Origin of the sequence: Paenibacillus sp. FSL R10-2199 (genome assembly GCF_038000235.1) — a bacterium.
Classification (GTDB): Bacteria; Bacillota; Bacilli; order Paenibacillales; family Paenibacillaceae; genus Paenibacillus_AQ; species Paenibacillus_AQ phytohabitans.
This window is the reverse complement of the sequence record NZ_JBBOBO010000001.1, coordinates 1,671,756-2,594,501: the sequence shown is the minus strand read 5'-3', so window position 1 is coordinate 2,594,501 and position 922,746 is coordinate 1,671,756. Positions and strand designations below refer to the sequence as shown.

Genomic DNA, 922,746 nt, shown 5'->3' with positions numbered 1-922,746 from the left:
TGGCGCCTTTGCGCACAAAATACTCTTTGTACGTATTGCCAAGCGTCTCCAGGTCCTGCTTCGTCAGATAGCTGAACGTCGCAGACGGCGTGCCGGTTGCCGAGCCTTCAATCAGATTGAATACTTTGGCATCGGACGGCAGCGGGAAGTCGGACGGCAGGCTCTTCGGACGCTGTACCGGTTCCGCGGCCGGTTCCTGAGAGGATATGCCAGGAGAAGCGGAGCCGCCGATGACGACCCGGCTGTTTGCGGCGTCATAAGTGACAGAGGTGTTCAGCGCTTCACTGATTGAGCGTACAGGCAGGTACGTTGTGCCATTGTACGTGATCGGGGCGAGCGTTTTACCGTTGCCGTCTTTCATCGCATAGACCTGCCCGTTCACGATGATCCCGAGCTTGTAATTCAGTGATGCCCGGATCTCCTGCAGGTTGCCCGCGCCATAGACGCCGGCCGAAGCAGTCAGCGCCACGCCCAATGCGATCGCGGCTGCCGTCACTTTTTTCTTCATAAATATCTCATCCTCCCAAGAAGTGGTGTATACCGGCGCACAGCTGGTTGAATCTGCCAAGACATAAGCCGGTAGTGACCATTAACCCTGCCTAAGCGAATATGAACCCGCAACAGGCCGGGCCAAGACATACCCTATGTAAAAAAATAAGGCTGCCCCAAGCAGCCATGTCATGGCTTGTGGGACAGCCCCCCGCAACTTCCTGCCGCATTCCCCGGTCCATCCTAGGGAATATACAAAACCTGACCTTCTTCTACATTCTGTCCGGAGAGCCGGTTATACATGGACAACTCTCTGGTACTGAGCTGATATTTCTCGGCAATCGTATCCAGCGTTTCTTCCCGCTGGACGATGCAGAGCCGCACTTTGCGGAACAGCTCTGTACCGCCAAGGCCGCCGATGAACCGGCTTTTCCATTCGGTATCATTCCCTACCTCAGGAATAACCGCCGCTTTGGAGGCTACCTCCTCGGAATGAAGAATCTCCTGCTCCTTGCGCGCACGGCTGGAGCTGAGCAGCGAAGAGAAGGTCAATGGCTCCTGCTCGGCAATTGCCGGATCTTTTTTGCTGCCCAGCGCAATCTTGAGATCCTGCTTCTCCTCCTGGGGAGGTAAGAACTCCTCGGACACGAAGCTCTCATTGTCTATAGCCTGAACCTCTTCAGGCACTTCTTCATTCTCGGCCAGCACTGCTGTATCATCACTGGCTGCGGATGTGAATACCGGCTCTGCCTGATTGACTGCATGAAGACTGGCAGTACCCCAATGATCCACAGTATTCAACGCGGCTGTCCCCGTCTGGAAACCGGGCTCCTCCGTACCTGCCTTGAACGAATCATTTACCGCACCAGGCTCTTCTGTCTTCTCCCGGGAAGGAAGAAAATGACTGGAGACCGGCTCAGCCGCAGATTTGCTGTAGTTCTGCCCGGAATCCGCTGTTCCGGATGGAACGGTTGCGGGTGAGGAATCCAGGTTATGCGTTCTTACCTTGGGTTCCTTGTCCTTCAACTGAGCGGATACTAAGGCCGAAGGCTGAGTGTATAAAGAGCCTTCCAGGAATAGCGGATTACCCGCGGCTTCCACGGAATCCGCATATTCCTGATCCTCCACTGAAACCTCCGCGACACCTTCCCCGTAGGTCCAGAGCGAATTTTCATATAGCGCATCATTCTCCGGCCCGCGGTTATCCGCTTCAGCCTCAGGGGAGTAGGCTACTGTATATTCCTCCTGCTGCCAGGCCGGCTGGGCATCCGCGTTTCCGATTCCGCGCAGCGAGAGCACCCCTGTTATGTTGACGGTTCGCATCGTAAGCAGGTCAATATCGAAATTTTCGATCTCAACCCCTATGTCTTCAAGTGAGCTGACCCGTGTCAGCGGGACTGTGATTTCAACAGGAATCGCATGCTCCAGACGCTGTGTGCGATCATCTTCCCCCCGGTAGAGTCCGGTGAGCAGCAGTTGCCCGTGCAATTCCGCCCGGTCCTCCCGCTGGATTACCTGGATGTCGGGAATCAGCTCGACTTCCTCCAGCTCAGCTATTCCCGGAAGCTCTTCCGAAAGGTGAATGCGTTCATAAATATCAAACCGCAAGCCGTGTGACTGGTCAAACACGGGAAATGTCCTCCTTCTTGGCATAATCTATCCCTGAGACAAGCCCAGAGCATAAGCCCAAAATGTTACTCCACTCATGTATATGCTTCAATCAGGAAGGCATGACAACTTTGCCGCCTACTTCGGCGGACAGGAAATTATTTCGGATCGGTGAGTACCGTAAGAGGGTCCGGAATGGAATAATCCTGCGGGAGCCTTGCCCGCATGCTCGCCGCAAGCGGAATGCCGGGATACATTGCATTCAGCACATCGGCTGGATGGAAGGCTCCGGGAACGGGTCCTGCCGCCGGCTCTGCTCCCAAGGCCGAGCGGACTGCCGGGCTTTGTACGCTCTCCAGCATACTTATGGCTTTACGGTATACATTCAGCGTTCCGGCCGCCATGACATCCAGTGAACGGCTGCGCTGCGCCCACTCCCTTGCCTGGAAGCCGGTACGTACTCTCAGCTCCTCATTATCCAGCAGCTGTTCCAGCAGCCCGGCCAGCCGGGCGGCATCACCGGGCGGAACGATCCAGCCGGTCTCCCCGTGGCGGACCATTTCCGGCATACCTGAAGTGCCGGCAACAATCGGGGCAATGCCTGCAAGCTGAGCCTCGGTGACCGAGAACGGCTGAGTATCCTGCAGGGAAGGCTGTACATAAATATCAGCCTCACTTAGTGCTGCCGGAATATTATCCAGCTTCCCGGCAAAGCGGATATGCTCCAGAATCCCAAGCTGGCGCGCCTGTTCCCTGAGCTCTTCCAGCAGGCTGCCTATGCCGGCCACTACACAGGTCCAGTCTGTGCGGTGCTTCTGCAGCATTCCCAGAGCCTCGATCAGTACATGCACACCTTTGATATATTCGAGGCGTCCGGCATACATGATTACTTTGGTTCCGCCTCCGATCTTAAGCGGTGAAGGCCTCGCCGCCCTGGCCGCATACTGCTCCAGATTCACTCCATACGGCAAAGTATGAATCCGTTCTCTGCTTACACCGAGCTCCTGGGTCAGCTGACCAATCCAGTTCGAAGAGACCATAATCAAGTCAGCTGACCGGGCCGCGAGCGCCTCCATCCGCCGGAAATACCGCCAGATCGGCCGGCGCTCATATTCCTCGCGGGTAAGTCCAGGCTCAAGCCCTTTGTATTCATAATAAGCTTCCCGGGACAATGCCCCGTGCACACTGGATACGAGAGGAACCGGACGTCGCATAATCCGCCGCAGCGCGTAGGAGGCAATGGGGTCCTGGGCATGAATGACATCATAATTCTCCAGCCCCAGAACCGCTGCTCCACCCTCAAATACATAACGTCCCAGCTCAAAGCTGAATATCCCATGCTCCAGATGCAGATGCGGGAATAAGGTAATATCGAGGTGCGGGAGCAGCAGGGTATAGAAAGCTTTTTTATCAAAAGAAGCATTCTGCCCGAGCAAATACAAGGTGTTGTTCTCCACATGGCTTCCCATGAGTGTGACGGAGTGTCCCTGTTCGCTCAGCTTATCGGCAAGCTGTTTCATATACGTCCAGATCCCGCCCATATTGGTAAGGCCCCAGTAGGTAACCAGCAATATTTTCATAACTTCCTCTCCCCGGCTTATAGATTCACTTCTGCACGAGAGCAGACGGCTCCACATTAACAAAGTATTATATGACCGCTGCCGGATATAGGACATGGGTGTATGGTTCAATCTATAAAAATCCCAAAATAACTTTATAATCAAAAAACGTCTTTTCGGTTATAATCGGTATAAATCCTGAAAGGAAAACTTCTGTCATGTCTAAAGCACGGGTATTTGACCTTTCCCTGTTTGCCGCTTCCGTTGCTATAGCTTTCATTCCCAAACATGCTATAGTTCTGGACGATACATATATCAAGGCGCTGGTGCTCTATACGCTCTTCTCCAGCTTCTACTTTCAACTGCGCATCGTGACCCGGAGCGGGAATTCTACGATCGATTATGCTATCAGCTATACCTCTTCGTTCGGAATTTTCGCCGGACCGCTGGGCACCTTTCTGTTCGAAACCGTATACCGCTTCGTTGTATTTTTCTATAAAAAGAAGACAAAAACCGCCGATCCCGGCGAATTTCTGGACACCTTCTACAATATTGGGTCCTTTACACTGGGCGGCTCGGCCGCGTATTATCTGTACACTGTGCTTCACCCTTTTGCGGAGAGATTTCCGCTCGGATACTGGCTCCTGTTTCTCCTGGTCGTCTGTGTCACCACATTGCTGTCCTCCACGTTCCTGATCATAACCTTCGCGCTCTCTGGAGACATCAAGACACGCAAGGAAGCCCGTCACCTGCTGTTCCGGAGCCGTAACCTGCTTGATTTCAGCAAGGTAGCCCTGACCAATGCGCTGCTCCTGCGCCTGCTGCAAATGGAGAAATGGGAAATGCTGATTGCCCTCTTCCTGCTCAATTACATCGTCAGCCTCTCCTTCTATTCCAAATCGCAAAGCGCCCAGCACAAATATGAACGCGACAAGTTCGAGCAGATGGCTTACCGCGACTTCCTGACAGGAACCTATAACCGGGCCCACATGGACAAGATGATGAAGGAGCTGAACCAGAGCGGGGAATATATCGGAATTGTAGTGGCGGATATCGACCGTTTCAAAAAAATCAACGATTCCTTCAACCACGCCGTCGGTGACCGCGTCATTATTGATTTTGCCGATACACTGAAGCAATTTCTGCAGGAAGAAGACATCCTGTTCCGCAGCGGCGGGGAAGAGTTCACCGTGTTTCTCAGGAACAGAACCTTTGAGGAGTGCCAGTCACAGATTCAGGCAATCCTGGACAGCCTTCACGGACACAGCGTAGCCGCAGAATTCGAGGACCAGATGATCCGCGTGCCGTATTCCGCCTCTTTCGGACTGTACTATTACAAGGCAGACCCCGGCCAGAAGACTTCTATGGAAAAAGGCTATGTCTACGCCGACCAGCTTCTGCTTGAATCCAAAAAACTCGGCCGCAACCGGCTCTCGTACCGCAATGACCTTCGTCCGTAGCCGGACTTTAGAACGGTGAAGATCAGGTACGGGAGCGCTGTGCATTGCAAGCAAGAGGGAGCTGTCCCAAAAGCCATGAAATGGCCGCTTGGATGGAGGCTCCGCTGTTTAAGCGGGAATGGTTACAAAAATCTTTAAAGAACTATAAACAATAACGCAAAGCAGCGATCCTCCAATGACCAAGAGAATCGCTGCTTTATTGACATTTAAAGGCTTTTGAGAAGACAGAGGGCCTGTCTTCGCCAGTATAAACCAGCATTGGGACGGATACGCTTGCCTCTACCGTTCAGTATCTACAGCTTAGCCTCTACAGCTCAGTGGCATTAAAAGTATCTCCGCCTTCAATGGTGCCGGAGTTGAACCCTTTGTAGAACCAGCGTTTGCGCTGCTCGGAGGTGCCGTGAGTGAAGCTGTCAGGCACCACATAGCCTTGTGCCCGCTTCTGGATCGTGTCGTCCCCCACTGCGCTCGCCGCGGTTAAGGCTTCCTCCAGATCCCCTTCCTCCAGCAGGTTCATTCCTTGGGCATGCTTCGCCCATACCCCGGCGTAATAATCGGCCTGCAGCTCAAAGCGGACCTGAACTTTGTTGAATTCGGTCTCGCTCAGGCTCTGGCGCAGCGAATTCAGCTGCTCGGAAGCACCCAGCAGTGTCTGCACATGGTGACCCACCTCATGGGCAATTACATAAGCCATGGCGAAATCGCCCGGAGCATTGAATTGCTGTTGCAACTCGTCGTAGAAGCTGAGATCGATATACAGCTTGGCGTCCCCGGGGCAATAGAACGGCCCGACTGCCGAACTGGCGGTTCCGCAGGCAGAGTCCACGCTGCCGCTATAGAGCACAAGCGTAGGGTCCTGGTACGTCTTCCCCTGCTCCTGGAAGACTTCGGACCAGACATCTTCGGTATCTGCCAGTACTACGGATACAAATTCCGACAACTCCTTCTCCTGTGCGGTCTGCTCGTAAGGAACATTAGAGCTGGTGCTGGAGCCTGTGGAAGTCAGATTGCCCATAATATCACCGATATTCCCGCCGCTCAGCAGCGTAACAATCACCACAATAATGATCCCGCTAATTCCGCCGCCAATCAGCTTGCCGCCTCCGCCTCTGCTTCCTCTGCGGTCTTCTACATTCGAACTGCCTCTTCTGCCCTGCCATTTCATGGCCCAACCCCCAGTTATGAATTCCGGTTTACAGGATGTATTTCATCTTAATACTGTTATACCCATAAACACAGGGGTCCCACTCGCCTCTCCCCGTAAAGCGGACATAAAAAAGACTCCCGCACAGCCGCAGCCGTGAAGGAGTCCCGTAAGCAAATATGAAAAGGGCAATTATTTGGCAGCTTTAGCAGCGTCCAAAATTGCTTTCAGATAGTTAGAGGTATCCACCAGAGTAGCACCGCTTACAGCATCAACTACTTGCTCTGCGGACTTCTTGCTAAGCGTCATTTCAAGGGATTTGATTGTTTTGCCTGTAGCGAATTTCTCAACAGCAGCAATGTTCTTGTCATAAGAAACTGTGGAGCCTGCTGCTTCAGCCATATGCTCGCTGTAGTATTTAGCGTTAGCTTTCTTGGAAGCCAGAACTACGTTAGGGTCTTTGTAGCCGTTCAGGCCAAATTCTTTGTCGGAGTTAGGAACGCCAGTTGCTACATCTGTACCCAGGAATTGATAATCATCCAGCGAAGCTGCAACGATTACACCGTTCTGTACTACAGCAACAGCTACTGTGAAGCATTTGGTACCATGGGCAGCCGCTTCCACCCGGCCTACCTTAAGTGGTGCGCTCGCTGCAGATGTTACACTGTTCAAGGCGCCGCTGTTGCCTACCCCTACAAGTGCCAACGAGATACCAGCTACGAGCATTAGTTTTGTTACTTTTTTCACAAAGATTCCCCCAGTTAATGTTATGAGATACGCTTACATACTATATTTATCAATATATTGGATATCCGTCTGTTACAAATGTTACTAGTAAACTGCAAAAAATTGGAATATGTATTTTTAACAGGGAAATGAAGGGATAACTGGAGGTGAAACGCGCTAAAAAGCAGATCGCCCCCATAAAACCAGCAACAATATCAGCTGCAATTCTCTTTCACAGTCACTTTATTATTCGTTATCGTGACCTTGGAATATCCGGATAAAGATTCGGTGTAGGAGCATATTCCAACCGTTTGAGCTACCTCCGGCGCCCTTGGATCTGTATATTTCAGATAAATGCCCCCCTCGCCGCTTAAGCTAAGCCGGGGTCTGATTTTGATTGTTTTTCCGCTGCTGAGCGTTTTCCCGAGTTCATCAGTGGAGGCACCGGCAGCTGCGTTCGCAACCACACCAGTCTCAAGGATGCTCAGATCAAAGTCGGACTCATTGTATACTGTCACCTTGAAGCTCTGGAACTGGGCAGCCATACTCAAAATGCCGTATTTGCTGTTCAACTGTGCGGCCAGTATTAGTCCGGTGGCAATAACCGCTGCACCCAGTGCTGTTGCCAGGATTACTCTGCGTTTGCGTCTCATAGACTCATCTCCTTTTCAGTAAGACGAACAGCAATGCGGAAATGTATCAGCGGAACCCTGCGCTCCGCCGGAATATTTACAGCCGGATAGGCTTGGGTAACAGAACAGCAAGGGCCGGAAAAGAAATAGCGGCATTGGCCTTGTTCAGCCAATCTCTGTCACTTCTATTAATTTGTTCTGCAGATAGCAAAAAAAAGCAGCAACCTCCTATGGGAGAATCGCTGCTTGGTTAATTTACATAGCTTCGCGGATGACGATCAGCCGCTATATGAAATTCCATTTCAAATGGAAACTCGGTGATAGTTGTATTCTGTACAATTAAAAATAGCGAAAAGATGTGCTTGCATCGTATAACTGTATTCTGTACAACTAAATCCGCCCGAATCGGTGAAAACCTTCTATAAACGGCAGTTTAATTGCACGAAATACAACTAAACGGATAACTGGTTGTAAAACTGACGATTTAGTTGTACAAAGTGCACTTAAGCATACTGCTTACTCCTACCTAGGCATATACCGTAATCGGGTCACTGTAAACCCTCAGCAACCGATTCACCAAGGTGGTTTCACTGGTTTATATTTGACGTTATTCTAGTTCAGCGGCTCCCCGCCTAATTGCACGCGAAGCTTCCTCATATCCTCCGGCCATGGATCGGTTACTTCAACGCTGCTTCGGGTCCAGGGGTGGGCAAAAATAAGCTTCTCGCCATGCAGCGCCTGCCGGTCTGCACCTTCCGGCTTCGCCTTGGCCTTAAGCTTAACCTCCGGCCTGCCCGGACCAGCCAGCTTGCCCGGCTCCTTAAGTCCCGGTGTAATGCCCGCCTTCTCCTGCTCTTCGAACCAGGCTGTAATCGCCGACTTCACCTTACCCGGCTCCGTACGCAGCGGCAGCTTGTCGTTCTTGCTGCCGCCCGCACGGACACTTGCTGTATGCCAGCCGGGTCCGCCGTAGAGGTCATCCCCGTACAGCGGATGACCCGCATGACTGAGGTGGACACGAATCTGGTGCGTGCGCCCCGTCTCCAGCTGCACCTTCAGCACAGTTCCGCCAGGCAGCGCTTCCCGCCCTATGATTCGCGTGACCGCCGCCTGTCCTCCCGGCGAGACCCGCCGGCGCGCCGCATGATGGCGGTCACGGCCGATCGGGGCATCGATCACGGTAAGCTCAGGCGGCACAATGCCTTCCACAATCGCCGCGTAGAGGCGGGATACGGTTTTGTCGCGCATATCCTCGTCCAGCACAAGCTGGGCGTATTCGTTCTTCGCATAGAGCACAGGTCCTGTTGTATCCTTATCCAGGCGGTGAATATGGCGGACGGCTACTCCTCCGCCGGAAGCGGCGTAATGCGCTGCGACGATATGATCCAGCGTTACGCCCGCTCCGCTGCCATCCGGATGAACCGCCATGCCGGCCGGTTTATGGACCACGAGGCAGAAGTCATCCTCGTACAGTACTTCAAGCTCCTGCCATACCGGCTCAATACCTGCTTCCCGGTAAGGAAACAGGGATAGCATCAGCCGGTCGCCCTTCCACTGGATGCCGCCTTCGCGGCGCAGCCGCGAGTGCAGCTTCTCCGGCATCCCGGCCGTGCCGAGCAGCCAGGCGTCAATGGCGGCCTGCCTGTCGGCCGCAGCCGTAATCACCCGGCCCGGCATGACTTGAAGCCACTCTCCGCGCCGGGTCCATTTGCCGCCGCCGGTGATGTTCCTGATGACCGCGCCAGTATTCCCTGTATCTGCATCCGCTCCACTAGGGATACTTGTGCCGGACAACTCCTCCGGCCCGCCTGTCATAGCGACTTCAGGGCATTATAATGGCCCTCAATCGTATCATCAATATCCTGCTCACTGTGCACAGCGGATACGAACATGCCTTCAAACTGGGATGGGGGAACGCTGATGCCCTGATCAAGCATTTTGCCGAAATAACGCTTGAACAGATCCAGGTTGCTGGTCTTGGCCGTCTCGAAGTTGACAACCGGTCCTTCAGTGAAGAACGGGCAGACCATAGAGCCCACACGGTTAATCGTGAGAGGGATGCCAGTTTCCTGCGCGTTACGCTTAAGGCCCGCTTCCAGACGTGCACCCAGCACCTCCAGACGGGTATATACTTCAGGTGTCAGCAGCTTCAGCGTGCTGTAACCAGCCGCCATGGCCAGCGGATTCCCGCTGAGTGTGCCTGCCTGATAGATCGGACCGGACGGAGCGATCTGCTCCATAATCTCTCTTTTGCCGCCATAGGCACCTACCGGGAGACCGCCGCCGATAACCTTGCCGAAGCAGGTCAGATCAGGGTCCAAACCGTACAACCCTTGCGCACAGCCGCGGTCCACCCGGAAGCCGGTCATCACTTCATCAAAAATCAATAGCGCGCCATACCCCGTCGTCACCTTGCGCAGACCCTCCAGGAAACCCGGAAGCGGAGGCACTACGCCCATATTCCCGGCAATCGGCTCAACAATCACAGCGGCAATCTCATTGCCGTAACGTTCGAACGCGATTTTGACCCCTTCCAGGTCATTGTAAGGTACTGTTATGGTGTTGATGGCTACACCTTCCGGCACACCGGGGCTATCCGGCAATCCCAATGTGGCAACCCCGGAACCGGCTTTGATCAGCAGGCTGTCGGCGTGGCCGTGGTAGGAGCCTTCGAACTTGAGGATTTTGCTGCGTCCTGTATATCCGCGGGCTAGCCGGATGGCACTCATCGTAGCTTCTGTTCCCGAGTTCACCATGCGCACAATGTCCACCGATGCTACACGTTCCACCACGGTCTTGGCCATTTCGGTCTCCAGCAGTGTCGGTGCGCCGAAGCTTGTCCCTTTAACCGCAGTCTCCTGCAGCGCCTTCACCACTTCCGGATGGGCATGGCCCATAATCAGCGGTCCCCACGAGCAGACGTAGTCGATGAAGCTGTTGCCGTCGATATCGAAGATACGCGAGCCTTCGCCTCTGTCTACATAAACCGGGGTCAATCCTACGGATTTGAATGCCCGGACCGGGCTGTTGACCCCTCCCGGAATATACTGTTTCGCTTCTTCAAAAGCTGTGCGGGAAGCCTCTTCCCTGCGTGTAAGCGGCACATTGCCCATGCTTCTTCACTCCTGCTCTGCTGAATTATACAGCTGAATATAGTCTAGCCGCGCAGCCAGCGGGCTGCATCCTTGGCGAAATACGTAATAATAATATCTGCTCCGGCGCGCTTCATGCCGGTCAGCATTTCCAGGACAACTGCCTGCTCATCGATCCAGCCCTGCTGTGCAGCCGCTTTTACCATTGAATATTCACCGCTCACGTTGTAAGCCACCAGCGGCAGATCGAACTGGTCGCGGATCGTCCGGATGACATCCAGATAAGCCAGCGCGGGCTTAACCATCAGCATGTCAGCGCCTTCCAGCACATCTGAATCAGCCTCACGGATCGCTTCCCGCAGATTGGCCGGGTCCATCTGGTACGTTTTGCGGTTACCGAATTGCGGTGCAGAATCTGCCGCTTCACGGAAGGGGCCGTAGAAGGCGGATGCGTATTTTACCGAATAGGACATGATCGGCACATGCTCAAAACCATTCTCGTCAAGGCCGCTGCGGATCGCCTGCACGAACCCGTCCATCATATTGGAAGGCGCGATAATATCCGCACCGGCCCGGGCCTGGGATACCGCAGTGCGGGTCAGCAGCTCCAGCGAAGCATCGTTAAGCACATCGCCATGTACTACGCAGTCAACTGTATGGGTATGTACCATACCGCAGTGGCCGTGGTCGGTGAATTCACACAGACAGGTGTCGGCGACAACCAGCAGCTCGGGATACCACTGCTTAATCAGCCGGGTAGCCTCCTGCACAATGCCGTCCTCAGCGAATCCGGAGGAGCCGATGGCGTCCTTCGTTTCGGGAATGCCGAACAGTAATACGGCCGGAATTCCCAGGGAGGCAATCTCATCCACTTCCGCCTTCAGGGTATCCAGCGAGAAGTGATACACGCCGGGCATGGAGCCAATCTCATTCTTCACACCGGTACCGTAGGTTACAAATATCGGCTGGATAAAGTCCAGCACGTTCAGGACGGTCTCCCGCACCATTCCTCGGATTCCGGCTGTACCGCGCAAGCGGCGGTGTCTAGTTATTGGAAAGCTCATTGCTGTTTCCTCCTGTACAGTAAGTATTTAAACACATCTATCTGTCTCAAGCCTTATTCGAATATGAAATCACAAAACGCAAAGTTGAAATGCATTGTTCAAAATTGCAGGGCCCAGACTGCATAGCGGAATAGCGGAAACCAGGCCGCAGGTTATCTGAGCCTCGTTGTTTCATTCCAGCGGCAGAGCTCCTGCACCAGCCCTTCGATCGTCGCTTCGTCCGGGAGCAAGCCCGGAGTCAACCCCGCCTCCACAGCAGTCTGTTCGGTTACCGGACCTATGCAGGCGATTTTGACCCCCGCCAGCAGCGTCAGCGGATCTTCCAGGCCCATCCGTTTCAGGATAGAGATGAAGTTGCGCACCGTGGAAGAGCTGGTGAAGGTGACCGCATGAATCCGTTTCTCTTCGAGCAGCTTCACCAGTTCAATATCATCTTCACCAGTAACCACAGTCTCATACGTATCCACTTCAGTCACTTCCAGCTCCAGCTCCTTCAGCTTGCCGGGCAGCCACTCGCGCGCCAGATCGCCGCGCGGCAGCAGCACCTTCTGCCCCGGCTGCAGCTGATCGCCGAAGGCTTCAATCAGCCCTTCTGCCTGGAAGCGTCCAGGCAGTTCTTCGGCAATCAGCCCGCGCCCGGCAAGCGCCGCAGCCGTACCCGGTCCCACCGCACATATCCGCGCACGGTACAGACCGCGCAGATCCGTCTTCAACTGCGCCAGATGGCGCATGAAGAAGTCCACGCCGTTCGGACTGGTGAAGAACACCCAGTCGTACTCTGGAAGCCGGCCAAGCGCTGACGCAATCTCTGCCTGCTTGTCCGCATCACGCTGCATAACCGTCTCAATGACAGGGAACTCATACGGTTCGCCGCCAAGCTCCTCGATCCGGTCTACCAGTTCGCTGGCCTGGCTGCGGGCCCGCGTCACCACAATCCGCTTGCCGAACAGCGGCATCGCTTCAACCCACATGAGGTGCTCCCGCTGGAGCACTACATCGCCGACAACGATAACGGCCGGCGGCTGGAAATCCGCCGCCTTGACCTTCGCTTCAATGTCGGCAAGCGTGCCGGTTAGTGTCTCCTGATCGGCACGTGTCCCCCAGCGCACCAGCGCCACCGGCGTTTCCGGCAGACGCCCGTGCTTCATCAGCTGGGCGCTGATATATCCGATTTTGGCGACGCCCATCAGGAACACCAGGGTTCCCGTGGCATTCGTCACCTTATCCCAATGAATGGAATGATCCAGCTTATCCGGGCTCTCATGTCCGGTAATGATCGACAGGGAAGACGCAGCCTCCCGGTGGGTTACCGGAATACCGGCGTATGCCGGGACGCTGATAGCCGAGGTAATACCCGGCACAATCTCGTAGTAGATGCCATGCCGCCGCAGCAGCTCCGCTTCTTCACCCACCCGGCCAAAAATCACCGGGTCTCCGCCCTTCAGACGCACTACCGTTTTGCCCTCCAGAGCGAGATCGACAAGCAGCTGATTAATGTCCTCCTGCTTCATCGTATGGCGGTCCGGCAGCTTGCCTACGTATATTTTCTCCCCGCCCGGCTTCATCCACTTCAACAGCCTTGGACTCGCCAGCCGGTCATAGACCAGCACATCTGCCTTCTGGATACACTCCAGACCTTTAACCGTAATCAGCTTGGCATCCCCCGGACCTGCACCTACAAGATAAACCTTCCCCGCCATCTCCGTCATCCCCTTATCACCTTATCCCTGAGTATCCTGTCCCTTTACATCCGCCAAAATCTTCTCTGCGCCCCTGGCAATCAGCTTACGGGCAACCTCCGCACCGAGCTGCACCGGATCTTCTCCCGTGCAGGTTTCTTTAAGGATTACCGATCCGTCCGGTGTTCCCACCATTCCGGTTAAAGTGATTAACAGGCCGCCTTCTCCAGAAGTCCCGCCGGAATGAATAGTCCCGGTTGTTCCCGTTGTCCCGGCCTTCTCCGTCTCCAGCACAGCGTAGGCGCCGATCGGCACCTGACAGCCGCCATTCAGGGCGCCGAGGAATGTGCGCTCCGCCGTCACCGTAAGAGCGGTGCGCTCATCATTGTAGAGCGCGAGCAGCTTGCGCAGCTCCTCATCGTCTTCACGGCATTCGATGCCGAGAGCTCCCTGGCCCACAGCGGGCAGGCAGATTTCCGGCGGCAGATAAGCCGTTACCCGGTCCTGCCAGCCCATCCGCGACAAGCCTGCCGCTGCCAGCAGAATCGCGTCGTATTCGCCGCTCTCCAGCTTCTTCAGCCGCGAGTCAATATTGCCGCGCACCGGCTCAATAACCAGATCCGGCCGGAGCGCGGCCAGCTGGCTGGAGCGCCGCAGGCTGCTTGTGCCTACGCGCGCGCCCTGCGGCAGATCCTCAAGGCCTGCTCCGCTGCTTGAGATCAGGCAGTCCCGCGGATCTACCCGCTTCGGCACTGCACCATTAATCAAGCCTCCCGGCAATTCGGAAGGCATATCCTTCATACTATGTACTGCCATATCGATTTCTTTGGCCAGCATGGCCTGCTCAATTTCCTTCACAAAAAGACCCTTACCGCCAACCTTGGACAGGGTGACATCAAGAATCCGGTCGCCTTTGGTAACAATCTTATGCACCTCAAAGGTAAAATCAAAGCCATGCTCCCCGCTAAGCCGCTCCAGATCGGCAATCACATGCCCTGTCTGCGTCAGCGCCAGCGCACTCTGTCTGCTGCCCACAATAATCTTCCGCATGAACCATTCCCCCTGTTCAAGTTACCTGCACCCGCCCTGTTTCCTGCACGATACCTCTCATTTGCTCAATTGTGTCACTTTCGCTGGAATCAAGGGAACTTTTGCCCTTCATTTGCTCATTCGCGCCACTTTCGCTGGAATCAAGGGCACTTTTACCCTTCATTTGCTCATTCGCGCCACTATTGCTGGAATCAAGGGGATTTATACTGCTAAATTGCTCATTCCGGGCAATTCTGCCTGAATTAGAGGGATTTATCCCTCTAATTTGCTCATTTCGGCGGATTTAGCCCAAATCAAAGGGATTTATCCCTCTAATTTACCGCACAACAGTCAGCTTTGGTCATTCCAGCCACATACCCGCGAATCCGCCCACTTCAACGTCATAAACACATCCACTTATTCTACTTATTCGTCTATTTCTCTGATCATTCGGCCGTTCAGCCGTTGGTCCATTCAATCGTCTATTCAAATATGCAGGCCGTCAAGCATTAACCCGCCAATTCGTTTGGAACAGATTCATCTGCACGATTCAATCGGCAACTTGAGTCAACTTCTGCCGCAGCTTATGTCTTTGCAGACTCAGTTTCGAAGCAGTCTCAATGATTGATGAATTAGTTTTGAAGCAGCCAGAGCAGATGCAAACTTACTCCGCAATCGCAGCAGTTGTACTTGATGCTTGCTCCATCCGCTTGTTCGATCTACGTGATGGCCTGCTCTACCCAATCAATCTATCTACGCCTCCCGATAACCTGCTCCATCCGCTCTTTCGATCTACGTCTCCCGATGGCCGACTCCACCCGATCATTCCGCCTACTCCTCCCGGTTACATGCAATCCAGGATTCGATTACCTCTGATGTCCATGGTATAAAGGTGCCCTGCCGCATCTCATCCAACACATCAAGCTTCCCCAGCCTCCGCAGCAGCCGGGCGCGAATCTCAGCTACAGGCTCCAGCCGCTTGATTTCGGTGCGCAGCTCATGCAGGAAATCCAGATAAGGCTCGTATTCCTCGCCCAGCAGCCCGGCGATCTGCGCCGTGATCTGCGCAGCAGCGGACGGTCCCGCCCCGGAGGTCGAGACCGCAACCGTCAACCGCCCCCGCCGGAGGATACCGGGCGTGATGAAGCTGCCCGCCTCGGCGTGGCTGGCGACATTGACCGGCAGGCCCAGCATCCGGGCCTCCCCGGCCACCGCTTCATTCACCGCCCTGTCGCTGCTGGCGGCATAGACCAAGACAGCTCCCTGGAGATCTCCGGGAGCATAGGGGCGGCTGACCCATTTCAGCCGCCCCTCCGCAGCCGCTGCGGACAACGTCCCGCTAAGTGCAGGACTGACAATCACCAGCCCCGCTCCTGCCTCCAGCAGCGGAGCCGCTTTACGTTCAGCCACAGCTCCGCCGCCGATCATTACCACCAGTCTGCCCTGAACATCCAGCATAATGGGCAAATATTTGCTCATCCCGCCTCACTCCAGCATCCGAAAATTTACTATACTCCACACCACAATACCCCAGCTTGCTCAACTAAGAAATCAGTCCCCGGTTGCCACTACAGCAGGACAGCAGTCCGGCGCGCACTCAATTAACTTTTCTCATTAGCCGCCCATAACACTTCAGTACAATCACTCGCCCCATAAGCTGCCATAGCACTTCAGTTCAATCACTCGCTTCATAAGTCACCATAACACTTCAGTACAATCACTCGCCCCATAAGCTGCCATAGCACTTCAGTACAATCACTCGCCCCATAAGCCACCATAGCACTTCAGTACAATCACTCGCTCCATAGCCACCATAACACTTCAGTACAATAACTCACTTCATTAGCCACCATTACACTTCAGTACAATCACTCGCTCCTTAGCCACCATAGCACTTCAGTTCAATCACTCGCTTCATAAGTCACCATAGCACTTCAGACAATCGCCTGCGCTCCATAGCCACCATAACATGCCCGTATAACTTCCCGTTTCTTGTCTGTACATTCCAGCATAACCCCTTGCTTCTCATCCACCTGTGCTCTCGAGCACAATTCAGGCCGCCTCCGCACTTCAGCACACCAGCCGCCTCCGCACTTCAGCACACTAGCTGCCACCGCACTTCAACACACCAGCTACCTCTTTCAACACACCAGCCGCCTCTGCACTCCAACACACCAGCCGCCTCCACACTTCAGCACACCAGCCGCCTCCACACTTCAGCACACCAGCCGCCTCCGCACTTCAGCACACCAGCTGCCACCGCACTTCAGCACACTAGCTGCCACCGCACTTCAACACACCAGCCGCCTCCGCACTTCAACACACCAGCCGCCTCTCCACTTCAACACACCAGCCGCCTCCGCACTAACACACTAGCCGCCTCCGCACTTCAGCACACCAGCCGCCTCTGCACTTCAGCATACAAGCCGCCTCCGCACTTCAGCACCCAGCTTACAGCCCTACTACCCGCCCCAGCCATGGAACTCAGACCATGAATTCAGCAGGAAATTAAGGATGATAAAGCCATAGCCAGTAATGGCCCAGCGTGCCATCGCCGTACCGCTTCTGCGGCCGGAAACCTTCAATACTATATAGAGTATGTAGACTCCGAGGCCGATAAGCGTAGTTAGCACCTTCAGATCCTGGAACAGCGGCGTCCGCCCTTCCGCAATAATCGATAAGCCTGCCAGGATCAGCGAGGCCAGCAGCAGCGGCACACCGGCAAGGATAGCAGTATACGAATATTTGTCCATTGTCTCCAGGCTTGGGAGCCTGCGGACACGGTCATCCCACTTCTTATTCTTAAGCTTGGTATGCAGAAACAAATACATTATCGCAAATACGGTCCCCAGTGTCAGTGCGGCAAAGCTCAAATTGGCCAAAATCACATGCATCGCCAGCCAGCCGTGCACCGCACTCCAGCTCTGCAAGGCATGATCCTCTGCGGTCAGCCATACCCGGTTCAGCAGAAACACGCTGAACCCTGCCATGCTGAGCAGCAGAATTGTAAACTCGCCGCCCCGCGTGTACGCAATGGCAAGTGAGATCACCACCATACTGAAGGAGAACCAGAACAGGAAGTCATACGGTGTGAAGATCGGCAGACCGCCCTCCTGGGAGAAGCGGATCGCCAGCCCCGCGAGCTGCAGCAGGCCCACAACAGCAAGAAGCCCTGTGCCCAGCCGCTTTCCGCCCGGATTGCGCCGAAGGCAATCCGAGAAAACAAACAGCAGGCTCAGGGCATATAGCAGCAGAGCGGCATCATATATTCCGTTCAGCAGTTGCATGTCGCTCACCCGCCCAGCAGGCCGGCCGGAGCAAACACCGTCCCCGGCACCGCGAACTTTCCGCCGGAGGATACTTCAGCAGGCGCCTCCTCAACCGGTATAGCACTACGGTCATCCGGACCCGGGTCCAGCTGCTCCTGCAGTGCAAAAATCTGGGTGAAGTACTCCAGAGCTTCATTCCCCTGCTTCCCGCCAGACAACTCCTTGATGACATTGATCGGATCATGCATCATCTGGTTCACAATACTTTTGGTCAGGCGGCGGATAACCTTACGCTGATGCTCATCCAGTTCAGGCAGCTTGTTGAACAGACTGTCCATCGTTTCTTCATAAATCCCGTTGGACTTGTCCTGCAGCGCACGGATCACCGGTCTGACACCTAGCGTCTTCAGCCACAGCTGGAATTCATCCATTGCCTCACTGATCATCACTTCAATCTTGGCAGCTTCACTGCGGCGCATTTCCAGATTGCTCTCCACAATGCCTTCCAGATCATCGATATCATAGAGGAAGACATCCGGCACACTTGCCGCAGCCGGATCAATATCGCGGGGCACGGCAATGTCGATCATGAACAGCGGCCGTGACGGCCGGCGATTCATCCCTTCAGCCACTTGGGCAGCCGTCAGCACATAACCGTCGGCTCCCGTGGAGCTGATGACTATATCCACTTCATCCAGACGCTTCAGTGCTTCCTCAATCGTGCTCGGCTTGCCCGAGAACTTCTCGGCCAGCTCCACCGCCCGGGACAACGTCCGGTTGGCGACAATAACCTCAGCCGCGCCGCTGCTGTACAGATGCTTCACCGTCAGCTCACTCATTTTGCCGGCGCCGAGAATAAGCACTCTTTTGCCGGTAAACATACCGAAGATCCGCTTGCCCAGCTCAACCGCTGCATAACTGACCGAAACCGCACTTTCACCGATGGAAGTCTCGCTATGCGCCCGTTTGCCGAGCGTCACCGCCTGCTTGAACAGCCGGTTGAACCACGTTCCGGTTACACCCTCCGCCTGGGCAGTCAAAAAAGCACTGCGTACCTGTCCCAGGATCTGCGTCTCGCCGATCACCATGGAATCCAGGCCGCAGGTTACACGCAGCAGGTGGGCAATCGCCTGCTCGTCTTCATATATATACATATGCTGCGCAAATACATCACTTTTTACACCGAACCACTGCTCCATGTAGCTGCGGATGAAATATCCGCACATATGAAGGCGGTCCACGACCACATAAATTTCCGTCCGGTTACAGGTGGCGACTACGACCCCTTCCAGAACGCTCTTCGTCTGCATCAGCTGATGAAGCGCAGCAGGCAGATCCTTCTCGGCAAAAGCGAACTGTTCTCTCACCTCTACGGGAGCCGTACGGTAATTCAGGCCAACGACGACAATATGCATCGCTTGTTCACCATCCTAATCTCTATTCATTGGTGTAGGCACTGTTACTGCTTGTTAGCATGTATTAGTATCAATTTCACAAGATCTCAAATCGCTGTGTTAAGTATATCACATCAAAATACGGCTTTTTACAAAACCTTTGAACTATTTATGAATTGCAGATAATAATTATTATAAATAAAAATCCGCCAAAGCACCATGCTTTAGAATGGGTTATTTAGAGTTTTTTTATGAATCCGCAGGTTATCTGTATTAAATATAATCCGGTGAGGGTCCGGCACAAATAAACCGGCTTAAAAATCAATTCAAACACGTTTATGTTATCTTATATAACATTAAAACAAAATATTGACACACATTATTGCGGATGATAGCATATAACAAATGATCTGCGTAATATTATATAACACCAAAATCGTAAACAATCATTTATAAACCATCCGATTCATTAATATGTCAGATTCTCTAATCAAACATCTCTTGTATAAGCTCGTTAATTTGGAATGAGCGTATCTACAGGCAACCGTAAATTGCCCCAGGCTACAAGAGGCCAGACAAGATACTGGAGCAACCAGTGAAGGGAACACGGCTATGCCCGGCTTCTCCTCCTGACATACCAGTCTTGTCCTGCGCCTCTTGGTCCTGGGGTTTTTGGCATCTATAATAGAAGGAGTGAGGGCAATGAGTGCATCCTACGCACGGTTAAGTGAATCGATCAGCCAAGCCAAGAATGTGAGGATCTACAAGAATAAAGATACAGCCTATGACTTTAAGCTATACCCTTTTGGAGAACGCGGAACCTACATCACCCCTGAGCTGATCAGCGAGATTACCGATAGTCTGGCAGAGGCCGTTACGGAACAATTCCCGGATTTCGATTACATCGTATCGCCTGAACCGGGCGGGCATACCTGGGGCATGCTTGCGGCCTATAAGCTGATGAAGCCGATGAATATCCTGCGGCTCAGCACGGAGCTGTATGAGAATTACGAGGTCAGCATCAAACGCGAAACGGCGTATAACGAGAATTATATTTATTTTGACGGATTCTCCGCCGGTGACCGGGTGCTGCTGCTGGATGATGTGATCAGTTCAGGCGCTACCATCCGCTGCATCGCTGAGCAAATGTCCGTTATGGGCATTGAGCTTGTGGGTGTGCAGGCAATTCTGGCCAAAGGGGAACACTACAAGCAACTGGAAACGGACATCGGGGTGCCGGTAAGGTTTCTATCCAAGGTATGAAGTGTATAATTCAACAACCGCAGAATTGATGAAACTTTAGCAGGGGAGTGACAAGCCATGGCTTATTATTATGAGCAGCCTTCAAGAACCTTCAGTGAGTTCCTGCTGGTGCCCAGTCTGACCACCAAAAAGTGCATCCCGGGGAATGTCGATCTCCGGACGCCAGTAACCAAATTCCGCAAGGGCGAGACTCCGGCGCTGACCATGAATCTGCCTGTTACCTCAGCAGTCATGCAGGCCGTATCCGACCATAACATGGCGATTGCCCTGGCCAAAAGCGGCGGCATCTCCTTCATCTATGGCTCGCAGTCGATCGAGCAGCAGGTCGAGATGGTCCGCCGGGTCAAAAAGTTCAAAGCCGGCTTCGTCCTCAGCGACTCCAATCTGAAGCCGGAGGATACACTGCAGGATGTACTGGCGCTGAAAGCGCGCAGCGGCCACTCCACCATTGCCATTACGGACAACGGGGAACCGACAGGCAAGCTGATGGGCATTGTCACAAGCCGCGATTACCGCGAGAACCGTCTGCCGCCGGAGTGCCCGATTACTGAATTTATGACGCCGTTATCTTCACTGATCTATGCCGAAGAAGGCATCACCTTAACCGAAGCCAATGATATGATCTGGGATCATAAGCTGAACTGCCTGCCGATTGTTAATGCCAGCGGCCATCTCGTCCACCTTGTGTTCCGCAAGGATTATGACAGCCATCAGGAGTATCCGCTGGAGCTGCATGATGACAACAAACAGCTCATTGTCGGCGCGGGCATCAACTCCCGGGATTATAAGGAGCGCGTACCGGCGCTGGTGGAAGCCGGGGCGGATGTTCTGTGCATTGATTCCTCTGACGGTTATTCCGAATGGCAGGCCGAAACCATCCATTATATTAAGGATACTTTCGGGGAGAAAGTGAAGGTCGGGGCGGGCAATGTCGTCGACAAGGAAGGTTTCCTGTACCTCGTGGAAGCCGGGGCGGATTTCATCAAAGTCGGCATCGGCGGCGGTTCCATCTGTATTACCCGGGAGCAAAAAGGGATCGGACGCGGCCAGGCCTCCTCCGTCATTGAAGTCGCAGCCGCCCGCCAGGAATATTACGAGCAGACCGGCATCTATGTCCCGATCTGTTCCGATGGCGGGATTGTCCATGATTACCATATTGTGCTGGCGCTGGCGATGGGAGCTGACTTCGTGATGCTGGGCCGCTATTTTGCCAGATTCGATGAAAGCCCCGGACGCAAGCTGCTGGTCGGCGGGAACTTCGTCAAGGAATATTGGGGTGAGGGGTCGAGCCGCGCCCGCAACTGGCAGCGTTATGACTTCGGCAATGCCGACAAAGAGAGCAAGCTGGAGTTCGAGGAAGGCGTGGATTCCTTCATTCCTTATGCCGGACGGCTCAAGGATAATCTGGATCTCAGCATCAGCAAAATCAAATCAACCATGTGCAACTGCGGCTCGCTGACCATCCCGGCACTGCAGAAGCAGGCGAAGATAACACTGGTTTCCTCCACAACCATCTTTGAAGGAGGCGCACATGATGTTATGCTGAAGGAAAAGGACAGATCATCCTCCTGATCACATCCTAATCCATAAGGAGCGTCAACCATGACACAAATTATCAAAGTTCTGGTCAGCAAGGACCAGCTGCAGCAAAGAGTTCAGGAACTGGGCGCAGAAATATCGCGTGACTATGAAGGCAAAGAGCTTGTACTAATCGGCATTCTCAAGGGCGGCGCTGTATTCATGTCCGATCTGATGCGCGAAATCACCCTCCCGGTCGGCATTGATTACATGTCGGTGTCCAGTTACGGGGCAAGCTCCACTTCCTCCGGAGTGATCACGATCAAGAAGGATATCGATACCGATATCCGCGGCAAACATGTGCTGCTCGTCGAAGATCTGATCGACACCGGCCTGACTCTGCAGCATCTGAGGCAGCTGTTCGCCCTGCGCGAAGCTGCAAGTGTCCGTATCTGTACTATTCTAAGCAAACCTTCCCGCCGCCTGGTCGAAGTTCCGGTCGAATACTGCGGCATTGACATTCCCGACGAATTCGTTGTCGGCTATGGTCTGGATTACGCCGAGCAGTTCCGCAATCTTCCTGAGGTGTGGATTGTGGAGACGGGCGATTAAACTAGGATTAAGAAACCGTCAATTCTCCTATAGCTGGAGAATTGACGGTTTCTTTGTTCAGCAGAGAGATGGTTCCGCAACCGTCTCCCCTGTCAGAAACGGTCCCAGCAGCCGGATTTGCTCATAAGGTGCCAGCGGATTGGCAATCCGCCGCAGCATCAGCTCAGCCGCCCGCTCCCCTGCCTCCTGGACCAGCAGCGCCGGGCGCGACAAGCCGGGACAAGCCTCCAGTTCCCCATGCTCCATCGCAACAATTGATATCTGCTCCGGAATATTAAGTCCCAATTCCTGCACCTTCCGCAGAATGGGCCAGGCTTGTCCATGATTCGCCGAGAGAATAGCCGTAGGGCTTCCGGTCTGAAGAATGGCCGATAAGTCAGCAAGCCATTGAGGATCAGCGGGGTTCACATGATACATCTGTTCAGCAGCGGAAATTCCCCGGCTTGCACAGGCGGCCCTGAAGCTCTGATAGCGCAAGCGGAATCCCCGCTGTCCGTCCGGCTCTCCCACGTACAGAATTCGGCGATGACCGCTGCGGCAGAGCGCATTTACCGCAAGAATGATCGCATGCTGGACATCCCAGATTACACTGTCCACCTCGGCACCTTCGGGCGGGAAATTGATCATTACCTTCGGAAGACCAAGCTGCAGCAGAATGGTCTCTGCCCAGACGGGCAGCAGCGGCGACAGAAACAATCCGTCGCAGTATAGAATGCCGCTCTCCTCCAGCCAGTCCGCCAGCTTGTCCGGCTGGGGCCCCTCAAACGGCAGCAATACGGATTGTACCTGATGGCCCAGTTCATCCATGCGCTGATGCAGACCATGGAACTGCAGATTCAGAAATGAGTGGTCTGCAGGCATCAGCATGACGAACCGGCGGGGCTTGCCCGCCGCATAGGCAATGGATTCAGCGGCAAGCCCCGCTTCCTGCGCTTTGGTCGCATAATTCATTGCCCGGGCAGTAGCGAATACCAGCCTGCGGGTCGGTTCCGACATGCCCGGCAGCCCGCGCAGCGCTTTGGACACTGTGTACACGCTCAGCCCCAGGCGGTCCGCCAGATCGCGCAGCGTGACCGTTTTTCTCTTTGACACACGGCTTCCCCCTTTTACTTGGCCATTCCATTCTTCCATAGCTCTCCTGCAATGCAAGCCCACAATCCCCTAAGTACAACTAAAATCAAGCTATAATCCCTTGTTCCTTATATCTATTATAAAGCTAAGCTCTATATAGAAAGGATGAATATGGTGAAAAAAGAACAGATAAATCTGCAGGTGGCTGCAGAGATATATGAGGAGGCCGATGTCGTTGTTATCGGGGGCGGTCCGGCCGGGACAGCGGCGGCGATCTCCGCCGCCCGCTGCGGACAGAAGGTAATACTACTAGAGCAATCAGGGCAGCTTGGAGGGATGGGAACACTGGCTAATGTCAGCATCTATATGAGTGTCGGCAACGTGACCGGCATCTACCGTGAAATGCTTGAGGAGACGACTCCCGAAGCCGTTCCCGGCTCCCACCTGATGTCGCTGCACTCCCGGAAGGACCAGTATTCCCCCTTTGCAGTGCGCCATTATCTGAACGGCAAACTGCACCGGGAGAAGGTTAAGGTCTTCTACCATACCGTCTATGTCCAGCCCGTCATGGAGGGGCAGCGGGTACGCGGAGTACTGGCCCGGACCCGCGAAGGGCTGAAGGCCTTCATGGGCGGGATTGTGCTGGACTGCTCAGGGGACGCTGCTGTGGCCAGGGATGCCGGAGTGCCTATGCGCTACGGCCGGGAACAGGACGGATTAACACAGCCTATGACCCTTATGTTCACCATGCAGAATACCGGCAAACCGGTTGTCCCTTATCTTCCTGAGGACTGTGAGATATATGAGTCCGTAGACGATCTGCCGCAGGGACGCCACCTGTACTGGGAAAAGAATGACGACGGCACGCTTCTGGTCAATATGACCCGCGTTAAGGGCAACGGTGCCCGTATTGAAGACATCAACTTCGCGGAGCGCGAGGCTCTGCGCCAGGTTTTCTCAACGGCCCATTATTTGCAGCGCAACGGCTTTGAGAATTACATTATTGCCCATATTCCCGGCCAGACCGGTGTGAGGGAAACCGGGCAAATCGTTGGCCTGTACACCTTGACCGAACAGGATTTGCTTGAAGCCCGCAGGTTCGGGGATGTCGTGGCGCAGACCAATTATGAAATCGATATTCACAGCCCTGACGGGCAAAAAACGACGGAGGAGCGCCAGCTGGGAAGCTACGATATTCCGTACCGCTGTATGGTGCCTGCCGGTGTGCAGGGGCTATTGGTGGCGGGACGAAGCATTTCAGCGACTCATGTAGCCATGTCCTCCATGCGCGTGCAGGCCACCTGCTATGCGCTGGGTCAGGCGGCCGGAATTGCAGCAGCTGTCGCCAAGGAAGAGGGCACCGTCCATATGGCGGATATTTCAATTCCGCGGCTGCATCAGCTTCTGGCTGAGCAGGGCGTACAGTTTCATGGAACTGCACTGTCTGCCGGGAACAACGGCCAGCGGGTTACCCCTGAATGTTCCGGGAAATTATAAGCCTTTACAGCAACCGGCCCGGACTATCTACCGCCCTGCCGGTGCAGCTTACGGTAACGGCCCGGCGGTACACCTGTCAGGCGTTTGAAGCTGCGGCAAAAATAAGACAGATCTTGAAATCCGGCTGTCACCGCAACCTCAATCAGCGGCATACTCTCAGCTTCCAGCAGCTCCTTCGCACGGTTGATCCGGTAATGTGTTAAATATTCCAGGATCGCAATGCCGGTCTCCTGCTTAAAGATCCGGTGCAAATAGGAGCGGGAGAAATGAAAATAACGGACCATCTCTTCCATCCGGAAGGGGAGCTTGTAGTGGTCGGCAATGTAGCCGGTCATCTGCTCCGCGAGCAGCTTCCTGCGCTCCTCCGCTTGCTGGGAAGGCGGGCCAGCCTTCTGCCGTGTCAACACAGCGAACAGTCGGAGCAGAAGGCTTTGCACTTCCAGGGTGTACGCTTCCCTCTTGCCTGCAAGCTCGCTCTCCAGCTCGAGCAAAATAGCCCGGACGCTCTCCAGCTGTCCGGTGTTCAGCTGCCAGAGCACAGAAGCAGACGCTCCATCGGGCAGCCATTCGCAGACTTGCTCCGCTGTGGAGAGGTCTACGCTGCAAAGCCTGTCCAGATACCTCTCGTCTACCGAAAGAATCAGCCGGTGCAGCGGCTGGCCATTGGCCGGTCTGGGCATATGCAGCACGGACGGCCTCACAATAATCAGGCTGCCCGCGAAAATCCCGTAGGCTTGATCTCCCGCAATGAATCCCCCGCTTCCTGCCAGGCAGAAGTACCATTCATAACCGTGATGCGAGTGCAGTTCCGCCTGCTTGATGCCATTAATGCGCTGTACACATTGAACCGGGTAATCTGCAAGCGCCCTGTTCGTCATATCATCGACCATATAGGAATTCTGCTTCTTCAATCCCGCTGAAGAAGCAGAATCCAACTCATTTACAGATCTCATTCCAGACATGCCAAGCTTCCTTTCCTCATCAGTATAAGTGTACAATTCTCCAATATATCGGGCAGGATCGCCCAAGAATTCATACAGGCAAGCCACTTATACTGCTTAATATAAGCTCAACTCTAGATCACAGGAGGACTAGTAGATTATGACAACCTTACCTTCATCACAAACACTTGAGTATGCAGCGGGCAAAGTGTACTCCTATATGCTGCGGAACCATTCCGGTAATTGGGGAATGGACATGGCGCATTGGGATTGGGTTCCCGGCGTAGGTGCCGCCTCTATTCTGGAATATTATCAGCAGGACGGCGGCGATGAGATTATAAACCGGCTGTCAGAATGGGCCCTTGCGCATTTGCACCAATCCGGGCATGCAAAGGTTATTAACTCCATGGCTCCGTTTGCCATCTTTCCCGCACTGTACAGCGTCACAGGGAATCCTGTCTTTAAGGAGAGCGCGGTCCGTACCGGTCAATGGATGCTGCATGAAGCGCCAAGAACCCGGGAAGGCGCTTTCGAGCATACGGTGACCGAACAGGCAAGCTTTCCGGAGCAGGTCTGGGCGGATACCGTGTTTATGGCTGTGCTGTTTCTGGCCCGTCTGGCCCGGCTGACCGGAGAAACCGGGTATGCCCGGGAAGCCCTCAGCCAGCTGGAGCTTCACCTGAGACTGCTTGAGGATAAACAGAGCGGCGTGCTGTTTCACGGCTGGAACTGTATCACCGGTGACCATATGTCTGCAGCCAGATGGACAAGAGCCAACGCCTGGATTGCCCTTGCAGCGCCCATGATTCTGCAGGAGGTGGAGGGCCTGCTGCCTGTGCCTGCCTCCATTACGGAGAGATACCGCCGCTTGATGGCGGCGTTAATCGGTTATCAGAGTCCGTCCGGACTCTGGCATACAGTCATGGACCGGACAGACTTCTATCTTGAAACCTCCGGGAGCGCCGGCATCGCAGCCGGGATATTCAAGGCTGTACGGATGGGCCTGCTCGGCGAAGCAGCTCTGGGACCTGCCAGAGCTGCACTTGAAGCGGTGCTGGGCACGATCAAGGCCGATGGGGAGGTCGGCGGCGTGTCCGGCGGCACTCCGGTGATGCCCACTGTGGAGGACTATAATGAAATCTCCTGTATACCCACTCTCTACGGTCAAGGCCTGGTGCTCATTCTTCTGGCCGAAGCCATGAAGTGAAGGCTGACTCCGTTCACAAGACCCTGCCTATGCGGGGGGAAGCCAGACCAAAGGCACCGCAATCCTTGCGGTGCCTTTGGTCTGTGCCGGGCTTGTATACCTAGCACTTAATGTTCAGATACCGAAGATCAGTCTCCGGGCCTCCTTACCCCTTAGTCCTGTCCTCTGAGCGCTTCCACCATGTCCGGCTTCAGCCGCAGATTAAGCGCCAGTTCCCCATCCTCCGTACTCCAGCTTGCAGTAACTTCTTCCCCGTTGCCTGCGGCCGACATGGTTACGAAGAAGGAGTCCGGGCTGCTGTCCCGTCCCTCATCCTCGCGTACCGACAAGGTAAAGACGACCGCTGCCTCGTCCAGAGCCGTAAAATCAATTCTCCGGCGTTCACCGCTGTACAGCACCAGATCAAGGCAGAGGGTGTCGCAGCTGTGGACAATTTCCCATTCCGGATTCTGGACCAGCGAAGTTGCCCCTCCGGCAAACCGGGTATACAAACCGCGAAGGGAAAGCTTCACCCCGCCTATGGATACCACCGCCCCGCCGTCCACGGCATTGGCGGTTACACCGTCAAGACTGCCGCCGATTTCCAGCCGCAGGCGCAGATCCTCTGCCTGGATGCCGCCGTCGATCCGGTCCAGACCGATATGCGTATCCCCGCCGTTCAGCGAGAGCTGAAGACCGCACAGCACGTTCCCCTTGCGCTGCTCGGCGGAAAAGACGGGTGCGGAAAAATCATAGCCGTCATGCAGCATCCGCAGCGCCGCATAGACCGTTCCGCCGGGACCGTCCACATAGGCCAGCAGATTGCGCCGCTGATTCCACATGACCTCCTTGCTGGCCGAACCAAGCGCATAGCGCGTAGTCATGTAAGTTACAGCGGTTTTTTCATAGCCGTCTTCACTGCGGTAATACACCTCGCGTACTTCCCTTTCAGCGGCTTCCCTGAACAAGGCGCGGTAGGATTCGGGACAGAAAATACCAAGGTTGTACCATTCCAGATCGTAGAACATATCCGCTGGAGCACAAAAATCCAGTTCTCCCTCCAGCGCCAGCTGCAGGAACGCCCTAGCTGCATCCGGCAGCAAGGTGGAATAACAGCGGCTATGTGGCCCCGCCCATTGCCCTGTGGACGCGTGAAAATGCCGTGCCACCCCCTCCCAGGCCAAATTTAGCATATCCTCGCATATTTCCAGCGCCCGGCCGATCCTGGTCGCGGAGCGGATGCGCGATAATTCAATAATCGCCACCTTAGTGTACGTCGGACTGTTGTATTCCTGAAACGTCCGGGTTCGGCTGGCATATTGATGGAAGGCCTCGAATTTCTGCAAGCCATAATCCAGATAGCGCGGATTCTGAAACACTTCTCCCGCGAGCAGCGTCACAAACGATCCCATAATGGCAATATTCGTATAATGCGGACCCATGTTGCGCCGGATGATGGACTCGCAGGCGTGAAATACCGATTCCCGCACCCTATCCAGCAGCTCCGCAGGCATCCGGTGCTTATGCCGGATTACTGTTGTTAGAAGTACTTTCCCGATAAAATCCGCCCAGTTCCAATCCGGGGGCCTCATGCTGGACAAGGGCTCTTCCAGATAATACGACCAGATACCATAAGTCACGCTGGCCGGATCATGGTCCTGAAGTGAAACGATTTGCCGGATCACGGCAAAAGCCCTATCCTCAGCATCCGTAAGCCCGGTATCCAAAAGCCCTTGGGCATATTCAATGGAAGAACGTATGGAATGCACCTGTTCCACATTATGAAGTGCGGTGTGGTAGCCGTTGGTTGTATATTTCTCTCTGATCATCGAATGCACCGGGCTGAATTGATTCTCCAATTGCTCAAGCCTCCACCGCAGGAGAGCCTGTTCATCGAGCAGATTATTCATTGTGATCCTACCCTTCATATTAGGAAAGAGAAGCCGCCAATGCCCCGGCTTCTCCCGCTCCCTGTTACTTGCGCCGCTGCTCCCGGTATTCGGAAGGCGTCAGCGCAGTGAACTTTTTAAAAATGCGGACAAAGCTGTTGACGTTGCCGTAGCCGACCGCTTCGGCAATATCCATAATTTTGCCGTCCGTCTCCTCCAGCAGCCGTTTGGCCTCAGCCATGCGCAGCGCCATCAGATAGTCGATGAAGTTGCCCTCGGTCTGCTCCTTGAACAGCTTGCTCAGATGGGACACGCTGACCCGGTATTCCTCAGCCAGCAAATTCAGCGAAAGATCGGTTCGGCTGTAATTGTCATGAATATATTCCAGCACCTTCAGAATCAGGCCGTTTTTCTCTCTGCTGCTCCGTTTCTCTTTGATGGCTTCCATATGCCCCTGCAGGGTCTTCATTAGAAATTCCTTGATCTCTTCCAGGCTTTTGTGCAGATTCAGCGACTCCTGCAGCTCCTGGGGCATTTGGATATTATTGTGGCCGATGCCAACATCCTCGGCGATTTCCGCCGCCTTCATCAGGCATTGAAGGCTGAGCTGCCGGATGATCTGGGGCGGCACGCCATATTCGGCGAAGGCTTCGAACCATCGTTCCACCTGCTCGCGCAGCTTCGTGCCATCCAGCAGCTTCAGCGAATCCATCATATCCTCCGTCATCGCCACCAAACGGTAGAAGCGGGGAGAAAGATCGCCGTGAATATCCTCACGGGTAATGATCGAGTTCGCGCCGAAGACAAGGCGGTAGGATAAGGCTTCTTTGGATTGCTTAAAGGACTTGTGAAGCTCTGTCATAGACTCCACCAGCCCTCCCACCCCAATGGAGATGGTGCGCCGGAAGTGCTCTTCCACATACGATTTGATCAGTTCCGCCACAGCCACCGCCCGCAGCTCGGCATCGGCATCATCGTCGGCAAAGCTGATGATGATCGCACAGGTGCCATTCTCCAGCTCGATGGCAGCGCCCTTTCCCTCTGCCAGAATCAACTCTTCGGCCAAATTGCAAAGCGCATAATTGTACAGGTGCACATCCCGGATCGCAGCAATCTCCTCCCGCCGGTCCAGCTCCGCGTTCAGCACGACAAAGCGGTTCGGATGAAACTGGATTCCGAGCATCTCCATATACTGCACAACATTGTAGATATTGATCTTATAGTTGGAGAGCAGCTCCATCAGCAGCTGCCACTTAAGCATGGGATGGGTTTCCCGCATCTGCTTGTGCAGCTGGTCGCTCTGAACCAGAATCCCTTCAAAAGCGGACTCCAGAAATTGCAGATCATCTGCCCGGTCTGTCTCCTTAGCCTGTGGGGAATATTCGTTCAATTTGACGGAGAGTGTGTGCAAAAACCGGTTCAGCGGTCTGAAGGTCCACTTGCCGAGCGCCAGGCCCATGGCGGCAGCGGCAATGAGGATCATCGCCGAAATCACGGCCAACGTATTGCGGAGTGCAATAAGCGGCTGGTTGAGCTTAAGATCGGAAACGGTGCGGATCAGCGTCCATCCGGTGTAAGGAGAGTCCGTATAGAAGACCATCGACGGCTTCTGATCCACCTGGGAGTGAAAATTCCCCATTCTGCTCTTGCGGCTCAGTGCCTCATGAATATATGAGGACTGGCCGATGTTCTGCCCCAGCTTGTTCTCGGCGGGATGAAGCACGATCTGCCCTGTCTCATCCACAATAAAGGTCTCCCCAAGATCCTCATCCTCATTGTGAATCAGCGAGAGCAGCATTTCCGTCTTCAGATTCAGTGCCATTGCCCCTTTGCGGGCACCCACGGAATGAAGCAGCGGATAGGTGCGGACCAGCGTGACCACATTTCTGTAGATCGGCGAGCTGGACCGGTTAATGACCAGCTGGCGGCTCGGCAGCCACTCAAAATAGCCATCGAACGTCTCGAACGTATTGATCCAGCCGTAATCCTCCAGCTTGCGTTCCTCGGTCAGCACATCCCCGGAAACCAGCCTGTTCTGGCTGTAAGAATACATATCAATGGAGAAGATGTAATCGTCACTGCTTATGAGCCGGTCGATCTGTCCGCCCAGCCGGAAATCATTGCCCGCCGCTTCCTCGCTGGGAAGCTTCTCATCAAAAAACTTCTGGACCTCATCATTCTGAACGAGCTGCACGGACTCATTGTCCACACTCTTCAGCACCAGCTCCAGCTTCTGGTTCATATGCTCCAGCAGCTCCATATTCGTCCGCGTCAGGCGGTCCTTAAGATCGCCGGTGAAGATGAAATAAAACAACAGCCCCGATATGCACACAATCAGGAACAAAAGAATCAGCAAGCCCGCCATCAATTTTTTTGCCCATTTATTCTGCAAAGCTCCCCATCCTTTAGTTCCCGACTGATCTCAGCCGTTACTCAAAACTGGCCTTGTTCTGCTCGTACCATTCCTGCGCCTGGACCTCTACCTGCTCTCCGCCCAGCCGTTTCCATTCCTTACGGATTTCCTCAAGCGCCCAGTCCCCGGTATACTTGCTTCCCTGTGTGGTAACCTTGGCGCGGATCTCATTGATAAAGGGCGTCATGGATGTCTGGATTTCATTGAATTCCACAAAGCTTGGCTGATATGGAATATCCCGTCTGAATTCATTCTTCATCGCCAGCTCAAGCCCCTGCTTGCTGAGCGCGGCGAGGCGCTGGGAAACTTCGTCCGCAGCGGCCTTCACCAGCAAATCTTCCGGTTTGAACGTATTGTTGCGCAGGACGGCGTATTCTCCGGCGTATCCTACTTCTTTCTTGAATTTGTCAGGGTCGATCACCTTGGCGACTCCGTTCACATCGGTGTAGTGCTCGCCCTCAAAGCCGTTGTTAAGTGCCTTCCAGCCTTCATCCACCATCCAGTCCAGATAATTCACAGCCGCTTCGGGATCGGCCATATCCTTGTTGAAGGCAACATAAATGAATGGGGAGGTCTCCTGATACAGGCCGAATTTGCCGTATTTCGTGGATACCGGCTCCAGCGGCACAGGCTGCGCATCCGGCACATTGGCCAGCATATCCTTCAGTTGAGATTCCATCGTTCCGCCGCCCCAGTTGGCGATATAGATGCCTGCCTTGCCGGTGGTCCAGAGCTGGATGGCCCGCTGATTGTTCTTGTCGGTCAAATATTCCTTATCGACCAGCCCCTGCTCGTATACCTGCTTCTCCAGGGACATGACATCGCCGAACCGGTCAAGCAGGGCACCGTACGCCATCTTGTCGTCTTCCAGATACCACTGGTTGTTCATATCCGCATAAATGGCCGAATAGAAGTCAAAGGTGGTTGAGCCTACGATCGGCGTGGTATCCGCGGCGCCGTTGCCGTCCGGGTCTCCATCCTTGAAGGCCTGGGCGACCTGAAGCAATTCGTCAATGGTGGTCGGCATGGCCAGTCCAAGCTTATCCAGCCAGTCCTGGCGAATCCAGGCGCCGTGATTGGCAACGGAATTCATGGTCCGCTCCGTGGCAACCGCATACATTTTTCCGTCGAACGTCAGGTACGGCTTAAGTTCTGGATGCGCTTCCAGATAGGCTTTGTAAGAGGTGCTGTACTTCTCGATATATTCATCAATCGGCTGGATCGCCCCTTGAGTAACCAGCTTTCCGATATAACTGCGGTCAAATTCCCAAATCAGGTCCGGCGCCTGGTTGGAAGCGATCAGCACATTTAATTTATCCTGGGCCTGTGCCCGGGGAACCGGAATAATCTTCACGTCTATCCCGCTCTGCTCCTTGATCCATTTGACCCAGCGGTTGTCCTCATAGGTGCCCTCATCGCTGGAAACGCCGCCGCGGTCGAACATTGAAACGCTTACAGCCTTGGACTTGCTGTTTGTCGCCTCGGGGCTGGAGGTTGCCGGCGAATCTGTCTTGTTATTCGCCGTGTCCGTGTTGTTCGCGCACCCGCTCAGCAGCGTGGCCGCCGCTATCCCCAGCGTCAACGCTGAGGACAGCCATTTGGTTTTGTGCATTTTCATTTTTAAATAACCTCCCTTATTAATCTAGCATATCTTCAAGCTTGTGGTAAGCTCGTGATATCAGCCTTTGACCGAACCCAGCATAACGCCTTTGACAAAATGCTTTTGCAGGAACGGGTAAACACAGAGAATCGGCGTGATCGAGAAAACAATGGATGCCGCGCGTATTCCCTCCGGTGTAATGGAAATCTGCCCTACGCCTTCCCCGCTCTTCAGCAGTTCGGGACTGACCATTTCGATCATCTGATACAATCTGACCATCAGGGACATTTTGTCGGTGCTCTGGATATAAATCAGCACATTCATATAAGAGTTCCACCAGCCCACTGCATAGAACAGGGTCAGAGCCGCAATGACCGGCATGGACAAGGGAAGGATAATTCTCCAGAGTATGGTCAATTCATTGGCTCCATCGATAGCGGCGGATTCTTCCACCTCTTCCGGAAGTCCCTCGAAAAAGGACTTCATGACAAACATGTTATAGACGCTGATTAATGCGGGCAGCCAGAGCGCCCAATACGTGTTGACCAGCCCCAGAGCGTTAATTAACAGAAAATGGGGAATCATCCCGCCGCCAAACAGCATGGTGAACAATACAGCCATCAGAATAGCATTTCTTCCCCGCAGCCTGCTTTTGGACAAGGGATAGGCGCACAGCACGGTGAACAGCATGTTAAAAGCAGTCCCCGCAACGGTGATGAACACCGTATTTTTCATGGCTACTACCAGTTGCCCGTCGTCCAACAGATTGCGGTAGGCGTCCAGATTAAAATCAACCGGCCAGAGGAAAACCTCCCCGCCGCTGATCGCCCGGCTGCCGCTGAAGGATGTGGCGATAATATTGATAAAGGGAAACACTGTCGCCGCGGCAAACAAGGCAAGCGCGATATAATTCAGCCACCGGAAAAATACGGATGAGAACTCGGCTTTGGCTTTCATAAATGTAATCGACCTCTTTCTGTAAGCATGATTCCTCCTACCACAGGCCCCGCTCTCCCATAGTCTTGATCAGCCGGTTGACCGAAATGACCAAGATAAAGGCGATAAGTGACTGGAACAGCCCCAGGGCCGTTGTATAGCTGTATTGAAGATTTTCGATCCCGCGGGTATAGACATAAGTACTGATAACCTCGGCAACCTGGCTGACGGCGCTGTTCTTCATGGCGTAGACCTGCTCAAAGCCGACATCCATCATTTGGCCTACCCGGAGAATCAGCAGAATTGCCGCGGTACCGCGGATACCCGGCAAGGTGACATGCCAGATTTGTCTAAATTTACTGGCTCCGTCGATTTTGGACGCCTCGTACAGGGTAGGGTCAATGCCGCTTATAGCCGCCAGATACAGAATCGTTCCGAATCCCGCCTCCTTCCATATGCTTGAAGCAATGAAGGATACCGGCCACCAGAAGGTGTCTGCCATGAAATAAATCGGCTCCAGACCAACCCATTGCATCAGTTGATTCACGATCCCGGTGGATGGGGACAGGATGGCGATGACTATGCTCCCCAGAACCACCCAGGAGATGAAATGCGGGATGTACAGCAGATTTTGCAACACACGCTTGTAGCTGCTCCGGGTCACCTCGTTGAGCAGTATAGCCAGAATAATCGGCACCGGGAAAGCAAATACGAGACTGTACAAATTAAGCAGCAGCGTATTGCGCAGTACTGTATAAAATTCCGGGCTGGCAAACAGCTTCCTGAACTGCTCCAGACCTACCCATTCGCTCCCCCATATTCCATCCGCCAGCCTGTAATTTTTAAATGCAATAATTTCTCCGAATAATGGGCCGTATTTGAACAGCACAAAGAATACAGCAACCGGAATAAGCATGAAATACAAATATTTATCCCGCTTCAGCTGTTTCCGGAATCGGCTTTTGGATACTGCGGCTCCGGAGCCTTTCTGCATCGCCGGTGGAATATAGGGCTCTGCGGATTGTGACAAGTTAATCTCTCCTTTCTTGTTTCTTGCTAAAGGCTCGTTCAGCAAGCGCATCCTCTGTCTGAACGGCTGCCCTCAAATTAGCATGAAAGAAGGAGCTTCCGAAACCTTCACTTTCCCGTTTTCTACACCATTTCCCGATCCGGCACCCTTCATCATTTGTTCCAACCTTCATTTTTTAAGCCGGGCAGTACATTCGGTTCCTTTTTTGGAAGTTTATATAGCACAAATAGCGGCATTCCCGAAGGAATGCCGCCCGTGCAAACATTATAAAGATTCGCCGCCCTCTATCTTAACTTAAGACTCAGACACAGCCGTTTCCTGCTCCATTATTCTCAGCAGGACCACTACCGCTTCAGCGCGGGTCGCGGTCTTCAGTGGAAAGAATTTCCCCTGAGCGTCACCTTGGAGGAAGCCTGCTTCGGTTGCGCCGGATACCGCTGCTTTGGCCCAGACCGGAATGTCTGCTTCATCCTTGAAGGATATCTTCTCCGCAGCCAGCTTCACTTCCGTTCCGTAGTGCGCCCGCATGAGCAGAACCGCCAGCTCCGCCCGGGAGAGCGGCGCTCCGGGACGGAGGGTGCCATCCGCGTAGCCTTCTATCCATCCGGCCTGCACAGCCGCGGCCGCAGAGCTTCGCGCCCAGCTGCTTACCGACTGCGCATCCGTAAAGGACAGGCCGCTCAGACTCTCTGCCGGCTGCAGTGCCCGGGCCCGGGCCAGCAGCGTCAGGAACTCCTCGCGGACAACCTGCTGATCCGGACGAAAGGTTCCGTCCGCGTAGCCGTTCGCGAGCCCTGCGGACATTGCCTGCAGGATGCTGTCCTTGGCCCAGTGGCCGCCAATATCGCTTGGAGCGGCTCCGGTGCTTGTTCCATCCTTCTCCGGCTCAGCCGGAGAAGGGCTGAGCGCGAATACGGCAAACTTCGTGAACCTATTCACCCCGGCAGTAAGCCGGTCCCCGTCCACCGTTCCTGCAATCTCCACCCAGATACGCTCCTGCTCGCTCCAGGCAAACATTGCGGGCTGCTGATGCGCCTTCAACTGCGCCTTATCAAAGCGGATGCTAAGTGTAGCAGATTTGGCGGGCATCAGGTCAGGCTCCATGGTGATCTCATAAACCGGACTGATCAATCCTCCCGGCAGGGTCCCGCCGGAACCCTGCCCTGTCTGCAGCTTGTTGATGGAGAAGCTCACTGCAGTATCTATAAACCCACTGGGGAGAAGGAGTCTGACTTCATCTCCGAGCTGTACCTCCCCGGCCTGCCCTGCCGCCAGACTCAGCTTGCCCGGCAATGTGACGCTGTCCGTGGTGACGGGATTGCTGCCCGGATCAGGATTGCCGCCCAGATCGGGATTGCTGCCAGGATCGGGATGGCTGCCCTCTACGGTTCCCAAGTTAAGCAGCTGCGGCGTGAACGGGGCAAGCGTTACGGCCGATGCTCCAAGAATCTTGCCCTGAATCAATTCCTGTATGCTTTCCGGCGCCTGTCCGTTGAGAAGTATATTTACCTGTTTGGTCTGCCAGCTGTAATTGGCGACATTCAGCAGCAGTCTGCCTTCGTATACACTGGTTCTCCACTCCACATTGGAGACTGTTTCTCCGGTTTGAGCATCCTTCAATTCCACCTGAAGCAGATTCAGCTGTCTGAGCAGCGGAATAAGCTGCGCTTGCAATGCCGGGAGAGTCGGCGAAGCTAACGCGGTTGCAGTTCCTGTTACAGGAATAACTGCAGCATGCGCCATAATATAGCTTCTGGCCGCTTCCGGATGCGTCTGGTTATGGGCATCCCGGATAAAGGAATCCTGGCCCAGCACAACCGCCTGCCCCCCTTGTTCAATATAGGCTTTGACGGCTTCTATAGTCTCTGCGTCCACATTCCGGGCATCCGGAATAATCAGCAGCTTGACGGAAGACAGCTTGCCTTCCCCGATCTGCTTCTCACTGACAAAGCCGACCTTCTGCCCGGAGAGGGACAGAGCGGAATAGGCCCGGTCCACCGCCTCCAGATAAGCCGGACGGTACAGGTTGGACGCCTTAGAATACAGAACGGCCGTTTCTGCGGGAGCGTTCTGGAAGGAGGTCACCTCACGGGCCAGACGGTTCAGGTCCATGCCTGTTGTGCCGATAGCCGAAACGACATCCGGACGGTACAATACACTGCCCTCGAAATCGCTGGCGGGATCAGTGGTTCTTTCCCATACCCAAATGGTGGAAGCGCTTCGTCCATGGATAGCTCCCTGCCATATATCGTTGCGCACATGGGGCGCCTGTTCAGGCACATAGCGGCTGTCGCGGTCGGGAATGATGTGGTCTTCCGAATTGAACACAGGAGCCGTTTTAAAGGAGGACAGCAGATCATAATATTTAAGCTTCTCTATAATCGTTGCTCCCTCGTCATGCAGATAATTCCAGGCATCCAGACCATTCAGATCACTGAGGCCGGATATCTGCTCCGGATCTATCCCCCAAGATAACGGGGACTTGGCCAACTGGGACTTGGCCAGCACTCCACCCATGATTTTTACACTTACAGGAATATCCGGCGCCATTTCATGGATAATATCTGCCATCCATTCATGCCACTCAGCAAACAGCTGGTCATTAAAGCTGATCCAGTCATAATAAAGTGCTGTCCGTTCCTCCGCCTGCGGCATCGCAACCTGCTCAAAGGATTCATAGGCGGTATTGTACACGGCATTCAGCTGTCCAATATCCGAATACATCTGCTTCAGATAAGACTGCCATGCGGGCTTTTGCGCAGGATCTTTATAAGAGATGAACACCGGCTCATTGGACAATACGATATTCTGGAGAGCAGGATAATCCTTGACCATGGGAATCAGAGTGCGCAGATAATCCTCAATCGCCTCCCTTGCCTTCGGATGATTAAAGTTGAATTTGATGAAGCCGCTGTTAGTAGAACGGATTTCAGGGTACTTTTGCAGCAGGAATTCCGGGAAATAGTGCGGTGACAGCAGCAGGCTCACCGCCTGATTATGTTCACCGGCACTTTGCAGCGCCTGCTGGATATCATTGCGGATGTTGGCCGTAGAGATGAGATAATCCTCTTTCACTACCGTACCGTCATCCTCAAATCCGGGATACGCCGCCAGATTGGCGGTGGTCCCGCTTTCCACAATGCCAATACTGTCGATCAGCAGAGAATCGGTTACATTCTCGGACACGATGCGGAAATCCAGCGAGGTCTCGGCACTGCCCGTGCGATAGGTTTTGGTGATTTTCTGCCAATCATAGGTTCCCGCCGGGATACCCAGCCGGGTTGCGAAGGTCCCGAACCAGACGTTGTTTACATTGGCGCCTTTGACCCACATGCTGAATTCATAATTGGTGTTTGGCTTGACGGCTATTTTCTGCCATACCGTTCCGTACACATTTGCAGCCTTGGGCGTAAGGTTGACTATCTTCAAGGCACGGCTTCCTTCGTGAACCACTTCTGTCCCGTAAGAAAAGCTCGCCTTGGCTCCCCCCCTGAGCTCCGTGCTCCACCCAAGTATCGTATTGGGCGATTGGAGGATACGGTTAGGCCCGGTCTCCATCTGGATCATGTTCGACCCAAGCTGGGACAGAACAGGAATATCCTTTTTCACCTGGGCAAAATGCCCGTAACCGGTAAAGAAGACCGGTCTTGACTCCTCTGTCCCTGTCTGCGAATTGATCGTGTTGCCAATGAAAGATTGCCGGTCGATAGTCACATCGCCGGTAACATAATGCGGAACCGGGAAACTCGTCTGTGTCCCAGCCAAATAAGCCTCAAGGCGGTCCTCGGTCTGCTGGTACAACAGCAACAGCTGGTCCCTGACATATTGCGCCCGTTCCAGTTTATTTTGGGCAATATCTTCCTTGCCGTAAGGAATAAATTTATCGATGACCGCGATATCCAGCTTTTCATAATCCACTGCAATCCCCTGCGCCTCCACCTGCTCCAGCAGCGCTTTCAATTCACCCATATTATCTTCAAGCTGCTCTATGTCCTGTTCAATCTGAGTGCCGGAAGGAAGAATGTCGAGCTCCCACTCCAGTGTCCTCTCTTCGCCCGTTCCCGTTTCCCTGACCTCTGCCGTGAGCGATTGCTCTCCGGTTCCGGCAAAGAAGGCCGTAATCGGATACTGCAATACGGAATGCGCAGGTACTGTGATATTCCTCCATGCCGGGTCCACTTGAGCTATCTTTGTCTGGAATTGCTTCGCCTGATCTGTGGAATTTACCAGCTTCAGCTGAAAGTCCAGCGGCTCATTCTGCTCCGCTGTGTAGCGGTTCTCTTCCGGTTGCATATAATCTCGGTCCAGCCATGCCGCCCACGTACTGTTTTGCGGGATGAAGAACAGATTCCCGAAGCTGTACTGGTCCTTCAGTTTCCCTATGCCCGGCGTCCATTCCACCCAATTCTTCCGTCCGGCTCCGTCATTGTCATTCAGCACAAAATTGAAAGGCATGGATGCCCCCGGTTCATCCGCATGGAGCGCACTCCAGGGAATTTCAGCCTCATAGATGGTTTCGGAGCCAACCCGTTTGGTCTGCAACCGGATAGGCTGCTTATCTGCGGGCGTATCTCCCTGATTCCATGTCCATACCTCAGGCGCTCCGTTCACCTGGGCGAATCCATACTCCGGACCATACAACACACTTGTTCCCGAAGCGAACTGGATACTGTCCCCTGACCACATCGCTGCTCCGGCCACACCGGATTGCACATCATCGCGCACCTTCACGGCAAAATAGAGGAGATTCTGATTATAAGCAAAATATACTCTGCCTAATAAATCGTCAGGTCCCTGCCAGCTGGCCAAATTGGCCTGGCTGCTTCCGGGCAGCGGCAATTCGATGTAGGAGGCTTCGTCCCATTCACTTAAATCACCGTCCAGGACGATCCCGTCCGCATAATAGACAGGCACCGCCTTTCCTTCCGCCAGACTTCCAAGGAAAGTCTGCTCATCCGTCACCGTGCCTGCCCCGGCTCCGTTTACGCTATAGCTGAAGGTTGAGACAGGACTGTCTGCATATCCTAGGCTTTTTGCATACGCTTTCAAAACTAATGAACGATCGATGGCGACCGGCCCGGTGTACCATTGCTTTGTCGGAGACAAAACAGGGTCCGTGCTATCTGTTGTGTAATAAACGGCAGCAGAGACGGTTGCTGTAGCCAAGCTGACAGTTGTGCCTGATTCCACGGGTCCAGAAGGAGGATCGGCGCTGACAGCCGCGGCTTGCGGCACAGTCTCAAAGTCCCCGTTCTGCAGCAGATTGGTATCCGTTCCTGCCTCCACCATCGTCAAATCATCAAGCCAAAGCGCCCCTGTTACGCCCTCGGAGAGAACGGTGAACGGGTAAGAGGTGGCCGAGGCATCTGTTGTAATATTAAACACCATGGACTGCCAATCGAAGGTTCCCGTCGGCAGAGCCTTTTTTAGCGACCAGCCGGCATTCAGTGCGATACTTGAGTACGAGGCTTGAGCCCCCTTGACCTTCAGGCTTACCTGATAGGTGGTATTGGGCTTCACCGGAACATTCTGCCGGATCGCCAGAAACACATTGCTGGCCTTGGGCGTCCGGTTCACTATTTTTAACGCGGCCTGACCTGCGCTGAATACGGTTTGGTCGATGTAGACTTCCCCGTCCACCCCATTGTTATTGTAGCTTGTTGGCCAGCCTGGAATATTGGCGATCGGCGCAGATGCGGCATATGCAGGGGGGATGTTAATCCCGCTGTCCAGGATCAGCAGCACACTGAGCAGTACGGCAGCAACTCTTGCGGAATACCTTTGGGTTCTCAAAATCGAATGCCTCCTTTGCGGCTATAATTGGCTTCGCTTATTCTCGCTCTCCGGCCGGAGCTCCGGACGTTCCTCCTTTCTTTCAGAGTCTAAAGCACCTATAACCTACCATCTGGCATCGTTTTGTGTTATCTGCACCTTTTGTGACGGTCTGCTTTATTTGTGATTTTGAGGTTTCTATTTTTGTGCTTCTCTCTATCTAATGCTTAAGATGCGGGATGGCTATTCAACTGAGCCCCATTAATCCATAGAAAATAACACCCGCAGCAGGAGATATATCGCATCTCCATTCTGCGGGTGTTATCGTATATCTTGCTTATAGCTAGTAGCTGCGGCTGTCCTGAACATGAATATAGTTAACGCCTTGTGCGGTCAGTTTAGAGCCGCTCGTATTCGCAACGCGGACTGCTTTTTTCCCTTTGCCGCTGAGGGAGAAACTGATATTATTGGCCAGCTTATTCTCCACAATCTGTTCCAGTGCACTATGGTATCCCCCGATTGTTATACCCTCCAGGTTCTCCAGCACCGGTTCTTTGCCCTCTTCAATCGTCTTGAGAATCTGATAGATCAACGACTTGCTTCCGTCCATCTTCCATTCGCCTCCCGGGTCTATTGTGAGCGTTTACAATCTTTCGGCTGCGTACACAAAGTGAATGCTTTTGTATATGTATGTCTTATTCGACAATGTATACCCATTACCTCTTATTGGAAAAGCGAAAAAGGTTGTCAATAGTATGTTTCGTCCATATGTTTCCCGTACAGGCTGGAGGTTCCGACAAGTCTGAATTCCCCATTTACTTTGGCATACGTATAGTTCACATCAGGTTCATCTTTGAATAGTACATCTGCATCATAGTCGCCCGATTTGAAGCTGTAGCCTCCCCGGATTTCCTGAATATTTGCAGCCGGGTACAATCTTGTATGAACCAGATATTCTTTCACTTCACTAGCGATCTGACTTTTCTTATGAGGTAATCCGGTAAGCGATATATATATCCCTCCGGCCAATATAGTCATTACCACTAACACAATAATTGAAATCCGGTTTTTAAATCTCAAAGGATAGCCTCCGTTCCACACTGGAATTTCAAAAATGCGATAGAATAACATATTTTTACATCTACTTTCATTTTAGCATAATGGCCCTTGTGAGGCTAACATCAAAAAAAGCACCGGTTAAGGTGCTTCTCATATTGCAACATGCTTATGCATTCTGCCGGTAAACCGGTGCACCCAGGGGAGAACTGCCCGCTCCGCCGTCTACAGCGATATCGGCACCTTGGATATAAGAGGAATCATCCGAGGCCAGAAACAGCGCCACCTTGGCAATCTCTTCCGGATCACCCGCACGGCCCAGCGGAATGGAACGCGACATGCCAGCTTCCACCTGGCGCCAGTTATCCATCGCAGATTGTCCCCAGATGGGTGTGCGCGTCACGCCAGGGGCAATGTTGTTAACCCGGATGCCCAGCGGGGAGAGCTCCGAAGCCAGCACTTTGGTCATGCTGCTGACCGCCCCTTTGCTGGCGGCATATGCAGAGTTACCGGGTCTGCCAGCCTTAGCCAGCACGGAGCCGGTCAGAATAACTGATGCCCCGGCCTTCAGATAAGGCAGTGCGGCCTGAACAGTGAAGAAGACACCGGTCACATTAATCTTGAGCACTTCCTCGAAAGTCGCCAAGTCTGTGCTGCCGAGCGGTGTTGAAGCCGCTATGCCTGCATTGGCATAGACAACATCCAGTCTGCCGAATGCCTCAATGGCTGCTTTCACAGCCGACACAGCGCTCTGCGGATCTGTCGCATCGGCCTGAACCGCAACGGCATGCTCCGCGCCCAGTTCTTCTACCGCCGCCTGCAAAGATACCGGATTGCGGCCGGTAATAACGACTTTGGCACCTTCAGCAACAAACAATTTGGCGGCAGACAACCCGATTCCGCTATTCCCTCCTGTAATCAAGGCAACCTTACCCTCAAGCTTTCCCATCGTGAACACTCCTTAAGTTATAAGTTTATTTGTTGTTACTGTGTAATCAAGCTTCTGGCTGTTATTTTGAGACCGAACGTTCTACTATTATCAAAAAAATTTATCCGTCTCACATTTGCAATCTTAGCATATTGAGAACGAACGGTAAAGTATTAATTTCACCGGTGTTCTCAATAAGCCCCTCGCTTAACTCTCTCCATGAATTTGCCTGGTCACCGAGACCTCCAGCTTCTCAATAAAGCGCAAAGCCTGATTGCTGCCGGGTTCAAGCTCCAGCAATTTACGGGCTATCTTAAGTGCCGTCTCGTAGTCTTTCAGTTTAGCATGGCAATAGATGATGCCGGTCATGCACTCCGTTTCATCCGGCTGGATTTTGGCCGCCAGCCCGAATGCTTCCAGTGCCGCCTTAAATTCACGCATTTCCAGAAGAACAAGACCTTTATTACGCACAGCATCATAACAGGACGGATCCAGTTCAAAGGCTCTCTCAAACTCCTTGAAGGCCGACTTGGAATCAGACATCCTAACGTAACACATTCCCAGGTTCAGATGCGTTTCAGACTGCGCTTCATTGAGCTTCAAGGATTGTTCATAACATTGCTGCGCCTGTACATAGTCCTCAACCTCATAATAATAGGTTCCCATATAATATAGAGCATCTTCACTGGCCGGATTCATTCTCAGAGCTGTCTCATAATAACGGAACGCTTTGTCCAGCTCCCCCAGTCTGAAATACACCCGGCCGAGATTAAACACTGGTCTTTCCCACTCCGGACTCTCCTGCTGAAGACGTTCGAAACAGGAAACCGCCGCCCGATACTCTCCCAGTGACAAGTGGCAGCAACCCATATAATTCAGACAGTCACCGGAATGCCCTAACTCCCACTCCTCCGTGAACAGTGCAAGCGCGCGAACGAAATCCCCGCTGATATACGCTTCTTCACCCTGATCGTAAAAACTATCCACTTCCATCCCCTCCCTTTTATCCAGCTCCTCTATATAGACAGCCATGCAAAAAGGAACAGATATCCCGCGATCCACAGCAGCGCAGCAATAATAATTAAAGCCCCTAAGTACCCCACCCAGCTGGCGGGTTTCCAGTTAAATTTAAAAATACAAAGCGAGACAACAATCAGAGCCGCCGATGGAACTCCAACAATTTGCAGCACTACCGTACTGATGATATCCATGATCCACCCCTGGGTAAGCCAATGATTCGTCAGCATGAAAAAGAACACGATTGAAGCGATATTCAGCACAACAGCGCTGATCCACAGTATTTTAACGGCTTTAACCATGCTCCACCTCCCACCTCTATCTCATTACCCGGCATACTGGTAAATTTTTCACAGCATCAGATATTCTGCAAATTGGATTGAAACAGGGTATCTGCTATTCACCACCGTAACTACACTTGCCCACACTTTAACTGTACTTTCTACAACTAAAAGTGATTTTTAATCACCCTTGAGAACTTTAATTGCAGTTCGTACACTTAAAAAATCCACTTTTGCCATAAAGGTACACTTTCCTTAATTTTAGTTGTACAGAATACACTTCGCCCGGTAAATCGGGTTTTTCTTCGTCTTTTAATTGCAGGAAATACAGTTATCCATTGACGCTGAACGGATGTCGAACGAAACGCTTTACAAACTCCGTACGCAGGCTTCCGCGTTATATGTCATGTACCTTTTTCAGTTCAATCAATATATATATCTATGGTGTACAAAAAAACGGGTCCGCCCTCGCCAGGACGACACCCGTTTCTTCATTCATTAGAAACCTTACCGCCCCGTAGTCTCAAAAGAAAACTTGGACGTCCAGGTGGCACCTGCATCCTTCGTCACATAAAGAGTCGAGCTGTTCAGGTCTCTCACCGCAAGCCAGCCTTGATTATGATCGGTGAAGGAGATCGTCCCTTCGTAGCCGGGAACCGTCATCTGATTACTCCAGGCCTGCCCGTTATTCTTGGTGAATCCGATCCCCACTTGTTCCGCTGCGGGTTGGAATCCCACCAGGAAAGCCGTTGTTTTGCCGATCATCACCAGATTGCCGGGGCTGCCCGAAGCGGGCCCCTTCTTCACCTTGGCCGCGCCGCTTCCCGGAGCCGGACCGCCTCCAGCCGTCTCTTGGGCAATCACCCGCGTCCAGCTGCCGCCGGAGTTAGCGCTGCCGTAGAGCGAATACGAAGTCTGCGACATTCCGTAACCGCCGTACAGTACGGCATACACCTGACTGCCGTTCGCATAGATTTGTCCGTATGAGGGTTCAGCGTAAGAAGATTTCAGCATCAACTTCCAGTTCGTTCCGCCGTCTGCCGTCCGCATCACCTGATACCCGCTGCCCGGTACAACGACCACGGCCCATCCGCTGCTCAGGCTGGTGAAATACGCTCCGCGTGTATTCGCTGGTGTCTTAATCAGACTCCAGCTCTCTCCGCCGTCATTCGTATAATAGGTGGACGCACGGTTGTAGCCGAATCCTTTGCTGCTGTCCAGAAACTCCACCCGCTCAAAGGTCACAGCCTTATTCGACAGCCTTTTCCAGGTAGAGCCTCCATCCGTGGTCCGGATCAGATATTTAGCCTGACCGTCATTGACCGCGGCAAGCGCCCAGCCATGGATATTATCAGGGAAGTCGATCTGCTGAAAGCTCCACTGCCCTTCATAAATCTTCTGGAAATGGCAGCCTCCGTCCGAGGTTCCAATCAGGAATCCGTTCCCGGCTGCCCGCCCCGTATCTGCACTCAGAAACTCTACATCAGAGAAGCTAAGCGGGATCGCATCTGCTCCGCTATGTGCTGCCTGCAACTCCTGAAGCAGTCCATGATCTCCCGTGCTGCAGGACGGAGCCGGGGTTGGCGCCGCCGCCGCCTGCACCGGAGAAGCCGAGGTCCCCCAGCCTAGAGTAAGGAGACTAGCGGTAAGGAGAGTTAATGTGATCTGCTGCAATCTGGTTGTCCAATTCATTGGTGACACCTCCTAGAATATATATACCCTGTATGCGGACTGCTACTCTGCGCTGTGTAATTGCTTTTCCGGCACAATCCACAAGAGCATTCAAGATGAGATTATCGCTTGTTCGAGAAATCAACCTGTTAGCCTAACCTCGGAGGGTTGCGGGTCTATATTCACTTATGAGTATAGTAAGAGTAAAACTCCTGCAATTCAACGTATATTATAAATGGTACAAAACTGTAACCAATTGAACTGTTACATTATTGCTCTGTGGTTTAAATAATAAGTACAGAAGCTTACTAACATACAGTTACTAAGAGCAAATAAGGGAAGTGAACGAGTATGATAAAAAAGGACATTCAACATGCGCTCCTCTCCAATCTGTGGCAACGCGTTCACTTGATCAGCGGAGAAACTTACACCGGAGTATGTAAAATAGATCACTCAACAGATGCACTACACATTGCAACGAACAAAGGCAGCTTCACTGTTCCTTACTGGACAATCAAGCGTTTCGTGTAAGGTCCGTGTTCCGGAACTGTCACCAAAATAAAGTATCTACCTCTGTTTCCTTCGCCGGCCTCACTTTTGGCGGAATGAAGCAGGGGTATTTCTGCTTCTTATTCCTGCGCCGGACCCACTTTGGAGCCGAATTAGATGCCCACGTTCCCTCTGTACGCGGAATTCTGACGGTTGGGCGGCTTCAGATCCGGTATTGTTGTACTTTTTGCAGGATTTCTGGCGGTCGAGCGCTTCAAATCCGGTATTGTTGTACTTTTTGCAGGATTTCTGACGGTTGGGCAGCTTGAAGCCCTTTATTGTTGTATTTTCTGCAAGATTACTGCGTATCGGCAGTTTTGAGTCCGGTATTGTTGTACTTTTTGCAGGATTTCTGGCGGTGACCTATACTCCCCTTCTTCCCGTGTCATTCCCGCCTCACTCCCGCGCCGGCGTGTCCTGCTCCCGGCCAGCCCGCTGTCACTCCCCTACAGGGGGAGTAGTTCCAAATACAACAAAGACCCCATCCTCCACATGCGTGGATAACGAGGTCTTGTTGTCGTCAAAGTCAAATCACCGGATTCGGCACAAAGCTGCCTCCGCGGCAATGCTTCAAATAATTCAGGGCATGTACCTGGCCGGTCATCTCCAGCTCATCGCGGTAAACCGGATCATGCCAGCCTTCGATGTCGATTGTGCCCTTATAGCCGCCCTGGCGGAGAATGGTGATAATATCCGTCCAGTTGGTATCGCCGAAGCCGGGCGTGCGGTCCCATACATAAGGCTTGGGACCATGAATCCCGTATTCCTTGATAATGTCCCAGGCGATAGTGACATCCTTACCGTGCACATGAAAAATCTTATCCACCCATTTGCGCAGCTGCGGGACCGGATCAATCAGCGCAGTCAACTGGTGGGCAGGCTCCCATTCCAGCCCGAGATTATCTGCCGGAACGCTATTGAACATCTTCTCCCAAGCTGTAGGGTTATGCGCGATATTCCAGTCGCCCTTCTGCCAGTCCCCGCCCATCGCACAGTTCTCAAAAGCAATCCGCAGACCCTTGTCCGCGGCCCGCTTCGATAATCCTCCGAATACTTCGGCGAATCTCGGCAGGGACTCGTCAATTGAAGAGCCGGGCAGCCGCCCGGTGAAGCCGCCGACAATGTCCGTGCCGAACAAGTGGGCATGTTCAATCAACTGCTCCCAGCCGGCAAGGGTATCTCCACTCTCGGGGTTGCCGCCAAGCGGATTACCATAGATCCCGACAGCAGAGATCACGAAGTGATGCTCAGCCGCCAGCTCCCGAATCCGGGCCGCTGTCTCCACCAGATCGGTATCGCCAATCGTCTGCCAGAAATTCAATTGGAAGGATTCGAAGCCATGCTTCACAATCTGCGGAATGACCTGGACGGCTTCACCGCCCCGGACCAAAGTGCCTATTCTCAAAGATTCTTGCATCCTGGATATCAACTCCAATACGTTTATAGTCAGCGCCCTGCTGTTATCGGCTCTTGATCATTTTGCAGGAGCCCCGTTTGAGCAAGACTGCATCATAGACAATATGCTGATGGTTGGTGCGATTCGAAATAAGATCAAATAATACCCCTACACTGGATAGAGCCATTTCCGTACCCGGCTGGCTGATCGTATCCAGCGCAGGATGATAATATTCTGCCATCTCAATGCCGTCAAAGCCGATAATCGAAATATCATCAGGGATGGACAAGCCGGCGGTAAGCACAGCCTTGGCCGCACCGATGGCAATGGTATCGGAAGCAGCAAATATTGCAGTCACCGCTCTGTCCCGGTTAAGCAGTCTGCGTGCAGCGTTGAAGCCCGAGCTCGGACTGTATTCACAATCCTCTACAAGCCCGGCATTGTAAGGCAGATTATTTTCTTCTAATGCCAGCTTATATCCCATAAGCCGCCGGCTGCCCGTAGTTTCATCCAATAAAGGTGATTTGGCCAGGAAGCCAATGTTCTTGTGTCCAAGTGAGATTAAATAACTGGTCGCCTTGTAGGCCTCTTTCGATTCATTGATGGTTACGCTGGAGAATATGGCAGGGTCCACTTCCTGGGATGTAGTGATCGTCGTCAGTACAAACGGAACCGTCAGCTGCTTGAACTTCTCTTCGGAATGATTATACGTACCGCCCATGAAAATAATCCCGCTTAAGTTCTTCTCCTTCACCAGTTGAATCGCCGCATTGATCTCATCAGTCCCATCCTCTACCTGATGGATGAGAAACGGATAGCCGCGCAGATTGACCTGCCGTTCAATTTCCTTGATCATGATGGCGAAGAACGGATTGGTAATCCCCTTGACCATGAGTGCAATGTTCTTGGATTGCGTGGTTTTTAAATTCCGTGCGTTGGAATTCGGAATATAATTGTATTCCTTCACGACACTCAGAACCTTCTCGCGGGTCGCATCACTCACCAGTCCCTTATTGTTGATAACCCTGGATACAGTCGAGATGCCGACTCCGGATATCCGCGCGATATCCTTAATATTAACGTCCACACTACTCCCCCATTTATAGGTAAGGGAGCTATAGACTATAGCTCCCCTGTAACCTATTTCATTCTTTAGTTAACAGGTGTAAATTCTGCCAATTGTTTCTCTACTTCGGCAATGACCTTGTCAACTCCTGCTTTTGTCAGCTGATCGCGGTATTCTGCTACAGCTGCCTTTGGATCTTTGCTTGTTTTACCCAGCATCAGCTGAATACCGAGCTGTGCATTGACGTTCGAGATCGAAGCAATTTCAGTTGTTACATTCGAAGGATCGAAGCTGAAGCCGTTGTACGGATCATCGATTGCTTCTTTATCCCATGCAGCAAACAGGTCTTTACGGATCGGGTTCTCAGTATCACTCGGAATCACGAATTTGTCGTTTCTGAGGGACCAGGCCGAGAAGCCTCCGCCATCTGTTTTTTCATTGAAGCCTTCCGGCTGCTTCTTCACGCCATCTTCAATGACGTAGTGCTTGCCTTCGATACCGTATTGCATCAGGTTGTAGTAGCTTTCATCGGTCATGAATTTCTCAATTACCATCAGAGAGCGCTCCGGATTAGAGGAATTCGCGCTGATTACTGTCGAGTTGTCTACACCCATTTTACGCTTGATTTTCTTATTCGCTTCAGCAAAAGTATAGAAGCTTGTTGGAGAGTCAGGCAGTGCCTTGATATCTCCGCCGTACTGCCCGATCCAGTCCTGGGCATGAGTCAGATAACCCGCAGAGTTCGCTGCTCTGAAGTTGTCCTTGCTGCCGAGGGAAGCGGACAGAACGTCTTTGCCCCAATAGCCCTTGTCGCCCCACTCACGCATTTTCACAGCCCAATCCTCGAATTCCTGGGTGAAGGCTGGATGGAATACGGTCTTGTAATCCTCCGGGCTCTTGGTGACCAGATTCAATTCATTCAGCGAGATACCAGGTGCGTTCAGCCACATGTCTGTAGTATCTACGAGCATTCTGTACATGTTCTGTGCATCCTCAGCCTTACCGTTGATTGGCGGGAAGGATTCGTTGGCAACCACATTATCCATGTATTTAACCATATCATCGATTGTCTTAATTTCGGTCATGCCGTATTTCTTCAGCAGATCCGTACGGTATGCATAACCGGCAGGCGTATATTCACTGAACAGACTCGGTACGCCGTAGATTTTGCCATTGACCTTGGTGTTCTGCCAGGAGGCTTCAGGAATCTCCGCCTTCAGCTTAGGCGCCACCTTGTCCAGCATGTCGGTAATGTCAGTCAGTGCCCCTTCAGTAGCCAGGGTGTAGTAAGACACAGCGGCACCCGGGGAAGCATGCGACAGATCGAACGATTCGCCGGAAGCGAACAACAGCGGATACTTGGTACCTACGTCCGGCCAGTCAATATACTTGATTTCAAGTGTAGTATTCAGATCAGCCTTAAGCTTCTTATTGATCTCAGCCAGAATTTCTTTATTGGTAACTCCTTCACTGCCCCACAGGTAGTACACCAGCTTTGCTTCCTTAGAGGTGTCTACTCCTCCAGCATTGGTGGAAGTGGATGGAGTGTTCGACGAACCTGAATTATTTCCATTTGCATTATTGCTTGACGAACAAGCGGATAGCACTCCAGTAAGCATGAGGACAGCAGCTAGAGAAGAAGCAATCTTTTTACCTTTCATTCGGTAAGCCTCCCTTTTCTTTTCTATATTATGGATTTTGCATCTATAACAAACACCCTTCGATTGAAGCAGGCGTCTATTAACCCTTAACAGCACCGACGGTAAGACCGGTTACGAAGTAACGCTGAATGAATGGATACAGGAGAATGATCGGGCCTGTGGCCAGCACAGCTGTAGCCATTTTGATCGATTGGGTAGGCAGATCGGCTGTATTAATGACCGCTCCCGAGTTGATGAGACTGCCCATATTCGCCTGGTTGATCATGCGCTGCAGGAAGTACTGGAGCGGGAACTTGCTCGGAGAGTCCATGTACAGCATCCCGTTGTACCACTCATTCCAGAAGCCCAGCGCCGAGAACAGCCCGATAGTCGCCAGTGAAGGAATCGCCAGCGGCATGAAGATCCGCCAGTAGATGCGGAAATCGCCCGCGCCGTCAATCGTGGCTGATTCATACAGGGAATCCGGGATCGCCTTCATGAAGTTACGCATCAGGAAGATCGACCACGCCCCTACCACAGCCGGCAGAATCATGGCGAACAGGTTATCCTTCATATGCAGATGCTTGACCATCAGAATATAAGTCGGAATCAATCCTCCGCTGAACAAGGTTGTGAAATAGATCAGGAAGGAGAAGAAGTTACGGTATTTGAAATCCTTGCGGTTCAGGACAAATCCGGCCATGGACATCATGAACAGACCAAGTACTGTACCTACCACCGTAATGAAAATCGTAACCTGATAAGCATCCACCAGCTTGGAGGAGTTACTGAGCAACAATTCGTAGGCCTTGAAGGAAACTTCATTCGGAATCAGCTTATATCCCTCGCGGACAATCTCCTGCTCATTCATGAAGGAGGAAGAGATCATCAGTGCAAAAGGAAACACACAGAACAGTGCAAAGATCGTGATGCAGATGTAACTGATCACTTTTATGAACACACTGCCGGAATCCTGTTTGATTTTAATAGTTGAGCTTGCCATTTTCATCACCCCTGTTTCGAGTCTTGTCTTAGAACAACGCGCTGTCCGGTTCAACCTTGCGTACAATAAAGTTAACCACAAGCACCAGGACCAGGCCGAATAAGGATTGGTAGAATCCTACTGCAGCACCCATCGAGAAGTTAAATTGTCCCACCAGGGAGCGGAAGACATACGTATCTATGATATCCGTCTGCGGATACAGCACGGAGTTTGTGCCAATGAGATTGTAGAACAGGTCGAAGGAGCCTTTGAGAATCCCGCCCATACCGAACAGCAGGAGCAGTATAAAGGTCGGCTTCAGAATAGGCAGGGTCATGTAGCGGATCCGCTGCCAGGTAGTAGCACCATCCATGTAGGCAGCCTCGTACAGATCATGGTTGATCCCTGTGATCGCAGCCAGATAGACAATCATACCGTAGCCGGTACCCGCCCAGATCTTGAAGGCCACAATAATGTATTTCCAGATGCCCGGATCGTTATAGAACTCATAACGGTCCAGCCCTGCCCCCGAGATCATCGTATTGATGAATCCGGAGTTGAAGTTGAATAGATTGTAAGCAAACACACCAACGATAACCATCGAAATGAAGTTTGGCAGGAGAATAACGGACTGGGAGATCTTCTTGAACCATTTCCCGGTTATCTCCGACAACATGATGGCAAACACAATCTGAATAATATTACCTAAAGCAAGGAATACCAGATTGTAGAGCAGCGTATTCTTGGTGATATTCCAGAGCTCTCCGGTCTGCACCAGGAATTCAAAGTTCTTCAGACCGATGAAATCACTGCCGAAGATACCTTTGTTGAGCTTGTAATCCACGAATGCAACATAAGCGCCGGGCATTACCGCATAATGAAAGACCGCGAAATACACAATGACAGGCAGCAGCATGAGATACAGCACTTTGTTCTTAAACAGTTCCCGGACGATATTTCCGCCGGCATGTACAAATCTTGCCAATGAGCCCACCTCCAAATTGAACGATGCATTCTTACCGCATGCATATCTTTGTTTCACTTCTTGTCCTGCAGCCGGAATGACAACTGCGTGCATACCTTTAATATTTAACCGTATTGGACAGTATAGAAACGTTTCCATTATTTCTTTGTGTTTCCCCTTGCTCAGAGCATACTCCCAAGTTGTATACGCTGTCAAACATTTTTTATTTTCGAATTACAAGTAAAAAAATTACATTCCGCGTTACAAAAACGATAATCTGGTCGTTTTTTCGCAGATAATTGACTTTTTTTCGTCTTCAGACTAATATCGAGATGTATCACTTATGGAAACGTTTCTATTTATTCTTTACACGGACATGTCACCTTGTTCTTGTGACATCTGATGATGAATTCCCCCTAACCTAATTCATGTCCCAATCACGTACTGGAAAGAGAGGGTTATTATGATTTTCAAACAACAATCAAACATGATTACCTTAACCCGGGATGCCCTTAGTTATACGTTCCTGCCAACAGGAGACATCTTCGAGTTCACCCATGAGTCTACTCTCATTAATCAGTTCCAAGGCAATCCTGTAGATGGTTCAGCTAATAATATCTATCTGCGCGTGCATACGGAGCAAGGAATCAGCAGCTATCCTTTACTCGGAATCCGCTCGGGCTCCAAGCTGTCCCATAGTCAAGACCAACTGATTTTTGATGGTTCTATAGAAGCAATCAGCTACCGTGTGACCTTCGCGCCCGCCCGGGACGGAATCTGGTTCTGGCATATTCAGCTCTCCGGCAGCGGTGAGACCGTGGATGTGGTCTACGGACAGGATATCGGTGTCGCAGGCAAAGGCGGCGTGCTGGCCAATGAGCTGTACATGAGCCAATACCTGGATCACAGCATCTGGGAAGGCACGAACGGCTATGCCGTATGCTCGCGCCAGAACCAGCCGCAGGGCATTGCTTTCCCTTATCTCCAGCAGGGTGCAGTGGGTACGCGCGCAGTAGGCTATTCTACTGACGGTATGCAGTTCTTCGGCGTGTCTTACAAAGGCAGTTATGTACCTGAGGTGCTTAGCGGCAATCTGCAGAACAGCAATTATCAATACGAGCTGGCCTATACCGCGCTGCAGACAGAGCTTATGACGCTGTCCGCTCCCGCCGAATTCGCCTTCTACGGGCTCTTCCGCCCTACTCATCCGGCTGCTGTTACAGAGCTTGAGTTCCAGGCCGAGCTGCAGGCAGCTTACGATGAAATCGACTGGAGCGCGGGTGAGGCTGTGCCGAGCAGAGATGTGCCTGTGCTAAGTACTGATATTGGCGCACCTTATGTCTCTGCACAGTGGTCACAAGCTGAGATTGAGGCGGCTTACCCTAACCGGAAGCTTGAAGAAATTGAGAACGGGGAACTGCTCTCCTTCTTCACGGATGAGCATGTCCATGTTGTACTGCAGCCCAAGGAGCTGCTGGTTGAACGTCCGCACGGCCATATCATCACTACGCTGCTCGATAAAAGCCAAGTCGATAACAACCTAATTTCTTCCACTAACTATATGTACGGAATCTTCAACGGCCAGACGGTTGTCGGCAATACCTCTTTCCATAAGCTGCTCTCCACACCACGCGGCCTGCTGAATATTCAGCGGAACAGCGGACAGCGGATCTATGTCCGCCTGGATGGGGTCTACCGGATTCTTACGCTCCCGGCAGCTTACGAAATGGGCGTTAACTTTGCCAGATGGCATTACCAGATTGAGGATGATCTGCTCACGGTTACCGTCTTTGCCGCAGCAGGCCAGCCGGATGTTGCCCTGCAGGTTCAGTCGAAGCTCGGCAAATCCTATGATTATCTGATCACGAACCAGCTTGTTATGGGTGAGCATGAATTCCAGCATCCGGTAAGAGTTGAAGCCAAGGATGGAATTCTGCAGGTTCTTCCTGACGAAGCGTCCGTGCAGCAGCTTCCTTATCCCGGTCTGCATTTCGATATCCAGCTTCCGGGAACGGCCTATACGTACAGCGATGACCGGATGTTCTATACGGACAGACAGCCGCGCAACGGAACGCTGCTGACGATTTCCGTCACGCAGTCGGCAAGCTTCCAGCTTGTAATCCAAGGCCGGCTCACACAGGCCGACAGTCTTCCCCTGGTCTCTCCTTACACTCCGGAAACCGAGGAAGCGCTGTTTAAAGGCTTCTATGAAACATTTACTTCGGGCTTCCACCTCCAGCTTGAAGGAGAAGAGCAGTCACGGATTGATATTCTGAACGAAACTGTATGGTGGTACACCCATAATGCGATGACCCATTTCATTATGCCGCATGGCCTTGAACAGCCGGGCGGAGCCGCATGGGGCACACGCGATGTATGCCAGGGACCGATGGAGTATTTCCTGATGACCCAGCATTATGAGCTGGCCAGAAATGTACTGCTGAAGATCTACTCCCATCAGCTGTGGGAGAGCAAGGAATGGCCGCAATGGTTCATGTTCGACCAGCATCCGGTACAAGCCCATGAATGGCATGGCGATGTCGTACTCTGGCCGCTGAAATGCATCAGCGATTATATTATGGCTACAGGAGACTACACGATTCTTCAGGAACAGGTAGCTTACCACCATCTGGCAGATGCCCTGCCAAGCCAGCAGACCGAAACGGTGCTTGAGCATGTCAAAGCTGCTGTAGAGACAATCCGCGAACGCTTCGTACCGGGCACTTCCCTGATCAATTATGCCGGCGGCGACTGGGATGATACGCTGCAGCCTGCCGATGAAGCCCTGAAGACCAAGCTTGTGAGCGCCTGGACTGTCGCTTTGGCCTTCCAGGTCATCCGCAACCTGTCACAGGTCACGGCAGCCGATGCCGAATTCTCCGCCAGCCTTGCTGTAATGGCAGAAGAGATGAAGGAATCCTTCCGGACGCTGCTGATCAAGGATGGCGTCATTGCCGGCTTCGCTTACTTCCAGGAAGACGGAAGCATTGATTATATGCTTCATCCGCTGGATCAGCAGACGGGTATTAAGTACCGGTTACTGCCGATGACACGCAGTATCATCGCTGAACTGGTCACCCCGGAACAGGCGGTTGCCAATTTCCGCCTGATTGACGAGTATCTGAATCACCCGGATGGCGTGCGGTTGATGGATCGTCCCGCCCGCTATGAAGGCGGCGTAAGTACGATCTTCCGCCGTGCCGAGCAAGCCGCCAGTGTCGGCCGCGAGATCAGCCTGCAGTATGTGCATGCCCATATCCGCTATCTCGAAGCTTCCGCCAAGCTTGGCGAAGCTGACCGCGCTTGGGAAGGCCTGTTCCAAATCAATCCGATCAACATCCGGCAGAGCGTCCCAAATGCCCAGCTGCGCCAGAGCAATATGTACTTCAGCAGCTCGGACGGGAATTTCCCTGACCGTTACAGCTATCAGCAGAACTTCGATCAGCTGCGCGACGGCAGTGTAGAAGTCAAAGGCGGCTGGCGCCTGTATTCCAGCGGTCCCGGAATCTATCTCAATCAGCTCATCTCAGCTATTCTGGGTATCCGCTTCAGCGATGAAGAGCTGATCATTGATCCGGTGCTGCCGGCCAGCCTTGACGGACTGCGCTTCACTTACGAGTGTTTCGGCCGTCCGTTAACCTTTGTCTATCACATCGGCTCAGGCCCGGCCCGTACTCCGGAGCTGCATGCAGCGGGAGTAGCGGTTACCGGCCAGGTCCTGTCCAATCCGTACCGCCCGGGTGCCGTAAGCATCGCCAAGAACAACCTGCTTACACTGCCTGGTGATGAACTGCATATCTATTTGGCACAATAATATATACAGACGATAACTTTCAGTACGCTTAACGAAGGAGTTAGCCATGACTAAACCGTTTATCCAAGATCTCGTGAACGATATGACACTAGACGAAAAGATGGCCCAGCTAACCCAGCTCGGTCCTTACTATTGGGGTCTGGATGATACCGTGGATTTAACGGGTCCATTCAAAGAATTGAACATCAAGCCGCAGGTGATGGAGAACATCGGAAGCGTTCTGAACGGCATTGGCGCACGGAATGTCATTGAGCTGCAGACCCGGCATCTGGAATCCAGCCGCCAGAAGATTCCCCTGCTCTTCATGGCGGATGTCATTCACGGCTACCGGACTATCCTGCCGATTCCGCTGGCGATGGGCAGCAGCTTCGACCTTGAAGCCATCGAACGCTTCGCTGAAATCGCAGCCAGAGAGAGCGCCGCTGCCGGTATTCATGTCACCTTCTCCCCCATGACTGACCTCGTGCGCGATCCGCGCTGGGGCCGGGTGATGGAGACCTCCGGTGAGGACCCTTACCTGAACGCCCGCGTGACCGAGAGCATGGTCCGGGGCTATCAGGGGACAGACCTGAAGGAGCCGGGGCGGATCGCAGCCTGTGTGAAGCATTTCGCCGGCTACGGCGCGCCTGAAGGCGGCCGTGAATACAACACGGTGGATATGTCCGCCGGTGTACTCCGCGAATTCTATCTGCCGGCTTATAAAGCTGCAGTAGATGCCGGTGTCGCCATGGTCATGGCCGCGTTCAATTCCATTGACCGTATTCCGGCCAGCGGCAACAGCAAGCTGCTCCGCGGAATTCTGCGGGAGGAATGGGGTTTTGACGGCGTCACCATCGCCGACTTCAACTCTGTCAATGAACTGGTGCCCCATGGCGCTGCACAGGATGGCCGCGAAGCCGCCCACAAAAGCCTTGCCGCAGGCCTGGATATCGAGATGATGTCCACCCACTATCTGAACCATGGGGCCGCGCTGGTCGAAGAAGGGCTGCTTGATATCAGCCTGATCGACGAAGCCGTCACCCGGGTACTGGAGCTGAAGGATGCCCTCGGGTTGTTCGACAATCCGTTCAAGGACGCTGATCCGGTGACAGACGAAGCGGATAAGCCCAGCGCTGAGCATCTGCAGGCTGCACGTGAACTCGGTGCAAGCTCGGTGGTGCTGCTGAAGAACGAGAATGAAGTGCTGCCGCTGAAGCCGGGGATGAAGCTCGGTCTGGCCGGTCCATTCGCCACCTCTATTCATGTACTGGGCGGCTGGGCAGGTGCCGAGAAAGATCCGGCAGTCTCTCTCTACACCGGCATCACCGGCAAAATCCCGGCAGCAGATATTACTACAGCAATGACTGGCGAGCTGGGAAGCATGCTGGAGGGGGTCTTCGATGTGGAAGACCACGCTGAGGAGGCCTTCGAACAGCTGAAGGATTGCGATGTCATTCTTGCCGCTGTCGGCGAGAACCAGCAGGATACCGGGGAAGGCGGCAGCAAAGCCAGCCTCCGGCTGTCCGCAAACCAGGAGAAGCTGATCCGGCGTCTGAAGGATACCGGCAAGCCTGTCGTCACTATCGTATTCAGCGGCCGTCCACTGGAGCTTGCGCCAGTGCTTGATGCAAGCGACGCGCTGGTACAAGCCTGGTTCCTGGGCAGCGAGTCGGGGAATTCCATTGCGGATGTGCTGTTCGGCGATTATAATCCGTCCGGACGCCTGTCCATGAGCTTCCCTTACTCTGTGGGACAGATTCCTGTGTATTATAATGCTTATCAGACGGGACGCCCGTATGATCCCCAGTATCCGAATGTGCGTTATGTAACCCGGTATCTGGATATCCCGAATGATCCGCTGTTCTGCTTCGGCTATGGCCTGAGCTACTCCAGCTTTGCTTACAGCAGCTTCATCGTTGAAGCTGCGGCTGATGGCCGGGTGCTCGCCTCCATTGAGGTAGAGAACACTTCGGAGGTTACCGGCAAGGAGACCGTCCAGCTCTATATCCGCGATGTTACGGCAAGTGTGGTCCGTCCGGTGAAGGAACTGAAGGGCTTCAAGCAGGTTACCCTCGCCGCGCATGAGAAGCAGGTTGTCACATTCGAGATCACCCGCGAGATGCTGATGTTCTACGGCCAGGACGATGAGCTTGTGTTCGAGCCCGGAGACTTCGACATAATGATCGGCCGGAACTCCGGCGATCACGCTACGCAGCGGATCTGGATCGGCTGAGATGCTGATTTGGGCTGCATTTAGATAGCTGCACCTGGCTTCAGGCGGGTGCAGCACTGCTTCAGACAGGTGAGCACTGCTAGACAGCTGTCTATAACCAGCTAGCTATTCACCAGAAAGCCGCCTATAGCTGGCGGCACACCAGAAAGCGCCAATCTTCCTCACCTTAGGGTGTAAGAGGATTGGCGCTTTTTTGAATTTTCTATGCGGCTTCTGTAAGTTATGCTCCTGTATGTTATGACCCTGTCAGCAGCTCTATATCCAGCCGGGCAAAGGTATCCTTCCATTCTCTTGAGCAGCCGCTGTCGGTCAGAACCATGGAGATATGTTCCATCGGGGCAATCTGCGCAAAGGTAGTGACCCCGAATTTCGAATGGTCGGCGACCAGAATCGATTCCTCGGCCCGTTCCATCATTTTGCGGGAGATGAGTGCTTCTTCAAGATGATAATCGGTAATTCCTTCCGAGAGTGACAGACCTCCGGCAGAGATAAAAGCCTTATTCACCTTGAACTGGCCCAGCAGCTCATGAGCAGTGATGCCTACAGCCGCCTGATAAGCGGCATTCACCTCACCCCCGGCAAAAATAATCTTTCCCTGAAACTGTTCCAGCGCACAGTTCAGGACCGGGACCGAGTTGGTAATGACCGTCACATGGGCGCGGTCTGTAAGCTGACGCATGATCTCAAGCGTGGTCGTCCCGTTGTCGAGGATTACTGTCTCGCCATCCTGAATAAGCGAAGCCGCGAGCCTGCCAATGGCCTGCTTGTCCGTCAGATTCATCTGGGAACGCTTCATGAAGGTGGGTTCATTATTCCCGGAACGAATCCGTACGGCTCCCCCATACACCTTGCGCAGACGCCCTTCCTTCTCCAGCCGGTCGAGATCACGCCGGATCGTCTCTGTGGTTACAGCGAACCGCTCAGCCAAAAAATGCACCTGCACCTTCCCCTCCAGCTCCAGCTGGGAGAGGATGGTCTGCCTGCGTTCTTCATAGGTCAGGGACATGTATGATTCCTCCAGTTATAGTGAACTCGCGTTCGCGAATGCTAATTGCCTTATCCGATTTAGGTTATCCATACGTATATGTAATGTTGTTTTGAGTGTATTGTTGTTGATTTCCTCAGTATATGGACCCGAATCCCACTTGTCAATGCAGCTGCTTTTATCAAAAGATTTCTCTGATGGACGGGTGTATCTGCTTACGCTTACGCATCAGAAACTTTAATTCCTTAAGTTTCTTACCCCACCATGTTTCCTTGCACTTAGCGTCATTATCTTCTGTTCACACATATGCCTGCTGTTTGCGTACGTATCGAAGGTGGCGATTCATTGAATAGTTGTATTTCGTACAATTAAAGGTAAGCTAAAGCGTGAATTTATTGCGAAAAATGTATTCTGTACAACTAAACATAGCGTGTGGCGATCATTCAGGGAATGGCGGGCTATTTAATTGTATAGAGTGCAGTTAAAATGCTCTGGCGCACCGCATCCGGCAACTTTAGTTGTACAAAATACAGTTAAAGCCTGCGAAGCGAGAAAACGCTCTGCTTCAAGCAGGAGTAAGGTTCCGCACCGGTCGTACTTCCAATTATAGTTCTACTGCATTTTCTGCAGCAGATAACCCCTAATTCCACCGAATAATAGATTCTGTTGCACTCTGTACACTAGAATTTTGTAAAAGAGGTCTTTTGGAGCGAAATTAGAGGAATCAGTTGTATGAAATACAGCAGAATGAGATTTCACGCCGGTTGGAACGAATTCTATTGCAGAAAGTGCAATCTATCCAATTATAGATTGACAGAAACGGATTATCATCCTAAAATCAACATGAAACAACATAATAAAATATAAAACAACACAAAAGCACTTGAACATCTAACGAACTAAATTCATAACTTTATTCAGGCAGAGAGGGGATTTTCACATGAAGCATAAATTATCATTCCGCCAGGATGGAACCTTTACCATCGTACAATTCACCGATCTTCACTGGATGGATGGAAGAGCGGAGGATCAGCGGACGCGGGAGCTTATGGAACGCGTGATGGAAGCGGAGCAGCCGGATCTCGTTATTTTCACAGGTGATCTGATCTATACCGGACCTGTCCCGGAAGGAGAGAAGGCATGCGAGCAGCCCAAGCAGGCGTTCCGGGAGGCTGTGTCCGCTATAGAGAAGAGCGGTACTCCGTGGGCCTTCGTCTTCGGCAATCATGATACCGAGCAAGGTGTCTCCTATAGTGAGCTGATGGATATTGCACTAGAGCATCCCCACTGCCTGGCTGAACCAGGTCCGGCAGAGCTGGCCGGTTCTGGGAATTATACGCTTGAGATTGCGGGCACCGGCACCAGGGCGGGCGCTATTCTCTATATGCTGGACACCGGTGCCTACTCCGGGCTTGCGCAGATTCCCGGCTATAACTGGGTCCGGCAGAGTCAGATCCGCTGGCTGACAGAGCAATCTGCACGGCTGAATCCCCAGGCAGGTGAGGCCAAGCTGCCTGCGCTGGCATTCTTCCATATCCCGCTGCCGGAATATGCCGAGATGTGGTCCACGCAGACCTGCTACGGCCATAAATTCGAGCAGGTCTGTGCTCCGGTGCTTAATTCGGGACTCTTCACAGCTATGGTGGAAATGGGCGATGTGGCAGGTACTTTTTGCGGACATGATCATATTAACGACTTCACCGGCAGCCTGCATGGCATCCGGCTCAGCTATGGCCGGGCCACCGGTTACAATACTTACGGGCGGGAAGGCTTCATGCGGGGTGCACGTGTCATCCGGCTGACTGAGGGCGATAAGCAGTTCGAGACTTGGCTCCGGCTTGAGGATGGCACGGCTCTGCTGGAACAACCCTCCCATCCCCCTGTACCTGCCGCTGATTCAGAACACTAATCATGTCTTAAGGGGTTGAATTTTAATGCTGCTGCCAATTCTTTTGGTTCTGGCTTCCGGAATGTGTCACGCGGTGTGGAGCATGTTCACCAAAAGAAGCCGGGACAAAAGCATCTTCCTGTGGTCGATCATGATGATCTCTACTATTCTGCTGCTCCCTATCCTAATAACCGAGCTGTGGACTCACCCGCTTACAGCCGGAGCTTATGCCCTGCTGCTGCTGTCTGTAGCGCTGCAGGCCTTATATTCCTGGCTTTTATCCAGAACCTATGAGATGGGTGACTTATCACAGATATATCCGGTGATGCGGGGGACGAGCACGCTGCTCATCCCGCTGATCGGTGTTCTTTTTCTGGGCGAATCGCTGTCTGTCTATGGGTGGGCCGGTATTGCCTTCATGCTCGGAGGATTCGCAGTGCTCAGCGGATTGGGCTCCAGAAGCTCATCCGCATCCCTATCTGCATCCACATCTGCCGCCTCCCGGAAGTCCGGATATACGCCGATTCTTATGGCGCTCTGCGTGGGACTCTGCACAACCTGCTATGTATTCGTCGATAAGCTGAACCTCCAGCATATGTCTCCGCTCGCGTTGCTTGAGGTCACCAATATCGGTTTTGTCGCCGGTCTGACTCCGGCAGTCCTGAAATCGCGCAAGCTGCTGGAGGAGTGGAAGAGCAACAAGTTCACCATCCTGCTGGGAAGCGTGCTGAATCCGGGCTCGTATCTGCTGTTCCTCTTCGCGCTGCAGCAGGCGCCGCTCGCCCATATCAGCCCGTTGCGGGAGATCGGGACCATATTCGCTACATTCCTGGGCATCCTCCTGCTGAAAGAGCAGCAGGGCTTACGGCGGATTCTGTGCTCAGTAGTCATCTTCGGCGGCATTCTGCTTGTCGGGGTATGGGGGTAAAGCAGGCACCCGCCATTTCCCGGCAGGATAACCCCGAAACATGTCGAATAGAGAACGTATGATGAAGACTAACTTACCGAAGCAAACCATGATCCATACTAAAAGCATATTGAATCTCAAGCACGCTCTGTTGCTGCTGTTATATCTGACCCTCCTGATCAGCATACGTTATCTGTGGTTCAACGCATATGAGGCGCCTGAGCATCCGGAAGCGAAGCAGGGTGTCCTGGATATGCGGGGCTGGGACTTCGAGAACTCCCGGTCTGTACGGCTGGATGGTGAATGGGAATTCTATCCCGGCCAATTCCTCACCTATGAGAACTTCGCCGGACAACCCCCGGATGCGCAGCAGGTTGTGCAGGTTCCCGGCGACTGGAGCAGCGGCTTCCCTGAAGAGGGGCACTCCTCCTTCGGCTACGGCACTTACAGGCTGCGTATACTGGTAGACCCGTCGCTGCAGAAGCCTTACGGATTCTGGATTCAGCGTATCCAGGCGGCCTCCAGCATTGAGATTAACGGGCAGACCGAAGGCAGCTTCGGGCAACCGGCCGTGAGCCGCCAGGACTACAAACCTAAGGCTGTTTCCTATACGGCGGCCTATAATGCGGCAGGACAGCAGGAGATCACGCTGCTGGTCCGTGCAGCCAATTACGATCACCCGCTCGAAGGAGGGATTGTCCGCTCCATCCGTTTCGGCTCCCAGGCAGCGGTGGATACAGAACGGATGTATTCTATCGGCTTCCAGATGGTCACTTTTGTGATCATGCTGCTGCATGCGATGTATGCAGGCATCCTGTTCTTTTTCAACCGCCGGCAAAAAGCGTTCCTGGTGTTCTGCCTGCTGCTCCTGGCGGTAGGTGCTTCAATAGTGACCGATAATGATACCTTGCTGCTGCTCTGGCTGCCGATCAACTATACCTGGGCGCTGAAGCTCAAAATGCTGGCTTATCCTGCGATCTCCCTGTTCATGCTGCTGCTGACCCGCAGCTTCTCCGCACAGGAGCGCCCGGGCCGCTTGTTCAAAGGTTACCTCCTTGCCCTGTGCCTCTACACCGTCTATGTACTTGTACTGCCTGCGCAGTATGTTGTATATGCAAGGCCTCTCTTCTCAGTGCTCTACCTGCTTCCGATCGCAGGAGTCGTGTACTCCATTGGCCGAATGGTCGCCCGGCAGGAGCAGGACTCCGTATTTCTGCTGTTTGCCGCCGCGGCTATCGGCTCCAGTGTCCTTGGCGGTTCCTTGGAATCGAGCAGCAAGGCAAGTATTCTGTATTATCCGGTAGATGTCATCGTGGCCATCATCGGTTTCTCCGCTTACTGGTTCAAGCGGTATTTCCGCAATGCAGAGGAGAACCTGCTGCTTAACCAGCAGCTGAAGGAAAGCGATCATCTGAAGGATCAGTTCCTGGCGAATACCGCACATGAACTCAGAACACCGCTGCACGGCATCATCAGCATCGCCCAAACCGTAACAGCGAAGGAGAAATCCCTCCTGGATCATCAAAGCTACCAGGATCTGGAGCTGCTTATTACCATCAGCCGCCGGATGTCCCATATGCTGAATGATCTGCTCGATGTGACCCGTCTGCAGGAGAAGCGGATTGTATTACAGCGTGAACCGTTGGCCATCGGGCCGCTCGTAACCGGAATTCTGAATATGTTTGAATTCATGACGGACAGTAAACAGCTGCAGCTGCGTAACGAATTACCCGCTTCCCTGCCGCCCGTCTGGGGTGATGAGAAGCGGATTGTGCAGATTCTCTATAACCTGCTGCGCAATGCCATCAAATACACGCAGGCCGGATCAGTCACGATATCTGCCGAGGTTACAGGCAAAACCGCAAGGATTAGCGTGTCCGATACCGGTATAGGCATCGACAAGGAGACACAAGCGAGGATCTTCTCGCCTTATGAGCAAGGCAGTAAGGGCATCAATGACGGAGGCGGGATCGGGCTCGGCTTAAGCATCAGCAAGCAGCTGGCAGAGCTTCACGGCGGAGACCTTACCGTGGATTCCGAACCCGGGAAGGGGTCCGTGTTCACCTTCACCCTTCCCCTGGCATCTGCTTCTGAGGTCCGGCATGTGCCGGAAGAGGCCGCGGCTGCAAGGATGAATGACAGCCCCGACATGGAAGACCTGCTGCTTGAACAGGGAGGACTGTTATTCCGGCAGTCTGATACCAGCAGTATCACTGCAGTTGCATCACAAGAGATCCCTTCTCTCCCTCAGCTGCAGGACACCTCCATGACAGCCAAGACTCTAATTCTCGCCGTAGATGATGACCCGATCAATCTCAAGGTGCTCGCCAGCATACTTTCGGATGAACAGCATCAGCTGGTCACGGTCACCAGCGCCCAGGAAGCCCTGGAGCTGCTCGGCACCGAACCCTGGGACCTGCTGATCGCCGATGTCATGATGCCGTACATGTCCGGCTACGAGCTAACGCGGATCGCCCGGCAGCGCTTCTCTGTCTCGGAGCTGCCGATCCTGCTGCTCACTGCCCGCAATCAGCCGGTGGATATCTATACAGGATTCTTATCCGGAGCCAATGATTATGTCGCGAAGCCTGTGGATGCTCTGGAGCTGAAATACCGGGTCCGCTCCCTGACCGGACTGAAGCAGTCTATTAATCAGAGCCTGCGGCTGGAGGCTGCATACCTGCAGGCGCAAATTCAGCCGCACTTCCTGTTCAATACGCTGAACGCACTGCTGGCCTTAAGTGAATTCGATCTCCCGAAGATGCGTGATCTCGGAGAGGCGTTCTCCTCCTATCTGCGAATTAGCTTCGACTATATGAACTCGCAGCAGCGGGTCGGACTGTCCCATGAGCTGGAGCTGGTCGAGTCCTATCTGTTTATTGAGAAGGCCAGGTTTGACGAACGCCTGCAGATCGAATGGGATGTGGAACCGGGGATCGAGCTGCTCCTCCCGCCGCTCACCCTCCAGCCGCTGGTCGAGAATGCGGTCAGACACGGCCTGCTGAGCCGGAAGGCCGGCGGCCTGCTGCATATCCGCATTCACCGCCGGCAGGGGTACACATCATTTGAAGTAGAGGATAACGGCAAAGGGATGCCCGATGAGCAGGTTCGTCATCTGCTGGACGACAGCAGACTCGGCTTGCCTTCCCGCGGCATCGGACTGCTGAATACCAACCGGCGGCTGACACAGCTGTATGGCCAGGGACTGGTCATTCACAGCCAGCTAGGAGTCGGCACCACCGTTTCTTTTGTAATTCCAGAGCGGGTGAATCTGAACTCTTAACACTCAATTCACCAGAATGTATAAGGGCCGTGGATCAGCATTGATCCACGGCCCTTATACGCTTTTAGGACATCAGCTTGTCCCATAGCTGCTGATAAGACTTATACACGTGCGGGTACTTACGCTTCATTTGCCGGATGCCTTCAGTCATGAAATAGTCACCGTATTCTGCCCCGCCGGATGGCCGCATACCATCCGGAGGAGCCTGAACCAGCCTCTCTGCCGGATGCCTATACCCTTCCGCGGTGAAGAAATCATAGGCTTTGGCCTGTACGCCCGGGTACATGCCTTTGTCTTTGATCAGCCGGTCGGTTTCCAGGAGCAGCTTACTTCCCCTTGAGCCAGGCTGCGCTGCTGCTGCACAGCCGGATTGCCGGGATCCATATAGTGGGCAAGCTCGGCGAAGAGCAGCGCTTCTTTGTAGGCTCTGTTCTCTGCCAGCTCACGGCTCTCTTCCAGGAGACGGTCCACCGCTGATTCTCTCTGCCCCCTCAGGCAAGGAGCGCAGAGCTCCTTGCTGCCCGGAGCAGGACGGATATGTATCAATGAAGAATATACAACCAGCTGAGGTAGTATATAGAAATAACTATTTTGTACCATTGTCCCTGCCACTTATATCCGATATCGTAGGCTATAACACACCTATGGAAGGGGGCAGATGTCACCCCATGCAAGCATCACAGCCTTCATTATCTGCAGGAAATGGCAGTACGCCGAAGACCACACGGTTGAAAGTTATCGATATGGTCCGCGGCATCACCATCCTGCTGGTCGTCGTTGGACATGCCGGCCTGACTCCAGCTGTACTGAACGATATGTTCAGAGATTTCCGCCTCCCGCTGTTCTTCATCGTCTCCGGTTACTTATTCAGCGCCTCCAGGTATTTTGACAACCTTAAGCTATTACTGCGGACCAAGCTCCTGACTCTCGTCCTCCCCTACTTCACAGCCGGGCTGCTGACTTACTGCCTCTGGGCACTCCTGCGGATGCTCGCCAGCGACCATAGTCCGGGTGTTGGCTGGGTCCAGCCGCTGGCCGCCCTCCTCTACGGCAACTATTCCGATGGACTGCTGCTGAACATCCCCATCTGGTTCCTGACCTGCCTGTTCGTCACACAGATCGTCTTCTGCATCACCATGCGCTACATACACACACGCTCCTGGCAGCTCCAGCTCGGAATCATGCTTGCCTTAAGCCTGACCGGCTACGGCCTGGGACGGGTCATCTTCCTGCCCTGGAACATCGATGTGGCCCTCGTGGCCCAGCTCTATGTGTTCATCGGCTATAAGCTGAAGCAGCATCAGGCACTGAGCAATATCCGAATTTTCAATCTGAATACGCTAATCCTGCTGTTCATCTTCCTGGCTGCCGCCTACTTCAACTCCTATGTCGATATGAATAACCGGGTGTACGGCAACCTGCTCCTCTTCTACCTCGCCGGTATCGCCGGAAGCCTGCTCGCCATCAAAGGCACCCAATTGCTGTCCAAGTCCAAATTATTCGCGGCCCTCCTGACCTACATCGGCCAAGAATCCCTGGTCATCCTGATCTTCCATTACGGCGTCTTCATCCTGCTGCTGAACTTCCTCGAACATTATGTGCTGGGGACCTATCTGGGCTGGTTGCCGACCACTATAATTGCAGTAGCCGGATCGCTCGCCTTGAACCTGGTGATTCAGAAGGTCCCGGTGCTTAGCTTGCTGATTAGCGGGAGGAGGGGGAAGGGTAGTAGACAATCGACCTCTGAGCCCGATGGCAGAAATGCTATTACACTAACGGGTGGATAAACGTACTGATTTTCCTATACAACGAAAAGAAGACCTTGGGTACTCTCACTCACCAAGGTCTTCTATAGATTATTATAGATATATATCTATTCAGAAAGCTCTCTTACATCAGCTTCTTAATCTCATCCAGTGGTAACTCAACGGCTTTGGATACAGCTTCCGGAGTAAATCCATGAAGCAGCAATTTACGGATAATCTCCGCTTGGGCTTCTTCTTTTCCTTTTTCTTTTCCTTCTTCTATTCCTTCTTCGTATCCCCAACGTTTCCAGGCTGGCATCAACTCCATTATTGCTTCACCTTCCTCCGGGTATTGTTTCATTAATTCTCTTAGAATCTCTTCATCCTGTGCCCGATCCGGCTTGAAATACAAATCTGCCACGGACATAATCAGCGCCAGCCGTCCCTGATCCAAATGTGCTTTTAGCTGCATGAACATTCGCAGGAACTCCCCGCGTACTTCTCTCGCTTCTCTTGTAGTATAACCCATTTTGGCTAGTAACGCAGCAGCCACTGCATTATCCGAATTAATAAATTGGCGCCAGTTCTGCTTACGCAGCTCCACCTTTAGAAACTGGAAACGCAGGATTTGGTGCTCCGGAATACTCATTTCCAATGTGTCCTGCTCTTCCCTGATCTCGTCTGAAGTAAAAACCGCAATCGGAATAATCAGCTTATGCTCTTTCCGGTAGCGCTCGAATAGACGGCTGAAGTAAATAAACATCCGTTCGTGAAACTGTGTGTCTCTATACGATTGCGGCTCCAGATGGATTAGAATATAACCGTCCAGCCCTTTGTAGCGGATCTCCAGCAGCAAATCCAGTTCCCGTGCTTCCTCGCCAACGATGTCCACCAACAATTCCTGCATCAGAAACCGGCTTTCACTGTAATCAAGCATAGAATCCAGCTCAGGAAAAAACAATTCAATAAATTCCTTAAAGAACGTCTCCAGCAGCTTCTTAAAAGCTTCATCATGCGGTATGGATATTTCTATCGCCTCCCGTTTCAAAAAATACAACTTGTCCCATGTAATTATATTCCATTTTACTGGATTCGTATATGATAAAAAGAACAAATGTTCGCTCAAAAAAATTGTAAATGAGCAGCGAAAAACGACGGAAACATTCAGGTTCCCATCGTCATATGAGCAAGATTTCATTCTCAAAAAGTCTCTATCGTTTCTATACCTATCACGGAGCAATTCCGCTTATGCCGAGCAAAAAGCAATCAAGCCCGCTCCCGCACAACCTCTGGAAGAGCTGGCTCCCGCCGCGCCGACGCACTTGCCGACATCAGGCTGGAGAGCTGCTTATAATTCATGGCGAACAGCATACCCAGCGCCGCCTCCATCAGGATGATGAGATCCCTGTTCGGGATCACGAGCGGAATGGCAATTACACCAATGACGATGATCCCCCATGGCAGGAGGTGTTCCAAATACTGCGCGATGAAGCGGTTAAGCCACAGCAAAATATGTATGCCAACATAGGTGCAGATCAGCACCAGCCCCCATATCAGCACAATGTGCAGACGGCCAAGACCCAGCCGGTCAAACGCGAGGATCAGGAACAGATGGGTAAACAGAAACAGCAGCGAATGCCTGCCGACATACAGCAGCGGACTTGCGGGAGCATAGCTTTTGATACTTCGGAAGAGAGAGAACGCCCCGAACAGCACAGTCATAGACAACAGCAGATAGGGCATGGACATATTATATTTCACGTAATCCGCCTCACTCACGCCACCGTAACTTACAATCCCCAGCAGTGCGGCGGCAACCAAAGTCAGGATGAGGTTCACCCGGTTACTGGCCCGGTACGCAAAGACTCCCGCCAAGAAAGCAAACAGCCAGGGAAAATACGTAAACCCGACCGTCTCTGTGAACACAACAGATTTAAGCGGAAAGTCCGGCAGCCGGTGCCCGATGAACGAATGTACTGCAAACACGGCCAGCGACAGCAGCAGATACAGATAGAGCGGGGGCTTAAGATATTTTTCCAGCAAATAGACACTGAGGACGCCAAGCGCGATGATCTGGGGAACATCCATGATGCGAAAAGCCTGTACATCCGGTCTCCACATCAGATTGTAGGCGAACCCTATGACCGCGAACAGCACATAGAAGCCGAGCAGGGAACTGAAGCTGCGCCGCTTCACCTGCAACGTAGTAGTCACACCTGAGACCGCGAAGAACAGGACAGGGGCCACACCCGCAACAATCTGGAACACCCGTTCATTGCCGTAGAAGTACAGCGGAATATGCGCAATAATCATCAAAATACAGCTAATCCCCTTAATCGCATCCAAGGAATAATCATATGGCTTCAACCCTTCACCTTCCTCTCCGTTCATATGTATTTCAACTAGAGTATAGAGTGAAATCCAAGATCCGCCATCCCTCCAAAGTGTAGCCTTCCATAACATTTTTGCGTGTATGTGTAAGGTACAGGGAATGAAGTGCACTTGAAGCCAAAAAAATAGAGACCCCTCAGGTCTCGTTAGGTCTCTGTCGTCTCTATATCCCGTTTGCGAAGCAGCTGCCTCCGCTGTTTCCCCCGTTTAATCCACATCCGATTCGCATCATCGCGGTAGAACCGGATCTGTATCCATCGCAAAGGTGTCCATATTTCCCTAAAATGATAATTAGGCATGGTCCATCTCTCCCAGACTATAAATAGATTTGCTTCTAATTATAGACCGGGATACCTAGTTTGTTTGTCGGTTTGTGGATGGTGAGGCTAGAATATTAATTTCTGTAATCGAGTAGGAGGGGGCGGCAAGCCCCCGTCCTCTCACACCACCGTACATGCGGGTCCGCATACGGCGGTTCCAAAAGGTTAACAAAGTTCCAGATAGCGTGAAAGTAAACTCTTCAGCCCTTTTGCTTCCCAATAGGAAGTCGAAAGGGCGTTATTCGTGTTCCGGGACATTTCCCACGCGCCTCGCCGCGAGTTGGCCATCTTAAAACAAGCCCACTTTGGAACCCCGAGTGCTCGAAGCTCGCGGATTCGTGTACGTACTCGTTTCCACTGTTTCCACAGACACATTCGAAGTCTCCTCCGAATCCACTGGTCCAGTGTTTGGAAGTGTGTCTTCGCCGAGGCTAGACGGAAATAACCGAGCCAACCCATCAGATAGCGGTTCAGTCGGTAAATCCTTTCTTCCATGGAAATGGACCAGGTACGTTTCGTTAGCTCTCGAATTCTCCCTTTAAAAGCTGCGAGACTCTTCGGAGCAATCCGAATCGTTGCCTGTTTCTGGCTCAGGAAACTGAATCCTAAGAACTTTCGGTGCCAAGGTCTCGCTACCGCACTTTTCTCCCCGTTTACTTTCAGTTTTAGCTTTCCTTCTACAAACCGACTTACCGATTCCATGACACGCTCGCCTGCTCGTTTACTCGCCACAAAGATATTACAGTCGTCCGCGTAGCGTACGAATCGCAAACCTCGCCCGGTCAGTTCCTTGTCCAGATCATCCAATAGAATGTTTGCTAGAAGCGGACTAAGCGGACCGCCTTGTGGCGTTCCCTCCCGGCTACGCTCCCATTTTCCATCCACCATAACTCCGGCGTTTAAGTAAGCACGGATTAGCGTCAGCACTCTTTTGTCCTCCACTTTCCGCGCCACTCTTGCCATTAGCATGTCGTGGTTTACCTTGTCAAAGAATTTCTCCAGATCCAAATCCACGACCCATCTGAGGCCGCCTTGGATATATCTTTGGGCTTGTTTAACGGCGTCATGCGCGCTCTTCCCCGGCCGAAAGCCGTAGCTGTACCACGAGAATTGTGCGTCAAAGATCGGGTTCATGACTTGTAAAAGTGCTTGCTGGAGGAAACGGTCCATCACAGTCGGGATGCCTAGCTGCCGTACACCGCCTCCAGGTTTGGGGATTTCCACCCGTTTGACTGGCGCAGGTCTGTAAGTTCCCGTCAGAAGTTCAGTTTTCACCGATGTCCAGTGCGTATTCAGGTAAACTTGTAGATTCGCTACCGTTACACCGTCCACACCGGGCGCTCCTCCATTTTGCACCACTCGTTTGTAAGCGAGTCGAAGGTTATCTCCTTTGAGCATTTGCTCCAGCAAGTTGTTCTGGTCTTCGCGAGAGGAAGGGACGACTTGTGCCGACGAAGAACTCGGCGCTCCGGCATACCCTGACGGCTTCACCGCTTCTCTTTGCCGCAAGCTCCCTTGCGAGATATTCTGCTGTCGTTGCTCTTCATGCGAACGCATCGCTTTCCTCTCTCCTTTCGGTTCAGCCCTTCCGTAAATTGTTGCAACAGCTTACGTACTATGGCTTCTGCTGACTCCTGCCAGTTCAGCGCAGCCTCTCAGCTACGGTTACAAGTTTTTTTTCTTGCTTATCTGACAGGTCTCCCCAGATAAGAACGTCATCTGTCTGCCCGCGACCACTGGAGTATACCGCGCCAGCCCTTGGCGGCTTTGGATTTCGTCATGTTTAGGTGACTCATCCGACTGACACAGCCTCAAATCCAGTTCGTGTACCTTGGCCCGTGCTTTTGCCTCCGGCTTCCTTCAGATTCCACCTCACGGTGGACACCCTTGCCCTTGGCTAACGGTAGGCGCTCGCCAGCCCCCGTTCGGGACTTTCACCCTAAAGATGACGCCCATGCTGGGCGTACTAAAAGAACAACGTTCCCGGTATTCCGGGAACGTTGCTTAGTACGCGGATTAAATTATTGCTGCCCGGTAAGCATCAACCATCACCATAACCGTGCCCCATAGTTTGAATAAGAATTTGAGTACTGATGTTTGCTACGGGCTCAACAGTACCAACAGGTACAATAATTGCAATAGCCAGACTACAGGAAGCTAGAAGCTTGAACAATTTTCTTTTCATGTAAGTCCTGCACCTCTCTAATTAGAAGTTTGTATTGCTCTTTCTCTTCTTCATCTGCCAGATGCCGATGCTGTTCGAACAGATTGACACATGTGATGATGTTAGTCTCGTTATTGATTCTAGCAGATGATTCCAAACTTTGCAGGATGAAGATAATCCCTTCTTTGCGCTTGTTATGTAAATAATAGGATGCCAATTCAGCAAGAAATCTGGCGTATTGGTTGGCTATGACTTGTTTGTTATGAACAATGCCATACTCTGCAAGATTTGTCCGGTAAGGAATATAGGCAGCAAAGCGCTCCAGAATATAATCAATATTCCAATCATAGCGGTTAGCCGATGAGATAATATTGTATAAAGCTATAAATATCTCATCTGTTCGAAGGGAGATATATTCGACATATTCAGAGAGGGCCTCATATTGTCCTGCCATCACCCGATAGAGCATACTGTTCGCGGTCCCCCACTCCTGGAACTGAGCCACAGTCCGCTTCACTTCTTCATTGTCCTCCTGTATCCAGCTTCCATCCATATAGAGGGACACCCAATCTAATGCCGAATTGAAGTCTCCTAATTCCTCACACACAGTTGAACGGATAAGCTGCCCGTATAGGATGTAGGAGTACAGGGGTTTCTCGGTTTTTTTCTCGTTACTCTCTCTACGGTCCGACTGGCGCTGGAGATTATAGCTAATAGTTGCTAATTGCAGCATCTTCTTCGCCAGTTCATCCACCTTATGCCACTTATGCATTGAACCATAGACATGACCCAAATGCTTCAACCCATCCAATTGATCCGCTTCATCCAACCGGTCCAGGTAGCATTCGAAGAGATGCGCCGCCTGCAAATTCCGCGTCTGGTCGTCACCAATGGCGATACGGAATAGACGGTATTGGCATACCGCGAGTCTCTCGGAATTCTGATACTTCTCACTGGCACTCACATTCTTATACAACAATTCTGCAGCTTGCCACAGCCCCTCTTGAAACAGACCTTCAGCTACTTCGAACAGCATAGGGGCATAGACCAGATTCTCTAGCAGATTCTGAACCACCTGTTCAACGCAATCCAGACGGCCTAGCGCAGCTGACCGCACAAGAAAAGGCCGCAGACGCCGCCAGGTTGGTGACGAGTAATAGAAACATTCATCCACGTATAAGCTGTAGAAATAGTCCTCTGGAAGATCCATCGCCTTAGTGATTCGCTCCAGATGGTTCATAGCAATTGGCTGCTGACCACTAAGTATCCGGCTGAGCGTTCCTGAATTAATTCCGGATTGTCCGGAGAATTGATTAATGGACATTCCCTTCTGCGACAGATACATCGCCAGTGCATCGCGAATCATATTTGTAGTAGGGACCACGCAGACACCACCTAACTGGAATCCAAATATTATATATTTGTTTTATAGATGTAATAATATGTCACATTATCCCAATGTTCAATAGTGTAGGATGTTGCAGATTAGTATAATCCGTGAACTGCGGGCAACACATTTGCCATTCTCACTGGATTTTACTGTGAATAGATTACGATTCCCGGTTATGGCAAAAAAATAGAGACCCTAGTGGTCTCGTAAGGTTTCCGTCGTTTCTATTCCCCGTTTACTTAAAAGCCGCCGCCGCTGCGATCCCCGCTTCACCCACAGCCGATCCGCATCATCCCGGTAGAACCTGATCTGTATCCATTGCAAAGGTGTCCATATTTCCCTAAAATGATAATTAGGCATGGTCCATCTCTCCCAGACTATAAATAGATTTGCCTCTAAGTATAGACCGGGATGCACTATTTGTTTGTCATTTTGTGGATGCAGAGGCTAGAATATTATAAGTGATTTTGTCGGAATTCTCTTACCGGCGGAACCAGCGTTTAATCTGTTCAAAAGCACTCTTCGCTTCCGGGCCATTATAGCCGAAGGCATTGCCAATCATCTTAGTATATTCGTTAAAAGTAGTCTCCCGGCTGTTCCGGTCACTCCACCATGTCTTCGCATTATAGCCCGAGTCGGAGCCTATATAGGTCAGCTCAATCCCTGACTTCTTATAAACATGATCGAAGATAAATTTCACCCGCCGCATATGGAAGTCAGAAGACACAACGATGGCAGACTTGAAGCCGCGCTGCTTCATGATTGGGAGTGTGAACTGGGCGTTCTGGTAGGTGCTCTGGGCTTCGTCTTCGGTGAGGATGGCCTCTTCCGGGATGCCCAAGGCGAGGGCAGTTTGGTGCATGTCGCCGGATCTACTATTTATCGCTTTGACATTGGATAAGAATACGTAGGATATATAGCCACATTTATACAAAGTAGATGCTAGTGCAACACGTCCTCCGCTACCACTTAATACGATGATAACATCAGCATCTTTAGGAGATTGAAAATAGTCCAGATAACGTCCAGCGTAAAGAAACAATATGAAAATTAATAGAATAGGCAAGTACATCAAGGAAATTCTTCTCTTGAAACTATTTGACTTAACATAGGCTTGCTTTTTTTGCATTAACATTTTTCCTCCTAACTAAAATAAATCCCAACTAATTCATATGATTCAAATTACCATCTAATATCCAAATCAATTGACTAATAAAAGGCATAGAAGTTACTCACTAATAAAAGTTACTTGTCTCCATAAAAAAGATCTAATGTATTAATTATAAGATTAAATTGATCTCTAGAAATAAATACAGTGCATAAATGCAGTATATTGTCGTTTACCGCCCACACTTCGTTATATACTCTAATCGCAGATAAAGCAACTTTCAACAATTCACCTACCTTAAATTTTTTTGTGGATCCGTTATATTCAACTGAATAAATACTTATATTTTCAAAAAAACACTCTCTTCAGGTTTATGCGCGGATATAAAGACCATATTATTATTCAGTCTGGTCTGTGCAAGCAGACAAACACACATTATAGAGATATCTTTTTCTATTACTAGAATACGGTGATTATATCCGGTAACTCCTGGACAAGCAATTCTGACAGCTTCGTAGCGTTATTGTTGAGAAGAAACATAAGCACTATTGGATCACTGATAGAACATAACTCATACAAAGCGAATTCTTTCCGTCTACATAAATATCATCTGCTAAAATAGCAAATACTATTCACTGGCTTCCGAAACTTAGTAATCATACAGCGTCAATGATTAATCCTTAATCAACTTCATCAAATAGAATGTACTATAATGTTAAGGTAAGAAGGAGAAAGTATATCTTTCAGTTTTTCACCGTTTTGGTTAAACAAAAAATAGATAGGAATAAAACATCGTTCAAATCTGAATTAAAGGCTTTTTAAAACTATATAGATTGAACTGAAAATCTTTACGCCCGAACCAGTAGCCGATCACTCAATTTAAGAGAGCTCTGATTGACTCGTTTCATGAAAGCTGCGACATGAATACGGATGGCATAATACTTATGAAAAAGATATTGTTTACGACATCTTGTTTTAGCCTTTCCACAATCCTTCGACAGGATTAGTCTCAGAGTAATACTTGGATAAAAAACAAGCTGAAGTCTCGGATTCTCTCACAGTGAGGCTAAATTTCATCAGCATGATGAGTGTGGGCATTGTCTAATACCATGACAAGTTTGCCTTTCGAGGCATGTAAGATATCTATTAAAAAACTTCCAAGGCCACCGCATCAAACTTTTCTTCTTCTCGATGGGTCACACGGCCCGTTTTGTAGTGGATGGCAGCAAACAGTTTTGCTCCTTTATGCTCACCATGAGTTGGGATTTTGCGTTGTTGTCCTTTCGGACACCAGTTTTACTGCAAAGCCAAATAGGCTAGGATCATGGATTCATCTTCAAATAAAATATGGTCGATTTCTCCCTAGTTAAGTTGCTTATTAAGCTCAGGTAACGCGACCTCGCGTATTTGTTTCTGTTCCTCTTTATTGGCTCGTACCAGAGTATAGGTGGCTTTCGTGTAGTGTAGCTAAAACAAGTTGGTTCAGCATTTTAGAGATTCCTTTTAGTGTATATTTCTCGCCGAACTCGCGAAGGATCCATGCACGGATGATTCTTAACGTCCAAGAGTATTTCGCTTCAAATCCAACATCGGTATTTGCTTAGCCATGATATCTTTCAGCTGTTCTTCATGTTCGTCATAAAGTTTCCGATTCCGTCGGAGTAACCACCAAATTCAAAACCTTTAAGTCCCTGCTTGCAATATTTTTTCCAATACTGTCTAATATCAGGGGATGACCTGCCCAAAATATCTGTAATTTCGCTTAAAGTCCGGCCCTTCAAATGCAAATGGACAGCTTAATATCTTTCATACATGCGCGTACTTTCCGTTTCTTTCATGACCGTTGTCAGCTTTTCAATCTCTTCTACATATGTCACTTCGATCCCCGCCATTTTCGCTTCTCAATTTTATAAGTTTAATCTATAAAGAAATCGAATTTTTATCACAGTAAACAAAATATGTAATCTAGCCAATATTTCTTTGCATATTTTGTCGAATTTCATATGTGAAGTGCCTTAACTAATTCTTTAAAAAGTGATAAAGTAAATAATAAATTTGGGGGAGAAGTGATACGTCTTGCTGATTAATTATTTTTGGAAATTTAGAGATACGATTAGAGGGGATATATCAACAGATAAATACATTAAAGCAGGAATGAAAGTTGGGAAAAATTTTGCTCGTCAGGGTGGATGTAGATTCGATTATTCTCATTGTTGGCTAATAGAAATAGGCGATAATGTAGGATTTGGACCTAATGTACAAGTATTAGCTCATGATGCTAGCACTATGAGATTTATCGGTTATACAAAAATAGGGAGAGTAGTTTTTGGAAATAACATACATGTGGGCGCAGGATCAATTATTCTTCCAAATACTAAAATTGGAAGCAATGTAATTATAGGTGCTGGATCAGTTGTTACAAAGGATATTCCAGATAATTGTGTAGTAGTCGGTCATCCTGCAAAAATCTCAATGAAATTAGAAGATTTTATAGAAAAAAACAAAGATTTAATGGACAAAAGGCCAATGTATGATAAGAACTGGACAACAAAAGGAGGAATAACATATTCACAGAAAGAACAGATGAAAGAGGACTTAACTGATGGTTTAGGTTTCATTCTTTAAAGAGAATTTCCCACTAACTTATTAGTCAACTTTTAAAAGTGGTGACCTTGGAACATCTCGGATAAACTCATTAACTTTGCATCAAAATTTAAAAAGACAAAGATCAATTGAATCTTTGTCTTTTTATCATTCTAAATACATCTTTCAATCATTACTAATAGACCCATATTTTAATAAGAAATCTTTAAATGATGGTAAATTCTCATCTTTCTCAGAAAGTATAATCTTCTCCGTGTTGAACTCCCAATCTACAGATAAATCATCATCATTCCAAGCTATCCCACCATCGTACTCAGGATAGTATTTACTATCACTTAAGTAATAAAAAGTAGTATTATCTTCTAATGATAAACACCCATGTGCAAATCCTTTAGGTATAAACATCATCTTTCTATTCTCTGCCGATAGAATTGTACTATAATATTTTGAAAACGTTAGTGAATCTTTCCTTAAATCTACTGCAACATCTAATATACTCCCTCTCGCACATCTGATAAGTTTTGCTTGCGAGTAAGACGTCTGAAAATGTAAACCTCTAATAACACCTTTACTTGATGTTGTCTCCATTTCCTCAATAGGATCAAATAAAATTCCTTGTTCAGAAAATATATTTTTTTCGAAAGTTTTTTTTACAAACCCTCTATAATCGCTCGCATAAAAAGGATCTATTACAAAAAGACCATTTATATTTGTTGATGTAAACTCATATTTATTAATCATAATTTCCTCCTAACTTGAGTTTAAAAACTTGTTATGTATTATTTCAAACAATCCTAACAAATTTTAATTAATCACACCAAAAGATGATTATATCAGAAAATATTGAAACAAGTTACACATAAGTAACATAAGACAACTATTACTTAATGTTATAATAATAAAAAAATCAACATTTCATTGATTTATTTATTCATTGTTTTTATCCACTCCAATGTTAATTTAATACCATCTTCAAAAGTGTATTTATGGCTAAACCCAAGCTGTTGTATTGTTTTACCCATCGTGAACCATTCTTTTAGATACACTGTTCCATCGTCTTTTCTTATACCAAAACCTAACTTAGACTCGGGAGATACCACATTCCTTGTTTTCTTGAGAAATTCCTTTAACGGGAGAGGCCGAGGTCCTCCAATAAAAAAGTACTTATCGGTTCCATTATCAAACCCAATTTGAATTAAACAGTCAACACAGTCTTCAATATAAATAAAGTCGAAAAATTGTTCAGCTTTTGTAAATTCAGGCGTTTCATTTAGTAATAACTTTTGAATCGTATAATTTATAATGTTTGATGTTTTATCACCTTTTCCAAATACTCCTGACAAAGTACACCATGTATAATTAATATCATTTTTATAACAATAAATATCCAATAACGAATGATAAAAATTCTTACTAAGAGCATAAGTGAAATTTTCAGATACTATACTATTCTTAAGTGCTAACTCTGCCATAAACTCACCAATAGTTCCAATTGCAATAAATTTGCTACACCCTAATATTTTCGATTGTTTTGCACACTCTAAAGAATTTGATATATTTTTCATTTGAATCTCATGATTTGCTCTATCTGGTCCAGATGCTCCTGCCCAAGCTAAGTGGAAAAAAACATCAATATTCTTATCAGGGATTATTTGTTCTATTTGTTGAATTTCATCAAGATCACAATAGATGATATTAATATTTTCGTGTTCTATTATCATTTCAATATTTGATAATATATTTCTCACAATTGCAAATACTTTCACATTTTTTTTTGCAAGGTTATTTGTTAATGCGCTCCCAATAAATCCATTTGCTCCGGTAACTATTGCTCTCTTTTGCATATAATCACTTCTCCATCATGTAAGAAATAATCTGTTGTTCCATTAATGTGTTTATATTTACTCCATTATAATAAGCCTTGGCCCATTCAATAGTTTTCTCAATAGTCTCTGATATACCCCAAATGGGAACAAGTCCAAAGACACTCTTCACTTTTGCTATATCTAATTTCAAAAAATTCGCTTCATGAACATTGTTTTCATCACTCAAATCTACCCATTTCAAAGCTTCACCCCAAGACTTACAAAAGAGATTGGCTAAATCACCTGTCTCTATGCAGTCTTTCTCATTAGGGCCAATATTATAATTTCCAGCTAAAGACTTATCATAATATGTTCTCATTCCGATAAATAAATATGCAATTACCGGTTCTAACACGTGCTGATATGGCCTAATAGATTTTGGATTCCTAATTTGTATATCTTCGCCAGACATAGCTGCTCTAATACAATCTGGTATAATTCTATCTTCTGAAAAATCTCCTCCCCCAATTACATTACCTGCTCTACAAGTTGAAACAGCCAATTCACTCATATATTTGAAATAGGAATTCCCATAACTACTTGTGACAAGTTCACTACAAGACTTTGAATTAGAGTATGGGTCAAAACCGTTCATTACATCATTTTCTCTGTATCCCCACTCCCACTCATTATTTTTATACACTTTATCCGTAGTTATATTAATGAAGGATTTAACACTTGGGCAATGTCTTATAGCTTCGCAAATATTCACTGTCCCCATAACATTTATTTCATAAGTATCTACTGGATTCTTGTAAGATTCGCGAACTAAAGGTTGCGCTGCCATATGAAATACTATCTCAGGTTGAAATTCATCAATCGAACTTCTGAGACTTGCTAGATCCCGGATATCTCCTACTCTGTGATTTATTTTATTTTCCAGATTTATTATCTCAAATAAACTTGGAGCTGTATTAGGATTCAAGGAGTATCCCATCACTTCAGCCCCATTCATTATCAAAACCTTACACATCCAGCTCCCTTTAAATCCTGTATGACCTGTAATAAATACTTTTTTTCCTCTATAAAATGATAAGTCCATATTTACCACACTTTCCAGGGAGCATTCCCTTTTTCCAAAAGTTCTTCTAGTAGCATTTTATCTCTCATTGTGTCCATACATTGCCAGAAACCATCATGTTTATAAGCTTTAAGTTCGCCCAATTCAGTCAGCATTTCTAAAGGGTATTTTTCAAGAACAGTACTATCATCTTCTATATAGTTCAAAATTTCAGGATTTAAAACCATATAACCTCCATTAATCCATCCACCATCTTGTAAAGATTTTTCTTTAAAACTAGAGATAGTATTTGAATCATTTATTCCAAGAACTCCAAATCTGCCCCCAGGCTGAATGGCAGTTAATGTGGCCAATTTTCCGTGAGAGTTATGAAAATCGAGAAGTTGGTTTAAGTCAATATCACATACACCATCTCCATATGTCAACATAAAGGGTTCATCCCCAATATAATCAGTTACACGCTTTACTCTACCTCCAGTCATAGTGTTAAGGCCAGTGTCAACAAGAGTAACTTTCCAAGGCTCCGCAAGATTGCTATGTACAGTAACTTCATTTTTATTAGTAAAATCGAAGGTGATATCTGATCTATGCAAATAATAATCAGCAAAATATTCCTTTATCATGTAACCTTTATAACCACAACAAATTATGAACTCATTGAATCCATAGTAAGAATAAGATTTCATAATATGCCACAAAATAGGCATCCCATCAATTTCAATCATTGGTTTAGGCTTCAGGTGTGACTCTTCGCTAATTCTTGTTCCAAACCCTCCAGCTAATAAAACTACTTTCATCTTGAAATCTCCTTTAATATATATTTAAAAACAGAGAGGCTCATACTCCAACAAAATTATACATATGTTTCTTATTAATTCCTAATAAAAAACCTCACACTTTTTACCGTTTCTATGATGTGTTTTTTATTAAAATATACAAGTAGCGTGTATAGACCTAAATAAATTATAACTGAAAACCATGAATCTATGAACCAACTAAGAAAAATAAAGATAAAACATAGGAGGTTTTCTAATAACATATTTTTATTGTAAGATACTTTTAATATCTTCGATAAAATTAATTCTGCCAATATACATCTAATAGCCAAAAGGAATGTAATTGAAATCACTGCGAGTGTTAAGTTGTGTAACAAAATAAAAACCAAGGTACTTGTAATAATACTCATAATTACAACTACTAAGTTAATATATAACAAAATCTTCTCTTTCCTTAGCACTTTCATATACGTATTTATTATAAGTGACATTTTGCTTTCAAAAAAACATATCGGAAAGAGTAGGGCCATGTAGTCTAAGGCATCTGAATAATTGGGCAACCATAGAGATAAAACTAGTTTGATAGGGTAATAGAATGATATGATTCCCAATAGAGGTACTGATAAAAGTGTTACGGAATACTTATATAACTCTGGGAGCTTATCAATGGACGCTCTGCACAACAAAGGAAATATAACTAAACCAATAGCATTTATAAAAACAAGCATCATATTGTTAAGACTTAAAGTGAAAGAGATTTTACCAAATACCTCTACACTCCAATTCAATTCAATTCCCAATTGAACAATTCCTACAATAAGTATCCCTGCTAAATTTGCTAAAGCTAATTTAATTCCTACAGTTATGTTTTTAATTGATTCCGTTTTTGCATTATTAAGTGATTTCAATTTACTAAAGATAATATCTTTACATTCAAACATCACATAAATTAGAGTTATTAATTTCACCAAAATATCAATAATAATTAATTTTTCAAATTCAATATCAGCAGTAAAAAAATAAGCTAATAAACACACACAAAATAGTATTCTATCGAACAACATTAACTTAGCATATTCTTTAATCTTATTAGTAGCTTGGAGAATGTACTGAAAAAAAATTCGACAAATATATATCAAACCACCAAAACATGTAGATATTAGTACGTACTTTTTATTATTTTCAAAATCATTAATAAATATAAAAGTTAAAATGATACTTATCGAAAAAAACAAATACACAGCCATACTGTAAAACTGAGTATTAAGTTCTCTTTTGGGAAGATCGTCATATTCATATCCACCAAATCTTAAATAAATACCATCACACCACCCTAAACTAATAAAAACAATATAAGATGAATAAAAGAGGTACAATTGCCAATATGAATATTCTGTAACACCTATGACTTTTGGTAGAATAATTACTGTCAATAAAGAAACAGCAAGCGAAAATATATTTACACTTACAGTATATGAGATACTTTTAATAAAACTAATAGCTCTATTACTTACCATATAAAATTTTACCTTTTCGTTTATCTGAAGCTTTTCTAACTAACCTATATAAGAAAAAAGGTACTCTTTTATACAAGCAATGGATCATTTTTGTTTTAATACTTAAATCACTATTGACTAGTTGACCAGCCCATGGTGAAATTTCTAAATACATAAGGTATTTTTCTTTTAATGGGTGTGTACAATTAATACACCAAGGTCTATTATAAAAACCGGTTACCCAATGAATAATAACTGGTTGTTTGATAGCTTCATCAATTTCTTTTTGTGTATACATAGCATCAACCTCGCATAGAGCTTCTATTTCTTCAGCTTTATGCATTACCAAATAGCTCATTAAATTGAATTTCGGACTTAAAATTAATATATCTCCTTTACAGATACTATTAATCACTCCTTGATCCAAAAATGGTACATTCCCATTATATGTATTAATAAAAGATATACATTTTTCTTGATAATTGTTTTTCCTCCAGTTATTTAAATTCATTAATAAGAACCCTGTATTAATATACTTTTCGTTCCCATGAATGTTGACGGAAGATTTAAGTCTTGGAGCAGCATCATCCCATACACCTGCCACTGAATATGAATTCAAATCAATCTTCCATAACTCCTCAAGAGATGCCGAAACTGAGGTATCACAATCCAGGTAGATTATTTTGTCAATTTCTTCGAATTTTCCATAAAACAATTTTGAATAAGTTGCAATACTATACCTTCCATTCTGGTCATCTGCCTTAAGAGAATCACATAATTCTGTACAGGAAACAAAAACGATATTCCGATTATATTTTTTCACAATGTTTTGCAATTCAAATTTCGACTCTTCTGTGATATTATTTTCAATTAGATAAATAAATATATCATCAAAAGATTTATTATTAGCTAGTAATGATATCATAGATACACCAGCATGCCTTACATATTCTTCTCCACAAGCATAAGCAACATTAAGTCTCATTTCAATTCCAGCCTCTTTTCTTTTGCAAACTTCTGATATAATAGTAAACAGGAAATGGTAGTATTTTCCTCAAAATATTTCTAATTTTCACTTTTAAAGAAATCACTCCATTTTCCAACTCACCATCCCATGGGGATATCGTCAAATATTCCAAATATTCATTTTTATAAGGATGATTACATTTTTTAAACCATGGTCTATCATATATTTCATTTGAATAATGAATAACAATCGGATTCTTCCTCGCATTATCCAATTGAAATTCATTATAATAGGTTTCATCCTTGGTTAATTGTTTAATTTGATCACTACTAAAAGCAAGCATTATTCCAGTTAAGTTATATCTTGGGTCTAATATTAATATTTTATTTCCACATATATTGCACATAATGTTTTCTTCAATAAATTCACGCCCTGTATTTTTTTCCAAAAACTCAATTATTTTTTTGTCCATTTCGTATATCCGCCATTTCACAAGATTGAAAAGAACAAAACCTACATTAATGTATTTGTCATCATTGCTGTTAGAAAACCAATTCCTATATTGAATAGGCGTAGGCATTCTAACACCAGCCATCAAATAATTTGAAATATCCATATTCCAAAGTTCAAGGAAAGATCCTTTAATCACCATATCACTGTCGATATAAAGTATCTTATCCACTCCTTTTAATTTATGAAAATACATTTTCGTATAAATAATATTTGAATAATAATTATTTTCTTTGAAACTTTTTACATCAAATATATCTGAAATGGGGATAAAAACTATATTTCTATTGTACTTTTTTGTAATACTATTCAATTTCTGTTTGGTTTCTTCTAGTAATCCATTATCTATATAGTAAATAAATATTTCATTAAAATCTTTATTATTTTCAAATAATGAAATCATTGATACGCCAGCATGTTTTGCATAACCATCACCACTAGCATAAGCAATATTTAATCTCATATATCCTCCTCAGGAGTCCTCAGTAGGAACGCGGATTGTATTTTTTTACAGTGAGAACTTAGTTTTTTAATTAATCATCAGTTTAAATAATTATGTCGCTTGTTTATTTATAATAATAGGGTTTAATAAAAACAAATAAAAATATAAGCAATTTGGTCCAAATATTGCATCTCCTCCGATTGATAGTATAAGAGTAAGTATAATTATAATCTTCTGCTTAATCGCACCCTTGTAAAAAATCGCAGTTGATACAATAAAAAACAATATAACTCCTATAATACCAAAATAAAAAAACAGATTTGGGATTGCTGGAATATAATATCCTGGATCAATCATACCTCTACCAAAAAGAACTTCTATAGTTGACAAACCTTGTGTCGAAAATGCTATTCCATAGTTCCCCATTCTCCCAGCAGCTGCTGTACCTAGCCCTCCAGAAGTTTCTCCAAATACTCTAAATATAAAAGTTTGATAATATTCTGTATTTACAACCCCAAATATAAGAACTGGGGTTAGTAAAAGCATCGTTATAATAAACTTTATTTTTTTCTTATTTGATAATAAATTTTTACAAATCCATAGACCCCAAAGCATCGCACAAGCTATAAAACCAGTAGCAGAATTTGATAATACTAAACCAATAGAAATAAGTATTTCCGGCCAATAGTCTGTATTTTTTTTCTTTTCTGCAAACAAGCCTATTGCTAAGTATAATAATACATAAGTTGCATAATGTGCCGGTTCTGAGAAGAACGATCTTGGTCTAATAAGGTATCCCGCATTCATTATATTCTGATTAAAATCCAACAAATCACTACGCATTAGCTGTAAACCAGGTACAGTCCCAGGTATATAAACACCTACAAAACGAACCATTAAAATCTGAAAAATAAGAAAAATAGTAGAAATTATACTTATATATTTAAGAACCTTCACACCTAATTTAACATCAAAGAAGTTTGGAGCAATGCAAATTACAGTTATTAAATAGAAAACAAATCTCCCTGTTCTTAAAGCCGCATCGTTTAAAAAAGGGATATCTTTAAGAATGTATAACACTACAAATTGAAATAATACATAAAACAGAAATAATAATAAATTAATGTTCAACTTACTTAAAACTAGCTTTTTGGTTTTAATTAACTTAAATATAAGGAACGGATATATTAGTATCAATATTGCATCAGCCATCGATATACTTTCAATAGGAGTTGCATAGAGAAAAATCAATTGAAATAAAACCAAAAATATTGTAAATAACCTATTTAAGCTCATAATGTCTCCTGTTCAAAACTATCTTAATAATTCTGATAAATATCAATATATTTTGCAACCATATTTGAAATATCATATTTGCCGCTTCTTGTAAAACCGGCGTTAGCTTTGTTAAGATATAGTTGATTATCATTTAAGAATACCATTATTTTGTTTGCAAGTTCTTTAGCATCGCCTACTTGAAATAATTGATCCTCATCGCCTATGACTTCAGATAAACCTTCAACATCAGTGCCAAGTACTACTATTCCTGCACTCATTCCTTCAAGCGCAGCCAACCCAAATCCTTCCCAGTTTGATGACAATATCAAAATATCAACTGTTTTTATTATTTTTTCAATATCATTTCTGAATCCAAGAAAATGAATACGGTCATTAATACTCAAATTAGTCACTAAAGCTTTGTTTGCTTTTATTAATTCTCCTTCACCAATGAGAAGTAAATGAATATTTTCCGGAAGCATTGCAACAGCTCTTATCAATGTTTGATGATCCTTCTGAGTTGAAAACCTACCGATCATGCAAAGAATTTTCGTTTCATTTGTAAACGCACTTACAATTTCACTTTTAACATACCCCTTCGCATTTTTAAATTTCTCAAGATTTATACCATTTTCAATAACAATAGATTTTTCTTCACTTTTCCCAAAAAGGTTTATCCATGAATCAAGAGCCTTTTTAGTAGCCATACTTATTGAGATTATTATATTGAATTTCGAATAAATAAATTTATCAATATATCTAAAAAGTTTTTTTCCCCGTCTTCGATTACTTGTATTATGTTCTGTAGTAATTAATTTAGGTCTTCTTTTTTTTATAAACATACAAGCCATTGCTGTCCAATATTGAGCTGGAAATAAATGCACATGTACAACATCAAACTTCCCTTTAATTATATGTTTACGTATATAAAATATATTTAATGGACTTCGAATCCTTCGAATTGGGACTACGCTTATATTTATGTTTGCAGCTTTCAATCCTTTTTCGAAAACATTGGCTTCATTCGTCAATAATAATAACTCTACAGATATACTAGAATTATTATTCATTAACGGTAGAGTTTCTTCGATAAGTTTTTCAGCACCACCAGAACCTAAATTATTAATTATATGGAGTATTTTCAAAACGATTCTCTCCTAAATCCGAATTAGTTCCACTTAAATAAAGAAATAATAAAAATATATCAAGCTTCACTAATTATTTTTAGTATCTCATTATAATTTAATGAAAGAATAAAGAGCCCCTCAAACTTCTCTTACATTAAAAATTTTGTCGAAAATCTATCCATTAGTGTATGTGTACATTAGTGTATATGTACATTGAATTTCAAAAAAAAACAAAAAGGCTTCAAAGAAATTTCTTTTATGCCTCACGTTTTAAGCTCTTTGTAATTCTTTAATATCATTAAAGGGTTATTCTAATAGATTCATTAGATATAAGCTGTGAATAAACAGTTAGCAATAATATATGCATTATGATGGCTATTCAACTTGATATATTGCTTCGTACTGTTTAATTATGGTCTCAATCGAATAAGATTTTATGAATTCAAGATTTTGCGCCTTAAACCTCGTGACTTCTTCCTTTGAATTATATAATCTCAAAACTGCTTGAGAAAACCCCGCTAAATTATTGGTATTAATAAGGATTCCATTAATGTTATCTTTTATTAAATCTCTATTCCCTCTACAATCGGATACTATGATCGGTAGCCCCGTTGCCATTGCTTCAAGAATGTTAACTGGTAGTCCCTCTTGTCTAGAGGATGATATTGCTATATCACTTAAAGACATAAGTTTATTTACATCTTCGCGAAATCCTAAAAAATCTATATTATCTTTAACTCCTGATTCAATAGCCTGGCTTTTATACTTTTCTAATAGAGGCCCAGTACCTACTAATAAGAGTTTTATAGTTGGTATCTCGATTTTAAGAGAACTAATCATATTTATTAATATATCTTGATGTTTTCTAAAACTAAGTTCTCCCACATAAATCAAGATAAAATCATTAGAATTATAACCAAACTCTTTTCTCAATTCATTTTTCTCGACATAAGTCCGTGGTTGATATTTGTTTAAATCAATTCCAACACCATTTATTAGTGATATATATTTTGTTTTGAATTTATGTTTTGCTATTAAATAATCCTCTTCATTAAGAGTAATTAAATAATCATTATATCTAGATAAGTATTTTTCAATAGGATAGTATATGCCCCAATTTTTCAGTGGAGCACCTTCATAAAAATGAAACCCATGAGCTGTGTATATAACTTTTGTGCCCATTTTTCTAGCCCTACTTGCAGCCAAACGAGTGAGCACACCACCCATTGGAGTATGACAATGAATAATTTGATAATTATTCACCTCGATTATCCCCCTTAATTCTTTAAATGCTTTTACATTTTGTATTTTAAAGGGGGAACGCGCAATAGATATACTATACTTCTTATCGACATATGGTAATTCTAAATTACCATTTGCCACAACATGAACTTCCCATCCTTTTTCTTTAAACCATTTTAAATATGGTAGATGGAATGCCTTAATATGAGTATCTATAGTGGCACAAAAAAGAATTTTTTTTTTCATATAATCTCCTAATACAACACTTTTATTAATTGAATAATAGTATCCTGTTCAGTTCCTTTTAATGTACTTCCTGAAGGTAGACAAATGCCAGTTTCGAATAATATTTGACTAACACAAGGGAGTTCATTATTATTGTGAGAAAAAAAAGAACACTCTTCGAATAAATTCTGCATATGCATAGGTTTCCATACTGGTCTTGCTTCTATATTTTCTTTTTCTAATTGTAGTAGAATTTGTTCCGTCGTTACAGGATAGTCACTCTTAATTGTTAGAACACTCAACCAGTAATTAGGAGTTCCTTTGTCACTTATTGGCATTAATTCTATAGGATTATTTTCAAATTTATTATTATAATTTTCAAATATGCTTTTTTTTGTAAAAATCCTTGATTCTAACAGCTCCAACTGACCTCTACCAATTCCTGCACAAATATTAGACATACGGTAGTTATAACCCACTTCTTTATGTTCATAGTGCCTAGTGGCCTCTCTAGATTGTGTAGACCAGAAACGCATTTTTTTTATCGCTTCTTCGTCATTGGATACAACCATCCCCCCACCAGAGGTAGTAATGATTTTGTTTCCATTAAACGAGAAAATACTAATATCACCAAACGTGCCACACTTTTTCCCTTTATAGGTTGCACCTAACGCTTCTGCAGCATCCTCAATTACTGGTACACCGTATTTTTTGCAAATAGGAAGAAGTTGATCATAATCAGCACTTTGTCCATAAAGATCTACGATAATAACAGCTTTAGGCATTTTATTTTCTGTTTTTGCCCATTCAAAAGCTTTTTCGAGTGCAATCGGAGACATATTCCATGTTTCTGGTTCAGAGTCAATAAATACTGGATTAGCATATTGGTATAAGATCGGGTTACAACTGCCTGCAAAAGTTAAATCTGAGCAGAATACATAATCCCCCGGGCCGACTCCGTAGTATTTTAATGCCAGATGAATCCCAGCAGTGCCTGAAGAAAGGGCTAATGCATGATCCACCCCAACATATTCACACATTTCCTCTTCAAACTTGTCTACATTTGTTCCTAAGGGTGCTATCCAATTCGTATCAAATGCTTCTTGGATATATTTCATTTCGTTTCCGCTCATGTGAGGAGGAGATAGGAATATACGTTCTCTAGTCATTTTATCGTCACCTTTTATATTAATTAAACTTTATAGGTTTAGCTGGCGAACCTACCGCCGTACAATTCGCTGGTAGATCTCTAACTACCACAGCACCAGCTCCAACAATAGTTCCTTCTTCGATGGTTATACCTTGTATCACTTGAGACCCTGTTCCTAATTCTACATTATTGTTAACCAAAGTATTTCCAGAGAGGTTAACACTTGGATACAACGTAGAATAATCGCCGATTACAGCATCGTGTCCAATAGTGCAATCTAAGTTAACAATAACATGGGTACCTAGTGTGATATTTACTGTTAGTATAGAGCCTGCACATATAATACTGCCTTCACCAATTTCTACCCATTCCGACATTACTACAGAAGGATCTATTAATGTCACGTAATTGATATTTGAGAATCTTGATAATTCAGAAATTGATTTCCTTCTGGTCTTTGCATTGCCTATAGTGGAAACTACTGAAATATTTGCTTCTCTTGTACCGAACCATTCCACGCCCCCCAAAACCGGAATGCCATTGATAGTTTCACCTTTAAGGGCTGAATTGTTATCTATAAACCCAATAAGGTTCCAAGTTTCCTTAACTCGATTAATATTACTCACTAACCAGGCAACTTCTCTTCCGAATCCACCTGCTCCTATTAGTACAAGGTCCTGCATGGGTACTTTTCCTCCTAGTCTTTACCTAATACAAATGTATAGTTTGTAGTTGCAGATCCCCCAATGTTTAACATCATCGCATTTTTGGCATTCTCAACTTGATAATCTCCAGCTTTATTGGCAACTTGTTTATACAAGTCCAACAACATCCTTACACCAGAGGCTCCGACCGGATGACCTCCTCCTATTAATCCCCCACTTGGATTTACTGGCTTATCACCTTCAAAAGTGATTAATCCAGATTCAATTGCTTCGTATTCCTTTCCAGGTTCCGTTAGACCCAGACATGATAATGAAGCATATTCACTAGATGTAAAGCAGTCATGCACTTCAAATAAATCCATATCCTCAACTGTCAAACCAGATTTTGTATATGCATCTTTAACTGCAACCCGAGTCCATTTAAGAAGATATGGATCGTTTATACTTTCCTTTATTTTCGAGTCAAAAGTTAGTGGAGCATTTCTATGTCCCCATCCTTTGATATATGGAAGCTCACTAATTTGCAGGTTATTCCTTTTACAATAATTATGAGCATACTCTTCTGAAGCAAGGAATACCATTGCTGCCCCATCTGTCGTTTGAGAACAATCACTGACAGCTAATCGTCCGCCCACTAGTTGGTTAGATTCTGTCTTTCTCATTTTAGCCTGCGCTTTACTCATAAACCAGTTTCTTGTTTGAGCTTTAGGGTTCCTTTTAGCATTAGAATAGTTAATATAAGAAATTTCCGCCAAATTGTTCATATAACGCTCAGTTTCAAGCTTATATTTTTCAATAGTAGCATCGGCCAGCTTACTAAACAAATTTGGAAATGGAAAGTCGATACCCTGTGCCTCCTTCTCGTAGTATGATGCACTCCCAAGAAAAGCTCCACTAAGCTTACTGTCGACCGTTTTCATCATCTCGATACCCACAACAAGTGCCAAGTCATATTCTTGACTCTTAATTTTTGCTACTGCAGCATCAATGGCAACTGAACCCGATGCACAAGCTGCTTCGTATCGGGCAGATGGAAGACCATAAAACACATCATCAACTTCAGTCAAGAATGCACCTAAATGGCCTTGCGACAAGTAGTTTTCTGCTGCAAAATTCCCTACAAAAGCGCCGACTTTATTCTGAGTATTTAATTTCCCTATCTCTTCTACTGATATATTGGTAGATAGTAATCCATCTTCTATTATTTCTCTAAACATCCCCGTAAGAGACTTGCCTTCCTTACTCCAGTTTCTTTCATAATCACTTTGTTCTCCACCAAGTACGTATACTCTGCTCATTCTTATCCTCCATGATATATCTAGAATTTGGCCCTCAAGTACCTTCTGTAATTTAGCTTTGAAGGATAAATTTCCGTTTCACTGAATGCTGATATGAACGGGAGTAGCCTATTATCCGTTTTCATAGATTCAATTATTGCTTCTTTACCACCAAACAACTGAAGTAGGCCAAGCGGTGGAACCCAGTTGAACCCATATGACATTACGGTATCCGCATCATGAATACTATCCGCAATTTCTTTTGTGACAAATACAGAATAGACAACATATTTTATCAAGAAGTAAGTACATATTTTCGCTTCTTCGGAGTCATTATTAAGGAGTATTCTAATAGCTTCTTCGTATTTAGACTCTTTAATTGCAGCAACCATCTTCTCGACGAAATAGAATGAATATTTAATCTTAGATCGATAAGTCTGAGATTTAATATCGTAAACGAATAAATGCTTTTTACCAGTACTGTCTCTATCAAGTTTATATAATCCCTGTCCACATTTCCTTCCCAGCTTACCCTCGTTAATAAGACTATCTACAAATCGAGGCAAAATAAAGGAGTTACTATATAAATCCGAAATACTATAATAGAGATTATCTGTAATTGCTTTATAAACATCAAGACCTATAAAATCAACTGTCACTAATGGAGCCATTCCTCTGCCTGTGAAAGGGCCTAAAATAGCATCGATATAATCAATACCACCTCTATCTTCATAGAGTTCGGCAAATTGAAGTGCTTCATTCATAAATTGGAACCCTATACGATTTGCTAGAAAGGCTGGAGCATCCTTCAGTACAACTACTTTTCTGATTAGAACTTGCTCTAGATATAGTTTAAGTGATTCGATAGTATCCGCATCGGCAGACTCATTAGGTATTAATTCACATAATGGCAAACTATACGGAGGATTGAAAAAATGAGTCACAAAATACAAAGATTTAGCCTCTTCATCAAACACATTCTTTAATTTTTCTATCGAAAGCCCTGATGTACCTGTACTAACAATCGTCCCTGGCTTTCTATATCTTGCAATAACAGTATTAATTTCATCTTTAATCTCATAATCTTCAGCTACTGATTCAAATACCCAATCGGACTCATGGATACATGCCGCTAGGTCTTCATATGTACGGGCAAACAAATTACTCCTGATGGAATCTGCCCTAACAGATTTAACCGCTTTTTCAATTCCTTCCAGAGACTTATTAAGCGTTCTGCTTACCATATTTACTTTAACATTTCCAAAAGAAGCAAAAATACCAGCTACAGCTGCTCCCATAGCACCATTAGCCCCTATAACTGTCACTATATTAATATTTAGCATAGAATCCTCCATACGAGAATTTTCAAAGAATTATAAGTTGTGCTTTCTTAAAGAGGATAAAGAAGACATAGTAACGACTTCTGAACTATTAATGTTTGTCTTCCGAATAACATTTAATAATGTTTTGATAACTATTTTCAAGTCAAGAAATAAACTAATATGATCAACATACCAAAGATCTAATTTAAACTTTTCATCCCATGATATTGCATTCCGCCCATTTACTTGGGCCCATCCCGATATCCCTGGAGTTACATCATGTCTGCGTAGTTCTTCTTTAGAATAGTAATCTAAATATTCAACAAGGAGAGGTCTTGGTCCAATAAAACTCATATCACCCTTCATGACATTTATTAATTGGGGCAACTCATCAATACTACTTTTTCTTAAAAAGGCTCCTACACGCGTCATTCTTTCTATATCAGGTAGTAAATATCCTTCAGTATCTCTTTCCAGTGACATTGTTCTAAACTTAAGCACAGTAAAGATATTAGCTTGTTTTCCAGGTCGCTTTTGATGAAAGAGGACTGGACCTTTAGAACTGATTTTTATTGCTAATGCCGCTATTAGCATGATAGGAGAAGTAATAATAAGTAATATACATGCAAAGAAACAATCGAGTACTCTTTTCACAATTAAATATGGCTTCATTTCACCCTCAACCTCTTCTATTAAGAAATAAGAGGCGGAGATTAGTCCGCCATACCTGCAACTGCTTGTAAGCCATTTTGAAGCTCTGACTCAAAAGCACTTCTATATTGAGCAATTATATCTGTACTGTATCCATTTGCTTTGAGTTGTACTTCGGCATCTGCAACGATACTATTAAAACTTGCTGTGAAGGATGCCAATTGCTGCTTCCCTTTTGCAATAATGCTCTGCTTACTAGCATCGTCCTGAGCAGCAAGATATTCCATAGCGGTGCCAAATAACGTTGACTCACTTTGCGATTTCAGGGTATTAAGTCTGGCTTCTGTTGCACTGGTTATAGATTCATAAGAAATTTTCTCGGGTTTTTCTTTTGAAGTATCCGTCTGTGATGGCGTGGAAGTAGCTGAAGGTACTGTTTTCGCATTACCTTGTTTATTTTGTTCTTGGAAGGACTTAGAGGTAGCCGTAATGACTTTTGCCTGCTGGTCCCACTTAATCGAATTCCCTGCCGACTCTGAAAGGAATCGAAGTGGCACATATAGAGTTCCATTTAATATATAACTAGACTGGCTGTTAGGAATTGTTTTGGCAGCTCCATTAAAAACATAGCTAGCCTTCACCTCAGATAATGTAACACTCTTGGATGTATCCAAAGTTCTTTGGATATTCGCTGCATTCATTAAATACTCTTTAATTATGACTAACTCCGTACTGTTTGGTTCGTTTACTGAGACCTTAAGATTTTTAGCATCCCATGTTACGCTCTTTTGAAGAGCGTAAGACATGAATCTTACGGGTACATAGGTTGTATTCTTATGGATAAATACTAATTGTCCTGACGGCGGAACCATACCTACACCATCAAATATCATCTTAACATCCATATTTCGAACTTTAATTAAGTCAGTTTTCACTGATGGAGTTGTTACTGCCGTTACTGATGCAGCTGAGGCAGATAAAGGCGCTGATGCTGTTAATGGAGCAGCCCCTATTAATAAAAGCAACAGCAAAACTGTTGCCGGGATTTTAATTTTGTTCATTGCTATTCACTTCCTTCTTCCACAGCTTTTTCTTCTGCTATAACCTGTTCTTGTGTCTTTCCTTCACTCACTCCGTACTTCTTAGCAATTGAGGAAAGTTCATTATATTGATCCGCCGAGACATTATCAAGAATGATCCTGCGTGCTTCGCGTTTCTCTTCAATAGTTAATCCACCAGAGGCCAACTCCTGCAATCGTTTGATATCCGATACACTTAATTGACCCATTACAATAGAGGCGACATCTGCCTTTTCTTTCACAGTAACATTTTCTTGAATCTGCTTAGCTTTATCAGTTGAGACCTGCGCAGTGTATCCTTCAGTTTCTGTCACCTTCTCAGAAGATGGAGTACTTGCAGGTTGAGTAGTTGTAGCGGGAGTAGCCGCTTTCACACTCTCCCCTGAAGTATTAGGAGAACTTATTGGCTTATTCTCCTCATTTGTAACTGATGATGCTGAGGGAACAATCTTTTCAATATCACTCTTCCCAATAGTAGCTGTATTTGTCGGTTCAGCAGTAGGTCCCACAGTTGGTTCAATAACTACACTCTCGCTATCGGAAGTGTTATCCTGTTCTAAATCCAATCCCCCAGCCATTGAGGTCATTAATTTATCAACCGCATAGTTTGCAGCGAACAATCCACCAATCACTATTACTAAAACTACGGACAGAGACCACACTAGCACTTTCTTCCATCTCTTGTTGAACATCGTTATCCTCCGTTAATGTTAGTTAACTAATGGCGGCTTGGGCAACAGGCTGCATCGGAACAATCTGATTAATCACCTCGCGAATTGCACTTGGCTCTTCAGTAAGAACTCGTTCCAATCGTTTGAATTCCAGTTCCAATTGATTCTGACTTATAACGTTAGGTCTGCCAATGAATATACGATCATGCTGAGTCGAGCCAAGATTCTCTTCGTCAGTGAGCAGCTCTTCGTACAGTTTCTCACCTTCACGAATACCTGAGAAGGTAATATCAATATCTGTATACGGCTCATAACCGGATAAAGTAATCAAATCCTCTGCTAAATTCAGAATCTTCACCGGTTCACCCATATCCAGCACAAACACTTCGCCACCCTTGGCAAAAGAACCTGATTGAATCACCAGTTGAACTGCCTCAGGTATTGTCATGAAATAGCGGACCATCTCGGGATGTGTGACGGTGACTGGGCCTCCGGCTGCGATCTGCTTCTTGAAGGCTGGAATTACACTACCACGACTACCGAGCACGTTACCGAATCGAACTGCCGAGAACTTCGTATGACTTGATGCATTTAAACTCTGCACGTACATCTCAGCAATTCGTTTCGTTGCTCCCATAACACTGGTTGGGTTAACCGCCTTATCCGAAGATATCATTACAAAGCGTTCTGTTCCATACTTATCAGCACAATCCGCCACATTCCGGGTACCGAACACATTGTTCTTTATTGCTTCCGATGGATTACGCTCCATTAGCGGAACATGTTTGTGCGCTGCTGCATGAAAGACAACATGCGGTTTATAACTCTGGAATACGTCCATCAGTCTTGCACGATCCTGTACATCGGCAATAATCGTTACGATGTTCAGGTAAGGGAAGTTCTTACGCAGTTCCATCTCTATGGTATAGATGCTATTCTCTCCATGACCAAGGATTAACAGCTTATCAGGTGCAAAGGGAGAAATCTGACGGCATAGCTCTGAACCGATTGAACCACCTGCTCCAGTAACTAACACAGTCTTATTATGAACATAACCCAGAATACTGTTCATATCAGCTACAATCGGCTCACGACCTAGTAAATCTTCCACACTAACATCACGGAGCTTCTTAACAGAAATCTTGCCAGCGATCAGATCATTCAAGGCAGGGATAATCTTCAGCTTAGCGCCGGTTGTCTTAGCTAGATTGATTATCTCCGATATTTCAGTTCTGGAGACTGAAGGCATCGCAATAATAATCTCATGAATATTCTTCTCTTTCACCAGACGAGGCAGATCATATCTGTTCCCTAGGACAGGCAGGCCCAGGATAGACATATGATGTTTATTCGGGCTGTCATCAATGAAGCCTACTAACTTCGTATGAGCAAACGAAGGTCCCATCATTTCCTTGGCGATTAGCATTCCACAATCCCCGGCTCCGACAATTAAAGCATGTGTCTCTGTATCCTTATCATTCATTCGTTCCTTCCGAAGAAATCTCCAGAGAAAACGAATACCGCCAACAAGAACCAGAGTTGTCTCCATAACCCGGACTTCAACTCCAAAAGGTACCCGTGCCGGTAGAATTATTAAAGAAATACCATAAGCAATGATGGCCCCAAAGACAATAGCTTTAAGAATGGATACTATTTCTCCGATACTGGCATATTGCCACATCCGGCGATACAGCCCAAAATAAATTAAAGTCCCCCCGATAGCAACCGTCGAAATCGATCCAAACTGCAGCATTTGGACAACATACTCATGAGGAATGCCATCGAAGAAACGAAACATGTAGGAAGTAACTACACTGAACCAAATTATCGCAATATCAATCATAAATAACATTAAGACTCTAGTTTTCGCTGTCATTTTTAGTGCCTCCAAAAATAACAATTTTCTTCAATAGGAAACTTAATTGCCATAATAGTAATAATAATAACCTTCGCTGGCTTTACGTTTCACATTGTTCAGTACTACGCCCAGCATTCTTGCCCCTACCCGATCCAGACCCGCTTTTGCCTTAGCGGCAATATCTCGCTTAACCTTGCCATAACTCACGACCATAATGACACCATCGCTCTTGGAAGCCACAATCTGTGCGTCTGTAACTGCCAATAGTGGCGGTGTATCAATCAGAATAACATCGAAAAGCTGGCGTAGCTCCTGCAGAATCGCACTCATGCGGTTGGACGCCATCATCTCTGCCGGATTTGGCGGAATCGGACCAGATGTCATCAATGAAAGGTTATTTACACCGGATTCTTGAATGACTTCAGACAAATCCGCCTGCTGGGATAGTAATGAAGATAAGCCATAACGGTTACTAAGAGAAAAGGTCTTGTGTGCGGTCGGCTTACGTAAGTCACCATCGATGAGCAGCACCTTCTTATCCGCTTGAGCATACGCAGCGGCAAGGTTAGCTGTCACTGTAGACTTCCCTTCCTCCGGTCCGGAGGAAGTGACCATAATGATCTGTATCCGTTCATCTACCGAAGAGAAATCAATATTCGTGCGCAGTGCCCGAAAAGCTTCAGATACAGGCGAGCGCGGGTTCGTCACGGTAATCAGATGGCGTTGTTTACTTGGCTGCTGTGACATGTTCGAGATCCCCCGCCTTTCTGGTCTGCGTCTGTACTTGCTGTTCTGTAGTCTTCGTTTCTTCTTGTCCAAGCCGTGTAATCATGGCGATCGTTGGCAGTCCAAGGTATTTCTTAATGTCATCTTCGGTCTTAAGCGTATCATCCAGATACTCCAGTAAGAAGGCAATTCCGAGACCAATCATTAAGGCTACGATAAATGCAATCGCGAGGTTCATCAGCACATTGGGTTCTACCGGTCCTGGAGCAACCGGGGGATTCAGCTTAGCTTCATTGAGGATGGACACATTCTGCACATTGAACAGGGAAGGAATCTCCTGCTTGAACACAAGTGATATGGCATTCACGATTTCTGCGGCTCTCTGATATGAATTATCTCGAACGACAAGTGTCATCACCTGCGTATTATTTACGGAACTCACATTAACTTTCTTCAGCATCTCCTCTGCAGTAATGGCGAATTGCGGATAGTCTTTGGCCACAACATCGAGGATTGCCGGTGTCTTAATAATTTCCTTGTACGTGTTAATCAGCTGAATATTCGTATTAATCTGGTTAAGATCCAGCTGTCCTACTGTAGATTGAGTAGGTGTCTGATTAACAATAATCTTCGTTGAAGCCTCATACACCGGATTCTTGATGTATAAGCTGTAGACCCCGGCAAGAACACATGCCACGATAACAATGCTGACAACCATCCACAGTCTCTTCCTGACAATCTGGAAATAATCGCGCAGATCCAATTCTTGTGCTGACAAGTGAATTTCCCTCCAAGCTGTTTCTGTAATGTTTCGTTCCACTTAAAAAAGCGCCCCCTCTCTAATAGACGAGAGGAGGCTCTCCACACTTACTATTTACTTACTTGAAGTTAATTGTACGGTAGATAATAACTGCTGCTTCTGCACGGGTAGCAGTGTTGTTAGGGTTGAACTTACCTGCGTTGCCGATAACCAGGTTATTGCTGGCAGCGAAGGCCACTCCGTCTCTCAGCGATGCACTAATCTTAGCAGCATCGGAGAATTTGCTAAGTGCACTTGCACTTGTATTTGCAGCAGGGTTAACCGACTTGATCGCACGGGAGATCATAGTCGCCATTTCTGCACGGGTAATAGTTGCATTAGGATCAAATTGTGCAGCGCTGCGTCCGGTGATGATCCCCTTCTCAGCAGCAACAGCTACGTATGGAGCATACCAGGAAGTAGTGCTTACATCACTGAAGCTCTGCTTAGCGGAGTTGTTCTCCAGGTTCAATGCACGAATCAGCATCTTGGCGAATTCAGCACGGGTCACATTGCTCTTCGGAGCAAAGTTGCCGTTACCCACACCTTCAATAGCGCCCTTGGCAGCTACAACGGCAATTTGTCTTCCAGCCCAAGCTTGTACACTTGCAATGTCTTTGAAGCTTACTTTGTTCTCCACTACTGCGTAGGAAGAGAAAGTATCGCGTGGTTCAATGATGTAATCCCCATCAACGGTACCACCCTGGAATTGCAGAGCACTATATACAATCTTCGTAACGGAGAGCAATTCTTTGTCAAGGCCAGTTGCATTCTTCAGTGGCAGCTTAATGATGATTGGCTGCTGGAAGGTTGTTGTTGCAACGCCGCCTACAGTCAGATCAAATTCATACACGCTGGATGCCAGCTTCAGGCTGGAAATCGAAGTTACAGTAGAATCAGCAATTGTCGATGCTGTAAGTGTAATAGCTTCACTGAATTGGCCCACTGGAATCGTTACGGTCAAGCCGTTGAAGGTAATTGCGATATTAGCAATACCTTTAGCCTTGGCAGCTTCGATGATTGCTTTGGACAATGGAACTTCCACTGTTGCAGCATTCACTGTACCCAGGTTCAAGGTAAGTGTAAGGCCTGTCTTAACTGTGCTTGAAGCAACGAGTGCATCAAATGCCTTCAGTACGTCAGCATCAACCAGCTTAAGTGTCGCCTTGTCTCCAACAATAGTTACCAGCTTGGATACATCGTAAATTCCAGGTGTAGCTGTTGGATTGGTAACTGGAGTTGTTACTGTCGAGCTGCCGCCACCGCCACCGCCGCCAGAACCAGTACCAGGATCAACAACTGCACCAGACTTAAGATAAACGTCATAGTAAGCGGCAGCAAGGATTACGGCTGCGTCTTTAGCTTTTGTAACAGATGGAATAGCTTCCAGATTAGTCTTCAGTGTGGATACGAGGTTAGCATCAACGCCAAGTTCCAGAAGCGCGGCCTTCAGTGTGTAATCTGTTCCTGCTACTACATTAGTATTGAGCGCAATATTCTTCGCTTGAACTGCCAATGCGCTGCTTGGATTTTTGGCTGCTGCATACAGATCTGCCAGGTTTGCTCCTTTGAAGGCTGCAATCTCCTTCTGCTCAACTACAGAAATGAAATTATATACTTTGCCGACAGTCAGATCTGTAATACCGGCCTGTTCACCAATATTCTTCACCAGCGCCTGATAAGCAGGATAATTCGGTGATTCCAGAATATCTGTAATCGCTGTTACATCAGGATTGTAGTAAGAACCTACTACCTCTAAGTAGAAATCAAACAATGTTGTCTTCTCTGTAGAAGAGAGAGTAACATGATCCAGAATCGGTGCAAGGGCAGTTTCCAGTTCGGTACGGGATACCGACTGGAGCTCTGCGCGGAACTCACGGAGTGTCTGCTTGGATGCATCACTTAATTTGCCGTACAACAGATTGGCACGGGCTTTCAAAGTTTCATAGTTTGCACTCGCTGCAGAAGCTGTACCCACGATTCCAGATTGTCCAAGAATACTGCTTAGGGGCAATCCGGCAACGGATGCCGCCGCCATGCTTACTGCTAGTGTAGATACTGCCAATTTTTTCTTCAAAGTCACTTTTCATCCACCTCATTGTATGTATTTTTATAAATATTATAGCTTTAATCCAGTAATACCCATTCTACCATTAAAAACTAGGAAGGTCATCCCTTACGAGAAAAAAATCCGAACAATCTATGAAGTTTGCTGTTGGATTGAACAGGATTAACTCGAATGATCTCCTCATTAGCAACAATTCTACGCGCATTGTGTAGAAAAAAGTCGAATGTCTCATTTCCCAAATGTTTCTTCACGACTTCGTAAGCCTCGCTTAAGCCAAACGGACGATTACTAGAATCATGCGCATCTGATGCAATCACATGTATAGTCCCCCGCCGGCACAAGTCTAGTGACAGCTTCTGCAGCTTACTCCCGAAGGTCCCGGCAAGACTCTGTGCCGTCAGCTGTCCCAGTGCTCCCAATTCGGTTAACCGCTCCAGCTTGGACGGATTCTCGGCAACCTCGGCATTACGCTCCGGATGGGCGATCACCGGTACATAACCTTGGATGATCAGCTCATGGCAGGTCTCCTCCATATTACGCGGCACCCGCGAAGAGGGCATCTCCAGCAGAATGTATCTGGAACCGGCAAGCGTCAGCAGTTGTCCCTTCTCCAGATCATCCAGCAGGTCGCCGTAGATACGAATCTCCTGGCCCGGCAGCACCTGAAGGGGATTGCCAGCCTCCTGGAGCTTCTCATTCAGCAACCGCACAGCCGCTTCAATATCCGGAGCCGGATTCATATAGACTCCGTTCGCATGATGCGGCGTAGCAACTACAGTGGTAATACCATCGTTATGGGCGTCTTGCGCCATGGCGAGAGCGGCGTCAACATCAGCGGCTCCGTCATCCATGAAGGGTAGAATGTGGCTATGGATATCTATCATATGTAGTTTATCGGTCCTTTTCGAGAGGATATGTATAGTATACGTAAAAAAATACAACCATTTCGCTAGGAAATGATTGCTAAATTTTAAAATAAATTTCGTTAAGCTTCTAATTGAAACAGCCGATAAGTTACCATCTTAAGCTGTTCGTCTACTTCACGGATGTCCGCTTCATGCTGACAAGTATTGCGGAGATCCAGCAGGCTATTAATCTTCCGGCGCTCCTGTTCTATCTCATGCTCTACCGTCTGCAGCTTGTAAATAGACATCATCTCTACTAATGAATATTTATGCTGATAGATCAGCTTGGTGCCGCCGGGTCTCACTTCCGAGATCCGGCGCACCGAGCCACCCTCATAGTAATACATCATGGTTAATTCCTTATAAATCCGGTTCACGGTTCCCGTGCCCTTATACATGAAGAAGAGCTTACGGACCGCATTGATCAGATGAGGATTCACTACCCTGCAGGACAAGGAACCAATATAGATGCCGCCTTTGCGTTCAAAAGACAGATGTACCTCCTCGCCTCCGGCTTCCTCCAGCACAATCTCCTGTTCACCCGCGCCAAGGATCTTCACACGGTGGCTGATATAGCTGGTATCGGCGGTAAGCAGAAACTGGTTCAGCTGAAATTCGGTCATTTGCATTGTTGCATTCACATATTCCATAGCCAGACGCTGAGCCATAACCATCCCTCAATTCTATGACAAACCCTTAAGTCTCAGAAGAGTCTTCGTGCTGTGGTTCATCCCCGGAATCCTGATCGTCCGGTTCTGCCGGAGGTTCTTCTTCGGTAGGAAGAGTATGTCTATCGATAAGTTCCCATAGTTCGTCTTTGCCAAGTCCAATCTCTGAAGAATAGGCAATGAAGTTATCACCCGGCAGCACACCGAGCTCCTGCTTCATCACTTTGATATGCTTCGGCCAGCGGGTCTTCGGAATCTTATCCGCCTTGGTTGCCACTACACAGAGCGGCAGATCATAATGCTTCAGCCAGTCGAACATCATCTTGTCATTGCCGGTTGGCGGATGACGAAGGTCTACAACGAGCAGGACCATCTTCAGCGTTTCACGCTCGGACATGTATTTCTCAACCATTTTGCCCCAGGAGGCGCGCTGTGTCTTGGAGACCTTGGCGTATCCGTAACCCGGAAAGTCGACGAAATACATACTTTCATTAATACGATAATAGTTCATATGCTGCGTCTTACCCGGTGTAGAACTGGTGCGGGCGAGATTCTTGCGGTTAATCATGCGGTTAATCAGAGAGGACTTCCCTACATTGGAGCGCCCTGCCAGAGCAATCTCCGGCAAGGCATCCTCAGGGTACTGATCAGGGCCCACGGCACTGATCACAAATTCGGCATTGTTAACTTTCATAGGACTTCCTTTCTAATGCACACTACTTGGCGCTTCAATACTTATTTCTGTATCCGTATCTGTGTCTCTGCCGCTGACGGCCTCATGATCCACAAGTGCATGCTTCAGCACCTGATCCATATGGGCTACCGGCACAAACTCCACATCGTTCAAGACACTCTCGGGAATATCCTTAAGGTCACGCTCGTTGTCCTTAGGAATGAGGATCTTCTTATAGCCTGCACGGTGGGCAGCCAGCGATTTCTCTTTGAGGCCCCCGATCGGCAGCACACGCCCGCGCAGCGTAATCTCGCCGGTCATCGCCACAGTCTTCGAGACATAACGTTTCGTCAGGGCGGAGATCAGGGCTGTTGCAATCGTAATCCCTGCAGACGGACCGTCTTTGGGGATCGCACCTTCGGGAATGTGGATATGAATATCGTTCTTCTCATGGAAATCCGGCGCCAGTCCCAGCTCCTCCGCCTTAGAGCGGGTATAGCTGAAGGCGGCCTGCGCCGACTCCTTCATCACATCACCCAGCTGTCCGGTCAGCGTCAGCTTGCCCGTACCCTGTACAACCGTTACTTCGATCAGCAGCGTGTCGCCGCCAACCTCGGTCCAGGCCAGCCCGGTCACGGTGCCGATCTGATCCTCCAGCTCCGCCATTCCATAGCGGTACTTGGAGGCGCCCAGATAATCCTTGATCTCTTCCGGAAGAATGCTTACGCGTTCCTTCTCTTCCGAGACAATCTGCTTGGCGGCTTTGCGGCATAGGGCAGCAATCTGCTGCTCCAGGTTCCGCACCCCGGATTCCCGGGTGTACTCGCGCACAATCTTCAGCAGCGTATCGTCCTCAATGGACAGCTGTTCCTCTTCCAGCCCATGATTCTTGCGCTGCTTCGGCAGCAGATAGCGGCTGGCAATCTGCAGCTTCTCAAGCTCCGTATATCCCGGAATGAACAGCATCTCCATCCGGTCCAGTAACGGACGCGGAATATTATGCACGGCATTCGCTGTCGTTACGAACATGACGTTCGAGAGATCGAACGGCAGCTCTACGAAGTGATCGCTGAACGTATTGTTCTGTTCAGGGTCAAGCACCTCCAGCAGAGCCGCCGACGGATCGCCGCGGAAGTCCGCTGCCATCTTGTCGATCTCATCCAGCAGGAAGACCGGGTTGATACTGCCCGCAGTCTTCATCCCCTGGATAATACGCCCCGGCATAGCCCCGACATAGGTACGGCGGTGACCACGAATCTCCGCTTCATCCCGTACGCCGCCCAGCGAGATGCGGACAAACTTACGGTTCAGCGAGCGGGCGATGGAGCGTGCGAGCGAGGTTTTACCGACACCCGGAGGACCTACCAGACACAGAATCGGCCCCTTCAGACTCTTGACCAGCTTCTGTACAGCCAGATATTCCAGTACGCGTTCCTTCGGCTTCTCCAGACCGTAGTGGTCTGCATCCAGCACCTGCTCCGCCTTCTTGATATCCAGATCATCTTCAGTTGCTTCGCTCCACGGCAGACCCAGCAGCCAATCCACATAGTTGCGGATGACACTGCCCTCGGCCGAGCTTGCCGGCATTTTCTCCAGACGGTCGATTTCTTTCTCGATCTTCTCCTGCACACGCTCTGGCAGATTCTTCTCTTCCATCTGGGCGCGCAGCTCATCCGCTTCGCCTGCCCGGCCTTCCTTCTCGCCAAGCTCCTTCTGGATCGCTTTCATCTGTTCGCGCAGGTAATACTCCTTCTGGGTCTTCTCCATCTGCTTCTTCACGCGCTGGCTGATCTTGCGTTCCAGCTCCAGCACTTCACGCTCATTATTGAGGATATCGAGCAGCTTCTCCAGACGTTTGCTGACGTCAATGGTCTCCAGAATTTCCTGCTTCTCCTTAATCTTCAGCGCCAAATGACTGGTGATCACGTCGGCCAGCCGGCCCGGCTCTTCAATATCGGAGACAGCGGCCAGCGTCTCGGGAGTAACCTTCTTCGACAAGGTGATGTAGTGTTCGAACTGGCTCAGTACGGTACGCATGAGAGCATCACTCTCCTGATCGACATCCTCCTGCTCCGGCAGCTCACGCGCCATTACCTCGTAGTACTCCTCGTTATCCGTATAATGAATAATCTCGGCACGCTCTACGCCCTCCACCAGCACACGGATCGTGCCGTTGGGAAGCTTCAGCATCTGCCGCACATTCGCAACTGTACCCACCCGGAAAATATCTTCTTGTCCCGGTTCCTCTATATTCACTTCCGACTGGGAGCAGAGGAGAATCAGGTTATCTTCAACCATAGCTTTTTCCAGTGCCCGGACTGACTTCTCGCGGCCTACATCTAAATGCAGAACCATGCTGGGATATACAAGAAGACCTCTAAGCGGTAATAAAGGAAAACGACGACCTTTCGATTTGCTTTGTATCATCGCTTTCGCACCTCCCATGGTTCATAAGTAGTGTCATATGCATTCATTCTAACAAAAGCGGCATGAAAACACCAACAAGCCTTGTGCCGCGGCAAATGCTGTGACGCAGTCGTCTTTTAGTATTCGCTAAACTTAAGTGTACTATGCCGTTGCCTTTACTTAAAGGGTGCCTGATCCATTAAAAGAAAAGAACGCCCGGCATGGACGTTCCCTGAATGTATTGTTATTTTGGACGATTAGCCCTGATCACGCATTTACACTTTGTGCCTTACGGTCCTGCCTTGCATGCAACGTCTTCATTGCCAATCTTGCGATCGGCTGCGCAACCAGCAGTTCAATCCAGAAGGCTATCCCAAAGTTCCTTGGCCAGATATGAAGGAAGTTTCTGACGGGCTCCAGACTTACATTTCCCGTTCCAACCCATGTGCCGATAACCGACAGTGAAACCGATAATACTGTAACATTTAATAAAATATTCAGGAGAATCCTGGCATTAAATCCGTCGGTTTGGCCTGTGAATTTCGGCAGCACTTTGCGGACAATAGGTCCGGCCACCAGCCGTACCAGCAGAACTACGATTACCCACATGAATGGAAGGATCTTCAGTGTATCCAGATACACTTCCTTGCTGAATCCGAGCTCCAGCCCTACGATAAGAGGAGCAATCGTATTTACTGAAATGATTGAAACTATTAACAAAAATAACAAACCCTCTTTGGCGTTTCTGGGCAGTCTTGTTTCTCCGTGCATGTACGTCATCTCCATGAAAATAGTATTTCAGATGGCAGACGTATCCTGAGACATATATTTTTAGTCTATCAAAGACTAATATCTCCACACACTGATCTATTCATTATACCATTTCGGGCGGAGGAATGTCAGCCCTCTTCTCAAGAAACATGATCCTTTACCAAGTGGAAACGGCCCGCAAGGTCGTGTTTTAGCTTGGACGGTGAATCAAGTACTTTACAGGGGGGGGACCCCCAAGAGCTACATTCTGCGGACAAAAGGGGAGGAACCGCGCGGATACGGACTGATGCCACAAGCAAGTGGATAAAGGTATCTTAATTTGTTGATTTCGGCGGATCGGGGGCAAGCAAGTGGAAAAACTACATTTAATTCGGGTGATTTAGCTAGTTTGAGTGAAAGACAATAATTTAAGTGCCGTTTATCCAACTGCTGTTTCCGAAGGGTTCATTCGTTCCTCAGCAAGTGTAGAAAATCCATCTATTTCCGGTCTAGCTCCGGTACCGTTCCGGCAAATTTCGCAAAAAAAGGTCCCCCAGTATATGATCTGAGGGACCTCTTCATATAGACTGCTGCTATCCCGGCAAGCTCTCCCCGGAAGCATCCGCCTTCAGCAGGGAAGGTGCCGAAGAGAAGGTCTCGCCCGACACGGCCGGCATTCTCACGTCTGCCGTATCCGCGCCGAACAGATGGCGGAAGACTTCTTCGACGGTGTCCATCGGGATGACCCGCAGGGGACCGAGGTCGGCGAACAGCGACTGCCAGTTCTCCTTAGGGATCAGCACGGTGGTTGCACCGGCCTGGAACGCGGCCTCGACCTTGGCGACCACGCCGCCGACCGGCTTCACACGGCCGTGGATGCCGATCTCCCCGGTAATCGCTACCGTGTTATCCACCGGCAGCTGCCGGATGGCGGAGACGATAGCGACCGCCATGGCTACTCCGGCGGACGGGCCGTCAATCGGCGTACCGCCAGGGAAGTTAATGTGCAGGTCGTAGTGGTCCGGGTCCAGCTTCATCGTACGCAGTACGGTCAGCACATTCTCGATGGAGCCTCTGGCCATACTCTTGCGCCGGGTCGTCCGTGAGCCGCCGCGCAGCTCCTCTTCATCGACTACACCGGTTATATTCAGTCTGCCTTGTCCATTAGCAGCAGGTGCGGCGGAGACTTCAATCTCCAGCAGCGTGCCCATGCCCGGCCCGTAGACGGCAAGGCCGTTAACCAGCCCGATCTGCGGAGACGTCGGAATCTTGCGCTCCGTCCGCAGCGGCAGCTGGCTGCTGCCCGCGACCCATTCCACTTCGGCAGCGCTCAGGGTATCCCGGCCTTCGGTCAGGGCCAATCCGGCGGCCAGCTGGATCATATTCACGGCCTCGCGGCCGTTCGTGGCATATTGCTGCACCACTTCCACCGCTTCGGGGCTTGGCTTCAGCCCGACCTTCTGGACGGCATCCCGTCCGATCACCGCAATCTCCTCCGGCAGCAGCGGCCGGAAATAGATCTCCATGCAGCGCGAACGGAGCGCAGGCGAGATTTCATCCGGCGAACGTGTCGTTGCACCAACCAGCCGGAAATCGGCGGGCAGGCCGTTCTGGAAGATATCATGGATATACGCCGGTGTGTTGCTGTCTTCTGAATTATAGTACGCACTCTCCAGCAGCACCTTGCGGTCCTCCAGCACCTTCAGCAGCTTGTTCATCTGAATCGGATGCAGCTCCCCGATCTCATCCAGGAACAGAATCCCGCCATGCGCCTTGGTTACCGCTCCCGGCTTCGGCTGCGGAACTCCGGCCACCCCCATGGCCCCCGCACCCTGATAGATTGGATCATGCACCGATCCGATGAGCGGATCGGCAATCCCGCGCTCATCGAAGCGCGCGGTAGTGGCATCGATCTCTGTGAATTTGGCATCGCGCTTGAACGGGGACAGCGCATTCTTCTTCGCTTCCTCCATGACCACACGCGCAGCGGCTGTCTTGCCCACACCAGGCGGCCCGTAGATAATAACATGCTGCGGATTGGCACTGCAGAGCGCGGCCTTAAGTGCGCGCAGCCCGTCCTTCTGTCCGACGATATCATCGATGGAGGCCGGACGTGTTTTTTCTGAGAGCGGCTTGGTCAGAGAGATCATCCGCATCTTGCGCAGCTTATCCAGCTCCTTGCGCGATTCCCGGTCTACCGCCGTCTTGTTGGTCTTCTGTCCACGCAGCAGATTCCAAAAATAAACGCCGATGACCAGCGCGAAAAAGAGCTGCACGATCATCAGCAATATACTTAGTTGCATAGCACACCCTCCTGTTTCCTTCCGTCTGCCTGTCCAGTATTTAACTACTACTAGGTAGTATAGCCGTTTCAATCATTCGTAAACGCCTTTGCCAAAAAAACAGAAGACTCCTGCACCCTTCCCGGCCCGCAGATTGCATACGATCCCCATAAACGGAAAGACTATACCGGATAACAGGAGGCGAATGCACATGACGCAGCTGGAAAATGCAGGATCGCCGCAGGAGAAGCTGCCGGAATCTCTGTCCGTTTTTATAGAGGGAACGCAAGTCCGCCTGGGCAAAAGTACAGATATCATCTACCGGTTCATCACACTTGGCCCTTTGTCCGCTGTGCTTGTCTTTATTGAAGGCCTGTCTGATCCGCAGTCTCTCATTCAAGCGGTTCACGAGGATGCCGGCCTGTTCCATGAACTGGACGAATTCACGCCGGTAACCTGCCTCAAGCTGCTGCAGGAACGGACGCTTACCCTGGGCAAGGTTGGAGAGATCAGCAACTATACAGAGGTTGAGACGGAAATTCTGGCGGGCAACACGATTCTCTTCATTGAAGGCAGCGTTACGGCGCTGTCTGCCGGTACAGAGGCTCTCAAGAAGCGTGCGGTGGAGGATGCGGTCTCCCAGTCGGTAGTCCGCGGGCCCCGAGAAGGCTTCACCGAATCCCTGCGGGAGAATACCGCTCTGGTCCGCAGGCGCATCCAGAACCCGAAGCTGCGGATCGAGTCACGCAAGCTGGGGGAGCAGACCCAGACGGATGTCGCGGTGATGTACATTGAAGGCAATGCCGATCCCGTCGTACTGGAGGAGCTGCGCAGACGGCTGGATGATGCCAGGCTGGATAGCGTACTGGAGAGCAATTATATCGAGGAGATGATTCAGGACAAGCGCTACAGCCCTTTCCCGACCGTCTATAATACCGAGCGTCCGGATGTCACGGCATCGGCACTGCTGGAAGGGCGGATCGCCATTCTGGTGGAAGGGACTCCGTTTGTGCTTGTGGTTCCCGCACTGCTGGTGCAATTCTTTCAATCCAGTGAGGACTACTACCAGCGGAGCGATTTCGCCAGTCTGGTGCGGCTGCTGCGATTTTTTTGTTTCGCCATTGCTCTGCTGACCCCTTCCTTCTATATCGCCATCACTACTTTTCATCAGGAGATGATTCCGACCACACTGCTGATCAGCCTGATCGGGCAGCGCGAGGGGATTCCTTTTCCGGCATTCCTTGAAGCCTTCATCATGGAGATTACCTTCGAGATTCTGCGCGAGGCCGGTATCCGGCTGCCCAAATCCATCGGCCAGTCCGTGTCTATCGTCGGAACCCTGGTTATCGGTCAGGCAGCGGTTGATGCGGGGCTGGTCTCAGCAGCCATGGTCATCGTAGTGTCGATCACAGCGATCGCTAATTTCGCATTACCGGCCTTCAATGTCGGCATTTCTGTGCGGATGCTGCGTTTCGTGCTAATGGCGATTGCCGCCTCCTTCGGCCTGTACGGGATGATTATCGCGATGATTATTCTGGGCCTGCATCTGTGCAGCCTGGAATCGGTAGGCGTCCCTTACATGACCTCCTTCGCGCCTATGCGCTGGCAGAGCCAGCGGGACACCTTCATCCGCGTCTCGCGGCGCAGCATGAAGAAGTTTTTTGGACGAAACTAGAGGTTGCCTGTGAATCTATAACGAAAGGAACGCTGCCTGATGCGGGGAAGACGCGCCCTTACGATCCTCCTGATTCTAAGTCTCATGTCACTTACCGGATGCTGGAGCCGCAAAGAACTGAATGATCTCGCTCTGGTCATGGCGCTCGGCATTGATCTGGTTCCGGAAGGGTATGCGGTCACCGTCCAGGTTATGAACCCCAGCGAGGCCGGTAACCAGAAGGGCGCCTCCTCCGGAAGCCTGCCTGTTGTGACCTACAAATCCGTAGGCCGTACCGTTCCCGATGCGCTGCAGCGGATGCTGGGCATGACTCCCCGTATGCTGTATCTGGCCCATATCCGTGTGCTTGTCTTTGGGGAAGAACTGGCCCGCAGCGGGGTCAGCGATGCGCTGGACTTCATCTCACGCGACCATGATCTTCGTACCGATTTCTACCTGCTGGTAGCCAAGAACTCGAAAGCTTCGAAGATCCTGGAGATTATCACACCCTTCGAGCATATTCCGGCGAACTCCCTGTATTCTTCCATTCTCGTCTCCCATAAGAAATGGGCAGCGACCGGGAAGGTAACCCTGCAGCAGTTCATTACCGAGCTGGAGCGCGGCGGCTCGAACCCGATCATGTCGGGAGTACAGTTAAAAGGAGATCTGGAGGACGGGGAGTCCGCCAAAAATGTGCAGAGCATCAGCCCGAAGGCCCTGATCCAGCATGCCGGCATCGCCGTGTTCAAAAAAGACAAGCTGGTCGGCTGGCTGGGCGAACCGCTCAGCAAGAGTGTTAATTATACGCTGAACGACGTAGACTCAACGGTTGGAAATGTCCCCGGCCCGGATGGCGGAACCGTAGGCTTCATTGTTTACCGGGCAGACACTTCGATGGATATCAAGCTGAATGACCAGGCCAAACCCGAATTCACGGTGCGGCTGAATATAGAAGCGAATCTGACGACAGTGGAAGGAACCCTAGATCTGAACAAGCCGTCCAGCATTGAGGGCATTGAGAAGAATCTGGAGAAACGCTTCGACGACAGAATGGCCAGTGATATCCGGGAGATCCAGCAGAAATATAACTCGGATATCTTCGGCTTCGGAGAAGCACTGCACCGCAAATATCCGAAGCTGTGGAAGGATTACCGCGACCATTGGGCGGACACCTTCAAGACCGTTAAGATTGATGTTCATTCCAAGGTGGCGGTCCGGCGCATCGGCTCGGTCATACAGCCGCTCAAAAGGGAGCTCGAGGAGAAATGAACTGGAGTCTGCTGCTACTGTTCTTCCTGCTGTTTGTACTCTTCCTGAAGACACCCGGCGTTCTTAGGCTCCGTTCCGCCCGGGATACCGCTGCTTTCTATGGCATCTGGGCTCTGACTGTCATAGTTACTCTCGCAGATAAGGCGGATCTGCCCCAGCTTAGGCCGCTTGACTGGGTTCGCAGCATAATGGAGCTGCTATCCTGAATATTTTTTTGCGGAAAGGATGTGAGATAGAGGTGAAAAGCCGTACCGGTATTGCCGCGAGGCAGTTCTACATTATGACATTCGGTTTAACCATCGGCACCTCTATTCTGGTCATCCCGAGCGGACTTGCGCATACCGCCAGAGAAGATGCCTGGATCGCCTCGCTCTGCAGCCTTATGATCAACCTGGTCATGGTGGTGCTGTATCTATTCATCGCACGGCTTCACCCCGGCAAACATCTCTTTGAAATTCACGAAGCTGCCTTCGGTAAATGGCCCGGTAAAATAATTTCACTGCTGTATCTGTTCTATTTCCTCATTCTCACCGGCACTCTGCTGGGTGACCTTGGATTCTTCATGTCGAGTGAGATTATGCCGGAAACGCCGATTGAGGCCGTCCAGATTGTGTTCCTGATTGCTGCGGTTATGAGTGCCGGCATGGGGGTTGTCATACTCGCCAGATTGGGGGAGCTGCTGTTTCCCTGGGTATTATTTCTGTTCCTGATCCTTGTCCTCACGCTGATCCCCCAGATTGAATGGAATCATATCAAGCCTGTGTTGGAGGGAGGCACAGGTCCCGTTTTCCAGGCCGGTTTTCAGGCCGCCATGTTTCAGGAGCTGATTGTGATGATGACGTTCCTGCCCCTGGTCCATAAGCGAAAAAGCGGGGAGAAGGCCTTCTTGTGGGGCACTCTGACCGGCGGTATCGTGCTGCTCCTTATTGTACTGCTCAGCATTCTGGTGCTTGGCATTGAGCAGACCGAGAATAGCACCTTCCCTGCTTACGCCTTGGCCAAAACGATCAATATCGGGAACATTCTGCAGCGCGTCGAAGGATTACTGATCACCATCTGGGTATTAACCTTTTTCATCAAAATTTCGCTGCTCTACCTCTCCATCCTGAAGGGTATCCAAACAGTCTTCGGGCTCAAAGCTCCACAGCATCTGATCTACCCGTTGGCCGTATTGTTCCTCATCATCGCCTGGAATACATATATCAACACCGTCTACGTCAATGACATTATCGGAACGGTATGGGGGAAATTCTCGTTCATTTTCCTCCTGCTGATCCCGTTCATGATCTACGTTCTAACCCTGCTGAAGAAGGTTGTTTTCCGGAAAAGCACATAAAATAACCCCAAAAACATCTAAATTCTTAGCTATTAAAAAAGCGCCCCGCCGCAGTCGGTCTGAACGAACCAGACCTCTGCAGCGGGGCGCTTCATGTATATAAACATAGTTGCTATTAGGATAGGATGCGATAGAATCAGTTCAGTTAATTGCTGCCCTCTGGGTTACCAACAACTACAGCCGGAGCCAGTCCCGCATGCTTGCGGCCGGGAATCTCACCCGTTTCTTCAAAATGCGCCACAATGATGTCAATTTCCTTCTTCAGCTCGGAGACCAGCTCTGCCTCAGGAACCTTACGGATCATCTTGCCGTAACGGAACAGCAGACCTTCCCCGCGTGCGCCGGCGATGCCGATATCGGCTTCCCTTGCTTCACCCGGCCCGTTCACTGCGCAGCCCAGTACAGATACCTTAATCGGCACCTTCAGCTTGGAGATGTACTCTTCTACTTCATTGGCGATAGAGAAGAGATCAATGTCCAGGCGTCCGCAGGTCGGGCAGGAGATCAGTGTAGCCGCGTTCGAGATCAGACCAAAGGTCTTGAGCAGCTCACGTGCCACCTTCACCTCTTCTACCGGATCAGCACTCAGTGAGATACGTACCGTGCTGCCGATCCCCATGGAGAGCAGCGCACCAATCCCGGCGGAGCTCTTCACGGTTCCTGCGAACAGTGTACCGGACTCGGTAATCCCCAGATGCAGCGGGTACGGAATAACCTCCGCCGCTTTGCGGTAGGCTTCAATGGCCATCGGCACATCGGATGCCTTCAGCGATACGATAATATCATGGAAATCCAGCTCTTCGAGAATTCCGATATGGTACAGGGCACTCTCCACCATAGCTTCTGGTGTAGGATAGCCGTATTTCTCCAGCAAATGCGTCTCCAGGGAACCGGCATTAACCCCGATACGGATTGGAATCCCTTTATCCTTGCAGGCTTTAACTACAGCTTCCACCTTATCGCGGCGTCCAATATTGCCGGGATTGATCCGCACCTTGTCGATGCCGTTCTCAATCGCCAGCAGGGCCAGCTTATAGTTGAAATGAATATCCGCTACCAGCGGGATATGAATCTGTTTCTTGATTTCCTTAATTGCCGCCGCCGCTTCTTCATTATTAACCGTCACACGCACGAGCTGGCATCCGGCTTCCTCCAGCCGCAGAATCTCGGCTACGGTCGCTTCCACATCGGCGGTTTTGGTCGTACACATGCTTTGGATAGCAACCTCGTTGTTTCCCCCAATAATAACCCCGCCGACATTGACGGGACGGGTCTGGTGTCTCAAGAACATGGTTTTCTCCCCCATAACGATCAAAGCTCCACCCTCTCCGCTCCCGCAGGTACTGCGGGGTGTGCGGGAGAAAGTGGAGACCCTGAATTGTATTGTTAAGCTGCACTAAGCAGATGATTACTCATTGCTTACGCACTTTCTTCTTTTTTCTTATCCTTCTTGAGACTAAGCTCCGGCAGGGACTTCTCCTGGACAACCTTCTCGGTAATGACACAATCCTTGATGTCATCACGCGAAGGAACCTCATACATCACGTCGAGCATAATGCTCTCGATGATTGCACGCAGTCCGCGGGCACCGGTGTTGCGTTTGATCGCTTCCTTGGCAATAGCTTCCAGGGCAAGCGGTTCAAACTTCAGCGCTACATTATCCATCTCGAGCAGCTTAATGTACTGCTTCACGAGCGCGTTCTTCGGCTCGGAGAGGATACGTACCAGTGTGTTCTCATCAAGCGGCTCCAAGGTCGAGATGACCGGCAGACGGCCGACAAACTCAGGAATGAGGCCGAACTTGAGCAGATCCTCAGGCAATACCATGGAGAGGTATTCGCCGGCTTTGAGATCCTTCTGACCTTCAGCCCCTGCGTTGAAGCCGATGACTTTTTTGCCGATACGGCGTTTGATCATTTGCTCCAGGCCGTCAAAAGCACCGCCTACGATGAACAGAATGTTCGTGGTATCGATCTGGATGAATTCCTGATGAGGATGCTTACGTCCGCCTTGCGGTGGAACAGAAGCCACTGTACCTTCCAGGATCTTCAGCAGAGCCTGCTGTACGCCTTCACCGGAAACGTCACGGGTAATGGACGGGTTCTCGGATTTACGTGCTACCTTGTCAATTTCGTCTATATAGATAATGCCGCGTTCGGCCTTCTCCACATCATAATCAGCCGCTTGAATCAGCTTCAGGAGGATGTTCTCAACGTCTTCACCGACATAACCTGCTTCCGTAAGGGAAGTGGCATCTGCAATGGCAAAAGGAACGTTGATGATCTTCGCCATCGTCTGCGCCAAGAGGGTCTTACCCGAGCCTGTAGGTCCGAGCAGCAGGATGTTGCTCTTCGTCAGCTCCACATCTTCAATCTTGCTCTGGCTGTTCACACGCTTGTAGTGATTGTATACGGCAACGGAGAGCGATTTCTTCGCCTGCTCCTGGCCGATTACGTACTGATCCAGAATATCGCGGATTTCCTTCGGTTTCGGAATATCCTTCATATCCAGTTCTTCTTCGTGACCGAGCTCCTCTTCCACGATTTCCGTGCACAGCTCGATGCATTCGTCACATATATAAACGCCAGGTCCTGCTACCAGCTTACGAACCTGCTCTTGCGATTTGCCGCAAAAAGAACATTTCAGTTGCCCTTTTTCATCATTAAATTTAAACATCTTACCACCCCTTTAAGATATGATCGGTGAAGAGAGTACCTGGTCAATGAGCCCGTATTCCTTCGCTTCTTCCGCGCTCATGAAGTTATCGCGGTCCGTATCCCGTTCGATTTTGTCAAGGGGCTGACCTGTGCGCTCTACATAAATCTGATTCAGCTTCGCCTTCGTCTTCAGAATCCAGTCGGTATGGATCCAGATATCGGATGCCTGCCCCTGAACGCCGCCAAGCGGTTGATGAATCATAACCTCGCTGTTGGTCAGCGCAAATCTCTTGCCAGGCGCTCCAGCTGTAAGGAGCAATGATCCCATACTGGCAGCCATCCCTACACAAATCGTTGAAACATCCGGTTTGATATATTGCATCGTATCATATATACCCATGCCGGCTGTGACAGAACCACCGGGCGAGTTGAGGTACAAGTGAATGTCTTTTTCGGGGTCATCTGCTGCCAGGAACAATAACTGGGCAATAACCAGATTGGCGACATCATCGTCAATCGCACTGCTTAGGAAGATGATGCGATCCTTGAGCAATCTCGAATAGATATCGTATGAGCGTTCTCCCCGACTTGTCGTTTCCACAACCATTGGTACCAGACTCATGCCACCAACCTCTTTTCTCTATACAGATTAGTCTTTCCGTTTCAGAAATATTTTAACACGTTCAAAGCGGGATGTCATTTATTCACTGCTGCTCTTAACCGCACTGCTCATGTGCATGCCATTATATCGCAATTCCGCGGGCAATGCCAATTCTTGATTCGTGGTATGTACTCACATAACGTCCGCCCCGATAAAAATAAGGCACGTAACAAAAACTTACGTGCCTTATCTGCTCTTTATGGAGGCCTAATGGAAATGGCCGTGCTAGGTAAAATTTCTAAAGAAGACTACTCAGCAGATGACTACTCAGCGCTTGCTTCTTCTGCAGCCGCTTCTTCAACGGGCGCTTCTACAGCAGGAGCCGGAGCATCAACTTCTACGCTATTGCTAACGAGGAACTCAATAGTCTTGCGCAGCGAAATTTCGTCACTCAGGCTGCTCAGGGAACCATTGGCCGCCAGAATGCTGCGGATTTCTTCAGGAGTACGTTTGTAAGCTTCTGCCATAGTAGCAAGCTCTTGCGTAACTTCCTCTTCGGAAACTTCGATCTTCTCTTCCTTAGCGATGACTTCCAGAACAAGGTTGTTGCGAACGCGCTTCTCGGCATCGCCCTTCATCTGTTCCTGCAGGTCTTCACGTGTCTGGCCGGAGAAGCTGAGGAACATATCCATGTTCATGCCCTGCTGGCGAAGACGGGTGTCGAAATCACGAACCATGTTCTCTACTTCACTGGCGATCATAGCTTCAGGAATTTCAACTTCAGCATTAGCAGCAGCTGCATCAACTACTGCAGTTTCGCGAACGCCTTTGAGTTCTTCCTGTTTGCGGGATTCCAGCTGTGCCTTCAGATCTGCCTTGTATTCTTCCAGAGTGTCGAATTCACTTACATCCTTAGCGAATTCATCATCCAGTGCAGGAAGCTGTTTGCGTTTGATTTCGTGCAGCTTCACTTTGAATACAGCTACTTTGCCGGCAAGCTCAGCAGCATGGTAAGCCTCAGGGAAAGTAACTTCAACATCTTTGAAGTCTCCGGTGGACATGCCAACTACTTGCTCTTCGAAGCCCGGAATGAAGGAGTTGCTTCCCAGTTCGAGGGAATGACGCTCAGCCTGTCCGCCTTCGAAAGGAACGCCGTCAACGGAACCGTCGAAGTCGATCACAGTGATGTCGCCGTTAACAGCTGCTTCATCTTCAACTACAACAAGCTCAGCATGACGCTCTTGCAGACGTGTCAGTTCAGCGTCCAGCTCTTCATCAGTTACTTCAGCCTTCTGTACAGGAACTTCCAGACCTTTGTACTCGCCCAGCTTCACTTCTGGCTTAACAGTGATCTTCGCTTTGAAGATGAACGGCTGGCCTTTGGCGAATTGCTCGATGTCTACTTCAGGACGGTCTACAGGGAAGATGTCGGTTTGTTCAACTGCTTCGCCATAAGCTTCAGGAAGAAGAATGTCGATGGCATCCTGGTACAGGCTTTCCACACCAAAACGGGATTCGAAAATCGGCCGCGGCACTTTACCTTTACGGAATCCAGGTACGTTTGCTTTCTTAACCACTTTATTAAAAGCTTTGTCGAGTGCTGCAGCTACACGGTCTGCTTCTACTTCGACTTCAAGAACTCCAAGGTTCTTCTCTATTTTTTCCCAGGTTGCTTTCATAATATACTTTTCCCTCCAAAATTGGTTACATGTTTACTTAAAAAAAGTCATACAATTCACGCACAGAATAACCATTATATTATATACAACATTACTTTATTTATCAAGTAGAGAACTCTTTACAAATCCTTTGAGCGAACGGTAGGCCGCTTCGAATTGAAAGCGCATGCTGTCCGTGATCCCGTACATACTCCGTGTTTCCTCTTCATTGCGGTTTCCGTTCAGGCTCTCCGACACCATCTGGTGCAAGGCTCCGGCCCAAATATCCAGCAGTGAATACTCTCCGTCCAGCAGCTCGCGGTATTCCTTCGTTCCATAAATCGACATGATGAACTGCCCCCAGAGCTCCTGGGCAAAATAGTACAGCGTCGGCTCATGCACCTCGGCCTGCTCCGCCACCCGCTCCAGCACCTGGCTTACCTGCGGCGGGAACTCGTCATTCTGCAGCGGCACAGCCTCGATCTCCACCTCAGCGGCTTCGTGGCCGCGGCTCAGCCTGACCGCCCCCTGGGCCCCGCGGCGGCGGAGCGTCTGCAGCGTGCGGAACTGCAGCAGCGGATGCACCTCAGCCTGCTGCAGCCAGCCGGTCAGCGCTTCATCTACATGGCTTCCCTCCAGGTAGGAGAGCTGCTCCAGCGCCAGCACGGTCGCTTCGGACAGCGGCTCATTCATGACCCGCTTCAGCAGCTTATCGGGATAATCCGCATCCTCCTCCAGCTTGGATTTGGCCAGAATCCGGGCCATATCCTCTTCCTTCAGATCCTGCTCTTCTGCAGAGGGGGCATCATCCGCATCCCCGCCCTGTGCGGCGTAGGGAAACGCCGCCTCCAGCCAATCCAGCAGCGACTGCCACTCCTCGTAGTGCCGCTCTTCCTGTCCTTGGCACTGCAGCAGAAAACGCAGCAGTTCCATCGCTTCCCCGTAACGTTCACTTTCCAGCATTACCGTAAGCTGGATCTGATAATAATCCAGCGTCTTCGGGAACAGCACGATATTCTCTTTGGCAGGGGAATTGAATTGATTCATGAGGGCACCTCCTTTTCTCCGTTCCTCTTCATCCGAACCCTAATCAATTGTTGATTATAGCATATCCCCGTACGGTTTCAAAAAAACAAGTTGAAAAAATAATCTATGTATGATAACATAATTTTTGCTTGCTTTTCAGTCAGGCACCATGTCCCGGTAGCTCAGTTGGATAGAGCATGCGCCTTCTAAGCGCACGGTCGGGGGTTCGAATCCCTTCCGGGACGTCATAGAACAGCCTCCCTTCGGGGAGGCTGTTTGTGCGTCCGGAGGATGAGAACCCTCGCGCCAACGGGGACGTTGGAGCATACGCTTCGTTAGGATCTGCTTCGCAATCAGCCCGAATGGGCTGTATTCTTCCGGGACGGTACGTGCCAGCACATAGCGGGGCCCTTGCGGACTGGAGGGCCCTTATTTGGGCGGATCGCGCCATTCCGCAGGCCATGCGGACACAGATTCCGCATATATCCTGGAATGCTCTATTTCCTCGCATACAGTCTACAGCGCCCCTCATCGTCTTCACCTTATTCCTCACCGCTTCTTCTATCTTGCCTGTTACTCCCTACACTTGCATCATCCTGCCGCTTACCTTCACTTACCTCCACTTACCCTCACTTCGCTTCATCCCTGCCACCCGCACCCGTATCCCCGCACTCTGACGTTTTCCTTCACTTCACCCCTATTTCTCACTGCAACATAAACAAAGAGCGCCCACGCAGCCACAAGGCATACAGGACGCTCTAATATTACACTAATCCTCTCCCGGACTCCGCTGACAGCTTCATGCTCCGCAGACTCTCGGCGTTGAAGACCAGGTTCTCCACCGGCTCGGTGATGTCTGCGGTATAGCGGTCAATGGTGACTTTGCCCAGGTACATTTTGCGGACGGAGATGCTTTGTTTGGCCTTGAGGTAGGATTGTGCGCCGCTCTCCCCGCCGACATAAAAGGCAGAAATGCTGCCCCCGGCCTCCAGCTTGGAGCCGCGGCAGACGGAGAATGTTTTGAGAAACGTAATATTGCCCGAAGAGAACAGCTCACTCTGCACAATCCCGTCCCGGTGGATGATGATATCGCCGTTGGATTTCAGCGTGCTGTTCTGGCATTTGCCGATGTTAACCTCGACCTTAGTCTCCTGCATCCGGGCCACACCCATATGCAGCTCCTCCAGCATGCCGATCACTCCGCTGAGCGAAGCTTCACTCATATAATCCACCAGCTGGGCCGGCTTCAGGAACAGATTCAGGAAATGCAGCGTCTGCTCCAGATCCTGATGGTAAGAGGCCTGAACCGTTGCCAGCACCGAGAGCAGCTCCTTGATCAGCTGCGGGATCTTCTGGAACTTGCTCTCCAGCAGCAGCAGCACAGCCTGTCCGTACTTCACGCTCTGCTTCCGCCCCTGGACGGCCTGAACCAGCATCCGGACCGCGGTCTGGAGGATCTTGGTCTCTTCAATCAGCAGCTTGGAGCAGTTGTAGATCCGGTTGTACATCACGCCGAAATACCCGGAGTACAGATTGCTGTTCACTACATTGCCTTTGACAAGAATACTGCCGGTGGCTGTGATGGTGGAGTTATAGATGCTGCCGGCAACATAGACGTTACCCAGCGACTCAATGATCATATTGTCCTCGACATCGCCCCGTATAATGACATCTCCGGAGAATACTATATTGCCGGATTTAATGTTCACATTGCCGGGTACGATGTAGGACGTGCAGATGTCGAAATATTTGATCCGGTCACCGGTTACCCGGGGCCGGCCTTCACGCAGGGCGCGGATTTCATTGCCGATCAGCAGCACTGTATTATTTTTGGCGAGAATCGTAAGGTCTGCAGGCGGCGGGGGATATAGAATCTCTCCATATACATCATAGCCGGGAATCCCCTCGATTACCGGAATTTTGCGTGCCAGCACTTCACCGCGGATCGCGGAAGGAATACGCAGATGGCTGCGGTAATCCACCTGGCCTTCAATCTCGCTGAATTCATTCTCAATCGTCTCGGAGAAAAACAGTTCAAGATGCGCATTCTCCCCCGGCACAGCCGCTCTGCCCTGGGCAGCGGTAATTGGCTGATAAGTGGGATTCTGCAGTTCAGCATGAATTCCGGAGATATTCAGGTTCTGAATGATTCCCCGGCGCTCAAAGTCGGCAATAATCTGGTTCAGGCCCAGAATTCCGACAACATTCTCCGTATTCATCACGGCGTCTACTTCCACCATTCCGGCGGATAAATGATCATTCAGCTTCCAGGAGAATTTCTTCGTGGAATGGAGGGTGAAAAAAGCCAGCAGACGATCCTCCGACACGGTAATCGAATACAGCGGCGGCTCCGAGATTTCCCACTCTATAGTATCCTCCGTAGTTACCTCGGCCGGGCCGGAAACCGGCTCGCCGTTGACATATAGATTAACCGGAAGAACTCCCATAATCACTGCGGGCGAACCGCCGGGCAGCGGGTCCTGTACGAAGATTTTGTCAGCCCGGACCAGCACCCGCCCCCCGTGGTCATGATCCGGGTCACCGGATACCATAAATGAAATATCAAACTCGATATCACCGTCACCCTGCGACAGCTCCAGCATATTAATCAGCTTATTCAGTTCCTGCTCGGACATACGGTCAGGCATTCGGCATACCCCCTGTTCCTTATAACCGCTTTCATTCATTCTAGTATTATTATAATTTTAAGCAATGGAAATAGATAGGCTCCCCTGTGAAAAAAAGCCCTCCGGCGCCTGCGATCCTCCGCGTCTCCTGTCACGTCAAACAGGCTGCCCGCCGTGGATTATCCACAGCAAAGGCAGCCTGTCATTCACATATACCGCTCCAAGTCTAAGTCTCAGCGCCCCCGGCGGCGGTTCCCCAGCCACAGCGGAAAGCGGAAAATAAAGTTAATCAGCAGGACTACGAACACCAGCACCGCAGCGGACTTGTCCGCGATCTGCCGCGCATCCTCGACAATCGCCTCGGACTGCACGTACCACAGATGGACCGCCAGGGTCTCACCCGGCGAGAACAGATTGAAATCCCACATCTCACCGGAGGTGCTGAGTCCGGCGGTCAGGATAATAACCGCCGATTCCCCGAAGGCGCGTCCGGCCACGAGGCAGACGCCGGTGATGATAGCCGGAAGGGCTACCGGCAGCACGACCTTGCGGATGACATGGAACTTCGTCATGCCGAGTGCATAGCCGGCTTCACGGATCTCGCCGGGGACCGCGCGCACGGCTTCTTCCGTGACGCGGGCCAGCATCGGCAGGTTCAGCAGTGCCAGGCTCACGCCTCCGCCGAGGATGGTCAGGCCGACACCGAAGTACTCGGCGAAGATCGCCAGGCCCAGGAGGCCGAACACGATGGACGGAACGGAGGCCAGGGATTCCACACAGATGCGCAATGCGCCTGTGAAGGCATTATCCGGCGCATACTCTGCCATATAGATACCTGCCCCGATCCCGATCGGAACCGAGATCAGCAGCGAGATGAACAGAATATAGAAGGAGTTGAAAAGCACAGGGCCGATCCCCCCGCCGGCATCCATCTCTTCCGGCTGCTTGATCAGGAAGTCGGGCCGGAGCGCCGGCAGGCCTTTGCTTAAGATGGTGAACAGCAGCCAGAAAATCAGCAGCATCACCAGAGCGCCCAGTGTGTAGAAACCGATGGTTGCTATTTTGTTGCGCCGCTGCGCCCTTGCCGTATATCGTGTACGAGTAAACCCGTTCATCAGGCATCCCTCCGTTTCCGGCCCAGCACGCGGATAATTAGAATCAGCACAAAGGAAATGAGCAGCAGCAGGAAGGCCATCATATGCAGGGAGTAGTTCCAGGTGGACTCAAACTCAACATTAGAGATCTGCATTACAATGTTGCTGGTCAGCACGGAGGTTGGCGTGAACAGGGTCTTCGCCAGCTGAGGCGTATTGCCGATCACCATAACCACCGCCATGGTCTCGCCGATCGCACGGGTCATGCCGAGAATAACGGCCGAGACAATCCCCCGGCTTGCTGCCGGCAGTACAACGCGCATAATGACCTGAAGACGGGTCGAGCCCAGCGCATACGCGGCGTCACGGTATTTGCGCGGAACGGACACAATGGCATCATCGCTGATCCGGCAAATGGTCGGCAGCACCATCAGCGCCAGCACGAGGGCTGCGGCGAGCAGTCCGTCCCCCAGGCCTTCTCCGCTCACTCTTCGCAGGAAGGGAAGCAGTACGGTCAAGCCCAGATAACCATATACAATAGAAGGAATACCGACCAGCAGATCCAGCACCGGACGGATGAAGCTTGTCAGCCATTTAGGCGCGATCTCCGCACAGAGCACGGCCATAGCGACTGAGATTGGTACGGCGATGACCAGGGTCAATGCGGTAAGCGATAATGTATTTACAATAAAGGCAGCGGCGCCGAAGGCATCCTCTTCCGGTGTCCAGTTGAACGAGAAGAAGAAATCGAGCGGCGAGACGCTCCCGAACAGCAGCAGCGCCGTTTTGCCGATGAATACAATAACTAGTCCAAGCACCACACAAAGCGCAAGGATACTGAACAGGAAATAATAACGGGATAACGTGTTGCCAAGCAGATGTCTCTTATGTCTTCTGGTATTCACTCTAACTTCCTCAAGGCTCTTCTGTGTCTGTGCTGTCAGGCTATGAACCGGTGCCCCCATACTTTCCCTCCTGTAAGAGGCCAACCCCGCATGAAGCTCCGGAGCTGGCCGCTGTTACCTATCAGTCTGTTACCTTGTACTATGGTTGATCCTAGGATTGCATGGCGGCAATCGGAATGAATTTAAGCTTTTTGAGCGAACCCTGCTGGAACTTCTTGCTCTGCACGTATTCGATGAATTCTTTGGTAGCGCCGGTAGGCTGGCCATTGGTCATGTAGTAGCCGTAAGCCCAAATCTTGTACGAACCGTTGATAACATTGTCCGTAGTCGCTTCCACACCGTTGAACTTCACGGCTTTGATGTCACTGCCGGTCACGTAGACAAGGTCGATGTATCCGATAGCGTTAGGAGTAGTGCCCACAGCTGTTTTCATGTCGCCGCTGGAGCCGGTTTCCTTGTAGTTCTTCTCTTTCTTCACAATATCTCCGCCGGCAAGTGCCTTCGCCTGATAGTTGACCCGGGTACCGGAACCGAAGGCACGGGTGATAACCACGATGTTGGCATCTGCTCCGCCGACTTCTTTCCAGTTCGTGATTTTGCCGGAGTAGATTCCTTTAAGCTGTTCTGTAGTCAAGTTGTCTACACCGACGTTTTTGTTCACGATGGTTGCAAAAGGAATGACCGCTACCTTGTTCGCTACCTGTCCTTCAAAAGCTTTGAAGCCCGGAACATCGATGCTGGCATCCCAGTCGCAGGCGCCGATATCCGCAATGCCTTTCTTCACGGCTTGAGGTCCGGTTACGGAGCCTTTGCCTGAAGCGGCGATTTTCACTTTAGGGTGAAGCTTCTGGAATTCTTTGGCGGCCTGCAGCGTCAATGGAAGCAGTGCGGTCGAACCGTTAACGGTGATTTTACCCTTGAGACTGTCCGCAGCAGCGGCAACCCCTGCAAAAGCTGCGGTAACCGCGATAACCGCGGTGAGCGCTGTAACTGTTAATTTCCGGAAAACCTTCATGTATAATTTCTCCTCCCGGCGGCCAGCGCCGATATATGTTGTTGTGAATCAGTGAAGCTTAGTATTAGTCAGTATTAATTGGACAGCTGCACTGCTTTGCCGTTCTGAATTACAAGGATTTTGCCGTCGCTGACAATGGCCACCTTGCTGCCGTCATTCGAGACAGACACCTCGGACACATCTTCTGCCGTGCGGAATAATTCAACCGGTGCCGCGCCGCCTGCAATAGAGTAGATTACAGTGCTGCCATCTGCGCTCAAGCCTGCAACCACCAGACCTGTACTTGTTCCGGCAGACCAGTTGGCTTCAGCACTCAAGGTGATATCTGTGCTGGTGCCGTCAGCTGTAATCGACTTCAGGGTGTTGGCGGCAGTGCCCTCCGGATCTGCACTCAGGTACACTACGCTGCCGTTAGCAAGGATCTCAGGGTACAGCTTGTTGTCGAGCGCAGTAGTCAGGGCTGCCGGCTTCGCGCCTTTGGTGGCCAGATCCAGCTTGTACAGCTGTTCTCCGGCTTTGCTGAAGTCTACAGTCAGTGAATCTTCTGTACTGTCGGCATCATTCTTGGCTGTGCCTGTTACATTGACAATGTACACGGCAGTTTTGCCGTCCGCCGATACGCGAAGCTCCGATTTATTCTCCACTTTATCCTCAAGCAGCGCTTTGACCTCTCCGGTCTCTACAGAAATCTGCGCCAGCTTCTCCTGCTTGTCGCCTTGAATGAAATAGATTGTCTTGCCGTCGCTGGACCATACGAGGTCCGTCTTCACGCTGGTGTCTTTGCCAAGGGTAGTGATCACTCCGCTGGACAGGTTAATCAGCTGCAGAAGGCCTGTCTCATTGCTGAACACACCCCACTGCTGATCCGCAGAAACTGCATAATCCACAGCACTGCTGTTGGAAGAGAACCATTCATAATTGCCCGGCACCTGGCTGAATTTATAGAGCAGTGTGGATTCAGCGTCGCTTTGGCTGGCGATCAGGCCGCCGTCCGCACTCCAGTGAAGGGTATCAAATTGGCCGGCCGGCCGGGCGAAGCTCAGGATACTGCTGGTTTCAGCCTGCAGTTCACCGCCAAGTGCGGTAACCAGCTTCGTGAGTTCAACATAGGTTTTGCTGTTATGAACGACAGGTGCTACTGTAAATTCCTGTGCTTCACCATCAACCTGATAGCTTTTTACACCCGCCTGAATCTGTACATTATGTAGGCCCTTGCTGTCATTTAATAGAAATCCGCTGCTGCCGAGCACAAGTCCTGCTCCAAGCTCCCCTGCCACCTGGCTTAACGAATAGAGTCTATATCCACCGCTGTTGATTGTGCTGAGTGCAACCGGCGTACCATTGATACTCCATGTAGTACTTCCCTCCCCGACTGCGGCTGTCTTGACGGCGGCGGCGCTCACACTGCTGCTTGTAGCCAAAACACTTACTGATCCCCCTGTTACGAGAAGTGCTGAAGCCAAAGCTGCGCCGATCCATTTACTGTTTGTCAATTAGATTCACCCTTTTCCTATAGGTAACTGCTAATGTTATTTTCATCTACGAATGTCAATTCTGTTGCAGAGGAATGTTATGGAAATATTAATTGTAAAAGTAAATACAAAAAGGCCAGCCCAGGAATGAATCCCGGGCCGGCCTTACCGTAAAAGTTATGTTAATTCAGTATCCACGTCACAATAATCTCATTACCGCCGGGCTTCGAGTCCGAGCTGCTGCCGATAATAGAATACGAATAAGAACCGCTCACCTTGCCATTAATTAGAATGTTGTTGCTGTCGACAATCTCTGTGCCGCGTTCCAGGTCCTTGTCCCTTACATATTTCTGATATGTACTTCCGAGAGCGGCCATACTTTCCTCTGTCTCATAGATCAGCATAGAGGATTTCTTCCCCTCTGCCACTTCACCTTGGGTAAAAGTGATGCCCGCGCCTTCCGGTATCGGCAGATCGTCAGGCAAATACTGCTGCGCGTCCGCATTCTCTTCCGCCAGGGTATGAAAAGCTCCGCTGTCCGCTTCTGCTCCGTCTGTACTGCTGCAGCCGCTAAGTCCGGCCGCTGCCAGAAGCACTCCCAGAGTAAGGAGCAGCTTATGTCCTGCCATGATTCGCACCACCTTCTAATGTAATGGGTTCCGGTTGCCGGCAATCTCCAGTATTCTCCTTATTACCCTGATAACCGGTATAAGGAAACGGGTAATCCATAAAATTTAATATGTTTGTTGCGCCGGCAAGCGGAAACGGCTCCTCGTCCTTAATACATCGTGCATGTGCTCTGCGGGAGCCTGACGAAGCTTCTCATAATCTGTCCGCCAGTCTGGCGGACAGATTATGAGAAGCTATTTCGGGTAAAACATGCAGATTCCCAGGTTAATCGGACTCAGATTCCTTTATTTGTCCGCAATAGCGGAGATCAATAGAGCACCAGATATATATTTTTGTGTACTTGGAAAAGAGATTTACTTTTACCAAGAGAATCATTATTATAATGAGTGAGTACTCACTCATTATGCGGAGAATTGAGGAGATCACAATGAAACAAGCCAACCCAGTGATTACAGTAACTCATGTTGACCGTGCTTTCGGCAGCAAGAAGGTATTGAAGGATATTACGCTACAGGTGGAGCATGCGGAAACCTTCGGGATTCTGGGCCCGTCCGGCTCCGGCAAAACCACGCTGGTCAAGCTGCTCACGGGCATAGACGAAGTTACCTCCGGCGAGATTAATGTGCTCGGGGTACGGATGCCGAAGCTTGCCATGCTGCAGCAGATCGGCTATATGGCCCAGTCCGATGCGCTATACACGGAACTGAGCGCCAAGGAGAATCTGGAGTTCTTCGCTTCCCTCTACGGGCTGAAGGGCGGCAACCGCACACGGCGGATCAGAGATGTAATGGAGCTGGTGAACCTGCAGGAGCATTTGCGCAAAAGAGTAGACCAATACTCCGGAGGCATGAAACGCCGCCTGTCACTGGCCATCGCGCTGCTGCATGAGCCGCCCCTGCTGCTGCTGGATGAACCCACGGTCGGGATTGATCCGGTGCTGCGCCAGTCGATCTGGAAGGAACTCAAGGCGTTGAACCGTAATGGCACCACGATTGTACTCACCACACATGTTATGGATGAAGCGGAGAAATGCGGCCGGCTGGCTATGATCCGGGATGGCGTTCTGCTCGCAGTAGATACTCCCGCCGGACTGCTGCAGGCAACCGGCTCCGCTACTATTGAAGAAGCCTTCCTGTACTATGGAGGTGTACGTCCATGAGAATCCGTGCGATTACCTTGAGAATTCTGCAGCAATTCATCCATGATAAAAGAACTATGGCGCTGATGTTCATCGCGCCCCTGCTGGTGCTCAGCCTGATGAGCCTGGTCTTTAACGGTGATGCTTATGAGCCGAAGATCGGTGTAGCCCCCGGTGCTGCAGTGTTCAGCACCGCGCTGGAAGCCCAGAAGGCTGAAATTACCGGCTATGATAATGATGAATCCGGCAACGACGCCCTTCAGGCCGGGGACATTGATGCTTATATTACAATGAAAGGAACCACTCCTGAGATCATGCTGGAAGGCAGCAACCCGACCGCTAACCGTGCCGTAATGATGGCCCTGCAGGAAGCTATGCAGAGCCTGCAGCCGTCAGCGGCAGGCAGTGTACAGAATCAGCCGCAGATCAGCTATCTCTACGGCGCCGAGGATATGAAGACGATCGACCGTTTCGGCCCGATTATGATCGGGGTATTTGTATTCTTTTTCGTCTTCCTGATCGCGGGTGTCTCCTTCCTGCGCGAGCGGACCACGGGAACACTGGAACGCCTGCTCTCCACTCCGCTGAAGCGCTGGGAGATCGTGCTTGGATATGTCTTCGGCTTCGGTATCTTCACCGTCTTTCAGGCGCTGCTGATCTCCTGGTTCTCAATCCAGGTGCTTGGCATTATGATGGCCGGCAGCTTCGGCTACGTTCTGCTGATGACCTTGCTGCTCTCGATGTCGGCGCTGACGCTGGGCACCCTGCTCTCGGCATTTGCCGCCAATGAGCTCCAGATGATCCAGTTCATTCCCCTGGTCATTGTGCCGCAGATTTTCCTGAGCGGACTATTTCCGCTCGATACCCTTCCGCTCTGGCTGCAGCGCGTAGGACTGGCAACCCCCATCTACTACGGCGCCCAGGCGCTGATGGATATCATGATCCGCGGCAAAGGCTGGAATGATATCGCCCTTGATGTATTCATGCTGATCGGCTTCTCCCTGCTGTTCATGCTGCTGAATGTGCTGGCCTTGCGCAAGCACCGCAGAATGTAACTTCGAATTAGCGGTATAGGCTGTGGTACACTTGGAGGTAAGAGCAAGAGAGTTGGAGGGTCCATCATGGAGAAAGACAATGCTGCTGAGCAGCAGGGGCAGGAGCAGTGGATTCAAGAGCTGCTGGCCCTCAGTGAAAAGGAACAAATGACTCCCAAGCAGATATCCATTCTGCAGGCGGCCATTGATACATTCTCGGAGAAGGGGTTCTCGGCAGCGGCCACCAGTGAGATCGCCCAGAAGGCAGGCGTGGCTGAAGGAACGATTTTCCGCTACTACAAAACCAAAAAAGATCTGCTGCTGGCCATCGTAGTCCCCACCATGAGCCGGATGATCGCTCCGTTTGTGATGCGTAATTTCAGCGGTGTGCTGGATGTACCCTTTGAGAGCTATGAAGCCTTCCTTAAGGCATTTATGGTGAACCGGCTCGATTTCGCCCGTAAGAATCTCAAAATTATCAGAATCCTTATCCAGGAGATCCCCTTCCAGCCCGCGCTCAGAGAACAGCTGGTCGAGAATATTCTCAGCCAGGTGCTGGAGCGTGTCACTGTAATTACGGAGCATTTCAAGGAGCAGGGCCAGATTATGGATGCTCCTACTCCTGCGATCATCCGCTTCACCATCTCTTCGGTCATCGGCTATCTGCTGGCCCGCCTGCTGCTGATGCCGGACCATGACTGGAATGACGAGGAAGAAATTGAGCAGACCGTCAGCTTCATCATGCACGGAATTGGCGGGGCAAGGACACTGTAGGCGGCTGGATGGGACATTGCTGGAGCAGCTACGCCATTTCGGGACAGTCTGAGCCGGTCTGGGAGCACATCGTGCTGGCCAGGCTGGCTTTTACTTGGTTGGCTGCTGCTAGTTCTACTGGTTCAACAATGCAACAATTGATGTAATCAGTTCCTCCAAGTGGAAATTCAGTGATAGTTGTATACTATGCAATTAAAAACAGCGAAAAACGTTGCTTGTCTCTTATAACTGTAGTCTGTACAACTAAATCTGCCGAATTGGTGATAACCAGTCTACATAAGGCAGTTTAAGTGTACGAAATACAACTAAACGGAGAATCGCCTGTAAATCAGATGATTTAGTTGTACAATGTACAATTAAGCATACGCATAAGCCATAATCAGGTCACTTCAAACCCTCAGCAAGCGATTTACCCATGTGATTTTCACTACTTTAAATCTGACGCTATACTAGTTCTGCCGCTTCTACTCCCTCACTTATACCTTGCGAACTTCTGCTTCTCTGCTATTCTTGCTCATGCACCTGCCCGGTTCTATTTGCCACCTTACTACTTCTTGTACACAATTTACACATAAATAACTGTAATGGGGTCCGCAGGCGCGGTGAATGATGTTGTCCGGGCAAATAGAGCACCCCAGTCCGCTGCTATCCATCAAGATAACTCCCGCATTGCTTAATTCTTCAGGACAGAGCAGACAGAACTGCTCTCAGCATAATCCCTTTTGAAGGCGTACGCCTGTTCTGTTATTATGGGTACTATAACGATTGTCGAACGGGACAAACCAGGCTTTGGCTTGGGAGCCAGTTAGCCATCAGGAATAGAAGGAAGTGAGGATTACATTGGGTTTCCAGGTACCGGAACGGGTAATCAAGCTGCTGTGCGGCAGAGCCGCTTTTGATCAGGGGGTAGCTTATTATCACGCTCATAAGGTTGATCTTATCTATACAGAGCACAACGATGAAGGGGAATATTCGAAATACCGCGCTGCGGTTCATGGTCTGGAAAGCCATGAAGTAGTGCTGACCATAGATAGTGACGGTGATGTTAACGGGGAGTGTACCTGCCCGGCCTACTACCGCGGCGGACCTTTCTGCAAACATATTGCAGCTGCACTGGTTAGTGTCCTTTATCTCGGCAAAGATATGGACATGGGCCAGACTCCCGATCCGGATGGGCAAGAGCCGGAGGCGTTCACGGGAGAGACCGGTATACTTACACCCCGCCATTCCGGCTCTGCCGGAGACGGATACACCGGGCGCAGTGGGGACCGGCAACTGGTGAGCAGCATGCTCGGGATGTTCACCGGAGTGCGGCAGCGGCCGAGCGGAGCCGGAGCTTATATGGATCTGCGGACACCGCTTCAGGTAGAGTTCATCTGCAAGCCTTTCTCTTACAGCTTCGGCAGCACAATGCTGGGCATAGAACTGAAAGTAGGCCCTAAGCGCCTCTATATCGTGCCCAAAATCCGGGGGTTTCTGGAACGTGTTCACCGGGGTGAGCCTTTTGAATTCTCCAGACATTTCAGTTATGATCCCGCCCTGCACAGCTTCTCGAAGGAAGATAATGAGGTGCTCGTGAAGCTGATTGAAATCATGCTGAATGAAAAAATATACCGCAGCAGCATCAGCCCTTACGCTCCGCATACCGGCACTTCGGGAAATGAACGGTTGCTGGCTGTTCCTCCCTTCTTCTGGGAGAGCCTGCTGCCGGCACTCACGGCCGCCCCTGCAGCCCGTCTGCAGCACGGCCAGGTCCTGCACGAACGTCTATCTCTCTCCGCTGAGGCACTCCCGCTGAGCTTCCAGTTCGATCAGGCGCAAGGAGAGGGGTACCGGCTGGATGTCCAGGGGCTTCAGCAGCTTACGATTCTGGAAGATTACGGGCTTGTCTTGTCTGAGGGCAAGCTGCTGAAGCTGCCGGTGCAGGAATGCGGGCGTCTCGCTGAGCTGAAAAAGCTGCTGAACCCCTCGCGGCAGGACGGAATTGCCATTGCCCCGGAGCAGATGGAGCCATTCATGGAGGGCGTCATTCCCGGACTCAAAAAATTGGGCCAGGTATTCATTGCCGATGCCATCGCGGACAGAATCGTTCAGGCGCAGCTTCACGCCAGACTCTATCTCGACCGGGTCAGAGACCGGCTGCTCGCCGGGCTTGAATTCCAATATGGCGGGATTGTCATTAACCCGCTGGATGAGAAGGCGCATGAGCGGAGCAATGAAGTGATTCTGATGCGGGACGGGGAGGCCGAACGGCGGATTCTCAACCTGATGGCCCATGAGTCCTTCGCACGGACGGAGAGCGGATATATCATGCGGGATGAGGACGGGGAATTCGATTTTCTCCACCATACCATTCCGCTGCTGGAGCCGCTGCTTCAGGTCTATGCCACTACTGCGGTCAAGGAAAGAGTGCTTACGGAGCATGCCATGCCCAAGGTCAGCCTGAGCTGGAATGAGAAGACCGACTGGCTGGACTTCAAGTTCAGCATGGATGGTATTCCGGAGAAGGACATCGTGCTGGTGCTGAAATCCCTGCAGGAGAAGCGTAAGTATTACCGGTTGCCGGATGGTGCGCTGCTCCCGCTGGAAACTGCAGAATTCCTGGAAATTATCGCCCTGATGAATGAGCTTGGCGTTCAGAACGGGGACTTCAATCATGTAGAGTTCTCCCTGCCGCTGGTGCGGGGTCTTCGCCTGCATGCGGATACCGGCAAAGGCGATTCCGTCCAGATCGGCCGGTCGTTCCGGCGGCTGCTGGCCAATATGGCGAGTCCCGAGAATCTGGACTTCCCGGTGCCGGAGAGTCTGGCCCCTGTACTCCGCGACTATCAGCAGTACGGCTTCCAGTGGATGAAGACGCTGGCCCACTACCGCTTCGGCGGCATTCTGGCGGATGATATGGGTCTCGGCAAAACGCTGCAGAGTATCGCCTTCCTGCTCTCCGAGCTTGATGATATCCGTCAGGGCGGAGTCCCTGCGCTCATTGTCACCCCGGCCTCGCTGCTCTACAACTGGCATAATGAGCTGAAGCGTTTCGCCCCGGACATCAAGGCAGCCATTGCCGACGGCAGTGCGGACGAACGCAACCGGACGCTGCGGAATTCAGCCGGCCATGATGTCATCATTACCTCTTATCCGCTGCTGCGCAGAGATGCCGTGGAATACGCCAAGCGGTCTTTCCATACCCTCATCCTGGATGAAGCGCAGATGATTAAGAACCATGAGACGCAGACTGCCCAGGCAGTTAAGCTTCTTCAAGCGCGGTACCGTTTCGCGCTTACAGGAACGCCGGTGGAGAATGCGCTCGAGGATCTGTGGTCAATCTTCGGCGTGGTATTTCCCGGGCTGTTCCCCGGCAAGAAGGCCTTCCATGACCTTCCCCGGGAGACTGTGGCAAAGCGTATCCGCCCCTTCCTGCTGCGCCGCCTCAAAAGCGATGTCCTGAAGGAGCTGCCGGACAAAATCGAATCACTGCAGGCCTCTGAGCTGCTGCCGGAGCAGAAAAGGCTCTACGTCGCTTATTTGGCCAGACTGCGCAAGGAAGCGCTCAAGCATCTGGACAGCGACAGCTTCGGCAACGGCCGGATCAAAGTCCTCGCCGGTCTCACCCGGCTGCGCCAGCTGTGCTGCCACCCCTCCCTGTTCGTGGACGGGTACACTGGAGGATCGGGCAAATTCGAACAGCTGCTGGAGATTATCGACGAATGCCGCAGCTCCGGCAAACGGATGCTGATCTTCTCACAGTTCACGCAAATGCTGGGGATGATCGGGCGCGAACTGGCCCTGCTGGGTGTGCCGCACTTCTATCTGGACGGACAAACACCGGCTTCCCAGCGTACCCAGCTGTGCACCCGTTTCAATGAAGGGGAACGTGATCTATTCCTGATCTCGCTGAAGGCGGGCGGCACCGGCCTTAATCTGACCGGAGCCGACACGGTCATTCTCTACGATCTGTGGTGGAATCCGGCTGTCGAGCAGCAGGCTGCTGACCGCGCCCACCGGATCGGACAGAAGAAGGTCGTGCAGGTCATCCGCCTGGTTGCGCAGGGAACCGTAGAAGACAAGATGTACGAGCTGCAGCAGAAGAAGAAGAATCTGATTGATGAAGTAATTCAGCCGGGACAGGAAGCCCTGTCCAGCCTGAGCGAGCAGGACATCCGCGAGATACTCGCGATATGACAACGGCAGGCTTGCAATAGAATACCTTTCTGCGCCAAATCATACGGCTTCTGTTGCACAAAGTACAATCATGCTGAAGATCTCCTGTGATGCTTGGGAATGAAGGTAATCTTGCTCAGTTTGGAAGCGTTTGGCAAGTCCGGTATAATACAAGGGAAGGCTTGTATCTTATTCAGGAGGTGCTTGTAAATGAGCTTTACGTTGGCGCTTGGAGACTCAGCCCCTGACTTCGCCCTGAAGGCGACGGACGGACAGACTTATTCCCTGGAGCAATTCGCGTCCGCCAGGTTCCTGGTTGTTTTTTTCACCTGCAATCATTGCCCGTTTGTAGTCGGTTCCGATGAGCTTACCCGTGAGGCAGCGGAGAAATTCCGCGATCAGGGTGTCCAATTCGTTGGCATCAATGCCAACAGTGAAACCACGCATCCCGATGATTCGTTCGAGCATATGGTTGCCCGGATGGAGGAGCATAAGTTCCCTTGGACTTATCTGCGTGACGATACGCAAGAGACCGCCCGGGCCTATGGCGCACTGCGCACGCCCCACTTCTATATCTTCGATGAAGCCCGCAAGCTGGTCTACACCGGACGCGGCGTTGATAATCCGCGCGAGACCGGCAAGCTGACCGTCAACAATCTGGATAACGCCCTGACAGAGCTGGTATCCGGGCAACCGGTCAGTGAACCCCTGACCAACCCGATCGGCTGCAATGTGAAATGGGACGGCCAGGATGCCCACTGGATGCCGGCTGAGGCTTGCGATCTGGTGTAACACGGCCGTCTATATAAACCACACTTATGACAACAACCTAACCAGCTTACTGGTTAATCGCGGCGGGACGAGAGGAATTTGTTAATTCCTTACACACAATTCATTGCCGGCAGAATGTAGGCTTCTTAGTACGCACGAAGGCATAAATGTTGTACGTTTTGCAACTCTGATCCCTAGATACCTGGGTGTGCGGGAGGATTGTTGTATGAAATACAACAATAGCTTCGTTGATCGGCCTGAAACGAGGGAATTGCTGCCTTTTGTACAACAATTATAGATTTAGGGCGTGTTAATGGGGGGGAATGTTGTATTCTGTGCAGGATTTTAATAAAGTTACCTGATCTGTGCCACCAACAACGGATGAAATCAGCCCCCCTACTTCAACATTAGCTATACAGAAGTACAAATATACAACTACAATTGAGTGCTCTATGTAAATAAAACAGGGACGCTCCTGAGCCTATAGGCTTGGGAGCATCCCTGTTTTATTTCTTTTGGCTTGCAGCGCCGGGTTTAGACAATTGTAACTCCACCGCTGGCATAACCGGCAACCGTTGTCGCTACATCAATTCCGGCTGATACCGTTGCCGAGAAGACCATCAGCAAACGAGTGCCGGCAGTTACCGGTATACTAAGCCCGGTAGTCAGACCGCTGCTGATCGTACCGAGGGAAAGAACTCCTGTCAATGGCGGAGCTAAAGTTACTGTGGCGCCCGGTACTGCCGTGAAGCTATTATTGGGTGTAGTCGATTGGAATAATCTCGCAGTTATGGTTACGGTTGAACCCACTAAGCTAAGTCCCGCAGTCGTACTGAAATAGCCTGCCAGTGAGGTAATGGTGCCTGCACGCGGTACTGAGAAGGCAAAGTTGAGTAAGGTTCCAGCCGCACCTGTCAAATCAATGATCCCGCCTGTAACACTAACACCTGCAGAGCTGCTGCCAAAACCTACAAGACTGGACGTATTCAAGAGTCCGCCGAGTACCGTTGTCAAAGATACTGGAAGGCCGGAAGCATACGGAATGATTGCCCCTGAACCCGTTGCCCCTGTCGCGCCAGTAACACCGGTAACCCCAGCTGTGCCTGTCGCTCCAGTAACCCCAGTCGCTCCAGCTGTGCCTGTCGCTCCAGTAACCCCAGTCGCTCCAGCTGTGCCTGTTGCGCCGGTAACCCCAGTCGCTCCAGCTGTACCTGTTGCGCCGGTAACCCCAGTCGCTCCAGCTGTGCCTGTCGCGCCGGTAACCCCAGTCGCTCCAGCTGTGCCTGTCGCGCCGGTAACCCCAGTCGCTCCAGCTGTGCCTGTCGCGCCGGTAACCCCAGTCGCTCCGGCTGTGCCTGTCGCACCCGTAACCCCGGTCGCTCCGGCTGTGCCTGTCGCGCCGGTAACCCCAGTCGCTCCAGCTGTGCCTGTCGCTCCAGTAACCCCAGTCGCTCCAGCTGTGCCTGTCGCGCCGGTAACCCCAGTCGCTCCGGCTGTGCCTGTTGCGCCGGTAACCCCAGTCGCTCCGGCTGTGCCTGTTGCTCCAGTAGCCCCAGTCGCTCCGCCGCCAGAACCCGTCGCTCCTGTAGCGCCTTGAGCCCCGGTGGCACCTGTTGCTCCTGCTGCACCTGTGGCACCGGTAGCTCCGCCACCCGAACCTGTCGCTCCTGTGGCGCCTTGAGCTCCGGTGGCACCCGTTGCTCCGGTAATACCGAAGATTTCGCCCAGCAGTTCTGCAGAAACCAGACGATGCGCGGTTACCAGTGCCCCGGTGCTGCTCTTACCCCAGAGCGAAATCTGGACCGGATCATTCACAGTGGCAGGTGTTAAGAAAGTAAACTCTAAACCATCCAGATCAGCAAAGTAGGTAGTGGTTATCGATTGATTCGGAGCAACATCGATCGCCTCGCTGACATACAGGTTTCTGACGCCGCCACTCAAATAGTATCCCTGAACCGATACTGTGGAGGCAGTGATATCACTGCGGTTATCAATTCTGACTGTAACCTGGGTAGTTGGTCTCACACCGCCAACCATATTATTTTCTATCGGTCCCGTGGATAAAAAACTCATCGTTTCAGCACTCCTTTTCCTAGTAAAATAGGATGAATCTCTATACTTCGGAGCTTAATTTCTCATGTGTAACAATGCGATGGGCATTCACCAGCTGGCCGGTAGAAGACTTGCCCCATACTGAAATCCCGATCTCCTCCCCGGTTGCTTCTCCGATCGTAAAAATAAATTCGAACGCATCCAAATCGGCAAAGTAATCCCTGGTTACCACTTCATTCGGAGCAATATTAATAACCTCACTTACATACAATATTCTTGTCGCTCCCAGCAAGTAGCCCTGAATACTGACTGAAGAGCCTACCATGCCATCACGCTTCACCAGCTTTACCGTAACTGTCTGCGTAGGTCTTATTCCCGAAACGGCATTGTTCTCGATAGGTCCTGTTGATAAAATCGGCATCCCGTCTCATCCCTCCTTCCATATCTAGCATTTACGGCGTGAAACTCAGTTACTAGCGACGGTTGATCTTTAATCGCACAATATAATAATATTCTGGCGTCCTCCGGTCGGTGTGGACATAAGACAGGTTCCATTCACCAATATCTGCGGGGGCGCATATCTTTTAATTAAGGAGAGACCGCCCTTGCTGCCGCTTTCCTGCAGAATGACCAACGGAAGAAGGGAGTCCCATGCCCCCTCCTGGAAAAGGAAAGAGACCTGCCGCCAAAAAACCACCAGCCAGCTCCAAAACACAAACTCCAAAAGGGCTTGAGTTCGCCGTGGCTGCCCTTCTTTTGACCGGCAAGCTGAAAGTAGACTCCATCCAGATGTACACGGACGCATCCATGTTCGTCAGTCTGGTAGGCAAATATAAAACCTTAAGTGATCTGAGCAACGACAACGTCGATAAGCTGGTCAGCTTCCTTGATGACAACAGCAGTCTCACCCTGAACGAGATTATGACCGCTTTGAAAAAGAAAGCCGAAAACTCCTGACCACCTAATTAGAAAGTGAAAGTGAGGCGCGGGGATATGGACAGTTTTGACGGGGAGGGTTTCGCCGGTGGTCTGCTGCTGGTGATTGTAATTGCCCTGCTGATTTATGGTTCTACGGACATCAAGAATCTGACCGGTGCGCCTACTGCGGACTAGGCATTTCCTCTATCAGAGATTCTGAAGAGGTCTGCTTGCCGAGCTGGCTTTGTAGTCCATTGCCAAGCGGCATCCATGTGATTACTTATGATACAAAAAGCTGCCTTAACTTTACTGGGGACTGTACCCTGTTTGTGAGGCAGGGATCAAAACGCCTGGTAAGTTTAAGCAGCCCGTCACCGACAATCCATCGGTGACGGGCTATTTAGCTTCACTGAAATCCGAATATCTCTGAATTCTACTCTGCCAAGCTTAGTTTATTTTTTGAATCAGGATAGAGGCGGTGGCATTGGCTTGTGTTCCGCCTGACAGCGTCTGCAGCGTAATTGCCGCTGAACTGGAATGATTGCGCAGAGTCAGGGAATCTCCCGCTGCCGCTACAACAATCACCATTCCGGGATTGGCCTGAGTTCCGGCGCCGGAACCATATATGCCGCCTGCAACAGAAGTACCATTTTGAAAAAGTGAAAATTGATTGGGCTCCACTCCCGTTGCGTTGAACCAGACTGCATAATCTCCAGCAGTACCTATAGTAATCACAGAGCTCCCTGGCGTGTGTGTAATCGCCCCAATTATGGGACCATTATTACTAAAAGTGACATCGGCCTCCAATGGAACCGTTTGGGCAGCCAAATTATAAATATACGCATACTCGGAAAGACCAGCCGGACTGGTTCCTGTCGCACCTGTGATTCCCGTCGCACCCGTAACCCCAGTCGCTCCTGCTACGCCCGTCGCACCCGTAACCCCGGTCGCTCCAGCTGCGCCTGTCGCACCGGTAACCCCAGTTGCGCCTACTTCGCCCGTCGCTCCCGTAACCCCAGTTGCTCCTGCTTCGCCTGTCGCACCCGTAACCCCAGTCGCGCCTGTGATGCCCGTCGCACCTGTAACCCCAGTCGCTCCTGCTTCGCCTGTCGCACCTGTAACCCCGGTCGCGCCTGTGATGCCCGTCGCTCCTGTAACCCCAGTCGCTCCTGCTTCGCCTGTCGCTCCCGTAACCCCAGTCGCTCCGGCTGCGCCTGTCGCACCTGTAACCCCGGTCGCTCCTGCTGTGCCCGTCGCACCTGTAACCCCAGTCGCTCCTGCTTCGCCTGTCGCACCTGTAACCCCAGTCGCTCCTGCTTCGCCTGTCGCACCTGTAACCCCGGTCGCGCCAACTTCGCCTGTCGCTCCCGTAACCCCAGTCGCTCCTGCTATACCCGTACCTGTAACCCCAGTTGCGCCAGCTATGCCTGTCGCACCTGTAACCCCGGTCGCGCCTGCTATACCCGTCGCACCTGTAACCCCAGTCGCTCCTGCTGTGCCTGTCGCACCGGTAACCCCAGTCGCTCCAACTGTGCCTGTCGCACCCGTAACCCCAGTCGCTCCTGCTACGCCCGTCGCACCGGTAACCCCAGTCGCTCCTGCTGTGCCCGTCGCACCCGTAACCCCAGTCGCGCCTGCTGTGCCTGTCGCTCCCGTAACCCCAGTCGCGCCAGCTGTGCCTGTCGCACCTGTAACCCCGGTCGCCCCAGCTTCGCCCGTCGCACCCGTAACCCCAGTCGCGCCTACTTCGCCCGTCGCTCCCGTAACCCCAGTTGCTCCTGCTTCGCCCGTCGCACCCGTAACCCCGGTCGCTCCTGCTGTGCCTGTCGCACCTGTAACCCCGGTCGCTCCTGCTGTGCCTGTCGCACCTGTAACCCCAGTCGCTCCTGCTGTGCCTGTCGCACCTGTAACCCCAGTCGCTCCTGCTGTGCCTGTCGCACCTGTAACCCCAGTTGCGCCTACTTCGCCTGTCGCACCTGTAACCCCGTTCGCTCCAGCTGCGCCTGTCGCACCTGTAACCCCAGTCGCTCCCGTAACCCCAGTCGCGCCTGCTACGCCCGTTGCTCCCGTAACCCCAGTCGCGCCTGCTACGCCCGTCGCACCTGTAACCCCGGTCGCGCCAGCTATGCCTGTCGCACCCGTAACCCCAGTCGCGCCTGTGATGCCCGTCGCACCTGTAACCCCAGTCGCTCCTGCTTCGCCCGTCGCTCCCGTAACCCCAGTCGCGCCTACTTCGCCCGTCGCACCCGTAACCCCAGTTGCTCCTGCTATACCCGTCGCACCTGTAACCCCAGTCGCTCCTGCTGTGCCTGTCGCACCTGTAACCCCAGTCGCACCAGCTACGCCTGTCGCACCCGTAACCCCAGTCGCTCCTGCTACGCCCGTCGCACCTGTAACCCCAGTTGCTCCTGCTGCGCCTGTCGCACCTGTAACCCCAGTCGCTCCTGCTTCGCCCGTCACTCCCGTAACCCCAGTTGCTCCTGCTACGCCCGTCGCACCGGTAACCCCAGTTGCGCCAGCTATGCCTGTCGCACCTGTAACCCCAGTCGCTCCGGCTGTGCCCGTCGCACCTGTAACCCCGGTCGCACCAGCTACGCCTGTTGCACCGGTAACCCCGGTCGCTCCGGCTGCGCCTGTCGCACCCGTAACCCCGGTCGCGCCTGTGATGCCCGTCACTCCTGTGGTAGCTCCCAGGAGTTCAGCAGAAACCAGGCGGTGTGGCGTTACTAAGCCGCCTGAGCTATTTTTTCCCCAGACTGAGATTTGCACCTGTTCATCAATGGTTCCTGAAGTGACAAAAATAAACTCAAATGCATCCAGATCCGCATAATACGTGGTTGTCATTACCTGATTAGGCAGTACATTCAACGTTTCACTGACATATAGCGTGCGGGTTCCATCCAGATAGTAACCCTCTACCGTCACCAAGGAAGACATGGTATCACTTCGGTTATCGATTTTGACCGTGACCTGCTGGGTAGGTCTTAGCCCGCCTACCGCATTATTTTCAATCGGTCCTGTAGATAAAAAGCTCATCTTGAGTTCTCCTCTCCGAATATTTTAATAGTGATAACAACTTACTATATTCGAGCCATCACTGGAGGTGTGGACAAAGCCGGATATCTATTGCAAATACCGGATGTTATGGGTTGCATTTTCCGGAAACAAGGTTCCGCTTGACATTCCGCTATTGCTTTCTTCCAGAAATTCGCTATACTGATAAAAATCATATTGAATCAATGACCGGGAGAGTAATGGCCCTGAACCCTAGTCCCCAGCGAGCCGGGAGAGTGTAAGCCGGTACAGATCAGGATTATGAAGCGCACCCGTGAGATGGACTTCTGAACCTTAAGAGTAGGAAGCCCCGGCTAAAGACCGTTAACCTGCAAGGTGGTTGAACTGTATGTTCAGCAACGAGAGTGGTACCGCGAGCGCATAAGCCTCGTCTCTTTTGAGACGAAGGCTTTTTTTGTTGTTTTTTCACCTTACGGACCCTTGAAGTCTTCCGCCCTCAGCCACTGCTTACACCATTCACAACTATTTCGGGAGGTACTTATTCATGTTAAGCGAGCTAATTAAAGACAGTCTGGAACAATGTATTCACAAAGTATCTGAAGAACTGGGAGTTCCCGGCAGCACTCAGGTAAAAGCGGCTCTGGAGCAGCCTGCGAATGCGGAGCATGGGGACTATTCCAGCAATATTGCCATGCAGTTGGCCCGCACCCTGCGCAAAGCCCCGGCCGTCATCGCAGAACTGATCATCGCCGAGCTGAAGTCATCGGGCTCCGTAAACGGACTGCTGCAGAGAATCGAGGTTGCGCCGCCGGGTTTCATTAATATGTACATCGATTGGCAGGTGTGGGCCCAGACTGATTTTGCAATTCCGCAGGCTGGCGGTGAGAAGGTTATTGTAGAGCATACTAGCGTTAATCCGAATAAGAGCATGCACATAGGACACCTGAGAAACTCCTGTATCGGGGATGCACTGGTTAGAATTTTGAGAAAAACCGGCTATACGGTCGAGGTACATAACTACGTGGATGATCTCGGCAATCAGCTTGCAGATACTGTAGTCGGCCTTTTGAATGTCCCGCTTGCCGGGGAGCATGTCCGTTTCGGAGATTACTGCTGGGATATTTACGCTGAGATCAACAAGGAGTACGCGGAGCATCCTGAAAGTGTAAATAAACGGACTGAAATTCTTCACGCGCTGGAAGAGGGGCATGGCAATACCGCCTGGATTGGCAACCTTGTCGCCGGACAGATTGTAAAAGAGCATGTGGAGGAGATGCGCAGCTTCGGCATTCACTACGACCTGCTTGTTTGGGAGAGCAGTATTCTGAAGGAAGGCTTCTGGTCTTCTGCCTTTGACCTTCTGTCGCAGACAGAAGTGTTCGTTCAGGAGAAGGAAGGCAAGCTGGCCGGCTGCTGGGTGCTGAAGCAATCCGCTGGCACTGGCGCACAGGAGACACAGGAGACAGAAGAGGAGCATCTGAAGGATAAGGTGCTGGTGCGCTCGAACGGGATTTTGACCTATACGGCCAAGGATATCGCTTATCATCTGTGGAAATTCGGCCTCTTGGACAAGGACTTCGCCTACAGTGAATTTGGCAGCGGGCTGTGGACGACCGGCTTGAGGGGTGAGACGCTGCCTTTTGGACGCGCAGACAAGGTCGTGAACGTGATCGACTACAGACAGGAGTATCCGCAGGCGATGGTAAAGCAGGCCTTCCAGGCACTGGGCTACAGCGAGCAGGCGGATCGGCTGCATCATGTAAGTTATGGTGTAGTTTCGCTAAGTCCGGCTTCCGCCGCTGAACTTGGTATTGATACCTCCGCCGGCAAAAGCTCCTACGCCATGTCCGGACGCCAGGGCATCGGCATCAAGGTTACCGAGCTGGTCCGGCTTATGGAGCATTCCATTGAGGCTACCCGTTCCGACAAAAACGGCCTGTCCAGCCGGCTCATCGCCACCGCTGCCATCCGCTACTATCTGCTGCGCTTCAATCTGGGTACAGAGATTGTGTTTGACTTCAAACAGGCCATGGAGATTTCCGGCAACACTGGCGTTTATCTGATGTATGCCTATGCCCGGGCAAGCCGTGTGCTCAGTAAAGGCAGCGCTTTGGCGGAGAGAGGTACCGGAAATAGCGGCGGCAACGAGCATGGCGGGAGCCGGGAGTACGGGGGGCACGGGAATAGCGGGGATAACGGGAGCAGCAAGCATAGCGCGAGCAGCGGGCCTGACGGGAGCAACGCGCATGGCGGGCTTCCGCTCTTTCCGCCGCAGCTTGAGGCAGCCGAGCTCGCCCTGCTGAGACAGCTCAGCCTGTGGCAGGACGCCCTATATACGGCAAGCCGGGAGCTTACGCCGAATACGATCTGTAACTATGCGCACAGTCTGGCCGTACTGTTCAGCAATTTCTACTCCGCCTGCCCGATCCTCAAAGGAGAGGCTTCCAGCGTAGCCTTCCGTCTATGGCTAACCCGGAGCTTCACCGATACTTTAGGCGAGGCGCTGGATGTACTCGGTCTGCCTAAGCCGGAGCGGATGTAAGCTGGGACGAAGAAGCGGTAGAGAGTCCCGCATAGTTCAAGTAGGGCTTATAGTAGATAACTGTACTCATCGGGTGAAAATGATGTTGGTTACTTGGGGGATCGCTGTAGGCGAGCGGGGGTTTGGGTTTGAGTAACAATAGTAATAGTCTAGCGGATGGCTGTACAAAGAGTGACTTGAATGCTCAGACGCTTGGGTATCCCCGCTGCCGCCCGGCTTCTCATCCTCCGGACGACAAAAGAGCCTTCCCGAAGGAAGGCTCTTACTTGACGTCCCGGAAGGGATACAGCCAAATTTCGGCTGATTGCGATGTATTCCTATCGAAGCTTAACCTCCAACGTCCCCGCTGCCGCCCGGCTTCTCATCCTCCGGACGACAAAACAGCCTTCCCGAAGGAAGGCTCTTACTTGACGTCCCGGAAGGGATACAGCCAAATTTCGGCTGATTGCGATGTGTTCCTATCGAAGCTTATGCTCCAACGTCCCCGGCTGGCGCCTAGGGTTCTCATCCCCCCGGACAACAAAACAGCCTTCCCGAAGGAAGGCTGTTACTTGACGTCCCGGAAGGGATACAGCCAAATTTCGGCTGATTGCGATGTGTTCCTATCGAAGCTTATGCTCCAACGTCCCCGGCTGGCGCCTAGGGTTCTCATCCCCCCGGACAACAAAACAGCCTTCCCGAAGGAAGGCTGTTACTTGACGTCCCGGAAGGGATTCGAACCCCCGACCGTGCGCTTAGAAGGCGCATGCTCTATCCAACTGAGCTACCGGGACAAATGAAGAATCATGAAACTTAAAGCTGTAAAGATCATATGTATTAATGCAACGTTATTTATTATACCTGAATCACAGAATTTATCAAGACTAAACTCTCCCAGCCGGCAAAAGAAGCCCCTACATCCCACCGTGCAGGCGACTTCTGATCAGTCCATGAGATTTCCCGATACACAAACCCCAATAAAAAAGAAGCCTCCCGCATCCTGAATGCGGCAAGCTTCCTGCTCTATGGCCCATCCTATAGGTTATTGGTTGGTAATTGTGCAGTGAAGCTTCGAAGCAAGAGGTCCCGCCGGAATCAAGAGTACTGCCTGAAATGCTCACCCAGCTGCTTCTTCAGCTCTCCGAAGATCAGCAGCTCACGCTGGAACTTGGACCGTTCATCCTCCGGGCTCATTACAGTGCTGCCGGTGAAGCCGTTGACCGTCACATCCTTGAAAGCATCATGCAGATTGTTATCAAACCAATCGGTGGCGGTGTCCGCGTCATTCGTCAAAATACGGACAATTTCGTAACCCTCCTCACGCTGGTCCTCAACAATATACACCAAAAGTGCTGAATCGCCCACAGCTCCAGGCAATACGCCAACCTCTGCGCAAGGTGCTCCGTCATACTCGGTCATTCTGCGGATTTTGGCGTCTTTAATGTAATACACTTGTCATCCATCCCTCCTGGCAAATTTCCCTCTCCCCTAGTGTTCGGATAAGGACATACATTTTATCCCTTCCTTCGGCATATATCTGTATTACTTGGCAAAAAAGAAAGGACAGACAACAATCGCACAAAAGAGAGGATGAACCAACATGTGCGGAATAACCGGATTTGTCCAGTGGCGCGGTGATCTTACAGGGCACTCGCAACTGCTTGTCAGAATGACTGAAACTTTAGCGAACCGCGGACCGGATGCAGCCGGAACCTGGATTTCAGGACCCATTGCCTTCGGACACCGCAGACTCAGCGTCATTGATCCCGAGAACGGCGCACAGCCGATGATTGCCCGCCATGACGATAAGGTGTATGCAATTGTGTATAACGGCGAGCTATATAATGCCCCTGAGCTCAAAAAAGAGCTGAAGCAGCGCGGCCATCATTTCCTCACAGAATGCGATACCGAGGTACTCCTGCATGCCTATATCGAATGGGGACCGGACTGCACGGAGAAGCTGAATGGCATCTTCGCTTTTGCCGTCTGGGACAGCTTGCGCGATCAGGTCTTTCTGGCCCGCGACCGCCTGGGCGTGAAGCCTTTGTTCTACAGCCAAGTGGACGATGTCTTCGTATTCGGGTCCGAGCCGAAGGCGCTGCTGCAGCATCCCAAAGTCCAGCCGAAGGTTGGACCGGAAGGCCTTGCCGAAATCTTCATTATCGGTCCGGCCCGGACACCGGGACATGGTGTATACAAAGATATATTCGAGCTTCGTCCAGGTCATGCCATGATTTATAGCCGCAGCGGTATCCGTACCTACGCATATTGGAAGCTGGAGAGCGACCAGCACACGGATAACGTGGATGAAACGGCAGCCCGGGTGCGGGAATTACTCCAGGATACGCTGGAGCGCCAGCTTGTTTCCGATGTTCCGGTCTGCTCTCTGCTCTCCGGCGGACTGGACTCCAGCGCCTTAACTGCGCTTGCCGTAGATTATTACAACCGGACCGGCCAAGGCCGGGTTGATACCTACTCGGTGGATTATGTAGACAACGACAAGCATTTCAAAAGCCATTCCTTCCAGCCCGGAGCCGACGGCCCCTGGATTCAGCGGATGATCGATGAACTGAATACGAACCATCACTTTATTGCTTTTGATACACCTGAACTGGTAACAGCGCTCGACAACGCCCTCTACTCCCGCGATTTGCCGGGGATGACCGATGTGGATTCATCACTTTATTTATTCTGCCAGGAGATCAAAAAGAAGGCGACTGTCGCTATCTCCGGCGAAGCGGCAGATGAAATTTTCGGCGGCTACCCCTGGTTCCACCGTGAGGAGATGCTGTCTTCCGGCACCTTCCCCTGGTCGGTAGCACCCAAAATGCGTGCCAGTCTATTGTCGCCGGAAATGAATGAGTGGATACGTCCGCTGGAATATTTGGGTGACCGGTACAGCGACGCCGTGGCCGAGGTGCCGAAGCTTGACGGTGAGACCGGCAAACAGGCGCAGATGCGCGTCATGTCCTACCTCAACATTACCCGCTTCATGCCTACGCTGCTGGACCGCAAGGACCGGATGAGCATGGGCGTGGGCCTGGAGGTACGCGTTCCTTATTGTGACCACCGCCTGGTGCAGTATGTATTCAATATTCCCTGGGAGATCAAGACCGTAGGCAACCGTGAAAAAGGCATCCTGCGCAAAGCACTCGAAGGTGTACTGCCGGACGATGTGCTCTACCGCAAAAAAAGCCCGTACCCTAAAACACATAATCCTGCCTATCTGAACAAGGTGCGCTCACAGGTACTGAGTATACTGGATGATCCTTCTTCGCCAATCCTTCCGCTGATTGATCCGGCCAAAATCCGGGAAATCGCCGCATCACCGGAATCCTCCAGCAATCTGCCGTGGTTCGGCCAGCTGATGTCCGGCCCGCAATTATTCGCTTATCTGGCCCAGGTAGATCTGTGGCTGCGGAAATACAATGTCTCCATCGGCTAATGCCAAATAGATGTGAACATGCCCGCCAAGACCGTATAGCATACGTTCAGGCGGGCATGTTTTTTACATTAATATGAACTAAGCCTGTACAAGCCCGCCTACAGCCGCATACTCCGGGATATTAAGCGAAACGTTAATATTGAACCGGAATTCCAGCTTGTTGTCCTCAAAAATAATCGTGTACGTGACCACATAAGGAGTCTCAATGTAGTACAGCGCAAGCTTCAGCGTGTCCCCAGCCAGCCAGTTCGCGTAAGTGACTACCTGTTGCCGGTGTAACGAGAGGTCTTTGCTAAACACATCCTCCGTCCATACCGGTTTGCTGAAATCGAATGGCAGCACATTGTCCCGCTGATCGCCATACACCATTTGCAGCTTAAGCAGCGTGTTATTCCTGGTAAAAGAAATCTCCCGCAGCCCGTGGGGATTGCTGCTGATCTGGTATGTACCGCTGAGACCATACATCAGCCATTTCTCCGAAAAAGACTGCTGCGCCACAGGTAAGGCTGAAGTACTCCAATCGGACAATAGCTCCTGCAGACCGGCGTTATCCCCGGAATCCGGCAGCGGACTGCCTCCAAGCGTATCAAAAATATGCTCAAAAATCAGATCCAGCAATACCTGCAGCCGGTTCATACTCCCGAAGCTTGCCGCCACAGCAATGACTATATTCTGCTCCGGAGCCACCAGACACAGTTGTCCAAAAGATCCGTCTCCCCGGTAGCAGCCCCTACGGCATAGATGAAATTGGTAACCATAGCCCTGCGCCGAGTCAATCCGCTGCGCTCCGGCCCGGTTGTCGCTCTGCTCACTTGTAGCACGCTGTATGTACTGCTCCGATACAATTCTCTGCCCGTTATATATGCCTTTATTCAGCAGCAGCAGGCCAAACCTGGCTACACTTTCAGTAGACAGGCTGAGTCCCATCCCGCCAGCAGTGATTCCCTGCGGACAAGTCTCCCAGGATGGTCTCGGGATACCCAGTGGTCCGAACAAACGCGGCATCAGGTAATCGACCATACTTTGCCCGGTCACCCGTTCGAGGATGGCCGCCAGCATATAGCTGGAGGGGGTACTGTAGCGGTAATAACTTCCCGGCTCATGCTCAACCTGCTGGGCGAGGAAGGCGGTGATCCAGTCCTGTTCCTTGACTACAGCAGGATAAATATCTTCATGATGGCCCGCATTCATGGAGAGCAGATGATGCACTGTCATTTGCGCCAGATTAGAAGACACAGCTTCAGGCAGCTTGTCCGGGAAAAAGGAGATCACCGCATCCTCCAACTGCAGCAATCCCTCGTCCCAGGCAATGCCTATGGCTATAGAGGTAAAGCTTTTGCTAAGTGAATAAAGCAGCTGCGGGGTATCCGGACGGTACGGCATCCGGGTAAACTCTGCCGTAACCTTGCCGCCTTGCAGCAGCATGAAGCTGTTAACCTCAAGCCCCCGCTCCCTGACCTCCATGACAAAACGGCTTAAAGCCTGCGAAGATAATCCATGCTTCTCCGGATAATCTCTTATCAATTCCAACGTTGTGCCCCCCCATTGATTCCTTCTTTTCTCAGCATAAAAGCCGGGGCAGCGGATGTCGATGAGCTTTGATGTCTTGCCATTGGATTGTTGTCCTGCTTTTAAAAGCAAAGAGCAGGCCCCATTAGAGCCTGCTCCTTTCTTTATACGCCGCCACCCATAGATTGAACTAAGAGAAAACCAATAAAAGATGATCGTACAGAGGGGAATTTTGGAACTGTAGGAGCGTCAGCGACCGCCTGAAAGCTTTCCGAAGGAAAGCTCGCAACGGAAGCATAAGCAGTCCCCGGATTTCTACCGCTTATAGCGGTATGAATCAAGAAATCTGGGGACAACAGCGGCCGGAAGTCCAAATATTCACCGCAGTTACGGCCAACATCTAAATTGTAAACTGTTCTTCGTCAATCTATCCCACCTCAGAAATTGAAATTATCCGGGTCCGGGCCGAAGCGGTGATTCTGATTCAGGTCCTCAATGGCCTTAACATCGTCATCGCTGAGGGTGAAGTCGAAGAAGCCTGCATTCTCAATAATCCGCTCCGCATGCACGGATTTCGGAATCGTGATAACCCCCTGCTGCAGGTCCCAGCGCAGGACAATCTGCGCCACGGTCTTGCCGTACCGCTCCGCCAGCTCCTTCAGCAGCGGCACATCCAGGTTCCCCTGCATCAGCGGGCTCCACGCTTCCAGCTGAATGTCATGCTCCCGTGTATATTTCAGCAGTTCGCGCTGGGTTAGCAGCGGATGGAACTCGACCTGGTCAACCACAGGTACAACACCGCTGTCATCGATGATATCCTGCAGATGATGGGTCTGGAAGTTGCTGACGCCGATTGATTTGACCAGGCCTTCCTTTTGCAGATGAATCAGTGCTTTCCAGGTCTCTTTATATTTGCCGGCAACCGGCCAGTGAATAAGGTACAAATCAATCTGCTCCAGACCCAGCTTCTTCCGGCTGACTTCAAAAGCCTTCAGCGTAGATTCATAGCCCTGATCAGGATTGCGCACTTTAGTGGTAATAAACAGCTCTTCTCGGGGTACCCCGCATTCACGGATAGCTTGTCCAACGCCTTCTTCATTGTTGTACCCGGCTGCCGTATCAATGCTGCGGTACCCGGTCTCCACGGCAGCTTTCACTGCCTGGATAACTTCATCGCCATCCTTGGTCTGCCATACGCCAAGACCCAGCCAGGGCATGGTCACTCCGTCGTTCAAGGTAGGCCCGCCTGTAAATGGTGCGTTTAATTGACTCATATGTTTACCCTCCAAGCCTAATTTGAGTTCATCAAGCATCCTTAACCTTAAAAGCGCCTTCATAATCATCCAAAATCAGAATCAGTATAACAGATAGGAGCAAAGCCGCCAAAAGTGGCAAAAACATGTCCGGTCATCGTTGGCTGCTTCGGATAAAAAATGGAGTACAGCCTATTCTCCGGCTGTACTCCATTTCATTCCTGCTCTTATTTCTTGTCAATCAGCTTGAAATCATCAAAGTGGAACTCCGGTGATACGATGCAGGAGACCAGCACCGGCTCTTCACCCAGCGGACGGGCTGCCTGCCATACTCCGGCAGGAATAACTACCTGCGGCTGCTGGCCTGCGGCGATGTCCAGCCCCAGAATCACTTCCGTCACGTTCTCCGGCTGTTCACCGCTGCCGCCCAGGCTTAGCACAATCGGACTACCGGAATGATACAGCCAGATTTCGGAGGACAGCACAGTATGCCAATCCGAAGTCTCGTCAGCATGAAGCAGGAAATAGATCGAGGAAGCTGAAGCACGCGGCCCCGAATAGCTTCCGCCCAGAGTCTCCTGGGGAATCTCGAAGGATGAATTCCAAAGTCTCTTGTACCATCCGCCTTCAACGTGAGGCTGCAGCCCCAGCGTTTCTACGAGCGGTGAAATCTCTTTTTGCGTCACAGTATCTTCTCCTTAAAGTTTTGCGTAGCAAAACTGTCTTCGTAAGCATAGGCTTAGTTTTGCGTTGCATGCTTCGTAAGCATAGGCTTAGTTTTGCTTTTAACTTTAACGGAATGTGCCGCAATTGTAAAATAGTTCTGAGCTTATTTGCCGTCCTTGCTCGCCTTGAATACTTCTGCAATAGCTCCGATACTGCCAAGCGTTTCAACAGCACTGGTCGGCAGGAACACTTTGTTCGCCGGTCCCTTGGAGATTTCAGTCAATGCTTCGAAGGACTGATAAGCCAGTACTCTTTCATCCAGTCCTGCACTGGCGATCAGGGCAATCCGCATCTTCTCGGCTTGCGCGACCGCTTCAATCGCCTTGGCCTGGCCGAGGGCTTCCAGCTCCTGCGCCTGGCCGAGACCTTCCGCCTGACGGATACGCGCTTCCTTATCCCCCTCAGCCTTCAGGATCTTACTTTGCTTATCCCCTTCAGCGCGGAGGATCATATCCTGTTTGGCGGCTTCCGCCTCCAGTACAATCGCACGCTTGCTGCGCTCAGCCTTCATTTGTTTGTCCATCGCTTCCTGGATATCCAGCGGAGGCTTGATGTCGATAACTTCTACACGCTCAATCCGCACGCCCCATTTCTCAGTGGCTTCATCCAGCGCAAGACGGATATCCGAGGAGATTTTTTCACGGCCGGACAAGGTTTCATCCAGCTCCAGCTTACCGATAATCTGCCGCATCGTGGCTGTAGAGATATTACGTACACCATAGACATAATCGGAAATTCCGTAAGTTGCTTCTTCCGGTCCTACCACTTGATAGAAAATAATCGTGTCGATCTGTACCTGTACGTTATCCTTCGTGATTACCGTCTGCGGCGGTACATTCGCCTGTTGAATCCGCAGGTCATGATAGACCCGCACCTGATCAATTACCGGAATCAGAATATTCAGACCCGGTGTAAGCAGGCGGTTAAATTTACCGAGACGCTCCACGACCCCCACTCGTTGCTGCGGGACAATCTTGATAGTCAGTGCGATAAATACTACGACAACAACAACAATAATTCCGATAATAGCTAACTCCATCAGTACATATCCCCCCATCGTTCTACTTCAATAATTGTGGTGCCTCTTCTTACAACAATAACCTCTTGATCCTTGCCTAGCGCCACTGTGGATGTTGCACTCCATGTATCGCCGCCTACCTTGACCTGCCCGTAACGGCCGGGCTCAATCGCTTCGACGACCAGACCCTTTCGGCCGACAATATCGGTACCGGTATCCTTGAAGCCCCTGGAATTGCGTAATCTCGCTGCCAAGGGTTTGGTGAAAACCGTCAATATCAAGGCCACCAGTGAACCGGCCACCACTTGCAGCAATAATGCTTCCGGGAGCAGAAGCGCGACCAAGCCGGCAACCAATGCTCCGAGACTAAGCCATAATAGGTAGAATGTAAACGTAAACATTTCTACAACAAACAAGACGCCAGCGGCAATCAACCATAATACCCAAACAACCATCGGTGAATCCACCACCTTCCGCTATATACTACTATAACGAAATAAACAGCATCACGTTTCATAAATAAATTAAAACCGGGACAGCAGCCTGCCTCTTCATTATATTTCAGCTTATGGAAGCTTATGAACGCTGGCAGTACTTCTATGTATTACAACGCATAATTTCCACCTAAGTATATGTAAACATTTAATTATTCAAACGAAGCAGTAAAAGGCGGGAATGGCAAAATGATACTCTGGCTAGAGCGCATAAAAAACGGTGCAGGCTTATGCCGGCACCGTTTCTTCGTGTGGAGATATATTATTGCTGATAAGTCTTCATTTCTTAGTTCAGCTTCCAAAGAGCCGGTGTTGTAGACGGTTCCCAGCTTACCAGCGAGGTGTGTGCCTGCAGACATGTATATGATTTCCCGCTGTAGGTTACAACATCACCCGCTTTATAAGCAATTCCGGCAGCCCAGGCTGAGGCACCCGTGGTTGCCGTCGGGGTTACCGTGACCACAGGCGTCGCGGTTGGTGCTGCTGTCGGCGTAGCCGAAGGACTTACAGTGGGAGTGGCTGTAGCGGAAGGCTGCGGTGTAGTGTTGCCGCAAGTGCCGACAACCCTCCAGACTCCGAAGGCACCGCTGAGATCCGGCCGTTCGCCCTGCGTCCACCACTGGGCTTGATAGAGCAGTCCGCCGTAGGAGGCCTGCTGTCCTTGAGTGTAGACGGCGGTTGAACTCCAAGCCGCTGCCGTACATTGACCTGGTGTTGCAGTAGGTGTAACTGTTGCGGTCGGTGTGGCTGTAGCAGTCGGTGTGGCACTCGGCTTAACCGTTGCCGTAGGTGTCGGCGATGGCGTTGCCGACGGTTTCACTGTTGCTGTTGGCGTAGGGCTTGGCGTCGCCGAAGGCGTTGGTGAAGGAGTCACCACTCCGCCGCTAAGATCAGCGCTTAGCTTCGTCTGCAGTGTCCGGTTACGGTCGCCGCTGGTCTCCCAGAACATGGCTCCGGCCAGGCCTTTGGATTTCAGATAACTTGTTTTGTAGCCAATGGATTCTACATCATCGTAGCTGATAAATGTCTGATTTGAAGGATTATAAAGATAAGGAACCTTGGAAGTGTTGTTCCAGTAGCGGGTGTAGCCGTTCTTGTTGATGTAGTTGGCTTCCAGATCACTGAAATCATAGTTGCCCTTCTCCCAGGTGCCTGTGGAGGAGATTCCCGCCGAGACCTGGTACTGGCCATTCCCCGCAGCCGGAGCACCTCCCCAGCCTCTGCCATAGAACGGCATGCCGAGCACGAGTTTACCCGCCGGCACGCCGGCACTCAGATAGCTGGTAACCGCTTTGTCGATATTGTAATTCGCCGGCTCGGTCAGCCCCGATGAAGCTGCAGCCGGATCATAATAGAGCGGCGCGTTGTGTCCCGTAGTTGTATTCCAGCTTCCGTTGAAGTCATAGGTCATGATATTAATCCAGTCCACCACTGCAGCGATCCCGCTGAGATTATTGTTCTGGATATAAGCAGGTCCTGCGCCGGAAGCAATGGTCAGCAGATACGTTTTGCCGTCGGCAGTTCCTGCCGCATTCAGCTTCTCGCGGATCTTCTGCAGCAGAAGAACATAGTTCTGTTTATCCTCCGGACGGTAGCTGTTGCCCGCCAGTCCTCCGCTGACCGGGTATTCCCAGTCCAGATCAACGCCGTCCATCTGGTATTTGCGGATGAAATCAACGGCTGAATTGGCGAATACCTCACGGGTTGCCGCACTAGCAGCCACATCCGAGAAGCGGTTCGACCACGTCCAGCCGCCGATGGAGATGACCGTCTTCAGGTTTGGATTCTTCTCCTTCAGCTTCCAGAGCTGCTTCAGGTTACCCTTGATCGGGTCATCCCATTTATCGTCGCCGAAGCTTTTCTGGGCATCGATCCAGGGATCACCCAGCACAATGGTTCCGTTCGGAACGCTGATCGTCTGGCCTTGCTCGTTCTGACAGGACCAGGTTACCGGATTCGGACCGGTAGGGTCTGGATTGCCATGTATCCCGTTCCAGCAAATATCCGCAAACGCATAGTTGATTACATTCATTTTATTAGGATCAATATCCGTTACATTGTACGCCCGCCCGTAAGCGGCCCAGGAAGCATAATACCCGACAAGCTTGTAATCCGAAGCTGCATTAGCCGTTCTGGGATTTGTACCGAAAGCCGAAAAAAGGGTAAGGATAAGAACTGCCGCCAAGCCAAGCACAAAGGGTTTACGAGCTTTACTTTTGATAAAGAACATTTCGTTATTACCTCCCCGGTTCAATGCGTTACCCAATCAGAAAGCTTCAGCGCTCACCTCCAGGACCCTATTGACCCCCACCCTGTAAATCTATTAAATTCACAACTAGCAGGCTGAAATGCTATAGGCCAGCCCAAAAAAGCGCAGCTAAGCTGCATACCTGCGGATCTCGTGCTCTCTTGCCGGGTGTCTACTCGTAACTATGGCTTATGCTTGTGTAGTAAGTTTTGCGTCATTCAGCTAGGCTGCCTCTGTTTGCAAAACTTGTGAAGGGAATGGGGTAGCGGAAGAATGCAGAATGTTCGAAAGGGGTGAAGTCAACTCTTATTCTCATACAAAGCACGCTGCTGCGCTAGGGGTAAATTTCCATACTGAGGGGGGATTATCATCTAATTTCCATATCTCAACAAGTGGAAACGGCTTTGCCGTCCTTTTAAAGGACGGTACCGTTTCAGCGAGAAATAGAAGGATAATTTATAGCATGAAATATATAAATTCTTATATTTTAAAAAATCCGGAAGCCCCGTGCATGTTACACATGCATGGAGGCTTCCGGATAAGCTTCAGCTTCTATTTCACGTCCCGCTGCCGGCAGCAAGCTTCTCTGTCAGCAGACGCAGTGCCGCGCCACGGTGGCTGACCGCCTGCTTGTCTTCCAGCGTCAGCTCCGCCATCGTCTTCTCAAACTGCGGAAGATAGAAGAGCGGGTCATAGCCGAAGCCTCCTCCGCCCGCAGGCTCCGAGGTAATCCAGCCTTCCACTGTTCCTTCCGCCGTCAGCTCCCGCCCGTCCGCCGGATCATACAGCGACAGAGCACAGACGAACCGGGCCGGACTGAGCAACGGCTGGCCGGTATCCTCACCCTGCTTCAGCCTCTCCAGCTCGCTCAGCAGCTTCAGGTTGTTCGCTTCATCATCTGCAGGCTCCCCGGCGTAGCGGGCCGAGTATACTCCCGGACTGCCGTCCAGCGCTTCCACGCATAGACCGGAATCATCCGCAAGCACCGGAAATCCGAGTGCATCCCCTACCGCCCGGGATTTTTTGAAGGCATTCTCGGCAAAAGTCACCCCGTCCTCCACCACATCCGGCAGATCGGGGTAATCGAACATGCTTTTGACGGTGAGTCCAAGGGGAGCAAAGGCGTGCTGGAACTCCCGCACCTTGCCTTTATTCTTCGTCGCGACAATCAGAATCCCGCTGCCGGACTTCATATTACACCTCTTGGCCAGGCTGGCCGGAAGGGATTTTGAGCGCAATGGGGCCCAGTACTTCTTTTTGAACGGCGATCAGCTCGTAGATCCCCTTCTCGCCCAGACCCAGCAGCTGGTCAAGCTCCTGGCGGGTAAACGGCCGCTCTTCGCCTGTACCCTGCACTTCAACAAACGCACCGCCGCCTGTCATAACCACATTCATATCAACCTTCGCTTTGGAATCCTCTTCATAGTTCAGATCGAGCAGCGTTTTGTCACCGACGACACCGACGCTGATCGCCGCCAGGTAATCCGTAATCGGAAATACGGCCAGCTTGTGCTGCAGCGCAAGCTTATTCATGGCAAAGGCCATCGCTACAAAAGCGCCCGTAATCGAAGCTGTCCGTGTCCCCCCGTCCGCCTGAATCACATCGCAATCCAGCGTAATACTGCGTTCGCCCAGTGCCTGCAGATTCACTACGGAACGGAGTGCCCGTCCGATCAGACGCTGAATTTCCATCGTCCGTCCGGTAAGCTTGCCGCGTGCTGCTTCGCGCTGGTTACGGGTCTGGGTGGCCCGGGGAAGCATGGAATATTCGGCAGTGACCCAGCCTTTGCCTTGTCCTTTCAGAAACGGCGGAACTTTCTCATCCACGGTTGCCGTGCAGATGACTTTGGTATCTCCCATCTCAATAATTACAGAGCCCTCTGCATATTTGTTGGTTTGGGTGGTTATCGTCAGCGGCCGGAGCTGGTCTTCTTGGCGCCCGTTTGATCTCATCTTTTCTGCCTCCTACATCGTATAGCCCTAAGTTTGTGTGTACACGAATCCATCCCTTATCTTATACGCAGAAACGGGTGCCGTCCTCTGCTTCAGAGAACGGCACCGCTATTCCTGTCAAGATATCCGGATCAATGAACCTTTATTCTATCAAAGAGCAGGCACAAAAGCATCTTTTAGGCATGCATATCATTCTACAGCGGCAGCTCGTTCACATATTCCGGTGCCGAGACCGGCTGGCCGTAATCGATATTATTGGTTCCCGTAACTGTTTCTTTACCGTTCAGGCGGATCTGCACCAGGGCATCGTCCGTATTCTGGGCAACCGTCAGCACGACCGATTCCAGCATTTCCTCAGGAACGCTTGTGCTGCCTTCGAACATCTCATCCTTCAGGGAAACGGTAACTACCCCATTCTGGCCTGCTTCCACGGAATCAACCACCGTGCCCTGCGTCATGACCATCTCCAGGCCATTCTCGGACTGTGGTCCGGCAATCAGCTCGTTCAGAGCTGCCTTCACCGAATCTCCCCCTGCGGGTACAAAGCGCGTAACCGGAACATAATACTGATGAATGCCATCCGGAGAAGCAGCAGAGAAGTAGACGGTCACTGCGCTGGAGTTCATCATGAGCGCACTCTGCTTCGGCAGGTTAATGCCCATGGCGCGGGACAGCGGCCGATCCAGCGGAGTACCCTGCAGCGGCATTTCGGTAAGCTTTTTGCCATCGACCCAGAGCTGTACGCCCTGGATATCTTCCTGACCCGTCAGGGTCCAAGTGACTGCCTCCAGAATTTTGCGTTCATCCGCCGGATCATAGTCATTGAATGCCGAATTGAATTCAACGATGGCCACCTTATCCTGGCCGATAGATACATTGTTCACTTCCGTCCCTGCCGGCAGTACGCCCTGGAAGCCTTCGGGCAGTACAGATTTGTATGCCCCCTTGCTGACTAGCGCAGTAAGAGAATCCTCCAGCATTGCTGTGCCCTCCCCTTGCGGAAGAGCCAGAGACACCGGTGCCAGCAGGCCGTGCTGATCCTCCAGGTACACGGTTGTCCGTTCTCCAGCCGCAGCGGAGACTGCCGCATCTTTAACCCCCGCTGCGAGATCACTCTCATCCAGCGAGACCGGTCCCAGAACCCCGGTGTCGAGTGTGCCTTCTCCGCTGACCTGCAGCATTTGTGCTTCGACTTCACCCGGAGGCGGGTCTACCGCTGCCGATTCCGAACCGAACAGACTGCAGCCGGAGAGCATAATCGGAACGGCCAGCAGGCAAGCCGCGGAAACCCCGCGGATGTGTTTCATAGGCTTATTCAATCTTCATTACCCCTTTCAACGCTAAGATCAGTTTGTACTGCTATGTATACGAGCCCTTAGTCCAAAAAATAACAACAGCTTATCCTAAATTGCAGAAGTTCTGTCCGGACGGGCAGATACAGCCAGGGTCCGGACCGATGCAGCCAGATACAGCCCATGAATCCGCACGGTTCTGGACATCAGTCTGCCGCTTGCGTACAATTTAGTACAAACAGCTATCCTAACTTAATTACGAATGGAGGACTTCTCATGACTGATTCCAAAATCCCTTACAGCCTCAACAGCAAAGCCGTCGCCGAAGCCACCCGGTTCTGGCTGCAGAAACGCGGGGTAACCATACTTGAGATTGCCGAGCTTGTCATGCTGCTGCAGAAGAAGTATTATCCGAACCTGACCATGGAGGAATGCGTTCATAATGTGGAGATGGTACTGAGCAAAAGAGAGGTGCAGAATGCGGTGCTGACCGGCATCCAGCTTGATGTACTGGCCGAGGAAGGCAAGCTGTTCGCTCCCCTGCAGGATATGATTGAGAATGATGAAGGGCTGTACGGGGTGGATGAGATTCTGGCGTTCTCCATCGTGAATGTATATGGCAGCATCGGCTTCACTAACTATGGCTATGTGGACAAGCTGAAGCCTGGAGTACTGGAGAGGCTGAATGACAAGACAACCGGCCAGATCCATACGTATCTGGATGACATCGTAGGTGCTGTAGCCGCAGCTGCCAGCAGCCGTATTGCCCACCGCAAGCAGGCAGAACGCGAACAGGAGCTTGGGCTGCCCCATGCACCGGAGGATGTTGAAGAAGCCGCGCGGAGAAAGGTTCCGGAGAATGAGGAGCTGGAGTAAGACGATATTACATTGATTTTATTTTGAAAGGTGCGAAGTGTGAATGACCTATTCGTTTGTAGTTGAGCCTGTGTCCGTTCTTGATTTTGACAGTGAAGATGAGCTGATTGACCGGTGTAAGGAATGGAATCTCCTGCCCGCTACAGCCACCCGGGTCAAAACTTATCAGTATAAGAGAAACGGCCTGACACTGCCGGTAGAAATTGTAGGCTACGTGGACAGCCTGACCGTGGTGATACAGTTTGAGAATAAACAGCAGCACTGCATACATCCCGCTTATCTGAAAGAAATGCAGACCGCTGCTTTTGGACAACGCGCTTCGGCGGCTGAAGCAGCCAAGGCGGATGATTCCACAGAGGTAACGGAAGAGACTCTGCCAGCCGTGAACGTTCTGGAGGAGCAGGAAAGCCAGGAAGTACCGGAAGCAGAAACAGCAAGCAAGGAGATTCTGGCTGCTCCGGACAGCGCAGATTCAGATTCACCAAAGCAAGCGATACCGGAAATTCCGCAGAAAAAAGCAGCCGCCTCCAAAAAGAAAGCCGCTGTCCAGCTGCCTGAAGACAAGCTCGCGATTACCGCTAGGGTCAAAGAGTTCACAACCGTCCCCAATCATTTCTCGGACAACGATGATGAAGTTATTATATATGAAGCCGTTTCGGTCGAAGGCCATGATCTGGCGATTGAGGAAGTCTGGTCCAGCCATAGCGCCACGCTGAAGAAGCTGGAGCTTAATCCCGGCGATAAAGTATCCTTCGAAGCCAAGATCGTCGCCAAGAAGCTCACGCAGCATCCGGTTAAATACAAGGTCAATAACCCGTCCAAAATGAAAAAAATCGATCCGGATTCATAGGATTCCTAGAGTCCTAGTAAATTGCTTGCTGAAGATATGCAATGACCCGATTGCGTATTAGGCGGTATGCTTAATTGCACTTTGTACAACTAAATCGTCTGATTTTCAACCGATTAACCGTTTAGTTGTATTTCGTACAATTAAACTGCGATTTATAGATTGGTTCTCACCATTCAGGCAGATTTAGTTGTACAGAATACAGTTATATGATACTAGAGTACCGTTTAGCTGTTTTTAAGTGTACGTTCTACAACTATCACTGAATTCCGCTCGGAGCTACTACATCAATTGCTGCATATAAACAGCGGGATGTCTTTTTTTCGGAATAATGTTGCAACCTACCAGCTTCTACAGATCTATTGCACAGTATCCAGCGGCCGTGGTGCCATTTGATTGCGCTCCATCAGAGCCAGGATGTCTTCGATCATTTCGTTGGCCGGGTATGGCATCGAATGGGTGATCCACCACTCCATTACACCTACTACAGCCGATGCCAGGAACTGGATCAGCATCTCTTTGTTCATCCCGCGGTTCAGGCCGCTCATGTCGATCTGCTCACTTAGACCCTGCAGCAGAATCGCATGCAGACGGGTCCGGAAGGCCGGAACGCCTTTATTGTTAAGCAGTGTAGTGAAGACCCATGCGTGCCGCTCCAGATATTCGGCTGTGCGCAGCAGCGCGCCCCCGGAGGCGATATGGGCGTCCTCCCCGCCGGCCAGGCAACTCTCGCACAGCTGTTCCATTTGCGTCTCTATACACTGATCCAGCAGATCGTACTTGTCTACATAATGGAGATAGATTGTTCCTCTGCTTACATTGGCACGCGCTGCAATCTCATTTACCGTAATCTGCTCAAAGTTCTTCTCGGCCATCAGGCTGATAAAAGCCTCGAAAATAGCTTCCCGCGTTTTGCCTATACGTCTGTCCATAATCTTCTCCCTTTCACTTGTCGTCCAGTTGCTTAGTGCACTTATTATATTTAACAAATGTCAATAAATCAACAAGTGTGCACATCGTCACCGTGCTCTGCTCTGCCCGCCATACTGCGCTATATGCGCCCAGCGGTTCAGCACAACGGGATACATTGGGCTGGTTACCTTCGCGCTGGCACATTATATTCAATTTTTCGCATACATTGGGCTCGGTTACCTTCGGGGTAGCCCATTGTATTCGATTTTTCGCATACATTCGGCCTGATTACCTTCGCGCTGGCACATTGTATTCGATTTTTCGCATACCTTGGGTCCGATTACCCTCTCGCTGGCACATTGTATTCGATTTTTCGCATACATTTGGCCTGATTACCTTCGCGCTGGCACATTGTATTCGATTTTTCGCATACATTCGGCCTGATTACCTTCGCGCTGGCACATTGTATTCGATTTTTCGCATACATTTGGCCCATATGCCCACTTCCAGCGGTTTCAGAAGCTTCTTATTTTCATGCTCGGAGTAACTTGGTACTTTTCTAACTAACACAAAAAACGGGTACCCTCCTTAGCGGATAGTGCCCGTTTCTCTTAAGTATGCTGTATTCTGGTAGTTGTTTGGTATTGGAAATAGTCGTAGTAGTCGTAGTAGTCGTCGTAGTAGTCGTGGTAACAGTAAAGGGTAAGGTTCCCGCGACTGTTGTAAGAACAGCCTCAAGGAGAGACGGCAACGGGCACAGATGGACTTATGTCTGCAACAAGCATCCTATTGCAGCTTACCCGGACACCGCCGCCGTGAACAATATGCCCCCGCCGGGGCCGCCCTCCGTCTCGGCCGCCCGCTCCCGGCGCACCAGCTCGGCCAGATGGGCCAGCGCCTCGCTCATCGCGAACCGCATCTGATGCGCAGTCGCGATCCGGCTGCGGAACAGCCCCTCACAGACGGCGAACCCGCTCAGCGGTCCGCCGGCAAGCAATGCGGCTGTAGTATCCAGCCGCTCCTCATGATGCCGGAGCAGGCTGTCCGCCCGCGCCGTGAACCCGCTGAACGGTTCCCGGTGGCCCGGGAACGCCAGCTGCACCTCAAGGCTGCGCAGCTCCCGCAGCCCCTGCAGATACGTCCGCAGCGGCTGCGGATCGCTGCCCGGCTGCAGGCCGACATTGGGCGAAATCTGCGGCAGCACAGCATCGCCGCAGAAGATTTGCCCGCTGCCGCCGTGGTAGAGCGACACATGACCCGGCGCATGCCCGCCGGTCATCAGAACCTGCCATTTGCGGCTGCCCATTACAAACGGCTCCGCCTCATTGATATAGGTGACCTCCGGCTGCGGGGTCACCTCCGGCCGGAAGCTCTCCAGATGCTCCCGGATGCCCTGAATCCAGGCCTCCGGCATGCCGTGCCGCAGGAAGAACAGCGGCAAAGCCTCATCCAGAATCGCCCCGCTGCCCCAAGCCAGGCCGGCTTCAGCATGAGCCCGCTCCGACATCCATACCCGAGCACCGCTGCGCGACTGCATCCAGCCGGCAAGACCATAATGGTCGGGATGATGATGGGTAACAACGATATCCCGCACCTTGGACCAGGACAGATCCAATTCCTCCAGCACGCCCTGCCAGGCAAGCTCTGCATCCGGGGTGTGCGGACCCGGGTCAATCACCGTAATCCTGCCGTCCCGGTCAGGCAGAATATAGCTGTTCACCTGACGGAGCGGCAGCCCCATCGGCACAGAGACCTGCAGAACTCCGCCATCCCAAGATTGAATATCCGCCTTGTGCAAAATCCTCTCTCCTCCTCTGGCTCTTCTTCCCGCCGCCATCTATGGTCTAGCTCCTGTGAAGATCATCCGGGTTGAGGACTCAGCATCATATTCCTCTTCATCGTAGCTGCCATGCACAGCTTCAAGCCGCAGCCCGGCAGCAGCGATCATCTCGCGGAAATTGTCCACGGAATAGAGCTTCACCCGTTCATGATATTTCCGGGGCGCCCCTCCGGCCTTCGAGATCAGAAGGATATCCTTCTTCACGTAACCCTCCTCAATCCGGCGTGATTCATCGATCAGAGTATCCCCGTCCTCACGGACAGAGTGGGGCACCAGATGGCGGATGACATAAGCCGGATTCAGAAAATCAATAATAAATTTGCCCTCCGGCTTCAGCATCCGGCAGATTTCCTTCAGCACCTTGATCTGCTCCTCGTCTTCTTCGAAATATCCGAACGAAGTAAACAAATTGACCACTGCATCGAATCCGCCCTCCAAGGGAAGCTCACGCATATCAGACCGCAGCCAGGTTACGGCTTCCGCACCCGCCTGCGAACGCGCTTCATGCAGCAGCGCCTCGGATAGATCAACCCCGGTAACCTCATAACCGGCCTCCGACAAAGCCAGCGAATGGCGGCCCATACCGCAGCAGAGATCAAGCACCCTGGCACCCTTGTGCAAGTCCAGCCAGCCGATCATCGTCTCCACCTCATGGCGTGCACCGCCGAAGTCCCTGTGTCTATAAACGATTAAATAGTCCTCGCCAAAGCTTGTTTCGTACCACTCACTCATCTCTCTATTACTCCCTCCACAGCCTTTTTCCCAGTACGGTCTTATGCCTCTCTTTAATAACGCTTATTGTACCGTCTTTTACTGTGGAAACAAAGCATCAGGATCACAATTCGCCGGAACATAGATTGAATAATTATTTATTTTCGTGAAAAAAAACAGCAATCCCCGGAGACCACTCCCGGACTGCTGTTTTGGTTTCTTCAGCCGGCGGTCCGGGGAACCCGGGTCCGGCCTTACGCCTTGCTGCTTAAGCGCTGCAGATATACGCGCGCCTCATACGGACGCAGCTTTAGACTGCGCAGATCATCCTCTTTGGCTGCTGGATAATTAGAGATCAGCAGCTCCAGCTTCTCCGCCGCCTGAAATTCCTCCGGAAGCTCAAATACCGGCTCACGTTCATAGAAATTCAGAATGACCAGCAGCCGCTGGTCCTCCAGCGTCCGGGTGTAGGCATAGATTTCAGGATGCTCTTCCAGCAGCAGACCATATTCGCCGTAGACGATCACCTGATGTTGTTTTCTAAGCTGAATCAGCTTTTTATAGTAATTGTAGATGGAGTCCGGGTCCTTGACTGCATTAGCCACATTAATCTCCCGGGAGTTCGAGTTCACCCTGATCCAGGGAACCCCCGTCGTAAATCCGCCATCCTCACTATCGTCCCACTGCATCGGCGTGCGGGCATTATCGCGGCTTTTGGTATGAATAGCGGCCATAATGTCGGCTTCGGGTACGCCGGCGGTCCGCTTTTCCTCGTAGAAATTCAGCGTCTCTACATCCCGGTAATCATCAATCGACTCGAAAGCGACATTGGTCATCCCAATTTCTTCACCCTGATAAATGTAGGGGGTGCCTTCCAGCATGTGGATGAAGGTGGCCAGCATTTTGGCTGACGGGATACGGTAGAACAGATCATTGCCGAACCGCGACACCGAGCGCGGCTGATCATGGTTGCACAGATAGTTGGCGTTCCAGCCCCGGTTATGCAGAACGGTCTGCCAGTTGCTGATGATCTTCTTCAGGTCACCCAGCTTCCAGGGCACGACATCCCATTTCCCGCTGCCTGGTGAAGCGGCATCCAGATTCATATGCTCGAACTGGAAGGTCATGTTCAGCTCGCGCCGTCCGTCACCGACATAATCGAGCGCCTGCTCCGGCCCAAGACCCGAGGTTTCCCCCACCGTCATAATATCGTAGTAATAGAGCACCTGATCATGCAGATTCTGCAGCAGCGTATGCACATGGTCAAGGTTCGAGAACATATCATACGCGCGCACGGTCGGCGTGCCGCCGGGATTCAGGGCATCCGGATAACCCTCGGCCTTCACAATATGGGCAATCGCATCAAACCTGAAGCCGTCAACCCCCTTCTTCAGCCACCACTCCACCATCTCATGCAGCTTGTCGATCACCGCGGGATTCTCCCAGTTGAGATCGGGCTGAAAACGGGAATACAAATGCAGATAATATTCATCCGTACGGGGATCGAGCTCCCAGACCGAACCACTGAAATAGGATTCCCAGTTGTTCGGCGGACCGCCGTTTTTCCCTTTTCTCCATATATAATAGTCCCGTTTGGGATTATCCTTCGAGCTTCTGGATTCAACGAACCACGGATGCTCATGCGAGGTATGATTCAGCACCAGGTCCATCATCAGCTTCATCCCGCGGGTATGCATCTCACGCAGCAGCAGGTCAAAATCATCCATCGTGCCGAATTCCTTCATAATGTCGCAATAGTCGCTGATATCATAGCCGTTGTCATGGTTCGGTGATTTATAAATCGGGCAGATCCAGATCACATCTACACCGAGGTCCTGCAAATAATCGAGCTTCGATAACACTCCGCGCAGATCACCCTTCCCGTCACCATTGCTGTCCATGAAGCTGATCGGATAAATCTGGTAGGCAACACTTTCTTTCCACCATTTGGGGTTCAATTTAGATTCCCTCCGCTTCTATTGGTTCCTGCCTCTGTAAGACATATTAATATATCTTAACCAGACCGAAGGAAGAGGATAACAATTTATTCGAAAAGCATGCGCCTACTCCGCCGCAATCAATCCCCGTATGGCTGCCTTCAGCCGCTTATCGAGCTGCTCATTCCACTTCTGCCCCTCTGCCGCAGATTCCCCGTGGATGTAGAACATAAGTATGGCCCCTTCCTGATAGGCTTTAAAAGGAATCAAATCCGCAGCAGCCGTCAGCTCCCCGAATTCTCCCCAGCCTGCAGCCCGCTCCTCTGCTGAAGCGAAGAGATATAGCGACAGCTCCACTCCGTCCATGGAATAGACCTGCGGCTTAAGCCCGTTCAATTCCAGCTGAAAAATAGCGCCAGGTACCTCTTCCCCCGTCTGCAGCGCCAGTCCCTGATCGGCAAAAACAGCAATGACATCCTCCCGGGACAGCACACGGACCTGTTCCGGTGCAGAATTCTCCGCCTGCCTGCAGCCTGCTAATAGCAGGGCGAATCCGGCCGTCAAGATCAGCACAATGATCATCATCAGATACCTGTAGTTAACCTTTGCGGCTACACTCATGATCTCCCCCCTCTCCCTCTCCAGCTCTTAATCTGACGGAGGCTAATGGTTCTAGGTTGCGGCGATACCCTATATTTTGTAATTTCCTGCACAACAAAAAGACAGGATACCCTCTACCCGGTACCCCGCCTCCCTCCAAGCCTGTTCTGTAACCTTCAATTCACTCTGCTTTCTGCTACTGCTAGGCCAGCTGCTTAATGACAATCGACGCATTGACATTCGCCTGTGTTCCGCCAGCCAGTGTCTGCAGTGTGACTGCTGCCGACGAGCTGTGATTTCTCAGCGTCAGCACATCTCCGGATGACAGGGAGAAAATGGCCTGCCCGGTATTCTGCTGCGTTCCTGCACCCGAACCATATACCGTCCCCGGAACCTGGGCACCATTCACGAATAGGGCAAACTGGCTCGGCTCTACACCGGATACCGAGAAATTAACCTCGTAGACACCCGCATTGGTGACCGAAATGGTGGTTGTACCCGGAGCATGCGTAATCCCGGGTGTAAGAAACCCATTCGTATCAAAAGAAACATCCGCCTCAATCGGCACCACCTGTGCGCCGAGGTTATATACATAACCGAACTGGGCAATCCCGCCAGCGGGTCCGGTTGCTCCGGTAGCCCCCGCCGGACCTGCCGCTCCTGCGGCTCCCGCCGGGCCGGCCGCACCTGTGGCACCAGTGGCCCCGGCTGCCCCCGCTGCTCCTGCCGGTCCTGCAGGCCCCACTGCCCCGGCTGCTCCTGCCGGTCCTGCAGGCCCCACTGCTCCGGCTGCTCCGGCTGGCCCTACAGGCCCCACTGCTCCTGCCGGTCCTACAGGTCCTGCAGGTCCTGCTGCGCCCGCCGGCCCTGCGGGACCGACCAGTCCGGCAATTCCCGCCGGACCGATCCCGCCCAGCGCTCCCGCTGCACCGGCAGCTCCGGCAGCACCCAAGGCGCCGGCGACTCCCGCAGCGCCGAGTGCGCCTGTGGCTCCAACTGCGCCTAGCGCTCCAGCGGCTCCAGCCGCTCCCAGCAGCCCGGCGGCACCTACGGCGCCCAATGTGCCGGTTGCTCCACGGGCACCCAAAGCACCCGCTGCGCCTACAGCGCCCAGCGCTCCGGCCGCGCCGACTGCGCCGAGTGTTCCGGCGGCGCCCGGTGCACCGAGCGCTCCGCCTGCACCTGCTGCGCCAAGCGCACCTGCCGCACCTGCAGCGCCAGCTGCTCCCAGCGCCTCTACAGCTCCGGCAGCACCCAGGGCACCTGCTGCCCCGGCTGCCCCCAATGCCCCTAATGGAATATTAACGCGTACGATCTGCTTTTTGACGATAATCTTCTTGCAGTTGCATTTGTTATCATGCACTTTTCTTTTCGGACGTTTAATTTTTGGCAGCGGACACTCCAATACATCGTCTTTGCAAATACGTTTTTTTCTCTTAAGTTCCGGACGACCCATAATTAGCACCTCCAATAGACTTTATGTATCCTACTCCGTTGACCCAGATAGGGCATGGACATTCATCCCGTAGGCAAATATTTATTTTTGGAGAAACGGGTTGTTTGTACCGGCTGGACAACCTGTTTTCAACCGGGCAGAGCCAAAATTGTTCACCCGCCTTATCACACCCCGTCCAGCCAAAACATATACTATTGCCGGACAACCCGCCCTTTGGAAGCCGGGCACAAAAAAAAGAGCATCCTACTGCACAATCTGCAATAGAATACTCTTTCGGCATCTCTCAGGCCAGGTAACGCCCGGCTTCCGCTTACACCATCCATCCCTGCCTTACAGCAGTCCGACCATCTTCAAGCCTTCGTAAATCCCGTCCTCGCTTACATGCTTCGTTACGTAAGCGGCGGCAGCCTTCGCTTCAGCTTCCCCGTTGCCCATAGCAATACCGTAGCCGACGAACCCCAGCATCTCTACATCATTCAGACCATCGCCAAAAGCATATACATCTTCCTTCCGGACGCCGATAACCTTCAGCATTTCCGCAATTCCGTTAGCCTTGGAGCCATTGCCCGGCAGCACATCCATACACAGCGGGTGCCAGCGGATGAAGTTCAGCTGCGGATACCGCTCAGTGTATATAGCCTGACTCTCCTGCGGGCAGAAAATCATCGCCTGATGCGTGTCATTCTTCAGGAAATATTCTGCATCATGCGTCGGAAACACCAGCTTCAGCGAACCGATGCTCGTCTTGATATACTCATGATCGGCCACGTTTACTTTCATGCCCGCCGTATCTGTGTATGCCACCGGATGATCCAGCTTCTCAGCGAACAAGGTAAGCTCCTCCAGTGTAGGCTTCTCAATCGGATTGCTGTACACCGGCTTTCCTTCATATACTACATATTGCCCGTTAAGCGAAACATAGGAATCGATCCCCAGCTCCGCGCGCAGCTCCTCGAACATATAGTCCGCTCTTCCGGTAGCAATCGCCACATGGTGGCCGCGTCTTTTCAGTTCAGCTATCGCTTCTTTGGCGGACGGGGGAATCTGCTTTTCCTCATCATAAATCGTGCCGTCAATATCAAAAAAGATCGTTTTCCTCAATGTCATAGCTGCCCATTCTCCTTGCTTTCTTCCGAAGTAACATCCTGCTCAAAGTGTAGATGCTTCCTGCAAGCGATGCAAGTTATCTTTTCTGAAAATGGCGGTTTCACAGCAAAAAAGCAGCACTGTTCTCCCTAAGGAAAATCAGCACTGCTTAAAATAATCAACATTCCAAAGCTGTCCTATACCGCATTCTGGGCCCGCTGCTGCTCTTCCATCAGCCACTGCACCAGCATATACTCCGGTACGGTGCCTTTGCGGGCTTCCGCATATTCACGCACCTTCTCCAGCAGACGGCCGGCCGTATCGGCACTGACTTCAAGCCCCCGCTGCTCCAGCACATGGGTCACACCGCCGCTGCCGGAATGCTTGCCGAGCACGAAGCGGTGAGCCCGGCCTACCTCCGCAGGATCGAAGGACTGATACGTGGACTTCTCCTTCATCAGCCCGTCCACATGAATCCCCGATTCATGGGTGAAGGCAAGCTGCCCCACAATCGGCTTCGCGTCGCCGACACTGCGGCCGGAGGCGGCAATCACCATGTCAGCCAAGCCTTTGAGCAGCTCCAGCCGGACCGCACATTCTCCGCCGTACAAATAGCGCCAGGCCATGGCTACTTCCTCCATGGCCGCATTGCCGGTCCGTTCACCGATTCCGGCTACCGTTGTGCTGGCCCATACCGCCCCTGCCGCGATCCCGCTAAGCGTATTCGCGCAGGCCAGACCGAAATCATTATGGCAGTGCACCTCCAGCTCCACATCCCCAGGCACTGCACCCCGCAGCCGGCTCACGCGGTCTGCCATCTGCCCCGGATGATGCGCCGAGACGGTATCCGCATAACGGAACCTGCGGATACCTTCCTTATATAATGTATTTACCACTTCAATGAGGAAATTCATATCTGCCCTGGAGGAATCCTCCATGCCTACCGACACCGTCATGTCCTGCCGTAGCCCGTATTCCACTGCACGAAGCAGCTTGTTCAGACCTTCACGCTGCGACAACCCCAGCTTACCCTGCAGCTGAATCTCCGACACCGGAATGGAGATATGACTCCAGTTCACTCCGGTAGCCTTTGCCTTGTCAATATCTCCGGGAACCGAACGGTTCCACGTCATCAGCTTCATGGGGAGTCCCAATTCAGCGATGGCCGCGATATCCTCCTGCTCCCGTTTGCCCATGGCAGGAATTCCTACCTCTGCTTGCTCTACTCCGCACTCCGACAGCAACTTTGCGATTTCCAGCTTTTCCGCCCTCGTGAATGAAACTCCAGCCGCCTGTTCACCATCCCTCAGTGTCGTGTCACATAGCTTGAGACTTTTCACGGTTTACCTCCTTCTCCGCAGCAAGCGCAATTCGGATTACGGGTAATATGGACGCTATAACAGGCGAAGTCGAGTGAGCTGAAGCGATGCATTACGCCCGCATAAGTTGTCCCTACCCCTGTAATCCATTTTACGGCTTCCAGCGCTGCCAGACAACCTGCAATCCCGGAAGTCGCACCCAGAACAGGAAATCCGAACGGCTCCCACTGCGGCTGCACATCCGGATACAGGCATTCGAGGCAAGGCGTCAGTCCCGGAATCACAGTAGTCAGCGATATTTCAAAGCCATACATTGCCGCTTCCACCATCGGCGTGTTCGTATCGACACACAGACGGTTCAGCGCGTACCGCTCAGGGAAGTCATACCGGGCGTCAATTACAATATCGGCAGCCTCTACCCAGGGTCTGGCCGCGTTATATTCAATCTTAGAATTATAGCCTTCAATTGCCACATACGGATTCAGCCGCTGCAGCTGGGCAATAGCCGTACTCATCCGCTCCTGCCCCAAATGATCACTATCCATCAGAATCTGCCGGTTAAGATCCGGCGCGAGAATGTTTCCCTCATGGGCCAAAATAAGCCTGCCGACACCCGCCGCCGCCAAATAGAGTGCAGCTGTTCCCCCAAGTCCGCCGATGCCGGCCACCATGACCGTTGCTTCCTTCAGTGCCTTCTGCCCGTCTTCCCCGAGCAGCTTCAGCTGCCGGGTATACCGTTCCAGCTCCAACTCTCCGGCAAGCTGCTCCATCCCTGAATCCCCCTGTAACTGCGAATTGAGATCTGCCCTAGCCCTCCAGGCTGAGCAGCCCGTGCTCTGAAGTCATCGCCTTGTATTTATCCAGAAAAGCCTGCCCTTCTTCTATACACTCCACCCCGTACCGGATCGTCTTCTCTGCAGAAGTGAACGGGAAAGGTGCGCCCGCCCGTAAGCTTTTGAGCACCAGGATAACTCTGCCGCTATACAGCAGCCCCCGTCCAAAACCCTCGCCGTTAATCTCAGCGGTACTCTGGATCATAAGGCCCGTTCTTTCTTCCATCACTCCGGCCATCGCCTGGAACAGCAGCGGTACCTGCTGGCGCACCTTCGGTGACACGGCACAATTGAATTCGGATTGATTCTGATCCTCGGCAGTAGCCAGGAACAGCTTCCCGATCTTCTCCAGCGGCGGAAGCATGGCATTACGCCCGAAGAAATCTCCGGCATCCAGCAGATGGCACAGCCGCCGGACCAGAGCATCCGCTGTCTCCTGATTCAGTTCCTTGCGCACTTTCCGGCTGCGCAGCCTCATTGCCGGGGCTTCCGTGTTCCCCGTATCCTGCTGCACCGCATGCTCGTTAGCCATGGGTTCCATTTGCTTCTCCCCCTTCACTCCCGCTATTCTCCTCCGCCCGCAGAACCTTGGCCAGCCACATGGGCGGCTTACCCTGAAGCATCTCCACCAGCCGTTTCAGCTGTTCATCTATGGGACTTCCGAAAGGCACCTTCACCGGCATGATCTTGCGGCGTGTCACCCGCGCGGCCGCTGACGCACCGATCTGCATGATGAAGATCAGGGTACAGTCGCTTACCGCATCCAGCCGGCTGTCGATTTTGCCTGCTTCATCCTGGTTCAGCACCGCTGGCAGCTTGCGCAGCTCAACCAGTGAGGCGCCTGATTTCGTTACATTATATACAGCAAACATCGGACTTTGTCCGAAATGGGCATTCACACGGTTTCCATCATCTGTGGCGAACGCTACTTTCACGGTGTCCTGCCTCCCTTTGCATTAACAAATTCCCTGCTTTATTACTCCATTCCATAGCGCCTCGGTACCCGACCGAGACAGACATATAAGCACCCAGCTCATTCCAGACCGGGAATCCGGCCGGCATAAACGCTGCTTCGATCCGCTGCGCACCTGCGAGCCCGTGGGAATTGCTGATCCACAAATCCGCTCCTTTGCCGAGTACCTCGGCATCATCCAGATCCCCCACCCATACCTCGCGTTCCATTCCGGCAACGAGCGGAGTTTCGTATGAGGTAATCAGCGCCTTCTGCTCTACCCCCAGCTCCTCCAGCCATCCCGAGACCGAATACAAATGATCCGGTTCCAGCGCCGTCAGAGCCGACATTCCGGCAAACTGAAAATGGGCATCCAGCATGCTGTCGAGCAGATTCTCCCTCTGCCAGCAATAACGCAGCGGCACCGGCTCCCCGCTGATCTGATGCAGGAAATGCAGCAGTTCATCAGAAGCCTTTAGCCCCATTGCGCCTTCGAATACCTTATAAGGCGTGCCCAGAGCATTGTGCAGCCGCCGGGCCGGACGCTCCATGCTGCCGCCTATGGCAATCGTCAGCCCGGACTGCAGGCTCTGCAGCATGGAATCCAGCGGAACCCCGCCCCGGGTCAGCGGCGAGAAGCCTGTCAGCAGATGGCCCGACAGGGACGTTGAGATATCCGGCAGCGCAATCACCTCGAACCCGAAGGAGGAGATGATCTCCTTCAGCTCCATTACATCGGCCGGGGTTAAGAATGATCCCGGCAGCAAGGTGATCTGCCGGGTGTTTACACTCCTGGACCCCCGGTGTCCGACCTGCTGGATCATCTCGTCAATCATGGCTTCTACCGTAGAGCTGAAGCCCGATTCCAGTGATCCGCGAAAATCAGGGAGCACGACGGAGAAGGCGAGACCGCCGCGCATATTCCGCTCTCTTTTATACGTCTTAAGCATGTTCTGATAATCCACACCCGCCACATCGGTCAGCTCTGTTCCAATAATGCCGATGATATCGGGACGGTGCTTGCTCAGCACCAGGTTCAGTGCCTCTTCCAGATTGCGGTTGGCGTCGAAGATGACATCCATCTCCTGCAGCGCCGAGGTCTGCACGGCAATCGGTTCCCGGAAATGCCGGGTCAGCAGCGCCTTCGGAAAAGCGGAGCAGCCCTGGGAGCCGTGAATCAGCGGCATGGCCCGGTAACAGCCCTGCAGTGCCAGCACGGCACCCAGCGACTGCCCGATCTTCATCGGGTTGACCGATGCCGGCTTCTTTCTCCGGTTAACGGTCATAAGGAGGAGCCTCCTTATCCCATGGGGCCGGGCTCGCCGCCAGCTTCCAGATTGGATTGGCCAGCGAATAGGTCAGTTCCTTGGCCAGCCTCAGCAATCCCTCATATCCGGCATACGCCTTGTGCCGCTCCTGATTAATATCGATGAACGGGATCTGCTCTTTCATCGCCACGTACATATTGCGTCCGCCGGCAATCATAATATCAGCCTTGCGTTCCCTGACCGTCTTAATAATCCGGCTTGCTCCGCCTTCGGGAATGTATTCCGTATCGTCGCCCACCCGGTCGGCAATCCGCCGCACATCATCCTCAGTACTCTTGTTCGTGCCTACCCCGACTACCTGGACACCCAGCTCCTTCAGCGCCGAGATCACCGACCAGCTCTTGACGCCGCCTGTGTAGAGTACCGCCCGTTTCCCTTTCAGCAGCTTGCGGTATGGGCGCAGATCCTGGCTTAGCCGGGCTTCTTCCCGCTCTGTGAGCCGGTCCACCCGCCGCTCCATCTCACGGTCATTCATCAGAAACGCCATTTGCCGCAGTGAGTAGGTCGTTTCCTTGGCCCCGTAGAACGAACCTTCGAAATAAGGGATGCCATATCTGGACTCCATCTCCTTGGCAAGACCCAGCAGCGCCCGGCTGCAGACCACCATATTCACCTTGGCACGGTGCGCCCAGGTAATCTCCTTGTAACGGGCATCTCCCGTTATCCGCGAGGTTACCGCTATCCCTGCGCTGTTCATCAGCTTCTCGATATCCCACATCTCACCGGCGATATTATACTCTCCGATCAGATTCACGCCCAGCGGCGTCAGCGGCTCCGGCTCTCCCGTACCGATGACGTACTGCAGCAGGGCATCCCCGGCCAGGCGGTTGCCGAGATTCTTGCTGCCGACGAAGCCGGGACTGTTCACGGGGATCACAGGAATCCCGATCCGCTCAGCCGCAGTCTTGCAGACCGCATCCATATCTTCGCCAATCAGCGCTGTCACACAGGTTGAATATACAAATATTGCCGGAGGCGCAAAGCGCTCGGCAATATAGTCGATACTTTCCTTCAGTTTCTTCTCGCCGCCAAAAATAATATCGGAATCCGTAAGATCCGTAGCGAAGCCATATTGGGACAGGGAGGGGCCGCTTGATAACGTTCCTCTGCTCTCCCAGCTATTACCGGCACAGGCAATCGGTCCATGGACAAGATGTGCAGCGTCCATAATCGGCAGCAGCGTAATTTGGGCTCCGTCGAAGGAGCAGCCTCCAGCTGCTTCACCCGGTTTGGGCCGCGGACAGGGCTTTGCTTTTGGGGCTATGCTCCCGCAAGCCTCGGATTCAAATTCGTCTTTTCGAACAGGGTCCATCGGCTCTTCATCTCCTTCGCTTAAGATGCTGTGTTTCACGCAAATCTTGCGCTGTTCCTGAGGCGGCATTTGCACATGATGGCAAGAATCCCGGCCCTCCGCTGCCCCCGCGGATTCCGGTCATATTAACCGCTGCCGAATGTACCGGGGGACGAAGGATGCCAGGTTGAGTATTTTTACATTTATTCAAATAATTACATCAATAATATACATTTCATTTCAGAAAGTTTCAGTAATCCCTCTCACTCTTAGTGATCACTTTAACTTAGATAGCTGATAAAACTATGTTTAGCGCACCAGCTCAAAGTTAAATCCGGAATTATTATCATCGAGCTGCTGGAGGATCGTGTTCACAATTAAGCTGAGCAGATTCAACGTCCCCTGATACCCGATAATCGGATAACGGTGCATATGATGACGGTCAAAGATCGGGAATCCGACCCGGATCAGCGGAACATCGGCATCCTTGGCGGCGAATTTCAGATGGGAGCTGCCGATTGCCAGATCAACCGTATCATTCAGCAGCAGCGAGCGCATATGCCACAGGTCTTTACCCACATGCACAGTTGCTTCTGAACCGTAGGGACTTGCCGCCAGCAGCGCCTCTGCTTCATCCTTGAACTTCACTTCATTGTAATCAACATCACCGTTCGAGCAGACGATATGCACCGGCTCCATCCCGGTTTCCAGACAGAATCCGATCAGACCGATCAGCAGATCCGGATCACCTACAAGCGCAACCCGCTTGCCGTGCAGGTAAGGATGACTGTCCATGAGCGCATCTACTACGCGGCCGCGTTCTTCGGTAAGTGGAGCAGGAACCGGCAAGCCGGTCAGTTCGCTGATCGTTTCCAGCAATTTATCAGTACCTTTAATCCCAAGCGGTGTCGATAATGCGGAGATTTGCTGCTTCCAGGTTCCGCTGATATATTCCTGCGTCTTTTTCAGCGTATATTTTTGCAGAGACAGGGTTCCCAGTGCATTCGCTGCCTGCGGAACATCCTCAAGCTTCGTGCCGCCATAGTAATACTCGTATTCTCCTGTAGCAGGTGAGTCATAGTTTCCGCTGTGGTCTCCCAGGATGGTGTACTTCGTATCAAAAGCCGCCAGAATCTTGCGCAGTTCAGCAAAGTTGCCGGTGTACGGCTCGAACCCCAGCAGAACATTCAGCTTCTCTCCGCTTTCCGCACCGCTTCCCGGCTTACTCTCGATTCCCGAACGGGTATAGAGGTAGCTCAGAATGCCTTTGATCATGGCGTCATAGCCTGTGATATGCGAACCTACGAAGCTTGGTGTGTTGCAGAAAGCTACCGGGTATTCTTCACTAATCACCCCTTTGATCCGGGCATTGCCGATAAAAGAGTTGAGGTCATCCCCGATAACCTCAGCCATACAGGTGGTACAGATGGCAACCATCTCCGGTTTGTACAGCGCGACACTGTTCTCCAGACCGTCGATCAGGTTATTCATTCCGCCGAATACGGCCGCATCCTCGGTCATTGAAGTGGAAACGGATGGCGTGGGTTCTTTAAAGTGACGGCTGAGATGGCTGCGGAAGTAGGCGTTGCAGCCCTGCGAGCCATGTACAAACGGCAGTGTTTTCTCGAATCCGAGCGCGGCCATTACGGAACCCAGCGGCTGGCAGGCTTTATGCGGATTGATGACCACATTCTGGCGGCCAAAGTTCTTTTCCATATATTCAGCGGATTTGGAGTAAGCGAGTGCTTCAGCAGTTTCCTGCTCGCTGCAAGGCGCTTCGAACTGTTTCTTGTTCTCCCGCTGCTGAACATAACGCTCCTCCTTAAACAAGCTGGTATTATCTTTAATGTTCAGATCGTCCTTGCTCATATGCTCGCCTCCTCTGGCTGGATTTTGGATTTCCGGGTTACCAGATCCCATACCGGGCTGTTCACTGTCATATCCATGTCCTTGGCAAAAACCTTAAAGCCGTCGAAGCCATGATAAGGACCGCTGTAATCCCAGGAGTGCATCTGGCGGAATGGAACCCCCATTTTGTGATACACATACTTCTCTTTCACACCTGAACCTACCAGATCTATGTTCATTCTCTGGGTGATCTCTTCCAGCTCATAGGCTGTTGGGTCATCCATAATGATCGTTCCTTCCTGCAGCATCGGAAGCATCTTCTCATAGTCATCCTTATGGGCGAATTCGTAACCGGAAGCCACGATATCCATCCCCAAATCCTCATACGCTCCGATGGTATGGCGGGAACGTAATCCGCCGATCATCAGCATGACCGTTTTGTTCTCCAGCCGGGGTCTGAATTTATGGATAATGGCATCCATCACCGGCTTATATTTGGCAATCATTCTCTCGCAGTTTTCCTGAATCGTAGCATCGAACAGAGCGGCGATCGCCCGCAGACTCTCATAGGTCTTGGTCGGTCCGAAGAAGTTGTATTCCAGCCAAGGTATACCGTAGGCCTTCTCCATATGATCCACCATATAGTTCATCGAACGGTGGCAGTGAATCAGGTTCAGCTTCGCCTTGTGGGCTACTTCCAGCTCATTGAGGGAGCCGTCACCGGACCACTGGGCAATCACGCGCAGGCCCATCTCCTCCAGCAGAATACGGGATGCCCAGGCATCACCGCCGATATTATAGTCGCCGATAATGTTGACATCATACGGACCGGTCTCCGCCAGCTCCGCACGGCCCATGACGAAATCGCGGATTGCATCGTTCGCAATATGGTGACCCAGGGATTGGCTGACCCCCCGGAACCCTTCACAGCGGACGGGAACAATCGGCATATCCAGCTCTTTGGACATCTTTTTGGATACCGCTTCAATATCATCACCAATCAGACCGACCGGGCACTCGGATTGAACCGAGATCCCCTTGGCCAGCGGGAACATCTCGGTAATCTCACGCATGATTACGGCCAGCTTCTTGTCTCCGCCGAAGACAATATCCGTCTCCTGAAAATCACTGGTGATCTGCATAGCTGTAAAATTATCAATACCGAGCGTCCCGTTCGCAAAGTTACGGCGTGAGCCCCAGCTGTATTGACCGCAGCCGACAGGGCCGTGACTAATGTGAACCATATCCTTGATCGGGCCCCATACTACCCCTTTGGAGCCTGCATAAGCACAACCGCGCGGGGTCATCACACCCGGACGGGATTTAATATTGGACTTGACTGCGCAGGTCCCGCAGTCTATTGCATTATCTGTAGCAACCTGGAAATGCTTCTCGCGGTCTTTCTTCGCTTTTTTCGGGTAAGCTTCCAGAACTTCTTCTACCAGTTTTTTATTTTCTTCGATATTCAGTCCCATGTATTGACCCTCCTTTTCTTGATGCAGGACGTCTAAGCCGCCTGCGTGGCTAATACCACCTGAGATGATCCGGCGAAGGCCGTCTCTCCACTCCCGTTCACCGGATCACTCTGTAGATTACGGCTTAGAGTCTTATTGACCGGAAGCCTGCAGCTTCTTGATCGCCGCTTCTTCATCTTCGATGATGCCGAATTCCATCAGCAGCTCTTCCAGCTCTTCCATGGAAATCGGAGTAGGGATGGTCAGCATTTTGTTATTGAGGATTTTCTCAGCCAGCGTTTCATATTCTTTCGCCTGCTGATGGGTAGGGTTATATTGGGCAACGGTCATTCTGCGCAGCTCGGCATGCTGAACGATGTTATCGCGCGGCACAAAGTGAATCATCTGTGTGTTCAGACGGCGGGCCAGCTCCATAATCAGCTCATCTTCACGGTCCGTGTTACGGCTGTTGCAGATCAGGCCGCCCAGTCTTACACCGCCGCTGGTAGCATACTTCAGGATACCGCGGGCGATATTGTTCGCTGCGTACATCGCCATCATCTCACCGGAACAGACAATGTAGATCTCTTGCGCCTTGCCTTCGCGGATTGGCATGGCGAAACCGCCGCATACAACGTCACCAAGCACGTCATAGGATACGAAGTCCAGATCCTGATAGGCACCTTCCTGTTCCAGGAAGTTAATGGCGGTGATGATCCCGCGTCCTGCGCATCCTACTCCAGGTTCAGGGCCGCCGCATTCTACGTTGATAATGTCACCGAAACCTGTCTGCAATACATCTTCAAGCTCAAGATCCTCTACCGAGCCAAGCTCAGCCGCCAGTTCAAGCACCGAGTTCTGGGCTTTCGTGTTCAGGATCAGACGGGTAGAGTCTGCCTTAGGGTCACAGCCTACGATCATTATTCTTTGTCCGAATTTTGTAGCCAGCTGAGCCAGGGTGTTTTGTGAAGTTGTCGATTTACCGATACCGCCTTTACCGTAGAAAGCTATTTGTCTCATTGTTCATCATCCCTTCGAAATGTTTATATTTTCAAAATAAGAGCTGTACTTGACGCTTTCGAGAATGGCTTCCTGAATTCCGCCTTTGCGGACGAGGGGCAGGACTCCGATCTTGTTCAGGCTGGCTCTTGGAGCATCGCCGATACCGGAGCAGAGAAGAATGCGGCAATCACTTAGAATGGAGATGATTTCTTGCAGCGTGGCGGCTTTGTCGCCGTTACAGTCTGCTTTGCCATGACAGTATGCTTGTATTTTGCGGACACCCAGGAGTTGTACATCTGCGCCGTCAGTGTCGTAAATCAGAAACTCAGTGGCATGACCGAAATGCTGATTCACCTTATCGCCGCCTCTAGTGGCAACTGCGACTCTGGTCTTCGGCCCGCCTGCCTGAATGCGTCTGGCCTGCTTGGCTTTGACGCGCTCGCGGATTTTGGTATCCAGCTCACTCTGGAACATTGCCCTGGCTTCTTCATTAATGACCGGTTCAGCTTCCATCGCTTCAAGCGGGAAATCCTGATTGCGGTCCTGGCCAAGCAGCCCGATCGCATCCGCCCGGCATTGGCGGCAATGGCGCATGACCTTCATCCCGTCACGGCCTAGCAGCTCCTGCAGGTTAAGCAATTCCTTCGGACGGGGCGCTTTGCGTCCATCCGCTTCGTATTGGCTGCCCGGCGCGATAATCAGCGGTGTTACATTATGCAGCGTGGCCCCGAGTTCTTTTACTCTTTGGGACACGGCGGGCAGATGATGATCGTTGACCCCCGGAATCATAATCGAATTCACTTTGACCAGAATCCCCAGCTTCGCCAGCATCTCAAGCCCCAGCAATTGGCGGCTGATCAGCAGCTCAGCTGCTTCCCTTCCTTCGTACCGGACCCCTTCATCGAATACCCAGGGATAAATCGCCTGGCCGACATCAGGATCAATGGCATTGATGGTGATGGTGACATGCCGGATGCCAAGCTCGATAATCTCATCCACATGCCGGTACAGCGTAAGTCCGTTGGTACTGAGGCAAAGGGACACGTCTGGCACATACTTCTTGACCCGGGCAAAGGTATCAAATGTCTGCTCCGGATTCGCCAGAGGATCTCCGGGTCCGGCTACACCCACAACCGAGAGCTGCATCAGCTGGGCGGCAACGCCCCTCACCTTGCGTTCTGCCTGCTCCGGAGTAAGCACTTCACTGACCACACCCGGCCTGCTTTCATTTACACAGTCGAACTTGCGGTTGCAGTAATTGCACTGGATGTTACAGGCGGGAGCAACCGGGATGTGCATCCGGGCATAAAACCGGTGGGCCTCCTCGCTGTAGCAAGGGTGGCGGCTAATCTCCTCCTCCGCTTCACTTGATATACATGACGGCTGCATCATTTCCCACCTCCTAAAAGATTTGTAAGCTAAGCTTCCTTGTACAATCTTCGTACAAAACTCGCTTCGGAAGCATTCGCTTAGATTTACGGAGTATCCGCTCCTTGAAACCACTTCGCAGTAAAACTCGCTTCGGAAGCATCACTCAAGTTTTGTAAGCTAAGCTTCCCTGACATTCCCATATGCGACAGTCAACTGGCTGCCAGCTCGGTTTAATGTTATGTTAATTAACACAAACCTTGCTTGCTGCTTTAATTAGTCTCATCATATTTTCATAACAGGGCATCGTCAATTAGCTTAAAGCTTGATTTGCCCTTAATTTCCTTATGTTTGCAGTTTCGACATATGGTATGTCAAGTTATATGACTCGTATATGCCATGTTTCCGTTTTCAAAACAATCATTTCCTGATGATATTTATTCTCATAAACATTGACAACGCCTCTCAACTCATATATGATACTTTTAGTCAGATACGTAAATCCTAAAATTTCATATATCCCGTAAAGGGGAGTAGCTGTTAGATAAAATCGTCAATACGAGAATATGAGGATATTCTCCGGTTTTATCGGCAATTTATCATTGTTAGCGAGACCTTTACCAATCAGGTTACCTTTATTCCAAAGGCTAATCTGTTTGGTAAAGGTCTTTTTTATATAGTTTTGGTTACAATAATGGTAATAAGGGTATTTTTTACGAAAAGTATCCAGAGCCACATGAGGAGGAAACAGCAATGGATTGGGGATTATTATTAGAATACGGATGGGTATTGCTCGTTCTGGTCGCACTGGAAGGGCTGCTTGCCGCAGACAACGCACTTGTATTGGCAATCATGGTTAAACATCTTCCTGATGAGGAACGTAAGAAGGCGCTCTTTTACGGATTGGCAGGAGCGTTTGTGTTCCGGTTTGGATCACTTTTCGTCATCTCTTATCTGGTCGACATCTGGCAGGTACAAGCTATCGGCGCAATTTATCTGTTATTTATCGCGGGGAATCATATCTTCCGGAAATTGCTGTTCAAGAAACCGGTCACGGATGAAGCAGCTGAAAGCGGCACTTCCGGGGCTGTCAACAAGAAGAAATCCAGCTTCTGGTTCACCGTACTTAAGGTTGAGATTGCAGATATCGCCTTTGCAGTAGACTCCATCCTCGCAGCTGTTGCCCTCGCCGTTGCTCTTCCGCCAAGCGGAATCGGCCACATTGGCGGACTTGACGGCGGACAGTTCCTGGTAATCTTTGCGGGCGGATTCATCGGCCTGGTTATTATGCGGTTTGCCGCTTCTTTCTTCGTCAAATTGCTCCACACACGTCCAGGTCTCGAAATTGCCGCCTTCTTCATTGTCGGCTGGGTAGGGATTAAGCTTGCCGTCATCACTCTTGCACATCCTTCGCTGGGTGTATTGTCTGAAGACTTCGCGCATAGCACCTGGTGGAAACTGACCTTCTACGTGGTTCTGATTATTATTGCGGCTACAGGCTGGTTCATGAGCAGCATCAAGACCGAAGACAATGTCGGCGAGAATCCCGTCAAGGAAGTCGACAAACAGCTCGGCAAATAAGCTTCTCCACTTCATAATGCGACGTCAAAAAGCCCGTTCCCGCCATAGTGGCGGAAACGGGCTTTGCTGTGCTCCATTCTCTATTGGCCGATCACCTGATCGGTTCTGCCCTGCAGCTCTACGAGCTTCATGATCACATTAGCTGCCTGCGCTTTGGTTACAATCTGCTGTGGATTGAACTTCCCGTTCTCTCCCTGCAGCAATCCCAGCTTAACAGCCAGTGCTACTGCCCCTTTATCCTGAATTGCCGCATTGTCACTGAAGCCGGTTATGACAGAATCATTACCCAGAAAAGCTGAAAGCTTATCGTACTTCAGGAAGGAGGCCAGCAGAACAGCAAGCTGTTCGCGGCTTAACTTACTCTCAGGCTGCAGCGCAGCCCCTCTGCTGATCCATTCACGCTCTGCCGCATAGCTGACGGCTTCATAATAAGGGCTGTCCGGACTCACTCCAGCCACGGCTTTAGGTTCAGAACCATTCGAATACCCTGCATAATACGGTGTTGAGGATCTGGCAATCAGGGTGAACCAGTCTCCGGCCGTTATCTCCTGGTCCGGATTCACCTTCTTATCCGCATCTACGCTCAGCACGCCGTATTTCAGCAGCTCGGTCAGTGCCTGCTCTGCTGCATGCCCCTTAAGATCAACTGCCCCCGCTCCACTCCGTGACTGCAACGGGCTCTCGTAGGTCGTGACCCATTCCTTAGTTTGCGCATCCAGTACCTTATAGGTATCCTGAGAATCTGCCGGAGTCGGAGCATATACCAGCTTAACTACCGGTTCAACATACTTATTGTCTATATTATATCCGCCTATACTGCTGTACTGCAGCTTCAGATCATATCGGCCGAGATAGCTCTGAAGTGCTTCCGCCCCGGAAACTGCCGGAACAGGCTTATCTTTGAGCGCTTCATAACCGGTGTTGCCTGTATTCATGTAGCTTTGCAGTCTGCCGTAAACATCCATAGTCATGACTATATTACTGTCACTAACCGGAATACCCTGATAATAGCGCAAGAACTGGTAACGGTACCCCTTCCCGTCCTCAAGGATACTCCACTTCCCTCCATGCTCAGCCAGCTTAAGACTTCCGCTGGCCTTAGGATACAGACGGTTGATAAGTTCTATCGCCCTCTCCTTAGCTTGTGCCTGCGTCAGTTTGGTTCCGCCTGCAGGTGCAGGCTGTTCCTTCAATGCCTGGCCTCCATACTGCTCCAGCTGGAATTGAATGATTTCTCCGGTGCTGGAGTCTACTTCAGCGTACGTACGCTCCGGCATTGCCATATTAGCAGCCGTGCGACTTGCTTCCCAGGATAATCTCCAGAGCTTTTGCTTATCATTCTGGGAATTCACGCCAGAGTTCTGGCCTGAAAGCTTGCGTTCTGCAGGAATCGCAGCGACCTGCTGTACCAGCTTCGCCGCTGCAGCTGCGGTCAGCCCGGCGGCGCTTGCAGGCTGGAAAGTATTCTTCCGCTCTGGTACCGCCTCATAAGTGACAGCCGCCGTAATTGCTTCGCCTTCATTATCTATGCTTTTGCCAGTCTGGGCATCTACAAGGGAAAGGGATTCACTCTCAGGGCGCCAGCCCAAAATCCAGCGCACTGCCGCGCCATCTTTATATATAGGGATATAATAGAGGCCAACCTTAAAGTTCCCGGCAAATTGCTTGCTAGCTGATTCCGGGGAGACCGCCGGCTTCGCTGACGGATACACTCCGTCTGTAGCCGGTTTGCTGAATTGAACGATATTCCCGTTTCCATCGACGGAGATGTTCAGCATATCCGCTGCTGAGGGAAGCCCGTTTCTCAAGATTCTGAACGGAAATCTATATTCAAACATACCAAAGAGCGCGTCCCTGCCCATATAAGTCTGGTCGTTATCATCCAGTACAAGGTCCTTGGCTGCCAGGGATGGTGCGGCCGCGGCAATGAAGCTGCGGGCTTTCGCCAGCGCCTCCTCCCGGGAGAATTCCGGAGGGTAAAAGGCATTCTCCCTCAACATAGGATAAGAAATATACGTATTCACCAGATCACCTGTCATCGCATCGACCAAACTGGAGAACCCGTAACCTGAGCTGCCCAGCTGGTACTGCCACTGGACATTCCACACCATCTGGTTCCCGGAAGGAGGGTAAGAATCCGTGCCAAGCCGTACATTGGATACCGTCGCTTCCTTCAGAACGGGAAACAGCTCTCTTAGCTTGGCAATGGCCTGCTCCTGTGTGATTTTGGCCTTGGCCGGGTCCGGGGCTGCGGAATTGGCGGCCTGTCCGGCAGCTGCTGTGGAGAGAGGCACCCTTACCGAAGTGTAGCTGGAATCCGCAGCAGCCAGCCCGCCAGGCAGCAGTAATGCAAGCGCTACCGAAGTAATCAGGGCTGTCCGGGCGGTTTGCTGAATAAATTGATTGCGTTTACTGTTCAAAACATTTCATCCTCCTCAAATAAGTAACATGAATATTCTAATTATAATTATATTTAGATATATTTACCATGTTATATTTGCGACAGGAAATTACAGCATTCTCAAACAAGTAGAAACGGCTTTGCCGTCCTTTTAAGGGACGGTGTTGTTTCAGCGAGAAATAGAAGGATAAGTTATCGTGTGAAACATATAAATTCTTATATTTCAAAAGAAACGGGCACCGTCCTTATGCGGACAATACCCGTGTACAGACTACCGCCGCCACTTCATAAACCGGTAATCCAGCAGATCCACCAGCAGGAAAAGGACAAAGCCTACCAGACTGAACAGCATAATTCCCGCATACATCTCCGGATAATCCAGCCGCAGCCAGGCATCCATAATGAAGAAGCCCATGCCATGCTCCGTACCGTAAATTTCGGTGAAGAACAGCACCGATATTGCCGTTCCAAGGGAGATACGAATGGTGCTGAGAATGACCGACAATGCGCCGGGGAGCGTCACATTCCAGAACTTCTGCATGGAGCTGGCGCCGATGCTCGTCAGAACATCATATGTACTCTCAGGGATCGCCTTCACACCATCACGTACGGATATGATTACCTGGAACAGCAGGATCAGCATGATCATCAGCACTTTGGAGGTCTCTCCGAGGCCGAAGAACAGCATCACTACAGGCAATAGCGCAATCTTGGGAATCGGATAGGTCAGATACACTACCGGATCCAGCAGCCTGTTCCAGAGTGGAGAGCGGCCCATCAGCAGGCCTACCATCAGTCCGAGCAGCAGCGCCAGCAGCACACCCTCGAAGATCCGGAGCAGGCTGTAGCCGACGTTCAGCGCCACATCACGCGCACCCAGATGAAACATAGCTTCATAGACTGCACCCGGACTTGGCAGAATGGAATGATTCATCAGCAGATAGGCTATATACCAGATTACATTCATGCCCGTAAAAACGAACAGCAGCCGCAGCAGGTGAGGGAGATGCCGTTTTTTCACCATTTCTCCATCATTACCTTTCTGATTCTCTTACTTTGCTCGAAATACTCATCGCTCTCCCGCTTGTCCACATGCTTCATGGCAAACACAGCGGAGTTATCGAGAATCTCCGGCGGCTCCTGTTGCCCGGGCAGCATCACGATAATCTTCTGTCCCAGGAGAATCGCTTCTTCTATATCGTGGGTGACGAACAGCGTGGTTGCCGGATGCGCCTGCCAGTTGTCGATAAAAATCTGCTGCAGCCCTTCCCGCGTAATGGCATCCAGCGCCGAGAACGGCTCGTCCAGCAGCAGAATAGTCGGCAGAATGGCGAATGCACGGGCAATAGCTACCCGTTGCTGCTGTCCTCCGCTCAGGGAGAGCGGAAACCGGCCGGCCAGCCCGGCTATACCCATGGACTCCAGCCAATGCAGGATTTGCCCGTCCTGCTCCTGCCTGTTTGTGCTCCCGCTGCCGGGGCGGGCAATTTTCATGGCAATCCTGATATTGTCACGGACTGTCTTCCAGGGCAGCAGGCCATAATTCTGCGGCACCAGGCCAATCAGCGTCTCCTTCTCATGGACGGATCTGCCGTTGAAGAGCAGTTCCCCCTCATACCCCGGCAGCAGTCCGGCAATCGCCCGCAGCAGTGTGGATTTGCCGCTGCCGGAAGGACCGATTACTGTATATATCCCATGCTCCGGCAGGGTCAGATTCATCTCTCCGAGCGCCAGCTGACCCTTTTCGTAGGCTACATGAAGGTTGTTAATGCGGAGTCCGCTATTCTTTAAACTGGACATCGGAGATCACTTCTTCAGCCGATATATTTTTGGTGAGCAGTCCTTTTTCACGCGCCCAGGCGAAGGCCGCTTCTACTTCCTTCACATCCACCTGGTAAGCAGGGAGATATTCCGGCACCTTAATCTCATTCTTCAGCGTGTCCGGATAACCCACTTCCTTGATAATCAGATCGATATATTCCGACTGGTCATGCGTTTTCATATAATCTACAGCTTCATCATAAGCGGCGTACATATCACGGATGCCTTGTCCTTTGGCATCAATCGCACTCTGCGGGAAAGCCAGCACGAACGGATTGATTCCCGCACTATGGGTCGAGCTGAGGACACGCAGGCCAGCAGTTTTGCCCATGGTCACGAACGGCTCCGGAAGGACGGCTGCATCGGCTTTATTATTCTTGAGCAGCTCCAGGCGGGTTGGAATCTGCGGCACTTCGGTCACTGTAATATCGTCTTCAGTCAGACCGGCCTGCTTCAGCATCATCGCCACGGTATACTGGGTCGAGGTATTCTTGGACAGAATGACAGTTTTGCCCTTCAGATCCTTCACCTCTTTGACTTCATCATTTCCGGTCAGCAGATCAAATTCACCCGTTGTAGTACTGGTGATTTTGACATCCAGTCCCGCTTCATTATAGATGGAAATCGCTACAAGATCTGCGCTGAGACCATCTACTTTGCCGGCTTGAAAAGCTACATCCCGGTCCTTGGCGCTCTTGAAGGTCTGGATATCGAGGTTTACATTATGCTCTTTATCAAAGCCTTGCTCATGCGCAATAATAAATGGAATCGCATCAATAGAAGGCAGCAGACCCAGCGATAGGGTAACCGCCTCGGCTGGAGCTTCCGCAGCATTTCCGGAGCTTTCATTATCGGCATTGCCTGCATTATTGGAATTTCCGCAGCCAGCCGCTACCAGGCCAACCGCAGCGGTCAACATTGCTATTTTCATAAGGTGCTTCCAGTTTCTTCTCTCCATGATTCTTAATTCCTCCGTCTCTTTTCGGTTCATCTTGTTGCTGTACCTTCGCTTCTGCTTCCGGGAGCAGGATAACCCTGTGGTGCAATGCAGCATAATCCCCTCAGGCCTGAGGTCCATGCGCATTTATTCACATATAGGCATAGAAGTAGAAACGTTAATGCCCCCCCTTTGAAGGGCAGCACCCGTTTCTCTGTATATCCATGCTATTCTGCTCGCCGGGAAGACCTAAGTAATGCAATTTTACACCCATTGCCCTATTTTGTATATTTATAAATTGAAATAATCAGGGTAGTGCCTACATGTATTTCCCGTAATCCTTGATTGTCACCTTGGCCTTGCACTCTATCTCCACCTGCGGATAAACCTCCCGCCAATTCATTTGATTCCACTCTTTATAGCTCAAAGTATTCCTTATCTGTATCCCGATTCCGAGACTATCTACGTTATGCTGCTGCATTTGCGACACCATTTCTTTGGCTTTGGCCATAATCACATCTGCGATATCCCGCTCCAGCTGTTGTCTTACCCCGGCCTTATTCAGATAATGGTGTCCGGTATATTCAAGCACGGAGCCCTGGATATTCGCCAGAAGCTCGACTTTGAACCGGCCGGGCCCCAGACGATGAACCTTCACCTTGCGTGAATTCAATAATGAACTGAACATCACTACCACCTGCCGGCCATCCTTTTCCCCCAAATGGAGAGCGGCCTCCCCTTGCCTCAGGTCATCACGGAAAAGCCCGAAGAAGATCCCGTCTTGAGCCGGAATCTTCATTCTGTAACGGTCCTCCTGAAACAAGGCAATGCCGTCAATAACGGCTTTGTCCCCGCTATCCTTTACTATCGGTGCCACCGGATCTATGCCATCGTCATTATAGTCACGGGAGAATTCATACAGAGTGGTATTGGGAATGCTGTTGCCGGCCGCCTCTTTCTCCAGCAGATGATTGATATATCTTCCGGTATCCGTATGCGGCTCGTAATCCTTGGCCAGAATTTCACCGGCATCCCCGTTAATAATTGTAACCTTGACGCCAAGGGCTATAGAGGGATCACGCAGCAGGGTATCAATGTAATCCCCGAGTCCGGCTTTGGCCAGCTTCAGACCAAACAATGCATCTCTGAGCTGCCCGCTGACAACCGTCAAATCCGTCTGTCTGGAGAACATGATTCTCGCTTCCTTAATGCTATCCGAGACAGTAGACAACAGCTCACGGCGTGCGGAGGAATCCGGGTCAATGACCGGGACGCAGGAGGTAACTTTGATCCTGTTATTCTCTGCAAGATCATAGCTCGCCGTCTGCACCAGGCCCAGCTTCTCAAGGATTCTCTCGTCGCTTTTGCATCCGGTCAGCAGCAGAGGAAGCAGAAGCAATAGACTCAGGGACAACCTTGCCAAGCTATAAATCTGTCTATGCACGGACCTCTCCCCCTTTCCGCTGAATCAGCAGCAATAGAAGCAATAGTACAGGAAACCCGAAAGCAATCCCGGTCACCGCATACCCCAGGTTAGTGATCCAGACCCCCACTGCATCCAGTGTCTTCGGAATAAAAGAGATACTGTAGGAAATCGCAATCAGTAAGAAAGAGAGCACGGATAGTTTTATTCTGGGGAGCATTCTTCGTACCGACTCTTGTGCCGCCCACCAGTACATTACAACAGTGACCAGAACCGGGAACAGAAACAGCCCGTACAGCAGATTCTCCAGCCTCTCTATAAACGGAAATTGGATATACGCCAGCAAATCAAGCAAGGGATAGAGCAGTTTTTTCAATTGCCCCAGACTGAAGAACCCGAAGCAGATGATCGCCAGCGAGATATACAGCACAGCTAAATAGAGATTTCCCGCATAGACGCCCGCCATAGCCTTTTTGTTCTTGTTCACGTAAGGGAACAGCAGTATCGATAATTCGTAACCGAGAAAAGCGGAATAGATCTCCATCGCTCCTTTGAACTGATTATGCCCGCCTTTGAGAATAAACGGAGTCAGGCGTTCCCAGCGGAACGCCGGAAAAAACCACAGCATGAGCAGATACATCCAGGCAGACAGCCAGAAGAACAGCGTTGCCGCTTTGGAGATGGAATAGATTCCTTTGGTAATCATCAGAAAGGCCAGAATGTCCACAGCCAGCTTGAACACCATGGGATTCGTTGTCGGGAAGGACAGCATTTGGAAGATTAGTACGTATTTCTTGCCGATCATGCAGCCAAAAACAAGCCAGACCGCAGCCAGGCCGCCATAAAAGGGATACAGCACCGGCCTTGGAATTGTCTGCTCCATAATCTCAAATACAGACCTCCCTTGGCCAAGCCGGAAGACCAGTGAAATTAAATAGATATTGAAGGTAGAGACTACGATACACGGCACCAGAAAAAGCCATCCGTTGGTACCGAAATAGTCGGCCAGATTGCGGGGCAATGTGAAGATCACAATTCCGGATTGGGTCATATGCATTAGAACGGCAATATGAAAGGGGCGCAGCTTTTCGGGCATAACGTCCACTCCTACTTTTTGTTTTTTTGCCTGATGGAATTCATGGTCTTGCTCTGGGACGGACGGCTGCTCAGCTTCGAGAAAGGAGCACGGATAAACACATCCTTCCAGTCTCCCGTCTTCATTGGAGCAATAGGGGTCAGATAGGACGAACCCAGACTCGTCAGGTTGGATAAATGAATTACGATCAGGGCTATACCCATTACAAGTCCAATATTGCCCCATATTCCGGTGAGTATTATGATTCCGAAGCGGATCAGGCGGATAGAGGCGCTCATCATATAGCTGGGAATCACAAAAGAGGCAATGGCAGATGAGGCTACTGCGATAATAAGCACATTGCTTGTCAGGCCAGCCTGTACAGCCGCTTGACCAATCACAATCCCGCCCACGATCCCGATCGTCTGCCCAATCTTGGTTGGCAGGCGCGCTCCGGCTTCCCGCAGCAGCTCGATCATGATTTCCATCAGCAGCGCTTCATAAACAGGAGGAAACGGCACCCTGTTCCGTGATTCAGCCAACGTTCGGAGCAGCGCTTCGGGAATCATCTCGTAATGAAAGGTAGTTACCGATACATACATCGCCGTGAATGATATCGTTATTACAAGAGCCAGAAACCGGAGCAGCCGCAGTGCCGTCCCCAGTGCCCAGCGCTGGTAGTAATCATCCGGTGATGAGAAGAATTCAAAAAAGGAGGAGGGCGCACTGATCGCTGTCGGACTATTGTCAACGATGGTGATGATCCGCCCGGCCGCCAGCTTCGACACAGCCACATCAGGTCTTTCCGTAGTCAGAAACTGCGGGAACACCGAATTCGGCATATCTTCAATGAACTGGGTCAGCGTCCCGCCGTCATTAATCGCATCTGTCTCAATCCGGTTGATCCGGTTCTGCAGATCCTGGACATATTTAAGATTGGCAATATCCTTGATATAAAGGATGTACACAGTTGTTTTGGAAATTTCTCCGATCTCACACCGGATAATTTTCAGATGCGAGCTTTTGATCCGGCGGCGGATTAAGCTCAGGTTAGTAGGAGCGGATTCCACGAAGGCATCATGAGGGCCGGCAATTACCGTCTCCGTTTCCGACTGCTGTACACTGCGGCCTTCCGGGCCGTAGGCGTCCAGTAAGTAGACAGCTTCCCCGTGGAAGACAGCTACACAGCCCTCCAGTATGCCGACCACCACGGCTTTGGACTCTCTTGTCTCAACAAATTGGGACTGGAGGAACAACTTATCCAGCCCATCCGCCTGAAGCCGGTCAAAGGGCAGCAATATTTCCTGGATTAGCAGGTTGTTATCCACCGTATGCGGGAAATACACAATATCGGCGGAGAGTTCAGGAAAGCGCCGGTGGCTGAGGTCCGCACACTGATCGAATTCATCAAGAATATGCCGCAGCGTAGGAATATTCTGTGTGTCCGGTTCCATAGATGCCCTCCTTCCCCGTTCGTTTGGTATAGTATCCCCAAGATTTTCTTGGATATTTAAGGCTGCCGCAATAAAAAGCCTTCTTCCATCCCGCAGGATAAAAGAAGGCTATCATGTACATCTTCTGCTTGTGCTACATCTACATTGCCGTACCGGTAACGCTCGTTCCGTTCTTGGTGATCTTGTAATTCACGACTTCGCCGCTCCAGAAATGGAACTTCAGGATCACGTCACCATTGTTCACTTCATTGAAGAACGCCGGCAGCAGACTGATTTCACCCGTGGTATAGGAAGGCGTAAACGTATAAGCAAATTCTTTATAAGACGTCCAGTTTTGCGGGCCGGCATTCCCTCCTGAAGCATATACGGCTTCCATGGTAGCGAGAGTATCGCCATTGAACACAGCCGGTATTTTAAAAGCACTGGCTGTTCCCTGAACGCTGCTTAGCTTTGGCGTATTATAGAGAATTACGTTAAAATTCCAATCCGCTCCTTTGTTGAAGCGGGCCGTCAAAACTGCATTGACGCCAAGCTTACCGGAAGAAGTCAGGCTGGTGAGCTTCGCTGCTTTGAACGTCAGCTGGTCACCGCTTAGGGTATAATCCGTTCCCTGCACCAGCTGCTGGCTACCGTATAGAATTGAAGAGAGCGTATTGCCGTTCAGATTCAGCTTAACCGTCACATCCTTGGCTGCGGCACCCTTTTTCAAATGAATGAGATCGCTTTCAGCAGTGGACGAGCGGCCGGTCCAGCTTGCCTTCATCATATTGTAAAGCTGCGGATCGGACCACTGGAAGGATGTGCGGCCGAAATGCTGACCATTGTCCCACAGCATCGGTGTAATTTGCTTAGACTTCAGATAATAAGCCAGGTATTCAAAAAACTTCAGCTTCTCCCCCTGCTCGATCACACCAGTGTTCTTGTCAAAACCAAGCAGCCCATACTCGCCCACAATAACGGGAATGCCTCTGGCGGTAAAGGTGTTATAGACATTATTAAAGGTAGTCACGATATCGTTCTGGGTATCGGTCTCGAACCTGGTATAACCGGCAATATTGACACTGAACGGCCAGAACCCGTAATAGTGTACGGTCGCGATCAGATTGGAGTCGTTCAGCCTGTTGATGGTCTGGTACAGGGCGTCCATCCGGGTCTGCGTCGGTGAAGCTTCCAGCGTGGACAGCACCAGCGGACGGGTGGCATTATTCCCGCCGGAGGCTCTGACGATGCCATGGAAAGCCACATTCAGCTCATCCAGCATCTGAATCGCCTTGGCCTCATCCGTCGTTCCGCCATCGGTGAAACGCGGCTCATTCACGCTCTCGAACATCAGCTTGGCGGAATATCCCTTGAAGCGGTTCGCAATCTGAGTCCAGACCGCCTTATAGCGGGCCAGCACCAGATCATGCTGCTGCTCCATTTTGCTGATCCACAGCCAGGAATCATGGTGAACGTTGATCATGACATACAAATTCTCTGCTACTGCCCAATCAACAACCTGCTGGACACGTGACAAATAGGCCGCATCCACTGTATACGGGGCAGCCGCTCCCGTATGTACATCCCAGGTCACGGGAATCCGGATGCTCTTATAGCCTTGGGCAGCAATTTTCTTGATTAGAGCCTGTGTGACGGCCGGGTTGCCCCAGGAAGTCTCATCGGCTCCGGTCGCATCCAGTGAATTGCCCAGATTCCATCCCGGCTGCATGGCATCTACGTAGGATTGAAGACCTGTGGATGCAGCCGCAGCTGCGGCAGCCTGCTCCTGCGGCGCCTGTTCTTCCGTTGCAGCAGAGACCATCGGTGTGACCATAGCGAGCAGCAAGACTGTGGTGAAGATGAATGACAGAAACGATTTCTTTTTTGGCATGGATCGTTTATTCCTCCCGGTTTGTTGTGATCGGCTGATGCATAAAATCAGCTTCAGGATTTTTATGCAACCGCTTACCAAAATCAATATAGCATCTTTGCCGATTGGTAAATATCCCAATTATTAGTGTAAAAAACACTCATAATTAGAGATCTTCTTTGTTCCAGGCAGGAATGCCGCGCTTCAGCCAGTTTGCTCTTTTTCCTCGGCCTGTCCCCCCGTCTTATGCTATAATAATTAAACATAATCCAAAGAGCCCGCTTCTGATGTAATCCATATTTGAGGAGCTGTGACGATGAGCGATCCGATTTTGCAACAGATTCTTACGGAATTACAGGGAATGAAATCTGAAGTGACAGAGATGAAGGCTGAATTTACAGATATGAAATCCGATATCAAAGAGATACGGTCCGAGTTGGGCACAATGAAGGCTGATATTGACAGCATCAAAGAAGATACGAAGCTGATCCCGCTGATCCAGCAGGCTGTATCCGAAGTCAATGCTGAAGTCATTGCAACCCGGGACACTCTTGAGCGGATAGACAAAACATTAACCGTACATGATGCTACACTGGACATGCTGGCCAGACGTTCTATTGATCAGGAAGCCGCATTGAAACGTATCAAATAAGCTTTCCCTACAGGAGTTTGCTGCAAGCGACCGCCATATCCGGCAGTCGCTTTTTCTTTTACCATTCCTCATCCCCTATTGTCTCTCCCACAAGGACATAACTCCTTTCACAAAGCACAAATCCTCTCCAATTCACACTTTGTACTCTTTTATTGTCTATTTCACACGGACACACCTTTGATTTTCGTCTGATCCGTGTTATAATGAAAGCGTAAACAAAAGTGATCGAAACCCTATTTTCCATCGGATTTCATCGCCAAGGAGGATGAATGCAATGCTGGCAGGAATTAAGGAACTGAAGAATTGGGTAACCGGAATGTGGCAGCCTGGAATGGCTTCGGGAGAAGAAGACTACCGGAAAATGGAATACAGCGTAGAGCGCCATTTGCACACACCGCAAACGCCAAGCCCGCTTACTTACGAACAGGAATCACGGATCAAGACTGTCAAATTCCATTAATCTAACCGGATGTATATAGATTGAACAATATTTGATACTTAAAAATCCACACTCAAACAAGGCCGCAAGGAACCGGATCATCCGGTTCATGCGGCCTTTTATTTATTTCGTGCGCCTAACCCTGAACCGAACCCTTTGATATAGCTCTTTGGATACCGGCGTGCGGATGGCATATAGTGCAGCCGCGAGGATCGCCCAAATGACCGCAGTTCTTTGCTTTGTTGCCTATGGAATTCCCCATATCCTATATAAACATCTATACCCAGTATCCCCCCTGGGGGGGGGATATGTGTCAAACTAAATATCAAGCGCTGCATGATATCCCTGATAAATTGCAGTAGTGATCGTTGACGCTTTTACACAGTCCCCGATCTGAGCCACATAAGGAGCACAATCAATTAACTCCTCTACGATATCTCTTCTTGCCCGTTGTCCAAGTGCGCAAATTACAGAGGTTCCCGGAATCAGCTGCTCTTCCCCGCTTGGATTCAGGCAAACTACGCCCTCCGGCGTAACACATAACCCTTTATATCCCAGATGAACCTTAATATTCAGCTTGTCGATCTCCTTCAGCATAATCGGGCGATGTCTGATATTGGCATCCGGTGCCAGCTCAGTTCTCATCTCGACCAAATGTACTGTTTTGCCTTCCTGGGCAAGGTGAATCGCTGCTTCACTGCCCGCAAGGCCCCCTCCCAGTACAACCACACTATCGGTAACCTTATCTTTCTCCAGATAGTAGTCATTAACTACAACTACATTATCACCATCAAGTCCCGGGATTGGCGGAACAATGGCTGCGGAACCGACGGCTATAATTAACGCATCCACATTTTCATTATCAACATACGCTTGGGTCACAGGTGTATTTAGACGAATCTCGACGCCTGCGTCTTTGGCTAATTTCCCGAGAGTAACTCCCAGCTCATACATCTCATATTTGAAGGGCAGCGCCTGCTCTCCCCGCAGAATACCGCCCACATCATCCGACTTCTCACATAAAATGACCTGATGTCCGCGTTTGGCAGCAGTCATCGCCGCATACAGCCCGCCCGGGCCAGCACCCGCTACCAGAACCTTACGCGGATTAGCCGAAGGATAAATTTCTGTCCCGTCCATTTCACGGCCGATTAACGGGTTCACCGTACAGCGTCTTGTAGAGGTCTCCGCACGCTCCGCCATACAGGTGAAGCATCTCAGACATTTAATAATGTCCTCGTCACGGTTGCTCATGACCTTCCGGGGCAGCTCTGGATCAGCCAGCAGTGCGCGGGCCATCTCAACCACATCCGCCTGACCGCTGGCAATGATCTCTTCCATCTGAGCCGGGTCATTTAAACCGCCGACCGTAGCAACGGGGACACTTACATGCTTCTTGATCTCTGCTGCCAGATACACATTACTGCCATGCGGCAAGAACATCGACGGATGGGTGATTCCGAAGCCGGTCTGATACGTGCCCGCAGATACATGCAGCAGGTCGACTCTAGATTCGACAAGCTTGGCAATTTCAATACCTTCAGTAAGGTCATATCCGCCTTCAAACAACTCCGAACCGCTTATTCTGAACTCGATAGGGAAGCCAGGGCCTACAGCGTTGCGGACACTGTCAAGAACCTCCTGGGCAAACCGTACCCGGTTCTCCAAAGTTCCGCCATACTTGTCGGTTCTACGGTTGAAGTACGGAGAAAAGAACTGATTGATCAGCCAGCCATGTCCGCCATGGACCATAATCATCTCATAACCGGCTCTCTTAGCCAGTCCGGCACATCTGCCATAGGCTGCTACGATGTCATCAATTAGTGCTTGTGTAAGCTCCTTCACTTCCCTGCCGTCTGGGCGTACTCCGGGGCTGGGCCCCCACTGGGCCAATTCCTGCTTCTTATTCTTGTCCGTCAGATATGTACCGGCGTACTGTCCGGAATGGGATAGCTCCACACTCGCAATAGCTCCGTGACGGCGGATGGCATCTGCAGTATAAGTAAAGCTGGCAAGAGAATCTACAGTTCCCAGGTCCAGATGGTACATATGGGAGGCTTCGGTTTCGGGATGTACAACAACTTCACTGACTGTAACTGAGGCAGCGCCGCCTTTAGCTCTTAATTCATAGAACGCTGTGGATTTGGGTCCAATCGTACAGTCTGCTGTAATATCGGTTCCGCCCATAGGAGAGCCAAACATTCTATTTCTGAAGGTTACATTACCAATTGTGATGGGTTTAGACAGGTTCGGATATTTTCTAATCATGATTTCATTCTCCTTCTCTCTATACATTGCTTCTGTTCTTTATATACTAGCTTCCTGAGGCTTAGCAGCAGTTCTCGCCTGATATTTGACAGCCCACTTATAGACAAAGGTCAGGATAATTCCGGTGATGCCAAAGATGGCCGCAATCACAAAGGCTCTCTGATAGCTGCCGTCTGCACTGTACACATTCTTCATAATGGACGGGCCAAAATAGCCCGCTAATGCAAAGCCGATAAACATAATTCCATAATTCACACTATTATTCTTGGCACCGAACTGATCTGCAGTAAATCCGGGGAATACGCCCATCAGGGAGCCAAAGCTTAAGCCGATCACAGAAATACCGATATAGAAGGTCGCCACACTATTAGCTCCTGAAATATACAGCAGGGTGAGCCCCACTACAGATAAGAGTGAAGCAAAGGTAAGCGTGTTGATCCGGCCGATTTTGTCAGAAATATAGCCCGCCAGGATGCGTCCGCCCGTGTTGAACAGAGCCAGTACAGAAACCACAGTCGTTGCCGCCGCCGCAGACAGGCCAACCATTTTTTGAGCGATAGGTGAAGCTTGTGAGGTACACATTAGTCCGGCAAAAGCACCGCTGATTAATAACAGGATCATTACGTAGAATAGCGGACTTGCCAGCATGCCTTTCCAGTCTTTGTCGCCTTTTAGAGAACGGCCAGTACCCGGCAACTTGGGTGTCCAGCCTGCCGGAACGAAATCAGACGGACATTTCTCAATGAAGAAAGAAGCGGAGCAGATGATAAGAAGAAATGCGCTGCCGATGATTAAGAATGCTGATTTCACTCCAGACGAGCTAATCAAGCCATTGGCAATTGGAGGGATGATGACCGAGCTTAATCCATAGGCAGCAGTGGTTACTCCGCCAACCAATCCCCGTTTGTCAGGGAAGAACTTGATGGAGTTACTGATAGTGCAGCCGTAGACCATGCCAGTTCCAAGGCCAAGTACGATGCCGTACGTAAGAACCAGGAAGCTAACCGAGGTTGCAAACCCGGACAATATCATCCCGCCCCCGAATAACAGGCCACCTACCAGAATTACCCGCTTAGGCCCGAATCTGTCATTAATCCATCCGCCTGAAATCATCGTAATTGGACCGACTGAATTGGTAATCGTAAAAGCGATAGCCAAATCCCCCGGCGTTAAGCTGAGTCCTGTCAGCCCGCTCAAATACGCTGCCATCGGGGCAGCAAACACACTCCAGGCGTAGATTGAGCCAATACACAGGTTAATAAAGCAGCTCGCAATCAGAATAATCCATCTCTTCTTTGTAAGTTCCACTGCAATCTTCTTCTCCTTCATCAATCGTATTGTGAATTTATTCACATCTAATCCGATTTCATATTAGCACAGGCTCTTATTTATATCAATACAAACATATATATATTTATATGTTTAATAAAACACGTTTATTCACATATGTAACAAATGTTATTGTCGACTGGCTAAATATGCTATACTAACGAAGTAGAAAACGACGAATATGTATAGGAAGCGAAGCTTATGAGAACTTTGAAATACGCTATTTTGGGGTTATTAAACAAAGAGCCAATGACTGGCTATGATATAGGTAAGGAATTCGGCAAGGATTTAGGTGAGTTCTGGAATGCCAAGCACAGTCAGATCTATCCGGAATTAAAGAAGCTGCTGGATGAGGGACTTATTGTATTCGAGATCCAAATTAGCGGAGAAATACTGGAGAAAAAACTGTATTCGATTACGGAGCAGGGCAAGAAAGCTTTTTTGCAATGGCTGAAAAAAGAAGAGCCGCTTGAGCCTACGCCTAAAGATGTGTTCCGGCTGAGAATGTACTTCTCCAATAATCTGGATATAGCCACCCGGATTCATCTATTGGAGCATCAGCTGCATCAGCATCAGGAGAGACTGAAGCATTTAAGCAGGAATAAAGAGCGGTATGACAGCATCCCCCCACTCGACAGCGATAATTTCGGTGATTATCTTGTGCTGGATGGCGCAATTCTGCGTGAGACGGTAACGATAGAGTGGCTGGAGAATTTCATAGCCCACTGCAAGCAATAAACAAACAAATAGAAAGCATAAAGATTCGAGATTTTGTCACCTCGGATCTTTATGCTTATTTTGGTTAAAATTCTCTTCTCAGCCACTCCAGAACAGTCTCCGCTGCTTCCAGATACCGCTGCCCTACGAGCAGACCGGTATGCGTGGTGTCCCACAGGCCTTTGTAGTCTGCATGGAAATGCTCTGCGTTCACTTTGCCCCGGCGGTCGTCCTCCGCACAGTTAACAGCATGGATAACCAGACAAGGGCACTTAATGGACCGGCTGTCCACCGGGATTCCGTCCGCACCGTAATGATAAGAAAAAGCGCTAAACGCCTTGGCAGACTCCATAGTCAGGTACTTTCTTTGAAAAGCTATATCCTCTGCCGATTCATCTATGCCCGTCAGCTCCTCACGAACCGGGGCAGGCACTACGAGGCCAGGTTGTGTCCGGACGATGTCCCGGTAAGGCACCTGGTCATGAACTTCCTTACAAATACTTGAATCGATCAGCACGAGCCCGGCCGGATCTGCCGTTTCCGCCAGCTTTTGGCTTAGAATCCCGCCCATGCTGAACCCGATCACAATAGGCGGAGCCCCGCATTCAGCGATAACCTCGCTTATATCCTCCAGATAGTCCCCGAAGGTTATCTCCGTCATATCCAGCACCCGGCTTCTGTAATGGCTTCTCAGATTCATGACATAACAGGTCCATCCTTCACGGATAAAATGGGGAATGTATTTGCTCCACATCCAGCTTCCGGTAAAGGCACCATGCACGAACAGTAAAGGAGGCCTGCGGTCAGCATCCTCCGGGAGGTTCCTTCCTGCAAATATCTGCAGATACAGATCGTTCTCTCCGATGTATTTCTCTGTGTGCGGCGGCAATTCTGTCGTGTAATCTCTCACAAGTATTTCCTCCTTTGAACTTTAGTTTGATATCAAACTATATAATATATTTTTTTAGAAGTTGTTATTGATTTTAATTAGAATGCCCAGCAGCGCTTCCTTCTCCTGTTCGGTGACATTGAGGTAAAACTGCTCCAGCATGTCTGCAGATATCGCCTCAAAAACCGTTTCCAGCTCCCTCCCCTTCCCCGTCAGAGCAACGTATACAAACCTGGTGTCCTCCTTCTCCCTTTCCTTCGTCACCATGCCAAGCCGGACCAGCTTATCAACCAGTGCCGTGACGGTCGATTTGTCTTTATTAATTTTGGCGGAGATCTCTGCCATTGTAAGTCTGGGCTTCTGCAGCAGCGCATAAATAATGTCCCCGTGCGAAGTGCCGATACCTTCCAGCCCCTGCTTCACCATCTCTGCAACAATGAACCGGTTAACCTTCTCCCTGATCTTGGAGATCAGCGAAATCACATCTCTAGTTTCCATACAGGGATTATAGTTTGATATCAAACCATTGTCAATGGCGGGCATTTTATATAGTGAGGCAACGCAGGTTTACTCATCGTCCGGAATATTTTCCAGCAACACCACATCTTCACCCTGCTGCTGTCTGATTGCAATGTTGGCTCTGCCCCATGAACACATTACGTCAATAATTCCATTGGCTGTAGTTCCATATTCCGTTATATAATATTCAACTTTGGGCGGCATTTGATTATAGACCTGTCTGCCGATCATTCCGTCCCTTTCAAGTTCGCGGAGCTGCTGGATCAGAACCTTTTGCGAGATGCCCGGGATACTGCGCTGTAATTCACTTGTCCGTTTCTTACCCGACATTAGATTACATATGATTAACGCTTTCCACTTTCCTCCGAGAATTTCAAGCGTTGCTTCTATGCCTAAATGATATTCTTTCATACCTTCCACCTCATCACACCCTAATTAATTTAGCCTATCTTATCTTATGATTTCTATCATGCCATATAACGATCCGGAGTCCAATGCACACTTTGAGGTAACCATGTTACTTTATTGTGTGTATTTACATTTTTACAGGCATCCAAAATAATATAAACAGCTGCACAAAACCAATATCCGCCGGAAAGGTGATTAAATATGAAAACCCTTGTGATCCTAGCACACCCTCATATTGAGAATTCAAGAGTAAATAAAAGATGGAAACAGGAGCTGCTGCAGCATCCAGAGGAAGTTACGATCCATGAGCTTTACAAGGAATATCCGGACTGGAGCATTGATGTTCCGAAAGAGCAAAGTTTACTCGAAGCACACAGCCATATTATTTTTCAATTTCCTTTATATTGGTATAGTTACCCGCCTTTACTGAAAAAGTGGCTGGATGACGTCTTCACCCACGGCTGGGCGTATGGTTCAAACGGGAATAAGCTGAGAGGAAAGAAGCTGGGGATAGCTATGTCCATTGGGGATAAGCAGGAAAATTACCTGCCTGCCGGTTCCGTTTCTTTTACTGTAGATGAGGTTATTGCACCCTTTAAAGCCAGCGCAGGACATGTGGGTGCGATCGCATTACCCTATTTCGCCGTCTTCGGAGCCTCCTTTCAGGCGGGTGATGAAGCAATCAATCAGAGCGCAGCAGACTATCTTCAATATATTATTGAGAATCGATAAGGGCTCACAAACCTCCCTCTCACTTACTTTTGAGAATCCTGTACAAAATACAACATTTTCCCACTCATCTCGGTCAAAATTCAAAAATGTTGTACAAAAGGCAGGATTTCTCTTCCTCCAAGCGGCTTAACCGGATAATTCTTGCATTTTATACAACAATCCCTATGAAATACCTTGATATCTAGGGCTCAGAGTTGCAATATGTACAACATTACTGCCGGTAGGGTGTGAAAAAACCTTCCCTCACCCAAAGGGTAAAGGAAGGTTTAAACGCGTCGCCTCAGAAGACGGAAGCTATACTTTCAATTCGCCAAGGCAGCTATTCCCGTTTCTTCCCCACTGCGCCAAGATAGATAACAAACTCCTCATCGCCGTCTAACTCTAAAACCTCATCAATCAGCTTCTGATCATAGATGCCAATGGCGCAGGCACCTGCACCAATGGATTCGCTGGCTAAATACAGGTTCTGGCAGACATGTCCTACATCGATGAGGATTTTTTTGTGGGCGGAAATATCATATTTCCATTCGGAGCGGTAGGGTGTGGTACTCCAGGCAAACAGCACAGAAGCTTTGCGGGCAAAGTTAGGGACAAAGGGCTGATCCAAAGTGATCGCATCAATCTTCTGTTCCAGCTGATCTAATTCAAACATAAATAGGAGCTTATGCTCCACCGGGAGGTATCTGTAGATCCCTTGCGGAATGCCCTCTACCCGCATAATCATTAAATAGGTTTCAAAGGTGTGTGTCGCCCCACTGCAGGGCACGGTCCGCAGCGTAAGCCCGTTCTTGCTCATGCCGGTGATCCCTTGGGTCGCCCATAATAAATAGGATAACTCCTCCAGACTCAAAGTGTCGGCAGAATAGAAGCGTGTACTTCTTCTTTGCCCGATACAATCAAAAAAATCCTCTTTACTCACTACGTCTCTGCTAACCTTCGGCAGATCAATAATTAGTGATTCCGGATCAAACGGCTTAACAATTGGCGGCTGGGCAATTCCTTTGATCTTGTCTGTTTTAATATGTTTGAATTCATGAAAATTGGATTTCAGAAAATTTCTTTGTTGTTCATATCTGGTCATAACAGTTCCTCCCGGATTAACTTGATAGCTTTAATTTACCACTCCGGCAAAAATAGATTGTGATTTCATTCACTTTACACCTTGCAAAAATTCAAATACCAAAAAACCTCCCCCACCCGAAGGGTAAGGGAAGGCTTAAACATGTCGTCTGAAGCGCGGGCGCTATAATTCCACCTTCACCAAGCATGATGAGTCAGGAGAACTGTTTACGCTTGGCTTATTACTTTACTGCCTGGCGCTGTGCTCTGCCGATATTGCACTCTGCCGATTATATTCCAGCCTCCGCTTCCAACGTCAGCCGGTATCCGTTCTTTCCATCCCTGGCAGCAAGTCCCCAGGCTTCGGCGGCTCTCCAGGCTGGATCACTCCCCAGCCGGACCTCAAAGGCCTGACAGGCTTCGGCCCGCTTGCGCAATTCTTCACCGGCTCCGGGCAGAGGCGTCCCGGCAACCTTCTGCCGCAAGGCTCTCCACAGCTCTACATCCGCCAGGGCTCTTTGCAGCCAGGGCCCTGCCTCTTCCTTAAACTTGGAATTCTCCATTTCAAGTAACCGGTAGGAGACGCTCTCCAGGCGGTCGAAATACAAATCAAGCCTCGGGATATCTTTGCTCTGCAAGGCCTCTTTCAGTTCCTCATACCCGCCGCTATAGAGCTGGCTATTTAGATTCTGGCTGCAGAAGAACATCATATCCTCTGCCAGCTCTCCGGCGAATTCCCGGACCGACAGCTCCCAGGAAAGCTCCGGCATATAACGCTCACTGTTCCACATATAGTGGGCCATTGTGTTCAGTGTAATCTTGGAGCATTCCCATTGAACCATCGGATTCGCTACCACTGCCTGATGCCCGGTCTGACCAAGCTGCGAATAACGTCCGCGAACCGGGTCCAGAAACAACCGGTCGTAGTCGGCATCATTGACGGGAATGTTATCCCACAGCCACAGCTCATGTCCGTAATAGCTGTAATTATTCCGTGCATCCCTGCTTCCGACTTGCCGGGCAAAGACGGAAGAGCCGGTCCAGAATATGTTGATGTCCGTATGCAGCTTCTCGCGGATATCCCGCTTATATTCGGTATCCCAGTTAGACCAGTATTCTGAGGGGCACATCACCAGAGTAACCTTCTGCAATTGACGGCTTAAATAGTCATAGACACGGTTTGCCACATAGGCGTGCGCCAGTCCGGAGCGCTCCAGGTAATGGAGGTTCTCCCCTGACAATGCGTAGTCGATGTCGTCCATGAGCAGGGCGAAATGCCGGACACCGATGGCGATCATCGCTCTCAGCTTTGCTTCCAGACTGGCAAAATCATCTTCACTGCGAAACTGCAGATCATTTCCCGGACTAATGCAATAATAGAAGTCCACCAGCTGGGCATCACATTCCTGCTTGAGCTCACGAATCTGGGCAAACATAGCCTCAGGATAAGGCTCACGCCACAGCTCACGGTGATAGGGATCATCCTTGGGAGCATGCATGAAGGCGTTCATGCGGTGAGCCGCCATATAGCGCACAGCATCTATCCGGTCATCAAAGCTCCACGGCGTGCCATAGAAACCTTCAATAATGCCGCGGACTGGAAAAGAAGGCTCATCGTGAATTGTAGCGACAGGCAACCGGCACTTGCCTTCATCTATGCTCAGCAGCCGGTGCAGAGCATCCATCCCATACCTTAGTCCTCTCTTATTGGAGGCTGCAATTGTAATTTTTCCGTCCTTACGGATGTCCAGCCGGTAGCCATCCGCCTTAAGCGATCCCTCAAATTCAAGCTCCAGCGTGGCATTGCCCGGTGCGGGTGTCTCTCCTTCTTGCGGCGGTTCAATAATTACAATCAGGCCATCCGCAGCAAGCGGCCACTCCCACTTCTGGATCATGGAGAACTTTGAAGTCAACCCGATTCTCAGCCGCTGCCCTTCCAGCACCAGCTCCTCACCCTGATCGTAGTAGTCCCGGAAGTAATACTGCCGTTCCCGTAGCGGCATAGTCATATTCACGCCTCCTTCAGCCTGCCTATCAAAGTAAACTTCATTTCCCGGCTCTTAGGCTTAATCCGTAACCTTCACATTTCCAAACACGGCCTTGCCCCGCGAATCATTCCCCGGATTGCTGAGGGCTATGCCGATATACACCTTGCGTTTCATGGGGATCTGAACCGTTCCGACTGTCTGCCAGTTGCTCCCGTTTGCCGAAATCGACCCTTTGAACGTATTTCCGGTTCTGGTCAGCTTCAGCCATTTCGGAGCCGAGCCGGCCGCAGTATGGTCGGTCATATCGCCTGCGGTTTCAGCACGATACTGGAAGGTCGCCCCATTCCCGGGGGTAAGCATCATATCCGCGTGCCTGGAATTATGGCCCATGGATTCCCGGATCATAATGCCGGCCTTGGCCCAGCTGTCCAGCCAGCTGGTGGACTGCACCTTAACAACAATCTCCGCATTGCCGCTCACGGGCTGGTATATATAATTCAGCTGATCTGCATTCCCCCAAATATCCGTCGAGCTGCTGCTGAGTGTAAATTGCTTATTGGAAGCATTGTAGGTGGCGTTCCCCGGCATGGAACCGATATTCCGCGCCTTCCACACAGCGGGCAGCTGGGCCGGATAATCTTGCTCTACCGGAGCCGTCCAGCCTGGCGTCGGCCAGGTCTCACGTTCATGGATGTTCGCCAGCTCATCTTCCGGCCAGGCCCCGTAGGCAAAGAACGACAGGCGCTTCACGTCCGGATAATTCTCGCGGATGCCTTTGTAAACCTCCTGATATTGATCATCGGTCCAGTCATTATCCAAGGTGGCTACGATGTCCGCAGCACTGCCGCTGATCCGGTCGCTCGTATCCTTCAGGATGCCGTAGGAAGTGCTGTATACCCAATCACTGTTGAACTCCCAGTCATCGAAGTACGCCATCGGCGCGACAAAGTCGATCTCGTCCTTGAACTTGGCTACATTCTGTCCAACCTCTGTAAATTCCGGCGGCAAAATATACACACCAAGCTGCACATCCGGATTCGAGGATGTGGAAATATCCTCACGGATATCGCCTACATACTGCCCAATTTGTTCGGTTCTCCATTCGTTCCACTGCTGACGCTGCGGCGAATCCGTATCAAAGTCAATGCTGAGCGGCGAATACCCGAACTCCGCCTGATACTTCGCAACCGTATAATCACTGACGTCCATGTTGTAATTGTCGAAGCGGATCCAGTCCAGCACAACGCCGTCCACATCATAATTCTCAATCACTTCCTGAATGATGGAACGCTCATACTGCTGCACTTCATGATGAATTGGATTGATGAAATATTCGTTGCCGTTAGAGCCTGTAAACGGAGTCTGAACCCCGTCCACCAGCGCCTGCATCTGCCATTCATCGTGAGCCAGGAAGGCCTGCTGGTCATGGAACTGGGGAATCCAGGCATGAACCTTGATTCCTGCGGCATGAGCTGCCGTAATGACAGCCTGCAGAGCATCGAAATTCTGGTAGCCTTGGGCAATGGGCGCGATATCACTCTGATAAAATACACTGCCGGACGGAACCTCATCATCTTCATCCTGCTTCACGTTCATGCTGATGACATCGACCCCGTAGCTGGTGGACAGACTGATGAAATTCTGGACATCCGCCATGTTCTTGAACTGGTTCACGGTCCGTACAATCACTTCCGTCTCAAAAGGGGGATTGTTCCCCTCCTCGGCCTGGGCCGGCACGGGAAGGGAACCACCTGCTACCGAAGAAACCAACACGATACCCAGCACCGCCATGAACCCCGATCTCAGTGCAAATGTCATAATCTCGCCTCCACATCATAGTCTTATTGAACTTCTAACAAGAGTTATTTCGTAGCGTTGATTTTCTTAACATTCTCCTGCCACTTTTCAGTTCTGAACTCAAGCAGCTTATCCAGCCCTGCCTTTGCGGTGTTCTTCTTAGCCGTCTCCAGTGCCGCCAGCACCTCTTCATCCGACTTCGCCTGAACCATCTGGGCGTAAGCAAGGGTATAGATATCCGCGACATTCTGTGCGATGATGCCGGTCTCCGTATCGGGAAGCGGATCGGTATTTACAAATTCCGTAATGTCCAGCGCGGTTTTCCAGGTCACCGTGGACTGCGCTACGGTCTCCCATGATTTCTGGTTCGCCGAGAGCAGCGCCTCGAGGCTCATTTTCGCCGTATCAATGAAGGTCGTATTTCCCGCCCAGTTAAAGTCCTCGAATTTTCTCATCGTATCCGTACGCTCGTTAGCAGGAGTGGTCTTGTATTTCTCGTTCGGGATGGGCGCTCCATCCGCGTCCTCTTCATCCCAGTATAAGCCCTTAGGGCCGAAGAATAGCACCTTTTGTCCCTCCGGACCCGTAATCCAGTCAAAGTAAGCGAAGATAGCCTCCGGGTCCTTGGCCTTTTTCGTAATAACACTGACGTTCCAGCCCAGCGTCTCAAAGCCGCTTACAAATACTTTGGTCTTATCTATACCGGCTTTATGGATCGGCCAAATAATCTCATAACCGCTGTCCGGATGGCTTGCTGTCAATGCCCGGTGCCCCTCGGCTCCATACGTAGTGATATTGGATTCAACCATGACCGCTACCCGGCCGGTATTGACCTTTTCCTTGACCGCATCCTGGGTTTGCTGCAGCGCATCCTGTGTAATCAGCCGTTCACGGTACAGCTTATTGATATACAGCACCATCTCCTCGTAAGCGGGATCGTCCAGGATAGATGTCAGCTTGTCGCCCTCCGGATGCCCCATGAGTGTAACGAACTTGCTGGTGGAGTTCTCCCTGAAACCGCCATACATAATTTCCAGACCTGCCCCCTTCTCCCCAACCTCCAGAGGGACTACATCCGGGTACTTGTCTTGCACCATGAGCAAATACTGATATAAGTCATCAAAGGTCTCCAGCGCCGGTCTGCCGAGTGCGTTATAAATATCCTTATTCACCATCCACCCGCCGTTGCCGAATTGCCCGGAGGTATACCAGTTCGGGATTTGATAGATTTGCCCGTCATCTGAACGGAGCAGATTCAGGGTGGATTCTTTGACATATTTCTTGAAGTTCGGATATTTCTCATAGTAATCATCCAGTGCAACAAGCTGCCCTGCCTGCACCAGCCGTTCTACTGAGGACCCCCGGTCCGTAAAAATAACATCCGGCAAATCACCGCCGACGATCATCGTGTTGAGCTTTTCTCCGGCTGCTCCTCCGGATTGTATCGGTTCAACCGTAACCTTGCGGTTCTCCTGAATCCACCTCGTCGCCTCGTTCTCCCCCCAGGGTGAGGTCGTAAGCCAGTCGTAGTTGCCATAGAAGCTGAAGGTAACGGGCTTGATCCCGCTGCCGTCCTCTGTGCCGGCCCCTGTATTCAGATTGTTCTGCGAAGCGTCAGAATTCCCACCTCCGCTGCAGGCCGTGAGCAGAAGCACCAGCGAAGTCAGCAACAAAGCTATCCATTTCAGGCGTTTACGCATTCTTTTCCCTTCTTTCTACGTAATATGGACACTGCTATTCTTTCAATGAACCGATCATTACGCCCTTCACAAAGTACTTTTGGAGAAAAGGGTACGTCAGGATAATCGGAAGGGTAGCGACCATCATCGTAGCCATAGTCAGTGACTTCGTGGTAATCGTCCGGTTCCGGTTCATATGATCCAGCGCGATCGCATTCGAGGAGCCAATCTGGGTCATAATGTTGGAGTTCATCACCTGCCGCAGCAGCGTCTGTATAGGAAGCAAGTGATCCTTGGTGATATAGATCGCTCCCGTAAACCAATCGTTCCAGTAACTTACTGCGGTGAATAAAGATATCGTGGCCAGAACCGGGCCGGAGACGGGAATCACGATCCGGAAGAAAATGCCGTAGTTGCTGCTGCCGTCGATTTTGGCTGATTCCTCCAGTCCCTCCGGCAATGCGCTGAAGAAGGTGCGGATGACAATCATGTTCCAGACACTGATGATGCCGGGGATAACCAGAACCCAAAAGGTGTCCAGCATGCCCAAAGAGCGAATTAGTAAGTAACTGGGGATGAGCCCTCCGCTGAAGAACATCGTAATCATGAAAAACACCATATATTGTTTGCGGAAAAGCAAAGTCTTCTTGGACATTCCGTAGGCTAACAGGGCGGTGAAGAAAACGGATAATGCTGTGCCGATGAGCGTTCTAAGAATGGTGATCAGAAAAGAATTCAGCAGGCGGTCATCCTGAAACACAATATAATAATTCTCCAGGGTAAATGCTCTTGGCAACAGGGTTACACCGCCGAGCGCCGTATCACTGCCCAGATTAAAAGAAATGACTAACGCGTTCCAAAACGGGTACAGCATGAGTAGCGCCAGCAGTGTCAAAAGGATATAAATAGTCCGCTGCATCACTTTGTCGCCCAGGCTTAGTCTCATTGTTCACCCCTCCTACAAGGTTTATGGAGCATTACTCACAGTCGATACACCGCAGTAAAACTTGCACCCGGAAGCATTCGCTATGAGTAGTAGTACCTACCAGAGACTAACATTTGCCCGGCGGGCGATTGTGTTGGCCGTCACCAGCAGAATGATACTGATTACCGCTTTGAACAGCCCTACAGCTGTCGCATAAGAGAATCTGGCATTTAATATCCCAACACGGTATACATAGGTGTCGATAACATCGGAGTAGGGGCGCAGGATCGGATTGGTTGCCAGCAGCAGAATGTCCTCGAAGCCCGCACTGAGCAGACTGCCTATGGCAAGAATCATAAAGATGACAATAATAGGGGTAATGCTGGGGAGTGTAATCAGGTGAATTTGCTTAAACCTGCTTGCTCCGTCTATAGAAGCGGCCTCATATAGGGTCGGATCAATACCTGCTATCGCAGCCAGATAGACAATGCTCCCAAACCCGACTTCCTTCCATACATTTACACTTACCAGAATGGACCAGAAGTACTTGGGTACCGCCAGGAAGTTAATGGGCTCCCCGGCCAGATTGAACCGCTCCAGCACATAGTTCACCGTTCCGTTATCTACGGATAGCAGCGAAAATACGAAACCGGATACAATAACCCAGGACAGGAAATAAGGCAGATAGCTGACGGTCTGGATCACGCGTTTAAAGCCCATATGACCGACTTCATTCAGCATCAGCGCAAGCAGAATCGGGGCTGGAAAAGAGATAATCAATTTAAGCAGGCTAATCACAATCGTATTTCGCATCACATTCCAGAACTCCGGGGCTTCGAAGAACATTCTGAATTGCATAAGTCCAACCCAGGGGCTCTTCATCATGCCGCTAAAAATATCGTATTGCTGGAACGCCATCACTACGCCATACATAGGAATATAGCTAAAAATGAATACAAAGATAATGCCCGGCCAAACCATGGACTGCAAATCCAACTGACTGGTAAATCTCTTCCACCTGCTCGCTTTTCCGGCCGTGTTCATCCGCTTTACCTCCTCTGGACGATTCTAGTGAAATAACGGTAAATACGGTTTGTTCTTCTCCAGCATTTCATCCAGCAGCTGTTCAGCTACGGTGACTGATGGCATGAGCGGATGATGGACCATAGCCTGCAGAGCCACATCCCGGTCTCCGTGAACAGCCGCCTCGATGGTGAGACTCTCATACTGCTTGACCGCAGCCAGCAGGCCTCTGACGGACTGAGGAATTCTGCGCAGAGGAATCGGCAGCGGACCCTGCTTGGTGACCACACAGTTCACCTCAATGGAGGCATCGTCCGGCAGGAAGTCAATAATTCCGTTATTCCTTACATTCAGCGTCTGGATATCGCGGGAATCATTATGAATGGAGCGCATCAGCAGCACTGCCGCCTCCGAGTAATAGGCTCCGCCGCGCTGTTCCAGCTGCTTCGGCTTCTCCTTCAGCTCTATGTTCCGGTACAGCTCAAACAACTCTTCCTCCACCTTCTTCACAACTTCAGCGCGTGATCCGGTCGTTGCCGCTGCTTCCTTCTGTTCCGCCAGCATCTCGTCTGTCATATAGTAATAGCTCAAGTAATACGAGGGAATAGCCTGCAAACTATTCAGAAACCGGTGGTCCCAGGCATCAAACGGCACATTGCCTGCCTTATAGCTCTCGGGGTAATCAATAAGCTCCTGCAGCTTGCTCTTCCCGTCAATTACGACATCGGATACCCAGTGCAGATGGTTGATGCCGACAAACTCGGCATAGATCTTCTCCATGGGAAGTCCGAAGAACCCGGAGAGCCACTTTTGGAAACCGATCGGCGAGTTGCACAGGCCTACGCTTTTGACCGATGAATACTTGTGGACAGCTTCAGTCACCATTCCGGCCGGATTCGTGAAATTCAGCAGCCAGGCATCCGGGGCCAGCTCCTCGATGTCCCTGCAAATATCCAGAATAACCGGGATGGTCCGCAGGCCTTTCATCATTCCTCCGGGACCGGTCGTCTCCTGGCCGATGACACTGTATTGAAGCGGAATCCTTTCGTCCCATTTGCGCGCTTCCAGCATACCCACCCGGATCTGCGTGCAGACAAAGTCCGCTCCGGCAATAGCTTCCCTGCGCTCAAGCGTCTCTACTACAGTAATCGGCAGTCCGGACTCAGCAATCATGCGCTTGCTCAGCTCCGCAATCGTATGCAGCTTCTCCCTGCCCTCCTCAATATCCACCAGCCATATTTCGCGGATGGGAAGCTCCTGGTGATGCAGGATGATCCCTTCAATTAATTCAGGTGTATACGATGACCCCGCTCCGATGACAACCAGCTTCAATGTTTCCTCCATGACAATTGTCCCTCCTTACCCTCTGATAGATGATCAAGAACCTCCTGATTCACATGCACACCGCTGCTTTCCATTGCCAGAATGACCGATCCTACAACCGGTTCACGGGTTAGAATCCTTAAAGTGCCATTCGGAGCCGCCAGCTTCACTCTTCGCTCAATGGCCCGCCGGATGATGCCTGAGCGGTCTCCCTTGGTCAGCAGGCTGCCTGCAAGCACGATATCGAAGATGTCCTCCTCCATGGCCAACCGGCGGATGGCCGACGCCGCAGCCAAACCCAGCTCATCCCCTTGCTTGACCAGAAGCCCGGTGGCAACGGGGTCCCCCTCCTCTGCCGCTTGAAACAACAGCTCGGCAATTTGGGGAGGCAAGTCTCTGAAATGATCGAGGTAATCCTCTCTTAACTCTGAAACGGTGGTATAGCCCAGCAATTGAGTTAAGCGTTTGCTAAGCACTGTCTCCATTTCTCTTCCGTCATCCGCCCTGAGGACGCTGCGGAATACCTCCATACTCAGATCATAGCCGCCGCCGAAATCCCCGAACCGGTAACCGAAGCCGCCGCATTGGTATGCAGCACCCGCCGGATTTTTACCACTGCAGTTCACGCCCGATCCGCAAATCAGCACGATCCCATAGTTCTTCTCTGTACCTGACCGCAGCGCATTCCAGGTATCGCAGGAAATCTCCGTCCGGGGAAGGCCAAGGCTGCCGATGATCGGCCGCAAAATTCTAAAATCAGCCTCTCTGTCCGCTCCCGCCAGTCCGAACCAGGAGTAATCCAGCTGATCCCGGGTCAGCCCTGAAGCCGTAATGGCTTCCGATACGGCCTGGTGCAAGCTGTCCGCCGCCTGCTCACGGCCCAGCTGATGATTCCCGTTCCCGCTTTTGCCTGCACCCATGACCTTCCCCTGTTCGTCTGCAATCATTGCGCAGGTCTTACTGCCTCCTGCATCCACTCCCAAAAAATACTTCACAGATGATTCACTCCTATAATTCAAGTTAATCTGACAGATGCGGTGGATTCACGAATGAGCAGCTGAGGAGCGAGCTTCGTTACAGCGGGCTGCGTCACCTCCCCGTTGATCAGTTTCAGCAGTAATTCAACGCCTATATTGCCCATTTGCGCCTCGGGCTGCCTGACTGTCGTGAGCCGCGGGTAGAATTCACCTACGAACTGCTGATCATCAAAGCCGACCACGGAGATATCCTGCGGTACCAGAATTCCTTCCTCACGCAGGGCTTGAACAACCCCGAGCGCAATAAAGTCGTCTCCCGAAAAGATGGCTGTCGGCAGCTTATCCTCGCGAATCCATCTCTTCGCTACCTCATAACCGCTGCTTACCGTAAATCCGCAATATTCTGTGCAGAAGGGCGTTAGCCCCGCTTCATCCAGCGCCTGGACATACCCCCGTTTGCGCTCCGTTACACTCAGAAACACCGAAGGGCCGCCGATATAGGCGATCCGGGTGTGACCAAGACTAATCAAATGATTAGTCGCTTCGTAACCACCTTGATAGTTATCAACCAGCACACTCGGAACATCCTCATGCTGGAACTGGTTATCCAGCAGGACAACCGGAATGTTTTTTCGTTTCAGCTCCTCCACATATTCTTTCTCTTCAAGCGGAGATAACAGGATAATCCCGTCCACGCGGTCCTTCTGAAACAGGAAGTTCACACCGTCATCCTCATTCTCAGCTATAGACAAGGCCAGGAAGTACCCTTGCTCTGCCAGCTTCCGGTTCACCACGCGAATCACGCGGTCATAGAAAGAGTCGTTAAAGTTGGTAATCGACATCCCAATGACTCCAGTCTTGCCGCGAACCAGACTACGCGCTGCTGAATTGGGCTGATAATTCAACTCCTCAATCGCACTCAGCACTTTCTGGCGGTTGCCCTCACGTACAGAGGGTGAATTGTTTAGAACTCTGGATACGGTCACTACAGAGAGCCCCGACTTCTTGGCTACATCATGAATGTTCATTTAAGTATCTATGCCTCCAAGTCCTAAAGTTTAATCGATTTAACTTTCAGAGAAATTTAAAAGAGTAACTCCTCTCGCAAAAACTGCATTATAACTGAAAATCGAACATTAGATGTGAGTTTTCTCTTTATCCAAAACTTCAAAACCGTTCCTAAAGTTTAAAGGTTTATACTTTAATACGAATATACAACCATTCCCAATATTCGTCAATCTATAAAATGCAGATCAGTTACAATGACAATCACCGCACTCACTTCCGTCATCCTTAAGCATCTATACTATACTAAAAATAAGTTTAACCAAGCGAGGTGAAGCCGATGAAATGGGGAGAGATTACGAAATTGCACCCAAGCCGCTTTGTTCTGGTGGAAGCAATCAAGGCAACCTCCAGCAACCGTGTACGCCAATTAGAGGATATGGCAGTCATTCAAGACTACGATAAATCCGAGGAGGCATGGAGCGGTTATAAAGAGATGCATAAGCTACATCCGACTCGCGAGCTGTATGTTTTCCATACGAGCAGAAGCGATGTTGAAGTGGTAGAGGAATTCTTCTCAGGAGTACGGCAACCGCTTTTGATTCTGATGGATTAGCTGCAATAGGTATCCACATTGATTTTATATAAATGGGCGAGCCAGCGGATGTATGGAGTATGGGGAAAGAGTGAAATTTGTTATGAGAAGCAGATTACCAGCTTCAGCTTGGTTCGATTCAAGAGCCTTATGGTTTTGACGGAATTATTGGTATTGATTTTATGATGAAAGCCAAATGCAAGGTGGATTTTGAAACCATGATTATTAAGTTTGAGAAATAGACCGGGCAACGCTTACCCTCAAGGGACAGCAATCGCTTGGTCTATTTGCATTTTATTCACAGTTCACTTATAACTGAAACAAAAAACCTCCCCTCACCCCGAAGGATAAAGGAAGGCTTAAACGCGTCACCTCTGAAGCACGGCAGCTATATTTTTAGCTCCCCAAGCTTGATCAGCTCGACAACCGCTTGCGAACGGCCTTTTACGTTTAATTTTTGCATGACGTTCGTGGTGGGGTTTGAAACACACTAAATATGATCCATGACCCTTGTATGGAAATGAACAGTGCAGGCTATGCCATATGACGATGGAGGATATTTAGTCAAAAATATTCTTGGTCATTCATCGGAACATATCAACATTAATGATTCAACGAAAATATGTATTATAAATACACCGTTTCTCTCCAACCGCTTTCACTATCTTTTTTATTGTATGTGGTTGATGTTTGAGTAACTCTATCTATTAGTTTATGAACTGTATTCAAATGCGTCCAAAAGCACTTATCAATAAATTCTTCTCCCATCTTATTAACCGTTTTTTCAACCATTTCATTATTGGAATCGTTAAACTTTAAAAACATTAAATCCGTCTTACATTTTAACCTAATCCAGCACTCTAATGGTGACTGTTGTCCTCTTGTCGGCCAACTCAAAATTACTTGCCCAAGATAATAACCAACTTTAGTGGGTGTTTCTACTTTATCAATAATGCCAAACACAGCATTTTCTTTCGCTATATATTCTTGGCTATATTTATGCCTTTGCAAAAGTCGAATTCGAGAATTAATTATAAATTCGATATGCCTTATTGAAGTATCCTTAATCTGGTTCATAAGACTATTTGTTATCTTTTCCCTGCTCAACATATTTGATATCATGACATTCTGAATAACGAACTTGTTAAATAAGAACATATTTAAATGCCTATGTTTGATCTCATCATCAGTGGTCTTTGAATCAATATGTTCACCATAATACTGTGGTATAGCATAAACACTATATTTACAGTAATATAAATATTGACCTTTATCTTGACACTCATACCAAGCAGCATTATTTTCTACAACATTATGATTTAATATAATTTTTATAAGTCTTAAATACTCATTTTGGAAATCAACTTTCCAGCCTAAGGTTGTAATAAAACACCGCAATAAAACGTCATCCTTAAGTTCCTTTCCTTTATCTGGATCTAGCAAGACAAATTTAATTATATAATACAACACCTTATCATATTCTTCAAAATCCAGATTCCAAAACGCTCCTCGTCTATTATAATTGTAAGATTTTAAGTTATCAGAATCAGATACTCCCCACGAATAATGCAATACACCTTTAAAACTAGCGTTTCTTTTAACAAACTTAAAGTTCAATTTTGTGACCATCTGCATTGTGTCATATACTTGTTTGATAATGTCAGGGGTAATATTATCTATTTTAAAATTTGATGGGTCTTTTTCATTATCAATACAGATCATATTAATACAGTATTTAACAAATGCTATTTCATATTCTTCTGCTGGATGTTCGTAATCAGCAAATATATCAAAAAAATTTAACCAATCGTTATCTACCTTATGTGACCACATTTCAAGTGATTCATGATACATATCAATCACATTTTCATGCTTCAATTGACCAATCCGATGTGTAAGTTTAGCTTTATACAATTCATAATCCTTTAATTTTACACCAGAATTCAAATCCATAAAAAACTGCTCTATTTCATTTTGACTTCCAATGGATACCATATCAAATTTAACGTGGTTTAATAAATAATCACTACTTATATCCTTATATTTTGGATGTGCTATATTTTCCAATAGTTTCTTCATGGAAAATGACGTGAAATCAGTCACCATTATATTACTTATTTGTGATTTATTTTGTGTTAACAAATTAAAAATCTCATTCGCTTTTGGTCTTCCCGCAAAACTATACCATTTTTCAAATCTAGAAACATCTTGTATTTCAACTCGTAATTTATACAACATCATAATCATGAGAGTCGTTATTCTTTGTTGTCCATCATATATCTCAAGTGGCGTATTTTCAGTATCATTACAATATGTGATAATACAGCTAAAATCAAAATCTTCTCCACCCTTACATTTTGCAAGTATTACATCAAGAAGTTTAATTAATTTGTCTTTTCCATCTCCATCTTTTCCGCCTGCCCCCATTACATAATCTCTTTGAATTTCAGGAATCCGCAAGCCCATTTTATATCGCGTTTTCAAATCGATTAAAGTTATTTTTTTAGACTCACCCATCACAACTACTCTCCTTAATACTGTTAATAAGTTGTTCTATACATTTATGTAACTCATCACCATCTATTCCTCTATTTATGTAACACCAATCTTCATCCTGTTTTTTGGGCAGATGGTCTGCCTTCTTTTTATCACATTTTTCTGTATAAAGCTGTGATTCTAAAAAATAACTGATATCCCAAAAGTCATCCGAAGACTTTGAAAATTCATATGCCCATTCAAAAAAACAAAATCTCTCCCTTGCTGCAACATCTTTTAATACACTATTCTTATCTATATCATTTTGTGTAAATAAATTAAAAAATCTATATTTTTTTTTACATTCCAAAAGTATATATACCGCATTATATGTATTCCATATCACATGTTTATTAGATTCAACATTTTCAATTTCTAATTCACTTACTAGACTTTTCAATATTATTTCGAAATACTCTAACCGTTTAATTTCAATTTCAAATGAATATCCTTTTGTACTTGTTCCTGCATATTTATCGCAAAACAGAATTTTTAATCGATTAATATCTGGATGCTTATCAAAATCATCGTATCTTTGTTTAACAAGTTCCCACATGGTTTCATAATTTGTATTATACAAATAGTTTGCTAAAGAACTAAATATGTTCAAAATCTTATTTCGATTATTCTGATGTATATTTTTTGTTTCATTATCGATATTACCATCTATAGGATTATCACTAATCATATTAGCTCTAATATAATCAGATATAACAAAACGCGTCTTATTTTCATTTATATTTAAAAACTCATCGATAGGTTGTGATAACGTTTCATGATATAACATTTCTACTTTTTCATTAATATATTTAGTTAATTCTTTCTTTTTATTATTAGATACAATAGCCTCAATTCCTAACTTATTTATAACCATTCTAATTCTACTGCTCCAAATTTTTTGAAATTGATAAGAATATACTGAAATCCTTATTTCATCATTACTTACCTCGTCATCTGTATCCACCATTGAAAATAACTTTTGGAAATTTTCGCATAGTTTACACATGTCCAAACAGACATCTTCATCTATATTCATATATAATTTCACTTCATCTAACACTTTATTATCAATCATACTAGCCAAACGAGGTTCTATAACATTCTTCGTTAATCTCTCTTTAAAAATATCCTCCGCTTTTCTTGATTCATTTGCAGCTTTATCAAGGCATTCTCCGTAGAATAAATAAATTGAACGAAATGATATTGGAATTATCATTGAAATAAAATTATCATATAACCTCTTAATATCAACTGACAATTCTATGTCTTCTTTAAAAGTGTCATCTTTTTTAAGATAATAATCTATAAAATGCCTTCTTCCATTTCTTTCATCAATTTTGAAATCTCGTTCAAATGCATAATTAAGATTGATTGATTTACTCTCTAAAAAAGCTAAAAATAACTTCAAAGTTATTAAACGTTGTTGACCATCTAATATCTGTAAGGATTGTTCTTTCGAATTGTTGTAGATTGTAATCATATTAAGCTGATATGGCCTTTCCTTATCATTTATATAAGAATCCCACAAATCTTCGGCTAATTCTGAAGCGCATTCCATCGACCATTTATAATTTCTCTGGATTAATGGGATATAAGTATACTCATTTTCGATAAAATTCATTATTTGGGCTAAGCTTTTCATATTACTAGTACTGTCCATTTTTTCTCCTATCCTATGCATCATATATTGTTTCGCACACAACAAATAAGATTCAATTTTCCATAAAGTTGTATTTCTTCACAAAAAACACACTCACTTATGTCTTGTTTGAATAATCAATATAAGAATATTTTCTTTCAATAGCACTAAACAAAATGTATTTCCATTGTTTTGAAATCATTTCTGCATTATCGCCTTTATAAACCTCCATATGTGATGGCTCACGATTTTGCTCCTTTGTTTCTCCTTTTCGTCTGGACATATATCTGATTTCATTTTCCCAATTAACCATATCTAATATATTATTGATTTTTTTATAGTCTATACCCTGTAAATTATCATCTTTTATTTTTTCATAAAAACATTTCAACTTACCATCTTCAAAGTTTTTAAGTGTTTCCAATGTATTAGAAACAAAACGACAAAACCAATTTTGAATTTCAATCTTTGTCGCATATTCTTTAAAATACTTATATAGCAAAACACAAAACTCATCCCTACTAAATTCCAATCTCTGAACACTATCATAAAATTTTATATAATCGTATCGCGAAGCATTGGTAAAATTACAGACTACTTCCGCATCTCCAATCGGATCCACAATATTTTTATGCCAATACCACTCCTGTTTCCCAAGAAATTCAGTTATCCAATATTTTAAATACTCAACACTATTATCTCTTGCATTACTCATATCAATTGTGAAATAAGGCAACTCACTTTTCCCATTTCTCATTGCGCAATTTCTTATATATCGTTGAATACCTATAATATCCTTTCCATCTTCCGATATGGCATTAATAATAGCTTCTTTTCTTACCTCAATAATTGTATTTAAATTACCGTTCTGAAATGTAGCATACTTATACAGCATTTTACCAAAGCATTTAGTATACGAAAATAATTTTCCTGCGCCTCCAGTTTCTATCTGGTTCAGGCACTCCTTGAAAATCATTTGTACATGTTCTGAATACTCCAGATCCGCTTCTCCGAATACTTTATCCTTATCTATATCTTTTCCTACACTACGATATAAAAATGGCACCTTATTTTTCAAAAACAATGCATTCGCAAACATATCTGTACCAATAAAATTTATTTCATTCAGATCATTGTAGAAAAACAACAATTCTTGCAGTTCTTCAATATCTACAAACCCAAAATTTTTCTTTTGTTTCTCTAAAAATACTTTCAAATTTAAATATCTCCGCCTTAATATTAAATACTGCAATTTTTCTCCTATCACACTATTTTCTGGGATATCCCACAAGCCCAATTGCCTATTTTCATACATTTTCTTTACTCGTTCAAAAATATCTTGCATATGATTTCCCCTCGTTATACTATGTATTTTTAAATATTATTCACTCAATCAATTTCATTAGAAAATACAAAAATACTTTCATATTAACACTAAAGTTATTGTATCATGCGGACTCAAGTGACTATCCTCTATTTAAAAACATTTCATTACACATAAAGTTAATAGCGTACTTCTCCCATAATCTAGAGCTACATCTTGATAATCACATCGTGCGAAATAATTACAACCCTCACACCCAATTCCTTTATCCAAAGCTAACTATTAACTCTAAGCGAGGTGAAGCCGATGAAATAGGAAGAAATTACTGAATTGCATCCAGGTCGTTTCGTGCTGGTTCTTCCACAACAAAAAACCTCCCCACACCCTAAGGTGGAGAAGGCTTAAACGCGTCACTTTCGATGACATTGGCCAGCTATACTTTCAGCTCCCCAAGCTTAATTAGCTCGACAACCGCTTGTGAACGGCCTTTAACGTCTAATTTTTGTATTACATTCGTGGTGGGTTTGAAATACATTATTAGTTTAGTCTAAATACTTATCCGTTGCGTAACAAATCGCCTTTAAGAGCTCATTCTCATTATGATCGTTAACATCAAACATTTCTAAATAAGAATCTGTTATCACTTTAATTTTATTTTCGCTAAGGTGCTCTAACCATGCAGATAAAAGTAGTAAGTATAGCATTTCAAAATCTTTAGCTTCTGTATTCATATTCCCGATCTCGCTTAATGTACTGATAACTGGAAACCTTTTTCTTTGTAATCTTGAAAATTCAGAATGATTTCTTAGGAACAAATTACCATCAAAATCAATACCAATTAATACATCCCCATTAGCGCAGTTCATTAAAGATTGCAGATCATCTCTAGAGAATAACTTAGCTGGCTTTCTTAATCGAGACAGTTGAACATCAATATTCAAATTAAAATAGATGTCATCATCTTTTTCAAATTCTTCGAAAGTTCCTTCAAAATAATTAATAAATTCTTCAAGTTCTATAAAGTCATAAAAATATAAAGTATCCTCGAAACCGCTGGTTCTGTGTTTTAATGCTTCTATCCAACCAGTAGCGTAGTGAACTATTTCTCGTTCTTTAGAGATGTAGTAGTATTTATCATCAATAATATCCAAATGAAAGATCACACTATAAGCTATCTTACTATCCATGTAAGCATCCCTATTTGGTAAAGGAATCAGTATATCCTGTAGTTTTTTTTCAAATATCTCATTGAATTCCTCAAGCTTCTTCATAAATATTTCTCTTTCTGTTTTTTCTTTCTCTTCCTGTTTTCTTTTTCGTTCTTCATTTCTTGCTTTTGCGACCGCAGGGTTTGCTTTATCGAAATTCATTTGATCAACACTTCTTTGAATATATTTTCTAAAATCCCTAGGAGTCACTTGATTATGTCGGGCATCATAAGTGGAACTATCCCAGTTATAAGATGATCCTTTTGCAAAAAGCACAAATCCTCCACTAAGCTGTAGAGATAACCTCCGACCTATGCTATTCTGGTTTATTCCATCTTCACAAAAGACATATTCACCTGGAGTTATTTCAATTAGTTCCATTTTGAACATTTTTCTTTCGGAGGATGAGTTAATTGTTATTGGTGGTTCAATATCTTCCACTTCCAAATAAAAGTAATTCCAATCAAATGACGCTTTGAATGTATTTAAGGTTAGCCTTTTGGGTTTTAGTTTCAAAGTATATCCAACATCTAGCTCTATAAAATCCATTTGATTAGATTCAACACAACCGATTAGATCCATACCTCCTCCACTTGGGAAAAACATGTGGTTTAAATTTGTATGGCTCATCATATTCAATATTCCAATAATATCTTCTTGATTGGTCCACGAAATTTCCTCAGGTAATGTATAGGGTATAATATCTCTCAAATAAAATTCCCATTCCAAAATGTTGCGTTTTCGATAATTACTATTAATCTCAAACCAATCTTTTAAGGTACTGTTAAACTCTTCAATCGAAGGCCGCTCATTTGGAATATTAGAAGTACTTTTTTCAAGTATTTTGTGAAGTGTGACCGTAAAACATCTTGTGTTATTTGTATTATTTATAAAATTATCTAAATTAAACGCACCTATTGTGTGAGAATACTGACCATCAAATCCGTCTTTCACTTTGGTCAGCATTATCCACAATGTTTTTGCCAAAGAATAAACATCAGCTGGCTTACCATCTGCATTAATAGCATCTCTTTTCATTTCAGGAGCAATAGTATTTTTTGGACCCACCGATTCACCTTTTTCAGTCAAATCAGTTTTTTCTGGATAATCTACAAGTCCAAAATCACTGAATGCCCAAGCATCATTATAATAATAAATATTGTTAGGCTTAATATCTCTGTGAACAATATTTTGTTCATGAAGACAAACAAGCACCCTACTTAAATCATATATACAAGAGATGACCCCTTCTATATTTTCAAGTTTGCTTATGTATTTACTTAACGGTTCAGCGATAGGCATTGTATACCATGGCCTATCATTACGATTAGGTCTTTTAGGTAGATAAATATCCGAAATTGGTATTATACCTTCAATTTCATCTTGATATTTCTTTACAATATGTATCTCATCCTTAAAACGAGCGTACTTTTTAGTGAAAAACTTGTTATCTGAAACGATTAACATCTTAATTGCTGCATATTTGTGTTCTTTATCTATAACTTTGAATACATCGGCATTCCCTCCAGAACCCAAATGTTCCAATATTTCATAACCACCAATTACCTTACCTAACATCTTATCGACATGGAAATTAGCCATTAATTATTTCTCCCTTTAGTTCTAATATTGAACGGTTCAAAGTGTATAAACTCCGTCTGTCTCAATACATTGAATCAATAAAGCGATCCGATTTGGCTAGAGCATCAATTAAACATGATTGCCAGTTATTTATACCAAAAGTATCTCTCAGACTCTCTGCTTCCTCATTCAAGTCATTCCTTAAATCATCTTTATCTAGCCTAATTGATTTTCTTTTCAATTGCCTCCGAGTTGTACTTACAACTCCGTTTGCTTGATTTTCGTATTTTTTGAGCAAATCAAGTTTTTCAAAATGATGACTTATTGTCGCAAATAAATCTCCGTCAATCCCTGAATCTCTAACAAGTTCAAACTTTACCTTGGGAATCATATCTCCAGATTCATCATTATAAATCAACGAAACATACAAATATTGAACCTCAGGCAAATTATCAAAATATAAGTTAACAAAACACCTTATTCCTTCAGCATCAATCCATGAACTTCCTTTTTCCTGATTACACTGAGCACAACAAGGAAATAAGTTAAACGGATGAATGCTAAACTCTGGAAAAATAGTTTTAGGTAGATAATGATCAAAGGTATTCGGAATATTAACTCCACAATATTGACACTTCGCTCCATATTCACTGGACTGTAATTTTTCTATATCAATTTTCAATCTATTTAAAGGGATTGTCGAAACTTCATAACAATGTATTAGCGCTTCTTTTATCTCTGTTATTTGACTGTAATCAATACAGTATAAATTCATTTGTGACAGATCATATAAACTTCTACTTAGCTTATCGTATTGTGAATTGATGATTTGAATCGCTGAAGATCCCGTTAATAATTCCTTTCTCGATCCACTCTTTACTTTGGCAATTGACTCGTACACAAATATTAAATCACCTTTATAAGGTACTAAGTTCTTCATCGCTCATCGATATCCATTCCTGTAATATCATCAATTTGTGTCTTTAAATATACTTTTGCATTGAAGCTTAATTTGTTATTAAATATATCCAAAATCTCCTCATAGCTTAAAATTTGAGCTAAATTGGTTAACCATATCTTATATAAATTATTGTAACGAGTCACACCAAAAACTTCTTCAGAGATCCCTGTCAAATCATCTCCAAAACACTCAATGCCCAAAGGACGTATCATTGGTCTACCTTCATTATTTTGTATAACTCTAACATATTTAGAGGGTATATCTTGTAAAATCAATGGGGAATGAGTAGATATTATTGCATAAGAATCAAACTTTTCAAGAAGTTTACCTAACAGAATTGCTAAGTTAGAAACAGCTGTTGGATGCAGATATAATTCAGGCTCATCATAAAGAATTAAAGAAGAGTTCTTGATATTGGCAATAACATCCGTAATTGTGGCAAGCAAGATGTTTTGTCCTGAACTCAATTTCCTCACCGCTCTCGATATGTCCTCATCTATTCGATCTAGAATGTCCTCATCAAATATTTCTGAGAGCAATTCCTTCCATTGCTCAAGGCGATTTTGGCTCTTTATATCTTCTATTGCCTTCTGATACTTTGCAATTTGCTGATTTCTAGTCATAAGTCCAGCACTTGTTTTTAAACCACAATATTTATAATTGTACGTTTCTGTAGAATGAGGTTTTTCAAACTCATCAAAATAGCTATAGGATAGTGTAATCACTCTACTAAAGATAGGTACTTCTGGAAAGAATGATCCTTCTTTATCAGAACGACTTAATGAATTGGCCAACCTAGCTAACAATCGAGTCTTGCCTGTTCCATTTTCCCCAATAATCGCATTAATACGATGAGGTAAATGTTCATTTCTCAAAAAATCAAAATTCACTTTAAGTGAACTAGATCTTACACTATATTCGAAATCAAAATTCAAAACATAATTTGGTTCAATATCTGAGGGGGAGTAAAATAAGTATTTTGCTTCCTTCCAGGCATCTCTAGCCTCAGAATCACGAAGCAATGAACTCTCAAAACCAGTGTACTCAGTGACGATCTCTGCTATATCTTCATCTAAAGCAACATCATTTAGCGCTTCAACAATTTGCTGAAACAAAGTTTTATCTAAATCCTTCAATTTCTCATAATAATCAATCGACTGACCTAAAGAAAAATAGTTATCTCCCAATGAATCGAAGGAGTCGGGAATTTTTGTTCTATTTTCATTTAATTGCAATATTTTCACTTGTCCCAAGTTAATAGTACTAGTCGTATTTAGGCGTACCTCTAAGTTATGAGATGTTTTATACCCAAAATCATCCCAATCGCTCCTATAAAGAACTGAAAATGGATATTTAACGACTTTTGGTATTTCTGTATTTAAGTAAAATTTCATAATATTATAATCCTCCCAGCCACATATATCATCATTCTTTGTCAGAAACCATTCTCACTTGACGATTATTAGAACTCAATACTATTTTATCCTATTCTCCACAATATGCCATTATAAAAAAACAAGCTTACGTTCAAAGCGTAAGCTTGCTAAAATAAGAACCCTATGGCTCAAAAAATAATCCGAAATTTAAATTTAGTTATAAAAGATGGTTGGTACGAAATATGGAGATACCTTAGCAATAAAATATCTAAGAATTACTTCTGAATGGCTTACGATTCCAACTGCCCTAAAGGTGTATAAATCTCCACTTCCCCATCGACGCTTACAACCAATTTATCAATCAATTTGAATAAGACAAGTCTCATCTCGTCCAAGCGATCAAAATCAAGTTCAATAAGGCTTTCCAATGCTACTCTAATCTCGTCGTATACTTTACCCATATTGATTTGTTCTTCCTTGTTTTGAGATGCTTTTGTTAGCTCTGATTGCAGCGAAGCAATTTCCTGTTCATACTGTAGTTTTTCATACTGATATTGTTCTTCGTCGATTTCTCCAAGCATATTCTGTTTCCTCAATTCGAATAGCAACTTACGATTCCCTTGAATAGCCTTCTCCAACTTTTTAAGATCCTTGTCCATTTCATTAGATGACTTTCTCTTCAGAATTCTATCTTTGCTTTCACTCGTTGTAGACTCAACATTTATAACTTGCTTCAACTTCTTACTCACTTCATTGATGATGGTATCTCTAAAGTTGTTATAAGGTATCCACGCATTGTTGACACACCCCATCTCTCCTTGCCGTCTCCTAGTTGAGCAAATCAAATATCTATATACTGGGCCGTCCTTTCTCGACTTCCCCTTACAACTCACTAGAGACGCCCCACAATGTTTACAAAAGATCATGCCAGCAAATACATTCACTCGATTTCTAACGCCCCCACGCCTTCCTCCACCACGTTTCAAACGAATCTCTTGGGCAAGTTCGAATGTTTCTTTATCAATGATCGCTTCGTGAGTTTGTTCGGTAGATCTTTCCCACTTAGTCTTGTCGCGCTGCACTTGTTTTCTACTTCGGTCAGACATATTGTTAATGTCGTTGTAAACCTTTTTCACTTCGTATTTCCCAAACACATTCTGACCTGTGTATACCTCATTAGTGAGAATCCTCTGAATAGTGGTAATTCCCCAGACTCCTCCTTTTGGAGAAGGAATCTCCATCTCTTCGTTGAGATATTTTACGATTGCCTTTTCGCCCATCTTACGGGATACATATAAATGGTAGATGAGTTCGACGATATAGCTATCATTTTCATCAGGTACAAGTGTCTTTTTATCACCATTCAATATTTTTCTATATCCAAACGGAGCAACACTGCCTGTAAAGTTTCCTTTTAGAGCAGACTGCCTAATCCCACGTTTGGATGAAAGACTGATCTGTTCGCTGAGTTTCTGGTTTACTGCCGATATAATCTGAAACTTAAGTTCATCATTATCCTTCAGCGAGTCAAAGCCCTCTTCAATAGAAATCAATCGGATGCCTAATGCATCAACTAAGATTCTCTTTAAGTTAAGTGAGTCAAGCGTATCCCTTGAGAAACGAGATAACGACGCGAATATTATCGTCCCAAAAAACTTAGCTTTGGCATCACGGATTAATTTTTGAATTTCTTCCCGTGCGACGATGGACGTTCCTGTATCTCGGTCTTCGTAAGAATACTGTACATCCAAATCAAGTATTCTAGCCTTCTCTTCGCAAAGCCCTCTTTGGTGCTCGGGGCTGTCTTTTTGAGAATCCTTCGTGGTTGACACACGTACATATATAGCCGTTACATTAGGATTTATCATTTAAATATCACCTGATTCATCATGGTAGACTGTCCTTCGAGGTCTCCCTGTTATAGCTTATGCCTGGATGATTGACGAGCACCTTCCGAATGGTATCATCAATCAATTCTTCAATGATCTTCTCAAGTGACTTTTCCTTTTCAATGGTCTTAAACACGACTTTGAGCTGCACAGACATCACCTCTTGGTAATGCCTATTACTCAATAAGATTGTCCTATTCCATATAGAATTTATGACCTTTTGGTTTCCAATGCGAAAAGCCCAACTCCTTATGGGAATTAGGCTCTCCTAAGCTTTATTAAGTCATTCGATGTCGTGAACGTTAATTTATGTAAGTAAACGATTAGAATGTACTGTACGAAATTAGATATGCACTCTGCCCATATTGATGTTCGTCCTTCATAAGACCAAGCATATGATTGTAGTAATAATGATATTAGGGAGTGATACACTTGTCCAAATTTTCAGAACAAATTGAACACTTGTTACAGTATAACGGTATTGATGCAGATACATTCTTGGAGGCAGCATTATCGCTGCATAGTAATCGAAAAAATACAGGAATCCAAAAATACGCTCTTGAATTAAGACTAATGGATGATCTCACTACTCAGATCAATCAGGCGTTTAGAAACCTCATTATTAAAACAATTACTGAGAATGAAAAATTAGCCCCTACTCTCCCCCCTTATGAGACTCAGATCAAATCATCAAATGAGTTTAATGTAAATCATGAGCAAAAATTTGATGAATTGCAGCTTAGATATGAGGATCTTTTGGCTAAAGTATCTACCAACAATATGCTAATCGCCGAATTAACACTAACGGTTAAAGAAAATACCGATCTAATGGAGCAAAATACACGAGCTTTAGCTAAATTAGAAAAAGATCTTCTACTGAAGCACAATGCTAGAGGATCGTACAATAAAAAGAATAAACCTAAATCTTCTGTAACAACTCCTGATCATGTCCATGATGAAAATCCGAACAGTAATTCAGACTCCGAAGTAGAAGTGCCGAATGACGATGACTCTGTTCCTTAATTTGATCCAAACCCCTTTTCATTAAAATCACCCCAGTCAGTCTCTTCAAGCATTGGAGCAGAACATATGACTTTTCTACAATATTTAAATGATATAAAGAAACAATTAGGTGTGGATGATATTAAACCACAAAGACCTAAAAAATACGGACCTACCATTGATAAAAGTAATTTAACGATTATTCAGTCAGTTCCTCGAATTAGACACTAAACATCATACACTTCAGTAAACAATCATTTACGATTATGCATAGTTTCCTCACAGAGGGACAATATAACATTAACGATCTAAATTAGCTTTTCAGGTAAACGTCAATTCCCTTTTCGGTTATCTCTAATAAATAATTTGCGAAGGCAGGCTGATGTTTCTCAAGTTGTATTAAATTATGAGTAACTCGATTTAATCGATACTGAAATTCCGTATCAGCTTCAGTACACTCTAGCCCTAACACTTGGAGCCGACTCTGAAGCTTCCATAGTACTTCTAGCTTAATGGAGTCGGTTTTTCCATTCTCTAAGTTACTTAAATACGCTGGCGAAACTTCAAGTTCCTTCGCAAATTTATTTAAGCTTATGTTTCTCTGCTCTCTCACTACTCGGATTTGTTGTCCGAAATTTTTCAACACACTCACCACCTATGAAAGGAATATACAACATGGCTAAAAAGAAACCAACGCAACCACTATCTATGAAATCTGTTCAATTCGTACATGATCCTAATGCGGCAATGCTTTGGATAGATATGTACTCGGAATTGCTAATAAAGCATTTAAAATCCAAAATTGATGGTCCTTGAAGGAGTGAATAATTAATGTTTTCGGTAAGTAAAACTGCAGTTTATATGCGAAATTCAGCTGATATTTACCAGGATAACTCAATACAACTTCAAAAAGACCAGGCGTACATCTGTGCAACAAAGAACTCGCTCACCATTGATGAAATTTACAATGATTCTGATACTTCTGCCAGAAAAAAATCAATTGAAAATAGAGAAGCTTTATCTAGATTACTTTCTGATATTAAAGCTGGTCTTATCGGAAGCTTGATTGTCTATAAAAGAGATCGACTTGCAAGAAGAACTGAGGAATACATGGAAATTTATGAAGTTTTTAAACAACACCAAGTCACTGTCTACTTTAGCGCATCTAATGAGTTTCCCATGTTCTTTACACCTCAAGCTTTCACAATTGAATACTTATTAGCATCTTTTGCTGAACATGAAGATATTCAATTAAAGCAGCGACTAGCAGATACGAATGCATCTAAATTTAGTGAAGGCACATTAATTCCCTCAAGACTCCCCTTTGGTTATAAAAGACATGAATCAGATATTTCAAAGCCTGATAAGTTCGGTAAAGTAAAAAAAACAGTAACGATTAAGTTAAATCCACCTGCTGTCAAAGTTGTGGAGCAAATCTACAACGAACTATTAACAAACTCCTTTGAAACGATGGATCAATTCAGAAGTCACTTGGTAAAGCTTAAACTTACTAGAAGTAAAAATGGTGACCCTATGGAAACTGAACACATAAAACAGCTCATTCGGCAACCTCTATATAAAGGACTCCTCCAGAGACAGTATCAATTTCATGAGCGCCCCAGCACTAGATACTCACCTGAATTGAAAATCATTTCCGAGGAGAACTGGAACCTAGCGCAAAGTGCATTAGAACAACTGATTCCAAAAAAGCGTGTTCCTAAAGGAAATAAGTTATCAAACAAAGAATTTTTTCTTAGCAACATATTAAAATGTGATCAATGCCTACATGATTCCAATGAAGGCCACCTCTTGAAGCCTAATCTCCAGAAATGCAGTTATGTATGTAAAAAGCATAAAATCAGTCTGGATAAGCAACAAATTGAACAACTTGTCGTTGACCATTGCATTAAATTTTTCACTGAACTGATTAAGGGAAAGCCATATTTAAAGAATATTCAAAAGCTACATGTCAAACTCCGAAAGTTTTATAGCGCAGGGCTTAATGAGAGATTTAACAAGCTTACAAATAATTTTTCAAATTTAACAAAACAATTCATTAATGCGCAAGATCCCTCTGTTAAAAACTCTCTCCTCCTACAGTGCAATGAAGCCCGTGGTGCATTGATACGCATTAAAGAAAAATTGAATGAATCCAACTCTAGGCTTGAAATTGAAAGTAATTTATTACTTTCAATGGAAGCAAATAAAGATCTGCTCCACACATTCAATGAATTAGATCCTGAAGCCAAGTCACGTTTTATTGAGGATATTGTTGACACCATTGTTGTGGATTGCGGTGGGAAACCAGCTGTGATATTAAAAATCCCTAATTTACTTAGCGATAAATATATAGGAGGAATTATTGATGACCTCAGTTCTTCAGGAGCAATTACGGAATAAAAAGGGAGTATTTTATGGAAGGGTGTCTTCTCAGGAGCAAGACCTGCAAATGCAGATTGATTCCTGCAAAGGTTTTAGAGAAAAAAATTATTGTGATGTAACCATCGACCTTCAAAAATATGTAGAAAAAATTTCTGCAACTCGTGTTCCATTAACTAAGCGGGAAGCTTTGATGAAAGTTATCAAAGCTGTTAAGAACAAAGAATATGATTTTATTGTTGTCTATAATCATGATCGACTGGCGCGAGATCCATTAGAGCATCTTCGATTGCGTAAATGGTTTGCGGATCTCCAAGTATCTGTATACTTAAGTAGTTCAAACCAAGTTTATAGTAATAAGGACATTTTAAGTAATGCAATAAGGGATAATTACAGTAAAATCGAGGCTGATAATATACGTGTTCGGATGAAAGATAGTATTTATTCTAGAGTTGTATTTCATGGTAAATGGACAGGAGGGAAACCCCCTTTTGGAGTTTGTTATCAATATGACGATGTATTAAAAATGAAAGTACTACAATTTGAGAAGGACAAAACCAAAATTATCAGAGAAATATTTAAGCAGTATAAGGGAGGTTTGGGTTTCAACTCCATTGCTGCTTATTTGAATATTCACCATCCCCTTTCGGGACAACAATGGAGCAAAGAACGGGCGAAATCTATAATTACAAATCCAATCTATTGCGGCTACCTTAGTATTCATAAACGCAAAAAAGGATCAAGAAATTCTACAACAAATCGTGACGAATGGATTATGGAGAGATATAAAGAATTGGACCCAATAATTGAGCTTGTAGAGTGGGAATACTGTTACGATTTATACATGAAAAGAAAAACACGTGAAATTAGCAATCCACAATATTTCTCAACACCGTATCTTTTTAAAGATATTATTCAATGTAGACAATGCGGAAAGCCACTGCTAACTAAAAATCAATCTAGTGGTCAATACGGAGATCAAATATATTGTTGCGGTAGAACCTCGGATTGTCATATCCGAATAGTATCAAATGAATTAGATGACTACCTTATAAACTACATTAAGAAGTCTGTAATCCTAAACAACAACATTGAACAGCGCGATTTAATCATAGAAAGGATCAAAGAATTCTACATAAGCCAGAAACAGGAACTTGAAGTCGAAAGGAGTTGTTTGTATCAAAAGTTACAAGACCTAAGACAGGATCTTGATGCTACACAATATCAGTTGCACCCTCTACTCGTAACTCAAAGTGATCGTATAGCAATAGATGTATTACAAACCTTATCCTCTATATTAACGAATGATATCGCAGATACTCATCTAAATTTAAAAAGAAATTCTGACGCAATAAAAAGGTTGGAAATCCTAGAACTTGAATCAAATCACTGGGATCACTTTTTAGACGATACATTGCCAATTAATAAAGATCAGTCCCACCAAGTTCGCAAGTTGCTACTTCTCCTCTTTGAAAAAATTGAAATTGACAATGACGGTGGAATTTATATAACCAACAGAATTGATTTAAACAATCGCTAACTCTCCATGAAATTGGGGAGTTTTAATTTTCCTACAATATCGGTGAATAGGTGGACAACATATTTCAAACCTCGGTTTGTAGGTAGGATCGGCATGCCGTTCTCACCTACAAACCGAGGTTTGAACGGCGAAAAAGCGCTTGTCCCATAAGGAACATGGGTTTTCCTATTCATTAGTTTAGACAATCATTTCCGTTCATAAACATTTCTCGGCGAATTGGTGATCTAATTTTAACTATCTCGGTGAATGGGTGGAGCGCATTATGGATTTGATTATAGATATTAACCAATTCAAAATAGCAGTCTCTGATTAGTTGAAACTGCTTTGGGGGTATTATGATTTTATTTTTCACCAGTTAGTATGTCGAATTCTTCGATCCGTTAATATCACGAATAAGTATGACGGGTCTTTAAAAGCTTGCTGAGGAACAGTATTCAAAAGGTACGTAGTCCAAACTTTACCCATTGTACTTTTTGAAAATATTTTATGTTAATCCATAAGTACACAGTTTTATTGGGAGCTCTAGTGAGAAACCTTAGAGATTAAAAAGCACGGCAAGAGGAGTTCCTCCTGCTGTGCTTTTTAATCAGAAAGTTGAATGTCGCTTAAGAGAAGCAACCGATATATCATTAGCGAAAATTCCGCGCGAGTTTCGTGCCTGTCGGATTGAACTCATTTTTGGTCTTTCCCTTGAGAAGCTCTTGATCCATCACGGCTTGAACCTGTTCAGAAAAGAGTCCAATTTGATCTTGACCCGCAAATCCGCTATGAACAGCTTTACCACTCAGTGTCAAGCAGCTCCTAGCGACCAACACTGCCATTTCATTTCGAGAAAGCGCCTGCGTCGGACTGAGTAAATGACCGACTTCCGAGTATGGCTTCGTTCTTGGTAGAGAAATCCATTTGATAAAGTGCGTAATCAAAATTCGCACCGCGCATATTGGTAAGCATAGTTGAGGTAATCCCCTTTGGCGGTAGGTGTATACTGATACACCTTTGCCTGCGGCGTCCATCACATAATTAGAGTATAAACGGATAAAGGTGCGACCTTGACACACATCCAGCGGCCAATACGAATACATGCCCGCACCAAAGGTATCATCTTTGCCGCCCATATTCTGTCCCAACCTCAAAGGGTTCCATCGGTTTTGAGAACCAATACTCTGCTTCTTCTTAAAAAGAATATGATGAAAATACTTTCACTTAAATGAAAAAAACACCCGTATTTTGCTTTAGCATGAATGCTTTCTTATTTTCTACGAAGTATTGTAAGTCCGTCTTGTTAGAGGTTCAAGGAATTTACTATTGATGTTACTTATTCAAAATGGATATAACGAGATTCTATACGAACAAAGTGTATTGAATTCAGAAATAGGCCAATCACTTTTCATGTAGTTATTTGGATTTTAAATTTCTGGTTATTAACCGTGCCAAAAATACATTCCTACATCCTTAGATGCGCCTTTATATGATATGACAAATAAGGAGCCTTGTATCTTCACACGGCTCCTTATTATATCGCTGTAGTAAGAATAACTTCTCAGACCAATTAACTCCATAAAAAGCACGCTAGAAATTCAAAATCCTAGAATATAGTTTGAATTACTTCTTTACCTCTGGTTGTCAATTTATAATACGGCCTATTTCTATTCCCAGAATCAATCTCCCTTGTTAGAAGTTCAACTTCAATCAATTCTTTTGCAATTCTAACTACTGATTGATAAGTTGTATCCATTTCTTGGCCTATTACTAAAGGATAGAGCTTTATTTCAGGGTTATCATTAAATAAACCAATTACGTGTAGCACATCTAATTCTTCTTTCTGATATAAGGCTTTATCTAAATTCTCCAACACTAAATCCTTCAATTGCTGGTTGTATACTATTTCACAACTCTTTTGTCCACATTTTTCACACATCATGTGAAATTTTTCAATGTTAGGTAATTCGGATATGTCATATTCTGCTTTACATTCCTTACAAATAATCCTTTTGTTTGCGGATAACGATTGCAAAATGGAATGACTGTAATCAAATCTTCTTTGTTGATAATACTTTGTATACTTTGTACTTCTCTCAGGTCTTCCATATAAAATCTTTTTATTCAGACAAAGTCCATAATCCAGTGAATAAATAAATGCATCTGGATTTTGCCCTTCTCTGGCTCCCTTTTGAGCAAGTATACTCACTTTATGAATTAAACCATTTAATTCAAGAGAATCTAAAAATGATGCAAGATTTAGCGCTACTTGAAAATGACTTGAATATGCATATTCCAAAGCTGAAAAGTGCGAGTTCCCAGTTCTAGGTAATTCTGATTTTAGTTCTAATGATTTATCACATAATGAATCCAGTAACTGATATTGGCTGTAAATATCAATTTTCTCCTCATAAACCCCTAAACTTTTATACTCTTTTCCAAAGTAAGTTTTAGTTATTTTATCATAAACGTTTTCAATTGCTTCTAATATTGTCACCTTATTAATCTGTTTATCATAAACAATAGCGTTGTCATAACAAAAACTTAATATATGTCCCAAAGTTCTTGGAATATTTATTGTTGCTTCATATAACAACAGGCAATATTCATCAATTTGTATATCTTTGAGATCAAAAAACGTTTCTAGAGTGGAATCACAAAAGTAAGAAATTCTGTTTTCAAGAAGCCTTTTGATGAAATCACTTGATTTTTTCTCAAGATCAATATAATGTCTCCCATATAATTCAAATGCATCAATCGATTGATAATCATACTTACCCGCTTCCAATTCACCATAAGAAATCCGACCAGGATAAGCAGCTATTTTTAATACTAATTCATCTCTTGCTGAATTATATATTGGATTAATTATTGTCTGAAAAAAAATATCCATATCATCTTTAGATAGTTCCGAGAAATCATCAATAAAGATGAACAATCTACTTCTCTTCGTCACTAATAATAATTCCTTTATTTTTTCTATAATCTCCCCAATATCAAAAAGCCGAGCAAAAACATTAATATTTTCATTTTCACTGCCGTTACTTTTTTCTCTCGTGGAACTTAGTTTTCCATAAAGTTTTATTAGGATTTCCTTCAGTCCTCCAATTTCACCACCCACTTCAGATGAAATTGAATTTTTATGTGTTTCAATTATTTTACTCTTTTCTATATGTACACTATTTATCTTAAATAAGGTAGGATTATCTATTTTTTCCTTAATTGAGGATATTAATTGTTCAATCTTGTTATCTCTAAATTTTGATTGAACTTTCTCAAAAAAACCCTTTTCTTCTTTCTTCAAATCATCAACGATACTTTTAAATAATTCATCTAAATTGTCTAACCAGCAAAAGCCTCTCCAACTGATTTGACTCCAATACTTCTTCCAAGTTAGGAAGTTTTATTGCGTTGTTTTTATTTTTCATATCATCTACTATAGATTTCGCATTAATATACGCCGATAAATTGGATTTTTTAGACGCAATATCATATTGAGCTCTCGCGAACAAAGTAGACTTACCCGTTCCTTTTCTACCTACAAGTACAAAGGTATTATTCGATAACAATTTTCTTAATATACCATCGTTTGGTAAGAGATCCACGTAAAGTTCTTTAACTATGTCCTGACCATCTTGTTGCTCATCTTGCGCTAATTTATTGGATGTTATCCTTTTAAATAATTTTAGTGTTTCAAATACTTTTATAAAACCTTCCTTCTCGGCTGCTGTAAACATTATGTTCCTCCATTATTATGTACATTATTTAATTGAACTGTGACTCAGGCATGATCACTTTGAAGCTAATGTTTCAGCCTTATGTCAAATCACCACAATCCAACTTATACCATATTATCACATCCCTTGTAACTGGTGAAAGAAAAGTATTCTCATACGCGCATTTACTCACTTGGATTGCCAAAACGTTAGTAATACCAAGGAATTTTGACATTAAAATTTAAGTGTATTTCAAACCACATCTCCTTGGAAATGTGGTTGCGGACGGTTTTTTCGCTAATGAATAACAGTCCTGCAATATCCCGTGTAGTTTTGTCCTGCACTAGAAGCTCGAATACTTCGCGCTCACGATGCGTCAACAGAAATTTGCTATGATGTTCGTTCCCTTTCAATGGTGTCACCCCTCCTTGCTCTGGGTTTGTTTGGTATAACAAGGTAAAGGGATACAGTCAAACCATACTATGTAGGGTGGCAGTTAATGGTGCTGTTGCAGCATTAATTTGGGCGGGGACAGACGCGGATCGGGGACAACCCTGGCATTCTTGACCAAAACGCATAATAAAAACGGCTTCAGCTCCTAGTGTTAAGGGCGTCATCCGTTGGGGCAAAGTTTATAGAAAACACACTGCTAAGTAATGCTTAGGCAAAAAAATGTTGCTGGAACTGCGTCCGCCCGCAGCGTGAAGCCGCAAACTTTACCGGTCCGTCACGCCCTTTCGGTCACGCCGGCTTAATCCGGTAAGGCTGCTAACAACCCCAGTGTAATTTATGAAATGGATTCCATAGCAAGCTTTTTTATATGCGAAAATGTGAAAATTTCTATGGTAAAATAAAACCATTCCAATCCTGACTCGGGGGGGCAGCATACGCCATGGCTAATATTAAAGAAATCGCCCGGATTGCCGGAGTTTCCGTAACTACCGTCTCGCGGGTGCTGAATAATCATCCTTATGTCAGCAAAGACAAAAGAGCCGCCGTCCTCGATACGATTGAGCAGTTAAACTACACCCGCAATATGAACGCCGTCCACCTGATTACCGGACGTACCGGTACAGTGGCGGTGATTCTTCCGTATATCAATGCTTTTTATTTCTCGATTATTATGAATGGTCTTGCCCATGAGGCGCTGCTCGCGCAATACCGGCTGATCCTGTGCCAGAGCAATTATTTGCCAGATGAAGAGATTAAAGTGCTGGAGATGCTGCGCAATAAAGAAATCGACGGTGTGGTCATTGTATCGACTGCGCTGAAGCCTGAATTGATTGAGGAGTATACCGCGTACGGTCCGGTTGTAACCTGCCAGGACAGCGGGCAGCGCCGTTATTCCTCTGTATATATTGAGCATTATGCGGCTTTCCGGCAGGGGCTGCAGTATTTGAAGGGCAAAGGGTACCGCACCATCGGCTATTGCGAAGGCAGGCAGAATGGCAGCAGCGCCTCTATCCGGCAGACCGCTTTTCGCGAATTCATTGCTGAGCACAAGCTGGTTTTTCAGGAGGAATGGATGATCTATGACTGCACGACGGAAGAAGACGGAGCGGCCGTGGCACGGTCGCTGCTGGAGATGCCGAAGCGGCCTGAAGCTATGATTATTACCGGAGATCATGTGGCAGCCGGACTGATGATTGAGGCGCGCAAAGCCGGTCTTAGTATCCCCGGAGACCTCGCTGTCATGGGCTTCGATAACCAGCCGATCGGCCGGTTGCTGGAGATCACCACCATAGATAACCACCTGTATGAGATGGGTGCATCCGCCTTCCGTATTATTCATGAGCAGATTAGCTCAGACAACCCTTACCCGGTCTACCGCAAGCTGGATTACCGGATTATTGAGCGGTCCACGGTGTAGAATAAGTAATCTGCGATCACTGCTTGTTTCCTAACCAAACGGTCTATTGCCGGCAGGTACGCGGAATAATTCGTGCTGAGTTAATCCAGCGCTGTCACGAATGCTATAAACTTCAATGTGGCGGAACGTTTAAAAAACATTGCGTATACCAGGCATTCCGCCCGGGTTTACGCTGTTGACTCTGGGACCCGGCAGCAGAGCGAGCTTAGAGTAAGATAGTTAAGTTTTGCCTTCGGCCTGTAAAAAGGCATAATGTTGTACGTAGTGCAACTCCGGTTCATGAATACCCGGGTGTCCGGGAGGAATGTTGTACGGAATACAGGAATTCCCCCGATCTTCTGCTGGAACAAGAGGAATTGCTGCCTTTTCTACAACAATTCTTGAGTTCGGCCGTTTTTAGGAGTAAATTGTTGTATTTCGTGCAGGAATCAAGTAGAAACAGCTATGCTGTCTGTTTAAAGGACGGTACCGTTTCAGGGGAACTTGAAGGATAAGTTATCATATGAAAAAGTATATATTCCTATATACTCAAAAAATTAAACTGCGTCTTCCGCCTGTCGGGAGGCGTTTTTGGTGTTTAAATTGTGCGGGTCAGCATGGATATGATAATTATCACATTTTTATTGACAGGTACTGGATGGAGATTTATGATAGGTCCATCATTGATAACGATTATCATTTACATAAACAAAAGGGGTGTCCAACAGAATGAAGATAGGTTATGCAGTACCCGCGGGTTTGCTTGCGGCTTCCCTCCTGTTTGCCGGCTGTGCAAGCAATGATAACAATAATAATGGCAACAACGGCAATAACAGCAATACCTCCGGGAATAATGCCGCAGCCCAGACGGGCAATGTGTCAACCGGTACACCTGCCGCAACTGCAGATTCAACTGCTGCTGACGCTACGGCGGATTTCACCACGGCCATCGACGAGTACCGGAAATATGTAATTGAACAATGCGACGAATTCGTGAAACAGACCGAAGGCTTCACCAATGCGGTGAAAGCAGGCAAGCTTGAAGACGCCAAGGCGCTGTATGCTCCGGCACGCATGTATTATGAACGGATTGAGCCCATTGCTGAAGCGCTCGGAGATCTGGACCCCAATATTGATGCCCGCGAGAACGATGTTGACGCTGCGGACTGGCGCGGCTTCCATAAGATTGAACAGGCCCTCTGGCAGAACAATACCACAGATGGAATGACTGATGTCGCGGACCGTTTGCTGAAGGATGCGCAGCTGCTGCGCGCCAAGGTGGAAACCGCTGAGATTGACGCCAACCTGCTCGTTACCGGAGCTGTAGAGCTGCTGAATGAAGTATCCTCCTCCAAAGTAACCGGTGAAGAGGAACGTTATTCCCACACGGATTTGTATGATTTTGTCGCCAATGTAGAAGGTGCCCAGAAGATCTATGAGCTGCTGAAACCCGAGCTGGCCAAAAAAGACCCTGCGCTGGAGCAAACGATCGGCGAGCGGTTCACCGCACTGCTGAATGAGCTGGCACCGTTCAAATCCGGTGACGGCTACGTTTCCTACGAAACGCTGAAAGAAGCTGAGGTCCGGACGTTAAGCCAGAATCTGGACGCCTTAGCTGAGCCTCTATCCAACATGGGAACTATTCTGGGAGTGTGACGGTATGAAAAAGAAAGACAGGACTTCCCGGGAAACTCCCGCGACAGAGAGCGTTCTCTCCAAGGATGCTTCTAAAGATCAGCTATTATTCGATAAAAAACTAAGCCGCCGCGATATGCTGCGGCTTACTGGCGCCTCCGGACTCGGCCTGCTGCTCGGCGGCGGCGGGGTAGGCAGCATTCTGGCGGCACGCAAAGCAGCCGGGCAGCCGGGACAGGCACTCTCTTCCCCGCAACACGCGGGAGCGGACATTATTCCATTCTACGGGAATCATCAGGCGGGAATCATTACGCCTGCGCAGAATTTCCTGTGCTTCGCCTCGTTTGATCTGACAACAACCAAGCTCAGCGAGGTCAAAAAACTGCTGGAGGCCTGGACCACCGCCGCTGCTGCCCTTACTGCCGGTACGCTGATCGGCAGCGTGAACGACAATCCCAATCTTCCGCCTGCCGACACCGGCGAGGCCGATGGTCTTACCCCCTCCAAATGTACGCTTACCTTCGGGGCGGGTCCTGCCTTCTTTGACAGCCGGTTCGGACTGGCTGCGAAACGGCCGGCCTCCTTCACCGATCTCCCGGCATTCACGGGAGACAGCCTGGAGCCGCAGTGGTGCGGCGGCGATCTCTGTGTGCAGGCCTGCGCCGACGATCTGCAGGTGGCGTTCCATGCCATCCGCAATCTGGCCCGCATCGCCCGGGGCACAGCCGTGCTGCGCTGGACGCAGGAGGGCTTCCAGCGCACCGGCAGCGCCGACCCGGCAGGCGGCACACCGCGTAATCTGCTCGGCTTCAAGGACGGCACGGGCAATCCCGACGTCAGCGATGACGCCGAGATGCGAAGTGTCGTCTGGAGCGGAAGCGGCGATGGCCCAGCCTGGATGAATGGCGGCACGTATCTCGCGCTGCGCCGTGTTCGCTTTCGTATTGAGGTCTGGGACCGCTCTACCCTCAGCGATCAGGAAGCAACGTTCGGGCGTCACCGGCAGAGCGGCGCTCCGATTGGAGCGCGGGATGAATTCGCCGAGCTCAATCTGGAGGCGGCGGATGCCAGCGGCAAGCCTGTCATTCCGCCGGATTCCCATTCGGCCCTCGCCCATGGGGACGGTTCAGTCAAAATGCTGCGCCGCTCCTACTCCTATTCCAGCGGCATGGATCTCAAAACCGGACAGCTGGATGCAGGGCTGGTCTTCATCAGCTTCCAGAAGGATCTGGTGAAGCAGTTCGTGAGCATTCAGCAGCGCCTCTCGAAGAATGACCGGCTGAATGAATATATGGTCCATACCGGCAGCGCCGTATTTGCCTGCTTCCCCGGAGTACGGGAAGGTGGTTATATTGGGGAGACGCTGCTGGGGTGACGGACAGATATAGCTAAGTCCGGATTCAGCGTGAGGAAATGACGCTGAATTCGGCGCTGGATATATCCGGGTTCGTAAGGCTGCGCAGTGTGACCAGAATCAGCGGGATGAACGATATGGAACGGATGTTCAGGGACAAATAATCCGGAGCAGACTGGAGATTTGAGAACAGGAAAGTGCGTCGCGGAAATTGCGGGATGAACGAGTTGTGGGACGAACGATCAAGAACAAATAATCCGGAGCAGACTGGAGATTAGAGAACAGGATGTGTGACAGGGAAATTGCGGAAAGAAACGGAGTATCGGCGGGATTGAGTAAATGGAGGGGCGGCTGGCAGCTGGCACGGCGGCAAACGGAATCAGGCAAAATGTTGCACTGGGTACAACTCGAATAACTAGTTTCCTGCCTAATTGGACGGATTGTTGTATGAAATACAACAATCGCTTCGTTTACCAGCCTGGAACCGGTGGAATGCTGCATTTCATACAACAATTTTAGTTTAGGGGCGATATTTCAAAAGAAATGTTGTATTTCGTGCAGGATTGTTAGCGGAGAATCAGGTACAACAGTTACTGCCGCTCCGAAGTCCCAATGTTCACTACAGTGACAACCACGCTTCAGACGCAACACTTAAGTCCGCCTTCTATAGAGGAAAGATAATAGCATGCCTATTCGCGAAGGGAATGATCCCGATGATCATAACGGTTAAAATCAGTCCATGGCGGCAGATCCGGGCAGCGCTGCTGCTGATCTGCCTGCTTCTGCTGCTGCCCGGCGCGCCGGCTTCTGCGTCAGGCGCGCCGCTCGATGAGCTGCTGCCGCCTGTAGGCAGCGCGCTGGTAGAGTCCGGCCAGAGCCGCTGGGATGCGGCGGCGGCCGATGTGGAATCGTTCGCGGCGCTGTGGCGCAGCGCGAACGAAGGCACGCCGGACCCGGCACTCGCCGGTCCGGCAGCTGAAGTCGACGCCGCGCTGGCAGCCGCGGCGCAGGCCCTTGCGGCCGGCGGCGGAGCGCCCGCCAAGGCCGCCTTGTCCACGCTCGCCAGAAGCGTGGACGCGTACATCACCGCCGCCGCAGACGGGGGCGGCGGTGACTCAGGCGCCGCCGGGCGCGCAGCGGCGGCGAAGCTGCTGCCCGCGGCGGAGCGCACGCGGGATGCGGCGCGCAGCGCCGACTGGACGGCGGCGGCGGAAGCCTACCGCGCCGTCGTGAACGGCTGGACGCCGGCGGAGCGCGGCATCCGGGGGGACAATCCCGCCGTCTACGGCCTGCTGGAGACGAAGATGAGCCTGCTGCGCATTGCGCTGCAGGCTGAGCCGCTCCGCGAAGAAGCCGCGCTGGCGGAAGCCGAGGCGCTGGTTGCGCTGCTGTCCGGCTACAGCGAGGGCAAGGCGGTCGATACGGGTAGTGCGCCAGCAGAACCGGCCTCTATTGAAGGGCTGATCAGCTACCTGAACAAAGCTGCAGCCTCCGCCGAAGCCGGAGACAGTCCGGCAGCAGCCGCGGTAATGGAGCAGTTCATCACAGCTTGGCCGTCGGCAGAAGGCGCCGTGCAGATTGCCTCGCCCAAAGTCTATGCCAATATCGAGAATGAGAGCACCGCCGTCACCGGCTACCTGCTCTCCGATCCTCCAAAGCTTGCCGGGGCACTGGAGATCCTGGACAATATGCTCGCCGAGCTGACTCCGCTGGCCGGAGAACAGACGTATACTGCGTGGGATGCGGCACTCATTCTGCTGCGTGAGGGGCTCGAAGCGATTCTTGTGCTCGCCGCTCTGCTCGCTTATCTGCGCAGAGAAGCAGAACCCGCGGCCCGGCGCTGGGTCTGGTCCGGGGCTGCGGTGGGGCTGGCCGGAAGCATCGGCATCGCCGTGTTGCTAACCTATACCATCTCGCAGGTAGCCTCTGGAGGAGCACGTGAGCTGATCGAAGGCATTGCCGGTCTGGTCGCCGTGGTCATGATGCTCACCATCGGCCGCTGGCTGCATGGTAAATCCAGTACGGCCGCCTGGAATAAGTATGTGGACCGCCAGATGCAGGGTGCGCTTGCCAAAGGCAATCTATGGTACCTGTTCTTCATCGCTGCGCTGGCAATCCTGCGCGAAGGAGCGGAAACAACTATCTTCTATGCAGGCATGGCTCCTGCTATCGCTACTTCCCAGTTGCTGCTCGGGATTGGCGGCGCACTTGCAGTACTGATCGTTCTCGGCTACGCAATCATTGCACTGAGCGCCAGACTGCCGATTGCCGCCTTCTTCCGCACCGCCACAGTGCTGATCTATTATCTCGTGTTCCGCTTCCTTGGTGAGAGCATCCACGCGCTCCAGGTAGCCGGCAAAATACCGGCACATGCGGAGAGCAGCCTCCCATCCATCGGCTGGCTCGGCCTGTATCCGACCTGGGAGACCTTTGTGCCGCAAATACTCATTCTCGCTTTCATCCTCTGGGAGCTGCTGCGCGGCAGACAAGCTTCCCGCAGAATGCGCACACCAAACCGGTTAACCAAATAAACACACTAACATACAGCTGTCATCAGCGTGAGTGACCTCAAACACGCAGATGGCAGCTTCTATTTTGCCAGCGCCATATTCATTGTCCCCCTCTACTCCCTGCTCCCTACTCACCGCTCACTGCTCTCCAGCTTCTACCCGCCGCCTTCTGTTCTCTCTTCTCTATTTTCTGCCCTTTGCTTCCTATTATCTGTTCTGCCCTCTCCTTTAACCTTTATTTCTTACCCCAGCTTCTCCTTTCTGCCCTTTGTTGTCTGTTCTCTGCTTTCCAACGCCTGCTCTCTGTCCCCTGCCACGCTCTGCTTCTTCCTTTTGCCCTTCCTATGATGCCATTGTTAGCTCAAATGCGCTTTCAGCCTCTCCCTGACTGTTACACCCAGCCTGCTAAGGAGAATTAAGTGGAAAAACGTCACCTAATAATGGAAGAAATCCTGTTTACAGTATCACAGTTGGAAAAACAACACTTATTTTTACTCAAATAGCAAACGACGACGATATGGATAGAATTAAGTAACATAAATCCACTTAAAACCCATCAAAAAGCAGAATAGGACTGGTTTAAATGACGAAAATCCAACTAATTCCCCGGCGGACGGACGTATCCCAGCAGATGCTTTATCGGCACATTTCCAGCTGGCCCCCCCTCCGGAGGGCCGTTCCCCAACAAGCGCATCTTCGCCGGACAAATCTCCAGCAGATGGGTTCCATCAGACGCGTCTATAGCAGGCGCGTCTACGGCAGGTGCATTTCCAGCAGCTCCCTCCGGCGGACACGTTCCCCAACAAGCGCATCTTCGGCGGACATATCTCCGGAGGGCCGTTCCCCCATACGCATTTCCAGCAATCACATCACTGGCAGACACGTCCCCGACAGACACACCCTCCCAATCGCATCACCAGCCGCAGCCGGTACGGTACATCCCGCATCGCATCCATGTTCCGGCAGGCGGCCCCCAATAAGCACCTTCCCAGCTATCACGCTTCCAGCTGGCATGTCTCCCGCGCACTTAGGGCAAACTCACTATTGCATCCTTGGGCGATTTGTTTTATTCTGAGTATGAAAATAATTTTCTTTATTATCAGTATTTTAGTTAAAATAATTTCAGGAAATATTTTAAATTTACCGCTTATCCATTCCACAAAACACAGAAATCAGCGTCAACATAAGTACAAACAAACTACACGATTAAAAAGAAAAGAAAGAAAAGAAAGAAAAGAAGGTGAGTACTTGTCTCCAATCCTGCATGCCCTGGAGCATGACAAGCCCAAGCTGTCGCAAATGGAACGCAAGCTGGCGGAGCGCATATTGGCTTCTCCGGGAGAAATTGTCCACATGGGGATTACGGATCTGGCCGAAGAGTGCGGCATCAGCCCGGCAACCATTACGCGGTTCTGCAAGGTGCTGCATTTCAAAGGGTTCCCTGATTTCAAAGTCAAGCTGGCGGCTGAGCTCGCCCATAGCGATGCTTCGCCGCAGGATGGCGGCTCCTCTTACCAGGATATCGTGGCCGGCAATCCGCTGCCGTTCATTGTGGAGGCGATGCAGGCCAATCATCTGGCCTCCATCCGGGATACTACCTCGCTGCTTGATCTCGGACGGCTGCAGAGCGTGATCGATCTGCTCTGCCGGGCACGGCGGGTCGATCTGTACGGGATGGCGACCTCATCCATTGTCGCCCAGGATTTCTACCAGAAGCTGATCCGCATCGGCGTGAACTGCACGGCTTTTGCCGATTCGCATATGCAGATTACTTCCGCTTCCTCGCTCGCGGCCGGTGATGTCGCGTTTGCGGTCTCTTATTCGGGTGAAACCCCGGAGACGATCGATGCGTTAACCTGTGCTGCGGCAAGCGGCGCGGCCACTGTCTCATTAACCTCATACGGAAGCAGCACACTGGCAACGCTTGCCGATATCCCGCTGTTCTCTTCCTCGCTGGAGCAGGGTATGCGGCGCGGCGACATGGCTTCAAGAATTGCCCAGCTGCATATTATCGATATTCTGTTCACCGGCATGGTCAGCACCCGGTTTGGGGATTTCATTCCCAAGCTGGAGCAATCTTATCTGAATGTACAACACTACCGTCATAAACGGGGAGGACAATCTTAATGAATATTTTGAAATTCCAGAACGAAGAAGATTTCGCAGTAACCGGGGCGAACCTGATTGCCAGCCTGCTGCAGAGCAATCCCAAGGCCGTGCTGGGTCTGGCTACCGGAAGCTCTCCGGTCGGCGTGTACGAGAAGCTGGTGGAAATGCACCGCAAGGGCATCGTCAGCTTCGCCAAAGCCTCTTCCTATAACCTTGATGAATACGTTGGTCTGCCCGTAGATCATCCGCAGAGCTACCGCAGCTTCATGAATGAGCATCTGTTCAATCATATCGATATTGACCTGGCCCGTACCCATGTCCCTAACGGAAATGCTCCAGATCTGGATGCGGAATGCCTGGCTTATGACCGGATGCTGGAGGATAACGGTCCTGTGGACCTGCAGATTCTCGGCATCGGCAGCAACGGCCACATCGGCTTCAATGAGCCGGATGCCAGCCTCAGCAGCGGTACGCATGTCGTTGACCTGCTGGAGGAAACACTGGAAGCGAATGCCCGTTTCTTCGAGAAGCTGGAGGATGTGCCGCGGCAGGCCGTAACGATGGGTATCGGCGGTATTCTCAAGGCCAAGCAGATTGTACTGCTGGTACGCGGAGAAGAGAAGGCGGAAGCGGTAAAAAATGCGCTGGAGGGTCCAATTACTACCCAATGCCCCGCCTCGCTGCTGCAGAGTCATCCGAATGTAGTGGTCCTGCTTGATAAAGGAGCAGCAAAATGGCTGAAATAAACGTTTCATCCGGTGAACTGCTGTACGGCAAAGTACTTACGCCTGACGGTGTCATCCAAAAGGGCGTAATCGCCGTTGCTGAAGGCCTGATCCAATATGCCGGGGAGGCCGCCTGGCTACCGGCAGCCTATGCTAACTGGCAGACGGGGACTTCACCTGAACCGGAAGGACTGCTAATTCCCGGATTTGTTGATGTGCATGTGCATGGGGGAGCCGGTCATGACTTCATGTACAGCGATGCGGATGCACTAGACACCATTACACGCTTCCATGCTTCTCAGGGCACAACATCTATGCTGGCTACAACTATGACTGCCGCCAAGGATGATATTGACCGCGTGCTGTCTGAAGTGAATGCTTATCGTTCCGCTGAAGGCGGCATGCCTTATGCCCAGCTGGCAGGCGTACATCTCGAAGGGCCGTTCATCAGCCCGAAATGGCCCGGAGCACAGAATCCCGGGCATATTGTTCCGGCCAATACGTTATGGCTGGAGGAATGGGAAGCCAGGTATCCGGGGATGATCCGCCAGGTTACACTGGCCCCGGAACGCGAAGGCGCTCTGGAAGCTATCCAGTGGCTGCGGAAGCATGGAATTACGGCAGCGCTCGGCCATACGGATGCCACGTTCGAAGAGGTTATTGCCGCTGCAGATGCCGGCTTAAATCAGGCTGTGCACATGTTCAATGCCATGACGCCGCTGCATCACCGCAAGCCGGGAACCGCAGGTGCTGTCCTGTTCGATCCGCGCATCCGCGCGGAGGTGATTGCCGACGGCATTCATGTTCATCCGGCAGCGATCAGCATTATCGCCCAGCTTAAGAACGAGCATAACCTGCTGCTGATCACAGACGCCATGTCGGCGACCGGACTCAGCGACGGGGAATACGCCATCGGCGATTTGCCCGTTATTGTCAACGGCGGGATTGCCACGCTGAAGGAGCATCCCGAGTCTCTCGCCGGCAGTACACTGACCATGATCCGCGGCTTCCGTTATCTGGTTCAGGAGATCGGCCTCAGCCTGCCGGAGGCCTCACAGGCAGCCAGCCTTACCCCTGCGGTGTCACTTGGCATGCAGCGGTCTATCGGCTCGCTGGAGGCAGGCAAACGCGGCGATATCCTGCTGCTGGATGATGGGCTGAATCTGCGCGGAGTATGGATTGGCGGACGCAAGCTGGAGGCTGAAATCGGGTAAACTGCGAGCTGTCTGCTGCCCTGATCCATTCTATATATGTATAAGCAAGCCAAGCAGCCATTCGGCCCGGATTCGGAGCGGTGGCTGCTTGGCTGTTTGTGTAATCTTGTACTGTGCCCTCATGCTGAATAAGCATCATATTCCTCTGGAATACTAGCCTAATTGAGACAGGGCGGCTTACTTCATGCTCAATACCCGCTGCGCGTAGGGAAAATCCGTTCGACCATCGTACGGAATTCATTCGCAAAGCCTTTAAGCGGATGCCCTGCACGGAATTCCTGCGCATAATAATCTGCCCGCTCGACGAAATCGGGGTTGGCCGAGACATACACATTCTTAAGGTCTGTCTTCCCCTTTTTAACTTCTGCGGCGATCTTATCCTTCATCTCCTGGGTAAGCGTGTCCTTATCCGTTATCGCGGTTCCGTTACCCGGGGCTACACTGCGGATTCCGATGTTATTGCCCATGCTTTCATCGATGTCGCGTTTCATATGACGTCCATCGACCATATTACTGCGGGACATAATACCGTTGTTGCCGTTCCCGGGATAATTATCCGGATTTGCAACGCCCGTACCGCCTACAGTACCCGTGCCTGTCATGCTTCCCGGAATTCCGGCAATGGAACCTCCTGTTCCCGTCATGCCCAGATTACCGGCTACGGTTCCTCTGCCGGTACGCACACTGTTGTCCATTCCACCCATTCCGGCACCTATCCCTGTTTCCAGTCCGCCTGCCGGTCTGCCCGTACCGTTCAGCATTCCGGAAGTACCGCTGCCGCTTGTACTGCCATAGCTGTACGACTGGATTCCCCGGGTGCTCTTGGCATGGACTCCTCCGGACGCCTCTTCCAGCATTACGGCTACATAGGCGCTTTTGCCTACCAGCATTACGTTGGCTGAACGGACTTCCGGCATGGCCGCCACACGATTCGCCAGTTCCTCACTCATCTCCATACTGTCGAAGGAATTCGCACGCATTCCGTTCTGCGCAGAGTTGACGTGAATACGTCCGTCCGTCCCCCTTACACTTTTTGTTTCCACCGTATTGTCCGTTGCAGAGTTATTCGCACCGCATCCTGTAATACTCACCGCGCCCAGCAGCAGCGCAGCAGAAACCGTTAAACCGAATTTCGACCGTAACATCCGTTCATCCCCCGTCATAAGAATAGTTAATTGCAGCGTAACAAGCTTTAGCATGGCCTCTGCCCTGCCAAGCTATCCTGAAAGGATTTGGCACATCGCCCTTTAACCGTCACGCGTAAGTGAAACTTGGCGTATCTTATAAACAGCAGACTGTGTTTCTCCGCAAGGTTAATGTCAGGAGGGGTGATCTTGAAGGTTTTATTCACGTTTTATGTACCAAGCGGCGGGGTAGAGACACTTAACAAGCTGCGGTGTGAGAGTCTTCAGAAAAGCGGCATCGAATGCCATGTGCTCTACCTCATGCCGGGGTCCGGAAGCCACAACCAGACAAACTTCCCGGTGTTTATCACTTCCGTGGATGCAGAGATCAAAGCGGTGCTGGATACGCATAATTATGATGCCATTATTGTAACTTCAGACTATTTACTGCTGGAACGTCTGCGCCGGTTGGGGTATGGCCGTATTCTGATATATGAATCTCAGGGACTTGGCAAGCGCAGTGATGCAAGGAATCTGATTATTGATTCTGTACCTTTTCTCCGCTCCTACTGCAATGCCGTGCTGATTCCCCCCACAGATCATTTACTGGAGCTGTTTATCGAGATCTGTCCCTGGCTGCACCGTTATGTCATTCCCAACATTGTGGATGTGCAGTCCTTCCAGCATATCCCCGGTGAACCGCCCTGCGATCCGGTCATCGCCTGGGTAGGACGGCTGGAAACCAATAAGAACTGGAGTGAATATCTGAAGATTGCCCATCAGATCCGGCTCCACAAGCCTGATCTTCATCTCTGGATGTTCCATGATCCCGATCTCGCTGCAGATGACCAGAAGGAGCAATTTAACAGAGAGCTGCAATCCCTGGGCCTGAAAGACCGCCTCAGTGTGTTCACCAACATTCCGAATCATATTATGCCGGTATATTACTCATCCATCGCCGGTTCCGGGGGATTCCTGCTGTCAAGCTCTATCACAGAGGGCTTCGGGTATGCTGTAGCTGAGGCCATCTGCTGTACCTGTCCTGTACTTAGCACCGATTCTGACGGGGTCAGATCGTTTATTACCCACAACATTACGGGTAAATTTTACCCGATCGGAAATTTGGAAGCGGCTGTAAACGAAGGGCTTGAGCTAATGAACAACATTCCGCTGCGTGAAGCGATCCGCCAGCAGGGCCGGCAGCATATGGTATCCCGTTTTGGATTCGAGCAATATGCCCACTCCTTCCGTGAAATGATGAATTCCTTCTCGATCTTCTGAAAATAACGTAAAAAAGAACCCTCAACCCCGTACAGCTTCCGGGTTTTGAAGGTTCTTTTAGGTTATACGCCCTGTTTGGATACAATCTCAAACAGCTCAGTCTGAAAGATCTGCATGCTTCTTTCCCAGGTGAAACGCCCCGAATCCAACTCTCCTCTCGCGGCTAGACGCTGACGGAGCTCTTTATTGTAAACAAGTGCAGAGACATCCTCGGCCAACCGGTTCTCGTAACGGTACGACATCAGGCAGTTATGCCCGTGTACACAGTATTCGAGATTGCCCCCGGAATATACGGTGACCAGCGCGGCACCGCAGCGCATAGCTTCCAGCCCCGGCAATGAGCCGGTGTCATAGGTGCTGGAGCTGACAAAAATGTCGCTCTCATTATAATGATACGACAGCTCAGAATCATTACCCGGAGTACGTATTTGAAACCGTCCATCCCCAAGCATCGCTTGCAGCGTTTCGGAGGAAGCATATTCCGACGGTGGCGTGATAATATATATCTCCACTTCAGGATGCCGCTGTTTCACTATGTCCAGCTGCTGAAGCAGATAATCCTGTTCCCGGTGGCCTGAGAACCCGCCCTCGGGACGGCGCATAATGGCCGAGACGACAATCTTATTCCCGCCTCTGCCGCGTAAATGGGTATTAGTGAAATCAGGGTTTAGACCAATCGGAACAATTCTGCCCTTAATGCCATGATTAATCCGTACGATCTCCTGCTGCCAGCGTGAGAGTACAAGCAGGTTGCGGGTGATATTATAAGAGGCGAACGACAGATTATTATTGGGTAAAAAAGTCGGCTCATAGCATAGGGCCAGCCGGATATGCAGCCCCTTGCCCTGTTTACTGGCCCGCTCTGCAACCGGCACCGTTGTATAATAGTTGGAGATGATCACATCCCCGTATGGAAAATCATCTTCGGTCAGCACCGTTGCCGGTGCAGTGATAATGGGGCATTTCATTTCATATTCCACAATGCCGTGACTGGGTAAAAGAACAACCACCTCATGGCCGATTTCCGCCAGACGGTTAGCCAGCTCGGCCAGCATCCGTTGCGCACCGCCTCTGGACAACGTCAGAATCGGGAATGTCAGTCTCATTTCCCTCTCTCCTTTCTCAGCAGCTGCGTCAGAATGCCTTGATGCCTGCTCTGCACCAGAGCAATCTCCCGGTTCTGCGCTTCACTGTGTATGACAGAGCCCATCTCTTTGTGCACACGGTAATCCAGCAGCGGCTCCTCGATATAGGACCATTCATAATACGGCAGGATACGCAGCCACAGATCATAATCCTGTGTATACAGGAATTTCTCGTTAAACCGTCCTACCTTATTGAAAATCTCCATGTCGAGCAGAACCGAGCTGCCGTTCACCGGACAGCCCGACATCATGGTCTCAATGAGATCACCCCTGTTATGAAACGGCATGCTGATGACTCCCGAGAACCGCTCTCCGAGCTCATTAATATAGTAATAGGCCGTATGGCTGAAGGAGGTTCCAGAGCTGCGGATGGCTTCCATTTGCCTTTTGATTTTATCCGGGTGGAACAGGTCATCAGCACTTAACCAGGCAAAATAAGCTCCGCTGGCCGCCTTGATTCCCATGTTGAGCGCCGAGGCGGTACCGCCGTTGGTTTTGCGGATATACACAATATTGTCCTTGTACGCCTCAAGCTTCTCCATATAGCGTGTAGAACCGTCATCGACAACGATCAGCTCAATGTCCGGGTAGCTCTGAGCCAGCACACTCTTCACCGCCAAATCCACATAAGGGCAATTGTAGAAGGGAATCACCACCGAAACCTTGGTTTTTGGAATCATGCGCTCACCTCCTTCCCGATTCAATTTATACTGTTTTGCAGGCCAGCAAAGCATCCAGCGGCGCATGATCCTCGCCAAACGCTTCACGGAATGAAGGATTCTCCGCATGATGGAAGCCTTTCAGTACAGTTACAGCGTAGCCCAGCTTCAGGAAATCCTCAGGCTCCCAGCCGCTCCAGTGCTTCTGGTAATACTCTCCGTGCAGGTTGAAATGATCCTTTCCCTCCTGCGGGAAGAACCCCCGCGGCGTGAATACGACTACCCGGTTCGAAGCAATGATCTCCGCTTTCCGCAGCAGCTCCGTGCCTTCTCTCATCGAGAAATGCTCCAGGGAATCAATCAGTGTAACCGCAGAGAATGTTCCCGGCAGAAACAGCTTATCAATATGGCTGGCATCGGCATGAACCGGAATGATATGCGGGGATTTGTATTTGCGGTGCAGCAGATAAGGTCTGTGGATATCCAGCCCCAGCACAACAGCCGCTTCATATCGTTCCAGCAGCGTACCGGTACCGCTGCCGATATCCAGGATACTCTCGGAGAATTTCAGCTGCTCCAGCAGGACCGGCAGGAAGTCTTTCACTTCTATTTCCCGGTACATATGCTTTCCCTCCTAAAAGTTGTGATAACATCAACTTCCTGAATTCTCTTCGCAAAACTCAATTCGGAAGCATGGGCTTAATTAGTTGCACCCGCTTCTTATTTTTACTCCTGCTTAGCCGCCCATGGAAGCGATCAGGCTGCTCAGCGGGGCATGATAGCGGGCATTGGTCGCTGCGGCTTCAGCCATAATGACATCATAATGTTTGATCGTCCCCATGCCGTCATGCCGGCGGTAGGCCGTTAAAGACTGATTGAGCATAATAGGAGGGTATCCGTTCAGAATCGCCCGGTACCACAAATCATAATCATGAGTGTACGGAAGAGCTTCATTGAACAGGCCGATGGCTCCGAATATCTCCCGCTTGAACATCACGGTGCAGCCGTTGATGGGATTGCCCTGCAGGAAACAGCGTAAGTAGTCCAGCTGGTTATGAAACACTGCCGCTGCGTTCAGCTGGGTCAGCTGCGAATCCCCGTTAATGAAGTTGAAATTGGTGTATGTGATCAGCAAACGGTTCTGCTCCATGAACAGAACCTGGTTGTTGATCTTGTCACGATAGAACATATCATCCGAGCTAAGCCAGACTACATAATCCCCTGTAGAATGGGCAATACCGTGATTCAGTGCGGAGGCAGTACCACCATTGGCTTTGCCCAGGTAGTGAATATGCGGCAAATATGGGGTAATGCGCTCTGCATGCATGAATGATCCGTCATCAACCACGATAATCTCATAAGGCTGCCAGGATTGAGCCAAGGCGCTTTGCAGCGCCTGCTCAATATAAGGGCAATTATAAAAGGGAATGATTACCGATACTCTGGGCTTCATCATATTCTTCCTTCCTTGCCGGCCCTTGTATAGCCGATAATATCCGCAAGTGACCGGTCCAGACCGATCCCCGGCTTCCAGCCGAGAACGGCGGCATTGTCCTCAGGTTCTTCCTGCAGTACTTCTCTATCAGCAGATGCAGAGGAAGGCTGCACTGGAACGGCAGATGCTGGGGAAGCAGCAGATGCAGACGAAGGCTTCGCCGGAACGGCAGATGCTGGGGAAGCAGCAGATGCAGACGAAGGCTTCGCCGGAACGGCAGATGCTGGGGAAGCAGCAGCCTGACCTTCCTCCGCATGCTGCGGTCCCCAGTCCATCTCCACCGGAGCCGCTGCATGGGCCAGCAGCTTCCCGGCAATCTCCCCAAGCTCCCGCTGCGCCCCGGAGTCAATCCGGTAGATCTTGCCGGTCTCTCCTTGATCCAGAATATAGCCATAGGCTCTAACGGCATCACGCACATCCAGAAAGTCGCGCTGCACATGCCGCGAGGAGATCCGGAATGCGGCGGGTGGAGCTTCTCCCCTGCCGGCCGCAGCTTCACTGCGCACAATATGCTGCGCCAGTAAGGAACAGAAGCCGGTGGACGGTCCGGGACCAATCAGATTGGAGGGCTCCGCCATCAGAACAGGCTGTTTGAACAGCGTCCCCCAGGCCAGCGACACCAGTTCCTCCAGCGTCTTGCTGAGACTGTAGGGATGTGGCGGGCCTGCCGCGGAATCCGGTCTGTACTTAAGGCGGGAGCCGGCCACCAGGATACGGCTGGCCGGCTGGAAACGCAGCGCCTCAAGCAAATACAATGTAGCCATTACATTAGTCTCCATATAGAGCAGCGGGTCTTGCCAGGACTCTGGAACCGAGTTCTTGCCTGCCAGGTGCAGCACCTGATCCGGCATGACCTCTCCAATCATCCCGGCGACAGCCTTACGGTCGCCGAGATCACAGATATATTGCTGAACGCCTGCCGGGAAGACGGAAGCTTCCGCTGCGCAGCGGCGTACCACAGCGGTCACTTCAGCTCCCTCAGCCGCAAAATAAGCTACGGCATGCCTGCCGGTAAAGCCGGCGGCTCCGGTTATCAGCAGCCTCCGGCCCTTCATGTCGGCATCTCTGAGCCGTGCATAAAGTCAGCCAGCTCCGCAAGCATCTCGGGATAGGACGGTAATTCGAAGTTCACGTCGCTTCTGGTGCTGATCAGCGTCCGGTCCTGCACATGGACCCGTTCGGGGATGATCTTGACATCCTCCTTATGAAACGCCGACTGCATCATCTGCAGCAGTTCATATTTGCTCACCGGCCGGGGATGGGCCAGATGGATCAGCCCGGACAGATCAGAGTCCAGCAGGGAACTGATCACTTTGGCCAGCTCCAGTGTGGTGACTCCGTTCCACATCACACGTTCATAGCCGGTTACCCGGCCCTTCTGGGCCAGGAACCATTCCATGAGCCCGATGCCGCCGGAGCGGATTTCGGGACCAATAATGGAGGTGCGGATCGTCAGGTGGCCGGGGTCACGCACTTCTCCAAGGCTTTTGGTGATGGCATAAACGGATGTGCCGTCAGTGGCATCCTCTTCTGTGTACCCGCCGCGCGTTCCTTCGAACACGCAGTCGGTACTGATGTGGATGAGCCGGGCATGGACGCTGTCCGCTGCCCGCCGCAGACGGTGGGGAAGGAATCCGTTGACATGGTAAGCACCGATTACGTCACGTTCGGCGAATTGATTCAGTACACCCATTGCATTAATCATGCAATGGGGAGAGACGATTTCGACCAGTTTCTCTACGCCGGCAATATCATCGGCATCCACATACAGCCCGCCAAGATCGTTCTTATCCCGGGTTGTATGGAAGACGTGATGCTTGCCCTGGCGGCGAAAAAAATCCGCCAGCATGTGACCCGCCATACCGTTTCCGCCGAGGATAAGCAGCTTCACTTGAGGAACCCTCCCCGGATCAGAATGTCCTTGATCTCTGCCTGATCCATCAGATTGTTCTCCGAGCTGAAGCTGTTGAAGGACACATGCGGGTATTCGCGGTAGTGCTCCTTCAGCTCCGGCATATCCAGGGTAGGAAGAATAACCAGATACTGCTCATCGTAGACAACGGTAGTTAAGCTCTCGAAATCACTCATGAGAATCTCATGGATTTTTTCACCCGGGCGGATTCCAGCCTCGATCATGCTGACATCTCTTCTGCCCGAAGCTTCGATCAGTACCTCGGCCAAGTCCACGATCCGGCAGGTTGGCATGGTCATGACGAAGATCTCGCCGCCGATGCTGACCTCAGAGGCTTTGAACAGCAGCGTGATGGCATCGCGCAGGGTGAAGAAGAAGCGGGTCATATTCATATCTGTGATCCGCACCTGTCCCTTGTCCTTGATCTGCTTCATGAACAAGTGGACGACACTGCCGTTCGTCCCCAGAACATTGCCGCCGCGCACTGTTACAAAACGGGTGCCTGAACCGATCAGGTTGGCGTATACGAACAGCTTCTCGCCGATCGCTTTGGTCATGCCGTAGAAGTTCGACGGATTGGCTGCTTTGTCGGTGGAGATGTAAATCGCTTTTTCCACATTGTTGGCAATCGCTGCTTCGATCACATTCTGCGTGCCGACCACATTGGTCTTCAGCGCCTCATACGGCTGGTCTTCGCACACAGGAACATGCTTGAGCGCCGCCAGATGGAACACATAATCCACTCCGCGGCATGCAGCCACGAGGGCATCCTTGTCACGGATATCGCCGATGACGAAGCTGAGGCGCTTATCCTCAAATTCACGGCTCATGGCTACCTGTGCAGACTCGCTGCGGGAGAATACGATGATTTCATTGGGATGCTGCGGCAGCAGTTGCCGGATAAGCTCATGCCCCCAGGAACCGGTACCGCCTGTAACCAGAATCCGTTTATTATTGAACATGCAGGTTCCCTCCAAGCAGAAATTTAACTACTTTAACCGAGACATCGGGGGTCAGGTACCCCTCCGGCGCCTCCCAAGCAGGCTTAAGTGACGTCATCAGCCGGGTACAGCGCAGAATGCTGTTCTGCTCTACGCCGGACACTACATTACTTCCGCAATCGACCGTCTCCGGACGTTCTGTGGTCCGGCGGATAGTCACTGTCGGCACCCCCATCAGGCAGCATTCCTCTTGAACGGTGCCGCTGTCCGTAATGGCGCACAGGGCATAACGCTCCAGATGGACAAAATCAAAAAATCCGAAGGGCTCATGGAATTCTACCAGCGGGTTCATAGTCAGCGGGAACTGCTCCGTAAGCTTGGAGCGTGTACGGGGATGGATGCTGCAGATCAGGCGGAGTCCATAATGTTCAGCCACAAGGTTAAGTCCCGACATAATCTGGAGCAGGGATTCAGGTTCATCGACATTCTCGGCCCGGTGGGCAGTCACCAGCAGATACCGGCCTGCTTCAAGGCTCAGCCGGGACAGAATATCGCTGGACCCGATTTGCTCCTCATAATGCGTAATCACCTCATGGATCGGATTGCCGGTTAACACGATACGCTGGCTGGGAAATCCTTCGCTGAGCAGATGTCTTTTACTCTGCTGGGTATAAGGCATATTTATGGTCGAGACGGCATCTATGACACGGCGGTTTTTCTCCTCCGGCACTTTCAAATCGTAACAGCGGTTGCCTGCTTCCATGTGTACGACAGGAATACCCATCCGCTCGGCAAGGATTGCACACAGCGCACTGTTCGTGTCACCCAGCAGGAGAATCCGGTCCGGCTTCTCCTGATGCAGGATGCTCTCCAGGCTCCCGAACATGGCGGCCAGCTGGCCCCCGAGTCCGGCCTGCTTATCCTGCAGCACATAGTCCGGTGCGCGGAGTCCCAGCTCGGCGAAGAATATCCCGCTGAGGCTGGCCGTGAAATTCTGTCCCGTATGCACCAGCACATGCCGCTCCGCATGCTCATCGAGCAGCGGAATGATGACACTGAGGCGGATGATCTCGGGCCGTGTGCCCAAAATCGTCATGATCTTCATGGGTTCACTCCCCTTTGATTATGGCCTGCCCTTAAGGAGGGGCAGGCGGTTCTGTCAGAGCTGGCAGCCGGTCCGGCGCAGCGGCGGTGAAGGACTGGCTGCCATGAGCGGTGGAATCAGGGGTAGTTGTGCCCCTGATTCTGGTGATTCCGCCGGGTGAAGCGGATTCAGGGGCATTTGTGCCCCTGATTGGCGCGATTCCGCCGGGTGGAGCGGATTCAGAGGCATTTGTGCTCCTGATTGGCGCGATTCCGGCGGGGGCGGCGAATTCAGGGGCACTTGTGCTCCTGATTGGCGCGATTCCGCCGGGTGGGGCAAATTCAGGGGCATTTGTGCCCCTGATTGGTGCGATTCCGGCGGGTGGCGGCGGATTTAGAGGGAGTTATCCCTCTATTTAGCGCGATTCCGGCGGGTGGAGCGGATTCAGAGGGATTTATCCCTCTAATTAGCGCGATTCTGGCGGGCACAGCGGATTCAGAGGGATTTATCCCTCTAATTAGCGCGATTCCGCCGGGTAGTGCGGATTTAGAGGGATTTATCCCTCTAATTAGCGCGATTACGCCTGGTGGAGCAGATTTAGAGGGATTTATCCCTCTAATTAGCGCGATTCCGCCGGGTAGTGCGGATTCAGAGGGATTTATCCCTCTATTTAGCGCGATGCCGGCGGGTAGTGCGGATTCAGAGGGATTTATCCCTCTAATTAGCGCGATGCCGGCGGGGGCGGCAGATTTAGAGGGATTTATCCCTCTAATTAGCGCGATTACGCCTGGTGGAGCAGATTTAGAGGGATTTATCCCTCTAATTAGCGCGATTCCGCCGGGTAGTGCGGATTTAGAGGGATTTATCCCTCTAATTAGCGCGATTCCGGCGGGGCGGCGGATTTAGAGGGAGTTATCCCTCTATTTAGCGCGATTCCGCCGGGGGCGGCGGATTTAGAGGGATTTATCCCTCTATTTAGCGCGATTCCGGCGGGGGCGGCGGATTTAGAGGGATTTATCCCTCTGAGGGATGCGATGCCGGCGGCGGCTGGCGCAGCGCCGGCAAAGTGCCGGTCCGCGGACTCCCTGCGGACCTCAGCCCGCCTTGCGCCGCCGTCTTCCCCGGCGGCGCGCATGGCCCGCGCGGCGGTGCTTGCCGCCGCCGCTGGCCTTCCGGCGCGCGGAGCCTGCCGCGCGCTTCTTACGGCGCGGGCGCGTTCCCGCCGCGCGCGCCCGGGCCTTGGCGCGGCGCAGCCTGCCGCGCCGGACTTCGCGCCCCGCAGCCGTGCGGCGCGGCGCGAGGGGCGTACCCGCGGCGCCTCTGCCGCGGGGGCATCTTCCCCGCCCGCCGGCGAAGCTGCGGGCGGGGCTTCTTCGGCGCCGCTGACTTGCGGCGGCGCGAGGCAGTAGCGGAGATGCCACCTCTCCGCTAAGCCGTACAGGCGGGCGCGGTAAGCCGCCGGGCCGTAGACGGCCTCGATGCGTTCCCGCGCCAGGCTGCCAATGGCCGCCGCCATAGCCGGAGCGGCCAGCAGCGTGTTCACCCGCTCGGCCAGCGCACCGATGTTGGCCGCAGGCACAAGCAGCTCACCGCAGCCCGCAGCGTTCAGAATCTCCCGCAAGCCGCCGGAATCATAAGCGACTACCGGCTTGCCGAAGGCATAGCCTTCCAGTGCCGTCATGCCGAAGCCTTCACGGATCAGGCTGGGAACGACCAGCAGATCCATGGCGCAGTAGGCTGCGGGCAGACATTCTTCATAGCCGACAAATCTGAACCGGGAGGTTAACCCCTCCAGCTTCACTTTGCGGACACAGCGTTCATAGTAGCTTTTGTCTCCAGGGGAACCCACTACAATGTAGCGGGCTGCCGGATGCTGCTCATGCACAAGGACAGCCATTTTGACGAAATGCTCCAGACCTTTTTCTTTATTAATGAAGGAAGAGACATAACCGATCAGCGGTTCCTCCGGCGCTACCTTCAGTTCACTCCGCCGTTCTCCCCGGAGCTTGCTCCAGGCTTCAAACATCATTTCCGTTTCATTCCAGGACGGGGGGAGCTGGGTCACCTTGCCTTCACGGATATCCTCGGGGAAGCAAGCCGCAGCCGTCTGCGAGATGGCCAGAATCTCATCGCTGTTGTTATGGATCAGCTCCACGCTGATCGGAGTGAATTCGTTATCCGTAATGGTCTCGGAGATCTTCCACACCACCGGAATGCCCAGTGATTTCGCTGCCATCGGCGGCAGAGCGTGCACACAGGTACTGGAAATAATGAACGACGGGCGCACACCAGCAAGCCAGTTACTCAGTTCCTGGTACTCCCGGCTCTCCTGAAGCTTGCGGATGTCTGCCGGAAGGCCTGCGTATGGAGTGTACATTCCATAGACAAGCGGAATAGATAACAGCTGGACATTGATTCCGTAGCTCCGAGCCAGGCGCGTCAGCTTCCCGTCCTGCGGGGCTACGAGAATACAATTAAAGTAAGGAGACAGCTCCCGGCTGAAGAACAACAGCAGCTTCTCCGCACCCGTAATACTGCGTGTATTGGAAACATGGGAAAAGAGGACGATTGTAGCTTTGTCGGCCATGGTGTCTCGGCGCTCCCCCGCGAGGGGCTGTGGAGCAGCCATTCACCTCCCTAAAAGTTTTACGAAGCTTAGCATCAAGGCAATTTCATCGCAGTAAAACTCGCTTCGGAAGCGTAAACTTAAGTTTTACGAAGCATTCACTGCAGAGCATTTCTTCGTGTGAAACTCGCTCCGGAAGCATCATCTTAAGTTTTACGAGCATGCGCTAAGCTTTACTTTCTTTCATCCGGTGGATATCCGCCGCAGGCAGGCTAACATCATAACCCGGTACTCCATCCAGTATATTGAGGGGGCACAGATGCCGGCACGACACCTGTCCCCGGTGATGCGCACATTTTTCAATCGTTCTGCGGGGATTTAGCCGTAAATGACCGTCAGCAGCTGGTTCAGGCGTATGGTGTAGGTGTGGTCCTTCAGGGTCCGTTCAAAAGCGCGCAGCGCCATATCCCGGCGTTCCTCCTCATGCGTCAGGTAGAAACGGATTTTATCCATCATTTCCTGCGGGCTTGAGAAGGTGTCAATCTCTTCCCCGACCTTATAGAAGGAACCCATGTCATCCCGGGCGTCACTGAGCTGCAGCGTGCCGCTGGCGGCGATTTCGAAGGTGCGGGGATTCGGCGATGCGGCCGGAATATACAACGTATTGTTATTGGCTACCTCATCAATGTGGGAGCGGTGCAGGTTGATGACAATCTTCGAACCGCTGTAGGTGACTGCCGTTTCCTGCGGAGACATCCATTTGCCGATCTCAATCCGGTCACCATAGATAGGCGCTTCCGGCAGACGGTCCCACCAGATTCCGTTAATCACCGTGTTGTAGCTCATCAGCTCCGGCATGATATCGCGGAAGAAATTGATCCGGTTCCAGTAAGCAGACCCGATGAAGCTGACATCGCGGCTGACCGGCGAACGTCCGGTAGTCGGGCGGTAATGCTCGCGGTGGGCGGCAAAAGGCAGATAATGAACTTCAGAGCACCCGAGGCCGCGGTAGAACTCCACGCAATTACGCTCCAGAGTGAATACATAGTCATAGTGGGCAACGATTTTCATGGTGAAATCCGTATAGTACGGATCATCGGTGAGCCATATCGCAGTTTTAATGCCTCTGCCGCGCAGAACGGCGACCTGATCCAGCGGTAAATCCAGACCGTCCAGGACCAGGACCAGATCCGGACGCTGGGCCGAAGCCAGCTCCACCAGATTCTGGCGTACATCCGTAATTGTTACCTGCGCGGTCAGTCTTTGCAGGGCGAAGAGTACCGCATCATCAAGCGGAGAATACGGATACCCTTTGCCTGAAGCCACATACATGACATGGATATTGCGTACCGGAAGCGGCTCTTCCGGCCGGCCATCCAGAATCGCCAGGCGTCCGCGCAGGTAACCTTCGTCGTATCCGACCTTGAAGCCGGTAAGGCGGCCACTCAGTTTCTGCTCTTCCGCAGGGGTCCGCGGCAGAGGCGGCGCAGGCATTATAAATTGATTATTCATGTTTATTCGCTCCTTCTATCCCATAATGGATTTCACCCTTGTGCAGCAAGAACTCCCAGCAAATGAGGCAGACGCGCGGTAAACGTGTGGTGGCGCAGTGTCGTCTGCAGTCCCCGCAGCGCATACTTGCGGCGCTCCTGCTCATGCTTCAGGTAATAGTCAATTTTGCGTTTTAGCTCGTCGGCAGAAGCAAAGGTCTCCAGGTCATGACCCGGACGGTAGTGGCTGCCCAGGTCCTCGCGGATGTCGGTCAGCTGCATCGTTCCGCAGGCACTGATCTCATAGGTCCGGGGATTAATGGAGAGGGACGGCAGCTGGAAGGTATTCCGGTTGTCCTGCCCGCCTTCCCACGGACGGTGAATATTAATGACAAGCTTGGCACCGCTGTAATAGTTGGCCGTTTCCTCGGGAGGGATGAAGCCGCTTTTGATGAATGGAGACAGTTCTTCGAAGGTGTTCAGCCGTTCCCAGAAGCCGCCGGCGATCAGCACCTTCTTGCCGCGGAGGAACGGGGCCAGTTCATCGAACAGCTCCGTCCGGTTGCGGAAGGCATTGCCGATAAATACAACATCGTATTGATACTGCGGTCCGGTACGGCGCGGGTAGAACATCTGCGGGTTGACGCACAGCGGAAGGTAATGCACCGAAGTCACACCGAGGGAACGGTAGAATTCTACGCAGCCCAGTTCGTGTGTAAACACGTAATCATAGTGCCGGCAAATGACTGATGTGTCCTCGGTAAAATACGGGTCATCCACAAACCAGATCGCTGCCGGAATACCCAATTTTCTTATTTCCGTAATTTGTTCCAGATGATTCTCGGGAAACACATGCAGCCCGTTCATCACAAGCACCGCTCCCGGCGACTCACGCGCTGCCACCTCCAGCATGGTTTCCGGAGAACAGATAATTAGCTCACTGACCAGCTGCCGCAGCGCTTCTGTTACTCCCGTGTCTATCGCCTGAAACCCTTGGGGCACATACATCAGCTTAAACGGCCGGCATGCACCCACTACAGGAGAATTCAGACGCTTCACGGCTTCACACAAGCCGAGACGGTATCCTTCCGTGTAACCGTCACGGTAATCCCGCGGACGCACGTTTCTATTTTTTGCTTTCACGGCCTTCACCCTGCCCCGTCATATTCTCAAGACAGTGTACTATATGCGGAGTCAGCATCCGCCTCATGGACATCTGTCTGTATCACGGCGAAATTGGCACATGCCCCCTGTCTTTCGCCCGCATGGCCCGAACCTTTGCAGATTTCATCCACTCCAGTTCCCCGGAAAGTGAGGGGGAGCGCCGAAGCCTTTAGTCAGGTGCTTTGCGGGCACCCCAAAATTCATATAGAATCGAAGAAACAGCTTTCCATCTATCCGGCTAAGAGGAGGGATTTAGAAATGAGTTCGATGTATGACCCGATGCTCTATCTCCGCCATGTAGACCTGCTTCGTGAACAGGTGCCTTCCTTTGATACCTATCCGTATAATCTGCCGGTGGTGCGGGCTTTGGAGCGGATTGCTTTTCAGAAGCAGGTTACATTTCTTGTAGGGGAGAACGGAACAGGGAAATCGACTGTACTGGAGGGAATCGCAGCCGCCTGGGGGTTCAACCCGGAAGGCGGAACGCTGAACTTCTCATTTAACACCCGAGCCTCGCATTCGAGTCTCTATGAATATCTGCGGATTGCCAAAGGGGTCAAGCGGCCGAAGGACGGCTTCTTCCTGCGTGCGGAGAGTTACTACAATGTGGCTACTTACATCGATGAGCTGGACGAGGACCCGGAGGCTGGGAGATCCATCAAAGACTCCTACGGCGGCAATTCTCTGCATGAGCAGTCCCATGGAGAATCCTTCTTCTCCACTTTCGTCCACCGCTTCGGCGGACAGGGGATCTATATTCTGGACGAGCCGGAGGCGGCCTTGTCCCCCTTGCGGCAGATGTCGCTGCTGGTGCGGATGCATGAGCTGGCAGCACAGAACTCCCAGTTCATCATCGCTACTCACTCCCCGATTCTGATGTCCTATCCGGGTGCGGATATATTCCAGCTGGAGGGTGAGCGCATTACGCCTGTGGCTCTGGAAGACACAGACCACTATACGGTGACGCGGGCCTTCATGACCGACCGGCAGAGAATGCTCCGTGAGCTGCTGAGAGATGACTATGCTTCGGATGCTTCGGACATATAACAGAACAAAGTCACCTAGCAGGTGAATTAGGCTGGAGCTATGCAGCCGGTGCAGCTGATGTAGATTTTAAGCCCATCTCACATTGCTCTATTCTGACTACTTTGTTTGGGGCAGCCGCCGGTAAAATCAGGGGCACTTTTGCCCCTCATTCTTGCCTTGGGCCTGCGTCCGGCGAAATCAGCAGAGGGATTTATCCCTTTAATTTCCTCATATCGTCCACTTTCAGCGGAATCAGAGGGATTTATCCCTTTAATTTCCTCATATCGCTCACTTTCAGCGGAATCAGAGGGATTTATCCCTCTAATTTCCTCATATCGCCCACTTTCAGCGGAATTAGAGGGATTTATCCCTTTAATTTCCTCATACCGTCCACTTTCAGCGGAATTAGAGGGATTTATCCCTTTAATTTCCTCATACCGTCCACTTTCAGCGGAATTAGAGGGATTTATCCCTCTAATTTCCTCATATCGCTCACTTTCAGCGGAATCAGAGGGATTTATCCCTTTGATCTTCTCCTGCCTTCAGGGGCACTTTTGCCCCTCTTTCCTGCCTGCCGCCCACTTTCGGCAGATTCAGGGGCACTTTTGCCACTCTTTCCTGCTTGCCGCCCACTTTCGGCAGATTCAGGGGCACTTTTGCCACTCATTCTTGCCTTGGGCCAGCGTCCGGCGGGATCAGCAGAGGGATTTATCCCTCTAATTTCCTCATACCGCCCACTTTCAGCGGAATTAGAGGGATTTATCCCTCTAATTTCCTCATATCGCCCACTTTCGGCGGATTCAGGGGCACTTTTGCCCCTTATACCTGCCTGCCGTCCACTTTCAGCGGAATCAAAGGGATTTATCCCTTTGATTTCCCAAGTCTCCGGCTTCCGGGGATTCAGTGGAATTCCTGATACAAGAACCAATTCCTCCTTCAGACGGACCTGCTTCAAATTCCAAAGAAAATGATCCACAACAGACGAATATCCTACTTTCCTATACAATCAAAAAAGACACTTTAGCGGCATATCTGCCGTTAAAGTGTCTTTTGAATTTACAAAGCTGCTCTTTGATTCTCTAATAAAGCTGGTCGTCCTTCTCTGTATTGCAATCACTGTACTCATTTAGGAGCGCATCCAGCTTCACCGATTGGCGAAGCACCCTTACATCCTGCATCCCGTGTTCCAGGGCTAGTTTGTTCAGTTCCTGCCTTGCCTGTTCAATCTTGTCCTTGTAATCATCATTACGCATAGCGGCCCCCTTGTAGAATGAGGCTGTTCCAAGCCATTTTCCACTCTTTTACTAAAGTTCCAAACACATTGTATTCTATAATCCGTAACGGGTCAATTAGCGGTTTGCCGCGAAAACAGGTTTCAAAAGCATAACGAGTTTATGCACAGCCCAGCCAAACATCGCTACGGCCATCATATCGAAACAGACATTGAACAGGAACAGATGCTTGCCGATATCCGCCCGGCCGTCGCCGAGGATTGGCACCAGGAACGAGAACAGTCCAATCAGCCCCAGCAGCATCATCATTTCCCCGGCAATCCTCGCCTGCCGCCCCCTGCTTCGGAAGTAGTGAGCCAATACAATCGCATAATACACCAGATAGAATAGAACCAGAAACCCGAGCGTATGCGGCAGATGGTTCTTCTTGAACTGGCTCCATGTACTATAGGTATAGTCGATTGCCCTTTCGGGCTTCCCCATGCTCTTTTCATAGCTTCCGAGATAATAGGGACGGATGGACATGCTGTTCTTCGCTGCATATTTCATATTCTCTACCAGACGCGAAGGATGTCCCAGATAGAAGAAAAGCACGTCTTTGTGAGATACGAGATTATAGAAATCCGCTGTAAGTGAAGGATCATCCTGCTTAATGGCCGTACCGGCCTGGAAATAATTCGTCCCCGCCAGAACCTCCAGCCGCTCCGGTAGACCCAGATCACGAAGATCACCGCGCACATCCGGCGACTCGTTCAGAATTCCGAAAAACACCGTCTGATAGAGGTTGATATGCCTCAGTTCCTTCGGTGCAGCCACGTACAAAGCCACGGACACGAGCGCCGTCGCCACCGCGAACCGGAGCGCCAGCTTGCGCCAGTTCCCTGTTCCATTCAAGGTTCGCAAACGCAGGAAGATCAGGGCAAACGCCAGGCCGACGGGTGCGTTCTGGATTTTGGAGCAGACCAGAAACAGCACGGCAATAAAGAACAGCTTCAGCCCGCCTGCCGGCGGCCGCTCTGATCCGGCCAGCCGGAGTCCGAGCGCGAAGGTGAGCAGCATGAACACCATCGATACCGGCTCACCGAACAGCGAATTGAAATAAGCCAGATAACCGATATCATAGAAGACAAACAGCAGCCCCGCCCCCAGCAGCAGCCCCGTAATATAGGAGCCTCTGGCCCCGAGCTTCACGAGCAGCCATGTCGCCCACAGCAGCAGCATAGCGTAGACGCACGCAACCAGCCGGATATCGAGGTAACTTCCATGCACCAGCCCGGCAAGCAGTCGCGGCACCAGCACAACGAGAATTTGTGAGGAAGGATAGAAGCCCTTGAACAGATTTTCATAGGAAAACCGGCTATGGCTATAGCTGAAAAAGCGGTCCGCATAGCTTTCTGTGTTGTCATAATAATTCAGTCCGACCGTCTCCATCATGCGCTTGAAATCCCCGTTGTCGGCAACGCCGGAGAAGGGTTTCAGGAACAAGAGATAGAGGATCAGAACGCAGCCCGCAAGGGCCACAAGAGTCTCTGCTTTATTCAGCTTTTTCAAATCCCTGTCTCTCCTCCTAACGCTGCGGAAGCAGCTTCACGTATTCATCGGACAAACCCATCAGCTTCAGGATATAGTCGTAATCGGTCTGATATTTACTGAAATCCTCCACCGGCTCATACGTATCCAGCGAGATGGCCTCTCCGTCCGCGAAGCTTTTGCCGGGCACGAACATCACCTCATCATTAAAAAAGGAGCCCGTAGGCAAATAATAACGCATCCCCACCACATTGCTGTCAATATTGAGCAGATCATGCCCAAAAGCGGTAAAGCCTTCGTCCTTCAGTGATACCCCCAGCAGGTTGGCCACCGTAGGGAGCACATCCAGCTGTCCGCCGGTCCGCTCCACGACCTGTCCCTGCTCCATCCCGGGCACATGAATAATCAGCGGAATGTTAAACCGGCTGATCCGGTCATCATACGGGGTTCCGAGCGCTTCCTCCACCTGCTCCGCCGGGACATCCTTCGGCTGCAGGCCGAAATGGTCGCCGTACAGCACCAGCACAGTATCATCCCACATGCCCTGCTGCTTCAGCCCGTCAATCAAAGTGCCAACCGCATAATCCGTATAATTCACTGCCGTCAGGTAATCGCCCAGCATTGTGCCCTGCAGATCCTCCGGAACCTTAATCTTCTTGAAGCTGTCCGGAATCTGGAACGGATGATGGCTGGAGGCCGTTACGAGCTGGGCATAAAAAGGCGTACCCTTCTTCTGCAATGCCGCCAGCTTCTCCACCGCTGTAGCATAGAGCTGCTCATCCGAAGCCCCGAAGGCGTTGAAATGATCATTTTTAAAATACCCTTTATCATAGTAGCCATTGAAGCCAAGCGCCGGGTACAGCTCGTTGCGGTTCCAGAAACCAACCTTGTTCACGTGGAAAGTGTACGCTTCATACCCTTTATCCCGCAGCAGACGCGGTAGCCCCGGCAGTTCCCGGTCTCCGAAGCCCGTTGACATCGCAAGCGTTGCAATGGGATAAACCGAAGTATTGCTCATGAACTCCGCATCCGAGGTGTTGCCCGGACCAACCTGCTGGAAGACATGCGGGAAATAAAAGCCCTCTCCGGCCAAGCCGTTCAGCACCGGTGTCAGCTCCTGGCCATCCAGCGACTGATGCAGCGGAAAATTCTGAAATGCTTCCATTTGGATTACAATTACATTTTTACCCTTTTGCGATCCAAAATATTCCGGCAGTCCCCCTGCGATATCCTTGTATGGATAAGCAGCTTCCAGCGCCTCCACCTTGGCAATCGTTTCGTTGATATCCCCGGTGCCGATGAGACCGTTATCCTCCTGGGCTTTGATCGCGGCAACCACCTCATAGTTCAGAAATCCGGCGCTTTCCGCTTGAACCAGCTCATTCGTAATTCCGCGTGCAGAATCAATGGAATAGGCCGACAATGAACCGCCGCCGATAATAGCCACCAGCAGGGCGATCAGATAGACTCTCCGGGCTCTGCGTGAAGGCTGACTGCCACGCTGCTGCTGTACAGGACCATTCTTCCATCTGCGGAACAGCAAATAAATGATCATAATGACCAGATCGGCAAAAAACAGATAATCGATCAGCTCAATCGTAGATTCTACGCTTTCCTTCACCTGGAACACCTGATTCAGCTCATAGAGCGCCAGATAAGTCGGCACCGAGCCGAAATGATTGAAGTACACACTGGCCGCGAAGAACAGCAGCGACAACAGACCATTGAAGCCCCAGAAGACGGCCTTCCTCATCCGCACAGGTGTAATAAGAGCCAGCACCCCCATCATCAGCAGCACCGGTGCAATATCCGCAGCAATCCATTCCCACGCAATCCGGTCAAAAAACAAACCCCTCAGCAGCAGCAGCTTTAGCCAGACCAGTCCGATAACGATATAGAAATGAGCCTGCACCGGCACATGTTTCTTGTCGTTCATAATAATTCGATCCCCTCTTACTCTCTTTATTGAAAATCTCTGTAAACTCTATTGCATTTTTCTGTAAAAGTTCAGATTTCTCTAGTATAGCAATACTTGAAATAGTTATCAAAACTGGAGGTTCTATTAAAGTAAAAAGACGCCGCCCTGGCGGGGCGTGCGTCCTTGTTCAATCTTATGAAAATGATAGATTATTCGGCAGTGGCTGGCGTCTGCTGGATCATGTAAAAAGTGCCGTCCAGATTATACGACCCGGTAATGATTGTTGCTCCGTCAGGACTTTTAAAAGCAATCGATCCTATGCCTGACATCTCCTTGACGATTGTATACTCCCCCAGCCGAATGCCGAACATTTCGTCGGCGATGGCAGCAGCAGAGCGCTGGAACTTCGCCTTATCCATATCCAGCAGATTCGTGTTTGGATCGGCGGAGCTGAATGACTTCTCATCGTAAAGTGAAACATCGAACACTTGCAGTATGTCTTGTGTAGCATAGTCCATCATAACTGTAGTAGCCCCGCGTTCACTCTCTCCATACGTCAAAACGAGTACATCCCATTTCTGCGCAACGGTGCGCTTGATGGAATAGAGGTGATCGGTGCCCTTTTCCCTTAGCAGCTTAATTGCCTTAAGACCTGCCTGCTTCACTTCCGCACTCACCTCATTCTCACCCATTTTGAAGGTCGAGCTGCGGTAGACGCCGTTCTCGTAATCAATCTGCCCTTCCTCCGCTATGAGACTGTCATCAGTCTGTATGCCCTGTTCATCAGCGTTTGTCCCGTAGTGGACGGAATGGTGAAGCGCAGTAACTGTGAATTCTCCCTTGTAACCAGCTTTCCGCAGCTGATCCATCGCTTCATCAATGAATTTAGAATCGATTTGTTCAGGAGCGAAAAAGGTATCCATGTACGTCCGCACTACCTTGCCAGTCTCTGTTTCAAACCAGATTTTAGCAAAACTATCCCCATCTTTAAATTCGGCCAGGATTTCTCCTTCTTCCACGAGCGGCTCTAGGCTCACAAAGGGAAGCTTCTTTCCCAGCTGCTCAAGCATTACCTGTTCAGCGGTCGCCCTGAGCCCTTCATCCGTAAGATCAGCCTGGCCCGCAACCGGAGGATCGATTATTCCGGCGCTGCTTACCTGTAACGGATTAAAACCCCCGTGCTGACCGGACCAGCCACTTCCCCAATACACTGCCCCGGCTCCGAACAACAGGAGGATGACGGCGGCGGAGAGTATCCGCAGGCGGATTGCCCTGCGCCGCCGGCCGGATGGCAGCACCTGGTTTAGTGAGGAACCGTCCATTCCAATCTGCCGGGCCACCTTGCCAGCAGCTTCTTCCGTAAATTTCATTTCCGGAAACGGGCCTTTACGGGCCTGCTCATACCACTGCGGCTCCTGCTCACGCTTATCCATTACTCCATCCTCCTTAGTTTGTCCTGGATTTTATGACGTGCGCGGTGCAGCCTCGATTTGACAGTGCCCGGGGATATCCGGATCAGCTCTGCGATTTCCCGGACCGACAGCGCTGCCTTAAGATCAAGCACCAGCACCTCACGCAGCTTATCCGGCAGCTTCATTATCATGCTCCAGATCTCATCCACCTGCCGGTTACCGAGATATTCCATCTCCGCCGAACGGGCAACAACCGCCTGCCCCGCTGCCTCTTTCCGATGCTGAGCCGTAGCGGGTAACGGCTGCATCCCGCCCCACAGCCCGGAGCGGAAAAACCGCGATTTGCGGTAGGAGAATACCGTATTGCGGGCAATCGTGAACAGCCAGGTTTTGAGCGATGAAATCCCCCGGTAGGTACCGATCCGGTAAAAGCATTTGATGAACACCTCCTGCGTGAGCTCATCCGCCTGATCACTGTTTTTGGTCAAGAAATAAATATAATTCCACACATCTTCCCCATAAAGCTTCATTATCTGCCGCAGCTGCTCTTCACTGATAGCCTCCGCCTGCTCCAATCCATCCAGTTCCAATGGGTTCACCTCACTATATTTGACCTCAAGAATGGAGGGAGGGTTCACTTTTTCTAATAAAAATCAACTCATTCCTTCATCCAGCCTGCTCCTCAGTGTTAAAAGCGGACTTCCCGGGCAGCCGACGTTGTTGCGTAAATTTTTTTAATTTAAAAATCCTGCACTGAATACAACATTTCCCTGGTTATTTCGGTTCCATTTCGAAATTGTTGTACAAAAAGCAGCATATCTCCTCCTCCAAGCGGGTTAGCGGGACAATTGTTGTAATTTGTACAACAAGCCTCACGAACACCATGGTATCTTGCGATTCAAGTTGCAAAAAGTACAACATTTCCGCCAGTACAGCGTGTATTTAACTCAAAAAAACAAAAAACAGAGGACCTGAGTCCCCTGCATAGTATATAGCTTGAACGAGAGGCTTGCCCACTGTTCGCACCGATTCCAATTGCGGTGAATATTGCGACTTCCGCCGCTCAGTTCCCGGAACACCGGTTAGTTAGCTCTTAAGAGCGATATGTGTGATGATCCTGAGCGTGCTTCAGAAATAGAGCCATTACCCCAGCGGAGTGTTCACCAGCAGTCTTTTGATGGAACGGTTAGCTTCATGGAGCACAGTTTCCTTATCGACGGTCTTCAGCAGGCCTTTATGCATCAGGATTTGTCCGTCCACAATCGTCGTTTCCACATCCGCACGGGTGGCCGAATAGACAATCCGCGAGATCGGATCTACATCATAGGAAGGGAAGGTATGGAAATTGTACAGGTTGAGGATCGCCAGATCGGCTTTTTTGCCAACCTCGATGCTGCCGATTTGATCCTCCATGCCCACCGCCTTCGCACCGCCAATCGTTGCCATCCGGAACACACTTCTGGCGTCCATCGTGGTCGGCCCATGCTGCGGCTTCTGGATCACCGCCGCCAGACGCATTTCATTGAACATATCCAGGTTGTTGTTGCATGGAGCACCGTCCGCACCAAGGCTAAGATGGATATGATCATGCAGCATTCCCGGAGTATCGGCGATGCCGGAGGCCAGCTTCAGGTTGGAGCCCGGGCAATGGCTGACATGAACTCCGCGGTCCCGCAGAATCCGCTTCTCTTCCTCATCGAGCCAGACGCAGTGGGCCAGAATCAGGCGCTCATTCGCCAGCCCCAGATGATCCAGATACACCACGTTACGCATACCGGTCATCGCCTGCACAATCTCGATCTCCCCCAGATTCTCGGAAGCATGGGTGTGCACCTTGACCCCATAGTGCTCCGAGAGGTTACGTACCTCTTTCAGCAGCGGCTCCGTGCAGGAAATGACAAAACGCGGGGAAAATGCATATTGAATCCGCCCGTTGCCATATCCATTCCACTTCTCCAGCAGATCTACGCTCTCCTGAAGAGAAGCTGCCGTATCCTCCTGCAGCGCCGCCGGTGCATCCGCATTCTTCTGATCCATCATCACCTTGCCGGATAGGGCACGGATGCCGCTTTTGGCGATTGCCTGGAAGGCAAAGTCTGTATGGTTCACCGTCTCCATATCCACTATGGTCGTTGTGCCGCTTGTAATTAACTCCCCAATGCCGAGCATAGCGGAATAATACAGCGACTCCTCATCATGCGCCGCCTCCAGCGGCCAGATCCGCTTGCGCAGCCAGTCCATCAGCTCAAGATCATCGCCTTTGCCGCGGAACAGTGTCTGGCACAGATGAATATGGGTCTGCACAAAGCCGGGAATTACCGTGCGGTTCTTGGCATCAAGTACCGTCTCATCCCCCTGCACCTCAAGCCCGCTGCCGATCTCTACAATCAGATTATCCTTGATGCGGATATCCCCGTATATAATCTCCTCTTGCTTGTTCATTGTAATAATCTCCGCATGCTTGATCAGGATGTTCGCCATAACCCATTCCCCCTTGTCCTTGTTGATGTCCAGCTGGCTTATAACACAAAAAGGCCACAAAAATATGCCTCAGCATATTTTCGTAGCCAGAAATTTACGGTTCCCGGTAGAGACCCTTAAACCAATTATTAAGGATATACGAAAAGGACTATTCAATTGCTTCTGAATAATCCCATCATAAAGTAAAGACAACTTTCCTGTCAACATAAGTTATAAATATTAACACGAAACTATTTTCAGCAGATAAAAATGGATTATCCGCTATTATCATCTTCAAATATGTAATATAACATTACATAAACTATCCGGAAATCTCCGTCAGCACCTTCTCAAATACAGGAAAAGCCGCTACCCGGCCGGGAAAATGAATCTCGCCTCTCTGCACATAGCCAAGCGAGGGATAAATTTTGAGTACCCGTTCATTCTTGGCATAAGTATCCATCCGAATACTGCTATACCCGCTGTGACGGGCGTGCTCTTCAGCGAAAGCAATCAGCTGCCGGGCGATCCCTTTACCTTGGAACTCCGGATGAACCGCGAGCCGGTGCATGATCAGATGCGGCCCCTGCTGCTGTAACCATTCAATTGCCCCATATTGCTCCGCCTGATTCTCATCCAGCACAATAATACCGGCAATGGCTTCGTTGTCCAGACAGACAAATAATGTGCCTGTAGCAATATCCGCTGCAATGATCTCACGGTTCGGATAGCTCTCATCCCATTGATCGCTTCCGCCTGCCTGCATAACTTGTACACATTTGGCAATCAGATCCATAATCTCTCCGATTTCATTGCTCTGTGCTCTTCGTATCTCATTCCCAATCATGTATAGTCCCCGCTTTCCTACCTGGCATTCGAACCCGGTAAAGTTCTGTTAAGAAGTCTACCATATCCGGGCGGAAATTCCGATAGGCCGCCATTTCCAGTATCGTCCATAGGCTATAGAGGCGGCAGGAGAACTTGCCAACCTCTATAGCCGCTCATCTTCTAAGCCACAGCTGCTGCTCTCTCAGCCCAGCTCCAGCTTATGCCCGTCCTCGAAGCCCTTGGCGAAACCTGCGTCGAACCCCACGTTGTATGCTTCGGTGTAGCCCTGCTGAAAGGCGTCTCCCGGCGGCAGCTCCGGAGGGACGCCCAGATCCGGGGGGAGCGGGACTACCTGCGCTACCGGCGGCGCTTCGACTGCCGGAACAACCTGTACCGGCGGCTGAACCACATGCACCCTGCGGACAAGCCGGCGGCGGAGTCTTCTTTTCTTGCGCAGCAGCGGCGCTCTCTTGCCCGTCTTGCGGATCAGTCCTCTGCGCGTTTTGCGTCCAAGGCCTCTGCGCACCCTGGTCTTCCGTGACAACAGCAGTGTGCGTCTGCGGCCCTTGCTGCCTGAGCGCAGCTTGCCAAGTCTCTTTCTCTTCATCTGTCTACTCCTCCTGTACTTCATCTACTTCTTGCAGCAGTACCCTCTGAGCAATCCTTGCTCAGCCATGGCGCAGCAGGAACTCCCTGTTTGGGCTCATGCAGTGAAATGCCGGATATCATCCGGCACATTGAACTTTGGTACCCGCTCAGAATCCTGATATTGTCGCTCAGCTTGCGGGCTGTCAGCTCCGATTGCCCCGTAACTTCGGCAATGCTCTCGAGGATGGCTGCGAGCGCAGCTTGACTGCGGGCGATCGAGCGGATCATCTCCAGCTTGACGGCATGTTCGGAGAGAAGCCCGCCGCTCATTTGCTATCGTCTCCGAAGCTGAATCCATCCCCGCCGTCTCCGCCGAAATCACCGCCGCCCTCATCTTCACCGCTGCCCAGTACTGCTTTCAGATTACTGTACAGCCCGTTCTCCAGCTTCGTCAGCCCCTCCACCATCTCTACGATCACTTCGTGGATGGAGAGTGATTCCTTCAGCTGGTCTTCATGGGAGTCGAATGCTCTAGCGTGGATATGATGATGGGTCCACTGCTTCACTTTTTCCGCTTCCACCGCTTTGGCCTCGAGGATCATCGCGATGTTCCACTGGATTACAGCGGTCGACTCCAGCATTTGCAGATAAGCCTTTTCTCTGCTCATCTTCCGCCTCCTTGCTCTGGTTACGCGCTACTCTTCTTCCTGACCGTTTAGTTCCTTGATCACTCTGCCTACTCCCTCTGCCATCGCTTCTTCAAGATCGGCAAGTGCATTCAAGTAAGCAATAATGTTCTTGTTAACCTGACCTGAGCTTTCTACCAGCCCACTGAATCCGCCGAAATCAGGGTCCGCATCCGGCAGATCGTGAACTATTTGCGACATACGGACGGCTACGTGGCGTTCGGCGTCGAGAATCCGAGCCATCTGTTCGTGCGTATGGGCCATGTGCTGCAGGACTTTTGTAATTTTACTCTGCACCTTCATGTCTCCTTTGCTCAAACGCCCTGCTACAGCATATGCGGCATCAGCCGTGACGGTGCCGGAGAAGCTCCGCAAGTTATGGAGGTCCGCGTGTCACAAGACAGCTAAGCGCAGCGGCTGCAAGTGCTGCGGCTGCTAAGTGGAAAAACGTCACTTAATTTATTCGAATGACCGGGAATCAGAGCAACAAGTGGAAAAAGGACAACTATTTCTATATTGGCCGGGCAAAAAAGTACATTAGTGAAGAATTAAATGCCTTTTTTCCACTTAGGGTGGATACAAAAGACAAAACGGGATTATTAAGTGGAGAAAATCCAACTGCTTCCGGGCGCGAAGGACTGAAGGGGCAGCAACGGAGGACTCGAGGGGACTGGCGGGGAACTCGTGGGGCATGGAGGGGAGACTGGCGCGGATAATGCCGAGGCTTACGGGAAGGTTACCAACTGGAGGATATTGACAAGCAGCTCAACAGCAGACTATGCTTGGCTGAAATCGGAGCTATATTATAGTTTTCCGGATCTATGTATCCGGAATGGAACTGGAGGTAATCTATGAAACTTACAGACAACCGTCTGAATCTGCGGCCCCTGACTGCAGCCGAGCTGGCACTGGCCTTGGACAATTACGCGGAGCTGGAGCAGTCGCTGGGCTTGAACGTAACCGCAGCCCCAACCCTGCTGGATGACGAAGAGATGCGTTATGCCATGCGTGTCAGGCACGCCAAGGTTCTCCAGGATGAGCAGAACTATCCGTGGCTGACCAATTGGGCCATTATTCATCGGGAGGAGCAGCGGATTATCGGCTTCCTGATCCTCAAAGGCGGGCCGAATGAACAAGGCGAGGTCATCCTTGGTTATGTCATCGATGAGAGGTACCGGGGGCAAGGCTACGCTACGGAAGCGGTGCGGCACATCACGGCCTGGATCTTCAATCATCCGGATGCACGCTGGGTCATCGCGGATACCGAGAAGGATAATACCGCCTCGCACCGCGTGCTGCAGTATCTGGATGCAGAGCTGTACCGGGAGACCGAAGACCTGCTCTGGTGGAGAATCGCCCGGCCCGCCATTAGCTTCGATGATGATACTGGTATTTTGCGGGGACCCCACAACATATAAATACTTATCTATTAAAAAAGCTGCCCCTCAGGGCAGCGTATCTCTCAGCTTTTCTCCGGCTTCGCGTAAGGACTGGAACGTTCCCGCATCACTCCACCAGCCCTTGAGCACATCATAACTAAGCTTGCGCTCTGCGGCATAAATATTGTTCACGTCGGTAATTTCCAGCTCCCCTCTCTTGGAAGGGGATACGCGGCGGATAATATCGAATACCGCTTCATCGTACATATAAATACCTGTAACACAGAATTTAGTCTTCGGATGCTCCGGCTTCTCTTCAATATAAGCAATCAGGGACGAATCCCCGCTGTCAAACACCGGAACCCCGTATCTCCGCGCATCATCGACCGGTTTCAGTAACACCTTCGCCGATCCCTGCGGCTGCTGCAGATAACTCTCCACATAAGGCTTCAGATCATCCATAAAAAGATTGTCACCAAGCAGCACAACAAACCGTTCCCCCGGCAAAATAAATCCTTCTGCCAGCTCGAGCGCTTCCGCGATGCCTCCTGCAGCTTCCTGGATTTTGTAAGTCAGGGATACACCGAATTCCGCGCCGCTGCCCAAAAAGTCGGTGTACTGTCCTGCGGACTGTTTGCTGATGACCAGGAGAATATCGGTTATACCCCCCCGGCGCAGCCGGTCAATGCCGTAACACACCATAGGATATTTGCCGACCGGAAGCAAATGTTTGTTCATAAGCCGGGTCAACGGGTAAAGCCTTGTTCCTGTTCCGCCCGCCAGTATGACTCCTTTCACTTACTTTCCTCCTCTTTATCTATGTCTTTAGCCTTTGGCCTGGCCCCTCAGATGAATTGTGCGGGATCTACATGCCATTTCTCCATAAATAATCTGCGGTTACGCTCCACCAGCTCCTGAAGTGAGGAAGAGTAGACTTCCCTGAAGCTGGCGCTGCCTTCATGATGCACCAGACAATCTCCCGCGATCAGCAGCCGGTATCCCTTCAGTCTGGCGCGGTAGCAGTAATCATCATCCTCGAAATGTCCCGGTGAAAAGCGTTCATCCAGCAGGCCGATGGTATCCATGAGCTCTCTTTTGAATAATAAGCACAGCCCTACAAGCCTTCTGGCCTCCAGCCGTTTCGCCGCATCCGGAGCATTCGCCAAACGGGCTTCAGCATGATAACCCGGAATATCCGTATACCCCGTCTCCACCTGCTGCCGTCCGCTGGCATAATTGGTCACCGGACCCACCATTCCGATATCCGGGGCGCTGTACAAAGCGCTCTTCAGATTCGCCAGCCAGCCCTGCGACACAATAACATCATTGTTCAGCAGCAAAAGCTCATCTCCCGCAGCCAGCTGCAGCCCCAGATTGCAGGCCAGCGGAAAACCGCGGTTCTCCGGAAGGGAAACAAAGGTCAGCTTATTCGCGCGGCAGTAAGCATCCGTTTCGTCACTTGAAGCATTGTCGACCACAATAATTTCATAGGGTGAATCCGTATACGCCCTGATTGATTCAACACAGGAACGCAGCAGGCCGAGCCTGTTATACGTCGGAATAATAATGCTGGTCAGTGTCATAGGGCATTCCTCCACGCTGCCATCTGCCGGCGCTGCTCCTGCAGATGGCTCTCGGACAGCCGCCCGCTTGCCTGCTGCTCTCCAAGAACCTGGGCCAGCGCCTCGGCATGATCACCGGCGATCAGCTGTTCCATCGCATTTCCGGCCCCTGTGTTGCTCTGGCGCAGCCGGTTATGCTTGATCACATTCACCGTGCCTGCCTTCTCCACCCGCAGCTGCCGAATAATCGAGAGCGCATGCGCTTTCGGAGGCACCATAAGCTCACGGTAGCCGATCCGCTCCAGCGCCTTCCTTGACAAGGCATGGGGAACAGCTGTCATCGAGCTGACGCCCAGATCACTCCGCCCCAGTACGGCATTCAGATACATTTTGCAGCGGGTGACCGCATCACTGAGGGCAAAGGGGGGCAGCAGATGATCAAGATCATTCAAGGCTACATCAACACCGCCATCCACCGCCTCCGCAAAAAGAGACATTTGCCGGGCGGGAATCACCATATCCCCGTCCAGGAACAGCAGAATATCCCCCCGGCTGAGCTTGGCGCCAAGCGACCGTCCCACATCATGTCCGGCAGATTCCGGAATATGCACAATTGTCGCCTGTGGGCATAGCCGGGTACGCTGGAAGCTGCGGTCGCTGCAGCCGTTAAGCACGACAATAATCTCCAGCGGCTTGAGCCGGGTTACCTGATCAAGCAGCTTCAACAAGGTCTGCTCCTCATTCCTGGCCGAGATAACCACGGACAATGAACCGTACAGAGCCGGCAGCTGCCGTCCTGCTCCGCTGCCGGCAGCATTGCCGGCGGCAGAAGCCCCCGCTGCCGCGCGGCGGGAAACCGCTTTGCCTGCCGCCTGCCGCCGGACAGCTGCAGCTTTGGCGGCGCTGCTCCGGCGGGGCGCAGCGGCGGCTGGTTTGGCCGCCTTGCTCCGGGAGGCGGAGCTGCCCGGCCGGGTACGCCGGGCAGAAGCCCTGCTTCTGCCCGATGCTTTTGCACGGGAAGATACGTGAACCTCCTGCCGGTGTCCGGATGAAGGCTCCGGTGCTGCTGTCATCTCACCATCCCCCTTCGCCGGTTGCCGTCAATGAAGCCCGCTCTTTCGCCTCTGCGCTGAAGGACCAGACCTGCCGCATCCAGATGATCCGTGAGAATAATCTCACGCAAGGGATCTGTTCCCGCCTGCTTGGGCCGTACGGCATTCAGCCTGCCGACCGGCACCTTATGCACAGCCTTCACCTGCAGGCCCTCAAGCACCGCCTGCGCGTGCGCCAGAGGCGGCCGTGATAACAGGCCGCTCCCCAGAGAGGCAAGAGCTCTGCGGCTGAGTGCATGAGGCACCGCCGTCAGCGAACAGCCCTTCAGATCCGGACGGCCAAGCATAATGTTGAGCACATGCTTGGAGAGCACCACCGGATGCGGGAATTCCTGACGGACCGGACCGGAGTAATCATTCAGAGCCACATCTGTTCCATGACTGACCGCGGCCACAAAGGGACGCAGCTGTGAAGCGGTAAGCACAAAATCCCCGTCAATGAAAAGCAGGACCTCTCCTTTGGCCGCCTCTGCTCCAACACTGCGGCCCACATCATGACCGAGCGGCTGCTCGAAGTGAATGACATGTGCTCCCAGTGACAATGCAATCTTTGCCGTATTGTCGGCAGAACCGTTAACCACAACAATAACCTCACAGCGGGGATGGACTTCCCTGGCTCCGGCAATCACCTTGCCAATCGTTCCGGCTTCATTCATAGCCGGAATGATCACCGACACATAGGGAGCGGGGTGGTTGGCCGCAGGGAGCGGCACGGCAGGGCGCGCCGGCCGGGAAATCCGCCGTTTGGGTTGCAAAGCCCGCCGCCCCGTGCGGCGGGCAGATGTACGTATGTGCTTCAAGCTCATCCACCTTCCTTGCAGGGCATGGTCTCCGGGCTGAGGGTTACATCACAGTCTATGTAATCCGCTGTCCCGGGTAACGGCAAGTGTCTCCCTTCTTGCAGAAATTTGGACAAATGCCCTCCCGCTGCCGCAGTCCGGTTGAACCCGGATTTTGCCGCCCTTATCAACACAAAGAGCGCAGCCGGCGGCTGCGCTCTTTGTGGTTCATCTTCCTGCTCTAATCAAACACCCGATGATCTGCAGCCGGCTTCACCAGAGGCGAACCGAGGGCGATCCAGGACAGCACTCCATAGAAGTGAGGAGTTTCGCGCAGGCGCACTACTTCAATCGTCGCGTCCCCGCCCGATCTGTTCTTCAGCGAAGCATGAAAATATGGCTGGTTGGTCATGGCGACCAGCACATAGCCGGTATGGCCGAAGCTCTCATCAAAAGATACAGTTACCTCAACACTCTGCGCGTCTCCATTAAACATGAAGGCTGTCATGCCGAACTGCTGCAGAACCTCCCGGTTCCCGGCACTCTGTACCGGACTGAACGACAGATGCTCGGGATTAACCGTTCCGGGCGCCAGATGGTCTCCGGTCACTGCACCTTGAGCAATATGATAGCTCTGCACGCTGTCTTCTTCCAGATGGCGGGATTGAATGGCAAATGAAGTGATTTTGGAAGCATCCACCGCTTCGTCCTGAAGCTCTGCACTCCCTACCGAACCTTCGGTCAGATGTTGGGTTCCGATGCTGCCAAGAGCAAGCTTCTCGCCGGTAATGCTGCCGTCCGTCAGCTGCCCTGCACCGCGCGTTTCCTCTGTAAGCTGCTCAAGCTTCTTCACAATGCCGCTGCTCAAATGACGCTCTTCCAGTGCGCCGTCTGCCAGATGCTCTCCTTGGATGCTCTGCCCTTGCAGATGCTGGGCACTTACTGCGCCTGCCGCCAGCTTGCTGCCAGTGATGCTTCCGTCTGCCAGCAACTCGGAGGTCAGCGTATCCTCGGCCAGATGGTCCAGACTGATGCTGCCGGTGCGGATATGGCGGCCGTCTACCGCGCCCGGGGCCATATGGCCCCCGAATATGCTGCCCGGAGCCAGATGATAGGAACCCACTGCGCCTGCCGCCAGCTTGCTGCCGGTGATGCTGCCGTCTGCTATCTGCCCTGCATTACGCGTTTCCGCTGCGAGATGGTCCAGCTTCTTCACAAGGCCGCTGCCCAAATGACGCTCTTCCAGTGCGCCGTCTGTCAGATGTCCGCTCTGGATGCTCTGCTCCTGCAGATGCTGGGCACTTACTGCGCCTAGCCCCAGCTTGCTGCCGGTGATACTGCCGTCTGCTATCTGCCCTGCATTGCGCGTTTCCGCTGCGAGAAGCTCCAGCTTCGTCACAATACCGCTGCTCAAATGACGCTCTTCCAGCGCACCGTCTGTCAGATGTCCGCTCTGGATGCTCTGCTCCTGCAAATGTTGGGCACTTACAGCGCCTACCGCCAGCTTGCTTCCGGTGATGCTGCCGTCTGCTATCTGCCCTGCATTGCGAGTCTCCGCTGCGAGATGCTCCAGCTTCGTCACAATACCGCTGCTCAAATGACGCTCTTCCAATGCGCCGTCTGCCAGATGCTCTCCTTGGATGCTCTGCCCTTGCAGATGCTGAGCACCTACTGCACCTGCCGCCAGCTTGCTGCCGGTGATGCTGCCGTCTGCTATCTGCCCTGCATTGCGAGTCTCCGCTGCGAGATGTTCCAGCTTCGTCACAATACCGCTGCTCAAATGACGCTCTTCCAATGCGCCGTCTGCCAGATGTCCGCTCTGGATGCTCTGCTCCTGCAGATGCTGGGCACCTACAGCACCTTCCGCCAGCTTGCTTCCGGTGATGCTGCCATCTGCCAGCAGCTCTGAGCTCAGCGTATCTTCAGCCAGATGCTCACGCTTGATGCTGCCCGCGCGCAGATGGCAGCTGTCCACTGCTTCCGGTGCCAGGTGACCGCCATAGACGCTGCCGGAAGCCAGATGAACAGAGCCTACTGCACCAGCCGCCAGCTTGCTTCCTCTGATACTGCCGTCCGGCAGCAGCTCAGAGCTGCGGACTTCCTGCGCCAGATGTTCCAGTAGGATGCTGCCGGAGGCCAAGTGATGCCCTTCCAGCGACCCTTCCGCGACATGCTCTCCGTGGACGCTCTGCGGCTTCAGATGCTGCGGCCCCACTGCCTCTGCCGCCAGCTTGCTGCTTCCAATACTGCCGTCAGGCAACAGCTCAGCACTTCGTACTTCGTCTGCCAGATGCTCAAGCTTAATGATACCCGAACTTAAATGCCGCTCTTCAAGCGATTCATCCGCAAGATGCTCGCCGTGGATGCTCTCCAGCTGCAGATGCTGTGAATGTACAGCTCCTGTGGCCAGCTTGCTTTCGTCAACGCTGCCATCCGGCAGCAGCTCGGCGCTCAGCGTCTCGGAAGCCAGATGTGCAAGCTGGATGCTGCCGGTGCGGATATGGCGGCTGTCCACTGCATCTGGAGCCAGATGACCGCCATAGATGCTGCCCGCAGCCAGATGGAAGGAGCCTACCGCACCTGCCGCCAGCTTGCTTCCGCCAATACTGCCGTCCGGCAGCAGCTCCGCACTCCGGGTTTCATCTGCCAGATGCTCAAGCTTGATCAGGCCGGAATGCAAATGCCGTTCCTGCAGTATACCGTCAACCAGATGCTCGCCATAGATGCTCTCCTGCTGCAGATTCAGCGAGCTTACCGCACCTGCGGCCAGCTTCTCGCTGCTAATGCTGCCATCCGGCAGCAGATCTGAGGTCAGTGTATCCTGGGACAGATGTGCCAGCTGGATGCTGCCGGGCCGGATATGACGGCTGTCTACGGCACCCGCAGCCAGATGGCCGCTGTAGACGCTGCCTGCCGCCAGATGAAAAGCGCCTACAGCGCCTGCTCCCAGCTTGCTGCCCACGATGCTGCCATCCGGCAGGAGATCTGCACTGCGCGCTTCTTTCGCCAGATGCGCCAGCGTGATCTCGCCTGCACGGATGTGCTGCCCTTCTACGGCTTCCGGTGTCAAATGGATAGTCTGCACGCTGTCCGGGGCCAGATGGACAGATTCCACAGCCCCCGGGGCCAGCTTCTCCCCGCTGATGCTGCCGTCCGGCAGAAGCTCCCCGCTGCGGACTTCTGCCGCCAGATGAGCCAGGCTGATGCTGCCGCCAGCTATATGCTGTCCTTCTACCGAGGATTCAGCCAAGTGGCTGCCAGCTACAATTCCGGCTGCGAGATGGCGGGAGGCTACAGCACCCTCCGCCAGCTTGGCGGCACCGATGCTGCCATCCTGAATCTGGATAGAGGATACAGAGCTAGGAATGATATGTCCGTTACCGACCGACATCGGACGGATATGCGCTCCGCCCACACTTCCCGGCGCGAGATGTCTGCCCTGCACCGATGTATCGCTGATGGAATCCGGTCCAACGGCACCTGCTGCTAAATGTTCGCTCTGCACGGCTAAAGCTGCCAGCTTTGAAGCACTCACACTGCCGTCAGCCAGCTTGATCGAGGTAACCGATAAATCACCAAGTTTGTCTGTTGAGACACTCTCCGGCGATAATTTCAATGAAGTTACAGCATGGTCGGCCAAATGATGCGGCTGTACAATGCTGGCAGCGAGGTGCGCCTCCTTCACTGCTCCGGAAGCCAGCTTATCTCCCGATACCGAACCGGACTGCAGGGCGGATGAAGTTACACTATTTTCCCCGAGATGCCTGCGCTCTACAGCTCCCGGAGCCAGATGTTCAGCGTCGACCGCTTCCTCCTGCAGCACGCGGCTGCTGATGCTGCCATCGGCCAGGTGCTTCTCTTCAACGGCACAGACGGCGATATGTTCTCCGCTGACCGCTTCTCTGGCGAGGGCATTTCCGCCAACCGCACCGGTGGCCAGCTTGGCGGAAATGACACTCCCGTCCGCCAGCTTGGTTGAGCTGACACTCTGGGGACTAAGATGTTCTCCCGTAACAGAGTCATACGCCAGCTGCTCTTCCGTAACGGCCCCGGGAGCCAAATGCCCGGCAAGAACGGCATGCTGCTGGAGCTGCGCAGATCCGACAGATTCTATAGCCAGGTGGGAATTGTCTACGGCTTCGCGCTGCAGATGGGCCGAGGTGATGGCCTGCAGGGCAATCTGCGGTCCGCGTACTGCGGATTTGGCGATATGGCGTGTAGTTACCGCTTCATCAGCCAGCTTATGCGGCAGGATGCTCTGGTCCGCGATCTTGGAGGAAGTCACCGCCTGCTCGATCAGCTGTGTTGTACCCACTGCACCCTCTGCCAGCTTCACGAATGAAATACTGCGGTCCGCCAGATGCCGGCTGCCAATTTCCCCGTCAGCGATATGCTCAGCATTTACGCTCTCCGGGCTTAAGTGCTGGCTGCGGACAGCCTTCTCCTTGATCTGCCGTGATCCGACTGCTGCGTCCGCGAGATGCCCGCCGTCAATGATGCCCGCCTGAAGCTGCTCTTTCCCGATCAGCCGGGTAGCCAGCTGCTCCCGTCCAATTGCGCCAGGAGCCAGATGCTTCGATGTAATGACGCCTTCACCTACGTGGCGGCCTTCAATCACCGCGTCGCCCAGCTTGACGCCGCTGATCTCTCCATCGGCGATTTTGTCCCCGGATATGGCTTCATCTGCCAATTTCGAGCGGTCAATACTGCCGTTGCCGATGTGGCGGCTGACAATACTGCTGCTGAGAATTTTCTCTCCGGTAACCGCACCGTCATCCAGCAGCTCCGCCGTGATGATGAACTCGCTGAGATGCCGGCTGCTGATGGCTCCGTCGGCAATCTGCCCTCCGCCAATAATCCGGTCAGCCAGCTTCTCCGGACCGATGCTGCCATTCTTCAGCTTTTCTCCGCCAATGGAATGATCCAGCAGCTTCCCTCCGCTGATACTGCCTTCCGCCAGATGCTCGCCGGCAATGGATTCCGGAGCAATCTTAGAGGAAGTAATCGCCTTGTCCGCGATGTTGATGTTCTGCACAGCATAGTCCTGCAGCCATGGCGTACCAATGATGCCGAACTTCAGCTTGGACCCGTCAATCGTGCGCGGAGCAATCTTGGCACCGGTGACTGCCGCATCGGACAGATCATCGGTATAGACGGGCTGCAGGCGCTCTTTTTCCACAGTTACAATGACAGCCGGCTCCACCAGAGATTCAACATCCTCATGCTGCTCCTGGTCCTCTTCCACTACCGTTTCCTGAATAGCCTCTGGTTCAAGCAAAGTCTGCCGGACCTCCTCCGGCGCCTCCAGGATTTCCACCCCGCTGACCTGCAGCGTCCGGTCCACAGTATCCACCGCTTCTACGGCGGCAGATTCTTTCACTTCTTGTATTTTGGGACTGCTTTTCAACATGCTAAGTTCAGTCTTATTGGGATCATCTACATAATAGAGCGGCTTTTTTGAACTGCGATGCTGATTTCTTTTGGAACTCTTCACAAGCAGTCTCCTCCTTCCATCTGTTGTTTCTCCTAGGCATCATATGCAGTAGTATGGGCTGATGACACCATTCCTCCGGCTAAGCTTTGTTAAGAAAAGGGTGTAGTGTTCAAAAGAATTTCATTCCCGCCTCTCAAAAAAGGGCATCTGCCGCCGCGCATCCGTCCAACCCTGACGGGCACGTACACACATACAATGACAGGAGACGAAAAATCAGCCGGGAAGCTACTTCAAGATAACGGGAGGAACGAACATGGGGCAAAAGCTCGTTGGGATACTGCTAAATGCCGCTGTGCACGGGGGCGTTCCCCGGTTAAAAACCGGACAGGAATCTCTGGCCAACTACGAGGAGGCCGCCGCCGCATACGGATTAACCCCTTGCTTTCTGAAGCTGTCCGGCATCGATACGCAGACCGGCTTCAGCAGGGCATATATAAAGGGTCTGCACGGATACCGGAGTCAAGTCATCCCGACGCCGGAGGTCATCCATAACCGGGCGATCTATGACCCGGGCAGCAGCGGCGTCCAGCGGCTGCTCCGGCAGGGTATTCAGGTATACAATACATGCAACCGCTACGGCAAGGATCAGATTCACGGCCTGCTGGAGCAAAACCAGGAACTGCAGACGGTTCTGCCAGTCACATCCGCCGGAATGTCCGGCCTGAAGGAAATGATGGAGAGATATCCGGATCTCATTCTCAAGCCTTGCCGGGGAAGTGTAGGCAACGGGGTTATGCGTCTTACAAGGGTCAGCGGGGCCGGGCGGTGGAAATGGAGCTACTCTCCTAACGGCTCAAGACGCTGGTACAGTGTGCCGGTGAATCAGGGCGCCATCCCCCGGGCACTCCGCGCCAGACTCTCTTCGGTACCGTACCTGGTGCAGGAGCGGATACCACTGGCTGAGATAAACGGCCGCCCCTTTGATCTGCGCATTACTGTACAGCGCGGCTGGGGCGGAGACTGGCAGGTGACCGGCATGTTCGCCAAGCTGGCGGCACCGGGCGGCTTCGTGTCCAACATCGCCCGGGGGGGCGAAGCGCTGAGTTCATCCTTCGCTCTGGAGAAGGCTTTCCCCGGCGAAGCGGCCTCGCGGATCCGCATGTCTGTCCTCTCCCTCAGTCTCGCCATTGCCCGTGAGCTGGAGCAGAGCCTCCCAGGCCTTGCCGATATCGGTCTGGACATCGGCGTTACGGGGAGCGGACGCTTATATTTCATCGAATGCAACGGGCGCGACCAGCGTTACGGCTTCAAGAAAGCCGGGCTCGGCCTCATCTGGAAAGAAAGCTACCGCCGCCCAATGGGCTATGCCAGATATCTGTATGAAGAGGCTGCACGGCATAACTCTTATTGATTTGTCTTCTATTCTATGTCAATATAATGCAGAGCGGGTGAGGTCCTTGGCTACCGGGACCTTGCTGCTGCATGATGGAAGGGAGATGGGCATGGTTAAACAATTGCTGCGGCTGATGACCGAGCTATCCTCACACAGATGGCTTTCCCGGGTAATGGGCGCTTTTTCCCATAGCAGACTCAGCCGCTTTATGATTCCGGTATTTATTCGTTCCTATCATATTCCTGCCGCCGAGGCGGAGAAGACTGCCGGAGAATACCGTACACTTAATGAATTCTTCAGCAGACGCCTGAAGCCGGGAATGCGGCCGGTGGCAAGCGGTGAACAGGCTGTGGCAAGTCCTGTGGATGCCATGATTACGGCAATGGGCGACATTAACTGCGGAACAATAATGAATGTGAAGGGTCAGGATTATACGCTGGAGGATTTGCTTAATCATTCACCACACCTCGAATTGTATAAAAAAGGCTATTATTTCGTCCTCTACCTGAGCCCCACCGATTATCACCGGATTCATTCCCCGTTAACCGGACAGCTGCGGGAGAGCGATTATATCCGCGGGCGGGCTTATCCCGTGAATGATTTCGGCATGCGGCATATGAAGAGTGTCCTGAGCCGCAACGAACGGCTGATTACTTATATAGCCGGCAGCTATGGCGAAACCGCCGTGGTCAAGGTAGGCGCAATGAATGTGAGCAGTATCCGCTACACTGATGAATCCGCTACTGAATGGCAAATAGGCGACGATCTGGCCTATTTCGAGTTCGGCTCTACCGTAGTTCTTCTGCTGGAGAGCGGCACCTTCACCCCGCGCCACGGGCTTACCGTGGACACGAAGGTGAAGATGGGCGAGCTGCTGGGTGAGATGCAGCGGGCTACTTAGCTGCCGGGCAGAGTCCGGCTTGAATGAAACAGCTAAGATGAAACCAAGTAGAGCTTTCTGAACAGACAAAGCCCCGCCCAAGGACACGTGAGTGTATCTTGGGCGAGGCTTTGTTATTGCTGAAGAAGCGCTTCGCAAAAGTCCGGACCGTTTACTTCTGCTATAATTTTACCGTATAAAGGTGTTCCTTACCTGCTTCGCTCTCTGAGCATCAGTATACCCGGCTTACCTTCGGCTCATCTACCCAATCGCTGGCGCATTGTACTCGGTTTTTCGCATACATTCGCCTCGTTTGCCCTGTCTTTGGTGCAATGTATTCGGTTTTTCGCATCCATTCGGCGCGTCTACCCTATCTTTGGTGCATTGTATTCGGTTTTTCGCTTACATTCGGCTCGTCTGCCCTATCGTTGGTGCATTGTACTCGGTTTTTCGCATACAATCGGCTCGTCTGCCCTAACGCTGGTGCATTGTACTCGGTTTTTCGCATACAATCCCTCGCCTAGCCCATTTCCAGCGTAATCAAAGGGATTTATCCCTCTAATTCCCTCGCCTAGCCCATTTCCAGCGTAATCAAAGGGATTTATCCCTCTAATTACCCGAATCACTCCGTAACCTTACTCTGATTAGCCACCTCGCGCGCTTTCTCCTGTACCTCTTCCGGCTCGCCGAGATAGAAGCGGCTGATCGGCTTCACATCATCATCCAGCTTGTAGACCAGCGGGACGCCCGTTGGAATATTGAGATCCAGCAGCGCCGTCTCATCAATATCCTCCATATATTTGATCAGGGCCCGCAGCGTATTGCCATGCGCCGAGATCAGGACGCGTTCCTTCTTGCGGATCAGCGGCACAATCCGGTTGCCCCAGAAATCGCCAACCCGGTGCACGGTATCCTCCAGGCTCTCTCCGCGCGGAATATCGCCGGGACGCACTTCCTTATAGCGGATATCATTTCTGGCATAACGCGGATCATCCGGCTCCAGCATCGGAGGCCGGACCGAGAGGCTGCGCCGCCAGATATGGAGCTGTTCCTCGCCGTATTTCAGTGCGGTTTCACTTTTGCTGAGGCCCTGCAGCGCTCCGTAATGGCGCTCATTCAGCTTCCACGATTTCTGCACGGGAATCCACAGCAGATCCATCTCATCCAGCACATAGTTTAGTGTCTTAATTGAACGCTTCAGCACCGAGGCGAAGGCAAGATCGAACGTGTATCCCGCATCCTTCAGCAGCTTGCCTGCTTTCTTCGCCTCTTCCACACCCTTCTCCGTCAGATCGGGATCACTCCAGCCCGTAAACAGGTTCTGCCGGTTGTATTCACTCTCTCCATGCCGTATCAGTACTATTTCGTACATAAGTTCTCTCCTTCTCCCGTGTGTTTATTCAGCTGCTCTTAGCGGCAGCTTCTCAGTTCTTATGCGGATCATTCTTATATTCTGTCACAGACAGGTGCTCTCTTCAACTTTACGTCCCCGGCTTCCCAGCAGCCATTGTAATAGAAGAAACGGCCCCGCCCTGAATGGGCGCGCCGTTCCGTCAGAGGTCTATATTATCTATTCCCCAAAAAGCCCTGCCGGTAATCCGGCAGGACTGGCCTTCTCCCGCCTGGACGAGAAGGGCTTACATACTGTTTCGCTGTGCTCCCGGGTCACCGGGCCATCCAGCCATATTCGGGAGCGCTGGTTGTCAGCGTATTTCCGATGGGCTTTTGCCGGTGTGCTGCTTGAACTGGCGGCTGAAGAAGAAGATATCGCGGTAGCCCAGCGCATCCGCCACCTCAGTCACATTCATACCGGCGTACAGCAAGAGATGCTGGGCCCGTTCAATCCGGGTGCGGATCACATAGGACTGAACCGAGGAGCCGGTGATCTCTTTGAACTTGATCGAGAAGTAACGCGGCGACAGCCCTGCCCGTGCGGCCAGATCCTCCACCCGGTGCGCAGCCCCTGGATGCTGGCTGACATAGTTAGCCACCTCGTGGATCACCTCAGCCAGCTGGTTGCTGACATGGCGCTCAATTGGCACGACCTGGTCCTGCCGCAGCAGATGAATCATCAGCTGCTTCAGGATCAGGCGGCCTTCTTCCTCTGCAGCGTAGGTCTGCACCAGGAACAGGCGGACGTAACGGGCCAGCAGATGCTCGAACTCCACGGTCTCCGTCAGTTCGTGATAAGGCGCAGGGATCTCCGTCACCTCTTCAGCGACATCGAAATGAATATATGTAAGCACAAGCGGTTTCTGCGGATTATGTGTAGCACTGGTGTGATCTCCCGGGCGGAACAGGAAGCAGCTTCCCTTCCCCACCTGATAGGGCACCCCGCTGCGCACAACGGTTCCTTCCCCGCTCCAGACATAGAACAAATCATAATTTTGCAGCGGCTTCTCTCTTTTTTGCCACTTCCAGCCCGGTTCACAGACGATCTTCGCCAGGGCCGGGAGGATTACAAAAGAGGATGGCGATGCATGCAGCATATTGGTCCCTCCTAAAGTTTTGTGGGCATGCCTTCCCTGTATTCCTTCGAAATAACGGGCAGTAACACCCGCTTCGAATGCGTAAGCTTACTTTTCATAATACCTTGTCCGGTTCCCTTTTGTACATCTTCCCCTACCCGCAGGACTGTTCCTATCAACCCTCTATCTGTTAAAATATAGGAATCATCCTACTATAGATCGGCGGGAAGTATATGGACTACCACTATCTCTTTCACTATTATGATGAATCCACCGGCCCCTTCCGGAATCTGTCTGACCTTTCGCCTGAAACAGCGGAGACGGTGCTGCAGGATATCCGGGAGCAGAGTAAGGGCTTTGCCAGCCAGCGTTCCGCAGATTATCTGCAGATCCGCCGCAGCCTTGAACAGAGGGCGAGAGAGCAATTTATCGCCAAAGGAGGCAAGCCGGTCCGCCGGCATCCGCATTACATGACTTTGGGGCGATGCCCCTGGCTGCAGCAGTGGTATCCACAGGGGATGGAGCTGAATATCCCGGTTGCGGCCTTCAACCCTGAGCGGATCAGCTTCACCTACGGCGATTTATTTCCCACCATGCGCTATGCGGACGGCAAACCTTACCGCGGGCAGGTCTACACACTGAAAGAGATCCTTGAGGTGGTCCGCGAATACGGTCTGCCGCAGAAATGGAACGCAGCAGGAGACTCTGGCCCTGAGCGTTACGTCGAAGTCCAGATCTGGGAGGAGCCGCCCGGCTTATTCCAAAAGTATTTGTGAAAACGCGGCATTCCTCAGTGACGGCGGCAATTCACGGTGATATAATGTTAGGCAATGTTAGCGTATATATCCCAGAAGAATACCGGAAGGATGAAACTGATGAATCCACTGGCTGGACAATTGAATGACAGCATCAAGGCAGGCAATGAACATGTGTACGATATGCTCTCTAATCTCGGCAAAGCAATCTATTTCCCCAAAGAGGGAATCCTGAGCCAGTCTGCAGAAGCGACGGCTCATGCCAAGAAGTATAATGCTACCATCGGTATTGCTACCGAGAACGGAATGCCGATGCACCTTGGTGTGATCCAGGATAAACTCTCCGCCTACAGCCCCAAAGACCTGTACGGCTACGCGCCTCCTGCAGGCAAGCCGGAGCTGCGCACGGTATGGCGGGAGAAGATGCTGCGTGAGAATCCGTCGCTTGAAGGCAAATCCTTCAGCAATCCTGTCGTTACGAACGCCCTGACACACGGGCTTAGCATAGTTGCCGACTTGTTCGCAGAACAAGGGGATGCCGTCATCTATCCGGACAAAAACTGGGAGAACTACGAGCTGACCTTCGGCATCCGCCGTCTGACCGAAACCGTTAACTATCCGCTGTTCACCGAAGATATGAGCTTCAACAGCGAAGGACTGCTGGATGCGCTGCTGGCCCAGAAGGACCGCGGCAAAGCCATCGTCCTGCTCAATTTCCCTAATAACCCGACAGGGTATACACCAGGCATTAAAGAAGGCGAAGCCATCGTTGCCGCAATCCTGCGTGCCGCTGAAGAAGGCGTTAATGTCGTAGTCGTCAGCGATGATGCTTATTTCGGACTCTTTTTCGAGGATTCACTGAAGGAATCGCTGTTTGGCAAGCTCGCGAATCTGCATCCCCGTGTCTTGGCAATTAAGATCGACGGAGCTACTAAAGAAGAATTTGTCTGGGGCTTCCGCGTCGGCTTCATTACCTATGCTTCCGAGAACAAAGAGCTGCTGGCTGCCCTGGAGCAAAAAACACTCGGTATTATCCGGGCCACCATCTCCAGCGGAGCGCATCCGTCCCAGACCTTTGTACTGGATGCGCTGAAGGCGCCGGAATTCGCCGCCCAGAAGGAAGAGAAGTTCCAGATCATGAAAGGCCGGGCCAACAAAGTGAAGGCGCTGCTGGACAGCGGCAAATACGGCGATGATGTATGGACTTATTATCCGTTCAACTCCGGGTACTTCATGTGCCTGAAGCTGCTCACCGTGCCGGCTGAAGCCTTACGGCTCCATCTGATCCACAATTACGGGCTGGGCACCATCGCCCTTGGCGAAACAGATCTGCGCATTGCCTTCTCCTGCATCGAAGAGGATCAGCTTGAGGATCTGTTCGATCTGGTCTATGCAGGCATCCGCGATTTGGAGAAAGCCTGATTCCCAGCCTCTGCACACGTAAGTCAGCTCCGGATTTCCGGGGCTGACTTTTTTTGCCCTGCCCTATGGCATTGGCCTATACACGTTCTTCCCTCCGCACATACAATACGATGTACTCAAGTACAACAACTCAAACGCGAAAGGGGAATGAACATGAGCGAAGAAGTTAGAGGCGGATACGGATACGGACACGGTGCATTCACAAGCACAGGCGCAATTCTGGTTCTCTTTATCCTGCTGGTTATCATCAGCCGTTCACTCTTTGTCTAACCGGGAATAAGTCCCTGGAGGGAGCCCAGCGCTCTCTCCGCTCCCCGTGTTGCAGCATTCCCTGTTCCACCCAAGTAGAAACGGCTTTGCCGTCCTTTTAAGGGACGGTGTTGTTTCAGCGAGAAATAGAAGGATAAGTTATCGTGTGAAACATATAAATTCTTATATTTTGAAATTAAGAGGGCAACTCCCTCTATATAAAAATGGCCTCACGCTCCGCGTCAGCAGAGTATGAGGCCATTTTTCATGTGCACATTTTTGTTGCTAAAAGAGTCTGTTCTACAAGTCATCCTCATCCGTCCGGGCTTCCTTGCGGGTGGAGTAGGCCTTGAACAGATAGGCCAGCAGCGCTCCGCACGCCAATGTTCCCAGAACCGGCAGCGGACGCGCTCCCGCCTGAAGCAGAAGAGGCAGTCCGGTCAGCAGAGCCAGCACCAGATGCGCCCGGAATACAAACTGGATGGTTCCCTTGCTCTTGCTGCCTTCCGGCAGCGGATACACGGTCAGCCAGAACGACTCGCTGTGCAGCTTGCGCAGCGCCGTCAGCTGAATCCCCATCAGGAAGAGGAAGAAGATATAAATGCCGCTGCCGGTGTAGCTGTCCTGATTCATCCAGACCAGGAACAGGTCCAATACGGCAATCCGCAGAACGATTCCGAAGATATCGCCTCTGGCGAAGCTTTTGGTCAGGAGAAAGCGGTAGGCGGAATTCCGCTGCCAGGTTATGCCGCCGCCCCACCGGGACAGGTAGCGCCGGGCATAGACCCGCTGCTCACGTCCAGGGACATCAACGAACCAGCCGAGGACCATAAGCGCCCGGGTCCCCTGATTCTTCTCCATCGTAATCAGGCGTTCCCACGGAACAGAATGCCGGCCGGGTACGGCCAGCGCTGCCGCGTAGGCTGCGGCCAGAATTACGATGAAGATCAGCGCACGGACCGGCGGCTGCCATACCCAGGCCGCAACCATCAGGGTGCCCACTGCCCAGCGCAGCAGGTTGTAGCCTATGGCAGCCGGCCGGGAGAGCATAGCGGTCTCCCGCCATAACCCGAAGCTGGCGAGCAGCTTCACCAGGATCAGGACCAGCAGCGTGGCCAGCAGCCCCTGATGGGATTCATCCGTGCGTATGTACAGCGGCCATAAGGTAATGAGGACAAAAGCCAGCCGCAGGATCTTCCACACATTCCCGCTGACCCAGGAAGGGGCGAAGTACTCCTTCATCCGGTGGCCCTGCGGCAGCAGGAAGATCGTATCCGGAGTCTGCAGATAGGTCCGGAAGCTGCTGTGCACCGCCGCCGGCACCAGCAGGACGAGCATAATCCAACGGATGGGAATACCTGCCGGGATATCGCGCAGCAGGGAAGTGTACCAGGCGGAGAAGATGATTAGCACCAGCAGGAACACCATTGCTACCCCGCTCTGGATGATATACCCCATATAGGGGATCAGGCTTCCTGTAAATCGGCTGCGCCGCTGCCGGCGCAGCTCCTTCAAATCCATATCATTTCCCTCCCTGAACCAGTTCGTAGAACAGCTGCTCCAAGTTCAAGCCCTGCAGCCCGGCCTTCGCGGTCATCTCGGCGAGTGTTCCCTCCGCAATTACCATTCCACGGTGCAGCACAATGAACCGGTCGCAGTAGTTCTCGATGGTGGAAAGGATATGCGAACTCAGCAGAATGGACGCCCCGGACTTCTTCAGGTCCAGCATGAAATCCAGCAGCGAGCGGATGCCGAGCGGATCGAGGCCGAGGAACGGCTCGTCAATCACATACAGTGCCGGGCGTGCTACGAACGCACACATAATCATCACCTTCTGCTTCATGCCTTTGGACAGATGGGACGACAGCGTATCCATCTTGTCCTCCATATTAAAGAGTGCGGCCAGCTGGCTGGTGCGCGATTCATAATCGCTGCGCTCCACCCCGTAAGCTCTGGCCGTAAATTCAACATGCTCGCGGACGGTCATCTCCTCATAGAGGAGGGGGGACTCCGGAACGAAGGAAAGCGCGCTGTGGTAGCTCTCGGGATCGCTGCTGCGCGTCTTGCCCTGCACGGTAATCTCACCTTTATGCGGAGACATGAGTCCTAGAATATGCTTCATGGTTGTACTTTTGCCTGCGCCGTTCAAACCGATAAGCCCGACCATTTCACCGGGCTGAACCTGCAGGCCGATATCATGCAGCACCGGCTTGTTCAGGCTGTATCCTCCGCTTAAGCCCGTAATTTGCAATACGGGAGCTGTGTTCATTGGCCGTCACCTCTCGGGGTTTTGTTCTTGAGCCACTTCGGGGCTCCCTTGTTCTTGCGGTTCTTGTCCCGCTCCGCATTGCTGCGTGCCTTGCCTGCGGGTGATGCCGCGCTGCGCGTGCTCGCGGCAATCCCCGGCCGGTGCTGCTCACGCCGCACCGTACCAGCCCCAGCACCAGCTGCGCCCGGCTGCCCTGCCGGAGCTTCGCCGCCCGTCCCTCCGGCTGTTCCAGCCGCCGAGGTCCGCACCTGCGGCTTGCCGTTGCGCGGCCCGGCTTCGCCGCCGCGCGGGGCAGTGCCTTCGCGGCGGGCTGCACCTGCGCCGCCGCCGCGGAATTCACTGCGCTCGCCCTCCGTCAGCGCCTTGCCAAAGGCCATTTCCCGCTCGTCCAGCTGGATATCCAGCTCGCGGGCGAATTTGCGCATGATGAACGTCTGCTGCTCCGTAACAATCGTTACGGACAAGCCGCGTTTGCCCATGCGCCCCGTGCGTCCGGCACGGTGGACATAGTGCTCGGAGTCAAAGGCCGGATCGAAGCTGACGACCAGCGTCAGATTCTCAATGTCCAGGCCTCTGGCCGCCACGTCGCTGGCGACCAGCACCTTGAACTTGCCGTCACGGAAGCGGGCCAGCACGTTTGCGCGCGTAACCTTGTCGGCATCGCCGTACAGCGCTGCGGCAGGTAGGCCCAGATGATTCAGCTTCGCGGTCACCTCAGCAATATCGTCGGTGGCATTTACGAACACAATCGCCCGCTCGGGCTTGTAGTGGCGGATCACCCGGCGCAGCATATCCACCTTGTTCCGCTCCTCGGATACCACGTAGTGATGTTCAAGACTCTGGGCCGTCATCATCCCGGGATCAATGCCCACCTCTGCGATGTTCTTCATTTCCTTGTTGGCCAAGAGCTTGGTTTCAGGTCCGATGGTCGCGGACAGCATAACCAACTGGCGTGTGCGCAGTGCGCTGCTGACGATCTTCGTCACTTCTCCTGCGCCGCTGAGCTGGAACATCTGGTCCGCCTCATCGAGAATAATCGTCGTCACCTCATGCATCTTCAGCTTGCGCAGCCCGATCAGCTCCCGCACGCGTCCCGGTGTACCTACAACCAGCTGGGGATGCTCGCGCAGCTTGTCAATCTGGCGTTTGATCGCCGCCCCGCCGATCAGCCCCATCGCCCGGATGCCCCGGTGGGCTCCGTAGCGCTCTGCTTCGCGGAGAATCTGCATCGCCAGCTCCTGGGTTGGTGCCAGCACCAGCTTCTGCACCGATTTCTGGTCCGGATTGATCCCTTGCAGCAGCGGCAGCAGGTAGGCCAGAGTTTTGCCTGTCCCTGTCTGGGATGCGGCCAGAACATCTCTTCCTTCCAGCAGAAGCGGGATCGTCTGCTCCTGTACAGGGGATGGTTCGGTGATGCCGAATTCAGACAATCGGGCAACGAGGTCTTCCTGAATGCCGATAGCTGCAAAAGAAGCTTTATTCATAATAGTAATTCATCCTTTTCGCTTAAGATAATATGTTCATTATATGCCAAAAAGGCCTCTCCACCAAATGGAAGGCCATAAGTTCCAATCTACGCCATATTTTATATATGTAATTCCATCCTGCATGCAAAAGGGGACAAGCCGTTTGCTTCATAGCTGAGCAATCATTTTCTGTTCATTGCGTTATAGGTCAGCTTATCCGCCAGCCGCGGAAACAAGCCGTATAGACGAATCCCGAAGGCTGCCAGACCGGGCAGATCCACTTCTTCCATGCCTTTGTCCATCAGCTTCACGATCTTCGCAGACACATGCTGCGGAGTCATCATGATCCGGCTCACGCTTTTCTCATAATTGCCTGAAGGATCGGCGGTCTTGAAGAATTCGGTGGCGATGGGTCCGGGGTTCACGGCCGAGACAATAATTCCGCTCTTGCGGAGCTCCTGGCGGAGCGCATTGGTGAAGCCGAGAACAGCATGTTTCGTAGCCGTATAGGCAACTGCGCGGGCTGTGCCGATTTTGCCGGCCATAGAGGCCACATTCACGATCTGACCGCTGCCGCGCTCCAGCATATGAGGCACTACCGCCTTGGTGCAGCGGACAATCCCCATATAGTTCACGTCCATCATGGCATCGAATTCGCCGGACTCCATTTCCGTAAAAGCCGCAAATTTGCCATAACCGGCATTATTGAGAAGAATGTCGATTCTGCCGTACTGTTCAAGAATCTCCGCGAAGGTACGCTCCACTGCCGCCTCATCGGTCACATCACAGACGAACAGTCCAAAAACGCCCGGTATCCCGGCCGCGGTTTCTTTCAGCTTGTCTTCCGAACGGGCCAGCAGAATGGGAACGGCCCCACGCTGGCTGATCATCTGTGCCGTAAGCGCACCGATACCGCTCGAAGCTCCTGTAATAACAACAACCTTGCCTTGTAATGCCATGGAATGTGTTCAGCTCCCGAATATCCGCCTAAGAGATCATAACCTGAATATCAAGCTCCCCGATGCCTTCCATCATAAGCGGAATACTCAGCGCTCTGCGCGGAAGGACGGACATGCTCTCTGTCTTCATTAACTTCGGCGGTGTAATGTCTACCGAAACCCCTTGATTGGAGAGAATAGTACTGGCATTGCCGCTGATCATGTTGCCAAGCTCCGAAATGGCACTCTGGCCCATCTCGTCCATTTCCGTAATCACATAGCCGCCCATCATGGCCGAAACCATCTTAAGCGCCACGTGCTCGGCGATTCCGAAGATAATATTCCCGCTGAGCTGACCTGTCATTCCCACTTGAATCCATATATGATTATCGATCAGTTCAATGTCCTTAATACCCAGAATACCGGTAGACGGCGAGACTTGTATCACCTGTTCAATTACAATTCGTGCAGACTCTAGAAACGGATTGATTACTTCTGCTTTCATGAAAGTGCTGTCCCCCCTCGACCAGGCTTTAGTCATATACCAAAAGTCCTAAGCAATAATGATTTATTATACTTCATATATCGGCATTATTCATCAAAAATTAATGGTCTTGTCGAATGAATTCACAAGATAGTTTGGACGGCGACATTGCCCTGCCGGGTGTAATCTCCTATAATTTAATCAAATGCCAACACTGAACGTAAGATTTGCGGCGCATTTCCCTCCGGGTGCAGCATTCACTGCGTATTTCCCCCTCATTCCTGGCAGACAATCCGCAGCATGCAGACCCTGGCCCATCAAGCTGTTAACGGCGCAAACGTCCTCTGGAAAGAAGTCACTTTCCCACAACGATACCAATATACGGCGGCACCAATCCGGTAGCCATTAGGGGGCAGTCCATGAATATCAGCCAGCTTGAAACACTGATTACCATTTCCAAAACCATGAGCTTCCGCAAGGCGGGAGAACTACTCAATTTGACCCAGCCGGCGGTTTCAGCACAGATCAAAAGTCTCGAAGAAGAATTCAAAACCCAGCTTGTGGACCGGAATCAGCCTGTAACCCTGACAGACCGGGGCCAGGTATTCCTCACGCATGCGGAGCAGATTGTAGGTATCGTTGAAGAGCTTAAGCAGCGTCTTGCGGATCTTGAAGAGAATCCCCAGGGGCATATTATTCTCGGCACGACCACCTCCATTGCCATTCAGATTCTGCCGCGGATTCTGTCCTATTTCCAGGACCAGTTCCCGCATATCAAAACCTCGATCTCGTCCATGTCCTCTTCACAAATCTATCAGCATGTCGAGAACGGTCTCGTTGATGTCGGCATCGGCTATCTGATCGGCCGCAGTCCCGGAATGACAACTTCCGTCCTGTATTATGATACCTTTGAACTGGTCGTCTCGCCCCGCCATCCTCTGGCCCAGGTCAAATCGGCCGGTATTGAGGCACTTGGCAAAACACCGCTCATCCTGCTGTCCCCGGACACCGTCGGCCGGAGATTCGCCGATGAAGTACTCGCCAAACACGGCATCCAGCCCCAGGTCATCATGGAGCTGACCAGCAGCGAAGAGGTGAAACGGATGGTGGAGCTGGATCTCGGGGCAGCCGTTATTTCCAAACAGTCTGTAACCGCCGAGGTCCGAAGCGGCACGCTCAAAATCGTCCCGATCATTGAGCTTGAGGTCACCCACCCTGTAGGCGTCATCACCAAATCCGGGAAGTACGTCAATTCGGCCATGAGGCAGTTTCTGAGCGATCTTAAGGGAATGCCCGAAACCCAGTTCATCGGCTCAGAGTAACTAATGATCAGCAACCTGCAACCTATTCTGCCACCTTGGCCTAAGGAGATGTTACCTCTATGAATTTCGACCTGCATACCCATCATTTCCGCTGCGGTCATGCTGACGGAAGCATCAGGGATTATATTGAAGCCGGAATAACCGCGGGTCTTGATGTAATCGGAATTTCCGATCACACGCCCTATTTCGGAAGTCCGTCCGAGCAGGCTTTTCCGCGTATCGCGATGGCCAAATCGGAGCTTGTCCACTACGTAGAGGAAGTACTGGCTCTGCAAAAGGAGTACGAAGGCCGCATTGATGTCCTGCTCGGCATTGAGTCCGACTATTTCCCCGAGCATGCGGAGCTGTACCGGAAGACGCTGGCCGCCTATCCGTTTGACTATGTGATCGGTTCGGTGCACAGCGTGGACGGCAACAGCATATTTAATAAAAGCCGCTGGAAGGGTCTGGGTCCAAAGCAGAAGCTGGCAGCCAAAGCGGAGTATTACCGGCTGATCGCCGAATCCGCGCGCAGCGGCATGTTCCAGATCCTCGGACACATTGATGCGATGAAGGGCAACTATCCGCAGTTCTCGGAAATCTCCGCTCCCCGGGAGATTGATGAAGCCTTAAGCGCAATCAGCGAATGCGGGCTGGCCATCGAGATCAACACCTCGGGCGGCACCAAGCTGTGCGGCGGCTGGTATCCGTCGGATGAGATTCTGGAGCGGGCGCTGCATTTCGGCGTGGAGGTCAGCTTCGGCTCCGATGCCCATAAGCCTTCCCGGGTGGCTGATCAACGCAATAACGTCGCCGCGCGGCTTAAGGAGATCGGATTTAAGCACTGGGTCTACTACAAACGGCGCGAGAAAATTACAGTAGGACTATAGCTGTAGGATAACGGAGACGGCTTAATTCTCTGCTGGACAAAATAAATGCACCGCATGCGGTCCGGCTGTTGACGATGCTTGCCATCGTCCGCCGTTACCGCTGCGGTGCATTTTTGCTATGGTTATTCCTTATTCAGATTATCGCAGGTGAAGCCCTGCTGCTTCAGCGTCCGCCCGGCGTCGCCGTACTGCGGATTCAGGGCATAGAAGCGGGCAATTGTACTGCTCCAATCCCTCTCGGTCAGCCCTTGAGCTCTAAGTGACTCGCGGTGGGTCTCATTGTACTCTTGGATCAGGGCTTTCTGATCAGGGTTATATGTTTCTTCATGATACACAGCCGCCATAGGCAGGCGCGGCTTCTTCGGCAGCTCTTCACCCGGATAGCCAATACACAGGCCGGCCACCGGGAATACATATTCGGGCAGCTGCAGCAGCTCAATCACTTCCGCTGTGCGGCGGCGCACGCCGCCGATCGGGATAATCCCCAGTCCCAGCGACTCCGCAGCAGCCACCGCATTCGCTAAAGCGATGCCGACATCGGTTGCACCGACCAGCAGCGCATCCACATCTCCTGCCGCTTCAAACGGCTGGTCTTCTAGCTCTGCCGCCAGCCGGGCCCGGTGAAAGTCCATGCAGAACACCAGGAATACCGGCGCTTCGGCAACATGCTTCTGGTTCCCGCTCAATACCGACAGCTGCCGCTTCCGTTCTTCGCTGCGTACCGCAATGACCGATACCTGCTGGCCGTTCACCCAGGATGGTGCGGCCTGGGCTGCCTCAATTATGGTCTTCAGCTTCTCTGGTTCTACCGCCTGCCTTGTATATTGCCGGAAAGAGCGGTGGTTCGTAAGTAGTCTAATCACTTCGTTCAAGAGTTATGTCCTCCTCGCCAAATGCTGTTTCGATATATCCATCATAGCCTAATGACTCCGGCTACCGCCAGCAGAATGCGGTGAAACCGGAATCGGCATACGGCACGCCACAAAAAAATGGACCCGAATCATCGGGTCCCAACAGCAGTTATATTTTCAAAAGGGGGTCATGTACTTAGTTTAACCGGAGACTGTTAGAGTTTGATAACGGCATTATTTCAATTGTGTAACAATGTGAATACTTTCATTACATCGCCCGAGCCGTCCGCCATCGGCAGTGTCCGCTCCAGGGTCAGACCATTCTTGAGCATCACCTGCTCCGATCTGAGGTTGTCCCCGCGGCAGCGTCCCTCCACCTTCAGCAGCTCCAGTTCGCGGAACCCGTAGGCCAGCAGCAGCCCCAGTGCTTCAGTGGCGAAACCGCGCCCCCACCATGCAGGATTAAGCATATACCCCAGCACCGCCTTGCCCTCATGCCGGTTCCAGTTCTGCAGGGAGACCGATCCGATCAGCTCCGGCTGTCCTTTGAGATAGATGCCTGCATGCAATGCGCAAGGGTCATAACCATGCAGCATCCGGTTCACCAGCTTATCCAGAACGCCCTGCTGGGAGGATGAGCCCTGGCGCAGCTGAATATGCGGCTGCACCTCCGGATGGGAGAGCAGCGCCCGCAGCACTGCACCGTCAGCGGATGCCATACTTTTCAGTTCTACCGCCGCTCCCTGCAGCGCCATACCCATAATCGCTTCATAAGTGCTCATGAACTTCACCCTCTTCTGCTGCTCTCGTTAAGCCGCATCCTCAAGCTCTGCCGTCTTACTCCCGGCGCAGAGTCAGTACAGTAAGCTCCGGCCGGCACATGAAGCGCAGCGGCATCATGGTTTCGCCGAATCCCCTGTTCACATACACCGGCATCGCCTTATTCTCTGTGTAATACAGGCCGTCTATGTATTTCTGCGAGCCGTAAGGCGTGAACGGCGCACCCAGCAGCGGCAGACGGATCTGACCGCCGTGGCTGTGCCCCGAGAGCTGCAGGTGAAACGGATACCCTTCCGCCGTATCGGCGTAATCCGGCTCATGCATCATCAGCACCGTGAACGTGCCGTCCGGGATGCCCTGGATTGCGGCCTCCGGGTCCGGCTTGCCATGCAGCATATCGTCCAGTCCAGCCACCGCCATCACGGCGCCGCCCTGATTGATCAGGTAGGACTGGTTCCGCAGCACCCGGAAGCCGGATTCGTTCAGCAGGCGGGTAAGCAGCTCCGTATTCTTGTAATCATGGTTGCCCAGGATGGCGTACTTGCCCAGCGGAGCTTCAAGCTCTGCCAGTATAGCGACCGAGTCTGTCAAATCCTCGGCGTAGCTGTCCACAATATCCCCGGTGAAGCAGATCAGATCCGGCTTCTCCTCCTTGATGTGCTTAGTCAGCCGGGCCAGATCATGCGCATCCTTGTTGAAGCCCAGATGCACATCGCTGAAATGAACGAGCCGGGTACCGGCAAAAGCCGAAGGGAGATCCTTCAGCGGCAGCTCCCTCCGCGTAATCTCCAGCCAGTTCGGCTCGCCCTGCCAGGCATAGCCGCCGGTAAGCAGGCCGGCGCCAACTACGGTTGCCGCCCCCCGGGCGAGGAACTGGCGGCGGGTCATTTTGCGGCCGCCGGCCCCCTCTTTCTGCGGAGGGGTATGACCGCCGGTGCCTGCTGCCGGCAGGTCAGACCTGGGAGAGCCCCCGGACGATTTTGTACTCATAGGGAGATTCTCCTTTCTATCCTGAAATCTATTCGGTTAATGCCGCTTATGTTCGTATACAGAGCATGCTGCGCTTATTGGCAATATTTCCTCCGGTTCATTCATCAGCGCCTGAGATACGGCTAATCGTCAGGCTAATCCGCTGGTTCATCAGACATCTTATTGCTTCCAGGCCGCTTCGGCGGGGTTCCGGCATCCGGTGCTTCCCGTTCATCCGGTGCTTCCTTTTCTTCCTATTCTTCCTGCTCTCTCTCCTCATGCTTATCCGTTACAGCTTCTTCCACTTTGTCATCAATGTCCACTTCTATAGCCGCCTCAATCTCCTCTTCAGTGGTGCCGGGTCCGAGAATTTTGCGGAACAAGCCCAGCATGGACAGGGCATAGGCAACGGTTATGAAGCTGAAGCAGATCTGCATAACTACAACAAGCCGCGAAGTGTTATCTATGGGGGCCACATCCCCGTAACCGACTGTCGTAAATGTAGCTACGCTGAAGTACAGGAAGGTGATCAGCTGGCTGAGCAGATCCTGGCCTATCCCCTCGCCCTGGAAGGAGGACTGGCCAAACAGCTTATATATGGATGTATATACGACTGTAAAAAAAATAATGCAGGTAAACGCCGCGATGCTGATCCGGACCAGTGTCTGCTGCAGCCTGACTTCCTTGCTGTTGGAGTCCTTGATCTCATGAAAAATAAACAGAATATAGAACAGGACCGAAGCCAGGACAAAAATCAGAATCAGACCGCGCAGTCCCCGGTTGCCGGGTACAATGGTGCCCAGATCGATCAGGTTCAGCAGATCCTCAACCGAAATCAGGGCATAGATCAGAATGGGAGCCAGCAGAACGCCTTTGCCCATCCAGCTCAGCTTAATCCGGAGAAACCACAGCGCCAGCAATATGATTACAGCAAAATTGAAAATCCATATCCACCACGCCATGCCTTACTCTCCTGTTCTACGGCCCCGGACTCCTGTCCTGCCCTGAAGGTACCGTTATCCTCACGGATAAAATGCTGCGACCCGTCCCTGCCCCCTGTGCCTAACCGGCAGTGCGTTCACCGGTACCTGTCTTCACCTGCACATCGTCTTCTCCTGCTCCGCTGATTACAGTGATCCGGCATTCTTCCTCCGGTGTCTCCTTGTATGCCAGAGCGATGCCTTTATGCTCTATATCCTTGCGGCTGACCCGCCGCAGCTTGAAGCTTACTCCGATCTCTTTCGTGAACGGGAACGGGGTAAGCGTCAGCGTAGCGTTGTCCTGCCACTCTGCCTGAATCGCACGTCCGGATGTGAAGCTGAATTCCTCGCTGCCCGAGAAGCCGTCTGCGAACCAGGGATGCTTCTCGGACTCGGCGCTGCCCGGCTCGCTCAGCGCCAGAAACAGCGACAGGTCATCACAGAACTGCAGCAGTCTGGCGTCATAATACAGTTCGCCTTCTTCAAGCGGCCGGCTCTGCTCCAGCTCACGGTGGATACGGGCTCTGCGCTCCGCTTCATCCTGCAGATACCGGGTGAGCTCCGGGCATTCCTCTCCCGATACCTCGATCAGCCGTTCGAAATGAGAGCTGCACAGCAGCGCCCCATAAGGCGTATCCGCTTCAACCTCGTTGATGCCCCGTCTATAAAAAGTCAGCTTAGGCACAACCGGGAAGTCGATGAAGCTGTACGGCGCATCTTCCGCATCGTTCCAGAACGGCGTCTCATCCAGATCGATCCAGCCCCGGTCATGATTGCTCACCGCCCGCAGCACCTCCTCCCGGCGGTCTTCCGCAGGCGTATGCTCCTCCTTGAACCACTTCGCAAATTCCCCGGCCAGCAGCCCGTGCTCATGCTGCTTCACCATCACAAACGCTCCGTCCTGTTCACGACAAATCACTGTAATTCCTCCCCGTTATCCGCTGTCTGAATCCTGCCATCCACTATGTAGATTATAACATATCCACCTATATTTATTGGAATGCGGCGCACCTTAACGGCTCTATTGTATGCGCAACACAATATAAGACTGTCTAAAAATGTACCCTTTTTCCACCCTGAAAGAAACATATCCGGCTGCAATAGCCCTTTCCAGTTCCAACCGGATCAGGAAATGAACTCCTGGCGCAAACAGGCCGTTCAGGAAATACTCCTGAACGGCCTGTGGTTTAAGGATAGCAGCTGATTACACTGCCGCAGATATAAATCGTAACGAAAATGCAAGCTGTATCGTTACACGCCCAGCCAGCGCTTGAACATATGCTTCGTCGTCTGCTTGTTGATCTCGGCAATGGAGGTGGTCAGCGGAATTCCCTTCGGGCAGGCGCGCACGCAGTTCTGCGAGTTGCCGCAGCCGTCGATACCGCCGTCTTCCATCAGTGCCTCCAGGCGCTCATCAGAGTTCATCTCACCTGTAGGGTGGGCGTTGAACAGGCGCACCTGCGAGATGGCTGCAGGACCGATGAAATTGGTCTTCTCATTGACATTCGGGCAAGCCTCCAGGCAGACACCGCAGGTCATGCACTTGGATAACTCATAAGCCCACTGGCGCTTCTTCTCCGGCATCCGGGGTCCCGGACCCAGATCATAAGTGCCGTCGATCGGAATCCAGGCCTTAACCCGCTTCAGGGCATTGAACATCCGGCTGCGGTCAATCACCAGGTCACGGACTACCGGGAAGGTCTTCATCGGCTCAATGCGCACCGGCTGCTCCAGGTTATCGATCAGCGCTGCGCAGGCCTGCCGGGGCTTGCCGTTGATCACCATGGAACAGGCGCCGCATACTTCCTCCAGACAATTCGATTCCCAGCACACCGGAACCGTATTGTCACCCTTCGCGTTCACCGGATTGCGCTGGATTTCCATAAGCGCGCTGATCACATTCATTCCCGGACGGTAGGCAAGCTCGAACTCCTCCGTATACGGGTTCGTTTCCGGCTCGTCTTGGCGGGTAATGATAAATTTTACGTTTTTGGGAGCTGCTGCAGTTTCCGCCATGTCAGTTACCTCCTAAAATTTTGGATAGCATAGCCTTCTCCGAATCCAGTTCGCCAAACTCGCTCCGGAAGCACACGCTTTAAGCTTTTAACGTATTGATGATCTTTCGATTCCGGCGCTAACTGCACTTTGTACAATTAAAACCAGGGGTTCCAGCCTAATTTACGATTTAACTGCACTTTATACATTTATATTTCATAAAAAGGCTCATTCCAGCCAGTCCAGAAGATTCTAACTGCACTGAGTACAGTTATTCGTCTCCCATGCGGCAGCGGTGCAGGAATAGCTGTATGAAATACAGTTAAACTGCAGATTCCCCGCCGCCAGGACATGCCAGCAATTCAGCGTCCCTACTGTACTGCCGCTTCGTCCTATCAGTCCTTCGAGTAATCCCGGACCCGCGGAGGAATCAGCGAGACATCGACTTCGTCGTATGAGATTTGCGGGCCGTCAGGCGTCCAGGCGGCTTTGGTCGTCTTGAGGAATTCCTCATCATTGCGCGTCGGGAACTCCGGCTTGTAATGCGCCCCCCGGCTCTCGTTGCGCAGCAGCGCTCCGAGGGTCATTGCTTCTGACAGCTCCAGCATATTCCACAGCTGGCGCGTGAAGGCAACGCCCTGGTTGCTCCAGCGTGAAGTGTCGCTCATGTTAATGTTGCGGTAGCGTTCCTTCAGCTCTTTGATTTTGCCGATGGTCGCTTCAAGCTTCTTGTTCTCACGCACCACGGTCATGTTAGCCGTCATCCATTCGCCAAGCTCCTTGTGGATTACGTAAGCATTCTCCGTGCCTGTCATCCCCAGCAGAGACTCATATTTGTCCGTCTGAGTCTTGTGAAAGCTGTCGAACACCGTGGAGGAGATATCCTGGACCGACTTCTTGAGGCCTTTGATATATTCCACAGCCTTCGGCCCGGAGACCATACCGCCATAAATGGCCGATACCAGCGAGTTCGCGCCAAGGCGGTTCGCCCCGTGGTACTGATATTCACATTCCCCTGCGGCGAACAAGCCGGGAATATTCGTCATCTGGTTATAGTCAACCCACATGCCGCCCATCGAATAATGCACAGCGGGGAAGATTTTCATCGGAATTTTGCGGGGATCATCGCCCATGAACTTCTCGTAGATCTCGATAATACCGCCCAGCTTGACGTCGAGCTCCTTCGGGTCCTTATGCGAAAGATCCAGGTATACCATGTTCTCGCCGTTAATGCCCAGTCCCTGATCCACACACACATTGAAAATCTCACGTGTTGCGATATCGCGCGGCACCAGATTGCCGTAGGAAGGATATTTCTCTTCGAGGAAATACCACGGCTTGCCGTCCTTGTAGGTCCAGATACGTCCGCCTTCGCCGCGCGCCGATTCCGACATCAGCCGCAGCTTGTCATCGCCCGGGATGGCTGTCGGGTGGATCTGGATGAATTCCCCGTTCGCATAATGCACACCCTGCTGATATACAGCGCTTGCAGCGGTTCCAGTATTGATGACCGAGTTCGTTGTTTTGCCGAAAATAATCCCCGGGCCGCCGCTGGCCAGAATGACCGCATCCGCCGGGAAGGTCTGAATCTCCATCGTCTTCAGATTCTGGGCGCTGATGCCGCGGCATACACGCTCGTCATCGAGAATAACGGAGAGGAATTCCCAGTTCTCGCTCTTGGTCACCAGGCCTTCGGCTTCCCAGCGGCGCACCTGCTCATCCAGCGCATACAGCAGCTGCTGGCCGGTTGTCGCTCCGGCGAACGCTGTCCGGTGGCGCTTCGTCCCGCCGAACCGGCGGAAGTCGAGCAGCCCCTCCGGCGTGCGGTTGAACATGACGCCCATCCGGTCCATCAGGTGGATAATGCCCGGTGCGGCTTCGCACATCGCTTTGACCGGGGGCTGGTTGGCCAGGAAGTCGCCGCCGTAGACGGTATCGTCAAAATGCTCCCAGGGCGAGTCGCCCTCGCCCTTTGTATTTACTGCGCCATTGATGCCGCCTTGCGCGCAGACCGAATGTGATCTTTTGACAGGGACCAGTGAGAATAGATGTACATGCGCGCCGGATTCGGCGGCCTTAATGGTAGCCATCAGGCCGGCCAGACCGCCGCCCACGATGATAATATCGGCTGATGCCATGATTGTTCCCCTCCTGAATTAAAATCTGTATATTCCTAAATAAAGCTGCGGAGCGACTGCATCGCCGTGGCTGCGGTTTGAAATTCATCGTCACGGAAAGTCACCAGTGACAGTACGAACATGAAGGTAACAAGTACGAACACACCGAGACAGAGGATAGAGGACACCCGCTGCGAACGCGGCCCCACAGTAATACCCCAGCTGATCAGGAAGGACCACAGGCCATTGGAGAAATGGAAGCAGGCTGCTACAATACCGATGATATAGAAGGTCATCAGCAGCGGATTAGTCACAATATTGTGCATGACACCGCCCAGTTCTTCATGCTCTACATTGCCAAGCGCCACCTGGACACGGGTATCGTACAGATGCCAGACAATGAAGATGAAGGTGACGATTCCGCTGATGCGCTGCAGCGTATAACGCCAGTTTCTTTCCAGATTGTAGCGGTTCAGGTTCGGCTTCGACTGATAAGCGATGTACAGGCCGTACACTCCGTGGTACAGCAGTGGCAGCCAGATGCCGAACAATTCCAGGAAGAAGACCAGCGGCAGGCTGTTCAGCCAGAGCACACTGTCTGTGAAACCGGAAGCACCACCCTCTACTGCTGCGAAGTTCGTCAGCATGTGCTCAAGGAAAAAGGCCCCGAGCGGGATAATGCCGAGCAAGGAATGAATCTTTCTGGAATAAAATCCTCTCATGCAAAGTGTCCCCTTTCCAATTAAAACAGCGTTTTCAAATTATCTTTTTAAAGAGCATACACCGCCGGGAGTACAGTTGAAACAGGGCAGCGGCAGGCTGCAGTAAGCAGCAAAATGTCTATTTGCACCACTTTTCATTGTTTTCCCGGACTTTGCTTTATTATTCACAATATGTGAATATCTTGTGTCACTTTTCATGTTACTCTTTTTTCGCTTATAAGGGAATTGCAATCTAATTATTAATCGTTATACAATAAACGCATAAGAATATTTTTAATATGATAATAATTCTCATTTAGACTGAGAATTCACTTCAGTTTCAGACGAATACTCCTATAAATCAACGTATCTCCCGGCTCCCGGCTATGCTTTTTATCACTAATCCATTGGAATCCTTAACCAGCAATCTTCTAATACAATCCGCCGTTTACAGATCGGGACAAAGGAGTGCTTGTAATGTACGATGATTTAGACGCTTTTGCTGCAGTTGTGGAGCATTCCAGCCTGAACCGGGCCTCCCGCCAGCTTAACCTGTCCCAGCCCGCTCTGTCCCGCAAAATATCCAAGCTGGAGGAACGGCTCGGGGTCGCCCTGTTTCACCGTTTCGGCAAGCGGCTGGAGCTTACGGAGGTAGGACGGCTCACTTATACCTACGCGCTGGAGCAGCGGCAGCAGCGTTCCAAGTTCCTGGAAGCGTTGTCCAAGTTCAAGGAAGGCGAACCGCAGCTCGTCACGCTGGGGGCCAGCCTGACCACACTGCAAACCACACTGCCTCCGCTGGTGAATGCCTACATGGAGAAATACCCGGCGGCCGAGCTGAAGCTGATCACCGGGAAGACACATGAGATGGTTACCGCAGTCAGCGAGGGCAAATGCGATGTCGGCATCATCGCCTCCCAGGTTCAGGAGCCGGGGCTGCGCTGCATCCCGCTGTTCGAGGACCAGCTCCGGCTGGTCGTCGCCGAGCACCACCCGCTGGCCCAGTCTCCGCGGCTCACGATGGAGCATCTCTCCCGGCTGCCGATGATTCTCTTCTCCAAGGGCACCTGGTACCGCCGGACGACTGATGATCTGTTCCAGCGCTGCGGCGTTGATCCCGATGTGCGGATGGAGATCGACTCCTTCGAAGCGATTGTCCGGCTGCTGCCGACCATCAAGGCGGCCGCGCTGCTGCCGAAGTCTTATCTCCGCCCGGAGCTGCTGAACGGCGGGGGACTCGTCTCCCTGCACATCAAGGAGCTGGAACAGACGCAGCGGACCACCTGCCTGATCTACCAGGGTAGCGGCGGACTTAGCACTGCAGCACGCTGCCTCGTGCAGGTAACAGAAGAAGTGTTCCTGTCCGGACGCGAATAACAGAAATCACCCGGCAAGCTTCCATATTGCTACGGAATAGCCTGCCGGGTGAATGTGTTACAGAGATTTTATGACATAGGATTAGCGGAACTTACCTGCATCAATGGCAGCTTGCTTCTCATCCAGAACTTCCTGGTAGCCTGCATCCAGGTAAGTCTTCTTGGCTGCTTCATAGGTAGCATCGAATTCAGCTTCAGGAGCCAGCACGACCTTCACATACAGTTCCTGGAACAGTGTATTCAGGTCCGCTTTGTATTCGTTTACCTTCTCCAGTACAACGTTGAACAGGGCATCCGGTGTACGGAATTCGGCAACTTCATCGTAATACTTCACCAGATCATCAGCAAGCGTCTCATAGCCGGCCGGTGCCCAGTTGCGTAGATTAGCCGTGCGGGTTTTGGCTGCATCCGGATACTGTGCAATTTCAGTTACAAGGCCCCAGTAATCTTTGTTATTGTTCTGTGCCAGAACAGCTTCGCCTTTGTAATCTGGATTCTTCAGCGCAATACCGTCTGCATCAAGTGTATAGTTCTCCCCTTCGATACCGTTCTGGAATTTGAACAGGTTCTCCGGCTGGCTGAGCCATTCCAGATACATCCAGACTGCAGCACGTTCCTCAGGTGTAGATTCATAGTTAATCCCCATGATGAAGCCGAACGGCCAGTAGGCGCGTCCTTGAGGCTTATTGCCTTCCGGAACACCTGCATAAGGAGGCACTACAGCAAATTCAGCATCCGGGTTGTTCTGCAGGGTAGCAGCAAAGACATCCGTATTGTTTGCCAGGTAGAAGGCGAAGTTCCCTGTTTTGCCGGAAACAAATTCAGCTTTGACCTTAGGCTCGTCGTTACGCAGATAGAATTCCTTATCAAGCAGACCGTTATTATACTGATAGTTCAGGTTTCGTAAGTAAGCCTCTGTATCAGCCGTGGTAAGGTCAGCTACGCTAAGATCGGAATACAGCGCACGGTATTTCGCGTCAACCGGCCATTCACGGAAGGCATAGTTAAAGTTATAGAAGTTCTGCAGCAGGTTGCCGCCGGTCACACCGAGTCCGGCCTCTTTCCATTTCGCCAGCATCTCGTTGTATTTCTCCAGGGAAGTCAAATCTTCAACCTTCATGCCAACCTTTTCAACCCAGTCCTTGCGGATAATGTTGACGAAGTTGTCGGCTTCAGGGCGGGCAGCGAAGAAGAAGGTTTTCTGATCATCCACTGTACCATACTGCTCAATAGTGGAGCCCATGTTTTTCCAATAGGTTGGTGCGTAATTTTCGATTTCAGCATAATCCAGCGGCTGCATAACATCCTCACCATAATAAGTAAGCGCTTGCGGCATGTCGTAATGGAAGATGATATCAGGGGCTTTATGCGATGCCAGCAGCTGCTCGTAATCTGTTACCTCTTTGGCGCGGGTAATCGGTACATAATTGACTTCGATATTGTACTTGTCGCCAAATTCCGCTTGTACCCAGCGGGTATAATAGTTATCGGACACATTCCAGCCCTCATACGCCCGTTCGTAGACCGGAATATCCAGCGAGACCTTCTTCTCGAAGCCCTTGGAGTAATCAGGGAAACTTCCTTCAGTCTGGTTCGTAGCTGCGGCTGATTCTGCCGGGGCTGTGGTAGGCTCGGTGTTGCCATTCTTAGCGTTGTTATTTCCCCCGGAGCATCCGGCCAGCATACCGGCCGTCATCACAGACGCCATCAATAATGAAACAAAACCTTTTTTGTTCATCGACAATTCCCCCATTTGTAATTTTCGGATTCAAATAGAATTACTATATACTAGAGCGCTGGACTACTCCTTGACCGCCCCGAGCATAACACCTTGAACGAAGTATTTCTGGACGAACGGATACACACAGAGAATAGGCAGAGTAGCAAATACTACAACGGATGCCTTAAGGACCTCCGGATTACTGAGCTGTACCTGGGTGGCTTCCAGCTGGAAGCTTTCACTCGCCTGGATAACCAGATAATAGAGCTTGAGCTGCAGCGGCCGCAGGGATATCTCATGCTTAATATAGAACAGGGCATCCTGGTAAGCATTCCAGCGGCCGACTGCGTAGAAGAGGGCAAGTGTCGCCATAATCGGCTTGGACAGCGGCAGGACAATGCTGAACAGGATCCGGAAATGCCCGGCACCGTCGATCCGCGCCGATTCTTCCAGACTTACCGGTATACCGTGCGTTAGCGAAGTCTTCATAATCAGCAGATTGAAGGCACTGAACGACAAGGGCAGAACCAGTGACCAGATCGTATCCATCAGTCCCAGATTGTTAATATTCATATAGTCCGGAATGATGCCTCCACTGAAGTACATCGTGAACAGGAAGATGAAGGTGATAACCCGGCGGCCCTTGAACTGGGCTCTCGACAGCGGGTAAGCGGCACAGATGGTCAGAATCATTCCCAGAATCGTGAATAGTACAGTCACGATAACCGTGATATACAATGAACGGAGGATACTGGCATCCGCGAAGATTTTTTTGTACGCTTCGATGGTGAAGCCCTGCGGCCACAAAAAGACCTTATTGGCAATGACGAAGGAGTCAGAGCTCAGGGATTTCGATACGACATGAATAAACGGCAGCAGGCATATTAGCGAGACTAAGACGATTGCGAAGCGGATCAGAAATTCCCAGATATCTATACGTGCTTTATGGGGTGCGGCAGAGCCCCCGGCTGTTGCTTTCATGGTTCCTCTCCTTTCTACAATATTCCATCCTCGCCAAGTTTCTTGGCTACACGGTCCGCTGAGATGACCAGAATAATACCGATGACGGACTGGAATAATCCGATGGCTGTCGCCCGGCTGAAGTTGCCGCTCTCGATCCCCCAGCGGTACACCAGCACCGGAATGGTCGTGGTGAACTCTGTGGTGGCCTTATTCTGCAGAGCGTAAATACGCTCGAAGGAGCCGTCCATCACTTTCCCCAGAGCCATGATCAGCAAGGTCACAATAGTCGCACGGATGGAAGGCAGCGTGATATTCCACACCTTTCTCCAGCGTCCTGCTCCATCGACCGTAGCCGCTTCATACATCTCCGGATTAATCCCGCTCATCGCCGCCAGGTAGATAATGGTGCCCCAGCCCATACTCTGCCACACACCGATGGCCAGATAGCTGATCAGCCAGTTATTGTCTTCCTGCAGGAACGGAATACGGGTACCGCCCATGAGTTCAATCAGATTGTTAACAACACCGCCGCCTTCACTAAGAAGCTGATAAGCGATAGCCCCGATAATGACCCAGGACAGGAAGTGAGGCAAGTACAGTATCGTCTGATTAATGCGCTTGAAGCGTATGCTTTTGACCTCATTCAGCAGCAGCGCCAGCACAATCGGCATTGTGAAGCTGAAGCAGAGGTCAAGCACGTTGAGCAGCAGCGTATTCCGGACGGCCTTAATGAAATCAGCCTTGGCGAACAGCTCCTGGAAGACTTCCATTCCGACCCAGTCACTGCCCCAGAAGCCCCGTGCAATTTTGTAATCCTTAAAGGCAATTACAAGTCCGGTCATCGGCAAATATTTGAATACGATTACAAATGCCAGCGGAAGCATAACGAGCAGGTAGAGCTGCCAGTCACGCTGCAAATAATATCCGAATCCCTGTTTCTTTCTTAATAAAGGACTGTTATTAGTTTGTGAAGCGCTTGCAACTTTCAAAATTTTCACCTCCTGCCTTCAATGTTCTTCTTGCCGGCCAATGTCCTCCGGCTCGATTTCTATGCTAGCCCCTTTGCCTGATCTTGAAAATCATGAGTATTGATGATCACCATCAAATTTGATTGAAGTGCCGTTCTAAAGGCCTTTGCAGCACAATTATGATCAAATGTGATAGGCATTCCCAAAAATAATAAAGCGCTTTCAAATGTAGACAAAAAAATCCGGCCAGGAGAAGGCTCTTAGGAGCTCTTACTCTTGGCCGATTTAAAGCTGCTTGGCGGCATGCCTTCGTATTTGCGGAAAAAGCGGTTGAAGCTCTGAACATTATAATAGCCAACCTCTGCTGCGATTTGCTTGATAGAGCATTCCGTATCCAGCAGCAGCTCTTTGGCCTTCTCGATCCGCAGCTGATTCACAAAATCAATCATGCTATTGCCGGTTTGCTCATAGACGATCTTGCGCATATAAGAATAGCTGATGCCGATTTCCTTGGCCATATCCTCGAACACAATCTCTTCACGGAAATTTTTCTTCAAATAATGAATGATTCGTTCCGCATGATTGGTTTCACTCGTGCTGCGGTCCAGGCTCTGTACGATTTCAGTGAAGAAACCATGCAGATATTCCTCCAGCTCATCCAGTGTATCCATTGCAGCAAGAATGGAGTACACATTCCCTCTGCCCATAACCATCCGGCCCGTGCTGATATGATTCTCACGGAGGTGCTTGATCGTTGCCCCCATCAGCTGATAGTAGATAAACATAATATTATCGTAGGAAATATTCTCTTCCGAAGCGATCTGGCTGCGGATGCTCTGAAGCTCTTTGAATATCCCGGCCAGTTCACCGGCATCCAGGAAGTTGAGAATCCTCCGCTCACTGCTCTCGGAATCGAGGTATTTACGGCTGCCCTCCTCTTCATCGTGCCAGTACATAATGCTTCCCGCCCCGTTAATCATCCGGCGTTTGATGACTTCCATCGCTTCAAACAGCCGCAGGGCAACCCTCTCGGGTGCATCAGCCAATTCACTTACACCGATTGTGACTGAATGCTCCAGCAATTCAAGTGATTGATCCCGGATCTGCTCCAGCGCCTGACGGATCAGCCCCTCCTTCTCCCCGGACTCATCCGGAGCAAAGTTCAGCACAATCACTATACAGCCATCGTTATGATAGACACTGCGGGCGAGTACCCCCTCCGGGAAGAAGCTCTCATACTTCGCATTGAGCAGATACCGGTGATAGCTGCGCGTCTCCACATTGGTATTGCCCACATACCGCCGGTACTGGTCAATAGACACGACAACAACTCTGTAGCCTACTTCCGGAAAAGCCTCCGTGATCCGGGGCGGAATCTCACCGCGCAAAAGACGGTGAACTGCAAGACTCCGGGTATCCTGTTCACGCTCCTGCAGCAGCTGGAACAGGCTTTCCTCTTCCTCCTGCATGCGTTTGAACGCCATATCCAGGAAGGCCAGCTCATTCTTATTGACCACACCCAGGTCGCTCTTCGAGCGGATCGTCCGCACCAGCTGCCGGAGGGGCCTGGACAGCCAGGTCGCAAGAAAGATGGCAAGCAGCGTCCCGAGCAATATGATAGCTCCGGTAAGCAGAATGATATTCCCCTGCATATCCCGTGATTTGATCATCAGCTCATCCATGGAGCTCCAGCTCACATTCCACCACCCGGACACTGCCGAACGGCTCCATGCGTATATCATCCGCTTGCCTTCCAGCTCGTGGAATGTATAGCCTTCACTGGATTCCTGGTTCAGTATTTCCTGAAGGTAAGGCAGCTTCTGACCGTCAGAGAGCAGCAGTGAATGATCATTGTAGGAAATGACCTTACCGTCTGAGTCCAGCAGCAGGTAGTTGCTGTCTCCGATCTCTGTAGCATGCAGATATTTGCCGATCTGGCTCTCTTTCAGGTTGACTACGATAATCCCGCGGGTGGTGGAGGACAGGCGGTTGAGGGGATAAACATACGACACCACATTTTCACCCGACTCCAGCTTACGGGGAACCCACACCCCGCTGATGCCTCTGCGTCCTTCAAGCGCTTCTGTAATCCAATCGATGGACTCGTACCGTTCCAGCGTCGTGATGCTACTGTCAGTAGAGAACACATAATCCGAATCATTCAAATAAAAGTACGAAGAGTACACACCGTCTACCCGGCGGTTCAAGTTCAGCAGCTCTTTCGTCACAGAGAGTGCCAGGCTCACGTTGTTGTAATTTGCGTTAATTTCATCGTACGTCTCAAGGCTTCGGATACGGTCAAAAATATTCGTCGCCGCCAGACGCGACGTGTCCTGGGCCAGATTGGCAAGCGCATTCTCATTTAACTTGCGGTTGGCATTCAGCCCGGCAAGCGTGGATTCTCCAATGGCTACTTCTGAGTTCTGTATAATCTGTGACCCGCTGTACCAAGTCAGAATCGCTGTGGGAATCGCCATGATGCAGAATAGAATCAGTGCCAGCTGCAGGATCATCGGTGTTTTTTTCATATTGCTATCCCCCTAAGGATGTCTCTATATATAACTGCCTTGAAATTATCTTCTGTCCATACCTCAGCTGGCTGTATTAATATGTTACCGCTTACATTTGGATTTTCCAACCCCCTGAGACAATTAATCTGTGCCTCGCGGCAAATCTCTCCGTCCGGATCACTTCAATGTTTTTATTTTAACATTTCAGATTACATTTTACATATGTGTATAGGAAATTTTTTCAAACAAATTCGAAAACGAAGCCCATTTCCGTCATTTGCAGGTGAATGTACTTGACACCGGACTGATTTCCGCTTAAGGTTAGTTACATGAGTAATTAACCAGTTAGGTGGTGAAGCGGTGGGTATCCAGATGGATGACAACCGGCCGATTTTCGTGCAGATTGCGGAGCTGATTGAGAATGACATCATCGATGGAACCGTGCCCGAGGAGACCCAGGTGCCTTCCACGAACCAGTTCGCAGCCTTTTACAGCATCAATCCGGCAACGGCGGCCAAAGGCGTGAATCTGCTCGTAGAGCAGGGAATCTTGTATAAAAAGCGGGGGATCGGAATGTTTGTTGCAGCGGGAGCACGCTCCGAATTGACGAATAAGCGCAGGCAGCAGTTCTATGAGCAATATGTGGTGGCAATGATCCGTGAGGCCGCGAAGCTGGGCATTACAACGGAGCAATTGTCTGAAATGATCCGTAAGGGGGATGAGAACCGATGATGGTTACGGGGAAGAAGCATGCAGCAGCGGCAGTTCCATCCGGCGCAAGGCTCGATTTAAGCCATGTAAGCAAGGTTTTCCGCGGAGGCCAGGGCGTACATGATATCTCGCTGAGCCTGGAGCCGGAGATGATTCATGGATTGATCGGAGCCAACGGCAGCGGCAAAAGCACCCTGCTCTCCCTCATTGCCGGCCAGAGGTTCGCAGACAGCGGACTGATCACGTATGGCGGCGATCATGTGAATGAGCATGTAGCGGCACTGAGTCAGATCTGTCTGGTCAAGACCTATGAACGCTCCTGGGAGAACTACTCATTGAAGGAAATCTTCAAGTTTGCCTCGATCTTCTACCCCTATTGGGATGAGCAGCTGGCCGGTGAGCTGATGGACAAATTCCAGCTAAAGGGCAGCAAAAATTACCAGCAGCTGTCGCGCGGCGGCCAATCCATGGCAGGGATCATTAAGGGGCTGGCCAGCCGTGCTCCGCTGACGCTGCTGGATGAGCCGGTAATTGGCCTCGATGCCTCGATGCGCGAAATCTTTTACCGGACCCTGCTTGAGGATTACAGCAATAATCCACGCACCTTTGTAGTGACTACACATCTGATCGAAGAAGCGGAGAACCTGTTTGAACGGATGGTTTATATCAAAAGAGGTCGTGTCGCCTTCCAGGGTCCTGTAGAGGATTTTGCCGCCAACGCCGTCTATGCTTCCGGACCTGCTAACGTGCTGGAGAAGCTGCTGGGGGATGTCCGGGTACTGCACAGTGAACGCCTGGGGGGTAAGCTGCTGCTTGCGCTTGAGGATCTCTCCGGCCCCGCCGAACGCAGAATGCTCCAGGATCAGGGCGTTGAGCTGTCTCCGGTTCCGCTGCAGAAGCTGTTCGTATATCTGACGCTGCGCGATGCAGAGAATTCGCAAGGAGGCGGAAACCGATGAGCTACCGGAGTCTAATGAAGTTTCATCTGAAAGATTACCGCAGAGGCGCCTTGATTCTGCTGAGTATATTCGTTTGTGTAGACACCGCCCTGGTACTGTTGATGAAGTTTCTGCCCGCCTGGGATATGGGAACGGCGGACAATATCTTCAGCGTTAACCGGAATATTATGTCTATCTTCATGATTGTCAGCATGATCGTTACCGTGGCTATTACCTTTCCGCTGATGAGCAGCTTCAGTGTGACCCGCCGCAATTTCTACGTCAGCTCGCTGCTGGCCCTGCTGGCCTTCTGCATAACGGCTGCGCTGGCGGAGACTGCCGTGTATCTGATCGGCCGGGCTGTTCTTCCTTCGATCGGACTCCCGGTTGATGTGGACCGGCCGATCCTGCTCTCTGCGTACGTGTTCATGCTGACCCTGCTCGATGTGTCGGTAGCCACCTTCCTGATCGGCGCCTGTTATTACAGATTCAAAGTAATCACCGGAACCCTGCTGGCCATCGTGTATTTCGGAGCTGTCGCCCTCATTTCCCAAATGTTCCCTTCCATGGAGTACATGGAGAACTTCGCATTATTCTCGTCAGACCCCGCAATGCTCGAGCCTGGAACCACTCTCCTAGTATGGGGGATGATCGCCCTGTGCGCCGGGGCCGGGTGGCTGATATACCGCCGGACTGACATCCGGATGTAGCCGTCTTTCTGAAGAGCAAAAAACGTCCGGCTGCACGTCAGCCGGACGTTTTTTTGCATTCTTTTATAGAGATACGCAGACTGGTCTTCCGCACCTAATCCGCATTCACCGCTTCATCCTCGAATTCCCCGATGCTGTCATTGGAGCCGATTACCACCATAATATCCCCCTGATGCACATGGTCATGCGCCGTCGGGGCAACGATGATGCCGTCCTCACGGTTCAGGGCAATGATGCTGCAGCCGTATTTGGCGCGCGTGTTCAGCTCGGAGAGGCTTTTGCCGTCCATACAGGCAGGCACTGTCAGCTCAACAACCTTGTAATCCTTGGAGATCTCAATATAGTCCAGTAAGTTGGGTGTCACCAGCTGGTGGGCCACACGGATTCCCATATCACGCTCCGGAAAAATCACCCGGTCCACGCCCAGCTTCGACAATGCGCGCCCATGCAGAATCGAGATCGCTTTGCCGACCACCTGCTTGACACCGAGCTCCTTGAGCAGAATTGCGGCCAGTATGCTCCGCTCCATATTATCGCCGATCGCCACAATCCCGCAGTCGAAATTGCGCACTCCGAGGGAGCGCATAATCCCTTCATCCGTAGCATCCGCCATCACCGCATGGGTCAGCCGGCCGGTCATTTCCTCCACCCGCTCCTCCTGATGGTCGATCCCAAGCACCTCATAGCCCATGGACATCAGCTCTAGCGCCAGACTTGAACCGAAGCGGCCCAGGCCGATTACAACAAACTGTTGTGCTTTCATGTCTCTATTTCCCCTTATCCAATTATCATTTTGCCTTCCGGATACTTATACAAAGGTTTACCCTGTTTCGGACCCAGTGCATAGGCCAGCGTCAGAAGTCCAAGCCGTCCGGCGAACATCGTCAGACAGATCAGGATTTTGCCGACCTGTGTCAGCTCCGGCGTCAGTCCCAGACTTAGTCCCACATTGGCGAAGGCCGAGGTCGTCTCGAACAGAATCATCAGAAAAGGCAGACCCTCCGTAGTCGACAGCATCATCGATACCGCAACGATCAGCAGCAGAGCCAGCAGCGTAATGGTCAAGGCCTTGAATACACGCTCCTGGGCCAGCCGGTAACGGAAGAGTACGATGTCCTCCCGGCCGCGCAGCATGGAGATGACTGCTCCGATCATCAGCGTGAAGGTTGTCGTCTTGATGCCGCCGCCGGTTGAACCCGGGGAAGCGCCGATAAACATCAGAATGACGATGAAAAACTGTGTCGCCTGGCGCAATCCTGTAATATCCAGCGTATTGGCTCCGGCTGTACGCGGTGCAACGGACTGGAACAGGGATGCCCAGATTTTGGTCCCGAGGTTCATAGGTCCCAGCGTCCGTGCGTTGGTGAACTCGAAGATGAAGATCACTGCCATCCCTGTCAGAATAAGTCCGAAGGTCATCGACAGCACTACCTTACTATGCAGCGACAGCCGGCGTTTCCGCCGGTACTCGGCCAGATCGGACATCACGATGAAGCCGATCCCGCCGGAGATGATCAGGAACATCACGACCAAGTTGATCACAGGATCACCGACATATGCTGTCAGGCTGTTATCATGGCCGCCAAACAGATCAAACCCGGCATTGTTAAACATCGACACCGCATGAAACAGGCCATAATATAAGGCACGCGGAAGCGGCATATCAAAGGCAAAGCGGACGGACAGCAGGATGGCTCCTGCCGCCTCAATAACCAGCGAGTAGATCAGCACTTTGCGGATCAGCCGCACAATCCCCTCCATCGAGCTCTGATTCATTGCTTCCTGGAGAATCAGCCGGTCCCGCAGCGAGATTCTGCGTTTAAGCACAAGCGCAAACAGCGTGGCCATCGTCATGAAGCCGAGTCCGCCGATCTGGATCAGCACCAGAATGACGGCCTGTCCGAATCCGCTGAGGTGGGTTCCGGTATCCACAACGGCAAGTCCGGTCACACAAGCGGCAGAGGTCGCAGTAAACAGCGCATCCATGAAATGAAGCGGCTCCCCGGCTACACTTGATACCGGAAGCATGAGCAGTAAAGTGCCTATCATAATTACTGCGGCGAACCCAAGCACCAGGATTTGCGGAGGAGCAAGCTTCAGAAATTTGAAGCCCGTTATTTTGGGAAACGGTGAAACCAAACTCCTCATCCTTTCAGGTTCCTTATTGGAAGTTAAGAATTGTTCAATATCAAATAAACATACAAAATTATATACGTTATTGCCTAACTTCACAAAGAATCATTTTCAAAATAAGCTGGAGTACAAATAAAGAACAATCTGCAAATAAACAAGCATAAGCTTGGACCTCTCCACGTAAAAGGATAATACGGCAATTTTTTGTAACTGCCGGGCAAGTAATATTATAATGGAATGTACAAGAGTATTTCATTTCAAGGAGGCGTTTCATGAATCCCGTCGGCCAGCCCCTACAGCAGCGGCCCCTTACCACCAAACTTATCCTTGCTGGAATTCTCGGACTTATTGTGTTTGTCATGTTCCAGGTCGCCCCCCAGCTCTTCCAGGGCTCCGGTGAGGACACAGCAATTATCAGCAAAAGCGAAGTGCAGGACAAAGCCGCCGCATTCGCAGCACAGCAGCTCGGCCACGAAGCAGGAGTGAAGGATGAATGGACTATCCTCTATAAGACAGACTCCTCTTTCTACGGCTATATGTCCAGGGAGAAGCTGCTTGAGGATTACACCAAGAACAAGCTGGACCAGCGGTACCCGTTCGATGTCTACCATGCCGCACTTTATCCTTCCGGTGAAGCGGATGCCCTGCTCTCCGTGGATATCAATATGTATACCGGTGAAGTAGTTGCCTTTGCCCGCGGAGCCGATGCCGGTGCCGCAGGACTCGATTACGGGGAAAGACCGGCCAAGGTTGTAACGAGCCCTGCCGGTACTGCAATAACTGCAAGCAGTGAAGCGGGTCTTACCCTTGAGCAAAAAGAAAAGCTGGCCCGCCCGTGGCTGCAGCTATGGGGTGCAAATCCGGCGAAGCTCCAGATCGAGACGGGCAGCGATGAGTACGGGCTTGTCTACACGGAGAGCTCGGTTAAGGTCGGAGAAGCGCTGCTGCATTATAACTTTAACTTCTCCGGTGAGCAGGTCTCCTATTTCCGCGCCGGATTCACTGCCCCGGCCTGGCATGATAGCTATGTTGAAGACCAGACCGCTCTTGCCAAGAAGCTCACCTTGTTCGGCTATGGCCTGCCTACACTGCTTCTGGGTATTCTTGCGCTGATCTACAGCATTCTGCGCCGGGGTCACACGTCCTGGAGGCGCGGGCTCTTCCTTAGCTCAGCCCACTTCCTGATTATGATGGTCAGCAGCTACAATGTGCTTCCCGAATCAGGCGGTGACAGTGCCGAAGCGCGGATTACCGCTGTAGTGATGTTCATCATCTATGTTCTGTACAGCCTGCTAATGTCCTCACTGCTCTACTTCTCACTGGTTGGAGGCGACGGCCTGTGGCGCGCAGAAGAGAAGCTTAACCCCTGGCCCCGTGCCAAAGAGCCCGGTTACGGCCAGTATGTACTGGACAGTATCCGCGCCGGATATGTATGGGCATTCGTCCTGCTCGGCGTGCAGACCATCATGTTCATTATTCTGTCATTCGCCTTGGATAACTGGTCCACTACAGATGCCAGCCAGTCTCCCTACAATATGAAATACGCCTGGCTGCTGCCGATTGTCGCCTGGCTTGCCGGTCTCTCTGAAGAGGCTGTCTACCGGTTGTTCGGCATCCGGATGCTCAAGAAGCTCGTGAAGAATACCTTCATCGCTGCACTGATCACTACGCTGATCTGGGCGCTCGGGCATACCCTCTATCCGATCTATCCGGTCAGTTCGCGCCCGATTGAGCTAACCGTAATCGGTTTGCTGTTCAGCTATATTTTCCTGCGCTACGGCTTCATCGCTGTGATGTTCAGCCATGTGGTGTTTGACAGCATCCTGATGGGGGCCACGCTGATCTTCATGCAGGATAAGGTGAACATCGGCGCCGGTATTGTCACGATCATCCTGCCGTTCATCGTCGGCTACATCGTGTACCGCTTCAACCCTCCGCGGGGGCCGGAGCAGGCGGAGCCGGTCCAGCCTCTGACCTAGACATAGACGGAACCGTATCGATCCGCCCTGCATATCCAAATGGGGCTGTCCCACAAGCCATGAAATGGCTGCTTGGGACAGCTCTTTATTTTGCAGTAGCATCAACGTGGGCACTTGGGTGGACGCTCCGCGAACGGACCGTTTTAAGCGGGATACGAAACACTTTTTTCAACAAACACAAAAAAGAAATCGCCTTTTTGGTAGAATGGAGGTACCACCCAACCATTTCAAAAGGAGCGATTTCTTTGTACATTCAATCGTCCATGGACCCACTTTGCTTGCCAAGGGATCTGGAAGAAGACATTCCTTTGGACCCCTCGCTCGTGTCGTGGATGCAGCCGTCAACCGGCTGAACGAAACCTCTATGACGCTGCCTATTCCCGGTGGCGGCCGCGACAGCCCCCCTCCTGAAAGGCTCACCATAGCCATCATCTACGCCAATACCCAGCGCAATTATTCGTCCCGCCCAATCGTTTACAGTGACCCGATTACGGTATGCGGTATACTTAATTGCACTTCGTACAACTAAATCGTCTGATTTATAACCGATTCTCCGTTTAGTTGTATTTCGTACAATTAAATGGCCAAGTGAACCTTCATTTTCACCATTCTGGCAGATTTAGTTGTACAGACTACAGTTATAAGAGGCAAGCCTGCCTTTTCGCAGTTTTTAATTGCACAGTATACAACTATTAGTGAATTCCCACTTGGAACTGAATACATCAATTGCTGCATTGTTGGATGAACTCGGCGAGTCCTCCAAATCCAAATCAGTGGTGAGAAACTTGAACTTGCGACGCGGAGCTCGAAGAACAATTGCTGCAGAAGCCCAAAGATAAACCGCTGGGAGCCCGAAATAGGTATCTTAAGTAGAAGAAATTCTACTTACGGGACAGCCCCTTCTGCTCATAATCCGGTAGGCACACCGTTTCTATGACTCGTCCTGCACAGATTGATACGGACGGCAGGGAAACCGGAGCCGGATCAGCGTCCCTTCACCAAGCGAGCTGTGAATGGCTACGCCATACTGCCTGCCGTACTGCAGCTGAATCCGCTGGTCCACATTGCGGATGCCATAGCCGATTCCCTGGCCCGCAGGCTCCAGAATCTGCCCGATCAGCTCTTCCTTCATCCCGAGCCCGTTATCCTCCACCTCGAAGATCATATCCGCTCCTTCCCGGTAAGCCCGGATGATCAGCGAAATCTCATCATCGTACCAGGCATGCTCCAGCGCATTCTCCACAAACGGCTGCAGAATAAACTTCACGCTCTCGCTCTCCAGAACCTCCGGTGCAATATCATAAGCCACCTGGATACGGTCCACATTCTTAATCCGCTGAATATCCAGATAAGACTCGGCAATCTGCAGTTCCTGCTCCACCGGAATGATCATCTCCCCGCGGTGCAGCGTCAGCCGGTAGAACCTGGCCAGCGAACGGATGACCTCATGCAGCTTATCGATCTCCCCCAGCTTGGCCATCCGGCTGATCGAAGAGAAGGTATTATACAGGAAATGCGGATTCATCTGGGAATGCAGCACCTGCAGCTCGGTCTCTTTCTTCTCCAGGTTGACGACATAGACCTCGTCAATTAACCGCTGTATAGTTGAAGCCATGTCGTTAAAAGCACTGCCGATTTCCGCAAACTCATCATTGCCCTGCACCGGCATCCGTTTGTGGAAATCCCCTTCCTTAAAAGACTTCAGGGAAGCGATCAGCTTCTGGAAGCTCCGTGCGAAATACTGGGACATCACCAGACTGATCAGAAAGAGCAGGATCAGAGTGATCAGACAGATGCCGATGGTCACATTACGGACCTGCTGTGAATTCTTCTGCAGTGAAGAATACGGAATCCAGGCTACTACGCTGGCGGGCATATTCGTAACCGGCTGTTTAATTTGCATATAGGAATCCGGCTGCTGAATATAGTCTGAAGCAGCTAAGGGCAGCAAATCCGGTTTAACCTTGTTGCGGGAGCTTATGAAGAGCAGGCGGTTGTCATTATCCACGATGAACAGAATACTGTTCTCGCCCAGCTGTCCCGAGCCGGCATCAGAGAAGATATACTTCATATTCGCCGTCATCTTGATCAGGCCGTTCAGCTGCAGTGTATCGTAATTGATCAAGGGACGCAGGTAGGAGATGCTCGCGTCCGTCCTGTCGTTGCCCACCTGCCGCCATTCATAGGAGCCGTAATGCAGCTTCAGCCCTCTATACCAGTCTTCATTCTCAATACGGTCCATGTGAAATAGGGAATACTTACGGACATCGCCCGCTGCACTCTCGTTGTAATAGAATTCTCCGACATTAGGGTTGCTGACATACACGGACAGCTTAACCTCCGGGTCCGGCAGATTCGCAGCATTCTCCAGCCTCGGAAGAATATACTGCGACATGATGCTATATTTCTCCCAGCCGGAATGATAACCTGTCAAATAACGCGAGAGGGTCTGATCCGTATACAGCTCGTCGGTGCTGCGGACCACATCCTTCAGCCGGTAATCGACGTTGCTGGCAATTTGCCTGACAGCCACCTCCAGATTGCTTCTGGTGTGCTCCTCAGTGGAACGCACGGAGGAGACATAGGCGTAGCTTCCGATGCCGATAACCGGTGTCAGCACCAGCAGCAGATAGGAAATAAGCAGCTTGTAGCCCAAAGGCATGTATAGGGGTTTCGTACGCTTCCTCTGCATGCCGGATCAGCTCTGCTTTCTGTAATCGGCTGCGGTAATATTGAAATATTCACGAAATTGCCTGCTGAAATAAGCGATATTCTTGTAGCCCACCTTATCAGCCACTTCGTAGATTTTGTATTGATGCTGATCAAGCAGAAGAATCGCCTTCTCCATCCGGATCCGCACAAGGTACTCATTGAAGCTCTCGCCTGTGTGCTCCTTGAACAGGACCCCGAGATGGTTCGGTGAATAGGCGAAATGGCTGGCCACCAGCCGTAAGGTAAGATTCTCCGTCAGCCGCTCCTGAATATAGACCTCAATTTGCTCCATCAGCCGGCGGTTCTTATGCTGCTTCTTCATGAACAGGATCTCGGAAATCTGGAACAGCGTATACCGCAGCCAGCGCTTAATATCATCCACCGTCTCCAGATGATGAATGGCGTCCATTTGCTGCAGACTCTCATAGGTTTCGTTCAGCGTCCCCAGATAGGCTTCGAGCCGGGTGACGATATGAATGGAGAAATGGTAGACCTTCACCGGATGCTCGAACAGGGCCGCCATCTCGAACAGCTCATCGATGCAGTCGCAAATATCAGCCAGCCTGTAGCCTGCCATAGCCCCGAACATTCCCTCCAGCACAACGCTCAGCTCTTTAATATCCTGGGTCATTCCCGGCTTGTTCATTACGGGGGGAATCACTCTGTTCTTGCCGAGGAACATTTTGCCGTTCATATATGCCTTGGCCTGGGAAAAAGATGAGCTCAGCGCTTCCAGAGCAAACACCTCAGCACCATAACTCACAGTAATAGTGTAAGCAGTGTGCCCGCGAACCTTCAGCACCAGCTGCTGAAGCCACTCCTCCAGCTCCAGGCGCTGCCCGGTATACACGAAACCAAGCTGTGAACGGTTCAGCCGGCACCATTTCCCGGCACCGGCGGATTCGATCTCTGTCCCAATGTATTGGAACAGCCTGTCCAGACCGGCATAGACCTCCTCCGGATGCTCCTGTACCCGCCGGAGGACATCATCTGCCTCAATCAGCACCGCGGAGGCGCTGGAGAAGGCCAGATCCAGCGGATACCGGGCCAGGAAGGCCCCCAGTGTCACACCGTCAATACTGCCCTCCAGCAGGTGCTGCAGCACATCATTTTTGATGAAATCAAAGGACGCGATTACGCCGCCGTCTTCCGGACCTTTGCTCCGCTCAAGATTCAGTTCAGCCGTAGCGGTGCGCAGCACGCCGATGAGCTCCTCATCATCAACCGGTTTCAGAATATAGGCATGCGCCTTCAAATCAAGCGCCTGCTTCGCATAGTGAAATTCCTGGTATCCGCTGATGAACACGATCTTCAGCCCCGGATTCAGCTCCAGCGCCAGGCGGGACAGCTCCATGCCGGAAACCACGGGCATCCTGATGTCCGTGATCAGCAGATCAATCTCATGATTCTCGATATATTGAAGAGCGGCAAGCGGATTGCTCTCGCTGCAGACCACTTCAATGGCAAGCTCACTCCAGGGAATCAGGCAGCGCAGACCCTCCAAGTCATAATTTTCATCGTCCACCAGGACGGCTCTGTACATCGCAATCAGCACTCCTTCATGCGGAAAAGAGGTACGTATCGTATCCCTCTTCTTTCCAAACGTTTAGAATTGCGGGGAATAGGCCTTGATCTTCTTAAGATTGTTCCGCCATACTCCGGTTTTCCAGGCGAGCAGCCTGTCATATCCCAAACCCGCTGCTTCCCTGTCTGCTTCCTCCATCAGCTGCCTGACCTCTTCCCCGCTTGCCGCAAAAATCATCCGGGGGATTACCTGCGCATACTGGTCTTTCAGTCTTTGCAGAATAATTCCCTCTTCGGAGGCAGGCGCCGGATCGAGATTGGAGAATTCGGTAATGTTCATCGCCGTCCTGAACGTTACATTCGCTTGCCCGAGTGTTGTCCAGTCCCGGGCTTCCGCAGGCAGCAGCTTCTCGCGTCTGGCTTTGGCTGAATCAATATATGAGGTATTACCATACCAGTTGAATTCCCCGATCTTCAGAGCATCATACTGCTTCAAATTACGGCCAATATAGGAATCATTTGGAATTGGAATTCCATCCTCCACTTTATCATAAAACATTCCCTGCGGCCCGAAGAAAATAATACGCTGTCCCTCCGGGCTCGTCGCCCAGTTCATATAGGAGAAAATGGCCTCCGGATCTCTGGCCCCGGTTGTAATCACATTGACATTCCAGCCCAGCGTATTGTATCCGGAAGGGTATACCTTATCCGGGTCCACACCTGCCCGGTGCACCGGCCAGATGATATCGTATCCGTCTTGCGGATCTTTGGCCGAGAGCTGATTATCCGCCTCGCGGCCGATCCCTTCCACGATGGCGTCATACGCGCCGAATACAGCGATCCGGCCGGTTTTGAGCTTCTCCAGCACCTGATCCCGGGTTTCGGTTAATAGATCCGGAGACGTCAGCCCTTGGCGGACCAACCGGTTAGCCAGCAGCAGCGTCTCCAGAAATGCCGGATCCCGGTACACAGAAGTCAATCGGGAGCCGGCGGGCACACCGAAGATTTGTCCTGAACCGGGAGAGATGAAGCTTGGTGTCCGGTTATCCGCCGCACCGCTGTACAGCATGCCGATCATCTGTATATCCGCTTCGTCCCGGGTCTCCCCGAAGTCAATCGGGACGAGTTCAGGATACTTTTGCTGCACCCGCTTCAGATAAGCCTCCAGATCATCCCATGTCTCCAGCTTAGGGGAGCCAAGCGCCCGGTAGATCTTCTTCTCAACCAGGAAACCGGCGTTACCGCTGCCGTTGCTGCCGTTAATATACCAGTTCGGAATCTGGTACAGCTTGCCGTCTTCACTGCGCAGCATGTTCAATGTGTCCTCGCCTATGGTCTGAACAAATTCAGGATATTCCGCCAGATAAGGATCGAGTGCCACCAGCTTGCCTGCTTTTTGCAGCCGTTCCACATCCTTGCCCCGGTCCATGACCAGCACATCGGGGAGCTGATCCGAGACAATCATCGCGTTCAGCTTCTGGACGGCAGCCCCGCTGGATTGTACCGGAGTGAGCGTAACCTTCAGATTATCGGAGATCCACCGGCTATGCGGCCTGCCCTCCCAGGTCGGCGCCGTATACCAGTCATAGTTCACAAAGACGGTGAACCGGACCGGCTTCACCTTGGCAGCCAATGCTGAAAGGGCGGTGGCCGGATGATCCGCAGGCAACGTATTGCCGGGATCACCGGAACTGCCGGAATTGCTGCGATTAGCGCTATCAGCATTCCCAGTCCTGTCAGTGGTATTGGCGTTACCGGCGCTACCGGCATTGACAGTTCGGCTTGAGCTCAGTGCGTTAGGGCGGTCCTCCGCAGTGGCCTCCTGCGTTTGGAGGTGTTTTAGTTTATCGCCGTTTGAGCAGGCAGCAAGACCACCCAGAACCAGCATAACTAACAGCAATTGCAGCAATTTCCCTCCCTTCCCCCCATTGCAGGCAGCCCGGTTCTGCCTTTCCTGCAAGAACCGCAATAACATTGACCTGTGCATAATCCTCACCATTTCTTTACGTTGATGCCTCTATTCTATCGTCAATGCCGCCCTGATTAATAGACCGACATTTCCCATAAAGAATAGCCGTACTGTGTGCCCCTCTCCGTACCGTTCACCTTCACATACCGCGCGCTGACCGGGGTGAAGCTGATATCGTCCAGTTCCCCGTCTCCGGTTGCCGCCGAATAGGCCGTTGTCCAGTCCGTGCCATCTGCCGAAGTCTCAATGGTATAGGATTTGGCATACGCTCCCTCCCAGTTCAGCAGGACTCGGCTGACCGTCTGATTCGAACCGAGGTCGACCTGAATCCACTGCGGATCACTGAAGGCCGATTCCCAGCGGGTGCCAGGATCTCCGTCCACTGCTCCTGCAGCGGGCTGTTTCGGATTCTCCGAAGCGGTAACTGCCTTATTCAGGGCAAGGTTCACTGACGGCGGTGTTCCGCCGGTAATCACCTGCTGCACGGAGGCATCATTGTATCCAGCTGCAGTTACCGTAACCGCGTAAGTCTTCGCAGTTGGGAACAGCACGGTGTTCAGCGTAATTTTACCGGCTGTCACGGTATAATCCGCTGCCGCCGCTGTAGTTCCATCCACCTTCACCGCACTGATGGCACCTCTCCAGGCTGCATTATCTGTGAATGTCAGCTCAACCGGCTGGCCGGCTGCATTCTGCGTTGTATCGGCTGCCAGGGCAGGCGGAGCAAGCGGTGTCACGGTGCCGCCGCTGCCGTACACTTCCAGTTCCCATAAAGAATACCCGTACTGCGTACCGCGCTCCGTACCGTTAACCTTCACATAACGGGCGCTGACCGGGGTGAAGCTGATATCATCAGTGCTCCCGTCTCCAGTCGTGGTGGAATAAGCTGGCGTCCAGTTCGTACCATCTGCTGAAGTCTCGATCGTATACGACTTGGCATATGCTCCCTCCCAGTTCAGCAGGACACGGCTGACCGTCTGATTCGAACCGAGGTCGACCTGAATCCACTGCGGATCACTGAAGGCCGATTCCCAGCGGGTACCCTGATCTCCGTCCACTGCACCCGCAGCCGGCTGTCTCGGATTCTCCGAGGCAGTAACCGCCTTGTTCAGGGCCAAATTCGCAGAGGTTATTCCGCCAGTGACCACTTGCTGCACTGAAGCATCGTTGTAGCCCGTTGCCGAAACCGTAATCGTGTAGGTCTTCGCCGCAGGGAACAACGCGGTGTTCAGCGTGATTTTACCGGCTGCCACGGTATAATTCGCTGCCGCCGCTGAAGTTCCGTCCACCTTCACCGCACTGACCGCGCTTCTCCAGGCCGCATTATCCGTGAATGTCAGCTCAATCGGCTGGCCGGCTGCATTCTGCGTTATATCGGCTGTCAGGGCAGGCGGAGTGAGCAGCGTCCCCGAATTCACCTTCGTCGGGTCAACCTTCACCAGCTTCTTGGCTTCAACTACAGCTGAGCCCGTAATTCCTCCCGCGTTGCGGAATGTAACGGTAATTGCCGCATTCGTCGGATTCCAGACCAGTGCACTATATGCCGATCCTTTCTTATACACAGTTGCACTATACCCGTTCGCTGCCCAAATGTCTTTGGTGCGTGATCCAAGAGTTGCCATGTTATGCACGAACCAGTACGTATTGAACAATTCATTCTGCTGCGGCAGTGCCGGATTCCATTTATTCAGTACAGCCTGCGGATCGCTCAGCGCCTGTATCGGCCAGACAATATGGTACCAGTCCGTTTCCGGCCCGCCGTTATCGGCTACGAAGCCGCTGTATAATCCGGCAGCCTTAGCTGTGTCGAACCCGTAGCTGGTCAAATATTCTGCCGTAGGCAGCCAGTGAATCCCATAGACATACACCGGATTGCCGTTGAAAAAGGTTCCGAAGAAGTTCGAGCTTCCGTAAATCTGCCCGACAGATTTATGCGTATAGCCCGGCAGCCAGTTATCCTGGTCGTAGTTGAACCAGTATTGCTGCACCGCTCTAAGCTCGGTCGTGAAGCCCATAATGGACGCATCCCGGAACGCTGTGTTGCCGGTCAGTGTACTCCACATATACTGGCCAACCCAGCCGAACAGCGATTCTCCTGCCGCTTCCTGGTTATTGCCGCTGTCATTGTCGGCATAACCGCCGGCCCATGAATGGCCTTCATACGGGTCGAAGTTGCGGAAGTAAGGATACTTCGGATCCGTCTTCGAAGGATTGGCGTAATCGCGGATCAGCTCATCCACCATACCGCTGTATTTATTCCTGAAGTCGGTATCATAGGTGGCCAGCACGGCGGAGGCAAATACATAATAGCCATACGTAAAGTGATGGTCCGTGATGCCGGAGTTCGCGCCGAACTCACTGTTCTTATAGATCAGGGTTCCCCAGTCGGAGTTGTAGTCGAAATAGTAGTTAGCTTCTCCCGAAGTGTACGTGTACCAGTCTGTCAGCACCGTCTTCATCCGGGAAAGGAACAGATTCTTGTAGCTCTCGCTGCCTATTTGATCGGCGATCAGCACACCCATTGCCAGCGGATGCAGCTTCTTGCCCTGCCAGTACGCATCGGCCTGCATCAGATTGGTGGCGGTGTCCGTATCCAGCAGCGCCAGATAATTGAGCAGATCCTGGCGGGAGTAGCCGGAATCGCCCGGCTCGGTGAACTGCGGCACAATGCCGTAGAATTTATCGGCAGTGGCAAAGGAATTGCCCTCCGTAACCTTCATCGTTCCGCGGATCGACGGGAAGGAGACCGCAGTCAGCGGCGTAGTAGTAACCTTCCACTGGTGGGGAAGCTGCGCCATCAGCGTTGTATTCGGAAAGCCCGAACGCTTGAGTTCTGTAGTCGCATTGAAGGTGGTCGTGACATCCGATGTGGTCTCGTTGAAGGTATAAGCCACCTTTGTATCCGTCACGAATGCATATCCGTGCTGGTAGAAGTAATTCAGATTTGCGGGTGCCGGAAGAGCCGACAAGCTCAGGTAGTTCTGGCCACCGCCCAGCTGGATTTTGAGCTTGGCGCCGACTTTCTTGAAGGTTGTGCCGGCCGGTGCATACAGCCCATAGTTTCTGGTCACCATTACGGGCGTTGGCGCGCCATTGGAATTCGTGACCGCAATACCGATATGGTCTGCAGTAACCGTGGCGCCGTCAGCCGCCAGAATCGTATTATTGCTGTCATCGAAGAAGCGGGCCGTTGCCGGCAGGTAGACTTCAGGACTGGCCGGATCGCTGAATTGTGAATAGAGATAAGGCGAGCCTTTGACGAAGGTCGTCTTCATCTTCTCAGCAGTACCATCGCTTAACACGGCAGTTGCTGACCAGTCGCCGTAAGCGGTTATCCGGTTCGACATCCCTGAAGTATTAATGTTGCTGGCCATCAGGAACAGATCCGGGCTGCCTGCGGCTTCCTGCGCCTTGCCGTCGGCACTTAAGTAGCCTGCGCCCGGGTTCAGAACGCTTAGTCCCTGCTTGGTATATTTCGATTTGAGCGGAAGGGTAATGATGCCGTTGCCGAGCTGATTGATCATGATCGACTGCCACCAGTCATTGGAAGGCAGCGGCGCAGTCAGTGCATCCGATTTGTACAGCGGATATTTGGGCTGGGGAACCGAGAGGTCATTCGCAGCATAGCTGCCTTGACCTACGGCCACTGTTGTCAGCGCCGGCAGTGCGGGAATGTTATAGACCGGCTTGGCATCACCTGTCACATAATCATACGCCTGAAATTCAAAGATCGAGTAACCGAAGGAGGTCGCTCTGCTGATACCGTTCATCCGCAGATACCGGCCGGTGGCATAGATTGGAAGATTAAGTGTGCCTCCGTCACCGTGAAGCTCCCGGTAGATTGTAGTCCATGAACTGCCGTTATTTGAAACCTGGATATCATAGGTCCGGCCGGCGGCAGCCTCCCAATTGAGGATGACCCGGCCAAGTGTCCGTACACTACCAAGGTCTACGCTAAGCCATTCATTATCGGTAGCGTTGGAGGACCAGCGTGTAGCCCCGTTGCCGTCCACTGCCAGTGCCGGCAATGTGGAGCCAGCAGGGAGATAGTCAGCCACCTGATAAGACGATGCCGTCGCCGGCTTGTTCAAGGCCACATTCGGCCCCAGCACTACCGGAGGAGGATTAACCCCACCCGTGCCGTAAACCTCGAACTCAAAGAGGGAAATGCCGTATTGCGTCAGGCTCCGCACGGTTGCCAATACCCGCACATAACGGCCGGTGCCGCTGAGCGTGAGATCATCCACGCCGCCATCTCCCGTAGTTGTGGAATAGACATCACTCCAGTTCAATTCGTCCGCGGATACCTGGATTTTGTAGGACTTGGCGTACGCCCCTTCCCAGCGCAGGACAACGCGGTCTACTGCGGCAGATGCCCCGAGATCAACATAAATCCAGTTCGGGTCGGTCCCCCACGCGCTGCTCCATCGGGAACCCGTATTGCCGTCCACGGCCAGATCCGGGGTGTTATTGCCCTCTGTGCCCGATGCATAAGCAGGGCGGTCCTGGGAGAGCAGATAAGAACCGGCGGCATGCGCCCGGCCGGGCGGAATGACCAATGCGACACTTAGCAGCATGATTATGCTCAGAAAAAAAGCGGTGCCGTTTATACCCTTCTTGCGTTTTAACCTTTTCGAATATGTCATTACCCTTAATCCTCCTCATGTCTATTTGGAATGCAGCCATCCAGCTCATAAACAAAATCTTTCCGGTGTGATCATCAGCCTCCTTTTACCTTGGTTTAAGCAGTCTACAGCCCACGTATATAAGCGCTTTCATAGATTCAAGATAAGCGTACCTTTTACCGAAACCGGTTGCAATTATACAAATCAACGATTTTATGCAGAAAGTAAGGATTAACTTATTTTCGCAGCAAAAGCCCAGTACTTCATCATCTAACGGACAAAAATAGAGGCTACTTCTGGGGCAGCCTCCGGGGAAATTAAGGGCACCAATGCTCCTCGTTTCTTTCGGGGAAACACATTGTATTCGATTTTTCGCATACATTTGGTCCGGTTACCTTCACTGAAGCACATTGTATTCGGTTTTTCGCATACATTAGGTCCGGTTACCCTCACGGAAGCACATTGCTCCACAGCCCCCTAATGAAGTTGGAGTCCTCCCCCATAAAAATGTAGACTGAATACAGGAGGAGGATGAACACAATGGGACACTTAACGGGAACAAGAGAGAAGGCAGCGCAAGAGGTGTTGTCTGGCATTAAGGCAGCGGTGGTTGCCCGAAAATATGGGGTGACCCCAGCGACGGTGAATCAGTGGGTGAGAGATTACCGAGGGGCCCATGGGGAACAAGATCATCCGTATCCCCAGGAGCAGGTGGAGGAACTGAAGCGCCTCCTGGAAGTGGAGCAGAAATACGAGAAGGCCGTCAAGATACTCGGCGAAAAGGAGTTAGAGATTGAGATTCTGCGTGAACTGCTAAAAAAGCCAACCCCTGCTTATCCGAAAAAATCGAGGTAGCCGACATGTTCATTAAGCAGGGGAATACCGCAGCTTTGGTACTGCGTCTCATGGGGCTAGCAGAGTCCACGTACTACGACCGTAAGAAACGCAGGTCACTGTCCCCAAAGGCCGTTCAAGGGGGGCGTGGAAGACCCCAGCCAGGCTACTCCTTTAACGAGTCTGGGGAAAAGATTAGTGACGAGGAGATCCAGGAATGGCTGCTGGAATTAATCGCTGGAGAAGAGCACGTGTACGGGTACAAACTCCTGGCCAAGTGCTTGTGGAACCAGCACCGGTTGAAGCTCAATCACAAGAAAAGCTACCGGCTGTGTCAGGCGCTGGATATCCTGCAGCCCCAGCGTCAGAAGCGCTTTAAGCATCCCCGGAAGCTGCCGGAGAACCGAGTCATTACAGGAGCGAGCCAGCTCTGGCAGATGGACATTAAATACGGGTATGTGGAGGGACGTGACCGGCATTTCTTTGTCCTGAGCATTATCGATGTGTTTACCCGTGTCATCGTCGGCTACCACCGGGGATCGTCGTGTGAGGCCAAGCACGCCTGCCAGACGCTGGCGCGCGCCATGGAGCATCACTGCGCCCCTGACAGCGCTCGCCCTGTGATCCGCACCGACAACGGCCCACAGTTCATCAGCCACCTGTTTGGCGACATGTGTGAAAGCTGGGAAATGACCCATGAACGTATTCCGCCTCGAACGCCGGATTTAAATGCTTTTATTGAATCATTCCACAGTAATATCGATCGGGATTTGTTCCGCAAAGAGGCATTCGAAACGTTCGAAGAGGCCTATGAAGCGGTGGACCGGTACATGGACTTTTACAACAATCGCAGAATGCATACGAGCCTTCGTAACCTGCCGCCAGCTACCTTTGCAGAGTGGGTGCTGACCCTAGAAGACCGCTCCCGCTTCTTCTGGCCGAGAGAAAAAGCGAAATAAAGAGCATATCTACAACAAGTACTGATTTTATACGGAGGACTCCGGGATAAGGGGGTCGCACCGATTGTATTCGATTTTTCGCATACATTTGGTCCGGTTGCCCTCACGGAAGCACATTGTATCCGATTTTTCGCATACATTTGGTCCTCCATCGGCCCGTCTTCCGGGGGTTCAGCGGGATTCCTGACGAATAGCATAATTTCCTATGTCACCAAAAAACCGGCCCCCATGGGGCCGGCCTCTGTTTCGTTACCGTTTGAGCCTATTTATAATGACGGTTCCTCATCCTTGAGCGCATCCAGAATCTGCCGGGCCAGCTTCTCGCCAATAGACAGAACACGGAAATCTTCCACGGAAGCTTCCTTGATCTTCTTCAGCGAGCCGAAATGCTTCAGCAGCGACTTCCGGCGCTTCTCCCCGATTCCCGGAACCGAATCCAGCTTCGAGGTGACCATCGATTTGCCGCGCTGTTCGCGGTGGAACGTAATTGCGAACCGGTGAACCTCATCCTGAATCCGCTGCAGGAGATAGAACTCCTGGCTGTCCCGGGCCAGCGATACCGGTTCGGCGGAATCCCCGACCAGCAGCTGCGCCGTTCTGTGCTTATCATCCTTGACGATACCGCAGACCGGAATGAACAGACCCAGCTCATTCTGCAGAATATCGATCGCCGAGGAGATCTGGCCTTTGCCTCCATCGACCACAATCAGGTCAGGCTGCGGCAGATTCTCCTTAAGCACCCGTTCATACCGGCGGCGGATGACCTCACGCATCGTCTCATAATCATCCGGCCCCTGCACAGTGCGGACCTTATATTTGCGGTACTCTTTGCGGGCCGGCTTGCCGTCAATGAACACAACCATCGCCGAGACCGGATTCGTACCCTGAATATTCGAGTTATCGAATGCTTCAATCCGGTTAAGCGATTCAAGTCCCAGGCTCTGGCCCAGACTGCTCGCCGCACCGGAGGTGCGCTCCTCATCCCGCTCAATGAGGCGGAACTTCTCATCCAGCGCCACCCGGCTGTTCTGGCAGGCCATGCCGACCATCTGCTTCTTGAGCCCGCGCTGCGGCACAAGTACCTTGATGCCCAGCCATTCCTGCAGGGCTGCCGCTCCTCCGGCCGCGTCCACGGTTCCTTCAGCAGCCGCTTCCTGTTCCGCCTGCTCCTGCGGCGGCGCTGCAACCTCCGCCCTATCTTCCGCCTCCAGCGCCGCCTGCATTTCCCGGCTGCCCAGCATGCCTGCAGCAGTCTGCAAGCCCGTTACCGCAGCACCTGTACCGGTCTCTGGCGTTAGCGCTTTAACGGCTCCGTCACTCAGCATATCCGGCAGCAGGATTTCCTGCGGCAATGCCGGGTTATCGCTGTAATACTGCGTCACATAGGACATGAAATCACTGTACGCTTCCCCGTAGAACGGAAAAGCCGACGAGTGGCGCTGAATCATTTTACCCTGCCGCATATACAAAATTTGCACACACATCCAGCCCTTATCGACTGCATAGCCGAAGACGTCCCGGTCCTTGGTATCAACCGTGTTGATCTTCTGCTTCTCCATCAGGGCATCGATGTGAATAATCTGGTCCCGCAGCTCCTTGGCCCGCTCGAAATACAACTCTTCTGCGGCTTCCTGCATTTTCTTCTGCAGATCCTTCTTCACCGCATCATGCCCCCCGTTCAGGAAGGACGAGATGCTCTGCGTAATCTCCTCGTAAGCGGACTTCGGCACTTCCTTCTCGCAGGGAGCCAGACACTGGCCCATGTGATAATACAGGCAGACTTCCTTCGGCATCACCCCGCACTTGCGCAGCGGATACATCCGGTCCAGCAGCTTCTTGGTCTGCTGGGCCGCATAGCTATTCGGATACGGGCCGAAATATTTAGCTTTATCTTTCAGCACCCGCCGCGTGACCTCAAGGCGCGGATGCGTTTCATTCGTTATTTTTAAATACGGAAAAGTCTTATCATCCTTCAGCAGCACGTTATAACGCGGCATATGCTTCTTGATCAGATTGCACTCCAGAATGAGTGCTTCCATATTGCTCGATGTGACGATATATTCGAAATCAACAATATTGGCGACAAGCCGCTGCGTCTTGCCGTTGTGGCTGCCGGTGAAATAAGAGCGCACGCGGTTCTTCAGCACTTTGGCCTTGCCCACATAAATAATCGTACCCTCATCATTCTTCATCAGATAGCAGCCGGGCAGATCAGGCAGCAGCGCCAGTTTGTTGCGGATATTATCCATATATTCCATGAGTTCTCTCCCACCTGTTACTACACTGTTATAAGGTAAGTTTAGAATAGAATGTACTACAGATTCAAGCCTTATTATAGAACACCCGTTTCTATTTGACACACAAAGCGCCTTCGGATGACCGAAGGCGCTTTGTGTGAAGGGGCCGCGAGGCCCCCGGATACGGCGGAATTAATCTTTTATTGATGTTTAGCTACGATATTCTTAAGGGAATCCTTGGAGTTCAGTCCTACGACTTTGTCCACGGGTTGGCCGTCTTTGAAGAAGATCAGAGTAGGGATACTCATCACTCCAAAACGGGAAGCCGTCTCAGGATTCTCATCTACATTCAATTTAGCAATTTTTACGCCGTCTCCCAGCTCGGTGGACAATTCCTCCAGAATAGGGGCAAGCATTTTGCAAGGGCCGCACCAAGGTGCCCAGAAGTCTACTACTACAGTACCTTGACCTTCCACTTCATTAACGAAGGATTGGTCAGACACGTTCACGATAGCCATGATATTGTTCCTCCTCAAAGTTTTGTGAGCATCCGCTTCCTGAAACAGTATTGTTCAAAATACTTGGAAGCCTAAGCTTAGCTGTACGAAATAAGATCCGCTTCTATAGCCTGAGCCAAGATGGCGAAAATTACTCCGAGAATATAGCGGGATAAAATGCTTCATGTAATATGATAACCAGATTACCATTTAGCGACACATCCACAGTATAACATAAATACAATGCATTTGTTATATGTTTCATAAAATTATATTGTATAAAATCAAATTAGCCTAAGGTTTAACTTCATCGTCCGGGAGGTTCCGGATATCCCGAAATATTCGAATCCAAGCTTGTCATATAAGCGGACGGCCGCCTGATTCTCCGGATCTACACTAAGAGAAACCGATGGGTATCCATCGGATACGGCTTGCTGGATGATAGCCTGCATTAGTCTGATTCCCAAGCCCTGCTTTCTATAGCCGGGCCGTATAGCGACACCTAATTCCGGGGTTTCAGCATCCACGAATCCATAGCCTTGGTTCGTCTCATCAAACAGTCTGTACCAGGCAGCACCTGCGGGCTGGTTGTCAATCAGAGCGATTAGCGCCCTATCACCTTCTTTCCCCCACTTCTCGTTGTACTTCACGATATCCGGTGAACTCAGCAGTTCACTCCTGGAGGGCTTCCCTTGTACTATATTGATTGACTCATAATGCATATCCATTAGAAAATCGTATTCCTGCGGTTCCATAGGTCTAATACTTATCATCGAATCACCTCTCTGCATCTCATACAAGACTAGGCGCCGATCTTATCTTTACAACTTCCCGGCAAGTTCGTATACTTGAAGAAAGCGCATTAATTGTCAATGACTTCTCTCACATGTATAACTGTAACTTACTTTGCACAGTCATGCAACAGCAAGGAGGAAGAAACGATGGATGTCAACGCGCAAGTCCGTGACCCGCGGGAGCATGTCAACGAAGAGCCCCGTAATGACCTTGGCGACCTGATGGCCGGTTTTTTTGGAATGACAGGATTTATGACCGTAGTTTTCTTCGGGATGGTTATCATCAAGTTTATTATGTCCGAATAAAGCTGCAGGCAGCAGAGCAACACCGAAGTCTACGCATAAGCTAGATGCATACGGAGAACTCATACCAAACAGCGGCGGGGCCAGTGACTTCAATGTCCGGGTCCCGCCGCTGTTTGTGTGCGGGCAGAGCAGCTCTTATTTCTGCTGATTTGAATGGTTGAGTAACGCAAAATCCTGCACCAAATACAACATTCCCTTCGCTTAAGCGGCCCAAATCGACAAACACCCCGTTTCTTATGCTCACAAGTTGCATTCCTTACAACATTCAGGCCTCTTAAGCAACAAAAGACGGACCACTCATAACCTCCGCAGCCAGTAAGCGGCGGGATTATAAATGATCCGTCCAGTAATATATATCATGCAGCGGAATTTATCTTACCGTACCCCGCTGATTGTCCCCATGGAGCGGAATGACATCCACAAACGGGGCGATCCGGTCCATCAGCCGCTGGCCTTTGTAGACTTCTTCGCCATCCTTGCTGGTCATGCTCAGATGCTTCTCCAGCCCATCCAGCGGATAGTTCGAGGTGTAGAAGGTCGGCTTGCGGTTCATCCTGTAATTCAGGATCGCACCCAGCACATGGTCACGGGCCCAGGGATTCAGGTTCTCGGCACCGATATCGTCAAAAATGAGCAGATCGCAGTTTTTCATCGTATCTACCATTTCCTTAAGCTTCTGGTTGTCCATCATGATTAGCTTCAACTCTTCAATGAAGTCGGGCATGTACACAATTACGCCGCTGTGACCGGCAATCGCAAGCTCATGGAGCAGATAGCACATCAGGAAGGTCTTGCCTGTCCCGAAGCTGCCCTGCAGGTAGATTCCCCGGGAAGTCAGGCCCTCTGCCCGCACAGTTGCAATGTAATCAAATATCCGGTTCACGGCACTGGCCCGCCGGGGGTCCTTGCCCATAATGTCCATCTCATCATATCCGCCGTTCAGCACACGCTCATCCACATAGAAGCTGCGGATCCGCTTGCGGATGTTATCCTGGTTATCCTGCGCGATCTTCAGCTTGCAGGGTGTCTTGCGCTCATACAGATCAGGTATCCCGTTAACAGTCTCCACTGTAAGCTTGCTGTAGTGTCCCTGGAAATCATTCGGACAGTTCTCAAGGCCCGGACAGTTCTTGCAGTGGCGGTCCTCCTCGACATACTGGTAAAGCCGGCTTAAATGCAGCCGCAGCCGTGACTCATCCAGCTCCGGATGATCAGCCTGAAGCTGCTTGACCAGGGGATTATTAAACAGTCCCTGCTCCAGATCACGGGAGCGCTGGCGCAGAGCAGAATTGTTCATCGAACGCAGCACTTCGCCCATAGACTCCATCGCCGCACCTCGCTTTCTTTAGGGCGTTCTCAGGACGCCCTTTTTCTTACTTGCCTTAATCTCGGCCGCTTTCTTCATCATCGCCGCGAATTCCTCATCCGATACGGTCCCGGCACTGCCGTCATCCAGCACAATCGGGATCTCCGGCTTGCCGGAACGTCCGGTATTCTTCGTATATGAACGCTGGCGTGTTCCCGCCGCGGCCGTGCCGGCAGAGCCGGAAGCCGCTCCTTTGCCCTTCACCTTGGACTGGTCGCGGATATAACGCACAGCCTTCTCGTAAGTATTCACCTGCTTGACCAGCATGTTGGAGGCAATGGCCTCGACGAAATTGCGGTTCATCCGCTGGTCGCCGCCGGAGGCCACCATTGTCATCAAATAGTGAATCAGTACATTGATGACTTCACCGTTCAGCTTGTAGTTCAAATCGATCTTCTCGAAGATATCCATCAGCTGGCCCGGAACAGCCCCGGGGAAAAACGTCTGCAGCAGACGTGTATAAGGTTCGTTGCGCAGCATCATATTATATTGGTGAATGTCGCATTTGGACATAAATTGCGGAGGCACTTCTACATAGAACTCCATTTCGACAGACTGCTCCACCGGCGCACCGGAAGGATCACTCTCATCAGCGGCAGCAGAGCGCAGCGACACCACCTTGGCAGCGGCGATCTCACGTTTCTCCTGGCGCTTCATATCCTGGCGGAAATGCTGGCTGGCCTTGTACTGCAGTGTATCCAGAATCACCTCGCCATCCGGCGTGAAGACATCGTCCTCGTCCAGCAGGCGGCATAGATCCTGCGGGCCAAGCTCGTACTTGCGGGCCACATAATTAATAACGCCCATCTGGTTATGATCAAAACGCAGCTTCTCCACATGCGCACGGTTGACCGACTCACGCGGGAACCGCAGAATGATGTCACTGTAGCCGATATTCGGCTCGCCGCCATCAACCGTTCCCGGCTGACGCACGGTAGCTACCTCGGCCAGCGCCTGCTCCAGTTCGTAATCAATGACATGAGTATTGAGCTCAAAAATATCATAAAAGGGCAGCGAAATATTCTCTTTACCGACCGACCGCCGGCTCCATTCTTCCGGTTCCCGGTTCCAGAACTGCTCGCGCAGCGACAATACGGCGAATTTGCCGATCTTATCCCTGAGCAGCAGCGTTAAATGCTGGGTCGCAAAAAATTCCGACGGCGACAACGGCGGCATTAATTCGTACTCGTACATATAATCATCGTTCTCCGCGGCATAAATCCGGCAGGTCTGCAGCAGCCCCACCGCTTCCAGCCGTGAAGCCTGGTCAACTAAATATTTGCGGCCCTTCTCATTAGGCTCCACGCCCAGGGTCATAAAGAGCCTGCGCTGCTGCTCCACACCGGAATACCCGATGGATTCAGCAGGAATATGCTCGAACAGCAGTCTGTACAGGCTGATGGCAAAAGCGCCGACCATCGGCTGATAGACCGAACCGAGCATTCGTCCATCCACATGGCTTAGACCGAATTCGCGGGAAACGCAGTACCGATGATGTTCGGTGAAATGATGCAGGTTGCTCATACGCATCTGCGGAAAACCTCCCCCTCTTCTATACGAATTCATATAGATTTCTATTCTATCACAAAACACCCGGCCGGAAATGTAAAAAAAGGCCCAAAAAAGCTGCTTTTCCCCCTATTATCGACAGCTTTGTAACACTTGCTGATTCTAGCGGAAAAGATAAGAAAAAACGGCTTCCCCTTAGTTTTGAAGGAGATCAGCCGTTTGTTGTCTTGCCTGCTCTGCACATTCCTCAGAACATTTTGTATCCGCCCAGACGCAGCTTCTGAATGGTCCAGCCGCTCAGTACAGCACCGGCAAGGCCGGCTATACCGGTAAGATAGTCGACTACATGGAAGGTAGAGAGATGCTCCCATAACGACATGGAGCTCCGGTCCCAGATGGAGTAGACCACTACGGGAAGAATAACGATTACGAACAGGTATGCGGGAAACCACGTAGTCTTCATTAACATGTTAAGGATAAAGCCAATGCCAAACATCATGACAAAGAACAAAACGGCCAGAACAAACACTGGAATAAATCCCATCGTACCGCCATCCCCTCTCTCTATAAAGAACCGCACACCAAACCTTATTTAATAGTAAGTTTACTAGAAAAAATGTAGCGAAGCAATGAACATTATCGTCCAGTGGTTTGCGATCAGCGCAAAAGGCGGCTGCAGAGTTTGCTCTTGGCCGTTCGCATGCGATACAATGCAAATAGCAAATGGAAACGGCTGCAGCGTCTTCATAAGAACGGTGCACGTTTCTTTTCGGAAATATGTTTATACATATTAAACGTATGCAAATTTTAAAGGAGTGAGAACATGAACGAAGCCGCTTTGACACTGGAAGGCTGGTATGCCCTGCATGACTTCCGCTCTCTCAATTGGAATGCCTGGACGGCAGCCGATGATGAAGAACGCGCCGTTGCCCTGGAGGAGCTGCATGCTTTCATGCAGGAATGGGGGCCCGTGGAAGAAGCCAAGGAAGGCAGCTCCACCGTGTATTCCATCGTTGGCCAGAAAGCTGATTTCGTGATGATGTTTCTGCGGGAAAGCCTGGAAGCATTGAATGCGCTTGAGACTGCTTTTAACAAAATCGCCTTCGCCCAATATACTACCAAAGCCTATTCATATGTAAGTATTGTGGAACTCAGCAACTACGCCGCAGGAGGAACTGCAGGAGACGGCAGCGATCCGATGCTGAATCCGCATGTTGCCGCCCGGCTGAAGCCTATTCTGCCGCAAGCGAAGCATATCTGCTTCTATCCGATGAACAAGAAACGCGAGCTTGCGGACAACTGGTACATGCTCGACATGGACAAACGCCGTGAGCTGATGCATTCCCATGGCCTGATCGGCCGCGGATATGCCGGCAAGGTGAAGCAGATCATCTCCGGCTCCGTCGGATTCGATGACTGGGAATGGGGCGTGACCCTGTTCGCTGAAGATGCCCTGCAGTTCAAGAAGCTGGTCTATGAGATGCGCTTTGATGAAGTGAGTGCCCGCTACGGCGAGTTCGGTCCCTTCTATGTCGGCAATCTGCTGACTGAGGAATCGTTCGAAGAGATGCTGAAGCTCTAAAACGAAGAATAACCACAGTATATAAAGGGAAGTCTTCCTCACAGGAAAGCTTCCCTTTATTTGGACTTTTGCTATAGTAACAAGAAACTTGCTTATGACGCTGCTGTCCAATAAACGCAAATAGACCGCCCTCTCGCGAAGGTATGCGGTCTATTGGTCGTGTCCTATTCACAAATCTATATCCTCAATCGGACGTATTCTTACCTTCAGCCTCTTCGTCCTCATCATCGTCTTCCCCATCCCGCAGACTCTCCAGATATTCAGCCGTCGCCCGGTCACGGGCGCGGCCCTTATCCTTCAGGCGCTCTATGGCCGGGAGAATGAGAATGTCGATTTCCTTCTGGATATTGTAAGCCAGATCATAACGTGTCTGATCTTCAAGATAGGAACCGACCTCAATTAGAGCATTGTAGCGGTCCAGCTCCTCACGCGTGAGCAGTCCGCGAACTTGTACGCTGCAATGGCGCATCTTAGAGGAATCTTCCCTTCTTGAGTACCAGCGGAATGCCGCCGATAATGAGCAGGTAGCGCATGTCTACAACCTTCTTCAGCTGCGCCGCTGTCCAGCCCTTATAGGTCTTATCGCCCACTACTGCAATCCCCTGGCCTTTGCCCAGCGAGGCTACGGTGCCCTTGTTGCTGAACGCAAACTTCTTCGGCTGCTGGCTGCGGATGGCCGCTACAAGATTATGCGCACAGCATTCTCCCTGCTGCATTGCAATCTGTGCCGTTGGAGGGTAAGGACGCCCTTCCGGATTAATCATGAGGGAGCCGTCACCAATGATGAAGATATTCTCATGTCCCGGAGCACGCAGGTATTCGTCTACCTTCACACGTCCGCGCATGGCTTCGAAGCCGGCAGCTTCAATCAGACGGTTGCCGCGGATCCCGCCGGTCCATACGATCGTGGAAGCTTTGATTTCTTCACCGGTTGCAAGGATGACACCGCCAGGCAGGCATTCCTTGATCGCCACGCCGAACTTGAAGGTTACCCCCTTCTTCGTAAGCACTGTCATGGCATGCTCGACAAGCTCCGGAGCAAAGCCAGGCAGCGCAGTAGGTGCAGCTTCTACATTATAGATGTTGACCATACTTGGATCGACATCATATTCTTTGCACAGTGCCGGAATCCGGTCTGCCAGTTCAGCCACAAACTCAATGCCGCTGAAGCCCGCGCCGCCGACAACAAAGTTGATATGCTCTTGTGCATTATTCTCATTCTTGTATTTGGCAAATTGATACTCAATATGTTCACGGATCAGCCGCACGGAGTTAATGCTGCGGATGGTCAGCGCATATTTGTCGAGTCCCGGGATTCCGAAGGTCTCAGGCTCGCCGCCAAGTGCGATTACGAGATAATCATACGAGAGGGTTCCGTCTTCCAGAATAACCTTCTTCTGCTGGGTACGGATCTCCTGTACGGAAGATTTAACAAGATCGATTTTGAATTCATCGATAAGCTTGGAGATGGATACGCGGGTATGCTCGATGCTGTCCGTTCCTGCTGCTGGCATATGCAGATGGGTCGTGAAATAATGATACTCATGGCGGTTCACCAGGGTTACATCCGCTTCATTATAGTTCAAAGCTTTCTGCAGCCGCTGGGCGGTCAAGATACCTCCATATCCCGCGCCTAGGATAACAATTTTGGGAATACTGCTCATGTTCCGGCTCCTTCCAACAGGTGAATCTGTCTATGTGTTATTTTTTGTAAAAAAATTAGGTTTCTTTTGTGAATTTATACACTTAAATTCAGAAGAATTTCCAATAAAACTTAAAGGATTTCTAAAATAACCATATCCATTGTAAACCTTAGTATCGTTTTAATCAAATACAATCATACAACAAAATGTCACATTTTTCAGTGAAATCAAAGGCTTTGCAGCGGGGTGCCACAATGTTTATAATGAGTAGGTACGCAAGTATGGCAATTTGAAACTATCAACTCGGAGGTGTAATATTACGTGACACTAGAGCAATCCGTTCCTATGAGCGATCTCATCATCATAGGCGGGGGACCAGCCGGTATGTTTGCCGCTTTTTACGGCGGTATGCGCCAGGCTTCGGTAACACTTATTGAAAGTATGCCCCAATTGGGGGGGCAGCTTGCTGCTCTTTATCCCGAAAAATATATTTACGACGTAGCCGGTTTTCCCAAGATCACCGGACAGGAGCTGGTGGATAACCTTTCACGGCAGATGGAGCTCTTCCAGTCTGATATCCGTCTGGAGGAGAAGGTTGTATCTGTTGTGAAGCAGGACGAGCGCCACTTCATCGTCACCACCGATAAAGCTGAATATCACAGCAAAGCTATTATTGTCACAGCAGGTGTAGGCGCATTCGAGCCGCGGCGCCTGGAAGTGCCTGATGCGCAGCGTTTCGAGAAAGCCAATCTGCATTATTTTGTAAGCGATCTGAATGCATATAAAGGCAAGAAAGTGCTGATCAGCGGCGGCGGCGATTCTGCCGTGGACTGGGCACTTATGCTTGAGCCTATCGCAGAGCAGGTAACCCTGATTCACCGCCGGGATAAATTCCGCGCCCATGAGCACAGTGTCGAGAATCTGATGGCCTCCAAGGTCAATGTTATTACGCCATCCGAGATCACTGAGCTGCATGGTGAAGAGTTCATCACCAAGGTAACCTTGTCTCATATCAAGACCAAAGAAACGCAGGAAATCGAAGTAGACAGTGTCATTGTCAATTTCGGCTTCGTTTCCTCACTGGGACCGATTGCGGAATGGGGAATTGAGATCGACGGCAACTCCATTGTGGTAGACTCCCGCATGGAGACCAGCATTCCGGGTATCTTCGCCGCAGGCGATATCACCACGTATCCGGGCAAGCTGAAGCTGATTGCTGTAGGCTTCGGAGAAGCGCCGACTGCTGTGAATAATGCCAAGGTGTATATTGATCCGGAAGCAAAGCTGTCCCCGGGACACAGCAGTAATCTCAAACTCTAGGATTGCGTATAACCTAAAACTTACAATAAAAGGGTATCCTTTCAGGTTGATTCCACCTCAACTTGAAAAGATACCCTATTCTGTGTTACTTGCGGTTTGATTAATTCTGGGTGCTGTAAAGGTATGCTCTGATCTTTAGTGAAGAACCGCATGAACTGGAGAGTGTAAGTTCCGTTTGCGAATTTCAGCGAGTAGCAGAGCGATGAAATCATGCTCCAATTGCAGCTCTATCGCTCTATGATAAGAGTCCAGCAGCATCTCATCCGACAATTCAACCATAACGTTCACCTACCTTTCCTTTATTTGGATCTGAATCTATCATAGCAAACTATCATTATTCGAACAAGCGTTCTCATTATCCACAAGCTACTGTGGAGATCCTGTGCATAATATGTTAGTAAGGGTTGTAATGTCAGGTACTGCACGGTGGACTATGGGGATAATAGTTATGCACAGGGCAGATATCCCGCTTATCCTTAAAAATAATTTTTAGAATGTTCATAATTGGCTGGGATATTTATGTTCATATTACCTCGGAATTGACACGACTAAACGCAATATTAGCTTATTAATGTATTTATCGTCAATTATTAAAATTTTCTTAATCAATTTTCGGTTATTTTGGTCTTGTATTTACTTCCAGAATCCATATTTTCCCCCGCTGATCCACAGCATAATCGAAGCCCAGCTCACCGATGCCGGGGAAATGCCGCTCCAGCAGCTCAATGCAGACTAAAGTCAGCCGGCGCATCTCCGCTTTCTTGGCGGAGGTCCGGATTCTCGGCAGCGATCTGTTCAGTCCCTGACGGCAGCTGAGCATCGTTCCCCCTTTACAGAGATTAGTAACGAACAATCCCGGCCGGGCTACTCTGCCTACCATGGAGCGGAATTCCCAGTGATCGCCGTTTTTCACCACTTTGACCCGGTAATCAATCGGACGCCCGGAAATCCGGGCAAGGGAAATGCCTTGCTGGATCAAATATCTCCGCTTTACCTTGAAGCGGTCCAGCGCGTACCTCATCGAAGCAAAATCACGATATATACGTGTATTATGCATATACGTGAAGCCGTAACCCCTGTGATCCCGGAACACCTTGATCACCCCGTAGCCTCCGCCGCCGACAACCGGCTTAATCACAACATTCCCGTATCTTCCCAGCATCGCCAGCAGTCCGGCAGCACTATATTCCCGTGTTCTCGGAATGTAACCGGCAACCCGTGAATCGCTAAGCAACGCCGCGGTCTTCAGCAACTTGCTTGCCAGTTCTCTCCCCGCCATTTTTTCGCCCTCTCCTTTCGAATTCCCAGCCTACCCTATAGATTACTCACGAAAGACCGCACCCTCCTGTATGATTGTCCGTGGTAAGGGAGTCCGCAGCAAAAAAGGGCATATAGCCGCAAGGGCCGTATGTCCCGGTGTTCCGTTTATTCCAGAGCTGGAATATTCTTAAAATTCGTTGTATTATAGCCTGGAGGGGAGGGTTTCCTAATGGCACAGTTTTTTGAAATCCTGTATTGGTTTGCGATGGTCGGCATGTCTGTTGTACTGGCAGGAACCACGATACTCGTCTGCGCGCTGGGCTTCAAATTCATCAAAGACCGCCGCAGGGTTCTGGGCGCCGGCTGTATCGCCTTTTCCCTGGGGGCCGCTGCCCTGATCGTGTTCATGATTAATTTCAAATTCATCCTTCCGGCCTGAAGCAAAGCTCCCGGCAGCTATGGCAAAAGACATCCGTAGAGCAGACTGCCTTTTATCATTGCTGCCTTTGAGCGGAATCTCACGTATACATGCCTCATAGATTTGCCTGAGATACTATATTCTATGAATCCGTAAAGGGTTGGCCTGTGCCGATGGACAGCTTCATTAGCTGAGTCTTATCCGGCCCTTAACACCCGGCTGCTCTCCAAAATCCATCCCCGGACCCGCTATGAATATGCCTCCCGGCTTCAAACCTGCTTATCCTCCTCCGGATTTTCAAAATACCATCCATAATTTCACATTATCATCATTTTACACAATATACCTTAAATGGTTCTATGTTAGAATTAGTAGCGTGAATACTCGAAAAAAGGAGAATATAACGTGTCGAAACCTGTATACGGCAAACAAGCGGCTCCGTCCAAAATGATCGAAAAGAATTCCGGACCCGCATGGGCGCTCTGCATTGCCTTCATCCTGTTCCTGGGGTGGACCCCCTTCCAGGTTGGATTGTTCAACGGAATGAGAGTGGAATTTGAGAAGCCTATTTATATGGCTGCCTTGCTGAGCGGTCTGCTCCTGCTGGTCTGTGCTGTCCTGTACTTCAAGACCTTCAGGCTCGACGGGCAGCGAGATCTGCTTATCTTAGCCGCAATTCTGCTCCCGTTAACTTACGCCTTGTCCCTGTGGGGTGCCGCTTCGCATTATATGGCCATGAACATGCTGTTCACCCAATTCACTTATGTGGCGGTCTTCATTACCAGCGTGTATCTGCTCCGCCAGAGGCAGCTCAATAATGTTATTCAGCTGGGTATCCTCGCAATCGCTTATCTGATCGTCGGTTTCGGTCTATTGAACTGGCTCGGAAGCTGGAAGCTTGCCGGCAGTCTTGTAGGCTGGTTCTCGGATACTGTGGTCAACGGGAAGTACACTGAAGCGGTGATGACTGATTCGAATGGGCTTCGCCTGACTTCCATTTTCCAGTATGCCAATACATATGCAGCGTTCCTGATGGCTTTTCTGTTCGTCGCCTTATTCGCGCTGATCCGCTCCCGGAAATGGTACGGACGGCTGATGCACGGATTTATGCTGGTTCCCTTCATTGTCTCGCTGCTGCTTACCTTGTCCCGCGGCGGTCTGGTCCTGATGCCTGTAGTATTCATTATTCTGCTGCTCTTCCTGAAGCCTGTGCAGCAGATACTCTGGATTATTAATCTCGCCATTGCCGGCGTATTGTCTCTGCTGATTACGAATCCGGTAACCAGACTGGGCCTGGAGCTGAATACGGCCTTCACTTCCTCTGCAGCCCTTGAGGGCTGGGGATACCTGCTGGGTGCATCATTCTGCGCCACCGCTCTCTGCTGGGTTGTCCAGCATTACTTTGCCCCTTGGCTGAGCCGCAAGCTCGGCAGCACAGAATCACGCCGCTGGAGCGGAGTATGGATTCCTGTGGTATCCGTTGCCGGTGTGTTGCTTATCGCCTTCCTGTTTATCGGAACCCGTGCGCGTAATATTCTGCCGGAGAATATCGGAACACGGCTGGAGAATATCAACTTCAAGCAGCACAGTGTACTTGAACGCTTCACCTTTTACAAAGATGCCATGAAGGTGGTCAAAGATTATCCGTTACTGGGGACCGGAGGCGGGGGCTGGGCGTCACTCTATGAGCACTACCAGAACAACCCTTACCTGAGCCGCCAGGTCCACAACTTTTTCCTGCAGTACCTGATTGAAGTGGGCATTCTCGGCTTTATCGTGTTCATGGGCTTCATCCTGTTCATTTTCTGCAAGTATGTAAGAGGGTACCTGAAACGCGACAAAGACGATTACAATAACGGGTTCTTCTATCTCATTATCGCGTTGTCGATTCTTGTTCACAGCCTGCTTGATTTCAATATGAGCTATGCGTTCATGGGGATTCTGGTCTTCCTCGCTCTGGGAGGGATGACCGTTGTCATGGAGAGCAGACCGCTCCGTCTCAAGTGGAACAAGCCTTGGATCAGAGCCGGGTATTTCGGGCTGCTGGGAATCGGCACCGGGTATCTGCTGTTCCTGTCTCTGGGGTATATCAGTTCCAGCTCTGAAGCCTATACCGCCAAGAAGCTGGTCAAAGTCAGCCAATCCTATGAAGAGATCAAGGCCCCTCTGGTAAAAGCACTCAAAACCCGCCCGAATCATCCCGAATCGGCGGCTTATCTATCCATGCTGGATCAGCAGGTATTTACCCAAACACAGAATACACAGTTTCTGGACGAATCCTATACGGTGTTAACCCGCGCACTTGAAGGTGAGCCCTATAACAAAGATCTGCTATCCCAGCTGGCGAAATACTATGATCTGAAGGGCCAGAGTGAAGAATCTTACCGGGTGTATCTCGATAATGCGGACAAGTTCATGTGGGATATTAACTGGTATGATCATCTGATCAGCCGGACCTCGCTCCTTGGGCTGCAGGCCTATGCGAAGCGAGATGAAGCAGGGGAACAGAAGTATTTCAACAGTGCGCTGGCTTCCTACAAACATGTAACGGACGGCATTGAGCATTTGAAGACTCTTCCACCCGAGCAGCTTCAGGGCCGTGAATTCTTCGTTACCTCAACGATTGCTCTGAATGCAGGGCGAATCCAATCCATGTCCGGAGACGAGGAAGCTGCTGGGGCAACGGTGAAGCAAGGCTTCACCAACGGTTACGAAGACTTGACGGAGACCGCAACCCTCTGGGATACAGATTGGTACAGCGCGTTGATCGGCCGTTCCCAGGAGCTGGGAGCCGCAGCCTTGAAGCGGGCACTGGAGGCTTATGCACTGGGCCAGACGGATCTGGGGGATCAGGAGACGGTTAATAAGGAACGGTATTTCAAAACCGGTCTGGACGCTTATGCCCATGCGGCTGCGGATGAAGAATGGTTCAGTACCCTTCCGGCTGAAGATCAGCAGGGACGGGGATCGATGATTACTTCAGTTATGCTGCTGAACGCCGGTAAGATCCAATATTTATCGGAACAATGGCAAGCCGCCGCAGCCACACTGCAGCAAGGGCTGACTGAGGATTATAACGATGCCGTCAACCGGGAAACGGCCCGCTGGTACCTCGCTGTACAGCAGAGAACCCAGAGTGCCCAGGATCAAGCAGTGTATGACAAGCTGATTACGGCTGATCCGGAAGAAGCAGTCAAGATTAACGAAGTTGCCGTTATGCCGCTCTAACTGTACTATTTCAAATTAGAGAACAGTAAAAACAGGCTGTCCCAAAAGCTGTAAAATGGCTTCTGGGACGCCTTCTTTTTTTTGCGTAAGATCAACCACACCGGGAATCGTCACGTTAACCGTGCGTTCGGCATTCTCCGTTTAACCGCTGCAATGGTCCAGGGATGCTGCGGCCGGCAGGAAGGAGACCTGTGGAAGATTGCATCAACCGGATTAACGAATTATTATTTATATCAGGTCTGTTGGTGTCTGGGAGGTAGTCAAATGTCAAAAACGATATTAGTTGTAGACGATGATGAAGAAATCGTAAAACTCATCACCAAAAGTTTAAGGTACGAGCAATTTGAAGTCATCACAGCCAGGTCCGGGGAAGAAGCCTTATCTGCAGTGGATGATAACCACATTGATTTCATTGTTCTGGACATAGTGATGCCTGATATGAATGGACTTGATGTCTGCAGAAATATCCGGACATCCTATAATGTTCCCATCCTTTTTTTAAGTGCGCGTGATCAGGACATTGATAAAATCGTCGGTCTCGAAATAGGAGCAGACGATTACATGACCAAACCTTTCAGTATTCAGGAGCTGGCCTCCAGGATAAAAGCCCATTTCCGAAAAGTGGACAGGCTGCATAAAGAGTGGGATGAGCTTAGCCCCGGTAGAGAAAAGGCAGATGCTCCGCTTATTTTGAACGATAAAACGTTTGAAGCCTTCCTGCATACCCGGAAGCTCGAGTTATCCGCGAAAGAATTTCAAATTCTGTCTATCCTTATGCGTCATCCCAATCAGGTACTCAGCCGTGAGCAGATCTATGAGAAGGTCTGGGGAGACGAGTACGGAGAGATCAATACCGTAACGGTCCATATCAAGAATATCCGCAAGAAGTTGGGTCCTGAACATAACTTCATTAAAACCATTTGGGGTATAGGCTATAAATATACGGAAAGAGAGCAATAGGATGAAACTGAAAATAAAACTTCCCCTCTTATTCCTGCTGATGCTTCTCATTCTTATGTTTTCCATTGGACTGTACTTGAAGTTTGTCTTCGCAGTATATTCCCCTATACGCACTACATTGCTGGACTCACGATATATAGCATTGCTGCTGCCCATCTTTGCCATCGCCTGTTGTATATTTATTATTCTGATCATCTATATTTATAGAAGCATAGAGAAGCCCATCCGGCTTCTGAATACCAGGCTGGGGGAAGTAAATGTTGTTCATCCCCTGCCTCCGCTGGCTTCGAGGAGTAATGACGAGATCGGAGAACTTTATAAGCACTTCAATAAGATGGAGCATAAGCTGCAACTCGCCCACAGAGAACAAACCGATATGATTGCAGCCATCGCCCACGATTTGAAGACACCCCTGACCTCTATTAACGGTTTCACCGAACTGCTGGCTACGCACAAGGACTTACCCGACACTGAAAAGCAGGAATATTATGAACTGATTCAAAAGAAGTCAGCATATATGGTTGAGCTCATCAATGATCTCTCCAGCTTCACCAAACAAAAACTGGAGCTTGAATCCATGGTAGCCGGGCCTGTAAGGGCAACAGAGTTATTTGAAGACATTGCTTTTGAATATGAGTACGAGCTGGCTGGACTTGACAACGAACTGACTTGCCGCCATTCATTCACGGACAGTATATGGCTAATGGTCAATGAACCGATGATCCGCCGGGTGTTCGGCAACCTCTTCAGCAATGCTGTAAGATATGGGGGGAAGAATAAGCTGAACGTGTATATGACCGGATACCTGAGGGAGCATCATGCCTATTTCCAAATCGAGGATAACGGAATCGGCGTACCGGATAAGGATCTTTCTTCTCTGTTCCTTAAATTCTTCACGGTGGATAAATCGCGGCAAATCCAAAAGGGCGGACTCGGGCTGGGCCTGGCGAGCTGTAAATCTATTATTGAGCATCACGGAGGAGAGATTATGGCCTTCCCTTCCGAATATGGCGGTTTGGGGATAAGATTCAGCCTTCCCCTGGCTTCACTTCACTGATTGTATTTACGCACTTCTGCTTCAACAACCAAAGATTACAGGCTGCTGCCGGGTGTGACACCCAGGCAACAGCCTTTTTGTGTTTTAGCAGTTTATAGTTTTTTATATTCTCTTTATAAACATTTATTTTTCTTTTACCGAAGCTTCATCTTTGGATGTAAAAATAATTTCTATATTAGAAGCACTAAAGAAATAAACAAAAAGCAAAAGAAGCGGAGGGGAAATTTGGAACTGTAGGAGCGGTAGCGACCGCCTGAAAGCTTTCCGCAGGAAAGCTCGCATCGAAAGCATCAGCAAGTCACCGGATTTCACCCGCGAACAGCGGTTCAAAATCAAGAAATCTGGGGACAACAGCGGCCGGAAGTCCAAATGTTCACCGCAGTGACGATGAAGCTTCAAGTTCAAAAAGGAGGATATTAAAATGTCAATTGAGTTCAGCCGCTGGCCCAACAATTACATGATGTCATACCAGGTTACCAAAGCTTTGGGTATGGCAAGCCTCGGTGCTACGGATGTCACCGAAATCTACGAGGCCTGCAAAAGAATTGACCCCGATGACAAAGCTACATGGCACAGGGAGTGGCTCATCACCGCTCAGGCATTGGAAAAACACGGCAAGGAGGCCGAAACGGCCGGAAACTGGTATACCGCACGGAACTGCTATATTCGTGCCTGCAATTACTATAGAATCGCAGAGTATTCGGTGATGGATGATGATACCCGGAAAATCCGTATCTTTAAAAAGGTTAATGAACTCTTCGAAGCCGCCGGAAAGTACTTCGATGTCCCGCCGGAGAAGATTGAGGTTGATTACGAGGATGTTAAGCTGGATGGTTACTTCTTCTCCCCTTCCTGGATAGAAGGCCCCAAGCCGACCGTATTTGCGCTTAACGGTGGTGACGAGTGGTCCATTGAGAATTATTTCTGGCTGGGTCCTGCCTTCATTGCATGCGGATATAACTTTTTGGTCTATGATCAGCCCGGCACCGGTCTCTCGATGTATGAAAAGGGAAAGGGCAGACGGGCGGACAGCGAAGCGTTTCATTCCCGGGCCATCGACTTCCTTCTGACACGGCCGGAAGTCGATCCGGATAAGATTATCGTGCACGGGGAGAGTTTTGCGGCTTACGACTCCTTGCGCTTCGCTTCGTTCGATCACAGAATTGCTGCCGTCATCTCCGACGGAGGTACGCATGCCTTCGACTGGAAAGCCATGCTGTCCTGGATGCCGCCAAGTCTGGCCGCACACGGCATGCGAATTCTGGGGGCAGACAGCCTGGAGGATTTTGCGGGGAATCCGCGTTTTGCCTATGATCTTGAGGGCGTACTCCACCAGATCGAATGTCCGCTGCTTGTCATGCATGGAGCGGAAGAAATATTGGTTCAGCCCAATCCGCTGACACAAGCTATGAAGAATTACGAGCAGGCAGGTTCGGCAAACAAGACATTCTTCGCGATAGAGGATAGACGGCTTGGCGGATTAGAGCACTGTCAGGTAGATAACATCAACGTGCTGCATGAGGTAGCGCTGAATTGGCTCTGTTCCATTGGGCTTGGGCCAGCCGCACCCCGCCAATCTTAGGGATTGTCATAGGAGGAGTTAACAGCTATGCGAATTTTATCAGAGAAAAGAAGCGGCAGCACGCCCGCTATACAGATTGACGGAGTGCACAAAAGGTTTGGCGATTATACCGTATTAAACAATCTTTCGCTGGAGGTGAGCCAAGGAGAGATCTTTGGATTCCTGGGTCTGAATGGCGCCGGGAAGACAACGACGATCAAGATGCTCCTGGCGATGCTGAAGCCAACCTCCGGCAAGCTCTATATGTTAGGTGAAAAGGTCGATGCCGGAAACTCTAAATTATGGAGCAAGGTCGGATATTTGGAGGAGGCTACTTTTTATCCCGATCTCACGGTAACTGAGAATCTTGACATCGCAAGGCGCATGCAAGGGGTGGCTGACAAGGATGCCGTACATCAGGTGATCTATAAGCTGGGACTTGAGCCGCACCAAAAGAAAAAAGCAAAGCATCTCTCTTTGGGTAACAAGCAGCGCCTGGGACTTGCGAAAGCGATGATTCACAATCCGGAAATTCTAATCTTGGACGAGCCGATCAACGGCCTTGATCCCGCAGGCGTGGCGGAGATACGGAATATGTTATATAATCTGGCAACCAATTTCGGCGTAACTATTTTTATATCCAGCCATCTGTTAGAGGAGCTCTCGAAAGTGTCCACACGCATTGGGATTATTCATAATGGGCGCCTTGTTAAGGAAGTCGCAATGGATAAGCTGGAGCAATCCTTACAGAAAAACCTGGTGGTGAACGGACTGAACAAACCTGCCTTAAAGAAGGTGCTTGAAGAGCATGGCTATGCCTTTGAGGACACCCTGGACGGCTCAATTAAACTAACCAATGAACATGCGGCAGATCATCCTGAACGGCTGGCCGAACTGCTCGTTCAACGCAATCAGCCGCCAACATCGCTCCGGGTGATTACGGAGGATTTGGAAGGGTATTTTCTCCGCACCATTGGTATGACCAGGGGGATTAAATAATGAATATTCTATCTGTGTTACATTGTGAGATTCGCAAGATTATCCGCTCCAATGTGTTCTGGATCATATTTCTTGTGTTAGGCTTCGGCCCCATCATGATGGGCGTCGGAAATGTATTATCCAGTGACGCCGGCGGTGTCAGCTGGGAGCAGTATTTAACCGGATTGCTGGATACACTTGCCCCGCTGGGGCTTATCGGATATACCTTTGTTGCGGCATGGGTATTCGGACGGGAATTTGCGGATAGAACCATCAAAGATTTGCTGGCAAAGCCCGTGTCCAGAGCGAAAATTGTATTGTCCAAATTCCTTGTCATTTTAGCATGGTGCCTGTTACTTTCCGTCTATATGTTTGCCGTGGGTTTTGCCGTAGGGGCGATCATGGGAGCCCAAGGCGGGTCCGCTTCCTTCATTTCAAGCTTGTTCTTTAAGTTCCTGATCACCTCGCTATTGTACATTTTTGTGACCGCACCAACCATTCTTTTGGCTAATGTGACCAAGGGCTATCTGGCACCCCTGGGGCTCATCCTGATCATCGTCATTCTGTCCAATGTGTTGGCCTCATTTGGATTAGCACCCTATTTCCCATGGACCATCCCGTCGGTATTTCAAAGCACCGGTTCCTTACAGCTCAGCAGTATATTGATACTTGCGTATACAGGGATAATCGGAATAGCCGGAACATTTGCCTGGTGGAGATATGCGGAGCAGCCATAAACAAGGAAAGCAACACCTGCTGAAGAGGAGGCCACTGAAAAACTAGCGGGCAGTCCCGTGAACCGTCCGTCTTGCTAAATCACCGCAATGAGCTGCTGGCAATTACACGCCCGTCCGCTGAAGGGTTGTGGTAGAGGTCTTCGATTCGTTTTTTTAGACTCAAATTCCGGATCGTTTGAATCCTTCCACGTTTTCGTATTTTGGTAGGTAATTTTGGCTTCGCCCAGGATCAGGCAGTGTATGACAAGCTGATTGCAGCTGATCCGCAAGAAGCAGTCAAGATTAACGAAGTTGCCGTTATGCCGCTCTAACTGTAGTATTGCCAGACCAGAGAACAGCAAAAAGAAGGCGTCCCAAAAGCCATAAAATGGCTTCTGGGACGCCTTCTTTTTTTTGCGTAAGATCAACGTGTGCACTTGAATGGACGCTCCGCGAACGGGCTGTTGTTCCAATTCAGCCGCGTGCCGCCATATACTCGTCCTTCAGGATAGAGTATTGTTGAACCTCCACACCCTTAAAAGGGTGGGATTCTTAGCTAGTTAGCGGGCGCATACGTTTCCGCTTTGCCCAACTGCTAAGTTAAGGGCGAGTTCATTCGCCCATCCTAGATCAGAGCATATAGCTATCTAGGCTGGCAGACTGTTACCATCTACCACAGGTTGACGCATGATATTGATTGCACCGACTCGATCTCGATGTGCTGTATAGCCGCAGTCGCACTGATACGTTCGATCATTTGCTTTGTTCCGCTCTCCACAAGATGGACAGGTTTGCGAAGTGTATGCTGGATTCACTTCAACCACTTGGATTCCAGCGAGTGCCGCCTTATATCCGATGAACATTTGCAACTGATAGAAAGACCAATGATGCAGATTTTTAGCGTTTTTACGACTTGTTCTTGTCGTCTTACGAATATCCGTCAGTTTCTCTAGCTTGATGACAGACACCTTTTCTTGAATAGCTATATTCACGATCTGGCGGCTGATTTTGTGATTCTGATCTTTCATAAAACGACTTTCCTTGTCGTTCTGTTTACGGATCGCTGATAGCTTTTTAAGCTTTCCTAATTTGCGACGATAGGTACTGTACTTACGGCGAACAAACTTGTTTTTACGTCCATTTCCGCAAAATGTTGTCTTGCCACTAGAGGTTACGACAACAGCAGGAACTTTCAAGCCTAAATCAATCCCCATCACTTCATGACCATCGGCTTGTTTGGTGGGTCGTTCGATTGAAATTTGAACAAACCATTTCGCTGATTTTTGAACCACACGCAGAAGTCCAAGCTTCCCATTCGAAAGCATGTCTCGCTCCCGATCCGAAAGAAGCGCAGGGACCACAAGACGTTGTACTTTTCCATCCAGGATCACTGGAAAAGAAATGTTGTTGCCCCAAATCGTATAATTTTGATTGTTCACGTAGTACACACTCTTTTGGAGAAGAGGTCGCTTCTTATTTTTTTTGAACCGCTGAAATAGGCTTTTGGCGTCTCGAATCACTTGATTCTTTATGGCAGAGGGTAGATTGGCACGAACGGTTTTTGAAGTTAGTTTAGGAAACGTTCCAGACCTTTCTGCTTGCTCCGTTAGTTCGTTGACGGTTTGAATGTATTCGTTGCCCATGTCCACCAATACAGATGGATGGGTTGGAAAAATGCGTATTTGAATCGTTACGGTTTGCATAGTTTCACCCCCTTGTTTTTTGTTCCTCAACATATCGTTTGATCGTTTCGCTTGAAACGTTCCCTGCCGTACTGACAAAGTAGGAACGAGTCCAGAGGGAAGGCAAGTGGTTCAAGTGGTTCAAGTGCTTAAACTGTTCACGGAGGCGCCGGGAAGTGATTCCTTTCAGTTTCGCCATAAGTTCTGCGGGAGAATCGGTTGGCAGTGCGTTGAGAAAAATATGCACATGATCAGGCATTACTTCCATTGCTAGTAGCAGCCAATCATGTTCGGCACATATTTCCATAACGATTTGGAGTGGGCTTTCTCGACCAATTTCTGTAAGAGTCCAGCCACTTCCCCTTATGCCGCATATGTTCTCTCAGATGTCCTTCATATACCATCCCTATGTGTTGCATGACTCTGGCAGAACCGATATTCTCCGGGCGGCAGGTCGCGTAGATCCGGTGAAGATCAAGGTTATTGAAGCCCCAATCCAGCAGCACGGCGGCAGCCTCACTTGCAATACCCTGTCCCCAATACAAGCGGTTATAGCAATAACCGATTTCTCCCTGCCCTTCTCCGCTGATATGTATCCCGCAGCCGCCTACCAGTACATCCTCCTGCTTCAGAACGACTGCGTACTCGAACCCCTGGCGCGGCTCCTGCTGTTGCATATCCAAGGTCAGCCGGATGTAGCTCCGGGTATCCTCCAGGGAATTAGGTCCCCAAATCATGTACTGGGCCACAGCCGGGTCGGAGGCATACTCATGTACCCGCTGGACATCCTCAGACCTGAATTCCCGGATCAGCAGCCGGTTTGTTTCAAACTGCATGCTTGGTCACATCCTTATGCTTACTGTTGTAATCCGGGGAGACTTCATGGCTCAGCAAGTTCAATTCTTGCATATTGCTCTGCGAAATCTTCCCCTTGGTTCAACGCTTGGATTAACTTGAGAAGCCCCTCTTCTCCTGCACGAGAGAACCACCGCGTAACTTCATAACAAGCCAAATTGTAATTCTTCCAGGCTTCCGGAGTTCCATAACTGAAAGCATCATACGAGTCTAAAAGGCCGTAATCCACAGGCTTCTTCCCTTTATCCGTTACCTGTTCCCATGCCGCTGTGCTATTAGACAATCTCCCGTCCGCCATTGAAGCCAGCCCTTCATCAAACCACACAGGCACTACATTGCGGTTGCGCAGTCGTTCCCTCAATTCAGCGTGGGTGAATTCATGCGAAATCACATTTTCATTAAACCCGTCCGGGCCGATCACAATATAGTTATTCCAGGGCAGGTAATAGGTTTGTCCGGTCGGATTTTCAGTGTATTTCCCCAGACTCCTGGAAGTTAGCGCCACAATCAAATACGGAGTCGAAGTTCGCTCACCAAAAATAGCCGTAACCTTCTCTTGCGCAAGCTCAACGTAAGATATCAGCTGATCCTGCAGTTCCTTCGACATATCCGGCTCTATATAAACATCCGGTGCCACTTCAACCATGCTAGAGTAATTGACCAAGGCAGCATGCACCGGCTTGGCATAGACTCCCCAAGAGATCATCAGCAGTGCTATTAACAATATACCCCACGCAGCTATTACTTTCATTTTCCGGGTCAATTTCAGCATTTAGTTAAACAGTCCTCTGCCAATAAAGTTAGCCGTAACCGGCTGCTTCCCGATCTCCCGTGACCATACAGACAATTGACCGGTGTGATGGATCTCATGGGCAATCAGATGCCGCATGACTTCGCCGTATTTATGGAGTTCGCGTTCCCCTTCATCCGTGATATCAATCATGATCCGGTCTTCCAGGCTGTCATTCCAGCCGTACACGAATGGAGCCAGCTCCTCATGGCACCGCGCGGATAAATCCTTGACCTGCTGCAAGCTGGCTACTTCCTCGAATGAAGGAATCTCAATCTCTTTCTCTTGTATTCCGCCACAGATCCAGCCATACTCGACGGTCACAATGTGATAGAGCGTAGGAAGAATGTATCCTATGCCTCCAGTGCGTAACTTCATCAGCTCTTCCCCGTCCACCGTCTCACACCAGTCGAACCAGTCTTTGCGCACCTGCCAGTTATACTCGAATAGCTTCAACATGCCGCTGCCTCCAATACTCGTAAATTTCATTACGCTTACTATTCATGATTCGCGATATTCCCCTGTTATCCTCCCTCGTAAACCAAGTGTCATTAACTCATATCCTTTCTCTGCACCACTATATCCGGCGGTTTGTGAAGTATTGATTATAGCTGTACTTTTCACACGTAACGTATAATCTCGTAGATCAGACTTTTACATTGATCAAATCGTTCCAATAAGGAGAGGTTTTAATCATTGTGAGAAAATCAAAACGCTTGTCAGCTATGTTTGTAATTTTCCTGCTCCTGTTCTCGTCTATTCCACTATCTCTGTCTGCTGAGGAAGTACGCCAAGAAGAACAGGTGGATCTGGGACCTTGGGCGTTCAGCGCCTTCGGACCGGGTACAGTACCAGCTACGAACCCCGAACCTATTGTTCAAGATCCAAATACAGTAATAATGAGTACGTACGGCGGAAAGATTGCTTCTGGAGAGGAGGGACTTTCCTTTTATTACAAAGAACTTCCCGTTGACACGAACTTTGAGCTCCAAGCCAAAGCTACAGTGAATTTATTTAACAGCAGATCCAGCGTCAGCACGCCTAATCAGAAATCCTTCGGACTTATGCTCAGGGATACTGTTGGAACAAATGGAGATGACAGCAAAAACATTTCTAATTATGCTGCAGTCGGTGCGTTGGATCAGGTAATGAAAGGATTTTATAAAAAAACCTCACAAATAAAGCTTCCTGCATTTAGCGGAATCAATGCTCCTGCTGCGGGAGAAACCTATAATCTCAGCATTAAAAAATCAGGCAATACTTATCTGTTAAGCATCGGTGAACAAACTCAAATTGTAACACTCGACGATACATTCACGGATACGATCTTTGCCGGAATCTATGTAGCAAGAGATGCGGAAGTAACCTTCAGTGAACTAGACATCAAGGTCGAGGCCAAACGTGTATCCCACTTAATCGCTGATACGAGCGGGATGACCAAAACCTCCTATCTGATGGGTGAACCCCTTGATCTGACCGGACTGGCCGTTAAGGCTGTCTTTTCTGATAACAGTGAAGCCGTGTTGTCTTCCGCTGATTATATTGTTACCGGCTTTGACAGCACTAAGGCTGGAGAGAATACGATCAGGATTAATTATAACGGCGCTTCGGCAACCATCCCGCTGCAAATCATCCCGCTGACAGTGACCTCATTATCGGTTAAATATGAGCCGGCCAAAACGGTCTATTATCCGGGAGATACGTTTGATCCAAAGGGACTTGTGGTCGTTGCTGACTATAATGATCATTACCTGATCACAGAACTGGATAGCCATCTCTATTCGCTCTCCATCGGTGGACAGCCCGTTACTGATACATCGCCGCATGTGTTTACGGATTCAGGTCCATATGAAATCAATATCACCTCCACAGAGACTCCATCCATGGCGGCTGCCTTTAACGTTGAAGTCATTGACGCTGCCCTGTCCAAGCTGGAGATTAGACATGAACCCAAACAAACCGTCTATTATACCGGTGATTCCATCCAATTAGAAGGATTTGCAATTTACGCCCATTATTCTGATGACACTCAGATCCGGCTGACCAAAGATGAATATACCGTCTCTCCCCTCAACACCTCGGTACCAGGAGATAAAGAGATCACAGTTACCCATAAAGGATTAACAGCAACCTTCCATGTTAAAGTCCAAATGAAAGAGCTATCCGGTATCGAAGTAACAGGCTATCCGGCAACGACTTTCTTTATAGGCGATAACTTTAACAGCGATCATCTGATCGTATCGAAGGTCTATGACAACTTGGACCGGGAAGTCCTAAGCGATTTCATCCTGGACAGCTCCAAGTTTGATAACCAAAGGGCCGGAGTGTATGACATCGGGATCATCCCTGCGGATACATCCATTCAGCCGATTACGTATTCAGTCACGGTAAAAGAGAAGCTTGAACCCGTCTGGCGCAGCATTCAATTCGGCCAATCCACATCCGCTGCTAATAACAAGATGCTTCTACAAGAGGACGGAACGGTAGAGCTGATTGCCCTGGAAGGCGGCGGCAAGGTGACTGAAGACCACGATGGCATTACCTTCTATTACACAGAGCTTGATGCGTCAGAAGATAATTTCATGCTGTCTGCGGATATCTCCGTGTCGGCTTTTGCCAAAACTCCATATGACGGACAAGAGTCATTCGGCATCATGGCACGGGATGCTATTGGGACGCCTGGAAATTCCAGCGTATTCGCCTCGAATATCGCTGCTATCGGCGGCTACAGCGGCGGTACCAAAAGCGCCATCGGCACCCAGCTCTTTGTCCGGTCCGGCATCTTGAAGTCTGACGGAACCGGAAGTAAAGGCATTCAGACGATCATGCTGAGGAATGAGCGGCCTGCCCCCGGCAACACGGCTCCTGCAGCTCCTTATCGTCTAACGCTCTCCAAGACGAATAGCGGCTTTACTGGACAGCTTAACAATGATCAGGAAGCTATCATTTTTGAGCCGGATATTCTTAACGTACAAGACGCCAAAATGTATGTCGGATTCTATGCGGCACGTCTCGCTACAATTAATATCCGCAATATCCAGTTGACGGTGACATCAGCAGCTACAGATTCTCCTAAGGTTGAACCACCGGCAGCTCCGGTTATACCAAGCTTGAGCATACTATCTCTAAGCAAGACTTCTACACCAGAATATCAAATGATTGTTCGTCCGAATGTCAACGGAACCGTAACGGTGAAGCAAGGCTCTAAAATCATCGCCCAGGATATCGAGGCTAAAGCCGATAAGCGTCTTGGGGTTCCGGCGGTACTCGCTGATCAGGGGGATACGAACTTCAGCGTTACTTTTGTACCAGATGATACCCAGTATTTGACCTCTTACGATAAAATCGTCCATAACTTCACAGTAACCCTGAGCAGCTATGGGGAGGGAGAACATATCTATGTATCTCCTGCAGGAACAAGTGCCGGGGAGGGTACGGCTGATCTCCCGCTTGATCTCGACACCGCCATTGAATATGTCAGACCAGGCCAGCATATTATCGTGCTTGACGGCCATTACGTGCGGAAATCACCGCTTGTCATTCAGAGGTACAATGATGGAACCGCAGCCGCTAAGAAGTACCTGGAGGCGGCACCAGGGGCAAGACCCGTCATCGATTTTGACAAAAAAACAGAAGGCGTGCTGCTCAGCGGGAACTATTGGCATGTGAAGGGGATTGATTTCACCCGCTCGGCGCCAAATACGAAAGGCTTTACGGTTGGAGGGAATTATAACATCGTGGAGAATAGCCGCTTCTATGCTAACGGGGACACAGGCCTCCAAATCAGCCGTACGGACGGAACGGCACAAGAAATAGCCGAATGGCCATCCTACAACTTAATTCTAAACAGCACCTCCTTCGATAACCGTGATCCGGCAGACAATAATGCAGATGGCTTTGCCGCGAAATTGACTTCAGGTATTGGGAATATTTTCAGAGGATGCCTGGCACATAACAATATTGACGATGGCTGGGACTTGTATACCAAAGCAGGCTCAGGCGCAATCGGTCCAGTATTAATCGAGAATAGCGCAGCCTTCAACAATGGATTTTTAACAGACGGAACGGTTGGCGCCGGCGATAAAAACGGATTCAAGCTGGGGGGAGAAGGCATCAAAGTCCCTCATACCATCCGCAATTCCATTGCCTTCGGAAATGGCGCGTATGGCTTCACCAGTAACAGTAATCCGGGTGTAATTGCTATGAACAATATCGGATTTAATAATACACGCGGAAATATGAGCTTCACCACTTATGGCCAAATCACTGCAGACTTTAGGATCGACGGCTTTATATCCTACCAGACGGGCAGCATCGGGAAAGACCAGTATCCAGCTGCTTTGGCTGCCGACAATAACTTCATGTACGATGGTACAGCGTCAGTCAATAAGTCAGGCAAGCAGCTGACAGATGCTAACTTTGCTAGTTTGAATCCAGTGAACTCTTATACGAGGGATGCGGAGGGAAATATCATCTGGGGTGACTTCCTGAAGTTCATTCCCTTTGAGGAGCCGGGACCGGGAACTCAGCCAGAGCCAGAACCGGAACCAGAAACAAAGCCAAGTCCGGGTCCTTCCGCTACACCGGCGCCTTCTGCATCACCGGGTCCTACGGCTGCACCTGACCCCACGTCTACACCAAGTCCCGCTGCTGTACCAAACACCGGCGGTTCCGGGTCAGCCATTGGAGATTCTTCTACGACCGTACTCCTGCTGGATGGCAGCGTCAGAATTGAACTGCCCATAACGGTTGATGCAGGGAAAGCCAGCGCCCTACTGATGGATTCCTCTTTACAAAAAATAATTGCTTTGGCCAAAGCGGATTCAACCGGTAATAAAACAATCCGGATTCCGCTTACTGTTGATCCGGCCAAGGACATCAAAGAATATGAGTTGCGCCTACCTGCTTCAGCATTTCGCTCAGGAGCTTCTGCCTTGCAGATAGAGGTCAGCTCGTCACTGGCCACGATTATGTTACCAGACAGTCTCTTCCCTGCAGCAATGCTCGACGGCGTGAAGACTATAACTGTATTAGTAAGAACAGCCGATACGGAAGGACCGCTTAAAGGAAAGTTAGGAGACAGCCCGCTAATCGGGTATGAGCTTCGTCTGGATGGGATAAAGCTTCAAGCAGACAGCCTGCAGTCAGCCATACAGATCGGACTTCCGCATTCACCAGCCGTTCCTGCAGCGGATAATGCTTTTATTGTTGTGTGGCATGTCAATGACATGGGAATCATACAGCCTGTAATCAGCGGGGATTATAATGCTGAGAGGCAGCAGGCCATTTTCTCAACCACTCTTTCGTCGGGCCACTATGCAGCGGTCTATAATCACAAGACATTCCAGGATATCTCCCATTCCCATTGGGCAAAGTCTGCAGTTGAAGTACTCACTTCCAAAGGTGTAATTAACGGTATATCTGAAACTGAATTCCGGCCGGATCAGGCCGTTACACGTGCGGAATTCGCGCTTTTACTAGTTCGGGCTTTGGGACTGAGTGCAGCAGAAGGGGGCGGCTTCGCGGATGGGGCCTCCACTCGTCCGAATGAGCCGCTCTCCCGGCAAGAGATGTTTGTTATGGCAGCCAGAGCCCTACAGGCTGCAGAAGTTTGGAATCCGGGTACGATACCTGCCTCCGGTTTAGACAGCTTTACAGATCGCCACCTAATTAACATTGATGCGGCCGATGATATTGCGGCACTGGCAGCAGCTGGTCTCATTAAGGGAGACGGCCGGCAGCAGCTCAAGCCCACTGCATATTCCACGCGTGCCGAAGCGGCGATGCTAATTTACCGAATTCTTATGCGCAATTAAAAGAGACCCCCAAAACCATTTTGAAGTGGTTTTGGGGGTCTTTTATCCTATAGTGGGCCTATTTTTGCAATTTTTCTTCGATATAAGCATAATCAAGTAAACTAAGTAAACTTGGGGTAAAGTACTTTATCTGGTATTGATCCAAATCACTATTGACAATTAGCTGACCGTTCTCTTTTCTAAGCAGCTGATCTGAACCATTTTCTAAAAACAACAGATTCCCACCATATTGTTTTATTAATTTCCCTATAATTTTAATCAAAGCTTCTAGTCCTTGATAAAAGGTGTCACCAAATAACTGCACCCTAATGGAAATATTAACATCTAAGTCATAATGGCTTCTAACAAAACTTATGTCAGAAATATCCTCAAGCTCAAGAGCCAATGAAAAGTATTCAGTTCCGATAACTATTTCTTCTTCATCACTGTAAACCGATACCTTTTCGTTCAAAATTTTAATTATAATTTTTTCAATAACTTCTGCCAATGCACTACAACTCAATTTAGATTCTAAAAACAATTCAAAATCCATGCATATCTATCCTCCAAATATCCGTGTGATTTTTCCGTCAACCACAAATAATATTTCTTGCAAGTTTTTTAAATCTCCGTTTGGATTAGCTTTCCTTAGAACCCCTTCAGTGATCTCAGTTATTTTTGCTGAAGTAAAACCATCTAAATTTAGTACAATTCTCTGACATAAAAAACAGGTCAACTATGGTGGAATCACCAATAATGACCTGTTCTATACGACACAGTGATTTACACTCAATATTAAAGACGAGGATGATGAAGTTTAGTTCATGAAAGAATTACCCAGCTGTTCAGTCTTTAATGATCAAAGAAATTGATTTCATACAATAAATGTGCTTCCTCAGTCTGGTTGTTTATAGTAACTTCACTGTTGTTTCTTGTAACCAAGGTACTGCGTTTCTGTTTCCAATACCCTTGCTTTACCGATAGCTCGTAATCCCCTGGCAATGCATTTGTGAATTGCTTGAAAAATCGTAGCATCTTCTTCAATCTTAAACTATCTTCATGTGCAAAAATATGACCACAGGATAAATTTATTGTTGCACCAGTATTACTAATATTAATCTGTATATCTCCCCAGTTGAGCATAAATTCAGAGGTGTAATCGGGATCTTCTACCACACTGACGTTATATTCTTTCTCATGTTCCTCAACTAGTTTTATGCTTTCAAGCTTGATCTCTTCTGTAGTAAGGCCCGCATCAATTCGCACTCCGAATTTTTTGTATGTTCCCTGAATATAAGTAAGTGATAGAACCTCAATATCACCATTGAAAAAGTGGCTGTCCACAAGCAAGGAATCATCTTTTCTCTCAAGTATTTTATATTCAGAATCTTTTAAAAGGAGAGCCTCTCCGATATTACTTTTTAGCATTTCACCTAAAAACTCAATGAATTTTCTGTCTCCGTTCTCGTATACATTACATTTTAAGCCATAGTTCACTTCAATATCAAAATCTCTAGATATACTCTTTACATTAAATTGTGTTGTGGTAAAGCTGAAAAAATTACATTTAACATATAATGTATCTCCTTCACCTTCTTCACTCTCTTCTTGCTGTGTGAAGCTAATGCCACTTTCATTTCCCATAACATTTTCCACAAGCTGTAGAAGTGAATTTTCAACTTGCCTTAAAGGCCAGCCCTTCCGGTGTCTGTAAGACCGGACCCAGCTCCGGGAGCTTCGACCTGATTCCTTTCAGGGCATCCTTCGCCGCCTGGGCTGACGACGTCTTCCACCCCGCTGAACACTTTCCCGGCTTTGCCGGTTTTTGTGACCTGAATTCCCGGGACAAGGAGGCCCGCTACCGAACCCAGCATCGCTGCCTTCTCTTCAGGGGTTCTTTCATCAAACTGATTCGTAAGTCCGTATGTATCATCCAGCCACCACAACAGCTTGTAGATACCGCTGATTTGGAACAGCTGTGATAAATGATTACAACGAAAACAGGTCAATCATGGGGATACCTGACCATACTCGACCTGTTCATTACAACGCAATAGTTAGTTAGTTATTTTCATAGATCATATTTCATCTTTAAAGATTTGATATAGGACATACACTTAAACAGATGAATATACTTTAAGCTTATCAACAATGAGCATTCATGGAGGCATCTATCTAGGTAGTAGAATAATTTAAGATAAGTCAATCAACCTTGGGTCTTGATAACACCAATGAGGATCATAGGGTAAGGATTTTATTTTTTTCATGTCCCCCCAGTTATAAACCCAATCAAAATCAGTAATCCAGAAGTAATCATCAGGGTTCAATTTGAGGTATTCATAAATAAAATTAAATATTAATTGTTGAACACCATAAATATCTTCAATGTGACCAACTTGACATAATGATAAATTAGATTCAAGTGCCAAATCTTCGTGATAGTAAAAATCTATATTGAGATTGTCAATAGCATGAACAGAAAAAACAAAAGATTGCTCACTTTTCTCTGCAAAGGCAATGTTCAGTGTAGTATACAAAAGTTTCCCATCATTCGAATAATTCTTATTATTATCAAAATATAGAGTAGCATCAGCATGAAATACTGAGACTATTGTATCCGCTAATAGTTTCTCTGGTGAATATCTTCCTTTTTGTGTAAGAATAACTGCTGAAGTACCCATTTTATTTTAACGCCTCTCTAAGTTCATCCAGAGAATTAACAATAGTAACCCCCTTAGATTTAATTTCCTCTAATTTTTTTCAATCATTTGGATGTAAGTTTGTCAATGGTTTGTCAATATACAAAATAAGTTTCTTCTGCTCGGGATTGAAGCTTCGGCAGCCTTACCCGGGTCACCTAATGAATATCACTCCAACCGCATCCGGCCCTGGGTAAGGTCAATTGCTCATTAACCTCCAGGAAGCTTAACAATTAAAAAGAGAATAATTACGTCCATTCAACAGGTCATCATATTGATTTTTAAGCAAATCTAGATACTTTTCGTTAAAATTGTAATTTTTATCTTTATAGAAAAAAATCTCCTCACCAGATGTATGATAAAATATCCCGTCGGTTTTAAAAGTCTCCAAAATCAGAAAAACCATTTCATACATTGTTCTAAAAACAAGTTCGTGATGTTCACTAAACTTGTCTATTTCAAATGACACTGTCTCTTGATAAATAAAGTCGTTTTCTAAAAACATGGTTTCAAAGGAATACGCAGGGTGCCCTGGCGGATAACTATTTTCATATATGCTTATCCTTAGACCATTGCTTAATAAAAACTCATCAATAATAAAAGAATTATGATGCTTACGTAAATAATTAGCCTTAAGATTTTTCTCTTTTAATAAATTTCTTAGCCATATTTCATCCGTTTTTATTCCATTCACTTTCAGGGAATACTCCATGTACTAACTCCTCTTTTTTATGGAAATATGGATTTAACATCACCATTCTTTGTAATCGCAAGAACCTCTTCTAAACCTGTAATTTCCCATTGTTTAAATTGTTCTAGTAACCCAGTAACATCTCCAGACCAATTTTTCAGATTAATCACCACATTTTTGGTTTGTTGCTTAATAACGACTTTTTCTTGAACCTCACTCCAAATTCCCCTTACACTTTTATTTTCAGTAGGAGCATAGCAATCAAAAATTTTCCCTTCGATCCTAAAATCCGGGTCCCTGTTAAGATCTATTCCATCACTTTCTCGTACTATAGGATTTTGTTCAATATCGTAACCCTTTTTTGCTAGTTGATCAGCAGCACCGTTTTCTAGTTCCAGAGACAGTTGAGTAGCATTATCAGCATTATTTGGGATTTTTGTTCTTGTACCATTAGAGACAGCGTCTGGGTTAGGTTCTCTACTGGGCTTGATTAATTTTATCGACCCAAAATCACCCGGCCCCTCAATCTTACCCGCACCGCCACCCACTTCATCCATCGCATCCATATACTGCTGCTGCACCGGCGTCCTCGGCAGTGAAGGTCCATCGGGTATCTCACCTGCCTTGAAGGCCAGCCCCTCTGGTGTCTGTAAGACCGGACCCAGATCCGGGAGCTTCTGCTTGATCTCTTTCAGGGCATCCTTCGCCGCCTGGCTGACAACGTCTTCCACCCCGCTGAACACTTTCCCGGCTTTGCCGATTTTGGTGACCTGCATTCCCGGTACAAGGAGGGAAGCTACCGAACCCAGCATCGCTGCCTTCTCTTCCGGCGTTCCTTCGTCAAATTGATGATAAGCCATCTTGGCCGCTTCCACCAGCACTTCCGGATGCTCCATGATATATACCGCTTGATCCTTCATTTCTGTGGTTGTTTTGACCGGGTCGACCACAAGCTTGAAGGCAAACGTAGCCGTATCTGCCAAGCCCATCACTACCTCTTTCACCAAGCCTTCGGTAAAGGCCAGCACCACCGCATCTGCCTGATGAACTCTTTTCTCCCATTTCGTTAACCCGTATGTATCATCCAGCCACCCCAGGTAGCTGGTATACATCGGTGTGAAATCATTAGGCACATAGACTTTGTCCATATAAAAAGCCAGCGTCGTCTCATTTTCCTTGTTGCCTGCCGTTATCGGAGTGCCATCCGGCAGTTCCAGAGGCGGACCGTTCAGCCGTCTTGCAGCTTCGATCTGCTCCTGGACCTGCCTCACAGCCTCAGCGATCCTGATCTCCTCCCGCTTCACTTCCAGCTGGCTTCGCGCGTAGTTCCCAGCAGCACTCTTCTCCATCGCCAGCCGCAGCAGCAGGAGATATTCTTCATTATGTATCAGCGGTACACTCTCCGCCGTGATCGATGGATCATAATCGCAGGCTTTGACAGCTGGCTGCTTGAAATAGCCGCTTAGATCCTTCCCTGCTTCATATTGGACCTTGGCTACACCCAGCGAAGCCAGCTTCCGGCGTGCTTCCTCAGCCTGCGCATGGACGGCCTCCATCTGCGTCTTGTTCCCGAACGCTTCATAGACCTTGAAGGCCATCTGCGCCTTCGCGATCCCATCCCGCGCCGCGAAGATATCCTTCAGCTTGCTTAGGGCCGCAATACCCTCTACGGTCAAAAGCCCGGACGTTTGGATGATATTCCGCAGCTTCTGCACTGCCGGATCGTTATTCAGCTCATCCTTTCCCAGCAGGACGGTAACAGACGTGATCAGATACGCTACACTCTTCTGCACAATGGCAGGAATGGAAATCCGCCCGGCAGGACCTTGTGTCCCAAAGCTTCCGAATACACCCGCGAGAAGACTAAACTGCTGCGTGAGCTTGTCGGCCTGCCGTTTATTCTCCTCCTGGAGTCCTGCAACCCCCTTCAGGGCGGTCCGGATAATATCCTCCAATTTCTCTGCTTCTACGGTTAATTCATTGATCATGACCTGGGCCTTCACGAGGTGGTCTCCCATGGGAATTCCGCCCCAGCCACTGGACTGGCCCTTCAGCTGCAAATACAGCCGGTTAGTGTCCTGGCTTACCTGGCCTATTTTGGTCTGCAGCCGCTGGACTTCATCTTCGTTAAATATAAGCTTCGTTGACGCCATGTCCACCCTCCCGCTTTGTCCGCACAGCAATATTTCCTATGTATTTTATAATTAAATATATAAGATATTCTTTTTTATTATCGGATTATTTTTCCATAAATTTTATAGTTATCCATCCCTCCGGCATTTCCTTTAACCTTGATCCGTTGTCATTCCAATCTTCTTCTGCTTTTTGGCCAAATAAAAAGCCTCCTGAAAAGTGTAAAGTACTTCTTACACAATTCAAGAGGTTGGGAAGCCGTGATTAACGGCTGCATATTCAGCTGTCTATATTAGATTCCAGTGCTACATCCCATCATTTACCCGTCTTAGCAAGGCTCAGCCGCCGGCTTGCCTGCATCTTCCTTCGTACGGAAAGAAGATCCGCAGCCGCACGTAGCAGTGGCGTTCGGATTGTTAATGGTGAAGCCGCCGGTCATGCCGGATTCTTCGAAGTCGATCTCCAGGCCGTCGAGGTAACGGATATCGTCTTTGCTTACGACTACCTTCAAGCCCTCAATGTCCATATACACGTCTTGCTCGCTTTCGTTATCATCGAAGCCCATGGCGTAAGAGAATCCGCTGCAGCCCCCGGGTGTTACGCCCAGACGGAGAAACATATCAGGTACTTCCTGCTCAGCAAGCATGGTCTTCAATTGGCCTGCTGCTAATTCACTAATGTTAATCATAACTTTAACCTCCCAAAAGTTTTGTGAGCATATTTTTGCAATAGCTTTTATCAACCAGCCCTAAGGCCTCAGGTAATGTTCAAATAATTTGCACTTCTATAATTTAAATTAAGTATACTCCACTATTCTCTTAGCCTCAAGTCGCAAACGTACCGCAGTTATGCATTTCATGCCGGGTTCCCTTAAGTTTTCTGGCGGTTGCTCACCCTCCGGGAGAGGTTTATAATAGGAAAAGCGATATACGTAAAAATTCGGAAATTTGTCACGAGGTTACATCTAACCTCTATTTCATGCCGGTCTGCTGCCGGCTCATTTCATTAGCTCACGATTCTGCGATGCAGTTGCCTCGCCAACCTTCAGGAGGAAATTATATGTCTACCCTTATAACACCCCACATGGATGCCCGGATGGCGAACATCATTGAGAAGGTCCGCGGCGGAGAAAGATTAAATTTGGAAGATGGCGTTTATTTATATGAGAGCAATGATTTATTAACGATCGGGCAATTAGCCAATGAGGTTAACCAGCGAAAAAACGGGAATAAAGTATATTTTATCGAAAACATGAGTCTATATTTCACCAATGTCTGCGAATCCCGCTGCGCATTCTGCAATTTCCGCAAGGATGAGGGAGAAGACGGCGCTTATACCCTTTCCGGCGAGGAAATGGTGCAATATGTGCAGCAGCATATCCATCCCGGCGTACGCGAGTTCCACATTGTCGGAGGCCATAATGATAACGTGCCCTTCCAGTACTATGTTGATTCGCTAAAAGCTTTGAACGAGCACTTCCCTGACGTCACTCTCAAGGCCTACACCGCAGCAGAGATCGACTTCTTCACCCGCATCAGCGGCCTTAGCATCCGTGAAGTGCTGGAGCAGCTGCGCGCCGCCGGACTGAAGACCCTTACCGGAGGAGGGGCAGAGATTCTGTCCGACCAGTACCGCAAAAAAATGCGTGTGGACAAAGCCAATGTCGAGGAATATCTGGAGGTTCACCGCACTGCTCATAATATCGGTATGAGAACACATACGACTATGCTGTACGGCTCCATTGAGTCCCGCGAGGACCGCATCCGCCACATGCTGCAAATCCGCGAGCTGCAGGACGAAACGGGCGGATTCATGGTGTTCATTCCGCTCTCCATGCAGCCTAAGAACAAGAATGCAGGCATTATGCGCCGGAACTCTGCTTACGAGGATCTTAAGACGATTGCAGTAAGCCGTCTGATGCTGGATAACTTTGACCATATCAAAGCCTACTTCATTAATATTGGGGCACAGCTGACCCAGGTCGCCCTCAGCTTCGGAGCTTCAGATGTACATGGCACGATTCTCAAAGAACGGATCAGCCATGCTGCAGGCGCATTGACCCCGGAAGGTCTGACACGTGAAGAGCTGATCTGGCTCGTCAAAGGGGCCGGACGGATTCCGGTTGAACGGGATACTTTCTACAACGAGATTAAAGTATACGAGTAACAACTAACCGCACCAGCCTATAATCCTGCGGAACTGCCTTGCCCATCTCGCACCATACCTGAAAGGAAGATCGGTTCGCATGAGAACTCTACTTGTCCTGGGCGGCGGCTACGGCGGTCTTGCCCTCATTCAGCAGCTACTTAACAACCATCTCCCCCATGATGTGGAAATCGTCCTGGTTGACCGGATGCCGTATCAGGGAATCAAGACGGAATATTATGCACTGGCCGCAGGAACTGTAACGGATTATCATCTGCGTATTCAATTCCCGGTTCATCCCCGCTTAACGATCCGCTATGGTCAGGTGGGCTCCATCGATCTGGAGAGCCGGGTGATATTCCTCGATACCGGGGAGCCGATATCTTATGATATTCTGGCGATAGCGCTCGGCTGCACCGATAATTTCCATAACATTCCCGGAGCCGAGCACTATGCCTGCAGTATTCAGAGCTTTGCCGGGACCCGCGAAACCTACCGCCGGCTGAACGATGTGAAGCCTTACGGAACGGTCAACATTGTAGGCGGAGGACTGAGCGGAGTTGAGATTGCCTCAGAACTGCGGGAGAGCCGGCCTGATCTGAACATCTCCATTCTGGACCGCGGGGAACGCGTATTGTCTTCTTTCCCGGCCAAGCTGTCACAGTATGTGGAGGAATGGTTCAATGAGCATCATGTGGAGACCATAGGACGGGTATCCGTCTCCCATGTAGAAAAGGATGCCATCTTCAATGGCACCCAGGCAATTCCTGCTGATGTTACGGTCTGGACTGCCGGCATTCAGCCGGTGCAGGTGGTCCAGCAGCTTGAACTCCCCAAAGACCGTGGAGGACGGATCATTGTGGGCAATTATTACAATGTGGCCGACTATCCGGAGGTATACGTGATTGGGGATTGCGCCAGCCTGCCCTTCGCACCAAGCGCACAAGCCGCAGGTGCCCAGGGAGAACAGGTGGGGCAGATTATTCAGGCCCTATGGCGGGGTGAGACGCCGAAGCTGCATAAGATTAAGCTTAAGGGGACTCTCGGTTCACTGGGTAAAAATGCCGGCTTCGGCCTGATGGGCCGCCGCTCCGTCATGGGCCGTGTTCCGCGCCTGCTCAAAAGCGGCGTGCTCTGGATGTCTAAGCGCCATTTCGGATAGGACAACCACGGCTGCGGGTTTAGTCGATCTCAAGGCTATCCCATGCCTCAGCCTCTTTAATGGCTGCCTCAATCGCCTCTTCAAGTCCGTCGGCGGATTCGGCTTCAATAATCTCCCCGTCGACCATGGCGAAGGGCTGCAGATAACATTGTCCGCAGTTGTTCAGACAACCGTACTCCACCACATCGTATTCGGGGTTTTGCTCCAGCTTATTTTTGAGCTTTTCTGTACCATGTCCGATATTACTGGCACAAAATTCTATAATTGGTCTCATGATGATCTCCCTATTCTGCGCTAACCATTTTATTTTTTAACTTTTTGTACTATAATAAACATACGAAAGGAGTGATTGAGAAATGAGTGAGAATGTACAAAGTGCAACCATGTACGATGAAGTATTGGAAGTGCTCGATAAACTTCGTCCGTTCCTGCAGCGCGATGGCGGTGACGTCGAACTGATCGATGTAGAAGACGGCATCGTTAAGTTGAAGCTTATGGGTGCCTGCGGCAGTTGCCCAAGCTCCACGATCACGCTGAAAGCCGGGATCGAACGCGCTCTTGTTGAAGAAGTAGAAGGCGTGGAAGAAGTTATTCAAGTATTCTAATCCCGTATCATAGATCATCCCGGCCTCCGTTGAGAAGGCCGGGATTTTTTTTATTATAGTGGATTTCACAGGCAGGATCAACCCGCCGCGTTCCCGGTAAACTTAACCATCCTTCCAAAAGACCAGAAATGCCCTGTCAACCGTTCCGGCTGACAGGGCATTTCTGGTCTTCACTTAAGTTGTTCAGCTTAAGCTTTAAGCTTAGAATGCAGGGATAATTGCACCTTCATATTTCTCTTCGATGAAGGCTTTGGCTTCAGCAGAGTTCAGGGCCGCAGCCAGCTTCTGGATCGCATCGGAATCTTTGTTGTCCGGACGGGCTACCAGCAGGTTGGCGTAAGGGGAATCTGCTCCTTCGATGAACAAAGCATCCTTGGTTGGAACCAGGCCGGCTTCCAGCGCATAGTTGGTGTTAATCAGCGCCAGATCTACCTCGTCCAGCTGACGCGGCAGCATAGCTGCATCCAGCTCAATGATTTCAAGCTTCTTCGTATTCTCAGTGATATCAGCTTTGGTGGAAGTGATGTTGGTGTCATCCTTCAGTTTGATCAGACCGTTCTTAGCCAGCAGGATCAATGCGCGTCCGCCGTTGGTGGCATCATTCGGGATGGCAACCTTGGCACCGTCAGCCAGTTCGCTGATCGCTTTGATTTTTTTGGAATACGCGCCGAAAGGCTCAACGTGAACCGCGGTTACAGATACAAGATCCGTGCCGTTCTTGGCATTCTGGTCATCCAGGTAAGGCTTGTGCTGGAAGAAGTTCGCATCCAGTTGTTTCTCGGCAAGCTGTGTATTCGGAAGGATATAGTCCGTGAATTCTTTGATCTCAAGCTTAATGCCTTGTGCTTCAAGCAGCGGGGCAATAGCTTTCAGAATTTCCGCATGTGGTACAGGAGAAGCTCCAATGACCAGGGTTACCGGTTCTGCAGCAGGTTCAGTGGTCGGTTCTGCAGCAGCAGCTTCCGTTGGCGCCGTTGTAGCCGCAGAGTTTGCCGCGTTATTCGCAGCGTTATTGTTGCCGCAAGCTGCAAGCACCAATATCATGGTCAAGCTGAAGAATGTGAGCAGTACTTTTTTCATCTGTAAATCCCCCTCTAATCAATAATTTGTATGAATAAGGCTCTATATGGACATACCTTATTTCCGTGTAAAATGTCTTACCAGCCGGTCACCGGCCATTTGCAGCAGCTGCACCAGAATAACCATCAGGGCCACCGAGATAATCATGACTTCCTTCTCATAACGGTAATAGCCGTAGCGGATCGCCAGGTCACCCAGACCGCCGCCGCCTATCATCCCGGACATTGCGGTATACGAGACGAGGGTAACAATCGTAATCGTAACACCGGCCAGCAGACCCGGACGAGCCTCCGGCAGCAACACGCGCATTACAATCTGTCCCGTGGATGCTCCCATACCCTGCGCCGCTTCGATGATCCCCCGGTCAACCTCCCGCAGTGCGGTCTCTACCAGTCTGGCGAAGAATGGAGCCGCGCCGATCACCAGCGCCGGAATCGTTCCAAGTACGCCTATCGAGGTACCCATAATCGACTTGCTGAACGGAATCAGGGCAACCATCAGAATAATAAAGGGAACCGAACGCAGAATATTTACGACGAATGATAATACCGAGTAAACAACCCTGATAATAGTGTTATTAGACTTGCCCCATAAATATAACACAATTCCGAGCGGTAAACCAAGGATAATTGTGAATATTCCTGAAAAAGCTAACATTTTTAATGTTGCGACCGTGGCATCAAGCATTTCTTCCCAGTTAATCGCGCTAAAATCCAGTCCGCCCATTAAGAAATCACCTCCACATCAAGGCCTTCAGCCGCAAGCTCGGAAAGTGTTGCTTCCACGGCTTCGGATGGCCCTTCAAACCGGACAATCAGCTGACCATAAGGAACATCCTTGATAGTAGAAATGGTTCCCTGCAGAATGGCGAAATTAACTCCGGTTCCCTGCGCCACATGGGAAAGGGTCGATTCGTACGTTTTTTGCCCGAGAAAAGTAATTTTGACCGCCTTAGTATATCCGGCATGTACAGCATCAATCGCTTGCCGCAGCGGTCCGTCCGCCTGAGTTTCACTGCGGATGAATTCTTTCGTAACCTCATGCCTCGGTTTCAGAAAAACCTGGGCAACATCGCCCTGCTCCACAATCCCGCCTCCATGAATGACAGCCACCCGGTCGCAAATGCTCTGAATGACATGCATCTCATGCGTAATCAGCACAATGGTCAAGTGAAATTTCCGGTTAATATCCAGCAGCAGGCGCAGAATCGAATCCGTTGTCTGCGGGTCCAGTGCTGAAGTCGCTTCATCGCATAGCAGAACATCCGGATCGCTCGCCAGAGCACGGGCGATCCCGACCCGCTGCTTCTGGCCTCCGGACAGCTGAGCCGGATATTTGTTCCGGTGCTCCTCAAGTCCGACTAGAGCCAGCAGATCCTGAACCTTCCGCTCAATCTCCGTCTTGGAGGTTCCGGCCAGCCGCAGCGGAAAGGCAATATTGTCATAGACGGTTGCGGAGGAGAGTAGATTGAAATGCTGAAAGATCATCCCGATCTTGCGCCGCTGCTCCTGCAGCTGTCCCTGGCTGAGTGCAGTCAATTCCACCCCATCCACCCATACTTCACCCTCGCTCGGACGTTCCAGCAGATTAATGCAGCGGATCAGCGTGCTTTTGCCTGCACCGGAGTGGCCGATCACACCGAATATCTCCCCCTTCTTAATCGACAGGCTTAGTCCGGAAAGCGCCGTTGCGGCCTTGCTTCCCTTACCGTATACTTTCGTTAAATCTTTCAGCTCTATCAATCGCCCCGTCCTCCTTCTTCCATGCAATTTATAACAAAAAAGACCTCTTACGATCCGTGCAGATCGGAAGAGGCCGTGTGTGTGAAGTAAACAATGCCGTCTCATCTGCCAAGACCGCAAACCTAGCGGCATTGTAGGAATTAGCACCATGACATTTGTAGCCAGCAGCTAAGCTGTGTACAAATCGGTTGCCGGGCTTCATCGGGCCTATCCCTCCGCCGCTCTCGATAAGATTATAGTATGAAGTTATATATGCCGTTTCATGTTAGAAGTAAATACTTGCATAAGTATATTAAGTTTCCGGTTCTTTGTCAAAGGTAAGTTTTTACGGCTGTCCGTGCTCTGAACGCTGGCTGGATGCAGCTTTATTCTTGTGCCACTGCTCATTGCTGTACCTGAAGGCAGCCGATAAAGATTTGCACACCATCTCCAGGCTCTGCCTCAAATCCTCCAGATGACTGTCAAGATCCTCCAGTTGGATTTTGTCATGCAGCCCTTGATGGCGTTGCCAGAGATCATCCGTCATCTCAGCGTTCATGTAGTGAATCTCGGCATTGCGCCGTTTGCGCAGATTCTCCACCGGTTCGCGGTAAGAGTTCCTGATCTTCTCCAGCTCATTGGCCAGCGGGTTGTGCGCATGAAGCAGCTGAAATTGGCGAAGCACTGTGAAGTAAGAGAAATGCGCTTTGACTTTACCTGTATTCAGATCATACAGACTGTTCAGAACCGTACCCAGCTTGTCCAGCAGGGAGAACACCCGGATGAAGCCGTCCTTATAAAAATACACATACCTGGCGTACTCTCCCTGTTCCGTGGGCGACATATCATCCATATAACCGGCAACCACCGACTTCCGGTAAAAGGCGGCGGCGAACCAGCTCTGCTCCAGCTCGTCCAGCGATGAGATCAGACCGCGTGTCCATATCTCCAGCTTGCGGTATTCATGGTCACGGTCTTGATGTGTGTTCATCTCCTTGCGCAGCATGGAGGCGACCTTCGCCATGTTGTCCATGGCTTCGGCCAGTACCCCGCTGTTCTCGCGGGGCGGCTCTCCCAGTAATGTCCGCAGCATATTTGTCCTCCTCAGAATACTTAAGATCTATACAAGAGGGAAATAACGGTTCCAGTTCCGGTTCACCAGTTCAACCGTGTCCTCATGCGGAACCAGCTCCTCCGGGTACCCCGGCTTCATCCGGGCATCTATTACAATCGGCAGGGAATAGCTGATTGCGTTACGCAGTGCATGGGTCTCCGCATAAATATCATCCGCCGGATTAAACCGGGTGAACACTGTCCACAGGAAGGAGGTTTGTGTGCGCACCGCTTCTGCAGCATCGTCCACCAGAACAATCAGCGGCCAGGCTGTGCCCTTCTCCTTGAAGGAAGCGGCCAGCCTGACGGGAAGCTCAGGGTCTTCTATATAGGATGCTCCGGAAACGGCTAAACATCCGCCGCAATAGGGCACGGCGCCGGTGATTGCTGGAAGGTGACCCTCCGTATAGGTTCTGGGCAGCTCACGGACCGGGTTGCCGGTGCCCATCATCACAGCCTTACTGCCATGATTCAGCTTACGGCCGGTATAGTCAAGGGTATCCATGGAGGTGTTAGCGAAGATCACCAGATCCGATGCCGGATTAAAGCGTTCAAGCACGGTTTCCAGCAGTTTAGGGAAATCCGTAAGCTCAACCGGTTCATTCGTCAGGAGCAGGAATTTCGTTAAGGAGAGCTGGCCTTCCCCCAGAATACGGAAAGCCGAAGCCAGTCCCTCACGCGGATAGCTCTCCCTGACAACAGCCGAAGCCAAGGCGTTCGAGCCGGATTCGGAGTACGCCCACAGAGCTTTCACTGAAGGCATCATTAGCGGATAGGCCGGAGCCAGCAGCCGCTGCAGATAATCCTTCAGATAATAATCCTCCTGGCGGGGTTTGCCGGTAATCGTGGCCGGAAATATCGCGTCCTTGCGGTGCCACATCCGCTGCACATGCATCACGGGAAAATCATGCTGCAGCGAATAATAGCCGGATTGACTGCCATATGGACCTTCCGGTCTCCGCTCAAACGGAGACACCCGCCCGCGGATGGAGAATTCAGCTTCTGAAGGAATGCGGTGACCGCCCAGGGGGTCCTGCACCATAGGGAGCTTCCCGCCCAGCATAAGGGATGCCAGCATCAATTCCGGAAGCCGCTCTGAAACCGGGGCAACAGCAGCCGCAATCAGGGCAGGAGGCCCGCCGATAAAGACAGAGACCGGAAGGGTCTCCCCCAGCAGCTCAGCCTGACGGTGATGGAAGCCGCCCCCTTTATGGATTTGCCAATGAATGCCGGTCGTGCTGTCATCATGAATCTGGACCCGGTACATCCCGAGATTATGGTCTTTGGGGTTGGTTATGCTCTCTGTATAGACCAGAGGAAGGGTGATGAACGGCCCTCCGTCCTTAGGCCAGCTGGTAATTCGGGGTAATTCCTGTAGCGGATTACTGCTGCGGCAGATGCCTAGGACCGGCGCTTCACCTTGCGGTATATTCTTGGTTCCTGCTCGGATCAGGTCAAGCAGCAGGCCCTTTTCTCTCCATAGTCCGGCAGCTGATGGCGGAATCATCGTTTCCATAGCTGCCGTCATGGATTTCACTAACTGTTCCGGGCGGGTCCCGAAGGCCTTGTTCACCCGGCGGACAGTACCGAACAGATTGGTTGCAACCGGGAACGGCGTTCCTTGTACATTAGTAAACAGCAGCGCCGGGCCTTCCTCACCGGCCACCCGGCGGTGAATCTCGGCCAGCTCCAGATGCGGATCAACCGGAGCATCAATCACAGCAAGATCCTTGTCTCTGCGGAGCTGTTCGATCCATTGTCGCAAATTACCGTATCCCACTAAGCGTTCCTCCTCGAACCGGGCCCGAACCTTGTCCCCATGCCCTTAACGGTAATCTTATCGCTTCTTGTCCGTTCCGCTTAATTGCCAGACACGGACACTCATATAACATAGAACCCCAAACAAACCGGCAATCAGCAAAATATGCGACAACGCGGTAAATATGTACAGTCGTTCATTATACAGCGTATGAACCACAGCAGCTCCACTGAATACCTGCATCAGGCAGAGCAGCACTGCGGCAACACCCAGAGCCCTCAGCTCCGGCAGCTCTTTGTATCTCCAGAAAGCCAGATGTCCCAGAATAGCAGTCAGCAGGAACAGCAGCGCCGCTGCAACCCGGTGTATGAACACAATGCCCACCCCGCCAGACAGCTCGGGAATCCATTCCCCGTTGCACAGCGGCCAGCCTGAACAGCCCCCCTGCGAATCGGTATGGCTTACATAAGCTCCAATATACACGACCATATAAGAATATAACGCAGTAAACCAGGTTAAGTTACGGAAGCCCCTGCTAACTTTCGGTTCTGCAGTGCTATTCTCTTCCCCAGAAAGGTAGATCCGTCTGGCTCCAAGCGCAAGCATCAGTGAGCTGGCGAACGCAATCAGCGAGAATCCCATATGTAGAGCCATTACTGCAGCAGACTGCGACTTGATTACCGCAAGCGCTCCCATTCCGCCTTGCACCACTACGAATATAAGGGTTAACAAGGCATAGGTAAGCAGATCCCTGCGCTTACGGGCATAACGCCAGAACGCAAACATGGAAGCCAGTGACATTAGACCCGCAAGTCCGCTGAACAGGCGATGGGTATATTCAATCAGGGAGCCTACGGTATAAGCCGGTATCAGCTTTCCGTGACACAGCGGCCATTCATTCCCGCATTCCAGTCCCGAACCCGTCTTGGTAACCACCGCTCCGCCGAGCAGCGCCAGAAACATAACAAGGCAGGTTATATAGCTAAGCCATTTTAATTGAAGGGTCGTCAATGTTATCACCCGCATTTTTATAGGAATGAATTAGTATAATGATTGCGCCCGCAGACCATTCTAGAAAAAAAACACCGCTTCTGCTCGGGTAGGGCGAAAGCGGTGCTGCTTCATTACTTGTGGATACTAAGGTAAACATCCAGCGCCGTATTCAGGAAATTCTCAATTTCCTCACGGGACTTACGAAGCTTATTCACGAATCGGACCAGTTCCCGTCCATCGGTATAAGCGACAAAGCTCGGAATGCCCAGAATATTCTGTTCCTGGCTGACGTCGCCTACTGCATCGACATCCACTTCAACGAGTGTAAGGCGGTCACTATATTTCTGTTCCACATCCGGCATGAACGGATCAATGAATTTGCAATCCGAGCACCAATCCGCCTTGAATACCGCCACCGTTAAGCGCGGAGATTGTATTGACACCTGAAACTCAGCAGGAGAACTAATTTTGTTCATCTATTATCCATCCTTTCTCATCTAACCGTTACCCATGATTCTCTTCTCTTTAAGTGAAGCAAAATGTACGGAATAAGTCAAATAAAAAAGACAAAATAAGACAATGATCACAGCTTTATTCGTTTGCACGCACGTGCGCAGGCTGCAGCTTCATTAAAGGATTCAGCAGTTTGCGCAGCGGACGCGGGTAACCAGCGATTTCCTGGCTGCTCAGTACACCCAGAACAATCAACAGCACCAGGTAAATGATAACCACGGCAGCTCCAACGACCAGACATGTAATCAGGAATGCCAGTCTTGCCGGCATCAGATGAGTCAGCATAATCCCCGCTTCATTGAGGCCATAACCGATTCCGGCCGATGCGAGTACAGCGATTGAGAATCCGCCCCAGCGTTTGCCGAGAATTTCGAAGGGAATGATCTTTTTGAGCATCCGCAGATTAAGCAGCGTAATGACAATGAAGCACAGGGCCGTAGAGCCGATGATGCCATAAATGCCGAACAGCTGGCTGAACAGGAAGTTGGAAGCGAACTTCACGATAATCCCGGCTAGCACGTAATACATTGAAATCCGCGATTTGCCCATTCCGAGCAGAATAGAGTTCGTAGTCATCATAGTGATTTGAAAAATAGTGCCCAGCGTCAGCATCGCTACAATCCCGCTGCCGTCCAGACTGCTGAAGATCAGTCCATTGACAGAATATGCCGCCACAACGAGAGAGAGTACAATCGGTGTGCCGGTAAGAATGGAAATACGCATGGCCAGGGTAACCTGGCGTTTCAGATGCTGTTCATCTTTGCGGGCGTACGCCGCTGAAATAATCGGAATGAGCGACGTACTAAGCGCGATGGAGAGCACCGGCGGAATACCCGCTATACTCTGTGCACGGCTGCCGAAGATCCCCAGAGCCCGGGTAGCTTCCTCCATTCCGATCCGTCCGCTGAGCAGCGGTACAATAAAGGAAGTATCGATAAAGTTCACAACAGGTACTGTGATCGAAGATAATACAATTGGAATGGACAGCTTAAAAATATCTTTATAAATTCCAAGTAACGGAAGGCGTGCCTCATTCGATTCATAAAGAGCAATCTGCTCCTCGCTGCGGCGCATCTTCATTGCGTAATACAGCATGACACCGAAAGCGCCGACGCTCCCGAGCACACTGCCGAAAGAAGCGCCTGCAGCCATCCATGTGTTGCTGTACCCTTGGCGCAGCAGAATAAAAGCCAGCAGAATTGCCGTAGATACCCGGGCAATCTGCTCAATAATCTGCGAGATACCTCCGGCCATCATATTATTGCGCCCCTGGAAGTAACCGCGCATCATCGCGATTGCGGGGAACAGCAGCAGCGCCGGGGCAATCGCCCGGATTGCCAGCGTACTCTCAGGAACTTTGGTGTACTCCGCATAATACGGAGCGGCTATGTACAGTATTGTACTCATTACAACACCTACAACAGCTGCAAAAATAAGGGCGGCACGGTATACCTGCTGCGCTTCATGCGGACGGTTCAGAGCATAACGCTCTGATACCATTTTGCTCAGCGTGCTGGGTATTCCGGCGGTCGCCAGCGGAAGGAGCAGGAGATACACATTGTTAGCCTGTGTAAAGGATGCATTCCCGATATCATTGAATAGATGTTCCAGCGGAACCCGCTGGGCAAGTCCAAGGATGCGGGCCACAAGTGCGGCCGCAGCCAGAATAAGCGTGCCTTTAACAAAAGATTCTTTCTTGGTGGACAAGCTGTTTCGCCTTCTTCACAATAAATTTAATACCGTCCGATCCAGATAAAGAAGAGGACGACCATAACAATCTGCAAAATGATCTTGACTACGGTACTGCTGAACAGCCCCAGCAAGGAGCCGAAGCTGACCTTAACCGCCTTGCCGGGCTTCGAACCGGCAATCAGTTCGCCGACAAAGGCCCCGAGGAACGGGCCGATCAGCAGACCAAAGGCCGGAATAAGAAAGGGGCCTATAATCAGGCCGATCGTGCTGCCGATGACGGATGCCCGTGAGCCGCCGAACTTTTTGACTCCCCAGGCCCCGACCACATAATCGGCAACGAACAGGACCACTACAATCAGTGTCTGGATAATCCAGAACCAGGCGCCGAAGGAGTGGAAGGAAAAGAACCAGCCGTATACGAAGAAGGCCAGATAAATCGCCAGCGCGCCCGGCAGGATTGGATATACCGCTCCTGCCAGCCCTACTGCAAACAAAGCAATGATCAGAATCCAACCCAGGATCGTCAATTCCTTCAACTCCTCAAGTTTTGTTTTGGATAGGATAAGTAAGCTAAGCCTGCTTAGAAATTCTGCCGGCCGAGGTTCCGGCCTCCGCAAGAATATACTTCTGGATCACTTCCGCGATCCCGTCATTATTGTTCGTAGCCACAACAGCATCGGCTTCCTGCTTAACGGTCTCCTGGGCATTGCCCATCGCTACTCCGAATCCGGCCTGCTGGATGGCCGCCAGATCATTCAGACTGTCGCCGACGGCCACAACCTGGGACATGTTAATGCCAAGCAGCTTGCAGACTTCCAGAATGCCGGATGCCTTGTTGACGCCAAGCGGATTAATCTCCAGATTGAACGGCGAGGAATTGGTGATCTCCAGCCCGCCCAGCTCCTGCAGACGCATCAGAAGTTTATGGCGGATATCATTATCCTCGGTAGAATAACCGAACTTCAGCCATTCCCTGCTGTCAATTTCGCCGTCCCAGGTGTCGCGGTTGTATACTTCATCCACGGAATATGCCCAGAACCAGATATCGAACTCTTCGGCAATCTTATGCATCTGTTTGACCAGTTCCACATCCATCAGGGACCGGCGGTACAGTTCTCCCGGTGCGCGCCAGACTTCACTTCCGTTTACCATAATCATCGGGGTCTCGAGGCCAAGCTGCACGGCATAAGGCATCGCACTCCGGGACGAACGTCCGGTAGACAGGCAGACATGTACGCCGGCATTCATCGCTTTTTTGATCCATTCCACCGTTTTGGGGGTGATTTTCTGTTCATCATTCAGTAGGGTTCCATCCATATCCAATGCAAGCAGGCGGTATTTGGCAATCATTTGCCACCCCTCCATTCTTGTATGTCTCCCGGTCGGGAGCAGCTGAGTATTTGTCAATCAGGCTACGGCGGTTCGTCAGTTTGTGTTTACGGCATCTCCGTTGGCCGGATCTGCAGTTTTTACATTTTTCTTCGGGTTGCCATCCAGCCCGTACTCCCAGTCATACGCATCGAATATTTTACGCGCGACCGGCGCGGCACTGTTGGAACCAAACCCGCCTTCAGGGATGACCACAGCAACTGCTAACTTAGGATTATTACGCGGGGCAAAAGCAATAAATACCCCATTATCACGCAATTCACCTTTCCCCAGCTGCTGGGAGGTACCTGTCTTACGGGCAAAATCATAAGGGAAATCCGTAAATGCAGTAACCTTACTGTTCATGCCCTGTTTGATTTCTCTCCAGAAGGACGGGTCAAAGGTCGTTACTTCATCCAGCACCTCGCGCTCAAACTTTTTGACCACATTGCCTTCAGAGTCGGTGATCTTGCTGACCAGCTGCGGCTTGATGCGCACACCTTCATTGGCAAGCGTGGAAGCATACTGTGCCAGCTGCAGTACCGTATAACGGCCCTGCTGCCCGAAGGAGGCATAGACCAGTGCGGCTTGCGCACTGCCCGCTGCCTTGATATCGGTATAGTTAATCTGTCCCAGATACTCATTGGGAAGCCCGCTCTGTGTGGAGACACCGAGGCCGAACTCCTTCATATACTTATCCCAAACTTCAATCCCCTTGCCCTTATATTGCTCATAAAGCTTCTTGCCGACCATATCCACCATGAATACGTTGGAGGAATCCTCAATCGCTTTGGCCGGGTCCATCGAACCGTAGACATGTCCGGAGGAATTGCGCACGGAGGATTTGTCATCCTTACCGAAATAAGCGATCCCTTTATCATTGTACCGGTAAGAGGTGCTGAAGAATCCTTCGTTCAAGCCCACAAGCACACTCAGCGGCTTAATGGTTGAACCCAGTAATACGGTAGAACCGAATCCATGGCCGGACATCCCCGAAGAATACGGAGTAATCGTCCCATTCTGATAGTTACCCATAATTTTATTCCAAGTATCGGAATCCAGCTTCTCCGCCGTCCAGACATTGGTATCATAATCCGGCATACTGGCCATGGCAACAATATTGCCTGTATCCACTTCCATGGCTACGGCATAACCCGTGAGTGCATCGGGGTGGGTTTTGCCCTGGACGGCATGACTGTGCAGCCAGCTGATCTGCTCCGTAATGGCCTCTTCCGTCTTGAGCTGGACGTTCTTATTAATCGTCATCCAGACATCATTACCCTTGACCGGCGGTACAACCTCTTCAACCTTCTCGGCCATATTCTGCGGATTCACTGAAATGACCTGATAACCATTCTTGCCGCGCAGCTCCCGCTGATATTGCAGCTCCAGACCGTCAAAGCCGACAAACTCATCATCCTTATAGTTCAGGCCGGGATCGGCATCGATCTTCTTCATTGCGTTCTGGATGTTCTTATAAATATTAAGTGTACTGGACGATTTGAAGGGCTTGATATACCCGACTGTCTGCACAGCAACCGTGTCCTTGTCATAATGCCGCACGCCTTCTTCAACAATCTCAAGACCGGGGAACTCGCTTTTATGCTCCATGAAATAAGCAACTTCCTGGGTGGTAAGACCGGATTTGATCTTGCGTGCCATATAACCCGAATATTTTTTGAAATATAAATCCAATGAAGTAATTACATTATTCACCGTCAGCTTCTCGCCGTCCGGATCACCATGTTTATCGAATTCCTCGACCAGCCGGGTTGCCAGCGCATAGGCGTTAGCTCTCGATTCCGGCTTCAGTGCACTGATTCCGGTTTCCTTATCCACGGCTTTGGCCGTATATTCCTTCGTCAGGGTGATATACAGCGATTGAACGGAGGTCGAATAGGCAATCTCTTCTCCTCCGGCTGCGCGAATCGCACCACGGATGGACGCGAGCGGTACACTTTTGGTATCCCGGCTGGTCTCCACCTCGGTCAGCTTAGGTCCTTCCACAAACTGCACAACAGCCAGACGGATAATAATTACGCAAAAGATTACAAACGTGCTGAAGAAAAACACGTTGAGCCGCAGGCCAAGCGAACTCTTGCTGTCCTTCTCGTCCGGGGGAGAGGCCTGCTTTCGGAAAACACTCACAGTTTTTCACTCCTCTACATCTCAAGTGGAAACGGCTTGGCTGCCCTTGATAAGGACAGCACCGTTTCAGCGGGAAAAATAATATAAACCTCTTAGTTCACAGTTGACTCTTGTTTCTGCTCTACTGGCGGAAGATTTTTTTTGGGGACTCCATCGAGCCCGTATTCTGAGTCATAGGCTTCAAATATTTTGCGGGCCACCGGTGCAGCACTGTTCGATCCAAAGCCGCCTTCCGGAATAATCACCGCTACAGCAAGCTTGGGATGCTCGCGAGGAGCATAAGCAATAAAGACTCCGTTGTCACGGACCGCACCGTACGCATCCATTTCAGAGGTCCCTGTCTTGCGGGCAAAATCATACGGGAATCCGTCAAACACCTTAACCGACGTGTTCATCCCCTGCTTGATCTCCTTCCAGTACGAAGGATCAAACGTAATTTTGTCCAGAACTTCCCGTCCGAATTCCTTGACCGTATGGCCTCCGGCATCTGTAATCCTGCTGACCAGCTGCGGCTTGATCCGTTCCCCTTCATTGGCAAGCGTCGCTGTATATTGGGCAAGCTGCAGTGCGGTATACTTGCCTTTCTGACCGAAGGAGGCAAAGACTAACGCCGCCTGGACAGAACCCGCTTGCTTCGTGTTGATATAATCGGCAACTCCGGCACTCTCACCCGGCAGTCCACTCTGTGTCGAAACCCCAAGTCCGAAGGCCTTCATATACTTGTCCCATACCGCGATTCCTTCACTCTGATACTTCTTATAGAGCGCATTGCCGACCCAGTCTACCATAAAAGCATTGGATGACTCCTGGATCGCCTTGGCCGGATCAAGCGGCCCCAGGACGTGCCCTGAGGAATTGCTTACAGAGGAACTGTCATCCTTGCCGAAATACGCGATTCCCTTGTCCGTATACGTATCGGTGGTGGTGAATAAGCCTTCATTGAGACCAATTAACACACTTAACGGTTTGATTGTGGAACCCAGGAAAATCAAGGACTTCAGCCCATTGCCTGAGAAGCCGGAGATATTCTCATTAATCGTCCCGTTCTGGTAATTATCCTTGATCTTATCGTATACTTCCGGCAGCAGCTTCTCGGCATTCCAGACATTCGTATCATAGTCCGGCATACTGGCCATCGCTACTACATTGCCTGTATCTACTTCCATCGCAACCGCATACCCGGTTAGGGCATCCGGATGATATTTGCCTTGGACCGGATTGGTATGCAGCCAGCGGATCTGATCCATAATGGCCTGCTCTGTCTTCATTTGCACGTTTTTATTGATCGTCATCCAGATATCGTTGCCCTTGACAGGCGGAACCGATGCAATGACTTCCTCAGCCATGTTCTGCGGATTAACGGAGAGGGTCTGATAACCGTTCTTGCCTCTAAGCTCGCGCTGATATTGCTGTTCGAGACCATAGATGCCGACAAATTCATCTTCCCTGTAAGTCAGGCCGGGATCAGCACCCGTTTGTTTCATGGCATTACGGATATTCTTGTATATATTATAGTCCTCTGTAGAACGGAACAGCTTCATATAGCCTACCGTCTGAACTGCCACTGTATCCTTGTCATAATGGCGGACGCTTTCTTCCACAACAGCTACCCCAGGATAGCTTTCCTTGTTCTCCATGAAATGAGCGATTTCCTTCACCGTCAGCCCCGTCTTGATTTTACGCGGGACATAACCAAGCGATTTCTTATAATCAAGATCCAGCAGAGCAAGGATATCCTCCTGCGAGAGCTTTTTGGCGGAAGGATCACCATATTCATTAAAAACTGACGTGAGCCGCGCCACCAGTGACTTCGTCCTTGCCTTGGCTTGAGCAGTGAAGTCGTATACTCCGGTGTCCTTATTCTTGGCTTTGGCTGTATATTCTTTGGTTAAAGTGATATATAACGACTGAATGGATGTGGAATAGGCAAGTTTCTCACCGCCGGCAGCATGAATAATTCCCCGGATCGCCGCAAGCGGCACATCCTTGGTCTCCCGGCTGGCCTCGACCTCAGTAAGCTCAGGACTCTCCACAAACTGCAGCCCTGCAAGGCGGATAATAATAATGCAGAAAATAAAAAAAGTGCCGAAGAAAAACAGATTTATGCGTAAACTCAGGTAGTTTCGGGCAGAACCTCCATCCGGGCGGGAGCCCGGCTTACCGAACCATCTCACAGCATGTCCTCTCCTTGTATGTTATGCAAAACCGTATATCCGGCAGTCCACAGGCAGAGCTCTTCTTACACGCTGTTATTGTACCATAGATGGAGGAGCTCCCGCTTCTTGTCAGAGGATGTTTTCCTTGATATGTGTTGAATCAAAATCCTTGGTATTGAACCAGTTACCGCTGCTGGCCCAGGTAGAATCCAGCGGAATCCAGGCTTCCCTGCTGCTGATATAGACCTCATTCCAGGCATGGGGACCATAACCGCCCTGCCCGTCATAGCCCCTGCCGGTTACAACCCGCACCTGAAGGCCCTGCGAACGGGCCATCATGGCATAGAGACGGGCATAATCTATACATACTCCCAGCCGGGTATCAAAGGTATCCTGCGGGGTCTGCTCATGCCAGATCCGTTTCTGCTCATAATTCTCTGCCTTGGTATAGTCATAGGTGATGCGTGAGCCGATCCAATCATAGAGCAGCTTGGCCTTCTCTTCATCCCCGTCAGCCTGTCCGGCAATATCTGCGGCTGCACCGGCGATGTCCGCGGAGATATCATGGTCGATCACTTCATATTTGCGCCGCAGAATATCATTCATCTCGGCGGCTACCGCCTTGGTCAGCACCGGAAGCTTCCCCCGGACCTGTTCACCGGCCAGCGGCTCAAATACCGCTGCCGCACTCTGGCTGTAGATCGGCGAGGACTCCACATAGCGGCTGAAGCCGCTGTCCGGATTCAGCCCTACGCCGATGTAGAGCGCGAAGACCAGGACAAGTGCGCGGGCAAGCCCTGCGGCGAAGCCTAGAACGGCTCCGCTTAAGCGGCTGGCCCCCGTGATCTTCCCTCCCGGCCTTGACGAAAACCGCGGCAGGCGGAAAGGCAGCAGCAGGAACAGCAGACCCAGCATTAGGCGGATCAGACTGTAGGACAGGAGCAGCAGGAGCAGGAACCGCACAAGCGGCGAGTTCGCCAGCACCGATACGGCTGTATAATACACCTGCTGCCACTGGCTCAGCCGGATGTCAGGCAGAACAACGCCTGATGCCCACTCCCCGGCTAGTGGCGAGAGGTATACAGCAGCCGGAACCGCCATGATCAGGGCCGCGATCGCCATTATTCCGGAGCCGAGCAGTCCGAACAGCCCTCCGGCCGCCCTTTTGAAGCCCCGGCCCCATCCCTGCAGTACGGAGAACAGCACGACCACCAGCAGGACGATCGAGATGATATTGGCTTCACTAAGACTATCTAACCAGCTGTTCAGCATCTCTCTCGCTCCTCCTTCTGCGGCCAGCCTGCCCAAAGTTCAGCTGCACTTTTATTTGCCGGCCTGTTTCCGGGCTTCATCGATAAATGTTTTGGTGGTATCCGTTACACTCCACTTTCCAAGACTGACCCCGCGGAAGATTACTTCAACCTTATCCTCTGCTGCTGAGCCCTTCACTTCCAGGTTCGGAGTAGTGATAGTAAAAGTACCGTCACCGCCGGAGGTATACACCGCATCCTGCGCTTCCTTAAGCATGACTTCCTGCGCTTCGTTCTTCAGTGTGCTGACCGTCCCGTCCGCCACTTTGTTAACAGCATTACCTATCTGATCCATGGTCACCCCGCTGTAGATGAACAGGCCTGCAACGATAATGATAACAATTGCCCATTTCAATACAGTCTTAACGAGATTAATTACTGCAAACAGCAGGACAAGCGCAATAACGATAACAAGCCAATTCTCTCTGATAAATTGTGACCACACTGCCGGATCCATCAATTTCACAACACCCCTATCGCAAATTTCGCCACTCCGGGACTCCTGTCCCGTCAGACATATCATTAATAATAATTATTATACATGAATACCTCTTATAATTCATGGTTCCCGGGCTGCAGAAGCGCATACAGAGTCTGGCCAAGAAAATGGTATAAGCCCCCTCCGGTGCACGTAAAGTACAAGTAGGCCGTTTCTTCCAAGTGAATTCCGTTCCATTACTCATCGGCTGGCCACCAATCTGGAGGTGTTACCCGTGAAAACCGCGCTGTGGCTGTATCTGTTTCTGTTCCTTGCCTTCTTTGACCTGCATGCCCAGTATCCCATTCTGACGCCGTTTGCCATGTCTTTGGGAGCCGGGCCGGCCTTCATCGGCTGGATGATGGGGATGTATTCGCTGACCCACCTCCCCGGCAACCTGCTGGCCGGTGTACTGGTTGACCGCAACGGCAGCCGCCGTTACATCGTCTTTGCCCTTACAGCAGCCGGACTAATCCTGCTGCTCCAGGCTCATGCGCAGCTGCCCTGGCATCTGCTGCTGCTGCGCGCAGCAAGCGGCTTCGCGCTGGCCTTCCTCTCACCTGCCTGCATGACCCTGCTGGCCTCCCTCTCCTCTGACCCGGCTACCCAGGGTAAGTACATGTCAGGCCACGGAATCATCCACACGCTGGCCTCTGTGGTCTCACCGGCGGCCGGTGCGTTCATCGTGGCCAAGGCCGGCTATTCCGGTACCTTCAGCACGCTGGGCTGGCTGCTGATCCTGACAGGTGTGATGGCCTTCTTCAGTGTCCCGAAGCATTCTCCTGCGCTGGCTGTACACAAACCCGCTCTGCCGCTGCCGCAGGAGAAAGCGGCGAATCCGCTGTCAGCCGTTATTCCAGTCTCTAAGCGCTACTATCTGCTGCCTTTTTTCGTATCCTGCTCCCAAGGGGTACTCTTCTTTGAACTTCCGCTGTCTCAAGGAAGCGGCGGAATGATTTCGACCGGAATTCTGCTGTCGCTGCTCAGCCTCGGGGCACTACTAACCCTCAGCCTGTTCTTCCTGAACCGGCTGGCCCCTGGCATCCGCATTGCTGCCGCCCTGCTGGGAATGGCGATCTGCTTCTTCACTCTGGCCGCCTTCCGCAGCATCCCGGCGGGAGTCGTTCTGTTCATGCTGGGCGCAGCCAAAGGTGTGTTATTCCCGGCCATGGCTTCCCTGTTCATCAGTCTGGGCGGTGCAGGCCGGATGGGACGTACCTTCTCGCTGCAATCCATTGCTATGTCGCTCGGGGCATTTGCCGGGCCGGTAGCCGCCGGACAGCTGCGGGACTATGTCTCCCCTTACTTCATTGCCTTCGTGCTGCTGATGACAGCCCTTCTGCTGCTCCCCCCCGGAAGATCCGGCAGTCCCGCTGCTTATTCTCCGGGCTTGAACGGCCATGCCGCCTGATTCCAGCCGCATTCGCCAGCAATCACCCGCATTTTTTCTGCCGGGTGATTGTTTGTTTGATGACGTTTGTTTTTACGACATTTCCCGGGGAATGAATACATATTGCTCTTTGAACTGTTAAAATTGGCGAAGCTTAGGTACAATATCGTCATAACCAACTACGATCCGGGAGTGAGCACCTATGTCCATTACCATTATTGTCGAAGGCAAGAATGACCGCAGCCGGCTGAGACGGCTGCTCGCGCCGGAGGTCGACATTCTGTGCACTTTCGGCACCTTGAACACACTCAAGCTGGAATCCCTGCGCCGCACTGTCGGTGATGGAGAAGTATACCTGTATATGGACAATGACAGCTCCGGCAAAAAAATTCGCGGCGTACTGCGCGATGCCTTTCCCGATGCGGTGCATATGTATACCCGGCGGGGTTATGCCGGTGTCGAAGGCACTCCTGACGAGTACAGCATCACCCAGCTTGAAAAAGCCGGGCTTGAGGAATATATTCTCTATCCGCAGCCGTTCAGCAACAACTAGCTGGCTTCGGTCTATAGTCAACACCAAAAACGCCTTGCCGGTCCCTCCTTAATTGGAAGGAGTCCGGCAAGGCGTTTGGTTTATTCGGGCAAATCTATTCACGGGCCAGCTTCTTAACCGATTCGGCCAGAAACTCCGGAGTCACATTCTCCGTATCCCCGGCATCATATAATCCCCGGAGGCGGTTGGTCCGGTCTACCAGACCAATAAGGTTGGCATGGGCAAAATCATCCTTACTGTTGCCGTAGATCAGAACCTTGAATGATTCAGCCGCCAGCTTGCGCACTTGCTCCTGATCCCCGCGCAGGAAATACCAGCCGTTATAATCGGCATGAAACTTGTCGCCAAATGCCCTGATCGCTTCACGTGTGTCGTTCTCCGGGTCAAAGGAAATGGAGACAAATTCAATATCCTTGCCGAAGCTGCCATCCTTCACCAGCAGATCCTGTGTCTGTGACAGCATGTAAGTAGTAATAGGGCACACATCCGGGCATTCGGTGAAGAAGAAATAGACCAGCCTTGCTTTGCCTGCCGTATCCGCAAGGCTCACCTGCTGTCCATCCACATTCTCCAGAGAGAAGTCCTGTACCTCCCCGATGACCGGCAGCTTCTTGTCTCCGAAGCTAAGCGAATTCACTACCAGATAGACGGCCATAATTACCGCCGCCAGCAGCATCACCCAGGTCCATTTATAGCGTTTCAAGGTCTGCACAGGACCCCTCCCCATTCATCATAAGAATCCGTACTTCCACCGCGTGTATCTAAAATTTAACCGTGGATCGTATTCAATACCAGCACAATCAGACTTATGGTCAGATAGTTAATGGAGAAGAAGAAATTTTTCTTGGCCCAGGCATCATCATCCTTCGCCTTAAATCCGGTTAAGGTTAAATAGAGCCAGGCCAGCGACAAAGCTGACGATACGATCAGATAAAATATTCCTGCATAGTCATACATGTACATCAGTACAGGGATAGGCAGCAGCAGTGCCACATAAGGGATCATCTGGAACTTGGTGCGGCGCGTCCCTTTGACCACTGGAAGCAGCGGGAACCCTGCGGCCCTGTACTCCTCTTTGCGGCGGATACCAAGTGCCCAGAAGTGGGGCGGCTGCCACAGGAAGAGCATGGCGAACAGCAGCCAGGCACCAAGGTCTACGGTTCCGGTAACAGCCACATAACCGATTACAGGCGGCATGGCACCGGAGATGGCTCCCACGGAAGTGCTCCAGGTAGATGTTCTTTTGAGCCAAAGGGTATACACTACAACATATACGAACATGCCGACGATGCCAAACAGTCCAGCCAGTACTCCGCAGAAAGCAAACAGCACAGCCAGGCCGGCAATACCCAGCCCAATGCCGTACAGCAGCACTGTCTGAGGCTTCAGCCTGCCTGTAGGCAAGCCCCGCTCACGGGTTCTTTCCATCTTCATATCCAGATCCCGGTCGAAATAATTATTGAATACACAGGCCGAGGCCATAACCAGCATAGTGCCTAGCAGGGTAAGGATTAATCGCCCATACTGTACATCCCAGCCTGAAGCTACCCAGTAGCCTGCAAAAGCAGCGATCAGATTGGAACGGATAATACCGGGTTTCGTCACCGTAATGAAGTCGCGCCAGCTTGCACCTTCCGGTGGAGACTTGGCAGACATTGATGCGGAATCGGAAGAAGCTTGATATCTCAATTGATTGTCCACGTATGGTGTTCCTCCTTCTAAGGGACTTCTTAACGTTCCGCCGGAGCCTTAGTAACCGTTCGGCTGCATCTGGATAATATTACTCGCTCCGCTATTAACTTTATCATAGCAAACTGGGAAAGACTTTGACAATCATTGACCATGATGTTCATCAATTCGACAATTACGTGACAATATTTATTTCCTCCCCCCTAAATAACTGGACGCTAAATTGGGTAGTTATTAATAGAGAACTTCCGTACAAAGGAGATCTGACCAATGGATACCGCTACACATTTTGTTATGGGACTGGGACTCGCCGGTCTGTCGTTCGTTGATCCTTCAGTCGCCGCGAATGGGACACTTGCCGGTGCCGTAATGGTCGCTACTGTACTCGCTTCTCAGGCACCGGATGCTGATACTGCGCTGCGGCTGAAGGACAACGCAGTTTATATCCGCAATCACAGGGGAATCACCCATTCCCTGCCCTTTTTACTGTTATGGCCGGCTCTGATCACAGTGGTCATAGGTCCGGTCTTCGGATTAACGGATCTCCATGCCTTAAGCCATATTGCGCTTTGGAGCTTCATCGGCGTTGCCATCCATGTGTTCTCGGATCTGTTCAACACCTATGGGACCCAGGCGGCACGCCCGTTCACCGAGAAATGGATTGCCTGGAATATTATCCACATCTTCGACCCGTTCATCTTCGGCAGCCATGCGGCAGCGATCATTCTCTGGATCAGCGGGATTGTGCCTCCGGCACCCTTGTTCATTACCCTATACGCAAGCATCGTCTTGTATTACATCTGGCGGACGCTCGTACATGCGCGTATCACACGTAACATCAAGAACAAGGATGTGCACCATAATGCTGGTGACCGGTACTTTGTCATCCCTACGATTTCGCCTACACGCTGGAACGTGGTCAAAGCCAAGCCGGATGGCAGCTACAACGTCGGACTGCTGAACAACGGCAAGCTGGAATGGTTCAAGCATGCGGTGTGCTCCACTCACCCCGCGGTTGAACATTCGAAATCCCATCCGGATATTCAGGCTTTTCTGTATTTTACCTCTTACGCTGTCGCCGAGGTCGAAGAGCTGCCCTCTGGTTATATTGTACGCTGGGGGGATGTTCGTTATTTACACCGTAAGCAATTCCCGTTCGTTGCAGTACTGGTCATGGACAACCAGTATCATCCGCTGAATACTTATGTAGGCTGGCTCAGCAGTGAGAAGCTCGACGAGCGCTTCGCCATTGATCCGGGGACAGTTAAGACATAGCAGCGTAAACAAGGCATATCATGTAGATGGATGGCATCTGCCCATGCGGATGCCATCTTTTTAATTTATACGGGCAATGAGTTGAAGTTCACCCTCTTTACGAATTGTTGTATGAAATACAGCAATTCCCCCGCTTAGCGGCTATGAAGGAGGAGAATGCTGCCTTTTGTGCAACAATTTTTGATTAGAGGCGATTTAATAAAGAAAATGTTGTATTCTGTGCAGGATTCCGTCATTGAACCTTTACTGGTTCTAAAATTGCAGCAGGTTAAATCTTCCTGAGGTCTAATACTCTTGCCGCCTCTTGACGCCCCGGACCGCATAAGGCACAATCACAATAAAGCGGTTACAGTTTATACTTCATGATATGAATTGAAAATCCCGGGGTGCAGAAAGCACTCCGGGACTCACTCCACCGCTATTGCAGCAGAAAGGAAGGCTGGAACATATGGGTAAAGGTCTGTCACTGTGGTTCGCCTGCTCTTCAATTCTCATACTTACGGCAGCTTCCATTTCAATCAGCTATAACATTTGGCTGGCGCTGCTGCTCGGCGCCCTGTGCGTGCTCAATATCGGCTGGGGCTTCATCATCAAAGCCCGGCTGAGACGCAAGGCCGAGCGCAAGCTGCCCTCCTCTTAACGGTAAGGCAGGAAGCCCATCCGTTCCTTCACGCCTTCCAGTGTCCGGGCAGCACTGCTGCGCGCGCTTTCGGCACCTTGAGCCAGAATATCGCCCAGTGTGCCTGAGCTGCGGATCTCATGGTATCTCTGCTGGATGGGTTCAAGCAGGGCGACGATTACTTCGCCAAGCTCTTTTTTAAAGCCGCCGTACATCTGCCCTTCATACTTGTCTGCTATCTGCTGGAGGCTCATTCCCGAGCATTCGGCATAGATACTCATCAGGTTGCTGATCTCAGGCTTATTAGCCGGATCAAATACCACTTCGCGTCCTGAATCCGTGGTTGCGCGGCTGATCTTTTTGCGGATGACATCCGGCGGATCCAGCAGACCGATTCTGCTGCCGGCATTAGGGTCGCTTTTGCTCATTTTTTTGGTCCCGTCATCCAGAGACATAATCCGCGCCCCGACTTCAGGAATATACGGCTCAGGAATGGTGAAGAAATCACCGAACCGGTGATTGAAGCGCCCCGCCAAGTCGCGGGTCAGCTCCAGATGCTGCTTCTGGTCTTCACCCACCGGTACCAGATCGGCGTTGTAGACCAGGATATCTGCAGCCATCAGCGATGGATATACGAATAATCCGGCTCCTACGGATTCTTTGCCTGCCGATTTATCCTTAAACTGCGTCATCCGTTCCAGCTCACCCATAGCAGTCAGTGTCGTCAGAATCCATCCCAGCTCAGCATGCTGAGGCACGTGGGACTGCATGTAGACATGGGAGATGGCAGGATCAATGCCTGCAGCCAGATACAATGCAGCTACCGATTCCGAATTCTCACGAAGGGCAGCGGGGTCTTGGGCAACCGTAATGGCATGCAGATCCACCACCATGAAGTAACATTCATATTCCCTTTGAAGCTTGACGAAATTCTTGATCGCTCCGATATAATTTCCGAGCGTGAGCGAACCGCTGGGCTGAATCCCCGATAATACTTTTTTAGCCATGATCTTTATCCTCCATCATCTGTTTATTCCGTTTGCGTCAGGACGCAAAAAGGCCCCACATCCGCAAGGGACGTGAGACCGTGGTACCACCCTTATTCGCTGCTCCTAAGTTATCCCTGAAGGACAGGCAAGCAGCCTTAGCTTCCGTTAACGGGGAAGAGCCGGCCGGTCTACTGAAGGCTTATGCAGCCCGTTCGATCGCGGCGCTCAAGGGTCCATTCGGTCAGAGGTGCACCACCGGTTCACATCAGCCACCGGCTTTCTGAAGGTACAGTCCATGCTTACTTGTCCCTGTCATCACGTTGTTGTCATTCATTGTTGCCTTCATCATAGAGCGTGCCGGAGAAGTTGTCAAATCTCTAACCACCGCCGAATAAATCTGGTATGATAAGGATATTCGTGTATGATCTGATTACAGTTTATCAAAGGAGCATATCTCTTATGAAACAGGTGACCAAAGGGCAGTGGAACGGTTATGATACGTACATTTTGCATAGCCGTGAGCTGGAAGTCACGCTTTTGCCCCGGCTGGGGAACAATGTAATTTCCTTATGGGACCGCAAGGAGGAGCGGCAAATCCTGCGCCAGCCTGATGAAAGCGACTTGGCTTTTTATATTCAGAAACCTTATCACTTCGGCATTCCGCTTCTGGTACCGCCCGGCCGTATCCGAAACGGGCAGTTCGCGTTCGATGGCACCAGCTACCAGTTCGACCGGAATTCAGGCGATCATCATATTCACGGCCTGCACCGTACCCAAGCCTGGTGTGTCAGCGATATTGAAGAAGACGAGGAAGGCTGCGCGGTAACAACCGAATTCACAACTACGGATGATCCGGAGTGGATCAGGCAATTTCCCGAGCCGCTGAAGCTTGAGATGACATTCCGCCTGCAGGGGCCCGACCTGGTGCAGACACTCAAGGTTACCCATCTGGGCGGCAGTCGCATTCCATTTGGTATCGGCTATCATACATGGTTTATGCTTGACGGCGCCCCTGAGCGCTGGAGCATAACTCTCCCTGTGCAAAGCGTTTATGAGCTAAATAATGAACTCCTGCCTAGCGGACATTTATTACCGCTCGGTGAACTCGATAGTCTTAACAGCCATATGAATCTCCAAGGCAAGAATCTGGATACGGCCCTGAGGATGGATGATCATCAGCCTGCCGAAGCGTTACTGATGCGCGATGACGGCTACGGACTGCGTTATTCGGTGGACAAGGAACAATTCCGCCATTGGGTCCTCTATACCAAAGGAGAGGCTGACCAGTTCCTCTGCATTGAACCGCTCACCTGGCTTCCGGATGCGCCGAATCTTCAGCAGGACGCTTCCTTCACCGGAATGGTCACGCTTGAACCAGGCCAGATACTCGTGTTCGGCAGCAGCTTGCAGATGATTTATCCCGGCGGGTAAATTTCATATAATTACCAGCCTCTAAACCTTCGAAATTCGTGCATGAATTCTCCCCCTAGCGCTCATACTATCTTCACAACGGGCGAAGGAGGTGAACAAACATGGGTCAAGCAGGTCAACAAGGTCGTGGTAGCCGTTCTAACAACCTGGTCGTTCCTCAAGCGAATGCAGCGCTGCAGCAGTTGAAATATGAAGCAGCACAAGAGCTTGGAGTAACTATCCCGGCTGACGGTTATTATGGGAACTACACTTCCCGCGAAACCGGTTCTTTGGGAGGATACATCACCAAACGTCTGGTGCAACTGGCAGAGCAACAACTGTCCGGTCGTTCGTAGTAGCAGCCTTATCATAAGTATCCGGCCAAGCGCATAGCTTAGGCCGAGCAGCTTCACAGCCCTCCCGCGCTTCTCGTCGAAGCGCAGGGGGGCTTTTTATATGGGCATACCAAAGATATATATAATCGGGTAATCAGCCAAAGGATTGGTCAGAGACATCGCCATGGTTACTGCGGGGGTAGCGGATCATCAGGTTGGCCATATTGTAATTAGACTCCAGTGTCGCATCCACAACCACCATCCCCTGGCGGACGGCAAATTCATAGCTGATCTCGCCATGAGTCCAGCGCTTCTTGTACTTCAGGCTCTCCAGAGCCATCACCCGGAAAGAAGATTGCTGACCCGCAGTCAATCCTTCCTGCTCCGCTGCATAGCTCCCGCTGCGCCCGGCAAGCGGATTATGGCGGATGCCGAACTTGCCGATGACGTTATTTCTGATTTGCACAAATACGATACCGGAAGTCAATCCTGACAATTCTTCCTGCAGTTCCTTAAACACCAGATCGATTTGTCTTGCCAGCGATAGTTGTTCCGTCCTCAACATACATATCCTCCTAGAAGTTTTGTGGGTGATACAAATTCCATGATTCAGCTTCACAAACACGTTTCGTAAGCTATGGCTTAAGTTTTGTGTGGGCAAAAATACAGAGTAGTAAAATATCAGCCTAACAGCCCTTATATAAGGCTTTAGGCACATTATAGGTCACTAATTAAACGCATACAACATTATTCAACATAATTGGGTTATTATCCCTAGGAATGCGCAAATTTCTTAATACTATTAGCTAAATCCATCCTTATATCGCCCTTTTTCGACAAAAACGCTACTAAAAAAGCCCCTGTATCCAGGGGCTTTGCGTATTCATACCATATTCTACAGCTATTGTTTTACTGCAAAAAAATCAATTCGCCTTATTTCCGACAAATTCTTAGGCCAGATGCGCTGTCATTTCCAGGAATTCATTAATATCTGCAGCAATCAAATCTGCGGCCCCCTGCCAGAAGTCCGGCTTGGACAAGTCCACGCCAAGATGCTTCGACACCAGATTCTCCAGTGTCATGACTCCGGTATCCTTCAGCAGGCTGTCATATTTATCAGCAAAGGATGCGCCTTCCTGCAACGCAAGCCGGTACAGTCCGGTACTGAACATATATCCGACGGTGTAAGGGAAGTTGTAGAACGGCACATCCGTGATATAGAAATGAAGCTTGGAGGCCCAGAAATGCGGGTGGTACTCTGAGAGCACACCGCAGAAGGCTTCTTTCTGCGCTTCTTCCATCAGGGCAGACAGTTCTTCCGCATTCACCAGACCCTCTTTGCGTTTCTCGTAGAAGCGGGTCTCAAACAGGAAGCGGGCGTGAATATTCATGAAGAACGCTACGCTGTTCTGAATCTTCGCTTCAAGCAGCGCCAGCTTCTCCTCAGCATTGCCTGCGGATTTCACCTGTGCATCAGCCACTATGACTTCAGCGAAGGTTGAGGCCGTCTCAGCCACGTTCATGGCATAGTTCTGGTTGAACAGAGGCTGGTCATCCAGCAGGAACGAATGATAGGCGTGACCGAGCTCATGCGCAAGTGTCGATACATTGGACGGAGTACCGCTGTAGGTCATAAAGATGCGCGATTCTTTGCTCTCCGGGAATGATACGCAGAATCCCCCGGGGCGTTTGGCCGCACGGTCTTCGACCTCAATCCAGTCATTGTCAAAAGCATGTTCGGCAAAGTCCGCCAGCTTCGGACTGAATTTGCGGAACTGGGTAACAATGTCGGCTGCCGCTTGTTCATAAGGGATTTTGCCGGAGGACTTGCCGACAGGCGCTTCCACATCAACCCAGGCCAGGGATTCCAGGCCAAGAAGCTTCGCCTTGCGCTGCAGGTAGGACACAATCGCAGGCTTGTTCTTCGTAATAACCTCCCACATCACATCGAGCGATTCCCGCGTCATACGGTTAATGCCAAGCGGCTCCTTCAGCACATCCTCCCAGCCCCGGCCTTTGTACAGCTTCAGGCGGAATCCGGCCAGATGGTTAAGGGTATCGGCACAATAATCAGCAGCGCCGGCCCAGGCCTCTTCCCATTTGCGGAACATGGTGCTGCGGACCTCAGGGTCCTCGTCATCCAGCTTGTTGAAGGCTTGGCCGGCAGACAGCAGCTTCAGGCCTTCTTCATCCTCAAAAGGAATCTGGACCCGGCTCACGATCGTTTCGTAATGCTCGCTCCAGCCATGGTATCCGTCAACTGCCAGTTCAAGCGCAAGGCTCTCAAGCTCCGGACTCATCTTCTCACGGGCCTGATCACGGCTCTCGCTGAGCACGAAGCTCAGCGGGGCAATCTCCGGCCGGGCCATCCATTCAGCCCATACCCCGTCCGGAGTCTGGCGCAGCACATTGTCGAATGCAGAGCTGACGCCCTCGAATCCGGCCCGCATGCCAGTTACCTTGGACGACAGCCTTACAGCCCCTTTGTCCTGCTGATTCTGGGCTCCCAGACAGCCGGTGAATTCTGCAGCCTGCGTGAGGCGTCCGGCACAGCTCTGCAGCAGTTCGATCACACCGTCCAGCGACTCCGTAGAAGCAGCATCGGTTGGCGCAACTGCCGCAGCGACCTGCCGGCGCAAGCTCTCAATGTCTTCTTCCAGATGGTTCAAAAAACTCTCAAACTGGGGGGAAGCCGAACCTCCAGGGAAAATGGATTCCAGTTCCCAGGTCAATGATAAAGGCTGTTTCATGTATTCTCACCATTCCTTTGTTCATATTGGTTTTCTTTGTATTTGTGCTGCAGCCATGGTAAAGTGAATTACGATAGTCCACCAATGTTAAGGAGGCCACCCTTGTGAAGCCACTGCAAATTTCGCCGGAAACGGCCATTACGTTATCCAAACAACTCGGAGTTCCGCTGGAACACCTGATGCATATGCCTCAACATATCCTGCTGCAAAAAATCGCCGAATTATCCAAGAAAGCAAGTACAGAGCAGGACAAGGAATGATTCCCTTTAGCCATACCTGGCCTTATGATATTATTCTGGGAGACATGTACGTACAATATTGCCCGTTCTGCGACCAGGAGAATGTTCTTCTGCCTATGAAGCCCAAAGAGCTGCAAATCGTGCGTGACGGCAAAAAAAAGCTGCTGGTCTTCCCCTGCTGCAGTGCCAGCCCCACGGTCATCGACAATGACGGGGACTATCTGCTGTTCGACCGGGCTGTCCGCTAAGCAGCGGAAGACAGTGCCCCCGCTTCAGTCACCAAATACAGGCGTATGAGGAGTTTTCTCTTCTACGCCTTTTTGGTGTCCGGATGACTGCGGACCGACATTCAAAATCCAAGTACGGTTCTCTATGTAGCCGACGGAAGGCCGTCCGGATCAATCTCTTCTCCGCGCATCTGCTCCCGCAGAATGGCCCACTGTTCACGTGAAGCGCGGATCATAGCCGCATCTGTAATTCTCTGGTCATTAATCACACGGGAAAACCACCTTACAGCCACAGTGAACTCGCCGACACGGCGGTTAAGCTCCCCGATCAGATACATCAGACGGGCATCATTTCCTCCCGAGGAATCATTCTCGAACACCTTCACATACTCATCAAGCGAGTAACGCAAGAAACGCTGTTCCTGTACCGTATCCCCTTGATAGCGGTATAGCCAGGCAATATGATGCAGCAGACTTGCAATGATCCGTTCCTTGTCCTTGATGCTTTGTGCGCAGATCAGAGCCAGCTTGTAAGTCTCCAGAGCTACCTCCCAGCTGCGCTTGTCCCCGAAGTCTCGGGTTACCCAGCGTCTGCCCACCTGCGCTTCAAAAGATTTGCGCTGCCATTCCACCAGTTTGTCTGCTGAATTCTCCGTGGATGCGAAGCCGCACTTCGGACAGACACGTACAACATAATAGTCAGGATTCTCATCCTTGTAATACGAGCAGAAATCAGCATCACGGCGGATGGCTTTTTTGAGACTGGGACGTACTCTGGATGTTGAAAATTCATGTTCGCAGTTGCAGCATACAACCTTAATTGAATACAGGGGTATTAATTCCGGCAAAATGCCCTCATCCTTTCACAGCAGCTCTTATTCATGGGGCATATTGACAAAATGATGCGCAGGACCCGCCAGCCGGCTGAGTACGAACGAACGCAGGGGCTCTTCCACACCGGTCTCTTCAAGTGCGGCCTTCATGCAGTTCAGCCAGTCATCCGCCCGTTCCGGAGTGATGGGAATATGCATATGCCTGGCTCTCATCATGGGATGGCCGTGCTGCTCCGAATAAAGGGCAGGACCACCAAAAAACTGGCTTAGAAACTGATATTGCTTCTCCAGTACAGGAGTAATATCTTCAGGAAATAACGGACTTAGCTGCGGGTGGAGCTGTACCTTGGAGTAGAACACTTCCACCAGACGGTGAACTCCCTCGGCACCTCCCAGGTTGTCAAACAGACTCTCATTCGAATTCATTGGAGGCTTCAGCCTTCTTCCCTGTTAATCTGACAAGCAGTTATTTTATTATACCAAAAAATAAGCTCCACAGTTATCCCTGCCTTAAGACATGCATCCTAAGGGAAAAAAACACAAAAAAAGGCGCCAAACCTAAGTTCAGCGCTCGTTAACTACTGTAGTCAGTAGGTTCTAAATTCTTCATCACCAGGCGGGACAAGAGAGACCCGGATTACATATACAAAAGCACAAACAAGAACTCCGGCAACTACACTCATCACCATCACTCCATCCCTTAAATCAATCTTGATCAGATGTGCATTAATTAATTTTATAATATCATAATTCCGGTGAAAAAGCACCGGTAAATGTAACCGCTTTCTGCGTTATTTTTGTGCTGTTTGTCCCACTTCCGGCATACAACTAAGCATAGAATTGGAGGTGCCATCGATGTCACTGAACAAAATTGCCGGCCCGCTGCTCGGTATCCTGCTGGCGGGCTGCATGCTGCTGATGCTGATCCATCCGTCCAGCTCTCTGGATGCGGCACTTCGCGGGCTGGCTGTCTGGTGGGACGTGCTGTTTCCTTCACTGTTCCCCTTCTTCGTCATTTCCGAAATCATGCTGGGCTTTGGCATCGTCCACCTCTTCGGGGCGCTGCTTGATCCGCTTATGCGCCCGCTCTTCAATATACCCGGCAGCGGCGGATTCGTGGCTGCCATGGGATATGTGTCAGGATATCCCGTCGGGGCCAAATTAACCGCCAAGCTGCGGGAGCAGGGTATGATCAGCAAGGTGGAAGGGGAGCGGCTGGTGGCCTTCACCACCTCCTCAGACCCTATTTTCCTGCTTGGCGCCGTGTCCGTCGGGTTCTTCCATGATGCCTCACTCGGGCTTATCCTCGCCCTTGCCCATTACGGGGGCGGATTCATCGTTGGCCTGCTGATGTCATTTCATGGCCGCAGCAGACCCGGGGACTCCGGGACAGCTCCCTCTACGCCCGCAGCCCCCTCATCTGCAGCCCCGTCAGGACCAAGCTACGGCAGACTGCGCACCGCGATGAATGCCATGGCTGAAGCCCGCCGCAAAGACGGCCGAAGTCTCGGCGAACTGCTTAGGAACGCCATCCAGTCCTCGCTTCAGCTTATTATTGTCGTTGGGGGGCTGGTAGTATTCTTCAATGTGCTAATGGAGCTGCTTGCCCGCGCCGGAATTATGTCCATGCTGTTCAGTACCACCGGCCGGCTGCTGTCCCTGGCCGGATTCCCGCCGGGGCTCTCGGCCGCTCTGGTCAGCGGGTTATTCGAGGTGACACTCGGCGCCCGCTCGGCCGGAGAAGCGGCTGCAGGAATTCCGCTGCAGTTCAAGGTGGCCGCTGCAGCGTTCATCCTCTCTTGGGGCGGATTATCCGTTCACGCCCAGGTAGCCAGTATACTGAATGGCACCGGACTGCGTTACCTTCCCTTTATGGCCGCACGGTTAGTGCATGCCCTGCTCTCTGCCGGACTTGTTCTTCTGCTCTGGAAGCCGGTGGTCAGCTCAGGATTGGCCGGACAGTGGGGGGCGCTGCCCGTTGCCTCCGGCCTGGCTTCACCGGATTCGGCCCTGATCAGCAGCATCAGCCTGCTCTGCCTGCTGCTGGCCTGTATGCTTGTGCTGTCGCTGCTGTTGCTGCTGGCGGGCAGGCTGCGGCGTTTTTAACTCATTCAAATATTGTGTTCCGGGTCAAGATTGATTATGATCGGTGTATGACTGAATCATACAAAGGAGCCTGTACATCTTGAGATATTATGTTCTGGACCGCGGAGATGAATTGTCCATCCAACTAGCGGAGCAATTTCACAAGCTGGCGGCGGAGCGGGATTTGGAGCTGGATGCCAAGTCTCCGGAAATTGTGATATCGATTGGCGGCGACGGCACCATGCTGCATGCTTTTCATACGTTTATCGACCAGATTCCTAATTTGGCTTTTGTCGGTGTGCATACCGGGCATCTAGGCTTCTATGCGGACTGGCAAGCTGAAGAGCTGCCGACCCTGATCGATTATATGTGCGGAGATATAGGGCCGCATAATCCACGCATGGTGCAGTATCCGCTCCTTGAACTGGAAATTCACAAGAAGTCCGGTTCAAGCTCGCATATTGCCCTGAACGAATTCACACTTAAAGGCGTAGACGGAACGGTTGTCATCCAGATTGATATTAACGATGTAACCTTCGAAATGTTCCGCGGTGACGGCATTTGCATCTCTACCCCCTCCGGCAGTACCGCTTATAACAAAAGTCTGGGAGGCGCCATGGTGCATCCCACGATCGAGGCGCTGCAGATTTCGGAGATTGCTTCGATTAATAACCGGGTATTCCGCACGATGGGTTCACCGCTGCTGCTGCCCAAGCATCATCACTGCGATATTTTCTCGCGCAAGGATCAGCGTCTGCTGCTGACCGTGGACCATAACAATATTCCTGTGGATGATCTGATCTCTGTACGTTGCCAGGTGTCCGACAAAAAAATCAGTTTTGCCCGGTACCGCCCTTTCCCTTTCTGGAACCGTGTCCGTGAAGCGTTTCTAGTGTAAGATTTCTGGGGAATAGAAGGATAGCCGAACCAAATGATACGTCTGCTTTCCATTGCTCTTACAGCCGGAGATGCCCCGCCTCTCCGGCTTTATCATGCCGCCTGCCCGGAGTCCTGCTACCTCCGGAGCATCGTTCATAAGAAATGGACAGAGGGAATTTTCAAATGGTATAATGAACCTATTTTACAAAGTTTGCTAATTAAAAGGAGAGAATCTATTGAAAAAACTACTATCCCTCATTGGCGTGAGCCTGCTGGCCCTCGTACTGGCCGTTCCCGCTTTTGCAGCAGAGAAACCTATCAAAGTCTACATAAACAACAGCAATCTTACCTTCACCGCCGGAACCCCTTATCTGAAGGATAATACGGTGCTGGTGCCTTTCCGGGTTATATTCGAGAAGCTCGGGCTGCAGGTGCTATGGGATTCCAAGACAGGAACAGTTACAGGGACAGGTACAGGCCTGAATATCAGCCTTAAGGTCGGCAGCAAACGTGCTACTGTCAACGGTACGGTCAAGCAGCTTACGGTTGCTCCGGTATCCACGGCAGGTACAACTTACATACCGCTGCGTTTCATAGCTGAAGCCACCGGCGGAACAGCCGTCTGGGATTCAGCCAGCCGGAGCGTAAAAATTACCGTACCGCAATCCTCCTCCAGCGATGAGAAGGATATTACAGCACTCATTCAATTATCCAATAAATATTATAATGAAGAAAAAGCCATCAGCTTCTACTCCCTGGTAGATTCCGAATCCGATAATATGGAATCTGTAACGGATATGAATTCCCTGTTCGAGCTGTACGACCTCAAGAATACTATTACAAGCCTTAAGATTCTGAGTCTTGCCGGAGACGAGGCTACTGTCTACACTGTCGAAAGCTCGGTTAGAACCGGCGGTTATTATATCCCGGATGAGCAGTTCGAATATTTGTACACACTGGTCCGTAAGGACGGGTCCTGGAAAATCTCCGGAATGGAGGTACAGGAATCCACGGTGCTGCTTACACGCGAGCAAGGCATGAAGCAGGCGGTGCTTCCACAGGGTGACGCCACAGTAATCAAGGATAATCTCAGCAAATATTATCAGAATATGACTACCCAGAATGTTGATGGAACCCTGGCACTAATGACCTCTTACGGTGAGGAATATGACGCTGCCAGTGCAGCCGATCTGCAGGATCTTTTCGATTCCTATGATCTCAGCTACTCGCTGACAAATGCGAATATCTACTATTATGCGGCCGACGAAGCTGCGGTCTACACGGAAGTCTCAATAAAAGACGGTGAATCGGGAGAGAGCTACACCCAGTCCCTCATCTTCATTCTGAGCAAATCGGAAAGCGGCTCATGGACCATTGACGACACTTATCACATCAGCTTTGATAGTGCGCAATCCTAGAATATCAAAATATATCAAAAGGATGTATGAACTTATGAAATCAGCCAAGATCCTTACTGCAGCCCTAAGCGGCTGCTTGGCTTTATCCATCGCTTGGGCTCCTGCCGCTTCGGCCGCAGACGCTGCTGCTTCCACTGAAGCAGTGCAATCCTCCAAAACGGATATCATCAATGAAATTATGGAATATCTTGAGTACTACAATGTGGAGGGTATTGATCAGGATACGCTCATCCGTGGTGCGATTGACGGCATGGTAAGTACGCTGGATGATCCCTACAGCCAATATTTCGATCAGGCGGAAGCCGCTGACTTCGGCCACGCGGTTGATCTGGAATATGTCGGCATCGGCGTCCGGCTCGTATATACGCCCAAAGAACTCTACATTGAAGAAGTGATGAGCGGTTCCCCCGCAGAGAAAGCCGGTCTGAAACGCGGGGATATCATTCTTAAGATCAACGGTGTAAGGGTAGATGATACGGCAGGCGATGAGCTTGCCGGCGCGTCCGGCACGAAGGTCTCTCTGCTGATCCAGCGGGACGGCGTTAGCAAATCCTACAGTGTTACCCGCAGTGAAATTACCACAACATCCGTTACCAGCACAATTATCGGGTCCAAGGTTGCCTATATTGCCATCAACGGTTTCACACAGACCGCTGACGAAGAGTTCTCCACAGCGCTGGATAAAATGCGGGCAGCCGGAATGAAGTCACTGGTGCTCGATCTGCGTGACAATACAGGCGGCTACATGGATAGCGCCCAGAATATTGCCGCCAAGTTCATGGATGCCGGTATCATGATGTACACCTCCGATCAGAGCGGCGTACTGACACCTGTAACGATCACAAGCGGCAGCAAAATCGGCGTTCCCGTTGTTGTACTGACCAATGAATACACCGCCAGTGCTTCCGAAGCTTTGACCGGGGCACTCCGCGACAACAAACTGGCTACAATCGTCGGTACCCGTTCTTACGGCAAGGCGCGGATTCAGAGTCTGATTCCCATGTCGGACGGCGGCGAGCTGAAGCTGACAACGATGAAGTATCTGACTCCAAGCAAGGAGGATTTCAACCACATCGGACTCGCTCCTGATATTGAGATCAAGGGCAAAACAGCCCAGCTGATCACCGCTCTGCAAATCGCCGGTCTAACCGGAATCACAGCCTCCGGTGACAATCATATTCTGGATATCAACGGTGCTGCTTTTGCCGGAAATGTCGGTCTGATCAAGCAGGGGGATAAAGTCTATGCCTCCTCCCGCGTACTGTCCGCACTTGTAGAGAGCGAAGTAACCTGGGACGCGAAGAACAAGAAGGTGCTGATTACGACCGGAGCCGGCAAAAGTTCAGGATTCACCCTGGCCGCCAAAGAGGCGCTATACCAGGACGGCGAAACCTTCATCGAGCTGGGTGCCTTCAAGAAAAAGTTCCCGCTGCTTACGTGGAGCTATAACGCTGCCCAAAATCAGCTGAAATTATCGGTTAAATAATTGGACTCCATAGCTAAAATACTGCACTGACATCGAAAGAGTCCCTCCAGCCATGTGGCTGAAGGGACTCTTTAGGTTATCGGCAGCGCATAAGCGACACTGCGGGAGAATGCACCGAAACACCGGAGAAAACCTGGAATAACCGCCCCGTGAACAGGCGTTGCCTACCCTTGGCTGTTATTCGGATTCTGGCTGTTCTGGCTATCCTGTTTGTTTTGATTGCTTGGGTTATCTTGCTTGTTTTGGTTGCTTGGGTTATCCTGCTTGTTCTGGTTGTTCTGTCTGTTGGAATTGCTCTCTCTATTTTCTCTGTTCTCTTTGTTCTGCTTTTGATTATTCGAGTTGCCTTGATTGCCACCCTGATTTCCCTGCTGCTGGCCTCGGCCCTGGAACTCTTTGTGGTTCTTCTTGCCTTGCTCCTTGTTGCGGTGATTCCGGCTCTGGTGTTCACGCACAGGTCTGTCTTTGGCAGCATGCTCCCGGCCCGAACCGCCTGCGTTATCCTTGTCCCGGTTCCCTCCCTTGGACGGGGATTCGCGGTGATCTTTCACATTCCCTGCCGGCTCGGCAGACTCCTGCTCCAGTTCTTCCTCCGTTCCCGGTTCAGGAACTTCCTTAATCAGAATATCCTTGAAGGTTCCCTCCTGCGGAGCTTCCTTCAGCTTGTGCAGCACAAAATATGCACAGCCAAAATTACAGTATTCATTAATGTAATCCACCATGCCTGAAATAGCCGTATCCCGGTTCACCTTGGGGTGATTATCCCGGTAGAAGCCTTTCAGACGCAATTGGCTGTACCCCCAGTCACCGATAATATAATCGTAGCGGTCCAGCACCTCGCTGTATCTTCCGCGAAATGCTTCCGGGTTCCAGCCGTCCTTATGATCGAGCATGAGCTCGTAACCTTTTCCACCTATAACGATCAAGCGTGTGTCGCCTGCCTTTCTATGAGAGGGTTGGGGGCGTTGATAAGCCGTCATTCCGCGACTCCATCAACGCGGAGGGGTGGTGCAACCGTACACCCCAGGACCTCGCCGCTAACGCGCCATTGGTCCTTTCCCCTTCTTAACAACTGAAACCTGAAGCCATAACCTTAAGGCTAAAGCATAGAGCCAATTTAAAGCTAATACTTTAAAAAAGCATTTAAAACCTATCCCCTGTGACTCCGTCACGTGGCAAATTTGCACAGCAAATTTTTGTAAAGATTACATTATAGAACGCACATAAGATTAAGCACTACACTTAAGCCTGGGAAACCGAACGCGCCTCACGCGCAACCGCAGCAGACTTCACCTGATCATGCGCATGATAGGAGCTGCGCACCAGCGGACCCGCCTCCACATGGCTGAAGCCGCGCTTCATTCCCTCTTCCTTCAGCATAGCGAATTCTTCCGGCGGATAATACTTCTCCACGTTCAGATGTTTCGGCGAAGGCTGAAGGTATTGTCCTAATGTCAATATATCACAATCTGCCGCTCTCAGGTCATCCATCGCCTGCAGAATTTCGTCCCACTCCTCGCCGACCCCAAGCATAATGCTCGATTTCGTTGGAATATCCGGCTTAATCTCCTTCGCGCGGCGCAGCAGCTCCAGGGAACGGCGGTATTTGGCTCTGGCCCGGACACGGTCCGACATGCGTTCCACGGTCTCAATATTGTGATTCAGAATATCCGGATTGCTGTTCATCACGATCTCCAGACTCCCGCGGTCGCCCAGGAAATCGGGAATCAGTACCTCTACGCTGCACAGAGGAAGACGCTTACGAATAGCGGCTACCGTCTCGGCAAAAATCTGCGCGCCCCCATCCTTAAGATCATCGCGGGCCACGCTGGTAACCACACAATGCTTAAGCATCATCCCTTCTGCAGCTTCAGCTACACGTTCGGGTTCGAGCAGATCGAGTTCAGTCGGCAAGCCTGTATTTACAGCGCAGAAACGGCAGGCCCGTGTGCAAATATCACCCAGAATCATGAAGGTTGCCGTACGGTTCGCCCAGCATTCATAAATATTCGGACAGCGCGCTTCTTCACATACGGTATGTAACGTCTTGGAACGCATCATGCCCTTAATTTCCTGATAATCTTCACCGGTGGTTAACTTGATTTTGATCCAGTCTGGCTTGGGCTGTTTGGCTGTTCTATTAGTCAAAATGATGAAACCCCGCTTTCGATCTGAATGTCATTTTCATAGTTAAAAGTTGCTGCCTCATATTATAGCATGTGGAATAGTCATTTGCCTGTTTTTGTGAACCTTTGGGCGGTAACGGATAAAAATAACGCTTTTGCTTCAATCTAAAGAAAAGCACCTGCAAGGTGCCATTTCATGAGGATGTATAGATGACTAAGCGTCCGGAACACAGGAGGTTGAGATTATGCCTGCCCTATTCAGAAGTTATAACACCCGGAGAACCCTTATATGCATGTCGGCAGCCGCCTTGCTCTGGGGCAGCAGCCCTGCTATGAGTACCCCCGCCCACGCTGCCCGTTATCATAAGCTGCCGTTGCTGACGTCCAGCGGTCCCGTAGCCGCAGACAGCAAAGAAGCCGCCGCCGCTGCACGCAAAGGGCTCTATGAACAGATGAGTGCAGCAACCGGAATTCCCTGGTTCCGGTTCGCTGCGATTGATCAATATGAACGGTCTGTCGCCAAAAAGAAAAAAAGCCCTGCGGCGTCAGAAACAGACCCTGCAGCAGCTCCCGCCCGGCTCACCGGTATCTCCATCCCTGCCCCCGTATGGTCCGGACCCCTGAACCCTAATCAGGAGGATAAGTTCCCGGAATCCATCACCTTCTTCGGCGGCTTCGGCCGTGACGGCACGGGAGACGGCATTGCCGATCCCGGGAATGACATTGATGTGCTCTATAGCATGGCAGAGCATCTGCTTAAGTACGGCAGATCCTCCAGCGACTTCAGCATCGGCATCTGGGAGTATTATCATAACGGCCGTGCAGCTCAGCGGATAGCCCAGTTCGCCAAGCTGTATGAGCATTTCGGGCGGCTTGACTTGTCAGGCAGCGCCTTCCCGCTGCCGATAGGTACGAACTACGCCTACCGCAGCACCTGGGGAACAGGCCGGAGCTGGGGCGGGGCGCGTGTCCACGAAGGGACGGACTTGTTCGCACCGCATGGCTTGACCGTCCGCAGCACCTGCTTCGGAGTGGTGGAGACCAAGGGCTGGAACCGTTACGGCGGCTGGCGGATCGGCATTCGTGATATCGAGAACCGCTACCATTATTACGCGCATTTGATGGGTTATGAGAAGTCCTTATCCCGGGGGGATATTGTGATTCCAGGCCAGACCATCGGCTGGGTCGGCAGCTCCGGCTACGGCAGTCCGGGCACCCAGGGCAAATTCCCGCCCCATCTGCATTACGGGATCTACCGTGACCGCGGAATTACCGAATGGGCCTTCGATCCCTACCCGCTGCTCAAACAGTGGGAGAACCAGGAATTCCGGCAGCTCAAAAAAAACAAAAATAAGAAGTGAGCCTCTGCTTCATGCAGATCTTCATTTAATGCAGCATCAGGCAGCCAAACGGCTCAATCTCCACAAGCATCCGCTTATCGGTGCGGATGGTGAGTCCGCTCAACAGATCAACCAGCACAGTTTTGTCCGGGCGGTAATTGCATAGCTCAAGCTGGTACGCATTAGGAGAATTATTGATAATAAGGCCCATCCGGTCCTGCTCACTGCGCCGCACATAACCTAGGACATTGCGCGGCTCGTCTGTAAACCACGGGCGGAATCCGCCTGTCCGCAGCACTTCATGTTCTTTTCGCAGAGAGATCAGCTGTTTGTACCATTCCTGCAGCAGGATATTCTGATCCTGAGCCTCCCAGACCATCGGCTGCCGGCAGTGGGGATCCGTAGCCCCTTCCATTCCAACTTCATCACCGTAATAAATCATGGGCAGACCTATATAGGTCATCTGGAAAAATACAGCCAGCTTCATCCGGCTTAAGCTTGTGGATTCACGGTCCCAGCCCCTCCCTCCCTGCTTGCAGGCAGTCAGAAAACGCAAGGTGTCATGGCTGCCCAGCAGCTGGAACATAGCTGAATTAGCCTGATCATTATAGAGGGCTTCCTGGTGCAGCACCTGTTCCATGAAGCGGACCGGGCCCGCAGATTGTCCGGCAAAAAACTCCAGCACCGCATCCCGCAGCACGTAGTTCATCCCGCCGTCGAACTGGTCTCCCCGGAGCCACGGTCCGGAAGCATGCATAATCTCACCAATCAGCAGGAGGTCGGGGAACTCGGCCTTCAATTCCCGGCGGAACCTCGGCCAAAAGGCCGGGGATACTTCATTGGCCACATCCAGCCTCCATCCGTCGATTCCCGCCTCCCGTACCCAATACTTGGCTACCTCCATCATATAATCAGCTACATCCGGATGATCCATTTTCAGCTTCGGCATGCTGGCTTCCGCTTTGGCGAAGGTCTCATAGCTGGGAACCGGCGCCTGGCGTACAGGGAAAGAACGGATATAGAACCAGTCTTTATACGGCGATGCCTCTCCCCGCTCCAACACATCTTTGAAGGCAAAGAACGTATCCCCGGCATGATTGAATACCGCATCGAGCAGAACCTTCATCCCGTGTCGGTGTGCTGTATCAACCAGCATTCTCAGATCCTCCATCGTACCAAAGCCCGGGTCCACCTTGTAATAATCGGATGTATTGTATTTATGCTCAGAAGGCGATTCGAAGATCGGAGTCATATAAATGGCGGTCACACCCAGCCCGTGCAAATAGGGGATTTTGTCCGCAATGCCTTGTAACGTCCCCTGGTTGTAGCTGCTGGGATAAATCTGATAAACAATCGCATCTGCAGTCCAGGAAGGCAGCAGGGTTGCCTGCGGACGGTGAATATATGCATATTGAAAAGCCCCTGCCTGCTCCCGGTTCTCCGACATTCCCCTCTCCCCATACCATACATTTTCCCCTGCGGGATTCTTGATATGGAACTGGTACCGGCATTTGCCGGTCTCCGTCCGGAGTACCGCCTCATGAATGTCATAGGCCCCGGCAGAACCGGTCCGCTCCATCTCCTGCGGAAGCTCGCTGCCGGGTGAATCGTAGCGGTCGGAATGGATAACGGTACAGCAGAGCGACTGTCCGCTCTGCACAAATAAACGCAATTTAAGGGTGCCGGGACCTGCCGGGAAAGCGAAAGGGTCCTCAGCCGTATGGTACAGAAACAAATGCTTGGACATCAGGTTCAGTCTCCTTTGGTACTGCATAGAGTAGCTTGCACAATCTGTGTTATTATGGCAGGTAGAACGAGTTCACTGTCATGGAATACAAATACCGTTATGACCGAGAGGGATCGCTATGAAAGTTACGATTAAGGATATTGCCCAGGCGGCAGGAGTTGCCAAATCCACCGTATCCAAGGTAATGAATGACTCTCCCAAAATATCCGAGGAAACGAAAACCCGGGTCAGGGATATTATTAAACAGATGAACTATACTCCCAGCAGTATTGCCACCGGACTTGCCAGACAAAGCAGTAATACGGTCGCAATCCTGATCGATATGTCTAAGGAAAGCGAATTTTTGAATCAGTTCTTTTATAACATTATCGGCGGGGTGGAGAGCGTCATCGGACCTCTGAAATATGAGCTGACCATTGCCAACATTCAGCATGATCAGGCTGAGGGGCATTTCCTGCACAGACTGGTGCTGAATAAGCGGGTGGACGGTATCATTGCCAACACTTCTGTGCTGACTCCTGAGCTATGCGCAGAGCTTAACAGGCTGGAGTTCCCCTATATCTCGATCGGTGAAATTAATCCTCCAGGAACATGGGTCGATTGTGACAATGAGCTGGGAGGAACCGTGCTGACTAAGCATCTGCTGGAGCAGGGATATTCCTCGGTTGCTTTTATTGGCGGCGAGCAGAACGAGCCTCTGTTCCTGCGCCGTATCGCCGGTTATACGGCCACACTGCGTCAGGCGGGACTTCCGGTGCGCAGCGACCGGATTATCAATGGCAGAGCAGCCGAAGAGGATGGCTATGACGCGGCTATACAGCTGCTGCAAAGCGCAGAACCGCCAGATGCTATTGTCTGCATGAGTAACTTCTCTGCTTTTGGAGTGCTCCAGGCTGCCCGGGAACTGAATGTTCAGATTCCGGCGCAGCTGGGCATCGCCACGTTCGATGAATACCCGCTGTCTCCCTATACCACACCTCCGCTAACTTCACTCAATATGGATACCTTCCAGCTCGGGGTCTCCGCAGGACGGTTGTTAATGGACAGGCTTGGCACCACGGTCACTACTGAGAGCGGACAGCTGCTGGAGCCGGTGCTGATTCCAAGGTTGTCTTCCCTGCGAAGCAGTAAGTAGTCTGCGGACTGAATAGATTAAATGAGGCAATTCGTCCGAATGAATAACCCGGACTGGACTTGGCTGGGCTATACCGGCCCCATCCGGGGAAACCGGTTTCCTTAAATTGAAATTAACACGCACTATAGGCAATGTCAATGTGAAATCATACAATAAGAACTGCATGCCGAAGAGCCCCTTCCACTGAATTGTGAAAAGGGGCTCTTCGGCTTGTCCGTCTACCTTCCCTGAATTAATGACCGGAGCTGCGGATAAACTGCAGTACTTCCCTCATCATCGCCGGGCTCTCCTCGCTGTGGCAGACCATATGCCCGCTCTTTTCCATAATCAGCACCTGCTTGCGGCCGGAGGGGATGGTCTGCTCCAGATAGCCTGCACTTTTGAATTTCACCAGATGATCGCGCCTGCCCTGCACAATGAGGGTTGGCAGATCCATCTGCGGATAGATCTCAAAGCTCTCGCGGACCAGACGCTGAAATTCTCTTGTGGCCTTCGCGGGAGTGGAGCCCCATTTACGGATGTAATTCCTGATCATCTCCGGCTGCCCCAGCGTCCGCAGGATCTCGACCGGATTCAGCGGAAATACAGGGGTGGACAGCAAAGTCAGTGATTTGATCCTGGCCTTATATTGAACCGATAGATGGGAAGCAATCAGCGCTCCTGTAGAAAAACCTATCAGATGTACGCCCTCTGTCCGGGTCAGCAATGTACTCAGCTCATCCTCGGCGCTTTGCCGCCAACCCTGGCGGTCCGACTGGAGCAGATCACTGCGGCTGCCCCCGTGTCCCTGTAACGTAAACGTTCTGGACAGGCAATCATGCGCTCCGAGATACTGGGACAATGGAGCAACCTCATATTCGCCTCCGGTGAAGCCATGTATAAACAAGCAGCTATCCTTCATGTATCCTCATTTCACCCCTTATTAATATCCATTTTATCCATTTATAGAAAAATAAACCTTAACAGTGCTGAAGTCAAGGTTTACTCCCTTTTCCTGCTATGAACCGACTGCAAAACAGCGGTTATCTCTCCCACCAGGTCAGACTCAGCGCAGAGATAATGGTTCCGACCGCAGCACTTGAGGAGGTTACATTGATGCTGATTGCATTGTTAGGCGGAACGATGATACTTCCGGTAAAGGCCGGAGTAAATACTCCCGGCGCTAATTGATAAGTGGCTAATACGCTTCCTCCGGTGATTGCCGCGGTAGAGGACTGAACCGTCATGGCACTGGCCGCCGGGCTGCCCAGATTATTGTTCACCGGAGTTACAGTAGCAGGCGAAGTGATTGTGCCTCCTCTAACAATGGTAAAGGTTCCTGAGATGGAGGTCAGCAGCGAGGTCCCGCCGATACTGCCGCTTACGCGGGATAAATACAAGGTTCTGCCGCTGCCGGCCGGATTATTGATGCGCACTGTGATGATGGCAGAAGCAAGTCCCAGGACAATCGTTGCCGAGTTCGAAGCATTCGCCGAGAATAAAACGGCAGACTGGGAAGCGCTTATCTCCGGCGGTGCGCTAATGTCCGGTGCCCGAAAAGTATTCGTCATCTCTACATAGACCGGCTGGTCATTGTCATTAATTACATAATTATTAGGCATGAGCCGCTCCCTCCCGTTCGGGTCTGGTTCTAGTTCTCCCACCAGCTGATGTTCCCGGTAGCCGCTGTACTGCCAGATGCAATTGTAATGCTTATCGTAAGCGAGCTGCCGGGGGACAGAATTATTCTTCCGTCCAAATCAAGAATCACCGGACCTGTGGCCAGCAGCAGCGACATTAACGTTGCCGGACTTCCGGTGGGTGCCGCCGTTGCTGTCCGTGCAGTCGTCACACTGGTGACCGCGCTGCCGAAGTTATAGTTGACCGGGGTTACGATAGATCCCCCGACTGTTGCATTGCGCAGCAGTGTTAAGGTTACCGCTGCTGTCCCGGTGCTCGCGATTACGCGCGAAATATACACCGTACGTCCGTTGCCGCCCGGATTGGATACCTGCATCACAAGCGGAGCTGCAGTAGTAACTGTGGAAGCAAAGGAAAACCCGAACAATAAGCCTGACATGGCGGCTCCCGCCTCAGGAAGGGTATCAATACCGGGAGCAATATAGGTGTTGACCTGCTCTGTATACAGCGGCTGGCTGTTCTGGTTGAATACAGCATCATTGGGCATAGCTTTACCCTCCCTCGTTCTAGCATATTCTCATAGTATGCAAGGACGTCTGGCAGGTTGTTCGGTAATATGCGTATTTTTGCACCCGCAACCCAGTCATCCTCTTAAATTCTCCATATAGTAATATCACACCATTCGAATGGTCCAGCTTAAACGTACAGGCTTCACCCTGTTCCACCCGCCAGCTTATATATGCTTGAGACCCAGACGACGGTTTGGGTTTTTTCATGAGTAAGCAGACGATATCCATTCTATGAAGAAAGGATGAATAACTTTGCCGAATTTCAGTTCATTTCAAGCCAATCCGGACAATCTGCGCACGCTTATTTTCGGCCGGGACCCTTCGACTCTGATTGACCGCCCACTGACAACGGATGCCAGCGGAAATCTGACCACCGTTATCTTAAACGGAACCATCTCCAGCGTGCTCGGGGCTACGATTACTGCTGGTACATTAACATCTGCCGGTACAGTTACCAACATCCTTGCCGGTACGATTACTAGCGTGCTTGGCGCTACGATCACCGCTGGTACATTAACATCTGCCGGTACAGTTACCAACATCCTTGCCGGTACGATTACTAGCGTGCTTGGCGCTACGATTACTGCTGGTACATTGTCTTCGGCTGGTACAGTCACCAATATCCTCGCCGGTACGATTACTAGCGTGCTCGGCGCTACGATTACTGCTGGTACGTTGTCTTCGGCTGGTACAGTTACTAACCTGTTGGATGGTACGATTACTAGCGTGCTTGGTGCTACGATTACTGCCGGTACATTGTCGTCAGCTGGTACGGTTACTAACATCCTTGCCGGTACGATTACTAGTGTGCTTGGCGCTACGATTACTGCTGGTACGTTGTCTTCGGCTGGTACAGTTACTAACCTGTTGGATGGTACGATTACTAGCGTGCTTGGCGCTACGATTACTGCTGGTACATTAACATCTGCCGGTACAGTTACCAACATCCTTGCCGGTACGATTACTAGTGTGCTCGGGGCTACGATTACTGCCGGTACATTGTCTTCAGCCGGTACGGTTACCAACCTGCTCGATGGTACGATTACTAGCGTGCTTGGCGCTACGATTACTGCTGGTACATTGTCGTCAGCTGGTACGGTTACTAACCTGCTCGACGGCACGATTACTAGTGTGCTCGGGGCTACGATTACTGCCGGTACATTGTCTTCAGCCGGTACGGTTACCAACCTGCTCGATGGTACCATCACTAGCGTGCTTGGCGCTACGATTACTGCTGGTACGTTAACCAACCTGCTGGACGGTACGATTACTAGCGTGCTCGGCGCTACGATTACTGCTGGTACGTTAACCAACCTGCTGGACGGTACGATTACTAGCGTGCTTGGCGCTACGATTACTGCTGGTACATTGTCTTCCGCTGGTACGGTTACTAACCTGCTCGATGGTACCATCACTAGCGTGCTCGGCGCTACGATTACTGCTGGTACATTGTCTTCAGCTGGTACGGTTACTAACATCCTTGCCGGTACAATCACCAGTGTGCTTGGTGCTACGATTACTGCCGGTACATTGTCTTCGGCTGGTACAGTTACTAACCTGTTGGATGGTACGATTACTAGTGTGCTTGGCGCTACGATTACTGCTGGTACGTTGTCTTCGGCTGGTACGGTTACTAACCTGCTCGATGGTACGATTACTAGCGTGCTCGGCGCTACGATTACTGCTGGTACATTGTCTTCGGCTGGTACGGTTACTAACCTGCTCGATGGTACGATTACTAGCGTGCTTGGTGCTACGATTACTGCCGGTACATTGTCATCCGCTGGTACGGTTACTAACCTGCTCGATGGTACCATCACTAGCGTGCTTGGCGCTACGATTACTGCTGGTACATTGTCATCCGCTGGTACGGTTACTAACCTGCTCGACGGCACGATTACTAGTGTGCTCGGGGCTACGATTACTGCCGGTACATTGTCTTCAGCTGGTACGGTTACCAACCTGCTCGATGGTACGATTACTAGCGTGCTCGGCGCTACGATTACTGCTGGTACATTGTCTTCGGCTGGTACAGTCACCAACTTGCTAGATGGTACGATCACTAGCGTGCTTGGCGCTACGATCACTGCCGGTACGCTGAGCAGCGTAACCTCGATTTCACAACGCAGCTTTATTGAGCTGGCTACAACCGGAATTGCAACTTCAGATACCTACACGCCTTTGCCAGCCAATAATACCAGCGTACTGGGCACCTATTCTTATTTCATTGTGAATACCGGAGCCAATCCGGTGAATACCCGTGTTGAGATCAGCGCGGACGGAACTAACTATTTCGTGGATACTACAGGCGACAATCCGCTGCCGGCTGGTTCGGTTGACGTCATCGTGCCTGCACGGTTCCTGAAATACACCCGCCTGTCCTATCAATCCTCTACGCCGGGTGCGGCTTCTACGCTTAATGTCATTTTTGATGCACAAGGAACGTAAAAGAAATGCCCGTCATATGATGCAGAAGCAAAGAGTGCATGGATATCCATGTACTCTTTCCTGTGCAGCATTCTGCTTCTACATAAGACGGCAAAACGCGACCCTGTGCCTCAACTAGCAATAAGCAGTACCTAATGATATGGCCCGCCAAGGAGGAACAATCGTGAATAAACCTGCCAAACCAACGCTCGGAGTGCAGCTGATTGTCAAAAATGAAGCCGAGCTCCTGCCCCGCTGTCTTGCCAGTCTAAGCGGTGCTGATGAAATCATCGTTACCGATACCGGATCTTCAGATCAAACGATGGACATTGCCCGGGCTTATGGGGCTGACGTATATGCGGTCGGGTGGAGTAATGATTTCTCGGCAGCACGCAATTCCGGATTGTCCTGCGCGAATACCGACTGGATCCTGGTGCTGGATGCGGATGAAATATTGCAGACTTCCATAGAGTCAATCAAGGATATCCTGCAAGGCAGCACAGCCGAAGCTTATTCAGTACGCATAGAGAACTGGCTGGGGAGTAATCCGGAGGACCGTCTGTATCACAGTAATGTGCGGTTATTCCGCAATGGACAGGGCTATCTTTTCAGCGGAAGAATTCATGAAAGTGTAGATCCCTCTATTCTAAAAATACATGGAGCCGCCGCAATCGGAACCAGCAGCATAGAGATCATTCACCTCGGCTGCCTGCCCTCCATTATGAGCGCCAAAAATAAAATCAGCCGCAACGAACAGCTGCTGCGCCTTGCGCTGGAAGAAGAGCCGGACGATGCCTTTTACAGCTATAATCTGGCGGTCACCTGCTGTCAGGACGGGCGGCTGAAGGAAGCCGAAGAACTGCTGCGCCATACGCTTGGCCATGCTCCGCTTCAGGTCTCCTACCGTCCGTCCATGATTCGTGATCTATGCAAAATCTATCTGGCCACCGGTAAAGTAAAAGCGCTCGACAGCCTCCTGACACACGAGCTTACGCGTTATGGCGATTATCCCGACTTACACTATATTCAGGGACAGTCCTGGGAGAGCCAGGGGCTTCCTGATCGTGCTTATCAGTCTTACCAGCATGCAGTGGACACTTCTTCCGCCACGGCTCCACGCAGAGCGTATGTCAGCGAACAAGGCATGGACAGCTTCCGCCCGCTGCACCGCATGGGGGTTATCTCACAGCAGCTTGGCAAGCAGGAGGAGGCCGCCCGTCTGTTTCACCGTTCACTGCAGCATCATTCGCTGTATCTCCCGGCGATGCAGGGCATCGCTTCTGCCTTCCAGCAGCTGGAGGTGCCGGATGAGGACATCGCAGGGCTGCTAATACAGCTGTCCGGTACCGGACAGAGCGCAGCAAGAGGCGCAATTATCCGCACTTTATATGAGCTTGGCGCTTATAAGGTAATTGCTGAGCTGCCGCCCGAGCTTTTTCCGCTGGAGACAGGTACTGTGCTGCTCATCCTCTCTTCCTGGGTCAGCACCGGGAAATATCATGCGTTCAGAAAGACTGCAGCCAAGCTGCGGGCACAACCCTTGCAGCTGTCTCCCGGGGAATTGGATACAGAGACTATGCGGCAGCTATGGCTCCTTGAAGCGGTCTGTACGTGGGAGCTTGGCGAGAAACTCCAGCAGGAGAAATGGTTGCAATCGCCTGCGGAGCTGCGCTCCGGATTGCTTTTTATCGATACACAGTTGTCGTCAGAAGCAGTCCTCCCGCAAGCAGCCGTTGCTGATTCCGGCCACTCTCCGCTCATTACCGAGGTAATCCGGCTCGCTGTGAAGCTGGAGCTTGTGACACTGGGTAAGCTGCTTGTGGATCGTTTCCCTGCTCATACAGGCGATCTGGCGGAGGTGCTCTATGAAGAAGGCTGGCGGGCGGAGGCGGGGGAATTGTTCATCCGTCTGGTCAGCAGCAAAGAAGCGCGGGGATCGACGCTGCGGTATCTCGGAGAGATGCTGGCGGATAAAAGGCATTATGCCGAAGCAGCGGACTGGTACCGGCTTTCGCTCGAAGAATCTCCCGGGGATGAGGCAGCCAGTGCCGGATTGGCGCTATGTTATCTGCATTTGGCGGAGCTGGGGCTCGGGGAAGTTGCAAACAGCTTCAAGGGGGAGAAGGCCCACGGGCCTCTTCAGGAGGATCGGACCACGACTGCCCATTCCATCGAGGTGCTGAACCGCACGCCCTGGCACACGACTTGGAATTACAGACAGCGGCAGAGAGGAGCAGACCTAAGCTTATGAAAAAAACACCGCGCAAACCGCTGATCTCCTTATGCATGATCGTCAAAAATGAAGCCGACACTTTGGCCCGCTGTCTGCAGAGTGTACGCGGCGTTGCGGATGAAATCATAATTGTGGATACAGGCTCCACCGACTCCACGGTCTCTATCGCCCGCAGCTTCGGTGCCCGGATCATCCCGTTCCCCTGGAACGGGGATTTCGCGTCCGCACGCAATGCCGGCCTGGCCGGGGCTCGGGGAACCTGGATTCTGGTGCTGGATGCGGATGAAGAGCTGGAGCCCGGGAGTAAAAAAGAATTGCTGGTGTGCGCGGAGCATACGGAGTATGAGGCGTTTTTTGTGCGGATTCATAACCACAAGGGGACGGACCGCGCCTCGCAGACCATTACGGTCAATCCGATCCTCCGCATGTTTAAGCGCCGCGCGAGCTATCGCTTCAGCGGTATTATTCATGAGCAGATCGCCGCTGTGATTGTGCAGGAAACCCCGGCCGCCGCGATGCATATGAGCACTGTCGTTGTTCATCATTACGGCTATGCCGACGGGGTTGTGGAGAAGAAAGATAAAATCAGCCGCAATATCGGGCTGCTTAAGGAACAGCTGAAGCTGAATCCCGGGGATGCTTTTCATCATTTCAATATGGCGGTTGAATATATGCGGCTGGGCGATTACGGGCATGCCCTGGAGCATATCCAGACTTCGCTGGACCATGTGGAGCCGGATACGAGCTATATTCATCTGCTGTATAAATACGAAATCCGCTGCCTGGCTGTAACAGGTGATCTCCCGGGTGCGCTGGAGGCTTGTGAACGGGGGCTTGCCCTCTTCCCGGATTATCCCGATCTTCATCATATAAAAGGGGCTTTGCTGCTGCAGGTGTCAGCTTTTGCCGAGGCCAAAGTTGCGCTGATCCGGGCGCTCGATATCGGAGTTTCGCCTCCCGCCTACCATACCGAATCCGGTCTAGGCACTTATCTCACCCGGACGCTTCTGGGGCAGGCATGCCAGCAGATCGGCGAGGATAATGAAGCGATAGCCTGCTTCACCAGTGCGGCTCAGCTCCATCCGGAGCCCTTGCCGCTGGTCACACGGCTGGTGCGGCTGTTCAAATGCGCCGGGCGTGAGCTTGAGATCAAGGGTTGGCTGGCCGAGCATTTGCCCGTCATCCTGGCGGAGCAGCGCCCGGAGCTTGTGCGGCTGCTGGTAAGGGACGGTTGTTATGCGGCGGCGGCTGATGTGTTGGGCGGCGGAGTGAATAAGGGTGCTGCGGGGAAGCGGGCGGCGGGGGAACAGGTCGTATGGGAGTTTGGTGAGAGGGAGCTTACTGCGGGGGAACAGGTCGTACGAGAGTTTGGTGAGGGAGAACTTGCTGCGGCGGGGGAACAGGTCGTTCGGGAGTTTGGTGCGGGAGAATGGGCTGCGGGGGAACAAGTCGTTCGGGAGTTTGGTGCGGGAGAGCTTGCTGCGGGGGGAACAGTTGCGCAGGAGCGTTTTGCAAATGAACATAGTTCGGGGGCGCATGCTGAGGAACGGCAAGATTACGCTGGAGAACCGGAGCCATCATCTGCCGATTCTCTGCTTCGGCTGCTTCAGCGGGCGGAAGCCATTCCCGCAGCAGAGCTGACGTACGGCGATATAGCGGCGCTGCATCAGTACCCTGCGTTTGCCCGGACAACGGGCGGTACAACACCTGCCTCCGAATCTGCGGCAGCTGTACAGCCCTGGATATCCCTGGCTGACAAGGTATTGGCTACGCTGGAGGTTTCATCCGTTTATTCGCCGGCGGCCGCAAGAGCCCGCCTCACACTTCCGCTTCCCAGAACCGCTGATTAGGAAGGAGCTTCTACTATGCATAATCCAGGGCTATCGCTCTGCATGATTATTAAGAACGAGGCGCAGCATCTGGAGAAATGTCTGATGTCCGTGCAGGGATTGGTCTCCGAGATCATCATTGCCGATACCGGATCGACGGATGGCAGCATGGAGATCGCCCGCAGGCCCGGTGCCCGGGTCATTGAGATGCCATGGGAGCATGATTTCTCCAAGGCCAGGAACCGGGCACTGCGGCTGGCCTCCTATGCCTGGATTCTGGTGCTGGATGCGGATGAAGCAATCGCAGGCTGGAAGCCGGAAGAGGTGGAGCGGCTGCTGGAGACGCAGGGTGCTGACGGTTATTTCCTGCCTTTTATCCACTATGTGGGTGAGTTCCCGGAAAAAGATTATGTGACGGACAATGTGTGCCGGCTGTTCCGCAATGATGAACGCATCCTGTTTCGCGGCAGCATTCATGAGGAGGTGGCCTCCAGTATCTGGAGCCTTCCGGAAGGGCATATCGCATACGCAGCTCTGCCGGTGCATCACTATGGATATCTGGATGGTGAGCTGCAGCGCAAGCATAAAACCAGCCGCAATCTGGAGCTGATCCACTCCGCTCTGCATCTTGAACCCCGCAGCATCCATCTGCGGTACGCACTGGGTACGGAGCATTACCAGCAGGGAAACTACAATGCTGCGGCGGAGGTTCTCCTCCCGCTGCTGGAAGAAGTTCCGGCTGACTCCGGATATACCGCTGACCTTTACCTCAAAACAGCCTACGCTCTGGAGGCCGGAGGACGTCTGGAAGAGGCGCAGGCTGTCTACGAGGCCGGGAGCATTCTGTATGCAGATTTCACAGATCTGCTGGAGAGCTATGCCGGACTCCTTCTGGAGCAAGGGGAGTTATGGCGGGCTTACGATTTGCTTCAGCGGGCACTGGACAGCGGTAATACCGCGCATAAATACCCCTCCTCCTCCGGCAGCGGCACAAGCCGCACCCGCTTGTTCACCGGGCAGGTCTGCGAGCAATTGTTTCTATATCAGGAGGCACTGGACCATTACAGGCAGGCTCTCGGCTACACCCCTGACGATTCCGCCGCCTGGGCACAGCTTGTACCGCTGTGCCTGCTGTCCGGACAAGAGGAGCAGCTGACGGCCATCACTCTTCAGCTGCTCCCTGCCTTGCCCCAGAGAGTGCTGAGCAGGCTGGTGCCTGCCGCACTCAATGCCCGCGCCGCCGAATGGCTGGCGGCGCTCAGCGCAGCACCGCATCTGCCGGAAGCCATCCGGCAGGTTGTGCAGGTGCTGCTGGGCACGCTGTTCCGGGACCCGGAACAGCCCTGTACCGCATCCGTCCGGCTGGAACGGATGCTGCCGGATGAGCCGGATGAGCCATGGATATCCGGCTATCTGTGGGCCTTGTCCTGCCGCAGCGGCGGGAGCGCTGCAGCAGGACAGTGGCTGGAGCGCCTGGCCCGGAACAGGCCAGGCATTGCTGCTGTGCACCGCTGGCTCGCGCAGCAGACCGCCGGTGCATCAGCTCATCCGGCAGAGCGGGAGCCGGAGCCGCATATGGAATGTGAGGCCGATGAGCCTGCTGATGCTGCGGGAACTGACAGATGGCGGGAAAGAGGTCCCCGGCATGCTGAATCCGGCAATTCCGCCATCCCGCAGCGCACCACTGAAGATTACGCAGACAATTCTGCTCCGCCTTCCGGCAGCTCACCACAGCTTGGGCTCAGCGCAGATACACCGTTAAGCTTTCCGGATATTTCTTACGCTGCGCAGCTGCTGGTCCAGGCAGGTGCTTGGGATACACTGCTCCTGTTATTCAAGCCAATGGAAGCTTCACGTTTCCATTGGAGCCGCTTGCCCCAGCCTCTGCTGCACGGGCTGCTGCACGCGCCTGTTCCGGTCAAGAAGCAGTGGTGCACTATGTATACCGGGCAAGCTCATTTTTACAGCTCGCCCGGCGATGCTGCCGAGTGGCTGCTATACGCAGCAATAGCCGATTCCTGCGGGCTGATCCCCCGGCTTGACCCCGCTGACGAACAGGCGCTGCGGCAATCCGGCGGACCTGCGGCAGCCATTGGCCTCAGCTACCACAAGCTGCTGCTCGCAGCCAAGGTTCACCCGCAAGGAATACCTGTCGTTTCCGGCAGCATCCCCTGGCTGCTGCTTGTAAGGTCCGCCCTCCAGGCAGCACCGTGACACGGACCGTAGCTGCCAGGAACCGCTCCTGTATGCACATCTCTCACAACATTGATAGAACTTAAAATTTATAGAAACTGCTAAAAGGCCTCGTAACACTCTATGGGCCTCAGCGACACTCAGCAATACTCAGCATCACTCAGCATCACTCAGCATCACTCAGCATCACTCAGCATCACTCAGCATCACTCAGCATCACTCAGCATCACTCAGCATCACTCAGCATCACTCAGCAATACTCAGCATCACTCAGCATCACTCAGCATCACTCAGCATCACTCAGCATCACTCAGCACACTCAGCACACTCAGCACACTCAGCAACACTCAACCCTACTCTATACTGGCTGTCATCAGCTGATTGCATGACGTACGATAGATAGAAATGCAGATAGCCAGCCGCTTCAATCCATTCTGCTTGCACATACAGCAGAATGGAGTCATTTCATCCTTTGAGGACAAGCCCGGTAATATTACTCATTTCCCCATCTCGCCCACTCCTAGCGCAATCAAAGGTATTCGTATCCCCTTATTCCTCACATCGTCCATCTCCAGCACAACCATAGATATTTCTATCTCCCACACTCCACCCGAAACTCCCAGGGTAACATCAAGAAGTTTGTGTAAAAGCATAGAACAAGCTCCCCGGTTTGTTTAGGCGTAGAGTTAGATTAGCAGTTAGATATACGATTAGATATAACAGTTAGATAATCTGAATTTAGACAACAACCCCGCAAGTTACCGTTCAAACACTGCGGGATAGCGGAATACGTAAATATTTATCACTTTTATTCGTTTCCGGCAACATGGAGACTTCTCAGTCAGCACCACTGACCTAAATGTTGTACGTTATGCAACTTCGAGCTATAGATAACTGGGTATTTGGAAGAATTGTTGTAAGAAATACAACAATTCTCCTGCTAAACCGCTTGAAAAAGGAAAAATCCTGCATTTTATACAACATTTTCGGATTTGAGCCGATATCCTGAGAAAAATGTTGTATTATGTGCAGGATTTTATAAAAATTACGCTTTCCACCGCAGAAAGCGGGCGGATGAACCGGGGAATTCCTGCGGCAACTGCAACCGTCAGGAGGTCCAGATAATCGCAGGGTGTAGAATTAGTTATATAAGCTGCAACCTTAAGTCCAGCCAATAGAGATTTACAGTTAAGTATTCAGTTAGTTTTTCAGTCAGAATTTAAGTCAGATGTTCAGTCAGGCACCCAGTTACTCCCAGGCTCCCGCACCCTATTCCCTCCACTCCACCAGCCGGGGATGCTCATCCAGAATGGAGCGGTACTGTTCGAGGCTTCCCCATTTTCCTTCGGGGTCAAGCTCCATGTAGCGGTCGTATTTGCGGCGCAGCTCTTCGGGTTCCAGTGCCCAGCCGTAGTGCTTCACCCGCAGCTCGGCCAGGAAGCCCGGCAGGACCGCATAGGACAACGCCAGCCGGGGGACATGGTGATCCATCCGCGGGGTGTAATAATAGAAGCCGGGCAGATAGCGGACCAGTGTGCGCGTGTGCTTCATGTGGATATTCCAGTGCTCATCTTCCCGGTAATGGGTCGTGCCGCCCCAGAAATCAAACAACCTGAACGCTACCCAGTCGTAAGCGTCCTGATCGATCAAACGCCGCATTTCCTGCTTGGCCCGGTCTTCATAGAATTCATCCGCATCTACGGACAGCAGCCAATCCGGACCGGTAGATACCGCCAGATCCCAGAGCGTCTTGCGCAGCTCCCATTCACGGCCGAAGATGGAGTGCTCCAGTGTCACCAGCTTGCTAACCTTGGCAAAAGAGTTGCACAGCCGTACCGTACCATCCGTGCTGCCGTCGTCCACTATTACGATATCGTCGACAAATTCGCTCAGCTCTTCCAGCACCTGCTCCAGATAACGGCCGGTTTCATTACGCACCTGCATCATCGCCGTCAGGCGGTTGCCGGATGCCTTGCGCAGCGGTTCATGCATGCTCTTCGCCATCCATTACCCTCCCTCTCAAGCCTTGTACGGCTTCTTCCATATCGGCCATTTCCGCAAACAGCTGTCTGGCTCCCTGGTCCGCTCCCGCCGAACGAAGGAAGCTGCGGATAGCGGCATGCCGCCGGCCATACAGCAAATGCAGTGTCCCTTCAATCACCGGAAGCTGCACTGCATCCTCAAAGGCCGGAGCGGTGCCCCCCGCAAGCCCCGGAATCTCAGGAGCCCCTGCTATTCCTGCTATTCCTGCAAATCCGCCCAGCCCAGTATTCTCCGCAGCAGCCGTCCCGTCCGCCTCCATTTCCTCATAGAGCTGCAGCGCCTTCTCCCACTGAAAGGTTCCGATATAATTCAACAGCAGCCGCTGCCGGGCTTCCGGCCCGGATAACCGGCTCAGAATCTCATTTGCCGCCGCTCCATCCTCATTTACCGTGAGAATCTCTGCCCGGAGCAGCTCATGCTCCGCCTCGCCGCCACTCAGCCACTGCCTCATCTGCGCAGCCTTCGCCCTTTCCCCGGCCGTAAACGCCGTGATTTCGTATTGCCGGACGGCAAGCTCCAGATTGCCTTTCTTCGCTTCGATCGCCGAGAAGAAACGGTAATGCGAATGCAGACAATCCGTATAATCATGCAGCAGCATCAGCTCAAAGGATTGGGCCAGATACAGCGAAGCGGCTTCATCTCCCCGCAAATATAAATAAGAAGCGGCTAAATAATGCACTGAAGGCTGGAGGGGCATCTTAGCGCACATGGATATATAGAAGGCGGTGCGGTGCCGGCGCTGGATGTCCAGCCAACCGGACTCCCCATCCGAATCAACAGGCGGCTGCCATAATTCCGTAAGCGCCCTGTTCCAGAACGCTTCGTAATCGGACAGGAAGAACAATTGCTCCTCCCGGCGGAGCAGTCCGTAGGATAAGGGCTGGTCTCCGCTGAGATACACAATTCCCTTCCGGCGCAGATTCTGCTCCAGATATATCCTTTCTGACGTGGTTCCCGCCAGATCGGCCTTCGCCGCGAGCAGCGCACTGTATTTGTCCCAGAGAACACTATCCTCCCCTTCCGGACAAAGTTCCAGCAGGGCTACAGTATAAGCAGGCTGCAGCGCCAGCACATCCGGGAGCCAATAAGGCGAAGAGACAAGCAGCGTATATTCTTTGGCATTCAGACTGTACAATTCGGCCAGTGTCACGGACCTGATCCCGCTGCTCCGCTGCCGGGCAGGCGTCATCCGCCCGGCAAAACAGACCTCCCCACGGTCCGGGAGCAGCTCCAGCATTCTTTTATACTCATAATCCTCCCAGGAAACACGGCTAAGCACGATATAGTTCATAAGTGTCCCTCCCCCTCCCCGCCGGGGGCTGACGGATGAAGCTTATGCTGGCTGCCTGCCGGCTCACCAGCATAGCCCACCAACAGATCCGGATCAGGAATAAGCGCCAGACTGCGGAAGAAGCCCTCCCGCTTCATAATCCTTCCGGGCGTGACTCCGCTTCTGTGTGCGATGCGTTCAAGTGGAAGATGCTGCGTAGTCCCGCCTGCCCCAGGCCGCTGCCCGGGTTCTTCCGCTGCATAATCCGCACTGACAACAATATCCGCCCGGCTATGCTGCAGGACTTCCACCAGCTTCTCGATGTAACGGCTGTCATATGCCGCAGAGGCAGATAAGTAGACAATGACTTCGCTGCCATAGAGAGCCGAGATATTCTCCAGCGCGTGCAGCCAGGGCTTCTCGCCATGCACAGTAATCACAGCGTCACGCTCATGCACCGGAAATTCGGGAAAAGACTGGCTCCAGCTGTCCCGGACCCACACCCAGCGGATATTGCTGTAGCTCTGGCCTTCCTGCAGCGTCTGCTGCCGCTCACGCGAATCCGCTGCCGTCCAGTTTTCTTCGAAATAGACAACAGTGGTCACAAGCGGAGTCTCCGCCGTATGCCGGCCCAGCGGAATTGCCGGCTGCGGCAGACAAGCAGACAGATCACCGGGAATCTGGAGCAGACCCGCATCAGCAGGACTGCCCTGCAGATTCCATTTCCGGCGGTATGCCCGCGCCCCCGCTGCAGAGGACGCATTGCCTGCGTTAATCACAGCGCCTTCCTCCAGCGGGTGAAGGACATGCACATATACCGGATCACTGAGCGCAAGACTTGCCCCCTGCATCCGGGCCCGCAGACACCAGTCGGCAATGATCAGCCTGCGCTCCGCTAGTGATGAATCGAAGCCTCCTACCCTCAGCAGCAGCTCTTTTGCTATAAGCAGACAGGACCCGCCCAGTACCTCCGCGTACCTCCACTCCCCTTGCCTTTTGTCCAGGATGTGGGCTGCATAAGCTGACAGTTCAGAGTATCCGGCAAAATGCAGCTGTTCCTGCCCCTCGCCCCGTTCACTGGAGGAACGGGGAGCTACCACGCCCACCGCAGGATCATCAATAGGCGGCCACAGCAAATTGCCAAGCCAGCCGGGAGACACCATCACACGGTCCTCCAGCAGAACGGCAAAAGAGGTCTCAGCATAAGCCAAGGCCTCATTCACCCTATAATTCCCGGCGGCAAAGGGGAGAAATACCAGATTTGGCTCCCCCGAGAACTGCTCTGACAACCATTGCAGCGGAAATTCAGCAGTCATCGGGACCGCAATCAGCCGCACGGTAGAACCGGAGTGCCGGAGCAGCAGCCGCAGGCACTCCGCCGACCACTGCGCATGCCGCAGCTCCACCACAAGCGTAACGCCTCCCTGCACCGGCAGCGGAAGCAGCCCCTCCCGTTCCAGATAGCTGTATCTTCCCGCCAGACGTTCCGTGCTGACAGCTTTAACAGTATTCATGGTTTCAATTGTATGGATTGCATCCATCGCTTCATAGGACATCCAGACTCACACTCCAATGGTCATAACTGTGCTGTCTATAATGTATGAGCGGGATGGGGCAGGTATCACTGTTTATGCCGTATTCGGCAGATAGTATCCGCCAAGCGGATACCCACGTCAAGCTGCGGCGGTCGCTTTTACCACCCGCTGGTCATCACTACCGGCCTGATTCCGCCGGAATCAAATTCCATTCGGTCAATACATAACATACGGTTGCCCGGCTCCGGGTCTCCGATGATTCTCCGGTGATAGACGATCAGCCATTCATCGCGGTCAGGAAGATGTAAATATCCGTGATGGCCGGGGCCTTCCGCTAGAGGCTCCTGCCTCTCCAGTATGGTCCCTTTGTTATCGAAGGGCCCCAGCGGATTATCGCTTACGCCATAAGCTACCCGGTAGGTCCCGTTGGTCCACCCGCCCATCGACCACATCAGATAATACAGACCGTCCTTCCTGATCATGCACGGTCCTTCCACATAACCCGGCGGGGTAATAGAGCAGATCATTTGTCCGTCCGGGAAAGGGACAAAGCCCGTCATTTGCTCATTCATCCGGGCCACGTTGCAATGTCCCCAGCCCCCGTAATACAGATAGATTGCACCGTCATCATCCTTGAACAGATGAGCGTCAATGGGCTGTGCGCCGTGAATAAACTTGCCGATCAGCGGCCGGTGGAGGTACCCCCTGTAGGGGCCTTCGGGAGCATCCGCAACGGCAATCTCCAGCCCTCCTGCTTCACCGTCCTTCTGGATATCGTTCGAGGCAAAGACAAGATAATACCGGCCGTTATGCTCAATCTGGGTCGGAGCCCATACCGCTCTCCAGATCCAGGGGAAATCATCCATTTCAATTATGCCCTCATGGACCTTCCAATGGATCAGGTCCTTGGAGCTGAAGGCATCCAGATTCATCTGCCGCGTATATTCCGTGAACGATCTGGTGGCATAAATATAATGCCTGCCGTGATAGGTCCTGGCTTCGGGGTCTGCATACCAGCCCGGCACAATCGGGTTCGTAATTCCTCGCAAGCGAACGCCCCTCCTTTCTCCGCAACCTGCAAATTAACAGCTGTATAGTCCGTTCTCTTCCTGTTCCCGGATCCAGACCTGCATGAAGCCGGATTCTCTGTTGTCCCAGGCGTAATAGGGAATGAACCGGAGCGGTCTGCCCTCTTCATCCCGGCTCTGCAGCACCGTCACCCCGCCCAGCAGCTCCGGCAGGTGTTCCACCCGGAACTTCGCCCGGGGCGGAATGGAGCAGGCATCATAGGACAATCCGGGATGATCCGTCTGCTCCAGACAGTACACCACGGGTCCCCGCTGAACGGCAACCCTCCCTCTGTCCGCCTCCACTTCAGGCTTGGCCCGCACAAGATTCACGGGCATATCCAGCTCAAGCACAACCCTATCTCCCGGCGACCAATGCCGGTTAAGCACCAGATACCCTTGATCCGTCAAGGCTCCGGCCCCGCTGATGCTGACGCCGCCAGCCTTCAGCCGGTATCCCCTGCACCATTCCGGCACACGCAGCCGGATACTGAAGCCGGCACTTGCTGCAGGGTTCACCTCAAGCTCGATCCGGCCATCCCAGGGATACAACGTGCTTTGCTTCAGCCTGACGCCCAGTCCGCTGCCCAGCACAAGCTCTGCCTCGCTGTTCATGTACTGATTGACCACCAGGCCTTCTTCTGCAGTAGCATAGACGTATTGGCCCAGGGAAGGCAGAAAACGGGCCAGATTGGTCGGACAGCAGGAGGTTTCGAACCAGGGCACACGATGATGCCCGCCCTGTGAAGCAAGCGGATTGACATAGAAGTACTTATCCCCGGACAGGGATATTCCGGACAAGACGCCGTTGTACAGTTCACGCTCTACCACATCGGCGTATTTGCCGTCTCCGAACGTCAGGTTCATCCGGTGATTCCAGAACACCATGGCAATGGCGGCGCAGGTCTCGCAATAGGCTGTTTCATTGGGCAGGTCATAATCGAAGGTGAAGCCTTCATTATGCCTGGACGGCCCAATGCCGCCCGTTACATACATGTTGCGCTCCACCGTGTGGGTCCAGACCCGGTGCAGCGCCTCCGCATAAGCGGAATCCCCTGAAGCATGGACAATATCCGCCATTGCCGTGTACATATACATGGCACGGACAGCATGCCCGGTCACCTGCTTAATCTCACGGACAGGAACGTCATCCTGACAATAGGCCGGCCCCCATTCCGGATTGTCCCAGATCGCGCCCGCGCCATATCCATGGCCGCGCTCCTCCAGCAGCCACAGCGCAAGCTTCCAGTAGCGCTCGGCCCTGGTCACGCGGTACAGCTTCACCAGCGCCAGCTCAATCTCCTGATGCCCTTCCACCCAGTGCCGCTTGCCGGGGCCAAACACCTCATCATAATGATCGGCCAGACGGCAGGCCACCTCCAGCAGTCCGCGCTTGCCGGTCGCTTCATAATAGGCAACCGCCGCCTCAATCAAATGGCCGCCGTTATACATCTCGTGCTTCTCCATATCCGTCCATTTGCCCTGCGGATTCTCCAGTGTGAAGTAAGCACTAAGGTATCCATCCGCTTCCTGTGCTGCCGATATCAGCCCGATAATCCGGTCGGCTTCAGCTTCCAGCGCCGCATCCCGCCTGGGCATCAGCGCATAGGCTATGCCTTCAAGCACCTTGTAGACATCCGAGTCATTATAATATTTGCCTTCGTAATGCCCCTCCATCAGGCCCCCGGCCTTGGCGAAGTTATCGATGCGCCCGGTATCCTCACATTTGGACAAGCAGTCCGGCAGAGTGGTCTGCCGGAGCGCGTCCAGGCGCGGCCGCCAGAAATGATCATTAATTGTTATACTCGTAAAAGACACACCCTGCCAGGCATGCAGCTTCGCTTGTTGCTCTGCCATTTCCGTACCCCGCCTCCTTTATCCTTTTAATCCTGTTAAGGTAATGCCCTCCAGAAAGTAACGCTGCCCGGCCAGAAACACAATGACGCAGGGCAGAACGACGGTGGCCGAGGCCGCCATCAGCAGATCCCACTGCGCGGTGTAGGTACCCTGGAACATTTGCAGACCCAGAGCGAGAGTAAAGAGACTGTCGCTTTTCAGGTAAATCAGCGGGCCCATGAAATCGTTCCATGAGGCCAGAAAGCTGAATAAGGCAACCACGATGATCGCGGAACGGCTTAAAGGAAAGATGAGCCGGGTATAGATCTGCCAGTAATTCGCCCCGTCCACAAAGGCCGCTTCATCAAAGTCTCGCGGAATCGTCAGATAGAATTGCCGGAGCAGGAAGATATTGAAGATTCCGCCGCCGAAATAAGCGGGTACAATCAGCGGATACAGCGTATCGTATAGACCGATCAGCTGCCAGCCGAGAAAGCTCGGGATAATCGTGACCGCCGCCGGCAGCATCATGCTGGTCATCAGGATGGCAAACACCGTATCCCGGCCCTTCCACTGAATCCGTGAGAATCCGAAGGCCCCGATACTGCTGGTAATTACGGTCCCCACAAGCACCGTAACCACGATAATCAGCGTGTTCTTGAAGAAAACATCGAACGGCAGCACCGTAAGCGCCTTATGAAAATTGCTCCACTGAAACGGCTTCGGTATCCATTCGGGAGGCATGGTGAAAATCTGTGACAAATTCATCAGCGAGCTGCGGATCAGCCAGACAAACGGAATGACGAACATGGCAGAGATCAGGATAAGCGCTCCGTAGCTTGCGGTAAGTGAAAGCTTCGATGGCCTCAAGCGCGGTCCCCCCCTTCGTAATACACCCATGACTTCGAGGTTCTGAAGACGATAAAGGTAAAGAACAGAATAATGATGAACAAGATCCAGGCCAGCGCAGACGCATATCCCATCTCGGCATCCCGGAATCCCGTCCTCCACAAATAAAATACATAGAACAGACTCCGGTTGTTCGGTCCCCCCTGCGTCAGAATATAAGCTTCGTTGAAGACCTGAAAGGAGCCGATTATGGTCATGATTGTATTGAAAAAAATCGTGGGGGTGACCATCGGAACTGTCACGTGGCTCAGCTTGCGGAACCAGCCGCCTCCATCCACCTCAATCGCTTCGTAATACTGCCGGGGGATACCGGAAAGTCCGGCGAGAAAAATAATCACCGTGCTGCCGATGCCCCATAGCGTGGTAAGAACCACTGACGGGATGACACTGCTCTCCCCGTACAGCCAGTCGCTGGTCGGCAGATGCAGCCGGCTGAGCAGCGAATTGATGAGGCCCAGATCGGGATTGAGCAGCCACATCCAGATCATGGCCGAGGCCACCGCCGGAACAATGCTCGGAAGATAGATAATCGTACGGAAGATGGCTCTTCCCTTTACATTGAGATTGAGCAGAAGCGCGATGCCGAAGGAAATAAGAATAACTGCAGGCACACGCAGCACGACGAAATAAAAGGTGATTCCCAGCGATTTATAGAACAGCTCATCCTCACCTGAGAACAGCCGCACGAAATTATCCAGACCGACAAAAGACGTCTGATCCTTGAACACATTATAGTTGGTCAGGCTGAGAACCAGGCTTGCGATCATGGGACCCAGCGTAAAAATGGCAAATCCAAGTATGGCGGGGGCGGTGAACAGCAGCCCATAGAACATTCCCTTTCGCATACCGGCCTCCAGTCTCGAATTTCGCAAGTAGAAACGGCTTTGCCGTCCTTTAGACGGACGGTACCGTTTCAGCGTGAAATAGAAGGATAATTTAAAGCGTAAGCATATAAATTCTTATATTTGCAAAAAGAACGGCGAACGAGGCATCGGACGCCGCTCCTTACTGCTAGTTTCGCAGTTGATTACTCCTTGATATCGCGGCGTCCCTTAACTTGGGCCTGGGCCTTTACGGCAATCGAGTCCATCGCTTCCTGGGCGGTTTGCTGGCCGAGCCACACCTTATCCAGGGCGGGATTAACCAGATCCATAATATTGTTGAAATTCTTCACATAGCCGGTCGGCGTCTGGTGCCCTTTGGTCAAGATTACATCGACGATGGCTTCTTTATAGCCGGAGGGTCTGGCATCCAGATTCTCTGTCCATTTGGCGAGCAGCGCCGGATCGGTGTACCAGTCCTTGGGAGAAGGCATCCATGTTCCGGCTGTAAGCATATCAATGGAAGCTTCAGGATCGAGCAGCGCCTTCAGCAGCTCCCAGGTCTCCTGTGGATGCTTGGTGGATTTGAAGATGGAGAACATGCCGCAGACCACGGTGGTTACCGGCTCCTTCATTACAGGCATGACCCCGACGTTAAAGTTGAACTTTGACTGGGCGAGGCCTGCGCTTGCCCATTGCCCGTCCACCGTCATCGCTACCTTCTTGGTCTGGAGAGCTACATTCGTTGCCGGAATATTCTTCGACTGTACAGGCGAGGGTGATACATGGTGCACATTCATCAGATCGGCTATTTTCTGGAGGGCTTCAACAGCCTCCGGCTGGTTAAGCGCGAAGGTCTTGCCATCCACCGAGATGAAATCCCCGCCGTTGGAATAGATAAAGTTGCTGTATACCCCCCACCAGGTGGAGAGATTTGCGCCATATTGCTTAATTTTTTTGGGATCGAAGTCCGGGTCGGCTGCTGTTTTGCCATTGGTGTCCACAGTCAGCTTCTTGGCAACCTCGACGAATTCATCCCAGGTCCAGGCATCCGTCACATTCGACGGGGGAGGCTCTATTCCGGCTTCCTTGAAGATATCCTCATTGTAGAACAGTCCGAAGGATTCCGGCCCTGGTCCGATTCCAATTACATTGCCCGGCTCCAGTGAATAGGTAATATTGGGAACCAGCGTATCCGGACTGATGTCGGCATCCGTATCGAGAAATTCCTGGAGATTATAGAATTTGCCCTGCTCCGCCATCGGAAAGGCAATCGTACCCGATTCCATCATGGCAATATCCGGAACATCATTTCCGGCGACCATGGTCGTCAGCTTGGTATCATAATCAGCGGCAATATGCTGAAGCTCAACCTTGACATTTGTATGCTTGGCCTCGAAATTCTGGATGGCTTTTTTGTAAGGAGCCACTTCTTCCGGTGATCCCCATACAGTCATCCGCAGCGTAATGTTCTCCTTCGATCCGGTATTTCCGGAAGGCGCGGAAGTCTCAGGGCTTGCTGTACCCGACTTCGAGCACGCAGACAGCACAGCAGCTAGCATCAGAATCAGAGCCAATGTAATGAAGACCGGTTTTCTTGGTAGCAACATATTCCGAGCCCCTCTCGATTTCTAAGTTCAACGGGTTCATAGCTGCAGTCTATGATGCCTTTATTATAAATTACAGGATAGCGCTTACATAACCCTAATCTCTTTGGATTGGTGGACTGTGATTGGGTTTACAGCGGGAGTGTAATGGCCACCTTTGTTCCTTTTCCCGGAGAAGAGAAGATGGTGATTCCGTACTCGCCGCCATAGGTCATCTGAATGCGGTCAATGGTATTCTTAATGCCCACGGAAGATGCTTTCTGGTGCAGAATCGCATTTACAGTCGCCTGGCTCATGCCACGGCCGTTGTCGGCCACCTCGTAATGCCGGGTTCTGCCGTTAATCCAGCCGCGGATTCCGATGATGCCGCCCGATTCGGTCTGATCGAAGCCATGCAGAATCGCATTTTCCACAAAAGGCTGGAACAGCAGCCGTGGCACCTCGTATTCGAAGAGCCGCGGGTCCATATCATACTCTACAGTGAACTTGTCCTCGAACCGGATCGACATAATATAGAAATAGTTATTCATCCAGTTCATTTCTTCGGACAAAGGAACGGCGCCCCATGTCTTCCTCGAAGTATAATGCAGCATATTGGACAGGCAGACAAGCATCTTGCTGAGCTCCTGCTGATCATTCTCAATCGCCGTCCAGTTCATCACATTCAGGGTATTGTACAGGAAATGCGGATGCATCTGCATGTTCAGCGCCTGAATCTCGGCTTCCTTTTCCTTCAGCTTGGTCTCGTAATTCTCTGTCACGAGCAGATGGATCCGGTCATTCATCCGGTTAAAGCGCTGCGTCAGAATGCCGAACTCATCGTTGCTCACCACATCCACGCGGGTCTGGAAATCGCCTTCGCCCACCGATCGCATCGCGCTTAACAGCCGCTTGATCGGTTTGGTGATTTTGCCGGCTATGAAAAAAGCGAGGATAAGCGCCACAATCCCCATCACAACGGCCATGACAGTAATGGAAGCGCGGATCACCGGCACAAGGCTGCTCACCAGTCCTGCTTCCGGAATCCACACGACAGACATCCAGCCGGTAACCTCCGAGCGGTCAAAGCAGACGATCACCGCTTTACCGTCCAGCGTCATTCTCCGCGCCCCGCTTTTCTCCTGCTGCAGCTCGTCCAGCCACGCCTCCTTATAGGTCTGCGCAACAGCCCCCGGCTCACTGCTGGCGACCACCTTATCATGCGGATCGAGCACCATATAGCGCGAGCTTCCCGGTATACTGTCCTCATACAAGGATTTAAGCACCTCGGATTTGAAGCTAATGGCAAGTACAGGGCGTTCCACCCCGGCATCCATTTTCTCCAGCTTCGTATTGCTTAGATAGGTGAAATCAAGCACGCGTGTGGCCGAGAACAAATAACGGAACTCCAGATTCCCGTCCTCCAGATAAGGCTGGTTGAACATAGATACGAAATCATAGGTAGGAATCCATACCAGCTTCCCCCCTGCCTGCCGGGCCAGATCGTATATATCCGATTGAACCGGGTCTCCTTGCGGCAGCGTTTGTCCGAAGGTAAAGTATGAGGTCCATAGCTGGTAGGCATAGATATCCTGGTTCTGGGAAAAGGTTTTGCCGAGCACTGCCGTCACCTGCCGGTCCGCTGCAAAAAGCTCCACTTGGTTCGCGGGGTCCAGCTGGCTGAAAATTCGGAACAGATCCTTATCGAGAAATAAGGACATGCTGTTCTGGTCCACGATCCGCAGCTTTGTGTCCATGACTTCATTATTTTTTTTGACAATCTCATACACATTCTTCTGCGCCTGCTCCGTGATAATCTTCAGGCTGGTCCGGTAGAACAATGCCCCCAGTACGAGCAGGGGAACCGCGATCAGCAAGATGTAGCTTGCCAGCAGCCGGTAACGGAAGGTGATCTTCATGCCTCCCGTTTCCTTTGCGAAAGTGCGTGCTTATAAGCTTTTGGCGACATGCCATGATATTTCTTGAATACACGGCAAAAATATTTCGTATCCTGAAATCCGCATTCCAGGGAAATTTCGTATACTCTGAACTGCTCCGCTGCAAGCAGCTCTTTGGCCCGCTTCATACGGACCGCCGTCACATGCTCGGAGAAGGTCTTGCCCGTCCTGCTCTTGATCAGCGTACTGAAATAGGAGGGGTTAAAATGGAAATGCTCGGCTGCCCGTTCCAGGGTAAGGTTCTCTTTCGTATGCCCCTGTATCCAGCCCAGGCATTCCGCGATGACCACCTCACTCTTATCCTGTCTGGATAAGGCCAGGGCTAGATGCGCTTCCCGGAGCGCATGGTTAAGTTTGGTCATTAATTCCTGGTAGGAGCTGCATGAACGGATCAGCAGCGTGGCCGTATCGGTCAGCATCTGCCCCGTCTTTTTGTCCAGAATATCCTGATGGTCACTCCGGATCTGCAGCAGCATCAGCGATGCCTGCTCCTTCAGCAGCATGGGACTGGCCTGTCCAGCGTCCGCGAGCTGATAGACGGTCTCAGCGCAGACCTCCTGAACAAGGGCAGCATCGTCCATTTTCAAAGCATCATACAGCCTGCCCCAGTCAGGAGCTCCAGCCCCGGGTGTTGAAATAAGCTCATCCGCAAAAAGCAATCCCTGCCGGAAATCGTAGAAATTGTAGCTGTTGGCCGTCCTGGCTGCAAGATACGACCGCGGCGCTTCGGCAAGCAGGGAATGGCATTGCGGCCCAATCCCGTGGGCAAGCTGTCCCGCATGCGCCCACTCAGACGCTAAAGACTGGGCGATGTAGCGGGCCTCCTCCCGCTTGCCTTGGGTAAGCGCTTCCAGCGTAATCAAGGTCACGGCCGCCTGAACGCCGTCCTCCATCATCCCGCTTAAGGGAACGGTTATGGCCTCCCCCCACTCAGACCAGGCCTGCTCCAGAGAGCGGACGAAAGAGCCGCTGTCCTGCTGTTCCCCGCTGTTCCGGCGGTGCTGCAGCTCCGAATACACAGCTACACCGCTCTCCCGCATCCATTCATAACGGTTCAGCTCCTCCAGCTCCTCCGGGGCCGCACTGCCGTTCAGCCAGGACAGTATCAACCGGCTCAGGTAGGCGGAAGAAGCCAGCTTCAGGCGGTGCTGCAGCTCTTCCTCTTCGCGGTACTGCTGCTGTTCCGCTGTCAGCTGAAGGTCGATCCGGCTTAAGACCTCCGCAATTTTCCCAATCTCCACCGGCTTCAGCAGGTAATCAAAAGCGCCGTGACGAACCGCCTTCTGCGCATACTCGAACAGATTGTAAGCGGATACCATTACAACCCTGGTTTTAATGCCTTCTACCTTAAGCCGTTCCAGAAATTCAAGTCCATCCATGCCAGGCATGCGGATATCCGTCAATATGGCTTCCGGGCCGTGGGCTTTCACCAGTTCCATGGCCGACAAGCCATCCTTCGCCGCCACCACCTGGTCCTCCGGCCGCAGCCGCCCAATCAGATTGACCATCCCTCTGAGATGTCTGGGCTCATCATCCACGATCAATATTCTCACTATGCTCAGCCCCCCGAATTGGTTTGAATTACATATCAGCCGCATCTTTGCCCTTATTATAAAATCCGTTCCGGCTTATTCATAGTGCATTAATATTGGATTGGTGGACTATTATTGGGAGCGTGCGCGGAGTCCGGGAGAGAAGCTGTTTCTATGCCGCGTTAAGAGAGGCTAACGTTCCTGTCACGTAAACAGCAATCTGGTACGATGTTTTCACGTTTCTATGCCACGTTAAGAGAGGCTACGTTCCTGATACGTAAACAGCAATCTGGTACGATGTTTTCACTGTTCTATGCCGCGTTAAGAGAGGCTAACGTTCCTGTCCGAGCAAATACAGAAGAGCCGCCCATTTCTTTGGCGACTCTTGCTTGCAAATTATAGTCTTTTTTATTCTCACTTAAACGCCCGCAGGCCCGCATTATCGCTGTCCCTGACCCTTCAACGTAAGCAGTGGATTTTCTCCACTTAATCCTTCCAGTTTGCTTGCCTTACAGAAATTAATTGGATTTATGACACTTAATCCTGTCTATATCCCCGCCGTCAGCGAATCCGGCTGAAATTAAGTGCCGTTTTTCCAACTAAGTCACCGGAATCAGAGATTCTGCCAACAGCAGATGGATTTTTTCCACTTATATGTTCTACCAATCTATATCCCATTACTCTCCGCCGCCCGCATTGGCCCCGGCATTCTCGGCGTTTGTGCTAGGCGCAGAGTTGCCGCTCCCGGCCGGTGTGTTATTCTCTCCGCTGTTCGTATTTCCGCCTGAGCCGCTTTCATCAGGTACTGTGCCGTCTACGCCAGTTCCGTTCTTCTCCGTGTTCAGTGAAGGTGCGGGAATAGCTATTCCCGGCGCGCTGCTGCCGTTCTCGCCGACAGGCTGGCCCTGATTGTCGTAATAGTACATCGGGACATCGCCGACAACCATCAGGTAGGAGACAGGAATTTCTGTGTCCACGATCTGCGGCTCCATATCAAACGGAATGACAACCGCTACCTCGGTAACAATATGAATAAAGACTTCAACGAGAATCATGTTGATGCCGGCATTTTGCTGCCGCGTGTTCAGTTCCACCTTTACCGCGCCCTGCGGTTCGATTTTGATCGGAATATCCGGCCCAAATGAGGCAATCAGCGGACTGCCCAGCGCCTGGCCCAGCGGAATATGCTCCGTCTGGTTATGCAGCTCCTGCAGCGTGGACTGGATGACTTCGGCCGCCTGTGAAGTAATCCGCATATGCTCCTTATAGTTGAGCATGAACCCGGATATTTTGCCGTTCTTATCCGTCTTCCAGTCAATCAGCGCTTCCGCGTTCCCACCGTCCGCAACCTGGGAAGTAATCGCCTTGTTAATGGATTCCGTAGCGATTTGCTTCACCCGGATCTGCGCCAGATGGAGGATCGGCGGCTTCAAATGCTGCTCCACATAACGCAGCCCCTGAAGCACAGCCAGAATCAGCAGCAGACTCAGGATGATCCAGAATCTGCCCCGGCGGCGCGGCTTCCGGCCTTTCCCGGCCACGGCCTCCTGCTTCTTCCCCTCCCGGCCGCGGAACAGGCTGAATCCCCCGCTCCGGCTGGCTTTGCGCCAGACACGGTAGCCCGGAGCGCCTGCTCCCGCACCGGGCGAAGCCGTCTCATAACCCGCTTCTTTCCTGTCCGGCCGGATTCCCGACCTAGAAGGCTTCGCCACGAATACACCGCCCCGGCTTGATGCCCCCGCCCCGGACCTTGAAGGTTTCGCCGCGAATCTTGCTCCCGAACCCGGCGGCCGGAAGACTGCCTTCGACGGTTTGGCCTTGAACGCCGGGCTGCGCCCGGCCGATCTCGGCAGCCCGCTCCAGCTGAACCTCGGCAGACGCAGACGCCCGAAGAATGGTACGCCTGCCCGCCGGTTCCCCCATTTTCTGATTCTGCCCATGCCTTGCAGTCCCTCCCGACATTCCTGCGGTCAAGCCGCCCATGTACTATAGGCTATTCGGGACGAACGCAAAATAACCCCACAATGTGGGAAAGCAGTGAAGACACTTATCCTTTTTAACGAAAATGAGCAGTTCCCGGTGTAACACCGAAGAACTGCTCTACGCTTCTACTTCCTTTTATCCTTTATATAGATTGAACTGGAATTTGAGTTGGAGAAGGGAGTGACGGAGGGGAATTTTGGAACTGTAGGAGCGGAAGCGTCCGCCTTTGTCTACGGATTTCTACCGCTAAAGGTTGTACAAATCAAGAAATCTGTAGACAACAGCGGCCGGAAGTCCAAATATTCACCGCAGTTACGAATACTTCTTTACTTAAAATCTTAAGTTTAATCTATATTGCCTCCTACCCCATCCGCTTACGCTTATCCTCCTGCAGATGCCCCCAGTGACGGCGGACAAAAATAGCGATCAGAATTACCATAAACACCGCATACCACGTAAGGAATCCGTTCCACTCCTCCCGGGGGACAATCAGCGAGGAGCTGATCGTTCCAAACAGCCAGATGTAAGACAGATTCCCAAGCACCGTCCCCCAGATAAAAGCAGCAGGCTTAATCGGAGAAACGGCCGACATCAGATTGATAATATTGCTCGGCACAATCGGAATCGTACGCAGCAGCACCAGGGTCCAGATGCCGTAGCGGTCCAGATACATCTGCCATTTGTCATAGCGCTTCAGCTTATATCCCCATTTCCGGTCAAACCACTCCGAAAGATAGCGCCGGAACAGGAAGTAGACGAGCACCGCACCAATATTACAGGCCAGCCAGCTGACAATCATCCCGCCAATAACATTAAATACAGAGACGTGAAGCACAATCAGGATCGCTAGTGGGAAAAATCCGAATAAACTTTGCAGTACCGCCAGCGGAACGGTAGCGAATAGAATGGAAGGGCCGCTCAATCCAAGACTCTGCAGCAGCCAGTCGATCCAGGCATTAATGGTCTCGGTCACGGAGTTCTCCCCTTTCCTGACTCCTTGCAGCAGCTGTCTCCTGATTTCATACTGAACATAAGGGAATCGCTCATTAACGTTTGTTTCGTGAATCTCAAGTGGAAACGGCGTTGCCGTCCTTTAATAAGGACGGTACCGTTTCAGCGAGAAAGATAAGGAACATTTATTACGCGAAGCATATACATTCTTATCTTTTCAAGAAAAACACCCCTCTCGGGGTGTTTGTTGAATGAGTTTGCTTATGATATGTACATCTAAAGAACAGTCGTTAGCGTACAAGTTACAGAATTGTAGCCTATGTTCTTTCAATCATAGCACACATCGATCTTCTCTGCCAAATAGCTGATTCGCTGAACAATCTCTACAAATTCACTCCGGTAATCCACTCATTCACCTTGGCTTCATTGTTATCGACCCAATCTTTGGCCGCTTCCTCCGGCGATTGTCCGCCTTGAATCTTGACCATAACCTGAGCCATATCGTCTGCGGTCCATTTGAATTGGCTTAGGAACAGATACACATCGGGCATATCATCCTGCAGGCCTTTTCGTACCATAGTATGGATCTGCTCAGCACCGCCGTATACATTCTTGGGATCATCAAGATATTTCAGGTCCATATTCGCGAACATCCAGTGCGGGGTCCAGCCGGTAACTACGATCGGTTCATTGTTGTCAAAAGCTTTCTGCAGCTCCTGTGCCATCGCCGCCGAAGAGCTCTCTAGCAGCGTATAATCGCTTAATCCGTACGCTTCAATTGCGGCTTCAGTAGCCGTCATAATTCCGGCACCCGGTTCGATTCCGATAATCATGTTATCCAGCGAAGCCGCAACTTCCGCATTCTTCAGGTCCTCGATGGAATTAATATCCATATAAGCGGGAACGGCAAGTCCAGTCTTCGTTCCATCCAGATTCACACCGGCATCTACGATATCATTGCCGTATTTCTCCAGATAGGAAGCATGGGTACCCGGCAGCCAGGCGGCTACCATCGCATCCGCACTTCCGTCAGCAATCCCTGCCCACATTGGACCGGCATCGACCTGGAGCATTTCTACCGTAACGCCAAGCTTCGATTCCAGTACTTCCTTAACCACGTTCGTGCTGGCAATTTCCGAATCCCAGGCTACATAAGCCAGCTTCACCGAAGAATTATCCTTGGACGAGCATCCGGAAATAACAACAACCATCATCAATAGCATAATCAAGCCAAGCTGGCTCAGTTTCATCGATTTAAATTTACTCATATGAATTAAACACTCCTCTATCCTTGTTGTTTGGGCTTGAACAGCTTCTGGGTCAGACGGTCCAGCAATATCGCAATAATAACAATGGCAATCCCCGCTTCGAAGCCTGCCCCCGTCTTGGCCTGTGATACCGCACGGTACACATAGGCTCCGACACCCTGGGCGCCGATCATGGACGAGATTACGACCATCGACAGTGACAGCATAATGGTCTGGTTAATACCGGCCATAATAGTCGGCAGGGCAATCGGCAGCTGCAGCTTGAACAGCTTCTGTCCTGCTGTGGATCCGAAGGCATCCGCAGCCTCCACCAGCTCCGGCGATACCTGCCGGATACCCAGGTTCGTTAGACGGATGGTTGGCGGGATAGCAAATATAATAGAAGCAATCACCCCTGGCACTACACCCAGAGAGAAGAACGATACCGCAGGCAGCAGATATACGAACGCCGGCATCGTCTGCATAAAGTCAAGTATAGGCGTAGCAATATTCTGGAAGGTCTTGCTCTGCGCACAGAGCACGCCCAGCGGAACCCCGATAATTACAGCCAGCAAGGAAGCCGTCAGCACAAGGGCCAGCGACTGCATTGAGGGGTCCCATAATCCGAGATTATCAATCAGCAGCAGCCCGATCACTGCGAACAATGCCATCCGCCATTTGCCGATCCAATATGCCAGAGCGGCGATAAGTATGGTCAGCACAATCGCGGGCAGGAATGTTAGCGCCGCATCAATGCCGCTTACCATTCCGCCGATCACAGCATGAATGAGATCGAAGAAGGGGCCGAAATAAGTTGTCAGCCAGTCTTCGAGCCATTCTACGCCCTTTCCGAGCGGTATTTTGGGTAAATTCATGAACCAAGCCCTCCTTCCGGAACCGCATTACCGGCAAGTGCGGACAGCACGGCTCCCTTGATGACAATGCCCTTCAGCTTGTCACCCTCGTCTACTACGGCAACCGGCAGATGCGTCTCCGACATCATCTCGAACAGGTCATTCAGCAGGGTATCCGGCCGTACACGGGGAATCTCCCGCTGCATGACTTCCAGAATGCTCCGGTTCTCTTTCAGTGCCTGTGCCGCATTCTCCGCTGTAATTACACCTTGGAGCTTCATTTCATTATCCGCCACATACAGGCTGGATACTCCGCTGTCCCGCATAAGCTGCAGGGCTACCCGGGGTCCGCGTTCCGGACGGATCATCTCCGGCTGGCGCATGACATGAGCGGCTGTCAGCACCTTGGACAAGTCGACGTCCTCAACGAATCGTTCTACATATTTATTCGCAGGCTGAATGAGGATCTCTTCCGGCGAACCGATCTGGACAATGACGCCGTCCTTCATCAGTGCAATCCGGTCACCAATCCGCAGCGCCTCATCGAGATCATGCGTGATGAATACAATGGTCTTCTTCACCCGGGCCTGCAGCTCCAGCAGCTCCTGCTGCATATCCTTGCGGATCAGCGGATCAAGCGCACTGAAGGCCTCATCCATCAGCAGGATATCCGGATCATTGGCCAGCCCTCTGGCCAGACCGACACGCTGCTGCATGCCGCCGCTCAGCTGATCCGGCCGGTGATGCTCCCAGCCCTTAAGGCCGACCAGCTCAAGTGCCTCCATGGCAAGACGGGTTCGCTTGCTTTTCTCCACACCTTGCACTTCCAGTCCGTATTCAGCATTGGCCAGCACACTGCGGTGCGGGAATAACGCGAACTTTTGAAAGACCATGCCGATATTCTTGCGCCGGAACTCTCTTAGCTGCTCCGGATTCATCTGGACAACATCCTTGCCCTTGAACAATACCTGGCCCCCAGTGGGCTCAATCAGCCGGTTCAATAACCGGACGAGCGTGGACTTACCGCTGCCCGACAATCCCATAATGACAAATATTTCTCCTTCTTCAATGCTGAATTCGGCTTTATTCACGCCAACCGTCAGCTTGGCTTCCCGGGCAATCTTCTCTTTGGACCAGCCTTGTTCTAATAATGGAAGTGCCCGTACCGCATCATGACCGAATACTTTGGTAAGCTGTTTCACCTCTATAATTGCCATGGTGACCTCCTTCTCTCCCCTTAATATTTCAGGTTAGTTCTCCTGACCTAGTGTAACGGACTTGTGAAAAGAGACGCAAAGCGCATATTCGCTTAAAATTTAGTGTACAGTTTTAACTTTACGAACTTTACGTATAGAATACTCTGTTTAACGCCATATTCCGTTCCAGATGAATTCTTTACTTATAGCAGCGGATTTGATTACAATACATTGGAGAGGTTTGTTGCCTGTCAGCCTATTCCTCAGGAGGGACATCATGAACGATTTAGAGGGGCTTCTGCCCGAACAAATAGAGAGAATCAGCAAAGTCCGTGAGCGGGTCATCGATTCCATCGGTAAAAATATGGATTTGTACGGAATTACCTTGTCCATTGGGCATTTATACGGTTACATGTATTTCAATCAGGGTCCGGTTACACTGGACGAACTGAGCAGCACTATGGGTATGAGCAAGACATCGATGAGTACCGGTGTGCGCACGCTGCTGGATCTGAAGATGATCGATAAAGTCTGGGGAAAAGGCACCCGCAAGGATCTGTTCGAGGTGGTCCCGGACTGGCATCAGAACTTCAGCGACTACTTCTCCATTAAATGGAGAAAAGCAGTCGAGGGTAATATGACTGCACTTAACAAATCATTGTCCGAGATCCAGCAGATGAAGCAAGAATATTCGGACGAGCCGGACATCGGACGTCTGCTTTTGACCGATGAGGCCAAAATTGAGGAAGCGATCAAATATTACCGCTGGCTGCTGAAGCTGATCGAAGCGCTGGAGACCGGCAAGATTTTTGAATTGATCCCTAAAGAATAATATCAGCCATATACGTTAATCCTATCCGTACAAATGCAAACGGCCGCGATCCTTAAATTCAAGGATCGCGGCCGTTTATCGTTCTCTGTTATTTTACTGTTACAGTTTCTCAACCAGACTGACATCATCGATATAAATATGGTTGCCGGCCTGGATGGCCGTGTTGGTCTGTGCGCTGTTTCCGTCAATGAGCCCCATAAGGAATACCAGATGTGCACCCGCATCGGTGCTGTCATTCATAGTGAAGGTGAAGCTGTACGCCTCCATCTCACCGGTCAGAGCAATGGCTGTCACCGGTAAATACTTATTGTAATCCGGGCCGAAATGTTCAACGGCCACTTCAATCAGCCGGTTCACATCCGAGCGGGCCTTGAAGGTCAGGGTGTAGGTCTTGCCTTGCACAAGCTTCAGGTCTCTATAATCGACTTGTGCAGCGAAGTTGGCTATTCCGGTAAAATTCAGTAAGACCGCCAGTTCGCCGTTCTGGACTGCGGCTGAGCCGGGTCCGTCGAAGTATTGCGTCCAGCCCTTAATGCCCTGATCCGCATTGAAGGTTCCGTTATCCAGTGTGCCGCTGGCAGGTTCGATGACAGGACCGCCTGTAACCTCTTTGACTACAATATCGTCGAAGGAGATCGTGTGCTCCGTACTGTTTGCCGTCCCATCTTCACCTAAGGTTTTGCCGATCAGATAGTTAAGCTTCAGCGGGATGTCATTCGTAACACTGAACTGCGCGCTGTAAGTCGCCCAGGTTGCCGTGACATCAAACTTCGCTTGAGCTGACTGGGCCGAGGTTCCGCTGTACTCCACAATAATCTGCCGCGCAACCGTAGATTTGGCCTTGAAGCTCAGCTCGTAGGTTTTGCCTGCTTCCAGCTTGATATGCTCCTGATAGAACTGTGTACTCCAGGTATCGCCGCCGGCAGCGGCAATCTCTATCTCTGCCACACCCTCGTTCACCTTAAAGTTTGAGACTCCGCCTCCCCCGGACCATGTCGACCAACCCGAGTCACCGCTTGTGAATGAACCGTTGACCACCAGATTGTTGTCATTGGCCAGAATGGCCTGAACGACACTTGAGCCTACATAACCGTCAGCTTCCACGGTAATCTTATAGCTGCCCTCTGCCGGGAATGCTGCGGCACCGATGATAATCGCGCCGGGCTTCAGACTGTAAAGTTCATCCGCGAGCGTGACACCGTCCACCTTCACGGCATTAATTTTGCCGGACCAGTCTCCCTTCTCTATGAAGGTAAGCTCGATCGGCTGCGACACCCGGTTACCGGTGCTGTCTGCGAGCAGCTCCTGCGGCTTGGCCGGCGCGTCCTTGATCTCGAACTTCACATTATCGATGATGATGTCATGGCTCTGCGGAACGCTCATATCGCCCACCTTGCCAAGCAGGAATTTCAGCGAAAGCGTATCATTCGTTGTCTGCCGGAATTCGAATCTGTAATGCCCCGTTGCCGGTGATACATCCACTGTCTTATCCAGCGAAGGGATGTATTTCGCATTCTCCGCCTTCACGCTGATCTGGCGTGCGACACTGGAACTGGCATCGAATTCGACCACATAATCCGAGCCTGCGGCTGCCTTCAGGCCATTCTGGAACAGCATGACCGAATACGGCTGATTACCGGTATTCGTAATGCTGAATTTCACCGCTCCGTCCACTGCCGCCGCTGCACTCTGCCCGCCGTCTTCCGTAACCAGCCGCTCCCAGCTGTTCAGGCCGAAGCTGAAGTCCCCGTTCAGCAATGGGTAATAGGTCAGGGCCGGGTCATAATAGAAGCTGGTGCGCAGCAGAACGAAATTATCCACATACACGGTTCCGGCAGTCCCGCCAAGCCGCAGGACGAATTGACCCAGATGATCCGTTGCTCCTGCAAGGTTCGTGAACACCGCCTCTACCTGCTGTTTGTCTGCTGTAAGCTGCACGGGCTGTGAAGCGTATACCTGCCCGTTATTGCCCTGCAGTTCAATTACTGCTGTCCGTGGGGAGGCGCTTTCGGCTTCAAAAGTCAGCTTATAATCGTGCCCCTGCACCAGGAAGATTCCCTTCTGCAGCAATGCAACGTCAGCGCTGCCGCCATCCCCGCCTGAAATTTCAAGCTTGAGGACGCCCGGGTCTACCACAACCGGAAGCACCGCTGCACCACCTGCAGCCGTGGTATGCCAATAGCTCAGCCGGTCCGGCTCGCCCAGATCAAAGCTGCCATTGTAGAGATGGTTGCCGCTTCCGAGCGGCGGTTTGGCACTGTCATGATCGAAGGGGATACTCTCAATCTCTTCGAGCCTGGCATTACCGAGCCATACCGGTGATGCATTGGTGCCCATATTGAACTCGATCCGCGCTGCGTTATCCGAGCTCTCCTTCATTTGGAACATCGTCTCGAAATGCTGAATCTCCGGTGTCAGGTCAGCTTTGAACGCCGGTGAATACGACGGGAATCCCAGCGGCGCCCCGCCTGTCAGCCGGACGCTAATATCACGCGCCGTATCCGTCTTGGCATCGAAGCTCAGCTTGTAGTATCTTCCCTTCGCGACTGAAACGATGGCCTGTGGCTGAATCGAATAAGAATTTCCGCCGGCGCTGCTGATGTTCACCTTGAGGAAATTCTGCCCGCCTATCGGCTCAACCGATAGAGCTGCATCCGCTCCTTCATCCTTGTACAATACCCAGTGCGCTGTATTCGGAATGCCCATTCCGGCATCGCCTTCCACTTGTTCGGTGAAGCCGCTGTTATAAATGAAGTTGCCGCCCTCAAGCGGCAGCTTAGCTCCCTCCAGATAAGGCTCCTTCTCAAACTCAACCGGTACCGGTTCCCGGTACTCGCGTCCGGTCAGCTCATATATTCTGACATAGTCAATCTCCATGGAACTCGGAAATACTGTATCCTCTGTAGGGTCACCGTCAAAGTTACCGCCTACCGCCAGGTTCATCAGAAGGTGGAATCTCTGGTTAAACGGTGCCGGATACGCATTCATTGCCGGCTGGCCGCTGCTCTTGCTGTACCAGTCATTCTTGGTGGAGAATAAGACTTCATCCACATACCAGCGGATTTCCCCCGGCTCCCACTCGATGGAGTAGGTGTGGTAATCTTCAATCGTGGAATTGCCCGGCAGCACATATTCCTTGCCGGAATAGACATTATCCGGCCACTGGGAACCATAGTGAATGGTTCCGGCAACCACATTCGGCCGGCTGCCCCAGCCTTCCATAATATCCAGCTCTCCGGAGGCAGCCCAATTGCCGTAGGTGTAATCTTCCGGCAGCATCCAGATCGCCGGCCAGAGCCCCTTGCCGGTCGGTGCTTTCGCCCGGATCTCGAATTTACCGTACAGTTTGCTGTACAATCCCTTTGTTTTGATCCGTGAGGAGGTATACGGTTTACCGCCTACTGTTTCTTTACGCGCGGTGATGACCAGCTTGCCGTCCTCTTCCTTCACGTTCTTCACGTCGTTCGTGTAATACTCCAGCTCATTGTTTCCCCAGCCCGGATTGCCGACTATGGTTCCGTCTCCAAGGTCATAAGTCCATTTAGCCGGATCAATAGAACCGTCGTTGAATTCATCATTCCACACTAGAGTCCACGGATCGCTGGTCGGTACCGGAGTTGGTGTGACTTCCGGCAACGGGGTCGATGTAGGCAGCGGACTCGGCGTAATTACCGGTGTTGCCGTCGGCGCTGGTGTTGCCTCCGGCGTCTGCTCTGGTGTAGCTTTCGGCGTCGGCTCCGGTGTAGCTTTCGGCGTCGGCTCCGGTGTAGCTTTCGGCGTCGGCTCCGGTGTAGCTTTCGGCGTCGGCTCCGGCGTAGATTCCGGTGTTGCCTCCGGCGTAGCTTTCGGCGTCGGCTCCGGTGTAGCTTCCGGTGTCGGCTCCGGCGTTACCACTGGCGTCGGCGCTGGTGTAGCTTCCGGCGTCTGGGTCACAGCCGGTGTAGCCGTAGCGGCAGTCTCTCCGCCGCTTGCGGCAGCAGGAGGCTGGCTGGCCAGCGGTGCAGCCGGATTCAGATTCGTGCTGCTGCCCTGCTTGAGGGCAAAGCCGCCTACAGTAACATCATCCGCCTGATTCAGCACGGTGCCGAAGCTGCCGCTGCCCTGGATCGTCAAGCCTTTAGCCCCGGCTTTAATGAGCAGCTCGGCCACCTGCGCTTTGTCCATCAGCACAATCGTGCCGGAGGCTCCCCACACCAGCTTAGCGAGCTTGCCGGAGATGTTCAGTGCAATGCGGCTTCCTGCCGGATCTGCGGTGGAAACCACTCCATAGTTTCCTTTAAGGGTGACCGTTTTCTCCCCCGCCGGCAATACAACATTGGTGAATCCTTCTCCGGTGAGATTGCCTTCTTCAAGGATGGCACCTGAGTTCAGCTGTATGGTTCCCGCTGTTGTGGTCCCGCTGGCAACAATGCGGACTGTGCCTCGGGGCTTAGCAACCTGAATAGTGCCGAGACTGCTGTCCGCAAGGGTCACGCTGTGTTCACCGCCGCCGCGGATATAGGTTGTGCCTTTAACCTGCACACCTTCAATACGGATATCCCCTTCTCCGATACCTTCGGTAAGATAGAGATTGCCTTCAATTATGCTGTCCTTGAGCGTAGCTCCTTCATGGTTCAGCACCACATTCCCCTGCACCGTCCCCAGCTTCACTTCCCCGCCAGAGGACTGAAGCTCCTGCACCAGCGTATCGGCCATCTTGGCCAGCTCGGCGCGGGTAATGTTTCCGTCCGGCTTGAACAAGCCTCCCGGATAGCCCTGAATATAGCCGGCTGCAGTAAATGCATCCGCTGCTGAAATGACCTCGCTGCCTGCCCCGGCCAGATCGCTATACACCGGCCCTGCATGATTGACAGTCTCCAGCCGGAAAATCCTCTGCAGCGCCACAACCGCTTCCCCGCGCTTCAGCTTAGCTGCAGGCTGGATATGGTTATCTGCCCCTGCACTTAGATAACCTGCCGCTACCGCCTTGGCGATATCGTTCCTGTACCAGGCTCCCGCAGGTATATCCGCCGGGAGTGAGGCTGCTGCTTCCTTGTAGCCAAATATGCGGTTGATGATGGCCGCGAATTCTGCCCTCGTCACCTGATAATCCGGCCTGAAGCTGCCGTCCCCGTAACCGGAGATCACACCGCTGCGGCTCCAGCGCTGTATGGCATCCGCCGCCCAATTGTCCGTGCTCACATCAGTAAACGCTTTCATTTCAGCGGCAGTCAAATTTCTGTTCTGCACCGCAGCTGTTGCATTCCCCGCAGCTGCCAGCTTACTCTTCGCAGGCAAAGCGCCTGCCGCTCCGCCGCCCAGTGGTGACAATAGTCCGGTAATGATCACAGCGGCCGCTAACACCGCAGATACATTTCTTTTCATTTCCTTTATGCCTCCTCTAGTTTCCAGTCTCACCCGTCACAATTGCATAGCCGGGTATTTCTCAGCTGCAATAATCGAAATCGGTTTCGATAATATCCATACTTATCCCTTGAGTGCAATAAACCTTTGACTTGTTTCGGCAAGTTGAATAGACTCTAGAAAGAACTATTTCTTAGCAGCAGCCGAGTGTCCGATGAACGGCCCTATAGCCTGAGAAACCCTGGCATACCCGTCTTTTGGCCCTGTTACAACTATTAAGCGGGGGTGACTTTAGCATGCAGATGAATATCAAAAAAATTGCCGAAATGGCCGGGGTCTCTGTATCCACTGTTTCGAAAATAATGAATAATTACAGCGATGTTTCCGAAAAAACGAAGCAAAGAGTGCTGGAGATTATCGAACAAACCGGATACACCCCCTCAAGCTCCGCCAAAACACTGGCTACCAAGAAGTCAAATCTGATCGGGGTTATTTTTGCCGGTGAGCTGAATGTGGAGTTTACCCATCCTTTTTTTGTAGAGGTACTGAATTCCTTCAAGAAGCAGATGGGCGTGCTGGGTTACGACCTGATCTTCTTTTCCAATGAGAAATTCATCAGCAGCGGCGATTATTTCTCGCGTTGCCTGCATTTCCATGTGGATGGCTGCGTCATTATCTCCGGACAACAGATGGAGCCTGCCATACAGGATCTGGATAGAAGCAATATTCCCTGCATCGGCGTTGACCTAGAGCTGACCGGCAAGAAATCCGGCTATGTGATGTCGGATAATTACCAGATTGCCTCCAAAGTGGTGGAGCATTTCTATCTGCTCGGCCACAGGGAGCTTGGCTTCATCGGCAGTACGGCCGATTCGGATATCTCCAACCGGCGCGAAGCGGGCTATGTCAAAGCCATTGCCGGTTTCGGTCTGACGATGAATCCCAAATGGTTCGTGCATGGTGACGATTTCTTCGAGCCCAGCGGCTACGCCGCCATGAAGCAGCTGATCCAGACCGGCAGTCTGCCGCAAGCCATTTTCGCCGCCTCCGATCTGCTCGCCCTGGGAGCGGTCCGCGCCTTGAAGGAGCATGGCCTCCGTGTGCCGGAGGATGTCGCCATCATCGGCTGTGATGATATCGAGGCCTGCCAGTATACCAGCCCGACACTGACTACAATCCGCCAGAACAAGGAACGGCTCGGTGTACTCGCGGCCCATATGCTGTTCGATCTCATTAACAATCAGTCGGAAGGCGGCTCCTTCGTGGTTGAGCCGGCGCTGATCATCCGTGAATCCTGCGGAAGCGGGTTGAACCGCTGAGCTGCGCCTTCTTCCGGGTGCAGCATACTACCTCCCCTCTGTTTCATCATTCCGTGCTTACCTGAACCATACTGAAACCGCTTTCGATACTATAATCTCTCATTTGATGGGATGGTTCAAGGTACCGTTTTTCTGGTTATGGGGACCATTTTTCGGCTTGGTCCCCATTATTTGTGTTTAAAAGCGAACGCGCAGGCTAATGGAAATGATTTGTAGAAAAAAAACAATACATGAAACTGGCAAAAGCTCAATCCGGACAATTCTACCGGCAGTTGAATAAAGCGCATGTGACCATTCAACCATCGCTTGATAGGATTGCGTTTGCCAAAATGCTATGCTGTTTTCGACAGTGCGCACTGTACATTTTGTTTCATTGGAGGTATACAATGCTCGACTTGCGTAAAATTGGAGCTTATATTTCGAAGCTTCGCAAAGACCAGGATTTGACCCAATTGGAACTTGCCGATCAACTGAATGTAAGTCATCAGGCGGTATCGAAATGGGAACGAGGCGAATCGCTTCCGGATATCGGAACGCTTCCGAAGTTTGCGAGGTTATTCGGCAAAACGGTAGACGACATTCTAAATGCAGGAGACAACGCAGAAAATCGGGAGCATCAGCACCTAGGAACGATCGTTGAGGAGATCGCAGAGAACAGGCCGGACCAAGTTGCAGAGATGGTCAATACCGGTGAGGTGGAGATGGAAGAGCTTGTAGAGTTAGCACCGTTTGTAAAAGCAAGCGCTCTGCATAAGGTTACAGAACGAGTAGACAGCAGCATCCTTAACTTAGACGTGATCATGCGGCTGGCTCCGTTCCTTGGAACAGGTATATTGGATGAACTGGTTCATCAGGCAGATGAGGGCAGCGTGAGCTGGAATTCCGTTCAAGGGCTGGCACCCTTTATTAGCAGAGAAACGTTAAGCCGCTTGGTAGACCGGGTTGCAGATGGCACCATCGATGCGGACCGGATCATGAGCCTCGCACCTTTTTTGGAGAGGGAAAATCTCGAGAAGTTGATTAATGGAGTCGAAGCTGAACAGCTTAGCCCAGACCTGCTGGCAAGCCTTGCTCCTTTTGTCGATCAAGGGACATTGAGCAGAATGGTGACAATCTTATTGAATAAAGTAAAGTAGACACGTATAGCGGGGACCGGAGAATGGTGAAGGCGAATCCATCAGCTAACAACATATTTAGCTCAGCATTGGGGCTATTTCCCCTCGGCCTGCCCCAGGGATTTCGGAATTAAGCTAACGGGAAACCTTATCTCAATAAAACAGCGGCAGTCCAGGACTTTGTCTTCTCGTCCACGGCTGCCGCTGTCTTACATAGTTGTGGCTAGTCTAATACATATCTCACGATATCTGACGATTTAATGATTCGGAAACCGCCTTGATAAAATGTCCGATGTGGATCTCCTTATGAGTGTTTTCTGCTGACATTAAAGAGGTGTTGGAGCACCCACCTGCGGGTCCAGTGACAGGCTGACCAATTGGCCCGCGTGGGTGAGGCCTGCACCGAATCCGTACAGCAGGATCCGCTGGCCATTCTGCACCTTTCCTTCACGGATGCCAAGATCGAGGGCAAGCGGAATACTGGCCGCCGAGGTGTTGCCGAAATATTCAAGGCTGTACAGCGCTTGTTCGAACGGGTACTTCAGCCGTTCACAGACCGGTTCAATCATCCGCAGATTAGCGCTGTGCGGGATGAACCAGTCCACTTCCGCAAGGCTGACTCCTGCGTTCTGCAGCACCTGCTGCACCCCCTGCGGAACTGTCCGGACCGCCCACTTGAAGACCTCACGCCCGTTCTGTACCAGCTTGCCTGTAGCGGCAAGCTCCACTCCGTTCACCTTGTCCGCCAGCCCAGTCCGGTAGACATGCTGCGCTCCGCTCCCGTCGCTGCCGAGATTGAACCCTAAGAAGTGATCTTTATCCCCGCCGCTCTCCACAAGTACAGCCCCTGCACCATCACCGAACAGAATACTGGTACTGCGGTCAGTGTAATCCGTGATCTTGGAGAGCGCGTCAGCGCCGATGACCAGCACTTTATGATGCAATCCCGAGGACACCAGCGCATGAGCCGTATGCAGAGCATAAACAAACCCCGCGCATGCGGCACTCATATCTATCGCTCCCGAAGTAAGCGGAATACCGAGACGGTTCTGCACAATGGCTGCCACGGAAGGAAAAGAGAAATCGGGCGTACTGGTAGCAACGAGAACCATATCGACATCCTGTACGCTTTTACCGTAACGCTTCATCAGATCCTGCACGGCGGCTGCACATAAATCACTTGTATATTCATCCGCGCGGCTGATTCGGCGCTCCCGTATACCCGTCCGCTGAACAATCCACTCGTCATTGGTATCGACCATTTGCTCCAGATCATGATTCGTAAGTCTCCGGGACGGTACATAAGAGCCGATCGCTGTAATTCTTGCACCCTTCATCAATATCACCTCATCGTTAGTTATAGTATCTGATATTAGTACATGGTACTAATAATAACTTAAACTGAATTACTTTGCAAAAAAATTACAGGAGAGAATGATTTCCAGCTTGCCTTGTGTGATCTATGTATCTTACCGTTGTAAAGATTCAGTGCTACAATCTTTACAGTGTAAAGATAACGGAAAGGAAGGCTGCAGGAAAGTGACGGATAAACCCTACCACCACGGCAATTTACGGAGCCAGCTTATAGAAGCAGGCATTAAGCTCATTAACACAGACGGCATCAACAGCTTTTCCCTGCGCAAGGTCGCAGCCGAATGCAAAGTCAGCCACACCGCCCCCTACAGCCATTTTAAAAATATAGATGAGCTGGTATCCGCCATGGGTGAGCATGTCACAGAGCAATTTATGGAGTCCCTGCGTGCATCCGTTCAAGGACAGGAGGACCGCCAGGAAGCGATGTTCCAGCTGGGGCAGGCTTACATTGATTTTTTCATGGAGCATCCGCAATATTTCCAGTTTTTATTCTACCACTCAGGCTTAGTCATTGATTTAGACAACTATAATTCCGACAGTTATCCGCCATTCGTTCTATTCCGGACCACTGCCTATCAATTGTTCACAAGCATCGGACTGCCGGAAGCAGAGTTCTCCCGTCAGTTGATTTCACACTGGGCGATGGTGCACGGTATTGCTTCACTGCTTACCAATAACGGGGTGCGTTATTCGGGGAACTGGCGTGATTTGTTAGCGCTTGAATCTGTAGTTAAGGAGACATGAACCATGAGAACGATTGTGCACGATCTGCAGGAGCAGGAATTTGCAGGATGGGCAGAGGGCGGGCAAGGAGAGCTGACTGTTATCTCGGACAATGGTACCATCCGCCAGTGTATGGGCTGCTTCGGCTGCTGGACCCGGACGCCCGGCGCATGCGTGATACGGGATGGCTATAACCATCTGGGTGAGCTGTTCTCCAAAAGCGATGAACTGATTATCATCAGCAAATGTATGTACGGCAGCTACAGTCCCTTTGTCCTGAATGTGCTGAACCGGAGTATTTCCTACGTCCTCCCCTATTTTGTCACCAAGAATGGAGAAACCCATCACCGCAACCGGTATGATCACCAGTTCAATCTATCGGTTCATTTCTATGGGGATGACATCACCGAGGCTGAAAAAGACACAGCCCGAACGCTGGTCGCCGCGAACAGCCTGAATTTGTACTCTGCAGGAAACCATGTGTACTTCCATGACAGCCTGCACAGCATTAAGGAGGCGATCCAATGAACATCGCCATGATCAACGGCAGCCCCAAGCCCGTTAACAGTAACTCAGGTATATTGTTGAAGATGCTCGAGCCGCTTATCCGCACGGGGAATGAACTAACCTACTATAATCCGAACAAAAGACCGCTCACCCCTGCGCAATACAGCGAATTGTGCCGTATGGATGTACTGGTGATTGCCTTCCCGCTCTATGTAGATGCCATCCCTTCACACTTGTTCAGGCTGCTGGCAACCCTCGAGGAATACCTTAAATCCGAGCATGAGCAAGAAAAGGATATCTATGTCTATGCTATGATCAACAATGGTTTCTATGAGGGCAGTCAGAATCACATTGCTCTGGATATCCTTAAACACTGGTGCACACGGGCCGGAGTTCATTTCGGGCAGGCGCTGGGTCAAGGTGCCGGTGAAATGCTGGGCTCCCTGGAGAAGGTCCCTCCCGGCAAGGGTCCGCTTAAGAACCTGGGAAAAGCAATGCACAGCATGGCCGCTAATATCCAATCCAGAAGCGCAGATGAATCTATGCTGTTCAGCCCCAACTTCCCGCGCTTCGCCTGGAAATTCGCCGCAACCCACTCCTTTTGGAATGCCACCGCCAAGAAGAACGGCCTGAAGAGAAAAGATATACTCAGAAGGCTGTAAAATATACTGAACGCACGCCAGTACAGATATTGTTCGTAATGGTTGGTACGCCGGGCCTTGCGCCATACGTTCCGGGTCGCCGCCCGGCAGCAAAAGTTGCTATATAAGCTGAACTTAAGAATGACAGTTAGCCGATTAACGCCCCTGTGCCGAGCAGGGAATTCACAATAGAGCGGCGCAATAGAGCAGGTTAGATTCTTATGTTCACTCTATAACTCTAGCTGACGTCAGCATGCGGAGGCCGATGTAAATGAGGGTACTTTGACGTTAATCCGAATGCGACTGCGAATGCGACTGCGAACGCGGACACGGTTGCAGATACATCTGCCTATAAAAGTACAAATGTTGTACGTATTACAACTCGGATACATAAATACCGGGATATTTATAAGGATTGTTGTAGGAAATACAACAATCCTTATGCTAAACCACATGGAGTAGGGGAAATGTTGCCTTTTGTACAACAATTCCGGATTTAACCCGCTATCACGAGAGAATTGTTGTATTTCGTGCAAGATTTCAGCTAACTATATTGAACTTAAAAACTGACTGGGGATTACGCTGCACACTCCGGGTTACCGCCCGACAGCAAATGCGGATGTTAGCCTGTGTTGCAGACAGTTACGCCGCAAAGCTCCTCTAGAGTTAAGGAGTGAGTGCGGATGCACATTTCGGAATAGTTGTATTTCGTGCAGTTAAAAGACGGCGAAAGACCGGAAAAGCAGGAATAACTGTATTCTGTACAATTAAAATAGAGAAAAGTGTCTCTTTATAGCATAGGGGAGTTATATAAGTGTATAGAGTGCAATTAAACCTCCCCTCGCGCAATAATTGATCATTTTAGTTGTACAAAATACAGTTATATCGAACGATGGCCAGCCGATGGATGAATCCCTTAAGTGCAATTGGGCGAAAGCTTCCAGTGCAGCGGATGGTACAGCAGCGCTACAGTGATCAAACATACAACAAGAGCCCAGTCCCCTAACAGGACCAGGCTCTTCTGCATATAGTTTATTCACTAAGGTCAGAGGGTATCAACCGCTCTTCCCCCCATATTCCGCCCAATTGATGCCGGACTTCATTTCCCCGCCAGTTCCACCGTAACCTGCTCCACCAGCTTTTCCGGCTTCGCCGTGTTCCGCGACCGGCAGTTCAGAAACTCCACATCTTCCCCATTCTCAACGTAAAAGGCCGGTCCTTCGTGGTTCTCAATACTGACCTGCTGAAATTGCACATCGCGGACATTGCCCAGGTAGAATCCCCGGCGCTGCATATTCTCGATGCCTGTCATCATATCAGGATGGCCGGGCACTGCATCTTTCGCCATCGAAATATCAATATTAGTGAAAGTGATTTCCGATACATACTGCTCGGCAAGCCCGTACAGGAATCCTGCCGCTGCGTGAACATTGCGGGCAGTAATATTGGCATAATGAATCCGCCGGAACTGCGGGGTCTCCTCCGTTACCGGATATGGGTTCTTGTCCCAAACATACTTCTCCTTGCCCCGCGGCCCGCAGAAATAATACAGGTTAAGCGTGAAGGGACAGATCACATCCTCCATCACAATGTTGCTGACACGGATATCTTCAATGATCCCGCCGCGCCCTCTCCGCGATTTCATGCGGATGCCCCGGTCCGTCTGCTTGAACACACAATTGCTGATCGTCACGTTGCGGATATCGCCGCTCATCTCACTGCCCAGCACCACCGCTCCATGCCCGTGGACCATCACGCAGTTCGTAATCGTGATATTCTCGCAGGGAATCCGCTCCTTGGTGTCCTCGGTGCCTGCCTTAATGGCAATGCAGTCATCGCCCACATCGATATGGCAGTTGCTGATGCGGACATCACGGCAGGACTCAGGATTAATGCCATCCGTGTTCGGCGAATCTGCCGGATTCAGGATCGACAGATTATCGATCATCACATTGCTGCAGCCGATCGGATTCACGGTCCAGCTGGGAGAATTAATCAGCGTCAGATCCCGGAGGGTCACCCGGCTGCAATTATCCAGGCCGATCAATCTCGGGCGGGGATACTCCAGCTCTCCCGGGTGATTCCGGTGCTTCTCCCACCAGGGTGCACCGTTTCCATTAATCGTCCCGCTGCCTGTGATCGAGACGTTCACCAGTTCCGCCCCATAAATGCAGGCCGCGTGCACCTCCTGCTTCACTCCTTCCCACCGTGATACCACGACCGGGTAATCCGCCGGATCGGTACTGAAGGACAATACCGCTCCGGGACTTAGATGGAGCTCTATGTTGCTGCGCAAACGCACGGCACCTGTCAGGAAGGTGCCCGCCGGAACATACACCGTACCTCCGCCAGCCTGATGCGCCGCTTCAATCGCGTCCGCAATCGCTGCCGTTGCCGGAACCCCGCTATCCCGGAGCGCTCCGTAATCCGCAATATTAAACACTGCGCGCCTCCTTCTACTAATCCACTGCTGGTCCAGGCAGCCTCAAGCTTTGCTGCGCTTTCCGCCGGATACAGCCACTTCAAACTCCACTACGATTCTGCCGAACCGCCAGCCTCAGGCTCTGCTACACTTTGGCCGGGTACAACGCCTGCATCTCCACACAGGCCATCACCAGCGCCCCTACTCCGTGCAGGTCATTGCTGACCTTCGGGCGGGTTACATAGTTGCGGTAATCTCCCGCCGAGGTCCCGATGCAGATATCCGGCAGAATCAGCCGGTCCTGCTCATCCCATTCCAGCACCTGAATTAAGCCCTCGTAGCCTTTCCGTGCCGCCGCTGCCGCTGCAGCTTCAGCCTCCGCCGGTAGAATGCCCAGCTTCACCGCTTTGGCAATCGTGTAGACGAACAGGCAGGAGCCGGAGGTCTCCAGCCAGTTATCCGGCTCATTTCCCTTATCGACCACCTGATACCAGAGACCGCTCTGCGGGTCCTGATAGCGGATCAGCGCCTGCACGAAGCCGCTCAGCTCGGCGGCCAGCTCGGCCCGCCCCGGATCCTTCTCCGGCAGCTCATCCATGAACTGCGAGAGCGCCAGCCCGTACCAGCCGAGCGACCGGCTCCAGAACTCCGGCGAGCAGCCGGTTTGCGGATTCGCCCATGGCATACGGCGGCTCTCATCCCAGGCATGGTAGAGCAGGCCGGTAGCCTCGTCTTTCATATATTTGCGCATCAGCCGCTCCTGGTGCAGCACCGCTGCGCGCAAGTCTTCTTCCCCGTAAGCATTCGCGTACTTCAGGGAGAAGACCCCGGCCATATACAGCCCGTCGAGCCACATCTGATTCGCATATTTGTCCTTATGCCAATAGCCGCCTTCGGAGGTTCTGTTCAGCGTCCGCAGCAGATTCCTGAGCTTAGCCGCAGCCTCCCGGTACTTCAGCTTGCCGGTCCGTTCATGCAGCGTGAAGAGCAACAGCCCCGCTTGTACGGCATCCAGCTCATCCCGGGCAAAATAGAAATTGCCGTATTCATCTACCAGATCATCCACATACTGCTGGATGTATTCGATATAGCGGTCCTCTTGGACAGCCTCCCACAGCAGCTCCATCCCGCATAGAAACACGCCTTGGTGATAATGCCAGCGGTGCGCAGGCGGAAGCTCCCCCGCTTGATACGTATCCATCAAAGAATCACAGGCTTTTTGCGCCCATTCTAAAGGTGTTTGCGGCAGACTGCCTATCATTGTTATACCCCTTTCATATTTCAGAATACCCGGCCTGCCCTCAGCATCAGCCCTTCATCGAGCCCAGCATCGCGCCTTTGGCGAAATGCTTCTGCAGGAATGGATACACCATCAGAATCGGCAGCGTTGCTACCACAATTACAGCCATTTTGATCGTCTGATCCGGCGGCGGCACCGTGCCATCGAGCGTTGCACTGTGATCCATCCCGCTGGCCAGCACGACAATCTGTCTCAGCAGGACCTGAATCGGCCACTTGGCGCTGTTATCCAGATACAGAATGGCGCTCATATAAGTGTTCCAGTACGTCACCGCATAGAACAGGGAGATCGTGGCAATCGCCGGCAGCGATAAAGGCAATACGATCTTGAACAGAATGCCGAAGTCGTTGCAGCCGTCGATTTTGGCCGATTCCTCCAGTCCTTCAGGAATGTTCTGAAAGAAGTTCTTCAGGATAATCATATTGAAGGCACTGATCGCCGACGGGAGAATTAATGCTGAATACGAGTCAATCAGGCCCAGCTCTTTGACCACCAGGAACGTTGGAATCATTCCGCCGTGGAACAGCATCGTGAATACTACCAGGAAGTTAAATACCCGGCGTCCGTCCAGATCCCTGCGGGAGAGACCGTAAGCCATCAGCGACGTAATGAACATACTGAACAAAGTCCCTATAAGTGTTACCCCGATCGACACACCCAGGGCTCTGAAGATTGTATTCGTTGAGAAAATAAATTTGTAGGCCTCCAGACTCCACACTTTCGGAATCAGTACAAATTTGTTGGCCGCCAGCTCTGCGCTGGTTGTGAAGGACCCTGCTACTACATGGACAAAGGGAAGCACCGTTACCAGCGCGATGATGGCAAGCAGTGTAAAGTTGACAGCGGAGAATATTCTACCGCTAATCGTACGGTCTTCTACCATTTCAATTCCTCCTGCGGCATTTTAATATACGCCTTCTTCTCCTATTTTCTTGGATACCTTGTTGACGGTCACTACCATGATCAGACCCACGATCGACTTGAAGAAGCCGATGGCTGTACTATAGCTGAACTGCCCTTGCCGCAGTCCGGCGGTGTAGACATACGTATCGATAATTTCCGCAACTTCCCGGTTCATGGAATTGAGCAGCAGGTAGACATGTTCGAATCCAAGATCGAGTACGGAACCGATTTTCAGAATAAACAGGGTAATGATGACTCCGCGGATCGCCGGCAGTGTAATATGCCAGACTTGTCTGAGCCTTCCGGCTCCGTCCATACGCGAAGCTTCATAGAGCCCGGGATCGATCGCAGCGATGGAAGCCAGATAAATAATCGTACCCCAGCCCGCTTCCCGCCAGATGACCTGAATGATGTACATGGGTCTGAACCAGCCGGGACTCAGCAGGAAATTGATTTTGGAGAATCCGAAGTAGGCCAGCAGTTCGTTGATAATCCCCCCGTCCATCGTCACCATGACGAAGGAAATCGAGACGACGATAACCCAGGACATGAAGTGGGGCAGGTAGACCAGGGTCTGGAAGAATCTTTTGAAAAAAGTGCCTCTGAGTTCATTGAGCATCAGGGCGAGGATAATCGGAATCGGAAAATAAATCAGAATATTCATCCCGAACAGGATCAGGGTATTCCCCAGAATATTCAGGAAATCAGGTTCGGTAAACAGGCGGCTGAAATGCTTCATTCCAACCCACTCGCTCCCTGTAATCCCTTGGTAAGGCTTGTAATCCTGGAAGGAGATAATCAGTCCGTACATCGGCAAATATTTAAATACAATGAAATACAGCACTCCGGGGATCAGCATCACATAGAGTAATTTGTTTCTCCACAGCCGTTTTTTAAGCTCGCTGCTGCTCTTATAGCTCTTAGGCTTCGGTTCGGGAACTACACGGGGCTGGGCGGTAACTTCCTGCATGATTCTCTTCCTTTCTCTGTAAATTCTTCTATATTTGAAAAAAAGGCTGCCGAAGCGCTAACCCGGGGCAGCCTTCTTTCATGTGGTCAGCCCGCAGTCAAAGCTGCTGCGTTCTGCTTATTTTTTGTACACGGCATTGTATTCTTCGATGATTTGGGCCCCGCCCCGGCTCTTCCAGTTCTCGACTTCTTTCTCGAAACCGGCTTTATCGAGCTGGCCGTACATGTATTTATAAGTGGCATCTGTAATGATCTGCTGCAGTTCAACACCCTTGGAAGTGTAGGTTGACGAATCGAGCGCTGCCGTAGGATCGGCAACCCCTACCTTCACATTCTCCAGCACCAGCTCTTCTGCATGAATCCGGCCCGGCAGTACGTTAAGACTCTGGTACATGCCGTTCGTTTCGTATTCGCCGATTACGCTGTCTTTGAAGCCTTTGACTTCACGTTCAATCAGCTCTTTATTATCTGTTGCTTTGGCTTTGCCGTCTTCCACGGTATAGTGTGTACCTTCAATCCCCCAGTACATCAGGTTGGCCACTTCAGGGGTCATCATTTTGTCAAAGAAGGCCAGGATCTTCTTCAGCTCTGCTTCATCTTTAACCGCTGATTTCGGGAACAGCACTACGTTGTTATAGCCGGGAATCATCCACTGGGCGAACTTGCCGTCAGGTCCGGCCACCATACTGTGTGTGTCCAGCACGGCATCCGGCACGTTCTTGATCAAGTCCTTGTTCAGGGAATCGATATCCTGCATGGAACCGCCGATATACAGTCCTGCTTTACCGCTGGTGAACGTATTTACCGCATCCGTTTTACTGGTTGCTGCAAAGTCCTGATTCATGTATCCACCGTCACGCAGGTTTTTGAAGAAATCCATTGTGTCGAAGTACTGCGGGAAGGTAAATTCCGGAGCCAGCTGGCCGTCCTTTTCCGCCCAGTTGTTCGGTGTGCCGAACCAGGAAGAGACGGTTTTGAACGCCCCGTACACCAGCTCATTCCGGTCAACCACCCCGATCGTATCCTTTTTCCCGTTGCCGTCAGGGTCCTGCTCCGTGAAGGCTTTAGCCATTGCGAACAGTTCCTCGGTATTGGCTGGTGCTGCGAGTCCCAGCTTATCCGCCCAGTCCTTACGGTAGATAATCCCTTGGCGGGCCAGCGGACGGCCGATATACAGGGTATACAGCTTGCCGTCTACCTTGGTGTTATTGAGGATTTCCGGCTTCAGCTTGTTCAGGTTGGGGAATTCGCTGAGGAGCGGCCCGATCTCCCAGAACTGTCCGTCCTTGATCGCTTCCTTCATCTGCAGGAAGGTCGTCTGATTCTTCAGATACGTAACCTGCGGCAGTGAGCCCGTGGCGAAGGAGGAGTTCAGCTTCTCTTCATAGGTATCTGCCGGGAAAAACTGATAGGTCAGCTTCGTATTCGTCAATTTCTCCACTTCCGTCTTGATCGTGTCCGGTGGAGTATCTGTCGTGTTCAGTGGGAGCATGATTTTGATCTCTGTCGGCTTTTCCGGTTCTGCTGCCGGCTCTGTAGCCGCTGCCGTGTTGGTTCCGGTGCTTGCACCTGGATCTTTGGTTGCCGCCGCCTCATTATTGTTGTTGCCGCCGCATGCGGACAGCATGCTGAGTGTCAGCAGCGAGCTGAGGAGCAGGGTGAAGGATTTTTTCGTCATTCCTTTTTGACCTCCGTTTAACTTGTATTGGTTACAAGCCTCACATTACAGTCCACGGAGGATTACGAATACAATCATTTACTCATAAAGGCGCGCTGGGGCTGGGGGTGTGGGTTAATGATTATCGTGTGATTGAGGGGGATATACATTGGAAGGAGTGCAGTGGGCGCGGTGAAGCTGATGGGGCTGGGAGTATCACAGGGGCGGCAGGGGTGGGGAACGGCGGCGGGCGGGACTGCGTGAGCTTTGGACTTCCGGCCGCTGTTAGGTTTGGATTTCTTGATTCGGACCACTGCTTACGGTAGAAATCCAAACCTAAAGGCGGACGCTATCGCTCCTACAGTTCCAAACCTCCCTCCGTCCCTTTCTGCCGCTCCACGGGTGGGCCCTTTCAATGTATATCCCTGAAAGGGGGGCAAAGGGAATGCCCCACCGCTTCGCTCGCGGCGGAGCTGGGATTTGAGTGCTGAGGGTAGAACCTATGGAGCTGGGAATAGATCGGCAGGGCTGGGGAGCGGCGGGGCTTGATTAAGAACTGGAAATAGTGTGATAAGGTCGGGGAGGAAGGAGCGCCGGAGTTATGATTAGAGCGGCAGAGGGGAACAGGAGGGGAGCAGGAGGGGAGCAAATCCAATATTACTCAAAAATCCTGCACCAAATACAACATTTCCCTCAATAAATTGGCCGAATTTCAAAATTGTTGTACAGAATGCAGCATTTCTCCTCCAACTGGCGGCACAGCGGGGAAATTCTTGTATTTCGTACAACAATCCTTCGGATTACCCGGATATCTGTGAACCAAAGTTGTAATTTGTACAACAATTTTGCGGTTACACAGTGAACTTGACTGTAATTCGCGCGCTTACCACCCTTTTCACCCTCTTCAAGTAACGAATCTACGTCACACTCAATCAGCAACCCGAGAATTTCTTCGACTGGGGCAGTTGTACAGCGGCACAATGGGGCGATGAGAATGCCGTCTGCCGTTTGCTTGTTGGATTAGATTCTTCACGCGTTGTATAGTACAGAGTCGTAAACCATACGAGGATACGGTTAAATGGTATTTAATTTCATTTTCTTGGGGACGGGTATATGAAATATTATGTTGTAGATGCATTTGCGGAGAAACTATTCGAAGGTAAGGCTGCCGGGCATCACGCGATATCATCTATGAACAGAAATATACTCGGCGAAGGTGCCGATTCTGCTTTTTCCGGGCTGGCCGTAGATTTCATCACCTACCCTGAATTTCTTCACCTTATCCCCACCTGGATAACCACACCCGAGAAATCATTGCCCAAAATAAGCGGCATCTCATATTTCAATAACATCCGCACTTTACCATCCCGGATTTTGAAGTCGATCGGATTTATACTTGCCGCATGGATTTCCGCGAGCACCTCATGCTCACCCGCTTCAGACACTGGACGTTCGGCTAACACCAGCGGGGTTTGTCCGTATTTTTCGATAACCATTGCTTTCATGATGGAACCTCCGCTTTTGTCTAATAAAACCGTTCAATGAACTCATCGAGATGGTTTACCACATTTTTCAGCCTACCGAGGTTGATTCTGACATCCATAAAATAGTAATTCTTAGCCCCTTCCTCTCTAACCATATGATACCAGCCTCTCTTAGAATTCTAAGTTGATGGGACACCGCCGGACGCGACAGATGAGTCAGTTCCGTAATCTCGCCTACACGCAGGCCGTTCTTACAGGTAGTCTCCATAAGTGCTGTAATAATCGACTGGCGTGTATCATTCCCGATGGCCGGCAATATTTTCTGGCACATTTTGAAAATCTTCCTTGACTAACCGGACAGCTTGCTGCTTATCCATGTCACTCCCCCTCTCATCCCGCTCACCCGTTCAATAGAGTGAACCATTTGCTGATGAGTATGTCATACATGGATAAGCCCTGCAATATTGGGAAAGAAAATCAAGATCACGTGAAAATTTTTAGATAAAAACCAGCCAATTCAGCGGATTCCCTATGCAAATAGCGGCAGCCCAAGGATGTAATAAGGTCCTGGACTACCGCTATTTCGCGAATGCCTGTCGCTACAGATGCTTTTATATTCCTAACTCTTTAATTCTGGAAATGCGGATATTTCATCAAATCGTTCAAGAGGATGCCTGAAGCGTCCTTGAGTGCATCAACAGGGGATTGGAGGTTATCGTTCAAGACGGTTTTCCAAGCCTTGTACAATTCTGTCCGGGTAGCATCATAGGCAAAGAATCCTGAGAACTGGGATTTCTCCGCATCCGGGAGTTGTCCATAAATGAGTATGACACTATTAATCATATCCGGGTTCTTTCCGGCCACCGGGATTAAAGAAGCAGCAATATTGGTCCGCGTCTTGCTATCCGTCTCCTTGAAATTAGCGTTGATCAGAATCGAGAGCGCTTCTGAGTTCCCTTCAAACGTGCTAATCAGATAAGCGAGGCTGTATCTCAGATCCGCATCTGCTGAAGACATCAGCAAATTACCGAAAGCTTTCAGCGCTTTATCCGTCTTGAAGGATTTGAGTATCTCCAATGCTGCTGTCTGCGAAGCTTTGTCTGAATCGGCTTTGGAGAACATGGCCGCAATGTCTTTGATATTGCCCTCAAGGTTATGGGCGGCGAAATCCTGCACCATACTTGCTGACCACGTTGGAGCTGCCTTTATAACCAGTGACTGTAAGCCCGCTAACAATTGCTGGCGGTCGATATTCATCAGCTTATCGCGTTGAGCGGCTTCATCCGCTGTCAGCTTGGCATAATCCTTCTTATATAAGGTCTGCAAGCCCTTGCGGATGTCGGTATCCAGCAGCACCATATCTTTGTAAACAACGGGTTTAGCCGATACATTAGCCGTACTGCCACTCTTGGCCGCTGCTGCTACTTGAATAACAATGCTTGCTTTGCCGCTGTACCCTTTCTGGGAGACCGTAGCAGTAACCGTCGCCTTGCCGGGTGCGATTCCAGTTACCACACCGGCAGCAGTGACCGATGCAATCTTTGCATTGCTGCTGGTAAAGAGATAGGCCACTTTGGCTGATGATTTCAGCTTTGTGGTCAGATCAGTTTTTGCCCCTGTGATCAACGAAATCGAGACTTCCGTGAATTTAGGATTTGCCGGTTTGACTGGCGCGGCATGTGCTGTACCTGCTACCAGATTAATAAGGACAATTAAGATTAATGGTAGAGCAAACAAGCGATGTTTCGACATTATAACTACTCCCTTGGTCAATTATGGTAAATTAGTTATAAGTATACCACGCATGACCCCTTTACCCTCTATGACAAAGGATATATACAGTTAAGCCCCGCCGCAGGCTTCTGTGTGGGACTGGAATGGGCATGAAGAAGGACTTTGGAACTGTTGCCCCTTCGGCAGCTACGGTCTTTTTGTTCACCCCTTTATCATCCCGCACTGCTACCGGATTGTTTGAGGATCTTGGTCAATGCGCCGAGAATCTTATACTTTTCATCATTTATCCCCTGATACTTCTTAACCGATTTAGAGAGAAATTCCAAGCCGCTGTCATATTCCCCTTTAACCAGAAAATAATTGGCCAATTCCAGCAACAGATTCGCCTGCCGGTCCAACACTAATTTCCGGGAATATCTCCCCTGGACCAGATCATTAACACTCTCTTCGATTTCCTGCTTAAACTGCTGCAAGGTATCGTCAACATTAAGGTTATATTTATTGGCAGCCTTCAGGATATATAATAATCCGGTAAGTCTTTCCTCCCGTTGCGAGTCGATATAGGCAGCATATTGCCCAATTACCGTAGAGTCCCCGCTCAGCAGCCTGGTTAAACAAACATTAGCTTTGGACCACTCCATAAACAGGTTCTTCCAATGCTCTACCTCAACTCCCTGCTCCTTTACCCAACTTAGATCTGCATATGCATGGGTGTAGGCCAAGGCCTGCTCATAATCACCAAGCTCATCACACACATTAGCACGAAGCAGGTTACTGTACGCTATATAGAAAAACAAGGGTCTCCCGGGATGTTTGATGCGCTCGGAGGTTCTCCGTTGGAGGCGGTCCTTCATATCATATTGAATTCTGGCCTTATGGCCCATTTTGGCGGCAAATTCATCGACCTTGTCCCAGCGCTGCAAGGAACGGTATGTATTGGCAAGCTCTTTGAGTGCATCCAGCTGGTCCACTTCATCCAACCGTTCAACGAAGGGCTCGAACCGGTTAGCTATCCGCAGGTTCTTGTCTTGATCATCACTGATTGAAATCATAAATAACCTATACTGGCATAGCGCCAGCCGTTCGGAATGCTGGAAGCGTTCGCCTTCGGCAACAATCTCATAGATTGCGGCGGCTGCCTCCATTTTCCCGGCAGTGAACAGTTCCTCCGCCGTATCAAACAACAGGGGAGCGTACATCAGGTTGTCCATAATATGGCGGGCGATTCTCTGAATGCTTTCCAGCTTGTCCAGATCTGCACAGCGGAGCAGCAGCGGGCCAATTCTGCGCCAGTCTGAAGAACCTTCGATAATATAATTATCGATATACAAGTCATAGAAGAAGCCTTCCTCCCGCCCCATCGCCCGGGTGATCCGGTCAAGCTGCTGCATCGCAATGGGCCGGTGCCCATGAACGATATTACTGAGTGTCCCGGAATGAAGCTGGGAATGCCTGGCGAATTGGGTTATCGTCAAAGCTTCTCTTTTCAAGTAATCTTCCAGTTCTGATAATATCGTGTTCATTGCCCTCAATTCATAACCACCTTTCTAACCATATTTGCGATAACTGATAATACCTTATTCTTTATACAAAATATACCAGTTAGAATTAGGGTGGACAAGCTTAAATATGTACTTTTACCAATTATTCCTCACTAGCCCGCGCCTTCGCCTCCGCCTCCGTATATTCCTGGATGATCATACTGCCGCCGCTGGTCTGCCACTTCTCGACCTCTCCGGCGAATCCGTCCGCATCGATATTGCCCAGAATATAATTGTAGGTAGCATCTACTATAATGGCCGACAGCTCGGCGTTCTTCTCATCATAGGTAGCGGAGGTTAAACGTACTGCCGGGTCATCGACCAGGAACTGCTCATTATCCTGGCTCAGCTGGTCGGCAAGGGCCGTCAGCTGCTCCTTCTGCGCGACCTCCATAATGTTCTTGTTACCGATATCGGCAATCATCAGGGAATAGAGCGGATTCACCTCGAATACGCGCAGCTGGGAGGTTTCCTCTGGAAGGATCACCTTCCCCTCCCCATCGAGCTGATAATGCCGGCCCTCGAAGCCGTACACCATCAGGTTGGCTACATCCTTATCCATCGTACGGTCAAAGAACCCGAGCACCTGCTTCAGTTCCTGCTCTGTGGCAATGGCCTTTTTGGAGAAAAGATACAGGCCGTTGTACTTGGGAATCGACCATACCTTGTACCCGTCCGGCCCCTTAATCCGGTTAATCAGGGTAAGCTCCGCCTGGGGATTAATTGCCTTGGCCTCAATCGAGAGCCGCTGCACGTCTGTCATGCTCCCGATGAATATCCCTGCCGTCCCGCGGATGAACTTATCCCGCTGCACATCCTTGCTCGTCAGGGCGAAATCCTGATTGATAATCCCCTCGTTATATAATTTGCGCATGAAATTCATCGTGTCCATGTATTCAGAGGTGGCGAATTCGGGAATAAACCGGTTGTTCTCAATCTTCCAGTTATTCGGCGTGCCGAAATAAGAGCTTAACGTCTTAAATACCCCGTACACCAGGTCATTGCGGTCTACCAGTCCGAGGGTATCGGCTTTGCCGTTCCCGTCCGGATCATTATAGGTGAACTGCCTCATCACCTCGTACAGCTCATCCAGTGTCCCCGGCGGACTCAGGTGCAGATGCTCCAGCCAGTCCTTACGGATAATAATTCCCTGCCTGGAAGCGGGTCTTTCCGTATAGAGGCCATAAATCCCCCCGTCCACCGTGGTCTGCTTAAGGATAGAAGCATCCAGCTGGCGCAGATTCGGGAACTCCTCCAAGTACGGGCCAATCTCCCAAAAAGCGTCGGAACGGATCATGTTCTTGACCGGATTATAATCGGTGAATTTCACAAATGTAACTTTGCCGAGGGCACCGGTGGTCAGCGCCGTATTCATTTTGTCCGTGTACACGCCCTCCGGCACCCAGGTAATATTCAGCTGCGTCCCGGTCAATCTCTCAATCTCGGCGATAAGATTCTTGGAAGGGGTCTGCGGGAAATGCAGCGGCGCAAGAATTGAGATGGACGGCTTCTCTCCGGCAGTATCTGAAAGGGAAGATTGCCCCTCACTGCAGGCACTTAATAAACCGAACGAGAGTAGTAGAATAGAGCAGCATATAAGAGTCACCTGCCTGCCTGCCAATCCTTTGAACATTTCATAACCTCCTAAAATCGAAATATTTATATACAATAAGGCCCTATTTATTGAATAATTTAGCATGTGTAGTGATTATTAGAGAAAATGATTATTGCGGCACCAGATGATTATTGTTATTATCCTTCGTGATGCATACACTTAAAGCAGTGATTACGACTACTCATACAAAGGTGCTGAATCTAGTGAAATCCTTAAGCTTTCTAAGTAAATTAACGATGTTCGCGTTTGCAATCAGCATCCTGCCGGTGCTGTTCATTGGTTCTTTCTCTTATTTCACATCCTCCAAGGAAATTCAAAAAAATGTTAACGAAAGCAAAATGGAACTTATTTTACAAATTACCTCAAATGTAGAACATAAGCTTACCACTGTCAACCAGACCTTGAACCAGGTAGTGAACTCTTCTGTGCTGAAAAAAGCGCTCAATAATCCGCTAAATGTAACCGATTTCATTTTATATAATGACATAAGAAACGAAATCCGCAACATGCAATCTTTCGATACGAAGCTGGAGGATGTCATTCTATTAAATCAGCGGCAGAACTGGATGATCAAGAATTCCGGGCTCTACCGCCTGAATGAATACCAGAATTACGAGCAGCTCACGAACCTGATGAATATTCAAGGCACATCGTCCTGGGTGCTGAATCCCTCCTCCCTGTTCTACAGCGAAGAGAGTATTAACGTTACCGGGTGCAATTACAGCATCAGCCTGATTAAGAAGCTCCCGACCACCAAGCTCCAGAAATACGGGCTCGCTATGGCCAATATTCCCGCCTGCAGTCTCCAGGACTTCATCAACTCCGATGTGCAGCCGCTGGACAGCATTATTATGCTGGACGAATCCGGACGGATTCTGCTCCATCCTGACCGTACCCTGATCGGCCAGCCCGCCGAAGCAGGGGGATTCACGGGCTTCCAGCGGATTGCCGCAGCAGCCGAGCCCTCAGGGCAATTCAAGACCGAAATCAACAAAGAAGATTATTCCATAACCTATATGCGCTCCCAGCTCAACGGCTGGATCTACCTGTCGGTAACTTCCATTGAGAGTCTGACCCGCGAATCCGGCAAAATCGGCACCTATACGGTATTTGTCTGTACGTTCATGCTGCTGCTGTCTGTGCTGCTGGCGTGGCTGGGCTCCCGGCGTATGTACACTCCGATCGAACGGCTGCTTAATCAGATGGGGCAACGCCGCCCAAGCCTGCGGGCCAGGCATACGGATGAATTCCAGCTCATCGGCGAGCAGGTGCATTCCCTGTTCCAATCCAAATCCCAGCTGGAGAAAGAGGTCAGCCAGCACATCGGGCAGGTGCGGACCTTCTTCCTGATTCAGGCCTTTCAGGGCAATCTGAGGAAACGTGAGCTGCTGGAGGAACTGGAGCAATACGGGTACCGCAAGCAGGTGGAGGAATGGAAGACGATGGCTGTCATTACGCTGAGCATCGACTTCTCCGAGGAGAACAGCTATGAGAAAAAGGATCTCAATCTGCTGTTATTTGCGGCGCATAATATGATTGAGGAATTGGTATCGGCGGATAACAGGCTGACCCCTGTGATGATGGGGCATGCCCTGGCGACCGTAATTGGCAGCAGTGACGGCAATACGGAATCTTTTCACCGTACGCTCTATGCCTTGACGGAGAAGCTGCAGCAGGAGATTAATAATTACCTGAAGCTGCAGGTCAGCATCGGGCTTAGTCTGCCGTTCCACTCTTTTGATAAAATGTCCATTGCCTACAGGGAAGGCCTGGAAGCCTTGAAGCACCGGATCACGCTCGGCAAAGGCATCATCATCCAGTACGAGAACATTAACTCCGGCAAGCATTATCTCAATCTGAACTACCCTACCCATACCGAAAATGACCTGATGGATGCCATCAAGCTGGCTGACAGCGACAAAGCGAAGGAACTGCTGCATAAGCTTTTCAAGTGTATTTTTGCGCTGGGGCTCTCACCGCAGGAATACCAGATTCCGCTGACACGGCTGCTGAACAATACGCTCATTATGATGCAGGAATCGGGGATTACGCTGAATCAGATCTATCATGCCAATGGTTCATTGTTCGAAGAGCTGACCGATCTGCATATTGTTGCGGAGATTGAAGACTGGTTCTGGACCATCGTCATCCAGCCGGTCATCGTCATCTTCCACAGCAGGCAGAATGCCCAGTATCATAACATCTCCGAGAAGCTGATCGACATCGTCCAGCATGAGTATGACAAGGATCTGACGCTGGAGGAATGTGCTTCCCGGCTGCATTATAACGCCAACTATATCAGCAGTGTGTTCCGTAAGGAGACCCAGTATTACTTCAGTGACTACCTTACAATGTACCGCTTCAAAATGGCCAAGAAATGGCTGGAGGAAACCGATATGCCGGTGAAGGATATCGCCTCACGCCTCAGATACAACAACTCGCAGAACTTCATCCGCTCGTTCCGCAAGCAGGAAGGGATGACCCCCGGCCAGTACCGCGACAACTTCAGCTCGAAGCCTAAGGCTGTGCCCGATGATTATTAAGCGCAGGGTCCTCAGGCGCGGATTTGAGCTTGCGTGATTTTCTTGACCGGATAAAGAACGTTATAAGTACGGCCAGAATCAGCAGGAGGCCGCCGCCAGCGATGGCAATATTCCTGATATCCGGCACGTATACAGCCAGACGCAGGGGCTCGGAATCCGCAAGTGAAATATGCCAGGTTAAGGTATTGCCGTCTTGTTCCGCCGCATTATTAGGCCCGTACAGATCATAGGGAATCGTTAATTTGAAATCCACGGAGAAGGTCCCCATCAGCAGCCGCACAAGGGATTTAGGTACGCTTAAGCTGCCGATGCCATCAATAATTTCATCCGAATAAGCGTTCAGCTTAGGCTGGGCCACTACATCGTAACGGGTATACAGCCATCTGTCTGTCTGCCCGACCTCCGCCTCCACAATATCAAGGCTGCTGCCGCTGGACTGCAGCTCCTCGATCGAAGCATAGGATTTCCGAAACTGATATTCTGTAGATTTTCCGCTTGCCGTTTTGTTCAGCTCAATCCCTGCGGCCGCAAGCCGCGTGGTCAGGAGCTCCTCTATTTTACCGCTGACCAGCTTCTCCGCCCGGGAATCCAGCAGCAGGCTGAAGGCCAGATCGAGAGAACCGTTCTTCTTCACCGTCATATGGGCCGTTCCCTGCGCGCAGCCCGTGAGCAGCAGCACAAGCATCATCATCATTAGCACTGTCTTAACTTTGAATCCGTTCAAGCCTCGTACTTTCAACAACTGTCCCTCCATCCGCTGCCTGTTGCTATTGCTTAACCGAACCTGCCCGAGGCGAATCTCCTATCATCCGGAAGGTCACAGTTTAGCTTACCATTTGCTCCTGTTGGGAGAAAAGCAAGATTAGCCTCAAGCTTATAAAACCCCCAGCCACCGGTTATCCGTGGCTGGGGGCTTTTTGCGTGCATCACGCAGTTATTTTTTCAAATGATAAGGCACAGTAGTAATAATTACATTTCTGCGGTACAGCAGATGCGCGCGGATCAGCAGGCTGGATTGGTTATGCAGGATGTTATGCCAGCCTTTCTTCGGAATGAATTGCGGAACGATTACAGTAACCTGATAATTCGATTCGCTTGCTTTGCGCTGGACGGTATCGATGAACTTCGTCAGCGGATGAATGATGCTGCGGTATGGCGAATACAGCGTCACCAGCCGCACCTCGGGATGGAATTTCTTCCACTTCTCTTCGAATATGGCGTCATCCTCCCGCTCAAACGGAATGTGGACCGCAATAATCTGTTCGGCACCCAGCGACTTGGCATACCGCAGGGAGTTCTCCACTACATGCGTAATTCCGGCCACCGGCAGAATAATGATATTCCCTTCGATCGCCAGCGGCGGTTCGCCGCAGGTGGTGATCCGCAGCTGATCCGCCACCGATTCATAATGCTTGTGGATGCGGTAGAAGAACAGGATAATCAGCGGCAGGAAGACCAGCACCGGCCAGATTTGCGGGAATTTGGTCAGGAAGAACATAATGGTTACGATGAAGCTGATGAGCGCTCCGATCGTATTGATGATCAGCTTGGGCAGCCAGCCCTCCGGCTTATGCCGGATCCATTTGACCATCATCCCGGTCTGCGAGAGCGTGAACGGAATAAATACCCCTACCGCATACAGCGGAATCAGATGCTCAGTCCGTCCCTCGAAGGCAATGATCAGAATGATCGACAGGATACCGAGGCTGAGAATCCCGTTAGAATAACCCAGCCGGTCGCCGCGGACCGTGAACATCCGGGGAATGAATTTATCCTTGGCCAGATTCACCGCCAGCAGCGGAAACGCGGAATATCCGGTATTGGCGGCCAGAACCAGAATCAGTGCCGTGGTCCCCTGAACGAAGAAATACATGAAGTTCCGGCCGAAGACCTGCTCGGCAATATCGGAAACCACCGTGACCTCTTCACGCGGGGCAATCCCGTAATAATAAGCCAGGAAGACAATCCCTGAGAATAACAGCGCCAGCAATATCCCCATCGCAGCAAGTGTCTTGGCTGCATTGTTTGGTGCCGGAGCCCTGAAGTTCGGTATGGCGTTCGATATGGCCTCTACCCCTGTCAGCGCCGAGCTCCCGGAAGAGAATGCCCGGAGCAGCAGGAACAAGCTCACTCCAGCCACCGGTGTACCCAGTGAGGTATGCAGCTCGGCAGGCACATTGCCGGTCACAATGTTGAACAAGCCAAGACCGATCATGATAAACATGGCAAGGACGAACAGATAGACCGGATAGGCCAGGAAGGACGCCGATTCGGTGACCCCCCGCAAATTCAGTGTCGTAATCAGAAGGACGAAGATGATGGCAATAATCACATTATAAGGATGAAGACTAGGGAAAGCTGAAGTGATGGCATCTGTTCCGGCCGATACACTTACCGCCACGGTCAATATATAGTCCACGAGCAGTGAGCCTCCGGCCACGAGACCCGGATACTTGCCCAGGTTCTCTTTGGATACCACATAGGCGCCGCCACCTTGGGGATAAGCAAAAATAATCTGCCTGTAGGAAAGTATCAGCGCCAGCAGCAGCACGAGTACCCCTACAGCGATAGGAATGGAATACCAGAAGGCTGCTGCACTAATCGTAATCAGCACCAGCAGAATCTGCTCTGGACCGTAAGCAACCGAAGACAAGGCATCCGAGGATAGAATGGCAAGAGCTTTGGTTTTGTTTAATTTCTGTTCGCCCAGTTGATCCGACTTCAGCGGCCGTCCAATCAGGAATCTTTTTACCGAAGACATCATCTCAGCTCACCGACTTTTTTTTAAAGTTATATTACCCTTGGCGCTCAATTATAATCTGGCCTATAACTGGATGGAGACATTTGCTGCGCCGCCTGGTTAATACCTTAATCCTTTTATAACATTCTGTATAGGTGCAGATACCATAGACATTTCCGGTTTTTAAGAATACAATCTGCATATTTTCTCTATTAACTGCACATACTTCCGAAACCACGCTTACCCCTGCTGCCAAAACCACGGCAAAAAGACGAAGCAGGCATTCCGCTTCGTCCATTGTTGCTCCTATCCGCTTTTATTTTCAGCAATCAGCCGTTTACAGCTTTAAAAGCGGCTTCATATTCGGAGATGATGGCATCGCCGCCGGATTTACGCCATTTTTCAACCTCCTGCTTAAATCCGCCGAGATCAATTTTTTCAAGAATGAACTTATACGTTGCATCTGTAATGATCTTCTGCAGCTCAGATCCCTCCGAGGAGAAGGTAGGGGATTCAAGGGAATACATCGGATTAAGCACTGCATACTTTTCGTTCTCAAGAATCAGACGGGCCGCTTCTGTCCGGAGCGGATCGGCATCATGAATAGTATAACCGGGCTCCTTAGGACGCGAGGAAGAGAACGGCTGCACTTCCTGCTGCCACAGCTCTGTATTCGTTATAGTCACTGCTTTGTCTGCATCAATCGTGTAATGCACACCTTCGATTCCGTAAGTCATCAGCGCAAATACTTCCTCCGACATGATATCATTAACAAATTGCAGAATTTGCTTGAGCTCCGCTTCATCCTTGACTTCCGATTTAGGGAAGGAGAGCAGGCCGCCGACGCCGTTGCTTGAGCTCCAGATGGCCCGGTCAGCCTCATTGCCGGTGGAAGTAATATTGTTCACCATCACAAGTTCCATTTGATCCTGAATGCCTTTGGCCAGATTAAGCAGGTTCTTGCTGTCAAAGAGCGCTCCGACATAAATCCCCGCCTTCCCCTGGGCGAAGCCCTGCTGCTGGTCCGTCTTGGCCGTTACTGCAAAATCCTGATTGATGTAACCGCCCTTGTACAGCTCCTTCATGTATTCCATCGCCTTAACATAGCCCTCAGACTCGAACTCCGGCGTAACTTTACCGCTATCATCCACATCCCAGCTGCTCGGAGTCCCGAAATAGGAGCCCAGCGTTTTGAATGCACCGAATACCAGATCGCTCCGGTCAATGAAGCCCGTTGTATCTTTCGAACCATTCCCATCCGGGTCTTCTTCTGTAAACGCTTTCGCTACTTGCATTAATTCATCTGTTGTTTGGGGTACCTGGAGTCCGAGCTTATCCAGCCAGTCCTTGCGGAGAATAACGCCGTTTCTGGCAATATCCTTCACCATCGGGATACCGTACAGCTTACCTTCTATTGAAGCTGAGGTTCGCATATCCTGCGAGATCGCTGCGAGATTAGGGAATTCATCCAGGTAAGGACCGACATCCCAGAATACACCGGCCTTCAAGGCATTGCGCACCGAGGAATTCTCCAAAAGCGTAAGTGTGACGATATCCGCAAGTGAATCGGAAGCAAGCGCCGTATTGATCCGTTCCTCTTTGGAGGCGTCCGGGACCCAGGAGAAATCAAGCTCGGTATTCGTTATCTCCTCGATTTTATTGAGCACGGTATCGGTCGGCGGCGTGGTGGAATGGAGAATGTTCATCCAGCTGATTTTTGTCTTTGCTGCGGGTGCCGCCTTCCCGGCTTCATTCCCGGCTGTATTTGCAGCCTGCCCCGAATTTGCCGGCTCCTTGTTGCCGCATGCACTCAGTACCAGAGCCCCGCTAACAGCAAGCACTGCTAATTTGCTAACTTTTTTGTTCATACCTTTTCCCCTTTTCGGATTGTTGGACTAGCCTGTATCTTCCTCTCCCCCGCTAACGGGGAGCAAGAATTCATCGTTTGCATTACAGTGAGGTACACCTAATCAGTAAACTCCGTCTTCGCCCATCTTTTTGGCCAGCTTGTTCGACAGCATGACGAGAATCAGACCAACAACCCCTTTGAACAGGCCAACGGTTGTACTGAAGCTGAGTTGACCGTTCTTCAGACCGGCGGTGTAAATATAGGTATCAAAGATTTCCCCCACTTCACGGTTCAGAGAGTTGATCAGCAGATACATATGCTCAAAGCCAAGATCCAGCGTATGCCCGATTTTGAGGATTAGCAGGGTGATGATTACCGGACGGATCGCCGGCAGCGTGACATGCCACGTTTTGCGCAGCCTTCCCGCCCCGTCCATTTCTGCTGCTTCGTATAACTGGGTGTCTACTACCGTAATCGCCGCCAGATAGATGATGGTCGACCAGCCCAGCTCTTTCCAGATAATCTGTCCGATATAGATGACGCGCAGCCACTCCGGGGAAGTAAGGAAGCTGATCTTCTGGCCGCCGAGTGCGGCAATAGCCTCGTTAAGCACCCCGCCGTCCACATTCATGAATACATAGGAGATGGATACGATAATTACCCATGACAGGAAATGCGGAATATAAATGATCGTCTGCACCACATTCTTGAACATCTTGCTGCGGACCTCATTCAGCATCAGCGAGAGTATAATCGGCAGGGGGAAAAAGATCACCAAATTCAGCGCAAACAGGATCAGTGTATTCCTGAGCAGCATAAGGAAGGTTGGCTCCGTGAACAGGCGGACAAAATGCTTAAATCCGACCCACGGGCTTCCTCCAATGCCAAGGTACGGCTGATAATCCTGAAAGGAGATCACCAGTCCGCCCATCGGCAGGTACTTAAAGATTACAAAATACACAAACCCCGGCAGGATCATCAGATATAACAGCTTGTTTCTTTTTAGACTCAGCAGACTGTGTCCGCTCCGCTTCTTCCTTGCCATTGACGGGTTTGATTCCATCACGGCGATATTTGCTTCCTTCACCAGCTCGGCCTCCTTGAACGCGTTTCTTTACGCCTCAAGCTTAAGATTGTTAGCGGATTACGTATATAATCATTACCTACTCTGACCGGTTAAACCGCGCCGCTGCAAGCTTTGCCGGAGCATCACCCCTTGCAGGGATACCCATCATGGATAAAGATTATAGCCTGCTGCTCCCCCTATTCTGACCTCCGGCAAAGCCGTAGCTAATGATTATATACGGAATGAATCCGCCTTGTTACAGTGTCATTGAAACGATTACAAGGAGGATAACCGCATGGCGCAATCTACATCATCATTCAAAAAAGAAACGGTGGGCGGCCGACTGTTCACCATCGTCAATACCACCCTGCTGGCACTCATTGCCCTGATCTGCCTTTTTCCCTTTATTAACGTTTTTGCCAGCTCCTTTGCTTCGACCCAGGAGGTTGTGGAGAAGAAGTTCGTCTTGTTCCCTGCCACCTTTTCATTGGATGCTTACCGTTTCATCCTGTCTACCCCTACTATTTTTAGAGGCCTCGGCGTGTCTATCGGGGTCACGGCCGCCGGAACGGTATTCAGTATGATTCTTACCACACTGATGGCTTATGGCTTATCCCGCAAATATCTGGCAGGCAGAGATTTCATTAACTTCGTAGTGGTCTTCTCCATGCTGTTCAGCGGAGGAATGATTCCAACCTTTCTGGTGGTCAAAATGTTCGGGCTGATCGACACCTACGGGTCCATGATTATCCCGTCAGCGGTCAACGCCTTCAATCTGATCATTATGCGCAACTTCTTCCAGGCGCTGCCGGAAGGACTGGAGGAATCGGCCAAGATCGACGGCTCCAATGATTTTGGTGTACTCTTTAAAATCATGCTGCCGCTGGCGCTGCCTTCCATTGCTACCCTGTCCTTATTCTACGGCGTGGCCTATTGGAACACGTATATGACTGCTGTCCTGTACATCAATGATTCGGTCAAGTGGCCGATTCAGGTGCTGCTGCGCCAGATTGTTATCGTGTCCAGCGGGATGCAGGGGGACAACGCCTCAGTGGATATTGTGCCGCCGGCCCAGACGATTAAAATGGCCGTGATTGTAGTCGCTACTGTGCCTATGCTGGCAGCCTACCCGTTTGTGCAAAAGCACTTCACCAAAGGTGCCATGCTGGGAGCGGTCAAAGGCTGACCAGCCCGGGCTCAAGTTATGGCCAGAGTATATAGAGGCTTACCTTGCCGGATAAACGAAACAGCCAGCCCTCTTCACCGGGGGCTGGCTGTTTGCTGTCCGTAGGCCTTGTTATTTCTCCTGCTTCATCGCCCGGTAAGCACCCGGGGTGACATGCTCCTTCTTGCGGAAGGAGCGGATGAAGTTCTGCGGATTATGATACTGGAGACGTTCGCCGATCTCTTTGACCGTCATATCGCTTTCTGCCAGCCATTTTTTGGCCGTCTCCAGCCGGTAGCCCATCAGATATTCGCTGAAGGTCATCCCGAACTCCTTCTTGAAGATACTGCTCAAGTAGTTCGGGCTGTAATGCAGGCGCTCGCCGATCAGCTCAAGTGACAGCTCCTGATCATATTCCGTCCGTACGATACCCGCAATCTGGTCAGACAGGCCGCGGAACTGGCGGGTGGTCTTCTCCTTCATGCAGGTTACCATCGGGTGAATAACCTCTTTCACCAGGATGCGTTCAATCTCTTCCGGATTGCGGATATCCAGCAGCCGGTGGTACAGGGCGTAATTATCCTGGGTCAGCAGCACCTCTACACCGATCAGCTGTTCCAGCTGAATCAGGTTGTTCACGAAGCGGATCAGGGTAACCTCGAAGTTGAGCGGGTTCTTGCTGTGCTTCATCATCTCCCCGAGCAGCGGATAGAGTGAACGGGATACACGTTCTTCATCACCAAGGCGGATCGCATCGAATAGCTGCGATTCCAGCTCCGAAGGGTAATGCAGCAGCACCGGGCCTGAAATCACCTGCGAGATATCCTCATAAAAGATAATCGATTCCTTCCCCAGATTCAGCCGGTGATGCAGCGCCTGCTTGCTCATCTCGCAGGCTTCCCTGCTGCCGGTCAGGTCGGTGTAGAACCGGCTGATGCCGACGCTGACCGAGAGCTTGAGCAGGTCCCTCACGGTCTTGATGATCCGCTTGGCATCCTCCAGGACCTGCTTGCGGTTCTCCTGCTCGCTTGCACCCTCAAAGACCAGGATCGTTGCCTGCGTCTTGTCATTGAGCAGAATCGGAATCATTCTCCGCGAAGCCGGAACCAGCTCTTCCACCAGCTTGTTCACGGCAACAAGCAGCAGATTCTTATCGTTGGCCTGACGTTCCCCGTAATTATCGAGCTGGATCAGCATCGTGGCGAAATGCGTATGCTCCGTAAGCGAATACCCGAAGCGGGCCATATTATGCTCCAGCTCTTCCGCCGACATGCTGCCCCGGAACAGGTTCAGGATACACTGGGTTTCCAGCTGCGGCATCTCCTGCTCCAGCAGCCCCTCCAGACTCTCTTTCTCCGACAGGATCGTATCAATCGACGTAATAATCCAGTCAATCTCATCCTTGGGCGCGGGCTGGCCCTCCCCGGCGAGCTTCCGCTGGATCTTCTGGATACGCCTGGTGAAATGAAGTGCCGTACTATAAGCTACAGCCACAATCAGCAGCGTAATCATCAGGATCATCATAATCAGGCCGAACCTTGTAGCCTTCAGCGCATCCGAGATCTCCTTCTGTTCCAGCAGCGTCACATAGATCCAATTGTTATAGGAAGACTTCGCATAGATGGCTTTAATCTTCTGATGATTAGCCCTCTCCAGCGGCACAATGCCCGCCGGTCCGCCGGTACCTGCAAGCTTCGTAACCCGGCTGAGCTGTTCTTCGGTCAACAGATTCTCTCCCGATGCCGGGTCCGGTTCATAGAGTATATCCCCTTGCCGGTTCAGCAGAAATACAGGCGTGTTGTCTTCCGTCTGCAGAGTACGCCGGAGCGACTGAAGTGAGATATCGGATAAAGCAATCGCCTGCTTCGTCTGGGAGAAGACCGGCAGCGTGTTCACAAAACGGATGCCCTTATCAGTCTTGATCCAGAAGAGCGACTGCTTTTGATTATCGATATAACTCTCGTACAGGCTCTTCCGGTCTTCGCCGTTTAAATAGGTAAGCCGCCCATTGGAGATCTGCCAATTCTGCTCCAGGCTGATCAGTGAATACTCCACACCGTCCATCCCCAGGGAGGCAATATAATTCAACTGTGTGTTGACATTGCGGTATGCCTGAAAGTCTGATTCAGTAATCGGATTCCGGATGACTTCGCTGAAGGAATTCGTAGTGCTGTACGTATTGAAGGCATATTCAATGGTTTCAATTTTTTGCTCAAGCGTATTCTTAATCTGGTTAATCAGGCTCTTCTTGCCGTCTGCGACCCGCTCGATAACAGAATGGTTGGTTGTCATATAAATATAACTGCCGAAGCTGATGACCAGGCCGATGCCAAGCACCAGAATAGGAATGAAAATCTTATAAAACATCCTGCCCTTTTTCATAGATAGGCTCCTTCAAATATGTAATCATTTTCAATTATAGCGCTTTCATGTCTTGAATTCCAAGAAATTTTAACGTGTGCATTTTCTCTGCTGCAACTAGCCGAATGTACACCTCCCAGGACCGGATTCATTCGCAGGCAACACAAACAGGCCCGCCGGAAGCCTCCGGGAACCTTGGATTAACGCCATTCTAACCGTGACAAACCGTGACAAACCATGAATCTGCCTGGACGCCCTGTAGTACCCGTAGTAGCAGTAATCTTAGAGCCAATCCTCTGTAAGCAGCTTCCGCAATACCTCCATCTGATCCTTGCCGATCCGGGCCGCTATCTCAGACTCAATATCCTGCTTGATCTCCAGCATACTCCTGCACACCTCAGCCCCCCGCGGAGTAAGCACGATATGCTTGTCCCGGCTGTTCCCCTCTACAATGGCCGTGTCCACATACCCTCCAGCCAGCAGATTGTTGATCGTTTTCTGCGTCCCCTGGCGGGAAATGCTGATCAGCCTGCTAATCTCCGAGATGGACAGCATGACATGCAGCTCAAGCATTGCAAGAATATGTGTTTCGGTCTTATTGAGCTTCTCCCCGCTCGCCATATTCACCCTGTCCCGCAGAACCTTGTGCTTCTCGCTGATTAAATCGACCAGGTTCAAACCAAGGATATACTCTTTCATCATTAAGGCCTCCAATCTATACATGCAATTTAGCGTAAAATCTAATTTTATGAGCTGAGCTTAAGTTGCTAACTAAAATCCTGCACAAAATACAACATTCTCCTCACAATATCGGGCTTATTCGAAAATTGTTGTATAAAAGGCAGCATTCCTCCCTTATTCAAGCGCCTAGACGGAGTAATTCTTGTATTTCATACAACAATCCTTACGAATCCGTCAGGAGCCATAGGTCCAAGTTGCACTACGTACAACATTTTGGGCCTGTCTTCACAGGTGAACTTAAGTCCGCTCGCTTAGCCAGCCGCAGAACCATCCGGGTACCCCTTGCTGCCAATCCGTCTGTCCGCTTGTCCACACACCCGCCTGCCCCCTCCGCTTGTCCACCCACCTGTCTCTCCACCCACCCGCCTGTTCGCCCACCCGCCCGTAATGTTCCGCCCTCCATTAACCAGCTGCTTGCGTTAGATCTAGTCTTAAGGTGCACTGGATCTAGATTGATAATTGTCAACTAGGTTGACAATAATTTCACCCCCTGCTACTATAAGTGTGGTTTGAAAAACTTATATTTAAGGGAGTTTGAGAAATGGGCAGCAATAAAAAGGAAGCTTTAATTTTCACCAGCCTCATGTGCTTTTTCATGGTCGTTTTCATGTCTTTTTATAATGTAATCATCTCTAACGGATTCAATAACAGGCTGTTCGCCGATGTGGCGATTGGTCTGCTGCCGGCACTTGCCGTTGCCTTGTTCTGCGATATTGTTGTGGTCAGTAAAATCGCCAAAGGCCTGGCCTTCAAAATCGTAAATCCTTCCGCCCCGATGATCAAGAAAGTACTGACGATCTCATGCTTCATGGTCTGCGGAATGGTTATCCTCATGTCTCTATATGGCACACTAGCACACTTCGGATTCGGGGACAACTTCTTCCGTCATTACTTCTCTATCCTGGGACTCAACTTCATCTGTGCCTTGCCGCTGCAGCTGATTGTTGTCGGTCCGCTGACCCGTTTCCTGTTCACCCGGATGTTTCCGGCTCCGGCTGCAGCGCATAGTGCCTGACGTTTGCTTGATTTAACCAGTCTGCGGGTAATAATGGATATCTTTCACAACTGGATTAAATCAGCCAATAGAAAGGATGTTGTGCCATGCTCAGCCGAAAGGATGGTATCTCTCTTCTCCTACTAGTCGTGGCTCTTGTACTGATTAACTGGTTTGGCCGTTCACTCGATGCCCGGTTCTGGACGTATTTCACTCTGTTCGCCAATTGTATTCTCGTTCAGGGCGTATTCATTACACTCACGAATGTGTTCAAGGCGAGACTGAACCGCAAAGCCTCCAAAGGACTCATTCTGTTGTCCCTCCTCACAGGTCTGATTTCATTTGTAGTTATTTTCTCTTCTGCTATGGATCTGGTGAACCAGATCTTCCTTGTCATCATCCAGATGCTGATCACTTATGCGGAGGCCCTATTGCTCCGGCGGGAATTCAGGGCAGATGAAGGCCGGAAAATCTAAGCATGTCTGCCGCTCTCCGGTGGCGCAAATAAAGGGTGTTCTACAAGCTATTTCCCAGCTTGTAGAACACCTTTATCAGGTTAACCCTATATATTATTTATCGGATGAATGACTGGTTGCCACGGAGCTGTACACTGCCGCCGGCAGAATAGAAGGCCAGGCCCGAGCAGGTTCCTCCTGGGGAAGACCAGGCTGGTGATTGCGGAGAGGCCGTCATTGGCGAACACCTCGACCGAACACGCATCCAGCAGGATACGCAGGTTCTTCAGGCTGCCAATTCCCCCGGTGCTCTGTAGATCCGGGAATATTTCCGAGAAGCCGGTCTTGCCGGAATCTCTGCGGAGGGTTAGAGTGCCTTCGGCAGCAGAGTAGATGAGTTCTGTATGCCACTCCCGCAGATTCGGGGAGGAGTAGAACGTAATCGTCTGATCCGTCGCCAGCACCATAATCCATTTCCCGTGAGCTTCGGACCAGAATACCTTCGGATCACGGAAATCCGCCTTGGAAGGATGGGTCAGCACCGGGTTGCCTGCATACTTGATCCAGGTCCGGCCATTGTCATGGCTGTAGGCCAGGCTCTGTCTCTGCACGGCAGGCGACGTTTCCGTCGGCTCCAGATAACTGGTGTAGACTGCGACGATACCCGGGTTCTCCGGGAACAGTCCGCTCGTATTGTTCCAGTCTACGGCTGCACTGCCGGAGGACGCGTAGCCGTGCTCGTCAGGATACAGCGCAATGTCCAGCTCCTCCCAGGATATCAGGTCTTTGCTAACTGCATGTCCCCAGTGCATCGGCCCCCAGATAGAGGAATGCGGATGATACCTGAGCAGAACAAAGATGCCCCTTAGGCACCCGAGATACGGGCAGCTATGGGGCATCTTTTTTGCTTTGACGCTAAGAACCCAATCATTACCTGCTCTTTTCATCACAGACACCTTAGCCTAGTCGTAATATGATAAGCAAAATATCATACGACTGAAGGAGCAGCTTGTGCATGAACACGAAACACGAATTCGATAATCTCATGGCATTTGCCAAGGATTTAATCAATGAGAATCTCGGCTTTTATTATGATATAAATTACGGCTACTTCCAGCCGGAGACCCACCCGATTGTAGACTTCATACGGCTCATCGGCAGGCGGATTCAGAGCCAGCTGATGCTGATGCCCGCACTCTACGGTGAGATCGACCAGATGGAGCGGATTTTCTCGGACAACCTGTTCTTTGATGAGTGGGCAGAGGTTACCCTGGACGGAAAGAGCTTCCACTTCCTGATGAGACAGATTGACAACAGCAGCAGGATCATTCACCTGGCGCGCGATCTGGTCTTCCCCTCCCCCTGGATTCCCCGGAAACTGCGCGACAGTCTGATCCGCATAGGGGAAGGTACTCTGAACGGCAGCTGGAGACAGGATATCGGCCATGAAGTCACACTGTGGCTTCCAATGGGTATCTCCTTCGTGGAAGGCTCGGGACACCATTCGGTGACTGCGGGGATCATCAAGGGCGAAGGAGAACTCTACCCTACCTCGGTGTATGACATCAGCCCCATCTATGATCATGTATATACCGACGGCAAGTATTATTACAGAACGCATGATCATTCCGTAATCTCCGAGGTTCATTTCGCAGAGTGTGCCGCTATCTTTGAAATCGGCCGGATTATGGCGGCGCAGAAGATTATTTTCTGAGGCCTGCGCGGCACGTTACAAGGGCTGTGCTAAGCGCCATGGATTGGCTGCTTGGCACAGCCCTTTGTTTTTGTACGGGACGCCCCGCTTCCGGCGGCTGGAATGGGCTGGATAGTTGAAGGCGGGAGAGGCGGGTATGCTGGCGGAAGGAAGCGTGGTGGTGCAGCGGAGGTTTAAGCGGTAAGGGTTGGGCAAACCGAAGTTTGCGGACCCCAATGCAGTTTCAGACTTCACCCAAGTGCAGCTTACCGCAACAGGTACCCTCCATCCGGAAAGAGAGTACTTCCAGTAGTGAAGGAATTCGTCATAAGGTACAGCACCGTATGGGCAATCTCTTCGTCGTAGCCGGTACGCCGCACAAGCGACATCGTCTCATATTCTTTGAAATGATCACCACGCGGCGTCTCCTCCTGTCCTTCCCGCCAGATAGTCCCTGGCGATACGACATTCACGCGGACAGGCGCAAGCTCGACTGCCAGTGCTTTGCCCAGACTCTCAATCGCGCCGTTGCAAGCGGCATAGGAGGCTCCCCCGTCAAGCGGACGCTGGCTGAATGCGCCGGACATAAGCACGATGGAGCCGGTCTCCGCCAGATAGGGCACCGCGTATTTGGCTGCAAAATACTGCGGCCAGAACTTGCCGTCAAAGCAGCTGATTGCCACATCCCGCTCAGCCGTGAGCGGACCCCGGACATACGCCGCTCCGGGTGTGAACAGATGGTCGAAGGGTCCGACTGCCGCGAAGAATAGCTCCAGCTGGCGCTCGTCCCGGTTGTCCAGCTCATAGATTTCAACCGCGCCGCCGTTATGCTGTCTGATATGATCCGCCGCCTGCTCCAGCTTTTCCCTGGAGCGCCCTGCGATAACAACCTGCGCCCCCAGCGCTGCAGCAGCCTCCGCCGTTGCAAGCCCGATCCCCGTACTGCCTCCGATAATTACCACTTTCTTATGCTCCAAATTCCAATAGTCCATGTCTGCCTTCTCCTCCACTGCTGCCGGGTGTTCTTCGACATTCCCGGTTTATATTTTGTACATTATGGAATGAAAGAGAAGATACGTTGAATCTGCAGGAGCCCAGGCTGAGAGGCGTCATAGCAACACTTAATGCCATCGACGGTAAATGGAAGCCGTTAATTTTGTTCATTTTATAAAGACGGGACCCGACGCTTTGGCGAGCTGCGGCGGCTGATCCCCGATGTATCGCAGGGCACTCTTACGAAACAGCTGCGGGAATTAGAGCAGGCTAAGCTGGTGGAACGGAGAATATTCCCCGAGGTACCTCCAAAGGTCGAATACAGCCTTACCACGCACGGTAAAACGCTAAGTACCATTCTCGATAATATGTGCGGCTGGGGACGCGAGCATCTGAAGGTTCTGGATGGCGGCGGGGAACGGCTGTAACCCCTGCCGCCGCTCCACTTTTATGCTGCTGCATCTCATTCCCGCTTGTCCCCCCAATCCCTTTGTTCACAGGATTGTCCTTCTCCGGGAAAGAGGGCAAATCCGCTTCTCCTTACGTCGTAGCCCTCTTCACCAGCTGAAACTCCAGCTGCTGCTGCTCCGCTTCCGTTCCCTTAAGCCTGCCGAGAATCAGCAGGAAGGCATTCTGCGCCTGCGCGGCAATCGGATTATAGATCGAGGTAATCCCCAGTGTATGAGCCAGCTCGGTATTATCGAATCCGACAACCGCCAGCTCTTCCGGCACCTTCACCCGCATCCTCCGGGCCTCGTTCAGCACACCAGCCGCCACCAGATCATTGGCGCACAGAATGACATTCGGGCGTTCGCCCGGATTCAGCAGCAGCTCGCGGACCAGCTGCTCCCCCTGGCGGATAGAATAGATGCCGGTAGGCGACCAGTCCGGCTGAACAGGCAGGTTGTATTTGCGGACAATGTCTTGATACGCCTGCATCCGCCCGGAGGTATTCATGCTGGTCGGCCTGCCAAAGGCATTGGCGATCCGCGTGTATCCCCGGGCGATCACATGCTCCAGCCCCAGCATATATCCCTCATACTGGTTCATGGCGACACTCTGAATTTCCGTACGCTCCATCCGCTGCCAGGACACAATCGGCCCGTATTTGCCATAGGAGCTGAGGAGCTCCAGATCGTTGACACAGGTGCTGATGACCAGCGCATCGACTCTTTTCCGCCGCATATCCTCGAAGGCCTGCAGCTCTTTGACCGGATCACCTCCGGAAGTATAAATGATCGTCTGGTAGCCGTACTGGCTGGCGGTCTCAACGAAGCTGTTCAGAAACGGCAGCATCACTTCGTTGATCCCTTCCGTAACCATACCGATCTGCTCCGTCTGCCCTTTGGACAAGGAAATAGCATTGCCGTTCGGCACGTAATCCAGCTCTTCCATGATCTTCATGATGGTATCCCGCGTCCCCTGGCTCACATGGGGGGAATGATTCAGCACCCGCGAGACGGTGGCTTTGGAGAATCCCGACAGCTTGGCAATTTGATCAAGATTCGACATGAGGCTTCTCCTTATATAAATTGTTATCTCCCAAAAAAACACTTGACATGTAACGCGTTTCAACATTTAGCATTCCATTATAGGACATATTATTAGCTTACCATATCTGAATCCATAACTATAAAAAGGCGGGATATTGCATGAGTATTAAGTTTCCTGAAGGCTTCCTGTGGGGCGGCGCTGTAGCTGCCAACCAGCTTGAAGGCGCATATAACGAGGACGGCAAAGGCTGGTCGACCCAGGACGTCGCTCCGCAAGGGATCAAAGGTCCGATTACTGAAGTTCCGACTGAAGATAATATGAAGCTGGTCGGAATCGACTTTTACCACCGGTACAAAGAGGATGTGAAGCTTTTTGCCGAAATGGGCTTCAAAGTCTTCCGTACCTCTATTGCCTGGTCGCGGATTTTCCCGAACGGTGATGAGCTGGAGCCTAATGAGCAAGGCCTGCAGTTCTATGATGATCTGTTCGACGAGCTGCATAAGTACGGCATCGAGCCGCTTGTTACCCTCTCCCACTACGAAACACCGCTGCATTTGTCCAAGCAGTATAACGGCTGGGTTAACCGCGATTTAGTCGGCTTCTACGAACGGTATGCCAGAACGGTATTTACCCGCTACAAGAACAAAGTGAAATATTGGCTGACCTTCAACGAGATCAACTCCATTCTGCATGAACCGTTCATGAGCGGTGGTATTTACACGCCGAAGGAGCAGCTCAGCAAGCAGGACCTGTACCAGGCAATTCATCACGAGCTGGTAGCAAGTGCACTCGCCGTGAAGATTGGTCATGAGATCAACCCGCAGTCCCAGATCGGCTGTATGATCCTTAGTATGCCGACTTATCCGCTCACTCCGAACCCGGATGATGTAATCGCAGCGATGAAGTCGGAGCATATGAATTATTTCTTCGGGGATGTTCATGCGAGAGGCGTATATCCGGGCTATATGAAGCGTTACTTCAGAGAGAAAGGCATTGAAATCCATATGGAGCCTGGCGATGCCGAGATTCTGAAGCACACGGTAGACTTCATCTCCTTCAGCTACTATGTGAGCATCTGTGAGACGGGAGACGAGAATAAGCGCAACCAGACCGAAGGCAACCTGTTCAGCGGTGCAGCCAATCCTTACCTGAAGGCTTCCGAATGGGGCTGGCAGATTGACCCGCAGGGCCTGCGTTATGTGCTGAACATGTTCCATGACCGTTACCAGAAGCCGTTGTTTATCGTCGAAAATGGTCTCGGCGCCAAGGACGAGCTGATCACCGGCGAAGACGGCATACCGACCGTCAATGACGACTACCGGATTGGGTATTTGAATGACCACCTGGTGCAGGTGGGCGAAGCAATCGAGGACGGCGTAGATGTCATGGGCTACACCTCATGGGGCTGTATTGACCTGGTCAGCGCTTCAACCGCACAGCTCAGCAAACGTTACGGCTTCATTTATGTAGACCGCCACGACGACAATACCGGCACACTTGAGCGCTACCGCAAGAAATCCTTCCACTGGTATAAGGACGTTATTGCGTCCAATGGAGAGAGCTTGCAGCGCTAAGCTCTTCTTTCCCACAAAAGGCAGCCATTCCGGCTGTCTTTTTGGTTGGAATAGGCTAACCTTATGGTAATTTCCATACGATTAGTCTATTTTCATTGTAAGCATAATCACCTCCGGTTCATCGTTATCTGTTTCTATCAAGAACACCGAAGATGTGTTATCATCACGCATTTTAGCTGCGGGAAGCCAGCCGCGCTCTTTATGCCCTGAAGTTAGTGAATAGGAATGAGATTCCGTTATTTGAGCAAATTCGGCGAAATCACAGGTCAATCGGACTCAGAATCCCTTATATGCCCCGTCACGCCCTCTTTCGGATTCAAATGAACAAGATAACGGAATCTCAGTCCGCTTCACTCTTTGGATAAACATTCGCCTAACACCACTCACCTTACTACAGTATATTCTCGCAGTAGAGGCGTCTGTTTCCAACACATATCCCCCTAATAAGTGGAAATTAGACACTTAATTATATAACTTTAACCGGTAAAATCGGATTAGTTGGACAAACGACACTTATTTTTCCTAAACTCGGCTCCTCATAGCTACTACCAGATGATTAAGTGCCTTTTTTCCAACTATCTCTCTGAACTCGCCCGTTTCAAGATTATTAAATGACATTTTTCCACTTAATCCCTGGTGAAGGCACTGAGCGAGCAAAGATCATGCAGGAAAATTTCCAATTGGAAACGGCTACGCCGTTCTTTAGCAGTCGGGGCGTTTCAGCGAGAAATAGAAGGATAAGCTATCATGCACAGCATATACATTGGTTCGAGTTCAACTATGTGCTGTCCGGGCAGCTGGGCACGCGTTTTGACGGAGACGAGATCACTGTGCGTGAAGGCGAATTCTCCCTGATCCCTCCCGGCAGGGTGCACTCCCATACCTACACCCGGGGGAACCCGCATGAAGAACTCTTGCTTCCGCTGGCGGCTCCGCCGCGCTGATTCCGGACGCGCAGAAGAGGATACCCGTTCACTGTATTCGCGCCTGAAGTCGCTTCAGAAATGGAAGCCGTGGGCTTATCGTGATACTGAAGGGTTCAGTGTGATGCTAACCCACTTCCTTAAGGAAGCGGTAGCCGCAGAACCGTCAGAGCTGGGATTGCAGCTGCTGCTAATCCGGCTGCTTGAGCGTCTTTGCCTGCTGCGGCAGACACTGGAGGGACATAGCGTAACCACGGCAATTGCCTCGGAACCACTGGTGCGTAAGGTGGAGGTTTACCTGGAGGATTTCCAGGGAGACCGGCTGAACGTGGGAGAACTAGCGGCATCGCTGCACATGAGCTATGGCCACTTATCCCGCGAGTACAAGAAGCTGACAGGGCATACGCTGGTCGGACGGATGAATAAGATCCGGCTGGAAAAAACCCGGGAGCTCCTCCTCCTCCCCGGCTCGAATATTTCGGAAGTAGCGGAACAGGCAGGCTTTGCCGACCTGAGCTACTTCAGTAAAGCTTTCAAAAAAAGCTACGGCCAGGCACCGCAAAGCTACCGAAAGGCACATTCGGCGAGCTCCGGATAGAACGCAAGTTTGCACTTGCTTCGGACCCTGCCGAAGACAGCCAGACCATGCATGGCATCCCATCCGCTGCACCGTTTAGGCAGCAACAACGGCAGCACCTCTTGCCGCTCCAGTTTAGGACGAGCAGCCGCGACGCATCCCGCGGCTTCTTCCTGTCTTCTCCCCTCCGGAGCTAAACTGAGCTGTAATTTTGAACTATATATCCTAGTGAAGAAGGAGTAGCGGAGGGAAATTTGGAACTGTAGGAGCGATAGCGTCCGCCTTTGTTTCCCGATTTCAACTGCAAACAGCAGTCTAAATCAAGAAATCGGGAAACAACAGCGGCCGGAAGTCCAAATGTTCACCGCAGGTACGTCAGATTCTTCACCCTAAGAACTTTAGTTCAATCTATAAGCTCTGTTACAGCTCCTTTACCATTTTGCAACTAATTGCCAGAAAGGTTGGGATATACTAGGCACAGATGAATCATAAGGAGAGTAACTGGATGAACAAATTCATACCCGGCCTGAGCGGCCTTCTATTCTTAAGTATAATCACCTCCGGCTGCGGCACCCTGAAGGCGCCAAGCGATCTGCTTCAGGCTCCGGCACAGGGCAATGCCGATGGCACCTTAACCGGGATCGTGAAATTATATCTTCCCGCCAATTCGCATTTAACAGTGCCCGTCCATTCCGAATCCGGCAGCGCCATTCAATTGCAGGATCTCGACAAGGACGGGCAGGATGAGCTGCTGGCCTTCTATAAGACAGACCAGACCGATTATGAAATCAATACCCTCCTGCTCTCGCAAAAGGACGGGAAGTGGAGTAAACTCGCCACTCTGACCGGGGTAGGCAGTGAGCTGGATTACGTGGCGTTCACCGATGTTACCGCAGATGGAGCGGAGGATCTGCTGCTTGGATATAGCGGCGGGGAAGGACTAAGTAAAGAGTTATCTGTCCACAGTCTGAACAGCGGCAAATTATCCGAGATTCTCAAGCAGCCCTATGATCAGGTAGTGGTTGGGGATCTGACCGGGGAAGGGCAAACCGATATTGCTGTACTCCAGGGAACCTATATCACAGATACACAACCCGAGACGCACCTTCAGCTGCTCCGGCTCCAGGGCGGTACACTGCAGACCCTGTCTGATCAGAAGCTTGACGGGAACGTAATTGGGGCCCAGTTCGCCAAGGCATCCCCTACCCGCAGTGCCTTATTCATCGATGCCGCAGTGGGTGCGCACTCCTCCTACACTTCGCTGCTGACTTGGGAAAATAGTAAATTTACTGATATACTGGCATCAGATGATTATCAGCGTACTGCGCTTGCCGGGAGCAAGGATCTTGTACTCACGCCGCTGGCACCGGCGCCTGACGGAATGCTCGGCAGCAATAACATGGCCATCAAGGATTACCCTCTGGCCAGCACAGATATTAACGGTGACGGGATTGTCGAGATCGGCTTTCTCGTACCGCCTGCGGGTACCGAGAGTTACGCCCCGCTGGCCACTCCGTTCATCACCAAGTATTATCAATGGGATGGCGGAACCAGCCTGAAGTTCGTGGAAGAACAGTTTGACCGCTGGGGCTTCAACTTCCATATTCCCCGGAGCTGGGCTGGCCGTACGATTCTGGAGACACCGGGAGAGTCACCGGCGCCATGGGAGAATATCCGCTTCAGCTACAAGAATGCGGAATCTGCCCGGCAGGCCCCGCTGCTTGAGCTTCGCCTGCTGGCCAAGAAGGACTGGGCTGCAGCAGAGACTAAGCTGAAGTCAGAGAATAGAGAATATAAGCTGCTGTATGAGCTGCAGAATACCAATGATGATACGGCGCCAACGGTGTTCGTTGCGGTCATGCCCGCTGCCGGTGCAGCAGCCAAGCTGCAGGGTGCTTCCCTTCAGGAGTATAATCAGCTGAAGCTGACCCTCGAGGAAGTAGTGCAGCTGGCCGGCACGCCGCAGAAGCCCCGGCAATAATAAGGAGGCTGTTCATGAAAGTGCTGATACTGGAAGATGAGAAGCCGATCCGGGATCTTCTGTGTGTGAATCTTAAGCGTGCAGGCTTCGAAGTCGCTGAGGCTTCTACCGGTGAAGAGGCTCTGAGAAGCGCAGGGGAACGGAAGGATTTTGACATCGCCATTCTGGACCTGATGCTTCCAGGCATGAGCGGCTTCGAGGTATGCACCCGCCTCCGGGGACAGTTCCCCCGGCTCGGAATCATTATGCTCACAGCCAAAAGCCAGGAAGTAGACAAGGTCATGGGCCTCGAAGCCGGCGCAGACGATTACGTGGTCAAGCCGTTCAGTCCGGTTGAGCTGGTCGCGCGGGTGCGCTCCCTGTACCGCCGGATGTATCCCGGAGAAGCTCTGCCGCAGGAGAACAACCTGGAGCTTCCGCCTTTTACCCTTCTGCTGGATGAACGGAAATTACTGAAGGACGGGCAGGATATCCCGCTGACCCCGACCGAATTCATGATCGTCAAGCTGCTGATGGAGCAGCCGAACAAGGCGATGAACCGGGACGATATTCTGACAGCCGTGTGGGGGCAGTATTTCATGGGAGACCTTAAGATTGTAGATGTGAATATCAGCCGAATCCGCCAAAAAATCGGGCAGGAGTCCTCCGGGCCGCAGTTCCTCGAAACGGTGTGGGGATTCGGCTATATATGGAGGGGCTAACTTTGCTAAAGGGAATCAGGTCCAGGCTTATCGTCTATATTACCCTTATGCTGCTCCTGATCGTCCTGCTGCTGGAGGGAGTTTTTATTGCTGCCGTCCACTACTACTATCTGGGCAGCGCGATGGAAACTTTGAATTCCCGGGCCGCTACTTCAGCGACTTTTTTCAACAAGTATCTGGAGGGTTATACCCTGAGTGAACGGGCACGTTATATTCTGGAGAATCTCTCTCCTGAAGAGAGCAGTAAGGTGGAAGTGCTGAGTCCGGCCGGGAACGTCATTATTAATTCCTTCGGCTTCTCAAGTCAGGAGAAGGTGAATACCCCTGATGTGAGAGCAGCGCTGACCAGCGGCAAAGGAAGCTTCCAGAGTCTTAAGCCGTTACAGGGTGAGCGGATTATAGCCGTCTCGATTGCACTTAAGGAATCCGGAAGTACGATTGGCGTGCTGCGTTACTCTGTTTCTGCGGAGCCTTTATATGCCGTTATTATGAGAATTGTGCTGAATGCAGCCGTAGTCGGCGTGCTTGTAATTGGATTCGGGTTCGTGATGAGTCTGCTGATCGCCAAAAGAATCGTGGGTCCGATCCAGCAGCTGACCGGGGTTGCGAAGGAAATGGCCACCGGCAATTTCACCGTACGGGCGGCCAAACCATATGATGATGAGGTCGGTACGCTCGCGGTTACACTGAATTATATGTCCGAGGAAATTCTCAAAAGCGAGAAGATCAAATATGATTTCATCTCCTCTGTCACTCATGAGCTGCGCACTCCGCTTACTTCGATCAAAGGCTGGGGCGAAACGCTGCTGGTAGGTGATTTATCGGATAAACAAGAGACCCTGCAAGGTCTTGAGGTCATGACCGGGGAGACCGACAGGCTCATCGGACTGGTCGAGGATCTGCTGGACTTCTCCAAATTCCAGGCTGGTGAGATCAAGATCGTACGCCAGCCTTATGATCTCAGGGGACTGCTTGAGGATCTGCTGCTGCAGTTCAGATACCGGGGGCAGACGAAAGAGATCCGCCTCTATGCCGAGCTTCCTGATCAGCCCCTGCCGGTAGACGGTGATTTCAACCGCCTGAAGCAGGTTTTTGTCAATTTGCTGGACAACGCCTTCAAATTCACTCCTGCCCAGGGAGCCATCCGCCTTACAGCAGTGTTACACGGGGAGCTCATCATCACCACCGTAGCCGACAACGGCGAAGGCATCGAGGCCGCAGACCTGGCACAGCTCGGCACCAAATTCTTCAAAGGACGGTCCCGCCAGTCCGGAAGCGGCCTGGGCCTGGCCATCTGCAAGGAGATCATAGAGCTGCATGACGGGCGGCTGCGGATCGAAAGTGAATTCACCAAGGGTACCTCCGTGATTGTGGAGCTGCCGCTTTACCGGCTGGAGCAGCATCTTCCTCCGCCGGTGTATCTGTGAGCTTGGACCTCCCCGTGCGCAGGAATGCTGGCCGGATATTCGGCCTTCATTTTCCTGCCACGGCTATCTCAATAACCGGCTGTGTCTCCATCGAGACATTCCCTGCCACAGCTCTGGAGATCATACAGGACTCCTCTGCCATATGTGCCAGCCGCTCTGCCTTCTTCAGCTGGGACGCTGTCGCATCTGCCTGGAGCACCACCCGCGGCTTGTGTACGATCCGTTCGTACGTAAATACATTATTCGTGACATCTACCGTCGCCTCTGACTCCAGTGTCAGTTCCTGTGGTACAATATCTGAACGCTCGAGCATCGCTGCCAGTGTAATCAAATAACAGGTCGAGGCTGCCCCCAGCAGCATCTCATCAGGATTCGTTCCGGTTCCCGGACCGCCCATCTCCTGCGGAATCGAGATTACCGTGCGGAGTCCGCCTGCTTCGATATGCCCCTCACTGTTTCGTCCGCCGTTCCATACTGCCTTCAGGTGAAAAGGATGCTTCATCTCCCTCAATCCTCTCTTGTTCATTTCGGATACTTATACATTCTTCTCAAGCACTCCCGCCCCGCCGTAGCAGGCCCTGTACAGCTTTGGTCTAAATGCGTCCAATCCGCCGGTTCTCCAGCCGTTGGTCTGCCTGTTTGTATACATGGTAGATCATCTCGGTCAGATTCACGATTCCAAGAGACCTTTCTTCCAGCACAGCGTAGGTGTTGGACCCCATATCACAATTCATACGGGCACCGTCAAAATATATCCGTTCCACCGGCGTATGCCCATGAATCACCGGCCTGCCGTTCGTTAATGTAAGCAGCTCTTCCCGCGGCTGCCGGTAGAACTCATATTCCGTCATCCACAGAATATCCCGGCTCTGCTGCTCCAGAGGCTCCACTGTACAAAGTCCGGCATGTGTATACACATATTCTTCATCTGCATAATACAGGGGCAAGGAGTAAGCCCATTCCATATGCGCCTGCCGCTCCTTCTGATCGGAAAAAGCACGGGCAAAGCTCTCAAGCGTGTCATGCCCGCCATGGCTCAGCCAGAGCTTGTCACCGTTTTTGATGTAATCGCCCATCATTTCTTCATGATTGCCGATGAGCGCGTGAACCTGGCCGGGATGCCGGTCCGTGAGTTCTTTAATATATTTTACTACACCTGCTGAATCTTTCCCCCGGTTAATCATATCCCCGCCAAAGACCAACTGATCCCGTTTCAAGTCAGCCCCGGCATGCCTGAGCAGGAGCTCTAACCCCTCTTTGTCGCCATGGATATCTGTCATGAAGAATTTGCGCATGATACCCCTACTTTCTGCTGAATCCAGTCTACCTCATTAACAGATATAATGCATGGGTCAGAGCTATTCCCCAACACAATAAGTAAGGAGATTAATATTTATATAGCTTAATGATTAATTAGATGAGCGGAGCACGGCAGACTCCCGCATTAATCCCCAGGCTGTTATAGTGCTGTTTGATGTTAATAATCGCATGCCCGCTTATGACCCGTGATACCAGATCCTCGACCGGCTTAGCGTCAACCTTTTTATGCTGAAGCAGCTGTTCGACGGTATGTTTAATTTCCTGCGGATATATATTACCAGCCACACTTGAGAGACCCTTACATCCGCCTGTGACGAAATTGTCCACCAGCTTGACATCTCCTGCAGCAAACATGATGAAATAATCCGGGTAAGTTAGCGGCAGATGACGCTGCAAATCACCTGTTTCTTTATAGCCAACGATGTTGGGGTACCGGTTAATTAACGAATGAAGCGAGTCTGGAGTCAAATCGAACCCGGTCCGGCCGGGATTATTGTACAGGGCCACCTGCTTGGTCGTCTGGCTAAGCAGCTCTTCCACATAAGCAACTGCCTGCTCCTGCGTGGGCCGGATATACGGAGGGAAACCGATCAGAATTACATCGATTACGGAGGTCTCCAGCGCCTTCACCAGACGTACCGCATCCCGTGTTCTTATAGCGGAAGCCCCGAAGACAAGCTCAATATCCTGAAAGCGCTGCTGGTCAAAATATTCAATGATCTGCAGTCTCTCCTCTATGCTCATGGAATGCTGCTCACCGGTACTTCCTGAGACAAGCAGTGATTCTATACCGTTCCGCTTCTGATACTCTACAATGGCCTTAAATCCGTCAACATTTAAGCTTTCATCCTCCCGGAAAGGAGTCGGTATAGCGACATTTAAATTTTTCATCGTATATTCCTTTCTATGGCGAGCCAGGGCAGCTAGGATCTGGACAGGAATTTGTCTTCCATTGCATCGAGGAGCGTGAACATCAGTTCATTGGATGCTTTTACTTTCTCAAGCTGATCCACCATCTCAGACTGCGTTTGAACATACTCCTCCCGCTTCAGCTGCTCGGCACAGTTACCGATGATTTTCCGGATGCTGGGGTCATTAACCTCCAGATGAAACTGCAGGCCGGCTACATAATCCTCATATTCAAAACACTGATGGGTACAGCCCAAGCTGAACGCCAGCCTCTTGGCTCCGGCGGGTAAGCTGAAGGTATCTCCATGCCAGTGAAACGGTACAAACTGCTCCGGGAACGCTTTGAAGAAGGTAGACGTTTTGGCCTCCCCGGTCAATCTCACAGGGAACCAGCCGATCTCGTTCCACTTGTTTTTATAGACTTCACCGCCGATTTGTTCGGCAATCAGCTGGGCTCCCAGACAGATTCCAAGCGTCAGCTTGCGCGAGCGGATGGCTGCGTCAATAAAGGATTTCTCCCCCTTCAGCCAGGGGATCATTTCCTCATCATAGACTCCCATCGGTCCGCCCATGATTACGAGCATATCAAACTCATCAATAGATGGCAGAGCCTGTGCTTCATACATTAAGGTTGTTGTAAGCACATGCCCTCTATTCCCGGCCCAGACTGCAATTTCCTCCGGCGCTTCAAAAGGGACATGCTGCAGGCAATGAATTCTCATCTCTCCACCTCATTCAATAAATTTTCAATGACCTACACTCACACCATCTTCCTCTAATGTAAGTATGTTCTGCGTTGCCTGGAGGAGTCCTCCCTTAATAATAAACAATCCTATGTTTTTTCCTGCTCCAAAGCACAAAAAAATTCCTGATGAATCAAGGGCTGCTTGATCATCAGGACTGTCTTTCCTGTAGCAAAAGGATGGCTTTCTTTTATTTTTCTTTTACGGCAGGTTCATAAATCAGACAGCGCAGCATCTTACTCGGATAGCGGAACTCCGCATTATATTTGCTGCCGTCTTCCAATAACACATCCACTGCTACCATCCCGCGTTTGTTGTTCACCTCAGTATCGGTCAGATAAGCTTTGACTATCTTTCTTTTCTCTCCCTGCTTGTCCTTCACGACCTGAGTAGCTTTATTGATCCAGCTGTTATCCTTGAGGATGGCAGCTGCGGCAGCTGCGTCGATAGGCGTTCTTTTCAACGCCCCATTAATGGCTGTCGTATCCACTGCAATCCCGGTCTCCGGATCGATCTGCACATCATATTCCCAGAATTCCTGGCCTTGTCCGCGCAAGGTAGATGACTTGTACGGAGCGAAGTGAACCCTCCAGGTTGAACGAAAGCCATATTCCTGTTCAGGTAGAGCAACATAGGTGTTTAGCTTGGACACATCAGCATCATACAGCCTGCGCACACTTTCAGCCGCCAGCGACTCTACTTCAGACTTGCTATACTTCTGCGGAAGGGGAGGCGCAGTCACATATCGTTTGGATAATACATAATTCAAGCGGGAGTACCAGTCGATCAGTTGCAGATGCTCTTCATCGGTCCAAGTCTTCTCTGGATAGTGGTACGTATTGGTATTCATATCCAGATACAAAGCACCCTGACCCGGCGCTAGGGGCATTGGCTTCTGGGGCCGTATGCCATCATATACATACTGATCTTGCAGAACCAGATGGCGTTTCATTTCCGAATCGGTCATTTCCCGGCCTGAAACATTGGGATCACCCGGCTTCTCTATATAATCATAGATCTGCTGGATTTGCACCTCTGTCATCTGCTTAAGCAGATCATCATTCACGGTAGATACCGGCGCCGGTGCTTCCACCTTCAGTACAGGAACCGTACTTCCTGTCAGATTAAGCTGGCTATTGCCCTGCGTTGCCGTACTGTTCTTAGCGACGACTGCAGAGTTCACCAGGCTGGGGACGAGAAACGCACTGGCTGCGAATACACCTCCAGAGACTAAGATGACAGCCATCGTAGCCGACCATTTCTTTGTGTTCAATTGTATTACCTCCATCGGATTAAGATACTAACTCTGTCTATACCTTAATCCCGGGATGTTATAGAGTAGAGGGGCAGTTGTTATGGAGTTGTAAAAAGAGGCGGATGCTGGTCCCTTGTCCAAGGACAGAATGCAGCTCAACCCTGGCCTCATGCGCCTCGGCAATCTGCCGGCACAAGGACAGGCCGAGGCCAGCATTGCCGTAGGTCCGCGAACGTGCCGGGTCTGCGCGGTAGAACGGCTCGAACGCACGCTTACTCTGCTCTTCCGTCATGCCGGCTCCGCTGTCTTGCACTTCCAGCACCCCTTCACCGTTCTGCTGAAAAGCCAGCAGGCGGATGATGCTGCCTGGCCGGGAGGCAGGAATGGCATTCTCAATCAGATTTACCAGAAAGGATGCCAGAAGATCCGCATCTCCCCACACGGCGGGAATAGAGCTGTCCATCTGCAGCAGTAATCCGTGCTCTGCTGCCTTCTGCAGCTCGGTCTGCGCTACCTCCTGGAACAGGGCTGCCACATTCACCTCTGCCTGCACCAGTGGCTGATGCCGCAGAACGGACAAATCAAGCAGCTTGAAGGCCAGATTCTTGAGCCGGACAGTCTCAGTTAAAATATAGTGACCGGCCTTGACCTGATCTTCCTGGCCAATATTCGCCGAGGTGAGAAGTTCAGCAAATCCCTGCATACTGGTCAGCGGCGTCCGCAGTTCATGGGCAAGATTATCAACCATCCGCTGTTTATCCTCAGCCATGCCTGCAAGGTCTGTCATCCGCTGCTCCACCACAGCAGCCATCCGGTTAAAGTTGAAGGCCAGCTCCCCGAATTCATCCCTGCTGTTCAGCTCCACACGGTTAGAATAGTTTCCTTCGGCAATCGTTTTGGTCGTCTCGGACAGCAGCTTGAGGGGCCTCGTCAGGTGCCGGATCAGAAGGTAGAGCAGCAGCACCAGCAATGGACCGACGATCCAGTTAATCATTACGAAAAAGCGGTTAAGCTCCTGCTGCTGGGCATACAGCCCGCTGATGTCGCGCTTGTAAGTCAGCTCCAGATGCTGATAAGGAGCAGGGAGCGGCATAGCCAGCGTCATCACATGCTCATCCTGCACAGCGCTCTTCCCTGCCTGATTGGGGTAGATAAGCTGTCCGTCCTCCCGCAACTCCAGTCCTATTCCCTGTTTGCGGTAGTGTTCCCCATACGACTTAGCCACACTGACCATCAGTGCAGGGGTGAGGGTTAGGCCACGTGTCCGGATCGAATCCAGATTCTCGTATATATTGTTGGTGATGAGCAGCTGTTCACTGGCCGCACGCCTGGTTTCGCTATCCATATTCAGCTGCCAGCTTTTTTTCATCACCATTATCACACTTACATCAAGAGCGGCTATGAAGAGAACCAGGACGGCGAGCAGAATCTTATGCCAGAACCGCATGGCTAGACCTGAACTTCCAGGCGGTAGCCCAGCTTGAATACAGTTTTGATCCGTTCTTCCCAGCCGAGCTTTTTGCGCAGCTGGCGGATATGAACATCCACGGTGCGGGTGTCTCCGGCAAAGTCATAACCCCAGGCCAGCTCCAGCAGCTTTTCTCTCGAAAGGGCGATATTCCGGTTACGTATCAGTACTTCGAGCAGCTCAAATTCTCTGGTGGTCAAATCAACCGGCTGCTGATCTACCCGGACCTGCCGTTCCGGAAACCTGACTTCCACCGCATCGCAAATAAAAGCAGGGGCAGCCTGTTCATTCCTGCGCAGCACAACGTTAATCCGGGCCAGCAGCTCCAGAATTTCAAACGGTTTGATTATATAATCCTCCGCACCCAGCTCGAAGCCTCTGATGCGGTCGGAGAGTGCATTTTTGGCCGTAATCAGAATGACCGGAATCCGCAAAGGAGCGATCTGCTGCATCACTTCAAACCCGTCGAGACCGGGAAGCATCACATCGAGCAGGATAAGATCCGTCCGCTCCTGTTCCAGCATTCCTCCAACCTCTGAGCCGGTATACACTTTGGAATACGTGTGTCCAACCAGCTTAAGATTCATGGTTATCAAATCGCTGATCGGCTGTTCATCTTCAACTACTAATATATGAGCCATCTACTAAATATCCTCCTGATTCCTGTAGTAGCAAAATGTTCCGTTAACTATTTAACCTTTATCATATCAGATTTCAGAGTGTACATGACATTTCACAGTGTACTTATGGATTCTATGGTTATACAAGTGGCGCCAAACGCAACAAAAAAGCCATTGTCGATTACTCAACAATGGCTTCATGTGCTTGGCGGCGTCCTACTCTCCCAGGACCCTTCGGTCCAAGTACCATCGGCGCTGGAGGGCTTAACGGTCGTGTTCGGGATGGGTACGCGTGGAACCCCTCCGCTATCGCCACCAAACATGCGTCTGTGAAACAGACGCTGCCGCTTGAAATTCGGTTCATCACGGATGTGTGAATGAAATTTCATGGCGTACAGGCTTGATCACCTGAAAACTGAATCCGAAACGAATCTGCGTATTAAAAATTTGGATAAGCCCTCGACCGATTAGTATTGGTCAGCTCCATGCATTGCTGCACTTCCACCTCCAACCTATCTACCTCGTCGTCTTCAAGGGGTCTTACTAGTTGGGAAATCTCATCTTGAGGGGGGCTTCACGCTTAGATGCTTTCAGCGCTTATCCCGTCCGTACGTAGCTACTCAGCCATGCTCCTGGCGGAACAACTGATGCACCAGCGGTACGTCCATCCCGGTCCTCTCGTACTAAGGACAGCTCCTCTCAAATTTCCTGCGCCCACGACAGATAGGGACCGAACTGTCTCACGACGTTCTGAACCCAGCTCGCGTACCGCTTTAATGGGCGAACAGCCCAACCCTTGGGACCTACTTCAGCCCCAGGATGCGATGAGCCGACATCGAGGTGCCAAACCTCCCCGTCGATGTGGACTCTTGGGGGAGATAAGCCTGTTATCCCCAGGGTAGCTTTTATCCGTTGAGCGATGGCCCTTCCATGCGGTACCACCGGATCACTAAGTCCGACTTTCGTCCCTGCTCGACTTGTAGGTCTCGCAGTCAAGCTCCCTTATGCCTTTGCACTCTGCGAATGATTTCCAACCATTCTGAGGGAACCTTTGAACGCCTCCGTTACTCTTTAGGAGGCGACCGCCCCAGTCAAACTGCCCGCCTGACACGGTCCCCGTACCCGATTAGGGCACTAGGTTAGAACCTAGATACGATCAGGGTGGTATCCCAACGGCGCCTCCGCAGAAGCTTGCGCTCCTGCCTCAACGGCTCCCACCTATCCTGTACAGATCGTACCCAAATTCAATATCAAGCTGCAGTAAAGCTCCATGGGGTCTTTCCGTCTTGTCGCGGGTAACCTGCATCTTCACAGGTATTAAAATTTCACCGGATCTCTCGTTGAGACAGCGCCCAAGTCGTTACGCCATTCGTGCGGGTCAGAATTTACCTGACAAGGAATTTCGCTACCTTAGGACCGTTATAGTTACGGCCGCCGTTTACTGGGGCTTCGGTTCACAGCTTCGGGTTTAACCCCTAACCACTCCCCTTAACCTTCCAGCACCGGGCAGGCGTCAGCCCGTATACTTCGCCTTGCGGCTTCGCACAGACCTGTGTTTTTGCTAAACAGTCGCTTGGGCCTTTTCACTGCGGCCCCCTCGGGCTATTCACCCTACCGAGGCACCTCTTCTCCCGAAGTTACGAGGTCATTTTGCCGAGTTCCTTAACGAGAGTTCTTCCGCGCGCCTTAGAATTCTCTTCTCGCCTACCTGTGTCGGTTTGCGGTACGGGCACCTTCTCCTGGCTAGAGGCTTTTCTTGGCAGTGTGAGATCATGACCTTCGCTACTACAATTTTCGCTCCCCATCACAGCCCAGCCTTAGTGATGTGCGGATTTGCCTACACATCAGCCTCACTGCTTAGACGGACATATCCATCAGTCCGCGTCACTACCCTCCTGCGTCACCCCATCGCTCATAGCGGATTACGGTGGTACAGTAATTTCAAACTGTTGTCCTTCGACTACGCCTTTCGGCCTCGCCTTAGGTCCCGACTTACCCTGAGCGGACGAGCCTTCCTCAGGAAACCTTGGGCTTTCGGCGGATCAGATTCTCACTGATCTTTTCGTTACTCATACCGGCATTCTCACTTGTATGCTGTCCAGCGCTCCTTACGGTACACCTTCAACCTGCATACAACGCTCCCCTACCCCAGATACAAAGTATCTAGCCATAGCTTCGGTGGTGTGTTTAGCCCCGTTACATTTTCGGCGCAGAGTCACTCGACCAGTGAGCTATTACGCACTCTTTCAATGGTGGCTGCTTCTAAGCCAACATCCTGGTTGTCTGTGCAACTCCACATCCTTTCCCACTTAACACACACTTGGGGACCTTAGCTGATGGTCTGGGCTGTTTCCCTTTTGACAATGGATCTTAGCACTCACTGTCTGACTCCCGGCAAGAAGTTAATGGCATTCGGAGTTTGACTGAGCTTGGTAACCCTTGCGGGCCCCGCACCCAATCAGTGCTCTACCTCCACCACTCCATTCACCGAGGCTAGCCCTAAAGCTATTTCGGGGAGAACCAGCTATCTCCGAGTTCGATTGGAATTTCTCCGCTACCCCCACCTCATCCCCGCATTTTTCAACATGCGTGGGTTCGGGCCTCCAGTGCGTGTTACCGCACCTTCACCCTGGACAGGGGTAGATCACACGGTTTCGGGTCTACGTCCACATACTCATTCGCCCTATTCAGACTCGCTTTCGCTGCGGCTCCGGCTTCTCACCTTAACCTTGCATGTTAAACGTAACTCGCCGGTTCATTCTACAAAAGGCACGCCATCACCCATAGATCGGGCTCTGACTTTTTGTAAGCACACGGTTTCAGGTTCTATTTCACTCCCCTTCCGGGGTGCTTTTCACCTTTCCCTCACGGTACTGTTTCACTATCGGTCGCCAGGTAGTATTTAGCCTTAGCAGATGGTCCTGCTGGATTCATACGGGGTTTCACGTGCCCCGCACTACTCGGGATCCGTCTCGGAGAGAACACAGTTTAGGCTACAGGGCTTTTACCTCTATCGCGGGCCTTTCCAGACCTCTTCGCCTACCATATTCCTTTGTAACTCCATGTGAGACGTCCCACAACCCCAAGAGGCAAGCCCCTTGGTTTAGGCTGTTCCGCGTTCGCTCGCCGCTACTGACGGAATCACTATTGTTTTCTCTTCCTCAGGGTACTTAGATGTTTCAGTTCCCCTGGTCTGCCTCTGCGTATCCTATGTATTCAGATACGAGTAACTGCGAATTACCACAGCTGGGTTTCCCCATTCGGACACCCCCGGATCAAAGCTTGCTTACAGCTCCCCGAGGCAGTTTCGTTGTTCGCCACGTCCTTCGTCGGCTCCTGGCGCCTAGGCATCCTCCGTGTGCTCTTATTAGCTTAACCAATGCGTTTTCCGTTAGGAAAATCGCTGTAGCAACTAATAACTATTTCAACTTGCTTACACAAGTTTCAGCTAAAAGATGTTCTAAAACGCAAATTCGTTTCGGTATCCAGTTTTCAAGGATCAAGGTGCTGAAATTTCGGGACAATCACGACTGTGATGTTCGAAAATTCAGACAGTGTAAAGATGAGAGCTTAAACTCTCAAAACTGACCAACGAGTGAGTGTTTGAACCCTAAGGTTCGTTTTGGAAGCTTACGCTTCCGATTTGAATGTCACCGTTGCAGGTGACGATTCTCCATAGAAAGGAGGTGATCCAGCCGCACCTTCCGATACGGCTACCTTGTTACGACTTCACCCCAATCATCTACCCCACCTTCGGCGGCTGGCTCCCTTGCGGGTTACCCCACCGACTTCGGGTGTTGTAAACTCTCGTGGTGTGACGGGCGGTGTGTACAAGACCCGGGAACGTATTCACCGCGGCATGCTGATCCGCGATTACTAGCAATTCCGACTTCATGCAGGCGAGTTGCAGCCTGCAATCCGAACTGAGACCGGCTTTGCTGGGATTGGCTCCACCTCGCGGTTTCGCTTCCCGTTGTACCGGCCATTGTAGTACGTGTGTAGCCCAGGTCATAAGGGGCATGATGATTTGACGTCATCCCCACCTTCCTCCGGTTTGTCACCGGCAGTCACTCTAGAGTGCCCAGCTTCACCTGCTGGCAACTAAAGTCAAGGGTTGCGCTCGTTGCGGGACTTAACCCAACATCTCACGACACGAGCTGACGACAACCATGCACCACCTGTCTCCAATGCTCCGAAGAGGGGCACTATCTCTAATGCTTTCATCGGGATGTCAAGACCTGGTAAGGTTCTTCGCGTTGCTTCGAATTAAACCACATACTCCACTGCTTGTGCGGGTCCCCGTCAATTCCTTTGAGTTTCAGTCTTGCGACCGTACTCCCCAGGCGGAGTGCTTACTGTGTTAACTTCGGCACCAAGGGTATCGAAACCCCTAACACCTAGCACTCATCGTTTACGGCGTGGACTACCAGGGTATCTAATCCTGTTTGCTCCCCACGCTTTCGCGCCTCAGCGTCAGTTACAGCCCAGAAAGTCGCCTTCGCCACTGGTGTTCCTCCACATATCTACGCATTTCACCGCTACACGTGGAATTCCACTTTCCTCTTCTGTACTCAAGTCACCCAGTTTCCAGTGCGACCCCAGGTTGAGCCCAAGGTTTAAACACCAGACTTAAATGACCGCCTGCGCGCGCTTTACGCCCAATAATTCCGGACAACGCTTGCCCCCTACGTATTACCGCGGCTGCTGGCACGTAGTTAGCCGGGGCTTTCTTCTCAGGTACCGTCACTCCGGTAGCAGTTACTCTACCGGACGTTCTTCCCTGGCAACAGAGCTTTACGATCCGAAAACCTTCATCACTCACGCGGCATTGCTCCGTCAGGCTTTCGCCCATTGCGGAAGATTCCCTACTGCTGCCTCCCGTAGGAGTCTGGGCCGTGTCTCAGTCCCAGTGTGGCCGTTCACCCTCTCAGGTCGGCTACGCATCGTCGCCTTGGTGAGCCGTTACCCCACCAACTAGCTAATGCGCCGCAGGCCCATCCCCAAGTGGCAGATTGCTCCGCCTTTCATTCTCTCTTCAGGAGAGGAAAGAAATTATCCGGTATTAGCTACCGTTTCCGGTAGTTATCCCAGTCTTGAGGGCAGGTTGCCTACGTGTTACTCACCCGTCCGCCGCTAAGTAAGAATGGAAGCAAGCTTCCATTCTTACTCCGCTCGACTTGCATGTATTAGGCATGCCGCCAGCGTTCGTCCTGAGCCAGGATCAAACTCTCCAAATTGTATTTAGAAAGAGCGATTGCTCATTTTGAAACATCTGACGAGAATTTTCATTCTCACGATGAGATTTCCAAAGCGTACAAGACGCTGTGAAACTCATCATTTTTGGAAGTCACTTTCGTGATTTCCGATACTCACTCGTTGTTCAGTTTTCAAAGATCAAGCTCGTTGTCAGCGCCGCTTACCGCGTCACCAGCAACTCTTATAATATATCATATCCAGCCGTTCAATGCAAGCTCTTTTTTCAACTTCTTTTCGAGCTCGGCGTTGATGTTTCGCGGCCAGAAATAGAATATATCATGTATAGATATTCATTGCAAGCATTATTTTAAAACTAGCATAGCAGATTTCTTCTTATAGCTGCTTCTTTTTCTTTGCCTCAATATAATCTCTGTATTTATCATGTAGCTGAGAATTCCGCATGATCGATTCTCCAGTGTGCTTGTCTATTATATCGGCTTCAAACTTTAAACCTTTGTAACGGGGCTCTTCTATAAACTCAACTTCTGCTGGAGTAGCACCACTAGATCTTCAGCTGTATCCCAGACGAGGGGACGGATTTCTTGCAGGTGTACCCAAAGTTTATCAGCATCCTCGCTCTTAACAGTCCAAACCACCGGGACGTTCAAACCAAGCGCATATCCCGCTGCAAAATACACCGCAGGGGACTGACCGGTTACATCGGCGATAATCAGCTTGCTGTCCGCTATAGGCTTCAAAGAATATTCTTCGCCTTCCTGTGCAAGCACGCGGGGTAGATAGCCATACTGCTCGATCTTAGGCAGCAGCTTATCCAGCCACTCCGTGCGTAATTCCTCCTCATTCGGCAGAAGAACGACGCATTGCTTTATTTTTCCACCTCCGGTGATTGCAGCGGCTTCGCCCCATCCCTGCGCGGTAAGCTTAAAGGTCATACCTTCCCTTATCAGCAACTCCTCACTTCTCAGCTTATCGATGATATAGACCAGTTCTTGCAGATTGGGAGAGTAGGTCAGGTTATAGCTGCTGGAAAGGGGTTGAATGACAACCGGCTCCCCCGGACCCTCGGAATGTCTATACAGATATTGCAGCAGTCGGTTTCCTTTATCTTCAAGGGTCACAGGAATAGCCGGAGAATTCAGAATAGAATCCAAGTCCCCAGCACTTAGAGTGACCCTCTCACCACAATCTGTCTTCTCCCGGATATACGCCGATACCAAATGAAGCATTTCACGTTTCTGTTGTTGTGAGAACGAAAGTATGGATTCATAGCTGTCTCTCAGCAGGTTATAGAACCCCCCGGGTGAACAGGAGCAGTCTGCATACCCGTCGTAATCGCCTTCAGCTGTAATCGGGACAATCTGATCGCAGAACAAGCAGTGTTTTTTAAGCATGACAATTTACCACCTCTTATGAATAGCTATCATCCTACCTTACCAAGATTGTTATGAAAAGTAGACAAGCAGATGTTTCCTTAAATGGAATAGTCCCTTCCCTGCCCAGCCGGATTTGCTCCCATAAGCAGCTTTCCAAGCTGAATCCCGCCGTTACCACGCTGGAGAATATCGCCCAGGCCCAGAAGTAGAACATCTCAGTTCCACCAAAAACGTACGGATGTCGATTGTAGAGTTTCCTCCCGGTGTCATGATCGGGGATGCCCCTCATACGCATGAAGGACAGGAAGTACATGTGGTCATTAGAGGAAGAATATACGCCGAACAAGGGGAGGACGGAGCTGAGTTTGCTGAGGGTAATTCCTTTAGCTGGAACGCCTGTACACCTCACTTAGTCAAAAATATTGGCGAGGAGACAGCAATCGTGCTGATCTCCATCTATACAGAGAATGAGAATGATCAGGAGCTTATATGAGTTAAAAGCCCGCTCCCAAGCCAGTTAGGCCACGGGTGCGGGCTTTTGCCAATCAACAAGATGTAAATCAAGGCCGCTTACTTAACTATATTACTGCTGTAAAAAAATCTTATACAGAACCTGAGCAGCTTCTGCTCTGGTTGTCGTCCCGCCAGGACTCAGGCTTTCATTCCCCCGCCCGTTGACGAAGCCCCTCTTAACCATTGCAGCCATATCGCCCGCTGCGTACTTTGCTACATTAGAGCCATCTGTAAATTTCTTGAGATCCTCAGCTGTACCGGCCTGCAGGGTTCTGCCTGCTGCCCGCAAGGCCCGCATGGTCAGCACAGCCATATCCTGTCTTGTAATTTCCGTGTCCGGCTGGAAGCTGCCGTTCGAGCCCAATGCGATTCCAAGCACTTTGGCGATTCCAATTTCATTATAATAGCGGTCTGTACGCTCAACATCACTGAAGTTTGTGCTATATTCCGCAGTAAGCTCCAGTGTCCTTACCAGCCAGGCCAGATACTCACTTCTTGTAATCTTGTTGCCGGGATTGAAGGTTGCCTCAGATATTCCTTCAATGAAGCCTTTGGACGCCATCGTTTCAACCGCTGCCGCATACCACGAATCCTTGATTACATCATTGAAGCTCTTCCTGGTATACACAATTGCATATTCACCGGCATTTGCCGCTGTAAATACCATGACCTGCCCGGCAGCATCGTATTCAGCATTGTCGATCTGAACAAGCTTGCCGTTTGCATCAATATACGATACAGCTAAATATTTGGCGTTTGCCAATTCTTCAGCACCTGAAGCATATGGCAGTCTGATCTCTGCCGGTGCATTCAGGTTATTGGCTGCTACTGCCACCCCATCCATTTGGACAGCCCATTCAATAACAGGTCTGCTGCCAATCATGGCTTTTGCCGCTGGATCAAGCTTGGAAGCATCCGCCCGGCTAAGTGTCAGTTCCACACCCTGGGCGCCCGCTCCTATACTCTCCAGCATATTGGAGGGCACTATAATTGTGCCGATTTCCGTAGCAACTTCTATCCTGATATTTCCTATAGCAGAGGCTAGTGCAGCTGCGGGAAGCTCAACCACATAGGCACTTGCTCCCTCTGCTTCCGGTATTACCACTCTAACCGTCTTAACATTCCTGCTGTCTGCTTGCGCATGCTCCAGCGCCTTATTAATATCATCCTGCCGGATTGTGGCCGCTTTGGCTATACCGGATGCCGGATCCGCCGTTGGTGCCTCAACCTTAATCAAATGTCCTTCGACTTTGATGGTTACAGGAGTCGGCGAAGGTGTCTTGACCGGTGCTGCAGCATCCGCTGGTGCAGATGTAGGCGCCGGTTTTGGCGTTGGTGTAGAGGTTGGCAATGGGGTTGGATCCGGCGTTGCAGTCGGTCCAGGGTCTACAGCAGGATTGCTGATGACGACTGTAAGGGATGGACTCGCATAATGAGTTGCCGTTTCCTTCATTCTCACTTCGTAGGTTCCGCTGCCAAGACCTGTAACCTCTTCACCTATGATGGCCATCCAGCTGCCAGCGTCTCCTCCCTCCTGCCGGTATTCCATCGCCGGATTCACACCGGTGATCTTGCCGTCCTTAGCGCCGCTTGCACTGACATCCACACCTTTGACCTCTGTCCCGTCCGGTGGATTCTGTTCCTGCTTGGTTCCGTCAGGAACTACGATCAGGATCACAGAGCTTGGATTGCTGGTATCCGTCCCGGCGTACCGGAGTTCATAACTCCCGGCCTCCAGACCTTCAATGCTGGTTCCACTGACCGGGATGAATAGTCCGCCATCCACCCTGCGGTATTCCATATCGGCAGTCACATGGTCAATCTTCCCGTCGTTTCCGCCTGCCGCTGCAGGCGGCGTAATCACCAGGCCATCTGCTGATGGGGCATCTCTGTCTTCCTTGGCCTCATTGCGGATGTCCACAATTACCGGCGGGCTTGCTTGCAGCCCTTCTGCCGCCGCGTACCGGATCTGATAGCTGCCCGGCTCCAGATCACCGATACTTGTACCGGTAACAGGCACATAGTTCTCATCGCCAAGCTTCCGGTATTCCATGGTGCCGTTTACGCCCTCGATGATCCCCTTTGCTCCGTTATCCGAATTGGCGTGCGTGATCACCCACCCTCTTGAATCCGGTGCGTCCTGTTCCTGTATCTGCCCTTCCGGAATGATAACTTCCTTATCCAGGCTGGCACTCAGCGAACCTGTCTCCATATACCGGACATAATATTTGCCGGCGGTGAGGCCCGTAATCTCGGTTCCAGTGATTGCAGTATATTCTCCTGCGCCTTCCTTCTTATACTCCATTTCTGTGGTCACACCAGTCAGCTTGCCGTCATCTCCATGGAGAATAGATGGTGCAACCCCTGCGGGAGTTACCGGTGCAGGGCGATCAGGATTGGATGCGGCCTGTATAACCTCCCATTCCCACAGGCCAACGCCGTTATCTCCTGCCGCGGATTGCTTGGTCAGGGTAACCCGCAGTGCCTTAACCTCCAGTACGGAATCAAACGTATACGGGTTCGAGGATTCCCCCGGAGTATGGTCAACCACCTTGATGCCACCGGTTACCGTACCGGCTGTCACCCATTCATTGGTGACACTATCAAGCGGGATATAGGAATACACAACCTTAGTAGGCGGCATGATCCCGCCCGCATCAGACCACAGCACCAGGTTGGAGCTTTGGATGGCAGCACCCTGCGGCCATTCATATTGCACCCATTCCTCTGCACCTTCGTGGCCCCATGTTCCCCAGTGCGGGATGCTGCCGCTATCTTTCTTCCCGTCATTTACCGCAGCCAGACTCTCCCACGGTGAGGTGTAACTGGAAGAAGGATTCGCCAAGAAAGCCATATTGCCATCACGCGGACTGAGCAGACGCAGATCGGCCAGCAGTTTCTCAAGTGCCTGGGAAATTTCCCCGGCTGTGGCATTCATATTCTTGATCACAGCGGAAGCTTCCGCCTTCGCTGCATCAACCGGCGCAAGACCCGGATCTATAAAGTTTGAAGCATTTAATGTATTTACATAGTTATATACCTTAACCAGCTCTGACTTATCTGCCGCCCCTGTGTATCCGTATACCTTCCATTCCAGAATACCGGAGCCATTAACAGAAGGCTTCATGTCGATGCGGACCCCTGTAATATAGCCAGGCTCAAAGGTGGTTGTATTGTATTTATTAAGCTCGTTGCCAAGTCCCTTCAAGCCCCTCGGGGTATACCATTTCCCGTTCTCATCGCGAAGCATTAACTGCATATCCTTCGGACGGAAGTTTCCGCCGCCGTCCTGGAACACATAGACATCCATGGAAGAGGCCAGGAATGGCTGATCCCATTCATACGTCACCCATGCCGGATCTCCTTCTCTTCCCCAGTTATGCCATGCGCTGTTCACGGCACCGCGGTTCGGTGAGAAATCTGCCGAGCTCTTAGGGTCAATGCCGTTATTCATCGCTTCCGGATACCCGTCGCCGCCGGAGAAGCTGGCAGAGGCTTTGGCTGTCGGCGCCGCATTCTGCAGCCCTGTATTCACGACATATACGGTGACCCGTACCTCCAGCTCACTGCCTTGGACTGTACCCTTCGCTTCGAACTGGCCTGTACCCGCATAGCTGCCCGGATCAATTGCCTCCCAGGCAATTTCCCTCTCACTATATCCGTCCCCGGACAGAATATTCACCTGTCCGGGAAGTACCGGGGCGGTATCCTTCCTGGTCACTACACTGAGTGCACGGTAGGCATCAACGGTATCTTCCTTAATCTCAATCGTTACATCCTTGCTGGCTGACTTGTCTCCGTCTGCCGCAGTGAAGGTAAACACATACGTGCCTGCCTTGCTTACACGGGCATAAGCCACTGCTTTGTCGCCGCCTACAAAGGAAATGTCCGCTGTCCCATCCGGCTGTTGCTTAACAGCCCATGTATACGTCAGCTTGGACTCAGCTTCCGCACTGTGTACCGGATCTGGAGTTGCCGCGCCGGACAACACCACAATACTGTTATTGGCAACATCCTGGGCCGCAGTCACCTGGCCAATAGCCGGAGGCTGTTTCTCCGGCGGTGCAGCCAGCTCGAAGGTCACTTGGCCGGAACCGCTCTTCTGCCCGTCACTCACACTAAGCTTAACCGTATACGAGCCTTCTTTGGAACCGGTAGCCTGTGTAATGCTTGCCTTCGGATGATTGAAGCTCAGCTTGCCGCCTTCAGGCGTGCTGACGACTTCCCATGTGTAGGTCAGTTTCCCTTCCGGCGCGCCGTCATCGGTCACAATCCCGTTCAGCATAAATGGAATCAGTGCCTGCGGAGTTTGCGTCGCCAGCTCTGCAGTCATCTGCGGAGCTGCATTTTCGCCACCGGCTGACTTTTCAATGGTCAATTCAGCACTCGCCGCCCTGTCCATCTGGAACATCGCCACGCCTTTATTGCTCTTCACATAGAACTGCCCGGCAGCTGCGCCATTCAGCTTGAGGTTATAATAGCCATTCTCCATTCCTGATCCGTCGAACGTAATCCGCGAAGCATGCTCCTTTTCAGTAGGATTCAGGAGCTGCAGCGTAAATCCCTTGCCGTCTTTTTGAATTTGTGCACGTTCAATTTTATCGCTTTCCAGAGCCAGATAGATGTTCTCGTCGATCAGATTGATCCGCTTACCGAAACCGTCCTTAGGCGTAATGTGGTAGCTGACGCCATCGTCAGTGACCTGAGCGCCATATCCGAACAGTCCGAATACCGGATCTGTCACAATATCGGAGCTGATGCTTAGCAAAGAGCCATAGAGGCCTTCCTCAGATTCACCGGAAAAATCATTCCAGCCGTTATGCATGACGCGCGAGCCGCCATCGTATACGTCCTTGGTGCCGGTGCCTCCTTTATACATCGAATATCTCCAGGAGGTGCTGCCAACAGAATCCGCCGTGATTTGCCCCATGTTGACGGCATTGAAGTTCGAAAGCTTCGCCGCATAGTTGCGCTGCTGCGCAATCGCGGTCTGCTCCACGGACCTGCCGTCATCCTCATAGCGGAGCCAGTCATCCATAATGTATCCGGCTAATGACGCCGTATATTGGAAATTCCACCAGCCTTCGCCGCCGCGGAAGACCGGCACAGAGTAATGGAACCAGGTAGGCTGAATACCGCGCATGGCACGGGTTTTCCAGTCGGCCATTTCCATACTTGCCTCAGCTGCTTCTGCACGCCCGTCCGCAGGGTAGTAGGTACGCAGCGCCTTAGCTGCAGCATAGGCCCCTTCCTCGCCGGTATTATCATATTCAAATTCCGACCCGTAAGGATAATTGGCGTAAGTCATATTCCGTCCCTTATCGAGGGCAAACTTCTTCTGCAGATTGGCTGACTCGGCCGGCATTCCTTCTTCTTTCAGGGCTTCAATGATATCCGGAATCTGCTGCTCGCCATAGAAGCCGATGGCTCCAGTGGAAACACGCTTATAATAGATGTTATAAGCCTTCTCCAGATAGAACTGCGGAGATTCCCGGTACTCGATCAGATTGGGATACGCCTTCTGAATCCGGTACATATTGAAGAATCCGGTCGCTTCCATGATCTCGGAGAACGTTCGTGTATAAGGCTTGTCTTTATCGGTGTACGCACCGGAATCCTTCAGCCAGTTCGCAACGATATAACTGTCCTGCGTATTCTTCATGAACCGTTCCCACATGAAGTCAATCAGGTAATTCTCAATGGAGCGGATTTCATCGGGATCCGGAGCAAGGTAGTTCTTCATGGTCATGAAGTTGATGTTATCATGGCTCCAGTCATCTCCCCAGTGGCTTGTGCTCAGGTCAATACCACTTGTAAGATACCAGTCGAAGTAGTTGCCGTAAGTCGCACTTTCCGGGTCCTTGTCCTGTGTTTGCCCGGCCATAAACCCGGAATGGGCTTCCGAAGTGGCATCCAGCTCGGCCAGAACATTGAATTCATACTGGGTGAATTTATCCACCCATTCATTACCGGCCTTCAGCTTATACTCCACACGCACGCTGTTATTGCCGATGGAGCCAAACTGAAGGGAATAGATATGATGCTGTTCGCCATTCACAATCTTGGTCTCCACAAACTGGGACGATTCTGCGTAGCCCGCATTCCCGTCTGGAAGCCCGCGGCCGGTCCGGGAATTATCGACCATATCCTCCCTGCTCTTGCCGGGCTTGATATCCGGGATATGCGCTTCGTCAAACGGGTCATTCTCGTCCACATTCTGAATATCGATCGACTGTACATCAACGATACTGTCATCATAGTGCAGATCCAGCTTCACAGGCATATTGATCGCTGTCTGGAAGCCCGGCACCGCTACGGCATCAATGATGCCTGATTTGTACAGGATGGACCGGAGGTTAGTCTCCCGGTCTTCCATCGAAGTTGAACGGTTATTCGGACTTTGGGCACTTTCCTGCGGCGTGTTGTCGCCGGCCCGTACCGCTGAGAATTTGAACTTATACGTCTTCTCCTGATCAGGTGCCAGCACCAGGCTGGAAGCATCGGTGAAGTATCCGCGGCCGGTTTTCTGGATGTCCTTGGAGTGGATATACAGAACATTCAGCCCCGGATACCAGCCGCCGCTGTCGCCTGTCCAGTTCGCGAATGTATCCGCAGCACGCTGTTCTCCTGCTTCATGCATCCAATAATCTACATACTCGATGCGCGCGCCGCTATCCGGCACCGGGGTGAACAGCATGAAATTCCCTTCCCCGCTGGTGCGGATAGCATAAGAATACCCGCTGTCGGCGCCAGCGAAATTATGCACAGTCACACGGTCATCATAGGTATCTGATAAGGTCTGGTATTTATTATTCCAAGGCATAGGCAAGCCGATATCCCCGAATTCGATATACTGGCTGCTCTTGTTCTTCACGGTAATTTCCCATAGCAATGAACCGTCATCCGTCTCCATATCGAAGACAGACTTCACATCGAAGCCTTTCATCACCCGCTGGGCGGTAGAGTCCAGGTTCTGTCCGATATAATTGACTTCGACCTTTTTCCCGTCTGCTGAAGCCGATTTGTCTATATAGGGGTTATCCGGATTGATCGCCGAATATTGCGTAGATCCCCCGGCGGCCAGTGTTTTATTGGTGTCTACTTCTACGAAGCCATCCCTGTTATCAGGAAATACTTCACTGGCACCGGTACGGTATGAAAAGAGCATTTCACCCATCCACTGGTGCTGGATCCCATTTTGCGGCGATGTAGTGTTAGGCAGCACGAAGTTGATTGGTTCCCCCTGTTTATTGGCAGGGTTATTGTTAATATACAACTCCTCAATTTGTCCCAGATCTCCGACTTTGGCAGACAGGCTGGCATTGGAGATTTCATCCTTTACTGCGCTCACCGAAGCCGAAGGCGAAGCACTAACCTCCAGAGGCAGCGTTTGAAAGACCAGCAGCAGCGCGATCGCCAGCGGCCTCATTTTCTTAGAAATGATGGTCATCATAACCTCCTGTATACATGTCGTATTAACAATCCTTTGTATAAGGGGAACAGACTAATTCTTTAAGCCGGTAAGGGTAATACCCTCTACGAAATACCTTTGACCGATTAAGTAGAAAATGACGCCCGGAGCGAAGGATAAGCAGGTTGCAGCCATCGTTAAAGACCAGTCGCTCTTCAGCTGGCCCCGGAAATTGGTAAGTCCAAGGGCTATCGTATATTTATCGCTTGAATTAATATAAATCATCTGCTGGAGCAGATCATTCCATAGTGTGATGAAGATAAACAACGCGACGACGATCATAGCCGGCTTGATGGCAGGCATGATGATATTGAACAGGATGCGGAAATATCCGGCACCGTCGATGGTTGCTGCTTGATCAAGCTCCCGCGGGATCGACATAATAAACTGGCGGATCAGGAAGATATTGAACGCACCGCCGCCGCAGAAATACGGAAGTATCAAAGGCCAATAACTGTCACTGAAGCCCAGCCCCCGCGTCCAGCCGATATAGAGGGGAATAAGCGTAACCATCGCAGGCAGCAGCATGGACCCCACACATAGTGCCCAGATCAGGTTTTTGCCGCGAAAACGCAGTCTTGCAAAGGCATATCCGCAGAGCGTAGCCGTAAATGTACCTGCCAGACAGGAAGGGACGATAATCACCATCGTATTCCATAGGTACTTCCAGAATTTAAATACCTGCAGGGTCTTCTCATAATTGGAGAACAGCCAGTTGTCCGGGATCAGCGAAGGCGGATATTTGTAGATCTCAGCGTTCGTCATAAGCGATGTGCGGAAAATCCACCAGATCGGGAAGATAGCCAGGATGGCGAAAAGGATGACGACGGCAAAAGTTATAATGTTCAGGGTTCTGTCTCTGCGTTTCCTGCTTCTAAGTCTGCCGTATGCCGCTGTGCTCATTTGTCATCGCCTCCTTCATTGTAGATCCACCGGCCCGAGGTCTTAAACAACACCGTAGTAAAGACAGCCAGTATGGCAAAAATAATCAGGGTCGTTGCGCAGGCATAACCCAGCCTGTAATTTACAAATGCCTGATCATACATCAGATAGGTCAGGAACCGCGAAGAGTTGCCCGGGCCGCCATTCGTTAACGCCAGCGCAGGTGTTACAACTTGAAGGTTGGCGATCAGGCACATCAACAGGTTGTAGAAAATAATCGGTGTCATACACGGAATGGTAATGTGCCGGAAGCGGTGCCATCCGCCCGCACCGTCCATTTCCGCTGCTTCATGGTAGACCACCGGAACGTTCTGCAGCCCCGCCAGAAAGATAACAATCAGGTTCCCCGCCAGCCAGACTGAGATCAGGGAGAGAGAAGGGACGACAAAGCTGGAATCTGCAATAAACAGAATTTTGTTCAGTCCCAGCTCAGAGAGGACATAGTTAAAGAATCCGAAATTCCCCTCGTACAGCCAAGACCATCCTACGTAAATCGCTGCAGCCGGCAGCACATAAGGCACATAGAACACAGCTCTGAAAAATCCCCTCGCCGGAATTTTCCGGTTCAGCAGCAGCGCAATAAACAGGGAATAAATCATGCTTCCGGTTACAGATAGCGCTGCAAAATAGATCGTCGAGATAATCGAGTCTTTAATGTAAGGATCGGTGGTGAAAATTTTGATGTAATTGTCCAAGCCAATGAACACAGGGCTCTTGAGTCCGGTCCAATTCGTCAAGCTGATGCCCAGCACACCGACAAGCGGCAAATACGTCAGGAAGATTAATCCCAGAAAAGCAGGAATCAAACAGATATAAGCAACACGCGCCTCGGCTGAAAAAATCCGGGAACGCCGCTTCTGCAGTGGATTAATGGTTTTCATCTTAATGGTTTCCATACCTTGCTCCCCACCTCATGGTTAGGGGGATAACCACCGCTTCCAGAATACCGGCGGTTATCCCCCTGCCCTATTATTGATTGCCTGTATGAGCCGCCTTCAAAGCCTCCAGATTCTTGGAGATCGCATCCTTGGCCGTTGTCTTACCGGTCCAGACATCTCCCAGTATTGATCCGAGCAGCGTATTAAAGTCCGTTGTATAGTTCGTATAGAACCATGCAGCAGGTCGCGCGGCAGGAGACTGCGCATAATCGACAACGGCTGACTTATATTCGTCATACGGAGGGAAGTTTGGATTCTCTACCCATTTGCGGGTAAGTGCTTCATCCTTATACCATTTATCCAGCGTTGGCATCCAAATACCTGAAGAGATGAGTTCCCAGTTGTTTTCTTCGGAGTTGTACCATTTCAGCCATTCCATCGCTTCTTTGGGATGTTTGGTTTGGGAGAATACCACATTGGCACCGCCTGTGCTGATGGTGATTTTATCCTTCATATATGGCAGTACAGCTACGCCATAGTTCAGTCCTTCTTCTTTTGCCGTATTCAGGCTGGTTCCTACATTCCATTGTCCATTAGTTGCCATAGCAACAGTACCGGCAATAATCGTGCGCTGGATTCCATCATCGGTCTGTCCGACGGACAACGGGGCAACATGATCCTTCAGGTACAGATCAGCTACCCGCTGAATAGCTTCAATGCTTGCATCCTCCCCGACCTTAACCTCTGTACCATCTTCGGAGTAGAAGCCCCCGCCATTACTGAGTGTCCAGGCTTCCAGCTGCCACGGAAGATTCTCCACAGAAGCCCCAAACTGGACGATGCTCTGTGCATTGAAGCCATCCTCACCGGGATGCTTGCCGTTCTTATCATTCGTCAGCTTCTTCGCGGCATCTACGAATTGATCCCATGTCCAGGCCTGATCCAGTGCAGATGGAGGATACGGTACGTTCGCTTTATCGAACATGTCTTTATTATAGTAGAGCAGGAGAATTTCATTGGCCGCCGCATAGGCTACGGGCTTGCCCTGATATTTGTAGGCCAGGCTGTCCAGCGGCTTGCTGTCGCTTCCCTCGTACATGGCACTTACATCATTCAGCATCCCTTCAGAGGACCATTGAATGACTCCGTCTTCCTTCAGCATCCCTGTATCCGGCAGCTGTCCGGCTGTTGCAAGCGTATTCAATTTCGTCATGTAGTTCTCCCAGGGAATCGCCTGCACCTCCACTTCAATTTTATCCTGGGAAGCATTGAACCGGTCTGCCACCGCCTGGGTTGTATTCCCTTCAGCTGCGCTGCCCCACATAGAGTAAATAATTTTGACCTTTTCGGCAGATGCTTCAGGTGCTTTGGTAGCTTCTGATCCGGGTGACGATGTGCTTGTGTTATTGTCTGTATTAGCCTCATTGCCCCCGCATCCAGCTGCACCTACTAATAGTGCAGTCAGGATAAGACCTGCCCCTAGTTTCCTTCCTGTTCTCATAGCCTCTGATCTCCCTTCGAAATTAGCTTGAATTTGTATGTCTATCCATTTAACCCGGGCTTTAAAGTTAAACGTTTAACATAAAGTCTAAAACCATTCGAATAAAGTGACTTTTCAAGACATTCTTTACGCTGTTAACCACTCACCGTATAAATAACGCCAGTTTATTTTAAAGCCAATCCTTTAAGGAAGCGCTTACTTTATTATATCACCCGTAGTTTAGATTGAAAAACGACTATTTCAACCTATATTTATGAATTTTCAATCAGTGTAGTTAGTTAAACGTTTAAATTTATGCTCGTTCAAACTTCCCCCCGGTAAACAATACACTCTTGAGGCTTTCCCCTGCCGTTGAAACGAATGACAGCCCTTGCTCCAGCATCACATATCTGGCCGGATATGCAGCATAGCTTGTAATCTCCCAGCCCTTCTCTGCCGGCTCAATCAACCCATTTACACATCGCAGCTCTCCTTCGCTATCTGTGTACAGATAGGTGGTTGAGCCAAAGCCGAGCAGATATGCGACGAGCTCCTCTCCCATATCCCAGTCGTCCCCTTCAATATTGGAGAACAGACTGCTGAATAACGGATCACTCGACTTCTTAAATATGGATTGGCCAAAGCGGTTACGGGAAAGCTCCGGCATATTTAAATTCGGGGCGGCAATGCTATACGTAGAAGCTGCCTCACCGGGCTTAAGCTTGCGGGTTGTTGAATGTACATTCCAATCATAGCAGTTAAACATCGCCATTGTTGCCCGGTAACCGGCTTCCAGCAGGCGTGCATCTCCAATCGTTTCATAAGAAGACCGGGCGGCACCCGCTACCAATCCTCCCCATAACGAATGCGTCATGAAGGATAAGGCCTCCCACCAGCGGTCCGGAGCATTGGCTCTATAATCATTGCTGAATCCAATATTGGCAATAATCAGCGGGGCATACCGTTCAGCTTCATCGGTTAAACCAGCCAGGCATAAGGCTTCACAGGTAAGTCCAAAACCGGCATTATCATAGAAATGCTCCGTCACGGCTCCTTGATACGCCTGCGCACCCTGCTTCAGCCCTTCCACCAGCGCTAACCATAGTTTGCTAAGCTTATCATGCCAATACGTTAATGCGTTCTTCCTCAGGTCCGCTAACAAATCTGCAATATACAGAATGAATACCCCTACAAGCTGCGATTCTTCCTGCTCACGCTTATTCCGGTGACACTCCGGGTCCAGCCTCATACACATGACCTGAGCGGCCCAAGTCAGATACATTTCCGGACTTCCGTAATATAAATATGATTGATCAAATTTGGACAATAAATAATACACGTGGCCGATATAGTCAAAATCATATATACGGTAAAAGGACCCGTAAAGCGGTTTGGGATGCAGGAAATCCCCCTGTTCAAACCAATGGTATTTTAGATCAAGGAAAGCAGACAGCTCTACTTTTCTGACTTGTGCCGGTACAGGGGGCGATAGAAGATTCTTCATCAGAATGAAAGCTAATTTACCAAGCGATTCTCCTTGATTGGATAAAGGCAGAAATGAATAGGGACGGGTTACTGAGGCTGTATTAAAGCTGTTGTCACATAACCATTCGGCCCGTCTCTCAAGAATCTTATGAACAGGCTCGAGGACATTGCCGATTAGCACATCACATTTGCCGTTACTGAGCTGAGCAACCAGCTTGATCTCCCCCGCTGACTTCAGCGGCAGAACTGCGCGTAACCGATTAGATTTTGCTGCGGGAACGATTGTGAATTCACTTGAGATATCCGTCTCGTTAACAACGCCTGCTTCACCGGTTGCGCTATACATTTTTACCGACTGCAGCGTTTCCTGTTCCGGCAATTCTACTTCGGCAATAAATTTCCCTTCAGTAGTAGTAACGGACGAGTAGGTCCAGCCCGGATGTCCGTACTTGAGCGCTTTAGTATAGAAATCCGCCTGCCCATTAAATGTTGTAAACACAAATGACCATTCTCTTTCGCCATAAGGCTCTAAGGTGACAGGTGCGTAGCCGCCATAGATCCAATCACTGTCTGCCGACTGCTCAAGCGAGCTTCCATCCTCAATAAATGACAACCTGTGGTAGAGCATTCCATCCAGTGACGGGGAGACCTGTTCCAGAAAACGATTGACATAACTGCAATATGTACCAAAGGCAGCAATACGTTCCCCCGTACTGTATATAGCCAGATGAGGTGCCTCATTACTTCTGCGTACTGCTGCAAATTTGCTGAAATCCCCGCCGATATGCGGAAATACTGCACAGGAATGCCTGATATTCCTCATGACATCACGATCACGGAACATGATATAGGCCAGAGAGAACCAGCTGTGAAATCCATTGATTCTGATGGCTGCTGCAGCTGGATTTGAACAACGGATCTTCCATGTCCATTCTCCATTGTTATTCAGCAGATATTCATATTGAACTTTAAATTTATCATGCACAAAGGTTACAGTAGCCGATGTATCACCTGCAACTTCAATGTAGGGCTGCATGTTAGCGCTTTCAATCCGTTCATCATTAACCATAGCCGTCCACTGTCCAAAAGGCTTATGCTCCTGAGCGTAGCCGGCCTCCTGGACATAACCTGCATCAATTACCCAGTTCATCCTTACGGGATCATCTGTCATACGGAGGGATTCGACCGTTCCTTCTGTTGAGAGGTTTACTTCAAACGTATCATTACGAAGCAGTCTCAAGTTCTCACTCCTATCGGTTTAATTTAAACGTTTAGATTTTGGGTTAATATTACCACAGTGTAAAATTGCCAGCAAGCCATTTATCGCTGCTGCAGGTAAAGAGACTGTCCACTTCATGTGAACAGTCTCTTCCCGCAATTATTATTTAATAGAGGTTCTTGGCCCGGCTACAGAATCCCGCTCAATCAGTTTGCATAACGGAGGTTCCTCTATTGTCTCCTCATTTCCGCTAATCCTATTACATAGAGCCTTCATCGCCAATATCCCCATATCATGCAGCGGTAAATCCATCGTTGTAATTCTGGGATTCAGATAAGCGCTGAATTCCCGGTTATCAAAGCCGACAACCGACAGGTCCCTAGGTACGGAGATCCCGCGTTCAGCTGCAGCTCTCAGGGCACCGGCAGCCATCAAATCGTTCATCACAAGAATAGCCGTAGGCGGATCGGGCAATTCCATAAGCTCACCTAATAGCTGATAACCCGACTCTCCCCCCCAGTCGCCTACTTTGATAAACTGCGGGTCGAAATACAGCTGAAACTCCGTCAATGCTTTGTAATACCCGTTAAACCGCAGTCTCGAAGGGATCGAATCCATTAAGCCGCTGATGACCGCAATCCGGGAATGCCCTTTGCTGACTAAATACTGGATGGCATCATAGGAAGCCTGTTCATCATTATACTGAATAGAACACTCATTCTGCGCGTAGCAATACGTATAGACAATCGGCTTGTCATTCGTATGAATTAATCCCGTTAAATCACGGGGATGCACGCCAATATATACGATTCCTTCAACCTGATTGGATACCAGGTCTGATACCGCATTTTGTGCATGCTTCTGGTAGGCAGCGGTATCCGCATAATTGTAGCCTACCTTTTTTTGCAGCCGCAGGTTGGTTAACAGGATATGCATATCATGTTGCTCCGCATAATCATTTATTCCATCAATAATTTCCGGTGTATTAAAGACCGTTATGTCTTCCGCAATGACTCCGATTGTATTCGTTCTTCTGCTCTTTAGGCTTTGGGCAATTGCATTAGGCCTGTAATTAAACTCTTCAATTACCTTCAAGACCCGCTCTTTCGTCTCAGGCTTCACATTACGGGTACCATTCATCACATATGATACTATCGCGGTGGATACATTTGCGCGCAAGGCAATATCTTTAATTCCGATTTTCTTCATACCTTCACCCTATTTAAACGTTTTACATTGCGCACACATTGTATCATTAACACGACTTGACATTCAAATGTAATTTTAATCCATGCAGAGTCTAGCCCTCCCCCGGTGTTCCGAAACATTCCGGCCCTCCCTTCAGAAATTCTTTAGAATTCTCCTACCTAATTCCTCAGAAATTTTAGTTAGTATTTCTGTATCGAAGTGAGCGAAGGAGATTCTTGCTGGCTAAGAACCCAGAAATCAATGGAGGAAAATCATATGGGAGTAAACGAAAATCACTTATTCTTACGAAGCTTTATCCAAGATCCAAAACAGGTGGGCAGCGTTACACCAAGTTCCCGATTCCTTGCACGCAGCATGGTAAATCAAGCACCTTGGTATGAGATTAAGGCAGTTGCAGAGCTTGGATCAGGCACAGGTGCGATTACCCGTATAATGAATACTAAGGTAACGAACACAACTAAAGTCCTGCTGTTTGAGATGGATACCACGATGAGGAATAACTTGAAAGCGGAATATCCTAACTATTCATGCCATCGTAATGCTGCTCATTTAGTAGAAACAATGAAAAATTCGAATATTGATGAGCACAGATTTATAAGTCCCTCAAACCTGGAGGATTATTTATCGCCTTTCAATATTCACTTCAAATGAAGAAGCAGATGGGCAGGAGGCGCTGGATGCTATAAAAACAACACCTGTCCAACTGGTCATTCTGGATGTCATGATGCCTCAAATGGATGGTATCACAGCCTGCCTCAAAATAAGGGAAATATCCAATACTCCAATCATTATGCTATCCGCCAAGCAGGAGGACATTGATAAAATTACCGGTCTGACTACCGGGGCAGATGATTACATGATCAAACCGTTCAATCCACTGGAGCTATTAGCCCGTGTAAAAGCCCAATTACGCCGTCAGTCCTTAACCGGGAAGGATGAATTCAATTCGTTACTTATCATAAAAAACCTGATCATCGATAAAAATAAACATTCCGTGAAATTAAACGGACTTGATATTTCTTTGACTCCAATTGAGTTTGCCATTGTAACTTTGCTTGCTACCCGGCCGGGACAGGTTTTTAGTTCGGAACAGATTTATGAGAGTGTATGGAAAGAGCCCTATGGATATTCTGACAATACCGTAATGGTTCATATTCGTAATTTGAGAGAAAAAATAGAGAAAAAAAAAGATCCAGCTCAATATTTTAATCAGAATGATACTAAGCTTAATTATAGCCGTTGCTATGAATAACACCTTTATTCATTTCGTCTTTAAGGTTGGAAATGGTATGGAAACGGAGTGGCTGGTAAATATATTTCCTTATTTTATTACTCCCTTCTTTACAGTCATATTCATTTCTACTTTTTTGTTGTTAACAAAGCGTATTGTAAAAGACTTAAAGATTTTGGAGAGAGGGCTTCAGCTGATTACCGAAGGTGACTTGAACTATCGGGTACCGGTTAACCGTCAGGATGAGCTTGGCCGGGTAGCTGTTAACATCAATCTAATGACCGAGCGTCTGCAACAGCAAATTGAGAAAGAACGGGAAGTTGAACAATCCAAGATGGAGATGATTACGGGGATTTCGCATGACTTACGTACACCTCTTACAAGTATTATTGGATATATTGAACTTCTTCGTGTTCAGAACACTTATAACAAAGCGTTTCATTTGAAGAAGCTGCTGGATGATTTATTTGAATACACCCGGCTTACTTCGGTTGACTCCCGGTTAAATCTAAGGAGAGTTGATTTGGCACAGCTATTGAATCAATTATTGTTTTAATTTGAACCGTTAGCTGAAGAAAACAAAGTATATCTTATCAAGGACATTCCTGTTAACCCGGTCGTTACCTTCATAGACAGTGAAAAGATCGCCAGGGCCATAGATAATTTGCTCATGAACGCCTTAAAATACTCCTACACCCAGGGCAGCATTCATGTACGGCTAATAGCTGATGCTGAATACAGCATGATCGAAATTGAGAATAAAGGGACCCCTCTATCAGAAGAACAAGTGGACCGGCTATTTGAGCGTTTTTATAAGGTTGATTATTCAAGAAAAAGCGAGGGAATCCAAACGGGAGCTGGTCTCGGCTTGTCCATTGCCAGAAATATTGCCGAGCTACACCGAGGCGCTTTAACACTTAGAGATATCCGTGATGTATTCACATTTCAATTAAGGTTGCCAATGTGAGACGACTATTGTGCTATTTTTTATCGAAGGATAACTGGGCACTATGCCATCTGATTACTCCAGAGAGCGCTAATCCATAGCATCAGCCTGTTTACTCCTTAAGAGTGACCAGCAGCACCTTGGCGGTTGACTCCTGACTATCAGCATACCAGACTCTCGCGGCGTGCATGCTGCCCGCCTCCCCGTCCGGTAATTCCATGATAGCGCTGAGTTCTCCGGGCTTTTTCTCCTCATACCTGCTGATAATCTTAAACTTCAACAGACCATCCTTCTCCACACGAACATACTCAAAAAATATCCGCGTCGCTGCATCGATTGAAATCCTGTGATTCTCGGTTATGTACTGGGGTAATCCACTGTTCTCCTGGTCACTGGCCATAACTGTTTCAGATTCCGTCGATAGTTCAACATAATGCTCCTCCACCGCTGCCAGACTGCCGCGTAAATCCCCTTTGGTATATACATCTATCCCATCCAATTCAGGTTTATCCTCGGTTACATACTCTACTCCTGTATCCAGAAATGGCAGTAGTTCAGGTTGGACCAGCCCGACCGCCACGATCCCGCTGATACCTGAGATCAGATAGAAGACGACAATCGCCCCTAATATGCGTTGCCGCGAATGTAACACCAGGCTGATCCCCTTGTAGATAGCTGATCCCATCAGCCCGCCTGCAAAATTCAATATTATATCATCAATATCGCTGCTGCCCAGAGCCAGGACATATTGAATAATTTCTAAGGCCAGAGGAACGCTCAGCAGAATAATTGCTTTAGCACCAAACGATTTGCTGCTGCCCTGATAAGAAACCAATAATCCCAGCGGAATAAAAATAACGATGTTCCCCAGTATATTCGCAGCCGCCCTCATCCCGCCTGTTGTTCCATTATGGATAAACCCGGAAATCGTGTGGAAGGGAATGATATTGATGCTTCTCAGATTATTATCCATGTCAAACATAGCGGTTACCGGAATCGTCTTGAATAGAATAATTTGTATAACTGACAGCGCATAAGCCCCAAATAATAGAACCATTACAAGCTGCAGTACCCAGCCGCTTTTCCGTGTAGCTCTCATCGCATATCCTCTTCCCTTCCAACTAGAGCGGTTGCTTGGATATTTAACAATAATTCTGCGGCCTGCCTGACCTCTGCATACCCGATACTGTTAAGCGTATCCGTAATCTGCTGCATATCAAGCTCGTAGGAGAGCAAAGGGGAGCCAAGAATGAAGTGTTCCACACATTCCTCCAATAACCCGTGCACATCCAAACTGCTGTGAAATTCACATGAGCTGTAATAATCCGCATACTTTTTCTTGTTTTTTTCAACCATACACCCAATATTGGGATCATTGACCAAACTGCAAATCGCCGTGTTAATAACTTCGATAATTTGGTGCGGAGACTGTACTCCCCGGTAAACAACCCTAAATTTGCAGAACTGCTGTAAATTAATGAAATTGATGAACATTGCTGCGAAAAAATCCACCGGACAACCGACAGACCTCAAAGCTTCGCTACAGACGGTATCCAGTTGTTCAACAAGAATATTCCGCAGCAGATCACTCTTCAGGGTAACCTCCACCTGGTCCGTGTGCTTCATGTAAATCTCAAGCAGGTTCATATCCCCCACAGTAAATAATTGTTTGGTTAACCGTTGACTCTGGGGGGAAGGATATTCTGCCGGCATGCCAGTATCTCTTGAATCCTTATGGCTTTTGTCCGCACAGAATAACTCAGAGAATATGGCTATGATCTCTCGCTGTATCTCCGTGTGATTCACCGCCCCAACGACGAAGACCGCCATTCTGTCCGGTTTGTACCATCGTTTGTGAAACGCGGTAACCTGTGTGTGGCTTGTATGCCGGACGCTTTCTGCATCGCCTGCAGGTATCCTTGACTGATAGAAGGCGTGTTCGAAAATAGTCTGTTCGGTCTCACTTTTGCCGGCTTGGCTCCGGGAATGAATTTCAGCCGCTATATCTTGTTTGATCGCTTCCAGAAACTCGCTTCGGATATAGATCCCTTCAGCAATCTGCCGCAGAATGAATAAACATTGCCGGATACTGTCTTCATGATTGCGGCAGCTAAATACATACACTGTCCGGTCAAAATCAGTCAATCCATAACTCGTATACTCCAGACACTGCTTATAATAACTATATTTATCAAAGTTCATATTCATGTGTTCAACGATATGAGCTATTCCGTTCTCATCTTCCCGCTGCTGCAGTGATCCTGTCTTCAGCACCAGACACAACTGAACCTCTTCAGCATCCAAATCCGTCTCCCGTACACCGTAAACCAGCCCATTGCTCAGCGTACCTGTGTTAATACGATCCTTCATGGACAAACAACCCTTCATTGTACATTTCAGCCTGAAATTTATATAGACGCGCATATTCGCCGTCATACCTCAGCAGGCTCTCATGGTCCCCGCTCTCAATAATTCCTCCATCCTTAAGCACAAATATTTCATCCACCAGTCGGATGGTGGAGAACCTGTGTGTGATTAGAATTGTTGTTTTGCCCGCCATCAGGGCTTTGAATTTCGTGAATAGCTCATACTCAGCGCTTGCATCCAGTGAAGCTGTCGGCTCATCCAGGATAAGAATACTGGAATCTGCCATGAAGGCGCGGCTGATGGCAATTTTTTGCCATTCCCCGAGCGACAATTGGGTAGCATTGGACCATTCTTTATTGAGTCTTGTGTTATATTGCTCGGGAAGCTGTTCTATGAACCGGTCCGCTCCAGCCTGCCGCGCGGCTTCCTGTACCCGCGCGAAGTTATCCGCGTCGTCAATTTCACCAACAGCAATATTTTTCTCAATAGTGAAGGGATATTTGATGAAATCTTGAAAGATGGCACCTATATGCTTACGGTAATTCTCACTTGAAATCTGTTGTAACGGAATCCCCCCCAATCTGATTTCTCCCTTGGTAGGCTGATATAATCCGAGAATCAACTTGATCAACGTCGTTTTCCCGGAACCATTTAAACCTACAATAGAATAGCTTTTACGCACAGCAAGGGTCAGGTTCACATCCTTCAGCACAAACTCTTCGCTGCCCGGATACTTGAAGTAGACGTGATCGAATTGTATGGTCTCAAAATTAACCGGGAAGGGATATTGTTCTGTATCAGAGGATTCCGGGCGTTTCTTCTCTAATAAAGAGAACAAATTCTGGATATACAGCCCATCTTCATACAGGGAAGAGAAAGAACGGAGAATGCTTTCCAGTGAATTCTGAAAATTGGAAAGTGTATTCACAAATAAAGATAAATCCCCGATCGTTAATTTCCTGGAGATCACCGTGATCAGAATATATATTTGGAAGCTGTAGGAGATTACATTCTCCAGCAGATTAGTAATACTGCTTTGAATGGAGAAATTTCTTCTTATTTTTTTATCTTCTTGCAGATAGTTGTCGAAATCAGACAGAATCACTTTTTTAAAGTACGGGTTCAGCCGGTTCACTTTAATTTCTTTAATATTCTCATAGGTGGTAAGTATGGATTTAAGATTGCCCAGCAATCTTAAGCGCTCGAACCGTTTCGTATAAATAGCGTAAAATTTGGCAGACATCTTGATGTTTAATAACAGAGAGGGAAGACAGGCAAAGAAACTTACCACAAGAACAATAGGCCCGAAATTCAAAAAAATCACTACAGCTCCTGCCATAGATGATACGTTCTGCAAAAAGGTAATCAAGGTTCTAAGAATATTCATCGAATGCTGCGATGATTCGTTATTCACTTTCTGGATATGGTCGAATATCTCCGCATCATCAAAATCAGCCATTTCCATTTCCGCTACTTTATCTAAAGTTAATTCAGTAATGTGTTTATTCATATAATCCGCTTGGTTAGATTCGAAGTATTTGCATATATTGTAAATCACATGGTTGAATTGTGTATATAACATATGGATCACGATCCATAATACCGGAGTGGATATGTTACCGCTCTGCAACGCCACAACAACACTGTCCAGGAAATACTTCCAGATTACCGTAGTGACAGGAACAGCCAGTCCCGCAACCAGATTAAATATAAATAAGCAGATCAGGGTAGTAGAAGAGCTGCCCCATAGGAGCACAGTAACCTTCCCCAGCAGCCTGCAGTAATCCCGGCAAATCTTAAACTTGGCAGATACTACACTCATACTTAATCTCCTATGGTAAAAATTATTAAACAGAGCCCCTACCTCATCTCAGGAATAGTGGCTCTGTTTCATATGATGCTGTGGAATAAATTAGGCCTGACGCGCTACTGCACTGTTAGCTGAACTATTTTCGCTTCCTCCAGAACATTGACAGTTACAATTTCCGCCATCAAATTTTGCTGCAAAGAACGAAACTACTGCAAACCCAGAACAAATACAGCCTGACATAGGGTCCATGCCATAGAATGCTTGTGAATCCATTTTGGTTGTTCTGCCTACCGGATTAATCAGTTTCATCTTGATCACAACTCCTCAGGTCATTGAAATTTATAGGAATAACACCCTGCCTGTCGTCACATGAAGAGCGTTATTGCTACCATGTTTACCACAATTACGATACGGTTAGCTCATTGAAATACTCCAGTTTCTCAGGACTCTTCTCGATTAATTGATGATACCGTTTCAGCGACATTTTCATGGAGGCCCTTTCGCCGTAACATTGAGATTGTTTCTTCTCCTCATCCAAGCCGTTTTCCTGATAACAAGGCGCATAACAGATACTGCACAGGCGGGCTGCCCAGCAATTGGAGCAATGCTTAATAGATTTTTCTGTGTATTCTTCGAAGTAATATTTATTTAAGGCATCGATATCAATTCCTGCCTCCACATCCCCTATATAGGGTGAATTAGCCATTTTTTCGCACACCTTAAATTTACCGTCAGTGGTTACATAGAGCCTTCTCCGGCCGGGAATACAGCATCCATTCATGCGGATTCCCAATAAGGGTTCATCGGTAATCACTCTGTTGTGAATTCTCAGCAATTTATTCTGGCTTAGCTCTTTGGCCAGGCCTCTTTCATCCTGATCAGAATCCAGCGTATATTCAGCCCATTTGCCTAATGGATCGGTTCGTTCATCATCACTATAGAACTCCCCATCCCCTAGAGTTGTCTTCACATGTCCCAGCTTGGACCAGTCAAGCGTTCCCGTATCGACATATGAACAATCAATTTTAGTGTCCTTGGGCAGCCACTCCAGCGTCTTGAAGAAGTCATTCACCTCATCAAACCGTGGCTTACTGTAGGGCGGACAGAGAACCGCATTAATCCCCAGCTTATGCCGCGCCTTCCCCTCGAATGCCTTAACTAACCGTTTAAGCCCCCGTAGAGCCTGATGAAACGAACCCTTTCCCCCCACCGTTACGCGGAAGTAATCATGAACATGCTCCGGTCCATCCAGGCTGCACAAGACCGAACATTGATCCAGCGTTGCCAGATAAGCAGCAATTTCATCAGTGACCAGTGTTAAGTTGGTAGTGAAAGAGACAGGGATGTTCACACCAGGCATAACGGATTTGCTATATTCGATGCATTGCTTCATCAGCTTAAAGTTAACCAGCGGCTCCCCTCCGTAAAATGTAAGCGCCAGCTCTTTGCCCACGTTATGCGAGATATAATCGAGCGCTTTCCGGGCAACCTCCCAATCCATGTCCTGCTTGGAGAAATTGCGGGTGTCCACGTTATCTTCCTGATAAAGACAATATTTGCATCTCAGATTGCATTTCTCAGTCAGTTCTATAATGATTTGTTCAATGCCGCCCTGTATGATCCCCGGCAGCTCAGCTTTCTCCGGTATGACAAAACTTTTGAATTCAGGCGCCTGCAGGATTTTTTCTTGCTCCACCAGCAACAATATAGTATCCAGTGCCTTCGTCAACGCTCTCTCCTCCAGCTCCAGTCCGGTTATTTCAGCAGGGTCTGAGGTATTGAGCAAACATGCAAGCACCGCATATTCCGCGGGATCACAGGCAAATACTTTACCTGTCCCCGTATCATAGAAATACTGATTGTCTTCTGTTTCAAAGACGGTTCCTAAACGGGACCAATAAGCCGTATGTAAGTTTTCCAAGAAAGCAATTGCGTTCTTTGTTTCATAGCCCATAGTGAGATAAATGCCTCCTTCATAATCATGGGTTTTTGGTGAATTATTTCACAATATTAAGCTAAAACCATCTATTCATTTGCGTAACACTCTGTTTTTCTATTATTAGCGCATATTACTTCTTAAATAAAACATTTTTGTGCGAAATTGTATTTTTTGCAGCTATCTACATAATTCAGATACTCCTTCTTCACCTGCTGCTTCACACGGCCTTCCGACCCTATACATATCGTTTGCCCATCGGATAATTGAAAGAAATCCCCACGCAGTTCCTCAATATGAACAAGATTAATCAAGTGTGACCGTGAAGCGATAATGAAATTCGGGTTGTTGATCAACTTCTTATAATAATTCAAGGTATACTGCAGCAGCTCATAATTTCCGTGCGGAGTGGTCATAATTACCCTCCTGTTTTTTTTGTACAGCTGAATGATATCCCGTTCACGCACGCTGATATAATCATAGTCTTCATTATTAAGGTACTTGAACCTGATCAGAGGCTCCCCCTCATTCCGGCTTCCTCCAATCAGGATATCTAAGCTGTGAATGGCCTCGGCCACCCCACTTCGCAGATTATTTTTAACAATCCACCTGTAAGCCCCATATTTATATCCTTCAACGGCTTGGTCGCAGCTGGTTGAGACCAGAATCAGAATATAATCATGATCTCTGGCATTGAGTATTTCGGCTGTGCGAAAGACTTGCCCGGAATCACTGTCTATTCCCAGAAAGATAATATTACAACTCTTATTCCGTACCTCAATATTACCCAGTATAGTTTGTGGATCACTCCATTTCTCAATACTGTATTCGCACTTCATCTTGCCCAAAATTCCGATTAGAGTCTGTTGCAGTTTCTCCAGGAAACTATCATTTTCATCATAAAGCACTATGTTATACATACAATTTCACCTCTAGTATCCATTTTAGAGATCCCTATATTTATTATTTATACCATTTTTACTCAAAAATGCAATTAGATATAACACCAAGTGGGGAATATCTCCCTATATTTCGACTGCAAAAAACCAAAAAAAATCCTGATGACTCAAGGGTTTCTTGAGCATCAGGACTACATGTATAGGTCCGTTCCAATGTCTAACTCATATTTTTCAATCTACTTTCCGTGGTTCCCCCGCTGCCGCATCCCCTCAAACAACAAAATCGTCGCTGCCATCGCCGCGTTCAGCGATTCGGCGCGGCCGGCCATCGGGATGATGATGCTCTTGTCGACAAGGGCTGCCGTCTCCGGCGAGATGCCTTTGCCTTCGCTGCCGATCAGCAGCCACTGGCTGCCATGGAAATCATGGGTGTAGCAGGAATCCTCACCCGTCAGCGAAGTGCTGACCAGCAGCGCGCCGCGTTCCCGCGCCTGCGGCAGAATCGTGCCGAGATCTCCCTCCACTACCGGGAGATGGAACATCGAGCCCATCGTGGAACGGATGGTCTTCGGATTGAAAAGATCGGCGCAGCCTTGGCCGAGGATCACCCCGTCCGCACCTGCCGCATCGGCACTGCGGATGATTGTGCCCACGTTGCCAGGGTCTTGGACCCCGTCCAGCACAACAACCAGACTATCCGGCTTCGCCAGGATGGCCTCCACGCCCTGCTGCTCCTTACGTACAACGGCAAACACCGGCTGCGGTGTATTCGTGCTGCTGCACTTCGCAATAACCGCTGCTGACACGCCAATTACCTCCATGCCCTGCACGGCCTGAAGCAGAGGCTTCAGCTCGGACGGCATGCCCTTATCCAGATCAAAGGCCAGGCATTCCACATCTGCTTCCGCCTGCAACGCCTCCTGCACCAGATGGATGCCTTCTACGATATATTTACCGGACTTGTCGCGGTGCTTCTTCTCCTGCAGTCCAGCCCATTCCTTCACCCGCGTATTCTGCGGCGACATAATTTCCATGAGGTCCTACCTTTCTGTTGCTTGCAGATTCCTGATTTTAAGTATGCTACACCAACCGGGCGGCTTAACTGTAGTTAGTGCAACTAAAAACTGCCTTTCCGCAGCAAATCCCCTTTTAACTGCAGTCTGTACAACTAAAAGTAGCGGTTGGAGTAAAATTCCGCCATTTGTGTAAATTTAGTTGTACCAGATACATCTATTTGCAAATAACGGATTAATTCATTTAAAATAACTGCACAAAATACAACTAACCCTACCTACCTGTACTAATATCTGTACTTGAACCTGGCCTGTACCTGTAATCACTTCATCCATACAGCCCTATTGATAAGCCATTTCCAGCTTCGTCAGGTTGTCCTTCCGGCCGACGATGACAAGTACATCGCCCTCGCTCAGACGATCTTCCGCTCTGGGGGAAATATTCATTTCCTCACCCCGGCGGATAGCCATCACGTTACAGCCATATTTGGCACGAATGTTAAGCTCCTGCAAATTCTTGCCGAGCATCGGCCCGGAGACTTTCATATCCAGAATGCTGTAGTCCGGCGACAGCTCTATATAATCAAGGATGTTCGGCGAGGCCAGATGATGCGCCACCCGCATGCCCATATCCCGTTCAGGGTAGATTACCTTATCTGCACCGATTTTACTCAACACCTTGCCGTGCAACTCGCTTTTGGCCTTAACCAGAATTGCAGGTACGCCAAGATCCTTCAGGATCAGCGTGGTTAGAATACTGGCCTGAATATCCTCGCCAATCGCGACAACCACCACATCGAAGTTACGGATACCGAGTGCACGCAGTGCCTCTTCATCGGTCGAATCCGCGGATACGGCATGAGTAACAATATTCGATATTTCCTGGGTGCGCTGCTCATCCGCATCAATGGCCAGTACATCAAAGCCCATACCGCTGAGCGCCTTGGCTACACTTGAGCCGAAACGTCCCATTCCGATGACGGCATATTGTTTTTTTGCCATAATTGTTGTCCCTCCCGCCCGCATTTTGCATCTCAAACAGTATAGCATAAGCCGTTATAAACTTGAATTTTCAGCGCTGCCGCAGGGCACCTTATTAAAAGCCTATGCTAACAAAACCTAAGCGCATGCTCCCGAAGCCAGTTTTGCGAAGCTGAGCCAGGAAGCCTATGCCAACAAAACTTAAGGAGGTCGATTATGCCAGTCACCATTGATTTGCGCCAGGCTATTGTACACAAGATTCACGGACAGACCGAGGAAGGTCTGCGGGAAGTGATCGAGAACTCCGTGGACGGGCCGGAAGCCGCGCTTCCCGGACTCGGCGTTGTCTTCGAAATGATCTGGAAGGACCTTGATCCCGCCAAGCAGGACCGGGTGCTCTCCATGCTGCACAGACATCTGGAGAAGCTCACGCCAGGGTCCATCACGTCCTAAAGAGGTTCATTCCGCCAAAAACCTCCGCCTCCACATGTGCAGCTGCACAGTGGATCGCGGAGGTTTTTTATAACAAACAATGGAACAAGCAGTCAGCTTATCCTACTTCAACAGTACATCTCAAGGCGCGGTTTCCAGGAATTTAGCCGTCGGATTCTTCTCCATGGCGGTCCGCATGGCGTATTCGTTCTCGAACAGCACTACATAATTCCCCTTCTTATCAGTAACCAGTGTGGAGTTGATCCGGAATTTGCTTGCATCCGGCTTGGTGTCATCCACAATCCAGCGTGCGAACTGGTAGCTCATCCGCTGCAGTTGGACATCTACGCCGTACTCGCCCTTCATGCGGTACTCGAACACCTCGAACTGCAGCTGTCCGACGACGCCCAGCAGGATATCATCGAAGTTAACGGTGCGGAACACCTGGATCATGCCCTCTTCAGTTAACTGGTCAATGCCCTTCTGGAACTGCTTCGATTTCAGCGCATTCTTAATGCTCACTTTGGAGAAAATCTCCGGCGAGAAGGTCGGCAGCTCATCGAATTCGATATCCCCTGCCTGACTCAGCGTATCGCCAATCCGGAAGATACCCGGGTCGAACAGACCGATAATATCACCCGGATACGCCTCTTCTACAATATCGCGGTCCTGGGCCAGGAACTGCTGCGGCTGGGACAGCTTGATGTCTTTGCCGGCACGCACATGCTTCACGCTCATGCCGCGCTCGAACTTGCCGGACACAATGCGCAGGAAGGCAATGCGGTCACGGTGAGCCGGGTTCATGTTAGCCTGGATTTTGAACACATAGCCGGTGAATTTCTCATTTGTCGGTTCAACAGATCCAGCTGTACTGCGGCGTGGTTCAGGCTTCGGTGCAAGATCCAGGAAGTTATCAAGGAAGGTCTGCACGCCGAAGTTGTTGATCGCACTGCCGAAGAATACCGGAGTAATCTCTCCGCGGAGTACTTTCTCATAGTCAAACGGATCGCCCGCTACATCCAGCAGCTCCAGATCCGCACATAATTGGTCATGCAGGTATTCTCCGGCCATCTCGCGGATGATCGGGTCGCGGTAACTTTCCACTTTTTGTACTCTGATCACGGAATGATCGTCGCCCTGGAACAGCTCAACCTGATTCTTCATCCGGTCGTATACGCCGCACAGCTCACGGCCCATGCCGATCGGCCAGTTCATTGGTACAGAGCGGATACCCAGTACATTCTCCAGCTCTTCCATCAGCTCAAAGGGATTGCGGCCTTCACGGTCCAGCTTGTTGATGAAGGTGAAGATCGGAATGCCCCGCTTGGCACAGACCTGGAACAGCTTGATCGTCTGTGTTTCAACGCCCTTGGCAACGTCGATCAGCATGACCGCACTGTCAGCCGCAGTAAGCGTACGGTAAGTGTCTTCACTGAAGTCCTGGTGACCCGGGGTATCCAGAATGTTCACCCGGTGATCCAGGTAATCAAACTGCATGACGGAAGAAGTGACCGAAATTCCGCGCTGCTTCTCAATTTCCATCCAGTCACTTGTGGCGTGCTTGCTTGCCTTACGGGCTTTAACTGTACCTGCCAGACGGATAGCGCCCCCGAAGAGGAGCAGTTTCTCGGTCAGCGTTGTTTTACCCGCATCGGGGTGGGAAATAATCGCAAAGGTTCTGCGTTTGTCTACTTCACTCTGAAGCTTGTGGTCCGGTGCCTTATTCATTACACATATCCCTTCATATATAAATTCATCCATGCTTCTGCTTCAATTACCGGATTTCATCAAATCGGTGCACTACTCATTCGTCCAGATCCTTTCACGTAGAATTCATCGTTACATCGTTGAAGTACGGTTTATAGGATATTTTATGGCGCCTTGCCTAGATATTCTTTATTTTGAAAGCATCCTTTTTAGTATAGCAAAATCCGGCAAACATTATCTACAAAAAAGCTCCGCAAGTCAAATATCTTGCAATATTATGTACAGAAACTCCGACTTTAGCGCAAATTCGGCTGGCAGGTCCGCAGGAAATCCGTTATTCCGCAAAAAGATCCCCCTGCAGCGTATGCAGAGGGATCTCCAACAGTTCTCTTATTCAGGGCTTAGCGGTTAACCTGCCATACCACATTGTCTTCATCCTGGCCGTTGACCGGCCACCAGTGGAAGCCTTCGCCAGCCAGCAGCTGATCGGCTTCGACCGGCCCCCAGGAGCCGGCAGGATAGGAAGCGAGATCGTTGCTCTCTTCCTTCCATGCCTTGGCGATACGGTCCACGAAGGACCAGGCCGAGGACACTTCATCCCAGCGGGTGAAGTAAGTGGAATCCCCGCGCGCAGCATCATGCAGCAGACGCTCATAAGCTTCCGGCGAGTTGATGCCGATCATGCAGCTCTGGCAGAAATCCATCGCCAGCGGCTGAATTTCCGATTCCGAGCCAGGCTTCTTGGCATTGATCTTCACGTAGATGCCTTCCATCGGATTCACACGGATTACGAGCAGGTTCGGCTCCAGATTATGCTTCTGGCCCAGATAAACATTGGTCGGCATTCCTTTGAACTCTACAACCACTTCCGTAGTCTTCACAGGCAGACGTTTGCCGGTACGGATATAGAAGGGAACCCCTGCCCAGCGGAAGTTGTCTACAAATACACGGGCTGCGAAGTACGTCTCCGTATTCGATTCCGGGTCCACCTTATCTTCCTGGCGGTAAGCCGGAAGGGTCTTGCCCTTGTAGAGCCCTTGCGTGTATTGACCGCGCACTACGTTCTCGCGAACCTCTTCCGCCGTAGCGTAAGGACGAAGCGAACGGAGCACCTTCACTTTCTCATCACGGATATCTTCAGCCAGCAGACGGCTTGGCGGTTCCATAGCGATCATTGTCAGCAGCTGCAGAATATGGTTCTGTCCCATATCGCGCAGTGCTCCGGCATGATCGTAATACCCGCCGCGCTCTTCCACACCCACGGTTTCCCCGAGTGTGATCTGAATGTTGGCGATATGCTTGTTGTTCCACAGCGGCTCGAAGAAAGCATTGGCGAACCGGATCACTTCAATATTCTGCACCATTTCCTTACCGAGGTAATGGTCAATCCGGTAAATCTCTTCTTCCTTGAACACCTGGCGGATTTGCTCGTTCAGCTGTTCAGCGGATTCCAGATTGTAGCCGAATGGCTTCTCGATCACCAGACGGTTCCAGCCCCGGGTCTGCAGCATGCCGCCAGCCTTCAGGTTGAAGGAGACACTGCCGAACAGTTCAGGTGCAAGCGCCAGATAGAACAGGCGGTTGCCCGGAATATGGAACTTCTCTTCGAGCGCTTCCGTCTGGGCATTCAGCTCACGGAAACCGTCAATATTGTTGATGTCCAGAGACTTGTATTCGAAATGCTGCACGAACTCGTTCCATTCCGCAGCATCTCCTGCCTGGTAGCGGCAGAACTCGCGGATGGATTCCTTCACATCTTCCCGGAATTCATCCTGGGTACGGGGACGCCGAGCCACGCCAATTACCGCAAAATCATGTGTCAGCTTGCCTTCACGGTACAAACTGTAAATCGCCGGGAAAAGCTTACGCCGGGCTAGATCTCCGGTTGCCCCGAAGATAAAGAATACAGCACCGGGTGTATGCAGTGCATCAAGGGTTTGATTTTCAGCCATGGCTCCTCATCTCTCTGTATGTAATATAGTTGACATTCATTCTCAGCGGCGGTCATGATATAAAATACGCATGACGGCGTGATGTCATTTTATCATAATTGCACTAAGGATGCTATCACATTCCTGACAGTTTTTCTCGGGATTTCGTAATTTTCCATTACTCTTTCTTATGCTTTCACATGTTCCCGCTTATACTACCGATATTATACCCCCACGCCAAAAGCTCCGCAACGTGGAGCCGCTGCCGAGTAAGCCCGGAAATCTCCGGCTTCAATATTCGATCGTAATCAGCGGAAGTCCGAGGGTCACACGGTTTCTGTCCTCATTCCCGTCCCTGTGCACCGCCAGCTGGAGCGCAAGCTCATGTCCGCCGCTGCTGACGGTGCGCTGCAGGCCGGGCACGCTATACGAACGGCTGGATGTAGTTTCATCTGCGTAATTCTCTTCCGCATGAATGCCGGGGAGCTGCGCTGCAAGGTTCTGCTCTGTGGCCAGGAGCGCAGCCTGAGGTCCGCTCTGCTCCTTCGACGAAGCCTGCAGCGAGACGTTCCACTCTGCCGCAATACCCGCCTGAAGCATCGCCTGCCCGGCGTCACCTGCTGCGGAAGGGAGCTTGGGCGAGTCCAGGAGATCCGCCGTCTCGAAGGTGACGATGCAATAACTCCGTCCGCCGCCGAGCTCGCTCCAGAACAGGGAGACCTTCACTCCTCCGCTGAGTTCTGAGGAGGAACGTAAGGTTAGATGCCCGTCCTCATCAGAGGAGCTGACTTCACCGAGTCCGAGCCGGGAAGACAGGTTCTGTACAGTAGCGTCTGCCGCAGCTTCTCCGCTATATTCTCCCTGCCACTTCAATACGAGCCGGAGCGGAGCCCCGGGAGCAGATACCTCGCGGCCGAGTGTAGTCAGCAGCGCCAGAGAATCCTGAAGCTCTCCCGCACCGGCCGTAGAAGCAGTGACCGCAGACACAGCAGATACTTCCTGTAAGGCATTTCCTCCGGCTGTCCCCGCGCTGCGGAAGCCGCTAAGCAGCATAACCGCCACACACAAGCCCGCCAGCACCAGTATCACTCTGCTCTGTCCTCTGTTCCCCACTCTGCATCTCCCTCTCAATCCGTTCTAGTAATCTACTAGACAGGATATCCAGCTTCAGAGAAAGATATACCCCGCTGAGAGAGACTGTCTGAGACTCCCGATCCGGCAGCTGCATAGTTCACTCGGAATGTAATGAGATTTTAATCATTTCTATAGAAGTATTTATTAGTTTATATTTCCATTAATAGGATTCATATTATAAACATAGAAGAGGTACTCAATCAGCATGCTTAAAAAGTGGTTTCACCGAAACAGCGCTGACTTCCGGCTTATCAACGATCTGGTTGTCCCTATGCTTTTCCTCCAGATCCTCCAGCTTCTCTTTCAGCTCGGCGACCAGGCGATTATCGGCAGGCTTGGCGTTGAAGAATTTGCCGCAGTGGGCATCGCCTCATCTTTTATTTTTCTGATCACCGGAACGATCGGCATTCTATGCGCAGCCTTCAACATCATCGGCGGAAGATTCTTTGGCAACAATGATATTCCTAAGTTTGGCCAAGCTTTTAATACAAGCATGACAATGTCCATCATGATCGGCATCTTGTTCGAACTGCTGCTGTTAGGGACTGGCAGATGGATATTGGGCACGGTCTATGATCTGAATTTCGCACCTGCCACTCATTATTTGTATATCAGCGGAATGACCATGGGCATGAATATGGTTCTGTTTAATTTCTCAGCCTATTTCAAGAACATCAACCAAGCCAAGCTGTTAACATTCAGTTTCGCGGCAGCAGGCATCGTGAATATATTCTTCGATTATGTGCTCGTCTTCGGCAAATGGGGATTTCCTGCGCTGGGTATGAGCGGCGCCGCTGTCGGCTCTGTCGCGGGCTATGGTGCGAGCATTATAGTCTGCATCTATTTTTTCCGCAAAAGCAGCTTATTCAGCTTCTCTCTTCAGATCAACCGGCCCATTGCCAAGCAGCTGCTGAAACTCTATTTCCCCATGGCTCTTCAGGACCTTATTGAATATACTTTGTTTGCAATGGGCATCATGGCGATCATCTCCAGAATGGATTCTGAATTCATCGCGTCATACACCGTTGTGACCACTTTGCTTGAGATCATTATGATTCCCATGTACTGCTTCGCGGGCAGCTGTATGACAATTACCGCCCAGGCCTACGGCAAGCAGCAAGCAGGGTACACCAAATATTCGTATTTGTCACTCCAGCTTATGTTAATGATCAGCATTCCGCTTACCTTGATCATGATCTCCTTCTCCTATCCGCTTATCGCCATCATCACAGATAAGGCCGTTGTCATCTCACTAGTGGAACATGTTCTTCCGCTGGCGCTGGCACTGAATCTGATGAACGGGCTGCAGATGATTATGCGCTCCACCCTGCAGGCCATCGACCTGGAGAAGTGGGTGCTTGTGTACTCGGGGGTGGTGTATGCAGTATCCCTGGTGATCATTTATATATGTATCCGGAAGCTCGAACTAACCGGTGTCTATCTCGGGTTTGGGGTTAGTTATCTGCTCTTATCCTTAGGTTATGTATACAAACTGCAAGGACGTGAGCCTTACGCGCACGCAAAAACACTTTCAAGATAACTCCCCGTCCCTCCCGGGCCAGGGCTGATTTCTCTTGAAAGTGCGTAATGGCTTCTATGGTCTAAGGCTTTATTCCGCCAGTCCATTCTTATATGCGTAAATAGCCGCCTGGGTCCGGTCTTCGACGCCCAGCTTGGCGAGAATATTCGTGACATGGAATTTCACTGTCTTGATTCCAATAATTAATTGATCGGCAATATCCTGATTGGACTTGCCCTGGGCCAGCAGCTTCAGTACTTCCATCTCGCGTTCGGTAAGCTCCTTGTAGGCCGGAGATTCACCTCTGGCATTCGAGCGGAACCGGTTCATCATTTTGGAAGCCACTTGTGATTCCAGCACGGACTGCCCTCTTGCGGCAGCCCGGATTGCATCGGCGACTTCACTGGCCCGCGAGGTTTTGAGCAGATAGCTGAACGCGCCGGCTTCAATGACCGGATACATTTTCTCATCATCCAAATAACTGGTCAGCACTATAACTTTGCAGTCCGGGTACAGCTTCAGCAGCTGTCTTGTTGTTTCGATCCCGTCCATACCGTCCATCACCAGATCCATCAGCACCACATCCGGATTATATTCCTGTGCCAGCCGGATTCCTTCTTCGCCGCTTCCGGCTTCACCTACAACTTCAATCCCATCCTCGGTGCCAAGCACCGCAGCAAGTCCGATCCGGACCATTTCGTGATCGTCCACCAGCAGGACCTTGATCGCTTCCGCTTCCTCCATCTCCATGGTTACCCTTGCCCCCTATTCATTGACTACCGGTACGGTAATATCAATCCGCATTCCTTTGCCGGGAGCGGTGATGAACTGGATCGAGCCCCCGATCTCCGTTATCCGCTCCTGCATATTCGAAAGTCCGTAGGATGTCTGCTTGCTCTCATCCAGCTCAAAGCCGATCCCGTCATCACGCAGCGTCAGACGGACCGTATCGCCGCGGCGGTGCAGACGGATCTCCATCTTCTCCGCTTTGGCATGGCGCAGCGTGTTCGAAATCGCCTCCTGCACAATGCGGAACAAATGATTCTCGACGCCTTTGAGCAGCTGCACGCCCTGATCCATCTCGAACACAATATCAATCGGAACCTTGATCTTCAGTTCCTTGATCAGCTCCTGCAGCCCCTGCTCCAGCCCCTTGCCTTCCAGATATACCGGCCGCAGGTGCAGCAGCAATGCCCGCATCTCCGACTGGGCTACGGCGGACATCTCCTCAATCAGCGCAATTTGCCGCTGCGCCTTGTCGAAATCCTTCTCCAGCGTCCGGCCTACAGCCGTCGCCGTCATCGAGATCGCGAACAGCTGCTGGGATACGGCATCATGCAGCTCGCGTGCCAGCCGCTGGCGTTCCTCGATAATCGCCGTCACCCGGGCTTGCTCGGCAAGCTTGGCATTATTGGTGGAGAGCCGCTGCAGCGTAGTCACCTGATTCTCCCACTTGCCGCCGATCCGTCCGAGCTGTTCCCCGAGCCGGCCCAGCTCATCATGGCCCAGATCCGGCATTACCGGGGTGAGGTTGCCCTTCTCCCAGGCTACCAGTGTCGCCCGCAGCAGCTCCAGCTTGCGCTTGCTGCGGAAGCCCTGATAGAACCCGTACCCGATGCCGAAGGCCATCGGCAGCAGAATCAGCGTCATTGCCGTTCTCACGCCGACCTTCCAGTCCTCAAACGGCTGTAATAATCCATATGTATACATAATGTATGTAATAACAAGCAGCATGATCAAAGAGAACAGAGCCCCCTCGCCCATACTGCGCGTTACCATGTTACTGCTTTTTTTGCCCATGCCCGGGAGCCCTCCCTTCCATCTCTCTGCTCATATGCTGTATTCATCAGGGAAACCGTATGTCGAGATCACCCATCAGATATGAGATATTGAATTTCACTTTATGCTCACTGCTGTCGTAGTTGGGTGACTTCCAGTTCAGCCGGTTCAGCATCCCTGTGTCCCGGTGACTGCCGGATTCAATAGAGCCGAACAGCACGAAGGCTTCGATCTCTACCCCGTAATCCTCGGACATCAGAATATCCACATCGCCAAAAATACCCTGGAACAGCATAATTGTCTCTTGTTCTTCCGCCATCGCCAGCGAAAGATCCACATCCGCCTCACCCAGCACATGCCAGGCACTGAGGCTGCGCATGACCCACGGCGAGAGATCCCAGTCGAATCTGGAAGAGAAGCTTTGCTTCTGCATAAACCCGGCCTTGCGCTGCATTCTTTTGGATTTGACAAAGAACATCCCCAGCGAAATCAGGCAGATTCCAAGCACCAGCAGCAGATGGTCCAGCAGCAGCAGCACCGCGCCGATCCCCAGAAGCTTATACCCCTGCTTCACCTTGCCTGACGTTGTCCGGTAAATCCCCAGCAGCAGGAACAGGAGTGCGACAATGGAGAAGAAGCCGATCCATTTGCCAAAAATCATCAAGCAGCCGACACCAATCAGTCCGATGGCAATCAAACGGTTCCGTTTATCCATTCCGCACCTCCTTAAAGTTTTGCCAAGCGGAAACAGCTACGCCGTCTTTTAAGGGACGGTGCGTTTCAGCGAGAAATTGAAGGATAAGTTATCATGCCAGCATATAAATTCTTATATTTGAAGCAAAACTGACTTCGTAAGCATAATCTAAGTTTTGCCAAGCTGACTTCGCAAGCCTCAGCTTATCTGCAGCTATAACCGCTTCCCGCTACAAAAGCCATACCGGTATGGAGAATCCATACCGTATGGCTTTACCTTGTTCAGCATATCATATCTGCCTATTCTTTAGGAACAGGCATTATTCTTCTTTTTTATCAAGTGAAGGAGCTGCCGGAGCAGAATTCAGCTTGCTCTTCAGTGCTGCGAGCTGTTCTTCCACTTTGAGCTGCTTCTCAGGATCTACCGGCTTAGCATATGCGGTTGCCGAAGGGCTATACGGAGCACGCATAACATCTGCTTCCGCTTCAAGCTGCATGATCTTTTCTTCCATGCGGTGGAATCCAAGGGATGCACTTCCGCTTTCAATGGAATGTACACTGCTGATCTGGGACATTTGCTTCTTGGCTTTGGCCATTTGAGCGCGGGAGACCAGTTCATTACGTTTGTTGCGCAGCTTGTAGAACTCATCCTTCATATCATGAAGCTGCTGCACCAGTTCCTTGGCTTGAACTTCAGCCTGGGCGTGAAGCTCGCTGTATTCAACATGCTTCTGATCGAAATAAATCTTCTCTTCCAGCAGCTTGCGGGTAACTTCCTCCTGGCCGTTCTTAAGCGCAAGTTCCGCTTGTGCTGCACGCTGTCCGGATACCTTAGCAGCTTCATCCACACGCTGCTTCATACGGCGTTCGTTGGCCATCTGCTTCGCTACCGTTACTTCAGCCTCATGAATCTCAGCCTCCATATCGCGCAGATATTGATTCAGCATTACGATTGGGTCCTCTACCTTATCCAACATGTCGTTTACCGACGCTTTAGTCATATCTTTAATCCGTTTGAATACTCCCATGATTTACACTTCTCCCTTCTCATATTTAGACAGTTTTTGTTTGAGCTCTTCTACTTCTTTTTGCAGTGCCTTCTTCTCAATATCCTTCATCATGGCATCCAGACCGGAATCGGGAGCCGTGTAAGCGCCTGCTTTGTCATAGCCGGGATTATAGCCCGGCTGTCCGCCGTAAGGGCCATATCCTTGTTGTCCCTGAGGTCCCTGCGGTCCGCGGCCATGCTCAGGTCTGCCTGAGTAAGGACCGCCATATGGGCCGCCCGGCGCACCGGGTCCAGGTCCGAAGGGATTGTACTGGGTAGGCTCCTTGGGAATTACCATTGCTGCGATAAGGTACACCAGGATAGTGGCTCCTCCGCTAAAAGGAATGCTGACCACCAGCAGAATTCTGAACAGTGTGGAGTCGATGCCGAGTGTCTCGGACAATCCGCCTGCCAGCCCTGTCATTACCCTGTCTCTGGTTGAACGGTACAATCGGGTCATAGTACTACTCCTTTCTGCCATCATTGTTCAGCTTCTCCTTCAGGCGGGCCATTTCTCTTTCGAGCACGGTCGCCACCGTCTCACCGGCCTGCACTGCGTATTCCTGTCCCATCCGCCGCAAATCGCTCAGGCTTTTGGCTTCCAGCTCCCAATCGGTCATCTTGTCCTCCAGACGGCCGAACATCTTGGGAACATCACCGCCGCCGTAAGCACTCGCTCTTTGATTCATGCGCTGCTGCAGCCGAAGTGATTCCATCCGGGCTGCATAGAACTGGCGTTTGCTGTACACTGTCTGATACTCAATTTTGAGTTCATTCAACTGGCTTTCAAGCTCAAAGAGTGATTGCTGGCTGGTTTCCAGCAGCCCGCTGTATTGCTCCAGCTTTTCCTCGTGGATAATTTTCTCCTGCAGTGCCAGTTTGGCGAGATGATCTTCGCCGGCCTTGAGCGCGAGGAGTGCCTGCTCTTCACGTTTGTTTCTCATGGCGGTTGCCTGATTCACCTGCTGCTGCAATTGCTTCGTATGGGAAGCGTACTGCTGGTACAGCCGCTCAGCCTCCCCAATTTCCTCACGGGTTGAATGTAGAAATTGATCAATCAGCTTCACGGGATCCTGACTCTGCTCCAGGCGTTCATTCAAGTTGGCTACGGTGATATCCCTCATTCTGCGAAAAACACTCATGATTTCCTGTTCCCTCCCTGCTTCTAATTAAGTAATTGTTCTACCTCTTAGTATGTTCTGCTCCGCTTACCCCGGAGTACCGAGATGCCCCACACTACCAGCGCCACACCGAGCAGCGGTCCGATAATCCAGGAAAGCTTGGAGAGCAGGGACATGATACCGATGAACATTACCACCCAGCCGATAATCTTGCGTCCGCTCTTAATTCCGTAGTATCCGAGAACCACCAGCAATACCGGGAACAGGATGCCGAAGATGCCGTGAATCAAATGAGGCAAAATCCCTAACAGCATTACCGCTCCAATTGCAATCAGCACAATCGCAAGTCCGTTACCTTTTCTTTGCATTTTTTCTCACCGCCTTTCGCTGATCTCTTTCTTATAACCTTATTCTAGGGTAAACCGCAGATTTTCAAAACAGACTGTGGACGGTTTTATGTACTGGACCTTAGTCGGGGACTTATGCACGACCGCAGACTGCGGGGCTCGGGAAATAATTCATCTTGCATAAAGCTACACAACTATTGTTGGACTCTACATTATAATGAAGACTTTTGTCGGATAATGTCCAGAATATGTCCACTTTACTGTGATAGAGTGTGATATATATCATTTCAAATCAAATGGAGGGATTGAATGCAAGTATCCATTATCATATTGGCCCAACATCTTCGATTACTTAAATCATGCCTGGCCAGTATTGAGTTATTTACGGAAGCCCCCTATGAGCTGATTGTGATTAACGATGGCGGCGGTGAAGAGATCAGCAGCTATTTAACTCTCCATAAAAAAGCGCGCTCCTTCTCGTCCAAGGAACGTATCGGCGTGTCCGGAGGATACAATCTGGGCGCATCCTTTGCGGCTGGTGAATACCTTGTATTCATGCGTGACCATATGATTGTGTCTGAAGAATGGCTGTCCAGCCTGACCGGCTGTGCCCGGCAGCACCCGCAGGCAGCGATGATCGGCCCTGTCAGCAATGATGTTAGCGGCCCGCAAAGACTTCCGGTGATCTGTACAGAGATGGAGCAGCTGGATCATATCGCCAGATCGTTCGCACTCTCCAAAGCCGGACAAGCCAAGACCACAACCCGGCTGCTAAGCCATCTGCTGCTCATGCGCCGTGATGCCTTCGGTCAGCTCGGAGGCTTCGATGAACAATTCGGACTGGAATGCTACGAGGATGACGATCTATGCTACCGTGCGCTCCAGGCAGGATACAGTCTGCAGATCGCCCTGGACTGCTTCGTGCGCTATATCCAGCCTCCACCGCTGTTCCCGGAATCGCCCGGTTGGTACAACGCACAGCTGATTGCCAATAAAGAAAAAGCCCGCAGGAAATGGGGCCTCGATATTACAAGTGCTCTATATGAAATGAAACGCAGCGTCACCGTGAGTCTCTGCATGATTGTCAAGAACGAGGAAGCCACTCTTGAACGCTGTCTGGACAGTGTCTCAGGACTGGTGGATGAGATCATCATTGTGGATACTGGTTCAACAGACCGCACCAGGGAAATTGCTCTGCGCTACACGGACAAGGTAGCTGATTTCACATGGGTCAACGATTTTGCCAAAGCGCGGAATTATGCCTTCAGCCTGGCGACACAGGATTACCTGCTCTGGATGGATGCTGATGATATTCTGCTGCCTGCAGATGCCGAGAAGTTCAGCACCTTGAAGAGCGCCTTGGAATGGGATACGGACGCGGTATCCATGAATTACAATCTGGCCTTTGACGAGCATGGTAATGTCACCTCCAGCCTTACACGCAACCGCCTGGTCAAGCGGGAGAACGGCTTCCGCTGGATCGGTATCGTCCATGAATACCTGGAGGTTAGCGGCAAGGTGCGACGTTCGGATATTTCCATCACCCATGGCAGAGTCCACGGGAATTCTGACCGCAACCTGAATATCTACGAGAGCCGTCATGCGGCCGGGGAGATTTTCTCCACCCGGGATCTGTTCTACTTCGCCAATGAGCTGAGGGAACATAAGCAATGGGACAAAGCCATCTCTTTCTATGAAATGTTCCTGCAGCAGGTAGACAGCTGGATCGAGGACCGGATCAATGCCTGCGGAAACCTCTCCGATTGCTACCGGGAGCTTGGCAATGAACAACAGGCCAAAGCTAAAGCGCTCCAGTCTTTCTCTTATGATCTGCCCCGCGCAGAGAATTGCTGCCGGCTTGGCAGCCTGTACATGCTGGAGAACGACTTCAGCAAAGCCATCTTCTGGTACAAAATGGCGAGCGAATTAACCAAGCCGCTGGACAATTACGCCATTCTCCAGCATGCCTGCTGGAGCTGGCTGCCGCATCTGCAGCTCTGTGTCTGTTATGACCGCATCGGCCAATATGAACGGGCCAGTGCCCATAACGAAATGGCTGCGGAACACATTCCTTTTGACAGCAAAGTGCTGGCGAACAGAGCCTACTTCACCGGCCTGGGCGTTGCAAGACAAACATATACTTTAGGGGGAACTACTCGATGAAAAAAGCAACAACCCGCTATACAGAAATCGCCCACGGCAGCGAAAACTCCAAAAAGGATATCAAACCCGCTTTAGTAAAAACCTCAATGGCGGTTATGGTGCTTAGCCAGGTAACAGCCGTGCTGCCCAGTGCCGGATTCGGCGGTACAGGCATTGCCTCCGCAGCTGAAAAGAAAGCCTTCAATGATGTAAGCAGCAGCTCGTGGATGTACAAATATGTAATGAAAATCGCCGCTTTGGGGTTTGCGGAGGGAGATACCACCGGGAACTTCAATCCAAAGGCGCCGCTGACTCATCAGGAAGCTGCAATTATGGCTGTCCGTTTCCTGGGCACAGAGGAGCCTTCCGGCACTTCGGCCAGTTCTTCGCTTGAAGTCAGTGATTGGGCAAGTGCCTGGGTGCAGACCGCTATTAATGAAGGTTTAATTAAACCTGAAGAGGAAGCCGCTTCGGGCTGGGGAACACAGAATGCCAGCCGCGAGTGGCTGACTAAACTTGTGATCCGTCTGCTCGACAAGGAGAATGAAGCACTTGCCCTGGCCAGCGAACCACTCCCCTTCAATGACGAGAATCAAATTTCCGCTTGGGCTACCGGCTATATCAATGCAGCTTCCCAGTTAAAAGTAGTCCAAGGCTTCGAGGATAAAACGTTCAGACCTACCGCTGATGTGACCCGTGCCCAGGCGGCAGCTATTTTCAGCCTGGCGGAAAGATATGCTCCGGCCCAATCCGGAACTGTTGCCCGCGGCACTGTCGTCAGCCTGACTGGCAGCCAGATTGGTGTACTGACAGAAGCTGGTCAAGTCGTGAACCTTAAGATTGACAGCACAACACTGATCTTCGGCACTGGCGGAGCTTCCGCTTCTGATATAGCCGCCGGGCAGCCCATCACGGCAATCTACAGTAACGGAGCAGCTTCTTATATTGAAATCGCCGACATTACCAAGGCAGAAATTACGCTGCCGGCGCCAAAAGGCGAAACCGGAGCTACTGGTGCAGCAGGCCTGGTGGGTGCTACGGGGGCGACTGGCGCTACAGGGGCGACTGGCGCAACGGGTACAACCGGAGCAACAGGCAGCGCTGGCTCCTCAGGAAACCAAGGAGCAATCGGGGCGACTGGTGCGACGGGGTCTGCCGGTCCTATCGGTGAAATAGGCGCAACAGGTGCAACGGGCCCGGCAGGTGAGACCGGCGTAACCGGAACCACGGGGCCTACCGGGGCAACGGGGCCCGCCGGCGAAGTCGGCGCTACTGGGGCTACTGGGGCAACCGGCCCAGCCGGTGAAGAAGGCGCCACTGGGGCTACCGGCCCTGCGGGCGAAGAGGGAGCTACTGGGGCAACGGGGGCAACTGGCGCTACTGGAGCCACTGGGGCTACCGGCCCTGCGGGCGAAGATGGAGCTACTGGGGCAACGGGGGCAACTGGCGCTACTGGAGCCACTGGCGCTACCGGCCCTGCGGGCGAAGAGGGAGCTACTGGGGCAACGGGGGCAACGGGCGCTACTGGAGCCACTGGCGTTACAGGGCCTGCGGGCGAAGATGGAGCCACAGGCGCAACGGGCGCTACAGGAGCCACTGGCGCTACTGGACCTGCGGGCGAAGATGGAGCTACTGGGGCAACGGGCGCTACTGGAGCCACTGGCGTTACGGGGCCTGCGGGCGAAGAAGGAACCACTGGCGCTACTGGTGCTACTGGTGCTACTGGTGCTACTGGTGCTACTGGTGCTACTGGTGCTACTGGCGAAGATGGAGTCACCGGCGCTACTGGTGCCACTGGCGTAACTGGCGCTACCGGGTCGACTGGTGCTACCGGTGCTACCGGTGTTACAGGAGCCACCGGGGCGACTGGCGCCACTGGTACTCCAGGGGCTAGCGCAAATGCCTATATCCCGTTTTCTTCAGGAAACCCTGCTACTGTAACTACGATAGCAGGCGGTTTGCCAGGCACTGGCGCACTGATTGGCTTCGGAAGCTCAGTAAGCGGCGTATCCGTTACCTCAGGAACTATTGATTTAACCGGAGCAAGCGGCACAAATCTCAATTATGCCTTTTCTGTACCAAGTGCCGGAACCATTACATCCCTAAGCGGATATTTCAGTACAACACAAGCACTTTCTCTGGTGGGAACTACGGTAACTATTACAGCCCAACTGTACGCGAGTACAACGCCCAACAATACATTCGTGCCTGTACCTGGAACTGCAATGACATTGTCTCCCTCGCTTACAGGAATAATATCCGTAGGATCCGTCTCTTCCGGTATAATTACAGGCCTATCTATTCCTGTTACAGCACAAACGCGCCTGCTTATGGTATATTCAGCATCCGCGGCAGGTCTCAGCCTTAACAATACTGTTCAAGGATACATGAGCGGCGGTCTCAATATTTCGATGCCGGCAACTGTACCAACACCTCCCTGATAATTCATTTTATTAATTAAAAGCTGATTCTTAGCAGATATTCTGCTGGGGATCAGCTTTTTTTACTGTCCCTTCCAAATTATACGGCATCATATTCTCTTGCAGGATCTCCCAGTCATGGCCATAATATTGAGATAACGCTTCATCCACACAAAGGAGTTACGCCCATGAAGACACTGCTGATCGTTGAAGATGACCGAAGCCTGAACAAGGGAATCGCCCTGTCCTTGGCTCAAAATGACTTAATTATAGAGCAGGCCTATTCTGTGGCGATGGCTGATCAGATTATATCCTCAACCCAGATAGATCTCATTCTGCTGGATGTGAATCTTCCGGACGGAAGCGGACTCGATTACTGCGAGAGAATCCGCCGAACCTCACAAGTGCCGATTATATTTCTGACAGCCAACGACATGGAGCCGGATATTGTTACCGGTTTTGCGCTGGGAGCTGATGACTATATTACGAAGCCATTCAGTCTGATGATTCTGCGGGCCCGGGTAATGGCCGTCCTGAGAAGGAGCGATGCACCTGCCAGTGACAGGATCGTTATCGGACCGCTGGAATTTGATTTTGGCAAAATGGAATATTTCAAGAATAGCCGCCCCCTGCTGCTGAGCAAGTCCGAACAGAAACTGCTGCGCATACTGGTAGTGAACAGAGGCAACATTCTGACCCGAGAGCAGCTGATCGACAAAACGTGGAGCCAGGAGGCTGTCTTCGTAGATGAGAACGCATTGACGGTAGCGATCAAAAGATTGCGGGCCAAAATCGAAGCTGAACCCTCCTCGCCCCAATATATTAAGACCGTTTATGGTTTAGGGTATACATGGACAGAAGGGCCGATTCTATGAAGGGACAAGAACGACTGCCGCATACCCGGCTGGTAAATCTGGGGTTTGCTGCGGCTTTTATCATTCTGGTGCTGGCTTATGTGACTTGTATTATATTACTGGATACCACTGGCTCATCCATCCTCGGACTCTCCCTTCTGTTTATACTCTGCATGCTGATCCTTGGAGGGGCCTGGTCCTGGTCGCTCAGGCATCAGCTCACTTCTTTTATGGGACAGGTAGAGATACTGGTAGACAACGCTACTCTCGGGCGTGAGCCAAACTATAATTATGAAGAAACCCTTCTCTCCTCCATAGAACATAAATTAATGCGGTACATAGAGATTGCCAGAGTGAACGGACAGAATCTGGAGACGGAAAAGAATAAAATTAAAGAACTGATCTCCGATATCTCCCATCAGACCAAAACACCGTTATCCAATATTATGATTTACAGCCAGCTGCTTGAGGAAAATCTGGTGCATGATGAGCATGCGCTCCCGCTTGTTCTCCAAGTTAAAAAGCAGTCGGAAAAGCTCGACTGGCTGATCCAATCCCTGGTCAAGCTGTCCAGACTTGAGACGGGCATGATTTCTTTGCACATGGTGTCTTCTCCTGTGATCCGCGCCGTTTCTGAAGCAGTTTCGCAGATTTTCATCCAGGCAGAGAGCAGCTGTATCACTATCAGTATAAGCTGTGAAGCCCACATCACCGCGCACCATGACTCCAAGTGGACAACCGAGGTGTTATTCAATCTGCTGGAGAACGCCGTGAAATATACAGGAGCGGGAGGCAGCATCCATATCACCGCTGAAGCGAATGAGATGTTTGTACGCCTGGATATCGCAGATACCGGCCGGGGAATCTCCCAGGAAGAGCTGCCCCAAATCTTCAAGCGGTTCTACCGGGGAAATAATGTGCGCGATATAGATGGCGTGGGAATAGGACTATTCCTGGCGCGGGAGATTATCACTGCACAAGGCGGACATATGAAGGCTGCATCTGTGCCCGGGCAAGGCACTGTGTTCTCGATCTTCCTGCCGCTATGCTGAATATGTCCATTCCGTCAGATTTCAGACACTCTCCTGTTAGATTTGTCTGATACCTTGAAGATGTGAATAAGAACATACGCACAGGAGGAATATAACATGCCTATTCTGCGAATAGAGAATCTCAAGAAATATTATGGAAAAGGAGCGCAGACGGTCAAGGCTCTGGATAACGTATCTATGAATGTCGAGAAAGGGGAGTTCGTGGCAATCGTCGGCACGAGCGGCAGCGGAAAAAGTACACTCCTGCATATGCTCGGAGGTCTGGACCGGGCCACAGAAGGCAAGGTGTATGTCAACGGGCATGATATTTTTCAGATGAGTGATGAGAAGTTAACCATTTTCAGGCGCCGCTCTGTCGGATTCGTCTTCCAGAGCTATAATCTGGTGCCGATCCTGAATGTGCTGGCAAATATCGTCCTGCCCATTGAGCTTGACGGAGGCCAGATCGACCAGGAGTATCTGAACCTGATTATCACGAGTCTGGGACTGCAGGAGAAGACCCGCAATCTGCCTGCTGCACTCTCCGGCGGCCAGCAGCAGCGCGTGGCCATCGCAAGAGCGCTTGCGACCAAACCTTCCATTATCCTTGCTGATGAACCCACCGGCAACCTGGACAGCAAGACCAGCCAGGAGGTGCTTATCCTGCTGAAACAGCTCAGTGTCAAATTCGACCAGACTATTGTTATGATTACGCATAACGAAGCCATCGCCCAGATGGCGGACCGGATCATCCGCATTGAGGACGGCAGGATCGCCTCAGGATTAACGCAGTCACCCGGGGAGGGCCGGTTATGATCGCTACAAACAACCGGAAGACCGTGTTCAACCTGGCGATGGCCAGCCTGCGGGCCAACCGGTTGCGAAATTTGGCGGCCATCTGCGCTATTGTGCTGACTACACTGCTTATTACTTCCATTTTCACTATGGCTCTGAGTATCAACCAGTCTATGCAATATGCACAAATGAAAACAGCCGGAAGTGACTTCCACGGAGGCTTCAAATACCTTACTCCGGAAGAAGCAGCTACACTGCGGAAGCATCCTTCAATTAAACTATATGACTACTCGCTCAGTTCCGGCAGATTGGGGAATAAAGAATTTAAGCATGATCCCGTTGAGGTGCTTCAGATTGATCAGGTCTACGCGGATCACAGCTTTATCGTGTTCACAGAGGGAGGATTGCCTACTGGAGAGAATGAGGTTGCCCTGAACACCTGGATTCTGGACAAGCTGGGGGTGCAGCCGGAGCTCGGCAAGGAAATCACGCTGCAGATAGATATTGGTGAGCGGATGATCAGCCAGAAGTTCACTTTGTCAGGCTATTATGAAGCGGACAAAGAGCTTGCGATGGCGGGACTGGCCTTTGTCTCGAAAGCTTTTACCGATAAAAACCTCTCAGACATCGATCCCGTACAATCAAGAGACAGCGGCTCCTACGTTAATACCTCAAATCTGAGTGTCATGTTCAGCAATTCCTTTCATATTGAGAGCAAGCTTAACAAGGTCCTGGCAGACACGGGAATTACGGCTCCTATCGGAATCAATTGGGCTTATTCCAGTGTATCTTTGGCGGAAAATGCAGTGAATATCATTCCATACGCCGCAGTTATCTTCATCATTATGCTTAGCGGCTACCTGCTTATTTATAATATTTTTTATATTTCGGTGGTCCGTGATGTGAAGTTCTACGGCCTGCTGAAAATGATTGGCACCACCCCGAGACAACTGCGGAGAATCATCGCTATTCAAGCCAGGCTGCTATACCTCATTGCCCTGCCGTTCGGCCTTGGCTTCGGCTATCTAATCGGCAGATGGGTTACACCTCTGACCACTTCGCTATCCGGAGAGTTTAAAGGAAGTTCGCTTTCGTCCAGTCCATGGATATTTGCAGGCGCAGCCCTCTTCTCCTTCCTGACCGTGTGGATCGCAGCGCATAAGCCGGGACGGCTGGCAGCGGACATCGCTCCCGTGGAAGCTGTTAAATTCTCAGGCGTTCAGAATGGCGGAGTGAAAACTCTCAGGTCCTCAAACCACGGGGCCAAGCTACACCGTATGGCGTTATCCAATCTGTTCCGGAGTCAAAAGAAGCTGAGCCTGATGTTATCTTCGCTTTTCTTAAGCATTCTGCTGTTTAATACGATATTCACCGTAATCTCCTCCATGGACGTCAATAAGTACCTCAGCGCCTACATTCATGGGGATTATATGATACACAACAAGGGCATTATCCAGCAGGAGGGGGAACGCTCAGTCAATGAAACAGAGCTGTCCGAGGAACTGTGCAGGCAGCTGAGTCATATAGACGGGGTGAACAGTATCGATAAAGTCTATTATAGCCTGCTCACCGTTCCTCCGGATGATATCATCCGCGCTTCACTGAAGTCGTCAGCCAATCCACAGGGCATCCCTGCCCGTGTCCACGCTCAGCTCTTCGGACTGGATTCAGGCTGGTACGATCTCGCAGAACAGGATGTGCTCGAAGGGGAATTCAACCGGGAGCAATTTGATTCCGGGGACTTCATACTGGTGACCCAGACTCTTACAGAGCCAGGCGCCTATGCAAGCTACTATCATCCCGGAGATAGGATCAGCTACCCCGGATTGAAGCAGAGCTACGAAGTGATGGCCGTGCTGAAATATGACGCTTTCTTTGCGGCAACCACCCAAACATATTTCGGCAACGGCTACAATGCCTTCCTGCCTGCAGCCAAGCTCCGCCAAGCCACTTTGGAGAGCGGGACTCCAGCAGACATCCTCTCGCTTACCCTGCATGCAGATCCCGCCAAGCTTGATGAAACGGGGCAATTGCTCAGAGAGGGCATCCGCCCGCTGGATGCTCTGCAGCTGAAATCCAGAGAAGATTACAGAGAGGAGTTAAGCGATAATATCCGTATTTTTGAGATTATCGGCTATGGCCTGAGTCTCGTAATCGCCCTCATAGGTCTGCTCAATTACATTAATTCTGTCCTTACCGGGGTGATCGCCCGCAGGCATGAATTTGCCGTTCTGGAGAGCATCGGGATGACTAAGAAGCAGCTCAAACGGATGCTTGTTTACGAAGGATTGTATACTGTACTGCTCACCGCTCTGCTTACCTCTACTATAGGCGTGCTGCTGACTTACTGGATCGCCAGGAATATTGCCGCGGGTATGGCCTATATGGAATTCCGCATGATGTGGCTGCCGTTCATTCTGGTCATTCCGGTACTGGCTGTTTTGTCTTATCTCATCACAATAAGTGCCTACAGACCGCTCGCCCGCAGCCCGATCGTCGAAAGGCTGCGTGAAATGGAATAAAGGCATGCTAAATAGCCGGATACTCTAAAGAGTACCGGCTGTTTCAGCAGTTATTTGGCGAAGGTCCGCGACACCCAATCGCCCAGAATATCCTCACTGAGGAATGGAGCCAGCGGCAGGAGTGCTGCCGCACCTTCTTTATTGAAGATACGCTCAGCTAGTCCATTCAGAGCCTCTTCACTGAGGAACGGAGCCAAGGGGAGCAGCGCTCCCGAGCCTTCCCGCTCAAAGACTGCCTCTGCCAGCTCATCCAGTAGCTCTTCTTCGAGGAACGGAGCCAGCGGGGGGAGCGCTCCCGGACCTTCTTTGGCAAAAGCGAGCTTGGCGCATTCCTCCAGCCCCTCCTCACTTACAAACGGGGCAAGCGCCACAAGTGCATGTTTTCCTCCTGAGGCATAAGCTTGTTTGGCAAGCTCGTCCAGCCCCTCCTCACTCATAAACGGGGCCAGCTTCAGCAGAGGCTGAATCCCCTCCCGCTCAAACACCTCCACGGCGCATTTATCCAGCGTCTCTTCGCTTAAGAATGGCGCCAGTGCCAACAGATCGTCTACTGCCGCACCCACCTTCACATGCTCAAACGCTTCGCCGATCTGTTCATTTTGCAGCAGCGGCGCAAGGTCCGAAAGCTCTTGTGCCGTGCCTTCCCCCCGCTGGAAATAATCCCCCGTGGTCTGATCCAGTACACTTTCGATAATCCGGGAGCTTCGCCCTTGTTCTTCTCCGAGGATCTCGCCGATCCCTACGCCAAAGATTTCCGCCAGCTCCGGAAGCTTGGAGATATCCGGCATACTTGCGCCCCTCTCCCAGTTGCTGACCGCCTGATAGCTGATTCCCAGCTTATCTGCGAGCCCCATTTGCGTAAGCCCGGCGGCTCCTCTCAATCTAACGATATTCCTGCCCACCTTCAACATGTCAAACACGCTTCCACCCCTTCGGCTAAGATGCTCTCAGTGTACCGACCGCTGCTGTTTTTGTATATCAAGCGCTGCTTGAGTTGCCGCCTGCTGGGGCTTGCCGCGGAAAATAGTCACCAGAACGACCGCTGCAATAATGATCACGGCTGCAATCAGTGTATTCAAGGTAAGCTGTTCACCGACCAGCAGCCAGCCAAGCAGTACCGCCACCACCGGATTAACGAAGGCATAGGTTGAGACGAGAGACGCGTCAGCATTCTTGAGCAGCCAGATGTAGGCCGTGTAGCCGATGATGGAGCCGAAGACGACCAGATAACCGAGTGCCAAATATGAGCGCATAGAAATGCCGGAAATATCGAGCTTGGACCAGTCGCCGGTGAAATAGGAGAAAATCATCAACAGCGCCCCTCCCGTCAGCATCTGTGCTGCCGTTGACATCAGCGGGGAATCCGGCATTGCAGCACTGCGTGAATACATCGATCCGACTGCCCAGCTTATGGAAGCTATTAATAAGGTAATAATACCGATTAAATCGGTGGCGGTCCCCGTATCTCCCTTCCCCGGCTGGAAGACCAGCACAGCAATGCCCAGCAGCCCCAGTACAATCCCGGCGATGACACCGGTATTCGGACGTTTGCCGCCGCGGCCAAACCAGCCCATCAGCATCATCCAGACGGGAACGGCCGCAACGATCAGTGAAGCGATAGATGAAGATACTCTTTGCTCTGACCAGGCCACCACACCGTTGCCTCCAAGCAGCAGCAAGGCGCCGACAATCGCCGAAGACCGCCACTCGCGCCCGGCCGGACGCTTCGCTCCGCTTAATCTGGCAATCATATAGAGCACAGCACCGGCTGCAAAAAACCGTACTCCAGCCATCAGAAAAGGCGGCATCGTCTCAATCGCAATCTTCATGCCGACATAGGTGCCTCCCCAAAACAAATAAACGCACAATAGCGCAATACCAACCACGTACACCGGATTCACTTTCTTCTTCTGCGGCATACCGCTACACCCCCTTCAATCCGTCCTCATATATAGTTGATAAAATAAAAGTAGTCGAGGTTTCCTTAATGTCAGGAATACGGAGAATCTCGTCAAGCAGAAGTGTAAGCTCCTCCGGCGAGGTCACCCTCACCTTAAGCAGCATGCACCACTCTCCCGCCAGCCGCTGGCATTCGATGATGCTCACGCCCGGGATTTGGATGCGGATAATCTGTTCTGCCGCCTCCTTAAAGCCCTGGCTGACCACCTTCACGGAGATCATGACCTTAATCTTCTGGTCCAGCTTGCTCCAGTCCACAATTCCCCTATAGCCCTTGATTACTCCGCTTTTCTCCAGCTTGCCGACTCTCTGATGCACAGATGGCCGCGAGATATGCAGCAGCTTGCCGATCTCTTCATGGGACAGTCTTCCGTTCTCTTCCAGCAGCTTTAGAATTCTAATATCGAGTTCATCCACAAGACCGCCTCCTGGGCAAAATTATAGCATGATTTATATGAATAACGACTAATCGTTAGTGTTCATCAGTAAAATCAAACGTTTCGTAAGATAAACGGGAAATAATCTCGTTAATCGTTATAATACCGGCTCAAATCTATCCTGAGAATAACGAATCGTAGGTGCGTTTGATACGAAAAAACCCAAGTCTTGAGCCGCCAGCTGGAGAAGCTGGTTTGGGCCACTGCTTGAGCGGGATGATGCTGGGGGATATTTGATATTTGCTGCAAAACTCCAGACTGGGGCAGAACGGAGAGAGCGTACAATAACCAGCTGGCTGCATGAGTAAAACAAACGAGTTTGAAAAGGCTGGGTTGTACTGAATTCGGCTTAATCGAACCCAGTTTTCGACCCCAAACCATAACTCAACCGGACTGAGAGGACCTTATTTTACGAAAAGGACTGCTTTGTCCGGGCAAACGGACTCAGAATCCTCTATTTACTTCCGGGCACACCAAAACAAGGGTCTTTGAGACATTTAGCGGAATCTGAGTCCGCGCAGGTTAAATAACAGGGTATTTTCGCCAAATAGGGGATTGTCAGTCCGGTTCCCGCAGGATATCGGTCTCCACCACAGTTGTGTTCCCGTGTCACAGAGGAACTGGAGACGCAGACTTTCATTGCTCCGTCCACAGCGACAGCGATCAGCAGCTACTTCTGTCCAGCGTCGGCGGCTACGCATTCCCCGAGCTCAGCAGCTACTCTCTGCCCGGCAAGCCGCCGCCGAACACCGTTCCTTCCGCAAGCCCGGACACGAACTGCTGCAGCCAGACATAATATTCAGCGGCATGCTTCAGCTTGTCCAGATCCTTGAGGCAGGCCTGCCGTTCCTCCTCCGGAGTGTCCTCCGCATCGATAAGGGCCTGCAGTTCAGGCACCGCCGTCCCCATCGCCTCCTGCATCACATCGATCTCCCGCTGAAGCTTCAGCGTGAAGAAGTTCCGGAAGGCCTGGAAGAAATCCGTCTCCGCCGCATATAGCTCCTTCCGCTCACGCTTCTCCTCCAGCTTCGTAACCATCCGGGAGGCGATCAGGGAGCGGACACCGTAGCTCATATTGCTTTTGCTCATATTCATGACCTGCTTCATTTCCTCCAGCGTCATCGGCTTGTCCTCAAAGAACATAATTCCGTACAGCTGCCCGAAGGAATAATTCGCTCCATACAAATCCATCGTCTGCGCTATCGCATCAATCATCGGACCAAGGAGCTGCTCCCGTGGCGAACGATGCGGGTTGTCCTCGCCAAATGCGGCCTGTTTCATCAGGGTAGCACCTCATTTTCGCATAGAATTGTTCTCTCTACATTACACAAAACTGAAGCTTTGCGGCAGACTTACTACAAATTTTACACAAATTCCGAAGTATGTTTACTCCCGCTTGACCACAAGCCTCGTCCATGAGTGTACAATTTTTTTTGAACAGAGGAGCTGTCCTCTGCATTATACCGCACCAAACAATGTAGATGGAATGGGGTATTGGGACGAAAATGACACGTTCAAAACTTATTAGCGGCCTTAAGCCCGTGCTGTTCACGCTGCCGGCAATGATCCCGTTCGCCCTGTTCTGGCTGGCACCGCTGCTGTATGTACTGTATCTCAGCTTCACGGAATGGGATTTCATGAGCCCGGAGAAGACCTTTGTCGGCCTGCAGAATTATACCGACCTGCTCAGCAATCCGGCTTTTTACCAGGCCTTAAGAGTAACCGTGCTCTTCTGTGCGGGCAGTGTGCTGCCGATCATCCTGCTGGGACTGGGCCTTGCCCTCCTGATGAACCATAAAACAACCCCACGAAGTGGAGCTTTAGCTTCGAGGTTTACTCAGGTACTTCGCGGGGGCCCCACGTTCAACTTAAAGGGCTCTGCCCTGTATCAGGTGCTGCTGTTCTCGCCTTGGGTCACACCAACCGTTGCCGTATCCATCGTCTGGTCCTGGATATATGAGCCTGATGTCGGCCTCGCCAATACAGTGCTCGGCTTCTTCGGCCTTGAGCCGATCGGGTGGCTGCAGGACCCCAAGTGGGCGCTGATTGGCGTGCTGCTCGTAACGATCTGGAAATCAGTAGGCTGGGCGATGATCTTCTATCTGGTGGCGCTGCGGAATGTGCCTTCAGACCTGCTGGAAGCCGGGGAGCTTGACGGGGCAAGTCCGGTGCAGAAGTTCCTCCGCATCACGCTGCCGCTGATCTCGCCGACCACACTGTTTCTGTTCGTGGTACAGCTCATCTCGGCGCTTCAGGCCTACGATCAGATTAATGTGCTGACGCAGGGCGGCCCGTCCGGCTCTACCCGCACCTTGCTGTATCTGTATTATCAGTCCGCATTCGAATCGTTCCAGATCGGAGAGGCTTCCACTGTAGCTGTCGTCCTGGTCTTCCTATGCATGCTGCTGTCGGTGTTCTCTTTCAGCATCAGCAAGCGGACCACCCATTACCAATAGCAGTTATCTGTTCTTATCTTTCGTACAAGGAGGTCTCACCGCTTGCGTATGCTCACACGGCTCAGCGGACCGGCCCGCCAGATTTTTTTCGCCGCGCTTGCTCTGCTGATGGCCTTTCCGTTCTACTGGATGGTTACCAGCGCACTCAAAACCAATGATGAAATCTGGCGCTCCCCGCCCACGCTCTGGCCTGAGGTACCGCTCTGGGGGAATTTCGCCGCAGCCTGGAACGAGGCCCCCTTCGCCCGATATATGGGCAACAGCATCTTCGTTGCTGTCTCCATCGTCATCCTGCAGACGATCAATTCCGGGATGATGGCGTATGCGCTGACGCATATGAAGTTCCGCCTGAAGGGTGTTTTTGCCGGAGTTATTCTGTTCGGTTACATGGTTCCGGCTACAGCCGTCTATCTGCCCGGATATCTGGTATTGTCCGAGCTGCATCTGCTGAACTCCTATGCCGGCCTGATTCTCTCTAATTGTGTAAGTATCTTCTCCATCTTCCTGATCAGACAAGCCTTCCTGCAGGTGTCGCATGAGCTGGTGGAGGCGGGTGAAGTGGACGGCGCTTCGCATATGCGGATTCTCTGGACGGTGCTGGTCCCGGTTACGCGGTCATCCTTCGCCGTACTGGCGCTGATTACCTTCATTGATCAGTACAACAATTATTTCTGGCCGATGCTGATTACCAAGGACCCCAGCCTGCAGCTGGTATCAGCCGGTCTGCGCAGCTTCTTCGTGGAAGGAGGTGCGTACGGACTGAAATGGCCGCTCATCATGGCCGCCAGCGCCTTCACGATTGCCCCGCTGCTGCTTGTCTTCCTGCTGGCGCAGAAAACGATTATGCAAAGTGTCAACATGACCGCAGGCTCCAGTAAAGGCTGAAATCTAACACTTCCAAACAAAGAGGAGAATGATGATGAACGTATTCAAAAGGTTGTCTGCAGTATCCATGATTGCCGGACTTTCCGTACTCACTGCCTGTGGCGGTAATTCTGCTTCGGGCAATGTTACGGCAGCGGACGGTGCCGCCACAGTGCCTGCCGCTAATGCTGCTCCGGCTGGAGGCGCACCGGTAACTATTGAATTCTGGTATGGACTCGGCGGCAAGCTCGGTGAAAATATGGAATCGCTCATTCAGAAATTCAATGCCTCCCAGCAGGAGGTCATCGTCAAGGGCATTGTGCAGGCAGATTATACAGAAACCGAACAGAAGCTTCAGGCAGCGATCGCTACCGGGCAGGTTCCGGCAGCCGTGCTCTCTTCCAATATAGACTGGGCCCGCAAAGGCTACTTCGCTGCGATAGATGAGCTGATTGCCGGGCAGCCGGATTTCAATCAGGCCGATTTCGTCCAGACCTTCCTGAGCCAGGGCCAGGTTGACGGCAAGCAGTACTTCCTCCCGATGTATGGAACGACGCAGGTGATGTACTACCGTAAGGATGCTTTTGAGAAAGCCGGCATTGATCCCAGCCAGATTAAGACCTGGGAAGACCTCGCTGCAGCTGCCAAGAAAATGACAGTCACAGAAGGCGGCAAAACCAGCTTCTACGGCTGGGAGCCGATGTGGGGCTCCGGCAATATGATTGACGCTGTACTCAGTAAAGGCGGCAACATTCTCAGTGAGGATGGCAAAACAGTTACGATCGACTCTCCTGAATGGATCGAGACCTGGGACTTCTTCCGCCAGTCGATTCATGAAGACAAGACCATGCGTATTCACTCCGGCGGACAAGGCTGGGAGTACTGGTACAAGACGATTGACGATGTAATGAAAGGCCAGGCGGCCGGATATACCGGCTCCAGCGGCGACCAGGGCGATCTCGACTTCAGCATCGTCTCCGCGATGGAGCAGCCGGGCTGGGCCGGAGTCGGCGAAGGCAAACCTGTGGCTCAGGCAATTATGGCCGGTATTCCTGCCAAGGCCGGAGATGCCGAGCAGCAGGCTGCCATGAAATGGCTGGCCTACTTCACGAATTCCGAGAATACCGCCTTCTGGTCCATTAACACCGGATATATTTCCGTCCGCCAGTCTGCACTCGAAGATCCGGCATTCGTCACTTTCAGTGAGACTAATCCGCAGATCAAAATTCCGTTACAGCAGGCATCCCACGCTTCTGCTCCCTTCCAGGACCCTACCGGAGGCAAAATCAACGATGCCCTGACGATCGCTGCGGACAAGGTTCAGATTGAGAATATTCCGGCGGCTGAAGCCCTTAAGGAAGCGCAGCAAACCGCACAGGCGGCATTGGATAAACTGAAATAACCAGAAATTCATGCTCCAAAAACTTCAGGCAATGATCTATCAGATACAGGAGGACGGCAGCATGCCTACGCTCATTACCCCGTACGGGGAGCATTCCATATCCGCCATTCTGTTCGACAAGGATGGCACCCTCCTGGAGTTCGTCTCCCTCTGGGGCAGCTGGGGCGAGTGTTTCCTCGCCCGGTTCTCCCGGCAGCTGGAGGAGCATGGCCTTGAATTTCCGGCGCAGCACCTGGCCTCGCTGCTCGGGACCGTTCACGATGCAGAGGGCAGAATTATTGATTATGACCGTAACGGCCCCCTGGCCATGGGAACCATGAACGATCTCTATGCCATTCTGTCCTGGCAAGGCTATCTGCTTGGCTTATCCTGGGCAGAGTCGATGGAGCTGACTGACCGCTGCCGCCAGGAGGCGGATGCGTTAATGGAGCAGAGCAAGCCAGTGCTCCCGCTCCCCGGCCTGCTACATTTCCTTGAAGAATGCGCAGCCGAAGGAATTCCGCTGGCCGTAGTCACTGCCGATGAAACCGCAGCGGCGGAGAATCACCTCCGCTGGCTCGGCATCCGCGGGTATTTCAGCGCCGTGATCGGCACAGATCAGGTGGAGCGCGGCAAGCCCTTCCCCGACATGGCGCTGCTGGCCTGCGAACGGCTGGGGATACAGCCGGCCGAAGCTGCTGTGATCGGCGACACGAACGGCGATATGCGGATGGCCAAGGCTGCCGGGGCGGCTGTGGCCATCGGGATTGCCGGCACTGCGGCAGCCGGGCCGGCAGCTGCTGCGACCAGAGCAGCTGCCGTTGCTGCCAGCAGCCCGGCCTGCGCGAATGCAGCGGCAACAGACCGGGCTGGTGGCAGTAGCCGTGCGGCAGATACACGGCCATTACGCAGTCTTTTGCCGGATGCAGATTGTTTGGTGCGGTCTTATGCGGAGCTTGGTATAGGAAGGATAGCACGATGAGGGCCGAGGGGGCCTTAGCCTGGGTGTTTCTCGCAATGGCGATTGTGTTCGAGCTCTCCGGAACCCTCTCGATGAAACTATCCCATGGCTTCACCCGGCCCTGGCCCTCCGTGCTGATGTTCCTGTTCTACGGGATCAGCTTCACCTCGCTCAATGTTGCCCTTACCTCCATCAAAGTTGGAGTTGCTTATGCGGTATGGTCGGGGGCAGGCATCATCCTGATCTCCGTGGCGGGCGCGCTTTTTTTTGAAGAACGGCTGACCTTCTCCTCACTCTTGTGGGTGACCGTAATCGTAGCCGGCATTGTGGGCCTAAACATCAGTGCCAAAGGGCATTAGGAAGATATTCACACATCATCAAAGGAGGCTCACCCTGCGAATGAACACAAGCGGACGTGGCGGACCACCGCCGCTGTTAACCTTTCAGATTATTACCGACACCCACGTCACGGCCGATCCGGCACATGAATACAATCTGAATTTCGAACGGGCACTGCAGGATTTGGCCGTCCATGCGCAGGGCAGCAGCGGAATTATGCATATCGGGGATATCACGGATCATGGTTTCGCGGAGGAATATGCTGAGGTCCACCGTATTCTTCAGCTGCATCAGGCATCGCTGCCGGAGATCCGCTACACTTTGGGCAACCATGATGTGGGCCTCGGCCACTGGGAATCCCGGCTTGCGATGTACACTTCCCGTATGGGTATGCCTGGTCCCTATCATGACCATTGGATCGGCGGGTATCATTTCATCTTCCTTGGAACTGAGGAGGGTCTGCCCACGTTCTGCAATCTGTCGGACGAACAGCTTAAGTGGCTGGACCGTAAACTCGGAGAACAGGCACCCGACAATCGGCAGTCTGGCGGGCAAATGGAGCTGGAGCTCGGTGCAGCCGCGCCGCCGGATCAGCCGGTCTTTCTCTTCCTGCACCAGCCGCTGAAGGACACGGTGGCCGGTTCACTGGAATCGCAGGAGTGGTATGGCGTTACTCAAGACAAGGAGCTGCGCTCCATTCTTGCGAAGTATCCGCAGACGCTGCTCTTCACCGGACATACCCACTGGGAGCTGGAGGCCGGCAATACGATGTACCCCGGCAACGGGGAGACAGCTACCATGTTCAACGCCGCTTCTGTCGCCTACCTCTGGACGAATGCGGATGAGCACAAGACGGGCAGCCAGGGCTTCTATGTGGAGGTCTACGCTGATAAGGTGCTTGTACGGGGACGCGATTTCACTACGGGAACCTGGATTGAAGCGGCTCAATACGAGGTTGTTAACACCGTTAATGTACTCGGGCAATCTTCTGAAAAAGTCCATATTAAATAAACAAGCTTCATTATAATAGCTGCAATAAAAACAGCCTTCTCCATCAATAAGGAGAAGGCTGCTGTGCGTAAAGGCTGCAAAACTATACATCCGTTTGCGGATGCAGTCTATTTTCAATCAAAAAGCAGGCAGCGCAATATCCGCGTAATTATCCTCAAGGAACTTCTTCACTTCCGGGCCGCTGATCGCCTTGGCCAGCTTCTGGATCGCCTCGGAATCCTTGTTGTCCTCACGGGCAACGAGCGTGATCGTAAATGCGGAATCCTCACCTTCGGTGATCAGCGCATCCTTCTTGGGGGTCAGGCCGAGCGGGCTGGCATACGCCGGAGTCATCGCCACCAGGTCCGCATCATCCAGCATCCGGGCCAGCATCAGCAGATCGACCTCCTCGAACTTAAAGTTCTTGGTATTGGCGGTAATGTCCGCCTGGGTCGCCTGGATGCCAACCCCTTCCTTCAGCGTAATCAGTCCGGCATCCGCGAACATTTGCAGGGAGCGTCCGATATTCGAAGGATCATTCGCCATTACAAGGGTTGCTCCATCAGGCAGTTCATCAATGCTCTTATAGCGTTTGGAGTAACCGCCATAGATGGCATCATACACCGGTTGAACCGCAACGAGCTTCGCATCTTTGCTGGCATTGAACTGTTCCATGTAAGGTACATGCTGGAAGAAGTTCGCGTCCACTTCTTTGTTCGCCAGCGCTTCGTTCGGCTGCACATTATCGGACAGCACCACAACCTCCATGTCCACGCCTTCTTCTTTCAGGATCGGCTTCACGATATCAAGGATATCCGTCATCGGCGGAATCAGCGAGGCTACCTTGATCTTCACAGGTTCAGTGCTGGTGGCAGCCGGTGTCTCTTCCGCTTCCTTGTTGTTTCCGCAGCCCGCAAGCGCGAGTACCAATACGAGCAGTGTTAATCCGAAGGCAGCTTTCATTCTTGTTCCGGTTCTCTTAACCGTTCCGTACCCTGCAGTCATCGTCTTCTTCATTGTTATCTCCAGCCCCCATTGTTATATAGTTTCTCAGCGTTTATCCAGCAGTCTTGCCAGTGTACTTCCTGTGAACTGAATCAATTGCACCAGCACAATCATGACGAGTATGGCGTAGATCATCACTTCTGTCTCGAAGCGCTGATATCCGTAGCGGATCGCGAAATCGCCAACCCCGCCGCCGCCGACCACACCCATTACTGTTGAAAAAGATATGAAGCTAATCGTAGACGCAGTCAGTCCCAGCACCAGTCCGGACCGGGCCTCTACATACAGAAACTTAAAAATGACTCCCAGCCTCGATGCACCCATGGATAGCGCAGCTTCAATCGTTCCTCTGGGAACCTCCAGCAGAGACTGCTCCACCAGCCGTGAATAATAGGCAATAGCGACGATAGATAACGGCACCGTTGCCGCCATCGTACCAATTGCCGTACCCACCACCAGGCGGGTGAATGGAATCAGAGCCACCACCAGCAGCAGGAACGGAAACGAACGCACCACATTTACAATGCTGTTCAGTATGAGAGACAGGCTTCTGTTCTCATACAATTGGCCTTTGCGGCAAAAATACAGCAGTGTCCCCAGCGGAAGCCCCAGCAGCAGCGCAGCCCCCACGGAGATTCCGACCATCACAAAGGTCTCTCCGATCGACTGCCACATCTGATCCTGATACTTCAGCATGCTCTCAAACATAGGGTTCCCCCGTTCTTCCCGTAATTCTCTCCCGGTAGGAGCCCGAATGGCTCCCCGGCGGAAGAAAGCCGGCCTCATCCCGGGAAAAGAAGTCAACCATCCGTCCGCTCTCCATTACAGATACCTCTGAGCAGATGCTCCGGACGACATCCAGCTCATGGGTAACTATAACGACAGTAACACCGAGCGAATCATTGATGTGGCGGAGCACACCCAGGATATCCGCCGTGGTGCCCGGATCAAGCGCGGAGGTCGGCTCATCGCACAGCAGCAGCTTCGGATTGTTCGCCAGCGCCCGGGCAATCGCTACCCGCTGGCGCTGGCCGCCGCTGAGCTGCGCCGGATAGTGATTAGCTTTGTCCGCAAGCCCGACAAACTGCAGACATTCCAGCACCCGCTTCATCCGTCCGGCACGCGGCACTCCGGCAAGCTCCAGCGGAATCGCCACATTGCGGCTGACGGTGGCATTGCCGACAAGATTGAACTGCTGAAAGATCATGCCGATTCTTTGCCGCTGCTGCCGCAGCTCCTTGTCCGGCAGCTCTGTAAGCAGCTTGCCGTCTACAGTAACCGTTCCCATATCGGGCCGCTCCAGCAGATTGATCAGCCGCAGGAGTGTAGATTTGCCGGCACCGCTTGCCCCGATAATGCCGTGAATAGCACCCGTCTTCACTTCAAGCGATACATTGTCCACAGCAGTATATGGGCCGTCCTTCAGAGCGAAGCTTTTGCTAACCTGACTCAGTGATAGAATATGAAGCCCTCCTCAATAGACTGCCTGGACTACAGCGCTCCACCTTCGGCTGTATTGTACTATAATTATTTAAAATCTGTTTCATTAAAAATCTCTTTAAATAATAAGGCATTTCTTCCGCTGTGTCATCATTTTTCTCAAAATGATTTATAAGCGCTCCGGAAGGTATACCCATTATAAGGATGCCCCTGGGCCGTTTGGGATTATTCTTGTATATACGCAAGTGGAAACGGTACCGTCCTTTTGTGAGGACGGTACCGTTTCAGCGAGAAATAGAAGGATAAGTTATCATGTGAAACATATAAATTCTTATATTTCAAAAAAGGATGCGGCCCTAATAGGGCCCCATCCTTTTTTGAAATATAAGAAAAATCTCCTCCGCTCAGCGGTTCCCCGGCACAATCCGGTTATACGCAGGCTTGGGCTGATGCTTCTCATCGAACAGAAACGGCCAGTTTTTCCGTCCCCGGACCGGAAAATCATCCAGCCAGGTATAATCATCGGCTGCGCCCCAGAAGGTGACAGAGGTGATGACCTCGCGGTATTCCTTCAGCAGCCGGAACACGGCTTCATACCGCTCCGCCTGCAGCTCAAGCAGTTCCGCAGGAGGAGCCTTAAGATCCGTTCGCCTGTCATCGAAGCGGAACAGTGACAGATCAAGCTCCGTAAGCTGCAGCTGAAGACCGAGCGAAGCATATTTCTCAATCGCTTCCCTGATTTCATCCAGGCCCGGATCATACAGATTCCAGTGGGCCTGCAAGCCGACGCCGTGCACCGGCACCTCCCGGTCAATCAGGGATTTCATGAGCGTGTAAATTTTGTCCCGCTTCTGCGGGTCAGATTCATTATAGTCATTGTAGAAGAGCAGCGCCTGCGGGTCCGCTTCATGCGCGTACCGGAACGCTTCGGCAATGAAGTCCGGTCCTGCGATCTCCAGCCATTTGGATGGGCGCAGCAGCTCACTGCCCTCATCGGCAATAGCTTCATTGACCACATCCCAGGCGTAGATATCTCCCCGGTAACGCCCGACCACGGTCTCAATATGACTTTTGAGCCGGGCCAGCAGTGTATTCTTGTCTACGATGCCGTGCGTTTTGTCCTCAAACAGCCAATCGGTTGTCTGATTATGCCATACGAGGGTATGCCCGCGCATCGCCATGCCATGCTTCCGGGCAAAGGCAACCAGCGTATCCGCCGCCCCGAAACGATAGATCTCCTCTGCCGGATGCAGACTCTCAAACTTCATCTCATTCTCGGCAGTAATGCTGTTGAAATGATAAGCCAGCAGTTTTTCCTGTGAACTGGCCGTCCGCGGATTGACCGCTGCGCCGATCTTGAAATCATCAGCGAACACCAGCTTCAGTGCAGGCTCCTTGAAGTCCAGGCTTTCTCTCACGGCTAACAACACTCCTTATTCACATTAGTCGGATCAGGCAAAGCAAGCGCCGTTCCGGCCGCCTATTCCTTCACACTGCCGACATTCAAGCCCACTACAAAGTACTTCTGCATAAACGGATACACCAGCAGGATAGGCACAGAGGCCACGACTGTGATTGCTGCCCGTATAGAGAGCGGCGTCACCATCGCTCTTGCCGAATTCTGATCCATCCCCACCCCATTCTGTACGGTTGGGTTGCCGTTGGAATTCATCGTTGAGGATAGCAGCTTCATCAGCTCATATTGCAGCGTACTGAGATTCTGTCTGGATGAGGTATAGATAAAGGCATCGAACCAGGAGTTCCACGCGCCGACAGCCACAAACAGTGCGATGGTAGCCAGCACCGGCTTGCAGAGCGGAAACACCACCCGCATGAATATTCTGAAATCCCCGGCGCCGTCGATCTTCGCCGATTCCAGGAGGCTCTCCGGAATGGTTCCGATATAGGTACGGATGACGATCATATTGAATGCGCTGATCATGGACGGGAAAATATACACCCAGAAGCTGTTTAACAGATGCAGATCCTTGATCAGGAAATAGTTCGGGATCAGACCGGCGCTGAAATACATCGTAAGCACAAAGATAACAGTAATCGGCTGGCGGAATACATATTCCCTGCGGCTTAAGGTGTATGCAAGCATGGTGGTCAGAAAAATATTAAGTATCGTAGAAATTACCGTACGGGCTACTGAAACCAGGAAAGCGTCAAAAATAGTTCCCGTGGCAAAAATCGCCCTGTAATTCTGAAAAGTCCATTCTCTCGGCCATAAGTAAATACCGCCGCGGATCGTATCGTTCCCTTCATTAAACGAAACAGCAATCGTGTTGATGAATGGATATAATGTCACAACCACCAGACAGACCATAAAGAGCGTATTGAAGGAAGTGAACAGAATCGGCTCAAGCCTTCCGGTGCCTAGACTCCTTTTCACCGTATAGCCTGCTTTTGGCCCAGGGCTAATTTGTCGGTTATCCATCATTATAACAACCTCTCTTCCCCAAGCCGCTTGGAAATCCCATTAGCCATAAGCAGCAAGGTTACACTGACAACTGTTTTGAAAATCCCGCCCGCAGTGGCGAGTGAATAATTCCCTTGGGCAAGCCCGTATTTAAGCACGAAGATATCTATCGTCTCCGCCCAGTCCACTACCAGCCCGTTGCCGAGCAGATACTGCACTTCAAAGCCTGCTTCCAGGACATGTCCTATGGACATAATCATCAGAATTACAATCGTTGCTTTGATACCAGGCAGGGTTACAAACATCATCTTCTTGTAACGGTTAGCACCGTCAATTTCGGCAGCTTCATAAAGGGCCGGGTCAATGGAGGCAATGGCCGCCAGATAAATAATGGTATTCCAGCCCACTTCCTTCCACACATGCGAAGCCCCTACGATTCCCCAGAAGTACTTTCCCTCACTGAGCCATAGAATCGGCTCTTTAATCAGATGCAGCTTCATCAGAACGATATTTACAATCCCGTCGTTAATGGAGAGCGAGGTGGCCACAATGCCGGTAACTATAATCCAGGACAGGAAGTGGGGCAGATAAGAGATTGTCTGCACGGTCCTTTTCCAGAAGACCTTCTTGATTTCATTCAGCAGCAGCGCAAGCACGATAGCTGTAACAAAACCGAGAATCAGATTGATAAGCCCCATCGCCAGCGTGTTGCGCAGTACACGAATAAAGTTATCATCTGTAAACAGAAACCTGAATTGCTTGAGTCCCACCCATTCCTGTTCACCGAAGGACTTCGCCGGCTTGTAATTCTGAAAGGCCATGGTCCAGCCCCAAACGGGAACATAGGCAAAAAGAATAATGTAGAGCATCAAAGGCACAGACATCCAAATAAGCTGATTCTGGTTTTTGATCAAGCGCCAGGTAATCGGCTGTTTTTTCTTCTTTCGGTTCTTCTTCGGATGCCGGACGACAGTATCTATTTCTAGGGTCTCATCCATATTCGTTGTCTCCTACTCCATGAAATTAATTTAGCAAGTGGAAGGCCCTGATCGGCCCTCCACCTTCTGATCCCGGAAACAGCGTTCCGTTATTTACTCCAGTTCTCAATTCTCCACTTAATCTGCTCATTGATCTTGTCTTCATATGCCTTCACATTAGCCTTTTCGATCTGTCCGGTGTAATCGGTCCATACGGAATCGAAATCTGCCGGGTCGGCAAGGATGGCTTTAGGCAGGAACTTGGTCTGCAGTTCATTCAGCTTGGTACTGGCTATTTTGGCATCCGATCCTTCAATTAAGTCGATGGACCAGGCAGGATAATAGACCGGGTTGGCAGGTGGTTCACTGAAGAAGTCCACGTAAGAGTCAAAGCCATAGGCATCAAGCACTTCCTTGTCAAAAGGCTTCAGACCCGCTTTGTATTCTTCCGGCTGTGCAGCAGCATCCGTTGAGTTGCCGTCACTGAAGCTTCCTTCGGTTTTGGGCAGGTAATCAAACATCGCTTTGGCTTTGTTGGCCAGCTGCCAGGTGGCATCGGCTGCATTGTCACGCTGTTCCTGGGTTCTCATAAATCTGCCGTTCTCCACGATATAATCTTCGCCTTCCACACCCCAGGAGAACGTTTTCTGCCAGTCTTCCTGAATCAGAGTGTCGAGCAGCTTGATGATCTGCACGGCATTTTTGGCATTGATACTGATACCGAAGCCGTTGTTAAGGTTAAGAACGGCAAGATCGCGGTAGTAGTCTTTGGTTGACTCGTCGTATACGAGCGGAAGACCGACATAGGTGCGTTCAATTTTACCTTGGGTAGTCAGAGAATCCTCAGCAGCGTTGAAGTTCCAGTGCTGGTCGAACATCCCCAGAACGGTTCCGCTGGACAGCTTTGCCATATACTGGTCATAATTCTGTACAAAGGTCTCTTTATCAATCAGACCCTTCTGGTTGATTTCATTCAGCTTCTGGTAGTATTGCTTCGCATAATCTTTATTTGCAAACACTTCAGCTACGCCGTCATTGACAACCACACCGCCATCATTTGGATGGCCGATCAGATGCTGCGGCGCATTGAACAGACCCCAGTTTTTCCAGTCATAGTTCAGGATTTCGAACCCGATCGTCGGGCTTCCGTCGATTTTAGGATATTTCGCCTTATACTGCTCAATCAGGTCAAAGTATTGGTCCAGTGTCTTCACCTGCGGATAATTGAATTCCTTGAGGACAGCTTTTTGAATCCAGAAGGCAGGTCCCGAATACCAGGAGCTGTTGACCTTACCATTGTATACACCGTAGTTAGGCAGGATATAAATATGGCCGTCGTTCGGGTCCTTCATCATGTTCCAGTATTCGGCATAATGCGCTTTCAAATTTGGCGCATGCTCTTCAATCAGGTCTTCCAGCGGAATATAAGCCCCTGCTGCTGTAAGCTTGGTATTCCCGGTCATGAGATCCGGGTAATCCTGGCCGGCAATCATAACGCCCAGCTTCTGGTTAATGTCACCTGCCAGGAATTCCATATCGAAGCTGGCTCCGGTTTCTTCCTTGATCTTCTTGTAAATTTTGTTGTCCGGTGTCGGCTGTTGTCCAGCTGCCCCAATGAATACGCTTACCTTAAAGGGTTCTATCTTTCCTTCCATGTTAGCTGAAGCGGTCCCTGCCGCAGTTGTCTCTTCAGCTTTGCCCGCAGTATTGTTGTTGTTGCCCCCGCAGCCGGATAGCGTAAAGCTTAGGGATAACAGAACAATTAGGGAAAACTTGTACATCGCTTTCGACTTGCCCCCCATAAAGCACCTCCATAATGTGTTGGTCTTTAATTTGTAAGCACTTACATATATGAATTATAGAGGTGATCACCCTGCTAAAATACGACCGAATTAAAGGTATACCCCCATAAAAGTTTAGAACTTTGCATGGCGGTACTCATTCGGGCCCATGTGCATCTCCTTTTCAAACCGTTTCAAAAACTGGCCGTAATTGACATAACCTACACGTTCAGCTATCTCCGAGAGCTTCAGCTTGCTGCCGCGCAGCAGAACCGCCGCCTCCTGAATCCGCAGATGATGCAGCTGCTCATTGAAGGTCATGCCGTTCTTCTTAATCAGCAATTGCCCCAGATAGACGGGATGCAGGAAGAAGACCTCTGCCAGCTTCTGAATGCTCAGACTCTCCTGAAAATGCGCACCGATATACTCGTTAATCTCCTGCACAATGCCATGCGACTTTTGATTCTGCTCACGCATCAAGAGATCAATTGCCATTTCACCGCACATTAATAAGCGGCTGAGCAATTCATCCAGCGGGATCATGGCCTGCTGGATCTCCGCGATTCCAGACCCTGCCGTCCCCTGCTCCCCGCCTCCGTCCTCCGCCCCGGGTGCGAGCTCGGTGATCCGGTACATGAGATGAATCACAATTTTCCGAACCACCTCCGGTGCCACCTGCTGTGCACGGAAGCTGCGGTCCGCTTCCTCCAGCGCTCTGCGGTAACCGTCCGCATCGAGCAGATTAACAGAATCAAGCAGGGCATCCATCAGCCGGATATGGTCATAATGGTAGCTGAAGGATTGGCCCTGTATCCCGCGGTAAGCCAGAATCCCTGCATACTCAGGATTATAGAAAAAATGCTGCAAAGCCTCTTTGGCACTGCGGTAACTCTCCGCAATCCCCGGCAGGGAGTTCTCCGGGGCTCCAATGGCCATATAGATCTGTCCGCTGCCGTATTCCTGCCGGAGGATATTCAGCCCCTCTTCTATTGTGCCGCATTCAGGTCTGTCTGCCGGCATACCGTATACAATCCCGAGTATGCCCGCCTCCAGATCCATCATCACCATGGCCGGATAGGCGGCCAGCAGGGCAGCCGCCCTTCCCCGCAGCTCTGCATACAACTCCGGGACAGTCTGAATCAGACAAAGATTCCAGATGCGGACTCCCTGAAAGCCTGGCAGGCGATCCAGCAGCTCCTGAAGCTCCGGGTCTGCTTTTTTCCCGTACAGCAGTCCTCTAATCACGGCCACCGCCTCTTCTTCAGAGGCAATCTCATGAATCATTCTGCGGTTCGCTTCCTGTTCCAGCTCCTGATGAATTTCCCGCAATTCCTCGGCAGCCTCCTCCGGAAAGACCGGCTTCAGCAGATAATGGCTGATTCCGTAGCTGATGGCCGTACGGGCATATTCAAATTCACTGTAGCCGCTCAGAATCACGAACTTGGGTCTGCCGGCCTCCTGCTCTTGCCAGGCCTCTATCATCTCCAAACCATTCATAAGCGGCATGTTCACATCTGTAATCACCAGGTCCGGCTCCAGCAGCTTCATCAGCCGCAGCCCCTCCCGGCCGTTGCCGCAGGTTCCGCACAGCTCGAAGCCGAGTTCCTCCCAATCAATCCACAGCTGCATACCTTCAAGGGCGCTCGGCTCATCATCAATTAATAATACTTTGTATTTCATTGGTTACACCTCGCCTTCCAAGGGATGATTCATCTCCAGCAGCCTGAGCGGAATGCCGAAGGTGACCAAGGTCCCCAGACCCGGTGTGCTGGATATCTCGAAGCGCACCTGATCGGCATAATACAGCTCCAGCCTGCGGTAGACGTTGCGGATTCCGATATTGGCCCCGGAGGAGTCCTCCTTGCGGATGGCGAACAGCAGCTCTTTAAGCTTATCCGGCTCTATGCCTTTGCCGTTATCCGATACGCTAATCTGCAGCCGGTTATCCAGCACAGCCGTACTCACCCGGATAATGCCAAGCCCTTCAATCGTCTGTAATCCATGCTTGCAGGAGTTCTCGACCAGCGGCTGCATGCTCAGCTTCGGAATTTTATATTTCAGTGACTGCTCATCAATCTCAAACACATAGTCGAATTTATCCCTGAACCTGAATTTCTCGATTTTGAGATACATCTCGATGAATGTGATCTCCTCCTGCACCGACACCAGGTCTTCCTTCCAGCTGAGCAGCCTGCGCAGCAGCTTCGACAGGCTTTTCACAATATCCGTAACATCGGAATACTTATTCTTGGTGCAGACCACCAGAATCGCATTCAGCGTATTGAACAGAAAATGGGGGTTCATCTGGCTCTGCAGGAAGTTCAGCTCCGCCCTGACGCGCTCCATCTCCAGATTCTTGCTCTGGATCTCCAGCTTATACACATCGTTGATCAGCGAGTGGATTCTGGAGGTCATCCGGTTGAAATTGCGGATTAAGCCGCCGATCTCATCCCGCCCCTCATCGATGGTGATCAGCTCAAACTTCTCGTTAGACACCTTTTGCATATGACGGGACAGGCGTTTCACCCGGTAATTGTAAGAGCGCAGCATAATATAGATGAATCCGCTGGTCAGCAGCGTAAGCGTTGTTGCCAGCCCAGCCGCGTACAGACGTATATCCAGAATCGCCTGGGAAATCCGCTCACCCTGGGTGATTCCGGCAATTCTCCAGCCTTTGAGATAGTTGGCCGTACCCACAGGTACTATCCGAACATCCTCCTCCTGACCTTGACCGTTACCCAGCTGATCGAATACGGGATAGGGTTCTTTGGTGAGCCGCTGATAGCCGCTGTCCGCTGACATGACAATCTTGTTCTGCTCATTGATGAGGTAGAGGCTTAAGTAATCCTTCTCCCGGACAATAATGTCATAGATCTCATTAAGATCCAGATCAATGCGCAGCACCTTCTCATACTTATTCAAGTTTCTGTAATTATCCATCGTTTCAACTACACTTAGCGTAGGGATTGACGATGCCAGATTCTTGTTCTCACTAGTCCGGTAGGCGGTCACAAACACCTGGGTACTCGCATTCTTCGCCTGTCTATACCAGTCGCTGGCCCATACCTTGTCATTCATGACCTGGTAATTCCCGCCGGATACAATGGTGCGGTTGTCTGTGTAGATGCTGATCCGCTCCAGCTGGTTGTTAACAGGCATGTAGCTGTTCATCCGGTCCCTCAGCTGTTCGTCGAACATATTATAGAATTCTATGGAGTCCGTGTAGGTGCGGTCCAGCATCTCGTACAGATTCTTATCCGTAGACAATGCATATCCGACGGAGACTCCCCCTTCGATGAAATCAAGAATATCCTTGCGCGCCCGCTCCAGGGAAATCTCCAGGTTCTGCTGTTCTCTGGATTTGATAAGATCCGTAATCCGGTCCAGAAATACAAGATTAAGCACCATTATAGGCAGAAGTACACCGACAATATAAATCAGGTAGAACTTGTAATTGAGCGGGATATCGTTAACAATCGTCGTGAATTTGAATCTTTTTCTCCACATGCCTTATGCACCCGGCTTTCTTATAGCTGCTTGTTCTTATTGGCATTTTTGTAGACTGAAGGTGAAGAACCAACCCTCCCCTTGAACTTGTCGATAAAATAATCCGTATTCGAAAAGCCCACCTGCAGTGCGATATCCGATATCTTGAGCTGGGTGCGCTTAAGCAGGCCCTTGGCCGCTTCAATCCGCTTCTCATTCAGATAATCGCTGAAGCTCCGGCCCGTTTCCTTACGGAACAGCTGGCCCAAATAGGCCGAATTCATATGAAACTGCTTGGCAATATCCTGAAGCTGTAGCTTGCTCCGGAATTCAAGATCCACGTACTGAATGACATTATAGATCGTATTCCCTTCATTATCCGCCCGTAATTCAGCCAGATAAGCCGCTGCCTGCAGGCAGAGCTTGTCCACATACAGACTCAGCCGGTAATAATCCGCGAGTCCGCCCAGATTGCCATACTCCGTCCGCATCGCGTTCATGATTCGGTCGGGATCTCCCTGCATTTCAGCGATGCTACGGCATAAGGTCATCTCCAGATGAGCCACCTCGGCCTGGGCAGCATCGATCTTCAGCGGCTTGGCCGTAATGGCAGCGAACGCTTCCCTGACACAACTCAGAATCTGCCCGGTCTCGCCTGCCTTGACCTTCTCCAGCACACAGGTGAAATGCCCTTCAGCTAATTCCAGGGACTGGCCCTTTGCTCCCAGGTCGTTATAGTAGAAGATTCCGCCCTTCTCCCTGCGGTACTTCAATCCCCAGACCTCAAGGCTCTGTGTGTACAACTCCTGGATGGAGCGCGCCCCTTTCCGCTTGCCGCTGATCAGTACGGCCACAGGAACGCCAAGCTTCTCCGACTGTGCCCTCTGCACCTGGGCGGCGGCGGCCTCAATGGCTTCGGAGGACATCCCCGCACACCGCACAATAAGACCCGGCCTGCCCGCAGGGTCCTGAAAGACATAGCCAAGCTCACCCGGGAATCCTTCCCCCTCCCCTTCATTCAGGCTCATTGTGCTTGATACAGCAGCAGCAAGGATGCACTGCAGCTCCGTCTCATGCTGAAGGTCCATCAGCCTATCCGCTGCGCGCTCCAGCTCTTCGCTCCATTCCCCCTGAATGAACCGGTTGATCAGATTATGGACCAGGAAGTTTTGCTTCTTGCGGCCCTCCTCTCTGGAAGCGATTTCATTTTGGATGATGGCTCTGATCTTCAAAAGCAGCGCCCCGATCTCCTCATCATCGACCGGCTTCAGCAGATAGCCATCCACCTTCTGGCGCAGCGCAGTGCGGGCATAATTGAAATCGTCATATCCGCTCAGAATAACGAATCTGGGCGGGTGATCCATCACTTCCTTCACGGCAGCAATCAGCTCGAGTCCGTTCATTACGGGAAGGTTGATATCCGTAAGCAGCAGGTCCGGCTTATGCTCCTGAATTAACCGGAGGGCCTCCACAGCGCTAAGCGCTTCGGCGCATACTTCGTAACCGGATTTCTCCCAGTCGACCATCGTCCTAAGTCCTTCAAGAACCCACGGTTCATCGTCAACAATCATGACTTTCAGCATGAGCCTCGCTCCAATCCCCGAATCTAAATTTTGTCAGCAAATGAATTACAAATAATGCTAACATACAAGTTCAATGATGTGAATTACAACTTAATCAGATATCGGAGTCACATAAAGTAACATTGGTCATTTACTTTTTGCGGATATTCTCTATAATTAGGGTTAATTTTATTGATTATCCGGCATTATCTCACACAGGGAAGTGATATTCTTGACGTTAAACAGTCTTCTATCCTCCAACGAATTCAAGAAGCGCCTCTCCCGCTGCTACAATGAAGTGCATAGGGAACTGTATGGGGTGGGTGTCACACAGCTGAGAATAGATGCCGCCGGCGAATCGATGATCCTCTTTCTGGTGAAGCATCAGCGGGTAACTGCACTGCGGGCGCTGGAAGAGAACTATCCCGAGCTGAAGCAGTCGGTGGATGCTGCGCTCCATCAGGAGTTCAAGCGGATCTTCCGGAAGAAGCTGGCCGATGAACTGGATCTGCCCGTCAGTGGTGTACTCCGGGATTATGATCCGGGCACGGGCTGGGCCAGCACGATCATTATCAGTGAATAACAAGTAGAAGCGGCGGCGTCCGGATTGTATTCTGGGTGCGCTGATTAGGCCTAAGGTTTGCCCGATTTCTGTTTACAGACTGAAGGAAGCCGTTGCTTAGAGGGATACCCCTCTAGTTCAGCGGCTTCTTTTCATTTCAAAAGGAGCTTACGCCATGAAAATTATCGTCGGCATTACCGGAGCCAGCGGCTCCATATACGCTTATTCCCTGATCCGCAGCCTGCATCAGCTTGGGGCTGAAACCTATGTCATCGCCACAGGTGCCGGGGAGAATGTGATGAAATACGAGTGCGGTGCGGATATGCAGGAGCTGGCCGGATACGCTACTGTGCTGTCCAATACAGATCTGTTCGCACCCGTGGCCAGCGGATCCTTCAAAACAGACGGGATGGTCATCATCCCCTGTTCAATGAATACGCTGGGAGCTATCGCTAACGGCATGGGGGATACACTGCTTAGCCGGGCAGCCAGTGTGGTGCTCAAGGAGAAGCGGCGGCTGATTATCGTTCCGCGCGAAACCCCGCTCCATGTGATTCATCTGGAGAATATGCTGCGGATTGCCCGGGCGGGGGCAGATATCATGCCCGCTTCGCCGGGCTTTTACAATCATCCGACCGAGATCTGGGAGCTGGTGAACTTCATGAATGCCCGCGTCCTCGACGCACTCGGAATTGACCATCAGCTGATGAAGCGCTGGGGGGAAGCTTAGGAGGGCTGTGCCGGCCTTCTGCCGAAACAGGGAAGCCCGCAGCCAGTGTGGCATGGCTGCGGGCTTCCCTGTTCTTTTAAGAAAAATAATGTATGAAAGCCAAGCTAATCCTATTCTCCCAGCTCTGCACGGATCTTCAGGAACACCTGATAGCTCCGCTCGGCAACCTCCGAAATCGCAATCGGGTGGAAGCCCGGCAGATCTGCGTACAGCAGATCATTCAGCGGTGCGGTCCAACTGGCGGGAAGCCGGGCTGCGCCCAGCTTAGCTCCCATAATGGAGCCGACTGTGGCACCGTTGCAGTCGGTATCCATCCCGGCAGAGACAGAGGTAACCACGGCTTTCTCGAAGTCATTGCCGCCGTATATAAGCGAAGCTGCAACGATGGCGGCGTTGTTATTGGTATGCACTGGGTCATAATGGCTGAACCGGTCCCATAGCCTGCTGACAAGCTCCCGCTCGCTGCCCGCTTCCTGTGCAATGGCTATTCCGGTCCGCACATCCCCGGCCAGTCTGCTCGTCTGAGGAATTTCGCTGAGTCCAATCTCCACAATCTGCTCGTTATCAAGGCCCGCGAACGCAGCAGAGATCATTGCAGCATTGAACATTTCACCGTAGATCCCGTTCTTCACATGGGAGAAGGAGGCATCCCGCCAGCCCAGCTCCGCCGCAAGCTCGGGATTCCCGGCCGCTCCATAGGCCAAGGCGTCCGCACGGATGGCCGCCCCGATCCATTCGCGGTACGGATTCAGATGCATGCGCACCCGCTCCTGCCGCAGCGGCCAATCCTCCGGCTTCTCACCGTGCAGATGGGAGGTTTCGCCGGCAAAGTTCATATAGGCCTGTGTTTCTGCTGTACATACCTGGCTGTAGGTCAGATGCCCGTGCCACAGCTTGCCGATATCCCAGGAATCCCAGTCCAGCCCTTTCTGCTCCAGCAGCATCAGACCGAGGACCGTATAACGGATATCGTCGTCACTCTCCATGTAGCTGATCTTCTCCCGGGTGCTGGTGAATGACCAGTCGCTTAAGCCCAGACCGTATTCCGCCCGGGCCGTAGAGTACTCAGGTGTATATCCTGTAATCGGCCAGGCATCCGCGCCGCGGAACCACAATTCAATGTTCTCCCAGCCGGTACGGCCGTCCTTCCCGTACAGATAATCCCAGTATTCCAGCGGCTTGCCCAGCGCACAGCCTACACTCCGGCCAAGCCACGCTCCATAGAACCTGTCCCTCCACTCTTCCGGTGTCCAATTCACCGTAAGCTTACGCGGACCTCCGGGGCGCAGCCGTCTGATCGACGCCAGATCCGAGGGCTCCTCGTAAGGAAAGTCCGCGGCCACCTGAAGGGCCATCAGCTCCCGGTATACCTCCATGAGCTTGCCCTCATCACTTCCGGCAGCAGCCAGCTTCTCTGCCAGACTGCCAGGCCGGCAGCCTTCCTCTATCCGCTGCTGCAGCTCCAGCCGCACCGTCTCCTGCAGACGTTCCCAGCCTGCCATCCGCTACAATGCTCCCGCCGCAGGCAGGGGCCCGCGGTCTAACCGCTCCAGTGAATCAAACAGCAGCTTAATAAAGGCTTCACGGTCTACGCCAAGCAGCACCTCTGTATTGGCAGGCTGCTCCGGCTTCTTGCGCCGGTCGGCAACAGTCATCCCCCGGGTCAGCTTGCCTTCGGTCTCCACCGTAACATGCAGATGCTCCGATTCGAATAGCTCCGGATGCAGCAGCCAGGCAATCGCGCACGGGTCATGCAGCGCATTGCCGATATATCCCATCTTTTTGCCGTAGATCGAATAGAAATCCAGCAGCTCTCCGACCATTACCGATACGGGTCCACGGGTCTTCAGCTCCTGAATCTCCTCTTCAAAAATCGCCGCCTTATCCGTCACATCCAGTCCGCTCATCACAATGGGAATCCCCGATTCAAAGACAATCCGCGCTGCCTCCGGGTCGACATATATATTAAACTCCGCTGTCCGGGTCACATTGCCATAGGCCAGCCCGCCGCCCATCAGAGAGATCTTCTCGATTCTGTCCTTCACTTCCGGATAAGCGGTAATCAGGAGGGCGATATTCGTTAGCGGAGCTGTAGGCACCAGGGTAATCTTCTCTTTGGATGCGCGGATAATCTCCAGCATGAATTCTACCGCTCCCTGTTCCACCGGCTTGAACTTGCTCGCCGGAAGCGCGGGGCCGTCCATGCCGGACTCCCCATGTGCTGCTTCTCCGGTTACCAGCTTACCAAGCAGCGGAGCCGCCGCTCCCTTGGCTACGGGAATATCGGCATTTACAAAGCTAAGCACCTTGAGTGCATTATCGGTGATTTTATCCAGAACCTGGTTGCCGCCAACCGTGGTAATGCCCCGGATCTCCAGCTGCCCGGGATGAGCCAGCGCAAGCAGAATGGCAATCGCGTCATCATGCCCCGGATCGCAGTCAATTATGATAGGTGTTGGCATCGTTGTCGCTCCCTTGTAGGTTGATTTCTAATCTAAAACGAAATTGAAACTGCTCCTATTGTGGTTGATCGTAACTAGGCTACCCTCATAGCCTCAACTATTTGGTCGTAGTCGTCTTAAGCTTCTTGTTCTTCTTCCTTGTCTCCGAGACCGCGTATATAATCAGCCCCACTACCGTCGCCACGTAAGGAAGCGTAGCGATCAGCTCCGCCGGAATCTTCAGCACCTGCAGGGCATTGGAGAGCGCATCGGCTGCGCCGAAGAGCAGCGAAGTTAGCGCTGTTCCTACGGTTGTGCTCCGGCCCATGGATTCAGCAGCAATCGCAATCCAGCCCCGGCCGGCCACCATATCACGGGTGAACAGCGACAAATAGCCCATCGACATATAAGCTCCGCCCAGACTGGCGAAGAAGCCGCTGAGCAGCAGCGCCGTGTACTGGATCCGGACCACGCTGACTCCAACCGACTGGGCCGCATGCGGATTCTCGCCTACCGAGCGGATACGCAGCCCCAGCGGGGTGCGGTTCAGCAGATAATAGACCACAAGCACAGACAGAATCGAGAAATAAGTCAGAATGTGATGTCCCGACAGAATCGGACCCAGCACCGGAATATCCTTCAGCAGCGGAATCTGCACACTCGGCAATACTTTGCTCGCCAAGGAGGTCGATGAACCCTTGTCCCCGCTGAGCAGATACAGAATAAATACCGTTCCGCCTGAGGCGAACATATTAATCGCCACACCGCCTAGAATGATATGCGTCTTGAATTTCAAGGTGAAAAAGGCCAAAATCCCGGCAATAAGCGTTCCCGACAATACCGCACCCAGCAGCCCGACCCAGGCGCTATGCGTATAGGCGCTGACAATAACACCGGCCAGAGCCGAGACCAGCATAATCCCTTCCATCCCGATGTTGATGATTCCGGCACGGTTCGAGATGAGCGCTCCCAGTGCAGCGAACAGGATAGGTGTTGTCACACGCAATACAGAGAAGGCAAAATCCGTCGTCAGAATGACATCCAGCAGACTATTCATGCTTCCTTCGCCTCCTTCAGCAGCATGCGGTTCTTCCAGAACTTGAGGAACTGCTCAGCCGAAATCAGCAGGATAATCACAGCCTGAATGATCGAGATCATCTCGGACGGCACATCGGACAGCCGCGCCATCAGATCGGCTCCAATGCGGATATAGGCCAGGAAGAGCGCAGAGACAATGACAGAAAGCGGATTGTTTTTGGCCAGCATCGCCACCAGGGCACCATCCAGGCCGTAGCCCGGCAAAGAAGTCCACTGAAAGCGGCTGTACATCCCGAGTACTTCCACCGAGCCGCCCATACCGGCAATAAACCCGGCGATCAGATGCACAAGAATGATAACCTTGGCAGTCTTCATACCCGAGTAACGGGCAAACTCCCGGTTGACGCCTGTCATCCGCAGCTCATAGCCCCATTTGGTCCGGTAGAGGAACAGATGGGCCAGTACAATCAGCACCAATACAATAATAAGTCCGGTATGAATCCGTGTGCCTGCAAAAAGCTTGCTCAGCTGCGCAGTTTTCTCGAATTTAAACGAAACGTTGGCGAAGGCCTTGGCATCCCGCAGATGATAGTTCAGCAGGTATAGCCCCACCCCGAACAGGATATTATTGAACATCAGCGAGGTCACCAGTTCATTGGCGTTCCACTTCGCTTTGAGAATTCCGGGAATGGCTGACAGCAGCGCCCCTGTGATAGAGCCTGCCAATATCGCCACCAGCGGATGCAGCCAGCTGTTCAGGCTGAGATGAATCGCCAGTACAGAGGCCACGACACCAGAGAAATAAAAGATCCCCTCTGCCCCCAGGTTGAACATATTGGCCCGGAACAGCAGCGAGACGGCAAGGCCGGTGAACATCAGCGGAATGGCCATCTCAATGACATTGCCGATATGCCCCTTGGTGGAGAACGGCTCCAGCAGGAAAATACCAATCGTCTTCAGCGGCTGGTCACTGACCAGCGAGATGATCAGGAATGCGATAATCAGCGCAATGACAATAACCGCTGCCGTCCGGATTGCCTCAAAATATTTAGCTCTAAACATGATTTAAGGCCCTCCCGGTCTGCTCTTTGTCCTGCCTGTTAATTCCCAGCATATAGAGTCCCAGCTCTTCCTCACTCACGGCAGAAGGATTGTCGAAATACGCAACGATCTGCCCCTCGTACATCACAAGCAGACTGTCGCTCAGCTCCAGAATTTCATTCAGATCCGCCGATACCAGAACTATGGCGCATTTGTCCGAGCGCAGCTCCAGCAGCTTCTGATGAATGAATTGCGCAGCCCCGATATCCACACCCCGGGTCGGCTGCTCAGCGATCAGCAGCTGCGGATTCGTGGAGCACTCCCTTGCAACGACCACCTTCTGCATATTGCCGCCGGACAGCATGCCGACTGGCTGCCGTGTACCGGAGCAGCGCACTTTGAATTCTTCTACCAGCGATGACGCCAGAGCAGCAATTTTGGAGCTGTGGAGAAAAGGCCCCTTATTCATATCCTTCGAACGGTAGCGCGTAGAGATCAGGTTGTCGGCAATGCTGGCGTCTCCGGCGGAGCCCTGCCGCATCCGGTCCTCCGGGATATAAGATACGCCCAGGCTGCGGATGCCCAGAATATCCAGCCCGCGGATATCCGTGCCTTTTACACTAACCGCCCCACTGCCGGAGACGCCGCGCAGACCGCCGGTCAGCGCTTCAATCAGCTGCGTCTGCCCGTTCCCTTCGACGCCGGCGATGCCGACAATCTGGCCTTCGCGGACCGAGAAGCTAATCTCCGCGAGGAGTGCTTTGCCCTGACTGTCCGAAACAGCCAGCTGCTCTACCCTAAGCACCGGCTTGCCGTGCGGAATGCTGTCCTTGTCGTACTTCAGCACGACATCGCGGCCGACCATCAGCCTGGAAATTTCCTGCTCCGTCACCTCGCGGGTCTGGAAGACTCCTTCGCTCCTGCCGCCGCGCATAATGGTAATCCGGTCACAGATTGCTTTAACTTCCTTCAGTTTGTGCGAGATAAACACGATGGTGTGACCCTGCTCCTTAAGCTGCTGCAGCTCATGGAACAGCTCCTCTGTTTCCTGCGGAGTCAGCACGGCGGTCGGCTCGTCGAGGATGAGGATTTTGGCCCCGCGAACCAGTGCCTTCAGAATTTCCACCTTCTGCTTCATGCCGACCGACAGATCCTCCACCTTAGCCCTGGCGTTTACCGAGAGGTTATATTTGCGTGCCGTTTCCTCCGTCAGACGCACCGCTTCACCAGCATTGAAGCCCACACCTTTTCGCGGCTCCATGCCCAGCACCATATTTTCGGCCACAGTAAAAGAAGGCACCAGCATGAAATGCTGATGAACCATGCCGATGCCGCGGTCAATTGCGTCCTGCGGGGACTGCAGCTTCACTTGTTCTCCCCGGATATAGATCGCGCCTTCACTCGGCTCCTCCATCCCAAACATGATTTTCATCAGAGTCGATTTACCGGCTCCATTCTCTCCCGCGATCGCATGGATTTCGCCCTCCCGCAGGGAGAATCCGACATCCTTATTGGCAACAACGCCGTTCGGGTATACTTTGGTGATTCCCCGCATTTCCAGCAGAGCATTTGCCATGGGTCATCAACGCCTTTCAACTTGGGTGGTCTGCAAAAATAGGCAGCTGGAGCTCTCCCAAAGAGAAGAGCCTCCAACTGCAGAGCTGTGTAAGCCAATTTCATTTTATAAAGCTATCTTTGATCAATAATCTTAAGGCTTCACGGCATTGCGGATCGCTTCAACTTCAGCCGTTTCCATGCCCATCGCATTGTCGACGGTAACTTCCTTATTAATCAGCTTCTGCTTCACTTCTTCCACCTTAGCCTGCAGATCAGCAGGGAATACGTCTTTGTAAATGTCATTCTCCGCAATGCCTACGCCGTCTTCAACGAAGCCGAGCACATCACGTTTGCCCATCTCAAGCGTCCCGTCCTGCAGTTTTTTCACTGCGCCGAGAATGGCCGTATCGATCTTTTTAATCGCGGAAGTGACAATCAGGTTTGCTTTTTCACTATCCGTATCTTTCAGCAGCAGCGCCTGGTCCGAATCAACACCGATAGCATATTTAGTCTTTTCCTTGGCTGCATCAAAGATTCCCAGTCCCGTACCGCCGGCTACGTTGAAAATAATATCCACACCCGAGTTGTACTGGATCAGCGACAATTCCTTGCCTTTGGCAGGGTTCACGAAATCTCCGGCATAGGATACCGCTACCTTCACATCCGGATCAACATACTGTGCGCCCTGGATGTAGCCCACCAGAAAAGCATTAATGCCGGGGATATCCATCCCGCCCAGGAATCCGATCACATTCTCCGGGTTGGCATTCGGCATATCAGACTGTGTCGCAAGTGCTGCCGCCGCCCCTGCCAGGAAAGAGACCTCATTGGTCGAATACGACATGTTGTACATATTTTCAGGCGCTTCATCGATATCGGTATCGTAGTTGATGAATTTTTTATCCGGATTCGCCTCAGCCGTTGCATTGAACATTTCCGTAATTTCTGAGCCGCCCGAGATGACAACATCCCAATCCTCAGCAGCAATATCATTAAAAGTAGGTTCCCACTTCGTCTTGTCCGCGCCCATTTCGACCACTTTTGTTTCGGCGCCGAGCTCGTCCTTCACTTTTTGCAGGCCGCTGTTCGCCGCATCAAAAAACGACTTGTCGCCCAGCGTTCCCGGAATAAGCAGCACCACCTTGAGCTTGTCCCCTGCAGCAGCCTCTCCGCCTTCAGCATTTGTTCCGGAGTTGACCGCATTACCATTGCCGGACGTGTTGTTTCCGCATGCAGTGACCAGTACCATAACCGCCATCAGCAATAAAGCGAGCATCTTCTTTTTCATTTTCTAAGTTCACACCCCTGTTTTGTAATAGATCAACGCTGATAAAATAGCATAAAGTTCCAATTACACGTTTTGTCTAACGGGTAGCATCGGGCAGCATGAATAAAAGACTGTTTAAATTCTGAAAACAAGCAATTTACCTTGAAAACCAAACATTTCATGTTACATTTCTCGAAAAAACCGCATAAATCCGAACAAGATGGCCAGTCCAGTTGAGAATCTTCGGTTTAATTGATAAGATCATAACAAAAGAAAAGATAAATATTTATATATTTTCGGTCATCTTTTTGTACGATTCGGCTAAATGACGATAAAGGGAGGCTCATCATGGACCGTGTTCTATATATTGTAAATGCAGAGCATGAAGCAAATACGTATATCCCTCCGCATCAGCATGAATGTTTCGAGCTTGTGTATTATATCCATGGCCAGGGAACCTGCAGCATTGGACCGCGCAGCTATCATTTCCGGCCCTTCACCTTTGGCCTGATTCCGGCAGGTTTCAAGCATGACGAGAATCATCAGCCCAGCCCGGAGGTGCTGTTCGTCGGCTTCCATTGCGGCAATCCGATTATCAATACGCTATCCGGCGTTTTTGACGATGATAAGGAACATACCGTACTGCAGACCCTGCAGCGGATGAATGCGGAATTCAAGCGCAAGCGTGACGGGTTCGCCGAGCTGCTGAATCTGCAAATGAGCGAAATTACCGTGTATCTGCAGCGGCTGCTCGCCGCCTCGGATTTCCATTCCCCGGCAGAGGATCAGATGCAGTATGTGCTGAATTATATGAATGAGCATTACCGCCATAAGCTCTCCGTGTCCTCTCTGGCAGAAATGTCCGGTTATAGCTACGACCGCTTCCGGCATCTGTTCAAGGAAAGATTTGGACATTCCCCGCACCGTTATCTTGTACTGAAGCGCCTGGATTATGCCAAATCTCTGCTGCTGCATACCCAAATGCATATTTCGGAGGTCTCTTCCGCTGCCGGATTCGTCAATGATGCCCAATTCTGCAATATGTTCAAAAGAGAGAGCGGACTCTCCCCGCGTACTTTCCGCATCAGAAGTAAGGTCATGTAATATAACATTAGTCATTTACTTTTCGCTTTTTTTCACTATAATGGAACTTAAGCTTACGTGATGATGACTTATACCGGCTGATCCCGATTATATCCAGATCCGCTGCCCCAATATAAGGTTTGCCCCATTTCTGTTCACAGAATGAAGGAAGCCGCGATTTAGAGAATCTTTTTTCTCTATGTCTGCGGCTTCTTTTTTTATTCCCTTTTTGGAAGGTGCGCGAGTCAAGGCACGCTGAAGCTTACAACGGTGTACAGTTCAACAATTAATGAGTGAAGGAGGTGCAGCCCGGATGGCATTCATGAATATACGGCAATTGCTGGAGCACTGGGAACGCAGCGGCCGGCTGCTGAAGGTCCGCAAGGAGGTGGACCCCAAGTTTGAGCTAGGGGCCGTGATTAAGGCCGTGAAGGGCAGGCAGCCCATGGTCTTCCAGAAGGTAAAAGGTTACTCCGTCCCGATGGCAGCCGGTCTTGGCGGCTCCAAAGAGCTGCTCGCCGGGAGTATGGGCATGCAGCCGGAAGACTTGCTGCCACGGCTGATCGAGGCCGTTGTTCATCCGCTGCCTACGAGAAGCTGTGATCAGGCTCCGGTGCAGGACAACGTGATTACGAGCCGGATTAACCTGCGGGAGCTGTTCCCGGTCTGCACCTATAACGCCTTGGACAGCGGAGCTTATTATGTCTCCGGGGTGATGGTCGTCAAAGGCGCGGACGGGCAGAAGCGCTACACCTCCATCCGGCGGATGCAGCTGCTGGACGGCAACCGGACCAGCATCCTGATCTCCTCCCCTGAATTATTCCAGCAGTACAGGGAATTCGAGGAACGCGGTGAGCCGATGGAGGCGGCATTCATGTTCGGCATCGTCCCGGCAGTCGTGCTGGCTTCCCAGGTCAGCACCCACCTGTTCCATGCCGATAAGCTGGAGGTCGCCTCTGCCCTGCTCGGCCAGCCGCTTGCAGTAGTCCGCTGCAAGACGATCGATCTTGAAGTGCTGGCCGAGGCCGAGGTTGTATTCGAGGGCCGGATTCTCCCCCGGGTCCGCGAACCGGAAGGTCCGTTCGGCGAACTCGGCGGTTACTACGGCCCGCGCACCGAGCAGCCGGTCGTGGAATTCTCCGCTGTCACCTACCGGAACAATCCGGTCTGGCAGACCATTCTCCCGGCCAGCTATGAGGAGAAGCTGCCGATGGCGATTGCACGTGAGATTGCCCTGCTGGGCTCCGTCCGCCAGGTCGTCCCCGGTGTCAAAGATGTTCACATCAGCATGGGCGGCGTCGGGCGTTATCATGCGGTCATCCGCATCCGGAAGGTGCAGGAAGGCGACGGCAAAACCGCCCTTCTAGCCGCCTTCGCTGGCGACAAAGATCTCAAGCATGTAGTCGTTGTCGACGAGGACGTCAACCTGCTGGACCCGCTTGATGTGGAGTGGGCGATCGCCACCCGCGTCCAGGCTGATCTGGACACCTTCATCGTTACTGGAGCGAAGGGTTCTCCGCTTGAGCCCTCGCACAACCTGCGCGGCGTCACCGCCAAAATGGGCATCGACGCCACCTTCCCGCTGGCTGAAGCGGAGCATTACCGGCGGACCTCCATCCCCGGTCAGGAGAGTATCGAGCTGGCAGATTATTTATAGACGATGAAGCCGGATCATGGAGATACAAATTAGCTTAACAGGAGGTGGATCATGCAAGCGATCGGATTGATCGAGACCCGGGGACTAACCCCGGCCCTCGAAGCACTGGATGCGATGTGCAAAGCAGCAAATGTGAAGCTGGTCGACTTCAAGCGCGTCGGCTCCGGACTTATAACGGTTATCGTTGAAGGCGATGTCGCCGCAGTTCAGGCGGCCGTGGAAGCCGGTATCGCCGCTTACCCCCGGACAGGGGGACAGCTGATTTCCTCCAACGTCATTCCCCGGCCGCACCCGGATCTGGCGCGGATGCTGCTGTAGATGGATTGAACTATAGAACTATATGCATGCACCTAAGACTATAGCTAACAGGCTGCAAATCAGCGGTGACCGGAGCAAGCCGGTTATAAAGTGCGGGTAGCAAGGACAGCTAGAAACGTTTCTGCGGCTGCGTGTAAATAGCCATGAATATGCGCTGGCTATATACAACACGTGGCACTCCACCCAAGGACTAACGCATTACTCTCCGGCCCGCTGCCCGGCAGCGAAACGAGTAACTTAAGTACATCTGTGAGTACTATCTCCTAGCAGCTACTGTAAGTACGTCTGTAAGTGCTACCTCCTAGCCGCTACTGTAAGTACATCTGTGAGTACTACTGTGAGTACATCTGTAAGTACATCTGTGAGTACTACTGTGAGTACATCTGTGAGTACATCTGTGAGTACATCTGTGAGTACATCTGTGAGGACTGTGAGTACTACTGCAAGTACATCTGTGAGTACATCTGTGAGGACTGTGAGTACTACTGCAAGTACATCTGTGAGTACTACCTTCTAGCCGCTACTGTAAGTACGTCTGTAAGTACTGTGAGTACTACTGTAAGCACATCTGTAAGCACAGGCCTAAAAGTTGTACGTTTTACAACTTAGATACCCCGATACTAGGGAATTTGTAAGGATTGTTGTATGAAATACAACAATCTCCCGCTTAGCAGCTTGAATACGGGAGGAATGTTGCCTTTTATACAACAATTCCGGATTAGGCTACCATTTCACGAGGGGAATGTTGTATTTCGTGCAGGATTTTCGTTAGTGTCTTTAAAGTTTAGCTTGTACTGCACGCTATATAGGACTCTTCCTATGATTAGTGGACGTTTTTCCGTTTGGCAGCACTTCTCTGCGTGTGAACAACACGATCCCAAGTTGTCTGAAAAATTGTCTGAAGGAAACCTATACGGGCGCATTCATACTTAGTTTAGGAGGTGATTTCCCTTGTCCAATTTCATGAAGAGCATTGTTGCCGAGGTTTTGGAGCGAAATCACCCTGCTGCTCCTGCTCTCATATCCGTTGTTTCACCTGTTACCGTTGCTCCACTTGTTACCGTTACTTCACCCGTTACCGTTCCTATTCCAGCTCCGGCGCTTGCTTCTGTCTTTGCTCCCGCTCCGGCTTCTGTTTCTTCTGCTACGGCTACTCCTGCTGCTTCTGCTGCTCCGGCTACTACGGCTGCTTCTGCTGCTCCGGCTCCTGGTGCGACTGCTGCTGCTGCTGCTGCTTCTTCTGCTCCGGCTTCTGCTTCCGCCAGCCCTTCCTGTTCAGCGGGCAGCCGGGCGGACTGCCTGGACACTTGCAGCAGTCCCCGGGATTGTCCGCAACCGCCGGGCGGGATCAAGCGGGTCAATTACCAGCGGGAGCAGGCCGGGAAGAGGCTCGCATTACTTGGCCTGCCCGGCGCATCCCCTACTCCAGTCCGGTTGCCGGATAACGCTGCACAACTCAACAACAGACATCTTCCTCAGGAACTGCCGGCAGCATCCACAGCTACCGGACGATCCCCGGCAGTCAATGAGCCTGGGGATCATCGGAGCTTTGCCGAACGGTATCTGTCCCCTCTGCTCTTGCGCACCCTTCCTACCGGGAGCGTGCATTCTTCCGGGGGCTGGCAATCTTCCGGGAGTGGGCAGGCTTCTATTCCAGTCGGTGCTCAGCATTCGGGCAAGAATTCAGCCGGAGATATTCCCTGCCGGCCCGGTATCCCCGGGGCTGGCGCTACCCAGATCAAGGATTCAGCTGGAATAACATACTCCCGGAACACCGCTTCACCGGACACTCCCTTCCCCCTCATCCGGGATGGAACTATGGATGCCTGGCTGTTCCCTGTAATCAGCAGCAGGCTTCGCGGCGTGCTAGGCACTGCTGGCCGCAGCTGCAGCTCAGCAGGCATACTAAGCGTTCCTGTCTGCCATCCGGGCCAGCTGTTCGCCGCAGAAGAACTGCTGGGCAGTGATCCTGCTCTGGAAGCAGATATCCAGTGGGGCGCCAGCGGCGGGAGCTTTGAGCTACGGCTGTTCAGCAACGATTCCGCCAAGCTGGACCGCTTGCTGACGGAGCTCACCGGCATCCTGCAGCGGGATTCCGCCCGCCGGGTCCGGGTATACACGAGCCTGCAGCCCGGCCCGCTGCTGCGGCGGCATCTGGCTGCAGGCCAACAGGAGGCCATTGCCGTAATCGATGCCGCCTCGCGCTGGAGCAGCATCGGCCTCGCGGAACAGCTGCTCGGCGGCTGCCCGGATGCAGGCCTTAGCCTCCGCGCCGAACGCAGCTACTGCATAATCAGCGGAACCTCCGCTCAGCTGGCAAGTGTGCTGCCTGGGTTAACACGCTTTGCAGACCAGTAGCAACTCTGATAAAACAAGTAATCCCGCCCTGTCGCTCAAGCAGTCCTAAAGACTAAGCCCATCAATAACAAAGGAGGTGCCGGTGATGCAGGCACTCGGATTGATTGAGACTCTCGGATATACCACCGCCGTCTCCGCCGCAGATGCGACCCTGAAAGCGGCGGATGTGCAGCTGATTGCCGTTGAGAAGGTTATCGGCGTCGGCGGTTCACTCGGTGTAACCATTCACTTAAGCGGTGATGTTGCTGCGGTCGGCGCGGCGGTAGATGCAGGCAAAGCCGAAGCCCAGCGGATAGGTACAGTCATTTCCGCCCATGTCATCGCCAAGGCCCACGAAGATGTGAACCGCAAAATACTGTCCAGATTCCTGCCGGGCCTGTCGGCAGACTTCAAGACGACAGACGCCGGAACTACATCGGACGGAGCCAAATCTGCCGCACCTGCCATACTTGCTGAAGCTGATCAAACCGACCAAACCGGAACAGCCAGTACCTCGGCCCCGGATCTGCCAGAAATTGAATAAGCACTAACAATCTACCTATCTACCTATCTACCTATCTATCTATCTGTCTATCTGCCTGCCTGCCTGTCTGTCTGTCTATCTGTCCACCTATCTACCTATCTAACTATCAGTCTATCTATCTGTTCGTCTGTTCGTCTGTCCGTCTGTCCGTCCGCCTGTCTATCTGTCTTATCCCCTTACTGCGTATCTCGTTTCCAGCAGGCATTTTTGAATTACAACTAAATTATTGGAGGTTTTCTATAATGGGAGAATCACTCGGATTGATCGAAACTAAAGGTCTGGTAGGTGCAATTGAAGCAGCAGATGCCATGGTGAAGGCAGCAAACGTGGAAATCTGCGGGTATGAGAAAATCGGGTTCGGACTCGTTACTGTTATGGTACGCGGTGATGTCGGAGCGGTAAAAGCCGCTACGGATGCGGGAGCTGCCGCTGCCAAACGGGTCGGTGAACTGGTGTCCGTTCATGTCATTCCCCGTCCGCATAGTGAGGTGGAACGCGCCTTGCTCTCCAAGGGTATTGAATAAATACTCCCATGGACAGCCGGCATAGCACAGTTGCGGAGAATGCCCTGCTGGGATTGTCTTACCGGTCCAGAACGGCAGCGCTGAATGAGGAATATCCCCGGGTGCTGGTGCTGCTGGCCGGCCATTTTATCGGTATGGAGGAAGGTTACGCTGCGCTGCGGAGCTTAAGCACAGGTAACGTCAGGCTGCGCTTATGGGCGGAAGATCAGCTGCTTGGGACAAATAACGCCGGAGAACTTGCACGACAAACCGGAGTAGATGACCTTATCCACCCCGGGCAGGCCCATAAACTCTCCCCTGCCGATGCTGACACCTTGTTGATCCCTGTACTATCGCTGTCGCTCCTGTCCCGGCTCGTTCAGCTGGATACCGGGCATCCCTTCGTGAGGCTGATTGTGGAGAACCTATGTGCCGGCAAGCCGGTGGGCGCGCTTACTCTCGGAGCGGAGCCGGAGCATTACCGCTGGAGCGAGCAGGGTTTATCTCAGGCCAGTCCGCTGCTGAAAGAGAAAATGCGCAGCATGGTGACCGAAATATCCGACTACGGGATCAGGCTGCTGGCGCCCAGCGATCTAGGAAGCTGGCTATCTTCCAGCAATGAGCCACCGAGGAAGCAGGTGCTGACAGAGGAGGATATCATCGCAGCCCTCAAGCTGGGCCGAACCTCCATCACTCTGAACGGCCCGGCAGTAATTACTCCGCTGGCCAGGGACACCGCCCGGCAATACGGAATTGAGATTAAACAGGCAGGATTTGAATAGAAGAGGTGACCATCACATGAAGCTGGGAATCATTACTGGACACGTTGTGGCTACGCGCAAAGACGAGCACCTCATCGGTGCCAAGCTGCTGATCGTACAGCCCATTCTTCCCGATAACACCCCGGCGGGACAGCCGCTTATTGCGGTTGATACTGTAGGAGCAGGCATCGGAGAGACCATTATCTATGCAGTGGGCAGCGTGGCTTCACGGGCGTCGACGCATCCGAATGCTCCTATAGATGCCGCAATTGTCGGAATCGTGGATAGTGTGGATTGTCCCAGAGCAGGAGGCTTGTAGATTATGCTGACAACCGATATCAAAGATGCGATTCAGCGGCGGCGGATGATTGATGTGCTGCTCTCCGGCCAGCTCCATGCCGACCTGGTGCTGAAGGGCGGCTATATTATCAATGTAATCACCCGTGAGATTTACCCCGGTGATGTAGCTATTAAAGGTGACCGGATTCTGCTTGTGGGCGAGGCTGATAAACTGATCGGGCCGTCCACAGTAGTCGAGGATATGCGCGGTAAATTCATCAGTCCGGGCTTTATCGATTCACATATGCATTTTGAAAGTGCGATGCTGACGGTTACGGAGTTCTCCAAGCTGTCGATTCCAACCGGAACAACCACGCTGGTGGCTGATCCCCATGAGATTGGCAATGTGCTGGGCGTTCCCGGAATGAAGGCGATGATTGAAGAAGCGAAGACCCTGCCTAACCGCGTGCTGTTCACCGTACCTTGCCTTACACCCGATGTGCCCGGTCTTGAGACCGCAGGCGCAGATATCGGCTCCAAAGATATGCAGGAACTGCTGAATGACGACCATGTTCAGGGAATCGGCGAGCTGCAGGGCTTCAGCAACGTCCATCCCGTATACCGAAACGCCCCTTACCTGATCGATGATCTGCTCGCTTCAGTGTCCTATGCCAAGGCTATCGGCAAAAGCATTGAGGGCAACGCCCCCGGCCTGTCCGGCCAGGAGCTGGCTGCCCACATCATCTGCGGCGGAGGCCATGTCTCCTGCCATGAGACAACAACCAAGGAAGAAATGATGGAGAAGCTGCGCTATGGGGTCAGTGTATTCATGCGCGAAGGCTCCTCGCAGCGCAATATGGCGGAGTGCATCCGGGCAATCACCGAGGAAGGTATGGATTCCCGGCGGGCCATCCTGGTCTCCGACGATATGGTGCCGGAGGATCTGCTAAAGCACGGCCATATGAATGATATCATCCGCCGGACGATCGCCGTCGGCATTGATCCGGTTGAGGCAATTCAGATGGCCACAATTAATCCGGCTACCCATTTCGGCTTCCAGGATATCGGCGTGCTGGCTCCAGGCAAGAAGGCCGATATCGCCGTCATCAGCGACCTGACGAACATGACCATTGCCGAAGTCTATATCAGCGGAGCCAAGGTTGCCAGTGATGGCGAGCTGACCCGCGAGATCCCCTCCTATATCTATCCGGACTCCGTTAAAAAGTCTGTGAAGCGCAAACCGGTTAAGCCGGAAGATCTATACCTTTCCGCCGAAGGCGCTCAAGGAACAGTCCGGGTCCGCGCCATCGGGGTCATCCCCGACCAGAATCTGACCGGCTCCGGCATCTTCACCGCTGCCGTGAAGGATGGCGTTGTGCAACCCTCTGTAGAAGAGGATCTGCTGCCCTTGCTCGTCGTAGAACGGCATGGCCGCAGCGGCAAGATCGGCAAAACCTTCGTCCGCGGCATGAAGCTGAAGGCCGGTGCCATCGCCGAAAGCGTGGCGCATGACACCCATAATATTATCGTCACCGGCACCAATTACGCCGATATGGTGACTGCGGTCAACCGGGTCATCGCGATGGACGGCGGCATCGCCATGATCGAAGGGGGCAAGGTGGTCGGCGATCTGCCGCTGCGCATCGGCGGATTGATGACCGATGAGCTGACCGGCAAAGAGATGAGCGCAAGAATTACCGAGCTGCACCGGCTGGCCCGCGAGGAGCTGGGCTGTACGCTGCATGTCCCGTTCATGCATCTCTCCTTCCTGTCGCTGGTCACCAGCCCGGCCTGGAAAATCACCGACATCGGCCTGATCGACGCCGATGCCTTCACCGTGCTGCCGCCGCTCGCCTGAGCCCGTATTTTAAATGAAAGGAGTACGCTACATGGGGATTCAAGTGATTGATCTCTCACAGGAAATCTATCAGGGAATGCCGGTTTTTCCTCCGCATCAGAAGACGATGATCTTCCCCAATATGAGCCATGAAGAGAGTAAGAACAAGCTCGGCTTCGAGTTTGCCACGAACAACCTGCTGATTAACGAGCATGGTCCGACCCACAGCGATGCGATTTACGAATATGATCCGCACGGGCCGACGATTGATGAGATGCCGCTGGAGTATTTTTACGGACCGGCTGTCTGCCTGGACCTCTCCCATATTTCACCGGACGCCTACATTACCCGGCCTGATCTGGAACAGGCGCTGCGCAAAGACCATCTCCATCTGGATAAAGGCGATATCGTCCTGCTGTACACTGGACATTATAACCGTGCCTACGGCACTGAAGAATGGCTGACCCGCTATACTGGCCTGGATTATGAAGCGGCCGGATGGCTGGCGAAGCAGGGGATCATTAACATCGGCATTGATGCGCCTTCTATTGATAACCCGCTGGACCCGCTATTTTCCGGCCACCTGATCTGCCGTGAGTACCGGATGACCAATACCGAGAATCTCTGCAATCTGAATCTGATCGCCCAGAAGCGTTTCCTGTATTTCGGACTTCCGCTCCGGATCCGCCGAGGCACCGGCTCCCCTATCCGTGCCGTCGCGGTATTCATAGAATAAACAGATGAGGTAGGTGATTGTACCGTGACCACAGACAAGGTAATTGAAGAAATCCTGGTACCGGCTTACGAGGGAAGAAGCGCGCGGGTCCGCCAAGGCCAGACGCTCTACATCATCGATACCGAGGGCAAGCAGGTGGGCGATTTCGTCTGCTTCAATGCCGAAGACCCTGACGAGCATGTCTCCCCCGTACACATGAGATCCTCGCTCAGCAGTATCCGGCTCAAGCCCGGCGACGGCCTCTACAGCAACCGCCGCAGACCGCTTATGCAGCTGACGAAGGATACGGTGGGGAAACATGATTTCTTTTTTCCGGCATGCGACTATTACCGCTACAAAATCGACTTCGGGCTGGAGGAGCATCCGAACTGCCATGACAATCTGCAGAAGGCGCTGCATAAATATCAGCTGGGTCACAAAGAGCTGCCCGATCCCATCAACTGGTTCATGAACAATGCACTGGACGGGAATCTCGACTACGTTATCCAAGAACCGCTCTCCCGGCCCGGCGATTATGTTGCGCTCCTGGCGCTGACCGATGTGATCGTCGCCCTCTCCTCCTGCTCGCAGGATCTGGCCCCGGTCAACGGCTTCAAGGTAACCCCGCTGCTGATGCAGATTACAGAACCAGCTCCGGCTGTACCCCCGCTTTACCGGGATATACCGTATCGTTAAAACTGCACTATGGTAGCTTTTGTACACAAATCTTGCATTTGTTCACTGCCCGATTCTCCATCCTGTTCACTGTTGTAACCTTGCTCTACTGTCCCGTTCATGGTATGCAGCTTATAATTGTACTATGAACAATATAGATCAGGCCGGTATCGCCAGAGTACACAGTGAATCAGGGGGCTGTTTATGGGACTGCACAAACTCGGCAATCGAAGAGCATTGTACAGCAGGTTATTAGTCAGTATTACGCTTTGCGTCTCCTTAACTTTTCTTGTCTCCACCATCATCTATTACAATTACTATATCGGTGTGGAAAAAAAGCAGGCCTTCCAGTCCGACCTCGGCAACCTCACGCAGACCAGCAGGGAAGTCGTTAACATGACCGATGCTGCGCAATCGCTTTCTTTTCAAATTTACCGCAACAGTACGATCTCCAAAATTGTTTTCTACGACAAGCCCGATATCTATGATGTCACGGCAGCCATGTCCGAGCTGGGCAATTACTTAAGCTCCATGCCTTATATTGAGTCCATATATGTCTATAATCCCAAAAGCGGACAGCTGTATATCGCCTCTTCCCACGGGCAGAACGGTGTATTTACTGAGCAAGAGCTGGTAGACACCCCTATTCTGGATATCCTGGGCCATTATCAGGACTACAAGGCCTTCACACCGATTCCCAGAGTGTATTCCAATGGTGCGCGGGAGAATGACCAGGTTCGTGCTTATACTTTTTTGTGTCTGGATGCCATCGGCTGGGACCGGGCTATCAACTCTGCGGTAATCGTTAACATCTCTGCCCCCTGGATCAATAAGGAAATCACCAGTCCTAATAATTCTGCCAGCGCCACTTACATTCTGGACGATCAGGGGGCTTTTCTGTCCGGCAACAGCCTGAAGCAGCAGGAGCTCTCCCCGGAGGAAGCCGGATGGATTGAACAGCGGATCAAAGGCCAGGAGGCGGGTTATTTCATCGGGCCCTTCGGTGGCGTGAACTCGCTGATTTCTTATACTGCACCGGATGACTTAAGCTGGCAGTATGTACGGATTACACCCTACGACAACATTACTGAGCATACGAATACTATCCGCAACACCACCCTGCTTATTGCAGCCCTTGTTCTGGTGGCCGGCATCGGCCTCTCCTGGATCATGTCCAGAAGCCTGTATCTGCCAATTGACCGGATTGTCAGCGAGATGAACATTCTTGAAACGGAGAAACGAGACAGCATGTTCATGATCCGGCAAAATACACTGCGCGATCTCATTCTCGGCCTCAAGCCGTTGCAGTCTATTCAGCAGGTAGAGAAGCTGCGCCAGCTCGGGATTCACTTCACCTTCAATGATGATTTCCGCCTGATCCTGCTGCGGATTGATCACTACAAAGAGTTCAGGGAAGCCCGCTCTTCCTACCTGCTGGCCTCCAAGTTTGCCATTATGAATATCGCTTCGGAAATTTGCGGCCAGACGTACCGGGTCGAGACTGTGGATATGAACGATGACGGCATCCTTGTGCTGCTGAACATTATCGATCCCGTGGAGTATACGGATACCGGGCTGATCGAGACGCTGCTCCGGCAGATCCAGCAGGCCTGCTCCGACTATCTGAAGCTAAGCCTTACCCTCACCTACAGTCATATTGACCATAACGCGGGCCAGCTGCACCAGCTCTACAAGCAGGTCCGGGAAGCGTCGAATCACCGACTGTTCTACGGACATGGCTGTATCATTAACGCCCAGGACATATGCGCTCTTGAGTCCAGTACGTATCATTATCCTACCGATAAGGAGAAGAAGCTCACCGATGCGCTACTGAGCGGTAAACTGGAGGACGCTGCCGGGCAGTTCAGCAGCATTATCCGGGAGACCGAAGCCTTTCCCTTTCAGACGGTGCAGTTAACGGTATCCAGACTCAGCGTGACGGTCAGGGAGATCGTGAATACTGTCCAGAAACGTAACCGTTTACAAAACGACGCAATCAGCGGGCTGCCTTGCCTGGATTCCATTGAGACCATTGACGAGCTGGAGGAAGCCTTCTCCGCTCTCTTCACTGCATTGCGCGAACAGCTGGACGAGAAGAAGAACTCCAAGCAGCATGATCTGATCTGCCAGATTAATAGCAAGATCAGCGAAAATTACATGAAGCCGAACCTAAGTCTCAATCAGATTGCTGATGAGCTGGATATGTCGCCGATCTATATCAGCCGCCTTTACAAGCAGCAGACCATGAACAGTATCGTCGATGTCATTCTGGAGGTGCGGATGCGCGAGGTATGCGCCTTGCTGGAGAACACCGACCTGCCGGTAACGAGCATTGCCGAGCGCTGCGGCTTCACCAGCAGCTCTTATCTGCACCGGATGTTCAAACGCAGCTTCGGTACGACGCCTACGGATTACCGGCGTTCGAAGAATGCTTAATTGTTGACACATTAATGTTCTGGGAGTGTCGGCTATGCTGGCATTTCCGGCTGTTCTGCTGTAGCTGGTTCCAATTCTAGTTCCAGTTCCAATTCCAGTTCAAGTTACAGCTCAAGTTCCAATCCAACTCCAGCTCTAGTTCCTGTTCCACCTCAAGTCTCAGTTCCAGCTCAAGTGCCAGTTTCATTTTCCGGTCCCAGCTCGCTCCAGCTCCAGCTCCAGCTCAAGTCACAATCTAACTCCAGTTCCTATTCCTGTTCCCGCCCGGTTCCCATTGAAATTGGTCGTGACAAGCTAAATGTTGTACGTATTACAACACTAAGCCAACAATACAGGGCATTTATAAGGATTGTTGTACGAAATACAACAATCCTCGCGATTAGCCGCTAGAATGAGGCAAAATGTTGCATTTCATACAACAATCCCCGCTTAGCTAGCGCATATTGAGCAGAAATGTTGTATTTTGTGCAAGATTAGTCCCCAGTACACAGAGAACTCACCCGCTTTGCTAGTTATTCCCACGCTTTGGTGGTTGCTCCCTCGCTTTGGTGGAACACCAAGCCAGTCTTTAACTCTACGGAGGTGCTCCCTCCATTTTGCTAGATATTCCCTCGCTTTGGTGGGTGTTCCCTCGCTTTGGCGGAACACCAAGCCAGTCTCTAACTACTCGGAGATCCCCCCTCCGCTTTGCTGGATGTTCTCACGCTTTGCTTGGTTTTCCCTCGCTTTGGTGGAACACCAAGCCGTCTCTAACTCTACGGAGATGCCCCTTCCACTTTGGCGGATGTTTTCACGCTTTGCTGGATGTTCTCACGCTTTGCTTGGTGCTCCCTCGCTTTGGCGGAACGCCAAGCCCACCTCTAGCTACGCGGAGAAGCTCCTCCGCTTTGGCCAGTCTCCATATACACGGAGACTGGCTTTTCTGCTCTCCTCCCCTACCACGGAAGCGGATATCTGACGTGGCTTTCTTTTGCTCTTCGAGTGCTGTATGCAGGTCTAGCTACCGCTTAAACAGCGGAGAAGACGGAATGAATGTGGAGAAGCGGCAGCGGTCGCCTTTGTATACGGATTTTCACCGCTAAGGTAAAATAAATAAAATCCGGATACAACAGCGATCGGAACATCATTCCGTTTTCGGAGCGTCCGCCCAATGCGCCTCTGTTGCACCAGCACCAGCACCTGCACCTGCACCCGCACTTGCACCTGCACCTCGCACTCGCACCCGCCCTGCACCTCGCACTTGTACCCGCCCCTGCACCCGCACCTACCACCTGCCCATAAAAAAGCCCCAAAAGCCATGCGGCTTCCGGGGCCCTTCTCTACTTAATACCTTTCTCCGCAGTATAAGCGTTCCACTGCTTCGTCCACTCCGCCTGAATCTTCTCGAGTCCGGCCTGCTTGGCCTTCTGCATGAAGGTCTCCAGCCCCTTGTCGATATCCTCCACCAGTCCCGCCTCCAGCGGGAACAGATATTGCTTCTCGACCTGCTCCAGCGCCGCTTTCTCTGCCTGATAGGAAGAATAGTCCTCTGCAAAGCCGAGGAACAGATCGGGCTTCTGAATCTTGTCGAGTTCATCGAAGATTGCCTTCACCCCGTCAAAACCCTTGTCGAACAGCATATACTCAGGATTTCTCCATGCCCAGCCGTTCATGCCCTCCCGGGTGAAGCCGTTGGTCTGGCTTGTTCCCAGCAGCTTGTAATAGCCGTCTTCCACAGTATAGTTCTTGCCTTCAATCCCATATTCGGTCAGCTGGTTGTAGCGTTTGTCCAGGACCAGCTTTTCATAGAAAGCGAGCGCCCGCTCCGGATTCTTGCTGCTCTTCGGAATCGCAAAACCATTATGAACCGGATGCACCGGAGTGGCATACCCCGTCGTCTTGCCGAACGGATAATACCCCAGCTCCCATTCGGGATGTGTGGTGCTAATCTTCATGACCATATCATTAAAGCGCGTCGGATTATCCCCGAACATGCTCGCCGCCTTGCCGGAAGTAATCGGGTCCTGCATCGTATCCTTGATATTCAGCACATTCTTGGGAATGAAGCCTTTTTCCTGCCAGCGCTTCATGACCTTCAGCTCTTCTTTTTGCTCATCGGAGCCCCAGTACGAGTACACTTCAGTAGGGGATTCATATTTCACGCCCATCCCATATGGCAGCGCACCGACCATCTTATTCAGCTCGGTATAAATGTAATGGAGATTATTGCCGATATCGCTGTTCAGGGAAGCCGGCATCATATCCGGTTCATTCTGGCGGATTCCGTCCATGTAAGCCTCATAGCTGGCCAGATCCGTAGGCTGGGGAAGATTGTATTTCTTGCGCAGGTCCTCCCGCCAGACGAAGCCGTTGGTCACGTATTCTTTGTACGTCGCAGGCACTGTATAGATTTTACCGTCTACCTTAACATCCTCCCACATCGACTCAGGAACGAATTTCTGCAGCTCCGGCGCAGCCTTAGGCAGCAGATCATCGAGGGCCAGGAACGCACCGCGTTTCGCATAGGAAGCATACTGGGTCCAGTCCGCCGTGAAGATCAGGTCAATCGCCTGGCCCGAGGAGAGCAGCAGCTTGTATTTCTGATCCCAGTCCGTCCAGCTCGTATAGTTGAATTTAACCGTTGTATTAAGCTCCGCTGCCGCCATCTTGTTGACTTCGGCTTCAATCGCCGGCAGATCCTTCGGCGCATCGCCGAGCATGTAGAACTGCAGCTCCACTTTCTTGGAGGTGTCAATTCCGGGTTCTGCCGTAGCAGTCGTACTGCCCTCTGTTGCCGCAGCCGTGTTGTTTTTACCGCTATCCGTGCTGCCCGCTGCCTCTTTATTGTTGCCGTTACTGCCGCCGCATCCCGCAGCGAGCAGCGAGACCGCCAGCATGGCTGTCAGGACAGCCAGCGGTTTTTTCCGTGCATTCTTGCTCATCATGAACCCTCCCAAAAATGTTGTTTGATAATACTGCTTCCTGGTTCAGCTCCTCACAATATCTATGTTAGCCGAATAGCAGCCGCCAAAGACAGCGCGGATCTGCTACAAGGTTCTAACCTTTTACCGCGCCGATCGTCAGGCCTTTAACGAAATAGCGCTGAATGAACGGGTACAGAAACAGAATAGGTCCGGTGACAACGATGGCCATCGCCATTTTCGTTGACTCTGTAGGCAGATCTGCCCCGAGACTTACCCCGGTTCCCGCTCCCATGTTCGCAATGAAGGAAGCCGAGTTGATCACATTGTACAGGTGGAACTGCAGCTGATACTTGTGTGTGTCATTGATGAACAGGGAAGACGAGAACCAGTCGTTCCAGTACGTCAGCGCGAGAAACAGTCCAACCGTGGCAATGCCGGGCATCGACAGCTGCAGCACAATCCGCCAGTATATTTTGAAATCACCCGCCCCGTCAATCTTTGCAGATTCGAACAGCTCCTCAGGAACAGCAGAACGGATGAAGTTCTTCATCAGAATAATCAGGAACGGCGTCATCAGCCCCGGCAGAATCAAGGCTCCATACGAGTCGGTCAGATGCAGATATTTGGTCATCATAATGTACCAGGGCACGAGGCCCCCGCCGAACAGCGTGGTGAAATAGATATAGAACGAGAACGTATTGCGGTATTTGAAATCCCTGCGGGCCAGCACATAACCAGCCATAGTCATGAAGAACAGCCCCAGCGTCGTCCCCGTAAGTGTAGTGAACAGAGTAACGCCATAGGCGCGCAGTACCTCATCCGGAAAAGTGAACACCGTCTTATACCCTTCCAGCGAGAACTCCGCAGGAATCAGATGGTAACCGTCCCTGATAATCGATTCATTGGAGGACAGCGAGGCGGATATAATCAGCAGAAACGGGATCAGACACGCCAGCGAGCCGATGATAATGACCGTGTACGCCAGCCCCTGCAGCAGTCTGGTATAGTGATCGTCTTTAATATGCATGCTCTTTCTCTCCTCCTAGAACAACGCGTAATCATCATTGATTTTGCGGATAATGTAGTTCACCGTCATGATCAGGATGAAGCCGAACAGGGATTGATACAGACCCGCCGCCGTCGCCATGCCGATATCAAAGGTCACCTTCAGGGAGCGGAAGACGTACGTATCCAGAATATCTGTTGTGTTATACAGCACCCCGTTGTTGCCGATCAGCTGGTAAAAGAGGTCAAACTGCCCCTTCATAATGCTTCCGAGTGAGAATAGCAGCAGCACAACGAAGGTAGACTTCAGCATCGGCACCGTAATATACCAGATCCGCTGAAAAATATGCGCTCCGTCAATTTTGGCCGCTTCATAGTACTCATCGCTGATCCCTGTGATGGCCGCCAGGTAGATAACCATGCTGTAGCCGAGATTCTTCCACAGATAGAACAGGATAATCAGGAAGATCCAGACCAGCGGCTTATTATAGACATCCACAGGTCCCGCTCCGAACCGGGCCAGCAGCGTGTTCAAGAAACCGCTGTCATAATTGAACACGTTGTAGACGATAACGCTCAGAATAACGAAAGAAACAAAATACGGCAGGAACATAATCGACTGGGTCAGTTTCTTGAACCATTTGTGGCGCAGCTCGCTAAGCAGAATCGCACAGACAATCGCCAGTACGTTGCCGAGCAGGATGAAGGCCAGATTGTAGCCGATGGTATTGAGCGTCAGCTTGATCAGCGTACCCGATTTCCAGAGAAACTCGAAGTTCTTCAGACCCACGAAGGGAGCATCGAACAATCCGGAATTGAAATCAAATTGGGTGAACGCATAATACACGCCGACCATCGGGAAATACGAATTGACCAGGAAGAACAGCAGTGCCGGCAGCAGCATCAGAAAAAGAATCCGGTTATGAATCAGCTCATGCAGAAATCCCTTCTTCCTTCTCTTCCGCGTGCCGGACTCTATCTGCGGGGACAGCCCGCCTGTTCCCTTCAGTGGAAGCTGGATAGCGAGTGGCATACCCGACTTGCGCTTACGGTGTCTCAAAGCCTTCACTCTCCTATACCTATATAAGTTGGCGGCACTGGCTCCGAAGCCTCCGCCCCTCGCGGCCCTTATGGCTTCGTCCAATGGATGCCCTGAGTATAGAAGATACCTCCTGCAGCTGAACAGTGAACGTTACAGCTATTCCTGTATTTTATTGCCAACCCCAGGGTGTACATTTCATACTTTTGTGCAGTAACCACGCTTGAACGCAAATAAGCCCCCGGATTACTCTCCTTCAGGAGAAGAATCCGGGGGAATGTTGTGCGTACTCCCGCGCTTATATCATCATATATACTTTTAAAGCTCTACCGAACATGCCACGCCCGGCTTCTCCCTCACTCCCTGCCGGCGCCCGGCAAACTGCGATTCGGCCTGATTCAGCACCTTCCGTTTCCGCCAGCGCAGCAGCACCAGTCCTCCTCTTGCCGCTTCATCGGCAATCATGCAGCAGTAGATACCCAGCAGCCCCCAGCCGGACGAAATTCCGAGCCAGTAGGAGCCGCCTACGCCAATCAGCGTCATGGAGATCATCGAGACCACCATGGTATAGCGGGTATCACCAATCGCATTAAGCGAGTTGCCCATAGCCATATTTAGCATTTTGCACGGCTGCAGCAGCAGATTAAGCGCCAGCAGGGATACGCCGATAGCGACAATCTCCGGATCGGCAGTGAAGAATCCGAGCAGCGACCGGCCGAACAAATACAATAGCAGCACATTGGCGCTGACGATAGCCAGCCCGATGTACAGCGTCCGGTATGCTGCACGATAGGCCTCCTGCGTCTGCTTGGCACCGAAGAGATAGGCGATCTGAATCTGCCCGGCCATGGCGATGGCATAACCCAGCGTGAAGCAGAAGGACTCCAGCGTGTTCAGATAGGTACGTGCAGCCAGCTCCTTGGCACCCAGCAGGGCGAGAAAAGAATAAATCACCAGCTGTGACAGCACCCAGGAGGAGGAGTTCAGTCCCAGCGGCCAGCTGATCCTGACGATCTCCGCGAATAATTTGCGGTGGAAGGTCCGAAAATCCGGCAGTCTGATTCTGCGCTCAAAAGCGCTGCTGAACATATACAGCAGTACAGCCACACCGATCAGCCTGCTAATCATCGTGGAGACCGCAATGCCGCTTAGTCCCATCTCCGGCAGGCCGAACATGCCGAAGATTAGAATATAATTGAGCAGGATATGAATAACATTCACAGCCACTCCCGTATACATCGGCCCGCGCGTATTGCCTGTATTCCGGATTGCAGAGCCTAGAGAGGCAGTCATTCCAACCATGAACAATCCGCCGCCTACATAAGTAAGATAGACATGAGATAGCGGAATCAGCTCTCCTGAAATATGAAGCATCCGGGCAACCGGATCGGCATACAGAAACAAGCTGACACTGAAGGCAACCCCCAGGATAGTGCTTACAGTAACTCCCATAATCGCAATCGTACGCGCCTCTTCATTGCGGCCGGAGCCGAGCCGCTGCGCAATCAATATACCTGCACCTCCGGCGAACGTGGTAAACAGTGTAATCAAAGCGCCAAATAACTGATTCGAAATGCCTACAACGGCAACGGCATCATCAGAGATCCGGCTGACCATGATCGTGTCCACTGTCCCGAGCAGCGTTTGCAGAAATATTTCAATAAATATAGGCCAGGCCAGCATCCACAGTCCGCTCTTCCCACCCATGGGTTTCATGGAATAAACCCTCCTCTGCCGATATGCGGCTGCTATAACCTGTGTAATCAAGCCTTGCAATTCAAGCTTGCTCGAAATAAATTATAGATGATATACTCTGGAAAATGTACCATATCTCAAACCTAAACTTTCAATATTCAAACCATCCTGCAGGAGGCTACCCTAATGAATCCGCTCCTATTCCGCATTCCTCCCCTGCCGCATTATATTGCAAGCGGCTTCAATCACTACCCGCCCGGCTATCAGCATCCGAACCGCCAGCATATCAAAGTATTCGATCTGCTTGTCGTCCGGCAAGGCTGCCTGTACATCGGTGAAGAGGAGCGGCGGTTTACGGTGAAGGCAGGAGATGCCTTAATCCTTCGTCCGGACTGCCACCACTTCGGAACGGAGGGCTGCCGGGAGGAGACTTCCTATTATTGGCTTCATTTTCAAACCTTCCATGACTGGCCCGCGCTGCCCGGTTCCGCACTTGATTCCGGCAGCCCGAATGAGCCGGTGGGCGGCCTGCCCGCTTCGTTCTTCAACATCAGCTCGTTTAACCTCGCGTTGTCGCAATTCGTCACTCTGCTGCAGCCGGCCAAGATCGAAGAGCTGCTAGCCCAGCTGGGGCAGCTGCAAGCCACTGCCCACCTGGAATCGGTCCGCTTCCGGCAGCAGACTCTCTTCCAGGATATTCTGCAGTTGCTTGCCGCTTCCGTGAAGCCGGAGCAGCACAGCTCCCAGTCCACTGTATGCGCCGAGCAGGCCGCCTCCTTCCTCCGCGCCCATTACCGCGAAGAGATCACTACGGCGATGCTCGGAGACAGCCTTAACTTTCATCCGGTCTATATTGCCCGCTGCATGAACAAGGCGTATGGCTGTGCACCGATGGAATATCTGCTCCGTTACCGGATCGAGCAGAGCAAGCTGCTGCTGATGCAGACCAGCTTCCCTATCGCCCGGATTGCCGAAGAGGTCGGCTTCAACCAGGCGCCTTACTTCAGCTCCACCTTCATGAAGCTGGAGGGGCTGTCACCGCGGGAGTACCGCCAGCGCTTCTCATGAGAAAAAGGCCATCAGCGGTTTCCTCCGCTGATGGCCTGTTTCGCTATTGTTTATATTTCGGGGTTTCCGCAAATTACCTGAGTCATCATCGAAGCCAAAATCCCGCTTTGCGGGGTTATTGTACTACTGCTTACTCCGCCTCCGGCAACGCCGCAGCCATCCAGAACTCCCACTCCAGCTGCTGGTCCGCAGGGATCCGGTATTCCGGATGTACCGGCGCTCCCCAGCTGTCATCACCGCCGACACCCATTTGCTGCGCGGCAATGGTGACAACCGTGTAGTGCACCTTGGGCAGCTCATAAGGATGCGCTGCCTGCTCCAGCTCGAACGCTGTGTATGGCGACAGCGTACATTCCAGCGGCTCTCCCGCAGCCGCCTGAATCTGCAGCCCGCGGCCGCGCTCGTCCGTAATGCGTACCTGGCGTACGCCGGTACGGTTGCCGGACTCCTGCGGCACCAGATAAGGTGACGGCAGCTCCGTCACCTTACGCCGGAAGCGTCCCAGACGCGCTCCATACGCGCGGTCACTGTAATTCTCTTCCGGCCCGCGGGCATACCAGTCCGACTCTCCATAATCGGCGGACATCCGGAAGGACACAGCCACAACCGGCACATCCGGCAAGCCGGCCGCTCCGGTATAGACCATACGGACCCGCAGTTTACCGTCTGCGTAGACCGTATACTCAATTCGGGTCTTCAGCTCCCGGCTGATGCTGAATGCATAGTCAAAGGTCACCGTGGCCCGGTCCTTCCCGGTCTCAAGCCTTACCGCCGTGCAGCTGCGGGCAAGACTGGCCGCGAACCAGCCGCCTGCGTGGTAAGCAAGCGCAGTTCCCTTGTCATTGTCCGTGGTTGCCCGCCAGAACAGCGGAGCAGGCGGAGTAGCAATCATCTCACGCCCCCCGTAGCAGAGCGACACCAGCGAACCTGCCTGCTTGGAGAACAGGGCAGCGAATCCGCGGCCGGTTACGCCAATGTTCACGTCTCCCTCGATCACCCTGAACTCTCCGGCCGCAGGCAGTATAACATCCTCTAGTTCCGCCGCAGCCTCAGCGGCTTCAATCCGGAAGACATGCTCCCCGTAGGCTGTCTCAAATCCCGCCTCAGCCCACAGCTCCGCTTCCTTCAGCAACAGGCTTACCGCCAGCGTGTACTCTCCCGGAGCTCCTGACACCTCCGGCAGCGCAAGCGGAATCCGCGCCTCTGCCTGCGCCGCAACCGCTACCTCCTGCTGCCCCTTGAAGATTTGCCGCCCTTCCAGGTACAGCCGGAACTCCAGCCGCAGCCCTTCTGTCCCTTCGAACAGATTACCGTTGATGATCTTCACTGCATCCCGTTCCGGTACAAGCCGGATGTTCTGGTAGAGGAACTTCACCTCCTGCATCTTTGGGGTCACAGTCCGGTCAGCGTAGACAATCCCGTTGCCGCAGAAGCTGTAATCCGTCGGCCGATCATCAAAATCACCGCCATAGGCCAGATACTCCTCTCCGTATCTGTCTTTGGCTACCAGTGCCTGGTCAATATAATCCCAGATAAATCCGCCCTGATACTGCGGATACCGGCTCTCCAGCTCGATGTACTTATGAAGTCCGCCTACTGAGTTGCCCATGGCATGCATATATTCACAGCTGATGTATGGCTTATCCGGCTGACCTTCCAGGTATTCTGCAATATCCGCGGGCTTGGCGTACATCCGGCTCTCCATATCACTGGTGTCATTGTATTTGCGGTTATGGAACACCCCTTCATAGTGCACCAGCCGCCCCGGATCGGTCTTGCGGAAATAATGGGACACATTCAGAATTACCTCACCCGCATACGATTCATTACCGCAGGACCAGATGAGGATGGACGGATGGTTCTTATCGCGCTCCAGCATCGACACTGCACGGTCCATTACAATATCCTGCCACTCCGGTTTATCACCGGGAATGTTCCAGGACGGCTCAACCGCGCCCATCTTTTGCCACGAGCCATGGGATTCCAGATTCATCTCGTCAATCACATAGACACCGTACTCATCGCACAGCTCATACCAGAGCGTCTGATTCGGATAATGTGAGGTCCGCACAGCATTGATATTATTCTGCTTCAGGATGATGATGTCCTTAATCATGTCCTCTCTGGTGATGTTCCGCCCTCTGCGGCTGTTGAATTCGTGACGATTGACTCCTTTGAAAATAATCCGTTTGCCGTTCAGCAGCATCAGCTTGTCCTTCAGTTCAAACACGCGGAACCCCGCCAGTTGCACAATCGCCTCCACCAGTTCTCCGCGGCCATCGAATACAGAGATACAGACGCTATAGAGATACGGATTTTCTGCGCTCCACAGCGATACCGTACCTGCCTCCAGGGTGAACACCGCTTTTCCCGTCACAACCTGCCCCTCGGTCTCCGCCACAACGGCTCCGGCCGCATCCTTCAACCCGATTTTCACAAAAGCGTCCGCCGCCGTTGCCATGCTAACTTCAGCAGTTAACGTTCCCTCCTGATAGGCAGCATCCAGCTCCGCATTAATCCGCAAATCCTGCACGTGGAGCTTCGGCACCGTATACAGATACACCTCGCGGAAGATACCCGAGAACCGCCAGAAATCCTGATCCTCCAGCCAGCTGCCCGAGCAGCGCTGATAGACCTCAACGGCCAGCTTGTTCGCCCCCTCCTGCAAATAAGGGGTTAACTCAAACTCCGCAGGTGTAAAGCTGTCTTCGCTGTACCCCACGAAATGTCCATTGAGCCAGACATAACACGCCGCCTCTACTCCCTGAAAAGATATAAAGACCGGCCCGTTCTCCATATTCGCCGGAGCTTCAAAATATTTCACATAACTCCCTACCGTATTGATCTCCTCAGGAATCGCTGGCGGCCGCACAGCATCAAGCCCGTCCCAGGGATACATCGTGTTGGCATACTGCGGCTTGCCGTACCCCTGAAGCTGGATATGACCGGGCACCTGAATGTCCCCCCAGCCTCTGGTATCATAATCCGCCTTATAGAAATCCTGAATCCGGCTGGCCGCATTCACCGCGTAGCTGAATTTCCAGTCTCCGTTCAGGGAATGACGCAGCTCCATCGGGGCTTGCCGCTCCGCTTCCTCCATGGTCTTGTAATAACGATGGTCCGAATGCGCTTCCAATCGGTTCACCTTAAAAACCGAAACATCGCTTAACCAGTCCAGACTGGGCTCGTTGCTGAACATTATATTTTCCTCCTTATTGGTCTCTCACAATGATTTTGTTCTCTTCCATGATTCCCTTACCGTCTGCGTCAGCAGTTCCAGCTTAATTTTACCCAAGACCTTCGCAGGTTCATAGTGCAGGATCACAACTAAGGTGCACATAGCTGACTTTGGGGCATTTGACCCTGGCCTCTTACTGCATCTTAAGCTTTTAGCAGCCGCAAATGGAATAGCATATTTACCGTTTTTACTGGATTATTTATCTGTTTATTTAGAGGAACACCCCCCACTCCGCTTTCACGCACATAATCACAAAAAGCCCCAGCTGAGCGGCAACCGCCGTACAGCATGGAGCTTTTAGAATACGAAGTTTAGCCTTTATCGCACTAGCCTTTCAACATATTAGCCTTTTACAACAGCATTAACCTCTTTATACTCGGCCAGGGTCAGCACTTCTCCAAAAATCCCGATATCCCGCAGACCGGAGACATGCATCTCCTCATCCTTGGAGGCGCAGCAGTCGCTGATACACTTGACCTTGTAAGTGTGGTACATCGCATCGGATGCCGTAGAGCGGACACAGACGTTGGTCCATACCCCGGTAACTACAACCGTATCAATCCCCTCCTCACGGAGAAAAAGATCCATATCCGTATAGCTGAACGCACTATGCCGTCTTTTCTGCACGATATAATCGCCTTTATCCGGCTGCGGAGTCAGCTCGGTTATGAAGTCCGATCCCCAGGTGCCCTTAATCGCATGAACCGGCCTAACCCTGAAGTCAGCATCATTCTGCCGGTGCGCCTCCTGTACGAAGATCACCTGAATATCATTCTCGTGGCTGAATTCGATCAGCTCCTGAATTGCAGGCACGATTCCCGTCCCGTTCGGACAAGTCAGCGCTCCATCCGGATGGATGAAATCATTCAGCATATCAATAATTACTACAGCGTGTTTAGCCATTATGTTCTCTCCCCTTCTCCTAGTATTTCAGCAAACGCGGAAGCTCGCTGATCGTCTGCCGTTTCACGAACTCGCCATAGCCCGGTTTACCGACCACACCAAGCTCATCATCGTAGACCAGTGTGCCTCTGACAATGGTTTTATCCACCTTGCCCTTCAGCTTCATTCCGTGGAACGGGGTGTATTTCGGTTTGCAGTGCATTTTATCTTTATCGAGCGTCCATTCCTTCTCCAGATCGACAATCGTGAAGTCGGCATCGGTGCCGATTTCCAGCGCGCCTTTCTTCGGATACAGGCCATAATGGATGGCCGGATTCGTACACAGTAGCTCCACCAGGCGGGACAAGCTGAGTCTGCCTTTGTTGTAGCCTTCACTAATCATGATCGGCACCAGCGTTTCTACACCCGGAATCCCCGGGAAGGAAGTCCAGACATCCATGCCTGGTGCATCCTTTTCCGTAGCAATCTCATAAGGAGCATGGTCGGTAGCCATGAAGTCAATCGTTCCGTCTACCAGCCCCTGCCAGAGCGCTTCATTATCTTCCGTACGGCGCAGCGGAGGTGCAATTTTGGCAAAAGTCCCGAACTCCGTCATCGCATCCACCGCATTCAGCGTCAGGTAGTGCGGACAGGACTCCGCTGTCACCTTCACCCCTTTAAGCTTCGCTTCCTTGATCAGCTGATTGCCTGCCGCCGTACTCATATGCACGATATGCAGGCGGGCTCCCGATTCCTCCGAGAAGCTGATGCCCAGCTGGATCGCCGCTTTTTCCGCCAGAATCTTGCGCGCTTCAGCCCATGCCGGGTAATCCATCCGTCCTTCCTTTTTCAGCTTCTGGGTATAGTAATCGCAGATGGCATAGTTCTCAGCGTGAATTCCGATTGGCATTCCAGTTTCGGCTACAGCATAGAAGGCTTCGAGCATCTCAGGGTCCGTCACACGCGGGTAAGATGGCACAGACGGTGTCATATATACTTTAAAAGCAACCACGCCCTCAGCAGCCTGCTCCTTCACAATATCCAGCACATCATTGCGTACATCCTCGCCGGTAATCCCGCCCCACATGGCGTAGTCGACGATTCCTTTACCTTCGAGCGCATTCAGCTTGTTATGCAGGTTCTCTACCGAACGTACAGACGGTACGCTGCAGCAAGGCATATCTACAATCATCGTTACCCCGCCCGCCGCCGCACTGCTGGTTCCAGTAACGAAGTCTTCACGGTGTGTGAACCCCGGATCATTAAAGTGAGTATGCGAATCAATAACTCCTGGCAGCACCAATTTGCCCTGTGCATCAATAATCGTATCGGCCTCCGCGTCAATATCCTTGGCGAACCCCACGATAACGCCTTTGTTCACCAGAATGTCCGTCAGCACCTGTCTGTCGCCTTGCGGAATACTCGCATTTTTAATGATCAGTTCATAACCCATGAATACACACCTCTTCTTTATGATTTGGTTGAATCCCCACTCTGGCCGGACGAGGCAAGATCAGCTCCACGCTTCTGTACACAACAAAAAACCCAGGGTACAAAAGGCACATAATAGTAAACACTGCCTCACCCGGATACCTCCGCACAGTGAAAAGCAATTCCTATCACATACCTCCTGTAGCCTGGGGCAATTTACGGTCGCCTGGTCGAAACGCTCAAACCAAATTATTGAGCTTATACAAGAGCAAGAGCTTATTTGATTAGTCCATCTGATAAGCAAGCAGTCCCGGCAGCGTCATGTTAATTAATATAACACTATATCCAGAATCGGCTCCCTTAAGTACCTTTATCATATCATCAAGAGGCTTCCCGTCAAGATTATAAACCGCTTTGTCAAGAAACAGTCAATTTATATGTCATATAACATTACACTAACGGACTTTGCATTACGCTTTCCCCGGATATTCCGTTCTTTCTGCTGCCCTTCTATCTACTGTATAAGCAACTTAGGAAAACCCGGGAACCCGGTCTCCGCAAGGATTTCCAACCCAATATAAGGCCTTACTCTATTTATAATTCATCTCATTCTTATACCGGTTTCGCTACAAGCTTAAGTACTGGCTGCAGCATTTCCAATCCTTAATTGCAGCGACAATAATCATACGACCCTGCGGCTCAAGATTAGGGTCTGGCTGCTTTCGCTTCATTCTCCAGGGAGGCAAAATAAGCAATTTTGTGGTCCACCTTTTGCGCAAAGCTCTGAAAGAATTTAATCTTCTCATCAATATGCACTTTATGCTCCTGCAGCAGTCTGCGCTGATCGGGCAAAGCACTTACCCCTTCTTTCGAAAGCGCAATGAATTGCTTGATATCGGCAATCGCCATCCCTGTATCCTTAAGACAGCAGATTAACGAAATTAACTCCAGATCCTCATCGTCAAAACACCGGTTGCCGTTAGCATCTCTTGCCACAACCGGCAATACGCCCTCCCGTTCGTAGTAACGCAGCGTATATTGGCTCAGTCCGCTTTTTTGTGCTATGGTTTTGATGCTGTATCCCATTATTGCAGCTCCCTTCTGTCAGCTGGTATCGGTTTCATCTCTTAAGGTAACACCATTTGGTTTCTATGAAAAGCCGCTCTATAAATCTATTGACTTACACCTAACTCTAAGGTCTAAGCTTAACACTGTACCTTCATTTAAGGAGTGAATAATTAATGGTAAAAAGAATTAACGTTGCTAATGGTGCGCTGGAGGTCGCTGAAATCTCCTTGGGCTGTATGCGGATTGCAGATCTGTCACCACAAGAGGCCGATGTACATATTCACAGCGCCCTTGAGGCTGGCATAGACTTTTTTGACCACGCTGACATTTATGCTGCCGGTAAAGCTGAGGAGGTGTTCGGCGACGTGCTGGCTGCAAGTCCGGGCATGCGTGAGCAACTGCTGATTCAGACCAAATGCGGAATCCGTAATGGCTTCTTCGACTTCTCCAAAGAGCATATTGTGAGCTCGGTAGAGAACAGCCTGAAGCGCCTGAAGACCGATTATGTCGATGTTCTGCTGCTGCACCGCCCGGACACCCTTATGGAGCCTGAAGAAGTAGCAGAAGCCTTTGATCAGCTGGAGAGCAGAGGCCTCGTGAAACACTTCGGCGTCAGCAACCAGAATCCCCTGCAGATTGAATTGCTGAAAAAGAACGTCAAGCAGCCCCTGCTGTTCAACCAGCTTCAGCTCAGCGTAATGGTCACCGGCATGATCGATTCCGGGATCAACGTCAATATGACAAATTCCGGATCAGTTGTCCATGATGGAGGCATCCTGGAGTATAGCCGCCTGCATGATATGACGATCCAGCCTTGGTCACCGTTCCAATACGGTTTCTTTGAAGGCGTATTCCTCGGCAATGAGAAGTTCCCGGAGGTGAATGAAGTCATTAACCGTCTGGCTGCGGAAAAAGGTGTAGCAGATACGGCCATCGCCATCGCCTGGCTCCTTCGCCATCCGGCTAAGATGCAGCCGGTGGTCGGTACCACCAACACAGCGCGCTTGCTTGATATCGCCAAAGCTTCCGATATAACCCTCAGCCGCCAGGAATGGTACGAGATCTACCGCGCGGCCGGGAACGTGCTTCCTTAAGTGAGTCTTAGCATCAACATATAAAACATATAAAACCCGCAACGAATTTGATGATCTAAGTTCGTTGCGGGTTTTATCCTTAATTTGAGATGGAGTATAAATATAAAAATCCCTCAGGAGTCAAACTCCTAAGGGACTAGTTTCATAAATTATACCGGCGAGAGGACTCGAACCTCCACGGTTTCCCACTCGATTTTGAGTCGAGCGCGTCTGCCATTCCGCCACGCCGGCATATACATAGAATTAGTTCTAAAAGATAATGGAGGTGCCACCCAGATTTGAACTGGGGATAAAGCTTTTGCAGAGCTTTGCCTTACCACTTGGCTATGGCACCAAAAAAATGGAGCGGACGACGGGAATCGAACCCGCGACCCTCGCCTTGGCAAGGCGATGCTCTACCGCTGAGCCACGTCCGCATATAATGGCTGGGGATATAGGAATCGAACCTATGAATGACGGAGTCAAAGTCCGTTGCCTTACCGCTTGGCTAATCCCCAACATTTGATTTAATAAAATGGGGCGACTGATGGGTCTCGAACCCACGAATGCCGGAACCACAATCCGGTGCGTTAACCCCTTCGCCACAGTCGCCATATGAAGCTTATTTAATTGCAATGCCTTATAACTCTTATAAAATAAATGGGGCGACCGATGGGTCTCGAACCCACGAATGCCGGAACCACAATCCGGTGCGTTAACCACTTCGCCACGATCGCCATATTAAATTTTATAGGATATTACTTGGCAGGGGCAGCAGGAATTGAACCCACACCAACGGTTTTGGAGACCGTTGTTCTACCTTTAAACTATGCCCCTAAAAATGGTGGAGGCTGATGGATTCGAACCACCGAACACGTACGTGAGCAGATTTACAGTCTGATGCGTTTGGCCACTTCGCTAAGCCTCCGAGGATGGTGCCGGCGAGAGGACTTGAACCCCCAACCTACTGATTACAAGTCAGTTGCTCTACCAATTGAGCTACACCGGCGTATTAAGTTGTAAGAAATATGGTGGCGCGGGAGGGAATCGAACCCCCGACACAAGGATTTTCAGTCCTTTGCTCTACCGACTGAGCTACCGAGCCGAACATTTTTTCATAAAGATGGCGGAACCGACGGGATTCGAACCCGCGATCTCCTGCGTGACAGGCAGGCATGTTAGGCCAACTACACCACGGTTCCAAATTGGTTGCGGGGGCAGGATTTGAACCTGCGGCCTTCGGGTTATGAGCCCGACGAGCTACCGGGCTGCTCCACCCCGCGTCAATGTTAAAAATCTATTCTGTTAAAGATAGATGGTGGAGGCTGAGGGGTTCGAACCCCCGACCCTCTGCTTGTAAGGCAGATGCTCTCCCAGCTGAGCTAAGCCTCCATATATGACTCGTATGGGATTCGAACCCATGTTACCTCCGTGAAAGGGAGGTGTCTTAACCCCTTGACCAACGAGCCATGTTGATTAAATATTTGTAAGGTAAAGCTACGGAGAGAGAGGGATTCGAACCCTCGAGACGCTTGTGGCGCCTACACGATTTCCAATCGTGCTCCTTCGGCCAAACTCGGACACCTCTCCAGATGGCTCCCCGAACAGGACTCGAACCTGTGACAACTCGATTAACAGTCGAGTGCTCTACCAACTGAGCTATCAGGGAATATACATAACAGGCTTGATCACCTGAAAACTGAATCCGAAACGAATCTGCGCTCTAAGAAATTTGGATAAGCCCTCGACCGATTAGTATTGGTCAGCTCCATGCATTGCTGCACTTCCACCTCCAACCTATCTACCTCGTCGTCTTCAAGGGGTCTTACTAATTGGGAAATCTCATCTTGAGGGGGGCTTCACGCTTAGATGCTTTCAGCGCTTATCCCGTCCGTACGTAGCTACTCAGCCATGCTCCTGGCGGAACAACTGATGCACCAGCGGTACGTCCATCCCGGTCCTCTCGTACTAAGGACAGCTCCTCTCAAATTTCCTGCGCCCACGACAGATAGGGACCGAACTGTCTCACGACGTTCTGAACCCAGCTCGCGTACCGCTTTAATGGGCGAACAGCCCAACCCTTGGGACCTACTTCAGCCCCAGGATGCGATGAGCCGACATCGAGGTGCCAAACCTCCCCGTCGATGTGGACTCTTGGGGGAGATAAGCCTGTTATCCCCAGGGTAGCTTTTATCCGTTGAGCGATGGCCCTTCCATGCGGTACCACCGGATCACTAAGTCCGACTTTCGTCCCTGCTCGACTTGTAGGTCTCGCAGTCAAGCTCCCTTATGCCTTTGCACTCTGCGAATGATTTCCAACCATTCTGAGGGAACCTTTGAACGCCTCCGTTACTCTTTAGGAGGCGACCGCCCCAGTCAAACTGCCCGCCTGACACGGTCCCCGTACCCGATTAGGGCACTAGGTTAGAACCTAGATACGATCAGGGTGGTATCCCAACGGCGCCTCCGCAGAAGCTTGCGCTCCTGCCTCAACGGCTCCCACCTATCCTGTACAGATCGTACCCAAATTCAATATCAAGCTGCAGTAAAGCTCCATGGGGTCTTTCCGTCTTGTCGCGGGTAACCTGCATCTTCACAGGTATTAAAATTTCACCGGATCTCTCGTTGAGACAGCGCCCAAGTCGTTACGCCATTCGTGCGGGTCAGAATTTACCTGACAAGGAATTTCGCTACCTTAGGACCGTTATAGTTACGGCCGCCGTTTACTGGGGCTTCGGTTCACAGCTTCGGGTTTAACCCCTAACCACTCCCCTTAACCTTCCAGCACCGGGCAGGCGTCAGCCCGTATACTTCGCCTTGCGGCTTCGCACAGACCTGTGTTTTTGCTAAACAGTCGCTTGGGCCTTTTCACTGCGGCCCCCTCGGGCTATTCACCCTACCGAGGCACCTCTTCTCCCGAAGTTACGAGGTCATTTTGCCGAGTTCCTTAACGAGAGTTCTTCCGCGCGCCTTAGAATTCTCTTCTCGCCTACCTGTGTCGGTTTGCGGTACGGGCACCTTCTCCTGGCTAGAGGCTTTTCTTGGCAGTGTGAGATCATGACCTTCGCTACTACAATTTTCGCTCCCCATCACAGCCCAGCCTTAGTGATGTGCGGATTTGCCTACACATCAGCCTCACTGCTTAGACGGACATATCCATCAGTCCGCGTCACTACCCTCCTGCGTCACCCCATCGCTCATAGCGGATTACGGTGGTACAGTAATTTCAAACTGTTGTCCTTCGACTACGCCTTTCGGCCTCGCCTTAGGTCCCGACTTACCCTGAGCGGACGAGCCTTCCTCAGGAAACCTTGGGCTTTCGGCGGATCAGATTCTCACTGATCTTTTCGTTACTCATACCGGCATTCTCACTTGTATGCTGTCCAGCGCTCCTTACGGTACACCTTCAACCTGCATACAACGCTCCCCTACCCCAGATGCAAAGCATCTAGCCATAGCTTCGGTGGTGTGTTTAGCCCCGTTACATTTTCGGCGCAGAGTCACTCGACCAGTGAGCTATTACGCACTCTTTCAATGGTGGCTGCTTCTAAGCCAACATCCTGGTTGTCTGTGCAACTCCACATCCTTTCCCACTTAACACACACTTGGGGACCTTAGCTGATGGTCTGGGCTGTTTCCCTTTTGACAATGGATCTTAGCACTCACTGTCTGACTCCCGGCAAGAAGTTAATGGCATTCGGAGTTTGACTGAGCTTGGTAACCCTTGCGGGCCCCGCACCCAATCAGTGCTCTACCTCCACCACTCCATTCACCGAGGCTAGCCCTAAAGCTATTTCGGGGAGAACCAGCTATCTCCGAGTTCGATTGGAATTTCTCCGCTACCCCCACCTCATCCCCGCATTTTTCAACATGCGTGGGTTCGGGCCTCCAGTGCGTGTTACCGCACCTTCACCCTGGACAGGGGTAGATCACACGGTTTCGGGTCTACGTCCACATACTTAGTCGCCCTATTCAGACTCGCTTTCGCTGCGGCTCCGGCTTCTCACCTTAACCTTGCATGTTAAACGTAACTCGCCGGTTCATTCTACAAAAGGCACGCCATCACCCATAGATCGGGCTCTGACTTTTTGTAAGCACACGGTTTCAGGTTCTATTTCACTCCCCTTCCGGGGTGCTTTTCACCTTTCCCTCACGGTACTGTTTCACTATCGGTCGCCAGGTAGTATTTAGCCTTAGCAGATGGTCCTGCTGGATTCATACGGGGTTTCACGTGCCCCGCACTACTCGGGATCCGTCTCGGAGAGAACACAGTTTAGGCTACAGGGCTTTTACCTCTATCGCGGGCCTTTCCAGACCTCTTCGCCTACCATATTCCTTTGTAACTCCATGTGAGACGTCCCACAACCCCAAGAGGCAAGCCCCTTGGTTTAGGCTGTTCCGCGTTCGCTCGCCGCTACTGACGGAATCACTATTGTTTTCTCTTCCTCAGGGTACTTAGATGTTTCAGTTCCCCTGGTCTGCCTCTGCGTATCCTATGTATTCAGATACGAGTAACTGCGAATTACCACAGCTGGGTTTCCCCATTCGGACACCCCCGGATCAAAGCTTGCTTACAGCTCCCCGAGGCAGTTTCGTTGTTCGCCACGTCCTTCGTCGGCTCCTGGCGCCTAGGCATCCTCCGTGTGCTCTTATTAGCTTAACCGTCACTCCGGTGTTTCGCTTGCTTGCTCATCTTGTTTTGAATGCCGCTCATGGATTGCTCCATTCACCAACACATTCAAAGCCAAAGGTCGCTGCACAATCGAAAACCTTCGTTCTGCACTAATAACTATTTCAACTTGCTTACACAAGTTTCAGCTAAAAGATGTTCTAAAACGCAAATTCGTTTCGGTATCCAGTTTTCAAGGATCAAGGTGCTGAAGTTTCGGGACAATCACGACTGTGATGTTCGAAAATTCAGACAGTTTAAAGATGAGAGCTTAAACTCTCAAAACTGACCAACGAGTGAGTAACAGGCCTAGACCTGAGTTTTGGAAGCTTACGCTTCCGATTTGAATGTCACCGTTGCAGGTGACGATTCTCCATAGAAAGGAGGTGATCCAGCCGCACCTTCCGATACGGCTACCTTGTTACGACTTCACCCCAATCATCTACCCCACCTTCGGCGGCTGGCTCCCTTGCGGGTTACCCCACCGACTTCGGGTGTTGTAAACTCTCGTGGTGTGACGGGCGGTGTGTACAAGACCCGGGAACGTATTCACCGCGGCATGCTGATCCGCGATTACTAGCAATTCCGACTTCATGCAGGCGAGTTGCAGCCTGCAATCCGAACTGAGACCGGCTTTGCTGGGATTGGCTCCACCTCGCGGTTTCGCTTCCCGTTGTACCGGCCATTGTAGTACGTGTGTAGCCCAGGTCATAAGGGGCATGATGATTTGACGTCATCCCCACCTTCCTCCGGTTTGTCACCGGCAGTCACTCTAGAGTGCCCAGCTCGACCTGCTGGCAACTAAAGTCAAGGGTTGCGCTCGTTGCGGGACTTAACCCAACATCTCACGACACGAGCTGACGACAACCATGCACCACCTGTCTCCGATGCTCCGAAGAGGGGCACTATCTCTAATGCTTTCATCGGGATGTCAAGACCTGGTAAGGTTCTTCGCGTTGCTTCGAATTAAACCACATACTCCACTGCTTGTGCGGGTCCCCGTCAATTCCTTTGAGTTTCAGTCTTGCGACCGTACTCCCCAGGCGGAGTGCTTACTGTGTTAACTTCGGCACCAAGGGTATCGAAACCCCTAACACCTAGCACTCATCGTTTACGGCGTGGACTACCAGGGTATCTAATCCTGTTTGCTCCCCACGCTTTCGCGCCTCAGCGTCAGTTACAGCCCAGAAAGTCGCCTTCGCCACTGGTGTTCCTCCACATATCTACGCATTTCACCGCTACACGTGGAATTCCACTTTCCTCTTCTGTACTCAAGTCACCCAGTTTCCAGTGCGACCCCAGGTTGAGCCCAAGGTTTAAACACCAGACTTAAATGACCGCCTGCGCGCGCTTTACGCCCAATAATTCCGGACAACGCTTGCCCCCTACGTATTACCGCGGCTGCTGGCACGTAGTTAGCCGGGGCTTTCTTCTCAGGTACCGTCACTCCGGTAGCAGTTACTCTACCGGACGTTCTTCCCTGGCAACAGAGCTTTACGATCCGAAAACCTTCATCACTCACGCGGCATTGCTCCGTCAGGCTTTCGCCCATTGCGGAAGATTCCCTACTGCTGCCTCCCGTAGGAGTCTGGGCCGTGTCTCAGTCCCAGTGTGGCCGTTCACCCTCTCAGGTCGGCTACGCATCGTCGCCTTGGTGAGCCGTTACCCCACCAACTAGCTAATGCGCCGCAGGCCCATCCCCAAGTGGCAGATTGCTCCGCCTTTCATTCTCTCTTCAGGAGAGGAAAGAAATTATCCGGTATTAGCTACCGTTTCCGGTAGTTATCCCAGTCTTGAGGGCAGGTTGCCTACGTGTTACTCACCCGTCCGCCGCTAAGTTAATCCAGAGCAAGCTCCTTCATAACTCCGCTCGACTTGCATGTATTAGGCATGCCGCCAGCGTTCGTCCTGAGCCAGGATCAAACTCTCCAAATTGTATTTAGAAAGAGCGATTGCTCATTTTGAAACATCTGACGAGAATTTTCATTCTCTATTTTTGGAAGTCACTTTCGTGATTTCCTACTCACTCGTTGTTCAGTTTTCAAAGATCAATGTCTCATCGTTTGTCGCCGTTGTTTGTTTCAGCAGCGACCTTTATAATATATCACAGCGCCCTCGTTTTAGTCAACCTTTTTTTTGATTTCTTTTTTCGGCTGATTTACGACTGCTTTGCAGCGCATCGTTATGTCAGAGGGACGAGTTATAATTTATCACATAAGTTGCGTCCTAGTCAACCCTAAATATTCCCCTCATTTTCTGCGCTCATGCAGCAAGGAACAAATAAAAAAAGAGAGTACACTACCTCTCTCCATCCTCCTGCTTACTTTTTCTATTATAGGTCTATTCATGTCCGTGGACAGCCACCTAACTAAAGGGTATACCGAATTGCATGCCCGTCCCCGGCCTCAACAGCCCAAGAAGTAATTTCTCTAATTAATGAACGCGATACAAGCTTGCGCAGAACAAGCGGCAGCTCTGCCTGGAGCTGGCTCAGTCCTGAATGCTGCAGAAGTTCTTTAATACTCCAAGCCTCCTTGCGGCTGCTCAGGATATGGAGAAGCATAGCGCAACAATCCGCCATTTTTGACATTAACGCAAACTCGCAGGCCAGCAAAATCAGTTCGACTCTCTGTTCCAGCGTTTCTGTACTTACTGTCAGTTCTTCATATAACTTATGAACCGGAGAATTCAAATTCTTGACCTGTCCCCAAACTGCGGGTTCCGGAAAATATCCGGCCTCGCTCACTTCAATACGTGCCCAATGGTATAGAGCGATCAGCACGCAGTTATAAGCATCCATAGTACAGCCTGCTTCAAGGTAACGTTTCGACTTCACATACATATGTAGAAACCGGGAGAATTCCATAAACAATACCCGCTCTTTCAGCGGACCTTGAAACTGAATGAGTTCCTTCCGCATCTCCGCCAATATTCCCTTAGGGTCCCAGATCACCTCACCGGACATTAAACTGGTAAGGAGTTCATTATTGTCCCCTGCCATCACAGCGCGTTCCAAAGCAGATAGACCCACATGCACGGATTGCGTCCGCCTGTCCCCGGCAATGGTGTGGGTTATAATTCGCTCTGTCTCCTGTTCCTCATGCAGCATGAGCACCATCATATCAAAGTCGTGCAGCAGCGCGCTCTGAAATGTGTCATTGCCTCTTTGCCGCAAAGCAACGGCTCCAAGAACATTCTCATCAAATGTCTCCCCACTTAATAGGGTCAAATTGGACAGTTCCATACTTCCCTCCATCAAATTTGGCGATTTTGCATCCAGTCAGTTATAATTCTCTTTACATAAATGATATTCTACATATTCATGTCAGTTCCTCCTGGACAACCGAACTATATTTCAGTTAGGAGATAATACTCATGAAATTTAAATCGGCCAAAATCAACGCTTTTCGCACCTGGGGACTGCTTCTTACGATGCTGGGTATGGGTCTTATGATTATGGGAACCGCAGGCATTGTATTCTGGGGGTCTGCAGGCAAGGTTGTCGCTGCTATCGGTCTCGTCATTGGTCTAATCTCCATGATGGCCAGTCTGGCCATCTACTTCTGGGCGGGCATGCTCTCAACCAGTGCTGTCCAGGTGGAATGTCCCGAATGCCATAAGCAGACCAAAATGCTTGGCAAAACGGACCGCTGTATGTTCTGTCACACCATCCTTACGATGGACCCTGCACAAGCCACAATTACCGCTGAAGAACTCGAAGTCCAGCAATTGAAGCAATAATCGAATTCATATGAATCTTTACAGAAATAATCTCCTGCCGGATACAAACAAAACGGGTGTCGTCCTCTACTGGACGACACCCGTTTTATAATCAATCCACCTAAGCATTATTCAGCAATTGCCTTGAGTGCTTCCCACGCTTCCGGATTGGCAAAGCTCCGATTCCATGAGGCTACACCGCCAAGGCCGAAGGACTGCGCCAGATTGACTCTGGCTGCCAGCGAAACTTTATCCTCGATCCATATTTTGCGCAAAACATCCTCTTCTTTGTATTCCACATAATTCTGTCCTGCTTCCTTATCAAGAACCGGTGTCAGCTTCTTCTCGGCAAGTATCTCCTGGACCGCATTCATACTGACGGCCTTGGAACTTACTTTGGTTTCACCTTTCTCGGTCTTCTCGGTCCAGATACGAGTGTACAATGGTATCCCCAGAATCAGCTTCTCGGCAGGGACTGCATCCTCTTCAATAATACGGCTTATAGAATTCTTCACCCACGGCAGGGAAGCTACAGAACCGGCAACCGGACTAGCCGCCCAATGCTCATCGTAAGCCATCACAATCAGGAAATCCGACACGGCTCCAAGCGCCCGGCGATCCAGGAACAAGGACCACATTTCACTGTTTGATTTCGGAGTTACATCAATAGAGACAATCAGATTCCGGCTCTGAGCCATGGGCTTCAGTTCCCGCATGAATTGGGTTACATTAGGTCCGTCCTTGGTATATACATTCTCAAAGTCGATATTAATACCGTCCAGGTTGTACAGATCCGCATACTTCAGCATCTGCACAATTGTATTCATCCGCCTGTCATACGTGGATAGTGCCTCCGTAGTCAGGTCCGCCTCAAAGCTGTTGCTGAGCAGTCCCCATACCTCCATGCCCTGGGTATGAGCCCACTCCACATAGGCGCTGTCAGCCTGGCTGCGAACATTACCATTAACATCGATAATGCTGAACCATGTTGGACTAACCACATTAATTCCTGGCAAATCAGCGAATTTCGCAGGATTCGGCTTGCGTTCGTAGACTGCCTCCCAGAACATATTAACGGGCTTTCCTTTCCAGCTGCGTTCGGCACGGGTAGGAGCCACAGGCTGCTGCACTACTGTTCTATTCCCGGCTGCTAGAATATCATCCGCCTTGACGAACCCTGTATATCCGCTTTCCAGCTGCACATACAGCCAGCCTTTGATGTCTGAATTCCAGATTCTCACTGTGGCTCCCGGCGGCATATCAGCAAGGATTGGCGCATGTACGGAGGCTCCGCTGCGTAGCGCTTTGGTCCGTCCGCCTTCCTTACCCTTCACCTTGCCTAACGGCACCGTTTCGCCGGCAGTCATTAACAGAACGGCACCTGTACTGCTATCCTCGTCTACCTCAAAGCCATATAGGTCCTCCAGTGTATCAGCCGGAAGATATGTCACCCCATCCTTCTCTTCAGGCGCAAGACGAAGCTGCAGGGGCTCATTGTTCAAACTTGCTGCTGTTGAATCTTCCTGCATATATAAAAGACTGCTGTCTGTCGACAGAATCACAGACTTGCTCTTTTCCTCGTAACGGATAGATGAATCTACGTATTCCTGTAATAGCGGCAGTGGTAATAGCAGGCTGTCCCCTGTCCCTGAGGCTGAGTATCCGGTAAGCTCTCCCTTAACAAAAACAGGCTTCTCCAGCCCCTTCCAATCCGGATCCAGATGCTGACGGTTCGGTAATACATAATAAACAACCCAAAAGGCTGCGGCAGCTATAATGACAAGTCCCAATAAGCGGCGAAAAAGACTTCCACGCTTTTTGACGCGTCTTTGTCTCTGTCTTCTGTCCAAAATATATCCTCCAAACAGTATGATAAATTTATAATCAGATAGCACTTCTGTTAAGTATACGACATCGCGGCCCTATTGGTTGCGCCAAACTGCTGGAAGCTTTGTATTTTTGTAACAGCTCCATAGAAAAAAGCGTGTAGAATCCGCACTCGGATTCTACACGCCTGCAATTCCATATCTTAGTGCTGCTTCTCGTTGCAGCATTTGCAAACACCATACAGTTCCATACGTAATCCATGAATCTTAAAGCCTGTGGCCAATTCGGCACGCTCCTCTACCTCATGGAGAGAAGAATAGCTGAAATCCTCAATCTTACCGCATTCCTGGCAAATGACATGATAATGATCAGACACATTGGCATCGAAACGGCTGGAATTATCACCGTAGGTCAGCTCGCGGACCATACCCGCTTCTATAAACATCTTAAGATTGTTATACACCGTTGCCACACTCATACTGGGAAACTGAGGCTCAAGCGCTCGGTAAATATCGTCTGCCGTAGGATGATTCATCGCTTCCATCAGGTACGTAAGAATCGCATGACGCTGAGGCGTAATACGGACACCGGTTGTCTTCAGTTGCTCCAATGCATGCTGTACGCCACTACCCATCCATGCCACCGCCTTTAATTATACAACTTAATAATAACTCTAATGTAATTGTAAGACCGGGCTTTCAATGTTGTCAACGAAGTCCTTACATTATATTTATTATTATATAATAAAAATTACTTAATTCAATATTTGCTCACATTTAGATTGCTGTTTCCATCCACACGAAGCTTGAACTCACCCGTTCCGATCTGGCCGGAGAGGTTTTTTTTGTCGATTACAAGTCCCGGCAGGTCCGTTACAATATCCCCGTACCCGCTTGAGCCCTCCACCGTATAATTACCCGTAAGCGGCAAGTAGAGATCGATATCTCCGACAGCACTGTAGATATCCCAATCTCCGCCGAAGTCGTTCGAACGAATGTTGATTCTGCCGTTCAAAGATTCGGCATGCAGCTTCGTTCTGGCTCTGGCTACCTCCACATTGCCGTTCTTCGTGGAAAGATCCAGTGCATCTCCGCTATCCGTTGCCGATATATTACCGACTGCCGATGACAGCTTCAGAGCCCCGCTAACCTCCCAGGCCCCCATATCTCCACCGCTTGTAGTCAGTTCAACACTCCCCTGTACGTTTCTGGCGCGTACTGCGCCATTGAGGGTTTTACCTTTTACATTGCCGTAAATACGGTGCAGGATCAGCTCCCCGTTCCCTGTCTCCAGAGAGATATCTGAAATAGCCTCCACGTTCTGCAGAGTAATACCGCCGTTCATCGTGCGTATCCCCAGATCAAACCGTCGGTCCTCGGGCAGGGAAATGTCCAGATCTATCCGCGGCTGGCGTTTGCCGGATTCACCGTACGCCTTCCCCTGGGGAGTGATCTTGATCGTCGTGTCTTCTGTCACATCGACAAAAGACTGATCCGCTATGGATTCGGCAAGCACCCCGTCCAGCTGATCCACCCAGACTGTAGCTGTAATCTCAATATCCTCCACAGCAGCCCGGTGGATCAGAATATCCCCGTTAATCGCATCAATATTGATTCCGGAAGTATTCAGTTCAACTGGAACAATAAGCGGAGCCTTCTCATAACGGCTTCCTTCAGCTTCTCCATAATCAACTGCCGCTACAGTCAAATTAAGACTGACCCGGTTCCAAAGATGCAGATAATGCTCCTGCTCCGTTACGATAAATACGCATGCCGAGAGCAGGATGGCCGAGAACAGTCCGCGCAGGTCCATACGGGCTCTGGCAGTAGTGACGTTCTGGCTGCGGCGGCGGGAAAAGAAGTGGATCAGCAGATACTCCACTCCCCATAATACCGGAATAACAGGCCACCATTTCAGCAGCAGCATCATATAATCAGTTCCGTCACGCCAATCCATGAGCAACAGAACTCCGACACTAATCAGCACTGCGGAGGCAGTATATCTGCCCACACGCCGGCTCCGCCGTTCCTTGCTCAGACGTGCGCCCGAGTCCTTAGCAATCTCCCGTACACCCAGAAGCAGGCCCAGAATCATCAGCAGAACCGCTACGGTTGCACCTGCGGAGTTCTCAATGAACACTTGAAGCCAGGGCGGCTTCTGGCGGAAAAGGAAGAGCAGCGCCCCGCCAATGAGCAGCAGCAGACCAAAGGAAACTCCCGGCTCGCTGATTCTCACCCGGCGCCCTGTATTCTTTGCAGAATCCTTCATATCCGATAGTTCAGGGTCATGCTCTTCAGGGAACCGCAATATCCGGTCTGCAGACTGGAGCACATCGAACACATTATAGAAGTACAATGCCGGGATCAGGAGCGCCAGCAAAATTAGCAGCGGTACATTGATCTGCATTCCGATGGATGAGAAATACAGCAGCGCCACAATATCCAGCAGAATAAGAAAGATAAACGAAATTCCTTTACGGAGCAGCCCGAGATACAGATGTCCCGTGCCGGGAATAACTGCAGCCAGCAGGCCGGCTATAAATTTGCGTTTGCGGGGACGCCGCTTTTGGCGGGGAGGGATATAAGGGGCATTAGGTGCTCCACCAGCTTCAGCTTCCTGCAAATCAGCTTCCTTCTCTTCATCCTGCACGGGATTATTCTCATGATCATGTTGACCTGAATTCATCTCGGCACTCCTCCTTTCAGAACGTTTGCTTCGCTTGTCATTCAATCTTGCCGCTCCGGTGAAATTCTACCAGCTCCACACCCGGAGCTACCTCTTCAACACCTGCAGGAATAAACCCGTGTTTGGTGTAGAGCGTTACTGCCGGAACATTCAGCTTCCCCGTAGATACGATAAACTGTTCCATTTCCGCATAACGGGCAAAGATAAATTCTAACATTCTGCCCGCCACCCCTTGGCGAAAATGATCCGGACTTACCATCATGCGTGTAACGGTCAGCTTACCGGGAGCCTCCTCCATTACTGCAACAGCCCCCATGAGCTCCTCATTGTCGTCGAGACAGCCGTAGAAGTCCTCTTTAACCCGGCTCAGCATGTCTCTGGTCTCCAGCAGCGGCGGAATATCACGGAACCCTATGATCTCCGCTTCCAGGCGGTACGCCTTATGCTGAAGACTCCAGAGCTCATCCAGCGTTATCTCATCCTGCAGATCCAGCTTCACTATTGTATCCATCCGTACAGTCCCCTTATATACTGCAGAGGGCCTGCCGTTGCCGACAAGCCCTGTGCTCATGATTCTATGACTTATTACCCAATCTATTAGCCAAAAGCAGCCCCTAGCTGTTCAATACGTCAGCGAGCAGTGTGTTAACAAGACCGGGGTTTGCTTTCCCTTTGCTTTCTTTCATAACCTGGCCAACGAGGAAGCCGATCGCTTGTTTCTTGCCGGCCTTGTAGTCTTCGACAGATTGCGGATTAGCAGCGACCACATCCTGGACAATTTTTTTGATTGCCCCTTCATCACTGATCTGGACCAGCCCCTGCTCTTCAACGATAACTGCCGGCAGCTTACCGCTCTCCAGCATTTCTTTGAAGACGGTCTTGGCAATTTTGCTGCTGATGGTTCCGCCTGCGATCAGGCCTATCATTTCACCCAGCCCCTGCGGCGTAATCTTCACCTGGGATAATTCCAGATTATTGCTGTTCAAGTATCCCAGCAGGTCTCCCATCATCCAGTTGGCGACAGCCTTGGCATCCTGTGTGTAGGCCAGACTGCCCTCGAAGAAATCAGCGAGCGGCTTGGATGAAGTAAGGACTCCGGCATCATAGGCGGTCAGGCCAAATTCTTCACTGTAACGGGCCTGCCGCGCATCCGGAAGCTCCGGAATGGTCGCGCGGATCTGTTCCTTCCAAGACTCGCTAATATGCAGCACGATAAGATCCGGGTCCGGGAAATAACGGTAGTCATGCGCTTCTTCCTTACCGCGCATAGACAAGGTCTTGCCTCCAGCTTCATCCCAGCGGCGGGTCTCCTGGACAACGATCCCCCCGTCGTCCAGAATCTCGCCTTGACGGAACTGCTCATACTCCAAACCACGGAGTACGCCGCGGAAGGAGTTCATGTTCTTCAGCTCTGCCCGGATGCCGAATTCCTCCTGGCCTTCCGGCCGCAGGCTGATATTGGCATCGCAGCGCATCGAGCCCTCTTCCATCTTCACATCGGATACATCGCAGTACTGCATAATGGCGCGGATCTTCTCCAGATAGGCGCGCGCCTCCTCCGGTGAACGCAGATCGGGCTCAGAGACAATTTCAATAAGCGGAGTCCCCACCCGGTTGAAGTCAACCAGTGAAGCAAAGCCGCCGTCCACATGAGTCAGCTTGCCCGCATCTTCCTCCAGATGAAGACGGGTGATGCCGATCCGTTTGGTCTCTCCGTTCACTTCAATATCAATCCAGCCGTTCAGGCCGATAGGCTGGTCATATTGCGAAATCTGGTACGCTTTTGGCGAATCGGGGTAAAAATAGTTTTTGCGGTCGAATTTGCTGACATCGCCAATCGTACAGTTAAGCGCCATCGCCGCTTTCATCGCGTACTCTACGGCCTGGCGGTTAAGAACCGGCAATACGCCGGGGTGGCCGAGACAGACCGGACAGGTATGTGTATTGGGCGGAGCGCCGAATTCTGTGGAGCAGCCGCAGAAGATTTTGGACTTGGTATGAAGCTCCACATGAACTTCAAGCCCGATGACCGTTTCATATTTAGACATAGATAATCTCATCCCTTAAAAGTTTTGTGGGCATATACTCAAACTGGTAGCTACATTTGCGGACGGGCCTTGTGATGCTCTGTATGTTGTTCAAAGGCATGCGCAACGCGCAGTACCGTACTCTCGTCAAACTCCTTGCCGATAATCTGCAAGCCGACAGGCAGGCCTTCTGCGAAGCCGCAAGGGATGCTGATAGCAGGAATACCAGCCAGACTGACAGGTATGGTCAGGATATCATTCAGGTACATGGTCAGCGGATCTTCGGTCTGCGAGCCCAGCTTAAAGGCTGTGGTTGGCGCAGTCGGGCCGATTACGACATCATATTTCTTGAACACTTCATCAAAATCCTGCTTAATCAAGGTGCGTACCTTCTGCGCCTTCAAATAGTAAGCATCATAATATCCGGAGCTGAGCGCATAGGTGCCGAGCATAATCCGGCGTTTGACTTCAGGACCGAAGCCTTGGCTGCGGGAGTTATGGTACAGATCCAGCAAACCGCCGCCATTGTCTACACGAACCCCATAGCGGACGCCGTCAAAACGGGCCAGGTTGGAGGAAGCCTCCGAAGAGGAGAGCAGATAATAAGCGGCTACGGCATATTCAGTATGCGGAAGAGAAACTTCTTCCCACACGGCGCCAAGACCTTCAAGAACTTTAAGCGCTGACAGCACAGATTCGCGGACCGATGCATCTACGCCTTCGCCGATGTATTCCTTCGGCACTGCAATACGCAAACCGGAGATATCGCCGGTCAGCGAGCTCAGGTAATCCGGAATGCTGACCTTGGCCGAGGTGGAATCCTGGGCGTCATAGCCGGCAATCGCCTGCAGTACATACGCGGAATCCTCAACGGTCCGGGTAATCGGGCCAATCTGATCCAGTGAGGAAGCAAATGCCACCAGACCATAACGCGACACTAACCCGTACGTTGGCTTAAGGCCGACCACTCCGCAATAGGAAGCCGGCTGGCGGATCGAGCCGCCGGTGTCGGAGCCGAGGGTGAAGAACACTTCTCCGGCCGCAACCGCCGCTGCCGAACCACCGCTCGACCCGCCGGGAACACACTCCAAATCCCATGGATTTCGCACAGCGCCGAAGCTGGAATTCTCATTCGAGCCGCCCATGGCGAACTCGTCCATGTTCAGCTTGCCGATCGTTACGGCATCGGCCTGGCGCAGCTTGGAAACTACTGTGGCATCGTAAACCGGCTGGAAATTGGTCAGGAACTGGCTGGCACAGGTGGTGCGCAGACCTTTGGTGACAATATTATCCTTGATTCCGGCAGGAAGTCCGAACAGCAGACCGCGCGCGGCTCCGGAAGCCAGCTTGTCATCTAGTGCGCGTGCTTGATCACGGGCACCCTCTTCATTCAGTGTCAAAAAAGCATGAACCTTACTGTCATGCTCCGCAATGGCAGAAAGCGACGCTTCCGTCAGCTCACTGACCGAGACCGCTTTACTGTGCAGCATGTTATGTACTTCAGGTAATCGATATTGAAACAGGCTCAACTTGCTTCCTCCTCTCAGGCTTTAGTTATTCCAGAACAGCGGGAACCTTAAAGTGTCCGTCTTCATCTTCCGGTGCGTTAAGCAGCGCTGCCTCCTGGGACAGGCTCTCCTTGACTACATCGTCACGCATCACATTACTGACCTGCAGCACATGAGTGGTCGGCTCTACATTTTCAGTATCCAGCTCATTCAATTTCTCGGCATATTGTAAAATAGCATTCATTTGTTCGGTGAAGGTAGCCTCTTCTTCCGGGCTTAATTGCAGTCGGGCCAGCTTGGCCACATGCTGCACATCTTTGACGGTGATGCTCATAATGAATATCCCTCCTGTTTAAAGGGCTAAAGCGCCCGGATAACGTTTTTAATTATATTGTAGACGGCCTTACAATTCAATGCGCTTGTCGATGGAGGGAGATATATGCAGCAAAAGACCCGCACCTGCTGATTGTGGCAGGAAGCGGGTCTTTGACTGATTAAGCTTAATCCGGCTAATGATTCAACCTGTAATACAGGTCATTCCAGCGCAGCTCATTTTCAAGTGAAATCAAGGTGCTGGAGGCGTCGATGACAAGACACTCGATTCCTGCCATGCGCGCCCAATCCCGGAGCTGTTCACTCGTTGTGTGGAAGGAAAAGGCGAAGTGATGTGCACCCCCGGCCAGAATCCAGGCTTCCGATGCACGGGTCAAGGACGGCTGCGGCTGCCAGAGGAGGCGCGCTACCGGCAGATGAGGCATTCTATGTTCATTCTGTACGGCATTCACTTCATTGACGATCAGGCGGAACCGGTCGCCCATATCCACCAGGGTAGCATTGATTCCTGTGCCGCTTGCGCCGCCAAATATTAGACGCGCCGGAGCTTCCTTCCCGCCGACAAACAAGGGATGCACTTCAATCCTTGGTTTGTCGGCAGCCAGGGACGGGCAGATCTCCAGCATATGGGAACCCAGCACCATTTCATTGCCCTTTTGCAGATGATACGTATAATCCTCCATGAAAGAGGTGCCTTGATTCCCGGCCATAATCTTCATCATCCGTACCAGCGCGGCCGTCTTCCAGTCGCCTTCACCGCCAAAGCCGTAGCCTGCCGCCATCAGCCGCTGTGCCGCCAGCCCCGGCAATTGCTTCAGTCCATGCAGGTCCTGGAAGCTGGTCACGAACGCTGTATATCCGCCCTCCTCCAAAAATTCGCTCAGCGCAATCTCCATCCGCGCCTGTTCACGAATGGCTTCCCGTTCAGCGCCATCGGCGCGACCCTGATCCGTAAAATCGTACAATTCGGCGTATTCATCCATCAGCGTACGCAGCTTGGCATCACTTACACTCCGAACCCGTTCAGCCAGATCGCCGGCCGGATAACCGTTGACCGTCCACCCCAGCTTGATTTGCGCCTCCACCTTATCGCCTTCCGTCACCGCGACATCACGCATATTATCGCCGAACCTGGCGATTCTCATCGTCTGGCTCCCGGTATAACCCGCCGCCGTCTTCATCCACCCTCCGATTCTTGCACGCACCTCTTCATCCTTCCAGTGGCCTGCAATAATCTTTCTGGGCATTCGCAGGCGGGCGCCGATGAATCCGAACTCACGGTCGCCATGCGCCGCCTGGTTCAAGTTCATAAACTCCATATCAATACTGTCCCAGGGAATCTCGATATTGTATTGGGTATGGAGATGCAGCAGCGGCTTGCGCAGCTGGGTCAGCCCCGAGATCCACATTTTGGCCGGAGAGAAGGTGTGCATCCATGTGATCACCCCCGCGCAGGTCCCGCTGGAATTGGCTTCAAGGCAAACTCGCAGAATCGCTTCCGGAGCCGTAACCGTTTCGCGGAATTGGATCGGATACGGGAGGCCCCCTTCGCGGTTTAACTCCTCGACCATTCTCCTGGAATTCTCCTCCACCTGCTCAAGTACATCCTCTCCGTACAAACCTTGGCTCCCTGTGACAAACCAGAATACATAAGGCTTAGCCTGCAGCATATCAAATTCCTCCGTTTGTTCAACTCGTTTTGAATTTCAATTCAATTTCGTAATGAACGGCTTCTCCAGGCTCCAGCAGCTTCGAAGAATGCGCTCCGCGCTCTTCCGCTCTCCCCCGGGTCCAGCAATTGGACGGCTCGAGTCCCAGCACATGTTCGCCTGCTCCGGGCATTCTCCACTGCACCAGTCTGGGCAGCGTCCGCTGATCCCACTTCAGCTCTGCCGTCAGGCCTCCCGCAGAAGAGGATAAGCCGGGTACAGGAAAAGAAGGGCTGCTGATTTGAGCGCAGATGTATGTTTGCCGCTCCAATGGCTCATGGTAGTACACTTGTTCCTTGAAACGTTGATCCGGCGCCTGCCATTCATGTATCCGTGATATCTCCATATCATCATCACGCGGAGCACAGCTGCTCTCCGGCAAGATGATCCTGGTATCCTCTGCAAGCAGCGGAAAGCCAAAGTTGAAATGATACAGCATCAGATGCGGGGCCGGGGTAAAGCCTGCATTCTCCACGCTATCGCAAAGCTGCAAACTGTTCTCTCCAAGCCTGCTTGTAATCGTGCGGGTCAAACGCAGCTTATGTCCAAAAATGGACGTCTCCTCTACGACTCCCCGCAGGCGCATCTCATATTCATTGCCTTGCCATTCCGCCTGATATGAAGCCTGGCGTGCGGGTGTATGATGGATCTGCCCATGCAATCCATAAGCTCCGTATTCGTCCCGGCCGGCCGCACCCGCCTGCGACAAGCCGCAAGTCATCAGCAAACCGCCGGAAGCCGTCTGCAGCCAATGATTCCCTTCTTCCCTGAAATAAGCAGCATGGGGATCGCCGTTGGCGGCAGACCAGCTAACCGGAATGCCGCAAAATTCAGCCAAAGAGATATCCATTCCTTTCCCGGGATGCACCCAATAGGAGAGGCCTGAGCCCGTCCGCACGCGGAACACTTCCTGACCGGCCTCCGGCCCCTCTCTCATTACAAAGGGCTGCACTCCCGCAAGCTGCTCTATTCGGCCAACTCTGGCCTCCAGCTCGCGCCGGGTCCATTCTCTGCCATAAAGTCTTGCCATACCGCCATTCCTCCTGCACCCGGGAAGGCAAGCCTCAGGCTTGTCCGGCACTCCCGAAAATTCTCATCGTGCGCACGATATCCTGCTGCACTGCTTCCATAGCCCATCTGGATATGTCATGATAATAGCTTTTGTGCTGCTTCGCGCTGTTGGCCGCCAATTTCGCCTGGAGGGTATTCGCCACTTCATGCGCCATATTGGAATAATAGTTGAGCTTGCGGATGCCGCACTGTATGGAGGTGATATAGGCGGCTTCATCCAGTCCGGACCCGCCATGCATCACCAGCGGCAGGCCGGTAAGCTCTTTGATGAGCTTCAAACGCTCAAAATCCAGAACCGGTTCTGTCAGATAAACACCGTGCGCAGTCCCGTAAGCAACGGCGAGCGCATCGACATCGGTATGTTCAATAAAGGTTTGTGCTTCTTGGGGATTGGTGTAAACATCGTCCGGATCATATTCTTCGATCTCTTCCTCCGCTCCGCCGCCCTCCGGACGCAGAATCTTGCCAAGTTCGGCTTCTACGGAAACTCCGAGCGCCTTGGCGATTTTGCTGATCTCATTGGTCTGGCGGATATTCTCCTCCAGCGGCAGATGCGCGCCATCGAACATCACCGACGAGAAGCCGAGCTGCATCGCCCGGATCAGAATTTCGTGATCCTGGCCGTGATCCAGGTGTACCGCAACGGGAACCTGCGCTTGCCTCGCAGCCGCCAGTATAATTGGAGCGATCACCTCCAGCGGAACAAGCGGAATATGCACTTCCGCAAAGGACAGAATGACCGGTGAACGCGCCTCCTCGGCCCCGGCAATGATTCCCCGGATCATCTCCAAATTAATCACATTGTACGCGCCGACGGCATAACGCTTGGCTTCGGCATCCTTCATTAACTCTTTCAGGGTCACTAATGGCATTCTTCAGCATCTCCTATGGGTTCGACATGACGTTATTCACTGCTTGATACAGCCGTTTATATTTGGCGTAATTCTCGTCATAGTGCCTACGGTTCTCAGGGCGCGGATAGAAGGTAGTGCCCATTTTCACCAAACGGCGGGCAGCTTCTGCATAGGAAGGGAACACTCCCAGCGCCACCCCGGCCAGAATAACCGCTCCTAGAATACCCGCCTCTTCGATATCAAGGGCGATGACGGCCCTGTTCATGATGTCCGCCTTGATTTGCAGCCACAGGGCGGACTTGGCACCGCCGCCGCAGGCTTTTAGTTCTCTGATACGCATACCCGCTTGCTCCAGACAATCCAGATTGAGCCTCATCTCATAGGTGACGCCCTCCATCAAGGCTCTGTACAGTTCACCCTTCGTGGTGTTGAAATTCAAGCCCGCGATGACCCCAACCGCAGCCGGATTCATGTATGGAGTGCCTGAGCCGGCAAAATGCGGCAGTACCAAAATGTCTGTAGGACCTTCTCCGGCGCTCTCGCCCATAATCTCATAGACACTCCGGCCGGACTCATCTGCCGCACATTTCTCTTCATAACCGAACTGGTCCCTGTACCACTTGAGCAGTGAGCCGCCAGTGAAATTAAACGCATAGGTGGTATAACTTCCCTGGATATAAGGAACCAGCGCCAGCTTGCTAAGCGCAAGCGCCTTATCATTGACCTGCATTTTATGAAAGACCGGCGTGATGCACTCTACGGTGCCAATGCCGTCTACGGCCGAGCCTTCTTCCGTGACTCCCGCGCCAATGGCAGCGCATACCTGGTCATGTCCGCCGAGCACCAGCTGAAGGTGGGCAGGCAACCCCAGCGCCTCAGCCGCTGCGGGTGATATATTGCCCAGCCGTGATCCAAGCTCCAGCGCCTGGGGAAATATCCCGCTCCTTAAGCCTGACGCCCGGATAATCTCCTCATCCCACTCAAGCCGGTGGACATCAAAGGCCAGCGTTCTGGACGCCAGCGAATAGTCGATTACCGGTCCTGCACCCAGCTTATAGAGAATGAATGATCCAAACGGCAGAAAGGTGTGAAGCCGCTCATAAATGTCCGGCCGCTCTTCCCGGTACCACATCAATTTGGAGAGGGTGTACATCGGATGGGGATGAAGACCCGTCTTGCCGATGATGTTCTCTTCTCCGATATGCTCCACCAAAACCTCCAGTTGCTCGCTTCCCCGCTTGTCAATATACAGCAGGCTGTTTCCAAGCACGCAGCCCCCGCTGTCGAGCAGAACGGCAGCCTCCCCAAAGGAAGAAACGGACAGTCCGGCAAGCATGGCAGGCGGTCTGTCATACTTGTTCATTGCGGAACTGATCACAGCTTGAACCGCTTCCCACACCCGCTGCGGACTCAGCTCATAACAGCCGTTTTCCGGCGATTCCATGGGGTATTCCCTGTATGCCTGGGCCAGCACCTCACCCGTTGGAGCCATGATCAGGCATTTCGTTCCTGTTGACCCTATATCTAGGCCTATGAGATCGACGGCCATGTCCCCGGTTCAGCCCCTCTCCCCATCCGGGACGTATTTCACACCGGCTATACTATAGCGCTCAGAGATTATGTCTTGTTCATCTATGCTCAGACCGCCTTCTTGGGTCACCTTAATTGTGGCAAAAGGCAGGCTCTCAGAAATCATGGAATAGCTTACTGCATCATCACATAAAAGCGAGCATTCCCCTGCTTCCGCACCGTACAGAACGGGCTCTACATTAAAAACGGTGTTGTCCCGGACACATAGAACGGGCTCTGCCCAAGGAATTAGCGCGCCCTGTTTGATATACAGAGGAACTTCATCCTCAGCAACCTGGCGGGTGATCCATTGTCCGCCGTTCAGCCACTCTCCGTTCAATCGTTCGTACCAGCGGCCTTGAGGCAGGTAGATTTTACGTGTGTCACCGTTACCATAGACAACAGGAGCAGCCATAAGATCCTCTCCAACTATGAACTGGTCGAAGCAATCCAGCACCTCAGAGTCACCCGGGTAATCCATCACCAAGGGACGTATAGGGGGTACTCCCTGCTGGCGGTATCTGCCAAATGCGGCATACAAGTAAGGAATCAGACTCATTCGGATTTGCAGAAGCTTTCTGCATTGCTGCGCCAGTTGGGGCCAATCCTCCAGCCATTCACCGGCATGGTTCTTGTCATGATCGAATTGCTTCCATGGCGGCGAAGGAATCATATAACAGTTAAGCACCGCCAGAGGCGAGAAAATCACAGCGCCAATCCGGCGCAGCAGCTCTTCCCTCGTTGCTGTCTGACGGACCTCCGGCGACCAGAGCAGGCCTGAGAAGGACGCTGTGGCCAGCCCCCGTACGAAGTCTTCATGATCGTAGAGGTCGCTGTACAGTACATAGGGATAGGGCGCCGCGAGCGCATGGGAAGCGCGCACCTGTCCATAGGTCCGGCGATCCGCTGCCTTGAACGGGGCGAGCATCGTTTGCTGATAGAGCTGGCCGAACAAGCTGTGCATCTGCTCCCCGTCCGCCCCTCCCGGAAAACGGGCGAAATCGGGAAAACCCCAGTTGCCGATATAATCGCCGTTATCACATTCATCCAGCTTGAAGCCTGACAACCCCGCCTCAATGAAGGGCTGATGGATGTCCGTGAAGGCTTTCCGGGCCTCAGCTTGCGTGAAATCCGGCACCAGACCGTCCCATACATAGCTGTCGGCCGAATAAGGCTTCAGCTCCGGGAAGACAGGACTATCAGGATGCACATAAGCATGTTCCCACAGATTAAGCCGGTACCCCATATCATTCAGATCCTGGATCAGCCTTTTCTCATCCGGAAATCTGTTGCTGTCCCACACATAGGTGCAGGAGTAGGCGTTCGTCTGCCAGCCGGGCTCCAGACCAAACATGTCGCAGGGCATCTCATCTTCCCTGATTTGCCGGGCTAACTGCAGGACATCCTCCTGATCCGCATGCCAGTCTGCACGGTACATGACACCCAATCCCCACATCGGAGGTAACGCCCCGCCGCCGCTGAACAGATTATAGCGGCTGACCGCGTCCTTCATATCCCCGCCGCAAAACACATAAATATCTACTCCTTGCGCCGCAGGGATATCCACCAGCATATTGCCGCTTCCCTTTTTCACTTCCCAGTGCCCCTTCTCGGTGCCTGCCGATTCGAAGCCTTCCAGATCCTGCTTGCTGCCAACTCTCTTGCACCCTCCGCTGAAAAAGGTCGCGTACCGGGCCGTATCCACCAGAATGGCATAACCGGCAGTACTTACATAAAAGGGAACCGGCGCATGGGAGTCTCCCAGATCCGCGGACGGGTCGGAATTCGTGCGCAGCTTCTTCTTGCTGCCGCTCTGTCTGAACGATTTAAGCTGTAAGCCCAAACCGTATACTTCCTCTTCCGGCTCCAAGGGAATCTCCAGCAATACGGAGCCCTGGCGCGGTTGAAAATGAATATCCTCCCTTAGAAAGGGAAGCGGATGATCTTCAAGCGCATTCAGCGCTTCGAGACATGTGACAGGCTTCAATACCGATACCGGTGTAAATTCTTCGGGTGTTCCGAAGGTCAGCTTAAAGATTCCGCTGGCAATTTTCTGCATAATCCATTTCTCCTACTGTAAATAGTTTTTGGAACTATCCCTTCACGCTTCCCAGAACGAGACCAGACACGAAATAACGCTGTAAAAAAGGGTATACACACAAGATGGGCAACGTGGCCAGAATGATCTGTGCGCTCTTGGTCGTGCGCGGTGAGATGCTGGCCAGGAGTGCGGCATCCTCAGACCTCACATTGCTGAAATCGAAGCTGACAATAATGGAGCGCAAATAGGTGGCGAGCGGATAGTTCTCGGTCTGGTTCATGAAGATCATTCCGTCAAACCAGCTATTCCAATGCCCTACCATAGCCAGCAGCAGGATGGTCGCAAAAGCAGGCAAGGACAGCGGGAAGTATAACCGCCACAGGATGGTCCAGTGTCCGGCTCCATCTATGCGGAAGGACTCATCCAGTTCCCGGGGCAGTCCTCTGAAGAAATTGATCATCAGAACGATGTTGAAGACCGCCAGGGCTGTCGGCAGGACCAGTACCATCATGGTATCCAGCATGTGGAGGGATTTCACTTGCATGTACAGGGGCACAATGCCTCCGCTGAACAGGATGGTGAACATGAAAAACCATACATAAAACGTCCGCATGCTGAAATCCCTGTTCTCCCTGGAAAGGGGATAAGCCGAAATAAAAGTAACCAGCATCTGCAGGGCGCTCCCTACAAGCACCCGGATCACAGCCACGCCCAAGGATCTTAGGAATTCCGGACGGGTAGCGATAAATTTATAAGCGTCCAGTGAAAAGTCCGACGGAAAAAACCGTACCTTCCCCATCGCCACCGCCGAGGCGGAGCTGAAGGAAATGGCTAACGTATTGACAATCGGCGCAATGCAGAGGATTCCCAAGAGAATGAGAAACACTTTGTTGAATACTGCGAACACGGTGCTGCCGTTCAAACGGTATTTCACCCTTGCTCCCCCTTTCAAAAAATGCGGTAATCGGCAAACTTATAAGCCATATAATAGGAAACTGAAATAAGTACTCCGGACACCAGGGATTTAAACAGTCCTACGGCTGTCGCTACGCTGTACTGCGCCTGATTGAAGGCCAGCCGGTAGACCAGCGTATCCAGGATATCGCCGGAATCGACCACCAGCGGATTGAGCAGCATGAATACCTGCTCAAACCCGGCGTTCAGCACATTGCCGAGACTCAGAGTAGCCAGAAGAATGATTGTGGGACGAATGCCGGGCAGCGTAACATGCCAGATCTGCCGCCAGCGGCTGGCTCCGTCAATCATGGCCGCTTCATATAAATCCGGATTGATGGAGGTTAGCGCAGCCATATAGATAATCGTATTGAAGCCAAAGTTCTTCCACACTTCAGTAGTGACCAGTACGCCGGGAAACAGCCGGTTGCTGGACAGGAAGCCCACCGGCTCTCCGCCAAAGGCCTGGATGAGGCTGTTAATCACCCCCTCCAGACTGAGGACATCCAGGATAATGCCGCCCAAAACCACCCAGGACAGGAAATAAGGCAGGTACATCGCAGTTTGCAGCACGCGTTTCAGCCTCTGGCCGCGCATTTCGTTCAGCAGCAGCGCAACAACGATAGGCACAATCAATGAAAATACAATTTTCAAAATCGAGATATAGATCGTGTTATACATGACTTGCCCGAAGCGGGGCATGGAAATAATATATTTGAAATTGTCCATCCCGACCCACGGACCCTCAAGCCAGCCCTTGAACACGCTAAAGTTCTGGAAGGCCATGACAATCCCCATCATCGGGATATAGCAGAATAGAACGGCCAGTATAATTCCCGGTATCAAAAACAAATGATACGGCAACTCATGTCTGAAGCGGCTCTTCAGGTGCAATGCTCTCACAATAGGCTACCCCTTTCATCACAAGCTGGCGTTGATCTCGTCCAGAATCTGCTGGCCGCCCAGCTTGTGCCACTCGGATACGAAAGTATCGAATGCATCAATAGGCTCTGCACCCATGATGATCTTCGTGAAAATTTCACGTTCATAATCGCCCAGAATGCCCATTTTATTCAGCATCGTTTCTGTGGTGCCTCCATAAGCCTGGGGAATCAGATGATCCGTGCCATAGCCCTCCACAATCGTTTTGAAGGCTTTGACCTGGTGATACTCCATATAGCCGGTCCCCTTGCCGTCCAGATAAGCTATGCTCGGTTCGTATTTCCCCGTCTCGGTCAGAGCCTGGTCCAGCTTGCTGGGATCGCGCTTCTCGATGGCTTCGATCAGGTATTCCAAAGATTTCACGGTAGCATCATCGGTCGTAAGAGTCCGGGCCAGAGACAAGTGCCCCTGTTCCACAATGGTCTGCCCTTTTTCGAAAGCAAAGAATTTCTTGACCTCGGGATCATTCCGGTTCGGACCGTAAGCCATCTCGTTGTAATCATTCAATAATTGGACGAGAATTTCGGGATGCTTATAGTCTTTGTTCACCGCGTAGTAGCTCACCACGGTTGTGCCTACATTGGCAAATACATCCTGCCCGTCGGCGCTCGGGGCCGCCAGTGGGGTCCAGACCATATCCGGCTGGCCCTCCAGGCCCGTGCCGTACATGTATACATTCCAGCAGCGTCCATAGCTGATGCCGTATTTGCCGCCGCTGACCTCCTCCGTTACCTTGGTCGTATCCTTCATGCCAAACTCAGGATCAATCAGGCCGGCCTGATACATTTCTCTGAGCTTAGCCAAGGCATTCTTCATTTCAGGCTGCACGCTGCCGTAGGTGATTTTGCCGTCATCTCCTTTGAGCCAGCTCTGCGGATAGGCATGGTAGCCGTTGAAGAATCCGGTGGTGGAGGTAATCCCGTCGAATAGCCAGTTGCTGAACGCCAGCCCGCCGGTGTCGTCGATGCCGTTGCCGTCCGGGTCCTGTTCCTTGAAGGCCTTGGCCACCGCAATCACATCGTCAATGGTCTTCGGCACAGGCAGGTTCAGCTTATCCAGCCAGTCCTGCCGCACCCACAGCAGACTGGGTTCATAGATGACCGAGGTCGTGTAGGGCAAAGCCATGAGCTTGCCGTCAAAGGTAGCCGAATCCATCGCAAGGCCGCCGTCACCGGTGAGAATCTCCTTCGTCAAATCAGAAGCATGCTCCTCGAAAACATCGGTCAGATCCGCTGTCATACCGGCCTTTACCATGGTCTCCAGCTGGTTGGTGGAGGCTTCGATGACGATATCCGGAATCGATCCCGAGGCAATGACGATGTTCAGCTTCTCATTGTATTCATTCTGCAGAGCTGTCCATTCGTGTATGACGTTCAGATTGAACTTGTCAGCATAATGCCGGTACCAGATGTTGTTCGCAAAATCATCCCCTGCGGGATACCCCCAGGTGGGCAGGGAATAACGGCCTACCCGCAGGTCAATGGGTTGCTTGGGATCGGCACTGGAGCTGGCAGTGTCTTTGGTATTGGATGGTGAGCTGCAGGCTGTCAGGGCCAAAAGAACGGTACTAATAGATAAAGCGGCAATTTTTCTCATGATTTTGCTTCCCCCTCATATTCGGTTTCTGCATGATCTCTTTATTGCACAATCAGAGCCGGCTGGCCCCAGAAGGCCCGGTCATATCCGTAATCGCCCAAAGAATCGGTGATCAGGGTGATGATGACCGAAGTTCCGGCATATTCGGCCAGCGGGATACTGAACGGCGTCCAGGCCCCGCCCGGCATCATATCCTGCGACCACTTTACGGTTCCGTTCACCGCTATGCGGAAGCCGGCGCCCTGGGAGTCATCCGATCCGTCCTTAATGCCGGCGAATCCCTGCAGTACAGCCTGCGTGTCTGCGGGCAAATTCAAGGCATATTCAATATGCGTCTGCCCGTGCTGCGGCGGGTGGGCATCCAGCCCCTGCTTCTCAAGACCGAGTACAGAGCCGCTTCCCGGGAATCCGCCGAACGGAGACTGGGCTTGCCCTTCGCTTCCGTCCTCGAACACCAGGCTCGAATGATATGGAGCGCCGGGTAACGATAATGGCAGCTGCACAGGAGCAGACACGTTGTGAATCAGATACACCGTACCCGAGGCAGGTGCTGTAATTTCGTAGTGATTGTTACCTAGACTTACAGACGAGGCTGCTCCGTAGCTGGATTGCACCACAGTTAAGGGCAGCGGGCTGTTCACCTTGAAGCTTACGCTGCGGTTGCCGCCGTAAGTTGCAACGGCTACCGTCGGCGCCACCCATACGGCAGAATCATTGTCCACCGTCACACCGGGATGCGTCTCCAGCCGGAGGGTCACTTCTTTGCCTGCTAATTCCGACAAATCCAGCTCCATGGCTGTAGGTGAGGCACTTCTGCTGAACTGCTCTTCACTCAGCACCGTACGGTCCCCAGGCGCTTCTGCCTTATCCCAGGCGGATACCTTGAAGGTGACACCGTCACTGCTCGCAACGTTCTGCTCGGAGCCCAGTTGCACACCCGCTTGAAAGCTCGCTGCCGCTGCTGCGGGCAGACTGATGTCAAATTCCAGCCAGGTATGCCCGCCCTGCCACTGTCCTGCGTAAGGCGGATGGGCCAGGATCCGGTCGCCCCAGTGCTGCACAGTTCCTCCTCCGGGGAAGGAGTAGGAGAATCCGCCCGTGGTAGGGAACGGGGCAGCGGTAGTATGGACGGTACCGTCTCCCAGAACCTCTCCTGCTCTAACCGGTCCCTCGTAATTCAGCAGGTCTATATCACCGGACTGAAGCTTGTCGTCCATAACGATGGTGGTGTGGGTGGACCGGCTGGACAGCCGTTTCAGCGCCACATCCTCCGGCCACTCATAGACATGGAATCCCTCGGGATCACGGACCTGGTTCAAATACAGATACGTTTTGTCCGGGTCCAGCCCGAACAGCTTCTGTTCATCATAGAGCAGCCACCCCGGAATGCTTCCCGGCAACGGATAGGTCTCTGCCCCGTACAAATAACGCATGATGTCGGTGTCCCCGCCGGAAGGGTTCCCGTCGTAGGCGGTCAGCTTCTCGCCATAGGAATCGCGCACATATTTGGCACTGCCGCCGTTTGCTGTCCTGAAAGCAAACAGAGTGGGATCAGACATATTGCTGAAATCAGCTGTAGGCTGTGCACTCTGGTACCAGCCCGCTTCATCCAGCAATTGTTCCATCAGCGGCGTAGGATTGGCGATCTGGCCCAGATTAGGTCTTGTGAGCATCGGAATAGCCCCCAGCCGGTTCTGAACAACCTTATGCCAGGCCATGAAATAATCCTCCGTGATCGGGTTCGCATGATCGGGATGACCGTAAATGGTCGTATACGGGGCAAAAATCGCTGAGCTGGCCGGAACCACCTGACTGATTTTGCTGTCATCCCATGTTCCGCTCGCGGAGAAGATTCCATAGGCATGGCGCTGCGCAAAGGACTCGTACCGTGTCGTGATTTCATTCAGGCTCTCCCCGCCCAAGGCGATATCCGGCAGCGCTTCTCTAAGCTCGCGGTGCAGGGCGATATTGCCTTGCATCATGTTGTTGCCGTCAATCAGGCCGTTGGCATCGTTATACATGAGCAGCGACTGGTCCAGGTGCAGCGCGTCCGGTCCGACCTCATTCACCAGGGCAGTCATCTTGTTAACGAAGAGTTCCCGCCACGCCTCCGCCGCCGGATTAATAACGGCAAATGAAATCTGTTCCGATCCTGCTGTATACTCCCAGCGCTTCCTCTCCAGCGTGAACGGATCTTTCACCTGATAGGGCTGCATCTGTGTATAATTCTCGTTGTTAAATGATGTTCCAAATATATTTACATACAGCATGACGCGGAATCCCAGCGCCTGGGCAGCGTCGATCCTGGCTGCGATATCCGGCTTAGGCTCATAATTGGGAAAATTCACATCATAGGGGTCCGCTCTCCAGCCGGGAACAACCAGCAGCGTCCGCTCCGCATCTACCCGCTGTGCAAGCTCCTCAAGCATCGGCTGGTCTTCCAGATCCGTCAGCACCGTGAATCCGATATCCTTGGCCCAATCCGGTGCCTTCGCGGAAGATTCAGCTAACCCGAAGGCACCATCTGCCCACTCCCGGTACATCGCGGATCCTTTTGCCCAGTCACCGGCGTAGGCTATAAGCCGCCAATCGGTGGAGACCGCCTTGGTCGTTTGCTGAAATGGAGCGGGCGCTTGCGTCTCTATACCTACATAGAAGCTGCCATTCTCATGCTTCACATGCAATGTTTTGAAGAAACCGGCATTGTCATCCGCATGAACCAGCAGTCCGCCCTCTGCCCCCTGCACAAGAAACATCTGCGCCTCCCAGACATCGGGATAGGTGAACTGGGAGAAGCCATAGGCGGCGTCCGGTGATTCGGCAGTGAGCCGGATCCCGCCCAGTGCGGGAATAATCAGATCATACGTATCGGGGATAATGAATCCCCATTGCACGCCCGATATGCCTGGCTGCTCTGTCTGCGCATGCTGGCTGACGGTCAAGGTACCGTCATATTTACGGGCAACCGTTGTCTCCAGCTCAGCCAGCGAAGTGCCCGACCCCCAGGTGTGTTCATAGGTGACATGCCCTCTCTTCGCTGAAACGGTAGAAGCAGCCGTATCATTCCACAGATTGTTCTGCGCCAGATGGCGGATACCGGTCAGCTTGCCTTCGTTGCCGCGGGCCAGGTTTATCGTGCCATAAGTGAAGTCGATGGCGGCCGTGCCGGAATCAATCGTCACCTTTACATTAGCCGTATCTGCAGAACTAAAGCCCGGCAGACTGCTATATAAAAGGATACACGCCACACATACCATCACTGTTCTTCTTACAACATTGATCATTACCTATCCCCTCTCTTCATCCGGATTGGAATGGACCTACATTGCAAACTGCCTGAATATGAATTCCGCACTCCCCTCACTCACGAACAGCCCCGTCCCTCCCTGCTGGAAATCATACAGCCGTGTGCTTAACGCAAGCTCCTCGTTCACATAGACTACGCATACCTGATCTTCCAGATATATGCTTAACGAGCAGGCGGTTTCCGGCAGTAATTGCAGCGGCCGCTCCATGCCGACGGCGTAGGGGACATCTCCCTTCCTCGGCCACTGGTCAACAACAATCCGGTTACGGCCCGGCTCCAGCCGGATCATATACCCCTGCCCGAACTCCTGATCGGTCCGCAGAACAATGCCGCAGCCCCGGGTGCCGGGAGCGAACGTTATCGTCGCCTCCAGCTTGCAGGCGCCGTCCGGTAATGGCCCCGCATAGGCACCGGCGAAGGAATCGGCTGCTGTAACCGCGGCCGTGCTGCCGCTGAACTTCCAGCGTCCGAGCACTTCGGTGAAGGATAAAGCGCTTTCCTTATTGAACGCAGCATTCAGGGTATCCGGCACTTTTACAAGCAGCTCACCATCCGTGCCCTGTACGACTTCATGCACAACCAGATGTCCGCCCCATTGCCAGGTGCCCCCGTCATGCTCGCCTTCCCGCGTCGGGTTCCATCCGAATGCATAACGCCGCTCACCGTCAGTCCAGGTCTTGGCGGCATAGAATGCCCGGGTATCAAGTGCATCGTTCTCCGGCGCCAGCCAAGGCCCCTGCAGCGAGCGGCTCATCCGGTAATGCGTGACTGTACGGTCCGAGAATGTCGAGTACAGAAGGTACCACCATTCCCCCATCCGGAACAGATCCGGGCATTCGTGAGTCGTATACAAGTAGGGAGCCCAGAACGGATCGCGTACCTCCCAGCCGGTCAAGTCCTTGGAGGCGCATAGGGCAACGCAACCGCGGCGGCCCGCTGGCCCTTCCTTTAACCGGGCGGCAAGCAGCATCCAATATTCCCCCGCCTCCTCGTTCCAGAACACAAACGGATCGCGCCAGTCATGCTCCTCGTAGACCTCCGTTGGCGCGTAGAAGGCATCCTGCGGCCGTTTTTCCCAATGTACAAAATCACTGCTGACCGCATGCATCACTGCCTGCTGCGCCTTGCCCTCCGCCGGATAATGAAAATTGTTGCCGGTATAGAAAATATGATACAGTCCGTCTTTCTTCAGCACGCATCCCGTATAGATATACAGGTCCTGCTCGGATACCCCGCCCCTCGGCAGAACCTCTCCGTATTCCTTGTAGTGAATGAAATCCCGGGTCCCCAGCAGAAACCACGGCGTGCCTTCACCGTGTCCTTCCCTGTCGCGCCAATCTTTCAGATACAGCAGCTTAAACTCGCCGTCTTCATAGAACGGGATAACGTCGGCCAGCCAGCCGTCTTCAGGCTTGTAGAATAATTTGCTCATGCTGCTCGTTCACTCTCCTCCATACGGTTCATTAATTTCTTCCAGGATCGCCTTACCGCCAAGCCGGTTCCAATCCTTTACGAATCTATCGAATTCATCAATGGAAACCGCCCCCATAATAATTTTGGTGAAGGTTTCCTTCTCGAGTCTGTCCAGCATGGCCCACTTCTCTGTCATCGTAGGGGTCTGTCCGCCGAAGGCAGTCATCAGCAGCCGGTCGCCGCTATAGTGGTCCATGGTCGTCTCGAACCCGAAATATTGATGGGCAACGGCCCAATTATCCATATTCCCGGTTGTCAGGTAATCAAGAGTCGGCCCGTATTTGTCGGTTTCGGTGAGCGCATCCTTCAGCAGGCTTCCATCCTCGTTCCTGATGGCCTCGCGCAGTAACGACAACGACTCTGCCACATCCTCGTTGGATACACCGGATTGGACAAAGGACAGCCTGGAGGTGTTGATCCGTCCGCCGGCTTCTTCCACGGTAATGAATTCGCCTTCGCCGCGTCTGGAGCCGTGAACCACCTCTTCATGCAGGTTCAGCATTTTCACCACAGCCTCCGGGTGCTGATAGCCTTTGCGCACTACGACATATCCGCTGGCCGAGAAGCCTACGCTGGCCTTGGCCGGCACGCCATCCACCGAAGGCACCGCAAACGGCTTCCACTCCATTCCGGGGTTTTGCCGTACAGCATCCAGGAATACATAGGGATTCCAGTTGGCGCCGAACGTCATGCCGAGCTTGTTCGCGGAAATATCTTCCACCACCTGGTTGCTGTCCTTGACACCGAATTCCCGGTCCAGCTGCCCGCTCTTATACATCTCCTGAAGCTTGCCCAGCGCACGCTTCATCTCGGGCTGTATGGAACCGTAAATCACTTGACCGTTCCCGTCCTTGATCCAGGTCTGCGGATAGGCGTGATACGCATTGAAGAATCCCGTAACTGAGGCAATGCCGCCATACAGGTAATTATTGATCGCCAGGCCAAAGGTATCCTGTTGGTTGTTGCCGTCGGGATCTTCCTTGGTGAATGCATCGGCAATCGCAAACACCTCCTCCAGCGTTTTGGGCTCAGGCAGACCCAATTTGTCCAGCCAGTCCGTACGCACCCACAGCAGATTGGCTTCGTAGATCGGAGCATTGACGATGGGAATGGCCAGCAGTTTGCCGTTGAACGTGGCGGAAGCCAAGGCCGCGCCGCCGTCTCCCATCTGCAGTTTTTTGGTGCGGCTGGAAGCGTAGCGCTCGTAGACCGCGGTCAGATCTTCCAATTGATCCGCATCCGCCAGCTGTTTGAGCTGGCCTGCCGAGACGGAGAACATCTCCGGCAGACTGCCCAATGCGATCAGGACATTCAGCTTGCGGTTGTACTCGCCCGGCAAGGCGGTCCAATCGTGTTCAATTTCGATGCCCAGCAGGCTGCGGTACTCCCGGTACCAGATATTATCTTCAATGCTGTCACCGCCGGGATACGTCCAGGTCTGATCAACCGGACGCGCGATATGAAGCTGAATCGGCGGATCGTATTTTCCAAACGGGTAGGCTTCATGTTCCGCAGAGTTCAAGCTTCTGTCCGTTCCGGGACTGCCAGCGCTCAGCAGAAGCGACAGAACGATTCCGTAAGACGTCAAGACTGCCAATCTCTTTCCCTTCACTTCTTATCCCCCCTAAATCTTGGTGGGTCTTTCGTGAAAGTTCGCCTTATTTAGCATTATTATAGGCTCGCTTCCCCTAACCCCTCTACTCGCCGATTTTCACTTTTGATTATCCGATTTGGATAAGGTATGCCGCTCTCTGTATTCCTGGGGAGTAATGCCGGTCTCCTTCTTGAAAAAGCGGTAGAAGGATTGCTCCGTCATAAAGCCGACCGCTTTCGAAATGTCCTGCACAATCAGACTGCCACCCTCCAGCAGCTTCTGGGCTTCCGCCAACCGGGAGGAAGCCACGTAATCCGGCAACGACTGGCCCGTTAAACGCTTATACAACCGGGTCAAGTAATACGGATTGTAGCCGACGACATCACCGATCCGGGTCAGTGAGAGATCGCCGGCCAAATGGTGCTCCACGTACAACCGGACGCGGGTAATCAAATCATGCTCGCGGTAGACCTGGTCATCTTGCTTTTGTTCAAACAGCCGCATGGCCAGCGCCGACAAATAATCTTCCGCGCTCTCCCAAGAAGGGTGGGCCTCATATCTTGTAAGCTTGTCCAAATCAATGGACTCTCCGATGACCTCATGCAGTTCCCAGCGGTTCATATAAGACAGCAACAAACACATGAGCGAATAGTAGATCTCCAGCTTCAGCCGGTTGTCGGTGCCACGCGCAGGGGAGGCCAACGCTGCCAGCTTGCCGAATTCGAGAAAAAAATGCTCCTGCTGTCCGTTGTCCAAATAAGCCGCCATGGCTCCCAGCTTCCCCAATTGGCTGCTAATTTCATGATTGTGCAGCTCTGCCTGCTGCGCCTCATCTCCAGCTTCCTTGCGCTGTTCGATCAGAACAAGCTCCTTGCCCATGCCGAGTCCCCGTCCCAGCAGCGCCTTCAGGGTGCTGAACTGCCGGGGCGCCTCCTCCCAGGGGCGAAATGCTGCACCGGCCGAGAACGACAGCCGCAGCTTCAGCAGCCGCTTGCAGCTCATGGCGATCGTCTCAAGCGTCCCATGGATGAACCGGAGCGCCCGCTCCCTGTCCTCCGGAGCATCTGCCATAGGCTGCAGCAGCCACAGCAGCTTGTTCTTCTCATAACGCAGACTGAGGCAGCGCACGGAGGGGAGCCAATATTCTTCGGCAATATTCCGGATAGCGTACAGCATCAGCTCCCTCTCTGCTACACTAAGCTCGTCCCGCCAATCGTCCACGCGCCCGATGGCGAGCATTACGCCGCATCCGGCATCCAGCGGGCATTCCAGCTCCTGGAATTTATGTGCAAGCTGGCTTACGAGCGGGCTGTCCCCCTGCAACAACTCCAGCAAATAATCGCCCAGCAGCAGGGGACGGACAAGCTGGAGCTGCCGGTGTGCCCGCTCGATCAGCTCCTCTGCTTCCACCGCCGCATATAGCTGCGCAGCGGCCTGCTCCACAGCGTGAAGAATCGCTTCCTCACCTTCTGTCTTTAACAGGTAGTCCACCCCGCCGCCACGCATGACTTGCTGTATATAATCAAATTCGTTATATCCGCTCAAAAAAATAATTTTGCACCACGGCCAGTGGCGTCTGATTTCCTGCTGCAGCTCAAGCCCGTCCATTCCCGGCATACGGATATCGGACAATACAATATCGAACTTCATCTTTCCGAGCTGCTCCAGTGCCTCCGCAGCGGAATAAGCACCGTATACCTCCAGCTCCAGCTTGTCCCAGTGCCCGAACAGATCAAGCAGGTTCCGTACAATCCACCGTTCATTATCGACAATCAGCAGTCTGATCATGGCTGTCTCCCTTCTTCCCGTCTTATCATCAGCAGCACCTGCAATCCGCCCAGCCCGCTGCGTGACACCTCAATTCCGAACGCCGGACCATAGTTCAACTGAAGCCGGCGGTGCACATTGAGGATTCCTGTCGTCTCCATAGCTTCTTCAGCAAGAGCCAGCGTTCTGCGCAGCGCATTCAGCTGTTCATCGTCCAGCGATTCGCCGTTGTCTTCCACCCCGATGACAAGCCGGTCCGCCCCTTCCTCCCGGAAGGTTACCCGCAGCATCCCTTCTGCCAGCTTGTTCTCCAGCCCGTGGGCATAAGCATTCTCAATTAATGGCTGGACAATGAGCCGAGGCACCATGGAAGCCTCCCACCCCTGCGGTATGGGCTCCAGTTCGGCTGTAACTGTACCGGCAAAGCGTATATTCTGAATCTCCACATAAGACCATGCGTGCTTCATCTCTGCAAGCAGACTGACCTGTTCTGCTCCACTACGTGTAATAAACTGAAAATAGCCGCTGAGATGGTGAAGCATCCGCTCGGCTACTTCATGTTCCCTCATACGAACGAGACCCTGCAGAATGAAGAAGGTGTTGTAAAAAAAATGGGGGTTAATCTGCGATTGCAATTGCTTAAGCTCGGATTGCTGGGATCTGATCTGCTGCTCATACACCTCATGAATCAACTCCTGAATCCGCTCCAGCATATGGTTGAAGTGGTTATATACATAATTGAATTCATCCTGATTGCCGTGATAGAGCCTGACACTCAGATCACCCATCTCCACTCTCCGGAAGGAAGTAATCAGCCGCCTCATCGGCTTATGAATAAACCTGTATATCCAGTAAGAGAAAACTACGGCGAGCAGCAAAGCGACCAGCGACTCTCCCCAAATCCAGTTGCGATGCTTGTTCAGCGGCTCCAGCACCGTTTCCGCAGGAACAAACACGGCCAAAGTCGTTCCCAGCAGCGGTGAATATTCACTGGCTCCAAAATAGTCAACGCCTGCCGACTCCAGCCGGTATTGGCCGGACTCGCCGCTGTCGTTGAGCAACTCCCCGCGGGGAGCTTCCCCGAACGCAGCCAGCAGCGAGTCCTCCACACCGGAGGCAATCTGCCACTGACCGCCAGTGTCCATCCATACAGCTCCGCCGCCCTCCCCCTCGGCCATGCTGGAGAGTGAGCGGAGAATCTCCGGGCGTGACAGCTGAATTTCGATGGCCAGCACAGGCGGCCGGCCGGCATACACGGCATCGGGATACACGCCGCTCATCAGCAGCTTCTCGCCCATACCGAAGATCGGCGATTTCATGTGAGCCGGGTTCAGAATGTCCTCCAGTTCTTCAAGCGGCATCTCACTGTCGAAATTGTTGGCATTAATGCTCCGGTCCAGGGAAGGAATATACAGCTTAACGTTCTCCACGAACGGGCTGGAGCTTTTGAGCAAATATAATTTGCTCTTGGCGGATAACAAGGCGCGGGTCCGTTCATAATCGTTCAACTGGTTCGGAACCGTCGCCAGCAAGAGCAAATCATCGTCATTGACATACTCCAGCTTCAGCCGCGTCAGCCGTGTCAGCTCTGTCTCCAGCGAAGTCAGATAGAAGTGGACACGGCTGGCCATGGATTCCGAGATTTGCTTCTGGACAACCTCCTGTCCGGATTGATTCATGACTAGACCCCACAGGTAGAGCGGAATAATGACAAGCAAGAAAGCCATAACAAGTTTGGGATAAATTGAAAGCGTTCTCATAAATCTGATCAACAGCATCTCTCCCCTTCCACAAGCCTCCCCTGTAGTCCCATCATACCTCTGCAGCAGGCCCTTAAACAATAATAAAGAGAGGCGGTTAGCCTCTCACATTTCAAGCAGAAATTGTATGGTTTTGTCCTCGAAGCCCGGCAGCCGCTCATGGATGAAATCGGGATAGATCTCCAGTTTCTTCTCGCAGCGGAGGCGGTTATAGGCGGCGAATTGCGTCGAAGGCGGACACACCGTATCCAGTAATCCTACCCCCATCATCACTTTCCCGCTGATCCGGTCCGCCAGGTGTTGAACATCAATATAGCCGAGCCGTTCAAAAATCTCATCCTCCCGCAGGTGCTGGGGATCGCGGTGACGGAAAAACGTCCGCAGTTCCTCGTAAGCATCTCTGGCCAGGTCCATTTCCCATACCCTTTTATAATCACACAGGAACGGGACACTTGGCGCAGCCCGGTTGATCCGCGGCTCAAGCGCCGCACAGGCCAGCGCCAGCCCCCCTCCCTGCGATCCGCCGATTGCACCGACGCGGGCGGCATCCACTTCCGGCATGTCCATTACAATTCCAGCGAGCTGTGCCGCATCAAGATAGATCTGCCGGAACAGCAGCCGTTCGGGCGCATCATCCAGTCCGCGGATCAGGTGCCCTTTATGTGTGGTTCCTTTGACCCCGCCAACATCTTCGGACAGTCCTCCCTGGCCTCTGCAATCCAATGTGGCTATAGTAAAGCCCAAGGAAGCATAGATTAGCTTGTCGGCCCAGTCATCCGAATGATGGGCGTACCCGTGGAACTGCACTACCGCCGGGTGCGGACCTGCAACATGCTTCGGCTTGACCAGCTTCGCATGGATACGCGCTCCGCCTGTCCCCGTGAAATACAAATGGAAGCATTCGGCGAACGGAACCTGAAACCCGCTTCTCACCAGTTCAACACGGGCATCCGTATTTCTCATCTCTTGCAGTGCTTGTTCCCAGTAAGCCTCGAAGTTGGCCGGACGGGGATTACGTCCCTCATACGTTAATAATTGTTCTAACGGCATATCGACTAGCGGCATTAATAAGCACCTCCGTCTCTCTTGGTTTGTGTGTCCTATATCAAATACAGTACAATGTTGCCAGCAACGCAGAACAACCCGGAAGAAGAGGAGGCCGCACCATGAGCTTGTTGTTCAACCTGCCCGAAGTCAAGGAATTGCTGCGCAATTTCTATACATTGACCGGTATCCGCACCGTGATTTTCGACAATTCCTTCACTGAGCTGGCTGCCTATCCTACCCGTCATTCGACATATTGCCACATCATCCGGAGTGATCCGCGCGCAGAGGCCCAGTGCATCCTCTGCGACCAGGCAGCCTGCACCCAAGTGAAAAAGGAGAAAACCCTCTACACCTATCAATGTCATGCCGGACTTACCGAAACGGTGGTGCCTATTCAAACGGACAATCAGGTCATCGGGTATATTATGTTCGGCCAATTGCTGCAGACCGGGTCCCGCGATGAGTTATGGGAGAAGGTCTGTGAGAATATAAGCCCCTATAATGTGGATATGAATAAACTGTACAGCGCCTTCCAGCGAAAAAAATACATCTCCAAGGAAGTCATTGATGCTTACGCCAAAACCATGGAGATGAGCGCCAGCTACCTGTATCTATCCCGGATGCTGGTTCTGAAGGAGGATACGCTGGCACAAAAGATCGACGGTTATATTACAGAGCATATCCAGGAACCGCTGTCCGTTCCCGTTCTGTGCAAAGAATTCAGCATCAGCAAATCCCATCTCTACAAGCTCTCGGAGCAGAACTTTGGCATGGGCATTGCCGAATACATCCGTAGCCTGCGTATCCAAATGGCCAAAAGGCTGCTGGGTGACACCGATAGTCCGATTTACGAAATTGCGGAGCAAGTCGGCATTCCCGATTATAATTACTTTACCAAAGCCTTTAAAAAGGTCACCGGCACCTTGCCCAGAGTCTACCGCAAAGAAAACACTTTACAAGGACGCACTCTGGACCGGTTCTGATTGCACCTGAGTGGAAGCGCATACAGCAGGGAAGGCGCCATGGCAGCTTCCCGCAATAACCGATTTTTATCACCCCCAGCTTATAGCAGTTCTGCCTGTTCTTTGCTGATCTTATCATCCGGTCCCTAGAGCAAAATAGTAATAAACGTTTCAGTTAATAGTCATTTTGTTTCAAGGTGTGCACTACTGTACGCGAAAAAAATGCTAATTCATTTCTACATTTTCACCGGTTAGGGTGATGCATGCTTGGCTGGGCACGCGACAAACAAAAAAGCCGGCTTTCGCCGGCTCTGCTTAAATCCAAGCGCGAAGATTCACCTGTTTGATGAAATCCGCCTGGGACAAACTTTCTTTGGATGTTGTCTCCAGCTCTTCCGCTTCAACTTCCTCACCGTTCATCAAATGATGGAACAGCTTCTCGTTGTACGTCGATAGAGCATAATCTATCAAAGCTTCGTGCGTGGCTCTTTCAGCTTCTAGTACCAGCAATTGCTCTTCGGCCTCAATATCCTCCGCCGTAACATAGAAATTTCTATTGGCCTCGGGAACACGAATGACATAATCAAACGCATTATCTGGATTGCGGTCGTAAGCAATTAGGTAGCCGTAGTCTCCGATAGGAAGACTCTGCTCAAAAGCGTCCGCGACAATGACAATCTTCTCTCCTAAACGCAGCATCGTCCTACCTCCTGACCAAAATCTATCATGGTTCTGCTTGTTTCAACAGTCTACTAAAAAAAGATAGAGCTGTCCAGCCGCAGGAGAGTAGTCCGATGATTTTTCGCAGAAAATACTCTGAAAATTCTTGAAAACGTGCTATTCTATTGCAATTTTATCAATTCGGCAATTTATTCCTGCCAATGAGCAGCGAGGCTCCGGCAATACAAGCAACGATTAACAGCGCTGCTGAGATCATCGGTCCGCCGGTTACTCTGCCTTCTGCAAGCACGCCGGCAGACATTCCGGGCAGAGCTGCAGGCAACCAGGCAGTCCTGGAAGGCAGCAGGCTGTGGGCGAGACTCATCCCCGCAGCCAGCAGGAGAGCAAACCCGGCAGCAGTAGGTCCGCGCAGCCAGGCGCTGAAGAGCAGCGTAAGTGACACCGCACACAGCAGCCAGAGTGCATAGAGTCCGGAAGCCGCCGCAACTGTGCCCCAGGCCAAGCTCCCCATAAGCTGCACTGTATAATAAGCCGCTCCCGCAACCCCCAGGACCAGTGCAATTATCAGCACTGTGAAATTTGCCGCCCATTTGGCAACAACGATGGATACCGGTGAAACAGGTCTGGCCATCAGCAGCTCGGCTGTCCCGCTGCTCCGCTCCCCGGCCAGGCTGTTCATTGTCCCCAGCACTAGAATCAGGATGCCAATCGTTCCGTATTGGCCCAGAGCCTGAGCCATTACCGCAGCGGCCCCAGGCATCTCGTAGCTGTCCATAAATCCTGCCGGGACATTTGAAGAGGCTGCCAGTATATCAGCCATATAAAAGGTGACCAGCGGCTGCATGATGCCCAGAATAATAAACACTACAGGTATCCAGATCAGCTTATAGCTGCGCACTGCCTCCAGCATCTCTCTGTAATACAGGGTCCAGAGCTTGCTCATGTTCCCACCACTTTCATAAACAGGTCCTCCAGCGTTGATGAACCTGCTTCAAATTGCAGCAGCGGAATATCCAGCCCTGCCGCTTCCTGCAGAATTATCCGGCGCGCGAGCCCGACATCGCTTACGTTAAAGACTGCCCTGCCGTCCGAAATACTTGCTTCTTCAATAAAAGCTTTGTGCCTAAGCTCCTCCAGCCACCGGACAGCCTTGTCTTCCTTCGCTGTGGTTATTCTGATAACCGGAAGACTGTACTCTGCCCGGAGACGGGCCAAGGTCCCCTGCACAGCTATAGCTCCCCTGTTCATCAATATGACGTCATCGCATATCTCTTCCGCATCATGCAGCACATGGGTGGAGAAAATCACAGTTGTCTCTTCCCGGATGTCCCGCAGCAGCTCCATCACTTCCCGGCGCCCTATAGGATCAAGCGCAGAGACAGGCTCGTCAAGCAGCAGCAGACGCGGGCGGTGCACTAAGGCCTGGGCCAGCCCCAGGCGCTGCTTCATACCGCCGGAATATCCGCCGATCCGGCGGCGCGCTGCGGAGCTAAGCCCCACGCGCTCCAGCACTGCGCCCGACACCGCCGCCGCTTCTTTGGCGGCCATGCCGCTAAGCTTGGCGGCAAAGATCATATATTCGAGTCCGCTCATCCAGCTGTAAAAAGCCGGAGACTGCGGCAGATAACCAAGCTGCCGGCGGTAATCCGTTCCGGGAGGAGCGCCGCCAAAGGAGATGCTCCCTCCGGTAGGCGGCAGAAGACCGGCAAGCATGCGCAGTGTGGTGGTTTTGCCTGCTCCATTGGGTCCCAGCAAAGCGACACAACGCCCGGCTTCGGCTCCGAAGCTGATGCCGTCCACGGAGGGATGTCCGCCAAAGCTTTTGCGGAGATTCGTAACCTCAAGCAGCGGCATCAGAGTTCTTTCCTTCCCAGTGTGAAATAAGCTATACTTCCTAGCAGGTTGCCAAATACCAGGAGCAGCACCCACATCCATTTGGGCCCGCGGACCTGCTCTGTCCTGGCCAGCGAGATCAGTCCTACAACCGCCAGCAGAATCTGCAGCGCCAGCAGCGGCGCAATCAACCCCCAGTTCACTTTATCCATCCGTACACCCTCCATACTCCAGTTTGCTATTCTGAAATCGCCTTCCCTGTCCGCCTTCAGCGCTTCTGCCCGGCCTTCCGCCTGCCCGGGAGAACTACAAACAGCAGATAACACAAAACTGGTGACGGGAAACCGGTAAGGCCCCAAATTCCCCAGAACCAGGCCATTCGGCCCTTCCCTCTGCCCTGAGCATTACGGAACAGCCAAGTCCCCTGCAGCATCAGTACAGCAGCTATACAAAGCCACAGCCACAAAGGCGCCTTCTGCAATTCACTCACTCTTCAGCATCCTCCCGTCGCAGCCTGATCCGTGCTACTCCCAGACTGCCAAGTGCTGCCAGCGGAAATAGCGCCTGCAAGCCCCAAAACAGTGCCGGGGCAGAGTTTAGAATAGACAGCACTACGCTGAGCAGGAGTAAAGCCACCAGAGAGAATATCAGCAGTTCCTTGCGCTGCCGCTTCACGCGGCGGATTGCTTCTGCCGCAATAAGCTGCTCCAGCTCCGGCAAGGAGGGGGGCGCCACATCGGCATAGTGCTGATCCAGAATCTCCAGTTCTGCTGACAGCTTATTCAGCAGCTCTTCATCACTGTTAAACCTCATCCTCGTCCAGCTCCTTTCGCAGTTGATTCAATCCGGCTGCTACCCTTGATTTGGCCGTGCCGGAAGGGATCTGCAGCATCTGGCCGATTTCATCATAGCCATATCCGTAATAATGCTTCAGCAGTACAGCCATTCTGTGGGCAGTAGACAGGTGGGATAAGGCATCAAGCACTTCACTCCACTCCATATTCCGGCTCTCAAACCTCCAGCGGATACTGCGGCTCCCCTGCTCCTGAGCCTGCTCCTTCTGCCACTTCAACTCACGCTTCCACCGCCGCTTGCGGTCGATGTAGAGCCGGCTGGCAATCGTTATCAGCCATGAAGAAAATGCAGAGGTTCCATTGTAACTTCCCATCTTCTCCATGCATCTGACCATTGTATCCTGAGCCAGTTCTTCCGCAAGTGAAGGGTCCATTGTAGCTTTAATCAGATACTTGTACAGGAAGGGATAATGCTCCCGCAGCAGCATAGCTGTTGCCTTGGCATCCCCCTGCTGCGCCAGTCTGATCTTCTCCAGCGTCCCGTCGCCCATAGTCCCTCCTCTTTCTCTTCCTCACCTCTGTAATACGATTATGTATTGTAGATCGTTCATTCAGGGTCAGAATTATTCTGCAATTCCCACAGCCTGCGCCTCCATGGCTGGACGGCTCCCTTGCCTCTGGGGAAGCGCCAGAACAGAGAAATCTTATTATCCCCATTCTCTGCAGCATACTCTACGGAATTCTGCTCCGCCACGCCTTCCCCGTCTGTTCTCAATTCCCCATAGTCCAGTTGGTGATGCATATCTTCCTTCATCTGCTTCCTCCCATGAAATTAAAGACATATAGACAAAAAAAAGAACGCAAACCGGGATTATTCCACAGTCTGCGTGCTTCGCGAGGTAAATGTTACATTTAATTAACATTATTGTAGCAACTCTGTATCTTCTTGTCCATCTCTAATTTCCCGAATTATGTCATAACCGGCATAAACACGTCGTTACATAGGAACGTATGGGTTATTTTGCTTCTCAAACCCGATAGAGGTGCGCGGACCATGTCCGGGAAATACCCTCACTTCTTCATCCAGCCGGTACAGCTTACCGCGGATCGAATCAAACAGATCACGTTCTCTGCCGCCGGGAAGATCGGTGCGTCCTACTCCCATTTTGAACAATACATCGCCGGAGAACAGATCATTTCCGCACAGGAAGCTGACACTCCCCGGAGAGTGTCCAGGCGTATGCAGCACCCGGAAGGTTAAACCGAGCAGCTTCAGAATCTGGCCTTCCGCCAAATCATATTCTGCCGGATCTGTACTGACCGGAGGGGATGATTCAGGCCACATCAGCGAGCCGTTCAGCTTGGGACTGCCCAGCCACTCACTCTCCAGAGCATGGATATACACTGGGCATTTCTTGGCCTTACGGACCTCATCCAGACCGGCAATATGATCAAAGTGGGCGTGAGTCAGCAGGATGGCCTCAATTTCCATACCCTCAGCAGCACGGAGAAGGGCAGCCGGATTGGCTCCGGGATCAATAATTACACCTTTGGCAGGGTCGGCTCCTGTCAGGAGATAAGCGTTCGTCTGAAGCGGTCCAAGATTATAAGACCTAATATTAAGCATCGGCATTAGAATCCGGAGATCAGACTGCGCAGCTCTTTGGCAATAACCGCGTGTGATTCCGTTCCTTCTCCGTAGGCTTGGCCCATGGCTTTGCGCACTTCGGTGATTTTGCCCTCATAATCCGCAGCTTCGCGGTCCGGATTCTGCTGTTTAAACTCTCTCATCAGTGACTGTACATGCTCCGGACGCGGTCCCCAATGGCCCAGCACATAGCCGCCGGTATCGGCAAAAATCACGATCGGAACCGAACGTCCGCCCATGGTCAGGAAGTTATCCATAACATCCTGATTCTCTTCCAGAATCAGAACTTCAGTCTTAATGCCTGCCGTCTCCAGGATGCGGAACACCACAGGGACATTACGAACCACATCCCCGCACCAGTCAGCAGCCAGAATCAGTACCCTCAGATCATCCCGGTGATTCAGGCTCTCGAAATATTCCCGGTCACCCTCATCTGTCCAGGCAAACTTCTCATACCAGGATTCAAAAGCCTGCTGGTTCTTCGTCATGCCTTCCACGAACTGGCGCGGGGTCAATCCCTGACCAAATTTAGAAGCTACATTCTGTTTCATACTGCACTACCTTTCTTCTTGGATTTGTACCACTTGAACAGGAAATACAGAACAATAACCGCAAGTGCGGCAAGAATGATTTCATGCGTATACTTAGCTGCGACTTCATCAATAGTCTCCCATTTATCGCCGAGAGTATATCCGAGATATACAAACAGTGCACTCCATGGAATAACAGCCAGCGTGGTCAGCATAGTGAACTTACCGAGCGGCATGCGCGAAATACCAGCGGGAACAGAGATTGCATGACGGACAACCGGGATAAAACGGGCGGTGAAGATTACTCCGGTCCCGTATTTCTGGAACCATTCTTCAGAATGGTCAATATGCTTCTTTTTGATAAAAATATACTTCCCGTACTTCTCCAGCACCGGTCTGCCGCCGTAACGGCCGATCCAATACACAAAAATCTGGGCGACTACCCCGCCAATTGTACCAAACAGAACCGCGCCAAAATAATTAATATCTCCCTGCGAGACCAGATAGCCGCCAAAAGCCAATACAATCTCACTTGGTATGACTTCAATCATCAGGCCAATCATTATTCCGAAGTAACCCAAACTCTGAATCCATTCAAATAAATGCGAAATCAGTTCAGATATAAAATGCAACTGCAGCTCTCCTTCCGTGTATTGCGTAATCAGCCTGGCACTCTGCTGGCAGAATCCTAAGCCTCGTCCGCTCTATGTATCCAGCTTCTCCTAGCCTATTCTAGCATATGCAGGCTTACGACTTCTACTTATGGAAAATGAACATTCGGTTCTCTGCTATAGAAAAGCAGGTATTCCAGCATTGACAAAGTGTGGAATGAAGATCTATTATACATTTAGATAATTATTTAAATGTCGAAAGGGGGCTGCGGAGTTGAATGAATCCTTCAAGGCGCTGGCTGATCCGACCCGCAGACAGATTCTCCGCCTGCTGCGGGAAAAGGATAGGACGGCCGGAGAAATTGCCGATTTTTTCAATATGTCCAAACCCAGCATCTCCCATCATCTGAATGCACTGAAGCATGCGGGACTGGTGCAGGACGAACGGAAAGGCCAGTTTATTCTCTATTCGCTGGATTCCACGGTGCTCGAAGAGGTGCTGGGCTGGTTCCTGGAATTGACGGGTACGGGTAAGGACGGTACGGAGAGTAAGACCATTGCGGATAAACCGGCTGAAGATGCGTTAGGCTCAAAAGGCGCAGGTTCAAAGGGGACCAGGAGCCGGGAGCATTATTCTGACACGGAGGGTGAATCAAGATGAAGGATTTCCAATGGAAATGGCAGGACACACTGATTGTCATTCTGGGATTGTTCTCGCTGGGCTACGCATTGTTGAATTACGGCAGGCTGCCGGATCAGCTTCCTGCCCAGTTCAGCATTACAGGCAAGGTTAACACTTACTGGAGCAAGGGCTCCCTCATTGCTTTTTTCTCCTTCATGGGACTGATCTTCCCTATAGCCATGCAGTTTATGCGTACAATTGATCCCAAAAGAGAGAACTACACTAAGTTTCAAAGCGCTTATAAAATGATCCGCCTGGCAGTGGGCATTATATGCGATGCTGCACTTGTGCTGTCGGTCACGCACGGTCTGGATGAGCAATTTGCCGCCGGGAAGTGGGCTACTGTGAGTCTCGGGCTGCTGTTTATAGTGATCGGAAACTTCATGCCGCAGATCAGGGATAATTATTTCACGGGTGTCCGTACACCCTGGACGCTGGCTAACCCTGTAGTCTGGCGGAAGACCCACCGTCTCTCCGGAATCATGTGGGTGATTGGCGGACTGCTGATTGCACTGGGGGCTTTTATGCCAAAAGCTCTGTCGGTCAGCATGATCATTACCGCCCTGGTTATCGCCATTATCGTACCTTATGTGTATTCGTGGCTGATTTCACGGAGGATCAAGGCCTGAAGCCGGCCGCAGGACTGCACCGAGATCTGGAAGAACGCTGCTGGAGATGCGCATGTAATAAATTCAGCCGGACAGAGTGCCTGCTTAGAGCTTCATTGTTCAGCGGGCCACAATCTTCTCCCGCTCCTCAAGCGTAGCCAGTGCCTGCAAAGCTCTCAGCCGAAGGTAAACCCCTTCGGCTTGCTCATTGATCCCGAAGCCGCGGTCATTATGCCGCCGGCCTGCACTATGCTCCCTGCCGGCAAGCAGGCTGTATTGCCGCAGCAGTTCCAGTCCGGCAGCTGCGCTGTCTGCAGCCCTCTGCCTGTTCCCTTCCGCCCATCCGCGTTCGGCCATTTTAAGCATCCCTTCAATCGCCGCCAGTCTTTTGGCGGCGTTAAATATGTCCGCCTTCAGGCTGCGGCGCACCCAGTACAAGGCCTCACCCGGATCGCGGCCTTGCAGATAACGCTCTGCAAGTTCCCAGTGCAGAGCAGCATCTCCGGGGGAAAATTGCAAACTGTCCAGCAGCAGGTCCATTCCCTGCTCCTCTGGAAGCAGCCGTGATAATGCGGCCGCCGTCTGCGGCTCTCTTGGATTCCATGCCAGCGATTGCCGCAGCAGCGCAGTTTGTGCAGCAGGATCACCGCTTACGCGGGCGGCCTGCTTGTACAAAGCAGCCCCTCTCATTGCCTGATATGAAAGGATGCTTAGCATAAAGGTCAAGACGCAGAGAACGGCGATTGCTGCATACGGCCATGATCGCCGCAGCCCTGTAAGGATGGCGGTATCCTCCGCAACTGGCCGATGTATGGTTTCTGCAAGAGCCCATGCAGGCAGCAGCAGGAGCAGCAGCCATATCAATCCGTAGCTCCAGTCAAAATCAACTGCGCTATGCAGGATGATGACAAGCAGAGGCGGAAGCAGCCTTGGTGACGCCTTGAATACGAGCCAGCCTGCGGCCAGCAGCAACAGGAGGACAGCAGCCAGACCGGCTGTCCCCAGATTGAGCAGGATGTCGAGATAACCGCTGTGCACCTGGCTGCCTACATAGGGGCGGGACTGGGCGGCGAGGTACGAATGCCGCCAGGTCTCGCCCCCGCGCCCCAGCCAGGGCGCCTCTGCCGCGAGCTTCCAGGCATCGCGGTAGAAGAGCCCGCGCGCGGCGGCCGTCGGGGACGGCCCCGTGATCCGCGCGCGTACCTGCAGCAGGACGGCGCTGGCTGCCGCCGTCCAGGCCCCCGCCGCCAGCACCAGCATGGCGGCGCGGTGCCAGCCCGCCGCGCGGCAGCTGCGGCGGTGCAGCCATAGGCCGGCTAGCAGCGCGCCGGCCCAGAGCCCGGCCAGCAGCAGCAGGCCGGGCAAGGGCTCTGCCGCCAGCCCGGTACGGGCCAGCTGGCGGTACAGGAGCGCCGCGGCGGCCACAGGCGCGGCGCCGGTGATTAGAAGCGGCGCGGACAGCTGCCGCTTCCAGAGCAGGGCTGCGGCGCCGGCGGAGGCCGCAGCCAGCCATGCGCCGCGCGACTCGCTGAGCAGCAGCGCGGCGGCGTACGGGAACAGCGGCAGCAGGCGCGCCGCTGTCCGCCACAGCTCTGCGGCGGACCAGCCCCGTGCACGGTCCGCTCTGCCAGCTATAGCGGTCTCACCCGCTCTGCTTACCGCTCCACCCTCCGCTTCACCGCTGGCTATGTTCTCCTGCTCCGCTCTGCTTACCGTTCCATCCTTCGCTCCACCGCTGACTATGTTCTCCTGCTCCGCTCTGCTTACCGTTCCATCCTTCGCTCCACCGCTGGCTATGTTCTCCTGCTCCGCCCGGTTTACCGTTCCACGGGATGCTTCAACCTCTCCCTCTGCGCAGTCTTCTCCACTCACGGTTCCCGAAGGACCAGTCAGCCTGAAGCCATAAGCAGCAGCAAATAGCCGTTCCAGCAGAAACACGGCCATCACCGCGCCAAAGGCATTCGGATACTGGAGCAGTCCGGCCAGCCGGGCACCGGTCGCACTGACCTCAGGTGACTGGCTGTAGGCTACCGCGTAAGGAACCGGCAGGCCACCGCATACCGCCAATAAGGCAGACAGGCTGATCACGAGACCCAGCAGATGCCAGACCGCTGCAAGAAGAGTTCCTCCCCGCCTGGTTCCCGCCACAAGTACAGCAAATACAGCAAAGCTGGCGTAGAATCCCCAGCGCAGCAATTCATCCAATGTTCCTTGCGAGGATAGCGGGCCACGGAATGCATGAATTGCGTATAGAATACAGATGACAATGCAGCAGCCCGGCAACAACCATACAGCAGCCCTCAACCTCGTAACTCTACTCACACTGCCGTTCAACATACGGCCACTCCCGGACACTGCCTCATCTGCTGCCTGCGTTATCTCGGCCTTCCCGGCATGATCTGTCACCAACCGCCCACTTCCGGCTAACCTCTCAGCTTCAGCTGTATCTACCTTCACGCCCCCTCCAGGTAGCGCCCGCACGGTCTCCGTCTTCCCCGCCGGCCCCCCCTGCGGCTTTAGCCGCTTTTCCCAGCCGGAGGCGGCATACAGGACAAATCCTCCTAGGGTTAGAACTCCGCACAACACAAACCATAGGGTCAGGAAGAGATACATTTCCTTGGCAAAAAAGAATCCTCGCAGCACACAGGCCGCTCCGCCCGCTGCTATCACCGCCAAACTGCAAGCCAGAGTGACCGCCATTCCTCCGTACTGCTGAAACCGATTTATCCGCATTTCTAAATCCCCTATTCTTATTGTTGCTTACAGTCTTCCCATATCTATAGCAATGCAAAAGAAAGTCGCTATATGAACCACACTTAAGTCTAAGATTGGGGAAATAAACGCTTAAGAGCTGGTAGTCAAGCGGGATTATTCGAAATGTTGTATGTATTACAACTTTGCTTCAGAAATACCCGGGTGTTTGGATGGATTGTTGTACAAAATACAAGAATAGTTTCATAAATCGGCTTGGGGGAGGGGAAATGCTGCATTTTGTACAACAATTCCCGATTAGAGGCGGCATAATGAAAGAATTGTTGTATTTGATGCAAGAATTTAATTCAGGGCATCACAGATGGCCCTACAAAAGTACGAAAACAGCACTAAAATAGCACTAACAATACGAATTCACTACAGATGCGCTACAGCAGCACCACAGCACCACAGTACCACAGTTAGCACTACATCAGCACTCCATCAGCGTCTACAGCTGCACCACAGCTGCACTCCATTAACACCACAGCAGCACCGCAATAGCGGCCGAAGCTTCCAATAGCAATCCCAAGTGGAACCGACTTTGCGGTCCTATTAAAGGACGGCACCCTTTCAGCGAGAAATAAATTATATTTGCACAAAAACAGCCGCCCCCCATAGGAAGCAGCCGTTCTGTCATACTCTGAACTATTAAGTTGATTAATTAAGCTCCGCATTCCCCCCGGGCAGCAGATCAGAGCAGACGCGCTCCAGATAAGGCTTGGCGCCGAGAAAATCGCGGAACGCGGTGTACTCGCGCCATTTGGCGGCGTTGTCGCCGCTGTCGCTCCGCACGGCACGGATTAGAATGTTCTTCGGCGTATGCTCCATGTCGATGAATTCCAGCAGCTGGCTGCGGTAACCCATCAGATCGAGCAGCTTGGCCCGGATTGCATCCGTGGCCAGTGCCGAGAAGCGTTCCTTCAGGATTCCGTGTGACAGCAGCGGACTCAGCACATCGCTCTGCACCTGGGCGAACAGCTCATGCTGGCAGCAAGGCACCGAGAGGATGACCGATGCACCCCAGCGTACCGCCTTCTCCAGAGCTGCATCTGTAGCTGTATCACAGGCATGCAGGGTAACAACCATGTCCACCTGGTCCAGTTCATTATAGTCCGCGATATCACCGACCAGGAACCGCAGACGGTCGTAGCCCAGCTTGGCAGCGAGGGCACCGCAGTGCGCAATGACATCCGCCTTCAGATCAAGACCGACTATATTCAGCTCCCGCTGCTCACGGACGGCCAGATAGTGGTACAGTGCAAAGGTCAGATAAGATTTGCCGCAGCCGAAATCCACAATCGTCAGCGGACGGCCTGCCGGAAGATCACCGAGCACATCCTGGACCATCTCCAGGAACCGGTTAATCTGGCGGAACTTATCATATTTCTTAGCCAGCACTTTGCCTTCGCTGTTCATAATGCCCAGCTCTACGAGAAACGGCACAGGTTCTCCTTCGTCCAGGACATACTGCTTCCGGCGGTTATGTGCCAGGTCCGGTGCCTCCTGTTTGCTGGCAGACTTGGTCAGAATGGACACCTTGTATTTTTTGCTGATCAGCACCTGGTAGTCGGCACTGGCGGTACAGAGCAGGCCTTGGCGGAAGGTCTCTCTCAGCAAAGTCAGCATTTCTTCAGCGGCATCCTCTGCCGGAATATTGCGGTGTTCGACCTTAGGGCCGATATAGTAGGCGAACTGATAGTGCAGCTTGCCCTTTAATTCAACAGGTTTGATCTGCACTTTGCTGTAGGTGACCCCACCCTTGCTGCGCAGCTGGCTTAATGTAGCCGTAATCAGCGTACGGCCGGTAATCACTTGGTCGATCAATGCTTTCAAAGATTCCAATGGGTACATCTCACTTTCAATTTATAAATGGAGCACGTTGTCTCCTGAATATCGTTATATTATAGCATTAACCGTAAGCTTGCTCCATTCTTCCCCGCCCTGCTGCACTTCCTCCAGAGGAAGCCCCCCCTGGGCTAACCGCTCCGGACTCAACAGCAGCAGCCGTCCGTACAGCTCCCTGCCCTCCGCCGCAACATCCTCCCCTTGCTCCCATAACCGGTACAGGCTGTTCTCCGCTTTGGCGTAATGTCCCATGGATTCCTGGTAGGCCATCAGCAGCCGCTCTGTTTTGGCCGGGAGGCGGTAAGGCTCTACTTCCTCCAATAACTCCTTGATATCGCCCGTCATGTTCAGCAGCTCACGGTCCGCACCATGCAGATCCGCATACAAAAACAGATGCAAGGACCGCATCGCCCTGAACAGGGCTTGATCCTGATCCCCTTTTGCCGCGTAAATACCGCCTTCCTCCTTCAGCAGCCGGGCTACCCCTTGCAGCTTATCGGACTCCAGCACACCGCCGAGACGAAACATATCAATAATGTCCTCTACGGACAGCGAATTGAGCAGACGGGAATTTATGCGGAAATGCCGCATCAGCAGCTCGTCCACTTCCCACAGGGCTTCTGTTGTTTTTTTATCCTGCTTCAAGGTCATTACCTTGGCAACCATTGCCGTCATATCCTCGATCATGCGCACGATATAATCTCTCCGGAACATGTTTGCTCACCCTTTCGCCTTTGAAATCATCTTAAACCATTCCACCCGCCTGCGCCACCTGGCATAACCCCTGTCCTTCAGCCAACACTTGTTACAATGCTACTGATTGCTCTTGACATAAAGTAACAGCCTCAAATACAATACAAATAACCAATCTGGAATCCAGATCATACTGTTACACAGATCGAATTATAGGAGGAAACGTGATGTCACAACCCGCTGACCCGGGGCAAAGCCAGCCGGAAGCAGCTGCTTCAAGCAAGTCTCAACTGGAAGATAACGTACAGCCTTTGAAGGTCACCCCGGAACAGGATAAGCTGCTGGAAAGCGCCTTGCGGATTAAGATCATGCATACACTGTCGGGGGAACCCCTCACGTCCAAGCAGGTTGCCGGGAAGCTGAACAAGACACCGGGGAACATCCACTACCACATCATCAAGCTCTATGAGGGCGGGCTCCTGGAGCTTGTCCGCACCGAAGCAGCAGGAGGCATCATCCAGAAATTCTACCGCTCCAAAGGGACGATGTTCCGCTCGGAACAGCTTAGCAGCTTCCACTTCCGCCAAGAAGACCAGGTGGAGCATTTCATTACCAGGCTTACCCTTTCCCCACAGGAGCTTGCGAAATTCCATCAGGAGATGCTGGAGCTGATCACCGCCTGGGAATCTAAAGTGACTGCCGGCGACGAGTATGGTGTTGAAATCGTGATGGGCCGCCTGCAGTCTGCTGAGCCCGCTCCGGAGCCGGATACCGATGCGGAGGTACAGAAGTAAATGAATACTGCCGCTCCTTCCGGACAGGAAAGGCGCAATCCGCTGCAGGGTTTCGCTGCTCCTTTTGTCCGCTCACGCGCTTTTCCCTATCTGTGGCTGGGACATTTAATTTCATTCCTCGGCAGCTCGGTGACGATGGTCATTCTGCCCGTCCTCGTCTATTCACTGACCGGATCAACCACCACGATGGGTCTGGTTATGGCCGCTTACATGCTGCCGAATGTGATCATGCTTCCGGTATCCGGACATATCGTGGACCGTTACGACCGTGTGCGGATTATGATGCTGGCCGATATTGCCCGCTTTGCCGTGATGATGATAACGGCAGTCTTGGCCCTGACCGGAATACTCAGTATTCCGCTGCTCTATATCCTGGTAGCCTTCTACGGCCTTCTCGATGGTCTATTCCAGCCTGCTTATGCTGCAGTCCGGGCCACAGTATTCACTCCGGACATCCGCGTGGCTGCGAATTCACTGACCCAAATCACTACCCAGTCCGTACGCCTGATCGGCCCCGCACTGGGCGGCCTGCTGATCACTCACCTGTCCGCAGGTGTCGGCTTCGGCCTGGATGCCTTCACTTATCTGATCTCCCTAATCTGCCTTGTCTACCTGCGCAGAGTGCTGATCGTCAAATTACAGCCCGGACCCGCCGCAGATTCCGCGGCCTCCGTTCTTCCGGATACTGAAGCCCCGGATACTCCTAACTGGAAAGAGGATTTCATCGAGGGAATCTCCGTTCTGCGCAGCCACCCCTGGCTGTGGATTACGATTCTGGCCTTCTGCTTCATCAACATCTGCTACGCGGGGATCAGCAGTGTCCTTCTTCCCTGGCTCTTCAAGGTCCATCACGGCTGGCCTCCTTATGTCTACGGGCTTGCCGTTACTTTCTCCGGTGTAGGCGCAATTATCGCAGGCTTGCTGTTCGGACTGCGGCCGAAATGGAAGAACCGCGGCATTATGGCTTACGGCGGTGCTATGCTGGGTGGTGTGGCTCTGCTGCTGATGCCGTTTGCGGGTACTCCGGCTGCAGCCATCGCTTTCTTTGCACTTGAAGGCTTCGGGCTGATGATATTCGGACTGATCTGGGAGATCAGCCTGCAGGAGCTGGTTCCGAAGGAAGCCTTCGGACGGGTAGCCAGTCTCGATTTATTCGGCTCCTTCGCCCTGCTGCCGGTCGGCTATATCTTTGTCGGCTGGCTGGCCGACCTGATTGGCGGGGTTCCGACCATAATTATTTTCTCCAGTCTGGGACTTACCTGTGTCGCTCTCGTGCTCTGCGTTCCGGCTATCCGTAAATTTCAATAAAAGCCGCAGCGCGGCCAACACAAAGAAGCAGCACTCCGCCATCCGGCGGGTGCTGCCTCTTTGTGTGCTAAATGAATTACTTCTGCACAGGCGTGTGTACAAAATCCTTGATAATCTGCGACAAATGCTCCGGAGCTTCAAACATGCTCATGTGGCCCACTCCTGCTATCGTCACCTTGGTAATATTCGGATTATCCGAGGTGAAGGTCCGTTCTGGAGTCACCTTCGAATCCTCCGCTCCGGCTACCAGCAGCACCGGCAGCGCTGTTGCCGAGATCACATCACGCCGGTCCGGGCGCTCACGCATAGCCATGGCCGCGCCTACCGCGCCTTGCGGCGGGGTCTTATAGCCGATCTCCTTGGCACGTTCCAGCAGCTGCGGAGCTGCTCCGGAAGCAAAGAGTCCGGGCACCAGCTGATCTACAAAAGCAAAGATCCCTTCATTCTGGATCATGCTGACGCTCTTCAGCCGGTTCTCCTTGGCTTCCTCACTATCTGGATAACCGGAGGAATGAATCAGTCCGAAGCCCTTCAGCCTGGAGGCATGGCGCTGGGCAAACGACAACGTAATGTAGCCTCCCAGGGAATGTCCAAGCAAATAACACTCAGGAATCTCCAGGGCATTCAGCAGTGAAAGAACATCATCGGCCATCTGTTCGATCGTGTAGGCTCCGAGCGGAGCATCTGAAGATCCGTGTCCGCGCAAATCAGGGGCAATGACCCGGTAATTGGCGATTAGGCCAGGAATAACCTTCTCAAAGTATTCCGAGCTCCCGCAGAATCCATGTAGCAGAACAATGACATCACCTTTACCTTGATCACTGTAACAAATGTTGTTTCCTTCGCATCGAACATTTTCCATGGCTGCTTCCTTCTTTCTATGTAGTATCCGGTTGAAGACCGCGGCTTGTCTTTATTATTAAGCTAGATCAGGTACCTTTGAAACGCTCTCAGCCCGGGAGCCCGAAACTCTGGGCGGCAGCACGGGCAATCTGGTCGGCCATAACGATCACCCGGTGCAGCGGCGTGGTCTGCAGCGTACGGTAAGGCCGGGGACTGTTCACATCGACAATCGCTGCCAGACTGTAGTTTCCGACTGCGGGCAGCAATAACCCGACAGACTGTGCCGGACGAAGCGGCTCCGCAGCCGCGAAGTAATACCCGAGCGCAGCGGGCGGCCCCAGGCAGGCATCCACAGCGATAATAATCTGCCCTTCCGGAATCTCTGCTATCCGCCGGATCAGATTATCCGCATCGCATGGTGCCGGCAGCGTACCGGTAACATGGGGGAAACCATATTCCAGCAGACGGCTGCCTGTCAGCGGCCCCAGAGCATCACCAGTGGAGCGGTCCGTTCCGATGCACAGAAAGGTCAGCTGCTCTGCCGGATGCAAGGCGGCGATCTCCCGGAAGAAAGAAGCCAGCCCGTCAGCATCCATTTTGCGGCGTTTCCTGCTCTCTTCTTCTCTGATTGCCAAAGACTTCTCTCCCCCTCATTCCATTGCCTGCGAATTATTCCCTCTAATTTAACATGTTTTCTGTGATCCAGACAAAAAAATGGTCTTTCACTGTCCAAACATGATAAAATACTTGAACTATCACTTAGGGAGGACTGTTATACCCCATGGATTTATCGAAACCAAGCCAGGAAAATGTTGAGTATATGATCGAGGGTATCAAAAACAAGCTGAAAATGGCCAGCGCTGCGGCTATGCAGGCCTCGGCTTTTTCGGTGGAGCATTATGAGGATATTCAGGATATTTATGAGGTTGCCATGGGCAGCGACAGGCTCAGCATCTCACAGGTGGAGGCACTTGTCTCTGAGCTTGGACGCTTGCGCAAGAAATAAACCGGTTAAATTGGCATGATAAAAGCCCTTCTCTCCGACCCATCCGCAGGAATGGACAGGGAAGCTGAAGGGCTTTTGTGCGTTGATGCTCGAGTATAGGCAGGTCTGCACCCGGCATTTACGGCAGATCAATCAGGATGAACTCTGCATCTCCGCCATTGCTTGTCCCTTTAATCGTCAGATCACAGCTCTTGCGGATACGCGCCGCATCTCCCTGCTGAAGCTGAAACACGCCGTCTGAGCAGCTAATCTCCAGATTCCCGGAAATCAGATAAATATGAGTGCGCCGCTCCTCTTGCTGCGGGTAATGCAGCTCCCGGTTCGTCTGCAGAAGGGACAAATAGACCGTAACATCCTCGCCCAGCTTAAGCGCTCCCTTGTCCGCTGATCCGGAAGCCACCGGAAGCAGGTTGTTCAGCTTAAGCTCGTCCGGAAAGAATCTTGCGTCCCACCTCGGCGTCATTCCCGGACGGTCCGGCAGCAGCCAGATTTGCAAGAAACGGACATTCGAGCTTAGGGACGGATTCGTCTCCGAATGATTGATGCCTGTACCCGCGCTCATCATCTGTACACTTCCGGCCTGCAGATCCGCATGATTACCAAGATCATCCTGATGCTTCAGGACTCCGGAAACTACATAAGTAATAATCTCCAGATCATGATGCGGATGCTCATGCATGCCTTGCTCCGGCTTCAATTCATTGTCGTTATGGGCCAGCAGTGCGCCAAAGTGGGCATTGCTGGGGTCATCGTAATCGGCAAAAGAAAAGCTGAATTCACTGTGTATCCATTCTCTATTCGAAGTATGACGCTCTGCTGATGTGACTACTTTAATCATAAACTTTGCACCTCCATAGATGTTGGAACCTTCACCATATCTTAAACAGGGGATAAATGCTCCTTATATGAGATGTATATAGGCGCTGTGATTTAGTATCTCTTACCCCCTTCCTTTCTTCATCAATCAACCGTTTGTAAAGCCGTAAATGTGGCCGTTTATATATAGAAAAGACCCTTTATTGCCGGGATGCTCCCCTATACTCCGGCAATCTTTCCCATGCTCACCAACTGTTTCAGTATATACCCCTACGTTTATATACGAAGTAAGATACTTCAGGCTATCCTGAATTTGAATGACGGCAGGCAGCATAGCAGCCGGAGTTCAAATCATAATAATCTAATGAGGAGTGATTGGTGATGAACAAGGCAGAAACGGAATATCCAGTAGAAAGCGGCGGCACATTTTTCAAGGGAATTTTCATAGGCGGTCTGCTTGGGGCTGCGGCGGCACTGTTGTTCGCACCGAAACCCGGTCGTGAAATGCGCAGTGATTTGTCGGACAAGCTCTCGATTGCCACTGACAAAACCAAAGAGGTTGCAGGAGCCGTAACAGACAAGACCAAAACGCTGGCAACTACAGTCAGCGAAAAAGCAACCGATCTGGCAGGTACAGTATCTGCTAAAGCCTCCGACATCTTCACAACGGTCAGCGACAGCAAACAACAAATTGCTGCTACATTGTCGGAAACAGGCAAGAAGATTGGTGAAACTGTAAGCGAAGCCTCCAAGGATGTGGCTGGTGACGTTAAAGACGCTTCCAAGGATGTCACGGATGAAGCTAAAGACTCCTCTAAAGAGGTAGCCGACAAGGCTAAAGATGCTTCCAAAGACATAGCTGATGAAGCTAAGGATGCTAAAGAGGAAGTTAAATCCTCTTACAAGTCCAATTATTAAAAACGGCGATATACGGCCTTTTTAGGCAGTACAAGAGAGCAGCCAGCTCGCCGTAGCTGGCTGCTCTCTATTTATGCATGCCTTTTTTAGGCTTATAGGCCCACACTAAGCCGAAATGGATTATACCCTCATATTCTCAATAAAGCCTGTTCCAGGCTATAGAAAGCAGGTACGCCTTATGGGAGAAGCGGACACCAGAACTAAAGCTTATGAAGTTGATGAGCATCCCTTCGAGCTGCGGCATGAGGTCAAACGCTTGAATGCACGGCTCGACAAAATCGCAGATTCACTCGAAAAATCAGAATTCAAGGATATTCTGGAGAATTATACGGACCCCAAGAAGCGGATCATTACCAATCTGATGGCCGGCGTATCCAGAGGCCTGGGGCTTTCCCTTGGTACGTTCGTGATCCTCGGTTTATTGGGCTATATTCTTAGTTTGTTTCTTGATGTGCCGGTTATCGGGGAATATCTTGGAGAAATCAAAAAGTATATTGATGCCAACAGCTAAGTGAATTTCCCGCTCACCCCTCCTGCAGCCTACTCCGCCAGAATAGACTGCAGGAGGGGTGTTGCTCGTGGAACTACGGGAGATTATTCCTGCCTACAGCAAAACAAGCCCTATCCCGGCGGGGAAGGGCTTGTCCTGCTATTCAATATAAAGGCATACTTCTTAAGCTTAATAAGAGGAGTTAGCCATAATCTGCTTCAGCTTCTCGGTAGCACGCTTCTGTATGCGGGAAACACTCATCTGCGATACCCCAAGCTTCTGGGCGATGGCACGCTGTGACTGGCCATCCTGGAAGGCCAGCAGCAGCACCTGCTGTTCCTGCTCCTTCAGCTGTCCCAGAGCCTGCTGGAGATCCATGCGCTTCTCCACAGTCTCATAGTCATTGGCGTCAGAGCTGATCAATTCGCCGAGTGTAGCACCCGTCTCTTCCTGTGAGAGCGGTGAATCCAGGGAGACATAATGATAACATTCCCTGCCGGCCAGTACTTCTACAGTTTCTTCCACGGTAAGATCCAGATAATGGGCAATTTCTTCCACTGCAGGGGAACGTTCCAATCGAATGGTAAGTTCATCAATGGCCTGCTGTACAAGTGCTCCTTTTTCTTTGATCCGTCTTGGAACCTGTATGTACCAGGATTTATCACGCAGGAAATTCTTCATATGTCCGATCATGCTTTTCATAGCATAGGGCTCAAAAGGTATCCCCAGGCTAATATCATACTGCTGCAACAGCCGGATCAGCGCCATTTGTCCCACTTGATACAGATCTTCATAAAGATCCGGACGGTTACGGGCAATTTTGCCGGCTGCCATCTTCACCATGGGCTCGTACTTACGGATGAGCACTGTAGCTATTTCATTGTCTTTCGTCTGCTGGTATTCCCAGATCAGGCTTACTGCTTCATTCATGGACTCTGGGGGAGTCACTTTGTCGTTCATACTTTCTCCTCGCTGTAATTAAGCCGCTTAGTCAGGGTAACGACTGTCCCTTTCCCTGCTTCGCTAACGACGCTAACGTCATCCATAAGCGCCTGCATTAAATAAAATCCCAGTCCGCCCACCTGAACATCATTCAGCTCCTTGTCATGCAGCGTCATACGTTCATCGGACGAATCCAAACCGTCAAAGCTCTCCCCCTCATCTTTGACAGTAATGGACAAAGCACTTGATCCTACTTCAAAGATTACATCAACCAAACCGTCTTCCTGCCCGTAAGCATAAAGCACGGAGTTGTTACAGGCTTCCGAGACTGCTACCTTCATATCCTCAATATCTTCATAAGTGAAACCCATCTTAGAGGCAATGCCATATAAATTAAGTCTGACGATATCGACATATTCTGCACTGGCGGGTAACTGAAGAACTACTCTTTGCACGTCATCACTCATCCTTAGTTCGATCCTTTCCTAGTGGGAATTCTCTTGGGGGGCAAAAAACTTGGAAATGCCGGTCATATCAAACAATTTCTGTATTTGTGGAGGAACTTCCTCAACGGCAAATTTAACTTCCATTCCGTGTCTTGCTTTGAGAATCGACAACAAAATCCCGATTCCTGTGCTGTCAATGTATCTCAAATCCTTAAGATTAATCACGAGATCAAGTCCCGTATCTCCCACTAGGGGTTCCATGACCAGACGGAAATCAGGAGCCACAGACAAATCGAGCTCTCCAATCAGATAAACGGTGCATACTGTGCCTTCTGTTTCGGTTTTTGCGTGGAACTTTTCGCTTTTATGTGTATTCATAGACAACTCTCCTGATAAATGTTTTCTTTACCAATAACCCTAATGGAACACTGTTGAAACAACAATTGGGACTTAACGGCTGTGGTAATTACTGGATCATGCATTAAAAAGTGAGGCATTCCGCTGGGCAGCGGGGTTATCCTTGACAGAATACCGGGAAATAATCTGCTTGATGCTGCTTAGCTTGAGCGGTTTGCTGATATAACCGTCCATTCCGGCAGCGGTGCAGCGATTCTGGATGCCCTCCATGACATTCGCAGTCATGGCAATAATAATGGTCTTGTCCGGGGAACCGCCGCTGTCCTCGCGAATCCTGGAGGTTGCTGTCAGCCCGTCCATCACCGGCATCTGCAGATCCATGAATATAAAATCGTAAGCAGAGTTCCGGGCCATCTCTACAGCCTGGCTGCCATCCTCGGCAACCTCGGCATTATAGCCAAGCTTGTCCAGCATGCTTACCATCAGTCGCTGGTTGATCGGATGGTCATCCACGACAAGCACCTTGCTGCGCCAATGCCGGTCAATCACTTTCCCCGCACTCTGTTCCTCCTGGCAGTTGCCTGCCAGTTCATCCTCCGGGACAGCTACCTGTATCGTGAATACGAATGTAGCTCCCTTCTCTTCCATCGACTCCACACGGATATCTCCGCCCATCATCCCAACAAGCGACTTACAGATGGCGAGCCCCAGGCCTGTCCCTCCGTATTTGCGGGTCATGGATGAATCAAGCTGAGAGAAGGGCTGGAACAGCCGGTCACATTTCTCCGGTGAAATTCCAATGCCTGTATCTTTCACTGTAAATTCCACTACCAGTTTATTATCAGCTGTAGGCACGCTGGACGCAACCAAATATACGCCGCCCTGGTTGGTAAATTTGACCGCATTGGCCACCAGATTAATTAATACCTGGCGCAAACGGGCCATATCCCCGTAAATGAGCTTGGGCAGCTTCTGGTCGATGAAATAAGCCAGCTCCAGATTCTTTTTGCCTGCTTCGGCAGAAAATAAGCTAAACACCTCTTGGATGGTGGTTTGTAGCTCAAACAACTGCTCTTCCATTTCCATTTTGCCTGATTCCATCTTGGTGAAATCAAGGATATCGTTAATGACCGTAATCAGGGTATCCGCACTTTTGCGGATAATCTCCGTATATTCCTTCTGCTCAGGAGCAAGCTCCGTCTCCATCAGAAGATCGATCATGCCTACTACCCCGTTCATCGGCGTACGGATCTCATGGCTCATCATCGCGAGGAATTCGGTCTTGGCATTAGCGGCAATTTCCGCCTCTTCCTTGGCTTTGACCAGTTCCCCGTTAATCCGCTCGAGTTCCTGCGTCTTCTGCTGCAGCAGCATAGACTGAAGCTGCTGCTTCTTGCTGGTCAGATACATGTTAACAAAGCCTTCGATCTTGGACTTCAGGATCTGTGGAATAAATGGTTTGACCATATAATCAATGGCACCGGCAGAATAACCCGCGAACAGATGCTCCGCCTCCTTGCTGTTGGCAGAGATAAATATGATCGGAATATCCTTGGTTTTCTCTCTGGCTTTGATTAATTTGGCGGTTTCGATTCCGTCCATACCCGGCATCTGCACGTCCAGTACGATAACTGCAAATTCATATCTTAATAAGCACCGCAGTGCTTCTTCACCAGAATTGGCTTTGACAAGCTTGTAATGCTGACTCTCAAGCACTGCTTCCAGTGCCAGCAGATTCTCGGGACGGTCGTCAACCAGCAGTATATGAATCGGTTCCTGAACCCCCATAGGCCCCTCCTTACCCGCTACTTATTCTTGCGGTATATTTTTTCCACCCTGTCCAAAGCTTCGTAGCTGTCACTGTATTTCGTGAAATGAATGGATTCCTTGGAACCAAGGACCAGCACTCCAAACCGGCTGAGACTTTCGTGGAATAAGCCATGAACATGATCGCGGAGCTCATCGTTGAAATAGATCATTACGTTGCGGCAAAAAATAACATTAAATTCATTAAATGAAGTGTCTGTCGCCAGATTATGCTCGGCAAAAATAATATTCTTGCGCAAGTAAGGCTGCAGAATCACTGAATTATACTTTGCAGTGTAGTATTCCGAGAACGCGCGTGTACCGCCCGCCTCCAGATAATTCTTGGTATATTGCTTCATCTTCCCGATCTCATACACGCCTTCTTTGGCCTGCTGCAGGGAACGGGCGTTCATATCCGTTGCATAAATCCGTGCCTTGTCGTAAAGCCCTTCCTCATGCAGCATAATAGCCATGGAATATACCTCTTCGCCTGTGGAACAGCCGGCATGCCAGATCCGGATATACGGATAGGTCCGCAGCAGGGGGACCACCTTCTGCCTGAAGGTCAGGAAGAGTCCCGGATCACGGAACATTTCCGTTACAGGGATCGAAAGACTGTATACAAACCGTTCAAAGCAGGCACGGTCATGCAGCACTTTCTCCTGCAGGGCGGATATGCTGGGCACATTCTCGGCATGGACATGATGCCAGATACGCCGTTTCAATGAAGGCAGCGCATAATTCCTGAAGTCATATCCATATAGACGGTGTACCCCGCTAAGAAGCAGCTCAATTTCAATCTGTTCAAGCTCCTGTTTGCTCCCTGCCTGAATAGCCTGCTCCTCATATCCGCGATCCATAGCTGTCATTGTTATCAATACTCCCTTGCCTAAGCCTTATTTCCGGACTCGTTCCAAATGGTACTGTATAGCTATTACCCCGAAATCGCCCTTACGAATACAACCAGACACGCATTAAGGAAAGAAGCTGATCTGTACTGATCGGTTTCTTCATATAATCGGACGCTCCGGCCTCAATACACTTCGCCCGGTCCTCCTTCATCGCCTTGGCCGTAAGTGCAATAATCGGCAATTTCTGGTACTGCGGCATTTGCCGGATACGGCGCATCGCTTCATAGCCGTCCATTTCCGGCATCATCATATCCATAAGCACCAGATCATAATCCGTCTGCTCCACCAGCATATCTATGGCCTCCCGCCCATTCTCGGCGAACTTCACTTCCATGTGATACCCTTCGAGAACACTGGAGAGGGCAAAGACGTTTCGGATATCATCATCAACGAGCAATATTTTTTTGCCGTCGAACAATTCTTCTTTATTGTGCAGCTTTTGCAGAATTTTACGCTTATCTTCCGGAAGATTAGCCTCTACCCGGTGCAGGAACAGCGTAGTTTCATCCAGCAGCCGTTCCGGCGAGCGGACATCCTTGATAATGATCGATTCCGCATATTTACGCAGCTGTGTCTCTTCTTTGCTGTCCAGATCTTTACCGGTGTAAATAATGATCGGCAGATCATTCAGCTCTTCATCGTCCCGGATCTGATCCAGCAGCTCGAACCCGGTCATATCCTCCAGCATAAGATCGAGGACCATACAGTCGTACCTCTGCTTGCGCAGCTCGCCCAGGGCTTCATGGCCGGTGGAAACCGCAGTAATGGCTACATCATCATGCCCGATAAGCTCCATGATGGATCGGCGCTGGATATCATCATCTTCTACAATGAGCAGATGCTTAAGTGTGCTGGCGGTGTAGTTCTCAATCTGCGAGAATGCCCGGTCCAGCGCTTCGCGGGAAGAAGGCTTTCTTAGGTAGGCCATCGCGCCCATCATGAGGCCCTGCTTAATCTCATCGTTCACGGAAATCACATGCACAGGGATATGCCGGGTCTGGGATGCACCCTTAAGTTCCCTGAGTATGGACCAGCCGTCCATGACGGGCAGCTGGATATCGAGAATAATCGCGTCAGGCAAATAGGTCTTGGCCATCTGCAGGCCGGTATCTCCCTGAAGAGCCACCAGTCCCTTGAAGCCGCGGCCGCGGGCCATGCCGAGCAGTATCTTGGCAAAGCTCTCGTCATCCTCGATAATGAGCAGAACCTTGTCGCCGGCGGTCAGCGATTCGCGGTCGTCCTCAACAATAACCGGCACGAGGGGCGTAGGGGTCACATCGCCGGTTTCATCCCATGAACGTTCGTCCCGGTATTCTTCAAGCGTCGCCGCATCCCGTGCAGCGGCTGCTTCTGCCACTCCCGGCAGCAGGCTGTAATTCCCTTTGACCGGCAGGTACAAGGTGAAGATGCTTCCTTGTCCTTCGCGCGATTCCAGTCCAATTGCCCCGCCCATCAGACGGGCCAGCTCGCGGCTGATCGACAGACCTAGACCTGTGCCCCCATACTTGCGGCTGGTTGTCCCGTCGACCTGCTGGAAAGCCTCAAAGACAATATCCATCTTGTCAGACGGGATGCCGATTCCGCTATCCTTGACGGACAGTGCAATGTATTCAAATTCATGCGGCAGATAGGAAGGCAGCTGCTTGGTGTCCGCCCGGCTGACGGAGAACTCCACATGTCCTTCGCTGGTAAATTTGAACGCATTGGACAAGAGATTGCGGAGCACCTGCTTCAGTCTGTGGCTGTCCGTGAACACATGGTCCGGCAGCGGCTCTTCGAAGGATAAGCGCAGCGACAGCCCCTTCTTACTGGCCAACGGCGCAAAGTTCTGCTTCACGAAGGTCTTTAGCTCCGTAAGCGGAATCTCTTCGTAATTGAGCTCCATTTTGCCGGCATCCACCTTGGACAAATCGAGGATCTCATCTATCATCTTGAGCAGGTCCGCACCTGACATATAGATGGTATGGGCGAATTCCACCTGCTTGTCGCTCAGATTCCCTTCTTTATTCTCCGTAAGAAGCTGAGACAGGATTAACAGGCTGTTCAGCGGCGTCCGCAGCTCATGGGACATATTCGCCAGGAACTCAGATTTGTATTTGCTGGTCACCGCAAGCTGCATCGCCTGCTTCTCAAGCTGGACGCGGGCCTGCTCAATCTCATCCTTCTTCTCTTCGACCTCCTGCACCTGCTCCTGCAGCGCATGGGTCTTGGCGACCAGTTCCGTATTATAATGCTCCAGCTCTCCCTGCTGGCGCTGCAGCAGCTCCTCGGAACGCTTCAGCGCATCTGTCTGTTCCTCAAGATTCTCGTTGGAACGGCGGAGTTCTTCCTGCTGGGTCTGCAGTTCCTCTGACTGGCATTGCAGCTCTTCTGTGAGCGCCTGCGATTCCCGCAGCAGCTCTTCAACGACAAGCCTGCGGCTGATATTATTCAGAATGATACCCAAATTATTCGATAGCTGATGAAGCAGCTCATTCTGCAGCACCGAGAAAGGAGTAAAGGAAGCGAATTCCACTACCCCCATAAGCTCATCTTCAAATAAAAGCGGATGGATGGAAATGTAACCCGGATGCGATTCCCCGAATCCGGAGGAAACGGAAATATAGTTATCCGGTGCCTCTGTCAGCTTGATCGGCAGCTTGTCCAAGGCACTCTGCCCGACCAGCCCCTGACCGATCTCGAAGCTCTCCTTCGGTTTGATGCCTTCCTCACCGGCATAGAAAGCGCTGCTGACCAGCAGGTTCGGATTATTCTGATCCTTCAAATATACAGCACCGTACTGGGCTCCCAGCACAGGTGTGAACTCACTGATAAAAGTCTGCGATACCTGATCCAGTGAACTGACTCCGCGCAGCAGCTCCGTTACCCGGGCTATGTTCGCATTCAGCCAAGCCTGATCACTCTGCGCCTGGGCATAGGATTTCTCAAGCTGCTGTTTCTGCTCAATATCCTCAGCCATCTGCTGGAACACGCGGGCTACATCACCAATCTCATCTTTGGATTTGACCTTGATCCGCCGGATCGCCCGCATCTTGCCGTTACCAAAGCTGGTAATCATCATGGATACGACACTCAGACCGCGCGTAATACTCGGGATAACCCACAGGATCACCCCAAGCCCCAGCAGCAGTCCCACAATCATAATCAGGGTTACCATCTGAATCGAACGCTCGGAGGCCTCCTTGGCTTTGGCGGTCTCATCGGTCATCCGGAAGGCATTATAATCGGAAAGTGCGTTCAGACTGTTCAGCACCTCGTTCTGGATATCTTGTCCTTCTGTATTACGGTAAGTATTGGCATTCTGGAAGTACCCGGCAGTCAGCATCTCCAGCACTTTATTCTGATAATTCTTATACGCAGAATAAGAAGCCTCAATCCGCGATAACAGCTGTAATTCTTCTGTGGTCTTCATGGAGTCCTGTATATTCTTCAGATGATCCTCGGCTTTGAGCACCTTGCTGTTAATTTCCGCCTTCTGTGCATCCACAGAGAGTGTATCCGCGTTAAGCATCGAGGTGGTTAAAATCCGTGCCATATCATTCACTTCACCGCGAAGCCCTGAAGAGGAGCGGCCTTTGCTGTATCTCTCCTGGAAGCTGTCAAGCTGTCCGCTCATATAATGTAGCCGGTCATACCCGATCATGGTAAGAGCCAGCATAATGGCCAGCATGGCACTGAAGCCGATTAGCAGTTTAGCCTTTATTTTCATTCCCTATCTGTCCCTTTCTTCAGCGAAATCCATACCAGACACTTGTCGTCATCGCGCTCCTGATTCACAGGCTCATTCAGGAAAGCAGTGCGCATAACTTCTTCCTGCCAGTCATGACCGGCATTCAAATGCCCGATCATGAATTCGAGCTGTTCTGCCTGCTCTCCCTGGACCATCTCCAGCAAGCCGTCTGTAAACAGCACCAGATGTCCTTCTTCCTCATAGCTGAGGCTCTGCGGCTGGATATCAATCCGGTCAAACAGCCCGACCGGGTGGCAGTTGCTCTCCAGCAGAACCGGGGTCTTGGCCTCTCCTTCGAAGAGCAGCGCCGGCGGATGTCCGGCATTCACATAATCAATCCGCTTCATCCGTGTATCAATGACAAGATAGATTGCCGTGAAGTAATACTGGACCAGCTGCTTCTCAATATAGAGCTGGTTGAAACGCCTGTTGAGTTCTTGAATAACCTTCTCCGGCTCCACATAGGTAGTCACGGTATCCTTCAATACCGAGGCCAGGAACATACAGAACAGCGATGAAGAAATCCCGTGTCCCATCATATCCAGCAGAATGACAGCATAACGCCCGTCACCCAGCGGATACCAGGCGTATAAGTCACCGGCCAGCTCAAAGGACGGCTGATAAATGGCATGCACCTCAAACGTTTCCTCGGTAAGCGGCAAGCTGAGTACTGCATTCTGCACTAAGGCAGCCAGCTTCAGCTCATCCTGGATGCGCTGATCCCGCTCCTTATGCCAATCCTTCTCGCGTTTCAGCCGCAGGGCCAGACGGATGCGGGCCATCAGCTCCACCTTGTTAATCGGTTTCGTAACATAATCTACGGCACCTGCATCCAGTGCTTCTGCGAGCTTCTTGGAATCTCCCACAGCGGTGACCATAATAATGGGAATGTCCTTCAGATGCTCATATTGCTGAACCACACGGCATGCCTCAATCCCGTCCATCTCCGGCATCATCATATCCAGCAGTATCAAATCGATATCCGACTGCTTAGGTCGCTTCTCATCACTGCCAGAACCCACACCGAGCAGCTTCAACATATCTTTAGCGGACGAAGCCGTTATAAAATTCCGGTAATCTTCTTTTTTCAGGATTTCACGGATAATGATTACATTGGTCGGATTGTCATCTACGATTAAAATTCTCAAGCTCCCTCACCTCACACGAATAGTATTAGGACCGTAAAACCTGTAATTCTATCACTCTATCATACGATATTTGAACGGCCTGTTTCCATATATCAAGATATTGGAAGAGAATCAGGCCCTCGTCTTCAACAAAGTAACCTCCAGCCCCACTGCTTGTAGTGGGGCTGGAGGTTACGCTATTGGACTATAGAGGTCACAGAAAGCTGACCGGCAATTATTTCGGATTTCTTTTGGCGATAACGAGAACTTTGCCCAGATCGAGCTCCTTCTCATAAAATGCCGCTTCCGCCGCACTGAAGCCGAGCGAAGTAATCTTGAACCGGAGAGCATCGCCGCGTGAACGGAAAAGGTTAGCAATCGCACCAAATAATCCTTCTTCGCTAAGCCCGACCTCATTCACGTCTGCAGCATCCACGATACGGCCTTCACGGTCTTCATCGTGACTGATCACGTAGAGGTCATCTCTTGTATAACCGCTGCTACGCAGCCGATTCACTTCTTCTATCGCCTGAACACCATTCTCCAGCAACTTGGCATATGCCTGAGTACCGATTGAATCCATGAAATCACTCTCCTTGTATTGTTTAAGAGGGCAACGCAGGTAAAAGATGACTGAGCATTCATTAACCTGAATTGCCGCCCTTGAAACAGCCTCAGAAAGAATTTCCGTCAAATAAATCAATACCCTCCCATTGTCCGGTGTTCATATTGCGGTAGACTTTGAGCGCTGCACTTCCTCTTATATATACATCGCCGTCCTCGGCTTCAAAATCCGGGGCCCCTAATGTCTCCTGCAGGCTGGAAGTTACCGGATTCAGCTCCTGACCGTTAAGATTCAGGCCGAATTGTTCTGCCTGGGAAGGTGAAGCATGTACATAGAGGACAACACCCTCACAAACACCGGCGGAGACGTCAGCATATTGATATTCAAGGCAATCTCCCCAAGGGTCCGGAGTAATCCCAGGCGGGATACCTTTGGTCTGCAGCAGCGCTTCTTCCGGCATATACAGGGTAACCCCCGCCAGAGACTCGAAACTGCTTATGTAGGGAACTGTATTGACACTATGCTCGAATGCGAGCCTTACCGGCGGTTGCACGGTTGCCGAAGAAGCGGCAGGGACAGTCTCAGCTTGCGGCGGAATGGTGATAAAGGGAGAAAGCAGACTAAGCAAAAGAATAACGATTTTCATATAAACTCCCGCCTCTCATAAGCTGTAATTTGCCCTTGGCCTGAACCCTGCGCTACTTAACCTGATTAATGGCGGAACTTCTGCCAGATGGCGGCTGCAGCATCCACGCCCTTAAGCGCTGTTGCTATTTTACCCTTGGACTTGCTTTCGTTTACCGCTTCGTAGGATTGAATCGTTCTTTCTTCGGACGGAGTAAGCGGAACTTCTGCAATAGATACGGATTTGGCCTTATCCTTCAGTTCACGTGATTTGCGGAATTTCTCAATGACGGTTACCGATACCTGCTTCACGGTCAGTGTCAGTTCATTCATTACATCACCGAGGTTCTTCACAGAATCGACAATAGGATCAATCTTCTGAATTTTGCCCTGAACATCGGCAGTGATATCGTTGGCATGTCTGACCGTTGTTTTCACTTCATACGTAAGCTCATCAATGGTCTTTTGCACTTCCTGCAGAGTCTGACTGACCTTGTCGAGGGATTCCTTCGCTGATTTCAAGGTTTTAATTAAGAAGAATACGAGGACTGCGAATGCAACAGCAACTAGTGCTACGCTAAGTTCAATGATCATTTCCATAACCCCTTCCGAATGTCTTATAATGTCGTTTGCTCTGCCTGTTACTGCATAGTTACCCTTACGGAATTAGGCCGAAACAAATTGTCAAGCGCCTTAAAGACCATCCCCTTCTGTTTGTTTCAAAATGATAGGCACCGTTTAAACAATGACTACATCACCACACAGAAAGGATGACATCTCATGTTAAGATGGTCAGTAATTCTGCTGGTAGTTGCTCTGATTGCCGGTATCTTCGGTTTCTTCAATATCGTGGCAGCCGCTGTAGGTATTGCCAAAGTATTGTTCTACATCTTCCTCGTTCTCTTCATTGTTTCGCTCTTTATGGGACGCAGAGGAAGATCAATGTAGTCATTCATTCCGCTAACTGCAACCCAAGCATTGCTGTAGAGCCTGAGGCTTCCACGAGAAGCCCCGGGCTTATTTCTATTTATGCAACTTATTCCCGCTTGATATATCCTATTCACCCTTCAGAAAGTATAGGCCTTTCCTCTCAGGTTGTCACTTGCCCTCTGAATCATAAATACAAGGCCGCCCCGGCATAAAACAAAATTAAAATATTTCATTCCGATGTCTGGTTCATTACATACACTTTATGTTTACATGCTTATTAGCACAGCACGAACATGTTAAAGTACACTACTAAACCAAAATCAGGAGGAATCATCGATGAAAAAATTAGCCAGCTTAACAGTAGCAATGGGTCTTATGGCTTCCATAGCAGCAACCGCTTCTGCTGCTGAAGTAACAGGTACTACTACTACTACTACCACTACACCTACTTCTGATGCAGCAGTGTCTGTAACCGGAAGTACATACCTGGAGCCATTCGACACTGTAATCACTCCAGCAGACATCAAACTAGCGACTCCTCAGATTATCCTGACCAAGATCACTGCTTTCCACCTTTCCGTGGGCAGCATGGCTCCTATCGGCTGGCTGGGTGCGCAGACTGTCGATACAACAGGTGTAATCATGACCGACACTTGGGGCAATGAGTGGAGAGAAGTATATACTTGGCTGGGCAAAGCTTGGCTCAAGGTTCCTGCTTCCGCTTATGTAATTACTCCATAAATACTTAACGATAAGCGAAGTCATAACAGCTGATGTGCTACCTTTGCTATGACTTCGCAGTTGGTATACTCAAGAGGCCCATGGACGTTAGTCCTGACGGCCTTTTTGCTGTGTATAAACGGAAAAGGGGTTATCCTTTCAGTAGAAGAATCTACTGAAAGGATAACCCCACAAAACATCTGCCCTAGTTAGTTCACCCGTCACAAACTTGTACTACTGCCGCTTCATGCTCTCTACATCTATTGTTATATTAGCGGATGACCGAGCCTCCATAAAGGAAACGGTTCATCCAAGAAGCGCTTAATTTGTCTACTCTAACGCCGCCGGAAGATACGGAATACGTCTGTAACAACTGCCCGTCTCCCAAATACATCGCTACATGCGTAATTCTTGCTGCAGACTTGTCGATCCCCGCATAGGCGGAAGCCGAGCTTCCCTTATAATCCATGAAGAACATCAAATCACCGCGTTTCAACCCAGCAATGTCCGTTATTACATTACTATTCTGCTTCACCCAGTCTCCCTGCTGCCGGGAGTCGGCAGGCAGCTTCAAATTCGCTGCATCCATGAAAATCTGGCGGATGAAATCCGAGCAGTCGAACGTGCTGGTATCATTCCGGCTGGACCCGTACTCATACGGTGTACCGAGGTAGCCCATGCCTGCGGCTATTACACTTTCAATCACAGCAGCCTGCGGCGGAGCCGTAGGAACTGGCGTAGGTGCAGGTGTCGGTATCGGTGTTGGCACCGGTGTCGGTATTGGTGTCGGAACAGGTGCCGCCGTTGCTTCAATATATTGATCCGCAGAGCTTGTATATCCGGTTGTACCGTTAGCTGCTCTTACTTTGTACCAATAGCTATTGGTCTCTTCCAGGATTGTTACCTGGTCATTCTTGTATAGGTAACCCAGCACTTTACCGCTTGTGGAAGGTGTCTCCCGAAGGCGGACTGTGGACTGGATGACTGCTGTTTGTACTGCAGGTGTAGCCACAGGAGCCGTAATCACACTGATGTATTGGTCTCCCGCACTGGTATAACCGATCTCGCCGTCTGCAGTTCTGACTTTGTACCAATAGCTGTTCGTCGCTTCCAGAATTGTTACCTGATCTCCCTTACTGAGGTACTTCAATACCTTACCGCTGGTAGATGGAGTCGTGCGCAGCCGCACCGAGGATTGAATTATACCTGTCTGTACCGCCGACGCAGCCAAAGACGAATTGGCAGAAGCCGATGCGGCGAAGGACTGCTGAGGACTTAACACTCCCAAGGATAGTGCAAGTGTTGCCGAGACCAATAACGATGCTGTCAGTTTCTTATGTGATACGATCATAGCGTTCCCCCGCTTAGCGTATTGAGAATTCAACAACGGCGCGCGCTACGTTTGTTGCTTTCTGCCCTCATTATAGGCTTGCCCGGGATTTGGAACATGCTCCAAATTTCACAAAAAACCTTTCCATCTTATGGTAACACCCAGGTCTATAGTCACGATTTCTCCTTGGATTTGGTGGAAATTACAGCTAACTAGGAGAAATTAAGGAATGTTAATCCTTGGGTTCGACGTGAACCTGCACATTCATGATGTTATGCAGCTTACTCATCCGCTCTTCGATGGAGTCACTGATGGCATGACCCTCCATTACCGTCATCTGTGCATTCACTTGTACCACTACATCAACCAGCACATGATTGCCATGAACCCGGGCTTTCAAATCCTTGATGCCCTCCACTCCCGGTGTCCGGGCAATGGTGCTGCGCAGATCAAGCAGTTTATCTTCGTCAAAGCCGTCAGTCAGCCGGTAAGTGGAGTCGCGGAATATGTCCCAGGCCGTCTTGGAGATCAGCAGTCCTACAGCAACAGCGGCTGCGGAATCGATCCAGGGAAGGCCGAACTGTGCTCCAACGATACCTATTGCAGCTCCGATACTAACCATGGCATCCGAGAAATTATCCTTGGCTGCAGCCATCAGCGCATTGTTGTTAATCTGCTTCGCCAAACGCTTGTTATATATATATACCCCCATCATGGCTACGGCACACACCAGGGCAACTCCCGCCGACCAGAGCTGCGGCGTTGCCTTCGCTCCTTCAAACAAGGATCGCACCGCTTCCACAATAACCTGAATGCCGACCATTGCCATGATAAAAGAAGCCATCAGCGCAGCGACCGTCTCGGCCCGGAAATGCCCGTAGGTATGGTCTGAATCCGGCGGCTTCCGCGAGATGCGCAGACCAATCAGCACGGCCAGTGAAGCCACAATATCGGTCAGATTGTTAAAGCCGTCTGCCAGGAGAGCGCTGGAAGCGAACAAGTAGCCGCAGACCAGCTTGAAAGCTGACAAAACCAGATAAGCGACAATACTGACCAGCGCGCCTTTTTCTCCTTTGCGTATATCTTCATAAATATCGGACATCCCAGCTACCCCCTGTCAATCTCCATCCTTGTCACATAAATACAGGAAAACTTTCTTTGAGTTATTCTTGCCCTTGTGGCAGCATTTAAAAACAATTAGAATAAGGAAAAGGACTTGCTGCCTAAGGGGGTTAACATAATGAGCGAGAACAATGATAAACCAAAAATTAATTTGGCCGAGGCGATCCGCCAGAAGCTTGAACAGAAGAAACAGCATGCTTCGGGTAAACCGGGTTCAACTTTTCAAGCCGGTTCCGCGAAGCCGCTGAAAAGCCAGAACAATAAGAAGCCAAACAATCAGCGCCGTCGTACAGGCGGATCTTAGGCTTCTTACACTCTTATATGTGAACATAAACGGCTGCGTTATCCCTTCAGGGACGACGCAGCCGTTTTCGTATGAACTCATTACCGTTCATCCTACCTATATCTAGTTCTTAAGCCTCTACAGGATACATGCGTGCACGCATTTCCTTAATTTCCGGATTCTCCAGATATTCATCATAGCTCATCGAGCGGTCGATGACACCAGCCGGTGTAATTTCAATAATGCGGTTGGCGATTGTCTGGATGAACTGATGGTCATGGGAAGTGAACAGGATGGTGCCGTCAAAGTCAATCAGGCCGTTATTGAGCGCTGTGATTGATTCCAGATCCAAGTGGTTGGTTGGCTCATCGAACACGAGCACATTCGCCCCGTTCAGCATCATCTTGGCCAGCATGCAGCGGACCTTCTCGCCCCCGGACAGTACACTCGCCTTCTTCAGTGCTTCTTCACCGGCAAACAGCATCCGGCCCAGAAATCCGCGCAGGAAAGTTTCATCCTGATCCTTGGAATACTGGCGCAGCCATTCTACCAGGTTCATATTCACACCGTCGAAATAACTCGAGTTGTCCTTAGGGAAATAAGCCTGGGTTGTTGTAACGCCCCAAGTATATTCACCGGCATCCGCTTCCTTCTCGCCCATAAGGACATCGAACAGGAGTGATTTCGGCTGGGAGTATGGACCCACAAAGGCAATCTTATCGCCCTTGTTCACGACAAAGCTGACTTCATCCAGCAGCTGCTCACCATCAACCGACTTGCTCAGTCCGCTGACCGTAAGCAGCTGTTTGCCGGCTTCACGTTCAGGTTTGAAGTTCAGGAACGGATATTTACGGTTGGAGGGACGGATATCGTCCAGTGTAATCTTCTCCAGCTGCTTCTTACGGGAAGTAGCCTGTTTCGATTTGGAAGCATTAGCCGAGAAGCGCTGGATAAAGGCTTGCAGTTCCTTCATCTTGTCTTCCTTCTTCTTGTTCGAGTCGCGCTGCAGGGCCTGGGCCAGTTGGCTGGACTCGTACCAGAAGTCGTAGTTGCCGACGTACATCTGGATTTTGCCGAAATCGATATCCGCAATATGCGTGCAGACCTTGTTCAGGAAGTGACGGTCATGGGATACCACGATAACGGTGCCTTCGTAGTCCATGAGGAAGTTCTCCAGCCAGCCGATGGATTCAAGATCCAAATGGTTGGTAGGCTCATCGAGCAGCAGGTTGTTCGGACGTCCGAACAGGGCTTGCGCCAGGAGTACCCGGACCTTTTCGTTGCCGCTGAGTTCGGCCATTTTCTTGTCATGCATTTCGCGCATAATACCAAGTCCGATCAGCATTGCAGCAGCATCCGGCTCTGCATCCCAGCCGTTCAGTTCAGCGAATTCGCCTTCCAGCTCACCGGCGCGAAGGCCGTCAGCTTCCGTGAAGTCGCTCTTGGCATACAGGGAATCCTTCTCCTTCATGATCTCATAAAGGCGGGTATGGCCCATAATTACCGTTTCCAGTACCAGGAATTCGTCATACTCGAAATGGTTCTGTTTCAGTATAGCCAGACGTTCACCGGGTGTAATATGCACATCGCCGATGTTGGCTTCGATCTCTCCGGACAGGATCTTTAGAAAGGTCGATTTGCCGGCGCCGTTCGCGCCGATCAGACCATAGCAGTTGCCGGGTGTGAATTTTATGTTTACGTCCTCAAATAGTGCGCGTTTTCCGTAGCGGAGTGTTACGCCGCTTGTGCTAATCATTAAGCATTACCATCCTTTTCACTTAGGGTTCCGGCTCATTATAGCATAAAATCAAGGCAAATGGCCCGTAATTGTAGCCCTTTAAGGGGCATCTTTGCCCTTTTCCGGGCAAATATCTTATCAAGTGGAAACAACTTTGCCGTCCTTTTAAGGAAGGCACCGTTTCAGCGAGAAATAGAAGGATAAGTTATCGTGTGAAACATATAATTTCTTATATTTTTAAGTAGAAGGGTTATGCGGGACTTCTCCCGGTCAGCCGCCGGCAGTTATTGTCCGGGCGGGCGCTCTTCGGGATGCACCACCAGTGTCTCCCCATAACCTAATGTACGGATACGTTCCTCACTGATCCCTTGTGCCACACGCGCCAGCTCCATCCGGTCCAGTGCTTCGCGCGCGGTATCATCAGCCAGCCGGAACGTCCCGAAATGCATCGGAATCATGAGCTCTGCCCCTACATCCAGGAACGCCTGTACAGCCTCCTCGGGATTCACATGCTGGGAGTTCATGAACCACTCCGGTTCATAGGCCCCGATTGGCATCAGTGCGACATGCAGCTTAAAGCGGCTGCCGATCTCCTTGAAGCCCGGGAAGAAGCCGCTGTCTCCGGCAAAATACAGATTCGGCGGAAGCTTGCGCTGCCCCTTGCCCTCTTCGCCCTCCGGATGCTTCTGCGGGTCCGCCGGCTGAATCACATAACCGCCCCAGTGCGAGGAATTCGTATCAAACGGTGTCCGCCGGGTCCAGTGCTGGGTCGGGACAAAGGTCAGCTTGACGGCACCGAGCGTAAGCTCCTGCCACCACTGCATCTCCAGGCAGTCCGTGAACCCTTTACGTAGCATTTTGCGCTTCAGTCCTTCCGGGACCACAAGGGTCGTCGTCCCTGCCCGGTACAATTTGCGGATGGAAGCGATGTGCAGATGATCATAATGGGAATGGGAAATCAGGATAAGGTCTATTGGCGGAATATCGCCGAGGGGGATCCCCGGCTGCCCGATCCGCTTCTCAAACCCCAGTCTGCGCGCCCAGATCGGGTCCGTAATGATATTAAGCCCTTCATATTGCAGAAAAAAAGTGGAGTGCCCGATCCACGTAATCGTTGTTTCCAGCCGGTTTCCGGCCAGATAACTGAGCTGCGGCGGATGATTCGGCACCTTATAGGTATAATCCTTCTTCTTCCGGCGGCGTTCCTCGCGCCATTGGCGGAATTCCTTAAGCGTTTTATCGGTACTTACATTATCGATGTTGTTATAGCGTATTTTAGCCATGGTTGAAACCACTCCTTATAACCGCTCTGCCGGATCTCTCTGGTGCGGCAAATCAGATACTCTAACTATAGGGTTCCGCAGAGCCATTTGCAAAATCACAGAGGTGTGCAGGTGCGTACAAGAGTGTGCCGATGTGTAATGCCACTCCTTACAAATGTTACCCATTTGGCCCAAACGGAAACGTCAGTGTGAAATAGAAGATTAACAAATCTAACGCTGACAGCGGTTATGAATCAGGAAATCCGGAGACAACAGCGGCCGGAAGTCCAAATGTACACCGCAGTAACGAGTGGGCTGGAAGTTATTAACTTATGTATCTCTTATCTGTCCTAATATTTTAAATTTTAGCGGGTTCAGACCTCTGCCCTTTTGTGTTCCACCGCTGAAATGATGTAAAATGCGGGTAAAGCGCACGGTGCTTATGCCACTTATCAAAGAGGAGCTGACGTATGAAGATTACCTTTATTGAACCGACTCCGAGTCCAAATACGATGAAGCTTCACCTGGACGAAAGTCTGGAACCCGGCATCCGCCGGACCTACACGCCGGAAAGCCGGCGCTCTGCCCCTTCCTGGGCGCAGGATATGCTGGAAATTCCGGGCGTCACCAGTATCTATCACGCTGCCGATTTCGCGGCCCTGGAACGCAAGGGCAGTGCCGATTGGGCCGCTATTCTCCGCGAGGTCCAGAACCGCTTCGGCGCGGACGGCCTCGCCGCCGATTTCAGCCTGGAGGATGAGAACGCCGGCGCCCATTTCGGGGAAGCCCAGGTGTTCGTGCAGATGTTCCGCGCGATCCCGATTCAGATCCGCGTCAAAACCGGCGCGAAGGAGGAGCGCATCGCCTTGTCGAGCCGCTTCACGCAGGCGGTGACCGATGTGGCCAGCGCCGTGCTGATCAAGGAGCGTAAGCTCACCGATTACGGCGTACGTTACGGCGAGCCGCCGGACATTGCGCGCGAGGTCGAGCAGGAGCTGGAGGCGGCGTATCCGCAGGAACGCCTCGACTCCCTCGTGCAGCAGGCGATCGCGCACGGGGCTGCCGGCGAGTTCGTCGAGCAGCGGCACAAGAAAGAGCAGGCCGAGCTGCTGCGGGACCTGCATGATGAGGACTGGCGCGTGCGCTACGCCGCGCTGGAGGATCTGGCGCCTAGCGAGCAGCTCCTGCCGGAGCTGCGCACGGCGCTGCACGACCCCAAGCTGCATATCCGCAGATTGGCGGTCGTGTACCTTGGCGACATCCGCACGCCAGGGGCGATGGAGCTGCTCTATGAGGCGATGCAGGACAGCGCCCCCGCCGTCCGGCGCACCGCCGGCGACACACTGTCCGACATCGGCGACCCGGCAGCGACGCCGGTGATGACGGCGTCGCTGCGTGACGCCAGCAAGCTGGTGCGCTGGCGGGCGGCACGCTTCCTGTATGAGGTCGGCACGGCCGAAGCCCAGGAAGCCCTGAGCATTGCGGCAGAGGATCCTGAATTCGAGGTCGGGCTGCAGGCCAAGATGGCGCTGGAGCGGATTCTGTCCGGCGAAGAGGCCGCGGGCACCGTCTGGCAGCAGATGTCGGAGCGCCGGCGGACCTGACGTCAACCTGCCGTATTTTGTCATTGCCTGCGAGGCCAAGTTGCATTATACTGATTCCTGTTGTTCATATCGTTACAAGATAGCCTCATCATACCTAGGATGAGGTAGAGGTCGCGGATATAAAGAGTACGCGCGTGGAGATGCCTAAGAGCCATCTATGATACGCGCCGAAAGGAATATCCGCCGAAATCCGGGCTGCTGCTCTTAGTTTAGCAGCCCAGATTGGGGCCGTCAGCCGAAAGGCGCGGAACTGTCACCGTGTATATGCCTGCCAGGAAACTGCGGGAATTGCACCGTGTTGCGCTATCTTAACAGGGAGTATGGTGCGGAGCCTATAATCAGGAAACCGCAGCGTCCGTCTGCGGTTTTTTTGTGTGCATAACGCTAAGCAGAAGACACAGGGCCAAGCAGGCTGCAGCAACTCCCCGCTGTGAACCGAACCAACAACTTAAAGGGAGTGTCCTATTCATGCAAGCGAAGCAAGAGAAGCAGCCGGCATTACAGGCGGGTAACGCCAGTACTCCGGGCCTGCGCAAAACATTCAAAGCAAGACATCTGACCATGATCGCCCTGGGCGGTTCCATCGGAACCGGGCTGTTCCTGGCCAGCGGCGGTGCGATCGCCTCCTCCGGTCCGGGCGGAGCACTGCTTGCCTATACCGCAGTCGGCATCATGGTCTATTTCCTGATGACCAGCCTCGGTGAGCTGGCTACCTATTTGCCGGATTCCGGTTCTTTCAGCACGTACGGAACCCGGTTTGTCAGCCCCGCCTTCGGCTTCGCCATCGGCTGGAACTTCTGGTACAACTGGGCGGTAACGATAGCAGCGGAACTCTCAGCTGCTACCGTCATTATTAAATACTGGTTCCCGGACAGCCCTTCCATGCTCTGGAGCCTGTTGTTCCTGCTGATCATGTTCGGCCTGAACTTCCTCTCCTCGCGCGGTTACGGCGAGTCAGAATATTGGTTTGCCATCATTAAGATCATCACCGTCATTGTCTTCCTCGTTGTCGGCGTCCTTATGATCTTCGGTATTATGGGCGGCAAGGCGGTGGGGCTCAGCAACTTCCAGCTGGGAGGCAGCTCGTTCCACGGCGGCTTCTTCGCCTTCGTCGGCGTTTTCATGGCCGCCGGATTCTCCTTCCAGGGGACGGAGCTGGTCGGGGTCGCTGCGGGAGAGAGTGAGAATCCCCGCAAGAATGTACCGGTAGCCATCCGCCAGGTATTCTGGCGCATCCTGATCTTCTATATCTTTGCCATTCTCGTAATTGGTCTGCTGATTCCTTATACGAATCCCGATCTGCTCCGCGGCGGGATTGATGATATCGGTGTCAGCCCGTTCACGATCGTCTTTAACAAAGCCGGACTGGCAATTGCCGCTTCCGTAATGAACGCCGTCATCCTCAGCTCCGTGCTGTCTGCCGGGAATTCCGGGATGTATGCCTCTACACGTGTCCTGTACGCCATGGCGAAGGACGGCATGGCTCCGCGTGCCCTCGGCAAGCTGAACCGCAGAGGCGTGCCTGTAGGCGCGCTGCTCGTGACCACAGCTGTCGGCATGCTGGCCTTCCTCGCCTCCTTCTTCGGAGACGGCGCAGTTTACAACTGGCTGCTGAATGCCTCCGGGATGTGCGGCTTCATCAACTGGCTTGGAATTGCCGTCTGTCATTACCGCTTCCGCCGCGCCTTCGTCAAGCAGGGGCATTCGCTGGATGAACTGCCTTACCGGGCGAAATGGTTCCCGTTTGGTCCGCTGTTTGCCTTCGCCCTCTGTATGGTGGCCGTATTCGGCCAGAACATGGGCGCCTTCACCGGTTCCAAAATCGACTGGTACGGCATTCTGGTCTCTTATGTTAGCGTACCTCTGTTCCTTCTGATCTGGCTGGGCTACGGCTGGTTCCGCAAGAGCAGCATTGTCCCGCTGGACAAATGTGATCTGAGCACTCACGCAGAGTAACTCTTTGCAGGTCATATAATCAAGTACCAAGCCTATATACAACAATTGGAAACGGCTACGCCGTCCTTTAAAAGGATAGCGTAGCCGTTTCAGCGAGAAATAGAAGGTTAAGTGGATCATGTTAAACATACAATTTCTTATATTGAACAAAATTACCCTTACGGGTGAATTAAGCTAGGGGCTTGTGCGACCTGCTCCTCATTTGCTCCTTTAGCTCGCATCAGGGGAATTCAAGGGCACTAATGCTCCTCATTTGCTCCTTTGGCTCACATTCGGGGAATTTAAGGGCACTAATGCTCCTCATTTGCTCCTTTAGCTCGCATTCGGGGAATTCAAGGGCACTTATTCTCTTCATTCCCTCCTTTGGCCAACGTACGGCGGAATTAGTGGGATTTATCCCTTTGATTTCTCCATACCGCCCACTTTCAGCGGAATTAGTGGGATTTATCCCTTTGATTTCTCCATACCGCCCACTTTCAGCGGAATTAGTGGGATTTATCCCTTTGATTTCTCCATACCGCCAACTTTCTGCGGAATTAGAGGGATTTATCCCTTTAGTTTCCCCATACCGCCAACTTTCTGCGGAATTAGAGGGATTTATCCCTTTAGTTTCACCATACCGCCCACTTTCGGCGGATTCAGTACAAAGACCGGTTTCGGCCACATTATCGTGGCCTGAACCGGTCTTTTTTTGCGTCAGTAGATTAAGTTTAAGTATGCTTTTGTACTAAAGAACGTCCCCTTGGAGCTGTTGATTATGCCCAGGTTGTGATTGTCTCAACCGGCAGGCGGTAGGATGGGTAGCCTTCTTTGGCTGCTTTCCCTATCGAGATCAGCATGACCGGCTGGAACCGGTCTTTGTCCAGACCAAAAGCTTCCGCGATCTTGTCCTTCTCATAACCGGCCATCGGGTTGGTGTCATATCCATGGGCCCGGGCAACAAGCATCAGCTGCATCGAAATAAGCGCCGAGTCAATCAGATTCACATCACGCAGCTCGGATGCAGATATCCCCGCATAATAAGGCTTCACTTGTTGCAGCTGCATATCCTTGACGTCGCTCGGCATGTAACCAAGTTCCACCGATTTGCCGAAAATTTCCTCTATATATTCAACATTCTTTGCATCGTAAAATACCGCAATAACTGCCGAGGAAGTCAGAGCCTGTGTCTGGTTGAAGGAGGCCAGCGGTGCAAGCTTTTCTTTGCCTTCCGCGCTGTCAATAACAAGGAAACGCCATGGCTGCATGTTAATGGCAGACGGTGCACGGGAGGCTTCCGCCAGAATCTCGGTCATTTCCTCCCGGCTGATTTTTACTTCAGGATCATAGGCCTTCACGGAACGGCGCCCCAGAACGATCTCATTGAAATCGTTGGTTGTATGGTATTTCCCGGTGATTGTACTCATGTAAATTTCTCTCCTTTATCTATAGGTTTTCTTGTGCTGAAATGTCACTTATCATCACTACAAGAATTCTAAACTATGAAGTATACTTTATAGCAAGAGGGAAAAACGGGGTGATTTAACATGAAGATTAGTGAAGTCGCAAAAATTGTTGACCTGCCTATATCAACCATCCGTTACTATGAGAAAATGGGCATTATCACGGATGAATATATCCTCAGGGAAGAGAACAATTACCGGAATTATGATGCAGAGATCATTCATCATTTGGGTGTTGTTAAGAATTGTCTGGCTGTCGGTTTTTCAATTAATGATATAAAATCCATGATCTCTAAAAATGGAATCTCCAAAGAAGAACAAACACGTATTATCAAAGATAAAATAGCAGATATTGAAGCTGCGCAAAAAAACCTTGAGGATTCCAAGCAATCTCTTTATGATCTTCTTGAGCTGGATATAACGTGCGAGGACGGGTTCGGAAAGTATTCTTGAGCGCTTCCGGCTGATTATCCGGAATTACAACAAACAGGGATGTCCCGCAGCCTATCGGCGCGGCAGACATCCCTGTTTGTTTGCTGTCCTGATGTAATTTTTTATTTTGGGGGCAAGCTAATACATATTCACAATCTACAATCTAAGGAGACTGCCATGAAAAAAATTTGGATCACCGCTCTGCTGGCGCTTATCTTCACCCTTAACAGCCCGGTGAGTTCAGCCGCTCCTGAGTATGCCAAATGGGGTGTCGTAGCTGTGAAAGCTGCACAGCAGAAATACAATGCCGAGGTTATCGATTATAAGCATGTAGGCCGAACTCAAATAAAGCCAACGCTTGCGGAGGAGAAATTCAAGCTGTGGATCCGGAGCAAAGCCGGCCGGGAATTTGGCATATTCGTCATGGTCCGCTTCGACCCGTCGAACGATCAGCTGCAAACCATTCTTTTCTCGGAGACGGATCAATGGCGATAAAGCTATACTGTATCCCTTTCAATACTCTTATTTCCAGGTCACATACACCTTAAGATCCCCTGTATTGTCAAAAGGTGAACTGTTGAATGCCAAATTATTCAGCCCTATCTCATAGAGGACCTGCAGGTCCTGCCTCAGCAGCTTCTCACTGCCCCGGTAACGGAACAGCAGTGAGAGTTGGCCTGAATCCGCCGCCTGCTGCGCAAGCTTCTTCAAGTCTGCCGCCGAAGCGATCACTTGATCCTCCTCATACAGCCTGTAATCCAGAACCTCCTGCAGCTTCTTGTATCCGTCTGTCCCCTGTCCGCCCCGGCTGACCAGCTGTGACAGTGTCTCGGCATAACCGGTTGAAGCGGCCGGATATGTCTTGGTCCAGCTGTGGTCACGGCGCATCTGGGCATCCGTTCTCATGTAATATACGGTACTGATTCCACCCTCCGGACTAGGCTCCGGATCATCCCAGGTCGTGTCGAGATGATACCAGAGTCCGTCCAGCTGCACGAGATTCCAGGCATGCGACTGGGCAACGCCCCCCTCGGGCCTCGCAGTACCCTCCACAATCCTATTCGGTATACCCGCTCCCAGCAGCAGCTTATAGGTCAGCAGGGAATACCCCTGACATACCGCACTGCCCGTCTGAAGTCCCTCATACGCCGTATATTTACGGTATGAATTATCATATTGCAAATGCAGCACCACCCAGTCGTGGATGACTTTGACCTTCTGATGGCTGCTCATCCCCGGTGTAATTAATTCCTGCAGAATGGTCTTCACCTGCTTGTTAACATATGCTGTCTGCTGCAGCGTCTCCCGGTACTCCACCTGAATCGTCACGTTGGCAGAGCGTGTGCTCCCCCGGTAAGAAAACGCATAGCTGTCAATAATATAATAGAGATACGGATCGCTCCCCATCGCCTGATCGATTGCCGTCTGCACCTGGCTCTTCAGCTTATTTGTCTTGCCCTGATAAGTGAAGGTAATTGTCTCTCTGCGGTTGCTCATCGCCCCGGTCAGCTTCTGTGTCATCTCATTGACAGAACGCAGCACCACAGAATCAGCAGCAGCATAGGCATGCTCATACCCCCAGTATGTTGCGGGCGGGATAGCAGCAAAAACCAGCATGCCGCAAATCACGGTCTTCATCAGCGATATACGTCTCTTCCCCATAGCCTTCAAGTGCCTCCTGCAATCTATATAATGGATGATTAGCCGTTTACTCTATAGTAAATGCCGGAAATCCCCTGTATACAACTCCAACCCTAGAAACCTTTGAACCTGAACCTGAGATACCTGTTATATTCATTATTATCGGCCCGGCACACCCGGCGCATAAGTATCCACCCCATAAATATTATCAGGACAAGCACTGGTGGGCGGATGGGTGATGGGCAGGCGGTGGAGTGCTGGGACAGGCGGAGTGCTGGGGCAGGCAGAATGCTCAGGAGGTATGCGGGCACGCGAAAATAGATCATTAAAAAAGCCGCTGCATCCCGGTCCATCTCCGGGAAGCAGCGGCTTCGGCTGCGCTTATCTATGCTACACTTAAGCGTTCACGTTCACTGCTTACAACCTACAGCCTACAGCGTCACAAGATAAGTCACACCGGCTTTAACCTCAATCGCAGGTTCTACCACCTGCGTGCTGCCGTCAGGAAGCTGCAGCTTCAGCTCCTGCGCATAGCTTAGACGTAGCAGTCCATCATACTTCGCTGCGATCCGGGCGGATACCAGCAGTCCATCCTGCCAGTCCATGTCAACCACATAGCCGCCGCGTGCCTTCAGGCCGCTAATCCGGCCGTTCTTCCAGGCTCGGGGCAGCGCCGGAAGCAGCGTAAGCTCACCCAGATGACTCTGCAGCAGCATTTCCGCAATACCCGCGGCAGCGCCGAAATTACCGTCAATCTGAAACGGCGGATGCGCGTCGAACAGATTCGGATAGACCGAACGGGTTAACAGCGTACGGACAAAGCCATAAGCCGAATCACCATCCTCCAGCCGGGCATACAGATTAATCAGCCAAGCGCAGCTCCAGCCGGTATGCCCGCCGCCGGAAGCGATCCGCTTCTGAAGCGATAAACGGCTCGCCTCCAGCAGCTCCGGTGTGTCCCGTTTGTTGATCCGGTTGCCAGGATAAAGGCTGTACAAGTGCGAGACATGACGGTGTCCAGGCTCGGATTCAGTGAAGTCATAGATCCACTCCTGCAGCCGCCCGTCCTCAGCAATCTTGAGCGGTGACAGACGGGAGAGCGTCTTCTCCAATTCAGCCTGGAACTCCGGGTCCACGCCGAGAATCCGTGCAGCCTGCAGGCAGTGCTGCATCAACTCATTGATCAGGCTCATATCCATGGCCGAGCCCATGGATATGCTGCTGGCTCTGCCATCTTCTGTTACAAACCGGTTCTCCGGTGAAGTAGACGGGCTGGTTACCAGCTTGCCGTCCGCCCCTTCCACCAGCCAGTCCAGGCAGAAGAGCGCCGCTCCCTTCATTAACGGATAAGCCGTCTCTTCGAGATAAACGGCATCCGGCGTGAATTCGTAATGCTCCCACAAATGCCGGGACAACCAGACGCCGCCCATCGGCCAGAACGCCCAGCTGGCATCTCCGCCTGAGGGGTTAGACGCCTTCCACAGATCGACATTGTGATGAGCTACCCAGCCGCGTGCCCCGTAATGAATTGCAGCCGTTCTGGCCCCGGTCTCACTGAGCTCCTTGATCAGCTCAATTAACGGCTCATGAAATTCACTGAGATTACAGACCTCTGCCAGCCAGTAATTCATCTGCGTATTAATATTGGTCGTATAATTGCTGTTCCATGGCGGCTGTACATGATTATTCCAGATGCCCTGCAGATTGGCGGCCTGTGTTCCGGCACGCGAGCTGCCCATCAGCAGATAGCGCCCGTATTGGAACAGCAGCGCCTCCAGCGCCGGGTCCTCCTGGCCGTTCTTATAGGCAGCCAGACGTTCATCGGTCGGCAGATTGTCCGCTTCATGACCGCCCAGATCCAGATCCATGCGGCGGAATACCGCCTGATGATCTTCTGTATGCCGTCTCCGCAGCTCCTCATAGGACTTGCCGGCAGCTGCGGTCAGCCTGCTTGCACACAAATCCGCAGGGCTGACAATAACTGCGGAATCCTGAGCCGCCCCGGCTTTCTTATGGCTTGCTCTGGACCGCACCTCTTCATAGTCCGTGCCGGCCGCAAGCAGCAGAAGTACACGATCAGCGCCGGATATGACAAGCTTGCCATCCGAATGATGGATGCTTCCTCCCCCGGTTACCTGTACCTGCAGGTGCAGCTCGAAGGCAATCCCGAGACCCTCCTCATAGCGAACGGCCACGGGATGATCCTGATGATAGTTGTCAGCAATATGCGACGGACAGCGGCCATGGAGCACCAGTTGTTGCTCAGTTTCAGAACTGACCGTATGCTTCAGCTGGCTGCTGAGAGCAAGCTCTAGATGAAGTCCGCCCGGCACCGCACTTGTGAGGTGAACGACACCCACCTTGTCAGGAGCACTGATAAATACTTCACGGGTAAAAGCCCCCTGCTCATTCTGATAAGTAACTCTGGCAATCCCGCTGTCCAGATCAAGCTCCCGTTCATAAGCCGTGCAGTTCTCTACGCCAGCCTGCTCCAGCAACAGGTCACCCAGCGGCATATACGCCTGTGCATTTACCCCAAGCATATGCGCGTTGACCACATCCTCAGCTTCACCATATTTGCCGGAGGATACCAGCTCCCGTACCTTCTTCAGATACCGCAGGGCTTCATAGTTGTTCGTGTCCCGCGGAAATCCGGACCACAGGGTATCTTCATTCAGCTGAATCTGCTCTTTGGCGGTACCGCCAAACACCATAGCGCCCATATGCCCGTTACCAAGCGGCAGCGCTTCTTCCCAGACTGCCGCCGGCTGGCCGTACTTTAATTTCCACGGGTGATGCCTGTTGTTATCCATTCGCTTCTCGCCCTCCGTAATAATATCTGAGTACGGCAAAAGGCCCTGACCTAAGTCGGGCCTTCGCTGTATGGAATGACCTACATCCCATTATTGATTAGAACGTTTTACCTGTCCACAGGGTTACTCTCTTTTTCACGAGCTCTGTGAATTCTTTTTCCATATCCTGAGCGCCGGCTTTATCCAGCTCTGCCAGGAAGGCATCATACACTTTATCGAAGTCTGCAGGTTTCGACAGGATGGCTTCAGGAATACGTTTGCGGATGATATCCTGTGTCTTCTTGAAGATTACCTGATATTGACCGTCAGTAGGAACCGGCAGGTTGTACAGGGCTCCTGTTTCTTTGATCGGGAATTCATCTTCTTTAGGGAACAGATCTTTCCATGTAGTAGCCTTGTAACCTGCAAGTGATTCCTTCTCAGCATCGGAGTAAGAAGCTACGATCTGTTCAGGGAAGCTTGTAGTGTAGTAGTTGCCAGTGGAATCCTTCACACCATCACCATAACGTGCACCGAAGATAAGGTACTGGCCAATCCCGGTTTTCTTCTGGGTGTTTGCGGTATCGTTAGCTAGACCATCGCTGATTTCCGGAAGAACTTCGCGTTTACCATCTGCATTTACAGTGTAGTGCGTGCCTTCAATACCCCAGGTTCTCAGAATCTGACCTTCATCGGAAGACATCCAGTCCAGCCATTTGATGATCCGGACAGGGTCTTTAGCTGCGGTAGTGATCGCAAGACCATAGCCGTCGATACCTGTCTGCATGAAGGAATGATCTTTATACTCATCAGACAGGGTTACAGGGAAGTGACCGTAAGTATACTCGTCTTTACCGGCTGCCTTCAGAGCATTCTCACCATCGGAGTATTCCCATTCCTGGGAGATCAGACCGAGTACACGGCCGCTGGCAACTTTAGCTTTGTATTGATCGTCTTTTTGTACGAAGGTATCCTTATCAAGCAGGCCTTGAGCGTACATTCCGTTCAACCAGCGGAAATACTCTTTTTCTGCCGGACGTTTGTAGTGCAGCTGTGCTTCATAGGTTTCAGGATCTACATAATACTCGCCATCATCCGGTGCACCTGTTGTAGTGAAAGCCGGGTTTGTAACGGTGATCATGATTTTCCAGTCATCAGCGTTCAGCGTCAGCGGAATGGTAGGCTGGCCATCGGTTTCCGGATGCAGAGCCACATAATCCTTAAGCACTTTCTCATAATCTGCCAGTGTCTTCACTTCAGGATAGCCCAGTTCCTTCAATACGCGGTGTTGAATTTCAAATCCGCCTGTAGCGTCGAAGGCTTGTTGGCCGACACCCATATTCGTAGGAATCTGATAGATCGCTTGGTCATCCAGGCTGTATTTCAGACGGCCCATGTTTTCGCCATAGACCTTCTTGAGGTTCGGAGCATATTTATCAATCAGTTCCGTCATATCAATAATCAGGCCGGCATCCACCAGGGTGCTCAAGTTTCCTTTGGCGAAGATCAGATCAGGTACGTCGCCGCTGGCAGCCATCATCGGGATTTTTTGGTCGCCGCCGCCGCTGCCTACATCAAATTCAGCGTCAATAGTAACACCTGTTTTTTCAGTAATGGCTTTACCGACTTCATCCTGCATTTTGTTCCAGTTCGGACTGGCGTCACCGCCGAAGAAAGAGATCGTGAACGGAGAAGTATCTAATGCGGTATCATCTGCTGCTGCATTAGTCGCTGCAGGTGTGTTTCCTGTGTTGTTAGATGTCGTGTTGTTGGCCGCATTATTGTTATTGCCTCCACAACCGGCGATCAGCATAGAGCTCATAAGCATGAGTGTAAAGATTGTTTTGGTACTCTTGCGATTCATTGTATATCCCCCTTGTAAATTAGTATGTTTCATCTATGCATATCAGGATAGACCTGAATATACCATTGTGAACGCTTGCAAAACTACTATAAATATAAATTCCACTATTTAACAATAACCCTGAGATTGGATAGCCGCCTGATCCTGCACTGAACCAGGCAGCTGTTCCATTTCAATCTATTGTCAGGCTTACGCTTTAACTGCACCCAGCGTCATACCGCCTACGAAGTACTTTTGCAGGAACGGGTATACAACCAGAATAGGTACAGTTACGACAATCGTAATCGCCATCTTGATCGATTCTGGTGAAATCTGCGCCATCTGCCGCGCCATATCGTTCGCATTCACCATGCCGCTGCCCTGATTGGTAGACGACAATACCTTCATCAGCTCATACTGCAATGTAGTCAAGTGCGGCTTGTTACCGTTATACAGATACGTTGTGAACCATTCATTCCATTGGCCAACGGCCAGGAACAGCGCGATGGTTGCCAGTACCGGTTTACAGAGCGGAAGGATGATCTTATAGAAAATCATAAAGTCATTCGCCCCGTCCAGCTTGGCGGATTCCTGAAGAGCAAATGGCAGCCCGTCCATAAAGGAACGGATAATGAAGACGTTAAATGCGGAAACCATACCCGGAAGGATGTAAATCCAGAACGTTCCGATCAGATTCAAATCTTTCATCAGAATGTACATAGGCACCATACCGCCGGAGAAATACATCGTCAGGGCCAGGAAAGTCGAGATGAATTTTCTCGCTCTGAATTCCGGACGGCTGAGAGTAAAGGCCAGCATGGAAGCACTGATCAGACCCAGAAGTGTACCTGAAAGGGTACGCAGAATGGAGATCTTGAAGCCCTGAATCAGACCGGTATAGCTGAAGATCCGCTGGTAATTCTCAAGCGTCCAGGCTCTCGGGAAGATATAGATGCCGCCCCGAACGGTATCTGTAGATTCATTGAAAGAAATCGCCAGTACGTTCAGGAAGGGATACAACGTCACAATCATGATTAATGTAAGTGCAGTGTACAGAAAGATGTCGAATGCACGCTCACCTTTTGTCATTTGAAATGCTTTGCCACCCATTTATGGTCCCCTCCTTACATAATGCTTTCTTTAGTGAATTTCTTCATCAGACCGTTAGCCGTGAACAGCAGAATTACACTGACTACGGAGGTGAACATGCTTATTGCAGTACCATAAGAGAACCGCATGATCTGAATACCATACTTAAGCGCATACAAATCCAGCACTTCCGAATAATCGGTGACCAGGTTGTTCTGCAGCTGGAACTGTTTCTCGAAGCCGATACCGATCAGATGGCCGATGTTCATAATGAGCAGCACCATAACGGTTGAACGGATACCCGGCAAAGTAATATTGAATGCCTGCTTAATTCTTCCCGCACCATCCACTTTTGCCGCTTCGTACAGCTCTTTATCGATCCCTGTAATCGCTGCCAAATAGATGATTGCACCCCAGCCTGTTTCTTTCCATATATCGGATGCAGTCAAAATTCCCCAGAAATATTTGCCTTGGGCCATGAATTGGATCGGCTCATCAGTGATATGTAACCACATCAGCAAATCGTTCACGATTCCTCCGTCGATCGCGAGTGTCTTGTAGACAATCCCGCCTACAACGACCCAGGAGACAAAGTGAGGCAGATAAGATACCGTTTGAACCGTTCTCTTGAAAATACTCCCCCGCAGCTCATTGAGCATGATAGCAAACGTAATGGGAACCACGAAGCCAAAGATCAGCCCGAGGACGCTCATGGACAGGGTATTTCTTAATACGAGATAGAAACGTTCGTCATGGAACAACTCCTTGAAGTTATCCAGTCCGACCCACTTCTGTTCGCCGAATGTCTTAGCCGGCTTATAATTTTGGAATGCCATCAACCATCCCCATATGGGTACATAGCTGAAAATAAATACCCAGATCACGAATGGAAGAGACATCAGATATAAGTACTTTTGCTGCAGTACGCTTTTCCAAAATCCACTATTCCGTTTCGCAGGTGGGCGGGGGGTTACGCTTTCATTTGCTGTAACACCGTTTTCAGTGAGCGCTTTCACGATCATTATTCCCCCTTCGTTTTTATAGTCTTATCTTACCGCAGCACCCCGGGAGAGAATACCCAACAGATTTCACGTAAAATCCTGTCTAAATTAGAGATTCTCCCAGGCCGCGCTGCTTAAGACTTGAACTCGCTTTCAACGGGAATAGAAAACGCTATCTCGGTACCTTCACCTGATCGGCTTGTAATCCTCAGACCATGCTCCTCTCCGTAATATAGAGTCAGTCTCTGATGAACATTGCGCAGGCCGATCCGTCCCCGTTCCTCTTCCTCCACTTTGCTAATCACATCCACGATCTCGGACAGTCTTTCCTCCTTCATGCCGATGCCGTCATCTGTCACAAGCACCTGAACCTCCTGGTTCTCATCCAGCGTTATACTGACATTGACATGAACGGTACCTTGCTTATTCTCCAGCCCGTGGACTACGGAATTCTCTACAAGCGGCTGGATAATGAGCGGCGGGATCATGATTTCAGCTGCTCTAGGGTCAAATTTAATCTCATACTCCAGCCTGTCCTCATACCGGAATTTCTGGATCTCCAGATAAGAGCGGATCATCTCTACTTCTTCCTTGATCGGCGCCCGTTCGCGGCCTACTTCGAGGTTCTTGCGCATAAGCTTACCGAGCAGTCTGACGATGTTCGCAATCTCCTTCTCGCCCTTAAGATGCGCATTCATGCGGATCGATTCCAGTGCGTTGAACAGGAAATGCGGATGGATCTGGCTCGCCATCATCTTCAATTTGATCTCCCGCTGGGCGATCTCCAGTGCACTGTTCTTCTCATTGCTCTCAATAACCTGGGTGATCAGCCGGTTAATACTTGCCACCATATAATTGAATTGCCGCGACAGCTGGCCGATCTCATCCGTCCCGTCAATCCGGGAGACGATATTCAGATTGCCAAGGGCTACCTGATTCAGCTGGCGGCTCAGGCGCAGCAGACGGTTGGTGGTCAGCAGGGAGATGGTGTATACAAACACAAGGGCAACCAGCAGCACACCAATAACGATCAGGAGGCCCAGCTTGCTGACATTATTGGCATCGCTCAGAATGCTTTTCGTTTCAAATATAGAGATGATCTTCAGCTTGCTGCTGCTCAGCTCAGGAGACATTTCATCAATAATGACGTAAGAATCCTTGTCCTTCACCCTGGTTTTGAGCACCCCCTTGGACTGCAATTGCACATCAACGCCAATGTCAAAATCATCCACTGTGCTGCCTACAAGCTGCGGATCATTGGCCGACACAATATAACCCTGCTCATCGATGATTAACGTATCGAACGGCTCCTGATAGAGCATCTGATTCAGTTCATCCTGAGAAACCTGCACCATCAGTATTCCGGATTTGCCGGATTCCCGGTAGTACACCTGACGGATCAGGCTGAGCTTGTTGATCGTCCCTTTGGGGCTGTTAAAATATTTCTCCTTGTCGGGAATATACATCCAGTAAATCTCTCCGGACTGCATGGCTTTCTTGTACCAGGCTCTCGACTCCAGCTCCGGAGTCAATGGTGCAATCGACATATCATCAACCAGGCTCGGATTATCAATGAAAAAGCGGATATTAGAAATTTCCCGGTACCGCAGAACATATACACGGATATCCGTGTAATTCAAATAAGCCTTTGTAAGCGCCAATGCATCCGGGTAATGCATAGTGACCAGCTGCTCAAGCTCCTCGTCAAAATAGAGCAGATTAGAAATATCCGTCGGAACACGCAGCTTGCTGGACAATTGGCTTTTGATCTTCTCCACGTTGTTGGTGGCCTGATCAATTGCTCTATTCAAGGCTCCCTCTCGAAAATAGCTTGTAAGAATAATACCAACAATCAGCACGGGTATCATGACGACAATAATGTAGAAAAAAATCAGCTTATATTTCAGCTTCATATTATTGATCATTCGCACCAGCTTCTTAATAACAATTCCCCCTTCCGTTCCATGGAAAACAGGCTGCTCCCCTTATCCTCTGCAGATAGGGAACAGCCTGTATATCATAAGCCTCACGCTGAACGTTCGGCAAGTTCACAGTTCTAACCGCCCATGCTGCTCGCGGGCCTGCCCGGCAGCCGGGATATTAATTCTCTTTGCGGTAGGCCGACGGGGACACTCCGACATATTTGCGGAATTTGGCATTAAAATAATCGGAGTTCATATAACCGACCCGCTCTGCAACCTCATAGACCTTCATGCCTTGGGTCAGGAACTGCTTGGCTTTCTCAATTCTGACTTTATCCAGATACGTGTTGAAGTGTTCTCCCACCTGATTCTTGAACATTTTGCCCAAATACGCGCTATTATAGTTGAAAATTTCAGAAAGCGAGCCCAGCTTCAAATTCTCATTATAGCGGCGCTGGATCAGGTCCGTGATCCGCTTGATTTCATCTCCGCGCCCGCCGCTGCCGATCAGCCCGGAAATTTGCTCCATATAAGCGGATACCAGCTGCTCCACATCATACAGGTTAGCACTGCTGTACATTTCACCCATAGGCGAAGCTTGACCGGCAATCAGTGCACGGATGTCCGGATTCGCTGCCTCCAGGCGGGCGATGGTACTGCTGACAATCCGCATCAGATTATCCTTGATATAAGTTTCTTCGCGCCGGGCATGAACCAGCTGGCGGACAATTTGCCCTATAAGCCCGCGGGCCACCTCACCGCTTCCGGCCTCAACAGCAAGCAGCAGCTGTACCTCTACATCCCGCTCCGGGTCCGGCTCCTCCTCGAATTCTCCTGTCCTCTTCACGGGTTCATTCCAGTTATCCGGCTTCCCGCTGAGCAGCGTGTCCTTCTGCCCGAAAAAAGCATCGTCCAGCCGGGCACGTGCTGTGGCAAACGACAGGAATGCCTCTTCCGGGCTGCCCGCTGCACCGCCTGCTGCGGCCTGAAACTCCAGTCCTTCCTTCGCTGTAATATAATGCAGCTCCTGCCATAGCGACTCCCGGGCACTGTCATTTGCAAGCGGTTCCTTCAAAAGAATCCCCATATACGGGGGAAGCGTGAAGAATAAGCCGCGCTCTTCCTCTTCCAGCCAATGCCGCTCCATCAGGCTCTTCACCTGTTCCTCACGGCTGTCCTCCCCTTTGTTAAGCCCTTTCAATTCCAGCAATATCACTTCGCAGCTGCATCCTTCCAGCCCCAGCTGAGCCGCAGCCTCTGCGGAAGCCTCTCCGCCTTCCTTCGGCTGCAGCAGCTCGCGCAGCAGCACTTCGGTGGTCTTCGCCGGCTCCCCGGACTGCCATTCGATCATCCGTTCTTCCAGGCTTATCTTCTCACGCAGCTCCTGCAGATAGGTGATCAATTCCTCCTCATCGACCGGCTTAAGCAAATAACCGTCGATATGGTAGGCAATCGCCCGTTTGGCATATTCAAAGTCGGCATAGCCGCTAAGAATCAGCACATGGCAGTTAGGGCTCTCTTTGCGGAGCTCGGAGATCAGTTCCAGACCGTCCATCCCGGGCATGCGGATATCTGCAATCACAAGGCCGGGCGCGAGCGCATGGAACTTGTCCAGTGCTTCATATCCGTTCGCCGCTGTTGCCACTACGGTGTATCCCTCTTCTTCCCAGGGGATCAGCGTCCGCATCCCTTCTCTTAGCTTGGGCTCATCATCTACAATCAGTACTTTGATCAATATGGGTTCACCCCCTCATTTAAAAAGAAAACAGCTGCCACCCTGTGAGGAATGGCAGACATTAAGTGCTGGATATACGACTGGTATAAAATGAACAAATGATCTCCCATTAGGCGAGGACGTAACTACAGTGAATATTTGGACTTCCGGCCGCTGTTGTCCCCAGATTTCTTGAATTCAAACCGCTGTTCGCGGTGGAAATCCGCAGACTGATGATGCTTCCGGAGCGAGCTTTCCTGCGGAAAGCTTTCAGGCGGACGCTGTCGCTCCTTCCAGTTCCAAAATTCCCCTCCGTTACTATAGCCCTTTTGGTATGGAATTAAGTTCAACTTATACAAGTTCATTAAAATATGTGATTGTTTATATTTTACACTAAATTATTTACGATACAAAGCCAGCTTCTCATTCAGTTCGCGGGTCTGGCTGTAAACATCCTGGTACAAGGCGAAGATGCCGTCGTAGATTGCAGCCTGCTCTGCATTAGGAGTGTAGGTTTCAGCCGGACGGATGAAGGCTTCCGCGCACGCTCCCAGCGATTCAAACCAGCCGGCACCGTAAGCAGCCAGCATCGCCGCGCCCATAGCCGGACCTTGCTCACTCTCCAGCTTGATGATCGAAGCGCCGAAGATATCGGCCTGCATCTGCAGCCAGGCTTCATTCTTGGCGCCGCCGCCGATAGCCACCACCTCGGTGATCTCTTTGCCGGATTCACGTACAATCTCAATTGATTCACGCAGCGAGAAGGTGATGCCTTCCAGCACAGCGCGTGTAAAGTGGGACAGTGTATGGCCGGAATCCATGCCGATGAAGCTGCCGCGGATGTTCGCATCCGGATGCGGTGTACGTTCTCCGCTGATATACGGTGTGAACAAGAGGCCGCCGCTGCCAGCCGGAATCTCATTTACGCCCTGGAGCAATTCGTCGAAGCTCTTCTCAGCGGCAAAAGCCTCCTTGAACCAGGTCAGACTGTGGCCCGCCGCCAGTGTAACGCCCATGATGTAGAAGGCATCCTTCTCACTATGGTTGAAGAAATGGACTTTGCCTTCAAGGTTAAGATCCTTGTTGCTCTCATAAGACAACACGACTCCGGAAGTACCGATGCTGCACATCGTCCGGCCTTCACCCAGAATTCCGGCACCGAGTGCGCCGCAGGCATTGTCTGCACCACCGGCGAACACCTTGGTGGAAGGCAGCAATCCGGAAGCTTCGGCAATCTCCGGAAGCAGGGTTCCGGTCTGCTCGAAGGATTCCACAAGTCTAGGGCAGATAGAGAGCGGCAGACCGAAGGCTTCGGCAATCTCCGGGCTCCACTGCTTGGAGCCTACGTCGAGCAGCAGGGTTCCGGCTGCGTCTGAATAATCCATAGCGTAGTCACCGGTCAGGCGGTAACGCACATAATCCTTCGGCAGCAGGAACAGCTCAGCCTGCGCCAATACCTCCGGCTCGTTCTCTTGAACCCAAAGAATCTTCGGAAGCGTGAAGCCTTCCAGCGCGCGGTTTCTGGCAACTTCGATCAGCTTGCCGCCAAGCGTCTTCTCAATCTTGCGGCACTGGGCTGTTGTGCGTGTATCGTTCCACAGGATCGCCGGACGCAGAGCCTTACCTTCACCGTCAACGAGCACCAGTCCGTGCATTTGACCGGAGAAGCTGATTCCATCCACTTGCGAAGAATCTACACCGGATACCTCCATTAGCCGCTTCAGGCTGACGATCGTTCCTTTAACCCAATCCTCCGGATTCTGCTCACTCCAGTTCGGCTGGGGTCTGCTGAGCGGATAAGCCTCAGAGTGCTCGAACGCAACTTTGCCCTGGGGATCTACCAATACAGTCTTCACTGCGCTGGTTCCGAGATCGACACCGATTACATATTTCATAGTTATCCTCCTAAAAGTTATATGAAGCATTACTTCTATTGGAACATCTCCGCAATATAACTCGCTTCGTAAGCATAATCTTAAGTTTTGCGAGCTTCTGCTTCCTGAATTCACTTCGAGCAAAACTCGCTTCGTAAGCATCTGCTTAATTATATGAAGCATTAACCCTATTACCGAAGCCTGTGCATCAGCCATTCTACGCCGTGCACATCTATTCTCCACCAATAAAAGGGGGCTGCCGAAGAATGCTCTCTTCAGCAACCCCCGTTGCGTTTATCCTCTGATGAATCTGCGGCAGCTGCCGCAAATCCGGTGCAGTCTTACTCTACTGTCAGGATGTACTGGTTAAGTGTAGCTCTTAGCAGTTCCTGGCGTCCGGACTTGTTCGGACGCGGGTTTTCGTTGTTCAGTGCATAGTCAGCAAGCGAAGCAAGTGTCGCTTTGCCGGATACGATGTCCGCGCCGATACCTTCATTGAAGCTGCTGTAACGCTCAGCAATGAAGTTCTCGAATACGCCGTCTTCCAGCAGCTTAGCAGCTACCTTCAGACCCTTGGCATATACGTCCATACCGGAGATATGTGCCAGGAACAGATCCTCAGGCTCGAAGGAAGGACGGCGCACTTTGGAGTCAAAGTTGATTCCGCCTTTGCCCAGACCATCGTTCTTCAGTACTTCGTACAGAGTCAGAGTAGAATCGTAGATGCTTGCAGGGAATTCATCGGTATCCCAGCCGAGCAATGGATCGCCCTGGTTCGCATCAAGCGATCCCAGCATGCCGTTGATACGGGCTACGTGCAGCTCATGCTCGAACGTATGGCCGGCCAGTGTGGCATGGTTAGCTTCAAGGTTCAGCTTGAAGTGCTTATCCAGGTTGTACTTCTGCAGGAATGCGATACAGGTTGCTGCATCGAAGTCATATTGGTGTTTGGTAGGCTCTTTCGGTTTAGGCTCGATCAGGAACTGGCCGTCGAAGCCGATTTCCTTAGCATAATCAACAGCCATGCTGAACAGGCGGGCAATGTTGTCCTGCTCAAGACTCATATTGGTGTTCAGCAGCGTTTCGTAACCTTCACGGCCGCCCCAGAATACATAGTTGTCAGCGCCCAGACGTTTACCAACTTCCAGACCTTTCTTCACTTGTGCAGCAGCGTGTGCGAACACATCAGCGTTGCAAGTGGAGCCTGCACCGTGCATGTAGCGCGGGTTGGTGAACATGTTAGCTGTGTTCCACAGCAATTTTTTGCCGGAAGCCTTCATGCCTTGTTCAAGGATATCTACGATTGTATCGATGTTGCTGTAGAATTCACGCAGGGACGCGCCTTCAGGAGCGATGTCCACATCATGGAAGCAGTAGTACTGCAGATCCATCTTCTCCATGAATTCGAATGCTGCTTCTGCACGGGCTTTAGCCTTGTCCAGTGTGCTCAGCTTATCCCAAGCGCGGACTGCAGTTTCAGCGCCGAACGGATCGGAACCGCCAGCTGTTAATGTATGCCAATATGCCATTGCAAATTTCAGGTGCTCTTCCATAGTTTTGCCGGCAACGATTTCTGTAGGGTTGTAGAATTTGAATGCGTAAGGGTTAGTGGAACGGCTTCCCTCGTAAGAGATCTTGCTCACTGTTTCAAAATAAGCCATTTGTAAAATCCTCCTCGATATTTTGCTTCGCCCGCAAGCGTTTACAGCAACATCTTATCACATCTTCAGGACTTTGTATATTGGTTAAACAAAGTTTTTGAGAACTTTTATTTTGCCTGTTTTTTATTCTGTGCCGGGCAGAGCAGCCTCTCTCTTCTCGCTTGATTTTCACCTGATGATGCTGAACATAAAGTACCCTCCGGCAGTGCAGCCTATGCGTATAACTGTAATTTCCCCGCCTCACCCGGACGTTAATCTAGTTGCTTTTTGCCGCTCTTCATTCTAGACTAAATGGCATACCTTCTCCGCGTAAGCGCTGCTTCAAGGCTTAATGCATTACGTATGCGGGAAAACCGAAACCTATAAGCTCCGCCCTGATCGAGTGCCTTCCTCATTGTTATGTGACGTACTCAGCAGGCCGGATAGTCTTATATTTCAAAAAAGGAAGTGTGCTTCTTGAAAGTTACCGGTGATCAGGCGCTGGTCAAAAAAATCAACAAATCGATTATTTTACATACGATCCGTATGCAGTCCCCCGTCTCCCGGGCCAAGGTGTCCGAGATGACAGGCCTTAATAAGGCTACGGTCTCCAATCTAGTCGCCGAGCTCTGCGGGCAGGAGTTGGTTACCGAAGCCGGTCCCGGAGAATCCAGCGGGGGACGCAAGCCGCTTATGCTGCATTTTAACGAAATGGCCGGAACCGTTATCGGGATCGAGCTGCGCGTTAAACAGCTTAAGGCCGTGCTCTGCAATCTGGGAGGCGGTATTCTTCATGAACGGGATTGTGCGCTGGAGGCCCACGACTTCCCTTATGTACTTGGGCAGATGCAGCAGATGATCTCGGAGCTGATTGCCGAGGCGCCTCCTTCGCCCTATGGCATTGTCGGCATCGGAGTCGGCGTGCCGGGAATGGTGGATGAACACGGAGTCGTCCTGTTTGCGCCCAACCTTGGCTGGGAAATGGTCGATCTGCGGTCGATTCTGGAAAGCGCCTTCGCTGTTCCGGTCACCATTGACAATGAAGCCAATGCCGGGGCACAAGGGGAGCTGAACTTCGGGGCGGCGCGAGATGTGCGCCATCTGCTGTATATCAGCGCTGGTTCGGGGATCGGGTCCGGAATCATCATCGGCGGAGAATTGTATAAGGGTGCACGCGGATACGCCGGGGAGACCGGGCATATGACGATTGAGGCGGAAGGCAAGCCCTGCAGCTGCGGCAGCCGGGGCTGCTGGGAGCTCTATGCTTCGGAGAAAACGTACGATAATCCAGGCCTTTCCCTGCCTGCCCGCACCACGACCGAACTGGTGGCGTATGCGCTGGAGGGGCAGCCGGATACCCTGCGGCACTTTAGCTCCATCGGGGAATATCTGGGCATCGGGGTCACTAATCTGATCAACAGCTTCAATCCGGAGCTGATTGTCATTGGGGGAGCCTTGTCTGAAGCTGAACCGTGGCTGGGCGAGCCGCTGCGCCGGGTAGTAGCCGAGCGTACGCTGCCTTACCACAAGCAGCAGCTTGAGATCACTTTCTCCAGGCTGGGCAGCCGCGGAACGATGGTTGGCGCAGGCTTTTCTGCGGTCATGCACTTTCTCGGCAACATCCGGGTAACCTTATAGACAAGTTGACAAGTAGAAACGGGTGCCTTCCTTTTTTAGGAGGGCACCCGTTTTAGAGAGAAATAGAAGGATAATTTTAGCGTAGAATATACAAGCTCTTATATTTTCGTAAAATTGCCGCATTTGCAGCAGCATTTCCTGCACTAAAAGGAATAGCAATCCTATATAATAAGGATATACGTGTGACATTTATCACCATACCCCTTTTTCTGAATGGAGAGAGCGTCCATGACCTATGTTGATACGTCAGATATTTCGGCGAAGATGTTCATCACCGTGCTGCTGCTGCTGCTTATTATCGCCCCACTCATCAGCCTTGGCGTCCTGCGCCTGTTCCAATCGAGGAAGAAATCCGGATTCATGCTCATTAGCAGCGGCATTGCCGTATATGCTGTTTTTCAAATTGTCATGTCGTTTACCCATACTTAGCCTAGCGGCCTCCAAACGGGGTTCACGCTTGCAAGACAGCGATATCTTGTATCCCCTTCATGTATCTGTTTTAGCGGGAAATACAAAAAGCAGCCTGGATTCAAAGACTGCTTTTTGATATATCCGTTGTTCCCCTGGTGCGCAGTACACACTCAAACCGCTCAATCCCCGGATATTTTTCTCCCAGACTGTGAATCTCATACCCTGCCTTGCTATAAAAGCCTACCGCATCCTGATCCGTTTCTGCCCTCAGCAGCTCTACCTGCTCCCAACCGGCAATTTCTGCGATCATATTGCTGCCAATCGTGCGTCCGCGCCAATTCTTCTGGACAGCCAGATGTCTGATCTCCACCTCATGTGCAGCAGCGCAGCTGATTCCTGTGATTCCGGCCAGTTCCCCGTTAATGAAGCAGCCAAACAGCTCACAGCCCTCCGCAGCAAGGTATCTCTTCAGCTCTTCGTTAACTCTCTGATCATCCGTCCACATACATTCTGCGAGCAGGCTCTTCACCGCATCGCTGTCCCAGTAATTCTTTAAGCTGATTAACAATTCACCCTTCTCCTCTCATTCAGGACAACGAAAAACCGCCTCCGGAGGGAAGCGGCTACTGTATTCTCCTTAAGTCCGGCCAGCTATTCCTTAAATCGTAGCCAAAGCCTTGTCGAACTTGGTTTTGTTCATGCCGACGATTTTGAACTCACCGATAACCGTAATAGGAACAGCTCTCATTCCCATATCCCATACCTGCTGTGCATAATCATCGTTCTGCTCGATGTTGCGCTCTTCGTAGGCTACACCTTTATCGTTCAGGAAGCTCTTCACCTGACGGCAATGCGGACAATTGGTTGAAGTGTACACAATTACATTCTCCATAGTATGATCTCCTCCTAATTTGTAAGTATAAGAATCTGTGATCTATTGTAGCACCGGAGTGCCTTCTATTCCAAATGGAATCTTACAGAATAACCGCGCTGTGCTCCAGGCTCTCGATATATTTCTCGGCATCCATCGCCGCCATACAGCCGCTGCCTGCAGCCGTAATCGCTTGTCTGTAACGGGTATCCTGCACGTCACCGCAAGCAAACACGCCGGGAATATTCGTCTCGGAGGTTCCGGGATTCGACACAATGTAGCCGTTAGCATCCGTAGTGATTTGTCCGCCCAGGAAAGAAGTATTCGGATGATGGCCTACAGCTACGAATACACCGCTGGCTTCAATGAACTCTTCTTCACCGGTCTCATTGTTAATCACCTTCAGGCCAGTCACACCTTTGTCTCCGGCAATAACTTCAACAGGCGTACGGTTGAGTCCCCAGGTAACTTTGGCATTGTCACGTACACGGTCCTGCATAATCTTGGAGGCACGCAGCTCTTCGCGGCGGTGCACCAGGGTTACCTTTGACGCGAATCTTGTCAGGAAGCCCGCTTCCTCCAGCGCCGAATCGCCGCCGCCGACAACCACGATTTCTTTGCCGCGGAAGAAGAATCCGTCACAGGTTGCGCAAGTGCTGACACCGCGTCCGATATTATCCTGCTCCCCGGGAATTCCGAGATATTTCGCTGTAGCACCGGTGGAAATAATCAATGTATCTGTAACCAGTGTGCCCATGCCTTCAACATTCAGCTTGAACGGACGTTCGCCCAGCTCTACACTGTTCACCCAGCCGGTAACGAACTGTGCTCCGAAACGTTCAGCCTGCTTGCGCATATTGTCCATCAGATCCGGACCCAAAATGCCTTCCGGGAATCCTGGGAAGTTCTCGATTTCTGTTGTAGTCGTAAGCTGTCCGCCTGGCTGCGGACCTTCAATAACGAGCGGGCTCAGGTTCGCCCGGGCCAAGTATATGGCAGCCGTCAATCCGGCCGGTCCAGTACCTACAATAATTGATTTGTACATGATTATATCCTCCTTGAGATGGACGGCAAAGACGCCATTTCTTAATTAAAATTATTATAATGTAGTATTTATTATGATCATCTCAAGGGAATATGTCAATATGCCAGACACGGTGAAAACGTTCCTATTTTGTGAACAATTCAATTTTAAGCAATTAAATATTTGGCTGGGCCGGTTAAACGGTCGTTCCGGCTTTTTTAGCGCAAAAGACGCAGTCCGTTAAGGATTACAAGAATGGTGCTGCCCTCATGGCCCACCACGCCAAACGGCAGCGCGATCCCCTGCACAAAGTTGCTGATCATCAGTGTAGCTATCACCGTCACGGCAAAAATCATATTCTGCTTCACAATCCGCTGCGTGCGGCGGGCCAGGGCAATTGTAGAAGCAATCTCCTCGATATTATCGTTCATCAGCACCACATCGGCAATCTCCAGTGCAGCTCCGCTGCCTTTCATTCCCATCCCCATACCAACCGTTGCTGTAGCCAGCGCAGGCGCATCATTAACACCGTCACCCACCATAATCACATGGCCGTATTGTTCACGAAGCGATTTGATATGCGATACCTTATCTTCCGGCAAAAGACCGGCGAATACCAGGTCCACTCCGGTCTTCCCGGCGATCACCTGTGCGGTGGCCTCACGGTCACCGGTAAGCATCGCTACCTTAATGCCCAGCTCCTGCAGCTTGCGCACCGCCGTCTCCGCCTGGGGACGCACCGTATCCTGCAGCGCAATCATTCCGGCGATGGTGTCTCCGGCGAGAATCAGCGATACTGTCTTCCCTTCCTGCTCCAGTCGGCTGCGCAGCGCTCTCCAGTCTTCCGAACCCTCCTGCGGTTCAGCGCCGTCCACTTCATCCAGCAGATTGGACTTGCCGATCCGCCACAGCTGGCCGTTAATGGTTCCCTCAATGCCCCAGCCGGTAACCGATTTGCTCTCTTCAATATTGTGCAGCTCTACCTGCTCGGCTTCGGCAAGCGCAACAATAGCCTCCGCAAGCGGGTGGCCGGACAGCTTCTCAATCGAAGCACTGACGGACAGCAGCGCTTCGCGTCCATACCCTTCTCCGGCGATGAAATCCGTGACCTGCGGAACCCCTTCCGTCAATGTACCTGTTTTGTCAAAAGCAACTACGGAGGTACGTGCCATATTTTCCAGGTGGACACCGCCTTTGAAGAGAATCCCTTTGCGCGCACTCTTCGAGATGGCCGACAACATGGCCGGCATAATGGAGGACACGAGTGCACACGGAGAAGCCACTACCAGGAAGACCATTGCTTTATAGAAGGTATCGCTCCAGCTCCAGTCCAGCAGAAACGGCGGCAAAGTAATCAACAGGGCCGTTGCGGCTACTACAACGCGGGCATAGACGGATTCAAGCCGTTTGATAAAACGCTGTGAATCCGGCACTTCATTCTCGGCTTCTTCAACCATCCGGATGATCTTGGCGAACAAAGTATTTTCTGCCGATTTGGTAACTTCAATATATAGCGGGCCTTCGCCATTCACTGTACCGGCGAACACTTCACTTCCGGCTGCTTTGTCAACGGGAAGCGATTCTCCGGTAATGGACGCCTGATTAACAGAGGATTCCCCGCGGCATACCTTGCCATCTGCAGGGATAAGCTCCCCGGGACGGACCAGCAGCAGATCTCCGATGGCCAGCAGATCAATCGCCACCTCATTCATTGCCCCCTGCTCAATGCGCACAGCCGTGGCAGGTTTGAGCGCCAGCAGCGAGGAGATATCCTTCTTACTGCGCTCCATCGTGTAACTCTCGAGCGCGCCACTCAGCGCGAAGATGAAGATCAGCATCGCGCCTTCATTCCAGTAACCGATGGAAGCTGCGCCTAGAGCCGCAGCAATCATCAGCAGATTGACATCCAGATCGCGCTCCTTGACCAGCGTCTCCACGCCTTCCTTCGCCTTGATCCAGCCGCCTATCGAATAGGAGATCACATAGAGAATAACGGATATCGTCTCAGACCAGCCGCTGGCGGCCCAGGCGATCAGCATCATTAGCCCGCTTCCGAGCGCTGCCTGCATTTCGGCGTTTGAGATCATAGCCAGCGGATCGAAGCGGCGCGGCTCCGGCGTCCGCGGCTGCTTAGCGCCTCCTTGACGCGCGACGGATTTAGGCATTTCTTTCGAGGTTGCTTGCATTATAAATCACCTTCCTGATTGTAGTTGTATAAGAGGCACACTTGAGAATGAGATCCAGAATGAGATCCAGAATGAGAACCATTATGCGCAATTGAGAATGAGAGCAGAATGAGAACCATTATGACCCGACTGAGAATGAGAGCCATTATTAAGACCCTTAAAATGACACATGCTGCCCCGGCTTAGCCGGGACAGCATGTTAAATGAGAATGATAATCATTGTTGCGATAATGCAACTATATTTCCTCAATGCAACTTATAGCTATACTATATCACGCCCGGCGGAAAAGTAAACCCGGAAACAAGCCTGTTTTTTCGGAGGGTTGACCTCCACCTTGAGCAAAGCCCGCGCGCCGGTTGGGGGAAGTTTTAAGGGAAGTTTTGAGGAATTTATGGAGGCTGCTGAGAATGGCACTGGTAGTGCGAGCGAACGGTGTGTGGAGTTTGCATAAGCCGGCTGCTGAGTGCTGTTATGAGAGTCCGCCCATATGATGCTATATAGAGTGAACTTAAGTATCTAACTTGCTGCATGGGCGGAACCCTTGGGTAGCAAGGGGTTCGTCCATCGGCAGGCCATATCATCATTCTTAAGTTCGGCTTATATAAGTGGAAAAACGTATCTTAATTCGGATGAATGAAGTGATTTCAAGCAAGCAAATGGAAAAAAGGCATTTAATTCGGTTCATTTACCTTCATGTAGCTCATACGCAGCGATTTAAGTGCTGTTTATCCAACTGCTGTTTCAGCAGACGCTCTTCGTTCATCAGCAAGTGGAGAAAATCCAACTGCTATTTCCGGCCGCCGCAGCATCCCGTGACGGAAAATTTGAGGATAATTGCTATTCCGAGGAATAAAAATATGCCCCGCCATAATTCTGCTGGTGCAGCTGGCGGGACACTTTTGAGTATGCATTAAGCTCTGCCTACAACTATAGTAGAACCTCCACTTTCACCGAGCTACGATCCGGATAGACAGGAACTACCGTACCTGCCAGCAGTTCACCGTCAACACGGATTTCCTTGACGCCTGTGCAGACACCGTTCTCGTTCTTCACGGTAATCTCATACAAGCAGCCGCGGAATCTCCGGGAAACGGAGAAGCCCTCCCAGGAAGACGGGATGCACGGGTTAACCGACAGTCCGCCGAGTACGGGCTTAATGCCCATAATATACTGCGTAGCGGCTACATACATCCACGCAGCAGTTCCGGTCAGCCAGGATACATTCGCCAGCCCGAATCTGTCAGATTCCGGTCCGAACAGGTTGGAGGCATAGACATACGGTTCCGCTTTATAGCGCCATAATCCGGCTTGCTCCATCGCAATATTAGGAATCAGCTGGCGGTAATATTTGTAGGCCTGATCTCCTCTGCCCAGCATGCATTCCGCAATAATCGCCCAGGTATTGGCGTGGCAGAAGACGGCCCCGTTCTCGCCTGTCCCCTTGTTGTAATTGGTCAATGGATCTGCAGGATCGGGGAAATTGGTAATGGACGGGTGCAGCTTCTTAATGCCAAGCTCCGTATCCAGAATGTCGCGGACACTGTCCATGGCCTGGAGCGCTTTATCAGGCTCACCCATGCCGGACAGGGTTGCCCAGGTCTGGGCGTTAAGCCAGATCTGGGCTTCATCATGCTCTGCGGTGCCCAGATAACGCCCGTCATCCATGACTGCCCGCCGGAACCATTGGCCGTCCCAACCGAGCGTGTTCACCAGCCGCTTCTGCTCCTCGTACAGCCTGTCATAATCCGCCGCATGCTCCGGATGACCGGCTGCCGCCGCCAGGTCCTTCATGCGCAGCAGCACGGTTCCGAACTGCATCGCCGTCCAGATGCTCTCCCCTCTGCCCTCACGGCATACGCGGAACAGCTGGTCATTCCAGTCCGAGCGGAGCATCAGCGGGAAGCCGTTCGGCCCCAGCCGGGAGACGGTGAAGTCTACCGCACGCTTCAAATGATCATACAGCGGTGCTTCCCCGCCATCATAGAAAGGCAGACTCTCCTGCAGGAATCCGGCATCGCCGGTCTCTGCGAGAATATCCCATACGGCCAGCGCCGTCCACAGGTGGTCATCCGAGTGAATACTGGTCACCGGGTCCCAGCCCTCATTCGGGAAAAAGTAATGATTCACATGTCCGTCCTGATACTGCTGCCCAAGCAGCAGGCGGACCTTGTCTTTGGCCGCCTCCGGATCTAATGGAACTGCGGCCAATATATCCTGGGCGGTATCCCGGTAGCCTACTCCACGGAATGTCCCCGTAGCATAGAACGAAATATTGCGCGAGAAAAGAAAGTTCCGCTGCGACTGATACGGATTCCAGATATTGATCATGCGCTGCGCATCTTTATCCGGCAATTCGCAGTTCCAGGCGCCCAGATAGCTGTCCCAGTTCTCCTTAAGCGCCGCAAAGGAACGGGTGACGAAATCCGTCTCCCGGGAATGGCCGATGGCCTGTTCGATCTCAGCCTCATTCATCGCCGTCCCCAGGAAGAAGTTCACGGTACGGGTCTCGCCGGGCTGCAGCCTCACTTGAACCTGAAGCGCTCCGCAAGGATCTCCGCCAAGTATTGTCGAGCCGGTACAGCCGCCCTGCTCAACCGCAGCCGGATTCGATTCACTGCGGTAGCTGCCGATGAATTCCTCCCGGTCCCCGTCATAACCGGCCAGAGGCGCATCCGACATCATATAGACCAGCGGCGTCTCATCCGGCTTGGGCTGATTCTCAACTCCGTACTTGTAGATAAGGGCTTCCTTGTCATGATACTGCACCGACACCTGATGCTTGTTGTAGCATTGCCATTGCAGCTCGCGCATGAATTCCATCATGCCAAACTCGGCATAGGCATACACGTTCAGCTCCTTGACCTCTGTACTATGGTTAGTCAGCGTCAAATTCCAGATCAGCGAGTTCTCGTAAGGTCCGACAAAATAAACGGTCTTTGCCGAAACTTCATCCTGCGCGGCTTCAAAGCGGGTATACCCCATGCCATGGCTGCCCTTCCACTCCTGCGGCTTCTGAAAAGCAGGCTCATAGGTAGGGCACCAATAGCTGCCCGTTCCGGCATCCTGCAGGTAAATATAAGGACCGGAACGGTCGGTCGGCAGATGAAAGAAACGGTAGCGTGTAATCCGCCAGATCTGCGGGGATTTATAAAAGGCTAATCCGCCGCCCGCATGGGACAGCATGGTATGGAAGGTGCCGTTGGATAAATAGTTCAGCCATGGGGTCGGCATATCATGGCGCTTGAACTCTACCTCCTTCGCGTCATCGCGGAAGGTGAAATACTGGTCCAGCTCCTGCCCGCGGGCAAACGCGCTGCCCCCGGCTGCCGGTTTTGCAGCCTTGTTACTCTGTGTGCGGCCGGAATGGCCTGCCGGATGGATTGTTCCCGGTTGCTTTGTCATTAGTCTGACTCCTCTCCATTTAGGATTACTCATTGCTTATTCTTATTGCTTATTTAGGCTCAACCTCATCCATTGTCATGCGGAACTCCAAATCATTCATATACGTGCCATCCGGGTTCAGGAAAACCATGCCGAAGGAGATATCCTCCCGGCCTCCCCGGACGATGGCAACCAGCCGGTTGATTCCTTTTCTCAAAATGATCTCCCGCTCCGGCTGAGTCACATGCTGACCGTTCATATAGATCTCGTAAGCACATTCTGAGTTCACCCGCAGCCTGCCGGTTCGGATATTCGCAGGTTCCCCGCTGCCGGAGACGGGCGCAGGCAGATGCACGAAGCAGCTCAGAAACAGCGGACGGCCTTCCGGTGCCGGGATCAGCAGCGTTCCGTCTTCGCGCCGTTCTTTTTTCTTCATCCAGCCGTACAGGCCTTCGCCCAGATTGTTCAGGGAGAATTCCGGGTCGGTATAGTAATCCTTCATGGCCTGATAATCGGTATACGGCGGACAGAACAGCGTCATCGCGGCTTCCACCGCCCACTGCGCATCTCCTTTATCCAGCTGCAGCAGCTCATCCGTGAAGGCGGCGCCCAGATTGCCCAGCAGGCGGGTGTACAGCCTCAGGCTTTTGTCACTGCCCGGGTCGGTGAGCAGCTGCGAGCAGATAATCTCACCCTCGCCGACTGCCTGGCGGATCACAAAGGCTCCGGGAGCACAGGCCTTGCTGCGGTTCAGCTCGACCAGCGCCAGCCTGCTGTATTCCGCCGTATGCAACCCGGCGAAGTAATCCTTCCAGGCTGTGCCCTCCACGCTGGTGCACAGCACCTCCGCGCCCTGCACCTCCAGCCTGTGACCGGCCAGCTCCCGGTTGACCACGTCCCGGGGCGAGAGATGCACCTTGTCGAACCCGAACAGGTCGACAGGGCTGATCCCGCAGACGGCGGCGTGCGTGTAGTCCGCCGCCAGATGATAGGTCCCGTGCGGCGCTATACGCACGGAGCGGTCCAGCAGGCGGGCAAGCGCCTCCTGCCCGCCTGGCTCTGCAGGCAGCACCAGCACTGTGCTGCCTGCTTGCGCTGCCTGCCGGACGGCTTCCGCCGCGCCCGGGCCGTGCAGCAGTCCGGCCTCCACGACCAGGAGGCCGGGGTTCAGGCTGGACAAGCCTGCGGCGCTGTCCAGCCTCTGGCCCTTCAGGCGGAGCTTGCCCAGCAAGGCTTCCGCCGCCCCGCCGCTGCGGACCCACACCGCAGCGGGCACCGGTACAGCGGCCGCGTGGACTGCGCGGCCCGCATACTGGAGCAGGCTCCGCAGCAGCAGGCAGGCCTGGGGAATCCGGTGGAGATGATCCATGATCTCCAGCTGATTCGCCAGGAACATGCCCGCTCCGCTCCGGTACTCCAGCAGCGGCGACCACAGATCGCCGCCGTCTCCAAAGTCACCCGCGCTGCATTCCAGCAGCAGGGTGAAATCACCGGTCACCGGCTTCTCGAACGCTGCCCGGATAATCGGCAGCGGCCCGTCCTCGCGCAGCCCCTCATGCCAGTACATGAGGTCCTCTGCTCCCAGGCCCCGAAGCACCGGATGTCCATAGTCGCCTGCATGGGCACGGATGAATTCCCTGCGTACCAGCGGGAGCCTGCCGGGGGAGAGGTGAAGCTGTTTCAGCAGCAGTAATCTGCCGCCCCGCTGCACGTAGCTTCTCAGCTTCCGGTCCAGCGCCCCGTCCTTGTCCTGCATGCGGCTGCCGACAATCAGCAGCGTCCCGCCCCCAAGCCGCTCTACCGCCTCCGCTTCTGCCCGGACCAGACCGGGCACCAGGGTGCGGATCGCCTCATAGTCCCGGTCAGAGCCTAGATAAGAAGCGGGAAGCGCTAATTCTACCGGCTCTGTCTTGCAGCTTCCGGACAGCAGCCGGTAGCTTAACTGAAGCTCATGCTTCAGCTCCGTGCCATGGAACAGCCGGGCAGACAGCACCGCTTCCGCTTCTGCTACTTCTGTTGGTGCTGCTGGTGCTCCCACCCCTACTCTTACTTCTGCACCATCTCCTGCTCTTGCTTCTGCCCCATCTCCTGCTCTTGCTCCTGCCCCATCTACTGCTCTTGCTCCTACGCCTTCATCCCCTCCCACTCCAGCTCCTTCGCCATTGACCGGTTCCGGCATCCATTCCAGCCGGATGCTCCGGCGGGCGGCAGGCTCGTGGCGGAAACGGAACGTCTCGCTATGAACCACATGTCCGCCTTGCCGGACTGTGCATTCAACAGTCACTTCCTGTTCTGCCAGCGTATCGTTGTAGACATCGAAGCTGCGGCGGACCGGCTCATCATCGAAGAAGCAGCGGTTATATTCGGCGGCAATCAATGTTACCGGCTTGAAGGCTTCAGCCATAATGGCAAAAGCGGGATTGGCCTTGAATGCCGGATATTCCTCCGGCAACAGCCCGTTGTTCAGGGAAAGGGAGTAAGCCGGAATTACCGCAGGCTTAAGGCCTGGTGTGGTCAGGTCGGCAGGCGGCAGCTGAATATTCCGTTCCGGCATCGCCCGCATGAAATAATGGGCGAAGTTGAAGGTAGAGATACCGGAGACACCTTGGCGGCGTGCATACTCCACGAACAGCCTTTCCTTCTGGGCCAAGCCGGCAGCACTTGCATCTGAGTCACGGTATGCATCCAGTCCGACATACATGCTGCTGTTCTGCGGGCAGATGTACCACCATCCGCCATGCTCGCCGAAGGTGAGCGGAACGCTGCGGTCCCACTGCGCGATCGTGCCGTCAATGTTGTAATGGCGGCTCTCCACCTCTGTCCCTGGCTTGGTGACCAACCGGTTATCCCCTTCCACCATAATCGGGCGGGTAGAATCAAGGGCTCTCATCAGCTCCATCAGACCCGGGATATGCTGTTTGTAGGTATCCCGGCCGTCCACCCAGCGCATCTCGTTCTGCACGCTCCACAGAATGACGGATGGGTGATTCTTATCCCGCTGTACCAGCCGCTGCACATGCGCCCGGCAATTGGAGATGAAGTCAGGGTGAGCAGCATCCATGGTTTTGCTCGACCCGTAGATTGCTGTCTCATCGACAATCAGCATCCCTTCCTCATCGGCAATCCGCAGATAATCAGCCGGATACGGCTCGGCATGCAGCCGGATGCTGTTGATGCCCGCCTGTCTGCACAGACGGTACCAATTGCGGATATAGTCTTCTGTCTGCTGCGCCGCCCCCTGGAAATGCCAGGAATCGCCCCGCAGGTTAACGGGAATCCCGTTCAGCATGAACTGCGGGCCTTCGCACCAGAACTCCCGGAAGCCGAATACATCGGTCCGCCGGTCAAGGACCTCCCCGTCTGCCTGAAGCTCCAGCTCCAGCTCATATAGAACCGGGTGATCCGGACTCCACAGCACGGCATCCTGCCAGGGCAGCGCAAAAGATGCTCCGCCCCACTCCCGGCTGCCGGTGTTCCAGCATAATTGCCGTCCTTCTCCTGCCTGCGCAGGCAGAACATCTACTCCTGCTTCCGCTTCAAGCACCGGCAGCGGCTCTGCACCCTTCACAGGCAGGGTACCGGCCTTCCGTTCCCTGACTTTCAGGAACACCTGCAGCGATTCCACCGCAGGTCCGCCGGATTCCGTCCCAATAAGGGCCTCTACTTCCAGCATGCCCTGCCGGACAGAGGTGCGGATCGTGAGATCCTCCAGCGATACAGGCGGGTAGCCTTCGAGGAAGACATCCTGCCATATTCCCCTTGCGATCCTGCCGAACCACGAACCGGCAAGTCCGGTGATTCTTTCCTCCCCGGAGGGGAGCACCGCCATGTCGAAGCTTCCGCATACCACATGCAGCTGCTGCTCCCGGCCGGGCTGCACCAGCCGGGTGATATCCAGCCGCAAAGGCAGATACCCGTCCTCCCAGACGGCAATCCGCTCGCGGTCCAGATATACCGCTGCCTTCTGCATGATTCCATCGAAGCGCAGCACAATCCGCTGCCCCAGCATAGTCTCCGGCACCTGAAAAGAACGGTGCAGCACCCCAGCTTCGGCCGCATCCCATTCTCCCGGGTAGCCGTACACATCAAATGGCACGAAGTTATGGTCCGGTACTTCTCCAAATTTGCTGCCCGAAGGCGTCTTATAGCTGTGGCGCCAGCTCGAAGGCACCTGTATCTTGCGCGCCTCATATTGCAGCCTCTCAGGAAGACTGCGGCAGCGCGGCTGATCGTAGAGCGGCATGAAATCCCATTCGCCGTTCAGGCATATGGATGTGCGTAGCATATTCATTCTCCTTTTCCCCTTTGCGGGAGGTTGATCGTTAGGGCAGGCGTAAGCTTTTTCCAGATTTCCTGATCCGGCTCTACATTCTTCCACTTGATAAAATGCGGCTCCATAACCTCTCCCCACTGCTCCGGACGCAGATTGGTTGTGAGTTTCCCCCTATAGGGAGCGGGCTCCACGGTTGCGGGCAGCTCGGAATAAAAGAACAGCAGGTTCTCATGAAGACCGATGATCCCGTATTTGTCACCGTCTCCCGGGCGCTCCTCCTGATATTGATAATGGTAATAGACATAGCTTGAGACCTGCTCCGGCTTGAGTACTGCCAGCCTGCCGTAGGGCGCCCCCGGAACCTGGTTGCGCTTCCAATGCTGCCCGGACACCGGCTGCTGATAATGAAAAATGTCCATCATCGGCACCCACAGCCGCGGATACTCCCCGCCCGGCCAGACCTTGAGGATCTCCAATGCGCCCGGAAACAGCTGCTCCGGCTCAACCCCCATGCCGCTGCATTCGTAATATAGAAACAGCCCCTGGCCGTCTTGAAAGATGCTTAGCCAAGAAATGCCCAGCCAGTCCATACGTTCATTAAGCAATTCCACCTGTGAGCCCAAAAAAGCAGCCGCGCCGCAGCCCTCTCTGCATTCGGCTCTATATAAACATCGCTGCATAAATTCCCTCCAACCGTGTGTCATCTTCCTCTTAAGATTAACGCAAACGGCGGAACGGTTCCTTGACGATCATGCCCTTCTTTAGCATAATAACGACATGACAAATAAACTCTATGCACGGGATTTAGGACTCGAGCCTGGCTTTACTTTCCGCATTCAGAAATGCCCGCTGACTCAGGATTATTATGTTCACTGCCATGATTTCTCGGAGCTGGTGGTCATTCTGGAGGGAAGCGCGATTCATATCATTGAAGGGAGGGAGTACCCCGTATCGGCGGGTCAGGTGTTTTTTATCCACAGCGATATTTCGCATGGGTACAAAAATGTGCAGAATATTGAGTACATTAATGTGATGTTCCATCCCGATCAGCTGCTGCAGCTGCCTGAGCTGAAGCTCCTGCCGGGGTTTCAGGCGCTGTTCTATCTGGAGCCGTTCTTCCGCAAAGAGATGTATTTCAAAGGCATGCTCTCCTTGCAGCCCGCGCAGCTGGAAGAGGCTACTGTTCTGCTGGACCGGATTCTGGAGGAGTATGACCGGCAGTCTGACGGCTACCGGCTGATGATCCGTACGTATTTCACCGCGCTTGTCGGCACACTATCACGATATTACCGGCAGAATGGCGGCGGAACGGAGAACAGGGCGCTGCAGATCGGTGAGGCGGTTACCTATATTGAGGAGCATTTCCTGCAGCCTATTTCACTTCAGTCTCTGGCAGATCTGGCTTATATGTCGAAGCGCCAGTTCCTCCGCGTATTCACCCGGAATTATCATACGACGCCCATGGATTATGTCATCCGCAAACGGCTGGAGTATTCCTGTACGCTGCTGCGCAATGCCGGATTCACCATCTCACAGGTGGCCATGGACAGCGGGTTCCGGGATCATAATTATTATTCCAGACAATTCAAAAAAGTGTTCCTGTGCACGCCCTCCGAGTACCGGATGCATAAGGCCGGAATGTAGCGGCTGACAAGTGGAAAACTGCAGTTTTCTCAATATCGGCAACCGGGATAATGTTGCGGGTTTGGCTGATTGTACTTTGTGCAATAAAACTCCTTTGGAATCGCGGAAAAATGATATTCTATTGCATTTCGTTACAAAGTGCAATAGAACCTTCACTCCACTTCCCTTCCATGGGAACAAGTACAAAGAAAGGCGGCAAGGGGAAACTCCCCCTGCCGCCTTTTCAAGCTATATGCCCGCCCTTGGGCCTGTGGTAAATGTATCTGGTCCGCCCTTGATCTCCCGGCAAGAGCCGCCCGGGCCAAGGCCGGGCCTAACCCTGCCGCTCGCCATGCGGAGGGCCGCTCCGCTCCTTGCGGTATTCTCCCGGGGTTACGCCCTCCAGCTTCTTGAAGACGCGGATGAAGGACATCGGATACAAATACCCCACCCGCTCGGCGATATTCTGGACTGGCTCGGAGGTCTCTGTCAGCAGGCGTTTGGCCTCGTCCATCCGCAGCCGGGCCAGATAATCGACGAAATTCTCGCCGATTTCTTCCTTGAAGATCCGGCTCAGCGCTTTGGTATTCATCGCGAAGCTGTCGGCGGCATGGGTCAGGGAGAAATCGGGATCGGCGTAATGCAGGGCAATATACTCACGCACCTTGTTGGCCAGCGTATACTGCTCCCGGTTCATCCGCAGGCCGCGGAGCGCCTCCTCCATCTCCTCCAGAGAAGCCAGCAGCTCCCCGCGCAGCTCCTCTATCCATTCGAAGGATTCCGGAGATTGCGGAATTCCGCGCAGCCGCCCGTTATTCCATATCCCCTTCATCTCCGGCGGCAGCTCCTGCATCTCCCTGGAGAGGCCAGCCTCCAGCAGCTGCAGCAGGCGGACAATGTCCTCCTTGGAGTAATTGCCGCCTGCCAGCAGCCCGAAGATCCGTTCCATCAGCGGCCTCCACTCATCGTTCCCCAGCCGGTACAGCTGGGGAACGGCACCGATGGCCTGCACCAGCACATCCATTCCTTCCGCCTGGGACGGGGAACTGCCTTCCGCCGGTGCAGCATAGACGCGGTCGGGGCCACTGGTGAGTTTACGCTCCAGCGCACCTGCAGCCTTACGGTAAGCATCCGATAAGCCGCTGAGACCGGCCGCCGGCCCGCTGATGCCAAAGGTTGCCGTGAATTTGAGATGCTGCTTCACCCAGGAGCGGGCACTCTCGGCAATCATCAGTGGCTTCTCGGCACCATCAGCCGTTGCTCCGGCGGCGGAACGGCGGAAGAGCAGCCCGAGACGCCCCGGTCCAATCCACTCTGTCCAGAGCGGTTCCCCTTCTTTCTCGGCGATCTCCTGAATCACACTGCGGAGGGTGAATTTGAACAACGCCTGATCACGGGCAGAGTAGTCTGCAGCAAAGGCCTCATAGAAATCAATCTCGGCAATTCCCACAACCGCGCCGGCAAATTCACCTTTCATTCCAATCCGCTCCGATTCCCGGCTCCATATTTCTGCCGACACCTGGCCGCTGTTCTCCAGCAGCTCTTTGAACAACTGATTCCGCCTGTGCAGGATTCCTTCGGCCTGCTGCTTCTCATAGCTGTTCGTCTGCTCAATCAGACTCTCCAGCGCATGGCCGATGAAGGAAAATTCATCATCCCCCTTGCTCTGCGGCTTCCAGCCTGAGGAACGGTCCGCTCCGAACGTGTAAATCCGGCTCATTACCTGCTCAATCGGACGGTAATTCCGGTGGCTGATATACGTCATGGCCGCAATCCCGCCGAAGACCGCCGCAAAGCCCAGAATCGCCCAGACATTAGAGAAGGCTGACAGCAGCGAGAAGGCCTCTGCGCGCGCTATTCCAACCTTAATTGTCCAGCCCGTATAGGAAGACATGCGGCTTACCGCCTGCTCCTGTGCCTGCGGGTCTGAGCAGGTATCCGCCCCTGCAAAAGCGCGCCCTCCGGCGTCCTTCAGGCAGATCTCCGTATTCGCCATGTTCATATCCTGAATCAGCGCCTGCAGAGACTGCTTCCGCACGTTAATGACAATCAATCCCTGCTCACCGGAGAAATAAGGCACCTGCTCCACCAGCGAAATGACTGATTTGGGCTGATCCTCACCGGAGAAAAGCTGCAGGTCACGGATTCCGCTCCAGACAGGGCCGCCCGTATTCTTCATCGCTGTCTCAATAAAGCTGCGGTCCCCGAAATCCGGCAGACTGGACGAGAAATGCTGCATCAGCACTTTGCCGTCGGCCGCACGGTACAAATAGACCGAATCGATCATCGGCAGCGGCGACATGAAATCCAGCAGCACCTCCGTTACCCCGTAATCATGATAAGGGTCAAGCTGCCCCGGGCGGTCAAAATAACTGCTCACCTGATCATCCAGGAGCAGGCTTTTGATCGTTGTAGTCTCCAGGTTGCGGAGGGTGGTATCCACGATCTGCAGCACGTTCTCTGCGTATACACCGTTTGCCTTGGCCGTCTGTCTCTCCATCGCTTCATTCAAGGTCAGGAAAAAGAGGATAATCAGGCAAAATACCACAGCAAACAGGATCGGCAGATAGGAAAGAATCAGTCGGTACAACCATTTCTTATGCATCGGTGTCATCCCCTGTAAGTCCAGATGTTGGCTATCGCTTAAGTGATATTGACTACGGGGCCGGGTTCATAAGTGTAGTCTGTTCAGTACCCCAGTTCTGTGCTTGCATTGCGGGAGATCAGCCCGAAGTATCCCGCTTCTCCAATCGCTCCTGCGGCGGTGTCCAGATAGTTAAAGATCTGCACCCCGTCAACCTTCAGGATCAGGCGCACACCCCCGGATTCTTGAAAAGCGCCAAGCTGAACGCGGCTCTGCTCCCCGAAGGTTATGGCTGTATTCGGAATGGCCGGCCCGCCCAGACTGGTCAGGCCGTCAATCTTGCCATAGATCACAGTCCGCACCCCTTCGTTGAAGCGGTGCAGCTCAATACCCGATGTCCCTATAACCACCAGGTACATACTACCGGTACTATAGCTCAGTTCCTTGCTCTGATTGTTAAGCATCAGGGCATACCAATTGGACGAGACCGCGCTGTCATTGATCTTCATAGTGAAATCCAGCAGCTCATTCTGGTATTTGCGGTTCTGGTAAATGACATGCCCCCCGGGAGCGCGAAGGGTCAATTGGTCTGCTCCGGTCTCCTTCAGCCCGTTGGCAGCGGCAGAGACATACCAGCCATCCGGGTCCTGCACCTCTGTCTCCAGGGTATGATCATATTTGCTGGCTTCATTCCATACCTTAACCTCATACTGCCCCTGCGTCACGGTGCCAAGATAACCGGCTGACAGCGTCAGGGTTACCGGTCCGGTCTGATGCGCCGTTAACAGGCCGTTCCCGCTGACACTGACGATGGAAGGATCACTGCTCGTATAACTGACCTCCTCCAGCTCCTCGCGGTTGCCGAACAGCGTCTCGCCGTAAGGCTGCAGCTGCATGTCCGCACCTTCATGAACATATGCCACATTACCGTCATGCCCCTCCAGGCGGACAACGGCTAAGGTGTCTCCCACGAATACATCCGTGGTGATTGTCCGCAGGATGGAGCCGTTAAGGATGCTTACGATAAGCTTCGTCTGCCCCTGGCTGAGTCCCGTCACCTCACCCGTGGTATTAACTGAGGCCACGGAGGGATCAAGAATGCTGTAATAGAAGCTGCTGGTTTCCGTGCCCAGCGGCCTGTCTTTGCCGTCCAGCGCTTGAATGGGTGCAAGTTCGCCCCCTCCAATAGCCAGCTTCAGCGGATCCAGCTTCCAGCGGCTGACCTGCCCTTCTGCTGCCCCGGCATATTCCGGCTGAAGCCCGGCCTGATCAATGATCGGCATTGCCGCCTGAGGCCACTCTGCATCCGGTTGGACCGTATTGTCCGCAAACAGAACATTGCGCCCGTTGTTGGTATACCCGTCCGTTGTTGTATAGTTGTTCACGAAATCCACGTCATGGATCGTCGGCACATAGGCCATCGCCCAGCGGAGCGGTGAATGCCACAGCGGCGTATCCTTCAGGTCGATCACATTATGCTCAAATCTCCAGTAGGCAGAGCCTTCATCCGTGTATAAGGCAGAGTTCCCGTCCATCTGGTTGCGGATGTAATTGCCGGTGACCAGATTTTTCTCAGCCGCTGTGGCCCCGGTAGGTCCAAGACTGTAGATGGCTCCTCCATCACGCAAGCCCATTCCCATGAGATCATAGATCAGATTATTCTGAATCTTCACGTTCCGGGTAGCGGCATCGAACAGCTTATCCCAGCCATAGCCGATATGTGTTCCGCTGTAGGGCAGATTGTACATTTCATTATGGCTGATGTCCATATCTACCGGATACCCCGCAGATACGGCGGATGCCGATTTGTAGTCAATGCCGATATCATGAATCACATTGTTCAGCACATCATTATTTTTCATCAGCAGCCTGTGGTCAGCCGGGTGGTAGATCATGCGGTCCGAGGAATCCGGCTGGCCCACGTTCAGCGCGCTGCCTGAGATATCATAGAAGCGGTTGCCTTCAATTAAGCTGTTCTGAACGCCGTTCTGTATCCGTACCGCCGTAATGCCGAGCTTGGTAAATTCATTGTTGCGGAAATTCACGGTATTGGCCAGCTCCAGCATCACCGCCGCATCGGTCAGCTCATCGGGGATGGACGGATAACGCAGATGGTTATTCTGCGAATCGGAATGTCCCGTTGCCGTACTGGGGCGGTTCCAGGTGGTATACATAAACTTCAGGCCTTCAAAATTCAGATTGCGCACCGGTTCATCAGCCGATATCCCGTAAACGGTAGCAAGCTGCTCCAGCACCGGAACTACAACGTCAGCCGTTGACAGCTCCTCCCAGGCGCGGGGTTTGTAGTACAGCATGCCTTCTACCCGGTTATAGTACCATTCTCCAGGCTCATCCAGCAGCTCAAACGCATTCTCGTAGTACACGGGTACCGTTGCCGAAGTTAATCCCCGGTTGAAGACTGCGCTCCGGCCCGGCTCCTGGAGGCCGATCTGCGCTTTGCCGCCGGATGAAGTTATAGACTCCACCTTGATCCGGGAATTCGTCCACAGCTCGTTGAATACCATTTCCATATCGGCAGTATTGCCCCATCCGGCCAGCTCTGTATTATCGGAGGTATAGCCGGTTGCAGTCTTCACCGGATTCACCAGTCCCGCTGCACTCCGTGCCCGGACCGCACGGATGCCATCCACGAACAGCTGGCGTGTCATAAGGCCGGTTCCGGCATTCGCCCGGTAGATGCCCTTGGCGCTGTCAAACATTGTCCAGCCCGTAATAGGCCGTCCGCCGCTGATGGCCGCATGCTCCCCGGGATAGCTGCGGTAAGTGACAAAATATCCGTTCGTCCCGGAATCCTCCGGTGTGAATTCCAGCGGTTCCGTCAGGATATAGGTCCCTTCCCGCAGATTCACAACGATGTCCGAGTCCATATCATCATTCAGCTGGCGGACGGCGGCCTGGGCCCGGGTAATCGTCCGGAAGGGCGATGCTTCTGTCCCTTCATTGCTGTCGTCTCCACCCGGAGCAACATACAGCTCCTGTCCGGTTGTCCGGCCAGTCACAGTAACGGCTGTCTCGGCGCGCACGCTGCCGGTCTCATCCGTGACGAACACGGTAGTTGTTCCGGCGCTTACACCCGTCAGCTCTCCGTAGCGGTCAATCACGGCAATGCTCCCGTCCTCCGTTCCCCACTGGATACCAGTATCCGTATTGTTTAGGGGAGTTACCGAGGCATGTAACAGCACACGGGAGCCTTCGGGAAGCGCCTGCTCCAGCGGAGCCAGCACGATTTCCGTGATCGGATCTTCATACACGGCTACCGTAGCCGTTACCACCGGAAGCCCCTCATTCGGCTGTGCCGTCACCGTAGTGACTCCCTGGCGGATGCCTGTCACAAGACCATTGCCATCCACCGTTGCCACCTCTGCATTGCCGGTAGACCAGACAGCCGTCTGATCCGTAGCATCCGCAGGTGTGAACTGGAGCGGCAAGGGCAGCTTGGCGCCTCTCCGCAGCTCGTAAGCCGCCTGGGAGAAGGCTGCACTTACCGCCTGCTTGTATCCGCTTACAATAAAATTGTCAAAGCCTATCTTGCCTATGCTATCCTTGTAAAACCCTGTGTAGAAGGAGCTTAACGCGCCGCCTTCCGCCATCGGCTCCTTCGTCAGCAGACGGCTGCCGTCAACGGACAGATCGAAGCTGTGGCTGCCGCTGTCGAGGGCCAGGCGTACCTCGTACCATACGCCTGCCGAAATCGGCAGCACGGAGGTCCATGATCCGGCGCCTTTTTTCATATAGCTGATCGCGCCATTGTTAATGGCGAACTTCACCAGCGGAACAGCACCGCTCTGCGGGGTAGGCAGGTAGATCACCGCTCCCGTCTGCTCTGCCCGGAACGAATAGCTTAACATGCTTCTGTACGTAACATCCGTAACCGATCTGCTTATACTGTAGCTGCTTGCCGTTTGGGCCGCCTGATGAAGCTCCAGCAGCCTGCCGGCATAACCTTCCCAGGACTGCACAGCAACACTCACACCCTGCGGCGGCGTCTTGATCGTCCATCCGGCCGGCTTCGTACCGGGACTATATGATTCAAAGGTCTCCTCCAGCTTATAATTACTATCCGCCCGGGCCACAGAACCAAGGTCTGCCGGGAGCAGGCCCATCAGCAGAGCCATAATGATAACGCATACAAAAAATGGTTTCCGGCTTGTTTTTCTCATAATAGCCACCTTTCCGTATGGAAGCAAGTATAGCGGTTCTAGTACAACATTAGAGCTACAGAAGTGAATTCATTCAACCATGCAGCAATTTATGAAGTTTAGTTTGAAGTGAACATTCAGTGATATCAATGATAGTTGTATAATGTGCAATTAAAAACAGTCAAAAGGAAGGCTTGCCTCTTATAGCTGTAGTCTGTACAACTAAATCTGCCCGAATGGGTGAAGCCAAGGTGCAAATGGCAGTTTAATTGTATGAAATACAACTAAACAGATATTCGGTGGTACATCAGACGATTTAGTTGTACAAAGTGCAATTAAGAGTAAGCATACGTCAGTCATTACATTAATCGGCTTGAACTGCGTTGTCACGGTGCGTAAGGATCGACAGTGAGCTGTACCGGCGGCAGATCGCCCGCCGCCAGCACAATCTCCCGCGCCCGGGCCCAAGGCTCCCGCGGCACCTCACGGTCATCCGTCTCGTAGTCATCGATCCGCACCGTATCCAGCAGCCTGCGGACATCACCAGCTTCCGCTGCTTCGTCCAGACATATCACCGCCCAGCCCGCTTCCAGGCGGGGCTGCGCCAGAACGGTGCTGTCCCCGGAGTAGAGGACCTGGCGGAGCCTGATCCTCCCTTCCTCCCGCACCACCGTGACGGGCAGTGCGGCGCGCGCCTCCGCCCCGGCACCAATACCCCTCAGCGCTGTGACCGCCACCGCACAGCCCGGATAATGCAGCACCAGCCATTCCCGGTCCCCGGCTGTATTCATTACACGCGCTATCTCTCCGTCATAGCGGTGGATGACCCATTCATCCGCAAGCTCCGCTGCCCGGTTATGCAGCCGGGTCATGCTGCGGACCACCAGCAGGGTATTCCCCTGCTGGGCCGAACGTGTCTCCACCTCCGGGTATAGCGCTTCCGCAAACAGCGCGGGCATCAGATAGGCCGTGCGGTACTCCTCCGCCGGATGTGTCCGCACGGCTGCGGAATCATTCACGTACCAGCGGAGATAGGACACCTGCTTATCCCTTACGCTGAAGCTGACCGGGAAGCTCTGCCAGCCCAGCCCCCAGGCGGGATGCTGGTAGCTTCCGGGCATGACCGGGAAGCGGTTGATGCTGCCCAGGCGGGTATGCCGTCCGATCCAGGTATAGGAACGGGAGGCATCGAAGATCCGCTCCTCAAGAATCCGGGGGACCGGCAGCGCAGACGGAGAGCCATCCCCTTGAAGAAAATCAGCTTCAAACAGGAGCAGTGTCGCCGCATCATTAAGCGAGAAGTTCTGCTCTGCCAGACGGCCCAGCCCTGTCACCCCCGCAATCGGCCACAGCAGGCTTGCCCGCTTCGTCTCTCCCCGGAAGTTATAGCTGCGGATAGACGGAACCAGTTCCTCCCCGTCATGGAAGACAAGAATGTTCTTCAGTGTCTCCATCCGTTCTGCCAGCCGCCCGGCCAGCTCCCGGTCATGCTGCTGAAGTACAGAACCGGCAATCCTCAGCGCGTTCATCATCACCCCTTGATAGACCAGGCTGATGTTCTCCCCCCAGCCCCAGCCCCGGCGGACCGTATATTCTTCCCATCTGCGGAAGTAAGCGGTTGCGGTCTCCAGATACTCTGGCTCACCCAGGAAGTGGGCGATGGCCAGCAGCATGGCGCCGTCGCTCATCGTCTTGTTCGGGTAGAACAGCTCCGGTGTCCGGCATTCCCGGGTGAACCAGGCCGCCGCATGGCTGAACATCCGCCGGATCACCTCCAGGTGACTGGCCGGCAAAACACCGGGATCACAGAGGCGTACAACGACAAGCGGCATGAGGATAAAAAACGCCGCATTCGAATCCTGAATCACGCTCTCCTCCCGGTACCAGAGGAACCCTCCATAATCCGGATGCTCCTGGTCTGTAAACTGCAGCCCCGCAATCGCTTCAAGCATCTCCAGCCCTGCCGCTTCATCTATCCGGCCCAGCAATGTGCCGTAAGCATAATACCCTGCCGAGAACCGGGCTTCGTGGCAGTACGGCAGCTTAGATACCTGCCGGGTATGACCGGGCCAATTGTAGCGCACCAGTCCTTCCTCGACCACAATATCCTCCGAGGCAGCCGCAAAGCTCTGCTCCAGAATCTGTCTAACCTGATTGTTCAACTCCGCCGCCCCCTGTGTTAAGTTTCACCTTTATTCGACCGCGCTCAATTGCTCGCCCATCTCATAAATATCCTTCAGCATAATGGCATCTGCTTTATTGTCCTGATACCAGGTTGCATAGAACTCATCGACCTTGGGTCCGCCTGCCTTGTTCCAGACCCCCTTGGCTTCCTCAATGAACTGGTCCACCGAAGCCGGATCGGAGCTGACGATAGCCTGCATGGCCCGGTCGAGGATCGTTTTATTCGCATTGGTGTTGATCTGGGTCAGATCCTGCGGCAGCAGCGGCAGGAAGGCCTTTTGCGTAATGCCGACAATCGGGCGGTCCGGGTTCATGTACAGCTTCTCGGCCATTTCATAGATTGCGATGAAATCCTGCTCAGCCGGTGTAGGGTTCACCTTGTTCTTCAGCCCGTAATTCTTGCCGATCAGCGGAGTGAGCATGCCCATATCGCGGTTATATTCCAGCTCCTTCTTGTTCTTCTCCGGATCGATCACCTCAGCGCGGCCGTCGGCTGTCTTGTTGTAATGCACGCCTTCGATACCGTTCTGAATCGTGGTGGTGTATTTCTCTGTGACCATGAAATCAATCATCTTCATCACGGATTCAGGGTCTTTGGCTGACGCATTCACCATCCCGGTCATCTGGATCGGAGAGGTCAGCGTCGGACTGAACTGGCCGAATTCCGTCGTTGGCAAGGCAATCGGAATCACCTCGGCCTCCGGGAAATTCTTCTTCAGCGTCTCATAGGTGCTGACATCGGCACCGTTGCCGCCGTAAATCCCCAGCTTGCCGGAGATCCAGTCCTGCTTCTGCTTCTCGCCGTTCTTATCGGTGACGAAATCCTTATCCACCACACCCGCCGCATACAGCTCCTTCTGGAAGGAAATCGCCGCCTTGATCCGGTCCCAGTCATGCACAACCTTGTCATTCTCCAGTACCCAAGGATATTGGTCTTCGCCGAACAGCGTAAATCCGGTGCCGAACATGTTGTTCAGGATAATTCCGGCTACAAAGCTGAGTCCGGTTCCCTGCGTATCCGCTTTGCCGTTGCCGTCCGGGTCCTGCTCAGTGAACGCTTTTGCCACCTTCAGCAGCTCCTCAGGGGTAGTGGGAACCTCTAAGTTCAGCTTTTTGAGCCAGTCATTGCGGATAAACAGGTAATGCTGCGGACCGAACTGGATCGGACGTCCCACCGTGTACAGCTTGCCGTCTGCCATCGTGCCTGCCTTGCGCAGCGCCGGATACTTCTCCAGCATCGCCTTATATTCTGTACTGCTGCCCGCAATCAGATCATCCAGCGGCAGGAGCTGCTTCTGGTTGTAGAGCTGTCCCTGGTAAGCGGTATCAAATTCAAAGATCAGGTCAGGGGCAGACTTCGATGCGAACAGCACATTGAACTTCTGCAGGGATTCGAAACGCGGAACCGTGACGTATTTGACATTAACCGGCCCGTTCTCATTGACCCATTTCGTCCAGCGGTTGTCGCTCATCGTCCCCTCTTCTGCTGGGACTGTGCCACGGTCATACAAAGATACCGTGATGGACCCGCGTTTCTCCGGGGTATCTCCCTTGTTCGAGTCTCCGCCCTGCGTGGCGGCATTATTGCCGCCGCAGCCTGTGACAGCGATAGCGAGTATTAGGGATGCTGCACCGGCAGCAGTTGTTTTTCTAAGCCAAATGGGTTTGGACATATGAATGTGACCCTCCTATAATGATGTTCTTGTACTTACGGATATGAGCAGCAATGATCAGCCTTTGATGGCCCCGATGGTTACACCTTTGACAAAATACCGCTGCAGCAGCGGATACACAATCAGCATCGGAATGACCATAACCATAATTCCGGCGGCCTTGATGCCCTCCGGTGTAATATTGACGACCTCCTGCGAGTTCATGGTATTCAGCTCCTGCAGGACGGCCTGGCTCTTCACCATCTGCTGGATCAGAACCGTCAGATTGATTTTCTCCGGACTGTTCATGTAGATCATTACGTTGAAGAACGAGTTCCAGTAATACACGCCGTAAAAGAGTCCGATCGTCGCCAGCACAGGCAGGGACAGCGGAAGAATAATCCCCGCAAGCAGCCGCCATTCGCCGGAGCCGTCAATTCTGGCCGCTTCCACCAGCTCCTCGGGAATGTTCTCGAAAAAGGAACGCATGATCATCATATTATAAGTGCTGACCAGAGCCGGCAGCCAAAGTGCCGCGTAGGAATCGACCAGCCCGAGACTGCTAACCACGAGATAGGTCGGGATCAGGCCGCCCGTAAACAGCATCGTGAACACAATCGCCAGCGTCAGCGTGCGTCTTCCGTAGAAATCACGGCGGGACAAGGGATAGGCGGCAAAGATCGTGAACAGCATGCTGGCCGCCACACCGACCAGGGTAATCAGGAGACTGTTGCCAAAGGCACGCACCACCGGCGTTCCCTCGAAGAGCATGGTATAAGAGCTAAGTGTGAATTCCACCGGCCATAGGGTGACAAAACCGGAGAGCACCGCGTCCTTGCCGCTTAAGGACAGGGAGGCGAGATGGAGCAGCGGCAGCAGACAGAGAATGCCTGCGAGCGTCAGCAGCAGATAATTGAAGCCGTAAAATACTTTTTCACCTTTTGTACTTTGCATAGTGTCCTCCTGTTACCACAAGCCTTTATTGAAACGCCGGGCAATGGCATTGGATATCAGCACCAGGGTCAGCGCCACCAGGGAATCGAACATTCCCAGTGCAGCCGTCAGGCTGAACTGCCCTCCCTGTAGTCCAATCGCGTAGATGTACGTACTTATAACCTCGGAGATCCCCGATACAATCGAGTTCTGGAGCACATACACATGGTCGAAGCCCACCTCCATCACCCGTCCCATGGCGAGAATCAGCATAATGACAATGGTTGGGCTGATCCCGGGCAGTGTGATGTTGCGGATCTGCTTCCATTTGCCCGCTCCATCCATGCTCGCCGCTTCATAGAGACTGGGGTCAATGGAAGTCAGTGCAGCCAGATAGATAATCGCATTGAAGCCCGCATCCTTCCAGATGCCCGAGCCGAGGAAGATTGATACCCAGGACCACTCTTTGAAGAGGAATGGAAACGGCTTGCCGGACAGCTTCTCGACCAGCACATTGGCAACCCCGGTCTGGGCGAAGATCGTCACTACCAGTCCGCCGACAATGACCCAGGAGAAGAAATAGGGCAGATACACCAGCGTCTGGACCGATTTTTTGAAAAACTTGTTCCGGACTTCATTCAGCATAATCGCCAGGGCAATCGGAAACGGAAAGCTGACCAGCACTGACAATATACTGAGCACAAGCGTATTGCGGATAATCTGCACCGATTGCGCCTGGGTGAACAGATTGGTGAAATTGTCCATGCCGACCCACTGGCTGCCCCATACCCCTTCATAGAAGGTATAATTTTTGAAGGCAATGACCAGTCCCAGCATGGGCGTGTATTTGAAAATGATATAGAACGCGATGACCGGAACGAACATGACCCACAGCGGCAAATTGTTCTTGAACCGGCGGGTCTGCCAGAAGCGCTTGCTTCCCGTCTTCCGCAGAGTATCCATCCGCAGCACCGCTTCGCTGGCTCCATTCGCTTTCATCTCGGTGCCTCCTTTCGCTTGCCTGTTTTTGCTTCTGAACATGTTGCTGTTGATCTGAAATGGCCGTTTCATGTCCTCACCATAGCCGCTTCAGCAGGTTAGAGCAATATTCAGTTTACCTGTTAATCGCCGCTGAACCCTTATGCAGCCTGGAGTTACAGGATTCCGCACAGCTCCCGGGCCAAATTCTCCCCCATCCGGATATGTCCGTCATCCCCGGGATGAATCAGATCACAGGACAGCCCGCTAAGGTCATCCAGCACCCGGCTTCCTTCAATCAGGCTCAGCTTGGGGTGTGACAGGCGCTGTACGTGGCTGCGCAGAATCCCGTTAAACCGGATATCCTTGTCCGCAATCCCGCTGGCCGGGAAATTCGCAAAGTTGGGATAAATCGTAATTACCGCCACCGGCTTCTCCGGATGCCTGCTTACCAGCCGGTCCAGCAGATAGCCGGTCCGCTCACGGAATTCGTCCTCCGGCATATGATCGCGCATATTCACGCCCAGCTCCAGCGTCATGAAAGACCAGTCCTGCTGCTCCGCAAGAAAATCACTCATCTCCCGTTCGCACTGGCAGGAGCCGCTCATGCCCAGATTAAGCACATCGGCAGCCAGCCTTCTTGCCGCTTGGCCGATGTATGGCAGGCTGCTGTTCTCACCGTTGGTAATGGAGGAGCCGTAAGCAATCCAGCGCTTCCGGGGAGCCTCTCCTTCCTCCGGCGGGCGGAGCGGATGACCGAAGGTCTCAATGCCGCAGACCACGCAGGCATACCGTCCGAAGCATATGCGCCACACCTCCGGCGCAAAGCCCGTTCCCATCAGCAGCTGGCGGGCGGCCATCGCCAGCCGCGGCGGCTCGCTTAACTGAAGCGTGCGGATGGTCCCTGCCTGAAGCTCATGCCTGGAATGGAACAGTCCGCCCTTGAATACGGTCACACAGCCATCCGTCTCCGGCAAAGACAGGGTTACCCGGATGTTCGGGGCCGCTGTGACGAAACGAAGCTCACAGCCGCCCGCTTCCCCGGCGATGAACCGGCCCCGCTCATTCAGCTGCTCTCTGACGCTGCGGGGAATACGGCGCAGATACACGCCATTCCCTGCTGCCGGCTCCAGCTCAGCGACGTTATGGAACGCAATCCGGTCCAGTCCCGGCAGCCCCTTGACCATGGCGGAATCAACCATGCTTCATCGCCTCCACCAGCAGCAGTAGCGTCATGGATTGCCCGTAGGGCATCGGGCAGATTGGAATCTCCCGGTAGTCCTGAAGCGTAGCTCCCATGCCCGTTCCGTACGATACTCCCTGTACTATCCCTTCTTCATCAATCTGGCCCAGTACATAGTGTAGAGCTTCCATGGCAGGCTGGCGGCAACTCTCATCCAGCAGTCCCTGCCGCACCGCTTTCAACATGCCGTAAGCAAAAGCGGCGGTTGCCGAGGTCTCCAGATAGGAGCTGCTGTCGTCCAGCAGGGTATGCCACGCGCCCTCCGGCGCCTGCAGCTCCTTCAGCTTGCGCACCTGCCGCTCCAGTGAAGAGAGCAGGAAGCTGCTCACGCCAGGCGGCAGCTCCACCATCTCCAGATAATCCACCAGCCCCGCCGTATACCAGGAGTTGCCGCGTGCCCACAAGGCCCGGGCAAAGTGATGGCCCCCCTCGAAGGTCCACCCGTGGAAGAATAGCCCTGTTGCGGGATCGGTCAGGTATTTGAGATGGACGAGAAACTGGCGGATACTCTCCTGTATGCACTCCTCCTCCTTCAGTACAATCCCCATCCGGGCTACGAACAGCACCGTCATATACAGCGTGTCGTCCCAGAGCTGCCCGGTATTCGGGCTGCCCGTAACCTCGTGCTGAATGCCCGCTTCCTCTGTGCGGGGCATGTCATTCAGCACATAATCCAGCCATTCCCGGCACAGCTTCAGATAATCTGCGCGTCCGGTCTCCTCCGCCAGATAGCTTAAGGTAAGCATCGGGCACATGGTATTGACGTTTTTTACGGGAATGCCCCCGTCAAGCTTGTTGTCGTACCATCCGGTCAGATAGTGCAGAATCTCTTCATCTCCGGTTTCCCGGTAATAGCTGTATAAGGCGAAGAGCCCCACTCCCTGCGGCCATTCCCAATTGTCCATAGAGATAATGCCGATGGGTGCCGTTTCCTGAATGGAGCCTTTCATATCCTTCATCCCCTCAATCACACGGGCGATCTGCCTTTCGAGTGCTGTACGTGATACTGCTTCCATAATGCTCCTCCTTCTTAATGTCCTGCTCTGAACCTGGGGCCATGAGCATGTGAAGCCTGAAGCCTGTTGATGACTGATTAGCCCTGTTCGCCACCCCATTGTAGTCAAGCGCCGGAATACCGTCCATTAACAAGAATCTTGCTAATCGCTTTCACTTCTGGCATTGTTCATAATGGGGCTGTATTCATCATTAGGAGGAGTACATGCTCACGTTCACCATCTCTATAGATAAGAAGCACTACAGAAATTAACGAAAAGCGAAAAGAAGCGGAGGTGAAATTTGGAACTATAGGTGCGGGTAGCGGCCGGAAGTTCAAGGGTTCACCGCTGTGACGACTAAGCTTCAAGTTCAAATCTGAAGTGCGTCTTACATAGATTGAACCTGTAAATTTTATAATGGGAGAAGTGAATCAAGTAGAAGCTCTACTGACCTTTTAAAGGACGGCATCCGTTTCAGCGGGAAGCTAAGGAATATGTATTGCGCGAAGCAAATACATTCTTAACTTTCAGGAAATGCGGAGACTGGCCGCGCCTGTAAGGCATAACCCTCCACGGAGCCGGGAGCCCATCCCAAATTACAAATTTCCAGTTCAGTCTTATAAGAGAGAAATCAGGGAGGTAACAGGTAATGAAAATCAAGTTTGATCTTTTTCCGGGCGGCGTTACTAAAGCGCTCACATTAAGCTGGGATGATGGAAGAATCCACGACAGGCGGCTTGTGGAGATTCATAACCGCCACGGGCTGAAGGGCTCATTCCATTTGAACTCAGGATTCTTCGGCAATGAGGGCTACATCACGGAAGAGGAAGTGGCTTCCCTCTATGACGGGCATGAGATTTCAGCACATACGAGCACTCATCCCTTTCTCTCCATGACCCCGCGTGAGGGCATCGCCGAAGAGATTCTGAAGGACCGCAGACATCTGGAAGCGATAGCGGGCTATCCCGTAAGGGGCATGTCCTATCCGTTCGGCGATTACAGTGATCAGGTGCTGAGCGTTCTGCCGGCGCTGGGAATCGAATATTCACGTACGGTAAAGTCCCATGGCAGCTTCAGCCTGCCGGACAACCTGCTGGCTTGGCATCCCACCTGCCATCACCGCGACATGCTGGCGCTGGGCAAGCAGTTCCTGGAGGAGCAGCCCCGGTTCTCCCATATGCAGCTTCTGTATGTATGGGGACACAGCTACGAATTCAACGACAATGATAACTGGGAGGAGCTTGAGCAGTTCGCCGCCATGATGGGCGGCCATGAAGAGATCTGGTATGCCACCAATATCGAGATTGCCGACTACTTGTCCGCTGTACAAGGACTGCGCTTCTCCGCTTCCCGGGAGATGGTCTATAATCCGTCAGCAGTGGATGTATGGATCACCGCCGGGGACGAGGCTTGCCTGATATCCGGAGGAGCTACCGTGCAGCTGGGTTAGGAATTGCTGTGGGTATGTTAGGGAGCCGATCCATGGCTTATGAGCATTCGGCCGGGGGCACAGACACGGTTGCAGGCGCGGTAAGGAGAAATTGTTGTATCAATTGCAACTTTGATTCATTAATCCCGGGGTGTTTGAGAGGATTGTTGTACAAAATACAAGAATTCTCTCACTGAGCGGCTTTGGTGATGAGAAATGCTGTATTTCATACAACAATCCATAGTTATAGCCGATTTATCGCAGTGAATGTTGTATTTAGTGCAGGATTTTAGTAGTAAACGCACCAGTTGTGTCATAGGTACAGTTACAGTTACAGTTACAGTCATAGTCATAGTTACAGGCGTAGTTACAGTCATAGGTACAGTTAGAGTCACAGTCACAGTTGCCGGATTTCTGCCACAAACGTGGTTTGATTTAGCTAAGTCTATTAATATCTGCTTCATTCAGCCAGAACTCGAGTTGCAAACCTGTTGGACTGAAACAGATGACGATTTGGACTTGAATCTCAGGATAGCGAAATTCCCTTATACCTTAGTGACTTTTATTCCCTTCTTTCTGTGAGCAAAATAAAACCCGATTCCAACGCAGCCTGGATGGCTGGTGGAATCGGGTTATTATTATAGTAGATGTGCTTAGGCACTGAGGGTCTACGGTAAGGGTAGTGATGTCGGACGGCGGCATAGCTAGATTCACGGCGCGCTTGATAATGCAGATACTTATAGCTCGCCGTAACAGATTGAACACGGCGAGTGATTCAGATGGATTCGCGGCTGTGAGCAGCAGAGGCCTGATTATCGGCGCGTGACAGTGGTGATGCTTATGGCGTTAGCAGCAGTTTGAGTGAGATGAGCAGCATGGATGGATTGGGCACAACCGCTCTAACCGGCTGCTACTGCCATCCTCCGGCGGCAGCATCTATATTGTCCTGCCGGGCGATCCACGTCAGGCAGGCCGCCCGGAGCAGCGCTTCGGTCCGCTGGGCCGCGCTGCAGAAGATCCCGCTCAGGCCGATCTGATACAGATCGGCCAGCGCGTACGCCGCCGGTGCCCCCGCGGCGAGCACGGCCGCCGCCGGCTTCACCCGGCGCACGGCGGCTAACACCTCAGCCGCCGCTGTGGCGAAGCCCTCGGCGGCGCTCTCCTCCAGCGCGGCTTCACCGGCCGCGCCGTCCAGCACCAGGAAATCGGCGATACGCGCGATTTCCCCCGCGGCAGCGCGCCCCACCTCGGGGAGCAGAAGCGCCCCGATGCGGCACGCTGCCGCGTAAGCGTGGCCGAGGGTCTGTTCGGCCACGCCCTCAATGAATTCGCGCTGTGCCGCGAATTCGGCTGCGCTGGCGGGGTATGGCGCCAGCAGGTCCACGCGGCTGTCGCCGCCCAGCCGCTGGCTCTCCGCCACCGCGGCGAACAGCGCTTCAAGCTGCGCATCCTGCAGCGCGGCCAGTCTTGCCGGGCGAGCGGCAAGCTCCGGCGTATAGGGCAGAGCTACTGCGGCCCAGACACCGTCCGCCGACTCCAGAAGTGTGGCAGCGGCAGCCCGCAGCCGGTAATAAATCCGCTGCAGGATACGCTCGGCCTGCCCCTCATCCCCGCAGGACATCCAGCTCGAATAGAGTGCGGCAAGCTCCGGCTCCAGCAGCCATTCCTCGCTGCGGATCAGACAGGGACCAGCAGGGTAAATGCCGGGCTCCTCCCGAAGAAGGGACCGGTCGCCCAGTCCATCGCGCAGCACCAGAAAAGCCGGACGTTCACCGGGACGGCGGAAATAGGTCCGGCTCATGTTCCCGTTACTCTTACGCCGCTCCCCGTCGGTAAGAAATTCCGCTGCAGCGGAAGCTACAGATGCAGACTGGCTCATCTCCATGCCAATAGTCCGGTCGCCGGCATTATACTTGAACGGGCGCTCCTCATTATTTTGATTCTGATCCTGCTGACGTTCACCCTTCATCATCGCACCCACCTTTTTAACTTTGGATTGCTGCCGGCACTGCTTCCCTTATGGCGATGCCACCGGCATTTTACGATGCTTCAATCTATAAATACTGGCAAAGGTCCCGAAATATGCAAACGGTATCAAATGAATACAGCGCAGCCCTATAAACCTGTGATTTTACCGATTTAAAATACCGGAACCATTCCTTTTTCCCGCCAACAGCACTTATACTATTCTGGATTAGAGTCTTATGGAATGCTATGACGGAATACCATTACAGTTTGCTCAAATCTCCTGAACAGACCCAAACTGTTATCGTTAAATATCGTGTAGTTACTTTAGGGGAAAGTTTCTTTTTCTTACACCCGAACAGGTCCCGGGAATCAGCTATCCCCAATGGAACAATGAAAAGGAGCTTATTTTCAGTACAGTAACGGAGAGAAAAAGGCACAATTCAATTGAATTGTGCCCTCAGGTTAAAACATAGCAATATTATACTATACATCCTTATACTCTTGGAAATCGCCGGACGATACTTAGCGGGACGATACTTAAATTTACGGCTGCTGGCTGGCAGCGATTGCCTGCTCCAGATCGTAGAGGATATCATCAATCGACTCCGTACCAATGGACAAGCGCAGCAGCTCCGGAGTAACCCCGGCCGTAATCTGCTCTTCGTCTGACAGTTGCTGATGTGTAGTGCTTGCCGGATGGATGATCAGCGACTTGGAATCACCGACATTGGCCAGATGGGAGAACAGCTTCACATTCTCAATCAGCTTGACGCCTGCCGCTGCTCCGCCTTTGATTCCGAAGGTAAGGATGGCACCCTGCCCCTTGGGCAGATATTTCTTCGCCAGCTCATACGACGGATGACTCTGCAGCCCGGCATAGCTTACCCACTCTACAGAATCATGCGCTTCGAGATACTGGGCTACCTTGAGGGCATTCTGGCTATGGCGTTCCAGACGCAAATGCAGCGTTTCGAGTCCCTGCAGCAGCAGCCAGGAATTGAAAGGCGAGATCGCCGCGCCGAGGTCACGAAGGAGCTGTACGCGTGCTTTTATGATATAGGCAATAGGTCCTACAGCTTCAGTGTAGACTACCCCATGATAACTTGGGTCCGGTTCTGTAAGTCCGGGGAACTTGCCGCTTGCCTTCCAGTCAAACTTGCCGCCGTCCACAATAATTCCGCCGATGGAGGTGCCGTGGCCGCCGATGAACTTGGTAGCCGAATGCACTACTATATCCGCCCCGTGTTCAATCGGACGCAGCAGGTACGGGCTTGGGAAGGTATTATCGACAATCAGCGGAATCCCGTGCTCATGGGCGATAGCCGCCACTGCTTCGATATCCAGCACGTTACCCTGCGGATTGCCGATGGTTTCGGCATAGAGCGCTTTGGTTTTGTCCGTAATCGCTGCCCGGAAGTTCTCCGGATTGTCCGAATCAACAAAATGCACCTTAATCCCCAGCTTGGGCAGCGTCGTGGAGAATAGATTATACGTCCCGCCATAGAGGCTTGCAGAGGAAACAATCTCATCTCCTGCACCGGCAATATTCAGAATAGAGAAGGAAATAGCCGCTGCTCCGGAAGCTGTCGCAAGCGCACCCGCCCCGCCCTCCAGCGCGGCAAGGCGCTGTTCGAACACATCGGTGGTCGGGTTCATCAGCCGGGTATAGATGTTGCCGAACTCCTTAAGCGCGAACAGATTGGCAGCATGCTCTGCATCACGGAAACCGTAGGATGTGGTCTGATACAGCGGTACAGCACGGGCTAAAGTAGTTGGATCAATCTCCTGGCCTGCATGAACGGTTAAGGTTTCAAATGACAGCTTGCGCTCTTCTGACATGGGGTATTTCCTCCTCTAAAGGTATAATGGCAAAGGTTAACAATTAAGAATTGTACCTATTCTCTCACAAACCATGTCATTTGGAAAGATAAAATTCTCATTATTTCCCTATGTTTTATTAGTTTAATAAAAGGATAATTCAAGCCTGTTTCTCGGGCCACAACAAAAAATCCCTCCACAAGCAGCGAGAGCCGGAGAATAACGTTATCCAAATTTTTGTGATAAATCCACCCTTATTTCGACCCAGCTTCAGGTGTCGTAACTTACCGTATAACGATGAAGCTCCGTGTTATAGGAGCCGATGCTGTGTTCAATCAGTCTGCCTCTTCCCCGTCATAAAAGTTGTGCAGACGCTTAAGCATATGATTCGGTAGCAGAGGGTAGCGTCCAGTGGATTCAGGTGCACTTATACCCCTCCTTTCCTCCCAGCGAAGCGTTAGCGTCCTTTTATAAGGGAGCACGCTGCAGTACAGCAAAATTCAGGCTGATTCAGAGGGAATTATCCCTTTAATTTCCACGCTCAGCCCACATCAGGCCGATTTAGAGGGGTTTATCCCTTTATTTCCGCCGCTCATCCCAGTTCCGGCCGATTTAGAGGGATTTATCCCTTTAATCCCGCCACTCAGCCCACTTCCGGCCAATTCAGTAGTATTTATCCCTTTAATTCCGCCGCTCAGCCCACTTCCGGCCAATTCAAAGGGATTAATCCCTTTAATTTCCACGCTCAACCCACTCAGCTAACTTTCGGCGGCCCATTTCATATTCAGCTTATCTACAACAGATACCAGACGACTATTCTAATTCCCTTTACAGAAACGAAAAGGCTGCGGCCTCCCGAAATCCAGGAGGCCACAGCCTTTTCTGTGCATAGCTGAGTTGTATTTAGTAGCTGCTCTGACTTTGCTCACCTTTGGCAATGGCTACGCCGCCGCTTGTCCCGATCCGGGTAGCGCCTGCTCCGACCATTACGAGGGCATCTTCCGCACTGCGCACACCGCCGGATGCCTTAACGCCGATAGCAGGGCCGACAGTCGCCCGCATGAGTGCGATATCTTCCTTCGTTGCGCCTCCCGTGGAGAATCCGGTCGAAGTCTTCACGAAGTCTGCTCCCGCTTCTACAGCGAGCTTACAGGCGCGGACCTTCTCTTCATCGGTCAGCAGGCAGGTCTCAATGATGACTTTGGTCAGTGCTTTACCGCGGGCAGCTTCAACCACTGCGGCGATATCACGTTTCACCAGCTCGTCATTACCGTCTTTCAGTGCGCCGATATTGATAACCATATCCACTTCGCCGGCACCGTTAGCAATCGCATCGGTGGTTTCAAAGGCTTTGGTTTCCGGTGTGGACGATCCCAGCGGGAACCCGATCACTGTACATACTTTAACTTCCGGCGTATCCTTCAGCACTGCATGGGCCGTGGACACCCAGGCCGGGTTCACACAGACCGAAGCGAATTTGTATGCTTTGGCTTCCTCAGCCAGCTTGATAATATCGTCTTTACGGGCATCCGCCTTCAGCAGCGTATGATCAATAATCCCGGATATTGTAGTTTCACTCATTATTAATTCCTCCATGTAATCGGTAGTAGATGTTCGCATTCCTTGTAATCATACCAATAGTCGAACACTTTGGAAAGCCGGAGAGCGAACACCTGCTACTACGCCCGATCAACACTTGAAGCGCCGCTTACACCTTCACCTGCCGGATAGCTTCCCGCAAGTCGCCTGTATTCGCGCTGATCATCATCGAAGCTTCGTATACTTCTTTGATCTTCTCCAGTTGAAGACCGGTCAGCTCACGGATCTGCCTTGTCTGCTCCGAGACACCTCCGGCAATGGAAGCCATGCTGCCCACCGTTGCAGCAACCTCCTCTGTGCCTGCTGACAGCTGCTCTGCCGTCGCCGACATATCGACAATCTGTCCGGCCACCTCACGAAAAGCGGCCGATGCTTCCAGCAGCGCAGCTTCTGCTTCGGCAGACATCCGCACACCTTCACTGACTTCATGGGAAGCGTCCGTCATTTGCGTACCAATGCTTGCTGAGGCATTGCCGATATGAATCAGTAAATCGGCAACCCGCTCGACCGAAGCCGCAGAGCCCTCCGCCAGCTTGCGTACTTCTCCGGCTACGACAGTGAAGCCCCGCCCGTGTTCTCCCGCGCGCGCTGCCTCAATCGAGGCATTAAGCGCAAGCAGCTTCGTCTGATCGGCGAACTGCCTGATCGCAGCCAGCGCGCCCTCGATTTCATTCGCATAGCCTTGCAGCAGCAGCACGATATCCAGAGTATGCCCGGTGGATACGGAGATTGACTTCATCTGCTGATTCGTATGATTCATGGCAGTCTGGGAGGACTGCACGATATCCAGAGCCTTGACCGCGAATTCGGAGACAACGGCCGAAGCTGCCGAAATGCGCGAAATCCCCTGCGCCACCTCATCCATTGCCACAGCGCTGCTCTGTGCTCCTTCGGTCTGCGAATGGGCACCGGCGTAGATGTCGCCGATTCTGCCGTTAACGGCCTCACTCATCTTCAGTACATCATCGGCATTCCTGGCGAATGTCTCAGAGGAGCCGTAGAGAGAATCGGATGCCGTGGACACACCAGACACCATCCCTCTCACTCTTGCATTCAAATCACCTGACATCTGAAGCATCGCCTGATAAGCCGTTCCAATCTCATCCCGGGACCTGACCGGACGGGCATTCAGAATCCGCGCGGCCTCAGCCAAGTCGCCCCTGGCCATGGTGCCCGCACTCTGCGTGATCGTCCCCAGTGGACGCAATGACCGGGATACAAACCAGGCCAGCACCGCCAAAGCGGCCAGGGATAAGGCGAGAATAATACCATAGAGAGGCAGACTTTGGATCAGGACGTCACGGGTCAGGCTGCTAAGGACAGCGACATCGGTGTCAATGCCCAGCGCCCCGATCAGAGCCCCGTCAGCCCCTTTCACCGGTACAAATGCCGAGATATAATCCCCATATTCAGGATTCATGATCAGCGGCGTACTCGCATTCTCTCCTGCAAGGACCGCCTCAACTGCAGCAGCCGGCATATCTGTAATTTCATTAATCTGCGAAGCCAGCGGGTCCCCCTCCGGTCTGCCGTCAATCATCAGCTGCGGCTGATTGGCTTCATCGATCCTGACAAAGTATACATAACGGGCACCGATCGACACCCTGAACTGATCCAGTTCATTGCGGAGCGACCAATACAGATCCGATTCCCGGGGATCGGCTAGGAACTCGCTGTAACGGCCGGCATCAATCTGCGTAACATAATGGCTGGCAATACTCATGTTGTAACTGCTGATCGTCCCTTTCACCGCTGATCCGGTGTTCGCCCGCTGAATCGCAATGTTCCCTGCCGTGATACATAGAATGACTACAGTCATGATACAGAGGATACGGGCAATAAGTCTTGTTCGGATAAAAGAAAACATGTAGGCATTCCCTTTCGCGCACGGCAATTGCGTTAATAAAGTAGGGTCATTCCTGAACACGCAATGACAAATGTCCCTCTACCGGAAAATTTCGACAATTTTTTCGAAAATCCTTTTTCCTGCCGCAAAAAATATTACAAAAAAAGAGACTGCCTCTGAAGCCATAAACAGCTCCAAAGACAGCCTCAACACCTTTATCCTTCAATGCCCGCCCGACAAGCTCAGGCCGATCCGTTTCACCAGCCGGGCACTTTCTTCATTTAATCCGGTAATCGTTACCTTTTTGCCGAGTGCCGCGTATTTGTCCAGCGTTTTGGCAATGGCTCCCACCGCTGACTGATCCCACACATGAGAATGGGAGAAGTCGATAATCACCTGCTGCGGATCACTCTCATACATAAATTCATGCACGAAATGACTGGTTGTACCGAAGAACAGCTGGCCCGATACTTTATAGGTAGTTACAGATGCCGTCGTATGGACACTGAGCTTTATTGAAGCGATTTTCCAGGCAAAAGACAAAGCGCTCAGCAGAACACCGAACAGTACACCGATCGACAGATTATCCGTCACTACTACAGTAACTACCGTAACGATCATGACCAGTGCATCGCTGAGCGGCACCTTGGCTAATGTCTTCAGTGAACCCCACTCGAAGGTGCTGATGCAGACCATGATCATAACACCGACCAAAGCGCCCATAGGAATCTGCTTAACCACATCGCCCAGAACGAGAATCAGGAACAAAAGAAAGATCCCCGATACAAAAGTAGACAGCCGTGTACGTCCGCCCGATTTCATATTAACCATCGACTGGCCGATCATTGCGCAGCCTGCCATCCCGCCGAAGAAGCCGGTCACGATATTGGCCAGGCCTTGTCCCTTCGCTTCCCGGTTCTTGTCACTGCCGGTGCCGGTAATATCATCAATCAGCGTTGCGGTCATCAGGGATTCCAGCAATCCGACTACAGCGAGCGATAGTGAATAGGGCAGAATGATCAGCAGTGTATCCAGAGTGAAGGGAAGATCCGGCAGATGGAACACCGGCAGAGCCGAAGTAATGGTGCCCATATCGCCTACGGTCCTTACATCCAGATTAAGAACAATACTGAGCACGGAAACTGCGATAATCGCTACAAGCGCCGAAGGGACCGCCTTCGTGATCCGGGGAACCGTATAAATGATGACCAGTGTAAGTGCCACCAGTGCATACATAATCCAGCCCTGTCCTTCAAAATGCACCAGCTGGGCCATGAAGATAAGAATGGCTAATGCGTTGACGAAGCCGGTCATTACCGGCTGCGGCAGGAACGTGATGAATCTGCCAAGCTTCAGCATCCCCATTAGAATCTGAAAGATTCCCGCCAGCACGGTGGCCGCGAACAGGTACTCAATTCCGTGTGAAATCACCAGGCTGCCGACCAATAGCGCCATCGCCCCGGTCGCCGCTGAGATCATGCCCGGTCTTCCGCCGGCAAATGCCGTCACAATAGCAATGCAGAAAGATGCGTACAATCCAACCATCGGGCTTACGCCGGCGAGGATGGAGAAAGCAATCGCTTCAGGGATTAAGGCAATCGCCACGGTCATACCCGACAGAATGTCGCTCCGTGTGTTGGAAAACCAACCGTTGTTGTATAAGCTTGACTGCTTCAAATTGAGCTGCTCCTCCTGTGTCTTGTTATAAGGTTATTGGCTCTTCCATAGAGCCCGGGTCCGGTGCAACGCCAATACCTGTTATTGTACCTGACCCTCCTTAACCTCCACAAAAGTGCAAACTATTCTTGTAAGCGCTAATTACTGCGTTATTCTCATTAATCCTTCTATTTCCGCATAAATTCTAGATATTTAAATTAATGGTACAGCCCGGATGCTTTCACTTCATTGAAGAAAGTATTGAACTCTTCAATATTAAGCTGCTGCGCCGCATCCGATAAGGCGGTTGCCGGATCGGGATGCACTTCCACCATGATGCCGTCGGCTCCGGCGGCAAGTGCGGCTTTGGCACATGGGATCAGGATATCCTTGCGTCCGGTGGAATGGGTCACATCGACCAGCACCGGCAGATGGCATTCCTGCTTGAGAATCGGCACTGCCGAAATATCCAGCGTATTGCGGGTCGCTTTCTCATAGGTACGGATGCCGCGTTCAATCAGTATGATCTCCATGTTGCCCCGGGACATAATGTATTCTGCCGCATGGACGAATTCATCCAGTGTCGCCGACAAACCGCGCTTCAGCAATACCGGCTTATTCACTTCCCCTACCGCTTTGAGCAGTTCGAAGTTATGCATATTCCGTGCACCGACCTGAATAACATCGACATAATCAAGGGCCTCTTCAATATGACGCGGGTCTACAATTTCACTGATGGTCAGAAGCCCGTACTCATTCGCCGCTTCACGCAGAATTCTCAGGCCGTCCATCCCGAGTCCCTGGAAATCATACGGGGAGGTACGGGGCTTGAAGGCTCCGCCGCGCATTACCTTCACTCCTGCCTTCTGCAGGGCAGCGGCAACTGTACGGGTCTGCAGCTCACTCTCCACCGAGCAGGGTCCGGCAACCATCAGCGAAGATAATCCGCCGACGGTTACATTACCCGGAAGGGTAATTACTGTATCTTCGGCGTGATTTTTCCGGGCTACCAGCAGGGACTTCTTATGTTCCGTGCTTTGCAAATCCAGTGAAGCAGAGAAAATCTGCTTGAACAGGGTACGAATCGTGCCGCTGGTGAAAGGTCCCTTGTTGCTTGCTACCAGCTTATCCAGCATGGCTTTCTCGCGTTCAGGATCGAACTTCGGCACACCCTGCTTCTCCTTGAGCACTCCGATTTCCTGTACGATTCCGGCACGCTCCGAGATCAGCTCCAGCAGCTGTCCGTTAATTTCATCAAGCCGTGCTCTCAGCTTATCCAGTTCCACATTACTCATTTCCTGACACTCCCTTAAGTAGTTAATAGTTAATCCTATGAACGAACGCAAAAAGGCCCCCCGTCGCAAGGGACGAGGAGCCGTGGTACCACCCTTATTTAGAGATGAATCCTGCTGACGCGTCAGCACCCGGAAAGCTGTTACCTCATTCCCGGACCGGATTAACTCTGTCTTACACCCGTTAACGCTGGAAGCGGGCCTCCCTACTCATACCTGCTGCAGCAGTGTACTTCAGGGGCCGACTCGGAAGTGAACTTCGGCACTAAGCGTCAAATGAGGGTGCTCTCAGTCTCCGGCACACCTTCCCTGTTAAGATCCGCTATAAAGTGCTTACTCTCTTCGTCATTGTCATTTAATGGTATATCGGTGCGTCTTGTGCACCGGTTTCTGCTATCTTAATCAAAATGACTTCCACATGCAAGATGTCAGAGTGACGCATCACAGCTTTAACGCAGCAATGTCAATCATTGATGTGTAGACGGAAGACTGCCTGCTGATTAAAAGAATTTTCCGATAACATTCACTATCGTCTCGCTTCTCAGCGGCTTGCTGATATACTCGTCCATTCCTGCTTCAATGCATAATTCCCGGTCGCCTTTGAGTGCATTAGCCGTTACAGCAATAATGACCGGCTGCGAATCTGCCGGCTGCGTCTGCCTGATTCTCGATGTAGCCTCCAGGCCGTTCATGCCGGGCATCTGCACATCCATGAAGATCAGATCATAGCTGCGCTGAGTGACCATCTCGACTACCTGCAGCCCGTCTTCCGCAACATCCACGGCGAACCCGCGCTTCTCCAGAATTTTGCGCAGCACAATCTGATTAATGACATTGTCTTCAGCCACCAGGATGCGCAAAGAACGGCTGAGCTGCTGCGGACTCAGCAGGCCCGGCTCCGCCCCCTCAGCAGTCTGGGCCTGCTTCTCGGTCCGGAGCACCACCGTAAATACAAAGGTTGCCCCCTGCCCGGTCTGCGGCTCCAGCTGAATCTTGCCCCCCATCATTTCAACCAGCTGCTTGCTGATCGCCAGTCCCAGACCACTTCCTTCATGTTTGCGGCTCATGTAATGATCCAGCTGGTAGAACGGCTCGAACAACCGGCTGCGGGCATCCTCCGGAATGCCTATTCCTGTATCCGCCACTGTAAATTGCAGCGTTACCCCATCAGCAGCCTCTTCTCCCCGTATCCTTTGCACGCCTACTTTTACCCCGCCCGTGTGAGTGAACTTCACTGCATTGCCGACCAGATTGATCAGGATCTGCTTCAAGCGTTCTCCGTCCCCGATCAGATCAGCGGGTACATCCGGACCCACCTCCACCTGGATGGTGAGGCCCTTATTCTCCGCCTTAAGCTGCAGCAGCTCCAGAGCAGACTCCATGCAGTGCTGAAGGACAAACGGTTCTTCATGCAATGAGGTTTTGCCCGCCTCAATCTTGGACAGATCCAGAATATCGTTAATGATATTCAGCAGGGATTCTCCGCTCTGGCGGATGATTTCCAGGTATTCCCTTTGCACAGAATCCGGATCACTGAGGTCCAGCAGCAGATCGGTCATGCCGATCACCCCGTTCATCGGCGTGCGGATTTCATGGCTCATCATAGCCAGGAACTCACTTTTGGCCCGGTTCGTATTCTCGGCGGTTTCTTTGGCGATCAGCAGCTTCTTCTGCTCGGTAATATCCTTGACGATAATATAAAAGCCCACCGTCTCATTGTTGATAATGATAGGGGCAAGGGTTGTCAGCACCTCCACGGAATGTCCGTCCTTATGCCAGATGAGGTCAATGCTTCGTTCCATGGAACCCTTCTTCTGGCAGAAGCTGATTACGTCGTGAAGATGGTGGTTCCCGATAATCCGTCCGACACTCATTCCCACCAGCTCAGGAATCGTGTAGCCTGTCAGCTCTACGGCCTTCTCATTCCCGTTGATAATGTTACCTTCCAGATCCAGGGAAATAATCGCATCATGGTTATATTTCTTCAGCGAGGTATACCGCTCTACCGATTCCTGCAGCTTCTGCTCCATAATCTTGCGCTGTGTCACATCACGGCCTACGGCAAGCACGCTCCAGTTCCCGCTGTCTTCCACAATCCGCAGCGTGAATTCAATCCAGAGATACCGCCCGTCCTTATGAAGAATCCGCAGCTGCACACTCTGAAGCTCAGCCGCCTGCGGTGCGCTCATAAATTCCATATCCCCGGGGTGAACCAGTCCGCGGATATCACAGCCGATCAATTCCTCAGGCTTATACCCGAGTACTTCCACAATCGAAGGAGAACAGTATCTGCAGATACCATCCGGGGTAGCATAATATACAATGTCTCTAATGTTGGCTGCAATCAGGCGGTACAGCTCATCTGGCGGTGCAGGAAGTTCTTCCTTGGACTTAGCTTCCGGGTGCGGCAATCCGGCCAGATGAACGATATAATACAAGCCCATTCCCGTAGAGGGCTCGCTAATCAGAGAAACATGCAGCAGTACTGCAACTACAGAGCCGTCTGCATGCCGGAAATTCAGTTCGCATTCAAAAAAGGGAACCTCTCCCGCCTTTAGAGTCCCCATCTTTTGCCTATGTATCTCCAGGGAATCTTCATTCAGAAACTCCGTGAAGCCATGTCCCAGCAATCGTTCTTCCGTGTATCCCAGCAACAGCGTTACCGCCGGATTCACACTAGTCCATTCTTCGGAAATGGAGAGAAATGCGAATCCGGCAGTCCCCTTTTTGAATGCCTGTTCGAATGGAGAAGAGATCTCCGTATGTTGTCTTAGCATAAATTCCACCGCCCGTTCGTGGAGTAATACATGCATTTTTAGTTCAAATCTGTAATATAAATATCTTGCATATCCGGGCGAAAGTCAAATGATTATGTCGAAATATAAACTATAAAATGTATAGCAGATTATATTAACCTGCGAACCAGAATTCAGACAGAGTTCTCCCCAGTTCCCCACCTTTGTTCGATTCATTCCTGCATTACTTTATCCTTGATTTAGAGCCCGCCGTCCAGCAGCCTCTTCACCGTTTCGGTGAAGGCTTTGACCTGGAACGGTTTGGTAATATACGCGGCAAAACCCCTGTTTTTGGCTTTTTCAATATCCGATAATTGAGCAAACGCACTGGTTCCCAGTACCGGAATATGGCAAGTAGCCTCATCCTGCTGCAATATTTCCAGAGCTTCATATCCGTTAAGGCCGGGCAGCCCGATATCCAGGATGATCAGATCCGGCAGTGCTTCACGGGCCATACTCAGCCCCTGCTCTGCCGTTTCAGCTTCCAGCAGCAATATGGAGGGCAGGTTTCTTTTGAAGATATGATGCATTAGGGCCATGTTGAGTTGATTATCTTCCACATATAATACTGTCCGCTTGTATTCCTCCATCCGGCATATCCTCCTAAAAAGTCCCAGCACAACAGCCCATAAACAGGAAAAAAAATAAAAAAGCCGAAGAAAGGGACCATTCCCCCTTCTCCGGCTCATGTTCGGCTCATTCGCATGTCCGACTCATTTCCGCCCTATTTATAGTTAAACTTATTGAAAAGTATAAGCTATCACACTGGTATCTTTGTCGAAATCCCAATCCACATATATATCCGACAGTTCCTTGCCGAGCATCGGGGCAATCGTGGTGGTATCCTCCAAATATCGTTTTTCCATCTTGCGTTTGGTGGTCTTAAGCGTATTCTCATAACCAAGGCCAATCAGTTCCTTCTCCAGCGGGATCAGGATACCCTCACGTTTGATAATCAGAATGCGCGGGCCCAGCCACCAGGAGTCGGTATAGACCGGTTCCTTCTGAACCTTTCTGCTAACTTCATTAATCTGGGCATGGACTTCTTGACGCCCGGCATAATCGTCAATAATCATAGCGTCATTCTTAATGAGCGCAACGATCATTCCAGACGCGTTATGTATACCCCAGTCATAGAAAAGCTCGCCAACCTCCATAGCCATCGTTTCCTTCAGGTAAGCCGCAAGTTCGGGCAGCAGAGACTTCATCAGAAGCTCTCTCGTATAGCGAAACGCCTGTTCTTCTTCCTTATTTAACAAAAATCTCTCCACAGGTCCGATAAAATTACGGATATGCAGTGCTATACATTGCTTCCCGATAGAGGCGTGTATTGATTCAGGCCCTTTCCCAAAGCGTTCCCGCAGTAATCTTCCTGTGAAACTGGAAAGTTGGCTAGTAAGTTCCGTAGTGCTCATTCAATTTCCTCCAGCATAATATTCTTGTGTCTGTGTTATACGTATGGGGAGACGCTCCGCCTGCTGAAAAAACGGTTCGTTCACTTTAGTATAATCTCAACCGGGGGACTTCGTATATATAAATATATAAAAGTTCATAAAGGGCTGCCGGGGCTTCCCTGGATATGTATGTAAGGGCACAACATTAGTATTGCCCTAATTATTTATAATTAGTTTGACACCTAAAATTAAATTGTTTACAATTAAATAGTTGTAAATATTAATTACATATACCGGGAGGATGAAGCAGCAATGAGCATTTATGAGTATGAGGCCCGCAATATCCGGGGGAAAGAGACCCGGCTTGAACAATACAAGGATAAAGTCCTCCTGATCGTTAATACTGCCAGCAAATGCGGCTATACTCCGCAATACTCCGACCTTCAGAAGCTTCATGAGAAGTACCAGGAGCAGGGCCTGCAAATTCTCGGGTTTCCCAGCAACCAGTTTGGCGAACAGGAGCCCGGCTCCAATGAAGAGGTTAACGTGTTCTGCCAGATCAATTACGGCGTAACCTTCCCGCTTTTCGAAAAAATTGATGTTAAGGGGGATAACCGCCATCCGCTGTTCGCTTATCTGACGGAACAGGCTGGCTTCCAGGGCTTTGACGACACGGACTCAAACGGCAAGCTGCTGCACACCATGCTTCAGGAACGTGATCCTGCAGCGCTCACAAACGATGAGATTAAATGGAATTTCACCAAGTTCCTGATTGACCGTAACGGCAACGTGGTGGAGCGCTTCGAATCTCCGGTTGATCCGCTGGACATGGAACCTGCCATTCAGAAGCTGCTGTAAAGCGTTATAGCGAGAATGACGAAGGCTATGTTACCCGTGAAATATTCAAATAAAAAAAGGTGTTCCGCTGCCGGCAAGGGCTGCAGAACACCTTTTTGTCATTTACTTGCTTATTCCTGATTACTTGCCGCGGTAAGTCTCGGTGAACACCTCGAAGAAAGGTGTTGTGTCCCGCTCCGCCATCGTATCCTCCGCACCCGGGTTCCAGCCGATCTCTGCCCGCCAGCTGCCCAGCAGGCCTGATTCAATCAGCTCCTGCTCATCCACCTCCATGGACAGATCTGCCTGCGGCGCCACATAGAGCGCATCCGCCGGACAATACGCCTCGCACATGAAGCAGGTCTGGCAATCCTCCTGGCGGGCAATGACGGCAAGCTTGCCCTGCATCTCGAAGACATTCGTCGGGCAGACCTTCACGCACAGCCTGCAGCCGATGCAGCGGTCCTGGCTGACCAGTTCAATCATATCGCCCGCTCCTCTCTTGGTATCCGCAGCTCCTGGGCATGAGGCACACTTTCGGTGCGGATGCCAATCGAGTCGATACCGGAGAGGATCAGGCGGTGGGTCTGGCGCGGGTCCAGCGCCGGATACTCGGCCAGGCGCTGCAGGCCGCGGCTCTCCTTGCGGGCCAGCGCGGCGGTGTAGATCCAGCGGCCGACATTCAGCATGGCGGCCGCTTCACGCGATTGCACGATGCCCTGAACCGTCGCGGGCACCTGCCCGCTGAGCTCGGGCATCAGGCTGTTCAGCCGCTGCAGAGCCGCGGCGACCACGGGCTCGCTGCGGAAGTAGTTAATCCGCAGCGGCAGGATCTCCCGCTGGACCGCCGCGATCAGCGGCTTCGCGTCCAGCGCCCTGGCTGTGCCGGCGCCAGCCGGCATCCCGTAGCGGCCCGCCGCGCGGAGCAGCCGGCTGTCCGCCGGACGCGGCTCCTGCAGAGCGTGCCGCGCCGCGCCTTGTCCTGCCCAGCTGCCGCTGCAGATGGCCCAGGATGCATTGTAGGCGCCGCCGCCGGAGATGGCGCCGGTGACTTTCTCGCGGGATGCGGCATCTCCGGCCGCATACAGCCCCGGCACCGAGGTGGCACAATCGGTACCGGTCAGGCGCAAGCCGCCCGTGCCGCGCATCGTGCCTTCATAGCGCAGCGTAAGCGGGAATTTATCCTTGAATGGATCAATCCCCGCCCGCTCCAGCGGCATGAAGAAGATCGGATGGGCGTTACGGAGGAAATCCTGCTTCTCCTTCGTATCCGCCAGATCCAGCGAGGCGTAGACCGGGCCCCTCAGCATCAGCTCAGGGATGCTGCCGAAGGTGCGGTCACCCTGATGCAGTGGCCTTCCCGCTTCATCATACAGCGTGGCCCAGGCCAGCATCCGCCCGCGTGTTACCGTTCCGTCCGCGAAGCTCGGAGCATATTGCCGGGTGAATTCCATACCCGACAGCTCGGCACCAGCCTCGGCTGACATCAGCAGTCCTTCGCCCGTGAGCACATTACAGCCCAGCCCCTTGCTGAGGAAGGCACAGCCTCCGGTAGCCATAATCACCGCATTCGCCTTCACTTCCCAGGTCTCCCCGGTTAAGCGGTTAATTCCGCGTGCTCCGCCCACGCCGTGCTGATCATGGAGCAGCTCCAGCGCCGGCGATTGATCCCATATACGCACCCCCGCCTTGCGCACCACTTTACGCATAAGCTTCATGTATTCCGGGCCATGCAGATGCGTCCGCAGCCGCCTGCCCTCTTCATCCTTCGGAAAGGGATACCCCCACTCCTCTACCAGCTCCAGATTCTGCTCGACCTGATCCAGCACACGGTGAATCCAGGCATTCTCCGAGAGATAGCCGCCTGCCTTAAGTCTGGCCTGCACAGCCTGCTCCCGCAGCTCTGCCACCGGCGGAATCACCAGCAGCGTTGTTCCTCCCGGCGCGGTAGCCCCGCTTGTTCCGAGATATCCCTTATCGGCCAGAATTACCTTCGCTCCCTGAGAAGCTGCACTCCATGCCGCCCATGCTCCGGCCGGGCCTCCGCCCAGCACTAGAACATCTGTTGTTGCCTGCTGTTGCTGCTGCGGCATTCCGCTTCCCCCTCTTCATGGTCCCCTGAAATGTAGAATTAAGATCAGACCAGCTTCTCCTGCAAAAATGCTATTGTCGAGGCAACAGCCTCATTCAGCGCAGAGGTGGAGCCTTCGTACGGGTCCACCGTGCCAAAGGTGTGATCCGCACCCCGGATGCTCTGATACCGGTGATGCGGCGCTTGTTCCCTGAAGCCTGCATGCTGCTGCAGCAAGGCTTCACGGTCCTGATCACCCTGAATCAGCAGCGCTGCGGCCGGTACTCTGCCGAGTGCCTTCTCCAGATTGAAGCGCTCCTTGTTACGCTGCTGATCCTCGCGGATCGTCCGCTCCTGCAGCGTAAGCGCCGGGGCACCTTCACCCTGCTGCGGCTGCGGCGGTGAACCGCCGTTCCAGACCACCAGCGCCTTCACCTCAGGATGCTCTGCCGCGAACAGAATGTTACTTCCGCCTGCACGGCTGTGCCCCAGAACCGCTATCCGCTCCGTGTCGGCCAGTCCGGCAAGCGGCAGCCTGCCCTCAAGCAGGCTGTGGAGCACCTGCTTCAGATCCAGCAGCTCCCGGCTCAGCGTAGCCGCTCCGGCAGCTTCCTCCGGGCTAACCCCGTCCAAATTGCGGGCAGCGATCCGTGAGAAATTGAAGCTTACGGTGTAGAACCCGCTCCCGGCAAGTCTGCCGGAGACCTCCGGCCAGAATGCCCAGTCCTTATGTCCTCGGAAGCCATGGCTGATCAGGATGACGGGCTTCGGTGCAGTCCCCGCAGGAACCCGCACCTCGCCCTCCAGATACAGCCCGTTCTCCAGCGGCAGCTTGAAATGTTCAATGGTCAAGGTTTCTTCGGACATCTGCATCCCCTCCGTTCACCTGTTTACCTGTCATGAATTACTTGAGCTGCCAGTCGCTGATGTTGAAATCCTTCTTGGCCAGCTTCTCTTCCACGAGGAAGTTCTTGGTGCCCTCCAGCAGCTTCGTGCCGTCTTCCGTGAAGGCTGTATCCTTAATATCACTGATCGGATTCACCTGCTTCGCGAGTTCCGGGGTTGTATCCCCGATCTCGGCCAGGAACTCATAATACTCATCTTCATGCTGCTTCAGGTCGGCCAGTGCCTTCTCCCGTGCCGCATTCCAGACCTTAGGGAAATCCGGGAATTTCGCAAGATACTCCTCTGACACTACGGTAGCACTGCTTCCGAGCAGATCCGGATGGGTAGAGGCATCATCCAAATGAGTGTATCCCTGCTCGATCTGCTTAAGCGCCGCTACACCGTTATTGGTGGTCGCGTCCACATCGCCGCGGGCAAGTGCTGCGGTAGCATCCGGAATCAGCATGTGAACCAGCTTATAGTCGGTTACGCCTTCCTGCTTCAGCAGGCCGACTACGTAGCGGTGCATGAAGGACCCTTTCTGGATCGCAATGGTTTTGCCCTTCAGTTCCTGCACTGTCTTTGGTCCGTCCTTCTTGCCGATCAGATAACCGACCGTATGCGCGGAAGTCTGGGCGATCAACCGGGTCTTGGCTCCTGAAGCGTAGGCGATAATCGCCGGGGTATCCCCAAGGCTGCCGAAATCAAGTCTTCCGCTGATTAAGGATTCCGTCTGATCCGGTCCGTTCGGGAAGCCGGTCAGCTTCACTTCGGTAATTCCGTACTGCTTCAGCTCTTCCTGAATAATCCCTTTATAGAGTCCCCAGCCTTCTGCACCGCCCGGTACATTCAGCTTATTGGAGCCAATGTATCCGAAATTCAGCACAGCCGGAACATTGCTTGAAGCCTCACTGCCCGCCGCGTCGGCCGTATTCGTTCCTGCGCCGTTGGCTGCCGTTCCGTTGTTCCCGGAGCCGGTATTATTACCGCAAGCCTGCAGCACCAGCATGATCATCACCACACCTGTAATCAGCGTGAGGCGTCCCCCTTTGCTCCATACACCTTTAATCTCTCTGTACAATTTGCTCATTTCTGTATTCTCCCCTCAGTCGTCTGCTGGATATTTGATGTTTGTATAAGGACTCTTGCCTGTATTTGGATTAGTGTCTATAACGGCGCATCACTCAGAAGCCTGCCCGGGCTGCCAGCTTATACATGAAGTCATGACTGGCTACCGGCTGTCTGCCCTTGCCCCAGCCTACCTTCTCGCGGTAACCGCCGAGCAGTCCCTGCTGTTCCAGCTCCGCCTCAGTAATTCCGGTAATCCCCTCGGAATCCGGAGCCACATACAGGGCATCCACCGGGCAATACAGCTCACACATGAAGCAGGTCTGGCAGTCGCTCTGCCGGGCGATAACCGGAATTCCGTTATCCACCCTGTCGAATACATTGGTCGGGCAGACAGATACACATTGATTGCATTCTACACACCGGTCAGCGCTGATGACTTCAATCACAACAATACACTCTCCTTCGCTACCTCTTCTGTCTTCACCCATACCTGGTCCAGTCCGCCGCTGATCAGGCGGTGATGCTGGCTGTCGTCACTTCCCTTGAAATCCTCCCGTTTGTGCATTCCCCGGGTTTCGGTACGGGCCAGAGCGGAGCTGTACATCCAGCGTGCCGTTGCCGTCATCGCTTCGGCTTCGCGTGCCTTCACACCTTCCGGCGTGCGCTGGATTTCCCGGCTGCGCTGCTCTTTCCATAGTCCGTCCAGACGCTCCAGCGAAGATTCCAGCCCCTGCTCTGTACGGAACAGATTAATATCGTACGGTTTGACTTCTGCCTGCACAGCCTCCACATATTCTGCGGTTCTGGCAGCGGCGCCCGCCTTCACTTCCTGGTGAACCAGCGGTGAAGAGGATAACCCTACGGGTGCACGGTGAACTGAATGCCAGCCGAGTCCGGCTGCATAGTCTGCCGCCCCTTCTCCGGCGAAGGAGCCGGAAGACATCGCCCAGGCGGCATTATGGCTGCCGCCTCCGGTGAACCCTCCGCAGATCAGCTCACGGGTAGCCGCATCCCCTGCTGCATACAGCCCCGGAACCCCAGTGCCGCAGCTCTCGTCTGTAATCCGTATGCCGCCTGTGCCGCGGACTGTACCTTCCAGCCGCAGCGTCACCGGGAATACATCCTTGAAGGGATTAATGCCCCGCCGGTCGAATGGCAGGAAGAAGTTCGTCTGCGCCACCCGCAGCAGCGGCTGTAATGCTTCATCCGCTCCGTCAAGCTTCGCGAATACCTGGCGCCCGGCCAGCAGATTCCTGGCAATGACTGAGCGGCCCTTCTTGGAGCCTGCTCCTTCCACCACAGTTCCGTCTTCATAATAGAAGCTGGCGTAGCTGTAATAAGCAGTCTTCGTTACGGAGGAGAAGGTCGGGCAGATCGCGTAGGCATTGGAGAACTCCATACCCGACAAGCTCGCTCCTGCTTCAGCGGCGAACAAGTACCCGTCACCGGTCAATACGTTGCAGCCAAGCGCCTTGCTGAGGAAAGCGCAGCCTCCGGTAGCGATAACTACCGCCCCGGCATGCACACTCCAGGCTTCTCCGCTCTGGGTCTGCACGCCGGCCGCTCCGGCTACCCCGTGCTCATCGGCGAGCAGCTCAAGCACCGGACTATGGTCCAGAATTTTCACGCCCGCCTTCTTCACCAGCTTGCGCATCAGGCGCATATATTCAGGTCCCTGCAGGCTCCGGCGGTATTGATTGCCTTCCTCATCCACCGGGAACGGATAGCCGGCAACGCCCAGTCTGTTCATATTCTCATAAGTCCGGTCCAGCACCCGGTCCATCCAGCGGTGCTCAGCCAGCTTGCCGCCCATAGCGTAACGGCTGGCCTTCGCTGCCTCGCGCAGCTCTTCTTCCGGCTTCACGTACCAGACTCCGGTGCCCGACGGGGCAGTTGCACCGCTGGAGCCGCAGTATCCCTTGTCGGCCAGGATCACCTTCACTCCCTTAGCTGCGGCTGTAAGTGCCGCCCATGTTCCTGCCGGACCTCCGCCGATTACCAGTACATCCGCCGTCAGTTTCAATGTTTCCTTCAGTGCCGGTTGGTTCATGTTGTTGCCCCCTTGGTTTCATTAGCGTTAGCGTTTCATTAGCTTGTCTTTAACCTTGATAGCTGTCACGCCAGTACAGGAATTTGCGTTCGATGATGCGGAAGAGAGAATCGATCAGCTTGCCGACCACTGCAAAAATAATAATTCCGACAAAAATAACGGCCGTATTGGAATTCTGCTTCGCCTCATTAATGAGAAACCCAACCCCGGACTGTGATCCGATCAGTTCGGCAACCACCAGACCGATCCAGGCCACAGCCATCGACAGGCGCAGTCCCAGCAGAATGCCCGGCAGCGCCGCCGGCAGGATCAGCCGCCGCAGCTTCTGCAGCGGGCTGAATCCGAGCACCCGGGCTACTTCAAACAGCTTGTTGTCCACTCCCCGGATGCCCATGAATGTATTGATATAGAGCGGAAAGAAAGAGCCGCTCATGATAATAACCACCTTCGAAATCTCCCCGAAGCCGAACCATAGAATGATCAGCGGGGCAATAGCCAGATGGGGAACCAGCCGCAGAATCTGCACGCTCGGGTCCAGCAGATAGGCTGCACTGCGGAACAGGCCGGTCAGTGTCCCCAGCAGCAGGCCGAGAATTCCTCCGATAAGGAATCCGATGCCAGCCCGTCCGATACTGACGCCCAGATGATGGACAAGCTCCCCGCTAACCGCCAGATCTGCAAAAGCGGAGAGAATCGTCAGCGGCGCCGGAAGAAACTCCGGCGAGATCCAGCCTGCGCTTCCGGCAAGCTGCCATACGGCGATTACAGCTACAGGAATAACAGCCCCGGTGCCCCAGTCGGACAAAAGAGTTTTCCAGGATGCAACCATTAATCTTCTCTTGTTGTTATGCGTAGTAATTGGAGCGGTTCCGCTATAATCACGGGCTTCCCTTACCCCCTTGGCAGTCTTGATTATTGCTTCTATCCCTTCACTCATGCGGTTCTTCCCTCCTATCCTTGATAGCTGTCCCGCCACCGCAGCAGCCGCTGCTCGATCAGGCGGACAATGGTGTCACTCAGCAGCCCGGCAGCGGCGAATACAATTATCCCGACAAACACTACAGGCGTATCAGCAAACTGGCGGGCATCCGACATCATATAGCCGATCCCCGAGGTGGAAGCAATGAGCTCCGCCACCACCAGCCCCAGCCATGAGAGGCCCAGCGACAAGCGCACACCAAGCATGATATTCGGCACTGCTGCCGGGAGCACCAGCCGCACAATCTGCTTCCCTCTGCTGAAGCCGAGCACCCGGGCAACTTCGAACAGCTTGTTATCCGTTCCGCGTATCCCCATAAAGGTATTAATATAGATCGGGAAGAACGCTCCCTTGGCAATCAGCAGCACCTTGGATTCCTCGCCGATGCCGAACCACAGAATGAACAGCGGCACTACCGCAAGGCTCGGGATCATCCGGATCATTTGCAGCGAGGGGTCCAGCAGCTTCTCGGATCTGCGGAATAATCCGACCAGAATGCCGAACAGCAGACCTAGCCCGCCGCCAAGCAGAAATCCTGACAATGCCCGCACGACACTGATTCTGAGGTTGCTCCATAAATCCCCGGTAGACGCCAGGGTAATGAATGACTGGACAATCGTAGAAGGCGCCGGGAACAGCATCTCCGAGATCATTCCGTAATGGCTCAAAATCTGCCACAGGATTAATACACCTGCCGGAAGCAGCAATCCCAGACCGGCAATCGCCGCCTTTCCGGGGCCGTCAGGCCTTCCTGTTCTTCCGGCATTCCCTGCCGCTACAGCCCGTTCAGCCATGGCTGTCCCTCCCTCTGAATTAATTAGTATATTCACATTGATTAAGTCGGATATAAATCCGCACTTGTTCACTCTTTTTCACAATACAACCTTCCTGCACCGTCTTCCTGCACAAAATACAACATTTCCCTCATCATATCGTTCATAACTCAAAATTGTTGTACAAAAGGCATCAATTCTTCCTCTCCAAGCCTCTTAGCGGGATAATTCTTGTATTTTGTACAACAATCCCTTCGAGCTCGCCTGTTATCGTTGATCAAAGTTGTATTACGTACAACAATATGTGTATACCGTGTCTACTGAGGAGTATCCATTCTGACAACAACGATCCACGAATCAGGAGTCACTTTATATTCCCGCCCCGTCCTTCAGCTCAAGCTCATCGACCTTCTCAAAGTAGTTCAATACCTTCAGGCGCAGCTCTTGAAAGGAGGTTGTTGTTTTTTTACGCGGATAGGGGAGGTCGACAGGTACGATCTTGCGGATTTTACCCGGACGGGGTTCCAGAATAACGACCCGGTTGCCGAGGAATACTGCTTCATCAATATCATGGGTTACAAAAATCATCGTAGTCCGGTTCCGCCGCCAAATATCGAGCAGCACCGTCTGCATATGCGCCCGGGTGAAGGCATCCAGCGCACCAAAGGGTTCATCCAGCAGCAGAATCTTCGGGTTCCTCAGCAGCGCACGGGCAATTGCCACACGCTGGGCCATCCCGCCCGACAGCTCCCGGGGATAGGACTTCTCGAAGCCGCCCAGCTTCACCAGATCAATCAGCTCATCCACCCGCTTCCGGATATCCGGCCTGCCCAGCGGCAGATCGGAGGCAATGTTCTTCTCTACCGTAAGCCACGGGAACAAGCGGTGCTCCTGAAAAATAAACCCCTTGTCGATCCCCGGCCCGCCTATCTCTGCACCTTCCAGCGTAACGTTGCCGGTATAGCCGGTATCCAGACCGGCAACGATGCGCAGCAGAGTGCTTTTGCCGCAGCCGCTGGGACCAATCACCGTGATGAATTCCCCTTCCTCTACATGCAGCTCCACATCCTGCAATGCCTGCACATGTCCTCCGGCGGTATCAAAGCGCTTGTTCAGCTGTGTGATGGACAATAAAGCATCTCCCATATCTGCTCCTCCTTCTGGCTGAAATATAAATGTACTATTGTAATACAAAAAAACAGAGGAACCTCGCGATAGAACTCGCGCGGCACCTCTGTCTGTACAGTCGGCTGATTTTAATCCAAAGTAAATCAATTGGAATTTGTAAATTTAAAATATCACCTATCTTTAAATCTGTCAATGAAAATACACAAATTCCGCCCGGATTAATTATTTTCGATATAGACTTTCTGAAAGCACTCTGTATCCCATAAAGTGTATACGCAAAAGATAGTATTACGCTTTTGGTAATGCCTGCTGCTGCTCATTTGTTCATTTGTTCATTTGTTCATCTGCTCATCTCCATCTCCTCATATCACAAACTTACACTCATATACTTACATTTTGTAAGTCGTTATGGTATAGTAGAGTATATCCTTGCTGTAACGGACAAGCTTAAGCTTTAAACCTAATAAATATTCTGGATAATAAGGGGTCTGTACCAATGAACAATCTAGGGAATGATCAAGCGAAGCAAGCGGCTGAACCGGAGTTCGAGTTCGGTATTTATACACTCGGGGATATCGTAACCGATTGCGAAACGGGGCAGCGGATTAGCCCCCGCCAGCGGCTCCATGAAGTGATTGCCGCCGCGAAGCTTGCCGATGAAGCGGGGCTGGATGTATTCGGCGTGGGTGAACATCACCGGCTGGATTTCGTCATCTCCTCAGTGCCGGTTGTGCTGGCAGCTATTGCCCAAGTTACAGAGCGGATTAAGCTTACCAGCGCAACCACCGTACTGAGCACGATTGATCCGGTTCGTGTCTTCGAGGATTTCGCTACACTGGATCTGCTGTCGGACGGCCGGGCAGAGATTATCGCCGGACGCGGCGCTTTCCTGGAATCCTTCCCGCTGTTCGGCTATGAGCTGGAGGATTACAAACAGCTGTTCAGCGAGAATCTCGACCTGCTGCTCACACTGAACCAGCATGAGGTCATGAACTGGGAAGGCAAGTTCCGCTCCCCGCTGCATAACGCCGAGATTGCCCCGCGTCCGCTGCAGCAGAAGCTTCCGCTCTGGGTCGGCATCGGCGGTTCGGCCGAAAGTGCCCAGAAGGCCGGGGCGCTGGGTGTAGGTATGGCTATCGCCATTCTAAGCGGCAGTCCGGAGCCTTTCCAGAATCTGGCCGACACCTACCGCCGTTCCGGCGCCGCAGCAGGGCACAGGCCGGAAGACTTGAAGATCGCCATCACAAGTCACGGCTATATCGCCAGAACCTCCCAGCAGGCGCTGGATGAGTATTATCCTTATTACTACAGCTACCGCAATGCGATCAGCCCGAAGCCCGGCCAGCAATACCGCGTCTCGCGCAATGAATTCGGCCGGTTCACCTCTCCGGACAATACTTTGGCCGTGGGCAGCCCGCAGCAGATTATTGAGAAGATCCTCTATCAGCATGAGCTGTTCGGCCATCACCGCTTCATGACCCAGCTGGATATCGGCGGCCTCCCCTATGCCAAGGTGGCAGAAGCCATTGAGCTGCTGGCAACAGAAGTAGCTCCGGTTGTGCGGCGCGAGCTCGCCAAGAAGCGCAGCGGCATCTCTTCCCCCCAATAATAAGCAGAACCAAAAAGGTTGCCGCCCGGTGATAGGGCGACAACCTTTTTTTGCGGAAAATCAATAGTATATGTATCAGAATATATCCGGCAGATGTATCCGGCACACCTGCTGCAGCGCGTCATAACTGTCATTGAACTCAAGCTGCCGGAGAATATCCAGGTAACCCAATAACTGCTGCGTATCTTCTTTATGCTTCAGACAGAGCAGCGTGATCTCATGGTACACCAATGTGACAATCTTATCGTACAGCAGATTCGTCTTATCCGCTAAGGGCAGCGCTTTTTTAAGGAAGAACAGGCTTTGCTTGTAATTATGCTCTTTCAGGCAAATTTTCGCGATGTTCTGCATCAGATGCTGCTGGATGGTCCGGCTCTCGGCAAAGTCATGGTATTTATCAAACTCATCTGCAGCCCTTAATCCAAAAAAGATCGCGTCGCCGCTGCTTAGCGTAAACAGGAAATTATTTAGCAGCTTGAACTCATACAGATACCATATGTCCGCACCCATCAGATAAGGCTTGATCTCCCCGGCTAATTCGCTTAACTGCCTGATCTCATCCTCCCGCTGATACTGAATCAGAAAACCCTGGCCCAGCAGATACAAATGATAATAAACCTCCGTGCGCGTCGCCCCGTACAAGAAACGGCATTCATAGCTGATCGTTCTTACTTTGTCGAATTCATAACGGTTCGCCGCCTCCACCAGACTTAGGTGAAGCGTACGTTTCTCCGGCTGTGCATAGCCATTCTGCAAGAACAGCAGCTCCTCAAGGGACATTTCCAGCTTGTCCAGCAAGAGGATCAGCTTGTCATACCCGGGATAATATTTACCGCCCTCGAAGCGTGACAAGTTGGATCGGCTCATAATCCCATCCGCCAGAATCGACTGGCTTATTCCTTTGGAGGAACGGATTTGCCTAATTGTAGAGCCCAGAAACATGATTTCACTCCTCCGCTCTGCCGTGTGAGTATACAGCACAATTTTCCGGTCTGATTTTCATTGTATGCTACACTCGGCACAAATCAAAATATAAAAAGCAGGGGAAGGATTATCATGGGCTTTCATTTGTCACGGAAACTAAACAGTAGAGTATGGAACATTCTGGCCGGCACTTTTTTCACGAGAACTGCACTATTTATGAGCGTCCCTTATCTGGCTATCTTTCTGACGAGTCAAAAACATCTCTCCATCTTCCTGGCCGGCTGTGTTCTCAGTATCAATCCGCTGGTGAATGTACTCTTCAGCGGCTTCGGAGGGGCGCTTGCGGACCGGCTGCCTCTGCACAAAATTATCGCCGTTGTCCCCATAGTCTGGGGAAGCCTATTCATTCTGTTCTATTATGCGGACAGCTTCCCGGCCTTCCTGCTGCTTAACGGCCTTAACGGATTATGCTACTCCATCTTCGAGCCTGCCAGCAAAAAAGTGCTGTCCACCGAAACGCTCCCGGAGAACCGGCTGCTCGTCTTCAATCTGCGGTATACGGCGATTAATCTGGGCTGTTTTCTCGGCCCGCTGTTAAGCCTGATGTTCAATATGAAGCTGACGCTCTTTCCTTATGTTATTCTGGGCGTGCTTTATATTCTGTATGGCGTCTCCACGCAATTCTTCTTCCGGCACGGGGGCCGCATCCACGCTTCTGTTGCAGCCCGGATCGGCAGCCTCAAGAATCTTGGTGCAATCCGCAAGGACTATGTATTCCTCCTCCTGCTGGCCGGAATGAGCTTCTCCTTCTTCGGGTATTCCCAGCTGAACGGAACCGTATCCCAATATTTAAACTCCACTTCTGCCTTGGCCGACGGTGCCCGGATGTATTCGGTGATCCTGTCGCTCAATGCGGTTGTTATTCTGGCTGTGCAATTTGCCGTACTGCGCTGGATCTCGAAGTGGAATCCTTTCCACGTGGTACTCACCAGCAATCTGCTGATTGCCGCAAGCTTTCTGTTCTTTGTGCTGCCCGTCTCCCCGTCGATGCCGCTGCTGTTCATTACAGTGTTCAGTCTGGGGGAGCTGCTGATTGGTGCGCGGTTCGATGCCTTGGTGGATGAGCTGTCCCCGGAGAGTAATAAGGGGCTCTATTTCGGCTGCTCGGAGTTTGTTAAGATCGGAACCACTTTCGGCCCTATGCTTGGGGCGGGTCTGCTGGGGCTGTACGGGGTAGAATCTCCTGTCCCGGTGTTCGGACTGATTGGCGGGATTACTGCTGCCGGGGCTGCTCTGATCGGAGGCGCATGGTTCCAGCATCTGCGGAAGACCCGGCAGCCAGTGGATGCTAAATATACAGGAGTGCATCAGGAGGGTGGGTAAAAGAACAAACTACTTCTGGAATAGCATCGGTAAAATTGCCCCACATTCAGCGGAATTAAGGGCGCTTGTGCTCCTAATTTCCTCGTTTGCCCGTAGTCGGCGGGATCAAGGGCACTTATTTCCTCATTTGGCCCGTACCCGGTGAATTCAGGGGCACTAATGCCCCTCATTTCCTCGTTTTGCCCGTAGCCGGTGAATTAGTGGGATTTATCCCTTTCATTTCCTCGTACCGCCCACTTTCAGCCGATTTAGTGGGATTTATCCCTTTCATTTCCTCGTACCGCCCACTTTCAGCCGATTTAGTGGGATTTATCCCTTTAATTTCCTCATACCGTCCACCTTCGGCGGATTTAGTGGGATTTATCCCTTTCATTTCCTCATACCGCCCACTTTCGGCCGGATTAGTGGGATTTATCCCTTTAATTTTCTCATACCGTCCACTTTCAGCCGAATTAGTGGGATTTATCCCTTTAATTTTCTCATACCGTCCACTTTCGGCGGATTTAGTGGGATTTATCCCTTTAATTTTCTCATACCGTCCACTTTCAGCCGGATTAGTGGGATTTATCCCTTTAATTTTCTCATACCGTCCACTTTCGGCCGGATTAGTGGGATTTATGCCTTTAATTTTCTCATACCGCCCACTTTCGGCCGGATTAGTGGGATTTATCCCTTGATTCCCCCACACCACCCGCGTCCGGCCGGCAGAGGGATTCCTGCTATAAGAACTATTGCGTCCGGCAGACGTTTCTGCCCCGAACTCCAAGGAAACTTATCCATACATTACGCTCCTTATCTACATAGACGAATCTCATAATCCCTTAAAGAACAATTAAAGAACAAAAAAGGCCCCCGGCCATGCCGGAGACCTGCTCAATGCTCGATGTAAGCAGTATTCAGTATTCAGTATTCAGTATTCAGTATTCAGTATTCAGTATTCAGTATTCAGTATTCAGTATTCAATATTCAGTATTCGTTATACTGTATCCAGTATGCGTTATGCAAATGATGGCTTGTTATTATCCACTTTACCGCTGACCAGCTTCTTGTACTCGTCGTCTCCGCCCTCCAGAGAAGGCGCTAAATATACATTAAGCGCGGATGGAGAGAGCTTGGTGCCGGACTTGCGTCTGGAACGGCCTTTGCCTCCCGCACTGTTACCGTTACCGCCTTCAGACCGGCGGACGCTACTAGAAACACTAACTGCATTCTTCATATTCTTCATCCTGTCAGTCCCCTTCCACTAGATGATTGACGGTACGGAACAAATCACGGTTATAGGCAACCACTGCTGTAAGATCCTCTGCCGATAATCCCCCGCTTCCGGAGAAATGTACAGAAATCACGTGGTTCTCCCCTAAAGGATAGCATAGGATATATACCTCCGCAACTTCCGTACGCTGTAAGAAAGTCCATTCCTTAGCCAAAAAAGCATCCAGCACACCCGGTTTTCCGCCTCCGTCTTCAGAGGTCGAGAACGGATAGACATGCCCGCGGCCTACATTGCCGCCCACCTGTTTCAGGCCTTCCCCCTCTTCGGCCCGCCACATGGCGGCTCCGATCACCCGGCAATCCTCCGGAGGTATGAATGAATTACGGACGGCTTCGCTGAGCGCCTGATAGTTCTCACCCGGCTGGGGAGGCGTCACATTATTATTATATTGCCAAAAGAAGTGAAGGATACTTTCTTTTCGCCTAAGCTCTGCTCTAAGCTGCTGCAGCTCAACAGCCGGATCATGGTACATGCCCTGTCCCTGAATGCTGTCGATGATTTTGCCGCAGCTGACATCCACCGCAGCTGTAGCATTCTCATGCTGCCACTCGTATTCCAGCGGCGTCAGCCCGGACAGATCAGACAGCAAGTGGTACTCTTCCACATTCTCCCCCGGAATCAGATCGCTGCGGGAGGGTACCTGATCCGGCAGCAGGCAGAAGACCCGGCCGCGCCGTAATCTGGACCAGAACAAACCCATTTCAAACTGGGTATTATCCCGGGTTACATAATAATATTTACCCCTGATCCGGGCTACATCATCAGGCGAGAACACGAATACGGCAAAGTCACTGATATCCAGATTCCGCTCCAGTGCCTCCATCGTATATTCATTCGGCCGGAAAGCAGCTGCATACCAAGGATGAACTTCTGCGGTCCGCTTCAGCTGCTCGTGGATGGCCCTGGCGTAGCGGATGGATTCTCTGGAGGATCCAATGAATAATCTAGGTCTGATCACGGCGGCACTCCTTTATCTGTTTCCCCAATATGTAATAATTATACAGACATTTCCCCCTTAGGAATAGGGCCGCCAGGTATATTAAACAGCAAGACATCTTAGTGTGAATTGTCGTTGTTATATGTATAATTGAATCACAATTATCCTCAATTTTAATAAATCGTTGTTCTCCGGCCGATGAAACGGGTAATAGAAATTTATCTATCCGGGAAAAGAGGCTTTATATGAAAAGAATATTACATACCGCCGTACTGGCAGCCTGTCTGTTGACTTCATATGCGCTGCCGTCTTCTGCTGCCCATGCTGCAGATACCTATACAGCCAAAGTATACGCGAACTCCCTGAATGTGCGCAGTGAGCCTGCTGCAAGCGCAGCCATCACCGGCTCTCTGGCGGGTGGAGCCGTAGTTACTGTCACAGAGGAGCAGCATGGCTGGCTCAAAGTACGGGCCGGATCTGTATCCGGATGGGTCGCCGGGTATTATCTGAAGCGGACCAGCCGAGCTGCCTCCGCTGGAACCTCATCCGCCAGCACATCCGTTAAGACCTCCTCTACCTCCAGCGGAACAGCTGTTGTCACCGCCTCTTCCCTGCGTATCCGGGGAGGACCGGGAACCAGTTATGAGGTAGTGGGTTCTTTGCAGTCCGGGAATGCCGTTACGATTCTGCTCCGCCAGGACGGATGGTCAAGAATCCGTACAGCCGGAGGAACTACCGGCTGGGTATCCACCCAGTACCTTGCCGGGGGAAGCGTCCCGAACTTAAGCACTGCCAGTTCAAACGCCCAGAACACCAGTGTAATAAGGAAATCCGGCAGCATCCGCGGCAAGCTGATTGTCGTCGATCCCGGTCATGGGGGCAGTGACCCGGGTATGCTCGGCACAACCTATGACACGATGGAGAAGGATCTTACCCTGCAGACCTCTCTATATCTCCGGGATTACCTGACCGCCAAGGGGGCCCGGGTAGAGCTGACCCGTACCCGTGGAGACCAGAAGCCGGCGCTCTCCCGGCGGGTGCAGCTCGGGACGCAGCTCGGCGCGGATGCTTTTGTCAGCATCCATTATAATTCCTCTCCGAAGAATGTCTCCGGCACGCTGACTTTCTTCTACTCGGAGCAGAATGATCTCCGGCTGGCCCGGGCGATTGAAACCCGGCTTGGCGCAGGAATCGGGCTCCGGAGTAACGGCCTCTCCTTCGGCAATTACCATATTCTAAGGGAAAATCCGCTTCCCGCAGCCCTTATAGAGCTTGGGTTCCTCAGCAATCCTTACGACGAGTCAATTGTCCGCAAGGCCGCTTATCAGCGGAAGGCTGCACAGGCTATCGCCGAGGGGCTGGCTGATTATTATAAAAACTGAAAGGAAGTCATCTGAAATTATATGGTGATTTCCCGGATATTGAGTTCTTTTATTTTGCTGAGGTCAATATATTCATCGTTAATGCGGATAAGCGGTGTTTCGATATCATGCGGATTCAGATAGACGATCTCGCCGACCCGGCCATCGGTTAAGACCACCTCACGGCCAACAGTCCGCTTCACAATGTTCTCCAGAAAAACCGAAACAATATGCGGGTCCAGCGCGCCAAAGCTGCCTCTTCTCATCTGATCGACAATCACATGGAAAGGCATAGCCTCATGGTAGGGGCGTTTGCTGGACATGGCATGAAAAATATCGGCAACCGCTATAATTTTGCTATAGGAATCAATCTGTTCATCCTTAAGTCCCAACGGATATCCCTTGCCGTCGTTCCTCTCATGATGCTGCAGTGCCGCCAGTGTAATGCGCGAATTGGCCCCGGTGGTTTCCTTCAGCATCTCATAGCCATATATTGTGTGTTTCTTCACCAGGTTGAACTCTTCGTCCGTCAGCTTGCCGGGCTTGTTCAGAATCTCATTGGGAATCTTCAGCTTGCCGATATCATGCAGGGTTGCCGCCAAGGACAGCACGGACAGCTCGGCTTCACTCATATGTAACCATCTGCCGATTAGGGTGGACAGTACACCGACTCCAACATTGTGCTGGTATGTATAATCATCTCTGCCCTGGACCGAACTGAACAAAGCAAAAATATCCGGATTGCGCGAGATCTCCTGTATTACCGGAACGACATCCTTCCTGATATCCGCCAGGGGAATTTTCCGCGATATTCTGTAAGATTCAAACATTTCCTTGGAGCTATCTACTACACTATTTGCCATTTGACGATAAGAGGGAGCCTGCTGTTCATCCACAAAAATGATATCAAGCACATCAATTCTTTGTTTGCGGATGAGTTCGAGATGTTCTGCATTCAATTTGCTCTTGGCAGGAATAACTGTAACTCCGTATGCATTGATCAGATCATTCTTAATCGTTCTTCCCAGATAGTTGTCCATACCTTCCAGCCCTCCCAGATAACCGAAACATTATATAAATTGCCCATATAGCTATTATCGGTTTATCGCTGGAAAATGTTGAAAGGGAAGTTAGGCCGTTCTTAATCTTCCTCTTCCTGCTTACGGTACTCCCGCGGGGTTACTCCAGTGGATTTCTTGAAGACACGGCTGAAATATTTCTCGTCTTCATACCCTACCAGCTCCGCGATCTGCGACAGCCGCAAATTCGTATTCTGCAGCAGAGTCTTCGCCTTATCCACTCTGAGACTCGTTAAATAATCCGACAGATTCTCCCCGGTGATCTGCTTGAATTTGCGGGAGACATTCTCCCTGCTGATGAAAAAGCGTTCCGCAATATGCTGCAGCGTCATCTCCTGTGCATAGTTCTGGTTCAGGTATTCCCTGATTTCCAGCACGAGTCTGCTATCCGGAGCCTGAGCGATACCTTTGGAGAGGTGCTGCAGCAGAGATTTAAGCTGACTCTCCCAGTTCTCCACCGAGAACAGCCCCTGTGAGTCATAACAAAGCTCCAGGCTGATCTCCTCCTCCGGCCGCCAGCGTGTCAGAACCGCACGTATCTCCTCCTGCTGGTGGAGAAAGCTGCTCTCCGTAAGCAGCGGCAACCCGGTAAGCTCCCGCGCCCACTCCTCCACAACCCGCTGCATCCTTTCCAGATCGCCCGACAATACCGCGATTCTAAGCTTGTCCAGCTGCATATCCGGAGCGTAGTCTTCTTTAGGCCTACTCTCATCCCCAGCCGCTCTGCAGAGGTGTATCCGTCCGTCACGCTGAAGGAGATTCCGTTCCTCCAGCCCTTGGCGTGCCTGGGCAAAAGCAGGCTGCAGCCCCTCCGGCAACGGGTTCAGCAGGCTGAGCCCGATATCCACCTGAACGCCATACGCCTGGCGGATCGATTCATTCACTCCGTTCAGTACCGTCTCCGCCTGTTGAACAGCATTCCACAGCAGAATCACAAGCTCTCCACCGCTCTGCCAGCTGCGGAAGGCATAACCGCTGTAGTCCGGTGCCATAACTTCATTGCAGACGTTGGCCAGCACAAAAGCCGTCAGCGCCACATCGCCATGAAATCTCTGCAGCAGACGGCAGTCTGCACCTTGCATCGAGATGACAGCCACTCTGCAGGAGGCTGCTCCAATCGGCATCCCCAGCTCTTCGCAGAGCGCCAGCTTCAGCTCCTGAAAGGAGGCATGCCCGTAGACCAGATCGGACAGCACCTTGTCCCAGTAGAGCGGACGCAGTACGTTCAGCTGCATGTTCTGGCGCTGCGACTGCTTCCGCACCGCCTCCTCCTCCATCCACAGCTTAAAGGCATGCTCCGCCGAGGCAATCAGCTGCTTGCTGTTCAGCGGCTTCAGCAGATAATCGGTCCCGCCGTAGACAATCGCCGGCTTCACGTAATTGAAATCCTGATACCCGCTGATGACAATGGTCTTCGTATTCGGATAATGCTTATGCAGCCATTCCAGCAGCTCCGCTCCGTCCATCAGCGGCATCCGCATATCCGTGAACACGATCGCCGGCTGATGCTCCTGCATAATCAGGGTCGCTTCCTGACCGTTGGTAGCCTCATATATATCGGAGATATTATATTTGTCCCACGGAACAAAATAACGGATCGCCTCCCGTACATGCTTCTCATCATCTACAATCAGCACCTTCATGTATAGCCGCTCCTTTAGGTTATGTCTGCACCCTTCTTCATTCATCACTCTATCATCCATAATTCATTGCGTTAAACATTCATACTGTAACTGTCTCTCCGGGAGGGTGGCATTATTCGTCTGGCCCCTCCAGCGGAATAATCAGGGTAACCGTAACCCCTTGGCCCTCTTCATTATGCAGCTGCATCTCCGCCCCGCTGCCGAACTGCAGCCGCAGGCGGGCCAGCACATTATACAGGCCGATTTCTTCGTTCTCAGGCCGGCCGCTGCTTCTAAGTCCGGCTGTAATCTCCTCCAGCCGTTCCGGGCTAATGCCCTTGCCGTTATCCTTGACGGCAAGAACCAGCCGCGACTGCCCCTCCAGCGTGCAGTCTATCCGGATGACGGCTTCGCGGATTCCGTCCGCGAAGCCGTGCTTGAAGATATTCTCCACGATCGGCTGGAGAATCATCTTGGGCAGGACCGTCTCCAGCGCTGCTTCCGCCGCATGAATCTCCAGGCGCAGATTCTCTTCGCCGAACCGCTCGGTCTGCAGAATCACATAATTCTGCACATGCTCCATTTCATCGCGCAGCGGCACCTGCGTCCGTTCCGTGTTCATGGAGTAGCGCATCATACTGCCCAGGGAATAGATGAGATCATACACCTTCGGCGCATTATAGCGCAAGGATAAGCTGGCGATGGACTGCAGGGCATTGTAGAGAAAATGCGGATTGACCTGAGCCTGCAGCGCCTTCAGCTGATTCGTCTTGTTCGCCAGCTCCAGGCGGTATTCCTTGACGATCAGGTCATTGATGGTCCGGGTCATGCCGGTGATTTTGCGGGTCAGCAGGCCGAATTCATCCTCGCGTTCGGCGTCCATATGCGCATCCAGCTGGCCGATCTGCACCTTCTGTGTGAAGTTGATCAGCTTCTTGATCGGCCGGGTAAAGCCGATGGAGATGAGCACCGCGCTGATTCCCCCGATCAGGAGAAACAGCAGCCCGATCCCCATATTGAACCGGGTGATAACCCTCGCATCACCATACAGATCCTCATAAGGCACCAGCTTGATGATGCTGCCGCTGAAGAGCGGGTCCTTGATATGCTTGTACATGACAATGCCCTGGAAGCCGTCCTTTTTCCAGGTGAAATGCCCGCTGTCACTATCTTCGGGAAGACGGCTCCATCCGGTCTCCACCTGTTTGCCGACCCAGTCCGGATCGGAAGCGAACAAGGCCTGCCCCTGCTCATTCAGCACATACAGACGCTCCGTGTCCGAGTTGTACATCGATTTGACGATTCCCTCCAGCTCCTCCAGGGTGTAATCAATGGACAGATCGGCCAGTACACTGTCGCTGGGCGTACGGTAGAGGGGGAAATGTGCAGTGAAGACCGGAACGCTCCCCGGCTTCAGATTGGGGAAGCCGGACTTTACGCCGTATTGATGATCCATATGTGTCACCTCAATATACGGCCGGTATGTCCCTTCAGGATGCTCTGCCTCCGCGTAATCCGCATTCTCTTCCCGGCGGAACAATCCGCCCAGCAGCAGATTGGACTGCCGGGCCGCTCTGACGTAGAGATGGATCTGGAAGGTATTGCGGTCCGAGAGGAACAAATTGTATAGCTGGGTGGAGATCACCGCACGGGTATCCGGCAGAACCGTACCTTCTGGCGCCTGCTCATTGCTTTTGGCGGTAAGCAGCGTGGTGTAGAAGGAGCTCGGAACATTAATTCCGCTGTACAGCGACATGGCCTGCTGATTCATGCCGCTGAAATAACTGCTGAGATTCGCTTCCCCCAGCGTCAGCAGCTTCGTATTCTGCTTCACGGACTGCTCCGTAACCGACTGTTTGGTATAGAGATAGGAGAAGGTAACGGATATGCCTGACGGAATCACTGACGCCAGCAGCACTAGGGCCATCAGCCGCGTCCGGATACTGTTTCTGAACATGGGCGAACCTCCTGAACGTTTTGCGGAAGAACCGCTTCTCTGATATAACCTTGCAGCAGAACTCGCTCCGGAAGCAACCCGGCTGCAATATAATCCACTTTTCTCATCATCAAATTGAGTGTTGGCGATGGCCCGGGCTTTCTATAATGAAGCTGTGAACACGTAGAAATATTATACAAAGGAGATTCCATATGAGAAAAGCTCTGCGCTTGCAACGAGGCTGGGGACAGCAAATCGTATTTCTCGGCCCCTGTCTGCTCTTTTTCCTGACCATTGTGGTCACCCCATTCTTCCTCGGCTTCTACTACTCTTCCACCGACTGGAACGGGCTCGATCTGGACAAAGCGGTCTGGACCGGCGCGGCCAACTGGAGACGGATTTTTACGAACGACGATAAGTTCTGGGAGTCTCTGCTCTTTACGCTCCGCTTCACCGTAATTTCCGTAGTGGCCGCCAACGTACTGGCGCTGCTGCTTGCCTTCATTCTGATGACGACGCTGAAGACGAAGAAGCTGCTCCGCACCATCTTTTTCATGCCCAATGTAATCGGCGGCATTCTGCTCGGCTACATCTGGCAGTTCATCTTCACCAAAGGCTTCGCCACGATCGGCGAGCTTACCGGGATTTCCTTCTTCCAGCTGCCTTGGCTGGGTACGCCCAGCACAGGATTCTGGGGTCTGGTCATTGTGTTCGTCTGGCAGACTGCCGGGTATATGATGGTCATTTATATTGCGGCGCTGGCTGGTATCCCTAAGGATCTGGTCGAAGCGGCCAAAATTGACGGCGCCCGTGCCCCGCAGCTGTTCAAGAGTGTCTATGTACCTCTGATTATGCCGGCGATCACCATCTGCCTGTTCCTGACAACCTCTAACGCATTCAAAATGTTCGACCTCAACCTGTCGCTGACCAAAGGCGGACCGGGCACCTCGACCCAGTCGCTGGCCTATAACATTTATGCGGAAGCACTGATCAACAACCGGTACGGCCTCGGTACGGCCAAAGCGCTGCTCTTCTTCGCCGCCGTTTCACTGATCACGGTCACTCAGGTCTGGCTTACCAAAAGAAAAGAGGTGTCGGCCTAATGAACAGCAGCAGATACCGGCCCAGAAACTTCATTCTGGAGATCGCCGCCATACTTCTGGCCATTATTTTCCTATCCCCCTTCTACCTGGTACTGAGCAATTCTGTTAAGGGGCTGAAGGACATCCTGATCGACGCCGCTTCCTGGCCGCAGGTGTTCCACTGGGATAATTACTCCAAGGTCTGGGATGCCATTGACTTCCCGCAAGCCTTCTTCAGTTCCCTGCAAATCACTGTCTTAAGCGTAATCTTCATCGTCCTGTTCAGCTCGATGGCCGCTTATCAGATTGTACGGAAGCCGACGCGCTTCAATTCCTTCGTCTTCCTGCTGCTGGTCTCGGCGATGATCATTCCGTTCCAGTCGCTGATGTTGCAATTAGTCCGTGTGACCAGTATTCTGGAGCTTCGCGGGGAATTATACGGAATCGTGGCCTGCTATCTCGGCTTCGGAATGCCGCTGTCCGTATTTCTGTTCCACGGGTTCATTAAGACAGTGCCTTTTGAGCTGGAGGAAGCGGCGCGGGTGGATGGCTCCAATCCGTATGGCGTATTCTTCAAAATTGTGTTCCCGCTGCTCATGCCGATTATTGTAACGGTCATTATCCTTAACACACTGTGGATCTGGAATGACTATCTGCTGCCGGTGCTCGTCATCGGGGGAAATAAGGATCTGACGACCCTGCCGGTCGCCGTGACCAAGTTCTTCGGGCAGTACACCAAGAAGTGGGATCTGGCCCTTGCGGGTCTCGTGATGGCGATTACGCCTATCCTCATATTCTTCCTGTCCCTGCAGCGTTATATTGTCGAAGGTGTAACCACAGGCTCCATTAAGGGATGATCGCGAGATCCCTTGCAACAATATCCACTTTTCCCGGCAAAATATTAAGTGTAAGTCCACTCTCATTTGCATTACGATCTAGTTGCAGGAACCACAGACCAGGGAGGTTATTCTATGAAAAGAAAGTTCGCGTTCGTTATCGCAACCGTTTGCACACTTATTATCGCAGGTTGCGGGAATAGCGGCAATACGAATTCCGCAGGCAATGGAAACGCAACCAATGCTCCTGACACGTCAACCGAAACCACAGCACCGGAAGCAACCAAGGCACCTGCCAAGGATGTTACGATCAAAATGTTCCAGTTCAAGGTTGAAATTGCCGAGCAGCTGAATGCACTCGCCGAAGAATATGAGAAAGAAACCGGTGTGAAGGTCGAAGTGGAAACGCATGGCGGCGGTGAAGATTACGGCGCGCTGCTCAAAGCGGAGATTGCTTCCGGCTCTGAGCCTGAAATTTTCAATAACGGCGGTTATACTGCCCTCGTACCTTATATGGACCGCGCCACTGATTTGAGCAATGAGCCTTGGGCGGAGAGTCTGATCCCAACCGCCAAAACTCCGGCAACCGTGGACGGCAAGCTCTATGGTATGCCAATGAACGTAGAAGGCTATGGACTGATCTACAACAAGGATCTGTTCGCCAAAGCCGGCATTACGGAAGAGCCTAAGACCCTCCCGCAATTGAAAGATGCGGCAGCCAAGCTGAAAGCCGCCAGCATCACACCGTTTGAAGCTACGAATGAGTGGTGGTCGATGGGAATTCACCTTGTGAACGTAGGTCTAGCCCATCAGCCTGATCCGAAGCAGTTCATCGACGATGTCAAAGCCGGCACGCAGACAATCAAAGGCAACGCTGTATTCGAGCAGTGGCTGGATCTGGTGGATGTGATCTTCGACAACGCTCAGGATAACAAGATGACTACCGACTATGCTACCCAGGTTGCTGAGTTCGCATCCGGCAAAGCTGCAATGATGCTGCAGGGTAACTGGACGCAAGGCGATATCGACAAAATCGATCCTGCCCTGAATCTGGGCCTCCTCCCGCTTCCGATCAGCGACGAAGAAGGCACCATCCTGGTAGGCGTACCTAACAACTATGTGGTGAACAGCAAATCCGAGCATCCGGAAGAAGCCAAAGCCTTCCTGAACTGGCTCGTAAGCTCGGAGACCGGCCAGAAGTATCTGACCAAGGAATTCAAGTTCATTCCGGCTGAAACTAACGTCACCGCTGACGCGGCAGACATCGGCCAGGTTGCCGTTGCCGTGCAGGAGAAATCCGCTACCGCCCTCGGCTGGAACTGGGATATGTTCCCTGACGGCGTAACCCAGGGCTTCGGCGCTGCGATGCAGGAATATCTCGGCGGACAGCTTGACCGTGATAAGCTGCTGGAGAAGCTGGATAAGGCTGTGCAGGATATTGTGAAGCAATAATTTTATTGAATTAGTGCATAAATAGGGGGTGTCTTCAGCGGCCATGATTGGCTGTTGAGACCCCCCTGTTTTGCTTATCAGTATAAATTACATCGACGCTCGGTGAGCACGCTCCGCAAACGGAACGTTGTTCCAATCGCTCTTGTATCCAGATTTTAATTATTCCCCTTAGCGGTGAAAATCCGGACACAAAGGCGACCGCTCCGCTTTTCCGCGGGTCATTCCGTCCGCTCCGCTGTTTAAGAGGGGAGCTTCTGCAATCTTAAAGACCTAACCCAATAATCCTGCATATATTACAACATTCCCCTCCCTAACTCGGACAAAATCCAAAAATGTTGTATAAAAAGCAGCATTTCTCCTGCTACAAGCGATTTTCCGGGAAAATTGCTGTATATCGTACAACAATCCTTGCGAATACCCTGATATTGCTGGGCCAAAGTTGTAATACGTACAACATAATAGGCATTAAGATGCTCACCGTTAACACAGCGTCCATCCAAGCGCTCAAGTCATAAAACAAAGCAGCAACCCTCCAGTCAAGGAGAATCGCTGCTCTGTTCATTCTAACGTAAAATATTCAATTCCTTATAGAACTTACACAAACATCTCCACAATCAGGAACAAATTCAGCGACACTACCAGAGCCGAGATAATCCAGCCGAGGATGGTGGTGATCCGGTGGTTCACCAGCCCCTTCATGATCGAGCGGTCGCTGGTGAAGATCACGAGCGGAATCAGGGCGAAGGCAATCCCGAAGGAGAGCACGACCTGACTCATCACCAGTGCACTTGTCGCGTTAATCCCGAAGGCGATGATGGTCAGCGGTGGGATGATGGTAATCGCCCGCCGCAGGTAGAGATTGATCTTTTTATTAATGAAGCCCTGCATGACCACATCACCGGCCATTGTACCGACCGACGAGCTCGACAGACCTGCGATCAGGAGGCCGAGGCCGAAGGAGATGGCGGTAACCGGTCCTGCCAGATTACGGAACTGCTCGAAGGCGACATCCAAATCCTCAACGACTAGACCATTCTTGAAAAAGAGCGCCGCAGCTACAACCACCATGGCCATATTCACGGCACCGGCGATCAGCATCGCAATCAGAATATCGATGAATTCCAGCCGGAAAATCTGTTTCTTCTCCCGTTCATCGATCCCGACGACCCGGCTCTGGGTCAGCGAGGAATGCAGATAAATCGCATGCGGCATAACTGTCGCGCCGAGAATCCCGGCAGCCAGCAGGATGCTGTCCACACCCTCGAATCTTGGCGTAAACATTCCGGCAACCACACTGCCCGCATCGGGCTTCGCCATAATGACCTGGAATGCAAAAGCCAGAACAACAATCATTACCATCCCGGCAATTCCGGCCTCCAGGGTCCGGTAGCCGCGCCGCTGGAGCTCCAGAATAGCGAAAGATCCAACAGCGGTAATCAGCGCAGCCGGCAGCATTGGTATACCGAACAGTAAGTATAGTCCAAGGGCTGCCCCGATAAATTCCGCCAGATCGGTAGCGATAATGACCAGTTCACTCTGAATCCACAGGAAGATGGACACGCCTCTCGGGAATTTCTCCCGGGCGACCTCAGGCAGATTCTTGCCGGTGGCAATGCCAAGCTTGGCGGATAAGGATTGTATAAGGACAGCCATCAGATTCGAGGCAAAGATAACCCATAATAACAAATATCCGTATTTCGAGCCTGCTGTAATATTAGTGGCGAAATTGCCGGGGTCCAGGTACGCTACAGAAGCGATAAAAGCCGGACCCAGGAAAGGAAGGAGTCTCTTCAGTCCTTTGACATCTCCATTCAGCACTGATTGTGCCGAGTGTTTATTAGTATGTCCTTTTAGTATAGGGGATGATTCTACTGCTGTATTTTGCTCCATCATTTCTATCCCTCCTCTTGCCCGGAAAAAGTTGTCTATATACACGAAAGTTTCCCTGATGCAACATTTGATTTGTTTTCATTATAATCCGCTAATTGAGAAATGTAAATGTATTTTCATTGGATTTTTCATACGAGCAATGGGTTGATTCTGAACTACGGCATCCGCCCGGCTGCTCCAAATTATATTATGTGCAAACCTGCAGCAAAGTGATGCTCCGGTCCATATGTAATTACCCAATACAACACAGAGTTATTTAAGCAGTTAAAACATAAAATAACCCCACAAAGTAGGGCCGTAGCTTCGACGATAACTCAGGCACTTTGCGGGAACCCCAAAATAAAAAAACAGGCGAGCCCCAGGACATTCATCCTGACTCTCGCCCGCCGGGCATTCCGGTGTGATCCACACCGCTTAAGAGGTAATACTGCGGATATCTGCACGCATCTGTTCATTCTGCAGCTTCAGCTCATTCAGCTCCTGCTGCAGCTTCTCCACATCCGCCTGCTTCCTCGAGTGGCCTCCATGTCCATGTTTGCCGCGCATGCCGGGCATTCCGAACATCATAAGGATCATCATCAGCGGACAGATCAGTGTGATTAACCAGGACCAGTTCATGGCTTTTCCTCCCTCCGGGATTCAAGGTGCTGCCATTAGTATAGCCGCCGTTTGTGGAGAAACTGTGTTGAAGCTTATTTTTCTGCTTTCCCTTTCCAGGTGTCCTTCAGCGGTACGATCCGGTTGAATACCAGCCTGTGCCCTGAGCTGAACCTGCTGTCGACGCAGAAATAGCCGTGGCGCAGGAATTGAAATTTATCCCCGGGCTGTGGTTTATCCGCAAGCGGCTCCAGCAGACAATCCTTAAGCAAAGTGGCAGAATCCGGGTTGATGTACGCTTCCCAGGTCTCCCCTTCCTCCTTCGGCCCTTCATTGTCTACAAGCAGCTTCTCATACAGGTACACATCACTTTTGACCGCATGCTCGGCGGACACCCAATGGATGGTTCCTTTAACCTTCCGCCCGTCAAAACCGCTCCCGCTTCTCGTATCCGGATCATAAGTACAGCGCAGCTCGACAATCTCACCAGTGTCCGCACTCTTAATCACTTCGTTACAGCGGATGAAATACCCGCCCTTCAGCCTTACTTCACCGCCAAGCGTCAGTCTGCGGAAGCCCTTGGAGGGTACCTCCATGAAGTCCTCCCGCTCGATATAGAGTGTGCCGGAGAACGGAACGTCCCTTGTGCCGAGCGCGGGATTCTCACTGTTGTACTCAATGGTAAGGAATTCAGAAGCCCCGGCTTCATAGTTGGTAAGCACGACCTTCAGCGGATTCAGCACGGCCATGATGGCCGGTGCCTTCGCCTTAAGATCCTGTCTTACGCAGTGCTCCAGCAGCGAGAAATCAACCATTGCCGTATTGCGGGCCATCCCGATCTCCCGGACAAAAGCCTTGATGCTCTCCGGAGTGAATCCGCGTCTGCGCAGTCCACGGAGCGTAGGCAGACGCGGATCATCCCAGCCGTCCACATACTTCCCGGCAACCAGCGCCCGGAGATAACGTTTGCTCGTGACCACTCCCGTCAGATTCACCCGGCCGAATTCCCTTTGCTTAGGGGGTTCAGGAATATTCAGCTCCTTAAGCACCCACTCATATAGCGGCCGGTGATCCTTGAACTCGATGGAGCACAGTGAATGCGTCACCCCTTCAATGGCATCCTGAATCGGATGGGCAAAATCATACATCGGATAGATGCACCAGGCTTTTCCCGTGCGGTAATGCTCCGCATGAATGATCCGGTAGAGCACCGGGTCGCGCAGATTGATATTCGGCGAAGACATGTCGATTCTGGCCCGCAGCACCTTAGCACCGTTAGGATATTCTCCATTACGCATCTCCCGGAACAGCCGCAAATTCTCTTCCGGCGAGCGTTCCCGGTACGGACTGTCCTTACCAGGTTCGGTTAATGTCCCCCTGTAGGACGTCACTTCCTCCGGAGTCAGGTCGCAGACATAAGCTTTCCCCTTAAGAATCAGCTCCTCTGCGCTGCGGCAGATTTCCTCCGAATAATCGGAGCCATAATAGATATGCTCTCCCGGGCTGCAGCCCAGCCATTCCATATCCTCGGTAATAGCTTTTACATACTCCATATCCTCTTTCAGCGGGTTGGTATCATCGAAGCGCAGATGGAATCTGCCGCCATTCTTACGTGCAATCTCAACATTCGTGTGGATGGCAAAAGCGCTGCCGATATGCAGATAACCATTGGGCTCCGGCGGAAACCTTGTGCAGATCTCCCTGCTGTAGACTCCGCCCTCCACGTCTTCTCTGATCAGCTTATCCATATAATTCTCCGGCACGGCCGGTTCACTCTCATTCACATTAACGTCAGTCATTCTGATCTCCTCCTATATATTGGTGATACCTGCCCTTACGGGACAACAAAAAGAACCTCACCTCCAAGACTGTAGTCTTGGGGACGAGATTCTCGCGGTACCACCCCAGGTTTATTAATATGTCGCCATATTAATCTCATCAAGTACGGCGCTGCCGGCAAGGCAGGGCTTATACTCTAGCTCTGTAACAGGAGCTCCTGTTGTACCATCCCCGGCCATAGCCGGTTCCGGTGCACCGCTCAGAGGCTTGTTTCGGTCCAGCCTTCCCTGCTCCTTCGCACCACCCGGAGCTCTCTGTGAGGGAATGAATAGACGTACTCTTCTCGTCATCGCGTTTCATCATTTGATCCAGAATAACAAATCACAGGCAGCGTGTAAAGTGTAGCAGTGTCCGGAGGCGCAGCAGTCTGCCGGACAACCTTACCCCAGACTCAGCGCCGCCAAGAGCTCCAAAGCTTCCTCATGCTCCGGCTCAATCAGAAGCGATCTGCGCGTGTAATCCAGCGCCGCTTCGTCATCCTCCTGCTCATAGCTGCAAATAGCCAGGCAGTACAGTACAGTAATTACCGGCTCCTCGTCACTGGTCGCCAGTGAATGCTCCAGGAAGCGGCGGGACTCCCCGTACTGCTCCATCTCGAACAGCAGCAGACCGCAGTCCAGGGCCAGATCATATTTCTGCGGCATCGGATAGAAGCCTTTCCACATCAGATCAATCCCGCGCTGCAGGTCCAGCAGCTCATCATCACCGGCATCCGGCAGCAGAGCAGAGATACGCTCCGCACTCTGGATGAACAGCTCGGCATCATATCCGCCCAGCCGCCAGAAGGCCAGGATCTGCTGCATGCCGATCGTATCGTAATTTTTGTCGATCCACACCTTCAGGCTGAAGAAATCATCCGGGCCGAACCGCTCTACAAACCGCCGGTAGGCCAGACGGGTATGGGGATGGAGCATCGGCTCTTCAAGCATCAGAATGCACCCGACATTCAGATTCTTATAATGATGCTGCGTGAACTGGGACTGTGCGCCCTTCCGTTCAAAATAATGCACCAGCGCATGGTAATTCGCCGTGAGTGAAATACTGCCGTGGTGAATCAGCTTCGGCGGCTCGGCGAATTCCCAGTTCTCCAGCCGGTGGTCGCCTTTGTCTGCGGTAAGCAGCAGGAAGCTCCCCTGGGAGAGCGCCCCGAGCCGCTCCATACAGGAAATGGCAGCCGCCGGGAACAGGATATGCGAATCCTCCAGCTTGTCCAGATAGAATGAAATTACTTCATGGTACTTGTATGAAGGGTCCTCATAGCCTTCGGCCCGCTTGTAATGATATTCCGGCACCAGATCCCGCAGTACTTCGGACGTGCTCATCGAGCCGGATTGCTCGGGATATTTTAACGAAACCTCACATTCATAAATCTTGCCTTCATCAATATAGAGCAGCTCCTGCTGAATACTATCGAAGAAGTAGTTGGCGATCACCATCAGCGGCTGCTGCAGTCCGCCGGGCTTAATCACCATTCCGCTCTGCGTCAGGGACAGCTCTGTATCCTGCACCGCATCAAAGCGGGCGAAATCAAGAATCCCCTGCTCCACAAAAGGCTTCAGCCCTTCATGCTTCTGCCAGCCCTCAATATTCTTCCAGGGCAAATCGCTCATGACGTAGCGGAAAGGGGGCAGCAGCACTCCGGCATACTGAATCAGCTCACACAGCTGCTGCAGGACATGGAATGCCAGGCGTCCGACACCTGCGCCAAGCTCCAGAATAATAACCGGTTCTGTAGTATGCCCCTTCTCTGCACGGTCCTGCAGAAACCCGAAGATCATCTCCGCATACGCTGTTCCGATCATCGGATTGCTTGTAATGTACTGCGGGACCTGGTCATTCGCCCAAGCCTGCAGTCCCAGCTGCTCATAATACCTGCGCTGCAGTTCCCATATTGGCGCTTCACTGAAGCGGTAGCGTTCTTGTCCGTCTATTGTCATTAGTTCAAACCCTGCTCTCTGATTATCGTACGGAAATTTGTCCGGTAGTCAAATATTATCACATTTCGCTCAGCCCTTCACAACACATAAGTGGCTTACTGGCGCATATATTTCTTGGAGTGCTGTGCGATCCAGAAAGGAGCTTAAGCCATGAGCCCTGCCGAACCCGGTTCTTCAAGCAAGCCCGTTATCCCCCAGCCTATCCGCAGTGACGGTGCTGGCAATGTCGACCTCGGCCCCCGCGATATTCTGCGCGACCGGGAGAATCCCGATATGTTCGTCCCGCCCTCTACAGATAACGGGCTGATCCCCAATCTGAAATTCTCATTCTCCGACGCCCATATGCAGCTGAACTTCGGCGGCTGGTCCCGGGAGGTTACCGTCAGAGAGCTGCCTATCGCCACCACACTTGCAGGAGTGAACATGAGCCTGACCCCGGGCGGAGTACGCGAGCTGCACTGGCACCAGCAGGCGGAATGGTCCTATATGCTGCTCGGCAGCGCCCGGATTACCGCCGTGGACCAGAATGGCCGGAACTTCATTGCCGATGTCGGCCCGGGCGATCTGTGGTACTTCCCTCCGGGAATCCCGCATTCAATCCAGGGGCTGGCGGAGGGATGCGAGTTCCTGCTTGTTTTTGACGATGGAAGCTTCTCGGATCTGAACACCCTGTCGATCTCCGACTGGTTCGCCCATACGCCGCCCGAGGTCCTGTCCGCCAACTTCGGCGTACCCGAATCTGCATTTGAGTGTATTCCGAAGGAACAAGTGTATATATATCAGGATCAGGTGCCCGGCCCCCTAGAGAGTCAGAGAGTGGAGTCACCTTATGGAGAGATTCCGCTGAGCTTCAAGCATCAGCTGCTGGCCCAGCCGCCGCTTCGGACGCCCGGAGGCAGTGTGCGGATTGTCGACTCCGGCAATTTCCCCATCTCCCGGAATATTGCCGCCGCGCTGGTGGAGATTGAGCCCGGCGGCATGCGGGAGCTGCACTGGCATCCGAATAATGACGAGTGGCAGTATTATCTGACCGGGCAAGGCCGGATGACGGTCTTTGGCGGGGACGGCGCAGCGCGTACATTTAATGTCAGAGCCGGCGATGTCGGCTATGTGCCTTTTGCCCAGGGACATTATATTCAGAATACCGGGACAGACACGCTCTGGTTCCTGGAAATGTTCCGGAGCGACCGGTTCGCCGATGTCTCCCTGAACCAGTGGATGGCGCTTACTCCCCATGAACTGGTCAGCAGCAATCTGAATGTGGGGCCGGAGCTGATGGATGCCCTGCGCAAAGTGAAATGGCCTGTGGTGAAATACCCGGATCAGGGACATGAGCACGGACATGAGCTTGGGCATGGGAAGCAGAAGGAGTAGCGCGTGGTTTTGCCCAGTTTGAGTCTGGATTGGGCAGGTCAGTCTGCCCTATGGCCTTATCTTTACCCAACCAGGCGGCTGAAGTGAAAATCCTTAAGGTCAGCTGTATAGACCGGCCTTAATGTTGTACATTCTGCAACTTGAACATCTGAATATCCGGCTGTTTGGGAGAATTGTTGCACAAAATACAATAATATCCTCCATTAAGAAGCTGGAGCAGTAATAATGTTGTAATTCATACAACAATTTTGCTCTAGAAGCAATATCCGGAGAAAATTGTTGTATTTTCTGCAAGATTTTAATGATCGTCCTATAATTAATGGGTAGCTCCAATTGTTCGAACTGCATTCATTCCAGAACAACATAAAAAGCGGTCAGACACCCGTCTGCACCGCTTTTTGTTCTTAATCATCAGTTTGTGTTTCATTCCCGTATAGGAAACCTCTATTCGCCCGTCTCAGCAAACCGCTCGATCCGCTCGCCGACTGCATCTCGGACCCGCTGAAATACCGCCCACTTCTCTTCCTCACTGCCCTGCGCTTTGGCCGGGTCATCGAATCCCCAGTGCTCCCGCCGTACCTGCGGAGGCGTCACCGGACATTTATCGGCGGCATCCCCGCATAATGTTACTACGAGATCAGCACTGTTAAGCAGCGCAGGATCAATAATATCCGAGGTCTGGGCCGAAATATCGATCCCCACCTCGTTCATTGCCTGTACTGCCTTGGGATTCAAGCCATGGGCCTCAATTCCCGCACTGTACACATTCCAGGCGTCCCCGAGAAATTGTTTTGCCCAGCCCTCCGCCATTTGGCTCCGGCACGAATTCCCCGTGCACAGGAAATAGATCGTCTTTTTGCCCATGTCTGATTTCTCCTTCAGGATTAGATTAGAACAGCTTCAGTTGCAGATACAAACCTAACAATGTGATAAATAACGTCGGAATCGTCAGAATAATTCCTGTTTTGAAATAAGTGCCCCAAGAAATCTTTACACCTTTGCCTGATAGCACATGCAGCCACAGCAGAGTAGCGAGCGAACCGATCGGCGTAATCTTCGGACCCAAATCGGAACCGATGACATTCGCGTAGATCAGAGCCTCTTTAATGAGACCTGTCGCCTGCGCGTTATCAATGGCCAGCGCCCCAATCAGCACCGTTGGCAGATTATTCATCACTGAGGAGAGGATCGCAGCGAGGAAGCCCATCCCCATCGTTGCTGCGAACAAACCGTGCTCCGCCACCTCACTGATCATCTCTGCAAGCACATCGGTCAGTCCGGCATTGCGCAAGCCATACACCACGACATACATGCCAATGGAGAAAAAGACAATCGCCCACGGCGCGCCTTTGACCACTTCCATCGTCTTGACGTAGGGACTGCGGCGGGCCATGAGCAGGAAGCAAACCGCGATTACACCTGCCACTACAGAGACCGGAATGTTCAGAAATTCACTGACAAAATACCCGGCCAGCAGAAGCGCCAGCACGCCCCAGGATAACCGGAACATCCGCTTGTCCTTAATCGCCTCCTCCGGGAGCTTCATCCCGGCAGTGTCGTACACTTTGGGTATACTTCTGCGGAAGAACAGGTACAAGACCAGAATACTGGCGGCGAGCGAGAACAGCGTAGGCAGCAGCATACGTCCTGCATACTCCGTGAAGCTGATGCCGAAGAAATCGGCGGATACAATATTGACCAGATTGCTGACGATCAGCGGCAGCGAAGTCGTGTCGGCGATGAAGCCGCTGGCGATAATGAAGGGAAACACTTTTTTCTCATCAAAATTCAGCGCCCGGACCATCGCCAGCACAATCGGTGTCAGGATCAGCGCCGCCCCGTCATTGGCAAACAACGCCGCTACCACTGCGCCCAGCAGGATGACATAGATGAACATCAGCGTACCATTGCCGCGTGCCGCCGCTGCCATATGCAGTGCCGCCCATTCGAAGAATCCAACACGGTCGAGTATCAAAGAAATCAGAATAATAGCTACAAAGGCCAGCGTGGCATTCCACACAATCAGCGTCACATCGCGGACATCCCCGAAGCTGACCACGCCTGCCGCCAGGGCCAGCAGCGCTCCGCCGCAGGCTGACCAGCCAATGGATAACTTACGCGGCTGCCAGATCACAAAGATTAAAGTAATAACAAAAATAAGGCTGGCTAGGACAACCATAATCCCGCCCTCCGTTTGACCCGCAGCAACATTTCCCGCAGCACTCCCCAATAGATAAATTTATATATAAGAGTAACGCCAGCCTGTCCTCCAGACGTTCTCATCGATCTAGTATTATATCAGTCGCAGCAGGCAGTAACCCCTGTCTTATTCAATGACGACAGCAGAGTATGTGAATCCGGCAATCCATGCAGGACGGCCGTGATATGCGGCTTGCCCTCCACATTCAGGGAGTAATGCACCCACTGCCCGCGTTTACTCTCCTTCACCATCCCCTTATCCTTCAGTTTACGCAGATGCTGGCTGATGGCCGGCTGTGAGATCTCAAAGAGTTCGACGAACTCACAGACACACCATTCCCGCTCCTGCAGCAGTCCAAGCATCATCAGGCGGGTCTTGTCCCCCAGAAGCTTCAGGTCATCAGCCACCTCGTTAAGCTTATCCATCGCGGTTCAGCCTCCTTAGTATATAAGCCAATGCTTATATACTAAAACAGTCTTATCAAAAGGACAAGAGGTAATATTTCGATTCTATAGTTGCACTTTACAAATATATAAGCTATAACTGAAATATGAGGTGAACTTCAATGGAAAATGCACGCGAGCTCTTTCAGATCATGACCCGCCGCTTCGGTCTGCTTAACAAAAACTGCTGCACCGTAGGCGGGCATGACATTTCTCTGGCCCAGAGCCATCTGCTCTATGAAGTACAGCGGAGGCATAATCCGTCCATGCAGCAAATTGCGGAAGTGCTCGGAACGGATGTTACAACCTTCAGCCGCCAGGTGCAGGCACTGGTCAAAATGGGACTCGTCCGCAAAAGTCCCGATCCCTCCGACGGCAGGGTGTTTATATTGTCTTTAACAGAGCAAGGCTCATCTGTTGCCGGAACCATCGACCGGCAAATGAATGAATATCTGGAGGAGGTCTTCTCCTACATGTCTGAATTTGAACAGGAAACGGTACTGCGATCCGTAAAGATCTTCAATGAAGCTATGGGGAAATCAAGCAAATGCTGTGCGCCTGTCTCAGGCTGATTTCTTCCGCTACATAGTTGCAATTTGCAATTATTATAAAGGAGTGATGAACTTGAACCAGCCTACTCATGATGGAATCCGCCAAAATGTAAGAACCCGGTATCAGCAAATCGCTGTTACTGGCCGCTCTGCTCCCTCCGTTTGCTGCCCGGAGGAGGCTTCCTCCGCCTGCTGTTCGGCACCAGCCGATTTCAACAGCATTTCCGCAAGTCTTGGTTATTCCGGCGAAGAATTGAACGCTGTACCTGAAGGCGCGAACCTTGGACTTGGCTGCGGCAATCCGCAGGCGATTGCCGGACTGCAGCCTGGAGAAACCGTTCTGGATCTTGGCAGCGGCGGCGGCTTCGACTGTTTCCTGGCTTCCCGCCAGGTGGGAGCGTCCGGTTCTGTCATAGGCATAGACATGACCTCTGAAATGATCAGCCGGGCACGTGATAATGCTGCCCGGGGACATTACGCCAATACCAGCTTCCGGCTGGGAGAAATCGAACATCTGCCTGTCGCCGATGCCATCATAGACGTCATTATCTCCAACTGCGTAATCAACCTCTCTCCTGATAAGCAGCAAGTATTCAATGAAGCGTTCCGGGTGCTGTTGCCTGGCGGAAGGCTGGCAATATCCGACATCGTCACCACTGCCGAGCTGCCTCCTGAAATCGCACAGGATTTGGGCAATCTTTATTCCGGCTGCATCTCAGGAGCCTCCTCTGTGCCTGCCCTGCAGACCATGCTGGCAAACAGCGGTTTCATCCGGATATCAGTCGAACCTAAGGATGAATCCCGCGCCTTCATTAAAGACTGGGTTCCCGGTGCAGACATTGACCAGTATATTGCCTCAGCAGTAATTACTGCTGTGAAGCCATAATTCGCAAGGTACCTTAGGAGGCCGATAATATGCTTTCGACATTCATGATTCGTCCCGCCACCTTCCAAGACCTCACCCACATCCTGCATATCTATAATCAGGGGATTGAAGACCGGATCGCTACACTGGAAAGCTCAGCTAAAGATTTGAATGCGATGTCTGACTGGTTCCAGGAACATCAAGGACGCTTTATTATACTCGTTGCCGAAGCCGAAGGCAGTGTTCTGGGCTGGGCTTCGCTCAATCGTTATTCCCACCGCTGCGCTTATGACGGTGTCGCCGATCTCTCCATTTATATTGAACGGGCCTCCCGCGGCCGCGGCATTGGCAGTCTATTACTGCATGCCCTGGAGGACAAGGCCGTAGCGGCTGATTTCTATAAAATTGTGCTGTTCACTTTTCCCTTTAACCCAATGGCTCAGGGCTTATACCGCAAAAGCGGTTACCGTGAGGTTGGCGTCTTCGAGAAACAGGGGAAACTGGACGGCCGGATGATTGATGTCATGATTATGGAGAAGCTGCTGCTATAACAATATTTTATATCCTTAAGTACTAACCTTCTCTGCCGGTTCATAGGTTAGATTATGGGGAACGCAGCAGCTTCTTGGAGAGGAGATGCAGGTCCGAAGAGCCATCCTAGCCAGTGGATTGGAGGCCGGACCACCATGAGTACAGATCAGCTCATCGCATTGCTCGTTCTCATCATTATGATCGTACAGCTTGCTGTCAAAAAGGATAAATCCTAAGGACAGCAAACAGCCAAGCGGATCGGGGGGTCATCCCGGTTCGCTTGGCTGTGTTTGGCTGGGCCGCTGATCCGGCCGGTTATTTCACAAAAATGCGAATCTGATGTTCACCCGTACGCTTCATTACCCGGTACCCGGTATCCGCTGCCGTTGCCATGCCGTTATCGTCCGGGCGGCAGTAGCCCCCGGCTACACAGGTACCGTCATCACGGACAAGCAGCTTGCCGACAATTCCTACAGCTACCCATTCTTCCCTGTCCTGGCGGGAAACATATTCCCGGGAGCCATCCCATTCAGGGTTAAGCACCGGTTCTGATTTCTTACCCGCCTCACGGACAATATCGCCGTATTCATTTCTAACCTCAGCGACCTCTACCTCGTGATACAGAATCCGGTCCCACTCATCGGTTACGAACATGCCGTTCCAGCGCAGGTCACTCGAATCGGCAACGATAGCCGGTCTGGCGCTGATGACACCAAGAATATATTCATCCCCTGCCTTGGCTTTGCGGATTCTGTCACTGGCCCCATCAAACGTAACGAAATAACCTGCGTCAATGGTGAGCCCGTCCGAGGTTTCGAACATTTCTGCATAATCTGCTGCACCTGGAGACATCAGCGTACCATCCAGATAAATATTACCCGTAAGCCCTTCAATCACTGCCGAGTTAAAGGTAGGGCCGACCGCCAGCCCGTTGGCCAAATGCCACGAATACGGAAACCGCGTTGAGCCGTTCTGGCCCATGATATGGGCGCCTGTATGCTCCGCGAGAACAATCGTCGCTTCCCCCTCGGCATGGGAGTTCGGAGCAAAAGCCTGGGTCTGGAACCCTTCCGCATGGGAAGCCTGGCCGGAAGCAGTAGTATCCGCACCTTCGGCATGCGCATAAGGCGCATTCGCCAATGTACCGACTCCCTCGGCGTGGGAAAAGGAGCCGCTTGCTTGTGTGTTGGCCCCTTCGGCATGGCCGGAAGCCCCGCTGGCTGTAGTCTGGAAGCCCTCGGCGTGCGAGGCTGTTCCGCTGGCCGTTGTATTCTGCCCTTCAGCGTGCGCACCCACATTGCCGCTGGCCGTTGTTGCTAATCCTTCGGCATGGGAAGCCGAACCGCTGGCCACTGTATTCTGCCCCTCGGCATGCGAGAAGTCGCCAAGAGCTGAGGGCCCGGCGGCTAGGGTGATGTCCGCAGTGCCGCCCTCCGCATGTGAGGCGAAGCCCATGGACGTGGTTCCTACTCCCTCGGCATGCGAGCTGGCGCCGCTGGCAAAGCTTGGTGCCGGATTATCCAGCGGATCGACACCGCCGCCTTCTACGTGGGAGGCCCGGCCGCTGGCTGAATTGCCTTCTCCTTCCGCATGGGCGTTAATGGCTGTCGTCTGCGTCGAAGTATTGAAGCCTTCTGTATGTGAACGTGCGCCCCAGGCCTGTGTGCCGAACCCTTCAGAGTGGGCTTCGAGGCCGGCAGCCAGTGTCGTCGAGCCTTCCGCATGTGAGCTTTCGCCCATTGCGTTGGTTAAATAACCTTCTGCATGTGCTGCTACTCCGCTGGCTATAGTAGAAGATCCTTCTGCATGTGCCGTATCATTCGTTGCCTGGGAGAGATAGCCTTCCGCATGCGATGCGCTTCCGCTGGCAATAGTAGTATTGCCTTCTGCATGCGCGGTATCTCCGCTGGCAAGTGTAGAGAACCCTTCAGAATGAGCGGCTGCACCGCTTGCTGTTGTATTGAGCCCCTCGGCATGCGCAGCAAAGCCGCTCGCCGTATTCCCTACTCCGCTTCCCATCCTGATCACCGCTTTCATCGTATTACAATATATTTATGTCTGCGGACGAGCGGCGGTAACGGCGAACGTGGCCAAGTTATAGATCACTTTCCATCTAAATTTCACTTACTAAAGTTGAGAAACATTATAAAGTATAGTAGAATGAGTACATGAAGAAGGGGGCGGATTGATATGGCCGAGGAGAAACAATTGATGGAAATAGGAATAAGCACGTTTTTGGAGACTACGCCTGATCCGGTAACCGGCAAGGCCATTAGCCATGCGGAGAGACTGCGCGAAGCCGTAGAAGAAATTGTGCTCGCTGACCAGGTGGGCCTGGACGTATATGGCATAGGTGAACATCACCGGGCCGATTATGCAGGCAGTGCTCCGGCTGTAGTTCTTGCCGCAGCGGCAGCTACGACCAAGCGGATCAGACTGACCAGCGCGGTCAGCGTCTTGTCTTCAGATGATCCGGTCCGGGTATACCAGGATTTCGCCACTTTGGACGGAATATCGAATGGCCGGGCAGAGATTATGGCGGGCCGCGGCTCATTCATTGAGTCCTTCCCGCTGTTTGGCTACAGCCTGGATGATTATGATGAATTGTTCGAAGAGAACCTGGAGCTACTGCTGGCGATCCGCGCTTCCGAGAAGGTCACCTGGCGCGGCGGCCATCGTCCGGCGATTAATAATCTTGCCGTCTATCCCCGCGCCGTCCAGGATCCGCTTCCCGTCTGGGTGGCCAGCGGCGGCAATCCTGAATCTGCCGTGCGGGCCGGAACGCTCGGCCTTCCGATCGCTTTCGCGATCATTGGCGGTATGCCGGAACGCTTCGCTCCGCTTGTCGCCTTATACAAGGAGGCCGCTGTCCGGGCGGGACATAATCCCGACAAGCTGCAGATTGCCACGCACTCCCACGGCTTCGTAGGTGAAACTAACGAACAGGCAGCCGCCTTGTTCTACCCGTCCACCGCAGCCCAGATGAATGTCATCGGACGCGAACGGGGCTGGGGCGGAACCTACAACCGTGCGGCCTTTGACGATGCCCGCAGCCTGCGCGGCGCACTCTATGTCGGCGATGCCGAATATGTAGCCGAGAAGATCCTCCTGCTGCGCAAGAATCTTGGCGTGACCCGCTTCTTCCTGCATGTGAATGTAGGCACCATGCCGCACCGCGAGGTGCTGCGCGCCATTGAGCTATTGGGCACCAAGGTTGCCCCTATCGTGCATCAAGAATTAGCCCGTACCGGGGCTAAATAACTGATAATGTGACCCTAATACGCCAAAAACACTTCAGGCGCTTAACTGCTCTTGAAGTGTTTTTGGCGTATTCTTATGCTCTGCTGAATTAAAGAAGCGGTGTTACTGCGGACTTAACAATTTACGCATCACCGCTGCCACATCTGCTGCATTCGTAATCGGGAGGAAGTGATAGCCTCTGCCGATTATTTTCACATCCGCATCAGGGTGGGCAACCTTGAAAAGCTGCATTTTCTCCAGACTGAATTCATCCATACTCTCTTCTGCCAACAGCAATATCAAAGGAATATCAGCCGCTTGCTTCAGGCAATAATCGGTGGCAGTTACTTCCTTGCTCAGACGATCAAGGGCTTGTTCACAGCTATGATGTATGTAAGAATCATCCAACAGGTAGAAGTTATTCATTAAATAGTCCTTGAATAATTGTCGTTCAGATTCAGCAAGCTTATCCATCGCCAGGACGGTTTCATCCACTGTCTGTTCAAGCTCCTCCAGACTATCAATGACGGGTAACGTAATCTCCCCCTCATCCTCTTCCCTGTCCGCAAGAAAATAATATCCGCCATCGAGCAAAGTAAGTGATTTCACATCAGCAGGATACTCCGCATAAAAAGCCTCACACATCCATGCGCCAATGGAATTCCCTGCGAAATGTGCTGCCGGAATCTGCAGATCATTCAGAATCCTTTTAATCTCCCGTACAAAAGCTCCAATCGACACATCTGCCTGATCGTCCTGGTTATGTCCTGGCAGGTCGATTGCTATGAACCTGAAATCTGGCAATTGCTCAGCTAAATGAGCGTATATTTCCTTTCGTTCACCAAGCGCCGGAAGCACCACAACCGTTCTATCGTTGTTCTCCGCATTGTAGACAATATACCGTTCCATTGTTCTTCCTCCAGCCCTGCGATACGCCCTTACTGCACTAACGCTTCAATCACAGGATATGAGATCAGTTTACGGTCCCTGTAGGTTGCAGGAATCACGTCACTCTTCGAGCTTAGAATCCCATCCTGCAGAAGTACAGCTTTGAACCCTCTTTCCATAGCCCCGTTATAGGTGAACAGTACACAGTGCTCAGCGGCATATCCCGAGAGAATCAGCAGATCAATGCCCTGCTCCAGCACAATCTTTTCCAGATCCGTCTTCCAAAAAGCATTCGAATATTCCTTCATCACTCTAAGATCCGTCTCCTTAATTTCAATGCCCGGAATAATCTTGAATTTCTCCTCATCGGAAGGCTGCATCCCCTCGATGTCCTGGATATGAATCACCGTATGATCTTTGGAGCGCAGCAGCTCCGAGACATAGTTAATGAACTCGCAGGCCTGATCTATTACTTTCTGTTCCACCTTGCCCAAATGCACCTCTTGCAAATCAATAATCAGCAAACCGATTTTCATCCATTCTTCCTCCCTATAAGCTAAATAAAAGGAACTTCACATCATCCCTCCAATTGTACAATAAGCCCTGACTCATCCGATATTTATTTTTTTGACAGCTCCAGTTGCCCTTTTATGAATGCAGCTTTCAAGACAAAGAGACTGCCCGCGGCAGCCTCTATCACTTTCGTTCACAAGTCTTATCTTGTAATCCATCTCTACCTCCGTATGAAATACTGCTCCCGGTCCAAATCTGGAAGGAGTGCCGGATGCACAGGCTTCCATCCAAGCTGCTCTTGGGTCCAGATGCTCGAAGCTGGGATATCCAGCGCCACAAAGTGAGCCAGCCAGCCGAAATGCCCTCCTGCCTCTTCAGGGGGAATGCTGACTACAGGTACCCCGAGCCGGCGGCCGATTACGCCGGCAATATCACGGACCGGCACACCTTCATCGCCGATTGCATGCAGCCGAACTCCGGCAGGAGCTGATTCCAGCGCCAGCCGGTAGAGATGTGCGGCATCCAGCCGGTGCACAGCTGGCCAGCGGTTTGCGCCATCGCCCACATATCCCGAGATTCCTGTAGTACGGGCCATATTGATTAGGCCCGGAACAAAGCCGATGTCGCCATCACCATGCACGGATAGCGGGAGCCGCAGCACCGATACGCGTACGCCCTGCGCTGCCAATGCAAGGGCCGCTTCCTCCGAGGCCGAGCGATGCTTCACAGAGCCAGGATAGGGTGCATCCTCTTCTGTTCCCAGCTGACCCGGCGTTAGATGCCCGATCACAGAGGTTACGACTAACGGCCGGCCGGACTGCGCAAGCTCGGCCCCTATTGCTTCGACCGCAAGCCGGTCTGACTCGCCTGCAGCCGTAATATCCGAGAAGTCGTGAATGAACGCGGCATGGATAACACCATCCGCTCCAGCCGCTCCCCGCCGCAGGCTGTCCAGATCATCCAAAGAACCGCGGTGTATGGCGGCCCCGGCAGCAGCAAGCGCAGCTGCCGCCTCATCCGAACGGGCGAGGCCGAGTACTTCATGCCCCGCATCTATCAATTCACGTACAATGGCAGAGCCGACAAAACCAGTAGCACCTGTGACAAAAACACGCATATTAAATTCCTCCAATAACTATTATGTGGTAGAACTGCCCGGTGCACCCTGGCGGCATAACCGGTTGCCGCCGCGCGTACAAGGCTACACTCATTATAGTCTGCGCATTACCGGAACCTTTGCCTGTTCCCTTTCACTTTTTGCCCGATCCTACAAGAAGGGCGAACTGGTCTTATGACCGCACACAAAAACCCGCAGACCAAGCGGCTGCGGGCTTCCCGAAGGAATGGTTCAGTCGGTTCTGTGGGTTTGCTGACGTAATCTGGCGATATCTCTGCTTGGCGGATTTCCGAAGAACCGGCTGTAATCCCGGCTGAATTGGGAATCACTCACATATCCGACAAGCCGGCAGGCAGTGGTCGCGTCCATGGCACTGGCTAACATCAGACGTCTGGCCTCATGAAGGCGAAGCGCTTTTTGATATTGCAGCGGGCTCATGGAGGTGACGGACTTGAAATGCACATGAAAAGAAGATGGACTCATATGTACCAGCTCTGCCAGCTCAGCAACCTTCATCTGCCGGGAGAAGTTGCCCTGCAGCCAGGTTATGACCTTCGACACCCGCTGCATATCCGACTCCGCGAACCCCATCTCCACAACCTGGGCGCCAATCGGACTGCGCAGAATCCGGATCAGAATTTCATCCAGAACCAGCGGGGCAAGCAATTCAGCATCACCGTCATTGTGGAGGCATTCCACCAGTCTCGCCACTGCGTTAATGATACTCAGATTGACATCAGCAATGTAACCTTTACTCATCTGACGTACCGGGGGCAAACCCTGGGGGTATAGCTTCAGGACCCATTCGCTAATCCGCTGCGGATCAAGCTCCAGCCTCACGGCAAGATAAGGCTCAGATGAACTGGCCTCCATGAGCTGCATGGCTAACGGCAGGGCGACAGGCAACAGAATCATCTGCGATTTGTCAAAATGATAAACCTCCTGCCCGATCATGACATCCTTTGACCCTTGGGCCACGATTATAAACGAGGTGGAATAGAAGGTTTTGATGGTATCCCTATCGGTACGTGAATACCGGCTGACATAGAGCCCGGGTATGCGCTGGCTAAAGGTACCGTCATGAGGAACAAGGGCAGAGATCAGCTGGACCAGTCTGGCTGTTTCTGCCTCAAGCAGCCTCTCTGCATTCCCAGGCTCCGTTGTCACCGCGTATTCATCTTGCAGCCTCATCATGCAGCGGGCAACTCCTTTGTTTTAAGCATGCTATAAAGTACATCCGTATGGACAAGTAACGTTTATTATACACACTAATGGATGGATGTGAAAATAAAAAAACTCCCGATAATGTTGTGCATTATCGGGAGTACGCCTGTTGATTAGCCAAAATAAGTAGCAAAGAAATCGCTCATTCCGTAAATCTTCTACACCTCTGCAGATCTCCGCAATGTGGCGGCCTCAAGAAAAAGTCTACTACGTTTCTATAACCATAATTTAGCTAATCAACAGATCTCAATTTGGGATGATTCTGAGTGGGTTTATTCTTTGACGCCACCCAGTGCTACACCCGCGATAATATACCGGGATAGCAGGAAGTACACCACAAACAGCGGCAGTGCCGTCAAAGCCAGACCCATGTAGATCGAGCCGAACGACGTCTTGTATATATCCCCGCGAAGCAAGCTGACCATGATTGGCATCGTATACTTATCTTTTTGGGTAAGCAGGATCAGCGGCATGAACAGGTTGTTCCAGTTCCCCACGAAGGCAAAGATTGCCTGCGTCGCCACTGCCGGAACCATGAGCGGCAGGATAATCCGGTTAAAGGTTTTGAATTCACCAGACCCGTCTACGCGTGCTGCTTCCACGATCTCTATCGACAGCGTTGCCAGCAGATATTGGCGCATAAAGAACACTACCGCCGGCGCTGCAATCGCAGGCAGAATCAGTGGGAGAAAGCTGTTGGTCCAATGGATTTTATACATGAACTGATAGAATCCGATGGCACTTGCCTGAGAAGGAATCATCATTACGCACAAAATAAAGGTAAAGAATGCCCCGCGCAGCTTCCAGCTATAGGTCACAAGACCATAAGCCGCCAGGGAGGAGAAATAGACCGTTAAGAGAGTTGCTGAAGAAGAGATAATAAATGAATTCATGAACCCCTGAATCGGATCGAAACTCTTTTCGAGCAGTACCCGTAGGTTGTCCATCATATGTGTCGAAGGAAACAGTGAGATACCGCTTTGAATTTCTGCCGAAGAGCGGGTGGCGTTTACAAACATGATCCAAAACGGAAGAACGCTGAGTACCGCCAGACAGATACAGACGATATAGACAATCGTCTTGTTGATCCTCCGGGTGACGTTTCCGTCTTTTTTATTATTGTTCATGTGATACGCCCCCCTTATGGCTGCTCTTGGCGGATTTCCGGTGCATTTTTTCGATTTTTTTAAGTCTTGCCGCGTCACGGTCACGCATTAAATAGAACACAAGTACAGACAATACCCCTGAAATCAAGAACATAATCATACTCGCAGCAGCAGCGCGATTGTATAAATAGCTTCCCTTAAAGGCTTGCCCATAAATGAACATGGACGTGGTAAGCGTAGAGTCATCCGGTCCGCCCGCAAGGAAGAGCTGCGGAATATCAAACATGGTCAAGCCACCGACCATAGATGTAATCAGTGTGAATAGTAGAATTGTACGTAAACTTGGCAGCGTGATCCGGAAGAACGTTTGAACTCCGTTTGCACCGTCAATCGCTGCAGACTCGAAGAGCGCGGGATTGATACCCATAACACCTGCGATCAGAATGATCATGGTGTTCCCGTACCACATCCAGAACTGGATGAACGCCACAATGCCCCGCGCTGTCGTCTTATCCTGAAGGAAGTAGATCGGAGCGTCGGACCAACCCATCATTTCAAAGAAACTGTTTACTGGACCCATTGGATAGCCAAACAGAGTACTGAAAAGCAAGGCGATTGTACCCGCAGTAATAATATTAGGCATATACAGCAGAACCTTGAAGAAACCTTGTCCTTTTATTTTGAGACGCTGGTTCGTAAACCATGCAGTAAGCAAGAGTGCAAGAAGAATTTGGGGAACGAAGTTGACAATCCAGAGTATCCCGGTGTTAATCAGAGATTTTCGGAAAGAGGCGTTACTAAGGATCAAATCTTTGAAATTCTGAAAAGGATTATCCAAAATATGTATTGGTTTTGGTATTAATCCCTGCAAATCGGTGAACCCGATGAATGCGGTGTATAAAATAGGATACAGCGAGAAGATCAGAAATGCCAAAACAAACGGAAACGTAAAAATATAGCCAAATTTAGAGTAGTTCACACCATTGCGGCGCATGCTCTCACCCCTTTAGTTGATATGAAGGGGCGGGATGACTCCCCCGCCCCTTCGATTGCTTTTTATTCGCTATCGATATTCAGTTGATCTTTGACTTGCTGTTTGAAGGTTTCGATCGCTTTAGCACGGTCTTTGTTGCCTGCAGTATATTCGCGTACTTGATCACGCCAGAGCTTGTTGATCGTTTCGTCGAATGCAGTCAAGTTCTTACCGGAAGCGTTGGCATTAGCTGGAACAAAGATATCGAAAATGTTCTGTCCGCCAACCAATTCCAAATCACCTTTAGATTTATCCATAACAACGGAGGAAGCAACGCTGTCCTTCGCTCCTTGCTCGCCAGCTTTCATTGTTCCGTTAGCCCAGGAGTACTGGAGTCCGGTTTCAGAGGTGTCGAGTGTTACCCACTTGATAAAGTCGGCAACGGCTTGTTTCTTGGCTTCGTCCTTGACTACATCTTTGTTAGCGAGCAACCAAGTGCCTCCCCAGAAGAAGCCTGTTGGTGATTCAGTAACTGCCCAGTCACCCTTTGTTTCTACTGCATGTTCGCTTAACGTATAGTTAATGAGCCACGCAGGACCGAAGAAACCGAAGACCGGTTTTGCACCAGTACCGTTCATATCAGCGAACCAGGCTTCTTGCCAGTCTGTCGTATCGTTGTAATAGTCATTGTCTTTCAGCTTCTTGGAAAGATCGAGGAACTCTTCGCGCTTCGGATCAATATGCAGCTTGCCATCGACAATCCAGCCTTTATCAGAACTGTTCTCGACCGCGTGCCAGATATCGCCGTCACCAGAAACTGCGGCATATCCTTTAGCTTTCAGCTTCTCTGCTGCACTGAAGAATTTATCCCAGCCTGGACCGATTTCAGTCTTGATAGTAGCCGGGTCATCTGTTCCAAACACATCCTTGGCAAGCGAGCGGCGATAGATAAAGGCTCCGCCTGTTGCCTGATAGCCCAGACCTTTCAGCTGACCGTCTTTGCTGCCGATATCAACAGAATATTGAGCGATGCCTGCGTCCTTAACCATTTGATCGGTAAGGCCCAGGTCAGCATAATTGGCGGCAAAAGTGGATGCATCGCCTTGTGTATATTTGAGTACGAATGCCCCTTCAGTAGCGTAAATATCTGGTGCATCTTTTCCGCCAGCGGCCAGCGCCTGGTCAAGAGCAGGCTGATAAGCTCCATCTGTAGTTGCGACAATCGTAGTTTTGAATTCCACATTCGCTTCAGGATGTAGCTCCATGTACTTCTTGGTCATGTTTGGAATCTCGTCCGTGAAGCTCCAGAGATTGATAGTAACTTTCTCACCAGATCCTGCTGCTGGAGCAGTTGTAGCCTCTGCAGCAGTATTAGCTGCTGGAGCAGTTGTTGCGTTTGCGCCGGATGAGCTTGAATTATTATTGCCTCCACACGCTGCCAGAGCAGATGACATCAAAACCAGTGTAGAGATCCCCGCTAGAACACGCTTCATACTTTTCATACTTTGCCTCCCCTTTTATATTCAATCCTCGGTTTTATGTAACCGCATTCATATTATAGTGCCAGACTCTCTCAGACATAAGGAACCCCTCATTGGGAAAAATACCACTATTTTTGGTTCCTGCTCTGTACCAGGCATAAAATAGCGAAATGGAACAATCAGTTAATTACTGCATAAAAAAACAGGCCACCGATCTTACCGGTAGCCTGGCATCATTACATCTCATCGAATAACCAAATCAGTATACAACTCCCAGTGACAGTCCTAATCTTTTTCACTATACTATAATTAAATTAGTTACTTTATTTTTTAGTTCGATATCATAAAAGAATGAGAGATGAGCGCATTGGAAGAATCAAAGTTTGAGAGTAGCTGTATTGATTCAATATCTGAGGTTTTACAGTTTCTTTCAGGAAAATGGACTTTTCTGGTGATGACACAGCTTCTTAGGGAACCTCAGCGTTTTAACCAACTCCGACGGAATTTAGGTAACGTCAATACGAAGGGCCTAACAGATACATTACGGAATTTAGAAGAACATCAAATGTTAAACCGCCTGGTCTTTCCAACGGTACCCGTAACCGTCGAATATTCAATTACCGATAAGGGAAAAGCCTTCTCGAAGGTATTTGAGCAGATCAATCACTGGAAAAATGAATGGGATTCTCCTGTCCAGCAATCCTCATAAAAAGGACAATTCGTTAGACAAACTGTACGATATCTTTCATCGGACGTCTTTTTTTAGAGCGCCCTTCCCGGACGCGATAACCGAAGGCTGCCATGACACTTAAGCTATATTCATTCTGTCCCAGAAGTCCTTTCTTTTGAAGCAGGTCATTAACGGCATCCAGATTGAAGCCTTCAATGGCGCATGAATCGATTTCAATATGCGCCGCTGCCGTCATCATGTTTCCAAGTGCAATAAATGTCTGTTTGGAGGACCAGTCCAGCAAAGCTCTTTCTGAATCCAAATGCAGGTCATGATAAAATTGGGCATATGCCGGCTTCATTCCCTTGTAAATTTCCAGAGGCATCTCCAAGGTTTGAGTTTGCTGCTCTTTTAAATAAGGAGAATCATAGGTAAGGTCCTTCCTGGCTAAAATCATAACAAAATGACTCGATGTGGGCAGCTGCCGAACTGCGCCATATGCATATGGAGCCAATTCATTTCTGAATTCCGGGCTCTGCACAACAATGAATTTCCATGGCTCATTTCCGCCCGAGCTTGGAGATAGCCGGCCAGCCTCTAGAATAAATTGAAAATCCTCTTTAGAAATTTTTCTCTCCGGGTCAAATTCTTTGGTTGCATGCCGATAGTTGAAGGTTTCCAGCATCTCTGTTTTTCTTGCAGATGTATTCATTTCTCCTCCCAGTTAGCCAGCGGATCCATCCGGAACCGGGTTAAGTTTAAACTGCTGATTTTCCATACACCATCTACACGCTCGTAGGATTCTCTATATTGACCATACCCGTTATGTCCTGGAGGCGAGTCGCCCTTATCAGGAAAACTCAATAAATCTTCCATTGCCCAAACACCCTTCGCGTGATTCTCATCTATCCAATCAATCTCCGGCATATGTCCATGGTGAACGGAAGGTGCCTTTCCGACTAGATCGTTTATCACTTTACTGAATTCTTCCCCGTTTTTGAACACATGTCCATCAGGTTCGAGTTTGACCTCAGCTGTGAAAATTTCTGCTAATTCAGACCAGTTCTTCTCATCCACAAAACGGAAATAGCGTGCTTTCAGTTTTTTTATCTCTTCGATGCCCTCCAGCCGTTGAACTTTCCGTTCCAGCTGATGGAGTTTATTCATAATAATCTCCGGCCCGTTCATGACTGCCTGCTCATGGTGCTGCTTATCTGTCATATAATTGTCTCTCCTTCTTTGGCATTCAATTGCCTCGAGACAAACTATAGCAGGTAATTATTATTTTCATAAGGAGGCTATTTTTTTATATATACTTTAGAAAAGTAAAGTCTTTGATGCCTGTACTACCTTTCAGTCCAGTCATGCTACAACCCGATGTCCGCAGGCGTCTTTGCCTGTAGTATCCTTTTCAAGAGCAATCCGTCACTGGGATAAAACTTTCCATACCGGACAAAATCTCTTGGATATAAACTAACTATTATTGTCCATGCATTCAGAACTATGAATAGCAGCGGAAGATAATAATTATGTTCACTGCCAATGCCAAGCGTGAAGTAGATGATGCCAATTACAGACGTCTGGAACATTACCCCGCCGAGAGCAAAAATAGAATGACGCAGCCTGCTGGCCTTTTTGCCGCTCTCTATAAACGTTAACCCGCCAAATCCGTAGCAGAATATAAAGGATGTGCCGAAGATATCTGCACTCCACAACTGTTTCCGGTCACCTATGACCACTAATTTTATTGGGTACCCCATTAACTTCCCTGCCAAATAATGTCCGAGTTCGTGTACGAACGTGTCCAGATATTTAAACAAAGTCAGTATGACCGCACCGAGTACCCCATGCATGACTGACGGCTCAACCATGGATAACAAGAGGATGAATACTATAAACAACATAATATAAAGAAAAGTCCGGTTCAACACGGTTTCCTGCCTTCAAGTTATTTTAATCTACCAGTGTCATCAGAATTGCAGTAAGATTACTGCATCTTAATAGAGTGATTAGCACATTCTTAGAGACTTCTGTTGCCTATTGCTATTTTAGATCGCTAATAACTTCTTCTTAATATCTTCTTTAGTTATTTCCCCACTACAAATAGTTGAATTTCTATTTTCCAACAAGTCACAAGCTTTATCCTTTTGCCCGTTTTTAGCATATAGGAAGGGCAATATATACATTGGCGATGGATTATGTATCTGTCCTAACGAAGTGTTCTTTTCAATTTGCCCTTTGCCATTTCAGTCCGAATTGTATTAGTCTCGGTGATATTAATTGATCTAGTATTAACTTCAGCGGTTCACCCACAATAGGCTCCCCCTGGTAGTTGATTTTTTTGATTTCAACCTTTTTAATCACAGGAATAACTGTTAGAACTTGAGCGCGAGTCTCCTAGCATACACCCTGCAATTTCAAACCCTATAGCTTTAACTAGAATCAGTCATGATTCCCTCACGAGAACTTATACCAGAATATCCGATAGTCAAAATCCGGCTTCATCCCGATTGCTTGAGCTATACGGATAGAGCCTGTGTTCTCCGGAGTACAGTCCCAGTAAGGCCGGATTCCTTTTCGTCTGAATTCTTGTAACAGTGCAGTAGCCACTGCCGTGCCATAATTTCTTCCTCTGTATCCTTCCAGGGTCTCGATATCAATCGCATGCGTCTCTTTTGCAATAAAAGCCGAGAAACACAAACTCACGACCTGGTTATTATACTCGGCATAACACCCCAGTCCCTGCTGAAGGAAAACATCTGCCGACTCCCAGTAATGCAGTATTTTCTCTTCTACAAATGAATGGTTCTCTAATCGCCTTGACGTAAGCAGCTCCCTGTTGATTGACCGGATCGTTATTTCATTAGCTTGAAATTCCACAGCTCCCGCTTGCTCTCCTGCACAGAACACATGCTGATTTTCCGCCGAAATATTACGGTCCCCGAAGATGGCACTTAGCGTTTCATCCCAGGTATCCATCTCCGCACCGATCTCGACCCAATTGATCCCTTGTTTCTGTAGCTCAGGTTCTATAACGGTTCGCATGTATTCGCCCAGCTTCTCTGCAAACACTGAACTCCACGCATCACCAACGACTTGAAACCCCTGCTGTCCCTGAATCCAGATTAACGCTGCTGTTGGTTCTGTCGGATGATCTGCGTAGACCCTACCCGGGTTCATCCCATCAACTATAGCCTTGGCCTCAATATTTTTACATGGATCTGTGAGATGCCGTATCTTATAAAAGTCCTCTTTATTAAGCTCTGTGATCATTGTCAGTTCCTCCGGTCCTTACAAATAATGCTTTTCAATTGCTTTTTTGAATACGTCTATGGGTTTTTCATAATCTATAGGTTTGTGAATTATTCTGTTCAGCCATTTCATATGCTCTTCCTTACTTGCGTGTTCTCCTTGTGCATGATCATTAAAGAAGGTTACTTCTTTCATTGTTCCTAAGACACTTCTATTGTTAGTTCTAGCTATATTGATCTGCTGGCTGTCTTTCATATACGATTCAATTAACTTCGGTTCAATTCCTTCACTTACCAGATAATCCCTCAATTCTGTGCGGAACTTATCGGTTAAACTATTTAACTGAGCCGATCTTACCCCGTTAAAAATCACACTCAACCGGCTTAGATCATTGATGAGGAGGATATGCTTCCGTCTATTTACCCATATCATATTCGTGTGCCAACTGAATAACGGAGCGGTTAGCTCATTCTCTATCGGTGCAGCTTTCATTTCCTTCAATAAAGCCTGCGTGAATCTTAATACAACCATTTTGCACTTCCTTTCTTAACGCTTACATGCTTCCCATTCATCTGTATTCGGGAGTACCCCCGCACTATCCTCTCTGCAGAACGGAAATCAGGCCGCCCTCAAATGAGGACGACCCAATGTTTCCACACTTATTTTTCCTTAATGACCAGCAACTCCCATACAAATCAGAACGGTCCCTGCCCAAAAGGACAAGCCAATCTGCTCTCCGAGTAATAACCACCCCAGGAAAGCGCCGCAACGAGCAGGGATATCCCGCCGAGCTGAAGCGATGGATCAATGTCCGCATTTCCGACAATAATACCGACACCGAGCGTTGCTAAAATAACGGAAAAGGCCTTTTTAAAGGTGATCTTCTCTTTCAAAATAATCCGCGCAAACAGAACCATAAATGCAGGTGTCGCCCCGGTAATGATCGCACCCATTTGTGCGGTAGAGAGCATCGTGCCTATCTCTTGGGTTACGATTGAAATGGTATTTCCAATCACGCCAATCATGACAATCAACAGGATATCCCGTTTCTCGATACGCCACGATTGTCTGGTAATAATACCAATAAGGAGCAATGCAATAACCGCAATTACATAGCGGATCCATACTAATTCAAGCGGCGGTACAACGTCCACCACGTATTTTACAACCACATACATCCCGCCCCAGATGCTGGCAGCGAGCGATAAATACAAAGAACCTAATAAAGTGTTTTTCATGTTTTGTACCCTCCGTTGTTCCAGACATTCCTTGTCCTTAACGGAGTTGTAGTTTTCAATTTTTTCATTCTATTCTATACGAACATCGTCCATCTGGGTATAAGTATTTAACTGTCTGAACGAGAAATGTTGAAACTTGTCATATTTTCTAACGTAGATTTGGACCATACAGAGAATGAAAAACTGGAGAGGAGCTTGTACCTGATGGAGTATTACCGCCGCAGTGTGACAGACACCCTGGAAGAAGTGCAGAGCCAGACCAAAGGGCTTACGTCTGCTGAAGTAGACAACCGGCTCACCAAGGACGGCTACAATGAGTTAAAAGGTAAACAGAAAGACCCGCTCTGGAAGCTGTTTCTGGAGAATTTCAAAGATCCGATGGTTATTGTGCTGCTCATAGCAGCAACAGTTCAGATTGTGATGGGGCATGTGATGGAATCCGTCATTATCTTTGTAGTGCTGATTCTGAATGCTGTGATCAGCGTTGTCCAGACCCGTAAGGCCGAGAGCTCGCTTGACGCACTGCGCAAAATGTCTGCGCCTGAAGCCAAGGTCATCCGGGACGGAGCCTTGCTGTCCATTCCCGCGAGGGAACTGGTCCGCGGTGATATCGTCTTCCTGGAGGCTGGCGATTACGTGCCTGCGGACGGGCGGATTATTGAATCCGGGAGCCTGAGGATTGACGAAGGAATGCTGACCGGAGAATCCGAAGCCGTAGAGAAGCATATTCAGCCTATTGATCATGACGCTCCGCTTGGAGACCGGCGCAATATGGCCTTCAGCGGCTCGCTCGTTGTCTATGGCCGGGGAACGCTGGTCATTACAGGAACTGCTCTCGGCACTGAGCTTGGGAAGATTGCCGGTCTGATCGAGAGTGCAGAAGCGAAGCAGACTCCGCTTCAGCGCAAGCTGGAGAGCTTCGGCAAGAAGCTGGGCCTGGCCGTTCTCGGCTTGTCCATCCTCATCTTCTCCATTCAGGCTGCACGCGTCTGGCTCTCGAACGATACGGTCGACACGACCGAAGCGATTCTAAATGCCCTTATGTTCGCCGTCGCTGTAGCCGTCGCCGCGATTCCCGAGGCATTGTCCTCGATTGTAACCATCGTGCTCTCCGTAGGCACCAACAAGATGGCCCGGCAGAACGCCATTATCCGCAAACTGCCCGCTGTTGAAGCCCTGGGATCAACCAGTGTAATTTGTACAGATAAGACCGGTACGCTGACACAGAATAAAATGACAGTTGTCGATTACTTCCTGCCGGAAGGATCGCAGGAGCAGTTCAGCCTGCAGGCCGATGAATGGTCGGAAGAAGCCCGCAGACTGCTGCATATCGCCGTACTCTGCAACGATTCCAACATTAACGAGGAAGGCAAAGAGCTGGGTGACCCTACAGAGGTTGCGCTGATTGCCTTCAGTAACAGCAAGAACCGGGATTACCGCGAGATCCGCGATAACTTCCCGCGCGAAGCCGAGCTGCCGTTCGACTCGGAACGCAAACTGATGACGACGCTGCATACCTTCGACGGCCAGAAAGCCCTGCTTACCAAAGGCGGCCCGGATGTCCTGTTCAGCAGATGTACCCACGTGCTGCTGAGCGGCCAGGAGGTCCCGCTGACACCGGAGGTTCTGGAACGCTTCACCGAAGCTAACGAGCAGTTCTCCAGCCGAGCCTTGCGGGTGCTTGCTTATGCCTATAAGACCGTGCCAAATACCGTCACCGAAGTAGGCCTTGAAGATGAGCAGAACCTGGTGCTGGTTGGCCTCTCAGCGATGATTGATCCGCCGCGCGAGGCGGTATATGGCTCCATTGCTGAATCCAACAAGGCGGGTATCCGCACGATCATGATTACCGGGGACCATAAGACCACCGCTCAGGCGATTGGTCGCGATATCGGACTGATGGCTGAGCATGAGATCGCGGTCACCGGCCAGGAGCTGGATGCCATGTCCGAGGAGGAGCTGGACAGCAGGCTGGAGCAGATTGGCGTCTATGCCCGTGTCTCTCCGGAGAATAAGATCAGAATTGTCCGTGCCTGGCAGCGTAAAGGTAAAATCACCGCCATGACCGGCGACGGCGTCAATGATGCCCCGGCCCTAAAGCAGGCCGATATCGGTGTAGCCATGGGCAGCGGAACTGATGTAGCCAAGGATTCCGCAGCCATGATCCTGACCGATGATAACTTCGTATCCATCGTCAATGCGGTCGCTGTCGGCCGGACGGTGTTCGACAACATCAAGAAGGCCATTGCCTATCTGTTCGCCGGCAATTTGGGGGCGATCATCGCCATCCTGTTCGCGCTGATCTTCGACTGGATCAACCCGTTTACCGCCATCCAGTTACTGTTCATTAACCTGGCCAACGATTCCCTGCCGGCCATTGCCCTGGGCATGGAGAAGGCTGAGCCGGATGTAATGAGCCGCAAGCCGCGGGACATTGGCGAAGGCATCTTCGCCGGAGGCATGATGCAGGCTGTCATTACCCGCGGGCTGCTGATCGGGATTGCCGTCATTGTCTCCCAGTATATCGGGCTGCAGCATTCCGATGAAATGGGCATCGCGATGGCCTTCACCACGCTGATTCTGGCGCGTACGCTCCAGACCTTCGCGGCCCGCTCCAACAGCCAGACCTCTGTGGAAGCCGGCTTCTTCAGCAACAAATATGTGATCGGCGCAGTGATGGTCTGCTTTGCCTTCTACGGCATTGCTGTCCTGCCCGGCGTCAGAGACATCTTCTCCATCCCCGCTTCCTTCGGAATGGACCACTGGCTGACTGCCACAGGCCTCGCCCTTGGCTCGGTCATCGTGATGGAGCTGGCGAAGCTTATCCGCCGCATGCTGCCGTCTAAGCAGGCCGCGTAGGCTTTAGCTTAGGGATGAAATAGCCAAAAGCCTGCACGCCCGGGAATGGGGGTGCAGGCTTTTTTATATAATAAATTACTTCTTCAAATGATAAGGCACTGTAGTGACAATAACATCACTGCGGAACAGTAACCGGGCACGTATCAGCAGACTCGATTGATTATGAAGGATGTTATGCCAGCCTTTCTTCGGAATGAACTGTGGAATGATGACCGTTACCCTATGATTCAACTCTGCGGCCTTCCAATTGATCGTATCAATGAACTTGGTCAACGGTTGTACGATGCTTCTATAGGGAGTATACAAAGTCACTAATCTTATTTCCGGCTGCCACTTTTTCCATTTCTCCTCGAATATGGCTTCCTCTTCTCTTTCGAAGGGCACATACACGGCGATAATCTGCTGCGGATTCAGCGATTTGGCATATTCCAAGGAGTTCATCACCACATGAGTGATTCCGGCAACCGGCACGATGATTACATTGCCTTCAATCTTAATCGTTTCCTCACAGGTGGTTATTCTGAGCTGGTCAGCCACTGCCTCGTAATGCTTATGAATCCGGTGGAACACCAGAAGGAGAATCGGCAAAAATACAAATACCGGCCAGACCTGTGTGAACTTGGTCAAGAAGAACATCATCGTAACAATAAGGCTGATTAGAGCACCAACGGTGTTGATGATGAATTTTTGCAGCCAGCCTGCCTGTTTTTCCCGGAGCCACTTAACCATCATCCCTGTCTGTGACAGCGTAAAGGGAATGAACACACCTACAGCATATAAGGGGATCAATTGCTCTGTCTTCCCTTCAAATACATAAATCAGGAGCATAGACAGAACACCCAGGATAATAATACCGTTAGAGTAACCCAGCCGGTCTCCACGCATGGTGAACATCCGCGGAATGAACTTATCCTTGGCCAGATTCACAGCCAGCAATGGGAATGCGGAATACCCGGTGTTGGCAGCCAGAATCAGTATTAATGCAGTGGTCCCCTGTATGAAGAAATACATCGCATTGCGGCCGAACGTTTGCTCGGCAATTTGCGACACGACCGTCACATCAGCACGGGGAGCTATACCATAGTAATAGGCCAGCACAACAATTCCTGAGAACATAACAGCAAGTAAGGCTCCCATGGCCACTAAGGTTTTGGCGGCGTTAGAAGCCTCCGGACTTTTGAAATTCGGAATGGCATTGGATATCGCTTCTACACCCGTTAACGCAGAGCTCCCGGAAGAAAATGCGCGCAGCAGCAGGAATAGACTGATCCCCGCTACCGGCGTGCCCAATGAGGTATGCAGCTCTGCCGGAACGTTACCGGTTAAAATGTTATACAGGCCTGTACCAATCAGAATGAATAAGGCCAGCACGAATAAATAAACGGGATAGGCGAGTACGGAAGCGGATTCCGTTACCCCCCTTAAGTTCAGAATCGTAATCAGGATCACGAAGACGATAGCGATAACTACTTTATGCTCATGCAGGCTTGGAAATGCTGAGGTAATTGCGTCCGCACCAGCCGATATACTTACTGCCACCGTTAAAATATAGTCCACCAACAGCGAACCGCCGGCAATCAGTCCGGGGTATTTCCCCAGGTTTTCCTTGGATACCACATAGGCTCCACCACCATGCGAATAAGCAAAAATAATCTGCCGGTAGGACAAAATGAGTGCGGTCAGCAATACCAATACGCCAATCGCAATCGGAATGGAATACCAGAAGGCAGCTGCCCCAATCGTAACGAGAACAATCAAGATTTGTTCCGGCCCGTACGCAACGGAAGACAAGGCATCTGAAGACAGTATGGCCAGCGCTTTCTTTTTATTTAGCTTTTGCTCCCCTAACTCAGTAGACTTTAAGGGCCTGCCGATCAGAAATCGTTTTAAAAATGAGATCACGGGTTTCACCACTCGCTTGTTATTTTGTAAAATTCTTGATTGTGCAGCATCTATACTCTCACTCAGACACAACAAAAAGACCACAGAAGAATATTCCGTGATTATAGAGGCAAGGAACTGTTCGAATTCTGCGGAGTAAACTATCATTTACTTCCAAGTTCAGCCTATCATTTCCGGCATTAATATAGCGTTAAGGATTCCTCAAAGACATTAAGATTGCATTAAGATATGATGAAGTTGTATCCCATCGTGCCTGTATCTTATAGTAAGAGAAGAGTCCGGAAAATACCCAGTAGGAGCTCAAACCATGAATTTAAAAGATCAGTTGATACTAATCAAAGAAAATGACTACCAGACACCTTCGGAACCCTTCCAGCTGGTACAAGAAATGATACATAACATCGGTTCTGTGGATGCCGGGCTGCGTGATGATCTAATCTATACAACCTTATCCCATTGGATTCCCGGTAATTCGCTTTCTGAAGACGAGTTGGAGCAACTTCTCCCTGCCCTATTGGATACTGACCATTTGCATTATAAGCTCGGTGAAAGCAATACAGACTCTGTATTCACCCGGTCTTTCTCTATGCTGGTCATCCCGCTTCTCATCATGAAGCATAGGGAATCCCCCTTCCTCTCAAGAGAGCAAGTTCACCAGATCAAAGAGAAAGTGTTCTACAGTGTGCAGGAAGAGCGGGATTACCGCGGGTATGACGAAGAAAAGGGCTGGGCTCATGCCATAGCCCATGGGGCAGATGCTTTAGATGATTTGGCCCAATGCTCCGAACTGGATCAAGCTGACCTCTTCACCATCCTCGACCTGGTTTACGACAAGATGACCATAACCGAACGGGTATATTCCGATGGTGAGGATGAGCGGATGGTCAGACCCGTAATCAGTGTTTTAAACAGAAAACTGCTTAGTCAGACTGACGTAGCGCAATGGATTCAACGTTTTGGTGAGGTTGAGAAGAGCCCCGAATTCCTGCCTTCAGGCAAAAAAATAATATTAAGAATTTCCTGAAAAGCTTATATTTCCGGGTAAAATTCTACAAAGCAGATGCTGCTCTCTGCCCGGTGATTGAGGATACTTTATATAAGGTAGAGAAAGTGTATTATTGCTGATTAAAGAAATCACAAATGGCTCCGCCCTTTGATAATAAGGGCGGAGCCATTTGCTTTATTTTTAGTGATTTTTCAATCTCTAATTAGTCAATCTCAATACTTCTTTAGTTCATTCTTGTATATTTTAAAGTTCTCTTCATCAAAACATACAAATACTACTTTCTTAATATTTGTTTCCTTATTTAATAAGTACTTAGACACTTCCTCTACGGCTATGTAGCAGGCTAAGTCTTTCGGATATTTGTATATACCTGTACTTATATTTGGAAAAGCAATACTTGTAGCTTCGTTTAACTCCGCTTGCGTTAATGAATTCCTGTAACAGTCTTTTAGCTTTTGTTCCTCATTGTTCAATCCGCCATTCCAAACGGGCCCCACGGTATGGATAATCAAACGGCTCTTCAAGTTCCCTCCTGTGGTAACTACCGCTTCTCCAACTGCACAGCCACCCTGTTGATTGCGGATCTTCATGCACTCTTCTAATATTGCTTTTCCCCCAGCTCTATGGATAGCACCGTCTACGCCGCCTCCACCCAACAGACTAGTATTTGCAGCATTGACTATTGCTTCTACTTCAGTTTTAGTTATATCTCCCCGAACCAACTGAACGATTGAGTCTTTCATAATAACTTCCATGAATAACCTCCACTAGTACTTCGTAAATAACTACATATGTAGAATATTCGCGGAATTATTGAGCTATCCTGCCAGTTCGTATTATGAGATCAACCAGTTCTTTCTGGTTGATCCTTTTTTCATTTGCATAGAGGATTAAAGTAGCCTGGTCGAACGTACCTGCCCGTGGGACTTGATCCCGAGCGCTATAATGTTCACCCTACTTGTCATGACCATGATTGAGGCTGGTTGGGACGTAAGATCCCGTATAACAAGCGATGCTATGGAGCGACAAGAAGAACCGTAGGGATGCCGGTGAATTTAAACTTACAGGGAGAGATGAGATGAAATGAATCCAGTTGTCGGTCTAGATATTTCAAAAGAAGAAAGTCATGGACAAGCCTTTTTAGCGCGCGGAAAGCTCTTCAGAGGGACATTCCACTTCGAGCACACTCGTGATGGCCTAGCAAATCTACATCAAGTTTTAAAGGACGTTGAATCGGTATCCAAACAACGTCCTTTGCTTATTCTAGAAGCAACAGGACATTACCAAAGCCCTGTTGTTCAGTTCTTAGAGGAACATCACTATATTTACATTGTCATTAACCCGCTAATCTCCAATCGGCTTAGAAAGTCTCAGCTTCGTAAAGTAAAGACGGATGCTGCTGACGCTTACCTATTGGGTGAGTTGTACTACAGGGAAGAGTTTGAACCTTTTAAGAAAAGAGGTGTGCAACTTCTCAATCTGCGCTATCTTACAAGGCAATATGAGACTCTTTCAAAGATGTGTGTATCGACTAAACTGCAATTCCAAGCTGTTTTAGATCAGGTTTTCCCGGGTTATAAAGGCGTGTTTGGAGCTATGTATTCCGGTGTTTCACTGCGGTTTTTAAGTGAATTCCCAACCTCATATTTAGTTTTACAGACGGATGAAGATACACTTAGAGCTAAGATGAAAGAACTGCTTTCTTCGAAACGGGGGCGTTCAGAGGACTGGATTAACCAACGGGTTCAACGATTAGTAGATGCGGCAAAACAAAATCCATTTCAGCAAACCATGTATGCAAGTCATTTAATCAATATGAGAGTTCTTATTACCCTTATTCTTCAATACCAAGAGCATCTTGCTGAACTGGAACAGAACATAGATGCTCTGGCTGAAGAAATTGAAGAGTATGAATTAATTCAGTCGATTCCCGGGATTGGGCATAAAATTGCTGCAACAATTTTATCCGAAATAGGAGAAGTCGAACGATTTGATCATCCTAAGAAGTTAGTCGCCTTCGCAGGCATTGACCCGAGTGTCTTTGCTTCCGGTAAGTTTACAGCGACTCGAAACCGAATCACGAAACGTGGTTCCAGGCAGCTGCGTTACGCACTGGTGATGGCTGTTCAGTGTGGACTTATACGCTCCCGAAATATGCGAATCAAAGCGTTCTATGAACGTAAGAGAGCTGAAGGAAAACCACATAAAGTAGCTCTAATCGCATGTGCAAATAAACTCGTCCATTGGCTCTATGCGATCTTAAAAAATAAAAAGGAATTTCGTCCAATTTAAAAAATATTATTGGCATAACCTTCCAAGACACAAAGAAAATTGGAGGGTTTTTTGGCATGCCTCATTTTAACTATACCACATGATTTAGAATCACTTTACTGGTAATGTTGACAAGCTATTAGCTGGTATAGTTAATACCCTCGACAGCCTGGTGATTTAATGCTCTTAAATACATAAAGCCGCCCTTAATGTTTTAAGGACGGCTCATGATACCACTAGATTTTAACTTTCGGGGTCCACTCTAGATATTTACTTTCATTTTGTGTAAGCAGATTCTATCTCCTTCAAATTCTCGTCGGAGATGGTCTGGTAAACCCCTTCTTGCCGGGGGAATTCCAGGCTTGCAATGATATCGGCTTTGAATGTCATACCTCCGCCACCGTCTGCAGTCGTGATCGGCAAGGGCAATATCCTGATTAAGTTCCGATGTCAGCGGGTTGCACCTGAGAATCCCCGAAGAATGGGTTCCAGTAGAAACGCTCTCCCGCTTTCTTGCTGTTCCCTCCCTTGTTCATACTTTCGAGTTTCCCCTCAGACTTCACGCATAAGTAACTCGTATCGCCAGAAATTTCATACATAACTTCATCGTTGCCTCGGAGTTCAACTGGAATGCCCGGGTGATACTGATCGCGAGTGACCAACCTTCATTCCAGGGTATGGAGATCATTTCATCTGCAGGTACGCTTACAGACTTTGGCTTTGCTTCTTCTTTCGTCTTCAGTGCGCACCCGGAAACAATCAGTAACAATCCAAGACCTGAACAGATGAACAGTCGTCTTAGACGGATGACTTTGTTTGTGTTAATGATCCATCACCCCCTCCTATATCTCTAGATACAAATAATACCATATAAATACCACTCTTCGAATCCTGACTTACCTTATAAAAAAAGAGAGCCGCCTGAATATTTCATTCAGGCGGCTCTCTGATGTACTATCATTTATATAGTGGTTCAAGACTTTTGTTATCGGTTCCCGATATTTACTACTGGTTCACTACTTATTTATCACCAGACATTTTTTGAAAGAATGCCCGAACTCCCTTACTCCACAGTAACACTCTTAGCCAAGTTTCTCGGCTTATCAACATCATGACCCAGAGCCAATGACGCGTAGTAGGCCAGCAACTGCAGCGACACTACGGACAAAGCAGCGGTCAGCAGCGGCAGAGTCTGAGGAATCACGAACACCTGATCAACGGATCTGAGCAGATCGTTTTTGTGTTCTTCATGAGTAATCGCCAGGACATGTGCGCCGCGGGCTTTCACTTCTTTGATGTTGCTGACAGTCTTCTCAAGTACGGATTCCTGGGTTGCCAGGGCAATGACAGGAACGCCTTCTTCGATCAGCGCCAGTGTACCATGCTTCAGTTCACCCGCAGCATAAGCTTCGGAGTGAATGTAAGAGATTTCTTTCAGCTTCAGCGATCCTTCTTGGGCAACTGCGTAATCTACGCCGCGGCCGATGAAGAAGAGGTGCTTATGCTCAGCGATTTGTTCAGCATAGGCTTTGATTGCGTCTTTCTGAGCCAGGATTACTTCTACTTGCTCAGGCAGGGACTGCATAGCTGCCAGAATCTTGGCAACTTCAGGCTCGGACTGGGTACCGCGTACTTCAGCCAGGTACAGACCCAGCAAAGTGAATGCGATCAGCTGGGAAGTATAAGCTTTGGTCGATGCTACAGCGATTTCCGGGCCAGCCAGTGTTACCAGTACACTGTTGGCTTCCCGGGCAATAGAGCTGCCTACTACATTGGTGATTGCCAGAACATGGGCTCCGTTGGCTTGACCTTCACGAAGAGCGGCCAGTGTATCTGCAGTTTCACCGGATTGGCTGACTACGATAACCAGTGTTTCCGGAGTCACGATCGGCGCACGGTAACGGTATTCGGAAGCAATGTCATTCTCTACCGGAATACGCACCAGGGACTCAATCAGGTTACGTCCTACGAGACCTGCGTTATAAGCAGTACCGCAAGCGACGATCTGGATATTTCGGATGTTCTTGATTTGTTCTTCTGTCAGGTTAAGCTCAGGCAGAATGACTTTGTTGCCTGCAGCATTCATGCGTCCGCGCATGGTATCGCGGTAAGCCTTTGGCTGCTCGTGGATTTCTTTCAGCATGAAGTGCTCATAACCGCCTTTTTCTGCGGTAACAGCATCCCAATCGACAGTAATCATTTCCCGAGAAATAAAGTTGCCTTCAATCGTCATTAATTCGACAGCATCCCGTGTCAATACAGCCATTTCGCCGTCGTTCAGAATATATACGTTGCGGGTATATTCCAGCAGAGCAGGAATATCAGACCCGATAAAGTTTTCGCCTTCTCCAAGACCGATAATAAGCGGGCTGGCCTGACGTACTGCTACCAGTTTATCCGGTTCGTATTCAGTCAGAACACCCAGTGCGAACGCTCCGCGCATATAAGTGATTGCTTTTTGCACAGCCTTCACGATATCCCCATTGTATTCACGCGCAATCAGATGGGAGATAACTTCGGTATCTGTTTCGGAAGAGAAATTAGCTCCTCCGGCAATCAGTTCTTCCTTGAGATCCAGATAGTTCTCAACAATCCCGTTATGAACTACCGAGAATTTGTGGGTGTTATCTGTGTGCGGATGAGAGTTCTCATCGGATGGCTTGCCGTGTGTAGCCCAGCGGGTGTGGCCAATGCCTGCGCTGCCTGTCAGCGGAGTTGCTTCGAGACGGGATTCCAGGTTCGCCATACGGCCCTGTGCTTTTACAACCTGCAGACCTTCCTTGGTGAATACGGCAATACCTGCGGAATCATACCCGCGATACTCCAGCTTCTTCAAACCCTCGACCAAGATCCCCTGCGAATTCTGATTACCAATATATCCTACAATACCACACATTATATTTTCCTCCGTCCAATTTTTCGTAGTAAGGGCGGCCATGAGGAAAGAAACGTGCCGTGCGGCATGTTTTGAAGAAAAGCAAATATGTTGTTGTCCGTTACAGCTCAACAAAATAACCTGTCACTTGCATCTATAGTCATGAAAATGCACAGTCTTCTCCTCTGCCGTGGCAGAACCATCTGCGTTTCCTGCATATGCGCATACCCATGATTTGTACATTTCAATTGGCACCCACAGGAGCGTTGTGTGAGAGGTCGCCCTCGCATTTTCCGCTTCCATTTACGGCTCTGGTGCATCACCGGGAGGTCCCCGCCGAACATTTCGAACACCTCCACCTCGTCAGCTTACATCTGCCGTGATCCGTTCAGGCCGTTCTGCCCTTAATGGCAGCTTCCGGTCTTCCCTTCTCCCCCGCGCAAGATCAAGCTCTGGCGCTTGCATTGCTTCAACCTTACTATCCCCGCTTTCCTTCTGGAATGACACTTAGTCTATTATATGCACCTTACATCGTTTTGGCAATGATGCGGCAAAGAAAACCTTTTTCATCCATTTCAATTGAAAACATCGTCAACACTAAAGGTTCAGCCGGTGAACAAACATTACTCCTCCGTCCACCGGCTGCCCATTCTTGCCTTATTAGCGTAATTACACCAGCTCGCGCTGAACCACTTCAACAATCTGTCCTACAAAAAGATCAAGCTCGGCCTTATCCGGCCCTTCCGCCATTACACGGATCAGCGGCTCGGTTCCCGAAGGACGCACCAATACACGCCCGTTGTCGCCCAGCTTGCCTTCGACTTCTATGATCGCGGCTTCAATCGCCGGATTGTTCGGATAATTGGTTTTGTCCTGCACACGCACATTTACCAGTACCTGCGGATATTTGGTCATCATGGACTTCAGCGTGCTAAGCTTCTTGCCGGAAGTCTTCATCGTATTGACCAGTTGAATCGCCGTCAGAATACCGTCACCTGTCGTATTGTAGTCCAGGAAGATTACATGGCCGGATTGTTCTCCGCCCAGATTATAGCCGCCACGGCGCATTTCTTCCATGACATAACGGTCGCCGACCGCAGTCTTCGCTGTATTCAGCGATAATTTCTCTGTAGCTTTGTAGAATCCGATATTGCTCATTACTGTAGATACAATTGTACCATCCTTCAGCTTACCCGCACGGTTCATGGCATCCCCGCAAATGCAGAGGATAAAGTCGCCGTCAACCTCATCGCCGTTCTCATCGATAGCAATCAGGCGGTCGGCATCGCCATCAAAAGCGAGTCCCAGGTCCGCGCCGTGGCGCAGTACTTCCGCACGCAGGGTCTCCGGATGTGTGGAACCGAATCCGTCGTTAATATTAAGCCCGTCCGGCTCTGCACCGATGGAGATTACTTCGGCTCCCAGCTCTCTGAACAGCCGTGGCGCAAGCTCATAAGCCGCGCCGTGCGCACAGTCCAGTACTACCTTAATGCCCTTGAAGTTCTGGTCGATCGTTGTTTTCAGATATTCCAGATACAGATATTTCGCATCATTATCTACCCGGAGCGTACCAAGACCCGATCCGACCGGACGCGGCAGCTCATCCTGCTCGGCATCCATCAGCTCTTCAATCCGCAGCTCTGTTTCATCAGTCAATTTGAAGCCGTCTCCGCCAAAAAACTTAATCCCGTTATCCTCCACCGGGTTATGCGAAGCTGAAATCATGACACCGGCATCAGCCTTGAGCAATCTTGTAATATAAGCAACCGCAGGTGTAGATACCACACCCAGGCGGATCACATCCGCGCCAATGGACAATAAGCCGGCAATCAGTGCCGATTCCAGAAGCGGACCGGATATCCGTGTATCCATCCCAATTACGACCTTAGGCTTTTCCACATTTCCTGCCAGTACATATCCCCCGCAGCGTCCAATGCTGTATGCCATCTCTGCTGTTAATTCACGGTTTGCGACTCCGCGTACGCCATCTGTTCCGAAATACTTACCCATCTTTTTTCTCCTTTTAATACGCTGCTTCAGCTTAATAAATTATAGTATGATTGATTCTTTATTCCGTGTATATGAGATGCATAATAAATAGACGTGGTCTTGAACAAAAAGTTACGTTCCACCCGTACTGCCGGCGTTATTGCCGCCTGCTGCCGGTGTAGCTGCGTTCTCCGCAGGAGTGTGTGACGGAGTCGGGGTCGGCTCTGCAGACTCGTCAGTATGGGTAGGAGACGGCTCTAGGGGCGTCTCCTCAACGGCAGCCGGCTCAGCACTGGGCTCCGTAGTAGGAACAGCCGTGCTGTTGTCAGCTGCGGCAGAAGGCTCCGGTGTAGCTGGAGCGAGCAGTTCTACCTTTACCGTAAGCTGCGAACCGTCATTCTGCAGTGCTATGAACCGGGGAAGGGAGACCTGCAGCGGAATATCATGAATTCCAGCCGTAAGCCCGCCCACATCAGCAACCACACTGACATTATCCTGGTCCAGCTGGTCCAGCAGGGTAGGCGCACCCGATACCGTCAGATCCATGGAAGTGCTCACAGGATCTAATATAAGGGCTGTCAGCCCGTTGCCTACCCCCTCCAGCTTAATAGGCACAGCGGAGATCGTCCGCTGGGCGATCTCCGCTGTTGAGACCGATACATTCATGGCCGCAGGCTCGATCTTCCCGGTCCCCTCCGGCGGCTTCAGCTCCAGCTTCAGCTGTTCTGTACCGGCAGCTGTAATGGAGCTTAGATTAAGAACCGCCTCATAGGAGGATAGGTTCTGCAAAGTCTCCGCGCTGCCATATACAGTCACCATATCCTGTTCAGGCGTAACCCGGGACAGGACCAGTGAACCGGGCAGACTGCCGGTAAAGCTGATATCCAGCGGCAGTGTTTTGGACGGAAGCGTAATAGGCAGCTCTACACCCACTGTTGAAGGCTCGATCACAGCATCCTTCAGCTCGTTCCCTTCACTATCATAAGCATAGAGCTTCAGCTTCTTCTCACTGAACGGCTCATTCTCGCCATCCAGCTCAATATTCCCCTGTACCTTCGCAACCCGTCCGAGTTCACTGGCCGGAAGGGTCACCTCTGCCGATACCGGATCAACCACCGGAGTCCCCACTTCATAGCCTGCTGCAGGCTCCCCCGTGATATTCAGGGTAACCGGAAAAGACTTGGTCGTCCGCAGCTCAATATGCACATTCACCTGATTCGGCACCATATCATCCAAGGTTACCCCACTCGGCGTCGAATACATTAAGGGAAGCGTATTGTCGCCGGGTTTCACATCACTAAGATCCAGCCACACCCGGTAGGCATCGGAGAACTTGTAGGTAAGATCGGACTTTTTGCCCCTTACCTCCATCCTGACGCTCTCTACATCCTTCGTCAGCACATAGGTATCACTATCGAAGCCTTCGATCTCCACTTTGACATTCTCGATGGTCTTCGATTCGGTATTAACCGTAGTCTGATTCGCCGGCGCCGTATCTACATGCACAATGGTCCAGAGAATAATACTGAGGGCAAGCGCAAGAATTTTGTTGAAGTTATTATTCTTCATCCATTTATCCATTGTTCTTAGTCCCCCTCCATTTCCAGAAAGCGGAACTTTTATCCTTCAGGAGTGAGCTTGCACTCAGCTCTTGATGCAGCTTCGAGATCAGCGACTCTTCCTTGATATCCCGGACGATTTGTCCGTTAATGGCCAGAGAGATCTGTCCGGTCTCCTCGGAGACGACAACAGATACGGAGTCTGCCACTTCACTAATGCCGATGGCGGCGCGATGCCTTGTTCCGAGCTCCTTGCTGATGAATGGATTCTCCGACAATGGCAGGTAACAGGCGGCCGCAGCAATCTGGCTCCCCTGCATAATCAGTGCCCCGTCGTGCAGCGGTGTATTGGGAATGAATATGTTAATCAGCAGTTCAGAGCTGACCTCAGAACGCATAGCAATACCGGATTCCGTATATTCGTTGAGTCCCGTAGACCGCTCGAAGACGATTAAGGCCCCGATTTTGCGCACAGCTAAATAATTCACCGCTTTAATTACTTCACCTATTAATTTACTGATCTCTTCATCATTCTCGGCAGTCCGCCCGAAGAATTTCCCCCGGCCGAGCTGCTCCAGCCCCCTGCGCAGTTCCGGCTGGAAAATAATAAAGATCGCAAATACCCCAAACGTAAACATCTGGTTCATCAGCCATTTGAGCGTGTACAAATCCAATAGGGTACTGCCCCCCCAGATTACAACCAGGACCAGAATTCCCTTCAGGAGCTGAACGGCCCGCGTACCACGCACCATATTCAGTACTTTGTAGATGATGTAACTGACAATCAGAATATCGATTATATCTTTAATGGACTCTTTCCATGTAAGGTCGGTAAAATAGCTCATTGCCGAAAACCCCCGTCATTTCAAAATTAGCTGGGTTTATGTAAATTGTCTGTTAGCACTTTATCATATCTAGGTTATAACGTTCAGCCTCCGGTTGCAAGTTTAGGGCTGAAGCAAATTGCAAAACTGGTGTTTTCAGGCAACAAAAAAGCGCCATCTTTCCGGAAAAAGAGGCGCAAATGAGTTTTCTGCTACAAGCGACCAACATTAGCTATCGGTAGGCAACTTCAGAGAACATGTTCGTCACTTTATACCAGAGCCAACTTACCGCTTGGTCTATGCTTTTGACTTGCCCGGAAATATGGGCGGTTGAAGCCTGATACAGCGAGCCGTCGATCACCGTCACATTGCCGTTGACTTCCCCGTATACTTGAGTTTTACCGTTCTCCACCGTCAGATCCCCGGAAATGATTTTGCCGGAGGGTACGATAACCGTATCCCCTTTGATAACAACCTGATCGAGGTCAGTCCCTCTGACTACAAGCTGTCTATCCTGATTCCAAAAAGTTACAGAACTCATCAGCATCACGAAGATAAACACAGAGGCTGCCGTAAGCGCCGGATGTCGTTTGATCCAGGTGATAAAAGCTCTTTCCTTCTTGGGTTTCGGTAATGAATTCATAATCCGGCCTACAAGATCCTCCGAGGCAACAGGGGTCTGGTGCATCAGGGAAAACATCAGCATATCGGTCTGTTCCAGTTCCTTGAACTTCGCACGGCAATCCGTACAGGATAGAAGATGCTCCTTCAATTCCCTCTGCTGCAGTTCGGGCAAGTCGTCATCCAGGTAGTCGTGCATCATAGAGACGGCCAGTTTGCATTCCATAGGAGCCAATCCTTTCATGAGTGCTTATTTAATTCTTTCAAGACATAGGAGCAGGACGCATAAGACTTGCTTAACTTACATACGTCACTGCCATGCAGGAGTTTCATAAAAAAATAATCTATTTTTACAATTTAGGGCCTAATTTTTTACGTAAAAACTCACGTCCGCGATGCACACGGGTCTTGATCGTCGTCACGGGCATATCCAGCACATCACTGATCTCCTGAAGCGATAAATCCTGCAGATAGCGCAGTATCATCACCGACCTGTATTTCACGGGCAGGCTGTCGATGGCTTCATAGATGAGGCTCTGTGTCTCCGAGAGCAGCAGCTCCGTCTCCGGTGTCACATTGTCGCTCGGAATCATCGAATACCCGTCAATTCCCTCTTGATCGTTCATCTCGGCATCCAGTGAATACGTCGGCCGCCGCTTGCGCAGCCGGTCAATACAAAGGTTCGTGCCGATACGGTAGATCCACGTTGAGAACTTCTGTTTATCATCATAACGGTCCAAATTCCGGTACACGCGCAAAAAAGTTTCCTGAACAATATCTTCCGCCTCATGGCGGTTATTCAGCATACGGTAAGCCAAATGATATATTTTGTCTTTATATAGTTCCACAAGCTCGGCAAATGCCCTTTGGTCGCCCTTCAAGGCGAGCTTTGTCAATCTGCCTTCCAGATTCTCCACCTGTTAACTCCCCCAGACTTGCCGCCCTTGGTATCTCAGCTCTTGATCATCCACGGTACAAGCATTTAAATCGTAATTCAAGTTCTTGTAAAAATCAAGGTTTGTATTGTTACCTTATATATATTGTGCTCTGAAAAGCGGACGGGAGGCTGATTAGTCGCGGACTGCGCGAAACATTTGGACTTCCGGTCGCTGTTATTGGCAGATTTCCTGATTAGAACCGCAGTCTGCGGTCGAAATCTGCCAATAAAGGCGAACGCTGCCGCTCCTCCAGTTCCAAATTTCCGCTCCGCCGTCTCCCTCAGCCAGTGTGGACCTCTTTTTTGTTGCCCAAAGTATATCTCAGGCAACAATGGGGTAGGCATGGGTTCGGCCGGGTCTATGACTTCCGGCCTCACTTAGAAAAATAAAAACCCCGTCCATCCTCTGGGTAAGAGGCGGACGGGGTTTCCTGAGGCGGCTTCGCCGACCTCAGACACAAACAAACCTTTTAAAGCGGCTTCGCCGACTTTGAAGATCAAGATCGGCTAGATCAAAATCGTAAGAGCAAGCGCTCGAGCTAAGGCATCAGCCGGTATTCCGAAGGCCGGCGGCAATACCGTTGATCGTAAGCAGCACCTCACGCAGCAGCTCAGCGTCATCGCCCTCCACATCGCGCAGGGCGCGAAGCTCGGCAAGGAGCTGGACCTGCAGGTAGCTGAGCGGATCAACATACGGGTTACGCAGGCGGATCGACTCCTGAATAACTGGAACATTATCCAGAATATCCTGCTGGCCGGTAATCTTCAGGATGAGCTCGGAGGTCAGCTTGAACTCGGCTTCGATCTGGCCGAAGATACGCACCCGCGCCTCTTCGTTTTTGCCCATGCCGGCATATTCCTTGGCGATTACGAGATCCGCCTTGGCAATAGCCATCTGCAGGGTATCGATCAAGGTCGTGAAGAAAGAGAAGTTGGCATACATATGCTGCATGATCTTCAGGTTCTCTTCTTTATCCTCATAGAAGCTCTGCAGTCCAGTTCCGGCTGCATACCATGCAGGCAACAGATAACGGCTCTGCGTCCAGGCGAATACCCAAGGGATGGCACGCAGATCCTCGAAGCGTTCACTGTTCTTACGCTTCGAAGGGCGTGAACCTATATTCAGTTCCCCAACCTCCGGCAGCGGGGTTGATTCTTTGAAGTACGTCAGGAAATCCGGGTCACGGAAGATCAGATCCTGATATTTGTTCAGGGAGACTTCAGAGATGCGGGCAATAATCTCATCCCACTTCGCTTCATACAGATCCGCCTGTGGCGATCTGGCATGAATCGCCGCCGTAACCAGAGCAGATGTCGCCTGCTCCAGACTGCGGTAAGCAATGCCTTTCATTGAATACCGGGAAGAGATAACCTCCCCCTGCTCGGTAATCTTGATACCACCACCAATGGTGGAAGCCGGCTGGGCCAGAATACTCCGGTTCAGCGGCATACCGCCACGTCCGAGGGCTCCGCCGCGTCCGTGGAAGAACTTCAGCTTAATGCCGAATTCATCGGCAGTCGCTGTAATCTGCTTCAGGGCAACGCGCAGCTCCCAGTTCGCAGTAACCACACCACCGTCTTTATTACTGTCCGAATAACCGAGCATGATTTCCTGCAGATCATTCATTGCAGTAACTGCATCGCGGTAGATCGGCATGCTGAGCAGCGTATGCATAATCTGTGGTGCATCATGGAGGTCGTCAATGGTTTCAAACAGCGGCACCGCCTGCAAAGTACATACAACCGTACCGTCGTTGTCTTTGCGGAACAGGCCCACTTCTTTGGAGAATACCATGACCTCAAGAATATCACTGGCTGCTTCCGCCATACTGATCAGATAGCTTGTGATACACTGCTTGCCGTATTCCTCCTGCGCCTGGAAGATCGTCCGGTATACCGCAAGGCATTCCTCCGTACCTTCACTATAAGACTGGTAAGGGGATGTCAGCGGACGCGGATCATTCAGCAGCTTTTCGAGCAGCTCAATCTTTTGTTTCTCCTCCAGCTTAGAGTAATCCGGTGTAACATTCATTTTGGCCAGGATCTCCGTCATCGCATTCTCATGTTCTTGGCTGTGCTGGCGGACATCCAGGGTCGACGTATGGAAGCCGAACAGCTCCACTTGGCGGATTAGCTTCTTAATATAGGTGTCTGCTACATAGTCGGCATAGTGATGCCGCAGGCTGCGGTCAATCACGTTCAAATCATCTATAAATTGCTCTGGTGAGGAATAGCGCTCAGGCGTACCTTTTTTCTCATCATCCAGAACATTCTGTGTCTTGGAGATCATATAGCTGAGCTTAATCCGGTAAGGTTCATTATCATTGCGCCAGGCATCAACCCGGTTAAGATTGATAATGTTACGGTCCTTCTCAATGGACTCCAGCAGCTCCGGCGTCACATTGACGATGCTTGTACTAAAGCTCAGGTACTGCATTAATTCGCGCATAATCCGCTGATATTCACGAATAGCCAGCTTGCGCTGCAGACGCAGCGTCTGCAAGGTTACGGCCGCAGTCACCGAAGGGTTACCGTCACGGTCGCCGCCAATCCATGAACCGAAACGCAGATAGGTCGGCACATGCCAGTTCTGGCCCGGATAATATTTGCTTAGACATCGCTCAAGCTCTTGATACACATCCGGCAACACTTCAAAAATCGTCTCATGGAAATAATACATGCCATTGCGCACTTCATCGAGCACGGTAGGCTTGCGGTCACGTAACTCATCCGTCTGCCACAGGGTAATTACTTCATTCAGCAGCTTCTCACGGAGCTGTTCGCGTTCGCGGAAAGTCAGAGTCGGATTATCCAGTCCCATGACATCATCGGAGATCCGTTTGTGGATATCGAGAATCGCACGGCGCATGGCTTCCGTAGGGTGAGCCGTCATAACTAGTTCCAGAGACAGGCCGTTCATGATCTCATGAACATCCTCGTGGGAGAAATCCCGCTCGCGGAGCTCCTGAATCGCGCTTTCGATCGACCCTGGCTGTACGGTCTCCCCGGCAGAACGTTCATAATCGCGCTTACGGCGAATGCGGTGATTCTGCTCGGCTATGTTCACCAATTGAAAATAAATGGCGAAAGCCCGTATCACCTGATGCCGGTTCTCCGTATCCAGTGAACTAATTAGCTCTTTAAATTCATTGTGCAGTTCAGGCAAAAACAATGAGCGCAGCGATTTACTGGTTTCACGGATCTTCTCCACGATATCCAGCAGTTCGTTGCCGCCTTGGTGTACCAAGACTTCGCCCAGAATATTCCCCAGGAACCGTACGTCCCGCCGCAGCAGATTATTGGAGTTGCTTTTGCTAACGGTAGTCGTAAGTTCGGTCATGCTGCTCCCCCCATCCTCTTCCGGATCAATGCTCTTAACATTGTCTATTTGAAAGCTTTCCTCATATCATACAATAAAACCGCCCGGAAATCTTCAACTTTATTGCGCGGTAAAGCGATACAGCAATTAAGATTATACACCAATCCAGTTATTTATACAGTCAGAATTAATTATGTATCTCTTCCTATTTATATTGTCTGTTTTATGTAGTGAGTATGTAATATTATATGACGTAAAACAACAAAAAAACCGACTCCGCAGAGCCGGCCGTCAATTATAAGTCACGTTTCATTTCATGGTACTCCCTGACCGGTTATTGAATGCCAATTCAAATAATCCTGTAGCAGACAGTCCGGCAAGCCCCCCTGCCCAGAGGCGAAGGGTCATACCGAGATCCGTAAAAGGATACGCTGCCGCTCCAACCAGCAACCTTATTCCTAATCCTACAAACGGGATAACGCCCCGCGGTAGACGGATATTATTTTTGATCAGCTGTACCAAGGCCAGGATAATTACAGCCAGGATTGAGGCAAAGGCTAACACGTTGTTAAATAGTTCACTGTTAATCATGAGTTCGCTCCCTTCTGGTGGCTACTTGTAATATCTACTGTTTTTGTGGCCGGATTGTAGCCGACCTGTGCCCCAAGCGCTTCGGCAATAACGCGAACGGGAGCATAAGTAATGCCATTCTCCATTATTCCTTCTGTAATCTTCACACCGTTCACTTTTACCGTCGCTGTAATTTCACTCTTCACACTTTGTTCCTCCTTGAGCTTGATGCGTTCATACACCGCCGCTACTGCCATCGCAGCAGGCCTCGCTCCTGTCCGAAGTGCTGCCAGCGTCATTCCAAAGCTCAGCTGAAAATGCGGATAATCCTTGAAACTGGTCCAATCCCCGCCCCATTCGAACCCGATCGCCTTGGCCTGCTGCACCACCTCCAGCCAATCAGCCGTGCAGTCATTGTCCCCGTCCCTGTTCATATCCCAAGAAACACTTGAACCATTCGGAAGCAGCAGCGCAAAATCCACCGCCAGTCCATAATTGTGATAGCTATATCCGCCGCGTGCATTAGTGACAATCGCTCCCGGCTTGGTTCGTCCCTGGGCGTAAAGCGCATCCTGCTCGGCAGTCGTCCGCAGCCCCTGGGTAATCAGGATGGGAACACCGCAAGCATAGCAGCGTTCAATCAGCGTTGTGGCTGCGGTGAGTACAGCGGGATGAAGCCCGGATAGACGGGCAGCGGATTTATTCAGAACCTGAGTCAGAGTCAGCATGCGGATTCCTCCCTTCCCTGATCCCGGACAACACCACGAACAGATCCTGGCGTTTGGTGTACATTAACAGCGTCAGGATGACCAATCCTACAGTAGTGCACGTCTGGGCAATGGCCCAGGCTTCCGATTGCAGCAAGCTTAGCACGGCGTCCGAACCGGAAGTGCTGCTGAATCTGATCCAGATGGCAACCGCCATCTTAACGGTATACGCCCCCAGAAAAAAGAATGCTGCCAGCATAAACAAACTGACTACGCGCGCCCGGAGCCTTTTGCGGAAATACAAAAAAAGCGCAGCTATCAGCAGCAGCGCACAGATAAAGGATATGGAATACGCTATTAACAACACAATATCAATGATGCCCATCCTCTGCCCCCCGATCATAGATTAGGAACTCGGCGAACCCGTTATTCCTGATTTCCTCTTGAATTTCTTTGGAGACATTCTTGTACCTTCGGATAGAGAGCGATACTCTCATTCCCGCTTGCGTCAGCTTCCGTTCTCTATCCCGGTGCAGGGGAGATAGTCGCTTGATCCACTCACTCAGCACGTTATCCCCCCCTGTCTTCTTCATTAATACCATCCGAATTCTTGTTGCCCGCTGAATGGTCGATCTTCAATCGCTGCAGCACTTCAAGTGTCGGTGCCATGAAGTCGGACCGCTCTTTGTCGAGGATGTTCTGCAGCCTGTCCCTGTCTTCCTCGGCACGCTCCAGCAGTTCACGCGGCACCAGATTCCCCTTCACAATCGACCGCAAAAGCACAAGAAAAATCATTAGCAGAATCAAAGCGATGATGTAGGCCAGCCCATACTTATCTGCCAAAGGCAGCAGCTTCTCCAAATTCGCAACATCGTTGCTGTCCATTGCTTCACTCCCTTCTGAGTTGGTAAAAGAAATGCCCCCGGACGGGCCGGGGGCAAAATAAAAACGCCTTATAGGACGCCTGCTACTCTTTTTGTGATGTGGCTAGAATTTCAACCAGTTCTTCAGCTGTGATATATTTTGGGCTATACGTCTGCAGTTTGGTCTCTGTGACCTTACCCATAACCCACATATTAAGCAAAAACGGATACATTCGTAATCTCCTCCTTTCTAAAAGGATGGCTTAAAGACCGAAGTCCAGCAGCGCCAGAATTGCAGCCTCATTAGCTTCTGTCCGTTGTTGAAGCGTTGCGATCTGCTCGGTTAAGGGCTTTTCATAAACTGGCTCCTGTGGCGCCTCTGACTCGTTAGGATCGGGATAACTAAATTCCAGTTTTTCTGTCTCAATATTCACCTTATATCCATTGCAAATTGCAAAATCTTGCTGATGCTCGCCGTATTCAAGTTGCAACATTCCGACGGTTTTAGTCAACCGATCTTCTAACGCCGCATAGGTTAAAAAATCTTGTTCCCAAGAAGTCTCCACTACACTTCCGAAACGTTCTCCTGTATTGACAATAACATTGCCGTTATTAACGTCATAATAAATTTTCATGCCTATCTCCATAATATTAATCCCCCTCTTTTATCCCCATGCTTCCCAATATTTCATATCGTTGCTGCCTCCCAATTTAAAGCCACCATATGCTACATACGTTCCCTGAGAACCGCCCAAATTTGTAACGAATCTACCGTTCGAATGATAATGAGTTGTGGACAGATTTGCGTTATAGTAAGTTAGGTAATAAAGATCATCTTCGTTTCCCCTTGCTTGACTGCAAAAAATAACTCTTGGCGTAAACGACAGGCCTGATACAACTGCCTCATATGTCCCCCCTGGAAATGTGCCAGATGCAAATAGTCTAGGTGCTAGATCCCCCTGCACACCATAAATCCAAGTGCCGCTACGGATATTACTGGATATTATATTTCCATCTGCTCTTGCCTGGACTGCCGAAACAACTATTTCGGGATATCCACTACCCGTATTAGTTACGTATCCACCTTGGGGAATGCGTATCCACATATTATTACCATCCCATGCTGAGTTGACGGCGTTAGTATAACCACCTTGGTTTTGTATAGAGCCCGGAACACCGAAAATAGATTTACCCGATAGAATATTGCCCGGCACAAAATTCGCATCAGTAGCTATTAATGTACCAAAATTCCCGGCATTTTTCCCTGCTTCATAATAGCCAGTTGGTGGCTCCATAACCAAAGATCCGCCCGAATCACCTAAAGCGGACATAGCAGTGGTATATCCTCCGACTGCCCCCCTAGTTCTGTTAGGCATCGTTCCAGACGTCCCGGCAATGGTAGTTCCAGCCAACACGTTTGCCGCTGGAACCGAAACACCGGCAACAGTAATCGCTGTATCATAAATCCCCGCTGCCTTGACCTGTGCACTGGGACCCGGCGTAACCGTCCCTCCTGTTTGCACCGCCAGCGTACCGGTTACATCACCCGCATCCGTTGCCGCCGTTTTTCCCGCGCGAATATCCCCGGCCACTGCGTTACCGGAGCCACCCGCGCTATCTGCCAAAAAATCCGTTCCTACCTTGCGGAACATATAGGGTTTGCCTGCAAGCAGTTTCCCGGCGGCGTACGCGATACCTTTTTGATCTTTTAATGGAATAGCTCCAAGACCGTTCACATTGAGTGTCGCGCCTGCTGTATTCACTAGATTCGGCACAATTGTAATACCGAATCCTTCTGGCAAACTTGCTGGTGCAGGAGTTAGAGTTACGGTATAGGCTCCGCCTGTACCTGCCGTTACTGAATAAGCAGGCTGCCGCACGTAGTCCACAGTAAGGGACTTCCCATTCAGCTGCCCCTGAATCCCCGAGGTCACCCCATCCAAATACCCGAACTCCGCATTAGACACAACACCCGTCCCGATCTTAGTCGCATCAATCGCTGCAGCGGCATTAACGTCCGCATTCACAATCACCCCCGGAGCAATCGCGGTAACACCATCCCCCGTGCTGGTTACATCCCCTGTATGATTGGGATGCACATAATTATTTGCCCCGGCAGCCACACCATCCAGCTTCGCCTTATCCGCTGCAGCCATCAGCCCGGCAGCGGACGCAGTAGCAGCAGCGGTGGATGCCTTGGCATTCCATGCTGTGCGCTCAGCAGCCGTGATATGCTTGACCGCATCTGCGGCATGATCCTGTACAGCCTTGACGGCTGTGTCCAGAATATCCATATTGCCGTTCAAATCCGTTATATCTACAATGTCTGTACCATCCGGCTTTTTCAGCCCCAAATTCCCCGTTGTTTTCATCGCCCACACTCCTATTGGTATACTCTTAATTCGTTCCAGGTTCTGGCATGTGCACTATTCCAGGTAAGCTTCATAACAGAGTCCCACCAGGTGTAGCTGTACACGAAGCTATAATCCAGATGTGCCGGGTTAATCTCCTCCATGATCTGGATCAGACCCGCCATATTGGCGGGGATACCCAGCGTGCCGACGAAACGCACCTCGAAGCTGTACGCTCCAGGCACCTCCACCACCTCAACATCCCCGCCGGAAAAAGCGGATGCCGTCCGCCGGATCATCTCCGGCGTGGTCGTTCCGCTACCCCGCAGCTTGGCCTTGATCATCTCCCGGCGGGTTGCGTAAGACTTGCCCGTATCCGAAGTCAGCGCCAGCATCCGCTCCCAGCGGGACAGACTCCACGTTGCAGACTCCAGAGTCTTCTGCGCATCGCTGTCAGCCATCGCATAGGCAAGCTCACCGCACTGCGCACCGGCGCTCGCCTGAAGCTGCTCCATCTCGGGCACGCCCTGGTAATACTCCGGCAGGTACTTCATCAGATCCAGGACATTAACCTCCGGTCCTTCCCCCGCCACATCATCTGTCGAATACTCCAAAAGACCATATATACTGTCTCCGTAAGCCACGGCTACACCCCCTTAAGCTGATTCCAGGTTAGCGGACCTTTGGGCATATACTCATGCGTATGCGCCGCCGGCGGGAATACCGATGGCTTGCCGTCCACACCGGACCAAGGCACACTATCCGCAGCCTGCGCGTAATCGACCTTGGCGTTATTATTGGTATCATAGATGCTCTTCAGCATGTCGCCGGTGCTTTGGGCGGCAACCAGCAGCAAATTACTGCTGCCATTCCCAATGTAGAGCTTGCCTGTATCAGTGCAGTAGCCCAATTCGCCTGCGGCAAGTGTACCCAGCGCACTTTCCAGGCCGCGGCGGATTTGAATCAATGTCTTCAGTGCCATGGTCACCGCCCCCTAGAATGTTCCGCCATCTATACTGCCCACTGTCAGCCGGTTGCCGTTGCCCGCATCATACACAATGCTGCTTCCGTCCACGTTGGCTGCAACACCTGCCGCATCTACAGTAATTCCTTTGCCTGCTGTGACAGCAATTGCATCCGCACTTACCGTAATCCCGTTGCCCGCTCCGATATTCAGCGTCACCGCATCAGCTTGTCCGCCGCCGATGAGTCCGCTCCCCGCAGTAATAGTCTGTAGCGCCCCGCCCGTCCGCACCCAGGCGGTCCCGTTCCAGCTGTAAATTTTCTGTTCATCATCCACATAAGCCGTCCAGCCGACCGCAGGAACATAATACACCCAGACCGCAGATTGGTACTCTGCGACCTGATTGGTTTTCCCTGCCCATACACCGGTAGCTCCAGCCGGGATGATATACCGTTCACCTTCAACCGGACTGGCCGGCGGAGCGGTCAGATTCTGATCCTTGACCGAAGCCTGAGGCTCAATATTATGCTTAGCCAGCTCAATCTCATTTTTGATTTTTTGCGCAGACCACAGATCCGTAATTGCCGTACCCGTATCATTGATTAACCGGTGCTTAGTGGCATCGTCAACATGGGTTTTGATCTCTGCTGCGGTCTTCGTATTGGTGCCGTCAGACACCTTATTCGGATGACCTGCGGTGATGTCCGCCTTGAGTACTTTGGCATAGGTAGTGCCGTCTGCGATATCATCCACGGTGCCGGTCAGATCTGTTAATTTCTGCGCATTCACCCGGCGCCAGGCCGCCCCGTCATCGAAGTACAAATAACCGCTGTTACTTCCGCTGCTCACATAATACAACCGGCCCACAGACGCTGCCGCAGGACGCGAAGCTTCTGGACCGGACAACGCCCGCCCGACCATGGAATTGGAGGTACCATCTCCGATATAAATCTCCTTCGTATCTGTACAAAAGCCCATTTCGCCAGCCTTCAGCGTCCCGTAAGTGGACAGCTCTGCCCGCGTACCGCGTTTCACTTGAATAGTTTGTGCCATTTTACACCTCTCTTTTGAAAGATCCGCCGTCAATCAGCCCGGCCTTTTTATAACGCTCCAGCTCACTCTGCGTGGCTGTCAGCCCTGTCTGCAGCTGATTCACATCATCCGCTTCCACCGTATCTCCCGGCGTTTCGTAAGTCACATACACTTCCGGCACATCGGCATAGATCTTAATCATCCGCCGCCAAGGCGCCTCGTCAGGAAAAGACACCGAGTAATTCCGCACCTCAGTCCCGCTATAACGTGAGCCTGTATAGACGGATAGGGTCTGATTATTGATGTTATCGTGGGCAAGAAGCCCGCTGTATACACCGCCTGCAAGAAGAAGCTTCTCCTCGACGACATAGCTGCTGCCGTTTGCTTTTTTGTTCAGCTTGTCCTGAAAGACGTCAATCTGCTCCGGATATCCCATCGCTACACCTCCAGTACGACATTGCCGAATAGCGGCACTTCAGTTTCGTTTAGAGTCACATTTCCCGTCCCGCCGTTCAGCTTCAGACCGCTATAATCCATAACACCCTCGGTATCCAGCAGCAGCGATCCAACTACGGATTGACTGATATAGGTGGCGGCAAAAGCCTTCTCTTTGCGGTATTTCTCCAGAATCGCTGTAAAAGCATTAATGACCGGCTGCAGCGCATAACCCGCTGCCAGCGTAACCTTGGCTGTAACGTTAATGGTTTTGCCTGTGGCGGATTCCACCGTCACTACGGCTCCGACCGGAGCTTGTCCTTCGCCAAGACCCGGAGCAGGATCGATATACTGCTGCACTTGAGAGACCAGCAGCGCGGAAGCAGGCTTATGCTCCGCATTTACAATGACCACTTTGACCGTCTTCGGCCCGGCCCATAGCGGAAAGACCCGCGCTCCCCCTACGCCCTGGATGTCCTGTGCCCATTCCATATAATGATATTTATTGCCGCTCGTCGAAGGCCGTCTTGCCGAATCGAAGTACCGCTGGCGCAGCGCCTCATCTGACTCCGCATCCGTACCGGGAACGAGCAGTGCCGTAATCTCCCCACGGGCCAGCCCCGGGATATAATCGATGGGCAGCAGCGCACCCGAGTACTGATTCCCCTCTGCACCGGCGGTCTCACTTTCGAGACGATACGTTCCGGGTGACAGCTTCTCCGCCGCGCTATAGTGGAGCAAGCCCAGCGAAAACCGGCTGCCCAGAGGAACATCCAGCAGTTCCCCTCCGCTGGTATAGAACTTTCCGCTTAGCTGCGTTTTTCCTGCGGGGTGACGGGTGATTCCCGTCCAGGCAATGCTGCGTTCCAGATACTCACCACCCGCTGTATCAGGGAAATACAGATTATTGCTGACCTCAAGCTCAATATACATCTGGGCCATTTCGGCCGCCGCCGGAGCGAGCGCATCATAAATAATGCTTCCCTCGCGCTTGTCCATCCCTTCCGGAACCCGGTCCAGCATACGTTCAAGCAGGGCCTCATAGGTCTGATCTTCATACACCGGCAATCTCCTCCTTTCTCAGTTCAAAATTGCCGTAAACCGTGACAGCTGTGCAGCTGAAGCTTACCGTATCACCGTTAAAAAGAATTTCCACATCCTCAAGCTGCTGAATCCGCTCATCCTGAAGCAGCGCCTCACTTACGATTCTGCGCAGCTCCGGCCGGGCCAGCAGCCTGTCCTGTCCAAGTACGAGACTCCATTCCGCACCGTAGTTTGGACTATAGATCAAATGCTCGAAGCGGGCGGTCTGCAGAACTTTAACCGCTGCCTGTTTCACTGCCTCAAGTCCATCCATACGTCCGGCTATCCGCTTGTGCTCAAAATCCATCCGGTACGTTAGGCTGGGGCTAATGCCTGAAGCTGTTGCACTCCCCTCAAGAGCTGCCGTAACCGGACCCGATCTGCCGATTGCCGGGATCATAGGTCCACCAGCCGATCCAGAACGATATAGCTCTGCCCGCCCTGCATCCGGACGAGCAGCACGCGGTCACCCGCTGCCAGACCCCGGCGGAGCAAGATCTCTCTGCCCTCAAGCACTGCCTTGCTCTCCATCACGGACTCTGGCACAACCAGCGCCGGTCCAGTCAGAATGAACCGCTGCTCCACCTGGATCTGCAACGGCTGTGCCCCGACTACCGTTCCATAAGAAAAAGCCACCGGATTCGTATTCGATACGGCCCCGAGGCTTGCTTGTTTAATAATATCGAGCATGTCTTCTACACCACCTTAATGTCTAGGGACATCGTATGCTCCCCGCCTGAAATCTTATGGCTGCATTGGTCGACCAGAAACAGCTGCGTCTCAAAATCATCAAGCAGTACATAGATGAAATTCCCGGCCCGGACCCGAATATCACCAATCGCTTGTACAGAGAGGCTAAGCTTCTCGCGGTTATGCAGCTTGAGCAGATTGCCTGCCTTCTCCTGGATTTGCGCAGCATTCGCCTTGTCATCCGCCTTCTGGTACAGATGAAGAATTCCCCAGCGTTCCACATTTTCCTTATCCGTTGCCGGAAAAAACTCACGTTTGCCGGTTTCCTCATTGTCTTGATAGAGCAGGATCGTATTATACGTATCATCGTCAATGCTTCTTTTAAGCGAATAATCATACAGATAATGACCAGCACCAAGGATCACATTCAGCAGCATTGCCTGAGGCGCACGCAGGGTCAGCTTTCCGAAATCATCATAAAAAGCCATCAGCTGGCCCATATACTGCAGCTCGCTGCCGATGGCGCCCATAATAATATCAAGCAATTTTTTATTATCCTCGATCAGGGAGGGAATCGTGTACTTCGCCGGGTCCAGCACTCCGAGCCGAAGGCCATAGTCTGTTGCGACTTTGCGGATCAGCTCACTTGCAGTAATATCCTGCAGCACGTAGCTGCCGTTGCCCAGCAGATAACGGATCTGGTCATACGCCGTCAGCTTAATTTCCTGATTCGCTCCCGTATCGATGCTGAAGACGAATCCGTAGAATACATCAATCCCGTCTTTCCTGAACTGCACAATATCCCCGTTACTGATGCCGAACTTCGCATGCTGATAAATCCCGCTGTCCGCCAGCGTAAGCTCTAGTGTGGCAGGCTTTCCGGTACGCGTGGTTTTCCATGAGATATCAGTGGCAATCCCGGAAACATCCCAGATCGCGCCTTCTTTATTGATTACTATTAATTCCATCGCCATGGCCTCCTACGACAGCTTAATCACTCTGCCGATTTTAAGCTTCTTCAGTTCACTGTCCGGGATACTGTTAAGCTTTTGCAGAGTTTTGCTTTTGCTGCCGTCACCCAGGTGCTTTTGAGCAATAGACCAGAGGGTATCCCCGGCTTTGATCGTATAAGTGGCGGGAGCTGTCTTCTCGCTTGCCCGTTTCTGCTGCGTCTTCACTTCACCCTTGTTGTCAACCTTCATGGCTAACGCCTGGTAGAACACATATTTTTTGAGACCGATAGTATACTCGATATCCCCGGAAGAACCCGCACTCAGCTTCCAGGAGAAGCTTTCAATGCTGACCGCCATATTGATGCCAATGTCCCCGGTAAAAGTCTGCTGCGCCTGCGTATTCGCCTGCTTCAGCCAATCTGGAGTCTGCGTATCCTGCATATTCACCGCCTTCAGCCCCGAGAAAACAAACCGGACCGGCCTGCGGCTCAGCATCCATTTCCGGATCAGCTCCACATATTCATAGGGCTTCAGCAGCTTGCCGGCATTCTCTCCCGAATACACCACAAACGGATAATACTGAGCCGGAAAAATACTCTCAATGGTGATCTCCGTCAGCTTCGGATAGGCAATAGCATTGATCTCGCCAAAATCAATGACCGTATAGCTCTTGCTGTCGCCATTCTCTTTGATCTCGAGGGTCTCAGGGTTAACCGGAAGCCGGATCACCTCTTCATAGTTGTTGAAGCTAAGATAGAACCCATACTCCTCCATGTTACGTGTACACCCCCTGGGCCGTAGAGACAAATTCCTCTTTCAGCTTTTGCCCGATCTTCGTGATGATGGAGTCAATATCGCCGGAGTTATTAATATTACCCGTTGTTACCTGCACAGTTGGCGTCAACTCGACAAAATTCTGAATCGACTGAATCTCCGCCAGCTCCCGCAGCATGTCCAGGTCATCACTTGAGATATCCACCTTTTCATTAATAGAACCTACTTCGCCCACTTTGTTGACGCTGTTGATGTTCGCTGCAGCGGCTTGAGCAGGATTCTGGGATTTATCATCTTTAGGCTTAGCCTGATCCAGCTTGGTATTGAATTTATTGACTACAGCTAATGTTTTGTCCTTGTACTCCTCTACAGCCTGGACGGTATCCACAAATTTTTTCTTTGGGGTATTGTATACATCCTTAGTTGATGTAGGCTCTACCAGGGTACCTTGAGCATTCTTAACCATATCACTGAAGACATGCGGATTCTCTGCTTCAAGAAAGTTGGGTTTGAAATCGGCCAGAAATTCAAAACCGGGGAATTTGCTTAACCACCCTGCCATAACTTGAATTCCCTTAAGTACAAAATTGATGCCTTCTGCTATGGCCTTTACGAAACCGCCTGCAAAGCTTTCAACACCTAACGCCATTTGGTAAATGAAGCCCAGGAAATTCGTGGCTAGGTCATAAAACAGCTTCTGAACCGCATATGTCGGATCAATAAACAAGTTACGGAAGAAGTCTGCAAATGAAACGAAGTTATTATAGAGACCGATAACAAAATTCTCTATCGTTGCCCGCAGCCAGCCAAAAGCTCCCCCGATAAAAGCCACTACCTCGTTTACGGACACACCTGCTTGTTGAAGAATATAGATAAGCAGCGCTACAGCCGCAACAATTAAAAGGATCGGCCACATGCCTACAAGCCACGCGGCAGCAAGATTATATAACTGCACAATCATTGCAGCTATGAAGACAATGGCAATGGCCGCAAGGATCGGCCCTACAACATCCCAGTTCTCCTGGAACGCTGTAAACATATACAAGATGCCATTTACAACTTCTCCAATCACAGCAGCTATTACCAAGAATGCATTCGCGATCAGATTTAGTGCAGTAGACATTCCTTCAGACTGAAATGCATTATTCAAGGTATCCAGAATCGGACGCAACGCAACGATGGCTTTTTGACCCATCATTTCAACTGCGCTATCCATGTTGCCCTGCAGCTTGTTCCATTTCCCCTTATCTTCTTCCGTTGCGTTCGCAGCTATCGCTTTCGTACCCAGAGACTTAACCTTATCGAACACACCGCCAAGGTCCAGTGAACCCAAGGAGTCCTTCGTTTTGGAGAGGAATCCCGGCTCCGCTGCTTTCCGTGCCTTTTCTGCTGCCTTTTGTTCCTTTTCCGCTGCAGCTTCCTTCTTCTTGTTCTGCATATAACCTATGGCTTTATCCCCAACGTAAGTGATTAGTTCGAATCCGCCTACGTCCAGTGCCTTCATTATTTTTTGAACTTCACCCATGAATCCGCTTTTGGCATTCCGGACATCGTTATTATCCGGATCGTCATCGTTAGAACTGCCCGCAGAGCGGCGGGACCTGGAAGAGTCACCTTCATCCGCGATCCGTCTGGCCGCTTCCTGAGACTGCATGAACCCTTCCATGAAAGACTTGTTTTTCTCTTCATACACCCGCTCCAGTATCTGCTGCAGATCACCCAGCGAGTGGCTGGCCCGGTTAAAATTCTGGTTCAGCCGGTCCCACTGTGAGTTCACATTTTGCCAGACGGTTAATGCTGTTACGGGAACCAATGCTGTACTCGTAATTTCCATTCATTCACCCCCTTCATCTCTTCTTCCCCTTACTCCGGGCGCGCTCCCGCTTCTCCTTGTCCACGCGCACAGCAATCATGGCATAGATCGCCGCACGTTCGCGGACGGAGAGCTTCATCAGCTCATGCGGCAGAATATGCAGCTCGTGGAGGGCGTAGTAGGCCAGATTGGCCTCACCATCGCCCTCGTTGATTAGTTTTTTACGTCATCTACCAGCTCGTTCATATCTGTAGCGAAGCCGTTCAGGGCCTGTACCCGCTCTCCAAGCGCCGCGAACTCACCGGGCAGCAGCATTTTGCGCAGCAGTGATTCGGCCCCCATCACCCCATAAGAACGCTGCAGCTCGGTATTCTTCAGATCCGGATGCACTACGCTTGCTGTCATCAGCTTGGCCATATACTCATTGGGATCAATCTCTGTGGTGTAGGTGCCGTTCTTTCCTTTGACCTTGCGGGTTGCGGCTTTGCGGCATTCCTGGTTCTCATCCTCATTCATGCTGCGCAGCTTCCAGACGGCAGCTTTACCTTCCTTATCCTTGAAACGTTGCGAGACCACAAACTCCTCTGTTGTATCACATGCCGCATTTTGTGCAAAAAACAAACTTAATTCACTCATGTTGTTCCTCCCGGATTCTTATTGTGTATCAACAAAAGAAGAGACCCGCCGGCATATAATACGCCCGGGTCTTTCCAGCTGTTGTCTATGGATATGCCTGCTTAATCTTATTGGCCGGAATTTGCCGGGGCACTGAAGGGCTGAACCAATTCCACATCCTCAAAGGTAAAGCTGACCTCTTCCTCAAGCGCATCCGATTCCGTATCCAGCGAGGCCATAATGACACTGTCCAGATTAACATCCTTCAGCATGATGCGCTGCGCGCCAACTGTAGAGGACGGATCTTCATTCGTCACAATAATACTGAAATATTGGTCAATCCCCGTCTTCATGTATTCCAGCATCATTTGGCGGAAACGGCTCGTCATATAGAAAATCGTCATCGTACCGCTGCCCGACCATCCGGTTGCCTTATGCTGCACCCCGCGGCGGCCAAGCGTTTTCACTTCCGCCTTCTGCTTCTCCACCGTGGCCTCCAGCGTTTTTACATAGAACATTTCTTCCGTCTGTCCGTTAATTGTGGCATAGGCCCGGCCCTCCTGGCCGGATAGCGTATCGCTGGCTTTCAAGAATGTCATCTTAAACCACCTTCACTTTCATATATACTTTTTCTACGGAATCCACCGGCTTCACAGCCACATCCAGTACAACACTGTCACTGTCCGCTCCCGGGGTAACTACAATATCGCTCTGTGCGTTGAAGTTCTCAATCGCCCCCAGGTTCTGCAGATCATTCATATAGGTAACGCACTGCGACCAGAACAGCGCACGCCCGTCTTCATTATTCGGCAATTTACCGATGAAGTAATTCTCAAAAATCCGCTTCAAATCTCCGGCGATTCCATCCAGCACGCGCAGCACACGGTTCTTGGAGAATGCCTTCCCCTTGTCTGGTAAAAAGGAAGTGAACGTGTTGATATCCTGCTCGACCACAGCCCGGCCGCCATTATACGTAAAGAGCAGTTCACCGTCTGTAAGCGCGGCTACGGTCTCGGAATGGCTGAAGCGCACATCCGCGTCAACGGCATCATCATAGGCCTGATAAGTCAGAGATTCGTTCACTGCAGCGGCGGCAGTAGCACCGGCTACCCAAGCCACGGCATGCGCTTTATCCACCACGGTTCCATCACTCAGCACTACACCGTTTGCCACACTGATAATGCCCTCATGGTCAGCCGTAGCATAATCGGACAATACCGCCTGGACCTTCTTGCCTTCCGTATTGCGCAGACGCTTCACATAAGCGCTATATAGCGCCTTGAGTGTGTTATCCCCGGATACCAGCCCCACAGTCTGGAAGTCCTGAACCTCCAGCGCCGCCAGGAAGTCGCTATGTTCTGCATTCGTTACCGTACCATTCGCACCGCTTACAAGCGGCATTCCAGCTGTTAATGTCAGCGCACCGGGTCCATTCGGCTTAAATTCTACATAGTCGTTCGCAGTCAGCCCGGCAGCCGCAGCTACTGTCTGCTTGTCCACCTCTGTATTCTCAAGCAAAGTCCGCACATCGAACTGAGCGTTGTCGTCGATATTCTTTTCGATAACGATCTTGAGTGCGTTTCCGCGTTCCCCGCCATACAGCGCTGTAGCCTGAACCCCGTTATTGGTGACAGTAGCCTTAACTCCCTGATTCAAGCGGTAGAGCAGCAGCGTACCTGCCCGTTTCAGCACCTCTCTTACCGGCAGCAGCTGCGAATCTGTCAGATCAAACCCTAGCTTCTGCTTGAAATCATCCTGGGCAGTAAGCTTAAGAATGACTCCAGCTTGTCCCCAAGGCAGCGTAAGCGCCAGGGCCGCCGTACCGCGTTCCCCCATTTTACCTGACACGCTTCCGTTCGAAGCCACATTTACATATACCCCCGGACGCACCTTGTTTTGTGTTGTCCATGTTCCTCCAGCCATTAGATAACCTCCTTATTTAGATAAAGCTCCATTAATTGCTTAACCTCTTCCAGGGTGTAGCTCCCGCTCTCTTGCAGAACTACTTCCAGTACATCTTTTTCCTTCGGCGTGTATACGACAGAACCCATAATCTGCTTCTTGCCAAAAGCATTCTGCTCTTCCCCGCCCCGCTTCAGCTCACTTGCATTCGTTTCCTTTGAACTCATTTCAGCCGTGCTCCTTCTGTGAAGTGACCCATCAGTTCTGACTCGCCCTGCGGCTGCTTCTGCTTCTGGAGATAGAGCATATAGTCCACTGTGAACAGCGGCCCATGTCCCTCTGCTCCTGCCTCCCATGACTGGCGAATCACACGAAAAGAAGAATTCCCGCTTTCCCTGGCCGCCAGCGCTTCACACAAGCCGTCCGCCATGCTCTCTGCATCCAGCAGACTTCCCTGCTCGTAGCGGATACCGAAACGGTACACCGCCATGTATCTGCCTTCACGCTGCCGGTCGTAGGTTGCTGAGATGAGCCCCGGTTTGAAGTAGGCTGACTGCGGCTTGTCCCCTTCCACATAGACAGGTACATCCGGATAATACTCTGCCAGCGCATCTGTGATGTTCTCCCGCAATTGTTGTACAGTCATGATTTCATTCCTCTCATGATTAGTTGTGATAATCCCTCCCCCCTTCCTTGAAATTACAAACGGATACTTTCCTGACAAGAATAATATCCGCCTTGTATTAGGCAACTGCTGAAGGAACTTTCACCACACTTGTGCCTCAGCCCCCAAGGGACTGTATCTTGTAGAGCATTCATGCTCCTGCGGTGTCCTTCTGCTTCATTTGCCATGTTATAAATATAGACCCTTTGAATCCTTGCGCAGACGCTATTATAGAGGAGAAAGGACTAACTTCCGGAGACCCTTGGGATGAAAAAAGGAGGTACCAGTGGTGCCGCAAAAAAAGCCGCATCACCCATTGGGCAACACGGCTTCGTGTACTTCTTATTATCTAAACAACCGAATCTCCAAACTATTTCTGCGAAAAGGTTCAGCTTCAGCAGACAGTCTGCTATTTCTCTTTCCGGGTCCCTGATGTTTTCTCTAGCGAAGCTAATGACAACAACTGCAGATCTGCGAGCGCCAGCGCCATCTTATAGAACGCCTTCGACCTTATTTTCACATAAGTGTCCTTGCTCACCGGGGGATCAAACACATGATTATAGATCGTGTAGTCGTAGCTCTCCTCTCTGCGCAAGTAACGCTCCCGCACAAGCTGCTGTTCTCTAAGTGTAAGTCTCTCTACTACGGAATCTATCATTGCACAGTATGCTCTTCTTGCAGCTGGCACATCCACATTATGAGTTGCTATGGCCGCCGTCTGATCCGTAACCGAGTTAGTCGCGCCATGGAATCTTTCCGTATAGGAGTACGTAATCCCGGCCTCTTTAGCCTCGAAAGTTACGGTCTTAAAAATACGGTATTTCTCCAGCATATTCTCTATAGTGACCTGAGTAAGACGGCGGTCAAGCTCGGGCAGCGAAGCTAGAATCATCATGTTAACCACTCCTTTTGATGTCATACAGATTTGAGAACTTTATTGCGGACCTTTCCAGCGAAATGTGGTAGAATTCTACTTGTTCGTATGTTGTTCGCATTTTTCAATAATATACCACTTATCTGCCAATTCCGTAAAATGCCATTTAGGCCCGTTTTAGAGCATAAACAAGCTATATTCATTATTTATCTTACCTTTTGGCAATAATAGCCGCTTTATTGTTTACCTATTGGCATAAATAGCTTATATTAATAGCAACAGCTTATTAGGTGATAAGGAGTGGTTAACGATGGCAGAGGAATTCGGGAACTATCTGAAACAGCTACGGGAAGGAAAGGGACTGACAATCAATCAGTTGGCATCCCTTGCCGGGATTAGCGGAGCACAAATTTCGCGGATAGAGAATGGACTGCGGGGCGTCCCTAAGCCGGCTACACTGCGTAAGATTGCTGAAGCGACCGATGTCTCTTATGAGGAGCTTATGGGCCATGCCGGTCATTTAACCGAATCACAGAGCAGTACTGGAGGGTCAGTGCCCGCATGGGCTACGAGTAAGGATAAACGGGATTTCCGTCAAATGCTTGAGGATGATGGCGAGCTGATGTTCGACGGAATCCCACTGAACAAGGAGGATAAGCAGCGGATCAAGGATGTATTAACAGGCCTATTCTGGGAGGCCAAGCAGATGAACAAAAGAACCAAGCCCAAGCACGATTCAGGTACGAAGGAATAGCCAGGCAATCATACAACTATTAACATGCTGCGGGTGAAGAATATGGATGAGCTAATCAAGCGTCTGGTCAAAAAATATAAAACCAACAACCCCTTCGAGCTGGCTGGGGCCCTCGGCATTCACATCAGATTCATCAATCTGGGCGAAGGCACCAAGGGCTTGTATTACCGTAAGTTAAGAAGAAGGTTTATCGTCATTCATAATGAGCTGCCTCTGGAGTGGCAGCGGTTTGTATGTGCGCATGAATTGGCTCATGACCGTCTGCATAAAGGGGTCAACCGTTTTTTTCTGGAGGAAAACTCTTTTTTCTCACCGGGGAAGCTGGAGCGTCAGGCCAATATATTCGCAGTGAAGCTGCTATCCGCTGGAACTTCTATCGAGCAGGATGAATCTTTACAGAGCTATTATGCAAGGATCGGCATCCCGGCAGAGGTTGTCTTTTTTTTAGACGATTAAAGGAACATATGTTCCTTTAATAACGCAACAAAAAACTCTTACCGAAGTAAGAGTTCATTGCCAGCTATTAGCTGTGTTATCGGGATGACACGATTTGAACATGCGACCCCCTGGTCCCAAACCAGGTGCTCTACCAAGCTGAGCTACATCCCGAAACTATGAAATTTAATATGGAGCGGGTGATGGGAATCGAACCCACGCTATCAGCTTGGAAGGCTGAAGTTCTACCATTGAACTACACCCGCAAAGGTGAAATATCGGGATGACACGATTTGAACATGCGACCCCCTGGTCCCAAACCAGGTGCTCTACCAAGCTGAGCTACATCCCGATGAAGTTATAAATGGCGCGCCCTGAGAGATTCGAACTCCCGACCTTTTGATTCGTAGTCAAACGCTCTATCCAGCTGAGCTAAGGGCGCAAAAATTATGGAGCGGACGACGGGAATCGAACCCGCGACCCTCGCCTTGGCAAGGCGATGCTCTACCGCTGAGCCACGTCCGCAAACAAGTGGTGCGCGTGAAGGGACTTGAACCCCCACGTCTTACGACGCCAGATCCTAAGTCTGGTGCGTCTGCCATTCCGCCACACGCGCATAAAACTAATAAAAGTGAGCCATGAAGGACTCGAACCTTCGACACCCTGATTAAAAGTCAGGTGCTCTACCAACTGAGCTAATGGCTCGCAATTGGCAGGGGATATAGGATTCGAACCTATGATGACGGAGTCAGAGTCCGTTGCCTTACCGCTTGGCGAATCCCCTACAATAGATACCTATATAATGCCCACAATCTCCCACAAATATCAAGAAAATTATGGTGGAGGCTGAGGGGTTCGAACCCCCGACCCTCTGCTTGTAAGGCAGATGCTCTCCCAGCTGAGCTAAGCCTCCATATGTATGGTGACCCAAAGGGGTATAAAAATTGGTGACCCGTATGGGATACTCTTCACTCCGTTACGAGATTGCGAAGTATTCCTCACGAAGCCTATGCTTCAACGAACCCTGGGAATTCTCATCCCATAAAAATTGGTGACCCGTATGGGATTCGAACCCATGTTACCTCCGTGAAAGGGAGGTGTCTTAACCCCTTGACCAACGGGCCTTAGTAAATCTGTGGAGCTCTCAACCGGATTCGAACCGGTGACCTCTTCCTTACCATGGAAGCACTCTACCTGCTGAGCTATGAGAGCATGGCTCCCCGAACAGGACTCGAACCTGTGACAACTCGATTAACAGTCGAGTGCTCTACCAACTGAGCTATCAGGGAATATTGTCCGCTTGGCAGCGTCCTACTCTCCCAGGACCCTTCGGTCCAAGTACCATCGGCGCTGGAGGGCTTAACGGTCGTGTTCGGGATGGGTACGCGTGGAACCCCTCCGCTATCGCCACCAAACGGGCATTTACAGCGTAAATGCTTCAGGAATTGATTCCTGAAAACTGAATCCGAAACGAATCTGCGCTCTAAAAAATTTGGATAAGCCCTCGACCGATTAGTATTGGTCAGCTCCATGCATTGCTGCACTTCCACCTCCAACCTATCTACCTCGTCGTCTTCAAGGGGTCTTACTAATTGGGAAATCTCATCTTGAGGGGGGCTTCACGCTTAGATGCTTTCAGCGCTTATCCCGTCCGTACGTAGCTACTCAGCCATGCTCCTGGCGGAACAACTGATGCACCAGCGGTACGTCCATCCCGGTCCTCTCGTACTAAGGACAGCTCCTCTCAAATTTCCTGCGCCCACGACAGATAGGGACCGAACTGTCTCACGACGTTCTGAACCCAGCTCGCGTACCGCTTTAATGGGCGAACAGCCCAACCCTTGGGACCTACTTCAGCCCCAGGATGCGATGAGCCGACATCGAGGTGCCAAACCTCCCCGTCGATGTGGACTCTTGGGGGAGATAAGCCTGTTATCCCCAGGGTAGCTTTTATCCGTTGAGCGATGGCCCTTCCATGCGGTACCACCGGATCACTAAGTCCGACTTTCGTCCCTGCTCGACTTGTAGGTCTCGCAGTCAAGCTCCCTTATGCCTTTGCACTCTGCGAATGATTTCCAACCATTCTGAGGGAACCTTTGAACGCCTCCGTTACTCTTTAGGAGGCGACCGCCCCAGTCAAACTGCCCGCCTGACACGGTCCCCGTACCCGATTAGGGCACTAGGTTAGAACCTAGATACGATCAGGGTGGTATCCCAACGGCGCCTCCGCAGAAGCTTGCGCTCCTGCCTCACCGGCTCCCACCTATCCTGTACAGATCGTACCCAAATTCAATATCAAGCTGCAGTAAAGCTCCATGGGGTCTTTCCGTCTTGTCGCGGGTAACCTGCATCTTCACAGGTATTAAAATTTCACCGGATCTCTCGTTGAGACAGCGCCCAAGTCGTTACGCCATTCGTGCGGGTCAGAATTTACCTGACAAGGAATTTCGCTACCTTAGGACCGTTATAGTTACGGCCGCCGTTTACTGGGGCTTCGGTTCACAGCTTCGGGTTTAACCCCTAACCACTCCCCTTAACCTTCCAGCACCGGGCAGGCGTCAGCCCGTATACTTCGCCTTGCGGCTTCGCACAGACCTGTGTTTTTGCTAAACAGTCGCTTGGGCCTTTTCACTGCGGCCCCCTCGGGCTATTCACCCTACCGAGGCACCTCTTCTCCCGAAGTTACGAGGTCATTTTGCCGAGTTCCTTAACGAGAGTTCTTCCGCGCGCCTTAGAATTCTCTTCTCGCCTACCTGTGTCGGTTTGCGGTACGGGCACCTTCTCCTGGCTAGAGGCTTTTCTTGGCAGTGTGAGATCATGACCTTCGCTACTACAATTTTCGCTCCCCATCACAGCCCAGCCTTAGTGATGTGCGGATTTGCCTACACATCAGCCTCACTGCTTAGACGGACATATCCATCAGTCCGCGTCACTACCCTCCTGCGTCACCCCATCGCTCATAGCGGATTACGGTGGTACAGTAATTTCAAACTGTTGTCCTTCGACTACGCCTTTCGGCCTCGCCTTAGGTCCCGACTTACCCTGAGCGGACGAGCCTTCCTCAGGAAACCTTGGGCTTTCGGCGGATCAGATTCTCACTGATCTTTTCGTTACTCATACCGGCATTCTCACTTGTATGCTGTCCAGCGCTCCTTACGGTACACCTTCAACCTGCATACAACGCTCCCCTACCCCAGATGCAAAGCATCTAGCCATAGCTTCGGTGGTGTGTTTAGCCCCGTTACATTTTCGGCGCAGAGTCACTCGACCAGTGAGCTATTACGCACTCTTTCAATGGTGGCTGCTTCTAAGCCAACATCCTGGTTGTCTGTGCAACTCCACATCCTTTCCCACTTAACACACACTTGGGGACCTTAGCTGATGGTCTGGGCTGTTTCCCTTTTGACAATGGATCTTAGCACTCACTGTCTGACTCCCGGCAAGAAGTTAATGGCATTCGGAGTTTGACTGAGCTTGGTAACCCTTGCGGGCCCCGCACCCAATCAGTGCTCTACCTCCACCACTCCATTCACCGAGGCTAGCCCTAAAGCTATTTCGGGGAGAACCAGCTATCTCCGAGTTCGATTGGAATTTCTCCGCTACCCCCACCTCATCCCCGCATTTTTCAACATGCGTGGGTTCGGGCCTCCAGTGCGTGTTACCGCACCTTCACCCTGGACAGGGGTAGATCACACGGTTTCGGGTCTACGTCCACATACTCAATCGCCCTATTCAGACTCGCTTTCGCTGCGGCTCCGGCTTCTCACCTTAACCTTGCATGTTAAACGTAACTCGCCGGTTCATTCTACAAAAGGCACGCCATCACCCATAGATCGGGCTCTGACTTTTTGTAAGCACACGGTTTCAGGTTCTATTTCACTCCCCTTCCGGGGTGCTTTTCACCTTTCCCTCACGGTACTGTTTCACTATCGGTCGCCAGGTAGTATTTAGCCTTAGCAGATGGTCCTGCTGGATTCATACGGGGTTTCACGTGCCCCGCACTACTCGGGATCCGTCTCGGAGAGAACACAGTTTAGGCTACAGGGCTTTTACCTCTATCGCGGGCCTTTCCAGACCTCTTCGCCTACCATATTCCTTTGTAACTCCATGTGAGACGTCCCACAACCCCAAGAGGCAAGCCCCTTGGTTTAGGCTGTTCCGCGTTCGCTCGCCGCTACTGACGGAATCACTATTGTTTTCTCTTCCTCAGGGTACTTAGATGTTTCAGTTCCCCTGGTCTGCCTCTGCGTATCCTATGTATTCAGATACGAGTAACTGCGAATTACCACAGCTGGGTTTCCCCATTCGGACACCCCCGGATCAAAGCTTGCTTACAGCTCCCCGAGGCAGTTTCGTTGTTCGCCACGTCCTTCGTCGGCTCCTGGCGCCTAGGCATCCTCCGTGTGCTCTTATTAGCTTAACCAATGCGTTTTCCGTTAGGAAAATCGCTGTAGCAACTAATAACTATTTCAACTTGCTTACACAAGTTTCAGCTAAAAGATGTTCTAAAACGCAAATTCGTTTCGGTATCCAGTTTTCAAGGATCAAGTTCTTGCATATAATCTTGTAAAGAAGTATTGGTGGAGCCAAGCGGGATCGAACCGCTGACCTCCTGCTTGCAAGGCAGGCGCTCTCCCAGCTGAGCTATGGCCCCATAGAGGTATTCAATTCTAAAACGTTATATGGTGGGCCTTGGTGGACTCGAACCACCGACCTCACCCTTATCAGAGGTGCGCTCTAACCAACTGAGCTAAAAGCCCATATAACAGATAACATTGTGAATCAACCAATAAATTGATTGTTCGCTTGGCGGCGTCCTACTCTCCCAGGACCCTTCGGTCCAAGTACCATCGGCGCTGGAGGGCTTAACGGTCGTGTTCGGGATGGGTACGTGTGGAACCCCTCCGCTATCGCCACCAAACGCATACGAAAGAGACTTGCTCTTTCAAAACTGAACACGAGTGAGTGTCCGAACCCGAAGGTTCTATTATGGAAGCTTAGCTTCCGATTTGAATGTCACCGTTGCAGGTGACGATTCTCCATAGAAAGGAGGTGATCCAGCCGCACCTTCCGATACGGCTACCTTGTTACGACTTCACCCCAATCATCTACCCCACCTTCGGCGGCTGGCTCCCTTGCGGGTTACCCCACCGACTTCGGGTGTTGTAAACTCTCGTGGTGTGACGGGCGGTGTGTACAAGACCCGGGAACGTATTCACCGCGGCATGCTGATCCGCGATTACTAGCAATTCCGACTTCATGCAGGCGAGTTGCAGCCTGCAATCCGAACTGAGACCGGCTTTGCTGGGATTGGCTCCACCTCGCGGTTTCGCTTCCCGTTGTACCGGCCATTGTAGTACGTGTGTAGCCCAGGTCATAAGGGGCATGATGATTTGACGTCATCCCCACCTTCCTCCGGTTTGTCACCGGCAGTCACTCTAGAGTGCCCAGCCTTACCTGCTGGCAACTAAAGTCAAGGGTTGCGCTCGTTGCGGGACTTAACCCAACATCTCACGACACGAGCTGACGACAACCATGCACCACCTGTCTCCGATGCTCCGAAGAGGGGCACTATCTCTAATGCTTTCATCGGGATGTCAAGACCTGGTAAGGTTCTTCGCGTTGCTTCGAATTAAACCACATACTCCACTGCTTGTGCGGGTCCCCGTCAATTCCTTTGAGTTTCAGTCTTGCGACCGTACTCCCCAGGCGGAGTGCTTACTGTGTTAACTTCGGCACCAAGGGTATCGAAACCCCTAACACCTAGCACTCATCGTTTACGGCGTGGACTACCAGGGTATCTAATCCTGTTTGCTCCCCACGCTTTCGCGCCTCAGCGTCAGTTACAGCCCAGAAAGTCGCCTTCGCCACTGGTGTTCCTCCACATATCTACGCATTTCACCGCTACACGTGGAATTCCACTTTCCTCTTCTGTACTCAAGTCACCCAGTTTCCAGTGCGACCCCAGGTTGAGCCCAAGGTTTAAACACCAGACTTAAATGACCGCCTGCGCGCGCTTTACGCCCAATAATTCCGGACAACGCTTGCCCCCTACGTATTACCGCGGCTGCTGGCACGTAGTTAGCCGGGGCTTTCTTCTCAGGTACCGTCACTCCGGTAGCAGTTACTCTACCGGACGTTCTTCCCTGGCAACAGAGCTTTACGATCCGAAAACCTTCATCACTCACGCGGCATTGCTCCGTCAGGCTTTCGCCCATTGCGGAAGATTCCCTACTGCTGCCTCCCGTAGGAGTCTGGGCCGTGTCTCAGTCCCAGTGTGGCCGTTCACCCTCTCAGGTCGGCTACGCATCGTCGCCTTGGTGAGCCGTTACCCCACCAACTAGCTAATGCGCCGCAGGCCCATCCCCAAGTGGCAGATTGCTCCGCCTTTCATTCTCTCTTCAGGAGAGGAAAGAAATTATCCGGTATTAGCTACCGTTTCCGGTAGTTATCCCAGTCTTGAGGGCAGGTTGCCTACGTGTTACTCACCCGTCCGCCGCTAAGCATGAATGGAAGCAAGCTTCCATTCAAACTCCGCTCGACTTGCATGTATTAGGCATGCCGCCAGCGTTCGTCCTGAGCCAGGATCAAACTCTCCAAATTGTATTTAGAAAGAGCGATTGCTCATTTTGAAACATCTGACGAGAATTTTCATTCTCTTTTTTGGAAGTCACTTTCGTGATTTCCTACTCACTCGTTGTTCAGTTTTCAAAGATCAATGTCTCATCTTAGCTCTTCACCGCATCTCAGCGGCGACCTTTATAATATATCATAGTGTTTCGTTGTTTGGCAAGCTTTTTTTTGAAAAAGGTATTTTTCATTATTTCCTGCCTGCAGCACCCTTTTAAACATTCAAAAGGAGCGCGAGATATAATGTATCATGCCGGCTCCCTTTTAGTCAAGCTATTAGGTTAATTTTATTTGTTCTGGTCTTATAGCCTTTAGAATTCAATGTTTGAACTGTGAGGAACGTCCTCCCCACGCGTACTTGGACAACTCCTTCTGTGGGGCAAAACGTGCATACATACGGAATACGGTTTTATATCGATTGGCAATAGCGTGTCTGATATTCTGATCTAAACGCTGATCGCTCAAATCCAGAAGCATTTCATCCAGCTCTTTGCGCAAAACATAGTCCAGCTCCTTGCATTCCTTCTCATTGAACAACATCCCGAGCATATGCTTGGCCTCCTTCATGAAATTCATAGCTATCAACAACCATCAAATGCCGTGTCTTCTACTGTAGAAAATAGACCATTCGATGTGGGAAGCTCCAATTGTACTGCTTACACTAGATTAACCGGAGCATAGGATCTATAACCATAATTATAAAAAATTCCATTATGGTCTCTTTATATCCAAATTCCGACTATGGGACCAATTTATTTGGCTTTTAATGTTATGCTCAATTCCCATAAATTTTATGATAAAAGTGAAAATGTAATTGTACTCTCAATAATTGCCGCGATGAACAGCAGAATAACTATCCATACCGAAGCGGTAAAAGTCTGCCGCATGAACGCCTGCCAATGGTCTGCTTCCCTCTCATTCCTCTTTCCCGCCCGAAACAGGGCAGATAACGCTTTGCCTCCGAATCTCAGACCAAAGGCACAGGCAATAATGATTGCCGGAATCTCGATAATCCCGTGCGGCAGCAATCCTTTTACAATCAGGGTGAACAGGTCCTGTCCCTGTATTGCGGACAGATGAATGAGATAACCAATGACTGCACCGTTAATCAGCAGGAAGAACACCGGCAATATTCCAAACAGTGCCCCTAGAAATATAATAACCACGCTTTTGATGCTGTTGTTCAGAAAGATAAATACAAAAAAGCTCCATTGCGGATTAGAGGATTCTCTAAGGCTCCCGCTGATTTCGCTGATTCCTTTCAATTGCTCATTCAGCAGCTGCTGCAGACTTCCCGTACCGATCCAGCCAATTACTCCGCCGGCTATGAATAACAAGGCTGCTGTCAGCAGCGCTTTGCGGATCGTTCCCAGATCTTTGATAAACGTATTAAAAGATAACATGTGTACCTCCTGAAATGATATCGCTCTTTAAAAGCATTTGCTGCGGTTTTATATCTGCGGTCATAAGCGCCCTGTACGAGCATACATTTAGAACAAACAAGCATTTCGCATGGGAGAGGAGCGCTGACATTATGAATTCTTTTTATGTATTCAGCGGCAAAAAGATAAAACGGTTCATTTATATCTTTGCTGCTGCGCTTCTTACCGCCGGCGTCGTCTATGTCGAGAGGGGTAATATTACTGTTTTCTCTGAAGCAGCCCCTTCCGCCATTTACAGCGTGCCGACGGAAAAGAAGCTGATCGCCTTAACCTTTGATATTAGCTGGGGGGAGAAGAGACCGGAACCGATCCTGAAGGTGCTGGAAGACAAAAAGGTGGATAAGGCTACCTTCTTTCTATCCTCCCCTTGGAGTAAGACCCATCCAGAGATTGTCACCAGCATCAAAGACGCCGGATATGAGATTGGCAGCCACGGCCACAAGCATGTGAACTACAGTACGCTGAGCAATGAAGAAATCCGTACGCAAATTACTACTGCCCATACGGTATTAACCGAACTGACGGGAACACAGCCTAATCTGATCAGAATGCCTAACGGCGATTTTGACAAAAGAGTGCTGCAGGTCGCCTCTGACCTTGGTTATAAGGTCATTCAATGGGATACGGATTCGCTGGACTGGAAGAATATCGGTGTGGATAATATCGTGAACCGTGTGACGAGCAAGGCCCATCCCGGAGATATCGTACTGCTGCATGCCAGTGACTCCTGTAAGCAGACTCATGAGGCATTGCCGCAAATCATTGATAAGCTGCGCAGCCAGGGATATGAATTCGTTACTGTCTCTGAACTAATCAGCCAAAGCAGTGCCGAAGGCAAGGAAGTCCGCGACTCCGCTTGGCTGGATAATGGCTTGGAAGACGCTGCCGGCATGTAGATCTGGCCTATTCTGAACGCAGCCGCTGCAGGGGATAGTTATCTGTTAGTGGCGCGGAGAAATAAGCTCGGAAATATCCGGAGTAGGTGTATTTAGTTTCGGATAACTCAGGTCAAGCCCCTCCAGCGTTTTCACCACAATGGCCAGCGCCAGGTAATTGCGGTACCACCGGTGATTCGCCGGAATCCAGTACCACGGGGCTTTCTCTATGCTGCTTTGCTCAAAAACATCTTCATAGGCCTTTTGATAATCGTCCCAGTATTCACGCTCCTGCAGATCACTGGCGTCGAACTTCCAATGTTTCGCCGGATCATGAAGCCGCTCCTGGATCTTCTCCAGCTGCTTCTCCTTGGAGATATGCAGAAAGAGCTTGATTACCGTTGTCCCCTCTTCCGCCAGCATTTCCTCAAACTGGCGGATGTAGCGGAAACGCCGCTTGGCATCCTCTTTCTTCAGGCTGCCATGCACACGCGGTACCAGCACATCTTCATAATGTGAACGGTTGAACGCAGCGATATAGCCTTTGGGTGGTGTCTTCATATGGACTCTCCACAGGAAATCGTGAGCTTCCTCCTCAAGAGAGGGCTTCTTGAAGCTGGTAACGATGAACCCTTGCGGGTTGATGCCGGAGAAAATATGCTTAACGGTCCCGTCCTTCCCGCTGGAATCCATCCCTTGAAGTATAACGAGCAGGGAATGCTTCTTTTGTGCAAAAAGGATATCCTGAAGCTCAGCCAGCCGTTTCTTCAGCTTCTCCATTTTGGCTTCCGCTTCATCTTTGGATTTGAATTCACCGCGTTCATTGGGATCGAGGTCCTTCAGGCGTGTTTCACTTGTGTCTTTTATCATATAACGCTTGATGTTCATATATTCCCTCCTCCACTCTGTTCTTTAAGATTAACCTCTTAAAGTTGATTTTAACCGTTCCGCACAAGCAATGCCAAAACCCCGCCACCCTGAGTGTATTCAGGTGAGCGGGGTTTTGGTTTATGACTTTTAAATTGAGGCCGGTTTCAAAATCCGGTGCAGCATCAAAATCTGGAACGCATTGCAAGCGACCAGCGGAACCAGAATAAAAATGGTGGCGCTATCTACGCCGATCTGGAGTACACCGATAATCTCAACAATGGTGATGGCGGTCATAAAGAAAAAGGTGGGAATCCAGGCTGAAGCATTGGTACCCCGCATTTTGAACCAGGAAACAATAATTGCGGTAAGCAGAATCCCCAGACCCAAAATCAGGTCAGATGCAACACTCCGGTCCCCGCTCACAAATGTACGCAGGAAAACCAGTTCAAGCAGCGCGAGCACTGCCAGCACCAGTTGTATGTACCGCCATGCCTTGCGCGGGAACACGCCGGTGCCCATGTAATTAAGAATCAGATAAGCGAAGAACCCCAGCTGTGCATATACACTGACGAGCACTCCGTAGCCAAAAAGGATCAGGGAGTAAAGTAAAAGGTCGGCGGTGCTCTTGAAATCGATTCCGCCATTGACTATCTGCAGGGCAAGACCGGCAATCACGGCCCCTCCTGCTCCGATCAAAAGCGTGGTCCAGAATAAATAAAACCATTTTCTTAAGTTCAGCGCTTTCACCTCCCCGTGTCAGATTTATTTTACCAAGGTTACCGTCAAAAAACCATTACACTCCAACATAAATGTGTGCCCCCGCGGCATACTACAGTCAGTAACTCTATAAAGGAGGGCAGCGCCAATGAAATGGAGGACTTTGTGGTCTGGAGGCTTGGCACTCGGCTTGGTTATGGCCTTAACGGCCTGCGGAGGCGAACAGAGCAGCAGTTCTTCTTCCGGACAGGGCGGATATAAGGAAATGAAGACGATGGTTGTAGATATATTGAAAAGTGATGAGGGAAAAAAAGCGGTTGAGGAGGCCCTCTCCACCCCCAGCTCGGGTGAAAGCAGCACAAGCGGGCTGAGCATGAAAATGATGCCGATGCAAACAACCGAGCAGATCCGGATCGCGGTTAAAGACACCATCACAGCTCCTGAGTACCAGAAGGAAATCGAAAAGATCATGACGGACCCGCAGTTTGCCGGGGAGTTCGCCAAAGCGATTAATACGCAGAGCAAGGAATTGCATCTTCAATTAATCAAGGACCCCACTTATCAAAAGTCTGTCGAAGAAATTATGAAATCGCCTGAAATGATGAAGATGTTCCTCGACCTTACTAAGACTTCCGATTACCGCAAGCAATCCATGACCATTATGCAGGAGGCCATGCAGAACCCGCTCTTCCGTATGGAAGTGCTTGATCTGCTCAAAACTGTAGTACAGGAAGAGCTGCAGCCTAAGGTACAGAAAAAGGATGCCGAAAAAGGCGGCGGGGGCGGCGGAGAGGAACAAGAAAGCGGGGGCGACAGTCAGAAGCAGGAAGGCGGAGATGATTCCGGCTCCTAAAATAACATACATTCTATTCAAAAAAGGCCTTGCCCCATATGGGACAGGCCTTTTTTGTGTTGCAAACAAATTACTCAGCGCTTACTCCTCGTACTTAGCGATCAGCTTGTCTGCAATTTCTGCAAATAACCCTCCGGTTGGCGTATCCGCCTTATACACTGACGGTGAGAAATCAGGCTCAGAGATATGGTTGTCCGGTGCACCGAGCGGCACCTGGGCCAGCAGCTCTGTATGCAGCGTTTCGGCCAGACGGGCACCTCCGCCGCGTCCGAAGATATAATCTTTCTTGCCGCAGGAGGAACATTCATAATACGCCATATTCTCGATGACCCCAAGAATCTCATGATCCGTCTGCAGAGCCATAGAGCCTGCTCTGGCAGCCACAAAGGCCGCCGTAGCATGAGGGGTGGTTACAATGATCTCCTTGCTGTGCGGCAGCATCTGGTGCACGTCAAGCGCCACATCGCCCGTTCCCGGAGGCAGATCCAGCAGCAGGTAATCCAGCTCGCCCCAGCCTACATCGCTGAAGAACTGGCGCAGCATTTTGCCAAGCATCGGCCCTCTCCAGATAACAGGACTATTCTCACGGATGAAGAAGCCCATCGACATGACCTTCACTCCAAATCGTTCCACCGGAATAATGGTACCTTCTTCCACGACTGGTCCCTCTTCAATGCCCATCATATCCGGGATACTGAAGCCATAAATGTCGGCGTCGATCAGACCGACCTTTTTACCTTTTCTGGCTAGTGCTACGGCAAGGTTCACCGTCACCGTAGACTTCCCCACTCCCCCCTTGCCGCTGGCGATCGCGATGAAGTTCACGCCCGAATTCTCATTGATCAGCTCATGCCCCTCAAGGCCCGCTGCATGGCCTTTCAGCTTCTCGCCTTGTTCTGATTCCCGCTCGTCCTCTGCACTCTCTCCACGGAGTATAGCGCGTTCATAATCGGTGGCATCACGCAGACGGATATGAATATTATCCGCTCCGCCTTCAGTAAGCAGATCGCGAACCTGCTGCTCCAGCTCCATACGCTGCTTCTCCTCGGAGTCAAGACACACGACAGATAGCGAGATCCGGTCTTCTTTAATCATGATATCGCGGATCAGCTGTAATTCGACAAGGCTTTTTCCGGATTCCGGGTCTGTGAGCGGCTGCAAAAGTTCCTGAATTTGTTCCCTAGTCAGCATGGAAAGCACCTCTGTTCCTTCCCGGACGGGTAAGCTCCGGTATTTTCGTCTATTATAGCATTACCCTCCGGCGGAAGAGTAGTCCCACCCTATGGCTGCTCAGAGGTATACCGCAGGATCCCCCGGTAGATACTGGTTGCCACCTTCCGTTGATACACATCGTCTCCAAGCAGAACGGATTCCTCAGGATGGGATAGGAACCCTACCTCAACTAAGACAGCAGGCATCTTTAATACTTTTAACAAATAAATGGTGTTCGCAGTCTTGGGCACACGGTCTGTATTCTCAAGGGTAGCCTTCAGCTCATCCTGTACCAATCCGGCCAACGCCTTGTTGCCCTCATTGCTTGGATAATAGAAGGTTTGTGCTCCGCTCCAGCGGTTCGAAGGAATACTGTTCATATGTACGCTGATAAACAGATCGGCGCCCTTCTCCTCGATGCTTCTGACCCGCTGCTTCAGATCCTCCGTCTTGCGCTTGGCATACCCTTTGGTGCTGTCCTGGGCCAGATCATAATCCCCTTCCCGGGTCATTACTACAATAGCTCCCGCCTGCTGCAGATAGTCGCGCAAATAAAGGGACACCGAAAGGTTGATATCCTTCTCAATCAGCCCCTCACGGCTCACTGCACCGCCATCCGGCCCCCCGTGGCCAGCATCAATGGCAATTACCTTGCCGGAAAGCGGCAGACTCCAATAATTGATCGTCTTGGCAGTCGGCATATCATAAGCAATAATACCGATCATCACAGCGAGTAATGCAGTGCCCATGAGGCTTTTTTTGATGCTGCTCCAAGAGATCCAGACCGAGACTTTATGCTGCTGCCCTCCAGACATAACAAAGACCCCCTCGTCCCGATAGATTCTACTCATCTATATGGGACAAGAGGGCCAAATAGTACTGGCTGTTTAAGCTTGGACCGAAACTTCCGGAGACATGCCTTCAATCAGAATCTGCGCCACTTCGGGGCGCGTGAATTCAGGTGGCGGACATTGTCCGTCGCGAAGAAGTGCCCGTACCTTAGTTCCGGAGAGCGTCAAATGCTGATCACCCGGATGCGGGCAGGTTTTGCTGGAGGCCATGTTGCCGCATTTCACACAGAAGAAGCTATGTTCGAAGAATAATGGCGTAATGCCAAGTTCCTCGGCGGTAAAGTTCGCAAAGATCTCCTGGGCTTCGTAAGTGCCATAGTAGTCACCCACACCGGCATGATCACGACCGACAATAAAATGTGTGCAGCCGTAATTCTTGCGCACCATCGCATGGAATATCGCTTCACGCGGGCCGGCATAACGCATTGCCGCCGGGAATACACCGAGGAATGTGCGGTTCTCCGGATAATAATTCTCCAGCAGCGCAAGATAACTCTTCATCCGCACGTTGGCCGGCACATCGTCAGACTTGGTTTCACCTACAAGCGGATTCAGGAACAGGGCGTCTACAACCTCCATAGCGCACTTCTGGATGTACTCATGAGCGCGGTGCACCGGATTGCGTGTCTGGAAGCCCACAACGGTTCTCCAGCCTTTATCCGCGAAGATCTGACGGGTCTCGGCAGGGTCGAAATAGAACTCACCGAATTTCTCAGGCTGCGGCCGGTTCAGTACAGTTATAGGACCACCTACATAAGTTGCCGGACGGGCGAGCAGTTTGCTTACGCCAGGATGCTCTGGATCGGTTGTCTTGAAAACATTCTGCGCTTCAAGCTGCTGATCCACTTCGTAAATACTCTCAATATCAAGCAGTCCGTAGATTACACCGTCTTCTTCACCAATCAGCGACACTCTGTCACCCACTGCAAGGGATGCCGCCTGCTTGTCATCAACAGCGAGTGTGATAGGAATGCTCCATACAGTTCCATCTGCCAGACGCATGCTAGTGACCACAGAATGGTAGTCCGCTTCATTCAAGAAACCAGTAAGCGGCGAAAATGCACCTACACCAATCAAATCCAAATCAGATAAAGTCCATGTATTGAGAGCAATTGATTTATTGGCTGAGGCTTGCTGCAAGAGTTGTTCTCTCTCCACACCCTCTGCTATACGCTGAACCAGCGCTCCTCCATGAGGAAGTATTGAAGTCATCCTTGTTCTCTCCTCCTGTGTGCAATGCTAGTGTGTTATTTATGCAATCCACATTCTGTTTTGTCTGATCCGGACCATCTTCCGGCACGTGGATCTTCACCAGGCATAACAGCCCGGGTGCATTGCTCACAGCCGATACTAGGGAAGTTACGGTCATGAAGCGGGTTATAGACTACATCATTCTCGCGGATATAATTCCATACATCCTCTGTGGTCCAGCTTGCAATCGGATTAAACTTTACAAGGCCAAATTTGTTATCATACTCCACCTTTTTGGAGTTGGCGCGGGTTGGCGCCTGGTCACGGCGAATTCCGGTAATCCAAGCGTCGTATTGCGAAAGAATACGCGTGAGCGGCTCAACCTTACGGATGGCGCAGCATTGATTCGGGTCAGTGTTCCAAAGCGCCTCACCATACTGCAGCGCCTGCTCTTCCACTGTAATCTGCGGCGATACACGGACGAACTCCATTCCGTACTTGTCAGCCATAATATCTCTTGTCTCATAGGTTTCCTTGAAATGATAATCGGTGTCGAGATAGAACACATCTGTCGACGGGCTGACCTTCTGGATCATATCCACCAGTACTACATCCTCGGCACCAAAGCTGCAGGCAAAGGTTATATTAGGAAAAGTCTCTACCGCCCAGCGGATAATCTCTTCGGGAGTGGCATTCTCCAATTCTTCAGCTTTAACTTTGATTAAATCCTCTTTCTCAAGCAGATTCATTTAATCTTCCTCCATCCGGATATAGCCAAGATCGAATCCTCTGAGAGATTAATCCCGACTAATTCTATATGGTATAGTATATCTGTTTCAGTGCCGAAGTCAATGGGTTTTGTTCATTTTGGAATAAAGTATTCGGGAATTTAATATTTTGGTGATATAAACAAATCGAGTAGGAGGGGGCGGCAAGCCCCCGTCCTCTCACACCACCGTACATGCGGGTCCGCATACGGCGGTTCCAAAAGGTTAACAAAGTTCCAGATAGCGTGAAAGTAAACTCTTCAGCCCTTTTGCTTCCCAATAGGAAGTCGAAAGGGCGTTATTCGTGTTCCGGGACATTTCCCACGCGCCTCGCCGCGAGTTGGCCATCTTAAAACAAGCCCACTTTGGAACCCCGAGTGCTCGAAGCTCGCGGATTCGTGTACGTACTCGTTTCCACTGTTTCCACAGACACATTCGAAGTCTCCTCCGAATCCACTGGTCCAGTGTTTGGAAGTGTGTCTTCGCCGAGGCTAGACGGAAATAACCGAGCCAACCCATCAGATAGCGGTTCAGTCGGTAAATCCTTTCTTCCATGGAAATGGACCAGGTACGTTTCGTTAGCTCTCGAATTCTCCCTTTAAAAGCTGCGAGACTCTTCGGAGCAATCCGAATCGTTGCCTGTTTCTGGCTCAGGAAACTGAATCCTAAGAACTTTCGGTGCCAAGGTCTCGCTACCGCACTTTTCTCCCCGTTTACTTTCAGTTTTAGCTTTCCTTCTACAAACCGACTTACCGATTCCATGACACGCTCGCCTGCTCGTTTACTCGCCACAAAGATATTACAGTCGTCCGCGTAGCGTACGAATCGCAAACCTCGCCCGGTCAGTTCCTTGTCCAGATCATCCAATAGAATGTTTGCTAGAAGCGGACTAAGCGGACCGCCTTGTGGCGTTCCCTCCCGGCTACGCTCCCATTTTCCATCCACCATAACTCCGGCGTTTAAGTAAGCACGGATTAGCGTCAGCACTCTTTTGTCCTCCACTTTCCGCGCCACTCTTGCCATTAGCATGTCGTGGTTTACCTTGTCAAAGAATTTCTCCAGATCCAAATCCACGACCCATCTGAGGCCGCCTTGGATATATCTTTGGGCTTGTTTAACGGCGTCATGCGCGCTCTTCCCCGGCCGAAAGCCGTAGCTGTACCACGAGAATTGTGCGTCAAAGATCGGGTTCATGACTTGTAAAAGTGCTTGCTGGAGGAAACGGTCCATCACAGTCGGGATGCCTAGCTGCCGTACACCGCCTCCAGGTTTGGGGATTTCCACCCGTTTGACTGGCGCAGGTCTGTAAGTTCCCGTCAGAAGTTCAGTTTTCACCGATGTCCAGTGCGTATTCAGGTAAACTTGTAGATTCGCTACCGTTACACCGTCCACACCGGGCGCTCCTCCATTTTGCACCACTCGTTTGTAAGCGAGTCGAAGGTTATCTCCTTTGAGCATTTGCTCCAGCAAGTTGTTCTGGTCTTCGCGAGAGGAAGGGACGACTTGTGCCGACGAAGAACTCGGCGCTCCGGCATACCCTGACGGCTTCACCGCTTCTCTTTGCCGCAAGCTCCCTTGCGAGATATTCTGCTGTCGTTGCTCTTCATGCGAACGCATCGCTTTCCTCTCTCCTTTCGGTTCAGCCCTTCCGTAAATTGTTGCAACAGCTTACGTACTATGGCTTCTGCTGACTCCTGCCAGTTCAGCGCAGCCTCTCAGCTACGGTTACAAGTTTTTTTTCTTGCTTATCTGACAGGTCTCCCCAGATAAGAACGTCATCTGTCTGCCCGCGACCACTGGAGTATACCGCGCCAGCCCTTGGCGGCTTTGGATTTCGTCATGTTTAGGTGACTCATCCGACTGACACAGCCTCAAATCCAGTTCGTGTACCTTGGCCCGTGCTTTTGCCTCCGGCTTCCTTCAGATTCCACCTCACGGTGGACACCCTTGCCCTTGGCTAACGGTAGGCGCTCGCCAGCCCCCGTTCGGGACTTTCACCCTAAAGATGACGCCCATGCTGGGCGTACTAAAAAAGCTCCCGGCCATAAAGGCCAGGAGCTTGAGTTCCTTGATAACAAGGAGACAGATATTAACGTTTCGAGAACTGTGGAGCACGACGAGCGGCTTTGAGGCCGTATTTCTTACGTTCCTTCATACGTGGGTCACGAGTCAGGAAGCCGGCTTTCTTCAGCGCACCGCGATATTCAGGGTCTACTTTAAGCAATGCACGGGAGATACCGTGACGGATTGCGCCAGCTTGACCGGAAATGCCGCCACCATGTGCAAGAACGATTACATCGTAGTTGCCTAGAGTTTCAGTCAGGTTCAAAGGTTGTCTTACGATCATCTTCAGTGTTTCTACACCGAAATATTCGTCCATCTCGCGTTTGTTAATGACAATGCGTCCTTCACCCGGTACAAGGCGAACACGTGCTACCGAATGTTTACGACGACCTGTCCCATAGTATTGTACTTGTGCCATGAAACTGTCCTCCTCTATTCTTATCCGCGAAGTTCGTAAACTTCAGGTTTTTGTGCTGCATGTGGATGTTCAGCGCCTGCATATACTTTGAGTCTCAGTTTCATGTGATCCCCTTGACGAGTCTTAGGAATCATGCCGTGAACTGCGAATTCAATCATACGCTCAGGTTTGGTTTTGATCAGGTCTTCAGCAACAGTGACTTTCAAACCACCTGGGTGCATCGAGTGACGGTAGTATTTCTTGTTTTGCATTTTCTTACCGGTCAGGTGAATCTTCTCAGCGTTGATAACAATTACGAAATCTCCAGTATCAACATGTGGAGTGAATTGCGGTTTGTGTTTGCCACGGATTAGAGCAGCGGCTTCGCTTGCCAAACGGCCAAGTGTTTTGCCTTCGGCATCAATGATGTGCCAATTGCGTTCAACTTCGTTCGGCTTCGCCATATAGGTGGTACGCATGAATGTTTCCTCCTTGTTCTCGTACGAAAATCATCTGTTTCGTATATCTTTTTTCTCATTGGATTACAATTATGTGAGTTAAGAAAAGCTTGTTTGTTGGCATTTCCTTGATCGGGGCTGTGGGATAGCCATCAAGAAAACACAACTTTTATATTACAGCATAAACATGACAAGTGCAAGTGATTTTTAACTTTTCAAACACTATTTTTCATAGAAAATATTGTGCTGATCGTTTAGTTCTCATTCTCATCATATTCTACACTCCAGAGTGCCAAACCCTTAGACACAGCTGTAGGTCCGGCTGCCGCGCGGTCACATGCCGCAAGAATTAGAGGGATTCTATCCGCGCTGATCTTGCCTTGCCCCACTTGCATCAGCGTGCCCATAATTATGCGTACCATATGCTGCAGGAAGCCACTGCCTGTAATATACGTATGGATAACACCCTGATCGGGAGACCCGGGCCGGCACATGCTGCGGTCCACCTCAAGACGTGCTTCAAATATCGTGCGTACATGCGAAGTCTTGGTAGACTTCCTGGACGCAAATGAAGTGTAATCATGGGTGCCCAGCAGCCCAGCCACCCCCTGCTCCATCGCCGGAATATCCAGCTTCATCGGATGATGATGCTGCCAGCGCCGCTGGAACGGATCCGGGAACCGGTTGCCGTTAATCGTGTACCGGTAGGTTTTACGCTTCGCTCCTCTACGGGAGTGGAAAGAGAGCGGAACCTCCCAGGCCTCGGTAACCACGATATCCTGCGGAAGCCTGGCGTTCAGAGCCAGACACCAGCGTTCCAGCGGGATCTGGGAAGAGGTTATGAAATTAAAAGGTTGGCCATAAGCGTGCACTCCTGCGTCTGTCCGTCCTGAGCCCGTTATCTTGAGCGTCTCACCGGTCAGATGAAGAATGGCATGCTCCAGCTTGTCCTGAATCGTATTGCCCTGAGGCTGGGTCTGAAAGCCATCATAATGGGTACCGTCATAATTGACTTTCATCAATAGATTGCGCATTTCATTCTCCTGTTAGTCCATAGGTTTTTCTGTTTCATAAAAAAAGAGCCCCGGCGGGAGCTCCTTCTACTCTATACAAGGTGATTCCCGCGGTTATTTGCACGGCAGGGTCAAAATGCCCTGCAGTACAATAACGTTAAATACGTAATGCGTACATCCGGAAATCATGCTTGTGAAACTACGCGCGGTCTACCAGTTCAAGATAAACCATAGGCGCAGCATCGCCACGGCGAGGTCCCAGCTTCAGGATACGAGTGTATCCGCCTGGACGCTCAGTGTAACGAGGAGCAATATCAGAGAACAATTTTTGGATTGCATCTTGTTCACCGTCTACAGTCTCACGACGAACAAATGCTGCTACTTGACGACGAGCATGAAGATCGCCCTTTTTCGCTTTTGTGATCAGTTTCTCAGCGATGGAACGAACTTCCTTCGCCTTGGCTTCTGTTGTCTGGATGCGTTCGTATAGGAACAGATCCGTTACCATATCGCGGAATAGTGCTTTGCGCGCGCTGGAATCACGGCCCAATTTTTGGTATGCCATTTGTTTTCCCTCCTTCACTCAAATCTCAAGAAGCCCTATAACTATTCTTCTGTACGAAGACCCAAACCAAGCTCCTCAAGCTTCTCTTGAACTTCTTCCAAAGATTTGCGACCCAGGTTACGGACCTTCATCATATCTTCTTCAGTTTTCGTAGTCAGCTCTTGCACGGTATTAATACCGGCACGTTTGAGGCAGTTGTAGGAACGGACAGAAAGATCTAGCTCTTCGATGGTCATCTCGAGTACTTTTTCTTTTTTGTCTTCTTCTTTTTCAACCATAATTTCGGCGTCTTTCGCTTCGTCCGTAAGACCTACGAACAGAACGAGGTGCTCGTTCAAAATTTTGGCTCCAAGACTAACGGCTTCTTCCGGTCTGATACTGCCATCCGTCCAAATTTCAAGCGTCAATTTGTCGTAGTTAGTCACTTGACCAACACGGGTATTATCAATACCATAATTCACGCGGGAAATAGGAGTGTAGATGGAGTCAACTGGAATAACACCGATTGGCTGATCGTCGCGTTTGTTCCGGTCCGCTTGGACGTAGCCGCGACCACGGCCTGCAAAAATGCGCATGTGTAGTCTCGCTCCAGGTCCCAGCGTTGCAATATGAAGATCCGGGTTCAGGATCTCAACATCGCTATCCGCACGAATATCACCTGCGGTAACAATGCCTTCTCCTTCAGCATCAATCTCGAACACTTTCTCTTCATCCGAATGAATCTTCAGAGACAGAGCTTTAAGGTTCAGGATGATTTCCGTCACATCTTCCATTACGCCGGGAACGGTCGAGAACTCATGCAGAACGCCGTCAATTTGGACCGAAGTCACTGCGGCTCCCGGAAGGGAGGAAAGCAAGATCCGGCGAAGCGAATTCCCCAGAGTCGTGCCATATCCACGTTCCAGCGGTTCAATTACGAATTTCCCATAGGTTCCATCATCATTGGCTTCTACGGTCTCAATCTTCGGCTTTTCGATTTCTATCACGAGTGTACCCCTCCTTCAAACGTCGCTCCTATATGAAACAGTCACCCCATCAGGTGTATCATGTAGTATGCCTAAACACCTATTATTAGCAGATGCGTCAGAATTATACCACAATCACAATTCTGATTTTACTAAACGCGGCGACGCTTCGGCGGACGGCATCCATTGTGAGGAACCGGAGTAACGTCTTTAATGAGGTTTACTTCAAGGCCAGCGGCCTGAAGGGAACGGATGGCTGCTTCGCGGCCCGCGCCCGGTCCTTTAACCATAACTTCAACGGACTTCATGCCGTGTTCCATAGCTGCTTTAGCAGCAGATTCGGCTGCCATTTGCGCTGCAAATGGAGTCGATTTACGGGAACCTTTGAATCCTTGACCGCCGGAGCTTGCCCAGGAAATTGCATTTCCGTGAGGGTCCGTGATCGTAACGATAGTGTTATTGAACGTGGAACGGATATGTGCCACGCCAGACTCGATATTTTTCCGGTCGCGACGTTTCGTACGTACGACTTTTTTCGGTTTAGCCATTGTCTCTTATCACCTCTTCTTATTTCTTTTTGTTTGCTACCGTACGACGCGGGCCTTTACGGGTACGGGCATTTGTTTTGGTACGTTGACCGCGAACAGGCAATCCACGACGGTGACGAACACCGCGGTAACAGCCGATCTCAGTAAGACGTTTAATATTCAAGGAAATTTCACGACGAAGGTCACCTTCAACCTTAACCTGCTTGTCGATCGTTTCACGCAGTTTGCTGACTTCATCTTCCGTCAAATCACGGACACGTGTGTTAACGTCAATGCCTGTTTCATTAAGAATTTTCTGGGAAGTCGTTTTACCGATTCCGAAAATATAAGTCAAGGCGATCTCAACGCGCTTATCACGTGGCAAATCCACTCCAGCTATACGAGCCATTTTACGCTACACCCCCTTCTTAACCTTGTTTTTGTTTGTGTTTCGGATTTTCGCAAATTACCATAACAGTCCCTTTGCGGCGGATGACTTTGCATTTTTCGCAAATGGGCTTTACAGAAGGTCTTACCTTCATGTTAATTACCTCCTCAAAGTTTTGCGAAGCAAAACTTTTGTTGTAGTTCCCATCTATTTACGGTAAGTTATACGGCCTTTTGATAAATCATAAGGCGATAACTGCACGACCACTTTGTCTCCGGTTAGGATACGGATAAAGTGCATCCGCAATTTCCCGGACACATGGGCAAGTATTTGATGACCGTTCTCAAGCTCAACCTTAAACGTTGCGTTAGGCAACGGCTCAATGACCGTTCCTTCTACCTCAATGACATCTTCCTTAGCCACAGTTAGTCTCCTTTCTCATTAGCACTTTTTCCAGCTGGCCCCCCATACTTCATCACTGCGAACCGCAGCTTTCCGTTGGTTACCCGGCCGGTTTCTTCCAAACTATCTACAATCTCATTGCTGATGAAGGGTATGAGCTCCAAGTGCTGAATATTCTTCTTCTTTGGACTATCAAACTTGCGTTTGTCCCCGTCAGCAATATATACAAATCTGCTATCAACAACTGCGATAACAACGGCAGCCTCTCCGGCATCCTTGCCTTTGAGAATTCTCACGATTTGACCAATCTGCGGGCTGCTCCCAGTATTCACGTGAAGATCACCTACGCATTCAGTTTTGTGAAAATCTCCATGCCGTCCGGTGTAACTGCTACTGTATGCTCAAAGTGAGCGCATAGTGAACCGTCTACCGTAACGACCGTCCAGTTATCTTCCAGCGTTCTGACATATCTGTCCCCGGCGTTAACCATCGGCTCAATCGCGAGTACCATACCCGGCTTCAGACGTGGTCCGCGGTCCGCTATGCCATAGTTCGGAATTTGCGGTTCTTCATGCAGTTCTGCCCCAATGCCATGACCAACATACTCGCGGACAACGGAGAAGCCGGCGTCCTCGATGTACTGCTGGATAGCATGGGAGATTGTAAACAAGCGCACATCCGGTTTGATTAACGCCAGTCCTGCGTACAAGGAGCCTTCCGTGACGTCCAGCAGACGCTGAGCCTCTTCAGAAATGCTGCCCACCCCGTAGGTCCAGGCGGAATCACCGTGATAACCGCGGTACTCTGCACCGATATCCAGCGTAACAATATCGCCTTCTACCAGTTTGCGTTTACCTGGAAATCCATGCACCAATTGTTCGTTGACTGAAGCGCAAATGCTGGCAGGAAAACCGTTGTAACCTTTGAAAGACGGCACAGCACCTTGACTGCGGATGTATTGATCGGCGATTCTGTCGAGTTCTCCAGTTGTAATACCAGGCTCTATAGCCTCAGCAATACGGCGGTGACTCTCGGCAACAATTCGTCCAGCTTCCCTCATAAAGGCAAGTTCCTGTTCGGATTTACAAATGATCATTACATTAACCCCGCAATAAAGACACGATTTCGGAAGAAACGACATTGATTTCGTTTTCTCCGTTTACCTGACGCAAAAGACCTTTATCGTCATAAAATGCAAGCAGCGGCGCTGTTTTGTTATCATACTCATCCAGACGCTTGCCTACACTCTCTTCGTTGTCATCCGGACGCTGATACAATTCACCGCCATCAATGTCGCAGATGCCATCTTGCTTCGGCGGGTTGAAAATTAAATGGTAGGATGTTCCGCAAGTGCTGCAGATCCGGCGTCCTGTAAGGCGCGCCATCAGCAGTCCGCGGTCCACATTCAAGTTGATTACGTGATCCAATGAAGTGCCGAGTCGGCTAAGGATTTCTCCCAGCGCTTCCGCTTGCGAAAGGGTTCTTGGAAAGCCATCCAATAAAAAACCTTTTTCGCAATCGGACTGCTGCAGCCGTTCTTCAACGATTCCAATAGTCACATCATCAGGTACAAGCAAGCCTTGTTCCGTGTAAGATTTAGCCTTCAGCCCGATTGGAGTTCCCTGCTTGATCGCCAAGCGGAAAGCATCTCCAGTCGAAATATGCGGAATACCAAGTTCCTTCACTACTACAGCGGCTTGTGTTCCCTTGCCTGCCCCAGGAGGGCCCATGAATAAAATGTTCACGATTCTCTTCTCCCCCCAAAAGTTCGCCACCAAGCAAGAAACAGCACAATAGGTACCGGGAAGTTTAAAACCCTAGGTACTTCACCGGAACCTATCGCCTATTTATTGATGAAGCCTTTGTAATGGCGTTTGATCAATTGGCTCTCGATCTGCTTCATGGTATCCAATGCCACACCGATTACGATCAGCAGCGCAGTACCGCCGATTTTAACCTGCTTAGGCAGCCCTGCCAGAGTACCAAAGAACATTGGCAAGATAGAGATCAAAGCCAGGAACAACGCGCCAGACATAGTCAGGCGGGACATTACTCTGGTCAGATACTTCTCAGTTGCCTTGCCCGGACGAATACCTGGAATGTATCCGCCGTTCTTCTTCATATTCTCTGCCATCTGCTGCGGATTCATCTGAACAAACGTATAGAAGAACGTAAATCCGATGATCATTACCACATACAGGAGCATTCCGAGCGGTGCTTCAATTGCCAAGTACTTGGCAATCCATTTTGCCCAATCATGTGTAGACCAGAAAGATGAGAGAACAACCGGGAATTGAAGCAGTGAAACGGCGAAGATAACAGGAATTACACCAGCCGCATTAATTTTAAGCGGAATATGCGTATTCTGTCCACCGTACATTTTGTTACCGACTACGCGTTTAGCATATTGTACAGGGATTTTACGGATACCTTGTTGAACAAAGATAACCCCGACAATAATCGCTACAACCACGAGCAGTATAATAACGACTTTAAGAATATTCAGGAACATCTGATCCGGCTGAATGAAGCTTGATTGTGCCGTAGCCGTGAAATATCCCGGTATAGCAGCGACGATTCCCGCAAAAATCAGGATCGAAATCCCGTTTCCTATTCCCTTTTCAGTGATCTGTTCACCTAACCACATCAAGAACGATGTACCCGCCGTCAGTATGATCGCGATAAGCAGGTAATCCGCAAAGGTTGCATTTGGAATCATCTCAGTGCCATAAATCCGGTTAAAACCGATAGATGTGGCAAACGCTTGAATCAAACCTAGCACTACTGTGCCGTAACGCGTAATTTGCGCCAGTTGTTTTTTCCCGTGCTCCCCTTGCTTAGCCCATTCGGCAAACTTAGGGATAACATCCATCGAGAGCAATTGCACTATGATGGATGCTGTAATATACGGGTAAATGCTGATCGCAAAAATCGAGAAGTTTTTGAGCGCTCCGCCCGAGAAGGTGTTCAAAAGACCCATCAAAGCGTCTCCGCTCTGATTTGTTGATTCCAGTACTTCTTTGTTCACACCGGGAACCGGTACAAACGAACCGATGCGGTAAATGATCAGAACGAACAGGGTAAACAGGATCTTTTTGCGCAAATCTTCAACATGCCATATATTCTTAAGCGTCTTGAACATTAGATCACCTCGGTTTTACCGCCGGCAGCTTCGATTTTCTCTACCGCAGATTGAGAGAACTTATTTGCTTGTACAGTCAATTTAACAGCCAGTTCGCCATTGCCGAGAATCTTAATGCCGCTCTTAGTGTTGCTGACAACACCAGTTTCAAGCAACAGTTGTGGAGTCACTTCTGTTCCTTCAGCAAAGCTATTCAGATCTTCCAGGTTCACAATCGCGTACTCTTTACGGGTAGGATTGATGAAACCACGTTTAGGCAGACGACGATAGAGTGGATTTTGTCCACCCTCGAAGCCTGGACGCACACCACCGCCGGAACGGGAGTTTTGACCTTTATGACCGCGGCCCGAAGTTTTACCGTTCCCGCTACTTGGACCACGACCAACGCGGTTGCGTTCTTTGCGTGAACCAGGAGCTGGAGCAAGTTCATGTAACTTCATCGTTTGCACCTCCTTATGTTTGTTAATTTATGCGAGGCAATTAGCCTTCAATTTCAGTAACGGATAGCAAGTGACTCACTTTGTTGATCATTCCGCGAATTGCAGGAGTATCGTTGTGAACCACGGACGAGTTGGTTTTGCGCAGGCCGAGCGTCTTAACAGTAACACGTTGTGTTTCTGGACGTCCGATCACACTGCGTACGAGGGTAATTTGCAACTTTGCCATTGACGTTCCCCTCCTTAACCGCGTAATTCTTCGACAGATTTGCCGCGAAGCTTCGCGACCTCTTCAATGCGTTTCAGACGGGAAAGTCCCTCTAAAGTAGCATTGACCATGTTCATGGAATTCGAAGAACCCAAAGATTTTGTCAAGATGTCGCCAACGCCTGCCAATTCAAGTACCGCACGAACTGGACCACCAGCGATAACGCCGGTACCTTCGGATGCTGGTTTCAGCAGAACGCGTCCTGCGCCGAAATGCCCAGTAACCAAGTGAGGAATCGAAGTTCCTACGATTGGAATGTGGATCAGGTTTTTCTTGGCGTCTTCAATGCCTTTACGGATGGCATCCGGAACTTCGCCGGCTTTACCGATACCCGCACCGACATAGCCGTTGCCGTCGCCCACAACAACAAGTGCGCTAAAGCTGAAACGGCGTCCGCCTTTTACAACTTTTGCAACACGGTTAATGTGCACAACTCTTTCTGTCAGTTCTAAACTGTTCGGATCTACACGCAAGTCGTTAACCTCCTTTTAAGAAATATTCTAGAATTCAAGACCAGCTTCGCGTGCTGCGTTAGCCAAAGCCTGAATCCGTCCATGGTACAAGTATCCACCGCGGTCAAATACAACCACTGCATAACCTTTTTCTTTAGCGCGCTCAGCGATCAATTGACCCACTTTGCCTGCAGCTTCAACGCTGCCGCCATTTCCGATTGTAGCACTCAATTCTTTATCCAGTGTGGAGGCGGATACGATAGTAGCGCCTGTCACGTCATCGATCAATTGAGCGTAGATGTGTTTCGAAGAACGGAATACGTTCAAACGTGGACGCTCAGTAGTACCCTGGATCTTCTTACGAACACGCAGGTGTCTTTTGAGACGAGCCTTGTTTTTATCCTCTTTTGTAATCATGACTTCCCTTTCACTCCCTTCAGTTTGCCGTAAACAGCTTCACTTTAAGATGCACGGGGTATCTTACAATTAAGGTAGAGCTGGTTATTTCTTCTTACCAGCTTTACCTTCCTTGCGGATGATACGCTCGCCTTCATATTTGATACCTTTACCTTTGTACGGTTCTGGTTCACGTACGGAACGGATTTTGGCAGCATAAGCGCCTACGCGTTCTTTATCGATACCTCTAACGATGATCTTCGTGTTCGCAGGAACATCGAACTCGATACCTGCTTCCGGTGTAATTTCAACCGGGTGGGAGTAACCAACGTTAAGTACGATTTTATCTCCGGATTTGCTTGCACGATATCCGACCCCAACCAGCTCCAGAGATTTCGAGAAACCTTCAGTCACACCACTCACCATGTTGTTGACAACGGAGCGGGTTGTGCCGTGAAGTGAACGATGCAATTTGTTGTCCGACGGGCGAACAACAGTGATTTCGTTATTTTCAACTGTAATCTTCATGTCTTTATGAAGCTCACGAGTCAAAGTGCCTTTAGGACCTTTTACTGTAATAACGGCGTTGTCCAAAGTGACATCTACACCGCTAGGTACTGCGATTGGTTTGCGACCAATACGAGACATGTGTTGCACCTCCTTATCTTGTGACGTTTATTACCAAATGTAGCAGACAACTTCTCCGCCGGATTTTGATTGACGAGCTTCTTTGTCGGTCATAACTCCCTTAGATGTGGAGATAATCGCGATTCCCAGACCACCGAGTACACGAGGCACTTCATTGCTCTTCGTGTAAACGCGAAGACCTGGTTTACTGATTCTTTTCAGACCAGAGATAACGCGTTCCTGGTTCGGGCCGTATTTCAAGAAAATACGGATAATCCCTTGTTTGCTATCTTCAACGAATTCAGCATCACGGATGAAACCTTCACGTTTCAAGATGTCCGCGATTTGTTTCTTCATAGTAGAAGCAGGCATTTCTACTGTCTCGTGACGCACAGTGTTGGCGTTACGAATACGAGTAAGCATATCTGCAATAGGATCAGACATAGTCATGTGTGTAAACCTCCTTCCCGTTTATAAACTTCTTACCAACTTGCTTTTTTCACGCCAGGAATCTGGCCTTTATAAGCTAATTCACGGAAACAAATTCTGCAAATTTTGAACTTTTGCAATACCGAATGTGGACGACCGCAACGCTCGCAACGTGTATATGCACGTACTTTGAACTTAGGCTCGCGTTGTTGTTTAACTTTCATTGAAGTCTTTGCCACTTAGACTGACACCTCCTAAACATTTTCGGAGAAATGGATGATTCTTATTTTGTGAAAGGCATTCCCAGCTGATTCAGCAGCTCACGGGATTCCTCGTCCGTCTTTGCAGTCGTTACAATAACGATGTCCATACCGCGGACTTTATCCACTTTGTCATATTCGATTTCCGGGAAGATCAATTGCTCTTTAAGACCCAGTGTGTAGTTACCACGGCCATCAAAGGCTTTGTTGGAAATACCACGGAAGTCACGTACGCGTGGAAGCGTTACGTTGATCAATTTATCCAGGAAGTAATACATACGCTCGCCGCGCAGTGTTACTTTAACCCCGATCGGCATATTCTCGCGCAGTTTAAAACCGGCGATGGATTTCTTTGCTTTAGTGATAACTGGCTTTTGACCAGTGATCAATTGCATATCATTTACTGCAGCATCAAGTACTTTGGAGTTTTGAACAGCGTCACCCACACCCATGTTGATGACGATCTTCTCGATCTTAGGCACTTGCATAACAGTAGTATAGTTAAACTTCTGCATCAGAGCAGGTGTAATTTCATTCAGAAAACGTTCTTTCATTCTTGCTGCCATGAAGATTTACCTCCTTTCTTTAGGACTGTATTAGTCGATAATCTCTCCGGATCGTTTTGCTACCCGAACCTTCTTACCGTTATCGAGCACTTTGTAGCCAATACGTGTTACTTTACCGCTCTTCGGATCGATGTGCATTACGTTGGACACATGAATCGAAGCTTCTTGCTCGATGATTCCACCCTGTGGATTCAACTGGTTCGGCTTCTGGTGTTTTTTCACCATGTTCACGCCTTCTACCAGGACGCGGTTTTCACGAGGATAAGCAGCGATGACACGGCCTTTTTTACCTTTGTCTTTCCCGCTGATCACAAGTACCACATCATCTTTCTTCACGTGCAGTTTATTGTTATGGGATTCCAGAACTTTTTTCACTCTAGGCATTTATTACACCTCCTATAACTGACCTTTTCAATTAAAACCGAGACGGGCTCGATTTATTAGATTACTTCCGGTGCCAAGGAAACGATCTTCATGTAGTCCTTGTCGCGAAGTTCGCGAGCAACTGGTCCGAAGATACGTGTTCCGCGCGGGCTTCTGTCGTCTTTTACAACAACAGCTGCGTTTTCGTCGAATGCGATGTAAGATCCATCTTTACGGCGTACAGAACGTTTCGTACGAACAACTACCGCTTTAACAACATCACCCTTTTTGACAACGCCGCCTGGTGTTGCTTGTTTAACGGAACAAACGATCAAATCGCCGATTGCTGCTGTACGGCGTCCAGTACCACCTAGTACGCGGATACACATCAGTTCCTTCGCACCAGAGTTGTCAGCCACATGCAAACGTGTAAATGGTTGAATCATTATTAATTTCCTCCTTCCGGAAAGGGTTCAGCTTCGTATTAGATGATTACCGCTTTTTCTACCACTTCAACCAGTCTCCACCGTTTGTCTTTGGACAATGGACGAGTTTCCATGACTTTCACGACATCACCAATTTTAGCTACATTCTCTTCATCATGTGCCTTGAATTTCTTCGTGGACTTGATGCGTTTGTGATACAGATTGTGCTTTTTATAGGTTTCAACAGCAATTACGATGGTTTTATCCATTTTATCACTGACTACTTTACCGGTCAGCACTTTACGTGCATTACGTTCTTCGCTCATAGTTAGCCTCCTTCCTGATTACGGATTAAGAATCCGCGGTCACTTAACTGATCCCAAGTACTCTTTGATGGATAACGGTTTTAGCACGAGCTATTTCCTTGCGCACGTCACGAATCCGAGTCGGGTTATCCAGTTGGCCAGTTGCCAATTGAAAACGGAGATTGAAAAGTTCCTCTTTGAATCCAGCGATCTTTTGTTCAATCTCGGCAGTGGTTAAGTTGCGAAGTTCATTAGCTTTCATTTGCTTCACCACCCAATTCTTCACGTTTCACAAACTTAGTCTTTACAGGCAGCTTGTGAGCGGCAAGACGCATCGCTTCACGAGCGATTTCTTCCGACACGCCTCCGAGTTCGAACATAATCTTGCCCGGTTTAACTACGGCTACCCACTTCTCAACGTTACCTTTACCACTACCCATACGAACCTCGAGAGGCTTCTGAGTAATAGGCTTATCTGGGAAAATCTTGATCCATACCTGACCGCCACGTTTGATGTAACGAGTCATTGCGATACGGGCAGCTTCGATCTGACGGTTAGTGATCCACGATGGTTCCAGAGCCTGCAAACCATATTCGCCGAAGTTCAATTCTGTACCGCCTTTTGCCATACCCTTCATGTGACCGCGTTGTTGCTTGCGGTGTTTAACGCGTTTTGGTACCAACATGATTAGTTGCCTCCTTCCTGAGCAGCTTGTTTCTTAGCTGGGGGAAGAACTTCTCCACGGTAGATCCATACTTTTACGCCGATCAGGCCGTAAGTTGTATGTGCTTCAGCTGTTCCGTAATCGATATCAGCACGAAGCGTATGAAGTGGAACTGTTCCTTCGCTATAACCTTCTGAACGGGCAATCTCAGCGCCGCCAAGACGTCCGCCTACTTGAGTTTTAATTCCCTTTGCGCCGGAACGCATAGTTCTCTGAATAGCTTGTTTCAGTGCACGACGGAACGATACGCGACGTTCCAATTGTTGTGCAATGCTTTCTGCAACCAGAATTGCATCCAGTTCAGGGTGTTTAATTTCGTTGATGTTGATGTGTACTTTTTTGCCACCGGCGATAGTTGTAACTGCGCTGCGAAGTACTTCTACTTCTGCTCCGCCTTTACCAATTACCATACCAGGTTTAGCAGTGTGAATTGTAACGTTCACGCGGCTTGCCGCTCTTTCGATTTCAATGCGGGAAACAGCGGAATCCTTCAACTTGCCTTTAAGGTATTCCCGGATTTTGACGTCTTCCATTAAAAGAGTACCGAAATCTTTGCCTGCATACCATTTAGATTCCCAATCGCGAATAATACCGACTCGGAGTCCGACTGGATTTACCTTTTGACCCACGTGTTATCCCTCCTTATTTCTCAGATACCACCAAAGTAATGTGGCTGGTACGTTTGTTAATCCGGCTTGCGCGGCCCATGGCGCGCGGACGGAAACGTTTCATAGTTGGACCCTGGTTAACGAAAACTTCGCTTACGAACAAGCTGTTCACGTCCAAAGAGTAGTTATGCTCAGCGTTCGCAATCGCCGAGTTCAGTAGCTTCTCAACAACCGGAGAAGCGGATTTCGGAGTGTGGCGAAGAATTGCAATTGCTTCCCCCACTTGCTTGCCGCGAATCAAGTCAACAACCAGTTTCGCTTTACGAGCGGAAATCCGCACCGATCTTGCATGTGCTTTTGCTTCCATTGTTTTCCCTCCTCTCAAACGAAGACGTTAATTATCTTCTGGTTTTCTTATCGTCACCCGCGTGGCCTTTGTAAGTACGTGTTGGCGCGAACTCGCCCAACTTGTGACCTACCATATCTTCTGTTACGTATACAGGCACGTGTTTGCGGCCGTCATATACACCAAACGTATGTCCGATAAACTGAGGGAAAATGGTTGAGCGACGGGACCAAGTTTTAACTACAACTTTCTTATCTGCCTCGTTCAAATCCTCAACTTTTTTCAGCAGGTAGCCATCAATAAACGGCCCCTTCTTTAAACTGCGACCCATGTGTGAATCCTCCCTTCATCCGGTTCTTCAAACCGCGAATCGACGCTTCGCGCTAGCCTAACTTGCCAGAAGCGTCTTATTTTGTGCGGCGACGAACGATATATTTATCAGATGCTTTGTTTTTCTTACGCGTTTTGTAGCCGAGGGTTGGTTTACCCCAAGGTGACATTGGCGATTTACGTCCGATTGGAGCACGGCCTTCACCACCACCGTGTGGGTGATCGTTAGGGTTCATGACAACACCGCGAACTTCAGGACGACGTCCGAGCCAGCGGCTGCGTCCGGCTTTACCAATCTTGATCAATTCATGATCTTCGTTACCTACGGATCCGATGGTTGCGCGGCATACGCTGAGGATTCTGCGAACTTCGCCGGAGTTCAAACGAACGGATACGTATTTTTCTTCTTTACCCAGCAACTGAGCTTCAGTACCAGCAGCACGAACCAATTGTCCGCCTTTACCTGGTTTCAACTCGATGTTGTGGATAATTGTACCTACCGGGATGTTGATTAGCGGAAGGCTGTTACCAATTTTGATGTCCGCAGCAGGGCCGGACTCAACTTTATCCCCAACTTTAAGGCCTTTAGGAGCGATAATATAACGTTTCTCTCCATCAGCATAGTGGATCAAAGCAATATTGGAAGTACGGTTCGGGTCATACTCGATTGTAGCAACGCTACCTGGTATGCCGTCTTTAGTCCGTTTGAAGTCGATGATACGGTATTTACGCTTGTGTCCACCGCCGTGGTGACGAACCGTAATTTTACCTTGGTTGTTGCGTCCCGCATGTTTGAACAGCGGAGAAAGCAACGATTTCTCTGGCTGGTTTGTTGTGATTTCTTCAAACGTAGACACAGACATGTTGCGTCTTGCCGGAGAGGTCGGTTTGTACTTTTTGATTGGCACTATAGTTTCCTCCTTACTTTAAGAGTATTATTCTACCGCTTCAAAGAATTCGAGCGGTTTGCTGTCCGGGCTAAGCTTAACGATGGCTTTTTTCCACTCCGGAGTGTAACCGGAATATTTGCCGTAACGTTTCAGTTTGCCAGGTACGCGCATTGTGTTCACACTAACAACTTTAACTTTAAAAATAGCTTCAACAGCTTTTTTGATTTCGGTCTTGTTAGAACGGATATCCACTTCAAAAGCGTATTTCAATTCGCTCATGTATTCGGATGTGCGTTCCGTAATCACCGGACGCTTGATAATATCACGCGGATCTTTCATTACGCGAACACCTCCTCTACCTTCAGAACTGCTTCTTTAGTGATAATCAGTTTGTCGTACGTCAGTACGTCAAGAACATTGATGCCGTCAGCCGCTACGAATTTCACCCCAGGGATGTTACGAGCGGAAAGTGCTACATTGTCATCATAGCTAGGAGCTACGATCAATGCTTTTGTACCAACCTTCAGGTTGTTCAGAATAGCTGCGAATTCTTTCGTCTTCGGAGCACTCATAGTCAAGCTATCCAATACGATGATGTCATTCTCAAGTACTTTTGAGGACAACGCGGATTTGATGGCCAACCGGCGAACCTTCTTAGGCAATTTCCAGGAATAGCTGCGTGGTGTTGGTCCGAAGACTACGCCGCCGCCTTTCCATTGTGGTGAACGAATGGAGCCTTGACGAGCACGACCTGTACCTTTTTGTTTCCAAGGCTTACGTCCGCCGCCACGTACTTCAGAACGTCCTTTTACTTTGTGTGTACCACGACGAAGGGAAGCTCTTTGCATAAGTGCAGCTTCATGCAGCACATGTACATTCGGTTCGATACCGAAAACTGAATCACTCAGTTCAACTTCGCCAACTTCGTTACCACTAGTATTAAAAAGTGTTACTTTTGGCATTTCATGTTCCTCCTTTCTTCAGAAATTATTTCTTAACGGTTTGTTTAACTTTCACGAAGCTGTTTTTAGGGCCCGGAATCGCGCCTTTAACCAGCAATACATTACGTTCTACGTCAACTCGGATGATCTCAAGCTTTTGAACCGTTACAGTCGTGTGACCCATATGTCCTGGCAGGCGTTTGCCCTTAGGAACACGGTTAGCTTGAATGGAACCCATGGAGCCTGGTCTTCTGTGGTAGCGCGATCCGTGTGCCATTGGTCCGCGGCTTTGTCCCCAGCGTTTGATGTTACCCTGGAAGCCTTTACCCTTCGAAGTACCTGTTACGTCAACAAATTCGCCTTCTGCGAAGATGTCAGCCTTAAGCTCTTGTCCAACCTCGAGTGACCCGAGGTCAACACCGCGAATTTCGCGAACGTAGCGCTTAGGTGTTGCGTTTGCCTTTTTGGCGTGACCTTGTTCAGGCTTGTTGGAGCGACTTTCCTTTTTATCGGAAAAGCCCAACTGCACTGCTTCATATCCGTCGATATTCAGGTCTTTCTTTTGCAGTACCACACAAGGGCCAGCTTCGATAACAGAAACCGCGATTACGTTACCTTCTGGAGTAAACACTTGAGTCATACCGAGTTTTTTTCCTAAGATACCTTTCAATGTTGACACCTCTTTTCTTTTCCTAGTTGCTTAATAATGAAATTACAATTTGATTTCGATATCTACACCGGACGGTAGATCCAAGCGCATCAAGGCATCCACAGTTTGTGGTGTTGGGTTCACAATATCGATCAAACGTTTGTGAGTCCGTTGTTCAAACTGTTCACGGGAATCCTTGTACTTGTGTACCGCACGGAGAATAGTAATGATTTGCTTCTCAGTTGGCAGCGGGATCGGCCCGGATACACCAGCACCCGAACGTTTTGCTGTTTCAACGATTTTCTCTGCGGATTGATCAAGAATTCTGTGGTCGTATGCTTTCAAGCGAATACGAATTTTTTGCTTTGCCATTTTAGTCCCTCCTTCTATCGCCCAATTTATTATCGGACATACTCCGTGAAAATTTTCTGACGTCGACCTCATGGCAAAGGGGCCGGGTGTGTCAGTAACCTCTCACATCATCGCAACGTCTCAGAACAACATTTATTATTATATATAATAGGCGGCTATATTGCAAGGGGATTTGCAAAAACAAATCAACTTTTTCCGAAAAAAATAGAAAAGGTACCTTTCTTGTTCAGAATGGCACCGTACGAGCTGCAATATGACGTTTTTCTTCTATATATAAGGTTCCTTCTATAAATTATCCGTTGCAGATTTGAATTGTCCTGCCGAAGCTGCTGTCTGCGCAGTTGCTGAACCAATACCTTCAATGGTCTGAATGAGCACCTTAATCTCTTCCTCTACCGTAACAATTCTCTGGGTACTCGTCTGCATCGAGTCTACAATATCGCTGAAGAGCCTGCTAGTCTCGAGGGACTGGTGTTTGCCACTCTCTGTCAACTCCTGAACTTTACGGATCTCCCCAACAACCTGCGATGTTAGCGAGCTGGACTGAAGGGTCAGTTCACCGATCCGGACCACCGTGTTCTTGGTATCCTCTGCAAGTCTGCTTACCTCCTGCGCTACAACACTGAATCCCCGCCCGTGGTCTCCCGCCCTTGCAGCCTCGATCGTTGCATTCAATGACAGAATCTTGGTCTGGTCAGCAATATCCTGGACAGCCGCCACAATTTTACGGATCTTCTGTGATGAACTGCTCAGTTCATTTACTGAACGCTCCATCTCATTAGTACTATCATATATAAGATTAATCTGACCCGTAAGGTTGTTAAGCTGTCCATGTCCCTCCCTGGCCTTCCCCTGTGACTCCAGAGCGGAGGCGGCAGTGCGCTGGAATGTATTGTTGACTTCATTGCTGCTCGCCACCAGCTGCTCCACAGCGGCGTTAGTATCTATACTAAGGTCTATCAGTTCTCCGCTGAATTCAGCTATCTTGTGTTTCAATTCGTTCTTAACCAGCAGATACTGTTCTTCCTTTTCCCTAATGTTCTCCTTCTCATATTCCTCAAGGACCAGCTGTTGTTCCAGATTAAGCAATTTGGTTACGGTCTGGACCAATTTGATCCTCTCGACATCTGTATGCGTCTCATTATAGATAGCCGTAATGAATACATTCTGCAGATTCTGAAAAGCGGAGAGATACCATTTAGGCTCCAGGCCAATCCTCTTATGAATATTCGCAATTTTTAGCCGCTTGGCTATGTACTCCTCGTTAACATTACCATCAAAAATCTCGATGATATGCTCGCGCAAAGTCTTTTTGAGCCGTTCAATACTGCTGTGTTCCAGAATGATTGCTTCAAGTTTGTTAACTCCAAGAACCGTATTATAGAATTGATTAGTGATATCGTCGATTCTCTGTTCTACAACCGGTTTCATCAAGCGCAGGAGTCTTAGATCTTCCTCAGTTAAATCAATCATTCGCATTTGCTCATTCAAATCATCATGCCCGTAAAGGGTATGATACATCTCTGTGGCAGTGGGTGCAAAGCTCTTGCTGTCCGTTGATGGAGCGGCGGGAGATTCCTCATTGGTGTTCTTTGAAGTCAGACCATGCATAAATGAAAAAGGACATTTCCCCATACTTCCACACTCCCTAAAATCCTAATAATTTACATTGTCTATATAGAAATATTCTACTCTATCAATAGATTAGATGTAAAGAATTTTAAGTATTATTTTGTAGAATTATGTTGAAAATACGCATGTACAGCACTGTAATTAGTCACATTTTGTCGAATAATAGGATTTCAATCTCAGATTTCTGCAATCTGAATAAGAGCTTCCAGCTCAAGAATATTTACGGTTCTTTTATGCATGGCGATAATCTTCAAAGCTTCCAGTTTATTCAGTTTACGGCTTAGAGTTTCTGCGGTAGTTCCAATCATGGCTGCTACCTCTTTTTGGGCTGACGGCAAATCTACGGATTGTGCTAAGGCATGTGCAGTCACTGCCGATTCTGCAAGATTCCTTGTATACAGGTATACCAACAGCCTGGCCAGTCTCTTCTCTACCTCAAACATGTGCAATGCCCCTGCAGCCTCCTCGGCCTGATGCAGCTGCTCGCTAACAGACATCAGGAAGCTAAAGGCAAGCCCTGCATTCTGCTCCAGCAAGGGAATAAAGTCTTTGCGGTGCATCCGGCATACCTCTCCGCTCTCAATCACCTCTGCCGTTACATCATTATTCTTATTATGGAGTAAGGCAAACTGGGCGAAATAATCGCCCGGGAAAAGAAAACGGACAATATGCTGTTTTCCATCCTTACTGTTCTGAGTCAGCTTGATGAGACCGCTCTTTACTACAAACAATGCTTCAGACGGCTCCCCTTCTCTGCACACTTGACTTCCTTTTTTATAGTTATGGGTCTCTGTAATCGATTCAATCATCACTAATTCCTCATCAGACAAGCTCCGAAACACAGGAACCTGACGTACACAGGCATGCGAATTGCAGGTAGTACAGCTCATGATCCTTCACCCTTCCTTATAGCTGACTCTAACATATCAAGATTCCGGATTCCGGCGGGTGACTGGAAACACATAATTCTCAAAAACTTGATTTGTATCAAGGATTCTTCACCGGCTTATCCTTACAATAGAATCATAGAGAGAGTAAAGGAGTTGGAGTAATTGCTGCAATATTCATTTGAGGATATGCGTCAGATTGATAGGAGTACCCTTGGTAATACGGTACCCCTTGAGTTGTTTCGTACCATACGTCTGATTGGACTCAACCAGGGGCTTCCTCTGGGAGGAAAAGGGACTACGCTTACCATTGGCAGAAAGATTGGTGAAAGTCTGCCTGTCAGTTCTGTTGAAGATCTTCTACAAATGTTTGAGGAGCTCAAAATCGGTATTCCGCGGATTGTTCATTCTGATGAACGTAGGATCAATATTGCTGTGGAGGACTGTTTTTGCAAAGGGCTGCCTTCACTTGAAGATGAAAAAATGGTATGTGATTTAGAGGGAGCGATTCTTGAAGGGGCACTCGGCAAGATTCTTGGCCGTAAGGTCTCTGTTAAAGAGATCAAATGCAACGTTACCGGTCATGAGCACTGCGAATACGAAGTAAAGCTTTAATGGATGAGAACGAGATAAAAAATTTTTAATTATGAAAGCAGGGATTATCTAATGGAAAAGAAAAGTTTAGTTGACGTGCTGCAGTATCAGGAGGAACGTTTTACAAAGAAAATCCTCTTCCAGCAAGGTGAAAGTGTTGTATTCGTGCTTAATTTCATGCCGGGTCAAAAATTGCCTGTTCATAAGCATCCTGGAGCGGATGTATATATTCTTGCTTTAAAAGGAGATGGAACCATTCATGTAAATGAAGCGGAGCAGCCCCTTATTGAAGGAGAGACTATCTATATCGCCGGAGATGAATCTTTTGCCTACACCAATGACAGCTCATCCCCTTCCAGTCTGCATGTTGTTCTGTCCAAGCTGCCGAGTCCGGCCTATGCCAAAGAAATCTAGACCCTACAGCCAGCAATAAAAACAGGGCCCCTTCATAATGAAGGGGCCCTGACTTATATTCCGGATCTATCCTAACGGATAGAGACGAATTATTTCTGGATGGAAGCTACGGAACCGGCACCAACTGTACGTCCGCCTTCGCGAATGGAGAATTTAGTACCTTCTTCAATAGCGATTGGGGAGATCAGGGAAACAGTTACAGTGATGTTGTCACCAGGCATAACCATTTCAGTACCTTCTGGCAAGTTGATGATGCCAGTTACGTCAGTTGTACGGAAGTAGAACTGTGGACGGTAACCAGTGAAGAATGGTTTGTGACGTCCGCCTTCTTCTTTAGTCAGAACGTAGATCTGAGCAGTGAACTCTGTGTGTGGGTTAACGGAGTTCGGCTTAGCCAATACTTGGCCGCGCTCGATCATGTTACGGTCTACACCACGCAGCAATGCGCCGATGTTGTCGCCCGCTTGTGCGGAATCGAGCAATTTACGGAACATTTCAACGCCTGTAACAACGGATTTTTTCTTTTCTTCATGAATACCAACGATTTCGATTTCTTCTCCGACTTTTACTGTTCCGCGTTCTACGCGACCAGTTGCCACAGTACCGCGGCCAGTGATGGAGAATACATCTTCGACAGGCATCAAGAATGGTTTGTCAGTCTGACGTTCTGGAAGCGGGATGTATGTGTCGATCGTTTCGAACATTTCAACGATCTTCTGTGCATATTCGCCTTCAGGGTTCTGTAGAGCTTCACGAGCAGATCCACGGATGATTGGAGTATCATCGCCTGGGAAGTCGTATTCGCTCAGCAGGTCGCGAACTTCCATTTCAACCAGTTCAAGCAACTCTTCGTCTTCAACCATGTCGCATTTGTTCAAGAATACAACGATGTAAGGAACGCCTACTTGACGGGACAGCAGGATGTGTTCACGAGTCTGTGGCATAGGGCCATCAGCTGCGGATACAACCAGGATAGCTCCGTCCATTTGCGCTGCGCCAGTGATCATGTTTTTAACATAGTCGGCGTGTCCAGGGCAGTCTACGTGAGCGTAGTGACGATTAGGAGTTTCATATTCAACGTGAGCAGTGGAGATAGTGATACCACGTTCGCGTTCTTCAGGAGCCTTATCGATTTGGTCGAATGCTACAGCAGCGCCACCGTATTTTTTGGACAATACAGTAGTGATTGCAGCAGTCAGAGTTGTTTTACCATGGTCGACGTGACCAATAGTACCAATGTTAACGTGCGGTTTGTTACGTTCAAACTTTGCCTTTGCCATTTGAACAGTTCCTCCTTAATGTGGGGTTCCTTATATTTGAGCCGCCCGCCTACATGCAATTCTTAGATGACTTATGTGATATACCCGGACGGCAAGTTAAAAATTGAATTTATTCTCCGCCTTTGTTCTTGGCTACGATTTCTTCAGCAATGGATTTAGGTACTTCTTCATAGTGAGAAAGTTCCATTGAGAATACGCCGCGTCCTTGAGTACCGGAACGAAGTGTTGTGGAGTATCCGAACATTTCGGAAAGAGGTACCTTTGCACGGATAATTTGCGCACCGCCACGGGAATCCATACCTTCGATCCGTCCGCGTCTGGAGTTCAACATACCCATTACATCGCCCATGTATTCCTCAGGAACAGTTACTTCCACTTTCATGATTGGCTCAAGCAGGACAGGTTTACACTTGTCTTTAGCTGCTTTGAGTGCCATCGAGCCGGCGATTTTGAACGCCATTTCGTTGGAGTCAACATCATGATAGGAACCATCTACGATGGTAGCCTTAACGTCAACAAGCGGGAAGCCTGCAATAACGCCGTTTTTCATTTGCTCTTCAATACCGGCAAGTGCAGGAGCGATGTATTCTCTAGGAACAGAACCACCGACAACTTTACTTTCGAACTTGCTGCCAGTACCCGGCTCGAGAGGTTCAAATTCAACCCATACGTGACCATACTGACCGCGACCGCCGGATTGGCGAACGAATTTACCTTCAACACGTGCTGGTGCTTTGAATGTTTCACGGTAAGCAACCTGTGGTTTACCCACGTTGGTTTCTACCTTGAATTCGCGGCGCATACGGTCGATGATAATATCCAGGTGAAGCTCACCCATACCTGCCAGGATAGTTTGGCCAGTTTCTTCATCAGTGTGAGCACGAAGAGTAGGATCCTCTTCAGTCAACTTTCCGAGAGCTACGCCGAGCTTATCTTGGTCAGCTTTGGTTTTTGGTTCAACTGCGATTTCGATAACCGGATCAGGGAAGTTCATGGATTCCAGGATAACCGGATGTTTCTCGTCGCAAAGTGTATCGCCGGTACTTGTGTCCTTCAGACCAACTGCTGCCGCGATATCACCGGAGTATACAATGGAGATTTCTTGGCGGCTGTTTGCATGCATTTGCAGGATACGGCCGATACGCTCACGTTTGTTCTTGGTAGCGTTAACTACATAAGAACCGGATTCCAGTACACCGGAGTATACGCGGAAGAACGTAAGTTTACCTACATAAGGGTCAGTCATGATTTTAAATGCCAGTGCTGCGAATGGTTCTTCATCCGAAGAGTGACGAACCGCTTCTGTACCGTCATCCAGATGACCTTGAATAGCCGGTACATCCAGTGGGGATGGCAAGTAATCAACAACAGCATCCATCATGAGCTGAACACCTTTGTTACGATAGGAGGATCCGACAATTACAGGGAAGATCTTAACATCACATACGCCTTTGCGCAATGCTGCCTTAATCTCATCCACTGTGATTTCTTCGCCTTCCAGATACTTCATAGTCAGATCTTCGTCAAGTTCTGCAACCTTCTCGATCAACTCGAGACGCAGTCCTTCAACTTGTTCCAAATAATCAGCAGGAATATCAGTAACTTCGATGTTCTGTCCCAGGTCATCCTTGAACATGTGAGCTTTTTGCTCAACAAGGTCAATGATACCCGTGAAGTCGTTCTCGGCACCAATTGGCAATTGAATTGCAATTGCGTTGGCTTGCAGGCGGTCACGCATACTGTCGATAACGTTCAGGAAGTCTGCACCGATGATATCCATTTTGTTCACATAAGCGATACGGGGAACGCCGTAACGGTCAGCCTGTCTCCATACGGTTTCGGACTGAGGCTCTACGCCCTCTTTCGCACTAAATACACCAACTGCCCCATCCAATACACGAAGGGAACGTTCAACTTCAACAGTGAAGTCAACGTGCCCAGGGGTATCAATAATATTGATGCGGTGGCCCTTCCATGCAGCGGTCGTAGCAGCGGAAGTAATCGTAATTCCGCGCTCCTGTTCTTGTTCCATCCAGTCCATTGTAGCAGCGCCCTCGTGAACTTCACCGATTTTGTGCGTACGGCCTGTGTAGAAAAGAATCCGCTCAGTAGTGGTAGTTTTACCAGCATCAATATGTGCCATGATCCCGATATTACGTGTATTTTTTAAGGAGAACTCTCTTGACATGAAATGGATCTCCTTTCAAAATAGAAGTTATTTGAACGGCTATAATCCTACCAGCGGTAGTGAGCAAACGCTTTGTTCGCTTCAGCCATTTTGTGCGTGTCTTCACGTTTCTTAACGGAAGCGCCTGTGTTGTTGGAAGCATCGATAATCTCAGCCGCCAAACGCTCTTCCATAGTCTTCTCACCGCGGTTGCGTGAGTAGTTTACAAGCCAACGTAATCCCAAAGCAGTACGTCTTTCAGGTTTAACCTCGATAGGTACCTGGTAGTTAGCACCGCCGACACGACGAGCTTTAACTTCCAATACAGGCATGATGTTCTTGATGGCAGCTTCGAAAACTTCCATCGGTTCTTTACCTGTACGTTCCTGAATCAACTTGAACGAATTGTACAAAATGCTTTGAGCGACACCTCTTTTACCACCCAGCATAATACGGTTGATCAAACGAGTAACCAACTTGCTATTATACAATGGATCTGGCAATACATCTCTCTTAGTAACTGGACCTTTGCGTGGCATGGATATCCCCCTTTCTTAAATGGTTATTATTCGGATATGCTTGTCTTATTTCTTAGCCTTAGGACGTTTCGCACCATATTTGGAGCGAGCTTGCATCCGGTTAGCAACACCTGCAGTATCAAGTGCACCACGAACGATGTGGTAACGAACTCCTGCAAGGTCCTTAACTTTACCTCCGCGCAGCAATACTACACTGTGCTCTTGAAGGTTGTGTCCGATACCCGGAATGTAAGCAGTCACCTCAAGACGGTTCGTCAAACGAACACGGGCATACTTACGAAGTGCTGAGTTTGGTTTACGTGGAGTCATTGTGCCTACACGAGTGCACACACCGCGTTTCTGCGGGGCGCTCAAATTTGTAGCCTCACGCTTGAGGGCGTTGAACCCTTTTTGAAGAGCGGGAGATTTGGATTTTTCGATTTTGGCTTGACGGCCTTTACGAACCAGTTGATTAATAGTTGGCATGTTGTGCCACCCCCTTCCTGAAATGATAGTCAATTTACAAACATTAAGTCCACAGACCCAGGTGGTTCATAAAAAGACAAATGAAAAGTCCTTGCTGCCGAAGTGTACCCCGGTACAAAAACGTTCTCTTGTTGCTATTGTTTTAAGACGGCTGCCATAGCAGCACCAACTTCTATACCGCAGGCCTTGCCCAAATTCAGCATGGTGTCCACATATGTGACCTTCACACCTTGTTTGCCGCAAAGCATAACAATTCTGGAAGTAAGCCGTTGATCTCCGTCCTCCGCCACATAGACTTCTGCGGCTTGGCCCAACTCCACCGCCTTGACGGTTTGTTTGGAACCGATCTTGACCTGAGCATCCTGTAACCCTCTATCATCAGTCATGAAAAACATTACCTCCACTGAACAAGAATGACAAGGCTACTCACGCACCTTAGACATATTAGCATCCTCAGCACACGATGTCAAGAAAAACAGCAATAATTTTATTAATATTCATAACAGACAGCCGCGTCACGCAAGGTTGTCACGTGACGCGAATGCTGAATGCGATGATTATTTATTACTCAGCTGGAACCGTTTCTAAAGCGGCTTGCTTGCTTTCTTCATTCGGATCACTAAGCTTAACATTACGGTAACGATTCATACCTGTACCTGCAGGAATCAGCTTACCGATGATAACATTTTCTTTAAGACCGAGCAACTTATCCACTTTACCCTTAATTGCTGCATCCGTCAAGACACGGGTAGTTTCCTGGAAAGAGGCAGCAGACAGGAAGGAGTCTGTTTCCAGAGAGGCTTTGGTAATACCGAGCAGTACTGGCTTAGCAACTGCAGGTTCTTTACCAGACAGGATAGCTTCCTTGTTGGCTGCTTCATATTCATGAATATCCGCAAAAGCACCCGGCAGGAGAGTGGTATCTCCAGCATCGATAATACGGATTTTGCGCAGCATCTGCTTAATCATAACTTCAATGTGCTTATCATTGATCTCAACGCCCTGGTTACGGTATACACGCTGTACTTCTTGCAGAATGTAGTTCTGTACCCCGCGGATCCCTTTGATACGCAGCATTTCTTTAGGGTCAATAGAACCGTCTGTCAATTCATCGCCGGCTTCAATCTCCTGGCCTTCACTGACACGCAGACGGGAACCGTAAGTGATAGAATAGGTCTTGGACTCCGCTTCACCCTGGACTTCGATTTCACGACGGTCCTTAGTTTCACGAATTTCCTTAACTACCCCGTCAATCTCACTGATTGTTGCCTGACCTTTAGGGTTACGGGCTTCAAACAACTCCTGGATACGCGGCAAACCTTGCGTGATATCGTCTCCGGCAACACCGCCGGTATGGAATGTACGCATGGTAAGCTGTGTTCCTGGTTCACCGATGGATTGTGCAGCAATAATGCCGACAGCTTCCCCGATTTCCACGAATTTACCTGTTGCCAGGTTACGTCCGTAGCACTTCTTGCAGACCCCATGACGGGCACGGCAGCTGAGTACAGAGCGGATCTGCAGTTTGGTAACCCCAGAATTCACAATTTCCTCGGCCTTATCGGAGTCAATCAGATCGTTACGGTGAACGATGATTTCCTTCGTTTCCGGATGACGGACAGTCTCAAAGGAATAACGGCCTTCAATACGGTCGTAGAGATCCTCAATAACTTCCTTGCCATCTTGAATCCGGCTGACGGTGAAGCCTTTATCGGTACCGCAATCTTCTTCGCGGACGATTACGTCCTGTGCCACGTCAACGAGACGGCGTGTCAAGTACCCGGAATCCGCTGTACGCAGCGCTGTATCGGCCAGACCTTTACGCGCTCCGTGAGTGGAGATAAAGTACTCGAGGACGGTCAGACCTTCACGGAAGTTCGCTTTGATTGGCAATTCGAAAATCCGGCCCGAAGGTGTAGCCATCAGACCACGCATACCACCGAGCTGGGTGATCTGCGATTTGTTACCACGCGCCTTGGAGTCAACCATGAGCATGATGGAGTTGAAACGGTCCATCGATTTCAGCAGGACGTTCGTAAGTTCATCCTTAGTCTTCGACCAGATCTCGATAACACGGTCATACCGTTCATCATTAGTAATCAGACCACGGCGGTATTGATTCGCTACTACATCAACCTTAGCTTCGGATTCTTTAAGAATTGTAGCTTTTTCCTCAGGCACGATAACGTCTGATACGGCAACCGTAACACCGGAACGTGTAGAGTACGTAAAGCCGAGTTGCTTAATTTTATCCAGAATCACTGAAGTTTTGGTAGTGTGATAGGTTTCGAAGCAGCGGGCAATGATTAAGCCCAGATATTCTTTACCTACAGCACTGGCTTCCGGAGCAGCCATGATCAATTCGCGGATATCCGCGCCTTTTTCATAGATGAAGTACTTCTCTGGTGTGCCTTGCAGCAGGTTTGTTTTGGTGGCTTCATTGATGTATGGGAAACTGCTTGGATAGATTTCGTTGAAGATAATCTTACCCACTGTTGTAATCAGTAATGCATTCTGCTGTGCCTCTGTAAAGTTGGTTTTACCCAGTGCCTTAACAGGAATAGCAACACGTGCATGCAGACCAGCGGTTCCGCGTTGGTAAGCTGAAACAGCTTCATTCACGGTACGCAGAATCATACCTGTTCCCTTTTCTTCCTTGTTATCCATGGTCAGATAGAACGTACCAAGGACCATATCCTGGGAAGGTGTAACAACCGGCTTACCATCTTTAGGGTTCAGGATGTTACCGGATGCTAGCATGAGGATACGGGCTTCAGCTTGAGCTTCAGCGGATAGAGGAACGTGTACCGCCATCTGGTCACCGTCAAAGTCGGCATTGTAAGCCGTACATACGAGCGGGTGAAGACGGATCGCGTGACCTTCTACCAGAATCGGTTCAAACGCCTGTATACCCAGTCTATGCAGCGTAGGGGCACGGTTCAGCAGAACCGGATGCTCTCTGATCACTTCTTCAAGTACATCCCAGACTTCAGGACTTACGCGCTCAACCTTACGTTTCGCGCTCTTGATGTTATGGGCAAGGCCCTTATTAACCAATTCTTTCATTACAAACGGTTTGAAGAGTTCCAGTGCCATCTTCTTCGGAAGACCGCATTGGTACATCTTGAGGTAAGGTCCTACGACGATAACGGAACGTCCGGAATAGTCAACGCGCTTACCGAGCAAGTTCTGGCGGAAACGTCCTTGTTTACCTTTCAGCATATGGCTGAGAGATTTGAGCGGACGGTTACCAGGACCTGTTACAGGACGGCCGCGGCGGCCATTGTCGATCAGGGCATCAACAGCTTCCTGAAGCATCCGTTTCTCATTCTGCACGATAATATCAGGAGCGCCGAGATCCAGCAGTCTTTTCAGACGGTTGTTACGGTTAATTACGCGGCGGTACAGATCATTAAGGTCAGACGTAGCAAAACGGCCGCCGTCGAGCTGAACCATAGGGCGAAGCTCCGGAGGAATAACCGGGAGCACATCCATGATCATCCAGTCTGGCTTGTTGCCGGAGTTGCGGAAGGCCTCAATAACTTCCAGACGTTTGATCGCCCGGTTACGGCGCTGGCCTTGGGCCGTGCGCAGCTCTTCTTTGAGGAATTCCAGTTCTTTATCGATATCGATATCCTGAAGCAGTTTTTTGACGGCTTCAGCACCCATGCCAGCCTGGAACCCGTAGCCGTATTTCTCACGGTAGCTGCGGTATTCTTTCTCAGACAGCAGTTGTTTCTTCTCCAGAGGAGTTTCACCCGGATCGGTTACAACATAAGATGCAAAGTAGATAATCTCTTCGAGCGATCTTGGAGACATATCCAGTGCCAGACCCATACGGCTCGGAATACCTTTGAAATACCAGATATGAGATACCGGAGCTGCCAGCTCGATGTGGCCCATACGTTCGCGGCGGACTTTAGCGCGGGTAACTTCCACGCCGCAGCGGTCGCACACAACGCCCTTATAACGGACGCGTTTGTATTTACCACAGTGACATTCCCAGTCCTTTTGCGGCCCAAAGATGCGTTCGCAAAAAAGACCCTCTTTTTCCGGTTTCAAAGTACGATAGTTAATGGTTTCCGGTTTTTTAACTTCTCCGCGGGACCAAGAACGAATTTTTTCCGGGGAAGCGAGCCCGATTTTCATAAATTCAAAATTGTTAACGTCCAACAAGGAGCAACCCTCCTTAACCTATATCCTGATTTAGTACCACAGCCCTCTCTTGACGGTAAGTCAACAGAGGGCGCGGTCCTTTGTGTAATGAAATTAGTGGCTTGCTGGTGAACTACTCTATGCCGACTTCTGCGCCTTCCAAATTGAGGCTCAGCTTGTCGCCTGACGTCTCGTCCTCATCGTCCAGTTCCTTCATCTCGATCTCCTGCTCGTCACCGCTAAGGATTTTGACATCCATACCCAGCGACTGCAGCTCCTTGATCAATACCTTGAACGATTCCGGAACACCCGGTTCTGGAACATTTTCACCTTTGACGATGGATTCGTACGTTTTCACACGGCCGACCACGTCATCGGATTTCACAGTCAAAATTTCTTGCAGTGTATACGCCGCGCCGTAAGCTTCAAGTGCCCACACTTCCATTTCCCCGAAACGCTGTCCGCCGAACTGAGCTTTACCGCCCAGTGGCTGCTGTGTAACGAGTGAGTAAGGACCTGTAGAACGGGCATGAATCTTATCGTCAACCATGTGCGCAAGCTTGATCATGTGCATGACGCCGACAGTAACTTCACGCTCGAAGCGCTCGCCTGTACGTCCGTCATACAACACAGTCTTACCATTACGCTGCATGCCTGCTTCTTCCATCGTATCAAACACGTCATACTCACGGGCTCCGTCGAATACCGGAGTAGCTACGTGGATACCCAGACGAAGTGCCGCCATACCGATATGGACTTCCAGCACCTGTCCGATGTTCATACGCGAAGGTACGCCCAGCGGGTTCAGGACAACCTGTACCGGTGTACCGTCCGGAAGGAACGGCATATCTTCTTCAGGCAGAATGCGGGCAACGACACCCTTGTTACCGTGACGTCCGGCCATCTTGTCACCTTCAGAAATCTTACGTTTCTGAGCGATGTAGACACGAACCAGTTGATTCACACCAGGAGGCAACTCATCGCCGTTCTCACGGGTGAACACCTTAACGTCAACGATAATACCATCACTACCATGCGGAACGCGCAGGGAGGTATCGCGGACTTCACGGGCCTTCTCACCGAAGATAGCGTGCAGCAGGCGTTCTTCAGCAGTTAGTTCAGTTACACCCTTTGGAGTAACTTTACCAACCAGAATGTCACCGGCATTGATTTCCGCACCGATACGGATGATTCCGCGCTCATCCAGATTGCGGAGTGCCTCTTCACCAACGTTTGGAATATCACGCGTGATCTCTTCAGGTCCCAGCTTGGTGTCACGGGCTTCGGATTCGTATTCCTCGATATGGATCGAAGTGTATACATCTTCCTTAACCAGCTTCTCACTCAACAGGATCGCATCCTCGTAGTTGTAACCTTCCCAAGTCATGAACGCAACAACTACGTTGCGGCCAAGAGCAAGTTCGCCCATTTCTGTGGAAGGTCCGTCTGCCAGGATGTCACCTTTCTTAACAATATCGCCACGTTTAGCCAGAGGACGCTGATTAATACAGGTACCTTGGTTCGAACGCATAAATTTGTGTAATTTATATTTAACGATATCGCCTTTAACTTCCTTGCCTTCAACTGCCTCTACACGGCGCAGCCAGATTTCATTGGCAGAGGAGCGTTCGATAATACCGTCATATTTGGAGACAATACATACGCCCGAATCCTTGGCGGATTTATGTTCCATCCCTGTGCCGACAAGCGGAGCTTTCGGAATCAGAAGCGGAACGGCCTGCCGCTGCATGTTCGATCCCATCAGTGCACGGTTGGAGTCATCGTTCTCAAGGAACGGAATGAGCGCCGTAGCGACCGACACAACCTGCTTAGGTGAAACGTCCATGTAGTCAACACGGTTACTAGGCATTGTAGTAATGTTATCTGAATCTTTGTTGTAACGGACGATAACCATGTCTTCCTTAAATGTACCATGCTCATCAATCTGTACATTCGCCTGGGCGACTACATAGTTATCTTCTTCATCGGCAGTCAGGTAATCGATTTGTTCTGTAACCTTGCCAGTCTTTGGATCCACCCAACGATACGGAGCTTCGATAAAGCCGTATTCATTGATGCGTGCAAAGGTGGACAAGGAGTTGATCAGACCGATATTCGGACCTTCCGGTGTTTCGATAGGACACATACGGCCGTAGTGACTGTGATGTACGTCGCGGACTTCAAAGCCTGCGCGTTCACGGGTCAGACCGCCGGGTCCGAGTGCCGACAGACGGCGTTTGTGTGTAAGTTCAGCAAGCGGGTTCGTCTGATCCATAAACTGGGACAGCTGCGAACTACCGAAGAACTCTTTGATGGACGCGATAACCGGACGGATGTTGATCAGTGCCTGCGGTGTAATCGCATTGGCGTCCTGAATCGACATTCTCTCCCGCACCACGCGCTCCATACGGGACAGACCGATGCGGAACTGATTCTGCAGCAATTCACCTACAGAACGCAGACGGCGGTTACCCAAGTGGTCGATATCATCTGTATTACCGATACCGTGCAGCAAATTAATAAAGTAGCTGATTGAGGATATAATATCAGCCTGGGTAATATGCTTGACCGACTTGTCAATGTTGCCATTGGCGATCAGTTTGATAATCCGGCCTTCTTCAATTGGCGAGAATACGTCAATGGTCTGCAGCGGAATATCTTCACTGTCCATAACCCCGCCGGTAACACGGTAGTTCTTGCCAGCTACATTCTTCTCGAAATAAGGAATCAGCTCATCAAGCAGGCGGCGGTCAACCATCTGGCCGGATTCTGCCAGGATTTCTCCTGTAGATTCATCAACCAAAGGCTGTGCCAGACGCTGATTGAACAGACGATTCTTGATATGCAGCTTTTTATTGATTTTGTAACGGCCTACATTGGCCAAATCATAACGTTTCGGATCAAAGAAACGTGCGACCAATAGGCTCTTGGCATTGTCAAGTGTCGGTGGTTCGCCCGGACGCAGACGCTCGTAAATTTCAATAAGCGCCTTCTCCGTGGAGTCCGTGTTGTCTTTATCCAGCGTATTGCGAATATATTCATCATTGCCAAGCAGTTCCAGAATTTCAGCATCACTGCCGAAGCCTAGAGCACGCAGAAGCACGGTTACCGGGATCTTACGGGTCCGGTCGATACGGACATACATGATGTCCTTAGCGTCGGTCTCCAGCTCCAGCCAAGCTCCGCGATTCGGAATTACTGTGGCGGTGTAGGTTTTTTTGCCGTTCTTATCCACTTTTGTGCTGAAATAGACGCTTGGAGAGCGAACCAACTGGCTGACAATAACCCGTTCCGCACCATTGATAATAAAAGTGCCGGTTTCCGTCATCAGCGGGAAATCTCCCATGAACACTTCCTGCTCTTTGACCTCACCGGTCTCCTTATTGATGAGACGCACCTTCACACGCAGAGGAGCCGCATATGTTACGTCTCGCTCTTTAGCGTCGTCAACCGTATACTTCGGTTCACCCAGGCTGTAATCAATGAACTCTAGTACCAAATTCCCTGTGAAATCCTGGATCGGCGAGATGTCCTGGAACATTTCCCGCAATCCTTCCTCCAAAAACCAGTCATAAGATTTTTGTTGGATCTCGATCAGGTTCGGGACCTCGAGTACCTCGTTAATTCTCGCATAGCTCCGCCGAGTGCGTCGACCATACTGAACAAGATGTCCTGCCAACTTTACTCACCCCTCATGTCTACTCACTTAAAAATTGATTGCGAACCCTTGTTTGGACCCGTATAATGGAACCATAACACAAGGATTCAGCCATAAATACAGAAAAGCCCCTTATCGAAATCTTTCGAAAAAAGAGCGCATCTATCCACGGCCAAAATACTCCTTATCCAGTAGATTTGCCCAAAACGTGCGTATTATACGTCACCAAGCAACAGTTTATGCGCTATTATCTATTGTCCCGGCGACCTTCGCCGTGACAGGAACATAGAGAACGGAATTCGCAAAAACCTGCCGTACGGCATGCGCTTACCGGGCGACAATATATCACTTGACATTTCAGCAAACTAAAGACATGGAGCCTAGCTTAATACTGACATTTTATAATAATAACACTATCAACATTGCATGTCAATAAGTATTAATATTTTTTTACTTCTTCGCTCTGATAATGCGATAACCCTTGTCTTTCCCCACTTCTTCCACATCCGAGAACAAGCTTTCTAGCTTGGCGGCGGCCGATGGTGCGCCCTGCTTCTTCTGGATGACTATCCACAGACTTCCACCCTCATTCAAATGCGCATGTGCCTGCTCAAAAATCTCATGTACTACAGCCTTGCCTGCACGAATCGGCGGATTGGTAAGAATCACATCGAATGTACGCCCCTTCACCGCAGACAGTACATCACTTTCCATAACCGTAACATTGCGGATTCCGTTATGCTGCGCATTCTCGCGGGCAAGCTCTACAGCACGGCTGTTGATATCAATCATCGTCACATGTCCCTTGGGAGTGAGGAGTGCTGCACTAATCCCCATAGGGCCGTAACCACAGCCAACATCCAGCACCTCTGCCCCATCCGGAATTTCCATTGCTTCGATCAGAACTCGGCTGCCATGATCAATATCCCCTTTGGAAAAAACACCGGCGTCGCTTGTAAAGCGGAGGCTTTTGCCTCTCAGTACCGTATCGATGCTGCGTCTGTCATGACGTGCTTCCGGCTGCTGCGAGTAATAATGCTGCGACATACAATCCTCCCTTTCACTTGGCTCTAATATACAAAGCATATCTTATAGAGCAACCCCCTTGAACAAGTTCAAGGGGGTTGCAAGAACCGGAAAGAATCACTTCATATCCGGGGCAGTACCTACTTAAATCAAATTATTTTACTTCTACAGAAGCGCCTGCTTCTTCCAATTTTGCTTTAGTAGCTTCTGCTTCTTCTTTGCTTACTTTTTCTTTGATTGCTTTTGGAGCGTTGTCTACAACGTCTTTAGCTTCTTTCAAGCCAAGACCTGTGATTTCGCGAACGATTTTGATAACGTTGATTTTGGAAGCGCCAGCGCCTGTCAAAATTACGTCGAATTCGGATTGTTCTTCTTCAACAGCTGCTACTGCGCCGCCAGCTGCTACTGGAGCTGCTGCAGTTACGCCGAATTCTTCTTCGATTGCTTTAACCAGATCGTTCAGTTCCAATACGCTCATGCCTTTAATTTCTTCCAAGATTGTTTCTTTGCTCATGATTGAACCTCCATTATATTTGAATTGGTTTGTGGTATTGATTATGAAGCTAGAAGCAAAGGCTTACGCGCTTTGTTCTTCTTTTTCAGCAACAGCTTTAACTGCAAGCGCGAAGTTGCGGATTGGAGCTTGAAGCACGCTAAGCAGCATGGACAGCAAACCATCGCGGGATGGAAGCTCAGCCAGTGCTTTCAGTTGGTCAGCGTCGATAACGCGACCTTCTACAACGCCGCCTTTAAGTTTCAGAGCGTCGTTCTTCTTAGCGAAGTCGTTCAAAATTTTGGCTGCTACTACCGCATCAGTTTCACTGAAAGCGATCGCTGTAGGACCAGTCAGGACAGCGTCCAGATCAGTCAACTCAGCCGCTGCAGTTGCACGGCGAAGCAATGTGTTCTTCAGGACTTGAAAATCAACGCCAGCTTCACGAAGCTGCTTACGCAGTTCAGTCACTTGCGAAACGTTCAATCCGCGGTAGTCCGCAACAACAGTAGAGATACTGTTCTGCAGTTTGCCAGTTACAACATCAACCGCATCCTGTTTAGCTTGGATTACTTTTGCATTTGCCAATTGTATACACCTCCTGAAAATTTATGTGACGGCGATTCTTCCGGAGAATCCGCGTCGTTCCTACGCAGGCATTAGAAAAGCCTCCGCAGATTCACGAAGGCTTGATAAAACGGAAAGCAGTCAGGCGAGCCTGTTACTTTTTGTTTCTATCACAACACCTCGGTAGGAAATTAAGCCCTACGGCACCTACTGTCTACGGTAAGCATATTCGAATTCAAGATTGATCACCTTAATGTTCACAACTGTTATAGATTATCAAAGATGACTCAAAGAGTCAACCCTTAATTATCTGAAAGCAGCTGCGTTCACGCGAGCGCTAGGTCCCATTGTGGACGAAATAGCGATGCCTTTAAGGTATACACCTTTAGCAGCAGCCGGTTTCGCACGGTTCAGAGCGTCGATGAGAGATTTAAGGTTCTCGTTCAGTTGTTCAGCGTTGAAAGACACTTTGCCGATTGGCGCGTGAATTTGACCCGCTTTGTCAAGACGATATTCGATTTTACCGGCTTTGATTTCTTGAACAGCCTTGGTAACGTCGAAAGTAACTGTACCTGCTTTAGGGTTAGGCATGAGGCCTTTACCACCGAGCAGACGACCCAGTTTACCGACTTCACTCATCATATCAGGTGTAGCTACGCAGACGTCGAATTCAAACCAGCCCTGTTGAATTTTGTTGATCATATCAGCATCACCAACAAAATCCGCGCCAGCAGCTTCCGCTTCTTTCGCTTTTTCACCTTTTGCAAATACAAGCACGCGTTGAGTTTTGCCTGTGCCGTGAGGCAGGACAACAACACCACGAACAGCTTGGTCTTGTTTACGCGGGTCTACACCCAGACGAACTGCTGCTTCAACGGTTTCGTCGAATTTAGCAGTTGCTGCCTTTTTCACAAGCTCTACAGCTTCTGAAGGCTCGTAAGTTGCTTCGCTGTTGATCAGCTTAGCAGATTCTTGGTATTTCTTACCATGTTTAGCCATGAAAATGTTCCTCCTTTGTGGTGTTAGCGGAAATTCCTCCCACATATTGCGGTCATGAATGACCGGTTCATCGAATACATATTAGTCTTCGATTGTGATACCCATACTGCGGGCAGTACCTTCAACCATACGCATTGCAGCTTCGATAGATGCAGCGTTCAGATCGGGCATTTTTGTTTCAGCAATTTCACGAACCGCTGCGCGGCCGAGTTTTGCTACTTTTTTCTTGTTTGGTTCACCGGATCCTTTTTCTACTTTTGCAGCGATGCGAAGCAGAACAGCAGCCGGAGGAGTTTTAGTGATGAAGGTAAAGGAACGGTCTTCAAATACTGTAATTTCAACCGGGATGATCAGGCCAGCCTGGTCGGCAGTACGAGCGTTGAATTCCTTACAGAATGCCATGATGTTGACACCTGCTTGACCTAACGCCGGACCTACTGGAGGCGCTGGATTCGCTTTCCCTGCAGGAATCTGCAGTTTCACCATTTTAATAACTTTTTTAGCCATGAGTGACACCTCCTTGCGTAAATAGTGGTATTCGAATGCTAAGCAGCATTCTCCCACAAGAAACCCTTGCGCTTGTTATATCTTCTCCACTTGAGTGAAATCCAACTCGAGCGGGGTTTCCCGTCCAAACATGTTGACATGTACCTTGATCTTGCTTTTGTCTGCCAAAATCTCTTCCACGGAGCCCACAAAATTCGCAAACGGACCGACCATAATACGTACGGATTCCTTAATTTCGAAATCAATCTTCGCTTTAGGTTCAACCATGCCCATATGCTTCAGAATTTGTTCAACCTCTTCAGGGAGCAGAGCGGTAGGCTTGGAGCCCGAACCAGTTGAACCGACAAATCCGGTAACGCCCGGCGTATTGCGGACTACATACCAGGAATCATCAGTCTGAACCATTTCGACCAAAACGTAACCAGGGTAAACTTTGCGCATGACAGTTTTTTTCTTGCCATCCTTGTTTACCAGTTCTTCTTCCATAGGAACAAGAACGCGGAATATTTTGTCTTCCATGCCCATGGACTCAACGCGTTTTTCCAAATTGGCCTTGACCTTATTCTCATACCCGGAATAGGTATGAACGACATACCATCTTTTTTCCATATCAAGCCACCTGGGACCTCTCTAAATAATCGCTTCAATCACAGCGGAAATACCGATGTCCAGAACCCAGAAGTAAAGAGCGATAACTACAATTGTACCGAGAACGATCAATGTATAGTTTTTCAGTTCCTTACGGCTAGGCCAGCGAACCTTTTTGAGTTCACTCCAGCTCTCAGTGAAAAAGGAAAACAAAGACTTGAAACTACGTTTCACGCCGACTACACCTCCAAAGACTATCTGGTTTCGCGATGAGGAGTTTGCTCGTTACAAAACTTGCAAAATTTCTTCATCTCCAAGCGGTCGGGGTGATTTCGCTTGTTTTTGGTTGTTGCATAGTTTCTTTGTTTGCAACTTGTACAAGCTAAAGTGATAATTACCCGCATGATATGCACCTCCCGAAGACGTACTTCTAACCGTTAAATTAGAAGACGCAAATATTGATTCAAAAAAAAGCCGCGAATTTAGGCCTACCTAAAACACTTTAGCATAATATCATTGCCCGTGTCAACGAAAGAATTCCCCCATCGCACTGGGTTTTTCCGGGTGGTGTAGCCTGGTGCCGTACATAATCTTTGGTCTTGAGTATTCCTTCATCACTCGCTGTCTTCACTACCATTATGGATCATTCCGCCATGGTATAAACCTGCAGCCTACTGTTGTCTGAACAAATTACACTTCCATCACGCCGAAATCTTGCGGGACACTAAAAAAAGACTCGAGTCCCGAGCCTTTCTAGTTCATTATATCATTAATTGTCACGCACTTCCAGATATCTTTCCAACTTACGTTTCACTCGCTGCAGAGCATTGTCAATAGACTTCACATGCCGTTTCAAGTCCTCAGCAATTTCCTGATAGGACCGTCCATCCAGATAGAGCATCAGAACCTTGCGTTCCAGATCACTAAGGATCTCCGCCATCTTATCTTCCAGTCCGATGAACTCCTCCTGGTTGATAATCAGTTCTTCAGGATCAAGCACCTGCGTTCCGCAAATCACATCCATCAGCGTCCGGTCGGAATCCTCATCATAGATGGGTTTGTCGAGCGAGACATATGAGTTCAGCGGAATATGCTTCTGGCGGGTCGCCGTCTTAATGGCAGTTATAATCTGTCGGGTGATGCACAGCTCGGCAAACGCCTTGAACGAGGAAAGCTTGTCCCCCTTGAAGTCACGAATTGCCTTATATAAGCCAATCATGCCTTCCTGTACAATATCTTCACGATCTGCCCCGATCAAAAAATAGGAACGAGCCTTGGCACGTACGAAATTACGGTACTTGTTGATTAAATGTTCCAATGCGCCACTGTCGCCACCACGGAAGATCTCGACAATTTCTTCATCACTTATGAAATCATACTCGGATAGCATTAATTCCTTGAGGTCGACACTCACCAAGAATCCCCCCGGCTGCAACGCAAGACACATCGTTACTTCGCAAAATATAGGATCAGTATATATTATGTTACCTTACAACGTCAACCGAAGATTGTCCAAAAACAATCTTCTATAACATATTATGGCATTTCTTAATTACTGCCTGCGCCAGTCTTCAAGACGTTTCCGCGTTTCCGGAGGCAGCTTGTCTTCCAGGGAGTGACGGGTGCTGCTTACACTTCCCGGTTCAATAGCCTTTTTAACCTGTTTATGATTCTCTTCAATCTCCAGTCTCAGTTCTCTTGCCGAGATCCGGAGCGCCCCTTGTGCAAAAACAACATGCTGCTCCACAAAATCGCTGGTCGCCACAGAAATCTGTCTGCGGCGGTGAGTGAATTCTCCCACCAGCCGCTCAATGCATTCATCTGCCGTTTCCTTTTCCTTAGTGAAGAAGACCTGGACTTTCCCCTGTACAAACGACCGTCCAAGTCCCGGCACACGGTATGCATCGAATACGGCTATGACGCGCAGCCCGGAGAATGCCTGATAATCGGCCAGCATATCGAGCAGCCGGTCGCGTGCCCCCTGCATGCCGGTCTGCGACAGCGCCGCAAGTTCCGGCCAGCCGCCGATCATGTTGTATCCGTCCACGAGCAGTATATCGCGCCAGTCTGCCATAGTTATCCCTGTTCTTGCCGGCGGCGGAGCACCTCGTACATAATTACACCGGCTGCTACGGAAGCATTAAGAGAGTTGATTCTTCCCGCCATCGGCAGCTTCAGCAGCACATCGCATTTTTCACGGATCAGGCGGCCCATTCCTTTATTCTCATTGCCGATAACCACTGCTACCGGTCCGGTAAAAATATCAGATCCGAAGAGATTCTGATCCGTATCCACATCGGTTCCAACCACCCACACCCCTAGTTCCTTCAGGCGGTCTATCGTCTGGCCCAGATTGGTTACGCGTGCAACAGGCACATATTCCACTGCACCGGCAGAGGTTTTGGATACTGTTGCTGTAATCTGCGCCGAACGCCGTTTCGGTACAATGACACCATGCACACCGGTGCAGTCGGCAGTACGCAAGATAGATCCCAGGTTATGAGGGTCCTCAATTTCATCCAGCAAAAGAAGAAAAGGCGGTTCCCCTTTGGCTTCAGCAGCCGCAAGAATATCAGCAACCTCGGTGTAGGCAAACGGTGCCGCCTGCGCTACCACCCCTTGATGCTGAACTCCCGGTGCAAGCTGATCCAGCTTCCGCTTATCTACATGCTGAATTACAATGCCTGCTTTGCGGGCTTCAGCGACGATAGGTGCCGTTAAGTGCTTTTGTGCAGTTTCGGCGATCCATATTTTGTTCAGTGTCCGGCCGGCACGAAGCGCTTCAAGGACTGAATGCTTGCCCGCCAGTATTTCCTCTTCCGTTCTCAATTCTTCCATGTTCATGTCTCCTGTTCTAAGTACCCATATATAACTATAAACTCCGCGGCCTGTTTAAACTCACTTGGTCCGGTTCAACATGTATTCGATGCTGCTGTGAACAAGCTCCTGGATTCTCGCCTGCTGTCCTGTATAATACAAATGCCCGATCAGGCATTCAAAAGCAGTCGCGTGGCGGTATTCCAGCACATCCGCGTTTTTGGGAATCGTGCCGGACTTGGCATTGCGCCCTCGTCTTACCACATCCTTCTCTTCCTCCGTAAGCACCGGCTCAAGGTAGGCAAGAATCGTGCTCTGGGCTTTGGCCGAGACCAGTCCCGTTGCCGAGCGGTGCAGATGATTCGGACGCAGATTGGGCAGCGAAATCAGATACTGCCGCACAGCCACTTCATAAATGGCATCTCCTGCATACGCCAGAACAATTGGCGAGAGCAAACGGGCCGGCTTGGACGGTTCATACGGGAACCATGCGCTGTTCAGATCAAACTGCCCGCTCATTTACGCCGCCACCGCATTCCCTGTGGAGTGTCTTCCAGCAGGATGCCCAGAGCATTCAGCTCATCGCGGATTTCATCGGACCGGCTCCAGTTCTTATTCTTGCGCGCTTCAGCGCGTTCAGCAATTAGACGCTCAACCTCTTCACTGGCGACCTCTTCATCCGCCTCCGGACTAAGGCGCAGTACTGAATTCATCTCGGCAAAAGCCTTCAGCAGTGCTGCAAAGTCTGCGGAATGAGCGTCATTATCAGCAAGCGTCAAATTGGCCAGGCTTACCCAGTCAAACAGAGCGGTAATCGCATCCGGCGTATTGAAATCATCCTGCATTCTGGCGTGGAAATTGCCAACAATAGCTGCCAGGCGTTCCACAATCTGTGGACTTGCCCCTCCGTCTGCCCCGTCCGTATCCAGTTCAAGGCGATGCTTCACATTACCTGCTGCCGTAGTGATGCGCTCCACGCTTTTTTCAGCAGACAGCAGTGCTTCCTCCGAGAAGTTCAGCTGATTGCGGTAATGGCTTGAAAGCATGAAATAACGGATAGTCCCCGCTTTGAAGCGTGCACGAATATCCTTCACAAGCAGACCGTTTCCAAGTGATTTCGACATTTTCTCATCACCAATGTTCAAAAATGCGTTGTGCATCCAATACTTCGACAGCGGCTCACCCGTCAGTACTTCTGTTTGCGCGCATTCGCACTCATGGTGCGGGAACTTCAAATCCTCACCGCCGCCATGGATGTCGATCGTTGTACCCAAATATTCGCGGACCATTGCCGAGCACTCAATATGCCAGCCCGGACGCCCCTCTCCCCATGGACTGGACCAGTGTACCTCACCCGGCTTGGCTGCCTTCCAGAGCACAAAATCCTCCTGGTTCTCCTTGCGTGAATCCACCTCGACACGGATACCGAAGCGCAGCTCCTCCAGATTCTGGCCTGACAGCTTGCCATAATTGGCAAACTTGCCGGTCCGGTAGTACACATCTCCGCCGTTCTCGTAAGCATATCCCTTCTCCTCAAGCTCCTTAATGAACTCAATGATCTTGTCCATGCTCTCTGTAACGCGCGGATTCATTGTTGCCGGCTTTACACCAAGTCCGGCCAGATCCTCCTGATAGGCGGAGATGAACATTTCTGCAACCTCAGCTACAGTAATGTTCATTTCTTCCGCTTTGCGGATCATTTTATCATCCACATCGGTAAAGTTCGTCAGATAGCGGACTTCATTGCCGAGCGCCTCCAGGTAGTTGCGGACCATATCAAAAACGATAACCGGTCTGGCATTACCGATATGCATATAACCGTAGACGGTTGGACCGCATACATACATTTTTACTTTGCCAGGCTCCTGCGGTACGAATTCTTCCTTGCTCCGTGTCATTGTGTTATAAATCTGTACAGCCATTCTGTTCCCAATCCTTTCTGTTCCCCCTGGATTCTCTTGAATCTCCATATGGTTATATTTCATAATCGCCGATATACTGCTGGCTCTCCAGCCGCCGCTGTTCCTTCTTCTGCTTGTCTTCAGACCCCATCTGCTCGCGCAGCTCTTCGATTTCCTTCTGCAGGAAACGCAGGGAATCAATCAGCGGATCCGGCATCTGGGTATGATCCAGCCGGTCGGACACGCGTTCCCCGTTGCGCTTAACCACGCGTCCGGGATTTCCAACAACGGTGCTGTTGCTGGGCACTTCGCGCAGAACCACTGAATTGGAGCCGATATTGCAATTATCGCCGATTCTAAACGATCCCAGTACTTTGGCACCGGAGCCAATGACAACATTGTTGCCGACGGTAGGATGGCGTTTGCCCTTTTCTTTCCCTGTCCCTCCAAGTGTGACCCCCTGATAGATAATGACATCGTCACCAATCTCACAGGTTTCACCAATGACTATACCCATTCCATGGTCGATGAACAACCGGCTGCCGACAACCGCACCCGGATGAATTTCCACTCCGGTCATAAATCTGCTCATCTGCGATACGATGCGTGCCAGTGTAAACCAGCGGCGTTTATAAAAAGAGTGGGCAATCCGGTGTGCCCAGATCGCATGAAGCCCGGCGTAGGTGAAGACAACCTCGAACTTGCTGCGGGCAGCGGGATCGTTGTCGAATACTGCCCGAATGTCCGACTTGATATGCTTAAACATCACGGTTCCCCTCTTCTTTGACTTCCCCACCTCCTGTTTACAGGTGCGCAAAGGAAGATAGTGTCTTCAGCCCACTTGCTCTATTCATCTGTATGCTGTGAGCATTCAATCGGTATCCTTATATTTCAACAAAAAACGCCCCTGCAGCATTATGCTGCAGAGACGTTTAACCGTGGTCCCACTCTGCTTGAACATACGCACAATCAGACTGCCGTTAACTTCGCGGCAGGTGCATGCGGTGTTCCTCTTGGCGTCTGTAACGGCAACGTCCCCGGCACAGTCTACTGTCCCCTGACAGACAGGGACGCTCAACCGTGCAGCTCACAGGTGCATGTTCAGCGGCAGACAAATGAATAACTCCCAGCCTGCAAGGGACATCTCCCTCAGCGGTTATTCTCTCTGGCAATTGCCCGTATACGCGTACTTTTCCTGATCACAGCTATTATTAGTTATTATATTCTTCTATCTTAGCGAAAAGCCACAGGGCTGACAAGGGGCTCTACCCTCATATCCCCCGGTTTATGCGCCTTTGATCTGCGATTTCAGACGTTCGATGACCCGGTCCCGGCCAAGCAGCGCGATGGTCGCATTCAAATCACGGCCATGCATCTGACCGGTTAGAGCGACACGGATCGGCATAAACAGCGCCTTGCCTTTGTGTCCGGTTTCCTTCTGGACTTCTTTGATCAGCACAGCCATATTGGCAGCGCTGAAATCCTCAGCAGCTTCCACTTTAGCGAGAAAAGCGGAGAGCACTTCAGGAACCTGGGCTTCGGCAAGTACTTGTGCCGCTTCCGTCTCCAGTTCCAGATGGCTGCGGAAGAAGAGCTCGGAGAGCCCCACAATATCCGAAGCGGAGTTCATCTGTTCCTGATACAGCGCAACCAGGCTTTCCGCCCAGATCTGCTGCTCATCACTCAGAACCTCCGGCAGACGTCCCGCCTTCTGCAGATGGGGAATAGCAAGTGCCGCGATCCGCTTAGGATCGGCATGCTTGATATAGTGATTATTGAGATGTGCCAGCTTGTTCGTATCGAATACAGCCGGGCTCTTCGACAGACGGTCGGCAGTGAAGATAGAGATCAGCTGTTCCTTGCTGAAAATCTCCTCCTCACCCTCCGGCGACCAGCCGAGTAATGTGATGAAGTTGAAGAGCGCTTCCGGCAGATAGCCAAGCTGGTCATACTGCTCGATAAACTGAATGATCGATTCATTCCGTTTGCTCAGCTTCTTGTGGTCATCGCCGACAATCAGTGTCATGTGGCCGAACAGCGGCGCTTCCCAGCCAAGAGCTTCATAGATCATGAGCTGACGCGGCGTGTTGGAGATATGGTCTTCCCCGCGCAGCACATGGGAGATGGCCATCAAATGGTCATCTACAGCTACAGCGAAGTTATAGGTTGGAATACCATCCTTCTTCACGATGACAAAGTCGCCCATTTCTTTGGTGTTGAACGAAATGCTGCCTTTAACAATATCATTGAAGGTATAAGTACGGTCTTCCGGAACCAGGAAACGGATGCTGGCAATACGGCCTTCCGCCTCATAGGCAAGGCGCTGCTCTTCCGTCAGATTACGGTGTCTGCCGGAATAACGCGGGGTTTCGCCGCGTGCGGTCTGCTCTTCACGCTCTGCTTCCAGCTCCTCTTCTGTACAATAACAGCGGTAAGCAAGGCCGCGGTCCAGCAGATCCTGCCAGTAGACACGGTACAGATCCAGACGTTCTGTCTGGCGGTAAGGGCCATATCCGCCGCCTACATCTACGCTCTCATCCCAGTCCATTCCCAGCCATTTCAAATATTTCAACTGGCTTTCTTCACCTTCTGCGATATTACGCTTAAGGTCTGTATCTTCGATCCGGATAATGAATTTGCCGCCCAGATTGCGGGCGAACAGGTAGTTAAACAACGCCGTTCTGGCATTTCCGATATGTAAATGTCCCGTAGGGCTCGGTGCGTAACGCACCCGGACTTGATCCGTCATGGGTTTCCCTCCGCTTCATATTGGTTAAAATTAGGCTGTTGTTACTTCAGCCATCTCAAGATGATATCACATCTTGGAGCAGACAGACAATAGATTGTGCGGCAATTCCTTCTCCGCGTCCGGCGAAGCCGAGCTGCTCGGTAGTTGTCGCTTTTACATTGACCTTTGAGAGGTCCGCATCCAGTGCACGGGCAATAACCTCGGTCATTTGCGGAATATAAGGCGCCATTTTGGGTTTCTGGGCAATGATGGTCGAATCTATATTTCCCAGCCGGTATCCCCGGTCACGGGCAAGCGCCCATACATGCTCCAGCAGCTTCAGGCTGTCTGCATCCTTGAAGGCAGGATCGGTATCTGGAAAATGTCTGCCGATATCCCCAAGTCCAAGCGCCCCAAGTATAGCATCGCTTACTGCATGCAGGAGCACATCCGCGTCAGAGTGTCCCAGTAACCCCTTCTCATAGGGAATAGTCACTCCCCCAATAATACACGGCCTTCCTTCCACCAGCTGATGCACGTCAAATCCTTGTCCTACAGCGATCATCTCTGTTCCTCTCCCCTGCTTCTTTCTGTGAATTCAGCGAAATCCAGGTCTTCCGGTGTCGTAATCTTAATATTCCTGTAGCTTCCTTCTACTACAGAAACGGTAATTCCGCTGCGTTCCGCCAGACTGGAGTCATCTGTACCGAGGAAGCCGTCACGTTCTGCCTCGTCATAGGCTGACAACAGTTCGGACAGACGAAAAGTCTGCGGGGTCTGAATCGCCCACAGACTTCGCCGGTCCGGCGTAGACAGCACATTGCCTTCGCCATCCACCTGCTTGATCGTATCCTTAACCGGAACTGCAAGCACAGAGGCTCCGGCAGATCTGGCCCGTTCATAACAAGCTTCAATCTCACTGCCCTGTACGAAAGGCCGGACACCATCATGTACCATTACCCAGGTGGTCGTAAGTTCTCCCAGTCCCCGGCGTACCGAGTGCTGGCGTTCAGCCCCTCCCGGAATAACAACAGACACTTTGTCCAGCTTGTAGGCCTGTACCCATTGCCGGCAGCGCTGCACATCCTCTTCACCGGTGACAAGCACGATTTCAGAGATGAGTTCATGCTTCTGGAATACCTCCAGGGTATGCACGATAATCGGTTTGCCCTGAAGCAGCAGATATTGTTTGCTCTCTGCCGTTCCCATTCGTGTCCCTCTGCCTGCCGCCACTATAACGGCGCCTACACTGTTTGACATTCTTTCGGCTCCTGTCTTTCACGTATATCCCCATCATAACGTGTTTGGACGGCATTTCCAAGCCTATAAGACCGCTCCAGGGGCTGATTTACCCTTATTGCGCTTTTTCCAGCAGCTTCGGTTTGGCAAAAATCATCCGGCCTGCGGAAGTCTGTAGCACACTGGTAACCAGGACCTCCATCGTAGTGCCGATATAATCACGGCCGCCTTCCACGACAATCATGGTGCCGTCGTCAAGATAAGCCACGCCTTGTCCATGTTCTTTGCCGTCTTTGATCACCTGCACAATAATTTCCTCACCAGGCAGAACCACCGGCTTCACCGCGTTGGCCAGATCGTTAATATTCAGCACCGATACGCCCTGGAGCTCGCAAACCTTGTTGAGATTGAAGTCATTGGTGACAACCTTGCCATGCAGCACCTTAGCCAGCTTGACCAGCTTGCTGTCCACTTCGGAAATCTCCTCGAAATCACCTTCGTAGATCAGCACTTTGACATCCAGCTCTTTCTGAATCTTGTTTAGGATATCAAGCCCTCTGCGCCCGCGGTTGCGCTTCAGCAGATCTGACGAATCCGCGATATGCTGAAGCTCCTCAAGAACAAACTCGGGAATAACGATGGTTCCTTCAATGAAACCCGTTTTGCAGATATCGGCAATCCGGCCATCGATAATAACGCTCGTATCAAGAATCTTATGCTCCTCAGGTCCCCGTCCCTCCGGTTCAGCAGAACGTCCCCAGCGTCCGGTAGTCCATAGCGAAGCCAGCTCTTCCTTCTTCTCCAGCCCGATCCGCAGGCCCATATAACCCAGAGCCAGGGTTGCTGCCACCTGCAGCAGCTCTCCGGCCTTGCCCAGCCAGGCCATGACTGGATACAGCAGCAGTGACAGCAGCAGACCTCCTGTAAGCCCTGCAGCGCCTGCAGCGAGTTCGCTCATCGGTATACGCGAACAATACTGAACCGCCTCCTGCAGTTTTGTACTCGCCCAATCCGCGCATAACGTCCCCGCAATCAAAAAAATAATGGCACCCAGCACCGCAAACAAAATGCTTCCTTCCACAGGCAAGCTATCACCCAGTTTCCCCATGCCCTTCGGGAACCCTCTTTCTGCCGCATGATATAGCGAATAACCGGACCAGGCTCCACATAACCCGGCAAGCGTCAAAATAATCTTTTTCCACATAACCAGCACCTCCTTCTATTCATCCAAAAATCATCTATACCTCACCAGTATGTTCCAATTTTCAGGACGATAATCCGGGGGGCCGTTATTTTTTCTGAATCCATTAATTCCCTGGTCTGCAAAGCCTGCCGTAAACTTCTATTCCTTGTTGAAAACAGGGGAGACCCTGGCATATAATGAACTCAATTACGAACCCAGGGGTGAATGGAAAATGAGCGCACCAAGTTTACAGGCTTTCCAGGATCAAGTTTCCGAACTGCTGCTCCGTCACCGCAGTCTTCTGGATGTAATGTCCAAGAACGGACAGAGCAGTGCATCCGTCAACCGAGCTGTCGTCAAATCCATTACTGAATGCGGCTGCATTCAGCTGCACGCAACTAAGCAGGTCTTCGAACCGGCTTTGGGACTTGAACAAGCCAAAGAGCTTGCCGGAACCCACCTTGAAGGTGAACTGTGTGAGAACTGCCGGGAAGTCATTGCCTCAGAACTGGGCCGCGAGCTGTTCTATATGTCTGCACTTTGCAATTTGCTCGATATTAATATGGACGAGGTTGTGTCAAAGGAATCTCAAAAATGCGCTACACTCGGATTATTTAACTTGTCCTAGGGCAGCCCGCGCTCTCCTTCATCCGTTACAAATACAGAAAAGGCTGTGCCTTCTCCTGAGTCAGGGAGGGCACAGCCTTTTCTGTATAGATTAAAAAAGTAATAATTACGTAGTTAGGACTATCCGTTCTTGGAGTGATACACCTTATCTTCCGCATGTCTCTTCCTGCGGCGGCGTTGACGACGGGCTGTCAAGAGGCCCAGACTCTGCCTGAACCCGTATAGGGCATATAACGCAAGCAAAGCAAAGATCAGCTTGGCAATCTGTTCAGGGAAAACAACGGCTACCGCTACGGCGATCACAATTACTACAGGTGCACCTATAACTGCCTTTTTGGGGAAGCCGATCTTCTTGAAGTTAGGGTACTTCACCGTGCTAACCATCAGGTAAGACAGCAGCAGGGTAGCGACAATCATAAACGGTGCAGATACATCTTTATGAAAAAGTGCCAGCGTGGCCAGAACGCCACCTGCAGCAGGAATCGGCAATCCTACAAAATATCCCGGAATCCCCGGGCGGACATTAAACCGGGCCAGACGCAAAGCCCCAAACACCGGGAAAATCGCTGTAATAGTCCATCCTAGTGCAGAGTTCAAATCCTGCAGGCTTGTGAGATACATGATCAGCGCTGGTGCCACACCGAAAGAAACTACATCGGATAAGGAATCCAGCTCCTTGCCGAACTCACTCTCACACTTCAGCGCGCGCGCAACACGGCCATCGAGCCCGTCGAGCAGCATAGCGATAATCACCATGATAGCGGCCATGCTCAGCTTACCGTCAAACGCCATCATGATACCAAACATTCCAAGCATCAGATTACCGATGGTAAAAAGACTCGGAATTGATTTTTGTATCATTTCTTCACCTCAATTTTCCTACTTTGAACTTCATGGGTTCCCAATATTACGTGATTGTATGTTATTTACATTTGCCTGTCAATAAGAACTTGTTTCTGGAGCCGCTTCAGTCCGTCCTGAATATTACGTGCGCGAACCTCGCCAATGCCGTCTACCTCATCAAGTTCAGCAATGCTCGCCGTCATCAGATTAGGCAGCATTTCAAAGCGTTCCACCAGATTGTGGATGATCACATTCGGCAGCCGCGGAATTTTGTTGAGCAGACGGTAACCGCGCGGAGTTACGGCTTCCTCGGATGCAATAGCCGTGGAGGAATAGCCCAGCAAGCGGGCAATATGATTGTCATCCATCAATTCATCGTCACTGCTTCGCTTCAGCCCGGCGATAATTTCGCGGATTTTGTCCTCCTGCTCCTCTCTTGCATAGTCTCTGTACAGAAGCCAGGCTTCTTCCTCTGTATTTCCGACCAGTTCTTCCATCTGCATGCTGATCAGCCGGCCTTCATTGCCGAGTTCGTTAATATAACGCTTAATTTCCATTTTGATCCGCAATACCATTTCTACCCGCTGGATCACGCCGACTACCTCAGCCACCGTCACAAGCCCCTCATATTCGGCAGCAGAAAGGTTAGTCAACCCCTGTGTCAGCACGGCTTTATACTTTTCTAAGGTCTGAATCGCCTGATTGGCTTTGGCCAGAATCGCTCCGATCTCCTTCAGCGCATAGCGGATAGAGCCTTGATACAGGGTGATTATATTCCGCCGCTGGGAAATGGAAACAACCAGTTTGCCGGTCTGTTTAGCCACCCGTTCAGCGGTCCGGTGACGGATGCCTGTCTCGATGGATGAAATAGAGGAATCGGGGATCAGCTGGGTGTTGGCATACAGAATCCGCTTCAGATCCTCACTCAGGATGATCGCTCCGTCCATTTTGGCCAGCTCGTATAAATAATTGGGTGAAAAATCGCAGTTAATGGAGAAACCGCCATCGACAACTTCCATCACTTCCGGACTGTATCCGACAACAATAAGTGCCCCGGTCTTCGCGCGCAGCACATTCTCCAGCCCCTCCCGGAAAGGTGTTCCGGGTGCGGCCATTCTAAGCAGATCATTCATATTATCTAATGGATTGTATTCTTTCATGTCCCTGTGCCCCCTAATCTAACGCGACCGCTAGTGCATCTGCTACGGTGCTGACGCCTATAATCTGGATATCCTGCGGATGCTTCCAGCCTTTCATGCTTTTCTCAGGCATAATTACCCGCCGGAAGCCGAGCTTAGCGGCCTCCTTCACCCGCATCTCTGCGCGTGACACCCCTCTCACCTCGCCGGTAAGTCCTACCTCCCCAAAAAACACATCATACGGCTTGGTCGGAATATCCCGGAAGCTGGAAGCAATACTGATGGCGACAGCCAGATCCACCGCCGGCTCATCCAGCTTAACACCTCCGGCAACATTGAGGTAAGCATCCTGATTCTGCAGGAACATGCCCATCCGTTTCTCCAGGACAGCAATGATCAGCGCCATTCTCTGATGATCCATACCTGTGCACATTCTGCGGGGCGAAGGGAAATGGGTTGCTGCAACCAGCGCCTGTAATTCGACAAGCACCGGTCTTGTGCCTTCCATGCTGGCTACAACCGCGGAACCGGCCACTCCGAGCGGCCGTTCAGAAAGAAACAGCTCGGAAGGGTTCTCCACCTCGGTAAGGCCAACCTCACCCATCTCGAAAATACCGATTTCATTGGTTGAGCCAAAGCGGTTCTTCACCGCACGCAGCAACCGGTACGTATGATGACGTTCCCCTTCGAAATAGAGCACACAGTCCACCATATGCTCCAGCATCCGTGGACCGGCAATTGCGCCTTCTTTCGTTACATGTCCTACAAGTACCGTTGCGATTCCACGGATTTTGGCAATCCGCATAAATCTTGTCGTACATTCCCGCACCTGTGTTACACTGCCTGGCGCACTGGTCACTTCAGGCATAAATACGGTCTGGATCGAGTCGATGACCAGAAACTGCGGCTTAATCTGCTCGATTGCTTCTTCAATGCTCTCCATGTTCGTCTCACACAGAACATACAGTTCCGCCGACAACGCCCCGAGGCGGTCAGCCCGAAGCTTGGTCTGGCGTACCGATTCTTCCCCGGAGATATACAGAACACGGAGCCCCTGGGTTGTAAGGGCGTGAGATGTCTGCAGCAGCAGTGTGGACTTCCCGATTCCGGGGTCGCCACCGACCAGTACCAGCGAGCCGGGTACGATACCGCCGCCAAGCACACGGTTAAGCTCTCCGATGCCTGTCAGGATACGCGGCTCTTTGTCACTTTCTATATTTATGATCGATTGCGCCTTTTCTTTACTCTGAAAAATAGGTGCATTCATGCCTTGGGTTTTGACTACGCTTTCCGTTTCTTCCACCATTGAGTTCCATTCCTGGCAGCCCGGGCATTTCCCGAACCATTTCGGTGATTCGTAACCACATTCGGTGCAGAAAAATTTTGTTTTTGGTTTGGCCATGTGCGCTCCTTACGGTCCGAACTTGCTAAAATTGCGGATAATTTTCTCTTAATCAAAGTTTACCATTTCTGCACACTGAACGAAAGGTCACTTAAGATCTACTTTTCGTTTGCGTCCTCCTTAACCTGCCTGATTCAGGGCAGAATTATTAATCATTCCGGACATATAAAAGCTCCCGCCCCTCTATACGGAGGAGCGGGAGCTTTGTTTCATATTGCTGGAAAATTATTCAGTTTCGACTTCCTTCTCTTCCTTCTCCAGGGAGAGCTCGGCCGGCACTTCCACTTTGGTTACCACAAGCTCACCGTTCACCTCATCAATGTTGAGGGAGTCACCTTTCTTGATGTTGCCCTTAAGCAGCTCTTCGGAAAGGCGGTCTTCGATGTGCTTCTGAATCGCCCGGCGGAGCGGGCGGGCACCGAAGGCCGGGTCATAGCCCTCTTTGGCCAGGAACGCCTTGGCGCCGTCGGTAAGCAGGAAGTCTACATCATATTCACGCAGACGCTTGCGCAGCTCCTCGGACATCAGGGTAACGATCTCGGCGATATGCTTCTCATCCAGAGAGTGGAAGACAATAATCTCGTCGATCCGGTTCAGGAACTCAGGGCGGAAGCTCTTCTTCAGCTCTTCCATTACCTTGCCCTTCATATTGCCGTAATCGGCACCGGCATCCTGTACCGCGGTGAAGCCCAGAGTCGAATTCTTACGGATTGCTTGTGCGCCTACGTTAGAGGTCAGGATAATTAAGGTATTGCGGAAATCGACTACACGGCCTTTGGAGTCGGTCAGACGGCCGTCTTCCAGTACCTGCAGCAGAATATTGAATACTTCAGGGTGAGCCTTCTCAATCTCATCCAGCAGGACCACGGAATACGGTTTGCGGCGTACCTTCTCAGTCAGCTGTCCGCCTTCTTCATATCCTACATAGCCTGGAGGCGCCCCGACCAGACGGGATGTAGAATGCTTCTCCATGTACTCCGACATATCGATACGGATTACCGCATTCTCGTCACCGAACATGGCTTCGGCAAGTGCCCGTGCCAGCTCGGTTTTACCGACCCCGGTTGGACCGAGGAAGATGAAGGAGCCCATTGGACGTTTCGGATCCTTCAGACCCGCACGCGCCCGGCGGAGTGCCCGGCTGACAGCCTTAACGGCTTCATCCTGCCCGATTACACGTTCATGCAGCAAAGACTCCATATTCAGCAAACGGTCTGTCTCTTCTTCCTTCAGCTTGCTGACCGGAATTCCGGTCCAGCTGGCAACCACCTGTGCGATATCCTCAGGTGTAACCTGGGAGTCCGTACGGCCCTGCTTCTCTTTCCACTGGTTCTTCGTTGTGTCCAGCTCTTCACGGATCTTCTGCTCGGTATCGCGCAGCGCTGCAGCCTTCTCGAATTCCTGGCTTTGTACAGCGGAATCCTTCTCCTTGCGGATATCATCCAGACGCATTTCGAGTTCCTTCAGATTCGGCGGGATCGTGTAAGAGTTAAGTCTTACCTTGGAGCCTGCTTCATCAATCAGGTCAATCGCCTTGTCCGGCAGGAACCGGTCAGGGATATAGCGGTCAGACAGCTTCACAGCTTCCACAATAGCTTCATCCGTAATCTTCACCCGGTGATGGGCTTCATAACGGTCCCGAAGACCGAACAGGATCTGTACAGCTTCTGCAGGAGAAGGCTGATCCACCGTAATCGGCTGGAAGCGGCGTTCAAGTGCTGCGTCTTTCTCAATGTATTTACGGTATTCGTCAAGCGTTGTGGCACCGATGCACTGCAGTTCACCACGGGCCAGAGCGGGCTTCAGGATATTGGAGGCATCAATTGCACCTTCCGCACCACCGGCTCCGATCAGCGTATGCAGCTCATCGATGAAGAGCACGATATTGCCTGCCTGGCGAATCTCATCCATGATTTTTTTGAGGCGGTCCTCGAACTCACCGCGGTATTTCGTACCGGCAACTACAGAACCCATATCCAGGGTCATTACGCGTTTGTCGCGCAAGGTTTCCGGAATTTCATTGTTGATGATCTTTTGGGCCAGGCCTTCAGCAATTGCTGTCTTACCCACCCCTGGCTCACCGATCAGTACCGGATTATTCTTGGTACGGCGGCTGAGCACCTGAATGACACGTTCAATTTCCTTGCTACGGCCGATAACAGGGTCGAGGTTGCCGTCCTTGGCATAGGCAGTCAAGTCACGGGCCAGACCATCCAGCGTTGGTGTGCTGACATTAACCGGAGCACCGCTATGGCTTGAAGTGGCTTCACTGCTGCCCAGAAGCTGCAGCACCTGCTGGCGGGCTTTATTCAGGCTGATACCGAGATTATTCAGCACGCGGGCAGCTACGCCCTCTCCTTCACGGATGAGTCCGAGCAGGATATGCTCTGTGCCCACGTACGTATGTCCAAGCTTGCGGGCTTCATCCATAGACAGCTCGATAACTTTTTTGGCACGAGGAGTATAAGCGATGTTGGTCGGTTGTTCCTGACCTCTGCCAATCAGCGTTTCCACTTCATCCTGAATCTTCTCAAGACCCAGACCGAGTCCGATCAGTGCCTTGGCGGCAATGCCGTCACCTTCACGAATCAGTCCGAGCAAAATATGTTCTGTCCCAATGTTGTTGTGTCCCAAACGTACGGCTTCTTCCTGCGCCAGCGCCAGCACCTTTTGTGCGCGTTCCGTAAATCTTCCAAACATCATATCTCCTGCACCTCCACGGATAATATATATCTATAATTAATGTTGTGATCCCAGTGTTTCCCGTAGCAGCTTCGCCCGGTACATATCGCGTTCGGTGGACGAAAGCTCGTCGCCGAACAGCTTTTGCAGAAAACCCGGCTGAGTCTTGACATTCAGCTCATTAAGCACTGAAATCGAAGGCCCTTCCAGTATCCCCAAATCTACACCAAGCCTTAGATCGGAGAGCCGCTGTGCTGACTCTTTAAGCTCCATCACAGCCGCGTAGGCTAGAATCCCATATGAACGTTTGATGCGGTCGGTAATCCGCAGGGCGGAATCCACAAGCAAGCGCTCACGTGCGTTCCGCTCATGCTCTATAATCTGGGTGACTACGCTGTGGAGATTCTCAATAATCTCATTCTCGGTCTGACCGAGCGTAATCTGGTTGGAAATCTGAAAGATATTCCCTACTGCTTCGCTGCCTTCACCATAAATTCCTCTAACGGTAAGACCGACCTGATTAACAGCGGATAGAATCCGGTTAATCTGATGGGTCATAACCAATGCCGGCAGATGAACCATTACCGAGGCTCTGAGCCCGGTTCCCACATTGGTGGGACAACTGGTCAGGTATCCTCTGCGGTCATCAAAAGCGTAATTGACAGCAGCCTCAAAGATATCATCGATGGCTGTTGCCCTTACCCAGGCCTCTCTCACCTGCAGACCCGGAAACAGGCATTGAATGCGGAGATGATCCTCCTCGTTGATCATAATGCTGACTGACTCGTCCTCATTAAGAATGACTGCTCCGCCTTTGGAATCATCAGCCAGATTAGGACTGATCAGATGCTTCTCCACCAGTACTTTTTTATCCAGCTCATCGAGCTCATCCAGCCTCAGCAGCTGAAAGTTGCCGAAATCCGCAGAGGCTTCTCCCTGAAATACAGGAGCAAGCTGCTCCAGCACCTCTTCCGACTGCTGCGCAGACGCCAATAGCGGGAAAGGAAGGTGCTCCAGATTACGGGCGATACGCATGCGGCTGCTGATAACAATCTCGGAATGACTCCCGCCGCAGCGCATCCAGTCACTAAGTGCTTGTTCGGTAAACCGGAGACTTGACATGTGGAATCCCCTCCTATATATCAAAGACTTTACTCTTGTGGCATTTCTTTTTCAAGTTTGCGGATTCTGTCCCTCAGCTCGGCTGCAGTTTCAAACTCCTCCTGCATAATGCTCTGCTGTAATTCCTGCTTCAGCTCATCAATTTGGCGTTTACACATGATCTGTGCACCCGCCCGCTTGGGAAGCTTACCCACATGGGCTGTACTTCCGTGTACCCGTCTGAAGAGCGGGTCCAGCGTGCTGTCAAAATATTTGTAGCAGGAGCTGCAGCCGAACCGTCCAAGCTTGCTGAACTGTGAATAGGTCATACCGCAGTTCTCACAATGCAGCCCCTGCACAGTCTGTGCGGCCTCTGACTTGCCCTTGCCTGCGCTCTCCAGATCAAGCAGTCCGGAAAGCAAGCTGTGTATGGAGAATCCTCCGGCAGTACCGGGGATGAGCTCCCCCTTTTCCCGCGCACAGCTTTCACAAATATGAAATTCTGTCTTCTCTCCGTTCACGATCTTCGTGAAATGGAGTGTAGCCGGTTTGACCCCGCATTCCTGGCATAGCATGAGCGGTGTCCCTCCCTCACATTTTGACAATTATTTGCCTAACAAAGAGATTAGCATGGCCTTCATTAGCTTGGCACGAATCTCATCCCGGTACGGCAGATTAACCGTCAGGCATTCCCGGGAAACAGCGGACCGCATAAGACACGCTTCACGCTTGGAGAGAAAACGGGCCTCCTCCAGCTGATAAATCAGTCCTTCGGCGGAATTCTGGTCAATATCATTCCCTATTGTGGAGTTCAGATGTGCATACAGTGCCACATTCTGAGGCAGCTCGAAGCGCTGAATCCGGATATACCCTCCACCGCCGCGTTTGCTCTCCACTACATATCCCTTTTCCAAAGTAAAGCGTGTACTGATGACGTAATTGATCTGCGACGGCACACAGGAGAACTGGTCCGCCAGATCATTGCGCTGAATTTCCACCGTACCTTCGGGACTTTCATGCAAAATATTCTTCAGATATTGTTCAATAATATCGGAGATATTACGCATCACTCATCCTCCAGTGTGTAAGCCTTGGTTAAGCTTGTGCTGTATCAACGTCCGCCGTCCATACATAGCTCTAAAGAATTTAACCCGGGGACTGAAGTGCGAATCGGCTGCAATAGCCTTCGTACTGAGCCAGACCTCCAACTGTTACAATCCTAAGAACACTGCTGTCGAGCTCGCGTTGACTTTGACTTTCTTTGACTTTTTTCATATTATAACATATTCTCACTGAATTCCAAGGGGTTGCTCTTATTTTTTACTTTTTAGCCGCATTGTATTCCGAATAGCTTCACGGATCCCATTGCAAGGGGATATGTATTTTAGGCTCTCCTGCTTCTAATGTAAGCGGAAGAGCCTTCAGGTTTGTCAGAAAAAATCAAATAAAGCCGTTTGCGCCTGCGGGATCAGTTTCTCCAGCCAATCTACAGCTTCATGTGTACCGGATAACTGTCCATACCGGGCCATTTCAACTGGACGTCTGTATCCCATCAACAGTGCGGTAAGTGTACCAATACTGCATATAAGATCAGCGCTTGTTCTGTCCCCCTGGATCTGAGTAAATGATACCTCCCCATGTTCAGCTACTGTCCACCGCCACAGGCCGTTATTCCAGGGGGCATGCTCATCTTCAATATAAAGCAGCCGCTCCCGGATACCGCTCAGCGCATGGAAAGACAAATTCTCTATAAAGGCTTGGGCGTTGACAATGCGTGCCATGAAGTACGGATAATTCTCCTGGGCAATCCGCGGGTCGGGAAGCAAATACGGCAGAATGTCATCAGAGGGAACCAGCTTCAATGAAGCTCCGGTGATCATAGAGTCATGGTTAGCCAGAAATGTCCACAGCCCTTGCCGGGCCTTCTCATTCAGATAGACAAATTCATCGATGACCAGTTCTTTGTTCACTATTTTATACAGCACATACCCTTCCGGTTCACCCTGCTGCGAATAAAATACACACTGATGTGTATCTTCATCGAGTACTTTTTCCTTCCACCATTCCTCCGTACGCTGCAGTGTGCCGTTGTACCGGGCTGCAAATGAGACATACAGCTGTTGCAATACTTTAATATCAGCCGCCCCGCGCTTCACAGAGCCCTGTATTTCAGCCTTCCGCGGAAATTTATCCACAGGTATGTTGTATTTCTTATATTCACAATAGATCTCCCAGCCGAATTTCCGGTAAAAGGGGATTAAAAACGGGTGCAGAAAAGACAGTGTTTGCCCTGCTTCGTTCATGGTTTGCAGCGCATGGGTCAACAGCTTGGCCACATATCCCTGCCTGCGGTTCTCCGGCCACGTCGCTACGCCCGCAATTCCGCCCATAGATACGGGCTTGCCCTGTATGTATGCCTGAAGTGGAAGAAGTACCAGCTTGGCACTTAAACTTGGTCCTTCGAATACTCCCCATATTTGTTCCGGCTTGAACTTCTCTCTGGCGCGTTCCCTGTCTTCTCCTATCACCTTGTACTGAAAAGCATATTCTGACAAGCCTAAGCCTTCTTCAAAATCATCTGCGTGCAATTGCCTTATTTCCATGCTGCTCACCCCGTTAATGAATTTATAGAGATAGAGTCCAATGGTTGCTCAGATTGAGTATATCAAGCAAATTGTCCAGAAGCTAATGAGGTACAAAAATAGCCCGCGGACAAAAGTTATCCACAGGTTTTGAACAATAAAACAAAAAACCCGAAAGAGTTTCTTCCGGCAAAAATTAGTTATCCACGATTCATATTTATCTATCCACAAAATTCACTTTTTATCCACAAAAACAGTGGATTACTTAGGTTTTCTCTTGACTCATTCGCCTGAATATGCGTTTTAATCCACATTATCAGGGAAAAGACTTCTTCCTGAAATTGTATCCACATGTGCGTAAGTTTTCAGCAGTTACTGAAATTTATCCACAGCTTTTCCACAACCCTGCACAAACCAAAAAAGCCACTGTCGATTACTCAACAATGGCTTCATGTGCTTGGCAACGTCCTACTCTCCCAGGACCCTTCGGTCCAAGTACCATCGGCGCTGGAGGGCTTAACGGTCGTGTTCGGGATGGGTACGCGTGGAACCCCTCCGCTATCGCCACCAAACATGCGTCTGTGAAACAGACGCTGCCGCTTGAAATTCGGTTCATCACGGATGTGCGAATGAATTTCATGGCGTACAGGCTTGATCACCTGAAAACTGAATCCGAAACGAATCTGCGCTCTAAGAAATTTGGATAAGCCCTCGACCGATTAGTATTGGTCAGCTCCATGCATTGCTGCACTTCCACCTCCAACCTATCTACCTCGTCGTCTTCAAGGGGTCTTACTAATTGGGAAATCTCATCTTGAGGGGGGCTTCACGCTTAGATGCTTTCAGCGCTTATC

764 protein-coding genes, 32 tRNA genes, 11 rRNA genes, 11 pseudogenes, 5 riboswitches and 3 other annotated features (2 of these 826 running past the window's edge) are annotated in these 922,746 nt (G+C 51.1%); of the genes and pseudogenes, 191 read left to right on the top strand and 627 right to left on the bottom strand.

What is annotated here, in order from left to right:
- The 3 genes from NYE33_RS11370 to NYE33_RS11360 form a co-directional block, all read right to left on the bottom strand.
- On the bottom strand, positions 1–508 hold the 5' portion of the coding sequence (locus NYE33_RS11370; protein WP_341065853.1) for a stalk domain-containing protein. Its footprint begins 143 nt before the window's first position; 508 of the gene's 651 nt are visible here — the first part of the coding sequence; its start codon is at positions 506–508; its stop codon lies off the left edge, out of view.
- A 224-nt stretch (positions 509–732) separates the two neighbouring features.
- Positions 733–2,118, bottom strand: a complete 1,386-nt coding sequence (locus tag NYE33_RS11365) for a LysM peptidoglycan-binding domain-containing protein (RefSeq protein ID WP_076247815.1) — start codon at positions 2,116–2,118, stop codon at positions 733–735.
- Positions 2,119–2,255: 137 nt separating this feature from the next.
- Positions 2,256–3,677, bottom strand: coding sequence for a glycosyltransferase family 4 protein (locus NYE33_RS11360; protein ID WP_052422066.1), 1,422 nt, complete (start codon positions 3,675–3,677; stop codon positions 2,256–2,258).
- Positions 3,678–3,874: 197 nt separating this feature from the next.
- Here NYE33_RS11360 and NYE33_RS11355 point away from each other — a divergent pair, with 197 nt between their 5' ends.
- Positions 3,875–5,116: a GGDEF domain-containing protein gene (locus NYE33_RS11355; protein ID WP_042139596.1), complete on the top strand. Its 1,242-nt coding sequence runs from the start codon at positions 3,875–3,877 to the stop codon at positions 5,114–5,116.
- A 307-nt stretch (positions 5,117–5,423) separates the two neighbouring features.
- Here the strand turns inward: NYE33_RS11355 and ypfJ are convergent, their stop codons facing one another.
- From ypfJ to hemA, 12 genes and pseudogenes are all read right to left on the bottom strand, one after another.
- Positions 5,424–6,281 carry a KPN_02809 family neutral zinc metallopeptidase gene (gene ypfJ / locus NYE33_RS11350; RefSeq protein ID WP_042139598.1) on the bottom strand — a complete coding sequence of 286 codons (858 nt, stop codon included), beginning with the start codon at positions 6,279–6,281 and terminating at the stop codon, positions 5,424–5,426.
- Between the two features lie 171 nt (positions 6,282–6,452).
- Positions 6,453–7,007 carry a hypothetical protein gene (locus NYE33_RS11345; RefSeq protein WP_042139599.1) on the bottom strand — a complete coding sequence of 185 codons (555 nt, stop codon included), beginning with the start codon at positions 7,005–7,007 and terminating at the stop codon, positions 6,453–6,455.
- A gap of 194 nt (positions 7,008–7,201) precedes the next feature.
- Complete coding sequence (locus NYE33_RS11340) at positions 7,202–7,639, bottom strand: hypothetical protein (protein ID WP_340942937.1); 438 nt, start codon at positions 7,637–7,639, stop codon at positions 7,202–7,204.
- Between the two features lie 942 nt (positions 7,640–8,581).
- Positions 8,582–9,295, bottom strand: a pseudogene (locus NYE33_RS11335) (RluA family pseudouridine synthase); the annotation flags it as partial.
- Between the two features lie 134 nt (positions 9,296–9,429).
- The gene (gene hemL, locus NYE33_RS11330) at positions 9,430–10,731 is read right to left on the bottom strand and encodes a glutamate-1-semialdehyde 2,1-aminomutase (RefSeq protein WP_042139601.1); all 1,302 of its coding nucleotides are present in this window, start codon (positions 10,729–10,731) and stop codon (positions 9,430–9,432) included.
- Between the two features lie 44 nt (positions 10,732–10,775).
- Positions 10,776–11,774: a porphobilinogen synthase gene (hemB, locus tag NYE33_RS11325; protein ID WP_336101636.1), complete on the bottom strand. Its 999-nt coding sequence runs from the start codon at positions 11,772–11,774 to the stop codon at positions 10,776–10,778.
- Positions 11,775–11,926: 152 nt separating this feature from the next.
- Positions 11,927–13,474 (bottom strand): uroporphyrinogen-III C-methyltransferase, encoded by a 1,548-nt coding sequence (gene cobA, locus NYE33_RS11320; RefSeq protein ID WP_341065849.1) that lies wholly within the window; start codon positions 13,472–13,474, stop codon positions 11,927–11,929.
- A 21-nt stretch (positions 13,475–13,495) separates the two neighbouring features.
- Positions 13,496–14,503: a hydroxymethylbilane synthase gene (gene hemC / locus NYE33_RS11315; protein ID WP_340942931.1), complete on the bottom strand. Its 1,008-nt coding sequence runs from the start codon at positions 14,501–14,503 to the stop codon at positions 13,496–13,498.
- Positions 14,504–15,313: 810 nt separating this feature from the next.
- The gene (locus NYE33_RS11310) at positions 15,314–15,961 is read right to left on the bottom strand and encodes a precorrin-2 dehydrogenase/sirohydrochlorin ferrochelatase family protein (RefSeq protein WP_341065846.1); all 648 of its coding nucleotides are present in this window, start codon (positions 15,959–15,961) and stop codon (positions 15,314–15,316) included.
- Positions 15,962–16,416: 455 nt separating this feature from the next.
- Positions 16,417–16,596: a hypothetical protein gene (locus tag NYE33_RS11305; protein ID WP_341065843.1), complete on the bottom strand. Its 180-nt coding sequence runs from the start codon at positions 16,594–16,596 to the stop codon at positions 16,417–16,419.
- 348 nt (positions 16,597–16,944) lie between these two features.
- Positions 16,945–17,769 (bottom strand): cytochrome c biogenesis protein CcsA, encoded by an 825-nt coding sequence (gene ccsA / locus NYE33_RS11300; protein WP_042139605.1) that lies wholly within the window; start codon positions 17,767–17,769, stop codon positions 16,945–16,947.
- Positions 17,770–17,774: 5 nt separating this feature from the next.
- Complete coding sequence (gene hemA, locus NYE33_RS11295; protein WP_341065841.1) at positions 17,775–19,166, bottom strand: glutamyl-tRNA reductase; 1,392 nt, start codon at positions 19,164–19,166, stop codon at positions 17,775–17,777.
- A gap of 460 nt (positions 19,167–19,626) precedes the next feature.
- Positions 19,627–19,729, top strand: a riboswitch (purine riboswitch).
- Positions 19,730–19,847: 118 nt separating this feature from the next.
- Between hemA and NYE33_RS11290 the strand changes: the two genes are divergently transcribed.
- From NYE33_RS11290 to hpt, 3 genes are read left to right on the top strand one after another with little or no spacing between them, the layout of a single operon-like run.
- Positions 19,848–20,408, top strand: a complete 561-nt coding sequence (locus NYE33_RS11290; RefSeq protein WP_039308084.1) for a phosphoribosyltransferase — start codon at positions 19,848–19,850, stop codon at positions 20,406–20,408.
- 57 nt (positions 20,409–20,465) lie between these two features.
- Entirely contained in the window at positions 20,466–21,980 is a 1,515-nt protein-coding gene (locus NYE33_RS11285; RefSeq protein ID WP_336101632.1) for an IMP dehydrogenase, read from the top strand.
- 30 nt (positions 21,981–22,010) lie between these two features.
- Entirely contained in the window at positions 22,011–22,538 is a 528-nt protein-coding gene (gene hpt, locus NYE33_RS11280; protein WP_076247831.1) for a hypoxanthine phosphoribosyltransferase, read from the top strand.
- Between the two features lie 57 nt (positions 22,539–22,595).
- Here the strand turns inward: hpt and NYE33_RS11275 are convergent, their stop codons facing one another.
- Entirely contained in the window at positions 22,596–23,630 is a 1,035-nt protein-coding gene (locus NYE33_RS11275) for a LacI family DNA-binding transcriptional regulator (protein ID WP_179093622.1), read from the bottom strand.
- Between the two features lie 144 nt (positions 23,631–23,774).
- Here NYE33_RS11275 and NYE33_RS11270 point away from each other — a divergent pair, with 144 nt between their 5' ends.
- On the top strand, positions 23,775–25,106 hold the full coding sequence (locus tag NYE33_RS11270; protein ID WP_341065837.1) for an FAD-dependent oxidoreductase: 1,332 nt from the start codon (positions 23,775–23,777) through the stop codon (positions 25,104–25,106).
- Positions 25,107–25,129: 23 nt separating this feature from the next.
- On the opposite strand, the gene NYE33_RS11265 is transcribed toward NYE33_RS11270, so the two are convergent.
- Entirely contained in the window at positions 25,130–26,059 is a 930-nt protein-coding gene (locus NYE33_RS11265) for an AraC family transcriptional regulator (RefSeq protein WP_341065835.1), read from the bottom strand.
- Positions 26,060–26,207: 148 nt separating this feature from the next.
- On the opposite strand from NYE33_RS11265, the gene NYE33_RS11260 reads away from it, so the two are divergent.
- Complete coding sequence (locus NYE33_RS11260; RefSeq protein ID WP_042139611.1) at positions 26,208–27,254, top strand: glycoside hydrolase family 88/105 protein; 1,047 nt, start codon at positions 26,208–26,210, stop codon at positions 27,252–27,254.
- Positions 27,255–27,406: 152 nt separating this feature from the next.
- Here the strand turns inward: NYE33_RS11260 and NYE33_RS11255 are convergent, their stop codons facing one another.
- From NYE33_RS11255 to NYE33_RS11175, 17 genes are all read right to left on the bottom strand, one after another.
- Entirely contained in the window at positions 27,407–29,161 is a 1,755-nt protein-coding gene (locus NYE33_RS11255; protein WP_341065834.1) for a hypothetical protein, read from the bottom strand.
- 46 nt (positions 29,162–29,207) lie between these two features.
- On the bottom strand, positions 29,208–31,514 hold the full coding sequence (locus tag NYE33_RS11250; protein ID WP_341065833.1) for a helix-turn-helix domain-containing protein: 2,307 nt from the start codon (positions 31,512–31,514) through the stop codon (positions 29,208–29,210).
- Positions 31,515–31,551: 37 nt separating this feature from the next.
- Positions 31,552–33,153: an extracellular solute-binding protein gene (locus NYE33_RS11245; RefSeq protein ID WP_341065831.1), complete on the bottom strand. Its 1,602-nt coding sequence runs from the start codon at positions 33,151–33,153 to the stop codon at positions 31,552–31,554.
- A 60-nt stretch (positions 33,154–33,213) separates the two neighbouring features.
- Positions 33,214–34,092, bottom strand: coding sequence for a carbohydrate ABC transporter permease (locus tag NYE33_RS11240; RefSeq protein WP_042139614.1), 879 nt, complete (start codon positions 34,090–34,092; stop codon positions 33,214–33,216).
- 37 nt (positions 34,093–34,129) lie between these two features.
- Entirely contained in the window at positions 34,130–35,101 is a 972-nt protein-coding gene (locus tag NYE33_RS11235; RefSeq protein ID WP_231575211.1) for an ABC transporter permease, read from the bottom strand.
- Positions 35,102–35,395: 294 nt separating this feature from the next.
- Positions 35,396–40,894, bottom strand: coding sequence for an S-layer homology domain-containing protein (locus NYE33_RS11230; RefSeq protein ID WP_341065827.1), 5,499 nt, complete (start codon positions 40,892–40,894; stop codon positions 35,396–35,398).
- Between the two features lie 322 nt (positions 40,895–41,216).
- Positions 41,217–41,483, bottom strand: a complete 267-nt coding sequence (locus NYE33_RS11225) for a hypothetical protein (RefSeq protein WP_042139617.1) — start codon at positions 41,481–41,483, stop codon at positions 41,217–41,219.
- A gap of 137 nt (positions 41,484–41,620) precedes the next feature.
- A complete protein-coding gene (locus tag NYE33_RS11220) occupies positions 41,621–41,953 on the bottom strand; it encodes a DUF3139 domain-containing protein (protein WP_341065825.1) in 333 nt (110 codons plus the stop codon).
- A gap of 145 nt (positions 41,954–42,098) precedes the next feature.
- Positions 42,099–42,878, bottom strand: coding sequence for an SDR family NAD(P)-dependent oxidoreductase (locus NYE33_RS11215; protein ID WP_341065824.1), 780 nt, complete (start codon positions 42,876–42,878; stop codon positions 42,099–42,101).
- A gap of 186 nt (positions 42,879–43,064) precedes the next feature.
- The gene (locus NYE33_RS11210) at positions 43,065–43,889 is read right to left on the bottom strand and encodes a tetratricopeptide repeat protein (RefSeq protein WP_341065822.1); all 825 of its coding nucleotides are present in this window, start codon (positions 43,887–43,889) and stop codon (positions 43,065–43,067) included.
- Complete coding sequence (locus tag NYE33_RS11205; RefSeq protein WP_340942900.1) at positions 43,874–44,176, bottom strand: hypothetical protein; 303 nt, start codon at positions 44,174–44,176, stop codon at positions 43,874–43,876. The genes NYE33_RS11210 and NYE33_RS11205 overlap by 16 nt, the downstream gene beginning before the upstream one ends.
- Positions 44,177–44,662: 486 nt before the next feature.
- Positions 44,663–45,847 (bottom strand): hypothetical protein, encoded by a 1,185-nt coding sequence (locus NYE33_RS11200; protein ID WP_076247856.1) that lies wholly within the window; start codon positions 45,845–45,847, stop codon positions 44,663–44,665.
- A 1,054-nt stretch (positions 45,848–46,901) separates the two neighbouring features.
- Positions 46,902–47,780, bottom strand: coding sequence for a sugar phosphate isomerase/epimerase family protein (locus NYE33_RS11195; RefSeq protein ID WP_305954229.1), 879 nt, complete (start codon positions 47,778–47,780; stop codon positions 46,902–46,904).
- Between the two features lie 55 nt (positions 47,781–47,835).
- Entirely contained in the window at positions 47,836–48,858 is a 1,023-nt protein-coding gene (locus NYE33_RS11190) for a LacI family DNA-binding transcriptional regulator (RefSeq protein WP_042139624.1), read from the bottom strand.
- A 65-nt stretch (positions 48,859–48,923) separates the two neighbouring features.
- A complete protein-coding gene (locus NYE33_RS11185; protein ID WP_083705723.1) occupies positions 48,924–50,498 on the bottom strand; it encodes a DUF3502 domain-containing protein in 1,575 nt (524 codons plus the stop codon).
- Positions 50,499–50,577: 79 nt separating this feature from the next.
- Positions 50,578–51,465 carry a carbohydrate ABC transporter permease gene (locus NYE33_RS11180; RefSeq protein ID WP_076247879.1) on the bottom strand — a complete coding sequence of 296 codons (888 nt, stop codon included), beginning with the start codon at positions 51,463–51,465 and terminating at the stop codon, positions 50,578–50,580.
- Positions 51,466–51,508: 43 nt separating this feature from the next.
- Positions 51,509–52,444 (bottom strand): ABC transporter permease, encoded by a 936-nt coding sequence (locus NYE33_RS11175; RefSeq protein WP_231637716.1) that lies wholly within the window; start codon positions 52,442–52,444, stop codon positions 51,509–51,511.
- 466 nt (positions 52,445–52,910) lie between these two features.
- On the opposite strand from NYE33_RS11175, the gene NYE33_RS11170 reads away from it, so the two are divergent.
- Together NYE33_RS11170 and bglX are read left to right on the top strand one after the other, a co-directional pair.
- A complete protein-coding gene (locus NYE33_RS11170) occupies positions 52,911–56,237 on the top strand; it encodes a GH36-type glycosyl hydrolase domain-containing protein (RefSeq protein WP_341065819.1) in 3,327 nt (1,108 codons plus the stop codon).
- Positions 56,238–56,283: 46 nt separating this feature from the next.
- Complete coding sequence (bglX, locus tag NYE33_RS11165) at positions 56,284–58,449, top strand: beta-glucosidase BglX (protein ID WP_341065817.1); 2,166 nt, start codon at positions 56,284–56,286, stop codon at positions 58,447–58,449.
- Between the two features lie 235 nt (positions 58,450–58,684).
- On the opposite strand, the gene NYE33_RS11160 is transcribed toward bglX, so the two are convergent.
- Positions 58,685–59,455 (bottom strand): DeoR/GlpR family DNA-binding transcription regulator, encoded by a 771-nt coding sequence (locus tag NYE33_RS11160; RefSeq protein WP_076247864.1) that lies wholly within the window; start codon positions 59,453–59,455, stop codon positions 58,685–58,687.
- A 919-nt stretch (positions 59,456–60,374) separates the two neighbouring features.
- On the opposite strand from NYE33_RS11160, the gene NYE33_RS11155 reads away from it, so the two are divergent.
- The 3 genes from NYE33_RS11155 (at position 60,375) to NYE33_RS11145 (ending at position 65,512) form a co-directional block, all read left to right on the top strand.
- A complete protein-coding gene (locus NYE33_RS11155; protein ID WP_341065816.1) occupies positions 60,375–61,343 on the top strand; it encodes a metallophosphoesterase family protein in 969 nt (322 codons plus the stop codon).
- Between the two features lie 25 nt (positions 61,344–61,368).
- Positions 61,369–62,250, top strand: coding sequence for a DMT family transporter (locus NYE33_RS11150; RefSeq protein WP_076247868.1), 882 nt, complete (start codon positions 61,369–61,371; stop codon positions 62,248–62,250).
- Positions 62,251–62,359: 109 nt separating this feature from the next.
- Positions 62,360–65,512: a hybrid sensor histidine kinase/response regulator gene (locus tag NYE33_RS11145; protein ID WP_341065813.1), complete on the top strand. Its 3,153-nt coding sequence runs from the start codon at positions 62,360–62,362 to the stop codon at positions 65,510–65,512.
- Between the two features lie 64 nt (positions 65,513–65,576).
- Here the strand turns inward: NYE33_RS11145 and NYE33_RS11140 are convergent, their stop codons facing one another.
- Both NYE33_RS11140 and NYE33_RS11135 read right to left on the bottom strand, forming a co-directional pair.
- Complete coding sequence (locus tag NYE33_RS11140; protein WP_341065811.1) at positions 65,577–65,798, bottom strand: hypothetical protein; 222 nt, start codon at positions 65,796–65,798, stop codon at positions 65,577–65,579.
- Between the two features lie 14 nt (positions 65,799–65,812).
- Entirely contained in the window at positions 65,813–65,983 is a 171-nt protein-coding gene (locus NYE33_RS11135; RefSeq protein WP_179093625.1) for a hypothetical protein, read from the bottom strand.
- 197 nt (positions 65,984–66,180) lie between these two features.
- Here NYE33_RS11135 and NYE33_RS11130 point away from each other — a divergent pair, with 197 nt between their 5' ends.
- On the top strand, positions 66,181–67,299 hold the full coding sequence (locus NYE33_RS11130) for an acyltransferase family protein (protein WP_076247870.1): 1,119 nt from the start codon (positions 66,181–66,183) through the stop codon (positions 67,297–67,299).
- 103 nt (positions 67,300–67,402) lie between these two features.
- Here the strand turns inward: NYE33_RS11130 and NYE33_RS11125 are convergent, their stop codons facing one another.
- The 6 genes from NYE33_RS11125 to NYE33_RS11100 form a co-directional block, all read right to left on the bottom strand.
- A complete protein-coding gene (locus NYE33_RS11125) occupies positions 67,403–68,314 on the bottom strand; it encodes an Rpn family recombination-promoting nuclease/putative transposase (protein WP_341065809.1) in 912 nt (303 codons plus the stop codon).
- A 209-nt stretch (positions 68,315–68,523) separates the two neighbouring features.
- Positions 68,524–69,624 carry a hypothetical protein gene (locus tag NYE33_RS11120; RefSeq protein ID WP_341065807.1) on the bottom strand — a complete coding sequence of 367 codons (1,101 nt, stop codon included), beginning with the start codon at positions 69,622–69,624 and terminating at the stop codon, positions 68,524–68,526.
- Between the two features lie 509 nt (positions 69,625–70,133).
- Entirely contained in the window at positions 70,134–71,525 is a 1,392-nt protein-coding gene (ltrA, locus tag NYE33_RS11115; protein ID WP_081969805.1) for a group II intron reverse transcriptase/maturase, read from the bottom strand.
- Positions 71,526–72,115: 590 nt separating this feature from the next.
- Positions 72,116–73,516, bottom strand: coding sequence for a helix-turn-helix domain-containing protein (locus tag NYE33_RS11110; protein ID WP_341065805.1), 1,401 nt, complete (start codon positions 73,514–73,516; stop codon positions 72,116–72,118).
- Positions 73,517–74,003: 487 nt separating this feature from the next.
- Entirely contained in the window at positions 74,004–74,594 is a 591-nt protein-coding gene (locus NYE33_RS11105) for a YdcF family protein (protein WP_341068636.1), read from the bottom strand.
- Positions 74,595–76,053: 1,459 nt separating this feature from the next.
- Entirely contained in the window at positions 76,054–76,167 is a 114-nt protein-coding gene (locus NYE33_RS11100) for a hypothetical protein (protein ID WP_341068635.1), read from the bottom strand.
- A gap of 539 nt (positions 76,168–76,706) precedes the next feature.
- On the opposite strand from NYE33_RS11100, the gene NYE33_RS11095 reads away from it, so the two are divergent.
- A complete protein-coding gene (locus NYE33_RS11095; RefSeq protein ID WP_341065803.1) occupies positions 76,707–77,255 on the top strand; it encodes an acyltransferase in 549 nt (182 codons plus the stop codon).
- 144 nt (positions 77,256–77,399) lie between these two features.
- On the opposite strand, the gene rfbC is transcribed toward NYE33_RS11095, so the two are convergent.
- The 27 genes from rfbC to lonB all read right to left on the bottom strand — a co-directional run bounded on the left by rfbC (position 77,400) and on the right by lonB (position 108,154).
- Positions 77,400–77,975, bottom strand: coding sequence for a dTDP-4-dehydrorhamnose 3,5-epimerase (gene rfbC, locus NYE33_RS11090; protein ID WP_341065799.1), 576 nt, complete (start codon positions 77,973–77,975; stop codon positions 77,400–77,402).
- A 182-nt stretch (positions 77,976–78,157) separates the two neighbouring features.
- Positions 78,158–79,078: an NAD-dependent epimerase/dehydratase family protein gene (locus tag NYE33_RS11085; RefSeq protein WP_341065796.1), complete on the bottom strand. Its 921-nt coding sequence runs from the start codon at positions 79,076–79,078 to the stop codon at positions 78,158–78,160.
- Between the two features lie 4 nt (positions 79,079–79,082).
- Positions 79,083–80,141 (bottom strand): CDP-glucose 4,6-dehydratase, encoded by a 1,059-nt coding sequence (gene rfbG, locus NYE33_RS11080; protein ID WP_341065793.1) that lies wholly within the window; start codon positions 80,139–80,141, stop codon positions 79,083–79,085.
- Positions 80,142–80,143: 2 nt separating this feature from the next.
- A complete protein-coding gene (gene rfbF, locus NYE33_RS11075) occupies positions 80,144–80,917 on the bottom strand; it encodes a glucose-1-phosphate cytidylyltransferase (protein ID WP_341065790.1) in 774 nt (257 codons plus the stop codon).
- Positions 80,918–80,991: 74 nt separating this feature from the next.
- A complete protein-coding gene (locus NYE33_RS11070) occupies positions 80,992–82,413 on the bottom strand; it encodes a lipopolysaccharide biosynthesis protein (RefSeq protein WP_341065788.1) in 1,422 nt (473 codons plus the stop codon).
- Complete coding sequence (locus NYE33_RS11065) at positions 82,403–83,377, bottom strand: glycosyltransferase family 8 protein (protein WP_341065785.1); 975 nt, start codon at positions 83,375–83,377, stop codon at positions 82,403–82,405. The genes NYE33_RS11070 and NYE33_RS11065 overlap by 11 nt, the downstream gene beginning before the upstream one ends.
- A gap of 1 nt (position 83,378) precedes the next feature.
- Complete coding sequence (locus NYE33_RS11060; RefSeq protein WP_341065783.1) at positions 83,379–84,332, bottom strand: glycosyltransferase family 8 protein; 954 nt, start codon at positions 84,330–84,332, stop codon at positions 83,379–83,381.
- A 90-nt stretch (positions 84,333–84,422) separates the two neighbouring features.
- Positions 84,423–85,607 (bottom strand): hypothetical protein, encoded by a 1,185-nt coding sequence (locus NYE33_RS11055; RefSeq protein ID WP_341065780.1) that lies wholly within the window; start codon positions 85,605–85,607, stop codon positions 84,423–84,425.
- Positions 85,608–85,630: 23 nt separating this feature from the next.
- Positions 85,631–86,734 carry a glycosyltransferase gene (locus NYE33_RS11050; RefSeq protein WP_341065778.1) on the bottom strand — a complete coding sequence of 368 codons (1,104 nt, stop codon included), beginning with the start codon at positions 86,732–86,734 and terminating at the stop codon, positions 85,631–85,633.
- A gap of 357 nt (positions 86,735–87,091) precedes the next feature.
- Positions 87,092–88,204 carry a glycosyltransferase family 4 protein gene (locus NYE33_RS11045; protein WP_341065776.1) on the bottom strand — a complete coding sequence of 371 codons (1,113 nt, stop codon included), beginning with the start codon at positions 88,202–88,204 and terminating at the stop codon, positions 87,092–87,094.
- A gap of 8 nt (positions 88,205–88,212) precedes the next feature.
- Positions 88,213–89,316 (bottom strand): DegT/DnrJ/EryC1/StrS family aminotransferase, encoded by a 1,104-nt coding sequence (locus NYE33_RS11040; RefSeq protein ID WP_341065774.1) that lies wholly within the window; start codon positions 89,314–89,316, stop codon positions 88,213–88,215.
- Between the two features lie 55 nt (positions 89,317–89,371).
- Positions 89,372–90,016, bottom strand: a complete 645-nt coding sequence (locus NYE33_RS11035) for an acetyltransferase (protein ID WP_340840100.1) — start codon at positions 90,014–90,016, stop codon at positions 89,372–89,374.
- 14 nt (positions 90,017–90,030) lie between these two features.
- On the bottom strand, positions 90,031–91,296 hold the full coding sequence (locus tag NYE33_RS11030; protein ID WP_341065771.1) for an acetyl-CoA acetyltransferase: 1,266 nt from the start codon (positions 91,294–91,296) through the stop codon (positions 90,031–90,033).
- Between the two features lie 20 nt (positions 91,297–91,316).
- Positions 91,317–92,618: a 3-hydroxyacyl-CoA dehydrogenase family protein gene (locus tag NYE33_RS11025; RefSeq protein WP_341065769.1), complete on the bottom strand. Its 1,302-nt coding sequence runs from the start codon at positions 92,616–92,618 to the stop codon at positions 91,317–91,319.
- 30 nt (positions 92,619–92,648) lie between these two features.
- Positions 92,649–93,269: a sugar transferase gene (locus NYE33_RS11020; RefSeq protein ID WP_341065766.1), complete on the bottom strand. Its 621-nt coding sequence runs from the start codon at positions 93,267–93,269 to the stop codon at positions 92,649–92,651.
- Between the two features lie 41 nt (positions 93,270–93,310).
- On the bottom strand, positions 93,311–94,309 hold the full coding sequence (locus NYE33_RS11015; RefSeq protein ID WP_341065764.1) for a copper amine oxidase N-terminal domain-containing protein: 999 nt from the start codon (positions 94,307–94,309) through the stop codon (positions 93,311–93,313).
- Between the two features lie 2 nt (positions 94,310–94,311).
- Complete coding sequence (locus NYE33_RS11010; RefSeq protein WP_341065762.1) at positions 94,312–95,019, bottom strand: hypothetical protein; 708 nt, start codon at positions 95,017–95,019, stop codon at positions 94,312–94,314.
- Between the two features lie 22 nt (positions 95,020–95,041).
- The gene (locus tag NYE33_RS11005; RefSeq protein ID WP_341065760.1) at positions 95,042–96,874 is read right to left on the bottom strand and encodes a polysaccharide biosynthesis protein; all 1,833 of its coding nucleotides are present in this window, start codon (positions 96,872–96,874) and stop codon (positions 95,042–95,044) included.
- A 42-nt stretch (positions 96,875–96,916) separates the two neighbouring features.
- A complete protein-coding gene (locus tag NYE33_RS11000) occupies positions 96,917–97,603 on the bottom strand; it encodes a CpsD/CapB family tyrosine-protein kinase (RefSeq protein WP_076248605.1) in 687 nt (228 codons plus the stop codon).
- Complete coding sequence (locus tag NYE33_RS10995) at positions 97,584–98,360, bottom strand: YveK family protein (protein ID WP_341065757.1); 777 nt, start codon at positions 98,358–98,360, stop codon at positions 97,584–97,586. Before NYE33_RS10995 ends, NYE33_RS11000 begins: the two co-directional genes overlap by 20 nt.
- 100 nt (positions 98,361–98,460) lie before the next feature.
- Entirely contained in the window at positions 98,461–100,458 is a 1,998-nt protein-coding gene (locus NYE33_RS10990) for an S-layer homology domain-containing protein (protein ID WP_341065755.1), read from the bottom strand.
- 92 nt (positions 100,459–100,550) lie between these two features.
- Positions 100,551–101,333 carry a tyrosine-protein phosphatase gene (locus NYE33_RS10985; RefSeq protein ID WP_341065753.1) on the bottom strand — a complete coding sequence of 261 codons (783 nt, stop codon included), beginning with the start codon at positions 101,331–101,333 and terminating at the stop codon, positions 100,551–100,553.
- A gap of 101 nt (positions 101,334–101,434) precedes the next feature.
- Positions 101,435–102,022 carry a non-ribosomal peptide synthetase module gene (locus NYE33_RS10980; protein ID WP_076248595.1) on the bottom strand — a complete coding sequence of 196 codons (588 nt, stop codon included), beginning with the start codon at positions 102,020–102,022 and terminating at the stop codon, positions 101,435–101,437.
- Between the two features lie 28 nt (positions 102,023–102,050).
- Positions 102,051–102,716 carry a ribosome biogenesis GTP-binding protein YihA/YsxC gene (yihA, locus tag NYE33_RS10975; RefSeq protein WP_039296666.1) on the bottom strand — a complete coding sequence of 222 codons (666 nt, stop codon included), beginning with the start codon at positions 102,714–102,716 and terminating at the stop codon, positions 102,051–102,053.
- A gap of 12 nt (positions 102,717–102,728) precedes the next feature.
- The gene (gene lon, locus NYE33_RS10970) at positions 102,729–105,122 is read right to left on the bottom strand and encodes an endopeptidase La (protein WP_076248593.1); all 2,394 of its coding nucleotides are present in this window, start codon (positions 105,120–105,122) and stop codon (positions 102,729–102,731) included.
- A gap of 246 nt (positions 105,123–105,368) precedes the next feature.
- Positions 105,369–105,872, bottom strand: coding sequence for a hypothetical protein (locus tag NYE33_RS10965; RefSeq protein WP_341065749.1), 504 nt, complete (start codon positions 105,870–105,872; stop codon positions 105,369–105,371).
- A gap of 572 nt (positions 105,873–106,444) precedes the next feature.
- Positions 106,445–108,154 (bottom strand): ATP-dependent protease LonB, encoded by a 1,710-nt coding sequence (gene lonB / locus NYE33_RS10960; RefSeq protein WP_042139662.1) that lies wholly within the window; start codon positions 108,152–108,154, stop codon positions 106,445–106,447.
- 190 nt (positions 108,155–108,344) lie between these two features.
- Between lonB and NYE33_RS10955 the strand changes: the two genes are divergently transcribed.
- The 4 genes from NYE33_RS10955 (at position 108,345) to NYE33_RS10940 (ending at position 112,392) form a co-directional block, all read left to right on the top strand.
- The gene (locus NYE33_RS10955) at positions 108,345–109,808 is read left to right on the top strand and encodes a spore germination protein (protein ID WP_341065746.1); all 1,464 of its coding nucleotides are present in this window, start codon (positions 108,345–108,347) and stop codon (positions 109,806–109,808) included.
- A 39-nt stretch (positions 109,809–109,847) separates the two neighbouring features.
- Positions 109,848–111,056 carry a Ger(x)C family spore germination protein gene (locus NYE33_RS10950; RefSeq protein ID WP_042139664.1) on the top strand — a complete coding sequence of 403 codons (1,209 nt, stop codon included), beginning with the start codon at positions 109,848–109,850 and terminating at the stop codon, positions 111,054–111,056.
- Positions 111,053–111,262 (top strand): hypothetical protein, encoded by a 210-nt coding sequence (locus tag NYE33_RS10945; RefSeq protein ID WP_042139665.1) that lies wholly within the window; start codon positions 111,053–111,055, stop codon positions 111,260–111,262. The genes NYE33_RS10950 and NYE33_RS10945 overlap by 4 nt, the downstream gene beginning before the upstream one ends.
- 74 nt (positions 111,263–111,336) lie before the next feature.
- A complete protein-coding gene (locus tag NYE33_RS10940; protein WP_445669778.1) occupies positions 111,337–112,392 on the top strand; it encodes a GerAB/ArcD/ProY family transporter in 1,056 nt (351 codons plus the stop codon).
- A 145-nt stretch (positions 112,393–112,537) separates the two neighbouring features.
- Here NYE33_RS10940 and ispG read toward each other — a convergent pair whose 3' ends face one another.
- The 5 genes from ispG to NYE33_RS10915 form a co-directional block, all read right to left on the bottom strand.
- Positions 112,538–113,683 carry a flavodoxin-dependent (E)-4-hydroxy-3-methylbut-2-enyl-diphosphate synthase gene (ispG, locus tag NYE33_RS10935; protein WP_039296744.1) on the bottom strand — a complete coding sequence of 382 codons (1,146 nt, stop codon included), beginning with the start codon at positions 113,681–113,683 and terminating at the stop codon, positions 112,538–112,540.
- A 128-nt stretch (positions 113,684–113,811) separates the two neighbouring features.
- Positions 113,812–115,068, bottom strand: coding sequence for an ATP-dependent protease ATP-binding subunit ClpX (clpX, locus tag NYE33_RS10930; protein ID WP_042139666.1), 1,257 nt, complete (start codon positions 115,066–115,068; stop codon positions 113,812–113,814).
- Between the two features lie 12 nt (positions 115,069–115,080).
- Positions 115,081–115,671, bottom strand: a complete 591-nt coding sequence (gene clpP / locus NYE33_RS10925; protein ID WP_042139667.1) for an ATP-dependent Clp endopeptidase proteolytic subunit ClpP — start codon at positions 115,669–115,671, stop codon at positions 115,081–115,083.
- Positions 115,672–115,973: 302 nt separating this feature from the next.
- The gene (tig, locus tag NYE33_RS10920; RefSeq protein ID WP_039296639.1) at positions 115,974–117,329 is read right to left on the bottom strand and encodes a trigger factor; all 1,356 of its coding nucleotides are present in this window, start codon (positions 117,327–117,329) and stop codon (positions 115,974–115,976) included.
- Between the two features lie 96 nt (positions 117,330–117,425).
- Positions 117,426–118,355, bottom strand: a complete 930-nt coding sequence (locus tag NYE33_RS10915; RefSeq protein WP_042139669.1) for a hypothetical protein — start codon at positions 118,353–118,355, stop codon at positions 117,426–117,428.
- A gap of 150 nt (positions 118,356–118,505) precedes the next feature.
- On the opposite strand from NYE33_RS10915, the gene NYE33_RS10910 reads away from it, so the two are divergent.
- Positions 118,506–118,579 (top strand) — tRNA-Arg (locus NYE33_RS10910).
- Positions 118,580–119,098: 519 nt separating this feature from the next.
- Here the strand turns inward: NYE33_RS10910 and NYE33_RS10905 are convergent.
- The 6 genes from NYE33_RS10905 to NYE33_RS10880 all read right to left on the bottom strand — a co-directional run bounded on the left by NYE33_RS10905 (position 119,099) and on the right by NYE33_RS10880 (position 126,076).
- A complete protein-coding gene (locus NYE33_RS10905) occupies positions 119,099–120,982 on the bottom strand; it encodes a FapA family protein (protein ID WP_341065741.1) in 1,884 nt (627 codons plus the stop codon).
- A gap of 212 nt (positions 120,983–121,194) precedes the next feature.
- On the bottom strand, positions 121,195–122,076 hold the full coding sequence (pstA, locus tag NYE33_RS10900; RefSeq protein WP_042139673.1) for a phosphate ABC transporter permease PstA: 882 nt from the start codon (positions 122,074–122,076) through the stop codon (positions 121,195–121,197).
- A complete protein-coding gene (pstC, locus tag NYE33_RS10895; RefSeq protein ID WP_340942778.1) occupies positions 122,076–123,020 on the bottom strand; it encodes a phosphate ABC transporter permease subunit PstC in 945 nt (314 codons plus the stop codon). Before pstC ends, pstA begins: the two co-directional genes overlap by 1 nt.
- 91 nt (positions 123,021–123,111) lie before the next feature.
- Positions 123,112–123,975 (bottom strand): phosphate ABC transporter substrate-binding protein, encoded by an 864-nt coding sequence (locus NYE33_RS10890; protein WP_340942775.1) that lies wholly within the window; start codon positions 123,973–123,975, stop codon positions 123,112–123,114.
- Positions 123,976–124,049: 74 nt separating this feature from the next.
- Entirely contained in the window at positions 124,050–125,468 is a 1,419-nt protein-coding gene (locus NYE33_RS10885) for a TolB family protein (RefSeq protein ID WP_341065739.1), read from the bottom strand.
- A 161-nt stretch (positions 125,469–125,629) separates the two neighbouring features.
- The gene (locus tag NYE33_RS10880) at positions 125,630–126,076 is read right to left on the bottom strand and encodes a hypothetical protein (RefSeq protein ID WP_042139677.1); all 447 of its coding nucleotides are present in this window, start codon (positions 126,074–126,076) and stop codon (positions 125,630–125,632) included.
- 428 nt (positions 126,077–126,504) lie between these two features.
- Here NYE33_RS10880 and NYE33_RS10875 point away from each other — a divergent pair, with 428 nt between their 5' ends.
- The 5 genes from NYE33_RS10875 to NYE33_RS10855 all read left to right on the top strand — a co-directional run bounded on the left by NYE33_RS10875 (position 126,505) and on the right by NYE33_RS10855 (position 133,973).
- A complete protein-coding gene (locus tag NYE33_RS10875) occupies positions 126,505–127,236 on the top strand; it encodes an ABC transporter ATP-binding protein (protein ID WP_340942769.1) in 732 nt (243 codons plus the stop codon).
- A complete protein-coding gene (locus NYE33_RS10870; protein WP_341065737.1) occupies positions 127,233–128,270 on the top strand; it encodes an ABC transporter permease in 1,038 nt (345 codons plus the stop codon). Before NYE33_RS10875 ends, NYE33_RS10870 begins: the two co-directional genes overlap by 4 nt.
- Before the next feature lie 66 nt (positions 128,271–128,336).
- Positions 128,337–129,023: a TetR/AcrR family transcriptional regulator gene (locus NYE33_RS10865; protein ID WP_341065735.1), complete on the top strand. Its 687-nt coding sequence runs from the start codon at positions 128,337–128,339 to the stop codon at positions 129,021–129,023.
- An 828-nt stretch (positions 129,024–129,851) separates the two neighbouring features.
- The gene (locus NYE33_RS10860) at positions 129,852–133,202 is read left to right on the top strand and encodes a DEAD/DEAH box helicase (protein ID WP_341065732.1); all 3,351 of its coding nucleotides are present in this window, start codon (positions 129,852–129,854) and stop codon (positions 133,200–133,202) included.
- A gap of 189 nt (positions 133,203–133,391) precedes the next feature.
- Entirely contained in the window at positions 133,392–133,973 is a 582-nt protein-coding gene (locus NYE33_RS10855) for a thioredoxin family protein (protein ID WP_042139683.1), read from the top strand.
- A gap of 513 nt (positions 133,974–134,486) precedes the next feature.
- On the opposite strand, the gene NYE33_RS10850 is transcribed toward NYE33_RS10855, so the two are convergent.
- Together NYE33_RS10850 and NYE33_RS10845 are read right to left on the bottom strand one after the other, a co-directional pair.
- Positions 134,487–136,025, bottom strand: a complete 1,539-nt coding sequence (locus NYE33_RS10850; protein WP_341065730.1) for an exosporium glycoprotein BclB-related protein — start codon at positions 136,023–136,025, stop codon at positions 134,487–134,489.
- 40 nt (positions 136,026–136,065) lie between these two features.
- The gene (locus NYE33_RS10845) at positions 136,066–136,425 is read right to left on the bottom strand and encodes a hypothetical protein (protein ID WP_042139685.1); all 360 of its coding nucleotides are present in this window, start codon (positions 136,423–136,425) and stop codon (positions 136,066–136,068) included.
- A gap of 230 nt (positions 136,426–136,655) precedes the next feature.
- Between NYE33_RS10845 and NYE33_RS10840 the strand changes: the two genes are divergently transcribed.
- Positions 136,656–136,961, top strand: coding sequence for a hypothetical protein (locus NYE33_RS10840; protein ID WP_039310734.1), 306 nt, complete (start codon positions 136,656–136,658; stop codon positions 136,959–136,961).
- A gap of 408 nt (positions 136,962–137,369) precedes the next feature.
- Here NYE33_RS10840 and NYE33_RS10835 read toward each other — a convergent pair whose 3' ends face one another.
- On the bottom strand, positions 137,370–139,958 hold the full coding sequence (locus NYE33_RS10835; protein WP_341065727.1) for a beta strand repeat-containing protein: 2,589 nt from the start codon (positions 139,956–139,958) through the stop codon (positions 137,370–137,372).
- A gap of 194 nt (positions 139,959–140,152) precedes the next feature.
- Positions 140,153–140,375 (top strand) — a binding site (T-box leader).
- A gap of 106 nt (positions 140,376–140,481) precedes the next feature.
- Between NYE33_RS10835 and NYE33_RS10830 the strand changes: the two genes are divergently transcribed.
- Positions 140,482–142,479, top strand: coding sequence for an arginine--tRNA ligase (locus NYE33_RS10830; protein ID WP_341065724.1), 1,998 nt, complete (start codon positions 140,482–140,484; stop codon positions 142,477–142,479).
- Between the two features lie 699 nt (positions 142,480–143,178).
- Here the strand turns inward: NYE33_RS10830 and NYE33_RS10825 are convergent.
- Both NYE33_RS10825 and NYE33_RS10820 read right to left on the bottom strand, forming a co-directional pair.
- A tRNA-Arg gene (locus tag NYE33_RS10825) sits at positions 143,179–143,252 on the bottom strand.
- A 301-nt stretch (positions 143,253–143,553) separates the two neighbouring features.
- Complete coding sequence (locus tag NYE33_RS10820; RefSeq protein ID WP_042139687.1) at positions 143,554–143,910, bottom strand: hypothetical protein; 357 nt, start codon at positions 143,908–143,910, stop codon at positions 143,554–143,556.
- Positions 143,911–144,058: 148 nt separating this feature from the next.
- Here NYE33_RS10820 and asnB point away from each other — a divergent pair, with 148 nt between their 5' ends.
- Positions 144,059–145,903 carry an asparagine synthase (glutamine-hydrolyzing) gene (asnB, locus tag NYE33_RS10815; protein WP_076248375.1) on the top strand — a complete coding sequence of 615 codons (1,845 nt, stop codon included), beginning with the start codon at positions 144,059–144,061 and terminating at the stop codon, positions 145,901–145,903.
- Positions 145,904–145,981: 78 nt separating this feature from the next.
- Here the strand turns inward: asnB and NYE33_RS10810 are convergent, their stop codons facing one another.
- From NYE33_RS10810 to NYE33_RS10770, 9 genes are all read right to left on the bottom strand, one after another.
- The gene (locus NYE33_RS10810) at positions 145,982–147,433 is read right to left on the bottom strand and encodes a serine hydrolase domain-containing protein (protein ID WP_076248378.1); all 1,452 of its coding nucleotides are present in this window, start codon (positions 147,431–147,433) and stop codon (positions 145,982–145,984) included.
- 416 nt (positions 147,434–147,849) lie between these two features.
- Positions 147,850–148,686: an aldo/keto reductase gene (locus NYE33_RS10805; RefSeq protein ID WP_076248381.1), complete on the bottom strand. Its 837-nt coding sequence runs from the start codon at positions 148,684–148,686 to the stop codon at positions 147,850–147,852.
- 206 nt (positions 148,687–148,892) lie between these two features.
- The gene (locus tag NYE33_RS10800) at positions 148,893–149,351 is read right to left on the bottom strand and encodes a cupin domain-containing protein (protein ID WP_039297676.1); all 459 of its coding nucleotides are present in this window, start codon (positions 149,349–149,351) and stop codon (positions 148,893–148,895) included.
- Between the two features lie 143 nt (positions 149,352–149,494).
- Positions 149,495–150,430, bottom strand: coding sequence for an SPFH domain-containing protein (locus NYE33_RS10795; protein ID WP_099052495.1), 936 nt, complete (start codon positions 150,428–150,430; stop codon positions 149,495–149,497).
- A complete protein-coding gene (locus NYE33_RS10790) occupies positions 150,430–150,864 on the bottom strand; it encodes an NfeD family protein (RefSeq protein WP_336102444.1) in 435 nt (144 codons plus the stop codon). The genes NYE33_RS10795 and NYE33_RS10790 overlap by 1 nt, the downstream gene beginning before the upstream one ends.
- A 325-nt stretch (positions 150,865–151,189) precedes the next feature.
- Complete coding sequence (locus NYE33_RS10785; RefSeq protein ID WP_341065721.1) at positions 151,190–153,133, bottom strand: glycosyl hydrolase family 18 protein; 1,944 nt, start codon at positions 153,131–153,133, stop codon at positions 151,190–151,192.
- 575 nt (positions 153,134–153,708) lie between these two features.
- Positions 153,709–154,344 carry an XTP/dITP diphosphatase gene (locus tag NYE33_RS10780; RefSeq protein WP_042139694.1) on the bottom strand — a complete coding sequence of 212 codons (636 nt, stop codon included), beginning with the start codon at positions 154,342–154,344 and terminating at the stop codon, positions 153,709–153,711.
- Position 154,345: 1 nt separating this feature from the next.
- Positions 154,346–155,104: a ribonuclease PH gene (gene rph, locus NYE33_RS10775; protein ID WP_042139695.1), complete on the bottom strand. Its 759-nt coding sequence runs from the start codon at positions 155,102–155,104 to the stop codon at positions 154,346–154,348.
- Positions 155,105–155,298: 194 nt separating this feature from the next.
- Positions 155,299–156,411 carry a GerMN domain-containing protein gene (locus NYE33_RS10770; RefSeq protein ID WP_042141592.1) on the bottom strand — a complete coding sequence of 371 codons (1,113 nt, stop codon included), beginning with the start codon at positions 156,409–156,411 and terminating at the stop codon, positions 155,299–155,301.
- A gap of 261 nt (positions 156,412–156,672) precedes the next feature.
- Here NYE33_RS10770 and NYE33_RS10765 point away from each other — a divergent pair, with 261 nt between their 5' ends.
- Both NYE33_RS10765 and NYE33_RS10760 read left to right on the top strand, forming a co-directional pair.
- On the top strand, positions 156,673–157,272 hold the full coding sequence (locus tag NYE33_RS10765; RefSeq protein WP_042139697.1) for a phosphatidylglycerophosphatase A family protein: 600 nt from the start codon (positions 156,673–156,675) through the stop codon (positions 157,270–157,272).
- A 43-nt stretch (positions 157,273–157,315) separates the two neighbouring features.
- The gene (locus tag NYE33_RS10760; RefSeq protein ID WP_042139698.1) at positions 157,316–158,122 is read left to right on the top strand and encodes a hypothetical protein; all 807 of its coding nucleotides are present in this window, start codon (positions 157,316–157,318) and stop codon (positions 158,120–158,122) included.
- Positions 158,123–158,478: 356 nt separating this feature from the next.
- On the opposite strand, the gene NYE33_RS10755 is transcribed toward NYE33_RS10760, so the two are convergent.
- The 17 genes from NYE33_RS10755 to nifB form a co-directional block, all read right to left on the bottom strand.
- The gene (locus tag NYE33_RS10755; protein WP_042139700.1) at positions 158,479–159,051 is read right to left on the bottom strand and encodes a TetR/AcrR family transcriptional regulator; all 573 of its coding nucleotides are present in this window, start codon (positions 159,049–159,051) and stop codon (positions 158,479–158,481) included.
- Between the two features lie 776 nt (positions 159,052–159,827).
- The gene (locus tag NYE33_RS10750; protein WP_341065718.1) at positions 159,828–160,829 is read right to left on the bottom strand and encodes an MBL fold metallo-hydrolase; all 1,002 of its coding nucleotides are present in this window, start codon (positions 160,827–160,829) and stop codon (positions 159,828–159,830) included.
- Positions 160,830–160,868: 39 nt separating this feature from the next.
- Complete coding sequence (locus NYE33_RS10745; RefSeq protein WP_042139701.1) at positions 160,869–161,603, bottom strand: class I SAM-dependent methyltransferase; 735 nt, start codon at positions 161,601–161,603, stop codon at positions 160,869–160,871.
- Between the two features lie 233 nt (positions 161,604–161,836).
- Entirely contained in the window at positions 161,837–163,540 is a 1,704-nt protein-coding gene (locus tag NYE33_RS10740; RefSeq protein WP_042139702.1) for a glycoside hydrolase family 13 protein, read from the bottom strand.
- A gap of 105 nt (positions 163,541–163,645) precedes the next feature.
- A complete protein-coding gene (locus NYE33_RS10735) occupies positions 163,646–164,140 on the bottom strand; it encodes a hypothetical protein (protein ID WP_042139703.1) in 495 nt (164 codons plus the stop codon).
- A 181-nt stretch (positions 164,141–164,321) separates the two neighbouring features.
- Complete coding sequence (locus NYE33_RS10730) at positions 164,322–165,482, bottom strand: BclA C-terminal domain-containing protein (protein ID WP_341065715.1); 1,161 nt, start codon at positions 165,480–165,482, stop codon at positions 164,322–164,324.
- 423 nt (positions 165,483–165,905) lie between these two features.
- The gene (locus NYE33_RS10725; protein ID WP_042139704.1) at positions 165,906–166,682 is read right to left on the bottom strand and encodes a Cof-type HAD-IIB family hydrolase; all 777 of its coding nucleotides are present in this window, start codon (positions 166,680–166,682) and stop codon (positions 165,906–165,908) included.
- Positions 166,683–166,858: 176 nt separating this feature from the next.
- The gene (locus tag NYE33_RS10720) at positions 166,859–168,001 is read right to left on the bottom strand and encodes a homocitrate synthase/isopropylmalate synthase family protein (protein WP_042139705.1); all 1,143 of its coding nucleotides are present in this window, start codon (positions 167,999–168,001) and stop codon (positions 166,859–166,861) included.
- The gene (locus tag NYE33_RS10715) at positions 167,998–168,750 is read right to left on the bottom strand and encodes a HesA/MoeB/ThiF family protein (RefSeq protein ID WP_042139706.1); all 753 of its coding nucleotides are present in this window, start codon (positions 168,748–168,750) and stop codon (positions 167,998–168,000) included. The genes NYE33_RS10720 and NYE33_RS10715 overlap by 4 nt, the downstream gene beginning before the upstream one ends.
- 37 nt (positions 168,751–168,787) lie before the next feature.
- The gene (locus NYE33_RS10710; RefSeq protein WP_052422076.1) at positions 168,788–169,354 is read right to left on the bottom strand and encodes a DUF269 domain-containing protein; all 567 of its coding nucleotides are present in this window, start codon (positions 169,352–169,354) and stop codon (positions 168,788–168,790) included.
- Positions 169,338–169,748, bottom strand: coding sequence for a nitrogen fixation protein NifX (gene nifX / locus NYE33_RS10705; RefSeq protein WP_341065712.1), 411 nt, complete (start codon positions 169,746–169,748; stop codon positions 169,338–169,340). The genes NYE33_RS10710 and nifX overlap by 17 nt, the downstream gene beginning before the upstream one ends.
- Complete coding sequence (gene nifN, locus NYE33_RS10700; protein ID WP_042139708.1) at positions 169,723–171,051, bottom strand: nitrogenase iron-molybdenum cofactor biosynthesis protein NifN; 1,329 nt, start codon at positions 171,049–171,051, stop codon at positions 169,723–169,725. The genes nifX and nifN overlap by 26 nt, the downstream gene beginning before the upstream one ends.
- Positions 171,041–172,405, bottom strand: coding sequence for a nitrogenase iron-molybdenum cofactor biosynthesis protein NifE (gene nifE, locus NYE33_RS10695; RefSeq protein ID WP_340985515.1), 1,365 nt, complete (start codon positions 172,403–172,405; stop codon positions 171,041–171,043). Before nifE ends, nifN begins: the two co-directional genes overlap by 11 nt.
- A gap of 288 nt (positions 172,406–172,693) precedes the next feature.
- The gene (gene nifK / locus NYE33_RS10690) at positions 172,694–174,253 is read right to left on the bottom strand and encodes a nitrogenase molybdenum-iron protein subunit beta (protein WP_042139710.1); all 1,560 of its coding nucleotides are present in this window, start codon (positions 174,251–174,253) and stop codon (positions 172,694–172,696) included.
- Positions 174,250–175,707 carry a nitrogenase molybdenum-iron protein alpha chain gene (nifD, locus tag NYE33_RS10685; protein WP_042139711.1) on the bottom strand — a complete coding sequence of 486 codons (1,458 nt, stop codon included), beginning with the start codon at positions 175,705–175,707 and terminating at the stop codon, positions 174,250–174,252. Before nifD ends, nifK begins: the two co-directional genes overlap by 4 nt.
- A 132-nt stretch (positions 175,708–175,839) precedes the next feature.
- Positions 175,840–176,706: a nitrogenase iron protein gene (gene nifH / locus NYE33_RS10680; RefSeq protein WP_039297719.1), complete on the bottom strand. Its 867-nt coding sequence runs from the start codon at positions 176,704–176,706 to the stop codon at positions 175,840–175,842.
- Positions 176,707–176,712: 6 nt separating this feature from the next.
- On the bottom strand, positions 176,713–178,080 hold the full coding sequence (gene nifB / locus NYE33_RS10675; protein ID WP_042139712.1) for a nitrogenase cofactor biosynthesis protein NifB: 1,368 nt from the start codon (positions 178,078–178,080) through the stop codon (positions 176,713–176,715).
- A 729-nt stretch (positions 178,081–178,809) separates the two neighbouring features.
- On the opposite strand from nifB, the gene NYE33_RS10670 reads away from it, so the two are divergent.
- On the top strand, positions 178,810–179,637 hold the full coding sequence (locus NYE33_RS10670; RefSeq protein ID WP_042139713.1) for a TerC family protein: 828 nt from the start codon (positions 178,810–178,812) through the stop codon (positions 179,635–179,637).
- An 80-nt stretch (positions 179,638–179,717) separates the two neighbouring features.
- Here NYE33_RS10670 and NYE33_RS10665 read toward each other — a convergent pair whose 3' ends face one another.
- The 8 genes from NYE33_RS10665 to NYE33_RS10630 all read right to left on the bottom strand — a co-directional run bounded on the left by NYE33_RS10665 (position 179,718) and on the right by NYE33_RS10630 (position 190,618).
- Positions 179,718–182,057: an S-layer homology domain-containing protein gene (locus NYE33_RS10665; protein WP_341065708.1), complete on the bottom strand. Its 2,340-nt coding sequence runs from the start codon at positions 182,055–182,057 to the stop codon at positions 179,718–179,720.
- 252 nt (positions 182,058–182,309) lie between these two features.
- Entirely contained in the window at positions 182,310–183,062 is a 753-nt protein-coding gene (locus NYE33_RS10660; RefSeq protein WP_336102463.1) for an ABC transporter permease, read from the bottom strand.
- The gene (locus NYE33_RS10655; RefSeq protein WP_076248413.1) at positions 183,056–183,838 is read right to left on the bottom strand and encodes an ABC transporter ATP-binding protein; all 783 of its coding nucleotides are present in this window, start codon (positions 183,836–183,838) and stop codon (positions 183,056–183,058) included. The genes NYE33_RS10660 and NYE33_RS10655 overlap by 7 nt, the downstream gene beginning before the upstream one ends.
- Positions 183,819–184,790 (bottom strand): ABC transporter substrate-binding protein, encoded by a 972-nt coding sequence (locus NYE33_RS10650; RefSeq protein WP_256704044.1) that lies wholly within the window; start codon positions 184,788–184,790, stop codon positions 183,819–183,821. Before NYE33_RS10650 ends, NYE33_RS10655 begins: the two co-directional genes overlap by 20 nt.
- Positions 184,791–185,115: 325 nt before the next feature.
- Complete coding sequence (locus NYE33_RS10645) at positions 185,116–186,240, bottom strand: Ger(x)C family spore germination protein (RefSeq protein WP_083705748.1); 1,125 nt, start codon at positions 186,238–186,240, stop codon at positions 185,116–185,118.
- Positions 186,233–187,315 (bottom strand): GerAB/ArcD/ProY family transporter, encoded by a 1,083-nt coding sequence (locus NYE33_RS10640; RefSeq protein ID WP_171718725.1) that lies wholly within the window; start codon positions 187,313–187,315, stop codon positions 186,233–186,235. The genes NYE33_RS10645 and NYE33_RS10640 overlap by 8 nt, the downstream gene beginning before the upstream one ends.
- A gap of 11 nt (positions 187,316–187,326) precedes the next feature.
- Positions 187,327–188,748 (bottom strand): spore germination protein, encoded by a 1,422-nt coding sequence (locus NYE33_RS10635; protein ID WP_076248420.1) that lies wholly within the window; start codon positions 188,746–188,748, stop codon positions 187,327–187,329.
- Between the two features lie 139 nt (positions 188,749–188,887).
- The gene (locus tag NYE33_RS10630; protein WP_341065705.1) at positions 188,888–190,618 is read right to left on the bottom strand and encodes a cellulase family glycosylhydrolase; all 1,731 of its coding nucleotides are present in this window, start codon (positions 190,616–190,618) and stop codon (positions 188,888–188,890) included.
- A gap of 295 nt (positions 190,619–190,913) precedes the next feature.
- On the opposite strand from NYE33_RS10630, the gene NYE33_RS10625 reads away from it, so the two are divergent.
- Both NYE33_RS10625 and NYE33_RS10620 read left to right on the top strand, forming a co-directional pair.
- A complete protein-coding gene (locus NYE33_RS10625) occupies positions 190,914–191,249 on the top strand; it encodes a histidine kinase (protein WP_340942659.1) in 336 nt (111 codons plus the stop codon).
- A 274-nt stretch (positions 191,250–191,523) separates the two neighbouring features.
- Entirely contained in the window at positions 191,524–191,709 is a 186-nt protein-coding gene (locus NYE33_RS10620; RefSeq protein WP_039297739.1) for a hypothetical protein, read from the top strand.
- A gap of 297 nt (positions 191,710–192,006) precedes the next feature.
- Here the strand turns inward: NYE33_RS10620 and NYE33_RS10615 are convergent, their stop codons facing one another.
- Both NYE33_RS10615 and NYE33_RS10610 read right to left on the bottom strand, forming a co-directional pair.
- Positions 192,007–193,956, bottom strand: coding sequence for an NAD(P)/FAD-dependent oxidoreductase (locus tag NYE33_RS10615; protein WP_340985505.1), 1,950 nt, complete (start codon positions 193,954–193,956; stop codon positions 192,007–192,009).
- Positions 193,957–193,995: 39 nt separating this feature from the next.
- Complete coding sequence (locus NYE33_RS10610; RefSeq protein ID WP_341065703.1) at positions 193,996–195,264, bottom strand: L-lactate MFS transporter; 1,269 nt, start codon at positions 195,262–195,264, stop codon at positions 193,996–193,998.
- 222 nt (positions 195,265–195,486) lie between these two features.
- Here NYE33_RS10610 and NYE33_RS10605 point away from each other — a divergent pair, with 222 nt between their 5' ends.
- On the top strand, positions 195,487–196,023 hold the full coding sequence (locus NYE33_RS10605; RefSeq protein WP_039297747.1) for a PadR family transcriptional regulator: 537 nt from the start codon (positions 195,487–195,489) through the stop codon (positions 196,021–196,023).
- 64 nt (positions 196,024–196,087) lie between these two features.
- Here the strand turns inward: NYE33_RS10605 and NYE33_RS10600 are convergent, their stop codons facing one another.
- From NYE33_RS10600 to NYE33_RS10590, 3 genes are all read right to left on the bottom strand, one after another.
- Positions 196,088–196,912: an alpha/beta hydrolase gene (locus NYE33_RS10600; RefSeq protein ID WP_042139723.1), complete on the bottom strand. Its 825-nt coding sequence runs from the start codon at positions 196,910–196,912 to the stop codon at positions 196,088–196,090.
- Positions 196,913–196,966: 54 nt separating this feature from the next.
- A complete protein-coding gene (locus tag NYE33_RS10595; RefSeq protein ID WP_042141598.1) occupies positions 196,967–197,389 on the bottom strand; it encodes a MarR family winged helix-turn-helix transcriptional regulator in 423 nt (140 codons plus the stop codon).
- A gap of 69 nt (positions 197,390–197,458) precedes the next feature.
- On the bottom strand, positions 197,459–197,821 hold the full coding sequence (locus NYE33_RS10590; protein ID WP_042139724.1) for a winged helix-turn-helix transcriptional regulator: 363 nt from the start codon (positions 197,819–197,821) through the stop codon (positions 197,459–197,461).
- A 198-nt stretch (positions 197,822–198,019) separates the two neighbouring features.
- On the opposite strand from NYE33_RS10590, the gene NYE33_RS10585 reads away from it, so the two are divergent.
- The gene (locus NYE33_RS10585; protein WP_340942651.1) at positions 198,020–198,550 is read left to right on the top strand and encodes an NAD(P)H-dependent oxidoreductase; all 531 of its coding nucleotides are present in this window, start codon (positions 198,020–198,022) and stop codon (positions 198,548–198,550) included.
- Between the two features lie 319 nt (positions 198,551–198,869).
- Here the strand turns inward: NYE33_RS10585 and NYE33_RS10580 are convergent, their stop codons facing one another.
- The 9 genes from NYE33_RS10580 to NYE33_RS10540 all read right to left on the bottom strand — a co-directional run bounded on the left by NYE33_RS10580 (position 198,870) and on the right by NYE33_RS10540 (position 210,349).
- The gene (locus tag NYE33_RS10580) at positions 198,870–199,631 is read right to left on the bottom strand and encodes a SagB/ThcOx family dehydrogenase (protein WP_042139726.1); all 762 of its coding nucleotides are present in this window, start codon (positions 199,629–199,631) and stop codon (positions 198,870–198,872) included.
- 268 nt (positions 199,632–199,899) lie between these two features.
- Entirely contained in the window at positions 199,900–201,618 is a 1,719-nt protein-coding gene (locus NYE33_RS10575; protein ID WP_042139727.1) for a protein O-GlcNAcase, read from the bottom strand.
- A 57-nt stretch (positions 201,619–201,675) separates the two neighbouring features.
- Complete coding sequence (locus NYE33_RS10570; protein ID WP_076248445.1) at positions 201,676–203,415, bottom strand: family 10 glycosylhydrolase; 1,740 nt, start codon at positions 203,413–203,415, stop codon at positions 201,676–201,678.
- A gap of 44 nt (positions 203,416–203,459) precedes the next feature.
- Complete coding sequence (locus tag NYE33_RS10565; RefSeq protein ID WP_042139729.1) at positions 203,460–205,094, bottom strand: extracellular solute-binding protein; 1,635 nt, start codon at positions 205,092–205,094, stop codon at positions 203,460–203,462.
- A 34-nt stretch (positions 205,095–205,128) separates the two neighbouring features.
- Complete coding sequence (locus NYE33_RS10560; protein WP_340942643.1) at positions 205,129–206,019, bottom strand: carbohydrate ABC transporter permease; 891 nt, start codon at positions 206,017–206,019, stop codon at positions 205,129–205,131.
- A 96-nt stretch (positions 206,020–206,115) separates the two neighbouring features.
- A complete protein-coding gene (locus NYE33_RS10555) occupies positions 206,116–207,042 on the bottom strand; it encodes an ABC transporter permease (RefSeq protein WP_042139731.1) in 927 nt (308 codons plus the stop codon).
- A gap of 24 nt (positions 207,043–207,066) precedes the next feature.
- Positions 207,067–208,365 carry a 6-phospho-beta-glucosidase gene (locus tag NYE33_RS10550; protein ID WP_076248447.1) on the bottom strand — a complete coding sequence of 433 codons (1,299 nt, stop codon included), beginning with the start codon at positions 208,363–208,365 and terminating at the stop codon, positions 207,067–207,069.
- On the bottom strand, positions 208,350–209,339 hold the full coding sequence (locus NYE33_RS10545) for an N-acetylglucosamine kinase (protein WP_076248450.1): 990 nt from the start codon (positions 209,337–209,339) through the stop codon (positions 208,350–208,352). The genes NYE33_RS10550 and NYE33_RS10545 overlap by 16 nt, the downstream gene beginning before the upstream one ends.
- Before the next feature lie 20 nt (positions 209,340–209,359).
- Positions 209,360–210,349 carry a LacI family DNA-binding transcriptional regulator gene (locus tag NYE33_RS10540; RefSeq protein ID WP_076248452.1) on the bottom strand — a complete coding sequence of 330 codons (990 nt, stop codon included), beginning with the start codon at positions 210,347–210,349 and terminating at the stop codon, positions 209,360–209,362.
- Between the two features lie 365 nt (positions 210,350–210,714).
- On the opposite strand from NYE33_RS10540, the gene NYE33_RS10535 reads away from it, so the two are divergent.
- Positions 210,715–210,942 carry a hypothetical protein gene (locus NYE33_RS10535; protein ID WP_341065699.1) on the top strand — a complete coding sequence of 76 codons (228 nt, stop codon included), beginning with the start codon at positions 210,715–210,717 and terminating at the stop codon, positions 210,940–210,942.
- 367 nt (positions 210,943–211,309) lie between these two features.
- On the opposite strand, the pseudogene NYE33_RS10530 reads toward NYE33_RS10535, so the two are convergent.
- The 10 genes and pseudogenes from NYE33_RS10530 to NYE33_RS10485 form a co-directional block, all read right to left on the bottom strand.
- Positions 211,310–211,408 (bottom strand): annotated as a pseudogene (locus tag NYE33_RS10530) (helix-turn-helix domain-containing protein); the annotation flags it as partial.
- Between the two features lie 140 nt (positions 211,409–211,548).
- A complete protein-coding gene (locus NYE33_RS10525; RefSeq protein WP_341065696.1) occupies positions 211,549–213,438 on the bottom strand; it encodes a DUF262 domain-containing protein in 1,890 nt (629 codons plus the stop codon).
- Entirely contained in the window at positions 213,431–215,116 is a 1,686-nt protein-coding gene (locus NYE33_RS10520; protein WP_341065694.1) for a DUF262 domain-containing protein, read from the bottom strand. Before NYE33_RS10520 ends, NYE33_RS10525 begins: the two co-directional genes overlap by 8 nt.
- Positions 215,117–215,213: 97 nt before the next feature.
- On the bottom strand, positions 215,214–216,440 hold the full coding sequence (locus NYE33_RS10515) for a hypothetical protein (RefSeq protein WP_341065691.1): 1,227 nt from the start codon (positions 216,438–216,440) through the stop codon (positions 215,214–215,216).
- Between the two features lie 412 nt (positions 216,441–216,852).
- Positions 216,853–216,936: pseudogene (locus NYE33_RS10510) on the bottom strand (helix-turn-helix domain-containing protein); the annotation flags it as partial.
- Positions 216,937–216,961: 25 nt separating this feature from the next.
- Positions 216,962–219,229, bottom strand: a complete 2,268-nt coding sequence (locus NYE33_RS10505; protein WP_341065689.1) for a protein kinase domain-containing protein — start codon at positions 219,227–219,229, stop codon at positions 216,962–216,964.
- 61 nt (positions 219,230–219,290) lie between these two features.
- Entirely contained in the window at positions 219,291–220,148 is an 858-nt protein-coding gene (locus NYE33_RS10500; protein WP_341065686.1) for a hypothetical protein, read from the bottom strand.
- A complete protein-coding gene (locus tag NYE33_RS10495; RefSeq protein WP_341065684.1) occupies positions 220,145–221,563 on the bottom strand; it encodes an AAA family ATPase in 1,419 nt (472 codons plus the stop codon). The genes NYE33_RS10500 and NYE33_RS10495 overlap by 4 nt, the downstream gene beginning before the upstream one ends.
- A gap of 272 nt (positions 221,564–221,835) precedes the next feature.
- Positions 221,836–223,413: a recombinase family protein gene (locus tag NYE33_RS10490; RefSeq protein WP_341065683.1), complete on the bottom strand. Its 1,578-nt coding sequence runs from the start codon at positions 223,411–223,413 to the stop codon at positions 221,836–221,838.
- Between the two features lie 19 nt (positions 223,414–223,432).
- The gene (locus tag NYE33_RS10485; RefSeq protein WP_341065682.1) at positions 223,433–223,585 is read right to left on the bottom strand and encodes a hypothetical protein; all 153 of its coding nucleotides are present in this window, start codon (positions 223,583–223,585) and stop codon (positions 223,433–223,435) included.
- Positions 223,586–223,866: 281 nt separating this feature from the next.
- Between NYE33_RS10485 and NYE33_RS10480 the strand changes: the two genes are divergently transcribed.
- Complete coding sequence (locus NYE33_RS10480; RefSeq protein WP_341065680.1) at positions 223,867–224,457, top strand: hypothetical protein; 591 nt, start codon at positions 223,867–223,869, stop codon at positions 224,455–224,457.
- Positions 224,458–224,749: 292 nt separating this feature from the next.
- Here the strand turns inward: NYE33_RS10480 and NYE33_RS10475 are convergent, their stop codons facing one another.
- Positions 224,750–225,082 carry a helix-turn-helix domain-containing protein gene (locus NYE33_RS10475; RefSeq protein WP_341065679.1) on the bottom strand — a complete coding sequence of 111 codons (333 nt, stop codon included), beginning with the start codon at positions 225,080–225,082 and terminating at the stop codon, positions 224,750–224,752.
- A 185-nt stretch (positions 225,083–225,267) separates the two neighbouring features.
- Here NYE33_RS10475 and NYE33_RS10470 point away from each other — a divergent pair, with 185 nt between their 5' ends.
- Positions 225,268–226,836, top strand: a complete 1,569-nt coding sequence (locus NYE33_RS10470) for a recombinase family protein (RefSeq protein WP_341065678.1) — start codon at positions 225,268–225,270, stop codon at positions 226,834–226,836.
- On the top strand, positions 226,802–228,355 hold the full coding sequence (locus NYE33_RS10465) for a recombinase family protein (protein ID WP_341065676.1): 1,554 nt from the start codon (positions 226,802–226,804) through the stop codon (positions 228,353–228,355). The genes NYE33_RS10470 and NYE33_RS10465 overlap by 35 nt, the downstream gene beginning before the upstream one ends.
- Positions 228,356–228,984: 629 nt before the next feature.
- Here NYE33_RS10465 and NYE33_RS10460 read toward each other — a convergent pair.
- From NYE33_RS10460 to NYE33_RS10445, 4 genes are all read right to left on the bottom strand, one after another.
- A complete protein-coding gene (locus tag NYE33_RS10460) occupies positions 228,985–229,470 on the bottom strand; it encodes a hypothetical protein (protein WP_341065673.1) in 486 nt (161 codons plus the stop codon).
- A 470-nt stretch (positions 229,471–229,940) separates the two neighbouring features.
- Positions 229,941–231,638, bottom strand: coding sequence for a hypothetical protein (locus NYE33_RS10455; protein WP_341065671.1), 1,698 nt, complete (start codon positions 231,636–231,638; stop codon positions 229,941–229,943).
- 25 nt (positions 231,639–231,663) lie between these two features.
- Complete coding sequence (locus NYE33_RS10450) at positions 231,664–232,071, bottom strand: hypothetical protein (protein WP_341065669.1); 408 nt, start codon at positions 232,069–232,071, stop codon at positions 231,664–231,666.
- A gap of 188 nt (positions 232,072–232,259) precedes the next feature.
- The gene (locus NYE33_RS10445) at positions 232,260–232,463 is read right to left on the bottom strand and encodes a helix-turn-helix transcriptional regulator (protein WP_341065666.1); all 204 of its coding nucleotides are present in this window, start codon (positions 232,461–232,463) and stop codon (positions 232,260–232,262) included.
- Positions 232,464–232,942: 479 nt separating this feature from the next.
- On the opposite strand from NYE33_RS10445, the gene NYE33_RS10440 reads away from it, so the two are divergent.
- From NYE33_RS10440 to nagA, 7 genes are all read left to right on the top strand, one after another.
- On the top strand, positions 232,943–233,920 hold the full coding sequence (locus tag NYE33_RS10440; RefSeq protein ID WP_341065663.1) for a LacI family DNA-binding transcriptional regulator: 978 nt from the start codon (positions 232,943–232,945) through the stop codon (positions 233,918–233,920).
- Between the two features lie 708 nt (positions 233,921–234,628).
- Positions 234,629–235,555, top strand: a complete 927-nt coding sequence (gene efeO, locus NYE33_RS10435) for an iron uptake system protein EfeO (RefSeq protein ID WP_336103856.1) — start codon at positions 234,629–234,631, stop codon at positions 235,553–235,555.
- A 4-nt stretch (positions 235,556–235,559) separates the two neighbouring features.
- On the top strand, positions 235,560–236,909 hold the full coding sequence (gene efeB / locus NYE33_RS10430; protein ID WP_341065662.1) for an iron uptake transporter deferrochelatase/peroxidase subunit: 1,350 nt from the start codon (positions 235,560–235,562) through the stop codon (positions 236,907–236,909).
- Positions 236,910–237,601: 692 nt separating this feature from the next.
- Positions 237,602–239,419 carry an FTR1 family iron permease gene (locus tag NYE33_RS10425; RefSeq protein ID WP_341065661.1) on the top strand — a complete coding sequence of 606 codons (1,818 nt, stop codon included), beginning with the start codon at positions 237,602–237,604 and terminating at the stop codon, positions 239,417–239,419.
- Positions 239,420–240,646: 1,227 nt separating this feature from the next.
- A complete protein-coding gene (locus NYE33_RS10420; RefSeq protein ID WP_042217199.1) occupies positions 240,647–241,525 on the top strand; it encodes a MurR/RpiR family transcriptional regulator in 879 nt (292 codons plus the stop codon).
- Positions 241,525–242,253 (top strand): glucosamine-6-phosphate deaminase, encoded by a 729-nt coding sequence (gene nagB / locus NYE33_RS10415; RefSeq protein WP_341065659.1) that lies wholly within the window; start codon positions 241,525–241,527, stop codon positions 242,251–242,253. The genes NYE33_RS10420 and nagB overlap by 1 nt, the downstream gene beginning before the upstream one ends.
- Positions 242,241–243,446 (top strand): N-acetylglucosamine-6-phosphate deacetylase, encoded by a 1,206-nt coding sequence (gene nagA, locus NYE33_RS10410; RefSeq protein WP_341065657.1) that lies wholly within the window; start codon positions 242,241–242,243, stop codon positions 243,444–243,446. The genes nagB and nagA overlap by 13 nt, the downstream gene beginning before the upstream one ends.
- A 188-nt stretch (positions 243,447–243,634) precedes the next feature.
- Here nagA and NYE33_RS10405 read toward each other — a convergent pair whose 3' ends face one another.
- Complete coding sequence (locus NYE33_RS10405) at positions 243,635–244,591, bottom strand: YhcN/YlaJ family sporulation lipoprotein (RefSeq protein WP_341065655.1); 957 nt, start codon at positions 244,589–244,591, stop codon at positions 243,635–243,637.
- Positions 244,592–244,774: 183 nt separating this feature from the next.
- On the opposite strand from NYE33_RS10405, the gene NYE33_RS10400 reads away from it, so the two are divergent.
- Positions 244,775–245,851, top strand: coding sequence for a glycosyltransferase family 4 protein (locus tag NYE33_RS10400; protein WP_305954227.1), 1,077 nt, complete (start codon positions 244,775–244,777; stop codon positions 245,849–245,851).
- A gap of 62 nt (positions 245,852–245,913) precedes the next feature.
- Here NYE33_RS10400 and NYE33_RS10395 read toward each other — a convergent pair whose 3' ends face one another.
- From NYE33_RS10395 to wecB, 8 genes are all read right to left on the bottom strand, one after another.
- Entirely contained in the window at positions 245,914–246,957 is a 1,044-nt protein-coding gene (locus NYE33_RS10395) for a glycosyltransferase family 4 protein (protein WP_042139746.1), read from the bottom strand.
- Entirely contained in the window at positions 246,954–247,676 is a 723-nt protein-coding gene (locus tag NYE33_RS10390) for a glycosyltransferase family 2 protein (protein WP_042139747.1), read from the bottom strand. The genes NYE33_RS10395 and NYE33_RS10390 overlap by 4 nt, the downstream gene beginning before the upstream one ends.
- Before the next feature lie 25 nt (positions 247,677–247,701).
- The gene (locus NYE33_RS10385; RefSeq protein ID WP_042139748.1) at positions 247,702–248,277 is read right to left on the bottom strand and encodes a class I SAM-dependent methyltransferase; all 576 of its coding nucleotides are present in this window, start codon (positions 248,275–248,277) and stop codon (positions 247,702–247,704) included.
- Positions 248,278–248,391: 114 nt separating this feature from the next.
- Positions 248,392–249,108 (bottom strand): glycosyltransferase family 2 protein, encoded by a 717-nt coding sequence (locus NYE33_RS10380; protein ID WP_042141602.1) that lies wholly within the window; start codon positions 249,106–249,108, stop codon positions 248,392–248,394.
- A complete protein-coding gene (locus NYE33_RS10375) occupies positions 249,108–250,205 on the bottom strand; it encodes an NAD-dependent epimerase/dehydratase family protein (protein ID WP_341065653.1) in 1,098 nt (365 codons plus the stop codon). Before NYE33_RS10375 ends, NYE33_RS10380 begins: the two co-directional genes overlap by 1 nt.
- Positions 250,202–251,041: a dTDP-4-dehydrorhamnose reductase family protein gene (locus NYE33_RS10370; RefSeq protein WP_042139750.1), complete on the bottom strand. Its 840-nt coding sequence runs from the start codon at positions 251,039–251,041 to the stop codon at positions 250,202–250,204. The genes NYE33_RS10375 and NYE33_RS10370 overlap by 4 nt, the downstream gene beginning before the upstream one ends.
- On the bottom strand, positions 251,038–252,024 hold the full coding sequence (locus NYE33_RS10365) for a polysaccharide biosynthesis protein (RefSeq protein WP_341065652.1): 987 nt from the start codon (positions 252,022–252,024) through the stop codon (positions 251,038–251,040). Before NYE33_RS10365 ends, NYE33_RS10370 begins: the two co-directional genes overlap by 4 nt.
- Positions 252,014–253,108, bottom strand: a complete 1,095-nt coding sequence (wecB, locus tag NYE33_RS10360; protein WP_341065651.1) for a non-hydrolyzing UDP-N-acetylglucosamine 2-epimerase — start codon at positions 253,106–253,108, stop codon at positions 252,014–252,016. The genes NYE33_RS10365 and wecB overlap by 11 nt, the downstream gene beginning before the upstream one ends.
- A gap of 110 nt (positions 253,109–253,218) precedes the next feature.
- On the opposite strand from wecB, the gene NYE33_RS10355 reads away from it, so the two are divergent.
- Complete coding sequence (locus NYE33_RS10355) at positions 253,219–253,506, top strand: hypothetical protein (protein ID WP_341065649.1); 288 nt, start codon at positions 253,219–253,221, stop codon at positions 253,504–253,506.
- Positions 253,507–253,961: 455 nt separating this feature from the next.
- Here the strand turns inward: NYE33_RS10355 and NYE33_RS10350 are convergent, their stop codons facing one another.
- The 3 genes from NYE33_RS10350 to NYE33_RS10340 form a co-directional block, all read right to left on the bottom strand.
- Complete coding sequence (locus tag NYE33_RS10350; RefSeq protein ID WP_341065648.1) at positions 253,962–255,674, bottom strand: glycosyltransferase; 1,713 nt, start codon at positions 255,672–255,674, stop codon at positions 253,962–253,964.
- Between the two features lie 357 nt (positions 255,675–256,031).
- On the bottom strand, positions 256,032–257,165 hold the full coding sequence (locus tag NYE33_RS10345) for a CgeB family protein (RefSeq protein WP_076247543.1): 1,134 nt from the start codon (positions 257,163–257,165) through the stop codon (positions 256,032–256,034).
- A 32-nt stretch (positions 257,166–257,197) separates the two neighbouring features.
- Positions 257,198–258,295 carry a CgeB family protein gene (locus NYE33_RS10340; protein ID WP_371916299.1) on the bottom strand — a complete coding sequence of 366 codons (1,098 nt, stop codon included), beginning with the start codon at positions 258,293–258,295 and terminating at the stop codon, positions 257,198–257,200.
- A 279-nt stretch (positions 258,296–258,574) separates the two neighbouring features.
- On the opposite strand from NYE33_RS10340, the gene NYE33_RS10335 reads away from it, so the two are divergent.
- Positions 258,575–259,354: an AAA family ATPase gene (locus NYE33_RS10335; protein WP_341068633.1), complete on the top strand. Its 780-nt coding sequence runs from the start codon at positions 258,575–258,577 to the stop codon at positions 259,352–259,354.
- A gap of 1,058 nt (positions 259,355–260,412) precedes the next feature.
- Here the strand turns inward: NYE33_RS10335 and NYE33_RS10330 are convergent.
- From NYE33_RS10330 to NYE33_RS10280, 11 genes are all read right to left on the bottom strand, one after another.
- On the bottom strand, positions 260,413–260,586 hold the full coding sequence (locus NYE33_RS10330; protein WP_081970240.1) for an aspartyl-phosphate phosphatase Spo0E family protein: 174 nt from the start codon (positions 260,584–260,586) through the stop codon (positions 260,413–260,415).
- 96 nt (positions 260,587–260,682) lie between these two features.
- Complete coding sequence (gene wsfD / locus NYE33_RS10325) at positions 260,683–262,116, bottom strand: glycan biosynthesis hexose transferase WsfD (protein WP_341065646.1); 1,434 nt, start codon at positions 262,114–262,116, stop codon at positions 260,683–260,685.
- A 16-nt stretch (positions 262,117–262,132) separates the two neighbouring features.
- Positions 262,133–264,031 (bottom strand): LTA synthase family protein, encoded by a 1,899-nt coding sequence (locus NYE33_RS10320; RefSeq protein ID WP_042139761.1) that lies wholly within the window; start codon positions 264,029–264,031, stop codon positions 262,133–262,135.
- Positions 264,032–264,222: 191 nt separating this feature from the next.
- A complete protein-coding gene (locus NYE33_RS10315; protein ID WP_341065645.1) occupies positions 264,223–265,446 on the bottom strand; it encodes a hypothetical protein in 1,224 nt (407 codons plus the stop codon).
- Positions 265,446–266,024, bottom strand: coding sequence for an RNA polymerase sigma factor (locus tag NYE33_RS10310; RefSeq protein ID WP_341065644.1), 579 nt, complete (start codon positions 266,022–266,024; stop codon positions 265,446–265,448). Before NYE33_RS10310 ends, NYE33_RS10315 begins: the two co-directional genes overlap by 1 nt.
- Positions 266,025–266,568: 544 nt before the next feature.
- The gene (locus NYE33_RS10305; protein ID WP_042139764.1) at positions 266,569–267,906 is read right to left on the bottom strand and encodes a 5'-deoxyadenosine deaminase; all 1,338 of its coding nucleotides are present in this window, start codon (positions 267,904–267,906) and stop codon (positions 266,569–266,571) included.
- 63 nt (positions 267,907–267,969) lie between these two features.
- Positions 267,970–268,068, bottom strand: a riboswitch (purine riboswitch).
- A 139-nt stretch (positions 268,069–268,207) separates the two neighbouring features.
- On the bottom strand, positions 268,208–268,732 hold the full coding sequence (locus tag NYE33_RS10300) for a GNAT family N-acetyltransferase (protein ID WP_076247533.1): 525 nt from the start codon (positions 268,730–268,732) through the stop codon (positions 268,208–268,210).
- Positions 268,733–268,915: 183 nt separating this feature from the next.
- Positions 268,916–269,320: a hypothetical protein gene (locus NYE33_RS10295; RefSeq protein WP_216626658.1), complete on the bottom strand. Its 405-nt coding sequence runs from the start codon at positions 269,318–269,320 to the stop codon at positions 268,916–268,918.
- Positions 269,321–269,340: 20 nt separating this feature from the next.
- A complete protein-coding gene (locus tag NYE33_RS10290; protein WP_042139766.1) occupies positions 269,341–269,631 on the bottom strand; it encodes a hypothetical protein in 291 nt (96 codons plus the stop codon).
- Positions 269,628–269,969 (bottom strand): hypothetical protein, encoded by a 342-nt coding sequence (locus NYE33_RS10285; RefSeq protein ID WP_039306867.1) that lies wholly within the window; start codon positions 269,967–269,969, stop codon positions 269,628–269,630. Before NYE33_RS10285 ends, NYE33_RS10290 begins: the two co-directional genes overlap by 4 nt.
- 27 nt (positions 269,970–269,996) lie before the next feature.
- Positions 269,997–270,251 (bottom strand): nucleoside-diphosphate sugar epimerase, encoded by a 255-nt coding sequence (locus tag NYE33_RS10280; protein WP_371916298.1) that lies wholly within the window; start codon positions 270,249–270,251, stop codon positions 269,997–269,999.
- Here NYE33_RS10280 and NYE33_RS10275 point away from each other — a divergent pair.
- Positions 270,171–270,395 (top strand): hypothetical protein, encoded by a 225-nt coding sequence (locus tag NYE33_RS10275; protein ID WP_305954224.1) that lies wholly within the window; start codon positions 270,171–270,173, stop codon positions 270,393–270,395. The two genes, NYE33_RS10280 and NYE33_RS10275, sit on opposite strands and share 81 nt — an antisense overlap.
- Positions 270,396–270,838: 443 nt before the next feature.
- Positions 270,839–271,405 (top strand): GNAT family N-acetyltransferase, encoded by a 567-nt coding sequence (locus NYE33_RS10270; RefSeq protein WP_076247532.1) that lies wholly within the window; start codon positions 270,839–270,841, stop codon positions 271,403–271,405.
- Positions 271,406–271,432: 27 nt separating this feature from the next.
- On the opposite strand, the gene NYE33_RS10265 is transcribed toward NYE33_RS10270, so the two are convergent.
- From NYE33_RS10265 to NYE33_RS10245, 5 genes are all read right to left on the bottom strand, one after another.
- Positions 271,433–272,164, bottom strand: coding sequence for a sugar phosphate nucleotidyltransferase (locus tag NYE33_RS10265; protein ID WP_042139770.1), 732 nt, complete (start codon positions 272,162–272,164; stop codon positions 271,433–271,435).
- A 47-nt stretch (positions 272,165–272,211) separates the two neighbouring features.
- Positions 272,212–272,949 (bottom strand): glycosyltransferase family 2 protein, encoded by a 738-nt coding sequence (locus NYE33_RS10260; RefSeq protein ID WP_042139771.1) that lies wholly within the window; start codon positions 272,947–272,949, stop codon positions 272,212–272,214.
- Complete coding sequence (locus NYE33_RS10255; RefSeq protein ID WP_083705699.1) at positions 272,946–274,001, bottom strand: glycosyltransferase family 2 protein; 1,056 nt, start codon at positions 273,999–274,001, stop codon at positions 272,946–272,948. Before NYE33_RS10255 ends, NYE33_RS10260 begins: the two co-directional genes overlap by 4 nt.
- On the bottom strand, positions 273,998–274,846 hold the full coding sequence (locus NYE33_RS10250; protein WP_042139772.1) for a glycosyltransferase family 2 protein: 849 nt from the start codon (positions 274,844–274,846) through the stop codon (positions 273,998–274,000). The genes NYE33_RS10255 and NYE33_RS10250 overlap by 4 nt, the downstream gene beginning before the upstream one ends.
- Before the next feature lie 214 nt (positions 274,847–275,060).
- Entirely contained in the window at positions 275,061–280,313 is a 5,253-nt protein-coding gene (locus tag NYE33_RS10245) for a WIAG-tail domain (RefSeq protein WP_341065643.1), read from the bottom strand.
- 253 nt (positions 280,314–280,566) lie between these two features.
- Between NYE33_RS10245 and NYE33_RS10240 the strand changes: the two genes are divergently transcribed.
- Together NYE33_RS10240 and asd are read left to right on the top strand one after the other, a co-directional pair.
- Positions 280,567–281,664: a YheC/YheD family endospore coat-associated protein gene (locus NYE33_RS10240; protein ID WP_341065641.1), complete on the top strand. Its 1,098-nt coding sequence runs from the start codon at positions 280,567–280,569 to the stop codon at positions 281,662–281,664.
- 91 nt (positions 281,665–281,755) lie between these two features.
- Entirely contained in the window at positions 281,756–282,547 is a 792-nt protein-coding gene (gene asd / locus NYE33_RS10235; protein ID WP_042141610.1) for an archaetidylserine decarboxylase, read from the top strand.
- 601 nt (positions 282,548–283,148) lie between these two features.
- Here asd and gpmA read toward each other — a convergent pair.
- Together gpmA and NYE33_RS10225 are read right to left on the bottom strand one after the other, a co-directional pair.
- The gene (gene gpmA, locus NYE33_RS10230) at positions 283,149–283,898 is read right to left on the bottom strand and encodes a 2,3-diphosphoglycerate-dependent phosphoglycerate mutase (RefSeq protein ID WP_042139774.1); all 750 of its coding nucleotides are present in this window, start codon (positions 283,896–283,898) and stop codon (positions 283,149–283,151) included.
- Between the two features lie 331 nt (positions 283,899–284,229).
- Positions 284,230–285,015, bottom strand: coding sequence for a helix-turn-helix domain-containing protein (locus tag NYE33_RS10225; protein WP_039306903.1), 786 nt, complete (start codon positions 285,013–285,015; stop codon positions 284,230–284,232).
- A 212-nt stretch (positions 285,016–285,227) separates the two neighbouring features.
- On the opposite strand from NYE33_RS10225, the gene NYE33_RS10220 reads away from it, so the two are divergent.
- The 3 genes from NYE33_RS10220 (at position 285,228) to NYE33_RS10210 (ending at position 287,441) form a co-directional block, all read left to right on the top strand.
- Positions 285,228–285,770: a hypothetical protein gene (locus tag NYE33_RS10220; protein ID WP_042139775.1), complete on the top strand. Its 543-nt coding sequence runs from the start codon at positions 285,228–285,230 to the stop codon at positions 285,768–285,770.
- A 99-nt stretch (positions 285,771–285,869) separates the two neighbouring features.
- On the top strand, positions 285,870–287,171 hold the full coding sequence (locus tag NYE33_RS10215; protein ID WP_042141612.1) for an aminotransferase class I/II-fold pyridoxal phosphate-dependent enzyme: 1,302 nt from the start codon (positions 285,870–285,872) through the stop codon (positions 287,169–287,171).
- 153 nt (positions 287,172–287,324) lie between these two features.
- Entirely contained in the window at positions 287,325–287,441 is a 117-nt protein-coding gene (locus tag NYE33_RS10210; RefSeq protein ID WP_209994562.1) for a YjcZ family sporulation protein, read from the top strand.
- 279 nt (positions 287,442–287,720) lie between these two features.
- On the opposite strand, the gene NYE33_RS10205 is transcribed toward NYE33_RS10210, so the two are convergent.
- The 5 genes from NYE33_RS10205 to NYE33_RS10185 form a co-directional block, all read right to left on the bottom strand.
- On the bottom strand, positions 287,721–288,941 hold the full coding sequence (locus NYE33_RS10205) for an ABC transporter permease (RefSeq protein WP_042139776.1): 1,221 nt from the start codon (positions 288,939–288,941) through the stop codon (positions 287,721–287,723).
- A 1-nt stretch (position 288,942) separates the two neighbouring features.
- On the bottom strand, positions 288,943–289,689 hold the full coding sequence (locus NYE33_RS10200; protein WP_042139777.1) for an ABC transporter ATP-binding protein: 747 nt from the start codon (positions 289,687–289,689) through the stop codon (positions 288,943–288,945).
- Entirely contained in the window at positions 289,686–291,173 is a 1,488-nt protein-coding gene (locus tag NYE33_RS10195) for a DEAD/DEAH box helicase (protein ID WP_341065640.1), read from the bottom strand. The genes NYE33_RS10200 and NYE33_RS10195 overlap by 4 nt, the downstream gene beginning before the upstream one ends.
- A gap of 164 nt (positions 291,174–291,337) precedes the next feature.
- Entirely contained in the window at positions 291,338–292,114 is a 777-nt protein-coding gene (locus NYE33_RS10190; protein WP_042139779.1) for an SDR family NAD(P)-dependent oxidoreductase, read from the bottom strand.
- A gap of 28 nt (positions 292,115–292,142) precedes the next feature.
- Complete coding sequence (locus tag NYE33_RS10185; RefSeq protein ID WP_042139781.1) at positions 292,143–292,598, bottom strand: chemotaxis protein CheX; 456 nt, start codon at positions 292,596–292,598, stop codon at positions 292,143–292,145.
- A 398-nt stretch (positions 292,599–292,996) separates the two neighbouring features.
- Here NYE33_RS10185 and NYE33_RS10180 point away from each other — a divergent pair, with 398 nt between their 5' ends.
- Complete coding sequence (locus NYE33_RS10180) at positions 292,997–293,899, top strand: LysR family transcriptional regulator (protein WP_042139782.1); 903 nt, start codon at positions 292,997–292,999, stop codon at positions 293,897–293,899.
- Between the two features lie 59 nt (positions 293,900–293,958).
- On the top strand, positions 293,959–294,768 hold the full coding sequence (locus NYE33_RS10175; RefSeq protein ID WP_042139783.1) for a histidinol-phosphatase: 810 nt from the start codon (positions 293,959–293,961) through the stop codon (positions 294,766–294,768).
- A 122-nt stretch (positions 294,769–294,890) separates the two neighbouring features.
- Here NYE33_RS10175 and NYE33_RS10170 read toward each other — a convergent pair whose 3' ends face one another.
- The 8 genes from NYE33_RS10170 to NYE33_RS10135 all read right to left on the bottom strand — a co-directional run bounded on the left by NYE33_RS10170 (position 294,891) and on the right by NYE33_RS10135 (position 303,182).
- Positions 294,891–295,640, bottom strand: a complete 750-nt coding sequence (locus NYE33_RS10170) for an NADPH-dependent oxidoreductase (RefSeq protein ID WP_042139784.1) — start codon at positions 295,638–295,640, stop codon at positions 294,891–294,893.
- Between the two features lie 218 nt (positions 295,641–295,858).
- Entirely contained in the window at positions 295,859–296,401 is a 543-nt protein-coding gene (locus tag NYE33_RS10165) for a GNAT family N-acetyltransferase (protein WP_052422082.1), read from the bottom strand.
- A 55-nt stretch (positions 296,402–296,456) separates the two neighbouring features.
- Positions 296,457–297,389 (bottom strand): metallophosphoesterase, encoded by a 933-nt coding sequence (locus NYE33_RS10160; RefSeq protein ID WP_052422083.1) that lies wholly within the window; start codon positions 297,387–297,389, stop codon positions 296,457–296,459.
- A gap of 233 nt (positions 297,390–297,622) precedes the next feature.
- Positions 297,623–298,330 carry an ion channel gene (locus NYE33_RS10155; RefSeq protein WP_052422084.1) on the bottom strand — a complete coding sequence of 236 codons (708 nt, stop codon included), beginning with the start codon at positions 298,328–298,330 and terminating at the stop codon, positions 297,623–297,625.
- Between the two features lie 100 nt (positions 298,331–298,430).
- Positions 298,431–299,267: a DUF3891 family protein gene (locus NYE33_RS10150; protein ID WP_156118731.1), complete on the bottom strand. Its 837-nt coding sequence runs from the start codon at positions 299,265–299,267 to the stop codon at positions 298,431–298,433.
- A 332-nt stretch (positions 299,268–299,599) separates the two neighbouring features.
- Positions 299,600–300,364 carry a succinate dehydrogenase iron-sulfur subunit gene (sdhB, locus tag NYE33_RS10145; RefSeq protein ID WP_042139785.1) on the bottom strand — a complete coding sequence of 255 codons (765 nt, stop codon included), beginning with the start codon at positions 300,362–300,364 and terminating at the stop codon, positions 299,600–299,602.
- A gap of 374 nt (positions 300,365–300,738) precedes the next feature.
- The gene (gene sdhA, locus NYE33_RS10140; protein ID WP_076247508.1) at positions 300,739–302,481 is read right to left on the bottom strand and encodes a succinate dehydrogenase flavoprotein subunit; all 1,743 of its coding nucleotides are present in this window, start codon (positions 302,479–302,481) and stop codon (positions 300,739–300,741) included.
- A 35-nt stretch (positions 302,482–302,516) separates the two neighbouring features.
- The gene (locus tag NYE33_RS10135; protein ID WP_042139787.1) at positions 302,517–303,182 is read right to left on the bottom strand and encodes a succinate dehydrogenase cytochrome b558 subunit; all 666 of its coding nucleotides are present in this window, start codon (positions 303,180–303,182) and stop codon (positions 302,517–302,519) included.
- A gap of 456 nt (positions 303,183–303,638) precedes the next feature.
- Between NYE33_RS10135 and NYE33_RS10130 the strand changes: the two genes are divergently transcribed.
- On the top strand, positions 303,639–304,538 hold the full coding sequence (locus NYE33_RS10130) for a LysR family transcriptional regulator (protein WP_039306940.1): 900 nt from the start codon (positions 303,639–303,641) through the stop codon (positions 304,536–304,538).
- A gap of 81 nt (positions 304,539–304,619) precedes the next feature.
- Here NYE33_RS10130 and NYE33_RS10125 read toward each other — a convergent pair whose 3' ends face one another.
- The 5 genes from NYE33_RS10125 to NYE33_RS10105 all read right to left on the bottom strand — a co-directional run bounded on the left by NYE33_RS10125 (position 304,620) and on the right by NYE33_RS10105 (position 310,716).
- Entirely contained in the window at positions 304,620–306,275 is a 1,656-nt protein-coding gene (locus NYE33_RS10125; RefSeq protein ID WP_042139788.1) for an ABC transporter substrate-binding protein, read from the bottom strand.
- Positions 306,276–306,338: 63 nt separating this feature from the next.
- On the bottom strand, positions 306,339–307,238 hold the full coding sequence (locus tag NYE33_RS10120; RefSeq protein ID WP_081970242.1) for a carbohydrate ABC transporter permease: 900 nt from the start codon (positions 307,236–307,238) through the stop codon (positions 306,339–306,341).
- A gap of 14 nt (positions 307,239–307,252) precedes the next feature.
- On the bottom strand, positions 307,253–308,209 hold the full coding sequence (locus tag NYE33_RS10115; RefSeq protein WP_039306946.1) for an ABC transporter permease: 957 nt from the start codon (positions 308,207–308,209) through the stop codon (positions 307,253–307,255).
- 59 nt (positions 308,210–308,268) lie between these two features.
- Positions 308,269–308,424 (bottom strand): hypothetical protein, encoded by a 156-nt coding sequence (locus NYE33_RS10110; protein WP_341065638.1) that lies wholly within the window; start codon positions 308,422–308,424, stop codon positions 308,269–308,271.
- A 24-nt stretch (positions 308,425–308,448) separates the two neighbouring features.
- Positions 308,449–310,716 carry an AraC family transcriptional regulator gene (locus NYE33_RS10105; protein WP_076247503.1) on the bottom strand — a complete coding sequence of 756 codons (2,268 nt, stop codon included), beginning with the start codon at positions 310,714–310,716 and terminating at the stop codon, positions 308,449–308,451.
- Between the two features lie 342 nt (positions 310,717–311,058).
- Between NYE33_RS10105 and NYE33_RS10100 the strand changes: the two genes are divergently transcribed.
- The 3 genes from NYE33_RS10100 to NYE33_RS10090 are packed head-to-tail and all read left to right on the top strand — an operon-like array spanning position 311,059 to position 313,057.
- Positions 311,059–311,430 carry a GntR family transcriptional regulator gene (locus NYE33_RS10100; protein WP_144026186.1) on the top strand — a complete coding sequence of 124 codons (372 nt, stop codon included), beginning with the start codon at positions 311,059–311,061 and terminating at the stop codon, positions 311,428–311,430.
- Complete coding sequence (locus NYE33_RS10095; protein ID WP_083705698.1) at positions 311,427–312,368, top strand: ATP-binding cassette domain-containing protein; 942 nt, start codon at positions 311,427–311,429, stop codon at positions 312,366–312,368. Before NYE33_RS10100 ends, NYE33_RS10095 begins: the two co-directional genes overlap by 4 nt.
- Positions 312,365–313,057 carry a hypothetical protein gene (locus tag NYE33_RS10090; protein WP_042139792.1) on the top strand — a complete coding sequence of 231 codons (693 nt, stop codon included), beginning with the start codon at positions 312,365–312,367 and terminating at the stop codon, positions 313,055–313,057. Before NYE33_RS10095 ends, NYE33_RS10090 begins: the two co-directional genes overlap by 4 nt.
- A 94-nt stretch (positions 313,058–313,151) precedes the next feature.
- Here NYE33_RS10090 and NYE33_RS10085 read toward each other — a convergent pair whose 3' ends face one another.
- Both NYE33_RS10085 and NYE33_RS10080 read right to left on the bottom strand, forming a co-directional pair.
- Entirely contained in the window at positions 313,152–313,820 is a 669-nt protein-coding gene (locus tag NYE33_RS10085) for a potassium channel family protein (RefSeq protein ID WP_039306954.1), read from the bottom strand.
- A gap of 14 nt (positions 313,821–313,834) precedes the next feature.
- Positions 313,835–315,205 carry a TrkH family potassium uptake protein gene (locus tag NYE33_RS10080; RefSeq protein ID WP_341065635.1) on the bottom strand — a complete coding sequence of 457 codons (1,371 nt, stop codon included), beginning with the start codon at positions 315,203–315,205 and terminating at the stop codon, positions 313,835–313,837.
- Positions 315,206–315,462: 257 nt separating this feature from the next.
- On the opposite strand from NYE33_RS10080, the gene NYE33_RS10075 reads away from it, so the two are divergent.
- Complete coding sequence (locus tag NYE33_RS10075) at positions 315,463–317,169, top strand: CPBP family intramembrane glutamic endopeptidase (RefSeq protein ID WP_340942548.1); 1,707 nt, start codon at positions 315,463–315,465, stop codon at positions 317,167–317,169.
- A gap of 931 nt (positions 317,170–318,100) precedes the next feature.
- On the opposite strand, the gene NYE33_RS10070 is transcribed toward NYE33_RS10075, so the two are convergent.
- From NYE33_RS10070 to NYE33_RS10055, 4 genes are all read right to left on the bottom strand, one after another.
- Positions 318,101–319,831 (bottom strand): sensor histidine kinase, encoded by a 1,731-nt coding sequence (locus tag NYE33_RS10070; protein ID WP_341065634.1) that lies wholly within the window; start codon positions 319,829–319,831, stop codon positions 318,101–318,103.
- A gap of 36 nt (positions 319,832–319,867) precedes the next feature.
- A complete protein-coding gene (locus NYE33_RS10065; RefSeq protein WP_341065631.1) occupies positions 319,868–321,424 on the bottom strand; it encodes a helix-turn-helix domain-containing protein in 1,557 nt (518 codons plus the stop codon).
- A gap of 63 nt (positions 321,425–321,487) precedes the next feature.
- Entirely contained in the window at positions 321,488–323,293 is a 1,806-nt protein-coding gene (locus NYE33_RS10060; RefSeq protein ID WP_341065629.1) for an extracellular solute-binding protein, read from the bottom strand.
- A gap of 155 nt (positions 323,294–323,448) precedes the next feature.
- Positions 323,449–328,020, bottom strand: coding sequence for a galactose-binding domain-containing protein (locus tag NYE33_RS10055; protein ID WP_341065626.1), 4,572 nt, complete (start codon positions 328,018–328,020; stop codon positions 323,449–323,451).
- A 519-nt stretch (positions 328,021–328,539) separates the two neighbouring features.
- On the opposite strand from NYE33_RS10055, the gene NYE33_RS10050 reads away from it, so the two are divergent.
- Together NYE33_RS10050 and NYE33_RS10045 are read left to right on the top strand one after the other, a co-directional pair.
- Positions 328,540–328,854: a helix-turn-helix domain-containing protein gene (locus tag NYE33_RS10050; RefSeq protein WP_052421685.1), complete on the top strand. Its 315-nt coding sequence runs from the start codon at positions 328,540–328,542 to the stop codon at positions 328,852–328,854.
- A gap of 5 nt (positions 328,855–328,859) precedes the next feature.
- Positions 328,860–329,792 carry an IS3 family transposase gene (locus NYE33_RS10045; RefSeq protein ID WP_341064582.1) on the top strand — a complete coding sequence of 311 codons (933 nt, stop codon included), beginning with the start codon at positions 328,860–328,862 and terminating at the stop codon, positions 329,790–329,792.
- Between the two features lie 266 nt (positions 329,793–330,058).
- Here NYE33_RS10045 and uvrC read toward each other — a convergent pair whose 3' ends face one another.
- The 3 genes from uvrC to NYE33_RS10030 form a co-directional block, all read right to left on the bottom strand.
- Positions 330,059–332,050 (bottom strand): excinuclease ABC subunit UvrC, encoded by a 1,992-nt coding sequence (gene uvrC / locus NYE33_RS10040; protein WP_042139799.1) that lies wholly within the window; start codon positions 332,048–332,050, stop codon positions 330,059–330,061.
- 179 nt (positions 332,051–332,229) lie between these two features.
- On the bottom strand, positions 332,230–332,547 hold the full coding sequence (trxA, locus tag NYE33_RS10035; RefSeq protein WP_039306971.1) for a thioredoxin: 318 nt from the start codon (positions 332,545–332,547) through the stop codon (positions 332,230–332,232).
- Positions 332,548–332,810: 263 nt separating this feature from the next.
- On the bottom strand, positions 332,811–333,281 hold the full coding sequence (locus NYE33_RS10030; protein WP_340942531.1) for a GNAT family N-acetyltransferase: 471 nt from the start codon (positions 333,279–333,281) through the stop codon (positions 332,811–332,813).
- Between the two features lie 186 nt (positions 333,282–333,467).
- Between NYE33_RS10030 and NYE33_RS10025 the strand changes: the two genes are divergently transcribed.
- Positions 333,468–333,626 carry a YqzM family protein gene (locus NYE33_RS10025; RefSeq protein ID WP_144026185.1) on the top strand — a complete coding sequence of 53 codons (159 nt, stop codon included), beginning with the start codon at positions 333,468–333,470 and terminating at the stop codon, positions 333,624–333,626.
- A gap of 370 nt (positions 333,627–333,996) precedes the next feature.
- Here the strand turns inward: NYE33_RS10025 and dnaI are convergent, their stop codons facing one another.
- The 3 genes from dnaI to NYE33_RS10010 form a co-directional block, all read right to left on the bottom strand.
- Positions 333,997–334,953 carry a primosomal protein DnaI gene (gene dnaI / locus NYE33_RS10020; protein WP_039306977.1) on the bottom strand — a complete coding sequence of 319 codons (957 nt, stop codon included), beginning with the start codon at positions 334,951–334,953 and terminating at the stop codon, positions 333,997–333,999.
- Between the two features lie 18 nt (positions 334,954–334,971).
- Complete coding sequence (locus tag NYE33_RS10015; protein ID WP_042139801.1) at positions 334,972–336,522, bottom strand: helicase DnaB; 1,551 nt, start codon at positions 336,520–336,522, stop codon at positions 334,972–334,974.
- Positions 336,523–336,748: 226 nt separating this feature from the next.
- Positions 336,749–337,045, bottom strand: coding sequence for a YuiB family protein (locus NYE33_RS10010; RefSeq protein ID WP_039306983.1), 297 nt, complete (start codon positions 337,043–337,045; stop codon positions 336,749–336,751).
- Positions 337,046–337,324: 279 nt separating this feature from the next.
- On the opposite strand from NYE33_RS10010, the gene hemQ reads away from it, so the two are divergent.
- Positions 337,325–338,083 (top strand): hydrogen peroxide-dependent heme synthase, encoded by a 759-nt coding sequence (hemQ, locus tag NYE33_RS10005; protein ID WP_042139802.1) that lies wholly within the window; start codon positions 337,325–337,327, stop codon positions 338,081–338,083.
- A 184-nt stretch (positions 338,084–338,267) separates the two neighbouring features.
- Here hemQ and NYE33_RS10000 read toward each other — a convergent pair whose 3' ends face one another.
- Together NYE33_RS10000 and NYE33_RS09995 are read right to left on the bottom strand one after the other, a co-directional pair.
- The gene (locus NYE33_RS10000; protein WP_076247483.1) at positions 338,268–338,552 is read right to left on the bottom strand and encodes a hypothetical protein; all 285 of its coding nucleotides are present in this window, start codon (positions 338,550–338,552) and stop codon (positions 338,268–338,270) included.
- A gap of 1 nt (position 338,553) precedes the next feature.
- Positions 338,554–339,747 carry an NAD(P)/FAD-dependent oxidoreductase gene (locus NYE33_RS09995; RefSeq protein ID WP_039306992.1) on the bottom strand — a complete coding sequence of 398 codons (1,194 nt, stop codon included), beginning with the start codon at positions 339,745–339,747 and terminating at the stop codon, positions 338,554–338,556.
- 324 nt (positions 339,748–340,071) lie between these two features.
- On the opposite strand from NYE33_RS09995, the gene NYE33_RS09990 reads away from it, so the two are divergent.
- Positions 340,072–341,046, top strand: coding sequence for an NAD(P)/FAD-dependent oxidoreductase (locus tag NYE33_RS09990; protein WP_039306995.1), 975 nt, complete (start codon positions 340,072–340,074; stop codon positions 341,044–341,046).
- Between the two features lie 135 nt (positions 341,047–341,181).
- On the opposite strand, the gene NYE33_RS09985 is transcribed toward NYE33_RS09990, so the two are convergent.
- Both NYE33_RS09985 and NYE33_RS09980 read right to left on the bottom strand, forming a co-directional pair.
- Complete coding sequence (locus NYE33_RS09985) at positions 341,182–341,325, bottom strand: sporulation histidine kinase inhibitor Sda (protein ID WP_042217282.1); 144 nt, start codon at positions 341,323–341,325, stop codon at positions 341,182–341,184.
- A 337-nt stretch (positions 341,326–341,662) separates the two neighbouring features.
- Positions 341,663–342,325, bottom strand: a complete 663-nt coding sequence (locus tag NYE33_RS09980) for a YheC/YheD family protein (protein WP_042139804.1) — start codon at positions 342,323–342,325, stop codon at positions 341,663–341,665.
- 210 nt (positions 342,326–342,535) lie between these two features.
- Here NYE33_RS09980 and NYE33_RS09975 point away from each other — a divergent pair, with 210 nt between their 5' ends.
- From NYE33_RS09975 to NYE33_RS09945, 7 genes are all read left to right on the top strand, one after another.
- On the top strand, positions 342,536–342,745 hold the full coding sequence (locus tag NYE33_RS09975; protein WP_042139805.1) for a hypothetical protein: 210 nt from the start codon (positions 342,536–342,538) through the stop codon (positions 342,743–342,745).
- Positions 342,746–343,129: 384 nt separating this feature from the next.
- The gene (locus tag NYE33_RS09970) at positions 343,130–345,952 is read left to right on the top strand and encodes an O-antigen ligase family protein (RefSeq protein WP_341065623.1); all 2,823 of its coding nucleotides are present in this window, start codon (positions 343,130–343,132) and stop codon (positions 345,950–345,952) included.
- 264 nt (positions 345,953–346,216) lie between these two features.
- The gene (locus tag NYE33_RS09965) at positions 346,217–346,912 is read left to right on the top strand and encodes a response regulator transcription factor (RefSeq protein ID WP_341065622.1); all 696 of its coding nucleotides are present in this window, start codon (positions 346,217–346,219) and stop codon (positions 346,910–346,912) included.
- A gap of 1 nt (position 346,913) precedes the next feature.
- Positions 346,914–347,969, top strand: coding sequence for a HAMP domain-containing sensor histidine kinase (locus NYE33_RS09960; RefSeq protein WP_340985441.1), 1,056 nt, complete (start codon positions 346,914–346,916; stop codon positions 347,967–347,969).
- Positions 347,970–348,390: 421 nt separating this feature from the next.
- Positions 348,391–349,551, top strand: coding sequence for an alpha/beta hydrolase (locus NYE33_RS09955; protein WP_042139810.1), 1,161 nt, complete (start codon positions 348,391–348,393; stop codon positions 349,549–349,551).
- A 27-nt stretch (positions 349,552–349,578) separates the two neighbouring features.
- On the top strand, positions 349,579–350,529 hold the full coding sequence (locus NYE33_RS09950) for an ABC transporter ATP-binding protein (RefSeq protein WP_042139811.1): 951 nt from the start codon (positions 349,579–349,581) through the stop codon (positions 350,527–350,529).
- Entirely contained in the window at positions 350,529–351,245 is a 717-nt protein-coding gene (locus tag NYE33_RS09945; protein WP_341065620.1) for an ABC transporter permease, read from the top strand. The genes NYE33_RS09950 and NYE33_RS09945 overlap by 1 nt, the downstream gene beginning before the upstream one ends.
- Positions 351,246–351,871: 626 nt before the next feature.
- On the opposite strand, the gene NYE33_RS09940 is transcribed toward NYE33_RS09945, so the two are convergent.
- The 5 genes and pseudogenes from NYE33_RS09940 to NYE33_RS09920 form a co-directional block, all read right to left on the bottom strand.
- Positions 351,872–352,927 (bottom strand): RNA-guided endonuclease InsQ/TnpB family protein, encoded by a 1,056-nt coding sequence (locus NYE33_RS09940; RefSeq protein ID WP_341065619.1) that lies wholly within the window; start codon positions 352,925–352,927, stop codon positions 351,872–351,874.
- Between the two features lie 4 nt (positions 352,928–352,931).
- Positions 352,932–353,222: pseudogene (gene tnpA, locus NYE33_RS09935) on the bottom strand (IS200/IS605 family transposase); the annotation flags it as partial.
- Positions 353,191–353,742: a GNAT family N-acetyltransferase gene (locus tag NYE33_RS09930; RefSeq protein WP_341065618.1), complete on the bottom strand. Its 552-nt coding sequence runs from the start codon at positions 353,740–353,742 to the stop codon at positions 353,191–353,193. The pseudogene tnpA and the gene NYE33_RS09930, both read right to left, overlap by 32 nt.
- 44 nt (positions 353,743–353,786) lie before the next feature.
- Positions 353,787–354,533 carry a hypothetical protein gene (locus NYE33_RS09925; protein ID WP_341065617.1) on the bottom strand — a complete coding sequence of 249 codons (747 nt, stop codon included), beginning with the start codon at positions 354,531–354,533 and terminating at the stop codon, positions 353,787–353,789.
- On the bottom strand, positions 354,534–355,010 hold the full coding sequence (locus tag NYE33_RS09920) for a DinB family protein (RefSeq protein WP_340985435.1): 477 nt from the start codon (positions 355,008–355,010) through the stop codon (positions 354,534–354,536). It abuts the gene before it with no gap.
- 239 nt (positions 355,011–355,249) lie between these two features.
- On the opposite strand from NYE33_RS09920, the gene NYE33_RS09915 reads away from it, so the two are divergent.
- Positions 355,250–360,367 (top strand): bacterial Ig-like domain-containing protein, encoded by a 5,118-nt coding sequence (locus NYE33_RS09915; protein WP_341065616.1) that lies wholly within the window; start codon positions 355,250–355,252, stop codon positions 360,365–360,367.
- A gap of 58 nt (positions 360,368–360,425) precedes the next feature.
- Here NYE33_RS09915 and NYE33_RS09910 read toward each other — a convergent pair whose 3' ends face one another.
- The 7 genes from NYE33_RS09910 to NYE33_RS09880 all read right to left on the bottom strand — a co-directional run bounded on the left by NYE33_RS09910 (position 360,426) and on the right by NYE33_RS09880 (position 366,557).
- Positions 360,426–360,899 (bottom strand): hypothetical protein, encoded by a 474-nt coding sequence (locus tag NYE33_RS09910; RefSeq protein WP_042139816.1) that lies wholly within the window; start codon positions 360,897–360,899, stop codon positions 360,426–360,428.
- A gap of 299 nt (positions 360,900–361,198) precedes the next feature.
- The gene (locus NYE33_RS09905) at positions 361,199–362,002 is read right to left on the bottom strand and encodes a hypothetical protein (protein ID WP_341065615.1); all 804 of its coding nucleotides are present in this window, start codon (positions 362,000–362,002) and stop codon (positions 361,199–361,201) included.
- A gap of 29 nt (positions 362,003–362,031) precedes the next feature.
- Positions 362,032–362,355, bottom strand: a complete 324-nt coding sequence (locus NYE33_RS09900; RefSeq protein WP_341065614.1) for a hypothetical protein — start codon at positions 362,353–362,355, stop codon at positions 362,032–362,034.
- A 183-nt stretch (positions 362,356–362,538) separates the two neighbouring features.
- Positions 362,539–363,027, bottom strand: a complete 489-nt coding sequence (locus NYE33_RS09895; RefSeq protein WP_341065613.1) for a hypothetical protein — start codon at positions 363,025–363,027, stop codon at positions 362,539–362,541.
- Positions 363,028–363,271: 244 nt separating this feature from the next.
- Positions 363,272–363,757 carry a hypothetical protein gene (locus NYE33_RS09890; RefSeq protein WP_336100904.1) on the bottom strand — a complete coding sequence of 162 codons (486 nt, stop codon included), beginning with the start codon at positions 363,755–363,757 and terminating at the stop codon, positions 363,272–363,274.
- Between the two features lie 17 nt (positions 363,758–363,774).
- The gene (locus tag NYE33_RS09885; protein ID WP_341065611.1) at positions 363,775–365,889 is read right to left on the bottom strand and encodes a CdiA C-terminal domain-containing protein; all 2,115 of its coding nucleotides are present in this window, start codon (positions 365,887–365,889) and stop codon (positions 363,775–363,777) included.
- Positions 365,890–366,197: 308 nt separating this feature from the next.
- A complete protein-coding gene (locus NYE33_RS09880; RefSeq protein ID WP_039307246.1) occupies positions 366,198–366,557 on the bottom strand; it encodes a HesB/IscA family protein in 360 nt (119 codons plus the stop codon).
- 371 nt (positions 366,558–366,928) lie between these two features.
- On the opposite strand from NYE33_RS09880, the gene mqnE reads away from it, so the two are divergent.
- Positions 366,929–368,035 carry an aminofutalosine synthase MqnE gene (mqnE, locus tag NYE33_RS09875; RefSeq protein WP_039307245.1) on the top strand — a complete coding sequence of 369 codons (1,107 nt, stop codon included), beginning with the start codon at positions 366,929–366,931 and terminating at the stop codon, positions 368,033–368,035.
- Positions 368,036–368,114: 79 nt separating this feature from the next.
- Positions 368,115–369,176: an NAD(P)/FAD-dependent oxidoreductase gene (locus tag NYE33_RS09870; protein ID WP_340942485.1), complete on the top strand. Its 1,062-nt coding sequence runs from the start codon at positions 368,115–368,117 to the stop codon at positions 369,174–369,176.
- 19 nt (positions 369,177–369,195) lie between these two features.
- Here NYE33_RS09870 and NYE33_RS09865 read toward each other — a convergent pair whose 3' ends face one another.
- Positions 369,196–369,450, bottom strand: a complete 255-nt coding sequence (locus tag NYE33_RS09865) for a YuzB family protein (protein WP_039307242.1) — start codon at positions 369,448–369,450, stop codon at positions 369,196–369,198.
- An 82-nt stretch (positions 369,451–369,532) separates the two neighbouring features.
- Here NYE33_RS09865 and NYE33_RS09860 point away from each other — a divergent pair, with 82 nt between their 5' ends.
- On the top strand, positions 369,533–369,781 hold the full coding sequence (locus NYE33_RS09860; RefSeq protein ID WP_039307240.1) for a NifU family protein: 249 nt from the start codon (positions 369,533–369,535) through the stop codon (positions 369,779–369,781).
- A 201-nt stretch (positions 369,782–369,982) separates the two neighbouring features.
- On the opposite strand, the gene NYE33_RS09855 is transcribed toward NYE33_RS09860, so the two are convergent.
- The 14 genes from NYE33_RS09855 to NYE33_RS09790 form a co-directional block, all read right to left on the bottom strand.
- Positions 369,983–370,861 (bottom strand): MetQ/NlpA family ABC transporter substrate-binding protein, encoded by an 879-nt coding sequence (locus NYE33_RS09855; protein WP_042139821.1) that lies wholly within the window; start codon positions 370,859–370,861, stop codon positions 369,983–369,985.
- Positions 370,862–370,918: 57 nt separating this feature from the next.
- On the bottom strand, positions 370,919–371,587 hold the full coding sequence (locus NYE33_RS09850; protein WP_039307238.1) for a methionine ABC transporter permease: 669 nt from the start codon (positions 371,585–371,587) through the stop codon (positions 370,919–370,921).
- Positions 371,587–372,603 carry a methionine ABC transporter ATP-binding protein gene (locus NYE33_RS09845; protein WP_042139824.1) on the bottom strand — a complete coding sequence of 339 codons (1,017 nt, stop codon included), beginning with the start codon at positions 372,601–372,603 and terminating at the stop codon, positions 371,587–371,589. Before NYE33_RS09845 ends, NYE33_RS09850 begins: the two co-directional genes overlap by 1 nt.
- A 98-nt stretch (positions 372,604–372,701) precedes the next feature.
- Positions 372,702–372,837, bottom strand: a riboswitch (SAM riboswitch).
- Positions 372,838–372,928: 91 nt separating this feature from the next.
- On the bottom strand, positions 372,929–373,675 hold the full coding sequence (locus NYE33_RS09840; RefSeq protein ID WP_042139825.1) for a Cthe_2314 family HEPN domain-containing protein: 747 nt from the start codon (positions 373,673–373,675) through the stop codon (positions 372,929–372,931).
- Between the two features lie 27 nt (positions 373,676–373,702).
- Entirely contained in the window at positions 373,703–375,475 is a 1,773-nt protein-coding gene (locus tag NYE33_RS09835) for a UbiD family decarboxylase (RefSeq protein ID WP_076248171.1), read from the bottom strand.
- Between the two features lie 57 nt (positions 375,476–375,532).
- A complete protein-coding gene (locus tag NYE33_RS09830; RefSeq protein WP_341068631.1) occupies positions 375,533–376,465 on the bottom strand; it encodes a COX15/CtaA family protein in 933 nt (310 codons plus the stop codon).
- Between the two features lie 113 nt (positions 376,466–376,578).
- Positions 376,579–376,923 carry a thioredoxin family protein gene (locus NYE33_RS09825; RefSeq protein ID WP_042139828.1) on the bottom strand — a complete coding sequence of 115 codons (345 nt, stop codon included), beginning with the start codon at positions 376,921–376,923 and terminating at the stop codon, positions 376,579–376,581.
- 115 nt (positions 376,924–377,038) lie between these two features.
- Complete coding sequence (locus NYE33_RS09820) at positions 377,039–378,667, bottom strand: putative polysaccharide biosynthesis protein (RefSeq protein WP_042139829.1); 1,629 nt, start codon at positions 378,665–378,667, stop codon at positions 377,039–377,041.
- 26 nt (positions 378,668–378,693) lie between these two features.
- On the bottom strand, positions 378,694–379,179 hold the full coding sequence (locus NYE33_RS09815) for a DUF456 domain-containing protein (RefSeq protein ID WP_042139830.1): 486 nt from the start codon (positions 379,177–379,179) through the stop codon (positions 378,694–378,696).
- A gap of 43 nt (positions 379,180–379,222) precedes the next feature.
- Entirely contained in the window at positions 379,223–380,002 is a 780-nt protein-coding gene (locus NYE33_RS09810; RefSeq protein ID WP_076248166.1) for a Cof-type HAD-IIB family hydrolase, read from the bottom strand.
- A 75-nt stretch (positions 380,003–380,077) separates the two neighbouring features.
- Positions 380,078–382,168, bottom strand: a complete 2,091-nt coding sequence (locus tag NYE33_RS09805; protein ID WP_042139832.1) for a peptidoglycan D,D-transpeptidase FtsI family protein — start codon at positions 382,166–382,168, stop codon at positions 380,078–380,080.
- A gap of 92 nt (positions 382,169–382,260) precedes the next feature.
- Positions 382,261–384,342 (bottom strand): peptidoglycan D,D-transpeptidase FtsI family protein, encoded by a 2,082-nt coding sequence (locus NYE33_RS09800; RefSeq protein ID WP_341065608.1) that lies wholly within the window; start codon positions 384,340–384,342, stop codon positions 382,261–382,263.
- Between the two features lie 111 nt (positions 384,343–384,453).
- On the bottom strand, positions 384,454–385,596 hold the full coding sequence (locus NYE33_RS09795; protein WP_042139834.1) for a transglutaminase domain-containing protein: 1,143 nt from the start codon (positions 385,594–385,596) through the stop codon (positions 384,454–384,456).
- A 51-nt stretch (positions 385,597–385,647) separates the two neighbouring features.
- The gene (locus NYE33_RS09790) at positions 385,648–386,091 is read right to left on the bottom strand and encodes a hypothetical protein (RefSeq protein WP_042139835.1); all 444 of its coding nucleotides are present in this window, start codon (positions 386,089–386,091) and stop codon (positions 385,648–385,650) included.
- Between the two features lie 256 nt (positions 386,092–386,347).
- Here NYE33_RS09790 and NYE33_RS09785 point away from each other — a divergent pair, with 256 nt between their 5' ends.
- Together NYE33_RS09785 and NYE33_RS09780 are read left to right on the top strand one after the other, a co-directional pair.
- Complete coding sequence (locus NYE33_RS09785) at positions 386,348–387,523, top strand: MFS transporter (protein ID WP_042139836.1); 1,176 nt, start codon at positions 386,348–386,350, stop codon at positions 387,521–387,523.
- 181 nt (positions 387,524–387,704) lie between these two features.
- The gene (locus tag NYE33_RS09780; protein ID WP_039307212.1) at positions 387,705–388,055 is read left to right on the top strand and encodes a DNA primase; all 351 of its coding nucleotides are present in this window, start codon (positions 387,705–387,707) and stop codon (positions 388,053–388,055) included.
- Positions 388,056–388,149: 94 nt separating this feature from the next.
- On the opposite strand, the gene NYE33_RS09775 is transcribed toward NYE33_RS09780, so the two are convergent.
- Both NYE33_RS09775 and cyoE read right to left on the bottom strand, forming a co-directional pair.
- Positions 388,150–388,767 (bottom strand): SCO family protein, encoded by a 618-nt coding sequence (locus NYE33_RS09775; protein ID WP_341065606.1) that lies wholly within the window; start codon positions 388,765–388,767, stop codon positions 388,150–388,152.
- A gap of 56 nt (positions 388,768–388,823) precedes the next feature.
- Entirely contained in the window at positions 388,824–389,756 is a 933-nt protein-coding gene (gene cyoE, locus NYE33_RS09770) for a heme o synthase (protein WP_039307208.1), read from the bottom strand.
- Positions 389,757–390,014: 258 nt separating this feature from the next.
- Between cyoE and NYE33_RS09765 the strand changes: the two genes are divergently transcribed.
- Together NYE33_RS09765 and NYE33_RS09760 are read left to right on the top strand one after the other, a co-directional pair.
- Positions 390,015–391,019: a metal-dependent hydrolase gene (locus NYE33_RS09765; protein WP_042139837.1), complete on the top strand. Its 1,005-nt coding sequence runs from the start codon at positions 390,015–390,017 to the stop codon at positions 391,017–391,019.
- 448 nt (positions 391,020–391,467) lie between these two features.
- A complete protein-coding gene (locus tag NYE33_RS09760; RefSeq protein ID WP_042139839.1) occupies positions 391,468–391,659 on the top strand; it encodes a hypothetical protein in 192 nt (63 codons plus the stop codon).
- On the opposite strand, the gene trpS is transcribed toward NYE33_RS09760, so the two are convergent.
- Complete coding sequence (gene trpS / locus NYE33_RS09755) at positions 391,656–392,645, bottom strand: tryptophan--tRNA ligase (protein WP_042139840.1); 990 nt, start codon at positions 392,643–392,645, stop codon at positions 391,656–391,658. The genes NYE33_RS09760 and trpS overlap by 4 nt on opposite strands.
- 441 nt (positions 392,646–393,086) lie before the next feature.
- On the opposite strand from trpS, the gene NYE33_RS09750 reads away from it, so the two are divergent.
- Entirely contained in the window at positions 393,087–394,058 is a 972-nt protein-coding gene (locus NYE33_RS09750) for an aldose 1-epimerase (protein ID WP_042139841.1), read from the top strand.
- 101 nt (positions 394,059–394,159) lie between these two features.
- Positions 394,160–394,393 (top strand): alpha/beta-type small acid-soluble spore protein, encoded by a 234-nt coding sequence (locus NYE33_RS09745; protein ID WP_039307200.1) that lies wholly within the window; start codon positions 394,160–394,162, stop codon positions 394,391–394,393.
- 133 nt (positions 394,394–394,526) lie between these two features.
- Here NYE33_RS09745 and NYE33_RS09740 read toward each other — a convergent pair whose 3' ends face one another.
- Both NYE33_RS09740 and NYE33_RS09735 read right to left on the bottom strand, forming a co-directional pair.
- Positions 394,527–394,937: a hypothetical protein gene (locus tag NYE33_RS09740; RefSeq protein WP_042139842.1), complete on the bottom strand. Its 411-nt coding sequence runs from the start codon at positions 394,935–394,937 to the stop codon at positions 394,527–394,529.
- 385 nt (positions 394,938–395,322) lie between these two features.
- Entirely contained in the window at positions 395,323–397,122 is a 1,800-nt protein-coding gene (locus tag NYE33_RS09735) for a M3 family oligoendopeptidase (protein ID WP_341065603.1), read from the bottom strand.
- Positions 397,123–397,226: 104 nt separating this feature from the next.
- On the opposite strand from NYE33_RS09735, the gene NYE33_RS09730 reads away from it, so the two are divergent.
- Both NYE33_RS09730 and NYE33_RS09725 read left to right on the top strand, forming a co-directional pair.
- A complete protein-coding gene (locus tag NYE33_RS09730) occupies positions 397,227–397,382 on the top strand; it encodes a YycC family protein (protein WP_076248154.1) in 156 nt (51 codons plus the stop codon).
- Positions 397,379–397,609, top strand: coding sequence for a hypothetical protein (locus NYE33_RS09725; protein ID WP_039307194.1), 231 nt, complete (start codon positions 397,379–397,381; stop codon positions 397,607–397,609). The genes NYE33_RS09730 and NYE33_RS09725 overlap by 4 nt, the downstream gene beginning before the upstream one ends.
- A 122-nt stretch (positions 397,610–397,731) precedes the next feature.
- Here the strand turns inward: NYE33_RS09725 and NYE33_RS09720 are convergent, their stop codons facing one another.
- Both NYE33_RS09720 and NYE33_RS09715 read right to left on the bottom strand, forming a co-directional pair.
- On the bottom strand, positions 397,732–398,436 hold the full coding sequence (locus NYE33_RS09720; RefSeq protein WP_042139844.1) for a DUF2225 domain-containing protein: 705 nt from the start codon (positions 398,434–398,436) through the stop codon (positions 397,732–397,734).
- A 27-nt stretch (positions 398,437–398,463) separates the two neighbouring features.
- On the bottom strand, positions 398,464–398,847 hold the full coding sequence (locus tag NYE33_RS09715; RefSeq protein WP_042139845.1) for a globin domain-containing protein: 384 nt from the start codon (positions 398,845–398,847) through the stop codon (positions 398,464–398,466).
- A 429-nt stretch (positions 398,848–399,276) separates the two neighbouring features.
- Here NYE33_RS09715 and ylbJ point away from each other — a divergent pair, with 429 nt between their 5' ends.
- The 4 genes from ylbJ to NYE33_RS09695 all read left to right on the top strand — a co-directional run bounded on the left by ylbJ (position 399,277) and on the right by NYE33_RS09695 (position 404,289).
- The gene (gene ylbJ, locus NYE33_RS09710) at positions 399,277–400,527 is read left to right on the top strand and encodes a sporulation integral membrane protein YlbJ (RefSeq protein ID WP_341065601.1); all 1,251 of its coding nucleotides are present in this window, start codon (positions 399,277–399,279) and stop codon (positions 400,525–400,527) included.
- Positions 400,528–400,606: 79 nt separating this feature from the next.
- Positions 400,607–401,404 carry an NAD kinase gene (locus tag NYE33_RS09705; RefSeq protein ID WP_039307186.1) on the top strand — a complete coding sequence of 266 codons (798 nt, stop codon included), beginning with the start codon at positions 400,607–400,609 and terminating at the stop codon, positions 401,402–401,404.
- 217 nt (positions 401,405–401,621) lie between these two features.
- A complete protein-coding gene (locus NYE33_RS09700; protein WP_171720131.1) occupies positions 401,622–402,803 on the top strand; it encodes a copper amine oxidase N-terminal domain-containing protein in 1,182 nt (393 codons plus the stop codon).
- A 34-nt stretch (positions 402,804–402,837) separates the two neighbouring features.
- Positions 402,838–404,289, top strand: a complete 1,452-nt coding sequence (locus NYE33_RS09695) for a S41 family peptidase (RefSeq protein ID WP_052422092.1) — start codon at positions 402,838–402,840, stop codon at positions 404,287–404,289.
- Positions 404,290–404,453: 164 nt separating this feature from the next.
- Here NYE33_RS09695 and NYE33_RS09690 read toward each other — a convergent pair whose 3' ends face one another.
- Positions 404,454–405,215 carry a YutD family protein gene (locus NYE33_RS09690; protein ID WP_341065598.1) on the bottom strand — a complete coding sequence of 254 codons (762 nt, stop codon included), beginning with the start codon at positions 405,213–405,215 and terminating at the stop codon, positions 404,454–404,456.
- Between the two features lie 316 nt (positions 405,216–405,531).
- The gene (gene lipA, locus NYE33_RS09685) at positions 405,532–406,437 is read right to left on the bottom strand and encodes a lipoyl synthase (RefSeq protein WP_039307183.1); all 906 of its coding nucleotides are present in this window, start codon (positions 406,435–406,437) and stop codon (positions 405,532–405,534) included.
- 223 nt (positions 406,438–406,660) lie between these two features.
- On the opposite strand from lipA, the gene NYE33_RS09680 reads away from it, so the two are divergent.
- Complete coding sequence (locus tag NYE33_RS09680) at positions 406,661–407,776, top strand: M23 family metallopeptidase (RefSeq protein WP_052422093.1); 1,116 nt, start codon at positions 406,661–406,663, stop codon at positions 407,774–407,776.
- A gap of 25 nt (positions 407,777–407,801) precedes the next feature.
- On the opposite strand, the gene NYE33_RS09675 is transcribed toward NYE33_RS09680, so the two are convergent.
- On the bottom strand, positions 407,802–409,502 hold the full coding sequence (locus tag NYE33_RS09675; RefSeq protein WP_341065595.1) for an alpha amylase N-terminal ig-like domain-containing protein: 1,701 nt from the start codon (positions 409,500–409,502) through the stop codon (positions 407,802–407,804).
- Positions 409,503–409,620: 118 nt separating this feature from the next.
- Between NYE33_RS09675 and NYE33_RS09670 the strand changes: the two genes are divergently transcribed.
- Positions 409,621–410,637, top strand: a complete 1,017-nt coding sequence (locus tag NYE33_RS09670; RefSeq protein WP_042139848.1) for a LacI family DNA-binding transcriptional regulator — start codon at positions 409,621–409,623, stop codon at positions 410,635–410,637.
- Positions 410,638–410,869: 232 nt separating this feature from the next.
- Here NYE33_RS09670 and NYE33_RS09665 read toward each other — a convergent pair whose 3' ends face one another.
- From NYE33_RS09665 to NYE33_RS09655, 3 genes are all read right to left on the bottom strand, one after another.
- On the bottom strand, positions 410,870–411,523 hold the full coding sequence (locus tag NYE33_RS09665) for an alpha/beta hydrolase (protein ID WP_341065593.1): 654 nt from the start codon (positions 411,521–411,523) through the stop codon (positions 410,870–410,872).
- A 136-nt stretch (positions 411,524–411,659) separates the two neighbouring features.
- Entirely contained in the window at positions 411,660–412,238 is a 579-nt protein-coding gene (locus NYE33_RS09660) for a hypothetical protein (RefSeq protein WP_042139851.1), read from the bottom strand.
- A 29-nt stretch (positions 412,239–412,267) separates the two neighbouring features.
- Positions 412,268–412,804, bottom strand: coding sequence for a hypothetical protein (locus tag NYE33_RS09655; RefSeq protein WP_042139852.1), 537 nt, complete (start codon positions 412,802–412,804; stop codon positions 412,268–412,270).
- A 274-nt stretch (positions 412,805–413,078) separates the two neighbouring features.
- Here NYE33_RS09655 and NYE33_RS09650 point away from each other — a divergent pair, with 274 nt between their 5' ends.
- The 4 genes from NYE33_RS09650 (at position 413,079) to NYE33_RS09635 (ending at position 421,529) form a co-directional block, all read left to right on the top strand.
- The gene (locus NYE33_RS09650; RefSeq protein ID WP_341065590.1) at positions 413,079–415,274 is read left to right on the top strand and encodes a beta strand repeat-containing protein; all 2,196 of its coding nucleotides are present in this window, start codon (positions 413,079–413,081) and stop codon (positions 415,272–415,274) included.
- 163 nt (positions 415,275–415,437) lie between these two features.
- A complete protein-coding gene (locus NYE33_RS09645; protein ID WP_341065588.1) occupies positions 415,438–417,504 on the top strand; it encodes a glycosyltransferase in 2,067 nt (688 codons plus the stop codon).
- Complete coding sequence (locus tag NYE33_RS09640) at positions 417,501–419,336, top strand: tetratricopeptide repeat-containing glycosyltransferase family 2 protein (protein WP_341065586.1); 1,836 nt, start codon at positions 417,501–417,503, stop codon at positions 419,334–419,336. The genes NYE33_RS09645 and NYE33_RS09640 overlap by 4 nt, the downstream gene beginning before the upstream one ends.
- 15 nt (positions 419,337–419,351) lie before the next feature.
- Positions 419,352–421,529 (top strand): tetratricopeptide repeat-containing glycosyltransferase family 2 protein, encoded by a 2,178-nt coding sequence (locus NYE33_RS09635; RefSeq protein ID WP_341065583.1) that lies wholly within the window; start codon positions 419,352–419,354, stop codon positions 421,527–421,529.
- A gap of 476 nt (positions 421,530–422,005) precedes the next feature.
- Here NYE33_RS09635 and NYE33_RS09630 read toward each other — a convergent pair whose 3' ends face one another.
- The 16 genes from NYE33_RS09630 to NYE33_RS09555 form a co-directional block, all read right to left on the bottom strand.
- Positions 422,006–422,161 carry a hypothetical protein gene (locus tag NYE33_RS09630; protein ID WP_197074300.1) on the bottom strand — a complete coding sequence of 52 codons (156 nt, stop codon included), beginning with the start codon at positions 422,159–422,161 and terminating at the stop codon, positions 422,006–422,008.
- Between the two features lie 616 nt (positions 422,162–422,777).
- Positions 422,778–423,512 (bottom strand): glycosyltransferase, encoded by a 735-nt coding sequence (locus NYE33_RS09625; protein ID WP_246354564.1) that lies wholly within the window; start codon positions 423,510–423,512, stop codon positions 422,778–422,780.
- Entirely contained in the window at positions 423,493–424,842 is a 1,350-nt protein-coding gene (locus NYE33_RS09620) for a hypothetical protein (RefSeq protein ID WP_341065578.1), read from the bottom strand. The genes NYE33_RS09625 and NYE33_RS09620 overlap by 20 nt, the downstream gene beginning before the upstream one ends.
- On the bottom strand, positions 424,839–426,362 hold the full coding sequence (locus NYE33_RS09615; protein WP_341065576.1) for a hypothetical protein: 1,524 nt from the start codon (positions 426,360–426,362) through the stop codon (positions 424,839–424,841). The genes NYE33_RS09620 and NYE33_RS09615 overlap by 4 nt, the downstream gene beginning before the upstream one ends.
- A 152-nt stretch (positions 426,363–426,514) precedes the next feature.
- On the bottom strand, positions 426,515–427,405 hold the full coding sequence (locus tag NYE33_RS09610) for a glycoside hydrolase family 43 protein (RefSeq protein WP_256704062.1): 891 nt from the start codon (positions 427,403–427,405) through the stop codon (positions 426,515–426,517).
- A gap of 33 nt (positions 427,406–427,438) precedes the next feature.
- Positions 427,439–429,280, bottom strand: coding sequence for a glycoside hydrolase family 127 protein (locus tag NYE33_RS09605; protein WP_341065574.1), 1,842 nt, complete (start codon positions 429,278–429,280; stop codon positions 427,439–427,441).
- 18 nt (positions 429,281–429,298) lie between these two features.
- A complete protein-coding gene (locus NYE33_RS09600) occupies positions 429,299–430,069 on the bottom strand; it encodes a carbohydrate ABC transporter permease (protein WP_445669807.1) in 771 nt (256 codons plus the stop codon).
- Positions 430,070–430,125: 56 nt separating this feature from the next.
- The gene (locus NYE33_RS09595; RefSeq protein ID WP_039307163.1) at positions 430,126–431,013 is read right to left on the bottom strand and encodes a carbohydrate ABC transporter permease; all 888 of its coding nucleotides are present in this window, start codon (positions 431,011–431,013) and stop codon (positions 430,126–430,128) included.
- A 182-nt stretch (positions 431,014–431,195) separates the two neighbouring features.
- The gene (locus NYE33_RS09590) at positions 431,196–432,599 is read right to left on the bottom strand and encodes an ABC transporter substrate-binding protein (protein ID WP_341065570.1); all 1,404 of its coding nucleotides are present in this window, start codon (positions 432,597–432,599) and stop codon (positions 431,196–431,198) included.
- 128 nt (positions 432,600–432,727) lie between these two features.
- Positions 432,728–434,494 (bottom strand): sensor histidine kinase, encoded by a 1,767-nt coding sequence (locus NYE33_RS09585; protein WP_076248738.1) that lies wholly within the window; start codon positions 434,492–434,494, stop codon positions 432,728–432,730.
- Positions 434,491–436,086: a response regulator transcription factor gene (locus NYE33_RS09580; protein ID WP_341065568.1), complete on the bottom strand. Its 1,596-nt coding sequence runs from the start codon at positions 436,084–436,086 to the stop codon at positions 434,491–434,493. Before NYE33_RS09580 ends, NYE33_RS09585 begins: the two co-directional genes overlap by 4 nt.
- 656 nt (positions 436,087–436,742) lie before the next feature.
- A complete protein-coding gene (gene yunB, locus NYE33_RS09575) occupies positions 436,743–438,005 on the bottom strand; it encodes a sporulation protein YunB (RefSeq protein WP_341065566.1) in 1,263 nt (420 codons plus the stop codon).
- 404 nt (positions 438,006–438,409) lie between these two features.
- Entirely contained in the window at positions 438,410–439,021 is a 612-nt protein-coding gene (locus tag NYE33_RS09570) for a TVP38/TMEM64 family protein (protein WP_042139861.1), read from the bottom strand.
- 361 nt (positions 439,022–439,382) lie between these two features.
- Positions 439,383–440,267 (bottom strand): glycine betaine ABC transporter substrate-binding protein, encoded by an 885-nt coding sequence (locus NYE33_RS09565; protein ID WP_231575224.1) that lies wholly within the window; start codon positions 440,265–440,267, stop codon positions 439,383–439,385.
- A gap of 17 nt (positions 440,268–440,284) precedes the next feature.
- Positions 440,285–441,121: an ABC transporter permease gene (locus tag NYE33_RS09560; protein WP_039305343.1), complete on the bottom strand. Its 837-nt coding sequence runs from the start codon at positions 441,119–441,121 to the stop codon at positions 440,285–440,287.
- Positions 441,118–442,317, bottom strand: a complete 1,200-nt coding sequence (locus NYE33_RS09555; protein ID WP_042139862.1) for a quaternary amine ABC transporter ATP-binding protein — start codon at positions 442,315–442,317, stop codon at positions 441,118–441,120. The genes NYE33_RS09560 and NYE33_RS09555 overlap by 4 nt, the downstream gene beginning before the upstream one ends.
- 256 nt (positions 442,318–442,573) lie before the next feature.
- Here NYE33_RS09555 and NYE33_RS09550 point away from each other — a divergent pair, with 256 nt between their 5' ends.
- On the top strand, positions 442,574–443,128 hold the full coding sequence (locus NYE33_RS09550) for a GbsR/MarR family transcriptional regulator (protein WP_042139863.1): 555 nt from the start codon (positions 442,574–442,576) through the stop codon (positions 443,126–443,128).
- A gap of 99 nt (positions 443,129–443,227) precedes the next feature.
- Here NYE33_RS09550 and NYE33_RS09545 read toward each other — a convergent pair whose 3' ends face one another.
- Positions 443,228–448,492, bottom strand: a complete 5,265-nt coding sequence (locus tag NYE33_RS09545; RefSeq protein WP_341065565.1) for a carbohydrate binding domain-containing protein — start codon at positions 448,490–448,492, stop codon at positions 443,228–443,230.
- A 281-nt stretch (positions 448,493–448,773) separates the two neighbouring features.
- Here NYE33_RS09545 and NYE33_RS09540 point away from each other — a divergent pair, with 281 nt between their 5' ends.
- Positions 448,774–449,790, top strand: coding sequence for a LacI family DNA-binding transcriptional regulator (locus NYE33_RS09540; RefSeq protein ID WP_039305455.1), 1,017 nt, complete (start codon positions 448,774–448,776; stop codon positions 449,788–449,790).
- A 230-nt stretch (positions 449,791–450,020) separates the two neighbouring features.
- Complete coding sequence (locus NYE33_RS09535) at positions 450,021–450,926, top strand: helix-turn-helix transcriptional regulator (RefSeq protein WP_341065563.1); 906 nt, start codon at positions 450,021–450,023, stop codon at positions 450,924–450,926.
- A gap of 305 nt (positions 450,927–451,231) precedes the next feature.
- On the opposite strand, the gene NYE33_RS09530 is transcribed toward NYE33_RS09535, so the two are convergent.
- A complete protein-coding gene (locus NYE33_RS09530) occupies positions 451,232–452,242 on the bottom strand; it encodes a ketoacyl-ACP synthase III (RefSeq protein ID WP_340942404.1) in 1,011 nt (336 codons plus the stop codon).
- Between the two features lie 202 nt (positions 452,243–452,444).
- Between NYE33_RS09530 and NYE33_RS09525 the strand changes: the two genes are divergently transcribed.
- From NYE33_RS09525 to NYE33_RS09515, 3 genes are read left to right on the top strand one after another with little or no spacing between them, the layout of a single operon-like run.
- Complete coding sequence (locus NYE33_RS09525) at positions 452,445–453,023, top strand: TetR/AcrR family transcriptional regulator (RefSeq protein WP_042139865.1); 579 nt, start codon at positions 452,445–452,447, stop codon at positions 453,021–453,023.
- Between the two features lie 3 nt (positions 453,024–453,026).
- Complete coding sequence (locus NYE33_RS09520; RefSeq protein WP_042139866.1) at positions 453,027–453,530, top strand: flavoprotein; 504 nt, start codon at positions 453,027–453,029, stop codon at positions 453,528–453,530.
- Positions 453,527–454,171, top strand: a complete 645-nt coding sequence (locus NYE33_RS09515) for a hypothetical protein (protein WP_042139868.1) — start codon at positions 453,527–453,529, stop codon at positions 454,169–454,171. Before NYE33_RS09520 ends, NYE33_RS09515 begins: the two co-directional genes overlap by 4 nt.
- A gap of 1,078 nt (positions 454,172–455,249) precedes the next feature.
- Here NYE33_RS09515 and NYE33_RS09510 read toward each other — a convergent pair.
- From NYE33_RS09510 to NYE33_RS09465, 10 genes and pseudogenes are all read right to left on the bottom strand, one after another.
- Positions 455,250–456,593 (bottom strand): glycoside hydrolase family 28 protein, encoded by a 1,344-nt coding sequence (locus NYE33_RS09510; RefSeq protein ID WP_042139869.1) that lies wholly within the window; start codon positions 456,591–456,593, stop codon positions 455,250–455,252.
- A gap of 124 nt (positions 456,594–456,717) precedes the next feature.
- Positions 456,718–457,833, bottom strand: a complete 1,116-nt coding sequence (locus NYE33_RS09505) for a glycoside hydrolase family 88/105 protein (protein WP_042139870.1) — start codon at positions 457,831–457,833, stop codon at positions 456,718–456,720.
- A 46-nt stretch (positions 457,834–457,879) separates the two neighbouring features.
- Positions 457,880–458,755 (bottom strand): carbohydrate ABC transporter permease, encoded by an 876-nt coding sequence (locus NYE33_RS09500; protein ID WP_039305372.1) that lies wholly within the window; start codon positions 458,753–458,755, stop codon positions 457,880–457,882.
- Positions 458,756–458,776: 21 nt separating this feature from the next.
- Entirely contained in the window at positions 458,777–459,745 is a 969-nt protein-coding gene (locus tag NYE33_RS09495; protein ID WP_042139871.1) for an ABC transporter permease, read from the bottom strand.
- 117 nt (positions 459,746–459,862) lie between these two features.
- The gene (locus NYE33_RS09490) at positions 459,863–461,422 is read right to left on the bottom strand and encodes an extracellular solute-binding protein (RefSeq protein WP_340782545.1); all 1,560 of its coding nucleotides are present in this window, start codon (positions 461,420–461,422) and stop codon (positions 459,863–459,865) included.
- Positions 461,423–462,592: 1,170 nt separating this feature from the next.
- Positions 462,593–462,906, bottom strand: a pseudogene (locus NYE33_RS09485) (alcohol dehydrogenase catalytic domain-containing protein); the annotation flags it as partial.
- Positions 462,907–462,926: 20 nt separating this feature from the next.
- A pseudogene (locus tag NYE33_RS09480) lies at positions 462,927–463,262 on the bottom strand (ArsR/SmtB family transcription factor).
- Between the two features lie 250 nt (positions 463,263–463,512).
- Positions 463,513–464,637, bottom strand: coding sequence for an Ig-like domain-containing protein (locus NYE33_RS09475; RefSeq protein WP_341065561.1), 1,125 nt, complete (start codon positions 464,635–464,637; stop codon positions 463,513–463,515).
- 194 nt (positions 464,638–464,831) lie between these two features.
- Positions 464,832–466,142: a transcriptional regulator gene (locus NYE33_RS09470; protein WP_341065559.1), complete on the bottom strand. Its 1,311-nt coding sequence runs from the start codon at positions 466,140–466,142 to the stop codon at positions 464,832–464,834.
- Positions 466,143–466,263: 121 nt separating this feature from the next.
- On the bottom strand, positions 466,264–467,793 hold the full coding sequence (locus NYE33_RS09465; RefSeq protein ID WP_341065558.1) for an extracellular solute-binding protein: 1,530 nt from the start codon (positions 467,791–467,793) through the stop codon (positions 466,264–466,266).
- A 131-nt stretch (positions 467,794–467,924) separates the two neighbouring features.
- Here NYE33_RS09465 and NYE33_RS09460 point away from each other — a divergent pair, with 131 nt between their 5' ends.
- Positions 467,925–470,318 carry a helix-turn-helix domain-containing protein gene (locus NYE33_RS09460; RefSeq protein WP_256704066.1) on the top strand — a complete coding sequence of 798 codons (2,394 nt, stop codon included), beginning with the start codon at positions 467,925–467,927 and terminating at the stop codon, positions 470,316–470,318.
- Here NYE33_RS09460 and NYE33_RS09455 read toward each other — a convergent pair.
- The 5 genes from NYE33_RS09455 to NYE33_RS09435 form a co-directional block, all read right to left on the bottom strand.
- Positions 470,293–471,060, bottom strand: a complete 768-nt coding sequence (locus NYE33_RS09455; protein WP_341065555.1) for a hypothetical protein — start codon at positions 471,058–471,060, stop codon at positions 470,293–470,295. The genes NYE33_RS09460 and NYE33_RS09455 overlap by 26 nt on opposite strands.
- 192 nt (positions 471,061–471,252) lie before the next feature.
- Entirely contained in the window at positions 471,253–473,082 is a 1,830-nt protein-coding gene (locus NYE33_RS09450) for an APC family permease (protein ID WP_171720171.1), read from the bottom strand.
- 31 nt (positions 473,083–473,113) lie between these two features.
- Positions 473,114–473,356, bottom strand: coding sequence for a hypothetical protein (locus NYE33_RS09445; protein WP_144026232.1), 243 nt, complete (start codon positions 473,354–473,356; stop codon positions 473,114–473,116).
- A 31-nt stretch (positions 473,357–473,387) separates the two neighbouring features.
- Positions 473,388–474,926 (bottom strand): extracellular solute-binding protein, encoded by a 1,539-nt coding sequence (locus NYE33_RS09440; RefSeq protein WP_042139881.1) that lies wholly within the window; start codon positions 474,924–474,926, stop codon positions 473,388–473,390.
- Between the two features lie 102 nt (positions 474,927–475,028).
- Positions 475,029–475,952 carry an ABC transporter permease gene (locus NYE33_RS09435; protein WP_371916330.1) on the bottom strand — a complete coding sequence of 308 codons (924 nt, stop codon included), beginning with the start codon at positions 475,950–475,952 and terminating at the stop codon, positions 475,029–475,031.
- A gap of 316 nt (positions 475,953–476,268) precedes the next feature.
- Between NYE33_RS09435 and NYE33_RS09430 the strand changes: the two genes are divergently transcribed.
- Positions 476,269–477,159 carry a carbohydrate ABC transporter permease gene (locus NYE33_RS09430; RefSeq protein WP_042139882.1) on the top strand — a complete coding sequence of 297 codons (891 nt, stop codon included), beginning with the start codon at positions 476,269–476,271 and terminating at the stop codon, positions 477,157–477,159.
- A 111-nt stretch (positions 477,160–477,270) separates the two neighbouring features.
- Here the strand turns inward: NYE33_RS09430 and NYE33_RS09425 are convergent, their stop codons facing one another.
- The gene (locus NYE33_RS09425) at positions 477,271–479,520 is read right to left on the bottom strand and encodes a helix-turn-helix domain-containing protein (protein ID WP_042139883.1); all 2,250 of its coding nucleotides are present in this window, start codon (positions 479,518–479,520) and stop codon (positions 477,271–477,273) included.
- A gap of 261 nt (positions 479,521–479,781) precedes the next feature.
- The gene (locus NYE33_RS09420; protein WP_231575225.1) at positions 479,782–480,201 is read right to left on the bottom strand and encodes a MarR family winged helix-turn-helix transcriptional regulator; all 420 of its coding nucleotides are present in this window, start codon (positions 480,199–480,201) and stop codon (positions 479,782–479,784) included.
- A 580-nt stretch (positions 480,202–480,781) separates the two neighbouring features.
- Here NYE33_RS09420 and NYE33_RS09415 point away from each other — a divergent pair.
- On the top strand, positions 480,782–481,255 hold the full coding sequence (locus tag NYE33_RS09415) for a DUF2798 domain-containing protein (RefSeq protein WP_076248795.1): 474 nt from the start codon (positions 480,782–480,784) through the stop codon (positions 481,253–481,255).
- Between the two features lie 86 nt (positions 481,256–481,341).
- Complete coding sequence (locus tag NYE33_RS09410; RefSeq protein ID WP_144026233.1) at positions 481,342–481,710, top strand: hypothetical protein; 369 nt, start codon at positions 481,342–481,344, stop codon at positions 481,708–481,710.
- A gap of 86 nt (positions 481,711–481,796) precedes the next feature.
- On the opposite strand, the gene NYE33_RS09405 is transcribed toward NYE33_RS09410, so the two are convergent.
- Positions 481,797–482,588, bottom strand: coding sequence for a glycoside hydrolase family 32 protein (locus tag NYE33_RS09405; RefSeq protein WP_341068630.1), 792 nt, complete (start codon positions 482,586–482,588; stop codon positions 481,797–481,799).
- A 116-nt stretch (positions 482,589–482,704) separates the two neighbouring features.
- Between NYE33_RS09405 and NYE33_RS09400 the strand changes: the two genes are divergently transcribed.
- On the top strand, positions 482,705–483,403 hold the full coding sequence (locus NYE33_RS09400) for a DUF6710 family protein (protein WP_042139889.1): 699 nt from the start codon (positions 482,705–482,707) through the stop codon (positions 483,401–483,403).
- Positions 483,404–483,648: 245 nt separating this feature from the next.
- Here NYE33_RS09400 and NYE33_RS09395 read toward each other — a convergent pair whose 3' ends face one another.
- The gene (locus tag NYE33_RS09395) at positions 483,649–484,374 is read right to left on the bottom strand and encodes an SDR family oxidoreductase (protein ID WP_336103715.1); all 726 of its coding nucleotides are present in this window, start codon (positions 484,372–484,374) and stop codon (positions 483,649–483,651) included.
- A gap of 86 nt (positions 484,375–484,460) precedes the next feature.
- On the opposite strand from NYE33_RS09395, the pseudogene NYE33_RS09390 reads away from it, so the two are divergent.
- A pseudogene (locus NYE33_RS09390) lies at positions 484,461–484,803 on the top strand (winged helix-turn-helix transcriptional regulator).
- A 112-nt stretch (positions 484,804–484,915) separates the two neighbouring features.
- Here NYE33_RS09390 and NYE33_RS09385 read toward each other — a convergent pair.
- Positions 484,916–485,887 carry a LacI family DNA-binding transcriptional regulator gene (locus NYE33_RS09385; RefSeq protein ID WP_336103716.1) on the bottom strand — a complete coding sequence of 324 codons (972 nt, stop codon included), beginning with the start codon at positions 485,885–485,887 and terminating at the stop codon, positions 484,916–484,918.
- Between the two features lie 140 nt (positions 485,888–486,027).
- Between NYE33_RS09385 and NYE33_RS09380 the strand changes: the two genes are divergently transcribed.
- The 6 genes from NYE33_RS09380 to NYE33_RS09355 all read left to right on the top strand — a co-directional run bounded on the left by NYE33_RS09380 (position 486,028) and on the right by NYE33_RS09355 (position 493,052).
- Entirely contained in the window at positions 486,028–487,443 is a 1,416-nt protein-coding gene (locus NYE33_RS09380) for a glycoside hydrolase family 1 protein (protein ID WP_042139891.1), read from the top strand.
- A gap of 680 nt (positions 487,444–488,123) precedes the next feature.
- Entirely contained in the window at positions 488,124–488,387 is a 264-nt protein-coding gene (locus tag NYE33_RS09375; RefSeq protein ID WP_341065551.1) for a cupin domain-containing protein, read from the top strand.
- On the top strand, positions 488,347–488,964 hold the full coding sequence (locus NYE33_RS09370; RefSeq protein ID WP_341065550.1) for a helix-turn-helix transcriptional regulator: 618 nt from the start codon (positions 488,347–488,349) through the stop codon (positions 488,962–488,964). The genes NYE33_RS09375 and NYE33_RS09370 overlap by 41 nt, the downstream gene beginning before the upstream one ends.
- A 484-nt stretch (positions 488,965–489,448) precedes the next feature.
- On the top strand, positions 489,449–490,924 hold the full coding sequence (locus NYE33_RS09365) for an FG-GAP repeat domain-containing protein (protein WP_341065549.1): 1,476 nt from the start codon (positions 489,449–489,451) through the stop codon (positions 490,922–490,924).
- A gap of 14 nt (positions 490,925–490,938) precedes the next feature.
- Positions 490,939–491,625, top strand: a complete 687-nt coding sequence (locus NYE33_RS09360) for a response regulator transcription factor (RefSeq protein WP_042139896.1) — start codon at positions 490,939–490,941, stop codon at positions 491,623–491,625.
- A gap of 2 nt (positions 491,626–491,627) precedes the next feature.
- Positions 491,628–493,052 carry a sensor histidine kinase gene (locus NYE33_RS09355; protein ID WP_231575226.1) on the top strand — a complete coding sequence of 475 codons (1,425 nt, stop codon included), beginning with the start codon at positions 491,628–491,630 and terminating at the stop codon, positions 493,050–493,052.
- Positions 493,053–493,098: 46 nt separating this feature from the next.
- Here NYE33_RS09355 and NYE33_RS09350 read toward each other — a convergent pair whose 3' ends face one another.
- The 11 genes from NYE33_RS09350 to NYE33_RS09300 all read right to left on the bottom strand — a co-directional run bounded on the left by NYE33_RS09350 (position 493,099) and on the right by NYE33_RS09300 (position 505,975).
- A complete protein-coding gene (locus NYE33_RS09350) occupies positions 493,099–493,554 on the bottom strand; it encodes an OsmC family protein (RefSeq protein WP_076248810.1) in 456 nt (151 codons plus the stop codon).
- Positions 493,555–493,645: 91 nt separating this feature from the next.
- The gene (locus tag NYE33_RS09345) at positions 493,646–494,332 is read right to left on the bottom strand and encodes a metallophosphoesterase family protein (RefSeq protein ID WP_341065548.1); all 687 of its coding nucleotides are present in this window, start codon (positions 494,330–494,332) and stop codon (positions 493,646–493,648) included.
- Positions 494,333–494,465: 133 nt separating this feature from the next.
- A complete protein-coding gene (locus NYE33_RS09340; protein WP_042139900.1) occupies positions 494,466–495,263 on the bottom strand; it encodes a dihydrodipicolinate synthase family protein in 798 nt (265 codons plus the stop codon).
- Between the two features lie 32 nt (positions 495,264–495,295).
- A complete protein-coding gene (locus NYE33_RS09335; RefSeq protein WP_341065546.1) occupies positions 495,296–496,003 on the bottom strand; it encodes a type 1 glutamine amidotransferase in 708 nt (235 codons plus the stop codon).
- A gap of 211 nt (positions 496,004–496,214) precedes the next feature.
- A complete protein-coding gene (locus NYE33_RS09330) occupies positions 496,215–497,297 on the bottom strand; it encodes a hypothetical protein (RefSeq protein ID WP_052422101.1) in 1,083 nt (360 codons plus the stop codon).
- 58 nt (positions 497,298–497,355) lie between these two features.
- Complete coding sequence (locus NYE33_RS09325) at positions 497,356–498,624, bottom strand: sensor histidine kinase (RefSeq protein ID WP_341065544.1); 1,269 nt, start codon at positions 498,622–498,624, stop codon at positions 497,356–497,358.
- Positions 498,625–498,728: 104 nt separating this feature from the next.
- Positions 498,729–499,388: a response regulator transcription factor gene (locus NYE33_RS09320; protein ID WP_171720202.1), complete on the bottom strand. Its 660-nt coding sequence runs from the start codon at positions 499,386–499,388 to the stop codon at positions 498,729–498,731.
- 182 nt (positions 499,389–499,570) lie between these two features.
- Positions 499,571–499,687, bottom strand: a 5S ribosomal RNA gene (gene rrf, locus NYE33_RS09315).
- 127 nt (positions 499,688–499,814) lie between these two features.
- Positions 499,815–502,745, bottom strand: a 23S ribosomal RNA gene (locus NYE33_RS09310).
- Between the two features lie 301 nt (positions 502,746–503,046).
- Positions 503,047–504,604 (bottom strand): 16S ribosomal RNA (locus tag NYE33_RS09305).
- The 16S, 23S and 5S rRNA genes sit together here, the layout of an rRNA operon.
- Positions 504,605–505,093: 489 nt before the next feature.
- On the bottom strand, positions 505,094–505,975 hold the full coding sequence (locus NYE33_RS09300; protein ID WP_341065541.1) for a hypothetical protein: 882 nt from the start codon (positions 505,973–505,975) through the stop codon (positions 505,094–505,096).
- Positions 505,976–506,028: 53 nt separating this feature from the next.
- On the opposite strand from NYE33_RS09300, the gene NYE33_RS09295 reads away from it, so the two are divergent.
- Together NYE33_RS09295 and NYE33_RS09290 are read left to right on the top strand one after the other, a co-directional pair.
- The gene (locus NYE33_RS09295) at positions 506,029–506,166 is read left to right on the top strand and encodes a hypothetical protein (protein ID WP_341065540.1); all 138 of its coding nucleotides are present in this window, start codon (positions 506,029–506,031) and stop codon (positions 506,164–506,166) included.
- Between the two features lie 29 nt (positions 506,167–506,195).
- On the top strand, positions 506,196–506,450 hold the full coding sequence (locus tag NYE33_RS09290; protein WP_341065538.1) for a cupin domain-containing protein: 255 nt from the start codon (positions 506,196–506,198) through the stop codon (positions 506,448–506,450).
- 90 nt (positions 506,451–506,540) lie between these two features.
- Here NYE33_RS09290 and NYE33_RS09285 read toward each other — a convergent pair whose 3' ends face one another.
- From NYE33_RS09285 to NYE33_RS09260, 6 genes are all read right to left on the bottom strand, one after another.
- Positions 506,541–513,923, bottom strand: coding sequence for a DUF5695 domain-containing protein (locus tag NYE33_RS09285; protein WP_341065537.1), 7,383 nt, complete (start codon positions 513,921–513,923; stop codon positions 506,541–506,543).
- 51 nt (positions 513,924–513,974) lie between these two features.
- On the bottom strand, positions 513,975–514,844 hold the full coding sequence (locus NYE33_RS09280; RefSeq protein ID WP_336101583.1) for a carbohydrate ABC transporter permease: 870 nt from the start codon (positions 514,842–514,844) through the stop codon (positions 513,975–513,977).
- Positions 514,841–515,779 (bottom strand): carbohydrate ABC transporter permease, encoded by a 939-nt coding sequence (locus NYE33_RS09275; RefSeq protein ID WP_231575227.1) that lies wholly within the window; start codon positions 515,777–515,779, stop codon positions 514,841–514,843. The genes NYE33_RS09280 and NYE33_RS09275 overlap by 4 nt, the downstream gene beginning before the upstream one ends.
- A gap of 73 nt (positions 515,780–515,852) precedes the next feature.
- A complete protein-coding gene (locus NYE33_RS09270; protein WP_042139909.1) occupies positions 515,853–517,262 on the bottom strand; it encodes an ABC transporter substrate-binding protein in 1,410 nt (469 codons plus the stop codon).
- Positions 517,263–517,554: 292 nt separating this feature from the next.
- Positions 517,555–519,966 (bottom strand): hypothetical protein, encoded by a 2,412-nt coding sequence (locus tag NYE33_RS09265; RefSeq protein ID WP_341065534.1) that lies wholly within the window; start codon positions 519,964–519,966, stop codon positions 517,555–517,557.
- Positions 519,967–520,107: 141 nt separating this feature from the next.
- A complete protein-coding gene (locus NYE33_RS09260) occupies positions 520,108–521,154 on the bottom strand; it encodes a LacI family DNA-binding transcriptional regulator (protein WP_042139912.1) in 1,047 nt (348 codons plus the stop codon).
- Positions 521,155–521,394: 240 nt separating this feature from the next.
- On the opposite strand from NYE33_RS09260, the gene NYE33_RS09255 reads away from it, so the two are divergent.
- The 3 genes and pseudogenes from NYE33_RS09255 (at position 521,395) to NYE33_RS36455 (ending at position 523,352) form a co-directional block, all read left to right on the top strand.
- A complete protein-coding gene (locus NYE33_RS09255; RefSeq protein ID WP_341065531.1) occupies positions 521,395–521,805 on the top strand; it encodes a hypothetical protein in 411 nt (136 codons plus the stop codon).
- Positions 521,771–522,406, top strand: a complete 636-nt coding sequence (locus tag NYE33_RS09250) for a response regulator transcription factor (RefSeq protein ID WP_340948876.1) — start codon at positions 521,771–521,773, stop codon at positions 522,404–522,406. The genes NYE33_RS09255 and NYE33_RS09250 overlap by 35 nt, the downstream gene beginning before the upstream one ends.
- A pseudogene (locus NYE33_RS36455) lies at positions 522,369–523,352 on the top strand (HAMP domain-containing sensor histidine kinase). The gene NYE33_RS09250 and the pseudogene NYE33_RS36455 overlap by 38 nt, the downstream one beginning before the upstream one ends.
- A gap of 91 nt (positions 523,353–523,443) precedes the next feature.
- On the opposite strand, the gene NYE33_RS09235 reads toward NYE33_RS36455, so the two are convergent.
- The 8 genes from NYE33_RS09235 to NYE33_RS09200 form a co-directional block, all read right to left on the bottom strand.
- Entirely contained in the window at positions 523,444–524,430 is a 987-nt protein-coding gene (locus tag NYE33_RS09235; protein ID WP_336101581.1) for a VanZ family protein, read from the bottom strand.
- On the bottom strand, positions 524,427–525,701 hold the full coding sequence (locus NYE33_RS09230) for an insulinase family protein (RefSeq protein ID WP_042139916.1): 1,275 nt from the start codon (positions 525,699–525,701) through the stop codon (positions 524,427–524,429). The genes NYE33_RS09235 and NYE33_RS09230 overlap by 4 nt, the downstream gene beginning before the upstream one ends.
- Positions 525,685–527,520 carry an ABC transporter ATP-binding protein gene (locus NYE33_RS09225; RefSeq protein ID WP_052422103.1) on the bottom strand — a complete coding sequence of 612 codons (1,836 nt, stop codon included), beginning with the start codon at positions 527,518–527,520 and terminating at the stop codon, positions 525,685–525,687. Before NYE33_RS09225 ends, NYE33_RS09230 begins: the two co-directional genes overlap by 17 nt.
- Positions 527,521–527,610: 90 nt before the next feature.
- The gene (locus NYE33_RS09220; protein WP_144026189.1) at positions 527,611–527,817 is read right to left on the bottom strand and encodes a hypothetical protein; all 207 of its coding nucleotides are present in this window, start codon (positions 527,815–527,817) and stop codon (positions 527,611–527,613) included.
- Between the two features lie 94 nt (positions 527,818–527,911).
- Positions 527,912–529,462, bottom strand: a complete 1,551-nt coding sequence (locus NYE33_RS09215; RefSeq protein ID WP_042139917.1) for a radical SAM protein — start codon at positions 529,460–529,462, stop codon at positions 527,912–527,914.
- Between the two features lie 122 nt (positions 529,463–529,584).
- Complete coding sequence (locus NYE33_RS09210) at positions 529,585–530,283, bottom strand: LytTR family transcriptional regulator DNA-binding domain-containing protein (protein ID WP_256704018.1); 699 nt, start codon at positions 530,281–530,283, stop codon at positions 529,585–529,587.
- Positions 530,284–530,579: 296 nt separating this feature from the next.
- Positions 530,580–531,377 (bottom strand): TrmH family RNA methyltransferase, encoded by a 798-nt coding sequence (locus NYE33_RS09205; RefSeq protein ID WP_076247709.1) that lies wholly within the window; start codon positions 531,375–531,377, stop codon positions 530,580–530,582.
- Positions 531,378–531,698: 321 nt separating this feature from the next.
- Positions 531,699–532,382 (bottom strand): potassium channel family protein, encoded by a 684-nt coding sequence (locus NYE33_RS09200; protein ID WP_144026190.1) that lies wholly within the window; start codon positions 532,380–532,382, stop codon positions 531,699–531,701.
- Positions 532,383–532,553: 171 nt separating this feature from the next.
- On the opposite strand from NYE33_RS09200, the gene NYE33_RS09195 reads away from it, so the two are divergent.
- Positions 532,554–532,790 (top strand): small acid-soluble spore protein SspI, encoded by a 237-nt coding sequence (locus NYE33_RS09195; RefSeq protein ID WP_042139923.1) that lies wholly within the window; start codon positions 532,554–532,556, stop codon positions 532,788–532,790.
- A 120-nt stretch (positions 532,791–532,910) separates the two neighbouring features.
- Here NYE33_RS09195 and NYE33_RS09190 read toward each other — a convergent pair whose 3' ends face one another.
- The 3 genes from NYE33_RS09190 to NYE33_RS09180 form a co-directional block, all read right to left on the bottom strand.
- A complete protein-coding gene (locus NYE33_RS09190) occupies positions 532,911–534,497 on the bottom strand; it encodes a peptide chain release factor 3 (RefSeq protein WP_042139924.1) in 1,587 nt (528 codons plus the stop codon).
- A gap of 380 nt (positions 534,498–534,877) precedes the next feature.
- Entirely contained in the window at positions 534,878–536,428 is a 1,551-nt protein-coding gene (gene zwf / locus NYE33_RS09185) for a glucose-6-phosphate dehydrogenase (protein WP_039307355.1), read from the bottom strand.
- A 270-nt stretch (positions 536,429–536,698) separates the two neighbouring features.
- Positions 536,699–537,520: a YwmB family TATA-box binding protein gene (locus tag NYE33_RS09180; RefSeq protein ID WP_341065527.1), complete on the bottom strand. Its 822-nt coding sequence runs from the start codon at positions 537,518–537,520 to the stop codon at positions 536,699–536,701.
- A 226-nt stretch (positions 537,521–537,746) separates the two neighbouring features.
- Here NYE33_RS09180 and NYE33_RS09175 point away from each other — a divergent pair, with 226 nt between their 5' ends.
- Positions 537,747–539,081, top strand: a complete 1,335-nt coding sequence (locus NYE33_RS09175; RefSeq protein ID WP_341065526.1) for an MATE family efflux transporter — start codon at positions 537,747–537,749, stop codon at positions 539,079–539,081.
- A 69-nt stretch (positions 539,082–539,150) separates the two neighbouring features.
- Here NYE33_RS09175 and NYE33_RS09170 read toward each other — a convergent pair whose 3' ends face one another.
- The 7 genes from NYE33_RS09170 to NYE33_RS09140 form a co-directional block, all read right to left on the bottom strand.
- Positions 539,151–539,804 (bottom strand): response regulator, encoded by a 654-nt coding sequence (locus NYE33_RS09170; RefSeq protein WP_039307403.1) that lies wholly within the window; start codon positions 539,802–539,804, stop codon positions 539,151–539,153.
- A 21-nt stretch (positions 539,805–539,825) separates the two neighbouring features.
- A complete protein-coding gene (locus NYE33_RS09165; protein ID WP_076247715.1) occupies positions 539,826–540,860 on the bottom strand; it encodes a sensor histidine kinase in 1,035 nt (344 codons plus the stop codon).
- Between the two features lie 46 nt (positions 540,861–540,906).
- The gene (gene liaF, locus NYE33_RS09160; RefSeq protein ID WP_039307347.1) at positions 540,907–541,554 is read right to left on the bottom strand and encodes a cell wall-active antibiotics response protein LiaF; all 648 of its coding nucleotides are present in this window, start codon (positions 541,552–541,554) and stop codon (positions 540,907–540,909) included.
- 298 nt (positions 541,555–541,852) lie between these two features.
- Positions 541,853–542,560, bottom strand: a complete 708-nt coding sequence (locus NYE33_RS09155) for a PspA/IM30 family protein (protein ID WP_039307345.1) — start codon at positions 542,558–542,560, stop codon at positions 541,853–541,855.
- 3 nt (positions 542,561–542,563) lie between these two features.
- Complete coding sequence (locus NYE33_RS09150) at positions 542,564–543,040, bottom strand: PspC domain-containing protein (protein ID WP_042139929.1); 477 nt, start codon at positions 543,038–543,040, stop codon at positions 542,564–542,566.
- A 4-nt stretch (positions 543,041–543,044) separates the two neighbouring features.
- Positions 543,045–543,722: a PspA/IM30 family protein gene (locus NYE33_RS09145; protein ID WP_042239590.1), complete on the bottom strand. Its 678-nt coding sequence runs from the start codon at positions 543,720–543,722 to the stop codon at positions 543,045–543,047.
- A gap of 47 nt (positions 543,723–543,769) precedes the next feature.
- Positions 543,770–544,069, bottom strand: coding sequence for a LiaF transmembrane domain-containing protein (locus NYE33_RS09140; protein ID WP_039307338.1), 300 nt, complete (start codon positions 544,067–544,069; stop codon positions 543,770–543,772).
- Between the two features lie 288 nt (positions 544,070–544,357).
- Here NYE33_RS09140 and NYE33_RS09135 point away from each other — a divergent pair, with 288 nt between their 5' ends.
- The 6 genes from NYE33_RS09135 to NYE33_RS09110 all read left to right on the top strand — a co-directional run bounded on the left by NYE33_RS09135 (position 544,358) and on the right by NYE33_RS09110 (position 553,812).
- A complete protein-coding gene (locus tag NYE33_RS09135; RefSeq protein ID WP_341065525.1) occupies positions 544,358–546,211 on the top strand; it encodes a glycosyltransferase in 1,854 nt (617 codons plus the stop codon).
- Positions 546,208–548,631: an exosporium glycoprotein BclB-related protein gene (locus NYE33_RS09130; protein ID WP_341065523.1), complete on the top strand. Its 2,424-nt coding sequence runs from the start codon at positions 546,208–546,210 to the stop codon at positions 548,629–548,631. The genes NYE33_RS09135 and NYE33_RS09130 overlap by 4 nt, the downstream gene beginning before the upstream one ends.
- 167 nt (positions 548,632–548,798) lie before the next feature.
- A complete protein-coding gene (locus NYE33_RS09125) occupies positions 548,799–549,485 on the top strand; it encodes a response regulator transcription factor (protein ID WP_076247719.1) in 687 nt (228 codons plus the stop codon).
- Complete coding sequence (locus NYE33_RS09120; protein WP_042139933.1) at positions 549,482–550,516, top strand: sensor histidine kinase; 1,035 nt, start codon at positions 549,482–549,484, stop codon at positions 550,514–550,516. Before NYE33_RS09125 ends, NYE33_RS09120 begins: the two co-directional genes overlap by 4 nt.
- A gap of 96 nt (positions 550,517–550,612) precedes the next feature.
- Positions 550,613–551,311, top strand: coding sequence for an ABC transporter ATP-binding protein (locus NYE33_RS09115; RefSeq protein ID WP_042139934.1), 699 nt, complete (start codon positions 550,613–550,615; stop codon positions 551,309–551,311).
- Positions 551,308–553,812, top strand: a complete 2,505-nt coding sequence (locus NYE33_RS09110; protein ID WP_341065521.1) for an ABC transporter permease — start codon at positions 551,308–551,310, stop codon at positions 553,810–553,812. The genes NYE33_RS09115 and NYE33_RS09110 overlap by 4 nt, the downstream gene beginning before the upstream one ends.
- A 50-nt stretch (positions 553,813–553,862) precedes the next feature.
- On the opposite strand, the gene NYE33_RS09105 is transcribed toward NYE33_RS09110, so the two are convergent.
- The 4 genes from NYE33_RS09105 to NYE33_RS09090 all read right to left on the bottom strand — a co-directional run bounded on the left by NYE33_RS09105 (position 553,863) and on the right by NYE33_RS09090 (position 557,489).
- A complete protein-coding gene (locus NYE33_RS09105) occupies positions 553,863–554,723 on the bottom strand; it encodes a helix-turn-helix domain-containing protein (protein WP_218639462.1) in 861 nt (286 codons plus the stop codon).
- 36 nt (positions 554,724–554,759) lie between these two features.
- Entirely contained in the window at positions 554,760–555,731 is a 972-nt protein-coding gene (locus NYE33_RS09100) for an EamA family transporter (RefSeq protein WP_341065519.1), read from the bottom strand.
- Between the two features lie 4 nt (positions 555,732–555,735).
- Entirely contained in the window at positions 555,736–556,188 is a 453-nt protein-coding gene (locus NYE33_RS09095) for an Lrp/AsnC family transcriptional regulator (protein ID WP_076247727.1), read from the bottom strand.
- A 737-nt stretch (positions 556,189–556,925) separates the two neighbouring features.
- Positions 556,926–557,489, bottom strand: coding sequence for a GbsR/MarR family transcriptional regulator (locus tag NYE33_RS09090; RefSeq protein WP_042139941.1), 564 nt, complete (start codon positions 557,487–557,489; stop codon positions 556,926–556,928).
- A 224-nt stretch (positions 557,490–557,713) separates the two neighbouring features.
- Between NYE33_RS09090 and NYE33_RS09085 the strand changes: the two genes are divergently transcribed.
- Genes NYE33_RS09085 through NYE33_RS09060 form a run of 6 tightly spaced genes read left to right on the top strand, consistent with a single transcriptional unit; the run spans position 557,714 to position 563,220 of the window.
- Positions 557,714–558,664: a carbohydrate ABC transporter permease gene (locus NYE33_RS09085; RefSeq protein ID WP_042139943.1), complete on the top strand. Its 951-nt coding sequence runs from the start codon at positions 557,714–557,716 to the stop codon at positions 558,662–558,664.
- 48 nt (positions 558,665–558,712) lie between these two features.
- The gene (locus tag NYE33_RS09080; RefSeq protein WP_039307391.1) at positions 558,713–559,549 is read left to right on the top strand and encodes a carbohydrate ABC transporter permease; all 837 of its coding nucleotides are present in this window, start codon (positions 558,713–558,715) and stop codon (positions 559,547–559,549) included.
- Between the two features lie 34 nt (positions 559,550–559,583).
- Positions 559,584–560,930 (top strand): ABC transporter substrate-binding protein, encoded by a 1,347-nt coding sequence (locus NYE33_RS09075; RefSeq protein WP_076247729.1) that lies wholly within the window; start codon positions 559,584–559,586, stop codon positions 560,928–560,930.
- A gap of 31 nt (positions 560,931–560,961) precedes the next feature.
- Positions 560,962–561,891: an HAD family hydrolase gene (locus NYE33_RS09070; RefSeq protein WP_341065517.1), complete on the top strand. Its 930-nt coding sequence runs from the start codon at positions 560,962–560,964 to the stop codon at positions 561,889–561,891.
- Positions 561,888–562,229, top strand: coding sequence for a DMT family transporter (locus tag NYE33_RS09065; protein ID WP_039307319.1), 342 nt, complete (start codon positions 561,888–561,890; stop codon positions 562,227–562,229). Before NYE33_RS09070 ends, NYE33_RS09065 begins: the two co-directional genes overlap by 4 nt.
- A 40-nt stretch (positions 562,230–562,269) precedes the next feature.
- Positions 562,270–563,220: a metallophosphoesterase family protein gene (locus NYE33_RS09060; RefSeq protein ID WP_341065515.1), complete on the top strand. Its 951-nt coding sequence runs from the start codon at positions 562,270–562,272 to the stop codon at positions 563,218–563,220.
- Positions 563,221–563,337: 117 nt separating this feature from the next.
- Here the strand turns inward: NYE33_RS09060 and NYE33_RS09055 are convergent, their stop codons facing one another.
- The 10 genes from NYE33_RS09055 to NYE33_RS09010 all read right to left on the bottom strand — a co-directional run bounded on the left by NYE33_RS09055 (position 563,338) and on the right by NYE33_RS09010 (position 575,893).
- The gene (locus NYE33_RS09055; protein ID WP_341068624.1) at positions 563,338–564,162 is read right to left on the bottom strand and encodes a MetQ/NlpA family ABC transporter substrate-binding protein; all 825 of its coding nucleotides are present in this window, start codon (positions 564,160–564,162) and stop codon (positions 563,338–563,340) included.
- Between the two features lie 87 nt (positions 564,163–564,249).
- Positions 564,250–564,912 (bottom strand): methionine ABC transporter permease, encoded by a 663-nt coding sequence (locus NYE33_RS09050; RefSeq protein ID WP_341065513.1) that lies wholly within the window; start codon positions 564,910–564,912, stop codon positions 564,250–564,252.
- Complete coding sequence (locus NYE33_RS09045) at positions 564,905–565,666, bottom strand: methionine ABC transporter ATP-binding protein (RefSeq protein ID WP_341068622.1); 762 nt, start codon at positions 565,664–565,666, stop codon at positions 564,905–564,907. The genes NYE33_RS09050 and NYE33_RS09045 overlap by 8 nt, the downstream gene beginning before the upstream one ends.
- A 382-nt stretch (positions 565,667–566,048) precedes the next feature.
- Positions 566,049–567,062, bottom strand: a complete 1,014-nt coding sequence (locus NYE33_RS09040) for an endo-1,4-beta-xylanase (RefSeq protein WP_340942271.1) — start codon at positions 567,060–567,062, stop codon at positions 566,049–566,051.
- A 62-nt stretch (positions 567,063–567,124) separates the two neighbouring features.
- Entirely contained in the window at positions 567,125–568,084 is a 960-nt protein-coding gene (locus tag NYE33_RS09035) for a carbohydrate ABC transporter permease (protein WP_081970570.1), read from the bottom strand.
- A 2-nt stretch (positions 568,085–568,086) separates the two neighbouring features.
- The gene (locus tag NYE33_RS09030; protein ID WP_039307312.1) at positions 568,087–569,064 is read right to left on the bottom strand and encodes an ABC transporter permease; all 978 of its coding nucleotides are present in this window, start codon (positions 569,062–569,064) and stop codon (positions 568,087–568,089) included.
- Between the two features lie 89 nt (positions 569,065–569,153).
- A complete protein-coding gene (locus NYE33_RS09025; protein WP_341065510.1) occupies positions 569,154–570,845 on the bottom strand; it encodes a sugar ABC transporter substrate-binding protein in 1,692 nt (563 codons plus the stop codon).
- Positions 570,846–570,959: 114 nt separating this feature from the next.
- Positions 570,960–572,504: a response regulator gene (locus NYE33_RS09020; protein ID WP_341065507.1), complete on the bottom strand. Its 1,545-nt coding sequence runs from the start codon at positions 572,502–572,504 to the stop codon at positions 570,960–570,962.
- A gap of 3 nt (positions 572,505–572,507) precedes the next feature.
- The gene (locus tag NYE33_RS09015) at positions 572,508–574,331 is read right to left on the bottom strand and encodes a cache domain-containing sensor histidine kinase (protein WP_042139950.1); all 1,824 of its coding nucleotides are present in this window, start codon (positions 574,329–574,331) and stop codon (positions 572,508–572,510) included.
- A gap of 20 nt (positions 574,332–574,351) precedes the next feature.
- Positions 574,352–575,893, bottom strand: a complete 1,542-nt coding sequence (locus tag NYE33_RS09010; RefSeq protein ID WP_076247739.1) for a response regulator — start codon at positions 575,891–575,893, stop codon at positions 574,352–574,354.
- A 211-nt stretch (positions 575,894–576,104) separates the two neighbouring features.
- Between NYE33_RS09010 and NYE33_RS09005 the strand changes: the two genes are divergently transcribed.
- On the top strand, positions 576,105–576,455 hold the full coding sequence (locus NYE33_RS09005) for a hypothetical protein (protein WP_083705715.1): 351 nt from the start codon (positions 576,105–576,107) through the stop codon (positions 576,453–576,455).
- Positions 576,456–576,609: 154 nt separating this feature from the next.
- Positions 576,610–577,164 (top strand): UbiX family flavin prenyltransferase, encoded by a 555-nt coding sequence (locus tag NYE33_RS09000; protein WP_039307295.1) that lies wholly within the window; start codon positions 576,610–576,612, stop codon positions 577,162–577,164.
- A 110-nt stretch (positions 577,165–577,274) separates the two neighbouring features.
- Here NYE33_RS09000 and NYE33_RS08995 read toward each other — a convergent pair whose 3' ends face one another.
- The 6 genes from NYE33_RS08995 to NYE33_RS08970 form a co-directional block, all read right to left on the bottom strand.
- Positions 577,275–578,666, bottom strand: a complete 1,392-nt coding sequence (locus NYE33_RS08995; RefSeq protein WP_076247743.1) for an ADP-ribosylglycohydrolase family protein — start codon at positions 578,664–578,666, stop codon at positions 577,275–577,277.
- Between the two features lie 3 nt (positions 578,667–578,669).
- Positions 578,670–579,626 (bottom strand): nucleoside hydrolase, encoded by a 957-nt coding sequence (locus NYE33_RS08990; RefSeq protein ID WP_076247745.1) that lies wholly within the window; start codon positions 579,624–579,626, stop codon positions 578,670–578,672.
- A gap of 97 nt (positions 579,627–579,723) precedes the next feature.
- Positions 579,724–580,662: an ABC transporter permease gene (locus NYE33_RS08985; protein ID WP_042239634.1), complete on the bottom strand. Its 939-nt coding sequence runs from the start codon at positions 580,660–580,662 to the stop codon at positions 579,724–579,726.
- On the bottom strand, positions 580,659–581,705 hold the full coding sequence (locus NYE33_RS08980; protein ID WP_039307289.1) for an ABC transporter permease: 1,047 nt from the start codon (positions 581,703–581,705) through the stop codon (positions 580,659–580,661). The genes NYE33_RS08985 and NYE33_RS08980 overlap by 4 nt, the downstream gene beginning before the upstream one ends.
- A complete protein-coding gene (locus NYE33_RS08975) occupies positions 581,698–583,260 on the bottom strand; it encodes an ABC transporter ATP-binding protein (RefSeq protein WP_039307286.1) in 1,563 nt (520 codons plus the stop codon). The genes NYE33_RS08980 and NYE33_RS08975 overlap by 8 nt, the downstream gene beginning before the upstream one ends.
- Before the next feature lie 132 nt (positions 583,261–583,392).
- Positions 583,393–584,529: a BMP family ABC transporter substrate-binding protein gene (locus NYE33_RS08970; protein WP_042139960.1), complete on the bottom strand. Its 1,137-nt coding sequence runs from the start codon at positions 584,527–584,529 to the stop codon at positions 583,393–583,395.
- A gap of 327 nt (positions 584,530–584,856) precedes the next feature.
- Here NYE33_RS08970 and NYE33_RS08965 point away from each other — a divergent pair, with 327 nt between their 5' ends.
- The 12 genes from NYE33_RS08965 (at position 584,857) to NYE33_RS08910 (ending at position 597,653) form a co-directional block, all read left to right on the top strand.
- Entirely contained in the window at positions 584,857–585,612 is a 756-nt protein-coding gene (locus NYE33_RS08965; RefSeq protein WP_039307282.1) for a helix-turn-helix domain-containing protein, read from the top strand.
- Positions 585,613–585,904: 292 nt separating this feature from the next.
- Positions 585,905–587,248 (top strand): UbiD family decarboxylase, encoded by a 1,344-nt coding sequence (locus NYE33_RS08960; protein WP_076247748.1) that lies wholly within the window; start codon positions 585,905–585,907, stop codon positions 587,246–587,248.
- Between the two features lie 51 nt (positions 587,249–587,299).
- Positions 587,300–587,566 carry a BMC domain-containing protein gene (locus tag NYE33_RS08955; protein WP_042139963.1) on the top strand — a complete coding sequence of 89 codons (267 nt, stop codon included), beginning with the start codon at positions 587,300–587,302 and terminating at the stop codon, positions 587,564–587,566.
- Between the two features lie 951 nt (positions 587,567–588,517).
- Positions 588,518–589,924, top strand: a complete 1,407-nt coding sequence (locus NYE33_RS08950) for a hypothetical protein (protein WP_341065501.1) — start codon at positions 588,518–588,520, stop codon at positions 589,922–589,924.
- 85 nt (positions 589,925–590,009) lie between these two features.
- Entirely contained in the window at positions 590,010–590,447 is a 438-nt protein-coding gene (locus tag NYE33_RS08945; RefSeq protein ID WP_341065499.1) for a BMC domain-containing protein, read from the top strand.
- Positions 590,448–590,689: 242 nt separating this feature from the next.
- Positions 590,690–590,971 (top strand): BMC domain-containing protein, encoded by a 282-nt coding sequence (locus tag NYE33_RS08940; protein WP_019908484.1) that lies wholly within the window; start codon positions 590,690–590,692, stop codon positions 590,969–590,971.
- Between the two features lie 8 nt (positions 590,972–590,979).
- Positions 590,980–591,732, top strand: a complete 753-nt coding sequence (locus NYE33_RS08935) for a hypothetical protein (protein ID WP_341065497.1) — start codon at positions 590,980–590,982, stop codon at positions 591,730–591,732.
- A 16-nt stretch (positions 591,733–591,748) separates the two neighbouring features.
- Positions 591,749–592,030, top strand: coding sequence for a EutN/CcmL family microcompartment protein (locus tag NYE33_RS08930; RefSeq protein ID WP_341065495.1), 282 nt, complete (start codon positions 591,749–591,751; stop codon positions 592,028–592,030).
- Between the two features lie 3 nt (positions 592,031–592,033).
- A complete protein-coding gene (gene ade / locus NYE33_RS08925) occupies positions 592,034–593,848 on the top strand; it encodes an adenine deaminase (protein WP_042139967.1) in 1,815 nt (604 codons plus the stop codon).
- A 31-nt stretch (positions 593,849–593,879) separates the two neighbouring features.
- The gene (locus NYE33_RS08920; RefSeq protein ID WP_341065491.1) at positions 593,880–594,563 is read left to right on the top strand and encodes a cyclase family protein; all 684 of its coding nucleotides are present in this window, start codon (positions 593,880–593,882) and stop codon (positions 594,561–594,563) included.
- 24 nt (positions 594,564–594,587) lie between these two features.
- Positions 594,588–595,238 (top strand): urea carboxylase-associated family protein, encoded by a 651-nt coding sequence (locus NYE33_RS08915; RefSeq protein ID WP_341065489.1) that lies wholly within the window; start codon positions 594,588–594,590, stop codon positions 595,236–595,238.
- Between the two features lie 183 nt (positions 595,239–595,421).
- The gene (locus tag NYE33_RS08910; RefSeq protein WP_341065486.1) at positions 595,422–597,653 is read left to right on the top strand and encodes an AraC family transcriptional regulator; all 2,232 of its coding nucleotides are present in this window, start codon (positions 595,422–595,424) and stop codon (positions 597,651–597,653) included.
- 1,319 nt (positions 597,654–598,972) lie between these two features.
- On the opposite strand, the gene NYE33_RS08905 is transcribed toward NYE33_RS08910, so the two are convergent.
- From NYE33_RS08905 to NYE33_RS08890, 4 genes are all read right to left on the bottom strand, one after another.
- Complete coding sequence (locus tag NYE33_RS08905; RefSeq protein WP_445669806.1) at positions 598,973–600,529, bottom strand: extracellular solute-binding protein; 1,557 nt, start codon at positions 600,527–600,529, stop codon at positions 598,973–598,975.
- Between the two features lie 160 nt (positions 600,530–600,689).
- A complete protein-coding gene (locus NYE33_RS08900) occupies positions 600,690–601,583 on the bottom strand; it encodes a carbohydrate ABC transporter permease (RefSeq protein WP_039309445.1) in 894 nt (297 codons plus the stop codon).
- A gap of 15 nt (positions 601,584–601,598) precedes the next feature.
- Positions 601,599–602,465 (bottom strand): ABC transporter permease, encoded by an 867-nt coding sequence (locus NYE33_RS08895; RefSeq protein WP_425497176.1) that lies wholly within the window; start codon positions 602,463–602,465, stop codon positions 601,599–601,601.
- A 453-nt stretch (positions 602,466–602,918) separates the two neighbouring features.
- On the bottom strand, positions 602,919–604,316 hold the full coding sequence (locus NYE33_RS08890) for an MATE family efflux transporter (protein ID WP_076247766.1): 1,398 nt from the start codon (positions 604,314–604,316) through the stop codon (positions 602,919–602,921).
- Between the two features lie 165 nt (positions 604,317–604,481).
- Here NYE33_RS08890 and NYE33_RS08885 point away from each other — a divergent pair, with 165 nt between their 5' ends.
- A complete protein-coding gene (locus NYE33_RS08885) occupies positions 604,482–605,363 on the top strand; it encodes a helix-turn-helix transcriptional regulator (RefSeq protein WP_341065484.1) in 882 nt (293 codons plus the stop codon).
- Positions 605,364–605,493: 130 nt separating this feature from the next.
- Here the strand turns inward: NYE33_RS08885 and NYE33_RS08880 are convergent, their stop codons facing one another.
- From NYE33_RS08880 to NYE33_RS08865, 4 genes are all read right to left on the bottom strand, one after another.
- Positions 605,494–608,562, bottom strand: a complete 3,069-nt coding sequence (locus NYE33_RS08880; RefSeq protein WP_341065483.1) for a glycoside hydrolase family 2 TIM barrel-domain containing protein — start codon at positions 608,560–608,562, stop codon at positions 605,494–605,496.
- Positions 608,563–608,943: 381 nt separating this feature from the next.
- Positions 608,944–609,504: a cysteine hydrolase family protein gene (locus tag NYE33_RS08875; RefSeq protein WP_076247773.1), complete on the bottom strand. Its 561-nt coding sequence runs from the start codon at positions 609,502–609,504 to the stop codon at positions 608,944–608,946.
- Between the two features lie 19 nt (positions 609,505–609,523).
- A complete protein-coding gene (allB, locus tag NYE33_RS08870) occupies positions 609,524–610,936 on the bottom strand; it encodes an allantoinase AllB (RefSeq protein WP_076247776.1) in 1,413 nt (470 codons plus the stop codon).
- A 160-nt stretch (positions 610,937–611,096) separates the two neighbouring features.
- Positions 611,097–611,200: riboswitch (purine riboswitch) on the bottom strand.
- 419 nt (positions 611,201–611,619) lie between these two features.
- Entirely contained in the window at positions 611,620–612,000 is a 381-nt protein-coding gene (locus NYE33_RS08865; RefSeq protein ID WP_042239667.1) for a MerR family transcriptional regulator, read from the bottom strand.
- 155 nt (positions 612,001–612,155) lie between these two features.
- Here NYE33_RS08865 and NYE33_RS08860 point away from each other — a divergent pair, with 155 nt between their 5' ends.
- On the top strand, positions 612,156–613,076 hold the full coding sequence (locus NYE33_RS08860) for an aldo/keto reductase (RefSeq protein WP_039309431.1): 921 nt from the start codon (positions 612,156–612,158) through the stop codon (positions 613,074–613,076).
- Between the two features lie 152 nt (positions 613,077–613,228).
- Here NYE33_RS08860 and NYE33_RS08855 read toward each other — a convergent pair.
- The 19 genes from NYE33_RS08855 to NYE33_RS08765 all read right to left on the bottom strand — a co-directional run bounded on the left by NYE33_RS08855 (position 613,229) and on the right by NYE33_RS08765 (position 620,968).
- Positions 613,229–613,307, bottom strand: a tRNA-Leu gene (locus tag NYE33_RS08855).
- Between the two features lie 29 nt (positions 613,308–613,336).
- Positions 613,337–613,410 (bottom strand) — tRNA-Cys (locus tag NYE33_RS08850).
- A 7-nt stretch (positions 613,411–613,417) separates the two neighbouring features.
- A tRNA-Gly gene (locus tag NYE33_RS08845) sits at positions 613,418–613,492 on the bottom strand.
- 6 nt (positions 613,493–613,498) lie between these two features.
- Positions 613,499–613,573: transfer RNA gene (locus tag NYE33_RS08840), tRNA-Gln, on the bottom strand.
- Positions 613,574–613,591: 18 nt separating this feature from the next.
- A tRNA-His gene (locus NYE33_RS08835) sits at positions 613,592–613,667 on the bottom strand.
- 49 nt (positions 613,668–613,716) lie between these two features.
- Positions 613,717–613,792 (bottom strand) — tRNA-His (locus NYE33_RS08830).
- A gap of 26 nt (positions 613,793–613,818) precedes the next feature.
- Positions 613,819–613,892, bottom strand: a tRNA-Trp gene (locus NYE33_RS08825).
- A 5-nt stretch (positions 613,893–613,897) separates the two neighbouring features.
- Positions 613,898–613,983, bottom strand: a tRNA-Tyr gene (locus NYE33_RS08820).
- 5 nt (positions 613,984–613,988) lie between these two features.
- Positions 613,989–614,064 (bottom strand) — tRNA-Thr (locus NYE33_RS08815).
- 20 nt (positions 614,065–614,084) lie between these two features.
- Positions 614,085–614,160 (bottom strand) — tRNA-Phe (locus NYE33_RS08810).
- A gap of 19 nt (positions 614,161–614,179) precedes the next feature.
- Positions 614,180–614,257: transfer RNA gene (locus tag NYE33_RS08805), tRNA-Asp, on the bottom strand.
- Positions 614,258–614,261: 4 nt separating this feature from the next.
- Positions 614,262–614,338 (bottom strand) — tRNA-Met (locus tag NYE33_RS08800).
- 33 nt (positions 614,339–614,371) lie between these two features.
- A tRNA-Val gene (locus NYE33_RS08795) sits at positions 614,372–614,447 on the bottom strand.
- Positions 614,448–614,452: 5 nt separating this feature from the next.
- Positions 614,453–614,524, bottom strand: a tRNA-Glu gene (locus tag NYE33_RS08790).
- A 31-nt stretch (positions 614,525–614,555) separates the two neighbouring features.
- A tRNA-Ser gene (locus NYE33_RS08785) sits at positions 614,556–614,645 on the bottom strand.
- Positions 614,646–614,648: 3 nt separating this feature from the next.
- A tRNA-Asn gene (locus NYE33_RS08780) sits at positions 614,649–614,724 on the bottom strand.
- 63 nt (positions 614,725–614,787) lie between these two features.
- Positions 614,788–617,718: ribosomal RNA gene (locus tag NYE33_RS08775) — 23S ribosomal RNA — on the bottom strand.
- 385 nt (positions 617,719–618,103) lie between these two features.
- Positions 618,104–619,659, bottom strand: a 16S ribosomal RNA gene (locus NYE33_RS08770).
- A gap of 433 nt (positions 619,660–620,092) precedes the next feature.
- Positions 620,093–620,968, bottom strand: a complete 876-nt coding sequence (locus tag NYE33_RS08765) for a nucleotidyltransferase-like protein (RefSeq protein ID WP_042239683.1) — start codon at positions 620,966–620,968, stop codon at positions 620,093–620,095.
- Positions 620,969–621,099: 131 nt separating this feature from the next.
- On the opposite strand from NYE33_RS08765, the gene NYE33_RS08760 reads away from it, so the two are divergent.
- On the top strand, positions 621,100–621,465 hold the full coding sequence (locus NYE33_RS08760; RefSeq protein WP_042139978.1) for a DUF2614 family zinc ribbon-containing protein: 366 nt from the start codon (positions 621,100–621,102) through the stop codon (positions 621,463–621,465).
- A gap of 107 nt (positions 621,466–621,572) precedes the next feature.
- Here NYE33_RS08760 and NYE33_RS08755 read toward each other — a convergent pair whose 3' ends face one another.
- From NYE33_RS08755 to NYE33_RS08655, 21 genes are all read right to left on the bottom strand, one after another.
- Complete coding sequence (locus NYE33_RS08755; RefSeq protein ID WP_341065481.1) at positions 621,573–623,294, bottom strand: glycosyl hydrolase family 18 protein; 1,722 nt, start codon at positions 623,292–623,294, stop codon at positions 621,573–621,575.
- Positions 623,295–623,473: 179 nt separating this feature from the next.
- The gene (locus tag NYE33_RS08750) at positions 623,474–623,905 is read right to left on the bottom strand and encodes a Fur family transcriptional regulator (protein ID WP_039310392.1); all 432 of its coding nucleotides are present in this window, start codon (positions 623,903–623,905) and stop codon (positions 623,474–623,476) included.
- 125 nt (positions 623,906–624,030) lie between these two features.
- Complete coding sequence (locus NYE33_RS08745) at positions 624,031–625,956, bottom strand: DUF4097 family beta strand repeat-containing protein (protein WP_341065480.1); 1,926 nt, start codon at positions 625,954–625,956, stop codon at positions 624,031–624,033.
- Between the two features lie 37 nt (positions 625,957–625,993).
- The gene (locus NYE33_RS08740) at positions 625,994–626,467 is read right to left on the bottom strand and encodes a GNAT family N-acetyltransferase (protein WP_042139980.1); all 474 of its coding nucleotides are present in this window, start codon (positions 626,465–626,467) and stop codon (positions 625,994–625,996) included.
- Between the two features lie 103 nt (positions 626,468–626,570).
- Positions 626,571–628,016, bottom strand: coding sequence for an Asp-tRNA(Asn)/Glu-tRNA(Gln) amidotransferase subunit GatB (gene gatB / locus NYE33_RS08735; RefSeq protein ID WP_076248503.1), 1,446 nt, complete (start codon positions 628,014–628,016; stop codon positions 626,571–626,573).
- Positions 628,017–628,054: 38 nt separating this feature from the next.
- The gene (gatA, locus tag NYE33_RS08730; RefSeq protein WP_076248502.1) at positions 628,055–629,512 is read right to left on the bottom strand and encodes an Asp-tRNA(Asn)/Glu-tRNA(Gln) amidotransferase subunit GatA; all 1,458 of its coding nucleotides are present in this window, start codon (positions 629,510–629,512) and stop codon (positions 628,055–628,057) included.
- Between the two features lie 25 nt (positions 629,513–629,537).
- Positions 629,538–629,825 (bottom strand): Asp-tRNA(Asn)/Glu-tRNA(Gln) amidotransferase subunit GatC, encoded by a 288-nt coding sequence (gene gatC, locus NYE33_RS08725; protein ID WP_042139983.1) that lies wholly within the window; start codon positions 629,823–629,825, stop codon positions 629,538–629,540.
- Between the two features lie 175 nt (positions 629,826–630,000).
- Entirely contained in the window at positions 630,001–631,494 is a 1,494-nt protein-coding gene (araA, locus tag NYE33_RS08720) for an L-arabinose isomerase (RefSeq protein WP_341065477.1), read from the bottom strand.
- Between the two features lie 19 nt (positions 631,495–631,513).
- The gene (locus NYE33_RS08715; RefSeq protein ID WP_341065476.1) at positions 631,514–632,563 is read right to left on the bottom strand and encodes a DUF4432 family protein; all 1,050 of its coding nucleotides are present in this window, start codon (positions 632,561–632,563) and stop codon (positions 631,514–631,516) included.
- A gap of 34 nt (positions 632,564–632,597) precedes the next feature.
- Positions 632,598–633,476, bottom strand: a complete 879-nt coding sequence (locus NYE33_RS08710) for a class II fructose-bisphosphate aldolase (RefSeq protein WP_340942205.1) — start codon at positions 633,474–633,476, stop codon at positions 632,598–632,600.
- Between the two features lie 13 nt (positions 633,477–633,489).
- Positions 633,490–635,007, bottom strand: coding sequence for an FGGY-family carbohydrate kinase (locus NYE33_RS08705; protein ID WP_341065475.1), 1,518 nt, complete (start codon positions 635,005–635,007; stop codon positions 633,490–633,492).
- Positions 635,008–635,016: 9 nt separating this feature from the next.
- Positions 635,017–637,086 carry a TIM-barrel domain-containing protein gene (locus tag NYE33_RS08700; RefSeq protein WP_341065474.1) on the bottom strand — a complete coding sequence of 690 codons (2,070 nt, stop codon included), beginning with the start codon at positions 637,084–637,086 and terminating at the stop codon, positions 635,017–635,019.
- Between the two features lie 34 nt (positions 637,087–637,120).
- Complete coding sequence (locus NYE33_RS08695) at positions 637,121–638,002, bottom strand: carbohydrate ABC transporter permease (RefSeq protein WP_042139988.1); 882 nt, start codon at positions 638,000–638,002, stop codon at positions 637,121–637,123.
- Positions 638,003–638,016: 14 nt separating this feature from the next.
- Positions 638,017–638,925: an ABC transporter permease gene (locus NYE33_RS08690; RefSeq protein ID WP_371916306.1), complete on the bottom strand. Its 909-nt coding sequence runs from the start codon at positions 638,923–638,925 to the stop codon at positions 638,017–638,019.
- A gap of 18 nt (positions 638,926–638,943) precedes the next feature.
- The gene (locus tag NYE33_RS08685) at positions 638,944–640,560 is read right to left on the bottom strand and encodes an extracellular solute-binding protein (protein WP_076248497.1); all 1,617 of its coding nucleotides are present in this window, start codon (positions 640,558–640,560) and stop codon (positions 638,944–638,946) included.
- A 41-nt stretch (positions 640,561–640,601) separates the two neighbouring features.
- On the bottom strand, positions 640,602–643,844 hold the full coding sequence (locus NYE33_RS08680; RefSeq protein ID WP_341065472.1) for a DUF6259 domain-containing protein: 3,243 nt from the start codon (positions 643,842–643,844) through the stop codon (positions 640,602–640,604).
- Positions 643,845–643,880: 36 nt separating this feature from the next.
- Positions 643,881–645,299 carry a family 43 glycosylhydrolase gene (locus NYE33_RS08675; RefSeq protein ID WP_076248492.1) on the bottom strand — a complete coding sequence of 473 codons (1,419 nt, stop codon included), beginning with the start codon at positions 645,297–645,299 and terminating at the stop codon, positions 643,881–643,883.
- Positions 645,300–645,308: 9 nt separating this feature from the next.
- Positions 645,309–646,952 carry an extracellular solute-binding protein gene (locus NYE33_RS08670; protein WP_341065470.1) on the bottom strand — a complete coding sequence of 548 codons (1,644 nt, stop codon included), beginning with the start codon at positions 646,950–646,952 and terminating at the stop codon, positions 645,309–645,311.
- Positions 646,953–647,051: 99 nt separating this feature from the next.
- Positions 647,052–648,722, bottom strand: coding sequence for a response regulator (locus NYE33_RS08665; protein ID WP_341065468.1), 1,671 nt, complete (start codon positions 648,720–648,722; stop codon positions 647,052–647,054).
- Positions 648,719–650,428 carry a sensor histidine kinase gene (locus tag NYE33_RS08660; RefSeq protein WP_341065467.1) on the bottom strand — a complete coding sequence of 570 codons (1,710 nt, stop codon included), beginning with the start codon at positions 650,426–650,428 and terminating at the stop codon, positions 648,719–648,721. Before NYE33_RS08660 ends, NYE33_RS08665 begins: the two co-directional genes overlap by 4 nt.
- Positions 650,429–650,566: 138 nt before the next feature.
- Positions 650,567–651,526: an acetylxylan esterase gene (locus NYE33_RS08655; protein ID WP_042139994.1), complete on the bottom strand. Its 960-nt coding sequence runs from the start codon at positions 651,524–651,526 to the stop codon at positions 650,567–650,569.
- Between the two features lie 101 nt (positions 651,527–651,627).
- On the opposite strand from NYE33_RS08655, the gene NYE33_RS08650 reads away from it, so the two are divergent.
- Positions 651,628–652,491 (top strand): PocR ligand-binding domain-containing protein, encoded by an 864-nt coding sequence (locus tag NYE33_RS08650; RefSeq protein WP_042139995.1) that lies wholly within the window; start codon positions 651,628–651,630, stop codon positions 652,489–652,491.
- A gap of 294 nt (positions 652,492–652,785) precedes the next feature.
- Here the strand turns inward: NYE33_RS08650 and NYE33_RS08645 are convergent, their stop codons facing one another.
- The 11 genes from NYE33_RS08645 to NYE33_RS08595 form a co-directional block, all read right to left on the bottom strand.
- Complete coding sequence (locus NYE33_RS08645) at positions 652,786–653,169, bottom strand: hypothetical protein (RefSeq protein ID WP_039303101.1); 384 nt, start codon at positions 653,167–653,169, stop codon at positions 652,786–652,788.
- 157 nt (positions 653,170–653,326) lie between these two features.
- Positions 653,327–654,094 carry an ABC transporter permease subunit gene (locus tag NYE33_RS08640; protein WP_341065466.1) on the bottom strand — a complete coding sequence of 256 codons (768 nt, stop codon included), beginning with the start codon at positions 654,092–654,094 and terminating at the stop codon, positions 653,327–653,329.
- Positions 654,091–655,005: an ABC transporter ATP-binding protein gene (locus NYE33_RS08635; RefSeq protein WP_340942180.1), complete on the bottom strand. Its 915-nt coding sequence runs from the start codon at positions 655,003–655,005 to the stop codon at positions 654,091–654,093. Before NYE33_RS08635 ends, NYE33_RS08640 begins: the two co-directional genes overlap by 4 nt.
- Positions 655,005–655,196, bottom strand: a complete 192-nt coding sequence (locus NYE33_RS08630; protein ID WP_042139999.1) for a PLD nuclease N-terminal domain-containing protein — start codon at positions 655,194–655,196, stop codon at positions 655,005–655,007. The genes NYE33_RS08635 and NYE33_RS08630 overlap by 1 nt, the downstream gene beginning before the upstream one ends.
- 56 nt (positions 655,197–655,252) lie before the next feature.
- Positions 655,253–655,474 (bottom strand): hypothetical protein, encoded by a 222-nt coding sequence (locus NYE33_RS08625; RefSeq protein WP_042140000.1) that lies wholly within the window; start codon positions 655,472–655,474, stop codon positions 655,253–655,255.
- Positions 655,471–655,797, bottom strand: a complete 327-nt coding sequence (locus NYE33_RS08620; RefSeq protein ID WP_039303114.1) for a YxlC family protein — start codon at positions 655,795–655,797, stop codon at positions 655,471–655,473. Before NYE33_RS08620 ends, NYE33_RS08625 begins: the two co-directional genes overlap by 4 nt.
- Entirely contained in the window at positions 655,787–656,329 is a 543-nt protein-coding gene (gene sigY, locus NYE33_RS08615; RefSeq protein ID WP_341065464.1) for an RNA polymerase sigma factor SigY, read from the bottom strand. The genes NYE33_RS08620 and sigY overlap by 11 nt, the downstream gene beginning before the upstream one ends.
- 56 nt (positions 656,330–656,385) lie before the next feature.
- Entirely contained in the window at positions 656,386–656,592 is a 207-nt protein-coding gene (locus tag NYE33_RS08610; protein ID WP_039303119.1) for a hypothetical protein, read from the bottom strand.
- Positions 656,593–656,775: 183 nt separating this feature from the next.
- Positions 656,776–657,405 (bottom strand): MBL fold metallo-hydrolase, encoded by a 630-nt coding sequence (locus NYE33_RS08605; protein ID WP_042141679.1) that lies wholly within the window; start codon positions 657,403–657,405, stop codon positions 656,776–656,778.
- A 5-nt stretch (positions 657,406–657,410) separates the two neighbouring features.
- Complete coding sequence (locus NYE33_RS08600) at positions 657,411–657,977, bottom strand: thioredoxin family protein (RefSeq protein WP_042140001.1); 567 nt, start codon at positions 657,975–657,977, stop codon at positions 657,411–657,413.
- The gene (locus tag NYE33_RS08595) at positions 657,974–658,588 is read right to left on the bottom strand and encodes a DedA family protein (RefSeq protein ID WP_039303123.1); all 615 of its coding nucleotides are present in this window, start codon (positions 658,586–658,588) and stop codon (positions 657,974–657,976) included. Before NYE33_RS08595 ends, NYE33_RS08600 begins: the two co-directional genes overlap by 4 nt.
- Positions 658,589–658,841: 253 nt before the next feature.
- Between NYE33_RS08595 and NYE33_RS08590 the strand changes: the two are divergent.
- Positions 658,842–659,108, top strand: a pseudogene (locus NYE33_RS08590) (autorepressor SdpR family transcription factor); the annotation flags it as partial.
- A gap of 116 nt (positions 659,109–659,224) precedes the next feature.
- Entirely contained in the window at positions 659,225–659,878 is a 654-nt protein-coding gene (locus NYE33_RS08585; RefSeq protein ID WP_042140002.1) for an SdpI family protein, read from the top strand.
- A gap of 99 nt (positions 659,879–659,977) precedes the next feature.
- Here NYE33_RS08585 and NYE33_RS08580 read toward each other — a convergent pair whose 3' ends face one another.
- The 3 genes from NYE33_RS08580 to NYE33_RS08570 all read right to left on the bottom strand — a co-directional run bounded on the left by NYE33_RS08580 (position 659,978) and on the right by NYE33_RS08570 (position 665,170).
- Positions 659,978–662,590, bottom strand: a complete 2,613-nt coding sequence (locus NYE33_RS08580; RefSeq protein ID WP_341065461.1) for an O-antigen ligase family protein — start codon at positions 662,588–662,590, stop codon at positions 659,978–659,980.
- Between the two features lie 678 nt (positions 662,591–663,268).
- Positions 663,269–664,462 carry a class I SAM-dependent methyltransferase gene (locus NYE33_RS08575; RefSeq protein ID WP_341065459.1) on the bottom strand — a complete coding sequence of 398 codons (1,194 nt, stop codon included), beginning with the start codon at positions 664,460–664,462 and terminating at the stop codon, positions 663,269–663,271.
- Positions 664,463–664,507: 45 nt separating this feature from the next.
- Entirely contained in the window at positions 664,508–665,170 is a 663-nt protein-coding gene (locus NYE33_RS08570; RefSeq protein ID WP_042140004.1) for a DUF6483 family protein, read from the bottom strand.
- A 206-nt stretch (positions 665,171–665,376) separates the two neighbouring features.
- Here NYE33_RS08570 and NYE33_RS08565 point away from each other — a divergent pair, with 206 nt between their 5' ends.
- Both NYE33_RS08565 and NYE33_RS08560 read left to right on the top strand, forming a co-directional pair.
- Positions 665,377–665,943, top strand: coding sequence for a winged helix-turn-helix domain-containing protein (locus NYE33_RS08565; protein ID WP_341065456.1), 567 nt, complete (start codon positions 665,377–665,379; stop codon positions 665,941–665,943).
- Positions 665,944–667,251, top strand: coding sequence for an MFS transporter (locus NYE33_RS08560; protein WP_336101165.1), 1,308 nt, complete (start codon positions 665,944–665,946; stop codon positions 667,249–667,251).
- A gap of 76 nt (positions 667,252–667,327) precedes the next feature.
- On the opposite strand, the gene NYE33_RS08555 is transcribed toward NYE33_RS08560, so the two are convergent.
- Both NYE33_RS08555 and yyaC read right to left on the bottom strand, forming a co-directional pair.
- The gene (locus tag NYE33_RS08555) at positions 667,328–668,113 is read right to left on the bottom strand and encodes an alpha/beta fold hydrolase (RefSeq protein ID WP_042140005.1); all 786 of its coding nucleotides are present in this window, start codon (positions 668,111–668,113) and stop codon (positions 667,328–667,330) included.
- Positions 668,114–668,201: 88 nt separating this feature from the next.
- Complete coding sequence (gene yyaC / locus NYE33_RS08550) at positions 668,202–668,729, bottom strand: spore protease YyaC (protein ID WP_341065455.1); 528 nt, start codon at positions 668,727–668,729, stop codon at positions 668,202–668,204.
- Between the two features lie 146 nt (positions 668,730–668,875).
- Between yyaC and NYE33_RS08545 the strand changes: the two genes are divergently transcribed.
- Positions 668,876–669,100 carry a DUF1128 domain-containing protein gene (locus NYE33_RS08545; protein WP_039309247.1) on the top strand — a complete coding sequence of 75 codons (225 nt, stop codon included), beginning with the start codon at positions 668,876–668,878 and terminating at the stop codon, positions 669,098–669,100.
- A gap of 118 nt (positions 669,101–669,218) precedes the next feature.
- On the opposite strand, the gene NYE33_RS08540 is transcribed toward NYE33_RS08545, so the two are convergent.
- A complete protein-coding gene (locus NYE33_RS08540) occupies positions 669,219–669,938 on the bottom strand; it encodes a pirin family protein (RefSeq protein ID WP_042140006.1) in 720 nt (239 codons plus the stop codon).
- A gap of 359 nt (positions 669,939–670,297) precedes the next feature.
- Here NYE33_RS08540 and NYE33_RS36450 point away from each other — a divergent pair, with 359 nt between their 5' ends.
- Both NYE33_RS36450 and NYE33_RS08530 read left to right on the top strand, forming a co-directional pair.
- Positions 670,298–670,834 (top strand): YtxH domain-containing protein, encoded by a 537-nt coding sequence (locus NYE33_RS36450; RefSeq protein WP_081970286.1) that lies wholly within the window; start codon positions 670,298–670,300, stop codon positions 670,832–670,834.
- Between the two features lie 178 nt (positions 670,835–671,012).
- Positions 671,013–671,345, top strand: coding sequence for a DUF5665 domain-containing protein (locus tag NYE33_RS08530; protein ID WP_042140007.1), 333 nt, complete (start codon positions 671,013–671,015; stop codon positions 671,343–671,345).
- A gap of 168 nt (positions 671,346–671,513) precedes the next feature.
- On the opposite strand, the gene NYE33_RS08525 is transcribed toward NYE33_RS08530, so the two are convergent.
- The 10 genes from NYE33_RS08525 to NYE33_RS08480 form a co-directional block, all read right to left on the bottom strand.
- Positions 671,514–672,284, bottom strand: coding sequence for a sigma-70 family RNA polymerase sigma factor (locus NYE33_RS08525; RefSeq protein ID WP_039309251.1), 771 nt, complete (start codon positions 672,282–672,284; stop codon positions 671,514–671,516).
- Entirely contained in the window at positions 672,281–672,733 is a 453-nt protein-coding gene (rsbW, locus tag NYE33_RS08520) for an anti-sigma B factor RsbW (RefSeq protein WP_042140008.1), read from the bottom strand. Before rsbW ends, NYE33_RS08525 begins: the two co-directional genes overlap by 4 nt.
- Before the next feature lie 18 nt (positions 672,734–672,751).
- Positions 672,752–673,090 carry an STAS domain-containing protein gene (locus tag NYE33_RS08515; RefSeq protein WP_039309255.1) on the bottom strand — a complete coding sequence of 113 codons (339 nt, stop codon included), beginning with the start codon at positions 673,088–673,090 and terminating at the stop codon, positions 672,752–672,754.
- Between the two features lie 96 nt (positions 673,091–673,186).
- Positions 673,187–674,857 carry a response regulator gene (locus tag NYE33_RS08510; RefSeq protein ID WP_042140009.1) on the bottom strand — a complete coding sequence of 557 codons (1,671 nt, stop codon included), beginning with the start codon at positions 674,855–674,857 and terminating at the stop codon, positions 673,187–673,189.
- A 17-nt stretch (positions 674,858–674,874) separates the two neighbouring features.
- On the bottom strand, positions 674,875–675,744 hold the full coding sequence (locus NYE33_RS08505) for a CheR family methyltransferase (protein WP_042140010.1): 870 nt from the start codon (positions 675,742–675,744) through the stop codon (positions 674,875–674,877).
- Between the two features lie 82 nt (positions 675,745–675,826).
- Positions 675,827–679,495 carry a response regulator gene (locus NYE33_RS08500; RefSeq protein ID WP_042140011.1) on the bottom strand — a complete coding sequence of 1,223 codons (3,669 nt, stop codon included), beginning with the start codon at positions 679,493–679,495 and terminating at the stop codon, positions 675,827–675,829.
- A complete protein-coding gene (locus tag NYE33_RS08495) occupies positions 679,492–680,664 on the bottom strand; it encodes a SpoIIE family protein phosphatase (protein WP_042140012.1) in 1,173 nt (390 codons plus the stop codon). The genes NYE33_RS08500 and NYE33_RS08495 overlap by 4 nt, the downstream gene beginning before the upstream one ends.
- 214 nt (positions 680,665–680,878) lie before the next feature.
- On the bottom strand, positions 680,879–681,226 hold the full coding sequence (locus NYE33_RS08490) for a general stress protein (protein ID WP_042217668.1): 348 nt from the start codon (positions 681,224–681,226) through the stop codon (positions 680,879–680,881).
- Positions 681,227–681,317: 91 nt separating this feature from the next.
- Entirely contained in the window at positions 681,318–681,854 is a 537-nt protein-coding gene (locus NYE33_RS08485; RefSeq protein WP_341065452.1) for a hypothetical protein, read from the bottom strand.
- Positions 681,855–681,919: 65 nt separating this feature from the next.
- Positions 681,920–682,426, bottom strand: a complete 507-nt coding sequence (locus NYE33_RS08480) for a DUF948 domain-containing protein (RefSeq protein ID WP_039309267.1) — start codon at positions 682,424–682,426, stop codon at positions 681,920–681,922.
- Positions 682,427–682,612: 186 nt separating this feature from the next.
- Here NYE33_RS08480 and NYE33_RS08475 point away from each other — a divergent pair, with 186 nt between their 5' ends.
- Positions 682,613–682,780, top strand: a complete 168-nt coding sequence (locus tag NYE33_RS08475; protein WP_042140014.1) for a DUF1328 domain-containing protein — start codon at positions 682,613–682,615, stop codon at positions 682,778–682,780.
- A gap of 318 nt (positions 682,781–683,098) precedes the next feature.
- Positions 683,099–683,503, top strand: a complete 405-nt coding sequence (locus tag NYE33_RS08470) for a hypothetical protein (RefSeq protein ID WP_042140015.1) — start codon at positions 683,099–683,101, stop codon at positions 683,501–683,503.
- 250 nt (positions 683,504–683,753) lie between these two features.
- Here the strand turns inward: NYE33_RS08470 and NYE33_RS08465 are convergent, their stop codons facing one another.
- Together NYE33_RS08465 and NYE33_RS08460 are read right to left on the bottom strand one after the other, a co-directional pair.
- The gene (locus NYE33_RS08465; protein ID WP_341065451.1) at positions 683,754–684,833 is read right to left on the bottom strand and encodes a C40 family peptidase; all 1,080 of its coding nucleotides are present in this window, start codon (positions 684,831–684,833) and stop codon (positions 683,754–683,756) included.
- 211 nt (positions 684,834–685,044) lie between these two features.
- On the bottom strand, positions 685,045–685,914 hold the full coding sequence (locus NYE33_RS08460; protein WP_042140017.1) for a cation diffusion facilitator family transporter: 870 nt from the start codon (positions 685,912–685,914) through the stop codon (positions 685,045–685,047).
- Between the two features lie 138 nt (positions 685,915–686,052).
- Between NYE33_RS08460 and NYE33_RS08455 the strand changes: the two genes are divergently transcribed.
- The gene (locus NYE33_RS08455; RefSeq protein WP_039309279.1) at positions 686,053–686,238 is read left to right on the top strand and encodes a hypothetical protein; all 186 of its coding nucleotides are present in this window, start codon (positions 686,053–686,055) and stop codon (positions 686,236–686,238) included.
- A 109-nt stretch (positions 686,239–686,347) separates the two neighbouring features.
- On the opposite strand, the gene NYE33_RS08450 is transcribed toward NYE33_RS08455, so the two are convergent.
- Positions 686,348–687,973: an ABC-F family ATP-binding cassette domain-containing protein gene (locus NYE33_RS08450; protein WP_039309280.1), complete on the bottom strand. Its 1,626-nt coding sequence runs from the start codon at positions 687,971–687,973 to the stop codon at positions 686,348–686,350.
- Between the two features lie 266 nt (positions 687,974–688,239).
- The gene (locus tag NYE33_RS08445; RefSeq protein WP_042140018.1) at positions 688,240–689,238 is read right to left on the bottom strand and encodes an MBL fold metallo-hydrolase; all 999 of its coding nucleotides are present in this window, start codon (positions 689,236–689,238) and stop codon (positions 688,240–688,242) included.
- Positions 689,239–689,687: 449 nt separating this feature from the next.
- On the opposite strand from NYE33_RS08445, the gene NYE33_RS08440 reads away from it, so the two are divergent.
- Complete coding sequence (locus tag NYE33_RS08440; protein ID WP_042140019.1) at positions 689,688–690,821, top strand: virulence factor; 1,134 nt, start codon at positions 689,688–689,690, stop codon at positions 690,819–690,821.
- Between the two features lie 97 nt (positions 690,822–690,918).
- Positions 690,919–691,135: riboswitch (Lysine riboswitch) on the top strand.
- A gap of 154 nt (positions 691,136–691,289) precedes the next feature.
- Complete coding sequence (locus NYE33_RS08435; protein WP_042140020.1) at positions 691,290–692,777, top strand: amino acid permease; 1,488 nt, start codon at positions 691,290–691,292, stop codon at positions 692,775–692,777.
- A gap of 755 nt (positions 692,778–693,532) precedes the next feature.
- Here NYE33_RS08435 and NYE33_RS08430 read toward each other — a convergent pair.
- A complete protein-coding gene (locus tag NYE33_RS08430) occupies positions 693,533–694,183 on the bottom strand; it encodes a nitroreductase family protein (RefSeq protein ID WP_341065450.1) in 651 nt (216 codons plus the stop codon).
- Between the two features lie 120 nt (positions 694,184–694,303).
- Between NYE33_RS08430 and NYE33_RS08425 the strand changes: the two genes are divergently transcribed.
- Together NYE33_RS08425 and NYE33_RS08420 are read left to right on the top strand one after the other, a co-directional pair.
- A complete protein-coding gene (locus NYE33_RS08425) occupies positions 694,304–694,672 on the top strand; it encodes a helix-turn-helix domain-containing protein (RefSeq protein ID WP_042140022.1) in 369 nt (122 codons plus the stop codon).
- 156 nt (positions 694,673–694,828) lie between these two features.
- Positions 694,829–695,146: a DUF3889 domain-containing protein gene (locus tag NYE33_RS08420; protein ID WP_076246998.1), complete on the top strand. Its 318-nt coding sequence runs from the start codon at positions 694,829–694,831 to the stop codon at positions 695,144–695,146.
- 27 nt (positions 695,147–695,173) lie between these two features.
- Here NYE33_RS08420 and NYE33_RS08415 read toward each other — a convergent pair whose 3' ends face one another.
- The 9 genes from NYE33_RS08415 to xylA form a co-directional block, all read right to left on the bottom strand.
- Positions 695,174–696,313 (bottom strand): transglutaminase domain-containing protein, encoded by a 1,140-nt coding sequence (locus NYE33_RS08415; protein WP_042140023.1) that lies wholly within the window; start codon positions 696,311–696,313, stop codon positions 695,174–695,176.
- A 410-nt stretch (positions 696,314–696,723) separates the two neighbouring features.
- Positions 696,724–699,105 carry a glycoside hydrolase family 95 protein gene (locus NYE33_RS08410; RefSeq protein ID WP_341065449.1) on the bottom strand — a complete coding sequence of 794 codons (2,382 nt, stop codon included), beginning with the start codon at positions 699,103–699,105 and terminating at the stop codon, positions 696,724–696,726.
- 97 nt (positions 699,106–699,202) lie between these two features.
- Positions 699,203–700,948, bottom strand: a complete 1,746-nt coding sequence (locus NYE33_RS08405) for an ABC transporter substrate-binding protein (RefSeq protein ID WP_042140025.1) — start codon at positions 700,946–700,948, stop codon at positions 699,203–699,205.
- 189 nt (positions 700,949–701,137) lie between these two features.
- Positions 701,138–702,037, bottom strand: a complete 900-nt coding sequence (locus NYE33_RS08400; RefSeq protein WP_042140026.1) for a carbohydrate ABC transporter permease — start codon at positions 702,035–702,037, stop codon at positions 701,138–701,140.
- Between the two features lie 14 nt (positions 702,038–702,051).
- Positions 702,052–703,038 (bottom strand): ABC transporter permease, encoded by a 987-nt coding sequence (locus NYE33_RS08395; protein ID WP_081970288.1) that lies wholly within the window; start codon positions 703,036–703,038, stop codon positions 702,052–702,054.
- Between the two features lie 113 nt (positions 703,039–703,151).
- Positions 703,152–704,942, bottom strand: a complete 1,791-nt coding sequence (locus NYE33_RS08390; protein WP_076247005.1) for a sensor histidine kinase — start codon at positions 704,940–704,942, stop codon at positions 703,152–703,154.
- 175 nt (positions 704,943–705,117) lie between these two features.
- A complete protein-coding gene (locus NYE33_RS08385) occupies positions 705,118–706,674 on the bottom strand; it encodes a response regulator transcription factor (RefSeq protein ID WP_341065446.1) in 1,557 nt (518 codons plus the stop codon).
- 377 nt (positions 706,675–707,051) lie between these two features.
- A complete protein-coding gene (gene xylB / locus NYE33_RS08380; protein WP_341065444.1) occupies positions 707,052–708,548 on the bottom strand; it encodes a xylulokinase in 1,497 nt (498 codons plus the stop codon).
- A 320-nt stretch (positions 708,549–708,868) separates the two neighbouring features.
- Positions 708,869–710,188 carry a xylose isomerase gene (gene xylA, locus NYE33_RS08375; RefSeq protein WP_042140031.1) on the bottom strand — a complete coding sequence of 440 codons (1,320 nt, stop codon included), beginning with the start codon at positions 710,186–710,188 and terminating at the stop codon, positions 708,869–708,871.
- 456 nt (positions 710,189–710,644) lie between these two features.
- Here xylA and NYE33_RS08370 point away from each other — a divergent pair, with 456 nt between their 5' ends.
- Both NYE33_RS08370 and NYE33_RS08365 read left to right on the top strand, forming a co-directional pair.
- Positions 710,645–711,805: an ROK family transcriptional regulator gene (locus tag NYE33_RS08370; RefSeq protein WP_336101659.1), complete on the top strand. Its 1,161-nt coding sequence runs from the start codon at positions 710,645–710,647 to the stop codon at positions 711,803–711,805.
- Between the two features lie 228 nt (positions 711,806–712,033).
- Positions 712,034–712,234, top strand: a complete 201-nt coding sequence (locus NYE33_RS08365) for a hypothetical protein (RefSeq protein WP_039308602.1) — start codon at positions 712,034–712,036, stop codon at positions 712,232–712,234.
- Between the two features lie 100 nt (positions 712,235–712,334).
- Here the strand turns inward: NYE33_RS08365 and NYE33_RS08360 are convergent, their stop codons facing one another.
- The 7 genes from NYE33_RS08360 to NYE33_RS08330 all read right to left on the bottom strand — a co-directional run bounded on the left by NYE33_RS08360 (position 712,335) and on the right by NYE33_RS08330 (position 724,632).
- A complete protein-coding gene (locus tag NYE33_RS08360) occupies positions 712,335–712,784 on the bottom strand; it encodes a GNAT family N-acetyltransferase (RefSeq protein ID WP_341065443.1) in 450 nt (149 codons plus the stop codon).
- Positions 712,785–712,874: 90 nt separating this feature from the next.
- Entirely contained in the window at positions 712,875–713,108 is a 234-nt protein-coding gene (locus NYE33_RS08355; RefSeq protein ID WP_039308604.1) for a glutaredoxin family protein, read from the bottom strand.
- Between the two features lie 82 nt (positions 713,109–713,190).
- Complete coding sequence (gene trxB / locus NYE33_RS08350) at positions 713,191–714,132, bottom strand: thioredoxin-disulfide reductase (protein WP_039308607.1); 942 nt, start codon at positions 714,130–714,132, stop codon at positions 713,191–713,193.
- A gap of 197 nt (positions 714,133–714,329) precedes the next feature.
- Positions 714,330–716,297, bottom strand: a complete 1,968-nt coding sequence (locus NYE33_RS08345) for a heavy metal translocating P-type ATPase (RefSeq protein ID WP_445669777.1) — start codon at positions 716,295–716,297, stop codon at positions 714,330–714,332.
- 928 nt (positions 716,298–717,225) lie between these two features.
- Positions 717,226–719,700: a GH36-type glycosyl hydrolase domain-containing protein gene (locus tag NYE33_RS08340; RefSeq protein WP_341065441.1), complete on the bottom strand. Its 2,475-nt coding sequence runs from the start codon at positions 719,698–719,700 to the stop codon at positions 717,226–717,228.
- 49 nt (positions 719,701–719,749) lie between these two features.
- Positions 719,750–723,970, bottom strand: coding sequence for a glycoside hydrolase family 2 TIM barrel-domain containing protein (locus NYE33_RS08335; protein ID WP_341065439.1), 4,221 nt, complete (start codon positions 723,968–723,970; stop codon positions 719,750–719,752).
- Positions 723,967–724,632: a hypothetical protein gene (locus tag NYE33_RS08330; RefSeq protein ID WP_340942107.1), complete on the bottom strand. Its 666-nt coding sequence runs from the start codon at positions 724,630–724,632 to the stop codon at positions 723,967–723,969. The genes NYE33_RS08335 and NYE33_RS08330 overlap by 4 nt, the downstream gene beginning before the upstream one ends.
- A 97-nt stretch (positions 724,633–724,729) precedes the next feature.
- On the opposite strand from NYE33_RS08330, the gene NYE33_RS08325 reads away from it, so the two are divergent.
- Positions 724,730–725,596: a helix-turn-helix domain-containing protein gene (locus NYE33_RS08325; RefSeq protein WP_042140038.1), complete on the top strand. Its 867-nt coding sequence runs from the start codon at positions 724,730–724,732 to the stop codon at positions 725,594–725,596.
- Positions 725,597–725,909: 313 nt separating this feature from the next.
- On the opposite strand, the gene NYE33_RS08320 is transcribed toward NYE33_RS08325, so the two are convergent.
- The 8 genes from NYE33_RS08320 to bglB form a co-directional block, all read right to left on the bottom strand.
- On the bottom strand, positions 725,910–728,180 hold the full coding sequence (locus tag NYE33_RS08320) for a helix-turn-helix domain-containing protein (protein ID WP_341065438.1): 2,271 nt from the start codon (positions 728,178–728,180) through the stop codon (positions 725,910–725,912).
- 83 nt (positions 728,181–728,263) lie between these two features.
- Positions 728,264–732,295 (bottom strand): Ig-like domain-containing protein, encoded by a 4,032-nt coding sequence (locus NYE33_RS08315; RefSeq protein ID WP_341065435.1) that lies wholly within the window; start codon positions 732,293–732,295, stop codon positions 728,264–728,266.
- Between the two features lie 410 nt (positions 732,296–732,705).
- Entirely contained in the window at positions 732,706–734,481 is a 1,776-nt protein-coding gene (locus NYE33_RS08310) for a hypothetical protein (protein ID WP_341065434.1), read from the bottom strand.
- Positions 734,482–734,511: 30 nt separating this feature from the next.
- Positions 734,512–736,176: an extracellular solute-binding protein gene (locus tag NYE33_RS08305; RefSeq protein WP_341065433.1), complete on the bottom strand. Its 1,665-nt coding sequence runs from the start codon at positions 736,174–736,176 to the stop codon at positions 734,512–734,514.
- A gap of 57 nt (positions 736,177–736,233) precedes the next feature.
- Positions 736,234–737,109: a carbohydrate ABC transporter permease gene (locus NYE33_RS08300; RefSeq protein WP_042239768.1), complete on the bottom strand. Its 876-nt coding sequence runs from the start codon at positions 737,107–737,109 to the stop codon at positions 736,234–736,236.
- Between the two features lie 12 nt (positions 737,110–737,121).
- Entirely contained in the window at positions 737,122–738,051 is a 930-nt protein-coding gene (locus tag NYE33_RS08295; RefSeq protein WP_042243556.1) for an ABC transporter permease, read from the bottom strand.
- Between the two features lie 191 nt (positions 738,052–738,242).
- Positions 738,243–739,268: an SGNH/GDSL hydrolase family protein gene (locus tag NYE33_RS08290; RefSeq protein ID WP_083705677.1), complete on the bottom strand. Its 1,026-nt coding sequence runs from the start codon at positions 739,266–739,268 to the stop codon at positions 738,243–738,245.
- Positions 739,261–740,325, bottom strand: a complete 1,065-nt coding sequence (gene bglB / locus NYE33_RS08285; RefSeq protein WP_341065431.1) for a beta-galactosidase BglB — start codon at positions 740,323–740,325, stop codon at positions 739,261–739,263. The genes NYE33_RS08290 and bglB overlap by 8 nt, the downstream gene beginning before the upstream one ends.
- Before the next feature lie 628 nt (positions 740,326–740,953).
- Between bglB and NYE33_RS08280 the strand changes: the two genes are divergently transcribed.
- Complete coding sequence (locus NYE33_RS08280; protein WP_341065429.1) at positions 740,954–741,754, top strand: polysaccharide deacetylase family protein; 801 nt, start codon at positions 740,954–740,956, stop codon at positions 741,752–741,754.
- A gap of 889 nt (positions 741,755–742,643) precedes the next feature.
- On the opposite strand, the gene NYE33_RS08275 is transcribed toward NYE33_RS08280, so the two are convergent.
- From NYE33_RS08275 to NYE33_RS08230, 10 genes and pseudogenes are all read right to left on the bottom strand, one after another.
- Positions 742,644–743,705: a hypothetical protein gene (locus NYE33_RS08275; protein WP_340942087.1), complete on the bottom strand. Its 1,062-nt coding sequence runs from the start codon at positions 743,703–743,705 to the stop codon at positions 742,644–742,646.
- Positions 743,706–744,244: 539 nt separating this feature from the next.
- Positions 744,245–745,540: a homocysteine synthase gene (locus NYE33_RS08270; protein WP_042140043.1), complete on the bottom strand. Its 1,296-nt coding sequence runs from the start codon at positions 745,538–745,540 to the stop codon at positions 744,245–744,247.
- An 882-nt stretch (positions 745,541–746,422) separates the two neighbouring features.
- On the bottom strand, positions 746,423–747,100 hold the full coding sequence (deoC, locus tag NYE33_RS08265; protein ID WP_042140056.1) for a deoxyribose-phosphate aldolase: 678 nt from the start codon (positions 747,098–747,100) through the stop codon (positions 746,423–746,425).
- Between the two features lie 127 nt (positions 747,101–747,227).
- Complete coding sequence (locus tag NYE33_RS08260) at positions 747,228–748,937, bottom strand: methyl-accepting chemotaxis protein (protein ID WP_341065426.1); 1,710 nt, start codon at positions 748,935–748,937, stop codon at positions 747,228–747,230.
- A gap of 249 nt (positions 748,938–749,186) precedes the next feature.
- On the bottom strand, positions 749,187–750,641 hold the full coding sequence (locus NYE33_RS08255) for a SulP family inorganic anion transporter (protein ID WP_341065423.1): 1,455 nt from the start codon (positions 750,639–750,641) through the stop codon (positions 749,187–749,189).
- A gap of 197 nt (positions 750,642–750,838) precedes the next feature.
- Positions 750,839–751,915 (bottom strand): bifunctional 3-deoxy-7-phosphoheptulonate synthase/chorismate mutase, encoded by a 1,077-nt coding sequence (locus NYE33_RS08250; protein WP_341065420.1) that lies wholly within the window; start codon positions 751,913–751,915, stop codon positions 750,839–750,841.
- A 497-nt stretch (positions 751,916–752,412) separates the two neighbouring features.
- Positions 752,413–754,689 (bottom strand): PAS domain S-box protein, encoded by a 2,277-nt coding sequence (locus NYE33_RS08245; RefSeq protein WP_341065419.1) that lies wholly within the window; start codon positions 754,687–754,689, stop codon positions 752,413–752,415.
- 218 nt (positions 754,690–754,907) lie between these two features.
- The gene (locus tag NYE33_RS08240) at positions 754,908–755,297 is read right to left on the bottom strand and encodes a response regulator (RefSeq protein WP_076247047.1); all 390 of its coding nucleotides are present in this window, start codon (positions 755,295–755,297) and stop codon (positions 754,908–754,910) included.
- Positions 755,298–755,447: 150 nt separating this feature from the next.
- Positions 755,448–755,966 carry a Na-translocating system protein MpsC family protein gene (locus NYE33_RS08235; protein ID WP_341068618.1) on the bottom strand — a complete coding sequence of 173 codons (519 nt, stop codon included), beginning with the start codon at positions 755,964–755,966 and terminating at the stop codon, positions 755,448–755,450.
- A gap of 66 nt (positions 755,967–756,032) precedes the next feature.
- Positions 756,033–756,122 (bottom strand): annotated as a pseudogene (locus tag NYE33_RS08230) (Na-translocating system protein MpsC family protein); the annotation flags it as partial.
- 291 nt (positions 756,123–756,413) lie between these two features.
- Here NYE33_RS08230 and NYE33_RS08225 point away from each other — a divergent pair.
- Positions 756,414–756,959 (top strand): glutathione peroxidase, encoded by a 546-nt coding sequence (locus tag NYE33_RS08225; protein ID WP_039297377.1) that lies wholly within the window; start codon positions 756,414–756,416, stop codon positions 756,957–756,959.
- Between the two features lie 120 nt (positions 756,960–757,079).
- On the opposite strand, the gene NYE33_RS08220 is transcribed toward NYE33_RS08225, so the two are convergent.
- The 9 genes from NYE33_RS08220 to NYE33_RS08180 form a co-directional block, all read right to left on the bottom strand.
- Positions 757,080–757,424 carry a 4Fe-4S dicluster domain-containing protein gene (locus NYE33_RS08220; protein WP_039297374.1) on the bottom strand — a complete coding sequence of 115 codons (345 nt, stop codon included), beginning with the start codon at positions 757,422–757,424 and terminating at the stop codon, positions 757,080–757,082.
- On the bottom strand, positions 757,421–759,031 hold the full coding sequence (locus tag NYE33_RS08215) for an FAD-binding protein (protein WP_341065416.1): 1,611 nt from the start codon (positions 759,029–759,031) through the stop codon (positions 757,421–757,423). Before NYE33_RS08215 ends, NYE33_RS08220 begins: the two co-directional genes overlap by 4 nt.
- A 44-nt stretch (positions 759,032–759,075) precedes the next feature.
- Positions 759,076–759,876, bottom strand: a complete 801-nt coding sequence (locus NYE33_RS08210) for an alpha/beta hydrolase family protein (protein ID WP_341065413.1) — start codon at positions 759,874–759,876, stop codon at positions 759,076–759,078.
- Positions 759,877–759,913: 37 nt separating this feature from the next.
- Entirely contained in the window at positions 759,914–760,984 is a 1,071-nt protein-coding gene (locus NYE33_RS08205; RefSeq protein WP_042140064.1) for an ABC transporter substrate-binding protein, read from the bottom strand.
- Between the two features lie 94 nt (positions 760,985–761,078).
- Positions 761,079–761,411: a 4Fe-4S dicluster domain-containing protein gene (locus NYE33_RS08200; protein ID WP_042140065.1), complete on the bottom strand. Its 333-nt coding sequence runs from the start codon at positions 761,409–761,411 to the stop codon at positions 761,079–761,081.
- Complete coding sequence (locus NYE33_RS08195; protein ID WP_042140066.1) at positions 761,408–763,015, bottom strand: FAD-dependent oxidoreductase; 1,608 nt, start codon at positions 763,013–763,015, stop codon at positions 761,408–761,410. Before NYE33_RS08195 ends, NYE33_RS08200 begins: the two co-directional genes overlap by 4 nt.
- A gap of 49 nt (positions 763,016–763,064) precedes the next feature.
- Entirely contained in the window at positions 763,065–763,952 is an 888-nt protein-coding gene (locus NYE33_RS08190; RefSeq protein WP_052422116.1) for an ABC transporter permease, read from the bottom strand.
- A 14-nt stretch (positions 763,953–763,966) separates the two neighbouring features.
- The gene (locus tag NYE33_RS08185; RefSeq protein WP_042140067.1) at positions 763,967–764,788 is read right to left on the bottom strand and encodes an ABC transporter permease; all 822 of its coding nucleotides are present in this window, start codon (positions 764,786–764,788) and stop codon (positions 763,967–763,969) included.
- A 348-nt stretch (positions 764,789–765,136) separates the two neighbouring features.
- Positions 765,137–765,913, bottom strand: a complete 777-nt coding sequence (locus tag NYE33_RS08180) for an ABC transporter ATP-binding protein (RefSeq protein WP_341065410.1) — start codon at positions 765,911–765,913, stop codon at positions 765,137–765,139.
- Positions 765,914–766,391: 478 nt separating this feature from the next.
- On the opposite strand from NYE33_RS08180, the gene NYE33_RS08175 reads away from it, so the two are divergent.
- Positions 766,392–767,504 (top strand): LLM class flavin-dependent oxidoreductase, encoded by a 1,113-nt coding sequence (locus NYE33_RS08175; protein ID WP_076247058.1) that lies wholly within the window; start codon positions 766,392–766,394, stop codon positions 767,502–767,504.
- Positions 767,505–767,579: 75 nt separating this feature from the next.
- On the opposite strand, the gene NYE33_RS08170 is transcribed toward NYE33_RS08175, so the two are convergent.
- Positions 767,580–768,446: a helix-turn-helix domain-containing protein gene (locus NYE33_RS08170; RefSeq protein ID WP_341065406.1), complete on the bottom strand. Its 867-nt coding sequence runs from the start codon at positions 768,444–768,446 to the stop codon at positions 767,580–767,582.
- A gap of 126 nt (positions 768,447–768,572) precedes the next feature.
- Here NYE33_RS08170 and NYE33_RS08165 point away from each other — a divergent pair, with 126 nt between their 5' ends.
- On the top strand, positions 768,573–769,811 hold the full coding sequence (locus NYE33_RS08165; RefSeq protein WP_341065405.1) for an MFS transporter: 1,239 nt from the start codon (positions 768,573–768,575) through the stop codon (positions 769,809–769,811).
- Between the two features lie 166 nt (positions 769,812–769,977).
- On the opposite strand, the gene NYE33_RS08160 is transcribed toward NYE33_RS08165, so the two are convergent.
- The 3 genes from NYE33_RS08160 to NYE33_RS08150 form a co-directional block, all read right to left on the bottom strand.
- Positions 769,978–770,577 carry a hypothetical protein gene (locus NYE33_RS08160; RefSeq protein ID WP_341065403.1) on the bottom strand — a complete coding sequence of 200 codons (600 nt, stop codon included), beginning with the start codon at positions 770,575–770,577 and terminating at the stop codon, positions 769,978–769,980.
- Positions 770,578–770,808: 231 nt separating this feature from the next.
- Entirely contained in the window at positions 770,809–771,036 is a 228-nt protein-coding gene (locus NYE33_RS08155) for a hypothetical protein (protein WP_052422117.1), read from the bottom strand.
- 4 nt (positions 771,037–771,040) lie between these two features.
- A complete protein-coding gene (locus NYE33_RS08150) occupies positions 771,041–772,042 on the bottom strand; it encodes a TIR domain-containing protein (protein WP_042140073.1) in 1,002 nt (333 codons plus the stop codon).
- A gap of 224 nt (positions 772,043–772,266) precedes the next feature.
- Between NYE33_RS08150 and NYE33_RS08145 the strand changes: the two genes are divergently transcribed.
- On the top strand, positions 772,267–773,403 hold the full coding sequence (locus NYE33_RS08145) for an N-acetylmuramoyl-L-alanine amidase (protein WP_341065400.1): 1,137 nt from the start codon (positions 772,267–772,269) through the stop codon (positions 773,401–773,403).
- 17 nt (positions 773,404–773,420) lie between these two features.
- Here NYE33_RS08145 and NYE33_RS08140 read toward each other — a convergent pair whose 3' ends face one another.
- From NYE33_RS08140 to NYE33_RS08130, 3 genes are all read right to left on the bottom strand, one after another.
- Positions 773,421–774,422 carry an HD-GYP domain-containing protein gene (locus tag NYE33_RS08140; RefSeq protein ID WP_039300694.1) on the bottom strand — a complete coding sequence of 334 codons (1,002 nt, stop codon included), beginning with the start codon at positions 774,420–774,422 and terminating at the stop codon, positions 773,421–773,423.
- A gap of 101 nt (positions 774,423–774,523) precedes the next feature.
- Entirely contained in the window at positions 774,524–776,104 is a 1,581-nt protein-coding gene (locus NYE33_RS08135) for a response regulator (RefSeq protein WP_042140075.1), read from the bottom strand.
- A gap of 112 nt (positions 776,105–776,216) precedes the next feature.
- The gene (locus tag NYE33_RS08130) at positions 776,217–778,040 is read right to left on the bottom strand and encodes a sensor histidine kinase (protein WP_076247073.1); all 1,824 of its coding nucleotides are present in this window, start codon (positions 778,038–778,040) and stop codon (positions 776,217–776,219) included.
- A gap of 191 nt (positions 778,041–778,231) precedes the next feature.
- Between NYE33_RS08130 and NYE33_RS08125 the strand changes: the two genes are divergently transcribed.
- The 3 genes from NYE33_RS08125 to NYE33_RS08115 all read left to right on the top strand — a co-directional run bounded on the left by NYE33_RS08125 (position 778,232) and on the right by NYE33_RS08115 (position 781,389).
- Positions 778,232–779,122, top strand: coding sequence for a carbohydrate ABC transporter permease (locus NYE33_RS08125; RefSeq protein ID WP_039300685.1), 891 nt, complete (start codon positions 778,232–778,234; stop codon positions 779,120–779,122).
- Complete coding sequence (locus NYE33_RS08120) at positions 779,122–779,958, top strand: carbohydrate ABC transporter permease (RefSeq protein ID WP_039300683.1); 837 nt, start codon at positions 779,122–779,124, stop codon at positions 779,956–779,958. Before NYE33_RS08125 ends, NYE33_RS08120 begins: the two co-directional genes overlap by 1 nt.
- 114 nt (positions 779,959–780,072) lie before the next feature.
- On the top strand, positions 780,073–781,389 hold the full coding sequence (locus NYE33_RS08115; RefSeq protein ID WP_076247076.1) for an ABC transporter substrate-binding protein: 1,317 nt from the start codon (positions 780,073–780,075) through the stop codon (positions 781,387–781,389).
- A 594-nt stretch (positions 781,390–781,983) separates the two neighbouring features.
- On the opposite strand, the gene NYE33_RS08110 is transcribed toward NYE33_RS08115, so the two are convergent.
- The 4 genes from NYE33_RS08110 to NYE33_RS08095 form a co-directional block, all read right to left on the bottom strand.
- Positions 781,984–783,279, bottom strand: a complete 1,296-nt coding sequence (locus tag NYE33_RS08110; protein WP_042141703.1) for an Nramp family divalent metal transporter — start codon at positions 783,277–783,279, stop codon at positions 781,984–781,986.
- A gap of 414 nt (positions 783,280–783,693) precedes the next feature.
- A complete protein-coding gene (locus NYE33_RS08105) occupies positions 783,694–783,897 on the bottom strand; it encodes an FtsB family cell division protein (RefSeq protein ID WP_042140078.1) in 204 nt (67 codons plus the stop codon).
- 74 nt (positions 783,898–783,971) lie between these two features.
- On the bottom strand, positions 783,972–785,675 hold the full coding sequence (locus tag NYE33_RS08100; RefSeq protein ID WP_076247083.1) for a glutamine--tRNA ligase/YqeY domain fusion protein: 1,704 nt from the start codon (positions 785,673–785,675) through the stop codon (positions 783,972–783,974).
- A gap of 76 nt (positions 785,676–785,751) precedes the next feature.
- Positions 785,752–786,014 (bottom strand) — a binding site (T-box leader).
- Positions 786,015–786,095: 81 nt separating this feature from the next.
- On the bottom strand, positions 786,096–787,652 hold the full coding sequence (locus tag NYE33_RS08095; protein ID WP_341065392.1) for a tetratricopeptide repeat protein: 1,557 nt from the start codon (positions 787,650–787,652) through the stop codon (positions 786,096–786,098).
- 150 nt (positions 787,653–787,802) lie between these two features.
- On the opposite strand from NYE33_RS08095, the gene NYE33_RS08090 reads away from it, so the two are divergent.
- Positions 787,803–789,026, top strand: a complete 1,224-nt coding sequence (locus NYE33_RS08090) for an oxalate decarboxylase family bicupin (RefSeq protein ID WP_341065389.1) — start codon at positions 787,803–787,805, stop codon at positions 789,024–789,026.
- Positions 789,027–789,470: 444 nt separating this feature from the next.
- Here NYE33_RS08090 and arsC read toward each other — a convergent pair whose 3' ends face one another.
- The 3 genes from arsC to NYE33_RS08075 form a co-directional block, all read right to left on the bottom strand.
- Positions 789,471–789,890: an arsenate reductase (thioredoxin) gene (gene arsC / locus NYE33_RS08085; protein ID WP_341065386.1), complete on the bottom strand. Its 420-nt coding sequence runs from the start codon at positions 789,888–789,890 to the stop codon at positions 789,471–789,473.
- Between the two features lie 25 nt (positions 789,891–789,915).
- Positions 789,916–791,205 (bottom strand): arsenic transporter, encoded by a 1,290-nt coding sequence (locus NYE33_RS08080; RefSeq protein WP_039300663.1) that lies wholly within the window; start codon positions 791,203–791,205, stop codon positions 789,916–789,918.
- Between the two features lie 119 nt (positions 791,206–791,324).
- Positions 791,325–791,651 carry an ArsR/SmtB family transcription factor gene (locus NYE33_RS08075; protein ID WP_042140085.1) on the bottom strand — a complete coding sequence of 109 codons (327 nt, stop codon included), beginning with the start codon at positions 791,649–791,651 and terminating at the stop codon, positions 791,325–791,327.
- 140 nt (positions 791,652–791,791) lie between these two features.
- Between NYE33_RS08075 and NYE33_RS08070 the strand changes: the two genes are divergently transcribed.
- From NYE33_RS08070 to NYE33_RS08060, 3 genes are read left to right on the top strand one after another with little or no spacing between them, the layout of a single operon-like run.
- A complete protein-coding gene (locus NYE33_RS08070) occupies positions 791,792–792,241 on the top strand; it encodes a MarR family winged helix-turn-helix transcriptional regulator (RefSeq protein WP_042140086.1) in 450 nt (149 codons plus the stop codon).
- Between the two features lie 46 nt (positions 792,242–792,287).
- A complete protein-coding gene (locus NYE33_RS08065) occupies positions 792,288–793,106 on the top strand; it encodes an arsenite methyltransferase (RefSeq protein WP_042140087.1) in 819 nt (272 codons plus the stop codon).
- A 29-nt stretch (positions 793,107–793,135) separates the two neighbouring features.
- Positions 793,136–793,636, top strand: coding sequence for an arsinothricin resistance N-acetyltransferase ArsN1 family A (locus tag NYE33_RS08060; protein ID WP_076247099.1), 501 nt, complete (start codon positions 793,136–793,138; stop codon positions 793,634–793,636).
- 295 nt (positions 793,637–793,931) lie between these two features.
- Here the strand turns inward: NYE33_RS08060 and NYE33_RS08055 are convergent, their stop codons facing one another.
- Positions 793,932–795,635 (bottom strand): peptidase G2 autoproteolytic cleavage domain-containing protein, encoded by a 1,704-nt coding sequence (locus NYE33_RS08055; RefSeq protein ID WP_341065383.1) that lies wholly within the window; start codon positions 795,633–795,635, stop codon positions 793,932–793,934.
- Between the two features lie 192 nt (positions 795,636–795,827).
- Between NYE33_RS08055 and NYE33_RS08050 the strand changes: the two genes are divergently transcribed.
- Positions 795,828–796,877 (top strand): LLM class flavin-dependent oxidoreductase, encoded by a 1,050-nt coding sequence (locus NYE33_RS08050; RefSeq protein WP_042141705.1) that lies wholly within the window; start codon positions 795,828–795,830, stop codon positions 796,875–796,877.
- Positions 796,878–796,979: 102 nt separating this feature from the next.
- On the opposite strand, the gene NYE33_RS08045 is transcribed toward NYE33_RS08050, so the two are convergent.
- The 7 genes from NYE33_RS08045 to NYE33_RS08015 all read right to left on the bottom strand — a co-directional run bounded on the left by NYE33_RS08045 (position 796,980) and on the right by NYE33_RS08015 (position 804,179).
- Positions 796,980–797,765 carry an alpha/beta fold hydrolase gene (locus NYE33_RS08045; protein WP_076247101.1) on the bottom strand — a complete coding sequence of 262 codons (786 nt, stop codon included), beginning with the start codon at positions 797,763–797,765 and terminating at the stop codon, positions 796,980–796,982.
- 29 nt (positions 797,766–797,794) lie between these two features.
- Positions 797,795–798,280, bottom strand: a complete 486-nt coding sequence (locus NYE33_RS08040; protein WP_042140090.1) for a cysteine hydrolase family protein — start codon at positions 798,278–798,280, stop codon at positions 797,795–797,797.
- Between the two features lie 197 nt (positions 798,281–798,477).
- On the bottom strand, positions 798,478–799,374 hold the full coding sequence (locus NYE33_RS08035) for an SDR family oxidoreductase (protein ID WP_042140091.1): 897 nt from the start codon (positions 799,372–799,374) through the stop codon (positions 798,478–798,480).
- Positions 799,375–799,605: 231 nt separating this feature from the next.
- Positions 799,606–800,568, bottom strand: coding sequence for an AraC family transcriptional regulator (locus NYE33_RS08030; RefSeq protein ID WP_231575232.1), 963 nt, complete (start codon positions 800,566–800,568; stop codon positions 799,606–799,608).
- Positions 800,569–800,870: 302 nt separating this feature from the next.
- Complete coding sequence (locus NYE33_RS08025) at positions 800,871–801,725, bottom strand: carbohydrate ABC transporter permease (protein ID WP_042140092.1); 855 nt, start codon at positions 801,723–801,725, stop codon at positions 800,871–800,873.
- Positions 801,715–802,698 carry a carbohydrate ABC transporter permease gene (locus NYE33_RS08020; protein ID WP_039300634.1) on the bottom strand — a complete coding sequence of 328 codons (984 nt, stop codon included), beginning with the start codon at positions 802,696–802,698 and terminating at the stop codon, positions 801,715–801,717. The genes NYE33_RS08025 and NYE33_RS08020 overlap by 11 nt, the downstream gene beginning before the upstream one ends.
- A 62-nt stretch (positions 802,699–802,760) precedes the next feature.
- Positions 802,761–804,179, bottom strand: coding sequence for an ABC transporter substrate-binding protein (locus tag NYE33_RS08015; protein ID WP_081970294.1), 1,419 nt, complete (start codon positions 804,177–804,179; stop codon positions 802,761–802,763).
- A 337-nt stretch (positions 804,180–804,516) separates the two neighbouring features.
- Between NYE33_RS08015 and NYE33_RS08010 the strand changes: the two genes are divergently transcribed.
- On the top strand, positions 804,517–804,867 hold the full coding sequence (locus NYE33_RS08010) for a winged helix-turn-helix transcriptional regulator (protein ID WP_341065376.1): 351 nt from the start codon (positions 804,517–804,519) through the stop codon (positions 804,865–804,867).
- 13 nt (positions 804,868–804,880) lie between these two features.
- Here the strand turns inward: NYE33_RS08010 and NYE33_RS08005 are convergent, their stop codons facing one another.
- From NYE33_RS08005 to NYE33_RS07980, 6 genes and pseudogenes are all read right to left on the bottom strand, one after another.
- Entirely contained in the window at positions 804,881–805,540 is a 660-nt protein-coding gene (locus NYE33_RS08005; protein ID WP_042140094.1) for an NAD(P)H-dependent oxidoreductase, read from the bottom strand.
- The gene (locus NYE33_RS08000; RefSeq protein ID WP_052422119.1) at positions 805,537–806,049 is read right to left on the bottom strand and encodes a nuclear transport factor 2 family protein; all 513 of its coding nucleotides are present in this window, start codon (positions 806,047–806,049) and stop codon (positions 805,537–805,539) included. The genes NYE33_RS08005 and NYE33_RS08000 overlap by 4 nt, the downstream gene beginning before the upstream one ends.
- 146 nt (positions 806,050–806,195) lie before the next feature.
- Complete coding sequence (locus NYE33_RS07995) at positions 806,196–806,732, bottom strand: M50 family metallopeptidase (protein WP_156118744.1); 537 nt, start codon at positions 806,730–806,732, stop codon at positions 806,196–806,198.
- 553 nt (positions 806,733–807,285) lie between these two features.
- Positions 807,286–808,101, bottom strand: coding sequence for a GNAT family N-acetyltransferase (locus tag NYE33_RS07990; RefSeq protein ID WP_341065372.1), 816 nt, complete (start codon positions 808,099–808,101; stop codon positions 807,286–807,288).
- Between the two features lie 18 nt (positions 808,102–808,119).
- On the bottom strand, positions 808,120–808,611 hold the full coding sequence (locus NYE33_RS07985) for a DUF6933 domain-containing protein (protein WP_042140097.1): 492 nt from the start codon (positions 808,609–808,611) through the stop codon (positions 808,120–808,122).
- Positions 808,612–808,832: 221 nt separating this feature from the next.
- Positions 808,833–809,318: pseudogene (locus NYE33_RS07980) on the bottom strand (DMT family transporter); the annotation flags it as partial.
- A 204-nt stretch (positions 809,319–809,522) separates the two neighbouring features.
- Here NYE33_RS07980 and NYE33_RS07975 point away from each other — a divergent pair.
- Entirely contained in the window at positions 809,523–812,177 is a 2,655-nt protein-coding gene (locus tag NYE33_RS07975) for a cation-translocating P-type ATPase (protein WP_340942006.1), read from the top strand.
- Between the two features lie 75 nt (positions 812,178–812,252).
- Here NYE33_RS07975 and NYE33_RS07970 read toward each other — a convergent pair whose 3' ends face one another.
- Entirely contained in the window at positions 812,253–814,079 is a 1,827-nt protein-coding gene (locus NYE33_RS07970) for an APC family permease (protein ID WP_340985202.1), read from the bottom strand.
- 307 nt (positions 814,080–814,386) lie between these two features.
- Here NYE33_RS07970 and NYE33_RS07965 point away from each other — a divergent pair, with 307 nt between their 5' ends.
- Positions 814,387–815,103 carry a DUF2785 domain-containing protein gene (locus tag NYE33_RS07965; protein ID WP_341065369.1) on the top strand — a complete coding sequence of 239 codons (717 nt, stop codon included), beginning with the start codon at positions 814,387–814,389 and terminating at the stop codon, positions 815,101–815,103.
- A 194-nt stretch (positions 815,104–815,297) separates the two neighbouring features.
- Here the strand turns inward: NYE33_RS07965 and NYE33_RS07960 are convergent, their stop codons facing one another.
- The gene (locus tag NYE33_RS07960) at positions 815,298–815,840 is read right to left on the bottom strand and encodes an O-acetyl-ADP-ribose deacetylase (protein ID WP_341065366.1); all 543 of its coding nucleotides are present in this window, start codon (positions 815,838–815,840) and stop codon (positions 815,298–815,300) included.
- A 328-nt stretch (positions 815,841–816,168) separates the two neighbouring features.
- On the opposite strand from NYE33_RS07960, the gene NYE33_RS07955 reads away from it, so the two are divergent.
- Complete coding sequence (locus tag NYE33_RS07955) at positions 816,169–817,377, top strand: IS110 family transposase (RefSeq protein ID WP_042138433.1); 1,209 nt, start codon at positions 816,169–816,171, stop codon at positions 817,375–817,377.
- 1,042 nt (positions 817,378–818,419) lie between these two features.
- On the opposite strand, the gene glmS is transcribed toward NYE33_RS07955, so the two are convergent.
- The 30 genes from glmS to NYE33_RS07805 all read right to left on the bottom strand — a co-directional run bounded on the left by glmS (position 818,420) and on the right by NYE33_RS07805 (position 845,788).
- The gene (gene glmS / locus NYE33_RS07950) at positions 818,420–820,252 is read right to left on the bottom strand and encodes a glutamine--fructose-6-phosphate transaminase (isomerizing) (protein ID WP_042140099.1); all 1,833 of its coding nucleotides are present in this window, start codon (positions 820,250–820,252) and stop codon (positions 818,420–818,422) included.
- Positions 820,253–820,900: 648 nt separating this feature from the next.
- On the bottom strand, positions 820,901–822,241 hold the full coding sequence (gene glmM / locus NYE33_RS07945) for a phosphoglucosamine mutase (RefSeq protein ID WP_039294242.1): 1,341 nt from the start codon (positions 822,239–822,241) through the stop codon (positions 820,901–820,903).
- Positions 822,242–822,352: 111 nt separating this feature from the next.
- The gene (locus tag NYE33_RS07940; protein ID WP_076247112.1) at positions 822,353–823,801 is read right to left on the bottom strand and encodes a CdaR family protein; all 1,449 of its coding nucleotides are present in this window, start codon (positions 823,799–823,801) and stop codon (positions 822,353–822,355) included.
- Positions 823,794–824,624, bottom strand: coding sequence for a diadenylate cyclase CdaA (cdaA, locus tag NYE33_RS07935; protein WP_039294234.1), 831 nt, complete (start codon positions 824,622–824,624; stop codon positions 823,794–823,796). The genes NYE33_RS07940 and cdaA overlap by 8 nt, the downstream gene beginning before the upstream one ends.
- Positions 824,625–824,835: 211 nt before the next feature.
- Positions 824,836–825,450: a zf-HC2 domain-containing protein gene (locus NYE33_RS07930; RefSeq protein ID WP_076247115.1), complete on the bottom strand. Its 615-nt coding sequence runs from the start codon at positions 825,448–825,450 to the stop codon at positions 824,836–824,838.
- 124 nt (positions 825,451–825,574) lie between these two features.
- Positions 825,575–826,141: an RNA polymerase sigma factor SigW gene (gene sigW / locus NYE33_RS07925; RefSeq protein WP_039294228.1), complete on the bottom strand. Its 567-nt coding sequence runs from the start codon at positions 826,139–826,141 to the stop codon at positions 825,575–825,577.
- A gap of 567 nt (positions 826,142–826,708) precedes the next feature.
- Positions 826,709–829,501, bottom strand: coding sequence for a phosphoenolpyruvate carboxylase (gene ppc, locus NYE33_RS07920; RefSeq protein ID WP_039294221.1), 2,793 nt, complete (start codon positions 829,499–829,501; stop codon positions 826,709–826,711).
- A gap of 288 nt (positions 829,502–829,789) precedes the next feature.
- Positions 829,790–830,071 (bottom strand): holin, encoded by a 282-nt coding sequence (locus NYE33_RS07915; protein WP_341065364.1) that lies wholly within the window; start codon positions 830,069–830,071, stop codon positions 829,790–829,792.
- A complete protein-coding gene (locus NYE33_RS07910; protein WP_341065362.1) occupies positions 830,068–830,778 on the bottom strand; it encodes a M15 family metallopeptidase in 711 nt (236 codons plus the stop codon). Before NYE33_RS07910 ends, NYE33_RS07915 begins: the two co-directional genes overlap by 4 nt.
- Positions 830,750–831,142: a hypothetical protein gene (locus NYE33_RS07905; RefSeq protein WP_341065359.1), complete on the bottom strand. Its 393-nt coding sequence runs from the start codon at positions 831,140–831,142 to the stop codon at positions 830,750–830,752. Before NYE33_RS07905 ends, NYE33_RS07910 begins: the two co-directional genes overlap by 29 nt.
- Positions 831,129–831,326 carry a hypothetical protein gene (locus tag NYE33_RS07900; protein ID WP_042140105.1) on the bottom strand — a complete coding sequence of 66 codons (198 nt, stop codon included), beginning with the start codon at positions 831,324–831,326 and terminating at the stop codon, positions 831,129–831,131. The genes NYE33_RS07905 and NYE33_RS07900 overlap by 14 nt, the downstream gene beginning before the upstream one ends.
- 1 nt (position 831,327) lies before the next feature.
- A complete protein-coding gene (locus NYE33_RS07895) occupies positions 831,328–831,642 on the bottom strand; it encodes a hypothetical protein (protein ID WP_039294205.1) in 315 nt (104 codons plus the stop codon).
- A 241-nt stretch (positions 831,643–831,883) separates the two neighbouring features.
- Positions 831,884–832,267 (bottom strand): hypothetical protein, encoded by a 384-nt coding sequence (locus tag NYE33_RS07890; RefSeq protein ID WP_341065356.1) that lies wholly within the window; start codon positions 832,265–832,267, stop codon positions 831,884–831,886.
- A gap of 18 nt (positions 832,268–832,285) precedes the next feature.
- Positions 832,286–833,992 carry a hypothetical protein gene (locus NYE33_RS07885; RefSeq protein ID WP_341065353.1) on the bottom strand — a complete coding sequence of 569 codons (1,707 nt, stop codon included), beginning with the start codon at positions 833,990–833,992 and terminating at the stop codon, positions 832,286–832,288.
- An 11-nt stretch (positions 833,993–834,003) separates the two neighbouring features.
- Positions 834,004–834,615, bottom strand: coding sequence for a putative phage tail protein (locus NYE33_RS07880; protein WP_341065350.1), 612 nt, complete (start codon positions 834,613–834,615; stop codon positions 834,004–834,006).
- A 2-nt stretch (positions 834,616–834,617) separates the two neighbouring features.
- Positions 834,618–834,953 carry a hyaluronate lyase N-terminal domain-containing protein gene (locus NYE33_RS07875; protein WP_341065347.1) on the bottom strand — a complete coding sequence of 112 codons (336 nt, stop codon included), beginning with the start codon at positions 834,951–834,953 and terminating at the stop codon, positions 834,618–834,620.
- 12 nt (positions 834,954–834,965) lie between these two features.
- Positions 834,966–835,988 (bottom strand): DUF2793 domain-containing protein, encoded by a 1,023-nt coding sequence (locus tag NYE33_RS07870; protein ID WP_341065344.1) that lies wholly within the window; start codon positions 835,986–835,988, stop codon positions 834,966–834,968.
- Position 835,989: 1 nt separating this feature from the next.
- The gene (locus NYE33_RS07865) at positions 835,990–836,403 is read right to left on the bottom strand and encodes a hypothetical protein (RefSeq protein WP_042140110.1); all 414 of its coding nucleotides are present in this window, start codon (positions 836,401–836,403) and stop codon (positions 835,990–835,992) included.
- A 2-nt stretch (positions 836,404–836,405) separates the two neighbouring features.
- Complete coding sequence (locus NYE33_RS07860; RefSeq protein WP_341065342.1) at positions 836,406–837,464, bottom strand: baseplate J/gp47 family protein; 1,059 nt, start codon at positions 837,462–837,464, stop codon at positions 836,406–836,408.
- A complete protein-coding gene (locus NYE33_RS07855; RefSeq protein ID WP_341065340.1) occupies positions 837,457–837,885 on the bottom strand; it encodes a DUF2634 domain-containing protein in 429 nt (142 codons plus the stop codon). Before NYE33_RS07855 ends, NYE33_RS07860 begins: the two co-directional genes overlap by 8 nt.
- A complete protein-coding gene (locus tag NYE33_RS07850; RefSeq protein WP_076247140.1) occupies positions 837,882–838,175 on the bottom strand; it encodes a DUF2577 domain-containing protein in 294 nt (97 codons plus the stop codon). The genes NYE33_RS07855 and NYE33_RS07850 overlap by 4 nt, the downstream gene beginning before the upstream one ends.
- 5 nt (positions 838,176–838,180) lie before the next feature.
- The gene (locus NYE33_RS07845) at positions 838,181–839,143 is read right to left on the bottom strand and encodes an XkdQ/YqbQ family protein (RefSeq protein WP_076247142.1); all 963 of its coding nucleotides are present in this window, start codon (positions 839,141–839,143) and stop codon (positions 838,181–838,183) included.
- 12 nt (positions 839,144–839,155) lie between these two features.
- Positions 839,156–839,902 (bottom strand): LysM peptidoglycan-binding domain-containing protein, encoded by a 747-nt coding sequence (locus NYE33_RS07840; protein WP_042140114.1) that lies wholly within the window; start codon positions 839,900–839,902, stop codon positions 839,156–839,158.
- A 1-nt stretch (position 839,903) separates the two neighbouring features.
- On the bottom strand, positions 839,904–841,736 hold the full coding sequence (locus tag NYE33_RS07835) for a hypothetical protein (RefSeq protein WP_341065336.1): 1,833 nt from the start codon (positions 841,734–841,736) through the stop codon (positions 839,904–839,906).
- Positions 841,737–841,928: 192 nt separating this feature from the next.
- Entirely contained in the window at positions 841,929–842,351 is a 423-nt protein-coding gene (locus tag NYE33_RS07830) for a phage tail assembly chaperone (RefSeq protein ID WP_039294170.1), read from the bottom strand.
- A gap of 107 nt (positions 842,352–842,458) precedes the next feature.
- On the bottom strand, positions 842,459–842,929 hold the full coding sequence (locus NYE33_RS07825; protein WP_039294168.1) for a phage tail tube protein: 471 nt from the start codon (positions 842,927–842,929) through the stop codon (positions 842,459–842,461).
- Between the two features lies 1 nt (position 842,930).
- The gene (locus NYE33_RS07820; protein ID WP_341065334.1) at positions 842,931–844,253 is read right to left on the bottom strand and encodes a phage tail sheath family protein; all 1,323 of its coding nucleotides are present in this window, start codon (positions 844,251–844,253) and stop codon (positions 842,931–842,933) included.
- Positions 844,253–844,459, bottom strand: a complete 207-nt coding sequence (locus NYE33_RS07815) for a hypothetical protein (RefSeq protein ID WP_042140117.1) — start codon at positions 844,457–844,459, stop codon at positions 844,253–844,255. The genes NYE33_RS07820 and NYE33_RS07815 overlap by 1 nt, the downstream gene beginning before the upstream one ends.
- Complete coding sequence (locus NYE33_RS07810) at positions 844,456–844,878, bottom strand: phage tail terminator family protein (protein ID WP_341065327.1); 423 nt, start codon at positions 844,876–844,878, stop codon at positions 844,456–844,458. Before NYE33_RS07810 ends, NYE33_RS07815 begins: the two co-directional genes overlap by 4 nt.
- A 427-nt stretch (positions 844,879–845,305) precedes the next feature.
- Positions 845,306–845,788 (bottom strand): ArpU family phage packaging/lysis transcriptional regulator, encoded by a 483-nt coding sequence (locus NYE33_RS07805; protein ID WP_042141716.1) that lies wholly within the window; start codon positions 845,786–845,788, stop codon positions 845,306–845,308.
- A gap of 292 nt (positions 845,789–846,080) precedes the next feature.
- Between NYE33_RS07805 and NYE33_RS07800 the strand changes: the two genes are divergently transcribed.
- Positions 846,081–846,524: a helix-turn-helix domain-containing protein gene (locus NYE33_RS07800; protein ID WP_039294154.1), complete on the top strand. Its 444-nt coding sequence runs from the start codon at positions 846,081–846,083 to the stop codon at positions 846,522–846,524.
- A gap of 42 nt (positions 846,525–846,566) precedes the next feature.
- Positions 846,567–846,980 (top strand): ImmA/IrrE family metallo-endopeptidase, encoded by a 414-nt coding sequence (locus tag NYE33_RS07795; RefSeq protein WP_039294354.1) that lies wholly within the window; start codon positions 846,567–846,569, stop codon positions 846,978–846,980.
- 79 nt (positions 846,981–847,059) lie between these two features.
- On the opposite strand, the gene NYE33_RS07790 is transcribed toward NYE33_RS07795, so the two are convergent.
- The 20 genes from NYE33_RS07790 to NYE33_RS07695 all read right to left on the bottom strand — a co-directional run bounded on the left by NYE33_RS07790 (position 847,060) and on the right by NYE33_RS07695 (position 854,992).
- Positions 847,060–847,133, bottom strand: a tRNA-Pro gene (locus NYE33_RS07790).
- Positions 847,134–847,151: 18 nt separating this feature from the next.
- A tRNA-Gly gene (locus NYE33_RS07785) sits at positions 847,152–847,225 on the bottom strand.
- A 12-nt stretch (positions 847,226–847,237) separates the two neighbouring features.
- Positions 847,238–847,311 (bottom strand) — tRNA-Pro (locus NYE33_RS07780).
- A 13-nt stretch (positions 847,312–847,324) separates the two neighbouring features.
- Positions 847,325–847,401, bottom strand: a tRNA-Arg gene (locus NYE33_RS07775).
- 8 nt (positions 847,402–847,409) lie between these two features.
- Positions 847,410–847,484: transfer RNA gene (locus NYE33_RS07770), tRNA-Gly, on the bottom strand.
- A 7-nt stretch (positions 847,485–847,491) separates the two neighbouring features.
- A tRNA-Leu gene (locus NYE33_RS07765) sits at positions 847,492–847,575 on the bottom strand.
- Positions 847,576–847,591: 16 nt separating this feature from the next.
- Positions 847,592–847,664, bottom strand: a tRNA-Lys gene (locus NYE33_RS07760).
- Positions 847,665–847,669: 5 nt separating this feature from the next.
- Positions 847,670–847,743 (bottom strand) — tRNA-Gln (locus NYE33_RS07755).
- 53 nt (positions 847,744–847,796) lie between these two features.
- Positions 847,797–847,872 (bottom strand) — tRNA-Val (locus NYE33_RS07750).
- A gap of 136 nt (positions 847,873–848,008) precedes the next feature.
- Positions 848,009–848,083: transfer RNA gene (locus NYE33_RS07745), tRNA-Glu, on the bottom strand.
- Positions 848,084–848,095: 12 nt separating this feature from the next.
- A tRNA-Thr gene (locus NYE33_RS07740) sits at positions 848,096–848,171 on the bottom strand.
- 1 nt (position 848,172) lies between these two features.
- A tRNA-Asn gene (locus NYE33_RS07735) sits at positions 848,173–848,248 on the bottom strand.
- 9 nt (positions 848,249–848,257) lie between these two features.
- Positions 848,258–848,374 (bottom strand): 5S ribosomal RNA (rrf, locus tag NYE33_RS07730).
- 77 nt (positions 848,375–848,451) lie between these two features.
- A 23S ribosomal RNA gene (locus tag NYE33_RS07725) occupies positions 848,452–851,382 on the bottom strand.
- Positions 851,383–851,537: 155 nt separating this feature from the next.
- Positions 851,538–851,613: transfer RNA gene (locus NYE33_RS07720), tRNA-Ala, on the bottom strand.
- Positions 851,614–851,642: 29 nt separating this feature from the next.
- Positions 851,643–851,719: transfer RNA gene (locus NYE33_RS07715), tRNA-Ile, on the bottom strand.
- Positions 851,720–851,763: 44 nt separating this feature from the next.
- Positions 851,764–851,880 (bottom strand): 5S ribosomal RNA (rrf, locus tag NYE33_RS07710).
- A 124-nt stretch (positions 851,881–852,004) separates the two neighbouring features.
- Positions 852,005–853,562, bottom strand: a 16S ribosomal RNA gene (locus tag NYE33_RS07705).
- Between the two features lie 345 nt (positions 853,563–853,907).
- Positions 853,908–854,138 carry a hypothetical protein gene (locus NYE33_RS07700; RefSeq protein ID WP_025336637.1) on the bottom strand — a complete coding sequence of 77 codons (231 nt, stop codon included), beginning with the start codon at positions 854,136–854,138 and terminating at the stop codon, positions 853,908–853,910.
- 242 nt (positions 854,139–854,380) lie between these two features.
- Complete coding sequence (locus NYE33_RS07695; protein WP_042140120.1) at positions 854,381–854,992, bottom strand: stage II sporulation protein M; 612 nt, start codon at positions 854,990–854,992, stop codon at positions 854,381–854,383.
- A gap of 131 nt (positions 854,993–855,123) precedes the next feature.
- On the opposite strand from NYE33_RS07695, the gene pdaB reads away from it, so the two are divergent.
- Positions 855,124–855,927, top strand: coding sequence for a polysaccharide deacetylase family sporulation protein PdaB (gene pdaB / locus NYE33_RS07690; protein ID WP_042239954.1), 804 nt, complete (start codon positions 855,124–855,126; stop codon positions 855,925–855,927).
- 45 nt (positions 855,928–855,972) lie between these two features.
- Here pdaB and NYE33_RS07685 read toward each other — a convergent pair whose 3' ends face one another.
- Both NYE33_RS07685 and NYE33_RS07680 read right to left on the bottom strand, forming a co-directional pair.
- The gene (locus tag NYE33_RS07685) at positions 855,973–856,794 is read right to left on the bottom strand and encodes a PPK2 family polyphosphate kinase (RefSeq protein ID WP_341065325.1); all 822 of its coding nucleotides are present in this window, start codon (positions 856,792–856,794) and stop codon (positions 855,973–855,975) included.
- 129 nt (positions 856,795–856,923) lie between these two features.
- Complete coding sequence (locus tag NYE33_RS07680) at positions 856,924–857,514, bottom strand: KinB-signaling pathway activation protein (RefSeq protein ID WP_341068615.1); 591 nt, start codon at positions 857,512–857,514, stop codon at positions 856,924–856,926.
- A gap of 127 nt (positions 857,515–857,641) precedes the next feature.
- Here NYE33_RS07680 and gerD point away from each other — a divergent pair, with 127 nt between their 5' ends.
- Positions 857,642–858,346, top strand: coding sequence for a spore germination lipoprotein GerD (gene gerD / locus NYE33_RS07675; protein WP_042140123.1), 705 nt, complete (start codon positions 857,642–857,644; stop codon positions 858,344–858,346).
- 81 nt (positions 858,347–858,427) lie between these two features.
- Here the strand turns inward: gerD and NYE33_RS07670 are convergent, their stop codons facing one another.
- The 41 genes from NYE33_RS07670 to NYE33_RS07470 all read right to left on the bottom strand — a co-directional run bounded on the left by NYE33_RS07670 (position 858,428) and on the right by NYE33_RS07470 (position 884,118).
- Positions 858,428–859,537 (bottom strand): Mrp/NBP35 family ATP-binding protein, encoded by a 1,110-nt coding sequence (locus NYE33_RS07670; protein ID WP_336102768.1) that lies wholly within the window; start codon positions 859,535–859,537, stop codon positions 858,428–858,430.
- An 89-nt stretch (positions 859,538–859,626) separates the two neighbouring features.
- Positions 859,627–860,373, bottom strand: a complete 747-nt coding sequence (cwlD, locus tag NYE33_RS07665; RefSeq protein WP_341065322.1) for an N-acetylmuramoyl-L-alanine amidase CwlD — start codon at positions 860,371–860,373, stop codon at positions 859,627–859,629.
- Positions 860,374–860,445: 72 nt separating this feature from the next.
- Complete coding sequence (gene sat / locus NYE33_RS07660) at positions 860,446–861,621, bottom strand: sulfate adenylyltransferase (RefSeq protein ID WP_341065320.1); 1,176 nt, start codon at positions 861,619–861,621, stop codon at positions 860,446–860,448.
- A gap of 35 nt (positions 861,622–861,656) precedes the next feature.
- A complete protein-coding gene (locus tag NYE33_RS07655) occupies positions 861,657–862,349 on the bottom strand; it encodes a phosphoadenylyl-sulfate reductase (RefSeq protein ID WP_039310345.1) in 693 nt (230 codons plus the stop codon).
- A 243-nt stretch (positions 862,350–862,592) separates the two neighbouring features.
- Positions 862,593–863,984, bottom strand: a complete 1,392-nt coding sequence (gene ltrA / locus NYE33_RS07650; RefSeq protein WP_081969805.1) for a group II intron reverse transcriptase/maturase — start codon at positions 863,982–863,984, stop codon at positions 862,593–862,595.
- A 472-nt stretch (positions 863,985–864,456) separates the two neighbouring features.
- Positions 864,457–864,849 (bottom strand): 30S ribosomal protein S9, encoded by a 393-nt coding sequence (rpsI, locus tag NYE33_RS07645; protein ID WP_042140127.1) that lies wholly within the window; start codon positions 864,847–864,849, stop codon positions 864,457–864,459.
- Between the two features lie 20 nt (positions 864,850–864,869).
- Complete coding sequence (gene rplM, locus NYE33_RS07640) at positions 864,870–865,307, bottom strand: 50S ribosomal protein L13 (protein ID WP_042140128.1); 438 nt, start codon at positions 865,305–865,307, stop codon at positions 864,870–864,872.
- Positions 865,308–865,540: 233 nt separating this feature from the next.
- The gene (gene truA / locus NYE33_RS07635; protein ID WP_341065317.1) at positions 865,541–866,320 is read right to left on the bottom strand and encodes a tRNA pseudouridine(38-40) synthase TruA; all 780 of its coding nucleotides are present in this window, start codon (positions 866,318–866,320) and stop codon (positions 865,541–865,543) included.
- Between the two features lie 178 nt (positions 866,321–866,498).
- A complete protein-coding gene (rplQ, locus tag NYE33_RS07630) occupies positions 866,499–866,864 on the bottom strand; it encodes a 50S ribosomal protein L17 (RefSeq protein ID WP_019908254.1) in 366 nt (121 codons plus the stop codon).
- A 41-nt stretch (positions 866,865–866,905) separates the two neighbouring features.
- A complete protein-coding gene (locus NYE33_RS07625) occupies positions 866,906–867,850 on the bottom strand; it encodes a DNA-directed RNA polymerase subunit alpha (RefSeq protein ID WP_039298711.1) in 945 nt (314 codons plus the stop codon).
- Positions 867,851–867,981: 131 nt separating this feature from the next.
- Positions 867,982–868,377 (bottom strand): 30S ribosomal protein S11, encoded by a 396-nt coding sequence (gene rpsK, locus NYE33_RS07620; RefSeq protein ID WP_019908251.1) that lies wholly within the window; start codon positions 868,375–868,377, stop codon positions 867,982–867,984.
- A 19-nt stretch (positions 868,378–868,396) separates the two neighbouring features.
- Complete coding sequence (gene rpsM / locus NYE33_RS07615; RefSeq protein ID WP_025706577.1) at positions 868,397–868,765, bottom strand: 30S ribosomal protein S13; 369 nt, start codon at positions 868,763–868,765, stop codon at positions 868,397–868,399.
- Between the two features lie 19 nt (positions 868,766–868,784).
- Positions 868,785–868,898, bottom strand: coding sequence for a 50S ribosomal protein L36 (gene rpmJ / locus NYE33_RS07610; protein WP_003322638.1), 114 nt, complete (start codon positions 868,896–868,898; stop codon positions 868,785–868,787).
- A 53-nt stretch (positions 868,899–868,951) separates the two neighbouring features.
- Positions 868,952–869,167 (bottom strand): translation initiation factor IF-1, encoded by a 216-nt coding sequence (gene infA, locus NYE33_RS07605; RefSeq protein WP_018753971.1) that lies wholly within the window; start codon positions 869,165–869,167, stop codon positions 868,952–868,954.
- A 2-nt stretch (positions 869,168–869,169) separates the two neighbouring features.
- The gene (locus NYE33_RS07600; RefSeq protein WP_042140130.1) at positions 869,170–869,478 is read right to left on the bottom strand and encodes a KOW domain-containing RNA-binding protein; all 309 of its coding nucleotides are present in this window, start codon (positions 869,476–869,478) and stop codon (positions 869,170–869,172) included.
- 11 nt (positions 869,479–869,489) lie between these two features.
- On the bottom strand, positions 869,490–870,242 hold the full coding sequence (map, locus tag NYE33_RS07595) for a type I methionyl aminopeptidase (RefSeq protein ID WP_042140131.1): 753 nt from the start codon (positions 870,240–870,242) through the stop codon (positions 869,490–869,492).
- A 4-nt stretch (positions 870,243–870,246) separates the two neighbouring features.
- The gene (locus tag NYE33_RS07590) at positions 870,247–870,891 is read right to left on the bottom strand and encodes an adenylate kinase (RefSeq protein ID WP_042140132.1); all 645 of its coding nucleotides are present in this window, start codon (positions 870,889–870,891) and stop codon (positions 870,247–870,249) included.
- A gap of 98 nt (positions 870,892–870,989) precedes the next feature.
- A complete protein-coding gene (gene secY, locus NYE33_RS07585; RefSeq protein WP_042140133.1) occupies positions 870,990–872,288 on the bottom strand; it encodes a preprotein translocase subunit SecY in 1,299 nt (432 codons plus the stop codon).
- Positions 872,288–872,728: a 50S ribosomal protein L15 gene (gene rplO, locus NYE33_RS07580; protein ID WP_039298666.1), complete on the bottom strand. Its 441-nt coding sequence runs from the start codon at positions 872,726–872,728 to the stop codon at positions 872,288–872,290. Before rplO ends, secY begins: the two co-directional genes overlap by 1 nt.
- A 40-nt stretch (positions 872,729–872,768) precedes the next feature.
- On the bottom strand, positions 872,769–872,954 hold the full coding sequence (gene rpmD, locus NYE33_RS07575; protein WP_019908243.1) for a 50S ribosomal protein L30: 186 nt from the start codon (positions 872,952–872,954) through the stop codon (positions 872,769–872,771).
- A gap of 14 nt (positions 872,955–872,968) precedes the next feature.
- The gene (rpsE, locus tag NYE33_RS07570; RefSeq protein WP_036652980.1) at positions 872,969–873,466 is read right to left on the bottom strand and encodes a 30S ribosomal protein S5; all 498 of its coding nucleotides are present in this window, start codon (positions 873,464–873,466) and stop codon (positions 872,969–872,971) included.
- 27 nt (positions 873,467–873,493) lie between these two features.
- Complete coding sequence (gene rplR, locus NYE33_RS07565) at positions 873,494–873,862, bottom strand: 50S ribosomal protein L18 (RefSeq protein WP_042140134.1); 369 nt, start codon at positions 873,860–873,862, stop codon at positions 873,494–873,496.
- An 84-nt stretch (positions 873,863–873,946) separates the two neighbouring features.
- Positions 873,947–874,489 carry a 50S ribosomal protein L6 gene (gene rplF / locus NYE33_RS07560; protein ID WP_036721827.1) on the bottom strand — a complete coding sequence of 181 codons (543 nt, stop codon included), beginning with the start codon at positions 874,487–874,489 and terminating at the stop codon, positions 873,947–873,949.
- A gap of 30 nt (positions 874,490–874,519) precedes the next feature.
- Positions 874,520–874,918, bottom strand: coding sequence for a 30S ribosomal protein S8 (gene rpsH / locus NYE33_RS07555; protein ID WP_019908239.1), 399 nt, complete (start codon positions 874,916–874,918; stop codon positions 874,520–874,522).
- A 32-nt stretch (positions 874,919–874,950) separates the two neighbouring features.
- Positions 874,951–875,136 carry a type Z 30S ribosomal protein S14 gene (locus NYE33_RS07550; protein WP_036589425.1) on the bottom strand — a complete coding sequence of 62 codons (186 nt, stop codon included), beginning with the start codon at positions 875,134–875,136 and terminating at the stop codon, positions 874,951–874,953.
- Between the two features lie 44 nt (positions 875,137–875,180).
- Positions 875,181–875,723 carry a 50S ribosomal protein L5 gene (gene rplE, locus NYE33_RS07545; RefSeq protein WP_039298657.1) on the bottom strand — a complete coding sequence of 181 codons (543 nt, stop codon included), beginning with the start codon at positions 875,721–875,723 and terminating at the stop codon, positions 875,181–875,183.
- 30 nt (positions 875,724–875,753) lie between these two features.
- The gene (gene rplX / locus NYE33_RS07540) at positions 875,754–876,107 is read right to left on the bottom strand and encodes a 50S ribosomal protein L24 (RefSeq protein WP_019908235.1); all 354 of its coding nucleotides are present in this window, start codon (positions 876,105–876,107) and stop codon (positions 875,754–875,756) included.
- A gap of 56 nt (positions 876,108–876,163) precedes the next feature.
- Complete coding sequence (gene rplN, locus NYE33_RS07535) at positions 876,164–876,532, bottom strand: 50S ribosomal protein L14 (protein ID WP_019908234.1); 369 nt, start codon at positions 876,530–876,532, stop codon at positions 876,164–876,166.
- A 38-nt stretch (positions 876,533–876,570) separates the two neighbouring features.
- Entirely contained in the window at positions 876,571–876,837 is a 267-nt protein-coding gene (gene rpsQ, locus NYE33_RS07530) for a 30S ribosomal protein S17 (RefSeq protein ID WP_039298654.1), read from the bottom strand.
- Positions 876,838–876,880: 43 nt separating this feature from the next.
- Positions 876,881–877,078 (bottom strand): 50S ribosomal protein L29, encoded by a 198-nt coding sequence (gene rpmC, locus NYE33_RS07525; protein ID WP_019908232.1) that lies wholly within the window; start codon positions 877,076–877,078, stop codon positions 876,881–876,883.
- Positions 877,068–877,502, bottom strand: coding sequence for a 50S ribosomal protein L16 (gene rplP / locus NYE33_RS07520; RefSeq protein ID WP_039298647.1), 435 nt, complete (start codon positions 877,500–877,502; stop codon positions 877,068–877,070). Before rplP ends, rpmC begins: the two co-directional genes overlap by 11 nt.
- A gap of 2 nt (positions 877,503–877,504) precedes the next feature.
- Positions 877,505–878,170 carry a 30S ribosomal protein S3 gene (gene rpsC / locus NYE33_RS07515; protein ID WP_039298645.1) on the bottom strand — a complete coding sequence of 222 codons (666 nt, stop codon included), beginning with the start codon at positions 878,168–878,170 and terminating at the stop codon, positions 877,505–877,507.
- A 13-nt stretch (positions 878,171–878,183) separates the two neighbouring features.
- The gene (gene rplV, locus NYE33_RS07510; protein ID WP_036680546.1) at positions 878,184–878,516 is read right to left on the bottom strand and encodes a 50S ribosomal protein L22; all 333 of its coding nucleotides are present in this window, start codon (positions 878,514–878,516) and stop codon (positions 878,184–878,186) included.
- A 31-nt stretch (positions 878,517–878,547) separates the two neighbouring features.
- Entirely contained in the window at positions 878,548–878,826 is a 279-nt protein-coding gene (gene rpsS / locus NYE33_RS07505; protein ID WP_039298640.1) for a 30S ribosomal protein S19, read from the bottom strand.
- Between the two features lie 76 nt (positions 878,827–878,902).
- Entirely contained in the window at positions 878,903–879,733 is an 831-nt protein-coding gene (gene rplB / locus NYE33_RS07500) for a 50S ribosomal protein L2 (RefSeq protein WP_039298637.1), read from the bottom strand.
- Positions 879,734–879,760: 27 nt separating this feature from the next.
- Complete coding sequence (gene rplW, locus NYE33_RS07495; protein WP_039298634.1) at positions 879,761–880,054, bottom strand: 50S ribosomal protein L23; 294 nt, start codon at positions 880,052–880,054, stop codon at positions 879,761–879,763.
- Positions 880,054–880,677, bottom strand: coding sequence for a 50S ribosomal protein L4 (gene rplD, locus NYE33_RS07490; RefSeq protein ID WP_039298632.1), 624 nt, complete (start codon positions 880,675–880,677; stop codon positions 880,054–880,056). The genes rplW and rplD overlap by 1 nt, the downstream gene beginning before the upstream one ends.
- A gap of 25 nt (positions 880,678–880,702) precedes the next feature.
- The gene (rplC, locus tag NYE33_RS07485; RefSeq protein ID WP_036721840.1) at positions 880,703–881,326 is read right to left on the bottom strand and encodes a 50S ribosomal protein L3; all 624 of its coding nucleotides are present in this window, start codon (positions 881,324–881,326) and stop codon (positions 880,703–880,705) included.
- Positions 881,327–881,368: 42 nt separating this feature from the next.
- Complete coding sequence (gene rpsJ, locus NYE33_RS07480; RefSeq protein ID WP_017692074.1) at positions 881,369–881,677, bottom strand: 30S ribosomal protein S10; 309 nt, start codon at positions 881,675–881,677, stop codon at positions 881,369–881,371.
- A 285-nt stretch (positions 881,678–881,962) separates the two neighbouring features.
- Positions 881,963–883,312, bottom strand: coding sequence for a globin-coupled sensor protein (locus tag NYE33_RS07475; RefSeq protein WP_341065315.1), 1,350 nt, complete (start codon positions 883,310–883,312; stop codon positions 881,963–881,965).
- 173 nt (positions 883,313–883,485) lie between these two features.
- A complete protein-coding gene (locus tag NYE33_RS07470; protein WP_341065313.1) occupies positions 883,486–884,118 on the bottom strand; it encodes a Crp/Fnr family transcriptional regulator in 633 nt (210 codons plus the stop codon).
- A gap of 243 nt (positions 884,119–884,361) precedes the next feature.
- Here NYE33_RS07470 and NYE33_RS07465 point away from each other — a divergent pair, with 243 nt between their 5' ends.
- Positions 884,362–884,811, top strand: coding sequence for a V4R domain-containing protein (locus tag NYE33_RS07465; RefSeq protein WP_231575237.1), 450 nt, complete (start codon positions 884,362–884,364; stop codon positions 884,809–884,811).
- A gap of 51 nt (positions 884,812–884,862) precedes the next feature.
- A complete protein-coding gene (locus NYE33_RS07460) occupies positions 884,863–885,204 on the top strand; it encodes a cupin domain-containing protein (RefSeq protein WP_042140136.1) in 342 nt (113 codons plus the stop codon).
- Between the two features lie 89 nt (positions 885,205–885,293).
- Here NYE33_RS07460 and tuf read toward each other — a convergent pair whose 3' ends face one another.
- The 25 genes from tuf to NYE33_RS07335 form a co-directional block, all read right to left on the bottom strand.
- Entirely contained in the window at positions 885,294–886,484 is a 1,191-nt protein-coding gene (gene tuf / locus NYE33_RS07455; RefSeq protein WP_039298612.1) for an elongation factor Tu, read from the bottom strand.
- A 109-nt stretch (positions 886,485–886,593) separates the two neighbouring features.
- Positions 886,594–888,672: an elongation factor G gene (gene fusA, locus NYE33_RS07450; RefSeq protein WP_042140137.1), complete on the bottom strand. Its 2,079-nt coding sequence runs from the start codon at positions 888,670–888,672 to the stop codon at positions 886,594–886,596.
- Positions 888,673–888,719: 47 nt separating this feature from the next.
- Positions 888,720–889,190, bottom strand: coding sequence for a 30S ribosomal protein S7 (gene rpsG / locus NYE33_RS07445; protein ID WP_020427074.1), 471 nt, complete (start codon positions 889,188–889,190; stop codon positions 888,720–888,722).
- Between the two features lie 45 nt (positions 889,191–889,235).
- Positions 889,236–889,655, bottom strand: a complete 420-nt coding sequence (gene rpsL / locus NYE33_RS07440) for a 30S ribosomal protein S12 (RefSeq protein WP_020427075.1) — start codon at positions 889,653–889,655, stop codon at positions 889,236–889,238.
- Positions 889,656–889,789: 134 nt separating this feature from the next.
- Positions 889,790–890,041, bottom strand: coding sequence for a ribosomal L7Ae/L30e/S12e/Gadd45 family protein (locus NYE33_RS07435; protein WP_039298604.1), 252 nt, complete (start codon positions 890,039–890,041; stop codon positions 889,790–889,792).
- A 178-nt stretch (positions 890,042–890,219) separates the two neighbouring features.
- Positions 890,220–893,831, bottom strand: coding sequence for a DNA-directed RNA polymerase subunit beta' (gene rpoC, locus NYE33_RS07430; protein ID WP_042140138.1), 3,612 nt, complete (start codon positions 893,829–893,831; stop codon positions 890,220–890,222).
- A 112-nt stretch (positions 893,832–893,943) separates the two neighbouring features.
- The gene (gene rpoB / locus NYE33_RS07425; protein ID WP_039298596.1) at positions 893,944–897,489 is read right to left on the bottom strand and encodes a DNA-directed RNA polymerase subunit beta; all 3,546 of its coding nucleotides are present in this window, start codon (positions 897,487–897,489) and stop codon (positions 893,944–893,946) included.
- Positions 897,490–897,918: 429 nt separating this feature from the next.
- Positions 897,919–898,515, bottom strand: coding sequence for a class I SAM-dependent methyltransferase (locus NYE33_RS07420; RefSeq protein ID WP_039298593.1), 597 nt, complete (start codon positions 898,513–898,515; stop codon positions 897,919–897,921).
- 133 nt (positions 898,516–898,648) lie between these two features.
- Positions 898,649–899,008, bottom strand: coding sequence for a 50S ribosomal protein L7/L12 (gene rplL / locus NYE33_RS07415; RefSeq protein WP_039298590.1), 360 nt, complete (start codon positions 899,006–899,008; stop codon positions 898,649–898,651).
- A 63-nt stretch (positions 899,009–899,071) separates the two neighbouring features.
- Positions 899,072–899,575 (bottom strand): 50S ribosomal protein L10, encoded by a 504-nt coding sequence (gene rplJ, locus NYE33_RS07410; protein ID WP_039298586.1) that lies wholly within the window; start codon positions 899,573–899,575, stop codon positions 899,072–899,074.
- Positions 899,576–899,639: 64 nt separating this feature from the next.
- Positions 899,640–899,792, bottom strand: a sequence feature (ribosomal protein L10 leader region).
- Between the two features lie 68 nt (positions 899,793–899,860).
- Complete coding sequence (gene rplA, locus NYE33_RS07405) at positions 899,861–900,553, bottom strand: 50S ribosomal protein L1 (protein ID WP_039298583.1); 693 nt, start codon at positions 900,551–900,553, stop codon at positions 899,861–899,863.
- A gap of 81 nt (positions 900,554–900,634) precedes the next feature.
- Complete coding sequence (rplK, locus tag NYE33_RS07400; protein ID WP_020427083.1) at positions 900,635–901,060, bottom strand: 50S ribosomal protein L11; 426 nt, start codon at positions 901,058–901,060, stop codon at positions 900,635–900,637.
- Between the two features lie 75 nt (positions 901,061–901,135).
- Positions 901,136–901,669 carry a transcription termination/antitermination protein NusG gene (gene nusG / locus NYE33_RS07395; RefSeq protein ID WP_020427084.1) on the bottom strand — a complete coding sequence of 178 codons (534 nt, stop codon included), beginning with the start codon at positions 901,667–901,669 and terminating at the stop codon, positions 901,136–901,138.
- Between the two features lie 21 nt (positions 901,670–901,690).
- A complete protein-coding gene (gene secE / locus NYE33_RS07390) occupies positions 901,691–901,882 on the bottom strand; it encodes a preprotein translocase subunit SecE (RefSeq protein ID WP_020427085.1) in 192 nt (63 codons plus the stop codon).
- A 20-nt stretch (positions 901,883–901,902) separates the two neighbouring features.
- Positions 901,903–902,052, bottom strand: coding sequence for a 50S ribosomal protein L33 (gene rpmG / locus NYE33_RS07385; RefSeq protein ID WP_074086515.1), 150 nt, complete (start codon positions 902,050–902,052; stop codon positions 901,903–901,905).
- 365 nt (positions 902,053–902,417) lie between these two features.
- Entirely contained in the window at positions 902,418–903,062 is a 645-nt protein-coding gene (sigH, locus tag NYE33_RS07380) for an RNA polymerase sporulation sigma factor SigH (RefSeq protein WP_020427086.1), read from the bottom strand.
- A gap of 138 nt (positions 903,063–903,200) precedes the next feature.
- Positions 903,201–903,722, bottom strand: a complete 522-nt coding sequence (locus NYE33_RS07375) for an NYN domain-containing protein (RefSeq protein ID WP_039298569.1) — start codon at positions 903,720–903,722, stop codon at positions 903,201–903,203.
- Between the two features lie 2 nt (positions 903,723–903,724).
- On the bottom strand, positions 903,725–904,486 hold the full coding sequence (gene rlmB / locus NYE33_RS07370) for a 23S rRNA (guanosine(2251)-2'-O)-methyltransferase RlmB (protein WP_042140140.1): 762 nt from the start codon (positions 904,484–904,486) through the stop codon (positions 903,725–903,727).
- Between the two features lie 60 nt (positions 904,487–904,546).
- Positions 904,547–904,984 carry a Mini-ribonuclease 3 gene (locus tag NYE33_RS07365; RefSeq protein WP_039298565.1) on the bottom strand — a complete coding sequence of 146 codons (438 nt, stop codon included), beginning with the start codon at positions 904,982–904,984 and terminating at the stop codon, positions 904,547–904,549.
- Positions 904,981–906,387 (bottom strand): cysteine--tRNA ligase, encoded by a 1,407-nt coding sequence (cysS, locus tag NYE33_RS07360; RefSeq protein WP_341065310.1) that lies wholly within the window; start codon positions 906,385–906,387, stop codon positions 904,981–904,983. The genes NYE33_RS07365 and cysS overlap by 4 nt, the downstream gene beginning before the upstream one ends.
- 52 nt (positions 906,388–906,439) lie before the next feature.
- Positions 906,440–907,132, bottom strand: a complete 693-nt coding sequence (cysE, locus tag NYE33_RS07355) for a serine O-acetyltransferase (protein ID WP_039298562.1) — start codon at positions 907,130–907,132, stop codon at positions 906,440–906,442.
- 519 nt (positions 907,133–907,651) lie between these two features.
- Positions 907,652–909,115, bottom strand: a complete 1,464-nt coding sequence (gene gltX, locus NYE33_RS07350; protein ID WP_341065307.1) for a glutamate--tRNA ligase — start codon at positions 909,113–909,115, stop codon at positions 907,652–907,654.
- Between the two features lie 55 nt (positions 909,116–909,170).
- The gene (gene ispF / locus NYE33_RS07345; RefSeq protein ID WP_042140144.1) at positions 909,171–909,659 is read right to left on the bottom strand and encodes a 2-C-methyl-D-erythritol 2,4-cyclodiphosphate synthase; all 489 of its coding nucleotides are present in this window, start codon (positions 909,657–909,659) and stop codon (positions 909,171–909,173) included.
- Positions 909,656–910,354: a 2-C-methyl-D-erythritol 4-phosphate cytidylyltransferase gene (gene ispD / locus NYE33_RS07340; RefSeq protein WP_039298554.1), complete on the bottom strand. Its 699-nt coding sequence runs from the start codon at positions 910,352–910,354 to the stop codon at positions 909,656–909,658. Before ispD ends, ispF begins: the two co-directional genes overlap by 4 nt.
- Before the next feature lie 94 nt (positions 910,355–910,448).
- Positions 910,449–911,537, bottom strand: a complete 1,089-nt coding sequence (locus NYE33_RS07335; protein WP_042140145.1) for a PIN/TRAM domain-containing protein — start codon at positions 911,535–911,537, stop codon at positions 910,449–910,451.
- Positions 911,538–911,748: 211 nt separating this feature from the next.
- On the opposite strand from NYE33_RS07335, the gene NYE33_RS07330 reads away from it, so the two are divergent.
- Positions 911,749–912,144 carry a hypothetical protein gene (locus tag NYE33_RS07330; RefSeq protein WP_039298549.1) on the top strand — a complete coding sequence of 132 codons (396 nt, stop codon included), beginning with the start codon at positions 911,749–911,751 and terminating at the stop codon, positions 912,142–912,144.
- A gap of 119 nt (positions 912,145–912,263) precedes the next feature.
- Here NYE33_RS07330 and pssA read toward each other — a convergent pair whose 3' ends face one another.
- From pssA to NYE33_RS07280, 10 genes are all read right to left on the bottom strand, one after another.
- Positions 912,264–913,004, bottom strand: coding sequence for a CDP-diacylglycerol--serine O-phosphatidyltransferase (pssA, locus tag NYE33_RS07325; protein WP_039298546.1), 741 nt, complete (start codon positions 913,002–913,004; stop codon positions 912,264–912,266).
- Between the two features lie 65 nt (positions 913,005–913,069).
- Positions 913,070–914,146, bottom strand: a complete 1,077-nt coding sequence (gene disA, locus NYE33_RS07320; RefSeq protein ID WP_039298543.1) for a DNA integrity scanning diadenylate cyclase DisA — start codon at positions 914,144–914,146, stop codon at positions 913,070–913,072.
- A 13-nt stretch (positions 914,147–914,159) separates the two neighbouring features.
- The gene (gene radA / locus NYE33_RS07315) at positions 914,160–915,527 is read right to left on the bottom strand and encodes a DNA repair protein RadA (protein ID WP_039298540.1); all 1,368 of its coding nucleotides are present in this window, start codon (positions 915,525–915,527) and stop codon (positions 914,160–914,162) included.
- Positions 915,528–915,752: 225 nt separating this feature from the next.
- Positions 915,753–918,230 carry an ATP-dependent protease ATP-binding subunit ClpC gene (gene clpC, locus NYE33_RS07310; RefSeq protein ID WP_042240021.1) on the bottom strand — a complete coding sequence of 826 codons (2,478 nt, stop codon included), beginning with the start codon at positions 918,228–918,230 and terminating at the stop codon, positions 915,753–915,755.
- Between the two features lie 36 nt (positions 918,231–918,266).
- Entirely contained in the window at positions 918,267–919,331 is a 1,065-nt protein-coding gene (locus tag NYE33_RS07305; protein WP_039298534.1) for a protein arginine kinase, read from the bottom strand.
- 29 nt (positions 919,332–919,360) lie between these two features.
- A complete protein-coding gene (locus NYE33_RS07300) occupies positions 919,361–919,885 on the bottom strand; it encodes a UvrB/UvrC motif-containing protein (RefSeq protein WP_042217942.1) in 525 nt (174 codons plus the stop codon).
- A 30-nt stretch (positions 919,886–919,915) separates the two neighbouring features.
- A complete protein-coding gene (locus NYE33_RS07295; RefSeq protein WP_039298529.1) occupies positions 919,916–920,377 on the bottom strand; it encodes a CtsR family transcriptional regulator in 462 nt (153 codons plus the stop codon).
- A 363-nt stretch (positions 920,378–920,740) separates the two neighbouring features.
- Entirely contained in the window at positions 920,741–921,913 is a 1,173-nt protein-coding gene (locus tag NYE33_RS07290; protein WP_341065305.1) for a GNAT family N-acetyltransferase, read from the bottom strand.
- Between the two features lie 434 nt (positions 921,914–922,347).
- A 5S ribosomal RNA gene (rrf, locus tag NYE33_RS07285) occupies positions 922,348–922,464 on the bottom strand.
- A 127-nt stretch (positions 922,465–922,591) separates the two neighbouring features.
- A 23S ribosomal RNA gene (locus tag NYE33_RS07280) occupies positions 922,592–922,746 on the bottom strand (it continues 2,776 nt past the right edge of the window).

Bases quoted from the DNA above. Each gene is read 5' to 3' on its own strand.
- NYE33_RS11360 (WP_052422066.1), bottom strand. From the start codon at position 3,677: ATGAAAATATTGCTGGTTACCTACTGGGGCCTTACCAATATGGGCGGG.
- NYE33_RS11355 (WP_042139596.1), top strand. From the start codon at position 3,875: ATGTCTAAAGCACGGGTATTTGACCTTTCCCTGTTTGCCGCTTCCGTT.
- ypfJ (WP_042139598.1), bottom strand. From the start codon at position 6,281: ATGAAATGGCAGGGCAGAAGAGGCAGTTCGAATGTAGAAGACCGCAGA.
- NYE33_RS11340 (WP_340942937.1), bottom strand. From the start codon at position 7,639: ATGAGACGCAAACGCAGAGTAATCCTGGCAACAGCACTGGGTGCAGCG.
- hemL (WP_042139601.1), bottom strand. From the start codon at position 10,731: ATGGGCAATGTGCCGCTTACACGCAGGGAAGAGGCTTCCCGCACAGCT.
- hemB (WP_336101636.1), bottom strand. From the start codon at position 11,774: ATGAGCTTTCCAATAACTAGACACCGCCGCTTGCGCGGTACAGCCGGA.
- cobA (WP_341065849.1), bottom strand. From the start codon at position 13,474: ATGGCGGGGAAGGTTTATCTTGTAGGTGCAGGTCCGGGGGATGCCAAG.
- hemC (WP_340942931.1), bottom strand. From the start codon at position 14,503: ATGCGGAAGATTATTGTGGGCAGCAGACAGAGTGCGCTGGCGCTGACG.
- NYE33_RS11310 (WP_341065846.1), bottom strand. From the start codon at position 15,961: ATGAGCAAATATTTGCCCATTATGCTGGATGTTCAGGGCAGACTGGTG.
- ccsA (WP_042139605.1), bottom strand. From the start codon at position 17,769: ATGCAACTGCTGAACGGAATATATGATGCCGCTCTGCTGCTATATGCC.
- hemA (WP_341065841.1), bottom strand. From the start codon at position 19,166: ATGCATATTGTCGTCGTTGGCCTGAATTACCGTACGGCTCCCGTAGAG.
- NYE33_RS11290 (WP_039308084.1), top strand. From the start codon at position 19,848: ATGAGTGCATCCTACGCACGGTTAAGTGAATCGATCAGCCAAGCCAAG.
- NYE33_RS11285 (WP_336101632.1), top strand. From the start codon at position 20,466: ATGGCTTATTATTATGAGCAGCCTTCAAGAACCTTCAGTGAGTTCCTG.
- hpt (WP_076247831.1), top strand. From the start codon at position 22,011: ATGACACAAATTATCAAAGTTCTGGTCAGCAAGGACCAGCTGCAGCAA.
- NYE33_RS11270 (WP_341065837.1), top strand. From the start codon at position 23,775: ATGAATATGGTGAAAAAAGAACAGATAAATCTGCAGGTGGCTGCAGAG.
- NYE33_RS11265 (WP_341065835.1), bottom strand. From the start codon at position 26,059: ATGAGATCTGTAAATGAGTTGGATTCTGCTTCTTCAGCGGGATTGAAG.
- NYE33_RS11260 (WP_042139611.1), top strand. From the start codon at position 26,208: ATGACAACCTTACCTTCATCACAAACACTTGAGTATGCAGCGGGCAAA.
- NYE33_RS11255 (WP_341065834.1), bottom strand. From the start codon at position 29,161: ATGAAGGGTAGGATCACAATGAATAATCTGCTCGATGAACAGGCTCTC.
- NYE33_RS11245 (WP_341065831.1), bottom strand. From the start codon at position 33,153: ATGAAAATGCACAAAACCAAATGGCTGTCCTCAGCGTTGACGCTGGGG.
- NYE33_RS11240 (WP_042139614.1), bottom strand. From the start codon at position 34,092: ATGAAAGCCAAAGCCGAGTTCTCATCCGTATTTTTCCGGTGGCTGAAT.
- NYE33_RS11225 (WP_042139617.1), bottom strand. From the start codon at position 41,483: ATGGACGGAAGCAAGTCGTTGATCTATCAGATTCTCAAGACGATTGAA.
- NYE33_RS11215 (WP_341065824.1), bottom strand. From the start codon at position 42,878: ATGGGAAAGCTTGAGGGTAAGGTTGCCTTGATTACAGGAGGGAATAGC.
- NYE33_RS11210 (WP_341065822.1), bottom strand. From the start codon at position 43,889: ATGGCTGTCTATATAGAGGAGCTGGATAAAAGGGAGGGGATGGAAGTG.
- NYE33_RS11205 (WP_340942900.1), bottom strand. From the start codon at position 44,176: ATGGTTAAAGCCGTTAAAATACTGTGGATCAGCGCTGTTGTGCTGAAT.
- NYE33_RS11200 (WP_076247856.1), bottom strand. From the start codon at position 45,847: ATGAATTGGACAACCAGATTGCAGCAGATCACATTAACTCTCCTTACC.
- NYE33_RS11185 (WP_083705723.1), bottom strand. From the start codon at position 50,498: ATGAAAGGTAAAAAGATTGCTTCTTCTCTAGCTGCTGTCCTCATGCTT.
- NYE33_RS11170 (WP_341065819.1), top strand. From the start codon at position 52,911: ATGATTACCTTAACCCGGGATGCCCTTAGTTATACGTTCCTGCCAACA.
- bglX (WP_341065817.1), top strand. From the start codon at position 56,284: ATGACTAAACCGTTTATCCAAGATCTCGTGAACGATATGACACTAGAC.
- NYE33_RS11160 (WP_076247864.1), bottom strand. From the start codon at position 59,455: ATGTCCCTGACCTATGAAGAACGCAGGCAGACCATCCTCTCCCAGCTG.
- NYE33_RS11155 (WP_341065816.1), top strand. From the start codon at position 60,375: ATGAAGCATAAATTATCATTCCGCCAGGATGGAACCTTTACCATCGTA.
- NYE33_RS11150 (WP_076247868.1), top strand. From the start codon at position 61,369: ATGCTGCTGCCAATTCTTTTGGTTCTGGCTTCCGGAATGTGTCACGCG.
- NYE33_RS11140 (WP_341065811.1), bottom strand. From the start codon at position 65,798: ATGTACCCGGGCGTACAGGCCAAAGCCTATGATTTCTTCACCGCGGAA.
- NYE33_RS11130 (WP_076247870.1), top strand. From the start codon at position 66,181: ATGCAAGCATCACAGCCTTCATTATCTGCAGGAAATGGCAGTACGCCG.
- ltrA (WP_081969805.1), bottom strand. From the start codon at position 71,525: ATGCGTTCGCATGAAGAGCAACGACAGCAGAATATCTCGCAAGGGAGC.
- NYE33_RS11105 (WP_341068636.1), bottom strand. From the start codon at position 74,594: ATGTACTTGCCTATTCTATTAATTTTCATATTGTTTCTTTACGCTGGA.
- rfbC (WP_341065799.1), bottom strand. From the start codon at position 77,975: ATGATTAATAAATATGAGTTTACATCAACAAATATAAATGGTCTTTTT.
- NYE33_RS11085 (WP_341065796.1), bottom strand. From the start codon at position 79,078: ATGCAAAAGAGAGCAATAGTTACCGGAGCAAATGGATTTATTGGGAGC.
- rfbG (WP_341065793.1), bottom strand. From the start codon at position 80,141: ATGGACTTATCATTTTATAGAGGAAAAAAAGTATTTATTACAGGTCAT.
- rfbF (WP_341065790.1), bottom strand. From the start codon at position 80,917: ATGAAAGTAGTTTTATTAGCTGGAGGGTTTGGAACAAGAATTAGCGAA.
- NYE33_RS11070 (WP_341065788.1), bottom strand. From the start codon at position 82,413: ATGGTAAGTAATAGAGCTATTAGTTTTATTAAAAGTATCTCATATACT.
- NYE33_RS11065 (WP_341065785.1), bottom strand. From the start codon at position 83,377: ATGAGACTTAATGTTGCTTATGCTTGTGGAGAAGAATATGTAAGGCAT.
- NYE33_RS11060 (WP_341065783.1), bottom strand. From the start codon at position 84,332: ATGAGATTAAATATTGCTTATGCTAGTGGTGATGGTTATGCAAAACAT.
- NYE33_RS11055 (WP_341065780.1), bottom strand. From the start codon at position 85,607: ATGAGCTTAAATAGGTTATTTACAATATTTTTGGTTTTATTTCAATTG.
- NYE33_RS11045 (WP_341065776.1), bottom strand. From the start codon at position 88,204: ATGAAAAAAAAAATTCTTTTTTGTGCCACTATAGATACTCATATTAAG.
- NYE33_RS11040 (WP_341065774.1), bottom strand. From the start codon at position 89,316: ATGAGCGGAAACGAAATGAAATATATCCAAGAAGCATTTGATACGAAT.
- NYE33_RS11035 (WP_340840100.1), bottom strand. From the start codon at position 90,016: ATGCAGGACCTTGTACTAATAGGAGCAGGTGGATTCGGAAGAGAAGTT.
- NYE33_RS11030 (WP_341065771.1), bottom strand. From the start codon at position 91,296: ATGAGCAGAGTATACGTACTTGGTGGAGAACAAAGTGATTATGAAAGA.
- NYE33_RS11025 (WP_341065769.1), bottom strand. From the start codon at position 92,618: ATGCTAAATATTAATATAGTGACAGTTATAGGGGCTAATGGTGCTATG.
- NYE33_RS11020 (WP_341065766.1), bottom strand. From the start codon at position 93,269: ATGAAGCCATATTTAATTGTGAAAAGAGTACTCGATTGTTTCTTTGCA.
- NYE33_RS11015 (WP_341065764.1), bottom strand. From the start codon at position 94,309: ATGAACAAAATTAAAATCCCGGCAACAGTTTTGCTGTTGCTTTTATTA.
- NYE33_RS11010 (WP_341065762.1), bottom strand. From the start codon at position 95,019: ATGTTCAACAAGAGATGGAAGAAAGTGCTAGTGTGGTCTCTGTCCGTA.
- NYE33_RS11005 (WP_341065760.1), bottom strand. From the start codon at position 96,874: ATGACAGCGAAAACTAGAGTCTTAATGTTATTTATGATTGATATTGCG.
- NYE33_RS11000 (WP_076248605.1), bottom strand. From the start codon at position 97,603: ATGTCACAGCAGCCAAGTAAACAACGCCATCTGATTACCGTGACGAAC.
- NYE33_RS10985 (WP_341065753.1), bottom strand. From the start codon at position 101,333: ATGATAGATATCCATAGCCACATTCTACCCTTCATGGATGACGGAGCC.
- NYE33_RS10980 (WP_076248595.1), bottom strand. From the start codon at position 102,022: ATGGCTCAGCGTCTGGCTATGGAATATGTGAATGCAACAATGCAAATG.
- yihA (WP_039296666.1), bottom strand. From the start codon at position 102,716: ATGAAAGTTAACAATGCCGAATTTGTGATCAGTGCCGTGGGCCCTGAT.
- lon (WP_076248593.1), bottom strand. From the start codon at position 105,122: ATGATACAAAGCAAATCGAAAGGTCGTCGTTTTCCTTTATTACCGCTT.
- NYE33_RS10965 (WP_341065749.1), bottom strand. From the start codon at position 105,872: ATGCACGGAGAAACAAGACTGCCCAGAAACGCCAAAGAGGGTTTGTTA.
- lonB (WP_042139662.1), bottom strand. From the start codon at position 108,154: ATGCAACTAAGTATATTGCTGATGATCGTGCAGCTCTTTTTCGCGCTG.
- NYE33_RS10955 (WP_341065746.1), top strand. From the start codon at position 108,345: ATGACGCAGCTGGAAAATGCAGGATCGCCGCAGGAGAAGCTGCCGGAA.
- NYE33_RS10950 (WP_042139664.1), top strand. From the start codon at position 109,848: ATGCGGGGAAGACGCGCCCTTACGATCCTCCTGATTCTAAGTCTCATG.
- NYE33_RS10945 (WP_042139665.1), top strand. From the start codon at position 111,053: ATGAACTGGAGTCTGCTGCTACTGTTCTTCCTGCTGTTTGTACTCTTC.
- NYE33_RS10940 (WP_445669778.1), top strand. From the start codon at position 111,337: ATGACATTCGGTTTAACCATCGGCACCTCTATTCTGGTCATCCCGAGC.
- ispG (WP_039296744.1), bottom strand. From the start codon at position 113,683: ATGTTCTTGAGACACCAGACCCGTCCCGTCAATGTCGGCGGGGTTATT.
- clpX (WP_042139666.1), bottom strand. From the start codon at position 115,068: ATGTTTAAATTTAATGATGAAAAAGGGCAACTGAAATGTTCTTTTTGC.
- clpP (WP_042139667.1), bottom strand. From the start codon at position 115,671: ATGAGTCTGGTACCAATGGTTGTGGAAACGACAAGTCGGGGAGAACGC.
- tig (WP_039296639.1), bottom strand. From the start codon at position 117,329: ATGAAAGCAACCTGGGAAAAAATAGAGAAGAACCTTGGAGTTCTTGAA.
- NYE33_RS10915 (WP_042139669.1), bottom strand. From the start codon at position 118,355: ATGAATCAATTCAATTCCCCTGCCAAAGAGAATATCGTGCTGTTCCCG.
- NYE33_RS10905 (WP_341065741.1), bottom strand. From the start codon at position 120,982: ATGCCTGACCGTATGTCCGAGCAGGAACTGAATAAGCTGATTAATATG.
- pstA (WP_042139673.1), bottom strand. From the start codon at position 122,076: ATGAACGGGTTTACTCGTACACGATATACGGCAAGGGCGCAGCGGCGC.
- pstC (WP_340942778.1), bottom strand. From the start codon at position 123,020: ATGGGGGCACCGGTTCATAGCCTGACAGCACAGACACAGAAGAGCCTT.
- NYE33_RS10890 (WP_340942775.1), bottom strand. From the start codon at position 123,975: ATGAAGGTTTTCCGGAAATTAACAGTTACAGCGCTCACCGCGGTTATC.
- NYE33_RS10880 (WP_042139677.1), bottom strand. From the start codon at position 126,076: ATGGCAGGACATAAGCTGCTCCTTACTCTGGGAGTGCTTCTGGCAGCG.
- NYE33_RS10875 (WP_340942769.1), top strand. From the start codon at position 126,505: ATGAAACAAGCCAACCCAGTGATTACAGTAACTCATGTTGACCGTGCT.
- NYE33_RS10870 (WP_341065737.1), top strand. From the start codon at position 127,233: ATGAGAATCCGTGCGATTACCTTGAGAATTCTGCAGCAATTCATCCAT.
- NYE33_RS10865 (WP_341065735.1), top strand. From the start codon at position 128,337: ATGGAGAAAGACAATGCTGCTGAGCAGCAGGGGCAGGAGCAGTGGATT.
- NYE33_RS10855 (WP_042139683.1), top strand. From the start codon at position 133,392: ATGAGCTTTACGTTGGCGCTTGGAGACTCAGCCCCTGACTTCGCCCTG.
- NYE33_RS10850 (WP_341065730.1), bottom strand. From the start codon at position 136,025: ATGAGTTTTTTATCCACGGGACCGATAGAAAATAATATGGTTGGCGGT.
- NYE33_RS10845 (WP_042139685.1), bottom strand. From the start codon at position 136,425: ATGCCGATTTTATCAACAGGACCTATCGAGAACAATGCCGTTTCGGGA.
- NYE33_RS10840 (WP_039310734.1), top strand. From the start codon at position 136,656: ATGCCCCCTCCTGGAAAAGGAAAGAGACCTGCCGCCAAAAAACCACCA.
- NYE33_RS10835 (WP_341065727.1), bottom strand. From the start codon at position 139,958: ATGAGCTTTTTATCTACAGGACCGATTGAAAATAATGCGGTAGGCGGG.
- NYE33_RS10830 (WP_341065724.1), top strand. From the start codon at position 140,482: ATGTTAAGCGAGCTAATTAAAGACAGTCTGGAACAATGTATTCACAAA.
- asnB (WP_076248375.1), top strand. From the start codon at position 144,059: ATGTGCGGAATAACCGGATTTGTCCAGTGGCGCGGTGATCTTACAGGG.
- NYE33_RS10805 (WP_076248381.1), bottom strand. From the start codon at position 148,686: ATGAGTCAATTAAACGCACCATTTACAGGCGGGCCTACCTTGAACGAC.
- NYE33_RS10795 (WP_099052495.1), bottom strand. From the start codon at position 150,430: ATGGAGTTAGCTATTATCGGAATTATTGTTGTTGTTGTCGTAGTATTT.
- NYE33_RS10790 (WP_336102444.1), bottom strand. From the start codon at position 150,864: ATGGTTGTTTGGGTATTATGGTTGATTGCCGCTGGCGTCTTGTTTGTT.
- NYE33_RS10785 (WP_341065721.1), bottom strand. From the start codon at position 153,133: ATGTTCTTTATCAAAAGTAAAGCTCGTAAACCCTTTGTGCTTGGCTTG.
- NYE33_RS10780 (WP_042139694.1), bottom strand. From the start codon at position 154,344: ATGAAGTCCGGCAGCGGGATTCTGATTGTCGCGACGAAGAATAAAGGC.
- rph (WP_042139695.1), bottom strand. From the start codon at position 155,104: ATGAGATCAAACGGGCGCCAAGAAGACCAGCTCCGGCCGCTGACGATA.
- NYE33_RS10770 (WP_042141592.1), bottom strand. From the start codon at position 156,411: ATGAAACACATCCGCGGGGTTTCCGCGGCTTGCCTGCTGGCCGTTCCG.
- NYE33_RS10765 (WP_042139697.1), top strand. From the start codon at position 156,673: ATGACTGATTCCAAAATCCCTTACAGCCTCAACAGCAAAGCCGTCGCC.
- NYE33_RS10760 (WP_042139698.1), top strand. From the start codon at position 157,316: ATGACCTATTCGTTTGTAGTTGAGCCTGTGTCCGTTCTTGATTTTGAC.
- NYE33_RS10755 (WP_042139700.1), bottom strand. From the start codon at position 159,051: ATGGACAGACGTATAGGCAAAACGCGGGAAGCTATTTTCGAGGCTTTT.
- NYE33_RS10745 (WP_042139701.1), bottom strand. From the start codon at position 161,603: ATGAGTGAGTGGTACGAAACAAGCTTTGGCGAGGACTATTTAATCGTT.
- NYE33_RS10735 (WP_042139703.1), bottom strand. From the start codon at position 164,140: ATGAGTGTAGCCGCAAAGGTTAACTACAGGTATCTGATGATGATCATT.
- NYE33_RS10725 (WP_042139704.1), bottom strand. From the start codon at position 166,682: ATGACATTGAGGAAAACGATCTTTTTTGATATTGACGGCACGATTTAT.
- NYE33_RS10715 (WP_042139706.1), bottom strand. From the start codon at position 168,750: ATGGAGCAGCTTGCCGGAGAGTTGGAGCTGGAACGGTATACCCGGCAG.
- NYE33_RS10710 (WP_052422076.1), bottom strand. From the start codon at position 169,354: ATGGAACCCATGGCTAACGAGCATGCGGTGCAGCAGGATACGGGGAAC.
- nifN (WP_042139708.1), bottom strand. From the start codon at position 171,051: ATGACCGTTAACCGGAGAAAGAAGCCGGCATCGGTCAACCCGATGAAG.
- nifE (WP_340985515.1), bottom strand. From the start codon at position 172,405: ATGGACCCTGTTCGAAAAGACGAATTTGAATCCGAGGCTTGCGGGAGC.
- nifK (WP_042139710.1), bottom strand. From the start codon at position 174,253: ATGAGCAAGGACGATCTGAACATTAAAGATAATACCAGCTTGTTTAAG.
- nifD (WP_042139711.1), bottom strand. From the start codon at position 175,707: ATGGGACTGAATATCGAAGAAAATAAAAAACTGGTAGAAGAAGTTCTG.
- nifH (WP_039297719.1), bottom strand. From the start codon at position 176,706: ATGAGACAAATAGCTTTCTACGGTAAAGGCGGTATCGGTAAATCGACA.
- nifB (WP_042139712.1), bottom strand. From the start codon at position 178,080: ATGATGCAGCCGTCATGTATATCAAGTGAAGCGGAGGAGGAGATTAGC.
- NYE33_RS10670 (WP_042139713.1), top strand. From the start codon at position 178,810: ATGGATTGGGGATTATTATTAGAATACGGATGGGTATTGCTCGTTCTG.
- NYE33_RS10660 (WP_336102463.1), bottom strand. From the start codon at position 183,062: ATGGTGAAAAAACGGCATCTCCCTCACCTGCTGCGGCTGCTGTTCGTT.
- NYE33_RS10655 (WP_076248413.1), bottom strand. From the start codon at position 183,838: ATGTCCAGTTTAAAGAATAGCGGACTCCGCATTAACAACCTTCATGTA.
- NYE33_RS10650 (WP_256704044.1), bottom strand. From the start codon at position 184,790: ATGAAAATAGCAATGTTGACCGCTGCGGTTGGCCTGGTAGCGGCTGGC.
- NYE33_RS10640 (WP_171718725.1), bottom strand. From the start codon at position 187,315: ATGCCCGAAAAGCTGCGCCCCTTTCATATTGCCGTTCTAATGCATATG.
- NYE33_RS10635 (WP_076248420.1), bottom strand. From the start codon at position 188,748: ATGGAACCGGACACACAGAATATTCCTACGCTGCGGCATATTCTTGAT.
- NYE33_RS10630 (WP_341065705.1), bottom strand. From the start codon at position 190,618: ATGCCAAAAAAGAAATCGTTTCTGTCATTCATCTTCACCACAGTCTTG.
- NYE33_RS10625 (WP_340942659.1), top strand. From the start codon at position 190,914: ATGAGCGATCCGATTTTGCAACAGATTCTTACGGAATTACAGGGAATG.
- NYE33_RS10620 (WP_039297739.1), top strand. From the start codon at position 191,524: ATGCTGGCAGGAATTAAGGAACTGAAGAATTGGGTAACCGGAATGTGG.
- NYE33_RS10615 (WP_340985505.1), bottom strand. From the start codon at position 193,956: ATGATTAGAAAATATCCGAACCTGTCTAAACCCATCACAATTGGTAAT.
- NYE33_RS10605 (WP_039297747.1), top strand. From the start codon at position 195,487: ATGAGAACTTTGAAATACGCTATTTTGGGGTTATTAAACAAAGAGCCA.
- NYE33_RS10595 (WP_042141598.1), bottom strand. From the start codon at position 197,389: ATGGAAACTAGAGATGTGATTTCGCTGATCTCCAAGATCAGGGAGAAG.
- NYE33_RS10590 (WP_042139724.1), bottom strand. From the start codon at position 197,821: ATGAAAGAATATCATTTAGGCATAGAAGCAACGCTTGAAATTCTCGGA.
- NYE33_RS10585 (WP_340942651.1), top strand. From the start codon at position 198,020: ATGAAAACCCTTGTGATCCTAGCACACCCTCATATTGAGAATTCAAGA.
- NYE33_RS10580 (WP_042139726.1), bottom strand. From the start codon at position 199,631: ATGACCAGATATGAACAACAAAGAAATTTTCTGAAATCCAATTTTCAT.
- NYE33_RS10575 (WP_042139727.1), bottom strand. From the start codon at position 201,618: ATGACTATGCCGCTACGGGAACGGCAGTATTACTTCCGGGACTACTAC.
- NYE33_RS10570 (WP_076248445.1), bottom strand. From the start codon at position 203,415: ATGACATTTGCACTGAGATCGGGGTTCATGGCGGTGCTGGGTATCGTG.
- NYE33_RS10565 (WP_042139729.1), bottom strand. From the start codon at position 205,094: ATGCGTAAACGCCTGAAATGGATAGCTTTGTTGCTGACTTCGCTGGTG.
- NYE33_RS10560 (WP_340942643.1), bottom strand. From the start codon at position 206,019: ATGAGACTAAGCCTGGGCGACAAAGTGATGCAGCGGACTATTTATATC.
- NYE33_RS10555 (WP_042139731.1), bottom strand. From the start codon at position 207,042: ATGAACACGGCCGGAAAAGCGAGCAGGTGGAAGAGATTTACCAGTCAG.
- NYE33_RS10550 (WP_076248447.1), bottom strand. From the start codon at position 208,365: ATGGAGGAAACATTGAAGCTGGTTGTCATCGGAGCGGGGTCATCGTAT.
- NYE33_RS10540 (WP_076248452.1), bottom strand. From the start codon at position 210,349: ATGAACATTCATGATGTAGCCAAGAAGTCGGGGCTCTCTGTAGTGACC.
- NYE33_RS10525 (WP_341065696.1), bottom strand. From the start codon at position 213,438: ATGGGTGAGTCTAAAAAAATAACTTTAATCGATTTGAAAACGCGATAT.
- NYE33_RS10520 (WP_341065694.1), bottom strand. From the start codon at position 215,116: ATGGACAGTACTAGTAATATGAAAAGCTTAGCCCAAATAATGAATTTT.
- NYE33_RS10515 (WP_341065691.1), bottom strand. From the start codon at position 216,440: ATGCAAGATATTTTTGAACGAGTAAAGAAAATGTATGAAAATAGGCAA.
- NYE33_RS10505 (WP_341065689.1), bottom strand. From the start codon at position 219,229: ATGGCTAATTTCCATGTCGATAAGATGTTAGGTAAGGTAATTGGTGGT.
- NYE33_RS10500 (WP_341065686.1), bottom strand. From the start codon at position 220,148: ATGAAGAACTTAGTACCTTATAAAGGTGATTTAATATTTGTGTACGAG.
- NYE33_RS10495 (WP_341065684.1), bottom strand. From the start codon at position 221,563: ATGAAATTTTACTTAAATACAGAAATACCAAAAGTCGTTAAATATCCA.
- NYE33_RS10490 (WP_341065683.1), bottom strand. From the start codon at position 223,413: ATGATAAATCCTAATGTAACGGCTATATATGTACGTGTGTCAACCACG.
- NYE33_RS10470 (WP_341065678.1), top strand. From the start codon at position 225,268: ATGTTTTCGGTAAGTAAAACTGCAGTTTATATGCGAAATTCAGCTGAT.
- NYE33_RS10465 (WP_341065676.1), top strand. From the start codon at position 226,802: ATGACCTCAGTTCTTCAGGAGCAATTACGGAATAAAAAGGGAGTATTT.
- NYE33_RS10460 (WP_341065673.1), bottom strand. From the start codon at position 229,470: ATGGGCGGCAAAGATGATACCTTTGGTGCGGGCATGTATTCGTATTGG.
- NYE33_RS10450 (WP_341065669.1), bottom strand. From the start codon at position 232,071: ATGTTTACAGCAGCCGAGAAGGAAGGTTTTATAAAAGTATTTGAAACA.
- NYE33_RS10440 (WP_341065663.1), top strand. From the start codon at position 232,943: ATGGCTAATATTAAAGAAATCGCCCGGATTGCCGGAGTTTCCGTAACT.
- efeO (WP_336103856.1), top strand. From the start codon at position 234,629: ATGAAGATAGGTTATGCAGTACCCGCGGGTTTGCTTGCGGCTTCCCTC.
- efeB (WP_341065662.1), top strand. From the start codon at position 235,560: ATGAAAAAGAAAGACAGGACTTCCCGGGAAACTCCCGCGACAGAGAGC.
- NYE33_RS10425 (WP_341065661.1), top strand. From the start codon at position 237,602: ATGATCATAACGGTTAAAATCAGTCCATGGCGGCAGATCCGGGCAGCG.
- nagB (WP_341065659.1), top strand. From the start codon at position 241,525: ATGAATATTTTGAAATTCCAGAACGAAGAAGATTTCGCAGTAACCGGG.
- nagA (WP_341065657.1), top strand. From the start codon at position 242,241: ATGGCTGAAATAAACGTTTCATCCGGTGAACTGCTGTACGGCAAAGTA.
- NYE33_RS10405 (WP_341065655.1), bottom strand. From the start codon at position 244,591: ATGTTACGGTCGAAATTCGGTTTAACGGTTTCTGCTGCGCTGCTGCTG.
- NYE33_RS10395 (WP_042139746.1), bottom strand. From the start codon at position 246,957: ATGAGACTGACATTCCCGATTCTGACGTTGTCCAGAGGCGGTGCGCAA.
- NYE33_RS10390 (WP_042139747.1), bottom strand. From the start codon at position 247,676: ATGATTCCAAAAACCAAGGTTTCGGTGGTGATTCCCTTCTACAATTGC.
- NYE33_RS10385 (WP_042139748.1), bottom strand. From the start codon at position 248,277: ATGTACCGGGAAATAGAAGTGAAAGACTTCCTGCCGGTCCTGCTGGAG.
- NYE33_RS10380 (WP_042141602.1), bottom strand. From the start codon at position 249,108: ATGAAGCCCAGAGTATCGGTAATCATTCCCTTTTATAATTGCCCTTAT.
- NYE33_RS10375 (WP_341065653.1), bottom strand. From the start codon at position 250,205: ATGAAGGGCCGGAGGCTGCTGATAACCGGAGCCGCCGGCTTTACCGGC.
- NYE33_RS10365 (WP_341065652.1), bottom strand. From the start codon at position 252,024: ATGTTCAATAATAAACGGATTCTGGTTACAGGCGGTACCGGTTCCTGG.
- wecB (WP_341065651.1), bottom strand. From the start codon at position 253,108: ATGAAGATCATGACGATTTTGGGCACACGGCCCGAGATCATCCGCCTC.
- NYE33_RS10350 (WP_341065648.1), bottom strand. From the start codon at position 255,674: ATGGCCGACAAAGCTACAATCGTCCTCTTTTCCCATGTTTCCAATACA.
- NYE33_RS10345 (WP_076247543.1), bottom strand. From the start codon at position 257,165: ATGAATAATCAATTTATAATGCCTGCGCCGCCTCTGCCGCGGACCCCT.
- NYE33_RS10335 (WP_341068633.1), top strand. From the start codon at position 258,575: ATGTATGACCCGATGCTCTATCTCCGCCATGTAGACCTGCTTCGTGAA.
- NYE33_RS10330 (WP_081970240.1), bottom strand. From the start codon at position 260,586: ATGCGTAATGATGATTACAAGGACAAGATTGAACAGGCAAGGCAGGAA.
- NYE33_RS10320 (WP_042139761.1), bottom strand. From the start codon at position 264,031: ATGAACGACAAGAAACATGTGCCGGTGCAGGCTCATTTCTATATCGTT.
- NYE33_RS10315 (WP_341065645.1), bottom strand. From the start codon at position 265,446: ATGGATAAGCGTGAGCAGGAGCCGCAGTGGTATGAGCAGGCCCGTAAA.
- NYE33_RS10305 (WP_042139764.1), bottom strand. From the start codon at position 267,906: ATGGCGAACATCCTGATCAAGCATGCGGAGATTATTACAATGAACAAG.
- NYE33_RS10300 (WP_076247533.1), bottom strand. From the start codon at position 268,732: ATGATTGGGAATGAGATACGAAGAGCACAGAGCAATGAAATCGGAGAG.
- NYE33_RS10295 (WP_216626658.1), bottom strand. From the start codon at position 269,320: ATGAAGAGAAAGAGACTTGGCAAGCTGCGCTCAGGCAGCAAGGGCCGC.
- NYE33_RS10290 (WP_042139766.1), bottom strand. From the start codon at position 269,631: ATGAGCGGCGGGCTTCTCTCCGAACATGCCGTCAAGCTGGAGATGATC.
- NYE33_RS10285 (WP_039306867.1), bottom strand. From the start codon at position 269,969: ATGAGCAGAGAAAAGGCTTATCTGCAAATGCTGGAGTCGACCGCTGTA.
- NYE33_RS10280 (WP_371916298.1), bottom strand. From the start codon at position 270,251: ATGGCCCATACGCACGAACAGATGGCTCGGATTCTCGACGCCGAACGC.
- NYE33_RS10270 (WP_076247532.1), top strand. From the start codon at position 270,839: ATGAAACTTACAGACAACCGTCTGAATCTGCGGCCCCTGACTGCAGCC.
- NYE33_RS10260 (WP_042139771.1), bottom strand. From the start codon at position 272,949: ATGACACTGACCAGCATTATTATTCCGACGTATAACAGGCTCGGCCTG.
- NYE33_RS10255 (WP_083705699.1), bottom strand. From the start codon at position 274,001: ATGACAGCAGCACCGGAGCCTTCATCCGGACACCGGCAGGAGGTTCAC.
- NYE33_RS10250 (WP_042139772.1), bottom strand. From the start codon at position 274,846: ATGAGCTTGAAGCACATACGTACATCTGCCCGCCGCACGGGGCGGCGG.
- NYE33_RS10240 (WP_341065641.1), top strand. From the start codon at position 280,567: ATGGGGCAAAAGCTCGTTGGGATACTGCTAAATGCCGCTGTGCACGGG.
- asd (WP_042141610.1), top strand. From the start codon at position 281,756: ATGGTTAAACAATTGCTGCGGCTGATGACCGAGCTATCCTCACACAGA.
- gpmA (WP_042139774.1), bottom strand. From the start codon at position 283,898: ATGTACGAAATAGTACTGATACGGCATGGAGAGAGTGAATACAACCGG.
- NYE33_RS10225 (WP_039306903.1), bottom strand. From the start codon at position 285,015: ATGCTGCATGCATCGCCATCCTCTTTTGTAATCCTCCCGGCCCTGGCG.
- NYE33_RS10220 (WP_042139775.1), top strand. From the start codon at position 285,228: ATGGACTACCACTATCTCTTTCACTATTATGATGAATCCACCGGCCCC.
- NYE33_RS10215 (WP_042141612.1), top strand. From the start codon at position 285,870: ATGAATCCACTGGCTGGACAATTGAATGACAGCATCAAGGCAGGCAAT.
- NYE33_RS10210 (WP_209994562.1), top strand. From the start codon at position 287,325: ATGAGCGAAGAAGTTAGAGGCGGATACGGATACGGACACGGTGCATTC.
- NYE33_RS10205 (WP_042139776.1), bottom strand. From the start codon at position 288,941: ATGGATTTGAAGGAGCTGCGCCGGCAGCGGCGCAGCCGATTTACAGGA.
- NYE33_RS10200 (WP_042139777.1), bottom strand. From the start codon at position 289,689: ATGAACACAGCTCCCGTATTGCAAATTACGGGCTTAAGCGGAGGATAC.
- NYE33_RS10195 (WP_341065640.1), bottom strand. From the start codon at position 291,173: ATGAATAAAGCTTCTTTTGCAGCTATCGGCATTCAGGAAGACCTCGTT.
- NYE33_RS10190 (WP_042139779.1), bottom strand. From the start codon at position 292,114: ATGGCATTACAAGGCAAGGTTGTTGTTATTACAGGAGCTTCGAGCGGT.
- NYE33_RS10185 (WP_042139781.1), bottom strand. From the start codon at position 292,598: ATGAAAGCAGAAGTAATCAATCCGTTTCTAGAGTCTGCACGAATTGTA.
- NYE33_RS10180 (WP_042139782.1), top strand. From the start codon at position 292,997: ATGAATATCAGCCAGCTTGAAACACTGATTACCATTTCCAAAACCATG.
- NYE33_RS10175 (WP_042139783.1), top strand. From the start codon at position 293,959: ATGAATTTCGACCTGCATACCCATCATTTCCGCTGCGGTCATGCTGAC.
- NYE33_RS10165 (WP_052422082.1), bottom strand. From the start codon at position 296,401: ATGAGCACTTATGAAGCGATTATGGGTATGGCGCTGCAGGGAGCGGCG.
- NYE33_RS10160 (WP_052422083.1), bottom strand. From the start codon at position 297,389: ATGAGTACAAAATCGTCCGGGGGCTCTCCCAGGTCTGACCTGCCGGCA.
- NYE33_RS10155 (WP_052422084.1), bottom strand. From the start codon at position 298,330: ATGGCGTGGTGGATATGGATTTTCAATTTTGCTGTAATCATATTGCTG.
- sdhB (WP_042139785.1), bottom strand. From the start codon at position 300,364: ATGGCGGAAACTGCAGCAGCTCCCAAAAACGTAAAATTTATCATTACC.
- sdhA (WP_076247508.1), bottom strand. From the start codon at position 302,481: ATGGCATCAGCCGATATTATCATCGTGGGCGGCGGTCTGGCCGGCCTG.
- NYE33_RS10135 (WP_042139787.1), bottom strand. From the start codon at position 303,182: ATGAGAGGATTTTATTCCAGAAAGATTCATTCCTTGCTCGGCATTATC.
- NYE33_RS10130 (WP_039306940.1), top strand. From the start codon at position 303,639: ATGTACGATGATTTAGACGCTTTTGCTGCAGTTGTGGAGCATTCCAGC.
- NYE33_RS10125 (WP_042139788.1), bottom strand. From the start codon at position 306,275: ATGAACAAAAAAGGTTTTGTTTCATTATTGATGGCGTCTGTGATGACG.
- NYE33_RS10120 (WP_081970242.1), bottom strand. From the start codon at position 307,238: ATGAAAGCAACAGCCGGGGGCTCTGCCGCACCCCATAAAGCACGTATA.
- NYE33_RS10105 (WP_076247503.1), bottom strand. From the start codon at position 310,716: ATGAAAAAAACACCGATGATCCTGCAGCTGGCACTGATTCTATTCTGC.
- NYE33_RS10095 (WP_083705698.1), top strand. From the start codon at position 311,427: ATGATGGTTACGGGGAAGAAGCATGCAGCAGCGGCAGTTCCATCCGGC.
- NYE33_RS10090 (WP_042139792.1), top strand. From the start codon at position 312,365: ATGAGCTACCGGAGTCTAATGAAGTTTCATCTGAAAGATTACCGCAGA.
- NYE33_RS10085 (WP_039306954.1), bottom strand. From the start codon at position 313,820: ATGAAAGCACAACAGTTTGTTGTAATCGGCCTGGGCCGCTTCGGTTCA.
- NYE33_RS10080 (WP_341065635.1), bottom strand. From the start codon at position 315,205: ATGAGGAGTTTGGTTTCACCGTTTCCCAAAATAACGGGCTTCAAATTT.
- NYE33_RS10075 (WP_340942548.1), top strand. From the start codon at position 315,463: ATGAATCCCGTCGGCCAGCCCCTACAGCAGCGGCCCCTTACCACCAAA.
- NYE33_RS10070 (WP_341065634.1), bottom strand. From the start codon at position 319,831: ATGCCTTTGGGCTACAAGCTGCTTATTTCCTATCTGCTGCTGGTGCTG.
- NYE33_RS10065 (WP_341065631.1), bottom strand. From the start codon at position 321,424: ATGTACAGAGCCGTCCTGGTGGACGATGAAAATTATGACTTGGAGGGT.
- NYE33_RS10060 (WP_341065629.1), bottom strand. From the start codon at position 323,293: ATGCTGGTTCTGGGTGGTCTTGCTGCCTGCTCAAACGGCGATAAACTA.
- NYE33_RS10055 (WP_341065626.1), bottom strand. From the start codon at position 328,020: ATGACATATTCGAAAAGGTTAAAACGCAAGAAGGGTATAAACGGCACC.
- NYE33_RS10050 (WP_052421685.1), top strand. From the start codon at position 328,540: ATGGGACACTTAACGGGAACAAGAGAGAAGGCAGCGCAAGAGGTGTTG.
- NYE33_RS10045 (WP_341064582.1), top strand. From the start codon at position 328,860: ATGTTCATTAAGCAGGGGAATACCGCAGCTTTGGTACTGCGTCTCATG.
- uvrC (WP_042139799.1), bottom strand. From the start codon at position 332,050: ATGGAATATATGGATAATATCCGCAACAAACTGGCGCTGCTGCCTGAT.
- trxA (WP_039306971.1), bottom strand. From the start codon at position 332,547: ATGGCTATCGTGAACGTGTCTGACCAATCCTTCGTTAATGAAGTGGAA.
- NYE33_RS10030 (WP_340942531.1), bottom strand. From the start codon at position 333,281: ATGGAACCGCAGGAATACGATTTTCTAATGGATATGCATTATGAGTCA.
- NYE33_RS10025 (WP_144026185.1), top strand. From the start codon at position 333,468: ATGGATGTCAACGCGCAAGTCCGTGACCCGCGGGAGCATGTCAACGAA.
- dnaI (WP_039306977.1), bottom strand. From the start codon at position 334,953: ATGGAGTCTATGGGCGAAGTGCTGCGTTCGATGAACAATTCTGCTCTG.
- NYE33_RS10015 (WP_042139801.1), bottom strand. From the start codon at position 336,522: ATGCGTATGAGCAACCTGCATCATTTCACCGAACATCATCGGTACTGC.
- NYE33_RS10010 (WP_039306983.1), bottom strand. From the start codon at position 337,045: ATGGGATTTATTCCAGTGTTTGTTCTGGCCGTTTTGTTCTTTGTCATG.
- hemQ (WP_042139802.1), top strand. From the start codon at position 337,325: ATGAACGAAGCCGCTTTGACACTGGAAGGCTGGTATGCCCTGCATGAC.
- NYE33_RS10000 (WP_076247483.1), bottom strand. From the start codon at position 338,552: ATGCGCCATTGCAGCGTACAAGTTCGCGGACTGCTCACGCGTGAGGAG.
- NYE33_RS09995 (WP_039306992.1), bottom strand. From the start codon at position 339,747: ATGAGCAGTATTCCCAAAATTGTTATCCTAGGCGCGGGATATGGAGGT.
- NYE33_RS09990 (WP_039306995.1), top strand. From the start codon at position 340,072: ATGAGCGATCTCATCATCATAGGCGGGGGACCAGCCGGTATGTTTGCC.
- NYE33_RS09985 (WP_042217282.1), bottom strand. From the start codon at position 341,325: ATGGTTGAATTGTCGGATGAGATGCTGCTGGACTCTTATCATAGAGCG.
- NYE33_RS09980 (WP_042139804.1), bottom strand. From the start codon at position 342,325: ATGGCGGGGAGAGAACTGGCAAGCAAGTTGCTGAAGACCGCGGCGTTG.
- NYE33_RS09975 (WP_042139805.1), top strand. From the start codon at position 342,536: ATGGCACAGTTTTTTGAAATCCTGTATTGGTTTGCGATGGTCGGCATG.
- NYE33_RS09965 (WP_341065622.1), top strand. From the start codon at position 346,217: ATGTCAAAAACGATATTAGTTGTAGACGATGATGAAGAAATCGTAAAA.
- NYE33_RS09960 (WP_340985441.1), top strand. From the start codon at position 346,914: ATGAAACTGAAAATAAAACTTCCCCTCTTATTCCTGCTGATGCTTCTC.
- NYE33_RS09955 (WP_042139810.1), top strand. From the start codon at position 348,391: ATGTCAATTGAGTTCAGCCGCTGGCCCAACAATTACATGATGTCATAC.
- NYE33_RS09950 (WP_042139811.1), top strand. From the start codon at position 349,579: ATGCGAATTTTATCAGAGAAAAGAAGCGGCAGCACGCCCGCTATACAG.
- NYE33_RS09945 (WP_341065620.1), top strand. From the start codon at position 350,529: ATGAATATTCTATCTGTGTTACATTGTGAGATTCGCAAGATTATCCGC.
- NYE33_RS09940 (WP_341065619.1), bottom strand. From the start codon at position 352,927: ATGCAAACCGTAACGATTCAAATACGCATTTTTCCAACCCATCCATCT.
- NYE33_RS09930 (WP_341065618.1), bottom strand. From the start codon at position 353,742: ATGCAGTTTGAAACAAACCGGCTGCTGATCCGGGAATTCAGGTCTGAG.
- NYE33_RS09925 (WP_341065617.1), bottom strand. From the start codon at position 354,533: ATGCTGAAATTGACCCGGAAAATGAAAGTAATAGCTGCGTGGGGTATA.
- NYE33_RS09920 (WP_340985435.1), bottom strand. From the start codon at position 355,010: ATGTTGAAGCTATTCGAGTATAACTGGCAGGTGCGCAAAGACTGGTTC.
- NYE33_RS09910 (WP_042139816.1), bottom strand. From the start codon at position 360,899: ATGGATTTTGAATTGTTTTTAGAATCTAAATTGAGTTGTAGTGCATTG.
- NYE33_RS09895 (WP_341065613.1), bottom strand. From the start codon at position 363,027: ATGGGTACTTCAGCAGTTATTCTTACACAAAAAGGAAGATATTCACCA.
- NYE33_RS09890 (WP_336100904.1), bottom strand. From the start codon at position 363,757: ATGGAGTATTCCCTGAAAGTGAATGGAATAAAAACGGATGAAATATGG.
- NYE33_RS09885 (WP_341065611.1), bottom strand. From the start codon at position 365,889: ATGGCGTCAACGAAGCTTATATTTAACGAAGATGAAGTCCAGCGGCTG.
- NYE33_RS09880 (WP_039307246.1), bottom strand. From the start codon at position 366,557: ATGATTAACATTAGTGAATTAGCAGCAGGCCAATTGAAGACCATGCTT.
- mqnE (WP_039307245.1), top strand. From the start codon at position 366,929: ATGTCTACCCTTATAACACCCCACATGGATGCCCGGATGGCGAACATC.
- NYE33_RS09870 (WP_340942485.1), top strand. From the start codon at position 368,115: ATGAGAACTCTACTTGTCCTGGGCGGCGGCTACGGCGGTCTTGCCCTC.
- NYE33_RS09865 (WP_039307242.1), bottom strand. From the start codon at position 369,450: ATGAGACCAATTATAGAATTTTGTGCCAGTAATATCGGACATGGTACA.
- NYE33_RS09860 (WP_039307240.1), top strand. From the start codon at position 369,533: ATGAGTGAGAATGTACAAAGTGCAACCATGTACGATGAAGTATTGGAA.
- NYE33_RS09855 (WP_042139821.1), bottom strand. From the start codon at position 370,861: ATGAAAAAAGTACTGCTCACATTCTTCAGCTTGACCATGATATTGGTG.
- NYE33_RS09850 (WP_039307238.1), bottom strand. From the start codon at position 371,587: ATGGGCGGACTGGATTTTAGCGCGATTAACTGGGAAGAAATGCTTGAT.
- NYE33_RS09840 (WP_042139825.1), bottom strand. From the start codon at position 373,675: ATGCTGCGGACATTACTGGGAGAGCCGCCCCGCGAGAACAGCGGGGTA.
- NYE33_RS09825 (WP_042139828.1), bottom strand. From the start codon at position 376,923: ATGAACAAAATTAGTTCTCCTGCTGAGTTTCAGGTGTCAATACAATCT.
- NYE33_RS09810 (WP_076248166.1), bottom strand. From the start codon at position 380,002: ATGATTGCCAAATACCGCCTGCTTGCATTGGATATGGATGGAACCCTA.
- NYE33_RS09795 (WP_042139834.1), bottom strand. From the start codon at position 385,596: ATGCTGAACAGCTGGTTAGATAGTCTTAGTGAAGCCAATATCATCTCG.
- NYE33_RS09790 (WP_042139835.1), bottom strand. From the start codon at position 386,091: ATGGATCCGGCAGTGTGGTCACAATTTATCAGAGAGAATTGGCTTGTT.
- NYE33_RS09780 (WP_039307212.1), top strand. From the start codon at position 387,705: ATGTCCATTACCATTATTGTCGAAGGCAAGAATGACCGCAGCCGGCTG.
- NYE33_RS09765 (WP_042139837.1), top strand. From the start codon at position 390,015: ATGGATACCGCTACACATTTTGTTATGGGACTGGGACTCGCCGGTCTG.
- NYE33_RS09760 (WP_042139839.1), top strand. From the start codon at position 391,468: ATGGGTAAAGGTCTGTCACTGTGGTTCGCCTGCTCTTCAATTCTCATA.
- trpS (WP_042139840.1), bottom strand. From the start codon at position 392,645: ATGGCTAAAAAAGTATTATCGGGGATTCAGCCCAGCGGTTCGCTCACG.
- NYE33_RS09750 (WP_042139841.1), top strand. From the start codon at position 393,087: ATGAAACAGGTGACCAAAGGGCAGTGGAACGGTTATGATACGTACATT.
- NYE33_RS09745 (WP_039307200.1), top strand. From the start codon at position 394,160: ATGGGTCAAGCAGGTCAACAAGGTCGTGGTAGCCGTTCTAACAACCTG.
- NYE33_RS09740 (WP_042139842.1), bottom strand. From the start codon at position 394,937: ATGTTGAGGACGGAACAACTATCGCTGGCAAGACAAATCGATCTGGTG.
- NYE33_RS09735 (WP_341065603.1), bottom strand. From the start codon at position 397,122: ATGAAACAGCCTTTATCATTGACCTGGGAACTGGAATCCATTTTCCCT.
- NYE33_RS09725 (WP_039307194.1), top strand. From the start codon at position 397,379: ATGATTCCCTTTAGCCATACCTGGCCTTATGATATTATTCTGGGAGAC.
- NYE33_RS09715 (WP_042139845.1), bottom strand. From the start codon at position 398,847: ATGAATTCGAATGAGAGTCTGTTTGACAACCTGGGAGGTGCCGAGGGA.
- ylbJ (WP_341065601.1), top strand. From the start codon at position 399,277: ATGTCACTGAACAAAATTGCCGGCCCGCTGCTCGGTATCCTGCTGGCG.
- NYE33_RS09695 (WP_052422092.1), top strand. From the start codon at position 402,838: ATGAAATCAGCCAAGATCCTTACTGCAGCCCTAAGCGGCTGCTTGGCT.
- NYE33_RS09680 (WP_052422093.1), top strand. From the start codon at position 406,661: ATGCCTGCCCTATTCAGAAGTTATAACACCCGGAGAACCCTTATATGC.
- NYE33_RS09675 (WP_341065595.1), bottom strand. From the start codon at position 409,502: ATGTCCAAGCATTTGTTTCTGTACCATACGGCTGAGGACCCTTTCGCT.
- NYE33_RS09670 (WP_042139848.1), top strand. From the start codon at position 409,621: ATGAAAGTTACGATTAAGGATATTGCCCAGGCGGCAGGAGTTGCCAAA.
- NYE33_RS09660 (WP_042139851.1), bottom strand. From the start codon at position 412,238: ATGCCTAATAATTATGTAATTAATGACAATGACCAGCCGGTCTATGTA.
- NYE33_RS09655 (WP_042139852.1), bottom strand. From the start codon at position 412,804: ATGCCCAATGATGCTGTATTCAACCAGAACAGCCAGCCGCTGTATACA.
- NYE33_RS09640 (WP_341065586.1), top strand. From the start codon at position 417,501: ATGAAAAAAACACCGCGCAAACCGCTGATCTCCTTATGCATGATCGTC.
- NYE33_RS09635 (WP_341065583.1), top strand. From the start codon at position 419,352: ATGCATAATCCAGGGCTATCGCTCTGCATGATTATTAAGAACGAGGCG.
- NYE33_RS09630 (WP_197074300.1), bottom strand. From the start codon at position 422,161: ATGCTTTTACACAAACTTCTTGATGTTACCCTGGGAGTTTCGGGTGGA.
- NYE33_RS09625 (WP_246354564.1), bottom strand. From the start codon at position 423,512: ATGGCGAAGAGCATGCATGAACCGCTGCGCAAGGCATCCGGCAACCGC.
- NYE33_RS09620 (WP_341065578.1), bottom strand. From the start codon at position 424,842: ATGAACTATATCGTGCTTAGCCGTGTTTCCTGGGAGGATTATGAGTAT.
- NYE33_RS09615 (WP_341065576.1), bottom strand. From the start codon at position 426,362: ATGGATGCAATCCATACAATTGAAACCATGAATACTGTTAAAGCTGTC.
- NYE33_RS09605 (WP_341065574.1), bottom strand. From the start codon at position 429,280: ATGGCAGAGCAACAAGCGAAGCTGCATGCCTGGCAGGGTGTGTCTTTT.
- NYE33_RS09600 (WP_445669807.1), bottom strand. From the start codon at position 430,069: ATGTTCGTCATTCCGTTTGTCTGGCTGATCCGCAGCTCGCTGATGAAT.
- NYE33_RS09595 (WP_039307163.1), bottom strand. From the start codon at position 431,013: ATGCGAAAGGGAATGTTCTATGGGCTGCTGTTCACCGCCCCCGCCATA.
- NYE33_RS09590 (WP_341065570.1), bottom strand. From the start codon at position 432,599: ATGTTGCTACCAAGAAAACCGGTCTTCATTACATTGGCTCTGATTCTG.
- NYE33_RS09585 (WP_076248738.1), bottom strand. From the start codon at position 434,494: ATGAAGATCACCTTCCGTTACCGGCTGCTGGCAAGCTACATCTTGCTG.
- yunB (WP_341065566.1), bottom strand. From the start codon at position 438,005: ATGGGCAGAATCAGAAAATGGGGGAACCGGCGGGCAGGCGTACCATTC.
- NYE33_RS09565 (WP_231575224.1), bottom strand. From the start codon at position 440,267: ATGAGTAAATTTAAATCGATGAAACTGAGCCAGCTTGGCTTGATTATG.
- NYE33_RS09560 (WP_039305343.1), bottom strand. From the start codon at position 441,121: ATGAATTTACCCAAAATACCGCTCGGAAAGGGCGTAGAATGGCTCGAA.
- NYE33_RS09555 (WP_042139862.1), bottom strand. From the start codon at position 442,317: ATGGCAATTATAGAGGTGAAACAGCTTACCAAAGTATTCGGTCATGAT.
- NYE33_RS09550 (WP_042139863.1), top strand. From the start codon at position 442,574: ATGAACGATTTAGAGGGGCTTCTGCCCGAACAAATAGAGAGAATCAGC.
- NYE33_RS09545 (WP_341065565.1), bottom strand. From the start codon at position 448,492: ATGAAAAGAAATGTATCTGCGGTGTTAGCGGCCGCTGTGATCATTACC.
- NYE33_RS09540 (WP_039305455.1), top strand. From the start codon at position 448,774: ATGAATATCAAAAAAATTGCCGAAATGGCCGGGGTCTCTGTATCCACT.
- NYE33_RS09535 (WP_341065563.1), top strand. From the start codon at position 450,021: ATGAAACTGGCAAAAGCTCAATCCGGACAATTCTACCGGCAGTTGAAT.
- NYE33_RS09530 (WP_340942404.1), bottom strand. From the start codon at position 452,242: ATGAAGGGTGCAAGAATTACAGCGATCGGCTCTTATGTACCGTCCCGG.
- NYE33_RS09520 (WP_042139866.1), top strand. From the start codon at position 453,027: ATGAGAACGATTGTGCACGATCTGCAGGAGCAGGAATTTGCAGGATGG.
- NYE33_RS09515 (WP_042139868.1), top strand. From the start codon at position 453,527: ATGAACATCGCCATGATCAACGGCAGCCCCAAGCCCGTTAACAGTAAC.
- NYE33_RS09505 (WP_042139870.1), bottom strand. From the start codon at position 457,833: ATGATAGGCAGTCTGCCGCAAACACCTTTAGAATGGGCGCAAAAAGCC.
- NYE33_RS09500 (WP_039305372.1), bottom strand. From the start codon at position 458,755: ATGGTAGAAGACCGTACGATTAGCGGTAGAATATTCTCCGCTGTCAAC.
- NYE33_RS09495 (WP_042139871.1), bottom strand. From the start codon at position 459,745: ATGCAGGAAGTTACCGCCCAGCCCCGTGTAGTTCCCGAACCGAAGCCT.
- NYE33_RS09490 (WP_340782545.1), bottom strand. From the start codon at position 461,422: ATGACGAAAAAATCCTTCACCCTGCTCCTCAGCTCGCTGCTGACACTC.
- NYE33_RS09475 (WP_341065561.1), bottom strand. From the start codon at position 464,637: ATGTCGAAACATCGCTTGTTTGCTCTACCATTAATCTTAATTGTCCTT.
- NYE33_RS09470 (WP_341065559.1), bottom strand. From the start codon at position 466,142: ATGAACACGATATTATCAGAACTGGAAGATTACTTGAAAAGAGAAGCT.
- NYE33_RS09465 (WP_341065558.1), bottom strand. From the start codon at position 467,793: ATGTTCAAAGGATTGGCAGGCAGGCAGGTGACTCTTATATGCTGCTCT.
- NYE33_RS09460 (WP_256704066.1), top strand. From the start codon at position 467,925: ATGCATACACTTAAAGCAGTGATTACGACTACTCATACAAAGGTGCTG.
- NYE33_RS09450 (WP_171720171.1), bottom strand. From the start codon at position 473,082: ATGATGTCTTCGGTAAAAAGATTCCTGATTGGACGGCCGCTGAAGTCG.
- NYE33_RS09445 (WP_144026232.1), bottom strand. From the start codon at position 473,356: ATGGACGAAGCGGAATGCCTGCTTCGTCTTTTTGCCGTGGTTTTGGCA.
- NYE33_RS09440 (WP_042139881.1), bottom strand. From the start codon at position 474,926: ATGAACAAAAAAGTTAGCAAATTAGCAGTGCTTGCTGTTAGCGGGGCT.
- NYE33_RS09435 (WP_371916330.1), bottom strand. From the start codon at position 475,952: ATGGCAAGGAAGAAGCGGAGCGGACACAGTCTGCTGAGTCTAAAAAGA.
- NYE33_RS09430 (WP_042139882.1), top strand. From the start codon at position 476,269: ATGGCGCAATCTACATCATCATTCAAAAAAGAAACGGTGGGCGGCCGA.
- NYE33_RS09425 (WP_042139883.1), bottom strand. From the start codon at position 479,520: ATGAAAAAGGGCAGGATGTTTTATAAGATTTTCATTCCTATTCTGGTG.
- NYE33_RS09420 (WP_231575225.1), bottom strand. From the start codon at position 480,201: ATGATGAAAGAGTATATCCTTGGTTTGAACCTGGTCGATTTAATCAGC.
- NYE33_RS09415 (WP_076248795.1), top strand. From the start codon at position 480,782: ATGGGCAGCAATAAAAAGGAAGCTTTAATTTTCACCAGCCTCATGTGC.
- NYE33_RS09410 (WP_144026233.1), top strand. From the start codon at position 481,342: ATGCTCAGCCGAAAGGATGGTATCTCTCTTCTCCTACTAGTCGTGGCT.
- NYE33_RS09405 (WP_341068630.1), bottom strand. From the start codon at position 482,588: ATGCCCCATAGCTGCCCGTATCTCGGGTGCCTAAGGGGCATCTTTGTT.
- NYE33_RS09400 (WP_042139889.1), top strand. From the start codon at position 482,705: ATGAACACGAAACACGAATTCGATAATCTCATGGCATTTGCCAAGGAT.
- NYE33_RS09395 (WP_336103715.1), bottom strand. From the start codon at position 484,374: ATGGACTATTGGAATTTGGAGCATAAGAAAGTGGTAATTATCGGAGGC.
- NYE33_RS09385 (WP_336103716.1), bottom strand. From the start codon at position 485,887: ATGTCGAATCTTGATCAAATTGCCAAGCTGTCGGGATTCTCCAAAGCC.
- NYE33_RS09380 (WP_042139891.1), top strand. From the start codon at position 486,028: ATGAGTATTAAGTTTCCTGAAGGCTTCCTGTGGGGCGGCGCTGTAGCT.
- NYE33_RS09370 (WP_341065550.1), top strand. From the start codon at position 488,347: ATGAAGAACTCTTGCTTCCGCTGGCGGCTCCGCCGCGCTGATTCCGGA.
- NYE33_RS09365 (WP_341065549.1), top strand. From the start codon at position 489,449: ATGAACAAATTCATACCCGGCCTGAGCGGCCTTCTATTCTTAAGTATA.
- NYE33_RS09360 (WP_042139896.1), top strand. From the start codon at position 490,939: ATGAAAGTGCTGATACTGGAAGATGAGAAGCCGATCCGGGATCTTCTG.
- NYE33_RS09350 (WP_076248810.1), bottom strand. From the start codon at position 493,554: ATGAAGCATCCTTTTCACCTGAAGGCAGTATGGAACGGCGGACGAAAC.
- NYE33_RS09345 (WP_341065548.1), bottom strand. From the start codon at position 494,332: ATGACAGATATCCATGGCGACAAAGAGGGGTTAGAGCTCCTGCTCAGG.
- NYE33_RS09340 (WP_042139900.1), bottom strand. From the start codon at position 495,263: ATGAAAAATTTAAATGTCGCTATACCGACTCCTTTCCGGGAGGATGAA.
- NYE33_RS09335 (WP_341065546.1), bottom strand. From the start codon at position 496,003: ATGAGAATTCATTGCCTGCAGCATGTCCCTTTTGAAGCGCCGGAGGAA.
- NYE33_RS09325 (WP_341065544.1), bottom strand. From the start codon at position 498,624: ATGGATAGCGAAACCAGGCGTGCGGCCAGTGAACAGCTGCTCATCACC.
- NYE33_RS09320 (WP_171720202.1), bottom strand. From the start codon at position 499,388: ATGGCTCATATATTAGTAGTTGAAGATGAACAGCCGATCAGCGATTTG.
- NYE33_RS09300 (WP_341065541.1), bottom strand. From the start codon at position 505,975: ATGCTTAAAAAACACTGCTTGTTCTGCGATCAGATTGTCCCGATTACA.
- NYE33_RS09295 (WP_341065540.1), top strand. From the start codon at position 506,029: ATGAAAAGTAGACAAGCAGATGTTTCCTTAAATGGAATAGTCCCTTCC.
- NYE33_RS09290 (WP_341065538.1), top strand. From the start codon at position 506,196: ATGTCGATTGTAGAGTTTCCTCCCGGTGTCATGATCGGGGATGCCCCT.
- NYE33_RS09285 (WP_341065537.1), bottom strand. From the start codon at position 513,923: ATGATGACCATCATTTCTAAGAAAATGAGGCCGCTGGCGATCGCGCTG.
- NYE33_RS09280 (WP_336101583.1), bottom strand. From the start codon at position 514,844: ATGAGCACAGCGGCATACGGCAGACTTAGAAGCAGGAAACGCAGAGAC.
- NYE33_RS09275 (WP_231575227.1), bottom strand. From the start codon at position 515,779: ATGGAAACCATTAAGATGAAAACCATTAATCCACTGCAGAAGCGGCGT.
- NYE33_RS09270 (WP_042139909.1), bottom strand. From the start codon at position 517,262: ATGAGAACAGGAAGGAAACTAGGGGCAGGTCTTATCCTGACTGCACTA.
- NYE33_RS09260 (WP_042139912.1), bottom strand. From the start codon at position 521,154: ATGAAGAAAATCGGAATTAAAGATATTGCCTTGCGCGCAAATGTATCC.
- NYE33_RS09255 (WP_341065531.1), top strand. From the start codon at position 521,395: ATGGAGGAAAATCATATGGGAGTAAACGAAAATCACTTATTCTTACGA.
- NYE33_RS09235 (WP_336101581.1), bottom strand. From the start codon at position 524,430: ATGAGAGCTACACGGAAAAGCGGCTGGGTACTGCAGCTTGTAATGGTT.
- NYE33_RS09230 (WP_042139916.1), bottom strand. From the start codon at position 525,701: ATGAAGGATCGTATTAACACAGGTACGCTGAGCAATGGGCTGGTTTAC.
- NYE33_RS09225 (WP_052422103.1), bottom strand. From the start codon at position 527,520: ATGAGTGTAGTATCTGCCAAGTTTAAGATTTGCCGGGATTACTGCAGG.
- NYE33_RS09220 (WP_144026189.1), bottom strand. From the start codon at position 527,817: ATGAAACTGATTAATCCGGTAGGCAGAACAACCAAAATGGATTCACAA.
- NYE33_RS09215 (WP_042139917.1), bottom strand. From the start codon at position 529,462: ATGGGCTATGAAACAAAGAACGCAATTGCTTTCTTGGAAAACTTACAT.
- NYE33_RS09210 (WP_256704018.1), bottom strand. From the start codon at position 530,283: ATGAAGTGCGAATACAGTATTGAGAAATGGAGTGATCCACAAACTATA.
- NYE33_RS09205 (WP_076247709.1), bottom strand. From the start codon at position 531,377: ATGGAAATTATGTCGCCGCAGAATACGCGGGTGAAGGAATGGGCTGGA.
- NYE33_RS09200 (WP_144026190.1), bottom strand. From the start codon at position 532,382: ATGCGGGCGGGAGGGACAACAATTATGGCAAAAAAACAATATGCCGTC.
- NYE33_RS09195 (WP_042139923.1), top strand. From the start codon at position 532,554: ATGCCAGTCACCATTGATTTGCGCCAGGCTATTGTACACAAGATTCAC.
- NYE33_RS09190 (WP_042139924.1), bottom strand. From the start codon at position 534,497: ATGAATAAGGCACCGGACCACAAGCTTCAGAGTGAAGTAGACAAACGC.
- zwf (WP_039307355.1), bottom strand. From the start codon at position 536,428: ATGGCTGAAAATCAAACCCTTGATGCACTGCATACACCCGGTGCTGTA.
- NYE33_RS09175 (WP_341065526.1), top strand. From the start codon at position 537,747: ATGCTTAAAAAGTGGTTTCACCGAAACAGCGCTGACTTCCGGCTTATC.
- NYE33_RS09170 (WP_039307403.1), bottom strand. From the start codon at position 539,804: ATGGAGGAAGCGGAAGCGATCAAGGTCCTGCTGGTGGACGATCACGAA.
- NYE33_RS09165 (WP_076247715.1), bottom strand. From the start codon at position 540,860: ATGGGCAAAAAAAGCAGTAACATGGTAACGCGCAGTATGGGCGAGGGG.
- liaF (WP_039307347.1), bottom strand. From the start codon at position 541,554: ATGGATAAACGGAACCGTTTGATTGCCATCGGACTGATTGGTGTCGGC.
- NYE33_RS09155 (WP_039307345.1), bottom strand. From the start codon at position 542,560: ATGGGAGTATTCAAACGGATTAAAGATATGACTAAAGCGTCGGTAAAC.
- NYE33_RS09150 (WP_042139929.1), bottom strand. From the start codon at position 543,040: ATGACCCGATTGTACCGTTCAACCAGAGACAGGGTAATGACAGGGCTG.
- NYE33_RS09145 (WP_042239590.1), bottom strand. From the start codon at position 543,722: ATGAGTGTTTTTCGCAGAATGAGGGATATCACCGTAGCCAACTTGAAT.
- NYE33_RS09140 (WP_039307338.1), bottom strand. From the start codon at position 544,069: ATGCAAAGAAAAGGTAACGGACTTGCGATTGTGCTGATTGCAATTGGA.
- NYE33_RS09135 (WP_341065525.1), top strand. From the start codon at position 544,358: ATGCAAGTATCCATTATCATATTGGCCCAACATCTTCGATTACTTAAA.
- NYE33_RS09130 (WP_341065523.1), top strand. From the start codon at position 546,208: ATGAAAAAAGCAACAACCCGCTATACAGAAATCGCCCACGGCAGCGAA.
- NYE33_RS09125 (WP_076247719.1), top strand. From the start codon at position 548,799: ATGAAGACACTGCTGATCGTTGAAGATGACCGAAGCCTGAACAAGGGA.
- NYE33_RS09120 (WP_042139933.1), top strand. From the start codon at position 549,482: ATGAAGGGACAAGAACGACTGCCGCATACCCGGCTGGTAAATCTGGGG.
- NYE33_RS09115 (WP_042139934.1), top strand. From the start codon at position 550,613: ATGCCTATTCTGCGAATAGAGAATCTCAAGAAATATTATGGAAAAGGA.
- NYE33_RS09110 (WP_341065521.1), top strand. From the start codon at position 551,308: ATGATCGCTACAAACAACCGGAAGACCGTGTTCAACCTGGCGATGGCC.
- NYE33_RS09105 (WP_218639462.1), bottom strand. From the start codon at position 554,723: ATGTTGAAGGTGGGCAGGAATATCGTTAGATTGAGAGGAGCCGCCGGG.
- NYE33_RS09100 (WP_341065519.1), bottom strand. From the start codon at position 555,731: ATGCCGCAGAAGAAGAAAGTGAATCCGGTGTACGTGGTTGGTATTGCG.
- NYE33_RS09090 (WP_042139941.1), bottom strand. From the start codon at position 557,489: ATGAAACAGGCCGCATTTGGCGAGGACAACCCGCATCGTTCGCCACGG.
- NYE33_RS09085 (WP_042139943.1), top strand. From the start codon at position 557,714: ATGACACGTTCAAAACTTATTAGCGGCCTTAAGCCCGTGCTGTTCACG.
- NYE33_RS09080 (WP_039307391.1), top strand. From the start codon at position 558,713: ATGCTCACACGGCTCAGCGGACCGGCCCGCCAGATTTTTTTCGCCGCG.
- NYE33_RS09075 (WP_076247729.1), top strand. From the start codon at position 559,584: ATGAACGTATTCAAAAGGTTGTCTGCAGTATCCATGATTGCCGGACTT.
- NYE33_RS09070 (WP_341065517.1), top strand. From the start codon at position 560,962: ATGATCTATCAGATACAGGAGGACGGCAGCATGCCTACGCTCATTACC.
- NYE33_RS09065 (WP_039307319.1), top strand. From the start codon at position 561,888: ATGAGGGCCGAGGGGGCCTTAGCCTGGGTGTTTCTCGCAATGGCGATT.
- NYE33_RS09060 (WP_341065515.1), top strand. From the start codon at position 562,270: ATGAACACAAGCGGACGTGGCGGACCACCGCCGCTGTTAACCTTTCAG.
- NYE33_RS09055 (WP_341068624.1), bottom strand. From the start codon at position 564,162: ATGAAAGCTGCCTTCGGATTAACACTGCTCGTATTGGTACTCGCGCTT.
- NYE33_RS09050 (WP_341065513.1), bottom strand. From the start codon at position 564,912: ATGTTTGAGAGCATGCTGAAGTATCAGGATCAGATGTGGCAGTCGATC.
- NYE33_RS09035 (WP_081970570.1), bottom strand. From the start codon at position 568,084: ATGGATAACCGACAAATTAGCCCTGGGCCAAAAGCAGGCTATACGGTG.
- NYE33_RS09030 (WP_039307312.1), bottom strand. From the start codon at position 569,064: ATGGATGAGACCCTAGAAATAGATACTGTCGTCCGGCATCCGAAGAAG.
- NYE33_RS09025 (WP_341065510.1), bottom strand. From the start codon at position 570,845: ATGGGGGGCAAGTCGAAAGCGATGTACAAGTTTTCCCTAATTGTTCTG.
- NYE33_RS09020 (WP_341065507.1), bottom strand. From the start codon at position 572,504: ATGAAATACAAAGTATTATTAATTGATGATGAGCCGAGCGCCCTTGAA.
- NYE33_RS09015 (WP_042139950.1), bottom strand. From the start codon at position 574,331: ATGTGGAGAAAAAGATTCAAATTCACGACGATTGTTAACGATATCCCG.
- NYE33_RS09010 (WP_076247739.1), bottom strand. From the start codon at position 575,893: ATGCTGAAAGTCATGATTGTTGACGATGAACCGTGGGTTCTTGAAGGA.
- NYE33_RS09000 (WP_039307295.1), top strand. From the start codon at position 576,610: ATGAAAATTATCGTCGGCATTACCGGAGCCAGCGGCTCCATATACGCT.
- NYE33_RS08995 (WP_076247743.1), bottom strand. From the start codon at position 578,666: ATGGCAGGCTGGGAACGTCTGCAGGAGACGGTGCGGCTGGAGCTGCAG.
- NYE33_RS08990 (WP_076247745.1), bottom strand. From the start codon at position 579,626: ATGCCAACACCTATCATAATTGACTGCGATCCGGGGCATGATGACGCG.
- NYE33_RS08985 (WP_042239634.1), bottom strand. From the start codon at position 580,662: ATGAATAGTCTGCTGGATGTCATTCTGACGACGGATTTTGCCTTCTCT.
- NYE33_RS08980 (WP_039307289.1), bottom strand. From the start codon at position 581,705: ATGTTTAGAGCTAAATATTTTGAGGCAATCCGGACGGCAGCGGTTATT.
- NYE33_RS08975 (WP_039307286.1), bottom strand. From the start codon at position 583,260: ATGGCAAATGCTCTGCTGGAAATGCGGGGAATCACCAAAGTATACCCG.
- NYE33_RS08970 (WP_042139960.1), bottom strand. From the start codon at position 584,529: ATGAAAAAGAAGATGCTCGCTTTATTGCTGATGGCGGTTATGGTACTG.
- NYE33_RS08965 (WP_039307282.1), top strand. From the start codon at position 584,857: ATGGACCGTGTTCTATATATTGTAAATGCAGAGCATGAAGCAAATACG.
- NYE33_RS08960 (WP_076247748.1), top strand. From the start codon at position 585,905: ATGGCATTCATGAATATACGGCAATTGCTGGAGCACTGGGAACGCAGC.
- NYE33_RS08955 (WP_042139963.1), top strand. From the start codon at position 587,300: ATGCAAGCGATCGGATTGATCGAGACCCGGGGACTAACCCCGGCCCTC.
- NYE33_RS08945 (WP_341065499.1), top strand. From the start codon at position 590,010: ATGCAGGCACTCGGATTGATTGAGACTCTCGGATATACCACCGCCGTC.
- NYE33_RS08940 (WP_019908484.1), top strand. From the start codon at position 590,690: ATGGGAGAATCACTCGGATTGATCGAAACTAAAGGTCTGGTAGGTGCA.
- NYE33_RS08935 (WP_341065497.1), top strand. From the start codon at position 590,980: ATGGACAGCCGGCATAGCACAGTTGCGGAGAATGCCCTGCTGGGATTG.
- NYE33_RS08930 (WP_341065495.1), top strand. From the start codon at position 591,749: ATGAAGCTGGGAATCATTACTGGACACGTTGTGGCTACGCGCAAAGAC.
- ade (WP_042139967.1), top strand. From the start codon at position 592,034: ATGCTGACAACCGATATCAAAGATGCGATTCAGCGGCGGCGGATGATT.
- NYE33_RS08920 (WP_341065491.1), top strand. From the start codon at position 593,880: ATGGGGATTCAAGTGATTGATCTCTCACAGGAAATCTATCAGGGAATG.
- NYE33_RS08910 (WP_341065486.1), top strand. From the start codon at position 595,422: ATGGGACTGCACAAACTCGGCAATCGAAGAGCATTGTACAGCAGGTTA.
- NYE33_RS08905 (WP_445669806.1), bottom strand. From the start codon at position 600,529: ATGCTGGCGGTCTCGCTGCTCGCTGCGGGATGCGGCGGCAGTAACGGC.
- NYE33_RS08900 (WP_039309445.1), bottom strand. From the start codon at position 601,583: ATGCATATTAAAGACGATCACTATACCAGACTGCTGCAGGGGCTGGCG.
- NYE33_RS08895 (WP_425497176.1), bottom strand. From the start codon at position 602,465: ATGCTGCTGCCGGCACTGCTGTTCTTCCTGGTCAATTCGTATTTCCCG.
- NYE33_RS08890 (WP_076247766.1), bottom strand. From the start codon at position 604,316: ATGAAACCCATGGGTGGGAAGAGCGGACTGTGGATGCTGGCCTGGCCT.
- NYE33_RS08885 (WP_341065484.1), top strand. From the start codon at position 604,482: ATGAATCCGCTCCTATTCCGCATTCCTCCCCTGCCGCATTATATTGCA.
- NYE33_RS08880 (WP_341065483.1), bottom strand. From the start codon at position 608,562: ATGTTCAGCAACGAGCCCAGTCTGGACTGGTTAAGCGATGTTTCGGTT.
- NYE33_RS08875 (WP_076247773.1), bottom strand. From the start codon at position 609,504: ATGGCTAAACACGCTGTAGTAATTATTGATATGCTGAATGATTTCATC.
- allB (WP_076247776.1), bottom strand. From the start codon at position 610,936: ATGGGTTATGAACTGATCATTAAAAATGCGAGTATTCCGCAAGGCGAC.
- NYE33_RS08865 (WP_042239667.1), bottom strand. From the start codon at position 612,000: ATGGGATACAGCATCAAAACCATAGCACAAAAAAGCGGACTGAGCCAA.
- NYE33_RS08860 (WP_039309431.1), top strand. From the start codon at position 612,156: ATGGTAAAAAGAATTAACGTTGCTAATGGTGCGCTGGAGGTCGCTGAA.
- NYE33_RS08765 (WP_042239683.1), bottom strand. From the start codon at position 620,968: ATGGAACTGTCCAATTTGACCCTATTAAGTGGGGAGACATTTGATGAG.
- NYE33_RS08760 (WP_042139978.1), top strand. From the start codon at position 621,100: ATGAAATTTAAATCGGCCAAAATCAACGCTTTTCGCACCTGGGGACTG.
- NYE33_RS08750 (WP_039310392.1), bottom strand. From the start codon at position 623,905: ATGGGTAGTGGCGTACAGCATGCATTGGAGCAACTGAAGACAACCGGT.
- NYE33_RS08745 (WP_341065480.1), bottom strand. From the start codon at position 625,956: ATGAATTCAGGTCAACATGATCATGAGAATAATCCCGTGCAGGATGAA.
- NYE33_RS08740 (WP_042139980.1), bottom strand. From the start codon at position 626,467: ATGGATACAATAGTGAAGCTGGATCTGCAGGATGAGATAACGCTGGAT.
- gatB (WP_076248503.1), bottom strand. From the start codon at position 628,016: ATGAGATTATCTATGTCTAAATATGAAACGGTCATCGGGCTTGAAGTT.
- gatC (WP_042139983.1), bottom strand. From the start codon at position 629,825: ATGAGCATCACCGTCAAAGATGTGCAGCATGTGGCCAAGCTGGCCCGA.
- araA (WP_341065477.1), bottom strand. From the start codon at position 631,494: ATGCTGCAGGCTAAGCCTTATGTATTCTGGTTTGTCACAGGGAGCCAA.
- NYE33_RS08715 (WP_341065476.1), bottom strand. From the start codon at position 632,563: ATGGCAAGACTTTATGGCAGAGAATGGACCCGGCGCGAGCTGGAGGCC.
- NYE33_RS08710 (WP_340942205.1), bottom strand. From the start codon at position 633,476: ATGCCATTAGTGACCCTGAAAGAGTTAATGAAGGATGCCGAAGCCAAG.
- NYE33_RS08705 (WP_341065475.1), bottom strand. From the start codon at position 635,007: ATGGCCGTCGATCTCATAGGCCTAGATATAGGGTCAACAGGAACGAAA.
- NYE33_RS08700 (WP_341065474.1), bottom strand. From the start codon at position 637,086: ATGCAGAAAATTGCCAGCGGAATCTTTAAGCTGACCTTCGGAACACCC.
- NYE33_RS08685 (WP_076248497.1), bottom strand. From the start codon at position 640,560: ATGAGAAAAATTGCCGCTTTATCTATTAGTACCGTTCTTTTGGCCCTG.
- NYE33_RS08680 (WP_341065472.1), bottom strand. From the start codon at position 643,844: ATGATCAATGTTGTAAGAAGAACAGTGATGGTATGTGTGGCGTGTATC.
- NYE33_RS08675 (WP_076248492.1), bottom strand. From the start codon at position 645,299: ATGAGCAAATTATTCTACAAGCCTGAAGACGGCTGGCTGGCCGACGTT.
- NYE33_RS08665 (WP_341065468.1), bottom strand. From the start codon at position 648,722: ATGATCAGACTGCTGATTGTCGATAATGAACGGTGGATTGTACGGAAC.
- NYE33_RS08660 (WP_341065467.1), bottom strand. From the start codon at position 650,428: ATGGCTTTCTTGCTTGTCATTATTCCGCTCTACCTGTGGGGTCTAGTC.
- NYE33_RS08655 (WP_042139994.1), bottom strand. From the start codon at position 651,526: ATGCCGCTAGTCGATATGCCGTTAGAACAATTATTAACGTATGAGGGA.
- NYE33_RS08650 (WP_042139995.1), top strand. From the start codon at position 651,628: ATGAGCTTGTTGTTCAACCTGCCCGAAGTCAAGGAATTGCTGCGCAAT.
- NYE33_RS08645 (WP_039303101.1), bottom strand. From the start codon at position 653,169: ATGCTGCGTTTAGGAGAGAAGATTGTCATTGTCGCGGACGCTTTTGAG.
- NYE33_RS08640 (WP_341065466.1), bottom strand. From the start codon at position 654,094: ATGAGCAAGCTCTGGACCCTGTATTACAGAGAGATGCTGGAGGCAGTG.
- NYE33_RS08635 (WP_340942180.1), bottom strand. From the start codon at position 655,005: ATGCCGCTGCTTGAGGTTACGAATCTCCGCAAAAGCTTTGGCGGACAT.
- NYE33_RS08630 (WP_042139999.1), bottom strand. From the start codon at position 655,196: ATGGATAAAGTGAACTGGGGGTTGATTGCGCCGCTGCTGGCGCTGCAG.
- NYE33_RS08620 (WP_039303114.1), bottom strand. From the start codon at position 655,797: ATGAGGTTTAACAGTGATGAAGAGCTGCTGAATAAGCTGTCAGCAGAA.
- sigY (WP_341065464.1), bottom strand. From the start codon at position 656,329: ATGGGCGACGGGACGCTGGAGAAGATCAGACTGGCGCAGCAGGGGGAT.
- NYE33_RS08610 (WP_039303119.1), bottom strand. From the start codon at position 656,592: ATGAAGGAAGATATGCATCACCAACTGGACTATGGGGAATTGAGAACA.
- NYE33_RS08605 (WP_042141679.1), bottom strand. From the start codon at position 657,405: ATGCTTAATATTAGGTCTTATAATCTTGGACCGCTTCAGACGAACGCT.
- NYE33_RS08600 (WP_042140001.1), bottom strand. From the start codon at position 657,977: ATGAAACAGAATGTAGCTTCTAAATTTGGTCAGGGATTGACCCCGCGC.
- NYE33_RS08585 (WP_042140002.1), top strand. From the start codon at position 659,225: ATGAAGGATTTCCAATGGAAATGGCAGGACACACTGATTGTCATTCTG.
- NYE33_RS08580 (WP_341065461.1), bottom strand. From the start codon at position 662,590: ATGCGGATAAATCGGTTTCAGCAGTACGGAGGAATGGCGGTCACTCTG.
- NYE33_RS08575 (WP_341065459.1), bottom strand. From the start codon at position 664,462: ATGTACCCATTGGAATCTTTGAAAGCATTGATCGACCAAGTGATTACC.
- NYE33_RS08570 (WP_042140004.1), bottom strand. From the start codon at position 665,170: ATGTTCCGGAGAGATTATATCGTGCGCATGATCGAGGATATGACGGCA.
- NYE33_RS08565 (WP_341065456.1), top strand. From the start codon at position 665,377: ATGTCACAACCCGCTGACCCGGGGCAAAGCCAGCCGGAAGCAGCTGCT.
- NYE33_RS08560 (WP_336101165.1), top strand. From the start codon at position 665,944: ATGAATACTGCCGCTCCTTCCGGACAGGAAAGGCGCAATCCGCTGCAG.
- NYE33_RS08555 (WP_042140005.1), bottom strand. From the start codon at position 668,113: ATGGAAAATGTTCGATGCGAAGGAAACAACATTTGTTACAGTGATCAA.
- NYE33_RS08545 (WP_039309247.1), top strand. From the start codon at position 668,876: ATGGATTTATCGAAACCAAGCCAGGAAAATGTTGAGTATATGATCGAG.
- NYE33_RS08540 (WP_042140006.1), bottom strand. From the start codon at position 669,938: ATGATTAAAGTAGTCACATCAGCAGAGCGTCATACTTCGAATAGAGAA.
- NYE33_RS36450 (WP_081970286.1), top strand. From the start codon at position 670,298: ATGAACAAGGCAGAAACGGAATATCCAGTAGAAAGCGGCGGCACATTT.
- NYE33_RS08530 (WP_042140007.1), top strand. From the start codon at position 671,013: ATGGGAGAAGCGGACACCAGAACTAAAGCTTATGAAGTTGATGAGCAT.
- NYE33_RS08525 (WP_039309251.1), bottom strand. From the start codon at position 672,284: ATGAACGACAAAGTGACTCCCCCAGAGTCCATGAATGAAGCAGTAAGC.
- rsbW (WP_042140008.1), bottom strand. From the start codon at position 672,733: ATGAGTGATGACGTGCAAAGAGTAGTTCTTCAGTTACCCGCCAGTGCA.
- NYE33_RS08515 (WP_039309255.1), bottom strand. From the start codon at position 673,090: ATGAATACACATAAAAGCGAAAAGTTCCACGCAAAAACCGAAACAGAA.
- NYE33_RS08510 (WP_042140009.1), bottom strand. From the start codon at position 674,857: ATGGGGGTTCAGGAACCGATTCATATACTGCTGGTTGACGACCGTCCC.
- NYE33_RS08505 (WP_042140010.1), bottom strand. From the start codon at position 675,744: ATGACAGCTATGGATCGCGGATATGAGGAGCAGGCTATTCAGGCAGGG.
- NYE33_RS08500 (WP_042140011.1), bottom strand. From the start codon at position 679,495: ATGAAAATAAAGGCTAAACTGCTAATCGGCTTCAGTGCCATGCTGGCC.
- NYE33_RS08490 (WP_042217668.1), bottom strand. From the start codon at position 681,226: ATGGATTCAATCGGTACTCAGGCATATGCCAAGTTGCTGGAGAATGGT.
- NYE33_RS08485 (WP_341065452.1), bottom strand. From the start codon at position 681,854: ATGAAAATCGTTATTCTTTTGCTTAGTCTGCTTTCTCCCTTTATCACC.
- NYE33_RS08480 (WP_039309267.1), bottom strand. From the start codon at position 682,426: ATGATCATTGAACTTAGCGTAGCACTAGTTGCTGTTGCATTCGCAGTC.
- NYE33_RS08475 (WP_042140014.1), top strand. From the start codon at position 682,613: ATGTTAAGATGGTCAGTAATTCTGCTGGTAGTTGCTCTGATTGCCGGT.
- NYE33_RS08470 (WP_042140015.1), top strand. From the start codon at position 683,099: ATGAAAAAATTAGCCAGCTTAACAGTAGCAATGGGTCTTATGGCTTCC.
- NYE33_RS08465 (WP_341065451.1), bottom strand. From the start codon at position 684,833: ATGATCGTATCACATAAGAAACTGACAGCATCGTTATTGGTCTCGGCA.
- NYE33_RS08460 (WP_042140017.1), bottom strand. From the start codon at position 685,914: ATGTCCGATATTTATGAAGATATACGCAAAGGAGAAAAAGGCGCGCTG.
- NYE33_RS08455 (WP_039309279.1), top strand. From the start codon at position 686,053: ATGAGCGAGAACAATGATAAACCAAAAATTAATTTGGCCGAGGCGATC.
- NYE33_RS08450 (WP_039309280.1), bottom strand. From the start codon at position 687,973: ATGATTAGCACAAGCGGCGTAACACTCCGCTACGGAAAACGCGCACTA.
- NYE33_RS08445 (WP_042140018.1), bottom strand. From the start codon at position 689,238: ATGGCTAAAATACGCTATAACAACATCGATAATGTAAGTACCGATAAA.
- NYE33_RS08440 (WP_042140019.1), top strand. From the start codon at position 689,688: ATGAAGATTACCTTTATTGAACCGACTCCGAGTCCAAATACGATGAAG.
- NYE33_RS08435 (WP_042140020.1), top strand. From the start codon at position 691,290: ATGCAAGCGAAGCAAGAGAAGCAGCCGGCATTACAGGCGGGTAACGCC.
- NYE33_RS08430 (WP_341065450.1), bottom strand. From the start codon at position 694,183: ATGAGTACAATCACCGGGAAATACCATACAACCAACGATTTCAATGAG.
- NYE33_RS08425 (WP_042140022.1), top strand. From the start codon at position 694,304: ATGAAGATTAGTGAAGTCGCAAAAATTGTTGACCTGCCTATATCAACC.
- NYE33_RS08420 (WP_076246998.1), top strand. From the start codon at position 694,829: ATGAAAAAAATTTGGATCACCGCTCTGCTGGCGCTTATCTTCACCCTT.
- NYE33_RS08415 (WP_042140023.1), bottom strand. From the start codon at position 696,313: ATGGGGAAGAGACGTATATCGCTGATGAAGACCGTGATTTGCGGCATG.
- NYE33_RS08410 (WP_341065449.1), bottom strand. From the start codon at position 699,105: ATGGATAACAACAGGCATCACCCGTGGAAATTAAAGTACGGCCAGCCG.
- NYE33_RS08405 (WP_042140025.1), bottom strand. From the start codon at position 700,948: ATGAATCGCAAGAGTACCAAAACAATCTTTACACTCATGCTTATGAGC.
- NYE33_RS08400 (WP_042140026.1), bottom strand. From the start codon at position 702,037: ATGGGTGGCAAAGCATTTCAAATGACAAAAGGTGAGCGTGCATTCGAC.
- NYE33_RS08395 (WP_081970288.1), bottom strand. From the start codon at position 703,038: ATGATCGTGAAAGCGCTCACTGAAAACGGTGTTACAGCAAATGAAAGC.
- NYE33_RS08390 (WP_076247005.1), bottom strand. From the start codon at position 704,942: ATGATCAATAATATGAAGCTGAAATATAAGCTGATTTTTTTCTACATT.
- xylB (WP_341065444.1), bottom strand. From the start codon at position 708,548: ATGAAATATGTAATCGGTGTCGATCTCGGAACCAGCGCAGTGAAGACT.
- xylA (WP_042140031.1), bottom strand. From the start codon at position 710,188: ATGGCTTATTTTGAAACAGTGAGCAAGATCTCTTACGAGGGAAGCCGT.
- NYE33_RS08365 (WP_039308602.1), top strand. From the start codon at position 712,034: ATGACCTATGTTGATACGTCAGATATTTCGGCGAAGATGTTCATCACC.
- NYE33_RS08355 (WP_039308604.1), bottom strand. From the start codon at position 713,108: ATGGAGAATGTAATTGTGTACACTTCAACCAATTGTCCGCATTGCCGT.
- trxB (WP_039308607.1), bottom strand. From the start codon at position 714,132: ATGTACAAATCAATTATTGTAGGTACTGGACCGGCCGGATTGACGGCT.
- NYE33_RS08345 (WP_445669777.1), bottom strand. From the start codon at position 716,297: ATGCAAGCAACCTCGAAAGAAATGCCTAAATCCGTCGCGCGTCAAGGA.
- NYE33_RS08340 (WP_341065441.1), bottom strand. From the start codon at position 719,700: ATGACAAAGCAACCGGGAACAATCCATCCGGCAGGCCATTCCGGCCGC.
- NYE33_RS08335 (WP_341065439.1), bottom strand. From the start codon at position 723,970: ATGAATATGCTACGCACATCCATATGCCTGAACGGCGAATGGGATTTC.
- NYE33_RS08330 (WP_340942107.1), bottom strand. From the start codon at position 724,632: ATGCAGCGATGTTTATATAGAGCCGAATGCAGAGAGGGCTGCGGCGCG.
- NYE33_RS08325 (WP_042140038.1), top strand. From the start codon at position 724,730: ATGACAAATAAACTCTATGCACGGGATTTAGGACTCGAGCCTGGCTTT.
- NYE33_RS08320 (WP_341065438.1), bottom strand. From the start codon at position 728,180: ATGCATAAGAAATGGTTGTACCGACTGATTCTTTCCTATCTGCCGATC.
- NYE33_RS08315 (WP_341065435.1), bottom strand. From the start codon at position 732,295: ATGGCTCTGCTGATGGGCCTGCTCCCGGCAGACCTTGGTTCTGTGGCC.
- NYE33_RS08305 (WP_341065433.1), bottom strand. From the start codon at position 736,176: ATGTCCAAACCCATTTGGCTTAGAAAAACAACTGCTGCCGGTGCAGCA.
- NYE33_RS08300 (WP_042239768.1), bottom strand. From the start codon at position 737,109: ATGCAAAGTACAAAAGGTGAAAAAGTATTTTACGGCTTCAATTATCTG.
- NYE33_RS08295 (WP_042243556.1), bottom strand. From the start codon at position 738,051: ATGGATACTCTGCGGAAGACGGGAAGCAAGCGCTTCTGGCAGACCCGC.
- NYE33_RS08290 (WP_083705677.1), bottom strand. From the start codon at position 739,268: ATGGTTGATTCCGCCATGGTCAAGGGGCTGCCGGGACTGGACCGGATT.
- bglB (WP_341065431.1), bottom strand. From the start codon at position 740,325: ATGGAAGCAGTATCACGTACAGCACTCGAAAGGCAGATCGCCCGTGTG.
- NYE33_RS08280 (WP_341065429.1), top strand. From the start codon at position 740,954: ATGAAAATCAAGTTTGATCTTTTTCCGGGCGGCGTTACTAAAGCGCTC.
- NYE33_RS08275 (WP_340942087.1), bottom strand. From the start codon at position 743,705: ATGATGAAGGGTGAACGTCAGCAGGATCAGAATCAAAATAATGAGGAG.
- NYE33_RS08270 (WP_042140043.1), bottom strand. From the start codon at position 745,540: ATGTCAGAAGAGCGCAAGCTGTCATTTGAAACCTTAACCGTTCATGCA.
- deoC (WP_042140056.1), bottom strand. From the start codon at position 747,100: ATGAGTGAAACTACAATATCCGGGATTATTGATCATACGCTGCTGAAG.
- NYE33_RS08260 (WP_341065426.1), bottom strand. From the start codon at position 748,937: ATGACTGTAGTCATTCTATGTATCACGGCAGGGAACATTGCGATTCAG.
- NYE33_RS08250 (WP_341065420.1), bottom strand. From the start codon at position 751,915: ATGAGTAATGTGGAACTGGATAAGCTGAGAGCACGGCTTGATGAAATT.
- NYE33_RS08245 (WP_341065419.1), bottom strand. From the start codon at position 754,689: ATGCTAAGACAACATACGGAGATCTCTTCTCCATTCGAACAGGCATTC.
- NYE33_RS08240 (WP_076247047.1), bottom strand. From the start codon at position 755,297: ATGGAGGAATACAAGCGGACAGTATTATATGTGGAAGATAATCAACTC.
- NYE33_RS08225 (WP_039297377.1), top strand. From the start codon at position 756,414: ATGAGCATTTATGAGTATGAGGCCCGCAATATCCGGGGGAAAGAGACC.
- NYE33_RS08220 (WP_039297374.1), bottom strand. From the start codon at position 757,424: ATGATTGAACTGGTCAGCCAGGACCGCTGCATCGGCTGCAGGCTGTGC.
- NYE33_RS08215 (WP_341065416.1), bottom strand. From the start codon at position 759,031: ATGCCGCAGCAGCAACAGCAGGCAACAACAGATGTTCTAGTGCTGGGC.
- NYE33_RS08210 (WP_341065413.1), bottom strand. From the start codon at position 759,876: ATGTCCGAAGAAACCTTGACCATTGAACATTTCAAGCTGCCGCTGGAG.
- NYE33_RS08205 (WP_042140064.1), bottom strand. From the start codon at position 760,984: ATGAGCAAATTGTACAGAGAGATTAAAGGTGTATGGAGCAAAGGGGGA.
- NYE33_RS08195 (WP_042140066.1), bottom strand. From the start codon at position 763,015: ATGAACCAACCGGCACTGAAGGAAACATTGAAACTGACGGCGGATGTA.
- NYE33_RS08190 (WP_052422116.1), bottom strand. From the start codon at position 763,952: ATGAGTGAAGGGATAGAAGCAATAATCAAGACTGCCAAGGGGGTAAGG.
- NYE33_RS08185 (WP_042140067.1), bottom strand. From the start codon at position 764,788: ATGGCTGAACGGGCTGTAGCGGCAGGGAATGCCGGAAGAACAGGAAGG.
- NYE33_RS08180 (WP_341065410.1), bottom strand. From the start codon at position 765,913: ATGGGAGATGCTTTATTGTCCATCACACAGCTGAACAAGCGCTTTGAT.
- NYE33_RS08175 (WP_076247058.1), top strand. From the start codon at position 766,392: ATGAACAATCTAGGGAATGATCAAGCGAAGCAAGCGGCTGAACCGGAG.
- NYE33_RS08170 (WP_341065406.1), bottom strand. From the start codon at position 768,446: ATGTTTCTGGGCTCTACAATTAGGCAAATCCGTTCCTCCAAAGGAATA.
- NYE33_RS08155 (WP_052422117.1), bottom strand. From the start codon at position 771,036: ATGAAGAATATGAAGAATGCAGTTAGTGTTTCTAGTAGCGTCCGCCGG.
- NYE33_RS08145 (WP_341065400.1), top strand. From the start codon at position 772,267: ATGAAAAGAATATTACATACCGCCGTACTGGCAGCCTGTCTGTTGACT.
- NYE33_RS08140 (WP_039300694.1), bottom strand. From the start codon at position 774,422: ATGGACAACTATCTGGGAAGAACGATTAAGAATGATCTGATCAATGCA.
- NYE33_RS08135 (WP_042140075.1), bottom strand. From the start codon at position 776,104: ATGAAGGTGCTGATTGTAGATGATGAGAAGCATGTACGGGAGGCGATC.
- NYE33_RS08130 (WP_076247073.1), bottom strand. From the start codon at position 778,040: ATGTTCAGAAACAGTATCCGGACGCGGCTGATGGCCCTAGTGCTGCTG.
- NYE33_RS08125 (WP_039300685.1), top strand. From the start codon at position 778,232: ATGAGAAAAGCTCTGCGCTTGCAACGAGGCTGGGGACAGCAAATCGTA.
- NYE33_RS08120 (WP_039300683.1), top strand. From the start codon at position 779,122: ATGAACAGCAGCAGATACCGGCCCAGAAACTTCATTCTGGAGATCGCC.
- NYE33_RS08115 (WP_076247076.1), top strand. From the start codon at position 780,073: ATGAAAAGAAAGTTCGCGTTCGTTATCGCAACCGTTTGCACACTTATT.
- NYE33_RS08110 (WP_042141703.1), bottom strand. From the start codon at position 783,279: ATGGAGCAAAATACAGCAGTAGAATCATCCCCTATACTAAAAGGACAT.
- NYE33_RS08105 (WP_042140078.1), bottom strand. From the start codon at position 783,897: ATGAACTGGTCCTGGTTAATCACACTGATCTGTCCGCTGATGATGATC.
- NYE33_RS08100 (WP_076247083.1), bottom strand. From the start codon at position 785,675: ATGACTGACGTTAATGTGAATGAGAGTGAACCGGCCGTGCCGGAGAAT.
- NYE33_RS08095 (WP_341065392.1), bottom strand. From the start codon at position 787,652: ATGACAATAGACGGACAAGAACGCTACCGCTTCAGTGAAGCGCCAATA.
- NYE33_RS08090 (WP_341065389.1), top strand. From the start codon at position 787,803: ATGAGCCCTGCCGAACCCGGTTCTTCAAGCAAGCCCGTTATCCCCCAG.
- arsC (WP_341065386.1), bottom strand. From the start codon at position 789,890: ATGGGCAAAAAGACGATCTATTTCCTGTGCACGGGGAATTCGTGCCGG.
- NYE33_RS08080 (WP_039300663.1), bottom strand. From the start codon at position 791,205: ATGGTTGTCCTAGCCAGCCTTATTTTTGTTATTACTTTAATCTTTGTG.
- NYE33_RS08075 (WP_042140085.1), bottom strand. From the start codon at position 791,651: ATGGATAAGCTTAACGAGGTGGCTGATGACCTGAAGCTTCTGGGGGAC.
- NYE33_RS08070 (WP_042140086.1), top strand. From the start codon at position 791,792: ATGGAAAATGCACGCGAGCTCTTTCAGATCATGACCCGCCGCTTCGGT.
- NYE33_RS08065 (WP_042140087.1), top strand. From the start codon at position 792,288: ATGAACTTGAACCAGCCTACTCATGATGGAATCCGCCAAAATGTAAGA.
- NYE33_RS08060 (WP_076247099.1), top strand. From the start codon at position 793,136: ATGCTTTCGACATTCATGATTCGTCCCGCCACCTTCCAAGACCTCACC.
- NYE33_RS08055 (WP_341065383.1), bottom strand. From the start codon at position 795,635: ATGGGAAGCGGAGTAGGGAATACGGCGAGCGGCTTTGCTGCGCATGCC.
- NYE33_RS08050 (WP_042141705.1), top strand. From the start codon at position 795,828: ATGGAAATAGGAATAAGCACGTTTTTGGAGACTACGCCTGATCCGGTA.
- NYE33_RS08045 (WP_076247101.1), bottom strand. From the start codon at position 797,765: ATGGAACGGTATATTGTCTACAATGCGGAGAACAACGATAGAACGGTT.
- NYE33_RS08040 (WP_042140090.1), bottom strand. From the start codon at position 798,280: ATGAAAATCGGTTTGCTGATTATTGATTTGCAAGAGGTGCATTTGGGC.
- NYE33_RS08035 (WP_042140091.1), bottom strand. From the start codon at position 799,374: ATGCGTGTTTTTGTCACAGGTGCTACTGGTTTTGTCGGCTCTGCCATT.
- NYE33_RS08030 (WP_231575232.1), bottom strand. From the start codon at position 800,568: ATGATGAGGCTGCAAGATGAATACGCGGTGACAACGGAGCCTGGGAAT.
- NYE33_RS08025 (WP_042140092.1), bottom strand. From the start codon at position 801,725: ATGAACAATAATAAAAAAGACGGAAACGTCACCCGGAGGATCAACAAG.
- NYE33_RS08020 (WP_039300634.1), bottom strand. From the start codon at position 802,698: ATGCGCCGCAATGGTGTGAACTACTCTAAATTTGGCTATATTTTTACG.
- NYE33_RS08015 (WP_081970294.1), bottom strand. From the start codon at position 804,179: ATGAAAAGTATGAAGCGTGTTCTAGCGGGGATCTCTACACTGGTTTTG.
- NYE33_RS08010 (WP_341065376.1), top strand. From the start codon at position 804,517: ATGAGCGCATTGGAAGAATCAAAGTTTGAGAGTAGCTGTATTGATTCA.
- NYE33_RS08005 (WP_042140094.1), bottom strand. From the start codon at position 805,540: ATGAATACATCTGCAAGAAAAACAGAGATGCTGGAAACCTTCAACTAT.
- NYE33_RS08000 (WP_052422119.1), bottom strand. From the start codon at position 806,049: ATGACAGATAAGCAGCACCATGAGCAGGCAGTCATGAACGGGCCGGAG.
- NYE33_RS07995 (WP_156118744.1), bottom strand. From the start codon at position 806,732: ATGTTGTTTATAGTATTCATCCTCTTGTTATCCATGGTTGAGCCGTCA.
- NYE33_RS07990 (WP_341065372.1), bottom strand. From the start codon at position 808,101: ATGATCACAGAGCTTAATAAAGAGGACTTTTATAAGATACGGCATCTC.
- NYE33_RS07985 (WP_042140097.1), bottom strand. From the start codon at position 808,611: ATGGTTGTATTAAGATTCACGCAGGCTTTATTGAAGGAAATGAAAGCT.
- NYE33_RS07975 (WP_340942006.1), top strand. From the start codon at position 809,523: ATGGAGTATTACCGCCGCAGTGTGACAGACACCCTGGAAGAAGTGCAG.
- NYE33_RS07965 (WP_341065369.1), top strand. From the start codon at position 814,387: ATGAATTTAAAAGATCAGTTGATACTAATCAAAGAAAATGACTACCAG.
- NYE33_RS07960 (WP_341065366.1), bottom strand. From the start codon at position 815,840: ATGGAAGTTATTATGAAAGACTCAATCGTTCAGTTGGTTCGGGGAGAT.
- NYE33_RS07955 (WP_042138433.1), top strand. From the start codon at position 816,169: ATGAATCCAGTTGTCGGTCTAGATATTTCAAAAGAAGAAAGTCATGGA.
- glmS (WP_042140099.1), bottom strand. From the start codon at position 820,252: ATGTGTGGTATTGTAGGATATATTGGTAATCAGAATTCGCAGGGGATC.
- glmM (WP_039294242.1), bottom strand. From the start codon at position 822,241: ATGGGTAAGTATTTCGGAACAGATGGCGTACGCGGAGTCGCAAACCGT.
- NYE33_RS07940 (WP_076247112.1), bottom strand. From the start codon at position 823,801: ATGGATAAATGGATGAAGAATAATAACTTCAACAAAATTCTTGCGCTT.
- cdaA (WP_039294234.1), bottom strand. From the start codon at position 824,624: ATGAGCTATTTTACCGACCTTACATGGAAAGAGTCCATTAAAGATATA.
- NYE33_RS07930 (WP_076247115.1), bottom strand. From the start codon at position 825,450: ATGGAATGCAAACTGGCCGTCTCTATGATGCACGACTACCTGGATGAC.
- ppc (WP_039294221.1), bottom strand. From the start codon at position 829,501: ATGACCGAACTTACGACTACCGTTAGCAAAAGCAACTCCAATAATCTG.
- NYE33_RS07915 (WP_341065364.1), bottom strand. From the start codon at position 830,071: ATGATTAACAGTGAACTATTTAACAACGTGTTAGCCTTTGCCTCAATC.
- NYE33_RS07910 (WP_341065362.1), bottom strand. From the start codon at position 830,778: ATGCTGACTCTGACTCAGGTTCTGAATAAATCCGCTGCCCGTCTATCC.
- NYE33_RS07905 (WP_341065359.1), bottom strand. From the start codon at position 831,142: ATGGGCATCATTGATATTGTGTTGTTAATAGCGTATTCCATATCCTTT.
- NYE33_RS07895 (WP_039294205.1), bottom strand. From the start codon at position 831,642: ATGGACAGCAACGATGTTGCGAATTTGGAGAAGCTGCTGCCTTTGGCA.
- NYE33_RS07890 (WP_341065356.1), bottom strand. From the start codon at position 832,267: ATGGAGATAGGCATGAAAATTTATTATGACGTTAATAACGGCAATGTT.
- NYE33_RS07885 (WP_341065353.1), bottom strand. From the start codon at position 833,992: ATGAAAACAACGGGGAATTTGGGGCTGAAAAAGCCGGATGGTACAGAC.
- NYE33_RS07875 (WP_341065347.1), bottom strand. From the start codon at position 834,953: ATGGCACTGAAGACATTGATTCAAATCCGCCGCGGCCTGGAAAGTGCG.
- NYE33_RS07870 (WP_341065344.1), bottom strand. From the start codon at position 835,988: ATGGCACAAACTATTCAAGTGAAACGCGGTACGCGGGCAGAGCTGTCC.
- NYE33_RS07865 (WP_042140110.1), bottom strand. From the start codon at position 836,403: ATGGGATATCCGGAGCAGATTGACGTCTTTCAGGACAAGCTGAACAAA.
- NYE33_RS07855 (WP_341065340.1), bottom strand. From the start codon at position 837,885: ATGATCCCGGCAATCGGCAGATCGGGTCCGGTTACGGCAGCTCTTGAG.
- NYE33_RS07850 (WP_076247140.1), bottom strand. From the start codon at position 838,175: ATGCTCGATATTATTAAACAAGCAAGCCTCGGGGCCGTATCGAATACG.
- NYE33_RS07845 (WP_076247142.1), bottom strand. From the start codon at position 839,143: ATGGAATTAATAGTAATCAATAAAGAAGGCGCGATCTGGGATGTTTCC.
- NYE33_RS07840 (WP_042140114.1), bottom strand. From the start codon at position 839,902: ATGGAGGAGTATGGGTTCTATCTTAGCTTCAACAACTATGAAGAGGTG.
- NYE33_RS07835 (WP_341065336.1), bottom strand. From the start codon at position 841,736: ATGGAAATTACGAGTACAGCATTGGTTCCCGTAACAGCATTAACCGTC.
- NYE33_RS07830 (WP_039294170.1), bottom strand. From the start codon at position 842,351: ATGAGTGAATTAAGTTTGTTTTTTGCACAAAATGCGGCATGTGATACA.
- NYE33_RS07825 (WP_039294168.1), bottom strand. From the start codon at position 842,929: ATGACATTCTTGAAAGCCAGCGATACGCTATCCGGCCAGGAGGGCCGG.
- NYE33_RS07820 (WP_341065334.1), bottom strand. From the start codon at position 844,253: ATGGCTGGAGGAACATGGACAACACAAAACAAGGTGCGTCCGGGGGTA.
- NYE33_RS07815 (WP_042140117.1), bottom strand. From the start codon at position 844,459: ATGAGTTCAAAGGAAACGAATGCAAGTGAGCTGAAGCGGGGCGGGGAA.
- NYE33_RS07810 (WP_341065327.1), bottom strand. From the start codon at position 844,878: ATGACTGTACAACAATTGCGGGAGAACATCACAGATGCGCTGGCAGAG.
- NYE33_RS07805 (WP_042141716.1), bottom strand. From the start codon at position 845,788: ATGATTCTAGCTTCGCTGCCCGAGCTTGACCGCCGTCTTACTCAGGTC.
- NYE33_RS07800 (WP_039294154.1), top strand. From the start codon at position 846,081: ATGGCAGAGGAATTCGGGAACTATCTGAAACAGCTACGGGAAGGAAAG.
- NYE33_RS07795 (WP_039294354.1), top strand. From the start codon at position 846,567: ATGGATGAGCTAATCAAGCGTCTGGTCAAAAAATATAAAACCAACAAC.
- NYE33_RS07700 (WP_025336637.1), bottom strand. From the start codon at position 854,138: ATGCTCGGGATGTTGTTCAATGAGAAGGAATGCAAGGAGCTGGACTAT.
- NYE33_RS07695 (WP_042140120.1), bottom strand. From the start codon at position 854,992: ATGTTATCTTTTAATACGTTTATCAAAGATCTGGGAACGATCCGCAAA.
- pdaB (WP_042239954.1), top strand. From the start codon at position 855,124: ATGAATTCTTTTTATGTATTCAGCGGCAAAAAGATAAAACGGTTCATT.
- NYE33_RS07685 (WP_341065325.1), bottom strand. From the start codon at position 856,794: ATGAACATCAAGCGTTATATGATAAAAGACACAAGTGAAACACGCCTG.
- gerD (WP_042140123.1), top strand. From the start codon at position 857,642: ATGAAATGGAGGACTTTGTGGTCTGGAGGCTTGGCACTCGGCTTGGTT.
- NYE33_RS07670 (WP_336102768.1), bottom strand. From the start codon at position 859,537: ATGCTGACTAGGGAACAAATTCAGGAACTTTTGCAGCCGCTCACAGAC.
- cwlD (WP_341065322.1), bottom strand. From the start codon at position 860,373: ATGTCTGGAGGGCAGCAGCATAAAGTCTCGGTCTGGATCTCTTGGAGC.
- sat (WP_341065320.1), bottom strand. From the start codon at position 861,621: ATGACTTCAATACTTCCTCATGGAGGAGCGCTGGTTCAGCGTATAGCA.
- NYE33_RS07655 (WP_039310345.1), bottom strand. From the start codon at position 862,349: ATGAATCTGCTTGAGAAAGAGGATTTAATCAAAGTTAAAGCTGAAGAA.
- ltrA (WP_081969805.1), bottom strand. From the start codon at position 863,984: ATGCGTTCGCATGAAGAGCAACGACAGCAGAATATCTCGCAAGGGAGC.
- rpsI (WP_042140127.1), bottom strand. From the start codon at position 864,849: ATGGCACAAGTACAATACTATGGGACAGGTCGTCGTAAACATTCGGTA.
- rplM (WP_042140128.1), bottom strand. From the start codon at position 865,307: ATGCGTACCACCTATATGGCGAAGCCGAACGAAGTTGAACGCAATTGG.
- truA (WP_341065317.1), bottom strand. From the start codon at position 866,320: ATGCGCAATCTATTGATGAAAGTCAATTATGACGGTACCCATTATGAT.
- rplQ (WP_019908254.1), bottom strand. From the start codon at position 866,864: ATGGCATACCAAAAATTGGGCCGTGATTCCAGCGCGCGCAAAGCACTA.
- rpsK (WP_019908251.1), bottom strand. From the start codon at position 868,377: ATGGCTAAACCGAAAAAAGTCGTACGTACGAAACGTCGCGACCGGAAA.
- rpsM (WP_025706577.1), bottom strand. From the start codon at position 868,765: ATGGCTCGTATAGCTGGAGTGGATTTGCCACGTGATAAGCGCGTTGAG.
- rpmJ (WP_003322638.1), bottom strand. From the start codon at position 868,898: ATGAAGGTAAGACCTTCTGTAAAGCCCATTTGCGAAAAATGCAAAGTC.
- map (WP_042140131.1), bottom strand. From the start codon at position 870,242: ATGATCATTTGTAAATCCGAACAGGAACTTGCCTTTATGAGGGAAGCT.
- secY (WP_042140133.1), bottom strand. From the start codon at position 872,288: ATGTTCAAGACGCTTAAGAATATATGGCATGTTGAAGATTTGCGCAAA.
- rplO (WP_039298666.1), bottom strand. From the start codon at position 872,728: ATGAAGTTACATGAACTTGCTCCAGCTCCTGGTTCACGCAAAGAACGC.
- rpmD (WP_019908243.1), bottom strand. From the start codon at position 872,954: ATGGCAAAGTTGCAAATTACCCTCGTACGCAGTGTGATCGGACGTCCA.
- rplR (WP_042140134.1), bottom strand. From the start codon at position 873,862: ATGATTACAAAAGAGGATAAAAACAAGGCTCGTCTCAAAAGACACCTG.
- rplF (WP_036721827.1), bottom strand. From the start codon at position 874,489: ATGTCTCGTATTGGTCGCAAACCAATCGCAGTACCTAGCGGTGTAGAT.
- rpsH (WP_019908239.1), bottom strand. From the start codon at position 874,918: ATGACTATGTCTGATCCTATTGCAGATATGCTTACTCGTATTCGTAAC.
- rplE (WP_039298657.1), bottom strand. From the start codon at position 875,723: ATGGCAGCAAGAATGAAAGAACGTTTTCTGAATGAAATTACACCTGCT.
- rplX (WP_019908235.1), bottom strand. From the start codon at position 876,107: ATGCCTAGAGTGAAAAAAGTTCTGGAATCCCATAACAATAAACTGCAC.
- rplN (WP_019908234.1), bottom strand. From the start codon at position 876,532: ATGATTCAACCATTTACACGTTTGCATGTGGCTGACAACTCTGGTGCG.
- rpsQ (WP_039298654.1), bottom strand. From the start codon at position 876,837: ATGAGCGAAGAACGTAATGCACGTAAAGTGCTGACCGGTAAAGTAGTC.
- rpmC (WP_019908232.1), bottom strand. From the start codon at position 877,078: ATGAAAGCTAATGAACTTCGCAACTTAACCACTGCCGAGATTGAACAA.
- rplP (WP_039298647.1), bottom strand. From the start codon at position 877,502: ATGTTGGTACCAAAACGCGTTAAACACCGCAAGCAACAACGCGGTCAC.
- rplV (WP_036680546.1), bottom strand. From the start codon at position 878,516: ATGGAAGCAAAAGCACATGCAAGATCGGTGCGGATTTCCGCTCGTAAA.
- rpsS (WP_039298640.1), bottom strand. From the start codon at position 878,826: ATGGGTCGCAGTTTAAAGAAGGGGCCGTTTATTGATGGCTACCTGCTG.
- rplW (WP_039298634.1), bottom strand. From the start codon at position 880,054: ATGAAAGATCCGCGTGATATTATCAAGCGTCCGGTGATTACGGAACGC.
- rplD (WP_039298632.1), bottom strand. From the start codon at position 880,677: ATGCCAAAAGTAACACTTTTTAATACTAGTGGTAACGAAGTTGGCGAA.
- rpsJ (WP_017692074.1), bottom strand. From the start codon at position 881,677: ATGGCAAAGCAAAAAATTCGTATTCGCTTGAAAGCATACGACCACAGA.
- NYE33_RS07475 (WP_341065315.1), bottom strand. From the start codon at position 883,312: ATGGGGAAATGTCCTTTTTCATTTATGCATGGTCTGACTTCAAAGAAC.
- NYE33_RS07470 (WP_341065313.1), bottom strand. From the start codon at position 884,118: ATGATTGAATCGATTACAGAGACCCATAACTATAAAAAAGGAAGTCAA.
- NYE33_RS07460 (WP_042140136.1), top strand. From the start codon at position 884,863: ATGGAAAAGAAAAGTTTAGTTGACGTGCTGCAGTATCAGGAGGAACGT.
- tuf (WP_039298612.1), bottom strand. From the start codon at position 886,484: ATGGCAAAGGCAAAGTTTGAACGTAACAAACCGCACGTTAACATTGGT.
- fusA (WP_042140137.1), bottom strand. From the start codon at position 888,672: ATGTCAAGAGAGTTCTCCTTAAAAAATACACGTAATATCGGGATCATG.
- rpsG (WP_020427074.1), bottom strand. From the start codon at position 889,190: ATGCCACGCAAAGGTCCAGTTACTAAGAGAGATGTATTGCCAGATCCA.
- rpsL (WP_020427075.1), bottom strand. From the start codon at position 889,655: ATGCCAACTATTAATCAACTGGTTCGTAAAGGCCGTCAAGCCAAAATC.
- NYE33_RS07435 (WP_039298604.1), bottom strand. From the start codon at position 890,041: ATGACTGATGATAGAGGGTTACAGGATGCTCAGGTCAAGATCGGTTCC.
- NYE33_RS07420 (WP_039298593.1), bottom strand. From the start codon at position 898,515: ATGTCGCAGCATTATTACTCGCAGCAGCCGGAAGCACGTCATGACAGA.
- rplL (WP_039298590.1), bottom strand. From the start codon at position 899,008: ATGAGCAAAGAAACAATCTTGGAAGAAATTAAAGGCATGAGCGTATTG.
- rplA (WP_039298583.1), bottom strand. From the start codon at position 900,553: ATGGCTAAACATGGTAAGAAATACCAAGAATCTGCTAAGCTGATCAAC.
- rplK (WP_020427083.1), bottom strand. From the start codon at position 901,060: ATGGCTAAAAAAGTTATTAAAATGGTGAAACTGCAGATTCCTGCAGGG.
- nusG (WP_020427084.1), bottom strand. From the start codon at position 901,669: ATGGAAAAAAGATGGTATGTCGTTCATACCTATTCCGGGTATGAGAAT.
- rpmG (WP_074086515.1), bottom strand. From the start codon at position 902,052: ATGCGGGTAATTATCACTTTAGCTTGTACAAGTTGCAAACAAAGAAAC.
- NYE33_RS07375 (WP_039298569.1), bottom strand. From the start codon at position 903,722: ATGGCAGACTGGCGCGATATACTGCTCGTGGACGGATACAACATGATC.
- rlmB (WP_042140140.1), bottom strand. From the start codon at position 904,486: ATGGAAGAATTGAGAACGGAAGAGGAAATACTGGCGGGCAAGCATTCA.
- NYE33_RS07365 (WP_039298565.1), bottom strand. From the start codon at position 904,984: ATGAGCGGGCAGTTTGATCTGAACAGCGCATGGTTCCCGTATGAACCG.
- cysS (WP_341065310.1), bottom strand. From the start codon at position 906,387: ATGGCTGTACAGATTTATAACACAATGACACGGAGCAAGGAAGAATTC.
- cysE (WP_039298562.1), bottom strand. From the start codon at position 907,132: ATGTTTAAGCATATCAAGTCGGACATTCGGGCAGTATTCGACAACGAT.
- gltX (WP_341065307.1), bottom strand. From the start codon at position 909,115: ATGACGGATCAAGTCCGGGTGCGTTACGCACCGAGCCCTACGGGACAT.
- ispF (WP_042140144.1), bottom strand. From the start codon at position 909,659: ATGATCGCTGTAGGACAAGGATTTGACGTGCATCAGCTGGTGGAAGGA.
- ispD (WP_039298554.1), bottom strand. From the start codon at position 910,354: ATGTCAAACAGTGTAGGCGCCGTTATAGTGGCGGCAGGCAGAGGGACA.
- NYE33_RS07335 (WP_042140145.1), bottom strand. From the start codon at position 911,537: ATGTGGAAAAAGATTATTTTGACGCTTGCCGGGTTATGTGGAGCCTGG.
- NYE33_RS07330 (WP_039298549.1), top strand. From the start codon at position 911,749: ATGAGCGCACCAAGTTTACAGGCTTTCCAGGATCAAGTTTCCGAACTG.
- pssA (WP_039298546.1), bottom strand. From the start codon at position 913,004: ATGATACAAAAATCAATTCCGAGTCTTTTTACCATCGGTAATCTGATG.
- disA (WP_039298543.1), bottom strand. From the start codon at position 914,146: ATGAAAGAATACAATCCATTAGATAATATGAATGATCTGCTTAGAATG.
- radA (WP_039298540.1), bottom strand. From the start codon at position 915,527: ATGGCCAAACCAAAAACAAAATTTTTCTGCACCGAATGTGGTTACGAA.
- clpC (WP_042240021.1), bottom strand. From the start codon at position 918,230: ATGATGTTTGGAAGATTTACGGAACGCGCACAAAAGGTGCTGGCGCTG.
- NYE33_RS07305 (WP_039298534.1), bottom strand. From the start codon at position 919,331: ATGTCAAGTCTCCGGTTTACCGAACAAGCACTTAGTGACTGGATGCGC.
- NYE33_RS07300 (WP_042217942.1), bottom strand. From the start codon at position 919,885: ATGCTATGCCAGGAATGCGGGGTCAAACCGGCTACACTCCATTTCACG.
- NYE33_RS07295 (WP_039298529.1), bottom strand. From the start codon at position 920,377: ATGCGTAATATCTCCGATATTATTGAACAATATCTGAAGAATATTTTG.
- NYE33_RS07290 (WP_341065305.1), bottom strand. From the start codon at position 921,913: ATGGAAATAAGGCAATTGCACGCAGATGATTTTGAAGAAGGCTTAGGC.